Source organism: Pseudoalteromonas sp. J2K-J599 (assembly GCF_059295115.2).
The window spans coordinates 2,710,560-3,633,305 of sequence record NZ_CM200271.1 but is presented as its reverse complement, the minus strand read 5'-3'; the positions used below and the strand labels follow the sequence as shown (position 1 = coordinate 3,633,305).

The 922,746-nt window shown below is 39.7% G+C and carries 796 protein-coding genes, 17 tRNA genes, 10 rRNA genes, 1 other RNA gene, 3 pseudogenes and 1 riboswitch (2 of these 828 running past the window's edge); of the genes and pseudogenes, 521 read left to right on the top strand and 306 right to left on the bottom strand.

Annotation, left to right across the window (positions count from 1 at the left end; all coding sequences use genetic code 11):
• Together AC5NT5_RS16455 and ycaO are read right to left on the bottom strand one after the other, a co-directional pair.
• A protein-coding gene (locus tag AC5NT5_RS16455; RefSeq protein WP_494514230.1) for an ATP-binding protein crosses the window boundary here: on the bottom strand, positions 1 to 1,359 show its beginning. The gene continues 2,004 nt to the left of window position 1, outside the view; only the first 1,359 of its 3,363 coding nucleotides appear in the window; it begins with the start codon at positions 1,357 to 1,359; its stop codon lies off the left edge, out of view.
• Positions 1,360 to 1,474: 115 nt separating this feature from the next.
• Entirely contained in the window at positions 1,475 to 3,235 is a 1,761-nt protein-coding gene (gene ycaO / locus AC5NT5_RS16450) for a 30S ribosomal protein S12 methylthiotransferase accessory factor YcaO (RefSeq protein WP_494514231.1), read from the bottom strand.
• Positions 3,236 to 3,391: 156 nt separating this feature from the next.
• On the opposite strand from ycaO, the gene AC5NT5_RS16445 reads away from it, so the two are divergent.
• The 4 genes from AC5NT5_RS16445 to AC5NT5_RS16430 all read left to right on the top strand — a co-directional run bounded on the left by AC5NT5_RS16445 (position 3,392) and on the right by AC5NT5_RS16430 (position 8,522).
• The gene (locus AC5NT5_RS16445; protein WP_494514232.1) at positions 3,392 to 5,677 is read left to right on the top strand and encodes a penicillin acylase family protein; all 2,286 of its coding nucleotides are present in this window, start codon (positions 3,392 to 3,394) and stop codon (positions 5,675 to 5,677) included.
• 58 nt (positions 5,678 to 5,735) lie between these two features.
• A complete protein-coding gene (locus tag AC5NT5_RS16440) occupies positions 5,736 to 6,584 on the top strand; it encodes an MBL fold metallo-hydrolase (protein WP_494514233.1) in 849 nt (282 codons plus the stop codon).
• An 88-nt stretch (positions 6,585 to 6,672) separates the two neighbouring features.
• Positions 6,673 to 8,205, top strand: coding sequence for a bifunctional GNAT family N-acetyltransferase/carbon-nitrogen hydrolase family protein (locus AC5NT5_RS16435; RefSeq protein ID WP_096793972.1), 1,533 nt, complete (start codon positions 6,673 to 6,675; stop codon positions 8,203 to 8,205).
• On the top strand, positions 8,205 to 8,522 hold the full coding sequence (locus AC5NT5_RS16430; RefSeq protein WP_007580521.1) for a DMT family transporter: 318 nt from the start codon (positions 8,205 to 8,207) through the stop codon (positions 8,520 to 8,522). The genes AC5NT5_RS16435 and AC5NT5_RS16430 overlap by 1 nt, the downstream gene beginning before the upstream one ends.
• Positions 8,523 to 8,589: 67 nt before the next feature.
• On the opposite strand, the gene AC5NT5_RS16425 is transcribed toward AC5NT5_RS16430, so the two are convergent.
• A complete protein-coding gene (locus AC5NT5_RS16425; RefSeq protein WP_370659550.1) occupies positions 8,590 to 9,468 on the bottom strand; it encodes an EamA family transporter in 879 nt (292 codons plus the stop codon).
• Positions 9,469 to 9,703: 235 nt separating this feature from the next.
• Between AC5NT5_RS16425 and AC5NT5_RS16420 the strand changes: the two genes are divergently transcribed.
• Positions 9,704 to 10,087 (top strand): MAPEG family protein, encoded by a 384-nt coding sequence (locus tag AC5NT5_RS16420; protein WP_494514234.1) that lies wholly within the window; start codon positions 9,704 to 9,706, stop codon positions 10,085 to 10,087.
• A 73-nt stretch (positions 10,088 to 10,160) separates the two neighbouring features.
• Here AC5NT5_RS16420 and AC5NT5_RS16415 read toward each other — a convergent pair whose 3' ends face one another.
• From AC5NT5_RS16415 to AC5NT5_RS16405, 3 genes are all read right to left on the bottom strand, one after another.
• Complete coding sequence (locus AC5NT5_RS16415) at positions 10,161 to 11,369, bottom strand: M56 family metallopeptidase (protein WP_494514235.1); 1,209 nt, start codon at positions 11,367 to 11,369, stop codon at positions 10,161 to 10,163.
• A 9-nt stretch (positions 11,370 to 11,378) separates the two neighbouring features.
• Positions 11,379 to 11,753: a BlaI/MecI/CopY family transcriptional regulator gene (locus AC5NT5_RS16410; RefSeq protein ID WP_007377323.1), complete on the bottom strand. Its 375-nt coding sequence runs from the start codon at positions 11,751 to 11,753 to the stop codon at positions 11,379 to 11,381.
• Positions 11,754 to 11,854: 101 nt separating this feature from the next.
• Positions 11,855 to 12,547, bottom strand: a complete 693-nt coding sequence (locus AC5NT5_RS16405; RefSeq protein WP_494514236.1) for a pseudouridine synthase — start codon at positions 12,545 to 12,547, stop codon at positions 11,855 to 11,857.
• 89 nt (positions 12,548 to 12,636) lie between these two features.
• On the opposite strand from AC5NT5_RS16405, the gene AC5NT5_RS16400 reads away from it, so the two are divergent.
• Both AC5NT5_RS16400 and AC5NT5_RS16395 read left to right on the top strand, forming a co-directional pair.
• A complete protein-coding gene (locus AC5NT5_RS16400; RefSeq protein ID WP_002961002.1) occupies positions 12,637 to 12,942 on the top strand; it encodes a DUF6482 family protein in 306 nt (101 codons plus the stop codon).
• A 40-nt stretch (positions 12,943 to 12,982) separates the two neighbouring features.
• Positions 12,983 to 13,390 (top strand): GNAT family N-acetyltransferase, encoded by a 408-nt coding sequence (locus AC5NT5_RS16395; protein ID WP_494514237.1) that lies wholly within the window; start codon positions 12,983 to 12,985, stop codon positions 13,388 to 13,390.
• A 10-nt stretch (positions 13,391 to 13,400) separates the two neighbouring features.
• Here the strand turns inward: AC5NT5_RS16395 and AC5NT5_RS16390 are convergent, their stop codons facing one another.
• The 8 genes from AC5NT5_RS16390 to lptM all read right to left on the bottom strand — a co-directional run bounded on the left by AC5NT5_RS16390 (position 13,401) and on the right by lptM (position 19,521).
• Complete coding sequence (locus AC5NT5_RS16390) at positions 13,401 to 13,757, bottom strand: HopJ type III effector protein (RefSeq protein WP_002960998.1); 357 nt, start codon at positions 13,755 to 13,757, stop codon at positions 13,401 to 13,403.
• A gap of 21 nt (positions 13,758 to 13,778) precedes the next feature.
• The gene (locus tag AC5NT5_RS16385) at positions 13,779 to 14,882 is read right to left on the bottom strand and encodes a retroviral-like aspartic protease family protein (RefSeq protein ID WP_494514238.1); all 1,104 of its coding nucleotides are present in this window, start codon (positions 14,880 to 14,882) and stop codon (positions 13,779 to 13,781) included.
• 28 nt (positions 14,883 to 14,910) lie between these two features.
• Complete coding sequence (locus AC5NT5_RS16380; protein ID WP_182753011.1) at positions 14,911 to 15,618, bottom strand: HAD-IA family hydrolase; 708 nt, start codon at positions 15,616 to 15,618, stop codon at positions 14,911 to 14,913.
• Between the two features lie 10 nt (positions 15,619 to 15,628).
• Positions 15,629 to 16,573, bottom strand: coding sequence for a tyrosine recombinase XerC (locus tag AC5NT5_RS16375; RefSeq protein WP_024594613.1), 945 nt, complete (start codon positions 16,571 to 16,573; stop codon positions 15,629 to 15,631).
• Positions 16,570 to 17,181 carry a DUF484 family protein gene (locus AC5NT5_RS16370; RefSeq protein ID WP_182682622.1) on the bottom strand — a complete coding sequence of 204 codons (612 nt, stop codon included), beginning with the start codon at positions 17,179 to 17,181 and terminating at the stop codon, positions 16,570 to 16,572. The genes AC5NT5_RS16375 and AC5NT5_RS16370 overlap by 4 nt, the downstream gene beginning before the upstream one ends.
• Entirely contained in the window at positions 17,178 to 18,008 is an 831-nt protein-coding gene (dapF, locus tag AC5NT5_RS16365) for a diaminopimelate epimerase (protein ID WP_182674459.1), read from the bottom strand. Before dapF ends, AC5NT5_RS16370 begins: the two co-directional genes overlap by 4 nt.
• A gap of 64 nt (positions 18,009 to 18,072) precedes the next feature.
• Positions 18,073 to 19,326: a diaminopimelate decarboxylase gene (gene lysA, locus AC5NT5_RS16360; protein WP_033028907.1), complete on the bottom strand. Its 1,254-nt coding sequence runs from the start codon at positions 19,324 to 19,326 to the stop codon at positions 18,073 to 18,075.
• The gene (gene lptM, locus AC5NT5_RS16355) at positions 19,327 to 19,521 is read right to left on the bottom strand and encodes an LPS translocon maturation chaperone LptM (protein WP_024594615.1); all 195 of its coding nucleotides are present in this window, start codon (positions 19,519 to 19,521) and stop codon (positions 19,327 to 19,329) included.
• Positions 19,522 to 19,862: 341 nt separating this feature from the next.
• Here lptM and cyaY point away from each other — a divergent pair, with 341 nt between their 5' ends.
• From cyaY to add, 8 genes are all read left to right on the top strand, one after another.
• Complete coding sequence (gene cyaY / locus AC5NT5_RS16350; protein WP_002960979.1) at positions 19,863 to 20,186, top strand: iron donor protein CyaY; 324 nt, start codon at positions 19,863 to 19,865, stop codon at positions 20,184 to 20,186.
• Complete coding sequence (locus AC5NT5_RS16345) at positions 20,183 to 20,839, top strand: alpha/beta hydrolase (protein WP_002960978.1); 657 nt, start codon at positions 20,183 to 20,185, stop codon at positions 20,837 to 20,839. The genes cyaY and AC5NT5_RS16345 overlap by 4 nt, the downstream gene beginning before the upstream one ends.
• 22 nt (positions 20,840 to 20,861) lie before the next feature.
• Positions 20,862 to 21,839 (top strand): DUF2914 domain-containing protein, encoded by a 978-nt coding sequence (locus tag AC5NT5_RS16340; RefSeq protein WP_494514239.1) that lies wholly within the window; start codon positions 20,862 to 20,864, stop codon positions 21,837 to 21,839.
• A gap of 35 nt (positions 21,840 to 21,874) precedes the next feature.
• Positions 21,875 to 22,813 carry a hydroxymethylbilane synthase gene (gene hemC / locus AC5NT5_RS16335; RefSeq protein WP_024594617.1) on the top strand — a complete coding sequence of 313 codons (939 nt, stop codon included), beginning with the start codon at positions 21,875 to 21,877 and terminating at the stop codon, positions 22,811 to 22,813.
• The gene (locus tag AC5NT5_RS16330; protein WP_494514240.1) at positions 22,814 to 24,655 is read left to right on the top strand and encodes a uroporphyrinogen-III C-methyltransferase; all 1,842 of its coding nucleotides are present in this window, start codon (positions 22,814 to 22,816) and stop codon (positions 24,653 to 24,655) included.
• Positions 24,652 to 25,761, top strand: a complete 1,110-nt coding sequence (locus AC5NT5_RS16325) for a heme biosynthesis HemY N-terminal domain-containing protein (RefSeq protein ID WP_494514241.1) — start codon at positions 24,652 to 24,654, stop codon at positions 25,759 to 25,761. Before AC5NT5_RS16330 ends, AC5NT5_RS16325 begins: the two co-directional genes overlap by 4 nt.
• 51 nt (positions 25,762 to 25,812) lie before the next feature.
• Positions 25,813 to 28,500: a CHASE domain-containing protein gene (locus AC5NT5_RS16320; RefSeq protein ID WP_494514242.1), complete on the top strand. Its 2,688-nt coding sequence runs from the start codon at positions 25,813 to 25,815 to the stop codon at positions 28,498 to 28,500.
• A 127-nt stretch (positions 28,501 to 28,627) separates the two neighbouring features.
• On the top strand, positions 28,628 to 29,629 hold the full coding sequence (gene add, locus AC5NT5_RS16315; protein ID WP_494514243.1) for an adenosine deaminase: 1,002 nt from the start codon (positions 28,628 to 28,630) through the stop codon (positions 29,627 to 29,629).
• Positions 29,630 to 29,689: 60 nt separating this feature from the next.
• Here the strand turns inward: add and AC5NT5_RS16310 are convergent, their stop codons facing one another.
• The 5 genes from AC5NT5_RS16310 to AC5NT5_RS16290 form a co-directional block, all read right to left on the bottom strand.
• A complete protein-coding gene (locus AC5NT5_RS16310) occupies positions 29,690 to 30,100 on the bottom strand; it encodes a CBS domain-containing protein (RefSeq protein WP_024594621.1) in 411 nt (136 codons plus the stop codon).
• Positions 30,101 to 30,267: 167 nt separating this feature from the next.
• On the bottom strand, positions 30,268 to 30,981 hold the full coding sequence (gene fre, locus AC5NT5_RS16305) for an NAD(P)H-flavin reductase (protein ID WP_494514244.1): 714 nt from the start codon (positions 30,979 to 30,981) through the stop codon (positions 30,268 to 30,270).
• A 109-nt stretch (positions 30,982 to 31,090) separates the two neighbouring features.
• Positions 31,091 to 32,557, bottom strand: coding sequence for a 4-hydroxy-3-polyprenylbenzoate decarboxylase (ubiD, locus tag AC5NT5_RS16300; RefSeq protein WP_002960958.1), 1,467 nt, complete (start codon positions 32,555 to 32,557; stop codon positions 31,091 to 31,093).
• 71 nt (positions 32,558 to 32,628) lie between these two features.
• Positions 32,629 to 34,659: a methyl-accepting chemotaxis protein gene (locus AC5NT5_RS16295; RefSeq protein WP_494514245.1), complete on the bottom strand. Its 2,031-nt coding sequence runs from the start codon at positions 34,657 to 34,659 to the stop codon at positions 32,629 to 32,631.
• A 66-nt stretch (positions 34,660 to 34,725) separates the two neighbouring features.
• The gene (locus AC5NT5_RS16290; protein WP_024595167.1) at positions 34,726 to 35,007 is read right to left on the bottom strand and encodes an MliC family protein; all 282 of its coding nucleotides are present in this window, start codon (positions 35,005 to 35,007) and stop codon (positions 34,726 to 34,728) included.
• 145 nt (positions 35,008 to 35,152) lie between these two features.
• Here AC5NT5_RS16290 and AC5NT5_RS16285 point away from each other — a divergent pair, with 145 nt between their 5' ends.
• Both AC5NT5_RS16285 and AC5NT5_RS16280 read left to right on the top strand, forming a co-directional pair.
• Positions 35,153 to 36,058, top strand: coding sequence for a DUF808 domain-containing protein (locus tag AC5NT5_RS16285; RefSeq protein ID WP_182672069.1), 906 nt, complete (start codon positions 35,153 to 35,155; stop codon positions 36,056 to 36,058).
• An 83-nt stretch (positions 36,059 to 36,141) separates the two neighbouring features.
• On the top strand, positions 36,142 to 38,103 hold the full coding sequence (locus tag AC5NT5_RS16280) for an alpha/beta hydrolase family protein (RefSeq protein ID WP_518528055.1): 1,962 nt from the start codon (positions 36,142 to 36,144) through the stop codon (positions 38,101 to 38,103).
• A 33-nt stretch (positions 38,104 to 38,136) separates the two neighbouring features.
• On the opposite strand, the gene AC5NT5_RS16275 is transcribed toward AC5NT5_RS16280, so the two are convergent.
• The 3 genes from AC5NT5_RS16275 to AC5NT5_RS16265 all read right to left on the bottom strand — a co-directional run bounded on the left by AC5NT5_RS16275 (position 38,137) and on the right by AC5NT5_RS16265 (position 42,824).
• Complete coding sequence (locus AC5NT5_RS16275; protein WP_182672068.1) at positions 38,137 to 39,078, bottom strand: tetratricopeptide repeat protein; 942 nt, start codon at positions 39,076 to 39,078, stop codon at positions 38,137 to 38,139.
• 86 nt (positions 39,079 to 39,164) lie between these two features.
• Positions 39,165 to 40,565 carry a M20/M25/M40 family metallo-hydrolase gene (locus tag AC5NT5_RS16270; protein ID WP_182674440.1) on the bottom strand — a complete coding sequence of 467 codons (1,401 nt, stop codon included), beginning with the start codon at positions 40,563 to 40,565 and terminating at the stop codon, positions 39,165 to 39,167.
• A gap of 180 nt (positions 40,566 to 40,745) precedes the next feature.
• Positions 40,746 to 42,824 (bottom strand): TonB-dependent siderophore receptor, encoded by a 2,079-nt coding sequence (locus tag AC5NT5_RS16265; protein WP_024594867.1) that lies wholly within the window; start codon positions 42,822 to 42,824, stop codon positions 40,746 to 40,748.
• Between the two features lie 189 nt (positions 42,825 to 43,013).
• Here AC5NT5_RS16265 and dbpA point away from each other — a divergent pair, with 189 nt between their 5' ends.
• Entirely contained in the window at positions 43,014 to 44,402 is a 1,389-nt protein-coding gene (gene dbpA, locus AC5NT5_RS16260) for an ATP-dependent RNA helicase DbpA (protein WP_002960948.1), read from the top strand.
• A 22-nt stretch (positions 44,403 to 44,424) separates the two neighbouring features.
• Here the strand turns inward: dbpA and AC5NT5_RS16255 are convergent, their stop codons facing one another.
• Positions 44,425 to 44,997 carry a DNA-J related domain-containing protein gene (locus tag AC5NT5_RS16255; protein ID WP_002960947.1) on the bottom strand — a complete coding sequence of 191 codons (573 nt, stop codon included), beginning with the start codon at positions 44,995 to 44,997 and terminating at the stop codon, positions 44,425 to 44,427.
• 76 nt (positions 44,998 to 45,073) lie between these two features.
• On the opposite strand from AC5NT5_RS16255, the gene AC5NT5_RS16250 reads away from it, so the two are divergent.
• Positions 45,074 to 47,893 (top strand): tetratricopeptide repeat-containing hybrid sensor histidine kinase/response regulator, encoded by a 2,820-nt coding sequence (locus AC5NT5_RS16250; RefSeq protein ID WP_494514247.1) that lies wholly within the window; start codon positions 45,074 to 45,076, stop codon positions 47,891 to 47,893.
• 63 nt (positions 47,894 to 47,956) lie between these two features.
• On the opposite strand, the gene rho is transcribed toward AC5NT5_RS16250, so the two are convergent.
• Both rho and trxA read right to left on the bottom strand, forming a co-directional pair.
• Positions 47,957 to 49,216 (bottom strand): transcription termination factor Rho, encoded by a 1,260-nt coding sequence (gene rho, locus AC5NT5_RS16245; protein ID WP_002960945.1) that lies wholly within the window; start codon positions 49,214 to 49,216, stop codon positions 47,957 to 47,959.
• A 186-nt stretch (positions 49,217 to 49,402) separates the two neighbouring features.
• Positions 49,403 to 49,729: a thioredoxin TrxA gene (trxA, locus tag AC5NT5_RS16240; RefSeq protein WP_002960942.1), complete on the bottom strand. Its 327-nt coding sequence runs from the start codon at positions 49,727 to 49,729 to the stop codon at positions 49,403 to 49,405.
• A 91-nt stretch (positions 49,730 to 49,820) separates the two neighbouring features.
• Between trxA and rhlB the strand changes: the two genes are divergently transcribed.
• The 6 genes from rhlB to AC5NT5_RS16210 all read left to right on the top strand — a co-directional run bounded on the left by rhlB (position 49,821) and on the right by AC5NT5_RS16210 (position 59,363).
• Entirely contained in the window at positions 49,821 to 51,098 is a 1,278-nt protein-coding gene (rhlB, locus tag AC5NT5_RS16235; protein ID WP_002960940.1) for an ATP-dependent RNA helicase RhlB, read from the top strand.
• A 43-nt stretch (positions 51,099 to 51,141) separates the two neighbouring features.
• Positions 51,142 to 52,635: a guanosine-5'-triphosphate,3'-diphosphate diphosphatase gene (gene gppA / locus AC5NT5_RS16230; RefSeq protein WP_494514248.1), complete on the top strand. Its 1,494-nt coding sequence runs from the start codon at positions 51,142 to 51,144 to the stop codon at positions 52,633 to 52,635.
• Between the two features lie 526 nt (positions 52,636 to 53,161).
• A 16S ribosomal RNA gene (locus tag AC5NT5_RS16225) occupies positions 53,162 to 54,697 on the top strand.
• A 297-nt stretch (positions 54,698 to 54,994) separates the two neighbouring features.
• A 23S ribosomal RNA gene (locus AC5NT5_RS16220) occupies positions 54,995 to 57,884 on the top strand.
• 207 nt (positions 57,885 to 58,091) lie between these two features.
• A 5S ribosomal RNA gene (gene rrf / locus AC5NT5_RS16215) occupies positions 58,092 to 58,206 on the top strand.
• Together the 16S, 23S and 5S rRNA genes form the textbook arrangement of a ribosomal RNA operon.
• 563 nt (positions 58,207 to 58,769) lie before the next feature.
• Complete coding sequence (locus AC5NT5_RS16210) at positions 58,770 to 59,363, top strand: hypothetical protein (protein WP_494514332.1); 594 nt, start codon at positions 58,770 to 58,772, stop codon at positions 59,361 to 59,363.
• A 2-nt stretch (positions 59,364 to 59,365) separates the two neighbouring features.
• Here the strand turns inward: AC5NT5_RS16210 and AC5NT5_RS16205 are convergent, their stop codons facing one another.
• Positions 59,366 to 59,746, bottom strand: coding sequence for a hypothetical protein (locus AC5NT5_RS16205; RefSeq protein WP_494514331.1), 381 nt, complete (start codon positions 59,744 to 59,746; stop codon positions 59,366 to 59,368).
• 99 nt (positions 59,747 to 59,845) lie between these two features.
• On the opposite strand from AC5NT5_RS16205, the gene AC5NT5_RS16200 reads away from it, so the two are divergent.
• Positions 59,846 to 60,286, top strand: a complete 441-nt coding sequence (locus AC5NT5_RS16200; protein WP_002959645.1) for a tellurite resistance TerB family protein — start codon at positions 59,846 to 59,848, stop codon at positions 60,284 to 60,286.
• Between the two features lie 21 nt (positions 60,287 to 60,307).
• Here the strand turns inward: AC5NT5_RS16200 and AC5NT5_RS16195 are convergent, their stop codons facing one another.
• Entirely contained in the window at positions 60,308 to 60,874 is a 567-nt protein-coding gene (locus AC5NT5_RS16195) for an NADPH-dependent FMN reductase (RefSeq protein WP_008138682.1), read from the bottom strand.
• A gap of 119 nt (positions 60,875 to 60,993) precedes the next feature.
• Between AC5NT5_RS16195 and AC5NT5_RS16190 the strand changes: the two genes are divergently transcribed.
• Positions 60,994 to 61,893 carry a LysR family transcriptional regulator gene (locus AC5NT5_RS16190; protein ID WP_138489798.1) on the top strand — a complete coding sequence of 300 codons (900 nt, stop codon included), beginning with the start codon at positions 60,994 to 60,996 and terminating at the stop codon, positions 61,891 to 61,893.
• A 21-nt stretch (positions 61,894 to 61,914) separates the two neighbouring features.
• On the opposite strand, the gene norR is transcribed toward AC5NT5_RS16190, so the two are convergent.
• Positions 61,915 to 63,471 (bottom strand): nitric oxide reductase transcriptional regulator NorR, encoded by a 1,557-nt coding sequence (norR, locus tag AC5NT5_RS16185; RefSeq protein WP_494514330.1) that lies wholly within the window; start codon positions 63,469 to 63,471, stop codon positions 61,915 to 61,917.
• A 279-nt stretch (positions 63,472 to 63,750) separates the two neighbouring features.
• Between norR and AC5NT5_RS16180 the strand changes: the two genes are divergently transcribed.
• Together AC5NT5_RS16180 and hmpA are read left to right on the top strand one after the other, a co-directional pair.
• Positions 63,751 to 64,983, top strand: a complete 1,233-nt coding sequence (locus tag AC5NT5_RS16180) for an NnrS family protein (protein ID WP_494514329.1) — start codon at positions 63,751 to 63,753, stop codon at positions 64,981 to 64,983.
• Between the two features lie 20 nt (positions 64,984 to 65,003).
• Positions 65,004 to 66,185, top strand: coding sequence for an NO-inducible flavohemoprotein (gene hmpA, locus AC5NT5_RS16175; RefSeq protein ID WP_494514328.1), 1,182 nt, complete (start codon positions 65,004 to 65,006; stop codon positions 66,183 to 66,185).
• A gap of 69 nt (positions 66,186 to 66,254) precedes the next feature.
• Here the strand turns inward: hmpA and AC5NT5_RS16170 are convergent, their stop codons facing one another.
• The 3 genes from AC5NT5_RS16170 to AC5NT5_RS16160 form a co-directional block, all read right to left on the bottom strand.
• Complete coding sequence (locus tag AC5NT5_RS16170) at positions 66,255 to 66,626, bottom strand: hypothetical protein (protein ID WP_494514327.1); 372 nt, start codon at positions 66,624 to 66,626, stop codon at positions 66,255 to 66,257.
• The gene (locus AC5NT5_RS16165) at positions 66,626 to 68,233 is read right to left on the bottom strand and encodes a S41 family peptidase (RefSeq protein WP_182682740.1); all 1,608 of its coding nucleotides are present in this window, start codon (positions 68,231 to 68,233) and stop codon (positions 66,626 to 66,628) included. The genes AC5NT5_RS16170 and AC5NT5_RS16165 overlap by 1 nt, the downstream gene beginning before the upstream one ends.
• A gap of 100 nt (positions 68,234 to 68,333) precedes the next feature.
• Positions 68,334 to 68,987: an endonuclease gene (locus AC5NT5_RS16160; protein WP_494514326.1), complete on the bottom strand. Its 654-nt coding sequence runs from the start codon at positions 68,985 to 68,987 to the stop codon at positions 68,334 to 68,336.
• Between the two features lie 231 nt (positions 68,988 to 69,218).
• Here AC5NT5_RS16160 and AC5NT5_RS16155 point away from each other — a divergent pair, with 231 nt between their 5' ends.
• Positions 69,219 to 70,187 (top strand): DnaJ C-terminal domain-containing protein, encoded by a 969-nt coding sequence (locus AC5NT5_RS16155; protein ID WP_182755397.1) that lies wholly within the window; start codon positions 69,219 to 69,221, stop codon positions 70,185 to 70,187.
• The gene (locus AC5NT5_RS16150) at positions 70,187 to 70,507 is read left to right on the top strand and encodes a chaperone modulator CbpM (RefSeq protein WP_002959626.1); all 321 of its coding nucleotides are present in this window, start codon (positions 70,187 to 70,189) and stop codon (positions 70,505 to 70,507) included. Before AC5NT5_RS16155 ends, AC5NT5_RS16150 begins: the two co-directional genes overlap by 1 nt.
• A 62-nt stretch (positions 70,508 to 70,569) precedes the next feature.
• Here the strand turns inward: AC5NT5_RS16150 and AC5NT5_RS16145 are convergent, their stop codons facing one another.
• Positions 70,570 to 71,295 carry a hypothetical protein gene (locus AC5NT5_RS16145; protein ID WP_494514325.1) on the bottom strand — a complete coding sequence of 242 codons (726 nt, stop codon included), beginning with the start codon at positions 71,293 to 71,295 and terminating at the stop codon, positions 70,570 to 70,572.
• 313 nt (positions 71,296 to 71,608) lie between these two features.
• Here AC5NT5_RS16145 and AC5NT5_RS16140 point away from each other — a divergent pair, with 313 nt between their 5' ends.
• On the top strand, positions 71,609 to 71,989 hold the full coding sequence (locus AC5NT5_RS16140) for a hypothetical protein (RefSeq protein WP_024595094.1): 381 nt from the start codon (positions 71,609 to 71,611) through the stop codon (positions 71,987 to 71,989).
• Here AC5NT5_RS16140 and AC5NT5_RS16135 read toward each other — a convergent pair whose 3' ends face one another.
• Entirely contained in the window at positions 71,990 to 72,430 is a 441-nt protein-coding gene (locus AC5NT5_RS16135) for a PaaI family thioesterase (protein WP_002959621.1), read from the bottom strand. It abuts the gene before it with no gap.
• 167 nt (positions 72,431 to 72,597) lie between these two features.
• Between AC5NT5_RS16135 and lexA the strand changes: the two genes are divergently transcribed.
• From lexA to AC5NT5_RS16110, 5 genes are all read left to right on the top strand, one after another.
• Complete coding sequence (gene lexA, locus AC5NT5_RS16130) at positions 72,598 to 73,215, top strand: transcriptional repressor LexA (protein ID WP_024595093.1); 618 nt, start codon at positions 72,598 to 72,600, stop codon at positions 73,213 to 73,215.
• Positions 73,216 to 73,698: 483 nt separating this feature from the next.
• A complete protein-coding gene (coxB, locus tag AC5NT5_RS16125; RefSeq protein WP_494514324.1) occupies positions 73,699 to 74,841 on the top strand; it encodes a cytochrome c oxidase subunit II in 1,143 nt (380 codons plus the stop codon).
• Positions 74,841 to 76,433: a cytochrome c oxidase subunit I gene (gene ctaD / locus AC5NT5_RS16120; RefSeq protein WP_007584944.1), complete on the top strand. Its 1,593-nt coding sequence runs from the start codon at positions 74,841 to 74,843 to the stop codon at positions 76,431 to 76,433. The genes coxB and ctaD overlap by 1 nt, the downstream gene beginning before the upstream one ends.
• On the top strand, positions 76,433 to 76,963 hold the full coding sequence (locus AC5NT5_RS16115) for a cytochrome c oxidase assembly protein (protein WP_494514323.1): 531 nt from the start codon (positions 76,433 to 76,435) through the stop codon (positions 76,961 to 76,963). Before ctaD ends, AC5NT5_RS16115 begins: the two co-directional genes overlap by 1 nt.
• A 35-nt stretch (positions 76,964 to 76,998) precedes the next feature.
• On the top strand, positions 76,999 to 77,874 hold the full coding sequence (locus AC5NT5_RS16110; protein ID WP_494514322.1) for a cytochrome c oxidase subunit 3: 876 nt from the start codon (positions 76,999 to 77,001) through the stop codon (positions 77,872 to 77,874).
• Here the strand turns inward: AC5NT5_RS16110 and AC5NT5_RS16105 are convergent.
• On the bottom strand, positions 77,777 to 78,085 hold the full coding sequence (locus AC5NT5_RS16105; protein ID WP_076915320.1) for a DUF2909 family protein: 309 nt from the start codon (positions 78,083 to 78,085) through the stop codon (positions 77,777 to 77,779). The genes AC5NT5_RS16110 and AC5NT5_RS16105 overlap by 98 nt on opposite strands.
• A 14-nt stretch (positions 78,086 to 78,099) precedes the next feature.
• On the opposite strand from AC5NT5_RS16105, the gene AC5NT5_RS16100 reads away from it, so the two are divergent.
• From AC5NT5_RS16100 to AC5NT5_RS16040, 13 genes are all read left to right on the top strand, one after another.
• Positions 78,100 to 78,840 carry an SURF1 family protein gene (locus AC5NT5_RS16100; protein ID WP_165724162.1) on the top strand — a complete coding sequence of 247 codons (741 nt, stop codon included), beginning with the start codon at positions 78,100 to 78,102 and terminating at the stop codon, positions 78,838 to 78,840.
• Positions 78,830 to 79,324 carry a transmembrane cytochrome oxidase associated protein gene (locus AC5NT5_RS16095; RefSeq protein ID WP_494514321.1) on the top strand — a complete coding sequence of 165 codons (495 nt, stop codon included), beginning with the start codon at positions 78,830 to 78,832 and terminating at the stop codon, positions 79,322 to 79,324. The genes AC5NT5_RS16100 and AC5NT5_RS16095 overlap by 11 nt, the downstream gene beginning before the upstream one ends.
• Before the next feature lie 28 nt (positions 79,325 to 79,352).
• On the top strand, positions 79,353 to 80,342 hold the full coding sequence (locus tag AC5NT5_RS16090; protein ID WP_494514320.1) for a COX15/CtaA family protein: 990 nt from the start codon (positions 79,353 to 79,355) through the stop codon (positions 80,340 to 80,342).
• A gap of 12 nt (positions 80,343 to 80,354) precedes the next feature.
• A complete protein-coding gene (cyoE, locus tag AC5NT5_RS16085; RefSeq protein ID WP_494514319.1) occupies positions 80,355 to 81,284 on the top strand; it encodes a heme o synthase in 930 nt (309 codons plus the stop codon).
• Positions 81,281 to 81,898, top strand: a complete 618-nt coding sequence (locus tag AC5NT5_RS16080; RefSeq protein ID WP_494514318.1) for an SCO family protein — start codon at positions 81,281 to 81,283, stop codon at positions 81,896 to 81,898. The genes cyoE (AC5NT5_RS16085) and AC5NT5_RS16080 overlap by 4 nt, the downstream gene beginning before the upstream one ends.
• A gap of 151 nt (positions 81,899 to 82,049) precedes the next feature.
• Entirely contained in the window at positions 82,050 to 82,322 is a 273-nt protein-coding gene (locus AC5NT5_RS16075) for an STAS domain-containing protein (RefSeq protein ID WP_182755386.1), read from the top strand.
• Between the two features lie 8 nt (positions 82,323 to 82,330).
• Positions 82,331 to 82,693 (top strand): response regulator, encoded by a 363-nt coding sequence (locus AC5NT5_RS16070; RefSeq protein ID WP_002959593.1) that lies wholly within the window; start codon positions 82,331 to 82,333, stop codon positions 82,691 to 82,693.
• A gap of 10 nt (positions 82,694 to 82,703) precedes the next feature.
• The gene (locus AC5NT5_RS16065; protein WP_494514317.1) at positions 82,704 to 84,794 is read left to right on the top strand and encodes a chemotaxis protein CheA; all 2,091 of its coding nucleotides are present in this window, start codon (positions 82,704 to 82,706) and stop codon (positions 84,792 to 84,794) included.
• On the top strand, positions 84,791 to 85,276 hold the full coding sequence (locus tag AC5NT5_RS16060; protein ID WP_002959588.1) for a chemotaxis protein CheW: 486 nt from the start codon (positions 84,791 to 84,793) through the stop codon (positions 85,274 to 85,276). The genes AC5NT5_RS16065 and AC5NT5_RS16060 overlap by 4 nt, the downstream gene beginning before the upstream one ends.
• Positions 85,277 to 85,321: 45 nt before the next feature.
• Positions 85,322 to 87,628 (top strand): methyl-accepting chemotaxis protein, encoded by a 2,307-nt coding sequence (locus tag AC5NT5_RS16055; protein WP_494514316.1) that lies wholly within the window; start codon positions 85,322 to 85,324, stop codon positions 87,626 to 87,628.
• 83 nt (positions 87,629 to 87,711) lie between these two features.
• Positions 87,712 to 88,536, top strand: a complete 825-nt coding sequence (locus AC5NT5_RS16050) for a CheR family methyltransferase (protein ID WP_494514315.1) — start codon at positions 87,712 to 87,714, stop codon at positions 88,534 to 88,536.
• Positions 88,526 to 89,143 (top strand): chemoreceptor glutamine deamidase CheD, encoded by a 618-nt coding sequence (gene cheD, locus AC5NT5_RS16045; RefSeq protein ID WP_039489124.1) that lies wholly within the window; start codon positions 88,526 to 88,528, stop codon positions 89,141 to 89,143. The genes AC5NT5_RS16050 and cheD overlap by 11 nt, the downstream gene beginning before the upstream one ends.
• A gap of 8 nt (positions 89,144 to 89,151) precedes the next feature.
• Positions 89,152 to 90,183, top strand: coding sequence for a protein-glutamate methylesterase/protein-glutamine glutaminase (locus tag AC5NT5_RS16040; RefSeq protein WP_182734524.1), 1,032 nt, complete (start codon positions 89,152 to 89,154; stop codon positions 90,181 to 90,183).
• Here AC5NT5_RS16040 and AC5NT5_RS16035 read toward each other — a convergent pair.
• On the bottom strand, positions 90,173 to 91,210 hold the full coding sequence (locus tag AC5NT5_RS16035; RefSeq protein WP_494514314.1) for a polysaccharide deacetylase family protein: 1,038 nt from the start codon (positions 91,208 to 91,210) through the stop codon (positions 90,173 to 90,175). The two genes, AC5NT5_RS16040 and AC5NT5_RS16035, sit on opposite strands and share 11 nt — an antisense overlap.
• Between AC5NT5_RS16035 and AC5NT5_RS16030 the strand changes: the two genes are divergently transcribed.
• On the top strand, positions 91,190 to 92,524 hold the full coding sequence (locus AC5NT5_RS16030; RefSeq protein ID WP_518528054.1) for an MATE family efflux transporter: 1,335 nt from the start codon (positions 91,190 to 91,192) through the stop codon (positions 92,522 to 92,524). The genes AC5NT5_RS16035 and AC5NT5_RS16030 overlap by 21 nt on opposite strands.
• Before the next feature lie 9 nt (positions 92,525 to 92,533).
• Here AC5NT5_RS16030 and AC5NT5_RS16025 read toward each other — a convergent pair whose 3' ends face one another.
• Positions 92,534 to 92,803 carry a hypothetical protein gene (locus AC5NT5_RS16025; protein ID WP_002959572.1) on the bottom strand — a complete coding sequence of 90 codons (270 nt, stop codon included), beginning with the start codon at positions 92,801 to 92,803 and terminating at the stop codon, positions 92,534 to 92,536.
• Positions 92,804 to 92,812: 9 nt separating this feature from the next.
• Positions 92,813 to 93,388 (bottom strand): Fe-S biogenesis protein NfuA, encoded by a 576-nt coding sequence (nfuA, locus tag AC5NT5_RS16020; protein ID WP_002959571.1) that lies wholly within the window; start codon positions 93,386 to 93,388, stop codon positions 92,813 to 92,815.
• Positions 93,389 to 93,534: 146 nt separating this feature from the next.
• Here nfuA and AC5NT5_RS16015 point away from each other — a divergent pair, with 146 nt between their 5' ends.
• Positions 93,535 to 96,084 (top strand): M14 family zinc carboxypeptidase, encoded by a 2,550-nt coding sequence (locus AC5NT5_RS16015; RefSeq protein ID WP_494514312.1) that lies wholly within the window; start codon positions 93,535 to 93,537, stop codon positions 96,082 to 96,084.
• A 223-nt stretch (positions 96,085 to 96,307) separates the two neighbouring features.
• On the opposite strand, the gene AC5NT5_RS16010 is transcribed toward AC5NT5_RS16015, so the two are convergent.
• Positions 96,308 to 96,985: a ComF family protein gene (locus tag AC5NT5_RS16010; RefSeq protein WP_024596110.1), complete on the bottom strand. Its 678-nt coding sequence runs from the start codon at positions 96,983 to 96,985 to the stop codon at positions 96,308 to 96,310.
• 74 nt (positions 96,986 to 97,059) lie between these two features.
• On the opposite strand from AC5NT5_RS16010, the gene bioH reads away from it, so the two are divergent.
• The 3 genes from bioH to AC5NT5_RS15995 all read left to right on the top strand — a co-directional run bounded on the left by bioH (position 97,060) and on the right by AC5NT5_RS15995 (position 99,055).
• Positions 97,060 to 97,797, top strand: a complete 738-nt coding sequence (bioH, locus tag AC5NT5_RS16005; protein WP_494514311.1) for a pimeloyl-ACP methyl ester esterase BioH — start codon at positions 97,060 to 97,062, stop codon at positions 97,795 to 97,797.
• Between the two features lie 90 nt (positions 97,798 to 97,887).
• The gene (locus tag AC5NT5_RS16000) at positions 97,888 to 98,196 is read left to right on the top strand and encodes a hypothetical protein (RefSeq protein ID WP_002959563.1); all 309 of its coding nucleotides are present in this window, start codon (positions 97,888 to 97,890) and stop codon (positions 98,194 to 98,196) included.
• A 4-nt stretch (positions 98,197 to 98,200) separates the two neighbouring features.
• Positions 98,201 to 99,055, top strand: coding sequence for a putative metalloprotease CJM1_0395 family protein (locus AC5NT5_RS15995; protein ID WP_024596112.1), 855 nt, complete (start codon positions 98,201 to 98,203; stop codon positions 99,053 to 99,055).
• 72 nt (positions 99,056 to 99,127) lie between these two features.
• On the opposite strand, the gene AC5NT5_RS15990 is transcribed toward AC5NT5_RS15995, so the two are convergent.
• The 4 genes from AC5NT5_RS15990 to greB form a co-directional block, all read right to left on the bottom strand.
• A complete protein-coding gene (locus AC5NT5_RS15990; protein WP_494514310.1) occupies positions 99,128 to 101,455 on the bottom strand; it encodes a Tex family protein in 2,328 nt (775 codons plus the stop codon).
• 168 nt (positions 101,456 to 101,623) lie between these two features.
• Positions 101,624 to 102,205 carry a CBS domain-containing protein gene (locus AC5NT5_RS15985; RefSeq protein WP_024595749.1) on the bottom strand — a complete coding sequence of 194 codons (582 nt, stop codon included), beginning with the start codon at positions 102,203 to 102,205 and terminating at the stop codon, positions 101,624 to 101,626.
• 50 nt (positions 102,206 to 102,255) lie between these two features.
• On the bottom strand, positions 102,256 to 102,567 hold the full coding sequence (locus AC5NT5_RS15980; protein ID WP_024595748.1) for a hypothetical protein: 312 nt from the start codon (positions 102,565 to 102,567) through the stop codon (positions 102,256 to 102,258).
• Positions 102,568 to 102,683: 116 nt separating this feature from the next.
• The gene (gene greB, locus AC5NT5_RS15975) at positions 102,684 to 103,163 is read right to left on the bottom strand and encodes a transcription elongation factor GreB (RefSeq protein WP_002959554.1); all 480 of its coding nucleotides are present in this window, start codon (positions 103,161 to 103,163) and stop codon (positions 102,684 to 102,686) included.
• Between the two features lie 195 nt (positions 103,164 to 103,358).
• On the opposite strand from greB, the gene ompR reads away from it, so the two are divergent.
• Together ompR and envZ are read left to right on the top strand one after the other, a co-directional pair.
• Positions 103,359 to 104,078 (top strand): osmolarity response regulator transcription factor OmpR, encoded by a 720-nt coding sequence (gene ompR, locus AC5NT5_RS15970; RefSeq protein WP_002959552.1) that lies wholly within the window; start codon positions 103,359 to 103,361, stop codon positions 104,076 to 104,078.
• Between the two features lie 5 nt (positions 104,079 to 104,083).
• Positions 104,084 to 105,400 (top strand): two-component system sensor histidine kinase EnvZ, encoded by a 1,317-nt coding sequence (envZ, locus tag AC5NT5_RS15965; protein WP_182672572.1) that lies wholly within the window; start codon positions 104,084 to 104,086, stop codon positions 105,398 to 105,400.
• Positions 105,401 to 105,419: 19 nt separating this feature from the next.
• On the opposite strand, the gene AC5NT5_RS15960 is transcribed toward envZ, so the two are convergent.
• Positions 105,420 to 107,462: a glycoside hydrolase family 97 protein gene (locus AC5NT5_RS15960; RefSeq protein WP_494514309.1), complete on the bottom strand. Its 2,043-nt coding sequence runs from the start codon at positions 107,460 to 107,462 to the stop codon at positions 105,420 to 105,422.
• 158 nt (positions 107,463 to 107,620) lie between these two features.
• Here AC5NT5_RS15960 and AC5NT5_RS15955 point away from each other — a divergent pair, with 158 nt between their 5' ends.
• From AC5NT5_RS15955 to AC5NT5_RS15945, 3 genes are all read left to right on the top strand, one after another.
• Positions 107,621 to 108,244 carry a cupredoxin domain-containing protein gene (locus AC5NT5_RS15955; RefSeq protein WP_494514308.1) on the top strand — a complete coding sequence of 208 codons (624 nt, stop codon included), beginning with the start codon at positions 107,621 to 107,623 and terminating at the stop codon, positions 108,242 to 108,244.
• Positions 108,234 to 109,466, top strand: coding sequence for a hypothetical protein (locus AC5NT5_RS15950; protein ID WP_494514307.1), 1,233 nt, complete (start codon positions 108,234 to 108,236; stop codon positions 109,464 to 109,466). Before AC5NT5_RS15955 ends, AC5NT5_RS15950 begins: the two co-directional genes overlap by 11 nt.
• A gap of 65 nt (positions 109,467 to 109,531) precedes the next feature.
• Entirely contained in the window at positions 109,532 to 111,133 is a 1,602-nt protein-coding gene (locus AC5NT5_RS15945) for a methyl-accepting chemotaxis protein (protein WP_494514306.1), read from the top strand.
• Between the two features lie 180 nt (positions 111,134 to 111,313).
• On the opposite strand, the gene speE is transcribed toward AC5NT5_RS15945, so the two are convergent.
• Positions 111,314 to 112,177 (bottom strand): polyamine aminopropyltransferase, encoded by an 864-nt coding sequence (gene speE / locus AC5NT5_RS15940; RefSeq protein WP_008138747.1) that lies wholly within the window; start codon positions 112,175 to 112,177, stop codon positions 111,314 to 111,316.
• Between the two features lie 199 nt (positions 112,178 to 112,376).
• Here speE and speA point away from each other — a divergent pair, with 199 nt between their 5' ends.
• Genes speA through AC5NT5_RS15920 form a run of 4 tightly spaced genes read left to right on the top strand, consistent with a single transcriptional unit; the run spans position 112,377 to position 117,398 of the window.
• Positions 112,377 to 114,257 (top strand): biosynthetic arginine decarboxylase, encoded by a 1,881-nt coding sequence (speA, locus tag AC5NT5_RS15935; RefSeq protein ID WP_002959544.1) that lies wholly within the window; start codon positions 112,377 to 112,379, stop codon positions 114,255 to 114,257.
• A 60-nt stretch (positions 114,258 to 114,317) separates the two neighbouring features.
• Positions 114,318 to 115,196 (top strand): 1-acylglycerol-3-phosphate O-acyltransferase, YihG family, encoded by an 879-nt coding sequence (gene yihG / locus AC5NT5_RS15930; RefSeq protein ID WP_182682750.1) that lies wholly within the window; start codon positions 114,318 to 114,320, stop codon positions 115,194 to 115,196.
• 25 nt (positions 115,197 to 115,221) lie between these two features.
• The gene (gene yihG, locus AC5NT5_RS15925) at positions 115,222 to 116,142 is read left to right on the top strand and encodes a 1-acylglycerol-3-phosphate O-acyltransferase, YihG family (protein ID WP_165744197.1); all 921 of its coding nucleotides are present in this window, start codon (positions 115,222 to 115,224) and stop codon (positions 116,140 to 116,142) included.
• Positions 116,139 to 117,398 (top strand): mechanosensitive ion channel family protein, encoded by a 1,260-nt coding sequence (locus AC5NT5_RS15920; RefSeq protein WP_002959539.1) that lies wholly within the window; start codon positions 116,139 to 116,141, stop codon positions 117,396 to 117,398. Before yihG (AC5NT5_RS15925) ends, AC5NT5_RS15920 begins: the two co-directional genes overlap by 4 nt.
• On the opposite strand, the gene chrA is transcribed toward AC5NT5_RS15920, so the two are convergent.
• The gene (chrA, locus tag AC5NT5_RS15915) at positions 117,355 to 118,509 is read right to left on the bottom strand and encodes a chromate efflux transporter (RefSeq protein WP_494514333.1); all 1,155 of its coding nucleotides are present in this window, start codon (positions 118,507 to 118,509) and stop codon (positions 117,355 to 117,357) included. The two genes, AC5NT5_RS15920 and chrA, sit on opposite strands and share 44 nt — an antisense overlap.
• Before the next feature lie 190 nt (positions 118,510 to 118,699).
• On the opposite strand from chrA, the gene AC5NT5_RS15910 reads away from it, so the two are divergent.
• Positions 118,700 to 119,332 (top strand): YiaD family glycine zipper/OmpA-like lipoprotein, encoded by a 633-nt coding sequence (locus tag AC5NT5_RS15910; RefSeq protein ID WP_002959537.1) that lies wholly within the window; start codon positions 118,700 to 118,702, stop codon positions 119,330 to 119,332.
• On the opposite strand, the gene AC5NT5_RS15905 is transcribed toward AC5NT5_RS15910, so the two are convergent.
• On the bottom strand, positions 119,333 to 121,111 hold the full coding sequence (locus tag AC5NT5_RS15905) for an ABC transporter transmembrane domain-containing protein (RefSeq protein WP_494514305.1): 1,779 nt from the start codon (positions 121,109 to 121,111) through the stop codon (positions 119,333 to 119,335).
• 89 nt (positions 121,112 to 121,200) lie between these two features.
• Here AC5NT5_RS15905 and AC5NT5_RS15900 point away from each other — a divergent pair, with 89 nt between their 5' ends.
• The 7 genes from AC5NT5_RS15900 (at position 121,201) to AC5NT5_RS15870 (ending at position 131,104) form a co-directional block, all read left to right on the top strand.
• Positions 121,201 to 121,599 (top strand): DUF3224 domain-containing protein, encoded by a 399-nt coding sequence (locus AC5NT5_RS15900; RefSeq protein ID WP_182672581.1) that lies wholly within the window; start codon positions 121,201 to 121,203, stop codon positions 121,597 to 121,599.
• A gap of 180 nt (positions 121,600 to 121,779) precedes the next feature.
• Positions 121,780 to 121,962, top strand: a complete 183-nt coding sequence (locus AC5NT5_RS15895) for a hypothetical protein (protein WP_126008475.1) — start codon at positions 121,780 to 121,782, stop codon at positions 121,960 to 121,962.
• Entirely contained in the window at positions 121,963 to 122,580 is a 618-nt protein-coding gene (locus tag AC5NT5_RS15890) for a LysE family translocator (RefSeq protein WP_182672582.1), read from the top strand.
• Positions 122,581 to 122,746: 166 nt separating this feature from the next.
• Positions 122,747 to 125,620, top strand: a complete 2,874-nt coding sequence (locus tag AC5NT5_RS15885; RefSeq protein WP_494514304.1) for a TonB-dependent receptor — start codon at positions 122,747 to 122,749, stop codon at positions 125,618 to 125,620.
• A 22-nt stretch (positions 125,621 to 125,642) separates the two neighbouring features.
• Entirely contained in the window at positions 125,643 to 129,944 is a 4,302-nt protein-coding gene (locus AC5NT5_RS15880) for an alpha-1,6-glucosidase domain-containing protein (protein WP_494514303.1), read from the top strand.
• A gap of 176 nt (positions 129,945 to 130,120) precedes the next feature.
• Complete coding sequence (locus AC5NT5_RS15875) at positions 130,121 to 130,666, top strand: PH domain-containing protein (RefSeq protein WP_154904064.1); 546 nt, start codon at positions 130,121 to 130,123, stop codon at positions 130,664 to 130,666.
• Positions 130,667 to 130,702: 36 nt separating this feature from the next.
• Positions 130,703 to 131,104: a DUF1801 domain-containing protein gene (locus AC5NT5_RS15870; protein WP_193225507.1), complete on the top strand. Its 402-nt coding sequence runs from the start codon at positions 130,703 to 130,705 to the stop codon at positions 131,102 to 131,104.
• Positions 131,105 to 131,119: 15 nt separating this feature from the next.
• On the opposite strand, the gene AC5NT5_RS15865 is transcribed toward AC5NT5_RS15870, so the two are convergent.
• The gene (locus tag AC5NT5_RS15865) at positions 131,120 to 131,464 is read right to left on the bottom strand and encodes a rhodanese-like domain-containing protein (RefSeq protein ID WP_494514302.1); all 345 of its coding nucleotides are present in this window, start codon (positions 131,462 to 131,464) and stop codon (positions 131,120 to 131,122) included.
• Positions 131,465 to 131,764: 300 nt separating this feature from the next.
• Here AC5NT5_RS15865 and AC5NT5_RS15860 point away from each other — a divergent pair, with 300 nt between their 5' ends.
• Positions 131,765 to 132,073: an ArsR/SmtB family transcription factor gene (locus AC5NT5_RS15860; protein WP_024594836.1), complete on the top strand. Its 309-nt coding sequence runs from the start codon at positions 131,765 to 131,767 to the stop codon at positions 132,071 to 132,073.
• Here AC5NT5_RS15860 and AC5NT5_RS15855 read toward each other — a convergent pair.
• On the bottom strand, positions 132,066 to 132,743 hold the full coding sequence (locus AC5NT5_RS15855) for a nitroreductase family protein (protein ID WP_024594835.1): 678 nt from the start codon (positions 132,741 to 132,743) through the stop codon (positions 132,066 to 132,068). The two genes, AC5NT5_RS15860 and AC5NT5_RS15855, sit on opposite strands and share 8 nt — an antisense overlap.
• Before the next feature lie 187 nt (positions 132,744 to 132,930).
• On the opposite strand from AC5NT5_RS15855, the gene AC5NT5_RS15850 reads away from it, so the two are divergent.
• The 4 genes from AC5NT5_RS15850 to AC5NT5_RS15835 all read left to right on the top strand — a co-directional run bounded on the left by AC5NT5_RS15850 (position 132,931) and on the right by AC5NT5_RS15835 (position 138,221).
• Complete coding sequence (locus tag AC5NT5_RS15850) at positions 132,931 to 133,812, top strand: ABC transporter ATP-binding protein (protein WP_494514301.1); 882 nt, start codon at positions 132,931 to 132,933, stop codon at positions 133,810 to 133,812.
• A gap of 9 nt (positions 133,813 to 133,821) precedes the next feature.
• Complete coding sequence (locus tag AC5NT5_RS15845) at positions 133,822 to 137,400, top strand: ABC transporter permease/M1 family aminopeptidase (protein ID WP_494514300.1); 3,579 nt, start codon at positions 133,822 to 133,824, stop codon at positions 137,398 to 137,400.
• 183 nt (positions 137,401 to 137,583) lie between these two features.
• Positions 137,584 to 137,895: a Bor family protein gene (locus AC5NT5_RS15840; RefSeq protein ID WP_182672588.1), complete on the top strand. Its 312-nt coding sequence runs from the start codon at positions 137,584 to 137,586 to the stop codon at positions 137,893 to 137,895.
• Positions 137,892 to 138,221 carry a Bor/Iss family lipoprotein gene (locus AC5NT5_RS15835; protein WP_039490488.1) on the top strand — a complete coding sequence of 110 codons (330 nt, stop codon included), beginning with the start codon at positions 137,892 to 137,894 and terminating at the stop codon, positions 138,219 to 138,221. Before AC5NT5_RS15840 ends, AC5NT5_RS15835 begins: the two co-directional genes overlap by 4 nt.
• Positions 138,222 to 138,234: 13 nt before the next feature.
• Here AC5NT5_RS15835 and AC5NT5_RS15830 read toward each other — a convergent pair whose 3' ends face one another.
• The 8 genes from AC5NT5_RS15830 to AC5NT5_RS15795 all read right to left on the bottom strand — a co-directional run bounded on the left by AC5NT5_RS15830 (position 138,235) and on the right by AC5NT5_RS15795 (position 145,211).
• Positions 138,235 to 139,473, bottom strand: a complete 1,239-nt coding sequence (locus tag AC5NT5_RS15830; protein ID WP_039490486.1) for an ABC transporter permease — start codon at positions 139,471 to 139,473, stop codon at positions 138,235 to 138,237.
• A complete protein-coding gene (locus AC5NT5_RS15825; protein WP_024594267.1) occupies positions 139,466 to 140,173 on the bottom strand; it encodes an ABC transporter ATP-binding protein in 708 nt (235 codons plus the stop codon). The genes AC5NT5_RS15830 and AC5NT5_RS15825 overlap by 8 nt, the downstream gene beginning before the upstream one ends.
• On the bottom strand, positions 140,173 to 141,339 hold the full coding sequence (locus AC5NT5_RS15820; protein ID WP_494514299.1) for an efflux RND transporter periplasmic adaptor subunit: 1,167 nt from the start codon (positions 141,337 to 141,339) through the stop codon (positions 140,173 to 140,175). The genes AC5NT5_RS15825 and AC5NT5_RS15820 overlap by 1 nt, the downstream gene beginning before the upstream one ends.
• A gap of 55 nt (positions 141,340 to 141,394) precedes the next feature.
• A complete protein-coding gene (locus AC5NT5_RS15815) occupies positions 141,395 to 142,108 on the bottom strand; it encodes a YIP1 family protein (protein WP_182675491.1) in 714 nt (237 codons plus the stop codon).
• Positions 142,109 to 142,300: 192 nt separating this feature from the next.
• Positions 142,301 to 142,987, bottom strand: coding sequence for a TorF family putative porin (locus AC5NT5_RS15810; RefSeq protein ID WP_024591363.1), 687 nt, complete (start codon positions 142,985 to 142,987; stop codon positions 142,301 to 142,303).
• A 276-nt stretch (positions 142,988 to 143,263) separates the two neighbouring features.
• Positions 143,264 to 144,427: a hypothetical protein gene (locus AC5NT5_RS15805; RefSeq protein ID WP_182712843.1), complete on the bottom strand. Its 1,164-nt coding sequence runs from the start codon at positions 144,425 to 144,427 to the stop codon at positions 143,264 to 143,266.
• A 155-nt stretch (positions 144,428 to 144,582) separates the two neighbouring features.
• Complete coding sequence (locus AC5NT5_RS15800) at positions 144,583 to 144,783, bottom strand: helix-turn-helix transcriptional regulator (RefSeq protein WP_002959505.1); 201 nt, start codon at positions 144,781 to 144,783, stop codon at positions 144,583 to 144,585.
• An 8-nt stretch (positions 144,784 to 144,791) separates the two neighbouring features.
• Positions 144,792 to 145,211, bottom strand: a complete 420-nt coding sequence (locus tag AC5NT5_RS15795; protein WP_002959502.1) for a hypothetical protein — start codon at positions 145,209 to 145,211, stop codon at positions 144,792 to 144,794.
• 232 nt (positions 145,212 to 145,443) lie between these two features.
• Here AC5NT5_RS15795 and AC5NT5_RS15790 point away from each other — a divergent pair, with 232 nt between their 5' ends.
• The 21 genes from AC5NT5_RS15790 (at position 145,444) to rrf (AC5NT5_RS15690) (ending at position 162,317) form a co-directional block, all read left to right on the top strand.
• Entirely contained in the window at positions 145,444 to 147,414 is a 1,971-nt protein-coding gene (locus AC5NT5_RS15790; protein ID WP_494514298.1) for an AsmA family protein, read from the top strand.
• A 272-nt stretch (positions 147,415 to 147,686) separates the two neighbouring features.
• Positions 147,687 to 148,055 carry a 50S ribosomal protein L14 gene (rplN, locus tag AC5NT5_RS15785; protein ID WP_002959498.1) on the top strand — a complete coding sequence of 123 codons (369 nt, stop codon included), beginning with the start codon at positions 147,687 to 147,689 and terminating at the stop codon, positions 148,053 to 148,055.
• Between the two features lie 10 nt (positions 148,056 to 148,065).
• Positions 148,066 to 148,380: a 50S ribosomal protein L24 gene (gene rplX, locus AC5NT5_RS15780; protein ID WP_002959496.1), complete on the top strand. Its 315-nt coding sequence runs from the start codon at positions 148,066 to 148,068 to the stop codon at positions 148,378 to 148,380.
• Positions 148,381 to 148,396: 16 nt separating this feature from the next.
• Positions 148,397 to 148,936, top strand: coding sequence for a 50S ribosomal protein L5 (rplE, locus tag AC5NT5_RS15775; RefSeq protein WP_010554915.1), 540 nt, complete (start codon positions 148,397 to 148,399; stop codon positions 148,934 to 148,936).
• Positions 148,937 to 148,946: 10 nt separating this feature from the next.
• The gene (gene rpsN / locus AC5NT5_RS15770; protein WP_006794245.1) at positions 148,947 to 149,252 is read left to right on the top strand and encodes a 30S ribosomal protein S14; all 306 of its coding nucleotides are present in this window, start codon (positions 148,947 to 148,949) and stop codon (positions 149,250 to 149,252) included.
• 21 nt (positions 149,253 to 149,273) lie between these two features.
• A complete protein-coding gene (rpsH, locus tag AC5NT5_RS15765; protein WP_002959491.1) occupies positions 149,274 to 149,666 on the top strand; it encodes a 30S ribosomal protein S8 in 393 nt (130 codons plus the stop codon).
• A gap of 13 nt (positions 149,667 to 149,679) precedes the next feature.
• Complete coding sequence (gene rplF / locus AC5NT5_RS15760; protein ID WP_002959488.1) at positions 149,680 to 150,213, top strand: 50S ribosomal protein L6; 534 nt, start codon at positions 149,680 to 149,682, stop codon at positions 150,211 to 150,213.
• A 9-nt stretch (positions 150,214 to 150,222) separates the two neighbouring features.
• Positions 150,223 to 150,573 (top strand): 50S ribosomal protein L18, encoded by a 351-nt coding sequence (gene rplR / locus AC5NT5_RS15755; protein ID WP_002959486.1) that lies wholly within the window; start codon positions 150,223 to 150,225, stop codon positions 150,571 to 150,573.
• 9 nt (positions 150,574 to 150,582) lie between these two features.
• A complete protein-coding gene (rpsE, locus tag AC5NT5_RS15750) occupies positions 150,583 to 151,089 on the top strand; it encodes a 30S ribosomal protein S5 (RefSeq protein ID WP_002959485.1) in 507 nt (168 codons plus the stop codon).
• Positions 151,090 to 151,091: 2 nt separating this feature from the next.
• Positions 151,092 to 151,274, top strand: a complete 183-nt coding sequence (rpmD, locus tag AC5NT5_RS15745; RefSeq protein WP_002959482.1) for a 50S ribosomal protein L30 — start codon at positions 151,092 to 151,094, stop codon at positions 151,272 to 151,274.
• Between the two features lie 4 nt (positions 151,275 to 151,278).
• Positions 151,279 to 151,713, top strand: coding sequence for a 50S ribosomal protein L15 (gene rplO / locus AC5NT5_RS15740; RefSeq protein WP_002959480.1), 435 nt, complete (start codon positions 151,279 to 151,281; stop codon positions 151,711 to 151,713).
• 10 nt (positions 151,714 to 151,723) lie between these two features.
• A complete protein-coding gene (gene secY / locus AC5NT5_RS15735; protein ID WP_002959478.1) occupies positions 151,724 to 153,052 on the top strand; it encodes a preprotein translocase subunit SecY in 1,329 nt (442 codons plus the stop codon).
• A 22-nt stretch (positions 153,053 to 153,074) separates the two neighbouring features.
• Positions 153,075 to 153,188 (top strand): 50S ribosomal protein L36, encoded by a 114-nt coding sequence (gene rpmJ / locus AC5NT5_RS15730; protein WP_002959476.1) that lies wholly within the window; start codon positions 153,075 to 153,077, stop codon positions 153,186 to 153,188.
• Positions 153,189 to 153,313: 125 nt separating this feature from the next.
• A complete protein-coding gene (gene rpsM / locus AC5NT5_RS15725) occupies positions 153,314 to 153,670 on the top strand; it encodes a 30S ribosomal protein S13 (protein ID WP_002959473.1) in 357 nt (118 codons plus the stop codon).
• 12 nt (positions 153,671 to 153,682) lie between these two features.
• Positions 153,683 to 154,069: a 30S ribosomal protein S11 gene (rpsK, locus tag AC5NT5_RS15720; RefSeq protein ID WP_002959471.1), complete on the top strand. Its 387-nt coding sequence runs from the start codon at positions 153,683 to 153,685 to the stop codon at positions 154,067 to 154,069.
• A 21-nt stretch (positions 154,070 to 154,090) separates the two neighbouring features.
• Positions 154,091 to 154,711 (top strand): 30S ribosomal protein S4, encoded by a 621-nt coding sequence (gene rpsD, locus AC5NT5_RS15715; RefSeq protein ID WP_002959461.1) that lies wholly within the window; start codon positions 154,091 to 154,093, stop codon positions 154,709 to 154,711.
• 24 nt (positions 154,712 to 154,735) lie between these two features.
• Positions 154,736 to 155,722, top strand: a complete 987-nt coding sequence (locus AC5NT5_RS15710) for a DNA-directed RNA polymerase subunit alpha (protein ID WP_002959452.1) — start codon at positions 154,736 to 154,738, stop codon at positions 155,720 to 155,722.
• A 39-nt stretch (positions 155,723 to 155,761) separates the two neighbouring features.
• Positions 155,762 to 156,163: a 50S ribosomal protein L17 gene (gene rplQ / locus AC5NT5_RS15705; protein WP_002959450.1), complete on the top strand. Its 402-nt coding sequence runs from the start codon at positions 155,762 to 155,764 to the stop codon at positions 156,161 to 156,163.
• Positions 156,164 to 157,274: 1,111 nt separating this feature from the next.
• Positions 157,275 to 158,810, top strand: a 16S ribosomal RNA gene (locus AC5NT5_RS15700).
• Between the two features lie 297 nt (positions 158,811 to 159,107).
• A 23S ribosomal RNA gene (locus AC5NT5_RS15695) occupies positions 159,108 to 161,997 on the top strand.
• Positions 161,998 to 162,202: 205 nt separating this feature from the next.
• Positions 162,203 to 162,317, top strand: a 5S ribosomal RNA gene (gene rrf / locus AC5NT5_RS15690).
• Between the two features lie 180 nt (positions 162,318 to 162,497).
• On the opposite strand, the gene AC5NT5_RS15685 is transcribed toward rrf (AC5NT5_RS15690), so the two are convergent.
• From AC5NT5_RS15685 to uvrD, 3 genes are all read right to left on the bottom strand, one after another.
• Entirely contained in the window at positions 162,498 to 163,346 is an 849-nt protein-coding gene (locus AC5NT5_RS15685) for a chemotaxis protein (protein WP_182736890.1), read from the bottom strand.
• 103 nt (positions 163,347 to 163,449) lie between these two features.
• Positions 163,450 to 165,519, bottom strand: a complete 2,070-nt coding sequence (locus AC5NT5_RS15680; RefSeq protein ID WP_494513831.1) for a tRNA(Met) cytidine acetyltransferase TmcA domain-containing protein — start codon at positions 165,517 to 165,519, stop codon at positions 163,450 to 163,452.
• Positions 165,497 to 167,662, bottom strand: coding sequence for a DNA helicase II (gene uvrD / locus AC5NT5_RS15675; RefSeq protein ID WP_002963007.1), 2,166 nt, complete (start codon positions 167,660 to 167,662; stop codon positions 165,497 to 165,499). Before uvrD ends, AC5NT5_RS15680 begins: the two co-directional genes overlap by 23 nt.
• Before the next feature lie 303 nt (positions 167,663 to 167,965).
• On the opposite strand from uvrD, the gene AC5NT5_RS15670 reads away from it, so the two are divergent.
• From AC5NT5_RS15670 to AC5NT5_RS15660, 3 genes are all read left to right on the top strand, one after another.
• Entirely contained in the window at positions 167,966 to 168,190 is a 225-nt protein-coding gene (locus AC5NT5_RS15670; RefSeq protein ID WP_002963009.1) for a hypothetical protein, read from the top strand.
• A gap of 116 nt (positions 168,191 to 168,306) precedes the next feature.
• The gene (locus tag AC5NT5_RS15665; protein WP_002963010.1) at positions 168,307 to 168,675 is read left to right on the top strand and encodes a YacL family protein; all 369 of its coding nucleotides are present in this window, start codon (positions 168,307 to 168,309) and stop codon (positions 168,673 to 168,675) included.
• An 80-nt stretch (positions 168,676 to 168,755) separates the two neighbouring features.
• Complete coding sequence (locus AC5NT5_RS15660) at positions 168,756 to 169,379, top strand: dUTP diphosphatase (protein WP_002963012.1); 624 nt, start codon at positions 168,756 to 168,758, stop codon at positions 169,377 to 169,379.
• A gap of 15 nt (positions 169,380 to 169,394) precedes the next feature.
• Here AC5NT5_RS15660 and yrfG read toward each other — a convergent pair whose 3' ends face one another.
• A complete protein-coding gene (yrfG, locus tag AC5NT5_RS15655) occupies positions 169,395 to 170,042 on the bottom strand; it encodes a GMP/IMP nucleotidase (RefSeq protein WP_007378908.1) in 648 nt (215 codons plus the stop codon).
• Between the two features lie 61 nt (positions 170,043 to 170,103).
• On the opposite strand from yrfG, the gene nudE reads away from it, so the two are divergent.
• The 7 genes from nudE to AC5NT5_RS15620 all read left to right on the top strand — a co-directional run bounded on the left by nudE (position 170,104) and on the right by AC5NT5_RS15620 (position 174,379).
• Positions 170,104 to 170,676 carry an ADP compounds hydrolase NudE gene (nudE, locus tag AC5NT5_RS15650; protein ID WP_154903622.1) on the top strand — a complete coding sequence of 191 codons (573 nt, stop codon included), beginning with the start codon at positions 170,104 to 170,106 and terminating at the stop codon, positions 170,674 to 170,676.
• Entirely contained in the window at positions 170,669 to 171,472 is an 804-nt protein-coding gene (gene cysQ, locus AC5NT5_RS15645) for a 3'(2'),5'-bisphosphate nucleotidase CysQ (RefSeq protein ID WP_166376355.1), read from the top strand. Before nudE ends, cysQ begins: the two co-directional genes overlap by 8 nt.
• A gap of 136 nt (positions 171,473 to 171,608) precedes the next feature.
• Positions 171,609 to 171,685, top strand: a tRNA-Met gene (locus AC5NT5_RS15640).
• A gap of 80 nt (positions 171,686 to 171,765) precedes the next feature.
• Positions 171,766 to 171,842: transfer RNA gene (locus AC5NT5_RS15635), tRNA-Met, on the top strand.
• 62 nt (positions 171,843 to 171,904) lie between these two features.
• Positions 171,905 to 171,981 (top strand) — tRNA-Met (locus AC5NT5_RS15630).
• Positions 171,982 to 172,218: 237 nt separating this feature from the next.
• Complete coding sequence (locus tag AC5NT5_RS15625; RefSeq protein ID WP_182673040.1) at positions 172,219 to 172,833, top strand: trimeric intracellular cation channel family protein; 615 nt, start codon at positions 172,219 to 172,221, stop codon at positions 172,831 to 172,833.
• 34 nt (positions 172,834 to 172,867) lie between these two features.
• Positions 172,868 to 174,379 (top strand): YifB family Mg chelatase-like AAA ATPase, encoded by a 1,512-nt coding sequence (locus AC5NT5_RS15620; protein WP_002957914.1) that lies wholly within the window; start codon positions 172,868 to 172,870, stop codon positions 174,377 to 174,379.
• Here AC5NT5_RS15620 and AC5NT5_RS15615 read toward each other — a convergent pair.
• Positions 174,376 to 175,080 (bottom strand): response regulator transcription factor, encoded by a 705-nt coding sequence (locus tag AC5NT5_RS15615; RefSeq protein WP_002957913.1) that lies wholly within the window; start codon positions 175,078 to 175,080, stop codon positions 174,376 to 174,378. The two genes, AC5NT5_RS15620 and AC5NT5_RS15615, sit on opposite strands and share 4 nt — an antisense overlap.
• A gap of 216 nt (positions 175,081 to 175,296) precedes the next feature.
• Positions 175,297 to 177,792 (bottom strand): alpha/beta hydrolase family protein, encoded by a 2,496-nt coding sequence (locus AC5NT5_RS15610; RefSeq protein ID WP_494513832.1) that lies wholly within the window; start codon positions 177,790 to 177,792, stop codon positions 175,297 to 175,299.
• 84 nt (positions 177,793 to 177,876) lie between these two features.
• On the opposite strand from AC5NT5_RS15610, the gene AC5NT5_RS15605 reads away from it, so the two are divergent.
• Entirely contained in the window at positions 177,877 to 178,953 is a 1,077-nt protein-coding gene (locus AC5NT5_RS15605; RefSeq protein WP_002957910.1) for a hemolysin family protein, read from the top strand.
• 32 nt (positions 178,954 to 178,985) lie between these two features.
• On the opposite strand, the gene AC5NT5_RS15600 is transcribed toward AC5NT5_RS15605, so the two are convergent.
• On the bottom strand, positions 178,986 to 180,197 hold the full coding sequence (locus AC5NT5_RS15600) for an EAL domain-containing response regulator (protein ID WP_494513833.1): 1,212 nt from the start codon (positions 180,195 to 180,197) through the stop codon (positions 178,986 to 178,988).
• Between the two features lie 166 nt (positions 180,198 to 180,363).
• Between AC5NT5_RS15600 and AC5NT5_RS15595 the strand changes: the two genes are divergently transcribed.
• The 5 genes from AC5NT5_RS15595 to AC5NT5_RS15575 all read left to right on the top strand — a co-directional run bounded on the left by AC5NT5_RS15595 (position 180,364) and on the right by AC5NT5_RS15575 (position 185,788).
• Positions 180,364 to 181,380, top strand: a complete 1,017-nt coding sequence (locus AC5NT5_RS15595) for a metalloprotease (protein ID WP_494513834.1) — start codon at positions 180,364 to 180,366, stop codon at positions 181,378 to 181,380.
• Between the two features lie 131 nt (positions 181,381 to 181,511).
• Positions 181,512 to 182,753, top strand: a complete 1,242-nt coding sequence (locus AC5NT5_RS15590; protein ID WP_182673035.1) for a beta-barrel domain-containing protein — start codon at positions 181,512 to 181,514, stop codon at positions 182,751 to 182,753.
• Positions 182,754 to 182,984: 231 nt separating this feature from the next.
• A complete protein-coding gene (locus tag AC5NT5_RS15585; protein WP_182673034.1) occupies positions 182,985 to 183,182 on the top strand; it encodes a hypothetical protein in 198 nt (65 codons plus the stop codon).
• A gap of 64 nt (positions 183,183 to 183,246) precedes the next feature.
• On the top strand, positions 183,247 to 183,372 hold the full coding sequence (locus AC5NT5_RS15580; protein ID WP_259397798.1) for a hypothetical protein: 126 nt from the start codon (positions 183,247 to 183,249) through the stop codon (positions 183,370 to 183,372).
• Between the two features lie 280 nt (positions 183,373 to 183,652).
• Positions 183,653 to 185,788 (top strand): peptidase domain-containing ABC transporter, encoded by a 2,136-nt coding sequence (locus AC5NT5_RS15575; RefSeq protein WP_494513835.1) that lies wholly within the window; start codon positions 183,653 to 183,655, stop codon positions 185,786 to 185,788.
• Between the two features lie 48 nt (positions 185,789 to 185,836).
• On the opposite strand, the gene AC5NT5_RS15570 is transcribed toward AC5NT5_RS15575, so the two are convergent.
• On the bottom strand, positions 185,837 to 187,147 hold the full coding sequence (locus tag AC5NT5_RS15570) for a short-chain fatty acid transporter (protein ID WP_494513836.1): 1,311 nt from the start codon (positions 187,145 to 187,147) through the stop codon (positions 185,837 to 185,839).
• Positions 187,148 to 187,316: 169 nt separating this feature from the next.
• Between AC5NT5_RS15570 and AC5NT5_RS15565 the strand changes: the two genes are divergently transcribed.
• Both AC5NT5_RS15565 and AC5NT5_RS15560 read left to right on the top strand, forming a co-directional pair.
• On the top strand, positions 187,317 to 188,384 hold the full coding sequence (locus tag AC5NT5_RS15565; protein ID WP_024597278.1) for a potassium channel family protein: 1,068 nt from the start codon (positions 187,317 to 187,319) through the stop codon (positions 188,382 to 188,384).
• Complete coding sequence (locus AC5NT5_RS15560) at positions 188,384 to 188,581, top strand: PLDc N-terminal domain-containing protein (RefSeq protein ID WP_002957905.1); 198 nt, start codon at positions 188,384 to 188,386, stop codon at positions 188,579 to 188,581. Before AC5NT5_RS15565 ends, AC5NT5_RS15560 begins: the two co-directional genes overlap by 1 nt.
• A 36-nt stretch (positions 188,582 to 188,617) precedes the next feature.
• Here AC5NT5_RS15560 and AC5NT5_RS15555 read toward each other — a convergent pair whose 3' ends face one another.
• Together AC5NT5_RS15555 and AC5NT5_RS15550 are read right to left on the bottom strand one after the other, a co-directional pair.
• Positions 188,618 to 189,652, bottom strand: coding sequence for a cytosolic protein (locus tag AC5NT5_RS15555; protein ID WP_494513837.1), 1,035 nt, complete (start codon positions 189,650 to 189,652; stop codon positions 188,618 to 188,620).
• A gap of 69 nt (positions 189,653 to 189,721) precedes the next feature.
• Positions 189,722 to 190,180 (bottom strand): EVE domain-containing protein, encoded by a 459-nt coding sequence (locus AC5NT5_RS15550; RefSeq protein ID WP_188161970.1) that lies wholly within the window; start codon positions 190,178 to 190,180, stop codon positions 189,722 to 189,724.
• 77 nt (positions 190,181 to 190,257) lie between these two features.
• On the opposite strand from AC5NT5_RS15550, the gene tesB reads away from it, so the two are divergent.
• On the top strand, positions 190,258 to 191,115 hold the full coding sequence (gene tesB / locus AC5NT5_RS15545) for an acyl-CoA thioesterase II (RefSeq protein ID WP_002957902.1): 858 nt from the start codon (positions 190,258 to 190,260) through the stop codon (positions 191,113 to 191,115).
• Between the two features lie 20 nt (positions 191,116 to 191,135).
• Here tesB and plsB read toward each other — a convergent pair whose 3' ends face one another.
• Positions 191,136 to 193,574, bottom strand: a complete 2,439-nt coding sequence (gene plsB / locus AC5NT5_RS15540; protein WP_039489010.1) for a glycerol-3-phosphate 1-O-acyltransferase PlsB — start codon at positions 193,572 to 193,574, stop codon at positions 191,136 to 191,138.
• Between the two features lie 417 nt (positions 193,575 to 193,991).
• Between plsB and rpsJ the strand changes: the two genes are divergently transcribed.
• From rpsJ to AC5NT5_RS15435, 21 genes are all read left to right on the top strand, one after another.
• Entirely contained in the window at positions 193,992 to 194,303 is a 312-nt protein-coding gene (rpsJ, locus tag AC5NT5_RS15535) for a 30S ribosomal protein S10 (protein WP_002957900.1), read from the top strand.
• Between the two features lie 27 nt (positions 194,304 to 194,330).
• Entirely contained in the window at positions 194,331 to 194,966 is a 636-nt protein-coding gene (gene rplC / locus AC5NT5_RS15530) for a 50S ribosomal protein L3 (protein WP_002957898.1), read from the top strand.
• A gap of 17 nt (positions 194,967 to 194,983) precedes the next feature.
• On the top strand, positions 194,984 to 195,589 hold the full coding sequence (rplD, locus tag AC5NT5_RS15525; protein ID WP_002957897.1) for a 50S ribosomal protein L4: 606 nt from the start codon (positions 194,984 to 194,986) through the stop codon (positions 195,587 to 195,589).
• Entirely contained in the window at positions 195,586 to 195,888 is a 303-nt protein-coding gene (gene rplW, locus AC5NT5_RS15520; RefSeq protein ID WP_002957896.1) for a 50S ribosomal protein L23, read from the top strand. Before rplD ends, rplW begins: the two co-directional genes overlap by 4 nt.
• A 15-nt stretch (positions 195,889 to 195,903) precedes the next feature.
• On the top strand, positions 195,904 to 196,728 hold the full coding sequence (gene rplB, locus AC5NT5_RS15515; protein ID WP_002957895.1) for a 50S ribosomal protein L2: 825 nt from the start codon (positions 195,904 to 195,906) through the stop codon (positions 196,726 to 196,728).
• 15 nt (positions 196,729 to 196,743) lie between these two features.
• Positions 196,744 to 197,022 carry a 30S ribosomal protein S19 gene (rpsS, locus tag AC5NT5_RS15510; protein WP_004588689.1) on the top strand — a complete coding sequence of 93 codons (279 nt, stop codon included), beginning with the start codon at positions 196,744 to 196,746 and terminating at the stop codon, positions 197,020 to 197,022.
• Between the two features lie 13 nt (positions 197,023 to 197,035).
• Positions 197,036 to 197,368, top strand: coding sequence for a 50S ribosomal protein L22 (gene rplV / locus AC5NT5_RS15505; RefSeq protein ID WP_002957892.1), 333 nt, complete (start codon positions 197,036 to 197,038; stop codon positions 197,366 to 197,368).
• A gap of 11 nt (positions 197,369 to 197,379) precedes the next feature.
• Positions 197,380 to 198,081, top strand: a complete 702-nt coding sequence (gene rpsC / locus AC5NT5_RS15500) for a 30S ribosomal protein S3 (RefSeq protein ID WP_002957891.1) — start codon at positions 197,380 to 197,382, stop codon at positions 198,079 to 198,081.
• Positions 198,082 to 198,093: 12 nt separating this feature from the next.
• Positions 198,094 to 198,507 carry a 50S ribosomal protein L16 gene (gene rplP, locus AC5NT5_RS15495; protein ID WP_002957890.1) on the top strand — a complete coding sequence of 138 codons (414 nt, stop codon included), beginning with the start codon at positions 198,094 to 198,096 and terminating at the stop codon, positions 198,505 to 198,507.
• The gene (gene rpmC, locus AC5NT5_RS15490; protein ID WP_002957889.1) at positions 198,507 to 198,698 is read left to right on the top strand and encodes a 50S ribosomal protein L29; all 192 of its coding nucleotides are present in this window, start codon (positions 198,507 to 198,509) and stop codon (positions 198,696 to 198,698) included. The genes rplP and rpmC overlap by 1 nt, the downstream gene beginning before the upstream one ends.
• Positions 198,698 to 198,955 carry a 30S ribosomal protein S17 gene (gene rpsQ, locus AC5NT5_RS15485; protein WP_002957888.1) on the top strand — a complete coding sequence of 86 codons (258 nt, stop codon included), beginning with the start codon at positions 198,698 to 198,700 and terminating at the stop codon, positions 198,953 to 198,955. The genes rpmC and rpsQ overlap by 1 nt, the downstream gene beginning before the upstream one ends.
• Before the next feature lie 705 nt (positions 198,956 to 199,660).
• On the top strand, positions 199,661 to 200,128 hold the full coding sequence (tsaE, locus tag AC5NT5_RS15480) for a tRNA (adenosine(37)-N6)-threonylcarbamoyltransferase complex ATPase subunit type 1 TsaE (RefSeq protein ID WP_002957887.1): 468 nt from the start codon (positions 199,661 to 199,663) through the stop codon (positions 200,126 to 200,128).
• Between the two features lie 27 nt (positions 200,129 to 200,155).
• Entirely contained in the window at positions 200,156 to 201,496 is a 1,341-nt protein-coding gene (locus tag AC5NT5_RS15475; protein ID WP_182675614.1) for an N-acetylmuramoyl-L-alanine amidase, read from the top strand.
• 36 nt (positions 201,497 to 201,532) lie between these two features.
• The gene (gene mutL / locus AC5NT5_RS15470) at positions 201,533 to 203,380 is read left to right on the top strand and encodes a DNA mismatch repair endonuclease MutL (protein ID WP_494513838.1); all 1,848 of its coding nucleotides are present in this window, start codon (positions 201,533 to 201,535) and stop codon (positions 203,378 to 203,380) included.
• Positions 203,381 to 203,390: 10 nt separating this feature from the next.
• Positions 203,391 to 204,308: a tRNA (adenosine(37)-N6)-dimethylallyltransferase MiaA gene (gene miaA / locus AC5NT5_RS15465; protein ID WP_182712015.1), complete on the top strand. Its 918-nt coding sequence runs from the start codon at positions 203,391 to 203,393 to the stop codon at positions 204,306 to 204,308.
• Between the two features lie 78 nt (positions 204,309 to 204,386).
• On the top strand, positions 204,387 to 204,650 hold the full coding sequence (hfq, locus tag AC5NT5_RS15460; RefSeq protein ID WP_002957883.1) for an RNA chaperone Hfq: 264 nt from the start codon (positions 204,387 to 204,389) through the stop codon (positions 204,648 to 204,650).
• A 15-nt stretch (positions 204,651 to 204,665) separates the two neighbouring features.
• Positions 204,666 to 205,955, top strand: coding sequence for a ribosome rescue GTPase HflX (hflX, locus tag AC5NT5_RS15455; RefSeq protein ID WP_494513839.1), 1,290 nt, complete (start codon positions 204,666 to 204,668; stop codon positions 205,953 to 205,955).
• Positions 205,956 to 206,055: 100 nt separating this feature from the next.
• A complete protein-coding gene (hflK, locus tag AC5NT5_RS15450; RefSeq protein WP_002957881.1) occupies positions 206,056 to 207,225 on the top strand; it encodes an FtsH protease activity modulator HflK in 1,170 nt (389 codons plus the stop codon).
• Between the two features lie 5 nt (positions 207,226 to 207,230).
• Positions 207,231 to 208,109, top strand: a complete 879-nt coding sequence (hflC, locus tag AC5NT5_RS15445; protein ID WP_002957880.1) for a protease modulator HflC — start codon at positions 207,231 to 207,233, stop codon at positions 208,107 to 208,109.
• Between the two features lie 214 nt (positions 208,110 to 208,323).
• Complete coding sequence (locus AC5NT5_RS15440; RefSeq protein WP_024597266.1) at positions 208,324 to 209,637, top strand: adenylosuccinate synthase; 1,314 nt, start codon at positions 208,324 to 208,326, stop codon at positions 209,635 to 209,637.
• 111 nt (positions 209,638 to 209,748) lie between these two features.
• On the top strand, positions 209,749 to 210,387 hold the full coding sequence (locus tag AC5NT5_RS15435; RefSeq protein ID WP_182675617.1) for a tetratricopeptide repeat protein: 639 nt from the start codon (positions 209,749 to 209,751) through the stop codon (positions 210,385 to 210,387).
• Between the two features lie 69 nt (positions 210,388 to 210,456).
• On the opposite strand, the gene AC5NT5_RS15430 is transcribed toward AC5NT5_RS15435, so the two are convergent.
• A complete protein-coding gene (locus AC5NT5_RS15430) occupies positions 210,457 to 212,304 on the bottom strand; it encodes a cation:proton antiporter (protein WP_002957877.1) in 1,848 nt (615 codons plus the stop codon).
• Between the two features lie 869 nt (positions 212,305 to 213,173).
• On the opposite strand from AC5NT5_RS15430, the gene proB reads away from it, so the two are divergent.
• Positions 213,174 to 214,280, top strand: a complete 1,107-nt coding sequence (gene proB, locus AC5NT5_RS15425; protein WP_002957876.1) for a glutamate 5-kinase — start codon at positions 213,174 to 213,176, stop codon at positions 214,278 to 214,280.
• Positions 214,277 to 215,524, top strand: a complete 1,248-nt coding sequence (locus AC5NT5_RS15420) for a glutamate-5-semialdehyde dehydrogenase (RefSeq protein WP_182675618.1) — start codon at positions 214,277 to 214,279, stop codon at positions 215,522 to 215,524. Before proB ends, AC5NT5_RS15420 begins: the two co-directional genes overlap by 4 nt.
• Before the next feature lie 70 nt (positions 215,525 to 215,594).
• On the opposite strand, the gene AC5NT5_RS15415 is transcribed toward AC5NT5_RS15420, so the two are convergent.
• The 4 genes from AC5NT5_RS15415 to AC5NT5_RS15400 all read right to left on the bottom strand — a co-directional run bounded on the left by AC5NT5_RS15415 (position 215,595) and on the right by AC5NT5_RS15400 (position 222,597).
• Positions 215,595 to 217,802 (bottom strand): two-component system response regulator, encoded by a 2,208-nt coding sequence (locus AC5NT5_RS15415; RefSeq protein ID WP_182671469.1) that lies wholly within the window; start codon positions 217,800 to 217,802, stop codon positions 215,595 to 215,597.
• Between the two features lie 59 nt (positions 217,803 to 217,861).
• Positions 217,862 to 221,080, bottom strand: coding sequence for an ATP-binding protein (locus tag AC5NT5_RS15410; protein WP_494513840.1), 3,219 nt, complete (start codon positions 221,078 to 221,080; stop codon positions 217,862 to 217,864).
• On the bottom strand, positions 221,080 to 222,342 hold the full coding sequence (locus AC5NT5_RS15405) for an ABC transporter substrate-binding protein (RefSeq protein ID WP_494513841.1): 1,263 nt from the start codon (positions 222,340 to 222,342) through the stop codon (positions 221,080 to 221,082). The genes AC5NT5_RS15410 and AC5NT5_RS15405 overlap by 1 nt, the downstream gene beginning before the upstream one ends.
• A gap of 179 nt (positions 222,343 to 222,521) precedes the next feature.
• Positions 222,522 to 222,597 (bottom strand) — tRNA-Ala (locus AC5NT5_RS15400).
• A gap of 166 nt (positions 222,598 to 222,763) precedes the next feature.
• On the opposite strand from AC5NT5_RS15400, the gene AC5NT5_RS15395 reads away from it, so the two are divergent.
• Together AC5NT5_RS15395 and AC5NT5_RS15390 are read left to right on the top strand one after the other, a co-directional pair.
• Entirely contained in the window at positions 222,764 to 223,159 is a 396-nt protein-coding gene (locus tag AC5NT5_RS15395; protein ID WP_182694033.1) for a putative periplasmic lipoprotein, read from the top strand.
• Between the two features lies 1 nt (position 223,160).
• On the top strand, positions 223,161 to 223,661 hold the full coding sequence (locus AC5NT5_RS15390; protein ID WP_494513842.1) for a prolyl-tRNA synthetase associated domain-containing protein: 501 nt from the start codon (positions 223,161 to 223,163) through the stop codon (positions 223,659 to 223,661).
• Here AC5NT5_RS15390 and AC5NT5_RS15385 read toward each other — a convergent pair.
• Positions 223,628 to 224,776: an MFS transporter gene (locus AC5NT5_RS15385; RefSeq protein WP_165723902.1), complete on the bottom strand. Its 1,149-nt coding sequence runs from the start codon at positions 224,774 to 224,776 to the stop codon at positions 223,628 to 223,630. The genes AC5NT5_RS15390 and AC5NT5_RS15385 overlap by 34 nt on opposite strands.
• 198 nt (positions 224,777 to 224,974) lie before the next feature.
• Here AC5NT5_RS15385 and AC5NT5_RS15380 point away from each other — a divergent pair, with 198 nt between their 5' ends.
• The 4 genes from AC5NT5_RS15380 to AC5NT5_RS15365 all read left to right on the top strand — a co-directional run bounded on the left by AC5NT5_RS15380 (position 224,975) and on the right by AC5NT5_RS15365 (position 228,155).
• Positions 224,975 to 225,514 carry a DUF2058 domain-containing protein gene (locus tag AC5NT5_RS15380; protein ID WP_002957867.1) on the top strand — a complete coding sequence of 180 codons (540 nt, stop codon included), beginning with the start codon at positions 224,975 to 224,977 and terminating at the stop codon, positions 225,512 to 225,514.
• A gap of 182 nt (positions 225,515 to 225,696) precedes the next feature.
• Positions 225,697 to 226,020 carry a c-type cytochrome gene (locus tag AC5NT5_RS15375; RefSeq protein ID WP_002957866.1) on the top strand — a complete coding sequence of 108 codons (324 nt, stop codon included), beginning with the start codon at positions 225,697 to 225,699 and terminating at the stop codon, positions 226,018 to 226,020.
• Between the two features lie 165 nt (positions 226,021 to 226,185).
• The gene (locus AC5NT5_RS15370) at positions 226,186 to 226,953 is read left to right on the top strand and encodes a class II aldolase/adducin family protein (protein ID WP_010554363.1); all 768 of its coding nucleotides are present in this window, start codon (positions 226,186 to 226,188) and stop codon (positions 226,951 to 226,953) included.
• 26 nt (positions 226,954 to 226,979) lie between these two features.
• A complete protein-coding gene (locus AC5NT5_RS15365) occupies positions 226,980 to 228,155 on the top strand; it encodes a mandelate racemase/muconate lactonizing enzyme family protein (RefSeq protein ID WP_007375956.1) in 1,176 nt (391 codons plus the stop codon).
• 94 nt (positions 228,156 to 228,249) lie between these two features.
• Here AC5NT5_RS15365 and AC5NT5_RS15360 read toward each other — a convergent pair whose 3' ends face one another.
• The 8 genes from AC5NT5_RS15360 to AC5NT5_RS15325 all read right to left on the bottom strand — a co-directional run bounded on the left by AC5NT5_RS15360 (position 228,250) and on the right by AC5NT5_RS15325 (position 233,958).
• Entirely contained in the window at positions 228,250 to 228,621 is a 372-nt protein-coding gene (locus AC5NT5_RS15360; protein WP_024595815.1) for a hypothetical protein, read from the bottom strand.
• Between the two features lie 49 nt (positions 228,622 to 228,670).
• Positions 228,671 to 229,510, bottom strand: coding sequence for an amidohydrolase family protein (locus AC5NT5_RS15355; protein ID WP_494513843.1), 840 nt, complete (start codon positions 229,508 to 229,510; stop codon positions 228,671 to 228,673).
• Entirely contained in the window at positions 229,507 to 230,235 is a 729-nt protein-coding gene (locus tag AC5NT5_RS15350) for an SDR family NAD(P)-dependent oxidoreductase (protein WP_494513844.1), read from the bottom strand. The genes AC5NT5_RS15355 and AC5NT5_RS15350 overlap by 4 nt, the downstream gene beginning before the upstream one ends.
• Before the next feature lie 21 nt (positions 230,236 to 230,256).
• A complete protein-coding gene (locus tag AC5NT5_RS15345; protein ID WP_002957860.1) occupies positions 230,257 to 230,745 on the bottom strand; it encodes an FKBP-type peptidyl-prolyl cis-trans isomerase in 489 nt (162 codons plus the stop codon).
• A gap of 66 nt (positions 230,746 to 230,811) precedes the next feature.
• Positions 230,812 to 232,281 (bottom strand): LysM peptidoglycan-binding domain-containing protein, encoded by a 1,470-nt coding sequence (locus AC5NT5_RS15340; protein ID WP_494513845.1) that lies wholly within the window; start codon positions 232,279 to 232,281, stop codon positions 230,812 to 230,814.
• Between the two features lie 55 nt (positions 232,282 to 232,336).
• A complete protein-coding gene (locus AC5NT5_RS15335; RefSeq protein ID WP_494513846.1) occupies positions 232,337 to 233,359 on the bottom strand; it encodes an MBL fold metallo-hydrolase in 1,023 nt (340 codons plus the stop codon).
• Between the two features lie 63 nt (positions 233,360 to 233,422).
• Positions 233,423 to 233,728, bottom strand: a complete 306-nt coding sequence (locus tag AC5NT5_RS15330; protein WP_002957856.1) for a cell division protein ZapA — start codon at positions 233,726 to 233,728, stop codon at positions 233,423 to 233,425.
• Positions 233,728 to 233,958 carry a cell division protein ZapB gene (locus AC5NT5_RS15325; protein ID WP_002957855.1) on the bottom strand — a complete coding sequence of 77 codons (231 nt, stop codon included), beginning with the start codon at positions 233,956 to 233,958 and terminating at the stop codon, positions 233,728 to 233,730. The genes AC5NT5_RS15330 and AC5NT5_RS15325 overlap by 1 nt, the downstream gene beginning before the upstream one ends.
• 238 nt (positions 233,959 to 234,196) lie before the next feature.
• Between AC5NT5_RS15325 and AC5NT5_RS15320 the strand changes: the two genes are divergently transcribed.
• Entirely contained in the window at positions 234,197 to 235,036 is an 840-nt protein-coding gene (locus AC5NT5_RS15320; protein ID WP_182671457.1) for a 23S rRNA (adenine(2030)-N(6))-methyltransferase RlmJ, read from the top strand.
• A gap of 108 nt (positions 235,037 to 235,144) precedes the next feature.
• On the opposite strand, the gene AC5NT5_RS15315 is transcribed toward AC5NT5_RS15320, so the two are convergent.
• The 3 genes from AC5NT5_RS15315 to AC5NT5_RS15305 all read right to left on the bottom strand — a co-directional run bounded on the left by AC5NT5_RS15315 (position 235,145) and on the right by AC5NT5_RS15305 (position 237,480).
• Complete coding sequence (locus AC5NT5_RS15315) at positions 235,145 to 235,963, bottom strand: META domain-containing protein (protein ID WP_494513847.1); 819 nt, start codon at positions 235,961 to 235,963, stop codon at positions 235,145 to 235,147.
• A 122-nt stretch (positions 235,964 to 236,085) separates the two neighbouring features.
• A complete protein-coding gene (locus AC5NT5_RS15310; RefSeq protein ID WP_007586451.1) occupies positions 236,086 to 236,652 on the bottom strand; it encodes a PhnA domain-containing protein in 567 nt (188 codons plus the stop codon).
• 78 nt (positions 236,653 to 236,730) lie between these two features.
• On the bottom strand, positions 236,731 to 237,480 hold the full coding sequence (locus tag AC5NT5_RS15305; RefSeq protein WP_494513848.1) for a substrate-binding periplasmic protein: 750 nt from the start codon (positions 237,478 to 237,480) through the stop codon (positions 236,731 to 236,733).
• Between the two features lie 162 nt (positions 237,481 to 237,642).
• Between AC5NT5_RS15305 and AC5NT5_RS15300 the strand changes: the two genes are divergently transcribed.
• From AC5NT5_RS15300 to AC5NT5_RS15270, 7 genes are all read left to right on the top strand, one after another.
• On the top strand, positions 237,643 to 238,908 hold the full coding sequence (locus tag AC5NT5_RS15300; protein WP_494513849.1) for an EAL and HDOD domain-containing protein: 1,266 nt from the start codon (positions 237,643 to 237,645) through the stop codon (positions 238,906 to 238,908).
• Positions 238,909 to 238,910: 2 nt separating this feature from the next.
• Complete coding sequence (locus AC5NT5_RS15295) at positions 238,911 to 239,525, top strand: paraquat-inducible protein A (RefSeq protein WP_010554372.1); 615 nt, start codon at positions 238,911 to 238,913, stop codon at positions 239,523 to 239,525.
• Between the two features lie 94 nt (positions 239,526 to 239,619).
• Positions 239,620 to 239,982 carry a hypothetical protein gene (locus AC5NT5_RS15290; RefSeq protein WP_223231679.1) on the top strand — a complete coding sequence of 121 codons (363 nt, stop codon included), beginning with the start codon at positions 239,620 to 239,622 and terminating at the stop codon, positions 239,980 to 239,982.
• 112 nt (positions 239,983 to 240,094) lie between these two features.
• Complete coding sequence (locus AC5NT5_RS15285) at positions 240,095 to 241,471, top strand: TolC family protein (protein WP_494513850.1); 1,377 nt, start codon at positions 240,095 to 240,097, stop codon at positions 241,469 to 241,471.
• Positions 241,461 to 243,014, top strand: coding sequence for an efflux RND transporter periplasmic adaptor subunit (locus AC5NT5_RS15280; RefSeq protein ID WP_494513851.1), 1,554 nt, complete (start codon positions 241,461 to 241,463; stop codon positions 243,012 to 243,014). Before AC5NT5_RS15285 ends, AC5NT5_RS15280 begins: the two co-directional genes overlap by 11 nt.
• 8 nt (positions 243,015 to 243,022) lie before the next feature.
• Complete coding sequence (locus AC5NT5_RS15275) at positions 243,023 to 246,142, top strand: efflux RND transporter permease subunit (protein ID WP_182675636.1); 3,120 nt, start codon at positions 243,023 to 243,025, stop codon at positions 246,140 to 246,142.
• Between the two features lie 200 nt (positions 246,143 to 246,342).
• Positions 246,343 to 246,798 carry a hypothetical protein gene (locus AC5NT5_RS15270; RefSeq protein WP_002957844.1) on the top strand — a complete coding sequence of 152 codons (456 nt, stop codon included), beginning with the start codon at positions 246,343 to 246,345 and terminating at the stop codon, positions 246,796 to 246,798.
• 137 nt (positions 246,799 to 246,935) lie between these two features.
• Here AC5NT5_RS15270 and AC5NT5_RS15265 read toward each other — a convergent pair whose 3' ends face one another.
• Positions 246,936 to 247,442, bottom strand: a complete 507-nt coding sequence (locus AC5NT5_RS15265) for a glycine cleavage system transcriptional repressor (protein WP_002957843.1) — start codon at positions 247,440 to 247,442, stop codon at positions 246,936 to 246,938.
• 380 nt (positions 247,443 to 247,822) lie between these two features.
• Between AC5NT5_RS15265 and AC5NT5_RS15260 the strand changes: the two genes are divergently transcribed.
• From AC5NT5_RS15260 to AC5NT5_RS15230, 7 genes are all read left to right on the top strand, one after another.
• Entirely contained in the window at positions 247,823 to 250,057 is a 2,235-nt protein-coding gene (locus AC5NT5_RS15260) for an ABC transporter permease subunit (RefSeq protein ID WP_494513852.1), read from the top strand.
• A 15-nt stretch (positions 250,058 to 250,072) separates the two neighbouring features.
• Positions 250,073 to 251,722: a phosphate ABC transporter permease PstA gene (gene pstA, locus AC5NT5_RS15255; RefSeq protein WP_002957841.1), complete on the top strand. Its 1,650-nt coding sequence runs from the start codon at positions 250,073 to 250,075 to the stop codon at positions 251,720 to 251,722.
• A 27-nt stretch (positions 251,723 to 251,749) separates the two neighbouring features.
• Positions 251,750 to 252,577, top strand: coding sequence for a phosphate ABC transporter ATP-binding protein PstB (gene pstB, locus AC5NT5_RS15250; protein WP_002957840.1), 828 nt, complete (start codon positions 251,750 to 251,752; stop codon positions 252,575 to 252,577).
• 46 nt (positions 252,578 to 252,623) lie between these two features.
• Positions 252,624 to 253,325: a phosphate signaling complex protein PhoU gene (gene phoU, locus AC5NT5_RS15245; protein WP_007586465.1), complete on the top strand. Its 702-nt coding sequence runs from the start codon at positions 252,624 to 252,626 to the stop codon at positions 253,323 to 253,325.
• A gap of 150 nt (positions 253,326 to 253,475) precedes the next feature.
• The gene (locus AC5NT5_RS15240) at positions 253,476 to 254,153 is read left to right on the top strand and encodes a TIGR00153 family protein (RefSeq protein WP_002957838.1); all 678 of its coding nucleotides are present in this window, start codon (positions 253,476 to 253,478) and stop codon (positions 254,151 to 254,153) included.
• Between the two features lie 39 nt (positions 254,154 to 254,192).
• Complete coding sequence (locus AC5NT5_RS15235) at positions 254,193 to 255,461, top strand: inorganic phosphate transporter (RefSeq protein ID WP_024597536.1); 1,269 nt, start codon at positions 254,193 to 254,195, stop codon at positions 255,459 to 255,461.
• Positions 255,462 to 255,543: 82 nt separating this feature from the next.
• A complete protein-coding gene (locus AC5NT5_RS15230; protein WP_002957836.1) occupies positions 255,544 to 256,470 on the top strand; it encodes a hydrogen peroxide-inducible genes activator in 927 nt (308 codons plus the stop codon).
• Positions 256,471 to 256,488: 18 nt separating this feature from the next.
• Here AC5NT5_RS15230 and AC5NT5_RS15225 read toward each other — a convergent pair whose 3' ends face one another.
• Together AC5NT5_RS15225 and AC5NT5_RS15220 are read right to left on the bottom strand one after the other, a co-directional pair.
• Positions 256,489 to 256,701 (bottom strand): hypothetical protein, encoded by a 213-nt coding sequence (locus AC5NT5_RS15225; protein WP_002957835.1) that lies wholly within the window; start codon positions 256,699 to 256,701, stop codon positions 256,489 to 256,491.
• 191 nt (positions 256,702 to 256,892) lie between these two features.
• The gene (locus tag AC5NT5_RS15220; protein WP_494513853.1) at positions 256,893 to 259,424 is read right to left on the bottom strand and encodes a two-component system response regulator; all 2,532 of its coding nucleotides are present in this window, start codon (positions 259,422 to 259,424) and stop codon (positions 256,893 to 256,895) included.
• A gap of 186 nt (positions 259,425 to 259,610) precedes the next feature.
• Here AC5NT5_RS15220 and queA point away from each other — a divergent pair, with 186 nt between their 5' ends.
• From queA to AC5NT5_RS15190, 6 genes are all read left to right on the top strand, one after another.
• On the top strand, positions 259,611 to 260,642 hold the full coding sequence (gene queA, locus AC5NT5_RS15215) for a tRNA preQ1(34) S-adenosylmethionine ribosyltransferase-isomerase QueA (protein ID WP_002957832.1): 1,032 nt from the start codon (positions 259,611 to 259,613) through the stop codon (positions 260,640 to 260,642).
• 183 nt (positions 260,643 to 260,825) lie between these two features.
• Entirely contained in the window at positions 260,826 to 261,953 is a 1,128-nt protein-coding gene (gene tgt / locus AC5NT5_RS15210) for a tRNA guanosine(34) transglycosylase Tgt (protein ID WP_002957831.1), read from the top strand.
• A gap of 25 nt (positions 261,954 to 261,978) precedes the next feature.
• Entirely contained in the window at positions 261,979 to 262,314 is a 336-nt protein-coding gene (gene yajC, locus AC5NT5_RS15205; RefSeq protein ID WP_002957830.1) for a preprotein translocase subunit YajC, read from the top strand.
• 19 nt (positions 262,315 to 262,333) lie between these two features.
• A complete protein-coding gene (gene secD, locus AC5NT5_RS15200) occupies positions 262,334 to 264,193 on the top strand; it encodes a protein translocase subunit SecD (protein ID WP_002957829.1) in 1,860 nt (619 codons plus the stop codon).
• Positions 264,194 to 264,202: 9 nt separating this feature from the next.
• Complete coding sequence (secF, locus tag AC5NT5_RS15195) at positions 264,203 to 265,150, top strand: protein translocase subunit SecF (RefSeq protein WP_002957828.1); 948 nt, start codon at positions 264,203 to 264,205, stop codon at positions 265,148 to 265,150.
• A 314-nt stretch (positions 265,151 to 265,464) separates the two neighbouring features.
• Positions 265,465 to 266,274: a substrate-binding periplasmic protein gene (locus tag AC5NT5_RS15190; RefSeq protein WP_182671447.1), complete on the top strand. Its 810-nt coding sequence runs from the start codon at positions 265,465 to 265,467 to the stop codon at positions 266,272 to 266,274.
• A gap of 53 nt (positions 266,275 to 266,327) precedes the next feature.
• Here the strand turns inward: AC5NT5_RS15190 and suhB are convergent, their stop codons facing one another.
• Positions 266,328 to 267,131, bottom strand: a complete 804-nt coding sequence (suhB, locus tag AC5NT5_RS15185; RefSeq protein WP_002957826.1) for an inositol-1-monophosphatase — start codon at positions 267,129 to 267,131, stop codon at positions 266,328 to 266,330.
• A gap of 243 nt (positions 267,132 to 267,374) precedes the next feature.
• Here suhB and AC5NT5_RS15180 point away from each other — a divergent pair, with 243 nt between their 5' ends.
• Complete coding sequence (locus AC5NT5_RS15180; protein ID WP_494513854.1) at positions 267,375 to 267,791, top strand: VOC family protein; 417 nt, start codon at positions 267,375 to 267,377, stop codon at positions 267,789 to 267,791.
• A 56-nt stretch (positions 267,792 to 267,847) separates the two neighbouring features.
• Here the strand turns inward: AC5NT5_RS15180 and AC5NT5_RS15175 are convergent.
• Positions 267,848 to 268,498: pseudogene (locus AC5NT5_RS15175) on the bottom strand (LiaF domain-containing protein); the annotation flags it as partial.
• Between the two features lie 328 nt (positions 268,499 to 268,826).
• On the opposite strand from AC5NT5_RS15175, the gene AC5NT5_RS15170 reads away from it, so the two are divergent.
• The 4 genes from AC5NT5_RS15170 (at position 268,827) to AC5NT5_RS15155 (ending at position 270,843) form a co-directional block, all read left to right on the top strand.
• The gene (locus AC5NT5_RS15170; protein WP_182693927.1) at positions 268,827 to 269,393 is read left to right on the top strand and encodes a BON domain-containing protein; all 567 of its coding nucleotides are present in this window, start codon (positions 268,827 to 268,829) and stop codon (positions 269,391 to 269,393) included.
• A 72-nt stretch (positions 269,394 to 269,465) separates the two neighbouring features.
• On the top strand, positions 269,466 to 269,624 hold the full coding sequence (locus AC5NT5_RS15165; RefSeq protein WP_002957822.1) for a YqaE/Pmp3 family membrane protein: 159 nt from the start codon (positions 269,466 to 269,468) through the stop codon (positions 269,622 to 269,624).
• A 391-nt stretch (positions 269,625 to 270,015) separates the two neighbouring features.
• The gene (locus AC5NT5_RS15160) at positions 270,016 to 270,513 is read left to right on the top strand and encodes a hypothetical protein (RefSeq protein WP_494513855.1); all 498 of its coding nucleotides are present in this window, start codon (positions 270,016 to 270,018) and stop codon (positions 270,511 to 270,513) included.
• A gap of 253 nt (positions 270,514 to 270,766) precedes the next feature.
• Positions 270,767 to 270,843 (top strand) — tRNA-Ile (locus tag AC5NT5_RS15155).
• A 310-nt stretch (positions 270,844 to 271,153) separates the two neighbouring features.
• Here the strand turns inward: AC5NT5_RS15155 and AC5NT5_RS15150 are convergent.
• Entirely contained in the window at positions 271,154 to 271,483 is a 330-nt protein-coding gene (locus AC5NT5_RS15150; RefSeq protein ID WP_002957818.1) for a 5-carboxymethyl-2-hydroxymuconate Delta-isomerase, read from the bottom strand.
• Positions 271,484 to 271,690: 207 nt separating this feature from the next.
• Here AC5NT5_RS15150 and AC5NT5_RS15145 point away from each other — a divergent pair, with 207 nt between their 5' ends.
• The 6 genes from AC5NT5_RS15145 to AC5NT5_RS15120 all read left to right on the top strand — a co-directional run bounded on the left by AC5NT5_RS15145 (position 271,691) and on the right by AC5NT5_RS15120 (position 276,744).
• Positions 271,691 to 272,176 carry a CreA family protein gene (locus tag AC5NT5_RS15145; RefSeq protein WP_002957817.1) on the top strand — a complete coding sequence of 162 codons (486 nt, stop codon included), beginning with the start codon at positions 271,691 to 271,693 and terminating at the stop codon, positions 272,174 to 272,176.
• 47 nt (positions 272,177 to 272,223) lie between these two features.
• Positions 272,224 to 272,997, top strand: coding sequence for a hypothetical protein (locus AC5NT5_RS15140; RefSeq protein ID WP_182671446.1), 774 nt, complete (start codon positions 272,224 to 272,226; stop codon positions 272,995 to 272,997).
• An 11-nt stretch (positions 272,998 to 273,008) separates the two neighbouring features.
• A complete protein-coding gene (locus AC5NT5_RS15135) occupies positions 273,009 to 273,647 on the top strand; it encodes a LysE family translocator (RefSeq protein ID WP_182695498.1) in 639 nt (212 codons plus the stop codon).
• A gap of 27 nt (positions 273,648 to 273,674) precedes the next feature.
• Complete coding sequence (locus AC5NT5_RS15130) at positions 273,675 to 274,169, top strand: gamma-glutamylcyclotransferase family protein (RefSeq protein ID WP_182754534.1); 495 nt, start codon at positions 273,675 to 273,677, stop codon at positions 274,167 to 274,169.
• A 15-nt stretch (positions 274,170 to 274,184) separates the two neighbouring features.
• Entirely contained in the window at positions 274,185 to 275,726 is a 1,542-nt protein-coding gene (locus tag AC5NT5_RS15125; protein ID WP_494513856.1) for a serine hydrolase, read from the top strand.
• A gap of 100 nt (positions 275,727 to 275,826) precedes the next feature.
• Positions 275,827 to 276,744: a histone deacetylase family protein gene (locus AC5NT5_RS15120; protein ID WP_494513857.1), complete on the top strand. Its 918-nt coding sequence runs from the start codon at positions 275,827 to 275,829 to the stop codon at positions 276,742 to 276,744.
• Positions 276,745 to 276,757: 13 nt separating this feature from the next.
• Here the strand turns inward: AC5NT5_RS15120 and AC5NT5_RS15115 are convergent, their stop codons facing one another.
• The 14 genes from AC5NT5_RS15115 to rsmD form a co-directional block, all read right to left on the bottom strand.
• Positions 276,758 to 277,051, bottom strand: coding sequence for a DUF4144 family protein (locus tag AC5NT5_RS15115; protein WP_002957811.1), 294 nt, complete (start codon positions 277,049 to 277,051; stop codon positions 276,758 to 276,760).
• A gap of 6 nt (positions 277,052 to 277,057) precedes the next feature.
• Positions 277,058 to 277,867: a DUF2797 domain-containing protein gene (locus tag AC5NT5_RS15110; RefSeq protein ID WP_024597548.1), complete on the bottom strand. Its 810-nt coding sequence runs from the start codon at positions 277,865 to 277,867 to the stop codon at positions 277,058 to 277,060.
• Positions 277,868 to 277,889: 22 nt separating this feature from the next.
• Positions 277,890 to 280,430, bottom strand: coding sequence for an EAL domain-containing protein (locus AC5NT5_RS15105; RefSeq protein ID WP_494513858.1), 2,541 nt, complete (start codon positions 280,428 to 280,430; stop codon positions 277,890 to 277,892).
• Positions 280,431 to 280,542: 112 nt separating this feature from the next.
• Entirely contained in the window at positions 280,543 to 281,826 is a 1,284-nt protein-coding gene (purD, locus tag AC5NT5_RS15100; RefSeq protein ID WP_494513859.1) for a phosphoribosylamine--glycine ligase, read from the bottom strand.
• A 15-nt stretch (positions 281,827 to 281,841) separates the two neighbouring features.
• Positions 281,842 to 282,663 (bottom strand): class I SAM-dependent methyltransferase, encoded by an 822-nt coding sequence (locus AC5NT5_RS15095; protein ID WP_182682566.1) that lies wholly within the window; start codon positions 282,661 to 282,663, stop codon positions 281,842 to 281,844.
• A 106-nt stretch (positions 282,664 to 282,769) separates the two neighbouring features.
• Positions 282,770 to 284,356, bottom strand: coding sequence for a bifunctional phosphoribosylaminoimidazolecarboxamide formyltransferase/IMP cyclohydrolase (purH, locus tag AC5NT5_RS15090; protein WP_024603688.1), 1,587 nt, complete (start codon positions 284,354 to 284,356; stop codon positions 282,770 to 282,772).
• A 191-nt stretch (positions 284,357 to 284,547) separates the two neighbouring features.
• Positions 284,548 to 284,838, bottom strand: a complete 291-nt coding sequence (gene fis / locus AC5NT5_RS15085; RefSeq protein WP_002957804.1) for a DNA-binding transcriptional regulator Fis — start codon at positions 284,836 to 284,838, stop codon at positions 284,548 to 284,550.
• 19 nt (positions 284,839 to 284,857) lie between these two features.
• Positions 284,858 to 285,829 carry a tRNA dihydrouridine synthase DusB gene (gene dusB, locus AC5NT5_RS15080; protein WP_024603689.1) on the bottom strand — a complete coding sequence of 324 codons (972 nt, stop codon included), beginning with the start codon at positions 285,827 to 285,829 and terminating at the stop codon, positions 284,858 to 284,860.
• A 282-nt stretch (positions 285,830 to 286,111) separates the two neighbouring features.
• Positions 286,112 to 286,993: a 50S ribosomal protein L11 methyltransferase gene (prmA, locus tag AC5NT5_RS15075; protein WP_494513860.1), complete on the bottom strand. Its 882-nt coding sequence runs from the start codon at positions 286,991 to 286,993 to the stop codon at positions 286,112 to 286,114.
• 67 nt (positions 286,994 to 287,060) lie between these two features.
• Positions 287,061 to 288,914 (bottom strand): RNA polymerase sigma factor RpoD, encoded by a 1,854-nt coding sequence (rpoD, locus tag AC5NT5_RS15070; RefSeq protein WP_182671437.1) that lies wholly within the window; start codon positions 288,912 to 288,914, stop codon positions 287,061 to 287,063.
• Between the two features lie 388 nt (positions 288,915 to 289,302).
• The gene (gene dnaG / locus AC5NT5_RS15065; RefSeq protein WP_494513861.1) at positions 289,303 to 291,054 is read right to left on the bottom strand and encodes a DNA primase; all 1,752 of its coding nucleotides are present in this window, start codon (positions 291,052 to 291,054) and stop codon (positions 289,303 to 289,305) included.
• 244 nt (positions 291,055 to 291,298) lie between these two features.
• The gene (locus AC5NT5_RS15060; RefSeq protein ID WP_494513862.1) at positions 291,299 to 291,745 is read right to left on the bottom strand and encodes a GatB/YqeY domain-containing protein; all 447 of its coding nucleotides are present in this window, start codon (positions 291,743 to 291,745) and stop codon (positions 291,299 to 291,301) included.
• 19 nt (positions 291,746 to 291,764) lie between these two features.
• Positions 291,765 to 291,980 (bottom strand): 30S ribosomal protein S21, encoded by a 216-nt coding sequence (rpsU, locus tag AC5NT5_RS15055; RefSeq protein WP_002957797.1) that lies wholly within the window; start codon positions 291,978 to 291,980, stop codon positions 291,765 to 291,767.
• Between the two features lie 145 nt (positions 291,981 to 292,125).
• On the bottom strand, positions 292,126 to 292,731 hold the full coding sequence (gene rsmD, locus AC5NT5_RS15050) for a 16S rRNA (guanine(966)-N(2))-methyltransferase RsmD (protein WP_182682564.1): 606 nt from the start codon (positions 292,729 to 292,731) through the stop codon (positions 292,126 to 292,128).
• Positions 292,732 to 292,938: 207 nt separating this feature from the next.
• Here rsmD and ftsY point away from each other — a divergent pair, with 207 nt between their 5' ends.
• The 4 genes from ftsY (at position 292,939) to rpoH (ending at position 297,931) form a co-directional block, all read left to right on the top strand.
• Entirely contained in the window at positions 292,939 to 295,005 is a 2,067-nt protein-coding gene (ftsY, locus tag AC5NT5_RS15045; protein WP_494513863.1) for a signal recognition particle-docking protein FtsY, read from the top strand.
• A gap of 87 nt (positions 295,006 to 295,092) precedes the next feature.
• A complete protein-coding gene (ftsE, locus tag AC5NT5_RS15040) occupies positions 295,093 to 295,770 on the top strand; it encodes a cell division ATP-binding protein FtsE (protein WP_002957793.1) in 678 nt (225 codons plus the stop codon).
• Positions 295,767 to 296,753, top strand: coding sequence for a permease-like cell division protein FtsX (gene ftsX, locus AC5NT5_RS15035; RefSeq protein ID WP_165744576.1), 987 nt, complete (start codon positions 295,767 to 295,769; stop codon positions 296,751 to 296,753). The genes ftsE and ftsX overlap by 4 nt, the downstream gene beginning before the upstream one ends.
• Positions 296,754 to 297,067: 314 nt before the next feature.
• Positions 297,068 to 297,931 carry an RNA polymerase sigma factor RpoH gene (gene rpoH, locus AC5NT5_RS15030; protein WP_002957791.1) on the top strand — a complete coding sequence of 288 codons (864 nt, stop codon included), beginning with the start codon at positions 297,068 to 297,070 and terminating at the stop codon, positions 297,929 to 297,931.
• A gap of 343 nt (positions 297,932 to 298,274) precedes the next feature.
• On the opposite strand, the gene AC5NT5_RS15025 is transcribed toward rpoH, so the two are convergent.
• Genes AC5NT5_RS15025 through gpmM form a run of 4 tightly spaced genes read right to left on the bottom strand, consistent with a single transcriptional unit; the run spans position 298,275 to position 303,074 of the window.
• The gene (locus tag AC5NT5_RS15025; protein ID WP_024597557.1) at positions 298,275 to 299,036 is read right to left on the bottom strand and encodes a divergent polysaccharide deacetylase family protein; all 762 of its coding nucleotides are present in this window, start codon (positions 299,034 to 299,036) and stop codon (positions 298,275 to 298,277) included.
• Between the two features lie 50 nt (positions 299,037 to 299,086).
• Positions 299,087 to 300,352, bottom strand: coding sequence for a S41 family peptidase (locus AC5NT5_RS15020; protein ID WP_494513864.1), 1,266 nt, complete (start codon positions 300,350 to 300,352; stop codon positions 299,087 to 299,089).
• A gap of 34 nt (positions 300,353 to 300,386) precedes the next feature.
• Positions 300,387 to 301,526 (bottom strand): murein hydrolase activator EnvC family protein, encoded by a 1,140-nt coding sequence (locus AC5NT5_RS15015; protein WP_024603730.1) that lies wholly within the window; start codon positions 301,524 to 301,526, stop codon positions 300,387 to 300,389.
• Positions 301,527 to 301,529: 3 nt separating this feature from the next.
• Positions 301,530 to 303,074, bottom strand: a complete 1,545-nt coding sequence (gpmM, locus tag AC5NT5_RS15010; RefSeq protein WP_494513865.1) for a 2,3-bisphosphoglycerate-independent phosphoglycerate mutase — start codon at positions 303,072 to 303,074, stop codon at positions 301,530 to 301,532.
• A 338-nt stretch (positions 303,075 to 303,412) separates the two neighbouring features.
• Here gpmM and AC5NT5_RS15005 point away from each other — a divergent pair, with 338 nt between their 5' ends.
• Genes AC5NT5_RS15005 through gpsA form a run of 4 tightly spaced genes read left to right on the top strand, consistent with a single transcriptional unit; the run spans position 303,413 to position 305,664 of the window.
• The gene (locus AC5NT5_RS15005; protein WP_002957784.1) at positions 303,413 to 303,844 is read left to right on the top strand and encodes a rhodanese-like domain-containing protein; all 432 of its coding nucleotides are present in this window, start codon (positions 303,413 to 303,415) and stop codon (positions 303,842 to 303,844) included.
• Between the two features lie 31 nt (positions 303,845 to 303,875).
• Positions 303,876 to 304,133, top strand: a complete 258-nt coding sequence (gene grxC / locus AC5NT5_RS15000) for a glutaredoxin 3 (protein ID WP_002957783.1) — start codon at positions 303,876 to 303,878, stop codon at positions 304,131 to 304,133.
• Between the two features lie 34 nt (positions 304,134 to 304,167).
• Positions 304,168 to 304,653: a protein-export chaperone SecB gene (gene secB / locus AC5NT5_RS14995; RefSeq protein WP_002957782.1), complete on the top strand. Its 486-nt coding sequence runs from the start codon at positions 304,168 to 304,170 to the stop codon at positions 304,651 to 304,653.
• Positions 304,654 to 304,656: 3 nt separating this feature from the next.
• On the top strand, positions 304,657 to 305,664 hold the full coding sequence (gene gpsA, locus AC5NT5_RS14990; protein WP_494513866.1) for an NAD(P)H-dependent glycerol-3-phosphate dehydrogenase: 1,008 nt from the start codon (positions 304,657 to 304,659) through the stop codon (positions 305,662 to 305,664).
• Between the two features lie 67 nt (positions 305,665 to 305,731).
• Here gpsA and trmL read toward each other — a convergent pair whose 3' ends face one another.
• Positions 305,732 to 306,196, bottom strand: coding sequence for a tRNA (uridine(34)/cytosine(34)/5-carboxymethylaminomethyluridine(34)-2'-O)-methyltransferase TrmL (gene trmL / locus AC5NT5_RS14985; RefSeq protein ID WP_002957780.1), 465 nt, complete (start codon positions 306,194 to 306,196; stop codon positions 305,732 to 305,734).
• Positions 306,197 to 306,305: 109 nt separating this feature from the next.
• On the opposite strand from trmL, the gene AC5NT5_RS14980 reads away from it, so the two are divergent.
• Positions 306,306 to 307,220 carry a cation diffusion facilitator family transporter gene (locus AC5NT5_RS14980; protein ID WP_494513867.1) on the top strand — a complete coding sequence of 305 codons (915 nt, stop codon included), beginning with the start codon at positions 306,306 to 306,308 and terminating at the stop codon, positions 307,218 to 307,220.
• Here the strand turns inward: AC5NT5_RS14980 and AC5NT5_RS14975 are convergent.
• From AC5NT5_RS14975 to AC5NT5_RS14965, 3 genes are read right to left on the bottom strand one after another with little or no spacing between them, the layout of a single operon-like run.
• A complete protein-coding gene (locus AC5NT5_RS14975) occupies positions 307,183 to 308,130 on the bottom strand; it encodes an alpha/beta fold hydrolase (RefSeq protein ID WP_494513868.1) in 948 nt (315 codons plus the stop codon). The genes AC5NT5_RS14980 and AC5NT5_RS14975 overlap by 38 nt on opposite strands.
• A 3-nt stretch (positions 308,131 to 308,133) precedes the next feature.
• A complete protein-coding gene (locus AC5NT5_RS14970; protein ID WP_494513869.1) occupies positions 308,134 to 309,549 on the bottom strand; it encodes an ATP-binding protein in 1,416 nt (471 codons plus the stop codon).
• Positions 309,527 to 310,216 carry a response regulator gene (locus tag AC5NT5_RS14965; protein ID WP_494513870.1) on the bottom strand — a complete coding sequence of 230 codons (690 nt, stop codon included), beginning with the start codon at positions 310,214 to 310,216 and terminating at the stop codon, positions 309,527 to 309,529. Before AC5NT5_RS14965 ends, AC5NT5_RS14970 begins: the two co-directional genes overlap by 23 nt.
• A gap of 165 nt (positions 310,217 to 310,381) precedes the next feature.
• On the opposite strand from AC5NT5_RS14965, the gene AC5NT5_RS14960 reads away from it, so the two are divergent.
• On the top strand, positions 310,382 to 310,870 hold the full coding sequence (locus AC5NT5_RS14960) for a Spy/CpxP family protein refolding chaperone (RefSeq protein ID WP_182695579.1): 489 nt from the start codon (positions 310,382 to 310,384) through the stop codon (positions 310,868 to 310,870).
• A gap of 72 nt (positions 310,871 to 310,942) precedes the next feature.
• Here AC5NT5_RS14960 and yacG read toward each other — a convergent pair whose 3' ends face one another.
• The 7 genes from yacG to nadC all read right to left on the bottom strand — a co-directional run bounded on the left by yacG (position 310,943) and on the right by nadC (position 317,812).
• Positions 310,943 to 311,173: a DNA gyrase inhibitor YacG gene (gene yacG / locus AC5NT5_RS14955; RefSeq protein WP_002957774.1), complete on the bottom strand. Its 231-nt coding sequence runs from the start codon at positions 311,171 to 311,173 to the stop codon at positions 310,943 to 310,945.
• Between the two features lie 104 nt (positions 311,174 to 311,277).
• On the bottom strand, positions 311,278 to 312,954 hold the full coding sequence (gene pilB, locus AC5NT5_RS14950) for a type IV-A pilus assembly ATPase PilB (RefSeq protein ID WP_002957773.1): 1,677 nt from the start codon (positions 312,952 to 312,954) through the stop codon (positions 311,278 to 311,280).
• Positions 312,955 to 313,080: 126 nt separating this feature from the next.
• Complete coding sequence (coaE, locus tag AC5NT5_RS14945; protein ID WP_494513871.1) at positions 313,081 to 313,722, bottom strand: dephospho-CoA kinase; 642 nt, start codon at positions 313,720 to 313,722, stop codon at positions 313,081 to 313,083.
• A 1-nt stretch (position 313,723) separates the two neighbouring features.
• On the bottom strand, positions 313,724 to 314,617 hold the full coding sequence (locus AC5NT5_RS14940; RefSeq protein WP_494513872.1) for a prepilin peptidase: 894 nt from the start codon (positions 314,615 to 314,617) through the stop codon (positions 313,724 to 313,726).
• A 162-nt stretch (positions 314,618 to 314,779) separates the two neighbouring features.
• Complete coding sequence (locus AC5NT5_RS14935; protein ID WP_494513873.1) at positions 314,780 to 316,000, bottom strand: type II secretion system F family protein; 1,221 nt, start codon at positions 315,998 to 316,000, stop codon at positions 314,780 to 314,782.
• 63 nt (positions 316,001 to 316,063) lie between these two features.
• Positions 316,064 to 316,477, bottom strand: coding sequence for a pilin (locus AC5NT5_RS14930; protein ID WP_216351715.1), 414 nt, complete (start codon positions 316,475 to 316,477; stop codon positions 316,064 to 316,066).
• Positions 316,478 to 316,960: 483 nt separating this feature from the next.
• Complete coding sequence (nadC, locus tag AC5NT5_RS14925) at positions 316,961 to 317,812, bottom strand: carboxylating nicotinate-nucleotide diphosphorylase (protein ID WP_182754567.1); 852 nt, start codon at positions 317,810 to 317,812, stop codon at positions 316,961 to 316,963.
• 326 nt (positions 317,813 to 318,138) lie between these two features.
• Between nadC and ampD the strand changes: the two genes are divergently transcribed.
• The 7 genes from ampD (at position 318,139) to AC5NT5_RS14890 (ending at position 327,791) form a co-directional block, all read left to right on the top strand.
• Positions 318,139 to 318,693: a 1,6-anhydro-N-acetylmuramyl-L-alanine amidase AmpD gene (gene ampD, locus AC5NT5_RS14920; RefSeq protein ID WP_494513874.1), complete on the top strand. Its 555-nt coding sequence runs from the start codon at positions 318,139 to 318,141 to the stop codon at positions 318,691 to 318,693.
• 13 nt (positions 318,694 to 318,706) lie between these two features.
• Entirely contained in the window at positions 318,707 to 319,558 is an 852-nt protein-coding gene (ampE, locus tag AC5NT5_RS14915; protein ID WP_494513875.1) for a beta-lactamase regulator AmpE, read from the top strand.
• Between the two features lie 352 nt (positions 319,559 to 319,910).
• Positions 319,911 to 320,660, top strand: coding sequence for a pyruvate dehydrogenase complex transcriptional repressor PdhR (pdhR, locus tag AC5NT5_RS14910; protein WP_002957764.1), 750 nt, complete (start codon positions 319,911 to 319,913; stop codon positions 320,658 to 320,660).
• Positions 320,661 to 320,750: 90 nt separating this feature from the next.
• Positions 320,751 to 323,417 carry a pyruvate dehydrogenase (acetyl-transferring), homodimeric type gene (aceE, locus tag AC5NT5_RS14905; protein WP_002957763.1) on the top strand — a complete coding sequence of 889 codons (2,667 nt, stop codon included), beginning with the start codon at positions 320,751 to 320,753 and terminating at the stop codon, positions 323,415 to 323,417.
• Positions 323,418 to 323,427: 10 nt separating this feature from the next.
• The gene (gene aceF, locus AC5NT5_RS14900) at positions 323,428 to 325,344 is read left to right on the top strand and encodes a pyruvate dehydrogenase complex dihydrolipoyllysine-residue acetyltransferase (protein ID WP_494513876.1); all 1,917 of its coding nucleotides are present in this window, start codon (positions 323,428 to 323,430) and stop codon (positions 325,342 to 325,344) included.
• A 205-nt stretch (positions 325,345 to 325,549) separates the two neighbouring features.
• On the top strand, positions 325,550 to 326,974 hold the full coding sequence (gene lpdA, locus AC5NT5_RS14895) for a dihydrolipoyl dehydrogenase (RefSeq protein WP_002957761.1): 1,425 nt from the start codon (positions 325,550 to 325,552) through the stop codon (positions 326,972 to 326,974).
• Positions 326,975 to 327,110: 136 nt separating this feature from the next.
• Entirely contained in the window at positions 327,111 to 327,791 is a 681-nt protein-coding gene (locus tag AC5NT5_RS14890) for a tRNA-uridine aminocarboxypropyltransferase (RefSeq protein ID WP_182675572.1), read from the top strand.
• Positions 327,792 to 327,801: 10 nt separating this feature from the next.
• Here AC5NT5_RS14890 and AC5NT5_RS14885 read toward each other — a convergent pair whose 3' ends face one another.
• Complete coding sequence (locus AC5NT5_RS14885) at positions 327,802 to 328,317, bottom strand: hypothetical protein (RefSeq protein ID WP_182675573.1); 516 nt, start codon at positions 328,315 to 328,317, stop codon at positions 327,802 to 327,804.
• A 936-nt stretch (positions 328,318 to 329,253) separates the two neighbouring features.
• Between AC5NT5_RS14885 and AC5NT5_RS14880 the strand changes: the two genes are divergently transcribed.
• Genes AC5NT5_RS14880 through AC5NT5_RS14865 form a run of 4 tightly spaced genes read left to right on the top strand, consistent with a single transcriptional unit; the run spans position 329,254 to position 333,887 of the window.
• Positions 329,254 to 330,258: a Fe(3+) ABC transporter substrate-binding protein gene (locus tag AC5NT5_RS14880; protein WP_182675574.1), complete on the top strand. Its 1,005-nt coding sequence runs from the start codon at positions 329,254 to 329,256 to the stop codon at positions 330,256 to 330,258.
• Entirely contained in the window at positions 330,258 to 331,889 is a 1,632-nt protein-coding gene (locus AC5NT5_RS14875; protein ID WP_494513877.1) for an ABC transporter permease, read from the top strand. The genes AC5NT5_RS14880 and AC5NT5_RS14875 overlap by 1 nt, the downstream gene beginning before the upstream one ends.
• Positions 331,890 to 332,939, top strand: coding sequence for an ABC transporter ATP-binding protein (locus AC5NT5_RS14870; RefSeq protein ID WP_494513878.1), 1,050 nt, complete (start codon positions 331,890 to 331,892; stop codon positions 332,937 to 332,939).
• A 48-nt stretch (positions 332,940 to 332,987) separates the two neighbouring features.
• Positions 332,988 to 333,887 carry a Dyp-type peroxidase gene (locus AC5NT5_RS14865; protein WP_182752219.1) on the top strand — a complete coding sequence of 300 codons (900 nt, stop codon included), beginning with the start codon at positions 332,988 to 332,990 and terminating at the stop codon, positions 333,885 to 333,887.
• A 7-nt stretch (positions 333,888 to 333,894) separates the two neighbouring features.
• On the opposite strand, the gene argR is transcribed toward AC5NT5_RS14865, so the two are convergent.
• Positions 333,895 to 334,362, bottom strand: a complete 468-nt coding sequence (gene argR, locus AC5NT5_RS14860) for a transcriptional regulator ArgR (RefSeq protein WP_002957753.1) — start codon at positions 334,360 to 334,362, stop codon at positions 333,895 to 333,897.
• A 225-nt stretch (positions 334,363 to 334,587) separates the two neighbouring features.
• Here argR and mdh point away from each other — a divergent pair, with 225 nt between their 5' ends.
• Complete coding sequence (gene mdh, locus AC5NT5_RS14855) at positions 334,588 to 335,520, top strand: malate dehydrogenase (protein WP_494513879.1); 933 nt, start codon at positions 334,588 to 334,590, stop codon at positions 335,518 to 335,520.
• 85 nt (positions 335,521 to 335,605) lie between these two features.
• Here mdh and ispB read toward each other — a convergent pair whose 3' ends face one another.
• Positions 335,606 to 336,577: an octaprenyl diphosphate synthase gene (gene ispB, locus AC5NT5_RS14850; RefSeq protein WP_024596483.1), complete on the bottom strand. Its 972-nt coding sequence runs from the start codon at positions 336,575 to 336,577 to the stop codon at positions 335,606 to 335,608.
• A gap of 422 nt (positions 336,578 to 336,999) precedes the next feature.
• Here ispB and rplU point away from each other — a divergent pair, with 422 nt between their 5' ends.
• The 7 genes from rplU (at position 337,000) to AC5NT5_RS14815 (ending at position 341,839) form a co-directional block, all read left to right on the top strand.
• Positions 337,000 to 337,311, top strand: coding sequence for a 50S ribosomal protein L21 (rplU, locus tag AC5NT5_RS14845; RefSeq protein WP_002957748.1), 312 nt, complete (start codon positions 337,000 to 337,002; stop codon positions 337,309 to 337,311).
• Between the two features lie 16 nt (positions 337,312 to 337,327).
• Complete coding sequence (gene rpmA, locus AC5NT5_RS14840) at positions 337,328 to 337,585, top strand: 50S ribosomal protein L27 (protein ID WP_002957747.1); 258 nt, start codon at positions 337,328 to 337,330, stop codon at positions 337,583 to 337,585.
• Between the two features lie 138 nt (positions 337,586 to 337,723).
• Positions 337,724 to 338,881, top strand: a complete 1,158-nt coding sequence (cgtA, locus tag AC5NT5_RS14835; RefSeq protein ID WP_002957746.1) for an Obg family GTPase CgtA — start codon at positions 337,724 to 337,726, stop codon at positions 338,879 to 338,881.
• Positions 338,882 to 338,954: 73 nt separating this feature from the next.
• Complete coding sequence (gene folA, locus AC5NT5_RS14830; RefSeq protein WP_138489689.1) at positions 338,955 to 339,446, top strand: type 3 dihydrofolate reductase; 492 nt, start codon at positions 338,955 to 338,957, stop codon at positions 339,444 to 339,446.
• Between the two features lie 78 nt (positions 339,447 to 339,524).
• Positions 339,525 to 339,902 (top strand): DUF3718 domain-containing protein, encoded by a 378-nt coding sequence (locus AC5NT5_RS14825; protein WP_024594810.1) that lies wholly within the window; start codon positions 339,525 to 339,527, stop codon positions 339,900 to 339,902.
• 448 nt (positions 339,903 to 340,350) lie between these two features.
• Positions 340,351 to 341,235: a UTP--glucose-1-phosphate uridylyltransferase GalU gene (gene galU / locus AC5NT5_RS14820; RefSeq protein WP_024594811.1), complete on the top strand. Its 885-nt coding sequence runs from the start codon at positions 340,351 to 340,353 to the stop codon at positions 341,233 to 341,235.
• A gap of 130 nt (positions 341,236 to 341,365) precedes the next feature.
• Positions 341,366 to 341,839 (top strand): peroxiredoxin, encoded by a 474-nt coding sequence (locus AC5NT5_RS14815; RefSeq protein ID WP_024594812.1) that lies wholly within the window; start codon positions 341,366 to 341,368, stop codon positions 341,837 to 341,839.
• 105 nt (positions 341,840 to 341,944) lie between these two features.
• Here the strand turns inward: AC5NT5_RS14815 and AC5NT5_RS14810 are convergent, their stop codons facing one another.
• The gene (locus AC5NT5_RS14810; protein ID WP_494513880.1) at positions 341,945 to 344,071 is read right to left on the bottom strand and encodes a S8 family peptidase; all 2,127 of its coding nucleotides are present in this window, start codon (positions 344,069 to 344,071) and stop codon (positions 341,945 to 341,947) included.
• Positions 344,072 to 344,399: 328 nt separating this feature from the next.
• Here AC5NT5_RS14810 and AC5NT5_RS14805 point away from each other — a divergent pair, with 328 nt between their 5' ends.
• A complete protein-coding gene (locus AC5NT5_RS14805; protein ID WP_024595536.1) occupies positions 344,400 to 345,584 on the top strand; it encodes a BaiN/RdsA family NAD(P)/FAD-dependent oxidoreductase in 1,185 nt (394 codons plus the stop codon).
• 2 nt (positions 345,585 to 345,586) lie between these two features.
• On the opposite strand, the gene AC5NT5_RS14800 is transcribed toward AC5NT5_RS14805, so the two are convergent.
• The 4 genes from AC5NT5_RS14800 to coaBC form a co-directional block, all read right to left on the bottom strand.
• Entirely contained in the window at positions 345,587 to 346,690 is a 1,104-nt protein-coding gene (locus tag AC5NT5_RS14800) for a GGDEF domain-containing protein (RefSeq protein WP_494513881.1), read from the bottom strand.
• Between the two features lie 251 nt (positions 346,691 to 346,941).
• Complete coding sequence (locus AC5NT5_RS14795) at positions 346,942 to 349,710, bottom strand: S9 family peptidase (RefSeq protein ID WP_494513882.1); 2,769 nt, start codon at positions 349,708 to 349,710, stop codon at positions 346,942 to 346,944.
• Positions 349,711 to 349,850: 140 nt separating this feature from the next.
• Complete coding sequence (slmA, locus tag AC5NT5_RS14790; RefSeq protein WP_494513883.1) at positions 349,851 to 350,438, bottom strand: nucleoid occlusion factor SlmA; 588 nt, start codon at positions 350,436 to 350,438, stop codon at positions 349,851 to 349,853.
• A 111-nt stretch (positions 350,439 to 350,549) separates the two neighbouring features.
• Positions 350,550 to 351,743 carry a bifunctional phosphopantothenoylcysteine decarboxylase/phosphopantothenate--cysteine ligase CoaBC gene (gene coaBC / locus AC5NT5_RS14785; protein ID WP_182682539.1) on the bottom strand — a complete coding sequence of 398 codons (1,194 nt, stop codon included), beginning with the start codon at positions 351,741 to 351,743 and terminating at the stop codon, positions 350,550 to 350,552.
• Positions 351,744 to 351,887: 144 nt separating this feature from the next.
• On the opposite strand from coaBC, the gene radC reads away from it, so the two are divergent.
• The 3 genes from radC to rpmG all read left to right on the top strand — a co-directional run bounded on the left by radC (position 351,888) and on the right by rpmG (position 353,240).
• A complete protein-coding gene (gene radC, locus AC5NT5_RS14780) occupies positions 351,888 to 352,562 on the top strand; it encodes a RadC family protein (RefSeq protein ID WP_024590645.1) in 675 nt (224 codons plus the stop codon).
• 274 nt (positions 352,563 to 352,836) lie between these two features.
• A complete protein-coding gene (gene rpmB, locus AC5NT5_RS14775; protein ID WP_004335549.1) occupies positions 352,837 to 353,073 on the top strand; it encodes a 50S ribosomal protein L28 in 237 nt (78 codons plus the stop codon).
• An 11-nt stretch (positions 353,074 to 353,084) separates the two neighbouring features.
• The gene (gene rpmG / locus AC5NT5_RS14770; RefSeq protein WP_004335545.1) at positions 353,085 to 353,240 is read left to right on the top strand and encodes a 50S ribosomal protein L33; all 156 of its coding nucleotides are present in this window, start codon (positions 353,085 to 353,087) and stop codon (positions 353,238 to 353,240) included.
• A 202-nt stretch (positions 353,241 to 353,442) separates the two neighbouring features.
• Here the strand turns inward: rpmG and AC5NT5_RS14765 are convergent, their stop codons facing one another.
• Positions 353,443 to 354,369, bottom strand: a complete 927-nt coding sequence (locus AC5NT5_RS14765; RefSeq protein WP_004335532.1) for a manganese-dependent inorganic pyrophosphatase — start codon at positions 354,367 to 354,369, stop codon at positions 353,443 to 353,445.
• A gap of 118 nt (positions 354,370 to 354,487) precedes the next feature.
• Here AC5NT5_RS14765 and AC5NT5_RS14760 point away from each other — a divergent pair, with 118 nt between their 5' ends.
• Together AC5NT5_RS14760 and mutM are read left to right on the top strand one after the other, a co-directional pair.
• The gene (locus AC5NT5_RS14760; protein WP_494513884.1) at positions 354,488 to 355,003 is read left to right on the top strand and encodes a hypothetical protein; all 516 of its coding nucleotides are present in this window, start codon (positions 354,488 to 354,490) and stop codon (positions 355,001 to 355,003) included.
• Positions 355,003 to 355,812, top strand: a complete 810-nt coding sequence (mutM, locus tag AC5NT5_RS14755) for a bifunctional DNA-formamidopyrimidine glycosylase/DNA-(apurinic or apyrimidinic site) lyase (RefSeq protein ID WP_182671411.1) — start codon at positions 355,003 to 355,005, stop codon at positions 355,810 to 355,812. Before AC5NT5_RS14760 ends, mutM begins: the two co-directional genes overlap by 1 nt.
• A 69-nt stretch (positions 355,813 to 355,881) precedes the next feature.
• Here mutM and AC5NT5_RS14750 read toward each other — a convergent pair whose 3' ends face one another.
• From AC5NT5_RS14750 to AC5NT5_RS14735, 4 genes are read right to left on the bottom strand one after another with little or no spacing between them, the layout of a single operon-like run.
• Positions 355,882 to 356,382 carry a DUF3299 domain-containing protein gene (locus tag AC5NT5_RS14750; protein WP_494513885.1) on the bottom strand — a complete coding sequence of 167 codons (501 nt, stop codon included), beginning with the start codon at positions 356,380 to 356,382 and terminating at the stop codon, positions 355,882 to 355,884.
• 14 nt (positions 356,383 to 356,396) lie between these two features.
• Positions 356,397 to 357,686 carry an ABC transporter permease gene (locus AC5NT5_RS14745; protein WP_494513886.1) on the bottom strand — a complete coding sequence of 430 codons (1,290 nt, stop codon included), beginning with the start codon at positions 357,684 to 357,686 and terminating at the stop codon, positions 356,397 to 356,399.
• Positions 357,683 to 358,381 (bottom strand): ABC transporter ATP-binding protein, encoded by a 699-nt coding sequence (locus AC5NT5_RS14740; protein WP_188161446.1) that lies wholly within the window; start codon positions 358,379 to 358,381, stop codon positions 357,683 to 357,685. The genes AC5NT5_RS14745 and AC5NT5_RS14740 overlap by 4 nt, the downstream gene beginning before the upstream one ends.
• A 7-nt stretch (positions 358,382 to 358,388) precedes the next feature.
• Positions 358,389 to 359,459, bottom strand: coding sequence for a CDP-glycerol glycerophosphotransferase family protein (locus AC5NT5_RS14735; protein ID WP_154903586.1), 1,071 nt, complete (start codon positions 359,457 to 359,459; stop codon positions 358,389 to 358,391).
• Positions 359,460 to 359,637: 178 nt separating this feature from the next.
• Here AC5NT5_RS14735 and AC5NT5_RS14730 point away from each other — a divergent pair, with 178 nt between their 5' ends.
• The 7 genes from AC5NT5_RS14730 to AC5NT5_RS14700 all read left to right on the top strand — a co-directional run bounded on the left by AC5NT5_RS14730 (position 359,638) and on the right by AC5NT5_RS14700 (position 367,178).
• Entirely contained in the window at positions 359,638 to 360,741 is a 1,104-nt protein-coding gene (locus AC5NT5_RS14730) for a phosphoribosylaminoimidazolesuccinocarboxamide synthase (RefSeq protein WP_154903585.1), read from the top strand.
• 122 nt (positions 360,742 to 360,863) lie between these two features.
• Positions 360,864 to 361,526 (top strand): methylamine utilization protein, encoded by a 663-nt coding sequence (locus tag AC5NT5_RS14725; protein ID WP_494513887.1) that lies wholly within the window; start codon positions 360,864 to 360,866, stop codon positions 361,524 to 361,526.
• Positions 361,519 to 363,834: a bifunctional diguanylate cyclase/phosphodiesterase gene (locus tag AC5NT5_RS14720; RefSeq protein ID WP_154903583.1), complete on the top strand. Its 2,316-nt coding sequence runs from the start codon at positions 361,519 to 361,521 to the stop codon at positions 363,832 to 363,834. Before AC5NT5_RS14725 ends, AC5NT5_RS14720 begins: the two co-directional genes overlap by 8 nt.
• Positions 363,821 to 364,654, top strand: coding sequence for a DUF3034 family protein (locus tag AC5NT5_RS14715; protein ID WP_494513888.1), 834 nt, complete (start codon positions 363,821 to 363,823; stop codon positions 364,652 to 364,654). The genes AC5NT5_RS14720 and AC5NT5_RS14715 overlap by 14 nt, the downstream gene beginning before the upstream one ends.
• Positions 364,654 to 365,073 carry a group I truncated hemoglobin gene (locus AC5NT5_RS14710; protein WP_004335507.1) on the top strand — a complete coding sequence of 140 codons (420 nt, stop codon included), beginning with the start codon at positions 364,654 to 364,656 and terminating at the stop codon, positions 365,071 to 365,073. The genes AC5NT5_RS14715 and AC5NT5_RS14710 overlap by 1 nt, the downstream gene beginning before the upstream one ends.
• Before the next feature lie 222 nt (positions 365,074 to 365,295).
• Positions 365,296 to 366,345, top strand: coding sequence for a capsular polysaccharide export protein, LipB/KpsS family (locus AC5NT5_RS14705; RefSeq protein WP_494513889.1), 1,050 nt, complete (start codon positions 365,296 to 365,298; stop codon positions 366,343 to 366,345).
• Positions 366,345 to 367,178, top strand: coding sequence for a sulfurtransferase (locus tag AC5NT5_RS14700; protein ID WP_494513890.1), 834 nt, complete (start codon positions 366,345 to 366,347; stop codon positions 367,176 to 367,178). Before AC5NT5_RS14705 ends, AC5NT5_RS14700 begins: the two co-directional genes overlap by 1 nt.
• 886 nt (positions 367,179 to 368,064) lie before the next feature.
• On the opposite strand, the gene AC5NT5_RS14695 is transcribed toward AC5NT5_RS14700, so the two are convergent.
• On the bottom strand, positions 368,065 to 368,424 hold the full coding sequence (locus AC5NT5_RS14695) for a DUF5522 domain-containing protein (RefSeq protein ID WP_182695550.1): 360 nt from the start codon (positions 368,422 to 368,424) through the stop codon (positions 368,065 to 368,067).
• 43 nt (positions 368,425 to 368,467) lie between these two features.
• On the opposite strand from AC5NT5_RS14695, the gene AC5NT5_RS14690 reads away from it, so the two are divergent.
• On the top strand, positions 368,468 to 368,794 hold the full coding sequence (locus tag AC5NT5_RS14690) for a hypothetical protein (RefSeq protein ID WP_290193228.1): 327 nt from the start codon (positions 368,468 to 368,470) through the stop codon (positions 368,792 to 368,794).
• A gap of 92 nt (positions 368,795 to 368,886) precedes the next feature.
• Here the strand turns inward: AC5NT5_RS14690 and AC5NT5_RS14685 are convergent, their stop codons facing one another.
• The gene (locus AC5NT5_RS14685; RefSeq protein ID WP_033038639.1) at positions 368,887 to 369,855 is read right to left on the bottom strand and encodes a class 1 fructose-bisphosphatase; all 969 of its coding nucleotides are present in this window, start codon (positions 369,853 to 369,855) and stop codon (positions 368,887 to 368,889) included.
• Positions 369,856 to 370,009: 154 nt separating this feature from the next.
• Between AC5NT5_RS14685 and AC5NT5_RS14680 the strand changes: the two genes are divergently transcribed.
• Positions 370,010 to 372,439, top strand: coding sequence for a zinc-dependent metalloprotease (locus AC5NT5_RS14680; RefSeq protein ID WP_494513891.1), 2,430 nt, complete (start codon positions 370,010 to 370,012; stop codon positions 372,437 to 372,439).
• A 98-nt stretch (positions 372,440 to 372,537) separates the two neighbouring features.
• Here the strand turns inward: AC5NT5_RS14680 and AC5NT5_RS14675 are convergent, their stop codons facing one another.
• The gene (locus AC5NT5_RS14675) at positions 372,538 to 373,311 is read right to left on the bottom strand and encodes a YggN family protein (protein WP_024595182.1); all 774 of its coding nucleotides are present in this window, start codon (positions 373,309 to 373,311) and stop codon (positions 372,538 to 372,540) included.
• Between the two features lie 318 nt (positions 373,312 to 373,629).
• On the bottom strand, positions 373,630 to 376,524 hold the full coding sequence (gene rapA / locus AC5NT5_RS14670; protein ID WP_024595181.1) for an RNA polymerase-associated protein RapA: 2,895 nt from the start codon (positions 376,522 to 376,524) through the stop codon (positions 373,630 to 373,632).
• Between the two features lie 305 nt (positions 376,525 to 376,829).
• On the opposite strand from rapA, the gene AC5NT5_RS14665 reads away from it, so the two are divergent.
• The 3 genes from AC5NT5_RS14665 to AC5NT5_RS14655 are packed head-to-tail and all read left to right on the top strand — an operon-like array spanning position 376,830 to position 382,978.
• Entirely contained in the window at positions 376,830 to 378,227 is a 1,398-nt protein-coding gene (locus tag AC5NT5_RS14665; protein WP_290193225.1) for a PhoH family protein, read from the top strand.
• A gap of 51 nt (positions 378,228 to 378,278) precedes the next feature.
• Positions 378,279 to 382,076 (top strand): PAS domain-containing hybrid sensor histidine kinase/response regulator, encoded by a 3,798-nt coding sequence (locus AC5NT5_RS14660; RefSeq protein WP_494513892.1) that lies wholly within the window; start codon positions 378,279 to 378,281, stop codon positions 382,074 to 382,076.
• A gap of 2 nt (positions 382,077 to 382,078) precedes the next feature.
• Complete coding sequence (locus AC5NT5_RS14655) at positions 382,079 to 382,978, top strand: diguanylate cyclase (RefSeq protein ID WP_494513893.1); 900 nt, start codon at positions 382,079 to 382,081, stop codon at positions 382,976 to 382,978.
• A gap of 68 nt (positions 382,979 to 383,046) precedes the next feature.
• Here the strand turns inward: AC5NT5_RS14655 and AC5NT5_RS14650 are convergent, their stop codons facing one another.
• Both AC5NT5_RS14650 and AC5NT5_RS14645 read right to left on the bottom strand, forming a co-directional pair.
• The gene (locus AC5NT5_RS14650; protein WP_354628964.1) at positions 383,047 to 383,427 is read right to left on the bottom strand and encodes a DUF3192 domain-containing protein; all 381 of its coding nucleotides are present in this window, start codon (positions 383,425 to 383,427) and stop codon (positions 383,047 to 383,049) included.
• A gap of 185 nt (positions 383,428 to 383,612) precedes the next feature.
• Positions 383,613 to 384,557, bottom strand: coding sequence for a D-2-hydroxyacid dehydrogenase (locus AC5NT5_RS14645; RefSeq protein WP_182712855.1), 945 nt, complete (start codon positions 384,555 to 384,557; stop codon positions 383,613 to 383,615).
• Positions 384,558 to 384,946: 389 nt separating this feature from the next.
• On the opposite strand from AC5NT5_RS14645, the gene AC5NT5_RS14640 reads away from it, so the two are divergent.
• Positions 384,947 to 386,080, top strand: coding sequence for a 1-acyl-sn-glycerol-3-phosphate acyltransferase (locus tag AC5NT5_RS14640; RefSeq protein ID WP_290193223.1), 1,134 nt, complete (start codon positions 384,947 to 384,949; stop codon positions 386,078 to 386,080).
• Positions 386,081 to 386,185: 105 nt separating this feature from the next.
• Positions 386,186 to 386,431, top strand: a complete 246-nt coding sequence (locus AC5NT5_RS14635) for a DUF1289 domain-containing protein (protein ID WP_008170756.1) — start codon at positions 386,186 to 386,188, stop codon at positions 386,429 to 386,431.
• On the opposite strand, the gene AC5NT5_RS14630 is transcribed toward AC5NT5_RS14635, so the two are convergent.
• Positions 386,428 to 387,126 (bottom strand): substrate-binding periplasmic protein, encoded by a 699-nt coding sequence (locus AC5NT5_RS14630; RefSeq protein ID WP_494513894.1) that lies wholly within the window; start codon positions 387,124 to 387,126, stop codon positions 386,428 to 386,430. The two genes, AC5NT5_RS14635 and AC5NT5_RS14630, sit on opposite strands and share 4 nt — an antisense overlap.
• Before the next feature lie 119 nt (positions 387,127 to 387,245).
• On the opposite strand from AC5NT5_RS14630, the gene AC5NT5_RS14625 reads away from it, so the two are divergent.
• From AC5NT5_RS14625 to AC5NT5_RS14615, 3 genes are read left to right on the top strand one after another with little or no spacing between them, the layout of a single operon-like run.
• Positions 387,246 to 387,449, top strand: coding sequence for a DUF3283 family protein (locus AC5NT5_RS14625; protein ID WP_002962585.1), 204 nt, complete (start codon positions 387,246 to 387,248; stop codon positions 387,447 to 387,449).
• A 14-nt stretch (positions 387,450 to 387,463) separates the two neighbouring features.
• Positions 387,464 to 387,865: a GNAT family N-acetyltransferase gene (locus tag AC5NT5_RS14620; RefSeq protein ID WP_024596205.1), complete on the top strand. Its 402-nt coding sequence runs from the start codon at positions 387,464 to 387,466 to the stop codon at positions 387,863 to 387,865.
• A gap of 25 nt (positions 387,866 to 387,890) precedes the next feature.
• Positions 387,891 to 392,393, top strand: coding sequence for an EAL domain-containing protein (locus tag AC5NT5_RS14615; protein ID WP_494513895.1), 4,503 nt, complete (start codon positions 387,891 to 387,893; stop codon positions 392,391 to 392,393).
• A 16-nt stretch (positions 392,394 to 392,409) separates the two neighbouring features.
• Here AC5NT5_RS14615 and AC5NT5_RS14610 read toward each other — a convergent pair whose 3' ends face one another.
• Both AC5NT5_RS14610 and AC5NT5_RS14605 read right to left on the bottom strand, forming a co-directional pair.
• A complete protein-coding gene (locus tag AC5NT5_RS14610) occupies positions 392,410 to 393,363 on the bottom strand; it encodes an ion transporter (protein ID WP_494513896.1) in 954 nt (317 codons plus the stop codon).
• Positions 393,363 to 396,032 carry a bifunctional acetate--CoA ligase family protein/GNAT family N-acetyltransferase gene (locus tag AC5NT5_RS14605; RefSeq protein WP_354628968.1) on the bottom strand — a complete coding sequence of 890 codons (2,670 nt, stop codon included), beginning with the start codon at positions 396,030 to 396,032 and terminating at the stop codon, positions 393,363 to 393,365. Before AC5NT5_RS14605 ends, AC5NT5_RS14610 begins: the two co-directional genes overlap by 1 nt.
• 114 nt (positions 396,033 to 396,146) lie before the next feature.
• Here AC5NT5_RS14605 and AC5NT5_RS14600 point away from each other — a divergent pair, with 114 nt between their 5' ends.
• Together AC5NT5_RS14600 and AC5NT5_RS14595 are read left to right on the top strand one after the other, a co-directional pair.
• On the top strand, positions 396,147 to 396,863 hold the full coding sequence (locus AC5NT5_RS14600) for an SIMPL domain-containing protein (RefSeq protein WP_165744511.1): 717 nt from the start codon (positions 396,147 to 396,149) through the stop codon (positions 396,861 to 396,863).
• 320 nt (positions 396,864 to 397,183) lie between these two features.
• Entirely contained in the window at positions 397,184 to 397,627 is a 444-nt protein-coding gene (locus AC5NT5_RS14595) for a hypothetical protein (RefSeq protein ID WP_494513897.1), read from the top strand.
• Here the strand turns inward: AC5NT5_RS14595 and AC5NT5_RS14590 are convergent.
• The 8 genes from AC5NT5_RS14590 to AC5NT5_RS14555 form a co-directional block, all read right to left on the bottom strand.
• Positions 397,610 to 398,278, bottom strand: coding sequence for a hypothetical protein (locus tag AC5NT5_RS14590; protein ID WP_494513898.1), 669 nt, complete (start codon positions 398,276 to 398,278; stop codon positions 397,610 to 397,612). The genes AC5NT5_RS14595 and AC5NT5_RS14590 overlap by 18 nt on opposite strands.
• 90 nt (positions 398,279 to 398,368) lie before the next feature.
• Complete coding sequence (locus AC5NT5_RS14585) at positions 398,369 to 400,204, bottom strand: DUF885 domain-containing protein (RefSeq protein ID WP_309167653.1); 1,836 nt, start codon at positions 400,202 to 400,204, stop codon at positions 398,369 to 398,371.
• Between the two features lie 79 nt (positions 400,205 to 400,283).
• Positions 400,284 to 401,420: a radical SAM family heme chaperone HemW gene (gene hemW, locus AC5NT5_RS14580; RefSeq protein ID WP_494513899.1), complete on the bottom strand. Its 1,137-nt coding sequence runs from the start codon at positions 401,418 to 401,420 to the stop codon at positions 400,284 to 400,286.
• Positions 401,417 to 402,016, bottom strand: a complete 600-nt coding sequence (locus AC5NT5_RS14575) for an XTP/dITP diphosphatase (RefSeq protein WP_002962573.1) — start codon at positions 402,014 to 402,016, stop codon at positions 401,417 to 401,419. The genes hemW and AC5NT5_RS14575 overlap by 4 nt, the downstream gene beginning before the upstream one ends.
• 4 nt (positions 402,017 to 402,020) lie before the next feature.
• Complete coding sequence (locus AC5NT5_RS14570; protein ID WP_165723835.1) at positions 402,021 to 402,464, bottom strand: DUF4426 domain-containing protein; 444 nt, start codon at positions 402,462 to 402,464, stop codon at positions 402,021 to 402,023.
• Between the two features lie 60 nt (positions 402,465 to 402,524).
• Entirely contained in the window at positions 402,525 to 403,058 is a 534-nt protein-coding gene (locus tag AC5NT5_RS14565) for a YggT family protein (protein WP_002962568.1), read from the bottom strand.
• Between the two features lie 26 nt (positions 403,059 to 403,084).
• On the bottom strand, positions 403,085 to 403,906 hold the full coding sequence (gene proC / locus AC5NT5_RS14560) for a pyrroline-5-carboxylate reductase (RefSeq protein ID WP_002962567.1): 822 nt from the start codon (positions 403,904 to 403,906) through the stop codon (positions 403,085 to 403,087).
• Between the two features lie 17 nt (positions 403,907 to 403,923).
• Complete coding sequence (locus AC5NT5_RS14555; RefSeq protein ID WP_165744991.1) at positions 403,924 to 404,637, bottom strand: YggS family pyridoxal phosphate-dependent enzyme; 714 nt, start codon at positions 404,635 to 404,637, stop codon at positions 403,924 to 403,926.
• Between the two features lie 2 nt (positions 404,638 to 404,639).
• Between AC5NT5_RS14555 and AC5NT5_RS14550 the strand changes: the two genes are divergently transcribed.
• The 3 genes from AC5NT5_RS14550 to AC5NT5_RS14540 all read left to right on the top strand — a co-directional run bounded on the left by AC5NT5_RS14550 (position 404,640) and on the right by AC5NT5_RS14540 (position 408,278).
• Positions 404,640 to 405,680 carry a type IV pilus twitching motility protein PilT gene (locus tag AC5NT5_RS14550; protein WP_039488318.1) on the top strand — a complete coding sequence of 347 codons (1,041 nt, stop codon included), beginning with the start codon at positions 404,640 to 404,642 and terminating at the stop codon, positions 405,678 to 405,680.
• Positions 405,681 to 405,689: 9 nt separating this feature from the next.
• Positions 405,690 to 406,826 carry a PilT/PilU family type 4a pilus ATPase gene (locus AC5NT5_RS14545; RefSeq protein WP_494513900.1) on the top strand — a complete coding sequence of 379 codons (1,137 nt, stop codon included), beginning with the start codon at positions 405,690 to 405,692 and terminating at the stop codon, positions 406,824 to 406,826.
• A 123-nt stretch (positions 406,827 to 406,949) separates the two neighbouring features.
• Positions 406,950 to 408,278, top strand: coding sequence for an IS4 family transposase (locus AC5NT5_RS14540; RefSeq protein WP_494513901.1), 1,329 nt, complete (start codon positions 406,950 to 406,952; stop codon positions 408,276 to 408,278).
• 59 nt (positions 408,279 to 408,337) lie between these two features.
• Here the strand turns inward: AC5NT5_RS14540 and ruvX are convergent, their stop codons facing one another.
• From ruvX to AC5NT5_RS14510, 6 genes are all read right to left on the bottom strand, one after another.
• Positions 408,338 to 408,787, bottom strand: coding sequence for a Holliday junction resolvase RuvX (gene ruvX / locus AC5NT5_RS14535; protein ID WP_197177956.1), 450 nt, complete (start codon positions 408,785 to 408,787; stop codon positions 408,338 to 408,340).
• A gap of 37 nt (positions 408,788 to 408,824) precedes the next feature.
• Positions 408,825 to 409,382: a YqgE/AlgH family protein gene (locus AC5NT5_RS14530; RefSeq protein WP_149593913.1), complete on the bottom strand. Its 558-nt coding sequence runs from the start codon at positions 409,380 to 409,382 to the stop codon at positions 408,825 to 408,827.
• Positions 409,383 to 409,538: 156 nt separating this feature from the next.
• Positions 409,539 to 410,489, bottom strand: coding sequence for a glutathione synthase (gene gshB / locus AC5NT5_RS14525; protein ID WP_494513902.1), 951 nt, complete (start codon positions 410,487 to 410,489; stop codon positions 409,539 to 409,541).
• A gap of 54 nt (positions 410,490 to 410,543) precedes the next feature.
• A complete protein-coding gene (gene rsmE / locus AC5NT5_RS14520) occupies positions 410,544 to 411,278 on the bottom strand; it encodes a 16S rRNA (uracil(1498)-N(3))-methyltransferase (protein ID WP_002961950.1) in 735 nt (244 codons plus the stop codon).
• A gap of 68 nt (positions 411,279 to 411,346) precedes the next feature.
• Positions 411,347 to 411,847 (bottom strand): hypothetical protein, encoded by a 501-nt coding sequence (locus AC5NT5_RS14515; protein WP_082007357.1) that lies wholly within the window; start codon positions 411,845 to 411,847, stop codon positions 411,347 to 411,349.
• A gap of 65 nt (positions 411,848 to 411,912) precedes the next feature.
• Positions 411,913 to 412,806, bottom strand: coding sequence for a DUF350 domain-containing protein (locus AC5NT5_RS14510; RefSeq protein ID WP_002961952.1), 894 nt, complete (start codon positions 412,804 to 412,806; stop codon positions 411,913 to 411,915).
• A gap of 77 nt (positions 412,807 to 412,883) precedes the next feature.
• Between AC5NT5_RS14510 and glnE the strand changes: the two genes are divergently transcribed.
• Positions 412,884 to 415,679 carry a bifunctional [glutamate--ammonia ligase]-adenylyl-L-tyrosine phosphorylase/[glutamate--ammonia-ligase] adenylyltransferase gene (gene glnE, locus AC5NT5_RS14505; RefSeq protein WP_494513903.1) on the top strand — a complete coding sequence of 932 codons (2,796 nt, stop codon included), beginning with the start codon at positions 412,884 to 412,886 and terminating at the stop codon, positions 415,677 to 415,679.
• A gap of 76 nt (positions 415,680 to 415,755) precedes the next feature.
• Here the strand turns inward: glnE and AC5NT5_RS14500 are convergent, their stop codons facing one another.
• The 3 genes from AC5NT5_RS14500 to tolC all read right to left on the bottom strand — a co-directional run bounded on the left by AC5NT5_RS14500 (position 415,756) and on the right by tolC (position 418,766).
• Positions 415,756 to 416,328, bottom strand: a complete 573-nt coding sequence (locus AC5NT5_RS14500; RefSeq protein ID WP_165743889.1) for a toxin co-regulated pilus biosynthesis Q family protein — start codon at positions 416,326 to 416,328, stop codon at positions 415,756 to 415,758.
• Between the two features lie 41 nt (positions 416,329 to 416,369).
• Positions 416,370 to 417,299 carry an LpxL/LpxP family Kdo(2)-lipid IV(A) lauroyl/palmitoleoyl acyltransferase gene (lpxL, locus tag AC5NT5_RS14495; protein ID WP_442448787.1) on the bottom strand — a complete coding sequence of 310 codons (930 nt, stop codon included), beginning with the start codon at positions 417,297 to 417,299 and terminating at the stop codon, positions 416,370 to 416,372.
• A 111-nt stretch (positions 417,300 to 417,410) separates the two neighbouring features.
• Positions 417,411 to 418,766, bottom strand: a complete 1,356-nt coding sequence (gene tolC, locus AC5NT5_RS14490) for an outer membrane channel protein TolC (protein ID WP_002961956.1) — start codon at positions 418,764 to 418,766, stop codon at positions 417,411 to 417,413.
• Between the two features lie 151 nt (positions 418,767 to 418,917).
• Between tolC and AC5NT5_RS14485 the strand changes: the two genes are divergently transcribed.
• From AC5NT5_RS14485 to AC5NT5_RS14440, 10 genes are all read left to right on the top strand, one after another.
• Positions 418,918 to 419,544: an NUDIX hydrolase gene (locus AC5NT5_RS14485; protein WP_165743891.1), complete on the top strand. Its 627-nt coding sequence runs from the start codon at positions 418,918 to 418,920 to the stop codon at positions 419,542 to 419,544.
• Positions 419,545 to 419,570: 26 nt separating this feature from the next.
• The gene (locus AC5NT5_RS14480; RefSeq protein ID WP_002961958.1) at positions 419,571 to 420,029 is read left to right on the top strand and encodes a DUF1249 domain-containing protein; all 459 of its coding nucleotides are present in this window, start codon (positions 419,571 to 419,573) and stop codon (positions 420,027 to 420,029) included.
• Entirely contained in the window at positions 420,016 to 420,801 is a 786-nt protein-coding gene (locus tag AC5NT5_RS14475; protein ID WP_341601942.1) for a metallophosphoesterase, read from the top strand. Before AC5NT5_RS14480 ends, AC5NT5_RS14475 begins: the two co-directional genes overlap by 14 nt.
• Positions 420,786 to 421,346 (top strand): YqiA/YcfP family alpha/beta fold hydrolase, encoded by a 561-nt coding sequence (locus tag AC5NT5_RS14470; RefSeq protein ID WP_165743893.1) that lies wholly within the window; start codon positions 420,786 to 420,788, stop codon positions 421,344 to 421,346. The genes AC5NT5_RS14475 and AC5NT5_RS14470 overlap by 16 nt, the downstream gene beginning before the upstream one ends.
• Before the next feature lie 107 nt (positions 421,347 to 421,453).
• On the top strand, positions 421,454 to 423,343 hold the full coding sequence (gene parE / locus AC5NT5_RS14465; RefSeq protein ID WP_494513904.1) for a DNA topoisomerase IV subunit B: 1,890 nt from the start codon (positions 421,454 to 421,456) through the stop codon (positions 423,341 to 423,343).
• A gap of 29 nt (positions 423,344 to 423,372) precedes the next feature.
• Positions 423,373 to 424,467 carry a PQQ-dependent sugar dehydrogenase gene (locus tag AC5NT5_RS14460; protein ID WP_024605067.1) on the top strand — a complete coding sequence of 365 codons (1,095 nt, stop codon included), beginning with the start codon at positions 423,373 to 423,375 and terminating at the stop codon, positions 424,465 to 424,467.
• Between the two features lie 10 nt (positions 424,468 to 424,477).
• Positions 424,478 to 426,772 (top strand): DNA topoisomerase IV subunit A, encoded by a 2,295-nt coding sequence (gene parC, locus AC5NT5_RS14455; protein WP_002961963.1) that lies wholly within the window; start codon positions 424,478 to 424,480, stop codon positions 426,770 to 426,772.
• A 162-nt stretch (positions 426,773 to 426,934) separates the two neighbouring features.
• On the top strand, positions 426,935 to 427,648 hold the full coding sequence (locus AC5NT5_RS14450) for a 1-acylglycerol-3-phosphate O-acyltransferase (protein WP_002961966.1): 714 nt from the start codon (positions 426,935 to 426,937) through the stop codon (positions 427,646 to 427,648).
• The gene (gene rraB, locus AC5NT5_RS14445) at positions 427,648 to 427,983 is read left to right on the top strand and encodes a ribonuclease E inhibitor RraB (RefSeq protein ID WP_002961968.1); all 336 of its coding nucleotides are present in this window, start codon (positions 427,648 to 427,650) and stop codon (positions 427,981 to 427,983) included. The genes AC5NT5_RS14450 and rraB overlap by 1 nt, the downstream gene beginning before the upstream one ends.
• A 610-nt stretch (positions 427,984 to 428,593) precedes the next feature.
• Complete coding sequence (locus AC5NT5_RS14440; protein ID WP_197098721.1) at positions 428,594 to 429,766, top strand: polysaccharide lyase family 7 protein; 1,173 nt, start codon at positions 428,594 to 428,596, stop codon at positions 429,764 to 429,766.
• A gap of 57 nt (positions 429,767 to 429,823) precedes the next feature.
• Here the strand turns inward: AC5NT5_RS14440 and AC5NT5_RS14435 are convergent, their stop codons facing one another.
• A complete protein-coding gene (locus tag AC5NT5_RS14435; protein ID WP_188161420.1) occupies positions 429,824 to 430,795 on the bottom strand; it encodes a zinc transporter ZntB in 972 nt (323 codons plus the stop codon).
• Positions 430,796 to 431,080: 285 nt separating this feature from the next.
• Here AC5NT5_RS14435 and AC5NT5_RS14430 point away from each other — a divergent pair, with 285 nt between their 5' ends.
• The 3 genes from AC5NT5_RS14430 to AC5NT5_RS14420 are packed head-to-tail and all read left to right on the top strand — an operon-like array spanning position 431,081 to position 433,468.
• Entirely contained in the window at positions 431,081 to 431,515 is a 435-nt protein-coding gene (locus tag AC5NT5_RS14430; protein ID WP_007585784.1) for an ATP-dependent zinc protease family protein, read from the top strand.
• A gap of 2 nt (positions 431,516 to 431,517) precedes the next feature.
• Complete coding sequence (gene rimK, locus AC5NT5_RS14425) at positions 431,518 to 432,423, top strand: 30S ribosomal protein S6--L-glutamate ligase (RefSeq protein ID WP_002961977.1); 906 nt, start codon at positions 431,518 to 431,520, stop codon at positions 432,421 to 432,423.
• Positions 432,410 to 433,468 (top strand): succinylglutamate desuccinylase/aspartoacylase family protein, encoded by a 1,059-nt coding sequence (locus AC5NT5_RS14420; RefSeq protein WP_165743897.1) that lies wholly within the window; start codon positions 432,410 to 432,412, stop codon positions 433,466 to 433,468. Before rimK ends, AC5NT5_RS14420 begins: the two co-directional genes overlap by 14 nt.
• A gap of 404 nt (positions 433,469 to 433,872) precedes the next feature.
• Here AC5NT5_RS14420 and AC5NT5_RS14415 read toward each other — a convergent pair whose 3' ends face one another.
• From AC5NT5_RS14415 to recQ, 4 genes are all read right to left on the bottom strand, one after another.
• Positions 433,873 to 434,445, bottom strand: coding sequence for a mechanosensitive ion channel domain-containing protein (locus AC5NT5_RS14415; RefSeq protein WP_138489650.1), 573 nt, complete (start codon positions 434,443 to 434,445; stop codon positions 433,873 to 433,875).
• Between the two features lie 64 nt (positions 434,446 to 434,509).
• Complete coding sequence (locus tag AC5NT5_RS14410) at positions 434,510 to 436,219, bottom strand: BamA/TamA family outer membrane protein (RefSeq protein WP_494513905.1); 1,710 nt, start codon at positions 436,217 to 436,219, stop codon at positions 434,510 to 434,512.
• Between the two features lie 160 nt (positions 436,220 to 436,379).
• A complete protein-coding gene (locus AC5NT5_RS14405) occupies positions 436,380 to 436,664 on the bottom strand; it encodes a DUF3630 family protein (protein ID WP_494513906.1) in 285 nt (94 codons plus the stop codon).
• 7 nt (positions 436,665 to 436,671) lie between these two features.
• Positions 436,672 to 438,495, bottom strand: coding sequence for a DNA helicase RecQ (gene recQ / locus AC5NT5_RS14400; RefSeq protein ID WP_494513907.1), 1,824 nt, complete (start codon positions 438,493 to 438,495; stop codon positions 436,672 to 436,674).
• Positions 438,496 to 438,628: 133 nt separating this feature from the next.
• Between recQ and AC5NT5_RS14395 the strand changes: the two genes are divergently transcribed.
• Positions 438,629 to 439,084 carry a thioesterase family protein gene (locus tag AC5NT5_RS14395; RefSeq protein ID WP_024596241.1) on the top strand — a complete coding sequence of 152 codons (456 nt, stop codon included), beginning with the start codon at positions 438,629 to 438,631 and terminating at the stop codon, positions 439,082 to 439,084.
• Positions 439,085 to 439,135: 51 nt separating this feature from the next.
• Positions 439,136 to 440,053 (top strand): EamA family transporter RarD, encoded by a 918-nt coding sequence (rarD, locus tag AC5NT5_RS14390; RefSeq protein ID WP_024596242.1) that lies wholly within the window; start codon positions 439,136 to 439,138, stop codon positions 440,051 to 440,053.
• A gap of 16 nt (positions 440,054 to 440,069) precedes the next feature.
• Here rarD and AC5NT5_RS14385 read toward each other — a convergent pair whose 3' ends face one another.
• Both AC5NT5_RS14385 and AC5NT5_RS14380 read right to left on the bottom strand, forming a co-directional pair.
• On the bottom strand, positions 440,070 to 441,305 hold the full coding sequence (locus tag AC5NT5_RS14385) for a GGDEF domain-containing response regulator (RefSeq protein WP_076925094.1): 1,236 nt from the start codon (positions 441,303 to 441,305) through the stop codon (positions 440,070 to 440,072).
• An 85-nt stretch (positions 441,306 to 441,390) separates the two neighbouring features.
• Positions 441,391 to 441,765 carry a MaoP family protein gene (locus AC5NT5_RS14380; protein ID WP_002961378.1) on the bottom strand — a complete coding sequence of 125 codons (375 nt, stop codon included), beginning with the start codon at positions 441,763 to 441,765 and terminating at the stop codon, positions 441,391 to 441,393.
• A 91-nt stretch (positions 441,766 to 441,856) separates the two neighbouring features.
• On the opposite strand from AC5NT5_RS14380, the gene AC5NT5_RS14375 reads away from it, so the two are divergent.
• The 8 genes from AC5NT5_RS14375 (at position 441,857) to ung (ending at position 449,690) form a co-directional block, all read left to right on the top strand.
• Positions 441,857 to 442,729: a LysR family transcriptional regulator gene (locus tag AC5NT5_RS14375; RefSeq protein ID WP_024596245.1), complete on the top strand. Its 873-nt coding sequence runs from the start codon at positions 441,857 to 441,859 to the stop codon at positions 442,727 to 442,729.
• A gap of 166 nt (positions 442,730 to 442,895) precedes the next feature.
• Positions 442,896 to 443,828, top strand: a complete 933-nt coding sequence (locus AC5NT5_RS14370) for a porin (RefSeq protein ID WP_002961381.1) — start codon at positions 442,896 to 442,898, stop codon at positions 443,826 to 443,828.
• Positions 443,829 to 443,884: 56 nt separating this feature from the next.
• Positions 443,885 to 444,024: riboswitch (cobalamin riboswitch) on the top strand.
• A 247-nt stretch (positions 444,025 to 444,271) separates the two neighbouring features.
• A complete protein-coding gene (locus tag AC5NT5_RS14365; RefSeq protein ID WP_494513908.1) occupies positions 444,272 to 445,084 on the top strand; it encodes an ABC transporter ATP-binding protein in 813 nt (270 codons plus the stop codon).
• 1 nt (position 445,085) lies between these two features.
• Positions 445,086 to 446,090, top strand: a complete 1,005-nt coding sequence (locus AC5NT5_RS14360; protein ID WP_024604204.1) for a FecCD family ABC transporter permease — start codon at positions 445,086 to 445,088, stop codon at positions 446,088 to 446,090.
• A 4-nt stretch (positions 446,091 to 446,094) separates the two neighbouring features.
• Positions 446,095 to 447,579 (top strand): cobyric acid synthase, encoded by a 1,485-nt coding sequence (locus AC5NT5_RS14355; RefSeq protein ID WP_494513909.1) that lies wholly within the window; start codon positions 446,095 to 446,097, stop codon positions 447,577 to 447,579.
• A complete protein-coding gene (gene cobO / locus AC5NT5_RS14350; protein ID WP_024604202.1) occupies positions 447,572 to 448,171 on the top strand; it encodes a cob(I)yrinic acid a,c-diamide adenosyltransferase in 600 nt (199 codons plus the stop codon). Before AC5NT5_RS14355 ends, cobO begins: the two co-directional genes overlap by 8 nt.
• Positions 448,171 to 449,031 (top strand): cobalamin-binding protein, encoded by an 861-nt coding sequence (locus AC5NT5_RS14345; RefSeq protein WP_494513910.1) that lies wholly within the window; start codon positions 448,171 to 448,173, stop codon positions 449,029 to 449,031. The genes cobO and AC5NT5_RS14345 overlap by 1 nt, the downstream gene beginning before the upstream one ends.
• A complete protein-coding gene (gene ung / locus AC5NT5_RS14340) occupies positions 449,028 to 449,690 on the top strand; it encodes a uracil-DNA glycosylase (protein WP_494513911.1) in 663 nt (220 codons plus the stop codon). The genes AC5NT5_RS14345 and ung overlap by 4 nt, the downstream gene beginning before the upstream one ends.
• Before the next feature lie 87 nt (positions 449,691 to 449,777).
• On the opposite strand, the gene AC5NT5_RS14335 is transcribed toward ung, so the two are convergent.
• Entirely contained in the window at positions 449,778 to 449,966 is a 189-nt protein-coding gene (locus AC5NT5_RS14335; RefSeq protein ID WP_002961395.1) for a DUF3545 family protein, read from the bottom strand.
• A 213-nt stretch (positions 449,967 to 450,179) separates the two neighbouring features.
• Positions 450,180 to 451,130, bottom strand: a complete 951-nt coding sequence (gene tal, locus AC5NT5_RS14330; protein ID WP_002961397.1) for a transaldolase — start codon at positions 451,128 to 451,130, stop codon at positions 450,180 to 450,182.
• 225 nt (positions 451,131 to 451,355) lie between these two features.
• Here tal and yaaA point away from each other — a divergent pair, with 225 nt between their 5' ends.
• Positions 451,356 to 452,135, top strand: a complete 780-nt coding sequence (yaaA, locus tag AC5NT5_RS14325; RefSeq protein ID WP_494513912.1) for a peroxide stress protein YaaA — start codon at positions 451,356 to 451,358, stop codon at positions 452,133 to 452,135.
• A gap of 120 nt (positions 452,136 to 452,255) precedes the next feature.
• Positions 452,256 to 453,212, top strand: coding sequence for a mechanosensitive ion channel family protein (locus tag AC5NT5_RS14320; RefSeq protein WP_024596180.1), 957 nt, complete (start codon positions 452,256 to 452,258; stop codon positions 453,210 to 453,212).
• An 837-nt stretch (positions 453,213 to 454,049) separates the two neighbouring features.
• Here the strand turns inward: AC5NT5_RS14320 and AC5NT5_RS14315 are convergent.
• Both AC5NT5_RS14315 and srmB read right to left on the bottom strand, forming a co-directional pair.
• A complete protein-coding gene (locus tag AC5NT5_RS14315; protein WP_002961403.1) occupies positions 454,050 to 454,370 on the bottom strand; it encodes a BON domain-containing protein in 321 nt (106 codons plus the stop codon).
• A gap of 273 nt (positions 454,371 to 454,643) precedes the next feature.
• Complete coding sequence (gene srmB, locus AC5NT5_RS14310; RefSeq protein WP_494513913.1) at positions 454,644 to 455,870, bottom strand: ATP-dependent RNA helicase SrmB; 1,227 nt, start codon at positions 455,868 to 455,870, stop codon at positions 454,644 to 454,646.
• A 75-nt stretch (positions 455,871 to 455,945) separates the two neighbouring features.
• Between srmB and AC5NT5_RS14305 the strand changes: the two genes are divergently transcribed.
• The 4 genes from AC5NT5_RS14305 (at position 455,946) to AC5NT5_RS14290 (ending at position 459,622) form a co-directional block, all read left to right on the top strand.
• Positions 455,946 to 456,644, top strand: a complete 699-nt coding sequence (locus tag AC5NT5_RS14305; RefSeq protein WP_024604197.1) for a tRNA1(Val) (adenine(37)-N6)-methyltransferase — start codon at positions 455,946 to 455,948, stop codon at positions 456,642 to 456,644.
• Positions 456,645 to 456,705: 61 nt separating this feature from the next.
• Positions 456,706 to 458,415, top strand: a complete 1,710-nt coding sequence (locus AC5NT5_RS14300) for a DUF4153 domain-containing protein (RefSeq protein ID WP_494513914.1) — start codon at positions 456,706 to 456,708, stop codon at positions 458,413 to 458,415.
• Between the two features lie 155 nt (positions 458,416 to 458,570).
• Entirely contained in the window at positions 458,571 to 459,017 is a 447-nt protein-coding gene (locus tag AC5NT5_RS14295) for a DUF2147 domain-containing protein (protein ID WP_024605913.1), read from the top strand.
• 137 nt (positions 459,018 to 459,154) lie between these two features.
• A complete protein-coding gene (locus AC5NT5_RS14290; RefSeq protein WP_494513915.1) occupies positions 459,155 to 459,622 on the top strand; it encodes a YHS domain-containing (seleno)protein in 468 nt (155 codons plus the stop codon).
• A 69-nt stretch (positions 459,623 to 459,691) separates the two neighbouring features.
• Here the strand turns inward: AC5NT5_RS14290 and fldB are convergent, their stop codons facing one another.
• Positions 459,692 to 460,213, bottom strand: coding sequence for a flavodoxin FldB (fldB, locus tag AC5NT5_RS14285; RefSeq protein ID WP_024605911.1), 522 nt, complete (start codon positions 460,211 to 460,213; stop codon positions 459,692 to 459,694).
• A gap of 94 nt (positions 460,214 to 460,307) precedes the next feature.
• Between fldB and xerD the strand changes: the two genes are divergently transcribed.
• From xerD to AC5NT5_RS14205, 16 genes are all read left to right on the top strand, one after another.
• A complete protein-coding gene (xerD, locus tag AC5NT5_RS14280; protein WP_002961416.1) occupies positions 460,308 to 461,234 on the top strand; it encodes a site-specific tyrosine recombinase XerD in 927 nt (308 codons plus the stop codon).
• Between the two features lie 63 nt (positions 461,235 to 461,297).
• Positions 461,298 to 462,026: a bifunctional protein-disulfide isomerase/oxidoreductase DsbC gene (dsbC, locus tag AC5NT5_RS14275; RefSeq protein ID WP_002961417.1), complete on the top strand. Its 729-nt coding sequence runs from the start codon at positions 461,298 to 461,300 to the stop codon at positions 462,024 to 462,026.
• 78 nt (positions 462,027 to 462,104) lie between these two features.
• Complete coding sequence (recJ, locus tag AC5NT5_RS14270; protein ID WP_182695430.1) at positions 462,105 to 463,826, top strand: single-stranded-DNA-specific exonuclease RecJ; 1,722 nt, start codon at positions 462,105 to 462,107, stop codon at positions 463,824 to 463,826.
• A gap of 144 nt (positions 463,827 to 463,970) precedes the next feature.
• A protein-coding gene (prfB, locus tag AC5NT5_RS14265; protein WP_100218355.1) for a peptide chain release factor 2 occupies positions 463,971 to 465,069 on the top strand; the annotation gives its coding sequence in 2 pieces (ribosomal slippage) (positions 463,971 to 464,045 and positions 464,047 to 465,069; 1,098 coding nt in all).
• Between the two features lie 26 nt (positions 465,070 to 465,095).
• On the top strand, positions 465,096 to 466,631 hold the full coding sequence (gene lysS, locus AC5NT5_RS14260; protein ID WP_002961420.1) for a lysine--tRNA ligase: 1,536 nt from the start codon (positions 465,096 to 465,098) through the stop codon (positions 466,629 to 466,631).
• A 322-nt stretch (positions 466,632 to 466,953) separates the two neighbouring features.
• A complete protein-coding gene (locus AC5NT5_RS14255; RefSeq protein WP_010553261.1) occupies positions 466,954 to 467,136 on the top strand; it encodes a hypothetical protein in 183 nt (60 codons plus the stop codon).
• Positions 467,137 to 467,264: 128 nt separating this feature from the next.
• Positions 467,265 to 467,357 (top strand) — tRNA-Ser (locus AC5NT5_RS14250).
• A gap of 38 nt (positions 467,358 to 467,395) precedes the next feature.
• Positions 467,396 to 467,472: transfer RNA gene (locus AC5NT5_RS14245), tRNA-Arg, on the top strand.
• A gap of 73 nt (positions 467,473 to 467,545) precedes the next feature.
• Positions 467,546 to 467,622, top strand: a tRNA-Arg gene (locus AC5NT5_RS14240).
• Between the two features lie 148 nt (positions 467,623 to 467,770).
• Positions 467,771 to 467,847 (top strand) — tRNA-Arg (locus AC5NT5_RS14235).
• Between the two features lie 115 nt (positions 467,848 to 467,962).
• Positions 467,963 to 468,039, top strand: a tRNA-Arg gene (locus AC5NT5_RS14230).
• A 921-nt stretch (positions 468,040 to 468,960) separates the two neighbouring features.
• On the top strand, positions 468,961 to 470,136 hold the full coding sequence (locus AC5NT5_RS14225; RefSeq protein ID WP_494513916.1) for an exo-beta-N-acetylmuramidase NamZ family protein: 1,176 nt from the start codon (positions 468,961 to 468,963) through the stop codon (positions 470,134 to 470,136).
• Positions 470,137 to 470,145: 9 nt separating this feature from the next.
• Positions 470,146 to 471,804, top strand: coding sequence for a penicillin binding protein PBP4B (gene pbp4b, locus AC5NT5_RS14220; RefSeq protein WP_494513917.1), 1,659 nt, complete (start codon positions 470,146 to 470,148; stop codon positions 471,802 to 471,804).
• A 191-nt stretch (positions 471,805 to 471,995) separates the two neighbouring features.
• Positions 471,996 to 473,372: a Na+/H+ antiporter NhaC family protein gene (locus tag AC5NT5_RS14215; RefSeq protein ID WP_182195269.1), complete on the top strand. Its 1,377-nt coding sequence runs from the start codon at positions 471,996 to 471,998 to the stop codon at positions 473,370 to 473,372.
• Positions 473,373 to 473,596: 224 nt separating this feature from the next.
• Positions 473,597 to 475,339 (top strand): potassium/proton antiporter, encoded by a 1,743-nt coding sequence (locus AC5NT5_RS14210; protein ID WP_494513918.1) that lies wholly within the window; start codon positions 473,597 to 473,599, stop codon positions 475,337 to 475,339.
• A gap of 548 nt (positions 475,340 to 475,887) precedes the next feature.
• Positions 475,888 to 476,901, top strand: a complete 1,014-nt coding sequence (locus tag AC5NT5_RS14205) for a hypothetical protein (protein WP_494513919.1) — start codon at positions 475,888 to 475,890, stop codon at positions 476,899 to 476,901.
• Between the two features lie 406 nt (positions 476,902 to 477,307).
• On the opposite strand, the gene AC5NT5_RS14200 is transcribed toward AC5NT5_RS14205, so the two are convergent.
• From AC5NT5_RS14200 to AC5NT5_RS14190, 3 genes are read right to left on the bottom strand one after another with little or no spacing between them, the layout of a single operon-like run.
• Entirely contained in the window at positions 477,308 to 477,931 is a 624-nt protein-coding gene (locus AC5NT5_RS14200) for a hypothetical protein (protein WP_494513920.1), read from the bottom strand.
• Entirely contained in the window at positions 477,918 to 478,526 is a 609-nt protein-coding gene (locus tag AC5NT5_RS14195) for a sigma-70 family RNA polymerase sigma factor (protein WP_494513921.1), read from the bottom strand. The genes AC5NT5_RS14200 and AC5NT5_RS14195 overlap by 14 nt, the downstream gene beginning before the upstream one ends.
• Positions 478,527 to 478,539: 13 nt before the next feature.
• A complete protein-coding gene (locus AC5NT5_RS14190; protein WP_494513922.1) occupies positions 478,540 to 479,169 on the bottom strand; it encodes an energy transducer TonB in 630 nt (209 codons plus the stop codon).
• 156 nt (positions 479,170 to 479,325) lie between these two features.
• Between AC5NT5_RS14190 and AC5NT5_RS14185 the strand changes: the two genes are divergently transcribed.
• The 3 genes from AC5NT5_RS14185 (at position 479,326) to AC5NT5_RS14175 (ending at position 480,925) form a co-directional block, all read left to right on the top strand.
• Positions 479,326 to 479,832 carry a DUF3087 domain-containing protein gene (locus tag AC5NT5_RS14185; RefSeq protein WP_494513923.1) on the top strand — a complete coding sequence of 169 codons (507 nt, stop codon included), beginning with the start codon at positions 479,326 to 479,328 and terminating at the stop codon, positions 479,830 to 479,832.
• 34 nt (positions 479,833 to 479,866) lie between these two features.
• Positions 479,867 to 480,316: a low molecular weight protein-tyrosine-phosphatase gene (locus AC5NT5_RS14180; RefSeq protein ID WP_182674006.1), complete on the top strand. Its 450-nt coding sequence runs from the start codon at positions 479,867 to 479,869 to the stop codon at positions 480,314 to 480,316.
• Between the two features lie 99 nt (positions 480,317 to 480,415).
• Complete coding sequence (locus AC5NT5_RS14175) at positions 480,416 to 480,925, top strand: hypothetical protein (RefSeq protein WP_494513924.1); 510 nt, start codon at positions 480,416 to 480,418, stop codon at positions 480,923 to 480,925.
• A gap of 56 nt (positions 480,926 to 480,981) precedes the next feature.
• Here the strand turns inward: AC5NT5_RS14175 and AC5NT5_RS14170 are convergent, their stop codons facing one another.
• Complete coding sequence (locus AC5NT5_RS14170; RefSeq protein ID WP_024598303.1) at positions 480,982 to 482,355, bottom strand: IS4 family transposase; 1,374 nt, start codon at positions 482,353 to 482,355, stop codon at positions 480,982 to 480,984.
• 131 nt (positions 482,356 to 482,486) lie between these two features.
• Entirely contained in the window at positions 482,487 to 483,602 is a 1,116-nt protein-coding gene (locus tag AC5NT5_RS14165; protein WP_494513925.1) for an energy transducer TonB, read from the bottom strand.
• A 249-nt stretch (positions 483,603 to 483,851) separates the two neighbouring features.
• On the opposite strand from AC5NT5_RS14165, the gene AC5NT5_RS14160 reads away from it, so the two are divergent.
• From AC5NT5_RS14160 to csrA, 6 genes are all read left to right on the top strand, one after another.
• Complete coding sequence (locus tag AC5NT5_RS14160) at positions 483,852 to 484,475, top strand: GTP cyclohydrolase II (RefSeq protein ID WP_007583803.1); 624 nt, start codon at positions 483,852 to 483,854, stop codon at positions 484,473 to 484,475.
• An 81-nt stretch (positions 484,476 to 484,556) separates the two neighbouring features.
• Positions 484,557 to 485,387, top strand: coding sequence for a BPSS1780 family membrane protein (locus tag AC5NT5_RS14155; RefSeq protein ID WP_494513926.1), 831 nt, complete (start codon positions 484,557 to 484,559; stop codon positions 485,385 to 485,387).
• Positions 485,387 to 485,839: a regulatory protein RecX gene (locus AC5NT5_RS14150; protein ID WP_494513927.1), complete on the top strand. Its 453-nt coding sequence runs from the start codon at positions 485,387 to 485,389 to the stop codon at positions 485,837 to 485,839. Before AC5NT5_RS14155 ends, AC5NT5_RS14150 begins: the two co-directional genes overlap by 1 nt.
• 19 nt (positions 485,840 to 485,858) lie before the next feature.
• The gene (gene alaS / locus AC5NT5_RS14145; RefSeq protein WP_138489622.1) at positions 485,859 to 488,459 is read left to right on the top strand and encodes an alanine--tRNA ligase; all 2,601 of its coding nucleotides are present in this window, start codon (positions 485,859 to 485,861) and stop codon (positions 488,457 to 488,459) included.
• Between the two features lie 6 nt (positions 488,460 to 488,465).
• The gene (locus AC5NT5_RS14140) at positions 488,466 to 489,683 is read left to right on the top strand and encodes an aspartate kinase (RefSeq protein WP_024597680.1); all 1,218 of its coding nucleotides are present in this window, start codon (positions 488,466 to 488,468) and stop codon (positions 489,681 to 489,683) included.
• Between the two features lie 91 nt (positions 489,684 to 489,774).
• A complete protein-coding gene (gene csrA / locus AC5NT5_RS14135) occupies positions 489,775 to 489,966 on the top strand; it encodes a carbon storage regulator CsrA (RefSeq protein WP_004587515.1) in 192 nt (63 codons plus the stop codon).
• Between the two features lie 50 nt (positions 489,967 to 490,016).
• On the opposite strand, the gene AC5NT5_RS14130 is transcribed toward csrA, so the two are convergent.
• The 3 genes from AC5NT5_RS14130 to AC5NT5_RS14120 all read right to left on the bottom strand — a co-directional run bounded on the left by AC5NT5_RS14130 (position 490,017) and on the right by AC5NT5_RS14120 (position 491,041).
• Positions 490,017 to 490,484, bottom strand: coding sequence for a YcxB family protein (locus AC5NT5_RS14130; RefSeq protein WP_154903637.1), 468 nt, complete (start codon positions 490,482 to 490,484; stop codon positions 490,017 to 490,019).
• Between the two features lie 133 nt (positions 490,485 to 490,617).
• Complete coding sequence (locus AC5NT5_RS14125; protein WP_002961938.1) at positions 490,618 to 490,809, bottom strand: hypothetical protein; 192 nt, start codon at positions 490,807 to 490,809, stop codon at positions 490,618 to 490,620.
• Positions 490,810 to 490,867: 58 nt separating this feature from the next.
• Positions 490,868 to 491,041: a DUF1328 domain-containing protein gene (locus tag AC5NT5_RS14120; RefSeq protein ID WP_002961939.1), complete on the bottom strand. Its 174-nt coding sequence runs from the start codon at positions 491,039 to 491,041 to the stop codon at positions 490,868 to 490,870.
• A 519-nt stretch (positions 491,042 to 491,560) separates the two neighbouring features.
• Here AC5NT5_RS14120 and AC5NT5_RS14115 point away from each other — a divergent pair.
• The 5 genes from AC5NT5_RS14115 (at position 491,561) to AC5NT5_RS14095 (ending at position 496,047) form a co-directional block, all read left to right on the top strand.
• On the top strand, positions 491,561 to 491,806 hold the full coding sequence (locus AC5NT5_RS14115) for an OadG family protein (protein ID WP_002961940.1): 246 nt from the start codon (positions 491,561 to 491,563) through the stop codon (positions 491,804 to 491,806).
• Between the two features lie 11 nt (positions 491,807 to 491,817).
• Complete coding sequence (gene oadA, locus AC5NT5_RS14110) at positions 491,818 to 493,599, top strand: sodium-extruding oxaloacetate decarboxylase subunit alpha (RefSeq protein ID WP_494513928.1); 1,782 nt, start codon at positions 491,818 to 491,820, stop codon at positions 493,597 to 493,599.
• 13 nt (positions 493,600 to 493,612) lie between these two features.
• The gene (locus AC5NT5_RS14105) at positions 493,613 to 494,743 is read left to right on the top strand and encodes a sodium ion-translocating decarboxylase subunit beta (RefSeq protein ID WP_002961942.1); all 1,131 of its coding nucleotides are present in this window, start codon (positions 493,613 to 493,615) and stop codon (positions 494,741 to 494,743) included.
• 142 nt (positions 494,744 to 494,885) lie between these two features.
• The gene (locus tag AC5NT5_RS14100; protein WP_024604017.1) at positions 494,886 to 495,857 is read left to right on the top strand and encodes an aldo/keto reductase; all 972 of its coding nucleotides are present in this window, start codon (positions 494,886 to 494,888) and stop codon (positions 495,855 to 495,857) included.
• 13 nt (positions 495,858 to 495,870) lie between these two features.
• On the top strand, positions 495,871 to 496,047 hold the full coding sequence (locus tag AC5NT5_RS14095) for a hypothetical protein (RefSeq protein WP_494513929.1): 177 nt from the start codon (positions 495,871 to 495,873) through the stop codon (positions 496,045 to 496,047).
• Positions 496,048 to 496,128: 81 nt separating this feature from the next.
• Here the strand turns inward: AC5NT5_RS14095 and AC5NT5_RS14090 are convergent, their stop codons facing one another.
• On the bottom strand, positions 496,129 to 497,442 hold the full coding sequence (locus AC5NT5_RS14090; protein ID WP_494513930.1) for a peptidoglycan DD-metalloendopeptidase family protein: 1,314 nt from the start codon (positions 497,440 to 497,442) through the stop codon (positions 496,129 to 496,131).
• A gap of 323 nt (positions 497,443 to 497,765) precedes the next feature.
• Here AC5NT5_RS14090 and tyrS point away from each other — a divergent pair, with 323 nt between their 5' ends.
• On the top strand, positions 497,766 to 498,965 hold the full coding sequence (gene tyrS, locus AC5NT5_RS14085; RefSeq protein WP_494513931.1) for a tyrosine--tRNA ligase: 1,200 nt from the start codon (positions 497,766 to 497,768) through the stop codon (positions 498,963 to 498,965).
• A gap of 63 nt (positions 498,966 to 499,028) precedes the next feature.
• Here tyrS and AC5NT5_RS14080 read toward each other — a convergent pair whose 3' ends face one another.
• The 4 genes from AC5NT5_RS14080 to folE2 form a co-directional block, all read right to left on the bottom strand.
• Entirely contained in the window at positions 499,029 to 499,973 is a 945-nt protein-coding gene (locus AC5NT5_RS14080; RefSeq protein WP_494513932.1) for a cobalamin biosynthesis protein CobD/CbiB, read from the bottom strand.
• The gene (gene mtnN, locus AC5NT5_RS14075; RefSeq protein WP_024597687.1) at positions 499,974 to 500,681 is read right to left on the bottom strand and encodes a 5'-methylthioadenosine/S-adenosylhomocysteine nucleosidase; all 708 of its coding nucleotides are present in this window, start codon (positions 500,679 to 500,681) and stop codon (positions 499,974 to 499,976) included.
• Positions 500,682 to 500,803: 122 nt separating this feature from the next.
• Positions 500,804 to 501,400: a DUF2726 domain-containing protein gene (locus AC5NT5_RS14070; protein WP_002962552.1), complete on the bottom strand. Its 597-nt coding sequence runs from the start codon at positions 501,398 to 501,400 to the stop codon at positions 500,804 to 500,806.
• A gap of 115 nt (positions 501,401 to 501,515) precedes the next feature.
• Positions 501,516 to 502,436 (bottom strand): GTP cyclohydrolase FolE2, encoded by a 921-nt coding sequence (gene folE2 / locus AC5NT5_RS14065; protein WP_002962551.1) that lies wholly within the window; start codon positions 502,434 to 502,436, stop codon positions 501,516 to 501,518.
• A 231-nt stretch (positions 502,437 to 502,667) separates the two neighbouring features.
• On the opposite strand from folE2, the gene arcB reads away from it, so the two are divergent.
• Complete coding sequence (gene arcB / locus AC5NT5_RS14060) at positions 502,668 to 504,986, top strand: aerobic respiration two-component sensor histidine kinase ArcB (RefSeq protein WP_182671520.1); 2,319 nt, start codon at positions 502,668 to 502,670, stop codon at positions 504,984 to 504,986.
• 16 nt (positions 504,987 to 505,002) lie between these two features.
• Here the strand turns inward: arcB and arcA are convergent, their stop codons facing one another.
• From arcA to trmB (AC5NT5_RS14040), 4 genes are all read right to left on the bottom strand, one after another.
• On the bottom strand, positions 505,003 to 505,719 hold the full coding sequence (gene arcA, locus AC5NT5_RS14055) for a two-component system response regulator ArcA (protein WP_002962549.1): 717 nt from the start codon (positions 505,717 to 505,719) through the stop codon (positions 505,003 to 505,005).
• Positions 505,720 to 506,209: 490 nt separating this feature from the next.
• Entirely contained in the window at positions 506,210 to 507,814 is a 1,605-nt protein-coding gene (locus AC5NT5_RS14050; protein ID WP_494513933.1) for a sensor histidine kinase, read from the bottom strand.
• Positions 507,815 to 507,966: 152 nt separating this feature from the next.
• A complete protein-coding gene (gene rsmC, locus AC5NT5_RS14045) occupies positions 507,967 to 508,992 on the bottom strand; it encodes a 16S rRNA (guanine(1207)-N(2))-methyltransferase RsmC (protein WP_182673995.1) in 1,026 nt (341 codons plus the stop codon).
• Positions 508,993 to 509,053: 61 nt separating this feature from the next.
• Entirely contained in the window at positions 509,054 to 509,779 is a 726-nt protein-coding gene (trmB, locus tag AC5NT5_RS14040) for a tRNA (guanosine(46)-N7)-methyltransferase TrmB (RefSeq protein ID WP_007582957.1), read from the bottom strand.
• 161 nt (positions 509,780 to 509,940) lie between these two features.
• Between trmB (AC5NT5_RS14040) and mutY the strand changes: the two genes are divergently transcribed.
• Positions 509,941 to 511,002 carry an A/G-specific adenine glycosylase gene (gene mutY / locus AC5NT5_RS14035; protein WP_182682385.1) on the top strand — a complete coding sequence of 354 codons (1,062 nt, stop codon included), beginning with the start codon at positions 509,941 to 509,943 and terminating at the stop codon, positions 511,000 to 511,002.
• A gap of 35 nt (positions 511,003 to 511,037) precedes the next feature.
• Positions 511,038 to 511,310, top strand: a complete 273-nt coding sequence (locus AC5NT5_RS14030) for an oxidative damage protection protein (RefSeq protein ID WP_002962543.1) — start codon at positions 511,038 to 511,040, stop codon at positions 511,308 to 511,310.
• 47 nt (positions 511,311 to 511,357) lie between these two features.
• Here the strand turns inward: AC5NT5_RS14030 and AC5NT5_RS14025 are convergent, their stop codons facing one another.
• Positions 511,358 to 514,135: an ATP-binding protein gene (locus AC5NT5_RS14025; protein ID WP_182682386.1), complete on the bottom strand. Its 2,778-nt coding sequence runs from the start codon at positions 514,133 to 514,135 to the stop codon at positions 511,358 to 511,360.
• Between the two features lie 331 nt (positions 514,136 to 514,466).
• Between AC5NT5_RS14025 and AC5NT5_RS14020 the strand changes: the two genes are divergently transcribed.
• From AC5NT5_RS14020 to AC5NT5_RS13980, 9 genes are all read left to right on the top strand, one after another.
• Positions 514,467 to 514,542, top strand: a tRNA-Phe gene (locus AC5NT5_RS14020).
• A 71-nt stretch (positions 514,543 to 514,613) separates the two neighbouring features.
• Positions 514,614 to 514,689 (top strand) — tRNA-Thr (locus AC5NT5_RS14015).
• 51 nt (positions 514,690 to 514,740) lie between these two features.
• Positions 514,741 to 514,816 (top strand) — tRNA-Phe (locus AC5NT5_RS14010).
• Positions 514,817 to 514,873: 57 nt separating this feature from the next.
• Positions 514,874 to 514,949 (top strand) — tRNA-Thr (locus tag AC5NT5_RS14005).
• Between the two features lie 132 nt (positions 514,950 to 515,081).
• A tRNA-Phe gene (locus tag AC5NT5_RS14000) sits at positions 515,082 to 515,157 on the top strand.
• A gap of 102 nt (positions 515,158 to 515,259) precedes the next feature.
• A tRNA-Thr gene (locus AC5NT5_RS13995) sits at positions 515,260 to 515,335 on the top strand.
• A 322-nt stretch (positions 515,336 to 515,657) separates the two neighbouring features.
• On the top strand, positions 515,658 to 517,073 hold the full coding sequence (locus AC5NT5_RS13990) for a TolC family protein (RefSeq protein ID WP_182682387.1): 1,416 nt from the start codon (positions 515,658 to 515,660) through the stop codon (positions 517,071 to 517,073).
• The gene (locus AC5NT5_RS13985; protein ID WP_182682388.1) at positions 517,063 to 518,379 is read left to right on the top strand and encodes an efflux RND transporter periplasmic adaptor subunit; all 1,317 of its coding nucleotides are present in this window, start codon (positions 517,063 to 517,065) and stop codon (positions 518,377 to 518,379) included. Before AC5NT5_RS13990 ends, AC5NT5_RS13985 begins: the two co-directional genes overlap by 11 nt.
• Positions 518,376 to 521,459, top strand: coding sequence for an efflux RND transporter permease subunit (locus AC5NT5_RS13980; protein WP_494513934.1), 3,084 nt, complete (start codon positions 518,376 to 518,378; stop codon positions 521,457 to 521,459). The genes AC5NT5_RS13985 and AC5NT5_RS13980 overlap by 4 nt, the downstream gene beginning before the upstream one ends.
• Positions 521,460 to 521,596: 137 nt before the next feature.
• Here AC5NT5_RS13980 and ssrS read toward each other — a convergent pair.
• Positions 521,597 to 521,779, bottom strand: a non-coding RNA gene (gene ssrS / locus AC5NT5_RS13975) — 6S RNA.
• A gap of 193 nt (positions 521,780 to 521,972) precedes the next feature.
• Between ssrS and AC5NT5_RS13970 the strand changes: the two genes are divergently transcribed.
• The 4 genes from AC5NT5_RS13970 to AC5NT5_RS13955 are packed head-to-tail and all read left to right on the top strand — an operon-like array spanning position 521,973 to position 526,253.
• Positions 521,973 to 522,536: a UPF0149 family protein gene (locus AC5NT5_RS13970; RefSeq protein ID WP_002962745.1), complete on the top strand. Its 564-nt coding sequence runs from the start codon at positions 521,973 to 521,975 to the stop codon at positions 522,534 to 522,536.
• Positions 522,537 to 522,564: 28 nt separating this feature from the next.
• The gene (gene pepP / locus AC5NT5_RS13965; RefSeq protein ID WP_494513935.1) at positions 522,565 to 523,887 is read left to right on the top strand and encodes a Xaa-Pro aminopeptidase; all 1,323 of its coding nucleotides are present in this window, start codon (positions 522,565 to 522,567) and stop codon (positions 523,885 to 523,887) included.
• A 15-nt stretch (positions 523,888 to 523,902) separates the two neighbouring features.
• Positions 523,903 to 525,090: a 2-octaprenyl-6-methoxyphenyl hydroxylase gene (gene ubiH, locus AC5NT5_RS13960; protein ID WP_494513936.1), complete on the top strand. Its 1,188-nt coding sequence runs from the start codon at positions 523,903 to 523,905 to the stop codon at positions 525,088 to 525,090.
• Complete coding sequence (locus AC5NT5_RS13955; protein ID WP_494513937.1) at positions 525,087 to 526,253, top strand: FAD-dependent monooxygenase; 1,167 nt, start codon at positions 525,087 to 525,089, stop codon at positions 526,251 to 526,253. Before ubiH ends, AC5NT5_RS13955 begins: the two co-directional genes overlap by 4 nt.
• Before the next feature lie 269 nt (positions 526,254 to 526,522).
• On the opposite strand, the gene AC5NT5_RS13950 is transcribed toward AC5NT5_RS13955, so the two are convergent.
• Positions 526,523 to 527,722, bottom strand: coding sequence for an alpha/beta hydrolase-fold protein (locus AC5NT5_RS13950; RefSeq protein WP_494513938.1), 1,200 nt, complete (start codon positions 527,720 to 527,722; stop codon positions 526,523 to 526,525).
• Positions 527,723 to 528,097: 375 nt separating this feature from the next.
• Between AC5NT5_RS13950 and rpsF the strand changes: the two genes are divergently transcribed.
• From rpsF to alr, 9 genes are all read left to right on the top strand, one after another.
• Complete coding sequence (gene rpsF / locus AC5NT5_RS13945) at positions 528,098 to 528,439, top strand: 30S ribosomal protein S6 (RefSeq protein WP_002962750.1); 342 nt, start codon at positions 528,098 to 528,100, stop codon at positions 528,437 to 528,439.
• Between the two features lie 43 nt (positions 528,440 to 528,482).
• Positions 528,483 to 528,800, top strand: coding sequence for a primosomal replication protein N (gene priB, locus AC5NT5_RS13940; RefSeq protein WP_004588456.1), 318 nt, complete (start codon positions 528,483 to 528,485; stop codon positions 528,798 to 528,800).
• Positions 528,801 to 528,812: 12 nt separating this feature from the next.
• Positions 528,813 to 529,040, top strand: a complete 228-nt coding sequence (gene rpsR / locus AC5NT5_RS13935) for a 30S ribosomal protein S18 (protein WP_002962753.1) — start codon at positions 528,813 to 528,815, stop codon at positions 529,038 to 529,040.
• A 35-nt stretch (positions 529,041 to 529,075) separates the two neighbouring features.
• Positions 529,076 to 529,528 carry a 50S ribosomal protein L9 gene (rplI, locus tag AC5NT5_RS13930; RefSeq protein WP_002962755.1) on the top strand — a complete coding sequence of 151 codons (453 nt, stop codon included), beginning with the start codon at positions 529,076 to 529,078 and terminating at the stop codon, positions 529,526 to 529,528.
• A gap of 226 nt (positions 529,529 to 529,754) precedes the next feature.
• Positions 529,755 to 530,303, top strand: coding sequence for an RNA polymerase sigma factor (locus AC5NT5_RS13925; RefSeq protein WP_002963053.1), 549 nt, complete (start codon positions 529,755 to 529,757; stop codon positions 530,301 to 530,303).
• Positions 530,290 to 530,772 (top strand): hypothetical protein, encoded by a 483-nt coding sequence (locus tag AC5NT5_RS13920; RefSeq protein WP_494513939.1) that lies wholly within the window; start codon positions 530,290 to 530,292, stop codon positions 530,770 to 530,772. Before AC5NT5_RS13925 ends, AC5NT5_RS13920 begins: the two co-directional genes overlap by 14 nt.
• A gap of 9 nt (positions 530,773 to 530,781) precedes the next feature.
• Positions 530,782 to 531,720 carry a DUF4097 family beta strand repeat-containing protein gene (locus AC5NT5_RS13915; protein WP_494513940.1) on the top strand — a complete coding sequence of 313 codons (939 nt, stop codon included), beginning with the start codon at positions 530,782 to 530,784 and terminating at the stop codon, positions 531,718 to 531,720.
• A 112-nt stretch (positions 531,721 to 531,832) separates the two neighbouring features.
• The gene (dnaB, locus tag AC5NT5_RS13910) at positions 531,833 to 533,212 is read left to right on the top strand and encodes a replicative DNA helicase (RefSeq protein WP_002963050.1); all 1,380 of its coding nucleotides are present in this window, start codon (positions 531,833 to 531,835) and stop codon (positions 533,210 to 533,212) included.
• On the top strand, positions 533,212 to 534,291 hold the full coding sequence (alr, locus tag AC5NT5_RS13905; protein ID WP_494513941.1) for an alanine racemase: 1,080 nt from the start codon (positions 533,212 to 533,214) through the stop codon (positions 534,289 to 534,291). Before dnaB ends, alr begins: the two co-directional genes overlap by 1 nt.
• Positions 534,292 to 534,322: 31 nt before the next feature.
• Here the strand turns inward: alr and AC5NT5_RS13900 are convergent, their stop codons facing one another.
• Positions 534,323 to 534,562 (bottom strand): DUF2960 domain-containing protein, encoded by a 240-nt coding sequence (locus AC5NT5_RS13900; RefSeq protein ID WP_002963045.1) that lies wholly within the window; start codon positions 534,560 to 534,562, stop codon positions 534,323 to 534,325.
• A gap of 100 nt (positions 534,563 to 534,662) precedes the next feature.
• Between AC5NT5_RS13900 and AC5NT5_RS13895 the strand changes: the two genes are divergently transcribed.
• From AC5NT5_RS13895 to AC5NT5_RS13885, 3 genes are all read left to right on the top strand, one after another.
• Positions 534,663 to 534,914, top strand: coding sequence for a hypothetical protein (locus tag AC5NT5_RS13895; RefSeq protein ID WP_002963043.1), 252 nt, complete (start codon positions 534,663 to 534,665; stop codon positions 534,912 to 534,914).
• A gap of 201 nt (positions 534,915 to 535,115) precedes the next feature.
• Positions 535,116 to 535,733, top strand: a complete 618-nt coding sequence (pnuC, locus tag AC5NT5_RS13890) for a nicotinamide riboside transporter PnuC (protein ID WP_002963042.1) — start codon at positions 535,116 to 535,118, stop codon at positions 535,731 to 535,733.
• 3 nt (positions 535,734 to 535,736) lie between these two features.
• Entirely contained in the window at positions 535,737 to 536,543 is an 807-nt protein-coding gene (locus AC5NT5_RS13885; RefSeq protein WP_188162214.1) for a phosphotransferase, read from the top strand.
• A gap of 3 nt (positions 536,544 to 536,546) precedes the next feature.
• On the opposite strand, the gene AC5NT5_RS13880 is transcribed toward AC5NT5_RS13885, so the two are convergent.
• Positions 536,547 to 536,729 (bottom strand): hypothetical protein, encoded by a 183-nt coding sequence (locus tag AC5NT5_RS13880; protein WP_002963040.1) that lies wholly within the window; start codon positions 536,727 to 536,729, stop codon positions 536,547 to 536,549.
• Positions 536,730 to 536,976: 247 nt separating this feature from the next.
• On the opposite strand from AC5NT5_RS13880, the gene AC5NT5_RS13875 reads away from it, so the two are divergent.
• The 3 genes from AC5NT5_RS13875 to AC5NT5_RS13865 all read left to right on the top strand — a co-directional run bounded on the left by AC5NT5_RS13875 (position 536,977) and on the right by AC5NT5_RS13865 (position 538,502).
• Positions 536,977 to 537,051: transfer RNA gene (locus AC5NT5_RS13875), tRNA-Arg, on the top strand.
• A 193-nt stretch (positions 537,052 to 537,244) separates the two neighbouring features.
• Positions 537,245 to 537,796, top strand: a complete 552-nt coding sequence (locus AC5NT5_RS13870; RefSeq protein WP_518528053.1) for a DinB family protein — start codon at positions 537,245 to 537,247, stop codon at positions 537,794 to 537,796.
• Between the two features lies 1 nt (position 537,797).
• The gene (locus tag AC5NT5_RS13865) at positions 537,798 to 538,502 is read left to right on the top strand and encodes an NRDE family protein (protein WP_182671536.1); all 705 of its coding nucleotides are present in this window, start codon (positions 537,798 to 537,800) and stop codon (positions 538,500 to 538,502) included.
• Between the two features lie 106 nt (positions 538,503 to 538,608).
• On the opposite strand, the gene AC5NT5_RS13860 is transcribed toward AC5NT5_RS13865, so the two are convergent.
• Complete coding sequence (locus tag AC5NT5_RS13860) at positions 538,609 to 540,372, bottom strand: bifunctional lysophospholipid acyltransferase family protein/GNAT family N-acetyltransferase (RefSeq protein ID WP_182682398.1); 1,764 nt, start codon at positions 540,370 to 540,372, stop codon at positions 538,609 to 538,611.
• Positions 540,373 to 540,708: 336 nt separating this feature from the next.
• Between AC5NT5_RS13860 and AC5NT5_RS13855 the strand changes: the two genes are divergently transcribed.
• Positions 540,709 to 541,923 (top strand): cyclic di-GMP phosphodiesterase, encoded by a 1,215-nt coding sequence (locus tag AC5NT5_RS13855; RefSeq protein ID WP_039490270.1) that lies wholly within the window; start codon positions 540,709 to 540,711, stop codon positions 541,921 to 541,923.
• Here the strand turns inward: AC5NT5_RS13855 and AC5NT5_RS13850 are convergent.
• Positions 541,883 to 542,206: a hypothetical protein gene (locus AC5NT5_RS13850; RefSeq protein WP_154903641.1), complete on the bottom strand. Its 324-nt coding sequence runs from the start codon at positions 542,204 to 542,206 to the stop codon at positions 541,883 to 541,885. The genes AC5NT5_RS13855 and AC5NT5_RS13850 overlap by 41 nt on opposite strands.
• A gap of 283 nt (positions 542,207 to 542,489) precedes the next feature.
• Here AC5NT5_RS13850 and AC5NT5_RS13845 point away from each other — a divergent pair, with 283 nt between their 5' ends.
• A complete protein-coding gene (locus AC5NT5_RS13845) occupies positions 542,490 to 543,752 on the top strand; it encodes an outer membrane protein transport protein (protein WP_182682400.1) in 1,263 nt (420 codons plus the stop codon).
• Between the two features lie 113 nt (positions 543,753 to 543,865).
• Here AC5NT5_RS13845 and AC5NT5_RS13840 read toward each other — a convergent pair whose 3' ends face one another.
• The 3 genes from AC5NT5_RS13840 to pepA all read right to left on the bottom strand — a co-directional run bounded on the left by AC5NT5_RS13840 (position 543,866) and on the right by pepA (position 548,882).
• On the bottom strand, positions 543,866 to 546,721 hold the full coding sequence (locus AC5NT5_RS13840; protein ID WP_494513942.1) for a valine--tRNA ligase: 2,856 nt from the start codon (positions 546,719 to 546,721) through the stop codon (positions 543,866 to 543,868).
• Positions 546,722 to 546,774: 53 nt separating this feature from the next.
• Entirely contained in the window at positions 546,775 to 547,221 is a 447-nt protein-coding gene (locus AC5NT5_RS13835) for a DNA polymerase III subunit chi (RefSeq protein ID WP_002962020.1), read from the bottom strand.
• 149 nt (positions 547,222 to 547,370) lie between these two features.
• A complete protein-coding gene (gene pepA / locus AC5NT5_RS13830; RefSeq protein WP_494513943.1) occupies positions 547,371 to 548,882 on the bottom strand; it encodes a leucyl aminopeptidase in 1,512 nt (503 codons plus the stop codon).
• Between the two features lie 309 nt (positions 548,883 to 549,191).
• Between pepA and lptF the strand changes: the two genes are divergently transcribed.
• Both lptF and lptG read left to right on the top strand, forming a co-directional pair.
• Positions 549,192 to 550,304: an LPS export ABC transporter permease LptF gene (gene lptF / locus AC5NT5_RS13825; RefSeq protein ID WP_138489600.1), complete on the top strand. Its 1,113-nt coding sequence runs from the start codon at positions 549,192 to 549,194 to the stop codon at positions 550,302 to 550,304.
• Positions 550,301 to 551,368: an LPS export ABC transporter permease LptG gene (lptG, locus tag AC5NT5_RS13820; RefSeq protein WP_024603537.1), complete on the top strand. Its 1,068-nt coding sequence runs from the start codon at positions 550,301 to 550,303 to the stop codon at positions 551,366 to 551,368. Before lptF ends, lptG begins: the two co-directional genes overlap by 4 nt.
• An 80-nt stretch (positions 551,369 to 551,448) precedes the next feature.
• Here the strand turns inward: lptG and AC5NT5_RS13815 are convergent, their stop codons facing one another.
• The 3 genes from AC5NT5_RS13815 to AC5NT5_RS13805 all read right to left on the bottom strand — a co-directional run bounded on the left by AC5NT5_RS13815 (position 551,449) and on the right by AC5NT5_RS13805 (position 554,269).
• Entirely contained in the window at positions 551,449 to 551,949 is a 501-nt protein-coding gene (locus AC5NT5_RS13815) for an RDD family protein (protein WP_002962012.1), read from the bottom strand.
• Positions 551,950 to 552,119: 170 nt separating this feature from the next.
• The gene (locus AC5NT5_RS13810; protein ID WP_188162218.1) at positions 552,120 to 552,884 is read right to left on the bottom strand and encodes a DUF6515 family protein; all 765 of its coding nucleotides are present in this window, start codon (positions 552,882 to 552,884) and stop codon (positions 552,120 to 552,122) included.
• 245 nt (positions 552,885 to 553,129) lie between these two features.
• Entirely contained in the window at positions 553,130 to 554,269 is a 1,140-nt protein-coding gene (locus tag AC5NT5_RS13805; RefSeq protein WP_494513944.1) for an alkene reductase, read from the bottom strand.
• 80 nt (positions 554,270 to 554,349) lie between these two features.
• On the opposite strand from AC5NT5_RS13805, the gene AC5NT5_RS13800 reads away from it, so the two are divergent.
• Positions 554,350 to 555,267, top strand: coding sequence for a LysR family transcriptional regulator (locus AC5NT5_RS13800; protein WP_220487057.1), 918 nt, complete (start codon positions 554,350 to 554,352; stop codon positions 555,265 to 555,267).
• Here AC5NT5_RS13800 and AC5NT5_RS13795 read toward each other — a convergent pair.
• From AC5NT5_RS13795 to AC5NT5_RS13780, 4 genes are all read right to left on the bottom strand, one after another.
• The gene (locus AC5NT5_RS13795) at positions 555,262 to 556,329 is read right to left on the bottom strand and encodes a cytochrome-c peroxidase (RefSeq protein ID WP_182671544.1); all 1,068 of its coding nucleotides are present in this window, start codon (positions 556,327 to 556,329) and stop codon (positions 555,262 to 555,264) included. The two genes, AC5NT5_RS13800 and AC5NT5_RS13795, sit on opposite strands and share 6 nt — an antisense overlap.
• Positions 556,322 to 559,000 (bottom strand): TonB-dependent receptor, encoded by a 2,679-nt coding sequence (locus tag AC5NT5_RS13790; RefSeq protein WP_494513945.1) that lies wholly within the window; start codon positions 558,998 to 559,000, stop codon positions 556,322 to 556,324. The genes AC5NT5_RS13795 and AC5NT5_RS13790 overlap by 8 nt, the downstream gene beginning before the upstream one ends.
• Positions 559,001 to 559,016: 16 nt before the next feature.
• Positions 559,017 to 561,761 carry a cadherin-like domain-containing protein gene (locus AC5NT5_RS13785; protein WP_494513946.1) on the bottom strand — a complete coding sequence of 915 codons (2,745 nt, stop codon included), beginning with the start codon at positions 561,759 to 561,761 and terminating at the stop codon, positions 559,017 to 559,019.
• Positions 561,762 to 561,959: 198 nt separating this feature from the next.
• Complete coding sequence (locus tag AC5NT5_RS13780) at positions 561,960 to 562,652, bottom strand: hypothetical protein (protein ID WP_494513947.1); 693 nt, start codon at positions 562,650 to 562,652, stop codon at positions 561,960 to 561,962.
• Between the two features lie 153 nt (positions 562,653 to 562,805).
• On the opposite strand from AC5NT5_RS13780, the gene AC5NT5_RS13775 reads away from it, so the two are divergent.
• Genes AC5NT5_RS13775 through AC5NT5_RS13755 form a run of 5 tightly spaced genes read left to right on the top strand, consistent with a single transcriptional unit; the run spans position 562,806 to position 570,469 of the window.
• Entirely contained in the window at positions 562,806 to 564,167 is a 1,362-nt protein-coding gene (locus AC5NT5_RS13775) for a TolC family protein (RefSeq protein WP_494513948.1), read from the top strand.
• Positions 564,164 to 565,309 carry an efflux RND transporter periplasmic adaptor subunit gene (locus tag AC5NT5_RS13770; protein ID WP_494513949.1) on the top strand — a complete coding sequence of 382 codons (1,146 nt, stop codon included), beginning with the start codon at positions 564,164 to 564,166 and terminating at the stop codon, positions 565,307 to 565,309. Before AC5NT5_RS13775 ends, AC5NT5_RS13770 begins: the two co-directional genes overlap by 4 nt.
• The gene (locus AC5NT5_RS13765) at positions 565,309 to 568,497 is read left to right on the top strand and encodes an efflux RND transporter permease subunit (protein WP_494513950.1); all 3,189 of its coding nucleotides are present in this window, start codon (positions 565,309 to 565,311) and stop codon (positions 568,495 to 568,497) included. Before AC5NT5_RS13770 ends, AC5NT5_RS13765 begins: the two co-directional genes overlap by 1 nt.
• Positions 568,497 to 569,180 (top strand): response regulator transcription factor, encoded by a 684-nt coding sequence (locus AC5NT5_RS13760; RefSeq protein ID WP_182671551.1) that lies wholly within the window; start codon positions 568,497 to 568,499, stop codon positions 569,178 to 569,180. The genes AC5NT5_RS13765 and AC5NT5_RS13760 overlap by 1 nt, the downstream gene beginning before the upstream one ends.
• The gene (locus AC5NT5_RS13755) at positions 569,177 to 570,469 is read left to right on the top strand and encodes a sensor histidine kinase (RefSeq protein ID WP_494513951.1); all 1,293 of its coding nucleotides are present in this window, start codon (positions 569,177 to 569,179) and stop codon (positions 570,467 to 570,469) included. Before AC5NT5_RS13760 ends, AC5NT5_RS13755 begins: the two co-directional genes overlap by 4 nt.
• A 345-nt stretch (positions 570,470 to 570,814) precedes the next feature.
• Here the strand turns inward: AC5NT5_RS13755 and AC5NT5_RS13750 are convergent, their stop codons facing one another.
• The 3 genes from AC5NT5_RS13750 to AC5NT5_RS13740 all read right to left on the bottom strand — a co-directional run bounded on the left by AC5NT5_RS13750 (position 570,815) and on the right by AC5NT5_RS13740 (position 574,182).
• Positions 570,815 to 571,048, bottom strand: a complete 234-nt coding sequence (locus AC5NT5_RS13750; protein WP_182671553.1) for a hypothetical protein — start codon at positions 571,046 to 571,048, stop codon at positions 570,815 to 570,817.
• Positions 571,049 to 571,265: 217 nt separating this feature from the next.
• Positions 571,266 to 572,123: an MBL fold metallo-hydrolase gene (locus AC5NT5_RS13745; protein WP_182725253.1), complete on the bottom strand. Its 858-nt coding sequence runs from the start codon at positions 572,121 to 572,123 to the stop codon at positions 571,266 to 571,268.
• A 175-nt stretch (positions 572,124 to 572,298) separates the two neighbouring features.
• Positions 572,299 to 574,182 (bottom strand): propionyl-CoA synthetase, encoded by a 1,884-nt coding sequence (locus AC5NT5_RS13740; protein ID WP_494513952.1) that lies wholly within the window; start codon positions 574,180 to 574,182, stop codon positions 572,299 to 572,301.
• A gap of 186 nt (positions 574,183 to 574,368) precedes the next feature.
• Between AC5NT5_RS13740 and AC5NT5_RS13735 the strand changes: the two genes are divergently transcribed.
• On the top strand, positions 574,369 to 574,770 hold the full coding sequence (locus tag AC5NT5_RS13735; protein ID WP_024596686.1) for a nucleotide triphosphate diphosphatase NUDT15: 402 nt from the start codon (positions 574,369 to 574,371) through the stop codon (positions 574,768 to 574,770).
• Here AC5NT5_RS13735 and AC5NT5_RS13730 read toward each other — a convergent pair whose 3' ends face one another.
• The 6 genes from AC5NT5_RS13730 to AC5NT5_RS13705 all read right to left on the bottom strand — a co-directional run bounded on the left by AC5NT5_RS13730 (position 574,771) and on the right by AC5NT5_RS13705 (position 580,354).
• Positions 574,771 to 575,868: a polysaccharide lyase family 7 protein gene (locus AC5NT5_RS13730; protein WP_494513953.1), complete on the bottom strand. Its 1,098-nt coding sequence runs from the start codon at positions 575,866 to 575,868 to the stop codon at positions 574,771 to 574,773.
• A 252-nt stretch (positions 575,869 to 576,120) separates the two neighbouring features.
• Positions 576,121 to 576,885 carry a substrate-binding periplasmic protein gene (locus tag AC5NT5_RS13725; RefSeq protein ID WP_494513954.1) on the bottom strand — a complete coding sequence of 255 codons (765 nt, stop codon included), beginning with the start codon at positions 576,883 to 576,885 and terminating at the stop codon, positions 576,121 to 576,123.
• Positions 576,886 to 577,091: 206 nt separating this feature from the next.
• Positions 577,092 to 578,930: an Lnb N-terminal periplasmic domain-containing protein gene (locus tag AC5NT5_RS13720; protein WP_494513955.1), complete on the bottom strand. Its 1,839-nt coding sequence runs from the start codon at positions 578,928 to 578,930 to the stop codon at positions 577,092 to 577,094.
• 79 nt (positions 578,931 to 579,009) lie between these two features.
• Positions 579,010 to 579,492: a DUF3015 domain-containing protein gene (locus AC5NT5_RS13715; RefSeq protein WP_002962856.1), complete on the bottom strand. Its 483-nt coding sequence runs from the start codon at positions 579,490 to 579,492 to the stop codon at positions 579,010 to 579,012.
• A gap of 170 nt (positions 579,493 to 579,662) precedes the next feature.
• Complete coding sequence (locus tag AC5NT5_RS13710) at positions 579,663 to 580,052, bottom strand: hypothetical protein (protein WP_002962855.1); 390 nt, start codon at positions 580,050 to 580,052, stop codon at positions 579,663 to 579,665.
• Positions 580,049 to 580,354, bottom strand: a complete 306-nt coding sequence (locus AC5NT5_RS13705) for a hypothetical protein (protein ID WP_002962854.1) — start codon at positions 580,352 to 580,354, stop codon at positions 580,049 to 580,051. The genes AC5NT5_RS13710 and AC5NT5_RS13705 overlap by 4 nt, the downstream gene beginning before the upstream one ends.
• A 273-nt stretch (positions 580,355 to 580,627) precedes the next feature.
• Between AC5NT5_RS13705 and AC5NT5_RS13700 the strand changes: the two genes are divergently transcribed.
• From AC5NT5_RS13700 to AC5NT5_RS13690, 3 genes are all read left to right on the top strand, one after another.
• The gene (locus AC5NT5_RS13700) at positions 580,628 to 581,047 is read left to right on the top strand and encodes a VOC family protein (protein WP_010554617.1); all 420 of its coding nucleotides are present in this window, start codon (positions 580,628 to 580,630) and stop codon (positions 581,045 to 581,047) included.
• Positions 581,048 to 581,483: 436 nt separating this feature from the next.
• On the top strand, positions 581,484 to 581,681 hold the full coding sequence (locus AC5NT5_RS13695; protein WP_240915878.1) for a hypothetical protein: 198 nt from the start codon (positions 581,484 to 581,486) through the stop codon (positions 581,679 to 581,681).
• A 58-nt stretch (positions 581,682 to 581,739) separates the two neighbouring features.
• Positions 581,740 to 581,898: a hypothetical protein gene (locus tag AC5NT5_RS13690; protein WP_240915877.1), complete on the top strand. Its 159-nt coding sequence runs from the start codon at positions 581,740 to 581,742 to the stop codon at positions 581,896 to 581,898.
• A gap of 2 nt (positions 581,899 to 581,900) precedes the next feature.
• Here the strand turns inward: AC5NT5_RS13690 and AC5NT5_RS13685 are convergent, their stop codons facing one another.
• Together AC5NT5_RS13685 and AC5NT5_RS13680 are read right to left on the bottom strand one after the other, a co-directional pair.
• Positions 581,901 to 583,505: a sensor domain-containing diguanylate cyclase gene (locus tag AC5NT5_RS13685; protein WP_182715586.1), complete on the bottom strand. Its 1,605-nt coding sequence runs from the start codon at positions 583,503 to 583,505 to the stop codon at positions 581,901 to 581,903.
• A gap of 75 nt (positions 583,506 to 583,580) precedes the next feature.
• Positions 583,581 to 584,477, bottom strand: a complete 897-nt coding sequence (locus AC5NT5_RS13680) for an AraC family transcriptional regulator (RefSeq protein ID WP_182696153.1) — start codon at positions 584,475 to 584,477, stop codon at positions 583,581 to 583,583.
• Between the two features lie 185 nt (positions 584,478 to 584,662).
• On the opposite strand from AC5NT5_RS13680, the gene AC5NT5_RS13675 reads away from it, so the two are divergent.
• The gene (locus AC5NT5_RS13675; protein ID WP_002962851.1) at positions 584,663 to 585,808 is read left to right on the top strand and encodes an iron-containing alcohol dehydrogenase; all 1,146 of its coding nucleotides are present in this window, start codon (positions 584,663 to 584,665) and stop codon (positions 585,806 to 585,808) included.
• Positions 585,809 to 586,290: 482 nt separating this feature from the next.
• Positions 586,291 to 586,737: a DoxX family protein gene (locus tag AC5NT5_RS13670; RefSeq protein WP_182196955.1), complete on the top strand. Its 447-nt coding sequence runs from the start codon at positions 586,291 to 586,293 to the stop codon at positions 586,735 to 586,737.
• Positions 586,738 to 586,789: 52 nt separating this feature from the next.
• On the opposite strand, the gene AC5NT5_RS13665 is transcribed toward AC5NT5_RS13670, so the two are convergent.
• Positions 586,790 to 589,876, bottom strand: coding sequence for a beta-galactosidase (locus tag AC5NT5_RS13665; protein WP_494513956.1), 3,087 nt, complete (start codon positions 589,874 to 589,876; stop codon positions 586,790 to 586,792).
• Positions 589,877 to 589,988: 112 nt separating this feature from the next.
• On the opposite strand from AC5NT5_RS13665, the gene AC5NT5_RS13660 reads away from it, so the two are divergent.
• The 5 genes from AC5NT5_RS13660 (at position 589,989) to AC5NT5_RS13640 (ending at position 597,000) form a co-directional block, all read left to right on the top strand.
• Complete coding sequence (locus tag AC5NT5_RS13660; RefSeq protein ID WP_494513957.1) at positions 589,989 to 590,807, top strand: AraC family transcriptional regulator; 819 nt, start codon at positions 589,989 to 589,991, stop codon at positions 590,805 to 590,807.
• Positions 590,808 to 590,888: 81 nt separating this feature from the next.
• A complete protein-coding gene (locus tag AC5NT5_RS13655) occupies positions 590,889 to 591,197 on the top strand; it encodes a hypothetical protein (protein WP_494513958.1) in 309 nt (102 codons plus the stop codon).
• 150 nt (positions 591,198 to 591,347) lie between these two features.
• Entirely contained in the window at positions 591,348 to 592,610 is a 1,263-nt protein-coding gene (locus AC5NT5_RS13650) for a TolC family protein (RefSeq protein WP_494513959.1), read from the top strand.
• Positions 592,607 to 593,854: an efflux RND transporter periplasmic adaptor subunit gene (locus tag AC5NT5_RS13645; RefSeq protein ID WP_494513960.1), complete on the top strand. Its 1,248-nt coding sequence runs from the start codon at positions 592,607 to 592,609 to the stop codon at positions 593,852 to 593,854. The genes AC5NT5_RS13650 and AC5NT5_RS13645 overlap by 4 nt, the downstream gene beginning before the upstream one ends.
• Before the next feature lie 8 nt (positions 593,855 to 593,862).
• Positions 593,863 to 597,000, top strand: a complete 3,138-nt coding sequence (locus AC5NT5_RS13640; protein WP_494513961.1) for an efflux RND transporter permease subunit — start codon at positions 593,863 to 593,865, stop codon at positions 596,998 to 597,000.
• 76 nt (positions 597,001 to 597,076) lie between these two features.
• Here AC5NT5_RS13640 and AC5NT5_RS13635 read toward each other — a convergent pair whose 3' ends face one another.
• Positions 597,077 to 598,312 carry a TMEM143 family protein gene (locus AC5NT5_RS13635; RefSeq protein ID WP_182725262.1) on the bottom strand — a complete coding sequence of 412 codons (1,236 nt, stop codon included), beginning with the start codon at positions 598,310 to 598,312 and terminating at the stop codon, positions 597,077 to 597,079.
• A 360-nt stretch (positions 598,313 to 598,672) separates the two neighbouring features.
• On the opposite strand from AC5NT5_RS13635, the gene AC5NT5_RS13630 reads away from it, so the two are divergent.
• The 10 genes from AC5NT5_RS13630 (at position 598,673) to AC5NT5_RS13585 (ending at position 629,401) form a co-directional block, all read left to right on the top strand.
• Entirely contained in the window at positions 598,673 to 618,070 is a 19,398-nt protein-coding gene (locus AC5NT5_RS13630) for an Ig-like domain-containing protein (RefSeq protein ID WP_494513962.1), read from the top strand.
• Complete coding sequence (locus tag AC5NT5_RS13625) at positions 618,067 to 620,190, top strand: ATP-binding cassette domain-containing protein (RefSeq protein ID WP_182725142.1); 2,124 nt, start codon at positions 618,067 to 618,069, stop codon at positions 620,188 to 620,190. Before AC5NT5_RS13630 ends, AC5NT5_RS13625 begins: the two co-directional genes overlap by 4 nt.
• On the top strand, positions 620,183 to 621,490 hold the full coding sequence (locus AC5NT5_RS13620) for an HlyD family type I secretion periplasmic adaptor subunit (RefSeq protein WP_182725141.1): 1,308 nt from the start codon (positions 620,183 to 620,185) through the stop codon (positions 621,488 to 621,490). Before AC5NT5_RS13625 ends, AC5NT5_RS13620 begins: the two co-directional genes overlap by 8 nt.
• A 14-nt stretch (positions 621,491 to 621,504) precedes the next feature.
• On the top strand, positions 621,505 to 622,806 hold the full coding sequence (locus AC5NT5_RS13615; RefSeq protein ID WP_182715575.1) for a TolC family outer membrane protein: 1,302 nt from the start codon (positions 621,505 to 621,507) through the stop codon (positions 622,804 to 622,806).
• A 1-nt stretch (position 622,807) separates the two neighbouring features.
• Complete coding sequence (locus tag AC5NT5_RS13610) at positions 622,808 to 623,386, top strand: OmpA family protein (RefSeq protein ID WP_182725140.1); 579 nt, start codon at positions 622,808 to 622,810, stop codon at positions 623,384 to 623,386.
• Between the two features lie 128 nt (positions 623,387 to 623,514).
• Complete coding sequence (locus tag AC5NT5_RS13605; RefSeq protein ID WP_494513963.1) at positions 623,515 to 624,099, top strand: YqaA family protein; 585 nt, start codon at positions 623,515 to 623,517, stop codon at positions 624,097 to 624,099.
• A 98-nt stretch (positions 624,100 to 624,197) separates the two neighbouring features.
• Positions 624,198 to 624,722: a hypothetical protein gene (locus AC5NT5_RS13600; RefSeq protein WP_494513964.1), complete on the top strand. Its 525-nt coding sequence runs from the start codon at positions 624,198 to 624,200 to the stop codon at positions 624,720 to 624,722.
• A 3-nt stretch (positions 624,723 to 624,725) separates the two neighbouring features.
• On the top strand, positions 624,726 to 625,103 hold the full coding sequence (locus AC5NT5_RS13595) for a GGDEF domain-containing protein (RefSeq protein ID WP_518528059.1): 378 nt from the start codon (positions 624,726 to 624,728) through the stop codon (positions 625,101 to 625,103).
• A 164-nt stretch (positions 625,104 to 625,267) separates the two neighbouring features.
• On the top strand, positions 625,268 to 626,629 hold the full coding sequence (locus tag AC5NT5_RS13590) for a hypothetical protein (RefSeq protein ID WP_024597652.1): 1,362 nt from the start codon (positions 625,268 to 625,270) through the stop codon (positions 626,627 to 626,629).
• 126 nt (positions 626,630 to 626,755) lie between these two features.
• Entirely contained in the window at positions 626,756 to 629,401 is a 2,646-nt protein-coding gene (locus AC5NT5_RS13585; protein WP_494513965.1) for a DUF2339 domain-containing protein, read from the top strand.
• Positions 629,402 to 629,488: 87 nt separating this feature from the next.
• On the opposite strand, the gene AC5NT5_RS13580 is transcribed toward AC5NT5_RS13585, so the two are convergent.
• A complete protein-coding gene (locus AC5NT5_RS13580; RefSeq protein WP_182725137.1) occupies positions 629,489 to 632,929 on the bottom strand; it encodes a PAS domain-containing hybrid sensor histidine kinase/response regulator in 3,441 nt (1,146 codons plus the stop codon).
• A 414-nt stretch (positions 632,930 to 633,343) separates the two neighbouring features.
• Here AC5NT5_RS13580 and AC5NT5_RS13575 point away from each other — a divergent pair, with 414 nt between their 5' ends.
• The 12 genes from AC5NT5_RS13575 to AC5NT5_RS13520 all read left to right on the top strand — a co-directional run bounded on the left by AC5NT5_RS13575 (position 633,344) and on the right by AC5NT5_RS13520 (position 647,444).
• Positions 633,344 to 633,607 carry a DUF4212 domain-containing protein gene (locus AC5NT5_RS13575; RefSeq protein ID WP_002961535.1) on the top strand — a complete coding sequence of 88 codons (264 nt, stop codon included), beginning with the start codon at positions 633,344 to 633,346 and terminating at the stop codon, positions 633,605 to 633,607.
• 10 nt (positions 633,608 to 633,617) lie between these two features.
• A complete protein-coding gene (locus AC5NT5_RS13570) occupies positions 633,618 to 635,342 on the top strand; it encodes a sodium:solute symporter family protein (RefSeq protein ID WP_182725136.1) in 1,725 nt (574 codons plus the stop codon).
• A gap of 123 nt (positions 635,343 to 635,465) precedes the next feature.
• Positions 635,466 to 637,304: a DUF294 nucleotidyltransferase-like domain-containing protein gene (locus AC5NT5_RS13565; protein WP_182725135.1), complete on the top strand. Its 1,839-nt coding sequence runs from the start codon at positions 635,466 to 635,468 to the stop codon at positions 637,302 to 637,304.
• 15 nt (positions 637,305 to 637,319) lie between these two features.
• Positions 637,320 to 637,943 (top strand): 3'-5' exonuclease, encoded by a 624-nt coding sequence (locus AC5NT5_RS13560; RefSeq protein ID WP_182725134.1) that lies wholly within the window; start codon positions 637,320 to 637,322, stop codon positions 637,941 to 637,943.
• Positions 637,944 to 638,081: 138 nt separating this feature from the next.
• Complete coding sequence (locus AC5NT5_RS13555; RefSeq protein ID WP_182692796.1) at positions 638,082 to 638,816, top strand: SIMPL domain-containing protein; 735 nt, start codon at positions 638,082 to 638,084, stop codon at positions 638,814 to 638,816.
• Between the two features lie 79 nt (positions 638,817 to 638,895).
• Positions 638,896 to 639,558, top strand: coding sequence for a peroxiredoxin-like family protein (locus AC5NT5_RS13550; RefSeq protein ID WP_182711872.1), 663 nt, complete (start codon positions 638,896 to 638,898; stop codon positions 639,556 to 639,558).
• A gap of 178 nt (positions 639,559 to 639,736) precedes the next feature.
• Positions 639,737 to 640,753 (top strand): erythrose-4-phosphate dehydrogenase, encoded by a 1,017-nt coding sequence (epd, locus tag AC5NT5_RS13545; RefSeq protein WP_002961528.1) that lies wholly within the window; start codon positions 639,737 to 639,739, stop codon positions 640,751 to 640,753.
• A 64-nt stretch (positions 640,754 to 640,817) separates the two neighbouring features.
• Positions 640,818 to 641,993 carry a phosphoglycerate kinase gene (locus tag AC5NT5_RS13540; protein WP_002961525.1) on the top strand — a complete coding sequence of 392 codons (1,176 nt, stop codon included), beginning with the start codon at positions 640,818 to 640,820 and terminating at the stop codon, positions 641,991 to 641,993.
• A gap of 201 nt (positions 641,994 to 642,194) precedes the next feature.
• Positions 642,195 to 643,259: a class II fructose-bisphosphate aldolase gene (gene fba / locus AC5NT5_RS13535; protein ID WP_182733993.1), complete on the top strand. Its 1,065-nt coding sequence runs from the start codon at positions 642,195 to 642,197 to the stop codon at positions 643,257 to 643,259.
• Between the two features lie 1,038 nt (positions 643,260 to 644,297).
• Positions 644,298 to 644,987, top strand: coding sequence for a phosphate regulon transcriptional regulator PhoB (phoB, locus tag AC5NT5_RS13530; protein WP_006791869.1), 690 nt, complete (start codon positions 644,298 to 644,300; stop codon positions 644,985 to 644,987).
• A gap of 65 nt (positions 644,988 to 645,052) precedes the next feature.
• Positions 645,053 to 646,360 carry a phosphate regulon sensor histidine kinase PhoR gene (gene phoR, locus AC5NT5_RS13525; protein ID WP_494513966.1) on the top strand — a complete coding sequence of 436 codons (1,308 nt, stop codon included), beginning with the start codon at positions 645,053 to 645,055 and terminating at the stop codon, positions 646,358 to 646,360.
• A 115-nt stretch (positions 646,361 to 646,475) separates the two neighbouring features.
• Positions 646,476 to 647,444, top strand: a complete 969-nt coding sequence (locus AC5NT5_RS13520; RefSeq protein ID WP_002962686.1) for a PstS family phosphate ABC transporter substrate-binding protein — start codon at positions 646,476 to 646,478, stop codon at positions 647,442 to 647,444.
• Positions 647,445 to 647,514: 70 nt separating this feature from the next.
• On the opposite strand, the gene AC5NT5_RS13515 is transcribed toward AC5NT5_RS13520, so the two are convergent.
• From AC5NT5_RS13515 to sfsA, 8 genes are all read right to left on the bottom strand, one after another.
• Positions 647,515 to 647,751 (bottom strand): hypothetical protein, encoded by a 237-nt coding sequence (locus AC5NT5_RS13515; protein WP_024597166.1) that lies wholly within the window; start codon positions 647,749 to 647,751, stop codon positions 647,515 to 647,517.
• Positions 647,752 to 647,784: 33 nt separating this feature from the next.
• The gene (gene panC, locus AC5NT5_RS13510; RefSeq protein ID WP_024597167.1) at positions 647,785 to 648,633 is read right to left on the bottom strand and encodes a pantoate--beta-alanine ligase; all 849 of its coding nucleotides are present in this window, start codon (positions 648,631 to 648,633) and stop codon (positions 647,785 to 647,787) included.
• Positions 648,633 to 649,427 carry a 3-methyl-2-oxobutanoate hydroxymethyltransferase gene (gene panB, locus AC5NT5_RS13505; RefSeq protein ID WP_002962679.1) on the bottom strand — a complete coding sequence of 265 codons (795 nt, stop codon included), beginning with the start codon at positions 649,425 to 649,427 and terminating at the stop codon, positions 648,633 to 648,635. Before panB ends, panC begins: the two co-directional genes overlap by 1 nt.
• Positions 649,428 to 649,457: 30 nt before the next feature.
• Positions 649,458 to 649,943: a 2-amino-4-hydroxy-6-hydroxymethyldihydropteridine diphosphokinase gene (gene folK / locus AC5NT5_RS13500; protein ID WP_002962677.1), complete on the bottom strand. Its 486-nt coding sequence runs from the start codon at positions 649,941 to 649,943 to the stop codon at positions 649,458 to 649,460.
• Positions 649,944 to 649,947: 4 nt separating this feature from the next.
• Positions 649,948 to 651,429, bottom strand: coding sequence for a polynucleotide adenylyltransferase PcnB (gene pcnB, locus AC5NT5_RS13495; protein ID WP_002962675.1), 1,482 nt, complete (start codon positions 651,427 to 651,429; stop codon positions 649,948 to 649,950).
• A 78-nt stretch (positions 651,430 to 651,507) separates the two neighbouring features.
• Entirely contained in the window at positions 651,508 to 652,452 is a 945-nt protein-coding gene (gluQRS, locus tag AC5NT5_RS13490) for a tRNA glutamyl-Q(34) synthetase GluQRS (RefSeq protein ID WP_002962673.1), read from the bottom strand.
• A gap of 20 nt (positions 652,453 to 652,472) precedes the next feature.
• Entirely contained in the window at positions 652,473 to 652,916 is a 444-nt protein-coding gene (gene dksA / locus AC5NT5_RS13485; protein ID WP_002962671.1) for an RNA polymerase-binding protein DksA, read from the bottom strand.
• 308 nt (positions 652,917 to 653,224) lie between these two features.
• On the bottom strand, positions 653,225 to 653,944 hold the full coding sequence (gene sfsA / locus AC5NT5_RS13480) for a DNA/RNA nuclease SfsA (RefSeq protein ID WP_182693105.1): 720 nt from the start codon (positions 653,942 to 653,944) through the stop codon (positions 653,225 to 653,227).
• Between the two features lie 123 nt (positions 653,945 to 654,067).
• Here sfsA and pepB point away from each other — a divergent pair, with 123 nt between their 5' ends.
• Positions 654,068 to 655,363, top strand: a complete 1,296-nt coding sequence (pepB, locus tag AC5NT5_RS13475) for an aminopeptidase PepB (RefSeq protein ID WP_494513967.1) — start codon at positions 654,068 to 654,070, stop codon at positions 655,361 to 655,363.
• 183 nt (positions 655,364 to 655,546) lie between these two features.
• Entirely contained in the window at positions 655,547 to 656,113 is a 567-nt protein-coding gene (locus tag AC5NT5_RS13470) for a phosphoribosyltransferase (RefSeq protein ID WP_002962666.1), read from the top strand.
• Positions 656,114 to 656,178: 65 nt separating this feature from the next.
• Here the strand turns inward: AC5NT5_RS13470 and AC5NT5_RS13465 are convergent, their stop codons facing one another.
• Entirely contained in the window at positions 656,179 to 656,835 is a 657-nt protein-coding gene (locus tag AC5NT5_RS13465) for a Crp/Fnr family transcriptional regulator (protein WP_002962665.1), read from the bottom strand.
• Positions 656,836 to 657,122: 287 nt separating this feature from the next.
• Between AC5NT5_RS13465 and AC5NT5_RS13460 the strand changes: the two genes are divergently transcribed.
• Positions 657,123 to 657,359, top strand: coding sequence for a YgjV family protein (locus AC5NT5_RS13460; RefSeq protein ID WP_002962663.1), 237 nt, complete (start codon positions 657,123 to 657,125; stop codon positions 657,357 to 657,359).
• A gap of 356 nt (positions 657,360 to 657,715) precedes the next feature.
• Here the strand turns inward: AC5NT5_RS13460 and rdgC are convergent, their stop codons facing one another.
• Positions 657,716 to 658,633 carry a recombination-associated protein RdgC gene (rdgC, locus tag AC5NT5_RS13455; protein ID WP_494513968.1) on the bottom strand — a complete coding sequence of 306 codons (918 nt, stop codon included), beginning with the start codon at positions 658,631 to 658,633 and terminating at the stop codon, positions 657,716 to 657,718.
• 413 nt (positions 658,634 to 659,046) lie between these two features.
• Positions 659,047 to 660,816, bottom strand: a complete 1,770-nt coding sequence (locus AC5NT5_RS13450) for a sensor histidine kinase (RefSeq protein ID WP_024596296.1) — start codon at positions 660,814 to 660,816, stop codon at positions 659,047 to 659,049.
• A gap of 355 nt (positions 660,817 to 661,171) precedes the next feature.
• Between AC5NT5_RS13450 and AC5NT5_RS13445 the strand changes: the two genes are divergently transcribed.
• The 14 genes from AC5NT5_RS13445 to AC5NT5_RS13380 all read left to right on the top strand — a co-directional run bounded on the left by AC5NT5_RS13445 (position 661,172) and on the right by AC5NT5_RS13380 (position 677,383).
• Positions 661,172 to 661,540: a response regulator gene (locus AC5NT5_RS13445; RefSeq protein WP_494513969.1), complete on the top strand. Its 369-nt coding sequence runs from the start codon at positions 661,172 to 661,174 to the stop codon at positions 661,538 to 661,540.
• A gap of 228 nt (positions 661,541 to 661,768) precedes the next feature.
• Complete coding sequence (gene thrA / locus AC5NT5_RS13440) at positions 661,769 to 664,186, top strand: bifunctional aspartate kinase/homoserine dehydrogenase I (protein ID WP_138489567.1); 2,418 nt, start codon at positions 661,769 to 661,771, stop codon at positions 664,184 to 664,186.
• Positions 664,187 to 664,195: 9 nt separating this feature from the next.
• Complete coding sequence (gene thrB / locus AC5NT5_RS13435) at positions 664,196 to 665,131, top strand: homoserine kinase (RefSeq protein WP_182715565.1); 936 nt, start codon at positions 664,196 to 664,198, stop codon at positions 665,129 to 665,131.
• A gap of 11 nt (positions 665,132 to 665,142) precedes the next feature.
• Positions 665,143 to 666,426: a threonine synthase gene (gene thrC / locus AC5NT5_RS13430; RefSeq protein ID WP_039490421.1), complete on the top strand. Its 1,284-nt coding sequence runs from the start codon at positions 665,143 to 665,145 to the stop codon at positions 666,424 to 666,426.
• A gap of 269 nt (positions 666,427 to 666,695) precedes the next feature.
• A complete protein-coding gene (gene glyA / locus AC5NT5_RS13425) occupies positions 666,696 to 667,952 on the top strand; it encodes a serine hydroxymethyltransferase (protein ID WP_002961763.1) in 1,257 nt (418 codons plus the stop codon).
• A gap of 415 nt (positions 667,953 to 668,367) precedes the next feature.
• Positions 668,368 to 668,817: a transcriptional regulator NrdR gene (gene nrdR / locus AC5NT5_RS13420; protein WP_002961761.1), complete on the top strand. Its 450-nt coding sequence runs from the start codon at positions 668,368 to 668,370 to the stop codon at positions 668,815 to 668,817.
• 2 nt (positions 668,818 to 668,819) lie between these two features.
• Positions 668,820 to 669,953, top strand: a complete 1,134-nt coding sequence (gene ribD / locus AC5NT5_RS13415) for a bifunctional diaminohydroxyphosphoribosylaminopyrimidine deaminase/5-amino-6-(5-phosphoribosylamino)uracil reductase RibD (RefSeq protein ID WP_494513970.1) — start codon at positions 668,820 to 668,822, stop codon at positions 669,951 to 669,953.
• A 16-nt stretch (positions 669,954 to 669,969) separates the two neighbouring features.
• Positions 669,970 to 670,623 (top strand): riboflavin synthase, encoded by a 654-nt coding sequence (locus tag AC5NT5_RS13410; RefSeq protein WP_024596291.1) that lies wholly within the window; start codon positions 669,970 to 669,972, stop codon positions 670,621 to 670,623.
• Positions 670,624 to 670,652: 29 nt separating this feature from the next.
• Positions 670,653 to 671,765, top strand: a complete 1,113-nt coding sequence (gene ribBA / locus AC5NT5_RS13405) for a bifunctional 3,4-dihydroxy-2-butanone-4-phosphate synthase/GTP cyclohydrolase II (protein WP_494513971.1) — start codon at positions 670,653 to 670,655, stop codon at positions 671,763 to 671,765.
• A gap of 100 nt (positions 671,766 to 671,865) precedes the next feature.
• A complete protein-coding gene (ribH, locus tag AC5NT5_RS13400) occupies positions 671,866 to 672,330 on the top strand; it encodes a 6,7-dimethyl-8-ribityllumazine synthase (RefSeq protein WP_002961753.1) in 465 nt (154 codons plus the stop codon).
• A 15-nt stretch (positions 672,331 to 672,345) separates the two neighbouring features.
• Positions 672,346 to 672,756: a transcription antitermination factor NusB gene (gene nusB / locus AC5NT5_RS13395; RefSeq protein ID WP_002961751.1), complete on the top strand. Its 411-nt coding sequence runs from the start codon at positions 672,346 to 672,348 to the stop codon at positions 672,754 to 672,756.
• Between the two features lie 46 nt (positions 672,757 to 672,802).
• The gene (gene thiL, locus AC5NT5_RS13390) at positions 672,803 to 673,777 is read left to right on the top strand and encodes a thiamine-phosphate kinase (protein ID WP_024596289.1); all 975 of its coding nucleotides are present in this window, start codon (positions 672,803 to 672,805) and stop codon (positions 673,775 to 673,777) included.
• Positions 673,774 to 674,259 carry a phosphatidylglycerophosphatase A family protein gene (locus AC5NT5_RS13385; protein ID WP_182196916.1) on the top strand — a complete coding sequence of 162 codons (486 nt, stop codon included), beginning with the start codon at positions 673,774 to 673,776 and terminating at the stop codon, positions 674,257 to 674,259. The genes thiL and AC5NT5_RS13385 overlap by 4 nt, the downstream gene beginning before the upstream one ends.
• Before the next feature lie 37 nt (positions 674,260 to 674,296).
• The gene (locus tag AC5NT5_RS13380; protein ID WP_182672770.1) at positions 674,297 to 677,383 is read left to right on the top strand and encodes a ligand-binding sensor domain-containing diguanylate cyclase; all 3,087 of its coding nucleotides are present in this window, start codon (positions 674,297 to 674,299) and stop codon (positions 677,381 to 677,383) included.
• A gap of 41 nt (positions 677,384 to 677,424) precedes the next feature.
• On the opposite strand, the gene AC5NT5_RS13375 is transcribed toward AC5NT5_RS13380, so the two are convergent.
• From AC5NT5_RS13375 to AC5NT5_RS13360, 4 genes are all read right to left on the bottom strand, one after another.
• Positions 677,425 to 679,536 carry a hypothetical protein gene (locus AC5NT5_RS13375; RefSeq protein ID WP_494513974.1) on the bottom strand — a complete coding sequence of 704 codons (2,112 nt, stop codon included), beginning with the start codon at positions 679,534 to 679,536 and terminating at the stop codon, positions 677,425 to 677,427.
• Positions 679,537 to 679,736: 200 nt separating this feature from the next.
• Complete coding sequence (gene dxs / locus AC5NT5_RS13370) at positions 679,737 to 681,599, bottom strand: 1-deoxy-D-xylulose-5-phosphate synthase (RefSeq protein ID WP_024603572.1); 1,863 nt, start codon at positions 681,597 to 681,599, stop codon at positions 679,737 to 679,739.
• A gap of 105 nt (positions 681,600 to 681,704) precedes the next feature.
• On the bottom strand, positions 681,705 to 682,592 hold the full coding sequence (ispA, locus tag AC5NT5_RS13365) for a (2E,6E)-farnesyl diphosphate synthase (protein WP_024597198.1): 888 nt from the start codon (positions 682,590 to 682,592) through the stop codon (positions 681,705 to 681,707).
• 2 nt (positions 682,593 to 682,594) lie between these two features.
• Positions 682,595 to 682,837, bottom strand: a complete 243-nt coding sequence (locus AC5NT5_RS13360; RefSeq protein ID WP_002961738.1) for an exodeoxyribonuclease VII small subunit — start codon at positions 682,835 to 682,837, stop codon at positions 682,595 to 682,597.
• Between the two features lie 321 nt (positions 682,838 to 683,158).
• On the opposite strand from AC5NT5_RS13360, the gene pomA reads away from it, so the two are divergent.
• The 4 genes from pomA to AC5NT5_RS13340 all read left to right on the top strand — a co-directional run bounded on the left by pomA (position 683,159) and on the right by AC5NT5_RS13340 (position 687,554).
• Entirely contained in the window at positions 683,159 to 683,926 is a 768-nt protein-coding gene (gene pomA, locus AC5NT5_RS13355; RefSeq protein WP_024597197.1) for a flagellar motor protein PomA, read from the top strand.
• 2 nt (positions 683,927 to 683,928) lie between these two features.
• Positions 683,929 to 684,849 carry a flagellar motor protein MotB gene (locus AC5NT5_RS13350; RefSeq protein ID WP_024597196.1) on the top strand — a complete coding sequence of 307 codons (921 nt, stop codon included), beginning with the start codon at positions 683,929 to 683,931 and terminating at the stop codon, positions 684,847 to 684,849.
• Positions 684,850 to 685,061: 212 nt separating this feature from the next.
• Positions 685,062 to 685,568 carry a hypothetical protein gene (locus tag AC5NT5_RS13345; RefSeq protein WP_182696310.1) on the top strand — a complete coding sequence of 169 codons (507 nt, stop codon included), beginning with the start codon at positions 685,062 to 685,064 and terminating at the stop codon, positions 685,566 to 685,568.
• Between the two features lie 45 nt (positions 685,569 to 685,613).
• On the top strand, positions 685,614 to 687,554 hold the full coding sequence (locus tag AC5NT5_RS13340; RefSeq protein ID WP_182737222.1) for a DNA topoisomerase III: 1,941 nt from the start codon (positions 685,614 to 685,616) through the stop codon (positions 687,552 to 687,554).
• A gap of 76 nt (positions 687,555 to 687,630) precedes the next feature.
• Here AC5NT5_RS13340 and AC5NT5_RS13335 read toward each other — a convergent pair whose 3' ends face one another.
• Entirely contained in the window at positions 687,631 to 688,941 is a 1,311-nt protein-coding gene (locus AC5NT5_RS13335) for a M20 metallopeptidase family protein (RefSeq protein ID WP_494513972.1), read from the bottom strand.
• A 111-nt stretch (positions 688,942 to 689,052) separates the two neighbouring features.
• Here AC5NT5_RS13335 and AC5NT5_RS13330 point away from each other — a divergent pair, with 111 nt between their 5' ends.
• The 6 genes from AC5NT5_RS13330 (at position 689,053) to glsB (ending at position 697,084) form a co-directional block, all read left to right on the top strand.
• Positions 689,053 to 689,910, top strand: a complete 858-nt coding sequence (locus AC5NT5_RS13330; protein ID WP_024597192.1) for a tetratricopeptide repeat protein — start codon at positions 689,053 to 689,055, stop codon at positions 689,908 to 689,910.
• A gap of 934 nt (positions 689,911 to 690,844) precedes the next feature.
• A 16S ribosomal RNA gene (locus tag AC5NT5_RS13325) occupies positions 690,845 to 692,380 on the top strand.
• Positions 692,381 to 692,678: 298 nt separating this feature from the next.
• Positions 692,679 to 695,568, top strand: a 23S ribosomal RNA gene (locus AC5NT5_RS13320).
• A gap of 144 nt (positions 695,569 to 695,712) precedes the next feature.
• Positions 695,713 to 695,827, top strand: a 5S ribosomal RNA gene (gene rrf, locus AC5NT5_RS13315).
• Positions 695,828 to 695,889: 62 nt separating this feature from the next.
• Positions 695,890 to 696,004, top strand: a 5S ribosomal RNA gene (rrf, locus tag AC5NT5_RS13310).
• A gap of 156 nt (positions 696,005 to 696,160) precedes the next feature.
• Positions 696,161 to 697,084, top strand: coding sequence for a glutaminase B (gene glsB, locus AC5NT5_RS13305; RefSeq protein ID WP_024597412.1), 924 nt, complete (start codon positions 696,161 to 696,163; stop codon positions 697,082 to 697,084).
• A gap of 36 nt (positions 697,085 to 697,120) precedes the next feature.
• Here the strand turns inward: glsB and AC5NT5_RS13300 are convergent, their stop codons facing one another.
• Entirely contained in the window at positions 697,121 to 698,425 is a 1,305-nt protein-coding gene (locus AC5NT5_RS13300) for an inosine/guanosine kinase (protein WP_033021433.1), read from the bottom strand.
• A 178-nt stretch (positions 698,426 to 698,603) separates the two neighbouring features.
• On the opposite strand from AC5NT5_RS13300, the gene tadA reads away from it, so the two are divergent.
• The gene (gene tadA, locus AC5NT5_RS13295) at positions 698,604 to 699,119 is read left to right on the top strand and encodes a tRNA adenosine(34) deaminase TadA (RefSeq protein WP_002961078.1); all 516 of its coding nucleotides are present in this window, start codon (positions 698,604 to 698,606) and stop codon (positions 699,117 to 699,119) included.
• Positions 699,120 to 699,121: 2 nt separating this feature from the next.
• Here tadA and AC5NT5_RS13290 read toward each other — a convergent pair whose 3' ends face one another.
• Complete coding sequence (locus AC5NT5_RS13290; RefSeq protein ID WP_002961076.1) at positions 699,122 to 699,289, bottom strand: hypothetical protein; 168 nt, start codon at positions 699,287 to 699,289, stop codon at positions 699,122 to 699,124.
• 164 nt (positions 699,290 to 699,453) lie between these two features.
• On the bottom strand, positions 699,454 to 700,962 hold the full coding sequence (mltF, locus tag AC5NT5_RS13285; RefSeq protein WP_494513975.1) for a membrane-bound lytic murein transglycosylase MltF: 1,509 nt from the start codon (positions 700,960 to 700,962) through the stop codon (positions 699,454 to 699,456).
• A gap of 211 nt (positions 700,963 to 701,173) precedes the next feature.
• Between mltF and purL the strand changes: the two genes are divergently transcribed.
• The 4 genes from purL to AC5NT5_RS13265 all read left to right on the top strand — a co-directional run bounded on the left by purL (position 701,174) and on the right by AC5NT5_RS13265 (position 708,333).
• Positions 701,174 to 705,064: a phosphoribosylformylglycinamidine synthase gene (gene purL / locus AC5NT5_RS13280; protein WP_494513976.1), complete on the top strand. Its 3,891-nt coding sequence runs from the start codon at positions 701,174 to 701,176 to the stop codon at positions 705,062 to 705,064.
• Between the two features lie 277 nt (positions 705,065 to 705,341).
• Entirely contained in the window at positions 705,342 to 707,792 is a 2,451-nt protein-coding gene (locus tag AC5NT5_RS13275; protein ID WP_494513977.1) for an intermembrane phospholipid transport YdbH family protein, read from the top strand.
• Positions 707,793 to 707,794: 2 nt separating this feature from the next.
• A complete protein-coding gene (locus AC5NT5_RS13270; protein ID WP_024595684.1) occupies positions 707,795 to 707,992 on the top strand; it encodes a YnbE family lipoprotein in 198 nt (65 codons plus the stop codon).
• Positions 707,993 to 708,003: 11 nt separating this feature from the next.
• Positions 708,004 to 708,333, top strand: a complete 330-nt coding sequence (locus AC5NT5_RS13265; RefSeq protein ID WP_182735905.1) for a YdbL family probable chaperone protein — start codon at positions 708,004 to 708,006, stop codon at positions 708,331 to 708,333.
• 48 nt (positions 708,334 to 708,381) lie between these two features.
• Here the strand turns inward: AC5NT5_RS13265 and AC5NT5_RS13260 are convergent, their stop codons facing one another.
• Together AC5NT5_RS13260 and waaA are read right to left on the bottom strand one after the other, a co-directional pair.
• On the bottom strand, positions 708,382 to 708,930 hold the full coding sequence (locus AC5NT5_RS13260; protein ID WP_002961067.1) for a DUF1415 domain-containing protein: 549 nt from the start codon (positions 708,928 to 708,930) through the stop codon (positions 708,382 to 708,384).
• Positions 708,927 to 710,225, bottom strand: a complete 1,299-nt coding sequence (gene waaA / locus AC5NT5_RS13255) for a lipid IV(A) 3-deoxy-D-manno-octulosonic acid transferase (protein WP_494513978.1) — start codon at positions 710,223 to 710,225, stop codon at positions 708,927 to 708,929. The genes AC5NT5_RS13260 and waaA overlap by 4 nt, the downstream gene beginning before the upstream one ends.
• 182 nt (positions 710,226 to 710,407) lie before the next feature.
• Here waaA and AC5NT5_RS13250 point away from each other — a divergent pair, with 182 nt between their 5' ends.
• Complete coding sequence (locus AC5NT5_RS13250) at positions 710,408 to 710,998, top strand: SIS domain-containing protein (RefSeq protein WP_002961065.1); 591 nt, start codon at positions 710,408 to 710,410, stop codon at positions 710,996 to 710,998.
• Positions 710,998 to 712,437, top strand: a complete 1,440-nt coding sequence (gene hldE, locus AC5NT5_RS13245; protein ID WP_494513979.1) for a bifunctional D-glycero-beta-D-manno-heptose-7-phosphate kinase/D-glycero-beta-D-manno-heptose 1-phosphate adenylyltransferase HldE — start codon at positions 710,998 to 711,000, stop codon at positions 712,435 to 712,437. Before AC5NT5_RS13250 ends, hldE begins: the two co-directional genes overlap by 1 nt.
• 248 nt (positions 712,438 to 712,685) lie before the next feature.
• On the opposite strand, the gene AC5NT5_RS13240 is transcribed toward hldE, so the two are convergent.
• Positions 712,686 to 714,191, bottom strand: coding sequence for a capsule assembly Wzi family protein (locus tag AC5NT5_RS13240; RefSeq protein WP_182712293.1), 1,506 nt, complete (start codon positions 714,189 to 714,191; stop codon positions 712,686 to 712,688).
• A gap of 211 nt (positions 714,192 to 714,402) precedes the next feature.
• Between AC5NT5_RS13240 and AC5NT5_RS13235 the strand changes: the two genes are divergently transcribed.
• Both AC5NT5_RS13235 and AC5NT5_RS13230 read left to right on the top strand, forming a co-directional pair.
• Positions 714,403 to 715,476 carry a glycosyltransferase gene (locus AC5NT5_RS13235; protein WP_182712283.1) on the top strand — a complete coding sequence of 358 codons (1,074 nt, stop codon included), beginning with the start codon at positions 714,403 to 714,405 and terminating at the stop codon, positions 715,474 to 715,476.
• Entirely contained in the window at positions 715,473 to 716,558 is a 1,086-nt protein-coding gene (locus AC5NT5_RS13230; RefSeq protein WP_182712282.1) for a glycosyltransferase, read from the top strand. Before AC5NT5_RS13235 ends, AC5NT5_RS13230 begins: the two co-directional genes overlap by 4 nt.
• 16 nt (positions 716,559 to 716,574) lie before the next feature.
• On the opposite strand, the gene AC5NT5_RS13225 is transcribed toward AC5NT5_RS13230, so the two are convergent.
• Positions 716,575 to 717,303: a 3-deoxy-D-manno-octulosonic acid kinase gene (locus tag AC5NT5_RS13225; RefSeq protein ID WP_494513980.1), complete on the bottom strand. Its 729-nt coding sequence runs from the start codon at positions 717,301 to 717,303 to the stop codon at positions 716,575 to 716,577.
• 122 nt (positions 717,304 to 717,425) lie between these two features.
• Between AC5NT5_RS13225 and AC5NT5_RS13220 the strand changes: the two genes are divergently transcribed.
• The 6 genes from AC5NT5_RS13220 to glpG all read left to right on the top strand — a co-directional run bounded on the left by AC5NT5_RS13220 (position 717,426) and on the right by glpG (position 722,677).
• Positions 717,426 to 718,484 (top strand): glycosyltransferase family 9 protein, encoded by a 1,059-nt coding sequence (locus AC5NT5_RS13220; protein WP_494513981.1) that lies wholly within the window; start codon positions 717,426 to 717,428, stop codon positions 718,482 to 718,484.
• A complete protein-coding gene (gmhB, locus tag AC5NT5_RS13215; protein WP_494513982.1) occupies positions 718,484 to 719,047 on the top strand; it encodes a D-glycero-beta-D-manno-heptose 1,7-bisphosphate 7-phosphatase in 564 nt (187 codons plus the stop codon). Before AC5NT5_RS13220 ends, gmhB begins: the two co-directional genes overlap by 1 nt.
• Positions 719,048 to 719,206: 159 nt before the next feature.
• The gene (locus tag AC5NT5_RS13210; protein ID WP_002961055.1) at positions 719,207 to 720,400 is read left to right on the top strand and encodes a glycine C-acetyltransferase; all 1,194 of its coding nucleotides are present in this window, start codon (positions 719,207 to 719,209) and stop codon (positions 720,398 to 720,400) included.
• A gap of 50 nt (positions 720,401 to 720,450) precedes the next feature.
• Complete coding sequence (gene tdh / locus AC5NT5_RS13205) at positions 720,451 to 721,476, top strand: L-threonine 3-dehydrogenase (protein ID WP_024595694.1); 1,026 nt, start codon at positions 720,451 to 720,453, stop codon at positions 721,474 to 721,476.
• 68 nt (positions 721,477 to 721,544) lie between these two features.
• Positions 721,545 to 721,862: a thiosulfate sulfurtransferase GlpE gene (gene glpE / locus AC5NT5_RS13200; protein WP_010554397.1), complete on the top strand. Its 318-nt coding sequence runs from the start codon at positions 721,545 to 721,547 to the stop codon at positions 721,860 to 721,862.
• Positions 721,859 to 722,677, top strand: a complete 819-nt coding sequence (gene glpG / locus AC5NT5_RS13195; RefSeq protein WP_024595695.1) for a rhomboid family intramembrane serine protease GlpG — start codon at positions 721,859 to 721,861, stop codon at positions 722,675 to 722,677. Before glpE ends, glpG begins: the two co-directional genes overlap by 4 nt.
• A gap of 3 nt (positions 722,678 to 722,680) precedes the next feature.
• On the opposite strand, the gene AC5NT5_RS13190 is transcribed toward glpG, so the two are convergent.
• A complete protein-coding gene (locus AC5NT5_RS13190; protein ID WP_002961049.1) occupies positions 722,681 to 723,079 on the bottom strand; it encodes a flagellar basal body-associated protein FliL in 399 nt (132 codons plus the stop codon).
• Positions 723,080 to 723,233: 154 nt separating this feature from the next.
• Between AC5NT5_RS13190 and AC5NT5_RS13185 the strand changes: the two genes are divergently transcribed.
• Together AC5NT5_RS13185 and ubiA are read left to right on the top strand one after the other, a co-directional pair.
• Positions 723,234 to 723,773, top strand: a complete 540-nt coding sequence (locus AC5NT5_RS13185; RefSeq protein WP_002961048.1) for a chorismate--pyruvate lyase family protein — start codon at positions 723,234 to 723,236, stop codon at positions 723,771 to 723,773.
• On the top strand, positions 723,770 to 724,648 hold the full coding sequence (gene ubiA / locus AC5NT5_RS13180; RefSeq protein ID WP_182780322.1) for a 4-hydroxybenzoate octaprenyltransferase: 879 nt from the start codon (positions 723,770 to 723,772) through the stop codon (positions 724,646 to 724,648). Before AC5NT5_RS13185 ends, ubiA begins: the two co-directional genes overlap by 4 nt.
• A gap of 38 nt (positions 724,649 to 724,686) precedes the next feature.
• On the opposite strand, the gene AC5NT5_RS13175 is transcribed toward ubiA, so the two are convergent.
• The 3 genes from AC5NT5_RS13175 to AC5NT5_RS13165 all read right to left on the bottom strand — a co-directional run bounded on the left by AC5NT5_RS13175 (position 724,687) and on the right by AC5NT5_RS13165 (position 727,083).
• Positions 724,687 to 725,307, bottom strand: coding sequence for a 2OG-Fe(II) oxygenase (locus AC5NT5_RS13175; protein ID WP_002961046.1), 621 nt, complete (start codon positions 725,305 to 725,307; stop codon positions 724,687 to 724,689).
• Between the two features lie 91 nt (positions 725,308 to 725,398).
• Positions 725,399 to 726,283 (bottom strand): LysR family transcriptional regulator, encoded by an 885-nt coding sequence (locus tag AC5NT5_RS13170; protein ID WP_182720489.1) that lies wholly within the window; start codon positions 726,281 to 726,283, stop codon positions 725,399 to 725,401.
• A 377-nt stretch (positions 726,284 to 726,660) separates the two neighbouring features.
• Positions 726,661 to 727,083 (bottom strand): DUF2721 domain-containing protein, encoded by a 423-nt coding sequence (locus AC5NT5_RS13165; protein WP_002961042.1) that lies wholly within the window; start codon positions 727,081 to 727,083, stop codon positions 726,661 to 726,663.
• A gap of 75 nt (positions 727,084 to 727,158) precedes the next feature.
• Between AC5NT5_RS13165 and AC5NT5_RS13160 the strand changes: the two genes are divergently transcribed.
• From AC5NT5_RS13160 to tsaD, 3 genes are read left to right on the top strand one after another with little or no spacing between them, the layout of a single operon-like run.
• On the top strand, positions 727,159 to 727,512 hold the full coding sequence (locus AC5NT5_RS13160; RefSeq protein WP_002961041.1) for a putative signal transducing protein: 354 nt from the start codon (positions 727,159 to 727,161) through the stop codon (positions 727,510 to 727,512).
• Entirely contained in the window at positions 727,505 to 728,095 is a 591-nt protein-coding gene (locus tag AC5NT5_RS13155) for a YjaG family protein (RefSeq protein WP_002961040.1), read from the top strand. Before AC5NT5_RS13160 ends, AC5NT5_RS13155 begins: the two co-directional genes overlap by 8 nt.
• 38 nt (positions 728,096 to 728,133) lie before the next feature.
• Positions 728,134 to 729,147 carry a tRNA (adenosine(37)-N6)-threonylcarbamoyltransferase complex transferase subunit TsaD gene (gene tsaD / locus AC5NT5_RS13150; protein WP_165744224.1) on the top strand — a complete coding sequence of 338 codons (1,014 nt, stop codon included), beginning with the start codon at positions 728,134 to 728,136 and terminating at the stop codon, positions 729,145 to 729,147.
• A gap of 11 nt (positions 729,148 to 729,158) precedes the next feature.
• Here tsaD and plsY read toward each other — a convergent pair whose 3' ends face one another.
• Positions 729,159 to 729,770, bottom strand: a complete 612-nt coding sequence (plsY, locus tag AC5NT5_RS13145) for a glycerol-3-phosphate 1-O-acyltransferase PlsY (RefSeq protein WP_002961038.1) — start codon at positions 729,768 to 729,770, stop codon at positions 729,159 to 729,161.
• A gap of 230 nt (positions 729,771 to 730,000) precedes the next feature.
• Here plsY and folB point away from each other — a divergent pair, with 230 nt between their 5' ends.
• From folB to trmB (AC5NT5_RS13105), 8 genes are all read left to right on the top strand, one after another.
• Complete coding sequence (gene folB, locus AC5NT5_RS13140) at positions 730,001 to 730,360, top strand: dihydroneopterin aldolase (RefSeq protein WP_024604056.1); 360 nt, start codon at positions 730,001 to 730,003, stop codon at positions 730,358 to 730,360.
• Positions 730,361 to 730,849 (top strand): 2-amino-4-hydroxy-6-hydroxymethyldihydropteridine diphosphokinase, encoded by a 489-nt coding sequence (gene folK, locus AC5NT5_RS13135; RefSeq protein ID WP_024604057.1) that lies wholly within the window; start codon positions 730,361 to 730,363, stop codon positions 730,847 to 730,849.
• Positions 730,846 to 731,646, top strand: a complete 801-nt coding sequence (locus AC5NT5_RS13130; protein ID WP_182725119.1) for an undecaprenyl-diphosphate phosphatase — start codon at positions 730,846 to 730,848, stop codon at positions 731,644 to 731,646. The genes folK (AC5NT5_RS13135) and AC5NT5_RS13130 overlap by 4 nt, the downstream gene beginning before the upstream one ends.
• A gap of 175 nt (positions 731,647 to 731,821) precedes the next feature.
• Positions 731,822 to 733,177, top strand: coding sequence for a UDP-N-acetylmuramate:L-alanyl-gamma-D-glutamyl-meso-diaminopimelate ligase (mpl, locus tag AC5NT5_RS13125; RefSeq protein WP_494513983.1), 1,356 nt, complete (start codon positions 731,822 to 731,824; stop codon positions 733,175 to 733,177).
• A gap of 1 nt (position 733,178) precedes the next feature.
• Positions 733,179 to 733,799, top strand: coding sequence for a flavin prenyltransferase UbiX (locus AC5NT5_RS13120; protein WP_002961027.1), 621 nt, complete (start codon positions 733,179 to 733,181; stop codon positions 733,797 to 733,799).
• Entirely contained in the window at positions 733,799 to 734,728 is a 930-nt protein-coding gene (locus tag AC5NT5_RS13115; RefSeq protein ID WP_494513984.1) for an ABC transporter ATP-binding protein, read from the top strand. The genes AC5NT5_RS13120 and AC5NT5_RS13115 overlap by 1 nt, the downstream gene beginning before the upstream one ends.
• On the top strand, positions 734,729 to 735,496 hold the full coding sequence (locus AC5NT5_RS13110) for an ABC transporter permease (protein ID WP_002961025.1): 768 nt from the start codon (positions 734,729 to 734,731) through the stop codon (positions 735,494 to 735,496).
• A complete protein-coding gene (gene trmB, locus AC5NT5_RS13105; protein ID WP_024603594.1) occupies positions 735,496 to 736,173 on the top strand; it encodes a tRNA (guanine(46)-N(7))-methyltransferase TrmB in 678 nt (225 codons plus the stop codon). The genes AC5NT5_RS13110 and trmB (AC5NT5_RS13105) overlap by 1 nt, the downstream gene beginning before the upstream one ends.
• A 266-nt stretch (positions 736,174 to 736,439) precedes the next feature.
• Here the strand turns inward: trmB (AC5NT5_RS13105) and AC5NT5_RS13100 are convergent, their stop codons facing one another.
• Complete coding sequence (locus AC5NT5_RS13100) at positions 736,440 to 738,320, bottom strand: bifunctional diguanylate cyclase/phosphodiesterase (RefSeq protein ID WP_033020723.1); 1,881 nt, start codon at positions 738,318 to 738,320, stop codon at positions 736,440 to 736,442.
• 532 nt (positions 738,321 to 738,852) lie between these two features.
• On the opposite strand from AC5NT5_RS13100, the gene panP reads away from it, so the two are divergent.
• Positions 738,853 to 740,478 (top strand): pyridoxal-dependent aspartate 1-decarboxylase PanP, encoded by a 1,626-nt coding sequence (gene panP / locus AC5NT5_RS13095; protein WP_002958981.1) that lies wholly within the window; start codon positions 738,853 to 738,855, stop codon positions 740,476 to 740,478.
• A gap of 52 nt (positions 740,479 to 740,530) precedes the next feature.
• Here the strand turns inward: panP and serA are convergent, their stop codons facing one another.
• The 5 genes from serA to metK all read right to left on the bottom strand — a co-directional run bounded on the left by serA (position 740,531) and on the right by metK (position 744,967).
• The gene (gene serA, locus AC5NT5_RS13090) at positions 740,531 to 741,760 is read right to left on the bottom strand and encodes a phosphoglycerate dehydrogenase (RefSeq protein ID WP_024595232.1); all 1,230 of its coding nucleotides are present in this window, start codon (positions 741,758 to 741,760) and stop codon (positions 740,531 to 740,533) included.
• Between the two features lie 9 nt (positions 741,761 to 741,769).
• A complete protein-coding gene (rpiA, locus tag AC5NT5_RS13085; RefSeq protein WP_002958979.1) occupies positions 741,770 to 742,423 on the bottom strand; it encodes a ribose-5-phosphate isomerase RpiA in 654 nt (217 codons plus the stop codon).
• A gap of 53 nt (positions 742,424 to 742,476) precedes the next feature.
• A complete protein-coding gene (locus AC5NT5_RS13080) occupies positions 742,477 to 743,073 on the bottom strand; it encodes a 5-formyltetrahydrofolate cyclo-ligase (RefSeq protein ID WP_182716857.1) in 597 nt (198 codons plus the stop codon).
• 18 nt (positions 743,074 to 743,091) lie between these two features.
• The gene (locus tag AC5NT5_RS13075) at positions 743,092 to 743,640 is read right to left on the bottom strand and encodes a hypothetical protein (protein WP_024595234.1); all 549 of its coding nucleotides are present in this window, start codon (positions 743,638 to 743,640) and stop codon (positions 743,092 to 743,094) included.
• Between the two features lie 175 nt (positions 743,641 to 743,815).
• Positions 743,816 to 744,967, bottom strand: a complete 1,152-nt coding sequence (metK, locus tag AC5NT5_RS13070) for a methionine adenosyltransferase (RefSeq protein ID WP_002958976.1) — start codon at positions 744,965 to 744,967, stop codon at positions 743,816 to 743,818.
• Between the two features lie 304 nt (positions 744,968 to 745,271).
• On the opposite strand from metK, the gene tkt reads away from it, so the two are divergent.
• From tkt to AC5NT5_RS13030, 8 genes and pseudogenes are all read left to right on the top strand, one after another.
• Positions 745,272 to 747,263: a transketolase gene (gene tkt / locus AC5NT5_RS13065; protein ID WP_076925203.1), complete on the top strand. Its 1,992-nt coding sequence runs from the start codon at positions 745,272 to 745,274 to the stop codon at positions 747,261 to 747,263.
• A 184-nt stretch (positions 747,264 to 747,447) separates the two neighbouring features.
• Complete coding sequence (ppnP, locus tag AC5NT5_RS13060) at positions 747,448 to 747,762, top strand: pyrimidine/purine nucleoside phosphorylase (RefSeq protein ID WP_494513985.1); 315 nt, start codon at positions 747,448 to 747,450, stop codon at positions 747,760 to 747,762.
• Positions 747,763 to 747,939: 177 nt separating this feature from the next.
• On the top strand, positions 747,940 to 748,296 hold the full coding sequence (gene hpf, locus AC5NT5_RS13055; RefSeq protein ID WP_007376058.1) for a ribosome hibernation-promoting factor, HPF/YfiA family: 357 nt from the start codon (positions 747,940 to 747,942) through the stop codon (positions 748,294 to 748,296).
• A 202-nt stretch (positions 748,297 to 748,498) separates the two neighbouring features.
• Positions 748,499 to 749,671 carry an NRAMP family divalent metal transporter gene (locus AC5NT5_RS13050; RefSeq protein WP_494514103.1) on the top strand — a complete coding sequence of 391 codons (1,173 nt, stop codon included), beginning with the start codon at positions 748,499 to 748,501 and terminating at the stop codon, positions 749,669 to 749,671.
• A gap of 123 nt (positions 749,672 to 749,794) precedes the next feature.
• Positions 749,795 to 750,229: a hypothetical protein gene (locus AC5NT5_RS13045; RefSeq protein ID WP_494513986.1), complete on the top strand. Its 435-nt coding sequence runs from the start codon at positions 749,795 to 749,797 to the stop codon at positions 750,227 to 750,229.
• Positions 750,230 to 750,293: 64 nt separating this feature from the next.
• Positions 750,294 to 750,500 (top strand): hypothetical protein, encoded by a 207-nt coding sequence (locus tag AC5NT5_RS13040; protein ID WP_303543807.1) that lies wholly within the window; start codon positions 750,294 to 750,296, stop codon positions 750,498 to 750,500.
• 22 nt (positions 750,501 to 750,522) lie between these two features.
• A pseudogene (locus AC5NT5_RS13035) lies at positions 750,523 to 750,977 on the top strand (GNAT family N-acetyltransferase).
• 278 nt (positions 750,978 to 751,255) lie between these two features.
• On the top strand, positions 751,256 to 751,699 hold the full coding sequence (locus AC5NT5_RS13030; protein ID WP_494513987.1) for a hypothetical protein: 444 nt from the start codon (positions 751,256 to 751,258) through the stop codon (positions 751,697 to 751,699).
• 348 nt (positions 751,700 to 752,047) lie between these two features.
• Here the strand turns inward: AC5NT5_RS13030 and AC5NT5_RS13025 are convergent, their stop codons facing one another.
• From AC5NT5_RS13025 to AC5NT5_RS13010, 4 genes are all read right to left on the bottom strand, one after another.
• Positions 752,048 to 752,470 (bottom strand): hypothetical protein, encoded by a 423-nt coding sequence (locus tag AC5NT5_RS13025; RefSeq protein ID WP_494513988.1) that lies wholly within the window; start codon positions 752,468 to 752,470, stop codon positions 752,048 to 752,050.
• A gap of 1 nt (position 752,471) precedes the next feature.
• Entirely contained in the window at positions 752,472 to 753,659 is a 1,188-nt protein-coding gene (locus AC5NT5_RS13020; RefSeq protein WP_494513989.1) for a vWA domain-containing protein, read from the bottom strand.
• Between the two features lie 266 nt (positions 753,660 to 753,925).
• Positions 753,926 to 754,774: an AAA family ATPase gene (locus AC5NT5_RS13015; RefSeq protein WP_182712268.1), complete on the bottom strand. Its 849-nt coding sequence runs from the start codon at positions 754,772 to 754,774 to the stop codon at positions 753,926 to 753,928.
• A gap of 52 nt (positions 754,775 to 754,826) precedes the next feature.
• Positions 754,827 to 755,066: a DUF1653 domain-containing protein gene (locus AC5NT5_RS13010; RefSeq protein ID WP_039486721.1), complete on the bottom strand. Its 240-nt coding sequence runs from the start codon at positions 755,064 to 755,066 to the stop codon at positions 754,827 to 754,829.
• A gap of 60 nt (positions 755,067 to 755,126) precedes the next feature.
• On the opposite strand from AC5NT5_RS13010, the gene AC5NT5_RS13005 reads away from it, so the two are divergent.
• The 11 genes from AC5NT5_RS13005 to rpoS all read left to right on the top strand — a co-directional run bounded on the left by AC5NT5_RS13005 (position 755,127) and on the right by rpoS (position 762,713).
• The gene (locus AC5NT5_RS13005; RefSeq protein ID WP_002958965.1) at positions 755,127 to 755,606 is read left to right on the top strand and encodes a DUF2947 domain-containing protein; all 480 of its coding nucleotides are present in this window, start codon (positions 755,127 to 755,129) and stop codon (positions 755,604 to 755,606) included.
• 75 nt (positions 755,607 to 755,681) lie between these two features.
• Positions 755,682 to 756,317 carry a hypothetical protein gene (locus tag AC5NT5_RS13000; protein ID WP_002958964.1) on the top strand — a complete coding sequence of 212 codons (636 nt, stop codon included), beginning with the start codon at positions 755,682 to 755,684 and terminating at the stop codon, positions 756,315 to 756,317.
• A 37-nt stretch (positions 756,318 to 756,354) separates the two neighbouring features.
• Entirely contained in the window at positions 756,355 to 756,642 is a 288-nt protein-coding gene (gene ftsB, locus AC5NT5_RS12995) for a cell division protein FtsB (protein WP_002958963.1), read from the top strand.
• A complete protein-coding gene (ispD, locus tag AC5NT5_RS12990; protein ID WP_182673805.1) occupies positions 756,632 to 757,333 on the top strand; it encodes a 2-C-methyl-D-erythritol 4-phosphate cytidylyltransferase in 702 nt (233 codons plus the stop codon). The genes ftsB and ispD overlap by 11 nt, the downstream gene beginning before the upstream one ends.
• A complete protein-coding gene (gene ispF, locus AC5NT5_RS12985; RefSeq protein WP_494513990.1) occupies positions 757,330 to 757,827 on the top strand; it encodes a 2-C-methyl-D-erythritol 2,4-cyclodiphosphate synthase in 498 nt (165 codons plus the stop codon). The genes ispD and ispF overlap by 4 nt, the downstream gene beginning before the upstream one ends.
• Complete coding sequence (gene truD / locus AC5NT5_RS12980; RefSeq protein WP_149594142.1) at positions 757,824 to 758,876, top strand: tRNA pseudouridine(13) synthase TruD; 1,053 nt, start codon at positions 757,824 to 757,826, stop codon at positions 758,874 to 758,876. Before ispF ends, truD begins: the two co-directional genes overlap by 4 nt.
• Positions 758,857 to 759,621 carry a 5'/3'-nucleotidase SurE gene (surE, locus tag AC5NT5_RS12975; RefSeq protein WP_024600608.1) on the top strand — a complete coding sequence of 255 codons (765 nt, stop codon included), beginning with the start codon at positions 758,857 to 758,859 and terminating at the stop codon, positions 759,619 to 759,621. The genes truD and surE overlap by 20 nt, the downstream gene beginning before the upstream one ends.
• Positions 759,611 to 760,249: a protein-L-isoaspartate(D-aspartate) O-methyltransferase gene (locus AC5NT5_RS12970; protein ID WP_165736244.1), complete on the top strand. Its 639-nt coding sequence runs from the start codon at positions 759,611 to 759,613 to the stop codon at positions 760,247 to 760,249. The genes surE and AC5NT5_RS12970 overlap by 11 nt, the downstream gene beginning before the upstream one ends.
• Positions 760,250 to 760,258: 9 nt before the next feature.
• Positions 760,259 to 760,837: a YqaA family protein gene (locus AC5NT5_RS12965; RefSeq protein WP_494513991.1), complete on the top strand. Its 579-nt coding sequence runs from the start codon at positions 760,259 to 760,261 to the stop codon at positions 760,835 to 760,837.
• A 41-nt stretch (positions 760,838 to 760,878) separates the two neighbouring features.
• On the top strand, positions 760,879 to 761,703 hold the full coding sequence (locus tag AC5NT5_RS12960) for a peptidoglycan DD-metalloendopeptidase family protein (RefSeq protein ID WP_182734146.1): 825 nt from the start codon (positions 760,879 to 760,881) through the stop codon (positions 761,701 to 761,703).
• Positions 761,704 to 761,738: 35 nt separating this feature from the next.
• Entirely contained in the window at positions 761,739 to 762,713 is a 975-nt protein-coding gene (gene rpoS, locus AC5NT5_RS12955; protein WP_002958955.1) for an RNA polymerase sigma factor RpoS, read from the top strand.
• Positions 762,714 to 762,804: 91 nt separating this feature from the next.
• Here the strand turns inward: rpoS and mutS are convergent, their stop codons facing one another.
• The gene (gene mutS / locus AC5NT5_RS12950; RefSeq protein WP_182693730.1) at positions 762,805 to 765,390 is read right to left on the bottom strand and encodes a DNA mismatch repair protein MutS; all 2,586 of its coding nucleotides are present in this window, start codon (positions 765,388 to 765,390) and stop codon (positions 762,805 to 762,807) included.
• A gap of 21 nt (positions 765,391 to 765,411) precedes the next feature.
• Here mutS and AC5NT5_RS12945 point away from each other — a divergent pair, with 21 nt between their 5' ends.
• On the top strand, positions 765,412 to 765,900 hold the full coding sequence (locus AC5NT5_RS12945; protein WP_024597314.1) for a CinA family protein: 489 nt from the start codon (positions 765,412 to 765,414) through the stop codon (positions 765,898 to 765,900).
• A gap of 67 nt (positions 765,901 to 765,967) precedes the next feature.
• Positions 765,968 to 767,011 carry a recombinase RecA gene (recA, locus tag AC5NT5_RS12940; RefSeq protein WP_002958952.1) on the top strand — a complete coding sequence of 348 codons (1,044 nt, stop codon included), beginning with the start codon at positions 765,968 to 765,970 and terminating at the stop codon, positions 767,009 to 767,011.
• Positions 767,012 to 767,201: 190 nt separating this feature from the next.
• Here the strand turns inward: recA and AC5NT5_RS12935 are convergent, their stop codons facing one another.
• Both AC5NT5_RS12935 and AC5NT5_RS12930 read right to left on the bottom strand, forming a co-directional pair.
• Positions 767,202 to 769,325 carry a TonB-dependent siderophore receptor gene (locus AC5NT5_RS12935; protein ID WP_182735930.1) on the bottom strand — a complete coding sequence of 708 codons (2,124 nt, stop codon included), beginning with the start codon at positions 769,323 to 769,325 and terminating at the stop codon, positions 767,202 to 767,204.
• Between the two features lie 219 nt (positions 769,326 to 769,544).
• Positions 769,545 to 770,711 (bottom strand): DcaP family trimeric outer membrane transporter, encoded by a 1,167-nt coding sequence (locus AC5NT5_RS12930; protein ID WP_024600614.1) that lies wholly within the window; start codon positions 770,709 to 770,711, stop codon positions 769,545 to 769,547.
• Between the two features lie 442 nt (positions 770,712 to 771,153).
• Between AC5NT5_RS12930 and acs the strand changes: the two genes are divergently transcribed.
• From acs to AC5NT5_RS12915, 3 genes are all read left to right on the top strand, one after another.
• Complete coding sequence (gene acs, locus AC5NT5_RS12925) at positions 771,154 to 773,094, top strand: acetate--CoA ligase (RefSeq protein ID WP_024597311.1); 1,941 nt, start codon at positions 771,154 to 771,156, stop codon at positions 773,092 to 773,094.
• A gap of 104 nt (positions 773,095 to 773,198) precedes the next feature.
• Complete coding sequence (locus AC5NT5_RS12920) at positions 773,199 to 773,870, top strand: response regulator transcription factor (RefSeq protein WP_494513992.1); 672 nt, start codon at positions 773,199 to 773,201, stop codon at positions 773,868 to 773,870.
• Between the two features lie 71 nt (positions 773,871 to 773,941).
• A complete protein-coding gene (locus AC5NT5_RS12915; RefSeq protein WP_058154177.1) occupies positions 773,942 to 774,910 on the top strand; it encodes an IS30 family transposase in 969 nt (322 codons plus the stop codon).
• Between the two features lie 138 nt (positions 774,911 to 775,048).
• Here AC5NT5_RS12915 and purU read toward each other — a convergent pair whose 3' ends face one another.
• Positions 775,049 to 775,879, bottom strand: a complete 831-nt coding sequence (gene purU, locus AC5NT5_RS12910; RefSeq protein WP_024597310.1) for a formyltetrahydrofolate deformylase — start codon at positions 775,877 to 775,879, stop codon at positions 775,049 to 775,051.
• A 205-nt stretch (positions 775,880 to 776,084) separates the two neighbouring features.
• Positions 776,085 to 777,971, bottom strand: a complete 1,887-nt coding sequence (locus AC5NT5_RS12905; protein WP_182720474.1) for a hypothetical protein — start codon at positions 777,969 to 777,971, stop codon at positions 776,085 to 776,087.
• A 312-nt stretch (positions 777,972 to 778,283) separates the two neighbouring features.
• Here AC5NT5_RS12905 and AC5NT5_RS12900 point away from each other — a divergent pair, with 312 nt between their 5' ends.
• The 3 genes from AC5NT5_RS12900 (at position 778,284) to AC5NT5_RS12890 (ending at position 781,810) form a co-directional block, all read left to right on the top strand.
• Entirely contained in the window at positions 778,284 to 779,261 is a 978-nt protein-coding gene (locus AC5NT5_RS12900) for a DNA topoisomerase IB (protein ID WP_024591490.1), read from the top strand.
• Positions 779,262 to 779,471: 210 nt separating this feature from the next.
• The gene (locus tag AC5NT5_RS12895; RefSeq protein WP_182735935.1) at positions 779,472 to 780,797 is read left to right on the top strand and encodes a L,D-transpeptidase family protein; all 1,326 of its coding nucleotides are present in this window, start codon (positions 779,472 to 779,474) and stop codon (positions 780,795 to 780,797) included.
• Between the two features lie 11 nt (positions 780,798 to 780,808).
• Positions 780,809 to 781,810, top strand: coding sequence for a D-Ala-D-Ala carboxypeptidase family metallohydrolase (locus tag AC5NT5_RS12890; RefSeq protein ID WP_494513993.1), 1,002 nt, complete (start codon positions 780,809 to 780,811; stop codon positions 781,808 to 781,810).
• Between the two features lie 270 nt (positions 781,811 to 782,080).
• Here the strand turns inward: AC5NT5_RS12890 and pelG are convergent, their stop codons facing one another.
• From pelG to AC5NT5_RS12850, 8 genes and pseudogenes are all read right to left on the bottom strand, one after another.
• Positions 782,081 to 783,445, bottom strand: a complete 1,365-nt coding sequence (gene pelG / locus AC5NT5_RS12885; RefSeq protein WP_182755305.1) for an exopolysaccharide Pel transporter PelG — start codon at positions 783,443 to 783,445, stop codon at positions 782,081 to 782,083.
• A complete protein-coding gene (gene pelF, locus AC5NT5_RS12880) occupies positions 783,433 to 784,950 on the bottom strand; it encodes a GT4 family glycosyltransferase PelF (protein ID WP_494513994.1) in 1,518 nt (505 codons plus the stop codon). Before pelF ends, pelG begins: the two co-directional genes overlap by 13 nt.
• On the bottom strand, positions 784,943 to 785,926 hold the full coding sequence (locus tag AC5NT5_RS12875; RefSeq protein WP_024597303.1) for a hypothetical protein: 984 nt from the start codon (positions 785,924 to 785,926) through the stop codon (positions 784,943 to 784,945). The genes pelF and AC5NT5_RS12875 overlap by 8 nt, the downstream gene beginning before the upstream one ends.
• Positions 785,923 to 787,221, bottom strand: coding sequence for a PelD GGDEF domain-containing protein (locus tag AC5NT5_RS12870; protein ID WP_182712257.1), 1,299 nt, complete (start codon positions 787,219 to 787,221; stop codon positions 785,923 to 785,925). Before AC5NT5_RS12870 ends, AC5NT5_RS12875 begins: the two co-directional genes overlap by 4 nt.
• Positions 787,218 to 787,733, bottom strand: coding sequence for a protein PelC (locus tag AC5NT5_RS12865; protein ID WP_076925174.1), 516 nt, complete (start codon positions 787,731 to 787,733; stop codon positions 787,218 to 787,220). The genes AC5NT5_RS12870 and AC5NT5_RS12865 overlap by 4 nt, the downstream gene beginning before the upstream one ends.
• Before the next feature lie 14 nt (positions 787,734 to 787,747).
• Positions 787,748 to 791,028, bottom strand: a pseudogene (locus AC5NT5_RS12860) (tetratricopeptide repeat protein).
• On the bottom strand, positions 791,028 to 793,736 hold the full coding sequence (locus AC5NT5_RS12855) for a bifunctional glycoside hydrolase/polysaccharide deacetylase family protein (RefSeq protein WP_182725100.1): 2,709 nt from the start codon (positions 793,734 to 793,736) through the stop codon (positions 791,028 to 791,030). Before AC5NT5_RS12855 ends, AC5NT5_RS12860 begins: the two are co-directional and overlap by 1 nt.
• Positions 793,737 to 794,041: 305 nt before the next feature.
• Positions 794,042 to 796,747, bottom strand: a complete 2,706-nt coding sequence (locus tag AC5NT5_RS12850) for a bifunctional glycoside hydrolase/polysaccharide deacetylase family protein (RefSeq protein ID WP_182725099.1) — start codon at positions 796,745 to 796,747, stop codon at positions 794,042 to 794,044.
• Positions 796,748 to 797,268: 521 nt separating this feature from the next.
• Here AC5NT5_RS12850 and AC5NT5_RS12845 point away from each other — a divergent pair.
• The 5 genes from AC5NT5_RS12845 (at position 797,269) to AC5NT5_RS12825 (ending at position 803,226) form a co-directional block, all read left to right on the top strand.
• On the top strand, positions 797,269 to 798,936 hold the full coding sequence (locus AC5NT5_RS12845; RefSeq protein ID WP_494513995.1) for a methyl-accepting chemotaxis protein: 1,668 nt from the start codon (positions 797,269 to 797,271) through the stop codon (positions 798,934 to 798,936).
• Between the two features lie 106 nt (positions 798,937 to 799,042).
• On the top strand, positions 799,043 to 799,558 hold the full coding sequence (locus tag AC5NT5_RS12840; RefSeq protein ID WP_231388420.1) for a MarR family winged helix-turn-helix transcriptional regulator: 516 nt from the start codon (positions 799,043 to 799,045) through the stop codon (positions 799,556 to 799,558).
• Positions 799,559 to 799,691: 133 nt separating this feature from the next.
• Positions 799,692 to 800,441 (top strand): RIO1 family regulatory kinase/ATPase domain-containing protein, encoded by a 750-nt coding sequence (locus AC5NT5_RS12835; RefSeq protein WP_182725098.1) that lies wholly within the window; start codon positions 799,692 to 799,694, stop codon positions 800,439 to 800,441.
• A gap of 315 nt (positions 800,442 to 800,756) precedes the next feature.
• Positions 800,757 to 802,109, top strand: coding sequence for a magnesium transporter (locus AC5NT5_RS12830; RefSeq protein ID WP_007584828.1), 1,353 nt, complete (start codon positions 800,757 to 800,759; stop codon positions 802,107 to 802,109).
• A 55-nt stretch (positions 802,110 to 802,164) separates the two neighbouring features.
• Positions 802,165 to 803,226 (top strand): DUF21 domain-containing protein, encoded by a 1,062-nt coding sequence (locus AC5NT5_RS12825; RefSeq protein WP_494513996.1) that lies wholly within the window; start codon positions 802,165 to 802,167, stop codon positions 803,224 to 803,226.
• 32 nt (positions 803,227 to 803,258) lie between these two features.
• Here the strand turns inward: AC5NT5_RS12825 and AC5NT5_RS12820 are convergent, their stop codons facing one another.
• On the bottom strand, positions 803,259 to 803,864 hold the full coding sequence (locus AC5NT5_RS12820; protein ID WP_002958928.1) for a TIGR04211 family SH3 domain-containing protein: 606 nt from the start codon (positions 803,862 to 803,864) through the stop codon (positions 803,259 to 803,261).
• Between the two features lie 307 nt (positions 803,865 to 804,171).
• On the opposite strand from AC5NT5_RS12820, the gene AC5NT5_RS12815 reads away from it, so the two are divergent.
• The 4 genes from AC5NT5_RS12815 (at position 804,172) to AC5NT5_RS12800 (ending at position 809,476) form a co-directional block, all read left to right on the top strand.
• Positions 804,172 to 805,695, top strand: coding sequence for a CYTH and CHAD domain-containing protein (locus AC5NT5_RS12815; RefSeq protein WP_024596277.1), 1,524 nt, complete (start codon positions 804,172 to 804,174; stop codon positions 805,693 to 805,695).
• Positions 805,696 to 806,361 carry an START domain-containing protein gene (locus tag AC5NT5_RS12810; protein WP_182725096.1) on the top strand — a complete coding sequence of 222 codons (666 nt, stop codon included), beginning with the start codon at positions 805,696 to 805,698 and terminating at the stop codon, positions 806,359 to 806,361.
• A gap of 87 nt (positions 806,362 to 806,448) precedes the next feature.
• Positions 806,449 to 807,258, top strand: coding sequence for a phosphate/phosphite/phosphonate ABC transporter substrate-binding protein (locus AC5NT5_RS12805; RefSeq protein WP_182725095.1), 810 nt, complete (start codon positions 806,449 to 806,451; stop codon positions 807,256 to 807,258).
• A complete protein-coding gene (locus AC5NT5_RS12800) occupies positions 807,245 to 809,476 on the top strand; it encodes an ATP-binding protein (protein ID WP_182725094.1) in 2,232 nt (743 codons plus the stop codon). The genes AC5NT5_RS12805 and AC5NT5_RS12800 overlap by 14 nt, the downstream gene beginning before the upstream one ends.
• Before the next feature lie 39 nt (positions 809,477 to 809,515).
• On the opposite strand, the gene AC5NT5_RS12795 is transcribed toward AC5NT5_RS12800, so the two are convergent.
• Entirely contained in the window at positions 809,516 to 811,033 is a 1,518-nt protein-coding gene (locus tag AC5NT5_RS12795; protein ID WP_182725093.1) for a S10 family peptidase, read from the bottom strand.
• A 363-nt stretch (positions 811,034 to 811,396) separates the two neighbouring features.
• Between AC5NT5_RS12795 and AC5NT5_RS12790 the strand changes: the two genes are divergently transcribed.
• From AC5NT5_RS12790 to AC5NT5_RS12770, 5 genes are all read left to right on the top strand, one after another.
• The gene (locus AC5NT5_RS12790) at positions 811,397 to 812,620 is read left to right on the top strand and encodes a diguanylate cyclase domain-containing protein (RefSeq protein WP_002958922.1); all 1,224 of its coding nucleotides are present in this window, start codon (positions 811,397 to 811,399) and stop codon (positions 812,618 to 812,620) included.
• Between the two features lie 211 nt (positions 812,621 to 812,831).
• Complete coding sequence (locus AC5NT5_RS12785; protein WP_004587162.1) at positions 812,832 to 813,170, top strand: P-II family nitrogen regulator; 339 nt, start codon at positions 812,832 to 812,834, stop codon at positions 813,168 to 813,170.
• 9 nt (positions 813,171 to 813,179) lie between these two features.
• Positions 813,180 to 814,409 carry an ammonium transporter AmtB gene (gene amtB, locus AC5NT5_RS12780; RefSeq protein WP_024596272.1) on the top strand — a complete coding sequence of 410 codons (1,230 nt, stop codon included), beginning with the start codon at positions 813,180 to 813,182 and terminating at the stop codon, positions 814,407 to 814,409.
• A gap of 150 nt (positions 814,410 to 814,559) precedes the next feature.
• Entirely contained in the window at positions 814,560 to 816,902 is a 2,343-nt protein-coding gene (gene mrcB, locus AC5NT5_RS12775; RefSeq protein WP_024596271.1) for a penicillin-binding protein 1B, read from the top strand.
• A 456-nt stretch (positions 816,903 to 817,358) separates the two neighbouring features.
• Positions 817,359 to 820,379, top strand: coding sequence for a TonB-dependent receptor (locus AC5NT5_RS12770; protein WP_024596270.1), 3,021 nt, complete (start codon positions 817,359 to 817,361; stop codon positions 820,377 to 820,379).
• Positions 820,380 to 820,455: 76 nt separating this feature from the next.
• On the opposite strand, the gene AC5NT5_RS12765 is transcribed toward AC5NT5_RS12770, so the two are convergent.
• The 5 genes from AC5NT5_RS12765 to AC5NT5_RS12745 all read right to left on the bottom strand — a co-directional run bounded on the left by AC5NT5_RS12765 (position 820,456) and on the right by AC5NT5_RS12745 (position 827,054).
• Positions 820,456 to 822,297, bottom strand: coding sequence for a methyl-accepting chemotaxis protein (locus AC5NT5_RS12765; protein WP_182725162.1), 1,842 nt, complete (start codon positions 822,295 to 822,297; stop codon positions 820,456 to 820,458).
• A gap of 179 nt (positions 822,298 to 822,476) precedes the next feature.
• Entirely contained in the window at positions 822,477 to 823,757 is a 1,281-nt protein-coding gene (gene hemL / locus AC5NT5_RS12760; RefSeq protein ID WP_024596268.1) for a glutamate-1-semialdehyde 2,1-aminomutase, read from the bottom strand.
• A gap of 33 nt (positions 823,758 to 823,790) precedes the next feature.
• Positions 823,791 to 824,807: an aspartate carbamoyltransferase gene (locus AC5NT5_RS12755; RefSeq protein WP_002958914.1), complete on the bottom strand. Its 1,017-nt coding sequence runs from the start codon at positions 824,805 to 824,807 to the stop codon at positions 823,791 to 823,793.
• Between the two features lie 114 nt (positions 824,808 to 824,921).
• Entirely contained in the window at positions 824,922 to 825,356 is a 435-nt protein-coding gene (locus tag AC5NT5_RS12750; protein ID WP_002958913.1) for a CopD family protein, read from the bottom strand.
• 15 nt (positions 825,357 to 825,371) lie between these two features.
• A complete protein-coding gene (locus tag AC5NT5_RS12745) occupies positions 825,372 to 827,054 on the bottom strand; it encodes a chloride channel protein (protein ID WP_002958912.1) in 1,683 nt (560 codons plus the stop codon).
• Between the two features lie 321 nt (positions 827,055 to 827,375).
• Here AC5NT5_RS12745 and erpA point away from each other — a divergent pair, with 321 nt between their 5' ends.
• Complete coding sequence (erpA, locus tag AC5NT5_RS12740; RefSeq protein WP_002958911.1) at positions 827,376 to 827,714, top strand: iron-sulfur cluster insertion protein ErpA; 339 nt, start codon at positions 827,376 to 827,378, stop codon at positions 827,712 to 827,714.
• A gap of 49 nt (positions 827,715 to 827,763) precedes the next feature.
• Here erpA and AC5NT5_RS12735 read toward each other — a convergent pair whose 3' ends face one another.
• Positions 827,764 to 827,952, bottom strand: a complete 189-nt coding sequence (locus tag AC5NT5_RS12735; RefSeq protein ID WP_024596569.1) for a hypothetical protein — start codon at positions 827,950 to 827,952, stop codon at positions 827,764 to 827,766.
• A gap of 446 nt (positions 827,953 to 828,398) precedes the next feature.
• On the opposite strand from AC5NT5_RS12735, the gene AC5NT5_RS12730 reads away from it, so the two are divergent.
• A complete protein-coding gene (locus tag AC5NT5_RS12730) occupies positions 828,399 to 828,638 on the top strand; it encodes a helix-turn-helix domain-containing protein (RefSeq protein ID WP_002958908.1) in 240 nt (79 codons plus the stop codon).
• Positions 828,639 to 828,708: 70 nt separating this feature from the next.
• Here the strand turns inward: AC5NT5_RS12730 and AC5NT5_RS12725 are convergent, their stop codons facing one another.
• Genes AC5NT5_RS12725 through AC5NT5_RS12710 form a run of 4 tightly spaced genes read right to left on the bottom strand, consistent with a single transcriptional unit; the run spans position 828,709 to position 832,464 of the window.
• Complete coding sequence (locus AC5NT5_RS12725) at positions 828,709 to 830,088, bottom strand: AmpG family muropeptide MFS transporter (RefSeq protein ID WP_182734469.1); 1,380 nt, start codon at positions 830,086 to 830,088, stop codon at positions 828,709 to 828,711.
• A gap of 49 nt (positions 830,089 to 830,137) precedes the next feature.
• Entirely contained in the window at positions 830,138 to 830,758 is a 621-nt protein-coding gene (locus AC5NT5_RS12720) for a peptidylprolyl isomerase (protein ID WP_494513997.1), read from the bottom strand.
• A 2-nt stretch (positions 830,759 to 830,760) separates the two neighbouring features.
• Entirely contained in the window at positions 830,761 to 831,321 is a 561-nt protein-coding gene (locus tag AC5NT5_RS12715) for a YajG family lipoprotein (RefSeq protein WP_154903662.1), read from the bottom strand.
• Positions 831,322 to 832,464 (bottom strand): methyltransferase, encoded by a 1,143-nt coding sequence (locus tag AC5NT5_RS12710; protein WP_024604970.1) that lies wholly within the window; start codon positions 832,462 to 832,464, stop codon positions 831,322 to 831,324.
• A 42-nt stretch (positions 832,465 to 832,506) separates the two neighbouring features.
• Between AC5NT5_RS12710 and AC5NT5_RS12705 the strand changes: the two genes are divergently transcribed.
• From AC5NT5_RS12705 to cyoE (AC5NT5_RS12625), 17 genes are all read left to right on the top strand, one after another.
• Positions 832,507 to 833,118, top strand: coding sequence for an alpha-ketoglutarate-dependent dioxygenase AlkB family protein (locus tag AC5NT5_RS12705; RefSeq protein WP_494513998.1), 612 nt, complete (start codon positions 832,507 to 832,509; stop codon positions 833,116 to 833,118).
• A 61-nt stretch (positions 833,119 to 833,179) separates the two neighbouring features.
• A complete protein-coding gene (locus AC5NT5_RS12700) occupies positions 833,180 to 833,491 on the top strand; it encodes a BolA family protein (RefSeq protein ID WP_024596564.1) in 312 nt (103 codons plus the stop codon).
• Between the two features lie 113 nt (positions 833,492 to 833,604).
• Complete coding sequence (gene fabV / locus AC5NT5_RS12695; RefSeq protein ID WP_494513999.1) at positions 833,605 to 834,798, top strand: enoyl-ACP reductase FabV; 1,194 nt, start codon at positions 833,605 to 833,607, stop codon at positions 834,796 to 834,798.
• Positions 834,799 to 835,427: 629 nt separating this feature from the next.
• Positions 835,428 to 836,771, top strand: a complete 1,344-nt coding sequence (locus tag AC5NT5_RS12690; RefSeq protein WP_024596562.1) for a Na(+)-translocating NADH-quinone reductase subunit A — start codon at positions 835,428 to 835,430, stop codon at positions 836,769 to 836,771.
• Between the two features lie 4 nt (positions 836,772 to 836,775).
• Positions 836,776 to 837,978, top strand: coding sequence for an NADH:ubiquinone reductase (Na(+)-transporting) subunit B (locus tag AC5NT5_RS12685; RefSeq protein WP_002958899.1), 1,203 nt, complete (start codon positions 836,776 to 836,778; stop codon positions 837,976 to 837,978).
• The gene (locus tag AC5NT5_RS12680) at positions 837,971 to 838,723 is read left to right on the top strand and encodes a Na(+)-translocating NADH-quinone reductase subunit C (RefSeq protein WP_002958898.1); all 753 of its coding nucleotides are present in this window, start codon (positions 837,971 to 837,973) and stop codon (positions 838,721 to 838,723) included. The genes AC5NT5_RS12685 and AC5NT5_RS12680 overlap by 8 nt, the downstream gene beginning before the upstream one ends.
• On the top strand, positions 838,723 to 839,355 hold the full coding sequence (locus AC5NT5_RS12675; protein WP_002958897.1) for an NADH:ubiquinone reductase (Na(+)-transporting) subunit D: 633 nt from the start codon (positions 838,723 to 838,725) through the stop codon (positions 839,353 to 839,355). Before AC5NT5_RS12680 ends, AC5NT5_RS12675 begins: the two co-directional genes overlap by 1 nt.
• A gap of 10 nt (positions 839,356 to 839,365) precedes the next feature.
• Complete coding sequence (gene nqrE / locus AC5NT5_RS12670; RefSeq protein ID WP_002958896.1) at positions 839,366 to 839,974, top strand: NADH:ubiquinone reductase (Na(+)-transporting) subunit E; 609 nt, start codon at positions 839,366 to 839,368, stop codon at positions 839,972 to 839,974.
• A gap of 18 nt (positions 839,975 to 839,992) precedes the next feature.
• Positions 839,993 to 841,222 carry an NADH:ubiquinone reductase (Na(+)-transporting) subunit F gene (gene nqrF, locus AC5NT5_RS12665; RefSeq protein WP_002958895.1) on the top strand — a complete coding sequence of 410 codons (1,230 nt, stop codon included), beginning with the start codon at positions 839,993 to 839,995 and terminating at the stop codon, positions 841,220 to 841,222.
• A 109-nt stretch (positions 841,223 to 841,331) separates the two neighbouring features.
• Positions 841,332 to 842,363 (top strand): FAD:protein FMN transferase, encoded by a 1,032-nt coding sequence (locus tag AC5NT5_RS12660; protein WP_182712248.1) that lies wholly within the window; start codon positions 841,332 to 841,334, stop codon positions 842,361 to 842,363.
• Positions 842,364 to 842,464: 101 nt separating this feature from the next.
• Positions 842,465 to 842,677 carry a (Na+)-NQR maturation NqrM gene (gene nqrM, locus AC5NT5_RS12655; RefSeq protein WP_007376137.1) on the top strand — a complete coding sequence of 71 codons (213 nt, stop codon included), beginning with the start codon at positions 842,465 to 842,467 and terminating at the stop codon, positions 842,675 to 842,677.
• A gap of 1,291 nt (positions 842,678 to 843,968) precedes the next feature.
• Positions 843,969 to 844,388, top strand: a complete 420-nt coding sequence (locus tag AC5NT5_RS12650; protein ID WP_002958097.1) for a hypothetical protein — start codon at positions 843,969 to 843,971, stop codon at positions 844,386 to 844,388.
• 322 nt (positions 844,389 to 844,710) lie between these two features.
• A complete protein-coding gene (gene cyoA, locus AC5NT5_RS12645) occupies positions 844,711 to 845,670 on the top strand; it encodes a ubiquinol oxidase subunit II (RefSeq protein ID WP_165723814.1) in 960 nt (319 codons plus the stop codon).
• Between the two features lie 2 nt (positions 845,671 to 845,672).
• Positions 845,673 to 847,661 (top strand): cytochrome o ubiquinol oxidase subunit I, encoded by a 1,989-nt coding sequence (gene cyoB, locus AC5NT5_RS12640; protein WP_024596558.1) that lies wholly within the window; start codon positions 845,673 to 845,675, stop codon positions 847,659 to 847,661.
• Positions 847,658 to 848,284 carry a cytochrome o ubiquinol oxidase subunit III gene (gene cyoC, locus AC5NT5_RS12635; protein WP_002958100.1) on the top strand — a complete coding sequence of 209 codons (627 nt, stop codon included), beginning with the start codon at positions 847,658 to 847,660 and terminating at the stop codon, positions 848,282 to 848,284. The genes cyoB and cyoC overlap by 4 nt, the downstream gene beginning before the upstream one ends.
• Entirely contained in the window at positions 848,284 to 848,640 is a 357-nt protein-coding gene (gene cyoD / locus AC5NT5_RS12630) for a cytochrome o ubiquinol oxidase subunit IV (protein ID WP_182725160.1), read from the top strand. Before cyoC ends, cyoD begins: the two co-directional genes overlap by 1 nt.
• Before the next feature lie 9 nt (positions 848,641 to 848,649).
• Positions 848,650 to 849,534 (top strand): heme o synthase, encoded by an 885-nt coding sequence (cyoE, locus tag AC5NT5_RS12625; protein ID WP_002958102.1) that lies wholly within the window; start codon positions 848,650 to 848,652, stop codon positions 849,532 to 849,534.
• 61 nt (positions 849,535 to 849,595) lie between these two features.
• On the opposite strand, the gene AC5NT5_RS12620 is transcribed toward cyoE (AC5NT5_RS12625), so the two are convergent.
• Both AC5NT5_RS12620 and AC5NT5_RS12615 read right to left on the bottom strand, forming a co-directional pair.
• Entirely contained in the window at positions 849,596 to 850,183 is a 588-nt protein-coding gene (locus tag AC5NT5_RS12620; protein ID WP_182695053.1) for an FMN-binding negative transcriptional regulator, read from the bottom strand.
• A complete protein-coding gene (locus AC5NT5_RS12615; protein ID WP_182725159.1) occupies positions 850,183 to 850,758 on the bottom strand; it encodes a GNAT family N-acetyltransferase in 576 nt (191 codons plus the stop codon). The genes AC5NT5_RS12620 and AC5NT5_RS12615 overlap by 1 nt, the downstream gene beginning before the upstream one ends.
• A gap of 106 nt (positions 850,759 to 850,864) precedes the next feature.
• Here AC5NT5_RS12615 and pdxR point away from each other — a divergent pair, with 106 nt between their 5' ends.
• The gene (pdxR, locus tag AC5NT5_RS12610; RefSeq protein WP_494514000.1) at positions 850,865 to 852,322 is read left to right on the top strand and encodes a MocR-like pyridoxine biosynthesis transcription factor PdxR; all 1,458 of its coding nucleotides are present in this window, start codon (positions 850,865 to 850,867) and stop codon (positions 852,320 to 852,322) included.
• 14 nt (positions 852,323 to 852,336) lie between these two features.
• Here the strand turns inward: pdxR and AC5NT5_RS12605 are convergent, their stop codons facing one another.
• The 3 genes from AC5NT5_RS12605 to AC5NT5_RS12595 all read right to left on the bottom strand — a co-directional run bounded on the left by AC5NT5_RS12605 (position 852,337) and on the right by AC5NT5_RS12595 (position 857,492).
• Positions 852,337 to 853,002, bottom strand: coding sequence for a hypothetical protein (locus AC5NT5_RS12605; protein ID WP_170072017.1), 666 nt, complete (start codon positions 853,000 to 853,002; stop codon positions 852,337 to 852,339).
• A 149-nt stretch (positions 853,003 to 853,151) separates the two neighbouring features.
• Positions 853,152 to 855,110: a phytase gene (locus tag AC5NT5_RS12600; RefSeq protein WP_182725157.1), complete on the bottom strand. Its 1,959-nt coding sequence runs from the start codon at positions 855,108 to 855,110 to the stop codon at positions 853,152 to 853,154.
• A gap of 78 nt (positions 855,111 to 855,188) precedes the next feature.
• The gene (locus tag AC5NT5_RS12595; RefSeq protein ID WP_494514001.1) at positions 855,189 to 857,492 is read right to left on the bottom strand and encodes a TonB-dependent receptor plug domain-containing protein; all 2,304 of its coding nucleotides are present in this window, start codon (positions 857,490 to 857,492) and stop codon (positions 855,189 to 855,191) included.
• A gap of 297 nt (positions 857,493 to 857,789) precedes the next feature.
• Between AC5NT5_RS12595 and AC5NT5_RS12590 the strand changes: the two genes are divergently transcribed.
• Together AC5NT5_RS12590 and AC5NT5_RS12585 are read left to right on the top strand one after the other, a co-directional pair.
• Positions 857,790 to 858,710 (top strand): GGDEF domain-containing protein, encoded by a 921-nt coding sequence (locus AC5NT5_RS12590; protein ID WP_182725155.1) that lies wholly within the window; start codon positions 857,790 to 857,792, stop codon positions 858,708 to 858,710.
• On the top strand, positions 858,694 to 859,695 hold the full coding sequence (locus AC5NT5_RS12585; protein WP_024596553.1) for an AraC family transcriptional regulator: 1,002 nt from the start codon (positions 858,694 to 858,696) through the stop codon (positions 859,693 to 859,695). Before AC5NT5_RS12590 ends, AC5NT5_RS12585 begins: the two co-directional genes overlap by 17 nt.
• 1 nt (position 859,696) lies before the next feature.
• On the opposite strand, the gene AC5NT5_RS12580 is transcribed toward AC5NT5_RS12585, so the two are convergent.
• The 4 genes from AC5NT5_RS12580 to ettA form a co-directional block, all read right to left on the bottom strand.
• The gene (locus tag AC5NT5_RS12580) at positions 859,697 to 860,200 is read right to left on the bottom strand and encodes a TlpA family protein disulfide reductase (RefSeq protein WP_494514002.1); all 504 of its coding nucleotides are present in this window, start codon (positions 860,198 to 860,200) and stop codon (positions 859,697 to 859,699) included.
• Positions 860,201 to 860,262: 62 nt separating this feature from the next.
• Positions 860,263 to 861,171 (bottom strand): histone deacetylase family protein, encoded by a 909-nt coding sequence (locus AC5NT5_RS12575; RefSeq protein ID WP_182682204.1) that lies wholly within the window; start codon positions 861,169 to 861,171, stop codon positions 860,263 to 860,265.
• A 53-nt stretch (positions 861,172 to 861,224) separates the two neighbouring features.
• Entirely contained in the window at positions 861,225 to 861,590 is a 366-nt protein-coding gene (locus AC5NT5_RS12570) for a PilZ domain-containing protein (RefSeq protein ID WP_002958114.1), read from the bottom strand.
• Positions 861,591 to 861,744: 154 nt separating this feature from the next.
• Positions 861,745 to 863,418 (bottom strand): energy-dependent translational throttle protein EttA, encoded by a 1,674-nt coding sequence (gene ettA, locus AC5NT5_RS12565; protein ID WP_039486820.1) that lies wholly within the window; start codon positions 863,416 to 863,418, stop codon positions 861,745 to 861,747.
• Between the two features lie 333 nt (positions 863,419 to 863,751).
• On the opposite strand from ettA, the gene AC5NT5_RS12560 reads away from it, so the two are divergent.
• The 10 genes from AC5NT5_RS12560 (at position 863,752) to AC5NT5_RS12515 (ending at position 877,837) form a co-directional block, all read left to right on the top strand.
• Positions 863,752 to 864,399, top strand: a complete 648-nt coding sequence (locus AC5NT5_RS12560) for an outer membrane beta-barrel protein (protein ID WP_182682205.1) — start codon at positions 863,752 to 863,754, stop codon at positions 864,397 to 864,399.
• Positions 864,400 to 864,609: 210 nt separating this feature from the next.
• Complete coding sequence (metA, locus tag AC5NT5_RS12555) at positions 864,610 to 865,557, top strand: homoserine O-acetyltransferase MetA (protein ID WP_002958117.1); 948 nt, start codon at positions 864,610 to 864,612, stop codon at positions 865,555 to 865,557.
• Entirely contained in the window at positions 865,547 to 866,620 is a 1,074-nt protein-coding gene (locus AC5NT5_RS12550) for a homocysteine S-methyltransferase family protein (protein ID WP_007376157.1), read from the top strand. The genes metA and AC5NT5_RS12550 overlap by 11 nt, the downstream gene beginning before the upstream one ends.
• Positions 866,621 to 866,628: 8 nt before the next feature.
• Entirely contained in the window at positions 866,629 to 869,259 is a 2,631-nt protein-coding gene (gene metH / locus AC5NT5_RS12545; RefSeq protein WP_002958120.1) for a methionine synthase, read from the top strand.
• A 145-nt stretch (positions 869,260 to 869,404) separates the two neighbouring features.
• Positions 869,405 to 870,241: an abortive infection family protein gene (locus tag AC5NT5_RS12540; RefSeq protein ID WP_494514003.1), complete on the top strand. Its 837-nt coding sequence runs from the start codon at positions 869,405 to 869,407 to the stop codon at positions 870,239 to 870,241.
• A gap of 81 nt (positions 870,242 to 870,322) precedes the next feature.
• Positions 870,323 to 870,589, top strand: a complete 267-nt coding sequence (locus AC5NT5_RS12535; protein WP_494514004.1) for a hypothetical protein — start codon at positions 870,323 to 870,325, stop codon at positions 870,587 to 870,589.
• A 14-nt stretch (positions 870,590 to 870,603) separates the two neighbouring features.
• Positions 870,604 to 871,359 carry a hypothetical protein gene (locus AC5NT5_RS12530; RefSeq protein ID WP_182673765.1) on the top strand — a complete coding sequence of 252 codons (756 nt, stop codon included), beginning with the start codon at positions 870,604 to 870,606 and terminating at the stop codon, positions 871,357 to 871,359.
• Between the two features lie 209 nt (positions 871,360 to 871,568).
• Positions 871,569 to 874,667 carry an FG-GAP repeat domain-containing protein gene (locus AC5NT5_RS12525; protein ID WP_494514005.1) on the top strand — a complete coding sequence of 1,033 codons (3,099 nt, stop codon included), beginning with the start codon at positions 871,569 to 871,571 and terminating at the stop codon, positions 874,665 to 874,667.
• Between the two features lie 414 nt (positions 874,668 to 875,081).
• Positions 875,082 to 875,579, top strand: a complete 498-nt coding sequence (locus AC5NT5_RS12520; protein ID WP_494514006.1) for a (2Fe-2S)-binding protein — start codon at positions 875,082 to 875,084, stop codon at positions 875,577 to 875,579.
• Positions 875,576 to 877,837 carry a xanthine dehydrogenase family protein molybdopterin-binding subunit gene (locus AC5NT5_RS12515; protein ID WP_309168481.1) on the top strand — a complete coding sequence of 754 codons (2,262 nt, stop codon included), beginning with the start codon at positions 875,576 to 875,578 and terminating at the stop codon, positions 877,835 to 877,837. The genes AC5NT5_RS12520 and AC5NT5_RS12515 overlap by 4 nt, the downstream gene beginning before the upstream one ends.
• A gap of 63 nt (positions 877,838 to 877,900) precedes the next feature.
• Here AC5NT5_RS12515 and AC5NT5_RS12510 read toward each other — a convergent pair whose 3' ends face one another.
• Positions 877,901 to 878,098: a CsbD family protein gene (locus AC5NT5_RS12510; RefSeq protein WP_008132353.1), complete on the bottom strand. Its 198-nt coding sequence runs from the start codon at positions 878,096 to 878,098 to the stop codon at positions 877,901 to 877,903.
• Between the two features lie 278 nt (positions 878,099 to 878,376).
• Here AC5NT5_RS12510 and hrpB point away from each other — a divergent pair, with 278 nt between their 5' ends.
• From hrpB to AC5NT5_RS12490, 4 genes are all read left to right on the top strand, one after another.
• Positions 878,377 to 880,803, top strand: coding sequence for an ATP-dependent helicase HrpB (gene hrpB, locus AC5NT5_RS12505; protein ID WP_494514007.1), 2,427 nt, complete (start codon positions 878,377 to 878,379; stop codon positions 880,801 to 880,803).
• Between the two features lie 91 nt (positions 880,804 to 880,894).
• Positions 880,895 to 881,359 (top strand): nuclear transport factor 2 family protein, encoded by a 465-nt coding sequence (locus tag AC5NT5_RS12500; RefSeq protein ID WP_165744383.1) that lies wholly within the window; start codon positions 880,895 to 880,897, stop codon positions 881,357 to 881,359.
• Between the two features lie 15 nt (positions 881,360 to 881,374).
• A complete protein-coding gene (locus AC5NT5_RS12495; protein WP_165744382.1) occupies positions 881,375 to 881,719 on the top strand; it encodes a hypothetical protein in 345 nt (114 codons plus the stop codon).
• Between the two features lie 396 nt (positions 881,720 to 882,115).
• Positions 882,116 to 883,681: a diguanylate cyclase domain-containing protein gene (locus tag AC5NT5_RS12490; protein ID WP_494514008.1), complete on the top strand. Its 1,566-nt coding sequence runs from the start codon at positions 882,116 to 882,118 to the stop codon at positions 883,679 to 883,681.
• 49 nt (positions 883,682 to 883,730) lie between these two features.
• Here the strand turns inward: AC5NT5_RS12490 and AC5NT5_RS12485 are convergent, their stop codons facing one another.
• On the bottom strand, positions 883,731 to 883,946 hold the full coding sequence (locus AC5NT5_RS12485) for a hypothetical protein (protein WP_002958138.1): 216 nt from the start codon (positions 883,944 to 883,946) through the stop codon (positions 883,731 to 883,733).
• Between the two features lie 170 nt (positions 883,947 to 884,116).
• On the opposite strand from AC5NT5_RS12485, the gene AC5NT5_RS12480 reads away from it, so the two are divergent.
• From AC5NT5_RS12480 to AC5NT5_RS12465, 4 genes are all read left to right on the top strand, one after another.
• The gene (locus tag AC5NT5_RS12480; RefSeq protein ID WP_494514009.1) at positions 884,117 to 886,024 is read left to right on the top strand and encodes a DUF1800 domain-containing protein; all 1,908 of its coding nucleotides are present in this window, start codon (positions 884,117 to 884,119) and stop codon (positions 886,022 to 886,024) included.
• 9 nt (positions 886,025 to 886,033) lie between these two features.
• Complete coding sequence (locus tag AC5NT5_RS12475; RefSeq protein ID WP_494514010.1) at positions 886,034 to 887,374, top strand: DUF1501 domain-containing protein; 1,341 nt, start codon at positions 886,034 to 886,036, stop codon at positions 887,372 to 887,374.
• 106 nt (positions 887,375 to 887,480) lie between these two features.
• Positions 887,481 to 888,194, top strand: coding sequence for a DUF1499 domain-containing protein (locus tag AC5NT5_RS12470; protein WP_494514011.1), 714 nt, complete (start codon positions 887,481 to 887,483; stop codon positions 888,192 to 888,194).
• Positions 888,195 to 888,337: 143 nt separating this feature from the next.
• Positions 888,338 to 889,384 carry an NAD(P)-dependent alcohol dehydrogenase gene (locus AC5NT5_RS12465; RefSeq protein ID WP_494514012.1) on the top strand — a complete coding sequence of 349 codons (1,047 nt, stop codon included), beginning with the start codon at positions 888,338 to 888,340 and terminating at the stop codon, positions 889,382 to 889,384.
• 75 nt (positions 889,385 to 889,459) lie between these two features.
• Here AC5NT5_RS12465 and AC5NT5_RS12460 read toward each other — a convergent pair whose 3' ends face one another.
• Positions 889,460 to 890,665: an MFS transporter gene (locus AC5NT5_RS12460; protein ID WP_024598262.1), complete on the bottom strand. Its 1,206-nt coding sequence runs from the start codon at positions 890,663 to 890,665 to the stop codon at positions 889,460 to 889,462.
• 361 nt (positions 890,666 to 891,026) lie between these two features.
• On the opposite strand from AC5NT5_RS12460, the gene AC5NT5_RS12455 reads away from it, so the two are divergent.
• The 3 genes from AC5NT5_RS12455 (at position 891,027) to AC5NT5_RS12445 (ending at position 895,835) form a co-directional block, all read left to right on the top strand.
• A complete protein-coding gene (locus AC5NT5_RS12455; protein ID WP_182725146.1) occupies positions 891,027 to 892,325 on the top strand; it encodes a methyl-accepting chemotaxis protein in 1,299 nt (432 codons plus the stop codon).
• Between the two features lie 133 nt (positions 892,326 to 892,458).
• Positions 892,459 to 894,594: a TonB-dependent receptor plug domain-containing protein gene (locus tag AC5NT5_RS12450; RefSeq protein WP_182725145.1), complete on the top strand. Its 2,136-nt coding sequence runs from the start codon at positions 892,459 to 892,461 to the stop codon at positions 894,592 to 894,594.
• Positions 894,595 to 894,872: 278 nt separating this feature from the next.
• On the top strand, positions 894,873 to 895,835 hold the full coding sequence (locus tag AC5NT5_RS12445; RefSeq protein ID WP_182724966.1) for a TDT family transporter: 963 nt from the start codon (positions 894,873 to 894,875) through the stop codon (positions 895,833 to 895,835).
• A gap of 2 nt (positions 895,836 to 895,837) precedes the next feature.
• Here the strand turns inward: AC5NT5_RS12445 and AC5NT5_RS12440 are convergent, their stop codons facing one another.
• A complete protein-coding gene (locus AC5NT5_RS12440; protein WP_182693613.1) occupies positions 895,838 to 896,029 on the bottom strand; it encodes a DUF2986 domain-containing protein in 192 nt (63 codons plus the stop codon).
• Positions 896,030 to 896,365: 336 nt separating this feature from the next.
• Here AC5NT5_RS12440 and AC5NT5_RS12435 point away from each other — a divergent pair, with 336 nt between their 5' ends.
• Entirely contained in the window at positions 896,366 to 897,853 is a 1,488-nt protein-coding gene (locus AC5NT5_RS12435) for a dipeptidase (RefSeq protein WP_182724967.1), read from the top strand.
• A 49-nt stretch (positions 897,854 to 897,902) separates the two neighbouring features.
• On the opposite strand, the gene AC5NT5_RS12430 is transcribed toward AC5NT5_RS12435, so the two are convergent.
• Complete coding sequence (locus tag AC5NT5_RS12430) at positions 897,903 to 898,679, bottom strand: EAL domain-containing protein (RefSeq protein WP_076925120.1); 777 nt, start codon at positions 898,677 to 898,679, stop codon at positions 897,903 to 897,905.
• A gap of 218 nt (positions 898,680 to 898,897) precedes the next feature.
• Between AC5NT5_RS12430 and AC5NT5_RS12425 the strand changes: the two genes are divergently transcribed.
• Complete coding sequence (locus AC5NT5_RS12425) at positions 898,898 to 899,083, top strand: 2TM domain-containing protein (RefSeq protein ID WP_182724968.1); 186 nt, start codon at positions 898,898 to 898,900, stop codon at positions 899,081 to 899,083.
• A 70-nt stretch (positions 899,084 to 899,153) separates the two neighbouring features.
• On the opposite strand, the gene AC5NT5_RS12420 is transcribed toward AC5NT5_RS12425, so the two are convergent.
• The 6 genes from AC5NT5_RS12420 to AC5NT5_RS12395 form a co-directional block, all read right to left on the bottom strand.
• Positions 899,154 to 899,591: an OsmC family protein gene (locus AC5NT5_RS12420; RefSeq protein WP_182724969.1), complete on the bottom strand. Its 438-nt coding sequence runs from the start codon at positions 899,589 to 899,591 to the stop codon at positions 899,154 to 899,156.
• 124 nt (positions 899,592 to 899,715) lie between these two features.
• Positions 899,716 to 899,856, bottom strand: a complete 141-nt coding sequence (locus AC5NT5_RS12415; RefSeq protein ID WP_002958154.1) for a DUF2256 domain-containing protein — start codon at positions 899,854 to 899,856, stop codon at positions 899,716 to 899,718.
• Positions 899,857 to 899,858: 2 nt separating this feature from the next.
• Positions 899,859 to 901,388, bottom strand: a complete 1,530-nt coding sequence (locus AC5NT5_RS12410) for a cryptochrome/deoxyribodipyrimidine photo-lyase family protein (RefSeq protein WP_494514013.1) — start codon at positions 901,386 to 901,388, stop codon at positions 899,859 to 899,861.
• Positions 901,389 to 901,833: 445 nt separating this feature from the next.
• Complete coding sequence (locus AC5NT5_RS12405; RefSeq protein WP_024598256.1) at positions 901,834 to 902,826, bottom strand: carbohydrate kinase family protein; 993 nt, start codon at positions 902,824 to 902,826, stop codon at positions 901,834 to 901,836.
• A 63-nt stretch (positions 902,827 to 902,889) separates the two neighbouring features.
• The gene (locus AC5NT5_RS12400; protein WP_182695982.1) at positions 902,890 to 905,478 is read right to left on the bottom strand and encodes a TonB-dependent receptor; all 2,589 of its coding nucleotides are present in this window, start codon (positions 905,476 to 905,478) and stop codon (positions 902,890 to 902,892) included.
• 234 nt (positions 905,479 to 905,712) lie between these two features.
• Positions 905,713 to 906,870 carry an ROK family transcriptional regulator gene (locus tag AC5NT5_RS12395; protein WP_220486982.1) on the bottom strand — a complete coding sequence of 386 codons (1,158 nt, stop codon included), beginning with the start codon at positions 906,868 to 906,870 and terminating at the stop codon, positions 905,713 to 905,715.
• A 286-nt stretch (positions 906,871 to 907,156) separates the two neighbouring features.
• On the opposite strand from AC5NT5_RS12395, the gene fucP reads away from it, so the two are divergent.
• The 7 genes from fucP (at position 907,157) to AC5NT5_RS12360 (ending at position 915,606) form a co-directional block, all read left to right on the top strand.
• Positions 907,157 to 908,464, top strand: a complete 1,308-nt coding sequence (gene fucP, locus AC5NT5_RS12390) for an L-fucose:H+ symporter permease (RefSeq protein ID WP_029753314.1) — start codon at positions 907,157 to 907,159, stop codon at positions 908,462 to 908,464.
• A 131-nt stretch (positions 908,465 to 908,595) separates the two neighbouring features.
• Positions 908,596 to 909,204: a flavin reductase family protein gene (locus AC5NT5_RS12385; RefSeq protein WP_024597030.1), complete on the top strand. Its 609-nt coding sequence runs from the start codon at positions 908,596 to 908,598 to the stop codon at positions 909,202 to 909,204.
• A 43-nt stretch (positions 909,205 to 909,247) separates the two neighbouring features.
• Positions 909,248 to 911,173 carry an alpha/beta hydrolase family protein gene (locus tag AC5NT5_RS12380; RefSeq protein ID WP_494514014.1) on the top strand — a complete coding sequence of 642 codons (1,926 nt, stop codon included), beginning with the start codon at positions 909,248 to 909,250 and terminating at the stop codon, positions 911,171 to 911,173.
• Positions 911,174 to 911,252: 79 nt separating this feature from the next.
• On the top strand, positions 911,253 to 912,908 hold the full coding sequence (locus tag AC5NT5_RS12375; RefSeq protein ID WP_182724993.1) for a YHYH protein: 1,656 nt from the start codon (positions 911,253 to 911,255) through the stop codon (positions 912,906 to 912,908).
• Positions 912,909 to 912,917: 9 nt separating this feature from the next.
• A complete protein-coding gene (locus AC5NT5_RS12370) occupies positions 912,918 to 913,448 on the top strand; it encodes a hypothetical protein (protein ID WP_024597033.1) in 531 nt (176 codons plus the stop codon).
• Positions 913,448 to 914,893, top strand: a complete 1,446-nt coding sequence (locus AC5NT5_RS12365) for an ATP-binding protein (protein WP_182721353.1) — start codon at positions 913,448 to 913,450, stop codon at positions 914,891 to 914,893. The genes AC5NT5_RS12370 and AC5NT5_RS12365 overlap by 1 nt, the downstream gene beginning before the upstream one ends.
• A gap of 38 nt (positions 914,894 to 914,931) precedes the next feature.
• Positions 914,932 to 915,606 (top strand): response regulator, encoded by a 675-nt coding sequence (locus AC5NT5_RS12360; protein WP_182695987.1) that lies wholly within the window; start codon positions 914,932 to 914,934, stop codon positions 915,604 to 915,606.
• Between the two features lie 24 nt (positions 915,607 to 915,630).
• Here the strand turns inward: AC5NT5_RS12360 and AC5NT5_RS12355 are convergent, their stop codons facing one another.
• Positions 915,631 to 916,488, bottom strand: coding sequence for a PA4780 family RIO1-like protein kinase (locus tag AC5NT5_RS12355; protein ID WP_182196864.1), 858 nt, complete (start codon positions 916,486 to 916,488; stop codon positions 915,631 to 915,633).
• A 301-nt stretch (positions 916,489 to 916,789) separates the two neighbouring features.
• Between AC5NT5_RS12355 and AC5NT5_RS12350 the strand changes: the two genes are divergently transcribed.
• Both AC5NT5_RS12350 and AC5NT5_RS12345 read left to right on the top strand, forming a co-directional pair.
• Complete coding sequence (locus tag AC5NT5_RS12350) at positions 916,790 to 917,065, top strand: EF-hand domain-containing protein (protein ID WP_007581281.1); 276 nt, start codon at positions 916,790 to 916,792, stop codon at positions 917,063 to 917,065.
• Between the two features lie 12 nt (positions 917,066 to 917,077).
• Entirely contained in the window at positions 917,078 to 917,533 is a 456-nt protein-coding gene (locus tag AC5NT5_RS12345; RefSeq protein WP_024604676.1) for a hypothetical protein, read from the top strand.
• Positions 917,534 to 917,621: 88 nt separating this feature from the next.
• Here AC5NT5_RS12345 and AC5NT5_RS12340 read toward each other — a convergent pair whose 3' ends face one another.
• The 4 genes from AC5NT5_RS12340 to AC5NT5_RS12325 form a co-directional block, all read right to left on the bottom strand.
• Positions 917,622 to 919,001: an FG-GAP repeat domain-containing protein gene (locus tag AC5NT5_RS12340; RefSeq protein ID WP_182724973.1), complete on the bottom strand. Its 1,380-nt coding sequence runs from the start codon at positions 918,999 to 919,001 to the stop codon at positions 917,622 to 917,624.
• 500 nt (positions 919,002 to 919,501) lie between these two features.
• On the bottom strand, positions 919,502 to 921,442 hold the full coding sequence (locus AC5NT5_RS12335) for a putative bifunctional diguanylate cyclase/phosphodiesterase (protein ID WP_182724974.1): 1,941 nt from the start codon (positions 921,440 to 921,442) through the stop codon (positions 919,502 to 919,504).
• A gap of 259 nt (positions 921,443 to 921,701) precedes the next feature.
• Positions 921,702 to 922,547, bottom strand: coding sequence for a glutathione-dependent disulfide-bond oxidoreductase (gene yghU, locus AC5NT5_RS12330; RefSeq protein WP_024597039.1), 846 nt, complete (start codon positions 922,545 to 922,547; stop codon positions 921,702 to 921,704).
• A gap of 87 nt (positions 922,548 to 922,634) precedes the next feature.
• Positions 922,635 to 922,746: the final stretch of a rhomboid family intramembrane serine protease gene (locus tag AC5NT5_RS12325; RefSeq protein WP_010555361.1), read on the bottom strand. It continues 470 nt past the right edge of the window; 112 of the gene's 582 nt are visible here — the last part of the coding sequence; the start codon falls outside the window, past its right edge; the stop codon is at positions 922,635 to 922,637.

The following is a 922,746-nucleotide window of genomic DNA, read 5'->3' as shown; positions in this document are numbered from 1 at the left end:
GCAGATTGCTTCAGTAATAATATCTTTTGATTGGCTCAGTTGCCCAGTTAATATTAATTTATTAACGGTAAGGGAGGCTAAAATTTCGTTGTGTAATGCTGTTTTATTATTTTCTAATTCAATCTTTTTACGGGTATCAATATTCTGTAATGAGCCAAAAATACGTGTGCATCGTCCATTTTTTCGTTCTGCTTCACCATGTACGAGTACCCAAACAGATTCACCTTCTGCATCCATTACTTCTAATTCAACTTCGTAGCTTTCACCATATTTTATGGCTCGTTCAATTAAAGGTTTAATTGTTTCTCTACTAGTGCCTTTTTTAAAGTAATTTAAATCTTTAGGCCATTCTGGTTGGCTATTTAATGGGTATTTAAATAGTTTTTTGGTCATATCAGACCAATACACTTGTTTCGTTTCTAAGTTAAATGACCATGCGCCTATTTGGGCTAGATCACTCATTGCCTCAAGCATTTTTTCGTTTTGTTGCTGGCGATTAAGCATTTTCAAAAAGAATAAAAAGGCCCAAATTAATAACCCGCAAATAATTATAATTGATAGCCTAAGTGGCCATACAGCTGAATTTGGTGGGCTCCAACCTATTTTAGGTGCTACGTAAAGTTGCCAATTGCCACCTTGAAAGCTTAACGTAAACTCAAGGGGGTCTTGCTCTATTATGTTTTGATTACCGTAAAAAAACTCCCCTTTGCTGCCAAGTCCATGCCTGCCTTGTAAAGCGACGTTGTATTCTTTTCCTAGCTCATAAATACCTGAATTTTCATAGACTTTTTCAATGTTGAGAACAACTGAAAGTAATCCCCAAAAGCGATTTTCTGGCGGTATGTAAACAGGAACGCGGGCTATAAGTGCTACGTCACCTTGGATTAATTTTAATGGGCCAGCCATTACAATGGTATTTGTATCGCGAGCTCTAATAGCATCAGCGCGTTGGTTTTTTTCTTCTAAAAAGTTTAAACCGAGTGCTTTTTCATTACCTTTTAATGGGTAAGTCATGCGAATTACCATATCGGGGGCGCCACCAATATTGCGAAGCTCATTTGAGGTTTTAAATAGTGGTTGGGCAATTTGTTCAAACTGTGTTTGCTGTAAATCAGGCTGCGCCGCTACGGCAACACCTAAACCTCGAACCAGTTGGATATTAGAAACTAAAATAGATTCTAATTGAGCTCGATATGTACTTACTTCAGAAAGAATTTGTAGGCGATGAGCATCTTTAACACGATTGTAGTTAATACGATCAAGAACGATACCAACTAGTACAGTTAGCGTAAGCGATAACCAAAAGGTCAACTTAAAGTTATGAACGTTCGTTTTTTTATTGTTAGTAGATGGTGGCATTTGCTACATCGTGGCGTTAATTTAGGCAAATTAACTATAGCTAATTTATTACACAAATGAAAACGGCGCATTAACAAATGCGCCGTTTATTTTTTATAATTAGTAGTTTAGCGAGTTACGAGTCGCTAACTTCACGCGCCCAGTGATTTTGCTTTGCTACATGTAGCTTGCGGTAACCATCAAGTAGCGCCGCATGCTTTTTAAAGCCTTCAAGCGATAAACCAGGGAAAGTTAAACCGTTAAACTGCTTTTTACCTTCGGCAATTTCTATAGCCAGCGCTACATTATTAGCACCAAACATTAAGCCTAGTGCATCTTGGTAATCTGCGTATTCGCGCTCGTCATCGTATTTAATTTCAAGAACTGCTTTTAAACAGCGGAAGTGGCGCATTGCCTCTTCGTTTACTTGGCCTGTATGAAGTATCCAGTCAACCCAATCAATGGCTTCTTCGCTGCCTGCAGCTAAACATAGGTGCGCTTTAAGCTCACCTATACGCAGTGTGTGCCATGGTGTGTCGGCATCGGTTGCAAGGCCAATAAATTCTGCGGCGCGGATAATATCGCTGTGGCCTGCTTCTTCAAGGCTGTCGTAAATGTCCATCCATTGCTCTGCATCGTACTGATCAAGCGATAGGAATACTTCGCGAAATTTTGCGCCTTCGTTGTTGTTACGCCAAATAAGCTCATCAACAGGATAAATGTCAGACATGCCTGGTACTAAAATACGACACGCGTATACGTTTAGGTGCGTGTAATCCATGATGTAGATATCATGATCCATGCTGTGAATTAGGTCAGTACAGAAGTTATATTCTTCTTCAGTTGTTCCGCTAAAGTCCCAGTGTACAAATTCAAAATCAGGTTTTGCACGGAAAAAATCATGCGAAATCAAACCGCTTGAATCAATAAAGTGCAGTTCAATGTTCTCTGGTGTTGCTACTTCATCGTTATCAAATGTTGCAGGTTGGAATACATCTAGTTGATCAAGACGACGACCTTGTAGTAACTCAGTCACGGTACGTTCAAGCGCAACTTCAAATGATGGGTGAGCACCAAAAGAAGCAAATACAGAACCATCTGTTGGGTTAATCAGCGTTACGCTCATTACTGGGTATTTACCGCCTAATGATGCATCGGCAATACGTAAATGAAAACCATGGCTGCGTAGCTCTTCACATGCTTCGTGAATTTGTGGGTATTGCTTAACAACGTCTTCAGGCACGATTGGTAAACAAAGTCCTTCAGCGATGATGCGGTTTTTTATTGCGCGTTCAAATACTTCTGATAAACCTTGTACACGCGCTTCAAACTTGGTGTTACCTGCGCTCATACCGTTAGATACAAAAATATTACCAATTACGTTTACTGGAATGTACACGTCTTGATTATCGCGTAGGCGCGTGTATGGCAATGTACAAATGCCGCGCTCGTTATTGCCTGAGTTAAAATCAAAAAGGTGTGATGCGTTTAGTTCGCGCTCTGGGTCAAAGTAATCCCATAAGCTTTCATCCATAATGCCCTCTGGCGCTTCATCGCCTTCAACTTTAAACCATTTTTCGCTTGGGTAATGAGTAAACTCGCCATTAGCAAATTCTTCACCTAGATAAAAGTCTGCAAAAAAGTAGTTACAGCTTAAACGTTCAAAGTATTCACCAAGTGCTGAAGCAATAGATGCTTTGTCGGTTGCGCCTTTACCATTGGTAAACATAACACCGCAGTCGCTGTCTTTTATATGAACCGAATAACAGTTAGCTACAGGGTTAAGCCAAAGCGCTTCTTCAACATTAATGTTTAGGGCTTTAAGCTTGTTTTGCATGGTAGAGATTGACGATTCTAGGTCGCGGTCTTTACCTTTGATAAATGTTTTTTCAGTCATATTGATCTCAACTAGTTCTGCACGATGTGTGGAGCTGACATTATCGTGGATTTTGATGTTTATTTCACCCTTTGCGAGCAAGAACATTATTATTTAATAAAACTGTGGTTATTATATGTCCTTAACGCTTGGTCAAAACGTGCAAAGGAAACGGTGATGTTTAAAGTAATCAAACGCTTGTTGTTATTTATTGTGATATTAGGGCTGGCAAGTACCGCTGTTGTTTATGGTGTACTTAGTTTAAGTTTACCCGCTCTTGATGGAAACGGACGCAGTAACGCGGTGGTAGAGCCTGTAAAAATTTCGCGCGATGCACTAGGGCAAGCAGTAATAAACGCCAATAGCCGAAACGACGCTGCCTATGGTTTAGGTTATGCGCATGGCCAAGACCGATTTTTTCAAATGGATTTACTCAGGCGTAATGCCGCAGGTGAGTTAAGTGAATTATTTGGCAAAGCAGCGTTGGGGCTCGATAAAAAAATGCGTTTTCATCAATTACGTAAACGCAGCCAAATTATTTTACAAACCCTGCCAGAGGCAGATAAGCAATTACTTAAAAGTTACGCTCAAGGTGTAAACGAAGGCTTAGCGCAAGTAGGGTATTCAAGCTTTGAATATTTACTAACCGGTGCAGCGCAAAAGCCATGGCAAAGTGAAGACAGCCTACTTGTGATATTTAGCATGTACCTTGATTTACAAAGCGCCACATTTGAGCGCGACCAAGCACTTATTCAAATTGAGCAAGCATACACAAAGCAAATGGTTGATTTTTTAACGCAACCGAGTAAGTACCAAGCCGCGCTTGATGGCAGCAAACTAGCGCCTTATAACGGCGGCATACCTACCTTTCCAACTCAAACAAAGCATATAGTTAAAAGTATTGAAGCTAACCAAGAGCGCGGCAGTAACAACTGGGCTGTTACAGGGGCGCTTACTAAAACAGGTGCTGGTATGGTGTCGGATGATATGCATTTATCGATGGCAGTACCTGTAATTTGGTACAGGGCACAATTAAATTACATGCACCGTGGTGAGCAGACTCAGGTAACCGGAGTATCGCTGCCCGGAGCACCAGCCATTGTTGTTGGCACTAACAACAATGTTGCATGGGGATTTACTAACGGTTATTTAGATACTGCCGATTGGATTGCATTAAACGATGATAGTAAAACATGGCAAGTTGATGAATCGATTGCATTACCCGATGGGGAGGTTGAAAACTATTCATTAATACTCAGTGAATACGGACCTGTAAAATATATTAACGAAAAACCTTATGCGTTGAGCTGGGCTGCCCATCAGCCTTATGCCGTTAATATGCAGTTATTAAAATTAGAGCAAGCCAAAACAGTAGATGATGCACTTGCTGTAGCAAGCGATGTAGGCATTCCGGTGCAAAATCTTATGGTGGTAGACAGCCAAGGTAGCGCAGCGTGGAAAAACATGGGCGGTATACCGGCTCGTAAAACGCCAAGTGAGCTTAGCGTAAATGCCGATGACTACTCAGCGCTTTGGCAGCAAAATGAATTACAACGCCCTTTTATTAAAAACCCGCAAAACGGTCGATTATGGACTGGTAATTCTCGCGTGGTATCGGCTCAAGATGACGCGCGTTTTGGTAATGGTGGCTATGCACTCGGCGCACGTTCGAGTCAAATTCGCGATAGATTATTTGAAAAACAAACATTTGCTGAGAGCGACTTTTACGCATTACAACTTGATAATCAAGCTCGCTTTTTAATGCCTTGGCATGCTCTGCTATTAAAGCATTTAAAAACCGATACAACTAAAAATCAGCAATATATAACAGCGCTTGAAAACTGGCAGCAATGTGCGTGTTCAACCTCCACAGGGTATACCTTAGTTAAGCGCTACCGCGATGAAGTGATTAATATTTTATTTAGTAATATGGAAGATGAATTAAATAAACAACAAGGCACACTTAAATACGTAAAACGAGATTTAGAGCCCGCTGTTTGGCAGCTTATTAACAACAAGCCCGACACATGGATAAACCCGCAATTTAAAAGCTGGGATGCACAATTACACGGTGCATTTAACCAAACTATTACTAAGCTTACAGAACAATTTGGTAATAACGTACAAAACTGGCATTGGGGCAAGGTAAATAAGTTAGTGATAGAGCATCCGTTTGCAAAGCAAATGCCGTTTCTTGCTAAGTTATTAAATATGCCCACAGCAGCAGGTTTTGGAGATAGTTATATGCCCGCCGTACAAGGGCGTAGTTTTGGCGCATCGCAGCGTTTTATTGCTCAACCTGGGCATTTAGAACATGCAATTATGGCTATTCCGGGTGGGCAATCGGGGCATCCTCTTTCTGAGTTTTATAGAGCGGGGTTTAGTGATTACGTAGAGGGTAAACATACACCTTTATTGCCTCAACAATTAATACATCAAATAGTAATAAAGCCGACACGATGAACTAAAGTATAGCTAAACACGTTCTATATAATTACCAATAAAACAACAGAGAACTAAAATGAAAAAAATACTACCCGCATTAATAACAGGTTTATTACTAAGCACTACAGCGCAAGCAGATGATGGCCCAGTAACAGCACAAAAGCTAAGTAAGCATGTATACGTACTATTTGGGCAAGGCGGTAATATTGCAGCAAGTGTAGGTGATGATGGCATTTATATTATTGATGATCAGTTTGCCAAACTCTCAGATGATATTAAAAAAACCATTAGCGATTTAAAACCAGGCAGTGCAGAGTTTGTTATTAATACTCACCATCATGGCGATCATACCGGTGGCAACGAGAACTTTGCTAAAGCGGGTGCGCACGTTATAGCGCACGACAATGTACACAAACGTCTAGAAGAGCAGCACGGGGAAGGGTCAGACTTTTTACCGCGCATTAGTTTTGGTCATGACTTAAAACTACATTTTAATAACGAACACGCCCATGTAGTGCATTACGAACATGCACACACCGATGGCGATTCGGTTATCTTTTTTAGTAACGACAACATAGTGCACATGGGCGACATTTACTTTAATTTTGGCAGCTTACCGTTTGTTGATGTAGATAGCGGCGGCAGCGTTGATGGGATTTTAGCGGCAGTAAACGATGTAGTTAATCAAATTGACGACAACACTAAAGTAATACCAGGACACGGCAAGGTAAGTGACCGTTCAGGACTGATAGCGTATGGTAAGCTAGTTCAAAACGCGAAAGACGTGATGCTAAAAGCAATGCAAAATAATGCAAGCTTAGAGCAAGTACTTAAAGCCGATCCATTGGCTGAGCTGAATCTTGAATACGCAGGCTGGTTACCAAAAGAGAAAGTAACCACACTTTTTTATCGTAGCTTAAAGTAGTACGCGTAACGTAAAAAACATGATACAAAGCTGAGTGTACTTTAACGTACATTCGGCTTTTATTTTCTTATGCCCAAAGGAGTTGTGTATGTCGGCAGAAAAAACCCATCTTGAAATTTGTAACTTAACCAGAGAGCAATATCCGCAAATTAAAACCTTGATGGATCAAGCGTATCCCGACTTAGGCGGTGCGTGGCCAAGTCATACCATTTTTAGATTAATAGACCAATTTCCTGAAGGGCAAATAGGTATTGTAGATGACGGCGTGCTGGTGGGCTTAGCATTAAGCGTGCAGGTTGATTACACGCGTTTTTCAAACCCGCATACATACGAAGATATTGCAGACGGTCACGACCGTGTATTTAGCGATACCGACGGCGATGCGCTATACGGCTTAGATGTTGCTATTAGCGAAAGTCACAGAGGCATGCGTTTAGGTCGTCGCCTTTATGATGCCCGTAAAGAATTGTGCCGCCAATATAACTTACGTGCTATTTTAGCAGGTGGGCGTATTCCGCGTTATTACAATCACAGCAGTGAAATGACGCCAATGGAATACATTGCAAAAGTAGATCAAAAAGAATTATACGATCCTATTTTGAGCTTTCAGCTATCTAACGATTTTCAGGTAAAGCGTTTGCTTAAAAAGTATTTACCGGAAGATCAAGAGTCCGTTGGTTACGCCACTTTACTTGAGTGGAATAACATCATGTATGAGCCAACCGACACGGTACTTGAGTCAACTAAATCAATCGTGCGAGTAGGTGCTGTGCAATGGCAAATGCGTTGTGTTGAATCGGTTGAAGAAATGCTAAAGCAGGTTGAATACTTTGTAGATACCGTATCTGACTACAAAAGTGACTTTATACTATTCCCTGAGTTTTTTAATGCGCCACTAATGGGGCTAGGAAATCAAAGTAATCAAACAGAAGCGATTCGCTATTTAGCGGAATACACCGAGACATTTAAAAACGCCATGTCGCGTATGGCAATAGAATACAACGCTAATATTATTACCGGCTCTATGCCACTTGCCGAAGATGATAAAATTTATAACGTAAGTTACCTGTGCCATCGTAGCGGTAAAATAGACGAGCAACGTAAAATACACATAACCCCGCATGAGCAAAACGATTGGGTTATTCAAGGCGGCGATAAAATTGCCGTGTTTGATACCGATGCCGGTCGTGTGGGTATTCAAATTTGTTACGATGTAGAGTTTCCTGAGCTTTCACGCATATTGGCCAAACAAGGGTTAGATATTCTGTTTGTGCCATTTTGGACTGATACTAAAAACAGTTATTTACGTGTGCGCCACTGTGCACAAGCGCGTGCAATAGAAAACGAATGTTATGTGGTTATTGCAGGTTCGGTGGGTAATTTACCAGAGGTAGAAAGTCTTGATGTGCAGTACTCACAATCGGCGGTATTAACGCCATCGGACTTTTCGTTCCCGCACGATGCAACACTTAACGAAGCCACACCTAATACAGAAATGCTGTTATTTAGTGACCTTGATATGGATAAGTTAAAAATTCTTCACAGCGAAGGTACAGTGCGTAACTTAAAAGATCGCCGCGAAGATTTATATGAAGTTATATTGAAAAAGAGAGATGTTTAATGGCGTGGATTTATTTGGTTATTGCCGGTTTACTTGAAATTGGCTGGCCGATAGGTTTAAAAATCTCACAAAACTCAGATACTCGCTGGCAAGGCATAGCAATAGCGGTGGCATTTTTAGTCGCTAGTGGCTTTATGTTGTGGCTTGCTCAAAGGCAAATATCAATGGGCACCTCATACGCCGTGTGGACAGGTATTGGCGCTGCAGGTACGTTTTTAGTCGGTATATTGTTTTATAACGATGCAGCTACGTTTGGTCGTATTGCGGGAGTATTAATGATTATTAGCGGTGTGATAACACTTAAAATAAGCTCTTAATTGGTAATTTGAATAAACGCTTAATTATGAATAGCGCAGGTATAAAAGCCTGCGCTTTTTTATGCTTTTAACTTGGCAACATAACCAAAACAGCGGCAATAGCTATGAGTATTAAGCCTGCTGTATCTTGTTTCTTAAGTGGCTGCTTTAACCAAAGAACGGCAATTAGCATGGTAAAAAACACTTCAACCTGTCCAAGTGTTTTAACGTAAGCAACGTGCTGTAAGCTCATTGCACTAAACCAGCCAATAGAACCGACACAACTAAAAACACTAATTGCGGCTGTAGTACCTTTGTATTGCCACAGTTTACTAAGTGTTTGCGGCTCTTTTAATAATAAATAGCCCAGTAGTATTAGTGTTTGTAAGCTAATTACAAACAGCAAAACCCAAGCTGCTGAGTGAGGAAATAATAATCCTGAATTTAAGCTCGCTTCACGTACCCACAGCGATGTAAGTGCAAAGCAAGTACCACAAGCCAGTCCTAGTAATGCTGTTTTAGCATTAAAGTGTTTAACGCTTGTTATGCCACTGAGTAGCAATACGGCGATAGCGCCAAAAAACACACCAAGCCAACCGAGCAAAGAAAGTGCCGAGCCAAAAAATAATACACCTAAAATGGCAGCTACTAACGCCTCGCTTTTGGCAAGACCAGCACCTACGGCGTAATTATTCATTTTAAATAGCTTAACCATTAAACCAGTGGCAAGTATTTGCATCACACTTGCGCCTACAATAAATCCCCAAAAGGCATTATTAAACGTAGGCATGGCGGTATCTTGATATTGATACAAACCATATAAATACACGCCAGCAATAGGGCCTGCAATAATAAAGCGAGAGAGTGTTACGCCAGCCACACTCACATCGTTACTTAATTTACTTTGCAGGGCATTACGCCACGCTTGCATGAAGGCGGCTAAAAAAGTGAAAAATATCCAGGTCATGGTCGTCATCGTTAAAACGTAAGGCAGTAAAGTTAACACGCCCTAGTAAAGCGATGCATTAACTATAATGTTGAATATTTATCATCTGCGACATTATGTCGCATGGGTTTGAGGATAAATTTAGCTATAGTAGGTCTGATGTTATTGTTAGCCGCCAGCGTTTGTCATAAAACGTATCTGGCGGCTTTTTTATTACGCTTATGCTAAATTATCCGAAACATCAAAAGGATAAATTATGACAACATTAGTTGTATGTGCATTACTTGCGGTATTAATGCCTTACTTTGCAAAAGTGCCGGTTGCTATAGCAATGGCAAAATTAGGTCAATACGACAATAAACATCCAAGGGCGCAACAAACAAAATTAACCGGCTTTGGTGCACGGGCGCTCGCTGCTCATCAAAACTGTTTTGAATCGCTTGCTGTTTTTGCTGTCGCTATTGCAGTTGTACTGGGCACTAACTCTGTAGGTGCAGTGACCGAAACGCTAGCGGTTACGCATATTGTGTCGCGTATTTTGTATTGCGTATTTTACTATATGAACCTAGATATAATTCGCTCATTAGTGTGGTTTATTGGTTTGGGTACAGCCATTGCCATGATTGTGGTGAGTTTGTAGGTTTATAGCGTAAAACCACAAAGCAAGCAGCCTAAAAGGGCGCTTGCTTTGTAGTCTTGAACAACTCGTGGCGTTAATGCGATACTTTAATTCGCTCAATTAAATCGGTAGGCGCCACTTCACTATTAATCGCAAAATCTAGTTGCACAAGTATATCTTCAAAACCTGAATCTGATGCTTTATATTTCCATTTTGCTAGTGCCTCTTTCGCTGATTTATCAAAAACATCTTTAGGTTTTGATTGAATAACACTAATGTTTTTTGTTTTACCGTTTGCTGCAATATCGTATTTTAATACAACAGAGCCGCTGATCCCTTGTTGGGCTGCTTGTATTGGGTAAGCAGGTTCAATGCGTATTGTTGGTGAAATGTGATCCTCTTTAGTCATTGCCTCTGGTTGCTTTGCAATCGCTAAGCCGCTTAGCATGCTTGCGGCTACAAGTAATAAGCCACCTTTAGCAAACTTTGAACGCTCCCCGCTGTGTTTTATATTAGTAAGTCGTTGTAACATGGTTTTTTTATCTCCGTAGTGTGAATAAGCCATAAGTCCTGTGGGCGCATTTGCCGCGCAGTTTATTAAGGCTTTGCTATATAAAATATGTTGTTGTGTGGTTTTATTGGCAAGTACCCGTTCATCACAAGTTAGCTCTTGTAGTCGGCGCATGCTTGCGTAACAAAACCAAGCTAGTGGGTTAAACCAAAGTAAAATAGTAGGTAGTAACATAAGTGCGTTTGTTAGGTTGTCTTTGCGTTTTATATGTACGTTTTCGTGCTCTAAAATAAGCGCTAATGTGGCTTTATCAAACTGGGTATTGTAGTTACTCGGTAACACCAGCTTGCTGTTTAAAATACCGACCACCATTGGCGTGGCTACATGTTGGCTGGTATAAGTTTTAACATCAGCGGTAAGAGTGCTTTCAAATTGGGTTAACTCAGTTAACTGCAGGCTTTTAACAAAGCGGGTATGCGTAATAAAGCTAGCTATTAATAACCCTGCGGTAATAAGTACATACATGAGCGCCCAGCTAATACCTACCTCGTTTGTAAAAGATTGGTTGGGGGTGATTAAGTAGTGACTAATATTACTGTTTTGCAGTGGTTTAATCGCATTTGGTAAATTAGCAATCACTAATGCCGCAGGTAATAGCCATGCTAATTTATATACAAACCGCGAGCCAAGGGCTTTTAAAGCAAATCGCTCAAGTAAAATAAATCCACAAAACAAAATACTTAATAGTAGTTGCTGCTCAATTAACCAATTGAAACCAGTTTGAATAACCATGTTAATCCCTTACTTTTGGTTTTTTTCCCAGTCATCTATAACTTTTTTAAGCTCGTTTATATCTTGCTGAGAAAGCTGCTCCGATTTAGCAAAACCACTTACAAGTGGCGCAATACGTCCACTAAAAAATCGCTCAATAAAGTTTTGGCTTTCTTTTAGGGTGTAGTCGGCGCGCTCCATACAGGGAGTATAAATATATTGGCGACCTTCTTTTTCAAATGTAAGTGCGCCTTTTTTTACTAGTCGACCTAGTAGGGTTTTAATGGTTTTTTCGTGCCATTGCTTATCGTCGCTTAAGCGCTCAATTATTTGGCTCGCGGTGGCGGGGTAGTTAATCCAAAGTGCGTCGAGCACGTCAAATTCTGCTTTTGATAATTCAATCATTTTATCGCCTACAAGTGTAATCTTTGATTTAAGACTACACCTGTAATCTATTTTTGCAAGTTTATTTTTAACTTTTTGAGATATAGTTAAGTGACTTGGTATTAGATTTTTGAAATATCGTTTTTATTAATTTGTATATATTGGTTTTCAGGTAGGTTTAGCTTTGAAAGGGTGAGGTCACTAAATTGCACTCTAAATAAGTCAATTACTTTGTATCCGCAGTAATGCGCCATTTTACGTATTTGTCTGTTTAGCCCTTGTTTTAAAACAATACTAAACTGATTACTGGCTATTTTATTTACCTCACAAGGCAGGGTTATGTGTTTATCAACGGGTACGCCTGCTGCCATTTTTTTACAAAAAGCATCGTCTAAAGGCTTATTTACGGTGACTAAATAATGTTTAGGCTGGTGGAAATCAGGATGTATTAGTTGATTACAAAAATCCCCATCGTTGGTCAAAATAAGCAAACCACGCGAGTCTTTATCTAATCGACCAATAGGGTAAACACGGGTAAGTGTGGGCAAATGGTGAATAAGGCTTGCTGGGTCATCAATATTTAATTTGCAGTCAATGCCTACTGGTTTGTGATACGCAAAATAAACTAAATCGGCCGCCCCTTTAATTTCTTTTTCGTTCACTATAACAACGTCTTGCTCATCAACGTGATCAATATGATTCGCTGGGCGATTATTTACAGTCACCAGACCTTCATCAATTAAACGCGATGCCTGTTTACGAGAGCAAATACCTGCATGGGCAATATATTTAGCGAGTCGGATTTTTGTGCTCATAACGTGTGACGCCAGCGGCTAATAAAAATTTGATCGCGATTATAGCAAAGCTGCGTATCGATCATGCTAAATATAAAAAGGTAAACATGATGGGTATTAAATTTTCACAGTTAAAAAAGCACGAACCGCTACAAAAAGTTATTGTTCACTCGTTAGATATGGCGCTTTATCAAGTATCGGTAATGATTAATAACGTTGAATATTATGTAACAGAAGACAGCGGTGAGTTTTTAAGAGCACTCAGCCCACTGCATGTACAAAAACGTTTTGAAAAAATAGCGTACGCACAGATGATGTTAAGGCAAACAAGCGCTTACGACGAAATGTGCGGCCAGCCGGATAAAACCAGCAGCAATATGCTTGAAGTACCTTATGGTAAAAATAATCTTTATTGATTGAGCTAATTTGCTAGTATCTGCTTTTTAAGGGCGATAAATGTATCAATTAAAAGTAGATAATACCGATGCGTTAAACTCAGCGCTTCGCGCACAAATGGTTGAATTTAACGCCGAGCATTTTGATGTGCAAAGAGTGCCATTAGGCTATAAATTTACTGATGAGCAGGGCGAGCTTGTTGCCGGTATTAGTGGGTGTGTGTTTGGAAACTGGCTGATGATTAGTTGGCTTTGGTGTAGCGATAGTGCGCGAGGTAAAGGGCTTGCAGATAAACTGCTAACGGCACTTGAACAAGCAGCTATTGAGCTAGGTGCTACAACTTCTCAGCTTGATACACTTGATTTTCAAGCAAAACCCTTTTATGAAAAGCGCGGTTATAGTGTTAAGTATAAACTTAATAATTACCCACGCTCAGGTACGCGTTACTTTATGGAAAAAGCACTTTAATTTTTGCTGGCTATTTTGCTTTTAGTGGCTCGCCTTCAAAGGTAATACCTAAAAAAGGTGTTGCCTCTGGTGCTAACATAAACGTGCGAATGTTCATATGATCATCCCCTTTAGGGTTTTGCAGCACGTCTTCTCGGTAAAACTTACCAAAACAATCCAACGTATTTTGTTTACTTAAATCGTTTAATTTAGCAAACGCAAAAATTTTACACGAGCCGTTGTTCTCACTCGCAGCGCTAAGTAATCCATGGTTATTAAAGCCACATGCAGTAAAGTCGTAATTTGCTTCTATCACGGCCATTGTATCGGTAAATTGAATGCTTTTTGGGTTTTCAGCAAGTGCTTTTAAATAGTTATTTAGTGTCATGTGTTACCTTTGGGTTTTTAATTATTTAGCGCTCAACTCTAGCTCATCTGTTTGCTGATTTATATTGAATTTAAATCGCGATAAAAAGTTCATTCCTAGCAAACCTTGCCCACGGGTGTTTTCAATGCTTAGCACTTCAAAGCCGTAAATAATTTGCGAGCCCACTTTAAACGATTCAATTTGATAACGCTTTACAACAATTTGACCGTTAGCTGTATTTACCGTTACATCGCCTAAATAGAAAGGCTGTGGCGAAATTTGCTCAATAATATTTGTAGGTAGTGAGGTTACGCTTGCGCCTGTATCAATCATTAGTTCGGTTGATAGGTTATTATTTATTTCGGTGTTTATTAAGTAGTGCGCGCCGTAAGGCGTTAAAGCAACAAAGTCGTCTTGCGATTGTGCTTTATTGATCATCGCTTGCAGTGTTTGCACTTGGCTTTTTAGATTGTGCTGGTTTGGCATTCGATCAAGGGTTGCTTGTGCGCTAATTAAATCGCCTTGCTGATAGTAGGCATACGCAAGCGGATATAAAAACTGCGCGTTATCGCTTTTATAATCAAGCCAAATTTGTGTTTGCTCAATAATAGCTTGCCAATTTTGTTGCTCAGTTAATCTGTGTAATTCGTTTTGAGTGAGCGTATTTAAACGTGTATTTACATTACTTTGCTGATCAGCAGGTTGTAATGAATTAAGCTCAAATAAAGCAATAATGGCATTTTGTGTTTGCTCGCTATTTATTAAATACTCAACCTGTAAATTAAGTAATTCTACGTTATAAGGGCTGTTATTTAATAGCGCATTGAGAAATGATTCGCTAAGTAATAAGTTGCTATTTAGCCATGTTTTAAGCTGCACTAGCCACGATGAATAAAGGTTTTTTGCGATTTCTGGATTGCTGTTTTTGAGTTGTTGATAGCTACTAAGTGCGGCTTCAAATTGGTGTTTTTTAAACTGCTGCTTTGCCGTATTTAATAGCGTATTTTGTTGTTTAGGCGATATGCTTTTTTCAGCACCTTGCGTTTTTTGTACTTTGGTTGGCGCGGGCTGCGGCCACAATAAATAAGCGTTAAGGCTAAGTGAGCCAATTAATAGCAAGGTAATTAGCTTGGTATAGTGGCTCATTGTGACCTCTTATTTAATGCAATTGGTATTATTTAATAAAGTGCGTTAAGGCATGAATATTGGCTATTTCAATATCAGCCAGCCCTTTATAAGCATAATTGGCGCCTTGATCGTTTAACCATACCGATTGGCAACCGGCATTATTTGCGCCTTGTACGTCGGTATCTAGGCTATCGCCAATGTGTAAAATTTCACTTTTAGCAACGTTTAAGTGCTCGGCGGCTTTATCAAATAAGGTGCTGTGAGGTTTTGCTTTACCGTGCATACCGGCTTGTAATACAAGCTCAAATTTATCGTGTAAGTTAAAGCGTTCAATTTCAACGTTACCATTAGTTATAGCAACCAGCGTAAAGTGCTGGGCTAAGTTATCTAGCAGCTTTAGTACGTCGTCGGTTACCACTATTTTACTGCGCGCATCGGCAAAGGCGTTGTAGGCAGCATCGGCATGATGCTCTACCTCTTGCTCGTTCAAATCTAGTTTAGATAGGGCTAAGCGCAGTGTATGTTGGCGCCATTTAGTGACGTTATCAGCAAGTTCAGGTAACTTTAATACGGCCTCATTGCGGCATTGTTGCCAGTATTTTGGGCCTTGGGCTAAGTAGCTCGGGAGCGCGTTTAAATAATTTTGCTGCGCTTTAACCGCTGCTTTTATAATGGGGTGATTGTTGTAAAGAGTGTCGTCTAAATCAAAGCTCATGACAGAAAATGGCTTAATAGCACGATTAAATCGGATCATATTTATTTTCCTAATCAGTTCGTTTTTTTGCACGAGGGTGAGTGTTGTCGTACACCTTGGCTAAATGTTGAAAATCTAAATGCGTATATACTTGTGTAGCCGACAAACTGCTGTGCCCTAGTAATTCTTGCACAGCGCGTAAATCACCAGATGATTCTAAAATATGTGACGCAAACGAGTGGCGCAGCTTATGCGGGTGAACCTGCGAGCTAATACCTTGTTTTATTCCCCACTCTTGCATGCGTAGGCGCACTTGGCGAATCGAAATACGGTTTTTTTGGCTACTTAAAAATACTGCTATTTCATCGGGCTTTGCAAACTGAGGGCGTATTGTGAGCCATTTTTTTAATGCGTCTAACGCTTTTTTGCCTACCGGAATTAATCGCTCTTTATTGCCTTTACCACGCACTAAAATTTCACCATTGGCAGCGCTAATATCTTGCATGTTAGCGCCAACTAACTCGCTTATACGCAGCCCTGAAGAATACATTAACTCCATCATTGCTTTATCTCTAATTGCGAGAGGTTCGTCGTCGGGTATTTCGAGCAAGCGTGCCATTTGATCTACATCGAGATTCTTAGGTAGGGGCTTTGCAAACTTAGGGCCTTTTATACCTATAGCCGGATTATGGTAATGCGATTGCTCGGCAATATTTTTTGCTTTTAAAAACTTATATAAGCTGCGAATACAGCTGAGCTTTAAGCTAATTGTACGGCCACTTAATTGTTTTGATCGCAGTGCCATGCTGTAGCGGCGAATATGTTCGCCTTGTACGCCAAACCAGTCATCACATAGTTTGCTAAAATAAAGGGCTGCAAAGCCAAGTTGGCTTACGTATTGATTAACTGTGTGCGCTGAATATTGTTTTTCAAACTTTAAATAATCGCTAAATAGCGTTATGGGTGTACGCCAGTGGTCACTTAGCGCGGTAATATTAGGCGCATCGTCACTCATGCTAGTTTTTGTAACCGCAGGTGTAATGCGTTTATAAAGTCGAGCACAAACAGGTTATCTTGCGCGGGCTCAAAATGGTTTACGTTATTGCTACCAAACGCCAAAATAGCGATAGGGTGCTTGGTGTCGCCAATTAAATAAATAGCGACGGATTGTGTATCTTCACTAAATAATTGTTCGCGCTCTTGTTTATTAATTCGCCCTAAATAATGCCCAGAATGGGTAAGGCGATGCGCAATAAGCTCGTCGTACTCGGGATTGTATTTTACTAATTTGCAGTCGTTAATATCTTCACTTGAGCAGATTATATTGCGTAGATTATTTGCAAGAGTGTCAAAATCGTCATGATCCCAAAGCTGGCGATGACACTGGCTAAACAAACGATATACGAGCTCGTTTTGCGTTGCATGCTTGCTCATAGCATCTATTTGGCTTTTTAAAAGCGTGTTGTGCTCGCGTAATTGACGTTGCTGAATATGTACTAGTGACGTTGCACCTTGAGCTTGCTGTTGCAGCTCAAGTTGTGCGAGTAGTTCAGGGTGATGAACTAAAAAGTCAGGATGTTGCTGTAAGTAATCAATAACCTGCTCTGTACTTAGCTCGCTCATAGCGCTACTTGTCCGTCGAAAACATGCTCTGCGGGACCAGTCATGCGTACCGGATGACCTTCACCACTCCAGCGCACTTGCAAAGTACCGCCCGGCAAATCTACTTGAACGGTTGTTGATAATTTATTTTGCATATGACCAATCACCATTGCTGCACACGCACCTGTGCCACAGGCTAGGGTTTCGTTAACGCCGCGCTCCCACACTCTTAGCTTAATGTGTTCTTGCGATACAACCTGCATAAAGCCAATGTTCGCTTTTTGCGGAAAGCGTTCGTGGTTTTCAAGTAATGGACCCAATACATCAACTTGCGCGGTGGTTACGTCGTCAACTTCTAGCACGCAATGTGGGTTACCCATAGATACCGCGCCACTAAATACAGTGTGTTCTTGCGTTCTAATAATATAAGTAAGCTCGCGTTTGCTGGCTTTTAACGGAATTTTACTTGGCTCAAAATTAGGATGGCCCATGTTAACAGTTACTTGACCGTCTTTTTCTATGTAGAGCGTTAAGTTGCCCGACTTAGTCGATACACTAATTTTGTGCTTGTTAGTAAGGCCTTTCATGCGTACAAAGCGGGCAAAACAGCGTGCGCCGTTACCGCATTGTTCTACTTCGGTACCATCGGCATTAAAAATTCGATAATGAAAGTCGAGATCAGGTGAATATGGTGCTTCAACCATCAGCAATTGGTCAAAGCCTATGCCAAAGTGGCGATCTGCCAGTTTTTTGATTTGGTCTCGCGACAAAAAAACATTTTGTGTAATGTTATCAATCACAACAAAGTCGTTACCTAAGCCGTGCATTTTGGAAAAATTAACTAACATAGCGCTCTAATTCGGTTTTGCTCTGTGCTAATCATGCCACAGAGCAGCTAGTAGACAAAAACGTTTATGGTAAAACTTTCTCACCTTGATAAAGGCTTTCAATAGTTTCGCGTTCGCGAATAAGGTGATGCTGCTGACCATCTACCATTATTTCTGCAACACGCGGGCGCGAGTTGTAGTTTGAGCTCATTGTAAAGCCATATGCACCCGCACTTCGTTGTGCAAGTAAATCGCCTTGTTTGAGTGCAAGTTCGCGGTCTTTTCCTAAAAAGTCGCCGGTTTCGCACACCGGACCCACAATATCAAAGTTGTGAGTAGGTGTTTCGTCGTCGCGAACGGATACCGGAATAATTTTTTGCCACGCTTGATAAAGCGCAGGGCGAAGCATATCGTTCATACCTGCATCTACAATTGCAAAAAACTTGTCTTGGTTTTGTTTGATAAATTCAACTTGAGTAACCAAAATACCTGCGTTAGCTGCAATAGCGCGCCCTGGTTCAAAAATAAGTTCAAGATGTTTGTAGTTAGCTAAGCGTTCGGTAACTTGCGCTGCATATTCACTTGGGTGTGGTGGTTGCTCATTGTTATATGGCACGCCTAAACCGCCGCCAATATCTAAATGAGTTAGCTCAATACCGTTAGTTTTTAGCTCATCAATAAGCGCCATTAATTTATCAAGGGCTTCTAAAAAAGGTCTAACTTGCGTTAATTGAGAGCCAATATGGCAATCGACACCAATTACTTTTAAACCAGGTAAAGCCGCTGCTTGTTGATAAACACTCACTGCTGTTTGAATATCAATACCAAATTTATTTTCTTTTAAACCGGTAGAAATATACGGATGTGTCTTTGCATCTATGTCTGGGTTTACGCGAATAGAAATAGGCGCTTCTAGGTTAAGCTCGCAAGCCACTTCAGAAATACGCTCAAGCTCAGACGCCGACTCTACATTAAAACATTTAATGCCCAGTTTTAATGCGTAAGCTATTTCGTCAGACGTTTTAGCCACGCCTGAAAAAACCACTTTAGAAGCATCGCCTCCCGCTTTAATTACACGCGCTAGTTCACCTTTAGATACAATATCGAAACCCGATCCTAAGCGCGCTAATATATTAAGTACGGCAATATTTGAGTTTGCTTTTACAGCGTAACATACCAAGCTTTTATGATTTTTAGTGGCGTTAGCAAATGCTAAGTAATGGCGCTCAAATGTAGCACGCGAGTATACATAACACGGCGTGCCGTATTGCTGCGCTATGCTTGCTACGCTTACGTCTTCGGCAAATAATTGGTTGTTTTTGTAGTTAAAATAATCCATTTATTGCTCCTGACTTTGCGATGCTTTAGCTTGCTCAGCGGTAGTGGCTGGTTTAGCTGTATTTTGAGGTTGGTTTTGCTCTGTTTGTTGCTCTGGTAAATATAACGGACCGCTTTGTCCGCAGCCAGCTAAGGCGCTTAACAGTACAGTGCTTATTAATAGTCTTTTTAATTGTAAGGTATGTGTCGCTTTCATTAGATTAATACGGTTGCTGGCTTTATAATCGCAGAGTAACAGAATATCTAAAAAATGCAGCTATTCGCGGATGATTTTATTCCTGTTACACTAGGACTTGTTTATCTCTCGAGGTTGAATTTGCGCTGCCCGTTGGGTTCGTCCTAGGAACGATTTACTCTTTGTTGCTCGGTTTTAACTTAGTCCACTAGGTTACAAACCTCGCGCCGCGATTAAATCGCCCCTAGATAGAACAAATTTCAATCCTGAAAGGTTAACAGGCCCTAGCTGCACATTTTTAAAGCTAATTTAAAGCTAAAACGTACCCAATATTAGGCGGCTCGCCTGCAAAGGAAATAACAATGACTGAACACGAATATCACCAATTAGCCGAAGCTCTTATGTTCACTATTGAAGAGCAGGTTGATGATTGCGAAGCTGATTTAGATTATGAATCGGCACAAGGTATTTTAGAAATTATTTTTCCTGATAAAAGTAAAATAGTGATCAATAAGCAAGCACCTCTTCATCAAGTATGGGTTGCGACTAAGTTTAACGGACATCATTTTGAAATGCGTGATGGGTTATGGATTGATAACCGCTCTGGCGCTGAATTTTGGGCGTTTATAAATGAAGCCTCAACTCGCCAAGCAGGCCAAGAAGTTAAGTGGCAATCATCACTATGAGTTTAGAATTTGTAGAATATGCAGCCCAAAGTGAACATAAAGCAACGGTTATTTGGTTACATGGTTTAGGTGACTCTGGGGATGGTTTTGCGCCAGTAGCCCCGCAGCTAAATTTACCAAGCGAGCTTGGTATACGGTTTATTTTTCCGCATGCGCCAGTGCAACCGGTCACCATAAATGGTGGCATGGAAATGCGCTCTTGGTACGATATTAAGTCTATAGAATTAGATAAGCGTGCCGATGAACAAGGCGTAAGAGATTCTGCTGCAAAGGTAGAAGAGTTAATCAATAAAGAAATTGCTAATGGCATTCCTGCTAATAAAATAATTTTAGCTGGTTTTTCTCAAGGTGGTGTTGTGTCTTTGCATTTAGCGCCGCGCTTTGAGCAAAAGCTTGGGGGTGTTATGGCGCTTTCTACTTATATGTGTGTGCCACACAAATTTGCTGATGAAGCAAAACATACTGATTTAAACGTATTTATGGCTCATGGTAGCCAAGATAACGTTGTACCGCACAGTGCGGGTAGAAATGCGTTTGAAGTATTAACAGCACATAACATGGATGTAAGCTGGCAAGAATATCCAATGGCTCATCAAGTTTGCGCAGAAGAATTGCAAGCTATTCGCCAATGGTTAATTGCTCGTTTAAGCTAATTTTGGAACCGCTGAGGTCAATATGAGTCAAAAAATAGTTATAAAAGCAAATGTTAAACGCGAATTACAACAGAGCGTACCAACGGTAAGCTACGAGTGGAATTGGCGTCGTATTGTGAGTATTGCTATGTTGGTATTAATGACCTCTGCAGCAGTTGTTTATGGCTTAACCACCTCTGTTAATGCAGAGCAAGGTGAGCACCCAAATGAGCAGGAACAATTCTTAAGTTTCAGCAGTAACGCTGAAAACCAAACAAGCGATGAGGTAATGGATGTTGAGCTTCAATCATCAGTAAACAATCCCCCAGCTGAGTCTGCAGAGGTAACTCAAGCGAGTATTGAACCTTTGTTAGCTGAGCAAAATGAGACCCAACTAAGCATTTCAAGTAATACACCTGCCGAAGTAGACCTTGTAAATAATACCCCGGCTTTGTTGGCTAACAACGATATTGTTACTGATCAAAGCGAAAGTATTAATACAGAGTTAAACTCAAACCTTGATAATGATGTGCAAGAAGAAACCGCAGAAGCCCAAAACGTAACTGAGCCTGCTAGTCAAAGTGACTTACTTTTAGAGTTAGAAAGTGATGATGGCGCATTGAGTGGCACTGAAGGTTTTTCCTCTACAGCACATGTGGCAAGTGTGGCATTGGGCGCGCAAATAGACACGGGTAAAATTAGTCGCGCGGTACTTACTCGTAAAGTAAGTAAGCGTGAGCCTACCAATGTGTTTGCTGCTGATATTAGGTTAAGCCAGTTTGAGGAAGGGTTATCGTTTTTTAGCGAGATTAAAAACCTTCAAGGCCAGCAAGTTAAGCATGTTTGGTCGTTTGAAGGTGAAACAATGGCTGAAATTACACTTAATGTTACTTCGCCTCGTTACAGAACGTACTCAACAAAAAATATAATGAACACACAAACAGGTCATTGGCGTGTTGATGTAGTTGATGAGCAAGGTAATTTAATTGCCCAAAAAGAATTTAGAATTTTAGCTGACTAAAACTGGCTAAATGCAGTAATTAATTGGATACCCCTATGACAGAAAAAACAAAATTAGTACGCATCGCAACGCGCAAAAGCGCTCTAGCACTTTGGCAGGCCGAATTTGTAAAAGCAGAGCTTGAGCGTTTTCATGCAGATGTGCGCGTAGAATTAGTCCCAATGTCGACACAAGGGGATATTATTTTAGATACGCCATTGGCCAAAATTGGCGGTAAAGGCTTATTTGTTAAAGAGCTAGAGCAAGCCATGCTAGATGGCCGAGCTGACATTGCCGTACATTCTATGAAAGATGTGCCAGTAGAGTTTCCTCAAGGGCTAGCACTGCATACTATTTGTGAGCGTGAGGATCCACGCGATGCGTTTGTATCAAACAATTTTGCAAATTTAAGTGAGCTACCACAAGGCGCTATTGTTGGTACTTCGAGCCTGCGCCGCCAGTGCCAAATTAAGGCACTTCGCCCTGATTTAGATATTCGTGATTTACGCGGCAATGTAAATACACGTTTAGGTAAATTAGATGACGGCCAATATGATGCTATTATTTTAGCGGCTGCAGGGCTTATTCGTTTAGAAATGGAGTCGCGTATTGCTGACTACATTGAGCCAGAAGTGTCATTACCAGCAAATGGTCAAGGCGCTGTAGGTATTGAATGTCGTATTGATGATGAAGTAACCAAAGCATTACTTGCACCACTTGAGCATACACAAACACGTATTCGCGTAAACGCAGAGCGTTCGATGAATCGCTATTTAGAAGGTGGTTGCCAAGTTCCTATTGGTGCTTATGCATTGGTTGATGGCGAACAAGTGCATTTACGTGGTTTAGTTGGTGCTGTTGATGGCAGCGAAATTTTACGCGACGAAGTAACAGGCCATGTAAATGACGCAGAAAAACTAGGTATTGAGCTTGCTAAAAAATTACTAGCTCAAGGTGCAGACAAAATATTAGCTGAAGTTTATAGAGACGCATAAATGACACATATTCTGATAACTCGGCCCGAAGGAAAAGGCGCAGCCCTTGCACAGCAACTTGAGCAAGCGGGTTATCAGGCGTCTTTATTTCCGGTATTAAAAATAACGCATTTAACACCCTCCAGCACTGAGCTTAGTCCACTATTAAATGCAGATAAAATAATATTTATATCGCAAGATGCAGTCAGTGCACTTTCGCAATTAAAACCAGATATAAATACCAAAGCGCAATTTTATGCGGTTGGACAACAAACAGCCGATGTTATATATGAGCAATTTGGTGTGCGCGCAGCAGTACCAAAGCAGTATGATTCAGAAGGGTTACTTGCGCTTAAATCACTCGCCGAGGTGGATGGCTGTAATATAGTATTAGTTAAGGGCCAAGGTGGCCGCCCTGAGTTAGCTAAAACGCTCAAAGAGCGCGGTGCTTTTTTAAATAATTGTGTTGTGTACAAACGTGAACCGACAGAGAGTATCACCTCTAACTGGACAGACCACTGGAAAAACCAGAATGTACACGGTATAGTCATAACAAGTAATGCAGCAGTTGATGCTATATTTAAAAGCCTTACTGCACACCAACTACAATGGTTACAACAGTGCCGATTTTATGTTGCTAGCGAGCGTATAGCCGCTTATTTAAAGCTGCAACAGGTAAGTTCGGCTAATATACACATTGCAGCAGGGGCTAGCGATAATGCTATGTTTACCTGCATAAATCAGCAAGGTAGCAACATGAGCGAACAGTCAAAGCCAGTAACGGCAGAAAAAGCCACACCAACAATAGCTAACACGACCTCTGCTAAATCAACTAAGCAAGAGCCTACAGCTACAAAAAATACGGCAGACAAAAGTAAACAAAAAATAAGTAAGGTTGCAGTACTTGCGCTTCTTGTTTCGTTAATTGTGGCCTCTGGTGTTGGATACGAGTTTTATCAAAAATTAAATGCTGGTAAGGCGCAAAACCTAGCCGTTAATGAGTTAAGCGAGCAAAATAAGTTACTCACCCAGGAGCTGCAAGCACTTAAATCGGCGCAATCTAATTTGCAACAAGCGCTGTTTAATAGTGAAGAAAAAGTTGCCGCAGCCCTAAATGAAAGTGCAGTTCAAAATCAGCAAGAACTAAAAGCGGCTTTGCAAAAGGCGCAGCAACAAGGCTCATCGTTAAACCCGCAAGAAGTAACCAGCTTACAGCGTATGGCTGAGTTTAAACTATGGGCTGAAAAAGACTACCAAGGCACTAGTGCTGTTTTAAAGCGCTTAGATGGATTGCTTAGTGAGCACCCAGGAACAGTTGAAGTTCGCCAAGCGATTATGCAGGATATACAAACACTTGATAGCCTTAAACCTGTTGCAACAGAGGCTATTTATTTACAGCTAAACAGTGTACTAAGCAGTATTGACGACTTAGTTTTTAATGCAGTTAATTTACCAGAAGAAGCAGCTGCAATAGATGAAAATGCTTTAAGTGGTGACGTGAGTGATTGGCAGCAAAACTTGAGTAATAGCTGGAATAAAATTGTGGATAGCTTTATTACTATTCGTCAGCACGAGGGTGTTTCCATTGAGCCATTACTTACGGACCAAGAGCGTCATTTAATAAATCAACGAATCAAGCTTAATATAACTCAGGCACAAGATGCACTTATGAGTAAGCAGGCGAGTATTTTCTTTAGCGCCTTAAGTGAAGCAAAACGTTTAGTTGGTGAGTACTTTAAGCAAGACGATGATACAACTAAAACGGTACTTAAAGCGTTGTCTAAACTTGAAAAAGAGCAGCTTAACTTTAATCCAAAAGTAACCTTAAACAGTACACAAAAGGTTAAGGAGTGGGCGCAATGATAGGGCTAATTATTTTAATTGTAGCTATTGTTGTTGTACTAGCGGTTACTCCATTCGTTCTAGGTGAAAAAGGTTATGTACTTATTTCATTTAACAATACGACGATAGAAGGCACGATAGTATCGTTTTGTATAATGGCAGTCATTACCGCTGTTGTTTTATATTTAACATATAAGTTAATTCGTTATTTATTATCGATTTATCATAATACTAAGCATGGCTTTTTTGCACGTAGCCAAGAGCGCAAACAAGCAGCTATTGAGCAGGCTCTTTGGAGTGCTATTAATGATGATTACGAGCACGTAGAACAGGCTTTATCGGGTAATAGTGTACCAGATAAGTTTGAGGATATTCGCTTAGCATTACTTGCAAAAGCAGCGCTTGCTAATAATCAAACAGATAAAGCACTTGAGCGTTTATTTGAAATAAGCCCAGAGCATCAATTAAAAGTAGCAAAGCTATGGTTGGCAAGTGGTGATAGTAGCGCGATTGAATCACAAATGCGTATTAGCGCAGAAGCTAAAAAAGCCACCGCACTTGAGTTAAAACTTTATGCAGAAGTATTAGTACAGCAGCAACACTTTGGTGCGCTGGAAGACTTTTTGCCGCGTTTACTGCGCAAAAAAGCACTTACTGATGCACAGTGGACGCAGTTATTTAGTGCTTATTTTAGTGCGTTAGATGCAGACAAGCTGAGTGAAAAATATAAACAGCTGCCTAAAAAGCTGCAAGCTCATGCCCACACCGCATATTTAATGCAAATGGCGCAAGCAGGTCAATTGGCTGTTATTGAAAGTGACTTAATTAAGATGGTTAAGCATAGTGAGCAACACTTAGAGCTTGCAAATATATTAAGTAAAGCAACAGCAGCCGATGCAGCTAAGTTGCAAATAAGCATTCAAGAACGGCTTAAGAAGGATGATTCAAATAATTCACTATTACTTGCGCTAGCTTGCCTTGCTAATGCTAAGGGTGATTATGACTTAGCAGCTAGAATATTTGATAAAGCACTGAATAGTGAAAATAAAAAACAGTTCTCTGAACAAGCTGTGTTGAGTTATAAAAATAGTGCACAGGCAGAAAAGGCGCTCGTTTTATATCAATAAATGACTACACTATAACTACTTAGCATTTTTTGTAGTTCAGGAGCACAAGCTTTGAGAAAGTTTTTAATATTAACCCTTAGCTTGGCTTGTGCTTACTTCTTTACAGGATACTTTAGCAACTCACTTCTTTCTGTAGATGGCTATGCGGTCGCCTCCTGGCCGCCCTCAGGAATTGCTTTAGCGAGCTTTTTAATTTGGGGACGTAAGTCATTTATTGGCCTTATTATTGGGGCTTTTTGTACTAACTTAATTCATCTTGAACGCACCGTAGATATTTTTCATTTTATTGTGCTTTTACAAGCTATAGGCATTACTTTAGCCTCTGTTTTACAGGCTTGGATTGGCCGACAAATTATAGTGAATGTTATAAAAGCGCCGTTGGATTTATCTTCTTTAAAACACAGTGTTCAAAGCTTAATAGTAGCGGGGCCAATATGTTGTGTTATTGCTGCAGGTGTAGGAACAAGTTTATTAGCATTGAATAATGTGATTCCGACCAATGCTATTTTTGATAACTTTATAGCATGGTGGATTGGCGACAGTATTGGCGTGCTTATATTTACACCTTTAGTACTCGCCGCTTTTAATTACACACAAGTACGCCACCGTATGTTGGTAATTTTACCCTCGCTATTAATTTACATACTGATCAGCGTTAGTTTTTATGGCGCTGCTAGTGTTAAAAAAGAAAAAGATATTCAAAAGCAAGAAGCCAAAATACTTACTGTGCAAAATGCTATAAGCCAAAAGCTTGATGGTATTACTGCTCATTTAGGCTTATTAGCTACATATTTTGCTAGTAGTAGTGACGTTAATTTTAAAGAGTTTAAACAATTTACTTCAAAGCAGTTGGACTACAGCCAAGAAATTCTAGCTTTCGAATGGATACCTTATATACCAGCAAATAAACTCGCAGATTTTGAAATACATGAAAATCCAGCCACAGGCAAACCTCTATACATAAAAGAAAAGTCACTAGATGGAGCTTGGCAACCAGCAGGTACGCGTAGTAATTACTTTCCAGTAAAGTACGTATATCCCTTAAAAGGTAATGAAGATGTTTTAGGGTTTGATTTAGCTTCTAGTAAAGTAAGAGGTGCAGCGCTTAGCAAAGCGAAAGAGCTTAATGAACTTGCACTAAGTGAGCCAATTAACTTGGTCCAAAATACAGCCGAACACGGTGTGCTTTTTTTATATCCTGTTTTTAGACAGTCCTCTACCGAAGATGATTTTCAAGGCTTTGTGGCAGCGATTGTCAGTCTGAAACGCTTATCGCAAACATTATTATTTGATCACAATAACTCAATTTCAGCTAGCTTTTTTGATACAACGATAGCAGGGAAAAAGCAGGCAATTTATATTGCCGATACCGATAACTCGCAAACGCTGTTTAAAGAATATCAATTGTTGATTGGCAAACGCATGTGGCAGGTCGAGTTATATGAACCAATAGTTAGAACATCTTGGTTAATGTATTGGCTTGCACAAATAGTAGGTATGTTGTTTGTGTGGTTACTGATTACATTTTTGATTTCAGTTACTGGTACAAACATACAAATTCGCGAACAAGTGGCCAAGCAAACGCATACACTACGCAAAGAAAAACAAAAGGCAGATGAAGCGAGTCATATAAAGGGGCAGTTTTTAGCAAACATGAGCCACGAAGTCCGCACCCCTATTAACGGTATAAAAGGGCTGCATTATTTAGCGCTCCAGCAAAACGATTGGCAACAAGCTAGAAGTTACATAGAGCAAGCAGATGGGGCACTTGGTGTTTTACTGAGGGTATTAAACGATGTGCTCGACTTTTCAAAAATGGAAGCAGGCAAGCTAGACTTAATGCAAGAGCCTATTAATGTAGCGAGTTTAGCTGATGAAATGCTTAATTTACTTCAATTTGAGGCTGATATTAAATCGATAAAGTTAAGTCTCGATTTTGATAAAACATCAAATTTGGTCATTAATACCGATCCAATCCGCTTAAAACAAGTGCTGCTGAACCTGCTCAATAATGCGGTTAAATTTACAGGGGAAGGTGAAATCACTCTGAAAATTTGGCAATCGAAAAAAATGACTTATTTTAGTATTAACGATACGGGTATTGGTATTAGTAGCGAAGCACAAAAACAATTGTTTAAACCGTTTGCACAAGCTGATAGCTCAACCTCACGCCAATATGGTGGTACAGGCTTAGGATTAAGTATTTGCAAAAAACTGGTTGAGTTAATGGGTGGTGCAATTGATTTAGTTAGTTATGAAGGTAAAGGCTCTACATTTACATTTAGTTTGCCGCTAATATCGCCTTTACCAAAGGCAGAGCAAATTCAGCAGCAATACAACGAAATAGACGTAAGTACATTATCATTTACAGGCTATAAATTACTTTTAGTAGAAGATAATCCACTTAATCAGCATGTTGCTAATGCTATTTTAAAAACGAAAGGCTGTATTGCCGACATTGCTAACGATGGTTTTGAGGCCATAGAAAAGCTAGCCGAAAATAGCTACGACATTGTTCTTATGGATATTCAAATGCCAAAAATGGATGGACTCAAAGCAACAAAAGTAATTCGTCGTGATTTAGAGTTAATTGATTTACCCATAATAGGGCTATCGGCGAACGCCCATGACGAGGACGTTAAAAAGGCACTAGCCTGTGGAATGAATGGCTATATTACCAAACCTATTGATGCAAATACGCTTTTTAAAACTCTTTGGCATCACTTATCAGGAAAATAAGCTGTATCATTTTTTTGCACAAAAAGCAGACATATGACCGCTAAAACTTACCGCAAATCATATAGACTTGAAAAATAACTGTATCTGCGTATCATGCGCGCAAATTTAACTAAACTGGGTTGCTATTATGATCAATAGAAAATTACCTTTGCTAGATATTCACCGCCATTTAGACGGTAATGTACGTGCGCAAACCATATTAGAACTTGGTCGACAGTTTAATATAGAGCTACCTGCAGATAACGTTGAAGCATTAATCCCTCATGTTCAAGTTATTGATCCTGAACCAAACCTCATGGCTTTTTTACAAAAGTTAGATTGGGGAGTTACTGTGCTTGGCGACTACGATGCGTGTAGACGTATCGCAATTGAAAACATTGAAGATGCACAAGCACAAGGTCTTGATTATGTGGAGCTTCGATTTAGCCCTTACTACATGGCACAAAGCCAAGGTTTACACCCAGAAGGCGTTGTAGAGGCAGTTGTTGATGGTATTAAATCAGCAACAAAGGGCGCAAATATAAAAGCTAACTTGATTGGTATTTTATCGCGTACTTATGGCGTAAAAACGTGTCAAAAAGAGCTTGATGCATTACTCGCATTTAAAAATGATTTAGTCGCTGTTGATTTAGCCGGTGACGAAATTGGCTTCCCGGGTGAGTTGTTTGTAGAGCACTTTAAACAAGTACGAAATGCGTATTTAGCTTCGACTATTCATGCTGGAGAAGCACTTGGCGCTCCAAGTATTTGGCAAGCAATTAATGAGTTGGGTGCGAGCAGAATAGGGCATGGCGTTAAAGCAATTGAAGATCCAAAACTAATGGATTATTTACGCGATAACCGTATTGGTATTGAGTCATGCTTAACAAGTAATATTCAAACCAGTACAGTAAACGATTTAACTAATCACCCACTTAAACAGTTTTTAGATCATGGTATTTTAGCGTGTATTAATACTGATGATCCTGCGGTTGAAGGTATTGAAATTGAGTATGAATATACCGTTGCTGCACCTAAAGCAGGCTTATCTCAAGCTGATATGGAAAAAGCCCAAAAAAATGCGTTAGAAATAGCATTTTTAAGCGATGGCGATAAAAAAGAACTTTTAGCACTCGTTAGCGCACGTTAGTTTAAGAGCTTTAAAAATGCCGCTTTATATAAGCGGCATTTTTGTATCTATAACTGATATTTAGTGTGTTTGGCAGCTTATGTAATTATCGTAAAGCGCTTTTAGTACGTCTGCTCGGCTGATCATGCCGATTACTTTAACACCCTCTACAACAGGATAGTTTTTTGGTTTACCAGGCTGCATCTGCTGTGCAAGCTCGATAATGTTGGTATCGCCGCTAACGGTTACTACCTCTGTTTGCATAAGCTGCGATACTTTAACCATCCCATCACAAAAATAACTGCTTTGAGTAAGTGGTTTTAACAGCTCTTGCTCTGATATAAATCCAACTAAGCATTTATCTTTATCAAATACTGGCGCGCCAAGTAGTTTAAATTTTTGTAGTTCTGCTATGGCTGTCGTCATTTCTGTATCTGGTGTGATATTTGGCAACTTGCGTTGCATAAAATCTTTTACTTTTGTATTTAGCATTTGGGTCTCTCCCGCTGATGTTCTATACAAAGTATGGTTTATAGATAGGGATTTAGGAAATTGTTTATATTGATGGGGGTGATAGGTTTTAACTATTAAATATTTGTTGTTATAAAGATAAAGGCACCGATTAGGTGCCTTTATTTATAACTGAAAGTAAATTTCAATTATTTGATAAATGCGAATGCATCTGCGTACATGTTTTCACGTATTGCACCATGAGTAATAAAGTCATCACGGACAATACCTATCATGTCAAAACGACCTGCCATATAAATATCGTATGGTTCTAGTGACACAATATCTTGCATTACTGCTTTGTGTACATAGCCAGTGTGTCCTTGCCAATTAGCAGATGGATTTTCTACTACAGGAATAAACTTAAAGTTCTCATTGCTATCTGCCCATGCTTGCATTTCTGTGTGTGCGTATAAAGCAGATTCTTCTTTTACGCCCCAGTAAAACAACACAGGACGGTCGCATTTTATTTCAGCTAAATGATCAGCCATTGATTTTGCGTATGAAAAACCAGTACCACCGGCGAGTAAAATAATAGGGCGCTCACATTGCAGGCGCAACTGTGAAATACCCAAGCCAGCTTCAATGTCTACTAACTGCCCTGTGGTATGGGCGTTTCGTAAATGCTCTAACGATTGCATTGCATACGAATCGGCACCTGAGGCGCCAATATGCAGTTCTATTGCATCGCACTGTGAAGGGCGACTAGCTATAGAAAAAGCACGTTTGTCTTTTTCGCCTAATACGAGTTGCATGTATTGGCCAGCTTCAAAGGTCACAGGTTGTTGTGGCTTTAAAATTACTTTATGAACAAATTCTGTAAGTGGGCTGATAGCTACAACTTCAGCTTTTAATGTTTGCATTTTTTACCTTTTAGCAGCGCTTGTAACAGCAGATACGCAATCGAATAGCTAGATTCTAGCATATCTGCAGGGTTATTTTATAGCCTGATATGTACTTACATATAAACACTTAAACAATATTAAGGCTTTCCCAAATATCATCTACGCGGTCTTTGGTGTCTTTATCCATAACAATAGGCTCGCCCCATTCGCGGGTGGTTTCGCCAGGCCATTTATTGGTAGCATCCATTCCCATTTTTGAACCAAGACCTGAGACTGGCGATGCAAAATCGAGATAATCAATAGGTGTGTTCTCTATTAATGTTGTATCACGCGCTGGATCCATTCGGGTTGTTATAGCCCAAATAACATCTTCCCAATCGCGGGCGTTAACATCGTCATCGCAGACGATTACAAATTTGGTGTACATAAATTGACGTAAGAACGACCAAACACCCATCATCACGCGCTTAGCATGGCCTGGATATTGTTTTTTCATTGTTACAATCGCCATACGATATGAGCACCCTTCAGGCGGAAGGTAAAAGTCGACAATTTCAGGGAATTGCTTTTGTAGTATCGGCACAAACACTTCATTAAGTGCCACACCTAAAATAGCAGGCTCATCAGGCGGACGGCCAGTAAATGTGCTGTGATAAATAGGATCTTTACGATGCGTTAAGTGAGTAACCGTCATTACTGGAAAGTCATCGACTTCATTATAGTAACCGGTATGGTCACCATAAGGGCCTTCTGGCGCCATTTCACCAGGCATTATGTAACCTTCAAGTACTATTTCTGCACTGGCAGGGACTTGTAGGTCATTTGAAATAGATTTTACAACTTCGGTTCTGCTGCCACGTAATAAGCCAGCGAATGCATATTCGCTTAGAGTGTCAGGTACAGGCGTTACGGCACCTAATATAGTGGCAGGATCGGCACCTAATGCTACCGATACAGGGTAGGGTTGCCCTGGGTTTTCTTTGCACCATTCTTGAAAATCAAGCGCGCCACCACGATGTGACAACCAGCGCATAATTATTTTATTTTTGCCTAATAATTGTTGGCGATAAATACCTAAATTTTGGCGCTTTTTATAAGGCCCTTTGGTAACTGTAAGGCCCCAAGTAATTAATGGTGCTGCATCACCTGGCCAGCAATGTTGAATAGGTAATTTAGTTAAATCTACATCATCACCTTCTAAAACTACTTGTTGGCAAGGCGCTTTTTTAACTTCTTTTGCAGGCATATTAAGCACTTGCTTAAAAATAGGTATAGCGCCTAGAGCTTCTTTAATACCCTTTGGTGGATCAGGTTCTTTTAAAAAAGCGAGTAGCTTGCCCACTTCGCGAAGCTCGCTAACATCTGTTTGGCCCATGCCCATTGCTACGCGTTTTGGTGTACCAAATAAGTTGGTAAGCACCGGCATATCGTAGCCTTTTGGGTTTTCAAATAATAACGCAGGGCCTTTTGCACGCAATGTGCGATCAGATATTTCGGTCATTTCAAGATACGGGTCGATTTCTTGGGTGATACGTTTAAGTTCGCCTTTTTTTTCAAGCAAATCGATAAAATCACGTAGATCTTTATATTTCATTGTGGGCCGCTATTAAGCAAAAGAGTTAAAGTATTATACCCATTTCATGCAAGGCAAGTCATTACTTGCACTTAAAACTTAAAGCGCTCTACGGCACTCGTTAAAGAGTGTGCAAGTTGGTTTACGTCTTCACTTTCGCTTGCTAGGGTTGTCGCGTTTTGGGCATTCAAGGTTGCTTGCTCTGTCACCTTTGCCATTATTTGTTGAATGTCGCCACTGTTAGTCAATTGCTCATGTGATGCATGAGCAATTTGCTCACTCATCTGATTAACAGACAACAATGTGCTTTTAATACGCTCTACGGCTTTATTTAGTTCAGTGCTGTTTTTAACACATTGCTTGGCTTGGTGTTGGCCATCAGTAATGTGTTCTTGAGTTGTTTTAGTGTGTTGTTGCAATGTTTGGATCATGGTGTTTATTTCGCTAGTCGAGGTTTGTGTTCGTGCAGCTAATGATCGAACCTCATCAGCAACTACAGCAAACCCGCGTCCGTTTTCACCCGCTCGCGCTGCTTCAATTGCAGCATTAAGTGCAAGTAAGTTAGTCTGCTCGGCAATGCTACTAATTGTTTCAACAATGGCTTCAATAAGCTGGGTGTACTGTGCGAGTTCTTCTGTGCTGCCTACTGCTTTATCAAGACGCTGCAATAAAGTTTCTATACTTAGACTATTTTGATTAGCAATCTCGTTTACATCATTTGCAAATTGCGATGCGTTTGTTATTTCACTTGATGTTTTATCTGCTTGTTCATAAACCGCTTGTGAGTTGATTAGCATATTTTGTGCAAGCGATGTTGCCTGCGCGCTTCGCTCTAACTGCTGTTGTGCAACAACCGTCATTTGCTGACCTTTTTCACTGGTTTTAATAGCGCTGCGGTCTAGCTCGTGGGCGTCACTACTAATTGCACCAATTAGGTTAGTCAGGTCTTCACTGAGTTTATTTATGTTATTTAGCAAAGTACCAAATTCATCCTTACTACGTGGGTGGCTTCGCTTTGATAAATCACCTGAGGCGATTCGGGCTAAGTCGCGGTTTACTTTTTTAAGCGGTTTTAGCATTGCGCGAGTTGTAAAAATAGAGATAGCGATAATCAATATAATTAAAACAATCGTAATAATTACTACAGAACTAATCCCTGTATTTATGGCGGCCTTTGCATTAGTTTGTAAGGCATTAAAGCGCTCATCAGCCAATTTATTTAGTTCAATAAGCTGACCTTCTGTTGTTATAAATTGCTGTTGAAAGTGTTCAAAATTTTGAGCCGCAGCAATAGCACTTTTGAGTACTTTATTTTGTTGGGCATAAATTCCTGTATCGTTGTTAAGCAATTCTCTTAATTGATTAAACTTAGCCGTTAAATTTTTAGCATTAAACGCATTATTAAAAGGTAGCGCTTGTTGCTCTAAATAGGTGAAATTAGGTTGGATGTTATCTAGTAGAAATAGAGTATCTTGCTGATGACTATTTAAATCATTGATACTTGCAGTTTGAGTAATGCTTTTTATATTATTGCTTAAGTTAAACAATAAATCGTCTATACGGGTCGCTGTTCCAAACATAGCATTAAGTAACGCCTGCTGTTTTATAGGCACTTCTAAAAGTTCTATATCAAGTAAGTTAGAACTTAAATTGTAAAGTTGCTCGTTAAACGTTGCTGATAATTCTATGGTGGAATTTTGCGCTACAAACTTACGCTCTTTAGCGCTAAACATTGCGACACTTACTTCAGTCAGTTGCTCGAAGCCTGCGTTGGTACTGGTGAGTAAATTTTGCATGGTTATTTGTTGATTTAGCTGAGCGCTTAACGAATTGAGCATATCGCTAAATTGTAGTTGCTCAACTTGCGCCTGTTTTTTATTTTGTTGAAGTAAATCAAGGTTTGCTTGGCTGTAAGCTAAGGCGTTAAATTTGGTAATAGACAGTAATGATAGCCTTAAATCTTTGCTGAACTGTTGTACCGGAACCGCTAATTTTTCGGTTCGGGTATTGTTAACGCTAATTTTGTTTAATGACCAATAAAAAAATACACTACTTGTTAGCACCAATATGCCAATGGCTGTAAAGGCTAAAATTATTTTATGTTTGATCGCAATTGAACGCATAACTTCATCACAATAATGGGTCTTTAATTATTGTAGCATTATTGTAATTTATTGGTTGTTTTTATGTTAAACCTTGGTGCACTGTCTTTTTTTACCTGCAATGATTAACATGGCTTCATTACCCTTACCCCAAAACAGTACCTCTTCACTTATATATTTATTCCCAGATGCACTTTTTTCGTGATTAAGTACATGCACTTTATTGTTAAAGATAAGTTCGGCTTCAGAATTATTAATAATATTGAGTTTTACGCTCTCATCATCGCATTGGTAAGCAGTACTGGTTTTTAAATCACTACATGCGGTTAAGCTTAGTAAAATAGCGATTAATGCTAAATATACTTTCATTTTTCCTCCCATCTTCTTTAAACGTTAGTTAAAACACAGGGCAAAATTTTAATCTAATGTAAGAATAACAAAGCAAAATTAACCGTTGGTGAAAGTAGCGCTTTAAGTTATGTTTATAGCAATATTTTTTGAGCTCGGAAGCTTTATGGCAGGCACTAACCTTTTAACGTTATTAGATGATATAACCACTTTACTTGATGACATTGCGACAATGAGTAAGGTAGCAACAAAAAAAACAGCAGGTGTATTAGGCGATGACTTAGCGCTCAATGCACAGCAGGTTACAGGTGTAGCAGCAGAGCGTGAATTACCGGTTGTTTGGGCTGTGGCAAAGGGCTCATTTTTAAATAAAGCGATACTCGTACCCGCTGCTTTATTAATAAGCGTATGGCTGCCTTGGTTAATAACACCGCTTTTAATGATGGGTGGTTTGTTTTTATGTTTTGAGGGAGCTGAAAAAGTATTTGCTAAGTTTTTGCCTCATAACAGTGAAGCGGTAGACGAAGATGAAAAGTTAGATTTAGTTGAGTACGAAAAACAAAAAATAAAAGGGGCAATAAGAACCGACTTTATTCTTTCTGCCGAAATTATTGTGATTACTTTAGGTACTGTGGCAGGTGCTACATTGCTTAATCAAGCTTTAGTGCTTTGTGTTATCGCAATTATAATGACTATTGGTGTTTATGGCTTAGTGGCAGGTATTGTAAAACTGGATGATGCCGGACTTTATTTACTCAACCAATCTAAAGTGTCAGCTAATCAATTTAAAGAATTACTTGGGAAAGGCTTACTCGCAGCAGCGCCTAGGTTGATGCAGTTTTTAGCATTTGCGGGCACCATCGCGATGTTTTTAGTAGGTGGCGGGATTTTAGTACATGGTGTTGAGTTACTGCATCATACTCAAGTCGATGTAACAAACTATGCCCAATCTGTTGCTGGCGGTACAGGAGAGGTATTGGCTCCTCTATTGTTTGATGGTTTGCTAGGCGTGATTGCTGGCTTAGTTGTTGTGCTTATACATGTAGGTTATACAAAGTTAATTAAAAAATAGCAGACACATTTGGTTATCATTTTCGTTACATTTTATAAGACTTTATATATTATGACTTCTTGTTGTTAATACAGGGAATTATGATGAATTTTCTTTTAAGATGTAACTTGTTAGTACTTCTGTTATTTGTAAGCTTTTTTAGCTTCTCAAAGCAGCCCCAAATCCCCGTGGAGTACTTCAGTAAAAATAAAGAGTTTAATCACGCTACTATTTCTCCAGGCGGCGAGTATTTAGCGGTTATAAATAAAGTTGCAGGTAAAAATGCGCTTGTTATTTTTGATACTGAAAACTTTAAAATGCTTCATGCAGTTGCCTTTGAAGGAAATGCTCAAGTTGGTGATTATCATTGGGTTAATAATGAACGAGTTGTTGTTACTAAAGAGTATTTAAAAGGGTGGCAAGACCACCCTGAATATCATGGTGAGATATTTGGCGTAAATGCTAATGGAGCTAGAGGTAAATATCTAATTGGTTACCATGGTGAAATGCAAACAGGTACACGCCTTAAAAGGCAGACTCCTTTATACGGAACTTCATTTGTATTAGATCCCTTAGTTACTAACAAAAGAAAAATGTTAGTAGTTACCTATCCTTGGACCTCGAGTAATGAACCGCATACTATTGTCTATGAAGTAGATGTATATACGGGCAAAAGGAAGCAAGTTACTTTGTCTCCATCACGTATGGCTGAATTTTTAACTGATCATGATGGTAATGTTAGAGTTTCAGTATCTACAGATAATTATATAGATGCAAAAATACATACTAAGGCAAAAGATGGCGGTGACTGGGAGAAATTAAATTTAGGAGAGGTTAGTTATGGCGATATTAGACTAAAAGCTTTTGATAAGTCTGGTGACAACATTTATATGACTGCTTCTGTTGGTGGAGAGGCTGAAGGGTTATATAAACTAAATTTAAATACTAAGGAAATTGAATTAGTTCATCAAGAACAATATGTATCTCCAAAAAGAGTTTGGGTTGATGAAGCTTCAAAAGAATTATTTGCAATAGAAAGTGAGTTAGGTTATCCAAACTATGCTTTTATAGATAAAGACTCTCATAAAAGTGTTCGTTTAAAGTCTTTGATAGAAGCATTACAGGGCGACCAAGTGCAGTTAGTCAGTAGCACCTCTAATGGCGATATTAATGTTATTTACGCATCAAGTGATACCAACCCTGGTAAATATTACTTATACGATGGGGTACAAAATAAGCTAAGAATATTATTTTCAGCGCGTGGCTGGCTGAACGAAAATGAGCTTTCAAAGACAAAACCTATTCAATATAAAACTCGGGATGGTTTAACTATTTATGGATATTTAACTGTTCCTAATGGTCTTGAAGATAAAAACTTACCTCTAGTTGTAATGCCTCATGGCGGTCCACATGGCCCTCGTGATTATTGGGGTTATGATTCTGAGGTACAGTTATTAGCAAGTAGGGGAATGGCTGTACTAAGAGTTAATTTTAGAGGTTCAGGTGGGTTTGGTCGAAACTTCGAAGAAGCAGGTTACCAAAAGTGGGGTTCTGATATTCAGTTTGATATTATTGATGGTGTTAAGTTTTTAATTTCTAATGGAACGGTAAACAAAAACAACATTTGTATAATGGGAGCAAGCTTTGGTGCTTATTCAGCTTTGCAGAGCGCCATTTTAGAACCAGACATGTTTAAGTGTGCAATTGGAACAGTTGGTATTTATGACCTACCTCTAATGTTTGAAGAAGGTGATATTTCAGGGCGTAGTACAGGACAAAACTATCTTGAAAACGTTTTAGGCACTGATGAAACGCTTTTGAAGGCATTTTCACCTAGCTATAATATAGATAAGCTTAAAGCAGCTGTGTTCATAGTTCACGCAGGTGAAGATGCACGAGCCCCTATTGAACAAGCCGAATCATTAATTGCTGCATTGAAAAAAGCTAACCATCCTTATAAGTACGTGTTATTGGAGGATGAGGGCCATGGTTTTTACAAAGAAGAACACAGAACTGCTTACTACAAACAAGTAATTAATTTTTTAGATAAACATTTAGAGTTATAAAATATTAAAGCAGCAAGTAACATACTTGCTGCTTTATTCACAGCTAGCTATTTTACAAAGAGATTCCAATTCAAATTGTGCTTTAGTATTTTTTTGCTCAATGGCCTTTTTGTACCAATAAATAGCCTGCTGTTGATCCTGATCTATTCCCTGACCATCACGATACATTTGCGCTAAATTTAATTGCCCCCATTGAGAGCCCGCTTCAGCAGCTTGTTTAAAGCTATTAAATGCTTCAACAAACAAACCATCTTTAAAGTAAATAATGCCTTGTTGATTGTTTTTATCGAGCTTTAAGCCTTTATATAGTGGCTTAGGTTTGGGAGGATGCATCACAAACCCACCATAAAGGATGTTGGCATAGGGGCGCAGCACGTCGTAAATAGCTTCGTCGTTGTAAAGGCGTGCTACTTCATCACGAGGGAGGGTGATTGTTTTAGTGGAAAAGTAATTGTCTTGAATTAGCTGGCTAGTACGCATTGCCAAAGTAATACTATTATTACGTTTATAGCTGTAGTTGCTTATCTGAAAGGTAATAAATTGTTCGTCAAAATTTAAAACTTGAGCAATTTTTAAATTGGTTAGGGTCCAGGGCTCGTGTGTAAATTTGTCGGCGTGTACTAAGTAAGTATCATATATTTTAGGCGTATTTAAATAGTTTTTCTTTTGAGTCTCGCTATTAAGGTGCTGTTGATAAAAAAATAAAACAATCCAAAGTAATAAAAATACACCAATAAAGTATTTAGGTAGGCTTAGTTTTTCTATTAACGGTAGTTGCGTTATTTTTACAGGTTCGCTTTTTCCGCATTGATAGCACTCGCGTTTATAACTTAATTTTAAGGCAAGCATAGGTAAAATACTAAACCGTAAATAGCGGCTTTTATTTACTAAATGGTAGGCGTCGCTTTGACAATGAGGGCAGCGTGTTGTTTGTGCAAAATGTGGAAATGATTCACTCGTGTTGAAAAGTAACATAAAGCACGCTCCTTGTTTAATTACCTAAAGGTAAAACAAGAAGCGTGTTAGTTAAAGCCACAAACTGTAAGTAAGTATGTCAGTTATTACTTATTTTGAGCTTTAGGCTTAATTGTTGTTTTTGCATCAGCAGCCATTAGAGCAAATACAGCGTATGCAGCGGTATTTTGACGCAGCTTAGCAGGTGTTACTTTATCAAGCGTATCGTCAGCTGTATGATGGTAATCAAAGTAATCTGTTCCATCTTGAGCAAGTTCAAAAATAGGTGCTGAGGTTGCTGCTTTAAGTGGAATTAGATCAGGGCCACCATTCGCTTGGTTTTTACCAATATGCTCAATATTTAACGGCGAAAGTTCTTTTGCAATAGCACGCACTACAGGAAGTGACTCTGCGCTTACGTTCGATTCAAAAGCATATACAACATCGGCGCCAAAATCAGACTCAGCTGCTGCAACAATATTGCTTAGCTCGTTTTTATGCTTTGCAAAATAGGCTTTTGCACCCCAAAGGCCTAGCTCTTCGGCTGCAAAAAGTACCACACGAATACTGCGCTTAGGACGTTTTACATCGCTAATATGTTTAGCGGCTGCCATTGTTAGTGCAACGCCTGCGCCGTCATCTAATGCGCCAGTCCCTAAGTCCCAAGAATCTAAATGCCCGCCAATTAATACATATTGCTCAGGGTTTTCGGTACCATTAAATTGGCCAATAACGTTATAACCAGTGCCTTCACCAAGGCTTTCGGTTTGCACATTAATATTTACCGAAACGTCTTTATCTAAAGCAATGAGTCGTGCTATTTGATCGGCATCTGGGTTAGCAATGGTTACATTAGGTATTTTTGTAACACCTTCTTTGTAGTAACTACCGCCAGTGTGTGCAAAACGATGATGACCAGTACTTACCGAGCGCATCATGTAGGCAACAGCGCCTTTTTTAGACGCCTCTATAGCGCCTGTGCCACGTGCTTTTACAGCAGGTCCGTAACCATTCCCGTCTATATCGCGGTTCATGCGGTAATTAATATACGCAATTTTACCTTTTAGGCTATTTTCTGGTGCTGCAATTAACTCATCAAGTGTTTCGAACAAGACTACTGGTGCTGTGATCCCATCTTTAGGCGTGCTTATACTGTTACCTAATGCAGTTAAATGTAGAGGTTGCTCGCTTGGTGTTAGTATTTTTCCGCTTTCGCTATAACGGCGCCATTCAGGAAAAGTCGCTTCTTCAAGCCATACTTTATCAAAACCAAGCTCATTAAATTTAGCTTTAGCCCATGCCACTGCTTTTTTATCATTTTCAGTACCAGGTAAGCGAGGGCCAACCTCAGTTGTTAATGACTCTAGTAATTTATAGCTTAAATCACTATTTAGAGCAGAGGTGCGCACTTCATTGACTTGTTGTAATTGCTTTTGGGTAAATTCGGCGTTGTTAGCGTTTGCAGCCATACTGCTAGTAAGCAGAAGTGCGGTAATTAATTTTTTCATTTGGGTAAGCCTTTTTAATAATTAGCGCTATTAGAACATGTAACAAACATGATAAAAAATAGATGAGATGAATAAGCTTTGTAATAGGTTTAATGCTGTTAGGTATAAACGTTTAGATATAAAAAAAGCCCGCGTAAATGTACGCGGGCTATATTTTAAAGCTGTTATTTAAGCATTTAATTAAAAGCTAAATTGCGCTGCTAAACGAAGATTTGTGCCCTCGCCAACAGTTACATTACTCGTGCCGCCACCACCTAAATAGCTCTTATCAAATAAGTTTTCGATGTTAAGGCGTAAGTTAATATCGGTATTGCTTAAGTTAAACTTATAAGTGGCGCCTACATCAACACGTGTATATGCATCTTTAGTAATTGTATTATCGCTATCTGCAAAGCGCTCGCCTTCATAAAAAGCGCCAGCGTTAATGGCAATGGCGTCGTTTAATTCATAACGAGTCCAAAGTGATGCCGACCATTTTGGTGCATCGGTAGGGCGCTTACCTTCCAATACTTCATCGCGTTCAAAGTTAGCATCTAGATACATAGTTGATGCCATAACAAATAAGCGGTCAGTAGCAGCACCTTGTGCGCTTACTTCAACACCTTTATGGCGTTGTTCACCCACTTGGTTTGTTTCACTTGTGAATGAGCCAATAGGCGTCTCAAGCTGTTCGCTAACAAGTGTGCCTTCTTTACTAATATCAAAAATTGCACCTGTAAGCAGTAAACGGTCATCAAATAATTGCCATTTAATACCAATCTCTCTTTGCTCTGAGGTAATGGCATCTAGCTTCATGCCATTATTTACATCGGTTTCATCTATCAGAGTTTCACTACCTTGAGGCTCAAAACCTTCTGAGTAACTAGCATATATAGTTGCCGAAGTATTTGGATGATAAAGCACACCTACCTTTGGTACAAATGACTCGTTATCTGCACCTTCTCGTGTTTGTTTGTCGTAACGGCCACCTAGCGATAATTGCCATTGTGGTGAGAATGAAATTAAGTCCTGAACGTAAATACCGTAATAGTCGTATTCAGTTTCGCTTACTGTATCATCTGTTTTATAACTTACAGATGGGCGTGATGGTTCTGCTTGTCCTGCAGAAAAATCAAAGTAGTCAGCAGAAGTACGGCGTTGTCCGTAGTAGTAATCTAGCGAGTTTGCGCCAATTAAAAACTGATGCTGTAAGCTACCTGTTTTAAATTCACCAATAAAATCAATAAATGCAGTTTTAAATTGCCAATCGTCAAAACGGTCGTAAGGACGAGATTCATAGCTGTCACCTTCAGCAAAGCTACTAGGCATGCGAGGTGCTGACTCAAAGCGTTGACGTTCAAACGTTTGTTCGTTATAGCCAAGTTTTACTTGCCAGTTATCGGTTAAAAATACTTCTAGGTCTACACCTAGGTTTTCTACGGTTATGTCGGTAAATGCCCAAGACATATCACGGATTGTTTTATCGCTACCAATTACATTGGCATTATCGTCTATCCATGCGCCAGTATCTAAACCTGCTTCGTCATCTGTGCGGTCGTAATGCACACGTACTAATGCGTTATCGCTAATATCGTAATCTACAACTAATGCACCTAAAAAGCGGTCACGCTCACGGTTTTCACCGTTTTGGTACTCACGCCAGTAGTCAACGTCTTGCTTTACTAAAATCCCGCGAGCACGTAAATCTTCCGATTCAGTCAAGGCACCTGCAGCGTCAACCATAAAGCGCGTTGAGCCATGCTGATCTACATCGGCACTGGCATTAAATAGTGTTTGTGCTGTAGGCTTTTTAGTTACCATGTTAACCAAGCCACCCGGGCCTGACTGACCATATAAAATACTTGATGGGCCTTTAATTACTTCAACTTGCTGCAAAATTTCGATTGGTTGCTGATAGTGCGACCAATGCTGATGACCGTCGCGTAAATAACCTGTCGATGAGCTCAGCTCAAAGCCGCGTAAGTTAAATACCTCACGATTTCGTTGTTGTGAGCCTGCAGTTAAGCTTGCGTCATTTGTGAGTACTTCGCCAAGTGTAGTGGCAAGCTGTTCGCTAATAATAGTGTCGGTTATTACAGTGACAGATTGTGCAGTTTCAAGTAATGAAGCTGATGTTCTCATTGCGCCATTAGCGTTATCTACTTTGTAATCGTTAAAGTAGCTTCCCTTTACTTCTATGCGTTCAAGGTCGGTAGTGTTTGCATATGTGCTTGTTGTAATGCTTGCTAATAGTGCTATGTAAATAGAATTCAGTTTCATTAATTGCTTCCAGCGCAGGTATGTAAAAAACAATCGCGATCTTAATGCAAACTACTATCATTTTCAACACCTTTCATTAACATGTTTTATAATGTGTTTGTTAATGGTTGCCAATTACGAATTCTGCTATTATAAGCTGCATATTAGTGGGGCTTTCTCCCATGTTATTTTATTGCTATGGAACTTACTGTGACTTCAACTGCTTTTTCATCTTTGGCTTTACCGGCTGGACTCGTTGATAACTTATCAACACTTGGCTATGCCCACATGACACCTGTACAAGCGCAAAGTTTGCCGCCTGTACTTGCTGGTAAAGACATCATTGCTCAGGCAAAAACCGGTTCAGGTAAAACTGCTGCGTTTAGCTTGGGTGTGTTAGCTAAATTAAACGTAAAACGCTTTCGTATTCAATCTTTAGTCTTGTGTCCGACTCGCGAACTTGCCGAGCAGGTTGCGGTAGAAATGCGTAAATTAGCGCGCGGCATTCATAACATTAAAATATTGACGTTATGTGGTGGTGTTTCAATTGGCCCGCAAATAGGTTCACTTGAACATGGCGCGCATATTATTGTTGGCACGCCAGGGCGTGTTGATGACCATATTCGTAAAGGTACTCTACGTTTAGATGATGTGGAAACATTGGTGCTTGATGAAGCTGATCAAATGCTTGATATGGGTTTTCAAGACACACTTGATGCAATTATTGAGCGTATTCCACAAAATCGTCAAACATTGTTATTTAGTGCTACTTTCCCAAGAGCTATTGAAGCAATTGCTAAGCGTGTACTTAAAAATCCAGAAATGGTTAAAGTAGAAGAAGAGCAAGCAAAAAGCACAATTAAGCAGTACTTCTACAAAATGGATAACAATAAGCAGCGCTATCCAACGCTTAAGTTATTACTTCTTAAATTTACACCACAAAGCTGTGTTGTATTTTGTAATACCAAAGTAGAAACTCAACAAGTGTGTGATGATTTAGCTGACGAAGGCTTCAGCGCTGTTGCATTGCACGGTGATTTAGAGCAACGCGATCGTGAACGTACGCTAATTCACTTTTCAAATAAAAGTGCTTCAATACTTGTTGCAACCGATGTTGCTGCACGAGGTTTAGATATTGATGACATGGATATGGTTATTAACTACCATTTAGCACATGACACGCAAACACATGTTCACCGTGTTGGCCGAACTGGGCGTGCTGGTAAAAAGGGCATTGCTTGTTCTATTTATGGTGAAGCTGAAGCGTTTAAAATTGCACAAATTGGCGATCATTACGAGCGTGATATTACTCCAGAGCAAATGCCGCCGTTTAATTTATTAGATAAACCGCCGTACCGCCCTGAAATGGTTACTTTGATGATTGATTCAGGTAAAAAGCAAAAAGTACGTGCAGGCGATATTCTTGGTGCTCTGACAGGTAAGGATGGGGTTGCAGGTCGTCAAGTAGGTAAAATTAACGTACTTGATAACGTAGCATTTGTTGCTGTTGAACGTAACTCATCAAAACCAGCACTTCGCAAACTAACCGAAGGCAACATTAAAGGGCGTAAAATACGCGCTCGTCGCCTTACTCGTTAATTTAAATAGCTAAATTAACAAATTAGCGAGCAGCTACCTTTAGCTGCTCGTATTGTAATTTTATTTTTTTAAACTTAACTTCACAACCATTTGGTTTATCTGGGTGCATCTGTAATGCAAGTTGTCTCCAGCGCTTTTGAACGTTTTTAAGAGTGAAATTTTCAGGTAACTTCCATTCTAAAGCCAACGCTTTAAATTCATTGTCATTTAATACTTGTTGTGGTGATGTCGTTTTAAACTGACGCCAAAAACTATTCAAAAGCTCATCAATTTTCTCTTCACCGGTATCGTAATTACGCCAATCTAAATAATAATCTCGCAAATTTTCGTTCGTTGTTACTAAACTATTATCTTCTTTTTCTAAAAGCTCGATATGCAGAGTTGAAATGAGTAAACTTTGAGGGCGTAATTGTGCCTGCAGTTGGTACAATGCATTCATAATTAAAAAGTTACGTTTAAATAAATCACGTTCAGGGCTTTTATCGAGTGTTGTTATTGCGCTGCGGTTTGTCAGTTCTGCTGCTAAAGTATGAACTTGCCAAACCTGCCTTGTTAATATCAGCTCAAAAATCTCATCAATCAGTGGGTTAAGCATTGTTTAGGCCCTAGTAGTTAGTGTATCTTCAATAAAGATTACACTGATATAAGTAACGGTTTGAAGGATTAAAATTATGCTGGGCAAGTTTAAATGCCTCTTATTTACTATATGCTGTGTACTAATAGCTCCTAGCTATGCCCAAAATAGTGATTCGTTATTTGAGCAATTCAAAAACGAAGTGCAGTGGGAGCCTAAATTACAATTAGCAAATACGTTACTTGCTAATAAAAACGTTTCTAAAAAAGAGCGTGTCGCTGTTTATTCGGCATTAGGTAATAGTGCGTTATCGGCTGATAATTTTAAAGAATCTTTACACTATTTTAAATTATTAGAAAAAAACACTTCAGATACTTTCTTTCCTGACGAGCACTTTCGTGCAATAAAAATGCAAGGTGTAGCACTTTTTTATCAAGGCCTATTTCAAAAGGCCATAAGTGAATATACCCGCACCCTAGTATTAGCTGAAAAAAATGAACAACTACTTGAACAAGCAAATTTACTAAATAATATTGGTTTGGCTTATTTTAATATGAATAAGCTAGGCGATACCCTAGAGTTTTACTTAAAGGCAAAAGCTATTTACGAAGCGCACGGTAGTGAGCAAGATCAAACCGACATATTACTTAATATAGCAGGCGTTTATATACGCTTATCACGCTACGATAGTGCATTTAGTCTTTATCAAGATGTACTTAAAGTTTATCAGCGGTTAGATGATAAAAGCGGTATTGCGCAGGTATACAACAATATGGGTGTTGCTCATATGGAGAGTAATCAATTTGACTTAGCACTTCATTATTACCAGCTAGCGCTGCGTTATTATATTTCAGCCAATGATTACAATAAGTTATCTACGCAATATACTAACTTGGCAAATACTAATTTAGTGTTAAAAAAAGTAGATGAAGCATACGAGCAAGCTAAATTAGGTGAGTATTATGCGCTTAAAATAGGTAACCATAATTTAGAGCTTAATGCGCTACATGCGCTTGGTAAAATTCAGTTTGTTAAAGGCAACTTAGAAGAGGCGAAAATAAGTTTAGATAGAGCTATTTCACTTGCCCATGAATATGGCAGTGAGCGAATAATTAGGGAGGGTTTAGGGACTAAAGCACTACTTGAAGCCAGTAAAGGCGATTATTCAAGCGCAATGGCCTTGCAACAAGAATATATTAGTGAGCTGCGAAAACTCAGAAGTACAGCAATTATAAATGCATTAGCGGTACTTCAGCATCAATTTAAAGCAACCCAATTAAACCAAGAGATAGAAAAACTTAAACAAGATCGACGTGTGCAAGAGCTAAAAATGTCGCAGCGTTCTCAGCTTACTTTATTCTCTTTTTTACTATTACTTTTGGTTGTTGTAACTGGTATTGCGCTTTACCGCCGTGGCGCAGAAAAACGCGCTAAGCAGCAGTTAACAGAGCAAGTTACGCAGCGCACTGCCGAGTTACAAGCAATAGCACAGGAGCTAAGAGAAGCTAACGATGTTAAAAGCCAGTTTTTGGCCAATATTAGCCACGAAATCCGCACTCCACTAACGGCTATTTTAGGGCAAACAGATGCTTTAATTAATGAATTATATGAGCCTGAGTCACTTAAAGATGAATTAAGAGTAATTCAGCGTCACAGTGACCATTTAAAAAGCTTAATAAATGATGTACTCGATTTAAGTAAAATTGAAGCCAATAGATTAGAGTTAAATATTTCGTGCTTTGATATTGTAGAGCTTGTAAATGACGTACATGCAATGTTTATCACTCAAGCAAAAGCAAAAAATTTACGCCTCATTTTAGACAATCAAGTGGGTAATGAGTTTTACACTAAGCTGGATTTAATGCGCGTAAAACAGATTCTTATAAATTTATGTGCTAATGCTATTAAGTTTACTCACGCTGGCCAAATCATTATTGCTTTAAATAAGAGTGAACAAGGGCTAGTGATTATTGTAAAAGATACCGGTATTGGTATGAGCTCTAAACAGTTAAAGCTTATTTTTGAATGCTTTAGCCAAGCTGATAACAGTATTAGCCGTCGCTTTGGGGGGACAGGGTTAGGCCTTAGCTTATCGCAACAATTAGCCGCGATGATGGGCGGTTATATCAGTGTACAAAGCGAATACAAAAAGGGCAGTCAGTTTTCGTTCTTTTTACCGTGCGCAGAAGTAAATAAATCGCAAAGCCTGATTGAAACTCAAAGCGCTCCAAAGGTAAATAAGCAATTGGCAGGGCGTGTTGTACTTGCAGAAGATCACCCTGATAATCGAAGGTTAATAAGCCGCTATTTACGTTCAATGGGGCTCGAGGTTATTGCCGTTGAAAACGGTGAGCAAGCGGTAGAGCAGTGCTTAAAAGAGTATCCTGATTTAGTGCTACTCGATATTCAAATGCCTGTGATGGATGGGCGTTCTGCTTTTCAGCTATTAAAACAGTGTGGTTTTGAGCGGCCTATTTTTGCTTTAACTGCAAATGCTATGAGTCATGAAGTAGATGGCTATTTAGAGTTAGGGTTTAGTGGTTACTTAGGTAAACCGATAGATAAAGAGTCATTTTATAAAGCGCTTTCTAATCACCTACATAGTGCAGAAGATCAGCCAATTGCACAGCAAAATGAAGTTGATATGAGCGATCTTGTCATTAGTTTTAAGCAAAGCTTTGCTTTGGAGAGTGAAACGATTACACAGCATTTTATAAGTGAAGATTTAGCTGCGCTACAAAAAGATAGCCATCGTATTTTAGGCGCGGCGCAAATGTTTGGTTTAGATGAAATAGCGCAATCAGCTCAAAGTTTAGATAGAGCACTTTTACGCAGGACTCCAAAAAGTAGTGCGAATGACTTTAAAGCACTCGTTGATACGCTGCAGAGTGTACTTAAAAAGTATAACGAAAGTTAAACTGTGTTTAATCCCGACATAAAAAAAGCGCCTTAGGCGCTTTTTTTATTCAGCTAAAACGCTTTATTGGCGTCTCATCGAATCAAAAAATTCATCATTGGTTTTGCTCATCGATAGTTTATCGATTAAGAATTCCATTGCATCAATTTCTGACATGTCATGAACAATTTTACGTAAAATCCAAAGCTTTTGAAGCTCATCTGGCTTTGTTAGTAATTCTTCACGACGAGTGCCTGAACGATTAAAGTCGATAGCAGGGAATACACGTCTTTCCGCAATTTTACGGTTAAGGTGAAGTTCCATGTTACCAGTACCTTTAAACTCTTCGTAGATGACTTCATCCATTTTAGAGCCGGTATCGATAAGCGCTGTAGCTATAATTGTTAAGCTACCACCTTCCTCAACGTTACGTGCAGCACCAAAGAAGCGCTTAGGTTTATGTAATGCGTTAGCGTCAACACCACCAGTAAGTACTTTACCTGATGAAGGAATAACGGTGTTATAAGCACGTGCTAAACGAGTGATTGAATCCAATAAGATAACAACATCTTTTTTATGTTCAACTAGGCGTTTTGCTTTTTCGATAACCATTTCGGCAACTTGTACGTGACGAGAAGCTGGCTCATCGAACGTTGATGCAATAACTTCACCTTTAACTAGGCGTTGCATCTCTGTTACTTCTTCCGGACGTTCATCAATAAGTAAAACCATTAATGTTACATCAGGGTGATTATGCGTAATTGATTGTGCAATGTTTTGAAGTAGCATTGTTTTACCCGCTTTTGGCGGAGCTACTAACAAGCCACGTTGGCCGCGGCCAATAGGAGATGCTAAATCAAGTACACGGGCTGTAATATCTTCTTTACTGCCGTTACCACGTTCCATGCGAAAACGTTCGTTTGCATGTAGTGGAGTAAGGTTTTCAAAAAGAATTTTAGTTCGAGAGTTTTCAGGTTTATCAAAGTTAACTTCATTTACTTTAAGTAAAGCAAAGTAACGTTCACCGTCTTTAGGTGGACGAATAAGGCCTGAAATTGAATCGCCAGTACGCATGCTGAAACGGCGAATTTGGCTAGGTGAAACATAAATGTCATCTGGCCCAGCTAAGTAAGAGGCTTCTGATGATCTTAAGAAGCCGAAACCATCTTGTAAAATCTCTAATACACCGCCGCCGAAGATATTCTCTCCGCCTTTGGCATGGGATTTAAGAATGGCAAAAATGATATCTTGCTTTCTTAAGCGGGCTACGTTTTCGAGCCCCATGGACTCAGCTAAGTCTACAAGCTCTTTAATCGACTTGTCTTTTAATTCGCGTAAATGCATATTGGTGGGTTCTTTATTACAGTTGTCATACTCAAAATCGCTTTGATCGTTGAGTGAGGTTTGTTGAATATAACTAAGGATTAGTTGGCTTTATAAACTAGCAGTTCACTGGCAAAGCGTCCAGTCTTTATACAAAATAAATTTAAAAAAGGGCAAAAAAGCCCTTTTTATTGTTCTAGCTTACCGTTAGATGTTGTTTTCTAAAAACTCGATAAGTTGAGTTTTTGAAAGAGCACCTACTTTCGTTGCAGCTACTTGGCCATCTTTAAAAAGAAGTAAAGTAGGGATACCACGAATACCAAACTTTGGCGGTGTGCCAGCATTTTGGTCAATATTTAATTTAGCAACAGTCACACGGCTGTCGTATTCATCAGCAACTTCGTGAAGAATAGGGGCGATCATTTTACAAGGTCCACACCATTCAGCCCAGAAATCTACTAGTACTGGTTTGTCTGATTGTAATACGTCAGCTTCAAAGCTATCGTCAGTAATTTGGATTATTTTCTCGCTCATTGCGCTCTCCGATTTAGTTAGGCGAAATATTTAGTGCGTATTTAAACACTCTTGTTTCTTATTGCAAGTTTAAACGTTATGCTTAAACGCTATGACTAAGACACATTTAACCGATAAAAAGTTTTCAGACTTTGCTATCGCACCGGAAGTGGTTGCCGGTTTAACCGAGAATGGGTTTGAATATTGCACACCTATTCAAGCAAAATGCCTACCTTTTATTTGTGATGGACGCGATATCGCGGGCCAAGCTCAAACGGGTACAGGCAAAACGTTGGCGTTTTTAACCGCCACGTGCCATCGGTTATTACAATCTAGCAAAGCACCTAGTAAACATCCAAGAGCCCTGATCATGGCCCCTACTCGGGAGCTTGCGATTCAGATACACAAAGATGCTAAAATTTTAGCGCCGCACTGTAATCTTAACTTAGGTTTAGTATATGGTGGCGAAGATTACGAAAAACAACGTGCACAACTAGAAAAAGGCGTTGATATTTTAATTGGTACTACAGGTCGCCTAATTGATCTGTATAAGCAAGGCTGTTACACCCTTAATGAAATTGAGGTAGTCGTGCTGGACGAAGCCGATCGTATGTTCGATTTAGGTTTTATCAAAGATATTCGCTATATGTTCGATCGCATGCCAGATACATCAAAGCGTTTAAACTTATTATTTTCTGCCACATTATCGTACCGCGTACAAGAATTAGCTTTTGAGCACATGACAAACCCAGAGCATGTTCAAATTGAACCTGACGTTAAAACGGGTAAACGTATCCAAGAAGAGCTATTTCATCCTTCGCAAGAAGATAAAATTAAGCTGTTGTTAACCTTAATTGAAGAAGAATGGCCAGAGAAAGCAATCGTGTTTGCAAATACCAAGCATAGTTGTGAAACAGTATATGCTTGGCTTAAATCAGACGGTCATCGTGTAGGTATGCTTACTGGTGATGTTAACCAGAAAAAACGCCAAACTATATTAGCGCAATTTAGCAAAGGTGATTTAGACTTTTTAGTTGCGACCGATGTTGCAGCGCGTGGTCTTCATATTCCAGAAGTAAGTCATGTGTTTAACTTTGATTTACCTGACGATTGTGAAGATTATGTTCACCGTATTGGCCGTACTGGCCGCGCTGGTGCATCAGGCCACGCAATTAGTTTTGCATGTGAGCAATATGCATACAACCTGCATGAAATTGAAGAATATATAGAGCACAGCATTCCTTTATCACATTATGATAAAACAGCATTGCTAGATGATTTAACTCAGCCTATTATTCAAAGAAAGCGCAACTATTCAACAGGTCCACGTAACCGTAGTAATAACAGCGGACGTCGCCCAAATAATAGTTACCAAAAAGGACGGTCGTAAGCGACCGTTTGTATAAGTAGTAGTAACTAGAGGTTTTTGAACGGTGGGGCAACTTAAACCGCAAAAAAATGTGTACGCAGTTATTGATTTGGGCTCAAATAGCTTTCATATGCTTATTGCCAAATCAATTGCTGGCGGTCTACAAACAATTGGACGTGTTAAACGCAAAGTCCGATTAGCCGCAGGGCTTGATAAAGGAAACGTATTAAGCACTGAAGCAATGCAGCGAGGCTGGGAATGCCTTGCCCTTTTTGCTGAGCGTCTACAAGATATCCCAGACAAAAACATCACCATAGTAGCAACAGCTACCTTACGCTTAGCAACTAACGCCGACGTATTTAAAAATCATGCCGAAAAAATTCTAGGTCATAACATTAATGTTATTAGCGGAGAATTAGAAGCGCGCACAATTTATAAAGGTGTTGCCCATACTTCATCTTGTACTGGCAAACAGCTTGTTATTGATATTGGTGGTGCAAGTACAGAAGTTGTAATTGGTAAAGCATTTGATGCCCTACATTACAAAAGCCTCAATATGGGCTGTGTTACCTATCTTGAACGCTATTTTAAAGATTGCCAACTAAGTAAGAGTAACTTTAACGCAGCAATAAAAGCGGCTCGTGCAGTCATTGATGAAATTTCTCCAGAGTATAAAGCAGCTGGATGGCAAATTGCATCTGGAGCTTCTGGTACAGTACAAGCAATTCAAGAAATTATGGTCGCGCAAAATCTTGACGACTTACTTACACTTGAAAAGCTCAACACTATAAAAGATCAAGCAATTGCATTTAGCACTATTGCAGCGCTAGACCTTCCTGGATTAAGTGAAGACCGTCGACTGGTATTTGTATCAGGACTTGCAATCTTAATCGCACTATTTGAATCTCTTGAAATAGAAAAAATGGGATTGGCGGGTGGAGCACTGCGTGAAGGTGTTTTATATAGCATGGTTCCGGAGTTTCATAATAACGACATTCGCAAACGCACAGTTGATGGGTTTATGAGTCGTTATCATGTTGATCAAAAACAAGCGTGTCGAGTTTCTAGCTTGGCAATGCAGTTAGCGCTGAGTATTGATAAAGATTGGCCAATTGAAAGCTTAAATGGGTTACCACTATTAAAAGCGGTAGCGCAGCTTCATGAGGTTGGATTACTAATAGAGTATAAGCAGTACCATAAACATACCGCTTATATTTTGGAAAATACCGATATGCCTGGTTTTTCACAATCAGAGCATAAATTAATAGTAGCGGTAGCAGATGCACATCGATCTGATTTTCCAAAAGGTTGTTTTAATTCACTCGGCGTAAATAGTCTATTAGCGCAATATATAGTGAGATTACTACGAATAGCAGTCATTTTATCAATGCGCAGACAAGATGATGTACTGCCTAAGTTTGAGTTAACTGCTAAAAATGAAGTCTTAGACCTTAAGTTTGAAAGTAACTGGTTAAAAGATCATCCATTAATGGCCAGTGAGCTGCAACAAGAGTCTAAACAGCAAGGAAAACTTGGCTGGAAGCTCATAGTAAACTAATTAAAAAGGCCCATCAGGGCCTTTTTAGTGTTTAAAGTAACCATTTCGATGTAAATATGTGCGAACAGCACATTATTTCAAGTTTTCTTCAAAAAAGGGTTGATCTGTTTTTGGATCTCCCTATAATGCGACCCCACTGAGACGGGAAACAGCAACGCATAGCGAGGCACGAACAACTCAGGGTGTTAAGTAAAACTTAGAGTGAATCTTTTTAGAAAGTTTAAATTTAAGTATTGACAAAAAAATAGGAAAGCGTAATATGCGCAGCCCTAGCGAGATAAAGTTCAACTTTATAATCGCAACGTTCTTTAACAATATAAAGCAATCATCTGTGTGGGCACTCGTACAGATTGAGTTCTAACAGCCAAACTACTTAGGTAGCGAGGCAAACAAATTAGAGTCTCAATTGAAAACTGAGTGACCAACAGAATAGTTATTTCGGTAATTATTCGGCACAGTCAATTCAATATCGAAAGATATTAAAAAATTCAGAATTCATTGAGCTGTCGAAAGACATAAAACTTTTTAATTGAAGAGTTTGATCATGGCTCAGATTGAACGCTGGCGGCAGGCCTAACACATGCAAGTCGAGCGGTAACAGAAAGTAGCTTGCTACTTTGCTGACGAGCGGCGGACGGGTGAGTAATGCTTGGGAACATGCCTTGAGGTGGGGGACAACAGTTGGAAACGACTGCTAATACCGCATAATGTCTACGGACCAAAGGGGGCTTCGGCTCTCGCCTTTAGATTGGCCCAAGTGGGATTAGCTAGTTGGTGAGGTAATGGCTCACCAAGGCGACGATCCCTAGCTGGTTTGAGAGGATGATCAGCCACACTGGGACTGAGACACGGCCCAGACTCCTACGGGAGGCAGCAGTGGGGAATATTGCACAATGGGCGCAAGCCTGATGCAGCCATGCCGCGTGTGTGAAGAAGGCCTTCGGGTTGTAAAGCACTTTCAGTCAGGAGGAAAGGTTAGTAGTTAATACCTGCTAGCTGTGACGTTACTGACAGAAGAAGCACCGGCTAACTCCGTGCCAGCAGCCGCGGTAATACGGAGGGTGCGAGCGTTAATCGGAATTACTGGGCGTAAAGCGTACGCAGGCGGTTTGTTAAGCGAGATGTGAAAGCCCCGGGCTCAACCTGGGAACTGCATTTCGAACTGGCAAACTAGAGTGTGATAGAGGGTGGTAGAATTTCAGGTGTAGCGGTGAAATGCGTAGAGATCTGAAGGAATACCGATGGCGAAGGCAGCCACCTGGGTCAACACTGACGCTCATGTACGAAAGCGTGGGGAGCAAACGGGATTAGATACCCCGGTAGTCCACGCCGTAAACGATGTCTACTAGAAGCTCGGAGCCTCGGTTCTGTTTTTCAAAGCTAACGCATTAAGTAGACCGCCTGGGGAGTACGGCCGCAAGGTTAAAACTCAAATGAATTGACGGGGGCCCGCACAAGCGGTGGAGCATGTGGTTTAATTCGATGCAACGCGAAGAACCTTACCTACACTTGACATACAGAGAACTTACCAGAGATGGTTTGGTGCCTTCGGGAACTCTGATACAGGTGCTGCATGGCTGTCGTCAGCTCGTGTTGTGAGATGTTGGGTTAAGTCCCGCAACGAGCGCAACCCCTATCCTTAGTTGCTAGCAGGTAATGCTGAGAACTCTAAGGAGACTGCCGGTGATAAACCGGAGGAAGGTGGGGACGACGTCAAGTCATCATGGCCCTTACGTGTAGGGCTACACACGTGCTACAATGGCGCATACAGAGTGCTGCGAACTCGCGAGAGTAAGCGAATCACTTAAAGTGCGTCGTAGTCCGGATTGGAGTCTGCAACTCGACTCCATGAAGTCGGAATCGCTAGTAATCGCGTATCAGAATGACGCGGTGAATACGTTCCCGGGCCTTGTACACACCGCCCGTCACACCATGGGAGTGGGTTGCTCCAGAAGTAGATAGTCTAACCCTCGGGAGGACGTTTACCACGGAGTGATTCATGACTGGGGTGAAGTCGTAACAAGGTAGCCCTAGGGGAACCTGGGGCTGGATCACCTCCTTATACGATTTAGAACTTATTTGTTCGTAGTGTCCACACAGATGATTGTTAATTAGTGCTTGTCCCTTTGGGATAACTAATTAATATGCTCTTTAAAAATTTGGAAAAGCTGATAATAAAATTCTGATAGATACATTGTATTTATCAAGAGTTTTCAAAAGTAAAAAAGAATGGTAGCAGTACCATTCAGTGCCATTTGATTAACGTTTTACGTTGATTGATTGGTATCTACTTTAGTATTCAATATTAACTTCTGGCGAAGTTAAGCTGTCACAAAACAAAGACCCGTTTGGGTTGTATGGTTAAGTGACTAAGCGTACACGGTGGATGCCTTGGCAGTTGGAGGCGATGAAGGACGTATTAACTTGCGATAAGCCTAGTCAAGCTAGTAAAAAGCGCTTGAGACTAGGATTTCCGAATGGGGAAACCCACCTGCTTGCAGGTATCGTTAACTGAATACATAGGTTAACGAGGCGAACGCGGAGAACTGAAACATCTAAGTACCCGTAGGAAAAGAAATCAACCGAGATTCCGAAAGTAGCGGCGAGCGAAATCGGAACAGCCCTTAAGCTTATTATGTGTTAATGGAAGGCTCTGGAAAGTGCCACGATACAGGGTGATAGTCCCGTACATGAAAAGACATTTTAAGTGAAATCGAGTAGGTCGGAGCACGTGAAACTTTGACTGAATATAGGTGGACCATCATCTAAGGCTAAATACTCCCAACTGACCGATAGTGAACCAGTACCGTGAGGGAAAGGCGAAAAGAACCCCTGTGAGGGGAGTGAAATAGAACCTGAAACCGTGTACGTACAAGCAGTAGGAGCCCACTTGTTGGGTGACTGCGTACCTTTTGTATAATGGGTCAGCGACTTATATTTTGTAGCGAGGTTAACCGAATAGGGTAGCCGTAGGGAAACCGAGTCTTAACTGGGCGAATAGTTGCAAGGTATAGACCCGAAACCCGGTGATCTAGCCATGGGCAGGTTGAAGGTTGAGTAACATCAACTGGAGGACCGAACCCACTAACGTTGAAAAGTTAGGGGATGACCTGTGGCTAGGAGTGAAAGGCTAATCAAACCGGGAGATAGCTGGTTCTCCCCGAAATCTATTTAGGTAGAGCCTCGGACGAATACTTACGGGGGTAGAGCACTGTTAAGGCTAGGGGGTCATCCCGACTTACCAACCCTTTGCAAACTCCGAATACCGTAAAGTAATATCCGGGAGACACACGGCGGGTGCTAACGTCCGTCGTGAAGAGGGAAACAACCCAGACCGCCAGCTAAGGTCCCAAAGTCATAGTTAAGTGGGAAACGATGTGGAAAGGCCCAGACAGCCAGGAGGTTGGCTTAGAAGCAGCCATCCTTTAAAGAAAGCGTAATAGCTCACTGGTCGAGTCGGTCTGCGCGGAAGATGTAACGGGGCTAAACTATGCACCGAAGCTGCGGATTCAGAATTTATTCTGAGTGGTAGGGGAGCGTTCTGTAAGCGGTTGAAGGTGTACCGGGAGGTATGCTGGACGTATCAGAAGTGCGAATGCTGACATGAGTAACGATAATGGGAGTGAAAAACTCCCACGCCGGAAGACCAAGGGTTCCTATCCCATGTTAATCAGGGTAGGGTAAGTCGACCCCTAAGGCGAGGCCGAAAGGCGTAGTCGATGGGAAACAGATTAATATTTCTGTACTCGATATAATTGCGATGGGGGGACGGAGCAGGCTAAACAAGCATGGCGTTGGTAGTCCATGTGAAAGTGAGTAGGTTGGCGACTTAGGTAAATCCGGGTTGCTATTAAGACTGAGACACGAGACGAGTCACTACGGTGATGAAGTTGTTGATGCCATACTTCCAGGAAAAGCCTCTAAGCTTCAGATTATATGGAATCGTACCCCAAACCGACACAGGTGGTCAGGTAGAGAATACTAAGGCGCTTGAGAGAACTCGGGTGAAGGAACTAGGCAAAATCGTACCGTAACTTCGGGAGAAGGTACGCTCCTATCTGTGATGAGACTTGCTCTCTAAGCGGACGGGAGCCGCAGTGACCAGGTGGCTGGGACTGTTTATTAAAAACACAGCACTGTGCAAAATCGCAAGATGACGTATACGGTGTGACACCTGCCCGGTGCCGGAAGGTTAATTGATGGGGTTATCCTTAGGGAGAAGCTCTTGATCGAAGCCCCGGTAAACGGCGGCCGTAACTATAACGGTCCTAAGGTAGCGAAATTCCTTGTCGGGTAAGTTCCGACCTGCACGAATGGTGTAACCATGGCCACGCTGTCTCCACCCGAGACTCAGTGAAATTGAAATCGCAGTGAAGATGCTGTGTACCCGCGGCTAGACGGAAAGACCCCGTGAACCTTTACTACAGCTTGGCACTGAACATTGAACCTACATGTGTAGGATAGGTGGGAGACTTTGAAGCAGCGACGCTAGTTGTTGTGGAGTCGTCCTTGAAATACCACCCTTGTAGTTTTGATGTTCTAACGTTGGCCCCTGAATCGGGGTTACGGACAGTGCCTGGTGGGTAGTTTGACTGGGGCGGTCTCCTCCTAAAGAGTAACGGAGGAGCACGAAGGTTGGCTAAGTACGGTCGGACATCGTACGGTTAGTGTAATGGTAGAAGCCAGCTTAACTGCGAGACAGACACGTCGAGCAGGTACGAAAGTAGGTCATAGTGATCCGGTGGTTCTGAATGGAAGGGCCATCGCTCAACGGATAAAAGGTACTCCGGGGATAACAGGCTGATACCGCCCAAGAGTTCATATCGACGGCGGTGTTTGGCACCTCGATGTCGGCTCATCACATCCTGGGGCTGAAGTCGGTCCCAAGGGTATGGCTGTTCGCCATTTAAAGTGGTACGCGAGCTGGGTTTAGAACGTCGTGAGACAGTTCGGTCCCTATCTGCCGTGGGCGTTTGAGAATTGAGAGGGGTTGCTCCTAGTACGAGAGGACCGGAGTGAACGAACCGCTGGTGTTCGGGTTGTCATGCCAATGGCATTGCCCGGTAGCTACGTTCGGAACTGATAAGCGCTGAAAGCATCTAAGCGCGAAGCAGGCCTCGAGATGAGTTCTCACTAGACTTTTAAAGTCTCTGAAGGGCCGTTGAAGACTACAACGTTGATAGGCAAGATGTGGAAGTGGTGTGAGCCATTAAGCTAACTTGTACTAATTACCCGTGAGGCTTAACCATACAACGCCAAACGCGTTTTATGCGACAGTTTAGACAGAAGTTAATATAACTAAAGTAGATATTACTTAAGAAAGACTTAAAAAATATTATCAGATATTTTCCAAATTCAAGAGGTGACTCTTAGCGCGTAGCGTTAACATTGAGGCACCTTGCGCAAAGAAAATGGTAGCACTACGTGCTTGTCATTGATTCTTTGCACCTAATTTGCTTGGTGACAATAGCGTTTTGGACCCACCTGACTCCATGCCGAACTCAGTAGTGAAACGAAACAGCGCCGATGATAGTGTAGCATTTGCTATGTGAAAGTAGGACATTACCAGGCTTCAAATTGTAGAGAGCCCGATTCGAAAGAGTCGGGCTTTTTTACGTCTGCAGAAAAGTGAAATGTGCGCAATAAACACACACTCATATCAACATCATCACGCAGGGCGGGCGAGCGCAGCGACCCCCGACGCTAGAATCACACCAAAAACCCTCAATACCCCAGTCGGCCAATAAAGTAGCATTTGTTATGTGACTTTCTACCGCTGTGGGCACTACGACATCACCAGACCTCAAATTTTAGAGAGCCCGACTAAAAATAGTTGGGCTTTTTCACGTCTGCAGAAAAGTAAAATGTGCGCAGTTAACACACACTCATACCAACACCCATCATGTAGGTCGGGTGAGCTTAGCGACTCCCGACGTTAAAATCACATCTAGGAGTGTGTAATTAATATTTATAAAAGTAGGATTGTTAATGAGTGCAGAGATATTTAGTCGTTAATCATTACATAAAATTTTATCTAGTTGTCCTGTTCTCATTTTTATATAGATACTTCTAATAAAGTACTTAAGAAAACTGTACTATTACAGGTGTTTTAAAATAACTATAACGAGAAATATATGAAATTATTAACTGCAGTAACTTTATTACTTGCTTCATCGACAGTCTTTGCACGCCCTGCACCGTTAGTGTCTATTCCTACTCATGATGCCTTTTTTAATAGTATTGCAGCGCATTGCGGTAAAGCTTTTGAAGGTGAAGTAGCGGTAGATAACGCGAAAGGCCCAAGCTCATTTACAGATAAAAAACTGGTTATGCATGTACGTAAATGTAGTGAGACTGAGTTACAAGTACCGTTTCATGTAGGAGGCGATGCATCACGTACATGGATCATAACTAAAACGGGTAGCGGCTTGAGTTTAAAGCACGATCATCGTCATAAAAATGGAACAGACGACGCATCAACTATGTATGGTGGCCATACGCTTGATGCAGGGTTTGCGCAAATGCAGTCGTTTCCAGCAGACCAATACTCTAAAGAGTTATTTGTAAAACAAGGTCTTGCGCAGTCTGTAGGTAATACATGGCAAATGTATATTTACCCAGAAGTATTTACTTATCGATTAATTCGTCAAGGACGTGAGTTTAAGGTGGATTTTGATTTAACTAAACCGATTATTCCACCATCAGCACCTTGGGGTTATAAAGACTAAGATTACTTACCCTTACTTGTATCTTCTTTCGTTTCGCATTGGAGTAAAACACTTAAATCTGGTTGGTAAGCACGTGGTTTTGTTGGAAAGCGTTCGTACTCTTGCACGCCTTCAAGTACTTTCAACATAAAGGTATTGCCGCGGCATAGACGGTCAGCATGACGTAACAAAAATACACTTTGATTGGTAAAGTGTTTGTAATCGTCTGACTGGATTTCTATTTTATAGTTGTTTTCGCCAATTTGTGTTTGGTAGTAATGTACTTTGTTATCAAAGTCGTAGAGCTTCTCGGTTTCGGCTTTTTCAGCAAGTGCAGTATTTGCACTTGAAAGGGCCACCAGCGTAGCGCCTATAAATAAGCGTGGTGTGTTTATTCCTTTCATAAAATGTATCCTTTAATTTGCGAACTTTATACCCATTAATAAGAGTAATAAGGTCGATTTCTTTACGTATTAGTCTAACACCCAAAAAGGGAAAGTGTGATGTTCAAACAAATAAAACAACTTTTTGCTGTATTCGATGAACAGCAGCCAAGTATGCAAGAGCACGATTTAAAAACAGCGGTTGCTGCATTATTAATTGAAGTTATGCGCGCAGATACCAAGCTTGAACATGATGAACAACGAACCCTGACTGTAACCTTAAAAAAGTACTTTAATTTAACAGACACTGAGGTTAATGAGCTTACTAATAATGCGGCAAGTAGCTTAGATGATTCGATAGATTACTTTCAGTTTTCAAAGCAGATTAATGAGCATTGTAGCGCGGCGCAGCGAATAGAAATAATAGAGTTATTATGGCGCTTAGCGTATGCCGATGGAGAAATAGATCCCCAAGAAGACTACGTTATACGTAAGGTAGCAGGGCTTTTATATGTAACGCATACCGACTTTATCGCCGCCAAAATAGCAGCGACAAAGTAATTAGTTATTTAGGCGTGCAAGTTATCTTAACTTACTTGCAACGCTTACTAACTGATGAGCGAGGGCTGATACTTTTTCAGCCGTTACAGGTTCATTTATTTGCCCATTTTCATTAAACAATGTGTGCACAGCGGGTACTGCAAGTTGATCGGCAAGTACTAACGATCCAATGCCGCTTAATATATCACGCACATGATTTAAACCGCGTAAGCCGCCAAGCCCACCAGGCGATGCTGCAAACAAAGCAACCACTTTATTACGAAAAGCAGGAACAGCACCTTGCTCTGTACGCGATGCCCAATCAATCGCATTTTTTAGTGCTGCGGTAATAGAGCCGTTGTACTCTGGGCTTGCTAGTAAAATACCGTCGGCTGTACGTAGCTTATCTTTTAAAAGCTGTACATCGCTTGGTGTACCTTGCGCTTCAATATCTTCGTTAAATAGTGGGATGTTTAATTCGTTTAGTTTTATTACTTCTACTTCAGCACCTGTTTGTAGAGCAAAACGTGCTGCCTCATTAATAATTTTTTGATTAAAGCTTTCTTGGCGAAGGCTTCCAGCTAGGGCGATAATTTTTGGTGCTGACATGGTAGTGGCCTTTTAATGTTTTAAGTTACATGACTAATGTAGCAAAATTTCACTTGTAGAAAACCCTAATAAACGCAACACTTGTGTGCGTATATGCACATAAGTAAAAGGTAGGCAGCATGGCGATAAAATTTGAAGATTGGCAAGACGTTAAAGTTGCGTTTGAAGTGGCACGGTTAGGCACGCTAACAGCAGCGGCCGAGGAGCTTAATGTGCACCACAGCACAGTGCTTAGGCGAATTAATAATCTTGAAAAAAACTTAAATGCACGGCTTTTTCATCGCCATGCTCGTGGCTACAAGGTTACTGAAATTGGCACCAAGTTATTTGCAACAGCACAAACAATCCATAGCTCCTTAGAGCAGTTACATAACGATATAGTAGCGGCCGATAGCACCCTTAGAGGTAGTTTGTTGCTAACGACGGTAAGTGGCTTCATGGATGTCCTTGGTGATGTATGTGAGCAATTTCAGGCGCTACATCCACAAGTGCAGCTTGAGGTTATTTTAGAACAAAAAAGGCTAAGGCTCGATCACGGACAAGCACATATTGCAGTGCGTGCAGGCCCAAGACCTGATGAAGGCGATTATATTGCTCAGCATTTGGCGCAGCTTTCATCGGGTTTATACGCTAATAAACGTTACATTAATAAATACGGTATGCCTAAATTATTAATTGATTTACAACAACATAACTTTGTATCGGGCGTGGCAGGTTTTAATGCCCGCGTGCCTTATTTTGCATGGGCTGATGAGCACATTCCTGCATCGCAAATAAAGCTGCGAGTATCTGAAACTGCAGAAGCGACTCGTGCAATCATTAAAGGGCTAGGCATTGGCGGATTACAACATGACGTAGCGGCGCAATATCCTGATTTAGTGCCTATATTGCACAGTGAGTTAAGCTGGCCTACCGATGTATGGTTAGTCACGCATCACTTAGTGCATCGTACTGCTAAAGTACAAGCTTTTGCAGGGTTGTTAAAAACACACTTTAGTAAGTTAGCTGCTAATCAATAGTTTTAGCTGTATTTTAAATGATTATAGTATTTTTTTTACTTCTATTCCTAGGCGTTTAGCCAAGCGTACTAAGTTTGCTCTATCTAATTCAAGTACTCTTGCTGCTGCCGACCAGTTGTAGTTATGCTGTTTTAATTGCTCGGTAATTATGTTGTATTGCAACGATTCTACAGCTTGTTTTAAAGGTTGGTTGATTAAGGCGTTCGCTGTACTTCGGCTCTCTGCTATAGGGGGTTGCAGCGCACTCGGTGTTAAATCACAGTGCTCGCTTGTAATAGTTATTATTGGATTTTGCCATTGGCTTTGTTTTGCTTTTAGGGCGCTGCGGCTAATGACATGTTCAAGCTCGCGAACGTTACCTGGCCAGCTGTACTGATTAAGCAATGCTTGCGCTTCGGGGCTTAGTTTTAATTGTTTTATCCCTAATTTACGGGCTGTTTGCTCAATAAAATAACCAGCTAAGAGTGTTATGTCGTGCTCGCGTTTACTAAGTGGTGGCACAGTAATAGGGTAGACACTGAGGCGATGGTATAAATCGGCTCTAAAGCGACCTTGAGCTACTTCTTCTTTTAAATTTCTGTTGGTTGCAGCAACGACGCGTACATCTACGTACTTTGGCGTGTCTTCTCCTACCGTTTGTATTTCGCCACTTTGTAGCACTCGTAATAGTTTACTTTGCATGGCCAGGGGCAGTTCGCCAATTTCATCTAAAAATAACGTGCCGCCATCAGCTAATTGAAATTTACCTTGGCGCGAATTTTGTGCGCCTGTAAAAGCCCCTTTCGCATGACCAAAAAATTCACTTTCGGCAAGATTTTCGGGAAGCGAGGCACAATTTAAGTGAATAAGCGGTTGATCTTTTCGAGCTGAATTTAAGTGAATGTTACGCGCAACAAGTTCTTTCCCTACCCCTGTTTCACCTAATATCAGCACGCTAAAGTTAGATGCTGCAACGAGTTTAATGTCGTTTTTAAGTGTTTGCATTAGCGGACTTTGGCCAATAATTTCACCGCCGTCCCGTGTTAATGCTTCACGATTTAGTTCTTGTACTAATGCACTTGAGTGCTGTGCATGCTGTTTGTAATGGGCAAGTTCTAAGGCCGTTTTAAAGTGCGCGCTACACAGCGTTTGTAAGGTATTGAGTGTATCAGCGCTTATGCTGTTAAATGCATTGGCGTTAAGGCTATCAAACGTAAGTACGCCAAGTAGCGCGTTTTTATCATAAAGAGGTAAACCTAAACATGCATGTACCGGTATGTCGCCGGTTTTAGCTAATAGCAATCCGTCGTATGGATCGGGTAGTGGGCAGTCGTGCGCAAATTGAAGCGCGAGTGTGCTTTTGCAAATAGCTTCTAGGCGAGGGTGTTCTACTATTTTAAATCGTCTGCCTAAACTGTCGGGCATTAATCCTTTAATTGCCAGGGGTTTTAATTGTTCGCCCTGAAGCACTAATAACGCACTTGCATCACTAGGAATAACCCGCTCAACCGTTGCTAGTAATTGATCAAAGCTATGCTCGTGTAGTGTACTTTGAGCAAGCTCTAGAGCAACTTGTGTAAGGTTGAATTGCTGGTTCACGTCAAAATGACCTATTTGTGTTTTTATGAGTTAATTTATAGTAGGTCATAAAGACTCACACTGTAAAGTGATTTAATTTAACTTGTTGAATTTAATTAATTAAACTTGTTGGCACAGTATGTGTAATAGCTAAGTAACGTAGTTAGTTACAGAGATCGCCATGAACACACTAATGCTGAATAATTTAAATAATCAAACACAGTTTAGTTCACTGCATGAGGCACTAGCGTGCGCTGAATACTTTTTTGCTCAGTATGGTGTAGGGCAGGAAATAAAATAATGCGCCCTATAAACTTAACAGAGCCAATGCCAGCACGCGTTGCTATTCATCAAGTATCTCAATGGCCGTTATGGATGCTAGCTTTTAGGCCTTTCTTTTTAGGCGGTGGCTTATTGGCATTTTTGTCAGTGGGGTATTGGCTACTTATTTTAACAGGCCATACAAGTTGGCACTTATCGATACCTGCGACATTATGGCACGCGCACGAAATGCTGTTTGGCTTTGCAGGAGTTGTAGCTGTTGGCTTTTTACTTACCGCAGCACAAACGTGGACAGGCGTGCCGAGTATAAGTGGCAAAGCCCTTATGTGGCTTACGTTTATATGGCTTGCAGCGCGCTTAGCATTTTTTGTAGCACTGCCAGATATTACTCATTTTAATTTATATGCTGCACTTACATTACAAGTTATTTGGTGGCTAGGCGCCATAACCGCGTTGGCTAATATGTTATTAAAAGCCAATAGCAAAAGTAACTATCCGTTTTTAGCTATTTTAGCTGTGCTTTGTGGGCTCAATGTATTGTATTTAATACTTGTTTTACAACAAAACATGCAGCTTGCACTTGGTGTGGTTGATACCGCAGTACTGGTAATTACTTTACTAGTTGGCATTGTTGCGGGCCGCGTTTTACCATTTTTTACCGCTAAAGGTTTAGGTTTAGCCGCACAAGTTCGCACTCCTAAAATAGATAAAGCGGTGATGTATTTATCTATTGTGGCTATCACTTTATTTTTCATCAACAAGTTGTTTTTGAACACGATTAATCCTGCGTTAGTTGTTGCAACTGTTGCTGCGCTTCACCTGCTTAGGGCTGGTTGTTGGTGGGATAGCAAGGTATTGAGAGTGCCGTTGTTATGGTCTTTACATTTTTCCTACTTAGCGTTAGGCGTAGGGTTAATGATGGTTGCATTTAGCTTTTATAGCAGTGCAATACAATTTAAAGATGCGCTGCACTTAATCACTATTGGCACAATAGGTATGATGATTTTAGCAATGATGACGCGTGTATCGCATGGTCATACAGGGCGTACACTCGCTATTCCTCATTACATGGCTGTTGCTTTTGCACTTGTGTTAGTAGCCGCTATTACTCGCTCATTACTCCCTTTTGTTATTGGACCACACTTAGCTTGGCAAATAAGTGCTTTGCTGTGGTTAGTAGCTTTTTCATTATTTTTAATTCACTGCACACCTATATTAACGCGGCGTCGTGTTGATGGGCGTCGTGGTTAGTTCATCCATAGGAAATACATATGTTATCTGATAAAACCATTGAGATCGTAAAAAGTACTGTTCCGTTATTAGCGCAGGCGGGTACGGTTGTTACCAATCATTTTTATAAGCGTTTATTTAGTCATAATCCTGAGCTTAAAAATATTTTTAATATGGTGAATCAAGATACAGGTCGTCAGCAATTTGCACTTTTTAATGCATTGGCTGCGTATGCACAAAATATTGATAATTTAGCTGTATTAAAAGAAGCGCTAACACGTATTAATCATAAGCATACAAGCTTGAATATTTTACCTGAGCATTACCCTATTGTAGGTGCACACTTAATTGGTACGCTTAAAGAGCTTCTTCCTGAGCAATTTACTCCCGATGTTGAATACGCTTGGCGCGAAGCTTACGGCGTACTTGCTGATATCTGTATAACCGAAGAAGCTGCTTTGTATGAGCACAGTAAAAATAAACACGGTGGTTGGGCGGGAACTCGCCAATTTAAAATAACCAACAAACAGGCTGAATCAGAACTAGTAACAAGCTTTACACTTACGCCAGTTGATGGCGAAGCTGTTATTACACATAAACCAGGACAGTATTTAGGTATTAAAGTTAAGCCAGGGGGCGCTGAATATGAAGAAATTCGCCAGTATTCTATTTCGCAAAAAAGTAACGCTAAAAACTACCGTATTAGTGTTAAAAAAGAGCTACAGCCAAAGCTTGGTATGGTGTCTAATTATTTACACTCATTAGAGCAAGGCACTATTGTTGAGTTATACCCGCCGGCAGGAGACTTCTTTTTACGCAATAACACAAACCCAGCGGTACTCATTTCAGCAGGTGTTGGGCAAACACCAATGCTGGCTATGCTTGAAACGTTATTAAGTGACAACTCTAATCAAGAGATTATGTATTTACATGCCTGCGAAAATAATCAGCAGCACTCGTTTTCAAAATATTTATATGATCTAACAGCACAGAATAACCGCTTGAAAACAATAACGTGGTTTAACCAAGCGGCAGGGGGCGCTGACTTTACTGGGTTAATGAACTTAAGCGTAATAGAAACACAGCTACCATTAAGTAATGGCGACTTTTATTTATGTGGTCCTGTCGGTTTTATGGTATTTATAAAAAACCAGTTACTTGAACTAGGTGTTAAAGACGAGCAGATTCATTATGAAGTGTTTGGCCCGCATGAAGACTTGTAATAACGCTTTAAAATAGAAAAAGGCGTGCAGCGATATGCTGCACGCCTTTTTTATAAACTTTAAAGTGCCTTATAATTCTTTACAGGTCACACCTTTAAGTACTGTAGTAAGCTCTTTTTTAGGATAGTAAAGCTCGCATTGGTTATTACGTAGCTGCAAAATAAACTTTTCAGATTTTATATTATGCGCGCCCATAATTACTCTGCCATCAGACCCTTTACTCATTGCATGATCAATTAGCAGTTCGCTACGTTTAGTAAATACGGAATCGGAAAGTGTTACTAATGCGCCTCCCTTAGCTTGTTGAATTGCCTGTTGTAGTGTTGTAATAACGCAAGAATTAACGCTCGTTAATATAGCGGGTTTAGCGGGCTCACTATTTACACTTTGGCATCCACCTAAAGCGAATAAGGTAGCTAATGGGAGTAATAATTTAGCCATTACCTTTCCTCACTCAGTGTTGGCCAAGTTAAGTCCATATTACGCTGGGTAAATTGCTCAGGCATATTTAAAGGAATGAGAGATTCACGAGAGCTTGAAAAATTAGCTGGTTCTGCTTTTGCAGCAGCCGTTCTAATTGGACAACTGCCATTTTCAACATGAAATAATGCGGTGGCTAAAACGGCCTCGTCACTGTCGCCTAACTGATGATCAAAGTCGTCCTCAATTTCACAACCTTGAACATCAGCATCAAATTGTGGCGTAGGGGTTGGTGTAAAACCCGCAGCGTATTCGCCAAATCCTTTGCTATTTACCCCACTAAATTGAATAGTGTAATAGGTTGTTGCGCAGTTATGAGTTGGGGTAAAGCCATAGGGCTTACCGCAGGTTGTGTCGCCAATTAAAATAACTTCTGCGTCTATACCTTTTAAACCATTAATAAAAGCTTCTGATGCCGAACAGGTGCCTGATGTGCTTAATACATAAACCTTCGATAAGTTTAAATCAGGTAGGTTTTCACCTGTGCTAAAAAAAGTAGAGTAATCTATTTCTTCATCAATAAATGGAAAAGGCGAATCAACGGGTTGTTTATCGTTTTGTTGAGTTTGATAATAAAAGCGGTTGTTAACGTTGGCATTACCGGCAACCATATAAGCCAATTGTGCCGACAGTGCTAATAAACCACCACCGTTATATCTAAAGTCGATTACAAGCTCATCAATACCATCGGTTTTAAACTTATTTACCGCATCAATAAGCCCTTCTTGGGCAATGCTTATATGGCTATTAAATTGCATGTAACCCACGCTTGAACCATTTGCGGTTGTAATCGTTTTAACATTTTGAACCGGTGTTTGTTCAATATTGCCAGCGGTTACATTAAATGTTTTTTCGGCGCCATCGTTACTGCGTACAACAATAGTATGTGAGTCGCCGTTAGTTGGGCTAAATAAGCCTTCGTTAAGCGTATCTACACCCGACTGTGTATTGGTATTAATGCTAACACCGTCAACTGAAAGTACAGTATCACCACGTTGAAAGCCTATTTGGCTTGCAGGTGAATCATCTTCAAGATAAGCAACGCGTAAAATACGGTCGGCTGTATCGCCAATAAACGCCCAATTTATACCGTAACCAGAAGTAACGCCCGATTGCGCTTCTTGAAAGTAATCTTCAGTAGGTTCTGAAAAATGAAAGTTATCTTTTTTTGCCCCTGAGTCGGTAAGCTGCTCTGTTTTTAATTGGGCAAAATAATCGGCTACTGTGGCAAAGCTTTCAGGATCGTTATCGGCAATCTCATCATACCAAAGGTAGGTTTCGTCGCTCCAAGAGCGAAGCCAGAGTTTTTCGTAAAGGGCAGAACCGGCTTGATCTGGGTAAGGCTCGTTGTTATTAAAGGGATCGTTACCCGTACGCGGGGTTTCGCAAAAGTTTTTTAAATCGTTAGAGGGTTCAAATACACCCGCAGTCCATGTTGGACTGCTACTAACAGGTGTTGTAACTACAGGGGCTGAGTCGATGCCGCTACCACCGCCGCCACAACCGGTCAAAGCAAAGCCCGCAAATGCAGTGAAAATGGCAAGCGAGGTTTTATTATTTTTAAACATAGGTAAGGGCTTTTTTGTAAATAAGTTGTTTAAAATATTACAACACTCGCTCGTTTATTCAACATTTATAACTTTGATTTATGTAAATGAGTGTTAAAGCTTAGAGCTTACTCGCACTACTTGTATCTGCGAATGCTTGCTTTTGCCATGCATTAAATAACTTTTGCTGTTTATCAGAGATTTTTAAACCGTATGTTTTTTGCATGTAAGCGTAGGTGTCAGCTATACGTTTTCGTGCATAAACAGGCGGTTCAACTACACGTTGCTTAAAGTTTACTTTTACTTCGCAACGGCCATATTGTGTGGCGTTTTCGCTAAGCATACCAAAACGATAATTAGAGCGATCGGCATTAATTTCGCCAATAGCTGGCGCTAAGTTATTTATATCAGCTTCCATTTTTCTAAATTTAGCACTTACTTTACGGCAGTTTTTACGCCCGCCATCTTGCCAGCATTGTAGCTGGTGACCAAATTCCCACGCCGGAACAATGTGCTCCCACTCAATGCGTAGTGCTCGCACATTTACTTTGCCTGAGCGGGTAAGGGTATTTCGAGGAATGTAACCACAGTTAGACGGATCAGGAACGAGTTTTTTGCCTTCTTTTTTAATATCACAGCCGCAGTAAATGCTTTTGGCGTTGTCAGGTAGGGTTTTAATTAAATGTTTTTTAGCCGTTGAAAAACGGGTAAATTGTTCGGCTGATACCGAAACGCACACACAACAAGCCAATAAGGCCAGAATAAATCGAGTCATATCCATCACAAATGTGAACTACAGGAATAGGCAGTTTAAAGCCTTGAAGATAAAAGATAAAGTTAACTTAAGGCCTACGCTTATATTACAAAAAAGTGCCTGATTAATTTTTTACTCAAAGTTATTTTCACTATTCATTTATTTCTCACTATTTATCGTATTTTAACCACACAAGGTTACCCGTTAAGGAGTATGCTTAAAGCTTACTCAATATGAGGATTTGGATTGCAAATGAAATTTGTTGATTATTATGCAGTGCTTGGAATATCGCCTGATGCAGATGATAAAGCGGTTAAAGTAGCTTATAAAAAGTTAGCCAGAAAATATCACCCAGATGTAAGCAAAGAGCCTCAAGCAGAAGATAAGTTTAAAGAAATAGCAGAAGCTTACGAAGTCATTCATAACAAAGAAGAACGTGTAAAATACGACGAGTTACGTCGTCACCAACAAAATCGTGCTCGTCAACAGCAAGGCCATTATGGCGGTAACAATGCCTCTTCGCAAAGTAATTACCAGCAAAGCGATCCTCAAACCGACCAAGAGTTTTCTGACTTTATTAATTCAATGTTTGGCGGGGCTGGTGGATTCGATCGTTCCGGGCAAAGCAGAAGTAACGCCGCTCGCGCGCAAAAAGGACAAGATGTGGAAATAGAGTTCCTAATTTTTCTTGAAGAGACTTTAGTTGATACCGTGAAGCCTGTTGAGTTTATGCTACCGCAGCGAGACAGCAGTGGCCGTGTTACTGAAATTAAAAAATCACTTAAAGTGAAAATTCCTGCAGGCTCAGTAAATGGCGAGCGAATTCGACTAAAAGGGCAAGGCGGGTTAGGATCAGCGAATGGGCAAAATGGCGACTTGTATTTACAAATTAGTTTAGTGCCTCATCCATTATTTGATGTTGAGGGTCATAACCTAAATATAGTTGTCCCTCTTGCACCATGGGAAGCGGCTCTTGGTACAAAGCTAAATTTACCTACGTTGACAGGTAATATCCAATTAACTATTCCTTCTAATAGTCAGTCTGGTCAACGCTTGCGTATTAAAGGTAAGGGATTAATGAGTAAAAAAGCTAAAGGTGACTTATTTGCTGTGCTTAAAATTGTTAATCCAACATCTGTTGATGATACCAGTAAAAAACTGTGGGAAGAATTAGCCGAAAAAGCTCACTTTGATCCCCGTAATAACTGGAGCAAGCCATAATGCAAATTATCGTGACACAAAAAGACGATTTACTTACTAGCAAAGAGCTATGTTTGAGCAGTGATATTAGCGAAGCAATTTTATATGAGCTAGTTGAGCATAATATTGCGGTTCCAATTGAGGGGGAGCATGTTACGCAGTGGCAATTTACGGTATCTGCAGTGACCTTAGTTAAAAAAGCGGCCCGTATCCAGCATGACTTTTCGTTAGATTGGTCGGCAATAGCTTTAGTTTTACAATTGCTGGATGAGCGTGATGAGTTGATTTTCGAAAACGAAATGTTAAAGCGACATTTGAGTCGATTTAAGCACTTGGAATAAAATAAGCCCTAGGCTTATTTACTCTTTGATAAGTGGGCGCTAGCTCTCAAAAACCAATATGACTACTTTGATTTATTCTTATTTTTAATTCGGATAAATCGTTTTAGTCGTATATTTTGTATAAGTAATAATATTCCACTTAAACAAAAAAGTACGCTGGTTGCTGCAAAACTAATAAGCAGCGGATTATTAAAATCCTCTCGCTCATCGTAATCCATAATATGTAACATCCAAAAAAAGTCGAATATTCGCCATAGCGTGCTGCGAACGGTGACAACTTTGCCGTTATTTTCTGACAAGTACAGTGTTGTGTTAAATGTGTCGTCAAATTGTACCTGCCAAACATTGGTTTTATATCCAACTTCTCGCATACCTTGCTTTAGTAGTACAGCGCTTGTTACTTGAGCATCAATAAGTAAGTGTGCTTTAGCATTTGCGGTAATTTGTATTTTAGTTGGCGGTTCAAATGGTCGGCCTGTTATGCCATTGAAGCTTTGCTGCTCGTTATTACTAAAGACAGTAATAAGTGGTGTAGTTAAGAAGTTCTCAAAAATTATTTGTGTTGGATTAACCACCTGAGAGGCAATATCGTCAAGGGAAGCAATATAATCAGCCTGCGTAAATGGATTATTGAGAGTACGTGTAGCAAGATGCTCCCCATGAACTTTATCAAGAGGGATTGCACTCATAATTAAACCACCTAGTAACCATGCTAAAATTTGTAGTGCTAATAAATAACCTAACCATTTATGTAACTTGCGAGCATGCTTAAATATTTTTTTATTCATGTTTTAGTCTTATTATTTTTAGAGGCTAGTTTATTACATTAATAGGATAAGTTACTGCGACATTTTGTCGCAGTTTAAACTATAGCTTACTGTAATCATTTAAAAATAAAAAAGATTACACTTAAATTCCTAACATGACTTATTTGTTTAATTGAGCTAGATGTTTGATACCCAGCTAGCTTTAAATGCTAAAAAATACTTAAAAGCTGCGAAATATCCATATAAAGTGGTTAATAGAGCATAGTTGATTTGGTATAACGGTAAAACTGCGTTAAAGTTTGCAATGAAATTATTAGAGGATAAATACGAAACGATGTCGGAAATTCAATTTTTAAATGTAGATCTTGAGCTTGAATCAAAGCAAGATATTAGTTTGCTAGTGGCGGACTTGAAAAAAGTCGCGACGATTTTACATTATGACAAAGACGAATACCGTCAACTAGCGCGTATTGAAGCTACAGGTGAGGTGAGCACACCTGATAAAGCCATAAACCATATATGTGAGCTTATTGAATCGTGTTCGCGTAACGCGCTAAAGCAATGGTTAAGCTGTTCACGTAGAACGTTTGATATTGGTTTTGAATCAGGGACTTCTCCTAAGTGCTTTAATCAAGCCTTAGATGCAGATACATTATTGCGTATATCTGCGATTGGTGCGGGTATGGAAATTACTATTTACCCAATCGAAAAGTAACTATCTTCGCTCTACGACTGCTGCGGTCATTTTTGATACGCAGCACAGCTCATTGCGGCTATTTGTAATTTTTATTTCCCACACTGAACTACGTTTACCTATATGAAATGCTCTTGCCGTTGCTGTTAAAGTGCCGTTGCGAGATGCTTTTAAATGACTTGCGCTAATCTCCTGCCCTACACAGTAAAATTTAGTAAAATCAACAACAAAGTTAGCGGCATAGCTGGCAACTGTTTCGGCAAGTACAACGTTAGCACCGCCGTGAACCATCCCCATTGGGTTATGATGCTCAGGAATTGCCGGCATTGTGGCAACCAAATAATCATCGCCAATTTCTGTGACTTCTATCCCCATAGTTTTCATTAATGTTCCTTGGCCATTAACGCCTTGCTCTAACTGCTTGCACAGCTCTAAGGTGATGGGCTGGTACCAAATACTCATAATGTCTCCTTTGCATTTTTAATCATTTATAAACCCAGCTTTAGTTATATCCCTAAAATGTACACAAGTGAAATTACTTTAGCTATTTTAAGGCTTAATTTAAATTTGCGATTTTTATTTAACTGTATATACTCACAGTTAAATGTACTGTATGGAAAACCAGTTGTATGCGACCATTAACGAACCGCCAAGCTCAAATACTCGAACTAATTAAAGTTTTTATTAAAGACACTGGTATGCCTCCTACACGTGCTGAAATAGCGCAAACATTAGGTTTTAAAAGTGCCAATGCTGCTGAAGAACATTTAAAAGCACTTGCTAAAAAAGGCGCAATTAAAATGAAACCAGGTGCAAGCCGTGGTATTCAATTAATTGAAGAAGAAGAGCCAGAACAATTAGGTTTACCGCTTATAGGGCGTGTTGCTGCTGGTTCACCTATTTTGGCGCAAGAGCACGTTGAAAGTCACTGCAAAATCGATCCATTAATGTTTAAACCGGCTGCAGATTTTTTACTACGCGTTAACGGTATGAGCATGAAAGATATTGGTATTATGGATGGTGATTTACTTGCTGTACATCGTACTCAAACCGCTGAAAACGGACAAGTTGTTGTTGCCCGCCTAGACGAAGACGTAACTGTAAAACGTCTTGAGAAAGCGGGTCGTAAAGTATTACTTCATGCTGAAAACGACGATTTTGACTCTATTGAAGTAGATCTTGAGAATGAGTCTTTTAATATTGAAGGCTTAGCCGTTGGCGTTATAAGAAACGCTGATTGGATGTGACTTTAAAAATAGCTTTTAAACAAGCAGTTTTATAAATGCGTACTAATTAGTACGCATTTTCTGTTTTAAATTCGCACTAAAAATAGGGCGTAAACAGCCCACTGACTATTTAAGCTGTAAACTTTTTTGCACTTATATTTTCCCCCTCCGAATGCGTTAAACCCCTTTGTTTTGCTCATATTTTGAACTTTCTGTTGCCCAGTTGATTACCGATTTTTTATTAATTATTCAATATCACCTGATTGTTTTTTATACTAAAACTTGCTTCTTGTTCGTTTTTTAGCTAGTTGTTAATGTGCTGAGCTAATAATAACTCACAGCTTTTTAGTTTTGAGAACACACAATATACACAAACTCGTTGTTGGCGCAGCAAAACCAATCAATATTAAATGAGATTGGCTAAAAAAATAAAAATAACGAATTGGCGTTTAAGCCGTATGCCTCTTCGCTTTGCATTCGCAATAGCATCAAAGGAGCCGTCACATGGGTAAACTGACCTCTACCTTGTGGCTTATATTATGTGTTTTTTCGCACCCAGTTTTGGCTAACAGCCAATACAATATGCGCAAAGGCGTAACCGATATAAGCAATAATGTATATCAGCTGCACATGACCATATTTATAATATGTTGTGTGATTGGGGTGATAGTGTTCGCAATTATGTTTTGGGCACTTATTCATCACCGTAAATCTAAAGGGGCTGTACCTGCCCAATTTCACGAAAGCACTAAAGTAGAAATACTTTGGACTGCAATTCCGTTTGTTATTTTAATTGCTATGGCAGTACCAGCCACTAAAACCTTAATTGCAATGGAAGATGCCAGCAAAGCTGATCTCACTATTAAAATTACGGGTTCGCAATGGAAATGGCATTATGAATATATGGGCGAAGATGTAGAGTTCTACTCTATTTTATCTACCCCGCAAGATGAAATCGCGAATCTTGCAGATAAAAACCCTAACTACTTACTTGAGGTTGATAAGCCTCTTGTACTGCCAATAAATCAAAAAGTACGATTTTTAATGACTTCTGATGATGTTATTCACTCTTGGTGGGTACCTGATTTTGCAGTTAAAAAAGATGCGAACCCCGGCTTTATAAATGAAACATGGACGAACATAAACGAAGAAGGTACTTACCGAGGCCAATGTGCTGAGTTGTGTGGTAAAGACCATGGCTTTATGCCCGTTGTGGTGGTCGCTAAATCTGAAGCTGATTTTAAAACATGGCTTGCAGATGCAAAGCAGGCTAAACAAAAAGCAGCATTAGCAGATGCCGCATTACTTGATAAAACCCTCCCAAAAAAAGAGTTAATGACTTTAGGCGAACAAGTATATATGGCTAATTGTGCTGCATGTCATCAACCTACAGGCATGGGGTTACCGGGTGTATTTCCTGCACTTAAAGGCAGCCCGATAGTGCTTGGCGATATAAAAGATCACATTGATGTAGTTATCCACGGACGACCCGGTACGGCAATGCAAGCATTTGCCAAACAGTTATCTATAAAGCAATTAGCTGCGGTTATTACTTATAAACGTAATGCGTGGGGTAATGATACGGGTGATGTTATTCAACCGAGTCAAATACAGGCAGCTCTTGATGCCAAAGTGGAGGCGAACTAATGAGTAGCATAGTAGAACAACCTAACGCCAATGAAGCTCATCATGCTCATCACCCAGCTAAAGGTTTTAAACGCTGGCTTTACACAACTAATCATAAAGATATAGGTAGTTTATATTTAATTTTTTCGCTGACCATGTTCTTAATTGGTGGTGGAATGGCTATGGTGATCAGGGCTGAATTATTTCAACCAGGTTTACAGTTGGTCGACCCTCACTTTTTTAATCAAATGACCACAGTGCATGGTTTAATTATGGTGTTTGGTGCGGTTATGCCCGCCTTTACAGGCCTTGCTAACTGGATGATACCACTCATGATTGGCGCGCCAGATATGGCATTGCCAAGAATGAATAACTGGAGCTTTTGGATTTTACCGTTTGCGTTTTTAATCCTATTGGCATCGTTATTTATGCCTGGTGGGGGTCCTGCATTTGGCTGGACTTTTTATGCACCACTGTCTACAACATACAGTAATGATAATACTGCATTGTTTGTATTTGCCGTACATATTATGGGGATTAGCTCAATAATGGGCGCAATCAATGTGATTGTAACCATAGTGAACTTACGTGCCCCCGGCATGACATGGATGAAGTTGCCCTTATTTGTATGGACGTGGTTAATTACTGCCTTTTTATTAATAGCCGTAATGCCAGTACTTGCAGGGGCTGTCACTATGGTACTTACCGATAAGTACTTTGCGACGAGCTTTTTTGATGCCGCAGGCGGTGGCGACCCGGTGATGTTCCAACACATTTTTTGGTTTTTTGGTCACCCTGAAGTATACATTATGATTCTTCCTGCCTTTGGCATTATATCTACAATAGTACCTACCTTTTCTCGTAAAAAACTTTTTGGCTATGCCTCAATGGTATACGCCACATCCTCCATAGCACTATTGAGCTTTATTGTATGGGCTCATCATATGTTTACCACTGGGATGCCGGTGGCTGGCGAGTTGTTTTTTATGTACGCGACCATGCTTATATCGGTACCTACAGGAGTAAAAGTATTTAATTGGGTTGCCACAATGTGGAAAGGCTCAATAACTTTTGAGGTGCCAATGCTTTTTAGTATTGCGTTTATTGTGCTGTTTACCTTGGGTGGTTTTTCGGGATTGATGCTGGCAATTACACCTGCTGATTTTCAATATCACGATACTTATTTTGTAGTGGCGCACTTTCATTATGTATTAGTAACAGGGGCTGTATTTTCGATAATGGCAGGGGCTTATTACTGGCTGCCCAAATGGACAGGCAACATGTTTAATATCACGTTAGCTAAATGGCATTTTTGGCTATCGCTGGTGAGTGTGAACGTACTGTTTTTTCCTATGCATTTTGTGGGGCTTGCCGGTATGCCGCGTCGAATTCCCGATTATGCTCTTCAATTTGCCGACTTTAACGCAATCATAAGTATTGGTGGGTTTGCCTTTGGTTTATCGCAATTGTTGTTTGTAGCTGTGGTAATTAAATGCGCGCGTGGCGGTGATAAAGTGCCTGCAAAAGTATGGGAAGGGGCAGAAGGCCTTGAGTGGGAAGTTGACTCTCCAGCGCCATATCATACTTTTTCTACGCCGCCGGTAATTAAGTAATGACACACGCACCGCTACTCAAACGTTTGGTACTTATTTGCATAGGCATGTTTGCCTTTGCCTTTGCTTTAGTACCTTTGTATGACGTGTTTTGTGATGTAACAGGGCTTAATGGAAAGCCTTCGCTTGAGCAAGCAGAGAAAAGTACACAAATAGTACAAAACCGAGAAGTCGGCGTTAGCTTTACTACTCACGCACAAAGTGGTGCACCGTTTAAAGTTAAATCAAAAGAATACAGTGTAGTGGTAAAACCCGGTGCAATGCGTGAAGTAATGTTTAGTGCTAAAAATAACAGCAATCTAGATAAAGTAATGCAGGCTGTACCATCAGTCTCACCAGGTAAAGCGGCAAAGTATTTACATAAAATAGCCTGTTTTTGCTTTGATCAGCAACCTCTAAAAGCAGGGGAAGAACTTGAATTTAAATTGCTTTTTTATGTTGATACCGCACTGCCAAGCGATATTGAAGAATTAACTTTATCTTATACCGTATTTGATATTAGTGAACAGCTGGTGGCAAGTAATAACTAGCTTTTTAAACTAGTGTGAAACTAGGAGTAAATAAAATGAATCAAGAATATGAGCATTATTACGTACCTGAGCAAAGCCCGTGGCCTATTGTAGGTGCTGTTGCATTGTTTTTTATTGCAGTAGGGGCAGGCTTGACTGTTATGAGTGTAGGTAAAGAAGGTGGTAGCGGGGTTTATCTGCTTTATGCCGGTATTGCTGTGCTTGTGTATATGTTGTTTAGCTGGTTTAAAAATGTAATTAGTGAATCGGACCAAGGTTTGTACTCAGCACAAATGAATCGCTCTTTTAGACAAGGTATGAGCTGGTTTATTTTTTCTGAAGTTATGTTTTTTATGGCCTTTTTTGGTGCGCTTTTTTATGCACGGGTATTGTCGGTACCTTGGCTTGGAGGTGCAGGCAATAATGCAATGACTAACGAGGTATTATGGCCTACTTTTGAAGCCGTTTGGCCGCTTGTTTCAACACCTGCTGGCGAAACTACTCAAGCTATGGGCTGGCAAGGCTTACCACTTATAAATACCTTAATACTGCTTACTTCCTCAGTTACTTTACATTTTGCCCACGTAGCGATGGAAAACAATAAACGCACTCCACTTAAGGTTTTTTTAGGCGCTACTATTTTATTGGGCGTTTGCTTTTTAGGGCTGCAAGTTGAGGAGTACATGCATGCATATAATGACCTTAATCTAACGCTAGATGCGGGTATTTACGGTAATACGTTTTTTTTATTGACTGGTTTTCATGGCATGCATGTAACGCTAGGAACCGTACTTTTATTTGTAATATTTTTACGGATATTAAAAGGGCACTTTACTAAAGATAAGCACTTTGCTTTTCAAGCAGCTGCTTGGTATTGGCACTTTGTTGATGTGGTGTGGCTGTGTTTGTTTGTATTTGTATATGTGCTGTAGCGTTTATTGGCGAATTATTTGCTTTAATAAAACCAAGTTTAAGCGCTGCAATAACAACAACTAAAACAACTACCGAAAACAATACGCGACGACCTAAAAAGTGAGACATAGGTCGTCCCCCTGTTTTCCCTGACACCATAATAAACAATGCTCTAAATAAGTTAAAAAGTATAAATATTAACAACAGTACGATAATAATTTTAATAATCACTGAGTTGACCCTTTATGCAGTTAGTTTTATGGCACAAACAAAAGCTTAGCTCACTAATCACACTTTGTATGGTTGTGGTTGTTGTACTTGTGTGTGTGCGATTAGGGTTTTGGCAGTTGGAGCGAGGTGAGCAAAAGCAGCAACAACTAACCGCCATAGCTAAGCAACAGACTCGTGGTGTGATGAGCTGGTCTCAATTACTTAACTTGCCTGATAGCTGGAACAAAACTGGTGTATTGGTTGAGTTAAAAGGGCGGTTTGTACAAAACCAATATTGGCTTTTAGATAATCAAGTTTATAACGGACAAGTAGGGTACGACTTACTTGCTTTACTAAAGCCAGACACCGAAGAAAAAGTGATTTTAGTTAATTTAGGATGGGTAAAAGCGCCTATATCTAGAGATGCACTGCCAAAGGTTGCTCTGCCTACAGGTGTTTTTATTCTTAAAGCGCAAATAAAAGAAAATAACTTAAGTAGCTTTACGCTTGAAGATAAAACTACAAATAACGACTTACCTACAAGAATCCAATCTATCGACTTGAATATGCTGAGCACCCAAAGCCAGCAATCATTAATTAATTTTATGGCTTACAGACAAGGTACTGGTGATGAGATTGCAACACCTCATTATGAGGCCGTTGTTATGAGCCCTCAAAAGCATAATGCCTACGCTTTGCAATGGTTTTTAATTGCTATTGCATGTGCTGTTGTGGCTATTTTTGCGAGTAAAAAAAGGACACATAATGAAAAATAATCCCCTTTTGTTGTTTGTGGGTTGCTGTGCAATCCCATTAGTTTTGGCATATGGCGCATTAAAGTTTGATTGGTTGCCTACTGCAATTACTAATAATGGTGAGTTTTTAAGCCAAGAAATAAAACTTAAAAATTGGCCGCAAAATAATCCCAAACAATGGACTATCGCACTTAATTATTCAAACGAATGTAACACCCCATGCAGCGAACAGCTCAATGCACTTAATAACTTATATGTGGCACTTGGTAAAAACCAAGGCAAGGTTGATATGGCTGTAATGGGAAGCCCCGACAATAAAAGCCTACCATGGAAAATTATTACCGAGCAACAGAGTTTAAATCCTGCAAGTTTGTATTTAATTGATCATATGGGGTTAGTGGTACTTGAATATCCCTTTAAGGTCGAGCCACAAGAAAACCGTTTAGTACAAAAAGGGTTATTAAAAGATCTAAAAAAATTACTTAACTATTCTCGTTCTAGCTAACTAAGTTGAGCTTAAGTTGGAGTATCTGATGTATAAAAATTATAAAAACTTAGTATTAATAACAGGATTACTCGCTTTGATTGTAGTTGCTTTAGGTGCGTACACCCGCTTAAGTGATGCAGGTTTAGGGTGCCCCGATTGGCCTGGTTGCTATGGCTTTTTAACGGTACCTAAGCATGAGGCTGACATAGCCTTAGCAACTCAAAGCTACCCCGATATGATGTTCGAAACCGCAAAAGCGTGGAAAGAAATGATTCATCGTTACTTTGCAGGTGCTTTAGGCTTACTTATTTTAGGTTTATTTGTGTTGGCTTTTTTAAAACGCCAATATCCAACTACGCCAGTTAAATTGCCTTTGGCTTTACTTCTACTAGTGGTGTTTCAGGCTGCTCTTGGTATGTGGACAGTAACCATGAACCTTCAGCCGCTTATTGTAATGGGCCACTTATTAGGTGGCTTTAGTATTTTGTCACTTATAACGCTTTTATATTTACGGCTAACCGCAAAACCTATTATGGGTGGCGATAGCGGCGCAAAACGCTATTTCGGTTTAAGTTTAGTAGCGCTCAGTGTATTAATTATCCAAATTGCACTTGGTGGTTGGCTGGCTGCAAATTACGCCGCTCCTCATTGTAGTGGTTTGCCATTGTGTAATTACGCACAACCGTTTTCATTGAGTAGCGTATTTCAATTACCACTTGAGCACAGTAATTATGAATTTGGTGTGTTATCGCAGCAAGCGCGTATGTCTATTCATTTATTACACCGCATTTGGGCACTGGTTACTTGCATCGTTCTGGCGCTAATTGTGTGGAAAATATACAGCCAAGCGTACTCTAAAAAAATTAAAAATTGCGTGGTGAGCGTATTGCTTACCCTGCTTTGCCAAATTAGCTTAGGGCTTATTTTAGTACATTGGCATATTCCGTTGGGAGTTGCACTGGCGCATAACTTGATGGCTGCCATACTATTATTAAGCATGGTTAGGTTGTGTTATTACCTAAAATCACGCACATAAAGGGGAAATATAATGGCACTTATAATTGATAAAAAAATACTGCTACCCGTTAATGCTCAATCGCTAATTTCGCGTACTCATAATTTGCTACAAGACTACTTAGCAATTAGTAAATTTAAAGTGGTAGCTATGCTGGTACTAACAGCTTGGGTTGGTTTAGCGCTGGCTCCTGATGTAGGGCGAGGCATGGCTGTACAGTTTATTAGCTTGTTAGGTATAGGGCTACTTTCTGCTGCTGCAGCGGTTATTAATCATGTGGTTGATAGTGAGATAGACTCAAAAATGGCAAGGACTCGTCATCGTCCTGTGGCTAAAGGGCGTTTAAGTAAAACACATGCGCTTAGTTTTGCAGCTGTTATTGGGGTTGCTGGTTTTATTATGCTAATGGTGTGGGCTAATACCTTAACCGCTATATTAACGTTATTTGCATTGGTAGGTTATGCATTTGTTTATACATCATTTTTAAAGCGTGCTACACCGCAAAATATTGTTATAGGTGGGTTGGCTGGCGCAATGCCTCCATTATTAGGTTGGGTGTCAGAAACAAACCAAATGGCAGCAGCCCCTTGGTTACTTGTAATGATAATATTTACCTGGACTCCGCCACACTTTTGGGCGCTGGCTATAGCACGAAAAAATGATTATGAACGCGCTAAAATTCCTATGTTACCAGTAACCCATGGAATCGACTTTTGTAAAACGTGCGTCGTTGCCTACTCCGTTTTACTCGCTGTAGTTTGCGTATTACCTTATTTAATTGGTATGTCTGGATTAATCTATTTGATAGGTGCATGTGTATTAAATGCCGTGTTTATATATAAGGCGGTCAAATTAAAAATTGCTGGAAATGATGAGACTGCAATGGACTTATTTCGTTTTTCGATTATTCATTTAATGGTACTCTTTGTAATCTTATTTATAGATAAATGGCTCCCTTTATGAAGCAGTTATGGCTTGGATTAATTGTTGTTTTTGTTTTGTTTTTATCAGCATGTTCAAATGAAAATAGTCCACCAGATGTAGATGCATTAGTTTACGAAAATGCAAAGCCATTGTCTGATTTTACGTTAAACGATCAGCGCGGCGAATTAGTGACTAAGCAACAATTTGTAGGACAGTGGAATTTAGTATTTTTAGGCTACACAAGCTGTCCAGATATTTGTCCATTAACACTTGCTAAGTTAAATGCTGTTTATAAAAACTTACAAGCAGATTATCCGCTACAAATTTGGTTTTTATCGGTTGATCCAAAACGCGATACACCAGCTAAACGAAAGCAATATATAGATTACTTTAATCCTGACTTTTTAGCTGTATCAGGGGAACATAAACACCTTTTTCCTGTTGTTAGAGAGCTTGGTTTAATTTACGCGATTAGCGATAGTAGTGAATCAGAATATGCAGTTGATCATAGTGCTTCGGTCGCTATGGTTGATCAAAATGGAGCCGTTAGAGCTATTTTTAAACCAGAATTTAAACAAGGTAGTGTGCCATTAATTAACGCGACGATTTTAACGCAAGAGTTTAAAAAAATAGCCGATTACTACAAAAACTAGTTTTTACTTTTTACCAATTTGAAAGGAGCTTTAGGCTCCTTTTTTTGTTTTTTAACGATGATTTAAATTTAATTAAGCATTTTATGGCAATTTTAATAACTAGGGCTAAGCTTTTGTTATGAATTGAATTGACAGGGAATGCACCTACTAAATGCTAAAACTTCCAAGCGAACTTGCTATTACGCAAGTTGAAACACTACATCAAGATTTACTGCACGAAATCAATAGCAACGATGATATCTGTCTTGATATTAACGATGTAATTTCTGCTGATACTGCCTCAATTCAACTTTTATGCGCCTTACAAAAACACCTACTTACCATACAGCACAAAATCATTTGGGTAGGCAGTAGCGAGGCCTTAACACATACAATCAATAAACTTGGCTTAAGCCAATACTTAACAACCGAAAGTAAAAGTTAGGGGTATATATGAAAAGAATTTTAGCGGTTGATGACTCAGCATCGATGCGTCAAATGGTGAGCTTTACATTAAAAACCGCAGGGTTTGATGTAACCGAAGCTAAAGATGGCAGTGAAGCTCTCGCTATTGCCAAGCAGCAAGACTTTGATGCCGTGATCTCAGATGTAAACATGCCAATAATGGATGGAATTACATTAATACGAGAGCTGCGTACTTTGCCTAGTTATAAATTTACACCATTACTGATGCTTACAACTGAGTCGGGTTTAGAAAAAAAAGTAGAAGGTAAAGCTGCTGGGGCAACAGGCTGGATTGTTAAACCATTTAATCCCGATCAGCTACTAGCGGTAATTAAAAAAGTTATTCGCTAAGGAGCGCAGTGTGAGTATAGATTTAAGTCAATTTTTTGAAGTTTTCTTTGAAGAGAGTTTTGAAGGCCTAGATACCATGGAGGCTGAGCTATTAAACTTAGTGCCAGGTGAGGAAGATTTAGAAACTATCAACACTATTTTTAGAGCTGCTCACTCAATAAAAGGAGGCAGTGGGACATTTGGTTTTAGCTCCGTTGCTGACTTTACTCATGTACTTGAAACATTACTAGATCAAATTCGCCAAGGTGAACGAGAGCTTAGTACCGAGCATGTTAATTTATTACTCAAAGCTGTGGATTGCTTACGCGCTTTACTTGCTGCACTTCAAGGTGAACAAGAGCCAGATTTAACCGAAGCAGATTTGTTAAAAGTACAATTTGAACATGTACTTGGAATGAAAAACGAAACACAAGAGAATAAACCTCAAAGCTGTGAAGAGCAAACAAGTAGTAATACCTATCAAATAGACTTTAAACCTCATCATCATTTATTTAAAACAGGAAACGAGCCACTGTATATGATCAGTGAGCTTGAAGAGCTAGGTGAGTTAGAAACCACAGCATTTTACGATGAAGTTCCAGAAATCAACGATTTAAGTAGTGATGAATGTTTTTTACATTGGCGCTTTTTTTTAAGCACTAGCCATGATGAAAAAGCCATAAAAGAAGTGTTTGAATGGGTTGAAGACGATGCCGATATAAAAGTTGAATTATGTGGCGGCTTATTTGGCAATGATGAGCCAATTCCACCTAATCAAGATGAGATACCTAAAGCTGTTGAGCTTGAAGAACCCGATTCAATAAAAGTAGCTGAGTTACCAAGTAAGCCACAGCAACCCGTTGCTAATAAAGATAAAAAACCTGCAAGTACACCAGAGTCTACCTCCATTCGCGTTGGCATTGATAAAGTTGATTCGTTAATAAATATGGTAGGTGAACTTGTTATTACACAAGCCATGCTAAATCAACTCAGCGAACAAGAAATCACACCAGCCACAATCACTTTACTACAAGAAGGCTTAGCACAACTTGCACATAATACGCGTGATTTACAAGAAAATGTGATGCGTATTCGTATGCTCCCAATTAATTTTGTATTTAGTCGTTTTCCTCGATTAGTGCGAGATATAGCGCAAAAGCTAAATAAGCAGGTTGAGCTAAAGCTGATCGGAGAGCAAACCGAGCTTGATAAAACAGTAATGGAAAAAATATCTGACCCTATGGTGCATTTAGTAAGGAACTCACTTGATCATGGGTTAGAGACTGTTGAGCAAAGACTGGCGGCAGGTAAAGATCCCGTTGGCACAGTAACCTTAAATGCATTTCATCAGGGTGGAAACATCGTTATTGAAATAATGGATGATGGACAAGGGTTAAATACAAAAAAAATAAAAGAAAAAGCCATCGCTAACGAATTAATCTCAGCTGATAACCATCTCAGTGACGATGAAATAAATGAGCTTATTTTTATGCCGGGCTTTTCGACAATGGATGAGGTAAGTGACTTATCTGGACGTGGAGTTGGGATGGATGTTGTTAAGCGAAATATCCAATCATTAAATGGCTCAGTGGAAGTAACCTCAGCGCCCGGTGTTGGTTCTACGTTTACTATTAGATTACCCCTTACTCTCGCTATTTTAGATGGGCAATTAGTTAAGGTGGCTCAGCATACTTATATTATTCCGCTCATTTCTATTGTGGAGTCACTGCAAATTGATATTGCAAAAGTGAGTCGAGTGGGTAAAAGCCTTGATGTATTGAGGCTTCGAGACGAATACATTCCTATTTTAAGGCTTTACGATATTTTTAATCATAAAAATGCTATTGAATCACTCGATAAAACGCTGCTTGTTGTTGTAGAAACAGATAACCAAAAGGTGGGTTTATTAGTTGATGATTTACTGTCTCAACAGCAGGTTGTTATTAAAAGTTTAGAGGCAAACTACCATAAAGTGGATGGCGTATCGGGAGCCACTATTTTAGGAGATGGGCGTGTATCGCTGATTGTGGACATTAGCGGCTTGATAAAGCTCTCAGGCTTAAAAAAGCCAGGTAGCCAAGAACTAACTATTGAAACGCAAGCCACTTTGGAGGCGTTATGAGCTCAGATCAAAGCCAGTTAAGTAACCAATTAAATCTTCAGCAACAGCAAGGTGTAAAACAGTTTTTAACTTTTATTATGGCTGATGAAGAATATGGCGTTGATATTTTAACAGTACAAGAAATTCGCAGTTGGGAAGAAATTACAGTACTGCCCAATGCACCTGAATTTGTAAAAGGCGTTATTAATTTACGCGGAACAATAGTGCCAATTATTGATTTACGGTTACGCTTTGGATTACCAAGTGTCGACTATGGACCATTAACGGTGGTTATCGTTGTCAAAATAGAATTTGAACTAGGTAGTAAAATTATAGGTGTTGCTGTTGATGCCGTCTCTGATGTTTACAGTATTGCGGAGCAAGATGCTAAAGCAGTTCCTAGTTTGTCTGAATCGAGTAATTGTGAATATGTAGCTGGGTTGGTGAATGTTGGTGAAAAAATGGTAGCGCTAATTGACCTGCAAAAAACAATGAATATTTAGCAAATAGAAACTAAATGAATAATAAACTTAAAGGTGGTGATGAGCATGGGATGGTTTAGTAATCCAAAGCAGTCAAAATCAAGTAATGATTTAATTGTAGACGCATTGAATAAATCATTAGCGGTGATTGAATTTGAACCTAACGGAAAAATAATTACTGCAAATATGAATTTTCTAAACGCGATGGGCTATCGTCTTGAGGAGGTTCAAGGCCAGCATCACTCGATGTTTGTTGACCCAGATGAAGCTCAGGGCAACGATTATAAAAACTTTTGGCAACGCCTGCGTAATGGCGAGTTTATCTCAGATGAGTTTAAGCGTAATGCAAAAGGTGGAGCTGAGGTATGGATCCAAGCAACTTATAACCCAATTGTTGATGAGCAAGGGCAAGTATTAAAAGTAGTTAAGTTTGCCACCGACGTGACTGAGCAAAAGTTAATAACAGCAGAAGCTTCAGGGCAAATTAGTGCTATAAGTAAATCTCAAGCGGTTATCGAATTTAATTTAGATGGCACTATTATTGATGCCAATGATAACTTTTTAAATGCGCTTGGCTATCAACTTAGCGAGATTAAAGGCCAGCACCATAGGCTTTTTATTGATCCCGAACATGCAAATAGTATCGAATATAAAGAATTTTGGGCCAAACTAGGTCGCGGTGAATTTGATTCTGGGGAATATTTAAGAATAGGAAAGCAGGGTCAGGAGGTTTGGATTCAAGCATCTTATAACCCAATTTATGATATGAACGGCAAGCCGTTTAAAGTGATTAAATATGCATCTGATATTACTGAACAAAAAGAGCTTGAAAAAGCATCTCGCAAAGCAGCCGATTTAGCAAATGCGCTTAAAGTTTGCCAAGCAAACGTAATGATTGCTGATGAAAACCTTAAAATAGTATTTGTGAACGACCGTGTTCAGCAAATGCTAAAAGTCCGCGAAAAAGAATTACAAACCGTATTGCCAAGCTTTTCTGTTGATAATTTAATTGGCACCTGTGTTGATGATTTTCATAAGCACCCTAATCATCAACGTGATTTATTAAAAAACCTAGATAAGCCCTATAAAGCCGAGCTACTGTTAGCAGGTGTCACTTTTACCTTGATTGCTTCACCTTGGATCAGTCAAGACGGAAAGCATTTAGGCACCATTGTTGAGTGGGAAGATAGAACCAATGAAGTTGCGCTTGAAAAAGAAATCGCTGAGCTTATTGGCGCTGCAGGTAATGGCGAATTAGATACAAGAGTAGCGGAAGATGGGAAGGAAGGGTTCTTTTTACGTTTGGCCCAAGGGTTAAATAGCTTAGTTAAAATAGTTGATGATGCCGTTGCCGACACTGGCAATATGCTCGATGCGATGGCAAGTGGTGATTTATCAAAACGTATTGAAAAAGAATATAAAGGTTCTTTTGATAAGCTTAAACGCGACGCAAATGCAACGGCAGATAAATTAACAGAAGTGATTAATCGCATAAATTCATCGGCAACGTTAGTAGCCAGTGGTGCAGAAGAAATTTCTCAAGGTAATGCAGATTTAAGTCAACGTACAGAAGAGCAAGCATCATCACTTGAAGAAACCGCTTCAAGTATGGAGGAAATGACCAGTACCGTTCGTCAAAATGCTGATAACGCAAAAGTGGCAAACGATTTAGCAGAAGAAACATGCGAAAAAGCAATTCAAGGTGGTGAGGTTGTAAATAGAGCAGTTACGAGCATGTCGGCAATTAATGAGTCGAGCAAAAAAATTGCAGATATTATCGGTGTAATAGACGAAATAGCGTTTCAAACGAATTTATTAGCGCTTAATGCCGCAGTGGAGGCAGCAAGAGCGGGTGAGCAAGGTCGAGGCTTTGCAGTTGTTGCAGGTGAGGTTCGTAACTTAGCGCAGCGCTCTGCGGGCGCAGCGAAAGAAATTAAAGAGTTAATACGAGATAGTGTAGGCAAAGTAGCTGATGGCTCTCAATTAGTTAATGAGTCGGGCGCTACACTTAAAGAGATTGTTGTGTCGGTGCAAAGAGTGACGCAAATGATTTCTGATATTACAGAGGCATCTGAAGAACAAAGTGCAGGTATTGAACAAGTTAATAAAGCTATTTCTCAAATGGATGAAATGACGCAACAAAATGCCGCTCTAGTAGAGCAAGCCTCTGCTGCTGGTGAGTCTATGGCTGAGCAAGCTAATGAGATGCGCCGATTACTTAACTTTTTCTCAGTAGATCAGCAAGAGATGACAATGATGTCATCAACTATGCGAACCCCTGAAATATCTCATAAGCCGCAAAGTCGTTTTGTGAGTAACAAGCCAAGGGGTGATAACTTTGTAGACTCAGCTGATGAGTGGGAAGAGTTTTAATATTTAGCCTTGTTATGCCTCGTCTAATAAATAGTTACAGCGAGGCACTACTTGTTAGCGTTAGGTTTAATTGAGAGCGAACAATGAAAGAGTTTTTGTGTACCGACCGCGACTTTAAGGAAATTGCCAGTTTAGTTTACAGCGCATGTGGAATTGTATTAGGGGATCATAAGCGAGAGATGGTTTATTCACGCTTAGCAAGACGTATTAGGGAGCGTAAATTAACTGATTTTAAAGCTTACTTAGAGTATCTGAATAGTCATAAAGATCAGGAATTTGATGCCTTTATTAATGCAATAACAACGAACTTAACGTCTTTTTTTCGTGAAATACATCACTTTGAATTTATAAAAACTGAGCTTGTACCTGCTCTTTTAAAGGCAAATAAAAACAGTAAACGAGTAAGAATCTGGTCTGCAGGTTGCTCCACAGGGGAAGAGCCTTACAGTTTGGCGATGACTTTAAATAACGCATTTCCGAGCAATTGGGATGTAAAAATACTAGCAACCGATTTAGATTCTAATGTATTGGCAACAGCACAAAAAGGTATTTACACCGCAGCGAATGTTAATGGCTTAGATGACGTGCAGCTTAAGCGTTGGTTTTTAAAAAGCAAAGACGGTGAAAATTATAAAGTTAGAGATAAACTAAAAGAGTCTATTTCTTTCAAGCGTTTAAACTTATTGCAAGACTGGCCAATGAAAGGATCATTTGATCTTATTTTATGTCGTAATGTTGTTATTTACTTTGATAAAGAAACAAAAGATCAGCTTTTTAAGCGCTACGCCAATATATTAAATGAACAAGGTTATTTGTTTTTAGGCCACTCAGAAAGTATGGGTAAAGAGCATTCGCAATTCAAAAATTTAGGGAAAACTATGTACCAAAAGGGACAAAATGCACGCTGAGTTTAGGCCGGTATTACCTAACTTTGAACATATTAAACGATACTGGGATTCGGGCCGAGGTAGCGTTGTTGCTAAAGTACTTCCGGGTGAGTTTTATGTTTCTAAAAATAATGAACTGATCTCTACAGTTCTGGGTTCGTGTATTGCGGCTTGTGTATACGATGAAGTACTTGGTATTGGCGGGATGAATCACTTTATGTTACCAATTCAAAAGGGAGTAGAACTTAAAAATGCGCATAGTTTAAGTTGTCGGTACGGTAATTGGGCTATGGAGTATCTTATAAACGAAGTTTTAAAAAATGGCGCGTCTCGGTGTAACCTAAAAGTAAAACTTTTTGGCGGGGGGAAAATTATTAGTGCGATGACTGATATAGGGCTGGGTAATATTAGTTTTGCAGCAGCGTATATTAAAGAAGAGGCATTAAATCTAGTTGCCCACGATATGGGTGGACCATGGCCACGAAAAATATTTTTTCATCCGAACACCGGTAAAGTTCATATGAAAAAACTTAAAAACCTACATAATAATACGATTGAAAAACGCGAAGTTCGTTACTTACAAAATCTTAAAAAGCAAGAAGTAGTAACCGATATAGAGCTGTTTTAGGAGTATGCATGATTAAAGTATTAATAATTGACGACTCCCCTTTAATTAGGCGTTTACTCACTGAAATATTACAACAAGCTAAAGACATTACAGTAGTGGGGAGTGCAGAGGATCCCTATGAAGCTCGCGAAATGATAAAAAAACTCAGTCCTGATGTATTAACGCTCGACGTAGAAATGCCAAAAATGGATGGTATTAGTTTTTTAAAAAACTTAATGCGATTAAGACCAATGCCAGTAGTGATGATTTCAACTCTGACGCAAAAAGGCTCCCCTATCACACTAGAAGCACTCGAATTAGGGGCTGTTGATTTTATAGCTAAGCCTACTAATAACGTAAGAGAGCAATTGAGCCAATATGCATCACTTGTCCAACAAAAGGTGCGAATAGCTGCTGGAGCAAGAGTAAGAAGCTATAAAAAAACGGTCGTCACAAATGAGCCTATTAATACCCATTCTCAGTTTTTACTTAATAAAGTAATAGCGATAGGTGCTTCAACGGGGGGGACTGAGGCTATAAAAGAAGTGCTTATTAAAATGCCACAAAATTGCCCGCCAATTGTAATTACTCAGCATATTCCTCCTGTGTTTAGCGCTTCATTTGCTGAGCGAATGAATCGTACATGTACGATAAATGTGAAAGAGGCTGAACATGGCGATAAGCTTAGCACTGGCTGGGCTTATATAGCACCGGGTGGGTTTCATTTAAGTATTAAAAAACGAGGTGTTAGCTTGTATTGCCAGCTTGATGATGGCGAGCCGGTGAACAGACATAAACCTGCGGTAGATGTGTTGTTTAACTCATTAGTTGAAACTGGGGCTAAAAACGTAGTTGCAGCCATACTAACAGGAATGGGGAGTGATGGCGCAAAAGGGTTGCTTGCACTAAAACAAAACGGAGCACATACCTTGGCTCAAGATGAGTATTCGTCTGTGGTATGGGGTATGCCTAAAGCAGCTGCTGAGCTAAATGCAGCTGACGAGATAGTTGCGCTGGATAAAATAACCCAGCGGCTTTTACATCAGGCTGTTAAGGTTTAGATGCTTCAATTACCCAAGGCTGCGAAAACCAAAAGTAATCACCAGGGCTTGAAATAGAAGGGGCCGTGCAATTAAAACGAGAACGCCCTTTATTAAGCACCTTTGGTGAGGTGATTTCGACAGTATTTTTAGTTATCCATTTTAAATCTGCTTGGCCTACGCTTGATACATAACAGGCAAATTGGCTCTTATGAAAATCACCCATCTTAAATTCAATTGTGAGCGTGGGTGGATTTTGCTGTGTAACGCTATCTTGATAAGTTAAATTGGTGATATTAAACGCGCGTGAGTTAAGCTTAGTAATAAGGGTTTCTAGTTTGCTGTAAAAGCCTGATGCAGGAAAACGCGGCAAGCGGCTAAAATTAGAATCTTTATTTACAGCGCCTGAGTGCTGGCCAATACCCACAAAACCAAGCTCTGTCACGAGTGCTTGCAGCTCGTTATTAAACTCACCATACGGGTATGCTAAGTATTTATAGTCGTGGCCTATTTCTTCTTTTATGCGCTTTTGAGAGTTAAGAATATCTTGCTTAATACGTGATTGCCATTGTGCATCGGTTTCGTTTTCAAGCTTAAGGTGTAAGTAATCATGTTGTCCGCTATGATTGGCTATTAATGCCCCTTTTTTAGATAATTCTTTGAGCTTATCCCACCCCATTACGTAACTCATACCTTCGTCTATTAATTTAGGATTTACAAAGATAGTGTACGGGTAGCCAAACTTTTCTAAAATAGGTGCGGCTTGTTCATAGTTATTGTTATAGCCATCATCAAAGGTGATGGCGAGAGTTTTATCAGGTAAAGTTTCACCTTGTTGAAGCGCGCTAATTAACTCATTAAGAGGAATAACGTTAAAGTTGTGCTCTTTTAAATAGCTTAAATGCTCCGTAAATGTATTTGCGCTAACGCTCGTTACTGCGGGTAGGGTTTCACTAACATGATGATACTGTAAAATAACGGCTGCTTGAGCCCGTACAGATACACCAATGAGGATAAATAATACTAAATGAAACAATTTCTTATACATAATAAGGCACACCATAAAAGCTTGTTGTTGTTAGCGGGTCCGATGATACTATCAAATATCACAGTGCCGTTGTTAGGAATTGTTGATACCGCTGTAATTGGGCACTTAGGAAGCGCTCATTACTTAGCGGGTATTGCCCTTGGCTCTGCAGTTATATCTATTTTATTTTGGCTTGCTGGCTTTTTAAGAATGAGTACCACGGGGCTCGTGGCACAAGCATACGGAAAAAACGATTTAACCCAACTTGCCGCTTTACTTAAACGCAGCCTATTGCTTGCAAGCGCAGTGGCTGTGCTATTAATTGTGTTATCCCCATTAATAAAGCACGCTATAGCTTACCTCTCCGCAGCCAATGGCGACGTACTTGCCCAAGCTTATCAGTATTTTAGCATTCGTATTTTTAGTGCTCCAGCAGCATTGTGTAATTTAGTGTTACTGGGTTGGATGCTTGGTGTACATTATGGTCGAGGCCCATTTTATTTATTACTCGTCACTAATATCGTTAATATAGTACTCGATATTTATTTTGTTGTTTATTTAGATTGGGCAGTTGCAGGCGCTGCATGGGCGTCACTTATTGCTGACTATACAGCACTAGTATTTGCACTGTTTTTAGTGGCTAAACTAGCTAAAAAACAAGACATTGATCTAAATGTACCGAACTGGTTGAGTATTAGCAAAATGGCTGAATTATTGAGTTTGAATAGAGATATATTTATTCGCTCTTTAATACTGCAATTATGCTTTAGTTTTATGACATTTTACGCGGCGCGTATAGGCGAAACCACATTAGCTGCTAATGCTGTCTTACTTAACTTTTTAATGTTGGTGAGCTTTGCTCTTGATGGCGTTGCTTACGCCTCTGAGGCAAAAGTAGGGCAAGCTAAAGGCCAAGGAAGTGTTAAGAGTATAGAGCTGTGGGTTAAAATAAGCGTATTTTGGGGTATGCTTTTTGGTGTGTTATATAGCCTATTTTTTGCATTATTTGGCAACACCATAATCAAGCTTTTAACCAATGTGCCAGAGGTTATTCAAGAGGCAACGCATTATTTACCATGGATAATAGTATTACCAATTTTGGCCATGAGCTGCTTTTTGTTTGATGGTGTTTTTGTAGGGCTTACGCGAGCAAAGAACATGCGTAACAGTATGATACTTTCAGCTGGAGTTGGCTTTTTTGGTGTGTTTTGGGTGTTTATAGACTGGCAAAATAACGGGTTATGGCTGGCTATGAGCTGTTTTATGTTAATGCGCGGGGTTACATTAATAATTAAATATCACCTCTTAAAAATAAATAATCAGCTATTAGATTAAATAAATGGTTTATTTCCAGAGATCGGGGTCGTGGTGTTTAGGGCCCATATCTTTTAAAACTTGTGAAAAACGATTGGCAAAAATACCGCAGTAGCCCCAACCGGCAAAAAATAATGCGGGGAGTAAAATTATAACGCCAATTATTTGTAAGCTGTAGTGGGTGTAATACCCAATAGATATGAATATCACGGCTAGCACAAACAGTGCTAAGCCGCGAAAAAAGCGCTTTAAGCTCAGCTTAGGATTGCTCCCTAAGCGATAGATAAGCTGCTTTAGCATTTACAAGGCCTAATAGTAAGAGTGATCGCCCGCTTCGTGTTCTGTTATATCAGCAACACCGGTGATTTCTTCAAACTTAGCTATCATTTCTTTTTCAATGCCTTCTTTTAGTGTTACATCGATCATAGAACAACCGTTACAACCACCACCAAACTGAAGTATAGCTATACCTGCAGCTGTAATCTCAACAAGGCTTACTTGACCACCGTGGTTAGCAAGTTGTGGATTTACTTCGGTTTCTAGCATGTGCTGTACACGTTCGTTTAACGATGCATCGTCACCTATTTTACGCGCCTTTGCATTTGGTGCTTTTAGCGTTAACTGAGTACCCATTTTGTCGGTAACAAAATCGATTTCAGCTTCTTCTAAAAATGGCGCACTTTCTGCATCTACAACGGCATCAAAACCGTTAAAGTTTAGGCGAATATCGCTCGCTTCTACAGCGTCTTCTGGACAATAAGACACACCACATTCCGCTTGTGATGAACCAGGGTTTACAACAAACACACGAATATTGGTTTGTTGTGATTGATCTGCTAATAGTTTAGCAAAATGCGCTTGCGCTGTTTCGGAAATAGAAATCATAAAACCATCTATACTTGACTAAATTACTCGGATACTGCGTATCATACTCCGCTCATCGTGTTGCGGCTAGTGTTGAGCGTAAAAAGTTGGCATCTATTTTAAGCAATGGTAGCGTGCAAACAACGAACATTTTTTGAGTGATTTATATGCGTTTGGTATTAACATTAATGGTGGTGTTGCTTAGCTTTTCAAGTGTAGCTAAGCCACTTTCGTATTATTTTGAACAAGATGTAAAATTTGACCCTTCAATTCCTACTCCTGAGCAAGTACTCGGTTACGAAGTAGGAGAGTGGCACGTGAGACACGATCAGCTCGTACGTTATATGGAAATACTTGCTGATAAAAGCGACCGTATAAATTTTGAAGTGATTGGCCGCACACATGAACAACGCCCGTTAGTAATGCTAACAATTACAGCAGCTGACAAGTTATCAAGCATAGAGCAGACACGCCAAGCTCACTTAGCACGCTTAAGTAATAACAGTAGTAAAGCACAAGACGACCCTGCCGTTGTATGGATGGGTTATAGCGTTCATGGTAATGAGTCATCAGGTAGTAACTCATCTTTGCTGGTGGCATATTATTTAGCTGCTGCACAAGGTACTGAAATAGATGAGCTATTAAATAACACGGTTATTTTACTCGATCCTTCACTTAACCCAGATGGCTTAGCGCGCTTTGCTAATTGGGCAAACAGTAACCGAGGCATGAACTTATCAAGCGACCCTAAAACCCGTGAACATGTTGAAAGCTGGCCAAGTAGTCGTACCAATCATTACTGGTTTGATTTAAATCGTGACTGGTTATTACTACAACATCCTGAATCGCGCGCGCGTATTGCTAAATTTCATCAGTGGAAACCAAATGTTTTAACCGATTTTCATGAAATGGGACCAAACAGCAGTTACTTTTTTCAGCCAGGTATCCCTAGTCGTAAGCATCCTATAACACCGGATGAAAATGTAACGTTAACTAAAGCGATTGCTAACTATCACGCAAAAACGTTAGATGAAAACAACGCACTGTACTTTACCGAAGAAAGCTTTGACGACTTTTATTACGGTAAAGGTTCAACTTATCCCGACGTAAATGGTGGTGTAGGTATTTTATTTGAGCAAGCAAGTTCTCGCGGGCATATCCAAGACACCATAAATGGACCTTTGAGCTTTCCCTTTACTATTAAAAATCAATTATTAACGAGTTTATCTACCTTTAAAGCCGCTGTTGATAACCGCCAAGCATTACTTGATTACCAAGCTAAGTTTTATAATCTAGCTACTGATTTGGCCAGTGATGAAAGCTTTGAAGGTTATGTAATTGAGGGCGCGGATGACAGCACTCGTATTAAAGATTTTTTAGGGTTGTTAAAACAGCATCAAATAGATGCTTTTTCGCTTACTAAATCACTCAAGGCAAATGGCAACAACTATACAACCAATAGCTACTTTGTGCCCTTAGCCCAGCCACAATACCGCCTAATAAAAGCTATTTTTAGCGAGCAAAAAAACTTTGCTGATAACACCTTTTATGACGTATCTGGCTGGACTTTAGCGCATGCGTTTAACTTACCTTTTGCAAAAGTAAAAAGCAGTTGGGGTTTAGAGGTTGCAAGTACACCGTGGCAAAAAGCGGTAAAACCTTCTTTTGCTTCACTTGAGCAAGGCTATGCGTTTGGCTTTTCGTGGGATGATTACCTAGCACCTAAAATGCTAAACAGCCTGTTAAAGCAAGGTATTAAAGCGCGTGTAGCGCTAAGCCCATTAACAGCCAAATCAAACTCAAGTGAAGTAAGCTTTGATGCTGGTAGTATTATTGTGCCAGCAGGCTTACAAACGAATAATGATTGGGTTGGAATATTAAATAAAGCACAAAACGAGTTTGGAATTGCAATCAAGCCTATTAACTCAGGTCTTACAAGCAAAGGAGCCGATTTAGGGTCTCGTACAATGGCGGTTGTTAGCGAGCCGAAAGTATTATTGGTAGGTGGTAAAGGCGTAAGCCAGTACGAAGCTGGGGAAGTATGGTATTACCTCGATCGCTTTGTAGGTGTTGCGCCAACAATTGTTGAAATGGAGCGTTTAAACTCTATTGAACTCAGTAATTACAGCCATATAGTACTTGCTCATGGTAACTACAACAGCTTATCTGATACCGACAAAGTGGCTATAAAAAGCTGGGTAAGAAAAGGCGGCGTTATTTGGGGTCACAAAGGCGGCGCTAAATTTTTAGCTGATCAGCAATTACTCAAAGCAAGCTATTTATCAAGACAAGATGTAGCGAGTGCATTTAAAACGACAGGTTTAAGTTATGGCGATAAGGACCATTTAGCAGGACGTCAACGCATTGCAGGAGCTATTTTTAATACTAATGTAGATTTAACTCACCCACTTACATTTTCACTTAAACGCAATACATTGCCCGTATTCAAAAACAGTACTTGGTTGCTAGAAGCTTCCGATGCACCGTTTGTAAATGTACTTACCTATACTAAAAAGCCATTGTTAGCGGGTTTTACCGATGCTGTTAATGTTGAGCAAGTGGCTGGTGGTGCTGGCTTAATTGCGCACTCATATGGACGAGGTACAGTAATAGGCATGACCGACGATCCTGTATTTAGGGGTTACTGGTATGGGACTAGTCGACTACTAAGCAACGCTTTATTTTTTGGCCATACGTTTCGTGCAAATGGCGAATAATACCAATTAGCTTAATTAAGTAATCTATTTTGAGGATGGAAAAACGTGTTGATAGCTAGGCAAAAAACTCGCTAATTAGTTGTTCTCGGCAATTGCTCCTGGATTGCTCTACCTTCTGCATCCATGCAATCGTAAATGAGAATTTTTTAACACAGGTAGCGACACGTTTAGCCCCGCAAAATGATTAAGTATTATTGCGGATTGGTTTAATACTTTTTAATAATTAAATAGGCGTTAAGCAAGTTGTAAAAGCCCACACTTGTTTAGCGCCTGCTTGTTTTAGTGCACTAGTAGCTGCGTTTAATGTTGCCCCTGTCGTCATCACATCATCAACAATAGCGACTGTTTTACCTGCCATGTCTTGTGTACAAATAAAGGCATTTTTTAAGTTTCTTATACGTTTTGCTTTGGATAGCTCCGACTGAGCTTGTGTTTTTTTATCGCGAATAAGAACATTACTTAGTGGGGCGTAATTAGCTAAACAGGGTTGCCATACTTGGCTTACCTGATTAAATCCGCGAGTAATAAAGCGGCTTTTATGAAGAGGTAAAATAATAAAGGTATCTGGCAAGTTAGGGCTTTGCTCAAAAAACTGCGTTAACTGTTTTTGTATAATTTGCTGCAATGCCTTTTTATAATGAATTTGATTATTAAATTTTAGCCTTTTAAGCCAATGCTCAAAGGGAGGTTGATAAAAAGCGCATGCAAATAATTTATCAAACTCGCAATTAGGAAACATTTCAATAATATCAGGTCGATGCAATAAGCTCGTATGCTTACTAAAATCAAACAATGGTAAATCTTCAAGGCAATAATCACATAGCCCTAAAGAGGTCGTAATCGAGTTTTGACACTGCACGCAATAAGAGGGAAATAACCAATTTAAAACGGCTTGTTTCACTGACTCGCTCCTTGCATTGCAATCGCCTTTCTAAACGTTATGATGAGCCTAAGTTTGGTAAAGGTTAGGCAAATATGCAAAATGAGTTAGTGCTATTACATGGTTGGGGAATGAATCAGGGCGTATGGCAGTTAGTACAGCCAGAACTTGAGTTTTTATATTCAGGAAATGTACGTAGCCTTGACCTACCTGGGTTTGGTAATAGCGATGTGTGCCCAAGCCCTTATACTTTGCATGATGCAGCAGAAATTTTAAGTAAGCAATTAAAGCCGAAGAGCACTTTAATGGGATGGTCGTTAGGTGGATTATTTGCACTTTATATTGCTAAGCATTGGCCTGAAAAAGTATCTAAAGTTATTTTAATAGCATCGACTCCTTTTTTTGCTGAGGCAGATAACTGGCCTGGAATAAAAGCGAATGTATTGGCGCAGTTTAAAGAGCAGTTAGTTAATCATCGAGAAAAAACAATAGAGCGCTTTTTAGCTATTCAAGCAATGGGTAGCGAGTCGGCGCGTGATGATATAAAGCAGCTTAAACAATTGCTAAATCAGTACAGCGCACCCCAAAGCGATGCCCTGAGTGCTGGTTTAGATATTTTACAAAATGACGATTTACGTGACTTATTTACTCATTGCCCAGTCCCTATTAGAGGAGTATTTGGCCGCCTTGATGCTTTAGTACCTTATAAAGCTATTAGCAAAATGTCAGCACTAAATACTGAGTTTGAATATGAAGTACTAGATAAAGCGTCCCATGCACCATTTATTTCTCATAAAAGTGAGTTTTTATCTGTCGTTAAATCAATGCTTTAAAATAGAGCTAAGAATAGCGCTGTTTAAAGCTTTATTTTGAGCAGAACCTGAGCGATAATTAAACAATGTTTATTTGGTGGAGGTTTTAATATGCCAATCGGATCAGTATTTAATAGTGGTATAGAAGGGTTTAACCGAGCTAGCCAAGGTATTGAAAAAGCCAGTGCTGAGATTAACCGTGCCAGTATAGAACAACAAGATGACGCGCAATTAGCGCAGCAACGTCAGCTTACGGCAGCACGCCCTGAAGAAGCGATTACTGCACCAGTAGCACAACCAGCTCGTGTTGATGAAGCGCTTGTTAACTTAAAAGTTGAAGAGTTTAATGCCAAGGCAAATACGCAATCAATTCAAACGGCCGATGATGTACTTGGCACGTTAATCGATATTAAAGTTTAGTATTATGAATATTGTCACGCCATTTCCGTCTATCAATATAAACACCGCAAATGTTTATACGGAAACCGCACGGCGTGACAACCAACTACGCGAAGTTATTCCCGCTCCCGCATCTAGTAGCGCAAGCAATACAGAAACCAAAGCGCAAAGTGATGCTGAAAAAGCAAAATTGCCAGGCAGTAGCGATGGTGCGACGTATAACGCAACGGGAAAAATAGCAGACGAAAAGTCAGTTCAGCAGCGCGATGGAAACCCAGAAAATCCAGAGGGCACTGAGCAAGAAAGTGAAGCAATCGAGAAAAAAGAATCTGAGCAAGAAGAGCTGCAATTAGAACAAGAACAACAACAAATTACAGAGCTAAAAGCACGGGATACTGAAGTACGAATACACGAACAAGCACACGCTTCTGTGGGCGGGCAATATGCTGGCTCGCCAAGCTATGAATATCAACGTGGCCCAGATGGTACTAACTACGCAGTTGGCGGAGAAGTACAAATAGATGTATCAGAAATTCCGGGTGACCCGCAAGCGACTATAGACAAAATGCAAACGGTACGCGCTGCCGCATTAGCGCCTGCAGAGCCTTCGGGAGCTGATCGCTCTATTGCTGCAGATGCTACGCAAAAGCTAGCAGCGGCTCAAGCTGAGCTTGCACAACCTGAAAAAGAAGACGACGAAGACGCAAAAAGTAAACTTGAAGCGTCATTCTCTAGCGATGAAAGCAGCGATACAAAAACAGCTAAAAGTGATGAGCAAACACGTGATGCCGATGTTGAGGCGCGGGCGGGGCGTATTGCTAACTTTTATCAAATGGCTACATCGCCAGCGAGCCAAAGTAGTTTTTCAGCGTTAAGTTAATAATTTAGCAAAATATAACCACAAAAAAACCGCTTACACGGTTTTTTTCGTTTTAGCTTAGTTGTACAAGTATTATTTTTTTACTTTAGCATTAGCGAACGCATCGGCAAATGCATTACCCATTAACGCATTACCGTTGTCACGTTTAGGCTTTGCAGTGCGAGGTTGCGAATTATTAGCACGTGCTTGTGGCTTTTGCGTAGCTGGAGCTGCTGACTTATTACTTGTATCAATATCGTCATCTAAGCGCATAGTAAAGCTTATGCGTTTACGTGCAGCGTCTACTTCAACAACTTTAACCTTTACAATATCACCAGCTTTAACAACTTCACGCGGATCTGATATAAATTTATTCGTGATTGCTGAAATATGCACTAAACCATCTTGGTGAACACCTACATCAACAAACGCACCAAAATTAGCAACGTTTGAAACCACGCCTTCTAAAATCATACCTGGTTTTAGGTCACTAATTTTTTCAACACCGGCTTTAAACTCAGCTGTTTTAAATTCAGGTCGAGGATCTCGACCAGGTTTATCAAGCTCAGTAATAATGTCGGTAACGGTTGGTAAGCCAAACTTTTCGTCAGTGTAATCGTTAGCAGCAAGTTTAGTTAAAAAGTCGCTGTTACCAATTAGGTTACTGACATCTACGCTATTGCGTTCACAAATGCGTTTAACAACAGGATAAGCTTCAGGGTGTACTGATGAGTTATCTAGTGGATCGCTACCATTGTTAATACGTAAAAAACCAGCCGCTTGTTCAAATGCTTTTGGCCCTAAACGCTCAACCTTTTTAAGCTCACTACGTTTAGTAAATGTGCCGTTAGCATCGCGATAATTAACGATATTTTGCGCTAATGTTTTGTTTAAACCAGATACGCGTGTAAGTAAGGGTACCGAGGCCATGTTTAAATCTACGCCTACTGAGTTTACACAGTCTTCAACTACTGAAATAAGGCTCTGGCCTAATTGGCTTTGCGATACATCATGTTGGTATTGGCCAACACCAATTGATTTTGGCTCAATTTTAACAAGTTCAGCAAGAGGATCTTGAAGGCGGCGCGCAATAGAGACAGCCCCTCGTATAGAAACATCTAAATCTGGAAATTCATTAGCTGCAAATTCAGAAGCTGAGTAAACCGATGCACCTGCTTCGCTAACCATAATTTTACTAAGTTTAAGTTCGCTGTTTGCTTTGATAAGCTCTGCAACCAACTTATCTGATTCGCGTGATGCAGTACCGTTACCAATCGCAATTAGCTCAACTTTATGCTGACGGCAAAGTTGCTCTAACGTACGCACAGATTTATCCCAATGATTTTGTGGTGCATGAGGGAAAATAGTTTGTGTAGCTAGTAATTTACCTGTGCTATCAACAACGGCAATCTTACAGCCAGTACGAAGGCCTGGATCAAGACCTAAAGTAGTACGAGGGCCTGCAGGTGCAGCCATTAATAAATCTTTTAAGTTTTTAGCAAATACATCGATTGCACCGGCTTCTGCTTTTTCGCGCATTGCTGCAAAAAACTCATTCTCTAGGTGTAACCCTAGCTTAACTTTCCACGCCCATTGAACAACGTTTAATAACCAAGGACTTGCCGCTTTATATTTAATATCTAAACGGTAATGCTCAGCAATCATGTTTGCACATAATTGTGCTGAATTTTCAGCACTAGGTTCAGGGTTTATATTTAACTGAAGTACACCTTCATTTCGGGCTCTAAGCATTGCAAGCGCACGGTGAGAAGGTACTTTTTTAAGATGTTCTTGATGCTCAAAGTAATCACGGTATTTTGCACCGGCTTGCTCTTGGCCTTTAATCACAGTACTTTCAATTGCGCCATTTTGGCTAATGTGGCTTCTAAATTTAGCAAGTAATTTTGCGTCTTCAGCAAAGCGTTCCATTAAGATGAATTTAGCGCCTTCAAGTACCGCTTTTGTATCTGCAAAACCTTTTTCAGCACTTACAAACTGCTGTGCTTGTTGCTCTGGGTCAAGGTTAGCATCTTTAAATAGTGCATCTGCAAGAGGCTCTAAACCAGCTTCAATTGCTATTTGGCCTTTAGTGCGGCGCTTAGCTTTATATGGTAGGTATAAATCTTCAAGTTCTGTTTTACTTTGTGCATTAGTTATATCGGCACTTAGCTCTGGCGTTAGTTTATTTTGCGATTCGATTGTCGATAAAATAAAACTACGGCGCTCTTCTAGTTCACGTAAATACGATAAACGCTGCTCTAAAAGGCGTAATTGGGTGTCGTCTAGGCCGCCTGTAACTTCTTTTCTGTAGCGGGCAATAAAAGGAACAGTTGCGCCTTCATCAAGTAACTTTGTTGCAGCAACAACCTGTTGCTGCTGTGCGTTTAACTCACCGGCTAAACGTGCAGAGATATCGCTCATGCAAAAACCTTTTTATACAATAAAATAAGACCAGAAGCGTGTTACTGGCGCTGTTAATTGCTTGAATAATATCACAGGAGGTAGTAATGAAAAGCTCTTAAAGCAAGCTATTTTACTTGCTTTAAGATGGTTGGGTCGGGAGCAAATCAATTCAACTAAAAGAGCGCCCTAGTGAGGGTGCTCAATGTTTTCTAATACCTCACTGAAAGAGTGAGCAATAGGTGAGATATGTACAGGAATATGTAATGTTTTAGCTATTTGGCGAGCTGAAATTAAACCACAAATTTCGTTACTCGCTGTTGTAACTAATAAAAACATTGTGCCCTGATGCTCCATCGTTTGCAGCGCATCACCAATGCATGCGTAGCTTAAGCTTTGCATACTTACACCTGTAAGGCGGCTAACTGGTGTCATAATGTCACGTAAGCTTACTTCGCTTCGTTGCATATTTAAGCGCTCTGCAATAATAGTAATTTTAGAGCTTTGTAAATCGGCGCTAGAAACTAGGCCAATTAATTTTTGGTGTTCGTCTGTTACTAAAACAAAGTCAGATTGTTGTGCACTTACTTGTTTAAGCGCATCTGTAATCGTTGTTCCATGCTCTGCACGAATAGGTGTTTTTTGAGTAAAGTTATTCACCATTTTTAGCGCTGGAGAAGATAAATCGATTAATGGTTGATCATCTGCAAATGTGCTAGCAATAACGCCATGAGAAATATTTTGGGTACGTAATTCTTTAAAGTTAGACATAGTAGTCACCTTAGTAGTTATAAAATTTAATTAAGTTGTAAAATAATGAATTAAATTAAATAGCTAGGTGGTCCGCGTTGGTATGCAGTGCTAAAAGGTCTGTTTAGATTAGTGCTCTTATAAAAAGAATCTACGACATTAGGAAGTGGTTGAGGCGACCTATAGGTAATAGTGTTAACGTGAGAGTCCACGTCAAAATCGAGGTTTGCTTGGTCAGGAATATCACAAGTAATAAAGTGATTAGATAGTTTAGCGTTATCAAGGTTTACGTCAGTGTTGCTGGCATGCAGGGTCAAACTTACACTCATTAAAAGTGCAAACAATACGGCATTACTAAATATGCGCTGTACTATGTTTGACATAATCACGACCTTAATTAACTGCTTTCAAATTAAACAAATCAACTTGAATAATTCAGTTATAGCTTATTGCTTTAATTTACACAATCAAAAGTTAACATGATCTGAATCAAAACTTTTTATTTCTTTTTTTGGTAATCGATACTGTTTACATACCACTGCTTTTTTCCCTGAGGAGTGGTCACTTCAAATTCGTCGTCCACTTGTTTTTTAATCAACGCACGCGCCATAGGTGAGTCTATTGATATGTAATCTTTACGGTCGTAAATTTCATCAGGACCTACAATTCTGAACTTTTTAACTTCACCTTCTTCGTTTTCAATTTCAACCCATGCACCAAAAAATACTTTTCCATCTTGCACGGGAGAGTAGTCAATAATTTTTAAATCAGGTATGCGCTTGCGTAAGTAGCGTACCCGGCGGTCAATTTGGCGCAGTAAACGCTTATTATACTGATAGTCTGCGTTCTCAGAGCGATCTCCGAGGCTGGCTGCCCAGCTAACTATTTTTGTTACTTCTGGGCGTTTTACGTTCCATAGTTGATCGTGTTCTTGTTGTAATTGCAAGTAACCTTCGCGGGTAACTAAATTTGTTTTCATGGCCAATTCTTTATTAACTCTAATGGTGTGCACGTTATTAAATTTGCCAAAATTTGTCGAGCGTAAAATTTAATAAAGTACGAGTAAGGAAGCTTTGAAATGTTCAGTAACAATCTAAGCAAGTAATTAGTTTTTGATTATTAAGTTTTTCATTTATATTAACTAGTAATTGGATATAAAAATAAGAAAGAGATTATGGGACACGAGACCACAAAAGTATTAGTTGTTGATGACGATATGCGCTTACGCAGTTTGCTTGAACGTTACTTAGTAGAGCAAGGCTTTATTGTTAGAACCGCAGGAAACTCGGAGCAAATGGATAGACTCCTAGAGCGTGAAAACTTTCACTTAATGGTTCTCGATTTAATGCTTCCAGGCGAGGATGGTTTATCTATTTGCCGCCGACTACGCCAAAAAGAAAATGAAATTCCTATTGTTATGCTTACTGCAAAGGGCGACGAAGTAGATCGCATTATTGGCCTTGAACTTGGCGCTGACGATTACATTCCAAAACCATTTAATCCACGAGAGCTACTTGCTCGCATAAAAGCCATTTTACGTCGCCGCGCAAAAGAAGTGCCAGGCGCACCTGCTGCTGAAGAAAACTTAATCGCTTTTGGTAAATTTACGCTTAATTTAGCAACGCGCGAAATGAGTGAAGGGGATAAAACAATATCGCTTACCAGTGGTGAGTTTGCAGTGCTTAAAGCGCTTGTTTCGCATCCACGTGAGCCACTTAGCCGCGATAAGCTAATGAACTTAGCGCGTGGCCGCGATTACAGTGCGCTTGAGCGAAGCATTGATGTGCAAGTGTCGCGACTTCGCCGCATGATCGAAGTAGATGCTGCCAATCCACGATATATTCAAACCGTTTGGGGTTTGGGGTATGTGTTTGTTCCCGACGGTGAAAAGTAATATTTATGGGCATGTTTCCGCGCAGTGCTTTTGGACAAACTGTTTTTTTAGTGGCGGCTCTGCTGCTCATAAATCAAATAGTGTCTTATGTTACGGTTAGTTTTTATGTTGTAAAACCAACCATTGAGCAAGTTAACTTGATGCTTGCTAAGCAAATTAAAACAGTATTCATTGACTGGGAAGATGGCGTTGAAATAAACGACGAAGTATCTGCGAAGTTTTTTGAAATCACTGGCATTGAGGTCATGACTCAGCGCGAAGCAATGCGTCAAGGACTTGGGCAAAGCCGCGAATATTCTATGCTATCGCGTAGCATGACTGAGCAACTTGGTGGTTATTCTCGTGTACGTATTAGCCAAACTGATCCATTGATTTATTGGGTTGAAGCACCGCAAGCGCCAGGTTATTGGGTAAAAGTACCGCTTAAAGGCTTTAAAGAGAATAACTTAGAGTTTTTAACTTTTTACTTATCAAGTATTGGCTTTTTAAGTGTGCTGGGTGGGTGGTTGTTTGCAAGGCACCTTAATAGGCCATTAAAAGCACTGCAACAAGCTGCAGTGAAAGTGGGTAAAGGCGATTTTTCTACCAAATTAGAAGAAGAAGGCTCAACAGAAGTAATAGAAGTAACGCGTGCGTTTAATCAAATGTCACGCGGAATTGCCGCACTTGAAAACGACCGCCGTTTACTAATGGCTGGTGTATCGCATGATTTACGTACGCCGCTTACGCGTATCCGTTTAGCCACCGAAATGATGGTTGATGAAGACGACTATCTTCGTGAAGGTATTATTTACGATATAGAAGATATGAACGGGATTATCGATCAGTTTATTGAGTATTTACGCCACCATAAACGTGAAGAACTAAGTTGTGAAGATATAAATGCTTTAGTTGCCGAGGTTGTTAATTCTGAGCTTCAGCATCAACGTACTATTACGTTTAAAAGTAATCCAAATATAGGCAATATACCCTTAAGCTCTGTGGCTATTAAACGTGTAATTACCAACATGATTGGTAATGCGCTGCGTTATTCTGAGGGCGATGTTGAAGTACTTAGTTACTTTAATTCAAACAAAAAATATGTAGTTATCGCTGTAAACGATAGTGGTCCTGGGATCCCTGAAAACGAATTAGAGTCTGTGTTTGAGCCCTTTAAGCAAGGCGATGCTGCACGTGGCAGTGAAGGTAGTGGCTTAGGCCTTGCCATTATTAAACGCATTGTTGATATGCACGACGGTAAAGTAAAACTAGAAAACCGCCCAGAAGGCGGTTTAAGTGCACAAGTATATTTGCCAATCAAGGTATTAACCCCTGCACAATAAATACAGGGGTTTTATTGTATTAAAGTGCTTTAAAGCGAATAGCGGTACCGCCACTGGTGGCCAGTTTAAGCGTTAGTTTATCGTTTGCAGTTACAATTCGTTTTTCGATAGCTATATCGTACGGATTGTTTTTCCACTCTGCGTTTTTACCATCTTTATAAATTTGCGCTTCAAACTTTTTGCCCTGCTCTAAAAAGTCGAGTTTCACCTCAATTGTTCTGGCTTTCTCGTCAGTAACAGCACCTAGGTACCAATCGTTTCCTGAGTATTTAGTGCTTTTACGTTCTTTACGAGCGAATACAATAAAGTCGCCTACTTCACCATCAATAGCAATACTTTGCTGCCAATCTGTTGGTACGTCCTGAATGAATTGAAACGCATCGGGCTTAGCCAAATAGTTTTTAGGTAAGTCGGCAGCCATTTGAATTGGGCTATACAAAACAACATAAAGTGCGAGTTGTTTGGCAAGTGTAGTTTGTGGGCGGTTTGTATCGCCTCCTAAACCATTAAAGCTCATATCAAAAATACCTGGCGTAAAGTCCATTGGTCCTGCAAGCATGCGGGTAAAAGCAAGCATTGGTACATGCTCTGGTGGATTAGGTGGTGAACCCCATGCATTGTATTCTTGTCCGCGTGCGCCTTCGCGCGCAATCCAGTTTGGATAAGTACGGCGCAGGCCTGTATCTTTAATTGGCTCGTGAGTATTAATGCTAATTTTATGTTTAGCTGCAAGTTTTACGTTATAAAGGTATTCGTTAACCATAAACTGGCCGTCATGCCATTCGTGGCGAGCAATACCGTTTTTGTCTATACGTTTTATATTTCCGCCATCGGCTACATAACCTGTTTTTACTTGGCTGACGTTTGATTTTTCGTAAAGTGTAAAGGCATCTTCCATTTGGTCTCGGTAGTTGCTTACATTGCCTGATGTTTCGTGATGGCCAATGAGCTGTACACCTTTTTCTTTGCCGTATTGAGTCAGCGCTGCTATATCAAAATCATCGTACGGTTTGGTAAAGTTAAATACATCGCCATTAAAGTACCAATCGCCATCCCAGCCAATATTCCAGCCTTCAACGAGTACGCCATCAAAACCATACTGCGCTGCAAAATCCATATAGTATTTTGTGGTTTGCGTAGTGGCGCCGTGTTTTTTACCGCTACCCCAAGTTTGCGTGTTTATATGCATACCCCACCAAATACCGACGTATTTGCCAGGTTTAACCCACGACACGTCACCGAGTTTATTAGGCTCGTTTAAATTTAGTATTATATCTGAATTAACTAGGCCAACAGCGCTGTCGGCTATTTGAATGGTGCGCCATGGTGTTTTAAAAGCGCCTTGCTTTTTAACGGCAATACCATCTGACCAAGGGGTTAAGTCGGCTGTAAATGTGCCTGGACGGCGCTGATTAAGCACCATACCCGCGTAATCAACAAGAGCAGCTTCATGAATACTAATATGAGTACCGTCACTTGTTTTAAACGTAAATGGTGTGTGAGCTAGTGGAGCTTCGTTAAGCGCGGTGGTGTTATAAACATATTCGTAGCGGTTCCAGCCACGAGCAGGTATCCACCATGCTGTTGCATCATGGCTATTGTTTATTGCAAATTCAGTTAACTCTTTGGTTATTTCTGTATGTTCGAAGCCGGCTTGTTGTGGTACTTCGTATCTAAAACCTACACCACTATCAAATGCTTTAAATCGAATAGTGTAGGTACCTTTATTTGGCTCGTTTTTTGTAAAGGTAACGGCCACTTCGTTATATTCGTCAACAACGTTTTGGCGTTCGCCCCAAGGTTGTTGCCACTGCGAGTTAACGCTTTGTTGTTCAATGCTTTTAATTTTAAAGCCATCGCTAAAAGCTGCTTGTGTTTTAAATTCAAACCCCAGTAAAGATTTGTTTATAACCGCTTTGTTTTTAAATTTTATTGCGTAGCTTGGCGTGTTGTTTTCGTCAGAGATGCTTACTGTTATTTGTGTGTCTGGCGATTTTAGCTCTACAGTTTGTCCGTAGCTATTACTAGCAAAGGCTAAAAGCACAAGTGCAGGGATTCTCATGGTGTGTCCTTAGATGAGTCGGTGGTGACATTTAAGGATAATGACTGTTGATGATTAATACGACTGCCTACATACGTATTCAATGTTTTAAAAAATAGAAAGAATTTGGTGGCTTAATCGGTCTATAATGTAAACAAATTGATAATAGCGACAAGAAAATGATAAAAAGCTTACTTTGTGTATTTTTACTAAGTGCTAGTACTGGAGTTTTTGCAGCAAATATTACAATTAAAAATGCTAATAATGGCCCATTACCTAATGCTGTTGTGTGGCTAACTGCAGGAGATTCCTCTAGCGTTATTCCTCCAGAAGCACCTTATGCGATGACCCAGCAAAATCGAGAATTTAAGCCGCGTATTTTAGTTGTCTCACAAAATGCAAAGGTAGAGTTTCCGAATGCGGACTCAATCATGCATCATGTTTATTCATTTTCTAAAGCTAAAACATTTGAATTAAAGCTATATAAGGAGCACCCAAAAGCGCCCATTACTTTTGATCAAACAGGGGTTGTTGAGCTTGGCTGTAATATTCATGATTGGATGTTAGGTTATATTGTGGTGGTCGATAGTACTATTTTTGCAATCACTGATGAAAATGGTCATGTTGATTTAAATGCCAATGTAGGCGAATACACGTTAAGTGTTTGGCATTCTGGGTTTAGTGATATTAGTAAGGTTGAATCTCAAACTATTACTGTGGCTACTAACCCGATCACTTATAAAGTAAAGCAGGAAATTGCGGAGCAAATTGACTTTGCTACGGATGAATTTGATGACTATTAATCGCTTAATGAGGCTGGCATTTTTAGCCGGTGCTTTATGTTTTAGTAATGCATTGTATGCACAAGTAAAAGGCTTGATACAAATTAGAGCCGTGCAGGGGGACGATATACGTAGCTTCCAAGAGGGCGGCCTTGGGCTATATCGGCACGATACTAAAAGCGACGAACTTATTTTATCCCAAGGTATTTTAGATTTTAATGTTGATTTAGCATCTAGTTGGTCGGCTCATGGGGTGTTAAATGCGAATCAAGATCCTGACGTTGGCCTTGGTTTTACGCAAGCTTATATAAAGTATCAGCCGCTATCTAACAGCAACTATAAATGGCATGTGCGTGTAGGGGGCTTTTATCCACTTATGTCGCTTGAAAACCCTGATATAGGATGGACTTCTCCTTATAACTATACAAACTCAGCTATTAATAGCTGGATAGGCGAGGAAGTACGCACTGTTGGCGCAGAGGTAACTATTAAGCGCCCAGCAAAACGTTTTAACAGCGCTCATAGCTTTAGTTTTGTAGGTGCTACATTTAAAGGCAATGACCCTGCCGGTACTTTACTTGCTTGGCGTGGTTTTGCATTACACGATAGGCAAACTACATTTAACGAAAGTGTTAAATTTGCGCCTGTAGCGGCATTAAATACGTATGAATTACGCTGGCAAGCTAATCAGGTTTTACCGTTTGAAGAAGTAGACGGACGTTTTGGCTATTACGCTGGCGTACACTGGGATTACTTAAAAAAATCACAATTTCGAATTTATTATTACAACAATAACGGTGACCCAACCACACTTAATATTAGTACAGGGCAGTATGCTTGGGATACTCGCTTTACAAGCGCCGCTTGGCTTTATAAGTGTAATAATAAAACCCGCTTTATAGCACAGGTACTTAATGGTAAAACCGAAATGGGCGCTAATGCTTTAATAGATAATGCCTTTTACAGCCATTATTTAATGTTAAGCCATAAAGAAGGCAAGCATCGAGTTTCTGTACGCTACGATTACTTTAAAGTGACAGATAACGACACTACTGCGTTTGATCCTAATGCAAGCAATGGAGAAGGTTTAACCGCAACATGGCGCTACCAGCTCACTAATAAACTACAAATAGGGGTTGAAGGTTCTGCACTTAAAAGTGTTGCAAAAAATAGAGAGCCAATTGGATTTAATGAACGAATCTCGCAGCAGCAAATAATGCTAAACGCTCAATGGCGATTTTAGGTTTTATAAACTAGATTTATTATCAAAAAGGTAGGTATTAAATATGGTTTTTTTTGGAGTAATTAATGAATTTGAATAGTATCCGCGTCAAAGTCTCTTTTCCTATTGTTATTTTAGGTATTGCTATCTTGTCGTTAATTATTGGGTATTCATACTTAATTAACTTACAAAAAAATGCATTAGATGTGCAATCCGATAAATTTATTAAGGCTGTGTCTCTTGCTTTGAGTGCCGACAGGGATTTGTATCAAGCAAAGGTTGCTGAGTTAAATTTAGTCGCACATAACGACAATAAAGAAGCTTATTTGCAAAAGCATAAAGAAAATGCCGAGCAAGTAACACAAAGGTTAGAGCAGTACTTAACTTTGTTATCGGATTATCCAAAAGCTATAAATGGGCTTCGCGGTTTTGATGGTGCTTATAATACTTGGTTAAACGCTTCACTGGCCTATATGAATGATAAAACAAATCTAAAAAAACAGTCTCAATCAGAAAAAGCATTTGACGAATTAAGAGCTACGCTTGATCAAGCTGGTGAATTAGCAGAGCAAACATCGGTTGAAGAAGTTCAAAAACTATCAGACACAATTGCTTCAACTAAGTTAACTATGCTTATTTTTGTCATATTAATTTTATTAGTGGCGTGTTGGTTTAGTTACCTTATTCCTAAGCAATTAACACAGCAAATTAACTATGTAACTTCTCGTATTAACGATATAGCCTCTGGTGATGGCGATTTAACTGGCAGGATCGCTATAACGTCTAAAGATGAGTTTTCTGAACTTGCAACGCAGTTCAATCGATTTCTCGACAACTTACAGCAATTAATTCGCGATATTTTAGAGCAATCAAAAGAGCTAAGTGAATTAGGAGCTGAGTTAAGTCAGGTTGCAAATAAAAACAATGCTGTAAATCAAACGCTCAGCCAAGCCTCTGAGTCAATAGTAAGTGCAGTGCATGAGATGAGTGTAGCAAGTAGAGAAGTTGCAGGTGTTGCTCAGCAATCATCAACAGAAGCTGATAAATCGTTAAATTTAGCTCAGCAAGGACTAACAGCGGTTGCGCACTCTAGTTCTCGTATTATTTCTTTGTCGCAAAATATGGAGCAAGCTATGGCGCGCTCTACAGAACTACAACAAAGTTCTGATAACATTGCCAAAGTACTTGAGGTTATTCGTGCAATTGCAGAGCAAACAAATCTGCTGGCGCTTAATGCTGCTATTGAAGCCGCGCGAGCTGGTGAATATGGCAGAGGTTTTGCTGTGGTAGCAGATGAAGTAAGAACATTGGCTACACGCACGCAAGTAAGCACAAACGATATTCAAAAAATGATAGAGCAATTTGCAACGAGCGTAGAACAATCAATTAAAGCGATAGATGAAGGTAAGCAATTTGCAGATGATGCGGTTGGCTCGTTTAGTCAAACTAATGATGTGCTTAATGCAATGCAAAGCTCGTCTACTAAAGTAAATGATATGGCGATGCAAACAGCGCAAGCGACTGAAGAGCAGACAACGGTTGCAGATGAAATAAGTCAAAACCTATCATCATTAAACGATCAAACTTTAGAAGGGGGAGCGCTTGCTCGAACTACTGAAGATGTATCTAAAAACATGGAACAATTGACAGATGAGCTAAATCACTTAGTGCATCGATTTAAAGTTTAAATAAGCTGATTATCGGGTTAGATAACTCTTTAAGGTTTTGAAATATAATTGTACTTATATTATTTGCTAGCTAGAGTTCAGCTTGAATCGTCATTATAAAAATAAAAAGGGACTTTAAAAGTCCCTTTTTTAATGCAATTTTAACCCTGGAAAGTCAACAAAGCCTAAAGTGCATTAGTATTACTTTTTATCAAAAGCGCGTTTCATGTAGTTAGGTGTAGCGAGTGCACCATGATGAATACCGCTGTTGTAGTATTCACTTTGCTCAGCTATTTGTGCTGCGCCGTCTTCTCTAAAACCGTCAAATGCTTGTGATTTACGCGCAAGTGTTACTGACCATAAGCCGCTTGGGTAAATTGGTTGCGGGAATGGCAGTGTTTGTAAATCGTTAAAGCCTACGCTTAGCATTGCTTCGCGCATTTCAACTAATAATGGCATATGCATAAGAGGTGATTCGCTTTGTTGTACTAAAATACCACCTGGGCGCAGTGCATCTAAACAGCTTGTGTAAAACGCATGATTAAATAAACCTTCACCTGGACCCACCGGATCGGTGCCATCAACAATAACCACGTCGATAGATTCGCCAGCGGCTTCGCGCATGTATTTAATACCGTCGTCAAACATAACCGTTGCACGGGCGTCGTTGTTAGATTCACAAAGCTCTGGGAAGTATTTTAACGACATTTGCGTTACTACTTCGTCTATATCTATTTGCGTTACAGTTTCTACGCCTGGGTGTTTTAATACTTCGCGTAAAGTTCCGCAGTCGCCGCCGCCAATAATAACGACGTTTTTAGGGTTTGGGTGCGCTAAAAGTGCAGGGTGGCTGATCATCTCATGATAAAAGAAGTTTTCGCGGGTTGTTACCATAGTACACCCGTCGATGATCATTAAATTACCAAAGTCTGTGGTTTCAAACATTTCTACCTTTTGAAAAGGAGACTGTTTTTCATCTAACTTTTTATTAATACGTAATGAAAATGCGCTGCCATCGCGGTCGCTAATTTCAGTAAACCACTTACTTTGATCTAAATTTGCCATAGTTACTATTACACTTTTTTAGGTTGAGTATGAAAAAGGGGCAATTCTGCCAGTGCTTGGCGTTTTGCTCAATGACATTTTAACTGATTTGACGAATAAAGTTAGTTAGGAGTGAGTGAAAGTTCAATTTTTGTTAGCCTAGTGGATAGTGACGTATTAAAATGCGCCTTTATACCTAATTGACTAAAGAAGAGTTGCCATGACCTGGGGTTTAGAAACAGCACGCGCCACTTATAACGTTGCTCATTGGAGTGATGGTTATTTTGATATTAACGCACAAGGCGAACTGGTGGCTTACCCAGATGGCGACCAAACAAAACCGGCCATTTCTTTAACGCAATTAACTGAGCAGTTTAAGCAACAAGGTTTAACGTTGCCGGTTTTAGTACGCTTTACTGATATTTTAAAAAATCGTGTAGACACCCTTACTAACGCGTTTACGCAAGCGCGAGCAAATCGTGAATATAACGGAAAATACACCTGTGTTTACCCAATAAAAGTAAATCAGCAACGTTCTGTAGTAAGTAAGCTATTAGCGCATCCAAGCGGGCTTGTTGGCCTAGAAGCAGGCTCCAAGCCAGAACTTATGGCTATTTTGGGCGTAGCAAAAGAGCCAATCACAATAGTGTGTAACGGCTATAAAGACAGTGAGTTTTTACGCTTAGCATGTATTGGTCAAGCAATGGGCCACAGCGTAAAAATTGTGGTAGAGAAGCTTTCAGAACTAACCACACTACTTGAAGAAATAGACAACCTAGGCATTGAACCTGCTATTGGTATTCGTATTCGCCTAAATTCAGTAGGCAAAGGCAAGTGGCAAAACACGGGCGGCGAAAAAGGCAAGTTTGGTTTAACGGCAGGCCAAGTACTAAGTGCTGTTGAAGTGCTGAAAAAGCATAATAAGCTGCACTTAATGCAAATGGTGCATTTTCATATTGGTTCTCAAATTGCCAACATTCGTGATATTCACCGTGCTTTACGTGAATGTGCACGCCACTTTGCTGAGCTTACACAATTAAACGTACCGTTAAATACCGTTGATGTGGGCGGCGGCTTAGGCGTTGATTACGAGGGCTCTGGCTCGCGTAGTGCTTGTTCAATGAATTACACCGTAGAAGAGTATGCGCGTAATGTAGTGAATGCATTTGCAGAAGTGTGCGATCAGCATAACCTTACGCATCCGGCCATTATCACCGAATCGGGGCGCGCTTTAACCGCTCACCATGCGGTATTAATTACCGATGTAATTGACGTAGAAAAAGCGCCCAATCATTTAAATCCAGAGCCACCGCTTGAAAATAGCGCGTTAGTGCTTGATGAAATGTGGCAGTGTTTACAGCGTTTAAACCCGCGTATGGCACTTGAGATTTATCACGACGCTATGCACTTATTTAGCGAAGCGCACGATCAGTACGTGCATGGCTTAGTAAGCATGTTAGAGTGGGCGAAAATAGAGCAGCTTTACTTTACTATTTTACATCGTGTGCGTGCATCGCTTAGTAATAACGCGCGCGCACACCGTGAAGTACTCGACGATTTAAACGAAAAGCTTGCAGATAAACTCTTTGTTAACTTTTCATTATTTCAGTCATTGCCTGATGTATGGGGTATTCAGCAGTTGTTTCCGGTTATGCCAATCGAGAACTTAACTCAACCATTGACTCAGCGCGCGATTATTCAAGATATTACCTGTGACTCTGACGGTCAAATCCGCGAATATGTTGAAGGCGCTGGTATCGAAACCAGCCTACCAATACCAGAATATAAACACGGCGAGCAATACCACATTGCTATGTTTATGGTGGGTGCATATCAAGAAATTTTAGGTGATTTACATAACCTATTTGGTGACACTGATTCAGTGCACGTAGAGCTTAACGATGAAGGTTATGTGTTAACCAATGCTATAAAAGGTGATAGCGTTAAGGATGTATTAAAGTTTGTTGACTATGATAGCGCCATTTTAGCTGACAACTTTGCGTACCAAGTTAATAAACTTGATGTATCAGCGCAGTGTAAAGAAGGTTATTTAGCTGAGCTTAATGCAGGCCTTGAAGGCTATACCTATTTTGAAGATTAATTTGTAAGCAACTGAAAGCGCAGTATTAGTGGCTGCGCAATGTTTAAAGGAATGGAAGTAATGTCAGTTATTCGCGGTGTATTCAGTATTATTTTTTACACAATAAACACACTTTTTTGGTTTGTGCCTATTTTTATTTGTGGGCTTATAAAGCTTATACCTATTAAGCCTTTACAAAAGATTATGAGCTGGGCTGCAAAGCAATTTGCAACTATTTGGGTGACCTTTAATAGTTTAAATCAAAAGTTATTTACGCCAACTAAACTTAATGTAACTGGCCTTGAAGACCTTAAGCTAAAGGATTGGTACCTAGTAATTGCAAATCACCAAAGCTGGGTCGATATTTTAGTATTGCAGCGCGTGTTTAACCGTAAAATTCCATTTTTAAACTTCTTTTTGAAAAAAGAGCTTATTTACGTGCCTATTCTAGGTTTGTGTTGGTGGGCGCTTGATTTTCCGTTTATGACTCGCACGAGTAAAAGCCAATTAAAAAAGAATCCAAAGCTGCGTGGCAAAGACTTAGAAACCACGCGTAAAGCCTGCGAAAAATTTAAAGAGATGCCAGTAAGTGTGGTTAACTTTGTAGAAGGCACTCGTTTTACTACACAAAAGCACGCGCGCCAAAATAGTCCGTTTCCACATTTATTAAAACCAAAAGCGGGCGGTATTGCTTTTGTAATGCAAGCAATGGGCGAGCAAATTACTAAAGTGGTTAACGTTACCATTCATTACCCTGATGGGATTCCTACATTCATGGATTTTGCAGGTGGTAAGGTAAAAAATATCAACGTACACGTGGATGTAAGGCCTGTAAGCGAAGAGCTTATTGGTGACTACACCGGCGATTCTGAATTTAGAGTACGCTTTCAAAGCGAGCTAAATCGTTTATGGGAAAATAAAGAGCAAACATTACAATCGCTCGAAAAACACCCCAAATAAAAGGCAAAAATATGAGCTTACAGTTATGCTAAAAAAGTGGTTACCAAATTGGCTTAACGGCTTAATTGTGGGCTGCGTATTGTTTTCTAATGTAATGCTTTTTGGCTCACTAGTATTTGTACTAGGGCTTATTAAGTTATTACTGCCTTTGTCTGTTGTTAACTCTTTATTGCACAGCGCTTATCGAGGGTGGTGCAATGGCAATCGGTTTGGCTTGTGGTTAGGTTGTCCTAATATTATGGTTGATATAAGTGGCGATTTAAATTCAAAAAGTTGGTATTTACTTATATGTAATCACACGAGTTGGTTAGATATAACTGTGCTTAGCTCATTACATGCATTACCAGCCCCTAAGTTTTTTTTAAAAGATGAATTAAAATACGTGCCTTTTATTGGCACTGGTGCGTGGGCTATGGGTATGCCGTTTATGAAACGGGTAAGCAAAGCACAGCTTGCTAAAAACCCAAAATTGAAAGGGTTGGATGTAGAGCGCACAAAGCACAGCTGTCGCAATTTTCGTCACTATCCTACTACCATCGTTAATTTTGTTGAAGGCACACGCTTTACGCCAGCTAAGCATAATCTGCAGCAAAGTCCTTTTAAGCACTTATTAAAACCCAAAGCGGGTGGCATTGCTTTTGCGCTTGAAGTGCTAGCCAACCAATTTGATGCCATGCTAAATACAAGTTTAGTGTATAGCGGTAAAACAGATCACGTTTGTCGGAACTTACTCAAAGGCGAGCTAGATTCTATTTATGTTTCAATAGACGTAACGCCCATTAATGACAATATGCAGGGCAGCTATCAAACCGATGACGTATTTAAAGCTAATTTTCAACATTATGTGAATGAGCTATGGGTTGCGAAAGATCAGCAGCTTGCCGATATTTATGCTCAACAAGATTTACCTGAACCACAAATCAGTAAGGAAATTGAAACACTATGACCAATACCCACCTACAGGAGTTAATCGCTCCTTGGTTTGAAAAAGTACCCGATGCGGATTTTCTTAGTTCTATTACCGCAGTTTCAATAGGGATTTTTTCTTTATTAATTGTTTACTTATTTACTCGTAGGTTAATGTTACCAGGCATTCAAAAAGTGGTAACTAAGCTTTCGCCTCAACGTATTGGTTCGTTGTCGCCTATGCTTAATAAGCTTAATAGACGTATTGCAGGTATGCTTTGCTGCGTATTATTTTTGGCGACCTTTGACAGTGTTTATCCGGTTAATGAGCTGACCGCTGAAATTTTGAAAACGGTTGGCCAAGCCATACTAATTATTCATGTAGGTTTTATTTTTAGCAGTATTGTAAGTATTGCGGGTTCTATTTATAACCAATTGGAGTTTGCACGCGAAGTCCCTATTCAGGGCTTAATTCAGGTTGTTAAGCTAATCACCTTTATTGTGTGTGCTATTTTAATTGTAAGTATTTTCCTTGAGAAATCTCCCACTTATATTCTCTCTGGCTTTGGTGCTATTGCAGCTGTTACGTTATTAGTATTTAAAGACACTATTTTAGGCTTTGTAGCGAGTATTCAAATCGCAGCAAATCGCCTAGTAACCTATGGTGATTGGATTCAAGTAGAAAACTACGGCGCCGATGGCGAAGTAATTGATTTGGGTTTAAACACTGTAAAGGTACGTAACTGGGATAACACCATAACAACTATTCCAACTTATATGCTAGTTGCGGGTTCGTTTAAAAACTGGCGTGGTATGCAAGAGTCGGGCGGTAGACGTATTAAACGTTCACTTAATATAGATATGCACAGTATTTGTTTAGTAAGTGACGAATTTAGAAAACAAATAGATGCGGCTATTCCGTTGCATGATTACATTCGAGTGACGACACTACCCGCTCAGGTTTCTAATTTAGGGCTGTTTCGTCGTTATGCTGAGGGCTATTTAAAGCAGCACAGTAAAATTAATACGTCGCTTACGTTAATGGTACGAGAGCTACAACCAATGAACCACGGGTTACCGATTGAGTTTTATTGCTTTAGTGAAGACAAACGCTGGATTTCGTACGAGCATCTACAAGCCGAAATAATGGACCATTTACTTGCAGTATTGCCAGTGTTTGGGCTTAGGGCATATCAAAGTGTTAGTGGGCAATTAAGCCCTCCTAACGAGCAACAAACAGATAAGCCAACATTTAGAGTGATGGCAAATAGTGCTGCAAAAGACCCACAGCAATAAATAAAGCTAAGAGCCACCAAATAGGTGGCTTTTTAAATCGCAGCCATGCAAATGTAATTATTACTAACGCAACCTGCCAAAGGTTATGCACAGCCGATGTCCAAATTGGTGAATACAATGCGGCCGCTAAAAAACCGACTACCGCTGCATTAAGCGCCGCTATTGAACTTGCAAAACGCGGCTTACTTGCCAAGTTAATCCAACTCTTCTGGAACGCCAGTATAAGTAAAAAACCAGGCATAAATATAAGCAGTGTAGCTATAAGGGCACCCACTAAAGGTTGCTCAGTAGTAAGTTGTGCGCCTAAGTAAGTAGCAATAGTAAACATAGGCCCTGGCACTGCCTGTGCACTCGCGTAAGCACTTAAAAACTGATCATCACTCAATGCTGGTACGCCAGCTTGAAGTACCGGCAGTACTACGTGTCCGCCGCCAAACACCATTGCACCCGCTTGGTAAAAAGGGGTAAACAAAGCAAACTCATGCCCTAGTGGAATAAAGCTAACCCCAAGTAAGAGTGCAAATAACCCCAGTGCAATCCAATTAATATTACTGTTTTTACTGCTAACATCGTCTGCTACTGTGCCAAGTTTTAATAAAGGCCATATAGCACCTATTGTTGCAGCGGTGATTAAAATCGCTATTTGAGTTCCCATCATTGGAAATAACACCAAGGCAAGTGTACTCATTATCGCAAGTAACTTAAGCGCAGCACTTGTACAAAAGCTTTTAGCCATACTAAGTGTTGCATCCGCGACTATAACAACGGCAAATAACTTTAAGCCTGCAATAATTGCAAAGTAAACAGCGTCAAACTGATGGGCACTAACCGCAAGCAGCACCATTATTAAAAACGAAGGCAAGGTAAAGCCTACAAAAGCAGCTATACCACCCAGTACTCCTGCACGCTCAACACCAATAGCAAAACTAACTTGGCTAGAGCCTGGCCCTGGTAATGCTTGGCTTAAACTAATAAGTTGTGCGTAACGGGTGTTAGTTAGCCAATTTAACGAGTCTACAAAGTGGCGCTTAAAATAGCCTAAATGCGCAGTGGGGCCACCAAAACTCATGCACCCTAGTAAAAAAAATTGTCTAAAAATAGCAATTAACATTGCGCCAAGATCCTTTGTAAAATTCATTAAATTGTCACAGCGTAGTATGACATTTTTATTAAAACGGCACATTAGTTTGAGGTCTGTTTAACAATCAAGCAAGATGCGCTGCTTTTAACACTCTCTTCATAGTTTGTTCATACATGTATTTGCATACTCTTGCTAAATTCTTAATGAATAGGGTATCACCATGACTTTAACTAAATCACTTTTAAGCGTAACCGTAGTAGCTGTATTACTTTCTGGTTGTGAAATGAATAACACTGGTAAAGGTGCGGCTATTGGCGCAGCAGCGGGTGGCGTATTAGGTAAAGCAACAAGTAACCATAAAGATAAGCGTATTTTTATAGGCGCTGCTATCGGCGCACTAGCTGGCGCTGCAGTGGGTAACTACATGGATAAGCAAGAAGAAGCATTTCGTGATGAACTTGCAGGCTCTGGTGTTGAAGTTGTACGTGAAGGCGATAACTTGCGTTTAGTTATGCCATCTAATATTACGTTTGCGACCGACCAATCTTATATTTCGTCTGGCTTTAACGATACCTTAGATGCTATTGCTAAAGTGATGAACAAATACGAAAAAACGTACCTAAGTATTGAAGGCCATACAGATAGCACAGGTAAAGACAGCTACAACATGAACCTATCGCGTGAACGTGCTCAAAGCGTTAAAAACTACTTAGTGAACCAGCAAATCATGGCTGAGCGTGTAAGTACTATGGGTTATGGCGAAACACGTCCAATTGCGACTAACGATAGTGCAAATGGCCGTGCTCAAAACCGCCGTGTAGAAATTCAAATAGTACCAAACACTGAAGAATAATTAGCCTTTATTAAACTGTAATTCACACAGTTTTTGATACAACGGGTTACTTGCTACTAATTCTTGGTGGGTACCCGTTGCTATAATCTCTCCATTTTCCATTACCACAATCACATCGGCATGTTTAACCGTTGCTAGTCTATGGGCAATAATAAGCGTGGTGCGGTTTTGCATTAAATGCTCAAGCGCTGCTTGTACATGGTGCTCACTTTGAGCATCGAGTGCGCTGGTGGCTTCATCAAGAAGGAGTATTTCAGGGTCTTTTAGTATGGCACGCGCAAGCACAATACGTTGCTTTTGCCCCCCCGATAACCGCACACCTTGCTCACCTAAAAAACTGTTATAACCTTGCGGTAATTGTTTAATAAATTCATCTGCATGAGCATGTTTGGCAGCGGCATATACTTGCTCGTCACTTGCTTTTGGGTTGCCGTAGCGAATGTTATGCATTACATCGGAGCTAAACAAGATAGGGTTTTGCGCGACCATACCCATTTTACCTCTGAGGGTATTAAGCGATAATTCTTTAATGTTTATATCTTTAAATTTAATGGCTCCGCTAGCCGGATCGTAAAAGCGCTGTAGTAATTCAAATAAGGTTGTTTTACCTGCGCCAGAAGGGCCAACAATAGCCACAGTTTGGCCTTGAAGTATATTTAAACTTATTTTATTAAGTGCGCTTACGTCTGGGCGAGAAGGGTAGTTAAAGCTTATATTCTCAAGCGTAATAGCAGGGCTGTTACTATTTTTTAGTAAGTTACTATCTTGTGGATTTAGTGGGTTTTCTATCTCACTTTTAACAGCAAGTAACTCAAGTAATCTTGCAGCTGCGCCTGCTGCGCGTTGTAGTTCGCCATATACTTCAGCAACGGTTGCCACCGACATTGCCACCATAATAGCGTAAAACACAAAGGCTCCTAGCTCACCGCCAGTCATGGTACCTGCTAATACGTCGCTGCCGCCGACCCACAGCATTGCGCTAATAGCGCTAAAAGTTAAAAATATTACCGCTGCAATTAAAAACGAACGTTGCTTAATGCGGCTTTTAGCCACATTAAAGGCTTTTTCGGTTTCAAGAGCAAAAGCGTGCTGCTCTTGCTCTTCGTGGCTATAGCTTTGCACAACTTTAATATTTTGAATGATCTCGCCGGCATAGGTGCTTATATCGGCTATGGCATCTTGGCTGGAGCTTGCAAGTTTGCGCACCTTTTTACCAAATATCATCATCGGCACTAATACCAACGGCACACAAGCAACAACTACTAAAGTAAGTTTTAAATTAGTAAACAACAGCATAGCAAGTCCACCAACCAGCATAAGTACACTGCGAAGCGCCATAGAAAATGATGAACCAATAATTGATTGCAGTAATGTTGTGTCGGTTGTTAAACGCGACATAAGCTCGCCACTGCGGTTTTCTTCAAAGTAGCTTGGGTGCAAAGTAACAATGCGATTAAATACGGCTTTGCGAATATCGTTACTGACTCGTTCGCCAATCCACGACATTAAATAAAAGCGGCTAAAGGTGCCCACGGCCAATAAACTAATTAAACCAATAAGCACCAATACAGCTTGTTGTAGCTGCGCTTGGGAGCCAGCTATAAAGCCATGATCTATGACAAACTTAACCCCTTGCCCTAATGATAAGTTAACACCTGCTGTTACTAATAGGGCGCCAAGCGCCGCTACTACCATCCATTTATACGGTTTAATAAAAGCAAAAATAGGTAATAAACTACTAAAAGCGGCTTTTTCGGGCTTAGGGCTTTTTTTTGACATAGTGGATTCTTTTTAAAGGTTAAGGTATAGATATGGCACTAAGATAATAAAAATCAATACTATTAAATATTGGCCAATAAGGAAACGTTATGACTACTGCAACCGTAAGTGGAGAATTGAATGTAAATCTAGCCCCAATTGAAGGTTACGCAAGCGGCCAAAACGGCGTTAATTTAGGGCGTATGTCGATAGATAAAACATTTAAAGGTAGCTTAAATGCCACCAGCCAAGGCGAAATGCTAAGCGCCATGACACCCACACAAGGCAGTGCCGGTTATGTTGCCATAGAGCAAGTAATAGGCGAGCTTGACGGCAAAAAAGGCAGTTTTGTACTGCAGCATTTTGGCACTATGGATAAAGGCCAAGACAGCCTAATTTTAAATGTAATTCCCGACTCAGGCACTCATGAGCTAGAAGGGTTAACGGGCAGTATGAAAATACGTATTGAGCAAGGGATTCACTACTACGATTTTGAATACACCTTATAATACCAATCCGCAATATTACTTAATCATTTTGCGGGCCTAAACGTGTCGCTACCTGCGTTAAAAAATTCTCATTTAGAACAACTAAATAGCGAATTTTTTGCCTAGCTATCAACACGTTTTTCCGTCCTCAAATAAGATCACTTAAATAAGCGAATTGGTATAAGATACACAAGGATTAAAATGCAAAAAGTAATCGAATTTAGAAAGACCCGTTTTTTGGGTGGCGTAGATATAGCCGCACTGAATGATCGCATACAGGAATTAAACCAAGATGGCTGGAAAGTAATAAACGCAGTGCCATTGACAGGTTTTTATGGCCAAGTGCACGGTTATACATTACTTATTGAAACTGACGAGCTTTAAATGACATTTACAGTATGGTTAAGCCTAGCGGCTATTTGTATGATGGGAGCAATGTCGCCAGGGCCAAGTTTAGCGGTGGTTTTAAAGCACTCACTTAACGGCAGTATGAAAAACGGAATGCTTGCCGCGCTCAGCCATGGTACCGGTGTTGGGTTATACGCAGGTGCATCGTTATTAGGGTTAGGCGCTTTAATGATGCAGTTTCCAACTGTTTATCAAATACTTGTTTACTTAGGTGCGGCCTATTTGGCGTATTTAGGTATAAAAATATTACTAGCAAAACCCAGCAATAACGAACTTGAAGTACAAAAAAGTCAGGTAAGTGCAGCTAAAGCATTACAAGATGGTTTTGCCATTGCTTTTTTGAACCCCAAGCTCGCTATTTTCTTTTTAGCCTTGTTCTCACAGTTTATTGACCCTCAGCTACTTACTTTAAGTGTGGGCATAATTATGTGCTTAACCGTGTTTGTAATTGATACCGGTTGGTACTTGCTGGTGGCGTTACTGACCGAGGTTTCAAAAAACCGCTTTGGATTTACCAAGCAAAACCCGTGGCTTGATAAAATACTGGGAGTCGTATTTATTGCTCTTGCGATAAAAGTGGTGCTTAGCCTTTAAATAGCGTTCCAAATGTAGGTGTATGTACGCGCATACACCTGCAGCCTAACTCTCATGCCCTGCATACGTATTCATCACATTAATTTTACCTTTTAGTTACAATTTGTTGGTTGTGTTTTGAACAACACAGCAACACCTGACAACAATAACTCAAAGGTTCACACACATGGACAAGTTTAAACTAAGTGCACTTATGCTGGCTTTATTTGCCGCAAATAGTGCATTGGCTGCAAACGAAGGCTCAACAAATCAATCACCCAGCACACAAGCTGAAGATTTAGAAATTATTGAAGTGCGAGGCTTTAGTCGCAGTTTAATCCAATCTTTAAATCAAAAGCGTTTTAGCGATACGGTGTCAGAACAAATTTCTGCCGATGATTTAGGGGCATTGCCTGATATTTCAATGGCCGATGCGCTTACACGATTACCAGGCATTTCAGCAGTAAGAACGGGCGGCCAAGCGGCGCAAATTAATATACGCGGGCTGTCGGGCGGGTTTGTATTTTCAACACTTAATGGCCGCGAGCAAGTATCTACAAGTGGCAGCCGCAGTATTGAGTTTGACCAATATCCGTCAGAATTAATTAGCTCTGCGGCGGTATACAAATCGCCAAAGGCATCGCTTATTGAAGGCGGCGTGGCCGGTACGGTAGAGCTTGAAACCGCCAGCCCACTCAATAACGACCAAACACATAAATTTGTAGCTAATGTGCGCGGTATGTATAACGACCGCGCCTCAGAGGTATCGGATGCCACTGAATTTGGCGACCGAATTAGTTTTTCGTATCAAGGAAAATACCTAGACGACACATTGGGCGTGGCGCTGGGTTATGCGCGCTTGTTTCAGCCAAGTGTAGCAACGCAGTTTATTGGCCTTGCTTACAACGACACAAAAGACGTAGATGGCGCAGCTAACGACACCAATGGCCCTTTAGCTAACCCAGAAAACGAATACATTAGCGAAGGCTTTGAGCTACAGCATTTAGGTGGCGAAGAAACCCGTAATGGCTATTTAGCAGCCATAGAGTGGGCACCGGCAGATAACTTTAAATTAAAAGGTGATGCGTTTTTATCGCGCTTTGATAAAGAGTCGTTTGCCCGTGGCCTGAGGGTTAAATTAGGCGGGCCAACAGCTGCATATGCAAACGCTCAGCTCGACGGTAATGCCGTAATAGGCACAGCGGTTAACCGTACTTCGCAAAGCTATACCCGCGTTGAAATAGTTAACGACGACAACCAAGACTTTGACGAAGTAGATAGTTTTGGCGTTAATGCCGATTGGCAGGTAACCGATAGATTAAGCGTAAATGCCGATGTGTCGCTCTCTCGCGCAAAAAGTAATTTTAGAAATGGCTTACTGTGGAGCTTAGTAGCAGAAGATGCCAATGCAGAAACGCCAGTATTTGATAACAACGTAGCAATTAACTATCAATTAAACGGCTTAAATTTACCTGACGTTGGGTTTAATCAGGCGGCCGCCTTTAGCGATATAGACCGTGTAATGGTCAGCAAATATGGTATTTACCCAGATCAAACAGAAGATGAAGTAACGGCATTTAAGCTCGATTTTAAATATGAGCTAGAAAGCGACATATTTAGCTCAGTAGAGTTTGGTGCGCGCTACTCAGATAGAGAGTACAGCCGAAAACGATCGGTATTTGAGTACGGTAACGACGGGGCGTTTTCAGCAACGCAACCGCCTTTGAGTTTAACCGACGATATGGCCTCTGTGGTTGACTGGCAGGGCGAGTTTAGTTATTTCCCATCGTATTTAGCCATTGATTTAGACAAAGCGCTCAATGCGTGGTTTCCAGATGGCACGCCCGAGCCAGTTCAAACATGGGGTAATGCCGATGGCGTAGACGACGCGCAAGGTTACACAACTAACTATTCGTGGACAGTGCTACAAAGCGGCTCGGTGTTTGAAGATGTGCTAGCTGCGTACGTTATGGTAAACATTAACACGCAAATAGGGGGGCTCGACCTATCGGGTAATGTGGGTGTGCGCCGCGTTGAAACCGATCAATCAGCAACGGTACTAGAAAACGTAGCAGGCGATGCTCGCTTAGGTGCGCAAAATATTGTTGATGAGAACGGCATTGTAAATGATTTATACGCGCCTAATGTATTAGGCACTAAATACACCGACTACTTACCATCATTAAATTTAAATCTGCAACTTAACGATAATTCACTTGTGCGCTTTGCTGCGGCTAAAGTAATGTCGCGTGCGCCAATTAACCGCTTAGCGGGCGATGCCAGTGCAAACGTAAGCGATGATGGTGTTATTAATGGCTCAAGTACTAATAACCCATTTTTAAAACCCTTTTATGCCGACCAATACGACTTATCTTACGAATATTATTTTGAAGAAGGTAACGGCACTATCGCAGCAGCGTTATTTTATAAAAATATAGACTCGTTTGTTGAAACCTTATCAATCGAAAACTTCGACTTTAAAGGCAATGGCTTTAACGTACCTGATTCGATAGAAGACCCAGTTAGTGGCGAGCAAGTTGCCACAACTAACGGTATTTACACCACGGCAGTTAATAACGGTGAAGGTGGCTACATTAGAGGGCTAGAGCTTGCTTATACGCAAGTGTTTACCTTTTTACCTGAGCCATTTAATGGCTTAGGTGCTAATGCAAGTTATTCATACACCGAAAGTGAAATTGAATCGATCACCAGTTTAGGGGGCGACACGTTAGCGCAATCTTTACCTGGGCTATCTAATAACGTGTTTAATGCCACGGTTTTTTACTCAATGGATGATTTTGAAACCCGCCTTAATGTGCGTTACCGCGATGAATTTGTATCAGAGCAGGTTGCCATTAACGAGCAAGTGGTTAATTTTGATGCCGAAACCGTAGTCGACTTTCAAACATCTTATCGCTTTAGCGACTCGCTAACAATGCTTTTGCAAGTTAATAACTTAACCGATGAACCAACCCAAAGTTACTTTGGCTCAGAGCAACGAACAGGGACGACTCAGTACTTTGGTCGTCAGTTCTACCTTGGTTTTACATACAGTCATTAATTAGCAAACGGAGCGTTTAAAAATGAAAATTATAACTATGTCTAAATATTTGCTAATAACGTTAGCGTTAATGCTATTAGCAGCGTGTGGTGGAACAGGTGATGTTGAATCTGGTGAACCATTACTTACCTGTAATGTGCCACAAGTCCCTAATGAAGCGGGGTCACAATGTGTCGATCCCGAACCTATATCGTGCCCTGCACCTACAGTACCTGATGAAAATAACGAAAGTTGCGTGGTTGGCGCCGACCCAACCCTGCCAGACCCTGTTGTATTTGCAGGGGAGGGAGAGGCGGTTTTATTTTATAACCGCTTAGCCGATGATAACTACGAAGGCTACCGATTACATTCGTGGAATAACGATGTGTGTGATGCTTATGCACCACCATTTGATACCAGTGATTGGGCTAACGGCCATGAATACGATGGTATTGATCCAAACTACGGTGCGTACTGGATAATTAACCTTAAAGAGGGTTATAACGAATGTGCCAATTTTATTATTCATATTGGTACAGAAGGGTCAGGTAAGGCGTTTGGTGATGTGGATTTAACCATGCCGCTGATGCAAGACGATGAAACCTTTCAACGTATGAACTTTACCATTCATGGCGAGCCTTCGGTGTTTGAATACCCTATATTAAGTTTAGGCGAACGCGCAGTTGCTATAACAGGTGCTTCAGCGCATTGGATTGATTTAAATACTATTTTGTATAAACCAAGTAACGAGCTTACAAGCCTGATTAAGTTACATTCATCAGCTACGGCTGAGCTTGAAGTGGATATTGATACTGGTTTAAACGGCGATACTATTACGCTGCAATCAAGCAATATAACTGATGAGCAAGCGTCAAAAGTACCGCATTTAACCACCTGGAACGCATACGAAGGAAGTTGGGATACAAGCACTGCCAAAACGCTTATTAAATCGCAGCTTGTTATTGCAGGTTACGATAGTGAAGGCACGCTGCTAGAAGCAAGCTATGTGCAAACCGCTAAAGCACTCGATGCCCTTTATACGCAAGGCGAAGACGATGCTAATGAAGCTGTGCTTGGTGTAAACTATGGCAATAACGCGATTGATGTAACTGTGTGGGCACCCACCGCTAATAACATGATGCTAAACGTGTTTGATGATGCAAAAACACAAGTGCACTCTACGCCAATGACATTAAATACACAGACAGGTATTTGGCAAGCAAGTTTAGATATGCAATACGACCGCCACTACTACCGCTTTAATTTTGATGTTTACCACCCACTGACTCAGCAAATAGAGTCGCTTTGGAGCACGGATCCTTACTCACTAAATGTATCTACCAATGGTTTATACAGCCAGTTGATTAATTTAGCCGATGAAGACACTAAACCCGAAGGGTGGGATACACGCCTTATTCCTACTGTAGAAAACCCAGAAGATGCGATTATTTACGAAGGCCATGTACGTGACTTTAGTGCGCGCGATAACAGCGTAACAGAGGCTAACCGTGGTAATTACCTTGCATTTACTGAGCTAAATAGTGCTCCTATGCAGCACTTACAAACTTTGGCTCAAAATGGCTTAACACACTTTCATTTATTACCTATTACTGATATTGGCACCATAGATGAAGACGTCAGTAAGCGTGTAGATATTAGCGATACGCTAGGTGATTTATGTGAGCAAATTAATGATGAAGCCGATGCGTGTAAAACCCAAGATAAAAACAGCACCATTATTGATTTAATGGGCGGTTATTTACCAGGCTCAGATGACGCACAAGCACTTGCTAATGCTATGCGCAGCTTAGATAGCTTTAACTGGGGTTACGATCCGCATTACTTTATTGCGCCTGAAGGCTCGTACGCCTCAAGCCCAGAGGGCATTGCCCGCGTTAAAGAAACCCGCGCTATGGTGCAATCACTGCAATCTATTGGTCTGCGCGTAGTGCTTGATGTGGTTTATAACCATACAACATCGTCGGGTATTTGGGACAAGTCGGTATTTGATAAGCTAGTACCGGGTTACTACCATCGCTATAACGAAGTAAGCGGTGAAATAGAGCGCTCAACGTGTTGTGAAAATACAGCTACAGAGCATGTAATGATGGATAAGTTTGTTAGTGATTCATTAGTTATTTTGGCGCGTGAATTTGGCTATGACAGCTTTAGATTTGATGTAATGGGGCACATGCCAAAATCGTCAATTCTTGCAGCACGTGATGCAGTGCAAGCTGTTGATGAAGATAACTACTTTTATGGCGAAGGTTGGGACTTTGGTGAGGTGGCAAGTAACCGCTTATTTGTACAAGCCAAACAAGCCGATATGGCAGGTAGTGAAGTAGGTACCTTTAACGACCGTATTCGTGAAGCCGTTCGCAGTGGTGCATTATTTAGTAATAGCTCAACGGATGGCAATTTAGCAGAGCAAGATACTTTACGTTTGTCGCTTGCGGGTAATTTACAAAACTACATTTTAAAAGACTTTAAAGGTAACTCAGCAAAGGGTAATAGCTTTACTTGGAATACTCAGCCAACGGCGTATGCACTAGACCCTGCCGATAGCATTCATTACGTATCTAAACACGATAACGAAACACTATGGGATCAGCTGCAATATAAACACAGCGCTAACATGAGTATTGAGCAGCGCGTTCGTGCTCATAATATGGCGTTAGCACTCCCTCTTATGAGCCAAGGTATTCCATTTATGCAAATGGGCGCCGACTTGCTACGTTCAAAATCGATGGATCGTAACAGCTACGACTCGGGCGACTGGTTTAACTTTGTTGATTTTACCCAAGATACCAATAACTGGAATATTGGCTTGCCACCCGCACAAGACAACGAAGTGAAATGGCAAGAAATTATGCCTATTTCTGCTAATACCCAAGCGGCTGCACAGCCACAAGATATTACCTTTGCACATGATGTATTTAATGAATTTTTACAAATACGTAGTAGCAGCCCACTATTTAGATTAACCACAGAGCAAGATGTTATTGAGCGAGTGGGTTTTCATAACGTAGGTAAAGCGCAGCAACATGGCTTAATTGTAATGAGCATTGATGATGGCGAAGGTCTAACAGACTTAGACCCTGCATTTGACGCGCTTGTTGTCGTGATTAACGCAACCGAGCAAACCCTTAGCCATACTATTGCCACCGCAGCGGATTTTGAATTACACAATGTATTAAAAAACAGCGTTGATGCAAGTATGGCTAGCGCCAATTTTGCCGCAGGCGATAACGAAGGCACATTTACTGTACCGCCTTACACATTAGCTGTTTTTACTAAAAACCAAGGTGAGAGCCAAGGTGCTGGTTTAAGTGCAAATGCAACCGTAGGGGCACCTGATGTAGTACCTTATGGTAGCACCGCTGTGTTTGTGCGCGGTAGTTTAAACGACTGGGGCACACGCGATGCATTTGAATATATTGGCGATGGTGAATACCGTATAGCAATTGCACTGAGCGCTGGCGATTACGAATTTAAAATTGCCTCTGAAGATTGGTCTACGGTTGATTTTGGTGCGCTTACTGACGCTGATAAAGATGTAGTTGAAAACCAAAGCGAGCCATTAACGCGATCAGGTGCAAACATGACATTTAGCGCTGCCATTGATGCAACCTATGTATTTTCGCTTGATGCTTCAAACCCTGAAAATCCAACGCTTACTTTATACAACGAAGAGCCATTTATAGGCACTGCTATTTATGTGCGCGGTACGCTTAATGACTGGGGAGTAACCGATGAGCTAAGTTATAAAGGTAAAGGCATTTACACCTTTACTAAAACACTGAGCGCTGCAAGCTATGAATTTAAAGTAGCGTCAGAAGATTGGAGCACGGTTGATTATGGATCGGCTGAGGGAGATGCCAGTGTTATGGTTGGCACTGCAGAGCAGTTGTCGGTTGCGGGCGCGAATATGACCATCGACATTGCAGAAGAAGGTGAATACCAGTTTATATTTGACGCCAGTGATTTAAATAACGTATCGCTAAAAGTGCTCAACGCTGAAATGTTTGCACAAACGACAGTGTTTATTCGTGGCAGCTTAAATGACTGGAGTACTGATAACCCGCTGATGTACGAGGGTGATGCAATTTACTCTACATCAATAGAGTTAGAAGCAGGTGACTACGAATTTAAAGTAGCGTCTGAAGATTGGAGTACCGTTGATTACGGTGGAGCAGGCGATACGCCGGTAGTGGCAATTGATGAACTAACACCACTTGAAGCCGTAGGTGCTAATATAGCACTAAATATTACCGAACAAGGTACTTACACGTTTAATGTAATAGGCCCAGATAGAGAAAATGTAAGCATACTTATTAATAAGTAGTAGCAGTTTATTTTCCCAGACCTAAGCCGAGCATAGCCCTGTATGCTCGGCTTTTTTGTATGTACATAAGTGTGTGAAAGTATATTTGAATGCTAATTATAAATGTTTGGACTAAATTGCATTCAATATTAGATTGGCGTACTTTTATAAATCCCCAACCATACAAAAGAAAGCTAATGAGTAACTTAACCTTAAAAAGTGCTAATTTTGATCCTAAAGTAAAACAATACTGGATGGTTACTGCCTCGCTATTTGCAATGTTGGCTCTTGTTACTATACCGCTTATACCTATCATTTTACTTATTGTATGGCTGGTGGGCGGACGAATACTCGCAGCTATGTCGGCTGACTTATTACCACAAAAATTGGTAGTTAAACGTGGCATATTATTTAAAGAAGAAAAATCTATTCCGCTTGAAAAAATAACAGATGTAGGTTTAAGCCAAGGGCCGCTCATGCGAATTTTTGGATTATATCGTTTAAGCTTTGAAACAGCAGGGCAGTCAGGAAATGGTGCTTTAGTGTCTTTGCTTGGTGTGGTTAATGCGAGTGAGTTTAGAGAGGCGATACTTGAGCAAAAAGATGTATTGGCTAATCAAGGTAAAACGTCGCAGCAGGCAACAGAGCAAAGTGAAAAAGAGCTACTGAGAGCACTTACTTATAGCGTTAAAAATATTGAGCAGATGCTACTTGTTTTACTTGATGAAAGACAGCAAAAGTAACTTGTTTGAACTTGTAATGCTTATAAGGATATTTTTATGAATACGGAAATAGAAAATATATTTAATAATTATCCTGAGATAGTAAAAAGTAAGCTTATAAAATTACGAGAGTTAATTTATACCGTAGCACAAGAGCAAAACTTAGGAGCTGTTGAAGAGTCTTTAAAGTGGGGAGAGCCAAGTTATAACACAATAAATGGCAGCCCCATTCGCGTAGGCTTTAAGGGCTCCTCGTGTTATTTGTTTTTTCATTGCCAATCAAAGCTAGTAAGCACATTTAGAGAGTTGTATTCCCACACTCTCACCTTTGAAGGTAACCGGGCAATTGTATTTAATAGTGAAAAGCCATTACCAGAGTACCCAGTTAAAGAGTGTATTAAATTAGCACTGACTTATCACAAAGTTAAACGCCTACCTTTACTAGGCGCATCATTATAAGTATTCAGTTGATGTTTAAAACACACTACATATTTGGTTTGCGTCACAGGTAATAACGGTTACGTTTTCATAACCCACACGCGTTAACGCTTCTGCTCCCAACGTTGCGCGCGCACCACTTGCGCAGTGCACGTAAATAGGGCGAGCTGCGTCTTTTTCTATTTCCATCAGTTTCATCTCGAGTAATCCACGCGGAATATTTATAGCGCCGGCAGCCGATTTTGTCGCGTGCTCTGCAGGTTCTCGTACATCAATAAGTAAACCCTTACTTTGTTCAAGTTCGAGTTTCGCCTGCGCTGCGTCAATACGGCGTTGGTTAGGTGTGATAATTTTTAGTAAATCAGGGATTGATGTAAGCATTAGTTTGTAAATCCTCTTTTTCTTAAAAAAGACATTAATGAGTGCTACTTGGTATAAGTAGGTTGAATTGAGTTAATACTTATAAATAACGTTAAAAACTGAAAGTTACTTTATATAAAGTTACTTTATATAAAGTAACTTAATAGTGCGGATACTGCTACAGCACTTCCGCCGATTAATAAAATGGCATCGCTAGTTTCATGGCCATCTTAATATTAGTAAAACCTAATGTTAATTATATTAGAACTTACTAATGTAAAAGTCTATACTTAAAAAGGTATCAAAAAGAGAAATAATAAAATGAATATTGAACAACTAGCTGTCAACGCAGAGCAAGCCGAACAGTTTTTAAAATTAATGGCTAACAAAAATCGCTTAATGATTTTATGTAGTTTATTACAAGGTGAGCAAAGTGTAGGTGAGCTAAATAAAAATGTACCTTTAGCACAGTCAGCGTTATCTCAGCATTTAGCAAGTTTACGCAAGGCAGATATGGTTGCTACTCGCAGAGAAGGGCACACTATTTATTACTCGTTGACCGACCCAAAAGTTGAGTCGATCATTGCTTTGCTATATGAGTGGTTTTGCCGAGCAGAAAATACTAAATAAACGTAGCTATTTCATCGAGTGATTTTTTATCCAGTGCATGAGCAGGTATTGTTGCATCATCACTTGGGTAGCCTGTAATAAGTAGCATGTATGGGCGTTCGTTATCTTTATCGCGATTACATATGTCGGTCAAAAAACTCATTGGCTTTGGAGTATGAGTAAGGGTTGCCAAACCACTGCGGTGCAAAGCTTGAATTAAAAAGCCGGTAGCTAAGCCAACAGACTCATGCACATAATAATTCGTATTTTTATCATCGGTGCTTACGCCGCCCTTTTTTTGACTAAATACAGCTATAAGCCAAGGTGCATGCTCTAAATAAGGTTTGTTGGCGTCGGTACCTAACGGTTTTAGCGCATCTAACCATTCTTCACCTGCTCTGCCTTCGTAAAAAGAACGCTCTAATTTTTCTGCGGCTTCTCTTATTTGTTTTTTTACATCGCTACTGTTTATAGCCACAAAATGCCAAGGCTGATGATTCGCTCCACTTGGTGCTGTGCCAGCTGCTTTTATACATGCTTCAATAATATTTTTTGGTACTGGGCGATCGCTAAAGCTGCGAATGCTATGGCGGCGTTGGCTGGTTTGTAAAAACTCGTTAGCACGATTTAGCATTTCTTCATGTGGATATTCTATAAAGTCATTTAACGGCTGGCTTTGGTGATCTTGCATGGCTTTTCGCTTCTTATAAAAAGTATATGTGGTTTTTATACCGAGTGAATACAGTACAGGCAAGTGTTATGAGTTTAAAATATGTTTATTTGTTGTTACAAATTTAACCATCAAGTAACTTATGTTCCTGTTTTGCTTGTGGTATAAAACATTATAAAAATAATTACTCATATTCAAGGAAGTAAAAATGCTATTAATAACAGGGTTGTCTAAAACCTACGATAACGGCGTACATGCACTACAAGGTGTTGATTTATCTATCGGTAAAGGGATGTTTGGATTACTTGGGCCAAATGGCGCAGGTAAATCATCGCTTATGCGTACCATTGCAACGCTGCAGTCGGCTGATTCAGGTTCAATTACTTTTGATGGCATTGATGTATTTAAAGACCCACAGGCACTGCGCCAACGCTTAGGTTACTTACCACAAGATTTTGGTGTGTACCCGCGTGTTAGTGCTTACGACTTACTGGACCATATGGCTGTTTTAAAGGGAATTCATAATAAAGCAGAGCGTAAAGAGTCGGTTGAAGGATTACTTGCGCACACTAATTTATATCAACATCGCTCAAAAGCGGTCAGTGGCTTTTCGGGCGGTATGCGCCAGCGTTTTGGTATTGCACAAGCCTTACTTGGCGACCCCGACTTACTAATCGTTGATGAACCAACAGCGGGGCTAGATCCTGAAGAGCGTAACCGTTTTCATAACTTGTTAGTAAGCTTAGGCGAGCAAAAAGTAGTTATATTATCGACCCATATTGTTGAAGATGTAGCAGAGCTTTGCCCAAACATGGCGGTGCTGGCAGGCGGTAAAATACTATTAGAGGGCAACCCAATTGCCCTTACCGATAAGCTCCAAGGACAAATTTGGCGCAAAGCCATGAGCCAAGAAGAAGCGCAAGAACTTGAGCCGCAATTACCGGTTATTTCTAAGCGCCTATTTGCAGGGCAAACCATATTACATGTATTAGCCAATGAAGCCCCTGAAGGTTTTGAGCTCAGCAGTGCAAACCTAGAAGATGTGTATTTTTCTACGTTGCTTAATCATCGTAACAGCCAAGTAGCATAAGGAGGCGTTATGTTTTTTAATATGCTCGCGTTTGAGCTGCGCTACTTTGTGCGCCAGCCTTCGTTTTATGTGACCTCATTAATCTTCTTTTTTATGGCGTTTTTTATAAGCTCTAGTAGTAAGTTCCCGTTAGGTGGGGCGAATGTTCATATGAACTCGCCTTTCTCTATTATGCTTTTAACCGTTACATTTTGTACACTCGCTATGTTTTTAGTGGTTAACTTTGTTGCCAGCTCTGCTATTCGCAACAGTGAAAGCAAAATGGATGAGCTGGTTTTTAGTAAGCCTGTTAATCCTGTGCCTTATCAAGCAGGGCGTTTTTTTGGTTCTTACTTAGTTGTACTTATTGTGTTTTTAAGCGTGCCATTGGGTGTGTTTTTAGGGTCGCAATTTGGTTTATTAGTTGGCTGGCTCGATGGCGAATTGATTGGTCCTAATAAGCTAATGTACTACGCTGCGCCTTATCTTTATTTAGCAGTGCCAAGTTTACTGGTGCTTTCGGCTATTTTTAATAGTGTAGCGGTCTATTTTAAAACCATGATGTCGGTGTATGTAGCAGCTGTTGTGATTTTTATAGCCTATCAAATTGCCGGCGTTTACTTTGATGATTTAGCATTTAGAAATATTGTTGTTTACGCCGACCCATTTGGCTCTGGTTCGTTAATTGATTTAACACGTTATTGGACTGTAAATGATAAAAACACAGAAGTGCTAACGCTCACAGGTGACCTTTTAGTTAACCGTATATTGTGGGTGGCAATCAGTGTTGCAATGTTTTTTGGCCTTGGAAAGCTAAGCAATCGCATAGTAACTAAAAAACAGAAGAAGCAATTTAAAGTCTCTGCTTTTGTACAAAATAAACAAGCTGCACTTATCAATAGTGCTAAAAATTATAAATCAGCGGGGGTTAGTACTAAATCTCAGCTAATAATGCGCAGTATATTCGAACTTAAACAAGTTATATTTAGTGCTCCTTTTATGATTTTAGCGGGTGTAAGCATTGTAACGCTTATGATCCCTCTTTTTGCGCCTATCGGTGCTTATGGCACTACTAACTGGCCTTTAACTCAGAATATGGTAAATGTTATTAGTGGTATTTCCGGTTTATTTTTGTTTGTTATTATCGCTTTTTATAGTGCTGAGCTTGTGTGGCGAGAGCGACAAAGTGGCATGGGCGATATTGTTGACAGCTTTCCTGTACATAACAGTGTTTTTTGGGTGTCAAAAATACTGGCTTTAATCGCCGCTATTTCTGGGTTGTTCCTCGTGGGAATGATACTCACAATTACAGTTCAGTTATTTAAAGGTCAGTTTAATTTAGAGCTAGGACAGTATTTATTTAGGATTGTTTATTTATCGATTTTACCGTTAATTATGCTGACGGTACTCGCCTTCTTTTTACAGATTATTAGCCCGAATAAATATGTAGGAATGGGTTTGTTTATTTTGTATTACATAGCGCAAAAAGTAATGGGCTCTTATGGGTTTGAGCATCATATGTATCATTTTTCGCAAAGCAGTAGTGTACCGTATTCTGATATAAATGGTTATGGGCACTTTTTACAAGGCGCGCATTGGTACACATTATATTGGGGCGCGTTAAGCCTTGTTTTAGCGATTGTTGGGTTTGCGTTGTGGCATCGTGGTCCTTCACAAACGCTGCGCACACGCCTGTCTATGCTTCGTTATAATATGTCGTTAAAAGGGCAAGCGATTGCAGTTGTTAGTGCATTAGTGTTTGTTGGTGCAGGCTACAATATTTATAACAACACGCGAGTTTTGAATGAGTTTACTACGAGCGATGAGTTTCAAGACAAGCAAATAAATTATGAGCAGCAGTTTGCACAATACAAAGACTTAGCACTACCTATGGTGACCGATGTTGACTTAACTGTTGATATTTATCCTAAAAGGCGCGCTTTAAACGCCGTGGCTAAAATTAAGTTTACCAATACCTCTAACGAGCCAATTACGCGAGTATTGATCACCTCACCTCAACACGCTAAAAGTTGGGATGTAGCCATGGCTGGCGGTAAGATAGTTGAAAAATTACCAGCGTTTTATTCAGCATGGTTTGAGTTTGAGCAGCCGCTTATGCCAAACGAAGTAAGAGAAGGGCAACTGTCGGTTACTCGCGATCATACAGGCTTTACTGATCAAGGCTCTGATACACAATTAGTTGCCAATGGCACGTTTATTAATAACTTGGAACTCCTTCCTAGTTTTGGTTATAACCGTGGTTTACAGGTATCTGATAAATTTGAACGCCGTAAGCATGATTTACCTGAGCTTGAACGTGCCCATAAGCTAGAAGACAGTCGGTACTATACACAAAGTAATTTTGGTGCAGCTAATGGGTTTATTAACTTTAAGGCGACGGTAACAACCGACGAGTCGCAATTTGCGATTACCCCAGGGTATTTGCAAAGTGAAAGTGTAAAAGATGGACGCCGCACCTTTGTTTATGAAATGGATGCGCCTATTTTAAACTTTTATGCGGTGCTTTCGGCAGAGCTTGAAAGTAAAAAGGTTGAGCATAACGGTGTAAATATTGAGGTGTACTACCACAAAAACCATGCATGGAATGTTGACCGTATGATTGAATCGGTACAAGACTCAATAGATTACTTTACACAAGCTTTTGGGCCGTATCAGCACAAACAGCTACGTATAATTGAATTTCCTAAGTATCGCTCGTTTGCACAAAGTTTTGCCAATACAGTCCCTTACTCAGAAAGCATGGGGTTTATTACAGACTTAAGAGATGAGAGTAAAGTTGACCTACCTTACTATGTAACCGCACATGAAGTTGCGCACCAATGGTGGGGGCATCAAGTATCGGGGGCTAATGTAGAGGGCAGTGCTGTTATTTCTGAAACACTTTCCCAGTACAGTGCGCTTATGGTGCTAAAAAAACGCTTTGGCGCCGAGAAGCTCCGTAAATTCTTAAAGTACGAGTTAGATAAATACTTAATGGGCCGTACTGGCGAAGCCTTTGAAGAAATGCCACTATATAAAACGCAGGCTCAACAATACCTTCATTACAATAAAGGCTCAGTTGCGATGATGGCGATTTATGATCGTTTAGGTGAAGTACGCTTAAATGCAGCACTCAAAGCATTTTTAAACGAGTTTCAGTACCAATCAACACCATACCCAACTACGCTTGATTTACTTAGCTATTTAAAACAAGACGCAACGCAAGCAGAACAAAATTTTATTGACGATCAGTTTAAATATATCACCTTGTATGAGCTTGAGATGAAAGATGCGTCAGTTACAGATAGCGTTGATAGCGAAGGGTTTTATACTGTAACACTTAGCGTAGAAGCAGTTAAACAGCGTGCGGATGGCCAAGGTGAAGAAACTGAGCAGCCACTCGATGAGCTAATTGATATTGCATTATTTAGCGACGACCCTGAAAACTTACTCGCTGAAGATTTTGTTATTTACTCGCAAAAGCATCAAATAGTATCTGGTACCAATACTATTGAGCTTAAAGTAAAAGAAAAACCATTATTTGCAGGGGTTGATCCTTACATTAAGCTGGTCGACAAAGACAGTAAAAACAACTTAGCTAAGTTTTAACATCTATTTATTTACTAAGCACTTAAACTAACTACTTTAAAGGCCGCATTTATGCGGCCTTTATGTGTAATAAACTGTATAAAACTTCATAGCGTTTCTACATATTCCCCACAGCTTTTTACGCTAATATTTTATGTTCTCTTATAAAGTTACCTTACTGGTATTTAGTTTATAAGGAGGAGTATGAAACCATTAATTATAGGGGCGATAGCATTAAGCCTCAGTGCTTGTTCTGCGGTAACCATTCAGCCACAGGCAATAGCAAAAATAACGAGCCAAGCTAATTACGAAGATAGCCGCCCATTTTATTTATGGGGATTAGTGGGTGAGCAGCGGGTAGACGTAAAACAAATATGTTCAAATACACCGGTTATTCAAATGCAGTCACAACAAACGTTTAGTGATGGAGCGCTGAGTTTAATTACGCTTGGAATATACTCGCCCCATACCATCAAAGTGTGGTGCCAAGAGCAAGTACTAGGGGAGACATTATGAGCATCAAGCTATTTGCAGCCGGTTGCACACTGATTATTTTAACGGGGTGTACAAATATTTACTTTGATAACGGTATGCAGAGCAAAGTAAGCAATAAAACGCTAAAAAGCTCACAGTGGCATCATAATTTTGCACTTGCGTTGTACGAGGGATCAGAGCCGTTAGATTTAACAAAACATTGCCCACAAGGGGAGTGGCAAAGCGTTCATACGTATAAATCGTTTACTAATGGTTTAGCTGAGGTGGTTGTGAATCAAATTGGCCCAGCTTGGTACCCTAAAACAGTAGAAGTACAATGTAATAAGGTACCATTTAAAGCTAAATAATTATTTAAAATAGTTATTCGTAACGCAGTGCATCTATAGGGTTTAGTCTTGCTGCTTTAATAGCAGGGGCTAAACCAAATATAATCCCAATCATTGATGTAAATCCGAACGATAGTATTACAGCCCATACTGGTATGTATGCATCAGGCATACTTGGGACTAAAAACGAAATAAGCCCTGCGGCGCCATATCCTATAATGAGTCCTATTAAACCACCAAAAAGTGAAAGCACAACGGCTTCAACTAAAAACTGCAGCATAATAAAACCAGGTGTTGCGCCTAGTGCTTTTAATGTACCAATAACGCGTGTGCGTTCAGTGACCGACACTAGCATTATGTTCATAACACCAATACCGCCAACAAGTAAGCTAATGCCAACAATACCAGCAGTAATAGCAGTAGCACTGCTGGTAAATTTATCTATTTGAGCACGAGATTTTTCAGCGGTTTCAAATTCAAAGTCGTTTTCATCTTTCTCTTTTAGTTTATGTAGTTGGCGCAATACACGAGTGATTTTTGCAAGCACTTGTTCTTCGTTAGTACCTTCATTTAACCTAAACATAATTTGCACATTAGTTTGTGTACTTCCGCCTTCTAAAGCACTCATGGTACTAATTGGAATATTAATGTAATCGTCTTGGTCAAAACCAAATAAGCTACCTTGTTTTTCAGCAACGCCAATAATTCTAAACCATTCACCACCTAGCTTTATATATTCACCTACTGGGTTTTCAGGAAGGTTTAGCTTTTCTATGATTGAAGGGCCGATAAATGCGACCCTTCTTCGCTTATCATCGTCCTCAGCACGAATAAAGCGACCAAGTTCAGGATAAGTACGATACGCTTTTTGATAGTCTTGCTCGGTACCGATAACACGCGATGAATGGCTTTTATTTCCATACTCAGCTCCCCCCGAAAAGCGCCAGGTAAACATTAGGGCAGTTAGCGTTTCAGCTTCTTTTATACGCGACTTTAAAGCTAAAAAATCGTCGTAGGTAAGCTTGGCATTTTTACCAACCATTTCAAGTTCAATACTGGTGTAAGGTTTTATTGTTGTTACATCTGGCGACATATCAGCAAGTTGATCGTTTATTTGCTTTGTAAAACCTTGCATTACTGCAACGACAGTAACTACGGCGGCAACACCAATAATAATGCCCAAACAGGTCAGTGCGCTGCGCATTGCATTAGCTTTAATAGCTGAAAAAGCGGCCTTAGTGCCTTCCATTATGGCAAGAGCTGATTTAAACATGCTGCTTGATTCCTTCATCTTTAGTTACATCACTTACCACTTTACCGTCCACTAAACGAATCACGCGTTGGCAATGATCGGCAATTTCTTGCTCATGTGTTACTAAAATAATAGTGTGACCTTCGTTATGCAGCTCATCAAACAAATCCATAATTTCGCGGGTCGTTTTACTATCAAGATTACCTGTGGGTTCATCTCCTAATAATATATGTGGTTTTGTGACTAAAGCGCGGGCAATCGCAACACGTTGACGTTGCCCGCCCGATAGCTGGCTAGATAAATGATTAACTTTATCACCGAGACCTACCCGCTTTAGTGCTTCTAGAGCTTGTTGCTTGCGTTGTTTACTAGGAATAAAGCGATATACTAAAGGCTGCATTACATTTTCTAGTGCGGTTGCACGTGGTATTAAGTTAAAGCTTTGAAATATAAACCCGACACTTTCATTACGCTGATGAGCAAGCTCTGTCTCGGTCATACTTTTTACTAGTTTATCTTTTAAGTAGTATTCGCCACTGCTGGGTGTATCTAAACAGCCTAGTAAGTTCATTAAGGTCGACTTGCCTGAACCAGAAGGTCCTATAATCGCCACGTATTCGTTTTGCATTATATGTACGTTTACATCATCAAGTGCCTTAAATACCTCTGAGCCCATTTTGTATTGTTTATTAATATGCTCTAGCTTGATTACCGCAGACATTAGGCTTCTTCCTTGTCTGCATCTGATTTAAGTTTTACCACATTACCTTCAGTCAGAAGACTTACTGGGCGCGCAGGACCAATAACTATTTTGTCGCCCTCATTTAAGCCGTCAGTAATTGCTTGTTCTATATCAGATGATATTCCAACAGTTACGGCAATTTTGCTAACGGTGTTATCACTATTTAGTCGCCATACAAATGTTTTATCGTCTTCTTTTTGGATTGCTTCTATTGGAAGTTTTAAACCGTTTTCGGCAATGCTTGTTGCGATCTCTGCTCTACAACTCATTCCTGCATATAGCTGGCGTTCAGTAGTATCGAGTAATACTTTTACTTTAAACGATAAACCTTGAGAGCCGGCTTGGTTTTTAGCTGAAGTACCAATATTGATTACTGTGCCGCTAAATGGTTTATTAGGGTATGCGGCCGCATAAATATTCGCTTTTTGGTTAAGCTTAATGCTCGCAATGTCGGTTTCATCCACACGTAGCTCGGCTAAGATAGCGCTAGGATCGGCTACTAGCATTAAATCAGAGCCAATAATATTAGTAGTACCGGCTATAACGGTTTCACCTTCTTTAATATTTACAGATGCAAGCAAGCCGCTCATTGGAGCTCTAAATACACTTTTACTTAAGCGATCTTGCGCAATTTGTAGTGACGCTTGTGCTTGGTTGTACGACTCTATTCGTGATTCAATATCGATTTTAGCTAGATCGCGTGCGCTTTCAATATTCTCGTAGCTCTCTTGATTACCTAAACCGACATCATATAAGTCTTTTTGTCTTTTAAGTTGGCGCTCTAGGTTAGCAAGGCGTGTTTTATTGTGTTTAATTTCAATTTCTGTGGCGCGAAGGATTGCTTTACTACGGGTAACTTCTGATTCAAAGGCAGTTGTATCAAGGCGCATTAACATATCGCCTTGTTTAACTCCTTGGCCTTCTTGAACAAATATTTTATCTACTCGGCCCGTCACTTCAGAGCGTAATTGCACTTGTGTATTAAAAACTAAATTACCTGAAGCCATTATTGAGTCAGCAATGTCGCCAAGCTCTACTTGAGCAATATTTACTTCGGCTTGTTTTTCATCGCCAGAAATTTGCTTTGACACAATTAGGGCTATAAATGCGCCTACAGCGAGTGTGATGATTATTGCTTTTTTCATTTTATCTATCCGTGAATTAAGTAATGTGGAGCTAGTATCTACCTCCACTTAAGAGTTAACTTGCTGCAATGATTGCCCAAATACCAAAAATAATAATTGAAGGAAGAGCAGAGAATAGGAGTGCTTTGTTAGTTGAAAAATTAGTCCAGCATTTTAAGCCGATCATTCCCAGCGAAATGCTCCAAAAGCTAAATAAGTTTATTGATTCTAATAAGCTATAAAAAGGATGGCCAATTTCAAGTCCTATTATTAATTGGTTAATAGATGCGTAGCTAAATACGGCTTGTTGAGATATTTGATCTGTACTTGCACTTAGTACAAGAGCAATTGTTCCTAGGCTTGAAATAACAACTGGCATCATTGTCCAGGTAGCGAATCCATACCAAGCTCCGTAGCTATGTTCTGATTCAGGATCTTGTTTAGCCACAAGCATATAATAAAGTGCCATTAATGCATTCATGATAGCCAGCGCAATTACGCCGCCAAACAAACCAAACCATATTTGGCCTTCTGCATTTTGCTCTATACTTTGGCGAATCATTTTTTGCTCGCCAATCGTCGCATCAATAGTTGATGCTGCTACTTGCTCATTAATCAAAAACTGCATATCAACAGTGGAATAAAAAATATAAATACTCGCCATTGAAACTAAAGACATGACTATAAAAGCAAGCCATGACCAACCTTTGGCGTGTTCAACACCATTGAAAGCTTTACTAGGACTTATATAAATATCGAGTAGGGCGCTAAACGCGTTAGGTGATTTCATTATTATTCCTTTATACCTATTTTATGGCTAGGCAGTTATAAATGCCCAGTGACTAGGTAATAGAATAAAGGAAAATGTATGTATTGTTTTCATTCAATTGTAACGGTTTGTTAACAGATGTGAGGGGTCTTGTGCAAAAACGAGAAAAGGGCCAAAAGGCCCTTCGTGTCGCAGCAAGTAACACATTCTTTCTTATAAATTAAAGTCTACAGAATAAGCAACGTAAGCTTTAATATCTGAATCATCCATATCTGTATCAGACAAACCAAAAGTAAAACCGTCTTTCGAAATTGATACACCGTAATCTAAGATATTATCATCGCCAATAAAGTCACCAGAGTAGTGGCCTAAGTGAAGTGCCATTTCAGTGCCGTTACTGCCAACAGCAAAACCGTAATCAGCTGTCAGGTAAAGTGAATCACCAAAGTCTGTACCATCACCACTTGCAGCTGATGTTGCAAGTACAGAAGCACCAAAGGTAAAGCCTTCAACACTGATGCTACCGTAAATTTCAGAGAAATCTGCGTCTGCTTCAGAAGCTGCGTCTGGGTAAGCGTAATAAATATAACCAACATCGTAGCTAACACTTTCGTTAATATCGCCACCAAAGCCTGCATATAAGTCAAGCTCATAGGTCATTTCATCGGCCCACGATGCGTTTGAAGCCCAAGTACCTGCATAAAAGCCCGATTCATTGGCGTAATCAATACCGCCTGAAATAGCTGCATCGCCCCCAGTTTGCTCTTGACCACGCCATAAGTAGTTTGATGTTGCCGCTGCATTAGCAGTTACTTCAGCATGTACGGCTGTTGACGTTAAAGATGTTGCGCCCATTAATGCTATAGCACTTATAGCGATGGTTTTTTTTAGTTTTAGCATGTCCATTTCCCGTTATATGATTTTTGCTCGCCAAGGTTTTTATTATGTAATCGGAACCTTTAGGCTGACGGCTTTTTATTGTTTAACTAACGGGATAATTGCACTGTGTGTGCCAGCTTCATTATTTTTTATTAAAAATTATTTTTATACATTAAAAACATGGGCTTGTATTTTATAGATTGAGAAGAGATATGGCATGTAGGAAGATGTTGCGCACACTGCTGGTGCATAAATTAACCTAGCCGCACCATAAAAGTACGGCTAAATTAGAAGTTTTTAGCCAAATATAGTGCGCATAAGGCTAATTGTTTCGTTTACACTACGACCTTTTTGAACTTCACTCACAATTGAATCGCGCTTACTGCGAATGTGCTCAGGAATATCGTCAGCAGCAAGTGCGCGGTCTACTAAAATTTCTGCAGACTCTTTACCTCTACGCTGAGTTTTACCTGTCGTAGTTGTAGTTCGTTTAGGCTTACTTAACAGTTTGATGTAGTTAGAGTTATCTGGTGTTTTTGCATCAGCATAGTGAAAGAAACATGGGATTAGTGCTTTAATAGCAACTAATTGTGCTTCTAACTCATTACTAGGTTTAGCCATTTTGTACCATGACATAGCTTGAATACCTTTTACAATATCTTGCCAGTAACGCTCAAAATCACTATTTTTTAGTTTAGAAACACCAAGGGCACCGCATAATGCATCTAATCGATTGTTTGTGATCGGAGTAAATATATCAGGGCGACGCATTGCAAGCAGTCGTGTTGCAGGCGCAAGTGTTGGTTTTTCATTATTGTCGGTGAATATTTTTGAATAAGCAGCAACAAATTGTTGATATTCGTATTGAGTAATGTCACCTTCAAGTGGAATATTTACTAGTGCATCGTCAAAGGCACCTGGTAAATCGCCAAGCATTTGATGAAAGCTCTTCGCACTTTTTGTTGATGCAAACCATTCAACGTCAAAGTTGTATGTGCTTGGATCAAGTGATGCCATGTGCTTACCGCTAAACGCAAGTAAGTCTTCAGGAATCATATCTTTAAGAGATTGTTCACGAATGCTTTTAATGTAGTCTACTAAGCGAAGCTGTTCATCAAGAGCAATAACGTCTTTGTGTTGTTCTACAAATACACTTACTACAGGCCACGGAGCAATACGTAAAGTTTTAACCTGTAAAAAGCTGATAGCTGAAATAAGCTGATCGTGTAGCTTCTTAAGTACTGGTAATTGCTGCGGCTCTAGTAAATCGTAGTTCATACGATCTCTGCTTGCACTTAGCAATTCGTAACACCAAGGTAAAAAATCATCAGGGTGGTTTTCTACTTTCACGGCCATAAGGTTAAGGCTTAATTCTGAAGATTGCTTCAGAATGTTCTGATAGATTTGATTTTCTTGTTCGCCTAGCGTCATTTTTGACGGTGAAATTAGCAGTTTTTTCATGCCTTGTAGAATCTCCGGTTTAGATATATATTTTTTTGCTGGTCTATTTTAGCGCAATTACGCTAATAACAACAGCGCTGTCCTCCATACGTTGTAATTGAAGTAGCTAAATCGGTGTTTTTGCTAATAGAATGAGACTAACGCTTTAACATGTATCAATCATTTTTATCTAGTACAAAGAGACTTTCAACTGAGGTATTAAAATGCTTTGCTATTTTTAGAGCAATTATTACCGAAGGGGTAAATCGTGCCGTTTCTACTGTACTAATAGTCTTACGTGAAACCGCAATTAGATCAGCCAAGTCTTGTTGAGAAAGGCCTGCTTCTTTGCGGTATTTTGCAATTTTATTTTGCACTTTTGCTCCTAATCTTTGCTTTGCCAAAGAATTGATACGCCGTATATTAAACTCATTACAGCAAGGTAAAATGTAGCCATCATGCTGTGAGATACTTCTAAAGCAAGAGTATCGGAGAGTAAGTACACGCCACCCATACTAAAAAGTAAGCCAAGCACGACATGTTTATAGGCAATAGTGTCGATGGTATTTAAATACTCATCTTTATATGTAAGGTGGTATTTCATTCTCCATGTAAACCCGCCTCTGATCACAAACATAAAGAATGAACCTAAAAAAGCAGCAGTTCCTAAAAACAATAGTGGGGCTGATGTTTGATTAAGCATTGGGTAAACACTAATGATTAATAAAGTGACCCCCATGAATAATGAAAACCATGCATTTTGGCCCATAAATTTTTCTTCACTTTTAATATCGTAATTAGACATAGCTCATTTCCTTTTAAAATTTTTACAATATGTAACCTGTAGGTATCAATGCAACCTTAATGTTTCATTGGGTCAATATTTATTTGTAACCTAAAGGTATCAAAATGTTTCAGGGGCGATTCAGGATGGGAATGTAATATCTAATAAAAAGCTTTTTTATCAGAACGACAATGATTTTAAGGCTAACACTCGCTATGATAAGAACATTATTTGCACGTTTGAAAGGACGATCATGAAAACCTTACTTAAAATTGTAGGTGTAATACTTTTACTATGTATAGCACTAATTGTTGCCGCACCGTTTTTAATCCCTACTGATACTATTTTTAACAAAGTTTCAGAACAGGTAGAACAAACAACTGGGCGCACTCTTACTATTAAAGGTGATAAAACACTTAGCGTATTCCCTGCATTAAAGTTAGAACTTAACGACGTGCATTTTGCAAATATGGAATCAGGTTCGCGCGCCGATATGGCGAGTATGAAACAGCTTGCTGTACACATACCTTGGTTTTCATTATTTGGTGGTGAGTTTAAATTAGATAAGTTTGTGATAAACGAACCAAATATTCTATTAGAAACCGACAAAAATGGTAAAGCCAATTGGCAGTTGTTTGACGCAGTTGCAGAGCAACCAAAAGAGCAGAGCCAATCAGGTGAAGCGATAAAGCTTCCAGATAACTTTGATATTGAGTTAGGTGAGGTTGCTATTTATGGCGGCACATTTACTTATCTAGATGGTCAAACAGGTGCCAAACAACAAATTAGCGATTTAGAACTCGCTATTTTACTTCCTTCACTTCGTAAAACATTAGAAGTAAAAGGGGGTATTACTTATATGCAAGAGCGTTTTGATCTTGATATAAAATTAGATACTCCTGCTAAAGCAATTGAAGGTGCTACTTTTAATGTTAAACAAACCTTAGATTCTCGTTTAGTTGATTTAACGTTCGAAGGGAGCATAGCTAAGCAAGGCCAAGATATTAAGGGTCAGTTAGCACTAAGCGGTGAGTCTGTTAAAAGTATTGCGAAATGGCAAGGTGTAGAGCTAGACGCTAAAGACAATGCATTTAACGGATTTAGTGTAAACGGTAAAATGCACCTACTAGGTGAGAAATTTAATCTAGAAGATTTAGTTGCGACGTTAGACGCATTAGAAATAAAAGGTAAGAGCGAGCTTAACCTAGGTAAGCGTTTAGCAGTAAATGCTGATATTGATTTAGGTATGCTTGACTTAAACCCGTATCTACCTGAAGCAGTGGCAAAACAAGAAGAGCCAGAAGAGCAAGAAGATAAACCTGCAGAGCCAATAGTATGGGATGACACTAAAATTGATTTAAGTGCATTAAATTCACTAGATGCAAATGTAGTGATTCGTTCAAGTGGATTAAAAGCAAATGATATTAAATTAGGCGCAAATCAATTTACTGTTGCTTTAAAAAATAGCGTTGCAAAACTAAGCCTAGATAGCTTTTCTGCTTATGAAGGGTCAGGTAAAGGCGTTATCAATGTAAACGCACAGCAAGTACCTTATAAAATATCAACTAACTTTGACTTAGCTGGAATAGATGCACAGCCTTTATTAACGGATGCGGCAGGTTTTGACAAGCTAATGGGTAAGGGGTCTTTAAATTGGAACCTAAGCACAACTGGCCAAAGTCAAAAGTCGTTTATTGGTGCGCTTAATGGAAAGCTTGGATTTGAGTTTGCTGATGGAGCTGTAAAAGGTGCAAATATAGCTGAGATGGTTCGTAAAGGTAAGGAACTCATTTCAGGTAACTTTGGTGCTGCATCTGAAGGGCTTGATACCGGATTTGAAGAATCTGAGCAAACAGATTTTTCAGCATTAACTGGAAGTTTTAACTTTACTAATGGCGTTGGCAAAAATACCGACCTATCACTTATCAGCCCACTTATTAGAATATCAGGTGAAGGCGACGTTGATTTACCGCAAACAACGGTCAACTATCGTTTGGTTACAGGTATAGTTGGATCTATCGAAGGTCAGGGAACTACCGATGACAGCACTGGCTTTAAAATACCACTACGTATAAAAGGGCCTTTCCACGATGTAGGTATAAAGCTAGATGTTGGTGATGCGCTCAAAGATGAAGCTAAGCAGAAGGTCGATGAGGCAAAAGAAAAAGCCAAAGACAAAGCAAAAGATAAAATTAAAGATAAATTAAAAGGTTTATTTGGTTAATTTATTACACTTTAAACAAACAAGGCACATTACAGGTGCCTTGTTTGTTTTGTAACCACCTGTAAAATAGCTACATAGCCGTAATTACTCAGCTTTAATTTCCCATCACTCCAAATTAATTAAAAAATAACCTATCGCTACCCCCTCAATGCTGGTACAATTGCCCGCCCTTAAGAGACAACTCGTTTGTTTTTGAGTGGGATTTAATCGAAATGTCTTGATTTTAAACAAATTTAAGACACGTTGTAATTACTACACCGGAGGTCATTAACATGATCCAAATGCAAACTCAGCTGGAAGTTGCTGATAACAGCGGCGCTCGCAAAGTGCAGTGTATAAAAGTCCTTGGTGGTTCTCACCGTCGCTACGCAGCGATTGGCGACATCATTAAAGTTTCTGTAAAAGAAGCTATTCCTCGCGGTAAAGTGAAGAAAGGTGATGTTAAAAACGCGGTAGTTGTGCGTACCAGAAAAGGTGTTCGCCGTCCAGATGGTTCTCTGATCCGTTTTGACAGCAACGCTGCTGTTATCTTAAATGATAACTTACAGCCAATTGGTACACGTATTTTCGGCCCTGTGACTCGCGAACTTCGTAATGATAAGTTCATGAAAATCGTTTCACTAGCCCCAGAAGTACTGTAAGGAGCCAATCATGGCAGCAAAAATACGTCGTGATGACGAAGTAATCGTACTAGCAGGTAAAGACAAAGGTAAGCGCGGAAAAGTGCTTTCAGTTGTTACTGAATCTGGTCGAATCTTTGTCGAAGGCATAAACTTGATCAAGAAACACCAAAAGCCGGTTCCACAATTGAACCAAGCTGGCGGCATTGTTGAGAAAGAAGCATCTATGGATGCATCAAACGTTGCGATCTTCAACTCGGAAACGAGTAAAGCTGATCGTGTAGGTTTCAAGATTGAAGATGGTAAGAAATTACGTATCTTTAAATCTACTGGTAAAACTATCTAATAGTTGGAGTAGAATGATGGCGAAACTGCATGAAGTATATAAAGACAAAGTAGTTGCTGAACTTCAAGAGAAGTTTGGTTTCAGCTCTGTCATGCAAGTCCCTCAGATCGAAAAGATCACATTGAATATGGGCGTGGGCGAAGCCCTAGCTGACAAGAAGATTTTAGATAACGCAGTAGCGGATCTAGCAGCAATCTCTGGTCAGAAACCTTTAATCACTAAAGCACGCAAATCTGTTGCTGGCTTTAAAGTGCGTGAAGGCTACCCGATTGGTTGTAAAGTAACCCTACGCGGCGAGCGTATGTGGGACTTTTTTGAGCGTTTGGTATCAATCGCTATCCCACGTATTCGTGACTTCCGTGGCGTAAGTGCAAAGTCTTTTGATGGACGTGGCAACTACAGCATGGGCGTACGTGAACAAATCATCTTCCCAGAAATCGATTACGATAAAGTAGACCGTGTACGCGGTATGGATATTACTATCACTACTTCTGCGAAATCTGATGAGGAAGGCCGTGCGTTGTTAGAAGCGTTTAACTTCCCATTTAAGAAATAAGGGTAGGGTTATGGCAAAGAATTCTATGAAAGCGCGCGAAGCAAAGCGCACAAAACTAGTTGCTCAGTACGCTGAAAAGCGCGCTGCACTAAAAGCTATCATCAGTGATGTTAACACATCTGAAGATGATCGTTGGGACGCGGTACTTAAGCTACAAGCTTTACCACGTGATTCTAGCCCTGCACGTCAACGTAATCGTTGTAACATTACGGGCCGCCCACATGGTTTCCTTCGCAAATTCGGCATGAGCCGTATTAAAGTTCGCGAAGCAGCTATGCGCGGTGAAATTCCTGGCCTTAAAAAGGCTAGCTGGTAATAGAATCATGGGAGTAAGACTATGAGCTTGCAAGATCCTATCGCGGATTTGTTCACACGAATTCGTAACGGTCAATCAGCGAAGAAAGTATCTGTAACGATGCCAACTTCAAAGCTGAAAGTAGCATTAGCTAAAGTACTAAAAGACGAAGGTTATATCGTAGATTTCGCTGTTAACGGCGAAACTAAACCTGAGCTTTCTATCGAGTTGAAGTACTTCGAAGGCAAAGCTGTAATTGAAAATATCCAGCGTGTAAGTCGCCCTGGTTTACGTATCTATAAGAAACGTGACCAATTACCTAAGGTAATGGGTGGTCTTGGTATCGCTATCGTATCAACTTCTAAAGGCCTAATGACAGACCGCGCAGCACGTAGTGCTGGTGTTGGTGGTGAAATCATTGGTTTTGTAGCTTAATCGGAGGGGAACTATGTCTCGCATAGCAAAGGCACCAATTACTGTTCCTGCCGGTGTAGAAGTTACATTAAAAGGCCAGGAAATCACAGTTAAAGGCAAAAACGGTGAACTTACTCGTACAATCAACAACGCTGTTGAAGTACAAGTAAATGACAACGTTATTACTACTTTACCTCGTGATGGCGTAGCTAATGCATGGGCTCAAGCAGGTACTGCTCGCGCTCTAATCAACAACATGGTTGTTGGTACGCATGAAGGTTACGAGAAGAAACTTCAGTTAGTAGGCGTGGGTTACCGTGCTGCAGCGAAGGGTAAAACATTAGATTTAACTCTTGGCTTCTCACACCCAGTTAATTTCGCAGTTCCTGAAGGAATTACGATTGAAACTCCAAGCCAAACAGAAGTTCTAGTTAAGGGCGTAGACAAGCAGTTAGTTGGTCAAACAGCTGCTAACATTCGTGCATACCGTAAACCTGAGCCTTATAAAGGTAAGGGTGTTCGTTATTCAGATGAGAATGTACGCCGTAAAGAGGCTAAGAAGAAGTAAGGTAAGACGATGGATAAAAAAACAGCTCGTCTACGTCGTGCTAAACGCACTCGTAGAAATTATATTGAACAAGGCACAACGCGTCTTGTTATCCACCGCACGCCACGTCACATATACGCTCAAGTTGTAAATGCTGAGGGTAATGTACTGGCTGCTGCTTCTACTGTTGAAAAGGCTATTAGCGAAACAGTTAAAGGCACCGGTAACGTTGAAGCTGCGCAAGCAGTTGGCAAAGCGGTTGCTGAACGTGCGGCTGACAAAGGCATCGAAAAGATTGCTTTTGATCGCAGTGGCTTTAAATATCACGGCCGTGTGAAGGCGCTAGCTGATGCTGCGCGTGAAGCCGGTTTGCAATTCTAGGAGTAGACTATGGCTAACGTAGAAGCAAAGCAACAACAGCCTGATCTAGCTGAAAAGCTAATCGCGGTGAACCGTGTGTCTAAAGTAGTTAAAGGTGGTCGTATCTTTAGCTTTACTGCACTAACTGTAGTTGGTGACGGCGCAGGTAAAGTAGGTTTTGGTTATGGTAAAGCACGTGAAGTTCCAGCTGCTATTCAAAAAGCAATGGAAAAAGCACGTCGCAACATGATCAATGTAGACCTAAATGGCAATACATTACAGCATCCTGTTAAGGGACGTCATGCTGGCTCACTAGTGTTCATGAAACCAGCCTCTGAAGGTACTGGTATCATCGCAGGTGGTGCTATGCGTGCAGTACTAGAAGTGACTGGTGTTCAGAACGTACTTTCTAAATGTTACGGTTCTACTAACCCAATCAACGTAGTACGTGCAACGATTTCGGCTCTTGAGAATATGAATTCTCCACAGTCAATCGCTGCAAAACGTGGCCTTCGCGTAGACGAAATACTGGGGTAACCATGGCAAATCAAACTGTAAAAGTAACACAAGTAAAAAGCTCTATCGGTCGTTTACCGAAACATAAAGCTACATTACGCGGTCTTGGTTTACGTCGTATCAACCACACTGTTGAGTTAGAAGACACAGCATGTGTACGTGGTATGATAAACAAGGTTTCTTACATGGTTAAGGTAGAGGGTTAATTCGATGCATTTGAATACACTTTCACCTGCTGCAGGTTCAAAAACTGCTCCAAAACGTGTTGGTCGTGGTATCGGTTCTGGTCTAGGTAAGACTGGTGGTCGTGGTCACAAAGGTCAAAAATCACGTTCTGGCGGCAAAGTACGCGTTGGTTTTGAAGGCGGTCAAATGCCTATGCAACGTCGTCTACCTAAATTTGGTTTTACTTCTCGCAAATCTTTAGTATCTGCAGAAATAAACCTTTTTGAAATCGCTAAAGTTGAAGGCGATGTGGTAGACCTAAGCGCGTTACAAGCAGCTGGTCTAGTTAAAAAGAACGTTCTTTTCGTTAAAGTTGTTAAATCTGGCGAAGTTTCACGCGCTGTTACCGTTAAAGGCCTTAAAGCCTCTAAAGGTGCTCGCGAAGCTATTGAAGCTGCCGGAGGCAAGGTAGAAGACTAAGGAAGTACTAATGGCTAAACCAGGTCAAGATACAAAAAGTGCACAAGGTGGACTTTCGGAATTGAAGCGCCGATTACTCTTCGTATTGGGTGCTATCATAATTTACCGTCTAGGTTCATTTGTGCCGATCCCTGGGATTGACGCCGCTGTACTTGCCGATTTCTTCGAGCAACAAAAGGGCACCATTGTTGAAATGTTCAACATGTTCAGTGGTGGTGCACTTGAGCGAGCTTCAGTGTTAGCACTGGGTATTATGCCGTATATCTCGGCTTCGATTATTACGCAACTATTAACGCATATGTATCCTCCGTTTATAGAGCTTAAGAAAGAAGGTGAGCAAGGGCGTAAAAAAATTAGCCAGTACACACGCTATGGCACGCTTGTGCTAGCTACTATTCAATCAATCGGTATTGCTACTAGCTTACCGGGCATGATGGAGGGGTTAGTTGTTAACCCTGGTATGGGTTTCTATTTCACCGCTGTGGTGAGTTTAGTTACTGGTACTATGTTCCTTATGTGGTTGGGTGAACAAATAACAGAGCGTGGTATCGGTAACGGTATCTCTGTTCTAATATTTGTTGGTATTGTAGCTAACTTGCCGTCTGCTATTGGTTCGACAGTCGAAATGGCGCGCCAAGGTGATTTGAATGTTTTTGTACTGTTGATGGTTGCGGTAATCGTATTCGCTGTTACTTATCTTGTAGTGTTTTTCGAACGTGGACAACGTCGTATTGTTGTTAACTACGCTAAACGCCAACAAGGTCGTCAAGTATTTGCTGCCCAAAGCACGCATTTACCACTAAAAGTAAATATGGCGGGTGTTATTCCACCAATCTTCGCTAGCAGTATAATTCTGTTCCCTGGTACAATTGCTAGCTGGTTCGGCCAAGGTGAAGGTCCAGTCGCTGATGTATTACAAGCTGTTGCTACTACGTTGACTCCAGGTCAACCGTTGTATTCGCTTGTTTTAGCTGCGGCTATTATCTTCTTCTGCTTTTTCTACACAGCGTTGGTTTTTAACCCACGTGAAACAGCAGATAACCTTAAGAAATCTGGCGCATTTATCCCAGGTATTCGTCCAGGTGAGCAGACATCTAAATACATTGATAAAGTGATGACACGCCTGACATTGGCAGGTGCTTTGTATATAACCTTTATCTGTCTGGTGCCTGAATTCATGACGATGGCGTGGCAAACGCCATTCTACTTCGGCGGTACATCAGTTTTGATTATCGTTGTAGTAATCATGGACTTTATGGCACAAGTACAGACTCACCTGATGTCTCATCAGTATGATTCTGTGCTGAAAAAAGCGAACCTTAAAGGCTACGGTCGATAAGGTCAGTTTACGGAGTTGAGCAATGAAAGTACGTGCTTCCGTTAAGAAAATATGCCGTAACTGTAAAGTTATTAAACGTGCTGGTGTAGTACGCGTAATTTGCAGTGAGCCTAAGCATAAGCAAAGGCAAGGCTAAGTAAACAGTCGTGCAGGCTGAGTTTTCTCGGCCTGTGTTTTTAGTAGTGATTTGGTCTTCGTTTGAGTATCCTTACGGGCTTTTCAAACTTTTGATTACCAAATTCGAATATAGGAGATGTGTTAGTGGCCCGTATTGCTGGCATTAACGTCCCTGATCATAAACATGCAGTTATTGGTTTAACAGCTATTTATGGCATAGGTAAGACTCGCTCTAAGGCTATCTTAGAAGCGACTGGTATCGCCGAAACCACAAAAATCGGTGAACTTTCAGACGAAATTCTTGACGTACTGCGTGATGCAGTTGGCAAGTACACTGTTGAAGGTGATCTTCGTCGTGAAGTTACTTTAAATATCAAGCGCCTAATGGACCTTGGTTGTTATCGTGGCCTACGTCACCGTCGCTCTTTACCACTACGTGGTCAAAGAACTAAGACTAACGCGCGCACCCGTAAGGGTCCTCGTAAGCCTATTAAGCGATAAGGGGATAGTATTATGGCTAAGACACCAATTCGTCGTAAAAAGGTTAAAAAACAAGTTGCTGATGGTATGGCTCATGTTCATGCGTCTTTCAACAACACTATTGTAACGATTACCGACCGTCAAGGTAATGCACTATCATGGGCTACTGCCGGTGGTTCAGGTTTCCGTGGTTCACGTAAATCTACACCATTTGCTGCTCAGGTTGCTGCAGAGCGTGCAGGTACTGCTGCTCAAGAATACGGTTTAAAAAATCTAGAAGTTTTCATTAAAGGTCCAGGTCCAGGTCGTGAATCTGCTGTACGTGCTTTGAATGCTGCTGGCTACCGTATTACCAACATTACTGACGTGACGCCAATACCACATAATGGTTGTCGTCCACCGAAGAAACGTCGCGTTTAACAATAGGTTAGGAGAAATAACATGGCAAGATATTTGGGCCCTAAGCTCAAGCTGAGTCGTCGTGAAGGTACTGACCTGTTCCTTAAGAGCGGCGTAAGAGCTATCGACTCTAAGTGTAAACTTGAGACTGCACCTGGTCAGCACGGCGCTCGTAAAGGTCGCTTATCTGATTACGGTTTACAATTACGTGAAAAGCAAAAAGTACGTCGTATCTACGGTGTATTAGAAAAGCAATTCCGTAACTACTACAAAGAAGCTGCTCGCCTTAAAGGCAACACAGGTGAAAACTTGTTACAGCTTTTAGAGCAACGTTTAGACAATGTTGTATATCGCATGGGTTTTGCTAGCACACGTGCAGAAGCACGTCAGTTAGTAAGCCATAAAGCGATTTTAGTTAATGGTCGTGTTGTGAACATTCCTTCATACGTAATTACTCCAGAAGATACTGTTGTAATCCGTGAGAAGTCTAAGACGCAAGCACGTATCATCGCTGCTCTAGAGTTGGCTGAGCAACGTGAAAAGCCGACTTGGGTTGAAGTTGACGGTAAGAAATTGGAAGGCAGCTTTAAGCGTCTACCTGAGCGTTCAGACCTGTCTGCGGACATTAATGAACAACTAATCGTCGAACTTTACTCTAAGTAAAGTTAAGAGTTAAGAGAGGATAAAATGCAGGGTTCTGTTACAGAATTTCTAAAACCAAGGTTAGTCGACATCGACGCTATCAACCCAACGCGTTCTAAAATAGTTTTAGAACCATTAGAGCGTGGCTTTGGCCATACTCTGGGTAATGCTTTACGCCGTATATTACTTTCATCTATGCCTGGATGTGCAGTAACTGAAGTTGAAATCGACGGTGTATTACATGAGTACAGCGCGAAAGAAGGCGTTCAAGAAGACATCATTGAAATACTATTAAACCTTAAAGGTTTAGCAGTAACGTTAGAAGGCAAAGATGAAGTTTTTCTGACCCTGACTAAATCTGGTGTAGGCCCTGTTACTGCGGCTGATATTCAGCACGATGGCGATGTAACAATTGCTAATCCAGATCACGTTATTTGTAATTTAACTACAAATAACAGCGAGATCAGCATGCGTATTCGTGTTGAACGTGGTCGTGGTTATGTGCCGGCATCTAGTCGTTTATCCTCTGATGACGATGAGCGTCCAATTGGTAGATTGTTGCTTGATGCATCATTTAGCCCAGTTGAACGTATTGCGTACTCGGTTGAATCAGCTCGAGTTGAGCAACGTACAGATTTAGACAAGTTAATCATTGATATGGAAACAAACGGCACTTTAGATCCAGAAGAAGCGATCCGCCGTGCGTCTACTATCTTAGCTGAGCAATTAGATGCATTCGTAGATTTACGTGATGTAACTGAGCCAGAAGAGAAAGAAGAGAAGCCAGAATTCGATCCTATTCTACTTCGTCCAGTTGATGATCTTGAATTAACAGTACGCTCAGCAAATTGTTTGAAAGCCGAGCAAATTCAATATATCGGTGATTTAGTTCAGCGCACTGAAGTTGAGCTTCTTAAAACGCCTAATCTAGGTAAGAAGTCTCTAACTGAAATTAAAGACGTGCTAGCTTCACGTGGACTTTCTCTAGGTATGCGCCTAGAAAATTGGCCACCTGCAAGCTTAGCTGAATAATCTAAATCACTATATTAGTTTAGTTAGAAGGATAGGGTCATGCGCCATCGTAAGAGTGGTCGTCAATTAAACCGTAACAGTAGCCATCGTAAAGCGATGTTTAGCAATATGGCAGGTTCTTTGGTGAAACATGAAATCATCAAAACTACTTTGCCAAAAGCGAAAGAGTTACGTCGTGTAATTGAACCTTTAATCACACTGGCTAAGACTGACAGTGTAGCAAATCGCCGTTTAGCGTTTGCTCGCACGCGTGATAATGAAGTTGTTGGTAAATTATTCAGTGAAATCGGTCCACGTAACGCGGATCGTCCAGGTGGTTACACTCGTATTCTTAAGTGTGGCTTCCGTACTGGTGATAATGCACCAATGGCTTATATTGAACTAGTTGGTCGCCCAGCGACTAGCGAAGCAGTTCAAGAAGACGCACAGTCTGCAGAGTAAGTCTTAAAGAAACCTAAAAGCCGAGCTTATGCTCGGCTTTTTCTTGCCTAAAATTTGTCAAACTATATGAACCAGTAATTACCTTCTATTATGTGCATCGACTCATAGATTCTGAATCGATAGGTTGTTTTGACTGCTGTTTTAATAACTTAGCCTAGTTACCTTTACTTACCATTCATCCAAAATAGCCTATCCGGTTTTAGTTAAAGAGTATTTTCACTTTATATAGTGATTTACAGTTATTAATAATAGCACTTCGAATTTAACTACCATTAAGCAATCCCTAACGAAGTTTTTAGTGATTAGAGCTGCTCAGAAGATATATGGGGTCGCTCTCTTATCTATATACCGGTACTAAGAGCCTCATAGTAAAGCTAACCATTGGGGCCTTAGTAAACTCACTTCTCAAATAAAAATATAGCCCAATGAATTTAAATCTCAGCTTTTGACTATTTCAAATGATTTTAGTAACACGACTCTTAACTTATTGGTTGGCTTTTTCAGCATTGATGATCCAAATATGTCTCTACTGATCACTAGTTACCATAACTTTGACTTTAAATAGCTCTTTGAACCCCTCAATACAGGAGGTTTAGTTGTGTTTTTGAGCGTTTAGCTCAAATACTCAGCGAACAGCACATTATTTCAAGTTTTCCTCAAAAAAGGGTTGATCTGTTTTCGGATCTCCCTATAATGCGACCCCACTGAGACGGGAAACAGCAACGCATAGCGAGGCACGAACAACTCAGGGTGTTAAGTAAAACTTAGATTGAATCTTTTTAGAAAGTTTAAATTTAAGTATTGACAAAAAAATAGGAAAGCGTAATATGCGCAGCCCTAGCGAGATAAAGTTCAACTTTATAATCGCAACGTTCTTTAACAATATAAAGCAATCATCTGTGTGGGCACTCGTACAGATTGAGTTCTAACAGCCAAGCTACTTCGTTCTTTATTGAGCAAGTAACGAGGCAAACAAATTAGAGTCTCAATTGAAAACTGAGTGACCAACAGAAGTAACTTATTTATAAGTTGCTTCGGCACAGTCAATTCAATATCGAAAGATATTAAAAAATTCAGAATTCATTGAGCTGTCGAAAGACATAAAACTTTTTAATTGAAGAGTTTGATCATGGCTCAGATTGAACGCTGGCGGCAGGCCTAACACATGCAAGTCGAGCGGTAACAGAAAGTAGCTTGCTACTTTGCTGACGAGCGGCGGACGGGTGAGTAATGCTTGGGAACATGCCTTGAGGTGGGGGACAACAGTTGGAAACGACTGCTAATACCGCATAATGTCTACGGACCAAAGGGGGCTTCGGCTCTCGCCTTTAGATTGGCCCAAGTGGGATTAGCTAGTTGGTGAGGTAATGGCTCACCAAGGCGACGATCCCTAGCTGGTTTGAGAGGATGATCAGCCACACTGGGACTGAGACACGGCCCAGACTCCTACGGGAGGCAGCAGTGGGGAATATTGCACAATGGGCGCAAGCCTGATGCAGCCATGCCGCGTGTGTGAAGAAGGCCTTCGGGTTGTAAAGCACTTTCAGTCAGGAGGAAAGGTTAGTAGTTAATACCTGCTAGCTGTGACGTTACTGACAGAAGAAGCACCGGCTAACTCCGTGCCAGCAGCCGCGGTAATACGGAGGGTGCGAGCGTTAATCGGAATTACTGGGCGTAAAGCGTACGCAGGCGGTTTGTTAAGCGAGATGTGAAAGCCCCGGGCTCAACCTGGGAACTGCATTTCGAACTGGCAAACTAGAGTGTGATAGAGGGTGGTAGAATTTCAGGTGTAGCGGTGAAATGCGTAGAGATCTGAAGGAATACCGATGGCGAAGGCAGCCACCTGGGTCAACACTGACGCTCATGTACGAAAGCGTGGGGAGCAAACGGGATTAGATACCCCGGTAGTCCACGCCGTAAACGATGTCTACTAGAAGCTCGGAACCTCGGTTCTGTTTTTCAAAGCTAACGCATTAAGTAGACCGCCTGGGGAGTACGGCCGCAAGGTTAAAACTCAAATGAATTGACGGGGGCCCGCACAAGCGGTGGAGCATGTGGTTTAATTCGATGCAACGCGAAGAACCTTACCTACACTTGACATACAGAGAACTTACCAGAGATGGTTTGGTGCCTTCGGGAACTCTGATACAGGTGCTGCATGGCTGTCGTCAGCTCGTGTTGTGAGATGTTGGGTTAAGTCCCGCAACGAGCGCAACCCCTATCCTTAGTTGCTAGCAGGTAATGCTGAGAACTCTAAGGAGACTGCCGGTGATAAACCGGAGGAAGGTGGGGACGACGTCAAGTCATCATGGCCCTTACGTGTAGGGCTACACACGTGCTACAATGGCGCATACAGAGTGCTGCGAACTCGCGAGAGTAAGCGAATCACTTAAAGTGCGTCGTAGTCCGGATTGGAGTCTGCAACTCGACTCCATGAAGTCGGAATCGCTAGTAATCGCGTATCAGAATGACGCGGTGAATACGTTCCCGGGCCTTGTACACACCGCCCGTCACACCATGGGAGTGGGTTGCTCCAGAAGTAGATAGTCTAACCCTCGGGAGGACGTTTACCACGGAGTGATTCATGACTGGGGTGAAGTCGTAACAAGGTAGCCCTAGGGGAACCTGGGGCTGGATCACCTCCTTATACGATTTAGAACTTATTTGTTCGTAGTGTCCACACAGATGATTGTTAATTAGTGCTTGTCCCTTTGGGATAACTAATTAATATGCTCTTTAAAAATTTGGAAAAGCTGATAATAAAATTCTGATAGATACATTGTATTTATCAAGAGTTTTCAAAAGTAAAAAAGAATGGTAGCAGTACCATTCAGTGCCATTTGATTAACGTTTTACGTTGATTGATTGGTATCTACTTTAGTATTCAATATTAACTTCTGGCGAAGTTAAACTGTCACAAAACAAAGACCCGTTTGGGTTGTATGGTTAAGTGACTAAGCGTACACGGTGGATGCCTTGGCAGTTGGAGGCGATGAAGGACGTATTAACTTGCGATAAGCCTAGTCAAGCTAGTAAAAAGCGCTTGAGACTAGGATTTCCGAATGGGGAAACCCACCTGCTTGCAGGTATCGTTAACTGAATACATAGGTTAACGAGGCGAACGCGGAGAACTGAAACATCTAAGTACCCGTAGGAAAAGAAATCAACCGAGATTCCGAAAGTAGCGGCGAGCGAAATCGGAACAGCCCTTAAGCTTATTATGTGTTAATGGAAGGCTCTGGAAAGTGCCACGATACAGGGTGATAGTCCCGTACATGAAAAGACATTTTAAGTGAAATCGAGTAGGTCGGAGCACGTGAAACTTTGACTGAATATAGGTGGACCATCATCTAAGGCTAAATACTCCCAACTGACCGATAGTGAACCAGTACCGTGAGGGAAAGGCGAAAAGAACCCCTGTGAGGGGAGTGAAATAGAACCTGAAACCGTGTACGTACAAGCAGTAGGAGCCCACTTGTTGGGTGACTGCGTACCTTTTGTATAATGGGTCAGCGACTTATATTTTGTAGCGAGGTTAACCGAATAGGGTAGCCGTAGGGAAACCGAGTCTTAACTGGGCGACTAGTTGCAAGGTATAGACCCGAAACCCGGTGATCTAGCCATGGGCAGGTTGAAGGTTGAGTAACATCAACTGGAGGACCGAACCCACTAACGTTGAAAAGTTAGGGGATGACCTGTGGCTAGGAGTGAAAGGCTAATCAAACCGGGAGATAGCTGGTTCTCCCCGAAATCTATTTAGGTAGAGCCTCGGACGAATACTTACGGGGGTAGAGCACTGTTAAGGCTAGGGGGTCATCCCGACTTACCAACCCTTTGCAAACTCCGAATACCGTAAAGTAATATCCGGGAGACACACGGCGGGTGCTAACGTCCGTCGTGAAGAGGGAAACAACCCAGACCGCCAGCTAAGGTCCCAAAGTCATAGTTAAGTGGGAAACGATGTGGAAAGGCCCAGACAGCCAGGAGGTTGGCTTAGAAGCAGCCATCCTTTAAAGAAAGCGTAATAGCTCACTGGTCGAGTCGGTCTGCGCGGAAGATGTAACGGGGCTAAACTATGCACCGAAGCTGCGGATTCAGAATTTATTCTGAGTGGTAGGGGAGCGTTCTGTAAGCGGTTGAAGGTGTACCGGGAGGTATGCTGGACGTATCAGAAGTGCGAATGCTGACATGAGTAACGATAATGGGAGTGAAAAACTCCCACGCCGGAAGACCAAGGGTTCCTATCCCATGTTAATCAGGGTAGGGTAAGTCGACCCCTAAGGCGAGGCCGAAAGGCGTAGTCGATGGGAAACAGATTAATATTTCTGTACTCGATATAATTGCGATGGGGGGACGGAGCAGGCTAAACAAGCATGGCGTTGGTAGTCCATGTGAAAGTGAGTAGGTTGGCGACTTAGGTAAATCCGGGTTGCTGTTAAGACTGAGACACGAGACGAGTCACCACGGTGATGAAGTTGTTGATGCCATACTTCCAGGAAAAGCCTCTAAGCTTCAGATTATATGGAATCGTACCCCAAACCGACACAGGTGGTCAGGTAGAGAATACTAAGGCGCTTGAGAGAACTCGGGTGAAGGAACTAGGCAAAATCGTACCGTAACTTCGGGAGAAGGTACGCTCCTATCTGTGATGAGACTTGCTCTCTAAGCGGACGGGAGCCGCAGTGACCAGGTGGCTGGGACTGTTTATTAAAAACACAGCACTGTGCAAAATCGCAAGATGACGTATACGGTGTGACACCTGCCCGGTGCCGGAAGGTTAATTGATGGGGTTATCCTTAGGGAGAAGCTCTTGATCGAAGCCCCGGTAAACGGCGGCCGTAACTATAACGGTCCTAAGGTAGCGAAATTCCTTGTCGGGTAAGTTCCGACCTGCACGAATGGTGTAACCATGGCCACGCTGTCTCCACCCGAGACTCAGTGAAATTGAAATCGCAGTGAAGATGCTGTGTACCCGCGGCTAGACGGAAAGACCCCGTGAACCTTTACTACAGCTTGGCACTGAACATTGAACCTACATGTGTAGGATAGGTGGGAGACTTTGAAGCAGCGACGCTAGTTGTTGTGGAGTCGTCCTTGAAATACCACCCTTGTAGTTTTGATGTTCTAACGTTGGCCCCTGAATCGGGGTTACGGACAGTGCCTGGTGGGTAGTTTGACTGGGGCGGTCTCCTCCTAAAGAGTAACGGAGGAGCACGAAGGTTGGCTAAGTACGGTCGGACATCGTACGGTTAGTGTAATGGTAGAAGCCAGCTTAACTGCGAGACAGACACGTCGAGCAGGTACGAAAGTAGGTCATAGTGATCCGGTGGTTCTGAATGGAAGGGCCATCGCTCAACGGATAAAAGGTACTCCGGGGATAACAGGCTGATACCGCCCAAGAGTTCATATCGACGGCGGTGTTTGGCACCTCGATGTCGGCTCATCACATCCTGGGGCTGAAGTCGGTCCCAAGGGTATGGCTGTTCGCCATTTAAAGTGGTACGCGAGCTGGGTTTAGAACGTCGTGAGACAGTTCGGTCCCTATCTGCCGTGGGCGTTTGAGAATTGAGAGGGGTTGCTCCTAGTACGAGAGGACCGGAGTGAACGAACCGCTGGTGTTCGGGTTGTCATGCCAATGGCATTGCCCGGTAGCTACGTTCGGAACTGATAAGCGCTGAAAGCATCTAAGCGCGAAGCAGGCCTCGAGATGAGTTCTCACTAGACTTTTAAAGTCTCTGAAGGGCCGTTGAAGACTACAACGTTGATAGGCAAGATGTGGAAGTGGTGTGAGCCATTAAGCTAACTTGTACTAATTACCCGTGAGGCTTAACCATACAACGCCAAACGCGTTTTATGCGACAGTTTGACAGAAGTTAATATGACTAAAGTAGACATTACTTAGAAAGACTTAAAAAATATTATCAGATATTTTCCAAATTCAAGAGGTGACTCTTAGCGCGTAGCGTTAACATTGAGGCACCTTGCGCAAAGAAAATGGTAGCACTACGTGCTTGTCATTGATTCTTTGCACCTAATTTGCTTGGTGACAATAGCGTTTTGGACCCACCTGACTCCATGCCGAACTCAGTAGTGAAACGAAACAGCGCCGATGATAGTGTAGCATTTGCTATGTGAAAGTAGGACATTACCAGGCTTCAAATTGTAGAAAGCCCGAATCTAACGATTCGGGCTTTTTTACGTCTGCAGAAAAGTGAAATATGGGGAGTAACGGACATTACATACTCGATTCTTCTCTAATTCATCTAAATGTACAAGTTGAGCGGAATAGCTCATTATTCCAGTACTAAAGTTAATAACCAAATTTAAAGGCTATTTAAAATAGTCCATAAGCTTGGGTTTCTTCACTTTCAGATTCTTCTAGTTGAGCTGGTTTAAATATTACGCTTGGATCAATTAATACACTATGCTTTTGGGGGAGCTTGATTAATCCTAGCATCATATTTTTAGTTTGTGGGTCTAGATCAAAACCAACCTCAGTGAGCTTATCCAGTGGCTTTATGTCTTCTTTTTTATAGTCGATATTATCTTCAACCTTATCTACTAATAAACCAACATGTGGATTTAGTCCGTCTTTGGTGGTGAAAACAATAATAGGTTTATAGTCTAAGGTTATTTGCTCTTTAGCGGATTCAAATAAACGCTCAAGCTGAATTAGACTATTACGCTTAATTTTGTCGAGCAGAGCTGATACTTGTTTATGATCACTTCGATTATGGGCTGCTATAGCTGCTTTTGCTGTCTCTAGTAATGATTGGAAGGGCTCGTCAAGCCGAGACATTGTTAATTTTAAGTCTTCATTGTCGGTGTTGAATTCTTTGTAAAACAAAACAAAATCTTGTAGTTCTGCGTCATTATTTGAAATAGAAGCCGAGCTATTTAATAAGTTACTTTGAAAGGTATTAAACCAGTTTAATAGTTTGTCTTGCCATATTCTTAGTTGTTTTAGTACATGCGCATTACTTTGTTCAGTTGAGATATTATTTAAAATAATACCTAAATCAAAAACAGGTGTTGGTATATCCATATAATCTTTAACACCAATAAAGCTTTTATTATTGTTTGGTAAAGTTGTTAGATTATTGTCAAAGCGCTCAGTTAATAAAATATCGAGTATTTTTAGCGAAATTGTTTTGCAGCCCACTTTAAAGTTTATTAATTCCATGCCTTTATCTTAATTTACCTATTAATGCTTTAAGGATAGAACAAATTAAATAAATAGCTTAAAGATGGATAAAATTTAACAGAGATAGGGCAACTAGAAATTATTAGATGGTGCTAGTGAGGTTTTTTATGGCACGTTTAAATTGATTCTCAAGCTGCTTTTTTCCTAATAAACCTAAGTGTTGAATCACTTTTTCATTACTTTCATTTTGAAGTACTAACTTTATTAAAAGTTGTTTATCCGACTCTGTTAATTGAGATATACAAGAAGGTGACTGGCTCAGTAACTGCCAAAGAGTTGCAGAGATACTAAATTGAGTGAAGTTACTTTTAGTGAGCAGCGCTAGTCGCTCGTGAGTCTCTAGGCTTATTAACTCGTCGCTAAATCCTTCAATTAGGATATTCACGAGTTGCCAATCTAGTGTTTTAAAGTGTGTTAAAAGCCCATAAAAAAAATCGTTTTTAAACTGCTTTTTCAAAGGTTGAATAATTGTACTTTTGTCACTTAAGCATTTAACCACAAGCGCCGAATTTTCAGCGGTGCTTTTATCGCGTTGATAACCTAATTTTACAGTATCAAACCCTAGATTTTGCCAAAAATTAAGTAACTGCGCTGTTGCCCCAAAGCTTGCACCAAGCCAACTACATTGGCTTTTTACCTGCGATTCGCAAAAACTAAGTAGCTTTTTACCAAGTCCTATATTGTGGGAACTCGGATCAATCGCTATTCGTACAACGCGAGCGCTCAGTTGCGTTAAACAGTCATTATTAAAGCTAAGTTGTGAGAGTGCTTGCGCCATTAAATGCCCTTGCGGACGGCGCTCTCCACTTATAATCTGTAGGGCAAGTTCTTCACTCAAACCACCTTCTATGGCGATTAAGCATACGCCAACTAATTGATTATTAATTTTGCTAATAAATAGTCTTTGCGATGGTGCGTCTAGTAGTTGGCGTAAGTCGTTGACACTACTTTGATAGTGAGCCAGTGCAAGTAGGGCAATAACTTGTTGCAGTAAAGGCTCATTGTTTACAAGGGATTGCTGAGTTACTTCGCTATGAATTGGCTGCTCTAATTCATCACTACTTGACTCTATATATTCTGCATCGAGTGCAAGTAAGGTGCGAATGTGCTTCTCGAGGGGATCGTGTTTAGCAAAGCGCAGTGGCTCATCAAGTGTTACAACTTTAGAGGCTTTATAGTGTGCTTTAATATAGTTACTAAAGCGAATGGTATAACCCCTACCATTGCCTTCATACCCAACCAGAGTGCTTGCAAAGACTATACGAGGGTAATGAGCTAGCATTTTTAGCAATAACGGAACAGGGATTGCGGCAGCTTCATCCACTAGTAATAAATCGCACTCAGGTAGCGTATTTAATAACGCGTCAGGTGCAACGTAATGTAAGTTAGCGAGCTGTTTATCATCAGCGTTATATTGTATGCCTAATTCTTTGGCTAAATGTTTAAAGCTGCTATGGGTCGCTTTAAACTGGGTACTGCAAATAATGACTTTTTTATCAGTTAATTTTGCTGTTGCTAATCCGAGTGCAGCCGACTTACCTCTGCCTCTATCGGCATTAATGAGTAAAGGTCTGTTGGCACGGCCATTAGCTACTTTTACTATTTGTTCAACGCAGTTTTGCTGTGGTTGATAATCAATTTTATTATGCATTACATAGCTAGCGTTATTACTAATACAGCCATTTTTTTCACTAAAATTAAAAGCGGGTAATTGCTTAATAATATTCGCGAAACGTTGATTAAATATGCTGTAGTCAATGCTCTGACCGTGTGATTGCACTGTACTTAAAGCAGGGTCTTGCCAAGAGGTCAAATCATCTAGTTCAGGCAGTAATAAAAACAGTATACCGCCTGCTTTGACGGTGCCGGCAAGTGCTGCAAGTTTATCAGGGTGCAAACCACTAAAACCATCGTAAACAGCATGAGCAAATTCTTGCCCTAAAATTTGGTGAGTGCGAGTAGGCCAGTACGAATTTTTAATCGCGCACCGCTTTGATACAACAAGTGTATTGTCGTTATCTATTAATGAGTTAAGTATTTCATAACACCAAGCTGGGCTGCCCGTAATCAACACTAGCTGACGATGATACGCGCCAGCTAATTGTTGCTCTAACTCATTTAGGTGTGCTTTATACCGCTTGTAATCGTGCATAGGCCGTTACTAACCATTTACTACCAAGGTCGTCAAAGTTAACTTGTACGCGAGATTGCGCGCCACTGCCTTCGTAATTAAGTACGGTACCAATACCAAACTTAGCATGCAAAACTCGTTGTCCTAAGTTAAAGCCACTGTCTTCAAATGCGGCATGGCTAACTGATGCGCTAAAACGCCCAGCGGCAGGTGGGCGAGAAACCTGTGTTTTAATACGGATTTCTTCTACGCAGTCTTCAGGGATTTCGCGTAAAAAGCGAGAGGGGCTATGGTATTTTTCTTGCCCGTATAAACGGCGACTCTCAGCATGGCTAATGTATAACTTATCCATTGCTCGTGTCATGCCTACATAACAAAGGCGGCGCTCTTCTTCTAAGCGACCCGACTCTTCGTTGCTTTGCTGAGAAGGGAACATGCCTTCTTCTACGCCTACCATAAACACTAGCGGAAACTCTAAGCCTTTAGCTGAGTGAAGCGTCATCATTTGTACGGCGTCTTCGTGTTCTTCTGCTTGTCCTTCACCTGACTCAAGTGACGTATGGGCTAAAAAGCCTTGTAAAGGTGAGCTGTACTCTTCGTCTTCAGGCAGCTCATACTGATCACAAGCGCTAATTAGCTCTTCTAAGTTTTCTACGCGAGCACGGCCTTTTTCACCTTTTTCGGCTTGGTACATTGCCATCAAGCCTGAGGTTTGAATTGTGTACTTGGCTTGCTCATGCAAAGTTAGGTCGCTAATTTTATCTTCTATTTGTTCAACGAGTTCTACAAACTTACTTACTGCACCAGAAGCACGACCAGATAAATGCTGTTGTTCTACAATTGCTTTTGCGGCATACCAAAGCGGTAACGATTCTGCTCGTGCACAATCGCGTATATGGCTCAATGTTTTATCGCCAATACCGCGTGCTGGCGTATTAATTACACGCTCAAACGCGGCATCGTCTTGACGATTACCTACTAGGCGTAAGTACGACAACGCATCTTTAATTTCTTGTCGTTCGAAGAATCGCATACCCCCATAAATACGGTATTTTAAGCCTTCTTGCAGCATGGCCTCCTCGAGTACACGAGATTGCGCGTTACTACGGTATAAAATTGCGGCATCTTGTAGGGCATTACCTGCATTTAACCAGCTTCGTAGTTTGCTACTTACAAAGCGTGCTTCGTCTAACTCATTAAATGCCGCATAAATAGAAATTGGCTCGCCATCGTTACCGTCGGTCCATAAGCTTTTACCCATACGCTCTGAGTTATTTTGAATTAATGCATTAGACGCTTTCAAAATAGTTGCTGTTGAACGGTAGTTTTGTTCAAGACGAATGGTTTCTGCGCTAAAGTCAGTTAAAAATCGTTTAATATTTTCGATTTTAGCACCGCGCCAACCGTAAATACTTTGGTCATCGTCGCCTACAATCATGATACTGCTTGTATCGCCTGCAAGTAACTTTAACCAAGCATATTGAATGGTATTTGTATCTTGGAACTCGTCTACGAGCATATGTGCAAAGCGTTGCTGATAATGACGCAGTAACGTTGGGTTATTTTTTAACACTTCGTAGCTGCGTAGTAATATTTCGGCAAAATCTACTAGGCCTGCTCTATCACAGGCCTCTTGGTAGGCGGCGTAAACACGCAGCATCATTTGCTCGTTAATATCGTATGCTTGAATATCTTTAGGGCGAAGTGCTTCATCTTTTTTAGCGCTGATGTACCAGCCAAATTGTTTGGCGGGCCATTTTTTATCATCGATATTCATCGATTTTAATAAGCGCTTGATCATCCGAAGTTGATCGTCAGAGTCTAAAATTTGAAAGGCTTCTGGTAAGTTAGCTTCACGGTGATGAGCACGTAAAATACGATGCGACAAACCATGGAACGTACCAATCCACATACCACCTACAGGGGCTTTTAGTGTTTCTTCAACGCGGCTGCGCATTTCTTTAGCCGCTTTATTAGTAAAGGTTACGGCAAAAATACTGTAAGCAGATGCTTGCTCAACTTGCATAAGCCACGCAATACGATGAACTAACACTCGTGTTTTACCAGACCCAGCACCTGCTAATACCAGCATGTTTTGTAGTGGGGCTGCAACGGCATCGCGTTGTTTGTCATTTAAGCCATCGAGTAATTGTGAAACGTCCATCGTTACGCCTTTTTAATCAATATTGTGGGCAGTATAACAGGTGTTTTTGTTAGGCTAAATAAAATACTGTTTTTATAAACAGCTATTTATAAAATAGCCTTAAAAACGAGTAACTTGATAATTTTTTGAACAAACAAAAAAGCGTAAACGCACAATAAAAATTGCTAATTTGACCTAAAGTTAGCAAAATTTACTAACTCTCTAAATCTAGACCAATTTAACTATTTGATTTGTAAGCTTTAATAAATTGGCATAGAGTGTGTAAGTAAATAATTATAAAATCAAACAAATACAGAGGTTAGTATGGCAGATCAAGGTTCTGGCGGTAACGTAATCGCAGCATTATGTAATATATTTTTTCCTGGTTTAGGGCAGTTAGTGCAAGGGCGTATTTTAGCGGCTATATTTTTTGCACTCGCTATTATAATAAGTTACGCACTAATTTATGTGCTTGTAGGTTTTGTACTAGTGCCTATTATTTACTTATGGTCGATTATTGACGCAGCGCGTTATAGATCGCGAAGTTAACTGCTTTAAAGTTGAATAAAATAGCGCCCTTGTGGCGCTATTTTACTTTATATGTCCTGTGGTTTGCGGGCGTTTACGTATATAATTACGCAATTAAAGATTTACAGGCAAATCCTATGGAATATCAATTTATTCGCGACCCTATTAGTGGGCTACGTATTAAAATAAGTAGTGAACACGCTATTATTGGTCGCTGGCTAAACGAAGAAATAGGCAAAGACAAAGTAGCTATGGTTCAAGCGCTTATTGCATCGGTGAGTTCAAGCTATGAGCCGCTAACGCTAAAAGGCCAAGAAATAGATTTAATATTAACCAAAGACGAAGCACTATTTGAAGCCCATGCGCTTCATCAAGACAGTGAAGACCTAATAGCGTATCAAGATGACGATTTAGCGCTTGAAGAAAATGGTTTAAGTAGTGGTTGTGGCTTTGAAGATTTCATTGATTTAATTGATTCATGGGCTGAATTTAGCGGCTCAAAGTAAACTACATATTAAGATAGTGCTGATGCGTTAAGCTTCCTTTATCTGTACTATTACACTAATCAAAAACGACAGGAATGAATATGTCTGCCAATTTAAACAAGCTAGTAGTTATGCTAGAAATGCAAAACGCCATGAACACTAAAGTACATGAGCAATGGTTTACTCAAGGATTCGAATGGTACCGCGCTATTTGGGTTGAGTGCGCTGAAATGCTGGATCATCATGGTTGGAAATGGTGGAAAAAACAAACACCAGATACTGAACAAGTTATTTTAGAGTTGGTTGATATTTTTCATTTTGGTCTATCGCTTAGAATTGACGGCAAAACTAGCTACGAAGACTTAGCAAAGCAACTTGAAGCTGAGCTTAGTAATGCTCAACAAGCGGATGACTTTAAACAAACGCTAGAAATATTAGCGGCTTCCGCCGTTGCAGATAAAACGTTTAATGCCGCTGCCTTTGCCGGCTGTATGGCGCAAATGGGTATGGATATTGATGATTTATATCGCGGCTACGTAGGTAAAAACACGTTAAACTTTTTCCGCCAAGATCATGGCTACAAAGACGGTAGCTATATTAAAGAGTGGAACGGGCAAGAAGATAACGAGCATTTAGTTGAAGTAGTTAAAAGCCTTGATACAGAACATGCAGATTTTGCAAAGTTAGTGTACCAAGGCCTTGAAGCGCGTTACCCAAAAATCTAGCCCACGTAAACTGAGTTAAATAATCTTACGATAGTCGGTAACACTCAGGTAATCGGCTATTTCGTTATGTGGTTGTTGGCTATCAGGGTTAGCAACTGCAAGTAAGTGCTCGATGCCGTATTCTCGTGCGGCATTTAATACCGGCACACTGTCATCTACAAACAAAGTGCGCTGCTTATTAAACCCTAAGTCTTTTTGTACTTGGTGCCACAAACTTTGCTGCTCTTTACTTACTCCATATTCATGAGTAGACACTACACCATCTAGGTAGTTATCAATCGCTGTATGCTCAAATTTCAGCATGACACTCTCAGGGTGGGCGTTGGTAAGTAAAATTAACTCTTTGCCTGCTTTTTTAAGCTCGGTTAAAAAATGAGGTACGTCTTCGCGCATTTTAATTAAATGCTGAGACTCTCGTTTAAGTTCCATTATAGGCAAGCTTAATTGCTGCTCCCAATAATCTAAACAATACCACTGTATTTGACCGCTCACAGCTTGATAGCGTTTTAAAATATCTGCTTTAGCTGCATCTAGGCTAATGCCTCTAGCTAATGCGTGTTGCGCAGGGATAACGTTAAGCCAAAAATGACTGTCGTAATGTAAATCGAGTAATGTTCCATCCATGTCGAGCAAAACGGTATCGATTTTTGACCAATTTAACATAGGAATTTCAACTTATAAGGTTTATTATTGAACTAACTGCCATGATAGCAAATTAACGCCAATGACACAGAAAAAGCACCCAACACCACCACAAATCCTCAGTAACAATGTTGTTGCTAAAAGTCGCCTGTTTACTGTGGAGTCTTTAGAGTTAAAGTTTTCTAATAACGAAGAGCGCCAGTATGAGCGAATTCGCGGCGGTGGCCGGGGAGCAGTGATGATTGTTCCGTTAAGTGCAGATAATGAGTTACTACTTGTACGTGAATACTGTGCGGGCACAAACAATTACCAGTTAGGTTTTCCTAAAGGCTTAATTGATCCGGGCGAAACGCCAGAGCAAGCTGCTAACAGAGAACTTAAAGAAGAAATTGGCTTTGGTGCTGAGTATTTTAAACCATTAAGAACAGTAACAATGGCGCCGAGTTACTTTAATGCCACTATGCATATTTTATTTGCTAAGCAATTATACCCACAAACCCTTATTGGCGACGAACCAGAGCCGCTAGTTGTTGTTAAGTGGCCATTAACTCAGTGGCAGTCATTATTAGACCAAGAAGATTTTACCGAAGCACGCAGTGTTGCAGCTTTGCTATTATTAGATAAGTATTTAGCGTCTGGAGCTGCCGATGAATAAATTAATCGAACCGTGCATTGAATTAGCTGAGCGTGCTGGCGATGCAATTATGGCCATTTATAAAAAAGGCGATATTGGCCAACAAGAGAAATCAGATAATACGCCTGTTACCAAAGCTGATTTAGCAGCAAATGACGTACTGGTTGCTGGATTAAAAGTCTTAGCGCCCGATATCCCAATTATGTCGGAAGAAACACCTATACCTGCACTCGCCGACAGACAGGACTGGCAGCGTTATTGGTTGCTCGATCCGATGGATGGTACTGGCGAATTTATTTTAGAAAGTGGCGACTTTGCAGTAAACATTGCATTGATTGAAAATAATCATCCTGTACTTGGCGTTATTCATTGGCCTGCAAAAGGTGTGACTTATTTTGCTACAGCTAAAAATGGTGCCTTTAAACGTGAAAACTCAATTGATAAGCAAATATCTGTAGCGCCGCCAGAGAGCTTGACGCTTGCAGTGAGCCGCCGCCAAAAAATAGAAGCGGTGAGTCAGTATTTAAATAGTCAGTTTACAACGATTGCTATTGGTTCGTGTTCTTTAAAAGCCTGTACTGTTGCAGAGGGCAAAGCAGATTGTTTTTTAAGAATTGGTCCAACGGGAGAGTGGGATACAGGTGCTTCACAAGTTATTGTTGAAGAAGCCGGTGGTTGTATTACCGACGCAGAATTTAACCCGCTAACGTACAACCAACGCGAGAGTACTGAGAACCCTGACTTTATAGTAATGGGACATCCAGACTGGGAATGGCAAAAAATGATTAATCCACATCAAAGATTGAGCGCAGAGTAGTAATTTGGTTGCTTTTTGTTCGGTTGAACAACTTTAATTAGTTTAGGTCTTGCATTAAATGTTTATTCCTATATAGTAGCGCTCTCTTCAAGGCAGGCTCGTAAATATTACGAAAATGTTTTAAAGAAATTACAGGCGCGGGATGGAGCAGTCTGGTAGCTCGTCGGGCTCATAACCCGAAGGTCGTCGGTTCAAATCCGGCTCCCGCAACCAATTTCCTTAGGGATTGAGGTTACTGTAAACTCTAACTTAAGAGATAAAATAAAGTAGTCGATAGACTTAAAATATACAGGCGCGGGATGGAGCAGTCTGGTAGCTCGTCGGGCTCATAACCCGAAGGTCGTCGGTTCAAATCCGGCTCCCGCAACCAATTCTTTAATTGGAAGCCAAGTTGTAATGTAAGCAACTTTAAACAAGTCTACAAATTTCAGGCGCGGGATGGAGCAGTCTGGTAGCTCGTCGGGCTCATAACCCGAAGGTCGTCGGTTCAAATCCGGCTCCCGCAACCACTGAAATAAATAAGAATGAAACGGCACGCTTAAAGCGTGTTTTTTTATGTCTAAAATTTGATGAGTGTGGTGAGATCATCTTCACTGCATGAGGCATTCACTTCTCATAAGCGCAAGCTCCCGCCCCCTGAGATACACATTTAAAATGTTATAAACTTCTTAAAATAAATCGTTATTACTTAAAACCTTGTTTGGTTTGTGTTAAAACGGCACAAATATTTTTAGGTTGTTACAAATATGACTGAACTTTACCACTGGTTTGATTTAATAGGCATTGCGGTGTTTGCTGTATCGGGCACATTGCTAGCGTACGAGAAAAAAATGGATGGCTTTGGGGTCGTAGTTTTAGCGACAGTAACTGCTATTGGTGGTGGTACAGTGCGAGATCTAATTTTAGATGTTCCTGTATTTTGGTTACACGATCAAAGTTACTTTTTTGCCATACTCGCTTCAGTATTTGTTACAACACGCCTTATAAATAAACAAAAGCCGATACCTCATTATATTTTACAAACAGCGGATGCGTTCGGGTTAGCTTTTTTTGCAGTAATGGGGGCGCAAAAAGCACAGTTTGTTGGTATGCCCGATATGACTGCGGTAATTATGGCTGTAATTACAGGCTGCTTTGGTGGATTAATTCGAGATGTGCTTGCACGCGAGATCCCTATGCTATTAAAGGGTGAGCTTTACGCTATTACCTGTATAGCGGGTGGTACTGTATATACGCTTGGCATTAGTTTTTCGTTAGCAACCGAAATGGCGATGGTATTAGGCATGTTAATGACCTTATTACTTCGTTTAGCCGCTATAAAATGGCAAATCACATTACACGTTTTTAAATATCCTGACTAAACTGGTGTAATCACACCATTTACTAGGATAAGGAATGTCGTTAGCTCGTATATTTTCTCGTGCTCAAGTGGGCATAAATGCCCCTGAAGTTATTGTAGAAGTTCACCTAGGAAATGGTTTACCTGCTTTTCATATTGTAGGTCTGCCCGAAGCGTCTGTTAAAGAGTCGAAAGACAGGGTGCGTAGCGCACTCGAAAACTCACAATTTGGTTTTCCCGATCAACGAATAACCGTAAATTTAGCCCCAGCCGACTTACCAAAAGATGGTGGGCGGTTTGATCTGGCTATTGCGGTGGGTATTTTAGTCGCCTCTGGGCAAATAGTGTGTCCTGATATTCATAAGTACGAGTTTTATGGTGAGCTTGCTCTTAATGGTGAGGTGCGTGGTGTAAACGCTATTTTACCTTCGGTACTTGCTGCTAAAGAGCAAGATCGCTGCTGCTTTTTACCTCTTGCAAACGACAGCCTAGCAAGCTTAGTTAATGGCGTTAAACGCAAAGCCGTAAGCTCTATTCAAGAAGTATGGGGCGACCTACTTAATCAACAACCCTTGCCATTAAATATAGAGTACCCCGACTGCACTCAAGCCCCTGATTTTTTACTCGATTTAAGCGATGTGAAAGGTCAGCCTGGTGCCAAGCGAGTATTAGAAATAGCCGCAGCTGGCGGGCATAATTTATTATTTTTAGGCCCTCCTGGCACTGGTAAATCGATGCTGGCCCAGCGAATGGCTACAATTATGCCTACTATGTCGGACGATGAAGCTATTTCGACTGCTGCGCTTTACTCTATTATTGGGCAATCTATAGATTTAACTAATTGGCGACAGCGACCATTTCGTAACCCGCATCATACGTGCTCAGCTGTTGCTTTGGTGGGGGGCTCTTCAAATCCCAAGCCTGGTGAAATTTCGCTGGCACACAACGGTGTGCTCTTCTTAGATGAGTTGCCAGAGTTTGAGCGTAAGGTGCTTGATTCACTGCGTGAACCAATGGAGACCGGCACAGTAACTATTTCACGTGCAGCTAGGCAAATGGAGTTCCCAGCGCAGTTTCAGCTTATTACAGCATTAAACCCAAGCCCAACGGGGAGCCATACTGATAAGCGGGCAACTCCTGACCAAGTTATGCGTTATTTATCACGCGTGTCGGGGCCTTTTATTGACCGTATTGATTTGCAAATAGAACTACCTCGTTTAACGAGTGTTGAGCTACAAAGTACCAAACCAGAGGAAACCAGTGCTGAGGTTAGAGCAAGAGTTGAGGCTGCTTATTATGTGCAGCTAAAACGCCAAGGTAAGGTTAATGCGAGACTTAATAATAAAGAAATGAGTGTGCACTGTGAACTTGCGCCTGCAGAGTTGCAATTTTTAGCTAGAGCAAGCGAGAAGTTATCTTTATCGCCACGCTCTTATCATAGAGTAATTAAGGTGGCGCGTACAATTAGTGATTTAAAAGGCGCTGAAAACATTAGTTTAAATGAGCTTAAAGAAGCACTTAATTACCGCGCATTTGAGCGCCTTATTGCGCAATTAACTAAGTATTAAATAGAAAGCATATAGCCTTTACCGCGTACGGTAACGATGCGTTTTTGGTCTTTTTCGTCATTTAATTTTTTACGTAAACGACCAATAAGCACATCAACAGTACGATCGTTTGGACTCCAATCGGGCTGGCCTATTTCTTCTGATATTTTTTCACGGGATGTGGCTTTACCTGCATTACTAATTAAGCAAATAAGCACTTTATGTTCGGCTTCAGTTAAGCGTGACTCAACGCCCGCAGCAGTAATTAATGTGCGGTTATCAGGATGAAGCTTAAAGTCAGCATATTCTATAAACTCTTCGCTTTCGTCGTCTTCTAGGTTAACGGCAACACGCTTATAGAGCGCGCGCATGCGAAGCTCTAACTCAAGTAAATCGACGGGCTTACAAATATAGTCATCAGCACCTTGTGCAAGGCCAGCAATACGATCGGCTTGGGAGTCACGACTCGATAATACAATAACGCCAATATCGGTCAGTGTGTTTAATTCTTTTGCGAGCTGAAGCCCGTCGCGCTTTGGTAAGACAATGTCAATTATGGCTAATGATATAGCACCGCGCAGGTTTACCCGCTGCCTTACAATGTTAAGTGCATCAGCGCCAGTTGGGTCTACCTCTATTGTAAACTCGGTATCTGCAAAGTGATTTTGGATGCGTTTAACGAGTAGTTCATCGTCTTCAACCAATAAAACATTAATAGCCATAGTACTTTATTTTGAATGCTTATAGCTCTGTATGGTAGCACCAATAGGTAAATGCTGAGAAGGGGGTTTATTAGTTTTAAGTAACTTAATATTTCAAAGGGGTATAAGACGTTATTAGAGGATGAGGTTAGCACCTTTAAACTAATTAAAAGGTGCTAAATAATTAATTCTACTATTAATAAATCTATATTAAGTCGTTATTTTAAAGGTTCAGGCTCAGTCATTTTTATACATTGAGTCCCACCATTGAGGCTCGTTTTTTAGCTTTTTATCAAAGTATGCGAGCATGGTGTTCCACCAATCAAATCGTTTATCGCGTGCAAAAATTTGATGGTCGGCGCCTTTGTATTCGACTAACTCTACGTCCTTATTAAGCAGTTTAAGCGCAGTGTACATTGTTAAGCTTTCGCCAAAAGGTACATTGGTATCGCTATCACCATGAAGAAGTAGCATAGGTGTTGTTACTTTGTTGGCATGAAATACAGGGCTATGTTGGCTGTAAAGCTCAGGGTTATTCCACGGGAAGCTATTTTTTGATGCTTCGCCAGAATATAAGTAGCCCCACCAACCTTCACCCCAATACGAGGTAATATTAGAAATACCCGCATGAGCTATTGAAGCACTAAATATATCGGTTTTAGTTGCTAATAACATGGTCATGAAGCCACCGTACGATGCCCCTAAGTTACCTACTTTTTTACTATCAACATAGTTGTATTTATTTAAAAAGGCTTGCGTGCCTTCGATAATATCGTCTGCGGTGTAGTCGCCCCAGGCATTAACATGCTGCGCTGAAAAATTTTGTCCAAACCCTGTTGCACCAGTAGGTTGCACTACATAAACAACATAGCCATTTTCTGCCCATAAGTTAAACGGGTAACGACCTGTAAAACCACGCGTAACTGGTGAAGTACCGCCGTAGTAATACACGAGCGCTGGGTGCTTTTTAGTTTTATCTAAATTGCTTGGAATGTAAACACGGCCCGTTATCTCAACCCCATGTTTATTTTTAAAATTAAACTCTTCTAATGTAGGGAGTCGTGTATTTGCATAGCTACTTGGTTTTGAATCCCATATTAAATCTGTTTTATTTTTACTTACGTTCAGGCGCTTTAGTTGTTGTGGCGCTAAAGCGTTAGTGCCACTTAATAAAATATCGGTATTACGGTCGTGTGAGTAACTAAATTGTTCAACAATATCCAATCCCGTATTTAACTTTTTAAAGCGCTGTTTACTCAAATCAAATAGGTAAAGTGGTTGAGTGTCTTGCTCTGTTACTTTAATGAGCGCATCGCCGTTTTCTAAAACGTGCAGTTGGGCAATAGCGGGGTCGAATTGTTTACTGAGTGCTTTTACGTTTTTACCGCTTTCAGTAAGTAGGTAAAGTTGCCCGTCGTAGTTATTAGCAAGCATTGCTTTTGGTAGTGCTCTGCCTGCGCCATTTTTAAAGTCCGGGCCTGCAACTACATAAATATCTTTATTTGCGTATTTGGCTAAATTAAACGTTTTGAATTTACCAAGCGATGAAAGCTTGTTTGATTTTAAATCGAGTTCAACTAACTCTGTTTCTGGGTGAGTTGATGCCTGCATTGCCATTACAGGGCGGCTCATTAATACTTTGCCACGGTTACTATTTGAATCTTCAAGGTTGTAAGAAAGAGGACCTTGGCTAAGTGCTTTTGTTAAACCACTTTTAGTATCAAGCATATAAATTTGGCTGATGGAACGTGCATACGACCACCGATCTTGCAGACCTTTATAGTGCTTGGTTAAGCTGTTAGTGCTCTCAGGTGATTTAGACCAGCTAAACAAAAGACTGGTGTCGTTATAAAAGGTAAAGCCATTAGCTCCTTCTAAATCGTTTGCTAATGTTTTTATTGAGAAGTTTTTACGGTTAAGTTGTTTAAGCTCACCATTTAACAAATACACTAAATATTGGTTATCTGGACTCCAAATAATGTTACTTGGTTGGCCTGCTTCAAAGCGATAAAGCGTTTGATTGTCTGAATCTTTAAGTACAGTAACTGTATTTGCTTGATTTTGTGTTTTATCACTATAAGTGCGAGTGGTAGTAACGTACTGCTTGGCATTAGGTGCGAGTGATAATTGGCTAATTATAGGAGCATCAAACAGTTGTTTTGCAGATAAACGTTTTATGTGTGAAGTGCTAAGCGTAATTTTATCAACCTCGCTTTTAGGTGCAAAATCAAGCGTTACATCGTGCCAATTAGCTACTTGCTGGGCTACTATTAAAACAGTGTGAGTACTATTATTTAAAGCTAGCTTATAGCTATTTTTATCGCCTGTTTGTAGTTCGCCATTAATAAATAACTGACCTTGCTCAATCCCTTTTAAGGTAAGCGTACCTTGCGTAAAGCGGGTTGTTTCAATATTAAATTTTAGTGCCTGTAACCCACCTAAAGTGAGCGCATTGATTTTATTAAACGGTTGCCAGTTTTGTTTTTTCCCAAATACAGAAAAACTATCTGTGTCTACTTGTAGTTGTGGCAATAGGTTGTTAATAATCGCACTGCCATGAGGTGTCTGAAAAGGCTTTAACTGCATATCTTCGGCAAGTGGGCCGATAAACTGAATTTTTGATTTATCCAGTGGTGCAGCTATTGCAGCAAAGCTTAAGCTGCTAAGTGTTAAAAGAGCTGCTGCGTACTTAAATAGCTTATTTTGATGACACCATGGTGCGCTAAATTTCATTATTATGCCTATTATTATTGGAAGTTTGGCCAAATATAGCATGTATTGTTACCATGCTCACATATCCAATATAGAGGAGAGAAAGTGACTTTACTGATAGTTTATATGGTAGTGGCGATTGTTATTTCGTTTTTATGTTCTGTGATGGAGGCTGTGTTATTAAGTATTTCGCCCAGCTATGTTGCATCACTTAGAAAAAAACACCCTGAGCTTGCTAAACAGCTCGAAAAGCTTAAAAACAATATAGATCAGCCTTTAGCTGCTATTTTAACTTTAAATACAGTTGCCCATACTGCAGGTGCAGCGGGAGTTGGCGCACAAGCGGCTGTCGTTTTTTCCGATGCGGCTGTAGGTATTGCATCAGCCATTATGACATTTCTCGTATTAATTCTTTCTGAAATTATACCTAAAACCTTGGGGGCTAATTACTGGCGAGCTTTAACCCCAAGTGTTACCTACGCTTTGCGGTTTTTAGTTATATCGCTAAAGCCTTTTGTATGGTTTGCTCAAAAGCTAACAAATTTAATGGGTCCAAAGCACGATGAGGCCTACTATATTCGTCAAGAGATAGAGGCAATGGCAGATATAGGCACGGAGTCGGGAGCATTACATCAAGATGAATCTGATATTATCCGTAATTTGTTGCATTTTAAGCATGCAAAATTATGCGACTTAATGACGCCGCGAACTGTTATTTTCAAAATCCATAAAGATTTAACAGTTAATCAGTATTTAAATGAACATGGATCGTCATCGTTTTCTAGAGTGTTGGTATTTGATAAAGATGCCGATGATATCGTTGGGTTTGTGCATAAAAACGATATTATGCTGGCATTTCACCGCTTAGGCACCGATTACAAAATTAGCAAATTGATTAAGCCTATTTATACGGTACCAACTTCTCAGAATGTATCGTCGTTACTGCAAACACTTTTAACAAAGCGCACACATATATGCTTAGTTGTTGATGAGTATGGTGACGTGCAGGGAATTGTAACGTTAGAGGATATGATTGAAGCTTTAATGGGACTGGAGATTGTAGATGAGCGTGACCAATCTACTAATATGCGCGCAGTAGCAAGGCAGCGTTGGCACAAACGCTTAGCAAGTAGTGCACATATAGTTAGTGAAGAAGATAAACACACTCGGGGTGATAATTAGCTAACAGGCCCCGAGTAAATATTAGTATCGCTTTAAGCGGGGCTGCCATCAGTTTTTAGCCAATCTTTAGCCCAAGATATAAATTCGTCTTGTGGTTTAGGGCGACTAAATAAAAAACCTTGTATGGCTAGGTTTCTTCTATAGTGCCTTAAATAATCGAGCTCCTCTGGGCGTTCAACACCCTCTGCCACTAAATCTAAATTATCTTTACTCGTAATATTAAATAACGAACTTACAACCACTTGAGAAAATAAATCTGTTTCTATATGGCTAATGAGTGAACGGTCTATTTTAATTTCAGTAAAAGGAAGGTTTCGAAGCTGGTTCATATTAGTAAAGCCAACACCAAAGTCGTCTAGCGATATACCAAAGCCATGCATTCTTAATCTATTTAGTGTTTCTAATTGCATGAGGCTTGAGAGTGCATGTTGTTCTGTTATTTCTATAATTATATTACTAGGCGTGAGTTGGTTTAATTCTAAAATAAGTAGTAATTTATTAGGGCAGTTTAGGTCATCGAGCTGGGTTGGCGATAAGTTAAAGGCCATTTTAAAATCATGACCTAGTTGTGCTGTCATATTTTTGAATTCGCTGGTGGCCTTTTCAAAAAGAGAAAATGTAATTTGATTAATTAAGTTGTGTTGTTCGGCAGTATTTATAAAACGGCAAGGTAAAATAATATTGTCGTCTTTACTTGATAAAATACGCGCTAACACTTCAACGCTTTCAATTTTATTGTTATCAGCGTTTATTTTTGGTTGGTAAAAAGGCGTTATTTCATCGTTTTTTAATGCATCAATAAGCTCATCTTTTGAAATGGCTGGCTCTTTTAATAAAGTGTGGCTGTTTAATTGCGCCACTTTAATAAGTAACCTACTAACCTGAGACAGTTGAACTGGCTTTGGAATATTACCTATGAGGTGAGCGTTATGTTGTTTCGCGAGATTGGCAGCTAAGCTAATAACTTTATGGTCCATTTCAGAAACAATTATTATACCGCCTTGATAATGTAGCTCTCCTAAGTGGCGGATTAATTCCATGCCGTCCATTTCGGGCATATTGAGATCAGTAAAAATAGCATCAAAGTAGTTGATATCCTTTTTAACTTTTTCAAGCGCTTCTTTTGCATTTAGGCACGTAGTTATAGTGTTGGATATACCCAATTCGTTAAGTATAGCTTCCATAACGATCAAAATTGCTTTTGAATCGTCAACAACTAAAATATTAGGCACTATCTTCTTCACTGTTATCCCTTTCAATGTATCGCTTGGAGTTACTATAAAAGTAGTAGTGTTTTTTTATTTTGTCAGTATCAAATGCTTTTATTTTGAAAATAGTTACCTAGCACCTTCCCTCGTGTTTTTAAGCTGATGAGGTATACTAGCGCCATTGTTTTAAACGGTCTTAATTATGATAAGAATAGATCTTACTTTAGCCGAGCAACCATTTTCGCTTATGGTGTCTGGGCAAAAAATTGTGCAGGTATTTCATGCGCAACAAGCCATTACCTTTGATAACCCTCGTGAAAACTACTATCAGTTTACTTACGACAGCAAAAAAATAGGCATCGATACAGGGGCAGTCGAAGAGCAAAGCATTTCGCTTTTTGTAGATGATCAATTTGCAACACAACTAGCGCTACCAGCACCTACAAATGGCTCACCTAAAAAAGGCTTTTTAGGGCTAGCTGCATTAGGTTTTAAGCTTTTTAAAAGCGCTAAGGTAATTAAAGTAGTGCTTGCAGGGGCTTCTGTTGCAGGCTATGCGTGGTTATTTAGTATTGAATTTGCACTAATGCTAATTGGTTGCTTAGTGGTACACGAATACGGCCATGTGCGAGCAATGAAATACTTTGGCATAAAAACCAAAGGTATTTACTTAATCCCGTTTGTTGGTGGGCTTGCTGTAAGTGACGATAAAATAACGACTCGTTGGCAAGATGTCGTTATATCATTAATGGGGCCTGCATTTGGTTTAATTACCTCGGTGTTGGGTGTCGTTTTATATTACGCCACCGAGATGGAAATATTTGCAGGTGTGGCGGTTCTTAGTGCGTTATTAAATTTATTTAACTTATTACCAATTTTGCCGCTTGATGGCGGGCATGTATTAAAAAGTATTAGCTTTTCAATGCGTTCATGGATTGGCCTAAGTGTATGTTTACTCGGTGTACTGTTTGGTTTATGGCTGAGCTACACATTTGGCTTAATGTTACTGGTATTCTTTTTGTTTGTAGGTTCGCTGGAAATTGTATTTGAATGGCGAGGCCGACATTACTCGCATTTAATGCCACTAGATAAATATGGCCAAGGTTTTTCAGCAGTTATGTATGCAATTGTAGTAGCTGGGCATGTAGCTGTAATGATGCACTTTGCCGATTCAGAAAATCCAATATTGAGCCTGCCGATGACTATTTTATCGAGCTAGTATTTTTATTTTTCCAACAACATAAGTTAGTTTTTTGCATTAATATTTTGTTTTTTAACTTTCTATGTTGATTTATTGTTAATTGAATTCTAGTGTAATATAAATTAGAACAATCTTAGCGAATCAACTGGATGTTATTTAGAAAGGAAGCTGTCGCTCAGCAAAGTGAGCGTTTAACTGGCGTGATTACGCTAGCACAACCATTATCAATAAAGCTTACCGTATTTGTTTTGGTATGTATTGCGATTGTAGTTATAAGCTTCTTATTTACAGCAGAATATTCCCGCAAGGAAACAGTACGGGGGTTTTTAATACCCAATAAAGGGATAATCCAAAGCTTTGCTAGTCAAGGTGGTATGATTGAGCAGCTATTTGTACGAGAGGGTGATGCCGTTACTAAAGGTCAGCCGTTGGCGACCATTATTGTGCAGCAAAATAACAGCCAAGGCATAGCCTTGAGTACCCAGCTTGTTGAGCAGCTAAGTATGCAAATACAGTTGCTTAATGACGAAATAACACAAAGCCATACCCTACAAAAGCAAGAATCACTTAACTTGCAAGCGCAAAAACATGCACTTACTAATGAGCAAGTTGCATTACAAAGTCAACTTGCTCTGGCTGATGAAAAACTCGCACTACTTAACCGCCAACAAAGCAACCTAAATCAACTTAATAAAAATGGCTTTTTATCAAACATCGAGCGAGAGCAACAGCAGCAAGCCCTGTTAGATGCTAAGCAAGAAAAACAAAACCTAGCACGCTTGCTGATGCAGCAAGAAAACCAATTAAGCCAACTTAGTTTTAATATTGCCAACGTACCACAACAATATATGTTGCGTATAAATAGCCTTAAACGCCAACAAGCGGATATTAAAAACCAGCTCACACAAATTAAAAGTAACTATCAATATACCATAACAGCCAGTAACAGCGGTGTTGTTACTGGCATTCAAGTGGTTGAAGGCGAAACACTTACCCAAGCCAAACCACTGTTGCATATTATTCCCGAAGGATCAGAGCTAGTAGCAGAGTTACTGCTACCAACACGTTCAGCAGGCTTTATACAGCTAGGTAACGATACGCGCCTGCGTTTTGATGCTTTCCCTTACCAACGCTTTGGTTTTATTAACAGTAAAATTAGCCGTATCGACAAGGCGCTCATTACTCCAAATGAAATACGCCTGCCTATTACCCTGCAAGAGCCAGTGTACCGTTTGCGAGCGACACTCAGCCAGCAGCAAATGCAGGCTTATGGTAAAGCATTTGAGCTAAAAAGCGGCATGCTGTTTGAAGCAGATATTATGCTAGAGCAGCGCACACTGATTGAATGGTTACTTGAGCCACTGTACAGCCTTAAAGGGCGAGTGAGTTAATCGCGAGGTGTGGGATGTAGGTCGGAATTTATTCCGATAAGAAATAAAAATTCATCTGTTTAATTTGTTGTAATCAGCAATATTAAGCAGAGAATAGCGTGGCTGACTTTAGTCAAACTTTAGCGAGTAGCTAAAGCCAGCCTATTAACCGCTCACCTTAATTGTAAGGTAGAGCATATTAACAACCCGACGACTTAACTAAAAAGTGTCGGATTTATGGAGTATAACATTATGCGCGAATTAAACGTAAATGAAATTCAAGAAGTGAATGGTGGAGTTGATCAAAGCACAGCAGTGGGTGGCAACCTAGGTATTATTGCAATAGGCGTCGGAGTTTTAGCAGCAGGAGCAACTGCTCCTGTATGGTTTGGGATAGGTATGATTGCCGTTAGTGTATCTCTGACTGCCTCATACATCATGGAAAATTAGTCAATAATAGAGGGCATGTAAGCTCATGCTCTCTAATTTTATAGAATAAAATGGAGCGAACAGTATGAATCATAGATGGAAAAACACTAAAGGTGATTGGGTAAATAAAGTAGGTACTAGTAATAGCTTTTTTGTGTCAGGTTTTTTTATAGGGTTATCTGCGGGTATATTTGTAGGAATGCTAATCTAATGTTTTCAGAAGTAAGGCAGAAATGAAATCAATCGCATTAATAACATTTGTTTTGAGTGTGTTTTTCATTTTCATCAAAAATTCAAGTGATAACTATCTGATATTTATATTTACTTGTATATTCTTAGCATTAGAAAAGCAGATTGAAAAGAATAAAAGTATTAGTACTATTGTTTTTATTATCTTATGTGTGTTTTTAGCTAATTTAATGTATCAAATAGTGAAGTTGTTTCCATTATAGCTTAGCTGCTCAATTCGTGATTTAACTTAGGATAGTGTTTTGGATTTAAACTTTAGCCTGAAAAATAGCATACCCCTCATTCTCCAATCCGAAATAGCTGAATGCGGCCTTGCTTCTATGGCTATGGTGGCGTGTTATCACGGCCATCAGTTGGATATGCCTGCCATGCGCAAGCGCTTTTCGGCTAATTTAAAGGGGATGAACTTACAACAGCTGATTGAGTTGGGTGATAACTTGGGGCTCGCCAGTCGTGCATTACAATGCCCGCTTGATGAAGTTCATAAACTGCAAACGCCGTGTATATTGCATTGGGATATGAATCATTTTGTGGTATTGACCAAAGTCTCTGGTAAAGGATCTTCAGGTAAGTTTGCAATTAATGACCCTGCTGTGGGTAAACGCAGTTTAAATAGTGATGAATTCAGTAAGCACTTTACCGGTATTTGTTTAGAGCTCACGCCAACGAGTAAGTTTGAAGCTAAACAAGAAAAAGCGCAGATGAAGTTTACCCAACTTTGGAGCACCATGAAGGGCTTAAAGGCGGGATTACTAAAACTGATAGCATTATCACTTGTATTACAGTTGTTTGCCTTGATGACCCCTTATTATATGCAGTGGGTGGTGGATGAAGTACTCATTAGTTTTGATGAATCGTTATTAACGGTGCTTGCTATGGGTTTTGCGCTGATTGCTATTATTTCGGTGGTGACTAATGCGGTACGAAGTTGGCTAATTTTACGTCTTTCCAGCCTTTTGAATATGCAAATGGGTGTGAACTTACTCCGGCACTTATTGCGGCTACCGATGAATTATTTTGAGTCGCGCCATGTCGGCGATATTGTGTCGCGCTTTGGCTCATTAGCGCAAATACGTGAGCGTATTACCACGGGGTTTGTAGAAACACTGGTCGATGGCGTGATGGCTATTACCGTATTGATTATGATGCTAATTTATTCGCTAAAGCTCACTGCAATAGTTGTAGGTGCAATTGTGCTTTACACCTTAGTACGTTTAGCGCTGTATCGTCCACTACATCAAGCCACCGAAGAAATGATTCAATCATCTGCCAAAGAGCAATCGAACTTTTTAGAAAATATTCGGGGTATGCAAACTATAAAATTGTTTGGTAATGAATCGCAGCGCCAAGGTATTTGGCAAAACCGTTATGCTGAAGTCATTAATAGTGAAATCCGTTTAGGGCGTTTAAACATTAGCTTTGATTCATTTAATAAACTGTTATTTGGCCTTGAAAATGTATTGGTGATTTACTTTGCTGCATTGCTAGTTATGAGCAATAGCTTGTCTGTTGGTATGGTACTGGCGTTTATTGCTTATAAAAACCAGTTAACCAGCCGCTTTGCCAACTTAATTGAGCAAATTATTCAATTCAAAATGATGCGCTTACACTTAGACCGTATTGCAGATATAGCACTCACGAAACAAGAAGCTAATCGTGACGGTGAAATGGCATATACAGGTGATGACGAAGGTAAAGCAAAAGGTCAGCTTACCCTTGAGAATATTTGCTTTAGTTACAGTGAAGAGCAAGCGCCTATTTTAAATAATGTTAATTTAACGCTGAATACCGGTGACTCGATTGCGATTACAGGGCCATCTGGCGCGGGTAAAACTACGCTAATGAAAATTATGCTGGGGTTATTACAGCCGACCTCGGGTAAAGTGCTGCTGGATGGTAAAGATATCACCCAGCTTGGCCTTAAAAACTATCGCAAACAAATAGCTGCAGTAATGCAGGATGACACATTGTTAGCTGGCTCAATCGCTGATAACATCAGCTTTTTTGACCCACAGCCCAATTACTTAAAAATAGAGCAATGTGCCCGACATGCGGCTATTCATGATGATATTACTAAAATGACTATGGGTTATAACTCATTAGTAGGTGATATGGGATCAAACTTATCGGGCGGGCAGGTACAGCGGCTATTATTAGCGCGAGCGTTGTATCAATCGCCCTGCTTGTTGTTTATGGATGAAGCGACTAGTCATTTAGACAAAGGCAACGAAGCCAAAATAAGTGAACAAATTCAGCACTTACCCATCACACGGATTATGATTGCTCATCGCCAAGAAACTATTAATATGGCTGGCAAAGTCTATCATTTAAATGCAGGTGAATTAGTGGACTTAGGTCAGCAAGGTGAGAGTGCTTAAAGCAATGAAGGCGTGCGTATATTGCACGCCTTTGCACAATGCTTGCAGTTAATAAAAGCTCAATACCAGCGATATAAAAACCCCAGTTACAAATAGCTGCACAACACAAAACCCCATAATATCTTTTGCTTTTAAGCCTGCGATAGCAAGGACGGGTAATGCCCAAAAAGGTTGAATTAGGTTAGTCCACGCATCACCCCATGCAACAGCCATTGCAACGCGAGATATATCGGCACCTAGCTCTTGTGCTGCGGGTATAACAATAGGCGCTTGTACTGCCCATTGGCCGCCGCCAGAGGGTACAAACATATTAACGAGTCCTGCACTTATAAAACTAAAAAATGGCAAGCTATCAGCATCTGCAACGGCAATAAAGCCACGTGATATCTGTTGTGCTAATCCGCTATCAACCATTACCGCCATAATGCCAGCATAAAAAGGAAATTGAATAACAATGCCAGCCCCGCTTGGAATTGCTTGTTGCAGACTGTTAAGTAAATTATGGGGTGTTTGATGCAGCGTAATAGCTAAAAACAAAAATACGGCAATAACGCTATTAAGGTTTAAGTTTCCGCCAGTAATAAAGAAGTAATAGCCTAAATATGCCAAACCTAATAAGCCAATTGTCATACCGAGTAGTTTACTTTGTTCCAAATGTCGGGCAGGTCTGGTTATTGTTGTGGGCTTAGGTGTTGTCTCTTGTAAAAGAGCTGGGTCGATATATACGCTTTCTTGCTCGCTTGGCAGCATATAGCGATTAACGAGCGGCATAATAATGAATAAACCAACTAATATGGCTATATTAAAGCCCGCAAATAAAGTGTGCTCTGTACTAATAATACCAATGCTGGCCTCTGAAAAGTGACCATCGGTTGCGATAGTTAAAGGAATCGAACCCGCTAATCCGCCATGCCATACAACAAAACCTGAGTAAGCGCTGGCTACTAATAATCGATAATCAACACGAGTATGTTTAGCAATTGCTTTGGCAAAAAGGGCACCAATAACTAAGCCAAATCCCCAATTTATCCAGCTCGCTAAAAGCGAAATAAGCGTTACCAATATAATTGCTTTGGGGGCGGTGCTTGCAAATGTTGCTAGTTTTTCTAATAACTTACTTATAGGTGGCGTACTTGCCAACATATAGCCTGTAATTAACACTAGTAGCATTTGCATAGCAAAACTTAATAAGTTCCAAAACCCACCTCCCCACGCTTGTAATACTTCAATATTAGTTGCGGTTGTAAATAAGCTCGCACTGACAAGGGTAATTATTGTAAGTAAAATTACAAATATAAAAGGGTCGGGAAGATAACGCTCTACAATTTTAGTAAAAGGGCGGGCTATTTTATTAAGCATAAGCACAACTGTTTTGGTTATTATTTTAACGCTAATTAATCATGAAAAATCACCATTGGCAAACAGCATTTAGTCTAATATTTGCGGTTAAAAGCTTAAACATTGCTTAAAAGCATCGCTTACAGTAACGTACTGTTTATAGATAATTTACTAACGAAGACTTTGTATTATGCCGGTGATATTTAAAAGGCTAGCGTTACTTGTTCGCGCTCATATAGATCAGTTGAGTTGGCAAGCAGTGGCATTAGCTATTTTGACTCATATGCTATTAACATGGAGCTTACTATTTATAGCGAATGAGAAAGCGTTAACCTCGCTTACTACCTTTTTTTACTATTACACAGTAACAACATCAACAGTGGGATATGGTGACTTTAGCCCAACTACTGATCTTGGTCGTTGGGTGGTTGCATTAATACAAATTCCATTTGGTTTAGCTTTATTTGGTGTTTTGCTAGGAAAAGCAGGACAAACTGTTACTTACTTAATTAGGCGCGCTATGACTGGTGATAAAAACTTTGCTCACAGTAACCACCATATTATTATTTTTGGTTGGCACGACACTCGTACAAAAAAGATGATTGATTACATTTTGGCAGATACGAAACGTACTGACCGTCGTATATTACTCGCGGTAACAGAGCAAATGGATCATCCTTTTTTAGCTAACGAAAGCGTTGATTTTGCACGTTTAACGAGCTTCACTAATTTAGCTGAGCTAGAGCGGGTTGCTATTCGTAGTGCTGATAAGGTGATTATTGATGGTCAAGATGACGATCAGACATTTACAACAGCCCTGCGCATTAGTCGCTTAGTAAAAGATGATTGCCATATAAGCGCTCACTTTTTAGATGAAACCAAAGTTGAGATGATGTTAGAGCATTGCCAAAATGTAGAGTGTAGTAGTGCAAAATCAGCTGAGATACTCGTACGCTCAATGCAAGATCCAGGTTCGAGCCGTGTGCAAGAGGAGCTGCTATCTACTTTGCACGGCGATACACAATTTAGTTTGAAAATACCAAGCGGCTGCAAAGATATGGAGTTTGGTACTTTGTTTCATCATTTTAAGCTTGAGCATGATGCAATACTGTTGGGTGTTGCTCATAATTTAAGTGCGCAAAATATGGATTTAAACCCACCATTAGATTACAAAGTAAGTGAAGGCGATATTTTGCACTATATATCGGTAGATCGAGTATTAAGTAGTGAAGTAGACTGGTCGAGCCTAGAAAAATAATGAATGAAGTTGTATTTTTAATTGTTGTTTTAAGTGCTTATATATTACCTGTCGTTATTGTACTCAACAGTAAGCGTACACAGGGTCATGAAAAGAATGGCTGGCTAATGGGAATAATTATATTTTCTTGGTTAGGGTTAATGATGTACTTTGCCATTGTGCCCAAGTATGGGCACAAAAAGAAAAAGGCCAAATAGAGTAGTTGGCCTTTACAGCCGCTTTTACTGGCGTTGTTACTCTTCTAGTTGCTTAATTTTATGCTCAATTAAAGGATCGTCAGGTACAAGTTGTTGAGCAACTTCTAATAACTGAATGGCATCATTAGGATGCTCATCTTGATGCTTAAGGGCAACATCTATTAATGGCTGAATATCAATTTTTGCCTGATGTTCCTGTACGTGAACTTCTTTTTCATCAATCAAAATATTATGAGCTTTGCTTAATAGTGTTTGACGGTGAGCTGAGTTTACATTCGCTTTATTAAGGCTTTTGTAATAATCCTCTTTAAAGCGTAAGGTTTTAGTTTGCAGACGAAATTGCGCAATATCAATTCGCTGGTGCTGGATAAAATCTACGGCTACTTGCTTATAAAATCCAAACTTATTCAAATATGTGGCATGCGTGCCATGTCCCATACCAAATACTCGTAAGTGAGTTAACTGCTTATAGCGCTTAGCGTGCATTCGGTCTATACGATTAGTAGGATCGTAAATAATATAGCCTTGGGCATCTCCTAAATCTAGATCGTGATAATCTTGCTGCCAATCAAACTGCTGAGCTATATCGGTACTAGAGCGGTCATCCCACGGTACTAATTCTTTATTTTTAGTACTTACCGGATGGAAGAACAACACTTGGTTTAGTTTTAATAGTTTAGCAAAAGCGCCAACAGCAAATCCGCCACGACTTAAACCATAGCCAAGTCGACAATTAAACGGCGTAAGTAATGTTGATAATTGCTCGAGAAAAAAGATTAAATTACGATTACGAAACCAATTACTTTTACCTAAATGCTGAAAAGCGATTACGTTTACGTTTTGTTTTTGAGCTAAGTGATAACCCCATGGTGCAAAATCAGGGTGAAGATCTTGCTCTTGCACGTTGGTGCCAGCAGGGGAGAAGGTAAAAAGCAGGGGTTTATTAACGTCAACAAAATCATACTTAACAAATACATCGCCGAGTAAATCATTACCCGTCATGGGTAATCGAGTTTGTTGCTCATTGCGCGGGAGAGTTAACCATTCATCTAACCAATACAGTAATTTCATTAATCCTCCAGCTATAAGTCAATATAGATCATATCAAACTCAATGAAATTAGGTCAAACCGATAGGATATTACTGCGTCATTTTGATTATTTCATCCCAGTCATTTTTAGTAACAGGCATTATTGATAGTCGTCCGCCCTTTTTAAGTGCGATTTCAGTAATATTGTCATTGGCTTTAATATCTTTAAGGCTAATTAATTTTTTTAAATGGCTTTGATAAGTAACCTCAACAACAACCCAACGTGGTTTGTCGCTGGTGGCTTTTGCATCGTAATAGTCGCTGCTTAAATCAAATTGAGTGGGGTCTGGGTAGGCTTCTTTGGTAACCTCGGCAATGCCGGCTACGCCCACGTGTTTGCAGCTTGAATGATAAATCATTACTGAATCACCGACTTTGACGTCGTCACGCATAAAATTTCGTGCTTGGTAATTACGCACACCTTCCCAAAGAGTCGTTTGTTTTGGTGCGTTTTTTAAGTCATCTAATGAAAACGCATCGGGTTCAGTTTTAAATAGCCAGTAAGCCATAACAGTATTCCTAACAAATATTTACTTCCCACTATTGTATAGTATCATTTGGACACTAGGGTAATGAGGAAGAAATAATGAGCCAAGTATTAGATGATTTATTGTCGTTGTTAACACTTGAAGAAATTGAGCAAGGTTTATATCGAGGACAAAGCCAAGATTTAGGCTTTGGTGCTGTATTTGGTGGTCAAGTAATGGGGCAGGCGCTTTCTGCTGCCAAAGAAACTCTACCTGAAGGGCGAATAGTTCATTCATTACATTCTTACTTTTTACGCCCAGGCGATCCGGCTAAACCCATTGTTTATGACGTTGAAACTATTCGTGATGGAAAGAGCTTTAGTACGCGCCGAGTCAAAGCAATTCAGTACGGTAAACCTATTTTTTATATGACCGCGTCATTTCAGGGTGAAGAAAATGGGTTATCGCATCAAGCGACAATGCCTGATGTTCCCGCACCTGAAGAATTACGTTCATCGCTTGAGTTTTACCAAGATAACGCTTCACATATCCCAGAGGTTATCCGTAATAAGTTTACCCGTGAAATGCCAATTGAAATGCGACCGGTTACTTTTCATAACCCGTTTAAACCAGAAGTTATGGAGCCGGTAAAGCATATTTGGTTTAAAGCTAATGGTGAAATGCCGGACGATCAGCGTATCCATAATTACTTATTAGCGTATGCGTCTGATTTTGAGTTTTTACCAACTGCATTACAACCTCATGGTGTATCGTTTATGCAGCCAAATATGCAAGTAGCTACGATTGATCATGCAATGTGGTTTCATCGTCCATTTAGAATGGATGATTGGATTTTGTATTCAATTGATAGTCCAAGTGCGAGTAATGGGTGTGGTTTGGTACGGGGGCAGTTTTTTGATCGCCAAGGCAACTTGGTTGCCTCAACAATGCAAGAAGGGGTTATGCGTCAACGCTAACCCCTTCTGTAAATGCATTGCTAGTTACACTGATCTTGTACTATATCGCTGATTGACTGCCAAACGCGTGCTGGCAGTAATGTTTTAAGGTGTGCATAGGTTTCACATAGTTGTGTGCTACCTACTAAGCCCTTATCACCCTCTGTTATTAATGACTCGCCACGTAAGTTTTCGATAAAACTAACAAGTACTTTTTTGTCAAAAAACTCAGGTGTTTTTATGCCGTGCAGTGTACCTAAACGTTGTGCGAGTACTTGGCTTTCTCTTTCAAGTTCTGCTTTTTCAATGCCATCACTTGTTTGAATAAAACCAATTACAATAGCGTAACGTTGTAGAGTAAAGCTAAGTGCTCGTCCAAGCATTTCAAGCTTAGCTAGGCAGTCATTACTGTTCGTTATATGAATGTTATCGCCATCAAACTCAATTAAATTTTGATCGGCAAAATTAGCTAAAATACGCGTTATATAGTTTTCATCAAGAGGCTGTAAATACCACTCTTTAGCAAATAGCGGATAAAATGTTTTTACAAGTTGCTGGCATTGAGCAATCGTAGTGCTGTGTTGTTTAAATAGATGTAGTGCAATTAAGCTTGGTACTGCAAACAAGTGCAAAATATTGTTTCGGTAGTAATTAAACAGTACTTTTTCTTTATCGCTTATCGTAATGATTTCGCCAAACTCATCACTGATAACTTCAAACTTATTAAGCTTTAATGCATGCGTTAGTAATTGCTCTGGAGTTTCGTCTGGTGTAGTTACTTTGTTACTGTAGCTGGCATCACGCTGTAAGCGCAGATAAAAATCAAGCTGAGCTAATAGCTTTGGTTTACTCAATGCTTGCTTATCATTAACCAGCAATATCATCGCTAGTAAGTTAACCGCATTAAGCGCCGCTGCATTATTAATTTTAACCATTACTTGGTCGGCAAGTTTAGTTACTTGTGGTGCTAACCATTGTGGCTTTTGCACGTCAGTTGGGTGTATTGAATCACGCCAATCAGGTTGGTTATCGTTTAAGTATTGGTTAATAGAGATTGGATCGCCAAAGTTTAAATTACCACGACCGTAGTTTTTAAGGTTTTTGATTGCCTTAAAAATACCAAATATAGATTCGCCTTTTTTATCTTTACCATCCAGCTCTTTAAGGTAGGTATTAATTTCCATGACGTGCTCGTAGCCAATGTACACAGGTACAATAGATATTGGTCTGTCTATTCCGCGTAGCATTGCTTGTAATGTCATAGATAGCATGCCCGTTTTAGGCGGCAGTAAGCGTCCAGTTCGGCTTCGACCGCCCTCCGTGTAAAACTTAACAGAGTAACCTTTAATAAACAGTTGGCTTAAATACTCTTTGAATATGGCAGAATAAAGTTTATTACCTGCAAACGAGCGACGAATAAAAAACGCACCAGAGCGTCTAAATATGCCTCCGGCAGGGAAAAAGTTAAGATTTATACCTGCAGCTATATGCGGAGGTACTAAACCTAAATGATAAATAGAGTAAGTAAGCAGTAAGTAATCCATATGGCTGCGATGACAAGGCATATAAATTATTTCATGGCCTTTATCTGTTAGTTCATGAATTTGTTCGGCGTGTTTAATATCAATACCATTATAAAGCTTATTCCATAACCAAGTTAAAAACCTTTCGGCCACACGTATCATTGCTTCAGAGTAATTAGCGGCTATTTCATCAAGTAGCTTAAGTGCATTTTGACGAGCTTCTGTTTGGCTAATGTTTTTAGCGTTAGCTTCATCTTGAATTGCTTTTTTTATAGTAGGTGACGCTAATAATGAATTAAACAATTGCTCACGAGATGGCATTTTAGGGCCTGTAGCAGCTAGCTTTTGGCGCTTAAAGTGAACACGCGCTACGCGTAATAATTTATGAGGTAACTCACTTACGTCGGCTTTTTCATTGACTAAAAGTGATAAGTCGAGTGGTTGGCTAAAGCGAATAAAGTTATCGCGCCCTGAAAATAACACCACAAAAAACTTTCTAAACCAGCTTGGAGTAAGAGAGTGTGTAATTAAAGTACGTAGTCCTGGCTTTTCTTTACCTGGATCGCGCCCCCATAAAATAGTAACAGGCACCACTTGTACGTTTTGCTGACCGCTTTTTATTAAGTACTCAATAATTTGCTTGCCTTGGGCTAAAGCATTGGTTGGTTTTGCTTCATCACCAAATAACGGTGGAGGATTTTTAATACCAATAAAACGGTCTAAATTTTGAGTCCCTAGCACTTGCTCTTCTGTTGGGCTAGGTAGGCCATTCTTTTTACAAACATGTGCCAGCGCGGCTAAATCAAAACGTGAATTTAAACGCACTATGTAAAATGTAGGGTACTCAGGGTTTAGATCATACTGTTTAATAGGATTTTCTGGCAGCACTTTGCTTTTCACAAATAAGCGACTAAATCCAGCAGACATAACATTTAAACAATAATTAAAAATACGCATCGACTCACCATATTGAGAGTATTAAGGGCAAAATTAGCGCAACAGGATACCATAATATCTAAAAATCCCTTAGTTTGCGCAATTAAGATGTTTAGTTGTTTGTTGACTAGCATCAAAAGCATTAGTTCAAGTATAGCTATTGAACATGTATGGACGCATATTTAATCAAATTAGTATTCATTACATTGTTTCTAAATAGTTGTTGCATTTATCACCAATACCTCTATAATACGCAGGCTTTCAAAATTCCTCTGGGAATTAGAAAGGATAAATTAAGCTTGGATTTCAAGCTAATAAACAGGAGTTCCGATTTGGAACTCAACGTAGATATAATCAAACAGCCGACATCTTAAGTTTTAAGATTGTTTCGGTCGTTTTTTTATGCTCTTTTATATGCTCTTTATATTGAGGTTAAGAATGTCAAATCAACGCATTCGTATTCGCCTAAAAGCTTTTGACCACCGTTTGATTGACCAATCAACGGCAGAAATCGTGGAAACTGCGAAACGCACTGGCGCACAAGTACGTGGTCCAATCCCACTACCTACACGCTTTGAACGTTTTACTGTACTAACTTCACCGCACGTTAATAAAGATGCGCGTGATCAGTACGAGATCCGCACCCATAAACGTCTGATAGACATCGTAGAACCAACTGACAAGACTGTAGACGCGCTTATGCGTTTAGATCTTGCTGCTGGTGTTGATGTTCAAATCAGCCTGGGTTAATCGAAAGATTAGAGAGGTTTTAGGAAAATGGCATTAGGTCTAGTCGGTCGTAAAGTGGGTATGACACGAATCTTCACTGAAGATGGTGTATCTATCCCTGTGACAGTTATTGAAGCGACACCTAACCGCATTGCTCAGATCAAATCTGACGCAACAGACGGTTATAACGCGCTTCAAGTAACCGCAGGCACTAAAAAAGCAAGTCGTGTAAACAAAGCTAAAGCGGGTCATTTCGCTAAAGCTGGTGTTGAAGCGGGTCGCGGTCTGTGGGAATTCCGCCTTAACGGTGGTGAAGGCGATTTTGAAGTAGGCGCTGAGCTTACTGTTGAATTATTCAACGAAATCAACAAGGTTGACGTAACCGGTACTTCTAAAGGTAAAGGTTTCCAAGGTGGTGTTAAGCGCTGGAATTTCAGCATGCAAGACGCGACACATGGTAACTCTCTATCTCACCGTGCTCCTGGTTCAATCGGTCAAAACCAATCACCTGGTAAGGTGTTTAAAGGTAAGAAAATGGCCGGTCATATGGGTGCTGAGCGTGTAACGACTCAAAACTTAGAACTAGTTCGCGTTGACGCTGAGCGTAATTTGCTTTTAGTTAAGGGTGCAGTACCTGGAGCTATTGGCGGTGACGTTATCGTTAAACCAGCTGTTAAAGCATAAGTCCTGGAGATTTAGTGATGGAATTAGCAATTAAAGACGCTTCTGGCGGTCTTGAAGTTTCTGAAGCTACTTTTGGACGTGAGTTTAACGAAGCATTAGTACACCAAGTAGTTGTTGCATACGCAGCAGGTGCTCGTCAAGGTACTCGTGCTCAGAAGACACGTTCTGAAGTAAGCGGTGGTGGTAAAAAACCATGGGCTCAAAAAGGTACTGGCCGTGCACGTGCCGGTACAATCCGTAGCCCAATTTGGCGTTCAGGTGGCGTTAGCTTTGCAGCTAAACCACAAGACCACAGCCAAAAAGTAAACCGTAAAATGTACCGTGGTGCGATTAAAAGCATCTTATCTGAATTAGTTCGTCAAGAGCGTTTAATCGTTGTTGAAAGTTTTGCTCTAGCAGCACCAAAAACTAAAGAACTAGTTGCTAAGCTTAAAGAACTTGAGCTTAAAGATGTTCTTATCGTGACTGAAGAAGTAGATGAAAATCTTTTCTTATCGGCACGTAACCTTTATAAGGTTGACACACGTGATGTAGCTGGTATCGATCCTGTAAGCTTAATTGCTTTCGATAAGGTACTTATTACAGCCGCTGCTGTTAAGCAACTTGAGGAGGCGCTAGCATGATTCGCGAAGAACGTCTTTTAAAAGTGATCCTTGCTCCACATATCTCTGAAAAAAGCACAATTGCTGCTGAAGAAAACAATACTATTGTTTTTAAAGTAGTAAATGACGCAACTAAAGCTGAAATTAAAGTAGCAGTTGAGAAGCTTTTTGAAGTAGAAGTAACGGGTGTTCGCACACTTAACGTTAAGGGTAAAACAAAACGTACTGGCGCACGTTTCGGTCGTCGTAGCGACTGGAAAAAAGCTTACGTTACTCTTAAAGAAGGCAGCGAGCTAGACTTTGTCGGCGGCGCCGAGTAATAAGGGGATAGAATTATGGCACTTCAAAAGTGTAAGCCTACTTCTGCGGGCCGTCGTCACCTAGTTAAAGTGGTTAACTCTGATCTACATAAGGGTAAGCCATACGCACCACTTTTAGAGAAAAACTCTAAATCAGGTGGTCGTAATAACAATGGTCGTATTACGGTTCGTCATATCGGTGGTGGTCATAAACAACATTACCGTTTAATCGATTTTAAACGTACTAAAGATGGCATTCCAGCCACTGTTGAACGTTTAGAATACGATCCAAATCGTAGCGCAAACATCGCTCTTGTATTATATGCAGACGGTGAGCGTCGTTACATTATCGCACCAAAAGGCTTAAAAGCTGGCGATGCAATCCAGTCTGGTGTTGATGCACCAATCAAACCTGGTAATGCATTACCAATGCGTAATATGCCTGTAGGTTCGACTGTTCACAACGTAGAATTAAAACCAGGTAAAGGTGCTCAAATCGCACGTTCTGCTGGTGCATACGTTCAAATCCTTGCTCGTGATGGTCAGTATGTAACATTACGTCTTCGTTCAGGCGAAGTTCGTAAAGTTGAATCTGATTGTCGTGCGACTCTAGGTGAAGTAGGCAATGCTGAGCATATGCTTCGTTCACTTGGTAAAGCAGGTGCAAATCGCTGGCGTGGTATTCGTCCGACAGTTCGTGGTGTTGCCATGAACCCGGTAGATCACCCACACGGTGGTGGTGAAGGTCGTACATCTGGTGGTCGTCATCCTGTGTCTCCATGGGGTAAACCGACTAAAGGTGCGAAGACGCGTAAGAACAAGCGTACGGATAAATTTATAGTACGTCGTCGTACTAAGTAATATTGAGGAATAGCCATGCCACGCTCTCTCAAGAAGGGTCCTTTTATAGACCTACACTTGCTGAAGAAGGTAGAGAAAGCTTTGGAAAGCGGTGAGAAAAAGCCAATTAAAACTTGGAGCCGTCGTTCAATGATCATACCTAACATGATCGGATTGACCATTGCTGTCCATAATGGTCGCCAGCACGTACCAGTTTTCGTTTCTGACGAAATGATCGGTCACAAACTAGGTGAATTTGCACCAACTCGCACTTACCGTGGCCATGCTGCGGATAAGAAAGCGAAGAAACGATAAGAGGGGAAGATAAATGCAAGCATTAGCTAAACATAAATTCGCCTCTGGTTCGGCGCAAAAAGCACGTCTAGTTGCAGATCAGATCCGCGGGTTACCTGTAGATCGCGCACTAGAAATCCTGGCGTACAGCCCTAAGAAAGCGGCTGTATTAGTTAAGAAAGTACTTGAGTCTGCTATTGCTAACGCAGAGCATAACGAAGGTGCTGACATTGATGAGCTTCGTATAACAACGATCTTTGTGGACGATGGTCCTACAATGAAACGTATTATGCCTCGTGCTAAAGGACGCGCAGATCGCATCCTTAAGCGTACAAGCCATATCACTGTTATGGTTTCAGATAGCTAGGAGTATAAGTAATGGGACAAAAAGTTCATCCTACTGGTATTCGCCTAGGTATATCTAAACCTTGGGTTTCTACCTGGTACGCGAGTTCAAAAGATTTCTCTGCACAGCTTTTTGGCGATCACAAAGTTCGTACATTCCTTACTAAGGAATTAAAAACGGCTTCTGTGTCTAAAATCGTTATTGAGCGTCCAGCAAAATCAATCCGAGTAACAATTCACACGGCTCGTCCGGGTGTTGTTATCGGTAAAAAAGGCGAAGACGTAGAAAAATTACGTCAAGCGGTAACTAAAATCGCTGGTGTACCTGCTCAGATTAATATCTCTGAAGTACGTAAACCAGAACTAGATGCACAACTAGTAGCAGACGGCATTGCCTCTCAACTAGAACGTCGTGTTATGTTCCGTCGCGCTATGAAGCGTTCGGTACAAAATGCAATGCGCATCGGTTCTAAAGGGATTAAAGTTGAAGTTAGCGGTCGTCTTGGCGGCGCTGAAATCGCACGTTCAGAATGGTATCGTGAAGGTCGTGTACCTCTACATACTCTTCGTGCTGATATCGATTACGCAACTTCTGAAGCCTTAACCACTTATGGTATCATTGGTGTTAAAGTTTGGATCTTCAAAGGCGAAGTTATTGGTGGTTTACCACTAGTACAAGAGCAAGAGAAGCCAGCTAAACGCGCACCAAAGAAAGCCAAGAAAAGTGCTAAGTAGAGGTAGCGAGTAATGTTACAGCCAAAACGTACAAAATTCCGTAAAATGCACAAAGGCCGCAACCGCGGTTTAGCGCAAAACGGTAACAAAGTAAGCTTCGGTACTTTCGGATTGAAAGCAACTGGCCGTGGCCGTATGACTGCTCGTCAAATCGAAGCAGCTCGTCGTGCTATGACGCGTCACGTGAAACGTCAAGGTAAAATCTGGATTCGTGTCTTCCCTGACAAACCGATTACAGAAAAACCTCTTGAAGTTCGTATGGGTAAAGGTAAAGGTTCTGTTGAATATTGGGTTGCTGAAATTCAGCCTGGTAAAGTACTTTACGAAATGGAAGGTGTTTCAGAAGAGCTTGCTCGTGAAGCGTTTGACCTTGCTGCTCGTAAACTGCCATTCAAAACAACTTTCGTAACTCGGACGGTAATGTGATGAAAGCTAGCGAACTAAAAGATAAAAGCGTAGAAGAGCTTAATGCTGAACTTCTAGGACTACTTCGTGAGCAATTTAATATGCGCATGCAAGCTAGCACTGGTCAGTTAGCTCAGACACACACGCTAAGAACAGTACGCCGCGATATCGCGCGTGTAAAAACAGTTATTAACCAGAAGGCAGGTCAATAATGAGCGATAAAATTCGTACTCTTCAAGGCCGTGTAATCAGCGACAAGATGGAAAAATCTTTCACTATCGCTATCGCACGTTATGTGAAGCACCCAATCTATGGGAAATTCATTAAACGTACGACTAAGTTACACGTACATGACGAAAATAACACAGCAAAAGCGGGTGACGTAGTTACTATCCGTGAATGCGCACCAATTTCTAAGAATAAATCTTGGACTTTAGTAGACGTTATTTCTAGTCCAAAACAAGCTTAATTTTAATTAAGTTAGTTTTGTAAAAAAGCCCTGGCATTAGCCGGGGCTTTTTGTTTTCTGGAACTGCCTTGTCCTGAAACGTGTTTACACATTTAGGACTTATACCAATCCGCAATAATACTTAATCATTTTGCGGGGCTAAACGTGTCGCTACCTGCGTTAAAAAATGCTCATTTAGAACAACTAAATAGCGAATTTCTGCCTACCTATCAACACGTTTTTCCAGCCTCAAAATAGATCACTTAATTAAGCGAATTGGTATTATTTTATGAAAACTATGAAAACTATGAAAACTATGACAACTATGAAAACTATTAAAACTAAAGACGTTAAGTTAGTTGGTATTATCTTTTTATCAGAAATACAAAAGCATGTAGGGTAGTTATTCTGGTTTGTGTCATCAACTCCTTTGTTGTTATATATTTTTGGTATCAGAACTAGTGGGTTAATCACAAAAGTTAGATTATAAGCTTACATATCTCAGTAACTTTAATACTTGCTATAGGCATCTCAGCCGTAGCGTTACTTTTCTCTTACTTTATTTCAATGTTACAGTTTTAAGGTATCGAAAATAGATATTCAAATATAACTTTAATCATTCGCTTGTCTGGTTTTTTTATGTCTAAAACCTCAATTTATCGCCTTAAATGAATATTCTGGTATGATTAGCAAATATGCGCTTTTGAATGAATTTTTGAGGTAATAATGACGCGTAGTTTTGAATTTCATTTAACTGATGAGATTGCCACGGTTGCAATGGGTAATCGCGTTGCTGATATTATAGAGCAAGGTGCGGTTATTTATTTACATGGTGATTTAGGTGCTGGTAAAACAACGTTTACACGAGGTGTAGTGCAAGGCTTTGGCCATACAGGCAAGGTTAAAAGCCCGACCTATACACTAGTAGAACCTTATGAGCTTGAGCGTGCAAATGTTTATCATTTTGACTTATACCGCTTAGGTGATCCTGAAGAACTCGAATACATGGGAATACGCGATTATTTCTCAGCAGACGCAATTTGTGTTGTTGAATGGCCTGAAAAGGGTGGTGAATTTATTCCTGTGCCTGATTTAGATATTACTCTAAGCTATGTGGGTAACGAACGTAAAATTGTTATAAATAGTGCGAGTGAGCGCGGTATAGCAATTGTCGAAAAACTAAATAATCAATAATAATATAGTTAAGGCAGTAATTATCCAATGAGCCGAGGTGTAGTTAAACTTTTTATTTATCTTATGGTTATCACCATAAGCTTGCCGTTATGGGCTAAAAACACAATCAATAGTGTGCGTGTATGGCCGTCTCCAGATAGTACGCGCGTGGTATTTGATTTAAATGATAAGCCCGACTTTAGCTATTTCATGCTTAAAAACCCTAGCCGCCTAGTGATTGATTTAGAAAATACTAGCGAGTTAAAAACATTGCCAGGTGTGCCCCCGAAACATCAAATAGTAAGCAAATTACGTTACTCAAAACCTAAAAATAAACAAAGCGTACGTTTAGTATTTGAATTAAGTGCGCCAATAAAGCCAGTGGTATTTGCCCTCGCACCTACAGGCCCTTATAAAAATAGACTCGTTGTTGATTTATACAATAAAAGCCAAGCTACTACAGTTTCTCCCGCTCAAACAGCCGCTAAAAACCGTCAACTAAGCCAAGAGCGCGACATTGTTATTGCGATTGATGCGGGGCATGGCGGCGAAGACCCTGGTTCAATTGGGCCATCAGGCACCTACGAAAAAACAGTTACACTGCAAATTGCGAAGCGTTTAGAGCGCATGATTGATGGCGAACGTGGCATGATTTCGCGCATGGTACGAAGCGGTGACTATTTTGTAAAATTAAATACCCGTACTAATCGGGCCCGTGAAAAAAAGGCAGATTTTTTTGTTTCTATTCATGCTGATGCATTTACAAGCCCTGGGCCAAATGGTGCCTCTGTGTGGGTTTTATCATTAAGACGTGCTAATTCAGAAATAGGTAAATGGATAGAAGATAAAGAAAAACACTCCGAGCTTTTAGGTGGCGCTGCTGATGTAATGAAAGATGCCGCCAATGAAAAATATCTAGCACAAGCGTTGCTTGATATGTCGATGGACCACTCAATGAAAACTGGCTTAAATGTAGCTGACGAAGTGGTTAAAGAGCTTCGTAAGGTTGCCAAACTGCATAAAAAAGATCCCCAGCATGCGAGCCTTGCAGTACTAAAATCACCAGATATTCCATCTATTTTGGTAGAAACAGGGTTTATATCTAACCCGCGAGAAGAAAAGCTACTTAAAAGTCCTAATCATCAAGAGCGTTTAGCTAAAGCTATATTTACTTCAATTAAAAATTATTATTTGAAAAATCCGCCGGATGATTCTTTATTTGCTAAATTAAAGTCGCAATATCCAACAAAGCATAAAGTACGCCCCGGTGAATCTTTAAGTATGTTAGCGAGTCGCTATGGCGTTACAGTCAATAAATTAAAACAAGTTAATAAGCTTAGTTCTAATACCTTATTTATTGGGCAAGAGCTCGATATACCTCAAAGTTAGTCATTATTATTAGCGCAATGTTTGCTAGGAAGTCTCATGAATATTGAAATATTACCCGCGCGTTTAGCCAACCAAATTGCCGCAGGCGAAGTGGTTGAGCGCCCAGCGTCGGTAGTAAAAGAGCTTGTTGAAAATAGCTTAGATGCTGGCGCAACGCGTATTCAAATTGATATTGAGCGCGGCGGCCACAAACTTATTCGTATTCGTGATAATGGCGCAGGGATAAGTAAAGATGAGCTAACACTCGCACTTTCTCGCCACGCTACAAGTAAATTAAAATCACTTGATGACCTTGAAAACATTTGCTCACTTGGCTTTAGAGGGGAAGCACTTGCGTCAATTAGTTCTGTGTCGCGTTTAACGCTGAGCTCAAAACCTAAAGAGCAAGAAGCAGCTTGGCAAGCTTTTGCAGAAGGCCGCGACATGGCCGTTCAAGTAAAACCTGTAGCGCATCCCGATGGCACAACCATTGAAGTAAAAGATTTATTTTTTAATACTCCAGCACGTCGTAAATTTTTACGCACCGAAAAAACTGAGTTTAGCCATATTGATGAGTTGATAAAGCGTATTGCGCTTAGTCGCTTTGATGTCTCTATTACACTAACTCACAACGAAAAAGTAGTAAGGCAGTATCGTGCCAAAACTGCTCCCTCTCAGGCTATAACACGCGTAGCACAAGTTGCAGGCAAGGCCTTTGCCGAGCAAGGTTTGCATATTCAATCAGGAGAAGGCGGTTTACAGTTGCATGGTTGGGTGCTGCCTGTAGGCTCAGCGAATACTACTCAGTACACTTATGTGAATAATCGCATGATGCGCGATAAGCTTATTTTGCATGCTATACGCCAGGCATTTGAAGAAGTAAGTGGAACACAAGAATTACCCGGTTTTGTCATTTATATTGATATTGACCCACGACAGGTTGATGTAAATGTTCACCCTGCTAAGCATGAAGTGCGTTTTCATCAAGGGCGGTTAATTCATGATTTTATATTGCAAGCTATTAAGCAGGTAGTCGTGCCATTGCAAGGCGAATTCACTAACGAATCAGCGAGTACAGAAGCAGAATTCACGCCAGCGTTCATTGAGTCAACGCATAGCAGTGCTAATAATATAGAAAGCGAAGGAGTGTTTGATTACCCTAAATCGCAATTACAGCCGTCTTACTCTGGAAGTGCTGGTAGCTCAAGTTCGTCCTCAGGTACTAGAAGTGTTGGCGGTACATACCGTGCTACACCAAGCACGAGCCATCATGACGTAAATGCGTTTTATCAAGGAGTGAGTGAGCAACACGCCGCACATTTTGATAATGCAGCCAATATATCTGCTGCACAATACCAGTCAGTATCTGTTGATAATGTCTTAAAAGCTGTTTCTATTATAAGTGTTAGTGAAGGAGTGTGTGTCTTTAGTGAAGAGCAGCAATTGTATTGCTCACATTTTAAATATGCATTAGTTGATGATTGGCATAATCAAATTAAAGAGTTCGGAAGTTTAGAAGGGAAAGCCCTTTTGTTACCAGTGCGAGTAAACTTAGAAAAAGAAGATTGCTTACTTATAGAATCCCAGCAATCGTGGTTTACCTTACTTGGTTTTGAACTTGTAATAGAAAAACAATTTGTAATAGTTAAAAAATTGCCAGCGTGTTTATATTTACTTGACGTAAGTGCAGCGGTAGGTGAGCTACTTGATGCGTGTAAAGCAAAACTTGAAAATATAGAGAATTGGTTAGAATGGCAAATGAAATGCGTGCCGACCCGATTTTATTTAAGCAATGTATTTTTAGCGCAACAAATGCGCTTACAAAATAATCCACAAACTATTGAACGCTTGCGTAAAAAAGCAGTTAAAATAGAGCTAAATCACTATTTAACGCAATTAGATTAAGGTATCAGTGTTGAGTAATTTACCAGTTATATTTTTAATGGGTCCAACTGCAGCAGGTAAAACAGCATTGGCAATCTCGCTGTGCGAGCATTTAAATACAGAAATAATCAGCGTAGATTCAGCGCTAGTGTATAAAGGTATGGACATTGGTACAGCAAAACCTGATGCCGAAGAATTAGCCAAAGCTCCGCATCATTTAATTGATCTACTTGACCCGAGTGAAACGTATTCAGTTGCAGATTTTAGGCGCGATGCAGTGCAAAAAATTGACGAATTTCACAGAAAAGGTAAAGTGCCTGTATTGGTTGGAGGTACAATGCTGTACTTCAAATCTTTAATTGATGGTTTATCGCCATTACCTGAAGCAGATACAGAGATAAGAGCAGAGTTAGAAGCGCAAGCTAAAGAATTTGGCTGGCCTCATTTATATAAAGAATTAGTTAAAGTTGACCCAAAAGCAGCCGAAAAAATAAGTGAAAATGATTCACAAAGAATTAATCGGGCTTTAGAGGTTTACAGGTTAACTGGTAAGACCATGACTGAGTTGCAAATGCAAAAACAGCCGGCTTTACCTTATACTTTTCATCAATTTGCGATTGCACCGCAAGAACGCAGTGAATTACACCGCCGAATTGAAGAAAGGTTTAAAATAATGATTGATCAGGGGTTTGAAAATGAAGTTTCGACCCTATATCTACGTAAGGATTTACACCCCAATATGCCTTCTATTCGTTGTGTTGGTTATAGACAAATGTGGGATTACCTTGCGGGTGAAACAAACCATGATGAAATGGTTTTTCGTGGCATCGCAGCAACACGTCAGCTGGCAAAACGGCAGTTAACGTGGCTTCGTAGTTGGCCTGATGTTACTTGGTTAACAACAGGCGACGAAGAAAACTTGCATCGTGTAGTAAGTTCGCTAAGCTAGTAGTAGTTGAATATTGTTTTTTATCAAATAAGTTCAGCCACTTAATTATAATAACACCTAGAACGAAGGAACAATAACATGGCAAAAGGCCAATCGTTACAAGACCCATTTTTGAATGCACTACGACGTGAGCGCATTCCAGTATCAATCTTTTTGGTAAATGGCATAAAATTACAAGGCAAAATTCAGTCATTTGACCAATTTGTTATTTTACTAGAGAACACCGTAAATCAAATGGTTTATAAGCATGCAATTTCTACAGTTGTCCCTGCTCGCGCAGTTAACTTCCAAGCAGTTCAAGGAAGTGATGACACTGAAGAGGCAGAAGCTGGAAACTTTTAATTAGGAGCATAATGTTTGTTTGACCGCTATGAATCCGGCGAACAGGCAATTTTAGTTCATATCGACTTGCCTAAAGAAGGAGATCGTGAAGATCTTCACGAATTAGAAATGTTGGTATCTTCTGCTGGTGTTAGTAGTTTGGCGGTTGTGCAAGGCAGCCGTCAAGCACCACATCCGAAACTATTCGTCGGTACCGGTAAAGCAGAAGAAATAGCTGAGATTGTCAAAATCCACAAAGCAGATGTCGTAATTTTTAATCATCAACTCAGGCCATCACAAGAGCGTAATTTAGAGCGCGTTTGTCAATGTCGTGTGCTTGATAGAACGACGCTAATTCTTGATATTTTTGCCCAACGCGCACGTACCCACGAGGGTAAGCTGCAAGTTGAATTGGCTCAACTTCGCCATATGTCGACTCGATTAATTCGAGGCTGGACTCACCTTGAACGTCAAAAAGGCGGGATTGGTCTACGTGGTCCTGGTGAAACTCAACTTGAAACTGACAGAAGATTACTTCGTGCCCGTATCCAAAATATTCGTGCACGTTTAGCTAAAGTAGCAGTGCAACGTGAACAAGGTAGGCGAGCTCGTACTCGCAACGAAATACCTACAGTTTCATTAGTTGGTTATACCAATGCGGGTAAATCTACATTATTTAATCGAATTACAAATTCAGATGTATACGCGGCCGATCAGTTGTTTGCCACGCTTGACCCGACTCTACGTAAGCATGAGTTAGGTGATGTTGGCCCTGTTATTTTAGCTGATACAGTGGGCTTTATTCGTCACCTACCACATGACTTAGTTGCTGCTTTTAAAGCAACGCTTACTGAAACTCGCGAAGCTGATTTGCAGTTACATGTAATTGATGCAGCAGACTCACGTCTGCAAGAAAATATTGAACAAGTACAATCGGTGCTTAAAGAAATTGAGGCCGATGAAGTACCACAGCTATTAATTTATAATAAAATTGATGCGCTGGATAACGTAAGCCCACGTATTGATCGAGACGACGAAGGCCAACCTATAAGAGTATGGCTTAGCGCTCAGACTGGTGAAGGGTGTGAATTACTTAGCGAGGCTATCAGTGAGTTACTAGCTAAGAAGATGTTTAACGAAACATTATTTCTTACGCCATTGTATGGTCGCTTAAGAGCTGCATTGTTCAGCTTAAATGCAGTGCATGAAGAGCAATTTGATGAGCAAGGTAATCGGCTGTTAGATGTTAGAATGCCAATGGTTGAGTGGAATCGTTTAATTAAAGAATTTGGTCCTGAAATTGCTGGTTTTATCAACCGTAATTAAAAATTGATGTTTTAATGTCGGTTTTTGTATGAGAAACGCGGTAGATTTGTTAGATTTAACACAATTTCCTAATTTATTTAGATAACAATGGAGTATAGCTATGGCCTGGAATGAACCGGGTAATAATGGCAATGACAAAGATCCGTGGAATAATAAAGGCGGACGTGATCAAGGCCCACCTGATTTAGACGAGGTGTTCCGCAAGTTTAGTAACAAGTTCAGCGGCTTATTTGGCGGGAAAAAATCCGGCAATGGTAGCGGCGGTGGACTTGGCGGAGCCGGTATTTCATTCATACTTATTATCGCCGTTATTGTATGGGCGTTAAGTGGTATTTATACGGTTAAAGAAGCCGAGCGTGGTGTGGTTCTACAATTTGGTAAATATGACCGAATTGCTGATCCTGGTTTGCGTTGGAAAATGACTTTCATCGAAACGGTAATCCCAGTAGATATTGAAGCTGTTCGTTCATTATCGGCTTCTGGTTTTATGCTTACTGAAGACGAAAACGTAGTGAGCGTTGAGTTTCAGGTGCAATACCGTGTTATTGACCCATACCTTTATGAATTTAGCGTAACTAACGCTGATAGTAGCTTAGAAGAAGCGCTAGACAGTGCACTGCGTTATGTTGTGGGCCATGCAAAAATGGACCAAGTATTAACTAATGGCCGTGAGGTTGTTCGTCAAAATACATGGGATGAGCTTAATAAGATTATCGAACCATATAACTTAGGTTTAATTGTTACTGACGTGAACTTTAAAGACTCTCGTCCACCAACTGAAGTTAAAGATGCATTTGATGATGCAATTGCTGCACAAGAAGATGAAGAACGTTTCATCCGTGAAGCAGAAGCATATGCTCGTGAAATTGAACCGCGTGCTCGTGGTCAAGTAACGCGTATGACTCAAGAAGCGGAAGGTTATCAAGAGCGCATTACATTGGAAGCACAAGGTGAGGTAGCTCGCTTTGAAAAGCTTTTACCTGAATATCAAGCAGCTAAAGAAGTTACTCGTGAGCGCTTATACATTGATGCAATGGAAGAAGTGTTAGGGAGTAGTTCTAAAATATTGGTTGATGTTAAAGGCGGCAATAACATGATGTATTTACCTCTTGATAAAATCATGGACAAGCAAGGAACCGCAACACGAGTTGCACTTCCAAGTTCAAGTGATATTCAAGACTTACGTAATAAAGTTAATACGTCGCGCAATAGCTCTGTTAATAGTGGCAATGACCGCTTTAACAACGACCGCTTCAATGATGGGAGATAATCATAATGAAAAACTTTAGTTTAGTAATACTATTAGCTGCCATTGTTATGTCTTTCTCATCGGTATTTGTTGTACCTGAAGGGCAAAAAGCAATTGTAATGTTATTCAGTAAAGTACAAAAAGATAGCGACGATAAAGCGATTGTATATGGCCCAGGCCTACAATTTAAAGTACCATTTTTTAGCCAAGTACGTCGTATTGATGCACGTATTCAAACGCTAGATGGTGCGCCAGATCGCTTTGTTACTAGCGAGAAAAAAGACTTAATTGTTGATTCGTTTGTAAAATGGCGCGTTAATGACTTTAGTGCTTTTTACTTACGTGCTCGTGGCGATAAGCAATATGCTGAAACGCTACTTAAGCAAAAAGTAAACAATGGTCTTCGTACAAACTTTGGTACACGTACAATTCGCGAAATTGTATCAGGTGAGCGTAGCGAGTTGATGGAAGAAGCGTTAGTACAAGCTTCTGAAAGTGCACGTGAGCTAGGTATTGAAGTACTAGACGTACGTGTTAAGCAAATCAACTTACCACAAGAAGTGAGTAGCTCTATTTACCAACGTATGCGCGCTGAGCGTACTGCGGTTGCAAAAGAGCACCGTTCTGAAGGTCAGGAAAAAGCAGAGACTATTCGTGCGGGAGTTGACCGTCGAGTAACTGTAATGCTTGCTGATGCTGAGCGTAATGCACGTTCTGTACGTGGTCAAGGCGATGCTGATGCTGCAGGCATTTATGCTAATGCGTATAACAAAGACCCTGAGTTCTTTAGTTTTGTACGTTCACTTGAAGCTTACAAAAAGACTTTTAAAGATAAGCAAGATGTTATGGTGCTTTCACCAGATAGCGACTTCTTCCAATATATGAAAGGCGCTAAAGCTCAATAGACTTTACGTTAATTATTTAAAAGTTAAAAAGCCTCGCATTTGCGGGGCTTTTTGTTAAATACAAACTAGTGCGTTAAATCACTGTTATTTATGTGGTTATTGGTCAATATTTGGATATAACAATTGCCCGCAGAAAAAATAAGCTGAACAGGGGTGATCTTTACTTTAGTTTTCTGGTAAAATCTCGTCCTAATTTTCTCTAAGTGAATTTACGATGGGTAAAAACGTTGTTGTATTAGGCACCCAATGGGGTGACGAAGGAAAGGGTAAGGTAGTTGATCTCCTTACAGACAAAGCATCTTTAGTAGTTCGTTATCAAGGTGGCCACAATGCGGGTCATACTTTAGTTATCGAAGGTGAAAAGACGGTTCTACACCTTATTCCATCGGGTGTATTACGTGACAATGTTAAATGTGTGATTGGTAATGGTGTAGTTTTATCACCAGAAGCGCTAATGAGAGAAATTGGCATGCTTGAAGAGCGCGGCGTACCAGTACGCGAGCGTCTTTTAATAAGTGAAGCATGTCCGCTAATCTTGCCTTTCCATGTTGCATTAGATGTAGCCCGCGAAACAGCTCGTGGCGATAAGCCTATTGGTACAACTGGCCGTGGAATCGGTCCTGCGTACGAGGATAAAGTAGCACGTCGTGGTTTACGCGTAGGCGATTTATTTAATCCTGAAGTATTTGCAGCTAAATTAAAAGAAGTGCTTGAGTACCACAACTTCACTTTAGTTAACTACTACAAAGTAGATGCTGTAGATTTCCAAAAAACGTTCGATGATGCAATGGCTGTTGCTGATATCTTAAAAGCAATGGTTGTAGATGTAACTGAGCTTTTAGATCAAACGCGTTTAGCAGGCGAAAACATTTTATTTGAAGGTGCACAAGGTACGTTACTTGATATAGATCACGGTACTTACCCTTATGTAACATCTTCAAACACTACCGCTGGTGGCGTTGCGACTGGTGCAGGTTTTGGTCCATTAAACCTTGATTACGTTTTAGGTATTATTAAAGCGTACACGACACGTGTTGGTTCAGGTCCTTTCCCTACAGAGCTTTACGACGGTCTTGATAAACAAGATCCAGTTGGTAAGCACCTAGGTGATAAAGGCCATGAGTTTGGCGCTACAACAGGTCGACTTCGTCGTACTGGTTGGTTAGATGCAGTGGCTATGCGCCGTGCAGTTCAAATCAACAGTATTTCAGGTTTTTGTTTAACTAAGCTTGATGTTTTAGATGGCTTAGAAACACTTAAAATCTGTACTGGTTACAAGCTTGAAGATGGCACAGTTACTAACGTAACACCATTAGCGGCTGAAGGTTACGATAAAGTAACACCAGTATACGAAGAAATGCCAGGTTGGTCAGAAAACACTGTTGGTGTAACGAGTCTTGACGGTTTACCAAAAGCTGCGATTGACTACATCAAACGTATTGAAGAAATTACGGGTGTTCCAATTGATATTATTTCTACAGGTCCTGACCGTGTAGAAACTATGGTGCTTCGCAATCCGTTTGCGTAATTACCATTAGATTAAAAAAAGCTGCTTCGTGCAGCTTTTTTTATGTCTAAAATTCACCTTGGAACGATCTTTGTATATTATTTAATAAGTTTATTTATATAAGTGGTGAACATGCGTTTATTTAATCATAATTGCGTACTAAGGCTTTCGTTAATACCGCTGTCTTTATTTATAGCAACCAACAGCTTAGCTACAGAAAGCCCTGCTGCTGTGCCGCTGTATACAGAATCAGAGCTAATTGCGTTAATAAATAAAAATACGCATTTAGCGCGCGTAAAGGCAGATGATTGCCAGTTGGTGCAAGATATAGAAGCACGAGCCAATAAAATGGCATTGCCGTCTTATCAATTTTTATACGGCGATATGCTGGCTTATAACGTGTGCGTTGATCGCAATGTAGAGTTAGGTGTGTATTACATGCGAAAAGCAGCTGAGCAAGGCTTAGCGGCAGCGCTAGAGCAATTGGGACGATACTATGACACTGGTCGCTTAGTTCAGCAAGATAAAGCAATGGCAATTACGTATTTGCGTGAAGCCTCGTCGCAAGGCAATTTAAAAGCACAACTACGTTTAGTTAAATTATTTAATGATGGTTATGGCAGCCCGCGTGATTTTGAAGATGCCTATCGTTGGCTATTTAATTCTATGGTGGCAGATAAAGCGACTCATAGAAAAATTGAGCGAGCGCTGACTAAGTTAGCGCAAAAAATGCCAGATAGTGTGGTTGCTCGAGCTCGCCTTCCTATTTAATGGCTGTTAAAAACAAAACCCTAACTTTTTAAGTTAGGGTTTTTTAGTTTTTACAGACTGTAAAAGTATTTAACTGTCTTCTTTAGCCTTTGTTTGCGGGTCTTTTAAAACTGACATTTTAGGCGGCTGTAATGCAACAACGCGTTCGCCTTCTTGCGGCGGTTTTTCCATGTTGATTGTAAACGGTCTTAGCTTAATTGGTGTATCGTCATCACTGTCTTTATCACCTTTGAGAATAAATAAAGGGATAGCCTCAGGGTTCATTTCTAAGTATTGTTCCCAGCTAAACTCATCCGAGATACGTGTTGAACTAACCTTACCGCCTTTAGCTATAATACTGCTTAAACGTGCATACGAGCCTTCGTCTCCAAACAGTATTTGTCTAGATAAAAACGTTGCGCTGTCTTTATTTGCTTTTGCATGCGACGTTGATGAGCGTAGCGAAAATACATTTTTTTCATTAAGTAAATGAGAAAAGTATTGAACACCTAACGCATTATGATGACGATTTGGCGATAATGCTAATACACTACGAATCGTTGTTAGAGGTAAGTAGCGTTCAGCATGCTCTGATTGCGGGTTACCATAATAACAAGCTAAACCATCCATACGTGCCATTCTGCAGTTTTCCCATGCAGGATCTGACAGGTGAACCGGAATGTTTTGTTCTTGTAAGCCTCGGCCGATTGCACGCGATACATGGTTTGCACCAATAATTAATATTGTATTTGGCGATGGTTGGCGTACGCCTAATAGCTTGGCAACAGGGATGGCGGTTAAGCTCTGTAGTACAACGGTAATTATAATTACTGTAAATATAAGAGGTACCATTTTTTCAGCATCCGCAACACCAGACTCCATCATGCTAAGCGCAAATACCGACCCAACGGCTGCGGCGACTATACCGCGTGGAGCTATCCAGGCAAGTACCAAACGAGACTTCATTGGTAAGTCAGTACCAAAGGTCGAAATAGCAATACACAGTGGCCGAGCAACAAAAAGCACGATAGCTAAAAATATAAATACATCGCTGTCGAGCATCATTAAATCAGAGAGCTGTAAGCGTGCTGCAAGTAAAATAAACAGCGTTGATATTAATATCATCGACAAGTCTTCTTTGAACTCAAGTACAGAATCTATTTCTAAATCGTCTTGGTTAGCAAGCCAAATACCAAATACAGTCACTGCTAATAGGCCTGATTCATGGCTTAAATAGTTTGATACAGAAAAACTAATGAGTACTAATGCCAATATACCAAACTTATGTAATTCAAATGGTAGCCACTCGCGGCGCATTAATAGTGTTGTTAACCAACCAGCAGCAACACCAATACTTAATCCAACACCTAGGGTTTTAACTAAAGCAATAATGGTGTGGCTAAATACTTCGCCTTGGCCTACCAGCATTACGGCTTCAAATACTAATACAGCGAATAATGCGCCGATCGGGTCTATTACAATACCTTCCCATCGAAGTATGCGGTCAATGTCTTGTGTTGGGCGCATTGAGTTTAATAGCGGTGCTATAACAGTAGGGCCTGTTACAACTAGCACTGCACCTAATACCGCAGCTACACGCCAATTAAGTTCAAGCAACCAATAGGCGCTGAGGCTAATAATAATACAGGTAGTAAGCATGCCGATGGAGCAAAGGTTTCTTACAACTTTTCCGATTCCTTTTAGCTCTCTGAAATGCAGAGTTAAGGATCCTTCAAATAAAATGATGGCAACACTTAGTGATACAACTGGAAACAGTAAATCACCTAACAATGCATCAGGGTCTAAAACACCACTAAATGGCCCAAGTAAAAGACCAGTAAGCAATAAGAAAAGAATAGCGGGCACTCTAAAAGCCCACGCGACCCATTGGGCAAGCACAGAGCAAAGTGCGATACCGGCTATGTAAATTGCTGACATAGATTAAGAATTCCTTATTTATGACGGTTTGTTTAGAAAGTATAACTTTTGTTAATTATTAATACAGGGGTATACACGGGAAATTAAAATATTACTAATCAATTTTAGCTGCTTATAGAAGATTAGTAGGCTTAAATTATTTTGCGCGTGTTAAGCCGCCTTATTTTAGGCTGTATTAATTGTTTAATTGGTTGAATTTTAATAACAATCTAACACCACAAACGAGGAGGAATTAGCTTCGCTCGAATTTTAACCTTGATTTTTGAGGGGTATTTAGTGTAATATGCTTCGTGTTCTAATAATTAGTTATCTAATGAAGTTTATTGGAAGTAAAAGTGGTTTGTTAATCTTAACGTCATTTTTAATCTTTATAATCATGTATTATTGGTGTTACTAGTATTCGAACACTACAAAATTTCATTTGCCGAACTCTTGGTATGGTTTTGCTAAACAAGTTTATTTAATTATTTAAGTAAATAAAGGTTTGAGTTGAACTATTACTTTCAATGTTTAACCCCCATCGTGGCGGTTAAATCTCGGTCCTTTGGTCTTCACCCTATCTGTTGGTGTATCAGACTTTAGAGGCTCTATGTATGTTGTTAATAAAAAAGCCACACACAGCTTTTTACAGCGATGCATAAACAACACTTTTAAATTTTTTGATTAGTGCTGCTCGATATTATTGGGTTGTTGCTACTTTATACTTAACCTTAAATCTAAGCTTATTGTTTTAGATATGGTTTTCGCGTGTGTGTAAAAAAGTGTTGCCTAAATGAAAGACAAATTCGAAGCTATGTTTTAAACCTAGCTACTTAGTTTTAGCTCGTCTAATTAAGGTGAGCGCAGATAAAATGGAAAGTTGAGCATTTATGCAAAAGTTAAATTGGCGACGTATCGTACTTAAAGTAGGTAGTGCATTAATTGCACCAGATCAAGATGGCTGCCGTTCGCGTTACATATTAACCATCGCACAGTTCATTGTTCGTTGTCGTGCCCGTGGAATCGAAGTGATTTTAGTATCATCGGGTTCTGTAGCTGCTGGCGCACATTTATTCCCATCAGACAAACCACGCTCTGTGGTAATGAAAAAAGCAATGGCGGCAGCGGGTCAAACAGAAATGATTGCCATGTGGGACCGCTTTTTTGACTTTCCATCTGCGCAGCTATTATTAACGCATGGCGATTTACGTGACCGCGAGCGTTACCAGAGCATCCGTGAAACCGTGTTCACTTTACTTGAACATGGTGTACTTCCTATCATTAATGAAAACGATGCAGTAACCACCGACGATTTACGAGTAGGTGACAACGATAACTTATCAGCAATGGTCGCAGCAGCTGCCGATGCCGATGCTTTATTAATATTCTCAGACGTTGATGGGCTATATGATAAAAACCCTAACTTACATGATGATGCGGTGTTACTGCCTGAAATAAAATCAATTGATGAATCTATTTATGCTATGGCAGGATGTGCTACAAGTGCGGTAGGTACTGGTGGTATGAAAACTAAAATAGAAGCGGCAGAAAAAGCAACGTCACATGGTATAGCGACTTATATTATAAATGGCTTTAAAGAAGAAACATTTACAAAACTGCTAGCTGGAGAAAACCCAGGTAGTGTATTTTTACCGTACGAAAAACCGATGCAGGACTCTATTCATTGGATGACACATACAGCAAATGAGCAAGGTGAAGTTGTTGTTGATGGATCATTTGATGAATCTCTTGAAGGTGAAAGTGGATGTATTCGTGGTGACGAAATCATGGAAGTTCACGGTGAATTTGCCGTGGGTGATACCATTTTAGTACGTAGTGAAGACGGTACGCGTTTAGCTAAAGCGACCGCAAATTATAGTAGCTGTTTGTTAAACTTTATTGCAGACAACGAACAGAGTGAATTCAGCGAAAAAATGCAGGATTCAATTGGACCAGTTATATCTGAAAAACATATCGCATTATTGGAGAAGTCATGAGTTTAATTACGGACATTTCACGTCAGGCAGCTAAAGCTGCACATACACTTGCTTTACTCGATACCGAGACTAAAAACCAAGTATTAGTTGAAATGGCAGCGGCACTAAGAGAGCACAAAGCATTTATAATAAAAGAAAATGAAAGTGATTTAAGCGCAGCACGCGACAATAACTTAGCAGCCTCAATGATCGACCGCTTAACGTTAAACGATGAGCGTATTGAAGCAATGGCAGAAGGTATTGAAGTAATCGTAAGCCTTGATGATCCTGTTGGTCAGCTGCGTGATATTACTGAGCGCCCAAATGGTATTAAAATTCGCAAAATGCGAGTACCTCTTGGCGTTGTATGTATGATTTACGAAGCACGCCCGAATGTGACAGCAGACGCTGGTGCATTATGCTTTAAATCAGGTAATGGCGTAATTTTACGTGGCGGCAAAGAAGCACTTAGAAGTTCACAAGCTATCGCAAGTGTAATGCACAGCGTACTTGAGAAGCACAACTTACCGGTATCACTTATTTCAGTGATTCCAGATCCAGACCGTGCGCTACTAATGGAACTAATGCAGCAACGTGAAAGCATTGATTTAATCATTCCACGCGGCGGCGAGGGTTTAATTAACTTTGTTACTGAAAACAGCACGATCCCAGTAATTCAGCATTACAAAGGCGTTTGTCATCTATATGTAGATAAAGATGCCGACCTAGAAATTGCGCTTAACTTACTGCTTAACGGTAAAACGCAGCGTACTGGTGTTTGTAATGCACTAGAAGGTTTAGTTGTGCATCAAGATGTGGCAGATGAGTTTTTAAATCTGTGTGCAGTTGTATTACGCCAGGAAGGTGTAAAAATAAATGCTGACAGCTTTGCAGCTAAATATTTTGATAATGCAACTGTGTTAGCCGATAACGAATTTGGTGAAGAATATCTAGACCTAGAAATCGCTATTCGCGTTGTACCAAACTTTACGGCAGCGGTTGAACACATTGCACAGTTTGGATCAAACCATACAGAAGTAATTTGTACTAAAAATGAAGCTGCTGCAGAGTTATTCCAACGTAGTGTTGATGCTTCTGTAGTAATGGTTAACGCATCGTCTCGTTTTTCTGATGGCTCACAATTGGGCCTAGGTGCAGAGATTGGAATAGCTACTTCCAAGCTACATGCATACGGTCCTATGGGCCTCGAGTCACTAACGACCGAAAAGTATTTAGTTAATGGAGTTGGCCAAGTTCGCGAGTAACCGCAAAAATTAAGTCCATAAAAAGCCGAGCATATTCATGCTCGGCTTTTTAGTTTAAATTACGCTACAGTTACTTTAACTTTTTAAACCAATCACTGGCGGGTTCAGGCCTGTGTAAATAATAGCCTTGCAGAATAACCTCAGGATACTCCTGTAGTAAATCAAAGTGGGACTGGTTCTCTACGCCTTCAGCAACTATCTCGAGTTCAAATAAACGACCTAAGCTTACAATCATATCAATAATTAGTTTATCGTTGTTATCGGTAGGAGCCTCTAAAACAAAAGAACGATCAATTTTAAGTTCTTGTATTGGTAACTGTTTTAGGTAGGTTAAGCTCGAATATCCAGTACCAAAGTCATCAATTGATACTCTAATACCTAACTTCTTGAGAAAGTGAACAGCTTCAATAGCCGCTTCCATATGATTAAGCAATGTACCTTCAATTATCTCAATAGTGAGTTGTTGAGGATTAATGTTATGTTGCTTTATCTGTTGGCTAATAAAGTTTAAAAAACGCGCTTCATGAAAGTGCCTGCCACTTATATTAATTGATAAGTTTAACTCAGGGTGAGTTTTACCAAGTTGCGTTAGTATTTCAAGTGCATTTGATGTTACCCAGCAATCTAAATCGTAAATTATATCTGACTCTTCAGCTATAGATATAAACTCACCAGGGCTAATAAAGCCTTTTTGAGGATGCTCCCATCTTAATAGAACCTCAGCGCCCTTAAGGGTTTGGTTTCGATCAAATTGGGATTGTAAATATAGCGATAACTCGTTATTAGAAATAGCTTTACGTAAATCTTGTTCTATTTCAAAACGGCGTTTTGCTTGCTCGCCAAATGAAGTATCAAAAAAGGTAACTCTATTGCCGCCTTTCTCTTTTGCTTTGTAACAGGCCGCTTCACAGTTACGAATAGTCTCAATAGCACTTTCCCATTGATCTTCTCGTGGAAAAATATAGGTGCCAATACTTACTGTTAAGCTAACGTCTTGCTCAGCAACGACAAATGGATGGTTTACACTTGCAAGTAGCTCTTGGGCTTTATTTTCAGCCATTGCTTGAGCTCTAGCTCTGCCCACACCTTTTTCAACTGTACACAGTACTGCAAACTCATCACTGCCTAAGCGAGCAATAACATCTTTTTTACTCACCTTAGAATGAATTCGTTTAGTTAATTCTTTTAAAATATTATCGCCAGCGAGTAAGCCTAATCCATCATTGATTGAGTGGAAGCTGTCTATATCAATAATATAAATATAGGCATAACTATTTTCGGTACTACAAACTTGAAGTTGTTGCTCTAACTGCTTTAAAAACCCATTTCGGTTGGGTAAACCTGTAAGTTCATCATGCCATGTAAGGTAATGAATTCTTTCTTGGGTTACTTTAACGCTCGAAATATCACTGAATACACCAATATAGTGAACGTTAGTATCTTGATCGCCTTTAACCAAACTGAGAGTTAGTAGCTCTGGATAAAGTTCGCCATTTTTTCGTCTGGTTACAAGTTCTCCACTCCAATAGCCTGCTTGATTTGCATGTTCCCATACTTGGTCAAAGCTAATGCTAGGATGGTTATTTTGTTTAATATCGTGCAACTGCATTTGTAGTGAGTCTGATTCACAGTAACCGGTTATACGACAAAATGAAGGGTTTACCGCAATAATTTTGCCGTTACTATCGGTAATAACAACACCATCGGCAGTTCCCGTTAGGGCTTGATAAAATAATTTTTGTTTTGATGAGAGTTCTCTTAATTCTTCTTCTCGCTGGCTAAGCTCTTTCGCAAGAGACTCTATTTCGAGTAGCTTGTCGTGCAGATCAAAGTTTTTTTCTATTAACCTGTCTAGCATGCCTTGCGCTGTAATGTGTGTACGAATACGCGCTCTAACTAGAGCTAGTTTATAAGGCTTATGTATGTAATCAATTGCGCCCATTGCAAAGCCTTTTTCTTCAGACTCTTCTTCTGTAAGCGCTGTTACAAATATGACAGGGATCCCTTTGGTATTTTGTTTCGCTTTGAGTATATTACATACTTCGTAGCCGTCCATGCCGGGCATCATTATGTCTAATAAAATCAAGTCAGGCCGAGTTGACTCAATAAAGATCAAAGCCTGCTCACCACTAGTAGAAATACGTACATCGTAGTCAGTTAAAAGTCCTTCTACTAATACGTGTAAATTACTAGGTTCGTCATCAACAATAAGAATTAAAGGTTTATGCTTTTGTTCTGTGGTTAATCCATTATTGTTTGCGAGGTAATTTGAATGCACTATCTGTCCTTCTCTGCGTTCTTTACAATATTAAATCTAGTTCAGGTTAGTGGTTATGCCTAATTTTTATTATCGTTTCTATACTTATCAATAAGCTCAATTACTAACGCGTAGTTAAAGTGATCAATTGCTTCTTTGAGCTTAAATAGAGAGTGGCCTCTATCATATTGATTCATTTCTAGCTGTCTAACCAAACTGCTAGGTACGGGGCGAGCCGTTAATGCTAATGAGTATATATTATCAATAACCGAGTCTTCGTTTTCTAGTTCATGTTGCTGTATATGTTCTTTTTTAAAGCTATCAGCTATCAAAAATTGTTTTACAGCAAAAAGTGTAAGTATTAATTGCTCATTAAAATGAGATAAATTAATACTTTTCTTATCTATTAAGCTTTCCTCAACACTTTGCGCGCTTTGTTGCAGTAGCTCAAAGCCTAATGTGCCGGCCAAGCCTTTGAGTGTATGTACTAGTCGAATTAAGCTTTCTAACTCTCCATTTTTGATTAATATATCAGCTTTAATCGAAAAGTCATTGTAATCGTTGACAAACTGAGTAAATAATTTAGCTAACAATTCGTCATTGTTTTCTAGGTTTTCTTTTGCTAAAGGCAGGTTTATAGTGCTCAGAGATTCGCTACTTTGCAGATGCTTTTCAATACTTTCGTAAAGCGCATCAAAAATAATCGGTTTTACTAAAAAGTCATCCATACCCGCTCTAAACGCTGCTTTTTTATCATTAGGATCTGCGGCTGCCGTAATGGCAATTATGGGAGTTTTGTAGCCTCGTTCTCTTAATATGCTTGTTGCTTCAAGCCCATCCATAACTGGCATTTGAACATCCATAAAAATAATATCGATGTCATTTATCTCGACTTTATCTAATGCATCATGTCCATTATCAGCAATGATCACGGTCATATCTAATCTTGCTAAAAGGGCGGAGGCTATTTCTTGGTTAATTCTATTATCATCAACAACTAATGCATTAAAACCCGAGAATTTAGGGTGAGGCTTTAATTGCTTTTCTTTGAAATTATTTGGTGAAAGCTTTCTTAAAACTTCAACTTCACTATTTTTATTACCGATAATTATAATGTCTATATTTTCATTTTTTGCAATTGGCTCAGGAGACTCTTCATCGGTAATTAATAAAATCAGTGTCAATTTTTCATTAACGTTTTTATTTTGAGCGTACAGTTGTTGTAAAATAAAGTTATCGTTGAGCTCTTTTTTTTCTATCGACATTATTACAATACTAAATGGGCTACTAGGCTGAGACATTTTTGCAATGGCTCTTAATGGTTCTTGTGTTGTTTCTGTCGTTATATTTATATCACTTAGTAAGTCCATTAATTTTTTAATTTGCTCATTATCGGGGCTAATTAATAAGGCGTGTTTTTTAAGCTTTTGTTGCTCAGATAAAGTAAAGGGTAAAGTAAAGAAAAACTCGCTACCTTGATTAATCGTGCTCCTTACTTGTATATCTCCGCCCAGCAATTTAGTTAATTGTTTGCTTATAGTGAGTCCTAAACCGGTCCCACCATACTTTCTTGTTGTGCTTGAGTCACCTTGCGAGAAAGACTGGAATATAATTTTTGATTGCTCTTCAGTCATCCCAATACCCGTGTCTTTTATACTAAAGCGAAGGTTTATTGTTTTTTCGTGTTGAGATGTCGCTTCTATAATTAATGATATTTCACCATGCTCAGTAAACTTAATTGCGTTACCTACACAGTTATTTATTATTTGGCTTAAGTGCATTGGGTCGCCAATAAGTTCAAGCCCTGCATCAACGTGTAAAGTAAAGTTTAATAACAAACCTTTTTGCTTGGCATTTGTTGAGAATAAATTTTGAACGTTAGAAACTATAGTATGTAAGGTAAAAGGGATTTGCTCTAACTGAACTTTTTCCGATTCTAGCTTAGAAAAATCCAGAATATTGTTTAAAATCTGCAATAAATTTTGAGCACTTGAAAAAGCTTTATCTGCGTAGTGTTTTTGCCTTGAGGGAAGCTCGCTGCTTTGTAAAAGTTGCAACATACCTAATATGCCATTCATTGGGGTGCGAAGTTCATGACTCATATTGGCTACAAAATCTATTTTTGTTTTATTGGCTTTATCGGTTTGCTCCATGGCACTCGTCAGGTCGGCATTCATTGCTTCCATTTGGGAATTTAATACGCGGGTTTCATTGAGTAGCTCTTTGGTTTGCTTATTTTTTAAATATAAAGCGTTAGCTGCTTTTATTACCGATGCTATTTCAGTTTGATTTTGGCTGTTATTTGAAATAGTTACTGGCTTTTCGCTATTCATGTCTTTAAGTAATAAAGTGAGCTGAGTAATTGGTTTTATAACCGATCTAAAAATAAAATAGCTTAAAAATAAAATGATTAACATAATTAAAACGGCAAATATATTTGCCTGTTCTGTATTTTTTGTTAAGTGGCTACTTAGTAGCTCTTCTGTTTTGATTAGTTTATTTTTTTCTACGTTTTTAATTTCATTAGTTAAATACAGCAATTCGTTTTCTATGCCTGTAAGCACTACATTTACAGAAAAAGTGTAGCTACGGGTGAGTAATACAAGTTGGTTATAAGCTTGTTTTAAGCTTGTTGTTTTATTGGAGAGGGATTCATTTATTACAGAGGTGCTCGTTAGTTTTTTATGTAAGTGATTTAAGTTTTGTTTTACATTTTGTGCTTCATCAAAATTAGGTTTATAGAGGTAGCTTATAATTGCATGTTTTAAATTACTTATTGTGAGTAAAACATCGTTAAAAATAACTTTATTATCATTGTTTGAAGACCCTTCTAAATCACTAATTGTTACTTGTAAGTCATCAATAGGTTGTTTGAACTGAGTAATGTAAATGTGTTCGCGTTTTTGTCTGTTTACGACAACTTGGCCAAATGTATCTTGGTAATTATTTAAATACTCGCCAAGGCGTATTAGTGAGTTTTGATACTCAGGGGTCTGGTTTTGAGTGTTTGTTTTTAGCTGCTCGAGATTTAGATTTGCCTTATTCAAATAAAAATTAAATTTGGTAATCGTATTTTCATTTGCATTGTCAATAAATGAAACTGCATGCCCTTGCAGGGAAATAATATCGTTTTCTAAGTTAGTTACAGCTTCACTTTGAATAAGCGCGTTATGTTGCGATTTTTGCAAGTTAAGTAAAGACGTTTGCGAATAGTTAAACAAATAGCTCTGTAAAAGAAGTAATCCAATCAGCGAACACAGAGCTAATATTATTTTTGATTTAATTGAGTTTATTATCATTATCGGCTAATCAACTCATACCATTTTTGCAGGCTGTAGTCATAGGTTGGCATAACTGTATTCCACACTGCTACATTACTAAAGCGTTTATGGTAACTACCGCCATTACGTTGCCCACCTGCTTTTACAGCTACGTCGCCATTGGTATTTAATAAATCTATGTTTGTTGCTTTTCCACCGTACCAGTAATCCCATTCAGACTGAGATAGGAGTAGTTTAGAGCGCTGCGGGTTACTAATGTAATAACCTTGGCGAGCAATAAATGCACCAGGCCAGCCTGAAAGCCACCAATTCATATAATCGTAAGCTGCATCTTTTGCGCTACTTTGTATTTGTGACGATAAACACATAACACCATGCCAGCCTCGGTAGCCTTCTTTTGGCGCGGCAAATTGAACATTAATATTTTGGCTGTTTAATGCAGAAACTGCAGGCGAAAACATGCTTTCTATATGGGCTCGCTTACTTCTCATAAATTCAATCGACTCAGGAACCGAATTCCAATAGCCACTAAAGTGACCTTGGCGTTTAAAGTCGAGTAATATACTAAACAACCTATCAAGTTCTGGGCGAGTCATTGCACCTATATTGTTAAATTTTATAAGTCCTTTACTTTGTGCTGCTAGGGCTAGGTCAAATAATCCAATGGTAGGCGCATTTACAATAGCTACTTTACCTCTGTTCTCGTCATCAAGCAGCCAACTCCAGCTTTCTGTTTCGTATGCTATACCGGGCTTAATAAAGTCGGTGTTGTAACCAAAAGAGTCAACATTATGCACATAAGGTAAAAAGCTAATATGATCGCTTTCTTGTGAGCTTAATGTGCCATCGGGTTGAACATTTAATAATTTATAGGGGGAATCACCTGCACCAATACTTGCAGTTTCGGTTAGTTTTCCCGTTTTAGTAAGTGGATTTATCTCGTTAAAGTAGGTGAGTCGTTTTTTTTCTATTGGCTGAATGGAACCTGCATCCCAAAGCACATTAATGCTGTCTGACCATTGTTCGTATAAATCAAAGGAGCTAGGGTCCATTGATGCCTTTTGCAAAACAGCAGCGCTGCCTGCGGGAGTAAATTCTATATTAATACCCAAGTCACTCATCGCTTGCTTGCGGATAGCCTCTTGGAGTGTTACATGCGTACCAAGCACTCTTAATGTGACTTTTTTTCGGGCAAAAACATAAGGCGCATGTGTTATTGCACCAGCTGTTAAACCTATTGCAGCTAGCTTTTTTAGCGTTGAACGCTTAGGGTTGTCCATGTTAAGCCTAAAGTACTAATGTGTGACATTATGTATAGCTAAGAACTTGTAAAGACACAAGTTGAATGGATAAATTTAAAATTATATAGAATGAAAAATTAGAATATTAGGGTGTCAAAAAATAATAAAAACAGTGGAAAAATAGAAGAGTAGAACGAATTTGAAAAGGAGTAGGAAAGTGGTGGAGCTAAGCAGGATCGAACTGCTGACCTCCTGCGTGCAAGGCAGGCGCTCTCCCAGCTGAGCTATAGCCCCACATTCCTAAGTTACATATAATGTAACTGCTTGACTGCTGAGTTCCAAGCGGGACGAACTTTAAGTTTTTTTATAAATTTGGTCAAGTATTTTTTCGTAAATTTTCACTGTTTACGTCAATTTTTGTTAGACTCGGCTTAATTCAAAACTAAAACGATAAAAAACAATGAAAAAATGTGTTCTAGCGCTTATGGTTTTACTCGCTGGCTGTGCCTCAAATGATGAGCCGCCTTTTGAAATAAATAATAAACAGTTTCACGAAAAGCAAGATGATCAAGGCAATAAGCTTTTTGCTTATGTTGTTTCGGTAAAAGCTAAGCATCGTGAAAACTTTAACCTTGACCGTGGTTCTAATAAGAGACCAAGTCGTGGTGAGGTTAAGCAGTATATAGAGAAAGAGCATTTTGAAGAGTCGAGCATTCTGAAGTTACAGCTAGAAGACCAAGCAGTTGAATTATTAAATCAGGAGCTAAAAGATCGTAAGTATTGCGACAACAAGCATGAAGTTAATGATGTTTTATGGCGAGATTTGAGTGTACAACTAAGAGGGCGTTGTTTGTAATATGTTGGCTGATAAAACTAAGTTAGCAGAGCTTTTGGCGCACCTAGATATTAACTATGATGTAATAGAGCATCCGCCGCTACATACTAGCTTAGCGGCAGATGAGTTTATGATTGAGCGCCCAGGTACTCGTCTTAAAAACCTATTTTTACGCGATAAAGAAGGCAAGCGACACTTTTTAGTTATTACAGCGCACAATAAGCAGCTCGACTTAAAGGCACTATCAAAGCAACAAGGGCTTTCACGCTTAGGGTTCGCATCGAGTGAGCGGCTAGCTAAATATTTAAAAGTGGCTCCTGGGTGTGTATCTATGTTGGCTCTTTTAAATGATAAGCAAAACGAAGTGAGCTTATGGGTTGACCAAGATATTTGGCACGGTGATTTGTTTCATTGTCATCCGTTTGAAAACACCCAAACATGGTTGCTTAGTAAAGCTGATTTAGAAACATTTTTTAATTACACAAAGCATCAACCGCGCGTTGTATTTTTACCCTCAAAATAAGCCCACATAATTAACGATAAACCACATAAGCAAACCGCAAGCAGCGTAAACATAAACGCTGTTTGCCCATGATGTTGGTATACCACACCGGGTAATAACGACCCCAATGCGCCACCACTGTAATAAAACGATACATATCCGCCATTGGTTACACTTGGTGGGGCTTTACTTATTTTATTAACGAGCGGTGCGGCAGTTGAATGAATCACAAACATAGCACCACAAAACAAAGTAAATGCGATTAAAAATAAGCTAAGCTGATGGCTCATTAATAAAATAATACTCACACTATAAAAACTAAATACCGCAGTTAATAAGTGCCAAGGCGAAGGGACTTTTTTAAGTAACCAAGGTGCAGCAATAGAGGCGAGGGCACCAATTAAATAACCACTGTAAACTAAACCTATGTCACGAGTATTGGTAATTAAAAACGTGTTTTGTAATATAAACGGTAAGTAATTAAGCAGTGCAGCGAAACAAAAAAACATACAAAAAACGGCGCCGTAAACTTTAAGTACAGCGCCTTCTTTAAGTTGTTTAATGTAATCGAGTGGGGAGAGCTGCGACTGTTTAGCTGGGTTTGTAAAGCGGGAATGCTTAACTGTCAAAGCTAAGCAAAGAAGCATAAAAGCAATTACGTAATAAAAGCTCTGCCAATTCCATAAGTCGCTAAACAAAGCGGCAAGCACACGTCCAAAGTAACCACCAACTATACTGCTACCAATATATAGGGTCATATTTTTTTGAAGTGTATCAGCGCTATAACTCATGCCTATATAGCTAGTCATTGCTGTTAAAGCTGCGGGGAGCGTTAAACCCTGTAAAAATCTGACTAATAATAAAAGCTCAAAGCTAGGTACATAAATAAAAAGTAAGCAGCTAAGGCCTAAAAGCACCATTGCAATACGTAATATAAGTAGTGGATTTATTTTTGCTAAAAATAAACCATAAACGAGCGGGGCAATGGCTAAGGGCAGCATAGTTGCAGTCATTAAGCTGCCAGCTACCGCAGGTGCTACATTAAATTCGCTCGCAAAAAGGCTAAGTAGGGGTTGCGGTGCATAAAGCACAAAAAATATAAATACCGAGCAAACGAGTAGATGAGGTAAACGCATTATATGGCTTGTGCATTTGCTGATTGGTTGTCTGGTATTGTATTAAAAATTGGTTTTAATTCATAATTAAAACCATAGTCATTGCGCTATATCATGGTTTGTTTTAACTAGTTTGCTAGATTAATGTCGATAGCGCTGTTATTTGAACTCGTTGGTGATTAAAATAGCGATAATATTAGTTTTTAGTGGAACAAAGTCATGGGTTCATTACAAGACCAATTGCTTCAAGCAGGATTAACAACATCGCATAATGCTAAAGTTGCTAAATCAGAAAAGCGTAAGCAACAAAAAAAGCAAAAGAAAGGGGCTACTAGCAACCCAAGTGATCTGCAAAAGCATATTCAACAAACCAAGCTAGAGCAGCAAAAAAAAGCTGAAGAGCTTAACCAAACACGCCAAGTGAGCTTAAAGCAGCGCGAACAAGAAGCGCGTGTTAAACAAATTTTAGAACACCACAACCAAGATGCTATTCGTGGTGAGCGCACATTTAATTTTACTTATCAAAACAAAGTAAAAAATATCGACGTGAACGAGAAAACGCAAAAAGCGTTATCGGGCGGTCGTTTAGCTATTTGTGTACTAGAAGGGCAATTTTACGTATTAGACGACGAACCAGCACGCAAAGTGGCTGAAGTTGACGAAAAGTATATTGTTTTTCATGTAGAGCCAGAAAACAAACCAAAAGATGAAGATGACCCATACGCAGACTTTGAAGTACCAGATGATATAGTGTGGTAATAGTTATTAAGGGTAAGCTCATTTTTATTTGCTAAAGTATATAAAAGTGAGATAGAAACGAGTTAGCGGTTTTTGGTTAAGTTGATCGTCTAGCGTCGTTTCGTACGTATGCTTTTTATTTGATTGTTTACTACAATCAATAGAACAGTTTTTCTAACCGTCAAAAAAGAAGAGTAAATACAATGAGCAAGATGAAAACACTACTATTAGGCGCGGGTATTACTTTAGCCGCAAGCTTCTCGTTTAATGCAGCAGCTGCCGATGGCGCTGCACTTTATACCGCTAAGAATTGTCAAACTTGTCATGGCGCTGAAGGTAAAGCACCAATTATGGGTATGTACCCTAAACTAAACGGTCAAAACAAAGACTACTTAGTAGCGCAAATGAAAGATATTAAGTCAGGTGCACGTAATAACGGTATGACCATGGCAATGAAAGCAATGGTTGCAACGGTAACTGATGAAGAGTTTGAAGCAATTGCAGATTACCTAGCTAACGTAAAATAATTTACGCAGTTATACCATTTTAATGCAATTGGTATTTTAGTTTTACAAACAGCCACACAATAGTGTGGCTGTTTTGTTTGGTGTTTGCTATAAAATAGAGACTGCTTTAGACTTCTAAACATCTGTTCGTACAGGTTAATAATGTACGTTTTTAAAAGGCTCATTATGTTTGATTTACCCCAACTCGATTTAAAAAATAAAGTATCAGCACAAGAGTGGCAACTTCGTGTTGATTTAGCCGCATGTTATAGACTGGTAGAGCACTTTCGTTGGGGGGATTTAATCTATACGCATTTATCAGCACGTTTGCCTGGTACCGACCACTACTTAGTGAATGCGTTTGGTTTAACCTTTGATGAAGTAACTGCCTCTAATTTAGTAAAGGTAGACTTAGACGGCAACATTATTGACGATACGCCATTTAGTATTAATCCAGCTGGTTTTACTATTCACAGTGCGATTCATGAGGTACGCGAAGACGCTCATTGTGTTATTCACCTTCATACCAAAGAAACAATCGCAGTCGCTACACAAAAAAATGGTTTATTACCGCTTAGCCAATATTCAATGTTTTCATTGCCATCGCTTTCTTATCATGGCTACGAAGGGCTTGCAGTAAACGACGACGAGCGAAAAGTGCTGCAAGATGATTTGGGCAGCACTAACCATATGTTATTGGTAAACCACGGTGGCTTAACGGTAGGCCCAACGGTAGGCGATGCGTTTATGCGCTTTTATGATTTACAGCGAGCGTGTGAAATTCAACTAGCGCTACAATCAAGCTCGCAAGAGGTGATTGAAGTACCGCAACCTATAATCGACAATATTTATAATCAAGCAAACGTAGTACACAGTGGCAGCACTGGCGGGCAACTTGCGTGGCCTGCGATGTTACGTAAAGCGTATCGACTTGACCCTAGTTTTGCAAAATAACCCATAGCGGTTAATAAGGAATTTTAATGAAAGTAAATCGCGTTGAAGTATTTGATATTCACTGTCCTGATAGACCTTCTTGGACACCTGTGTTTGTACGAATTCATACTGACGAAGGTATTAGTGGTGTTGGCGAAGCGGGCCTTGCATACGATTTAGGTCACAGTGCTGCAGCGGCTATGATTAAAGAAATGGCCGACGCCTTTTTAATCGGCCACGACCCATTTCAAACAGAAAAACTATGGTCTCGTATGTTACGTGAGAGCTTTTGGGGTTTAGGCGGCGGACCTGTTGTATATGCTGCAATGAGCGCAATTGATACCGCACTTTGGGATATAAAAGGTAAAGCGCTTGGTTTACCTGTATACCAGTTATTAGGCGGTAAAGTTAACGACAAACTACGCACTTACGCATCGCAATTACAGTTTGACTGGGATAGCGAATTTAAAGCGCTAGTACAACCGCAAGAATATGCAGAAGCGGCTTTAAAGGCGATGGCCGAAGGTTACGATGCAGTAAAAGTAGATCCAATTCAGTACGATAAAGACGGCAATACTTATTACGATCGTACAAAAATAATTTCACGTACTGAAATGAAGCTATACCGTGCGCGCATGCAAGCTATTCGAGAAGCAGTAGGCGACGAAGTAGACATTATTTTTGAATGCCACAGTTTACCAGGCGTGACAACAGCCATTCAGTTGGGTGAAATTGCAGAAGAATTTGACTGTATGTACTTTGAAGAGCCAGTTAACTACCTAAACCACTCATTACATGCAAAAGTAGCAGATAAAGTTAATGTGCCAATTGCTGGTGGTGAACGTTTGTATAATCGCTGGGGTGTGCGCCCGTACTTAGAAGATCAAAGTATTGATGTTCTGCAACCTGATATTGGTTTATGTGGTGGCTTTACCGAAACTAAAAAAGTATGTGATTACGCAGATATCTTTGATGTGCGTATTCAAGCTCACGTATGTGGCGGGCCTGTTGCAACAGCAGCATCACTGCACTTAGAAACGGCTATCCCTAACTTTTTGATTCATGAGCACCACACTTATGCGATTAAAAAGTGGAACCGCGAGTTATGTTTACAAGACCCACAACCTAAAAATGGTTTCTTTGAAGTGTCAGAAGAGCCAGGGTTGGGTATTGAATTAAATGATGAGATTGTTATGCGTTCTCAACGCGTAGAAATAAAATAATAGTCTTTTAACCTAACTTTAGGTCATGCATTAAAAAGCCGGTAAGTGATTAGTCACTTACCGGCTTTTACTTGTTTGGTAAAGTTTTAGCTTGTTATAACTCGTTAATTCTACATTCTACGTCTTTAAGCTCAATAGTGGCTTTACTATCAAGGTGGCGTATATAGCATTGCTTGCCTTTAATCATCAATTCAAACTGATCGGGTGTATTGCGACTTTGCGTGTCGATAATATTATTACCATCCACATTGCTAAGGGTTACTGTGCTGCTGGTAGTAAATACATTCTCAGCTAATTGAGTTTCTTGTATATGTACAAGTGTTTTAATTGCTTTGCTAACGGCTGTTTTATTTGGCTTTGCCAGTAGAGCATGTTGCAGCTTAGGTGTAGGGTCTGGATTTTGAGATATGCAGCCATTGAGAAAAAACGCAGAAAATACAACGATTAGTAAAAAGTACATTTTCATAAATTGGCCGTATTATTATAAAAAGAGAGTTTAATATAACTAGTTTTACTTAAACTTGGTAGTAGTGCTTAGCGTTTGCATAGCTAAGGTCATGCCATGTCTTATCGTTTGAGCATAACGCCTTATGGCAGTGCCATAGGTTGCTGTAGCTTGTATTTATTTGGCACACAGGGAAGTTGCTAGCAAACATAATACGCTGCTGGCCAAAGTGATTAAAAAGAAAATTAAAACACGCGGCTTGTTGCTCACTGGTGAGCCTAAGTAATTCAAAACCAGAGAATTTAATTGCTATGTTGTCGTGCTGAGCAAGTAACTCAGCACCTTGTTGCCAGTCATTTAAATTACTTGGCAGTCCTGCATGATTAATTATAATTTGAAGCTGCGGTAGCTGCTTAGCGTAGTAAGCTATTTGTTTGGTTATTTCGCTATTTTCAATATCAAATTGAGCTTCAAAATGCAGTTTATTTGTAGCCAATAAATTAAGGTTATTAATACAATGAGGGCTTTTTAGTCTCACTGCATCATCGTCTTCGGTTATATCTCTTATACCACAAAGGCTTGAATGAGCCAGTGCACTTAGCGCGTGATTAAATTGCTCTGCGGGCGCATCAATTTGGTTGTAACTAATAGCCTTAAATGAAAGGTTTTTTAAATGCGAGCTTAGCCAGTTTAACTCGTTTATAGGTGATTGATTATCAAACCCAGCCTCAATGTGCACAATACCCGCAAGTTCAAAATCAGTACTTTTAACAAGTTGCTTTGCACTTATTGGTTGTTTAATTTTTTCTAGGTTAGGCCATGCTGGTGGGTTTTCGCCTTGTAGCCAAGTATATTGCCCCTCGGCAAGATTAAAAAAATGCACATGAGGGTCAATAATTTGCATGCTCATTGGGCTGTATAGCCGCCATCAATACTTTGTAAGCTACCAGTAATAAAGCTGGCATCGTCGCTTGCTAAAAAGCTCACAAGGGCAGCAACTTCGTCGGCTTGACCTAATCGGTTAAGCGGTTGCAGACTTGCTTCCTCGGCAACTATTTCAGCTTTGTTTGCGCCACTTTTTGCGCAGTACGCATCTATCGCGTTATGAAATAGCGGGGTTTCTATTGTGCCAGGGCATACCGCATTTACTCTAATATTAAAGCTCGCGTAATCAAGCGCCGTTGTTTTGGCCATTGAGGCAAGGGCATGTTTTGTTAGGTTATACGCAAAAGAGTTTTGCTTACCTATAATTGCTTGATCGGATGCGACTAATATAATAGCGCCGCTATTTTGCGCTTTCATGCTTGGCAATACGCTTTGTACTGCGGCATACGCGCCTTTAACATTAAGCGCAAAAAGTGCATCGAGAGTTTGCTCGTCGGTGCTTTCTATATTTGCGCTTAAGTGTTTTCCAGCATTAGAAACAAGTACATCAATACGTTTACTTTGTTCACAGATAGCGTTGATGCAGCTTTGTACCGCCGATACATCACTTACATCACACCGATGAAATATACCAGTTTCGCTTGGCTCTATATCAAGGTTATGTACTTTATAGCCATTACTTAGCAAACGCTTTACAACGGCTAGACCAATTCCTTTTGTACCACCTGTAACTACTGCAACTTTAGACATACTTACTTCCTTTATTGCTAACTAGTGAGAGTGACCGCAGCCGCCTTCAGCGTGCACATGTCCGTGAGAAACTTCTTCACTTGTTGCTTCACGTACAGATACAACTTCAACGTCAAACGTTAGTGTTTTGCCCGCAAATGGGTGGTTTAAATCACAATCTGCGTTAAAACGACCAACCTTAACAATAGTAACCTGATGACGACCTTGGTTAGAGCTAACCATTGCTGTCATACCTGGTTTCCATACTTTAACGTCGCCTTGTAGGTGCTTAAGCGGAATACGTTGAATTAAATCATCAACACGCTCGCCGTACGATTCACTTGGCTCTAGAGTTACACTAAATTTTTCGCCGGCTTCTTTACCTTCAAGTGCTTTTTCTAAACCAGGAAGCATGCCTTCGCTGCCATGAATGTAAGTAAGTGGCGCTTCGTTTGTGCTACTTTCAATTTGCTCGCCCGCTTCGCTAAGGGTGTAATGAAATTCAACTGCTGAATTTTTGCTAATTTGCATGCTTGTCTCTTCAAATAATAACTATGATAGGGCGCAATTTTACGCGAAATATACTTGTTTATAAACTTAACGTGGCTGATTTAGTGTTTTTTGTAAATTTAGCAGAAAATCTTTTTTTATTGGTGCTGCTTTTTGCTTTTCAGCCTGTGGTATAAACAGTACTAATTGAGTGCCAGGCTTTAAAATGCTCGATGCAGAGAGTTTGTTCCATTTTGCCAAGTCGCTATGAGGTACATCGTAAAGCTGACTTATACTCCAAAGGCTATCGCCTGACTTAACTTCGTAATCTATTTCAATGGTGGGAATCGCAATCTCTTGGTGTTCTAAATAAGGGCTGATTTTGTAATCAACAGTTAATGTGCTTGGCAGAGTTTTAGGTTGCCCAACTAATAACTTTTCTCCAACACCTATTAAATTATTATTTTTATTATTAAGTTGTTTCAAAGCTTTTACAGACATACTAAAACGCCTGGCGATACTGTAAAGCGTATCGTTTTGTTTAACGATGTATTCTCCAGCAAAGTTTGATTTGAAGAACTGACTTTTTAATAATGCTTCTTGTCCTATAGGCAGCAGTAAAGTATGCGGCCCGTTAGGTGAGCTTTGATTTTTTAAATATCCCTGATTAATAGCATGTAACTGCTTTGAACCTATACCAGAGAGCTTGGCAATGACTGAAAAGTCGAACTGCTGACCTATGTTCATCTGTGTTGTAAATGGCTTATATGCAAGCTTTGGGCGTTTTATACCCTTTTGTGGGTGTTTAACTAAATAGCTTAAAGCGAGTAACTTGGGTACATAGTCAGCGGTTTCTTTTGGCAGACTGAGCGACCAGTAATCGGTGCTTTTACCGCGTTTTTTGTTTTTTTCGATTGCGCGTTTAACACGGCCCTCACCACTATTATAAGCGGCCAAAGCATGTAGCCAATTACCATCAAAGCGTTTATGTAAGTAACTTAAGTAATCAAGTGCAGCATCGGTTGAAGCAAGTACGTCTTGGCGCCCGTCATACCATTGATCTGATTTAACACCAAAGTGATGCGCCGTTGCGCCAACTAATTGCCAAACACCAACAGCTTGCTGTGATGAGGCTATTGTTGGTCTAAAATCGCTTTCTACAAATGGTAGTAAAGCGAGCTCCATAGGTAATTGCTTTTGCTCAATTTTTTTTACGATGTGATACAGATAAGGCGCTGCGCGTTTGCTCACCGTTTGTAAGTAGTTAGGTTGCTTTGCATACCAGCTGATACGCTTTTTTAAGGCGCGATTTTGATAAATCGTAAAGTGTAGATTATTGGCTATATGCACCCACAGATCGGTGGTTTTAGGTGGGCGCTTTTTTACGATTGTTTTTTTGAATTGAAGTGGCGTAACTATCTCATTAACTTGAGGCGTTTGAGCTATTTCCTCGTCAGTATCATAAGTATAGTCAGGCTCAAAATGAGTAAATATTTGTGGAGCTTCTTGTGGTTCTTGCTCCGTTGATTGACAACCAAATAACAAAACACCCAAACAACATAAAACCAAACTGCGCATAGTGATCACTTTTGTAAATTCCTTTTATTATTTTAACACAATCCGTTGTGTTGAGTTATTCTGCGCTTTTTGCGCGATTTAGGCCAGCTTGTAAAAAGAAGTTGCTCGATTTTATATTAAGCGCTTCTTGTTTATAAGGCTCAATAACTGATTCAGGAAACGATAGCATTAACTGCTCAATACTTTGATCTTTATTGTTTTTAAGGTGCTCTGTTATGGCTGTTAAAAATGATAGTGGCTGTTTCAGCTGCTCTTTTGTTAATGTGCCGCCGTGGCCAGGTATAATAATAGTGAGCTTTTCGTCGTTAATATATTGCTTAAGCAACGTTTGCCAACTTTTAAGTTCACCGTGTCCAGGGTAAGGAAGCCAGTCAACGATATCGCCACCAATCAGTACACTGCCATTATTAGTAGTAATAGTTAAATCACCGTTAGTATGGGCTTGCTGCGGCTCAAGCGTTACCTCAAAACCACCAAGGTCGATAATTTTACGACTATTAATTACTATTTCGGGTTTGCTAAGCTGATACTCCTGCCAGCGAAAAAGTCGCTTTTTTGCAAGCTTTAACTTATCACGCCATTTAGGTTGCTCTTCTTTGGGTACATTCGCTAATCGTTGGTAGCTCAGCTCAATGCTCTTTTCATAGGTGTCTAGTTTGTCGGTATATGCTGTTTGGTAAAGGCTAAAATTTTTATTTACTTGCTGATGAACAACGAGCTTGGCATCAGGATAAAAATTTTGCATAACCGCCATACCGAGCAAGTGATCGTCATGGTAATGCGTGGCAACCAAATAGCATAAAGGTGTTTTAAGGCGTTTTTTTAAATCTTCAGCAAGTTGTTCAACTGCAGCAAAATTGGCACTCGTATCAACCAGTAGGGCACATTTTTCGCCTTCAATTAATACTTGGTTAGAGTCGTAAAAGCGAAGCTTGTCTTGTTGCTTTAAAAACTGAATATGAGGGTTTATTGTATTCCAAATAACGGCAGCGTAGGTGCTAGGTGCTATTAATAGCAAAGTGCATGACAATAGTAAGTGCTTACATAAAGAGGTTATGTTTGAAAGTTTTAACTTCATTTATTATCTCTACGCTGAGGTTTAATTACTTTAATAATAAACAAAAAGCGCAGTATGCGCTTTTTATTTTTGGTGTTTGGGGTCATTTGCCAAATGCTGACTGAGTTTATCAATCAATTGGTCTTGATGCTGTTGTTCAACTGTAGCCTGTGTTTTTGCTTCTAGCAATTCGTGGCTTAAGTTTAATGCTGCCATTAGTAGGGCTTTTTGATCGTTTCTAACGGTTGAGCGTTGTTTCATTTGCTCAACTAAGTCATTTAGATTTTTAGCTGCTGCTATTAATGCATCTTCCTGCCCTTCGGGGCAAGCAAATTGCTGCTCTTTACCTAGCAACTCAACAGTGACCCGCTGGTTTTGCAGCTCAGACATTAGCTAGCCTGTTGTGCGCTTTGTAATTTATCAAGAAGACCAGATAAAGTAGTGCTGGCATCTTTTTGCTTTTCTTCATTTTCTAAAGCTTCAAGCTGTAGTAATTCGTTTTCATCGCTTAGTTTAGTGTTCTGTTCTTTTAAAGTAGCAACATCTGTTTGTAATTGATTATTACGTTCGATTAAAGAATCGATCAGTTGTTCGAGTTGTTGAAGAGTAGTGTTGTTCATAAAGGCGCTCATATAACTGTAATTAATGTCATGCAAATGTAAAGCAAAGTGTGTTGATTTGCCAGCATTTACGGTGGTTTTAGCTGATTTTTCTTCTGCGTTAAGGGATAATTCAGCATATGAGCTTTTTCATTCAGAAATGGTTCACTTTAACACTCTCTTATCTAGGTGTGAGTTGCCAAAGCCTAGTGCTTATGGTTCACTTACGATATTAAATTGCGTATGGCGAAAATAAATAATGCTTAGTTACAGACACTCATTTCATGCGGGTAATCCTGCCGATGTACTTAAACATTTAGTACTGGCACAAGTACTAAATTACCAAACAATTAAAGATAAACCGCTTGATTATATAGACACGCATTCAGGTGCTGGCTTTTTTGAACTGGCAGCTGCTGATGCGCAAAAAACGCAAGAGTATCAAGATGGTATTGAAAAACTTTGGCAACATAAAAGTGAACATGCTGAGCTTAATGAGTACATTGAATTAATTAAGTCATTTAACGACACTGACGAACTTGCATTTTATCCGGGTTCACCAAAAATTGCAGAGCATTACTTGCGCCGCCAAGATAAGGGTTGGTTTTTTGAACTGCACCCGCGCGATTTATTATTACTTGAAGAAAATATGCAAGGTAAGCGCTCCATTCGTGTGCGCGGAGAAGATGGCTTTACCGGCTTAGTAGGATTATTACCACCAGCATCTCGCAGAGCGTGTGTGTTAATTGACCCTCCGTACGAAATTAAAGATGACTACGAAACGGTTGTAAAAACCTTAGTTAAAGCTCATCAGCGTTTTGCTACAGGTACTTATATGATTTGGTATCCGGTAGTAGACAGAGAGCGCATTGATAATATGGAGCAGGGCTTAATTGATTCAGGAATGCGCAACATTCAGCTATTTGAATTAGGCACTGAAGCGGATACTGACGTACACGGCATGACAGCATCTGGCATGATTGTGATTAACCCTCCATGGAAGCTAAAGCAAACAATGGATGCAATAATGCCTGAACTTGTTGATTTGTTAAGTGAGCCAAGTGGTTTTTACAGAAGTGAACAACTCGTTGATGAGTAGCTTTAAATAGCGCTTACAATGAATGATAAAATGCCCAGCTTTGCTGGGCATTTTTATTTGAAATATATACGAATGTGTTAGGTAATACATATATTAGGGAGCTAAATATTAATTAAAATAAACTGCGTTAAAAGTAGCAAGCGTATTACCGCTGTTGTTTTTAAGTTTCAGTGACTCGCCTGTAATTTCCCACTTTGAAGTATTGTTAAGTACGTTAGACATAGCTGCCTCTTGGTCCATATTCTCCGAACACATCTTTTTTGTACTCGCTAACTGACTAAGTGTAATTGTGTGCTGCTCGGTGCTATAACTTCCGCTAAAATTATTACAGCCTAAAAAGCCATTAACACGGTAGTCTTTATCGAACTGAATAAACGGCTCTTTAGTTGTAACATTTACTGTTTGAGCATTGATTGTTATTGCTTTCCAGTACGTGTTTGTAAGCGTTACGTCTAGCTTTTCAACGGATACTTTTGAAAGCTCAATTTTATAAGGGCCAGTTAGCTGTGATTCTCTAAATGGGTCGTTATTTGTGGTACTTGTGTAAAGTACTTTGTCTTTATTTATGATTCTGGCGCTTAGGCTATAGCGGTGTTTATCGTTAACTTTACTGGCATCATAAGTTAGCTCTACAGTAAATGGTGGGGCTTGGGTAATATCAATCACTTCTTGGGTTATTATATCTGCTTTTACATCCATTTTAGATACATCCGAAAGCGTAACTATTAACTGTGAACCGGGGCGAAGCATACTGCGATCTTTGTAGCTAACTTGGGTAGTTAGAGTCGATATTGATTTTGCTTGCTCTGTATTTTCAGTCGGCTTTGTTTGTTGATCACAACCGGTTATAGCAAAAACGCTCAGTGCTAATAAACTAAGTCTTGTAAGTGCTTTTTTACGTGAATGTACTGCTTGATGCTTTTCCATGTTTGTTATCCTTACTCAATATTATCCCCCTAGTGTATTACCTAGTGACTTAATCATTCCTTAACTTATTTTAAACATAAAAAAAAGGCGCATTAGCGCCTTTAATAATTAAAAACAAACGATTATTTTTTAACAAACTTAGTTAAAATAACTATGCGCTGGCCGTCAACTCGCCCTTCAATATGTTCAGGGTTGCTGGTTAGGCCAATATTACGAACAGCTGTTCCACGTTTAGCTGTAAGGCTACTACCTTTAACGTCTAAGTCTTTAATTAGGGTAACAGTATCGCCTGCTTGAAGTACTACACCGTTGCTATCTACATGCTTTAAATCGTCATCTTCAGCAAGTGCTTTTTTAGCCCACGTTAGCGTATCTTCTTCAAGGTAAATCATGTCTAGCGCATCTTGTGCCCAGCCATTATCAGGCGCTAAACGCGAAAGCATTCTGTAAGCTACAACTTGTACTGCAGGAGTTTGGCTCCACATGCTATCGTTTAAACAGTGCCAATGCGTAGGCGTTATTTCGCTGTTATTCTCGATTTGATCTTTACATGTTTGACACGTGTAAATACATTTATCTGAGTGGGTTTCAGTTACCGGTGGTACTTCATAAACAGATAAGTTCTCGGTGGCTGCACACAATTCACATTGATTATTACTACGTTCGATTAAGGCTTTTTCAATACTCATGGGGCTCTTTCTGATTCTGGTCGAGTTGACATTTGCTGCTATTGTACTCCAAAACACGAGCTCTGCGCCATTAGTCCCTTAATTTTGTGTGGGTATATTACTCATATACTTATCTTCAATAGTTTTTATATATCCTTGAGCGTGAAGGTTTTTAATTGCTAGGTTTATTTGGGGCAATAATTCTTTATGTTTGCTCAATAAGCGAATTCTTAAAAAGCCATGGGAATGCTGTGCGCCGAAGGCAATGTTTATCCCTAACTGCTTTGCCCAATAGAGCGCAGTTAACTTACCTACTAGTGCAGCTTCTACACGGTTTCTTGATAGAGCTGTCATAAGTTCTTTTTCGGATGGAAAGTCAACACGCTCAAAGGTGTTGTCATTAAAGTAATAGTAACCTAGTACCGTTCCTATATTTTTACCCTTCAAGCTATCAACGCTTTGCCAGTGCTGGGTATTTTTAGGCAAGGTAACAATCATTTCTGTGGCATAAATAAGCGGCTCTGAAAAAACATAACGAGGGTCATTTCTCTCACTCTTTGAGAGCCATTCTAATGAAATAACATCAAAATCGATTATTTCATCTTGTAAATATTTGGTAATACGCTTTGTAGGTAGGCCGATATGAGAAGCTGCAATATTGGCATCATCGAGTACTTTTTCAATAATTTCGGGCAATATTCCAGGCTTTTCTGGGTCATTTGTATAATATGGATAATGACTCCCTGACGCGCTAATATTATATTTGAGGGGAGTAGGGTTAATGCTGGCATAGCTAAAAAATACAAATAGCAGAGGGCTCAGTACTAATACCCGAATAAAGTCAGTCAAATCTCCACCTTTTATATTAATATTTTATATTAATATTTTATATTAGTGTTGTGTAATTTTAACATTTTTGCAATGACGACTATATTTATCTTATGCGTGTTGCATTAAAGTACACATATTATTGGCTGTTTTGCCATCTTTTATTTATAGGTTTAGAGCCAAGTGAAATTACATAACATACCTGATGAAGCACAAAAAATAACTCAGTTTGTTGCGCGACAACCTATTTTTGATATAGACCAGAATGTTTTCTCGTACGAATTGCTTTATAGAGACTCAGCCAATAATGCGTTTCCTGTAGGCACTTCTGATGTCCATGCGACAAGCCGCCTATTTTTTAATGCTTTAATGTTGGTTGGTTTAGATAGACTTACCGCACATCATTTAGCTTTTATAAACTTGTCATCAGAAACTATTCTCGATAACTTCCCCAAACTTTTATTGCCAGAAAATAGTGTTATTGAAATAGTGGAGCGCACGGGTAATATTCCTGCGGTGGCTGAGCGTGTGCAAGAACTTAAAAAAGAAGGGTATGTTTTTGCGTTAGATGATTACGATGGCGATCCAAAATGGGAGCCACTGTTAGCACATGTTGATTACATAAAAATTGAGATAGATGATCCGGTTATTAAAACCAATATGCGCATTAAAAAAATAAAACGCGCAAATCCACATGCAAAAATAATTGTTGAACGAATAGAAACGCATGAACAATTTAATGTATTAAAATTGGCTGGCTGCGATTTATTTCAGGGGTTCTTTTTTTCTCGCCCAGAAATGATTACGTATAAAGGTGTAGAGCCTTCAAAGCTAACCGTTTTTGATCTATTGCGTTTTACAGCAAAAGAAACACTTTGCTTTAAAGAAGTTCATCAACGAGTGGCCAGAGATGTCGCCATAACAGCGAGGGTTTTAAAGCTAGCTAACGCGCGTTCAGGCAAAGCAAATTTAGTCATTACGTCTATTTCACAAGCGGTTATTTATTTAGGTGAGGACACAATAAGACAATTTGTTCGCGTATTAGCAATTAGTGAGTTGGGGGTCGAAAAACCAACCGAATTAACTAAGCTTGCTTTAACGCGGGCTCAATTTATGTCGCTAATATTGGAGCAAAATAATAAAGAGTTGACCGAGCAAGGGTATCTGGTGGGTTTGTTCTCGGTGCTTGATGCTATTTTAGATGCTGAATTAAAAGACATAGTTAAAGAGTTTACTTTAGATGCTGCAATATCTGATGCGTTACTATTAGAGAGCGGCATTTTAGGGAACTGTTTATCGCTTATAAAAGAGTTTGAATTAGATAATATAGATGAAGCTATGGTCCATTTGGCCAACATAAACTCAGAGCTGCATATTGGCGATATATTTAATTTTTTATTGGATGCTGTTTTATACAGTGATGACATTATTGAGGCAATAGCAGAATAAATATGCGTAATTGGTTGTCGGTTATAAGTGTAGTGGTTGCTCTTTGTTTATTGTTTCCTGGTATTACAAAACCAGTATTAACAATAGAGGGTAACATAGATAAATCAAAATTAGCGCAAGCGGGCATTGAAATGCTTGCTGAAGAGGGCGATGGTCGGACTCGTAGCATGCTAATGATGTTCTCAAATATGCTAGGGCTTGATAAGTTAGAGGGCGAGATTAGCGCCTATAACAAAACACAAAGTATTTTAGGCACAGTTAAAGAGCTTGCTAGTAATAATAATTTATTTGTAGCTGCTTTAGTGGGGTTGTTTTCTATTGTTATTCCAAGCTTGAAGCTGCTATTACAATTGCTTTATTGTTGCCTACCTTTGAATGGGTTTAAGCAAAAGCTCGGTCTGGTTATTTGTGCATTAAGTAAGTGGAGCATGGTTGATGTATTTGTTATTGCATTAATAGTGACTTACCTAGCAGGTAACGCTCATGGTAAAAGTGGTGAGCTACTTGTTATGAATGCCCAATTTGGTGAGGGCTTTTGGTATTTTAGCGCATATTGTATATTTGCAATTATAGCGAGTAACTTAATTAAAACACCTGATAAACCGCAGTCTACATAATTAAAGTATTTGTGGTTGCCGTTAGGTTATCTTACAATCATTTTAAAATTTATTAAAAGGCATAATGTTGCAACGTTTTTACTCTAGTTTACTCATGATAACTTTACTGATCACTTTTGTGGGTCAGGCAGTTGCGTCTGTAGCTATGGTATGCGAAATGCCACATTTGCCAACGAAAACAGCAACGCATGCCCAAATGCCAATGACACACAGTAGTGATGCAACAGCTGTTGCTAGCATGTCTGAAAATATGATGCAGATGGATTGTTGCGACGACGAAAGTACGCCACAAAATGATTGCAAATGCCCTATCAGTGGCTGCGCTGCTAATTCAATGCTTAGTGTTGATACTTTATTTAGCGTTACTTTACTTGAATCTGAAAAAGTAAATATAAGTGTATTTACTACACAAATTAATATACCTCGTTCACTCTACCGCCCTCCTATGTCTGCTTAATAGCAGGATAGGTGTATGTAAAAATTGCGGTAACCCCGTTTATTGGTAATTCATAAACACCTTTTTTGCTTCCTAATTTAAGAATTTCTTTTATTTTTAGATGGAGCAGGTGATGAACCACGCTGTAAGTATTAAAGCCGTATTATGTAGTGTTGTGTTATTTAGCACAGCTGTTAATGCGCAAAACAATTCAAATAACCTAAATATCGATACGCTAAAGCAAGCCCGCAATGAGCAAACGCTTAGCTTAACGCAAGCGCTTAATTATGCACTAACGCATGAGCCATGGCTAAAAGCGAGTGGCTACCAAGAAGATGCCACAATAGCGCAAAGTATTGCCGCAGGCACCTTACCCGATCCTGTTTTAACGGTTGGCTTACTTAACTTACCTACTAACGGTTATGCGTTTGATCAAGAAGGGATGACGCAACTTAAAGTCGATTTAAGCCAAAAGTTTAGCCGAGGGAATAGTTTAGCACTTAAACAAAAGGCATTAGCTCAGTCTGCTCAACAATATCCTTGGCAGCGCGCCGATCGCTTAGCACAAGTAAAAGCAATTGTGATTGAGTCGTGGTTAAACGCGTATCGTGCTCAGCGAAGTATTGTTTTAATTGAGCAAGATAAAGGGCTATTTACTCAGCTTATTGAAGTTACCGAAGCAAGCTACGCAAGTACCTTAGGTAAAACACGCCAGCAAGATATTATTCGTGCGCAATTAGAGCTCACTCGCCTTGAAGATAAGCTGGTTATGCTTGAGCAGCAATTTGAAAGTGCTAAAAACCGTTTAGCACAGTGGTTACCTATGAATATGCTTATGCAGCCTTTAAATGCCGAATTTACTAAAACCACAGGGCTGGTTGATTTTGCAAACCTTGAATTTGATAAATTAATACAGTTGCTTATGGCGCATCCCGCAATTATTGCGATAGAAAAAACCGTCACCGCAAAGCAAACCGAAGTTGCACTCGCCAAGCAAAGTTACAAACCTCAAATGGGCGTTAATGTGGGTTATGGTTACCGAGATGATACGCCTATGGGGGAGTCGCGAGCTGATTTACTTTCAGTAGGATTTAGCATTGATTTGCCATTGTTTACTGATAATAGACAAGATCAACAGGTTAAATCGGCTATTGCTAGTGCAGAAGCTACTAAAACACAAAAGCTGGTGGCGCTTCAAAAACTCAAAGGCATGTACTTTAAGGAGTTTAGCCAACTCGCTCGTTTGCAAAAACGCGATGCGCTTTATCAAAATACGTTATTACCGCAAATGTCAGAGCAATCTCAAGCAACACTAAATGCTTATACGCGCGACGATGGGGATTTTTCTGACGTGATGCGCGCGCGCATTAGTGAGCTTAACGCCAAAATAGACGCGCTTAATATTCAAGTAGATCAGCATATTATTACCGCTCGCCTTAATTATTATGCAAGTAGCTTAGACCCCCAAGTAATGAGCGATAAAACTGGAGAATTACATAATGAATACTAATTTAAAGTTACTTGTTGCTGCCTTAGTTGGTGCGGGCGCATTTGCGTTAATTGGCGCCTTAGTGATGCAGTTTTTACCTAGCAGCTCGGCGATGCATGAACAGCAAAGTGCTGAAAAACAGCCCTTATATTGGGTAGCCCCTATGGATAGTAATTACAGGCGTGACGCGCCAGGGCTGTCGCCAATGGGAATGGATTTAGTCCCTGTATATGAAAACGATAGCAACGCTCAGGATGGACCAGGTGCAGTAACTATTTCGCCTGCAGTCATTAATAACTTGGGTGTAAGAACTGCCAAAGTAGAGCTTAAAACACTTCACAGCGATATAAATACTGTGGGGTATGTGCAATATAACCAAGACCAACTTATTCACATTCATCCGCGTGTAGAGGGCTGGATTGAAAGCTTGTACGTTAAAGCGCAAGGAGCACAAGTTAAAGCCGGTGAGCCTTTATATACTTTGTATTCACCACAATTGGTGAATGCACAGGAAGAGTTTTTATTGGCGGTTAATCGTAATAATACCGTGTTAATTCGCGCAGCAAAGGCACGTTTAGAGTCGTTAAATGTGTCTGATGGATTTATTGAACGTTTACAAAAAAATAAAAAGATAATGCAAAATATTACTTTTTACGCAAAGCAAAGTGGTGTGGTAGATGAGCTAACAGTACGAGAAGGCTTTTACGTTAAACCAGGCACATCAATGATGAGTATTGCTCAGCTTGATGAAATTTGGGTAGAGGCAGAAGTATTCGAGCGCCAATCAGAACAAGTGAGCGTTGGTTTACCTGTAACAATGACGCTTGATTACTTAAAAGGTCAAAAGTGGGAAGGTAAGGTTGATTACATTTACCCCGTGCTTGATGCTAAAAACCGAACTTTGCGTGTAAGGCTTAGGTTTGAAAATGCAGATCATCGGTTAAAACCAAATATGTTTGCACAAGTGAGCATTCACGCTAAGGCGAGTAAAGCGCAATTTACAGTCCCTAAAGAAGCGGTAATTCGCACGCAGCATCAAAACCGTGTGGTTATTGCATTAGGTGAGGGTCGTTTTAAATCGGTAGAAGTCGAAGTTGGGCAAATTAATAGTAATGAAGCGGTCATTTTGTCAGGTGTGACGACAGGTGACACGGTAGTGACCTCAGCGCAATTTTTAATAGATTCTGAGTCAAGTAAGAGCTCCGACTTTAAACGAATGGAAATGCCTAGTTCTAGCATTAGCTCAGGTATGAGTTCGGATTCTGGTTCAGACTCAAATATGAGCATGGATATACAGCCACAAAGCGCCACGGTTAACGGCACTATTAATGCCATAGATACACAAAATCGCATTATTAATATTAGTCGAGAGGCCATTGAAAAATGGAATCGAGAACCCGCCAGAATGGACTTTGTATTAGCGCCAGATATTGATATTAGTCAGTTTGAAAATGCCCAGTATATTAATTTTACTTTTAGCATTATTAACGATGAATTTGTAATTACTAAAGCGCAAAACGCAGAGCCGATTGATCATTCTACTATGCAACATAGTTCTCACTAGGAGCCATTATGATAACTGCCATTATTCGTTGGTCTGTTGGCAATCGCTTTTTTGTGTTGTTGCTTACATTTATTTTACTGGGTGGAGGATTGTTTGCACTAAAAAATACGCCCGTGGATGCCTTACCTGACTTATCTGATGTTCAGGTCATTATAAAAACTACTTACCCGGGGCAAGCGCCGCAAGTAGTGCAAGACCAAGTTACATTTCCGCTCACCACTGCAATGCTTTCTGTGCCGGGTGCACAAACTGTAAGGGGTTTTTCGTTTTTTGGTGACTCGTACGTTTACGTTATTTTTGACGAAAAAACTGATTTGTATTGGGCGCGTAGCCGAGTACAAGAATACCTAAGCCAAGCAGCAAACCGTTTGCCCGATAGCGCTACGCCAGAGCTTGGCCCTGATGCAACAGGCGTAGGTTGGATTTACTTATACGCACTAATTGATAAAACAAATAAACACGATATTAGTCAGCTACGAAGCTTACAAGATTGGTTTTTAAAGTTTGAGCTACAAACTGTGCCCGGTGTATCTGAAGTGGCTGCTGTTGGTGGCATGGTTAAGCAATACCAAGTCAATGTAGAGCCTGATAAATTACGTGCATATGGTATCCCGCTTAGCCTTATTCAAACGGCGATTCAACAAGGCAACCAAGAGATGGGCGCCTCGGTAGTTGAAATGGCTGAAGCTGAATACATGGTAACAAGCACAGGCTACATTAAAAGTGTTGCCGACCTAGAAGCTATTCCGCTTGGTGTAAACGCTAATGGTACTGCGCTGCAATTGCGTGATGTAGCCGATATTAGAGTCGGGCCGCAAATGCGCCGTGGTATTGCAGAGCTTAATGGCGAAGGCGAAGTAACCGGCGGCATCGTTATTATGCGCTATGGCGAAAATGCACAAAAAACCATTGAGCTGGTAAAAGCAAAATTAGAATCGCTTAAAAAGGGATTGCCAGAGGGCGTTGAAATAGTCCCTGTGTACGATCGCTCCAACTTAATAAATAACGCGGTAGATAATCTAACAAGTAAGCTAATTGAAGAGCTGATTGTAGTTGCTTTAGTGTGTGTGGTGTTTTTGTTTCATGTGCGCTCATCATTGGTGGCAATTATTACGTTACCGCTTGGCATTTTAACGGCATTTATAATTATGTATTGGCAGGGGATTAACGCCAACATTATGTCTTTAGGAGGAATTGCAATAGCGATAGGCGCAATGACCGACGGCGCTATCGTCATGATTGAAAATATGCACAAACATATGGAAAAAACGCCACTTACCAACGAAAACCGCTGGGAAGTTGTGGCTAAATCGGCGAGTGAAGTGGGTCCTGCATTATTTTTTAGTTTATTAATTATTACCGTCAGCTTTATGCCGGTATTTATTTTAGAAGCGCAAGAAGGACGTATGTTTGCGCCACTGGCTTACACTAAAACCTATGCTATGGCGGCGTCTGCTGGGCTTGCGATTACCTTAGTGCCGGTATTAATGGGTTACTTTATTAGAGGTAAAGTTATTTCGGAGCAAAAAAATCCAGTTAACCGATTACTCGTCGCAGCGTATCGCCCACTACTTAACTGGGTGCTTAAATTTCCAAAAATGACATTGGTACTCGCGGTGGTTGTTTCTGTTATTGGCTTTTACCCGGTAAACAAAATAGGCAGTGAATTTATTCCGCCACTTGATGAGGGCGACTTAATGTATATGCCCACAACGTATCCTGGTTTATCGGTAGGTAAAGCGCGCGAAATACTACAGCAAACCGACAAGCTAATTGCCACAGTACCCGAGGTTAAAACAGTATTTGGTAAAGTTGGGCGAGCAGAAACTGCAACAGATCCTGCGCCGCTTACAATGATAGAGACGTTTATTCAGTTAAAACCAAAAGATGAATGGCGCGAGGGGATGACTCTTGAAAAACTTAAAAAAGAACTCGACGGTTTGGTTAAGTTTCCGGGGTTGACGAATGCGTGGGTAATGCCAATTAAAACACGTATTGATATGCTCGCAACCGGTATTAAAACTCCCGTGGGCATTAAAGTTGCGGGACCAAAGTTGAGTGAAATTCAAAAAATTGGTCAACAAATAGAAGTGCTTTTAAAAGATCTACAAGGCACCGCATCGGTTTATTCAGAGCGAGTAGCTGGTGGGCGTTATATAAAAGTAGATATAAATCGTGAAAAAGCGGCGCGTTATAGCTTAAACATTAGCGACGTACAGCAAGTTGTATCTACTGCAATAGGTGGTACAAACGTAACTCAAACCGTTGAAGGGCAAGAGCGCTACCCTGTTAATTTACGTTATCCGCAAGCATACAGAGACTCGCCAGAAGAGCTAATGTTGTTACCTATTGTAACGCCTACAGGGCAGCGTATAGCACTTGGTGATGTAGCTGCTGTATTTATTGAAGATGGACCGCCTGGTATAAAAAGCGAAAATGCACGTTTAAACGGTTGGAGTTTTATTGATATAGATGGCGTTGATATTGGTACTTATGTCGAGCACGCTCAGCAAGTGCTCGATAAAGACCTAATACTACCAGCTGGCTACTCAATTACGTGGGCTGGGCAGTATGAATACATGCAGCGCGCTAAAGACAAACTGACTTATGTATTACCACTTACATTAGCGATTATTATTGTGTTGCTTTATCTTAATTTTAGAAGCTTTGCTGAGGTCACTATTATTATGGCTACGTTGCCACTGGCAATGATTGGTGGCGTATGGCTAATGTATTTAGAGGGCTTTAACTTTTCAGTTGCAGTAGGTGTGGGCTTTATTGCCTTAGCTGGGGTAGCGGTAGAAATTGGGGTCATTATGTTGGTGTATTTAAACCAGGCCTATCAAGAAAAATGCATCGAAGCAGAGCAGACTGGTAAGCCACTTAGTTTAGTGCAATTACAGCAAGCTATTATTGAAGGTGCAGGGCTTCGAGTACGCCCGGTTATGATGACTGTCGCGACAATTATTATTGGCTTGCTACCTGTGCTGTATGGCACAGGCACCGGAAGCGAAGTAATGAGTCGAATAGCTGCACCTATGGTTGGCGGTATGGGCAGTGCAATTGTACTCACCTTACTTGTTATTCCTGCGGTTTACCTACTGTGGCGCAAACAAGGACTTAAATAATATAAAGCAACAAGACGATAGAGCAGTGCGGTTACTACTCACGCATTGCTCTATAAAAATTACCTATAATTTGTAAGTTATTCTATTAAATTGCTAACCAATATCCATTTTGAAATTAACCTTCTGTTTTTAAATGGTTTTTTAATTGGCACGCTTTACGCAGTGTAGTACCTATACAGTCAACTAAGTAAGGAATGCACATGCAAGTTAAAACAATTAAAGAGGTATACGATTGGACCGTTTTGTTTCATACGCAAATGGCGGCTAATTTTCATAGCGTAAAGGATTTACTCGATGAACATAATGCAATGCTGGTGGACTACTACCTAAATTACGAAAAAAAACTCGCTGAAGATTTAGTCGGGTTTAAAGCGATAACCGAAATAAATACGCTTGATACGTACTGTTATGAATACTTTGCTAAAAATCCTGAGCTAATTACTTTCGAAGACATTAGTAAAGACCAGCAATTTGATGAGAAAGTTATTCAAGCTTATTTATCAGAGCAGCATCAAAAGGTGATTGAATTATACGAATACTTACTTGAGCGCGCTGAAACTCAAAGTGGCCAAGAAAAGCTGCAACAAATACTAGAGCTGGAAAAGCAAGGTATAAAGCAAATGATGCAAAGTACGAATCGTCATATGGATATGTAGCTTTATAAGATAACTATTTAAAATAAGCCGATGCTTGCATCGGCTTATTTTATGTCTGCGTTAAATAACCCGCAGAGGGCTTTGATAAACTGGCTAAAATAATATGCGTGTCAACGTGTGGCACGCACCTAGGGATGTCAAACTTCTTCTGTATCTACAATTAAATCACTTGTTATTGATTCCAATGCTTCAATGACTTCATCTTTATTCATACCATTGGGTAAAGTAACGGTAGCCACAGCACTAAAAATAGGCACCCCCCAATTAGGCGCACTTTGCTGCCTTGAATTTAAATGAGTAATGTTAGCGCCTTTGTGGCGTATTACACTCGCCAACTCTTGAACAATACCTGGGCGATCGTTACCTGTAATAACCAGATTGATTTGTTCTAATGTTGATGGTTCAATTTCTGTGTTTCCGGTTTCAATTCGAACGTCTAACTTAGGTAACTTATTTAAAGCGCTTTGTAATGATTGAAAGTGTTCCTCAGCAACTTCAAGTTGAATAATACCTGCAAAATGACCTAATAAATGGCTTAAGTTACTGCTTAGCCAGTTGCCATGATTTTGTAGCACGACGGATGAGATACTCTCTACTAAACCTGGGCGATCTTGCCCTAAAATAGTTATAACCAACTGCTTCATAAATAATTCTCTTTTTAAGCCCAAAGAAAGTAAATGCATAGGCATTAAGTGTATTGTCTAATCTAAATTGTGTTGTTGTACTTTTTATAAAACGTTGATTTTAAAGTAATAAAAATAAATGTGGTTGTGTTGACTATACGCGGTATTAATAGTCATTCTTTTTTTAGTAAGTACTCTTTTAGTATTGACCTCGATAAATGCTTTGTCCAATTATTTTATAATTTAGTTCACTTAAAAATCATCTATATGAGACTTATTTAGCGATTTTCTTTGCTAGTTTTATTTAGAACCGTTTTAACGTGCTTATTATTACTGCTGTAACATTACTGTCATCTTGATGAAATATAATTTATACAACGTTAAGATTTAAGGGTGTTTTGATGACTTCAAATCCGAATAAACCGACTTTTAATACGGATCGAAGCCGTCTATTTAAAGATCGGTTTGCCAAATTTGGTATAACCGCAGGTGGGATAATGGTATTGGTAGCACTGCTATTAATATTCTTTTACCTTCTTTATGTAGTACAGCCAATTTTTGAATCAGCAAAAGTAGAAAAACGCGATAGCTTTCAGGTCGCTAATTCGCAGCAAATAGCAGGCCTAGGTGTAGAAGAGCAAACTGAAGTTGCTTATTTACTCAGTCAGCAAGGGCAGGTTGATTTTTACAGTGTGCAAGATGGCAGCTTTGGTAAAAAGCTTAAAACATTAAACGCCGAGCTACCAAGTGATGCAACAAGCTTTGCAACTAGCGCGCCTTTTCAAGGGCATTATGCGTTTGGTTTAAAAGATGGCACTGTAATGGTCGTAGCACCTAAATTTTTGGTCACCTTTCCTAATAACGAGCGTAAATTAACGCCTCGTTTAGACTTTCCTCTTGGGGAAATGGCTCTGGAAGTAGATGAACAAGGCTCAGCTATTAAACGCTTTGCATTTAGCCGCTATGAAGACAGAACAGCCGTTGTCGCACTTACAGAAGACAAACGGGTGCTGTTTAGCAGTTTTGTTGCTGAAGAGAATATGTTTACTGGCGAAGTTGAGTGGGTTGTTGAGCGCACAGAGCTAGATGTTGAAGGGCGTGTAGATGAGCTATTAATGTCTCCAGATACAACCCGTACTTTTGTACGTTCTGCTAATCAAGTTTACGTATACGATACACGTGACCCAAGTGATGTAGAGCAAATTCAGTTACTTTCAGCTAACGAAGAAAATGCCAATATTGTATCTGCACAATTACTAGCAGGTGCAAACTCATTAATGCTTGCCAATGATAACGGCGAAGTTTCGCAGTGGTTTGAAGTTAACACTGACACTGGCCGCGAATATCAAAAAATACGTTCATTTGAAACGACTAAGCAAAGTAAATTAAATGTATTTACAGAGTTCTACCGTCGTACTTTTTTTACGACCAGCAGTAACGGTGAGCTTGGGGTGTACTACACAACAAGCGAAGCAAAATTATGGCAAGGTAAAGTAAGTGAAGGCGCAATACAAAACTTTGCAATTTCACCGCGTTCAAATGCTGCATTAATTTTGGCGGATAACAAACTAACAGTATTAGAAATACATAACGAGCATCCAGAAGTCACTTGGTCAGCGCTTTGGCAAGAAGTGTGGTACGAAGGTTACCCAGAGCCAGGTTATATATGGCAGTCAACATCAGCCAGTGATGACTTTGAATCTAAGTTTTCATTAGTGCCAATTTCGTTTGGTACATTAAAAGCAGCCCTTTATGCGATGTTATTTGCAGTGCCTATTGCGCTTTCGGCGGCAATTTACACGGCATACTTTATGTCGAGTAAATTACGTAAGGTAGTTAAGCCTACGGTTGAAATAATGGAAGCATTACCAACCGTTATTTTAGGTTTTTTAGCCGGTCTTTGGTTAGCTCCTTTGATAGAAGAGCACTTACCTGCAATTGTTGGGTTACTCATATTATTACCTTTAGGTATGTTAGCGACAGGTTTAGCTTGGACTAAATTACCAACCAAAATCCGTCATCGAATTCCTGAAGGATCTCATTCAATTATCCTTATTCCGGTCGTTTTATTTATTGGCTGGTTTTCGTTTGCGATGAGTGAATTTGTTGAGCTTTGGATGTTTGACGGCAATGTACGTCAGTACTTAACAAATGAGCTGGGTATGACATTCGATCAACGTAACTCGCTTGTTGTAGGTATTGCGATGGGGTTTGCAGTTATTCCAACTATATTCTCAATTGCAGAAGACGCCGTATTTAGTGTTCCAAAGCATTTATCAAATGGCTCATTAGCATTAGGTGCAACGCAGTGGCAAACACTAATACGTGTTGTATTACTAACAGCAAGCCCTGGTATTTTCTCTGCGGTAATGATGGGACTTGGCCGAGCCGTTGGCGAAACCATGATTGTACTTATGGCAACGGGTAATACACCTATTATGGATTGGAGCATCTTCCAAGGTATGCGTACGCTTGCAGCAAATATTGCAGTTGAAATGCCTGAGTCAGAAGTAGGTAGTTCGCATTACAGAATATTGTTCTTAGCGGCCTTTGTACTATTCATATTCACATTCATTTTTAACACAGTCGCTGAGTTTGTTCGCCAGCAACTGCGTGAAAAATATAGCTCAATGTAAGCGGAGAGACATGACATGGTAAAGCAGTGGTTTAAGTCTGGTTCTCCTTGGATTTGGATGACCGGTGGTGCAGTGAGCATCAGTTTAATTTCAGTTTTAGGCTTATTAGCAATGATAGCCTGGAAAGGATTAAGTTTTTTCTGGCCTTCAGAAGTTGTACAGTTTGAACTTGAAGGGTCAATTTCAAAACAAACCGTTATTGGCGAAGTTTATGACCGTGAATTAGTACCAAAAACGCGTTTAGCCGCGACAGGTATTGACGTTAGCGGATTTGAAAAAGAAGAAATAGAGCGCTTACTTATTAAAACAGGTAATCGTGAGTATGTAGATTTAGACTTTCGTTGGATATTAGAAACCGATATTAAAAATAAAACAACGCCAGCAACGCTTGCTGTATTTGAGCGTAGTAAAAACGGTAATTTTTATGGTTATGTTGAAAGTGTAATTAAAGATGGTAAACCAGTCGAAGGCGATAAAATTGAAGCTCTACATGAACTTGTAGAGCGTGCCGTGGATTTAAACGACGAAGCACTTGATTTACAAAATGGTGACATTGGGCATATTAACTATGAGCTTGAGCGTCTTCGTTTAAAAGAAAAGGGCTACTTACTAGATAACGCACTCACTGATGAACGTGTTGCTGAGCTTGCTCAAGAGCGTGCTGAATTACGTGCGCAGTATGGTGTACTTGAAAAAGATTTATTTGCACTACGTAAACAAGCTAAACGTGACCACGTAACTGTAAAAGATATGCGCGGTGAAGTAGTTACGATTCCAATGTATCAAGTACTTGATGTTTGGTTTCCAAATGATATGGGCTTTTTTGCAAAGCTAGGGCACTACTTTGTGCAGCTAGGTAAGTTTGTATCTGATGACCCACGTGAAGCAAATACAGAGGGCGGTGTTTTCCCTGCTATATTTGGTACTGTGTTTATGGTTATGCTGATGGCTGTAATAGTGACGCCGTTTGGTGTTGTTGCTGCAATTTACTTACACGAGTATGCCGCTAAAAATGCAGTCACTAAGATGATTCGTATTGCGGTGATTAACTTGGCCGGTGTGCCTTCAATTGTGTACGGTGTATTTGGCCTCGGCTTTTTTGTATACATGTTAGGTGGTAGCTTAGACCAATTATTTTACCCTGAAGCGGCACCAACGCCAGTATTTGGTACGCCAGGTGTAATGTGGTCGGCGTTAACGCTTGCTATATTAACTTTGCCAGTTGTTATTGTATCGACTGAAGAGGGCTTATCTCGTATTCCAAGTACCGTACGTGACGGTTCACTAGCGCTTGGCGCAACAAAGGTTGAAACGTTATGGCGCATAATTATTCCAATGGCAAGCCCTGCAATTATGACTGGTTTAATACTGGCAGTTGCGCGTGCTGCAGGTGAAGTTGCACCATTAATGTTAGTAGGCGTTGTAAAAATGGCCCCTACATTACCACTTGATGGTAACTTCCCGTATTTTCACTTAGATAGAAAGTTCATGCACTTAGGCTTTCATATATACGATGTTGGCTTCCAAAGCCCTAATGTTGAAGCGGCACGTCCGCTGGTATACGCCACTGCCTTTTTATTGGTGTCGGTGATTATTACCCTAAACATAACGGCCATTGGTATACGTAACCATTTACGTGAAAAATTCAGATCGCTTGAACACTAATTAGTAAAGATTTTATAGGTAACAAAAATGATTACAGTCGCTCCACAAGTAAACCAAGCTAATATTGGTCAAAAGTTAGACCTAGAAAATTTAACGGATGATCAAAAAGCGCTAGAGATTAAAGACCTCGATCTTTACTACGGTGATAAGCAGGCGCTTAATAAAGTAAATATGAACATTCCTAAAGGCCAAGTAACTGCGTTTATCGGGCCGTCTGGGTGTGGTAAATCAACATTACTGCGTTGTATTAATCGCATGAATGATTTGGTTGATATTTGCCGTATTGAAGGTGAAATATTACTCCATGGTCAAAATATTTACGATAAGAGCGTAGATGTAGCAGCACTTCGTCGTAATGTAGGCATGGTGTTTCAGCGCCCTAATCCATTTCCTAAATCAATTTATGAAAATGTAGTTTATGGCCTGCGCTTACAAGGCATTAAAGAGAAACGTAAATTAGATGAAGTGGTAGAGCAATCACTTCGTGGTGCTGCTTTGTGGGATGAAGTAAAAGATAGATTGCACGATAGCGCGTTTGGCTTATCGGGTGGTCAGCAACAACGTTTAGTTATAGCTCGCTCAATTGCAATTGAGCCAGAGGTACTTTTACTTGATGAACCAACATCAGCACTCGACCCTATTTCTACTTTGGTAATCGAAGAGCTAATAAACGATTTAAAAAACAAATTTACCGTTGTTATTGTTACACACAACATGCAACAAGCAGCGCGTGTATCTGATCAAACAGCCTTTATGTATATGGGCGAATTGATTGAATACTCAGACACAAATACCTTATTTACTACACCAACGAAGAAAAAGACTGAAGATTACATTACCGGTCGTTACGGTTAATTAGCCCGTTATAGCGTGTTGTACAAGATTAAGAGAGAAGGTAACTATGGAACATAATATTAATAAGCATATTTCTGGGCGCTTTAACCAAGAACTAGAAAATGTACGTAACCATGTATTGAGTATGGGTGGCTTAGTTGAGCAGCAATTAAATAGCGCGCTTGATGCGGTGAGTCGTAACGATGCTGAGCTTGCTCAAAAGGTACGTCAGAACGATTACAAAGTAAATGCAATGGAAGTCAGCATTGATGAAGAATGTACGCGTATCATTGCTCGTCGTCAGCCTGCAGCAAGTGACTTACGTTTAGTGATTGCAATTGCAAAAACTATTGCAGATTTAGAACGTATTGGCGATGAAGCTGAGCGAATTGCTAAAGTTGCACTAGACTCATTTACTAAAGATCAACAAGACTTGCTAGTAAATATTGAGAATATGGGCCGCCAAGTTTTAAAGATGTTACATGATGTACTAGACGCATTTGCACGTATGGATGTGCAGCGCGCATTTCAAGTACATAAAGAAGATGCAAAAGTTGACCGTGAATATGAAGCTATCACACGTCAAATAATGACTTATATGATGGAAGATCCACGCTCAATCCCTAAAATTATGGACTTAGTTTGGTCTGTTCGTTCATTAGAGCGCATAGGGGATCGTTGTCAAAATATTGCGGAATACATTATTTATTTTGTAAATGGCAAAGATATTCGTCATACATCTCAAGAAGATATAGAAAAATCGCTATAATTTTTTACCTATTTTTCTTTTTTATTAAAGCGGCTTAGTGCCGCTTTGTGCATTGCAAGCCTTAGTGAAGTAATAAAAAGCGTTCACAATCTTGGTTAATACTGTAAAATTCATGCTGCAAAGCATATCAATTTGATTAAAGGGTCAGTTATGCCTACAAACGCGTTTTTAGGAGTATTTGCAAAATCTCCTATCAAACCAATGGAAGAACACATCAAGAAGGTTCATCAAGCAAGTAAAGCTTTGATACCTTTTTTTAATCACGTATTTAAAGAAGAGTGGGTACAAGCTGAAGAGCTTCGCATCACTATTCGCAATTTAGAACGTGAAGCTGATGATATGAAAAGAGATATACGTTTACAATTGCCACGTGGTTTATTCATGCCGGTAGAGCGTACAGATCTTCTCGAATTAGTAACTCAACAAGATAAAATTGCCAATAAAGCGAAAGATATTGCAGGACGAGTGATTGGTCGTGAAATGACCATTCCTAAAGTTATGCAAGCTGATTTCTTAGCTTACTTAACCCGTTGTGTAGATGCGACTAAACAAGCATCTAAAGCAATTAACGAATTAGAAGAATTGCTAGAAACGGGTTTTAAAGGTCGAGAAGTCACCTTAGTAGAAAAAATGTTAGTTGAATTGGATGCCATAGAACAAGACACGGACGAAATGCAGATAAAAGTACGCCGCCAGCTACGTGATGTAGAGGGTGAGTTAAATCCAATTGATGTTATGTTTTTGTACAAAATCATTGAATGGGTTGGCGAGCTTGCAGATATTGCAGAGCGCGTAGGATCACGTCTTGAGCTGATGTTAGCTCGTTAATTTAAAATCAGTTCAAACACGAAAGATTAAGGTTTTACAATGGATATCATTGCATCTTACGGCACGGTATTAATTTTAATTGCCGCAGCAGTCGGCTTTTTTATGGCTTATGGTATTGGCGCGAACGACGTAGCGAACGCCATGGGTACATCTGTAGGTTCAAAAGCGCTAACAATCAAACAAGCTATTTTTATAGCGATGATTTTTGAATTTGCAGGCGCCTATTTAGCAGGTGGTGAGGTTACATCAACAATTCGTAAAGGAATTATTGATGCAGCACCATTTGCAGATATTCCGGAATTAATGGTTCTGGGTATGATTTCGTCTTTATTTGCAGCCGGCGCTTGGTTATTAATGGCCTCCTTCTTAGGCTGGCCTGTATCTACAACTCACTCAATCATTGGTGCAATCATTGGTTTTGCGTTAGTTGCAGTAGGTACTGAGGCGATTCAATGGGATAAAGTAGGTGGTATTGTAGGTAGTTGGATTATAACACCTGCCATATCAGGCTTTATTGCATACTTAATATTCATGAGTGCACAAAAACTTATTTTTAATACAGATGCACCACTAAAAAATGCTAAACGTTATGTCCCTCTTTATATGGGCTTAGCAGGTTTTATCATGGCATTGGTTACAATTAAAAAGGGCTTAAAGCACGTTGGTATAGACCTAGGCTCAGCTGAAGGCTATGCACTGTCAGTAGGTGTTGCAATAGTTGTTGCTGTGATTGGTAAAATTGCCATATCTCGCTTAAATATTGATCCAAAAGCAGATAAACAAATGCAGTTCAACAATGTTGAAAAAGTATTTGCTGTTCTTATGGTACTAACAGCATGTTGTATGGCATTTGCACATGGTTCCAATGACGTTGCTAATGCAATTGGTCCACTAGCAGCTGTTGTAAACATTGTTGAAAACAATGGTGAAATTGCTAAAAAAGCAGCTATTGCTTGGTGGATTCTACCTCTAGGTGGTTTTGGTATTGTTGCTGGTCTTGCTATTTTAGGCAAAAAAGTAATCAAAACAATCGGTGAAGGTATTACACATTTAACACCTAGCCGTGGTTTTGCTGCTGAACTAGCTGCTGCTTCTACCGTTGTTATTGCCTCAGGTACTGGTATGCCAATCTCTACTACTCAAACCCTAGTGGGTGCGGTATTAGGTGTAGGTATGGCACGTGGAATTGGCGCCCTTAACATGGGTGTTATCAGAAACATTGTAGTTTCTTGGGTAATTACATTGCCAGTTGGCGCTGCCCTTGCTATTGTTATTTTCTACGTACTAAGAACCGCATTTGGGGTTTAATAAAAAAGTACTCAAAGACTTTTAGCTTGAAAAGATCTCAATGCCCTAGGTGTTGGGGTCTTTTTATTTGTGGAAAGAAAAAATGACTAACCTTCCAAGTATTAAACAACTACAGTATTTATTAGCTGTTCATCAACATCAGCACTTTGGCAGAGCCGCTAGCGCCTGCTTTATAGGACAATCTACTTTAAGTAGCGCTATTCAAAATCTTGAAGAAACACTAGGCTGTCAGCTAATTGAGCGTGAAAATCGCAGCCTGATGTTTACCAGTATTGGTGAAGAAGTTGTTGAGCGTTCTCGTAAAATAATTAACGATACAATTAGTTTAAAAGAGCTTACAAAAAGCTTTTTAACACCACTAAGTGGTAAGCTGACTGTGGGGGTTATACCTACAATTGCAAGCTTTATAGCGGCTCCGCTTTATCATTTTTGTAAAGAAACCTTTTGTGATTTAGAGCTGGTATTAATTGAAGATACGAGTGACAAGCTACTGGATAAACTTGAACATGGGCATATTGACTTAGCGCTACTTGCACTGCCGTACGAAACAGATAAATTTCATACACAAGTATTGGCAAAAGATCAGTTTAGTTTAGTGCACCATAAGGATTACAGCGCTGCAAAGGGCGTAGTCGACTTTAACCTATTACCAGAGGCTAGCGTATTCTTATTAGAGCGCGAGCACTGCATGACGGGCCATGCGCTTAGTGCATGTCATTTAAACCGTGCCAGTTGTATTAACCCATTTGAAGCTGCAAGCTTACATACTCTATTAAGCATGGTTGAGCATCAGCTCGGGGTGACTTTTTTACCACAGATGGCGATTAATGCGGGTATTTTAGATAATAAAAATATGGTGGCTACACCATCACAAAGTGATGCATATAGAGATATTGGTATCTTGTGGCGTAAAACTACGGGCCGAATTCGAGACTTTAGGCTATTTAGTCAACAGCTTGAGGTATTTTTAAAGCGTCAATGTAGTTTAGATTTTTCTAAAGCAGAATAATAAGTGAACTAAAGCAGCCTACAAAGGCTGCTTTTGATTTTGAAGATGACTTTCAAAAGGCTCAAGTTCAGGTAAAAATAATAAATAAATCCATACCACCAAGTTAAAGTAAGGCACGCAGCCTAATACAGTAAATACCTTAACTGGGTAGCCTTTAATATTCGCGTAGCGGTAACACTGATACGCGATTGCAAAATGTATAATCAGTAATAACATAACTAGTTGTGTCATACCTTCTTCCTTAAAAGCTTAAATAGCTTTGAAACCCACTATAAATATCGGTACTATGCCGCCAAAAGGTAATGTCATGTTTTTAAAGTGAAATACATAAAAAGGCACGACATTTTTTATTTGATGCTGAAAGTATAGGCAAGAAAGGTAATATTGGTAGTAATAAAATGATTAAAATTGTTTAATTTTGTTTATTTTGGGCTAGCTTGTTGTTGGTAAAACGTTTTATTTTTAGAAATTTTTTCGAGTTCATCTTTTACTTTTTCAACAGGTATTGGGCGTGCAATAAAGTAGCCTTGCCCATAATCAACACCAATTTCTTTTAGTGCAAAAAATATCTCTTCGTTTTCAACGTACTCAGCTACAGAGCGCTTATCGAGAGACCGACTAATATCATTTATTGCTTTTACTAACGCTAAATCTATAGGGTCATTGAGCATATCACTTACAAATGAGCCGTCAATTTTCACATGCTGTGCTGGTAGCTGTTTTAAATAATTAAATGTACTAAATCCAGTTCCAAAATCATCGATAGAAAAATGACAGCCTAAGCTATTAAGCTTCTCAATCATTTTACGAGTGGCCTTTAGGTTATTAATACTCGCAGATTCAGTTATTTCAAAAATTACCCGCGAAGCAGGCACGTTATACTTTTCAAGGTTTGATTCAATTAATGGCAATAAGCGTTCATCTAAGAACGATTGTGCTGACAAATTAATAGCAACTTGGTTTAACTCTGGGTGCTTAGATACACAAGCAATAGCATTACGTATAACGCATTGATCCATCAAAAATGTGTCGTTAAGCATTTCTAAAGAGGGAATAAACTGATTTGGGTATACGAGTTCACCTTTTAGTTTTAAGCGTAAAAGCGCTTCAAAATAAGCAACTTTACACTCTTTAAAATCCCAAATAGGTTGGTAATGTAGTTCAATATTATCTTGCTGTAGTGCTTGGCGAATTTCGTGGCCCCATTCAAGCCCTGTTTGTAGTGTATTGTTTTGAGCATCTTCTTTTGAATAGCAATGTACTAAGTTACGCCCTAGGTTTTTGGCAATATACAAAGCAATATCGGCTTGTTTTAAACACTCATTAGGGTCGTTATTTTGTGTCGTGATTTGAGTTAAACCAATAGAGCAGCTAATAGTGTATATCTGATCTTTTGATTTAAAAGCATGTTTTTCTATCGCACTACACACACCTTCTGCAATAAGGTGTGCATCCAGTAAATTCATATTGGTAAGTATGACTGCAAATTCATCCCCACCAATTCTGCATACCAGGTGATCGTCGCCAATATTTGCTTTAAATAATTGCGCCACTTCTTTTAAAACTATATCGCCCTGATGATGGCCTTTACTGTCGTTTATTATTTTAAAGTGATCGAGGTCAATATAAATAACAGCATGCTCTATGCCATCATAGGTGTATTTATCTTGGCATATTTTATTAAGCTGTTGATCAAAATAATAACGATTATGTAAACCTGTTAATGGGTCATGGTGTGCTAAATGACGTAGTTGAATCTCAGCTTGCTTTCGTTCGTGTATATTGTCGATAGTTGCGGTTATGGTCGCGTTATTACGGCTATTTTTTATTAGCTGCAATCTGCATTCAACCCAAATTAAATTGCCATTTTTGTGGGTTAACTTTACTTCTATTTGTTGCTGTTGCTCGCCACCATGTAAAATATCGTTAATAGTGTAGTCAAGCCTTCCTTTATCTTCGTTATTACAATAAGCGCTTAATGGGTTTTGTAGTGATGATTTAACACCAAAACCGCTTAATGTTTCCCATGCGGGGTTAATAAAACGAATATTACCTTGCTGATCGAGCTCTAAAACAACTGTATTTAAGTGCAATAAAATACGCTGATGAGCAGAAAATAACTCTTTGTAACGCACTTCGCTCACGCTCAATTGTTCTACTTTGTAAGCAAATTCAGCATAACTCACCATAAAATCTTCACGTCGTGCGGCGTGGTCACACACTTTGTTTAAAAATGAAGGATCGTAAGGGGCTCTGATAAAGTCGGTAACACCCGAAAGCAAAAGCTGCTCAGCGTAATCGGCATCGTCACTTTCTATAATTGTAACAATAGCTTGTTTAGAATTGTGCTGGAGGATTTCTTCAACGAGTACACTCGAGCTCTCTGCACTTGATGTAGTGGCATCGAGTAGCACAATTGAAAACTGCTGTTGGTTATAAGCGTTAAGTGCCGCTTTAGCTGAAGTTACGTGAGTGATAGCAAAGTTTAACTTTAACTGTTCACTTATTTTGTCGGCCGTATTTTGAAGTGGCTCTAATAATAATAAGTTTAGCCGGCTACTTTTTTCTAAGTGAGTAGATAAAACATTCGCAAGTACTTGAGGGAGCATATCTTTGTGCTCAAACGGTAGCACAGCATCTATCCCATAGCTTCGGGCTGTTGTTTCGGCAATCCGCTCACAGTAAATTGGCGGAATAAGTAAGATTGGTGTGTTTTTTGGTGTTTTTAATAATCCTGAGCGGATCATCCTAGAAAAGCGCCAGCCATCAATTTTACCAACATTAATGCCCGTTATTATAATATCAACAGGGTGTTGTTTTAAAAGCTTTAAAGCTTGTAGACTGTCTTGGGCATCAATAAAGGTAAATACATTTAAGCTATCTAAAGTGCCCTTAATCACGCGACGTTCAGCACTACTTGCGTTTAATATTAGCAATTTAAGCTGGTTTGGCACGAGTTGAACACCCCTAATATAACTTATAATAATTTAGCCGAATAAGAATAGTGACATTTAACCATAAGAACAAGAGAATTTAATGGCAAACACGCAAACAGACATTATAAGTTTGGCTGATTTCTTGAGCTTAATATCCGATACATATACACTTGGCGCGATTTTAAATGATGTGGATTACTAATTATGCGCGTGGCTGACTTTAGCTTTGACTTACCTGATGAATTAATAGCTCGCTTTCCTAAAGCGGACAGAACCAGCAGCCGTCTACTCACTTTAGATGGCCCAAGCGGAACTTTAGAACATAAAGTGTTTAGCGATATACTTGATTTAGTAAACGAAGGCGATTTATTGGTCTTTAACAATACACGCGTTATTCCAGCACGTATGTTTGGTCAAAAAGCTTCAGGCGGAAAAGTTGAAGTACTTGTAGAGCGGGTATTAGATGAGCATCGCGTACTTGCGCATGTACGGGCAAGCAAGTCGCTTAAGGTCGGTAACGAAGTTATTTTAGAAGGCAAAGCCAAGGCAATAATGGTTGCACGCCACGATACTTTATTTGAGCTTGAGTTCGATCATAGCCAAAACGTGCTAGATATACTTAATGATATTGGCCATATGCCACTGCCTCCTTATATTGACCGACCTGATACCGATGCTGACCGTGAGCGCTATCAAACTGTTTATGGAGAAAAGCCAGGTGCAGTTGCAGCACCAACTGCAGGTCTACATTTTGACGATAAGTTAATGACAGCACTCAAAGATAAAGGCGTAAATATGGCTTTTGTTACGCTACACGTTGGCGCTGGTACTTTTCAGCCGGTACGAGTTGATAGTGTTGATGAGCATGTAATGCACTCAGAGTACATAGAAGTACCTGATGACGTAGTTGCAGCTGTTGCGCAAACTAAAGCAAATGGTGGGCGTGTAATTGCGGTAGGCACAACTTCAGTTCGCTCATTGGAGTCGGCTGCTAAAGTTCACGGCGGCAAGTTAGATACGTATTTTGGTGATACCGATATATTTATTTTTCCGGGTTATCAATTTAATGTTGTTGATGCCATGGTCACAAATTTTCACTTACCAGAATCAACGCTTATAATGTTAGTCAGCGCATTTAGCGGCCAAGACAATATTATGGGCGCTTACAATACTGCAATAGAGCAGCAGTACCGCTTTTTTAGTTATGGCGACGCGATGTTTTTAACACGTAAGTAACAAAATATTGTTTAATACTCAGTCGAATATATTAAAACCCCCAGCTTAGTTGCTGGGGTTTTTGTTTGCGGCAATTGGCAAAACTGAATTTATCGCAGCTAATAGTATTAGTGAGGCAAAAAGGGTAGAATCAGGCGGTTAAATTATAGCTTGTTGGACTGTTTTTCCGACATTGAGGATGATATGAAATTTGAATTAGATTGTACTGACGGAAAAGCGCGCCGCGGCCGCTTAATTTTTGACCGTGGTGTAATAGAAACACCTGCTTTTATGCCTGTTGGTACTTACGGTACTGTAAAAGGTATGACGCCAGATGAAGTTAAAGCCACTGGTGCGCAAATATGTTTAGGTAATACCTTTCATTTAATGCTTCGCCCAGGTACTGAGATCATTAAACAACATGGTGATTTACACGACTTTATGAATTGGGACTTCCCAATTTTAACTGACTCAGGCGGTTTTCAAGTATTTAGCTTAGGCGCAATGCGCAAAATCACTGAAGAAGGCGTTTTATTTCAATCTCCAGTAAATGGTGATGAAATTATGATGTCGCCTGAAAAGTCGATGGAAGTACAGCGTGACTTAGGTTCAGACATCGTTATGATTTTTGACGAGTGTACGCCATACCCAGCGACTGAAAAAGAAGCTAAAGATTCTATGGAGTTATCTCTTCGTTGGGCTAAGCGCTCAAAAGAAGGGCATGGCGATAATCCATCTGCTTTATTTGGTATTATCCAAGGTGGTATGTACCCAGAATTACGTGCACAATCACAAGCTGGTCTTGAAGAAATTGGTTTTGACGGTTATGCATTAGGCGGCCTATCAGTAGGTGAGCCTAAAAACGAAATGATGAATATCCTTGATCATTGTGCGTTTAAAATGCCAGAAGACAAGCCTCGTTACCTTATGGGTGTAGGCAAGCCAGAAGACTTAGTTGAGTCGGTTCGCCGTGGTATTGATATGTTTGACTGTGTTATGCCAACACGTAATGCGCGTAACGGCCATTTATTTATTACCACGGGTGTAGTAAAAATACGTAACGCAGTGCATAAAACAGATACAGGGCCACTTGACCCTGAGTGTGATTGCCATACGTGTAAAAACTATTCACGAGCTTATTTGCATCACCTTGATAAATGTAACGAAATTTTAGGTGCGCGACTAAACACAATTCATAACTTACGTTACTATCAACGTGTTATGGAAGGTTTACGTAATGCAATTAGCGAAGGTAAATTAGAAGAATTTGTACAAGATTTTTATGCTCGCCGAGGCCAAGATGTGCCAGAGTTAGCAGATATAAAAAATTAAACTTTAAAATTAAAGAGGAAGTATCATGAGTTTATTTATTTCAAATGCACACGCAGCAGCTGGTCAACCTGCGGCAGGCGGTGGTTGGGAAATGCTAATAATGTTAGCTATTTTCGGTTTGGTTTTTTACTTTTTAATCTACCGCCCACAAGCTAAGCGCGTTAAAGAGCACAAAAGCCTAATGAGTATGATGGCTAAAGGTGATGAAGTACTTACCCAAGGCGGTTTAGTGGGTAAAATTGTGAAAATTTCTGAAGAGAAAGATTTCATCGTTATCTCTTTAAACGAGCAAGCAGAAGTTACAGTACAAAAATCTGCAGTATCTGCAGTATTGCCAAAAGGCACAATGAAGTCGCTATAAAAATAATAAGGACGACCCCGTGTTAAACAAGTTTCCAGTTTGGAAGTATTTACTTGTTTTAGCTGTGGTAGCCATTGGCCTTTTATATGCCTCTCCAAACTTGTATGGTCGCGATCCGGCCATACAAGTTTCAGGTGCTAAAGGCGCTGATGTCGATCTCAGTGTTGTAGACAAAGTAAACGCAATCCTTAAAACAAATAATGTAACCGCTAAATCGACAATACTTGAAGATGGACAAATTTTAGTTCGTTTAAAAAATGTTGAAGAGCAACTTAAAGCGCATGACTTACTTCGTGATTCGCTGAGCGATGATTACATTTCTGCTATTAATATGGCACCTGCTCAACCAGCTTGGTTAAAAGCGGTTGGTGGTAACCCTATGAAGCTAGGTCTTGATTTAAGTGGTGGCGTACATTTCACCATGGAAATCGACATGGCAACAGCGGTTGATAACCAGCTTGAGCAAATGGAACAAGATTTTCGCAGTGACCTGCGCGAAGAAAAACTACGTTATCGTAGTGTTCGCCGCGTAGCAGGCTCCGATCGTATGCGTGTAGAAATGCGTACCGAAGAAGACAAAAATGCTGCAGAGAGTTTCTTAGAAACTCGCTACCCGCTAAATGTCTACATTGATGACAGCAGTAACGATAAAGCATTTTTTGCGACAATGAGTGAGCAAAAACTCAAAGAAATTCGTGACTACGCTATCAAGCAAAATGAAACGATTATTCGTAACCGTATCAACCAAATTGGTGTTGCAGAGCCTAACGTACAACGCCAAGGCGCTGAGCGTATTATTGTTCAACTACCAGGTATTCAAGATACTGCACGTGCTAAAGAAATTTTAGGCGCGACAGCAACACTTGAATTTCGTGAAGTAGACGAAAACGCAGATATTAGCGCTGCTGCCCAAGGTCGTATCCCAGCGGGTACTGAAATGATCATGAGCCGCGACGGTTACCCTGTTGTACTTAAAAAGCGTATTATTTTAGAGGGCAGCCATATTACGGGCGCGCAATCTGGCGCTGATGAATACCAACGTCCGCAAGTAAGTATTACGCTAGATAGCAAAGGTGGGGCAAAAATGAATGCCTTTACCAAGCGTGCTATTGGTAAGCGTATGGCAACGGTATTTATTGAGTACAAGCCATCAGGTAAAAAAGATGCAGACGGTAAAGCGCTTCCGCCTATTAAGGTTGAAGAAGTTATTAACGTAGCAACGATTCAAGCCCGTCTTGATCGCTCGTTCCGTATTACCGGCATTGATAACCCAGCAGAAGCACATAACTTAAGCTTACTACTTCGTGCTGGTGCACTTGTAGCGCCAATTCAAATTGTTGAAGAGCGCACAGTAGGCCCAAGCTTAGGACAAGAAAATATTGAAGCGGGTATGACTGCGGTTGCACTTGGCTTTGCGTTTGTACTTGTGTTTATGCTTGTGTACTACAAAGGTTTTGGTATGGTTGCAAACCTTGCGCTTGCGGCTAACTTAGTACTAATTGTAGGTGTTATGTCTTTAATTCCGGGCGCTACACTTACGCTACCTGGTATTGCCGGTATTGTATTAACGGTAGGTATGGCGGTTGATGCTAACGTACTTATTTTTGAACGTATACGTGAAGAGCTGGCCGATGGCCGTAGCCCTCAACAAGCGATTCATTTTGGTTACGATAGCGCATTTAGCACTATATTTGATGCCAACATCACGACACTAATTGCTGCCATTATACTGTTTGCAGTGGGCACTGGTCCGATTGCGGGCTTTGCAGTGACACTTGCGATTGGTATTTTAACTTCAATGTTTACAGCCATCGTTGGTACCCGTGCGGTAATCAACTTATTTGTTGGTGGTAAACGCATTGATAAACTTTCGATTTAAGGAGCAGACATGCAAATTTTAAGTTTGGGTAGTAGAACCCTTCGTTTCATGTCTCTTCGAAAAGTGGCTATGGGTTTCTCGACGCTACTAATTTTAGCGTCGTTTGCATCAATTTTTATCAAAGGCCTAAACTTTGGTTTAGATTTTACCGGCGGTACTGCGGTAGAAGTGGGTTTTTCACAACCGGCTGACCTTAAAAAAGTACGTGATGCACTAGCTGATAATGGTTTTGCTGATGCATCAGTGCAGCTATTTGGTTCAAGCCAAGAAATTTTAGTTCGCTTAGCACCACGCGGTAGCGATGTAAAAGCTGAAGTAATTGGTAACCAAGTAATCGATGCACTTAAAAAAGCAGACGACAGCGTAGTAATGCGCCGTATTGAATTTGTAGGCCCAAGTGTAGGTGAAGACTTAAAAGAGCAGGGTGGCCTTGCCATGTTAACTGCGCTTATTTGTATCTTAATCTACGTTGCGTTTCGTTTTGAATGGCGCTTTGCAGTAGGTGCGGTAGGTGCACTACTACACGATGTTATTATTACTGTGGGTTTATTTTCGGTATTAGGTTTAGAGTTTGATTTAACTATATTAGCGGCAATTCTTGCGGTAATTGGTTATTCACTCAATGATACGATTGTTGTATCAGACCGTATACGTGAAAACTTCCGTAAGGTACGCATTGACGATACGATAGAAATTATTGATATTTCACTTACGCAAACACTTAACCGTACACTTGTAACATCAATCACGACTATTTTAGTATTGATTGCCTTGTTTGCATGGGGCGGACAAACCATTCATGGTTTTGCAACTGCATTACTGTTTGGTGTGTTTATTGGTACTTATTCTTCGATTTATGTTGCAAGCTCTGTTGCTATAGCAATGGGCGTAAGCAAAGAAGATTTAATACCAGAAGTAATTGAAAAAGAAGGCGCAGACCAAGACGCTATGCCGTAATGGTTTTGTAACTACTTTAAAAAACCGCTCATTGAGCGGTTTTTTATTGCCTGTAATATATTTATGCTCACGATTGTTTTAGCTTTACTGTGCAAGTATGAATAAACAGTGCTAACTTTGTAGAGCACGCCATGAGTGTAACGTCGTACTATGTATTTAAGATAAGTATGAATAGCGCGGTTATTAATAAGTACAGTTACATAATATCGTCATCTTTTATTTAGGCGCTGGAAGCTGTTTAGCTTAAATAACGCGATAATTTAAACTATCAATAATAACTGTTAAAACTACCGATAATAACTAGGGTGATAATTATGTTGCCATTAAAGTATTTGATTAACGTAGTAAGTTTGTTTGTATGCAGCGCTTTAGCGAGTGAGGTAAATATCGTAAATGTAGCGCAGGAGCAGCGTGTTCAATATGCTCGTGACGACTACCTTAACGAGCTATTAGAAAAAGCACTGGTGAGCGCACAATACCCTGCAGAGATTAACCCCGTTTTAATTCATCCCCATCAACAACGTACTTTAATAGCACTAGATACAAAAAATTTAGATTTATACTGGAGTATGAGCAGCCCCGAAAGAGAGTCTTTAGCTATTGCGATTAAAATCCCATTATTTAAAGGCTACATAGGTAAAAGGGCACTATTAACAAGTAAGAACAGCATTGCTAGATTTAAAGGTATTACTAGCTTAGAGCAGTTAGGTAGGCTTTCTGCGGTACAAGGTCATGATTGGCCTGATACAAAAATAATGGCGTTTAATGGCCTGCATATAAGGCCGTTTGCAAATTATCAGGCTATGTTTGCCTTAACAAGTGCAGGGCGTATTGATTACTTCCCACGTTCATTTATCGAGGTTAATTCAGAGCTAGCGGCAAATAAACAAAGTAACCTAGTGATAGTACCTAATTTATATATGAGTTATCCAACAGGGTTTTATTATTTTGTATCAAATAGTAAGCCAGAGCTTGCAGTGGCAATTAAAAAAGGGCTTGAGATAATGCAAAAAAATGGCGAGTTTGATGCTTTATTTGATGAATATTTCGCAAAAGATTTAAACTCGTTACCTTATGAAAAAGGTAAAACAGTAGAGTTGAAGCTAGATAACCCTTATTTTTAGGCACAAAAAAAGGAGCCTGGGCTCCTTTCTAGTATGCTATTAATAGCATTTAATTAGCGAAGTAACGACTCAGTTAATACTGGACGAATTTCGCGAATAATTGCTTGAGTCAGTTTTGGTGAACCACAGATAATATTGCCGCTGTGGTTATAGTTATTACCACCGGCGAAATCTACAACCATACCGCCCGCTTCTTTAACCATAAGTTCGCCTGCAGCAGAGTTCCAAGGTTTTAAACCAATTTCAAAAAATCCATCAACACGGCCAGCTGCAACGTATGCCATATCTAAAGCAGAACAACCTGCACGGCGAATATCAGCAGTGTGTACAAATAATGCTTTAAACGCTTCAGTGTATGCATCCATGTGGTTTTTGTTTTTGAACGGGAAACCAGTAGCAAGTACAGTGCCTGCAAGAACCGTAGTTTTGCTAACGCGTAGACGTTTACTGTTTAACTGAGTGCCTTGACCGCGAGATGCAGTGAAAAGCTCACCGCGAATTGGATCATAAATAACAGCTTGGTCTAAACGACCTTTAACTTTAAGTGCGATAGAAACCGCGTAATGAGGGATACCTTTGATGAAGTTAGTTGTTCCATCGATAGGATCTACAATCCATTGGTAATCATCATCCTTGCCTTTATGCTCACCTAGTTCTTCACCAACAATTGAGTGAGTAGGGTAAGACTGTAAAATAGTGTCACGAATTACGGCTTCGGCTTCTTTATCAATGTTAGTTACTAAGTCGTTAGCGCCTTTTTGTTGCACTTCAACTTTTGATAAATCTTCACTTGCGCGAAGTAAAATTTTGCCTGCGTTGCGCGCAGCGCGAACCGCAATGTTTAACATTGGATGCATGGTATTACCTTTGGGTTGTAAAAGAACGTTTATATATTTCAGCCGGCGTATTTTAGCGACTTTTGCCATAAAGTAAACAATAAACCCCAAATACTTGTGTTTGTTTTTTATACAAGATTGAAAAGTGTATATATTTTTAAAAAATAATTATCTGCATTTAAATAAATTAATTTTAAATAACACTTTACCTAAAGTTAACTTGAGGTTTTATCGTGCTCCTAACTTAACTGATAGGATAACATTATGTATTTAGAGCACGTAAACTTAGTCGCGAGTGATATAGATAGTATGCTTACATTTTATCGCGCTGTATTTCCACATTGGTCGATTAGAAGTGAGGGCAGAGGCGATTGGCATGGAAAACCAAGATGCTGGGTACACTTTGGAGATGACACGCATTACATTGCGATAAGCAGTCATGGTGAAGGTGAAAACAGAAACTTATCGGGCCATCAAGTTGGTTTTGCACACTTTGCTTATGTAACTAATAATTTAAGCGCAGTAGTAATGCGCTTAAATAAAGTGGGTTTTACTCTAAGCAAGCAAGGTAGCGAGAATCCTTTCAGAAAGAATGTCTACTTTATTGATCCTGCAGGGTTTGAAGTTGAGTTTGTAGAGTATTTAAGTGATATACCAAGCGAGCGAAATAACGATTTATAATAAAATACTAAGCAGCACGCTAAAGTGCTGCTACTCAATAATAGTGAGCGATTATTATTACCCGTGCCAAACTGGGTTTTTAGCTCATTTGCAAAGCTTATAAATTTTTCTTTAATTGTGCGCTTTATTTTTACCTCAACCGAGCCCATTACTGCCTTTCCTTCAATATGAATTGTAGGGCCTTGGCGTTTGTTAAGCGACACAGATTTATTTTCAAGGCTACTTAAAATACAAAACATTTTAGACACTACATTGACATGCTCTGGTACGTAAATTTCATCGCTACCAAAAATACAGTTAACGTGAATAGTTACATTTTGATGCGCAAAAATAGCATCGGTAAAATCAAGCACCACCGATCCCATAAAGTTACTCAAATATATATTTTTTGGCACAACCCACTGACCACTTCGCTCGTTAGATCCTAAAATACTGCGTAATGTAAAATCATCATCACTGTTTTGCTGTGCACTATAATGTGGTGTAAATTGCGATTGTTTTTCTGCTTTATATTGCTGATCGGTATTAAGTGTTAAGTCTTCTACTAAGGCTAGCAGAGCTTCGTTATTAGGTGCATCCATCGCATTATCTAAACGTCTTTCAAATGCATCAACAGAAATAACACCATGACTGTAATTATAAATTAATTGATCAATCACTTGTTCGCGTACTTGCTCTATTGGGCGGTCTTCAACTTTTACAGACATGAGTTATTCCTTATTATATTTACTATTGATACTGCTCTTGTAGTTAGGCTGCAAACCGCGTACCAAATATAATTTCATTAATTATCAATTGGTTATTTTTTAACGGTGTTTTTTGTTTTGTTATATTAACGATAGATTAACCAAAAGAGCAATTATCTAGCTATTTTCACTATTTGAGAAAGTTTTACCGAGTAGCCTGTAAATAGTTACAAAAACATAGATAAGGTTTTATCTTTTAATTAATTCAAGTCTTTGAATTTTAAGTGTAAATAAAGTTGGCCTGAAGCTCGCATTAGTTAAAGTGTCTTTAATCAAAAGGAGAAAGATTATGAAAACATTTAACAAATCTATTATCGCAGCTCTAGTTCTTGGTACTACGGCTATGGGTGCCCAAGCAAACAGCTGGGAAAACGAAAGTAAAGATGCTTGGATTGATGGTAAGGCAGAAACCGTTCTACTTATGAACACTAATCTAAACAACTTTGACATTAACACTGATGTAAAAAATGGCAAGGTAGTACTTACAGGTAAAGTTAATAGCGAACTCGATAAAGAGCTAGCAGAAGAACTTGTACTTAGCCTAGATGGTGTAACTGATGTTGATAACAGCCTTACTGTTGTTAAAAGCATGGACACCGAAGATAAAAACAACGACATGATGGACGATGATGATAACGACCTAACGGATGCTAAAATCACCACTGTAATCACAACTCGCTTCCTGTTTGACTCAGAAGTAGGTGGTACAGACATTGATGTTGATACCGACAACGGTGTGGTAACTCTGAATGGCTCTGTAGAGTCTGAAGCTGAAAAGCAACTAGCAGTTAAAATTGCTAAAAATGCTGAAGATGTTCGCGACGTAGTTGATAAACTAGCTATTGTTGCTGAATAATACAGTATAGTTTAGGCCCAGTAATACTGGGCTTTAAGTCTTTTCAATGTTTAATTTAAATGGAGTTTGATCATGGATATTATTCGTATAATACTTTCGGTTCTATTACCGCCATTAGGTGTGTTTTTGCAAGTTGGCTTAGGTATGCATTTTTGGTTAAATATTCTATTAACACTGCTAGGTTATTTCCCAGGGTTAATACATGCAATCTACATTATTGCGAAAAAATAATGACAGATTATATATTGTGTAAGCCGACTACTGAGGTTTAGCTAAATACTTTAGTACCGATCGGCTCACAATATTAGTTTTTAAAGAATTTTTAGATAGTTTTTAGATAGTTTTTTAGATTAAATCCAATTTTTAAAACTCTTCAACCCATTAACTCACTTCCTTAACTCACTCCCAATATTATTTTAAAACTATACTTATTGTTTACTAATAAGCTTTCCAGCTAACAGCCGCGCTCAGATTCTGACTTGATGCCATTTAGGAAATCTTCAACATTAGTGTGTTTATACATCTATAATATACAATCAAATACTTTATTATTTAGTGACAATATTACCTTCACTTCTAGTGTTATCATTAAACTAGGTTTTAGGCATATTGAGGCAGTTAATTGAATATTCGACTTATAATGTCAGGCGTTGTGTCTTTCGTTTTTTATTTTAGTTGGGCCTACTGGGCAAATAGTGCGGCAGACATTGCTAAATCGGTTACGCTTCAAGCTGCATTAGTGCAAGGTTTGTATAGTGGATTTGTAACGCTGTTTTTTACCTTTATTTTAAAAATGGTCGTCAACAAGTATAAGTTTAGTTATGTAACGCTTGCGTTTGTAACTCCAATTATTTGTATGTTTCATTCTAAAACACCACAAAACGTAGCAATACGACAAAGCTTCAATAATGCAATTAACTCTAGCGCCTCGTATTTAAGTAACAAAAAAATAGCAGGTGTACTTTTTGCGCTTATTATTCCGATTACTGTTCAATCGAGCTTAGTGATTATGGTGAATGTAATTAATCAGACACCTAATTTGGCACTTACAGTAGCCCCAAGCATATTTTTTACAGCCTTGTATGCCTACACATATATGTCAGCTTCGCTTAAAAAGTAGAGGGTTAAATATAAAAGACTATATGGGATAGGTTTTGTTTATAATTTAATACAGTGAATAGCACGGTAAATACCTTACATTTTATGTTTATGCCCACTTAAAAGATTACTATTTAAGCAGTTAGCTTGTTGATTGTTAAAATAAAGGTTTTTGGTAGTGACAAGCACCTAAAAAGTTTTTATACTGCAACCCGCTTTAGTCGCTCTGTGACTGAACGCTTCAAAAATTAACTGCCTGGCAGTTATATAAAGTTGGCCCCTTAGCTCAGTTGGTTAGAGCACACGACTCATAATCGTTAGGTCCCCAGTTCGAGTCTGGGAGGGGCCACCACTTTTACAAATTTCCCAAGTAAATACCTATCCAAATTATTTAAAGCTACATTAATTTAATATTGTGTAATTTTTATTCTTTAGTTACCCCTAATAATAAACGTAATCTAAATAAAATTAATCCATAGATTAAGCTAAGCTTTCTTAAATTTGAAATAGTGCGAATGCACTATTAAATTCCAGCGTTAGATCAGATGCTTTGCTTTATAAGTGACAGTGTTCAGCATTTAATTTCAGAAGACAAAAAAGCCCCTATTGGGGCTTTTTACTTACTAGTGTTTACTTTTATTGCTCAAAACTACAAGAGTTAACTAATTTTTACGGTATATCTCATGCTCAATATCGTAAATATTTACGCTTAGACTGTCTGATGCTCTGCAATATGTTTTTAAACATGAAAGTAGCAGTTCGCTTAACATTTGTTTTTGCTCAATTGAGCGTCCTGCCAAAATATGTACCGCGATATGTATAAACCCTGATTTTCCTGCGCCAAGTTGATATTGCTGATAAGCAATAGCACGTGTTTTTATGGTTTCTAATTCAAACAAGTTACTTTCAAAAGCGGTTGTATGAATTTTTTCTACCAGTACTTGAGGTAAAACGGGGAGGTCTTCTGAGTGTTCAATAATAATGTGCGGCATTTAGGCGTTTCCTATTATGAGTTACTGCATGAGCGAGAGGTAATTGTACCAAATACAAGAGGGGTCACTAAACCCTGAGCTATCTAAAATCTTTACTTTAAACTAATTTAGTCGTATTTATTTTTGATGTTAGTATAAAAACAAACAGGTGAACCTTCGCTTAGTAACTTATCTACTAAGTTACCTAAATATTGATTAAGGATAAGTATGAAATTACCACAAAAATTTAAACGTTTAGCTTTACTTGCAGGTGCAATTGTTACGTTAAGTGCTTGCTCTGACGATGTTGCGTCGGTAAGCCTTGGGCTATTTACAACTAAGGATGTTGTGGTAAATTCGCAGCAAGATCCTATTGTTGAGGGCGTTACTTGTCATATTAGTCACATAGAGGCTAATTTGGACTTTTCTGATCCCTCAGATATGTCTATAGCGTGTCGTCAAACGGGGCCAATTACAGCGCAGCAGCTACAAAAAATAGACCGTAGCAAATCGGGCGAGGTGATCTTTAAATCATCTAAAAGTATATTATTTAAATCACTAAAAGTGCGTCGTATTTACGATGCTGAAAATCGTACTTTATTGTACTTATCGTACTCAACTAAAGAGTCCAGTGGAAGCCACCACCATGCGCTATCAACAGTGCCGCTATACAATACTCAAGCGTGGGACTGGGCGCTTACACAAAAAGACTAAGTTAGCACCTACGTAAGCACCTAAACTAAAACCTAAAAGAGCACACTATGTTAGCTTTATTTAAATCAAAGCCATTATTAGAGCAGCAAGAGCAGCAATGGCTTATTGATACATTTATTTGGGCTGTAGAAAACTTTGATGCTGAGTTTTTTACAAAGCACACTCAAATAATACTGCCAACGGCCACTTTTTTCCCTGATTCGGTATCGAGCATTGAAGAAATGGCGAGCAATGTTTTTAACCGCGTTACTAATTACGCGGGTATGAACGCATGGCCTATCCAACTAGTTGCACCGCAGCAATTACAACCGCAAGTTTTTCCACACTTCGAATTTAGCAATGAAATACGTGGCGAAGGCAGCCATTTAATTGTGCCGCCAAGCCATACGATTAATATTTCTTTTAATCCTAATCAGATTAATCAGCCACAAGATTTAGTGGCAAGTTATGCGGGTACTCTGGCCACCATACTTATTCATCACGTTGGGGTGCTGCCGCCTGGTGGTAGGGAGTATTTACCACAAGCTGCTGATGCACTTGCTTGTTTTTTAGGGTTTGGTGTGATGTTGAGCAACACGGTGTATCAGTTTAAAGGCGGGTGTGGCTCTTGCTATAACCCATACGCTAACCGTGAAGCTAAGTTAAGTGAAACGCATACGGTATTTATGCATGCCCTAATTAGTTACTTTAAAAACGATAAGGTGTCTAAAAAACATTTAAAGCCGCATTTACGTGGCCAGTTTAAAAAAGCACAAAAAGAAATTAAAGCATTGGTAAATAACTCGGCCAACCCGCTGTTATTAGCTTATTCGCCAAACTAGCAAGGATTTGCGTGGAATACTTAGATGAATTTTTACTGATTGTTATTGCTCATTTTTTTGCAGTAGCAAGCCCTGGGCCCGACTTTGCCGTAGTACTTAAGCAAAGTGTGCAACAAGGAAGGCGTAATGCATTGTGGACAAGCGCCGGTGTTGGCGCTGCTATTTTACTGCACGTTGCCTATTGCGTTTTAGGTGTTGCGCTTATTTTAACGCAATCGCCTAGTTTATTTATGGCGCTGAAGTACCTTGCTGGTGCATATTTAGCTTACTTAGGCGTACAAGCTCTTAGAGCTGCAAAACCGCCTGCAAGTAATGAAGGCGAGGCTGTAAAAGATGTTGAAAACAAAACCGTTCAAGAGGAACCCGTTTGGGTGGCTTTTAGGCGCGGCTTTTTCACCAATGCATTAAACCCAAAAGCCACGTTATTTTTTATGTCGTTATTTACACTCGTGATTAGCCCAACAACACCTACTAGCGTACAGGTCGGCTACGGCGTGTACATGGCATTGGCTACTTGGGCGTGGTTTTCAATGCTTTCAATGATGCTTTCTCGCGATAATGTAAGGGGCTTTTTCCAACAACGCGGTTATTGGTTTGACCGTGGAATTGGCATTATTTTAATTGCACTTGCAGTACGTGTTGTTATTTAACTTATTCAAAAAGCGCAGGAGATAAAAATGCCGCTATATAATTTCTCGTTTGGTTCTAATATGTCATCTACCCGTTTGTTAGCGCGCTTGCCCAATGTAAAGCGTGTAGGAACTGCGGTACTTAAAGGCTACGAGCTTACTTTTGATATGCTATTTAAAGATGGCTCAGGTAAATGCAGTATTTGTCCAAGCGATAAAGAAGATGCATTGGTTTACGGCGTTATTTATGAGCTCAATGAAGAAGAAAAAGCTATTTTAGACAGTATTGAAGGGCCAGGTTACGATTGTGTAGATATAGCCCCAACGCTTTTAACGGGTGAGACTGTAGCCGCACATTGTTATATAGCTAATACCCATGACAGCGATGTACTCCCATATGATTGGTATATAAAACACGTTCATCGCGGTTCACTTGAAGCGGGCGTACCAAAAGAATACAGTGATGCCATATTAAATCGCGCACAAAAAAGCGACACCAATCAAGAGCGCGCAGCAATTGAATTTGCAGTTCATCAAAAATAATAAAATAGGATTGATATGAAATTAACCAAACTTGCCGCAATTGCACTATTAGCAGGCACTACGTTTAGCAGCTGGGCACAAGTTGATACCAACAAAATTGACGACGTAATTAAAGCGTCAATGGCACGTTTTGACGTACCCGGTATGGCAGTTGCCATTGTTGAAAACGATAAAGTAATATTTGCTAAAGGCTTTGGTGTAACTAATCTCGATACCAACAAAAAAGTAAACAAAGACACTTTATTTGGTATTGCTTCAAACACAAAAGCATTCACTACTGCGGCACTGGCAAAGTTGGTTGATGAAGGTAAATTAAGCTGGGATGACCGCGTAATTGATCATTTACCAGAGTTTAGATTGTACGACTCGTACGTAACACGCGAAATGCGTATTCGTGACTTATTAAGCCATCGCAGTGGGCTTGGGCTTGGGCAAGGCGATTTAATGATTTGGCCAAGTACCGATAAATCAGTTGATGAAATTTTAGCGGGATTACAGTATTTAAAACCAGCGAGCAGCTTTCGTAGTAAGTACGCTTATAACAACTTGATGTTTGTTACCGCTGGTGAAGTGGTTGCACGTGTGTCGGGTATGAGCTGGAACGATTACATCGAAAAAAATATATTACAGCCGCTGCACATGGATAACTCACGCGCGGGCTTTTCACGTATTCCTAAAAGTAATAAAAACTGGGCGACAGGTCATATTCCTATGGATGGCACGCTTCATCCATTTTTTGTGAACTACCTTGAGGACTTTAGAGGCGCAGGCGCCATTGCTTCAAGTGTAAGCGACATGAGCCAATGGCTTCGTACGCAATTAGCGGGCGGTAAAATGCCTAATGGCGAGCAGCTGTTTAGCGAAAAGCAACAAGCGCAAATGTGGCACCCACATATTACGTCTATGGCGTCTAAAAGTGCGTTTGAATCGTATCATCAGCAGTTTAGGGGTTATGGGTTAGGCTGGAGTATTGAAGACTACCACGGCTTTAAAAAGCTAGGTCACGGCGGTGGTATTTTGGGAATGGTATCGCAAGTTACTTTATTGCCAGAGAAAAACCTCGGTATTGTTATTTTATCTAATCAACAAGCTTTTGGTGCACTTTCGGCTGTAACCCATGAAGTGCTTGAAGATGCACTTGAACTTGAAGATAAAGACTGGGTAGAAGATTTAGCTAAAAGTCATTTTGAAGGCAAGCAACAAGCGTATGCTAATGCAAAACCAGAAGCCCCCGCCGACTACCAACCACAATTACCAAATATTAATTACACCGGAACATTGCACGATGATTGGTACGGCGATGTAATTATTGAGCAGTTAGATGGTAAATTACGCATTGATTTTACCCACACTAAACGCTTGAAAGGCACTCTGGAGCATTACACTGGTAATACATTTATTGTTAAGTGGGATGAAAAGCTACTAGAAGCAGATGCGTTTATTCGTTTTGAAATGAGCTCACAAAATCGTGTAAACAGTGCCAAAATGCGCGCGGTATCAACACAAGTGACCGACTTTAGCTTTGACTTTAGAAACCTACATTTAAAAGCAAAATAGCTAATATTGATATTTAAAGTATTGATATAAACCAAAGTCGCAAAGCCACCCATCGGTGGCTTTGCTATATTAAGTTTTTACACCTTGTAAGGGACTTTTTATGCGTACCGCTGTTATTTCTCATCCTCATTGCCGTAAGCATAAAATGATAGACGACCACCCCGAGTGCCCAGAACGTCTAGATGCCATAACAGACCGATTACTTGCCAGCGGCGTAGATGTTGGCTTAACACACCTACAAGCACCCAAGGCCGAGCGTGAGCACTATTTACTTGCTCACGATGAAGCTTTACTTAAACACGTAGAAAATACGCTACCAACAGAAGGGCTCGCTAATTTAGATGGCGATACGTGGCTGTGCCCCGATTCGTTTAAAGCGATTGAGCGGGCAGTCGGTGCCGGATTGTTAGCGGTTGATGAAATACTTGCCGATAAACTCGATGCTGCTTTTTGCTCAGTGCGCCCGCCAGGGCATCACGCTAACAAAAACTCATCATCTGGGTTTTGTGTGTTTAATAACTTAGCTATTGCTGTTAAGTACGCACAAAGCAAAGGGGTTAAGCGCATTGCTATTGCGGATTTTGATGTACACCACGGTAATGGCACGCAAGATATTTTTATTGATGACGAAAATGTACTGCTTTGTTCGTTATTTCAGTATCCGTTTTATCCAAATACAGCGGTTAAAAATAATAGTCATATAGTTAATTCACCTCTGCCAATTGCCAGTAATGGCGACGATTTAAAAGAGGTGTTTACTGGGCAATGGCTACCAAAATTAAAAGCGTTTAAACCTGAATTACTTTTTATAAGCGCAGGGTTCGATGCTCACCTAGAAGATGATATGGCAAGCTTAAAGTTTGTAGAGGATGACTATATTTGGCTTACCGAGCAACTATGTGGTGTTGCTAAAGAGGACGGTTGCAAAGGGGTTATTTCGTATTTAGAAGGTGGCTATGCGCTATCAGCTTTAGGTCGCAGTGCTGTAGCGCATATAAAAGTGCTTACTGAGGTTTAAATAAAGAGAGTGTTTATAGCCCTAGTAAATCAAACGCCTGCGCTGTGCTTAGGGTTTTGATTTTACCAAGGCAGCATTGTCCTTCATTTAATAAGTAAGCTGTAACAAGCTGTGCTAGTTGCTCGCCATTCAATTTAGGGCAAACAGTGCCTTGTAAATTAAGGTAGTCACCTTGCTTGTTAAGTACTCGCACATCGCTTAGCTCACTTTGCGTAACGCTGTGCAAGCACTCTTGTTGCTCTTGTTGGTTATGGGCTATCTCAAGCTCATTATAAATAACCAATAATTGTGGGTAGCTGTTTAACATAGCCCGTTAGCCTACGGTTACTTCATAAGACGTAAATTTACGTATATTAATAACGCCTTTTTCAAAGATTAAGTACTGACCTTTAATACCTTGTAAAACACCACTTACAACAGGGTCTTTATCAAAGTTAAATGAGCTGATTTTTGTTGGGTATTCGGTTACTGGAAAGTTTAAATCAACCACATCTTCATCAAGTTGCTCTATGGCTGTTGCGCCAAATAATTCACTGAGCTCGTTTAGCTTTTCACTAATTTGTGGGATCAGCTCGGCTGCCGCTGCCTTTAAGTCAATTGCGTCGTTTTGACCTTTTAGCATATTGCGCCAATTAGTTTTGTCGGCAATAAATTCAGCCAATGCAACTTCTACTAAACCAGATTGCAGGCGAGTTTGCACTTTAAAAATAGGTAATGCCTGAGTGGCGCCTTGATCAACCCAGCGAGTCGGTATTTGTGTGTGGCGGGTAATACCTACCTTTAAACCTGAGGTGTTAGCGAGATATACATAGTGTGGGATCATGCAGTTTTCTTCGCCCCACTGCGGCTCTCGGCAAGTGCCTTGATCGTAGTGGCAGGTTTCTGGTTTCATTATGCACATATCGCAACTAGCAAGCTTGCGCATACATACAAAACAGTGACCTTGAGAGTAGCTTTTTTTGGTTTTTTTACCGCAGTTAGAACATAAAATAGTGCCACTAAAGGTAAGCGTAAGCTCCTTACCTATAAATGCATTTAAGTCTACTAAGTGCTCACCCACAGGTAAGTGATATTGTACTGGTTCGGTTAAGCTCGATTTTAGTTTACGCAGTGTGCCTTGCATCTTTACTTGGCCCCTAAAGATGTTAAAAAGAGGAGTCTAACATTTTTAAGCTATATTGGCTTTTTAAGAAGTGTAAATAGTCGGTGTAAGGCAGTGCTTTTGCGTATAAATAACCTTGGGCGGAATCAGCGTTCATATCTTTGAGTAAGTGATGGATTTCTTGGGTTTCTACCCCCTCAATTGTTATTGATAAATTGAGGTTATGCGCCATATCAATGGCTGTTTGTACAATAACTTGGTGAGTTGGGTTGTTAGGCAAATCAAAAACAAATGACTTATCTATTTTAAGCTCACTAAAGTGATAATTAACTAAGTAGCTAAGTGATGCGTAGCCTGTCCCAAAGTCATCCAGTACCACTTTAATACCTAATGCGGTTAACTCATCAACTAACTTTATAAGTGCATCTTGACTATCTACGAAGGCCGATTCGGTTAGTTCAAATTTAAGTAAGTGTGCCGGCACTTGGTATTTAATTAAAATATTTTCTACTTTTTCGGCTAAATTATTTATGGTTAAGTTTTTAGCACTTAAATTTACGCTAATTGTGTGCTCGTTATAGCCATTTTTTGTAAGCTCAACTATGTCTTTACAGGCTTGCTCTATTACCCACAGTGTTAGCTCGTTAATAATACCTGTGTGTTCAGCAAGTGTTATTAGCTCTTCAATTGATAAGTTGCTGTAAGTTGGGTCGGGCCAACGTAATAAAGCTTCAGCACCACTTACGTGGTTACTTAATAAGTTTATTTGAGGTTGGTAATAAAGCGCCAGTTGATTTGTTTTGATTGCTTGTTGCAGCTTAGCGGCTAGAGCAACGTCCATCATCAGATTATTACCGTTTGACGATGACCCAACTTGATTAACGCTACCTTTTGCTTTTTTAAGCGCTAAATAACCACGCTTTAACCAATATTCAAAGTCGTTAGTCTTGCCTGCACTACTAATACCTATACTGTAACTAAGCTGCAGGTTTAGCCCTTTAATTTCATATTGTTTTGGTAGGCTACTAATTATTTTAGTCAGTAGTGCTTCTAGCATTTCTTGGTTTTGTGTTTTTGTAGAAATACAGGCAAATACACCACTGCTTAAATCGGCTAAGCGAGGACTGGTGTTTAAATCTGTTTCGAGGTTTGTAAATTCACGTTCATGGCTGAGTTCTAATTCAAGCTCTTTGGCTATATGCTTTATAAGTGTGTAGCCCTGAGAAGAGGTAATAATTGTATTGAGTGAATTAAAGTGACGTATTTTTATTAAACACAACGTTGTTGAGCGGTTTTGGCTTTGTAGTGCCATAAATGCTTGTTTTAGTTTGGAGCTATTAAGTAATCGTGTTTGTTGTGTATGCGTGGCATGATAAAGCGCACGTTCTCGCTGATACCTTACCCTGTCTGCTAATGCCATCGCCATTAAAATAACTTCACACAAAATAGCGACTAAAAAGGCATGGCGGGTTGCAAAGGTATACGGTAAAACACCAGTGAGTTCCATAGGCTGAATTGCCGCACCAAAAATTAGCGGTATCCATGATAAAACATAAAACTTAGCCCACCTAAAACCACTGCGTAACTTGTTATATATTAAAATAATACAAGTAATATAAAGCAGTACCATTACACCAAAAAATATAGGAGCCGCTATATTTTCAGGAATAAACAAGCTACATACAGCAAGAGTAAACATTAGCCAAAGTAGAGCTATGCTCATTTTGTAACGCCAACATTTATCTTTATGATAGCGCAAAAACATGGTGCAAAAAGCAAGGGTGAAAAAGGCGACCCCATAATTACTAAATACAATTTGTTCGTGAATAAAGAGCTGCCATTGCTTAGGCCATAAATAAAAACCAAAGCCCAGTACTGCACCCATTAGCGTAATAGCGCTGACGATGTAGCCAATATAAATTAAATAAACACGGTCTTTTATACCAAAATAAAGCACCAAGTTGTAAAGCGCAGCCATCAATAGCACGCCTACAAAAATACCCCAGATCCCAGTTTGAGATCGCACTAAGTCAATAAACTCTTTATCACGATACAAGTTTACAGGTGTTTTACTTATGCCGATTGTGTCTATTTTTATTACTAGGCGTTGTGATGATTTTCTTTCTACTAAAAAGCGAATATGCGGTACGCTGTATTCAAACAAAGAGAGGGCTTCTTCTTTATCGCCGAGTTTGTATGTTTCAACTAGTTTGTTATTTTTATCGAGGCGATAAACCGTAAGGTGATCGACCATAGGGTTGTCAAAATGTGCCACAACATTTTGCTTGTTAAGGCTTTTATTTTCTAAATCAAGAAACAACCAATAATTTTGTTGGCTAAAGCTCCATGGAACATCTGAAAATGGTTGATGAGTAAGTAATTCAGGTTGGTTAATGATGGTATCGAATGTTTTAGTTTTGGTTTCGTCAATATAGTAGGCGTAATCGAGGTACATTGGAGCCGTTTTATCAATTGTATATCGTGTAGGCACGACTAAGTTTGATGCCAATGTACTGATTATAAAAAATATAAAAATCAGTATGGCAACAGCAATTGCATGGTAACGTAAAGTTCTTAGTTCCAACGTTAATTTACTTTTAAAAAACCTTTTAATTAGTGTAGCACTAAAAAAGCGCAGGGAAACTGCGCTTTTTTAGTTAAATTAATTGGTTATACCAATGAATAGGTATTATATGCTATTGCTCGCGTGCAATAGCACGGTAAGCTATATCTGTACGATATTCCATACCATCCCAGCTAATTTGTTTAACAAGCTCATAGGCGCGTTGCTGCGCTTGCGTAACAGTGTTACCAAGTGCTGTTGCGCATAATACGCGACCGCCTGCGGTTACAACGTCATTGCCACTTTGTTTAGTACCCGCATGAAACACTTTTTCACCTGCAGGGTAATCCACTTTTAGCCCCGAAATAGCGTCACCTTTAGGGTAATCACCAGGGTAGCCTTTAGCGGCAAGTACAACACCAACTGCTGCGCGTGAGTCAAACTCAATTGTTGTTTTATCAAGTTCTACACGGTTAGCAGCTTCAATCAATTCAACCAAATCTGATTGCAAACGTAGCATCATTGGTTGAGTTTCAGGATCGCCAAAGCGACAATTGTACTCAATTACTTTAGGGGTGCCTGTTTCGTCAATCATTAAACCTGCATATAAAAAGCCGGTGTACGGATGGCCTTCGCTTGCCATGCCTTCTACCGTAGGGTAGATCACTTCGTTCATAATACGCTGGTGGATTTCATCAGTAACAACTGGTGCAGGTGAGTATGCACCCATGCCACCTGTGTTAGGACCCGCATCGCCATTGTAAGCGCGTTTATGATCTTGGCTGGTTGCAAATGGTAATACGTTTTTACCATCAACCATTACGATGAAAGACGCTTCTTCACCGTCTAAAAACTCTTCAATAACAACACGACTTCCCGCATCGCCAAAAGCATTACCCGCAAGCATATCGCGAATCGCTTCTTCGGCATCGGCCTCCGTCATGGCTACAATTACGCCTTTACCCGCAGCCAAACCATCTGCTTTTACAACAATTGGCGCGCCTTTCTCTTTTAAATAAGCAAGGGCAGGCTCAATTTGTTCAAACGTTTGGTAGTCGCCCGTTGGGATTTTATGACGTGCTAAAAAGTCTTTAGTAAACGATTTCGAACCTTCAAGTTGAGCTGCGCCCGCCGTTGGTCCAAAAATAGCCATGTTATGTTCACGAAACTTATCAACAACACCCAGTACTAACGGTATTTCTGGACCTACAATAGTAAGCTCTACCTTATTTTGCTGTGCAAAACTAAGTAAACCATCTAAGTCGTCAACGTTTATTGCTACGTTTTCAAGTTTTGGTTCAAGTGCAGTACCTGCATTACCAGGGGCTACAAATACAGTATTTACTTTGGTGTTTTGAGCGGCTTTAAACGCAAGTGCGTGTTCGCGGCCGCCGCTGCCAATGACTAAAACATTCATGGCGAAAATTCCTATTTAAAGCGGTTTCTTAAATTTCAGCGTCATGCGGTCGCTTTCACCAATGGCTTTATATTTGTCAGCATCTTGTTCGCCGAGTCTTAAGCTTGGTGGTAGCGTCCATACACCTTTAGGGTGATCGGCTGTATCTTTTGGATTTGCATTTATTTCACTGCTTGCTACTAATTCAAACCCAGCTTGTTCAGCAAGGTCTACTACGTAGCTCTGCTTCATATAACCTGATGTTTTTTGATCTTCATCAGCACGCTCTTCAGCTAAACGGTGTTCAACTAAACCTAATGTACCGCCTGGTTTAAGGGCTTTATAAAAAGCTTGGAATGCACTTAGTGCACCGCTTTTATCTTTGCCCATATACCAGTTATGTACATTACGAAATGTTAAAACCATATCGGCACTGCCAGCTGGCGCAATATCTAAATGTGTTACAGGTGCAAACTCAGTAATTTTAACGCTACTAAAGCGCTCATCTTCAGCTACTTTTTGTTTAAAGCCTGCAAGAGAGCGTTGGTAGTAGCCAACTGATGAATCAGCAGGAAAGTGCGCGGCATAATAAGTGCCTTGTTCTTTTAATGCTGGCGCTAAAATTTCACTATACCAACCACCACCGGGTGCAATTTCAACAACTGTCATGGTTGGTTTAAAGCCAAAAAATGCAAGTGTTTGAGCTGGGTGACGATATTCATCACGAGCGCTGTTTTTAGCACTGCGTTCGCTTGATTGAAGTGCATGTTCAAGGCTTGATTCGTGGTTATGGCTAAGCGCCATAGTCGATGTCATTGTTAGTGTGGCTACAAGTAGCGATTTTAGCGCAAATTTCATTGTTTGTTCCTTCACATTATAATTTTAAATAGGTTATTGAATAATCAGAATACGTGAATTTATAGCAAACAAAAAGGGTTAAACCAACGTTTAACCCTTTGTGTGATTAGTGGCGGAAATGGCGCATACCAGTGAGTACCATTGCCATGCCAGCTTCATCAGCAGCTGCAATCACTTCTTCATCACGCATTGAGCCACCAGGCTGAATTACCGCAGTAATGCCAGCGGCTGCGGCTGCGTCAATGCCATCACGGAATGGGAAGAATGCGTCAGACGCCATAACTGAACCTTTAACTTCAAGGTTTTCGTCGGCGGCTTTTATACCTGCAATTTTAGCTGAGTATACGCGACTCATTTGGCCTGCGCCCACACCAATGGTCATACCGTCACGGGCATAAACAATTGCGTTTGATTTAACAAACTTAGCTACTTTCCAGCAAAACAGTAAATCTTTAAGTTCTTGCTCAGAAGGCTGGCGCTTAGAAACAACTTTTAAGTCGCCTTGCGTTACCATGCCTAAATCGCGGTCTTGAACTAAAATACCGCCGTTAACGCGTTTAATATCTTGGCCAGCGGCTTTACCTGTCCACTGTCCACACTCTAATAGACGCACGTTCTTTTTAGCTTCAACAATTTTTGCAGCGTCGCTCGAAATACTAGGTGCAATAATTACTTCAACAAACTGACGGTCAACAATTGCTTGTGCAGTTGCTGCATCTAGCTCTCGGTTAAAGGCAATAATGCCACCAAATGCTGATGTAGGGTCTGTTTTAAAAGCGCGCTCGTATGCTTGTAGGATATTGTCGCCAATTGAAACACCACACGGGTTAGCATGTTTTACAATTACGCACGCAGGTACATCAAATTCTTTAACGCATTCAAGCGCAGCATCGGTATCGGCAATATTGTTAAACGAAAGGGCTTTACCTTGCAATTGAGTTGCTGTTGCAACTGATGCTTCAGCAATGTCATTTTCAACATAAAAAGCAGCATCTTGATGTGAGTTTTCACCGTAACGCATATCTTGCTTTTTAGTGAACTGCATATTGATAGTACGTGGGAATTTAGTCTCTACAGCAGCTTCCTCGGTGTAATCAGGCACCATTTTACCGAAGTAGTTAGCAATCATGCCATCGTATTGTGCTGTGTGCTCGTAGGCGGCAATCGCTAAATCAAAACGTGTTTTGTACGTTGTTGAACCATTGTTGTTTTGCATTTCACTAATAACACGGTCGTAGTCGCTTGCGTTTACCACGATTGTTACATCTTTGTGGTTTTTAGCTGCTGCACGAACCATTGTAGGGCCGCCAATATCAATATTTTCAATGGCATCTTCAAGGCTGCAGTTTTCTTGAGCGACTGTATTCGCAAAGGGGTATAAGTTAACTACAACTATGTCGATAGCAGAAATGTTGTTATCTGCCATTACGCTTTCATCTTGTCCGCGACGGGCTAATATGCCGCCGTGAATTTTTGGGTGAAGAGTTTTTACGCGACCATCCATGATTTCAGGGTGGCCTGTGTGATCTGATACTTCAGTCACTTTTATGGCGTTATCAGCAAGTAGTTTACATGTGCCGCCAGTTGATAAAATATCAACGCCTTGCGCTTCAAGTGCGCGGGCAAATTCAACAATACCGGTTTTATCAGACACACTTAATAGTGCGCGACGAATGGGACGATGAGTATCCATTGTAGTTTGATTTCCTCAGTTAATGAGCTAGCTTAGAAGCGGGCATTTTAACTGATTACTACTCAAAAAACGACTTATAAAGGCTCAATAAGCGTGAGCATTTTGCAATTTAGTTAATAAACTGTAGGCATAAAAAAAGCACCCTAAGGTGCTTTTTTAATAATTAGCTGTGATAATTCACAGCCAGCATATTAGTTCATGCCGTATTTTTTAAGCTTTTTACGTAAAGTACCACGGTTGATACCTAGTAAAATTGCTGCACGAGTTTGGTTACCACGTGTATATGTCATTACTTCTTCAAGTAATGGCGCTTCTAGCTCTGAAAGAACAAGGTCGTAAACATCTTGCACATCTTGACCGTTAAGCTGCTTTAAATAGTGGTGAACAGCTTTTTTTACTGCATCACGCAATGGCTGCGGTTTCTCGTGTGACTGAACATGAGGGTTAGTGATAAATGGAGAAGTCACGTTTTGTTCGAACATTATTAAGTCTCTTTCTTTCTTAGTTAGCTGCTAGTGTTTTAAAGTATTGCTCTAATGCGACGACCTGTGCCTGTGGGTTGTCGAGCGCATTAAATACTCGCCTAAACTGACCATCACTGTCATGGGTTTGCAAATACCAAGATACATGTTTGCGAGCAATTCGCGCTCCCATTGGCTCACCGTAAAACATATGGAGGTTTGTTAAATGCTCCATTAATATACTGCGCACCTCTGCAATAGCAGGTGGCTGTAAATGTTCCCCAGTTCGCAAATAGTGGTCTATCTCCCTAAATATCCAAGGGCGACCTTGGGCGGCTCGGCCAATCATAATGGCATCTGCACCCGTATAGTCTAAAACCTGTTTTGCTTTTTCTGGTGATGTAATATCACCATTGGCAACTACAGGAATCGACACTGAACGTTTTATATCCCTAATCGTGGCGTACTCAGCATCACCTTTGTACATACATGCGCGCGTACGCCCATGTACAGCAAGTGATGCAATGCCATAACGTTCAGCTATTCTCGCAATCTCTACACCATTACGGTTATCCGGATCCCATCCTGTACGGATTTTAAGTGTCACAGGTATATCAACAGCATTAACGACTGCATCAATAATCTCTTCCACAAGTTCAGGAAACTGTAATAAGGCAGAGCCTGCGAGTTTCTTGTTCACTTTTTTTGCTGGGCACCCCATATTGATATCTATGATCTGTGCACCATTAGCAACATTGAATTGTGCGGCCTGCGCCATAAGCTCAGGATCTGCTCCTGCAATTTGCACCGCGCGTATACCCGACTCACCGCTGTGATCCATACGGTTCATCGACTTTTCTGTTTTCCAAACCTTAGGATTTGACGATAGCATTTCAGACACAGCTAAGCCCGCACCTAAGCGTCGACAAAGTTGTCTAAATGGTCTGTCTGTAATGCCTGCCATTGGCGCGACAATTACATTATTCTCAAGTTGGTATTTACCGATACGCACTATATTCAATAGGCCTCTTTTCAAGGGGCGCTAAGTTTACGGTTTTTTTCACAAAAATCAAAGGTTATAAATTGAACAAAAGTAACTTTTTTTTGCCCTTTTCGTATTGACATTTGATAACCACATGACAAGTAGGTTGATTTGTTTGAAATTCATACAGATTTTATTTTTTACAAGATAACTAGAAAGTTTTTGGATATGTAAAAAAATAGTAAAGCCTGTTAAATACAGGCTTTACATGCATGTTTTGAGTTAATGCTCTAGATTTGATTGTTCGATTTATTACGCTTTTTTAGTGCCACTTACTCGAGTCCAATCACCTTCAACGGCAATGTCATCTAGTTCAATAAACGGTGCATAAATGTCAGCAACCGATTGCGCTTGTTCTTCTAAAATACCTGACATGGCAATTTTACCACCTGGCTTTAATAACCCTAAAATCACACTATGTAATTCGCGAAGTGGCTGGGCTAAAATATTAGCCACTACTATATCTGCACTAAACTCAGGTTGGTTTTCTGGAAGGTATACTTCGAGTTTATCTGCAACACCATTTCGATTCGCGTTATCAAGGCTTGCTTCAAGCGCTTGAGGGTCAATATCTATCCCAATCATACGCTCTGCACCTAGTTTTATAGCTGCAATACCTAAAATGCCTGAGCCACAACCAAAATCAACAACCGTTTTACCCGTCAGATCTTGGCTTTCTAACCATTTAAGGCACAAGGCCGTTGTTGCATGTGTGCCCGTGCCAAAAGCAAGGCCAGGGTCTAGCAATACATTTACTGCATCAGGGTCAGGAATGTCGCGCCAGCTTGGGCAAATCCATAGTTTTTCGCCAAATTGAATAGGGTGGAAGTTATCCATCCATTCACGTTCCCAGTCTTTATCTTCAAGTTGCTCTATTTTGTATACTAAATTGTCTTTTAGCTCATCATGGCGCTTCAATAACGCAATGACTGCGTTCATATCATGATTAGCTTCGAATAAGCCAATAACTGTGGTATCAGCCCAGAACACAACGGTGCCAATTTTAGGCTCGTAAATAGGGGTGTCTTTTGCGTCAATAAAGGTTACTGAAGCGCTACCCGCTTCCATTAATAGATCGCTTACGGCATCAGCTGTTGCAGAATTGGCATTAATACGAATTTGGATCCAAGCCATGGTTATTTCCTTCAAATAGAAAAAAGGCCGCTATAGCGGCCTTTTTAGTTTATATAGTAGCGCTAAATTATTTAGCGTCTAAAAAGCTTTTCAGTAAATCTGAGCGAGAAGGGTGGCGTAATTTACGCAGTGCTTTCGCTTCTATTTGACGAATACGTTCACGTGTTACGTCAAACTGTTTACCTACTTCTTCTAAGGTGTGGTCGGTATTCATATCAATACCAAAACGCATACGTAGTACTTTAGCTTCACGAGCTGTTAAGCCTGCAAGTACATCGTTAGTTGCGCCACGAAGAGATTCCATTGTTGCCGAATCGATTGGCGAATCAATAGTTGTATCTTCGATAAAGTCACCTAAGTGAGAATCTTCATCATCACCGATTGGTGTTTCCATTGAAATTGGCTCTTTAGCAATCTTAAGTACCTTACGGATTTTATCCTCAGGCATCATCATGCGTTCTGCTAATTCTTCTGGATTTGGCTCACGACCCATTTCTTGTAACATTTGACGAGAGATACGGTTAAGTTTATTAATCGTTTCAATCATATGCACAGGGATACGGATTGTTCTTGCTTGGTCAGCAATAGAGCGTGTGATTGCTTGACGTATCCACCACGTAGCATAAGTAGAAAACTTATAACCACGGCGATATTCAAACTTATCAACCGCTTTCATCAGACCAATGTTACCTTCTTGGATTAAATCTAAGAATTGTAAGCCACGGTTTGTGTATTTTTTAGCAATTGAGATTACAAGACGTAAGTTAGCTTCAACCATTTCTTTTTTCGCACGGCGTGCTTTCGCTTCACCTATGCTCATTCGACGGTTGATGTCTTTAATACGCTCAATGCTTAAACCTGTTGTTTGTTCAATAACAGATAATTTATTAATGCTACGAATGATTTCTGGCTTAACTTCTTCAAGTTTAGCTGAATACTTTTCGTTACCTGAAATTTCTAAATCAACCCAAGAAGCGTCAGTTTCGTTATTAGCAAAATGCTTAACGAATGTTTTCTTTGGTAATTTAGCAATTTGAACAGCTTGCTTCATGATTAGGCGTTCTTGAACACGAACACGATCCATCATTTCACGCATGTTATTTACCATGCGGTCAAACTGTTTAGGTATTAATTTAAATGTTCTGAAAAGCTCACCAATTTCAAAAATGGCTGCTTGTGATTCAGGATGCGAACGACCTTTAGCTTCAAACGTATCACGTGCTTTATTATATAAATCACGTAAATTTTCAAAATGAATACGAGCTTCTTCAGGATCTGGCCCTGTGTCTATCTCTTCTTCATCTTCATCATCATCGCTATCAGCATCATCTTTGTCATCTTTATCGTCGTCCTCAAGTTGCTTAGCACTTAATTCTGAACCGATGTTAGTTGCTGAAATTGGCGCTGTATCTTCATTAGGATCGATAAAGCCAACGATAATATCGCTTAAACGCATTTCTTCAGCTTCAAACTTATCCCACTGCTCTAGTAGGTAAGTGATTGCTTCAGGGTACTCTGCAACAGAAATCTGTACTTGATTAATGCCTTCTTCAATACGTTTAGCGATTACAATTTCGCCTTCGCGTGTAAGAAGTTCAACAGTACCCATTTCGCGCATGTACATGCGAACTGGATCCGTTGTACGGCCGATTTCTTTTTCTACAGTCGCAAGGGCTGCAGCGGCAGCTTCAGCTGCGTCTTCGTCTGTCGTTGTTTCTTGCATCATTAATTCATCAGCATCAGGCGCGTTTTCGCTAACCTTGATACCCATGTCATTAATCATGCTTATGATATCTTCTACTTGATCTGAGTCTATAATGTCTTGTGGAAGGTGATCATTTACTTCTGCAAAAGTTAAGTAGCCTTGCTCTTTACCTTTCTGAATCAGAAGTTTTAATTGTGACTGAGGAGTTGGATCCATAGAGATTGTTTCTTCCACTCTGATAAGTTGATACAACAGGCGCCATCATGTAGCTTGCATTAAAGCTAGCTAGAATAATGTGACGCAGTGAATAGCACAGTATAACAGTTTAAATCAATTTTGACTAGGGTCTGTTGGCCTTTCAGGATTAAAGTTTGTTCTATCCAAGGGTGGTTTAATCGCGGCGCGAGGTTTGTAACCTAGTGGGCTAAGTAAAAACCGAGCAACAAAAGAGTAAACCTCCCTTGGGTCGAACCCAAAGGGCAGCGTGTTTGGAATTATGCTGCGTTATCGCCTATATATGTGGAATAACCACACTACATAGGCTCTGTCTTGTCTAAATACCAAACACACTGCTGTAAACTTAACCTCGAAAGATAAACAGACCCTAGCTGTTAGTCGCTTTTAACGCTGTCATTAACAAATGACACTCAAGCCTTTCATCGCTACTAAGGCCTTGCGTCTTGTCCTTTATTAATAGGGTCTCGAGTCGATAATTTAAACACTGATCTTCAATAAACTTGAAAGTATTTTTAAAAACCGTCTCTAAACGTTCTTCATTTATCTCATGTTGCCACGTTGCAAGCTTGATTAATGGCTCGTAATCTTCAGTTCCTCGAAAAAACTCGAGCAGTTGCGCAGTGGTCACATTTTCTTTTTCTAAAGCTTGTTCTTGCAATCGTAATAACAGCTCTATGCCAGCAATGTTCATTTGTGCAAGCTCAGGTAAATACGGCACACTTTTAGCTAAATTAGGGTGCTGGATCAATATACCGATAGCTTGGCGCATAGGTGTTATTTTAAATTTACGTTCAATAGAGTGTTGCTGTTTAGGCGTTTTTAAACGGCTATTCAACTGCTCACGCGTTCTGCCAATTAAGCGTCCTAATTGTTCAAGAATGTTTTCTTGATAAAACTCACTTGGAATTTTTTCAATTAGTGGAAGTGCTGCACTAAGAAGTTTAGCTTTTCCTGAATCGAGTGTTAAATCAACTTCTTGGCTTAATTTATTAAACAATACTTTGGTAAAGTCATCTGCTTGGCTTAGGCGCAATTCGAATTGCTCCTTACCTTCTTTTTGTACAAGCGAGTCAGGGTCTTCGCCATCTGGTAAAAATGCAAATTGTAGTGCTTTACCATCGTTTAAATAAGGGAGTGCATTTTCAAGTGCCCGCCAAGCTGCATCACGGCCAGCCCTGTCGCCATCGTAACAACAGATTACTTTATCAGTAGTTCTAAATAAAGTGTGCATGTGCTCGCTTGTTGTTGCTGTCCCCAGTGATGCAACTGCATATTCAATCCCTTGTTCAGCTAAGGCAACAACATCCATATAACCTTCAACAATCATTACATGATCAAGTTTTTTATGGGCTTGCTTTGCTTCGTAAAGTCCATAAAGCTCAAAGCCTTTATGGAAAATTCGGGTTTCTGGCGAGTTTAGATATTTTGGCCCTTGGTCGGCTTGCATTACACGCCCACCAAATGCAATAACGCGTCCGCGTTTATCGCGAATAGGGAACATTAGGCGATCGCGGAAAAAATCAAATTGTCTGCCTGGTGTTTTTTCTGAAGCTAGCTTTAGCTCAACTAATTGCTCTTTTTGTTCTTTATTACGACCAAGCTGTAGGCATAGCCCATCCCATTCACTGGGAGCGTAGCCAATCATAAATTTTTTAACAGTTTCACCGCTTAAACCACGGCCTTTAACATACTCAATAACAGCAGCAGAATTACTATGGTGTTTTAATTGGTGCTGATAAAAGCGAGCAGTATGAAGCATTAAGTCGTAATCGGAGCGCTTTTGCGCAGCCGTACGCTCTGGTGCTGAATTTGCGCCTTGTTCTCGAGGTACTTCTAAGTTAAGCATGCTAGCTATTTCTTCAATAGCATCTACAAACTCTAGCTTTTCGTACTCCATTACAAACGAAATTGCATTACCATTAGCGCCACACCCAAAGCAGTGATAAAACTGTTTGTCTTGCGATACAGTAAATGAGGGAGATTTTTCGTTATGAAATGGGCAGCAAGCTTGATAATCCTTACCTGCTTTTTTTAGACCTACTTTTGAGTCTATCAGGTCGACAATATCGGTTCTGGCAAGTAAATCGTCTATAAAGTTACGTGGGATCTTTCCGGCCATTAGTAAAATACAGTCCTGAAATAATAAGAAGAAGAACGAATATGAAATTTACTTTTTTATACTTGCTTGATGCAAAATATAGTGTGCTTTAACTTACCAAAATGACAGCGAAATAAATAGGGAAGCTATAAAAAATTTCATTTCAAAGTAACCTAATCGGTGTACTTTTTATTAAAGTTAAAAACAAAGAAACCGAGCGCTAGGCTCGGTTTACTTCAATCATACTTTAATGTATGTGGGAGTATTAGGCAGTTAATCGTTGCTTAATTAAACCAGAAATCTTACCCATATCGGCTCGACCTTCAGCTTTGCTTTTGATTATACCCATTACTTTACCCATGTCTTGCATACCTGCTGCATTAGTATCAGCAATAGCCGCGTCAATGAGAGCAATTATTTCTTCTTCACTCAATTGTTGAGGTAAAAAAGTTTCAAGCGCTACTATTTCATTGGCTTCAATATCAGCTAAATCATCACGCCCAGCATCTTTGTACTGAGTGTAAGAGTCACGACGTTGTTTAACAAGCTTCACTATAACGGAGGCAATACCTGCGTCGTCTAGCGTTATTTGCTCGTCAATTTCACGTTGCTTGATTGCAGCAAGTACCATACGAATAGGGTTAAGACGTTGCTTGTCTTTAGCTCTCATCGCATCTTTTTGCGCATCTTTTAGCGTTATTAAAAGGCTCATTTATACAAGACCTAATATATTAGTATAATTTAACGCGACGAGCGTTATCACGAGAAAGTTTTTTCATGTGACGTTTAACTGCAGCAGCTTTTTTACGCTTACGCTCAGCTGTTGGTTTTTCATAGTGCTCGCGACGACGAACTTCTGAAAGGATTCCTGCTTTTTCACATGAACGCTTGAAGCGACGAAGTGCTACGTCAAACGGTTCGTTCTCTCTTACTTTAATTACTGGCATTAAAAATTCACCTACCTAAATTATGAGCGTTGCTCAAGTTGATCAAACATTGATCAAGTGGTTCAAAAATGGTGCGGTATTGTAATCCGAAGCAACACCACATGTAAAGGACAATATTAACAGAAACGCATTACGTTAAACAGTATTAATTTGCTTGGCGCTGGTACAGTTGGCAAAGTACTTGCCCCGCATTTTTTTCTTTAATTAACAACCAGTTGGTTGGTGTTTCTAAGGCGGCTAGCTCTGCCTCTACTTCAACATAAATTAATGCGTCGTTGCTTAACCATTGGTTTTTTTCTAATAAATCGCAGGTTGTTTGCGCTAAATCTTTACGAAATGGTGGGTCAACAAATACAAGATTAAAGGCTTTGTTTGTGTTTTTTTGCTCTAAAAAGGAGAGCGAATTGGTATGTTTAACGTATGCGTTGTCGAGCTTTAAAGTGCTAATGTTTTGTTCTAATTGCTTAGCGGCTAATGAGTCGAGTTCGATAAATGTAGCGCTTTTAGCAAATCGAGACAGTGCTTCAAATCCCAATCCACCAGAACCTGCAAAACAATCAAGTACATTTGCGTCACGCGTATCTTGCATTAGCCAATTAAATACAGTTTCTTTAATTCGATCGGTAGTAGGTCTCAAGCCTTCTACGTTTTTAACAGGGAGTTTACGGCCTCGAAATTGACCACTAATCACTCTAATAAAGCCATCACTGGGCTTGTTAGTAGCTTTATTTTGCGTTGTTTTTTTTCTCATTTAGCTCACTAAAAAATGGTATATGGTATCTAGCTCAGATAATATTATGGGCGATTACGTGTAGCTTCATTTTTCAACCGCATTAAAAGTGTTACTATTGAACACTTACGTTTTGAATGGTTGTATTTATTAGCAACTATTGCTGGGCATTGCCAAGCTATTTCAAATTTTAGTTTATCAGATTTTTATAAGTGGTTATTAGCAAGTATGACAAAAAAAAGTAAATTCATGTCGTGGCTCGGTTTTGGCAAGTCAGATAAAAAAGAAGCAGAGCAAAAAGCAGCAGCTGATAAACAACAAGTATTAGCGCAAGAAGAGGCGCAGAAGCTAGAGCAAGAAAAACTAGCGCAGCAAGCTGAAGCTGATCGTTTAAAAGCTGAGGCTGAAACAGAGCGCTTAGAGCAAGAGCGTATCGCTGCTGAAAAAATTGAAGCAACACGTTTAGAGCAAGAAAAACTAGCGCAGGAGCAAGCTGAAGCTGAACGGTTAAAAGCAGAGGCTGAAACAGAGCGTTTAGAACAAGAACGCCAGCGTGCTGAAAACGCGGAAAAAATTGCCATTGAGCAGGCCAATGCTGAATTGCTTGCAAAACAGCAAGCAGATGCCGAGGCGCAAAGACAAGAACATGCGCAACGTTTAGCCGATCAAGAAAAAGAGATGCGCTTAGAGCAAGAACGATTAGCGGCAGAAAAAGTAGAGGCTGAGCGACTAGAGCAAATACGCCTTGAAAAACAAGATGAGGCGATCAAAGCCGAAAAGCTTGCAATAGAGCAAGCGAATGCTGAGTTATTAGCAAAAGAACAAGCGGACGCTGAAGCTCAAAGGCAAGAGCAAGCGAAGCGCTTAGCAGAACAAGAAGCGCAGATGCTTTTAGAGCAAGAACGCATTGCGGCTGAAAAAGCAGAAAATGAGCGCTTAGAGCAAGTACGTATTGCAGCTGAAAAAGCAGAAAATGAGCGCTTAGAGCAAGAACGCCTTGTAGCTGAAAAAGCAGAGAATGAACGATTAGAGCAAGAACGCCTTGCAGCTGAACAAGCAGAAAATGAGCGTTTAGAACAAGAACGCCTTGCAGCTGAAAAAGCAGAGAATGAACGCTTAGAGCAAGAACGTATTGCAGCTGAAGAAGCAGAAAACGAGCGTTTAGAACAAGAACGCCTTGCAGCTGAAAAAGCAGAGAATGAACGCTTAGAGCAAGAACGCCTTGCGGCTGAAAAAGCAGAAAATGAGCGTTTAGAGCAAGAACGTATTGTAGCTGAAAAAGCAGAAAATGAGCGTTTAGAACAAGAACGTATCACAGCAGAACTTGCAATTGAAGAAGCTAAAAAAGCCGAAAAGCCAAAAAAAGAAGGGTTTTTCTCTCGTCTTAAAAAAGGCTTGTTAAAGACTCGCGTTAATATAGGTTCTGGTTTTGCGTCTATTTTTAGTGGAAAAAAAATAGACGACGAATTATTTGAAGATCTTGAAACTCAATTACTCACCGCCGATTTAGGCGTTGATACCACCATGAAGTTGATTGATCGTTTAACTGATGCAGCGAACCGTAAACAGTTAAAAGATGGTGATGCGCTTTATGAGTTAATGAAACAAGAAATGGCTGCGATGCTTAAAACGGCAGAACAGCCTTTAGTCATAAGCGAAGATAAAAAGCCGTTTGTTATTTTAATGGTAGGCGTAAATGGTGTTGGTAAAACAACGACTATTGGTAAAATGGCTAAGCAATTTCAAAACGAAGGTAAGTCGGTTATGCTGGCTGCTGGTGATACGTTTAGAGCGGCAGCTGTTGAGCAGCTTCAGGTTTGGGGTGAACGTAACAGCATTCCCGTTATTGCACAGCATACAGGTGCAGATAGTGCATCAGTTGTGTTTGATGCATTCCAAGCGGCTAAAGCACGTAATATAGACGTGTTAATTGCTGATACAGCTGGACGCTTGCAAAATAAAGATAATTTAATGCAAGAGCTTGAAAAAATAGCTCGTGTAATGAAAAAGATTGATCCTGATGCGCCGCACGAAGTGATGTTAACTATCGATGCAGGCACAGGGCAAAATGCAATTAGCCAAGTAAACCTGTTTAATCAATGTGTTGGTTTAACTGGTATTACGCTTTCAAAACTTGATGGAACTGCAAAGGGTGGTGTTATTTTTGCGGTTGCAGATAAGTTTAATATTCCAATTCGTTACATTGGTGTTGGTGAAGGTATTGATGATTTACGCGCTTTTAAAAGCGATGATTTTATTGATGCGTTATTTAGCCAAGATGAGGACGACGTTTAATTTACCAAAAAAGGGAGCTAGCTCCCTTTTTAATTGCGAGGAATACTAATTTCATTAATGTGTTAATGGAGTTGGCATAATAAAAAGATGATAAATTTTCAGCAAGTAAGTAAGACCTATCCTGGAGGGCACCGCGCCCTCGAAAAAGTTAATTTTCATATTAAACCGGGTGAACTTGCCTTTTTAACTGGCCACAGTGGTGCGGGTAAAAGTACGTTGCTTAAGTTAATTAGCTTAATGGAACGTCCTTCAGCAGGTAGTGTATTTATCAACGGTGTTGATTTAAACAAAGTAAACTCGCGTCAAATTCCTTATGCTCGTCGTGATATAGGTATTATTTTTCAAAATCATAGGTTATTAGAGCGCTACACTATTTTTGATAACGTGGCATTACCTCTCATTATTGAGGGGACTCACCATAAGCAAATAGCTAAACGGGTCCATGGCGCGCTTGACAAGGTAGGCCTAATTGACAAAGTGAAATGTCATCCTTCAATGCTCTCTGGAGGCGAACAACAACGTGTTGGTATTGCCAGAGCTATTGTAAACTCCCCACCAATTTTACTAGCTGATGAACCAACAGGTAATCTTGACCCAGAGCTTTCAATGGAAATACTCAAGTTGTTTGAAGACTTTAATAAACACGGTACCACTGTTCTTATCGCAACGCATGATTTGGGTTTGGTTGCACGTATGAAGTATCGCAGCTTAACCTTAAAAGATGGCCGTATGCTTCAAGACCCGCTTGCTGAGGGGGCACTATGAGTTTACTTTTTAAAGGTCGCCAAAATAGTAATGACAAGCAAAAAAAATCAGTATTAGCTGGCAGTTATTTTTTTATTATTAATATTTTTCGCCAAGGTGTGCATAGCTTAGGTGAAATGTGGCGCACGCCGCTTGCATCTATGATGACTATCGCTGTACTTGGTTTGAGCCTAACGTTACCTGCAACACTTTACTTAGTCGTTAAAAACGTACAGCAAGTGAGTAGTGGCTTTGAGGAGGCGAGTGAAATATCGTTGTTCGTTAAAGAAAGTATGAACGAGCAAGAAACGCAAACATTAGTAAAGCGTTTAGCACTTTACCCAGAAGTGGAAAGTGTTGAGTTTATTTCAAAACAACAGGCATTAACTGAATTTAAAGACGTATCTGGCTTTGGGCAAGCTTTGGAGTATTTAGATAAAAATCCATTACCGGATGTGGTGCTCGTTACTCCAACAAAACGTCACAGACACCCAAATGCCGCTAAAGTACTGCTAACTAAATTAGAAAGTGAACGTGAAGTTGATTTTGGTAAGCTCGATATAGCCTGGTTAGAGCGTTTAAATGCATTACTAGATTTACTTAAAGAAAGTGTAATAACCATCGCATTATTACTACTTACCTCAGTGACACTTATTATTGGTAACACCATTCGTTTGTCGATCATGGATAAAAAAGAAGAAATACAAGTAATGAAGCTAGTAGGCGCAACGAACACCTTTATACATGCCCCATTTTTGTGGACCGGTATTTGGTATGGTGTAATAGGTGGTTTGTTTGCCTTTATATGCGTAGGACTGATGATGTGGTGGCTTTCAAGCGCTGTGAGCAGTGTGGCGGGGGTGTATCAAACAAGCTTTTCGTTAATAGGATTATCGCTTAATGAACTCGGCTTTTTAGTGTTACTTGCAACAAGCTTAGGATTTGTAGGTTCGTACCTTTCTGTAAATCGATATATTAAAGAAATAGAACCCGATAAAGTATAAAAAACCCTGCAAACTATAAGTGAACCAACCCAGCTTGATATGCGTATCGTATCGGACTGGGTTGTACCTCCCGTTATTAAAACTGTCATATTTGTGTACTATCCTCCCATAAAGTAATGAGTTGTAAATAAGGTGATGCGGTTAGGTTAATTGGCTGCAATCCCTCAATTCATCACTTATTCAGTCGCTTGTAGTAGACTAAACACATACTAAAAACTGCTTGATTTATACTTTTAAAAAGTTTTAAATTGGGGTTAGCACTCTTAGAGAAAGAGTGCTAAGATAGTTTCAAATGTTTATCACCGAGGTGAAAAATGAGTAAAGATTTATACGCAATGGCACTTACAGTCGGACAACAAAGCGCAAGCATGGACGGTTACCTTCAAGCGGTAAGCACTATTCCTATGCTTAAAGTTGAACAAGAGCAAGAACTTGCTAAAAGACTTCAGGAAGAAGGCGATCTTAGTGCTGCCAAGCAACTCATTATGTCGCATTTACGCTTTGTAGCACATATTGCTAAAAGCTACTCGGGATACGGCTTACCACAAGCTGACCTTATCCAAGAAGGTAATATAGGCCTGATGAAAGCGGTTAAACGTTTTGACCCTACAGTGGGTGTACGTTTAGTGTCGTTTGCAGTGCATTGGATTAAAGCCGAAATTCACGAGTTTGTTCTTAAAAACTGGCGCATAGTTAAAGTTGCAACCACTAAAGCGCAACGTAAATTGTTTTTTAATCTTCGTAAAAACAAAAAGCGTTTAGGCTGGTTCAACCAAGCTGAGGTTAGCACTGTTGCTAGCGAGCTAGGTGTGAGTGAAAAAGAAGTACGTGAAATGGAATCGCGCATGAGCGGCCAAGACATGGGCTTTGACCTAACTGGTGACGATAACGACGATGCACCAACAAGTACATACTCTCCAGTACAGTATTTAACAGATGGCGCAGCTGACTTAGCTGACGACGTTGAACAAGAGCAGTGGAAAGAGCAAGCGCATACCCGTTTATTTAGCGCACTTAAAACACTAGATGAGCGTTCGCAAGATATTGTTAGCGCTCGTTGGTTGTCTGATGATAAAGCAACCCTTCAGGAGCTTGCACAAAAGTACAGTGTATCTGCTGAGCGTGTTCGTCAGCTTGAAAAAACAGCGATGAAAAAATTACAAAGCGCTATGAGCTAATATTGCTCAAGCAGCAAAATTTAAAAAGCCCTGCATGAAAATGCGGGGCTTTTTGCTTTTGAGTAGGTTGGTTTGGGCGAAGCGAAACCCAACGATAAAATATCTAATTAAGTAATACCGATACTCTGCATTATTGAATGGTTATACCAATCCGCAATAATACTTAATCATTTTGCGGGGCTAAACGTGTCGCTACCTGCGTTAAAAAATTCTCATTTAGAGCAACTAAATAGCGAATTTTTGCCTAGCTATCAACACGTTTTTCCGCCCTCAAAATAGACCACTTAATTAAGCGAATTGGTATTAGTTTATTATTCGGATATAGCATTATTTAAAGCTTATATTACCGAGCACTCACTCCTTTTCCCTCAGCATGCGCTAACTGAATGTATTTACGTTCAACTAATTGCGAAACCGGTACGAGTTCAAAACCTTGCTTAGTTAGCTCTGGTAAGGCATGGCGTAAAAACTCGATGGTTTCAGGGTAGGGGTGAGCAATTGCAATGGCAAAGCTATGGGAAATGGCTAATTGTTTTAACTCTTCAAGCCTTAGCTGCAGTTGTTCTGGTGTAGTTATGTTGTCTAAAAACACTTGGCGACTAATATTAGCAACACCCAAAAAGTTAGCGGCATTTTGTGCCTGGCTCAAATCGGTTGTGCGACTATCTAAAAAATATAAATGACGCTTTTTAAGTACTTCCATTGTCCACTTCATAGCTTGGCTTTTTTGCGTAAGCGCTGAGCCCATGTGGTTATTAACGCCTTTAACTTGCGGTAAACTAGCGAGAGCGGTTCCAAGAGTTTGCTGAAGCTGCTCTTTATTCATATTTAAAGTAAGCGCACCAGGCCCTAGTTCTTTACCGTTAAGTGCTTGCATAGGCACATGAAGCAATAACTCTTTATTTGATTGACTGGCAAGTGTTGCAAAAATTTGCGAATAAGGGGTATGGGGCAAAATTGAATACGACAATTGCCCAGGTAAGGAAAGGAACTCTAAGTCCCGTTGATGATAGCCTATATCGTCTATCACTATTGCTATTTGCTTGGCGCTAATTGTTGCAGAGCTAAAACAAATAGCTAATGTTAGCCATTTTATTATTTTCACGTTTATAGTTTTTATTATCTTTTTAGCTTTATTTATACAGCTTATGCAAGCTATTGCATGCTGAGTAATTGTTTGGCTTTAACCAACTGTAAATCGGTTAGATTACCAGTAAGTAATTGCGCATTATTGTTAGTGTGTTCATTTTTTATTATAACGGCTTTATTACTTTGTGAAAGGTTTGTTTGATTAACCGCCACATCTGGGGTTATTCCTATTCCATCAATCGATTTACCTAATGGTGTGAAGTATTTCGCTGTGGTGAGCTTTAATGCGGTATTGCCATCACCGAGTGGAATAAGTGATTGTACAGAGCCTTTCCCAAAAGATTGGCTGCCAACAATGGTTGCTCGTTTATTATCTTTAAGTGCTGCTGCAAGTATTTCGGCTGCAGAGGCTGAATTTTCGTTTATAAGTACAACTATGGGCGCATTTTTTAGAATGTCTCCACGCTTTGCATAAAATGCTTGGTTGGCATCGTAAAAACGTCCTTTAGTCGTCACTATAGTGCCACTTTGTAAAAATAGGTCTGATACAGCCACTGCGCTTTGTAATGTCCCCCCTGGGTTATCACGTAAATCAATTACTAAGCCTTTAAGTGGGTAGCCAAAATGGTTTTGCAGGGCGGCAACTTGTAGTGCAACTTCATGTAATGTGTGGTTAGAAAAGTTATTGATAGCTATGTAGCCAGTTCCAAAATCTAAAAGTTCGCTTGTTACACTTTCGAGGTTTATTTGGCGACGTGTAACATGAAAAGTGAGTGGGTTTTTATTGTTATCGCGATTTACAATTATATCTATATTCGAAAATTCACTGTCTCTTATTAGTGTTGCTACTTCGTCGATAGTACGGTTTTGGGCTGAGTTGTTGTTTACACTTACAATAATATCGCCTGGTAAAATACCTGCCGCTTTTGCGGGCGAATTATTAACCACGTTAACAATAGTCATATTCTCGTCTATGTTTTTAACTTCTATACCAATACCTGTGTAACGACCATTTGTGTTATCAAATAATGAGGCTAATTCATACTCATTTAAGTACTTAGAATAGGAGTCGAGTTTTGAATATAAACGCTCAAACTGCTGGTTGTTATATTTAATATGGTGGCTATTTTGTAAGGTGAGATCTTCAACGTAATAGGTATGAATGTTAAAGAGTATTTCGTCTATTTGTTGTCTTTTAAGATCTTTAATTGAGCTTGCTAGTGCATTACTAGTAAAGGTAATTAGGGTTAGTAATACAAGCAAGTACAGACTTATATAAAAGTCTGCACTTTTTTTATTAACGGTATTTATTGTGTGTTTTTTAGTTGTCATCAGCTGCTCCAGGGCGGTGCAGCGATTTATCTAATTAAATACGTTTGCACCATTTTACAGGATTTACTGCGCGTCCTTTGTGGCGTATTTCAAAGTATAGACCAGAACTTGCCTGTCCGCCGCTTTGGCCTACCAAAGCGAGGGTTTCGCCTTCACGTACCATATCTCCTACATCTCTTAGTAGCGTTTGAGCGTGGCCATATAGGCTCATAAAACCTTCACCATGGTCTACAACAATTACCCACCCATAGCCTTTTAGCCAATCGGCAAATACAACTTGGCCGTTGTGCACGCTATTAATATTAGTACCTTCTTTTGCACCAATTAATACGCCTTTCCAATCAATACCACCATGTTTACGTTGGCCGAATGTGTGCTCTAACTTGCCTTTGCTCGGCCAGTCTAATTTTCCCTTGCTCTTATTTAGGCCAAGTAATTCTATTTTTTGTGTTTTTTCTTTTTCGAGCTCTTTAATCGTTGTTACTAAAGTTTGTTGGTTTTCTTTTAAATAATTTATTGAGCTTTTAGTGCTGTTGAGCTGAGCTTGTAAGTTTTTAAGATTTGCTTGGCGTTCACTTTGCGCATTAAGTAATGCAGTTTGACGCCTTTTTTGTTCATCAAATAAAAGCTCTAGTTTTTCTTGTGTTTTAACAAGCTCTTCTTGGTTTTGTACTATTTGCTGTTGGAGATCTTTTAGATCTTCGATTTGTTCAATACGGGCTTTATTTAAGTAATTGTAATAGCTAAGTGTGCGCTCAAACTTGGCTGTGTCTTCTTGATTCAACAGCATTTTAGAGTAGTCGTCGCCACCGGCCATATAGGCACTTTTGAGTTGCGCGGCTAAAATTTTCTGAAACTGAGTGTGTTTTTTATCAAGCTCATCGGCTTTACTTTGTAACTCTTTTTGCTGTGTTTTAGTCTCTTTTACGGATTGCTCTGCCATGTTAAGTGCTTTAGCATTTTTAGCTATATCGAGTTCATGGCTTTTTAGATTTTTTTGTAGCGACGCTATTTTTTTTCTTTGGGCGTTATATTCAGCTTGGCTTTGCTCAAGTGCATTTTGAACCTCTGATAAATCTTTTTTAGTACGATCTTCATTAGCAACTGCAGATGCAGCCACTAATGAAGTTAGTATCAAACCGCACTTAATTAACCGGTTAATACGTTTATTCATGTGTTATTTCAACATCATGATAGGCGTACCAGTCATTTCTTTTGGTTGCTCCATACCCATTAAGTGAAGCATTGTTGGGGCTACATCACTTAAGGCTTTACCTTGCATTGGCTCTGCATCGCGACCTACATAAATAAAATGCACCGGTTCGCTAGTGTGGGCAGTATGTGCTTGGCCAGTTTTGAGATCAGCCATTTGCTCAGCATTACCATGATCGGCTGTAATTAGTGCTTCACCACCAAACTCTTCTAGTGCATCAACAACACGTCCGATACAGCTATCTACAGCTTCACAAGCTTTAACAGCAGCTTCAAATACACCTGAGTGACCAACCATATCGCCATTAGGGTAGTTACAAATAATAGCATCGTATTTACCGCTTTTAATTGCTTCTACTAGTTTGTCGGTTAGCATTTCTGAGTTCATTTCAGGTTGTAGGTCGTAGGTTGCTACTTGCGGCGAAGGAATTAGCTCGCGTGTTTCACCTTTAAATTCACTTTCACGTCCGCCACTAAAGAAAAACGTAACGTGTGCGTATTTTTCGGTTTCTGAAATACGAAGCTGTGTTTTATTATTTTTTTCAAACCATTCACCAAGTACGTTTATTAGTGGTGTAGGTCCAAATGCAACAGGTGCGTCTATATCGGCTGCATACTCTGTCATCATTACAAATGCGCTAAGCTCTGGCGTTCTTTTTTTAGTAAAACCATCAAATTCAGGCTCAACAAAAGCGCGGGTAATTTCGCGGGCTCTATCTGCTCTAAAGTTAGCAAAAATAACGGTGTCGCCATCGTTTATTGAAGCCGGAGTGGCACCTGTTGGCGTAATAGTCGTAGCTGCTACAAACTCGTCGTTTTCGTCGCGCTCGTACGCTGCATTAAGTGCTTCAACACCATTATCAAAATTAAAGTCGCCTTCGGCGAGCGTCATTACGTTGTAAGCTTTTTCTACACGGTTCCAACGGTTGTCTCTGTCCATTGCGTAGTAACGGCCAATAAGTGATGCCAAACGTCCGCACTTAAGTTTACTAAATAACGCTTCAATTCGTTCGATTGATGCTTTTGCGCTACGTGGAGGTGTGTCACGGCCGTCTAAAAATGCATGGAAATAGACTTCTTTAGCACCACGTTTTGCCGCCAGCTCAATACTTGCAACTATATGATCTTCATGGCTATGCACACCACCTGGGCTTAAAAGACCCATTATGTGAACCGCTTTACCAGCACTTACTGCTTTGTCTATGTTTTCAACTAAGGCTGGGGTTGAATCAAACTCGCCATCGTTAATTGCTTTGGTGATACGGGTAAAATCTTGATACACAATGCGCCCTGCACCTAAGTTTACATGACCAACTTCTGAGTTACCCATTTGACCATCAGGAAGACCAACATCTAAACCCGAAGCAGATATTAATGTGTGTGGGCGGGTGGCCCATAAGTCGTCTAATACAGGTGTGTTAGCTGCAAGAATAGCATTACTTTGCGTATCTTCGCGGTGTCCCCAACCGTCTAAAATCATTAATACCAGTGGTTTTTTATGCTCTGTCATAATAGCTCCTGAAAATTAGTATCTGTTGATGGATACTGTGCACCTAAAAAGGTTTATTAGCGTGGTTTTAGCATACCGTGTTTTTAAGCTAGGATCAGCATTGAAAACAAGATATTAAATATTTTTACTTATACCTTATTGACTAACATGAACTCTGCTTGAAATAGATTTATTATCCAGAGTTCTGTTAACTATATATGGGGGGCTTTATCGTTTTTTAAACGTCTCTAAGTGCTCCTAAACTCGCATTTTAGGTTGGTTTGGGTATACTTGCGTGGCTAAAGTACAAAATAATTAAAACATCACGTTTTAAAACATAATTTCATAGTGGAAGTAGAATGGATCAATATATTGAATTTATTACAAATCATCCCATTTTAAGCCTTGCTTGGGTTGGTATTGTTTTCCTTATTGTTAGTGGCTGGATAAAAAGTAAGCTTTCAGCTGTTCGTCAAATAAATCCCCAGCAGCTTACGTTACTTATTAACCGTGATGACGGTCAAGTAATCGATATACGTGCGCAAAAAGAGTTTAATGCAGGGCGTATTTCTGGTGCTGAGCACTTAAGCCCAGAGAATGCGAAAAAATCTGACTTTTCAAGCCTTGAAAAGTACAAGACTAAACCCATTATAGTTGTATGTACTACAGGTATGACTGCCCAAGGTACTGCAGCCGCTATGAGTAAAGCTGGTTTTGAACGAGTTTACTTATTAGCAGGTGGCATGGGTGCGTGGCAATCTGCCAGCTTACCAACTACAACAGGTCGCTAATCAGTTTAGCTAGGCCGATAGAGGATTTATTATGAGTAATGTTGTTTTATACACCAAGGCGTATTGTCCATTTTGTCAGCGTGCTCTTTCGCTTTTAAACAGCAAAGGCGTTGAATACACAAATTATGATATTGGTGTGCAGCCTGAGCTACGCGATGAAATGATTGCCAAAGCAGGTGGTGCAAGCACAGTACCGCAAATTTTTATTAATGATGAACATATCGGTGGCTGCGACGACATGATGGCTATTGAAGCGCAAGGTAAACTTGACGCTAAGCTAAACGCTTAATTTAATTATAATAACGAACAAGTTAGGAATAACAATGAACGAAGAAAATCAAAACGTAGCAGCTGCAGAAGCTGGCGCACAATTTACCATTCAACGCATTTACACTAAAGATGTATCGTTTGAAACGCCAAACTCTCCGGCCATCTTTCAAAAAGAATGGACACCAGAAGTTAAGCTAGACCTAGATACACGCTCAAACAAGTTGGACGAAGGTGTATTTGAAGTTGTTTTAGCGCTAACTGTAACTGCATCTATTGGTGAAGAAACTGCGTTCTTATGTGAAATTCAACAAGCAGGTATTTTTACTATTGCTGAAGTTGAAGAAGTGCAACTTGCGCACATGCTAGGTGCATTTTGTCCTAACGTATTATTTCCATATGCACGTGAAGCTGTTTCAAACCTTGTTAACCGTGGTACTTTCCCACAGCTTAACCTTGCGCCAGTTAATTTTGATGCGTTATTTGCACAATACATGCAACAACGTACTGCGCAAGCTGACCAGGCTTCAGCAGACGCATAACTTATGAGTACAGCAACTACAGCTGTTACTGTATTAGGGGCGGGGTCTTACGGCACCGCCCTTGCTATTTGTTTAGCCCGAAATGGTCACCAGGTGACACTTTGGGGAAGAAATAGCGACGACGTTGCCACGCTTGCAGCTGAGCGGAAAAATCAACGTTACTTACCTGATGCTCCTTTCCCAGATACTCTTACTCTTGAAGCTAACTTACAACATGCCGTTGCTAGCAGTGCTATTGTACTTGTTGTTGTGCCAAGCCATGCTTTTGGCGACACGCTTGCGCAGATAAAACCTGCATTGCAAGAGGGTGCTAAAGTAGCGTGGGCAACTAAAGGGCTTGAGCCTAATACTGGACGTTTGTTACAAGAAGTTGCTTTGCAAGAATTGGGTGATGACATTCCACTTGCGGTACTTTCGGGTCCTACGTTTGCAAAAGAAATGGCGATGGGGTCACCTACAGCTATTTCAGTGTCTTCAACGTCACCTGAATTTGCTCAGCAGCTGGCCGATTTACTTCATTGTGGTCGCTCATTCCGTGTGTATAACAATGATGACTTTATTGGTATACAGCTCGGTGGTGCGGTTAAAAATGTAATTGCAATTGGCGCCGGTATTTCGGACGGTGTAGGTTTTGGTGCTAATGCGCGTACCGCGCTCATTACCCGAGGCCTTGCAGAGCTCACTCGTTTAGGTTGCGCTCTGGGTGCTAAGCCAGAAACCTTTATGGGAATGGCAGGCCTTGGTGATTTAATACTAACCTGTACAGATAACCAATCACGTAATCGTCGATTTGGTTTGGCGTTAGGTAAAGGCGAGAGTGTTAATGCTGCTATTGAGTCTATTGGCCAAGTAGTTGAAGGCTTTAGAAACACTAAAGAAGTGTATTTACTAGCGCAGCGTGCTGACGTAGAAATGCCAATCACTGAGCAAATTTATAAAGTACTTTATGAAAATAAAGACATGAAAGAAGCCGCTATGGCTCTTTTAGGACGAGAACAACGCGCTGAATAAGCGCTTGAGCTAGGCCTTAACTAAAAAACCGACACTATGTCGGTTTTTTTTGCTTAACGGATTATATTTACTGTGCGTTAGGGAAGCCCAACTGGCGCCACGACTCGTAAACAAACACGGCGACTGCATTTGACAGGTTCATACTACGGCTATTTGCTTGCATAGGAATACGTACACGCTGATCGTTTGGTAATGCTTGAATCATTTCATCAGGCAGGCCACGTGTTTCAGGGCCAAACACTAAACAGTCGCCAGCTTCGTAACTTGCTTCATGATGAAATTGACTGCCTTTAGTTGTACAGGCATACACTTTTTTAGGTTTGCATTTTTCAAGGTAGTCTTCAAATGAGGCATGGCGTTGAACATGGCTAAATTCATGGTAATCAAGGCCCGCACGTTTCACGCGTTTATCGTCCCATTCAAAACCTAATGGCTCAATTAAATGTAATGCATAGCCAGTATTGGCACATAGGCGAATAATATTACCTGTGTTAGGCGGTATTTCAGGTTGGTATAAAACAATATCCAGCATAATGAGCCTTATAAAATAATCTGTAGTTTGACGAAGGGCAGTATACACGAAACCTTTTAAAAAAATGATATACTCAACACATTCAATACAGTGATTAATGGATACACGCGTGCATAACCGTAGCTACGAATTTTGGGTTAAAACTTCCAGCATTGTTACCATGGTCATGGTTAGCTTAATGATCGGCGCAAAAACATGGGCCTGGCTGGCTTCTGGCTCGGCTTCAATGCTTGGCTCGTTAACTGATTCGTTAATGGATATTACTGCCACCGCTATGAGCTTTTTAGTGTTGGGTTACGCACTGCGCCCAGCAGATGATGACCATAGATTTGGGCACGGAAAAGCTGAAGCACTTGCAGGACTTGGCCAAGCCGCATTTATTGCAGGCTCAGGTTGCCTACTTGCTTTTCATGGTATTGAGCGATTATTTAACCCTATACAGTTAAGCCATTCTTTATTAGGTGTGTGGGTAAGTATTTTTGCTATTGCGTGTACGCTCGTCATTGTATTTGTACAAAACAAAGTGGTTAAGTATACCGATTCAATTGCTATAAAAGCCGACTCAGTACATTACAAAGGCGATTTAATATTAAACGCTGCGGTGCTGTTAGCTATTTTGTTAGCTTATTATGGCGTGTTGTATGCAGATCCTATTTTTGCAATATGTGTAGCGGGTTACTTGCTTTATAACAGCTGGGATATAGCTCGCGATAGTGCCGATCACTTAATGGATAAAGAACTTCCTGATGATGAAAAGCAAAGCATATTTGACATTGCCAGAGCCCATGCTGATGTACATGGCGTGCATGATATTCGTACTCGCCAAGGCGGAAAAGTTAAGTTTATTCAAATGCACTTAGAGCTTGATGATCATTTAAGTTTGATTCGCGCGCACAATGTGGCTGATGAAGTAGAGGCAATGCTCAAAGAACGTTTTGAGTCTGAGGTAGATATACTGATCCATCTCGACCCTTTGTCAGTACTTGTTAAGCCGTCACCGACTCACAAAATTGATAAAAGTTAGTTAATAGCGGCTTTCGAATTTCGTCACGTTCAAAAAGTAGCTCGTGTTTAGCCCCTTCAAAATTCTCAATCGTTGCATGAGCATGCCTTTTTGCAAGACTGTACTGTGCTTCGTTGTTTACCACTGTATCGCTAGCTGCGCTTGCTATAAACAAAGGGATTGGTACGTTTAGATTATCAACAGACTTTAGAAACGATATTGTAGCTGCTAGCCAGCCAAACGTAACGCCACCTAATTGTATATTAGGTTCTAATTTATAGGTTTGCCTAAAGTAGGTGTAACGCTTCTCGCTGCTAGTAAGTACGTTTTCGGTAAATGGGATCGGGTTGTAGTTGCCTTGTCCAAATGCATAGCAAGAGTGTAAACCAAGTAAAGTGGCTAATTTAACAATAAACTTCGTTGGTATTTTTGGTACGTCTTTTGTAAAAATATCAAACATAGGAGCAGACAAAAACACGCCTTTATAGCTATTTTCAAATTTTGCTAAATAATCAATAGCAATGGCGCCACCCATTGAATGAGCTAGCATGACTTTTTTACCTTGCCAATGCTTTGAAACTATTTGCTGATCAAAGTTATTTAGGTCACTGCTGTAGTTATTATAATGTTTTACAAAGCCTTTATGTTTATTTTTAAGGTGCCTGTAAGAGCGGCCCTGACCTTGATGATCCATAATAAACACAGCAAAATTATTACTATACAGCTCCCATAGCAGTTCTTTATATTTTTCTAGGCCTTCAATACGCCCTGTACTTACTACTATTGCGGTTGTCGCGTTTTTAGGGATTGCGTATGCGTAAAATAGCTTTCCTGATGGCGTATCTAAGTAGCTTTTAATTAATTTTGAAGTATAAAAAACATTAATGGCCTCTTGATTGCTCTCAAGCTGGGCTTCTGAACTATAAAACATGCTTTACTCTTTTATTAATGGCAAGGTTATATTAGCACACAAGCCACCTAGTTCTTTATTTGATAATACTAAACTGCCGCCATGCGCAGTAATAGCATTTTTTGCAATCGCCAGCCCTAAACCCGTACCACCACTTACGCGATCCCGCGCATCTGATTGCCTAAAAAAGGGCTCACAAAGCTTGCTCAGTTGAGCATCGGGCACACCAGAGCCATCATCACATATTTCTATATAAATGGCATCTGTGTGCTTTAGAGTAATGCTAATTGTATTGTTTGCGTATTTAATAGCGTTGCGAAGTAGGTTTTCAAGCGCACTGGCAATAAGTGTTTCGTCGCAATTAATATTTACGTCTACAGCGCCCACTATATTGAGCTGCTTATTGTTTTGTTTTGCTTCAAACTGCGCATCGTTAATAACGTGATCTATAATTATTTGTAATGATTGTTTTTGCAATGAAAGCGCCTGGCTTTTTGCTTCTAAGCGAGAAACTTGCAGCACGTCTGCAATCATCTTATCAAGTTGGTTTGCTTCTTTTTCTATGCGTAATAAATACGATTGGCTAGCGTCGTTAGCTTGCATTTGCGCAAGACCGGTAGCCATTTTTAAACGCGTAAGGGGCGAGCGTAACTCATGTGATATGTCGGCTAATAAGCGTTTTTGTGAACTAATTAAAAGCTCTAACTGATCGGCCATGCTGTTAAAGTCTCGCCCAAGTATTCCCAGCTCATCTTTTCGGTTTACAGAAATGTCGGCTCTTGCGCTTAGGTTGCCCGCTGATAGTTTAATAGCTGCTTTTTTCAGACTATTTATAGGGGCTATTAAGTTACGGCTAAATACAAAGCTTAAAATAAGAGAGGCAACAATTGCGATGACTATTTTCATCCAATTAGGCATAAGCTTAAAGCGCATCAATAGCGGCGGTTGATGGTTAATATCTATTTCATAAAGATAAAAACTTCCTTCAGGCACGTTTATGTTAACAGGGCCGAAGGCTTGATATTTTTCAGTGAAAATAATTTGTGGTGACATATTTTGAGTAAAGTTTAATAAACTTAAATCGATGCTCTCTGGCACCTCTTTACTGCTAAGAGAGTCCTCGCTTTGAGCTGCGCTTAAGTATAAAAGTTTACGCTTTGATAGGCGAGGGTGTACTAATACATCGCTTAGGCTGCGCTTATGTTTAATAGCAGTGCGCTCAATACTTTTGGCGGTGTATATTAGGTTTTTTTTCATAGGGCCATAAAGCGGCTCGTTAGTTACCGCGTTAATAGCGGTAATGTTACTTAAAAATATAAGCGCTGCAACGGTGCCGATTATAGTTAACCAAAACCAAATAAATATTTTAAAAAACAGGTAGTGCCCAGGGTGTTTTAACCAAGCAAAGTAAGTGCTTTTATTCGCCTTGGATAAAGACATAACCCGTACCTCTCATTGTTTTAATTCGCTCACCTGGAATATGCTCTGCTATTTTTTTGCGGATATTACTTACATGCATATCGATAGAGCGATCAAAAGAAGCTAAACGCCTACCTAGTACTTCTTCACTAATTTGCTCTTTACTAACCACTTCACCTGCACTTTTACACAATAGCGTGAGTATTTCGTACTCTGTACCAGTAAGCGTTAGTGTAGAGCCGTCTATTGAGGCTTCTCGAGCTGCAAGGTTAACAGTAATGCCATTAACGAGTAACTTACTCGTTGTAGCTACATTTAAGCTATTAATGTGCTCTATACGGCGAGTTATCGCTTTTACGCGGGCAAGTAATTCACGATGATTAAAAGGCTTTGGAATGTAATCGTCAGCGCCTAGCTCTAGACCAAAAATACGGTCAAAGTCTTCACCTTTTGCTGTAAGCATTATTACCGGTGTGAGTTTTGTTTGCCTAAGTTGTTTAAGTACTTCAAAACCATCAAGCGTTGGTAACATTACATCTAGCAATATCAGGGCGTAGTCATTTGCTTGTGCTAGTTTAAGGCCTTGTTCACCGTCGTGTACGCTTTGTATTTCAAAGCCTTGGACAGTTAAATATTCACTTAATAGCTCACAAAGGCCAGTGTCGTCATCAATCATTAATAGTTTCATTTACAAACCCTTAGAGTTGTTTATAGCGTTATTTTACCCGCTAAATAGTGCAAAGGTGAATCTTTACACAACCTTTACACTGCTTTGCGTTACTTTGCGTTGAGTTAGGTATAGTTAACTCACTGGCTTAGCAGCCACAACCAACCCAATATTAAGGTAATGATTATGACTAAATTAAACACACTTTCAAAATTAGTACTTATCTGTGGCTTAGCAACAGCAACGCTTGGTGCTGGTAGCGTGTTAGCTAAAGGCGACGGACATAAGCAAGGCCACTCTCAAGCTCGTTTTTTACTTTCTGAGCGCGGCGTTGAAAAATTAAACCTAACAGATGAGCAGCAAACTAAGCTAAAGGCTATTTTTGAAGCGCAAAAAACACAAATGAAAGCACTGCGTGGCGACGATAAAGAAGCCCGTAAAGCGATGCGTGAAGCGCACAAAGCAAAAATGGATGCATTACTTTCGGCTGCAACATTTGACGAAAATGCAGCAAAAGAGCTATTAAATGAACGCCGCGAAAAAGGTGAGCAATTTGGTTTAATTAAACTAAAAACACAACACCAAGTAATGCAAGTGCTTAACGCTGAGCAAAAAGAGAAGTTTGCTAAAATGCAAAAGCGTATGAATAAAAAACACCGTAAACAAAAAAGTTAATTTTACTTTTTTGTAAATACTAAAAAACCAGCGTAATGCTGGTTTTTGTATTTAGGGCATTATGAAGATAAATTATTTAAAAAAGTCATCTTCATTTTTAGCCATCATTGCCTCAATATCTTCAATCATGTCTTGGCTAAACTCTTCAGCCGAGGTAATTGGTGCAGAAATTTTATTATTTTCGAACGACCATTCACCTAAATCAATTAGTTGGCAGCGCTTTGAGCAAAAAGGGCGAAATGGGCTTTGCTCTGACCATTCAACTTTAGTTTTACAGGTTGGGCAGTTTACAACAGTAGGCATAAATTACTCTCTACAAATTTTTGGTGCATATTACATTACTTAGATATGAGTCTCTAGCTATAAGGCTCTGAGCTTAAAGCCTTATATCTTTTATTGTGGGACTTTTAAAAATTGGTTACGCGGTTAATTTCACCAAGGGATGTAAGGCCATCGGCTGCTTTGCGTAAACCTGATAAACGTAAATTATTAAAACCGGCTTTAAGTGATACCTCTGCTATTTCAAGCGAATTGCCACCGCGCATAATAATTTGGGCAATTTCAGGAGTAATTTGCATTACTTCGTAAATACCCACACGCCCTTTGTAACCATCAGTACAGCTATCACACCCTTTAGGCATATATAACGTCATTTCTTCAATTTGCTCGGCGCTAAATCCTTGGCGAGCAAGTTCTTCACTCGGAAGTTGTTCTGGCGTTTTACATTTAGGGCACAAGCGACGTGCTAAACGCTGGGCTATTATTAAGCTGATCGAACTTGCTACGTTATAAGCGGGTACACCCATATTTAATAAACGAGTGATTGTTTCCGGCGCTGAGTTTGTATGCAATGTTGATAAAACCAAGTGACCTGTTTGCGCCGCTTTTATTGATATTTCTGCGGTCTCTAAGTCACGTATTTCACCTACCATAACTACATCAGGATCTTGACGTAAAAATGCGCGCAGTGCGTTGGCAAAAGTCATGTCGGCTTTAATATTTATTTGTACTTGGTTTACACCTTCAAGGTTAATCTCAACTGGATCTTCCGCAGTACTAATATTACGCTCAGGCTGGTTTAATATATTTAAACCTGTGTATAGCGATACTGTTTTACCAGAGCCCGTTGGCCCTGTTACAAGTATCATCCCTTGAGGCTGGGCAAGCGCATCCATGTAGAGCTTTTTCTGCTCAGGCTCATAGCCTAATACATCAATGCCTAACATAGCGCTTGATGAATCAAGGATACGCATTACTATTTTTTCGCCCCACAAGGTAGGCATGGTACTTACACGAAAATCGATACTTTTGCGTTCAGTAATTTTTAGCTTAATACGACCATCTTGTGGTTTGCGTTTTTCGGCAATATCGAGTCTCGACATAACCTTAATACGCGCAGAAAGCTTGGTGGCTAATGTATTGGGTGGGCTTGCAACTTCATGCAAAATACCATCAATACGAAAGCGAATACGGTACTTGTGCTCATACGGTTCAAAATGTAAATCAGAGGCGCCTTTTTTAATGGCATCCATTAAAATTTTGTTGATATATACGATGATAGGCGCGTCGTCTTTATCATCATCTTGTGGTGCTGTATCTCTTTGGCTTTCTGAATCTAAGTCAGCAAATTCTTGAAACTCGTCATCAGTTAGATTTAAGCTGCCAGTGGCATCTAGCAACTGCTCAATTTTGTTATCGAGTTGAATATAATCAACAACAACAATTTCGCATGAAAGACCGGTACTAAACTCAAAGTTTTCGAATGCGCCGTAATCTGTTGGGTCTGATGCTGCTATATAAACTTTTCGATCTTTTTGAACAAGCGGCAAAATATGATGTTTACGTATAAGTTTTTCTTTTACGAGATCGGCCGGGATTCTTGTAGGATCAAAGTCTTTTAAATCAAAATAAGGTACGCGAAACAAATCAATACATTGTTCAGCTAAATCTTTACTATCGATTTTTCCACATTTAGAAATAAGCTCAGCTGTTGAGGCAAATTCATTTTGTTTGTTTTTAACCGTGTCGGCATCAATGCGGCCAAGGGTTATAAATTTTCTCAATAACGGTGAGTTAATATTCATTGCGCACCTGTTTTATTCCTTCAATAGTAAGCAATTTATCAGAAAAAAGAAGGGGATTACATCACCTTTCATTCATTGTTGTGATTTTACTAACTAAAATACGAGTTTGTGTGAGTTAGGACAGTGTTATTGTGGGTTAGTTTTGTTGTGTAATGCATATTGTAGGTACTTTTTATGAAGATCAACAAGTTCTATATTCACTAGGTTTAAACTACGGTCGTTATTTAAAATATCATCCGCTTTTTGTTGCTTATCATCACGTGACATTTGCGAGGCAATAATACTTTTAACTTGCTCACTACTTGTGTTGTCACGTTTTGCTGTACGCGCTACTTGTACAGAGGTTGGTACATCAATAAGTAAGGTACGGTCGCAATATTTATCAAGGTTGTTTTCAAACAATAAAGGCGCTACTAAAACAACATAAGGGCTAGTTGCATTATTTAAATCGTTTAGTATTTTTGCGCGAATAAGAGGGTGTAGCAACGCATTAAGCCATTCTTTGTCACTGTTGTTAGTAAATATTTTTGCGCGAAGCTCTGCTCTATTTAATGTGCCATCAGGCAATAAAATATGCTCACCAAAGTGGGCTGTAATCGCTTTTAGCCCTTTGCTATCTGGGAGTACGACTTCACGCGCAATTATATCGGCATCAACTATTGTAATACCAAGCTCTTCAAACATGTTACTGATGGCCGTTTTACCACAGCCAATACCGCCTGTTAAGCCTAATATCCAGCTGTTTACTTTAGTTATTTGCTCACTCATTTTAATAACCTATTAAATTAAAATAAGCGCCTTGAATTTGGTTGCCCCAAAGCATTGTGATCCAGCCTGCTATCGCTAAATAAGGGCCAAAAGGGATAGGGGTCGCTTTGTCTTTACCTTGTATGCTCAACAGCGCAATACCTATAATGGCACCCACTACGCTCGAAAGCAGAATAATAGTAAGCAATGACTGCCAGCCAAGTAACGCCCCAAATACAGCAAGCAACTTAAAATCGCCATAACCCATGCCTTCTTTACCGGTTAATAACTTAAATAGCCAAAACACGCTCCATAGACTTAAATAACCACAAGCCGCACCAATAATGGCATCGGTTGGTGCAATTGTGTAACCCATTACCGAGGCAATAAGTGCAAGCCAAACAAGCGGAAGTGTAAGTTGATCTGGCAGTAACATGTGGTCAATATCAATAAAGGTCAGTGCTACTAAAATCCACGTTACAAAAATATATAAAAGGGCTTGCTCGGTCGCACCAAAGCTATAGGCAACAATTAAACTTAATAGGGCAGTAATTAGCTCTACAGCAGGGTATCGAGCAGAAATAGGGTTACTGCAGCTAGCGCATTTACCTTTTAGTATTAACCAACTGATAATAGGAATATTCTGCCAAGGCTTAATGGCTGTTTTGCATTTAGGGCAGGTAGAGCTGGGTTTTACTAAGTTAAAAGGCTTATTGATATTGGCTTGTTTAGATTTATTAGCTGCAAGTTCATCTTCTAACAGTAGTCTGCATTCACTTTGCCACTCACGTTGCATCATCAATGGTAAGCGATAAATAACCACATTTAAAAAGCTACCGATACATAAACTAATTAAGCCAACTGTGGTTAAATAAAACCACAATTGGCTTTGCATTACTTCAATAATACTTTGCATTCTATTACCTGAAAATTATTTTAAAAATTAAGCGTTTAAAAATTAAGTGAAGTATTTATCACAAAGAGAAGTGAAAGAGAGCGATGAGAAGGCATTAATAGCCATACCTTAACAAAAAGGTAAGCCTCTCTTTTATTTTCTGTAAATTGTTATTTTTGGTAATTAAATAACAGAGCCAAGTTGGAAAATAGGCAAGTACATCGCAACAATCAACCCACCAACAAGTACACCCAGTACGGCCATAATAAGTGGCTCAAGTAGGCTTGAAAGGCCGTCTACTGCATCATCAACTTCTTGCTCGTAAATAGTCGCTACTTTAGCAAGCATACCGTCTAGCGATCCTGACTCTTCACCAATCGCAACCATTTGTATTACCATATCAGGGAATATTTTTGAGTTACGCATTGCCCAGTTCATCTGATTACCAGAGCTAACCTCTGCTTTAATATCTAAAATGGCATAACGATAAACAGCGTTACCTGAAGCCCCGGCAGCAGAGTCAAGCGCATCAACCAGCGGCACACCAGCAGCAAAAGTGGTCGAAAGAGTTCGTGCATAGCGAGCAACAGCCGCTTTATTTAAAATCATGCCAATAACAGGGAGTTTTAGTATGGCTCTGTCTGTAGCATCTCTGAGTTTTAAGCTTCTTAATTTTGCTTCTTTAAATATCCAACCACTAGCAACTACAGTAATTAATGCAATCCACCAATACTCCTGCATAAATTCCGATATTCCAATTACAAATAATGTAAATGCGGGTAGTTCTGCGCCAAATCCTGCAAAGATATCTTGAAACTGCGGTACTACAAATATAAGAAGTATTGAGGTCACTATTAAAGCTACAACTAAAACAGCGATAGGATAAAACATCGCTTTTTTAATTTTTGATTTTAACGCTTCTGACTTTTCTTTATAAAGTGCAACGCGGTCAAATATCTTATCAAGTGAACCTGATTGTTCGCCTGATGCCACTAAATCGCAGTATAAATCATCAAAGTAGCGAGGGTGTTTTCTAAGCGCTGTAGATAATGGTTGGCCTGCTTTTACTTCATCCGCAATAGTATCCATTAACTTGGCGATACTTTTATTAGTTGCACCAGTCCCAATCATCTCTATAGATTGTATTAGTGGAACACCGGCCATAAGCATAGTGGCAATTTGACGCGTAACTAATGCAATGTCCTTTGGGGTGATTTTTTGAATCCGTTCACCAAATAATGGCTTAGATTTACGTTTGACTTTAGAAGGGGTGATACCTTGTTTTCTGAGTTGGGCTTTAACTAATGAAATACTGTTACCAGCAAGTTCTCCTTCAAGTTTTTTACCTCTTGAACTTACACCCACCCACTGAAAAACATCTTGTTTTATTGGGTTTTGTTTCATTTAAGTTCCTAAAAAGTAGTTCAGTTGGCCTGCTCCGAATTGAAGCAAGCCAATCAAGATATATTATCTACACTGAGCTGGTACTAAGGCTGCATCAGAGGCATTATTACAAACCCACTCTACTCCGCCCGTAGCGCCTAATGTTCCAACTAAGTCGAAAGTAACAGGTGTACCGGTATCAACATCTACGCTTATATCTACAGTGGCTGTATTATCACCATCAGTACAACCTAAAGTAGTTTTACCTATAGTCCCAGTCTTAACTCCTGAACATGCGTCTGCTACTCCACTAGATAAATTTTCAGAAACAGTTGCTTTAGCACCGCTTCCTTGCACAATCCCTTCGCTTACTTTCGCTCTCGTTGTATAATCTTGATACGCAGGCAATGCTACCGCAGCAAGAATACCGATGATTGCTACAACAATCATTAATTCAATTAGGGTGAAACCCTGTTGTTTTTGAGTCATTGTTTTCATGTTTCCTCTCCTAAAGGATAGATTTTTGTAACTTAAATCACTTAAGCGGCAAAATGCCTCACTTAATTTAACTGATTTACTTTACAGTTTTACTTAAATTTAATTTTATTACACTTTAGCTTTAGAGTATGAAACACAAAAGCCGAATGTGAATTCATTATGTTTAGTACTAATTATAAAAGTTTACTAAGTGCACTACATGTTGTAGCAACAAATAGTATAGGCATAAAGTAAGTAGTTTAGTTGCTTAAGTTTTTAATTATGCCTTTAAAAACCAAAGGTACTAGTTATTTATGACTACCTTTTTAAATAAAATAGTACAACAGAATTAGTCTACCATTTTATTTTAGTATTTAGCACGTATCTTCTTATAAAAAAGCGATTTTATTTAACAATTTGTTACAAAGTAAGCCTTTTGGGTTATTTAATGCTTTTTTACTTAACTTGTCAATTAATTAGCGGTATTAATTACCCATTATTGCTTTAAAATTGCTCAAAACGCATCGATAAATCGATTGATTGTAAGTTTTTTGTTAATGCTCCGCTTGATATAAAATCGACGCCTGCTTGTGAATAAGTTTTGAGCGTTTCTAGGGTCATATTGCCTGAAACCTCTAATTTTGCGCGCTTATTGGTTAAAATTACAGCTTGCTTAATTTGCTCTACGCTAAAGTTGTCTAGCATAATTATGTCGGCGCCAGCTTCAATTGCTTGCTTAAGTTCTGGGAGTGATTCGACTTCTACTTCGACAGGTTTGTTTGGGTGATTTTGTTTAGCCTGAGTTACGGCTTTGTTTATTGTGCCACAAGCCGCTATATGATTTTCTTTAATTAAAAATGCGTCAAATAAACCAATACGGTGATTTGCACCCCCACCACATTTTACTGCGTATTTTTGAAGTGCTCTAAGGCCTGGTATGGTTTTGCGTGTATCGAGTAGTTGCGTTGTTGTGCCGCTTAGCTCTTTTACATAATGTGCTGTAGTAGTGGCTGTACCCGATAACGTTTGTACAAAGTTAAGTGCAGTACGCTCGGCAGTTAATATTGAACGCGCTGAACCAGTGGCTGTAAATAATGTGCTGTTTGCTTTAACTGCGTCGCCATCATTAATAAGTACATTAACCTTAACGCTTGGGTCTACTTGTTTAAATACTTCAAGGATGATGTCTTTTCCGCAAAAAATACAGTCTTCGCGGGTGATTACTTTGGCGCTTGCTTGCTCATTTTGGGGGATCAATTGCGCGGTAATATCGCCTTCTTGTGCTGTTTGATAATTTAAATCTTCGTCAAGTGCTAGAGTAACAAGCTGAGTAATAAGAGTGTGCGAAATAGACATGGAATGCTCATAAGCGTTAATAAATTAAGCAAATTTTACTATGTTTATAAAAGAAAGAGAAGCGATTGCCTTTTCACCAATATAAAGATAAGCGCGTATAGTAAATTAGTATCTACGTGTGCGTTGGTATTATCTGTAGGTGAGGTTTTATACCGCGCTTTTAATTTCAAAAGTTACGTAACATGAGCGGACGTAAATTAGCACCTACGTGTGGGTTTGAATTATTTGCAGGTAAGGTTTTATACCTGTTTGTTACTATCATTGCTTTAATAAATCCTTTAGCATCAGTACTATGTATATCTTGATATTTATATAATAAACGTATCATGAAAATAGATTTAAACGGTGTTTTAAGTACTGTAGCGCAGCGGCCTTGTTCGCATTTTGATGAACGCCCTGATGAGGCCGATATTTCTTTATTGGTTATTCACAATATATCTTTGCCAGCCGGGCAGTTTGGTACCTCTTTTGTTGATGAGTTATTTATGGGTAGCATTGATTGTAATGCTCACTCGAGTTTTAGTGACTTAAAAAATTTACGTGTATCGGCCCATTGCTTTATAAAGCGCACCGGTGAGGTTATACAATACGTGCCTTTTGAAAAACGTGCTTGGCATGCTGGCCAATCTAAGTTTGAGGGCGTATCTGCTTGTAATAACTTTAGCATTGGCATTGAGCTTGAAGGTACCGACACCACGCCATACTCTTTAGCGCAATACGAACTATTAGCTACACTTAGTAAATCTATAATACAACGCTATCCAAAAATTACCCCTTCGCGTATTGTTGGGCATTGCGATATTGCCCCGGGACGTAAAACCGATCCTGGCAGTAGCTTTAATTGGCCATTGTTTTTTAATATGCTTGAACAACTAAGTTAAGAGAGTTATTCCCATGATTTTAGTTTCTATAATAATTGCATTAATTCTGGAGCGTTTAGGGGCTCGGTCTGATTACTGGCAGATAAGCTACTACACAAATGGTTATTTAAATCGCTCTAATAAACTACTAGGTGACAAAGGGTTATTTAGTTCTGCACCGGGCTTTTTAATTTGGCTTTTACTCCCAGTAATAGCAATAGCGTTTATTTATTGTTTATCTGATTTTGTACTATGGCAGTTAGCTATTAATATTGCTGTGCTTTTGGTTTGCTTTGGTTGTGCTAAGCAGCGCGCTTTATATAAGTCTTACTTAAATGCCTTAACGCGAGATGACGGTACTGCTGCATCTTTATATGCGCTGCAAATTGGTCAAAAGCGTACTGATGATCAAGATGGTGGTGAAACCTTTGGGCAAACATTGGCGTGGGTAAACTTTAGATTTTACTGTGCGGTGATTTTTTGGTTTGTTGTTTTAGGCGCGCCGGGCGCAGTTTTATATGCACTGGTACGTACTTTAGCTGATTTAGTACGAGATGATCATAAAGTGATATTTGCTAAGCGTTTTAAGCTTATACATAAGCTACTGTTTTGGCTTGACTGGTTGCCTGCACGCATCACCAGCTTTGGTTATTTAGTAATAGGTAACTTTAATAAAGGCACAAGTTGTTGGCTACGTTACGTACTTAACTTTAAATCTCCAAATCGCGAAGTAGTAACATGTACTGCACTTGCTGCAGAGCAAGTTGAAAAGCGTTATTACGGCTGTACCTACGAAGCCACGTGTATGATTAAACTTGTTAAGCGCAATGTATTATTTTACTTAGTACTTATAGCGTTGCTTACATTATTTGGTGGGCTGTCTTAAGTTAATATCTTTTTAATAAAGTACCTTATGCAATGTAAGGTACTTTAATCTCTTCCTGCAGTTTTTAAATACAATAAAATAGAGCTAACATTCTAATTTGTTCTGGTCAGACCAATTGGTTTCATCCCAAATACGTTATAGCAATTTTTGCAAATTGCGCATTGTTTGATCTTCGTTCAAAATGCGTTACGCTACTTTAATTGCTTAAACTACCTGTAAATTGACAGCTAATAGTGTTTTTGATACCGTATTGAAAATTTTTGGTATGACCAATTTACCTTTTGGGTAAATCATACTACTTAAAGCCCCGTTTTATGGGCTCTTGGTATTTATACAACGCGGACGTTGATTCATGTCTTTAAAGATTAAAGCAGCAAAATTATCTGATGTTATTTTACAGCAACTTGAGAATATGATTCTTGAAGGCTCGTTAGCACCAGGTGAAAAGTTGCCACCAGAGCGTGAACTAGCAAAGCAGTTTGAAGTGTCTCGCCCGTCACTGCGTGAGGCAATTCAAAAATTAGAAGCGAAAGGTTTAGTTACGCGTCGCCAAGGTGGCGGCACGTTTGTAAAAAATCAGCTCGAAGAAGGGCTTACTGATCCACTTTTTGATTTGATTAGTAAGCACCCTGAGTCGCAGTTTGATTTACTCGAATTTCGTCATGCATTAGAAGGGATTGCTGCTTACTACGCAGCACTGCGCGGGACCAGCAACGATTTTAGCAAAGTAAAACAAAGCTTTGATGAAATTGCCTTAGTTAATGATGATTTACAGCAAAAAGCAAAAGCAATTAATGCATTTCACTTTAGCGTGGCAGAAGCCTCGCACAATGTGGTGTTACTGCATTTAGTTAGAGGTATGAAAGCGCTGCTTGAGCAAAATGTATTGCAAAATTTAACTGTTCTATTAAAAAAGTCAGATATTAGCAGTCAGTTAGCCCAACACAGGCGTTTATTAATGGATGCCGTTATTGACGGTAATCCAGAACAAGCCCGTTTAGCAAGTAATGCGCACTTAGCATTTATCGAAGAAGCACTACTTGAAGCAGGCAAAGAACATTCGCGAATTGAACGTAGTTTAAGACGCACTAAACAAAATTAAGTTAGTACATAACTACTTTGAACACACAAATTAAGTAGCTGTGATATTAAATTAACAATATTCGTATTTTAAACATAAGGAAACCTCCATATGTCTGAAGTCAATAAAATTGACGTAGACGCGCTAGAAACACAAGAGTGGTTACAAGCTCTTGAATCAGTTGTGCGCGAAGAAGGTGTTGAACGAGCTCAGTTTTTACTTGAGCAAGTATTAGAGCAAGCCCGTTTAGACGGCGTTGATATGCCAACGGGTATTACCACGAACTACGTTAATACTATTCCTGTAGATCAAGAGCCTGCTTACCCAGGTGATGTAAATCTTGAACGTCGTATTCGTTCAATTATACGTTGGAACGCGATTATGATCGTTCTACGTGCATCTAAAAAAGATCTCGACTTAGGCGGCCATATGGCGTCTTACCAGTCATCTGCTGCATTTTATGAAGTGTGTTTTAACCACTTCTTTAAAGCACCAAATGATGTAGACGGTGGTGACTTAGTTTATTACCAAGGTCATATTTCTCCGGGTATTTACGCACGTGCATTTGTTGAAGGTCGTTTATCGGCGGCGCAACTAGATAACTTCCGCCAAGAAGTTGATGGCGAAGGCTTACCATCGTACCCGCACCCTAAGTTAATGCCTGAGTTTTGGCAGTTTCCTACGGTATCAATGGGTTTAGGTCCTATTTCATCAATTTATCAAGCACGCTTCTTAAAGTACTTAGATGGTCGAGGCTTAAAAGACACTAAAAACCAACGTGTATATGCGTTTTTAGGTGACGGTGAAATGGATGAGCCAGAATCGCGTGGTGCTATTTCTTTTGCTGCACGTGAAAAACTAGATAATCTTTGTTATTTAATCAACTGTAACTTACAGCGTTTAGACGGCCCAGTTATGGGTAACGGTAAAATTATTCAAGAGTTAGAAGGCTTGTTTAAAGGCGCTGGCTGGAACGTAATTAAACTAGTGTGGGGCAGCGGTTGGGATATTCTGCTTGCTAAAGACACAACAGGTAAATTACTACAATTGATGAACGAAACAATTGATGGTGATTACCAAACATACAAAGCTAAAGATGGCGCATACGTGCGTGAGCATTTCTTTGGTCGCTACCCTGAAACAGCTGCCCTTGTTGCAGATATGACAGATGATGAAATTTTTGCGCTTAAGCGTGGTGGTCATGAGCCATCAAAACTATTTGCTGCATTTAAAAAAGCAGAAGAGACAAAAGGTCGTCCAACTGTAATTCTTGCTAAAACTGTAAAAGGTTACGGCATGGGTGAAGCAGCTGAAGGTAAAAACATTGCGCACCAAGTGAAAAAAATGGACATGTCGCATGTTGCACATTTACGTTCACGCCTTGGTCTTGATGACTTAGTATCTGAAGAGCAATTAAAAGAATTACCATACCTAGAGCTTGAAGAAGGTTCACCTGAGTACAAGTACCTACATGCGCGTCGTGATGAGCTTAAAGGTTACACACCGAAGCGTATTCCACGTTTTAGTGAAAAACTTACGTTGCCAGAAGTAGATGCATTTAAGCCACTACTTGAAGAGCAAAAACGTGATATTTCTACTACTATGGGCTTTGTTCGTGCACTTAATATCTTATTAAAAGATAAAGGCATTGGTAAAAATATCGTACCAATCATTGCAGATGAAGCGCGTACATTTGGTATGGAAGGTTTATTCCGTCAAATCGGTATTTACAACCCGCATGGCCAAAACTACACGCCACAGGATCGTGATATTGTTTCTTACTATAAAGAAGCAACTTCAGGTCAAGTATTGCAAGAAGGTATCAATGAGTTAGGTGCTATGTCGTCATGGGTTGCTGCTGCAACATCATACAGCACTAACGATTTACCAATGATCCCATTCTACATTTACTACTCTATGTTTGGTTTCCAACGTGTTGGTGACATGGCATGGATGGCGGGCGATCAACAAGCACGTGGTTTCTTATTAGGTGCTACAGCGGGTCGTACAACGCTAAATGGTGAAGGCTTACAACACGAAGATGGTCACAGCCACATTCTTGCAAACACGGTTCCTAACTGTGTTTCTTATGACCCAACTTACGCGTTTGAAGTTGCAGTTATTGTACAAGACGGTATTCGTCGTATGTACGGTGACGACCAAGAAAATATTTACTACTACCTAACGCTTATGAACGAAAACTACCATCAGCCAGCTATGCCAGAAGGCGCTGAAGAAGGTATTCGTAAAGGTATTTACAAGCTTGAAAGTTACGAAGGTAAAAAAGCCAACGTACAGCTTTTAAGCTCAGGTACTATTATGACTGAAGTGCGCAAAGCTGCTTCAATCTTAAGCGAAGAATATGGTATTGCATCAGATGTTTACTCAGTAACATCTTTCAATGAGCTAACACGTGATGGTCAAGATGTTGAGCGTTTCAACATGCTTAATCCTGAAAGCGAGCAAAAAACAGCATTTATCACAAGCGTATTAAACGACTCTGTGACTGTTGCAGCAACGGATTACATGAAAAACTACGCAGAACAAGCGCGTTCATTCATTCCAAGCAGCAACTACAAAGTGTTAGGTACAGATGGTTACGGTCGTTCTGATAGCCGTGAAAACCTACGTCGTCACTTTGAAGTTAACGCAAGCTACGTTGTTGTTGCTACGTTATCTGAACTTGCTAAACGCGGTGAAGTTGAGAAGTCAGTAGTTGTTGAAGCACTTAAAAAGTTCAACATCGACACTAACAAACTTAACCCACTGTACGCATAAGAGGTTTGCAATGAGTATTGAAATTAAAGTACCTGATATTGGTGACGACGAAGTAGAAGTAACCGAAATATTAGTAAGCGTTGGCGATAAAGTAGATGTTGACCAATCATTACTAAATGTTGAAGGCGACAAAGCATCAATGGAAATACCTGCTTCTCAAGCGGGGACTGTAAAAGAGATTAAAGTTAACGTTGGCGACACCGTTACAACAGGCTCTTTAGTATTTTTGTTTGAAGGCGAGAGTGAAGGCACTGATGAGAAAAATACATCAGCCGCTGCTCCAGCTAACTCTGAAGAGGCAGCACCAACTGCTTCTACAGGTTCTTCAATTAAAGAAGTAACTGTACCAGATATTGGCGATGATGAAGTTGAAGTAACTGAAATCATGGTTGCTGTTGGTGACACCGTTGAAGAAGAGCAATCTATCTTAAACGTGGAAGGCGACAAGGCAGCAATGGAAGTTCCAGCTCCATTTGCCGGTACAGTTAAAGAAATTAAAGTAGCCGCTGGCGACACAGTTAAAACTGGCTCGTTAGTGTTTGTTTTTGAAGTAGCAGGAAGTGAATCTGCAGCGCCGGCTAAAGAGTCGGCTCCTGTAGAAGCGCCAGCTGAGAGCTCAACAGTAAGTTCAGCACCAAGCACTAAAGAAGTTAATGTACCTGATATTGGTGGCGATGAAGTTGAAGTAACTGAAATTATGGTTGCCGTTGGCGATGAGGTTTCAGAAGATCAATCAATCTTAAACGTTGAAGGCGACAAAGCTGCAATGGAAGTACCAGCTCCATTTGCAGGTACAGTTAAAGAAATTAAAGTAGCCGCTGGCGATAAAGTATCGACTGGTTCATTAATTTTTGTATTTGAAGTTGCAGGTAGTGCGCCAGCGGCATCTGCACCAGCTGAAAAATCAGCACCTGCAGCAGCGGCTAAAACTGAGTCAGCACCGGCTCAAGCAGCACCTGCAAAAGCAAGTAATGAAAGCTTCACAGAAAACAGCGCGTATGCTCATGCATCACCCGTTGTTCGCCGTTTAGCGCGTGAGTTTGGTATTAACCTAGCTAACGTTAAAGGCACTGGTCGCAAAGCCCGTATAGTTAAAGAAGACGTGCAAAACTACGTTAAAAACCTAGTTAAGCAAGTTGAATCTGGTCAATTATCTGCAGGTAGTAGTGCAGGTGGTAGTGAGCTTGGTCTTATTCCATGGCCTAAAGTAGATTTTGCTAAATTTGGTGAAATTGAAGAGAAAAAACTGTCTCGCATTCAAAAGCTATCAGGTAAAAACTTACACCGTAACTGGGTACAAATCCCACATGTTACACAGTTTGATGAAGCTGATATCACAAGCCTTGAAGTATTCCGTAAAGAGCAAAATGCACTTAGCGAAAAGAAAAAGCTTGGCGTTAAAATCACACCACTTGTGTTTGTGATGAAAGCAGCAGCTAAAGCACTTGCAGACTTCCCAACATTTAATTCTTCACTGTCTAACGACGGCGAAAGTTTAATTCTTAAGAAGTACATTAACATTGGTGTTGCTGTTGATACGCCAAATGGTTTAGTAGTGCCAGTGTTTAAAGATGTTGATAAAAAAGGCATTATTGAATTATCACGTGAACTAATGGAAGTATCTGTTAAAGCACGTGACGGTAAGCTTACATCGTCTGATATGCAAGGCGGCTGTTTTACTATCTCTAGCCTTGGCGGTATCGGCGGTACGGCATTTACGCCGATTGTTAATGCGCCAGAAGTTGCTATTTTAGGTGTATCTAAATCTGAAATGAAACCTAAATGGAATGGCAAAGAGTTTGAACCAAAACTAATGGTTCCGCTGTCTATGTCATACGACCATAGGGTTATTGACGGAGCATTAGCTGCACGCTTTACTGTGACTCTTGCAAGTTACATGAGCGATATTCGCCAGTTGGTGATGTAACCAGTTTAGTAAAATTGGTATACGCAATAAAATAAATAGAATCAAATCCCAGCCAGTTGTTTTTAGCTGGGATTTTTACCATTTGCAATGATACAATCTTTGTACGAATTGCATCACTTTGTGCGCTGCTCACTCTTTCTGCCTTGCAGAAACATGGCAGTTAAATTTTAGGGCAGTGTCCCGTTCAAACAATTAAGGTAAAAGCATGAGCAACGAATTAAAAACTCAAGTTGTTGTACTAGGCGGTGGTCCTGGTGGTTATTCTGCGGCTTTCCGTGCTGCTGACTTGGGCTTAGAAGTTACATTAGTAGAATCTCGCGAAACATTAGGTGGCGTATGTCTTAATGTTGGTTGTATTCCTTCTAAAGCACTTTTACACGTAGCTAAAGTGATTGATGACGCAGCAGAAATGTCATCTCACGGTGTTACTTTTGGCGCACCAAAAATCGATCTTGACCAAGTTCGTACTTGGAAAGATTCTGTAGTTGGCCAGTTAACTGGTGGACTAGAAGGCATGGCCAAAATGCGTAAAGTGAAAGTTGTATCTGGATACGGCAAATTCACTGGCAGCAATACTTTAGTAGTTGAAGGCGCAGACGGCGCTACAACTATCACGTTTGATAACGCGATTATTGCAGCAGGTTCTAAACCAGTTAACTTACCTTTCATCCCAGAAGATGACCGTGTAATTGATTCAACTGGTGCATTAGAACTTAAAGACGTACCAGAAAAGCTACTTGTACTTGGTGGTGGTATTATCGGTCTTGAAATGGGTACGGTTTACCGTGCGCTAGGTTCTGCAATTGATGTTGTAGAATTTGCTGATCAATTAGTACCAGCAGCTGATAAAGACATTATCAAAATTTACCAAAAATACGTAAGCAAAAAATTCAACGTAATGCTTTCAACTAAAGTTGTTGGTGTTGAAGCTAAAGAAGACGGCTTATACGTAACGTTTGAAGGTAAAAACGCACCAGCAGAACCAGTACGTTACGACAAAGTACTAGTTGCAGTTGGCCGTACTCCAAACGGTAACTTACTTGATGCTGAAAAAGCGGGCGTAAACGTTGATGAGCGTGGCTTTATTAATGTTGATAAGCAATTACGTACTAACGTAAGCCATATTTTTGCAATTGGTGACTTAGTTGGTCAACCTATGCTTGCGCATAAAGCGGTTCATGAAGGTCATGTTGCTGCAGAAGTTATTTCTGGTCAGAAACATTTCTTCGACCCTAAATGTATTCCTTCAATAGCGTACACAGACCCAGAAATCGCTTGGGTAGGTGTTACTGAGAAAGAAGCAAAAGAGCAAGGCTTAAAAGTTGAAACTGCGGTATTCCCGTGGGCAGCATCTGGTCGTGCAATTGCATCTGCTCGTACTGAAGGTTCTACTAAACTTATCTTTGATAAAGAAAGTGGCCGTATAATCGGTGGTGCTATGATCGGTATTAACGCAGGCGAAATGCTTGGCGAAATCGGTTTAGGTATTGAAATGGGTGCTGATGGAGAAGACTTAGCGCTTACAATTCATGCTCACCCAACATTGAATGAATCAATCGGCCTTGCAGCTGAAATTTTTGAAGGTTCAATCACTGATTTACCAAACAAAAAAGCAGCTAAAAAGAAGTAATTTAACTTTTTAGTATTTGCTTGAAAAACCCAACTTCGGTTGGGTTTTTTTATGTCTATTTTTAACCTAGATAAATATAAGATTAAATAACAAGAAGTCGTTACAATGCGCGCTTAATTAATTGAAGGTAAATACAGTGAAAAACTCAGTTTTAGCATTACGCGCTCAACAAATAAGTGAATCTCGTCGAGAGTTTAATGCTCGAGGCGGTAAATTAGATCGCTGTGAACAATGCCTGATTGCTAAGCACTACTGTATTTGTAAAGGTGTTGAGCATGCAGATTGTAAGGCCGCTGTATGCTTACTGATGTATCATAATGAAAGCTTTAAACCTTCTAATACAGGGCGTTTAATTGCTGAAATAGTGCCAGATAACCACGCATTTAGATGGGATAGAACAGATCCTAACCCCGCTCTTTTAGCTTTAATAAGTGATTCGCAGTATCAGCCTATGGTCGTCTTTCCCGCAGAAGATGTAGAAGAGGGCAGAGCCATTACAGAAGTGAGTATTGAATCAGGTAAAAAGCCGCTATTTATATTCTTAGATGGTACGTGGCGCGAAGCTAAAAAAATGATTCGCAAAAGCCCTTATTTAGATAACTTGCCTGTACTTTCTGTTACTGCTGATAAACTATCTGATTACCGATTACGTGTAGCCCCTCATGCACATCAACTAGGCACCGCTGAAGTGGCTATTATGGTATTAGCACTTGCGGGCGAAATGGATGCATCGACAAAATTAGAGCAGCATTTTATTAAGTTTCGTGATGCGTATTTATTGGGTAAGCGCAATAAAGGCCGACCGCTAGAAGGTTAATTTTACGAAGTTAAGCAAATGCTTGCTGATTTTTTAAGTGAGCAAGTGCTTTATTTTGAATTGCTCTGAAGCCTTCTTCAGATGTTAATTGTAAAACAGTATTATACAATTGACTTATACTATTATGCACTTGAATAAACGAGATACAGTCTGCACCAATCATTTCTTTTGCTTCTTCAACTCGTTTTAAAAAGTAGCAGCTAATGTCTATTTTGCCATTAAATTGAGTCGTTGCAATTGCGTCTGCTATTCTATTAAGTTGATAACTAAACTCATCAGGTCGAGCACCTTCACCCCACTTGCTAATACGAATGTCGCGTTCTAACTGAATAATTTCGTTAAGTATATTTTTAAACTCACTCATTGGCATATTTAAAAAGTTATAACCTTTGGGGTTAAATAAAGCTTTATAGGGATTTTCGTCGGGAGTTCGGGCACTAAAAACACCAATTGGTTTTGCTGTAATTGCGTCTGATACTTTACATAAAAAGGTATTATTTTGAGATGTTTTAAAATTCATATCCATTGAGTATTTATGATCCTTGCGTTATTTAGTTATCGGCGCAATTAATAAAAAACTTAGCGAAATTTAAAACATTAATAAAGTATTTTAAGGTCTTAGCATTGATTGGCTGTGATGCGATATTACTCAGTAAAGATTTGTGATAATTGCTCAGTGCTTTACTCACCCAAATTTTAGGCAAAGAAAAGCGCGCTCTATCTCTAGGCGCGCTTGCGGAATCTTCTAATTTTCTGCATCCTGCAATTGAACTTAATCAACTCCAATTTTCACTAATCCATGTTTATTACTATATTACTTTTTAGTTCTATGTAATGTAGACCATCCGGGCCTGTATCCTTTAATTCCTAAACATCCTGTAGGGTAAATACTATTACCAAATCCTTAATTACACTTCCTAGTGTATCCTTGTTTTAACCAATCCCTTGTGTTGCCTTAAAGGCCTGTCCATTTATTCCTTCAACATCCTGTTGAACAACTTAGCCTTGTTGTTATCCTTTTCGCATCTTCCTGACGCTGTCCTTTTTACAACATTGCGTTGTGATACTCATCCTGAGCCTGTCCTAAAATCCGTGTTGTCCTGATAACCTAATCATTGGTTGGTTGAGTAAGCAGTCCATTTCCTTTTACTCAATAAGCGTCATTGCTTGGTTGATGTGTAAATTATAGTGCAATACAGCAACTAAAATAGAGATAAAACTACATTCAATTAGTGTTTTTGCAATAGCAACAAAAATAAATTTCATATTACTCATAGATTTAACTGTTTTTAGGTTGTTTTTTATCTTGTTTTTTACTCATTAGCTGTCACATCCGTAAGACATCTCTTACACCGTATTTCCTTTTTGGGCGTTATTTACATATTTACATTTATTTAAAGTGTGCACTTTTAGAATGAGCACGGTAGAATTCGTTGATAATAACAGTTATTTAGGTGGAATAATGAAGAAAGTATTTGCACTTGTTTTAGGGGTAGTTGCATCGGCACCAGTCTTTGCAAACGATGTTGTTAACATCTACTCTTTTCGTCAACCGTTTTTAATTCAGCCAATTTTAGAAGACTTTACAAAGCAAACAGGCATAAAAACCAATGTTGTTTTTGCTAAAAAAGGGCTAATTGAGCGTGTTAAACGCGAAGGCAAGCACAGTAAAGCTGATTTAGTATTAACCTCTAACTTTAGTGCGCTTATTCAATTAGAAGATTTAAAATTAACACAAACTATAAAAAGTGACAGTGTAAATAATAATGTTCCAGCTGCCTTTCGTGACGGTAATGGCCAATGGGTTGCGCTTACTAAGCGAGTGCGTAATGTGTATTCATCAAAAGAGCGAGTTGGTGAGTTACCTAAGCTCACTTATGAAGATTTAGCAGACCCTAAATACAAAGGACAAATTTGTACGCGCTCTGGCAAACATCCATATAATTTAGGTTTAGTAGCTTCTATGATTGCACACCATGGTGAAGCGCAAACTAAAGAGTGGCTTGAAGGTGTTAAGGCTAATTTAGCGCGCAAGCCTCAAGGTAACGATCGTGCTCAAGTTAAAGCTGTTAAAGAAGGTTTATGTAACTTGGCATTAGGTAATAGTTACTACCTTGGCAAAATGCTAGAAGATAAAGAACAAAAAGGTTGGGCAGAGGCCGTAAATATTAACTTTCCGAATCAAGTTAATCGTGGCTCACATATAAATGTATCGGGTGCGGTTATTACCAAATACGCTAAAAACCCTGAAAATGCATTAAAGCTCATAGAATATATGACCGACAGCAAAGCACAAAACATGTATGCCTCATTAAATATGGAGTATCCAGTTAAGTCGGGTGTTGAATTATCAACTTTGGTTGCCTCTTGGGGTAGCTTTAAAGAAGACAGCTTGCCACTTGATGAGATTAGTAAATATCGTCCGTTAGCACTTAAGCTAATTGATGAGGTGAAGTTCGATCTTTAATGACTAATAAATTTAAGCTGTCTAAATGGCAGCTCTTTGCGTGGTCGACTGGCTTAATACTATCGGCCCCGTTGTTTTTTCTTCTTTTTGAATCTCTACAAGGTAGCTCTGAGGTGTTTTCTCACCTGTGGGATACCGTGCTTTGGGATTACATAACCAATACCGTATTGTTAGTTTTAGGTGTTTGCGTCCTTAGCTGCGCCATAGCTTTGCCACTTGGGTGGTTAACGGCTTACTGTAGTTTCCCGGGTAAAAAACAGTTTGAATGGGCACTTATGCTACCCCTTGCTATGCCCACCTATATTATTGCCTATGTATACACTGATTTATTAGATTATGCGGGCCCGGTGCAAATAGCATTGAGAGAATGGTTTGGCTGGCAATCACCTAACGACTATTGGTTTTTTGATATACGAACATTACCCGGCGCCATAGTTATGATTGCCTTGGTACTTTACCCGTATTTATTTTTAATTTTTAAAACAGCCCTTCGCGAGCAGTCATTCAAATTAGTACAAGCTAGTCAGTTAATGGGGCTATCTCCTGGGCAAAGCTTTTTTAAAGTCAGCTTAGTACTCTCTCGTGGGGCAATTGTGGCGGCCCTTGCACTTATTAGTATGGAAACCATGGCCGACTTTGCAACAGTGAGTTATTTTGCCGTAAGTACATTAACAACCGCCGTATACGATACGTGGTTTGGTTATTACTCACTTACAGCGGCCGCTAAAATATCGGGTGTGATGTTACTGCTGTTATTTTTAGCATTAATGGCAGAGCGTTTTAGTCGCCGAAACCAAGCGGTATTTGAGCGCCAATCAAGTGTAAATAGCGAATCTCTCTATGTATTAAAAGGAAAGTCTGCTTGGCTCGGAACGGCATTTTGTAGCTTTATTTTACTTATCGCTTTTGTAATTCCTATTGCAGTACTTATAAATTACGCCATTACCTACTTTGATAAAGCATGGGATGTAGAGTTTTTTAGTTACGCTTGGCAAAGTTTAAAAGTGGCAGGGGTTGTAAGTGTTATAACGATTACATTGAGTGTTTTTGTGGTTTTTTATCAGCGTGTTGCAAAGCAAGCGTATCCGCTTATTCCTGGGCGCTTAGCAAGCACGGGTTATGCGTTGCCTGGCACAGTACTCGCTATTGCGGTTTTATTACCTCTTACATTATTAGAGAACACCATTAACACAGCGCTCGAGAAGTATAACTTAGACATTGGCTTACTGCTTACAGGTAGCATTCTTACTATTATTATTGCTTATATTGTTAGGTTTTACGCCATTGCACACGGAGCAATTGAGTCGAGTTTTTTACGTATTAGTCCATCACTTGATATGGCAAGCCAATCAATGGGTAAAAGCCAAGGGCAAACGCTGCGTTTAGTGCATCTACCTTTACTGCGAAGAGGGTTACTCACTGCTGCCTTATTGGTATTTATTGAGTGTATGAAAGAGTTGCCAGCTGCGCTATTGCTCAGACCGTTTAATTTTGAAAGCTTAGCTACTCATGTATTTCAGTATGTGAGTGATGAGCAATTAGAGCTTGCTTCAATATCTGCATTATTTATTGTTATTGTTGGGTTTATTCCTTTGTATTTTATTAATCGTTCTATGGAGCAGCGTAGTTAAATGAGTAGTTTAATTTTACAAGGCGTGAGCTATCACTATAACGGCACAAAGGTTATTCACGATTTAGATTTAACAGTGGGTAAAGATGAAATTGTTTGTCTACTCGGGGCGAGTGGATGCGGCAAAACAACCACATTAAAGGCGATTGCAGGTTTAATTGAAGCCAAGCAAGGGTCTATTTTTATAGACGGTAAATTAGTGAGTAATGAGCAATCGTTTATCTCACCTGAGCATCGTAACATCGGCATGATGTTTCAAGATTATGCGTTGTTTCCGCATTTAACGGTGGCAAATAATATCGCATTTGGGCTTAGTAATATGAGCAAAGCTCAAAAGCAGCAACGCGTTGATGAAATGCTTAAGCTTGTACATTTAATTGGCTGTGCTGACAGGTTTCCACACCAGTTATCGGGTGGCCAACAGCAACGCGTCGCTATCGCTCGTGCATTAGCTTATAAACCTAGTTTATTACTCCTTGATGAGCCCTTTTCAAACATCGACACACAAGTACGCTTTGAATTAATTGCCGATATACGTCGAATTATTAAGGCAACTCAAGTATCTGCTGTGTTTGTTACACACTCAAAAGAAGAGGCGTTTGCGTTTTCAGATACACTTGCCATTATGCATCGCGGTAAAATTGAGCAACAAGGCACGCCTGAGCAGCTTTTTGCAGCTCCGTGTTCAAAGGAGGTTGCAGAGTTTCTGGGTCAGGGCATATACTTAAGCGCAGAAGTGTTAACCGCAACTGAATATAAAACACCATTTGGTTTAGTCGAATCTTATGTTGAGAGTAAGCATAATGTAAGTGCAGGGCTTATATATGTGCGCCCTCATCAAATAGAATTAGTGGCAGATAACCAAAGTGACAAATTCAGCAAGCGAGCTACAATCATAAGTCGTCGCTTTATTGGTTCGGCGTATGTTTATTCGCTTGTTATTGATGAACAAGAAATTGAAGTTGCTGCACAATATGGCCAGTCATTTGAAAATAATGATCAGGTTATAATAAAAATAAAACCTCACACGGTGAATTTTTTCGAATCGTAATTAATTTGTTATTCGCTGTGTTTTTATCTGTAAAACTAAGGAATAACAATGGCGCAAGCGCAATCAGGGATTTGTGCTGAAGCAAACTTACACGGTTTGCACTTATTTTTTAATGTGTTTGATGGTCAAGACGAATCACTTCGCGCAAAGTTAAAACAAGTAAGCGCTATAGAAGAAGAGTTTAGCGATCAATTTTCAGAATCAATGCTCTCTTGTATGGTTGCTATTGGTGCGCAATACTGGCCGCATATCCTCCCTGAATACATTCCAAGCGAATTACAGAGCTTTCCCAATATAACCCATAGCGATCACCAAATGAGCGTACAACCGTGCGATTTATTTGTGCAAATTCGCTCTGACCGTGAAGATGTTAACCATTTATTTGCGCTGCAAATTTTAAAATTATTTGCCCCTGATGTTGAGCTGGTGGAGCAAATTCGGAATTTTCGCTTTTTAGATGGTCGTGATTTTAACGGTTTTATTTATGGTGGCGACACCGCACATGGAAGAAAAAAGCGCGCTACGGCTTTAATCAGCAACCCTGGTAGCTTTGAAGATCAGGGGAGCTATATTCATGTTCAGCGTTATAAACATGATTTAACTATGTGGCAGCATTTATCATTGAGTGAGCAAGAGCAAATAATGGGACGTACGCGTCTTGATAACACGCTAATTACCCCAGCGATCGAAACCAGCCATGCTTCGCGAAGTGAGCTAAAAGACGAACACGGACAACCGCTACTATTAAATCAAAGCATGCCTTATGGCGACGTGTATGAGCAGGGAATGTTATCAATTACATGCGCTTGTACGGGCACCGCATTTGAAAAAGTACTTAATAGTCGTTTAGGGGAAGGGGATTGCTACGACCACTGGCTTGATTTTACTCAAGCCGATATGGGATCTGCTTTCTTTGCACCTTCAATAGGGTTTTTAAAACAAATTTAGTTTGCTATTAAACTGTATCAAATAAAATGCGAACACGTTCAAGTGTTACATCTATTTCAGATATTTTAGCAGGAGCGATAAAAATAGTATCGTCGCCTGCAATTGTTCCTAGTACGCCATCTGCTTTACCTAATGAATCTAATAAACGTGCAATAAGCTGAGCAGCACCTGGGCTGGTACGAATGATGATCATCATTTCGTTGTGCATAATGTCGATTACTAATTGGCGTAATGGGCTTTTAGCCGTAGGTACACCCATTTCAGCAGGTAAGCAGTAAACCATTTCTTGTTTGGCATTACGTGTGCGTACAGCGCCAAATTTACTTAACATGCGTGATACTTTACTTTGGCTTATATTGTCAAAACCTTGATCTTTTAACGCATCAACTATTTCGCCTTGAGAGCCAAAATTTTCTTCTTTTAATAGTGATTTAAATGCTTTTACCAGTGCTTCTTGTTTATCTTGTGGTTGCATAGTCTTTATTCGTTTTTGTTATTTATGCCGCAAATTCTACACAAAAATGAATAATTATGCAGCAGTTGTTTAGTTAACTTGCCAGTTTGATGCGTTAAATCACATAAGTTTACGACTATGGTCGAAAATATACTTGAAATAGACAGGATAAATTTGTTTTTAGTCGCTAATTTCATTATCTTAAGAGCCACAAATGTTTCCTACCTCAAATTACGGAGAATTCCAATGAAAGTTGCTGTATTAGGTGCTGCAGGCGGTATCGGCCAAGCGTTGTCTTTATTATTAAAAACAGGCTTACCAGCTGGCTCTGAATTATCACTTTATGATGTTGCACCAGTAGTACCAGGTGTTGCGGTTGACCTTTCTCACATCCCAACAGATGTTAAAGTTGCAGGCTTTGGCGCAGACGATTTAAATAAAGCGCTTGAAGGCTCTGACATCGTTCTTATCCCAGCGGGTATGCCGCGTAAACCAGGTATGGATCGTGCTGATTTATTCAATGTAAATGCTGGCATCATCAAAACGTTAGCAGAAGGCATTGTTGCCAGCTGTCCTAAAGCGTTAGTAGGTATTATTACTAACCCAGTAAATGGCACAGTTCCAATTGTTGCTGAAGTATTCAAAAAAGCAGGTACTTACGACGCTAAACGCGTATTCGGTATTACTACGCTTGACGTTATTCGTTCAGAAGCATTTGTTGCTGAACTTAAAGGCGTAGACGTAGCAACTGTAAAAGTACCAGTAATTGGTGGTCACTCAGGCACAACTATTCTGCCTCTACTTTCTCAAGTTGAAGGTGTTTCTTTCACTGATGAAGAAGTTGCTGCACTTACTCCACGTATCCAAAATGCGGGTACTGAAGTTGTAAATGCTAAAGCAGGCGGTGGTTCAGCTACGCTATCTATGGGTGCTGCTGCAGCTCGTTTTTGTATGTCTTTAGTTAAAGGCCTACAAGGTGAAGAAGTTGTAGATTACGCTTACGTTGCTGTTGAAAATGGCGATGCAGAGTACTTTGCACATCCAGTACGTTTAGGTAAAGACGGTGTAGAAGAAATTCTTTCTTACGGCGAACTAAGCGCATTTGAAACAAAAGCAAAAAATGACATGCTTGAAACTCTGAAAAAAGACATCAAAGAAGGTGTTGATTTCATGGCGTAATAGCCGCTTTAAGCAACAAAAAAGCCTGCATTTGCAGGCTTTTTTATTGCTCAGAATTAATGTCACACTGTGTAACTAGTTAAAACTAGTGGTCGCGGTCAACCGCAATACGGGCAAGGCTTATAAGTGCTTGCTTATAGTCAGACTCAGCTAAAAAGTCTAAACAGGCAATGGCTTTTTCGGCCTCAAGCTCTGCTTTTTGCATTGTAAACTCAAGCGCATTAGTTTGTTTTAGTGCAGTTAAAATTTCCTCTAAATGCTCCATACCATTACTGTGCTCTATTGCATCACGAATAAGCTGTGTTTGCTGCTCGCTACCATGTTGCATAGCATAAATAAGCGGAAGGGTTGGTTTGCCTTCAGCTAAATCATCGCCAATGTTTTTACCTAGCTGCTCAGCATCTGCATTGTAATCGAGTACGTCATCTACTAGTTGAAACGCAGTACCTAAATGCATACCGTATAGGTTTAGTGCATCAAGTGTCGCTTGGTCTTGCTCTGTGATAATGGCAGCAAGGCCTGTAGCTGCTTCAAATAATTTAGCCGTTTTAGAGTAAATAACCTGCATATAGCTGGCTTCAGTCGTATCTGGGTCATTGCAGTTCATCAGCTGCAATACTTCACCTTCAGCAATAATGTTTGTTGCATCGGCAAGTACTTGCATAATCTGCATTTTTCCAAGGCCAACCATAAGCTGAAATGAGCGAGTGTAAATAAAGTCACCAACCAATACGCTAGCAGCATTACCAAATTCAGCATTTGCTGTAGGCGTGCCACGCCGTAAGTTTGATTCATCTACAACATCATCATGCAATAGCGTTGCTGTATGGATAAACTCAACAATTGTTGCAAGTGTTATGTGATCTTTACCCTGATAACCGAGCGCTTTGGCTGCTAAAATAGCCAGCATTGGACGAACGCGTTTGCCGCCACTGCTAACTATATATAAACCAAGCTGATTAACTAACGCCACATCTGAGCGCATTTGCGCATGTATAAGTTGATTGACGTCATTCATATCGCTTTCGATTAACGCCTGGATAGCTTTTATATCCATTGATCTCCGAGCCAATTTTTATGTGTGAACGGCGCAGATTGTACAACAAAAAATGCACTAGCTCGATATTTTGTGACGATTGATTGAAAAAACACTATTAAAGTACTTAATTTAGACTGAATTAGCCAAGATAACTGATTAATTGATAATCAATATACAGTTTATGGTGTGCTTAGATATTGAGCTGTGAGGGTCATATTTGAGTACATTAATTTATTTCGGCTAAGAGTTAAAAAGCGCTTGGCAAAAGGGCCAATTAATATAAAATGGGGTAAATATTGAATTGCTCTCAAAGCAGCTACTTTTTATTCATTTTAATTACAAAATAGGCTTGCTAGTTATTTCGCGTTAGCGTAAACTTCGCGCCCTATCGAAGAATATTTTAGTTGCGCCGATTTGAGGGTGCACAGACGGAGTTAATTATGTACGCGGTTTTCCAAAGTGGTGGTAAACAGCATCGTGTGACTGAAGGTCAAACGATTCGTCTTGAAAAATTAGACGTTGAAACTGGTGCGGCAGTAGAATTTGATTCAGTACTTTTAGTTGCTGATGGTGAGAAAATCGAGATCGGTGTACCGTTCGTAAACGGTGGCAAGATAACAGCTGAGGTTGTTTCACATGGTCGCGGTGAGAAGATTAAGGTTGTTAAATTTAGACGCCGTAAGCATTCTCGTAAGCAAATGGGCCATCGTCAATGGTTCACTGAAGTTAAAATCACTAGCATTAGCGCTTAATTAGAGGTACTTAGAAATGGCACATAAAAAAGCAGCTGGTAGTACTCGTAACGGTCGCGATTCAGAAAGCAAACGCCTAGGTGTTAAGCGTTTTGGTGGCGAATCAGTTCTAGCGGGTAGCATCATTGTTCGTCAGCGTGGAACTCGTTTCCACCCTGGTACTAACGTAGGTATCGGTAAAGACCACACTATCTTCGCAAAAGCAGATGGTAAAGTTCAGTTTGAACAAAAAGGTCCTTTAAACCGTAAATACGTAACTATCGTAACTGAGTAATCAGTAAGGTAGTTAAAAACCCCGCCTTTGCGGGGTTTTTTGTTTTGTAGTCAGCCAATATATACCCAAGCCTGCATTTGTGCTGGCTTGGGTATATAATAGAGTTATTAAACAAGCCAATCCCTAAAGTGAGTAATCATGAAGTTTGTAGATGAAGTAGAAATTCGCGCAGAAGCTGGAGACGGTGGCAGCGGCATCGTGTCTTTCCGTCGTGAAAAATATGTTCCAGATGGTGGACCAGACGGCGGTGACGGTGGAGACGGTGGTAGTGTTTATCTACAAGCTGATGAAAACTTAAATACCTTAATTGATTATCAGTTTGAGCGCTTCCATAGAGCTGAACGTGGTACTAACGGTCGTAGCCGTAACTGTACAGGCCGAAAAGCTGATGACTTATTTGTTATGGTGCCTGTAGGCACGCGCATCATGGATGTTGATACCCAAGAGGGACTTGGCGATTTAACGCAACATGGTCAACGAATTTTGGTTGCAAAAGGTGGTTTCCACGGCTTGGGGAATGCGCGTTTTAAATCAAGTACTAACCGAGCACCTCGTCAAAAAACATTAGGCACACCAGGTGAAGTACGTAACTTAAAATTAGAGTTACTATTATTAGCTGATGTTGGTTTACTTGGATTACCAAATGCCGGTAAATCTACGTTTATCCGCAGTGTATCTGCAGCAAGACCAAAAGTAGCTGATTACCCATTCACGACGCTTATTCCTAATTTAGGTGTAGTACGTCCTGAAGCAAATAAATCATTTGTTATAGCCGATATTCCGGGTCTAATTGAAGGTGCATCTGATGGCGCAGGCCTAGGTATTCGCTTTTTGAAACATTTAGAGCGTTGTCGTGTGTTATTACACATTATTGATGTAATGCCGGTAGATGGTTCAAACCCTGTTGATAATGCGTTTTCGATTATTAACGAACTGCACCAATACAGCCCTAAATTAGCTGAGAAGCCACGCTGGTTAGTATTTAATAAAATAGATTTATTACCAGAGGATGAAGCAAAAGCGTTATGCGAATCGATTGCAGAAGAGCTGGGCGAAACTGAAAATATCTATCACATTTCAGCAATTAATAAACTTAACACTCAACCATTAATCCACAACATAATGACACTACTTGATAGCATGCCTAAAGAGAAGTTTGTACAAGTGGAAGATGAAGAAGTTGAATTTAAGTGGGATACCTATCATGAAAAAGCCACTAAAGGTAAGGGCAATGATGATGATTGGGATGACTGGGATGAAGATGATTACGACGTAGAAGTTGTCTACGAGCGTTAATTAAATAGAATTTACTAAAAAGGAGCTTATGCTCCTTTTTCTTTGTTTAAGAATAAAGTACTAGGTGTTTATTATGATAATTTCAATGATAGCAGCAATGGCAAATAACCGTGTAATTGGTCTAGATAATAAAATGCCATGGCATTTACCTGCAGATCTTCAGCATTTTAAAAAGGTCACTACGGGTAAGCCTGTGATCATGGGTCGTAAAACTTTTGAGTCTATAGGCCGTCCATTACCTGGGCGCCGTAATATTATTATTACTCGAAACAGCGAATATACTGCACAGGGTATTGAAGTAGTAACTACGCCAGATGCCGCATTAGAACTCGTTGCTACTGCTGAAGAAGTAATGATTATTGGTGGTGGTAATATCTATGAGCAATTTTTACCAAAAGCAGAGCGCCTGTATCTAACTTTTATTGATTTAGATGTTAAAGGCGATACACAGTTTCCTGATTACAATAAAGTTGCTAATTGGTACGTGAAAGAAGAGCAAGAAAACCATCCGGATGACAAGAATTTATCTAGTTATAAATTCGTAACTTTATATAAAGAACGTTAACATTATTGCGTAAATTTTGATAGATTGATATAATATTCGATAGTCTATATAAGAACAAAGTATTATAAAGGGTTTGTCATGTTTAAATTACCAAAGCTAGTTGCACTTACTGCCGTTGTAGCTGTTAGTTCGTTTTCGTATACAGCACCTGTAAATGCTGAAGATCAATTAGCAGTATCTATTTGTGAATATATTGCGGCAGACGATAAAAACCGATTACGCAGCAAGCTTAAAAGCTCTCGTGTAAAAATTCGTAATATTTATGATGCAGTACAATGTAATGGTAATAACTTATTACGTCATGCTGTTGCTAGTAATGCAGTAGATACTGGTGAGTATATAGTTAAAAACTTATCAAAAAGTGCGTTAACAGATGGTGCTGATATTGCTTGGGCTGAAGGGAATTTTGCCAGCTCACCGCTTATTGCAGTAATTAAAGAGCGTGCAGGTCTTTAATTATAAAAAGGTTTTGTAACGCGACCTTTAGTTAGAAATTTATTGGTCTGGGTTTGTTATTTATAGCAACCCCGGGCTTTTTTCGTTTAGCTAATGTAATCTCACCCCATAACAAAATCATTAATAAACTTCATAACTTACCTGCTCATTTTAAATAACCAAAAATGTAGAGTCTCTGTTTAATAAACAGCTTCAAATTTACTTCTTCAAAAGAGGTAACTTTATTCAGCTGGTATCTATTTTGTATCTGCTAGTTTGTACCAATACGCAATAATACTTAATTATTTTGCGGGGCTAAATGTGTCGCACCTGTGTTAAAAAATTCTCATTTAGAACAACTAAGTAGCGAATTTTTTGCCTAGCTATCAAGACGTTTTTCCATCCTAAAAATAGATCACTTAATTAAGTGAATTGATATTATTTACAAACTTAATCACTAAGGACAGATATGAAAGCTGTAATTCCAGTAGCTGGCTTAGGGACGAGAATGCTCCCTATGACAAAAGCTATCCCAAAAGAAATGCTCCCAATAGTCGATAAGCCTCTAATTCAATATATTGTCAGCGAATGTGTGTCCGCTGGTATTAAAGATATTGTGTTAGTTACGCATAGCTCTAAAAATGCAATCGAAAACCACTTTGATACAAGTTATGAACTAGAAGCGACTCTTGAGAAGCGTGTTAAACGAGCTTTATTAGATGAAATTCGCTCTATTTGTCCAAATGATGTAACTATTATGAGTGTACGCCAAGGTGAAGCTAAAGGGCTTGGACATGCTATTTTATGCGCTAAACCAATAGTTGGTGATAACAACTTTGTTGTGCTCCTGCCAGATGTGATACTTGATGCCTATACTGCGGATCAAGAAACTGAAAACTTAGCGGCCATGATTAAACGCTTTAAAGAAACTCAAGCAAGCCAAATAATGCTTGAGCCGGTAGCTAAAGAAGACGTTAGTAAATATGGTATTGCTGATATAAACGGTGTTGAGTTAATGCCAGGTAAAAGTGCTGCAATTAAAGCAATGGTTGAAAAACCTGATGCAGATTTAGCGCCTTCTAATCTAGCTGTTGTAGGGCGATATGTACTGAGTAAGAATATTTGGCCTCTACTTGCAAAAACGTCTGTAGGTGCTGGCGGTGAAATACAACTTACAGATTCTATTGACGCATTAATGGCACAAGAAACCGTTGAAGCATTTCATATGAGTGGTCGCTCTCACGATTGTGGAGATAAGTTAGGTTACTTAAAAGCAATTGTTGAGTACAGTCTGCGAGATGAAAAGCTAGGTAATGATTTTTCAAGTTTTATAAATGATTTGAATTTACCTTAATACAGCGCGTATTCTTCGTTCTATGGTAGGCTATTTTGAGCTACTAAGTTAGCCGTACTTTTTATACCTAGTAGTAGGCTACGTAGTACGATTGTTACTTATTCTGTATTAATCTTTTCAAGGAATTACCATGATTGAGCAAGGCCAAGAATTACCAGCAGTGACGTTAACGCAATTAACTGACGACGGTATGCAATCTCTTACAAATAAAGAATTGTTTGAAGGTAAAAAAGTCGTGTTATTTGCAGTACCTGGTGCGTTTACTCCAACGTGTTCAAATGCCCATTTACCTGAGTTTATTACCCTTGCTGATAAAATTAAAGCAAAAGGTGTTGATGCTATTTACTGTGTATCTGTTAATGATGCATTTGTTATGAAAGCATGGGGTGACTCACAAAACGCGCAAGAAATTACAATGCTTGGGGATGGCGATGGAAGTTTCACTAAATCGTTAGGGCTTGATAAAGATACTGCTAGTTTTGGTGGTATACGTTCAACGCGCTACGCTATGATTATTGAAAATGCGCTAGTAACTGGTTTATTTGTAGAACAAGACAAAGAGTTTGTTGTAAGCCGCGCAGAATCAGTATTAGAGAAGCTATAACAGTAATAAAGTGTAGATTTTAGCTTTAACTAATCAGCTAGTTATTATTGAAAAAACCGATGTTGGAACAACATCGGTTTTTTTATTAAAGACTCAAACTTTAAATTACGGTTGGTATTGCCCGCTAAGCGTTAAACCAGAGAAAGTGCTATAAGCGTTAACGCTTAAGTGCCAAGTACCTGCTTGTGGATTAGTAAATGTACATGTTTCTGCATTGCCATTTTTATAAGGGCGGCAATCGTATGAGCTTGCTGTTGGTTGGCTACCGTATTTTACAAATAAATCAGCATCGCCACTGCCACCCGATGTTGTTACTGTAAACGTACTCATTCCAGCTGGTACATCTAACGTGTAATGTTTCCACTGCCCAGTATTGGCTGACACATCGCTTATAGTGCCGCCGCCTGCTTGTGGAGTACCTGAACCGCCACCCGATGATGAACCACCAGTAATATTACCTACCAAGCTAACAGCTGAATACGCAGAGTAGCCGTTAAGCATTACGTGGTAAGTTCCCGCAGTAGGGTTATCAATAGAACACTCTTCGCTATTACCGCCTTTATATGGACGACAATCATAGGTAGTAGTTGTAGGTTTACTGCCTGCACGTACGTATAAATCAGCATCGCCAGTACCACCACTCATAGTGAATGTTACGTTAGTTGCACCGCTTGGTACTGTCATCGTGTAAAATGCTTGTGCATTTGCAGCCCCACTTAAACCTGTTTTAGCTTCACCATTAATAAGCTCGCTATCGCCACCTGTAGGTGGAGTAGTGCCGCCACTTGCTGCTGCAACAGCTGCGGCTGCATCAACAATACCCGTACCACAGCTAGTACATGTCGCAGGGAACGAACGGGTAGTTGATTTTAAAATACTTTCTATTTCGTCAGGCGTTGCATCTGGCTTTGCTTGCTTAATAAGTGCCGCAACACCTGCTACGTGGGGCGCAGCCATTGATGTACCCTGTGAAAAGCCATAGCTGTCGCTTGAAGGTGTAGACGAACCTGAATTGTAAGTTGATAGAACGCCTTCAGAGTCGTTTGCAAAGCTTTGAGCGCCACCTGGTGCTGCAACATCAATATTGCTACCGTAGTTTGAGTAATAAGCTCTGCCGCCATTACGGCCCACTGAGGCTACGTTTACTACACCGTTACAGTTACCTGGATTGTAGTTTGCTGAGTTATCGTTATCGTTACCTGCAGCAATAACTACCACAGTGCCGTTACTACGTGCTGTATTAATTGCATTTTGAGTTGTAGAGCTACATGAACCGCTGCCACCTAAACTCATATTAATTACATCAGCAGGGTTTGAGTTAGCAGGAATACCTGAAACACTTCCACCAGATGCCCAAATAATACCGTCTGCAATATCAGAGGTTAAACCACCACACTTACCGAGTACACGAACAGGCACTACTTTTGCGTTATAAGCTACGCCTGCAACACCTTCACCGTTATTGGTTACCGCAGCAACTGTGCCGGCTACGTGCGTGCCATGCCAGCTAGAGTTTTGTGCACCGTTAGTGCCACATTCATTCGCAGCAACTGCATCACCTGGATCACGTGCATCGCTATCGCGACCACCACCGTCATTAGCTACCGAAAGGTTAGAGATCATATCGTAACCCGGTAAAATATTAGCGTTTAAATCAGCATGAGGGCGGTAGCCCGTATCTAGTACAGCTACAACTACACCGCTACCCGTTGCGGTATCCCATGCGGTCGGTAAGTTTAAACCACCGGCTTGCTCGTAGTAGTGCCATTGGTCATCAAAACGTGGATCGTTAGGAGTTGAAAACGGCTTTAGCATTTGATCCACTTCAATGTATTCCACATTGCCAGAATCAACCATTTCTTGCATAAACTCTTGAGCTTCTGCCGCACTTAATTTTTTATCAGCACGCATTACGTGATGATTATTAAGTGCCATTGCACGAACGTATTTTGCTTTTACTTTGCCTTTTTTAGAAGCGAAGTTTTTAACAAAGCTTTGTGCGCGCTTTTTCATGCTAGCTGGGCTTGCGTCTGCAGTTGAGAGGCTCGCCATTTCGTTATTATTTTTATATTTAATAATGAACTGAGTTTCGAAACCGCCTTGGCTTTGTAGTTTAGCCGATGTTTCAGCCATTGAACTTGAAACTGATTGAGCCATGCCAGATGTTGCAGCAAAAAGCGTACTAACTGTAATTGCAATTGCGCATCTTTTAAAAGCTTTACTTGTTGTCATAATTATCCCTAGATTTTTATTTATTATTTCGTGATGTAGGATCACGATGCGGGAACAAAAGTAAACGATCTGTTAACTAGATTAAAATATCAATTTATTATGTACCTCTTTCATTTAGTTATAACTCAGGTTTTTAGCGGTTTACTCGTTGTTTAGTATTTGTCATATAAATTAAAAATAAGTATAAAGGGTTGGTTTATTGTGCGGGTAATTATTCCCGACTTATTACTGATGCGTTTTTGTTGTGTTATTGCTAATAATTTAAATGCTACGTTGTTAGCTATCAAACTTTGCTATAATCGGAAAAATTTTTTAGTAGGGTAAAATAATGAGTCAAGTAGATGTAATTGTAATAGGTGCGGGAGCAGCAGGATTAATGTGTGCAGCGCAAGCTGGATACCGTGGCCGAAGCGTTACAGTACTTGATATGGGCAAAAAACCAGGTCGTAAAATTTTAATAAGTGGTGGTGGGCGTTGTAATTTTACAAATGAAAACGCAACCCCTGATAACTACTTATGCGCAAATGCTCATTTTGTTAAATCATGTTTAAGTCGCTATACACAGCATGACTTTATTGAGCTGGTAGACAGACATGGCTTGGCGTATCACCATAAAACACTAGGTCAGCTTTTTTGCGATAACAATGCACAAGACATTGTTGATATTTTACTGACCGAATGTGAGTGGGCTGGGGTAAATATAAAACTACGCAGTGAAGTGATCAGCGTATCAAAAACCGAAACCGGCTATAGCGTTACCACAGAGCAAGAAACCTTAAGCTGTGAGTCGTTAGTTATAGCATCAGGTGGCTTAACTATGCCAAAACTAGGGGCTACACCAATAGGTTATAAAATTGCAGAGCAGTTTGGCTTAAGCGTGTTACCAACTATGGCTGCACTTGTGCCGTTTACTTTGCATCAGCATGATAAAGAGCGTTTTGAAGGGCTCTCGGGAATTAGCATTCCTTGTGAAGTTTCAAGCGAAGACGGCACCGTATTTAAAGAAAACATCCTCTTTACTCACCGAGGGTTATCGGGCCCAGCAATATTGCAAATAAGCTCATTTTGGCGAGCAGGGCAGGCTGTAACTATAAACCTATTACCTGAAATTGATTTAAGGCAGCAACTTGCTGATTGGCGAGAAACGCAAGCACAAAAGTCGTTAAAAAATAGCCTTGCGACTATTTTACCTAAACGCTTTATAGAAATACTGCACGAAAGCAAAGCGATACCAGATTGTAATATTAATCAGCTTACCCATGCTCAAATAAATGAGTTAGTAAATTATATTCATGCGTGGCAAATTAAACCCAATGGCACAGAAGGTTATAGAACAGCAGAAGTAACATTGGGCGGTGTAGATACTGACGAGTTGAGCTCAAAAACCTTTGAAGCTAAAAAAGCTAAAGGCCTATACTTTATAGGCGAAGTAACTGACGTAACAGGTTGGCTTGGAGGCTACAACTTCCAATATGCGTGGAGCTGTGGATTTGCTTGTGGGCAGCACGCTTAAGTTTAGGCTATAAACCCATTTAAGTAAGTTGATTGAGCGATAACGGTTGAATCGTTATCGCTAACACATACTTTATTGCGTCCATTATTTTTAGCCTTATATAGCGCTGTATCAGCCCGCTCCAGTAGTTTTAGCACTGTATCTTCTTTTTGTATCGTTGCTAATCCAATACTTATAGTAAATGCTACATTTGTAACTGTGTTTTCGGCAATATACTTTCTCAGGTCATCGGCTTTTTTAGCGCTATCATTTAAAGAGGTGTTGGATAAAATAATAGTGAATTCTTCTCCACCCCATCGCGCAATAAGTGCGTCATTTCCCATACGGCTTTTTAATATTTTTGCAAATTCAGTTAGCACGTTATCACCAACCAAATGCCCGTAGGTATCGTTTATATTTTTGAAGAGGTCTATATCGCAAATAAGTAAGCAATGTGAGGTTTTAAAAACGTCATTTTTAGCAATTAACTGTGATAATTCAAAATCAAATTTTTGCCTGTTATAAAGCCCCGTTAACTTATCGGTTTCTGCTAAGTGTTGAATTTCTAAGTTACGGATAGATAATCGAGTGTATGCCGAAAACCGTGTTTTTTCGTAAAACCTAAAAATTAAAATATGAGCAAGGCTTACTTCTATAAGATTAAATAAAGAGCCTAAGCCAATTGTTACAGTTTGCTGTTGTTGTAAATACACAAGATACGCACAAATAGCAAAAGCGACTGCACTAAATAGGCTTCCCCAGTTTCTTCCAACTAAAAAAAAGCTAAAAGGCGGGATTAACGTCGCCCAAAATAAAGAATGCGCATGCCCACCTACAGAAACCACAAACATCATTATTAAGCTAACGACCATAAGGGTAACAGCCCACGCTGCTGCATTTACGTTGGCTGTTTTATTAAACCAAGTATAAATACCTAACGATATCGTAAGTCCTAAGGCATCAATTAAAGCAATGTCATAGCTTTTAAAATAAAAAAGATTGAGGAGTGTTAAAACTAAAAAGTAACATGTAGTTATTAGTAAAGAGTGGGCTATTAAGCGAGTACGCCAAAAATCCTTATGGTCTTTTGGGTATTGTGGAAACTCTTTGTACCAAAAACCTAGCATAATGAACGACTCTTTAGCCTCTGAATTTAGTGATTATTACTTATATTAGGCTTTTATTATAGTTTTTTACTTTGATTAAAACGCTTATATACGGTGGTGTTTATAAAAGTTTAAAGATCATTACAGCATTTTTCAAAGGTATGAAGGACTAGGTAGTGACTGATTACTTAAATGTAATATGCCTCGCCTTGATTTAATTGACGCAGAGCTCGCCGTTATCGCTTACGTAGAGCTCTGAATAAATGCTATATCTACTCCTCTATAAATGCTTCGCCTTGTGTCATCCACTTTGCAGCTGGTTTGCCTTTTAAGTAATGATCAAAGTACTGCATCATACGTACTGAAAAATCGACCTGATTAGGAAACTTTTTCAAGTGGTGTGGTTCACCTTCGTATTGTAAAAAGGTTGCATCTTTACCAGCGCGGCGAAGTGCTAAGTAGTACTGCACGCCTTCGTGCCAAGGCACTGCATCGTCTTTATCGCCAAACATAATTAAAATAGGGGTATTTACTTTATCTGCAAAAAACACCGGTGAGTTTTCTATGTACAGTTCTGGTGCTTCAAATAAGTTTTTACCTATACGGCTTTGCCCTGTTTCGTATTGAAACTGACGAGCAAGACCTGATTTTAAACGTATGCCACTATAAGCACTGGTCATGTTTGATACTGGCGCGCCAGATACAACCGCTTTAAACATATCTGTTTGGGTTATCATAAACGCACTTTGATAGCCCGCCCAAGAGTGACCTTGTAAACCTATTTTATCAGGGTCGGCTATGCCTAAATCTATTAATTTTTGGGTGGCGTTTATCATGGTTTGCGTTGACGATTTACCCGGGTGACCTATTTCAAAACGAATATCAGGTAAAAATACCGCATAACCGTTTGAGGTAAACATAGGGAAATTAGGGCGATGGTTTAATTCCATTTTTGGAAAATCAAACATACGCTGGCTCATGTAACGGTAAAAATACACAACCACAGGCACTTTATCGCCTTTTTTATATCCCGCAGGTTTTATTAGTACGCCTTGTAAGTCTTCGCCATCAAAACCTTTATAGCTTATCAGCTCTGGCTTTTCGCCCCAGGCAAAATTACTAATTTGTGGGTTTAGCGTGGTCACTTGTTTTGGTGAACTAAAGCTAAAATCTGTTTGGTAGTAATCAGGAAATTGGCTATAAGTTTGCGAGGTAAATAAGTACTTGTCAGCCTTTTTGGCTTTTTTAACCATATCAAAGCGTTTATCACCGCTAAGCACCTTAGTTAGTGTGTTAGTGGTTAAGTCGAGCTTTGCAACTTCGCTTTGTTTAGTTTGTAAGTTAATAGCAGAGACAAGTAATGTATCGCCTTTTTTAAAGCCCACTCTGGTTTTATCTAGCTTAATAACACGGTACTGCGTATTGCTTTGCTTACCATTAGTTAGGCGTTTAGCTTGCTTAGTTTTTACATCAAACGCCCAAATATCGTATTTACTATAAGCAAGCACTTGGCTGCTATCGGTCATCCAACCTGCAAAACCATAACCAGGTTGAGTAGATGGGTAGTCGTGTTTATCATCAGCAAAGGTTGCCTGAATCGCTTTTGTAAGCGGTGTTACTTTATTATTTTTTAAATCTTTTAACTGTATTTGGCTATCGCTAAAATAAGCAGCAAACTCACCATTAGGGGCAAGGCTCGGTCTAAACGGGTAGTTACTTATAATTGGAGTTTGTTTACCGGTATTTATATTTACTGCAAAGTAATCAGCAAAAAAACCGCCGTACATTATTTTTTCTAGGTAGGGGATGTTAGATGAGCCAAGTAAAGACACATCTCGCTGAGGGTTTAGTGCAACCTCGGGCATGTTTGGTGTACTAAGTTGCGCAACTTTTTGCGAGTTAACGTGATACACCGCACTGTAATGGCGATTTTTATTAACTTCGTTCCATTGCTGCTCTTCACGTGGTTTTATTTGCGCATCGTTGTTGTGCCATACATTAAGACCTTTGTGTTCACGTATGGTATCAAAGTCGTATAGTGAGGCTTCGTCGGTATATTCTTTAGTTTTTACTTTGGCTGTCAATTTAGGGTGGTTTTCAAAATATAAGCGCTCGCCATTTTCTGACCATTCAAGGGTGGCTGTTTTCCCTAACGTCCATGCTTTATTAGGTGAATCTATAGTTGAGAGCTTCTCGTTTTTATATAGCTGTAAAGTGTAGCTTCGACGGCGGGTGTCATCATTTACATAGTTACCCAATGTAAACGCTGCAATATTGTCAGTGGGGTGCCACGCTATTTTATTTGCCATTACGCCCGGTTCATCAATTAATACGCTGCTATTAAAGTCACTGAGCTCAATTAACGCTATTTGGTTGTTATTACCATCGCTGTAACTTTGACTCACTAATAGCTGGCTGTTAGCTGAGTTAATAGCGTAGCTAAATACGTTTTCTATTGTATGGGTGCGTTTATCAGATAAATTTACGATAACAAGCGCGTAGCTCTTATCTTTTTTATCGGGCGTGATAGCGTTATCTTCTTCGTTTTTAGTGCTATCGGTTTTATCTTCTACTTTTGCGTCATCGTCTTTTTTATTTAAACGATAAGCAAGCCACATACCGTCATCAGATAACGTGTAATCTTTTACATCAGCAAAGCTTTGTTGGGCACCTGATTGTGTGTTTACGAGTACCAGATTGTTTTTAAGTGTGTCTTTTTCTTTGGTTGTTTCTTTTTCAAGTAAGGTAGGTACTTGTGTAAAAGCGACCCAGTTAGCGGCTTTATTAATATGAGGCTTAGTGCCGCGTTCTACTTCTGCGATGAGTGTATTGCTTTGTAGTGAGTAAACTTGACCAGTTGCATTTCCACGATACGGCGTTGCACTAAAAGTGAGTACTTGACCATTGTCAGATAGTTGTGTGCTTTTAGCTGATTTAAAACTAAATACGTCTTTAAATTGTAGCGATTCTTTGGCGTGTATGCCGGTGCTAGTTAAGCTGGCAAAGAGTGCCGTGCTTAATAAGGTGAGTTTTGTTTTCATTATTGATTCTCGTATTATGACATTGTTTCATTGTAACGAGTTTGGTTCATAATTCGAGCGGATCAGATAAATGGCAGCTACATACGACAAAACGACCCGCAGGTCGTTTTTTAGTATTTAATTTATTAATTTAGCAAACATTACAGCCAAATTTTTTGTAGCTCAAGCCATTGTTTTTCAAATTGAACACTTGGTTTTGCTTTAAAGTCGCTACGTACAAACTGATTCATTTTGCCTTCAACGTAGGCAAGTAAAAAGTTTGCAAGTGTAAGCTCATCACTTTGAAAGTTTTTACCTTCACGTAATTTGCGCTCACGAAGCACTTGTTTAAACTGAGTTTCTAGTTTTTCAAACAAGGTTTGTACACGTTCGCGTAAACGTTCCTGCTCACCTTGCAGAGCATCGCCCGTTAAAATACGAGTAATACCTGGGTTTTTTTCAGCAAAGGTTAAAAGTAATAATAGAATGTTATAAATGCGCGTTTGGCTTTCTTTTTCGTTTTCAATAATAATATTTATACGAGATAAAAGGGTATCTTCAATAAACTCAATTAAGCCCTCAAACATACGCGCCTTGCTCGGAAAATGACGGTATAGCGCGGCTTCAGACACACCCACCTCAGCAGCTAGTTTTGCTGTAGTGATGCGTTGCCCTAAATTAGTTTCTAACATTTGTGCGAGTGCTTGCAGTATTTGCTCTTTGCGATTAGTTCTTTTTGTCGCAGGCATGAACATTCCTTTTTATTAGTTATTCTTAGTGGCGCAGTTAAGAACCCTAGTCATTTTTTGTTCAAATGATTGGCGTATGTTAATGTTTTATTCAGTTTGTTTCCAGCCTTTTTATAGATGTTTAGCCAGCTGTTCGATCACCTTGCGAGCTATTTCTATTTTACTTGTTGTTGGTAATTCTAGTTGTTCATTGTGCCAGTACAGTGTTAAAGCATTATGATCGGAATTAAACCCTAAGCCACTTTTTGATACGTCATTAGCGCAAATCATATCTAGATTTTTATTTTGTAGTTTACCTTTAGCATAGCTTTCTACATTTTGAGTTTCGGCGGCAAATCCAACCGTATAAGGGCGGTTTTGTGTAAGGTTTGCAATAGCTGCAATTACGTCAGGGTTTTTAGTTAAAGTAAGGGTGAGTTCGTCGCCTTGCTTTTTCATTTTTTGAGTCGCAATGTTTGCAGCTCGATAATCCGCAACAGCAGCGCAACCTATAAAAGCATCAGATTGTGGTGCATAGGTAAGTGACTCAGTTAATAGCTCCTCAGCGCTTTCTATATTGATAAGGTTTACGCCAGTAGGGGCTTTTATAGTGACAGGGCCCGAAATTAAATTAACCTTAGCACCGAATTGCAAAGCGGCTTCTGCCAGTGCATAACCCATTTTTCCAGAGCTGTGATTTGATATAAAACGTACCGGATCGAGAGGCTCTCGCGTTGGGCCTGCCGTTATTGTAATTGTTTTTCCTGCAAGTAATTGCGGTTGCTCTTTTGCTGTACATAGTGCAACTAGCTCATGTGGCTCTAACATTCGCCCAGCGCCGATATCGCCACAGGCTTGCTCACCTTTACCTGGGCCCCAAAGAAGTACGTTACGTGCTTTTAATGTGGCTAAATTTGCTTGTGTAGCTGCGTGTGCATACATTTGCTGGTTCATGGCTGGTGCTACAGCTACTTTTGCAGGCGTTGCTAGCAGTAACGTCGTTAGTAGGTCGTCAGCAATGCCGGCTGCCATTTTTGCAATAATATTACAGGTAGCTGGGGCAACTAAAATTAAGTCAGCCCATTTTGCAAATTCAATATGCCCCATTGAAGCTTCAGCAGAAGGGTCTAGTAATGAGTCAGAGACTGTTTCCCCACTAACGGCTTGCATGGTCAGTGGTGTAATAAAGTGTTTAGCTGATTCAGTCATAACTACTTTTACTTCACAACCAGCGTCTTTTAATCGCCTAACGAGTTCTGCGCATTTATAAGCTGCAATACCGCCGGTAATACCTAGTACAATTTTTTTGTTTGTTAAGTTAGTCATGAATGTTCATCAGTTTTTATTAAATATTGGGCTTAAAATAACAAATCTTTACCCGTACAGCGAAGTTTTTTAATTCGAAATAACAGGCTAAATTTTAAATTTGCATTACATTTATAAGACACTTTCGCCTCTCAAGGATGAACAATGCAACTTACTTCACTTCCAAACTCACTTCGACCTCGTGAAAAACTCATCTCCAAAGGAGCTAAAGCGCTTACTGATGCTGAGCTCCTTGCCATATTTTTACGAACAGGGTTACCAGGAATGAATGTAATTGAGTTGGCTCAGCATCTATTAAATGAAAATAAAACCCTACATAATTTGTTTAATGCCAGTATTGAGGAGTTTTGCTCTCAAAAGGGGTTAGGGACCGCTAAGTATGTGCAGCTACAAGCTGTATTAGAGCTAAGCCAACGTTATATGCAGGAGCGTTGCCAACGAGATGCAGTGTTTAATTCGCCAAACTCAGTTTATGACTATCTAACAATTCAAATGCGAGGCTTGCAACAAGAAGTATTTATGGTGTTATACCTAGATAGCCAAAATAGATTAGTAAAAGACGAAATACTTTTTTATGGCACAATTAATTCTGCCAGTGTTTATCCGCGTGAAGTGGTAAAGGCTGCCCTTAAAAATAATGCAGCCGCTGTTATTTTTGCGCATAATCACCCAAGTGGTATTGCAGAACCGAGCCAAGCAGACAAACTTATTACGAATAAATTGCAGCAAGCACTGCAATTGGTCGACATAAGTGTGCTCGATCACATCATTGTTGGTGGAGAAACCTGTGTTTCGTTTGCCGAGCGAGGCCTGATTTAGCTTTGTTAGACACATAAGTGTGTTAAAAATGAGCTGTTTAACGTGTTTTGGCAAATTAGTTTAATTTAAATGCAGTTTTTACTTTCCCTAAGGGCATTCGATCTTTATAATTAGCCGCTATCAAATTTACATATATGAGCTGATTGGATAGATCAGTGTTTGATCTTTGCCTGTAAAAGCTGTATAAAGAGCGCCCTTCGATTTATCTCTAGGGCGGAAATACACGGCCTTAGATTAAATTAAGCTCGAGCGAAGTTATTGGAGATATATAGACATGTCTAAAGTATGTCAAGTTACAGGTAAGCGTCCAGCGGTTGGTAATCACCGTTCACACGCGAGAAACGCGACTAGACGTCGTTTCCTACCTAACCTACAAACACACCGTTTTTGGGTTGAAAGTGAAAAACGTTTTGTAACATTACGCACTACTACTAAAGGTATGCGTATTATCGATAAAAAAGGCATCGACACGGTTCTTACAGAAATCCGTGCTCGCGGCGTTAAAGTTTAAGGATCTGAATCATGCGCGATAAAATCCGTTTAGTTTCAACTGCCGGTACTGGTTTTTTCTACACTACTGACAAAAACAAACGTAACATGCCTGAGAAGATGGAAATCAAAAAGTTTGATCCAAAGATTCGTAAACATGTTCTTTTTAAAGAAGCTAAAATTAAGTAATTTTAGTTCTTCTTTTAGAATTTAAAAACCCAGCTTAGGCTGGGTTTTTTGTTTTTAAACTATGATTAGCGAATTGACATAAAAAAACCTCGTTGGCATAACCAACAAGGCTTTTAAATCAAAAAACGTTATACCAATAGCATTAAATTAGTGATTTATTTAATGCGATAAAATAATCATGTTTTTAATAAAATTGGTGTCATTAGATTTTTGTGAATGCATCTTGTAGTGGTGGTACTACTTGCTTTTTACGGCTCAGTACACCATCTAACCATACTTTATCATTCTCTGGTTTTACACCGTAAGCCTGCTCAACTAAGTTTGCATCGTCAGATACAATTAGCATTTCTGAGCCTTCTTTCATTATATCGGTAAGCAGTAAAAATACAGAGTGGCGGTTGCCCTCAACTTTTAGCTTAGCAATATCGGCTGCAAGGTCTGCTTTAATATCGTCAAAAACAGCAAGGTCGATTACTTCTAGCTGGCCAATGCCTACTAGGTTACCGTTCATGTTGAAATCTTTAAAGTCACGCATTACTAAATCACGTGCTGGTGTGTCTTCTACCGCAGATTTAACGCGGAACATATCCATACCAAGCTCTTTAAAGTCTTCGATGCCTGCAATTTCAGCTAGCGCTTCAACGCATTTAATATCGGCTGTGGTACATGTTGGCGATTTAAATATAACTGTGTCGCTTAAAATTGCACACATCATGATACCAGCGATGTCTTTAGGGATTTCTACGTTGTAGAAGTCATACATCATTTTAATAATGGTGTTTGAACAACCAACAGGACGAATCCAACATTCAAGCGGAGTCGATGATGTTAAGTCACCTAGTTTATGGTGATCTACCACACCAACAACGCGAGCTTGGTCGATATCATCAGGCGCTTGTGTTTTTTCTGTGTGATCTACAATATACACATCTTCACCAGCGTAGCTTAACTTAAGCTCTGGTGCTTCAAAACCAAATCTATCAAGAATAAATTGAGTTTCAGGTGAAACTTCACCAAGACGAGTTGGAATTGCTGGCTCATCAATTTGGTTTTTTAAATAAGCCAGTGCAATTGCACCACAAATAGAATCTGAATCTGGGATTTTATGGCCCACTACATACATAGACATTGACGGAACTCCTTTAAATTTGTCGATATTCTAACAAAGTCTGCGGCCTTTAACATATAGACAGCGCAATTAAGTTTTAGTTACACTTTAAAATCTTGAATTTACTAGGTGTATTTATATGCGACTGGGCCGTAAAGGTTGGAACAACGTTATAATATTTTCGATGTTGATTATGATCTTCTTTTTAAATGGCTGGCATAAGCAATTTTTAGGAGGGGAGGATAAACCAGCGTTACAAGCTGTACTCCCCCAGCAAAGTTTTGTACTGACACTGCAATTTGTTGATCAAAAAATTGAGCGAATAGGAACAAGTTGGCGTACAACACCACTACAAAAAGATATACCGCTCGTGTGGAAAGCGTCTGAGCAGCAGCTTAGTGATTTAGTTAACCAATGGCAAAGCGCGGCGCTAATGGGGGTTAATGAGTCTGTTGTTTTTAATCCAAATGCACCTTTATACGTTGCTACATTTGAGTTAGCTGGCGAAAGTATGCCGTGGGTTTATTTGCTCTACAAAGGCGATGGACAATATTATTTACTCGAAAAGAGAAGCCAGCGAATACTCGCACTCGATTTAAAAACTGCTCAGCAGTTATTCCCTAGTTTTGATTTTCCACAAAGTGAGTCTAATTAATGCCTGAATTACCAGAGGTAGAAGTGAGCCGAATGGGCATCACTCCCCACGTACAAAACCAAGTTGTTACAAAGGTAAATATTTACAATGCCAGTATGCGCTGGCCTGTGCCCGATGATGTGTATCAACTTGAAGGGCTAATTGTTACAAGTATTGAACGACGAGCTAAATATTTACTTTTACATTGTGAGCTTGGGAGCACTATTTTACATTTGGGTATGTCGGGCAATTTGCGGGTTGTAGATAAAAGTGAGCCTTTAAAAAAGCATGACCATGTAGAGTTTATTTTTGGCAATGGTAAAGCACTGCGCTTAAACGATCCTCGTCGTTTTGGTTGTTGCTTATGGCAAGAGCCCGGTGAAGTGCATAAGCTACTCTCTAAGCTTGGTCCTGAGCCGCTTACCGATGATTTTTTTGCTAAACGCGTGTACGAACAATCGCGCAATAAAAAAGTACCGGTAAAGCAGTTTATTATGGATAACGCAGTGGTTGTTGGTGTTGGTAATATTTACGCGAATGAATCATTATTTAAAGCGGGTATACATCCAAAGCGAGAAGCCGGAAAAGTATCGCTCAAACGCTATCAAGCACTTATCCCTATTATAAAAGACACACTTGCAGCGGCTATTACACAAGGTGGTACAACGCTTAAAGACTTTGCACAAAGTGATGGTAAGCCTGGGTATTTTGCTCAAGAGTTATTAGTATATGGGCGCAAAGGCAAGCCATGTATGACGTGCGAAAACAAATTAGAAGAGATTAGATTGGGGCAGCGCAGTACTATTTTTTGCTCAAATTGCCAAAAGTAGTTATTTTAATTTTACCGACTCTAAATTTAATGATATTTAAGGGCCAGCTTTAAAAGCGGGCCCTTTATTTTAAAGCTCGAACGGTGCTACACCGACTGCCTTCATTTTATATCCTACCTGCGCGATTTCGCCCGACCATGTTTCTGTGCTTATTATTCCGGTTACAACGATTGCGTCGTACAGACTATCTATAGGCACACCACCTTTAATTGTTACATGGACTATTTGATTTGGCGGTGGTGGTGGTACGTGTATACAGGCGCCAAAATAAGGCACGAGTAAAAACTCAGTAATGACTTCGCTATCGCCCTCAAGTGGCACAACAAAACCTGGCAAACTTACCGATTGACCATCAAGCGCTTTTACCACTGGAGCATCTAAATCGGGTTGCACCCAGTTTTGATCGCTGCCTTCGTGATTAGCTTGTGCTTGAGTGTCTATTTGCATATGACCTTTGGGAATTAAGTCTTCCCAAAAAATTTCTTTTGGTGGATTGGCATGGCTCGCTACGCTTATAAATAATAAGCTAATAGCAGCAATGTATTGAAAAGCTGTCTTAAAAAATGTCATAAAATACCTAAAAATTATGCTTTTATACTCATGCCATCGCTGAGTGAATAAAAATAAGCGCGAGTAGCGGGTATTAAGCCAATAATAAAACCTGCGGCCATAATAACCCCGATTAAGCCCAGTTCATAGTAAGAGAGCATTGTGATATTTACGCTTATACCAGCATGGCTTTGTAAGTAACCGCCAGCTGAAAAAATAACTAAGTAATAAAGCGCACTACCTACTAGGCAACCAAGTAAAGTTGTCAGTAATGACTCAATACTTATAAGTGTAAATAAATGCCAAGGGCGAGCGCCTACTGAGCGCAATATAGCAAGTTCGCGACGTCGCTGGCTCAAGTTTGCAAGCAATGTTGTTAACATGCCAAGTAAGCTTACTAACACGACAACAGCTGAGAATAGCAATAGTATTTTTTCTACTATGGCGAGCACTTCCCATAACTCTTTAAGTGTTACGGTTGGCATAATGCCAAGTAAGGCTTCTTGCTTATATTGATTTATATTTCGCCTAATTTGTAATGTGTACAAAGGCGAATTAAATCCCATTAAAAATGCTGTAATTTGCTTTGGATGACCAACTAGGTTGTTATGTTCGTCATGCTCATGCTCATGCTCATGCTCATGCTCATGCTCATGCTCATGCTCATGCTCATGCTCAAGGCTCGCTTTACCGCCGTGAATTAAATCGATTGCAGCCAAAGGAATATGCAGCGTTTTATCAACTGGCGTGCCTGTAGGGTTTAAAATGCCGACGATTTTAAATGGATTATCGTCATGATGATGAAAACTCGTGTTCCCCATGCCGTGCGATATAACAATAGAGTCGTTAAGTTTGTAGCCTAACTTATTAGCGACTTCACTACCTAGCACCACTTCGTTAATTGCGGCAAAAGGGTGGCCTTTGTTAAAGGTTAAATTTTGTTTTTTTGCAAAGCGATAATGGCTAAAGTAATCAAGTGTTGTGCCTAGTACCGCTTGGCCTTTATGGCTGTCGCCTAGGCTTATAGGTATGCTCCATTTTACGCCTCGCTGACTTGTTATGTATTGATAACTTTTCCAACTTACGCCGTTATTAGTATGGCCAATTCTAAATACTGACGAAAGCAGCAACTGTATATCGCCGGTACGCGCACCAACAATTAAATCAGTGCCCGAAATAGTATTACTAAAACTACTTTTAGCATCAATTCGTACGCGTTCAATACTCAAAAGTAGCATTACACTAATTGCGATAGTAAATAATGTAAGCAGTACACTTGCGCGGCGATTTAATAAGCTTTTGTAAGCAAGTTTAGCGAGAATCATACCTGCTCCTGCAAATTTATAAGATCAATGGAGCGGTTAAATAAAGGCTTTAGTGTTTCATCGTGGCTCACAAATACCAGCGTACTATTAGATAACTTTGCTTGTTCAAACAGTAGGTTTATAAAGCTTTCACGGTTATTTGTATCGAGTGCTGATGTGGGCTCATCGGCAATTATTAGTTCAGGGCTGCCTATAAATGCGCGAGCGGCAGCAACGCGCTGTTGCTGTCCAATACTCAGTGTCGCTACATCTTTATGGTGATACTGGGCAGTAAGGCCTAAAGCATTTAATAACCGTATCGCTTCTTTTTGTAAGGCAGAGTTTTTATTTGATGATTGCTTTAATATTTTTTGTTTTCGGTTTTTTGAAAACTCACACCCAAGCGTTATATTTTCAATAGGAGTTAAATAAGGAAGCAGGTTAAAGTTTTGAAAAATGTAACCAATGTGATCCGCTCTAAAAACATCACGGGTGGTATTGCTTAATTTAGTTAGGTTTTGGTTTAAAATTGATACCTCACCGCTGGTGGCTGTATTAATGCCAGCAAGAATCGCTAATAAGGTCGATTTACCTGAGCCACTAGGACCGTGTAAAAAAATATGCTCACCTTTTTCTATAACTAACTCTTTTATGTTGAGCGCGGGTGAGCTATCGCTTTTATGCCACTTAAAAGTTACGTTTTTCAGGTTTATCATTATCCGATTACCAACCCCAGTAGTTTAGATCTTTACGCATTTTTAGCTGTCTTATTATATTTAATGGCTTGGGTTTTAGTTTTTCGTTACTTTGTAAAAATTCATTAGCTGCATTTAATACGCGTTGGCTAGATTGGCCATCAGTATACGGATGAAGTTCCTGGCAATAGCTTTCAATATTTTGCATTAAATCACTAGGTTTAGTAAGCGCGTGTTCAATAGCTGCTTCTACTTCATCTGCGTCGGTAATATCAAGTAAATGAGGAAGTGGTTTTTGATTACAAAACGTGACTACCGGTTTACGTAGTAGTAAAAACATTAAAAGAACTGACGATGTATCGCACAGCATAACATCAGCAGCTTTCAGTAACGGCAAAACGTTATCGGTTTCAATAAATGTTAGATTTTCGTTACTCAGCGCTTTATATTTATTAACCCATTCGGCAGGCATTTTAGGATGAAACTGCATCAAAATACGCCACTTACCTTGTTCACTAAAATGTTTTATTTGCTCATATAATTTAGGAGCAAGTGATAGCTTTCGTGAGAAAGTAGAGCATATAAGTAAAGTAGGGCGAGGGTCGTCGCTTACATAAGGATTATTTGAAGTATTACTAAAAAGTGGATCGAGTGTTGGCCAGCCAGTTTCAGTTACTTTAAAGAAACCATGCTGCTTAGCTAGCTCTTTAAATCGGGTTGTTGTATTTGGGCCTTGCGTACAATATAAATCGTAACAACCACGAATAGTAAAATGACCACGATTACCTTCAGAGCTGCGCTTTTCAGAATTAAAACCATGAAATACAGCTACTTTTTTACCTGGAATAAAGCTAGGTACTATATTACCCGGTATAAATGTAATGTTTGGAGCCCAGCTTTTTACATCTTTTATGGTATGTAAACGTGGCTCGTCTGTGGTTAAAAAATCAGGGTTTACTTCGCTACCCGCTAAAAACCAGCGTACTTCACCGCCATGTGCCAATATTTGCGCCTGCAAAGGTCTCAAGATAGCGTATGAATAATTCTGAGAAATATACATTAAGTATTTTTTATTTTTAGTGGCAGTTAAGTAGTTCAAGCTATCTCCTCAGGCTGGTTAGCACATTAAGTTTACCCCATTGCGACTCGCTTATAAATATATGCCTTTATTTGTTTTAAGCATCCGATTGAGCTTTGAGGTTGGCTAGATTATTATACAGCCCATATAACCCCATACCATACTTTGCTCAAAGAGCATCCCTAACCTCGGAGATAGCATGACTAGCTATAAAGTTTTAGACGTAAACGATGATTTACCCATTCGTACCAAAGGTGAAGTACACAGCGGTAAAGTTCGTTCAGTTTATTGGTTGACTGATGAAGACAGCGATCGATTAATTAAAGATAAAGGCTATCAAGTACCGACTGGTACTGAGCTTGCTATTATGGTTATTTCAGACCGAATTTCTGCATTTGATTGCATTTGGCAAGGCGAAAACGGTTTAAATGGCGTACCAGGTAAAGGTATAGCGCTAAACTCAGTGGCAGCCCATTGGTTTAAGTTATTTGATAAAGCGGGTCTTGCGGGCAATCATATTGTAGATATTCCGCATCCGTATGTGTGGATTGTACGTAAAGCCAGTACAGTAAAGGTAGAGGCAATTGCTCGCCAATATATTACGGGTAGCATGTGGCGCGATTACGCTAAAGGCATACGTAACTTTTGTGGTATTGAATTACCAGAGGGTTTAAAAGCGAACCAAAAGCTTGATGACGTTTTAATTACGCCGTCAACAAAAGGTATTATTGAAGGCGTTGCTGATATTCCGCCAGTTGATGATGTAAATATTACTCGCGCTAACATTACTAATAACTTAGATGTATTTAACTTTAAATCGGCAGATGATGTAACTAAATACGAAAAACTGTTAGTTGAAGGTTTTAAATTAATTAGTGATGAACTAGCTAAGCTTGAGCAAATTTTTGTAGATACTAAATTTGAGTTTGGTTATGTAGAGGATTTAAATGGCGCGCAACAGCTTATATATATTGATGAAGTAGGCACGCCTGATTCGTCACGTATTTGGGATGAAGCAGCTTACAAAGGCGGTAAAGTTGTTGAAAATTCTAAAGAAGGCTTTCGTCAATTACTGATTAATAACGTGCCAGAGAGCGACGTATTATTAAATAAAGATCGCATGAGTGAGCGTGAGCAGTTAGCTAAAGATTATATTTTACCAGAATCAGTAATGCTTGAAGTGTCAAATACCTATGTTGGCATAGCGAGTAAAATTGTTGGCAGAGATATAGTGATCCCTGAAGATCCTCGCCAAGAAGTTATTACTATTTTAGATAACGATTACGGATTAATTGTTAAATAACAGCACTTAAGTGCTAATAAAGCCAGTAACTAAATCTTTATTTTTAGTTACTGGGCTATAATTCTTGCAATTAGTGCTCGTCTCTAATTAACTTAACCTAACATTAATGTTTAGGTATTGTTATGTTTGAACGGGCATTGCAAAAGTTTGCTAAAAGTCATTACTTTTTAGCTATAGGTTTGTTTTTTAGTCAGTTTGCTTTAAGTGCAAATATTGAATTAGTAATAGAAGATCAACACGGCCAAAAGTTATCAGGTGCAGTGGTTGAGCTTAATATTGCTGGTAAACAAGCCACACCATCAAATTTGCCCATTGCTATAATGGATCAAGTCCATAAGCAGTTTTTACCCGTATTATTAGTTGTACAACAGGGTCAAAAAGTTAACTTTCCTAACAGCGATAATATTCGCCATCATGTTTATTCTTTTTCACAAGCTAAGCCTTTTCAACTAAGATTATATTCAGGCCAACCAAAAGAGCCCATTACGTTTGAGCAACAAGGAGTTGTTGTTTTGGGGTGTAATATACATGACTCTATGGTTGGCTATATTTATGTAGCTAACAACGAATTCGTATATAAAACAGATAAAAAAGGCTATGTAAATTTGCCTATTAATACACTGCCTGCACAAGTGAGTGTGTGGCATCCATTACAAACAGCACCATTGGAGAATAAAAAAATGATAACAATTAATTCTCAAAAACAGTTACAGATAACAGTAAACACATCAACTCCAGCACCTAGAAATACCTTTGGTAGTAAGTTTAAGGCTGGTAATGACTAATAGTTTACGAAATCGCATAACCATTTTATGTGTTGGCTTAGTGTTATTAACCACTATGGTCAGCTTGTTTAGTTTTTGGTGGTCTACGAGTAAATTTCAAGAAGAAAAAGTAAATCAAGATATTACCGTAGCGCAAAATGTTTATAAGCAATATTTAAAGTCAAAAGAAAGCCTACTGTTAACCGCTGCAAAAGTACTCACCTCCGATTTTGGTTTTAAGCAAGCTGTAGCAACGCGAGATGCAGGTACAATCAGCAGCGTGTTGTTTAATCACAGTCAGCGTATTGATGCCGAATTAATGTTGTTACTTGATTTATCGGGTAAGCTAATTTCCGCCAATACTGACGAAGACGTTTTTGCACACAACTTAAAGCCCTTGATGGAAGAGCTTTTAAGTGCGCCAGAAGAGTCTAGCTTTGTGGTGCTTAATAACGAACTGTATCAAATTATTTTATTACCTGTAAAAGCGCCACGTACAGTAGCCTATAGCTTGGTGGGCTTTAAAATTGATGACAATGTAGCCCATGAACTAAAAAGCTTAACAGGCATGGATGTAAGCTTTATAGGCAGCGCTGACGATATTGTTATTAGCTCATTAGCTAACCGCCCTGAGCAATTTGAACCTGTTAGCTATTTTAGTACCGTAACCACATCGCGGTTTTTTGGTGAGTATTTAGTGTATCGTAACCGAGATATAGATTTACCATCGTTGTTGACCCATCCCATAATTATTTTACTGAGTGCCGATTTAACACAAAGTTATAGTGACTTCGAAAAACTTCTTTTTACACTTATTATTTTAGCTATTTTAACTATGTTCGTGGGTGTTATTACAAGCAGCATATTTGCAAATAATTTAACTACGCCACTTACTCAACTAGCTGTAATAGCAAGGCAATTTGCACAAGGTAATTATGCATTTGAATTCAAAGGGCGAAGGCAAAGTACCGAAATAGACACGCTAGTCGCAGCGTTTGATAGCATGGGTAATGATATTAATCAGCGCGAGCAACAAATTAGCTTTCAAGCCAGACACGACTCCCTAACAGGCTTTTATAACCGCTCAGCCATGCTTGAGGTGCTTGATGATGAGTTAGATTCATCAGCCGAGTACACGCTCGTTGCAATAGATATAAAAGGACTTCGCCATATAAACGATAAGCTCGGTCCGCGTATTGGTGATGACTGCCTAAAGGCAGTTGCTTGCAGAATAAGTGAGTTTTCGGATGAGTTAGGGGGCTTTCATGCCCGTATTGGCGGCGATGAGTTTTTAACTGTGTTTCCGACTGCGGCAGCACGTGAACACAAAAGCGGTATTGTTGGCTTAATGGCACAATTACAAGCGTGCTACACCATTCAAAAACTAAAAATTAATTTACACTTTAGTGCAGGCATTGTGCAGTATCCTACCCAAGGTATTGCAAGTGATGACTTAATGCGCCGTGTGCTAATTGCAGTTGAAAGTGCTGCAAACACACAAGAGAGCATACATTACTATCAAAATGGCGAAGACGAAGCGCACTTAGATCGCTTAATAATGCTTGATGAATTAAAGCAGGCTATTAGTGATGACGATGGTCAATTGTTTATGACTTATCAGCCAAAATTACATTTGAAATCGCAAAAAATAGATAAAGTTGAGTCGCTTATTCGCTGGCAGCGAAAAGATGGTAGCTGGGTCAATCCTGAACTGTTTATTGACTTAGCTGAGCAGTCGGGTCTTATTGTTGAACTTACTGGGTGGGTTGTTAATACGGTTGTAGCACAAGTAGCTGATTGGCAGTCTAAAAATATAAACTTACAGGCTGCAATAAATGTATCTGCGCAAGACATAGCATTTCAGGGCTTTCATGCAGCATTAGTTCGTACGCTTAAAAAGTACAAAGTAGATTCTAAGCTGATCACTATTGAGCTTACTGAGCGCGATATGATCGAAAACGAAGAAAAAGGTATTAAAGCGCTCGAAAACCTAAAGGCAATTGGCGTTAAAATATCATTAGATGATTATGGTGTAGGGCAAACATCACTTGGTAGATTAAAAATGCTGCCTATTGATGAGCTTAAGCTAGATAAGTGCTTTATCCTAAAACTTGATGAATCGCAAAAAGATCAATTTATAGTGCAATCATCAATTACGTTGGGACATCAGCTAGGTTTCTCGGTTGTAGCTGAAGGGGTTGAAACGCTTGGCTCATTAAATTTACTTAGAGGCATGCAGTGCGACCATGCACAAGGCTATTACTTAAGTCGGCCTTTAAAAGCAGAACTATTAGAAGAATGGCTGGAGGAATACTATGCAAAAAATTAAATACTTATTAGCAAGTTTGTTTTTAATAGTTAGTGTGCCGAGCATTGCAAGCAATGGAAAACTGCTAGCTACGCCGGGAGTTTCTCAAATTGAAGGCAGTGGCGGCGGGGGGATTGTACCGTGGGCACAACTTGCTGGGTACGCAAGTGATGATGAATTTTCGGTAAATGGCTTTTGTAGTCGCGCAGATGTAACCGACTACACACTTGACGTATGTGGTGCACAACTTAATTTATTTAATCGTGTTGAGCTTAGTTATGCCCAACAGCGCTTTGATGTACCAGCACTTGATGCTGAAATAGAGCAATCAATTACAGGTGCTAAAATACGTTTGTACGGCGATATTGTTTACAGTGATTGGCCACAGCTTAGCTTAGGGATTCAGCATAAATCACTAGATGATGGCAGTATAGCAACACTTGTAGGTGCAGAAGATACCAGCGGCACTGACTACTACCTCGCTGCTAGTAAATTACATTTAGGGGCTATTGCTGGCTATAACTGGTTTTGGAACGTAACTACACGATACAGTGAAGCTAATCAACTCGGTCTACTTGGTTACGGTGGAGAAAATACTAGCGGAAAAGTATTATTTGAAGGCAGCACAGCACTATTTTTTAGTCGCGCAATAGCCGTAGGTGTTGAGTATCGTCAAAAATCAAATAACTTAAACTTAGGCGAACAAGATTGGAAAGACTTATTTGTAGCGTGGATGCCTAACAAGCATGTGAGTGTGACAGCGGCTTACCTTGATTTAGGAAGCATTGCAGGGGCTGACGATCAAACAGGTTGGTATTTATCGGTAACAGGGTATTGGTAATGAAAAGCGTTGGTATTTTTTTGATGTGTTTAGGGTTGCTTAGTGGGTGTGCAAATTCTACTAAGCTCTCACTTTATCAAAAGCTGGATGGTAAAGCTGGGATAGGCAGAATTGTTGATAGCTTTATCTATCAAATAGGCAATGACGAGCAGATAATTCATTACTTTGAACACAGTAATATAGCGCATTTCCGCCAAGGATTTATTAATCATATGTGCATGTTAGTAGAGGGCCCGTGTACATACGATGGTGACTCTATGGTGGCAATTCATACTGGTATGCATATTACAGAGAAAGATTTTAATCATGTTGTTGATTTGCTTATAAATGCAATGAATGAGCAAGATGTTAGCCATAGCTTACAAAACGATATTCTTTCTAGAATGGCGCCACTTCGTGATGAAATTATAAAAATGTAACTATAAAGCTTTCAAAGTAATTATTAAGTAAAGGGAACCTTGCTTTGATTGCATTGTCCACATAGAATTATTTCATAAAAACAACAATTGGCAAATATAGCTTGTATGGCTTATCTATTTATCTCTCGCAAAAATGTACACGCAAAATACTATAAAAAAATAATCAAAAAATTGTCGATGAATTGCCAATTACACATCATGGGAGCGCCTAAGCTTTCTGCTGTGAAATATTTAAAAGATGCGTTCCAAGTTAATTTTACTGGTGTAGTCAACTCTCAACTAAAACGTAAAAGAGCACGTAATACAACTTGGAATAATTCTATCATTACTGCGGTTTATAGTGCTGGTTTAGTTTTATTTGAACGATTACGATACGCTAAGTATTTAGCCTTATTAACCGAAACTAATCCTGAATGCATTGTCATTTGGAACGGCAATAAACTTCCAAATACAACCGTTGCTATGGCTGCAAAAGCATTAGGTGTTAAGCAGTTTTATTATGAAAATGGTTTACTACCCGGTACAAGCAGTTTAGACCCTAATGGTATTAACTATAATGCGTCGTTAAGCCGTGACCCTTCTTTTTACCTAAATTTTGACCCACAAAATAAGCTAAACTTTTGTGCGCCGGATTTAATTCCAAGAGCTGATCATAAAAAGCGCTGTGAATTTGAATGCGCCGATGTGCCAGAACGCTATATATTTGCGCCTTTTCAAGTACCTCACGATACTCAATTAGCTAGCTTTTCTCCGTGGATAAACTCTATGGACATGTTTTACGACGAGGTGATTAAAGCGGTCAAAAGCTTAAACGATCCAAGTTTAAAAGTGGTTTTTAAAGAGCATCCGTCGTGGCATAAACATTACGCTCATCTTTATGAAAAAGATCCGATTGCAATTTTTGCTAATGGAAATCAAACAAGTGATTTGATTAAGTGCGCTGAAGCCGTATTAACGATTAATTCAACGGTCGGCTTAGAAGCATTGCTGCTCAATAAACGAGTTTTAACTCTTGGACAAGCCTGTTACAACATTGAGGGTTTGGTAAAGCATGCAAGCACTGCAGAGCAGCTAGCAGAAAATCTGAACGAAGTAATGCAGGGCTGGCAACCAAATACATTATTAAAGGATAAGTTTTTTAGCTTTATTGAACATGTATATTGTATTCCTGGCGTTTGGAAACACACTGAAGATAAACACATTAAAGCGATTGAAGCGCGTTTTACGGGTAATGACGAGTTTGCTAAGTATCATGGTGATAAGGAATCGTAGTGAAAAACCTAATTAGCTGTCAGCAATTACACGAGCAACTTAATAATCCTGCATTAGTGATATTTGATGCAGGTATGCTGCGCCCAGGTGTTTTGGGTACTTATTCGCCGCAAGCAATGCTGCCCAACGCTAAACGTTTTGATATAAAAAACGAGTTGGCCGATAGATCTAACCCCTTACCAAGTACGGTATGCAGCGAGCAGCAGTTTACCCACGTGATGCAAAATGCAGGAGTAAATAACGATTCATTTATAGTTGTATACGAAGATGGCGGTTTATTTAGCGCAGCAAGGGCGTGGTGGATGTTTAAAGCTATGGGGCATCACAACGTAAAAGTACTCAGTGGTGGCCTTAAAAAGTGGTTAGAGAGTGGTTACGCCACACAGCAAGGTTATAGCAAATCGTTAGGTAAAGGTGATTTTACGGCAAGCTATAATTCTGAGTATTTTATCAATAGCCAACAAGTGGTTGACGCAATTGATGAGCCCAGCACTGTATTGCTAGATGCACGTGCTTATAAGCGTTTTACAGGCGAAGAAAGTGAACCCCGAAAAGGCATGCGTAGCGGGCATATCCCAAATAGTCGCTCGTTGCCTTTTATGGATTTACTTAATAAAGGTGAAGCCAAACCACTTGCCGAAATTAAAGCAATATTTATTGACGTGGTTGATGATGTGCAGCAGTTACAGTTTAGCTGTGGCTCAGGTATTACAGCGTGTGTTTTAGCGTTATTTGCTACCGAATGTGGTTACAGTAATTTAAGCGTTTATGATGGCTCGTGGAGTGAGTGGGGTGCAAGTGATTCATTACCCATCGCCACGGGAGAAAAATAGATGTGTTGGATATGTAAAGCTTGCTCACGTTAAAAACGCAGCGCCTCTAAACCTCTTTGTGAATAACAGCATTTAAAAATATTGCTCACAAGGAGAAGTGAAAGAGAAGAAAATGAGAAGGTAAAAACCAATGTTTGCTCGTAGTTGAATACTATTTTTATACAATCACTTACTCTAAAAACGCAGCGTCTCTAAACCTCTTTGTGAATAATTGCATTTAAAAATATTACTCACAAGGAGAAGTGAAAGAGAAGAAAATGAGAAGGTAAAAACCAATGCCTACTCGTATTTGAATACTATTTTTATACAATCACTTACTCTAAAAGCGCAGCGCCTCTAAATCTCTTTGTGAATAACAGTACTTAAAAATATTACTCACATGGAGAAGTGAAAGAGAAGAAAATGAGAAGGTAAAAACCAGTGCTTACTCGCATTTGAATACTATTTTTATACAATTTACTTACTCTAAAAGCGCAGCGCCTCTAAACCTCTTTGTGAATAACAGTACTTAAAAATATTACTCACAAGGAGAAGTGAAAGAGAAGAAAATGAGAAGGTAAAAACCAGTGCTTACTCGTATTTGAATACTATTTTTATACAATTACTTACTCTAAAAGCGCAGCGCCTCTAAACCTCTTTGTGAATAATTGCACTTAAAAATATTACTCACAAGGAGAAGTGAAAGAGAAGAAAATGAGAAAGTAAAAACCAGTGCCTACTCGTATTTGAATACTATTTTTATACAATCACTTACTCTAAAAGCGCAGCGCCTCTAAACCTCCTTGTGAATAACAGTACTTAAAAATATTATTCACAAGGAGAAGTGAAAGAGAAGAAAATGAGAAGGTAAAAACCAATGTTTGCTCGTAGTTGTATTAAATAGCTTTTACTTTTTAAAATCATAAGGGCAGTTTTTACAACCATTTTTGCAGCACGAACCACGCTTTAAAAAAAACCACTTACTAAATATCATGTAACCACTTTGCATGGTGTAGTCGAGCCCTTCAATTAAATTGTCGTTACCTCTAAATTGCTTTGCAAAGTCTATTTGGGTTTTAATAGGTTGTGTATAAACACCCTCTAAAAAAGTATTTATTTTATTAAGCGTGCACTTGCGGCATAAACAACTTGTTGCTGTGATATCAAGCGGTAAAATAGCCGGCAGCTCATTGCACCAACATGCTGATATATCGTCTACATTACACGTTAAAGTACTGTGGCATTGAGTGCAGTTAAGTTGAGTCATTATAATTCTTTTTAGTAACAGTGAGCCAAGAATAACAAATATTATGAATACACAAAAAGCATTAGCTGAATTTATTACATTTGGTGAGCAAAGGGACGAAGCTATATCGGTTATCGCTTCAAGCCCTGCTGATAGCAATAAAACTCATTATACTCTCTCAACCGAGGTTTTAATTGATGTGCTTAAACGCTGTTTAAGTAACGAAATAGACTTAGATGATTTAGAGCTTTGGGCAAACGTAATTGAATCGCGAGATGATATTGATTGTACTGAGCACGAAGGTTTTATTTATGCGCTCAGTAATAGCGAGCAAATGGGAGAGCTTAATCATCAAAAGCTTGCTCAAATAGTTGCCTTAGTAAAAGTTTGATTTGTTTAAAAGCGAGGTGTAAAACCTCATCTATAAAAAACCGCACTTCAATTGAATGCGGTTTTTAAATTGAGAACAATCGTTTTAAGCGATTATTTATGATATCCCAAGCACGTTTCTACTTCGTTTTTAGAACCTAAAATAACGGCTACTCGCTGGTGGATTGCATCAGGCTGAATATCCATAATACGCTCAGTACCGGTCGATGCGATACCGCCAGCTTGCTCTACTAACATAGCCATTGGGTTTGCTTCATAAAGTAGGCGTAATTTATTTGGCTTTTTAGGATCTTTCGTGTCGGTAGGGTAAGTAAATAAACCGCCACGGCTAAGTACGCGATGCACATCGCCCACCATTGCTGCAATCCAGCGCATATTAAAGTTTTTAGCGCGCGGGCCTGTATCGCCTGCTAGCAAATCATTGATGTAGTTTTGCATAGCTGGCTGCCAATGGCGTTGGTTAGACGTATTAATGGCAAATTCGTTTGTATCAGCAGGGATTTCGGCAAAATCTTGTGTAAGTAAAAAGCTGCCTTGTGTTTTATCAAGGGTAAACATGCGCGTGCCTTTACCTGTAGTCAGCGCAAGCATTGTTGATGGCCCGTAAAGTACGTAACCTGCAGCAACTTGCTTATGGCCGGGCTGCATAAATATGCTTTGATCAGCAGCGTCAGAGCCTTCAGGCGCTTCCATAATAGAAAATATAGTACCCACAAGTGAGTTAATATCCGTATTTGACGAGCCATCGAGTGGGTCAAATGCCACTATAAATTTAGCGTCTGGGTTACCTGCTACTGTGTAGTCTTCTTCTTCAGAGGCGATTGCTTTAACCGTACCTGATTCCAGTAAAATATCTTTTAACAGCTGATTAGATAATACATCGAGCTTTTTTTGAGTTTCGCCTTGAATGTTTTCATCAAGGGTTGAGCCTAATACGCCAGAAAGCGCGCCTTGACCAACGCGAAACGAAATTTCTTTACATGCTGCTAAAATTGTTCGAATTAATGATAAAAGTTCTCTTGAACAACCATCTTCAAGTAATACTGGAGGGAGTCTACGCATTTTATTTTCCTGATAATGTGTTAAAACCAATCATAATGTGAGAGAGATTAGCTTAGAGCGCTGAAATTCGTCTTAAATAACTGTATTGTTTAAATAGCACCCTATAATGGGACCACCTAATCGTACTTAAAACACAAATAACAAAGATAAGATTATGAAAAAAATACCACTACTAAGTTACATATTCTTTACTGTGCTGTGCTCTATCATAACTCAAGCGCACGCAGCAATTAAGTCAATTGATGAATTTACTACGCAAATGAATCATTTTCCGGGCTATTATTCATTTTTTTACGATACCCAAAACGGAAAAGTATATTTAAAAGTAGATAAGTTTGAACAACAATTTTTACTGCAGCAAAGCTTGCCTTACGGTATTGGCTCTAACGATATAGGCCTCGATAGAGGTCAGCTTGGTAACACGCACCTTGTGCAATTTGAGCGTTTTGGCGACAAAGTAATGCTGCGGGCTGTAAATACTTACTATCGTGCCAACACAAGCAATAAGGCTGAACAGCAAAGTATTAAAGAAGCGTTTGCATCAAGTATACTTGCTGGTTTTAAAGTGGTCGCAGAAGATAAAGCCACAGCACTTATTGATTACACGCCTTATTTATTAAGTGATGTACATGGCGTAAGTCGCACGCTTGCTGCACGTAAGCAAGGGAACTTTAGTCTTGATGAATCACGTAGCGCCGTTTATATGAATCGCTCAAAAGCATTTGTAAAAAACACCGAGCTTGAAGCCGTACTTACATTTAAGGGCACAAAACCAGGTGAATTTGTTCGCCAAGTAAGTGCCGACCCTTATGCGCTTACTGTTCATATGCATCATTCACTTATTCAATTACCAGATGATAACTACACACCTCGTAAGTTTAATCCGCAATCAGGTTTTTGGAGTATAGAGCATAAAGATTACGCAGCGCCGCTTGGTGAGTCTATGTATGTGCGTTATATACCGCGCCATCGTCTAACTAAAAATGACTCAAGTTTACCTATTAGTGAACCTGTTAAACCAATTGTTTATTACCTTGATCCTGGCGTTCCAGAGCCCGTTAAAAGCGCTTTGCTTGAAGGTGGAAAATGGTGGAACGACGCATTTACTGCTGCAGGATATAAAAATGCATTTATAGTAAAAGTGCTGCCAAGTAGCGCCGACCCTATGGATATTCGTTACAATGTCATTCAATGGGTACACCGTGCGACGCGTGGTTGGTCGTACGGAAGTTCTGTAATTGACCCACGTACAGGTGAAATACTTAAAGGGCACGTAACACTTGGCTCATTGCGTGTTCGCCAAGATATTTTAATAGCTGAAGCACTTGCTGCACCTTATTTAAAAGGCAATGAAGTTGCTAAAAACTTGCAAGCAATGGCGCTTGATCGGATTCGTCAATTAAGTGCACATGAAATTGGTCACACGTTAGGTATTTCTCATAACTTTGCTGCATCGGTAGGGGATAGAGCTTCTGTAATGGATTACCCACATCCGCTACTTAGTTTTAATGAACAAGGTAAGCTTGATGTAACGCGCGGCTATGCAACAGGTATGGGCGTGTGGGATACCCAGGTAATTAAATATGGCTATAGCGATTTTACTAACCAAGATGAAAGCGCAGAACTCGCTGCTATTTTAAAAGAAAATAAAGCCAAAGGCCTTGAGTTTATATCAGATAGCGACGCTCGTGCTAAAGGTGGCGCGCATCCAACAGCTCATTTATGGGATAACGGCACTAATCCTTCGCAGGAACTTTTAAGAGTACTCGACGTACGTAAAAAAGCGCTTTCGCAGTTTGGTATTAATAATATTAAAACGGGCGATTCATTATCGCAATTAGAGGAAAAACTAGTTCCGCTTTATCTGTTTCACCGTTTTCAGGTTGAGGCTGCGGTTAAGCTTATAGCCGGTGTTGATTACGAATACGAAACACGCGGTGATTCACCTGTAAAAGGCGCACAAGTCGTTAATAAAAAAACACAGCAAGAAGCGGTAAACGCTATTTTTGCAACGCTTAAGCCAAGTAACTTATTACTTCCTGAATCGGTACTATCGCTAATTCCGCCAAAAGCGTATGGCGAGTCTAAGTCGCGCGAGAGCATAGTTGGGCGCACAGGGTTAACGCTCGATGCAATGGCATTACCCGAGGTTGCAGTGCAGCACAGCTTGTCGCTTTTATTAAATGCACAGCGTTTAAATCGCTTAGCGCAGCAACAAGCACGTAGTAATGACTTTTATAGTTTAGATGAGTTACTTGAGGAGCTATATGGCCAAGTGTTTAACGCGTCATCACCTAATACAATGACAGGTAAAATAACTCAGCGCGTGCAATTTTTAACTGCAAAAGCCATGGCTGATATAGTAGCAAGCGATAGTGCAAGCCCTGAAGTGCAGGCGCAGTTACGTTACTACTTAGTTAAGTTGAGTGAAGACTTTAACCAAAACTCAATGCTGAGCCATACAAGTACTGGCGAGAGCGCGTTTAAGCAATATTTAGCTGAGCAAGTAAATCAGTTTTTAATTAAAGGGCAATGGCCAAACAACTTTAAAGTGCTGCCAATCCCGCCAGGCTCACCAATTTAGAATAAAAAGTAGAAGCGCTTAGTTTTAATCAATTACAAAGCAAAACACCGAGTATATTTATACTCGGTGTTATTTTATTCTAAAACCGAATACGTACTCTAAGACTTTATTTGCACTAAATCGTAATCGGCCATACCAGGTACTATTGCCTGTAAGCGAGATTCGGTTACATCGAGTGCATTTAAACATTCGCAATACTCAGAAGCCTTAAGCTCTAATTGATGTGCCTTTTTTTGTAGCGATTTATCAATTTCTCTTGAGATAATATCCATGCGTTGCCCCATGTCGTTAATGCGATCTTCTATATTACCTTCACGCGATTTAAACGCATCTCCAAGTGATACCAAAATAGCACCTAACGATCCATGAACAGCAGAGTGAATTTGCTGGCTGATCTCTTTAGTAAAAAAATCATCTATTTGCGAAAGTGATTGAGGGGCTATAAAAAAGAAGTCATCTCCGCGCTTAAACTTATCCATTAGCGCGCGCTCTACATACTGCAATTGTGTTTTAAGTACTTCAGGTTCTTTGTCTGACATACCTTCAACTACGTGTTCAATAGCGCTTAAACCTAAGTTAACACCATCGGTAGCAAGGTTTACTAATTCGGGGACTGTGTGGCGAATACCATTACTAAACTGTTCGAGTACTTTGCTTTCGTCATCGCTTAAATCAACCCAATAACCGCGAATAAACAGTTGGTTATTGTTATTAATTTGGACACGAGTTTGGCCTTTATCTAATATGCGAATTGCATCGTCAGTAATAATTAAACCATGACGTAATTCAACATCGCATTGGGCTTGAGCAAAGACACTAGTGCTTGAGAGCGCCATGGATAACGCCAATATCGAACGAGATAGAAACGCCATAAACACCTCAAAAAGACTAAAATGGAAGGCGAGTAGGTTAACAAAAAAACAACTTTATGCAAGGGAAAATAAACCTATCAACTATCTCACAGAATAGTTGTATAGAGTGCAGCTTGAGTTTTTAGATACGGTTATGTTGGGCAAAATCAACAGTCCAACAAAGGGCTTAATATATAGCTAGAGAGGGTAGAATTGGCTCATAATAAAATAAGAACGCGTGGTTTTTAAATGAAATTTAAAAAGATACAGCTATTTATATCAATTAAGCTTAATAGCCGACTCTAAGTTTACTCTGGAGCCGGCTTAAAAACTAAATATTTAGTGTGAAACCACTATTAAGCGAATTGCATCAAGTTGTAACTGCGTTTTTTCAATATACGTAGTTAGGTCGTTACGTTGCTTATCGTAGAAGGTAATTTCTTCTTGGCGAATATTCGGATTAATTTGCTTAAGGGCAACAAGTCGTTCTTGCTCTTCACTGAGTGACGTTTGCATTTTAGCAAGTGACGCTGCGCGAATAACTTCAAGTTTTTCTTGTGCCATATCTTTAGCGGTAGTGATCATTGGGTGGACAGCGCTTTGCAATGCACCGGCAAGTTTACTTGCTGTTTGGCGGCCTACGGCTGATAATTGCTGATTAAAGCCTTCAAATGCCACGTTTTCACCTAGGTTATTACCTGCTTTATCGAGCAATATACGAATTGGTGTAGGCGGTAAAAAGCGACCAACTTGTAATACTTTTGGTGCCATTGCTTCTGCAACAAAAATAAGCTCAACAAAAAAGGTGCCAGGCGGTAACTTTTTGTTTTTAAGTAAAGCCACCGATGCGCTACCAAAGTCGTCGTCACAAATCATATCCATGGTGCCTTGCACCATAGGGTGATCCCAGCTGATAAAGTGTACATCTTCTTGCGAAAGTGCCGTGTCGCGATCAAAGGTAACCGTCATACCGTCTTCTTTAAGCGATGGGAACGATGCATTTAACATATGTTCCGTTGGCTTTAAGATAATGGTGTTTTCGCCTTTATCTTCTTGGCTTACGCCAAATGTGTCAAACACGTTGATCATGTAGCTTGGCAATTCAAACTGGTTATCGAGTTTTTCGATATCAGTCACAAGCGAGTCAGCAGCACCTTGACCCGATGAATGTAGTTCTAATAAACGATCTCGTCCGCTTTCCATTTTTTTACGCAGTACTGCATTTTGTTGTGCTACTTGCTCAAGTAATGGATCGAGTTCGTCTTCATCGCAGTTATGCGCAGAAATATACTCAAGTAGGTCATCACGGAACTCTTTATAAAGCATTTGCCCCGTTGTTGATGTAGATTCGAATGCATCTAGACCTTCGTTATACCAACGTAGCAGTACTTCTTGAGCGGTGTTTTCAAAATATGGCACATGAATGTTCACATCTTGTGTTTGGCCTATACGGTCTAATCGACCAATACGTTGCTCGAGCAAATCTGGGTTTAGTGGTAAATCAAACAACACTAAGTGATGCGAGAACTGGAAGTTACGACCTTCTGAGCCAATTTCTGAACACAGTAATATTTGTGCATTATCGTACTCGTCTGCAAAAAATGCAGCAGCGCGGTCACGCTCAATAATAGACATGCCTTCGTGAAATACCGACGCTTTAATTGCTTCGCGTTCACGCAGTATTTGCTCAAGGCTGATAGCTGTTTCAGCTTTAGCACATATAAGCAGTACTTTTTCGCGCTTAAGTGTTTTAAGGGTGTCGATTAACCAATCTACACGTGGATCGAATAAACCCCAGCTTGCGCTTTCGCCTTCAAATTCTTGAAATATTTTTTCAGGAAACAGAGCACGGTGTGCACTTAGTTCAGGGTTTTGAATGCCGCCCATGTTACCAAGAACCGACATAGCCGTTTTATACTGCTTTGGCAATGCCATTGGGTAGGCGTGTAATTTACGACTAGGGTAGCCATCAATGCCGCTGCGGCTATTTCTGAATAATATACGACCTGTGCCGTGGCGATCGAGTAGCATGTTAAGTATTTCTTTACGCGCTGGTAAATCACCTTGCTGTGCTTTTTCAAGAATATCAGTAATGTCGGTTTCTTTTAATAGCTCAATTAGCGTGGCTTTGGCTGCGTCGTCCAGAGCTTGCTCTTGCAGTAATTGATTTGCAGCTTGCGCTACGTCTTTATAATTAGCTTCTTCTTCTTTAAACACGTCGTAGTCGTAAAAACGATCCGGATCGAGTAATTGTAAACGCGCAAAGTGACTGCTGTGACCAAGTTGATCAGGCGTTGCGGTAAGTAAAATAAGGCCCGGAATATCTTGACTAAGCTCTGCCATACGTTGGTACTCTGAGCTTGGCTTGCCGTTATTGATGCTTAGATGATGGGCTTCATCTATTACTAAAAGATCCCAATCAGCAAGTGTTGCTTGTTCAAACCAACGTTTTTTCTTGGTTAAAAACTCAAGGCTGGTAAGTACTAGTTGCTCTGTATCAAACACGTTTGGAGAATCTGCAAACGCTTCGTCGCAGCGCTCTTCATCAAAAATAGAAAAACGTAAGTTAAAGCGGCGTAGCATTTCTACTAACCATTGGTGCTGTAAGTTTTCAGGCACCACAATCAGTACGCGACTCGCACGGCCACTAATAATTTGTTGATGTAGTATCATGCCCGCTTCAATTGTTTTACCAAGGCCTACTTCATCTGATAAAAGTACGCGTGGTGCAAAACGTTTACCCACTTCTTGGGCAATATAAAGCTGGTGCGGAATAAGATTAGCACGCTGACCAATTAAGCCTTTAATAGGCGATTGCTCACGTTCAAATTTATGTAACCACGTTTGGTAGCGAAGTGTGTAGCGATCAAAACGATCGACTTGGCCTGCAAATAAACGATCTTGTGGTTTATTAAACTTAATAAAATGATCTAAAAAGGTCTCTTTTAACTTGGCTGTTTCGCCATTATCAACACGGGTGCCGTGATAACAAAGTAACTCGCCTTGTACTTCAATAGACTCTACTTCTAATTCCCATTCTTCAACGCTTTTGATCACATCACCAGGATTAAATGCCACACGGGTAACAGGTGCTTCTGCACTAGAATAAACACGGTTTTCACCACTGGCAGGAAATAATATGCTGACCTGACGGCCTTCAATGGCAACAACGGTGCCTAATCCTAAATCTGACTCTGTATCACTGATCCAACGCTGACCTAAGGAAAAATTCATGTATGTCTCGTCTATGATGAAAAAGGCGGCTATGTTACCTGTAAGCTAACACCACTGCAAGGCGCTATTTGGCTCACTTTTAATTAATTTTGTAAGTGTTAATTATTACTATTAAAACAGCTTGTTTATGACTCTTTTTTAGGTAAATCAAAACTAATTACAGTTTGTAATAAAACGGACTTTTATGACAAATAGACTAAACTTACATTATGCCTTAGCAATTAAGTATTGCAGGTTTAAGTTTTGCCCGTTTTACTTAGTTATTTTGGTATAGCATAAAAATCATAAAACGTAAGGAAAGTGCTATGGAAAAAGCTTCGAACCTTGAAAGTAAAATGTATGTGCTAGATACCAACGTACTACTTCACGAACCACTCGCTTATTTGTCTTTTCAAGAACATGACGTTGTTATCCCAATGACGGTGCTTGAAGAGCTTGACCACATAAAAGACAGAAAACACGATGTAAGTCGTGATGCGCGCGTCGCTATTCGTGGATTAGATGAAGTACTTAAAAATGCCACGCCTGAACAAATGCTACAAGGCGTGGCGCTGCCGAGTAACAAAAAGGCAAAAGCGAGCTCTGCAGGTACCCTCATTATTGTAAATGACCATTTATTTGCCGACTCTATTTCTGGTCTGCCGGGTAACGAAAACGACCATCGTATTATTAATTGCGCCGTGTACTTACAAAAGCAGCACAGTGATTCAAAGGTTATATTGGTTACAAAAGACATAAACATGCGTTTAAAAGCCAAAGGCGCAGGGCTTAAATATGTTGAGGATTACCGCACCGACCAACTTATTGACGATATAAGCTTACTCACTAGTGGTTATAAAAAAATTGAAGGTGATTTTTGGGATCATGTAGGGGAGTGTAATACGCAGCAGCACGGACGTGATACGTTTCATCATGTGCCTAAAAACTTAGTACCTGATGTATTTTGTAATGAATATTTACTTGATGGAGGGGAGCAGTTTGCGGCGCGCGTTAAATGCTACGATGACGAGCACATAACGCTCAAAGATATTGGTGTTGAGCGTTTAATGCATCAACAAGCATGGGGCGTTAAGCCCAAAAATATTTATCAAGGGATGGCATTAGATGCACTACTCGATACAAGTATTGAACTTGTTATTTTAACAGGACCTGCAGGGTGTGGTAAAACCTTGTTAGCACTTGCCAGCGCCCTTGAAATGGTCATCGAAAAAGGCATTTACGATAAAGTAATAGTTACCCGTAATACGCCAGAAATAGCAGAGTCCATCGGCTTTTTACCAGGCACGGAGGAGGAAAAAATGGCGCCATGGCTTGCAGCTATCACTGATACGCTGGAGGTATTGCACAAAGGCGACGAAAATCCAATATCGAGTCGAAATTACATAATGGAGAAGGCTAATGTACAGTTTAAATCGGTCAACTTTATGCGTGGGCGTAGCATTCAAAATGCGGTGGTAATTTTAGATGAGAGCCAAAATTTAACGGCATCTCAGCTTAAAACGATTATTACTCGCTGTGGCGAAGGTACTAAATTAATTTGTACAGGTAACTTGGCGCAAATAGATAGTAACTATTTAACGCCAGTAACATCGGGCTTGACGTACATAGTAGAGCGCTTTAAAAACTTTGAAGGCAGCGCAACAATAAACCTCAACGGTGTTGTGCGTAGTCGCTTAGCGTCATTTGCAGAAGAAAATTTATAACTTGCGCTTAACAAATTGGCTCGATAGTCTATCGATTGATTTTCGAGCCAAATGGCAGGCAGTACATTGAATTTTTTACCTCTGAAGCATTATTATCGTTCATTATTTATTGCGCTGTTAGTGCCATTGATTGTCGCTTTTTTACTGTGCTTGCACTTATATAACATAAAGCTTGAGCGGACGGTTGAAAAACGCCAAGCTGATTTTACAAATGTTTCAGCGCAAGTTACCCACGGGATGGACTCGGTGAGTAATCTACTTACCACCATGTTTAACTTATACGAGCAAGCGACTTATCCCAAAATAAACCAAGATTTGCTCGAAGGCATAAATCAATATGATGGTTACTATTATCGTCATTTTATTGATCAAAGTACGGAAATTGTAGGTAAAGGTGAGTTTGCGTTATCTGCTAAGGCATTGATGCAGTGGCAGCAGGCTATTACATTAGGGCCTTCGTTTAATACAACGCTTGCGTTAATGCAGTCGTTATCTGCTGTAGCGTATGTTGATGATAATGGTTTTGCTTATGTAAGCAGGCACAACAAAAGCCAAAGTTTAATGCTTACTGAAATTCTAAATGGAAAATTTAAGCCAAAATTTGCGCAAAACAAACTTACTTCAAGCCCTATTGTTAAAGTGAATGACAATTCGTATTTTGCTATTGGTCGACAACGAAGCACAGGCTCAGCCGATTACATTATTTTAATTTATGATGTTCAAGCAATTTCTGGATGGTTAAAAAAGGTGTCACCGAACAGTGGTGAATACGTTTTTATGAACCAATCGCATCAAATTATCGCCAGCTCTAAACAGATAATAGAGCAAGCGACTGCGTTAAAAAATTATTGGCCAGACTTGGCCGATCATCAGAGTCAAAAAACAGTATTAACTAGTGATAGTAATTACTTTATGCAGCCTATGGATGAGTTACCTATTCACGCCGCATTTTACGAGCACAAACCCCAATTAATAAGCTCAATTAAGTATGAGATATTACTAGAGTTTACTTTTTTAACGCTATTTTTAAGTATTATGTTTGGCGTGTTTTTTTGGTTAAGTCAGCGCATTTTTATAAAGCCGATGACTCACTTAATGTCATACCTTGAGAGTAACGGTACACAACCCCAAGAGCAGCTAAATTACAAAGTACCACTGAGCTGGCAACCTTGGTTTTCTAAAGTGAAACGGGTATTTACTAAAAACAAACAGTTAGTTGATTCATTACAAAGTGCAAATAAAGCTCTGGACGACCAAGTTCAGCTGCAATCAGAAAAACTAAGCCGCAGTTACGAAGCGAAAGAGCGCCACTTAGCTTTACTCAACACTATGCTAAACAGTGTGCCAGACCTTATTTACTTTAAAAACATTGATGGATCATTCTTAGGATGCAATAAAGCATTTGAGGCGTATATCGGTAAAGATCAAACTGCATTAGTTGGTAAATATGTAGATGATTTAGGTGACAATGATCAGCAAATAAATGCGCTTGAAAAACAAGTATTACAAAACAGGAATAGTGTTGAACAGCGAATAGAAACCGATACAAAATCGTATCAACTTACTATTGCACCTTTTTACAACGAGCACCAACATCTGTTAGGAACCATGGGCATTGGTCGCGATATTACTGAACAGCAACAAACATTATTAGCCTTAAAATCATCTGAATCTAAATTTAGAAGTGCAATTGAATTTGCGGCTAACTGCGTGGTTTTACTCTCGCTTGAACACACCATATTGCAAGTAAATAAAGCAGCAAGAAAGCAGTTTTCTGATCAGCCAGTACTCGTTGGGGAGCAGTTAAAAGCATTATTTGATGACTCCCAATGGCAGCAAATAAAAAGCACTTTAGCGCAATTGTTAGATGACAAAAAACGCGTATACCATTTAACGCTTGCTCAAGGGGGCTTAACAAGCTGGTTGCAACTAAGTGTATCGCTTGTATGGGATGAAAACCGCGATCCAGCTTATTATGTTATACACATTCAGGATGTAAGTGCCTTAACTAAATCAAAACTAGATGCCGAACGAGCAACCCTAGCTAAAAGCCGCTTCATAGCCAATTTAAGCCATGAAATACGCACCCCTTTGAACGCTGTTTTAGGGTTGCTTGATATGTTAATTGAGCAAGGCTTAACTCAAAAGCAATTACAACAAACGGATCAAGCTAAGCATGCAGCACAAAGTTTGTTATCAATGCTTAATAGAATGCTTGATTTTGCGCGTATTGAGGGCTCGCAAACCGATTTAAAACAAGCATCGTTTAGCATGGTTGAGCTGGTGGATATTTGTGAAAGCTTAACGGCTCCATTGTGCGAAGGAAAAGGTATTGAATTTGTTATTGATATTGACCCGTTAATAGCACCTGATTTGATATGCGACAGTATACGTTTACAGCAAATATTAGGTAACTTATTAACTAATGCCGTTAAGTTTACAAAAACAGGTTCCATTACTTTAAAAATGGAACTTATTGAAAGCGATAGCCTAGAGCAACAGCATATTTGCTTTAAAGTAATTGATACTGGTATGGGTATAGACGAAGCCGATCAAAGTCGCTTATTCGACGCTTTTACTCAAGGTGATGAATCTTCAACCCGCATACACCAAGGGGTTGGGTTAGGTTTAGCTATTGTTAAACATGCAGTATCGTTAATGGGTGGGGAGATTGCTTTAAAGAGTAAAAAAGGCCACGGTAGCGAATTTTATTTCAGTATTCGCTTTTTAGTTGATACCACTAAAAACACAGTGTTACCGACTAATACATTGGCTATTTTATCTGATCAAAGTAAAGAGCTTAAGCAGGTAACAAATGCATATAACGAACTTGCTAATATTAATTTAGATGAAGTACTAAAATACCCAATTAAGCTCTCTAATACTCAAAAAATAATAATTGATGCAGCTGACTTACCTGCACTTTTAAATGTTGAAGCGATTAATGATTCGTTATCAGCTAAAGAAACATCGGTAATTATTATTAATCATCAGCACACACTTAATTTACCGACAAGCGAGCACTTAGCTGCGCATCACGTTAAAGCATCGGCATTAGGGCAAAGGCTATTTAGTTTGAACTCTCAGCAAAAGCCTATAGTTAATACAAGTGCCGCAGTTCACAGTGCAACTGAAAGTAAAGCTGATATATCGGGTCTACTTGTATTAGCAATTGATGATAATCAGCTTAACTTAGAAATAATTAGCAGTGTTCTGCGCCAAGCAAACGTAAATGTTGTTACGGCTTTAAGCGCATCAATTGGTATGGAATTATTGCAAGTTTTAAAGCCTGACTTAATATTGATGGATGTGCAAATGCCGAAAATAGATGGTTGTCAAGCAACCGCTTTGATTCGTCAACAGTTTGACGCAAAGCAACTGCCTATTTTTGCTTTAACGGCTCATTGCGAGCCTGCTGATGTAGAGCGTTCTTTAAAGTGCGGCATGAATAAACATTTAACTAAACCGGTTGTTGCTAAAGTACTTATTGATGCAATTGCTGATTTAAACTTAGTTAAACCAAGTTTTTTTGAAAAATCATTTGCTTTAACGCAGTTTAGTATGGATGAAAAGCTACTTAATACAATGATTGATAAGTTTGCTAGCTTGTGTGAAACCCAGTTATCGCAACTAGAAGAAACAACCAATAAGGATGATTTGGTACGTTTAGTGCATAGTATCAAGGGTGTAGCAGGTAATTTAGGTTTTAGACGATTATCACATTGTGCTTTATTGTGTGAAAGAACGCTTAAAACAACTAATAAGCCTATTGAGATTACACTACAAGAGCTTATCATACAGCTAGAACAGGTAATTGTTTTTATAAAAGGGCTAGGGGCTAGGGGTTAGGGATGTCGAAAAGAGCTAAAGTACTTATTGTGGATGATGATCCAATCAATAGATTAGTACTTGAAAAAACACTCAAAGCAGAACATGACGTGTTCTTAGTTGAAAGTGGCGAAAAAGCACTGACCTTTGTAAAAACAGCGCAAGTTGATTTAATAATCCTTGATGTAATTATGCCTGGAATTGACGGCTATCAAGTACTTGTGGAGCTTAAAGAAAACCCAATAACTCAGTCTATTCCTATTATATTTATATCAGCCAATCGTAGCCATGATGATGAAGCAAAGGGCTTAGAGCTCGGTGCAATGGACTACATAACCAAGCCATTTAGTCCTTCTATTGTTCGCGTTAGAGTGCGCAACCAACTCCTCATAAAGCAAAAAAATGATTTGCTAGAAATGCTAGCTTCGATAGATGGCTTAACTGAAATACCAAATAGACGCTACCTTGATGAAAACTTATCTCGAGAATGGCGCCGCAGCAAGCGAAGTGGAACACCGCTATCGGTGTTACTTATGGATATAGACCACTTTAAACGTTACAACGATTGCTACGGACACCGTGCTGGCGATGAGTGTTTAAAGAATGTTGCGCAAGCACTTGCAGCTCAATGTGAACGTGGCAGTGACTTTATTGCTCGTTATGGCGGAGAAGAATTTGCTGCTGTGCTACCAGGAATTGATAAGCATGAGGCAATGGAGTTTGCTAATAAATTACGCAATGCTGTAAATGCTTTGAATATAGAACATAAAGCTTCATTAAATGCAGACTACATCACTATAAGTATAGGTATTGCCACTACACAAAGTGGTAAGGAGTATGCTGAGCAAGCATTGTTAGAAGAGGCCGATTTAGGCTTATATGCCGCTAAAGATGCAGGGCGAGATAGAATAGTCGCACGCTAAAAACTTAATATACAAAAAACGCCAATATTTATATATTGGCGTTTTTGTATCGAACTACTTTTTATTGGTTACTGCGTGATCATACCTAAAGCGGTTTCACCAATGCCCACTAACTTATCATTTTTAAATACAAGTGGCGTACATTCATCTTTTGTTGTTTTTGAATCTGAATGCTTGCTATGCGTTACATAAAAAAGTACATGGTATACATCGTCATCTTTTTTTAATAGCTCAGTGAAATTAGGCGTTTTTAATTGCGTTAAAACAGACTGGTAGCTGCTATCCATTTTTAGCTCCGATATAACTTCACGATTATTTTTATGCTGTGCTTGCCAGCTTGATGAGTTTTTCCCTGCCCAATGAGTCTCAGCTTCGCCATCTGATACGGCAATAACACAGCCTGTTAAAAATGGAGCGATTAAAGCGGCTGCTAAAAGTGATTTTTTCATTTTTATTTACCTTAATAAGATTTTTAATTGGTTATTAACTGTATTAAAGCAAAGAGTAGACCATATTGATAAGTTGTTATGAATCAGTTTGTTAAGTGAGTTAAGCTGTTTTTATCTAATAAAATATTAAATATATTAGTAAAAACAGCCATTTTTTAGCTTATTTGATTACTACAATAAAATGATTAAACCAAGCGGTTGCGTGATTCACCTTTAGTAAATGCCGCAATATTCAAACTTACTTCATTAATTAAACGCACAATAGATTCAGTACTTGCCCATGCAATATGTGGAGTAAGTAATAAGTTATTGCCTGTGTAATTAGCAAGTGGATTTGAAGTTTCAGCAGGTTCTTTAGTTAGTACATCAACACCCGCTCCAGCAATTAGGTTTTGCTTAAGCGCTGTTGCTAAGTCGGCTTCGTTAATAATACCACCACGTGCTGTATTAATAATTATAGCGCTTGGCTTCATCATTTTAAGCTCATTAAGTGCGATTAAATCACGTGTTTCATCTGTAAGTGGGCAGTGTACGCTGATTATATCGGCTGTTTTAATGACGTCTTCAAAAGGCGTACGACCATCACGACATTTAACCCCTTTACGCTCTGCAACAATAACATTAGCGCCAAATGCCTCAGCCACTTTAGCAACGCCTTTGCCTAGTGTACCGCCGCCTATAATGGCAAATGTTTTACCTTGTAAGTCGTTAAAGCTGTAATCGAGTATGCAAAACATTTCACTTTTTTGCCATGCGCCTTGCTGGCAATCCGCCTGATAGCGGTGGGTGTTACCCAGTAAGTTAGTAATTAAAGAAAATGTATGTTGAACAACTGAAGGGGTTGAGTAGCCAGCTACATTAGTTACGGCAATACCAAATTCTTTAGCGGCTTCTAAATCAACATTATTAGTACCGGTTGCACTTACGCAAATTAATTTCAGCTGTGTTAGCTGACTAATTGTATCGCGATTCAAAACTGCTTTATTAGTGATTAATACATCAGCGCCTTGGCAATGCTCAATAACTTGCTCTGGGCTGGTAAGCTCATAAGTCGTTAATTTACCAAGTTGTTCTATACACGAAAGAGATGTTTTAGCTAACGTTGCGTTATCAAGAATAGTAATGTTCATTATGAGCCCTAAAATAAGTGGATCTGAAAGAGTTAAAATCGTAAAAAAGAGGCTTACGATCCATCAAAAATCTAAAATATGGGCTTAAGGTACTACGAAAGAAAGGCTTTGTTAATGCTATTACTACCAAATGATTAGAGGGCTATGTAGTAGTGGTCTGCCCACTAGCAGATTGAGAACATGGTATTTTGCTAGACTGATCAGTTTTTTTGCACTTATAAGCAAGCCTGTGGTCATAGAAGGTAATTAAACTCGGCTTTAAAGCAAGTTGCTAAAATAAAAAATCGTTTTTTTGGTTATTTCGCATTTTAGATTGGCTGAGTTATAATCGGATATAGACATAAACGGTGCGCTTTAGCGTGCCGTTTTTTAACATTGTAGATGTAGTAATGAGTGAATTAGAAGATAAATACGCAGATATACGCCCATACAACGACGACGAAGTTGCGGCGTCGCTTACACGTTTGATTAACGATGATGCGTTTATTGATGTAATAGCAAAGTATAATTTACCGCGCTTTTTATCGGCAGTGCCTTTTATTGCGCGTCCAATGGTAAGAAGTCAGTTACGCAAAAAATGGGGCAAAGTAAGCACCGTTGAAGATGTGCAAAATGAAGTGGCGCAATACTTAGATAAACTAGTGAAGCGCACCACATCAAAAGTTACCTTTTCTGGACTAGATCAGTTAGACGCTAATCAGGCTTATTTATTTATTTCAAACCACAGAGACATAGTGCTTGATCCTGCATTAGTTAACTGGGGTTTATATCAGCATAAAATGAAAACAGTGCGTATTGCTATTGGCGATAATTTATTGCAAATACCTTACATTACTGAGCTTATGCGTTTAAATAAAAGTTTCATTGTTAAGCGCTCTGCTAAAGCACCAAAAGAAATGCTAAAAGCATTGACCCAGTTATCGTCATATATTTATGACTCTTTAATCGGTGGAAATTCTATTTGGATTGCACAAAAAGAAGGGCGTGCAAAAGATGGTTTTGATCAAACTGATCCTGCGCTTTTAAAAATGCTGCAATTAAATGGGCGTAAACAAAAGAAAGAATTTGGCGATTATATTAAAGAGCTAAAAATAGTGCCTGTTTCTATTTCTTACCAATATGAACCGTGTGCAATTGCTAAGGCTAAAGAGCTTTATCATAAACAGCATCATGGTGAATATATTAAGTCAGCGGGTGAAGATATTGCCAGTATTGTTGAAGGTTTTAGTTCAGCTAAAGGGCATGTGCATTTAGCATTTGGACAACCAATCGAATCTAAATGTGATAGTGCTGAAGAGCTTGCTAAAACAATTGATAGGCAAATTGTAGATTCGTTTTATTTGCACCCAGGTAATTACATTGCTGGTGGCTGTAAAGAGGCGGTAATAGACTCTCCAGATACAGCGACGTTTGAGAAGCGTTTAGCCTGTGTACCAGAAGAGTTAAAACCGTTAGTGCTGGCCATGTACGCTAAGCCATTTCACCGCAAAACAGAGATAAATACCAATAGCTGTGAGCATTAATAATCCCAGCTCAACAAAATTAAGCAGCAATTAAATTGCTGTTTTTTTTTTGCTCAAAAATAACGCTATACTAATACCTCCTCTTCAACTAGGCGGTACTTATAGATGCAACAAATTGAAATATTTGATATTCCAAGCCCTTGCAAAAGTATTTGCTTAGTTAATAACAGAGGGTATTGCAAAGGGTGTTATCGTAGTCGGGATGAACGCTTTTCGTGGAATACCTTATCGAACGACCAAAAAAAGAAGGTGCTTAGTTTGTGCCAGCAGCGCTACAAGCGCTATCTACAAAAAAAACAGCAAAATGCAGTGCCAAGCACGCAGGCGCAGCAGCAAGGGTTCGACTTTTAAAAGCTCAATCCATATTTGGCTCTTAGTGCGTACACAGTGCCATTGTTAGTTAAGTTAATTAATGACATTTTAAGCTTTTCTACTAAGTTTTTATTACGCTTATTTAAATAATGATAAAGCGGATGAGTACTCAATACTTCTTTTACAAAACAGCCTTGAGGTGACGGGAGGTCATTGTTTTGCATTATAAAGTTAATCATTAAAGCCCCTTGTACTTTCTGCTGAGCAAGCAAATTGAGTTGGGTATTAATGCTTTTAACTTTAATAATATTTCCTGCAAACTGTGTGTTTGCTAAATAATGTTCTTGCACAGGGTAACCGTCAATAATTGCGACACTATCGAGCTGCTCTAAACGGCTAGGCAAACAGTTTTTATATAATACTAAGTCAAACTTAAATAGCTCATAATCAACTCTAATTAAGTTTTCGTAATTTTCTTCAATGCTTGCGTCTCTCCCTAACTGCCCATCAAGTACGCCATTATTTGCAGCGGGCAAAGCATTTTGATGGTTAAAATCGATTATACTTATTTTAAAACCTATATCTGCGTATGCTAATTTTAAAAGCTCTAAGGCATAATCAGCTTGAGGTGTGCTTTGCGGACGGTTAAAAGTAAGGTTGTATTGATGGCTAAAACAAGGTGCAATAAAAAATAAATTTACCAATAATAACAAGATACTAAAACGTCTGTTCATTATCGGTTCCAATTACTACAGAAATAAATAAAATAAGACGCGTATAATAACAAGTAGATTACCTCTTGCCCAGTTTAGAGGGGGAATCAAATAATCTTAAAAGCGAATGAGGAAGTATTGTGAGTTTTAATTTGTGCCTATTACCACGTGAAGAAAAATATCAAATTCAGTTAGATTATGAAGCGTCTTTTTGGGCGTATCAAATTAAGCGTAACAAAAAAACGAGAGAGCAAGTTTACAACACAATCCATAGCCGCCCAATGGCAGAGCAAATGGTTTTGAAACAAAAATTTGAACAGTATTTAGCGCTAATGCTTAGCTAAATATCGATATAAAAATGTATAAAGTTGAAGTGTTAAATGAACTAAAAACCCCACTAGTGAATAAATTTTATAAAAAGCACAGCGTAAGAGGGCGTGCTAATAAACAAGATAAGGTATGGGTTACTTACTATAATAATGAAATAGTGGCAGCATGTAGATTACAAGATAAAACAGAGTTTTTATTTTTATCTACCATGTTTGTTGCGCTGGAACATCGCGGTAAAGGGATTGCAAAACAATTGCTTTCAACACTCTTAAAGTCGCAAAATAGAGAGATAAAGACCTTCGCATATGAAAACGTAGCTGATTTATATTGTGCTATTGGTTTTAACCAGGTGTTAACATATACTCTTGCTTTACAAGTACTTTTTGATACTTACAAACATCGAAATATAGTCGCTCTAGAGTACCCATAATAATAAATAATAATATGGAATAAGCATGAGTAAATGCGTTAATGGGATCATTAGTTGCTTTGTAGTTTTAATAACTATTCTAAGTTGCCAAGTAGGGGCACAAGTAAAACGTTTATCTCCAAGCGAAGGCTTATCGCAAAGCTACGTTAATACAATGCTTATAGACACTAACGGTTACCTTTGGCTTTCGACAGAGGCCGGGCTTAATCGTTATGATGGCTATCAAGTTATTCCAATAAATGGCCCTAATGGTGAGTTAGAAGAGGCGATCATCGATCGTATTTACCAAGACCCTCAAGGACATATTTGGATTGCCTCGTTACTCGCAGGCCTATTTAGATACGACCCCGTAACAGATTCATATCAGCAATTTCTAGAAAAACCTACCAGTGAAGAAGAAATTATCAATCAGTCTGTTTTTAGTATGGTGGCCGTTGATAAAAAAACACTTTGGATTGGGCGAGGCCGCGATTTTGCAAAGCTTGATATAGCAACCGGAAAAATAACAACTATTTTTGAGCTGCCTGCTAAATATAAAAATACCCTTGTGAGAAAGCTGTTTACCTACAATGGTTATATATTTATAGGTACAAGCCATGGTGCATACGTATTTGATATTGCCACAGAGCAAGTTAGACCCCTACAGCACTTAAAAGGTGAAGCTGAACATATTTACCAAAATAATGTTAAGTCGTTCGCATTAGGTGAAAATAAACAGTTGTTAGTAGGGGCGGTACAAGGCTTATACGAAGTTGATATTAGTAACTTATCAAAAATGTTTGAACGCCCAGATTTACCTTTTAAAAGTAAAGTATTACTAAGTGACTTAAATGTTTGGAGCATAGTAAACGAACACGGAACAATAGATTTAGCTACCGACAAAGGCTTGTTTAAATTTGATTTAAACACAAAAGAGATGATTAAAAATACTCGAATAGCCAAAAGTAAGTACACACTTGCCGATACCAGTATTATTGATATGGCTAAAGATAAATCGGGTGGTACATGGGTTGCGACTAAGACTGATGGAGCGTTTTACTTATCTCACGACAGCTATCATTTTAATAATGTCGATGGCACTTTGCTCGGGGGGGATGGTTTATCACATCACTCTATCTGGGGGATTACCGAATATAAAGATAAGCTTTGGCTTGCAACGCATAACGGTATTACCGAGGTTGATTTAAAAACAAATATTGGTAAAGCTTATTTAAAAGACTACAAAGTCGACTTACTCAACACTGAGTTTACCGTATATGAAATAACGCCCTATAAAGATAATTTATGGCTTTATACAAACCGTGGTTTATTTATTTTTGACCCTGTAACGCATCAAGTTAGCGAACCTAAAGTGCATAACCCTGCTGATCAAGAGTTGATTACTGGTAGAGTGCATGGCGTTACATTAATGCCAAATGGAGATCTATACTTTGTGCACTCAGATCATGGGGTATTTATATACAATATAGATTCTCAAGTAATAACGCGTCTGGGTGGCCAGTTTGACCAGTTTGAACCCTTTTTAGCTCATGGCTTTTTACCCGCGTTGAGCAATAAGCCAGACTCGCCACTATTTTTTAATGCTGGAATTTTATATCAAGTAAACCCAAGTGATTTAGCACTTAAAATGATTTACAAAGTGCCAAAGCAGCACGAAAACGTAGCCATTAGCGTGCTTTCTTATTTAATTGATAACAACAATATATTGTGGATATCACTTTCTAATTTTGGCTTGATAGGCCTTGACGCATCTACTTATCAATTAGTACATACAATCGATTTAGAGAAGAATAAATTAGGCACATTGCTTTACGATATGGTGCTAGATGATGATGGCATGATCTGGATGAGTAGCCATAAAGGCATTTGGCGATTAAACCCAGAAACACTTCATTTTCAACAATTTTCTACGTCAGAAGGGCTACTCTCTGCTGAGTTTAATAGTAACGCCATGGCACAGCTCAAAGATGGCCATATTGCGTATGGTAGCTTAAAAGGTTTTACTTATTTTCACCCAATGGAAAACCAAAATTACCAATCACTTATTGATCACGTAAATATTACGCGAGTTGATTTAATGTCACGAGATCTATCGCTTGATTTAAAACAGCCGCTCAACGAAGTTGTGTTAAACCATGATGATATTGGGCTTGAAGTGGCATTTTCGGCTATGGCATTTAGTAACCAAGAACGCATCATTTATGAGTATCAACTCGATAACGGACAAAAAAGTTATACTCGAAATAACAACCGCGTATTGTTTCCAAAATTGAATCCAGGTAATTACCAATTAAAAGTTTGGGCTAAAGACCCCCTGACTGGCGAATATACCTCGCCTGCTATTTTAAAAATAAAAGTAAAGTATCCGCTTTGGCGTGCACCTTATTTTATGGTGCTTTACGCCATGCTGTTTATTGGTTTTGTTGCTATGTGGGTTATGCGCCGTAATAAAATTCAGCGTATTTTATTGGCAGCAAATAAAGAAAGTAAAGAAAGCGAAGCGCGTTTAAAATTAGCACTTGAAGGCAGCGAATCGGGTGTCTGGGATTGGGAGTCGAGCAACCCAAGCATTTACCAACCTCGCTTAGCGAGTGAGTTAGGCTACGAAAGTGAAACCGTAAGTCTTGATGAATATTTATCTAAAATTCATCCGCAGGACAAACAGCTATTTCGCTTAGAGTGGCTTGAGTTTTTATCTACCGATAAAGGCTACTTTAATTGTACATACCGCCTGCGCCATGCAAAAGGCTATTGGCGCTGGTATAAGGATTTTGGAAAAGTCGTTGAGTGGGATGATAAAACACCACAAAAAGTAGCGGGTACTTATACAAATATGACCCGTGAAATGGTGTTTGAAGAGCATGCTTTACTATTTACGGCAGCGTTTGAGCAAACGCGTGATTGGGTGTTTATACTCGATAAAAACTTAAATATTCGGGCTTCTAATAAATCACTGCAAACCGCCTTTAACTTCTCCGCAGAGTCGTTATCTAGCCGGACTTTAAATTTAGGTATATCGCGCAGCAATCGTTTTGATTATTTACGCATTATGCAAAAGCTATCTGTTGGGGAGCATTTTTCGTGCGAAGACAGTGTGGTTTTAGCTAATGGTGAATCGCGTCATGTACTTGTGAAAATAAGTGCAGTGGCCGATAACGAGCAGCGCCTTAATAGTTATGTCATTATTTTAACCGATATAAACGCACAAAAATCAGCTGAAAATGAGCTGCACTTATTGGCCAACTACGATGCGTTAACTGGGCTGCCAAATCGTACATTATTTAATGACCGCGTTGAACACGCCCTTGAACAAGCAAAATTGCATGGATGCAAAGTGGCTTTGTTACATATCAATATTAAACGTTTTAAATACTTTAATGACTCATTAGGGCACGAAGCGGCTGATGAGCTAATTAAAGAAGTTGCTGATCGCTTAAAGTGCTCTTTACGACCATCGGATAGTGTTGCGCGATTTGGTGGCGATGAGTTTGTTGTGCTAGTAGAAGATATTCATCAGATAGAGCAAGTACTTATAATATGCACTAAGTTAATGGATTGCGTGAATCAAAATATTGCGATTAATGGCCAAGTTGTAAACGTTAATTTAAGTATTGGTGTGTCGATATCGCCAGATGACGCAGAGCAAGGCCCCGCACTTTTAAAAGCTGCGAGCATAGCGTTATATCATGCAAAAGACTCTTTAGAAGGGCGCTACCAGTTTTATAAGCAAGAGATGAACCAGCATGTTCAAAGAGCGCTGCATCTTGAATCTCAGCTTACTAGAGCGTATCGAGAAGAAGAGTTTTGTAATTACTATCAGCCTATTATTAATGCTAAGAGCCAAAAAACAGAAGGTTTTGAAGTACTGCTGCGTTGGCCCGAAAATAAACTAGTACAAACTCAAGAGTTTTCGCTGGCTGCAGAGGGGATAGGCTTAATTACAAAAATTATGCTGCAGACCTTTGCGCGCGCTTTATTGGAGTTAAAACAATGGCGAAAAGCCTCACCTAACCTGTATTTATCTATTAACTTATCGGCACTAGATTTTGAGTTTAAAGAACTCGTACCTGAAATTAAAAAAGCGTTGAATAATTCAGGTGTATCATCTGAGGCAATTGTTTTTGAAATAACCGAATCAATATTAATGGGTGATTCAAAAGAAGCGCTGCACAGCATGGAACAACTTAAAAAGTTGGGTTGTAGATTGTATATGGATGATTTTGGTACAGGTTACGCGTCGCTTACCTATTTAAAACGTTTTCCTATTGATGTACTAAAAATAGATAGAAGCTTTGTACAAGACATAGGCATAGACTCTGATGATGAGGCCATTATCCAATCAACACTCGCGCTTGCAGATAGTTTAGGCAAAGAGTGTGTAGCTGAAGGCGTAGAAAGCTCGCACCAACTTGCTTTTTTAAAGGCGAGAGGGTGCAAGCATTTCCAAGGGTATTTATTTAGTAAACCGGTACCTAATACCGAAGTACTCGCGCTTATTAATCGCGATTGGAGTGATATATTCAATTGAGAATAGTCGCACGGATTTAGGGCCTTTTACCGCAGTGTCTGCAAAACAAATGGCTGTTATGCTCATTTAACTGCGTTTTAATGGCCTTATTAGCTTCAAGTTTACTCAAGCCTAGCTTATGGCGTAGCTCTTCTAGGTGTACTTGTTGGGTGTCATTAAGTGTGCCATCTTGAATTGACTCGTGCACAGCGTCTTCAAAAAACTGACGGCGTTTACGTATCTGTTCTGAAAAACTAGATGCCAGTAATCCGGTAGGAATAGCGACCATACCCATGCTCAGTAGTGTGATAACGCCACCGAAAAACTTACCCAATGGCGTTATAGGTACTACATCGCCATAACCAACGGTTGTTAGTGTTGCCATTGCCCACCACATTGCCGCAGGAATAGAGCCAAATTTATCGGGTTGTATGTCGTGCTCAATTAAGTAAATTCCGCATGAAGCTAAAATAAGCACGACGGCCATAATAAAAAATGCCGCTAGGAGTGAGCTACCTTCATCCATAAATGCTTGTAACAATAACTGCATTGCACGGGAGTAACGAGTAAGTTTAAAGACGCGCAATAACCTAAGTACGCGTAAAAAACGTAAATCGAGCGGGAATAAAAACATCATTAAGCTAGGTAAAATAGCAATTAAATCAATAAGTGCCAGTGGCGATAAAAAATATTTTAATCTGCGTTTACTGTTCGAGCCTTCCATTGCTACATATTGTGTTTTATCTATACAGGCCCAAAGTCTGGCTAAGTATTCAACAGCAAAAATAGCGACAGAGACAATTTCTAAAACTAAAAATTCGTCATAATATTTAAGCGCCACACTGGGAATAGACTCAATAACAATGGCTATAACGTTAGCCATAATTAAGCTAATAAGCATAATATCCAAAATATGCCCAGCACGGTGATACTCTCCTGTGCCTTCAAATAGGCAAGCCATTTTTTGTCTTAAAGTTTGCGGATTATTCATTATTTAAGTTTAAGCACCATATTAATACTGCCTTCTTCAAAGTCGCGACTAATTTTAAACCCCAGCTTTCTGGCAAGCTCAATCATACCTGTGTTTTCTGGCAGAGTAATACCTTCAACCGACTCTACACCTTGGCGTTTGCAGTGGTTAATTGCTGCGCTCATTAGTATGCGACCAAGTCCCAAGCCTTGGCAGTCTGATCGCACTACAATGGCAAACTCAGCATGTAAGTTATCGGGGTCCATAATAACGCGAGACACACCCAGTGTTCGGGTTTTACCTTCAAAGCGTTGGCAAACAATAAACGCCATTTCGCGGTCATAATCAATTTGCGTCATTTTAGCGAGTTGGTCGTGGTTAAACTGTGGAAGCTCGCCAAAAAAGCGTTTATATCTGTCTTCTTTGTTAAGTGACTCGTCAAATACTTTATGAGCTTGTTCATCTTCTGGTTTTATCGGTCTGAGCGTAGCTTGAGTGTTGTTTTTAAGTGTTACCACTTCAACAAGTTCAATAGGGTAGGGACGAATAGATAAGCGCTTACGATTGCTCTGAGCTTGATAGCGGTTAAGTGTCATAGTGGCATCGAGCACTAAAAACTGTCCATTGCTGGCAAGTATAGGATTTAGTTCCATTGAGCTTATATCGGGTTGATCAATAACTAACTGAGAAATACGCGTTAGCAGTGCACATAAACGATACTTATCAACTTTTTCGGGGAGTATGCGCTCCTTTAATACGCCTTTATCGTGCGCTGCAGCAATTAAATACTTTGCCAAGTTCATATTCAGTGGAGGTAGAGCAACGGCGGCTTGTGCATATTCAAGGCCAGTGCCTGCTTCACCTAATAATATAACTGGGCCAAAATTAGGCTCGGTTTTAATAGCAATTCGCAGCTCATTAGCGCCTGCTCGCGGCGCCATTTTTTGTAATGAAAACCCTTCAATAACAGCATCCGGATACGTATTTTTAATACGGATAAGCATCGCAAAAGCAGTTTGTTCAACCTCGTTGGCGTCGTTTAAGTTAAGTACCACACCACCTACTTCAGACTTCGAAGCAATACTTGGGCTAATAAGTTTCAGCGCGACTGGAAAACCAAGCTCAATGGCTTGCTCTTTGGCTTCTGTTGGGGTGTAAGCCACTTCAGTTTGAATGCATTTAATACCATAGTGGTTTAATACTTGGCTTGCCTGATGAGTAGGTAAGTAGCTTTGTCCATCATCTAAAAACTCATTAATAAGGGTTCTAGCTGCCACCTTATTTATTTTAGCGTCATCAGTGTTCGACTCAGGTGTTTGCGTTAAATGCTTTTGGTTACGACGATACGTTACCAAGTGCATAAATGCGCCAACAGCCCCTTCGGGCGTACGATAAGTGGGTATTGCGTTGTTTGAGCACACTTTTCTGGCAGCGTAAGATGCGTCTTCACCCATAAAGTTAGTTATAACGTAAGGGCGCGCCATTTTAGGTAATGTTTGTAAGGTTTCTACAATAATGTTGGCGTAGTCTTCGCTGGGCGCAAGCGCTGAGGGAGTATGGATAATCAGTAAGTTTTTAACTTCTTTTGCGTGCAGTAAAATTTCTAATGCTTGCTTATAACGCGCAGGTGCTGAGTCGCCAAAAATATCCACAGGGTTTGAGGTGGTTTCGGATTGTGGGATGACTTTATTTAGCGCATTTCGGGTTTCAATGCTTAGTTCTGCTAATTTACCGGAGCTTTGAATTAGCTCATCAACGGCCATAACACCTGGGCCGCCACCATTAGTTAAAATTGTCAGTTGTTCTACTTTTAATAATTTTGGATGCATGGCGAGTGTTTGTGTCGCTGCAAATAGCTCTCGTAAATCATTTACACGCAGCATACCCGCTCGTTGAAATAACGCATCGTAAACAGCGTCAGAGCTTTGCTTTCCGCCGGTGTGAATTTCGGCTGCAAGTGCGCCGGCAGTTGTTTTACCTGTTTTAATCGCAATTACAGGTTTACTAAAGGCCGCGGCTCTTGCTGCTGATATAAAGCCACGAATATCTTCAATGTTATCTATGTAGAGTAAAATAGCTTTTGTTTTAGCATCACGACCTAAAAAGTCGAGTAGCTCATTGAAGTTTATATCAAGGCAATCGCCTACTGATACAAAATATGAAAAGCCAATTTCTTTGTTTTTAGCCCAATCTAAAATGGTTGAGCATACTGCTGCTGATTGCGATACAAATGCTATTTTACCTGGGCTTGCCACGGTATGTGAAAAGCTCGCATTTAACCCAATATGAGGGATCAGCAAGCCTAAACAGTTGGGTCCAAGCAAAGTAACTTGCTTGGCTTGAGCGCATGCTTTAAGCGCGCTTTTTTGCTCCCCAGACAGCCCATCGGCAATAACAATAGCGGTTTTACAGCCAAGCTCTCCAAGCTGCTCAATAATATCAATTAAGGTGTTTTTGTTAGTACAAATAACAGCAAGGTCGGGTACTTTTGGTAAGTCAGCAATAGAAGGGTAAGCAAGTACGCCATGTACTGCGCTATGGCTTGGAGTAACAGGCATTATCGGCCCTTTAAAGCCACCTTGAAGTAAGTTGCGCATAACCACAAAACCAGCCCGAGTTGATATGTTAGAGGCGCCAATAACGGCCACTGAGCTTGGGTTAAAAAATTGGGTTATACGCTTAAGGCTCATGGTTTTTCCTAGGCTGATTAAATTTTGCGTTATTTATAGTTTCAATGTACCCTGTTTACTGTGTTATTTCGAGCGTCTCGATGCTTATTATTGATATCAATCAAGGAGATTATTGTGAATAAAAACCCCGGTTTTTACATTGTTATAGCGGCTATTTGTTTAAGTATAGGCTTAATTAGCTTAGGGTTTATTTTAAAAAGTACCGCTTTGAGTGTGAAAGGGATGGAACGTACTGTGCAGGTTAAGGGATTGGCCGAGCGAGAAGTAATAGCCGATACGGTAATTTGGCCTCTGCAATTTAGTGATGCCGACAATAACCTTGAAAAATTAGTAAGCCGAGTTGAGAAAAAAAATGATGCGGTAACTGCTTTTTTAAAACTCCATGGTTTTGACAACGATGAAATAACAATAGGTAGCCAGTCAGTTATTGATAAGCAAGCACGTGAATACAGTAATGAAAATCAACAATTTAGATACATAGTGCGCTCAAATATTATTGTTTATTCTGCTGCGCCAGATAAAGTGCAAAACGCGCTGAGTAAAGTAAGCCAGCTTGCTAAACAAGATATCGCAATAGTGCAAGATAGCTACGAAACAAAAGTTGAATACATCTTTACTGGCCTCAATGATGTAAAGCCTGCGATGGTGCAAGAAGCAACTGAAAAAGCGCGTGAAGTCGCTAATAAATTTGCTAAAGACTCTAATTCAAAATTAGGCAAAATAAAAACAGCTCGCCAAGGGCAATTTAGTATCAGTAATCGAGATTCAAACACACCGCAAATAAAAAATATAAGAGTGGTAACCAGTGTTGAATATTACTTAAATGACTAGGGCCTGTTGACCTTTCAGAATTAAAATTTGTTCAATTTAGGTGCGATTTAATCGCGGCGTGAGGTTTGTAACCTAGCGGGCTAAGTAAAAACCGAGCTAAGCTTCCGCGTCCTGCTCACGCCCCTTACCTACATCCATGTAGGCAACAAAGAGTAAATTGCCCCTAGGCAGAACCCTTCGGCAGCGCATGTTTGGCATTTATTCCACGTTACCGCCTATTTATGGGAAATAACCACACTGCATAGGCTCTGCCTTGCCTAAATACCAAACATACTGCTGCAAATTTAACCTCGAAAGATAAACAGGCCCTAGGAAATAATATGTCAGAGTCTAAATATGGTCAGTTTGTACTGGCGCCCCGTTCGTATTTTTTCACTGCTATAGCGAGCGTAGTATTTGCGTTTATAGGCTTTAGTTATAATGCATTGCGGATGGAGGCAAGTGAAGATAACAACAATACACGCATTGTTAGCTTTCAAATTTTACAAGAACTAGCCGAGCTTGAGCTTATTGTATTTGCAGCACATTACGATAATAACAAAATAGATGGCAGCCCCAGAAAAGGCTGGGTTAAAGTTAACTTAATTCATGACTTAAGCTACTTAGCCGTTGATAAAGTACATTTAAAAACAAAAGACTTACAAAAGGTCTGGCAAACAAATTGGCCAAATATGGTTGATCACCAAAGTGCTGCGCAATCTATTACACATGCCATAGACAGTGTGCGTACAGAAGTTGTGAGTGAATTAAAGCGCCTTGATTAAGTGAGCAACTTGCGCCGTTGAGCGTTGCAAGTAAGCGGCGCTCAGTAAAATTGTGGTCTCGTTAACTTTTTGCCCTTTTATTACGTTGGCAAGCTGCTGTTTAGCGTTAGGATTTTGTTTTTGCTCTATTTCCATTAATGCTAACAAAGCTGAAAATTCATGCTTTACCGGTGTGCTAGGTTTATTTGCATAGGCTATGTAGCAGGCAACCGGTGTTAAGCCATGAGAGTTGGGCTGCGCCAGCGCTTTAGCTAACTCATCATTTGATTCAAACAACATCAAAGAGCGCACATAGTTAAATGGCAGCTTTGTCGCATCGGCATGCTTAAACACATTGTGCAGTACGTTATTTCCTTGTGTATCTTGTACTAAAAAGCCTTTATTTACTTTCAGCGCAGGGGCAAAAAAGCTCAATGCGTCAATATTAGTGAGTTGATTAATAAATGGAGAAGGCGCTGTGTTAGAGCTTAATATCCGCGTTGCTATGTTTTGCATAAAGTCATACTTAACACTCAACCGTTGGGCGCTGTCATATAAATGGTTAAGCTGCAAAGTTTGCTGAGCAGGGCTTAACTGCTTAAAGTCGTTATCGAGCTCATTTAACTGTTGCTTTGAAATACGCGCATTAAGTAGTTGTATGCTTAAATCCATTATTATTTCCAAAAATCTTTTTTACTACTATAAAACAAAAAAGGCCGCAAATGCGACCTTTCATATTTAAAGCAATTGTTTAAATTGGTTTTAAGCTTTTTTGCTTGCTACCCATTCATTAACAAAGTTCTCTAGTACATTTAGTGGTACAGGACCATTTTTAAGCACTACGTCGTGGAACTGGCGAATATCAAACTTATCACCTAGTTGCTTTTTAGCGTCTTCACGAAGCTCTAAAATCTTAAGCATACCCACTTTATAAGCCGTTGCTTGTGAAGGCATTACAATGTGACGCTCAACCATTTTAACACCGTCAGATGTTGCATTAGGCGTGTTATTTACGTAGTAATCAATACCTTCTTGACGAGTCCACTTCATCGCGTGAATACCCGTATCAACCACTAGACGACATGCGCGCCATAGCTCCATTGAAAGACGACCAAAATCTGAGTAAGGGTCTGAGTACATGCCCATTTCTTTAGGAATGAACTCTGAGTATAAACCCCAACCTTCAATATACGCTGTGTAACCACCAAATTTACGGAACTTAGGAACGCCTTCTAGCTCTTGCGAAATAGCGATTTGCATGTGGTGACCCGGAATACCTTCGTGGTAAGCAAGTGCTTCCATTTGATATGTTGGCATAGCTTCCATGTCATAAAGGTTAGCGTAGTAAATACCTGGGCGTGAACCATCTGGAGCTGGCTGTTGGTAAAATGCTTTGCCCGCTGCTTTTTCACGGAATGCTTCAACTGCTTTTACTTTTAAATCAGCTTTTGGTTTAACAATGAATAACTCATCTAAGCGTGTTTTCATTGTATCAATAAGTCCAGTGGCTTCATCAAGGTAGCGTTGCTTACCTTGTGCATCATTAGGGTAGTAAAATTGTTTGTCAGTTTTCATAAACTGCATAAACGCTTTTAAGTCGCCTTTAAAGCCTACTTTATCTTTAATTTCACGCATTTCATCATGAATACGTGTCACTTCAGATAAACCAATTGCATGAATTTCTTTAGCCGTTAAATCTGTTGTTGTAGTGCGCTTAAGTGCGTTGTTATAAAACGCTTCGCCATCTGGTAATTTCCATGCGCCATCGCGATCATCAGCACGTTTCTCAAGCTGCGCTAGGTAATTAATTAGCTTAGAGTAAGATGGTTTAACAGCCGATTTTAATGCATCTGATGCATCGCTGATTAACGAGTCTTTTTCGCCTTGGCCAATTTCAAGCGCTGTTACTTTTCGTTTAAAGTCAGCAAGCAATGTAGAATCATCGCCTTTTTCAAACGGTGCACCGTGAATAATGTTTTTGCTTGAATCAATAACATGCGGGAATACAAATTTAGGGGCTATGATGCCTTTTTCTGCACGTACAGTTAAATCAACGATAAGCTGATCAATAATACCAGTTACACCATTTAGGCGTGAAATGTAGTCTTTAGCTTCTTTTACATTACTAATTGAGTGCTGATTAATTAAAAACGCAGGGATCATAGAATGCGTACCAAACATTTGGTTCACAGGGTAATTATGGTAGCGCCATTTAAAGTCAGCAATTGAGCTTTCAAGATCCTGTTTTTTTAAGTCGTAGCTAACTTTTGTTGCATAATCTAATAAATCACGATTAATTGCTTTTAATGCAACTAGGTCAGCTTTTGTTTGTGCTAAATCTTTAAGCTTTCTTTCTTCGCTGCCATCGTCCCATTTATCGTAATCTTGCTTAATCCCCATGTATGTTTGATATACAGGGCTGCTCATTACATCGCGGTTAAATGTATCTTCAAAAAATGCATTGGCTTTGTCTATTTCACTTTGTTGTGATTGAACTGCTTGTGCAATAGGGGCTGAAGTAGATTGTTGTGTTGTTTGCTGGCAACCAGCAAGTAGTGCAACGCTTACTGCGGCCGCAATAAAAGTGAGTTTACGCATTGTTTTCCCTTTTGTTGTTAGAAACCCATTAGGGTGATTTATATTTATTAGTTTTATATTGTTGTGCAGTGCCTTAGCGCTACACAAACAATTCTAGCAGGTCATTTAAAAAGCGATGACCTTTTAAGGTTACCTGCCAATGGCTGTCTATTTGAGTCAATAAACCTTTATTTATTGCTTGGTTTAATGCACTTTGCTGACTTTGCAGCGGCAGTGTTGTTAGTTTATTAAAATCATTAATTGGGCAAGACTCAACAAGGCGAAAGCGATTCATAAAAAATTCAAACGCTAAATCGTCTTGCTCTACATGCCAGCTTTTATTCATATACGGTTTAATTAAATCCATATAGCCGCGAGGATGTTTAACCTTTTCGGTACGCGTTATAAGCCCTGTATTTGCATCAGTAACCTTACCATGTGCGCCGCAACCAATACCGAGATAATCGCCAAAACGCCAATAATTTAAGTTATGTTGGCATTGATAGCCCGGTTTTGCATAGCCCGATATTTCGTATTGCACGTAACCTGCTTGCGCGAGTAACTCAACCCCTTGTTCTTGAATGTCCCACAGTGTTTCATCTTGTGGCAAGGTAGGGGGCTTTGAAGCAAACTGAGTATTGGGTTCAATAGTTAGTTGATACCAAGATATATGCGGTGGATCGAGCGCTATTATTTGTTTTAAATCACTCAGAGCATCATCAAGTGTTTGCCCAGGTAAGCCATGCATTAAATCAAGATTAAAGCTATTTAAACCGGCTTCTTTTGCTTGTTGCGCAGCATAGTTTGCCTCGTCGCTGCCATGAATCCGACCAAGTGCTTTTAACTTGTCGTTTTGCATGCTTTGCACACCGATAGAAATACGGTTAATGCCTGCTTTTACGTAATCTTTAAAGCGACCTGTTTCTACTGTACCAGGGTTGGCTTCAAGGGTAATTTCGCAGTGTTCTTCAAGCCCAATTAGGTTGTCGACTTCATTTAATAATCGGGTATAAGCTGCACCAGTTAATAGGCTTGGCGTGCCGCCACCAATAAAAATGCTGTGAATTTTACGTCCTTGCACTAAGTGCAAATCTGCTTTTAAGTCATCAATTAAGTGTTGAACATATTCAGCTTCAGGTATTTCACCTTTTTGTCCGTGGCTATTAAAATCGCAGTACGGGCATTTTTGCACGCACCAAGGCACGTGCACATATAAGCTCAGTGGTGGAAGGTTCACAGGCCGCCTTTTTGCTGTAGTTCTAGTAATAATTTTTGCAGCGCTTGTCCGCGATGACTCACTGCATTTTTTTGCTCTTTTGTAAGCTCAGCACTCGTACAATTTTTCTCTGCTACAAAAAACACAGGATCGTAACCAAATCCACCATTGCCATTTTGAGTGAGCGTAATTTCGCCCTCCCAACTAGCACTACAAATAAGCGGAGTAGGGTCGTCTGCGTGGCGCATTAACACCAGTACACACCAAAAGCGTGCACTGCGAATAGGGTTATCACCTAAATCTACAAGTAACTTATCAATGTTATCTTGATCGCTGGCACCTGGGCCTGCAAAACGGGCTGAGTAAACACCGGGCGCGCCATTTAAGCCATCAACTTCTAAACCTGAGTCATCGGCAATAGCAGGCATACCAGTAATTTTAGCGGCATGGCGCGCTTTAATAATGGCATTTTCAACAAAGGTAGTGCCGGTTTCGGCAACTTCACCTACGTTAAAATCGCTCTGTGGAACTACATTAATATTCAAAGAGCTTAGCATGTTAGCTAGCTCTTTTACTTTGCCAGGGTTACCTGTAGCAAGTACTAAAGTTTTGGTCATGTTATTAATCTACGTAAAATTTTTGCTGAAACTGTAATTTTTGAAATTGATTATTTTGTTGTATCTCAATCTCAAAGCGTAAAATCTCTTCGTTGGTGTAATCAACTTGGGCAAGGTAATAAATTGACTCACCTTCTTTTACTTCTTTAAAAGTAAGCGTTTGTTTGTTGCCAAGTAGGTTTTTAGCTGTGCCTGTAAGCTTTGCCGTTTGTGCTGTTTTATCGGCATCATTTTTTAATATAGAAATGTTTACAACCCCTTTGTAGCCACTGCGCTCAAGGTTGTATGCTTTTGCTATTTTTGGCTGAATAAAAGTAGAAGGAAAGGCGATGTAATGGACTTGCCAAGGGCCAAGCTCCTTGTATTGTGCGCCCTGCATTTCTTCGCTTTGCGCGTTAAATGCAAATGCTAAACAAGCAATAAAACAAAACTTAATTAAACGATTCATTATGTATTCCTCAAAACATATAAAAAAGAGGCCTTTGGGCCTCTAATTAAAAAATCCATATTAGACTAAAAAATCCATAAGCAGCATTTGCAAAAACTGAATACCAATAATAAGCACTAAAACTGATAAATCTAAGCCACCCATTGATGGCAATATTTTACGAATTGGTTTTAGCATTGGTTCAGTAAGCTGGTGGAAAACCGCTTCTATAGGGTTATAGCCTTGGCTAACCCAACTTAAAATAGCGCGAATAATAAGTACCCAAAATACTAAATTAAGGCCTTCTTTTAGTACCGTTATAAGTGCTTGAATAAGCACAGGCTGTATTGCCCACGCATTATATATAACAAGCATTAAAGTACTAATTTTGGCTACAGCCACTATAAATGCCAGCAACAGAGATGCTAGATCAAGTCCGCCAAACCCCGGAATGATTTTACGCAGTGGTTTTACCGCAAACGACGTGGCTTTAACCACAAACTGGCTCATTGGATTGTAAAAGTCGGCTTTTGCCCACTGCAGCCAAAAGCGCAGTAATACCACCATTAAAAACAAATCAAACAGGGTACTGATTAAAAATTGCATGGCATTCATAGTGTAACCTTCAATAAAAAGTGGTTTTAAAGTTCTTTTTCCATTTGCTCTGCACGCGCAATACACGCATCCATTGCATCGCCAACGGTTTTAGTTAAGCCTTCATCTTTTAAGTGCTCAACAGCTGCGTGAGTAGTGCCGCCTTTAGATGTTACGTTTGAACGTAGTTGCGAAATACTAATATCAGGCTGGCTAAGTGCCATTTCGGCAGCGCCAAGAGCTGTTTGTTGTACCAGGCGACGAGCGTCTTCATCGTTAAAGCCCAGCGCTTTAGCTTTTTCTTCTATGGCTTCCATAAATAAGAAAAAGTAAGCAGGTGATGAGCCGGTTACAGCAATAATATCGTTAATTTGTGACTCTTTTTCCACCCATACAACAATGCCTGTACATTCAAAAACTTGTTGTACAAATTCGTGTTCGCTTTGTGTTTCGCCCGCACCATATAAACCTGATACTCCGCGACCTAATAAAGATGGCGTGTTTGGCATACAACGTACCATTTTAACGTCTTGGCCTAGCATTTCACGCAAACGTTTTACAGTTAAGCCCGCAGCAACAGAAATAAACAGTTTATCGCTAAAGTCTACGCCTGACTCTTGAAACGATTTACATAAATCGCCCATCATTTGTGGTTTAACAGACAAAACAATTACATCAGCATCGCGCAGGGCTTCGTTATTGTCACTGGTGGTTTGCACCTTGAAATCAAATGCTACCTTTTCAAGCTTTTCTTGGTTGCGGTTAGTCGCAATTATGTTACTTGCGTTAAAGCCGTTTTTTACCATGCCACCAATAATGGCGTAGCTCATATTACCTGTGCCTATAAATGCGATTTTTTTATCTGACATAAATCTGTTATCACCTTTTAAGTTCGTGTTCCAAAAATGTCTGTGCCGATCCTTACCATGGTTGAGCCTGCGCTAATGGCAGCTTCAACATCGTTACTCATACCCATCGACAAAGTATCTACTTGAGGATATTGGGTCTTTAGTTTATCAAAGCAAGTTTGTAATTGCTCAAAAGATTGAATTTGCGTATCCAGTTTGTCGCTTTTAGCGGGAATTGCCATTAAACCTCGAAGTGTTAAGTGCTCACATTGGTTAATATAATCGGCAAGTTCATCTATTTCATCGCGGCGGCAACCTGACTTTGCTTCCTCATTACTTATATTTACTTGAATAAGTATATTAAGAGGTGGTTTATCGTCTGGGCGCTGGGAATCTAATCGCTTTGCTATTTTTATGCGATCAACACTTTGCACCCAATCAAAGTAAGCAGCTACTAGTGCACTTTTATTTGATTGAATAGGGCCAATGAAATGCCAAATGATGTCGCTATATGACTGTAGTTGAGCTATTTTATCTATAGCCTCTTGAACATAAGATTCACCAAATTCGCGCTGACCATGCTCATAAGCTGCAATAATATCTTCGCTTGGTTTAGTTTTAGACACTGCTAGTAGAGTAACTTCGTTAGTGTTTCGCTGTGTGTTTTTTGCCGCGTCTGCAATTCTAGCGTAGGCGGATGTGAGTCGTTCTGCTATTGTAACCATATATTTATCAGTTAGTTGTGGAGTCATAAATGGATATTACCGAATTATTAGCGTTTAGTGTGCAACACAAAGCATCCGATTTACATTTATCGTCGGGTGTTTCACCTATGATACGCGTAGACGGTGATGTTCGCCGCATTAATATACCAGCCCTTGCAGACAAAGACGTAAACAGTCTGGTTTACGATATTATGAACGATAATCAACGCAAGGACTACGAACAAAACCTCGAAGTGGATTTTTCGTTTGAAGTGCCTAATTTAGCACGTTTTCGTGTGAATGCGTTTAACTCTAATCGCGGGCCTGCTGCGGTATTTCGTACCATACCAAGTGAAGTGTTAACGCTTGATGATTTAGGTGCGCCAGATATTTTTAAAACAATCTCTGATACCCCACGTGGACTCGTGTTAGTAACAGGGCCAACGGGTTCTGGTAAATCAACAACACTTGCCGCTATGGTCGATTATATAAATCAAAATAAACATCACCATATTCTAACAATAGAAGATCCAATCGAGTTTGTTCACGATAATAAATTAAGTTTAATTAACCAACGTGAAGTTCACCGCGATACACATAGCTTTTCAAACGCGCTACGTAGTGCATTGCGTGAAGACCCTGATGTAATACTTGTGGGTGAGTTACGAGATTTAGAAACAATTCGTCTTGCAATGACCGCTGCTGAAACGGGTCACTTAGTGTTTGGCACGCTACATACAACATCTGCACCAAAAACCATTGACCGTATTATCGATGTTTTCCCAGGTGAAGAAAAAGCCATGGTGCGTTCAATGTTATCTGAATCTTTACGTGCAGTAATTTCACAAACGCTGCTTAAAAAAATTGGTGGTGGGCGAGTTGCAGCACACGAGATTATGATTGCAGTTCCTGCGATTCGTAACTTGATTCGTGAAGATAAAATTGCACAAATGTATTCGTCTATTCAAACCGGTGCGTCTGTGGGCATGCAAACAATGGATCAGTGTTTAACTAATTTAGTTAATCACGGTATTGTTACAAATGCGGCAGCGAAAGAAAAAGCGCAAGACAAAACACAATTTGGTGGGTAAGAAATTATTATGGCTTTATCTTTAAACGACTTTTTACTCATGATGATTGAGAAAAAGGGTTCTGACCTATTTGTATCGAGTCAGTTACCTGTAAGTGCAAAAATAAACGGTGAACTAACAGCTCTCAGTGACGATAGACTGACTGATGAGCAATCACTTGAGTTAGTAGAATCTGCAATGAGCGAAAAGCAAAAAGCAGAGTTTCATGCAACGAAAGAATGTAACTTTGCGATTGCTACCGACGAAGGGCGTTTTCGTATTTCTGCTTTTTGGCAGCGAGATAGAGCAGGTATGGTTATTCGCCGTATTGTGACGCAAATTCCTGATGTGAGTGATTTAGGTCTGCCGTCTACGCTGACAGATGTAATTATGTCTAAACGCGGTCTTGTCTTATTTGTAGGTGGTACAGGTACGGGTAAATCGACCTCACTAGCTGCACTTATTGGTTATCGAAACCGTAATCAACGAGGTCATATACTGACCATTGAAGATCCGATTGAATTTGTTCATGAGCATCGTAAAAGTATTATTACTCAGCGCGAAGTAGGGCTTGATACAGAAAGCTTTGAGTCGGCACTTAAAAGCTCATTACGCCAAGCTCCAGATGTTATTTTGATTGGTGAAATTCGCTCGCAAGAAACCATGGAATACGCCCTAAGCTTTGCTGAAACCGGGCACCTGTGTGTTGCAACACTGCATGCTAATAATGCGAACCAAGCGATTGACCGTATTATGCATTTAGTTCCAAAAGAAAAACACGATAAGCTTAAGTACGACTTAGCACTTAACTTACGTGCAATTGTAGCTCAGCAATTAGTACCGACTGCTGATGGTGAAAGCCGTGTTGCAGCTATTGAAATATTGCTTAACTCACCAATGGTCGCTGAACTGATAAAAAATGGTGATATTGGCGGAATTAAAGAGGCAATGGCTAAGTCGAAAGAAATGGGCATGCAAACCTTTGACCAAGCGTTATTTGAGTTGTATAAGCAGCAACGAATCAACTACGCCGATGCACTTCATCATGCTGATTCGCCAAATGATTTACGCTTGATGATTAAACTGCGTAATAACGAACAACAAGGCGCAGGCTTTTTACAGGGCGTTACTATTGATGGCCTTGATGATAAAAATAGCGATCAATAATTTAAAAGTAATCAATAAAAAAGCGCCAATTGGCTAATGCCGATCAGTTAAGAAAATGACCGGTTGACCGATCCAAACGATCATGCAAAATCCGTAGTTAGGAAACTAACTACGGATTTTTTTGTGAATATAGAACAAGCACTGCAAGCAACACTTGAAGAAAGCAGCCGATACCATACCTTTGAAAAATTATCAGAAATTCTTGACCCTGAAATCATTGAACAAGGCTTTCAACAAGCAGGGATTGCAACCGTTCGTAAGCGAAGATTACCGCTTGAAGCCGTTTTGTGGTCAGTTATTGGCATGGCATTGTTTCGAAAAGAATCAGTTTGGAATATCGCTAATAAGCTAGATATCATGTTACCTGGCAAGAACCAACTCGTTGCTCCAAGTGCGATGGTACAGGCGAGACAAAGGTTAGGTGATGATTCCGTTAAACACGTTTTCAATAAATCTGCTCAATCAATGTATAAGCAACAGTCATTCGAAACATGGAATGGTTTGAACCTATTAGCTGTTGACGATGTTGTGTGGCGAACAGCCGACACGCCTGATAATCGTAAAGCCTTCTCTTCAGGTAGCAACCAATACGGTGATACAGCCTTTCCTCAAATACGCATGGTCTGTCATATGGAATTGACCAGCCATCAACTTCTCAGTAGCGAGTTTGATAACTATAAAACCAACGAGATGAAATTAGCTGAGCGTTTAATTGAACGTACACCAGATAATTCACTGACTATGTTTGATAAAGGATATTATTCTTTAGGCCTGTTAAACCGTTGGCATCAAACTGGGGAGATGAGGCACTGGCTGATACCAGCAAGGCCCGACTTACAGTATGAAATCATCTCCAGTGCGGGTAAAAATGACCATATCATTGAATTGAAAACAACAAAGCATGCACAAAAAAACTTTCCCGATGTTCCTGAAACGATTAAAGTGAGATTAATCAGTAAAACAATAAAGGGCAAAAGCTACCGTATATTAACCTCGATGATGGATAGATTGCGTTATCCAGGTAATGAAATTGTTGAATTATATTGTCATCGTTGGGAGATAGAACTTGGGTTTAGAGAAATCAAACAAACCATGCTTGATAGCGCATACCATTTAAGAAGCAAGCGTCCAGACATGGTGCGTCAGGAGCTATGGGGCGTGTTACTCGCCTATAATTTAATACGAAGAATAATGACGATGGCGGCGACAGTCACAGGGATATGGCCTAACCAGCTTAGTTTCTCTAGCAGTTCGATGGCTGTCATTCAGTATTTCTCGTCAGTATCTATAATGAGTCCAGGGAATATTCCAATACACTGGCAGCACTTACTCGATACACTGGTCTTATTTAAGCTTCCAGCTAGACGAGAGGATAGAAGATATCCCCGATGGGTTAAGCCAAAACCATCTAAGTATCCCCATAAAAAGAAAAATGCCAGTCAGCTTAACTGACTGGCATTAGCCAATTGGCGCTTTTTTTATTTGTATAAAGGGTTGTTTATATAGCCAGCTTATTCACCGTAACTAGATTCAAAAAAGCTTTCTAAAATAATAACCGCAGACATATTATCTACGTTACCTTTACCTAAGTTTTTATAGCCGCCACTTTCAAAAAGTCGCGCTTTAGCATCCGCTGTTGTTAACCGCTCATCTTGTGTTTGCACAGGAATTCCATAATGGTTATGCAATCTGTTGGCAAACTTTTTTGCTTTAAAGGTAACCTCTTGTGAGGTTCCATCCATATTTAGTGGTAAGCCAACAACCATTAAGTCAGGCTGCCACTCGGCTACTTGCACTGCAATATGCTCCCAATTGGGAATGCCATCTTGTGCTTTTACAGCCTTAAGGCTAGACGCGCTGCCGGTTAGCTCTTGCCCAATAGCAATACCAATGCTTTTGGTGCCAAAGTCAAAGCCCATTACAGTGCGTTCGCCTTGCGGCTTAAGCGATTTTTTTGTCATGTGTATCTTGTTTAAGTTTGCTAAGGTTAAGTTACTATTATGCGTGACCAGCTTCAGGGCTAAGTTGGCTAATATCAAAGCCCAACATTGAAACTGCTTTTTCCCATCGTTTTTCAACGGGGGTATCAAAAATGATCTTCGGATCGGCTTCTATGATCAACCAGCTGTTATCAAGTAACTCTTGTTCGAGCTGTCCTTGCTCCCATCCTGAATAACCAAGTGTAATAATAAATTGATCAGGTGCTTGTGCAGTGGTTAAGTTTGCTAAAACGTCTTTTGAGGTAGTAATCATAATATCGCTACTGAGTTTTTGACTTGCTGAATAACCCGATTGGGGAGAGTGCAGTACAAAACCACGGTCAGTTTTAACGGGTCCACCTGCAAACACAGTTACTTTTGCTGCGTTTTGAGTTTTGTCGTTATCAATTTCTATTTTATCTAAAAGTTCGCCAACAGTAACATCAATAGGTTGGTTTATTACCAAGCCCATAGCCCCATCTTCGTTGTGCTCACAAATATAGGTAACAGCACGTTTAAAAAAAGGGTCTTGCATCGACGGCATCGCGATTAAAAAATGATTTTCTAATGATTGCATAGATTTCACCCTTTTTAGTTAATGAACTTTGAGTATGGCACATACCTTTGTTTTTAAAACTAAAAAAGCACTTTCATACGGTTTAAAAATTAATAATCAACAATTATATTAAGATTTATAACACGAAAGCGCTTTTAAATAACGACAGGTAGGTGCCTATTTAGCTAACTTTCTTTCAATGGCATCGAACAAAATACCTGTGATAGAAATGTCATAAGCCGCTTCAATTTCGCGTACGCACGTTGGTGCTGTTACGTTAATCTCAGTTAATTTATCGCCAATGATATCTAAACCTACAAATATTAAGCCTTTTTCTTTAAGCGTTGGCGCAACAGCTTGCGCAATTTTTAAATCTGATTCGCTAAGCGGACGCGCTTCGCCTCGACCCCCTGCAGCCAAATTACCGCGTGTTTCACCATTTTGCGGTATACGTGCTAAACAATACGGAATCACTTCGCCATCAATAACCAATACGCGCTTATCGCCTTGTTTGATCTCTGGGATGTAATTTTGCACCATAGCAAAGCGACTACCATGCTCAGTTAGTGTTTCACAAATTACACCAATGTTGGCATCGTCTTCTCTAAGGCGAAAAATAGATGCGCCACCCATACCATCAAGCGGTTTTAAAATAATGTCTTTATGCTCGGCTAAAAACTCACGAATTTGTTTTTGGCTACGTGTAACAAGTGTGTCTGGCGTATGTTCGCTAAACCAAGCTGTAAATAGTTTTTCGTTGGCATCGCGAAGGCTTTGTGGCTTGTTAATTATTAACGTACCTTCTTGCTCTGCACGCTCTAAAATATACGTCGCGTAAATGTATTCAGTATCAAAAGGAGGGTCTTTACGCATTAAAATTACGTCAAGATCGGCAAGGGCTATAGTGGCTTTTTCTTCAAGCTCATACCATTTTTCTGCATTATTAAACACTTGCGCTTTAGACGCTGTAGCGTACGACTTGCCTTTACGAAGAGATAAATCGTCCATCTCCATATAATAAATTTCGTAGCCACGTTTTTGCGCTTGCATCATCATTGCAAAACCGGTGTCTTTTTTGATGTTAAATCCACTAATAGGATCTGAAATAATACCTAACTTAATTGCCATGCGCTGTGCCTTACTATAAATGTTACTGTTTATATGAGGGTGCTTTTAGTTATTTCAATTAGCTAAATCGCCAAATTGAAGTTGTAATGCACTTAAGACCGTTAAAGCGGCTGTTTCCGTTCGTAAAACGCGCGGGCCTAAGCGAATATCTACAAACTCTAGTTGTTTGGTTAGTGCCATTTCATCGTCGGTAAAGCCACCTTCGGGGCCTACTAAAAAGCGTACGCCATCTTTAGGTACCGTAATGGTTTTAATGCTGTGCTCAGCACGAGGGTGAAGAGTGAGCTTAATTGCATCGGTTTGTTGTGCAAGCCATTGTTTTAAATCTATAGGTGGGTGAATAATTGGCACAAAATTACGTCCTGACTGCTCAGCCGCAGCAATTGCAATTTTTTGCCATTGTTGGTGTTTTTTCTCAAGACGATCGCCCATTAGTTTCACACCACAGCGTTGACTAAAAATAGGGGTGATTTCGGTAATACCTAGTTCAACTGACTTTTGAATTGTAAAATCCATTTTATCACCACGGGATACACACTGACCTAAATGAATTTTAAGTGGAGATTCTACATCGTGAGGGTTAAGTTCTAATGGCATTACGACGACTGTTTTTTTTGTTACCTCAATTATTTCACTAAGGTATTCGCCACCTTCGCCATTAAAAATAGATACATGCTCGCCTACTTTCATGCGCAGCACTCTGCCAATATGCCCTGCAGCATCGTCATCTAAAGTTACAGGGGTGTTTAGGGCAATACTCGATGTTTGATAAATATGAGGAACTCGCATAGGGCGTCACTTACTACATAGCGTAAAATATATATTGCTATGGTAAGTAAGCTGGGGGCTGTGCGCAATTATTTATTTTTATTAAGTTGTTCGGCGAGATCTATTAAATCTTGTGGGGTATGCGCTATATCGTGATGATTTTGCGAAGGTTCCGTTAACGTCTCATCGGTAACCCGGCTTAGTGTATAGCCTGTATCATCAAGATTTATTAAAAAGCGTTCTTCATGTAAGGAGTTATAAATAAAGCGCTGCTTATCACTTGCGAGTAAATAATCGGTGCTATTGAAAAGGACTCCGTGTAAATCGTGATGATCTTTTAAATAATTAATTAACTCAGAAACGCTTATTTCGTTTTCAAGATCGCAATAACTATAGTCTTTAATAAGCTCGTCAAACATCATTTTTACTAATTGGCGGGTATTACTCCCTGCAGCAATAAGTGTACTCGCTTTTGTTATGCCATTACTATTTACATAGTATTCGGCAAATGCGCGGCTAAATTCGTTGTCTATGTCAATTAACAAATAGTTCGTTATTTCAGGCGGCATAGAGCTAGGACCTTGTTGCATCTAAGTAATTACCATTATTACTTAAATGCAGAAGTTTTAATTGCTGTATTTTCAGTAAAAAAGGTCTAAAGAGAAAACATACTAATAAGTAAATAACCAATAGCACAAAAAACAGCAAATTCTATGCATGCTACCCCAATATTATCTTGATGGTCTATTTCAAGAGCCGTATCAATATTTGGTAAAGAGATAACTTTTATCACATACGTTAAGCCGTAAAGTAGTATCCACATTACACCGCAATGCATTACAAGTGTAAATATGTTTTCAACCATTTTACCGTTTTGAAATGCTGCGCTAGATAAACCAGCATATACAGCCAACGCTAAGCCAATTGATTTTCCAGCATATCTTATACCAATAGATGTATTTTCTAGGTTAAAGTTACTTTGTAGTGACGCACCTTGGTTTGCTTTTGCAAAACGGTGTTCTCGTATTTTGCTATCAAGTGCAAACATCCCCTGAAGTGTAAAAAAGCTAACGCAAGCAATAAGTAAGTTGCTAAACCCTTGGGTGTGCGTCCACGTGTACAAGCCCAGAGCAATAATACAGTTAGCGATTAACATTCCTGAGTCTACCAATGCAGCACATACATTTTGTTTTAGTATGGCAGCTTCTTCATTAAATCTGTGGAGTATCCATTTTCTGTGAATTAAATGGCCCACTTTTATAAAAGTGAATAAGAGAACAATAATAATTAACACTTTTAACGGGTTTGACTGTGCAGTGCTTACGCTTATTTCGTCAAATAAAAAGGCTATAGTGGCTATAACAACCGATATTTCAGATGCAAAACTAATACCCATGGCAAAGTTGTCGTGTTGCGCTAACTCATCTTTAAGCGCTTGTTTTGCTTTGATTTGAGTGACAACTCGTAAACAAAAAATAGTTATGCAAATAACCGCAAAACTAATGGCAATCGCAATAAAACTAGTGTTAGATAAAGACAAATATGACATGGTGATCCTAATTAAGTTAACCTTTCTAGGTTTTAATCATTCTAGTACGGTTATTGATGATATAAAAGAGAGGATTGATGAGTAACGTAAAGCAACTTCCTATTCAATTACAAAAACTTGGCTTGATGCGCTTTGAACAGTTATACCCGCAGCAAAGTAAACAAAGTGAAGTTGTAAGGTTATTAGCATTAAGCGATTTTGCTTGGCGCAGTTTAGAGTCACAACCTGATTTAAATACCTGGCTATTATGCAAAGACGAAATACAAAATAGAGTAATAGATTCTCCTTTTAAAAACCTGAACTTAGCTGACCTTGATGAAGCACAGTGCCATAAAGTACTTCGCCAATATCGTGAAAAGTACTGGCTTAAAGTCGCCTTTTTAGATTTATGCTGTAATAACCCCATTGCCGATAGTATTAATTACATAAGCCAACTGGCTGACATGCTAATTAATAGTGCCAACCAATGGGCGCATACACAGGTGGCAAAAGTAAATGGTGAACCGCTTGATGAGCAAAACCAAGCAATGCCGCTAATGGTATTGGGAATGGGGAAGCTTGGCGGACAGGAGCTAAATTATTCCTCTGATATTGATCTTATTTTTGCGTATCCACGCAGCACAAAAACCCAAGGTGGTCGTAGAAGCCTTGAGGCCCAAGTATTTTATACCAAAGTTGCACAAAAATTGATTGCAGCACTTAACCAAGCCACCGGTGATGGGCAGGTATTTAGAGTAGACATGCGCCTACGCCCGTTTGGCGAAAGCGGCCCTTTGGTTATGAGCTTTAATGCCATTGAAGATTACTACCAAGAACAAGGGCGCGACTGGGAGCGCTACGCCATGTTAAAAGGGCGCTTAATTGGCACGCCTAATAAATATTGGGATGAATTTATTAAGCTTTTAAAGCCGTTTGTTTACCGCCGATATATTGATTTTTCGGTGATTGAATCCTTGCGTAAAATGAAGCTAATGATTGCACAAGAAGTGCGCCGTAAACGCTTAACTAATAATATAAAGCTCGGTGCAGGTGGTATTCGTGAAGTTGAATTTATAGTGCAAGCCCTGCAAATGGTTCGAGGTGGGCGAGAGGCTAATTTACAAACTCAATCACTACTTAAAGCATTAAATGAGTTGGCACTTAACCAAGTTATAGATGAGCAAGAAGCAAGCGAGCTTAAGCGCAATTACCTTTATTTGCGAAAAGTTGAGCAGTACCTTCAAATATTTGACGATCAGCAAACGCAAACACTCCCCGATGATGAATTGAATCAGCAGCGCTTAAATTTATTATTAGAACAAGCTGATTTTTCTGCCACTTTAAACACTATAGAAAAGGTGATGAAACAAGTTAACGGTGAGTTTGCACTTGTGATTGGCGAGGAAACCGTGCCACTTGATACCTGTGAAGGCGCATTTATTAGTGCTTGGGATCATGGTGATGTGAGCTTTTTAAAAGAGGCCAGAGATGAATGGCAAGCACCCCTTAACGATTTTAAATTAAGGCTGTCTAAGGTAAATATAGGTAACCGAGGGCGTGACACTCTTGATAAGTTAATGCCCGTTTTACTAAATCAATTAAATGACTTTAATGCCAGTGCAGCAGCTTTCACAATGGTTTGCCAAATTTTTAATAAGATAATTTCGCGTACTGCCTATTTAGAATTGCTTTACGAAAACCAAGGTGCATTAAAGCAACTTGTTTTACTGTGTTGTCATAGCAAATGGATAGGGGAGCATATTTCTCGCTACCCCATATTACTTGATGAACTAATAGACCCCGCAGTTCTTTATAAGCCGACCCCGCTCACAGCGTATAAAGATGAAATAAGACAGTATTTTTTACGAATAGAGCATGACGATTTAGAACTGCAAATGGAGTCGCTTAGGCAATTTAAGCAAACTCATCAATTACGAATTGCTGCCGCCGATGCAACCGGTGTTCTTGACGTAATGAAAGTAAGCGATCACTTAACCGTACTAGCAGAGGCGATTGTTGACCAAGCTGTTAATATTGCATGGCATAACACTGTTAAGCGCTTTGGTATGCCCCCTGGCACAGATGATGAGAATAAAGGTTTTGCTGTTATTGCATATGGTAAAACAGGTGGCTTAGAAGTCGGGTACGACTCAGATCTAGATTTGGTGTTTGTGCATAATCATGATGGCTCAAGCCTAACTAATGGTGAAAAACCGATAGATTCTCGTCAGTTTTATTTAAAGCTCGCTCAGCGCTTAATGCATTTATTTAATACCCGTACTGCATCGGGCATTTTATACGAGCTTGATACGCGATTACGTCCTGAAGGAGCCTCTGGTTTATTGGCTATCAATTTAGAGAGCTTTAATCACTATCAGCAAACTCAAGCATGGACGTGGGAGCATCAAGCACTTGTTCGGGCTCGATTAATTTTAGGGCAAAACGATCTGATAGATCGTTTTTCACAAATTCGTAAAAACATACTTAGTCAAAAACGCGACGATGCCGCATTAAAAGCAGACGTGATAAAAATGCGCGAAAAAATGCGCGATCATCTAGCGAAAGGAAATACTGAGCAATTTGATTTAAAACAAGATGTTGGTGGCATGGCTGATATTGAGTTTATTACCCAATACTTAGTACTTAAACACGCAAACGAGTTTGAACAGCTTACAGTTTACTCAGATAACGTAAGAATATTAACGGATGCAGCAAATATAGGTTGTATTACTAAAGAGCAAAAACAGCAGTTGATAAAAGCGTATATTGATTATCGCTCGTGTTACCACGTGCTGAGCTTGGAGCAAAAAGGCAAGTTGATCCCACGAGAAACGTTTTTACAAGATATTACTAACGTAACTAATGTTTGGAATAGTATTTTTGAATTGAATTGAATTGAATTGAATTGAATTGAATTGAATTGAATTGAAAAACCCAAGCGCTTGCTTGGGTTTTTGTACGTGTAAACCCTTAAACCTTTATTTTTAAACAGTTTGTACGTACAAATTCTGATGGTAACTCGGTAATAACCGCGGCTCTTTGTTTATGGCAAAAGTAAGTATAAACCTCGTGCTCAAAGTCATCATTTATAGCGCGTCCAATTTGGTACAGTGCTGAAGTAAAGTTACTGTCTACTCTAAAATGATCTTTAACTACGTAATCTTTACTTAAGTACCAGTAAAGCTCAATCCCCTCATTTTTAGCATATTGATTAAGTACATCTTTAAGGGTTGTGCCATTTTCAAAGCGTCTAGGTTCAACCTCTCCAGTCCAAGTGGTCGGCATTGGATCAACTGTTCGCGCACGTTCAGCTAATACTCTATCCAAGGTTTGTTCTGGTGTTTTGAGTTTTAAAACAAATTGCTCTCGTTCTTTATTACTTTTTACTTGGTTACGAATGGAGGAGTAAAAGCGTGATAGTCCTTCGGCGGCTGCATTTTTAGATTTTTTAATATCAAATACAGAACCATCACCCACTAAAAAGTATACGGCGAGTGCTATTAGCACGGCTGCAAATGATAAATGTCTAATCCAAAACCACATGATTATTACCCACCTTATATGTTCCTATTCTTGTTATACCATTACTTTTTGTAAAAAGAAGGGGTATTCTTATCCGGTCGAGTTTTAAAGCGACGGTGTAGCCACATGTATTGTTCAGGAGCTGCATTTATACATAGCTCTACGCGTTGATTAACGCGTGTTACATCAGCTTTATCATCACCACTTGGGAAGTTTTCAAGCTCAGGCACTACCTCTAAATGATACTTACCATTTTCGTCACGGCGCGAGATTAAGCTCATAGTTTCGCAGTTTTTACTGCCAGCAAACATAAGAGTACCTGTTGTCGTTGCTGTGTCAGGGACGGCGTAAAATGGCACAAATTCACAGCGGTTACGGCCGTAATCTTGGTCAGGTAAGTAATAGCATACTTTTTTATTTTTTAATGATTTTAGTAAGCCTTTTACATCTTTCCTGCCAATTAAGTATTCGTTAGAACGAAGACGGCCATTAGTTGTAAAGTATTCCATTAGAGCGTTGTTATGAGGGCGATAAAAGCCTAAACCTTGGCATTTTAATCCCATTACACGACTTGCCATTTCAAGATGCAAAATGTGGGGAACAAGTAATAAAACACCTTTACCAGATGCCTGTACGCGCTCAAAATGCTCCAAACCTTTGATTGAGCCATATACACTTTTTACTCGCCACTGCGGCCACCACCAGGCCATGCCTGTTTCAACCATTGCAATGCCGGTATTTTCCATATTTTTGAGCACAAGATCTTTTTGATCTGCTTCGCTCATATCAGGAAAGCACAGCTTAATATTTACTTCTGCAATATGGCGACGGCGCTTCATAAATTTATGGACTAAGCGGCCAAGTTGCTTACCCATTGCCAGCTGTAGCTTTTGTGGTAGCCAAGAAATTAAGTATAAAAATAAAACGCCAACCCACGTTAGCCAGTATCGAGGGCCTAAAAAAGATGCTTTAAAAGGAGATGAGGTGACCACAAAAATCTCTCTGAGAATAAAAACGATAGTTTAACGCTAAGCGCTATAAAATACAAAAAGCCAGCTACATGCTGGCTTTGAATAAATCTATATTATGTTTAGCTGTAAAAGTTAAGCTGATTTTAAACCTTGGTTTATAGCAACTAAATCTTCACTTGTTAGTGTACCCGCAGCTTGTTTTAAGCGAAGGGTAGATAACACATAACGGTAGCGCACATCAGCAAGGTTACGTTTTGCATCGTATAAATTTTGCGTACTCACTAGTACGTCAACAATGGTACGAGTACCTACTTCAAAACCGGCTTCAGTTGCTTTAAGGGCACTTTGAGCTGAAACAACCGCTTGCTCTAGCGCTTTGTAAGTCGCAATATCTGAAACAACTTGATTATAAGATGTAATTACTGTGCGAGTTACTGCACGGTAATTTGTTTCATAATCTTGGCTCGCTGATACGTAAAACGCACGCGCTTGGTTTGTTGCAGCAACCGTTGCGCCACCTGAGTATAAAGGTACGCTAAAGTTAAGCCCAACAGAACTTGAGTCTGAACGCGGTTGGTCATCAAAATTAGCGCCATTTATTTGAGTGTCTGTAAGAGAGTCACCATAACTTGCACTTAGAGTTAGTTTTGGATAATGACCTGCTTTTGCTAATTCAATTTGATCTTTTGCAATATCAACCGTTACTTTAGAGACTTGTAAGTTGATATTTTTATCTTCAGCTACTTTAACAAAGTCGCTTGAGCGCTTCGTTGGCTTAGTTGTTGAGAAAGTATCTGTATTTAAAAAGTCTAATTTTTCGTGATATTTACCAGTTATCTCACGAAGTTGCTCGCGTGCAGTTTCTACAGCATTACTGGCAATAATTTCTTGGGCTACTGAGTTATCAAACTGAGCTTGTGCTTCGTGTACGTCTGTTATAGCTGTTAAACCTACTGCATAACGTTGTTTTGTTTGCTCAAGTTGACGTGCAATGGCACGTTTTTCAGCTTCGACAAATTCAAGGTTATCACTGGCACTTAATACGTTAAAATAACCTTCAGCAACGCGTACAATTAAATTTTGTTTAGCTGCATCATATAGGCCGCTTGCTTGTAGAGCTTGCTTATCGGCAATATCTAAAGTGTTCCAAGCACCTAGATCAAATAATGTTTGGCTTAAGCTTACACCACGAGAAAATTGGTCTGTGTCACTTTCAACTTTTACTTGGTTAGATAAGTCGCCAACGCTTTGGTACGACGTTGCATCGCTTTTTGTATAACCCATAGTTAAACCAATTTGAGGTAATAGTGCACTCATCGCCAAATCGCTTTGGTAAGACTGCGCATCGGCTTGGGCTTTTGCTTTTAAAACAGTAGGATCGTTAGCTGTCGCTATTTCAAAAACTTGTAGTAAATCTTCAGCTTTCACTGCTGTTGCACCTAGTGCGCATGATAAACTAACTAGCGCCGCAAGAATGTTCTTTTTCATGTGGGGTTCGGTCCTTAGACAATTTTTGTACTAAAAGCATGTTAACCTGTTTTACTCCATAACAAAAAAAATAATTAGTAAAACAGTATGTTCAAGTGTAACAGAATATATTAACGCATTTTAAAGCTTTAGATAAGTAGGAGGTAGGTACATGGTTGATAAAAAGCTCGTTCAGTTTACACATAAAGATGTAAATCTAAAGCCAATAAAAAACCTTTATAAAGGTTTTTTTCAGGTTGATTTATACCAGTTTGAACATGCTCTTTTTGCGGGTGGAAAATCAGAGCTAATTAGCCGAGAAATATTAGAACGTGGCGATGCAATTGCAGTACTGCCTTACGACCCAATATCAGATACTGTTCTTTTAATTGAGCAAATACGTATTGGCGCTATTAAAAGTAAGCATTCGCCGTGGCTACTAGAATGTATAGCCGGAATGACTGACGGCAGTACGGATTACGAATCAGTTGTAAAAAAAGAAGCGTATGAAGAAGCTGGGCTTGAATTAACCGAGCTTGAATTTATGCTCTCATACCTATCAAGCCCAGGTGGAACAACTGAGCGCTTACACTTATATTTAGCACGTGCTGATTTAAGCCAAGTAGAATCAGGTGTATATGGTCTTGAAACTGAAGGCGAGGATATAAAAACTCATATTTTATCGGTTGATGATGCGCTAATGCGCCTCAATAACGGTGAAATGGATAATGCGGCAACGGTTATTTGTATGCAGTGGCTTGCGCTAAATCGCGAAAAAATGGCAAGCAAATGGGCATAAACTCTTACTAATATTATGGCGGAACTTTGACAGCACAATTAGCAACAAATCGATATATTCAAAGCCTCCCAAAGTATTTAACACTTTGTGAGCATAACTATGTGCGACTATTAAAGTTGTTACCGAGCGAGCGCAATATAGGAAGCATTCGTGAAGTAAAACTTGGCAACAGTGAATTTGCTACAAAAATTGATGGCAGCGCAAAATACACTATGGATATTTCAATTAAGCAGCTAACAGGAATGGTTAAAGGGATAGCGCCGCTGTATTTAACGGCTCGCTTGTATCACGATGCGAAAGTAGCTGAAATTATTCATCACGATTATCATCAACGCATAAAACCATCGTACGGATACCCCAACCCTAAAATGCATCAAAAAGATGAAAAGTATCAACTTAATGCTTTTTTATACGACTGGTTAGTGGCCTGTGTAGAGCACGGGCAAGCAACATTAAATTGGGATGTAAATAATGGCTTGGTTTGATGATGCATATACATTTGATAAATCATCTTTGTGCATTGCGCATATTACCGACAGCCATTTATTTGCAGATAAAAATGGTGAATATTTTAATGTAAATACTGCAGCCCATTTTGAACAAGCTTTGGCACACATCGCTGAGCAGCCTGTAGATTGCGTAATTTTTGGTGGTGATTTAACACAAGACCATAGTTTCGAATCGTACTTATTATTTAGTGAACTTGTAAATGCTAGTGACATCACTTGCCCTGTATTTTGGGTGCCAGGTAATCATGATGAACTAGCAATGCTTAGCCGAATAAGTGGCGGGCAAATAAATTCGGCTAAACATATTATTGCTAACGGGGTTGAGCTACTTCTTATTAATTCTAAAGGGCCTACACCCGCAGGATGGGTTACTGGCGCGCATTTAGATGAAATAACTGATGCTTTAGTCAACTCGAATAATAGTAAAGTTATCTTTTGTCATCATAATCCACTGCCAATAAATGGCTATCTTGATAAGCACTTATTAGAAAATGGTCCACAGCTTTTAAATATTTTAGTTAATAGTAATAATGTATCTGCGCTTTTTCATGGTCATGTACACAACGATTATGAACAAAATTTTAGAGGCTTGCCTATATATGCAAGTCCTGCCAGTTCAGTCCAGTTTGTAAAATACACTCCAAAGTGGGAGCAAAAAAATGCAGGGCCTGCTTACAGAATGCTAAATATAAAGAGTACAAAAGATAAAGTTGAAGTAAAAACGGAAGTGGTATGGCTAAGCGCGTAATTTATATTCACGGCTTTAATAGTTCACAAAAATCATATAAAGCTGTGCGCTTTGGTGAGCTTATGGCAAACTATGACGTTGATTATTGTGTGCCGAACTTAAACCACGAGCCCCTACAAGCTATAATTGAGCTTGAACAATTGCTAACGCCAGATACCGTTTTATTAGGTAGCTCGTTAGGTGGTTTTTTTGCCACGTATTTATCGCAGCGTTATCAAATTCCTGCAGTGGTTATTAATCCCGCGGTCGCACCCTATAATTTATTACAGTCGTTACTTGGGCCTAATTATAATCCGTATCAAGATTATCATTACGATTTAAATAACAGTCATATTGAGGCGCTGAAATTACTCACTGTAGATAAATTAGCACATCCTGAGTTACTGTATTTATTACAGCAAACAGGCGATGAAGTGTTGAACTTTCAACACGCAGTAAAATATTATTCGCAATGCAAGCAATTGATAGAGTTTGGTGGCGATCATAGCTACGTTAAATTTGAACGCACCTTTGCAAGTATTGTAGATTTTCTTAAAATCACGTAAAACTAGTTAGCCTGAACTGAGGTTAGTTACTATATTAACGCTTTAGCGCATATAACAATAAAACTAGTAAACGTATTAGAGCCTTAGCGGATATAAAGACAAAAACTATGAGTGATCAAAATTATAACGCCGAAGCCATTGAAGTACTTAATGGATTAGATCCGGTAAAACGACGCCCAGGGATGTACACCGATACCGTACGCCCAAACCATTTAGGCCAAGAGGTTATCGATAACAGTGTCGATGAAGCTATGGCGGGTCATGCCACTCGTATCGACGTAATACTCCACGAAGATAACTCGCTCGAAGTGAGCGATGACGGACGTGGTATGCCTATTGATATTCACCCAGAGGAAGGTATCCCAGGGGTTGAACTAATCTTCACTAAGTTACACGCCGGTGGTAAGTTTTCTAATAAAAACTACCAATTTTCGGGTGGTTTACACGGTGTAGGTATTTCTGTAGTAAATGCGTTATCTACCCGTGTAGAAGTAACGGTAAAGCGCGACGCTCAACAATTTAGAATGGCCTTTGAAAACGGCGACAAGGTAGAAGACTTGAGCGTAATTGGTACTGTTGGTAAGCGCAATACAGGTACCACCGTTCGTTTTTGGGCTGACGTTAGCTATTTTGATTCTCCAAACTACTCAATTACCAAGCTTAATCATTTATTAAAAGCCAAAGCGGTTTTATGCCCAGGACTGCGTATTAAGTTTGTTAATAAGCAAACGAAAGAAACCAAAGAATGGTTTTACGAAACTGGCTTAAAAGACTACCTAATTGAAGCCGTTAAAGGGTTTGAAACATTACCGCAAGACCCATTTGTAGGTGAATTTAAAAGCTCAATTGAAGGCGCTGATTGGGCTGTTGTATGGCTACCTGAAGGTGGCGAATCAATAGCGGAAAGCTACGTAAACTTAATTCCTACCGCGCAAGGTGGTACACATGTAAATGGTCTGCGCCAAGGCTTGCTTGAAGCAATGCGAGAGTTTTGTGAGTTTAGAAATTTACTACCTCGTGGCGTAAAGCTAACACCAGATGATATTTGGGAGCGTTGTAGTTACGTATTGTCGGTTAAAATGCAAGACCCACAATTTGCAGGGCAAACCAAAGAAAAACTTTCATCGCGCTCATGTGCCGCATTTGTATCGGGAGTTGTAAAAGATTCGTTTAGTTTATGGCTAAATGAACATACCGATACCGCAGAATTATTAGCTGAACTATGCATTTCAAACGCGCAAAGCCGGTTGCGCGCAGCTAAAAAAGTCGTACGTAAACGAGTTACTGCAGGTCCTGCATTACCAGGTAAATTGACCGATTGTAGTGCTGCCGATAATGACCGAACCGAGCTGTTCTTAGTGGAAGGTGATTCTGCTGGTGGTTCTGCTAAACAAGCGCGAGACCGTGAATTTCAGGCAATTATGCCGCTACGTGGTAAAATTTTAAATACTTGGGAAGTAGAGTCGGGGCAAATACTAGCATCACAAGAAGTACACGATATTTCAGTGGCATTGGGTATTGACCCAGAATCAACAGATATGTCGGGACTGCGTTACAATAAGATTTGTATACTGGCCGATGCTGACTCGGATGGACTACACATCGCAACATTGTTATGTGCACTGTTTGTTCGTCATTTTCCAGAGTTAGTAAAAACAGGGCATGTGTATGTTGCAATGCCGCCATTATTTAGAATAGATATTGGCAAAGAAGTTTATTACGCCCTAGATGAAGAAGAGAAAACCGCTATTTTGGCGCGCATAGAAGCCGAGAAAAAACGCGGAAAAGTAAACGTACAACGATTCAAAGGTCTGGGTGAAATGAATCCGTTACAGCTTCGTGAAACCACGATGGATCCTAATACGCGACGCTTAGTGCAGCTTACGCTTGATGAAGAAGTAGAAACCATGGAAATGATGGATATGCTACTTGCTAAAAAACGATCGCCTGATCGTCGTCAATGGTTAGAAGATCATGGCAATAAGGCGCTCGTTTAATTGCTTGTGCCTAACACTAGGAGAGAAAAATGAAAAAATTACTAGGAAGTTTGCTGTTACTTGGGCTGACTAGCGCTCCTGCAATGGCTAAAAATATACTCGATAAGCTCACCGTAGCACCGGGATTTGAAATTAGCTTATTTGCAAATGATGTAGAAAATGCACGTCAAATAGCCGTTTCAAAAAAAGGTATTGTATATGTTGGCTCTCGTAAAGCGGGCAACGTATATGCGCTTATTGATCACAATAGCGACGGCGTAGCAGATAAAAAAATTGTTGTGGCTAAAGGCTTAAACATGCCCTCTGGCATTGCAATTAAAGATGGCGATTTATATGTAGGCGAAGTGCATCGTATTATTCGCTTTAAAAATATTGATACCCAATTAAAAGATCCAAAGTTTGATGTGGTCTATAACAAACTACCGAGTGAGCGTCATCATGGTTGGAAATTTTTACGTTTTGCACCAACGGGAGAATTAATCATTCCGGTGGGTGTACCGTGTAATATTTGTGCTGAGGATGAACGTTTTGGTCGTATTTTTGCCCTTAATGTAGAAACAAAACAAATAAAAACAATAGCTAAAGGCGTTAGAAACACAGTGGGTTTTGATTTTCATCCTGCTACTCAAGCTTTATGGTTTAGTGATAACGGTCGCGACATGATGGGCGATGATATTCCGCCTGATGAGTTAAACCGTGCAACGCAAGAAGGTGAGCATTTTGGTTTTCCGTATGTTCATGCCGGCGCAATTATTGACCCTGAGTTTGGGGAAGGTAAAAACATTGCCGATTACACATCGCCAGCACTTGCACTTCCAGCGCACGTAGCGCCACTAGGTATTCATTTTTATAACGGTAAGCAATTTCCAGCAAGTTATAAGCAACAATTATTTGTTGCTGAACATGGCTCATGGAACCGTTCTAAAAAGTCAGGCTATAAAGTAGGCCTTGCAACAATCGAAGTAGGTCGCGTAACTAAATATACGCCATTTATTACTGGCTTTATGAAAGACGAAACAACATTTGGACGCCCTGTTGCATTTGCAGAATTAGGTGACGGCAGTCTGTTAGTAAGCGATGATTACGCCAATGTAATCTACCGTGTAAGCTATAAGAAAAACTAGGTAAGCTTTAATGAGTGATACAGATACCTTGCTAATGCAAGGAATTGAGCAACAAACAATGGGGCGTTTTACCGAAGACGCCTATTTAAATTATTCCATGTACGTAATCATGGATCGTGCCCTACCGCATGTAGGTGATGGCTTAAAACCAGTGCAGCGTCGTATTATTTATGCGATGAGCGAATTGGGCTTGTCGGCTAACGCTAAGTACAAAAAATCAGCCCGTACAGTGGGTGACGTACTCGGTAAGTACCATCCACACGGCGACAGTGCCTGTTACGAAGCGATGGTATTAATGGCGCAGCCATTTTCTTATCGCTACCCTTTGGTAGATGGACAAGGAAACTGGGGTGCGGCAGATGACCCTAAATCGTTTGCAGCAATGCGTTATACTGAAGCGCGTTTATCTAAGTTTTCAGAAGTACTGCTCAAAGAGCTTGGCCAAGGCACTGTTGATTGGACACCAAACTTTGATGGCACCATGGATGAACCTGTAGTATTGCCTTCACGTTTACCGCATATTTTACTCAATGGTATAACGGGTATCGCCGTAGGTATGGCAACAGATATTCCGCCACATAACGTACGTGAAGTGGCTAGCGCATGTTGTTTATTACTTGATAAACCAAAAACAGAGCTTGAAGAATTACTTGAGCTTGTACATGCACCAGATTACCCAACAGATGCTGAAATAATTACCCCAAAAGCCGATATTCATAAAATATATAAAACCGGTCGTGGGTCTATCAAAATGCGTGCGGTTTACACCGAAGAGCATGGCGATATTGTTATTACAGCGCTGCCGCATCAATGTTCAGGTGGTAAAGTACTTGAGCAAATTGCAGCGCAAATGAACGCTAAAAAATTACCTATGATTGCTGATTTACGTGACGAGTCAGATCACGAAAATCCAACGCGTATTGTAATTATTCCGCGCTCAAACCGCATTAAAGCTGAGCCATTAATGGCGCACTTATTTGCTACCACCGATCTTGAAAAAAATTACCGCGTAAACTTAAACATGCTAGGCCTAGATGGTCGCCCGCAAGTTAAAGACTTGCGCTGTATTTTAAGTGAGTGGCTAACATTTAGACGCGAAACAGTGCGTCGTCGTTTGCAGTATCGTTTAGATAAAGTATTAGCACGTTTGCATATTTTAGAAGGTTTATTAGCCGCCTTTTTAAATATCGATGAAGTGATTGAAATCATCCGCAGCGAAGACAAACCAAAGCCTGTATTAATGGAGCGCTTTGATTTAACTGATACGCAAGCAGAAGCTATTTTAGAATTAAAACTTCGTCATTTAGCAAAACTTGAAGAGTTTAAAATTCGCGGTGAGCAAGATGAACTAGCCAAAGAGCGTGATAAATTAGCGCAAATTTTGGGCTCAGAACGTCGTATGTCGACACTGCTTAAAAAAGAAATTCAAGAAGCCGCTGAAATGTACGGTGACGATCGTCGCTCGCCAGTGATTGAGCGCTCAGAAGCGAAAGCACTTAACGAAAAAGATTTAATTCCATCAGAGTCAGTCACTGTTGTGCTATCTGATAAAGGCTGGGCACGCGTTGGTAAAGGCCATGATTTAGATGTACAAGGCTTAAATTACCGTTCAGGTGATGGCTTTAGAGCCTCGGCTCGGGGTAAGAGCAATCAACCTGCTGTATTTTTAGATTCAGCAGGGCGGGCATTTGCAACCGATGCGCACAGTCTGCCTTCGGCGCGTAGCCAAGGTGAACCAATGACAGGTCGTTTTAACTTAACACCAGGTGCTAATTTTGAGCACGTGGTAATGAGTGAAGACGAGCAAGTATTGCTTATGGCGTCAGATGCAGGTTACGGCTTTATTACTGACTTTAAAGACTTAGTGAGTAAAAATAAAAATGGTAAAGCGCTGGTAAGTGTCCCTAAGGGTGGAATATTACTTTCTCCTATTAGGGTGAACGATGTTGCTAGTGATTACTGTATGGCTATTTCTAACGAAGGTCGCATGCTTTTATTCCCGCTACGTGACTTACCAAAACTTAGCAAAGGTAAAGGGAATAAGATTATTTCTATTCCTGGAGCTAAAGTACAAGCCCGTGAAGAGTTTGTAAAAGTGCTTGCTGTTGTGCCACAAGGAAGCAGTGTTACGCTTCATGCTGGTAAGCGTAAACTAACGCTTAAACCATCTGATTTAGAGCATTATCATGGTGAGAGAGGGCGTAGGGGTAATAAACTACCGCGCGGCTTACAGCGTGTTGACGAAGCCGTTGTTGAGCTAACCCCACAAGATGATGAACCAATAGAAGCCATTAACGAAGAGTAACCAATTGCTTTTTTGTATAAATAAAAACGGTCTGCATTTGCAGGCCGTTTTTGTTTTAAAGTAAAGAGCTTGCATATTTCAGCGTACACTTGTGCGCTATTGACTCGTCTGTGTCACAAAATAACGCTATAATAATCATAATTGATCTTTGGAGAAACTCATTTGCTAGCTGTTATACGCGTTTTTATTATGCTGATGTTTATATTATTCAGTTGTATTTTTGGTTTATTACTTTCGATTGTAAGACCATTTCATCCCAATAATGTACATATTATAGCGGGCTGGTTTGGCTCAATGGCTAAAATGATTGGCGTTAAATTAGTTTTAATACGTCATAAAGATGCAATTGATGCAGGCCCTGCTGTTTATGTTGCTAATCATCAAAATAGCTACGACTTATTTACAGTGCCTGCAATGGTGCCTAAAAACTGCGTAAGTTTGGGGAAAAAGAGCTTAAAGTGGATCCCATTTTTCGGTCAGCTTTATTGGTTGTCGGGTAATATATTAATAGACAGATCGAATCGCTCCAAAGCAGCGGGAACTATCTCCAAAGCAGCCGAAAAAATTAAAAATAATGGCTTATCTGTATGGATGTTTCCAGAAGGCACACGAAGCTATGGAAGAGGGTTGCTACCGTTCAAAACAGGTGCTTTTCACACCGCAATGAGCGCAGATGTACCCATAATTCCGGTATGTATGAATACAACACATAAAACCATTAAGCTAAATCGTTGGGATAATGGTACAATTTACATCGAAATGTTAGCGCCTATACCGCTTGATAAAGAAATTAGCGCGCGTGAGCATGCTAAAAGCGTGCATAGCATTATGGCTGCTAAAATAACTGAATTAGATGCTCAAGTGAGAGAAAAATAATGGAAAACTGGCGTGAAATAAGTGAAGACATCGTAAGTTCACTACTAGAAGATGGATCAGATCCTGAAATACTTTATGAAGTAGAACACCATTTTGTGTGTGAAGACTTCCCTAAACTAGAGCAAGCTGCATTGGCTGCTTTTAAATTAGGCTACGATGTTGAAGAGCCAGCAGAGCTTGAGCTTGAAGATGGCAGTAAAATTTGGAGCTTTGACATTGTAGTTGAAGCTGAGCTAGACGTAGACGTTATTATGGAAGACGTTGATAAGCTAGCGCAACTAGCCGTTGAGTGCGATGTTGAATACGACGGTTGGGGCACTTACTTTCAAGAGTAATTAATTACCCAGCATTAGAAAAATAGTAAAGGCGAGCATTTAACAATGCTCGCCTTTTTTTAGTTTTACTCCCTGTTTAAGCTTTAAATACACTCATTAGCCTCTATATAAATCAAAAATGTACATTACCAATTTAAATCTGGTTGTTACCAATTTTAAATTAGTCTTTAATTTATCTCTATTTTTATTTTTTATTCATACTAAATTAATATTGTCCATAATTATTGGTAAGCAGTGTTATTTATTTTTTAGTACTTATGTCTGAAATTAAAATTTATTTTTAAAAATTAATTCGTTACTTAATAAAATCTAATATGTTGATTAAATTGAAAATTAAATTTGTTTTTAAGTGGTAATAAAGATGTAAGTAATACTTATTTGCTGTACCACACTGTGTTGACATATTGGTAACAATAAGCATAACCTTTATCCCGCCTTCGGGCATACTTTTTGGTAATGTTAATTGGTAGGTTTTATTTGCCATTTAAATTACCATTGCTATTCATACACAATTAAAAACCTGTATAGCGGTAAGATCTAAGTGTTAGTGAATTTCACTAACCTAAGTAGTTAGGTTGTTTTTATGTTCAGGTTTAAAGGAATAAAGATAATGATTAACCACGAGAAATTGTTTATTTGCACTGCAATTACTGCAACCTCAGCGTTATCTCACGCTGCAACTATTAATAACCCTGGCTTTGAAAGCGGTTTTAGTAGTTGGAACGAAACTGAGCCAGCGGCTATTTCATCTGATGCATATAGCGGATCTAAATCGTTAAAAATTCAGGGAAGTCCTGCACGTGTTTATCAATTAGTAAATATTCAGCCAAACACTGAATATACGTTAAGTGCTTATGTACTTGGTAAAGGGCAGATTGGGGTTAACGACTTAAACGGTTTATTTAAAAACAAAACCTTTGATGTATCGTCTTGGACTAAGGTAACTAAAACGTTTACTTCAGCGAATACCAATTCACTGCAAGTATTTGCTAAGCATTACAATAGCTCAAGTGATGTACGCTTTGATAATTTTACATTAGTTGAGGGCAGTAATAATGGTGGTGGCACTGATGATGGTGCAGGATCTGGAGACGGTACAACGATTCCAAGCAGCATTACAAGTGGTAGTGTTTTTGATTTAGAAGGGGATAGCCCTAACCCGTTAGTTAACGATAGTACGTTAGTGTTTGTACCTTTGGAGGCACAGCATATTACGCCTAACGGGAATGGCTGGCGTCATGAGTACAAGGTAAAAGAAAGCTTGCGTGTTGCCATGACACAGTCTTACGAAGTATTTGAAGCAACTGTAAAAGTTGAAATGTCTGATGGCGGTAAAACAATTATTTCACAGCACCACGCCAGCGATACTGGGACTATTTCTAAAGTGTATGTTTCAGATACTGATGAATCAGGTTTTAACGACAGCGTAGCGGGTAATGGCATTTTTGATGTCTATGTTCGTTTGCGTAATACCAGTGGCAATGAAGAAAAATTTGCGCTAGGTACTATTACAAGCGGTGAGTCATTTAACTTGCGAGTGGTAAATAATTACGGCGATGTAGATGTAAGTGCACTAGGTAATTCGTTTGGTATTCCTGTAGAAGATGATTCTGAATCTTACTTTAAGTTTGGTAACTATTTACAGTCTCAAGATCCAAATACTCTAGATAAATGCGGTGAAGCAGGTAACTCTAATTCATTCAAAAATTGCTTTGAAGATTTAGGTATTACTCAATCAAAAGTAACAATGACTAATGTTACTTATACCCGTCAAACAAACTAAGTAGTCACTTAATTATGGCCACTCAATTGAGTGGCCATAATAAATATGCGTTTTAATTTACAGCCATTTTTTATTTTTAAAATACACACCAATACTGCCAGTGAGCACAATTAAAAATATGACAAAAGCACTAAACGCATAAGGGCTCTCTGTACCAGGAATGCCTCCTACGTTTACACCTAAAAGCCCCGTTAAAAAGCCCAGTGGTAAAAAAAGTGCTGCCACTACAGACATAACATACATTCGCTGGTTTAACTGCTCAGAAACTTGGTTAGTGATTGTTTGCTGAATAATTTGCGCACGCTCAATCGAACTATCTAGCTCTTCAAGATAACGAATTAATAAGTTGGTGGTTTCATTAAGTTTTGCTTTATCGTCATCTAATAACCATAGGTAGTGGTTATTTACCATTGAGCTAAGGGCTTCTTTTTGCGGTTTTAAATAACGTTTTAAGGCAATAGTTTGGCGTCGCAATTGTGATAAGCCTTGGTTGTCAAACTTTTTACTTGGTTCATCTATTTCTTCTTCAAACTCGTCGAGTGTTTCATCTAGTGAGTCAATAACGCTTTGCATACGTGAGGTTAATTTTTGTGTAATAGAGCACACTAATTCAGAAATGTTGCATGGGCCTTTATTTTCATTTAAACAGGCGAGCGTATCTTGCACCGATAATAAACGGCGCTTACGGGTAGTAATAAGAATGTCTTCGCTAATAAATAAACGAATTGAAACCATGTCTTCAGGGCTTTGTGCTGGATTTAAATTTACACCACGTAAAAATAACATGTGCCCGTTAGTTGTAGCCGTAATACGTGGGCGTGTTTCATCAGCAATTAAAGACTCTAGTTCGTAATCGTTTAAATGAGGCTGTGCCTTGAGCCATTCAACTGCCTCACTTTGGCTATAATCCATGTGCACCCAAAGTTTACCTTGGCTTGGTTGCCAGCTATTTAGCTCATTAGTGCTTCCAATAGGACGAGCGCCGCCTTGTCCATCAAGTACAAGTGCATGTAGTAAACCATTAATCATAATTATTTCTCATAATAGTGTATTTTTAATACCGTTAACTATAGTGTATCTACTTAAGTATTTTAAACTTACCTTTATTTTTAATAAGTTAAGCTTAAATAGCAAAATATATGCAGAGCCTTTGGGCTGAGTAAAGTGGCATAAAGTACTATTCAGCAAGGCGTGCATTGTGTGACCAGTTGTTTAAAAAGATCAATTTAATTTACTAATCGACTAGATAAATTTATTTCGTTGGTGTTTTTTTACCTGTAGCGTATAAGTCACTTTTTTATTAAGGGCACATTTATGACAGCAAAGATCACAGTTGGTTGGCGTGAGTGGTTAAGTTTACCTGGGCTTGGTATTAACGAGATAAAAGCAAAAATTGATACTGGCGCTCGCACTTCATGTATTCATGCAATTAACATTGAAGAATACGAAGTTGACTCAGAAAAATGGGTTAAATTTACGGCCCAGCCACTGCAAGATGATGAGCAAACGCAAGTCACTTGCAATGCAAAAGTTAAAAAAATGAAGTACGTAACCAGCTCAAGTGGGCAAAAAGAGCTACGCTACTTTATAGAAACTACATTACATGCAGGCGAGCATAGCTGGCCTATCGAGCTTACTTTAACAAGCCGTGCAACAATGAAGTTTAGAATGTTATTAGGGCGTACAGCCATGGAAAATCGTATAGTCGTTGACCCGGCTTTATCTCAACTATTAGGTCGTAAGGTTTAACTATGAAAATCGGTATTTTATCTCGCAACAGAAAATTATATTCAACACGTCGCTTAATTGAGGCAGCAGAAGCACGCGGCCACGAAGTTAAAGTGATTGATGCATTGCGTTGTTATATGAATATCAACTCTGAGCAACCAGAAATTCACTATCGCGGTGAAAACTTAAAAGAATTTGACGCAATTGTCCCGCGTATTGGTGCATCGGTTACATTTTATGGCTGTTCGGTACTTCGTCAGTTTGAAATGATGGGTGTTTATCCTGTAAACGAATCAGTCGCTATTTCTCGTTCGCGCGATAAATTACGTTCACTTCAGTTACTTTCGCGCAAAGGCGTTGGTATGCCAGTAACAGGTTTTGCCAGCAAACCCGATGACGTAAAAGACTTACTAGAAATGGTAGGCGGTGCACCTGTTGTAATTAAATTACTTGAAGGCACACAAGGCATTGGTGTTGTACTTGCTGAAACACGCAAAGCAGCTGAAAGTGTTATTGAAGCATTTATGGGCTTAAAAGCTAATATTATGGTTCAGGAATACATTAAAGAAGCGGGTGGTGCCGATATACGTTGTTTCGTATTAGGCGATAAAGTAATAGCAGCAATGAAGCGCCAAGCACAAGAAGGTGAGTTCCGCTCTAACCTTCACCGTGGTGGTAGCGCTACATTAGTTCGCATTACTCCAGAGGAACGTAAAACGGCAGTAGCAGCGGCTAAATCAATGGGCTTAAATGTAGCGGGAGTTGATTTACTTCGCTCATCTCGTGGACCACTTGTGATGGAAGTTAACTCATCACCGGGTTTAGAGGGCATTGAAATAGCAACAGGTAAAGATATTGCAGGTATGGTGATTGATTTCATCGAAAAAAATGCCTCAAGTAAAGGAACAGCAACACGTGGCAAAGGTTAAAATTAACCGTCCTTTTTTCTTATTAGGAGAAAATGTAGGCGTAGGCGAGCGTAAAACGCTTGCCTTAGAAGCAGCTAAGCTTTACACCCATTCACCACTTAATATTCCTATTGAAGTGGTTAATGGTGTAATGGAAGGCCCTGTGCTTATGGTGTGTGCGGCTATTCATGGTGATGAGCTAAATGGTGTAGAAGTTGTGCGTCAGTTACTTGCTAAAATAGATCCAAGCCAACTGCGCGGAACAATAATCGCTGTGCCTATTGTGAATGTGTTTGGCTTTATTCACAAATCGCGTTATTTACCAGATAGACGCGATATGAATCGCAGTTTCCCAGGTTCTGAACGTGGTTCATTAGCTGGGCGTATGGCTTATATGTTTTTTAATCAAGTGGCAGTACATTGTACTCACATTATTGATTTGCATACTGGCGCTATTCATCGTACTAATTTACCGCAAATTCGCGCTAATTTAGAAGATGAAGCAACCGCTGAAATGGCTAAAGCATTTGGTACGCCGGCGGTTATAGATGCATCATTGCGTAATGGCTCATTACGAAGTGAAGCTGCAAACCTAGGTATCCCGGTTATAACCTATGAAGCTGGTGAAGCACTGCGTTTTGATCCAATCGCAATTGCGGCCGGTGTACAGGGTGTTGATTATGTTATGCGTCATTTAAAAATGATCCGTGGTAAGCGTCCTAAAAAGTTACCAGATCCTATTATTGCAGGTTCAACTAGTTGGATACGTGCCGAAGTTGATGGCATTGTGCGTGCACAAGTATCACTAGGTGAGCATGTGACTAAAGGGCAAGTACTTGCTTATATTAGTAGCCCATTAGGCGACTCTGAGCTTGAACTTTTAGCACCTAAGGGTGGGATTGTTATTGGTCAGCAAACTATGCCATTAGTAAATGAAGGTGACGCGGTTTTCCACCTTGCTTACTTTGCAAATGACAATAGTTTAGTAGAGCAGCAACTAGAGAACTTTATTGATGAAATAAATGATTTAGATGACGAGCTTAAAACAGCTGAACTAAATAACTAATAGCTAGGGGTGTTTAACTTTGCGGATTGAAATTTGTTCAATCTAGGGGCGATTAAATCGCGGCGCGAGGTTTGTAACCTAGTGGGCTCGATAACTGCTCCTGCGTTATTCTAATGGCTTACATCCATGTAAGAATAAGTAAAAACCGAGTCACAAAGAGTTTATCGCCCCTAGGCAGAACCCGAAGGGCAGCGCATGTTTGGCATTTATGCTGCGTTATCGCCTATTTATGGGGAGTAACCACACTTCATAGGTTCTGCCTTGCCTAAAAACCAAACATACTGCTGCAAATTCAACCATCAAAGGTCAACACGCCCTAGTCTTAATTTTCGCTAGTTAAGCATTAAAAAGCCGCAGTAGGTATTTTGACTACTGCGGCTTTTTTGTGAATATGATTTTTTAAACTATGTTTTTTTAGGACCAATAATACGCTTTATAACAGGGGTTTTAGTTGGCTTTGGTTCTTTATTTAAAACCATGACAGGGCGTGTCACAAATAAATTGTTAGGGTAAATTACACGGTGCCCATCAATATGTTCAAGTACTACATTCATTAAGCCCATTTCAACAATGCGCCCTTCAACATGATTCGCACCATCAATAATTCGTACCCAATAACCAACGCGGCAATCGTTTTGAATAAACATCAGTAAAAATGCGGTGAGGTTACTCAATAATGACCAGGCGGCAAAAAGTGCTACCCCTAACATGGCAAATAAAGAAGAGCCTAAAACCAATAAACCACGCAGCTCTATACCCCAAAATACTAAAACCAAACACAGTACTACAAAGGCGAGTATAATTTTTAGTAAAAGCTCTGCACGGTATTTTCGGTGTAAATCTACTTTGCCTTTAATCGCTTTTTCGAGTAGTTTTTTGGTTATTTTTAATAGAAGAGGGAAAACCAAAATAGCGATTATAGTTACAACTAACTTATATTGTGATGCAAACAATTCTAAAACTTCTATTATTTCCACATTAGGTCCTGAACTTTCATAACAATTTAATGCAATTGGTATTAGTTTAACGTGTTTGTATTATTTAAAAAGTGTTTTTAACGCTTACTAGCCACTGGACTGAGTCTACATCGTCGTAGCTATCAACAGGGGCGGCAATATCAATGTGGATCATGGTTCCTGAGTTTGCACGACTCGGTGCCAAACGCAGACCAACGCCTACATTTTTCAATACATGTGCATTTTCACCGTTATCTTCATCGTTAAACCATGCTCTGCCTACATCTACAAAAGCTGCGCCACCCACTTTAAATAGTTGTAGTAAATCGTACTCCCAGTAATAGCGCTTTTCTAAATTAACTAAAAAGCTGCGGTCGCCATGTTGATAATCCATCGGGTAACCACGCAGGCCTGTTTCGCCACCTAAAGTAAGCTGTTGATCAGCAGTCAGGTTTTTGGCGTATTGCACGCGGGCTTTAACATACCAAGATTGGTCTTCACTGGTATTTAAATAATATTGTACTTGGCTGGTGGCCATAAAATTTTCGAGTTTTTTCTGTTCTTTATTCCAATAGCCATCAATATCAGCACTAAAACGCCATAAGGTATTATCGTTAGTAAAGTGGGCTTTTTTAAAGTTAAAAGAATACACCGCGCGGCTGTCGTCATTACTTAATGACTCATCTGAATAGCCAATTAAGCTTTTAATATTCCAACCTAAATTTAAATCTTCAGTGCGAGATATACTGTCAAAATTGCGTACCTTTATGTAGTTATCTTCAAACCAATGGCCGCTTATAAAGGGGTAACTTAAACTTCTGTCATCGGCAAGTGGTGCAAATGTGGTGTCTATAGCTTCAAAGGTATGCTGCTCGTCGGTATAGCCTAACGTTAGTCGCTGGGTCCAATTATTATTAAGCGCTTTAGAGTGTCCTATAAATACACGGTTTAAATCGGTAGTTTGATCAAATTCGCTAAACTCTTCGCCGCGTTTATATAGTGACTCTTCGCGCTGCTCAGAATAGCTTAAAATACCGTAACTAAAAGGGGTGTCTATCGCGTAAAATGGATAGGTTAGCTCAAGTAAATGGCGCTTGCCGTCGCTGTTATCGGCGTACTCTAAACGGCCGCGGTAGCGAGTAGATAAAATATTAGGATCGTCGTAAACAAATAAATAACCGCTACGATCGCTGTCGGTCGTGCGTGACAAAGAAAGGCGCTTCCCCCAACCAAGCAGGTTTGATTCTCTAAAACCTATACTTGATTTATTTTCTCCGCCGCTACGGCTAAAGTTTACTTCAGGTAAAAGTGTCCATAAATCACGGGTAACCACTTCTACATTAACGTCACCGTCGCAGTTTTCGATTGCACTAATTTGTGCATCATATAAGTAGCTTTCTTTACGAAGTAGGCGCTCAGACTCTGCAAGCTTTTTAGCGTCGTACTTGTCACCTGGGGAGAATAATAAAAGGTTATTAATAACATCGGGCTCTGTTTGAATATGAGCGCGATTAGCAAATCGGAATAAGGCATTATTTTCCTCTTCAAGCTCAGTATTAAATACATTAAGTTGCTTGAGCTTTATTGAGGCTATTTTAGCGTTACTATTACTGTGTGTGAGGGTTGTTTTGTCTTGAACTTCTCGGCGTAAGTTTTTATTTGTGCTTAAATCTGTCTGTTCTACAAGGCAGTTATCAGTTTTCGTTGAAGATTGTTGTGCGAATGTATTTGGCACATAAAAGCTTAAAACCGTTAAGCTAATACAACATTGTGCTATCCATTTCTTGTTCACCATTAAACCTCTTTACTGCAACGTAGCAAATGACTATCGTAATATCAGCTTACATCATTGTTATTATAATGTAAGTAAAAGGTATGGATTTTGAAACTAATTAATTGTTACCCGTTTTCACTTTTGTTAATGAAGACTGCTTAGGTAAATTTGACGTTTAAAATTAGCCTAAATAAAAGGCAAGTGCAGCTAATAAGTGTTCTGCTTCAGCACCTTCGCCATTAATCCAGACACTTTGACTGTAATGCTCATAGTTTAAATTAAAGGTTTGATGATTATAGGTAAAGCGAACTTGATGGCGATCGGCGCCTGCAGAATATTCGTTGAGTGTTACTTCGTCTGAGTGTAAAAATAATGTACTCCACAGCTCAAAGTCTTCATCGTTTGGTAGCTCAATGGGATTAATCAAAATACATTTGTGTGTATGGTCATATTCTATTTGGGTCATAATGCTCTTAATTAGTAGCTAGGTAATGTCGAATTGCCGTTAAAAATTCGCCGCCGTACTTATTTAACTTAGTAAAACCAACACCTGAGACCTTTAAAAACTCACTGTCGTTTGTTGGCATAAGCTGCGCCATTTCGGCTAACGTTTTATCATTAAATACTACATAAGGTGGCACATCGTCGGCATCAGCAAGTTCTTTACGAAGTGCGCGCAGGCGAGCAAACAGTTTTTTGTCGTAATTAAATTGCGCTAACTTATCTAGATAAACGTGTTTGGCTTGCAGGCGTGGCTCGGCTAATTGCAGTGCGTATTCACCTTTTAAAATTACACGCGCGGCTTCTGTTAATCTAAGTGACGCACCTTGTGTTATATCTTGGCTAAGTAAGCCTTGATGAATAAGCTGGCGTAAAATACTGAGCCAAAACTCACTGCTTTTATCTTTACCTATGCCGTAGGTACTTAACTCATGATGATTATTATCGCGGATGCGGCTAGTATTTGCACCGCGAAGTAATTCAACAATATAACCAAGTCCAAAACGTTGTCCCGCTCTGTACACACACGAAAGTGCTTGCTGGGCGACTAACGTACCATCAAAGCTTTTTGGCGGATTTAAGCAAATATCGCAGTTGCCACAAGGTTCGCGTTGATATTCACTAAAGTAGTTAAGTAATATTTGACGACGACATGTTTGCGCTTCGGCAAAGCTTGCCATTGCGTTAAAGCGTTGTTCTTCTACGCGGCGGCGTTGCTCGTCGTCTATGTCTTCAAAAAAGCGCCTTACGCGACCTATATCAGCTGGGTCAAAATACATTATAGCTTCTGCGGCAAGTCCATCTCGCCCAGCTCGACCTGTTTCTTGATAGTAAGACTCTATACTTTTTGGAATATCGTAATGCAGTACAAAACGCACGTTAGGCTTATTTATACCCATACCAAAGGCAACGGTTGCGACCACTATTTGAATATCGTCACGGGCAAAACCAGTTTGAACAAACTGTCGTTGCTCATTACTCATACCAGCATGGTAAGCGGCAGCGTTTAACCCTGCATCAGCCAATTTTTCGGCAATGTCGTCTACGCGTTTACGGCTGGTGCAATAAATGATACCGCTTTGGCTTTTTTGCTCCTTTAGGTAGCGAAGCAATTGCACCATAGGTTTAAATTTTTCTTCTATGGTGTAACGAATATTGGGGCGATCAAAGCTGCCAGTATGAATATAAGGCTGTTGTAGTTTTAATTGCTCAACTATATCAAACCGTGTGGCTTTATCGGCGGTGGCGGTTAATGCCATCATTGGGACATGTGCAAAACGTTGCTTTAATTCGTTTAAGCGAAAGTAATGAGGTCTAAAGTCATGACCCCAATGCGACACACAGTGCGCTTCGTCAATAGCAAATAAACTCACATTTAAATGCGATAAACGCTCTAAAAATTCGTGTTGTAATACTTTTTCAGGCGCCACATATAAGAGCTTAATTTGCCCCTGATGAAGCTGTTGATACACCAATTGCTGTTCTTCTCGTGCTAAGCTGTTATTAACGTAAGCGGCTTTTACCCCAAGAGCTTGCAGTTGCGTTACCTGATCTTGCATTAGCGATATAAGCGGAGATATAACAATGGTTACGCCTTCGAGTACTAAAGCAGGGATTTGGTAGCACACCGATTTTCCGCCGCCAGTAGGAAGCAATACAAGCGAGTCTTGACCGTTAATAGCGGCATCAATAACTGCTTTTTGACCGTCGCGAAATTCACTGTAGCCAAACACTTGTTTGAGGACAGTTTCGGGTTTACGCACAAGGGTGCTAGAAGGTGGAGTTGATGTATTCATTGGCGGGTATTTTAGTGGTTTTTTAGTGAGATGTCTTTAGCTGAGTTACTTGATAAATTATTTAAGTGGAGTCTCGTAGTTTTACACTATGTATGTTTTACTCATCTTACCTGTTTTGACATAGAGAATAATAATGAATAAAGAAATGTTAATTGAACAAGTAGGCGCGTTATTTGTAAATGGCATGCCGTTTAACCAGTTTTTACAAATATCGGTTGAGTCGTTAAGCCCTGAACAGGCCAAAATTACGTTCCCGTGGCAGGATGTACTAATTGGTAATCCTGCGCAAAAAATACTCCATGGTGGTGTTATTTCAGCCGTACTTGATAATGTAGGCGGTATGCTCGCTGCAGCAAGTGTAATTGATAAACTCACCGATTTAGATATCACAAGTGTGCAAACAAAATTAGCCACGCTTGGGACTATCGACTTACGTACTGATTATTTGCGCCCTGGTAAAGGAGAGAGCTTTACTGCCAGCGCAACACTTATTCGTTCAGGTAATAAAGTATGTGTATGCAGAATGGAATTACATAACGAACAGTCTGTTCAAATTGCTTTTGGAACCGGTACGTATTTAGTTGGATAAAACGCGCGTGGCAAGTAAACTAGCGGCCTTTTAAATCACTAAGTGTTTATTATGTCGATTGATACCGAGCAGCGTAAAGGTGCTATTTTTGCTTGTCTTGCTTTTTTTATGTGGGGTCTTGCGCCAATATACTTTAAGTTAATTCAGCATGTTACTGCCTTTGAAATTTTAATGCATCGGGTTGTTTGGTCGGTTGTATTTTTAGTACTGGTAGTAAGTATTTTAAAGTATTGGGACAAAGTAAAACGCATCATTGTTCAGCCTAAGCTTTTGCTTATGCTTGTCATTACCTCTGCACTGCTTGGGTTTAACTGGGGTTTATTTATATGGGCTATAAATAATAACCATATGCTTGATGCGAGTTTGGGCTATTACATAAACCCTCTTTTAAATGTATTGCTGGGAATGCTCTTTTTAGGTGAACGCCTGCGTAAGTTTCAAGGCGTAGCAGTAGCACTTGCCTTTAGTGGTGTTGTACTGCAGCTAATTAGTTTTGGCTCGTTTCCGGTAGTTGCATTTTCATTGGCTATATCGTTTGCGCTTTATGGTTTAATACGTAAAAAGTTACCTGTTGAAGCTCTGCCTGGTATTTTACTTGAAGCACTTATATTACTGCCTGTTGCACTCATCTATTGGTGGTTAATGGTGCCTACAGCAACATCAAGCCTCCCAGCCAACGATTGGCATACAAATGCATTACTGATTAGTGCCGGTATTGTAACTACATTACCCCTGCTGTGTTTTACCGGTGCAGCTAAGCGCTTACAATACACTACACTTGGTTTTTTTCAGTACATTGGACCAAGCCTAATGTTTATATTGGCAGTGGTGTTTTACGGTGAAATTTTTGATGCGGAGCGTGTAGTAACGTTTGCATGTATTTGGAGTGCATTAGCTATTTTTAGTTGGGATTCTTATCATCAATCACGTAAACGTAAAAAAGCGGCGATTACAGCCGCAGAAGTATAATTAACTAATAAAATGGTTAACTAACTACTTTATTACGACCAGATTCTTTAGCATCGTAAAGTTTTAAATCGGCCTGTTTTAATAGTTCATCAATTTGATAAACAGGCCCGTTTGAGAAGCCAATAGAGATAGTAAATTTAATTTTAGCTTTACTAAATTCTTGGCTATTCATTTCTATAAAATACCTAAAACCTTCAAGCCTTTTTAGTGCTTCTTGTTTATCAGTGTCGGCAAAGTACACTGCGAATTCTTCACCACCTAAACGCGCTACTAAATACTTTTTAAAATATTTACTAAAGCAAATAGAAAGCCCTTTTAATACTTCGTCGCCTACATCATGTCCGTGTGTGTCATTAATCACTTTAAAATGATCAATATCAAGCATTGCTAAGGATCCTGAACCTTGCTTACTTTTAATCTTTTTAAGTGACTTATTGGTTTCTTCAAAAAAGTAACGGCGATTAGGTAAATTAGTTAAATAATCAGTGTTAGCTTGCCGTTTTATTGTGGCCATGAGCTCTAACATATCGACGTTTTGGCTTAGACGACAATAAAACTCTTCATTATAAAAAGGTTTACGAAGGTAGTCGTTTGCACCATTTTTTAAAAACAACGTTGATAAATCAGACGAGTCTGCGGCAGAAACACCAATAATCACTTTTTCATCGTTGTCATATAAACGACGAATTTCAGTGCATAGTTCATCACCATTCATGTTTGGCATTTCGTTATCAGTAATAATTACAGATATATCAGGTGAGGCTTCAAGCGCGGCTAGTGCTTCTATACCGTCTTCGGCTTGTAGAATTTGATATTTATGACGTGCAAGCAAGCTGCAAATGTAAGTACGTGTAGATGCAGAATCATCAACAACAAGCACTTTTACATTTTCGTTGCGAGTTAATCTAAGTAATTGTCTTTCGAGGTATTGATACGCTTGTTTGTTTTCTTTAATGATATAATCAATGATTGGATATTTTTCGACTGTATCGCGGGTTTGTTTATCAATATTACCCGTCATTACAATAGTTGGAATGTCAGCCTTAACAGTACACGGTACTGCTTCACCAGATGGGGCATCAGGTAATATAAAGTCGACTACAGCACAAAAGTAGCTATTTTTACTTATAAGCTCTTTTGTTTGTGCTAATGACTCAGCTATATCAACTTCATAACCTGCTTTAAGCGCGATGTGCTTTTGCACTCGCGCCATTGCAGGTGTATCTTCAACTATTAGTATTTTTCGCGTCACGTAACACCTTGTTTATATTTTGCAAAAATATTTGCTTATACAAGTTGTAACTGTTAAAACGCAAAAAAGCAAATAACTTAAGTACTTACAGGTTATCCGCTTCTGAATAATACTCTTGGCTAATTGGTGCTGGCCCTGACATTTTTGAACGGCCAAATAAAGTATGAAATTTAGTTTTACAGGTCGTTAGCTTTAAGTATTTTACCCAAGCTCGTTCGATTGGGTTAGTAGGTTCTTGTGAGCCAGTTACGACTGCTACAAACTGTTCTTGGTGTTCGTTTTGCGGCTCAATTGTTTTACTGTATAAGCCTTTTAAAACAACTCCGTGTTGTTCAAGTATGCTGGCTTCTAATAAGGTGAAGTTTCCGCTGCGGCTAAAGCCTCGTGGAAAGTTTTGATCATCATAAAATTGACGTTGGCTAACAAATGCTTGGCGTAGTAATGAAATGTTATTGCTCATAGCTTTATCCTCATACCTTAGTAATTAGATGGAGTATGATGCAAGTTTGGCAATTTATTAAACAAATTATTTTTATCGTGAGGATAAAAAATTGGATATCGATTTATTAAAAACATTCGTTGAGGTAGTGCGTACGCGTCACTTTGGTAAAGCGGCCGAAAACCTTTATATTACGCAGTCTGCAGTGAGCTTTAGAATTCGCCAATTAGAGCAAGGGCTTGGTGTTAATTTGTTTATTCGCCAGCGTAATAACATTCAACTTACAGCACCTGGCGAGCGCTTATTACCGCACGCGCAAATGATTATTACAGGTATGCAGCGCGCCAAAGTAGATGTTGCGCTTGCCGATAATATGCATAAGCAAATTAGCTTAGCAGGAACGCCTAATATTTGGGATGCTTTTTTACAGTTTGGTATAACAAATATTGTATCGGCGATGCCGGGCGTGTCGTTGGTTGCAGAAGTTAAAGCACAACAAGAAAGCACTCGACTATTATTAGAGCGCACGCTTGATTTGGCAATATTGTTTGATCCACCAAAAGTAGACGAGTTAGTAGTAGAGCGAATTTGTGAGTTGCCAATCATTCCTGTAAGCGGATATGACACAGCAACCAACGAAAACTTTTTTGATAATCAGTATGTATATGTTGATTGGGGAACTACTTTTTCTCTTTGGCATGCACGCCAGTTTACAGGAAAAACGCCACCTTACTTTAGAACTAGCACAGGACGTATTGCACTTGATTTAATACTGCAATGTGGCGGCAGTGCATTTATACCTCAAGTATTGGTAGAAGGGCATTTAGAAAAAGGTGAACTGTTTCATGTTAAAGATGTAGAAAATACCTCGCGAGACGTGTTTATAGCGTATCACAGAGACAACGAGCAAAAAGAGTTAATAGAAACCTTAGTTAATTTACTATCGCAAATGACCCCAAGCTTGTCATTGAAGAAAAGTAAGTAAGTTCGGCCGTTTATTAGGCTTTCATGTTATTTTGATTTCAAATTTAATGCATTTTTATTAATAAAAAAAGACATTAATATTTCCATTGTAATATTACTGTCATTTAGCGGTGACAAAATGCAGCAGTTTTAAAAATTAGTCTTTTGTGATTATCCAAGGAAATAACATGAAATTTGTAAAATCGAGCTTATGCTTAGCACTATTAAGTGGTTTATCTTTTAATGCACTTGCCGATGTAGACATTTACGGTAAAGCGAATGTAACAGTGCAATCATCTGATGACGGCGAAGGATCTTTTACTGAGATAAAAAGTAATGCATCTCGTCTTGGTGTTAAAGGTTCTGAAAAAATAAATGATAGTTTAGAAGCGGTATATAAGTTTGAGTTTCAAGTTGATGTGTCTGATGCTGATTCAAAAGGCGATAACGACGACAATATTTCTGCGCGTAACCAATACGTTGGTTTAAAAGGTGCGTTTGGCCAAGTGGTTATTGGTCGTAACGATACTGCGCTTAAACAATCTCAAGGTAAGTTAGACTTGTTTAACGACCTTGAAGGCGACATTAAAAATGTATTTAAAGGTGAAAACCGCTTAGGAAATACAGTTAGTTATTCATCAAACTCATACGAAGGCTTTAAAGTACTTGCTACTTTTGTAGCTGAAGATGATGTAGACGCTGATAACGGTTACTCAATGGCAGTGACCTACGGTGACGTGGCACTTAAAAAGAGCGCGGTATACGCCTCTATTGCAGCCGATAGTGAAGTAAATGGCTACGATGTAGTACGCGCGTCAATCCAAGGTAAAGTTGAAAACTTTAAGTTAGGTGCAATGTACCAAACACAAGAAAAAGTTGACGGCAGCGCAGAAGCGGATGGTTATCTATTAAATGCAGCTTACAGCATGGGTAACAACACATTTAAAGTACAATACCAAGACATGGACTTTGACGACAGCGACGATAAGTCAGCAATATCAGTTGGTCTTGATCACAAATTAAATAAAAACATTAAAGTATTTGGCTTTTACTCAAGCTTCGACATGGACAACAACGTTGACCAAGACTACGTAGGCTTAGGTATGGAATACAAGTTTTAACTATTCGCTAAATTAGTTAAAACACTCCCTTTTTAACCGCGCTCTTTTGAGTGCGGTTTTTTTTTGCTTTAAATTATTTACTTAGCCGCCCATAATAGAGCTTCATTTGGAATGAGGTGCGAGTCCTCGACTGTTCCCGCAACTGTAATTAGCGCAAAGCTTTAAGTCAGATACAAATGGTATAATACCAATTTTATTAAAAACATGATCTTTCTAGCGAATTAAATAACTTACTAACTTCGTTAAAAATTATTCATATAGAACAAGTATATGTCATAATTTCCGCCTTGTTATTAAGCTATTTATTTGTCGCTATAATAAATCACTAATTTAATGCAATTGGTATGAATTCTTTTAACGAGCGGGTTTACTCATTTTTTCTTGTAGTGCATTAGTATTTTTATCGCATTTTTAGTGAGTTTAATCCCGTCTAGGACTGACTATTGCACACTCAAACGCCATTAAATACACCATTGCTAAACGTTAAAAACGTATCGTGGGATATTGGCAATAAAACGATTCTCAAAAAAATAAACCTTAAAATAACCACAGGTAAATTTGTTGGTTTGATTGGTCCCAATGGCGCAGGTAAATCGAGCTTATTGCGTTGTCTATATCGTTTTAATAAACCAAGTAATGGCGTTGTAGAATTTAACAGCACAGATATTTGGCAGCTAAAAAGCGATGAGTACGCAAAAAAAGTAGCGGTTGTTTTACAAGAAACCCCGTCGCAATTTAACTTAAGCGTATTTGATGTTATTGCGCTTGGGCTAACGCCTCATAAATCGCTATTTAGCTCAGTAACTAACACTGATAAACAAAAAGTTATTCAAGCTATCAATACCGTTGGGTTAGTAGATCATAGTGATCAAAGCTTTGAATCACTCTCAGGCGGTGAAAAGCAACGTGCCTTGATAGCCCGCGCCATAGTTCAGCAACCTCAACTGTTAATAATGGACGAGCCAACTAGCCATTTAGATGTTAAATACCAAATACAGGTGATGGAGCTTGCTAAATCGTTGGGTGTAACGGTGTTTGCATCGTTTCACGATTTAAACTTAGCTTCTGCAATGTGCGATGAACTAGTGGTTATTAAAAATGGTGAAATTACACATACAGGCACGCCAAGTGAGGTATTAACCGAAAACATGCTAGGCGACGTTTTTGGTGTCTGCGCTCAAGTAAATAACCACCCGCAAATATCGGAGTCGGGAAATAGCATCCCTCATATCACTTACTTTTATGGTTACGAATAATATGAGCGCAGTTAATACTCGCCAATCACTTGCGCTATTTATCAGTGCTGCAGCTGCTTTATTTAGCTTATTTGCAGCACTTAGTTTTGGCGCAGCAGAGACCTCACTTCAAGATGTATTTAATAGCTTTTTACTCTCAAATGATGCGTCTTTTAATTCGCGTATTATTTTTGAACTAAGAATGCCACGCACATTACTCGCCTTTTTAGCCGGCTCTGGCTTAGCAATTGCGGGGCTTATTTTACAAACGGTAACGCGCAACCCTTTAGCCGATCCTTACTTATTTGGTATATCGTCGGGTGCTTCATTTGGGGTGGTGTTACTTATGGCATTAGCAGGTATTAGCGCAGGTTTTATGTTATCGGCAGCAGCATTGCTGGGTAGCTTACTCGCCATGAGTTTATTAATACTTATTGCAGGTAGGCAGCAAAGTGCACAGGTAGAATCAATGTTATTAGCTGGTGTTGCTCTGTCGTTTTTATTTAGTGCATTTACCAGCTTGCTGCTTTATTGGAGCGACCCTCAGGCGGTAGCCGCTATTTTATTTTGGACACTGGGCAGCTTTTCGCGTGCGCAGTGGGTTACGCTTTGGTTGCCTTTATTGGTAATTACATTGTGTACGTTTGTAATGCTGAGCTTTAGAAGGCAGCTAAATGCTATGTTACTGGGCGATGAAAGCGCAATTACATTAGGTGTGAGGGTTCAGCGCTTTAGAATACTTATGCTGGTTTTAAGCTCATTAATTACCGCTGTGCTGGTGGCTATGTGTGGCGGTATTGGGTTTGTAGGATTAATGGTACCGCACATTGTGCGCTTTTTTATCTCCCAAGGCACCATCGCGGGATTGCTAGTAACCAGCTTGGTGGGCGGTACATTTATGGTGTGGGTTGATGTACTTTCGCGCTCCTTGCTAAAAAACCAAGAGCTGCCCGTAGGTGTTATTACTGCTGCTATTGGTAGCGTGTTCTTTTTGAGTTTATTATTTTTTAGAAAGCGAAGGGTGTAATTCTATGAAAACCTTGATGGTGCAAGGCACTACATCAGATGCAGGTAAAAGTACCCTAGTTGCAGCCCTTTGCAGAGTGTTTGCTAAGCGTGGGGTAAGAGTTGCGCCTTTTAAACCACAAAATATGGCACTTAATAGCGCAGTAACAAAAGATGGTGGCGAAATTGGTCGTGCGCAAGCTTTGCAAGCAATAGCGGCTAAAGTAGAGCCCGAAATAGATTTTAATCCCGTATTGCTTAAACCTAATAGCGACACGGGCGCACAAGTAATTATTCACGGAAAAGCCATTACTAATATGGAAGCGAGCAAATATCACGACTATAAAAAAGTGGCGATGGATGCAGTAATTACCTCACATAACCGCTTAGCTAAACGCTTTGATTTACTTCTTGTTGAAGGGGCAGGGAGTCCTGCTGAAATAAACCTGCGTGAAAACGATATTGCCAATATGGGCTACGCCGAAGCGGTCGATTGCCCGGTAATTATTATTGCTGATATTGATAAAGGCGGCGTATTTGCACATTTGGTAGGTACACTTGCGTTGTTAAGCGAGTCAGAACAGGCGCGCGTAAAAGGCTTTGTTATAAATCGCTTTAGAGGCGATATAGGTTTGTTGCAAGGCGGGCTTGATTGGCTTGAAGAATACACAAACAAACCCGTACTTGGCGTATTACCTTATTTGCACGACCTTGCGCTTGATGCTGAAGACGCCGTCGCAATTGATAATAACGTAACTAACGCCACAATTAATATTGCAGTGCTGCTTGTACCCCACATTAGTAACCACACCGATTTTGACGCACTGCGTTTGCACCCAAACATTAATATAAATTACGTGCGCCATACGCAAACGATCCCAGACGTTGATCTGATAATTCTTCCAGGCAGTAAAAATGTGCTGGGTGATTTAAGTTTTTTGAAAAATGAAGGCTGGGACACTCAAATTAAACGCCACTTACGCTATGGTGGTAAAGTACTTGGCATTTGTGGCGGCATGCAAATGCTGGGCAATACGCTCAACGATCCCGAGGGTATTGAATCGTCATTAAAGCAAGTAAATGGGCTTGCTCTGTGCGATTTTGAAACCACGCTAACAACACAAAAAGTATTAACTAAAATAACCGCTACACTGCTTTTAAATAACCAATCAACACCCTGTAGTGGTTACGAAATACATGCAGGGATTAGCCAAGGTGCAGCGCTTAATAAGCCATTTTTAACCTTTGATAAAAGCCACCCACATGGTTTTATGTTCGATGGCTTTATTAGCGATGATAACGCCATTGCGGGCACTTATTTACATGGCTTATTTGATGAAGCCGATGCTACATCGCAAATTTTAAAATGGGTAAAACCAAGCGCCTCAATTAACCCAATTAGTATTGCCACTCATCGCGAGCAGCAGTTAGAACGATTAGCAACCATGTGCGAAACGCATTTAAACATACAGCAAATTATCTCGATTTATGAAGGGCACAATAATGACTGAACAAAACAACGATAAGCACAAGCAGCGCCAACAAAAAGTAAAAGAACAAGTGGATGCACGTGTTGCCGCCGCACAAGATGTAAAAGGTATTTTTCAGGTAATTACCGGTAACGGTAAAGGTAAATCAACCTCAGGCTTTGGCGTTGTAGCACGCTGCGTAGGGCATGGTAAAAAAGCAGCCGTTTGCCAATATATTAAAGGTACGTGGGAGTGTGGCGAGCGTAATTTATTACAAAGTGCAGGCGTTGAGTTTGTTGTAATGAACACCGGTTTTACCTGGGATACACAAAATAAAGAAGCCGATACCGCAGCCGCCCAAGCAACATGGCAAGAGTCAAAACGCATGCTTGCTGATAGCAGTATTGATTTAGTATTACTCGATGAGCTTACGTATATGGTGACATACGGCTATGTTGATTTAGATGAAGTAGTAACAGCCCTTAATAACCGCCCGCCAATGCAGTCAGTTATTATCACAGGGCGTGCAGCACATCGTACTTTAACCGACCTTGCCGACACGGTAAGCGAAGTGCGTAATGTAAAACATGCATTCGACTCAGGCATAAAAGCGCTAGAAGGATTTGATTACTAATGTTTAAAGCGTTTTTTATTGGGGGGCTGCTTTTTTGTGTATCGGGCAGTGCACTTGCAGAGCAGGCTAATGATTCTAAAAAACTGCGAATAATCGCGCTTGCACCACATATAGTCGAAAACCTATTTGCCATAGGGGCGGGCGATAATATTGTGGGCACGGTTGATTACGCCGACTACCCTGCTGAAGCCCAAAGTATTGAGCGCATAGGGGGTTATTACGGTATCTCACTTGAAAAAGTGTTAGCGCTTAAACCTGATTTAGTAATTGCGTGGAAAAGCGGAAACCAAAGCGAAGATTTAGCCCAAATAGAGCGTTTAGGTATAAAAGTATATTTGAGTGATCCCACCACAATCGCTGGTGTAGCCGACGAGTTACTTACTTTTGGTGAATTTACAGGGAATATTGAGCAAAGCCAGCAAGCGGCAAATGCATTTACACAAAAACTAAACGCGATTGTTAAAAGCCAGCAAGATAAAAAAAATATTACCGGATTTTATCAGTTATGGGCTGAGCCCATGATGACAGTAAGTAAAAATACGTGGATAAGCCAACTGATTGAAACATGCCATGTAAGTAATGTATTTGCACAAAGCATTACAGATTACCCGCAAATTAGTATCGAAAATGTCATTGTTACTAAGCCACAAGTTATTATTATCCCTGATGAAAAATCAAAAACACCACAGCCGATTGTTAATTGGCAAAAGTGGCCAGAAGTGCCCGCCGTTAAAAATGATCAATTTATTAGCGTAAATGCCGATTTATTACATCGTTTTACTCCGCGCATGCTAGATGGACTCGCGGACATGTGTGATAAAATAGATGCATCACGTAAACAGATTAAGAGTACACAATGAGCGATTGGGCTACATTTTTAGAAAGTGAATTACAGCAAACTTACATGCAGCAAACGTTAGAGTATGTGGCTAATCGCCGCAATGAAGGTGTTGCTGTTTACCCGCCTGAAGCTCAAGTATTTAGTGCTTTTGATGCCACCGCACTTAATGACATCCGCGTTGTAATTTTAGGACAAGACCCATATCACGGAGAGGGGCAAGCGCATGGCTTGTGTTTTTCGGTATTGCCTGATGTAAAAAAGCTGCCGCCGTCGCTTAAAAATATGTACAAAGAGTTAGCTGTCGACATCAGCAGGTTTATTATTCCTGAGTATGGTTACCTGCAAAGCTGGGCAGATCAGGGCGTGTTTTTACTCAATACAGTATTGACCGTGGAGCAAGGACAAGCGCATTCACATAAGCATTTAGGATGGGAGCAATTTACCGATAATGTAATTGCCCATATTAATAAGCACTGCGAAGGTGTGGTATTTATTTTATGGGGTGCACATGCACAAAAAAAGGGTAAAGGCATAGATAGCGCTCGCCATCATGTTTTAAAAGGGCCGCACCCATCGCCGCTTTCGGCGCATAGAGGCTTTTTTGGTTGTAAGCATTTTTCACAAACGAATGAGTTATTGCAAGCCCAAAAAGATAAGCCAATTAACTGGCAAATCTAATTTATTCTAAAGAACTCAAATTGTTTAAACCATTAAAAAAGGCTTCCAGATTCTGGAAGCCTTTTTGTTTAGTTGGGGCGTATTGAATTAAAAATCGAGCTCATCAATTGCAATACTGTCTGTAAAGTAGTCTAGTTCTTGTAGTTCTTTACGTAGGCGCTGTTTGTCTTTTATTGCTTCTATTTCACGCCATTTTCTTTTTTTATTTTTTTGAGAGGTTTTTCTTGTTGTATCTGGTCCTTCTAATATCTCTAATATATCGTTTAGGCTATCCATGAACTTCTCCTATTGATTTTATTGACCTCAAGAATACCTATACCACAGGCCTAGTTAAAATAGAATAAAAAAGTGACTGTTATGTTACATAAGTGTGATTGATTGATGAAGGTTTATACGAAGATTATATGAAGGTTAAATAGAGAAGTAGCCTATTTTAGGCATAAAAAAACGCCGCTATTGCGACGTTTTCTAAAACACGATTATAGCAAATTACATTGCTTTAAAACGCGCTTCTAGTTGTTCTTGTGCATCAGCAAAAGAGCGAATACCTTCAGCTAGTTTTTCAGTAGCCATAGCATCTTGGTTATGTAACCAACGGAACTGCGCTTCTGTAAGTGGCTCTGGTTTTGGCTCTTTAGGAATATCTGTTTCTAGCAAGTATTCCTGTGCGCCTTCAAGGTTACCTAAATCTTCTAAAAGATTAGGGCTAATTGTTAGCTTGTCGCAACCAGTAAGAGCAATAATTTCGCCTGTATTACGGAAACTTGCACCCATCACAACTGTTTTGTAGTCATGGCGTTTGTAAAATTCAAAAATGCTGCGTACAGACTGAACACCTGGATCTTGTAGCGGATCGGTTGGTTTTTCCATACCGTTAGCAACATGCCAATCTAAAATACGCCCTACAAATGGCGAAATTAGAAATACGTTTGCATCGGCACATGCGCGAGCTTGGGCATCGCTAAATAATAAAGTAAGGTTACATTTAGTACCTTCTTTTTCTAGTTGCTCAGCGGCTTTAATACCTTCCCACGTAGACGCTACTTTGATTAAAATTTTGTCTTTGCTTACACCTTCTTTTTCGTAAAGGCTAAGTAGAGTATGTGCTTTATCAATAGTCGCTTGCGTATTAAACGAAAGGCGTGCATCTACTTCAGTAGAAATATAACCAGGTACAATCTCACTAATTTCTTTACCAAGTAACACAGCAAAGTAATCACATGCTAGTTCAAGTTGTTTAGCTGGCTCTTGCTCGGTTTCTTTTGCATAGCTCCAAGCTTTATCTAGGTAAGGCTTATATGCTTCAATCTCGCTCGCTTTTAATAAAAGCGACGGGTTTGTAGTTGCATCTTCTGGTTGATGCTTTTTAATAGCTTCAATATCACCAGTGTCGGCTACGATAGATGAATGTTGTTTTAGCCTTTGTAGAGCTGAAGTCATTTGCTTTCCTCATTCCAAGCAAGTTAAAAGAAAAATCTAATCACTCTTAATATATACAATCCATACTGCAACAGTGTGACAATGCTTGATAGGTCTTATGTCCTTATCAATAGAAAAACGGCAATGCATGAGTTATTAAGAGAGGATTTATTTAAACAAAACGTGCTTTTCGTTTCATTTAATGTTGAAATTGACACTAAATAAATTACAAGTCAATAGCTAACTATGATCACTGTTATTTCACCTGCAAAAAATCTTGATTACGAAACGCCACCCGCAACAGACAAGTTCACTCAGCCTGAATTACTAGAGCACAGCGAAGAGCTCATGAAAGTATGCCGTGAACTAACACCAGCGCAAATTGGCAGTTTAATGAAAATTAGCGATAAGCTATCTGGGCTTAACGCAGCACGCTTTAGCGAGTGGGCGCAGCCGTTTACTCAAAGTAACGCTAAACAAGCAGTGCTTGCCTTTAATGGCGATGTATACGGCGGTTTAGATGCAAGCACGCTTAAAGCTAGCGAGCTTGATTACGCACAAAACCATTTACGTATACTTTCGGGTTTATACGGTTTATTAAAACCACTTGATTTAATGCAAGCTTATCGCCTTGAAATGGGCACCAAGCTTGAAAACTCGCGTGGCAAAAACTTATACGAGTTTTGGGGCAGCGTAATAGCGAACAAACTAAACGAAGTATTAAAAGCACAAGACGCACAATACCTCGTTAACCTTGCTTCAAACGAATACTTTAAAGCGGTAGATAAAAAAGCATTAAATGTACAAATTATTACCCCACACTTTAAAGACTGTAAAAACGGTCAATACAAGGTAATTAGCTTTTACGCTAAAAAAGCACGCGGCATGATGGCGCGCTACATTATCGAAAATAAAGTAACGCAATTAAGTCAGCTTAAAGAGTTTACTGTGGCGGGTTATTACTTTAGCCCTGAGGCAACAGTTAAAGAGCTTGAGCCGGTATTTATGCGCGACGAACAAAATTAGGTCATAAGCTTAAATAAACAATTGAAAAGCCATGCATTGCATGGCTTTTTTGATACTGGCGTTATATTTGCAACTATATCTAATATTAATGAGATTATTAATTAAATAGGTGCAAACAAAATGATCAGTATTCCGTCAGTTGGCGAAGCCGAAAAACTAATAGAAGAAAAGCTCGGAGGGTGGTTTGATGTTGTCATCAGCCATATCCCTAATTTTATAGTGGCAATTGTAATTGCCATAGTATTTTCAATATTGGCACGCTTTGCTGGCAAGCTGATGAAAAACGTATTACGCCGCTCACTCGACTCAACGCAAATTGCCGATTTAATGGCGTCAATATTTAAAGTTATTGTGTTGTGCATAGGTTTATTTATAGCGCTCGATTTTGTTGGCTTAAAAGGCACCGTTACTTCGCTACTTGCTGGTGCGGGTATTGTGGGTTTAGCCATTGGTTTTGCGTTTCAAGACATGACCGAAAACCTAATTGCAGGTATAGCAATGGGTGTACGTAAGCCATTTAAAACAGGTGATGTCATAGAAACCGATGATGTGTTTGGTTCGGTGCATTCTATAAACCTACGTAACACGCTAATAGAGAGCTTTTACGGGCAATTAATACTCGTACCAAATAAAGTCTTATTTAGAAATGTACTCAAAAATTACACTACGCTAGGTATAAGGCGCATAGAAGTACCCGTAGGTATTTCGTATGGCGACGACATAGAAAAAGCAAAAGACGTTATAGTCGATAAAATTAACGAATTTGACTTTGTAATACGTAAAGACGAAACCGCCGTATACGCTGAAGGTTTTGGCGACAGCAGCATTAACTTACTGGTGTGGTTTTGGATTAAATACCCAGGCGAGCCTGACTTTATGACGGTACGCCACAAAGGTGTTGTTGCCGTTAAGCAAGCATTAGACGAAGCTGATATTAGTATTCCATTCCCAATTCGTACGCTCGACTTTGGCATTAAAGGCGGTGAGAAACTCGATGCCATGATAAGCGATAAAATAAGCCAGCAGTCATCTAATAAAGATAGTAGCGACGGTGCTGACTCTAGCCAAAGTGAGTAATTTAGTTAAAGCTCATTAGGCAAAAGCATTGGGAAATAGTTACTTACCAACAGCGCATTTTTACAGAGTAAAAATGCGCTTTTTTTATAAACGGATTATTAGCTAAAAGTTTAAATATCTAGTTTGTGTTTATTTAATATCAATTCTAATTAGTTGCGTTTGGCCATGGGAGTATTAACAAGTAAAAGTAGTGTTTACCCAACGATTTTCTCACTGCCTTTGCTGCACACTCTGAAATAACGCCCTCATCTATTTCAATAACTAAATCATCCTTTTTAAGCCCGTTAGGTCGGCTAAAGAATCTGTGTAAGCTTTTTCAGTATCAATTGGGTTAACTTAAGGGTTAAAAGAGCGAAGACAAACACGCTAGCATCAATTCTAAATTTATCTTCATAAGTATAAGTGTGAGCTATCGTTTTAAGGGGAGGAATAATCGCATTGCTTAGGGCGTGTTGACCTTTGTTGATTGAAATTTGTTCAATCTAGGGGCGGTTAAATCGCGGCGCGAGGTTTGTAACCTAGTGGGCTAAGTAAAAACCGAGCAACAAAGAGTTAATCGTCCCTAGAAAGAACCCAAAGGGCAGCGCATGTTTGGCATTTATGCTGCGTTATCGCCTATTTATGGGGAATAACCACACTACATAGGCTCTGCCTTGCCTAAAAACCAAACATACAGCTGCAAAATCAATCACGAAAGGTCTACACGCCCGAGGTTTTGTTTTATCTTTTTTATAGCAGCAAAGCTTGCCTTAAACTGAATATAAAAAAGCGCAGCTTGTGTTGGAGTAACAAGCCGCGCTTATGAATTAGTTATACGAATAAGTTTTTTGGTGCGTATTAAATAACGCTAATTTTGTTACGAATGATTTTAACCCCATCTATATTTTCTAGAAATTTTTGAGCTAGTGCGCGCTGAAAACCAGTTTGTGCTTCACCGTATAAATCTACTTCACCATTTTTTACCTGCACACGAATATCACTTAACGCTAGGTTAGGATTAGTTCGTAGGGTGTTGGTGATAGTTTGTTGTAGGTTAGGTTGAGTGGCTACACTGCTTACTACGGCCATGTTGGTTGCTGCACTTACCTTTGTAGCGCAAGCTAATAAAAATAAACAACAAAATGATACTAAAGCGATAGTTAACTTGAAGCGGTTCATAACTTAATCCTTACATTACGGTGAATAGTGCAGCCACAAAATGGAAATTCCATCGGCTAGGTTATCTTTGTAGTTACAATTTCGGTGCCAATATTAACGCTATGAAATATAAGGGAATTTTATTAAGTGGGAATTCAGGTGGGCAAAAATTACATTTAAATGAGTATGAGTTACATGCTTGGGTTACATATGTAACAGGTACAAACATCAGAGCCTGTAAGGCTTGCATTAAAAAAGCCGACAAAAGTCGGCTTAGAATAAAAATATGTTAGGTTACTTTTTCTTTTTAACCTTAGCCTTTTTCTTGGCTTTCATTTTTGCTGGATCTTTACGCTTTTTAGCCGGCGGCTTAGCTTCTTTATGTTGTGGCTCAACACCTTTAATTACACGGCGTTTTAGTTTTTGTTCAACGTAGCGCTCTACTTTATATAAAATACCAATGTCGTGTGCTTCAACTAATGATATTGCAATCCCTTTTTTACCAGCACGGCCAGTACGACCAATACGATGTACGTATACGTCGGCAGTACGCGGCATATCAAAGTTAATAACGTGGCTGATGTCAGATACGTCAATACCACGTGCAGCTACGTCGGTAGCAATTAAGATACGTGTTTTGCCACTGTGGAAGTTTTCCATGGCTTTCATGCGTTTGTCTTGTGGCATTTCGCCGCGTAACCAAGCTGCTTTAACGCCGTTATTGGTTAGCTCGCCAATCAGTGTTTCTAAACGCTCACGGGTTTTAACAAACACAATTGCTTTAGTCACGTCTGGACCATTTAAGGTATTTACTAAAAGCTCTAGTTTGTGATGATAGTCATCGGCTAAATGTACCCACTGGTGAATTTTAGCTTTTTCTTTACGTGACGATTCAGCTTCAAGCAGTGCAGGGTCGTTTAATGTTTTTTCAGCAAATCTTTCTACGCTGTCACCTTCGAGTGTTGCTGAGAATAAAAAACATTGGCGACGATTTTTAGCTTCGTCACAAATACGGCTCATTTCTTTTTTGAAACCCATGTCTAACATGCGATCTGCTTCATCGATAATAAGCATTTCTACGTGTTCAGCATGAAAGTTTTCGGTTTCTAGGTATTCCATTAATCGACCTGGTGTGGCGATTAAAATATCGTTATTTTTTTCGAAAATTTCTTTATGCGTGCCGTAGTTAATACCGCCTGTTACTACACCAATTTTTAGGTGTGTGCGTTTAGCTAACAGTTCACATTGTTCATGAATTTGATAAGCCAACTCACGAGTCGGGGTCATAACGAGGACGCGCGCAAAACCAGGATCACGACGTGGGAAATCCAGTAAGTACTGAATAGCCGGAATTAAAAATGCCGCTGTTTTACCTGTACCAGTAGGCGCAGATGCTAAAATATCGCGCCCCTGTAGTGCTTCAGGAATAGCTTGTTGTTGAATGCTGGTTGGCGTCTCGTAGCCCATTTTATTAATGGCATCGAGTAGCTTGTTATCAAGATCAAATTCAGAAAATTGCATAGAGTGTCTAAAATAAGGGACAATTACCCTGATTATACGCGCTATGCTGCGCTTGGTGAATGAAAAGGTGAAAAAATGTCTGGTTTTGTATTTAAACAATTTAAAGTTGAACACGACGACTGTGCAATGAAAGTTTCTACCGATGGCATTTTGCTTGGCGCATGGGCTAATTTAAGCGGTGCAAAGTCATTACTTGATATAGGCACAGGGACCGGCTTACTAGCATTAATGTGTAAGCAGCGCAGTAATGAGCTTGATATAACTGCGGTAGAAATTGACGAAAGCGCCTATACCCAAGCATTACAAAATGTAGCTAATAGTCCGTGGCCAACAATAAGTATTAAGCACCAAACTATTCAAAGCTTTAGTAGTGAAGTTAAATTTGATGTTGTTATCTCTAATCCACCGTATTTTAATCACAGTTTAAAAGGCGATAATGCTGCGCGTAATACCGCACGCCATACCGACGGCTTAAGTTTTGAAGAGTTAATAAATGCCTTTAAACGCTTAAGCCATAGTGGTTCTCGCTTTAGCTTAATACTCCCAAGCGTTGAAGGCGCATTATTTATTGAGCTTGCTACTCAAAATGGGCTTTATTTAAATGCTCATTGCCAAGTAAAAGCCACGCCTAATAAAGATATTAGCCGCAGTTTAATGGCATTTAGCTACGTAAAAAGCGATATAGAAACATCAATTCTGTGTATTAGAAACTTAGATAATACCTACACCGCTGATTATATAGCTCTGTGCAAAGCATTTTATTTGAAAATGTAAAGCAATTGTAAAATAGGAACGAATAACGCAAACTGACTAAAACCTATTGTTGAGAACAGATATGGATAGTCAGTTACCAAAATCTTTTATAATTATACTTGCCGTATTACAGGCTATTGCTCTTACCCTTTTGTATAGCAGTATAGAAAATAATGTGTGGCCAGCAACAAGCCCTACATGGTTAGTCTCACTTATTACATTTTCTATGAGCTTTCCTTTATTAATGCTAATGACCGTTAATAAAAATAATATAAAAACGTCGTTGCTTTTAATCCTTCCTTTTTCCTTGTTGTTATCTTTATTGGGGGCGTATGTTGGCTTTCAGCAAGAGCCTCAAGAGTACGTAAGTAATAACACTTTAATGTCAGTTTTTATTTTTACTAGTTTAATAGCTGGCTTTAAAGGCCTTATGTACATACAACAATTTGGTAGCTCAGAAAATGTTAGTTACAGTCGTTTATTTAAGCTCTCTTGGCGTAATTTTATAATATTTGGAGAATGCTGGCTGTTTGTACTTATTTTTTGGGGAATTCTAAATTTAGGTGCGGCTTTATTTGATATTTTAGATATAGAATTTTTCTCTGAGCTACTAAGAAATGAATGGTTTTGGATCCCAACCTTAACGCTCGCATTTGCCTTTGCGAGTGTCATATTTAGAAAGCTTTTGAACATTGAAGATAATATCGCTTTTTTACTACAAACTTTAATTAAGTTTTTATTGCCTGTTTTATCAGTTATTTCTCTCGGTTTTTTAGCAACACTTCCTTTTACCGGACTCAATAAATTATGGGAGACCGGAAGCGGCAGTTTATTAGTAATGTGGCTGCAGGTGCTCACGTTGTTTTTTGTTAACACTGTTTATAAAGATGACTCATCAGTTCGCCCTTATCACATGCTCTTGCACCGACTCGTTTTTATAAGCGTTGCGTTACTTCCAGTTTATAGTGTTATTTCTGCCTATGGAATTTACTTACGGGTAGAGCAGCATGGGCTAACAGTAGATCGTTGTTGGGGCATTTTTATTTGGTTTTTATTGGCGTGTTTTTCGTTTAGTTATCTTGTTGGAATTATAACAAAGCGAGACAATTGGCTAGAGCCGCTTAGCAAAATAAATATTGTGATGGGGTGGGTGGTGCTCGTTAGTATGCTTGCTGTTAACTCCCCTTTATTAAATTTTCAAAGCTTATCTACAAACAGCCAAATAGCGCGTTTAGATGCAGATAAAGTAACAATAGAAAAGTTTGACTATTACTATTTTGAGCACAGCTTAGGTCGCCAAGGTTATTTAGCTATGCAGTTATTAAAACAGAAAATTGAAACGAGTCACCCAGAGCAATACGCTATCATCGATAGGATGTATGTAAATAATGAGTTTGCTTTAACGCTTGAACACACAGTCGATGATTTTATTGAGCGCAGTGTATTTTGGCCATCACAAGTGCTAATACCTCAAGGTTTAATAGAGGCCGTATTTTCTGAACAACATTTTTACGATCGTAACTATTTAAAAGAACATACTTACTATTTCATTGGCATGGATTTAAACAAAGATGATGAATTCGATTTTATAGTGATTGACGAAAGTAATGAAAATATATCCGCATATTTCTGGTTATTCGACATGGGTAAGTGGCGCTCAAAGTATATGAATGTCGAAAATCCTGAAGAGATTAGATACCTTAAAAGCATGATTGATAATAACGAATTATCTTTAGTTGAGCCTGAATATTCAAATCTAAAAATAGGGGATGTTGTTTTTAAAGTAAGGTAATACGCTGCTTTGTTTTTTATGCTACAGATCCTTAAACCTAAACTAATGATTATTAGTTTAGGTTTGTTGTTATTTTAGGTGGGGCGCTTTGGTAGTGTGTTTATAAATCACCTGTTATGATTAAGTCATTAGTCACTTGATTTAAAGACAACACAATGAAAAAGTTAAATAAAATAGCATTACTTAGCACGTTAGCAGCCACCATTTTTGCAAGCCAAAGTGTGCTTGCTGCTATTACGCCAGTAGGGCTTTGGAAAACGATTGATGAGGATACAAACCAAGCTAAGTCGTATGTACGTATTACCCAAACCAACGGTGTATTAAGCGGCAAAGTTGAAACAATTCTTAACCCTGCAAAACAAAATGATATATGCAGTAAGTGTGATGATGAGCTAAAAAATCAGCCTATTTTAGGAATGACTATAATCACTGATGTAAAAGCACAAGATGATGGCACCTGGGGAGACGGAGAAATACTCGACCCAACAAATGGTAAAACCTACACCTTACAATTAACCCCGCAGGATGAAGGTAAAAAGCTCGAAGTACGCGGCTACATTGGCTTTTTTTACCGAAACCAATATTGGCTAAGAGTAGAGTAAGTTTTACTACTTACTTAATTACTAAACGTTAAATAATTAAGCATTAACTGAAATCATTTTTGCGCTTTGCCTTTCTTACTCACTAAGCCTGCCATATTTAATTGGCATAAAATTTTGAGTAAATAAAAGGGTAAAATATGATTAAGTACATAGTTGCTTTAATAATACTTAGCACACTGTTAATAAGCGGTGCGGCAAACGCAAAGGATGATGCTGTAAACACGGGTTGGTTTAATAACACGGCTATTAAAGGGTACGACAGTGTTGCTTATTTTACCCAAAATAAAGCCATTAAAGGCAATGACAAATATACGTTTAGTTATTTAGGTGCCGACTGGCATTTTTCGAGTGAAGAAAACAAAACGGCATTTGCAGAAAACCCAAAGCGTTATGCACCGCAATACGGTGGTTGGTGTGCTTATGCAATGGCTGATGAGGGGAATGCCGTAGGGATAGACCCAGAAGCATTTTATATTCACGAAGGTAAGCTTTACTTAAATTACAGCCAAAGCGTACAACAAAAATGGTTAAGTAATTTATTGCCGTACATTGTAATGGCAGATGGGTACTACCCACAAACAACCAATGTGATGGCGTTTCAATAAATTACTCATATTGCTAATCAAAAGCCCGCAACTAAACTAGTTGCGGGCTTTTACTTATTAGCTAATTAATTAAAGCGTTTCGCTATATTCAGTCATTACTTGTTCAACCCATGTTGCAATACGCTCATCGCTTAGCTCGTATTGACTGTCTTCGTCGAGCGCGAGTCCTACAAACTGTTTACCATCAGGCGTTAATGCTTTTGAAGCTTCAAACTCGTAACTACTGTCGTTTGGCCAAAAACCAAGTTGAGTAAATGTTTGCGTATTTATTTCGTCGTGTAGCATGCCTAGCGCATCTTGAAACCACTGCCCGTAACCTTGTTGATCGCCCATGCCAAATAAAGCAATGGTTTTACCATTTAGGTTTACGTCGGCTATGTCGTCCCACTTTGACTCCCAGTCTTCTTGTATTTCACCAAAATCCCATGTTGAAATACCAAAGATGATAAAGTCATACTGCTCTGCATTTTTTAGTGGCTCGTCTTTAATATTGTGCAGGGTAACTATATCGGCACCAATAATGTCGCGAATCTTTTCTGCTGCCATTTCGGTGTAGCACGTAGTAGAACCAAAAAATAAACCAATTTGCATCGTATTTATCACTGTGTAATTGCCTGATATGATAGGCTCAAGTTTACCGTAAGGTATTTTTAATTGATACCTTAGCAAAGCATGAGAGCATAATGTGACAACGCTATCTGACGATTCTTTTGAAAATAACAGCAGTATGAGCAGTAATAGCGACTACCTAGAAACCTTTTTAGATAGCCTGTACTTAGAACAAGGCGTAAGCGAAAATACATTAAGCGCTTATCGCAGTGATTTAGATAAGTTTTGCCTATTTTTAAAGGGCGAAAATTTAATGACGGTAACGGGGCTAGACATAGAAAGCTACTTAGCCCATCGAGTTGATTTAGGTTTAAAACCACGCAGTACAGCACGTAGCATTAGTGCGCTAAAGCGTTTTTATCAGTACTTTGTGCGCGAAAAAATAATTAGTGATTCGCCGATGCTAAACATTGCTCAACCAAAAGCCGGACAGTCGTTACCTAAAACACTCTCAGAAGCTGAAGTTGAGGCATTGTTAAATGCGCCCAACACAGAAGAAGCGATGGGACTGCGCGACAAAGCCATGCTAGAGCTACTTTATGCAACGGGGTTGCGTGTAAGTGAGCTTGTTGGGCTTCGTATGGAGCAAATTAATTTGCGCCAAGCGGTGGTGTTTGTAAAAGGTAAAGGTAATAAAGAGCGCTTAGTGCCATTGGGTGAAGAAGCCATGTATTGGCTGGAGCAATTTTTAAAGGGTGGGCGTGCACAAATGATAAAACACGCCACCGATTTTGTGTTCCCATCTAAGCGCGGAGTAGGCATGACGCGACAAACCTTTTGGCATAGAATTAAACACTATGCTATTTTGGCATCAGTTGAGTCTCCATTATCGCCCCATACCATGCGCCATGCTTTTGCTACGCACTTATTAAATCATGGGGCAGATTTACGTGTGGTACAAATGATGTTGGGCCATAGCGATTTATCAACGACGCAAATTTATACCCATGTTGCCAATGAACGGTTAAAGTCGGTACACGCAGAGCATCATCCGCGCGCGTAAATTTGAAAGTAAATATTATTAAGCCGGTCAATATATTAAGTATTTTTAGCATAGAGAGAAGTTATGAAAAAATTAATGTTAGCAGGTGCCATGTTGTGCACAAGTATTAGTGCATTTGCAAATGGCGTTGCTGTAACACCAGATGCTAATGATCCTATTATTACTAAATTTGCCGAGCTTGGTGTAACTGTAAAGCAAATTAACCCAAGCCCAGTAGCGGGTTTAAAAGAATTGATTACTAACAAGGGCGTGCTTTACGCAAGTCCAGATGGTCAATTTTTAATGCAAGGTACGTTAATCGATTTAAATAATCGTAACAACTTAACAGAGCAAGCATTAAACGGCGTGCGTGTTGAGGGCATTAAAGAATACGAAGATTCGATGATTGTGTACAAAGCACCAAACGAAAAACACAGTATTACCGTATTTACCGACATTAGCTGTGGTTACTGTCGTAAATTACATCGCGAGTTAGACGATTTACTTGATGCGGGTATTACCGTTAAGTACCTTGCGTTTCCACGTGGTGGCTTACAAGGTTCAGGCTACGCCGATTTAATGAACGTATGGTGTGCACGCGATCAGCAAGAAGCACTAACAGAAGCTAAGTCGGGTACAAGCACTAAAGTAGTTGCAGGCTGTAGCGCACCGGTTGCAGAGCATTATCAGCTTGGTCAAAGCTTTGGTATTAGCGGCACACCTGCCATTATTTTAGAAGATGGTACGATGATCCCAGGTTACCAGCCAGCAGCAGCACTAAAAGCAGCATTAGATGCTAACAAAGCGTCGTAATACGTTTTATAGCTAATAAAAAGGCCTTAATGGCCTTTTTTTGTCTTTTTAATACGACCCAATAAGTTAAAACTCTGCATGAAAAAACTAATCATTGCGCGTGAAAACGTTGACGACTCGCATCTACCGAGTAATTTACACCCTGTAATTAAACAAATTTATGCTAACCGCAATGTATTTAATGCCGACGAGCTAAATAACAGCGTAGCTACGCTTCACGACTTTAAATTGTTTAAAGATATCGACAAAGCCAGCGATTTACTAATTGAAGCATTAAAGGCGCAAAGCCAAATATTAATAGTCGGTGATTTTGATGCTGATGGCGCAACAAGCACTGCAACATTAATGCAGGGCCTTGAGATGTTTGGCTTTAAGCATTTAGATTACTTAATTCCTGACCGGTTTAGCTTAGGTTATGGTTTAAGCCCCGCACTTGCAGAGCAAATAGTACAAATAAAGCCTGATTTAGTGATCACCGTAGATAACGGCATATCGTGTATTGCTGGTATTGATATTTTAAAAGCGGTTGGTATAAAAGTGCTGGTAACAGATCATCACTTACAAGGTGAGCAGCTGCCAAATGCCGATGCTATAGTAAATCCAAATAGGCACGAATGTAACTTCCCGTCTAAATCTATAGCAGGCGTTGGCGTTGCTTTTTACTTATTAATAGCGCTGAGAAGCGTAATGCGAGATCTAGGTTATTTTGAGCAGCAACCGCCGCCTAATTTAGCTAACTTGCTCGACATTGTAGCGCTTGGTACGGTTGCTGACGTGGTCGCACTTGATGCAAATAATCGTACCTTAGTACATCAAGGTTTAGCACGTATTCGCAGTGGTAAAACACGCCCAGGCATTACCGCGCTTATTGAGGTGGCTAACCGCAATGCTGCGCGCTTAAGCGCAAGCGACTTTGGCTTTTCACTTGCCCCGCGTTTAAATGCAGCAGGGCGATTAGACGACATGAGTTTGGGTATAGCATGCTTACTTAGCACCGATATAAACCAAGCACGTAGTATTGCCAGCGAGCTCGATAGCTTAAACTTTGCAAGGCGCGAAATAGAACAAGGCATGCAAGCCGAGGCGCAAGCCGTGCTTGATAGACTCGCATTTAGCGACGATAACGTCCCTGATGCAATTTGCTTGTTTCAAGACGATTGGCACCAAGGTGTTATTGGTATTTTGGCTGGTCGCTTAAAAGAAAAGTACCACCGACCAACCGTTATATTTGCTGGTGGCGAAAATGGTGAAATAAAAGGTTCGTGCCGCTCTATAGAAGGGTTGCACATGCGCGACTTACTCGAAGGGCTTAATACTGCTGAGCCACACTTAATTAATAAATTTGGTGGCCACGCAATGGCCGCTGGTTTAAGTATTAATGAGCAACACTTTAACGACTTTAAAAAGGCATTTGATGCTGCAGTGAGTGCGCAACTGAGTGAAGAAAGTAAGCGCTGTATTGTATTTACCGACGGTGAGCTGCCAAACGACTGCTTTACGATGGAGTTTGCTCAGCTATTAAAGCAATCGGGCCCGTGGGGGCAGCAATTTCCTGAGCCGGTGTTTGAGCACACATTTGAAGTAATACAGCAGCGCATAGTCGGCGAAAAGCACTTAAAACTTGTATTAAAGCATCAATCAGGGCGATTAGTTGACGCCATTGCCTTTGGTATTGATGTAAAAGAATGGCCCGACACAGAAGCGAAGTTTGTAAAAGTAGCCTATCAACTCGATATAAATGAGTTTAGAGGTAAATTTACGCTGCAATTAATAGTTAGAGAGCTTGAAAAAGTGCACTAAAAAATATGCACAAATCATGCATAAAAGGCTAATAAAGCGCGCGGTTTTTTGTTAAAATCGGGCGTTTTTATCATTTGACGATAATTTGTTGCGAAAATCCCATGTAAAGGGGCGCAATTACCTAGCCATTTTGGAGTGATGTACATGTTTGAAGTGAATCCTGTGATTAATCAAATCAAGGAAATTCGCGAACGTACTGAATTGCTTCGGGGGTACCTTTGACTACGCTCTTAAACAAGAACGCCTAGAAGAAGTTAACGCCGAACTTGAAGATTCAGCCGTATGGAATGAGCCTGAACGCGCACAAGCGCTTGGCCGTGAAAAATCAGCATTAGAGGCTGTTGTTGAAACAATCGACAACCTTGTAGCCGGTACTGACGACGTTGAAGGTCTACTTGAACTTGCTGTAGAAGCCGAAGATCAAGATACCTTTGATGAAGCACAAAGCGAACTTAGCGATCTAAACGAGCAGTTAGAAGGTTTAGAGTTTCGTCGTATGTTTTCAGGTCCTCATGACTCAAACGATGCGTACCTTGATTTACAATCGGGTTCTGGCGGCACTGAAGCACAAGACTGGTGTAACATTCTACTTCGTATGTATTTACGTTGGGGCGAGGCTAAAGGCTTTAAAGTTGAGCTAGTTGAAGCAACCGACGGTGATGTTGCCGGTATTAAAGGCGCAACAGTTCGCTTTGTTGGCGAATACGCTTACGGTTGGTTACGTACAGAAACAGGCGTTCACCGTTTAGTGCGTAAAAGCCCGTTTGACTCAAGTGGTCGTCGTCATACCTCATTTGCTTCTGCGTTTGTATACCCAGAGATTGACGATAATATTGAAATTGATATTAATCCGTCAGATCTACGTATAGACGTTTACCGTGCATCAGGCGCGGGTGGTCAGCACGTTAATACCACCGAATCGGCGGTTCGTATTACTCACGTACCAACAAATACCGTAGTGCAGTGTCAAAACGAGCGTTCACAGCATAAAAATAAAGCCCAAGCGATGAAGCAGTTAAAAGCTAAATTATTTGAGCTTGAGCTACAGCAGCAAAATGCTGAAAAACAAACGCAAGAAGACGCTAAATCTGATATAGGTTGGGGTAGCCAAATACGTTCATACGTACTTGATGACGCACGTATTAAAGATTTACGTACAGGCGTTGAAAACCGCAATACCCAATCGGTACTTGACGGTAACTTAGATAAATTTATTGAAGCCAGCCTTAAATCTGGCCTATAACCACCAAGCTAATAAAGAGCTAAAAAATGACTGATAAAATCCAAGACGAAAACAAGTTAATCGCTGAGCGTCGCGGCAAGTTAGACGCGATACGCGAAAATTGCCCAGCCAACGGTCATCCAAACCAATTCCGTCGTGAGCATTACACGGCTGATTTGCAAGCCCAGTTTGGTGATAAGAGCAAAGAAGAATTAGTTGAACTACAAGAAGTTGTGTCTATTGCTGGACGTATTTTAGCAAAGCGTGGACCGTTTTTTGTAATTCAAGACATGAAAGGTCGCGTACAAGCGTATGCATCTAAAGATGTTCAAAAAGACCTTAAAGAAAAATATGGTCAGCTAGACACTGGCGATATTATAGGTGTTAAAGGCGCGTTAAATAAATCGGGTAAAGGCGATTTATACGTAGAAATGACTGAGTATCAATTACTAACTAAGTCACTTCGCCCGTTACCTGAAAAATTCCATGGCTTATCAGATCAAGAAACAAAGTACCGCCAACGTTATGTTGACTTAATTACTAACGAAGCAACGCGCGAAACATTCCGCATTCGCTCACAAGTAGTTGAAGGTATTCGTCGCTTTTTAGCAGACCGTGACTTTATGGAAGTAGAAACACCTATGCTACAGGTTATACCTGGTGGTGCATCTGCGCGTCCGTTTGTAACTCACCATAACGCGCTTGATATCGACATGTACCTACGTATAGCGCCAGAGCTTTACTTAAAGCGCTTAGTGGTAGGTGGTTTTGATCGTGTATTTGAAATTAACCGTAACTTCCGTAACGAAGGGTTATCTACACGCCACAACCCAGAATTTACAATGATTGAATTTTACCAAGCATACGCTGATTACATCGACCTGATGAACATCACCGAAGACATGCTACGTACTGTTGCAGAAAACGTACTAGGTAGTGCAATTGTAGTTAATACAACTAAAGACGAAAACGGCGAAGTTATCGATTCAGTTGAATACGACTTTGGCCAACCGTTTACACGTTTAAGTATGGCGGATGCTATCTTAAAATATAACCCTGAGTTTGATGCTGCGGTATTTAACGACCCAGAAAACCACTTTGAAGAGTTAAAAGCGTACGCTAAACAAGTGCACGTTAAAATTCCTGAAAACTGTGTTTGGGGTCCTGGTAAGTTTCTTTGTGAAATATTTGAAGAAACAGCAGAGCACATGCTTATTCAACCTACGTTTATTACTGGTTACCCGTGGGAAGTATCACCACTTGCACGCCGTAACGACGAAAACCCATTTGTTACCGACCGTTTTGAGTTTTTTGTTGGCGGTCGTGAACTTGCAAATGGTTTCTCTGAGCTTAACGATGCACAGGATCAAGCTGAGCGCTTTACTCGTCAAGTTGAAGAGAAAGACGCAGGCGATGATGAAGCAATGCACTACGACGAAGACTACATACGCGCACTAGAGTACGGCTTACCGCCAACGGCTGGTGAAGGTATTGGTATTGACCGTTTAGTAATGTTGTTTACTGATTCATCAACAATTAAAGACGTTATTTTGTTCCCGCATATGCGTCCACAAGCTGACTAATCTTTAGTAGAACAAAGTAACTTAATAAACGCCGCTTAATAGCGGCGTTTTTTTTACTTATAATTAGTGTTTTAATTAATAAGTACTACACTAAAAATTAAAGGTAATTATTAGTGCTGATTAATGTGCAATTCAGCTTCACTAACTTATTGTTATTGGAAGTTTTTAATATTAAAACTAACAGTGCTATAACTTTTTAGTATGATTATTTTTTAAACATATGTTGTGTTTGTACAAAGGTTTTAGCTAGAATACGCACGAAATTTACACTGCTGGTATTTAGCAGTTAAATATAGATTCTTAAAGGACTTAGGATAATAGTATGAAAGACAAACGAGTAGATGATTTATCAGAAGAATGCACATCAGAGCAAGAACGAAACGCTTACTACCGTGCTTGTATCGCTGAATTTCAACAATTAGGTTACCAAGAACAGTATTTGGCTCAGTTAACTGATGACTTAGTTCCCGTGCTAGGTGTTAATCCTTCAAATAAAAATACGTAACCCGCTTAAATTTCAAACTAATTACACTTTTAAACCAAGCATATGTGCAATCTGTAACCATATAGTCGTTTTTGGTAGAAAAGTGTTTGACATATTTTCTGAAATCTTTATTATACGCCCCACAAGACGGAGAGGTGTCCGAGTGGCCGAAGGAGCTCCCCTGCTAAGGGAGTATAGAGTTTGTAGCTCTATCGAGGGTTCGAATCCCTCCCTCTCCACCATTTCTTTTAATGGCGTGTTTTGTAAAATTTTAAAGTATGGGTGCATAGCTCAGCTGGATAGAGTACTCGGCTACGAACCGAGCGGTCGGAGGTTCGAATCCTCCTGCGCCCACCATACTTTAATAACTCGCTTAGAGTCTAAATAAGCAAAAGCTCTACTTAGAGTTAAAATAAGTAAACTATAAAGTGGGTGCATAGCTCAGCTGGATAGAGTACTCGGCTACGAACCGAGCGGTCGGAGGTTCGAATCCTCCTGCGCCCACCACTTTATAGACTCATACTTGGAGTATAAATAAGTAAAGTGTTGGCTAAAGCCAAACGGTCGGAGGTTCATTCTTACAAGATACGTCCTGCGCCCACCACTTTATAGACTCTCACTTAGAGTAAAAACAAGTAATAGTAAAAATGAAAGCGGGTGCATAGCTCAGCTGGATAGAGTACTCGGCTACGAACCGAGCGGTCGGAGGTTCGAATCCTCCTGCGCCCACCACTTTCATGTTTTCATACACTTTTAAGTGTAAGAAAAATAAGCCGATGGAAATCGGTTTTTTTATGCCAGAATTAATACGCTCTGCTTAGAGTTTAAATAAGCAATCTATGAAAGTGGGTGCATAGCTCAGCTGGATAGAGTACTCGGCTACGAACCGAGCGGTCGGAGGTTCGAATCCTCCTGCGCCCACCACTTTCATAAACAAGCCGACATTAAGTCGGTTTTTTTGTGCCTAAAATAAAGTGAAGTGTAGATTGATAACCTGTAGACGCTGAGCTTGCTCGCGTGAGAAGCGCCAGCTTCTAATCACTTACCACCGATATGACTGATACTTTATTTACGAGCTACGCTCGTCGCGTCAGTAAGCTGCACGCCTACAAGTAAAACTAGCCCTAATCTTTAAATCCAAACTCCGAGCTTATTCACCTGTTGTAGACGCTGAGCTTGCTCGCGTGAGAAGCGCTAGCTTATAATTACTTACCACCGATATAACTGATACTTTATTTACGAGCTTCGTTCGTCGCGTCAGCAAGCTGTAAGCCTACAAGTAAAACCAGTGCTAATCGTTAAATCCAAACTCCGAACTTATTCATCTGTGGTAGACGCTGAGCTTGCTCGCGTGAGAAGCGACAGCTTCTATTCCCCCCTCAAAAATATAATTTATAAGATTTTATTTGTTGGCAACGCCAGAAATAAGTAATTTATTCACAAAGAGGTTAAGAGGCGCTGCGCTTTTAGAGGTAGTAATAAAGCTAAATTAATAAACCCGGGCTTATGTCTTCTCATTTACTTCTCTTTCGCTTCTCTATGTGTAATAGATCTTTAAGTGGTTCATTGACCAAGAAACTAAATAACTAGAAGCGTTTAGCTCTAAGAAGGTTAAATACGGTCTTTAAGCTTAAAATGAGAGGTGGTATTTTCAAGTAAAACTAGCTCTAATCTTTAAATCTAAACTTCGAGTTTATTTATCCGCTGTAGACGCAGAGCTTGCTCGCGTGAGAAGCGCCAGCTTCTAATCAGTTATCTAATCAAGCCCACTTAACCCTTTTCTAAAGCTGCTCTTTATTATTACCTATGTTATTTTAAACGCCTTGTTTAAAAGGATATTGCAGTATGTTTAAAACCCTATTTATTACTTTATTTTTTATTTTTAGCGCCATTTTTATTGCAAGCGTGCAAGCCAACGAAGCTAACAACTCACTTGTAGTAGGTGCGCAGCAATATGCTAAATATTTACCGCAGTTAAAAAATAAACGTGTAGGGCTAGTCGTTAATCAAACATCAATGGTGGGGCAAACTCACTTAGTAGATGCGCTGTTGACTAAAAATATTAATATAACTAAAATTTTTGCACCTGAGCATGGCTTTCGTGGCGATCACGATGCGGGCGCCCATGTGAAAAATGCTGTTGATGGTAAAACTGGTATTCCGCTTATTTCTATTTACGGTAAAAATAAAAAACCAAGCCAAGCTGCTTTAGCCGATGTTGATGTGATTATTTTTGATATTCAAGATGTGGGAGTGCGTTTTTATACCTACATAAGCTCTATGCACTACATGATGGAAGCCGCTGCAGAGCAGGGGATAGAGTTTTTAGTGCTCGACAGGCCCAACCCAAATATTGCCTACGTTGATGGGCCAATATTAGAGCCAGAATTTAAATCGTTTGTAGGAATGCACCCAATTCCTGTTTTACACGGCATGACCGTTGGCGAACTTGCCAAAATGATCAAGGGCGAGGGCTGGATCAATAAAGCGGCCGATTTAAAATTAACGGTGATCCCTGTTGATCATTACACTCGCAAAAGTACTTACAGCTTGCCTGTAAAACCCAGCCCTAACTTACCTAACGATCAAGCCATTGCGCTTTACCCATCACTTTGCTTTTTTGAAGCAACGCCTATTAGCATTGGTAGAGGCACCGACTTTGCATTTCAAGTAATTGGCTATTCGCCAGTTGCATTAGGTGATTTTAATTTTACACCGCGCGCAATTAAAGGCGCTGCTTTAAACCCTAAATTTAAAAACCAAACCGTGCAAGGGCTCGATTTAAGACAAGCAAATATTACAGGTTTAAATTTAACTTACTTAATAAATGCGTACACGGAGCTTAGTAAAAATAACATCTCGTTTTTTGAGCGTGCTGACTTTATGGATAAGCTAGCGGGTACTAATAAATTGCGCTTAGCTATTGAAGCAGGGCAATCAGAAGCGCAAATAAAACAAAGCTGGCAGACGGGACTTGCACAATTTAAAGCGCAAAGAGCGCCTTACTTGTTATATAAATAAGGGCTAAGCATGTTTATTGCTTTAAAAAATCAAAGGTATGGTTATATCAAACAAGCATTTATAGTGGCATTGAGCTTTATTATTGTGGGTTGTAGTACACCACCTGAGCCTATTAGCTCGGTGCTACCACTTACAAAAAGCCAGCTTGTAGAGCTGCCTAATGCACAAGTGGTTGTAACGTTTCCTGAGGTAAATCCAAGTAGCCGGTTTTATGTAAATAACCGAGGAACGTTTAAAGCTTACAAAGGGCGCGGGCAATTATTAATACAAAACCACAACGCACAAAGCGCCGATATTTACATTAATAATAAAAAGCTCAACGTTAACCAACTAAGCGCCAACACCTTATACAATTACAGTTTGGCAAAAAATACTCACAACGGTGTTAATACCTTTAAAGTTGAAAATATTCTCCCTGCTGGCGCAAGTTTAACGCTGCGTTTTGCATTTCCTACTTTAAGCGATGAACCAAAAAAGCATATAGATTTCAATGAAGTAGACACATTAATTGAACGCGATGTAAAAGCAGGTTTTCCTGGGGCTGTATTGGCCGTTGTTAAAAACGGTGAGCTAATAAAGTTAACCGCCTATGGCGATGCAAAGCAATATCAGCAAAGTGATTTAATGCTACTTCGCCCAGAGCCCATGCAAACTAATACCTTGTTTGATCTTGCCTCAAACACCAAAATATTTGCCACAAACTTTGCACTTATGAAATTAGTAAGCGAAGGGTTATTAAATATTAATAAATCCGTACAAAGCTACCTAAGCGAATATAAAGGTGAAGGGCGAGCAAAGCGCACAGTAAAAGACTTACTCACACACAGCGCCGGATACCCGCCAGTATTTGACTTTCATCGTAAAGATGGCAGCTACGGCGACGCGTTTTATTCGCAAAACAGTAAAACCACCAAACAGCTATTACTTACCAGCGTCCCTTTTAGTAGTAAATCATCTGGGCAGCATGTTTACTCAGATATTGATTACATGATTTTAGGCGTACTCATTGAGCGCATAACTGGGCAGCCCCTTGACGAATATCTAGAGCAGCAAGTGTACGCACCACTAAAATTAACTAACACGTTATTTAATCCACTTAAAAAAGGCTTTAAGCCGCAGCAATTTGCAGCCACTGAGCTTAGCGGCAACACACGAGACGGGCGCATTAAGTTTGATAATGTTCGCACCAGTGTTTTACAAGGCCAAGTGCATGATGAGCGCGCTTACTACTCACTTGATGGCGTAGCAGGGCATGCAGGATTATTTAGTAACTCTCACGACTTAGCGGTGCTTTGCCAGCTATTACTAAATAATGGTGGCTACGGCGACCAACAATTATTTAGTGCAAGCGCCTTAGCGCAATTTTTAACGCCGCAATCAAGCGACGAGACCTACGGGCTTGGCTTTAGGCTTGCTGGTAATAATCAAGCAAGGCGCTGGCACTTTGGCCCTTATGCAAGCGCACAAGCTTATGGTCACACAGGTTGGACGGGGACCGTGACCGTAATTGATCCCGCTTACGACTTAGCTATTGTTTTACTTACCAATGCTCGCCATAGTGCCATTAAAGGCTCGCTAAAACGTTACGAATTCACAGGCAAACAATTTGAAACCGCACAGTACGGATCGGTTGTGTCGCTTATTTATGAAGCACTACTAAATCAATAAGCTATCGTATAGGTTAAAACGTACTAACAGCATTACTCTAAGTGATTTATTTACAGGTGACTTGAGTAAGGCAATCCATTAAGCTAAGCGGTTTACAAATCTAAGCCAGTTTATGCTGCTAGGCTTAACAAATAAGCGATAAAACGCGTACAAAGCGAGAGTGGCTCGCTAATAATTAAGGTTAACTTTTTATGCATTGGTATTCTATTTTACCGCCGCTAATTGCGATTGCTATCGTGTTTTGGCGAAAAGAAGTGATTATGGCGCTACTTGTTGCTGTTGCTTCTTCTGAGTTTTTACTCGCCTTTCAGGGCGAAGGTAATAGCTTGTTTGACACTTTTTTAAATACCATTGAACGTATTATTTCGGTTGCCAGCTCGCCAGGTAATACACGCATATTAATATTTAGTATTTTAATAGGTGCCTTGCTTGCCTACATTCGCGAATCTGGCGGCGTTGCAGCAACTGTTAATATGTTAATGAACAAAGGTATTGCAAAAAGTAAGCGCCAAGTGGGCTTTTTAACCATGTTTACCGGCATTGCGGTGTTTATAGAATCTAACTTGAGCGTACTTACCTCAGGTATTTTATCGCGTGGCTTATTCGACAAATTTAAAATGAGCCGAGCGCGCCTAGCGTACATTATTGACAGCACCAGTGCGCCAGTGTGTATTTTAATACTACTTAACGGCTGGGGCGCATTTGTACTTGGTTTGTTAGGTAACTATGAGCTAGGTGAGTCGGCTGTATCAGTGTTATGGGGCAGCGTAGGGTATAACTTTTACGCCATAATTACCCTTGCCATTGTTTTTTATACCATCGCGTTTGATAAAGTGCATGGCCCAATGAAAGAAGCCGAAGAAAAACTAGAGCTTCAAACAACTGACTTAAAAGAAGAAGTAAAAGGCTCTAGAGCGCGTTACATGTTAATCCCGCTTATTACGCTTATTACCAGCATGGTTGGCTTTATGTACTACACCGGTAATGGTGTATTAGCCGAGGGCAGCGGCTCTAAATCAGTATTATATGCAACGGTTTTAGCCATTGTTGTCGCTTACTTTTTAATGATTGGCTCACGTAAATTTACCCATCATCAATTAGTTGATACCGGTTTTAAAGGTATGGGCGAATTAATGCCATTAGTCGCCATTGTACTGCTTTCGCTTACACTTGGCGCAAGCTTAAAAGAGTTGGGTACTGGTGTATTTGTAGCGTCGCTTGTTGGCGACTACCTACCTATTTACTTAATCGTACCGGTGCTGTTTTTAACCGGCGCAGTTATGTCGTTTACTACGGGTACATCGTGGGGCACGTTTGCTATATTAATCCCAATTGGTGTGCCACTTATTCAAGCGCTAGGTTTACCACCGTCGCTTGTGGTAGGTGCTATTTTGGGTGGTGGTATATTTGGCGATCATTGCTCGCCTATATCCGACACCAGCGCTGTATCGGCTATTGCATCGGGGTGTGACTTACTCACCCACGTTAAAACGCAGCTACCATATGCCTTATTTGGTGGCGGCCTTACGTTTTTGGCGTACTTAATAACAAGTATTATTGTTTTATAAAATACGACAGTTTAAATAGTCAAAAGCCTGCTTATTGCAGGCTTTTTTGTTTTTAAATTAAGACCGAGGCTAGTAATAGACGCTCAAGCTATTAAATAAACTATTTAAATATAGTTAAGTACCCGTATTTATATTTTTTAGGTTATTGTATAGCATGAGCTTTAAGCTTTTTGGTAGCTATAAATTCTTACTTTTTAACTCATATAAGGCTGTAAACCCACACTATGTTTGTAATCGATAATATCATTCTCGTTAGTGCCATTTTAATTTTACTTGGGGTGATCTCGAGCAAGTTATCTGCACGCGTTGGCTTACCGGTGCTGGTGCTATTTTTACTTGTAGGTATGCTCGCAGGTGAAGATGGTATTGCAGGTATATCATTCGACAACGCAGAGGCCGCACATGCTCTGGGTACTCTAGCGCTTGCTATTATTCTATTTGATGGTGGCTTACAAACGCCCACCAGTTCAATTAAACAAGTGTGGAAACCCGCGTCTGCTTTAGCAACCATCGGGGTGTTATTTACCGCTGTAATTACAGGCCTTGTGGCCACTTATATTTTAGACCTGCCCATATTACAAGGTGTTTTACTGGGTGCCATTGTTGGCTCTACAGATGCCGCAGCAGTGTTTGCGCTTTTACGAAGTGCGGGTATTCACTTAAATAAAAAGCTTAAATCTACCCTTGAAATAGAAAGTGCATCGAACGATCCAATGGCTATTTTCTTAACGGTTGGATTGCTCGAAATGCTCGTTAACGACATGCCAATAGGGCTGGATTTACTACAGTTATTTGCTCAACAAATGGGTGTTGGCGCTATTTGTGGTCTTTTAATTGGTAAGGTATCGGTTTGGTTTATTAATCGAATTAAACTAAATGCATCGGGTTTGTATTTAGTGATGGTAACTGCATTTGGACTGCTTTCTTTTGGCCTTTCTGCAACGCTCGGCGGCAGTGGATTTTTAGCTGTATTTATAACAGGCGTGATTTTAGGTAACAGTAAGTTTGTATATAAACGCGGTATTTTTCTGTTTCATGACGGCTTAGCATGGCTTGGGCAAATAACCATGTTTGTTGTATTAGGACTCCTTATTAACCCGTCATCGTTGGTTGATGTATGGCTAGAAGGATTGCTTATTGCACTGGCACTTATTTTTGTTGCACGCCCATTAGCGGTAGCGCCTATTTTAAAACTGTTTGGCTTTAATAATCGCGAAACCCTGTTTGTATCTTGGGTTGGTCTTAGGGGCTCAGTACCCATTATTTTAGCTATATTCCCATTACTATTTGGCCTTTCAGGGGCTGAGCTTATTTTTAATGTTGTTTTTTTCGTGGTATTAATTTCAGCAACGTTACAGGGTTCAACAATGCCTTGGATGGCTAAAAAACTAAATTTAGTAGAGCCGCCGCCCGACCTAGCCGCTGCAACACTCGAAATCACAGCCCTAAACGATATTGATATAGAAATTGTAGAATACACCTTAAGTGACGTTTCTCGGGTTTCTGGGCGCAGCTTGTCACATGCCGCACTTCCTGAAAGTGTGGTTGTTGCTATGATCACGCGGGGTCCGTCAATCATACCGCCACGAGGTTCAACTAAGTTAAAAGCAAATGACCACTTATTTGTTGTTTTAAAACCAGATAACAGACCTTTTGTTGATTTAGTTTTTACAGCAACCGATAAAACAAACCATCAAGATAGCCACTTAGCGCACAACGAACTTAAAGTGAAAGGGGTAACGTTGGTAGGGGATATATTTTACTCTTATCACATGCAAATAGACGCCCCAGAAGAGATAAGCTTGGAGGAAGTGATTAACCAAAAGCTTTCAGGAGAAGTTAGTAAAGGCGCTATTGTTGTTATTGGTAATGTGCAAATACGCGTTATAACAATGGTACATACACGCATAGTTACCATTGGCTTAAAGTACTTAAATAATCCAGAAAAACGACTTTTAAAGCAGTAATAATTAATAGTGATTTGTTTAGCGCTAGGCTCACGTTTATAGCGTACGTAGGTTGGGTGGCGCGAAACCCAACGTATCATTAATGAAATGAGCACATCGAAAGCTGAGCATGTGTAGTGTTTTTGTTGATACAATCTCATTCTAAACTACAAGGTCGTATTCATCTTCTTGAAGCTTAAACGCGTCTTAGTTTTTTATTACATCAAAACATATATGAATAAACTTTCGCATATTTACACAGCTTATATGGGGTTTTGCTATTATTTATTAACGTTAACTGTGCCATTGTTTTATTCTATGTCCCAGCGATAATGATCGCTATATAAAGTTTTCACCGAATTCAGGCTGGCCCGTCGGGCGTTAGCCCGAAAAGTTAAATGAAATATAAAAACGCTTATACAGGCGTTTAGTTTGCTGTTATCGCTAATATAGAAGCTTTTAATTATCTATTTATCTTATTGCCAAACAAGCTTTGTTTATTATCTCAGTCAGTTGGGTTATTCTAGAAACTTAATGATAAAATTTAGTTTATGGATTGGTAAATTATTATGGGTCAACTTGATGTTCCATCTAAAAGGAAAAGTTACGGTTGGGCTGGGCTTTGGGAAGTGATTTGTGGGGTTTGGTCAAAAAGAATAATAAAAGTATTAACCTTGGGTATTCTTTTAACAACTTTAGCAGTTTACTTAGATGGTTATTTTAGTGGCAAGCTCTTTGATTTATTAAGTAATATACTACTAGCTTCTGGTACGGCATTAATTGCCGCTGCTGTTGTCGGCTATATCTTTGCTGATGAAGATTATACAAAACTATTAGAAAAAGATATTGTAAATGTACTATTCAACCCCGAAAATTATAAGAATGACACTCAACTTATGCTGAAATGGGAAGATATAACTCGTTCTATTTTAAGTAAAGCGCTACCTTTTGAGAATTCAAAGGCAAGTGAGAAAATTAAGCAGCAATTTTTAACTGATGAACGAGATTATCATTTTGAAGGCGTTGAATGTTTTTTTGAATTTGATGTAAATGTAAATACTGGTTTAGTTACTATCAAACAAACGATTACTTGTGCACTTGTTATTACACCAAATAAAGAAAACCCAGAACTAATTCAGAATTTTTCTGTCGAAGATAGTGGTGAATTAAAGCCTGGTGAACTCCAATTAAATGGCAATTATTTAAATATAGGAGACTTGGTTAAAAAAGATCCAAATAATTCGAATGCATATACTTTAAAATATCCTTTAAAAGAACTAGTATTTAACTCTGAAGGTAGGAAAGTCGTACGTTATAAAAGAGTAATGACCTACGAGCAATTTTTGGCTGACGACCCTTCTTTCTCATCTTATATAAGTAGGTATGTAAAAGGGTACAGAATTGAAGCTAAAATAACTGATGGTTACAAGTTACTTTTTTCAAGCTTTTTAGGATCCTCTATTCAAGACTTTAAGGAGGAAACATTACCAGAGGGGAGAGTCGGTTGGACTCTATGTGATCTAAATGATTTACTTTTACCTGGTGAGGCGTTTATACTCACTATATCAAAAAAAGGGGGATAATATGGTTCTCTTAGCGACTGAAGACTTTTAGTTCATCAATAAAAAGCAGCACAATGCTGCTTTTTCGTTTTATTACTTAATTTTTAATTAAATAAAGCCACAGTTAATTGTTAGTATCATGTATGTTAAGCATATCCAAGTGGTTAATTCTTATGCTTTTTAATTTTAAAGAAGCGATACAATCTAAATTACTTACAGCTGTAATTTTTAAAGTATAAACCCAATACCTAAAGAAAGCTGCAGCTAAACTATAGGCCATTCATGTACTGTATTATTTATTTAACAATACTTTATGGTAGCTATTATTATCGTGATAGTTACTGAAGTAGTATTAAATCTCTAATCCTCTAGGCTCTTGTCATACTTCGGGATAAAAATAGGCTCAAATAAATAAGGTTTATTATACCTAAGCCCCACACTGCCTAATCCCAGCACCCGCATGTTTAAGCGCAATAATCTGCCCTTTACCATTATGTGCCATAGCCAGCATATCACCCGTATTTAGACCACTTTCCACTGCATGCTTCCCTTTTAAATCACTCAACAGTGAATGCTTAATTTGCACGAGTACTTCATCATTACAGCTGGCTATGTACCAGTCGTTATCTACCTTCACTAGAGTGCCGTATTCTATGTGGCGCTGTTGGTGGCGGCGTAAATCGTTAGCTAATTGGCTGTCGAGTGCGTGTTTTTGCTCGTTTATGGAGCTTGCGTAGCTACCAGCTTGGTTTATTTCGTGTGTTTTAATAATTGAATAGTCGTGAATGTCTATAGTGTTAAGTGCGGTGTTATGTACGGTTTTAGGCGTGGTATTTATGCTGTTGTTATTATCAAACACAATAAAAGCAAATACACTCAGAGCGCAGGCAAGGCTGGTTAGCTGCAGCGTAAAGCCGAACTTTTTAGGCTTTGTGTGCGTGGCCTTTTTAACTAGCGCTTTTTGCTGATCGCTTGTAAGTGTAGTGCGCGCTTTTCGCTCTTTGTAATGTTGTGTGAGCTTTTGATCAAACGGCTCATCAGGCTTGTTCATTGTTTGCTCCTAATAAACGTTTAAGGTTTTGCTTGGCATAGCGCAGCCTTGTTTTAATGGTCTCGAGGCTGCTTTGCGTTATAAGTTCTATGTCGGTGAGCGAAAAGCCTTCTTGTTGTAATGTTATGGCTTCGCGTTGTACAAAGCTGAGTTGTTTTAGCGCGGCGTCGAACGCGTCATAACTAATGTTTGAGCTGCCTATATGCGGGTCTCCACTAGTTAAGTCACCACTATTTAAATCGCTTTCGCTTTTATCATTTTGTGCTGCTAAATGCGTGTTTTCGTCAAGCTCTACAAAGTGCTGTTGCCTGCGGTATTCGTCAATAAGTGTGTTGCGGGCAAGTTTAAACAACCATGCTTTGGGTATGGTTTGCGCTTGGTAAAGGTGGCGTTTTTCGATTACTTTTAGCCATGTTTGTTGGCTTACGTCGTATGCTAAATGCGTATTAGATTGCGTAACAAGGTAGTGGTATAAGTCGTTACTGTAGAGGGCAATAAGCTGCTCTAAGTAACGATTGTCGCCACTTTTTGCGTAACTTGCCAAGCAGTCCTTGCTTGGCGTTTCAAATAACCATGACTTAATACTTAGTAGCATAGGCTCATCGCTTTTATTGTTGTAATTTAAAATCGAGCTGTACGGTTTGACCTGTTTGTAATTGTGCCACACCTTCAATTACTTTGGGGCGATATTTCCAGCGTTTAATGGCTCTTATTGCTTCGCGGTCAAAGGTACGTTTTGGCTCGGCGTTAATAACTACTGGGTCGATTACTTCCCCCGTTGGCGAAATACTAAAGCTTAGTTGTACCCAACCTTCAATACCATCGCGCGCGGCTGTAGTTGGGTATTTAGGGTTTATGCGCACTATGGGTGTTGCATCCCCTGTAGGGCGATTAATGGTATTGTTAATGTTGCCACCAAAATCGTCAATTGTAACTGGCGTAAGGTCGCTAATTGCCAACACAGGATCGGCTGATGCATCAAGCGGTGGAGCTTTTTGCGGCACTTTAGGCATTGGCGGTGGCGGCTGTATTTTTTGTATATGCCTGACTTTTGAATCCTCAGGTGCCTGAAAAATCTCTACTATAATATCGCCCCCTGGTTTAACCGGTGCGCGTTGCTCGCCACTTATTAAATATTGCATAAACGCAAAAGCTGCAAAGGTCATTGCGGCGCCGCCAATAACGGCGCTCGATGTTTTTATAAATACTGGGTTGTTAGGTGCTTCAAGTGTGTGCATAAGCCGCTCCAAATTTTATTGACCACTACTATTAGAGTGTTTTCAAAGCTATAACGGGTGGCAAATCAAAAAGGGGTGAAATAATTTTATAAAAAATGTGGGGTTTAGTTACAATAGCCATTCGCATTCTTTTACTTATTAACTTTTTAGGCTGTTATGCAACTCATTGAAATAAATAAAGCGCGTTACCGTAAACATTTAAACCGTGTTATTGCTGGATGCGGTATTGGTTTGGCTGTAGGCAGCTTGGCTATATCGCAAACGCTGATTGCTTTATTTCCTGATGAAAGTGGTAGCCACTTTCATTGGAACTTAATAGGCGTTGCTATTACAAGCGTTGGGCTTGGGTGGTTACTTAATAAATACCGTACACATAGCTTTATGACTGAAGTTGTTTATGTGTGGGAGCTTAAAAAAGCACTTAATAAAATAACCCGTAAAATGGCTAAGTTAAAAGCCGCTGGCCGTGAAGGTAATGCCGATGCGTTATTGGCGATTCATTATAGCTACGCGGGCTCTCGGTTATTGTGGCAGCTAGACGATAACCTAATCACCATGGACGATTTAGCCATTAAACAAGCTGAGCTTGAATCTGTTGCAGCGCAACATAACGTAACGCTTAATGTTGAAGATTACGATGAAAGCATTTTAAAACAGTTTTAAAGCTTAGGTTTTTAAATTAGTTAGAGGAGCCTTAATGAAAAAAGTACTCATAGTGTGTTTAGGTAATATTTGCCGCTCGCCAACCGCAGAGGCGGTATTAAAAGCCCGCGCTAAAAAGCTAGGTGTTAACGTTAAAGTTGATTCGGCGGGCACTATTGGTTATCACGAAGGTAAAGCGCCTGATAGTCGCTCAATGGCAGCCGGGAAGAAGCGCGGTTACAGCTTTAAAGGTATTTATTCACGTAAAGTGCGTACAAGCGACTTTACTGAGTTTGATTTAATTTTAGCGGCCGATACGCAAAACTTAGCTGATTTAAAAGCCCAGTGCCCTGAGCATCTACAGTACAAATTAGCGCTGTTTTTAGAATATGGCGAGCAAGCCCAAAGCGCTATTCCCGATCCCTATTACGGCGGCGATGATGGCTTTGAAAATGTGCTCGATTTAATAGAAGCGGCTAGCGATAAAATACTCGCTAAAATTTAATCCCTATTTTATTACTAAAGCTAAATTTAACGAGCTTTTAGTCGTATTGCATGGTGTTCCTAAAGTAAGTACATTTTATACTTACTCAAAGGGAACTTTATGAAAATAAAAATATTACTACTCACTTTATCTATCGCTTCTTGTTCTACTTTTGCTAACGATGTTAGTTTTTCGATTGGGGGTGGCTATCCTTACTTAGTTATTCCTGAGGTGTCTTTGTCGGCTAACGACGACACACAACGCTGGTATGCAAATTATAAACTAGGCCTTGATGATGGATTTTCAGTCGGTTTTGAACAAGCAGTTAGCGATAATAAAAAACATGCTTTTGGCGTACTTGTGGGCGCTATTGGTGCAAGAGATACAGACCAAGAGTGTGAAAGTTCAACTAATGATGTAGCAACTGACTTTGCTAATACGCTAGGTTGTGTAATTGGCGGTATTTTTGATGAAGAAACAACAAACGGCATAGGGCTTACGTACAGCTACAACTTTAATGGATTGAACAGCGCTGGTTTTAGATTAGAGCTAGATGTGGGCTACGGTAAAGCAAGCGATAGCAATGAAAAAAGAGCCGATGGCGGTATTAGCGTAAGTTATGAATTTTAACTACATAGGATTTGTATTAGTTGGTATTAAAAAAGGCGCTAAAAGCTGTCTCTTGATCACAAGTCTGACTCAAGAGATTTTGCTAAATCGTAGCCTTCCAGGATGGCTTGTAACTTAAGCCATCCTTTCCATAACACTTTCACAGATGCACGCCCTGTGCGTTTGGTATCTTTCCAGCCTCCTAACTTTGCCAGTTCCTGATACGCCCATGACATATTTGGAGCAGTTTCAGGCAATGGTGTTTTTATTCTCTTTAACCACAATAACTTCCATGCTTTGGGAGATAACAGTTGTTCACAACTTGGAGAATCAGGCTGCTCATTGGTGAACTTTAGTTGCAATATTCGCGTCGCAATAAAGCCATTAATCGTCACCAATCTTTCCATGTTATCTTGGCTTTGAAGACGTAAACTTTCGATATCCGTACCATCACTTTTCCAGACTTTATGGTATTCCTCTACAAGCCAACGGTGCTCATAGTAGGTGATGATAGCTAAGGCGTCTTCTTTGCTGGTGACTGGTTCACTGGTTAATAGGTGCCAGCTTAAGCCGTTCTTAGCGTTTCCTCGCTCTGTACAGCCGACATAGTAAACTGGGAGGGAGTGTCCTTTCTTATTGTAAGGCGCTTTGAGTGTCACTGGCGCATAGGTGATATCCAGTGTTGCGCTTCGGGCTTTTCTTCCTCCTTTTTGTGCAATGTGGATGTGTTTGGTGCCTGCACTCATCAGCTCGCTTGCAAACGCATAGAGCTTATCCTCACCTTCTTCAATATGACGACTTTGCATCGAGCGTACGACGAATCGTTGCTGCTCGGTCAGTTTATACTGCAAGTATTCGTAGATGTCCGCTTCGCGGTCACACACCGATATCACGTTCGCCATTTGTCCTTGCAGCCGCTCTGCCATCGCTCGTGACGCTGACTCCCACTTGTAACTTTCTTTTTCTTCGTAAGAAGTCGTCGCGTGTTTTTCTCTTTTTCCAATCGTGTTGATATCACGACTCCAGCGAGACTGTTCAATTAATCCCACAACTTGCTTTGTGTCTGGCGCAAACAGTAATACGCTATGAGCTAACAAGCCTCGTTGTTTTGCTCCTCGTCCGACATGACCCAAATCATCTCGAATGGAGGAATGCTTATAAATTAGTGTGGTCGTGTCTTCTAATGCGAGCAATAAGTTATGACTTTTTGCTTGTTCAACCGTGGCTTTAAAGCCTGACTCTGCTATAGCCGTTGCGTCAATATTCTCGTTGCGAATAAAGCGGTAGGCACCTTCCATATCGGCGGGGGATTGAGTGATGTTCACAAGTGGTTTTCCTGGTTCATTTGCAAGCGTTGATGCTAACTTTACCAGACGCGCTGTTCTTCTTGGATCACCTAAGTCCGATTTACCGAATTGTTGTTTTGCCCAATGAGTATGTTCGTTAATCATAATGTGCCCTCAAACAAGATTTGAAGATCTGATCATGACATTGAGATTTAGTTCAAAAAAATCCCCGCTAATTTCTTAGCAGGGATTTGTGTATAAGAGACAGCTAAAAGCGCCTTTTTAATGAGCCGCTTTTAGTGGCGGTTAATTTTAAAGTCGAGTTGTACCTGAGAAATAGCGCTAACAGGTTTGCCATTTTCAAACTTTGGCGCGTAACGCCATTGCTCAAGCGCTGCTTTGGCTGATTTTTCAAATGCGCTGCCGCCTTCAGAGCTAAGTACTTTTGGGTTTTTTACAAAGCCAGCTGCGTCTACCTCAAACTCCATAACAACGCTACCATCGGTACTAAATCTGGCTTTGTTAACTGGGTATTTAGGATTAACACGGTAAAGCGGCGTTTGCTCTTGCGATTCTTTCCATGGCACCATTTGAGCGATAGCTAGGCAATGTTTAGTTGCTTCTTCGCTTTTACCTTGTTTTTCGTACAGGCCTACAAGCTTTGAATGAGCTGTTAGCTCTGCACTGTGATCAAAGTTTAAGTTACTATCGAATACAGTAACTATACGGTTTAGCCTTTCAATCGCTTGGTTGTATCTTTTACGACCCTCTGCGAATGAGGCCATTAAAAAATCGGCTTTTATGCGCTCTAGTGAGTTTTCAGGTAAGTTTTCTTGGTAGTATTCGTCGGCTTCTTCTAGGTAGTTTTTAGCCTCACGATATTTTTTAGAACTAAACTTTTTAGCCAGTAGCGTTGCAGCTTCAAGTTTCATGTCGGCTACAAACTTAGGGTTATTTTGTGTTTTAGCTATACCTATTACTTGTTCTAAAAAGTTAGCTGCTTTGTAAGCTGATGTTGTGTGGTTAGCTTTTCCGAGCAGTGCATCAACTGTTTCTATTGATTGTTTTCCGTGATTAGCCGCTAAAATAGTATGGGCTTCATCATAAAGTGCAAAACGTTGTTCGTTTAGCTCACCGCCGTAGCCTTTAATAGCTTTAGCGTAGTTAATAGCTAAGTTAGCGGTGTTATCTGAGCTTTCACCATAAACAGCTTTACCTGATGTGTAAGCAAGTTTGGCAGCTTGTTGTACGTTTTCGTCTGCTTTAACTGCTGCTAAATAGCTTTGGTATGCTTGGTTAAATACCGTTTGAGGATCGCTTGCTTGGCTGGCGAATGCTGTAGTGCTTAAAGTTGTTGCGCTTAAAGCAGACAAACTTAAACCTATAAATAAAGCGAGTTGCTGACGTTTCATAATAATCCCTATCGTTGTTTAAAATACAAAATACCAAACGTGCCTGCAGGTGTCACTGATTAAGGTAAATCAACGTAAATAATATTGGCGGTTATTTGTATTAATTTATTGCTTAACAATCATTGAAAATAACGCCTGTCGTCGCCATATATTTGCCATAAACAGTCTTGTACTACGGTGTATTTATCCTATTTTGTGATACTATCACTTTATTGTCGTGTCGTAGTTATTTAAATATTTGGATTTGTCGTGGCGCAAGTAAGAGCAAGAGTCCAGCTTAATGTTGGCAGAAATAGTGATATCCCTGCAGAAATAATCTCATTTACTGATTTAAAAGATGGTAAAGAACATATTGCGATGGTGTTTAACAACGCCGATACAGAGCAAGATGTACCGCTAATTCGTATGCATTCAGAATGCCTAACGGGCGATGTATTTTACTCATCGCGTTGTGATTGTGGTGAGCAGCTAAATGAATGTATTGAAATGATGCACGAGCAAGGCGGTATTTTATTGTATTTACGCCAAGAAGGCCGTGGCATTGGTTTATACAACAAAATAGACGCTTACGTATTGCAATCGCAAGGTATGAACACCTACGAAGCTAATAATCATTTAGGCTTTGCTGATGATTTACGTGACTTTTCGGATGCGGTATTAATGCTCAATGCGCTTAATTTAAGTCACGTTAAATTAATGACTAATAATCCTAAAAAGCTTAATGCATTAAAAGATGCCGGTATTAATGTTGACTCGGTTGTGGGCACGCATGCACACATTAAAGCGGGTGTTGCGGGTAATAAATCGTACCTAGAAACAAAAATTAAGCATGGCGCGCATATGTTAGATATTAAGAAAATTAAAAAACCTTAATCATTTAATTACGTTTCGTCTATTAATCCCCCCTCACGCCAAGTTATACTTGGCGTGTTTCGTTTTAAATTAAGAGCAAGTATGTCTACACAATTACGAATTTTTAAAGCCGATGCAGGGCTAAAGTGGTTAAAAGCCGGATGGCTTATTTTTAAAACCCAGCCAGCAACCTTTATCGCGATGTTTTTATTTATAGGTATATCTAACTTATTTTTTGCAATAGTGTTACCTCAAAAATTACAAGTACTTGCTTTATTGCCAATTTTGTTTTTAACAATCGGGTTTTATCGAGCCGCATTAACAAAACAGCAAGGTGGAAAAATTATCCTCTTTGATATTTTCAAAGCATTTTCAAGTACAGGAAATAGAATAGGTTTATTTCGCTTAGCATTAATTCAAATGAGTATTGCACTTTTGTTGGAGTTTTTAGCTAAAGTGTTATTTCTCCAGGCCGCAGCTGTTATCAATGATCCGAATACAGCTGTTATATTGAGTGATCCGAACATAACTATGCCTCAAATCACTCAATTATTTCAAAGTATTTTGAGTAGTATTCCGGTAATTAATATGATTTTATTTTTGACTGCTCTATTCGCTTACTTAGCTTCATTTGCTTACGCTGGGCCTTTGGTATATTTCAATAATGAACAAAGTATTTTAACGGCGCTTAAAAAATCGCTTATGGTGTTTTACTATAATATTTTACCCCTTAGCGTGTATGGGGTTATTTGTATTTTATTTATGGCGCTTTCGATGTTCTTATCGTTCTTACCACTGTTGATTTTAATGCCGATTTGCTACATTAGCTTTTTTGTATCTTATCAAGCCATTTTTATGCCTGTTGTACCACCGAGTGACGACATTAATGTTAAGCCACTTAGCAGTGAAACAAGCGGACGTTTTGACGCTTAATGGATGATAAATTAAAGCAAAAACTAAAAAACTATGTACTTTGGTTACTAGGGCGCCAAGAATATTCGCGTCGTGAGTTAACGCTCAAATTACAACAAAAAGAAGCGACAGAAGAGTTTATTGAAACGCTGCTTGATTGGTGCGAAAAGCACAATTTTATTAACGAGCAGCGATACTGTGAAGGCTTTGTAAGAAAACACATATTTAAATGCCACGGGCTTAAGCGAATACAAAGCGAAGCTATGGGCAAAGGGATTGATCGTTCGCTACTTGAATTGGTAGTTGAAGAGCTTGAAATAGATTGGTTTGAGCTTGCGCAGGATGCGTACAATAAAAAATATTCGAATACACCGCCAGATCTCGATTACAAAGATAAAGCTAAGCGCGTGCGCTACTTAATGTATCGGGGTTTTAGCTACGATGAAATTAATTTTGCAATGCAAGCACAGTAAATACAGGTGAGACTTTCAAATGCAGCACATGACTACCGCACAAATTAGGCAACAGTTTTTAGACTTTTTTGCCAGCAAGCAACATCAAATAGTACCTTCTAGCTCGCTTATACCGGGTAACGATGCCACGTTGTTATTTAATAATGCCGGCATGGTGCAATTTAAAGATGTATTTTTAGGCGCAGAAAGCCGCCCTTATACACGTGCGACAAGTTCGCAGCGCTGTGTACGTGCTGGCGGTAAGCATAACGATTTAGAAAACGTAGGCTACACTGCTCGCCACCATACATTTTTTGAAATGTTAGGTAACTTCAGCTTTGGCGATTACTTTAAGCAAGACGCGATTAAGTTTGCGTGGGAGTTTTTAACTGAGGTTGTTAAATTACCTCAAGAAAAACTGCTTGTTACTATTTATCACGATGATGAAGAAGCGTTTGAGTACTGGTCAAAAGATATTGGCTTAAGTGAAGATCGTATTATTCGTATTGCGACTTCAGATAATTTTTGGTCTATGGGCGATACCGGTCCATGTGGTCCGTGTTCTGAAATATTTTATGACCATGGTGAGCATATTTGGGGTGGACCTCCGGGCACTCCAGAGGAAGACGGCGACCGTTTCATCGAAATTTGGAACCTTGTATTTATGCAATACAACCGTCAAAGCGACGGTACAATGTTGCCTCTACCTAAGCAATCTGTTGATACGGGAATGGGCCTTGAGCGTATTTCTGCAATTTTGCAGGGCGTGCACTCAAACTACGAAATCGATTTATTCCAAGGCTTAATTGCAGCAGCTGCAAGTGTAACTAACGCGCAAGATATGGACGATAAGTCACTACGCGTAGTGGCGGATCATATTCGTTCGTGTGCGTTTTTAATCTCAGACGGTGTTATGCCATCTAACGAAGGGCGTGGTTATGTACTACGTCGTATTATTCGTCGTGCTGTGCGCCACGGTAATAAGCTAGGTGCACAAGGTTCGTTTTTCTATAAATTAGTTGCTGCGCTAATTGAGCAAATGGGTCAAGCGTACCCAGAGCTTGCTAAGCAACAAGAAATTATCGAAAAAGTATTACGCATTGAAGAAGAACAGTTTGGTAAAACACTTGAACGTGGCTTAGCTATTTTAGAAGAAAGCTTAAGTGACCTTAAAGGCGATATTATACCGGGCGACTTAGTATTTAAACTTTACGACACGTATGGTTTTCCAGCTGATTTAACGGCCGATGTTGCGCGTGAGCGCCAGATGACGATTGATCATCAAGGCTTTGAAGAATGCATGGCTGTACAACGTAAAACAGCGCAACAAGCGGGTAAGTTTGGTGCTGATTACAACGAGCAATTAAAATCAGAAAAGCTTACTGAGTTTAAAGGCTACGACAGCACACACCATAGCGCGACAGTGGTAGAAATTTTTGCCGGTGGCGAAGCTGTTCAGTTATTAGAAGATGGTCAACAAGGTATTGTAGTATTAGACCGCACACCGTTTTACGCTGAATCAGGCGGCCAAACGGGCGACACGGGTACTATTACAGTTGCTGGTGGCGAATTTAATGTTACTAATACCACTAAACTTGGTAATGCTTTTGCTCACCACGGTACTGTGCAAGGTCGCATTGGTGTTAACGATAAAGTGGATGCGACTATTGATAATGCACGCCGCGATAGCATTAAGAAAAACCACACAGCTACACACATTTTACACGAAGCACTACGCCAATTATTAGGCGACCATGTAGGCCAAAAAGGCTCACTTGTTCAGCCTGATCGTTTACGTTTTGACTTTTCGCACTTTGAAGCGGTTACTAAAGATGAGCTACGTGAAATTGAGCGTGTAGTTAATGACGAAATTCGTCGTAACTTTGCACTTAATACTGAGCTTATGGCTATTGATGATGCTAAAGCGAAAGGTGCTATGGCGTTGTTTGGCGAAAAGTATGATGACGAAGTGCGTGTAGTTACTATTGGCGACTACTCTATTGAGCTTTGTGGTGGTACTCACGTTGAGCGCGCAGGCGATATTGGTTTATTCAAAATAGTATCTGAAAGCGGTATTGCAGCAGGCGTTCGCCGTATTGAAGCGGTAACTGGTGCTGATGCAGTTGCTTATGTTAGCGAGCAAGAGCAACAATTACATGATGTAGCTGCTTTAGTTAAAGGCGATAGCGCATCGGTACTTGAAAAAGTAACCGCGTTACTTGAAAAGTCTAAAGGTCTTGAAAAGCAAATTGCGCAACTTAACGATAAGTTAGCAAGTGCAGCGGGTGCATCTTTACTTGATTCGATTGTTGAAATTAACGGCGTTAAGCTACTTGTAGCAAATGTTGAAGGTACTGAATCTAAAGCACTGCGCGGTATGGTTGATGACCTTAAAAACAAAATTGGCTCAGGTGTTATTGCCCTCGGTGTTGCCAGTGGCGACAAAGTAAGCCTAATTGCTGGTGTAACTAAAGACTTAACAGGCAAAGTAAAAGCCGGTGAGTTAGTTAACCACATGGCAGGCCAAGTAGGTGGAAAAGGTGGCGGTCGTCCAGATATGGCACAAGCCGGTGGTAGTGAGCCACAAAACCTTGCTGCTGCACTAGATAGCGTTACAGCTTGGTTAACTGAGCGTACTTAAGCCTAAGTGGCGCTTATTGTTCAAAAATTCGGTGGCACTTCGGTCGGCTCAATAGAGCGAATTGAAGCGGTCGCCGACCTTGTTGTAAAAACCAGACAACAAGGACATCAAGTGGTTGTGGTGCTCTCGGCTATGTCGGGAGAAACCAACCGCTTAATTAATCTCGCCAAACAAATTGATACTCGCCCGAGTAGCCGTGAACTAGATGTACTTATTAGCACCGGAGAGCAGGTTTCTGTATCACTACTTGCTATGGCCATTATAAAACGTGGCCACTCTGCTGTGAGCCTATTAGCCGATCAAGTCAATATTTTAACCGATAACATGTTTGGTAAAGCTCGTATTGCAGAGGTTGCTGCTACGCGTTTGAAGCATGAGCTTGAGCATAATCGTATTGCTATTATTGCTGGGTTTCAGGGGCGTGATGTTGAGGGCAATATTACAACGCTTGGGCGCGGCGGCACCGATACATCGGCTGTAGAAATAGCAGCGGCTATAAAAGCTGACGAATGCCAGATCTATACAGACGTTGACGGCGTATATACTACAGATCCTCGTGTTGAACCTAACGCGCGCAGAATGAGCCAAGTTACCTTTGCCGAAATGCTAGAGCTGGCAAGTTTAGGGGCGAAAGTTTTGCATATTCGCTCAGTAGAAGCCGCAGGAAAACATAATGTGCCACTTAGGGTGCTTTCGAGCTTTAATCCCGATGAAGGTACATTAATAAGTTTTGAGGAGAACGATATGCCAAGCAAGGTTGTATCGGGGATTGCGTTTAATCGTGACGAATGTTTAATTAAGGTACAAGGTGTGCCAACGGGCACGCAATATCTTTCAAAAATATTGAAACTTTTTGCCGAAAATGGCATCGAAATAGATATGATTAATCAAGTTAATCATAACTTTGAAAAAATAGACTATGCTTTTACTGTGCACTCGAATGATTATCTGCAAGCACTTGAATTATTGAGTGAAGATCAAGCTCAGCTCAGTGCTCAAAATATAAGCGGATTGCAAGCAGTAGCTAAAGTTTCTGCTGTTGGCATGGGTATGAAATCACATTCTGGTGTCGCTAGTTTATTTTTTGATGCATTAGCGCAGGAAAATATTAATGTGGTTTTAGTCTCGACTTCAGAGATTAAAATTTCAGTTTTAATAGATGAAAAGTACTTAGAGTTGGCTGTTCGTGCATTACACAAGGCATTTTTAACAGAAAATGGATAGATTGCGAGTTTTTACTTACTTTTCAGTCTAATTTTCATTAGTATGTTTAAGCGGAATCTTATAATTTTTATTGGAACATGGGAGCAAGAGAATGCTAATACTAACTCGTAGAGTAGGTGAAACCCTAATGATTGGTGACGAAGTAACAGTTACTGTTCTAGGTGTTAAAGGAAATCAAGTTCGAATCGGTGTTAATGCACCAAAAGACGTATCAGTGCATCGTGAAGAGATTTACATGCGCATACAAGCTGAAAAGTCGAACCCTAATCCGGGCAATGCTTAATCAACACGTATACGTAGTTGAGTAATTAACTCAACTAGACTAAAAGCCACTCACTGAGTGGCTTTTTTGTTTATAAAAGCGAGTGTTTCAGGATTAAGTATTTGTTTTGATATGTACTGCATACCACTTTTATTTTTAATAATAATACCTTGCTGGGTGTCTATTACTTCGCTTATATTTTGCCATTCTAATTGATAGCTTTTGTAATGATTAGAAGATTTAATACCTTCTTCGTCAAAGGTAAGTGTTACCTCAGAGCCTGATGCTCTGCTGAGCATTTGTCTGGTTACCCACCATGGTCTGCGATAGTAAAAAGCGACGCACTCGAGTACCGCTAACATGATCATGAACGATCCTAAGTAATGATCGTCTAAAACATAAATGCCAAATAAACCAAGCGCAACTAACAACACAAGTAAAAAGTATTTAGGTTTTGCACGCTTACTATAAGGGAGTGACTCATCAAAACACTCGTAAAAGTAGGATTTATCTAATGTGTAGGTGGTTGTGAATGCCATTTTGCCTTGCTTTAAATATCGTTTTTTTTATTTTAACAAGCTAACTGCTAAATGAGCAGCTTTATAGTTAGTGATTTTATTACTGGCACAAAAAAACGGCTCGAAAGCCGTTTTTTTAGCGGTACAAGAAGAATTAACAGTTAGTTTCTTCAGCGTTCACGCCTTCTTTAACATTTTCACATGCATCTTCAACAGAGTTTTGCACGTCAGTTACTGCTTCGTCGATACGTTCGCCAGCATCTTCTGCATGGTTGTCTTCACAACCCATCATGAAAAAACCTGCAAATACTGCGATTAGTGCTGCTTTTAAAGTTGTAGAGTTCATAGTGTAATTCCTTGTAAGTATTAATTAAATTTTAGTGTTTGTCAGTTGAATGCTTTATCTACCTGGGTGATTTACCACGTAGTGCACCTGAAACTAATGAAATCACTAAAAGTACTAAAAAGATAAAAAATATAATTTTTGCTATACCAGCTGCGGCACCTGCGATGCCACCAAAACCTAACACTGCAGCGATTAAAGCAATAACTAAAAATGTAATTGTCCAGCGTAACATTGTTTTCTCCTTGGTTATCAAATTTGCTCATAATAACTAATGCCAGTTATATGCCAAAGTTTATTTTGTATAAATATCAATTGCTTATGGTTTTTTGCTGTTATTCTAGTTATTAGTTGGTTAGTAACTTTTACGCTTTGTTATGTAAGTTATTCACACTGTTGCAAATAACTGCTAAATGTTCACTAAATAGACTTATTTTGGTAAGACCAATTAACAAGTGGTGTGTGGCTTTGCATTTTATATTAAGAATTAGTGTTTATTTTTACTTAGCTTGATAGTTAATTAACAACTTCCATATAACTATTAGCTATAGTCGTTATTTCTTGTATGTATTGTAGAGCGCGTGATTGCTGAGTTATAGCATGTAAATTAATTGAGTGTTATGTTGTTTATTGTTTAATTGGTTTTACCAATTTACAAGATGTAGACAAAGCGATTAGTTTTGTTATTATCCAGTGAATAAATATTTAATTAAATCGATTTTTTATTTTCGATATGGGTTTCAAGGGGAGAAAAATGGATATAGGTGCTCTACTCACAACGGCTGGTAACTTAATGCTTACTGGCATGGTTGGGGTGTTTGTATTTCTGTCGATATTAATTGGTGCAGTAACGCTTATGTCTAATTTGGTGACGCGCTTTAGCGAACCTGACGTGGCGACACCAGTTAAATCACCATCTTTTAAATCTCAAGGTGTGCCTAATGAGCACATCGCTGCTATTAGTGCTGCCATTGCTCAGTACAAATCAAATAATAAATAAGGGGCACACACATGGCTAAATTAAAATTAACAGAATTGGTATTACGCGATGCTCACCAATCATTATTAGCAACGCGTATGCGCCTAGACGATATGCTACCGATTGCTAGCAAATTAGACGATGCGGGTTATTGGTCTATTGAATCGTGGGGCGGTGCTACATTTGACTCGTGTATTCGTTATTTAGGCGAAGATCCTTGGGAGCGTATTCGTGCACTTAAAAAAGCGATGCCTAATACTAAACAGCAAATGCTATTACGCGGTCAAAACTTATTAGGTTACCGCCATTACGCTGATGACGTAGTTGAAAAGTTTGTAGAACGTGCACATAAAAATGGCGTTGATGTATTTCGTATATTTGATGCAATGAACGATGTTCGCAATCTAGAAACAGCTATTAAAGCGGCTGTAAAAGTAGGCGCTCACGCTCAAGGTACTATTTCGTACACAGTTAGCCCAGTTCATACACTTGATATGTGGCTAACTCTTGCAAAGCAGCTTGAAGATATGGGTTGTCACTCAATTTGTATTAAAGATATGGCGGGTTTATTAAAGCCGTACGATGCTGAAAAACTAATTAAAGCACTTAAAGAAGCTGTATCTATTCCAATTGCTATGCAGTGCCACGCTACAACAGGTTTAAGTACTGCTACTTACCAAAAAGCAATTGATGCTGGTATTGATATGCTCGATACCGCTATTTCATCAATGAGTATGACTTATGGACATTCCGCAACTGAAACTATTGTATCGATAGTTGAAGGGACTGAGCGTGATACTGAGCTTGATTTAAACCACCTAGAAGAAATTGCTGCTTACTTTAGAGATGTACGTAAAAAATATGCGGCATTTGAAGGTAGCTTAAAAGGGGTTGATGGGCGCATTTTATTAGCTCAAGTACCTGGTGGCATGCTTACAAACATGGAAAACCAACTTAAAGAGCAAGGCGCAGCCGATAAGCTTAATGAGGTTTTACTTGAGATCCCACGTGTACGTGAAGATCTTGGCTTTTTACCTTTAGTAACACCAACGTCGCAAATTGTTGGCACTCAAGCGGTACTTAATGTGCTAACGGGTGAGCGTTATAAAACAATTACTAAAGAAACTGCTGGCGTATTAAAAGGTGAATATGGCTTAACACCAGCACCAATGAATAAAGAGCTACAAGAGCGCGTGCTTGATGGAGCGGAAGTTATTACTTGTCGCCCTGCTGATAACATTGCACCTGAGCTTGCAACGCTTGAAGGTGAGTTATTAAAAGAAGCACAAGAGCAAGGTTTAACACTTGCTGATGATCAAATTGATGACGTATTAACTTATGCATTATTCCCACAAGTTGGTTTGAAGTTTATTAAAAACCGCAACAACCCAGATGCATTTGAGCCAGTACCTTCTGTTGAAGATAAAAGCAGTAAAGCACCTTCTAAATCAGTTTCCAATAATAACAAAGTGAAGGCTGAGCAATACAGCGTAAAAGTAGATGGTAAAGTTTATGACGTAGTAGTAGCGCAAGGTGGTGAACTTAAGGAAGTAACATTAAAAGACTCTGAGCACATTCCTCAGTCTGCCTCGGTTGCATCAGGTGAAACACTTAACGCGCCTCTAGCCGGTAATATTTTTAAGATTAAAGTAAAAGCTGGGCAAGTTGTTAACGAAGGCGATGTAGTGATTATTATGGAAGCCATGAAAATGGAAACTGAAATACGCGCTACGCATACCGGAACAATTGCTGAAGTGTTAGTTAGTGAAGGCGATGCTGTAACTACCGGCGACGCTATGATTGCATTAGCTTAGGAGTAAATAGAGGATGGAAGGTATTTTAAACCTCTGGAATGCGACAGGCATTGCTAACTTTACAATCCCATCGTTAATAATGATTGCGGTAGGGTGTTTATTACTGTTTTTAGCGATAGCTAAAGGCTTTGAACCACTATTATTACTACCTATTGGTTTTGGTGCAATTTTAACAAATGTACCAGTGGCAGGTTTGTCAGATCCAGGTGGGCTTTTGTACTACGTTTATTATGTGGGTATTGATACGGGGATTTTTCCGCTGTTGATATTTATGGGAGTAGGGGCGCTGACCGACTTTAGCGCACTTATTGCAAACCCACGTATGTTGTTATTAGGTGCGGCTGCACAGTTTGGTATTTTTGCTACATTGTTTGGCGCTATATTACTTAACTATGTGCCAGGTTTTGAATTTACTCTACAGGACGCATCGGCTATAGCCATTATAGGTGGTGCCGATGGGCCAACAGCAATATTTTTAGCATCAAAACTGGCACCTGATTTACTAGGCGCAATAGCAGTAGCTGCGTATTCATATATGGCACTTGTGCCAATTATTCAGCCGCCAATAATGCGTGCACTAACAACCCCAGAAGAACGTAAAATAAAAATGCCAGAGCTTCGCAAAGTATCTAAAAAGGAAAAGATTATTTTTCCACTTATGGTGCTTAGTTTAACGGCTATGTTTTTACCGGCTGCTATACCGCTGGTAGGTATGTTTTGTTTAGGTAACTTAATGCGGGAGTCGGGTGTTGTTGATAGATTAAGTAACAGTGCTCAAAACGAAATCATCAATGTTACAACTATATTTTTAGGCTTAGCTGTAGGTTCAAAGCTTGCTGCAGATAAGTTTTTAACTGTTGAGACGATTGGTATTTTAGTGCTTGGCGCACTGGCTTTTGCAATTGGTACGGCATCTGGCGTATTTATGGCAAAAGGACTTAACCGAATATCTAAAACGCCTATAAATCCATTAATTGGGGCGGCAGGTGTATCGGCTGTGCCAATGGCGGCACGAGTAGTTAATAAAGTTGGCCTTGAAAGTAACCCACATAACTTTTTACTTATGCATGCAATGGGACCCAACGTAGCGGGTGTACTTGGTAGTGCAGTTGCTGCGGGTATTTTATTAGCACTTGTTGGCTAAAAATGTAATTTAAAATAGATTAACCATTAAGCGCAGTTTACTGCGCTTTTTTTTGTTCTTAATTTCTTCGCCTCTTAATGGTTTCTTGTTCAGCACTTTTTGTTTACAGTAACAGCTCTTCAACATTTTAAGGATAGTTATCATGCTTCACACGCCTTTAGCAAAGCACTTGCCTCACGTTAGTAAACTTGTATTTGGATGTATGGGTCTGGGAGGCGGTTGGAATAAAGACGCAATCACTGATGCACATGTTAAGCAAGCTCATGAATGTATAGATAACGCCATTGAAGGTGGTATTAATTTTTTTGACCATGCTGATATTTATACTTTTGGTAAAGCAGAGCAGGTTTTTGGTAAAGCATTAAGTGAGCGGCCAGAGCTTAGAGAGCACATGTATATTCAATCTAAGTGTGGGATTCGATTTGAAGATGACTTAGGGCCAAAGCGTTATGATTTTTCATCAAAGTGGATTGAGCAGTCAGTTGAAGCATCATTAAAACGATTAAATACAGATTATTTAGACGTACTTATGCTGCATCGCCCTGATCCACTCATGGAAGTTAACGAGATTGCTCGTATATTTAGTTGCTTAAAAGAAAGCGGTAAAGTGCGCAATTTTGCAGTGTCTAATATGCAGCAGCACCAAATGAACTTTTTACAACATGCGCTTGATATGCCAATTGTGGCTAACCAAATTGAGGCTAGTTTACAAAAACATCAGTTTGTTGATGAAGGTGTATATGCCGGTAACAGTGACGGTAAAGATCTTAATTTTACGCCAGGTAGTATTGAGTACTGTCGCCATTTTGAAATCCAAATTCAAAGCTGGGGTAGTTTATGCCAAGGCTTGTACAGCGGTAGTGATTTATCAAACGCATCTCAGGCAGATATCAACACCAGTCTTTTAGTTAATAAGCTGGCTGCACTTTATGAAACCTCTGCTGAGGCAATTGTACTTGCATGGTTGCTTCGCCATCCCGCATCTATTCAGCCAATTATTGGAACAACTAATGCTAAACGGATTAAAGCCTCTTGTGATGCTGTAAACGTAGAGCTAACTCGTGAGCATTGGTATGCACTTTATGTAAGCGCTAAAGGCCACGAATTACCATAAGTAGGGCGTTAATATGAACATATTCGTTATTTTAATTGGTTTGTTTGTTGCGCTGGCAATACTTATACCCTTGCTTGAAAAGTATCAGAGTAAAATGGGACTTGATGGTGCAACCAAATACAGCAAATATATTTGGCCGTTAGTGATGGTATCTTTAGTTATTCAGCTAATTTATGTATTAATGAGTTAATATGTTACTTGGCTAATCACATACAAAAAAGCCTTTGCAGGTTAAACCTGCAAAGGCTTTTTTAATGTTTATTAATAAACTTTATTTAAGTGCAACTTGTAGTTCGCGGTTGCGCTCAAGTTGGGCAATAAAGTTATCAGCAATAGGTTTAAACTTAGCAAGTTCTGAGCGAGGTAATGGCTCTGACTTAGGAAGCTTTACAGTTTTAGGGTTACGGTGAACGCCATTTACTAAAAATTCGTAGTGTAAATGTGCGCCAGTAACACGACCTGTAGACCCTACAGTACCAATTTGTTGGCCCTGTTTAACTTTTTGGCCAGTTTTAACTAGTTTCTTATTTAGGTGTAAGTACTTAGTTACATATTGTGTGCCATGGCTAATAAATACATAGTTACCGTTGTATTTGCTGTAACCCGCTTTAATTACTTTACCATTACCTGATGAAACCACTGGTGTGCCGGTGCGCGCAGCAAAGTCGATACCACGATGCGCTCTAACTTGCCCAGTAACTGGGTGTAAGCGGCGAGGGTTAAAGCTCGAACTAATATATTTAAAGTTTACTGGTGCACGTAAAAATGCTTTTTTCATGCTACGCCCTTCTGGCGTATAAAAATTGCCGTCGGTATGGCGAATAGCAGCAAAGCGCTGACCTTGGTTTACAAATTCAGCTGCAATAATTTTACCGGTACCAATAAACTCGCCATCAACATAATGAGATTCGTAAATTAAGCCAAATACATCGCCTTTACGAATGTCGTTTGCAAAATCAACATCCCAACCAAATATGTCAGCAAAGTTCATTATTTGGCGTTCGCTTAAACCTGCTGCAATTGCTGAAGTCCAAAAGTTATTAGATATTTCGCCGCCAGCGGTTTTGGTTAGCGTTTCAATTTCTTTGCTATCAATAGCTGTATCGTAGTTACCTTCTTCGTTTAAGGTAACAAATAAAGTATCTGTTTTTGAAATCACATAACGCAGTTGAGCTAAAGAGCCATCTTCAGCTGTTGCAAAACTAAGTATTTCACCTGGGTGAATTTTAGTCAGTTTGCGAGTCTCTGCATTAGTGTTAATTAGTTTATGAAGCGTTTGAGCCGAAAAACCAGCACGCTTAAAGATAATTGCTAAATTGTCGCCATTTTTAACTTTATGATCGACAAAGTCGTATTCTGGTAACTTTTCTGCTGCTTGCTCTGAATTTAACTCAGTTAATTTTTCGTTGTTATCAACTTTAACTTGTAACTCATAGCGCTTACCAATTTCTAGTGCATTTGCACTATTGTCTTTGGATGCAGTGGCTTTTTCAGAAGGAAGAAAGGCTAAGCCAACAATAGCAGAAACCAAACCTAGAATAAGCAATTTGTGTTTTTTGGGGAGCGTGTGAACCACGTGAACCATAACGTGCCTTTTTCTGCTGTCAAGATAATAAATACATAATATTGCAGGATATACTTAATAATGTACGAATACTAGTGTTTTGTAGATTTAAACTGACCTTAAACTACGCTAAAATCGGGCTTAGAAAGCCTTTTTTAACGCTCTACCTAGCTAAGACTCAATTGATTTAGTTTAGTTGCATGAATCACTTAAAAAGTTGTTTTAATTAGGTAGAAATTTGTTATGTTAGCTACATCTATTTATTCGGTTTAAACCTTTATTAAACCGTGACTACGCAAGTAACTAGTCGCCCCTTCGTCGGCAGAATTTTGGAGTAATACACAGTGGATTTACAAACCGCTCTAGCAGAGATAAAACGCGGTGCAGAAGAAATATTAATTGAAGACGAACTAGTTGAAAAACTAAAGTCGGGCAAGAAGCTAAAAATAAAAGCAGGCTTTGATCCTACAGCGCCTGATTTACACTTAGGACACACTGTACTAATTAATAAAATGAAAACCTTTCAGGATTTAGGTCATGAGGTTATTTTCTTAATTGGTGACTTTACTGGCATGATTGGTGACCCAACGGGGAAAAACGTAACGCGTAAACCACTTACTCGTGAAGATGTACTGGCCAATGCCGAAACATATAAAGAACAAGTATTCAAAATTCTAGATCCTGCTAAAACCACTGTTGCATTTAACTCTACTTGGATGGAAAAGTTAGGCGCTGCAGGCATGATTAAACTTGCTGCAAACCAAACCGTAGCACGTATGCTTGAACGTGATGACTTTAAAAAGCGTTATGGAAGCGGCCAACCAATTGCAATTCATGAGTTTTTATATCCACTGGTACAAGGTTGGGATTCGGTTGCACTAGAGTCAGATGTTGAACTAGGTGGAACTGATCAGCGCTTTAATTTGTTAATGGGCCGTGAGCTACAAAAAGTAGAAGGTCAAAAGCCGCAAACAGTATTAATGATGCCATTACTTGAAGGTACTGACGGCGTTCAAAAAATGTCTAAGTCGCTTGGTAATTACATTGGTATTACTGATGCGCCTAACGATATGTTTGGTAAAATAATGTCAATTAGTGATGTGCTAATGTGGCGTTACTACGACTTATTAAGTGCGCTTTCTATTGAAGAAATTGCAGCTCAAAAAGAACGTGTTGAGCAAGGTACGAATCCGCGCGATATTAAAATTGAACTAGCTAAAGAGCTAATTGCTCGTTTTCATAGTGAAGCTGATGCACAAGGTGCACATGATGATTTTATTCAGCGTTTTCAGAAAAAAGCGTTACCAGATGAAATCCCAGAGCTAACAATCACTATTACAGAAGATACTATTTTAATTGCTAACTTGCTTAAAGAAGCAAATTTAGTAGTAAGTACATCAGAAGCAATGCGTATGATTAAGCAAGGTGCAGTTAAACTTAACGGTGAAGATAAAATCACTGATACCAAACTTGAAATAGCAAAAGGCACAACGGCTATTTACCAAGTAGGTAAACGTAAGTTTGCAAACATCACTGTAGCTTAAGCACAGTTTAAAAACTAAAAAACCAGCCTCGGCTGGTTTTTTTGTGCTCGTATTTTGAGCCCTTTAAATCAATTTTAATATTTCAATGCTGGCTATTACTAACAACCAAAATACACGGGCCTGATTTAACCTATTAATTATTACAGGTACATCCTCGGGTGTAGGTAGTCTATCAGTGCCAATACGCATTTTATTAAAGCGAGTACCTAAATAAACTGCAGGCCCGCCCAGCTGCACGCCAAGTGATGCAGAACATGTGCTTAAGAGCCAGCCTGTATTTGTTTGATAAAAATGCCTGCCATAATGCTTTATATAATGCATGCTTTGTTTGCTTGCTCGACTTGCTGCAATAGTTAAAGCGAGTAAGCGCATCGGAATGTATTCAATAATAAACAAGAGTGTTTTAAGCGGTTTTAAAAAGTAACTATTTGGGGGGATATCACTACGCCATGCTTGTTGTATTAAGGTAAGTAACCGATAGGCAAGGGCAGCAATAGGACCAAATGCTAAAAATATAAATATGACTACGAAATAGTATCGAGCAGTGCGCAGTATTAAGCTCTCAGTTAATGCTTTGATAATACCAGCAGATGAAAGTCTATTAACTTCACGGGCAAGCAGTGGCTTTAGTAATTCGCGTGCTGTGGATTTTTGTTTTTGTTTAGTTAACTTTGCAATGCGAAGTGCTTTTTTATCAATGCTCTTACTTTCTAGGCATAAATATAAAATAAGACCTGCGAGTAATTCAGGGTAAAAAGCAAACTCGAGTAGTAACACTACAATAATGAGAATGACACTTAAAATAAGTGAGCTTGCGAGTATAGCTGCCAAATATTGATAGCTTTTAGGTTCTTTGCTTTTGTATATACGTTTGCCGATAGCACTAAAAACAGCATTTAACGCCGTATTAGGATGATACCAGCTAATAAGGGGAATAAAGCGCTCAGCAAGGAGCGCTAGTATAAAGGCAATAAAGTCCAAGTGATTTTGAACAATATTGCTAAGCATTTACAAAGATACTGCTGTAAGTTTTTCTAAAAGTGCAACAACCATTTTAGATGAGTTGATTGATGCTGTTTCTAGGTATTCTTCAAATGATTGTGGTGACTCTTTACCAGCAATATCAGACATTGAGCGAATTACAACAAATGGTGTGTTTAGCGTAAAACACGTTTGTGCAATTGAAGCGCCTTCCATTTCAACAGCAAGCATTGTAGGAAAATCACTACGTGCTTTATCAATGCGTATAGGGTCACACATAAATGTGTCACCAGTACAAATTAAGCCAACGAGTGTTTTAACATCACTGATTTGTTCGATAGTTTGCTGTGCTGCTTCAACTAATTTAGGGTGTGCTGCAAAGCCTGCCGGCATTTGTGGTACTTGGCCAATTTCGTAGCCAAAAGCAGTTACGTCTACATCGTGGTGACGTACTTCTGACGAAATTACTACATCGCCTACACTAAGAGAAGGATCGAATCCACCGGCTGAGCCTGTGTTAATTATGCAATCAGGTTTGAAGTTATCGATCAGTAAGGTAGTTGCAATAGTTGATGCGACTTTACCAATACCAGATTGAACAAGTGTCACCGTGTTACCAGCCAACTCGCCAGTATAAAAAGTGAAACCTGCTTTAGTTAAAATTTGTGGGTTTTGCATAGCTTCACGTAAAATTTTAACTTCTGGCTCCATTGCGCCAATAATACCAACATTCATAAAGTTTAATTCCTGAGTTTGAATCACCTGATTATACGTGAAGTTAGCAATAAAAAACAAAAAAGCGAGCTTGTTTATGAGCTCGCTTTAAATACTTTTTAGGAGAGTATTTAATTCGTTTTTTAAATTTCAGCTAACGCGGTGGTTTGCGCTTTAGCTTGAGAAGGTGAAAGTACCGCTGGCTTATGTGAGCGATTACGAACAGGGCGCTGAGTTTGTGTTGCTGCAGGCTTACCAAGTTTAAACATAATTGCATCGCGTACTTCAGAAGGACGGTAGCCCGATTTAACTTTCATACGAATATGTGGAATGCCCGCAGACTCTAGTGCACCGTTTACAAACCAGTCGCGTTGAGCTTTGTGGCCATCTTTGTTGGCATTGTTAACTAGGTCAACAGCAGCAATGATTGTTAGTTTTTCTTTGTCGATTAAAACAAAGTCGAGTTGCTTATTTTTAGCTTTAGCTAAAGCAGCACGTTTAGACTTTACTGAAAGGCCTTGCTTACAGTCAATAACGTCGATTAACTTAACACGACTAACAATTTTATATTGATCGCCAACAGCACGCTCTAGAAGATTTAAAAAAGCGCCTTCAACCTGCGTAAAAACAGTTTGCTTGCGAGTAAAAGGATACGGGTTTCCGCCATCGTCATTAAATTTTGACGCAACAACAGAGGCCCCGACAACTAATACTAGGATTAATAATAAAGCGAATTCCATACGGTAACTCCATAACAACAAATTGACACTGCTCAAATAAAGCAATTTACGTGCCTAAAAAGTATGGGTTATAAAATAATTACCGACTGGTATACAAGCAATAGCTACACAGCGATTAAGCTTTGTAGCCTCCTTTAATACCTTTTACTGCAATAGCAACAGCATCGTGTGCATGCAGTGACTCATAGTGGTTTATTTGCAGCCAATAATCACTGTAATTGTTTGCCTCTAGCAGTGCTTTAATTTTACGCGCTGCATCTTCACAAAACATAAGGTTTTGACCATTCAAACGGGCAAATTCTTGCTCGTCTTCACGTTTTACTGCTGCTTGTACTGGTGTTTTAAGCTCAGCTTCAAGGGTGTTAATTAGCGTAACTACGTCAAATTCTTGAATGTTGCTATCAAGCTTTACTTTTACGTTGGCAATAGAGCGCTGCGAGTGGGGAGTAGCTACAATGCCTTGTGTAGTGCCTAGCCATTCGTGCACATCTTTTTGGCTTAAGGTTTCTTGGTTAAACTTTTCGTTAAACGCGTTTTGTATAAGCTGGCGCGCAAGTGCAGCAGAGCATGGGCACGTTGAAGAATAAGTAACATCTACGGTTAGCTCGTAGCTAATAACGTTATTTTCAATTGTACTGGTAAGTACAACGGGGTAGCTTTTCCAGCCCGCTTTACCACTTAATAGTGACTTACGGCGTAGCGGTAATTCAAATTTAAATTCAATTTGTGCTTTATCGCTCAGCCCTTCGTGGCTAGTTATAAAGGTATCGAGTGCCTGCGCTATCGTTTGCGGATTGACTTGCTGCTCGGTTGAAAGCAGATCAAGTGCCAAAAATAGACGTGACATATGAATGCCTTTGGCATCTTCTTTATGTAAATTTACAAATGCACGAGCTTTGGCGTTTACTGTAACTGGAGATAAGTCTCGGGATTCAAAAATAAATGGCAGTTCTATTTCGCCCATGCCAACCCAGTCTAATTTACCTGTTTGTAAAGCGGGTGCAGTGTCTGCTATATCTGGCATATTGGTTTGCATGTGCGCTACTCGTATTTTGGGGATAATAAAGTGGGGCATTTTACACTAAATAATTTATTGCTGAAATGATGAGTTTAATAGATGAGCTAAATCAAACATGAAAAATTCTGTTTTTATCGCACAACGTGAGTAGTGGTAGGAGAAAAATGCTAAAATCTGGGAAAATGGTATGTTTGTACATACGCATTGCCTTCTTTATATTAAGTACACAGCTAAGAGATAAAATTACGTATGACCGATTATTCTTTGAGCCCTTGGGCTCGGGTACTTTCCAGCTCAATAACGCGATTTGGTGAATTTAAAACCGCTGCTATTTGTTACACTTTATTTTTAACTGTATCTCTTATTTTATCGAGCATGTTTTATTATGTGGCGATAGGCGAATTACACCTGGTTGATATTTTAGCCGTGGTGTTTTTTACGGCTGTGGTTTCTCCTTTAATTATAAGTGTGTTGCTTAATTCAATTCGACAACTAGATGCCTCATATGCTTATTTAGATAGCGCCACCAAACAAGAAAAGCTTTTAAATCAAACCCTAAAAGATAACATTAACCGTCTAAACATCGAAATTGATGAGCGTAAAATGGCATTTCATGCCAAGCACCGCGCTATCGAAGAACTACGACGAGAAATTGCTGAGCGTAAAAAAACACAACAAGAACTTGCTCAACAAAGCATGCTGCAGCGCTCAATAGTAGATTCATCTCCTGATTTGTTTTATTACCGCGATAATAATGGCGTGTTTGCTGGTTGTAATAAAATGTTTGAAGAAGTAATGGGCAAATCAAGTAGCGAACTAATTGGCAAAACGGTTGAGCAAATATTTCCTAGTCACTTTTTATCTGAAGTTTTGAAAACCGATAAAGAAGTAGAGCAAAGCCATAAAGCGCTGACTATTGATGTGGGTTATGAGGTGAATGGTGAAATGCGTTGGTTCGAGCTGCGTAAATTGCCTTTTATAAATGATGACGGTGACTATATTGGTTTACTGGGCTTTGGTCGTGATATCACAAGTCGTAAGGAGGCCGCTCAAGCGCTCGAAACGGCCTATAAAGACAAAGGTAAGTTTATTGCTACATTAAGCCATGAACTTCGAACACCGCTTAATGGTATTGTTGGTTTAACACGAATGCTGCTTGATACTGACTTAAACAAACAGCAGCGTAGTTGGGGTAATACTATATTTTCAAGTGCTGAAACGCTCGGTAATATTTTTAACGATATTATTGATTTAGACAAAATAGATAGAGATCAGCTCGATATAGTGACCAACTCTATTAACGTGTCAGACTTTATAAATGACGTTGTTAACTTTGCGGGCTTAATCGCGGAGCAAAAAGAGCTAGAGTTTGATATTAAGCGCAATGGGATGCTGGATATTTACGCACAGCTCGACCCAACTCGCTTACGCCAAGTTGTTTGGAACTTAATTAATAACGCCGTTAAGTTTACACAGCAAGGAAAGGTAACTCTTGAATGTAGCCGAGAGAATAGAGTTGAAGGCCCGTGGTTAGTTATTAAAGTATCGGATACCGGGCAAGGTATTCCGCCAGAGCAGCTTGCTCATATATTTGATATGTATTACAAGGCGCCAGACTTAAACGGGACTAACGCTATAGGCTCAGGTATTGGTTTAGCTGTAACTAAGGCGCTTGTAAGTGCAATGAAAGGAATAATTACAGTAAATAGTACTGAGGGCGAAGGGAGCTGCTTTACAGTGCAGATACCGCTTAGTTTATGTGTAGCACCAACAGAGCAAAGTTATGTTGGTCGTGGTTTGTATATTTTACTAGTAGAAGATGTACCTCTTAACGCCGAAATTGCTACAAACTTATTAGAGCAACGCGGGCATGAGGTGTTGTGGGCTGAAACCGGTGAAGATGCACTCTCGTTCGTCGAAACCGAAGATGACTTAGATTTAGTATTACTTGATATGCAATTGCCTGATATAAATGGTGACGTAGTTGCCAAACAAATACGCTCAGACAGTCACTTTGATAAATTACCCATTGTAGCTCTGACCGCCAATGTTCGTAGTGCTGAAGAAGAGCTTGAAGGTATATCAATACAAGGAGCGCTTGCCAAACCAATTAACACAGTGAAGCTTGATAAAATGCTGGCCGATTTATTTGGAATTAAGCAAAGTGAATGCACAGAGCCACTGTTAAAAGTAAGTGAAGAAGCCCTTAAAGGCATTGATGCACACTTATTAGATATAGAAACAATAGAAGACTTTGTCAATTCAATGGGCTTAGTTGTGTTTAGACGCAGTAGTCAGCTATTCGAAAAGCTAAGTCCACAATATCAGCAAGAGTTACTTACTTCATTAAATACTGGTGATAGAGAAGAGTATGAATCAGTAGCGCATAAACTCAAAGGTGCGGCTGGCTCAGTAGGTCTTAATGATGTGCAGCTTCATGCCAAAATAATGGAACATGGTGCGATTGATGAATCTGATGAGGTGTTAAAGCAGTGGTTAGATATTCTGGCAGATAAAATAAATGAAGGACAAAAAGCCCTTCATTTATTTTTACAGCAATTAGAGTGAAACTAATTAGCTCTAATTAAGCGTCAATTTTACCAATGAAACGGTAACCTTCACCATGGATGGTGCTGATTAACTCAGACGTTGAGTTATCACTTTCAAAATGCTTACGAATGCGACGAATAGTAACGTCAACAGTACGGTCATTTGCGCGAAGCTCACGGCCTGTCATATGCTTAATTAATTGCTCACGGCTGAAAATGCGACCTGGAGAATCAAGCATTAAACGAAGTGCTCTGTACTCACCTTTAGGTAAACGCTTAGCGTCGCCATTTGGAGAAGTAAGACAACGGCTGTTTTCATCAAGTTCCCAACCATTAAACGTAATAACACCATTTGTTTCTAGTGCTGACTCTTCACCACCTAAGGCAGTACGAGTAATAAGGTTGCGAGCTCTGATAGTTAATTCACGCGGGTTGAACGGTTTAGTAACGTAGTCATCTGCGCCAATTTCAAGACCTAAAATACGGTCAACATCGTTATCACGACCAGTTAGGAATATAAGACCTACTTTACGCTTTTGGCGTAATTCACGGGCTAAAATAAGACCGTTTTTACCAGGAAGGTTGATATCCATAACTACAAGATTAACGTCATCGTTATTTGTAAGCTTGTCATGCATATCATCGCCATCAATGGCTTCAATAACTTTGTACCCTTCAGCTTCAAATAAACTAACTAGGTTCAGTCGAGTTACGTCTTCATCTTCTACGATTAGAATGACTGGCGTTTGCATTATTAATTAACCTTTTGGAATATATTATTTATAAAAAATCGGTGACTAATTTATAACCGATTACTAGAGATTATAGGATTATACCCATTTGTTAACAAGGAAAAAACAAATTGGATAAAAATAAAACAGTAGGGTGTCCAAAGTCTGCTAAAAAGGACAGTGCAAAAACTACTGTTTAATTGATATATACATGGATGTAGCTATTTGAATCATAAAGTCGAAGCCATTTTCCTTTGATAATTGACATATCATTCAATTAAACAAGGTACTTAAAATAATCAGACTAATTCAAAGCAAAACTATATCACTTTTTAACCTTTCATCAATGTATGTGATACAGCAAAGATAAAAAAGTTCATAAATCGCTTGGTAATATTTATTTAAAGCAATTAAATAATGTTACGCACTTATCACATGCCTCATTAATGAGGTCATTAAATGCTAATTCAAGGATAAATTTTAAATATATGCACTTTTTAATAGTCTTTATTTAAGGAATAGTAATTATAAAGCGAGCACCGCGTTTTTCTTCAAGATCAAACATCACTCTTCCGCCAAGTGCTTGTGTTACTAGGTTATAAACTAAGTGCATGCCTAAGCCACTTGCGCCTTGCCCGCGCTTTGAAGTTACAAATGGGTCAAAAATTCTATTTTTAATATTTTTGTCAACGCCCTGACCATTGTCAGAATAAACGATTGTTAATTTTTTCCCGACGAGTTCTACGTCAAAGCGAATTTCATTGTTTTCTTTACCTACAAATCCATGAATTACAGAGTTCATAAGTAACTGCTGAAAAACTTGTTGTAGAGGTTCAGATTTACTATGAATAGCCAAGTCGGTCAGACAGTTGATAGTGACAACAGGCTTTTTGGGCAATAATTCAGATTGAATAGATGTTAAAACATCACTTATTAATTTGTGCACATTAATATAGGTATTTACACCGTCATCTTGAATAACCGCTACTTTTTTAAAGTTAGATATAAGGTCAGCTGCACGATTTAAGTTGCGGTAAATTAAATCTAAGTTTTCAATACCTTCATCTATAAAGCGTTTTAGATGGCTTGAGGTCAGTTTTTTGTCATCAAAGCTTTGCTGTATGTCTGCTAGTTTATCTCTAAGTAACGTAGAACCTGTAATACCTAGCCCTATTGGTGTGTTAACTTCATGGGCAACACCTGCAACCATTTGCCCTAAAGATGCCATTTTTTCGTTTTCAACAATTTGTGTTTGGTATTGATGCATCCGCTCAAGAGTTGATAAAAGCTCTTGATTTGCCTCTCTAAGGGCGATTGTTCGTTGGTTTACTTTTTCTTCAAGGCTTAGGTTTAGTTGTTTGATTTCTTGCTTATCTTTTTCGTGGCGTTCAAGTTGTTTTTTTGTACGCGTAAGCATGATATTTAAACTATTTGAAAGAGCACTTATTTCTTTTACATCAGTTACTGGTGCGCGTGCATCGTAGTTATGATTTTTAGACACATTCTGCAATAACATGCTTAATTGCTCTATTGGCTTAGCTATACGTCGTTGAACTTTAATAGCAATAAAGTAAACAACCGCCAGAATTAATAATGTTAATAACACGTCTATTAATATTTTTCTCTCAATATAAACCTCTAAACTCTCGAGGCTTCCTCGCATATACACATAACCTACTACTTGTTCGTTATCGTAAATAGGGCGGGTTAGCTCAATATGGTCACTGGTAATTCGTGGTGTTTTTAGCTCTTCTACACTGTCTATTCTCAGTGGCACAGGAGGTGTTTTTTTAGCATTAAAGCTAATAAAGAAAACAGGCTTTTGGGATGCTTTTTCTATTGAGTAAATATGTATGTTTTTTACAAGAGGGATCTTTTCAAATGACTTAAGGCGTTTTTCTTCTGTTTTACGATCATCTTCAATTACCGATTGCCCAGCATCAAAAGCTACAATTTCAGAAAGAATAACAAGCTTATTAACTATTAATTGCTTTTGTTCTTTCACGCTTAAATACGTAGAGATAGAAATAGATAACGATAAGCAAATAGCTGTAATAAGCATGATCAAATTAATGAGTGCTTTTCGAATGCTACTTTGATGAACTTTTTTAGGCATTATTTCATTATCGCCTGAGTTAAATTTAATTATTTAGAGTTTTAGTTTAGCAAAGACGTGGAAAAATGAAGGAAAAAAAACTAAATTAATTCTTATATTTATTCGAAAGTTAGCTTGAGCACGTTTGTGCTCAATCATTTTACAAATTTAAATTAGCTGCTATATACAGCAAATTTATTGTTCTTAAATACAGTTTGATAGCTTTCAAACTGAGTTTCTAAAATAGGCGGGTACTTTAAAAAGCTGTTAGCAACAATATTTAGCTTCCCTAATTTAGTTAAATGCTGTTTTGCATTAGCTAAAAATGTTTCTGCTACTGTGTAGTCGGTTGCAATACCAGTATGAAAAGGTGGATTGCTAATAATTAAATCAAACTTGCCATTAATGCTTTTAAGGCCGTCACTTAATATAGCCTCACCATTGATGTTGTTAAGCTTTAGGGTTTGCTGTGTTGCATAAGTTGCCAGCGCACTTACATCACTACACACAAACTCAAGTGCTGGATTATGAAGCCCTAAAAAAGTTGCTATTAAACCTGCGCCACAACCAAAGTCGAGAACTTTGCCTTGCTTAATTGTCGGTGCGTTTTCCAGTAGAACTTTCGTTCCTATATCTAAACTACCGTGATTAAACACTCCAGGAACGCTAATAGCTGTAAATTCAGTGTCGGCAACATTAACAACAAACTTTTTATGGTAAGTCGTAATATCAAAGTGAGGGTGCTTAGAAATTTCAGCAAATGAGTAAAGAACGCAGTGCTTAGCTGAATCAATCTTGTTACTAAACTCAGCTTTACCAGCTAGTTGCTTTTCAATTGACTTAACACCACTTTTGTTTTCGCCTACCACTAATAGTTCGGCATCATCAGTAATAGCAGATCGAATATTATCAAGTGCCATTAATAACTCTGGTTTTGATTTAGGGTAGTAAAGAATAACTAAATCGTAGTCGTTACCAGGTATTGTGTGGCTTACATGAACATCAACATCTTTGGTGTTTTTAGCAAACTCTCCGTTAGCATGATTGTAGCTAAACGCAGTTACTTTGCTTTGCGGATTAAGTTTTTTAAGCTCTGTTAAAAAGCCATCTTGAACAAAGTTGACCACCAAGATAGATTTTCCCGTTAGTGCCTCGCTATTACGAAGTAACAGTAAACTTGGGTTGGTTAGTACGCTCATAAATGGCTTTGCCTTACAGTATATTTAGTTTTAAAAAGTAAAAGTGAGTAATTAAATTTAATTATTCTGTGCGCTCAAACATTAAATCCCACACGCCATGACCTAGGCGATGTCCGCGCTGCTCAAACTTAGTAAGCGGGCGTAAATCTGGACGAGGAACATAATCATTTGTTTCTGATTGGTTTTTAAAACCAGGAGCTACATTCATTACTTCGAGCATGTGCTCTGCGTAGTTTTCCCAGTCTGTTGCCATATGAAAAACGCCACCCATTTTAAGTTGGGCTCTTAGCTTTTCAACAAACTCAGTTTGTACAATACGGCGTTTGTGGTGACGCTTTTTATGCCAAGGGTCAGGGAAAAATAGTTGTAGTGTTGTTAAGCTTTCATTAGGTATGCAATCTGCAAGTACTTCAACTGCATCGTGTTCAAAAATACGTAAGTTGGTAATGCCTGCTTCATCGGCATCCATTAAACAAGCACCAACGCCAGGGCGATGTACTTCAATACCGATAAAGTTTAGGTGAGGGGCATTTGTTGCCATTTCGACAAGCGACTTACCCATACCAAAACCAATTTCTACTACTACATCGTTGTTGTTGCCAAAAACTTCGCTTAAATCAAGCATACCGTTTTTATGCTCTAGGCCCATTGTTGGCCAGCATTTTTCGATTGCAGCGGCTTGGCCTTTGGTTAATCGACCTTCGCGTTTTACAAAACTGCGAATGGTGCGGATGTATTTACCTTCTTGCTTAGCTTGCTCAAGGTTAGTGTTGCTTGATTCACTCATATTATTGGCCTGACAAAAACAATGTGTTTAAAAATGGTTGCATATTATCCCTGACCGAGGCCGCAATCACAAGTATTAGCTGGTTTTACACCCCGTATAGCTTGATCTTTTTGTTAACTGCAATAGACTGAGCCGCCATTGGGCATCAGTAAAAGTTAAAAATGTTGGATTTAAATAAAGAACAGTCACACTGGTTTTCTAATCATGTTGTTGATTGGTATCACCTTCATGGGCGTAAAACACTCCCGTGGCAGCTAGGTAAAACACCTTATAAAGTGTGGGTGTCTGAAGTGATGCTGCAGCAAACCCAAGTTATTACTGTTATTCCATACTTTGAAAAGTTTATGCAAAGCTTTCCAGATATTATCGCTTTAGCTGATGCGGATGAAGACTTAGTTTTGCATCACTGGACTGGCTTAGGGTATTACGCTCGTGCGCGTAACTTACACAAAACAGCTAAAATAGTGCGTGACAAATACCAAGGTGAGTTTCCGAAAACACTCGATGAAGTAATGGATTTACCAGGAATAGGGCGCTCTACTGCAGGGGCTGTTTTATCATTGTCGCTTGGGCAGCATCACCCTATTTTAGATGGGAACGTGAAGCGAGTTTTAGCGCGCTATTTTATGATTGAGGGCTGGTACGGCGTTAAAAAGGTCGAAAACCAGCTTTGGCATTTATCAGAGCAGTTAACGCCTAAAGATAATGTTACTGAGTTTAATCAAGCTATGATGGATTTAGGGTCGAGCGTTTGCTCACGCAGCCGGTTTGATTGCGAGGCTTGCCCATTAAACTCAGGCTGTGGTGCTTTTAATGCAGGTAAAGTAAAAGAGTTTCCACATTCTAAACCTAAAAAAGCAGTTCCTAAAAAGAGTTGTCATCAGTTAATTATTCAGTGTGGTGATAAAGTGCTTATGGAAAAACGTCCTAACAGCGGTATTTGGGGCGGATTGTTTGGCTTTTTTGAATTTAATGAGTACGAAGAGCTTCAAATATTTTTAGCTCAGCAAGGCCTGGAGGCTAGTTTAGTAGAGCTTGAAGCGTTTATTCATGTGTTTTCACATTTTGAATTGAGGATTAACCCGTATGTACTTAATGTTAAGAAAACTCCTGATGTGGTAAACGATAAGCAATTAATCTGGTATCCGCTTGATCAATCAATAGAGGTTGGTCTAGCAGCGCCAACTAAAAAGTTGGTTAAACAAATTACAGCAATAGTATAGAATAGCTCCATATTTAGCGTTAGAGAGAATCAATCATGGCACGTACAGTATTTTGTCAAAAGTTACAAAAAGAAGCCGAAGGGCTTGGCTTTCAGTTATACCCTGGTGAAATTGGTGAAAAGATTTTTAATAACATCTCTAAAGAAGCGTGGGCTCAGTGGCAACATAAACAAACAATGCTTATTAACGAAAAGCATTTAAATATGATGGACCCAGAACACCGCACATTTTTAGAAGAGCAAATGGTTGGTTTTTTGTTTGAAAACAAAGATGTAGAAATTGAAGGTTATCGACCGCCTGAAAAGTAATGTTTTAAACATAAAAAAGGGCTATTAAGCCCTTTTTTTATGTTTATTTATTCATTTAACTCATCTTCTTGCTCAGATATTTTAATTTGTTCCTTTAAAAATTGAGCAGCTTTAGAGTATTCAATTTCCAGCTTATCTCTTAACTCTATTAATTCATCGGTTGTGAGTTCACCTTCTTTACATTTATCTTCAAATGCACTTGAAAGTTCTGCCACCGTTTGGGCACCAATTGTCTTGGAGATCGATTTTAATTGATGACACCCTTCAATAATCTCATTTAAGTCGTTAACCATAACGCCGGAATTAATACTCTTAATTAAGCCTTGGCTTTGTTCTAAATACATTTTGAAGAAACGAATTTGCTTAGCGTTATCACCGTTTACATATTTAGCAACAGCTTCCATATCAATAGGTAGTGCCATAGTTTGATGGATAACTACATTCGGGTTTTGGCTTTGTTTATCGCTCCAACGTTTTAGAGTTTCTTCTAACGCGTTCAGCTCTATAGGTTTGGTAATGAAGTCGTTAATACCTACCGCTAAACAGCGCTCTTTTTCGCCTTTAAGTGCGTTTGCTGTTACTGCAATAATGTAAGGCTGTGCATCAATCGATTCTAATAGCTCTGCTTCATTACGGATTTTTTCGACCATATCGTAACCCGACATTTTAGGCATGTGTAAGTCGGTTAAAATAAGTGAGTAATCACCTTTTCTCCACATATCTAGGCCTTCCTCACCGTTGTTCGCTATTTCAACGCCAAAGCCCAGTATATGTAGTTGATCGGTGAGGACTTGTTGGTTTAGAAGGTTATCTTCAACAAGCAAAACCAATTTGTTTGAATTACGTGCCTGCTCAACATTTAAATAGTTATTAAGTGTTTTGGTTTTTTTAATTTGCTTAGGTGTATGTAACCCTGCAGCCACCAATATAGAAAGCATAAAGTTAGATTTACATAGAGGAGAGGCATTAATATAAAAAATGTTTTTATGATTTATAGCTGCTTCATCAAGCTTACTTAGTACAACAACTTGTTGGTTATAGTCCTCTAATGAATAAAATAAACGTCTAAGCAGCGCATTAGTTTTATCCATATTGTCTATGCCATCAGCCACCCAAATAATATCTTGTGAATGCTGGTGCTCTTCAATTTCTTCTTCTGTGTGTGCATAAATTATTTTAGCGCCCATGAACGATAAATAACGGTACATTGTTTTTTCACGTTCTAGGTGATTACTAACTACAACAATTTGCTTACCATTTAATGCACCTTTATGTGCGTACTTAATTTTACCCGATGTGCTAAACGGCAGCTCTACTGTAAATTCACTGCCAATCCCGGTATGACTAGTTACATGAATAGTACCTAGCATAAGCTCAGTTAAGCTTTTACAAATAGAAAGACCTAAACCGGTGCCACCATATTCTCGGGTAATTGAGTTTTCGGCTTGAATAAATGGATTAAATATTTCGCGAAGTTGCGCCTGCGACATGCCTTTACCGTTATCAGTTACGCAAAAGCGTAAGGTAAAGTGATCAGTCGTATTATGAACCACCTCTACTGATATTTTTACATGGCCTTGGGTTTTTTCATCAGTGCTAGTGAATTTAATTGCGTTGCTACATAGGTTATAAAGCACCTGACGTACACGCACACTATCACCGGTAAGGTTGATTGGAATATCAGGTGCTATTGCTAGTTCTAAATCAAGCTCACGTTTTTTAGCAACTGATGAGAGCACTCGAGCAACTTCTTCAATGGTATCGGTTACCGAAAATGGGATCGGGTCAATATTTAGCTTTCCAGCCTCAATTTTAGAAAAATCTAAGATATCATCCAAAATGCTCAATAACGAAAATGCTGATTCACGAATAATTGTACTTAAACGATGTTGAGCGCCATCAAGTTCGGTCTGGCGCAGTAAATCAATAGTGCCTATAACACCATTCATCGGTGTTCTTATTTCGTGGCTCATTGTGGCTAAAAAGGTCGTTTTGGTTTCGCTTGCTCGCTCTGCTTTTAATGTGGCTTGCTCAAGCGCTATAGTACGATTTTGCACTTCGGCTTCTAGGCCATTTTGTAATTTATAAAGCTCTTTTTGTGCGGCGTCATTCTCACTCATCGCAGTCTGTACTTTTTGTAGTAGTAAGTTAATGTTTTTTGCCACTACACCTAAACCAATATCAAGCTGCTCATCAACACTACTATTGTAATTAGCATTTTCGGTGATTGCCTGCAGCTCTTGTGTAAGAGTGTCAGTACTTTTTCGTAAGCGACTATTAATGTACATATTAAACATTAAAGTAAATATAAATAATGCAGCTACGCTTGCTATAGCAATAATGTAGGCAATAACTTGAGAGTTTTGAGCGCTTAAAGGAGCGGTTGGTCGGTTTTGCTTAATAATAAGCTCGCCAATAGGTTGATCGTTTAACAGCAGTAAGTGATGTAGGATGCCTTCTTCTACTAGATGCTTTTCAGTTTTAATTGAAGCGATAGCAGGTTTACTGCTGCTATATACCAATTGAGTACCTGATGTTGGATTGAAGCGATATAGAGTATATTCAAAGTCATCATCTAATAACGACGTTAAATCAAGTAACTGCCTTACTTTACCTTGACCATACATAGTTAATGCATCAACCATAGGTAAGTCTAATCTATCGGCAAGCGTTACAATATTAACAGATGATGCAGGTTGGGCTGTCTTAACTTCAGTTTGTGAATAAAATGAGTGGGCAATAATAGCAAGCGCTGTTACTGCAATATTTATGATTAAAAAAAGAGGTAATAAGCCTTTGACTGGCGATGAAAATTTACTCTGCATTGATTGTTTCCAATTGATGTGATTTTACTACGATAAGTCCCTATCGTACGTATCTAAGCTAATCGTAACATTTACAAAAAATAATTCACTACTGTTTTAGTCTGATTTATTTATATTTATAGTTCGACTTGTGGTAAAAATGAACGTTATTAATAAAAAATGCACTGAGTTGCCTGAAAACCGTTCAAACAGTTATAAAGAATAAAAAAAAAGTTGACTTGTAAGGGCAAAACTCGTTTAATACGCCGCACGCCCAGATAGCTCAGTCGGTAGAGATGAGTGGGGATTGCATTAAAAATCATTTAAGATTTTTAATTAGCACTGTTTAAGTGCCTCGATAGCTCAGTTGGTAGAGCAGAGGATTGAAAATCCTCGTGTCCCTGGTTCGATTCCGGGTCGAGGCACCATTTATTAAAGTAGTGGTGTTTAATCAACAGTTTAAACATTATTACACGTGCCTTAGCACACAGTTTTGTGTGCCGACTTAGCTCAGCTGGTAGAGCAACTGACTTGTAATCAGTAGGTCAACCGTTCGACTCGGTTAGTCGGCACCATTTATATAAAGTTAATTGTAAAGTATCACAATTAATTAGCACAGTTTATGTGCCTCGATAGCTCAGTCGGTAGAGCAGAGGATTGAAAATCCTCGTGTCCGTGGTTCGATTCCGCGTCGAGGCACCATTTACTTTAAGTTCTCAATCTTTAAAATTGAACGTGCCTTAGCACACAGTTTTGTGTGCCGACTTAGCTCAGCTGGTAGAGCAACTGACTTGTAATCAGTAGGTCAACCGTTCGACTCGGTTAGTCGGCACCATTTATTTAAAGTAGTTTGAAAAGAAAAACTGTAATCGGTAGTCTGTTCAAATTACCCGTCGACTCGGTTAGTCGGCACCATTTATTAAGTTAAAGGTTAATTTTATTAATCGGTAACTAGCACAGTTTATGTGCCTCGATAGCTCAGTCGGTAGAGCAGAGGATTGAAAATCCTCGTGTCCGTGGTTCGATTCCGCGTCGAGGCACCATTTATTGAAAAGCCTTGCTTATGCAAGGTTTTTTTATTTTAAGTGCTTTATAAAAGTTCTCAATCTTTAAAATTGAACGTGCCTTAGCACACAGTTTTGTGTGCCGACTTAGCTCAGCTGGTAGAGCAACTGACTTGTAATCAGTAGGTCAACCGTTCGACTCGGTTAGTCGGCACCATTTATTTTAGGTAACTTGAAGCAACTGACTTGTAATCAGTAGTCTGTATAAGTTACCCGATCGACTTTGTTAGTCGGCACCATTTATTTAAAAGCCTCGCTTATAGCGGGGCTTTTTTGTTTTTGTATAGTTAATCTCTTAAACACATTACAAAAAGTTAATTTTAGTATTAAAAATTGCTGATCATTTACTCATTTTTACCGTATAACTGGCTATTATGTTAATTCATCGCTAGCTATGTAATGTTATGTAAAGTAAGTTGAGCAAAATTTGCCAAAGTGCTTGAATTACGTTCATAAATAGCAGTAATTTAGGTTTAATTATGATTTGGCAATGCAAGCCAACCCTACTGGCAATTAGTGTGATGCTGCTCAGCGGCTGTGCGAGTGATTTAAACTCGTCGCAGCGCATGCAAGCGCCTAATAATATGCCTCAGCAATGGCAGCAAGAAGCATCAAGCTCAGTATTAAAAGTACAAGAGCAATGGCTTACACAATTACAAAATCCTACGCTTAATAAATTTGTACAACAAGCACTTAAAAATAACCAACAGCTTTTGCAAACGAGTTATGATGTTGAAATTCAAAAGCAGCAACTTATAGTCTCGGGCGCTGCACTTTGGCCAAGCCTCGATTTATCAACACGTACAAGCCGTAGTAAAGACAACCGCCCTGTAAGTTACGACAACGCAAGCTCAGCTAGTTTAAACTTAACTTACGAGGTTGATTTATGGGGTAAGCTCTCTGACGCCAAGCGCGAAGCTAATCTTAACTATTTAGCTCAGCAGGCACGGTTTGAGCAAGCTAAACAGCAACTTGTTGCTGATGTGGTAACAGGTTGGTTTGATGTGGTTACGGCGCAGCAATTACTGGATTTATTTAAACGTCGCGAAGCCAACTCACAACAAAATCTCGATATTATTGAAGCTGGCTATCGCCAAGGCATAAACGAAGCGCTCGATGTGTATTTAGCGCGTAATGAGCTTAATAATGAACGTTCTCGCATTGCCACTCAAACAGCGAGTTTATCGGCGTCAGCACGTTCACTTGAGCGTTTACTTGGTGAATACCCAAAAGGCGCTATTACTGCTAGTAGTGACTTACCTGTTATTAATACCGATATTCCTCTAGGATTACCTTCTGAACTTATTACGCGAAAACCTACTCTACGTGCAAGTTGGTATGAGCTTTTAGCAGCCGATGCATCATTGGCATATGCGCACAAACAACGCTTTCCAAGTTTAGATTTAACTGCTTCATTAAGCGATAGCACCGACAGAGTAAGCGACTTGTTTTCTCCATCAAGCCTTGCATGGTCTTTGTTAGGTAGTATTTCAGCGCCACTTTTTGAAGGTGGGCGCTTAAAAGCCAACGAAGAAATAGCGCGTCTTAACACTCAAAAGCAAGAGCAGCTTTATTTGCAAACGCTTTATGACGCATTTGGTGATGTGGAAAATGCTATTTCGCAGCAGCAGTCCCTTAAAGCGCAATATAGCAGTACTCTTGAAGCGCAAGAAAACGCACTTGCTGCAGAGCAATTGTCATTTGAGCAGTACCAAAGTGGCTTGGTAACTTACACGACAGTGCTTGATGCCCAAGATCGCTCTTTCGATGCGCAAAGCTCCTTAATCGATATTAAAAACCAATTAATAGCCAATAGAATTAACCTACACATTGCCCTTGGTGGTGATTTTGCAAAGCCCTCAAGTGAACTAAAGAGCAATAACGATGAAAACTAAAACAGCAAAAATTATTATTCCAGCGGTGGTTATTGTTGCCACAATTTTAATTGTTATGTTTATTAAGGGGAATCCACCAGAGGCTAAACGCTTTGGGGCACCTCCTAAGGCATCAATAAGTGTGGCTGCGCTTGAGCTAAAACCACAAAATTATCAAGTTATGATAGACAGCTACGGTACGGTAAAACCACGTACACAAAGTTTGTTAGTGGCTCAGGCATCTGGGCAAATAATTGAAGTAAGTGATGACTTTAGAGAAGGCGGTTTTTTTGAAAAAGGCGATGTACTTTTAAAACTAGACGACAGAGACCATCAGGCTGAAGTTAAATCTGCTCAAGCCAATTTATTAACCGCAGAGCAAGGTTTACTAGAAGAAAAAGCGCGTGGGCAACAAGCTATTACCGATTGGAAGCGCCTTGGCGGTTCAAATCAAGCAAGCAGCTTAGTACTACGAGAGCCACAACTAGCAGCCGCTGAAGCTGAGGTCTTATCGGCTCAGGCTGCACTTGAAAAAGCGATGCTTGATTTAGAGCGCACTAAAGTAACGGCACCATATGCGGGACGTATACTTAGCCGCAGTGTTGATTTAGGGCAAGTTGTTACTAACAACACACAGTTAGCTACCATTTACGCAATCGATAGCGTTGAGATTCGCTTACCAATTAAAAATAAAGATCTCCCATTTGTAAATTTACCAGAGCAGTATCGCGATGGTGCTAAAAACCAAGCGGGTTCAATTGTTAAATTTACTTCTGACTTAGTAGGTGAGCAAACGTGGCAAGGTCAATTAGCACGCACAGAAGGTGCTATAGATGAAGGCGCACAGCAGCTTTATGTAGTTGCTAAAATTAATGACCCGTATAAAGCAACAGCAAATAACCAGTACCCAATAAAAATTGGGCAGTATATAAAAGCGCAAATTACCGGCAGAACAGTATCTAACGCACTTATAATTCCAAACAGTACAATTTATCAAGGAACGTACGTTTACATTGTTGAAGATGACGTACTAAAGCGCAAAGACATCACACTAGCTTGGCAAAATGCGACTCAGGCGATGATAAAAACCGGTTTAAACGCAAATGATAAGCTTGTTATTACTCCACTTGGTCAAGTAAGTTCAGGAACTCAAGTAAGTATTTTAGGTGAACAAAGCGCAGATCAACCTAAAAGCCGTGGAGCGAATGGGCAAGGTAAAGGAAAGCGCCCGACTCCAGAGCAGCTTGAACAAAAAGCAAAAGAGCTTGGTATTAGTGTTGAAGAGTTAAAAAAACGCCGTCCAGCAAAGCAAGGAGATAAGCCATGATAGCTTGGTTTGCCAAAAACCATGTTGCAGCTAACTTATTGCTAGTAACACTGCTGCTGTCGGGGCTTTTTAGTTTATCGACTAAAATACCGCTTGAAGTATTCCCTTCATTCGAAACCGACATGATAAGCGTGAACGTAAGTTTGCGTGGCTCAACACCAGAGGATGTAGAGCAAGGCGTAACAATTCGTATAGAAGAAGCCGTACAAGATTTAGAAGGTATTAAGCAAATATTTAGCCGCTCTTCTGAAGGCTCAGGCTCTGTAACAATTGAAGTTGAAACGGGCTACGACCCGCGTGAGCTTTTAGCTGATATTAAAAGTCGTGTAGATGCAATTAACACCTTTCCAGCCGATGCTGAAAAGCCAATAGTCGCGCTTGCTGAGCGAATTCGCGAAGTTATCGCGGTTACCGTATCAAGTGATTACGGCGAAAAAGAAACCCGTGAATATGCAGAAACAGTACGCGATCAAATTCTACGCTTACCAAATGTGACGCAGGTAGAGCTAAGTGGTGTTCGTGATTACGAAATTGCCATTGAAGTAAGCCAAGACGTTCTTCGTCAGTACGATTTAAGCCTTGCACAAATATCGAGTGCCATTGCTAATTCAAGCTCTGATATTTCTGCTGGTAACTTGAAAACTGAAGGTGGGGACGTACTTATAAGCTCTAAAGGGCAAGCATATCGTAAAGATGAATTTGCCAATATTGTTGTTAAAAACCAATCTGACGGCACGATTATTCGTTTAGGCGATATTGCAATAATTAAAGACGATTTTGAAGAAACCCCAGTACGTACTCGCTTTAATGGTAAGCAGGCTGCATTTATCGACGTATATCGAATTGGTCCGCAAAGTGCGATTACTGTTGCTGACGAAGTTAAAAATTACATAAAAGAGCAACAAAGCTCCCTTCCACAAGGATTTGAACTAAGTTACTGGGATGATGATTCGGAGCTGGTTAAAAGTCGAATTGCCACACTAACGACCAATGCCCTACAAGGCGGTATTTTAGTACTTGCTTTACTTACTTTGTTTTTACGCCCTGCAATTGCATTTTGGGTATTTATTGGTATTCCGGTTTCGTTTATGGGCGCGTTTATAGCGATGCCTATTTTTGGCGTAACCCTTAATATTATGAGCTTATTTGGCTTTATATTAGTACTTGGGATTGTTGTTGATGACGCCATAGTTACTGGCGAAAATGTCTATACCCATTTAAAGACAGCTAAGTCGGGCGAGCAAGCTGCAATTTTAGGTACTCAAGAAGTCGCAACACCAGTAACATTTGGTGTATTAACTACCGTTGCCGCCTTTTTACCTTTGGCCTTTATTGAAGGGGCGCGCGGTGCTTTGTTTGCACAAATACCGGTAGTGGTTATTCCGGTATTATTGTTTTCATTGATTGAATCTAAATTTGTACTACCCGCACATTTAAAATATATAAAACTACGCCACGAAAAAGGCGAACCTTCAAAGTTTGATGTTATTCAACAGCGTTTTGCAGATGGATTTGAAAACGCGATTTTAAAATATTACCAACCCACTTTAAATTTAGCACTGCGCCATAAATTGGCTTCGGTAAGTTTGTTTGTTGGTGTGTTTATAATAATTTTAACCATGATCACTAGTGGTTGGACTAAGTTTGTATTTTTCCCGCGTATACCAAGCGAAACAGTCCGCGTTAACTTAACACTACCAACAGGTACGCCATTTGAAGTCACTAATAAATACGTAATTGATATGTCGCAAAAGGCGCAGCAATTACAAGAAAAATACCGCGACCCAGATACAGGTGAAAGCATTATTTTAAATATATTAGCCACAACAGGTGGGCGCGGTGGTGTATCTAATTCAGGTTCTGTACGCTTTGAAATAACACCGGCTGAAAAGCGTGAATCAGAAATAGGATCAAGAGAGCTTGCCAGCGAATGGCGCGATTTAATTGGTGTCATTCCAGGTGCTGAAAGCTTAACGTTTAGAGCTGAAATTGGCCGAAGTTCTGACCCAATTGATGTTCAGCTTAGCGGGACTTCGTTGACTATTTTACAAGACGTGGCTGATCACATTAAAACCCGTTTATCGACCTACCCAACGGTATTTGATATTGCAGATAGCATGTCTGATGGTAAAGAAGAGTTACAAATAGAGCTTACGCAGCAGGGCTTAGCGCTGGGCTTAAATAGAGTTAATGTTGCAGGTCAAGTGCGTAACTCGTTCTTTGGCTCGCAAGTCCAACGTATTCAGCGCGGGCGTGATGATGTACGTGTAATGGTTCGCTTACCTATAGACGAGCGCCGCTCAGTTGCCGATTTACAAAATATACTCATCAATACACCTACTGGTGGTTCGGTGCCGTTATCGCATGTTGCAACCCTTACCGCAGGGCAAAGCCCGTCAACTATTAACCGAATAGACCGCTACCGTACTTTAAATGTAACAGCGGATATCGAAAAAAATAACACCAACATGACCATACTTCAGGCTGACCTAACGGAGTATTTAGATGAGTTAATGCAGCAATATCCTGGAGTAGATTACAAACTAGAAGGTGAAGCTAAAGAGCAGCGAGAGTCGTTTGGCTCATTGGCTTGGGCACTTGTGTTTGTATTTTTCATAATTTATGCGCTATTAGCAATACCGCTTAAATCTTACTTACAGCCAATTATAGTAATGAGTGTAATTCCATTTGGCATGATAGGTGCTGTAGTCGGGCATTGGATTATGGGTATGGATTTAACCATTATGAGCTTGCTTGGTATGCTCGCCTTAACTGGGGTGGTAGTAAATGACTCCCTTGTACTAGTTGATTTTATCAATAAAAAGCGCAGTGAAGGCGGCAAATTACTAGATGCAGTTAAACTTGCAGGTGCATCGCGTTTTCGCCCTGTAATGCTAACAAGTTTAACGACCTTTATTGGCTTAATGCCGTTATTATTTGAAAAAGCGACTCAAGCGCAGTTTTTAATACCTATGGCGGTAAGTTTAGGGTTTGGGATTATTTTTGCGACCTTTATTACTTTATTGTTAGTGCCAATAAACTACATGATGATGGAGCGCTTTCAAGGTTGGTTTAAGTAAATAAGCGTAAGCATTTAAAATTTAGCTGTAAGTAAGAAATTGCTTGCAGCTTTTTTTTGCCAAAAATTATAAAAATAATGTACGAAGGTATAGCAAAAAAATGAATAAGTAATAAGAGGGAGTATAAAAATAAGAAGGTGTTCCCCAAGATACGGTACCCGGTTTCAGTCCTGAAACCAGAAGGTTTCAGGGCGGAAATCTGCGGTTTACCGTAGGCTTCTCGGTACATGCCGAGCTTGCACAATAGTAGACGAACAGAAATCCTAGTATAAAATTTATCGGCTCAGGGACTTAACCAAGCTCCGGTACCCCAGGGAACAATTTAAGTATATAAGACATAATCCAATCCTTAAACCCCAAACGTAAAAAATTAAACCGTTCGCTTAGTTTTCCCGCACCTTTAACTCGTCATTTACTTTATCGCATGGTTTTTGAGCTTGATCATACAATTAATTGGAGTTGCTTTTTATCGAGTGGTAGCATTGCCTTAACTTGCAAAGCGAAGATTCGATTATGAACGATTTACCCGATTACGAAAAAGCTCAACTGCTTTTAGAAAAAAACGAAATATTTGTATCACCTGCCGAAGCGCATGGTGTAATTAGTGGTTTACTTGCGTGTGGTTTAACCATTGACGACAAAGAATACTTAGGCCTTTTGAGCGATGTGTTTAACGATGGTGAATCATTTAGTAACGATTTAAAGCAATTTTTTGGCACTATTTATAAGCAAGTAGTTGCGAGCTTTAATGATGACGAATTTCAGTTTGATTTATTTTTACCAAACGATGACGAAACACTCATCGATCAGGCTAATGGCCTCGTATCATGGGTAGCAGGGTTTATGCTTGGTTTTGGCTTAAAGCAAAAAGATTACGGTAAGTTATCAAGCGATGTTAAAGAGGTTATTACTGACTTTAGCGAAATCACTCGCCTAGATACCACTTTTGAAGAAACCGAAGAAGACAGCCAAGCGCTGCACGAAGTGATTGAATATGTGCGCGTATCAGCACTACTTTGTTTTGCAGAGCTTGGTAAAGAGCAAAACACGCAAAGTACTAAAAAAACACTTCATTAGTTTAAAAAGTTAAACGGGTTGGTTAATAATGGTTGAAGTACAAAAGTCAGAATTTAAAGCACGCCGTGAGCGTTTACTTGCGCAAATGGATAAAAATAGCGTTGCTATTATTCCCGCTGCGAGCGAAGTGACGCGTAGCCGCGATACCGAATATGCATTTAGACAAGATAGCGACTTTTTCTATTTAACAGGCTTTAACGAACCCGACGCTGTACTTGTACTATGTAACAACAGCGATGCACCCAGTACTTTATTTTGCCTAGATAAAGACAAGCTTGCAGAAATTTGGCATGGCCGCAGAGTTGGCTTTGATAAAGCTAAAAGTGACTACTTGTTTGATGAAGCTTACCCACTAAGTGAATTAAACGATAAGCTACTCGATATACTAAATGAAAAAGATGCGATTTATTTTGCACAAGGTGCTTATCCTTCATTTGATACCAAAGTGTTTACGTTACTAGGCACACTTAGAAGTGGTGCGCGAAAAGGCCTCAAAGCACCGAGTACTTTAAAAGAAATACGCGGCCTTATTCATGAAATGCGTTTGTTTAAATCGCCAAGCGAGATAGATCTTATGCGAGAAGGCTGTGAAATTAGTGCGCGAGGGCACATGCGCGCTATGCGTTTTTCACATGCAGGAGCTACTGAATTTCAGCTAGAGGCAGAGCTGCATCATCATTATGCCATGAATGGTGCGCCGCACCCGGCGTACGGCACAATTGTTGGTAGTGGCGATAACGCCAATATTTTACATTACACGCAAAATAGCGACATATTAAAAAATGGCGACCTGGTACTTATAGACTCCGGTTGCGAGCTACAAGGTTACGCCGCCGATATTACACGTACCTTCCCTGTAAATGGGCAATTTAGCGAAGAGCAAGCCGCGCTTTACAATATTGTACTTAAAGCGCAAGAAGTTGCCTTTGATGAAGTAAAACCAGGTGGTTACATGTCGCATGCTAATAAACTAGCAATGGAAGTAATGACTCAAGGTTTACTTGATTTAGGTATTTTAACCGGCGACTTTGATGAGCTAATGGCAAAAGGTGCATGTAAAGAATATTACATGCATGGGCTTGGGCATTGGCTTGGTTTAGATGTACATGATGTTGGCGATTACAAAGTAAATAACGTTGAGCGTGCATTTGAGCCCGGTATGGTACTCACCATAGAGCCTGGGCTTTATATCAGCGAAGACTCAAGCGCACCGCAAAAATATAAAGGCATTGGTATTCGTATTGAAGATAACTTGCTAGTTACCGAAACAGGCCATGAAAACTTGACCCTAAGCGTACCTAAAAAAATTAGCGATATAGAAGCACTTATGCAAAGTGCTAAAAACGTATAAAGCTCGGAGAGTAAAGTGGCTAAGCAGTTTGATGTAGTTATTATTGGCGGTGGTTTAGCGGGAGCAAGCTGCGCGTTAAGTGTGGCTAAAACTAATCCCACGTTAAATATTGCCGTTGTAGAAGCTAATCAAGTAACCGGCGACTACCACCCAAGCTTTGACGACAGAAGCATTGCACTTGCTCAGCAATCGGTAGAGTATTTACAAAGCCTCAATTTATTTGAGCAAAATGCCCCTTACACCGCAGCAATCAAAAAAGTGAGCGTGTCTGATAGAGGCCACTTTGGCAAAGCGCACATTAATTGCGACGAATTTGCTAAACCTTCACTTGGTTACGTAGTAGAAGTTAATCCATTTGGCCGAGCGCTTCACCTGCGTTTAACGCAGTCAAATATTACGCTTTTGTGCCCCGATAGCGTAACTGCCATTGAGCAAACTCTTCATAGCAATACACTCACACTGCAAAGCGGCGAGCAATTAAACGCAGCGCTATTGGTTATTGCTGATGGCGCACAATCACCAACACGTAGTTTACTTGGGCTTGGTTTTAATACCCAGCCTTATGAACAAGGCGCAATTATTGCTAATGTAGAAGTGGCTGGTGGGCATAATAATCATGCCTTTGAGCGCTTTACACAAAACGGGCCTATGGCGTTATTACCCATGAGCAATAACCGTTATTCGTTAGTATGGTGTATGCGCCAAGATCAGGTTGAACAGGACATGGCACTTAATGAACAAGACTTTATAAGTGCCCTACAAAGTGCGTTTGGTTATCGCGGTGGTCAATTTACTAAAGTAGGCATGCGCACGAGTTACCCGCTCGTTTACGGGCAAGTTGAGTCTTTAACTGCGCACCGTACAGTGGTTATTGGTAATGCTGCACATGCTATTCATCCTATTGCAGGGCAAGGTTTTAATTTAGGCCTTCGCGACGTACAAGTACTTAGTAATTTAATAGCAAATAGCCAACACGATTTAGGCAGCTATGCGTTTACACGTGAATATTCAAAAAAGCGCAGTGATGATATAAAAACCGTAATGAGTTTAACCGATGCACTTGTTAGGCTTTTTTCAAACTCATCGCGAGTGCTCGCATTGGGGCGCAGTATTGGGTTGTTCTCGATGGATTTATTTCCCGCATTAAAAGCGCCATTAGCCAAACAGTTAATGGGGCAAGTTAAACAAGGTAGGCGTTTATGAAGCAAGCACAGGTTTGTATTGTCGGTGGTGGCTGCGTAGGGCTAACACTAGCACTTGGATTGGCAAAAGCCGATATAAGCGTCGTTGTACTCGACGGCGCACCAACACAAGTGTTGCCAACTGACGAATATGGTTTGCGCGTAAGCGCGCTAAGCATTGCAAGTCAAACCTTGCTTGAGCAATTAAACGTATGGCCCGAAATTATCGCACAGCGAGCGTGCGCTTATACGCATATGGACGTACGTGATGCCGACAGTTTTGGCAAAATAGCGTTTAATAATGAACAACTTGAGCTTGAGCATTTAGGCCACATTGTTGAAAACGACATTATCCGCTACGCGCTTATAAAAGAGCTAGAGCAACAACCAAGCGCCACGCTAATGTTCGATACGCAGTATCAGCAAATACATCAAAGCGAATCAGATGTATTTATAACGCTTAAAAGCGGCGAGCCAATTATTGCAAAACTGCTGGTGGCCGCTGATGGGGCAAACTCAGCTATACGTAAACAATTTAATATGGCGCTTAGCTTTAAAGATTACGATCACCATGCGCTAGTTGCGACTGTTAAAACTAAAGAGCCGCACGCAAATACCGCACGCCAAGTGTTTTTACCAACCGGGCCGCTGGCATTTTTACCTCTGAGCGATGCAAATACCCATTCAATAGTATGGTCTACTAGCCCAAACCACTGTGATGAGCTCCTTGCAATGGACGATTGTGCCTTTAATAAAGCCGTAATGGCAGCCATAGATGGCCAATGCGGGCTATGTGAAGTGCAAAGTGCGCGCGCAGCTTTCCCACTTAAAATGCGCTACGCCCAGCAATGGGTTTCAGGCAAAGTAGTGCTCATTGGCGATGCTGCACATACAATCCATCCACTTGCAGGGCTTGGTATGAACTTAGGCCTAAAAGATGCCGCTTATTTAATTGAGCTTTTAACAAGTAATAATAAAGAGTTTGCAAGCACGCGCACACTTCGCGATTACGAACGTACCCGTAAGCTCGATGCGCAAAAGCACATAGCTATGATGCAAGGGCTAAAAGAGTTATTTGAAGGTGCAAACCCGGTTAAAAAACTTATTCGCGGAGTAGGGCTCTCACTCATTGATAATTTAGGCCCAATAAAACACCTATTCGCCAAAGAAGCGATAGGCAAATAAGTTGGTTGGGAAGAGCGAAGCGAAACCCAACGGATAAAGTAAAGTGGTGAGCTTGATTAAAAAACCGATGTTTAATTTAAACATCGGTTTTTGTTTTATGGTTGTTTTAAATATATTAAAAGCTTCGCTTTTCACGCGAGCAAGCTCAGCGTCTACGTGTAAAGTTTAACATTGAGCTTAATTTTACCTGTAGGCGTTTAGCTTGCTGACGCGACGAGCCTAGCTCGTAATTACTATCGTTAGCTAAAAAGCGCTTTGCGTTAAATCAGTTACAAATTCTTTTGTGCTTCATTCACCATATCCTTGAGCGCATCAACTAACATTGGATCTCGCGAGTTTTGCTTAGCAAGTTCTAATGCGTATTTCATACTGGTGACGGCCTCTTTGAACTGCTTATTTGCAGTATAGCCTTGCGATAAACGCATGTGAGAATAGGCTGCATTTGGGTAATGGGTAGTAAAGTGTTTAAGCGTGGTAACAGCTTTAGCTGTGTTACCAAATTTTTGCTGGCTATGAGCAAATTCTACGTATACATCTTGTGGAATTTTAAGCTCAAACCCGTACTTATCACTCAGTGCTTTGTAATAACCTGTAATGAGCGATACATCAGCAAATCTTCCGTGCTCGTCAGTAACGCTAAAAATTAGGTCGCCAAATAAGTTAATTAGGCTATCGCTAAGGGCTGGTAGTATGGTGCCCATATGACTAAAAGTAGGGTAATGCTTATATTCCCATTTTAGCTGTGTGGGCATTTGTTGCTCTAAATTTACTAAAGTATTTAATACACCTGTATAAAAGCGTGACCCTTCACTTGCTACACTAATAAATAGCGATTGACCGCCTTTAGGATTTTTAGTGTATTTTATAATATTATTTTTTAATTCTTCATCACTCCACCAACTGTTTGGGCTTATAGCTATATAGTTATTAAATAACTCAGGCTGATTAGCTAAAGTATAAAGCGCTAAAGTACCTGCATTAGAGTGGCCAATTAAGGTGTTGTAGCCGTTAGTTGAGTAATTACTGTTTATGTAAGGCATGAGTTCATCAGACACAAACTTTAAAAACTTGTCTGTTTGCCCAGCATCAGGCCATTTATTTTTTACAAAGGTTTGAAACTCAGTTTTAGGTTCACCATCTACTTTAGGTAAGTAATCGCGAACACGGTTAGTTGTATCAATACCAACGAGCATTGCGTTAGGTATTTGCTCGTAATCAACTAAGGATTTAATAACACCAGACGCCGTATGAAAGTGCTCAACACCATCAAGTAAATAAATAACATAAAGCGGCTGATCGTCTTTTACAGTGTCAGGTATGAAAATTTTAATGGGTCTGTCTTCGTTAAGTATTTTTGATTGTAGAATGACTTTTTTACCAACGGTTATGTCGGTTGTATTGGTTTTTGCGTGGCTTAAAAATGGTGTACTAAAAGTAAGTATTAATACAAGCGATAGTAAGAGCTTCATAAATATCCTTATTTACTAATGTATTGCTTAATAATTGCACGGCTTTAAGTTTGAGTAAATACTTATATTTTGAGGCAGGTGTTAGACTTAAGTAATTCAAAGCTGCGCTTTATACGCGCGCAAGCTTGGCGTATATGATAAATATTAAACTGCGAGTTTAGCTTTTCCTTTAGGCCTACGGCTTGCTAACGGGATGAGCGAAGCTCGCAATAATTGCCTTTAAACTCTTATCTATAAAAGCTTAAAAAACCTGCTTGCTTAATTATCCGTCTAAGCGTAAAATGCGCGCTCATTTCGGCTTTTAAACTATTAATTCCTTGCCTTAAACCGACCGGCCGAAACGGTAGAAGGCTCTATTAACCGTAAGGAATATCCATGCGTCATTACGAAATCGTATTCATGGTTCACCCTGATCAGAGTGAGCAAGTAACTGGTATGATCGAACGTTATACTGGTTCTATCACTGAAGCTGGTGGTACTATCCACCGTCTTGAAGACTGGGGCCGCCGTCAACTGGCTTACCCAATCAACAAGCTTCATAAAGCTCATTATGTTCTTATGAACGTTGAAGCACCTACTGAAGTAATCAGCGAGCTAGAAACTACTTTCCGCTACAACGATGCAGTGCTTCGTAACTTAGTTATGCGTACTAAAAATGCTGTAACTGAAGCGTCTCCTCTTGCAAGAGAAGAGAAGAAAGAAGCACCAGCTGCTTAATTGTTTTGAGTCCTAGCATGGCATGTAGTCAGCAGTTATTATAATGGTTAGCCCATATATGAATCAGCTGGTTATATCTGGGGTAGTTTGTAAAACTCCCAAGTTTAGCCAAAGCCCTGCTGGCATCCCGCATTGTATTTTTGTTGTAGAACATAAATCGATGCAAACCGAAGCAGACCTTAACCGTAATAGTTATGTGAGGCTTCAGGTAGTTGCCAGTGGAAAGCAAATGCAACAACAGACTCAACATTTGCACGTTGGGCAGGCATTGCAAGTGAGTGGTTTTTTAAATCGCCACGAAGGTCGTAACGGCCTTAGCCAATTGGTTTTGCATGCTCAGCATATAGAAAGAATTATTTGAGGAATTAATCTCATGGCACGTTATTTCAGACGTCGTAAGTTCTGCCGCTTTAAAGCGGAAGGCGTACAACAAATCGATTACAAAGATCTAGCTACTCTTAGAAACTATGTTACAGAAAGTGGCAAAATCGTACCTAGCCGTATCACAGGTACTAGCGCTAAATACCAGCGCCAGCTAGCAACTGCTATTAAGCGTGCTCGCTACTTAGCCCTTCTTCCATACACTGACTTACATAAGTAAGCAGCGGATTAACAGTTTTTAAAAGGTGTAGAAACATGCAAGTTATTCTACTAGATAAGATCGCTAACCTAGGTAGCCTAGGTGAACAGGTTGTAGTTAAATCTGGTTTCGCACGTAACTTCCTTTTCCCGCAAGGTAAGGCAGTTCCTGCGACTAAAGCTAACATTGAAACGTTTGACGCTCGTCGTGCAGAACTTGAAGCGAAAATCGCTGAACAGTTAGTTGCTGCACAAGCACGCGCTGAAAAACTAGAAGCATTAGCAGAAGTTACATTAGTATCTAAAGCTGGTGACGAAGGTAAGTTATTCGGTTCAATCGGTACTCGTGACATCGCTGACGCTATCTCAGCTGTTGGTGTTGAAGTTGCTAAGTCAGAAGTTCGTTTGCCTCTAGGTACTATCCGTGAGACTGGTGAATTTGACGTATCAATTTCAGTTCACTCAGACGTAACGGCTACTATCAAAGTAATCGTAATCGCTGAAGCTTAATTTTTAATTAAGCTAAAAAAGCCGTGCTATTAGCACGGCTTTTTTGTGCCTATAATTTGGCTAACTTCATTAGTTGAGGGCACAATTTAATACAACCTCGCATAAGCCCCTTTTTATTCAATTATTTTTTCATTCCTTTTAAACCTTTTCGAACTGTCATTACGTCTAACTTATCAATACACTTAAATAGCAACTCAACAATAATAATTAAAAGGCGGCATCACGGATGTTACACGTTAAACCCGAACCAACGCCTTTGTGCGAAGCTGCACTCATTGAGCGTGTTAAATCGGGTGATCAAGGCGCATACACAACGCTTTATGAGTTACATATAAAACGAGTATACGGTTTATGTTTACGCTTATTAGCAGACCAAGCACACGCCGAAGACGCCGCCCAAGAGGTATTTGTACAGGTATGGCATAAAATAGCATTGTTTGATGGGCGTTCGCAGTTTTCTACTTGGCTATATAGTGTTGCCAGTAATGTAGCGATAAGTTACCTGCGCAAGCAAAAAAACTGGTTACAAAAAGTAGTAAGTATTGAACACAGCGGTATGGATGAGCAATCAGCTAACGACTGCAAAGGCTTAAATGGCCTCGATAAGTTAATAGTAAGGCTTCCTGAGCGCGCACGTATGGTATTTGTATTATTTGCTATTGAAGGTTACAGGCACGAGGAAATCGCGGAGCAATTAGGTATGGCTGTTGGTTCAAGTAAGTCACAATATCATCGTGCTAGGCAGTTATTACAAGAGTGGTATGAAAATGAGTAAACCAAACTTTAACGACTACTTAAACAAGTCATTAAACACGCTTGATAAAGAAATTACGCCACAAAAAGATTTATGGGCGGGGATTGAGCGAGCAATTGTTAATAATAAGCAGAACCCAAACAGCACTATTATTTGGCTAAAACTAACGGCAATAGCAGCGTGTACTGTGGCTGCTTTAATTGCTGTTAATATATTTGTTATAGCACCTGAACCACAGCCCGTAGTGGCTATAAGTGATTACTTTTCGGCTCAAAAAAATAGTTTGTTAGTTGAATACGAAAATAAAGAAGCATTAACCACTAACTGGCAAACGCAACTACAAGAACTTGAAGAAGCTGAGCAAGCAATAAAGCAAGCTCTTGAAAACGAACCACAAAACCAAGCGCTACTGACAATGTTAGCGCAAATATATCAACAACAACTTGATTTAATTAACAAGGTGCACGCGCCACGTTGGCAGCACATTTAGGAGTACGATATGAAAGCGATTTTATTAGGACTGAGCTTATTTCCACTGGCGGCATTTGCGGGTGAAAAAATAGATAAGCAAATAGACGTACCAAGTGGCGGCACTATTTTTATTGAAAACCAACGCGGTGATATACATATTACAGGCTGGGATAAAAACGAATTTAAAGTATCTGGCGAGCTTGATGATAAAGCACAGGGTTATGAGCTTAAAACAAGTGGTGATAAAACACAGTTTATTGTAAAAATGCCCCGTAAATCAAATTGGGGCAATAGTGGTGACGGCTCAAACTTAACTATATTTATGCCTAAAAGCAGTAGTTTAGAGTTTGCTGGTGTTAATGTATCGGTGACTGCAAAGGAGCTTAAAAACGGCGCAGAAGTTGATGTGGTTAACGGCGAAATTACGGTAGATGATATTACTGGCAACATTAAGCTCACCACTGTAAATGGTGATGTGAACGCTGAGAACTTAAACGGGAATATTCAGTTTGAAACCGTAAATGGTGAAATTAACGATAGGCAATCAAGTGGTGAGGTGCGTTTTAGCGCTGTTAATGGTGATATTAAATCAACTTCAAACGCTAATGATGTACGCCTTGAAAACGTAAATGGCGATATAGAATTTACGCTATCGGCTATTAAAAACCTACGTATTAATACGGTCAATGGCGAAGCAGAAGTACAGATTAACGAGCTTTTAAAAGGCGGTGATGTACGTTTTGAATCAGTAAGTGGTGATGCCGACTTTTATTTCCCACAAAGTGTATCAGCAAAGTTTGAAATTAAAGCCCATGCTAATGGTAAAATCATTAACAAAGTCAGTAGTGACAAAGTCAGTAAAGCTAAATATGGCCCAGCCAGTGATTTAGAATTTAGCATTAATGGCGGTAATGCTAATGTTGAAATGGATACCATTAGTGGACGCATAGAGCTGCGTACCAAATAACACTCATTCCCCATCACGATTACAAAAAGCAGGAAAGATTTCCTGCTTTTCTATTTGCACAGCCCCTGCAAGTCGATAGAATAGAGCCATTCAATTTTACTACTGTGAAGTTATGGCCAAACCAGATAAGCAAGTCGATACTCTTAAAGTTCCTCCCCATTCAATAGAAGCTGAACAATCTGTTTTAGGTGGCTTAATGCTTGATAACCAAGCTTTTGACCGCGTAGCTGAGCTTGTTGTATCACAGGATTTTTATACCCGCACGCACAAGTTAATTTTTGAGGCGATGACGGCACTTGCTGAGATTGGCGATCCGATAGATTTAATCACTATTTCTGAAAGTTTAGAAAAAAATAATAAACTTGCAGGTATTGGTGGTTTTGCTTACTTAGCCGAAATTGCTAAAAATACGCCAAGTGCAGCCAACATTGATGCCTACGCAAACATTGTACGTGAGCGTGCTGTTGTACGTGAAATGATTGGCGTGGCAAATGAAATAGCCGAAGCGGGTTTTAATACCGAAGGGCGTACTAGTCACGACTTACTCGACTTTGCCGAAAGCAAAGTATTTAAAATTGCCGAGCAACGTACAAAAAGTACGGAAGGCCCGCAAAGTATTCATAACATACTCGAAAAAACCGTTGATAAAATAGAAGAGCTTTATCAATCGCCACAAGATGGTGTAACGGGTGTAAGTACAGGTTATGCCGATCTTGATAAAATGACGACGGGCCTGCAACCGTCTGACTTAATTATTGTTGCTGCGCGTCCTTCAATGGGTAAAACCACCTTTGCGATGAACCTTGCAGAACATGCCGCAATGACTCAAGACAAACCCGTGCTAATTTACTCGCTAGAGATGCCTTCAGAACAAATTATGATGAGGATGTTAGCGTCTCTTGGCCGTATTAACCAAACTAAGGTACGTACAGGTCAGTTGGATGATGACGATTGGGCGCGACTTTCATCAACAATGGGCTTGTTGATGGAAAAAGGCAAAATGTATGTGGATGATGCCTCGGGCTTAACACCTACCGATGTTCGCTCTCGTGCGCGTCGTATTGCGCGTGACCACGGCGGCATTAGTATGATCATGGTCGATTACTTGCAGCTAATGCGTGTACCTAGCCTTGCTGATAACCGAACGCTTGAAATTGCTGAAATTTCGCGTTCACTTAAATCACTAGCAAAAGAACTAAAATGTCCGGTTGTTGCGCTTTCGCAGCTAAACCGTACGCTAGAGCAACGTGCCGATAAACGCCCAATTAACTCAGATTTACGTGAGTCAGGGTCGATAGAGCAGGATGCCGATTTAATCATGTTTATTTACCGTGACGAAGTTTACAACGAAGACAGTACTGATAAAGGTATTGCTGAAATTATCATAGGTAAACAACGTAACGGCCCAATTGGTAAAGTGCGTTTAACGTTCCAAGGTCAATTTTCTCGCTTTGATAATTACGCGGGACCAGCGGTTGATGACGATTACTAATGCGCTTAGCCACTGCTGAAATTAACTTAACGGCACTTGCGCATAATTTAGCGCAAGTTAAATGCTTTGCACCTAACAGCAAAGTAATGGCGGTGCTAAAAGCAAATGCTTACGGGCATGGACTAGTAACGATTGCGCAGCATTTAAATAATGCTGACGCATTTGCTGTGGCACGTATAGATGAAGGGCTTGCCCTTCGAGCTGGGGGCTTAACAAAGCCAATTGTTTTACTAGAAGGCTTTTTTAACAAAGCCGACTTACCGATTCTGCTCGCCAACAATTTTCAAACTATTATTCACGATGAGTACCAATTAGCGGCGCTTGAAAAAGCAAAGCTAGATGCACCAATAACATGCTGGTTAAAAGTAAATACAGGTATGCATCGATTAGGTATTGCGCCAGAGCAGTTTGAAGCGTTTTATAACCGCTTACAAAACACACCTAACGCTAAAAATACCGTTAATTTAATGACCCACCTTTCGTGTGCTGATGATGTTTATAATGGTAAAACGGTTCAGCAAATTGCGTTGTTTGATAATTTAGTGAATGGCATTGACCAAGCGCATTGTTTATCAAATTCTGCTGGTATTATTGCCTGGCCAAGCGGTCATGGCGATTGGGTACGTCCTGGGCTTATGCTCTATGGTGTATCGCCAATGGCAAATAGTATTGGGCAGCAACACAAATTAAAACCAGTTATGCGCTTAACTACGCGCGTAATTGCAGTGCGTGATGTGCCTGCTAATGAGGCTGTTGGGTATGGTGGTCGTTGGAAAAGCGATAAACCAACCAAGTTAGCTGTTGTAGCTATGGGTTATGGCGATGGTTATCCTCGACATGCTAAAGAGGGGACACCGGTAATAATTGGTGAGCAGCGTTATGGTATTGTAGGAAGCGTAGCTATGGACATGATCAGCGTTGATATAGGTGCTAATGAGCATAATATTAAAGTTGGCGACAGAGTCACTATGTGGGGCCCTGAGCTACCAGTTGAAGAAATAGCACTGTGCGCTGATACTATTCCTTACGAGCTATTATGTAATATTACACCACGCGTAAGTTATGAGTATCAGCCATAGTTAGTTTTTAGCGTATACCAATTGGGTATAATTACTCTTTTATAAAGTAAATGTCGCTAAAGCCCATACGGGCAAACTCTTGGTCGCGAAAGTTACGAACAGAAGCAGACCCTTTTGAGGTCATTTCTATTTGGCGTACCATGTTTAAGTAATTTGTTAAATCAATACCCTCGGCAGCAGCAATAGCTTGATACATGTCGTGGTATTTATCTTTTGCGAAGTTAATTTCGCGCGGTTGGTTTTTAAATGTATACGTTATTCTGCGTGCCATAATAAGCTCAGTTAAATTGAGTGTTAGTATAATTTTACACTGTATTGAACTGGCATTGAATGATTTGTTTAAATCAAATAATTAAAAAGTAGAGTTTAAAATGAAATTATCAGTAGAGATCAGTAAATATCCACTTCACCAAGATTACATTCCGTTTATTAAAGGCTTTATTGACCGCTTAAACGAATACGAAAATTTAAAAGTGATTACTAATACGCTATCAACGCAAATTTTTGGTGATTATGATTTAGTAATGCAGGTGTTAAATACCGAAATTAAGCGCTCATATGAAGAATTTGGTAAAGCTATTTTTGTATGTAAGTTTCTCTCTGGCGACTTATCGCCTGAATAATCTATAATACCAATCTGCATAAATCTTTGATCAATTTAACGAATTAAATTGCACTAAAACGTCGTTAAAAATTTTTTATTTAGAACAACTAGATACAAAAATTTTTGCCTAGTTCTAGCGTAATTTCCTTAACGTTAAATAGACCCCGTATATAAGCAGATTGGTATAACAATCTGCACAACTAAACGGTAACTGCATAATATGGATTTTTTAACACAAACCTTAAGCGGTTTTACAGCAATGTCGCATTGGGAATACATTGCGGTAGGATTGTCGATGGCGTACTTATTATTGGCAATAAAGGAAAGCTTATGGTGTTGGCCAGCGGCATTTTTTAGCACGCTCATTTATACAATTATGTACTGGAATGGCGCATTGCTCATGGAGTCATTACTTAATTTTTATTATATGTATATGGCTGTGTTTGGATGGGTTGTATGGCGAAAAGGCAAAGCTGAAAATTTAAATATTACATCGTGGTCGATAAACCGTCATGCTGTTTTAATTAGTTTAACAACCGTAGCTGCAATTACAATTGGTTACGTTATGCAAAACTATACGCATGCCGATTTTGCTTATCTTGATAGTTTTACAACTTGTTTTGCCGTAGTAACTACTTACTTAGTTGCTAAAAAAGTCCTCGAAAACTGGCTGTACTGGATTGTAATAGATGCAGCTTCCATGTATTTATATTATGAAAAAGGCTATTACCCAACGCTTGCGCTCTTTATATTTTATACCATTATGGCAGCGTGGGGCTTTAAAACTTGGTACGAAGAGTACGAACAAAGCCAAGCTAAGCCGCTAGCTCAGCTTTAATTAATGATTGATCATCATCAGTTAGTAAAAATATGTAGTGCGTTTATAGAGCCTACGAGCGTTATTTCAAGCGAGCGACTACTTAATGGTTTTAGTAACGATAATTTTTTAATACGTACCAAACAACAAGGGTATTTATTAAAGTGTTATAAAAGCCATTGGCCAGCCATAGGGCTTGAAGCACAGCGTTTTTTAAGTGAGCTTAATATATGTCCTGCGCCTGTTTGGCTCGATAAAAAGAATAGCCGTGCGGTATTTAATTATATTGAAGGTAATACAGCGCAATCGGATATAACGCTTAGCTTTATTAATAAACTTGCTCAAGTGCACAATTACACAGTGTCTACTGCGCCAATGGATATAGCTAAAGAGCTGCATTTTTATCAAAGCACCGGCGTATATACGCAATATAAACCTCAAATAGAGCAGGCACTCAAAGTAGTTGCAGCCATGCAATTTGATGAAGGCTTTTGTCATAATGACTTGGTAAAAGATAACATTATTGTAAATGCTTCGGGCATGTATTTAATTGATTTTGAGTACGCGCAAACCAACGATGTATATTTTGATTTGGCAGCTCTTGCAGTGAGCTTTAATCTTAATGAGAGCAGCGAAAGTACATTGTTAAATAACTATAAAAATAGCGTTGATGAAACAAGTACGTTTTACCCATCAATAGATAAGCTAAATTACTATAAGCTGTTTTTTTTGGTGTTGTGTATTGCTTGGTATGAGGAGCGCAGCATAACTAGTAAATCTATAATGTTACGTGCGCAGCTAAATAAACTTGTTACTAATACTTTTTTATAAAAGTTACAAACCACCAAAGCGTTCAGCTAATTCTTTATATTTTGCAACTTCTGCGGCATCAAATTGTGGCTCGCCGTTTTCGTCTTCTGACTTAGCTATTAGTAAACTCTCGCGAGCAAGACGCTTTACACGCTCAACTTTTACACCTAAAAATTCAGCGGTTTGCTCTGTAGACATTAAACTCATAATTATTTCCCTCGTATTAAATCAATTCGTATCACAATAACCATAGTAATAATGTTGCTAAAGCGTTACTACTTTTTACCGAATATGAATAAATAGCGTGTTTTTAAGTCATTGTGAAGTGTTTTATTTAAAACAGCTTAATTAATAAGCATATAAGCTGATCTTACTGGTATTTATTTAAAGATCTCTTTATCATTGCGGGTGCTAAAGCACTGATATCGCGAGTTGGTGTGGCGGCAACAAATGTGCTCTCGTGGTGAAATGGATATCACGTGGCCCTCCGGAGGCTGAGTTGTAGGTTCGATCCCTACCGAGAGCGCCATTTGCTTTTATATGTATTAATTATCCTCTTTATATTACCTAGCTTCTTATTAATTACTCTTATATTTAAAAGTACATTTACTGCAAAAACTTTGAAAGTTAATTTTAAAAATAGCTTTCTAGTTATTTATACAATGCAAAATTAGCATCCAAAATTCATGTTGTACTTTTTTGCATATAAAATTTAGTGATAAATGAGGAAGACCGATTCAATGTTAAATAGTCAATTAGAGATACTAGCTCAAGGGCACGCTTATCTTGAAGGTGTAACTAAAGAGGACTATTCCCAAGTCATAACTCCTAATTTTATCAGCTCGGCAGGTGCTCATATGCGACATATTATCGATCATTATCAATCTTTAATGACCGGCTTTAGCACGCAAAAAGTAGATTATGATTGCCGCTTAAGAGGAGGGGATATTGAAAGCTCTCCAACTGCTGCAATAAAAAAGATTGCCGAGATAGCATCGTGGATTGAACAGCTAAGTCCAGATGATTTTAATAAACCGTTATCACTTTCAAGCGAAGTTTCGATTAAAAGCAAAAATGTACAAACAGTAACAACATCACTTGCGCGAGAGCTTATTTTTGTAGGCAGTCACGCTGTGCACCATTACGCGATGATTTCACAAATTTCTTTTGCTCAAAAGTCGCAGCTCGATAAAAGCTTTGGTTTAGCACCAAGTACAGCTACTTTTTTAAGAGAAAATAGCCAGCCAGCACAACCAAAATCGATGCAAAATTAAAATGTGCACGTTGAGCTACTTTTTAACTGATGATGGCTACGAGTTATTTTTTAATCGTGATGAGAAAAAAACACGACAAACGGCAGTCGCTCCAAGTAAGCACCAGGGCAATGCAATTTTTCCCATTGATCCGCAAGGAGGAGGTACTTGGCTTGGCGTATCGCATTTTGGGCAAACACTCGCATTATTAAACGATTACCAAAGTGTATTCGATATAACTGCGGTAAAGCATAGTAGAGGTCTGTTAATCCCTCATTTACTGAGCAATAAAGCCCCTGCATTGTCCCAATTACAAAACATGGATTTATCGGGCTACGCGCCTTTTAAGTTGTGTATTTTTCCGGATGGGCTATCGATAAATAACAATAACGTGGTTTTTGTTAGGTGGGATGCAAAGCAGTTAAGCCACTGCCAAGTTGAACCACTTGCTACGTCATCAGGTGTTGAGCTTGAAACGGTGACACAAAAGCGTAAACATCAATTTAAGCAACTTATTGATTTAAGACATCCTGAAAGCGAGCAATTTTTAGCGTTTCACTATAGTAAAGCCGAACAAGGGCAATATGGCGTAAACATGCTAAGAGAAGATGCAATGACAGTCAGTATTAGTCATATTAAAGTTGGTAACACTATACGCTTTAATTATTTTGATAAGCAGTCTCAGCTCATTAGTAGCATTGGTTGTTTAAAAGTGGCTGCAGCTTAACTAAATATTTTTATAGCTGTTACATAACTAAAAAAGTCGACGCAATTAATAGCGTCGACTTTTTTTGCTCAATTTTTACCTGCTATATTAATACAGCAGGTAAAAATTATGAGTGATTTATATAATCATCCTTTTTATCACCAAGGTAGAGCTTAAGTAGCTTTTCAGGCGCACTTGGTAGGTGCACACTTAAAAGTAATCCTGGCGTGTGATTAAAGTTGCTATCAATGCCCATGCAATGAAATTGAGCGCCTAGCTTGTGGTACTGCTTTAATAAAATTGGTATGTCTTTTTTATCTTCTTCTATTCCCATAACCAATGCTGATACATGGCCTATGTTTAACGCGTGGTCATTAATAAAGTCTTCAAATTCTGGGTGAAGCTTATTATTAAAAGGCGTATTGGCGCTAACACCTTGTTTATTATTAACCATTGTATGGTCAATAATTGCAACAGAACGAGGGTCATAAAGTTTACTTAATGAAACCGTGCCATATAAAGTCCTATAGCGTGGATTTTGCGCCATAAATACACCAATCCCTTTAAATAGCAGTAATAAACCATGGTAACTGCCCTGATGTTTTTGAACTATAAACGATCGACCCATTTCTAAGCACGGCTGTTGCTGATTAATAAAAGAAGGTTCAAAGTTAAACATTTGCGATAAATAAAGGGCGCTCACGTCGCTATTTTTTTGTAATAAATCGGTTTGTCCAATTCTATAAGCACCAATAATTTCTTCATTTTTATGATCAAAAATAAACAAATGCATGTAAGTCGCATCAAACTTATCAGTGTCGCATGGCTCGCCACTTCCTTCGTTTAATGTGCGAAAAGTTATTTCTCTGAGGCGTGTTATTTCAGTAACGCAATTAGGTATTTGCTCTTGGTAGCCGTAATAAACTGAGTAACCTTTAAAGTCGACTAAATGCTGCTCGCTTGGCAAGTTTGCAAGCTCATTTTTCATTTTTGTTTTATCAACTTCCTGCATAATGGCTTTGAGCTGTGTTGATTGGTTATCCTCTTGCCAAGGCGTTACAAAGCGCTCATCGTTTAAGTAACATTGCAAGCGCGCAAGTGCGTTTATGTCGTCAGTTTTTTCAAACTTATTTAATAATTTGGGTGTAAGTAAATTACCAGCGCTTAAGCTAATAGAGCTTTTTTGAATTTTAAGTAATTCGCGTATTAGCATTAATAATCTAAATCGGTAGTAAACACGCCCCAAGTTATAAAAGGTTGAGCTATTCTGACCGCTAATAAATACAGGCAATAAAGGAGCTTGTGTTTTTAAAGCTAGTTGAGCGGCTAAGCGATTCCATTGTCCGTCAGTTACACGTTGTTTTTCTGATTGAAAAAATGACACTCTTCCCGCAGGAAAAACCACAAGTAAGCCATCATTTTTAACATGACTAAAGCACTGTTTTATTGCGCCGGTATTAATGGCTGCTTTTGGTTTTAGTGGGTTAGCAAAAATAAAATAGTCTTTAATTTCTTTAAATATTTTTAAACCCACGTTAGCCATTACTTTTGTATCGATACGATAATGGGTGAGTAAATTTGCAATAATTACGCCCTCAATCATGCCATAAGGATGATTACATACCACTATGCAAGGACCATGCTTTGGTATTTTGTTAATAACACCTTGTGCACCAAGCACATTAATACCTAATACATTTAACAGCTTTTCACTAAACTCTTGTTTATCTAAACCCGATAAATTATTAGAGAGGTATATATCACGTAGCTTATTGATGCCCAATAGGCTATCGAGCAGCGGAGCGGCTATTTTTAGTATATGACTCAAAGGAGAAACGGTGCTTATTGCCGCTACACTTAAGTTTGATACGGGGTGGTTTAATTTTGTCATATACGTTGATGCTCTTAAATTTTTATAGCTGTTGTGTATATTTAGACCGAGGAAAAACCACATTATGTTCAAATTAGGTTAATTAAGTTTGTTTAAAAGCGTAAAAATAATACTCAAATAGTCTTTTAAGTGCTAAATGGTTGTAGGTTATTAAGAAAATAGAAGAGGGTTTTAATTATCAATAAAATAAGGTTACTCATTACAGCTAATAAGAGTGATACAGCAAGTAATCCTTTGTAGTTATATATCACTACTTACAACTCAAAAACTAGACTTTTAAGCTTAATTAATGCTATTTAAGGTACATCTACTTTAAATGTAAAAAATCTCACCTTTATGCTAATTACTTTGCCTGTGTCTGAGCTCACCCCTGGTATGTACGTTGATAGCGTTACTAAGCAACACGAGGGGATCAATAGCATAAAAATTAAGACCAGTGGCTTGGTGCGCGACAAATCTATTATTAAGCGTTTAGTGTCTGAAGGGGTGCTCGAGCTGCTTATAGATTTTACTAAAGGTGATGCGCCAGTTCCTGCCAAATATAAGCCCCAAAGCGCACCTAAAACATCTAATAGCCAAAAAAAAGTAGAAAAAACACCTATAGCTATTTCTATCGAACAGGAATTTGCTAAAGCGACTGTAAATTACGATCAGCATGGCCGAAAGTTACAATCATTATATGGTGATTTAACATCTGGCCTGAGTGTTAATATAAAAGTGCTTGATGAAATTGCCAGCGAGATAGTCAGCTCAGTCTTTCGTAATGCTAACGCTATGACTATTCTTACTCGTATAAAAGACAAACATAGCTATAACTGGCGCCATATGATCAACTGCGCCATTTTTACTGCTGTATTTGCTAAATACTTAGGGTATGAAAAAGCTGTTGTACAAGAGCTTGCAATGGGGGCGTTACTTCATGACTTGGGCCAAGCTAAATTACCGCAGGGTATATTTTCCAAGCCAACTAAACTAAGTAATAACGAGCTAGCAGCAATTAAAAAGCATGTTGCGCAAGGTTTAGGTTTAGTTAAAGGCGAGAAAGGTATAACTCCCCTTATGCTCGATATGATAGTAAATCATCATGAGCGTTTAGATGGCTCTGGTTATCCGCGAGGCCTGCAGGCTGAAAAGTTAAGTCGCCCGGCGCGTATAATGGCAATTGTAGATGTGTACGATGCTATGACAGCCGATAGAATGCACCAAGAGGGTGATGAGCCTATTAATGCATTACGCTACTTATTAGCCAATAAACACTTGTTTGATGGTGAGTTAGTTCAGCGCTTTATAAAGTGCTTGGGGGTCCATCCGGTAGGGACTATTGTAAAATTAACGAATGAACGTTTAGCCTTAGTGCTTGAAGGGAACGTATTAAATCCTATAAAACCTAAAATTAAACTATTTTATAATGCTAAGCACAATCATCATGTTACACCTAAAGACATAGATTTAAGTGAGCACACCCAAGAGCTGAAAATACTAGCGAGTGTTAAGCCTCTTGATTATCAGATTAATTTGTCTCGCCTGCTAAAAGAGCATTTGTTGAACTAGTTTTACTGCATTGCCTTTTTTTAGTTTGTTTTGCAGAAATAAACGCACCCAAAAAACAACTTCCCATCAGTGTGAGCCATAGCAAAGTACCTAACTCTACGTGCAATGCAAAACAACAAAGCGCTAAAGAAATCAACGCATTTAACATTGCCCCAAGCCAATAATGGTTTACGGGGTTATCGCATTGTCCTGCTTGAGTGCATGCGCAGTAGTTTGCTTTGTAAAAGCAAAATACACTCGCCCCACAAAATATTAGCCCTGTAATAATAAATAAAATGATCACAGTTTTACTTCCATTGCGATTTTATAGTGAGTGTAATTTGCTATATATTTCAAGTCAATCTAAATGATAATTAATTACAATTAGAGCTTTAACTCTAATAGCACGTTTCTCATCCGATGAGTTTTAAATAGTTGTTAAAATGTCGTTAAATAACATGTTTTTTGCTGTTTTTTGACGCATTCATAGAGTTTTTTACAAAAAATTAAGGTAGTGTAGCAAAGTTTCAAATCCTAATAACAACACACATAGTACCCAAACAGTCAGTTTGGTTAAGGACTCAACAATGAAATTTTCTAAAACTCTTATTGCAGCTTCGCTTGCATTTGTTTCAGCTGATAGCTTTGCAGCTGCGTTTCAATTATCAGAGCAAAATGCTTCGGGTTTAGGCCGTGCATACGCTGGTGAAGCTTCTATCGCAGACGATGCGTCTGTAGTTGCACGTAACCCTGCACTAATGACTTTATTTAAAGATAAACAACTAAGTGTTGCTGCTATTGGTGTAATCCCAGATGTAAGCTTAGAAGGTGAAGGCGCGCCAACTGGTATTGATCAATCTACATTAGATGACGATAGCATTGCCCCAAGTGCAGTGGTACCAGCAGCTTACTTTACTATGCCTTATAACGATAAAGTATCACTTGGTTTTGGTGCATTTTCTAACTTTGGTTTATCAACAGACTTTGACGATGACTACTCAGCAGGACAGATTGCTGGTAAAACAGAAATTTTCACCGTTAACTTAAATGCAAGCGTTGCTTATAAAGTTACTGAAAAGTTTAGCTATGGTATTGGCTTAAATGTAATTTACGCTGATGCAACTATTGTGCGTCACCTAGGAACAACTCCGCTGCCTATTCCAGATCAAACTGAAGTTGTAAATCTTGAAGGTGATGATACAGGCTATGCTTTGAACATTGGTTTAATGTATCAATTAGATGAAAACAGTCGTTTTGGTTTTAATTATCGTACAGAAACAGATATTACATTTGAAGGTACTTACTCTAACCAGTTACCTATGACAGACTTTACGCCACAAGGTTTGTCTGGAACTGAGCTTCCAGGATCTGTTGATATTACACTTCCTGCAATAGCTGAATTTTCAGGTTCTCATCAGTTAGATGAAAAACTTGGTCTTCATTACAGTATTTTATGGACAGGTTGGAGTAGCTTTGATTCATTAGAAGCACAAGTTACAGCTCCAACTGGCGATAAGTTTAGCGCATTTAATAAAGATGAAAGCTTCTCTGATTCATACCGTTTCGCTGTTGGTTCAGATTACCAATATAACGAAGATTTATTACTTCGTGCTGGTGTAGCATTTGATCAGTCTCCAGTATCACAAGATCACCTGTCGATCTCTATCCCAGATACAGATCGTTTTTGGTTCTCATTCGGTGGTAACTACACAATTGATCAAAGCTCTAACGTTGATCTTGGTGTAAGTATTATCCGTGGTAAAACTCAGAACTTTGAAGAAGATGGATTTGAGTTTGAGTCAGAAGGTAATGCAGTACTTATTGGCGCTCAGTACAACTACAAGTTTTAATGTAGAAGTGTCTTGTGGTCAATCACAGGGCACAAAAAAGCCGCTCACTTTAATTAAAGTGAGCGGCTTTTTTAATGCCTATTAAATAGTGTTAATAGGCATAATAACTAAAATTATAAGCTTTCTATTTTAGTTTTTTGCTCAAGTAGCTTAGTTTTAGCATCGCTAAATTCAGCCAGTTTTGCATTTTCTTTAGCAAGTACAGCTTCAGGTGCGTTGTTTACAAACTTTTCGTTAGCGAGTTTGTTTTGCACTTGTGCTAGGCCTTTTTCTGCTTTTTCGAGTTGCTTATTAATACGCGAAAGCTCGGCTTCTACATCAATTAAGCCCGCCATTGGGATCATGATCTCAAGGTTGCCAACATAAGAAGTCGCACATGCAGGTGCGTCGTCTTTGTTTTCAAGCATTGTAAACTCTTCAATTTTTGCAAGTGATGCTAAAAATGATTTGTTTTCTTCAATGCGGCGCACGTCGTCGCTTGATGCATTAGCAAGTAATACGCTAAGCGGTTTACTTGGGCTAATATCCATTTCACCACGAATATTACGAATAGCTAAAATGAATTGTTTAACCCACTCTAAGTCGTCCATCGCTTTAGCATCAACGCTTGCTTCATTATATACAGGGAACGGCTGAACCATAATGCTGGTGTTTGTTGTTTCAAGGCCTGCAAGAGGTGCAACACGTTGCCAAATCGTTTCAGTGATGTACGGCATCATTGGGTGCATTAAACGTAGTAAGCTTTCAAGTACTGTAATAAGTGTATTACGTGTACCACGTTGCTGCGCTTCATTACCTTTAAATAATACCGGCTTAGTTAGCTCTAAGTACCAATCACAGAACTGGTTCCAAGTGAATTCGTAAAGCGTATTGGCTGCAAGGTCAAAACGGTAGTTATCTAAATGCTCTGTATACGTTTTAACAGTTGACTCAAATTGGCCTAAGATCCAACGATCAGCAAGAGAGTACTCTTTTGCTGCATCGCTTGCAAAACCACAATCTTGTTCTTCGGTATTCATAAGTACGTAACGGCTGGCGTTCCATAACTTATTACAGAAGTTGCGGTAACCTTCAAGGCGGTTCATATCCCAGTTGATATCACGACCCGTAGATGCCATAGCAGCTAACGTAAAGCGCAGCGCATCAGTACCGTGTGCTTCAATACCGTTATCGAAGGTTTTACGAGTATCTTTTTCGATTTTTTTAGCGACTTTTTCTTGCATCAAATTACTGGTGCGTTTGGTTACTAAGCTCTCAAGGTCGATACCGTCAATCATGTCGATTGGATCAAGTACGTTACCTTTCGATTTTGACATTTTATCGCCATTTTCATCGCGAATAAGACCCGTAACGTAAACCGTTTTAAATGGCACTTGTGGCTTGCCGTTGTCATCTTTGATGAAGTGCAGCGTCATCATAATCATGCGCGCAACCCAGAAGAAAATAATATCAAAACCAGTTACCAGCACGTCAGACGGGTGGAAGGTTTTTAAATCATCGGTATTTTCAGGCCAACCTTGTGTAGAGAAAGTCCAAAGCGCTGATGAGAACCATGTATCAAGTACGTCTTCGTCTTGGCTTAACGTTACGTTATCTGCAATGTTGTTTTCACGGCGAACTTCGGCTTCGTCGCGACCAACAAATACATTGCCTTCACTGTCGTACCAAGCTGGAATACGGTGACCCCACCAAAGCTGGCGTGAAATACACCAATCTTGTACGTCGTTCATCCACGAGAAGTACATGTTTTCGTATTGCTTAGGTACAAATTGAATATCGCCGTTTTTAACAGCGTCTTTTGCAGGTTCAGCAAGTGGTGCAACACGTACATACCATTGGTCGGTAAGTAGTGGCTCAATTACCACACCAGAGCGATCGCCGTAAGGAACCGTTAAACCATGGTCTTCAATTTTTTCAAGCAAACCTAGTTCTTCAAATTCTGCCACAATTGCTTTACGCGCTGCAAAACGATCAAGGCCGTGCAAGCGCTCAGGTATTGGTGCATCAAACTCAAGCTCTTTACCGTTAAAGGTGTATGTTTCACCTTGGGTAAGAATAGCGGCGTCTTTATCGAAAATGTTGATCATAGGCATTTGATGACGCTTGCCCACTTCGTTATCGTTAAAATCGTGCGCTGGGGTTATTTTTACACAGCCCGTGCCTTTATCTTTATCGGCATGTTCGTCAGCAACAATTTTAATACGACGATTAACGATGGGTAATAAAATCTCTTTACCGATTAAATCTGTGTAGCGCTCATCATCAGGATTTACTGCAACACCCGAGTCGCCAAGCATGGTTTCAGGGCGTGTTGTTGCTACTACTATGTAGTCTTTTCCGTCTTGTGTTGTAACGCCATCAGCTAGTGGGTAACGTAAATTCCACATGTGGCCTTGCTTGTCTTTGTTTTCAACTTCAAGATCAGAAATAGCCGTGTGTAATTTTGGATCCCAGTTTACTAGGCGCTTGCCTCGGTAAATTAGGTTTTCTTTATGAAGGCGTACAAACACTTCTTTAACGGCTTCAGATAGGCCATCGTCCATGGTAAAGCGTTCACGATCCCAATCAACCGATGCGCCAAGGCGACGAAGTTGCTTAGTGATAGTGCCGCCAGATTCTTTTTTCCATTCCCAGATTTTATTAATAAAATCTTCGCGGCCTAAATCGTGGCGTGTTTTGCCTTCTTCGGCATGCAGTTTACGCTCAACCAACATTTGCGTTGCAATACCTGCGTGGTCAGTACCTACTTGCCATAATGTGTTGTTACCTTGCATACGTTTAAAACGCGTTAGGGTATCCATTATTGTATCTTGGAAGGCGTGGCCCATGTGTAAGCTACCAGTGACATTCGGCGGCGGGATCATAATTGAATATGGTACGCCTTGGCCAGATGGCTTAAAGTAGCCTTTTTGTTCCCAGTCTTGATATAGCGACTGTTCAATATCTTGCGGATTGTAGGTTTTATCCATTACACAGAACCTTAAATAAGTACTTAAATTAGTTGGTTAGTTTACCTGATTGGCTAGCTATTAATATCTTGCGTGGTGAGATTGGCACCGAGTTGGCGTAGCTTTTTAAAACGCTCGCGGGCTGCTTGCTTAGCAGCTGGTTCTACGGGTACAAAATCAAAAACTTGGTTAAACCGACGAATGTAATCCGGTAACTGAGTAGCCAAGTTAATTAAAACTTTACGATTGCCAACAGGTGGCGTAATACCAATTTCTACAGGTGCGCCGCCTTTAGGGCCTTCACCTTGTAAATTATGTGGCACAAAACTATCTGGATCGAATGCCCAAATTATTTCATCAATGGCACAGGCTGCTTCGTTATCGTTAACACAAATAAACACACGTTGCCCATTTCGATACTGATCGGCCGCAATTTGAGCTGCCAATGCAAAATGATCGTCAGCCTTCGCTTTAGACTCATCTTGTTGCTTTAGAACGAAAAATTTAGCGTTCATGTTCATTGTATCGGGGTTTCCCATGACATTGAATGTATACCAAATTGATATACACAAATTAAGAGGCAGATTTTGCCATATAACGGGGTTTGCTTCAATTAATACACAAATAAATAAGGCGCCAAATGGCGCCTTATAAATAGCTAAATAGATTATTAATCGTGCGTAGCTTCGCTTACACCCGCTCGGTTTAATAAATACTGAGTAAGCATAGGAACAGGACGGCCCGTTGCGCCTTTTTTAGCGCCACTGCGCCACGCTGTACCGGCAACATCTAAATGTGCCCAATTATACTTTTTAGTAAATTTAGATAAGAAACATGCCGCAGTAATAGTACCCGCAGAGCGTCCACCTAAGTTCGTAAAGTCAGCAAATGGGCTTTCTAGTTGATCTTGATAGTCATCCCATAACGGTAACTGCCATGCACGGTCGCCACTTTGCTCAGACGCTTTTAATAAATCGTGTGCAAGTGGGTTATGGTTTGATAGTAAACCAGTAGCATGCGCGCCAAGGGCTACAATACACGCGCCAGTTAGCGTTGCTACGTCAATAACCGTATCTGGGTTAAATCGTTCAACATATGTTAGTGCGTCACATAATACTAAGCGGCCTTCAGCGTCGGTGTTTAACACTTCAACTGTTTGCCCTGACATTGTTGTTAAAATATCACCTGGGCGATACGCATTTGAGCCAGGCATGTTTTCACAACCCGCTAAAACACCAATAACGTTAATCGGCAATTGCATTTGTGCAAGTGCACGCATTGCGCCAATAACGCCTGCTGCTCCGCCCATGTCGTATTTCATTTCGTCCATGCCTTCGCCTGGTTTTAATGAAATACCGCCTGAATCAAACGTTAGACCTTTACCAACAAGTACAATAGGGGCTTGGTCATCAGTGGCGCCTTTGTAGTTAATAATCGACATAATCGATTCGTTATCACTACCTCGGCCAACAGCTAGGTAAGAATTCATACCAAGTTCTGCCATTTGCTTTTCGTCAATAAGATCAACAGTAATGTTGTCAAAATCAGTTGCCAGCTCTTGTGCTTGTTCACCTAAGTACACAGGGTTACAAATATTTGGTGGCATATTAGCTACGTCTTTACATAGCTTACTACCTGCAGCAATGGCTAAACCATGCTCAATAGCGCTTTCGCCAATAGTTAGTTCGCGTCGTGTTGGTACGTTAAACACCATTTTGCGAAGTGGACGGCGAGGGTCTACTTTTTTACTTTTCAGTTGGTTAAACGTATATAAGCAGTCTTGCGTTGTCTCAACTGCCTGACGTACTTTCCAGTAGGTGTCGCGACCTTTAACGTGTTGCTCTGTTAAAAAGCAGACTGCTTCCATAGAGCCCGTTTCGTTTAAGGTATTTATAGTTTTAGAAATGATTTGTTTATATTGTTTATCATCAAGCTCACGCTCTTTACCACAACCAACAAGCAATATGCGCTCGCTTAATACATTAGGTACATGATGCAATAATAAAACTTGGCCTGGCTTACCTTCTAAATCGCCACGGCGAAGTAAATTAGAGATATAACCATCACTAATTTTATCGAGTTGTTCACCAATGGGGGATAACCTACGTGGCTCGTAAACGCCAACCACAATACATGCGCTGCGCTGTTTTTCTGGGCTACCACTTTTTACGTTAAATTCCATTGTTACTCCTGGTTTTGAGTCGTTTAAGTTACTAAGTTGGGGCTAAAAAAGTATTTTCTAGTCTTATCTACGTAACTTATGTAAGGATAATTCTTATTTTAGCTGATTTTGCTAGACTCTTACTGTGTAATTGAACTTTATATGCTTAAGGGCTACTAATGCAACATTATATCGTGCACTTAGGTAGGATAATTAATTTTGATGGCTTATAATAATAGCCTATTTGCCGGTATTAATTGGGTAAAATAGCTATTTAACTATTCAATTCTCACTATCGTAGTGAAATTCCATGTTTAACAGGGGCGAGCATTGCTAATTTTCCGTTATTTGACCGCTGAGGTTTTAAAATCGCAGGTCGCCGTATTTTTAACTTTGATGACAATATTTTTGTCACAAAAGTTAGTTGGTATTTTAGGTGATGCCTCTGAGGGCAGCATTCCTGCTAAATTAGTGCTATCGATGATTGCACTAAAACTTCCACAACTAGCCTCGCTAATACTTCCGCTGAGTATATTTTTAGGCATTATTTTAGCCTACAGCCGTATTTACGCCGATAGCGAAATGACCGTACTTAAAGCCTGTGGCGTAAGTGAATGGTATGTTGTGCGCGTAACCCTTATATCAAGTGTAGGGCTTGCTATATTAGCCGCAGCATTGACTATGTATATAGCTCCGTGGGCAAGCGAGCAAGAGTATCAATTAAAAGAGCAAGCCAAAGCCGATGCGGGGTTATCTGCACTCAGAGCTGGGCGGTTCCAAGAAACCGGTAACGAAAAAGCCGTGGTGTTTATTCATAATATTGAAAAGGGTGGCAAAGAGCTCAATAAGGTATTTGTTGCACAGTTACCCGATAGCGAAAAAGGCAACTTAGCGCGCTTAGTATATGCAGAGCAAGGTGTTGTGGTTGAAGCCGTAAATGGTGAGCAACAGCTCGTACTAACAGACGGTAAACGTTACGAAACAGATGGCGCAACGCCTGCACTTAACTTAACAGAATTTGATGGTTACAGCGTACAAATACGAGAACAAGAAATAGAGCACCAACGCCGTAAATTAGAGGCTGTGCCTACTAATCAATTACTCGCCATTAATACACCAGAATCTATTGCTCAATGGCAGTGGCGACTCGCTATTCCATTATCAATTCCGCTACTTACCTTACTGGCAGTACCGCTAAGTGTGGTTAATCCTCGCCAAGGTAAATTTGCAAAACTAGTGCCTGCTATAAGCTTGTACTTAGGCTATTTTATTTTACTAAATGCCGCTAAATTTGCAGTTGAAGATGGCAAAATTCCGCCTTCAATTGGCTTGTGGTGGATTCACCTAAGTGCCTTATTTATAGGTGGGTTATTAATTATAAAAGGGCGACCGTTGGGCGCTTGGCTTAAAGCCGTTGTAACTAAGCGGGAGTTAGGCTCATGATGAAAACGCTTGATTGGTATTTAGGCCGCAGTATTTTACAAACTACCGGCTTTGCATTGTTGGTACTTGTTGGTATTAGCACCTTAATTAAGTTTATCGACCAGCTAAAGTCGGTAGGGCGTGGCAGTTACGATTTAATGACCGCAATGCTTTACACGCTTTACACAATACCTGGCGATTTAGTGGTGTTTTTTCCGATGGCTGCGCTAATTGGTGGCTTAACGGGGTTGGGGGCACTTGCCTCAAACAGTGAGCTGGTAGTGATGCAAGCGGCTGGTATGTCGCGCTTACAAATAATTGGCTCTGTGATGAAAACGGCCATATTTATGGCTGTATGCATGATGGCACTTGGCGAATGGGGTGCACCTGAAGCGCAATTACACGCTAAAGAAATGCGTAACCAAGCAATACATGGCGGCGATGTATTTAACACACAAAAAGGTGTATGGGCTAAAGACGGCAGCAATTTTATTAATATTGAAGATGTTGACGAAAACGGCAGGCTCAATGGGGTACACATGTACCACTTTGACAAATCGTTAGAGCTTACCCAAATCACTAAAGCAAAAGATGCACTGAGCCGAAAAGAAGGCTGGCTACTTCGTGATGTAAATAAGGTTATTATTACGAGCGAAAAAACCACAACAGAGCAACTACCAGAAGAGTTTTACCCTTCACAATTGACCGCTGAAAAGTTAGGGGTTGTTTCGGTAAAACCAGAGTCACTTTCATTTACTGGGCTTTGGTCGTATTTAACTTACTTAGAGCAAAACGAACAAGACACCAGTACCTACGAGCTTGCTCTGTGGCGTAAGCTTATGCAGCCTGTATCTGTAGCGGTAATGCTGCTGGTGGCGCTCTCGTTTATATTTGGCCCACTGCGTACCGTTACTATGGGCGCACGTATTATTATGGGTGTTGTAACGGGGATTGTGTTTCACTTAACTAATGAAATATTTGGCCCTGTAGTTATGGTTTACCAAATACCCGCTATTATAGGGGCGGTATTACCCAGTATTATATTTATAGGCTTTGCGACATATTTGATGAATAAACGGGTATAGAGTACCCATTCAAAGCATTAAAAAGGGTGACCAGTGGTCACCCTTTTTGCTTTTTAATTTCCAGTTTTGGAAAGCTGGTATTAATCAAGCTCACTATAAATACGTCTGTTTTCTTCTTTAGTAAGTGCAATAACTTCTGTTTTAGAGATGTAATCTTGCAGTGCTTTTTTGTTTTTAAAATCGACTAACACCACCAAATTACCTAAACCGAGTAAAGCGCTAACGCTGCGGATAATTGATTGCGGCCAGCTAATTAAATTACCTTCAAGAGTTTGTACTTTTAAACGCCATGCACGCATGCCAATGGTTTGCCCGCTTTTAGTCCAAAAGTAACCAAAAAATACTAAGCTAACAATAATTAAAAGAGCGGTACGAATACCCGAAAGAAGATTTGAATTTTGAATAAATGCAGATACATCCTCTGCGCCATTTAAACTAATTACATCGAGAGAAATAAGCCCCTGTACTGCAAATAAATACAGCACTACAGTTAACATCGCAAACGCAATAATGGCTAACGTATCGTAGACCAACGACGCAAAACGGCGCCAAAAACCAGCACGTGGAAACTCACCCGACATAAATACACTCTCACTATTAATATGCGAGCTAGTTTAACAAAAAAGCTTACAAATACTAAGACATGTTAATGTTTAGAGAGAATTGATTTTATTGCTGTAAATTACTACCTACGGAGGGGAATGAAAAAGACCCTACTATTTACAGTAAGGCCTTTTAATTTATAGCGAGTTTAACCTAGCTTAATGGCAAGGTATTTTATGTCGTCACCACTTATTTGCGGTAAAAAATAAATATCGCCGTATTTAAAATACTGCTGTGAGTTAATTATTACGGCCTGTGCTGCCTGAGGCAGTGAGTCGTAAGTTTGGCCCAAGCTATAATCATTCACATTACCCACTTTTACTGCCTGATTAAGGCGAGTTGATGGCTCATCAACAACCGTATAACCATTATTATCTGCAATGTAGTACACATTTTGATAAGTGTAGTAAGTCGTATTATGGTGTTTAAAATGCCTGTAATTTCTTGGTAGCGTATTTATACGCAGGCCTCTAGGTGGTTTAACAACATGGTAGCCTCTTTTAGCTTTACGGTAATAAAGGCCGTCGTTAAACGTAAACGAAATACCATTAAATCTGATTGATGCGCTATTGCGTGGTAAATGGTTTATAAATCGATTTTGTCTGTAAGCGACTGAATTGTGATGGCTTGTTAAGTAGTTATATTTTCGCTGGTTGTAGCGGTGTAGTTCACGCTTTTCCTGTTTGTACTTAGCAAGTTTACGTTTTTCTTGCTTACGGTCTTCTCGTTTTTCTTTTTTATGCTCAATACGCTGCTTTTTTTCATGGCGGCGTTCATCGCGTTTATATTCAACACGTTTTTCGTGGTCACGTTTAAAGCTTTTATCATTCTCTCGCTCGTTTTGTGCTCCAAGCGCAGAGCCTGATACTGCGCCAATGGCGAGCAGGGCAGGTAGTAAAAAAGTAAGTTTCATAGTATTGCCTCGTTTATGTTTTTACATAACTGGGTTCAATACTAGCGGCTCAAACTGAATGTTAACTGACATACAACAGCAAACGGAGTTATGCTTACAGCTTTTTACATTTTACTGACGGTTCTTGACATAATCTCTAGTTTTTGACGATTTTAGGAATATTTTGATACACCAAAATGATTAGTGGTATTACAAAAAATGGATACGAAATTAGTAATTAAGCCTTCCTTGGCTTTGCAGATTAATTACTTTTGATAAAAAGGATAATCGCTATAACCTACTTCAGTACCGCCATACATAGTGGCTGCATCAGCTTCGTTAAACGTCCAATTATTTGCTATACGCTCTGGTAAATCAGGGTTAGCTATAAATGGGCGACCAAATGCAAATAAGTCACCGTAACCTTCACCTAAAATACGCACTGCTTTTTCTACTGTGTATTTACCTGCATAAATAATGCGCCCTGAAAATTCAGCTCGGACTGCTTTATAAAATTCTTGTGGTAAATCGGGAGCGTTATCCCAATCAGCTTCCGCAATCGATAAGTAAGCAATACCTGCTTGCTCAAGCACTTTAACGGCCTGGATATAAGTGTGATGAGGGTTTGATTCAACAAGTCCTAAATACACTCGTGTTTCATCTGTGCTTTCAAATAAAGGAGCAAAGCGAACACCTAAACGATCAGAGCCTACAACGTCACTTACCGCTTCAACTATCTCTTTTAAAAAGCGCAGGCGATTACTAAGCGTTCCACCGTATTGATCGTCACGGTTATTAGTATGCTCAGAAATAAACTGATTAACTAAATAGCCGTTAGCACAATGAAGCTCCACACCATCAAAGCCAGCTTCTAGAGCATTGCGTGCAGCTTGAGCATACATGTTTACCAGTTCGCCAACTTCAGTTGTTGTTAGCGCACGAGGCTCACTTGGGTCAGCCAATGCGCCTTCACCAGGTTCGGTTTCAATAAATACTTTTACGTTGTCAGCTGCAATGTCTGAAGGACCAACCGGTTTACCTGAATTTGGTTGTAGTGTGGCGTGCGATACGCGCCCTACATGCCAAAGCTGAGCAAAAATAACACCGCCTTTAGCGTGTACCGCGTGTGTTACTTTTTTCCAGCCTTCAATTTGTGCTTGCGAGTGAATACCTGGGGTCCAAGCGTAGCCTTGTCCACGAGGTTCTATTTGTGTGCCTTCGGTAACCATAAAACCAGCCGATGCCCGCTGCGCATAATACTCAGCCATTAATTCATTAGGAATATTGCCAGGCTGAGTGCTGCGAGAGCGAGTAAGAGGTGGCATCACAATACGGTTTTTAAGTGTAAAAGGGCCAAGCTCAATTGATGAGAATAAAGGGGCGGTATTAACTAATTCTGATTTCATTTTAAATTCTCTTATAAAGCAAACAAAGGCTTAAATAGTGGTTAAGTAACATTGGCAGCATAGAGATTTAAGGATACAATTTGAAACAACACTTTTTTGTGCAGCATACAATTATGAATGGTATTAGTCGGCTCGATATAAAACAGTTAAGAGTACTCAGTAGCTTATTAGAACTGCAAAATCTTTCGCAAGTAGCCAAAAAAATGGGGTTAACGCAACAAGCCATTAGTGAGCAACTACGAAAGCTACGAGATTTATTTGACGATCGCTTGTTTATACGCCAAGGCAATAACATGGTTGCTACTCCTAAAGCGCAAGGACTCAAGGCGCCTGTTAATCATATTTTAAAGCAATTAGAGTCGTTACTAGAGCCCGAGCAGTTTAGCCCGCAAACTTATAAAGGTGTGTTTACCATAAGCGCAACCGACTACGCCACGCAGGCTTTATTGCCGCAATTATTTAATATTACCCGCCGCGAAGCACCGGGTTTAAAGTTGATTGTGCGCGACTTTGCATCAGATAACGTTAATCAACTTATAACGGCAGGCGAGCTTGATTTGCTGATAAGCTTTCCAGAATTTATACCCGACAACCTTTCTTATATCACTTTGTTTGAAGAACAGCATTTGTGTATTACCGGTATAGGTAACACTACTTACACTGAACCTTTGAGTTTGGCGCAATTTGCAAAGCATTCACAGCTAGTGGTGTCGCCATCGCGTGCTAATTTGCGTGGTTCGCACGATCAGTGGTTTGAAAGCCAAGGGCTAAAACGTAATATTGTAATGTCGGTACCAAGTTTTTCTGCGGTGCCCGACATTTTACATACAACCGATATGCTCGCGTTTTACCCATCAAGATTATTACCTAACAGCAAAGTTAAACAGCTAAAAATAGAAGCTCTGCCCCCTACATTTAAAGTAATAGCCGCATGGCATCCGCGTACTAATAACAGCCCTATTCATAAATGGTTGATAGAGCAATTACAAAACTTATAAAATCCGTAAAAATGCAACAAGATCTAAACGCTCTTGCTTGGTGAGTTTTAATGGTTTTAACAGTTTCGTCGTTTTAGGAAAGTGTGGATCGTTTAATTGGCTTTTCCTAGGCTTAGGTCTTGCTCCACCATGGTTGTACATGTTTACTATGCCTAGTAGGTCATCAAAAAGCCCATTGTGCATCCAAGGAAATGTTTCAGTTAAACCAAGTAGAGAAGGGGTTCTAAATAACCCTATATCACTTGGATTATTTGTAAAATTAAACCGCCCTTTATCTTCAAAACTACGGCCGTAGTAATGAAGGCCAGTGCCATGAAATTGGTTGTCACTTAATAGTGCGCCATTGTGGCAAGTCATACATTTTGCTTTGGTTCTAAATAAATGTAATCCGTTTAATTCATTATCGGATAAACGTCTAAGCGCTTTTTTTGGATTACTCTGAACCTCATTAATAAATGATTTAAAGCGAGTATTAGGTGCAATGAGTGTTCGCTCAAATGCAACGAGGGCTTCTGCCATTTGTGCCATAGAGAGCGTATTTGAATTAAAAGCACTTTTATTAAATGCCGTATAGCTTTTATCTTTATTGACCCGCATTAAAGCTTTTTGTGGATCTAAGTCCATTTCAATTGGGTTGCTAATGGGCATAAGTGCTTGTTGCTCAGCTGTTTTAGCGCGACCATCCCAAAAAAAACTTTGCCACTGATCTATGCCAAAAATTGCAGGGGTATTGCGTGTGCCTATTTTCCCATCAATACCCACTGCGGTTGTGCGGCCATCATGAAAGCCTTTGTCGTGCTCATGGCAGGTTGCGCAGCTAACGGTATTATTACGCGAGAGCTGCACATCATGAAAGAGCTTGTCACCTAAAGCAACATGCTCAGGTTTTGGCGAGGCTACAGGCAAAAGCGACATGGGCTCAACGCTTCTGCCATCACTGGTTTGAATAGCAGGCCAGTGTGCTTGGCCTTTGCTATACAGTGAGCGTAAATCGTGGCTACTTGTTGGTGTGGCGTTTAAGCTAAATGAGCACAGAAAAAAAATGCTTAATAACCTAATCATAGTTATAGCTAACTCCTAGCCAAAACATACGCCCAGGCTCAATACCAGATGCGCCTTCGTTTACTGTGTAAGTACGTGCATTCAACAAGTTAGAAATATCTGCTCTTATTTCAACTGACTGGGTTTTTGTTAGGTTGTGGCTATAGCGCAGGCTAAGGCCTAGCATGGTTCTGGCACGAATTTCTTGTTCTTCGTATATATCAACAAGTGTTGATTCTGCAGGACAATTCGCACAGCTCTGTTCAAGGCCTATGCTTTCGCTTGCGCCGGTGCTCACTGCGCTGGTGTAGCTATCACTGAAGGTTACGTTAAGCCCTGTGCTTAATGAATTGCTCCAATCAACATTCCAACCTAGCGCACCGGTAATCGGAGTGCCAAAGTTTGTACGAATTTGATCAAGTTGTCCAAGCGTTACAAGCTCGCCGCTGCCACTTGCATTTACGTAGTAAACGAGTTCGTCAAGGGGGGTATTTTCAGCAGTGGCATTGTAGTCGTCGTTAGAGACTTTGTTTTCAGCGTATGAGGCGTTAGCCCATAATGAATGGCTACCAAACTGCGCGCTCCACGAAATAGAATAGCGCTCTGAGCTACCATCACCTTCGTTGGTCATACGAATATATTTATATCCATCGCTACCTGCTTCTTCATCGGTAACCTGAGAAAATTGCTGATGCTTTTTACGTTTGACATATTTAAGCGATACATTACCTGCTTTTTCAAATGAATGGGCAATACCTAGTGCGAGTTCGTCATCGTAGGGAGTGTTTACATCATCAAAGCGGTATTTAAACGCCCCAGTATAGTTAGAAGGCAACCACCCTTGCAGGTAACCGTTTTCAATTGGGCGGTATTCTCGGTATGAAAAACGCTGCTGTTCTTTGACTTTATAACCAATAATAGCTGAATCGTAATAGCGGTTAACGCCTGCGCTAATAATAGTGCGGTTGTTGTTAAAAACATCGTAACCCAGCGATATACGTGGTGCAATATTATGATTTGCTAAAAAGTCATCATATTCGTAGCGCATACCTAAATTGAGGCTTAGCTGACCTAGTGTGATGCTATCGGTAGCATAAAACGAGGCACGATTAAGTGTTACATTTATATACTCTGCAGGGGTGACTAAACGGCCATTAAAATACTGTGCTGTTGCGGTTACATTATTTGTATAAGCGCTAATGTGCGCTTGATTATTAAAATCAATTTCGCCACCAAGCTGCGCTGCAAGTTCGTCAATAGAAATAGTGGTTTGCAGCGCTTGGCAATCAAGCGTATAACCACTGCAATTAAGAGGTGTGCTAGCGCTAGACCAAATAATAGGCGAATCGTAGCTGTAGCTATTTTGTATGCGTTCGCGTTCTACTTCTTGGCGAATAAGTTCAATACCGGCTTTTATACGGTGCTCAGTGCCAGCAAACTCCAGCGTTTTAAAATCAAGGGTGTTTTTCCAGCTGGTGGTGTATTGGGTATTATCAAGCGCGCCATATCCCCCTTGGCGAGAGTAACGTGTTTGTGCATCGCCTTGGTCGGCGTATTGCCCCCAATCTTTCCCTTTTGCTTGTAGCCAGCTATAAAAGTGCGCTGGGCCTTCACGGCTGCTGTCACTCATACTAAAATTAAGATTACTGTGCCACGATGCAAAGTCAAAATGCTCGGTTAATGCCGCAACGGCGCCAATAGCCCCGCCTTCTAAATGAAAGTCACTGTCTTTGGCATCCGTTATAAAATTATCAACTTCGTAGGGGGAGTACATTAATGTTAAATCTAGTGCATCTACCCAGCCATTTCGGTAGCCATATTTCACAATCGCATTTATGTTTGTTCTGCTTTGGGTTTTTACTTCCCCTAGCGATAAGTCGCTGATGTCGCTGGTTAAGTAATTAACGCTCATCATTAAGCCATGGCGCTCATTAATTTGTTTATTAGCACGCAGGTTATAGCTAATTTTTTCGTATTTAGGCTCTTCAAGCGTACTTTGGTCAACATTTTGCTGTGAACTATCTTGATCGGCCTCTATAAAATGATAACTCCCCCAGCTACTTTGGTTCCCCCGCACGCCAAAACTAAAACTGTCGTTTGCAAATACGCTTTTTGTTTTACTATCAACAATACCACCCGAAAAACCACCAAATTCAGCCGGTATGTTATGGTCGTAAACTGTGATTGATTCAACTATATCGGAGTTCACGTTCATACTTTGTACGCCACCCGACACATCGTCTGATGAAGAGCTTAATCGGCTGCTGCTTGCTGGGTCTATGCGGTTATTGTAATTTAACCCATCTAACGAAAACCCTGTTTGCCAAGGCTGCGCCCCTGAGATTGATATTTCTGGCGCGCTGATCTCAGCTAAGCTACCAATAGAGTACGCTTCGTTACTTAGCTGCACGCCAAGGAGCAATGCAATTAGCTCATTTATATCGCCATTGCCTTTAGGTGTGGCGTTTATAAAATCACGGTTTAAATAAGAACGCCCAATAACTTCGGGTACTTCTATGCCTATGTACTGGCCTTTTACTTCAATATGCTCAAGTGCTTCACAGCGCTCTTTTTGCTCATCTTTAAGTTCGTTACATGGCTGTGGCTTTGGTTCGGTCTGCTGTTGCTGCTCTGCGGCGTATACACCCTGAGAAAGCAAAAGCAGACACGCGAGGGTAGTCGGTGTCTGCATTTATTACGGCTCTTATTTAAATCCCTAGTGGGGTAGTGTCTTCGCTATCAATGACGCCATCGTTATCGGCATCTTGGTCGGCAATTAATCCTGCTAAGGCTATGTCTTCATCGCTGGTGTTAGGTAAAAAGAAGTTAGGTAAGCCGTCGTGGTCGGTATCTACGCTTGCTATCGCTATGCCTCTAAAGTCATCGCGAGAGGCGACTAAGTTGGTCATGCCTATGTAAAGCTCAAGCTGGTCGGCCTCGCCATTAACCCCGTTACTAATTAAGCTTTGTGCTTTGCTAATATCGTTAATTAGCGTAAAACTGTTTACTAAATCTTCCATGTTGTCGGCAATAATTGTATCGGCAAAGTTTAAAATAAGTGCCTCAAGCGTATTTAAAAGCGTACTAGCTTGTGTTTTTGCATTGCTATAGTTTGCTGAAAAATCGCTAATGTTCGCCGCGTTAGTGCCCATACTTGAAAGCATAGAATAACGTTCAAATTCACCTGTTTGAGCTTCTTCTAAGCCAATTACTTCGGCTTTAACAGCGGCTAAAATAGTTTCTAGCTGATCGCTTGTTAATGCATTTAGCTCAGGGGTTATTTCAGTAATAGCATCATTTAAAGTGGTACTTGCCAGTGATATTTGGTTTGCATTAACTAAGTAACCTAAGGTTGCTAAGCGGGCTTCAAACCTGTCTTCGGTATCTTCATCTAGTGCAATATAACTAAGTAGTTGATTGTGTACACCGGCTACTTGCTCCGCTAAGCCGCCTTCAATTAGCGATACTATTACTTGATTATGAGCTGTAATTGATGAGGTATTACTTAGCGTACGTATATCGCCTGCATTGAGCGTATTAAGCATGGTTAAGCATTTATTAGCGGCATTTGCTGTATCACCACCGACTTGCGCAGTTAAATCAACTAACAATTTACAGCCCTTGGAACCGGTTAAAAACGTGCTTGATGATTCTTTGCTTATGTAGTCATCCGAGGCTATAAAGTCGCCAGCATAGGTGAATACTTGCTGTGCTAGATCGTTTCTGCCGGCTTCACTTAAAATTAGGCCTGTACCAGGGACGTTATCAAGCGATGTTAGCGCTCTAAAAAATTCGTTGTAATCGCCATTTTCAGTAAAAAAGCTGCGAGCTTGTGCTGCGGCACTTGTTATATCTTCTCCGGCAAGTAGGCGGTTAGCTATATTAAAGCCATATACTTGCTCTTGCGCGTTGTTTATATCGGTTTCGCTGTCTGACAGCGTTATTGCTGGGTTTTCGTCGCTTTGGTATAAGCCTTCAATTAAGCCCGCTAAAAATTGAATAGGGTAAGTGTAGTTATCTAATGTAGCGGCGCTGTATGGCGACGCTGAGTAGGCGTAGTTACTATCAAAACCGGTAGAGCCATACATAGCAAGGACTTGGTTAGTGTAATCTTTTGCTGCTTCAAATTCGCCAGCTCTATAAAGGTATTGCGCAGCCCAAGCCCCGTGCAACGTTTTGTATTGCTCGTATGGTTGGCCTTCGTATTCGCCGCTACGTACAAGTCTGTAACCCGTTTTTACCGCAAGTTGCGCGTAGTTATTGGCAAGTAATTTGGCTTGAGTTAAATCACTTTCATCTAGGCTTTGTGCATAGCTTTGTAGGGCATCATCTATTGATAAGCGTACGCTATTTAAAAAGTAGCCATAGCTTGATGTGTATTCGTCTTCGCGTACTTGCTCAGCGTATAACGAAATTGTATTCAACAAATTACTTGCTTGCGAGACTTGATCGGCGTCTAGGTAGCTTTTTACTAAAGAGTAAAGTGCTGATGCGTCTGATGAGGCAATGTTATCGAAACCTTTATCAGCTAAGTATTGGTTGTAGGCCGCTACCGCTTGGACGCGGTAATCGTTTGCTTGCTCTGTTTGGCCTATTTCATCAAGTGCTTGCGCCACATCTTTTAGTGCCGAAGAACGCGCCGTTTGCTCGTTTATAAGTGCTAAATAGTCGTTAGCAGTATCTAAAAATCCTGCACGCGCATAGGCCGCAGCTTGGGTTGCGTATATATCGTAACGAGACAGTTCGTCAGCAATATTTGCGCTTAGTTCATCTGCTTGTTTTAGGTGAGATAGGCTTGAACTGTAGTAATAATTAAGTTTGTCTTCGTTAGTTACATAAGAAGGGCTTAACGAAATAATTGCAGTTAATGGCTCGCTAATTAGGCCATCTGTGTAACTAATTTCAAATTGCTCATCAATGCTGCTTAGAGTTTGTGCCTCATAGGTAAATTCACCCGTGGTGCTATTTATGCTCATTACGCCATTACTAGGTGGTGTAATTAAGCTAATAGTTACGGTGTCACCATCTAAATCTTGCGTAGTAATAATCCCTTGTGTGGTGGTTGAAGAGGTAACAAACACGTTAGTGGTTAGTAACTGTGGTGCATCATTAACATTTTCTACGCTAAAACGTACCACAACATTTGCTGTTAAGTTGCCATCGCTTGCGCTAATAGTCGCGCTATCTTCGCCATAGTAATTACTAAAAGGCGTATACGTAAACTCACCATTTGCTTCAACTGCTATGATGCCATTGCTTGGTGCATTGGCAAGCGTATAGCTAAGTGCCTCGTCGTCGGTGGCTGTTACTTGAGCAGTAAATGAAGTGTCTTCGTTTACAGTAAAACTTAAATTAGGTTGAGAAAACTGTGGAGCAGTATTACCAGAGCCACCACCACAGCCAGTTAAAGCAAGGGCGCATAATATTGGGGTGAACTTAATTAGCTTGTTCATTATTGTTAATATAAAAAGTTAATAGTGTTACGAATGATAACTAATATCAATTAGATTTAAAAGTTTAATCTGTATTTTTATTATAAATACTGAGTATTCAATTGAAGTTGAAAATGTCCCTAAAAAGCAAAACCCTGCGCTTAACAGGGTTTATATTGCAAATAAGAGAGTGTTACTAAATGGAGGGGAACCAATTAATTATTTAAGATCGTTAATAATAAGAAGGGAGAAGTTTTTAGCTGAGCGAGGTTGCCAATTATTATAGCTAATATTGCTAATTCCAAAATAGTTAAGCACTTTAGGTGAATACGTCCAGCCACGGGCATGTTGCTTTATAGCTGCGCTGCGTAAATTGGGTTTTAACCCTACAGTGAGTAAATCATGATTTACGTTTAATTTTTTGTATAGGGCTTTTTCGCGCAGGCTTGCTTTATTAATTACCTCATCGTAATGAGCACGTAATTCTTCCCACTTTTGGCTTTTTTGCGGCTCTTCTAAATGCTTTACCATGGCATCAATATCACTGTCTAACCATTTTGCTGAGGCTGCATCTCCATGCCAACCGATAATTGCATTAGGTTCTATTGTAGTAGGGTGCCCAGCAAGTAACACATAATTAGCACACGATGAAAAACAAAACTGCTTTATATTTACGGTTAATTTATGCGCCAAAATTAGCTCGGCTAAATCCATTCCTAAAGCTAAGTTTCCGCCGCCGCTGGTAATAGTAAAGGTATTAATTGTGGGATTGTTTTTTAACAGCTCAGCTGCTGTATTGTTATTTTGTTTGTTGATTTGACCACTATAAATAAGCGTTTTATCGCTTAAAGTGACTTTAGCCTGTAATAAAGCTGGGAATATTAAAAAAAGAGTAAAAATTAATTTTTGCATGTGGGTTTTGAATGAGTATTTTTGCCAAAGGCTACGTAATTTGGCTAAGCGAGGCAAATACTAATTTGTCTAAAGTAAGTTAACTCCTTTTAACCCCTTCTTAACCCTCGACCTAATAAGCTATGTGTAATAGTACGAATTAGGCATAGTTAAATGGTTTATTTTAAAAAGCACTCAACCGGTTTTTTACTTACACTTAGTTGTACGCTTGCTGCATGTAGTAGTCAGCCAAGCTATCAAGGTAATAGTACTGAGCAGTCGCTAAAGCAACATACAAACTGGCAGTACACGCAAAGTAACGCACAGCACGTAAATTACATTACCGATTTGGTGAATATAGAAGGGCTTGATTCGCTTATTGAGCAAGCTGTTACTAATAATCCATCGTTTAATCAAGTGCATGTTGCATTAAAACTAGCTTATGCGCAGCGTGATGTAACCGCTGCAAGTCAGTGGTTTAGTGTAGATGCAGGATTTGACGCGCAGCGCAGTGAAACCGAAGGCACGCAATATAGCTCATCAGTAGGTATAAGTTGGGAAGCTGATATATGGCAAAAAATTGCTGACAACGTAGCCGCGCAAGATATGACTATTGCCAGTAACCAAGCTACTTATCAAGGCGCTAAAGACACATTAGTAGCGAGTGTTATTCGTACTTATTTAAATATTATTTTGCAGCAAAATTTGCTCGATATAGAGAAGCAACGTTTAGTTGTTTTACAAAATAATGAGCAAAGTATTGTAGAGCGCTACCAATATGGGTTAGGTGATTTAGAAGCGCTTGATACCGCCCGTACTAGCACGGCATCTACTCGCGCAACCATTGCCGATTACAAAGAACAAATAGCAAAAGCAAAGCGTGCTTTAATGCTAATTGTAGGCACTGATAAACTTCAAAACCTGCCAAGTACATTAACTCTACCAAGCGTTATTGAGCCATTAAGTACATTACCAGAGCAAGATTTAGCGCGCCGACCTGACTTACAAAGTGCCTATTACAACATTCAGGCAAAGCATTACTTGGTTGATGTATCGTACAAAGAGCTACTACCGAGTATTTCGCTTTCGACATCACTGAGTGATTTTTCAAGCACGCCAAGCCAAGCATTATTAACCAGCCCAGTGTGGAGTTTATTAGGCAGTTTAAGTGCCCCTTTATTTGAAGGTGGAGCACTGCGTGCGCAAGTTGATATTGCAAAATTAAATGCCGAGCAAGCGTTTTGGCAGTACCAAGATACGCTGCTAAGTGCGGTAAACGAAGTTGAAAATGCACTCGGGCAGGAGCAATCATTAACCGAGCAGCAACTGCAAATTAGCAATGCACTTGCTAGCGCTAAACGCAGCTTTAGTAACTATCAAAGTAAGTATCAACAAGGTTTGGTTGATATTTTAGATTTGCTAACAGTGCAACAAAAAGTATACGACCTGCAAGCCCAGCTTAGCCAAATAAACTACACCCTTTTAACTAACCGCATAGATTTAGGCCTCGCTTTGGGCCTTGGAGTATCGTCATGAAAATTTCGCCAACACCGGTTGTTGTAACGCTTGTTGCTATTGTTTGTATAGGGCTTGCTATTATGTATAACGGTCAAAAAATGGTTGAAAAAGCAAATAGTCCACAACCTGCCGCTATTAAAGCTATTGCCCCAAATGTATCGGTGATTAATGCAGCTCCGAGCACTTATCAGGCTTATGTTAGCGGCCACGGTGAAGCTAAAGCGCATTGGTCACTTAGCTTAAAAGCACAAGTTAAAGGCGAAGTAACCAGTATGAGCGAGCAATTTGCGACCGGTAACTTAATAACTAAAGGGCAGGTGTTTGCACAAATTGATGACACCGAATACTTACAAGCTCTAGCTAGCGCAAAAGCAACATTGGCTGATGCAAAACTAGCACTGCAAGAAGAACAAGATTTAGGTAATCAAGCAAAACGTGAATGGGATCGCTCAGGCGTTACGCAAGCGCCAAGCTCGCCGCTTGTATTTAGAACGCTGCAGTTAGATGCCGCGCAAGCTACGCTCGAGAAAGCACAATATGCACTTAAAACCGCACAGCGTGATGTAAATAACACCCAGTTAAGTGCACCATTTGACGCTGTTATTTTATCGCGCGATATAGATTTAGGTACTTATGTGAGTATTGGCGATACGCTTGCCACGCTAAACAGCACTGACAAAGTAGAAATAACGGTACCGCTTTCATTAAGTCAGTGGCAAAACCTAGCAAATAATAAATCAGGCGATGTTATTTTAACTGAAGTAACCACTAATACTAAATGGAACGGTTATATTTCACGTTTTGAGCAACACCTTGATGACAGTTCGCGTCAACGCAGCGTAATTGTTGCCTTAGATAAACCGTTTGAGCAAACAACGCCGTTACTGCCAGGCACATTTTTAGCGGTAGAAATTGCCGGTAAGCAGTTAAGTAACGTAATAAAACTGCCTGCTTCGGCGGTATCTCAAGATGGCTTAATTTGGTACGTAAATGATCAAAATAGCTTAGTAAGCACACACGCTAATAAAGTATTTGAGCGTGGGGATTACGTATATATTACGCCAGTAGATGGTGCTAAAAATCTAAAAGTGGTGGCGCGCCCACTTGTTAGTTACTTAAACGACATGAAAGTAAATCCAATAGTTGAGGAGATACAATAATGAGCCCTCATCAACCACCTCAAATACCCAGTAATAATAACCCGCTGCACGGTATTATTAATTGGTTTGCAAATAACTCTGTTGCCGCTAACTTATTGTTAGTTAGTGTGATTGTAATGGGTATTATGTCGCTTACGACTTTACGTAAAGAGGCTTTTCCTAGTTTAGAGCCAGATACTATTTCGGTATCGGTGGTTTACGACAGTGGCGATGCATTGCAAGCCGAAGAAGGAATAGCGTTAAAAATAGAAGAAGCGCTCGAAACCGTATCGGGTATTAAACGTATTACCTCTACATCCGATGCTAGCGGCAGCCATGTAAGCATTGAAAAAAGTACTGATTACTCACTCGATGAGTTACTTGTTGACGTTAAAAACCAAGTTGACGCTATTAATAACTTTCCCGCAGATGCTGAGCAACCTGTTATTGATAAAGCCCGTAGGCAAGATCATGCATTAACGCTGCAACTTTTTGGGGATGCCGATCGCCATACATTACAAAACCTGGGTGAAAAACTTAAAGCCGATTTATTAGCGCAATCAGGCATTAGCGACGTAGCGCAATCGGGTGTGCTCGACCCGATGATGTCCATAGAAATCGACGAAGGTAAATTACAAGCGTATGGCTTAACTATTAGCGATATAAGCGAGGTCATTAACAATGAGTCATCAAGCCCGCTTTCGACTAGTTTGCGCGATAGCAGTAAAATTATACGCTTGAAAGCCGCTGACCAAGCTTACTGGCAGCGCGACTTTGCCAATATTGTATTGTTGAGCACTGCATCAGGCACGCAAATTAAGTTAGGCGATGTAGCAACCGTTACCGACTCATTTGCCGAAGACAGCAACTCATTAAGCCGTTATAACCAACAAAATGCCGTAGGCGTTGAAATTTTAATGGGCGATAACAGCGATATAACTACCATTGTTGAACAAGCTAATAACGTAATAGATAAATGGCACGAAAGCGGTTTATTACCTCAAAACGTAGAGCTTGAAAGCTGGCACGACAAAAGCACCATGATCACCGAGCGTTTATCGCTACTTACTAAAAACGCGGTGACCGGTATTATTATGGTGTTTGTAATACTTGCCATATTTTTAAACGTACGCGTAGCGCTATGGGTGGCTGGTGGCTTGCCATTTGTATTTTTTGGTACGCTTTATTTTATGACCGATGGCTACACCGCACTAACCATAAACGAAATGACCACCTTTGGCTTTATTATGGCGCTGGGCATAGTGGTAGACGATGCCGTTGTTGTAGGAGAGAGTATTTACACCACACGTAAAAAACATGGTGATACATTAAATAATACAGTTTTAGGCACCATGAAGGTTGCTGTGCCAACAATATTTGGGGTGTTAACCACCGTTGCCGCGTTTGTGGCGCTTTCGAATGTGTCAGGCAACTTAGGTAAAATTTACTCTCAATTTGCTACCGTAGTGACCATTTGTTTACTGCTTTCAGTTGTTGAATCAAAACTTATTTTACCCTCGCATTTAGCCCACATTAGTACTAAACGCCAAGTTAAAAAAGGCTTAGCAGGTCTGTGGTCAAAAATACAACATGGTGCTGATAGCGGCTTAAGTTGGTTTAGTAAAAACATTTACTGCAAGGTTATTGAATTTTCACTGCGCTTTAGATACGCCGTAGTGGCTGCGTTTATCGCCTTTTTTATATTAGTTATTGGCATGCCAATGACTGGCACAGTTAAAGTTGGTTTTTTCCCAAGTATTGCAGGCGATACCGTAACAGCCGATTTGGTTATGCAAAACGACGCCGCTTATGGGCAAACAAACACAAACTTACTAACGCTTGAGCAAAGTGCATTACAAGCTGAGCAAAACTTAATGACTAAGTTGAGCTCTGACAAAAGCGAAATAACCAGCCTACAAGTCATTAGTAGCAGCGACACCAGCGGTGAAGTAAGCGTTGAGCTATTAAACGAAGGCGCTTTTACAGCAAGCGAATTTGCTCAAGAATGGCAGCGCGTAGCAGGTAGCCTTGAGGGCAGTAAAAAATTACAAATATTAGCCACGCGTAAAATGGTCGATAACTTTAAAGTTGAACTTAAAGCGTGGGACGACGAAACCGTAATGGCGGCGGGCGCACTATTTAAGGAGCGCTTGCAAAATACCGCAGGCGTTAACGGAATAGACGACAACTTAATCCCAGGTCAGCCACAGCTTAAATTTACCCTAAATGCACAAGGGCGCGCGCTTGGCATGGATACAGCCAGTTTATCAAAGCAAGTACTGCAAGCCTTTGGTGGTGCAGTTGTACAGCGCTACCAACGTAATAAAGACGAAGTTAAAGTACGTGTACGCTACCCAGAAGATGCTCGTAAAACACCTGCCGATATAATGCAGTCGCGTATTCGCCTACCCGATGGCACGGTTGTCCCTTTAGTTAACGTAGCCACAGTAAGCAGTGAATATCAGCAAGATGAAATAACCCGCATTGATGGACTTCGTGCAATTTATTTAAGCGCCCAAGTGGATAAAAACGTGATTGCTCCAAACGAGTTAGTTGCTAACTTAAAGCGCGACTTAATTCCTGAGTTAACACAGCAATTTCCTAACTTAAGTGTGTATTTTGCAGGAGAAGCAGAGCAACAAAGCGAAACCACCAGCTCAATGAGCACTATGTTTGTAGCGGCTTTATTAGTTATTTACGTGTTGCTGGCTATTCCGCTTAAATCGTACATTCAACCTATGTTGATTATGGTAGCAATTCCGTTTGGCATTGTGGGCGCTATTTTAGGACATTGGTGGAACGACTTAACCATTAGTATATTGTCGTTAAATGGTATTTTGGCGCTCAGTGGGGTAGTTGTAAACGACAGCTTATTACTTGTTTCACGCTTTAACGAACTAGTAAAAGAAGAGAGCATGAGCACGCACGATGCCATAGTTGAGTCGTGTACGAGCCGATTACGTGCGGTATTACTTACCTCAATTACGACGTACGCAGGCTTAGTGCCGCTACTTAGCGAAACCTCAATGCAGGCACAGTTTTTAATCCCTGCTGCAGCATCACTTGGCTACGGTATTTTGTTTGCCACGGTTATTACCTTAATACTTATACCAGCATTATTAATGATTCAAACCGATGCTAAACGCGGTATTGATGCTGTGCTAAAATCGCTAGGTGCTAAAAATAAAACGCAGGAAACAGCCTCTTAATGATAAACGTACTACTGGTTGAAGACGACATAGATTTGGCAACCACCATTGTTGATTATCTCGAAATTGAGTCAATAGAGTGTGACCATGCAAGCAATGGCGTAATGGGTTTAAATTTAATAGAACGTAATCAATATCAAATGATTATATTAGATGTAAACATGCCCAAAATGGACGGTTTAACCATGTGTAAAACATTGCGTGAGCAAGGCATTGATATACCAGTATTAATGCTGACAGCGCGCGATAGCCTCGACAATAAGCTTGAGGGGTTTGCAGCCGGTAGTGACGACTATTTAGTAAAACCATTTGCGATGAAAGAGCTAGTAGCGCGGGTTCAAGTATTAGCAAAGCGTAAAAGTGGAGAGGTTAAGCGACTTACCTTTGCTAACTTAACACTTAATTTAACTGCGCATACAGCAACAGTGGCTGCGCACAGTTTAAAGTTATCACCCATTACTTTTAAGTTATTAGAAGTGCTTGTACGAGAGCAGCAAAAACCAGTAACCCGACAGGTAATTATGCAAGCAATATGGGGAGACGAACAGCCAGACAGCAATAGCTTAAAAGTGCATATTCATCATTTGCGTAAACAGCTAGAGCAAGCGCATTGCCAAGCCGTACTAGAAACAATACCCAGTATAGGGTTTGCGCTAAAATTAAAAAATGAGACACAAGCATGAAAATTAGACCCAGCCTGAGGTTGTATTTTTTTGCCACCATGGTGCTTTTAAGTTCATTAATGGCAATTGGCTTTTCGTTTTTAAGTGTTAATTATTTTATTGATGGCTTAGACCGAGGGTTAAATGGCGTAATGCATGCGCTTTCGCAATCTACTGAGGTTAAAAACGGTGAACCTGCAGAAATGATTGGCTTTAAAATAGCTAGTCGCTGGGAAGACATGCCTAGCGAAATTCAGCTACGCTTTACAAAGCCTACAGAGATTGGCGTACTACAAAAAAGCAAAGTAAAACCATCGTTTTTTTCAATGCCGGAAGACCTCTATTTTGTAGCGTATTTTCAAAACCCTGCAGGGGAGCCCCGTTACGTATCACGCATTATGCTTGAAAAAGAGCGCCTTAAAAAACAAAGCTCACCCGATAAACCTATAAAAAAGTTGGCATGGATAGCGTTAACAGGGGTTACGGCAATTGCTTTATTTACCTTCTTTTTGTTTATGGTAATGAAAAAAATAGCTAAGCCAGTAGAGTCACTACGCGGTTGGGCTAAGTCGTTAAATCAAAATAATTTACAAAACACGCCGCCCGACTTTACCTATAACGAACTAAATACCTTGGCAACGTTAATACGCAGTAGCTTGCTTTCTGCTCACGAGAGCCTTGAGCGAGAGCAGCGCTTTTTAAGTTATGCGAGCCACGAGTTACGTACACCAATTTCGGTTATTCGTAGCAACGTTGAGTTACTTAACCGCTTAAGCGAAAAAGCGCCTTTAAGCGATAAACAGCAACTTACACTGCAGCGAATAGAGCGCGCCGGTTTAACCATGAGCGATTTAACCGAGACGTTATTGTGGCTTAGCCGAAATGACGACCAGCAAAGTGCACCAGAGCCTGTAAACCTAGCCGAAAAAATAACGACCTTGGGTAACGAACTCGATTATTTACTCAATTCAAAACAAGTTGATGTACTTATAAATACTGATAACCAAAGTACAACTATTAATACCGAAGCCACCGCATGCCACATTGTGCTTACTAACTTAATACGTAATGCGTATCAGCATACGCAACAAGGGCAAGTGCGAATTACTCAGCAGGGTAGCCGTGTAATTATAGTAAATAGCAGCGAACAAACTGAAACGCCACACAGTGCTAATAACACAAACAAGCCTGCTAACATTGGCTACGGTTTAGGGTTGGAGTTAAGCGAAAAAATAATAAAACGACACGGTTGGGTATACGAAGTAAACGACATGCCTGGGCGTTATGAAGTGGTGGTCGATTTTAGTTAATACGCTTTTTTTAATACTTAACCTGAACTCTGGTTAAGAGATTTACTAACATATTGAATCATAGTGATATTAAAATTTATTTTTTCTAGCCAGAAATTTTCAGTGAAAACAAGGCGAATTTACGCGTCAATAGCTGGTCTATTGCAAGTAAATTCAACGCAGTTCGCGCTGAGAATAGCTGCTTGAGATAGATTTATTATCCAGAGTTTAGGTTACTTAGATTTAAAATATAAAACCGCGCTAAGGTACTTTTAAAAAAGCTTTAGCGCGGTTTTTTATATTCAAAAATATTTAATTTAACGCTGAGAATATAGAAACTTAGTGATTTATTTAGCAAAGTATCTGTTAATGAGCCTTACAATGCCAATGATCATCGTGTTTAGTGCAGGCTTGTTTTGTGGGCTTGGCTTTTACGATCACAATGTTGGGAGAGTTGTGCTCAGTTACTAAAGCAGGCGTAACTACTTTAACGACTTTTTTATGTGGTTTATGCGCACTGGGACCATGTTGATATACTGTGCAGCCGCTCATAATAAGCGCGGTCGTCATTACTAAAACTACTTTTAAAGATAAGTTCATGTTTATTAGTCCTATGTAGCTTAATACAAAGCCTAGGATAAACTTTTTTTTTGTATAGTGCTGTAAGCAAACGTAAGGATATTGTAAAGGTGACTTATATGGCTTTTGACGTCTATTTAACTAATTAATAAGTACATTGGTACTGCGTTAAATACGCCAATACCAATGCTTACAATATTGAGTTTAGAGCTCAGAGCTTAGTCCACTGAGTTCAAACTTATAAATCGCTGCGCCAACCCATACCAGACTCTTCCATTAAACGCTCGTACACGCCTTCTATGTTAAGTGGTAACCATGCATCAAACTGTTTAAAGTCACTAAATTGATCTAATTTTACATTTTGTTTAATTTCGTCAAGCGTATTACCGGCTAAAACGCCTGCGGTTACCTGGCTATACAAAAGCTCTAAATAACTTAAGTAACGCGCTACATCTGCTTTACTGCCAATATCGGCATGTCCGCCTACAAAAGTATTAAAGTCATATTTGAGTACCGCTTGAGTTGAGTTAATCATGCCTTGAATATCGTAACTCCACAGTTTTTGCCACGGCATTCTGCCAATAACAATCCAATCAACCACAAACAAGGTTTTTTGCTTTTCGAATAATATACTAACCGAACCACGACCATCGTTTGGACCATGGTAGTTAAGCTTTACTGTTGAATCACCAAGGGTAAGTAGTAGCTCGTTATCAAAAGTAAGGCTGGGCATTACCGTTTTCATTTGTGTGTTTTTAATATCTTGCGCGGCGAGTTTATGCGCCACAAAAGTGGTGTGCGGGCTTTTAAATACCTCTGCGCCGTAAATATGGTCGCTGTGATTATGGCTATATACAACATATTTTACCGGTACGTTATAGCGAGTTTTAATTTGCTCGTTTAACCAGGTGGCGGCTTTTTTGTTAAGCGGGTCGGTAACAATTGCACCCTCAGGAGTGATTAAAAATACTGAGCGGTGTCTGTCGTCTATAAAGCGGTGTAAGCCATCTCCTAAGTCTTCTATTTCATAGGCTTGTGTGGCAAAGCCTATAAATAATAGGGCTGTAGTTAATAGTTTTTGTAGCAAGCGGGGCATACACCATTCCTTTTTAAATTGATTAAATTAATAACGCTATTAAAAGAAGAAAGCATTAAGCCATAAAAAATTTCAGCTATTGGTTAAATTAAAGCTTAAGCTTAAGTAAAAGGATCAAATATAAGGATGAAATAAAAAGCCATTATAATAATGGCTTTAGATAGCTTGGTTGGGTTTATCTTTGCGTTAGTTGTTGGTTTATTTCTTCAAAGATACTGGCATCATCTATGGTTGAAGGTATTTGTAGCTCTTCGCCATCGACTAGTTGGCGCAAATTTTTACGCAGTATTTTACCCGAGCGAGTTTTAGGTAACCTATCTACGCTAACTATATTTTTAAGGCACGCAATAGCGCCAATCTGATTACGAACACTTAAAACAAGCGCTTGTTCTACGTCGGTACTTGAGCCCATAAAATCATTTTTAAGCACGATCATTCCCATAGGAAGTTGCCCCTTTAGAGGATCGTTCACACCAAAAACAGCGCATTCAGCAACAGCAGGGTGCGCGGCTACTATCTCTTCCATTTCGCCGGTAGAAAGCCTATGTCCTGCTACATTTATAACGTCGTCGGTTCTGCCCATAATAAATAGGTAGCCGTCTTCATCAATATAACCACCATCGCCAGATAAATAATAACCTTCGTATTCATTTAGGTAGCTTGCTTTAAAGCGCGGAGTATCTTGCCAAATTGTTGGTAGGCAACCCGGTGGAAGTGGCAGTTTAATTACCACGGCGCCTTGCTCGTTAGCTGCGCATTCATTGCCATCCATATCTAATATTCGCACGTCAAAACCTGGAGTAGGCACGGTAGAGCTGCCAGGTTTTGTTGGTAAGTACTCAAGCCCTACAGGGTTACAAGCAATAGCCCAGCCGGTTTCTGTTTGCCACCAATGATCGAGCACTGGCAGTTTGGTTTTTTCTTTAAGCCACTCATAAGTGGGAGGGTCTAACCGCTCGCCAGCTAAAAATAAACGTTTTAAGCTTGAGGTATCGTATTGATTAAAACCATCGGCATTGGGGTCTTCTTTTTTGATTGCTCTAAAGGCGGTGGGGGCACTAAATAATGCATTTACTTTATATTCTTCAACCACGCGCCAAAATGCGCTGGCGTCGGGGGTTTTAACCGGTTTACCTTCATATAATACGGTCGCACAGCGATACATTAGCGGTGCGTAAACTATATAAGAGTGCCCAACTACCCAGCCAATGTCAGACGCTGCCCAAAATACGTCGCCGGGCTTCATACCATAAACGGTTGCCATGCTGTATTGCATTGCCACTGCGTGACCGCCATTTTCGCGTACTACGCCTTTGGGTGTGCCTGTCGTGCCTGAGGTATATAAAATATAAAGCGGATCGTCACCATTTACAGGCACCGGATCTGCGCTTGCAGCCGTTTGCATTGCCTGAGTCCAATCTATGTCTCGTTTAGGCTTAAGAGTGGCGGTTACTTGTGGACGCTGATAAATAACGCAGTGTTCTACTTTGTGAGTAGCTAAGTCTATTGCGTTATCAATAAGTGGTTTGTATTCAATAACGCTGTTTACTTCAACACCGCATGAGGCGCTAAGTATAAGTTTGGGCTTGGCATCATCAATGCGTACAGCTAATTCGTGTGCAGCAAACCCACCAAATACCACCGAATGAATAGCACCAAGGCGAGCGCACGCCAACATACCAATAACAGCTTGTGGGATCATTGGCATATAAATAACAACGCGGTCGCCTTTTGTAACACCTAACGATTGTATTACGCCTGCAAATCTAGCAACTTCTTGTTGTAGTTGTGAGTAGCTATAAGTTTGCTTTGTATTAGTGACTGGGGAGTCGTAAATCAGTGCAGTTTGCTCGCCAAATCCGGCAATAACGTGTTGGTCTAGTGCTAAAAAACTGGTGTTTAATTGCCCGTCACTAAACCAATGGTAAAGCCCGTCGTCGTCTTGTGTGTATGCTTTTGTGGGGGGGTTATACCACGGAATATTTTTACTTTGTTCGAGCCAAAATTGGGCTGGGTTTTGTTTAAAACCATTATATTGCTGTTTATATTTGCCTGACATGTAAGGCTCCTAAAACTAAATTTGTGTGTGAGAGACCTTACAAAATGTAGGCTTTTTTTAGCAAGCAAGCTATTCGACCTTGGTCGGCTAAAAGTTAATCAATACACTGGTTTTAAAAATACAAAATTGACAACACAAAGCGTGTGGTTCAGCATGGCGGGCAGTAAAAATAAGAGAAAATACGATATGAGTAACGTAGTAAGAGTAGGGGTTGCGGTTATCATAAAGCATCAAAACACAATTTTACTAGGTGAGCGCATTGGCGCGCATGGTGCTAATACATGGGCAACACCTGGTGGACATTTAGAGTTTGGTGAAAGTGTTGAACAATGTGCAATACGAGAAGTGTTTGAAGAAACAGGTTTAAAGGTAAGTAAAGTTACTAAGCTTGATTTTACCAATGATATTTTTACAGCAGAGAACAAACACTATATTACGTTGTATGTAAAAGCTGATTTTGAAGGCGGAGAGCCTGAGCTTAAAGAGCCTAATAAATGTTTAAAGTGGCGCTGGTGCGATATTAATAATCTACCAACGCCACTGTTTACATCACTAAAAAATTACTTATCTGAGGCTGTACTAGCCTAGTTATTTTGTTGGCGGTGTCGCTGGGCTTAACTCTAGTTTACTAAAGCTTACTTGAGCGTAATCGCCATTTTGTTTATCTGTAGTCCAATCGCCAGTACCTAAACAACCTGGGTACCAAATACCTTTCGCGCTTTTAGTACTACATTGGTTATAAGCGCCGGCTTTAAAGTAATGCCAATCTGCAGCGTAACCATGTGGATGGTCTTTTTCGTCCACTTTGCCATAAGCATCTACGTTATTACCTAAGTTAATAGAGTAGTTAACGTCTTCTTTGCCTTCTGCGCTAAATGTAAGGTGCATAACATTTTTATACACATTTACCGTGTAGCTAAATTCTTCACCTAGTGCAATACCGGCACTGCCAGGCTCGTTAGGGTTTTCCCATGTATTACCCCAAACTGGGTAAGTAATGTCTTTACGGTCAGGATTGGTTTTAGGTAAGTTACGTTCGTAGTTCCAAAAAACTGAGCCTGTTTTATGCCCTGGCCATTTTTTGTAATATATTTTAAGTGGCTCATTGCCCCAGCCATAACCAAGCTTGGTATCAATAAGTGCCTGATCTTTACCTGCGTGAATTTGCCCTACAACAACCGAGTAAGCCGCTTTTTTATCAGGATCAGTCGCACGTAGCGCAACGTGATCTACTTTTAACGTTGCTTCCATTTTTCCACCAACAGAACCAAATCGGTCAGATAGCGGGTGAACAGCTAAAGCAAAGTTGTTTTTAGAGTGTTTAGTTTTAATTTTAGTATTTGATCCACGGATCATTTGTCTAAGTTCACTACGGGTATTAGTAGAGTTAGCACTTGTAAGCGCTTTATTAGGCGAGGTAAATACCATGTAGCCTTTATCATCAAGATAGAAAAAATCAGGGTGTGCGTAAGTCTGAATTTCATCTACATCTATTTCATCAATTTTACCGTCGTTGTTTAAATCAACTGGTACATTTATTTTCCAGTGTGATAAATCAAACTTTGTTGCAGGTACCGGCGCATCGCTTTGCTGATTAGTGCTTTGGGTACTTGAACAAGCCGTAAAAAGTAGAGGTGTGATAACGACTAAAGCCGTAAGTTTAAATGTGGATGTATTTTTTATCATTATTGTCTCTGTGTGATGAAGTAAAAATTGCGCGGTACAGGCGTCGCTTAACTTCAATCTAACATACCAATTTAAAAATTAAAACTTACCAATTTGTAGTTTTTTATAATTAATTGTTATTTTAATGACGGTGTTTTGGTTAACCAATAGGGTTGGTTAACGTTATTATGTTATTTAAAATTGTTAAACAGAGGTGTTTTTCATCATATTTGGTAGCGCTTGATGTTTGCTAATATACTTATTTAAATAGGTTTAATTTATAGAAGGAGGAAGAGGGAGTTGCCACTTTTTTAAAATGGCTTGGTATTCGCCACTTACTTTTATAGTTTTTAATGCCTGCGAGATTAAGTTTGCTGTTTTATCGTCAAGCTGGTTATTAGCAGCAAAATAGAGTATTGAAGGAAAATCAGCTAAATGAAGTCGTTTAGTTATTAAGTCTGGGTCGAGCCCTGACATTTTCAGTTCATTATCTAAGGTGAGTGTATTCATAAGGACAAAGTCAGTTCTACCCTTATAAAGCATTTGCCATGCCTGCTGATAATAACTAGCTAGTATTAAATTTTTATCTTCTTCAAACCCCATCTTTATTAAATATTTGGCACTCAAATATCCACGAATAGTGCCTACTTTATAAAATTTTGCATGATTTAAATGAGTTACTTCGTCTTTATGGCTTTTTAAACTAACTAGGTAGGCATCAGTAAAGTATACCACTCCTAACCATTTAAACTGACTTTGCCTAGCGGGAGTTTTTAATAAAGAGAGCATAATTGTGTTTGGATTAGCTGCTAGCTGATGAAAGGCTCGTGCCATTGGCATTATTTCAAATTTAGCTTGTAGCTTTGCTTCTCTTAAAACAGCCTTAGCAATATCAACGGAAGCTCCGTCAGCTTCACCGCTTTTGTTTTTAAAATGGTAAGGGTGTAAATCTTCGGCAATAAAAGTAAGAGAGCTTACTGCCCTTACATTACTGCAAAAAATAAAAACGAAAATGAAAACTACAACACGCAGATACATAAGAGAATCTTTCTAACTACAATACTTTGAGTTTAAAGGGTCTTGTCTGAAATATATACTCAAATGTATAAAATAAGTAAATGAATAGGTATGTAGAGAGTCTATTGCATAATTAAAGAAGTGAAAATTGAACGTGTATTGAGTAAAGTTTTATATACCCACAAGCGCTGTAAAAATAATTGAGCCCTTGTGGGTATATGCAATGATTAAAAGTAGTATTGAATTGCAAATTTAGCCGATGTACTACTTGTATACCAATGTTGGTTTTTAAGTTCAGTACGTATAGATAAATTACGTGATAAGGAGTAATTCCACTTTATTGCAAAGTCACTGTGTTTATCTGCTTGGCCATCTATTAACCATGTTATGTTTGCTGTAAGAGCGAGTTTATGACTGTTATTTATTTGCCATATTGCACCAGCTTCACTACCAATGCCTGTTGTTAGGTTGTCTGTTATGTCACCATTATTAAATTCAACTTGGCCAAGTAAATAGCCGTGTAACGTGTTTGGGTTACCGATTGATTTTCCGTATCCACCTTTAGCAAACCAACGACCTTGTTGAATATTATTATTAGGCTGACGATCAAAGCCCATTTTAAAGTTCCAAGACCAGCTATCAAACACGCGGTTATCGGGTGCAAGTGACATAGCATCTAATAAATAAAAATGCTCAAGTCGCGTGTTACCCTTATCGCTTATGGCTCCTTCAATATCAAAAAAGCTAATTTGAGCACCAGGAATAAATCCAGCTGAGCTATCTAATAAATCATGGTATGCAAGGCGATACGCAAAGCTTGTTAAGTCACTTTGATGGGCGTACTCAGTTCTTCCAAGCGTTACTTTAGAAGATCCATGACCTTGCTCTGGAGAAGCAATAGGACGACTTGGCTTAGTAAATGGCGAAGCTACTTTATATTTGCTGCGCATTAGTAGTAGCTTAGTTAGTCGCGGTGCAATTTCTTCACGCTTTAATGCTTTATCGTAAAATTCAAAATTTAACCATTCATACGCCATTTCTAATATTGCGACTAATTGCGACTGTGAGTAATTACGAGTATTGAGGGAGCCACCTTGCATTAACTCTCTTGCATCATCAAGTTGTTCGTTAGTCATTTGAGTAGAGTAATGGTAAAGCTTAGTGCCAAAAGCAGGGCGGTAATTAGGAGTTTGTAGTAAGTTGTTATTTCTTAGTACTGCGACGGTATCTGATGGAATAGCTTGCATATTAAATGACGATGTTAAATCAAGGTCCTCTTGTGCGAGTTGTAATAATGCAAGTAATTGGTAAGAGCAGTTTTCATCAATAAAAAAGTAATCAAATGTAGCTGATTGTAGCTCCCATAAGTGCAATAAAATAAGCTCTACTTGTGGCTCAGATAAATTAAGTTTGTATTCCCAAATATCACGAGATTCTAAATCATTATATTCGCGTACTTTTTTATAGTACGGCATAAGCGAAAATTTACCAGGATAGCTGCCAATCAGGCCTTTTAGTGCATACATAGCTGCGTTATCTGCGCCGTCTGGCTCTGCTGCAAAATTAACCGCAAATGCGAGCAACTCTTTATGGCGGGTCTGATCTTTTGCATCAATACGAAGTAAGGTGTGACCAAACATTGATGATGGGCTATTCATAAATGCAGTAGGAAAAACTAACGTAACCCCTTTTGGGTTGATTATTTTTTGCCACGCCTGAAGCTCTGGGCAATTAAGCGTGGGCCAGTTATTTTTAATTTTTGTTTTTAGCCATTTATAGCGTGCTGGAAACCGACAGCGAGATTGTGTTGTTTTTGGGTCAGTATTTTTACCACTAAATGCGGCTATAGTGGCTTCAAGTTCGTCCAGTGGACTTGTTTTACCTATAGGAGATAAAAAAAACTCAGCACTATCTACTTCACTTTTCCAACCACCTAATGTGGCCCCACGGTAATGACCTAATTTGAGCCAGTAAGGGGCGGTTGCTAAGGTGTCATTTTTAAAACTTTGAGCGTTTACGTAAGTACTAAACAGCGCAATTGATAAAACAAAGAATATTTTTTTCATAATCACTAAACAATAAAAGCCGCTAGAGAAATACTCCAGCGGCTTTATTTATACGTATAAAACCGGCTAATTTAGCTGATTAAGAAAGAGTATAAGAAGCAAGTTGTGCGTTACTTGCAAGAACAGTGTTTAGGTTTTCTAAAACTGTTTGCGAAGTTACGTTTTCAGAAGTAAATACTGAAGAAAACTGTGCTTGAGCAAGCGCGTTGAATGCTGCTTTATCTTGATCTGCAACACCCCAAGCTTCAGCTAGAGTAGCTAAAGTTTCGCCTTCACCTTTTGACATATCACGAGCAAGTTGCTCCATGTTACCGTCGATGAATAAAGCAATTTTTTCTGAAGACGTTACTGTACCAGTACCATCACAACCTAAAGTACCAAAAGTGATACCAAAAGTTTGGTTACCAGAAGTACCGTTTGTTGTAGCGCCTAAAATTTTAACGCCTTTACCTTGCTGGCCTGCAAATAACATAGAACCAAGACCACAACCAATATCTTGGTCAGCCATAGCATTTGAGAAAGGTAGTAAAGATAGTGCAGCTACTGCGATTAGTTTTTTCATTTTCATAAATCCATATATGATTGTCTTTATTTAGGGTAAATAAAGTTCGCGAAAGATTCTAACAGACTTGTAGAGAAAAAGAACAGCTTAAAATATGAATATTTTACACTCTAATTTCTCTACTATATTAAAGCGAAAGCTGGGAGAAACTAGACCAGCTCAATAATTTTTTATTGAACTGGTGGCGGCTTTTTACTTCTTGGGGCACCTAACAAAATACAGGTATGGCAAATACATACAGATAAAAATGCACTAATACCTAGTGCACCACCGTAGCCGTCAAGTTTTGGTACAAGAAATTCAAATAATATTGAAAACAAAACAGATGAGCTTGCTACCGTATAAATACCAAAACGATGCGGGGCGCTCATGCCAATAAATGTACCGCCAAAAAATATAATCGCGTATAAATCGGGGTTTAAATTCAATGCGCTAAAAATTAAGTAAGCAATAATAGAAAGTGAAGAGGATGCTCTTATACCATCAAAGCGACTATGTTTAGCTAAGTAAAACGTTAAAAAAGCACCAAGCAGTACAAGTAATGGGTATTCAATACTCATAGTACGATTCCTTTAGCTAATACAAAAAGTGCCACGCTTGCAAAAGCGACACTGCCAAGTTTGCCACCAAAGCCTGTAAACATATTCATAGTAAGCACATACAAACTTGAGCCAATAAGCGAAATAATAGCAATTTCCCAGTAACTGGTAATTAAATGGGTTGAACACATACCGGCAAAACTACCAGCATAAATTGCAGCATAAGGATGGTTTTTATAACGCGCAGGAAAAGGAATAAAAGAGCCAATAAGCCCCGTTAGCGCGGCAGAAATTACTAAAGGCAGTGCAAAAGTAGTGTGCATAGCAAAGCAAGCTACAAAGCCTAAAAAGAAAGTAATGAATTTTAAAAGTAAGAATTTAATCATAGCGGCGCATTTTAAACTAATCCTTTTGCGCTTTCTAATACTCTCTAACAAATAAATGTTATAAGTAATTACACATTTAAAAAGCGTGTTTTTTAAACGACTCTTAGGTATTAAATATGCTTAATAGCGTTGCTGTTAATGTTCTATAAATCACAAATTATGTATAATGGCGATAATTTAATGTATTAAAGTGTTAACCAAGGGTTATTTATGTCTAACTGTTTGCATCTGGCTATTCCGGCTGGCGATTTAAAAGTGGCTAAAGCGTTTTATTGTGACGTACTAGGCTGTAAAACGGGTAATAGTGAAGAAGGTCGCTGGGTAGATATAGATTTTTGGGGCAATGAACTTACCTTACACCAAAGCGTTGAGCGCCTACCAACAGTTCGCCATGATGTTGATATGGGAGCCGTAGCAGTACCTCACTTTGGTATTCACTTATCTGAAGATGAATTTAACGGGTTAAAAACACGTATTGAAGATGCGGGTATTGAATACCTAGATAAACCATACCGCCGTTTTATTGGTGATGAGTTTGAGCAAGAAACGTTTTTTATTGAAGATCCAAATGGCAATGTGCTTGAAATGAAAACCATGGTAAACCCAGAGGTTTTATTTAAAAAAGTATAAATGCTGTTGTTTAAGTTAAGCTAAAAAACCACTTCAATAAGTGGTTTTTTTATAACTATTAATCAGTGTTTTGATAAATTAGTTAATATTTACAGGTAAAAAAATTACGCTACATACATGATTTTTATTCACTCTACAATATAAGTATAGACACCTAGACTTAATTTCAGCTCTCATATTTTATTGTTATTTATGCTGCTTAAACTCATAATTGCACCTTTGCTTATTTTACTAATAACATTCGCCCAAAACGCTTTGGTAGTTTTGTTAGCGGCATAATTCCTGGTTTGCCTATTACCTCTGGCCTATTTCTTATTTTATAGCATTAGAACAAGGTAAATTATTTGCAGCTAACTCAGCGGTGGCCTCTCTTTATGGTATGAGCGGTATAGGCTTATTTTGTTTTAGTTACTTGGTTGTTTCACAAAGATTTGGAATGCTTAAATCGCTTTTTACAGCGTTGAGTATTTGGTGTGTATTTAGCGTTATTACTTTATTTTTACCAGTGAATATTATTGTGGCGAGGGTGATTTCGCTTTGTATTTTACTCGGTTTAGCTATTATCTCTACAAGGCTAAATATATCAGTTGATGCAAAACCATTAAATGCCCGCTGGGAGCTTTTGGTAAAATGATATTAGTGACGGGCTTTATCGTACTTGTTACGTTTATATCACAGCATATAGGGTCTGCGTGGAGCGGTTAATCTCTACCTTTCCGGTTATTTTAGCGGTAATGGGTAGTGTTGCCCACTTTATTGGCAAACAAGCCTCAACGTTATTTACTATTATTTTTAGCCACTATATAAACCGTAAGCAGTTTGCTAAGCCAGCTACGGTTTTAAATACTTAAAGCTAGCTATCAACTAAAGTGAGCGGCTTTACTTTACGCTGTAGTTTTTCATGATACATAGCGGTGTCGCCGGCTTTTAAAATTTCGTCAATATTTTTAGGAGGCTCACTAAATACGCTGCTACCAATGCTTGCCTTTATAGCAATAGGCTGGTCGTTATGCGTGATGGCGAGTTTATCTAACTCTATTTTTAGATGGTGTGTTTTTGGGCTTACTTGCGCTTTGCTGTAAAAGTGGGCAAGTACTACAAATTCATCGCCGCCTAAGCGGCCGACTGCATCGCTGGTGCGTACAATACTTTTTAAACTGGCGGCTACTTTACATAAAGCTTCATCGCCTACGGCATGCCCATAATTGTCGTTTATCTGTTTAAAGTCATCTAAATCTATATACATTAAACATAAAACTCCGCCTTTTTTTGCATGCAGCTCAATCAGCTCTGATGATTTTTTACCCCAGCCACGGCGGTTTAAAATGCCACAAAGGTGATCGTAATCGGCTTCGGTTTCGGCGCGTTTTTGTGCGATTCGCATACGGCTAATACGCCTAGAAACAGCTACTGCTAGTAAAAATGACTCCACAGCGAAAGCCAAAATAAATCCGTAACGTTGCATAAATGGGCTTTGATTAATAAGTAATACTCTAAATATCATGCTTACGAGCACCAAGCTCAATGCTACAAAAACAAGCGTTGCTTCGCGTATTCCTTTGCGAGCCTGTTGTGCCGCTAAAACAAAAATAACAGTCACAATAATTAATGAGCCGTAAGCCATGATGTTGCCAGCTATTTGCCAAATCAAAGTGTTACTGAACAATATTTTTATTAAAGAAAAGCACATAACAATACCGGCCATAATTTTTAAAATCTTACTTGTTTTTGGCCATCTATTGTTTAGTTCAAGTAATGCGCACATAAACCATGTAGCACTGAGTACTGTTAAACCTATGCTGAGTAAGTATAAATCAAATAGGAGTGATGAAACGTGGTCAGTTATAAATAAATAGAGTTGGCCTTCTTGAAGCAAAATAAAGCTGCCAATACAAAAAATATAAGCGCTGTATAGCTTAAATATCTTGTCGTGAAGCCTGTAGCCCATTATAAATACGTAAAAAATGAGTGTGATACACAGCCCATAAAAAGCACCCATAATGAGATTATGTTGCTGTGTTTCTTTAAAAAAAACTTGTGTATTTTGCCACTTAAAGCGTGGTGTATAGTTAAGTTTTGACTCAACTGTAATAATGGCTGTAAAGTTTCCTGAGTCCATTAAAAATGCCACTTGTGCCGATTTTAATGGCTGCTTTATTACACCGTTTTGCTGCCATGTAAAATCATCAAGACCTGGGCGCAAAAACGAAAGTACGCCGCCACGCTTTAACAAGCAGTTAAGCTGAAATTGGTTTGTACCGCGTTTTGCCTGAAGTTCAGAAGTTGTATTAGGTTGTAAAGATGATGGAGGGGACTGACTATTTAAGGGGGTAATATCGCAAAAATCGCCTGCATTGCTATTAAATGCTATTAAGTAAATAAAAAAAAGAAATACGTATTTAGCACCTCCGTGTAAAATATTAGGAACTGTATTTTTATGATGTTTTTTGTCAGCCATAAGCACTTCCAAGCTCAACTACATTTTTTTATACTAGCAGAGCCCACCTATTTAGCTATTAGTTAATTAGTTAAATTAACTGTGTAATTGAGTTAATACTTCGCTAGGTGTTTTATTAAAGTGGCGTTTAAATTCGCGGCTAAATTGCGATGGGCTGGTATAGCCAACCTTTAATGCAGCTTCGTTGGCTTTACTTCCACTAGTGGTTATAAGTTCTTTAGCCTTAGCTAAGCGTACTTTTTTTAAATACTGTAGAGGGGATTCAAACGTTACTTGCCTAAAAGCACGATGAAACGACGATACGCTCATGTTTACATCTTCAGCTAACCCTTCAACCGTAATTTGATTGGCATAACTACTGTGCATAGTTGAGAGCGTACGGGCGATACGTGCATAATGCCCATCATGCATAGCAAGCCCTATTAAAGTATGTCCTTGTGGACCACAAAGTACGCGATATACCAATTCTTTTACTATATCCTCGCCAAAAATGTCAGCCTCAATGGGGTTATTTAAAACAGCTAATAACCTATGAGTAACGAGCTCCATTGCTGTATCTAAAGTTGCCGACTGTACTGCGCCAATTTGTGCAGAAGACGATGATGCTGAAAGAGGCTTATGCTGCATTATTTGATTAACGAGTTTGTGTAGCATTGCAGGGTTTATATCTATGGCAATGCCCATAACGGGTAAGTCGTTATCAGTAAATGCTTCACACTCTAATGGCACCGGTACGCCAAGGACTAAGTAGTCGCCTGCGCCGTATTTTATTTGATGTTCAGGAAAGTGAATTATTTTATGACCTTGCCCAACAATAATAATACCTGAGTTATATATAAGCGGCTGGCGCGGCGAGCTTTTAGTTGCTCGATGAAAATACACGCCTGGAATGATAGTTTCCATGGTGCCTTCAAAGCTGAGTAATTGATTATGCTCGGCGTATTGTTGCAACATATTGGCTATGGTGGGCATAAAAGGCATCTTTAATTGAGTGTATTTTACGTAAAATAACAATATTGATAGTTTTAGGCAAGCTTTTGCGAGTTATTGGGCTTTTTTTATGTTTGTTTTGCTACTAATATGCACTCATTGGAATTTAGCTTAGCTAGTGTCTAAGCATTCTATTTAGTATTTAACCGTCACCTAGGAGCAAAATAATGAAATTTAGCTACGTAAATCCAACTCTTATCCAATTCGGTCAGCAACAAATTGCGGCACTATCTGATTTGATCGCAAAAGATCAAAAAGTACTTGTAGTGTACGGCGGCGGTTCAATTAAAAAGAACGGCGTGTACGACCAAGTTGCAGCAGCACTTGAAGGCTTTGACTGGGTTGAGTTTTCGGGCGTTGGCGCTAACCCAACAATTGAAGTGCTAGACCAAGCAGTAAAAATTTGTAAAGAACAAGATATTGACTTCGTATTAGGCGTAGGCGGCGGTTCAGTGATCGACGGCGTTAAATACATTGCCGCATCAGCCGTTTATGATGGCGAAGGTTGGGATATTCCTACTGGTAAGCATACTATTACTAGTGCATTACCAATCGGTGCAATATTAACATTGCCTGCAACGGGTTCTGAATCTAACCAAAACTCAGTTGTGAGCAAAGAAGCAACGAAGCAAAAACTACCGTTTGCATCACCAGAAGTACTTCCTAAATTTGCGATTATGGACCCTGATGTAATGAAAACATTACCGCAGCGCCAACTTGTGAATGGCTTAGTAGATGCATGGGTTCACACCTGTGAGCAGTACCTGACATTCCCTGAAACAGCATTAGTTCAAGAAGGTTACGCTGAAGCACTTTTAAGAACGCTTAAAACTTTAGGTGATAACTTTGAAAACCAAGATGACGCATGGCGTGCAAACCTTATGTGGGCTGCTAACCAAGCACTCAATGGTTTAATTGGTTCTGGTGTATCGCAAGATTGGGCAACACACATGATTGGTCACGAGCTTACAGCGGCTTACGGTGTTGATCATGCACGTTCACTTGCTATTGTTCAGCCTTCTTTATTACGTAACCAATTTGCAGTTAAAAAAGCAAAGCTTGAGCAAATGGGTAAAAACGTATTTGGTCTTGAGCAATCTGAAGACTTAGCAGAGAAAACAATTGCAGCAATTGAAGCGTTTTACCACAGCCTCGACGTAGCGACCCAGCTTACTGAACATGGCGATGATAAAGCCGCTGCTATTGACAATATTATTGGCAAACTTGAAGCTCACGGCATGGTTGCTCTTGGTGAAAACCAAGCTATTACGCTTAAAGAAAGCCGCGAAATTTTAGAGCAAGCGGTTGCTTAATTTTCAAAGCTAAGCGCTTACTTAAATATACTAGGGCGTGTTGATCTTTGGTGGGTGAATTTGCAGCAGTATGTTTGGTTTTTAGGCAAGGCGGAGCCTATGTAGTGTGGTTATTCCCCATGAATAGGCGATAACGCAGCATAAATACCAAACATGCGCTGCCCTTTGGGTTCTTTCTAGGGACGATTAACTCTTTGTTGCTCGGTTTTTACTTAGCCCACTAGGTTACAAACCTCGCGCCGCGATTTAATCGCCCCTAGATTGAACAAATTTCAATCCACAAAGATCAACACGCCCTAAGTAATACGTTAATAAAAAACCGTCAACCTTTGGGTTGGCGGTTTTTTTATGGATTATTATAAATACTGCGTTGCTAATTAACCAATAAATTTCGTATTAATGTTTTTAATGATGATAGTAAACTGTGCTCAACGGTTAGGAAAAACCTAACGATTAAATAAATTTAAACAGGACTAAAACTCATGAAATTACTAAACACATTACTTAGCTCAAAAGCAGGCGTAGCAGCATTAATTTTACGAGTACCAGTTGGCCTTACTTTAGCGGCGCATGGTGCACAAAAGCTATTTGCTTGGTTTGGCGGTTACGGGCTTGAAGGTACAGGCCAATGGATGGCGAGTATTGGTTTAGAGCCTGGCTATTGGTTAGCAATGATGGCAGGTAGCGCTGAGTTTTTTGGTGGCATTGCATTAGCAATTGGTTTGTTAACTCGCCCAGCTGCTGTAGTTGCCGGCTTTACTATGCTGATTGCTATTTTTAGCGTACATATTAGTAATGGCTTATTTATGGCAAACAATGGCTATGAATACGCATTAACTTTACTAGTAGTAACTGTAGTTTTAGCAATTCAAGGAGCGGGAAGCTTTTCTCTTGATAACGTATTAGCTAAAAAGCTCGCTAATAAATAGAGTGTGTTAATTAAAAAAATAGCGGCCAATTTGGCCGCTATTTTTGTTTAAATTATTCAGCAGATAATGTTAAAGAATAACTGTACTGCTTTTGCTCAAGTAAATATTCTTTATGGGTACTTGGGCTCCATGAATCATCGCCACCAACCCCCATATGTTGATGATCAATGTGTACATGTACGCAATCATCAGCAATGAGTTCGTTAGTGTGCTTAGCTTGCGTTAACATACTTTGCGAATACTCACTGGCTGCAAATAAAAACGCACCGGTTACGGTTAAATTATTAATACGCAGTAATTGGCAATCGCTACGCAGGCCGTTATCGGTTGGGAATATATACGGGGTATGTAGCTCATTTAAGCTCAAGCTGTAATAACCTAAACGTGCTGCGGCTTTGCGATCTGGGTAGTTTTCAAAAGGCCCTAAACCACGCCAGTTTACTTTTGTATCGCTTTGCTTGTTAAGTGTTGTACTTAGCCCTATACGCGGCATTGGCGGCAGAGTATCGTTTAGTTGCACATCAACATTTAAGCTAATATTGCCGGTATCATTTAGTGTATATAGCCACTGTGTTTGAGCCTGTAGCACGCCATTAAACTCGTAATTAAATACACAAGTAATACGTACATCAACACTTGATTGCACTGCGTGAATTGAGCTGCATGTGCGCTGCCATTGCCCTATACCTGCACGTAACCAACGAGCCTCCCATGCATTAGGGTCTAGGTTATCTACTTCGCTTACGCCTATGTCGTTATCAAGCGGGGCCCGATAAAAGTTATCAACCAGTGGGCTACTAATAACCTGAGTATCGTTTTGTAACCACTGCTCTATAAGCCCTGATTGCTTGCTAAAAACAAGTTTAAACTTATCGTTTTCAATACTTAGTTGAGAGTCGGTTTCACTAACACTTATAGCGCTTTGCTCTGTAGTTGATGTAAATGATTCACTGTTTAAATTATTACTATTTATAAGCTTAAACTGCTCGGTGTTTAATACATGCTCGGCACTTGCAAAGCTACAATCGTTAATTAGTGCTACATCTAAATTAAGGTGGTATTGCGCACCTTGCTCAAACGTTGTTTTAGTTTTAATTGTTAACGTGTGTGTACTTTGCGGAGCAATATTAAGTACATGCTCGCCTTGTTCAACACAGATGCCATTTTGCATTAACTGCCAAACCAGTTTTTCGTTATCTGTGTGTCTAAATACATAATCGCTAAATACATCAACGGTAAATTGGTTTTGAGTCTGCTCGCGCAGCGTAAATTGTAAATGTTGCTGGCTGTATTTAGCTTCAAACAAGCTTGGATGCGGTGTGCGATCTGGAAATAATAAGCCGTTAATACAAAATTGGCGGTCGTTTAGTTCATCACCAAAATCGCCGCCGTAGGCCCAGTAATGCTCACCATTTTCATCAGTTTTAGATAAACCTTGGTCTACCCAATCCCAAATAAAGCCACCTTGCAGGCGAGGGTATTCTCTAAATGCTTGCCAGTAATCGTCAAAGCTACCTAGGCTGTTACCCATTGCATGGGCGTACTCACATAAAATAAGTGGGCGCGTTTCACCCGGTAGGCTTAGCCATTTTTTTATTGAATATTTTGGTACGGCGTCATCGGCAACATGTGTATCTACACGGGCATACATAGGGCAAATAATGTCGGTTGCTGTGGTATTTGCGCCGCCACCTTCGTATTGCACTGGGCGAGAAGGGTCAAAGCTTTTTGACCATCCGTACATAGCATCGTGGTTGGCGCCGTGTCCGCATTCGTTACCCAGTGACCAAATAATAATAGAGGCGTGGTTTTTATCGCGCTCAACCATTTGTGTATAGCGCGACATAAATGCGCCTGCCCACTGCGGATCGTTGGCAAGCCTACCCATAGGGAACATGCCATGGGTTTCTATATTGGCTTCGTCCACTACGTATAAACCTAGCTCGTCACACAGCTCGTAAAAACGCGGGTGGTTAGGATAGTGAGCAGTACGTACAGCATTAAAGTTATTTTGCTTCATTAGCTTAATATCTTCAATCATGTCGGCGGTGCTTACTGTGTGGCCGTTTTCAGGGTGATGCTCGTGGCGGTTAACGCCGCGTATAAGTAGCGGTTTGCCGTTTAAGCAAAGCTGCCCGTTAAGCATTTCCACTTTTCTAAAACCAATGTTATAGGCTTCAACATCTACTGTGTTGCCTTGCTCATCTAGCAGGCTTACAACGCAGCGGTATAAGGTCGGGGTTTCGGCGGTCCACTTTTTAGGGCTTTGTATATCAATTGTTTGAAATACAACATCGCTCCAGCCGCCTTTTTCATCAACGCGTTTATTGTTAGTGCTTTGTATGTGTGGCTCGCAGAGTGCTTGCTCATTATCAAAAACCTGTACTGCTACTTGGTAGTTATTTGGCGCATTTATCGCCGTTTTTATATGTAGCGTTGCATCGCGGTAGCAGGCGTCTAAATCTGGGGTTATAAATACATCACGTATTTGGTTTTGTGGTTTTGTAAGTAAGTTAACATCGCGAAAAATACCGCTTAGCCACCACATGTCCTGATCTTCTAAATAACTGCCATCGCTCCAACGAATAACCATAACCGCAATACGGTTAGTACCTGCCACTAACAGCTCGCTTAAATCAAATTCGCTTGGTAAGCGGCTATCTTGTGAGTAGCCCACCCACTGACCGTTACACCAAAGGTGAAACGCCGAGTTTACGCCTTCAAAAATAATATGGTTACGCTGCGCTAATTGATCCGGTGTAATAGTAAACTCAGTGCGGTAGCAACCTGTTGGGTTATCGCTTGGTACAAATGGCGGGTTAACTGCAAATGGGTATTTAACATTACAGTAAATTGGTTTATCAAAGCCGTGTAATTGCCAGTTAGAAGGCACTGTAATGCTTTGCCAGTCTTTGCTTAGTGTTTCACTTAGTAATGACTCATCAACCGCTTCGGGTTTATCAAATAATTTAAAATCCCATTGGCCGTTTAAACTTTGTTTTTGTGATTGTGTGTTAGTACGGGCATGGTCAACGCTTTTAAATCCATTGAGTGGGCTGTGCGCTTTTACTTGATTAACTTGTACTGAAATTGGGTTTTCCCAATCACGGCGATTAATTATGTGTTGTAGTGAGTTCATTAGTGTCCTATTGCATGTATGGCAATTATAGTGGCTTAAATATAGCTAAAATCATGCGTTGGGGTTATGCTTAAAGCTCTCTTTTATTTGTCCAAAACTATCATTTTAAATTATGCGCAACACTATTGTAGATGTACTCGATATTGGCCCAGAGTGTACAGAGCGGTTTATTGATTTAACCACGCTTTCGCAAATGCCAAACCTTGAAATAGAGCTGGCAGGTTGCTCTAATTTATTGGGTGACTATTGTGTTGCACGTAATAACCCGCTCGAACACACTCTTTTTTATACTTTGGCTGGTCAGGGCACACTTAAAACAGTTAATAACCAATACTCATTAACTGAAAATAGCTTAGCTATATTGCCTGCAAGGCAAAGTTTTGAGGTTAAAATAGCAAGCGAAAAGTGGGATGTGATTTGGCTAAACCTTGCAAACACTAAACGCTGGCAACACTTGAATTTAGCACAGGCTAAGGTATTAACTAATCAGCAATTAGCGCCATTACATTTAGCTATGGAGCTTTTATATAGCGAAAGTAACGCTACTTTGCGCGAAGGTGTTATGCCTATTTTAAGCCACTATTTAAACACTACGCTTCAAAGCGAGCCGCAAATAGGTGGGCAAAACAGATTAACCAGCTTGTTTTTAGAGGTAGAAGAGCGCTTACAGTTTGATTGGACTATAGAGGTTATGTGCGAGCACGTGCATTACTCAGCACCGCATTTACATAGGTTATGCCAAGCGCAATTTGGTAAAAGCCCTATGCAGCAGCTTATTTATTTACGCATTAAACGAGCTAAAAGCTTACTACTAAATACCCGCTGGCCTGTTGCCCATATTGCTGCTTACGTGGGGTATCCTAATATATTTAATTTTTCTAAACGGTTTAAAAAATCAGTGGGTATATCACCAAGTGAATTTAGAAAATAACGTAAGCGGCTCTCTACATTTGAATAAATTTAAGGTATTGTGCGATTTCTTAAATTGCATTTTAGAGTTTTTAGGTAGGTAATGCGCTCAAACTACTTTTTAGTCGTGATACTTTTAGTGCTTGTGCACAGCTTTATTAGCTGTGATGTGGCGGCGTATCACCTGCAAGAAGAAGTTGATCATGCTACGCATGTTCATTCTCAAACAAATGCAAACGATGAAGATGCGCAATCACCTACTGAAATACATGCCCATCAGCATTGCCACTGTGGTTACTACAGTACGCTAAATCACTCTATAAGCCCTGAGCAAAGCCAAGCTACACTGCCTGTGTGCTATAGCGGTTTAAACTATCCACCAGATGTTCCGCCACCAAATTTTTATAGCTAGTTTTTAATTTTAAACACTTTGTAAATAACTGCCTGCGCCTGTGCGCTATAAGGCTAGTTATGTACATATTTAGGTTGCTTAATTGCGCTTGTTTTTAAAATAGGCGTAGTGATTAAGTCAACTCTGTTTGTTAAAAAACGGACATGCTATATGAATAAAAAACCACTTATGCTGGTGGCGCTACTGTGCGCATTACCTGCAATGAGCGTTTTGGCAAAAAATGAGCCTCAAAACGTATTAACGCTAAAGCAAGCGCTTAAAAATACCGAGCAGCAAAATGCTGAACTTAAACGCTACCCGTATCATCAAAAAATATTAACGGCGCTTAAAACCCAAGCTGCGCTTTCACCTAATCCTGAGCTGAGTTTTGAAACTGAAAACTTTTTAGGAACCCACGGCTCCCATGCGTTTTCGGGGGCGCAGTACACGCTGGCTTTAAGCCAATTAATAGAGCTGGGTAATAAACGCCAAAACCGCATTAACTACGCCACGGCAAATATAAAAGCTCAAACAATTGAGTATAAAAATACTCGGTTAGCACTTTTAGCAACCACCGCTGAGCGCTATTACCAAATACTTAAATTTCAGGCGTTAATTGCTTTAAATAGTGAGCGTAAAAACACCGTTAAGCAGGCACTTAACGCAATTGAAAAACGCGCTAAAGCGGGTGCAGCCTCAAGTGCTGATGTAACCCGCATGCGTTATGCATTAAGCCAAGTAGATTTAAATACGCTGATGCTAAATAGCGAATTTGAGCGTGCGCGCTTAGCTCTAACCGAGCTTTGGCAAGAGCCGCAAGTGAGTGATTACTATGCTGGCGATTTATCACAAATAGCTGCTGTTAAAAGTGAAGCAGTGCTACTTGATGCGGTAAATACAGCACCTGAATTTGCACTGCTGCAGCAGCAATATATGCAGCAAACGGCTAATTTGTCGCTGCAACGCTCAAGCGGGCAAAGCGATTTAACCCTGGGTGGTGGCGTGCGATATAACCAGCAAACTGATGCCAGCTCGTTGGTGTTTTCGTTTTCAATGCCGCTGCAGTTAAGCAATTCTAATAGCGGTAATATTGAGGCTGCAAAGCATCAACTTACGCTACTTAATGAGCAACAAGGGCAATTACGTGTTCAGCTACGCCAGCAAATACGCACGCTCTATGCGTATTATCAAGGTAAAACTGCGCAGGCACAGCTATTAACACATCAAGTTATTCCACAAGCACAAACGCTTATAAAACAAAGTTTAAAAAGCTATCAACAAGGGCAAATATCGGTGTTGCAATTACTCGACGCACAGCAAGCTTTATTTGATTCTAAACGCGCACTTATCAACATCCATAGCGAGCTATATCAAGTGCTGCTTACCCTTGAGCGTTTAACTGGCCAACCTTTAATTGAGACTCATCAATCATGAATAACACTCTTATCGCATTATTTATAACGCAATTATTTACACTCCCATTTTTAAGTAGCACGGCTATGGCATCTGATAGCCATCACGAAAAAGGTCACGAAGAAGGCCACAAAGACGAACACACACAAAAAGGCCCACACGGCGGATTTTTACTAACCAATAACGCCCTTGATTTAGAGCTTAAGTTAACCCAGTTTGCAGGTAATACCGAGCTGCGAATATATGGCTTTAATAACGATAAAGCGGTGGATATAAACCAGTTAGACGTAACCATAAACGTGCAACGTTTAAGTGAAGAGCCGCAGCTTATTCGCTTCAAAGCTGAAGATGACTATTTAGTAAGTACCGTGAGCGTAAACGAGCCGCATTCTTTTAAGCTTGATGTAATGGCACGCTATAAAGGCGTTGAAATAAATTATCATTATGAGCAAGAAGAAGGGCGTGCAACGCTAAGCTCCCAAGCAATTGAACGCGCAGGAATTAAAACCGAGATAGCAAAAGCAGGTAGCGTTGAACTAACAGATACTCTATTTGGTGTTATAGCACCCACCGCGCACGGCACTGTTGAAGTAATGGCGCCTTATACCGGCTTAGTTAACGATATCTTTGTAAGCATTGGTCAAAACGTTAAAAAAGGCGATAAGCTTGCCAGTATAACCAACCGCGAAACACTGCAAAATTACACCATAAAAAGCCCAATTACAGGCGTTATTACCGAGCAATATTTAAAGCGCGGTGAGCTTGCCAATAGCGCATTAATGCAAATAGTAAACCTTGAAACCGTATGGGTCGAGCTCTCGGCTTTTCCTGAAAATATTGAAAAGCTCGCCATAGGACAAAGCGCAAAAGTGTACGATTTACATCATCATTTAAATGCGCAAGGTGAGGTGTTTTACATAGCCCCGATGATGAGCGGCGGGCATATTGCGCGTGCGCGAATCGAGCTTAAAAACCCTAATGGTCATTGGCGTCCTGGTATGCATGTTAATAGCGACATTAGTACTGCAAAAGTAGATGCTGCAGTGCGAGTAAAGGCTACAGCTGTGCAGGAATTTAACGGCAAACCTAGTGTGTTTATTAAAAGCGGCAATGTATTTGAAGTACACCCTGTAAAGCTTGGTGCTAAAAACAGCGAGTGGGTAGAGGTACTTGAGGGGCTCTCGCCAAATAGTGAGTACGTAACGCAAAACAGTTATGTAATTAAAGCCGATATTTTAAAAAGCGGCGCAAGCCACTCACACTAGGAGGCAGCATGATTGATTGGATAGTTTCTTTTGCGGTTAAACGCCGAATGATGGTGCTTGCGCTCACGCTTTTATTTGCTGGGTTTGGTGTATACAACACACAAAATTTAGCCGTTGATGCCGTACCCGATATAACTAATGTGCAAGTACAAATAAATACAAAAGCGCCCGGGTTTACCCCGCTTGAAGCAGAGCAGCGCATTACCTATTTAATTGAAACCGCTATGGCGGGCATACCAAAGCTTGATTACACTCGTTCGATTTCGCGTTATGGGCTTTCGCAAGTTACCGTTATTTTTAACGAAGGCACCGATATTTACTGGGCGCGCCAGCAAATATCAGAGCGCATTCAAAGTATTAGCTCAGACTTGCCAGCCAATATTGAGCCAAACTTAGGGCCAATTGCCAGCGGGCTAGGGGAGATTTTTACTTACTCTGTGCATGCAAATAAAGGCGCATCAAAAGACGATGGCACGCCATTTAACGCAGAGGATTTACGTACTCTGCAAGATTGGGTTATTCGCCCGCAGCTATTAAAAGTAAAAGGTGTTACCGAAATAAACAGCCAAGGTGGCTTTGAGCGCCAGTACCAAGTAGCCCCCGTGCCTGAAAAACTACTCGCTTATAAGCTCACGCTAAGCGATGTAATTACTGCACTTAAATTAAATAACAGCAACCAAGGCGCAGGGTTTATAGAACGCTTTGATGGGCAATATTTAGTGCGCTCACCAGGGCAATTAAAAACCATTGATGATATAGCCAATACTGTAGTTGCTAAGCGCGATGATGCACCAGTACGGATTAAAGATGTAGCAAATGTGCGTTTAGGTAAAGAGCTTAGAACCGGCGCTGCTACTTATAATGGTAAAGAAACCGTGCTCGGCACCGCCATGATGCTAATTGGCGAAAACAGCCGCGTAGTGGCAAAATCGATGGCAGATAAACTCAAAGCCGTACAGCTAAGCTTGCCTGAAGGTGTTGTGGTAGAAGCAGTTTATGACCGCACAACCCTTGTTGATAAAACCATAGACACTGTAAAAACTAACCTGTTTGAAGGCGCTGTATTAGTGATTGTTATTTTGCTGCTGTTATTAGGTAATGTAACCGGCGCGCTTATTACGGCAATGGTTATTCCGCTTAGCATGTTATTTGCCATTACCGGTATGGTGGGTAATCGCGTGTCGGGTAACCTAATGAGTTTAGGCGCAATCGACTTTGGTTTAATAGTTGATGGCGCTGTAATTGTGGTTGAAAACTGTTTAAGGCAATTAGGACTTGCGCAGCATAAACATGGCCGGCTACTTACATTAAATGAGCGTTTAAGTGTTGTAACCGCCGCTACTAAAGAAGTGTTTAGCCCTGCGGTATTTGGCATTTTAATTATTATGCTGGTGTATTTGCCGCTGTTTGCACTTAGTGGGGTTGAGGGAAAAATGTTTCAGCCAATGGCATTTACTGTTGTAGCCGCACTAGTTGGCGCACTTATTTTTGCCGTTACCTTTGTACCTGCCGCTATTGCGGTATTCGTACGTGGCAAGGTGAGTGAAAGCGAAAATGCAGTTATGCGTGGTATTAAAAAAGGCTATAAACCGCTACTTGGTCTATCGCTTAAGTTGCCGTGGGTAATGTTAAGCATTGCTGCTGTGCTTGTAATTGCACTTGGCTTTAAAGTTAAAAATATGGGCGCTGAATTTTTACCGCAGCTTGATGAAGGCGATATAGCCATGCACGCACTGCGCATTACCGGCACCGGTATTGAACAATCGGTAAAAATGCAAAAAGAGCTAGAGCAAGCCATTTTAGCCATACCTGAAGTTGAAAAAGTATTTTCAAAAATTGGCACTCCAGATGTAGCAAACGATCCTATGCCACCTAACGTTGCCGATACCTTTTTAATGTTAAAGCCGCGCGAACAATGGCCTGATCCCGCTTTAAGTAAAGAAGATCTAGTTAAGCAAATTCGCCATTTAGTAAATGAAGTACCAGGTAATAATTATGAGTTTACGCAACCTATAGAAATGCGTTTTAACGAGTTAATAGCAGGCGTGCGCGCCGACGTTGCGGTGCGTATTTATGGCGATGATTTATCAACATTAAAACAGTATGGCGAAAAAGCCACAGCCTTGGTGCAAAACATTACAGGCGCAACTGATGTACGCCTTGAGCAAATGGAAGGTTTGCCTACACTTTCGGTAACGCCGCTTCGCGATCATATGGCGCTGTTAGGCTTAACCGTAACCGATATACAGCAAAGTGTAAGTGCTGCGGTAGGCGGTGTACAAACCGGGCTTATTTATGAAGGCGATAAACGCTTTTCGTTATTAGTGCGTTTAGATGAGCGCTGGTCAAACGATGTATCACAGCTTGCGCGTTTGCCAGTGGCCGTGCCCAAAAGTGCCAACCCAGACCTTGCATTTGTACCGCTAGGGGAAGTTGCAAATATTAGTATTGATAAAGGGCCTAATCAAATAAACCGTGAAAGCGGTAAGCGTAATGTTGTTGTTACTGCAAATGTAGAAGGGCGTGATTTAGCAAGCTTTGTAAGTGATGCACAAGCCGCTTTAAATTCAGATCTTAATTTACCAAGTGGTTATTGGATTGAATACGGCGGTACATTTGAGCAATTAGAATCGGCAAGTAAGCGGTTATCGCTGGTGGTGCCAGTTACTTTATTGCTTATATTTGGCCTGCTTTACAGTGCGTTTAATTCACTTCGTGATTCGTTAATTATATTTAGCGGCGTACCACTTGCACTGACAGGTGGCGTGCTTGCGTTACTATTACGCGATATGCCGTTATCAATATCGGCAGGCGTGGGGTTTATAGCGCTAAGTGGTGTAGCGGTATTAAATGGTGTGGTTATGCTGTCGTTTATTAAACAATTAAGAGCCGATGGGCTCAGTTTAATAGATGCGATACAAACAGGTGCACTTTCGCGCCTGCGCCCAGTACTTATGACCGCTTTAGTGGCAAGTTTAGGGTTTATTCCTATGGCGCTAAATACAGGCACCGGCGCTGAGCTACAACGGCCGCTGGCGACGGTTGTTGTAGGAGGGATTATTTCATCAACCTTACTTACGCTATTAATATTGCCTGCACTTTATAAGCTAGTACATGCAAAGTTTACTAGGCATCAAGCTGCTTAGCTAATTGCACCTGTTAGATAACGTAAAAGCAGCTGAAGTTTCAGCTGCTTTTTTGTTGTTAAGTAAACTTTGCAGGTTAATTATATTGAAAAAGGTTATCCCAGCGCTCATCCAAAATAGTTTTTGCGTTTTCCAAATTTATTGCGCTATACACATCATTAGTACACGTCACTAAGCGCATACGCTCCAACTTTTCAAGCGCATCGCTAATTTCAAAGTCGAGTTCGCACTGATATTTACTTTTAAACCAATGCTCTATTTGTTCATCAAGCGTTTGGGCGGTTAAGCCGTTTTCTGATTTTAGTAAAAACGTATACGCAAGCAGCGCTTCTTTTATGTCTTCCTCTTCGGCGGCGTCTATAAGGGTGTGAAAAACACCGGCGTTGTTATCAAGGTTTTTAAAGTAGAGGTTATCGCTAAGTGCTTTCATAAATTTAATTTTACGGTTTTTAAACTTACTCCATTCTTTAAAAATAAAGCTGCCAAATACCCCCATACCAATAGCAAAGGTAATAAAGTGTTGTTGCGTCATTTCGACAGCTTCACTTCTAAAGCCACCCCAAAAAGCAAACAGAGCAAGCAATAATAAAATTGATGCACCAAGCTTAGTTATAAGTACCACCGCACCGCCAATTAAAGCCGATGAGCCAATAATTGCTTTATCAATAGGGCGCATGCGTACTTCACTGTTAGGAAATAGCATTTCGAGATCGGCTTTTGGAACATTTTGAAACAGTTTCACTATGGTAGAGCTTGGCTCGAACCCTAAAGGTATTTTATTTTTAGCTTCAAAGTGGGCTTTATCTTTAAAACGAATAAACACCGCAACACGGTCGTAATTAGTAAAGTGCAGCGGCTTTTTACGAAGGCCCCAAAAGCTAGTTATGGTTTCGGTCAGTTGCGACTCGCCACGGCGATAAAAAACCACTTCTTCAAAGTCGTCAAATTCAACTTCAAGGCGCACCTTAAATAGTGACTCTTCGTTCAATGCATCTTGTAAGTCTTCATTGGTGATCACTTCAAAGTTAGCTGCATTAAGTACCTTAGCAAAATCTTTAGCAAAATCTCGTTGGCACTGCGCTTTTTGATCCTCCGATACTGGCGCTAATGATCGCGTGTCACTATTGGGATCAAAGGGTGCGTAGTTGTTTTTAAGTGATTCAAGTGTTGCGTGGTAATCGTAATGAATAAGGCTTGCTAGTAAATCACAAAATTGTTTAAACGATGTTTTTTGTGTACTGCTTTTAAGCTCTTCGCTACACATATCGACAATATCTTGCTTTCTAAAGGGAATAAAACGCGCACTTTGCATATTTTTTTGACTGCTTTCATACATATTAAATTTAAAGATCGTTATTATTATACTTTGTTAACTAATTGAGCTCGATCTATTTTATTTAAATGTTAGTAGTACAAGTAAAAAATTATAAAGTATGTTTTATTTTGAATTAAAGTAAGCTTTTAGTTTTGTTTTTTTTTTTTGTTAGTGATAAAGAATTGCTTATTCTTGTTTGTTAATTATGTAATACTGGTTATATATAAATATATAGCAATAACGATGTTAAATTAATGTAATTTAAAATTGTTTTTTTGTAATGCTTTATCATGTATTATAAGACAAATAAATTGTCGTTTAATTTAACCTAATTTTGTAAATTGCCTAGGATCTATTTTGGAAAATATAAATCAAGCTGTTGTAATTGTTGAACTACTAAATAATATTTGGATCGTTATGGAAAATGGTGACTGGGTTAAAGTTGACTCAGTTCCAGAAGAATTACGAGATCTACCAATATTAAATAGTAGCGCTATTGAACTTGAAGGTAACGAACTTATATTTCCTGAGAGCGATCAAAATTTTATCGTTCCAAAAGATATTATTGCACAGCTTGTTACAGATTTAGGGCAAAATGCTTCGTTTGAACAACTCAGTGTTGACAATAATGCTACTCAAACTAGCCGAGTTGATGGAAGCCAAGCAGCAATGATGCTTCAATTAATTTCGCGTCAAGCGCAGGAATTAGTACCTGATTCTGGTTATGAAACCACACCAGATGCAACGGCTAAAGAAGAAGATCCAAATTTTATTGAGTTTACGCGAGATCCTGTATTTAACGTGGGCCGTTTAGGCGGTGACGGTATATATATAAATAAATATGATGCTGTTGCTTTAGAGTTTTCAGGCACTGTTGAAAATGTTGCCGATGGTACGTTGATTCAAATTATATTGAGCGACCAAGACGGTAATGAAATAACAATAACAACCGAAGTTCAAAATGGTTTCTGGTCTGTAGAAAATATTGATATTACAGGACTCAATGACGGTGAAGTAACCGCAAGGGTTTCTTTAGTCGGCGGCAGTGAAGATGACTCAGCTAGCGAAACAAAAATTAAAGACACGCAAGCAAGTATATTTATTGATTTTGAAGATGGTTTAAATACAAATACTCCATTAGAAATTGCTGGTGAAGTTATAGATGTTCAAGATGGACAGTTAGTAACCGTTGATATAATCGATTCTGAAGGGAATGTAGTTGCAACCTATGAAGCAACAGTAGTTAATGGTCAATGGAGTATTGGTCCTGAGCCATTTATAGATTTAGCAGATGGTAGCTTTACTTTACTAGTCAGCACTATAGATGAAGCTGGAAATGATACTCAAATTCAAAAAACTTTCTTAAAAGATACCACCGCGATTATTACTATTGAAGTAAACGAAACTGAAGATGGCGTAATAAGTGGTTCAGAAAATTTAGTTAATATAACTGGTACTGTCGTAGGTATTGAAGACGGTCAAACAGTATCAGTTATTCTAAAAGATTCAGAGGGTAATGAAGTTATTGTTGAAGCTGTCGTAATCGATGGTCAATATCAATTAGATGTTGATATTTCGACTTTAAATGATGGTGAAATTAGCGCAACGGCCGAAGCTCAAGATTTACTTGGTAATGCCGCAACAACTACGCAAGTGATTACTCAAGATGCAACGGCTGCGATTACGGTTGAAATAGATAAAACCGAAGATGGTGTAATAAATAGCGAAGAAGATACAAACGTTACTATTAAAGGTACCGTCAGTGGTATTGAAGATGGCCAAACAGTCACTGTTGTTTTAAGTGATGGTGTAAATCCTCCAATCACAGTAACAGCGATTGTTGTTAATGGTGCTTATGAACTAACGGGTGTTGATATTTCATCATTAAATGATGGAACAATATCAGCCACTGCAACAGCACAAGATTCTGCTGGAAACCCAGCAAATGCCTCCGATGAAACTCAATACGACAGCTCGGTTGCTGCTAACTTAATAGCGCAAGATATAGACGGTATTATTAATAGTGCGGAACAAAATAATGTAACTCTAAGCGGCTCTGTTTCAGGTATTGAACCAGGACAGTTAGTTACTGTTACATTTACAGATAGTAACAATGGACAAATAGTTGTTACTACACAAGTTGATGAAAATGGTAACTGGCAAATTAGCGGCGATATTGAGTCACTTCTTGATGGTGAAATTTCAGCTGAAATTAGTATTTTTGATGCAGCAGGAAACGAAGCAACGCAAAGTGTTAATTTTTCAAAAGATACACAAAGTACTCTTACCCTAGAAATTGATAAAACTGAAGATGGCATTATTAATGGTAGTTCTGAAAATACTGAATTATCACTAAGCGGTATTGTAAATGGTGTTGAAGATGGTCAAGAAGTTACTATTATCTTTACAGATTCAGCAGGCAATAAAGTAGAAGTTACAACTATCGTTGAAAATGGTAGTTATGAATTATCTGATGTTGATATATTAGCATTGGTAGACGGTGATATATCAGCGACTGCAAGTGTTGTTGATTCAGCCGGAAATATTTCGCAAGCTACAGATTCTTTTGAGCAAGATAATACAGCAATTATTACTGCCAGCATTGATAAAACCGACGACGGTGTTATTAACGGTAACGGCGAAAGTGCCGCAATTGTTGTTCGCGGTACCGTTACCGACGTTGAAGACGGTCAAACAGTTACCGTTACAATTAGTGATGGTGTTAACCCGCCAGTTGAAGTACAAGCAACCGTTCAAAACGGTGAATATGTAACAGATCCTATTGATGCAAGCAGCCTAAACGACGGCACATTAACAGCCACAGTTAACGTCTCAGATGCTGCAGGCAACCCTGTAACAGCGCAAGATTCAGTTGAATTAGATAACACCGCAGCCATTACCACCAGTATTGATAAAACCGACGACGGTGTTATTAACGGCAATGGCGAAAGCGCCGCAATTATAGTGCGCGGTACGGTTAGCGACGTTGAAAACGGTCAAACGGTTACCGTCACAATCAGCGATGGCGTTAACCCGCCAGTTGAAGTACAAGCAATTGTTACTAACGGTGAATATGTAACAGATCCTATTGATGCAAGCGCATTGAACGACGGCACATTAACCGCCACTGCAACGGCGTCTGATTTAGCAGGTAACCCTGTTAGCGCTGAGGATTCAGTGGAGCTAGATAATACCACTGCAATAACCGCCAGTATTGATAAAACAGCCGATTCAGTAATTAACGGTAACGGTGAAAGCGACGCTATCATTGTGCGCGGTACGGTTACTGACGTTGAAGACGGTCAAACGGTTACAGTAAGCATTAGCGATGGTGTTAACCCAGCAGTAACCACAACGGTAATAGTGACCAACGGCGAATACGTAACCGATCCGATTGATGCAAGCAACCTTAACGATGGCACATTAACCGCGACCGCAACAGCGTCTGATTTAGCTGGCAACCCGGTAACAGCGCAAGATTCAGTAGAGCTTGATAACACCGCTGCAATAACCACAAACATTGATAAAACAGCCGACGGTGTTATTAACGGCAATGGTGAAAGCGACGCTATCGTTGTGCGCGGTACAGTTACGGATATTGAAGATGGTCAAACGGTTACCGTTACAATCAGTGATGGTGTTAACCCGCCAGTTGAAATACAAGCAACCGTTCAAAACGGTGAATATGTAACAGATCCAATTGATGCTAGTGCATTGAACGACGGCACATTAACCGCGACCGCAACAGCGTCTGATTTAGCTGGTAACTCTGTAACAGCGCAAGATTCAGTTGAATTAGATAACACCGCTGCCATCACCACCAGTATTGATAAAACAGCCGACTCAGTTATTAACGGTAACGGCGAAAGTGAAGCTATTGTTGTGCGCGGTACAGTTACCGATATTGAAGATGGTCAAACGGTTACGGTAAGCATTAGCGATGGTGTTAACCCGCCAGTTGAAGTACAAGCAATTGTTAATAACGGCGAATATGCCACAGATCCAATTGATGCTAGCAATCTAAACGACGGCACATTAACCGCTACAGCTAGCGTATCTGATAAAGCAGGCAACCCGGTAACAGCGCAAGATACGGTCGAGCTTGATAACACGGCAGCCATCACCACCAGTATTGATAAAACAGCCGACTCAGTTATTAACGGTAACGGCGAAAGTGAAGCTATCGTTGTACGCGGTACGGTTACCGACGTTGAAGATGGTCAAACGGTTACGGTAAGCATTAGCGATGGCGTTAACCCACCAGTTGAAGTACAAGCAACCGTTCAAAACGGTGAATATGTAACAGATCCAATTGATGCTAGTGCACTAAACGATGGCACATTAACCGCTACAGCTAGCGTATCGGATGAGGCAGGTAACCCTGCAACAGCACAAGATACGGTCGAGCTTGATAACACCGCTGCAATAACCACAAACATTGATAAAACAGCCGACGGTGTTATGAACGGCAACGGCGAAAGTGAAGCAATCGTTGTGCGCGGTACAGTTACCGATATTGAAAATGGCCAAACGGTTACGGTAAGCATTAGCGATGGCGTTAACCCACCAGTTGAAGTACAAGCAACCGTTCAAAACGGTGAATACGTGACCGATCCGATTGATGCAAGCAACCTTAATGATGGCACATTAACCGCTACTGCGACTGCATCTGATAAAGCAGGCAACCCGGTAACAGCACAAGATTCAGTCGAGCTTGATAACACGGCTGCCATCACCACCAGTATTGATAAATCAGCCGATTCAGTAATTAACGGTAACGGCGAAAGCGCGGCAATTATTGTACGCGGTACGGTTACCGACGTTGAAGATGGCCAAACGGTTACGGTAAGCATTAGCGATGGCGTTAACCCAGCTGTAACTACAACTGCAACAGTGACCAACGGCGAATACGTGACCGATCCGATTGATGCAAGCAATCTTAACGATGGCACATTAACCGCTACAACTAGCGTATCTGATAAAGCAGGCAACCCTGTAACAGCGCAAGATTCAGTTGAATTAGACAAGCTAGCAGAAATTGATATTGCACTGCCTGATGACGATCAAGTAATTAATAGCTTAGAGCAAGCGAGTGCTGTGTTAACGGGTAATACTGTAGATGTAGAGCAAGGGCGAGAAGTTACATTAACGCTTACCGACAGCAATAGTGTGTCTAAAGTAATAACTGCTATCGTTAGCGATAATGGCACATGGGAAGTTACTACTGATCAAATTGCTGACTTAGCCGAAGGTCAAATTAACGCAGTTGTAGCAGTCACAGATTCAGCTGGGAACCCTGCAAATTCAGAGCTTACTTTTACAAAAGACACGCTAAGCAGCGTAACTTTAAATATTGCACAAACAGACGACGGTGTTATTAACGGCAGTAACGAAAACTCGCAAATAACCATAACCGGCGCAGTTGAAAATATAGAAAATGGTCAATCAATTACAGTAACCGTATCTGACGGTGAAAACCCAGACATTGAATTAATAGGCACTGTTACTAACGGTCAATACAGTTTTGAAAATGTAGATATATCGGGCTTAAATAACGGCACAATTACAGCCACTGCCATTGTTTTAGACTTAGCGGGTAATACAGCCACAGCAAACGACACTGTTTTATTAGATCAGCTAGCCAGTGTAACTGTAGATATAAACGATACAGGCGATAATGTAATTAATGGCAACTCAGAAAATACAGTTGTTAGCATTACAGGTGATGTAACTAACATTGAAAACGGTCAAACAGTCTCAGTAGTTGTGGGTGATGGCACAAATACTGAAACATTTACTGCTGAAGTAATTAACGGCGCTTATACAATTACAGATGCTGATATATCAGCTTTAAATGATGGTACATTAACCGCAACAGCTACTGTAACCGATGTAGCAGGTAATACCGCTACAAGTAACGACACTGCCGAGCACGATAAGCTAGCCAGTACCACAATAGAAGTCGCTGAAAACGATGATGTAGTGAATGCAGTCGAGCAAAGCAATGTAATTATAAGCGGTACAGTTACCGATGTTGAAGCTACACGAGAAGTAACTGTTACATTTAGTGACGGCACCAACTCAGTTACTGCAAAAGTTGATGTAGATAGCGATGGCAACTGGCAAATAAACCCAAGTGACATAAGTATACTTACCGATGGCGAAATTGCAGTAAGCGTAAGCGTATTTGATAACGCAGGCAACGAAGCTGTAAACAACACTACATTTAATAAAGATACACAAGCAACTACATCGTTAGAACTTGCCGATAACGTAATTAATGCAGCAGAAGACGAAGCCGTAGCACTTAGCGGAAAAGTAGATGACATAGAGTCAACCAACAATGTAACGGTTACCTTTACCGATCAAAACGGTAAAACAGAGACAATTGAAAACATTGTTTTAGACAGTGATGGTAATTGGTCTGTTACCGCTGCAAATATTAGCGAACTAGCCGATGGTGAAGTAATCGCAAGTGTCAGCGTATTTGATAACGCAGGTAACGAAGCGGTTAATAGTGCAGAATTTATAAAAGACACCCAAGCAACTACCACCATAGAGCTTGCAGATACGCTTATTAATGCAGCCGAAGATGAAGCCGTAGCACTCAGCGGAAAAGTAGATGACGTAGAGTCAACCAACAATATAACGGTTACCTTTACCGATCAAAACGGTAAAACAGAAACAATTAAAAACATTGTTTTAGACAGTGATGGTAATTGGTCTGTTACCGCTGCAAATATTAGCGAATTAGCCGATGGCGACATTACAGCAAGTGTAAGCGTGTTTGATAACGCAGGTAACGAAGCAGTAAATAGCACAACATTAGTTAAAGATACCCAAGCCACAATTAACGTAAATGTAGGTGATGACGCATTTATTAATGAACAAGAGCAAGCAACAGCAAAAATTGGTGGCACAATTAGTGATGTAGAGTCAGGACAAGAAGTTGATATTGTACTAAAAGACAATAACGGTGATGAGTTGTTTACCGCTACAACCACCTTAGATGCGCAGGGTAACTGGGAGCTTAATAGCTCTATTTTACGGGTTTTATCAGATGGCGATTACACAGTAGATGTAAGCACGCAAGATATAGCGGGTAATTCAGCAACAAGCACCCTCAACTTTACAAAAGACACCCAAGCCAGTACAACGCTAGTGCTTGAAGACTCAGTAATAAACGCAGCAGAAGACGACGCGGTAAGTGTAAGCGGTAAAGTTGATGACGTAGAATCAACAAACAGCATTACCGTAACCTTTACAGATAAAGACGGTAAAAAAGTAACCGTTGATAATGTAACCATAAATGCCGATGGCACATGGGAAGTAAGTGACGAAGATATAAGCTCACTTGCAGATGGCGACGTAACAGTAAGTGTTAGCGTATTTGATAACGCCGGCAATGAAGCGGTAAATACCGAAACACTAACCAAAGACACCAACGCCAATGTAACCGTTGAAATACAAGATACAGCCGATAACGTTATTAACGGCAATGGCGAAAACACAAATGTAACCATAAACGGCACCGCATTAGGTGTTGAAGATGGCCAAACGGTTACCGTAGTAGTTAGTGATGGCACAAATACTAAAACTTTCAGTGCACTAGTTACTGATGAAGCGTACACAATCACAGGCGCAGATGTATCAGACCTAAACGACGGCGAATTAACCGCCACAGCCACAGTAAGTGATGTAGCAGGTAATACAGCAACCGATACAGATACAGCCACTCACGATAAAACCGCTGTAACCAGCATTGATGTTGCAACAGGTGATGACGCTGTTATTAATACTGCAGAGCAAAGTAATGTAGTCGTAAGCGGTGTAATAGATGAAGCCGATGCAAATCAAACAGCCACCGTGGTATTTACCGATAAAGACGGTAAGAAAGTCACGGTCGAAAACGTCGCGATTAATGCAGCCGGTGAGTGGGCAATTAACGCCACTGATATAACAGGTCTTGCTGATGGTGAAATTACAGCAAGCGTTAGCGCATTAGACGTTGAGGGCAATTTAGCCACAAACTCAACCACCTTTACCAAAGACGCCAACGCCAATGTAACCGTTGAAATACAAGATACAGCCGATAACGTTATTAACGGTAACAGCGAAAGCTCAGCTGTAACAATCAAAGGCACAGCGGTTGGTGTAGAGGATGGTCGTACGGTTACAGTAACAGTAACCGATGGCGCAACAACTAAAACCTTTACTGCAATAGTGACAGGCGAAACGTATACAATTTCAGATGAAGATTTATCAGCCTTTAACGATGGTGAAATTACAGCCACAGCCACGGTAAGCGACTTAGCTGGCAATACAGCAACCAGCCAAGATACCGCAATTATTGACCAAACAGCCGTTACCAGCATTATTGCAGCAACCGGTGACGACAACGTTATTAATAGCGCAGAGCAATCAAGCGTGGTAGCAAACGGTGTAATAGAAGAAGCCGATGCAAATCAAACAGCCACCGTGGTATTTACTGATAAAGACGGTAAAAAAGTTACAGTTGAAAACGTCGCTATTGAGGCAGATGGAAAATGGCAAGTTAATGCAACAGATATAACAACGCTTGCCGATGGTGAAATTACAGCTAGCGTTAACGCATTAGACGTTGAAGGCAATTTAGCCACAAACAAAACCAGCTTTACTAAAGACACCACAGCTACTGTAACAGTCGATATTAACGACACAGACGACAACGTAATAAATGGCAATGGCGAAAACACCAATGTTGAAATTACAGGTACTACAATCGGTATTGAAGATGACCAAAAAGTAACGGTTGTAGTAAAAGATGAAGCCGGTAACGAACGCCGCTTTGAAGCCACCGTTACCAATAATGCTTACACAATTTCAGGTGCAGACTTATCGGCTCTTAACGACGGCGAATTAACCGCTACAGCCACAGTACGTGATGTAGCAGGCAATACAGCAAGCGATACAGACACCGCCACTCACGATAAAACAGCCGAAACCAGCATTGATGTTGCAACAGGTGATGACGCTGTTATTAATACCGCTGAGCAAAGCGATGTAGTTGTAAGCGGCGTAATAGAAGAGGCTGATGCTAATCAAACAGCCACTGTGGTATTTACCGATAAAGACGGTAAGAAAGTCACGGTTGAAAACGTCGCGATTAATGCAGCCGGTGTGTGGGCAATTAACGCCACTGATATTTCAGGCCTTGCTGATGGTAAAATTACAACAAGTGTGAGCGCATTAGATGTTGAAGGCAATTTAGCCACAAACTCAACCACCTTTACTAAAGACACCACAGTTGCAGTAACAGTTGATATTAACGATACAGACGACAACGTAATAAATGGCAATGGCGAAAACACCAATGTTGAAATTACAGGTACCACAATCGGTATTGAAGATGACCAAAAAGTAACGGTTGTAGTAAAAGATGAAGCCGGTAACGAACGCCGCTTTGAAGCCACCGTTACAAATAATGCTTACACAATCACAGATGCAGACTTATCAGGCCTTAACGATGGCGAATTAACCGCGACGGCCACCGTAAGTGATGTAGCTGGTAACATAGCCACTAATACAGATACAGCCATACACGACAAAACAGCAGCTACTACCATTGTAATGGCAGCGGGTGATGACGTAGTAAATGCAACCGAGCAAACAAATGTTGTTGTGAGTGGTCAGGTAACGGATATAGAGCCGACTAATACTGCAAGTGTTACTTTTACTGATGAAAGTGGCACACCTGTAACCATAACTAATGTTACGATTAATAACGACGGCAGCTGGGAAGTTAGTAGCGCAGATATTAATACGCTTGCCGATGGCACAATTACTGCCGCTGTTAGTGTATTTGATGATGCTGGTAACCAAGCTACAAATAGCACCACCTTCGAAAAAGATACCCAAGCTTCAATTTCTATTCCGAGCGAAAATAACGACTTATTGATTAACAATGCAGAAAAGTCGGCTGTAGTTATTAATGGTCAAAGCGCAAATATAGAAGAGGGAAAAATCGTTAATGTTATGGTATCTGATGGTACTAAAACAGTAACAGGGCAAGCGACTATTTTAGCTGATGGAACATGGCAAAGTAACTCACTCGATTTAACGACCCTTGATGAAGGGGAACTGACTGTTTCAGCAACAACTGCCGACACTGCAGGCAATACCGCAAATGCAGATCTTAACATTGATAAAGATACGCAAAGCGCTGTAACTGTAAATGTGGGCGATGATGCAGTTATAAATGCAGCTGAGCAAAGCACTGCTAAAGTAGCAGGCACAGTAACCGACGTAGAAGCTAACCAAAGCGTAGCAATTATCATTAAAGACAGTGACGGCAGTACTGTATTTAATGGCACTGCAAGTGTAGATAACGCTGGCAAATGGGAATTAGATAGCAGTATTTTAAATGCACTGTCTGATGGCGGTTACACAGTAGATGTAAGCACGCAAGATATAGCGGGTAATCCAGCAACAAGCACCCTCAACTTTACAAAAGACACCCAAGCCAGTACAACGCTAGTGCTTGAAGACTCAGTAATAAACGCAGCAGAAGACGACGCGGTAAGTGTAAGCGGTAAAGTTGATGACGTAGAATCAACAAACAGCATTACCGTAACCTTTACAGATAAAGACGGTAAAAAAGTAACCGTTGATAATGTAACCATAAATGCCGATGGCACATGGGAAGTAAGTGACGAAGATATAAGCTCACTTGCAGATGGCGACGTAACAGTAAGTGTTAGCGTATTTGATAACGCCGGCAATGAAGCGGTAAATACCGAAACACTAACCAAAGACACCAACGCCAATGTAACCGTTGAAATACAAGATACAGCCGATAACGTTATTAACGGCAACAACGAAAGCTCAGCTGTAACAATTACAGGCACAGCGGTTGGTGTAGGGGATGGTCGTACGGTAACAGTAACAGTAACCGATGGCGCAACAACTAAAACCTTTACTGCAACAGTGACTGGTGAAGCGTATACAATTTCAGATGAAGATTTATCAGCCTTTAACGATGGTGAAATTACAGCCACAGCGGCAGTAAGCGACTTAGCTGGCAATACAGCAACTAGCCAAGATACCGCAATTATTGACCAAACAGCAGTTACTACCATTACAATGGCAGCGGGCGATGACGTAGTTAATAGTGATGAGCAAAGTAGTGTAGTCGTAAGCGGTGTAATTGATGAAGCCGATACAAACCAAACCGCTACAGTCACCTTTACAGATAGCAAAAACGATACCATCGTTGTTACTGGCGTATTAATTAACGCAGCCGGTGAGTGGGTTATTGATGCAACAGACATAACTGGACTTGCTGATGGTGAAATTGAAGCTAGCGTTAGCGCATTAGACGTTGAAGGCAATTTAGCCACAAACAAAACCAGCTTTACTAAAGACACCACAGCTACCGTAACAGTCGATATTAACGACACAGACGACAACGTAATAAATGGCAATGGCGAAAACACCAATGTTGAAATTACAGGTACTACAACCGGTGTTGAAGATGACCAAAAAGTAACGGTTGTAGTAAAAGATGAAGCCGGTAACGAACGCAGCTTTGAAGCCACCGTTACCAATAATGCTTACACAATTACAGGTGCAGACTTATCAGGCCTTAACGACGGTAAATTAACCGCCACGGCCACCGTAAGTGATGTAGCCGATAACACAGCCACTAATACCGATACAGCTATTCACGATAAAACAGCAGCTACTACCATTACAATGGCAGCGGGCGATGACGTAGTTAATAGTGATGAGCAAAGTAATGTAGTAGTAAGCGGTGTAATTGATGAAGCCGATGCAAATCAAACAGCCACCGTGGTATTTACTGATAAAGACGGTAAAAAAGTTACAGTTGAAAACGTCGTTATTGACGCAGATGGACAATGGCAAGTTGATGCAGCAGATATTTCAGGTCTTGCCGATGGTGAAATTAAAGCTAGCGTTAGCGCATTAGACGTTGAGGGTAATTTAGCCACAAACTCAACCACCTTCACCAAAGACGCCACCATTAATATTGATATTGATACCGGCGATAACGGCATTAACAGTAGAGCATTTAAAACTGGTCAAGTAGCCACGCTGAGCGGTACAACCGATGCTGAAAATACCTCTACTGTAACGCTTACTATTTTTGATGGTACCAACAGTGAAGTAGTAACTGCCAATGTGACAGATGGCGCTTGGAGCGTTGACGGTATTGATGTGTCTGCGCTCGATGGTTCACAGAAGTGGACTATTACGGCGGCTGTTACAGACTCTGCAGGTAATACAGCAGAAGATAGCACACCAATACTTGATGCGCTTGATAGCCAAACACTTAATGAAAGTAATACAGGTAATGGCGGAACAAGTTCGGCTAAAAGCAGCATAGAAATAGATAACGCAGTGCTTACAATCAGCTCTGAGCAATCAGGTCTTGAGGGTTTAAAAGTAAATGGTGAAGCTGTAACTGTTGCATTAGCAACTGATGGTTTATCGTTAGAAGTTAAAGACTCGCAAGGTAACCTAGTGTTAAGTGTTGCGCTTGCGGGTGGTGAACTTACTACCACGCTACATGCACCAATTGACCACGAAAGTGAGAGTTTACTTACTGATATTTTTGTAGACGCACTACAAAAAGATGCCGATGGCACAACCGAACTAGTAGTTGTACCAACAGCCGTTACTATAACCGACTCCGCCCCACAAAGTAGTGACGACAGCTTTACAGTAACCGAAGCCGACACCGATGCAGGTAGAGTATCAACAGGTAGCTTAGTCACAAACGACAGTGTAATAGAGGGCGCACCAACCGTTACAAGCGTAACATTTAATGGCACTGACTATGATGTAACGACAAGTACACCTGCAACAATAGACACCGATGAAGGCACATTAACGGTTAACAGCGATGGCACATGGAGCTTTGATGCTATCGATAACCAAGATTCTGACCCAGAACCACAGTTTACTATTGAATACACAATAGAAGATCGCGACGGTGTAGGTAGTTCATCAAGTACAGCCACATTTACTGTACAAGATGGCAGTGCGGGCAGCTTTACAAATCAAACAGCTACTTATACAGAAAGTGATTATGGCGCTACTATAACAAATAACAAATCTTTTGATGTTGTGGCGGGCTCTGATGCACTAGTTGCTGATTCAATCACCTTTAATGACACTATCGAAAACTTAAACGCACTTAATTTAACAAGTGCTGGTGAAGCTATTACCTTTGTTTTAAGTGCTGACGGTAAAACAATAACAGGCTCTGCTAATGGCAGCGAAGTAATTAGCTTTAGCGTAAGCGCAACCCAAAATGCAAATGGCAAAGATTTAGAAACCACCGTGCAAACAGTAATGAGTTTACCGATTGATAACCCTAGTGGGAATCGTGTTAACTTTGCACTTTCGCTCAATGGTGAAGATAGTGATGGCACTATAATTAGTGGTGCAGGGAATGTAACTATTCGGGTTAACGATGGAGGAGCTCCTCAGGTTTCCGATAGTACAGAAACACCAATCAATATTGACGAAGGTGACTTAGATCCATCTAACACTGTTTCAGTGACTCAACAAGGTACCGTGAGTACAACGTTAGGCAGTGATTCGTTAAAATCACTTACTTTCTCTACCGACTCGCAACCAGAGCTAACCGCCGGTGGTGTAGCACTTGTATACACACTAAGTGATGACGGGCGTACAATAACCGCCAACACAGGTGACGGCACAGAAACAATTTTTGTAGCGACTTTACCTGACATTAATGGCACGAGTAATCAAAACTTAACTTACGATTTTACATTATATCGCCCATTTGATAACGATACAGGCGGAACAGGCGTACCACTACAAGTAGAAGTGCAAGACACTGATGGCGATAACGATACAGCAACGTTAAATATTACCGTTAATGATGGCGCAGTGCATACTCAAAATGATATTGCTTTAACTGTATCTGAAACACCTAACAGCGTGGCTGACAATAACGAAGATGGAGATGGCCAAGCAAATACTGATACTGATACCTCATTTACAGTAACAGCAGGTCTTGATGATGTAGTGGACATGCAAGTTAGTATTACTGATGGGGCAGCGGTGCTTGATAGTAATGGTAATCAGCTAACGCAAACTACGCTCGATGAGAACGGTAATGCTGTCACCACAAATATTGTTTGGCAAGTTAATAGCGACGGTACCGCACAAGGTATTTTAGAAGGCACTTCAACCGAGGTCTTTAAAATCACTTTACCAGATGTGAATGTTGATGCACAAACCTCTGCCACCTATGCTATTTCATTCGAAATTTCAGGTGCAATAGATCACACAGGTGATACCACAAATGCACCGCAAATAGTGATTCCAGTGTACACAGAAGATACCGATGGTTCACAAGTTACAAGTAATGTTACGGTGACATTAAACGACGGTCAAGACCCTGCAATAGCTGACTCAGCTGCAAGTGTTGATGAGACTAACCTTAGAAATAATGACTCAATTACAACTACGGGGCAAATTATAGTAACGCAAGGCTCTGATGAAGTTGTAGAAATTAAGCTTGCAGATAACTTTATAACAACCTTTAACGACGGAAGTTACGTTACTGCAGATGGAAATAATGCGATTACATTAAGCGATAAAAACGCTGATGGCTGGTATATCGCTACAGCAAATGGCGAAGATGTTTTACGCGTTAAATTTAATCCTGATGGCTCTTACACTTACGAGCAATTTACAGCAATTAAACACCCTGATGCTGACGGAACAAATACGCAAGATATCAGTTTTGATGTAACTGCTGTTGATGCTGATGGCGATACTAATAACGCAGCAGTGACTATTACAGTAACTGATGATACACCAACAGTAGATAACACACCTGTCGCTGTTAACCTTGTTGAGGGCGGCGGTAAAACACTCGAACTGCTTGATATTAATAGCAGTAACTTTGTTGGTAACACCAATAACCCAGGTGCAGATGGTGCTAAATTAGCTTCATTTATTTATGGTGGTACAACGTACACTGCGTTTGACTCAGGCTCTGATTCAACCGGTAACTATAAAGAAGTTGCCTTTAAAGGTGAGGGTGACAGTGATACGTCTGGCACATTAAGAGTATACGAAAGCGGTAAAGTAGTGATTACAACTGACGAGTTTGCTCAAAGCGCTGACGAAGATTTTACAGACTCAATTAGCTATACTGTTATCGACAACGATGGTGATACCGCAACAGGAAGTATTGATTTAACAATAAGTGATTACAAAGGTGAGTTAACCGTTACTGCAACGGACATTAACGAAGATGCCATTGACGGTAGCGATAACGCTAACAATGCACGTAGTGAAGTAACCATTACCATTGACAGAGGTGATATTTCTGACCAAGAAGAGACAGTCAGTGAAATAAAAATTGAGTTGGCGTCTTTACAAGGCGGAGAGCTTTACCTTAATGGTAACTTAGCTACAGACAATGCCGATGTTACAATTGTGGATGGCTATTATGTATTTACAGGCGCTGCATTAGCTACTAACGCTGATGGTACAGTGACAGTTGCTAATTTAACTTATCAACCAGCAGAAAACAGCTCCGACTTTTCTAATACGGTTGAATTTAAAGTTGAAACCACAATAACCATTAAAAATGGTGGAACACCTCGAGAATTAAACGATTCGACTACCATTTCAGTTGAATCAGTAGCCGATACCCCAGAGTGGGATACAGGTAATGCTTACCAATACACCCTAGATGAAGACTCACCTGAAAACCTCATTATTAGTGCAGCATTAACTGATACTGATGGCTCTGAGAAATTGACTTATGTAATTTCAGGTTTAGATGAAAACTTAGTACTTAAAATTGGTGGCAGAACAATAACCGAAGGCGCAATACTCACACAAAGTGAACTTAACAAATTAACGGTTAGTAACAAATTACATTCAACTGGCGAATATACGTTTGATATTCAAGCAACAAGTACAGAAAAAGACAATAACAACACAGCAACAGCTGACAAACAAACGGTTACAGTAACGATTAATCCAGTAGCCGACGCGCCAAAACTAGCTGTGCGCGTTGATACAATTAACGAAGATTCAAACCCTCAACTGAGTGACCTAATAAACGGACAGCTCGTTGATACAGATGGTTCTGAGCGCCTCAAGTACGAAATAGAAATACCAACATTTATAGATGCTAATGGTGATGAGCAAGTTGTTACATTATTAGATGGTAATGGAGATGAAGTAACCCCAGTTAATGGTGTTTACACTATTTTTGACACTGACTTAGCAAATTATACGCTTAAGTTACCTGAGCATTTAGCGCAAGAAAAAATTGCACTTAAAGTAAACGCAATTAGTGAAGAAGTTGTAGATGGTAATGTTGTTGATAGTGCAGAAACCGGCGTAAAAGAATTTACCTTTAAAGTAGTGGGTGTTGCAGATTCACCCGTATTAACAAGCAATAATGACTGGGTATATGACGACTCAGGGCTTACTTTAGAAAATACCACCGGTGTAGAAGATGAATTACTCACGCTCGACTTTTTATTCGAAAGTGAAGACACCGATGGCTCAGAAACCGTTAGTTTAGTAATTTCAGAATTACCCGATGGTGTAACGCTTGTAAATGCAATAACGGGAGAGCCTGCTAATTTACCTGTTGTAGGTATTGGCGCTAATGGCAACCCTAAGTACAGCTTGTTAGCCAGCGAGTCTGGTAATTATGCATTAAAACCAAGTGCCGATTTTAGCGGTAACGTTGACTTTAATATTACAGTGGTGACTACTGAGCCAGATACAGGTGAATTTAACACAAAAGACACGGAAATTAAGGCAAGTGTTACATTTACGCCGGTTATTGACTCCACTAACTTAAATACAAATGTTGTTGGCAATGAAGACAGCCAAATCTCACTTAAATTAAATCCCGACCTCTCAGATGTAGATGGTTCTGAAAGTATTACAAAAGCGATTATTAATAGTATTCCAGATGGTACAACGCTTTACATAAACGGTGTTGAAACAGCTGTTGGTAGTGGAATAGATGTTACCGACTACTTAAATACAGATAGTGTTACACTCAAACCTGATGAAGATTACTCAGGCGAGCTTAGTGTTGAGATAACTTACACCGTACAAGATACTTCTGCTGCTGTATCAAGTGATATAAGTGCAAATATTACGGTAACTGTTAATGGCAAAGTAGATGTAGCCCCAAGCATTGAGGCTGACGGCGCTGTTACTCGTATCGAAACCACAGATGAAACCATTACTAATGAAGGAAGTGCTAATGAGCGTCAAATTAATTTAACTGGCGTTGCATCATTCATTGAAGAGGATATTGATGGTTCTGAGCATATAACATATATCGAAATTATCTTGCCAAAAAACTCCTCATTAAAAGTTATTTACATGCAAGATGGTGAAAACATAGCCTCGCCAGATGGGACTGGTCGCTGGGTTATTCCTATAGGCGCTGGTACAAGTGACGCCGCTAAAGACAGCATAAACGATTTGCTTAATAACGTAATTATTGAAGCTAACTCATCTACTGGTTCTGACGTTGATGTGACAGTTAATGCACGCGTTAAAGACGGTGACGACAGCGCCCTTATTAGCGGAAACTTTAAAGTACGGTTTAATATTGATGGCGAAGGAGAAACGACTACTGCATCGCCAGTTAATACGTTACAAATAGAAAATGTTACGGCTGATGAAGGCGGTAGCGTTACTTTTGAGGAAAGTGACTTTAATTTAGGTGAAGATTTATCTCAAGATGTTGATGATAACTATAACGATGTAATTACTATTTATGTTGAGCAGAGCAGTTTGCCAGAAGGCTTCACTATTGAGGGCGATGGTATAATTGCGGTAGAAACAGACACTGGTATAGAGTACATAATCCCTGAAAGCTCGCTAAGTACAATGGTTATTAACAGTAACGACAGTGACTACTCTGGCTTATTAGAAATTCCAGTAAAAATAGTTGCCGTAGACCCAAGTGGCGACCGCGAAATAGATATAACCCAATCATTAAGTGTGGATATTAACCCTGTAGTTGATGGTGGCACCCTTGCTGCTGCAACGCAAACGATTACTGAAGACAATACAAATACATCACTTGGTATTACGTTTACCTCAACAGACGAAAGTACAGATACTGAAGATGGTGGTGTTGAAGAAATTGATTTTACTCAGCCAATAACAATTGAGTTACCAGATGGAGGTACATTATATGACCCTTCAGATAATTTTGAGTTACAAACTGATGGCAGTTATTTATACAAAGGTAATGGCAGTACATTTGACGATGATTTAGCCGGTGTTGGGATTAACCCTCCTGAAAATGCCAAGGGTGATTTTGATATTAATATTAGCGCTACAGTAGTAGATAGAGCTACGCTTTCGACAGGTGAAGTAAAAGCGAGCTCTACTATTAACCAAACAATTACAGTAAATGTAACACCTGTAACAGACGGTGTTATGCTTACTGCTAATAGCGTTACTGGCGATGAAGACAGCGAAATTATACTTACGGGATTAGCGGCTACTTCGCTAGATGACTCCGAAACTACCTATTTTACAATTAGCGGTGTACCAAAAGGTGCCACTCTTATTGATGCGGTAACAGGTGAAGAGCTACAAATAATTAATAATGGTGATGACGGCTCAGAAAATGGCACAACGAGCTGGACTATTCCTCGAAGCTTACTTGAAGGGAATGCAGATAATATTGTATTACTTCCTCCTCTTGATTTTAGTGGAGACATAACACTAAGTTTAAATGGAATTAGCCAAGATGGTACACAGGGCGAGTTATTACAGCAATCACAAAGCTTTAACGTGAGTGTTAACCCTGTAGCAGACACGCTTGATTTTAGTCAAAAACCAGAAGATAACTATTCAGGTGACGAAGATAGCAACGTAACTATTGATCTTGCTGCCTTTAGCACTGAGGCCGATGGCACTGAGCAAGTGCAACTTAAAGTTATTATTAATGGTGATACTTCTGACTCATCGGCATTAGCTGAGCTAGAAAATGGCTATATAGAGCTTGCTGATGGTACTAAAGTTAACTTTGTACAAGAGGGTAATAACTACATTGCTACCGTAATAAGCGAAGAAGGCAGTGGTATAGAAAACTTTGACTTTAACGCCGGTGGCCTTGCGTTTGGCACATTTAATATGAGCGTTGAGGTAGCGACTATGGATAGCGCAGTTATTAATGGTGAAACCGTTACTGTAACTGGCACACCTGAAACGTCAGGCTTTATTGTAGAGTTAGAACCACAAGCAGACGCGCCGTTATGGACAAATGCTGAGGATGTAACCAGTAATTCAACTAATAATATTGCACTTAACCTTGATGTTGATTTACAAAACCCAGCAGCAGATGAAACTGGTTATGTTGAAATTACCGGATTACCTAATGGTTACAACTTTAACCTTGGTGAAAAGGTAGGTGATACATGGACTGTTGATATTACTGATATTGAAACCCTTGAGATTGTAAATGCGGATGCTGGCGATAGTTTTGACTTAACGTTAACTGCATTTTCAACACTTAACGGTGAAACACAAGAGGCTTCGCCTGAGGTAGTAAATGTAACTATTTCTGATTCGGCTACAACTAGCTCAGCGCGTACCGCAAGTGCGAGCGGCGACAGCGAGCCAGATTATAGCGATATGTCTGGTAGTGGTAACAATGCACATGAAGAGACGATTGCAAGTATGACCAGCGGCGATCAAAACGTATGAAGCTAATCCTAAACCGAGAGCAAATACTGGCACTCGGTAAGCATATTGCCGATGCCTTGCATTTACGCCATCAAAGCGAAAACTTATTACTTGGTTTGCCAAGTAATGAGTTTTCGGCGCATCATTTAGAGCAAGCATTAAGTAATATTAATGTGAGTGCGCAGCAGCAAACTACGCCAAAGCATTATGCTTATCCTGCTTTGGTGCTTGATAAAGAAGGCTACTTTTGGTTTTTTGAAAACGATGGTAAAAGTACGTTTAGCTCACTTGATGAAGCAAAATCTAAGCAATTAAGTGATATTGATAAAGAGCTTATTTGGTACTTGTCGCACGATAATGTAACTGATGAACGCTCAGAAAAACTGCATACTCGTATTCCTAGTTGGCTAAAGCCTGCATGGGATCAGGTTAAACCATTTTATAATTCGTTGTTACTCGCCTCGCTAACCGTTAATTTATTAGCTTTAGTAGTGCCGTTGTTTACCATGAACGTATACGACCGCGTTGTGCCTAATGCTGCGCTCGATACCTTATGGGTACTTGCAACCGGCGCAACAATAGCCATTGTGTTTGATTGGTTATTAAAGCAAGCGCGCGGGCATTTAACCGATGCGGCTGGCAGGCAAATAGATTTACGTATTAGCAGTATGTTGTACGCTAAAGTGCTAGGTATGCGCCTTGAGCAGCGCCCAGCCTCTGCAGGTGCTTATGCAAAGCAAGTGCAAGACTTTGACAGCGTGCGAGAGTTTATAACCTCAGCAACGCTTGTATCGGTAATCGATTTACCTTTTACACTGCTGTTTTTAGCGCTTATTTTTTGGCTAGGTGGCTTAATTGTTTTAATTCCGGTTGTAGTACTTACCTTGGTTGTTATTACAAGCGCGGTATTACAAGCAAAACTGAGTGAAAGTGTTGAACAGGCATCTAAGTTATCGACCCAGCGCCAAGCGTATTTAATCGAAAACCTGAACCAGCTTGTTGAGCTTAAGCAAATGAACGGCCAAGCAGGCGCGCAACAAAAGCTTGAACAAACACTCGCACAAATGGTTGATTGGCAAAATAAATCACGCCATAGCGCCACAACACTTACGCATACAGTTGCAAGCCTTAGCCAATTTACCAGTATTGCGCTTATTGTGTTTGGTGTTTATTTAATTAGTAACGGCGACATAAGTATGGGCGCACTGATTGCTATTGTTATGCTGAGTGGGCGCGCATCGGGTTCTATTTCTGCTTTAGCTGGGCTTGTTTTAAAATATAAACAAACACAAACAGCCATTGAGTCGGTTAAAAATATAATGGCGCTTGAGCAAGAACAAAAAAGTGGCGAAAACACGATTAATGCGCCTGTAAATGGCAATATTACAGCCCGCCATTTGAGCTTTCAGTACCATGAGCAAGAACTTGAGGCAGTGCACAGTATTAACTTTGAAATTAAGCAGGGCGAAAAAATAGGTTTATATGGCCGTGCAGGCTCTGGTAAGTCTACCTTGCTTGCAATTATTGCTGGGCAGTACAGAGCTACATCAGGTCAGCTTTTAATTGACGACATAGATATAAGGCACTGGTCGTTAAGTGCGCTACGCAAGCAAAGTGGTTGGGTAGCACAAAGCCCAAGCTTGTTTTATGGCACAGTGCTTGAAAACATCACTCTAGGCGCACAAAATATAACCCCAACAAACTTAACCAATGCATTAGTTAAATCTGGCGTAAGTCGTTTTATTGACCGGTTGGAGTCGGGGCTGGAAACACAGGTTGGCGAGTTTGGTCGGTTTTTATCGGGCGGACAACGTCAAGCTGTATGTATTGCGCGTGCTTTATTAAAAGACGATAACGCATTACTTATTTTAGATGAACCTTCGTCGGCTATGGATGCAGGCCACGAAAAACTCCTCATTAAAACCCTTCAGGATCGCACTGAAACGGTGGTTATTTCGAGTCATCGTAAAGATATGCTGACTATATGCGACAGAATATTTGTGCTCGACCACGGTCGCTTAAAAAGTATAGAAACACCAAGCTCATTATTTAGTAATAAAGTGCATGGTGGTGTAAAACTAGTAAGTAAAAAAGTGACAAGGGTGAATACAGAGACTGGGAGTTCTTCAACCAATGGCTGATTTATATATGGGGCAGCTACAAGCTGCAAAACAAGCTAAAAGATTGGTTATTATAGTTTTTGTATTACTTTTTGCTGTGGTTTTGTGGGCTAAATTTGCTAAGCTAGAAGAAGTTGTTGTAGGTCAAGGTGCTGTTATACCAGTACAACGTGTTCAAACTATTGAAAACCTTGATGGCGGTATTTTAAAAGAAGTTTTAGTACGTGAAGGGCAAATTGTAGAGGTGGGTGATCCGCTTTTACTGATTGATGAAACCCGATTTGCTGCTGCTTATGCTGAATCTAGTCAAGAAAAAGGTTCGTTATTAGCAAGACGAAACCGTCTAGTAACTGAATTGAATAGTGTTACCTTGAGTGAAGAAAGCAGTTTTGGCGCTAATATAGAACGCTTAGAAATACCTAGAAAAGATATTGCTGTAGATGTGTATAAGCAGGCATACAATACGTATACTTCAAGACTTACACAGCTTGAGTCTCAGCTACAGCAGCGCACGCAAAACCTACTCCAGCAGGAGCAAGCCAGTGTAGAGCAACGTGCAAATATATCTGCGCTTAAGCAAAGGCTAAAGCTCACAACACGGGAAGTACTGTTAACTCAAGGTGCTGTAGATGCGGGTGCTGTTGCCGAAATGGAGTTGGTTAAATTGCAACGAGACGAAATTGGCATGCAAGGTGAATTAAACCAAGCCAATGCGTTATTACAGCAATTAAAAGCGGCAAAAAGTCAGGTAATAGAAGAGCGAAAAGCGATAGTATTTGATTATTTAGCGGATACACAAAATCAGTTAGATGAAGTGAGTAACGAGCTTGCTAAAATTCAACAAAGTAGCAAATCACTCGAAGATAGACTTATAAAAGCACAAGTTAGATCGCCAGTACGGGGTACGGTAAAAAATATTGTATCACGCTCTATTGGCAGTGTAATTGACCCCGGCGAGGTGATGATGGAAATTGTCCCTCAAAACGATTTGCTTTTAATTGATACTAAAATTCAACCAAAAGATATCGGTTTTATTAGAGTGGGCATGGCTGCTAAAGTTAAGTTTACTGCTTATGACTTTGTAATATACGGTGGACTTGAAGGTGAAGTTACTTATATCGGTGCAGATGCTCAGTATTTAGAAGATGGAACTGCTTATTATCAGGCTTATATTAAAACAACAATAAGCCAAATAGCAGAGCAAGCAATAATCCCAGGGATGCAAACGCAAGTAGATGTTATTACTGGGAAAAAAACTGTTTTAGATTATTGGCTAAAACCTTTGCTTAGAGCAAAAGCCAATGCAATGCGTGAACCATAATATAGGAATATTAAATGCGTAAATTAGGACTACTCTCTGTTTTAGCCTTAGCCCCAGGGTTATCGAATGCGTTAACGCTTGAGCAATCTGTAGCTGAAACATTAAACACTAATCCGAGATTAATGCAGAAATATGCGAGCTTTGAAGCAAAATACCGCGATAAACGCAGTGCGTTTAGTGAGTATTTACCACAAGTTCGTTTATATGCAGGATATGGATACGAGCGCGTAAACTATAAATCAGGCCGAGAACTTGATAGCGAATTAAATCGTAGAGAAATAGGTTTAAAAATAACACAAATGTTATTTGATGGTTTTAGAACATCATCTGAAGTTGCAAGACTAGATAACGAAGCAAAAGCTGACCAATTGGGTTTAATATCTGCTGCAGAGAATATTAGCCTTGAAGTTGTACAGGTATATTTAGACTTGCTTAAATCAGTTGAGTTAGTTGAGTTGTCAGAGCGAAATATCAACATACATAAAAAAATATTAAGTGATATTGAACAACGACGTCAACGTGGTTTATCAAGCGATGCCGATGTAGCTCAAGTTCAGTCTAGACTTGCTACATCACAATCTGGCTTTTTAGCTGCTAAAAATAATCTTCAAGATATTAAAGCAAATTACTATGATTTAGTGGGTCAGTACCCTGATGATTTAATGATTCCTAAAGTGGATGAAACATATATACCAGCCACTTTAGGTGATGCTATAGCAGTCGCTAAAAAATCACATCCAGAAATTATGGCTGCTGTTTTTGATATAGAAGCTGCAAATAAACAAATAGAAAGAGAGAAAAGCGGTTATTGGCCAAAGGTTAGTTTAGAGTTTGATGTAGCTGATAACGATAATATTTCGGGCTCTCCTGGTCGTGATGATAACGGCCGAGTAATGCTTTCTATGAGTTATGATTTATACAACGGTGGCAAAACAAATGCAGATACCGAAGCGGCAAAATGGCGTTACCAAGAAGCCGTAGCAGTTAAAGACACAACTCACCGGCAAGTCGAAGAAGCGACAACCTTTGCATGGAATGCAAACATGTTTTTAGCTGAGCAAAAAGGCTTTTACGAAGAAAATGTTGGCTATGCTGAAGTTGCTCAAAAAGGGTATGAACGCCAATTTTCATTAGGTCGTCGTTCGTTATTAGATGTACTTGATTCGCAAATTGAGTTGTTTACAGCGCGTCGTAACTATATTGAATCGGCTTATGATCAACGCAAAGCAAGCTTTAGGCTTGTAAATGCAACAGGGCGTTTAGTTAGAGCTCTTAGGGTTGATAAACCTGAAGCATGGCTACTAGGAGATAGATAATATGAAAAGCATTATGTTTTTAAGTCTTGCATTATTACTGTCTGGCTGTGCTAGCGATGCAAAAAAATATGAGTATCAAGTTCAATCAAAAGATTTATTTGACCAAGACCGTGACGGTGTTATTAACGCAAGAGACAAGTGTGCTGAAACACCGATAAGAGCCAAAACAAATAATGATGGTTGCCCTAAAGAGCAAAAAATAACGACATCAAGAAACGTTGTTATTGAATTTGGTTACGATAAATCGACGCTAACGGATGATGCAAAAGCAAAAGTAGTAAGTTTTGCTAATAGTGTTGTTGATGTGCCAGGTATTACTATTTTATTAATTGGTGATACTAGCTTAGAAGGGTCATTAGAATATAACCGTAAGCTTGCTTTAAAACGAGTTGAAACAGTTAAAACGGCTTTGTTAGCGCAAGGTGTTAAAAATATAGAAATAACTGAGCAAACATTTATTGATTCAAAAGATATTCCTAAAGTATTAGCTGGCAGAAAAACACGAGTTATAGCGTTAGTTGATGGAGAGAGTTCTGTTGAACTAGAAAAGCAATTTGATTTATATAATGCCGGTTTTTAAATAATTATATAAATACAGTTTAAAAGGCCCGTTTTATACGGGCTTTTTTATTGCTTAAGTTTATATTAACGTGGATGTGCCAAAATAAACTAAACACTTTATTTTTGGCACTATAAAAGGAAAATTATATGGCAATTCAAAAAAAGCTAAAAGAAAAAACGCGTAATTTTATTGACTCTAAGCATATGCTTAGCGGTATTACAGTGGCGTCGTTTTTAGAGTCAACCATAGTGCCTATTCCACTTGAGGCTGTATTAGTACCGCTAATGCAAGCTCGTCGAGAAAAGCTATGGCTTATCGCCTTAATGGCGACTTTAGGTTGCATAGTGGGTGCATTGTTTGGTTATGCGTTGGGTTATTATTTATTTGATGCGGTTGGTGATTGGATTATTAATACGTTTTCGAGCCCTGAGCAATTTGAAAACGTTAAGCAGCAAATGCAAGATCAAGGTTTTTGGTTTATTATAACGCTTGGCATTGTGCCAATTCCGTTTCAAATAGCGATGCTTGCAGCAGGCGCGACTAAGTATTCTATTTGGCTATTTTTATTGGCCTCAGGTATTGCGCGTTCTATTCGTTACTTTGGTCTGGCTATTATTGTTTATTATGCAGGTAATGAAGCTGAGCGAATCATTAGTAAACATAAAACTAAAGCGATGATTGGCATTACTATTTTAGTGTTGGGATTGTGGGGACTTAGTACCGTAGTTTAAGTTTAAATTTGAGGGGGATTACGGTTTTCATCTTCGTGATGGTTTTTATTATTGTGCTATAGTTTTCAAATGAAGTACTGAAAAACCTAGCAATTAATATGATTGAAACAGTAAAACTTACCGTTAAACTTTCTAACTTTTATAAAATGCCTTTGATCAATAAAGTTTTAAGTTTAGCTTTATTGATCTATATTGCTATTTTTTCAGCCTACTCCCAAACTAGCTTTCCTCCCTTACAAGTTCAAAACAATGTGTACGGTTTTACTACCGATTTTATTAATTTAACTGTCATTATATTTCTGTTTTGGATGGTTCAATGCTCTGAGCTATCTAAAAAAGCATATATTTTTTCTAGTTTTGGTTTATTACTATGGAGTATTGGCACCACGGCAGACGTGCTTGATGAGTTAGTTGTACAGCCTTACTGGGTAAGTGTTTATTTTGAAGACTTATGTAGAACCAGCGGCATGCTTTTAACTTCTTATGGTTTATTTAAAACTATGCGCTTTGTACAAAGTATTAATAATAGGTTAGCCGCAGAGTTAATAATAGATGACTTAACTAAAGTGCATAATAGGCGCTATTTTTATCGACATGTTAAAAGTGGAAACATTGTATCTTAAGTTATTTTAATTATTGATATAGACCATTTTAAGTCTATTAATGATGAGTTTGGCCATGATGTGGGCGACTCAATTCTTCAGCAGTTAGCAACTACATACAATAATGCATTTGAAGGAAACGCGCAGTTTGCTCGCTTGGGCGGTGAGGAGTTTGGAGGTTATTTACCAACAAGTAATATAGAGCAAGTTAGTGAGTTTTGTCAGCAATTAATAGACCTTGCGCACACTATCAATGTTAAAAATACGCGCCATTTAACAGTAAGTATTGGCGTAGCAAAACAAACCCCTAACGAGCCCCTCGATAAAGTCATGAAGCGTGCCGATCAAGCTCTATACGTAGCTAAAAAAACAGGTCGGGATCGTTTTGAAGTTGCCCCGTAAGCGTTTTTAATTATATAAAAACACGTCCTTATTGTTTGCACATTTACTACACTTTTTAACGTTTTCGTAAGGAAGTGTCAGTGAGGGTAATGCTTTGTAAATCATGAAATTAAAATATAATGTTTGGGTCATAATGGGGATATTAATAATAAGGAATAACCTTAATGACTAACTCCCTTTTAAAAGCTGCATTACCCTTAAGTCTAATTACTATTTTGTCGGGCTGCGGCTCTGACGATAGCTCAAGCTCTACAGGTTACATCCAATTGTATAACGGCTCTTACAATAGCCCATACACACGTTTGTTTGTTGAAGAAACAGAGCGCTCAGGCGCTGATTTTGCTGATGTAACTACTCGCCATAACTACAGCACAGACACTTATGATGTAAGTTTTGAGTACCTAGATGCTAACGACAGCTATATAACAATTAGCGATCAAGAAATTTCTATTAAGGGTGACAAAACACAGTTAATAGTAATGAGTGGTAACTTTGATGAACCTACATTTACAGAGCTTAGCGTACCTATTACAAGCGATACGGGTGAGTTTAACTTAGGGTTTTATAATATTGCAGGAGAGGACACTAACTACGATATTTACTTAGCAACTGATGATGGTGTATTTGAAAGCGCGACACTTTTCTCATCAGCTCAATATTTAAGTGAGTTAGATCTGCAAAGCGTTGATGAAGGTTATTACACTATTTACATAACAGAAGCGGGCAGCAGTGATGTTGTGTACGAGTCGTCATCTGTTTATTTATACGATGAAGCAAGTTATGTAGCAATGATCCGCCCAAGTTATGCAACAGAAGAAGGCGGCATTACGCTTGATGTAGTAACCGATAATAACTACGTTACTGAGCTTAAACACCAATCTGCTCTGGGGCAATTACGTTTTATAAATACCGTTGATGACTACTCGCCAGTAAGCTTTTCTGCTACACGCGGTACAACTGTAAACACAACAAATACAGTCGCTAGTGACTCTTATACCGATTATGTTGAACTTTCGCCTAATAGTTACAGCGTAGCGATGTACGACGAAGAAGGTACAAAACTAGCTGATAACTTTTTAATGACGCTAGAGCGCGAGCAAAGTGCGGTGGGTATTTTTTATAACGACGCAGATAACGGTTTACGTATGATGAGCGTTGAAGAAAATCTAACACCAAGCAGTTACAGCCATACGGTATCGGTTGTAAACCTAATTGAAAGCTACGCAGGGCAGTCGGTTTCAGATGTAGATGTGTACTTTACACTTAACGGCGAAACGGTAGACGACACTAGTAACGTAGTCGATGGCCTAGATAAGTATGACCAAGAAGAGCAGGTTGTAGATAACGAAATTTACACGGTTTATGTTGTTTACGAAGACAACGGCCAGCAAATTGTGCTTATTCAACAAAGCGATATGGACTTTACACAAGAGGGTAACTACATATTGATTTTAGAGCATGATGAAACAACAAGCTCTGGTTATAAGATGACCCTAGAGCGCACTATTACCGATAGTGTTGAATAAACCTAAACATATTAAGTAGCATAAAGCCTAAGCACTTTAAGTACTTAGGCTTTTTTATTGAACAAAATTTACCTACTCATTAATAATTAGGTACACTCAGGGCATAATTATTAATAAGAGTGTGCCATGGATGATTTAGTTGGGTTAGCCGTCATAGTAATACTGGTTGTGGTTGCCGGTGCTATTTGCGGCTTAATAGCGCTAGTGCAGTTAAATGCATTAAAACAAGAAGTTGCTGTTTTAAGGGCCAAAATAACACATCTACAAACACATAAATCGATATCGCAAAGTGAACCTCAAAGTGAAGCATCTACGGCTCAGGCAGCGATTTCAATAACAGAGCCAATTGCTCATAAAGCACAGCCAAGCTTAACGTCCCAAAACGCGTCGCCACCTGTAATAAATCAGCTATCAGCACCTCCTAAAAAAGCCAAACCAGCTGAAGCATCAGCCATAGAATTACTATTTAATAAATTGCGCGCAGGGTTTGAAGAGAACTGGATGACCTGGATAGGCGCAATAGCGCTTGCGTTTGGGGGCATCTTTTTAGCTAAATACAGCCTAGAAGCGGGATTATTATCGCCTGTAATGAGGTTGAGTTTAGGCGGCTTATTTGGGCTTGGCCTAATTGCAGCCGCAGCTTATTTACACCATAAACGCATTGTATTTGAAGGCTTTAATAATTACATACCCGCAGCGCTTGCAAGCGGCGGGTTTATTACCTGTTTTGCTTTAACGCTTTTAGCTTACAGCAGTTACGACATGCTGAGCCCTACCGTGGCATTTTTTGCGTTAGCTATTATAGCAATTAGTGCAAGCGCGATGGCGCTTAGGTTAGGCCCGCTATTGGCCGTGCTTGGTATTATTGGCGCTTACAGCGTACCAATATGGGTTAGCACTGGCAGTGGTAACTTATTTGCGCTGTTAATGTATATTGGCTTTGTAAGTTTGTCGGCTGCGTTAGTTGCACATAAAGTACAACGTATTTGGCTATGGTATTTACTATGGGTTGGGCACATTGGCTGGTATTTAGTTGGTTTTACGCTACTTAAAGTTAATACCGTTTGGTTAATGGGGGCATTTGCTTTACTTAGTATTGTAGGGTTAATTGCTATACCGCGCTTAGGTCTAAAACTGAATGTTATTGAACATCGCCCGCACAGTTTAAAACGTTTACTTAAAGTGCTTCCAGATCATGCATTACTACTCGCTTTTATAGCGCCCTTAATATCTACTATGTTGATCAGTCACTTTGATATGCAGTGGCAAGCAATCGGCGTGTTAAGTATTGTATTGGTGTTGTTTTTAGTCCTTAAAAATAGCCGCTGGGATATTTGGCAGGGCGTAGCGTTAGTTATTTCAACGCTATTAGTGTTAGGCGCTCAGCGCACGCATCTTTCGCCAAACCTATTTGATGACGCACTCTTTATATTCAAAAATGAATACGGTTTGGGTTTATTACTCGGATTGTTACTTACCGCTTTTGGGCTCTATTACGGTAAAAAACAGATTAAGCGTTTAGCGTTTCATATTACGGGGGCATTTAGTGTATTTGTAATGATAGCGACTTTATATACGCTTATTCCTAATTCTGCGTTAAGTACTGCATATCCACTTTGGGCCGTTGCATTGTTTGTAGTGGCGGCTATTTTAATAAAGCTCGCGCAGCATAATACAACGCTATTTCAGCGTTTTACTTATTGGGTAGGGGCTAATGCCAATATTACGTTAGCAGTTACCATGCTATTAAGTGACAGCGGCCTAACCATTGCACTGGCTGTACAAGTATTACTTATAAGCGTACTTATAAAACGCTATAACGTGCCTATGCCGCATTGGCCTATAAAAGCCTTAGTTGCTGCGTTATTACTGCGCTTAACGCTTGTGCCTTGGACACCAAGTTACGATACACTTACGGTATTTGGTTTGCATTGGAGTATTGTAGTTTATCCGTTATGTATTGCGTTATTTTTTGCCGCAGCTAAGTGCTTTGACTCATCAAAACTTAAAATATGGCTCGAAGGTGCAGCTCTTCATTGTTTAGCGCTTTTTATTACTACCGAAACAAGTTATCAGTTAGTAGGGCATTATCCGCAATTTGATTCACTTAACTTTTACGAACAAATACTCCTTACCTGTAACTGGCTGGCATTAGGGGGTGTGTATTTACACAGAGCAAAACTTGCCGGTACTTTAGCTAAGTTATATAAAGTGGCGGGTTTTGCACTTGCGGGGTTAGCAGGGCTTTTTGCTATTAAAACACTACTTGACGATAACCCATTATTTGAATCACTTTACATAGGTGAGCTGCCAATATTTAACTGGTTATTACTATTGTGGTTAGTTCCTGCAGGATTAACGCTTTGGCTGGCCAAGCTTGTAAAACCAATAAATGCTAAAGCTACGCCATTTATATTGGCCGTTGCGGGTGGCTTTATATTATTGGCAATAAACAGCTTTATTCGTCAGTACTGGCAAGGTCCTTACATTTACTTATCAAAAGGCGCAAGCAATGCAGAGCTTTATAGTTACTCTGTTATTTGGTTAGTATTGGGGGCGGGTACTGTTATTTTTGGTCATTTAAAAAATCAATTATTAATACAAAAAGTAGGCCTAGGCATACTAGCTGCCGTTATTGTTAAAGTGTTTTTAATTGATATGGCTAACTTGGAGGGCTTACTTAAAGCGCTTTCGTTTATTGGATTAGGGCTTTCGTTGGTGGGGTTAAGTTGGTTGTTCCAAAAGCTTAGAAGTCGAGTAAATCAAGTTTAACTTTATGAACACTTTATAAAGCAAAGCCCAGTGAAGATACTAGGCTTTTTGTTTTACGCTATTACTTGATAGCTTTTAACTAAAATACTATGTACTGTGATTAAGCAGTGCCTTTAGTTTGCCCGGTTTAATTGGCTTACTTAAATAATGAATATTAGCGGCTTTGGTTTCCTGTTTAAGCTCGGTGTCGCGCACTGCGGTAATTAAAATAGCAGGGACTTGGCTTTGCCAAATTTCGCGCAGGGTTTTAATTAGCGTTATCCCATCGCAGTCGCTACCTAATTGATAGTCCATTAAAATAACATCGGGTGCACCGTTTTGCTTAGCATGCGCCAGTACATTATCTACGTTATCAAAAAGGGTGTAATTAGCTTGCCACTTTTTAAGTAAGCTTGCCATTGCTGCTAAATTTTCAGGGTCGTCGTCTACGGCAACAATATTAATTGCTGCACGGTTTTCTATTAAGCTGTTTGTAGTACTTTTTTGTTGTACAAACTGCTCGTCACCATAAGGTACCTCAATGCTAAAACGGCTACCTTTATTTGGTTCAGAATGCACATCAAGCGGCAAACTTAATAAGTCAGCCATACGTTTTACAACACCTAAGCCTAAGCCTACGCCTTTGTTATCGCCCGACTCAACACGGTAAAAGTCGTTAAATATTTTAGCTTGCTCTACTTCGCTAATACCTGGGCCTGTATCCCATACTTCTATTCGTAAATTGTGCTTCCGGTTCCTGCAGGCAATTAATACACGACCATTATCGGTGTATTTAACTGCATTAGAGACCAAGTTTTGAATAATTCGGCGCAGATAGGTTATATCGCTGTGCACAATTTGCTGGTTTGAACGCACACTAAGTTTAAGACCTTTATCACTTGATAAAATAGCGTATTCACTTTGCAGTGGCGCTAAAATATCTTCAATATAAAAGTGGCGAGGGGTAGGGGTCATAGCGCCTTGCTCAAGCTTAGCTATTTCAAGCAATGCCGACATTAAATGCACGGTTGAATCGAGACTGTCGCCTAACTTTTCAAAGCTGTTTTGGTTAGTGCTGTCGAGTTGCTTTTCGTCAATGGCGGCAAGGTATAAACGTGCTGCATTTAACGGTTGTAAAATATCGTGGCTCGCCAGTGCTAAAAAGCGCGTTTTACTGTCGTTGGCTTGCTCTGCTTCTCGTTTAGCTAAAGTAAGTGCTTGCTCGGTTTGTACACGACTATCTATTTGAGCTTGTAAGTCTTTATTAATAGTTTGCACTTCTTGAGTACGTGCTTCTATGCGATTTTCAAGATCCATGTTTACTTCTTCAAGTGCATTTTGCGTACTTATGTGGTTTGTAATATCCGAAAAGCTGGTAACAAATCCGCCATCGGGCAGCGGATTACCAATCATTTCGTATACTTGGCCATTACGACGGTGGCGAATAAAATGATGCGAGCTGCCATATTTTAAATGCTGTACACGTTTTTCTACTTGGCGTTCTATTTCACCAGGGCCACATTCACCACGGTTAGCGTTGTATCTAATAATGTCTTCTATGGGTTGGCCTACTTCTAAAAAGCCTTCAGGGTAGCCAAACATTTCATTGTAGCGTTTGTTCCATGCAACGAGTTTTAAATCTTTATCAACAACTGAAATACCGTGGCTTAAATTTTCGAGTGAGGTAAATAACAGATTTTGATTAAATTGCAACGCTTGTGTGGTTTCGTCAAAAAAGTTTACTACTTCCTCAAACGCCATACGTTTACCCGACGATACCGTATGTATTAACGCTTGTGCCGACGATGCACCAAGCACGCCCGTTAATGCGCGTTCGCAGTAAGCTATAAATTCAGGCTCTGGGTGTGCGTTGTTATCACTTAAATGATGGGCGAGTGCGTAATGGGCCAGTACTTGTTGGCTGCGCTGAATACCTAGAAATGTTTGCAGTAGTATTTTAAAGTCGTAAACGGTGGCTTTTACGTCTTTATTTAAGCGCCTTGATAAAATAGCCTGATCTTTAGGGTTAACAAAAGCAGCGGCCTGAATTTTATCAATTAAGCGCTCCTCAGCCCCAAGTGAAAAACTAATATAACAACCAATATTGGCAAACAAAGCTATCAAGGTTCCACGCGTTATAAGCGTTTGTTGCAGCTCGCTATCAAGGGTTGTGCCGGCATCGAGTATTGGCAGCATTAAAAATAGTATCCAGCAAATAAAGCCTGCTACCAAACCCGCATACACCCCATAAGCATGACCTTTTCGCCAATATAAACCACCCACAATAGAGGGTAGCAATTGGGTAACAAGTGAAAATGCGACCAAGCCCATACTGGCCAGTGCGCTACTATGGCCAAACCATTGCTGATAGAAATAGGCCAAAATTAATATGCCTGCAATAGCAAAGCGCCTTACAAGTAATATACGAGACTTATAACTGCTGGTAATTAAGTTACGTTTAAACTTTCTACGCAGCATTAACGGCAATACCACATCGTTTGAAATCATCGTGCTTAATGTAAGCGTTGCTACCACTATCATTGCGGTGGCGGCAGATAGTCCACCTATAAATACAAAAGTGGTTAAGAATGCATTGTCGTTAATTAGCGGTAGGGCAAGTACAAAGCTGTCGGGTGAATAGCCGCTGCCAATTGCAGGATGAATGGCCGCAGTCGCAATAGGTAAAATCATTGCGGCTGTTAGTAGTAAATACAGCGGAAAAGCCCAGCGAGCGGTAAGTAAGTGGCGTTTGTTTTGGTTGTCAACCACGGTTACATGAAACTGGCGAGGCAAACATATAATAGCCGCTGCAGCCATTAAAGACTGGCCAATAAAGTTAAAGCTAAAAAAGTTAAAATCGCTCCAGTGACCCCAAATAGACTCAGTTACTTTGTTCGTGGTGGCTTCGGGTAAATTAAAAAGTGTAAATACTGCAAGCCCCGCAACGGCAATAAGAGCAATAAGTTTAATCATAGATTCAAATGCAACAGCGAGCATTAAGCCAGAGCGATATTCAGTTACATCAACTTTGCGAGTACCAAAAAATATAGCAAATAAAGCCATAATTAGTGTGGCAGAAAGCGCGAGCATATCGCCGGATATTTTATTACTGTTTTGCAAAAGTAAAAAGCTTGTACTAAGCGCTTTTAATTGCAGTGCAATGTAGGGAATGGTTGCCAGTAATGCGATTACAGTAACCATTATTGCTGTAGTTTGACGTTTGCCGTAACGAGCTGAAATAAAGTCAGCAATAGTCGTTATATTTTGTTTTTTACTTACCAGTACCAGCTTACGTAAAAATCCTTGGCCGAATAAAAACAGCAACGCAGGGCCTAATAATATTGGCAAGTAACTCCAACTGCTGGTGGCGGCTGTTCCTACCGAACCGTAATAAGTCCAAGAGGTACAGTAAATCCCGAGTGAGAGTGAATACACAAATGGGTGATGGCTAATACGCTTTGCTAAAGGGGTTGTTTTATCGCCCCAATTGGCAAGCCAAAACAGCACACCTATATAACTTAAAGCAACAATAATGAGTACGGCAGTCATGTTGTTATTAAACCTTATTATTTTAAATAGTCCCTCATCCCTATGAGGGATTAACACAATACCAGAACTGAGGTTAAGTGTGAGGGTTGAATTTAAAATAAAACTTTTATTTTATTTATATCTTATTGAATATTAACAGTAAAAATAAAACGCCCTTGAGCATTAGACTAATGTCGCATTAATGACCAACTTATCAATTTAATCATAAAGCCAGTTTACAAAAAAAGCCTAAGTAATTGAAATAATATAAAAATATATAAAACACGCTTGAATGATAAATACAGTTTACGTAAACGTTAACAAGCTGTTACGACTATGGTCTCAATTCAATATGTAACCAGCGTTGCTAAATTGGTAAGCGAAGATAAAAAACCACTCATCGCGATATTGCGGTGCTTAAAGGGGAAAACAAAAATGGCTTTTAAAGATGAAGAACAAGCAAAAGCTTATTGGGCAGAAAACATTTCGCTGTTATTTAAACTGTTAGCAGTGTGGTTTGTCGTGTCTTTTGGCTTTGGCATATTACTGGTTGATGTACTTAATGAAGTACGTTTTTTTGGGTTTAAACTTGGCTTCTGGTTCGCCCAGCAAGGCGCGATTTATACCTTTGTTGCTTTGATTTTTGTGTACGTTTTCAAAATGAATACGTTAGATAAAAAATACGGCGTAGACGAATAGGAGCTAAGCAATGGATGTTCAAACACTCACGTTTTTAATTGTTGGTTTAAGCTTTGCGCTTTATATCGGCATAGCAATATGGGCCCGAGCGGGTTCAACCAAAGAGTTTTATGTAGCGGGCGGCGGCGTACCTCCTCTTGCTAATGGTATGGCAACAGCTGCCGATTGGATGAGCGCCGCGTCGTTTATTTCAATGGCGGGTATTATTTCGTTTGCAGGTTACGATGGCAGTGTTTACTTAATGGGGTGGACAGGTGGTTATGTACTATTAGCCATGTGTTTAGCGCCTTACTTACGTAAATTCGGCAAGTTTACTGTGCCAGACTTTATTGGCGACCGTTACTATTCACGTACCGCGCGTTTAGTTGCTATTTTTTGTGCCATATTCATTTGTTTCACTTATATAGCAGGGCAAATGCGTGGCGTAGGCGTGGTATTTTCACGCTTTTTAGAAGTAGAAATTGAAACCGGTGTTTACATTGGCATGGTGATTGTATTCTTTTATGCGGTACTTGGCGGCATGAAAGGCATTACCTACACACAAGTAGCGCAGTATTGTGTACTTGTATTTGCATACCTTGTACCAGCCATTTTTATCTCGATGATGATGACGGGTCACTTCTTCCCACAGACCGGTTTTGGTGCCACATTAATTGGCAGCGACGGCGTATACGTACTTGATAAACTAGATGGCTTAAGCGCTGAACTTGGTTTTGCGCAATATACCGAAGGCTCTAAGAGCATGATTGACGTGTTCGCTATTACTGGTGCGTTAATGGTAGGTACTGCTGGTTTACCACATGTAATTGTACGCTTTTTCACTGTACCTCGCGTAAAAGACACACGTATTTCTGCTGCATGGACTCTTGTGTTCATCGCGATTGTTTATACTACAGCACCTGCGGTTGCAGCCTTTGCTCGCGTAAACATGGTTGATACTATTAATGGTAAAGACGGTAGCGGTACAGCTTACGCAGAAGCACCAGGATGGATTAAAAACTGGGAACGCACAGGTTTAATTACATTTGATGATAAAAACGGCGATGGCAAAATGTTCTACACGGCGGGTAAAATCACCGATCCGAACAGTGCTAACGAAGTAAATGTAGACCGCGACATTATGGTATTAGCAAATCCAGAAATTGCTAATTTACCAGCATGGGTAATCGCACTTGTAGCTGCCGGTGGTATTGCCGCTGCACTGTCTACAACAGCAGGTTTACTACTGGTTATTTCGACCTCCGTTTCGCACGATTTACTCAAGCGAACCCTCAAGCCCGATATTACCGACAAGCAAGAGTTACTTGCAGCGAGGTTGGCAGCCATGATCGCTATTGTTATCTCCGCATACTTTGGTATTAACCCGCCTGGATTTGTGGCATCGGTAGTGGCATTTGCATTCGGCTTGGCGGCAGCGAGTTTCTTCCCAGCAATTATTATGGGTATATTCTCTAAAACAATGAACCGAGAGGGCGCAATTGCAGGCATGGTAACGGGTATTGGCTTTACCGCTGCGTATATCATCTTCTTCAAGTTTGTAAGCCCTGAGCTTAATAATCCTGAACATTGGTTTTTAGGTATTTCGCCTGAAGGTATTGGCTTAATTGGTATGATTATTAACTTTGTAGTAGCTGCAGTTGTTCTTAAATTTACTCAAGCTACACCTATTGAAATTCAAGAAATGGTAGAAGGTATTCGTAACCCTAAAGGGTCAGCTGAAGCGCACGATCACTAGGCAACATTTATAGATATAGTAAAAAAATATAAAGCACCCAAAGCCCGACTTTAGTCGGGCTTTTTATTTGTTTAATAAATAAGTACATTAGATTGGTACATCACCATTTAAAGAGCGAATACAATGAGTGTAGAACAACAAGAAATAGCCCAATACGTTTGTTTGCAAGCGCCTTTTACTATGCTTGATAGCAGCGCATGCGAATACTTTGTAAATCATCTTGATATTATTTACCTTACCCGCGAAAACCAAACTCAGTGGTTACAAAGTGAAAACCCTAAACTATTTTTAATTCGCTCTGGTTTGTACGACCTAGTTGATGGCAAGGGCGATGTTGTTACGCGCTTAGCGCAAGGTGACTATTTTGGTTTTCCGTCGCTGTTAACCGGTGAGGCAATTCAAAATAGGTTAGAAGTACAAAAAGAGGGGATAGTGTATATGCTTTCTCAAACGCATTTTGATTTTTTACGCAGAGAATATAAATCGTTTGAGCAATACTTTGTACGCGCTCATGCTAACCGGTTGTTGTCATCACATTATAAAAGTAAAAACGATAGCTGGTCGGAACGTAAAATATCAGAGCTGATGACGCGCACAGCAATTACGCTTACGCCCGATGCAAGTATTAGGCAAAGTGCTAAAAAAATGAAAGAGCATGGCGTATCGTCAATAATGATAACGCAGCACGCGCACTTAGTAGGGGTTGTGACCGACCGCGATTTACGCAACCGAGTACTTGCCGACGAGGTAGATCCACAAGACGCAGTAAGCAGTATTATGACCGCAAAACCTAAGTTTATATTTGAAAATAACCGGGTGTTTTCGGCGCTGCACTTAATGCTTAAATACAATATTCACCATTTGCCCGTGCTTGACGAAAACCATAACCCGATAGGGATGATAACCAGCACCGATTTACTGCGCCAACAAAAAAGTGACCCCGTACAGCTTATTGGGCGCATATATAAAGCGCACACTGTTACTGATTTAAAACGCTACGCAAAAGAAATCCCCGAACTTTTGCGTGGCTTTTCGTACAATATTGACGACATATCGCTAATTGGTAAATTACTCAGTGGTTTAACCGATGCGCTTACATCGCGCCTGATTCACTTATTTCAAGAAGAGCATGGCGCAGCGCCAACCAGCTTTAGTTTTATTTGCTTTGGCTCGCAAGCACGCGAAGAACAAACCCTGCATTCAGATCAAGATAACGGCTTATTACTCCCTAACGACTTAACCACCGAGCAACACGCTTACTTTAAAAGTATGGGGGAGTTTGTATGCGAGAATTTAGTTGAGTGCGGCATTAGGCGTTGCCCAGGTAATATTATGGCAAGCAGTGATGAGTGCCGTATGAGCGTAAACGACTGGAGCGAGCGCTTTTTTAAATGGATAAAAAGCCCCACACCCAATGCAATGCTTAACTGTAAGATATTTTTTGACCTGCGATTTATTGAAGGTTCAAACGCTTTATACACGGCTTTTTGCGAGCAACTAATTCGTATATCGCGTAACGACTTATTCTATGCCGCAATGGCAACCGACATAAGCAGCAACAGCGTGCCAATTGGTTTATTTAATAAATTTAAAACAGAAAAAACAGATCAAAATAATAAATACATAGATTTAAAAAAACGCGGTGTCGTAATTATAAATGACATAGTGCGGTTATACGCTTTAAAAGCGGGTATTAGGCGCGCCAACACACAAGAGCGGTTGGACGCACTACTAAAACATAAACTGATCAGCAAAGAAGATATATACAACCTAAAAGACTGCTGGCGGTTCTTAACGCAGCTTCGTTTGAGTACACAAATAAACGAAGAGGGCTTACCGAGTAATTGCATTAACCCTAATAAATTAAACTCACTAGAGCGCCATCAACTAAAAGAAGCGTTTTACCTTGTTAAACAAGCGCAGCAAGCCGCCGCGTTTAAGTTTGCTCGCGGCAGTTTATAATGATGGATTACTAACATGGTAAAAAAGCTGCTCACTCGGTATTTAAAGCGCCGTAAATTACTAGGTAAAAATGCCTTACAACAACGTTACTTAGTGATTGATTTAGAGCTAACTGGCCTTGATGCAAAACAGCACGAAATTGTATCACTAGCGTGGGTGATAATAGATAACCAATGTATAAAAATGAGCGAGTCGCAGCACCTTATAAATAAAGACGTAAAAAGCCTTGAGCAAAGTCCTGTTTTTCATGGGATTAGCGATGATGTTATAGCAAAGGGGCTAAGCCTAAACAGTATATTAATGCAATTAAGTAACCATTTTAGCGACTGTATTTTAGTGTTTCATAATGCCATGCTCGACTGGGGGTTTTTAAAAATAGCGCTTAAAAATGCCAATATAACTATACGGCCTAAACTGATACTCGACACACTGCATATTGAGCAAAAGCGCTTACTCCATCATTCAACTGAAATAAAACAAGATGATTTAACCCTTAATGCTTGCCGCACACGTTATGAGTTACCAAGCTATCATTGCCATCACGCACTGACCGATGCACAAGCCACTGCCGAGTTACTGCTAGCCCAGTGCCATCAAATAAGCCGTGGCAAAGAGTTAAAAGTAGGCGAGTTGATGTAGGTTGGCTGAAGGCGGGGCTTTATGCCGCGCGAGATAAACTCCCGCCAACAATAAAGAGTAGTTTACTTTTATTGTTATCCGTATAACTATAGGTACAGTTACGTAATCATTATCTAACTAATCACTTCAAGGACGATCATGAAACTCATCACTGCCATTTTCTTAACCTTATTCCCACTCATCACTTTTGCTAATTCAAGTTTGCCTGCTAATCGCCATATTGCAGTGCAGGGGACTGCAGAGGTATTAGCAAAGCCCGATATGGCTAAGATTTCTTTTGAAGTAATAAGCTTTAAAGACAAATCACTTGATGCAAAACGTGATGTTGATGACCGAGTAAATTTGTTACTTAAAGGTTTAAGCAAGTATGGTGTTAAGGAGACTGATGTTTCTGCTACAAGCCTGTTAACTCATAATGATGACGATATGTTTAATGTCGAGAGCGGTACAGCAATTAATGCAGGATATGTAGCAACAAGAACACTTAAAGTAACATTAAGAAATATTGAAAAAGTGAATGATTTTATCGATTTTGCACTAAGTGTAAAAATTAATGAACTGACGAATATTGAGCTTATGTCTTCAAAAGCCTCGCAGTTAGAAGCTGAAGCAACACAAGGCGCAATAGATAACGCTATAGTTAAAGGGGGTAAGCTTGCCAAAGCATTTGGCGCAGAGATTGGAAAAATTTACAGTATTAATTCAAATTCTAACCGTTCAAGTTATGGTTATGGCGTAGATGATTTTGAGAGAATAGTTGTGACCGGCTCTAAAGTTACTAGAAATCCATTCGAGCAAGGCAGGTATTTACAAGAAACTATTACATTTAAATCATCAATAAACGTGGTGTTTGATTTAGAGGTAAATGATTAAGTTAAAATTTTCATTTCAAATACATTTTCATAATGTAAGCTGGCTTTAAGTTTTTGATTAATTTGAAGGTAGCGATACTATGAGCGATGAAAGCAACACATTAAAAGCACAAACCGAGGCAAAAGTAGCCGCTGGGCGAAAAGGTAATCCTGATTTTATGAAAGGTGTTGATGAAAGTATTGCTCAAGCAAAATCCTTTCAAGAGGGTGCAAATGCACTTAATTTAGCTCAAAGTGCCCCACGCTTTGAGCTGCCGAATCAAAAAGGTGAGCAAGTTTTATTAGAAGAACTACTTGCACACGGACCTGTGGTTATTACTTTTTATCGTGGTAGTTGGTGTCCGTACTGTAATTTACAACTGAAAGCACTGCAGTCACGTTTACCTGAAATTCATGCTTTAGGCGCACAATTGGTGGCTATTAGCCCGCAAGTACCCGATGGCTCAATGAGCGAAAGCGATATAAGTAACATGGATTTTTTAGTGCTGAGTGATCAAAATGCCGATGTAGCAGCAAGCTACGGCGTAGCATGGCAAGTGCCCACATTTTTACTCGAGCATATGCGAGTAGACCGAGGCCTAGATTTAGAGTCGGTTAACAATGGCAATAGTAGTGTTTTACCGATCCCTGCCACCTTTGTTTTAGATAAACAAGGTAAAGTGACTTGGCGCTATGTTGATGTTGATTATCGTACTCGTTCTGAGCCAGAAGATATAATTAACGCTTTGAAAAATTTAGTATAAAAGACTTAATTTTGAAAGTCAGACCCCTTGAAGAGCTTGCAATGCCTAAGCTCTTCAACGTTAATTTAAAGTTTCTAATGCTTCCCTCTTATAATCAGATGCAAGGTCGATTACAATACAGACATCTAAAAGGCGTATTGCCTTTATCTGCACGCTAAAAGAGTGGATTTTATATTTCATGGCAATCAAACTTGCAATTAATGGTTTTGGTCGTATTGGTCGAAATATTGTCCGCGCGTTATACGAGTCTGGTTTGAGCGACGATATAAAAATTGTTGCGATTAACGAACTTGCTGATCCTGAAGCTATTGCTCATTTATTAAAATACGACACATCCCACGGTCGTTTTTCTTTTCCTGTAAAACTTGGTGAAGACACCATTAGTGTTGCAGGCGATACCATTGCACTTTTTTGTGAAGAAAACCCAATTGAATTACCTTGGCAAACGCTCGATGTAGACGTTGTACTTGAATGTACGGGTGTTTACCACTCGCGTGAACATGCGCAGTTACATATTACCGCAGGTGCTAAAAAGGTGTTGTTTTCGCATCCGGCCGATAACGATGTTGATGCTACGATTGTGTATGGCATTAACGACGATGAGCTTAAAAGCGAGCACACAATTGTTTCTAACGGATCGTGTACAACTAACTGTGTTGTGCCGGTTATTAAAGTATTAGATGATGCATTTGGTATTGAGTCGGGCGCTATTACAACGATTCATGCGTCGATGAACGATCAACAAGTGATTGATGGTTATCATCATGATTTACGCCGTACTCGCGCTGCAAGCCAATCAATTATTCCAGTTGATACAAAGCTCGCTCGTGGTATAGACCGTATTTTACCTAAATTTAAAGGCCGTTTTGAAGCCATCGCCGTACGTGTACCTACTATAAATGTCACGGCAATGGATTTAAGTGTAACGGTTAATACCGATGTAGATTTAAATGCAGTAAATAATGCACTTAAAGCACAAGCAAAAGACCGCTTAGAAGGTATTTTAAGTTATACCGAAGAGCCGCTTGTATCGGTTGATTTTAATCACGACCCACATTCTTGTATTATTGATGGCACACAAACACGTGTTAGTCACAAACGACTGATAAAGTTATTAGTATGGTGTGATAACGAATGGGGTTTTGCTAATCGTATGCTCGACACAGCGCGTGCTATGATGGCAGTGAATAAGTAATTTATTAATATAATAATTTTAAACGTATTTTTCAGGTTCAGTATCGTTAACTAAGGAGATGTTCATGTCGGTCATAAAAATGGCAGATTTAGATTTAAACGGCAAACGCGTATTAATTCGTGAAGATTTAAATGTACCAGTTAAAGCAGGTAAAGTGACGTCAGATGCGCGTATTCGTGCAGCACTACCTACTATTAAACTAGCCCTTGAGAAAGGCGCTAAAGTAATGGTTATGTCACACCTTGGCCGTCCTACGGAAGGGGAATACGATGAAGCGTTTTCGCTTGCACCTGTAGCTGATTACTTAAACGATGCCCTAGAGCAAACTGTACGTTTAGAAAAAGATTACCTAAACGGTGTTGATATTGCTGATAACGAAGTGGTTGTTTTTGAAAATGTGCGCTTTAACAAAGGCGAGAAGAAAAACGACGAAGCGCTATCTAAGCAACTAGCAGCACTGTGTGATGTATATGTAATGGATGCATTTGGTACGGCTCACCGTGCACAAGCGTCTACCCATGGCGTTGGTTTATTTGCTGATGTGGCATGTGCAGGTCCATTGTTATCGGCTGAGCTTGAAGCGTTAGGAAAAGCACTTGATAATCCAGCGCGTCCATTAGTAGCGATTGTTGGTGGTTCTAAAGTATCTACTAAGCTTACCGTTTTAGATTCACTTTCTAAAATTGTTGACCAATTAGTTACCGGCGGCGGTATTGCAAATACCTTTATTGCTGCATCAGGTAGCCCAGTTGGTAAATCGCTTTACGAACCTGATTTAATGGATGAAGCGAACCGTTTATGTGCAGCAGCGATTGCTAATAATGGTGAAATTCCGGTACCGACTGACGTAGTGGTTGGTAATGAGTTTTCTGAATCTGCTGTAGCTACACTTAAAGATGTAAGCGAAGTAACAAGCAATGATATGATTTTTGATATTGGCCCTGATACAGCGAGCAAGCTTGCAAAAATTATTGCAAATGCAGGCACTGTTGTATGGAATGGTCCAGTTGGCGTGTTCGAGTTTGACCAATTTGGTAATGGTACTCGTGCTATTGCACAAGCAATTGCTAACTCAAATGCGTTTTCAATTGCGGGTGGTGGTGATACCTTAGCCGCAATCGATAAATACGGCATTGCCGATAAAGTATCTTATATTTCTACTGGTGGTGGTGCGTTCTTAGAGTTTTTAGAAGGCAAAAAACTTCCAGCAGTTGAAATGCTAGAGTCGCGCGCTAAGTAATTTTAGTCGCGTAAGGTGAGGGTGTAATAGCCCTCACCGACAATTAATTACTAAATACCTCTCACCCTAATTTAGTCGTTAATTTAGACGGAATATTACTGCAAAGCAGTGGTTTTTCGTGGCGTTGTTATAACGCCAAACTAACACATCCGTTCAAACTAGATGGTAGGGAACTACTGTCGATAAATTGGAGAATACCCAATGGCTTTAATCAGTATGCGACAACTTTTAGATCATGCAGCAGAGCATGGTTACGGCGTACCTGCTTTTAACGTTAACAATCAAGAGCAAATGCGCGCAATAATGGAAGCGGCTGACAAAACAAACAGTCCAGTAATCGTTCAGGGATCAGCTGGCGCACGTGCTTATGCTGGTGCTCCATTTATTCGTCATATGATTTTAGCAGCCGTTGAAGAATGGCCACATATCCCAGTTGTAATGCACCAAGATCACGGCACGTCGCCAGGTGTATGTCAGCGTTCAATTCAGCTTGGTTTTTCATCAGTAATGATGGATGGCTCGTTAATGAGCGACGGCAAAACCCCTTCAAGCTACGAATACAATGTAGAAGTAACGCGCGAAACTGTTGCGATGGCGCATGCCTGTGGCGTATCGGTTGAAGGCGAGCTAGGTGTACTTGGTTCACTTGAAACAGGTGAAGCTGGCGAAGAAGATGGCGTTGGCGCAGAAGGCATATTAACAACTGATCAAATGCTAACAGACCCTGAAGAAGCGGCTGATTTTGTAAATAAAACACACGTTGATGCACTTGCAATTGCTTGCGGTACTTCACACGGTGCTTATAAATTTACTCGCCCACCAACAGATGACATTTTAGCGATTGATCGCATTAAAGCGATTCATGCCCGTATTCCTAACACGCACTTAGTGATGCATGGCTCATCTTCAGTTCCTCAAGAATGGTTAGAAATTATTAATCAGTACGGTGGCGAAATTCCAGAAACTTATGGTGTGCCAGTTGAGCAGATTGTTGAAGGCATTAAGTTTGGTGTTCGCAAGGTAAATATTGATACCGATTTACGTTTAGCATCTACCGGTGCAATTCGCCGTCATATGGCGCTTAACCCATCTAACTTTGATCCACGTAAATACCTAGCTGAAGCTACAAAAGCAATGACAGAGATTTGCGTTGCACGCTATAACTCGTTTGGTACTTCTGGTCAGGCTAGTAAAATTAAGCCAATTTCACTTGATGAAATGCACCTTAAATACTTAAGCGGCGAACTAGACCCTAAAATTAGATAATAGATCAATTTATAATTGATCATTATTAGGGCCTGTTTATCTTTCGAGGTTGAATTTGCAGCAGTATGTTTGGTATTTAGGCAAGGCAGAGCCTATGCAGTGTGGTTATTCCCCATAAATAGGCGATAACGTGGAATAAATGCCAAACATGCGCTGCCCGAAGGGTTCTGCTTAGGGGCAATTTACTCTTTGTTGCCTACATGGATGTAGGTAAGGGGCGTGAGCAGGACGCGGAAGCTTTGCTCGGTTTTTACTTAGCCCGCTAGGTTACAAACCCCACGCCGCGATTAAATCGCCCCTGGGTTGATCAAATTTTAATCATGAAAGGTCAACAGGCCCTAAGCCAGTAACTTTGTTGCTGGCTTTTTTAATGTCAGCCCTTTTTATATTACAGATTACGGTTTTTTGATCAGATCACTGCATTACCAACGCGGAATTTTGGGATCACGCATTTACTAACACAGCCTTTTCGGATCATTACTTTACTAAGCCAAATACACTTTAATGCTATATATGGGTCTGGGATAATTTGATCGTTATTTATTTGTACAAACAATCAACAACTTATGGCTTTGACTAGGTACAACTCTGATCTGAGGGTTGATCGGCTTGGTAAAAATCTGATCCTTTATTTGGAGCTTAGTAAAATTTAGATCTATTTTTGAACGTATTGTTTGTTACACAGGCGGGTTTGTTGATTTTAAAATGGCTTTAAAGCTACTTTTAAACGATCGATCTGTAAAAATGTCTTGGTTAGTAAAACAATGATCCCAGCTAGTTTGATATTGTTTAGTGGTTTAAATAGCGATACAAAAAAGATAATTTCAAAAAGTTAGCTATTACATAAATTTATCGTAAATCTCTTTTTATTACGTTAAATATTAAAAAGGTTTTAAAAATATGACGTTAATGAGGTTTTTTGTCACTAATTTGTGTTTTTTTTACCACCATTTTAATTTACACGTTACACTTTCATAAAAATGTCATACTTAGTCATAATAATGAAAACTAATTCGATAGCGTAAGAGATAAATTGGAATGTCACGTAAAGTACTAGTCGTAGATGACGAAGCTCCTATCAGGGAGATGTTGGTTTTTGTTTTAGAGCAAAATGGATTTCAAGCAATTGAAGCAGAAGATTACGACTCTGCTATTGCAGCTATGGTTGAACCTTACCCAGATATGGTTTTACTTGATTGGATGTTACCAGGTGGAAGCGGCATTCAAATTGCTAAAAAGTTTAAGCAAAACGAACACACCCGCCAAATCCCAATTATTATGCTTACAGCTCGCGGCGAAGAAGAAGACAAAGTACGCGGCCTTGAAGTAGGTGCAGATGATTACGTCACTAAGCCGTTTTCTCCTAAAGAGCTTATGGCACGTATTAAAGCGGTTATTCGTCGTGTATCGCCAACCTCATTAGAAGAAGCTATTGAAGTACATGGCCTGCGTTTAGACCCTATTTCGCATCGTGTTACCTCAGAAGGTAACGAGCTTGATATGGGGCCAACCGAATTTAGATTACTGCACTTTTTTATGACTCACCCAGAGCGTGTTTATAGCCGTGAACAACTGCTTGATCATGTGTGGGGAACTAACGTTTACGTAGAAGATCGCACGGTTGATGTGCACATTCGTCGCCTGCGTAAAGCAATTGGCCCACTTGGACATGACCGTTTGGTGCAAACAGTACGTGGCGCTGGGTATCGTTTTTCAAGTAAGCTGTGATCAGCTTAAAACTTAGCTAATGTGTAAAATACGCATGTATTACTACTCTAAGGTAAAGTGAGTGTATGTATCGAGTTGTTAATAAACAGGCGTTAGTTAAACGCCTGTTTATCTATTTTTTACCCTTACTATTAATTGGTGTGCTGGTTGGCGCGCCATTTTTGCTTTTATTTTTAGGATCTTTTTCCCTCCTTATTTGGCACTACCATCAACTTTATCGTTTGAGCGATTGGCTACTTAATCAACGCAGCTTTAATCCACCAGAGGGTGAGGGTGCATGGGAGCAAGTGTTTGAAGGTATTTACCATCTCCAGCACCGTAATCGTAAAAAACGTAATGAGCTTGCAGATTTAATTCGTCGCTTTCGCGATGGGGCTGAAGCGGTACCTGATGCGGTTGTGGTATTACAAAATGATTTAAGTATTGTGTGGTGTAATCAACTAGCCCTTAAAGTGCTTGGTTTGCAGTGGCCTACGGATCATGGTCAGCGCCTTGATAATTTAATTCGCGAACCTAAGTTTGCTAAATACATGCACAAAGGCGAATTTGACGATGCGCTTGAGCTGGATAATGGTCATAGTATTGAGCAGGTGCTTGAGTTTAGGGTAATGCCATATGCAAGTACGCAACTTATGGTTGTTGTGCGTGATGTAACGCGCTTAAAACAGCTTGAACAGATGCGTAAAGACTTTGTAGCCAATGTGTCGCATGAACTACGTACACCGCTTACAGTGGTTACAGGGTATCTTGAGATGATGGATGGCGACATGATGCCGCCGCCAGCAATGTGGAACAAAGCGCAAAATACTATGCTTGAACAATGCAAGCGCATGGATAGCTTAGTCAGCCAATTATTATCGCTTTCGCGTATTGAAGGTGCACGGCGCCAAGACAACGATAAAGCTATAAATGTGCCGCAATTACTTGGTTATATTCACACTGAAGCAAACTCAATTAATCAAGACAAAAGCCACGAACTTATTTTTGATATTGATAAAACCCTTGATATTAAAGGCTCTGAGGATGAACTGCGTAGTGCGTTTTCTAATTTAGTATTCAACGCGATTCATTACACAAAACCAGGCGGTAAAGTAGAAGTATGTTGGCAGCGCAAAAACAATAAAGCGTGTTTTAGTGTTACCGATAATGGTGATGGTATTGCGCCTGAGCATATTAACCGATTAACTGAGCGTTTTTATCGTGTAGATAAAGCTCGCAGTAGAACAACAGGTGGCTCAGGCTTAGGGCTCGCTATAACAAAACATGTGTTAACTCGCCATGATAGTAAATTAAATATTCGCAGTGAAGTTAACAAAGGATCGTGTTTTTCTTTTGATTTTTCAATAGATAAGATAGTTTCGCTGACTAAATAATTAAGCTAATAGGTCAAGTCATAAAAGTGTCATTTAAGAGTAATGTAACTGTCATGTACTCACTTTAGAGTGGGCAGCAGTTAGAAAATGGAACGAACAAACCGGAGAACTCTACATGAAATTTAAAAACTTAGTTGCCGCAATGGGTGTGGCTGTTACAACTTTCGTATCTGCACAAGCAGTTGCTCTAGACCAAAATATTCCTGAGTATCAAAAAATTAGTGGTGTTTCAGGCAACTTTTCATCAGTAGGTTCTGACACTTTAGCCAACATGATGACGTTTTGGGCTGAAGAGTACAAACGTATTTACCCAAATGTAAATATTCAGATTCAAGCAGCAGGTTCTTCTACTGCTCCACCGGCACTTACCGAAGGTACAGCTAACCTAGGTCCAATGAGCCGTAAAATGAAATCTAAAGAAATCGAAGCGTTCGAAAAACGTTACGGTTACAAGCCAACAGAAGTTCGCGTAGCTATTGATGCACTTGCTGTATTTGTACATAAAGATAACCCAATTGAAGGTCTTCGTATTGACCAAGTAGATGCTATCTTTTCATCTACTCGTAAATGTGGCGCACCAGAGCAAGTTAACCGTTGGAGCGATGTTGGTCTAACAGGTGATTGGGCAGCTAAAGATGTGCAACTTTACGGACGCAACTCAGTATCAGGTACGTATGGTTACTTTAAAAAGAAAGCACTTTGTAAAGGTGATTTCCGTAATAACGTAAATGAGCAACCGGGTTCTGCATCAGTAGTACAGTCAATTTCATCTTCATTAAATGCAATTGGTTACTCAGGTATAGGTTATAAAACATCGGGCGTACGTACAGTACCGCTAGCTAAAAAAGGCGATAACTTTGTTGATGCAACACTTGATAACGTTGCACAAGGTAAATATCCATTATCTCGCTTTTTATACCTTTATGTGAATAAGCACCCAAACAAGCCGTTGTCTCCAATGGAAGCGCAATTCTTAAAAATGGTACTTTCAAAAGATGGTCAGCAAATTGTAGAAAAAGATGGTTATGTACCACTTTCTGCAAAGCTAGTAGAAACAGAACTTAAGAAGCTTGGTTTAAATTAATAAACTATAAGCAATAAAAAACCGCTCATTGAGCGGTTTTTTTGTGCCTAAAACTAAAAACTTTAAGGAATTAAATATTACCTAATTTTTCGGCTTGTGCTTTACATTGATTATAGCTCTCAACACATTTGCCAGAGCATACTTGTTGCTTTAAGCCCTCAGCAGTTGTTTGCTGTTCACAACTACTTTCACACTGGTAGTTTTGTTGAGCACATTGATTCATTTCAGGGTTTTCAACTTGGTTTTGACAACCTGCCAATAGTGCAAAAGTAAGGGCGACTACGCTTGTTTTTATTAAAGTGTGCATGCTTCTTATCCTTAAAATGGAGTCGCAATAATATTAAATTTCGACTTGGATATTGTCGATCAATCTAACACCACCAAAATAGGCTGCGGCTAAAATAACAAATTGAGTATCTTCGATTGTAGCAGTTTTTAATGTATCTCGTTGAGCAATCTCAAAATAGTCTGGTTTTAGGCCTGCTTTCTCTAAACTTTGTTTAGCTAAGCTTTCAAGTTTTACAAAGTCTTTCTCGCCACTTTTAAGTTGCTCAGCGCACGTATTAAGGGCTTTAAATAATACGGTTGCAGTCGCTTTTTGATCATCAGATAAGTAACCATTACGTGAGCTCATAGCAAGGCCAGAAACTTCTCGCATTGTAGGTACACCAATGACTTCAACCGGAATTGATAAGTCGCGTGCCATAGTTTTGATTACTTGTAGTTGCTGAAAATCTTTTTCACCAAAGCAGGCGTAATCTGGTTGCACTAAGTTAAATAACTTAGTTACGATTGTTGCAACACCTCTAAAGTGACCTGGACGTGAGCCACCGCAATAGCCTAATGAAATGTCAGGTACATCTACAAAGCTTTGTGCACCCAGTCCGTTAGGGTAGATTGTTTCTACACTTGGGGTAAATACAATATCAGTGCCTAGTTCAGCAAGGCCTTGTTTGTCTTCGTTTAGCGTACGAGGATAGTTATCTAAATCTTCGTTAGCACCAAATTGCATTGGGTTTACAAAAATACTTACAACGACTTTGTCGGCCAAGTTTTTTGCTTTTTCTACTAGCGAAAAATGCCCACGGTGCAAGTTGCCCATTGTTGGCACAAGCGCCACGCTAAGACCTGCTTGGCGCCATGCTTTAATTTGACTACGTAACGATCTGATTTCAGTTATTGATTGCATTATTTAAACTCATGTTCAGCGCTTGGAAATGCGCCACTTTTAACATCTGTACAATACTTTTGAACGGCTGCAGGCATATTGCCTGTTTCGAGCAAAAAGTTTTTAGAAAATTTAGGAATGTAACCTGCCGAAATACCAACCAGGTCATGCATTACCAGTATTTGGCCGTCAGTTAAGCTGCCTGCACCAATACCAATAGTCGGGATACTTAAAGCGTCTGTAATGCGTTTTGCCAGGGCACTTGGAATACACTCAAGTACTAATAATTGCGCGCCAGCAGCTTCAAGTGCTTTCGCATCATCAATCATTTTTTGTGCTTTATCTTCTTCGCGACCTTGTATTTTAAAGCCACCAAATACATGAACTGACTGTGGTGTAAGGCCTAAATGCCCGCAAACTGGGATACCTTGTTGAGTGAGTGCTTTAATGCTCTCGTAAAGCCACTCTCCGCCTTCAAGTTTAATCATGTTTGCGCCAGCGCGCATAAGCTCAGCTGCATTTTTACAGGTATCACTAACGCTTGAGTAGGTCATAAAAGGTAAGTCAGCAATTACAAATAATTCGCGGCTACCAGCGCGTACACAGCGGGTATGATATGCAATATCTTGATTTGTTACGCCAAGGGTGTCATCGCCGCCTTGTAGTACCATGCCCAATGAGTCGCCCACTAAAATAACTTCAACGCCGTTATCATGAAATAACTTTGCAAAACTAGCGTCGTAGGCTGTTAATGCAGTAATTTTGTTATTTTCTGCTTTCATTTTATTTAAAGTAGAAACGGTTATTTTAGACATAATATCCTCGCAGGCAAAAGCCTAGGTTAATTACAGAGGTAATTGTTGTAAGTCGTTGAGCGGTAAGTTATTTGCAATGGTTTTTAATGCAATGCCGCTAGGTAAAATAAGTTCAGGTGCAAGCTCTAATAGTGGGTAAACCACAAACTCGCGATCACTCAAACCATAATGAGGCACGGTTAAGCGCGCCGTATTTATAATTTGATCATCAAATAATAGGGTATCGATATCAAGTGTGCGCGGACCCCAACGCTCAGCTTTTCTTACTCGACCATGCTCAAGCTCAATACTTTGTGTTAAATCAAGTAATTGCTCTGGATCAAGGGTCGTTTTAATACAGGCTACGGCATTGATATAGTCTGGTTGATCTTGTGGGCCCATAGGCTTACTTGCATAGTAATGCGATACGTTTACAAATTCACAATTAGGCAGCTTTTTAAGCGCAATTATCGCGTTATCAAGCTGCTCTTTTGGTGAGTTTAGGTTGGCACCTAAACCCAAATAAACACAATGCATGTTATTACTCAGTTGGCTTTTTAGTAGGGCGACGGCGCTTTCGCGGCTTAGGACCACCTTGATGACCTAAGCTTTTAACCATCTCTTTTTGGCCGTTTATATCTTTACTTAAGTATTGTGTCCACCACTGAGCAAGCTCTGTATGCTGAGTTTCGCCTGCATCTACGCGTAATAATAAAAAGTCGTAAGCGGCTTTAAAGCGAGGCTGTTGCGTTAGCCTGTATGCACGTTGGCCAGCACGTTTATCTAAGCGGTGCTGAATATGCCAAATATCGCGAGCACCTAAAGTAAAGCGCTTAGGAACAGCTATATGCTGTGAATTATCGCTTAGTACTTTATTCATTGCTTGTGCGAAAGCATCGTATTCAGATAGTTGCTCTTGGCTTTGAATTTTTTTAGTGCGCTCAAGCAGTGGGAACCAAAGTAGGGCAGCAAAAATAAACGCCGGTGTTACTTTTTTATCGGCATTAATACGCTTGTCGGTATTTTGAAACATTTGCTGAATAAGCGTGTGCTCTAAGCCACTTGGGTTTTTATCTAAAATTTTATCAAGTTCAGGAAAAAGTGAGCGGAATAAGCCGTATTTACGCAGCATTAAAAAGTTAGCTTCGGCCTTGCCGTTTAAAAACAGTTTAAGAATTTCTTCAAATAAACGTGCTGGCGGAATGTTATCAAGCAAGCTTGCAAGCTCGCTAATTGGCTTTTCACTTTTAGGCGCAATGCTCATATCAAGCTTAGTGGCAAAACGTACTGCACGTAACATACGAACAGGGTCTTCGCGGTAACGCGTTTCAGGGTCGCCAATAAGCTCGATTTGTTTAGCTTTAATTGCCGCTAAGCCGTTGGCGTAATCGTGAATACTAAAATCTTTAATTGAGTAATAAAGTGCGTTGATTGAAAAGTCGCGGCGCTCTGCATCTTCTTCAATACTGCCAAATACGTTATCACGTAGTAGTTGGCCCTCATTGCTTGATTGGCTTATTTGATTTTTGTCTTCTTGCGCTTCGTGGTGGCCACGCATTGTTGCCACTTCGATAATTTCACGGCCAAATACAATGTGTGCTAGACGAAAGCGACGACCTATCAGGCGACAGTTTCTAAATAGTTTTTTTACCTGATCTGGAGTTGCATTAGTAACTACGTCAAAATCTTTTGGCTGTTGGCCTAACAATATATCGCGAATACAACCACCAACAAGGTAGGCATCGTAGCCACCGTCTTTTAAGCGGTATAATACTTTGATTGCATTTGGGCTAAATTGTTTGCGAGAAATACCATGCTCACCACGAGTGACAACAATAGGTTCACTGCTTACAGAAGCGCTTTCGGCACTGGTATTCGGGCCGATTATTTGTCGGCAAAATTGAAAAAGCTTGGAAATAATAGTCTGTCTCCTAGAAGGTGTGATTGACTCTGCATCGCAATCAAAAGTTACAGCAAATAGGGCAGTTATAACCCAGTACAAGCTGTTTGACGTAATTAGCATATATTTAGGCGGCTATCATATACCAGCAGGGTTTAAAAATTAAGTTGATGTGTTGAAATTAAGCCGTTTTTAGCTATTTTATTTACTTAAATGTGTAAATTGGACTTTCTGGCTATGTGGATGTTGAGAAATTTGTATTTCGGATACTTGGGGGACCTGTTTTAAGCTAAAGTTTTTAATTCCCCAATCGATTAATTGTTCTATATTTAAGTCGCTTAAATCAGCTATAACAGGTAGCCCTAAAAATTCAAAAGCGCTAATTAAAGCAGGCTTTGGATTTTGCTTACAAATGGCGGGGGCATAATTTTGTTTAGATAGTTTAAAACCGGGTTTGGCAACCGCTAAAGGTAAATGAGCAAATTCAGGTACAGGGCTGTCGAGTTGTTTAAACAAACTAATTTGCCGAGCTGTTGGTTCAATTAAATCTGCGCCTCTTACAATTCGATTTATCCTTTGATCGATATCATCGACGACCACAACAAGTTGATATGCAAATAAACCGTCACTGCGTTTAATTAAGTAATCTTCGTGGGATAATGCACTATTTACCGATATATCACCTTGAATTAAATCACTAAATTGGGTCGTTGGATGTTGCTGAACTAAACGAAGTGCGCCGGATTGAGTATGATGATTAAGTGCTTTGCAATGCCCCTGATAAATACCGCCAATGGCTTTTATTTGCTTTCGAGTACAGGTGCAACCATAAACAAGGTTTTGCTCTAAAAGAGAGTGGGTAATATCTTGATATAAAGACAGGCGCTGTGTTTGGTATACAACAGGTTCATCCCAATAAAGGGCGTAGGCTTGTAAGGTATTTAGAATATCGGAGTCGGCGTTTTTAACCACGCGCGTAGTGTCAATGTCTTCAATACGAACTAACCATTTTCCTTGATTAGCTTTTGCATCTAGGTAGCTACCCACAGCCGCTACAAGTGAGCCAAAATGTAATGGCCCAGAAGGAGACGGCGCAAAACGACCGCGATATTTACGCATAGGCGCAGTAACGGCTGTAGGAGACATAACTAACTAATAAGTTTTAATTAGCCGCGTCCAGATTGCTTTTCTTTGATTTCTGCAAGTGTTTTACAGTCTACGCATAAATCGGCAGTAGGACGTGCTTCTAAGCGACGTATGCCAATTTCGATGCCACAAGACTCACAAAAGCCAAAATCATCTTCTTTAATCAAATTAATTGTTTTTTCAATTTTTTTGATTAATTTACGTTCGCGGTCACGAGTACGAAGTTCTAAAGAGAATTCTTCTTCTTGTGCAGCGCGGTCAACTGGGTCAGGAAAGTTAGCAGCTTCGTCTTGCATGTGCGATTTAGTACGATCAACTTCGTTACGTAAATCGTTACGCCAAGTCTCTAAAATTGCTCTAAAATGAGCACGTTGTGCATCATTCATGTACTCTTCGCCTGGTTTTTCTTGGTATGGTTCTAAACCGGCTTGAGCCAATAAACCATGTTTCTTTTGGTCTGGCATAACTCTCTCCTAAATCCTTAATTTAATGCCTCAGCATTAGCCGGCGGTATAAATAACAGAATCTTATACCCTAGGCAAATTTATTTTTAATTAATCGAATTAGCTTCAACCATGCTTACTGAGTAAAAAAGTGTATTAATAGTTTATTTACACTTTTAATTAATTCACATATTCGCTTTCTAAAACTTGCCTTGTTATATGGGCAAAAGCTTCAAAAGCAAGTTAATTTTTATAATTCACTTTTTACCACTTTCTATAATTAGAGTGCTTTGTAAATTACGCTTAGTTCAATCTCTTGGTTTATTACACTATTCTATAAATGCTATTCTTTTATGAAGTAAGACTCCATTAGCTGAAATTTTGGCTTTGTATGCTAATACTTCAACACCGGCTATTATTGCTTGGTTTAATAACGTGGCGTATTTTTTATCAATATGCGCAGCTGCACTTACGGTATTTATTCCTTCATGCAAAACAGCGAACAGTAATACTGCTCGGTGGCCTTGTTCGATCATTTCTATTAGTTCGCGAATATGCTTTTGTCCACGCACTGTTTGCGCATCAGGAAAGTAGCCTTGTCCGCTTTGTGGTGTATCTTCGCTTAATAATGTGACTGATTTAACTTCTACATAGCAATCGGGCTTATTTTCGTCTGTGAGTAAAAAGTCGATACGACTGTTTTCGCTGCCGTACTTAACTTCGCTTTGCAATTGACTGTAGTCGAGTAGTTCGCTTATCACATTATTGTTTATTGCTTCTTCAACTACTTTATTAGCCACCGCTGTATTTACACAAATAAGCTGCGATAAGTTATTTTGCGTAAGTTCTAATGAATGCGGGTATTTTCGTTTTGCGTTATCGCTTGTTGAATAAAAAGCAGTAAAGCCTGGCTCAGCGCATCCCGTCATTTTACCTGTATTTGCACAGTGGGCGGTAAATTCGCTGCCATCACTTAATTGTAAATCAGCTAAAAAGCGTTTGTAGCGCTTTAATAATATGGCTGGTTGCAGCGCTGGCGTGTACTTCATAATAACTTCCAAAGCGTAAACACTGCTCAGCAGTGTGATTTATGTTATTTATCTCAAGCTGTTGGGAACTTAAGCGCTCTATAGTAAACTCGGTGGCACATTTAAGTGCAAGGGAATTCTAACATGAGTGAAAAATTTGTTGTTCAACTAAGCGAACAAGCAGCAGCGAGTCATTGGGGCGATAATGCGTCATTGTCTTTTAACGAGCGCGGTGCAACTGTTCATTTATCTGAGCAAGACACATTAAAAAATGTTCAAAAAGCAGGCCGTACTATTGCAAGCCAAGGCGTTAAAAATGTTGAATTAGCAGGTGATACTTGGTGTACAGAAAGCCAGTGGGCTTTTTACCAAGGCTTTGTAACACCAAAATCGTTAAACAGTGTTGAGTTTGTTGATAACGCACAATCAGATATTAAAGAACTTGCTCACTTAAAAACGTCAGCAATTTGGGCACGTGAAATGGTTAACGGTACTGCCGATGACATTTACCCAGAAAGCCTAGCTGAAAAAGCAGCTGAGTTTATTCAATCATTAGCGCCTGAACATGTAAGTTACCAAATTATTAAAGGTGATGCGTTACTAGAACAACAGTGGATTGGTATTCATGCAGTTGGTCGCGGTAGTGTTCGCCCACCAGTATTGCTTGAGCTTGATTACAACCCAACAGGCGACGAAAATGCACCAGTAAGTGCTGCGCTTGTAGGTAAAGGTATTACGTTTGACTCAGGTGGTTACTCAATTAAATCAAGCGAAGGTATGCTTGGTATGAAGTGCGACATGGGCGGCGCTGCAACAGTAACAGCAGGTTTAGCATTGGCTATTAACCGTGGTATTGAAAAACGTATTAAGCTGTTTTTATGTTGTGCTGAGAACTTAATTTCGGGTCATGCATACAAATTAGGTGACATTCTTACTTACAAAAATGGCACAACAGTTGAAATTGTAAACACGGATGCTGAAGGTCGCTTAGTACTTGCTGATGGCTTAATGGCAGCAGGAGAGACTGGCGCTCCACTTATCATTGATGCAGCAACACTAACTGGAGCAGCGCTTGTTGCTGTTGGCCAAGAGTACAATGCATTATTTGCACTTGATAAAGAACTTGCACGTGAAGTTGAAAGTTTTGCATCTCAAGAAATGGAAGCTGCTTGGCCACTGCCTCTTGAAAAATGGCATCAACAAAACTGCCCATCTCCTTATGCTGATACGGCAAATAGCCGTGCACAAAAGGGTGGCGGTTACGGCGGTGCATCGAATGCTGCAGGCTTTTTATCACGCTTTGTGCCAAACGATGGCAAAGGCTGGGTGCACATAGATTTAGCTGCTGCTTTTAACATGGGCAGTACAAGCCAATGGGCAGCGGGCGCAACAACTCAAGGTATGCGTACGGTTGCTCGTACCCTACAAGAAAAAGCATAATATTTACTAAATTATGCTTTTTACACTAAAAATAGGCACCTTTGGGTGCCTATTTTTTAATTTACAGGCAAGCAATTTTATTTCATTTGCGGTAAAATCCGTCGCCAATACCTGTTTGAGTTTAATTTTTGCTTAACTCTAAGCTGCGCTCAAATCTTATATCCACCACTGGGGTTTCTAATTATGTCAGATAAGTGCTACATCACAGCTCAACAGCTGCTTGAAGATTCGTTCCGCGTAGCGGCACAAGTATACCAAGATGGCTTTCGTCCTGATTTTATTATTGGTATTTGGCGAGGTGGTGCACCGATCGGTATTGCTGTTCAAGAATATTACGATTATAAAGGCATTGAGACTGACCACATTGCAGTACGTACATCGTCTTATTACGGTATTGGTAAACAATCTAAAGAAATTAAAGTCCACGGTTTGCATTACATTGTTGAGAACGCAAATGCAGGCGACTCATTATTAATTGTTGATGATGTATTTGACTCTGGTCGTAGTATTGTTGCATTAAAAGAAAAGCTTTCAGAGCTTATGCGCTTAAACTTGCCACGTGATATTCGTATTGCATGTCCGTACTACAAGCCAAAAAACTCAAAAGTAGACACTGTTCCAGATTATTATATTCATGAGTCTGAAGAGTGGTTAGTGTTCCCGCATGAACTATCGGGTTTAACACCGGATGAAATTATTGCAGGTAAATCTGATCTTGTGAAAATTCATGACATTTTGCTAGAGAAGTAATCAGTAATTTGTATAAATAGAAAAAGGCCGTTAAGGCCTTTTTTTATGGGTAAATTTTAAATAACTTAAAGTTGAGCAAAGCTATCTACGTATTCACTTAGCTTTGGTATATCGACTGCTTGTAAGCCATCGTTACTTCTAAGTACCAAGCCTTTTTCGACAAGTTCTGTAACAACACGTCTGTAAGCTCGCTCAGTGGTAGCAAAGCGTTCGGCTTCAGCATTTACAGTTGGATAGGCTCTAAGTAGCGTAGGGTTGTTGTTCTCGGCTCTTAGTAAGCAATCTTTGGCTATGTTGTAGCTCAATGGTAGTAGTAGCTTATCTAAATTGATTTTTTGGTTTTCCTGAAATTTAGCCGCAATAGTTTGTGCGGTGTATAAACTCAGTTCTGGTTTTTCAAGCAGCAGAGCACGCCAATGTCTTAATTCAATAAGATTATAAGTTACATCGCTAAAGCACGTTACCGTATAAATACACGGATTATTATTTAGCGCTTCTATTTCACCAATAAGGGTGTTGTTACAATCCAATTGTCCTAACAGCAGGCGTCGTCCATTACCTACGTCGTAACTAAACGACACAGTGCCACTGCGTACAAGCACAAGCTTGCTTAAAGGCTGATCTTGATGGATCAGAACTTCTTTTTTTGATTGTTGATAGCTACTACCGGCAAAGGTTAAAAGCTGATCAACAAGGTAACTAGAAAAATGGTATTGAAACATCAATGTGCTCTTCGGACATTTGTCCTATTTATTACATCTTAATGACGTTAGCATTAAGACACTAAGAATTTACGCTAACTTGCTACTAATATTATTAGCTTTGCTAATAGTATTATTTTACCTTCATTTCCCGTGTAATGATTTAAGAATTTGCTGGTATTTTCCGGCAAACTTTTTCAGGTTTTTAAGCAAGTTAGCTTTTTTATTTTGTTGTAACTTTGCAATACTTATAAGTGCCATAAGTTAGCAGTACATGTAATGCTAACCTAAAGGCTAGGAGAGAACAATTGAGTTGGGAATATTTAGGCTATATTGCATCAGCTTTATTGGTTGCATCGTTAACAATGACAGATGTAGTAAAACTGCGTTGGTACAACATGTTTGGTTGTATTGTATTTACTGCATACGGTGTTGCCATTGGCGCAGTACCTGTTATTTTTACCAACGGCTTATTGTCGCTTGTAAATTTATACCACATTATAAAAATATATCGCCAACCTAAAGTTGAAGACGCTAAAAGCTAAAATAAGTTATCTGCACAAATAAGTTAATGATTTCAATTAAAATCAAAACTTCAGTTTTTTGTGCATTCCGGCTTGAAGTGAATACAGATAATCTCATATCACTCTACATAACTTTTCTTTGAACCTTGCTGTAAGCTCTTACTTAAAAGATGATTACCTTAGGTTTTAATACGCCGAACGTTAGCTAAATTCTGTTCGCGGATAACAAATATATAAATAAGTGCTTCTAAAAATTCCATTAAAAAATCCGATAGCAGTAAACTGCTATCGGATTTTTTATCTGTTATACCAACCTGCTTATATATGAATCTATTTAATGCTTCAAAGCGCTTAAATATTTATGTAGGTTGTGGTATTTACGCTTTTTCTAAATCTTCAATGTCACCTAAGCCAGCGGTTAGTTCTTCAAGTAATTGCTTTATTTCCTCAGAAGCTAAAATAAAGTCAGCATCAAGTTTTAAAGCCATATCTTCTTTAGGAATATCTGCGTTCTCTTCTTTTAGAGTTTCAGAGTAACTTAAACGCTTGATAGAGCCATCGTTTTGCAGCATAAACTTAAGGCGTTCTTGCCAATCAAGTGCCAGTTTAGTTACGCGTTTACCACTTTCTAAGTGCGATTTAACCTCATCACATGCCAGATCATGGCCTTTTAGTTTTACTTGTGCACCGCTGTCGTCAGCTTCTTCAAGCTCAGCGTCAGAGCCAATAGCAAAGCCTTCTGGTGTACTAAAGTTAGTTAACCAATCAGTTAAGAATACATCTAGGTCGTAGTTAGCAAACGCAGGTACAACTGGGAGCGTTCCTAACGATTTACGAAGTAGTGCCAGTAGCTCTTCAGCTTTATTAAAGCTGCCACTATTTACAACCACCCAGCCATTTTCTTGGTCAATAAAGGCAAATTGTAAGCTCGACTTTTTAAATGCCTGGGGTAGAAGAGTATGAAGAATGTTTTCTTTTAATTCGTCTTTTTCTTTCTTTTTAACAGGGCGGTTTTCTTCGGCTTCTATCTGATCAATTTTCTCAGCAACTAGTTCGTTGATAACAGAAGCAGGGAGTACTTTTTCTTCACGTTTTGCGCAAACTAAAATACTTTTTTGAGAAAAATGCGATAGTGTTTCGCCATGCTTTCCAAACGCTTTCGTCCAACCAAATGTTGCAAGCTCTTGACCAGTACATGGGCGAAATAAATCTTGCTCTAATGCTTTATCAAAATCTTCTTGGGTGTATGAAACGTCTTGCTTAAAGCGGTAACAAATAAGGTTACTAAACCACATAGGGGAATTGATCCATTTGAAAAATTTGTCCAATCATAGCAATAAAAACAGCATCTCGAAATGACTGATTTGTTACTAGGGCGTGTTGAACTTTATGGATTGAAATTTGTTCAATCTAGAGGCGATTAAATCGCGGCGCGAGGTTTGTAACCTAGTGGGCTAAGTAAAAACCGAGCAAAGCTTCCGCGTCCTGCTCACGCCCCTTACCTACATCCATGTAGGCAACAAAGAGTTAATCGTCCCTAGATCGAGCTCAAAGGGCAGCGCATGTTTGGTATTTATGCTGCGTTATCGCCTACTTATGGGGAATAACCACACTACATAGGCTCTGGCTTGCCTAAAAACCAAACATATTGCTGCAAATTCAACCACCAAAGAACAACACGCCCTAATAATTTAATGCATATACTTTTTTATTCATATTTATCAAAAATAGGCATTGGCTTAGCCATGTTCTTTGGAAATTGAATATAGTAACGCAGACCTTTACCAGGTTCACTCGTTGCATCAATAGATCCACTAAGAGTTTGTTTAACTAAGTTAAACATTATATGGGTACCTAATCCGCTTCCGCCCTCATCGCGTTTAGTCGTAAAGAATGGGTCAAACAATTTTTTCAATTGCTCACTGGTAACTCCGTTACCGTCATCTTTGTAATCAATCGTTAAGTTAGTGTCATCTGCGCTTATTTTGATATCCATCACACCGTTGCTTTTACCTTCAAAGCCATGAATGAGTGAATTCATAATTAAGTTAGTAAAAATTTGGCTGATGGCGCCTGCCGGTAAATTTAAAACTAAATCATCAGGGCATTCTAATTTTATTGTATGGGATGTCTTTTTTAGTTTTGGATGCAGTGAGCGTATTACTTCGTTAGTGTAATCTTTAAAGTTAATAGTTCTTACAGCTTCACTGGCCTGATCGACCGCTATTTGCTTAAAGCTAGCAATAAGCTCTGAGGCTCTATCTAAGTTAGTGGTTAACAAGCTTGTGCTTTGTTTTGCTTCGTTAATAAATTCTTCTAGTGCTTTTGGTGAAAGTGTTTTTTCACTATAAGCACTTTCGAGTTTATTTAAGCGTTCTTGCAAAAACGATATTGCCGTTACACCTATCCCAATAGGGGTGTTAATATCATGCGTAATACCCGCCACAAGCCCGCCTAGTGCGGCCATCTTCTCTGTGCCCAATAAACGTTCCTGTGCAAGGCTTAATTCCTCTATATAACGCTGAGATTCAGTTTGTTTTGTAATTAGCTCTTGCTCTGTGCTGCGGCGTAAGTCTATTTCTTCAGTGAGCACAATTTTTTGCTTCTCAAGTTCGTATTTTTGCTGTTGTAATTCCATCATTGCTTGGCTTAAGTTTGATGTTTTACGGGCTACGTCTTGCTCAAGTTGTATGTTGTGATGATCGAGCTTTTCGTTACTAATAATAAGTTCTTTTTGGGTGTGCTCAAGCTCTTTTCTGTACTGAACCACTTTATCTATTAGTTTGTTAAACGACTGCTCCATTACTTTTAGTTCGTTATGCTCCTCTGTTTCTATTTCTATGTGTTGTCCTTCTAGCTCATCTAATTCTAGGTTTTCTAGTTGCTCAGTAAGCTCAGCTAAGGGATCTGTAAGAAGCTTTCTAAATGCCATTAAAAATAAAATGATTAAAAAGGTAGTTTTAATCATCGCATTACCAATCAAAAAGTAGATTGATACCATAATTCGGCTTAAAACAACTTCTCGGCTAGAGAACAAGGTAACGTCGCCCACTTGGGTAGCACGGCCAGAAAATTCAAAAATAAGTGGAAAGGTGTAACCAAACAGACCGGATTTCGCGTCTTCTAAAATAGCTTCTTCTTGTACTAACTGTTGGTTATATAGCTTATGTATGTCGAGCGAGCGCCCTAACTGTGAAATAATTTCGCCGCTGTCGTCTCGAACAATAATCCCTTCAATCATGGGAATGGCGAGTAAACCTTCTGCTGTTGTAATTGTTTGCTTGGTATTAAGCTCCCAAATTGCACGTGTTAAGCTACGACTAAAGGTTTTTTGTAATGTACTTAATTCATCACGTATATAGTCTTTAGTATTGAGATATTCAGCAAGCACCTGTCCGCAAGTCACTACGAAGGTAAGCAAAAAATAAACGGATAAAACGCTTGTTAGCAGCTTCTTAGAAAGGCTTTTTTGTAACATGAGTGACTTGTTCATCCTTTGTTATTTTTGTAACGTTACTATTGTAATTTAAAAGTTAGTCAATAAACCTCTAAAAATAAATAAAAAAGTTAAAATTTAATAAGATAAATCTAATTAAGTAGGTATGTAGTATTAATGTAATTAAACTCAGCTATGAATTAGTAAATTTGTTAGACGTTAAGTTTTGTAAGTTTGATTAGAATTTAGTTTCGTTAATCATATTTAAATGAGTTAATTCTATATTTATCATTGCATTGAATTATTAATGCGCTAAGTACTTAGATGCGTGTTAAAGTGTCCTGAGTGCAAAGAAAGATGGTCTTTTAATAACTTTGATGGTTGTGTAGTAGTAAACATGATGAAATTTTCGATATTAGTCTGTGATGATTCTGCTGTTGCTCGTAAACAAGTCGTGCGGTGTTTAAATGAGTGTATAGACGCAGATATACAACAAGCTATAAATGGAGCAAACGCCCTCGATCTTTTAAGAGCACAAAACTTTGATTTACTGTGCCTAGACCTCACCATGCCAGAGGTTGATGGTATACAAGTACTTGAAACTATAAAAACAGAAAAAATAGAGTGCTTTGTGTTGGTTATTTCTGCTGATATACAGGAAAAAATGAAGCAACGAGTCGCCCAACTTGGCGCAATTGATTTTATTGATAAACCTATTAATAAATCAAGCTTGAGTGAAATATTGCATAAATTTGGCATTCATTAGGTTTTTTCATGTTAAAAAAGGCTGTTTTATCTTTTAATTTAGGGTTGACAGCATAGCCTTTGTTAAGGCAGTCTTAACATATGAAAACAATTAATTGCGTACTGACCATTATTATTACAACCATCATTCTTACTGGATAGTGGCATAGGTCGGTGCAACAAATTTAAAGGCCTGTGTTCACTTAGAACACAGGCCTTTTTTCGTTTTATGGGATGAGGAACATAAACAATGCGAGTTTTAAAATTTGGTGGGTCTTCACTTGCCGATTATGCATGCTTACAACAGGTAGCTCAGTTAGTTAAAGCACAATTAAAAGATGAAATGTTATTGGTGCTTTCTGCTCCAGGTGGAATGACCGATTCGCTAGTTGCACTTGCAAGTGCTGCAGAGCAAGGCTTAGATTTTTCGCAGCAATGGCAAGCATTAGCGAGTCGTTGTGAAGGCTTAAAAGCTGACGTTGAAAAAAGCGGCGTAGTCGTTACAAGCTGGCCAGACCTAGGCGAGCTTAAAAATAAATTAGATGGCGTGTCGCTTATACAGTGTTGCCCTGATCAAGTTCGCGCATTTGTAATTAGCTTTGGAGAGCGCGTTAGCGTTTCTTTAATGCAGGCTTTATTGAGCTCACAAGATGCAAGGTACTTAGAAGCAACAAGCTGTATTGCTTCAACTGGTGGCTACATTGATGCAGAAGCTGATTTAGTGGCAAGTAAAGCTCGCTTTCAAGCTGTGCTTAAAGAAAACCCTGCAACTATTTATATTATGCCTGGTTTTACGGCGAGTAATGATAAAGGTGAGCTTACAACGCTTGGCCGTAATGGCTCAGATTACTCAGCAGCTATTGCTGCGGCATGTTTAGAAGCTGAGATTTGCCAAATTTGGACTGACGTTGATGGCGTATATAGCGCTGATCCTCGCTATATTAAAAAAGCCACTAAAGTAGATTTTTTATCTTATAAAGAAGCGATGGAGCTTTCTTACTTTGGTGCAAAAGTACTTCACCCAAAAACAATTTTACCGTGTGCTAAAGCAGGCGTGCCATGTGAAATTAAAAATACGCATAACCCAGACGCACAAGGCTCATTAATTGGTAACGATTATTCATCTGATGAGCCCGTAAAAGCGCTTTCTAGCTTACAAGACCTTGCAATGTTAACTGTTTCAGGCCCAGGCATGAAAGGTAAAGTAGGCATGGCGTCTAAGGTATTTAACGCGCTTGCTCACGATAACGTATCAATTGTATTGATCACGCAATCATCATGTGAATTTAGTATTAGTTTTTGTGTGCACGAAACAGACCTAGCACTTGCACTCGATGCGCTACAAACTGCATTTGAGCTTGAATTACAAGCAGGGCTTATTGAGCCTGTACAAGTACAACGTAATTTAGCCATTGTTACTTTAGTGGGCGACAACATGCGCGCACACCGAGGCTTAGCGGCTAAGTTTTTTGCATCGCTTGCACAAGCGCAAGTAAATATTGTGGCAATTGCACAGGATTCTACAGAAAGTGCTATTTCTGCGGTAATTGATGGTGAGTTATGTAATGACGCTGTAAAAATATGCCATGAAAACTTTTTCACGCATGTGCCGTCAATTGATGTGTTTTTACTAGGTTGTGGCTTAGTAGGGCAAGAGCTTATTAATCAGCTTGAACGTCAGCAAGCTTGGCTTGAAAAGCGTAATATTAAACTTAACTTGTATGGTGTTGCTAACTCTCGTCAATTACACCTTGATAACGAAGGCATCGCTTTTAGTGATTGGCAGCAAAAATTGGCCTCATCTGAGCAAGCATTTGATTTAAAATTAGTAGAGCAATTTGTTAAGCAAAACCACTTAGTGAATCCGGTATTAGTAGATTGTACATCTTCAGATGCACTTGCTGCGCAGTATGTAGACTTTTTAAATGCAGGTTTTCATGTGGTTGCAGCTAATAAAAAAGCGACAACAAGCTCATACACGTATTACCAAGATTTAATAGCTGCTACGCAAAAGAATAATCGTAAATTTTTATACGAAACTAACGTTGGTGCAGGTTTACCAGTAATCGATAACTTGCAGTCATTATTTGGTGCCGGTGATGAGTTACTAGAGTTTAGCGGTATTTTATCAGGCTCACTTTCGTATATGTTTGGTGCACTTCAAGATGGTTTATCACTTTCTGAGGCAACTATTAAAGCTAAAGAAAGCGGTTTTACTGAGCCAGATCCTCGTGATGATTTATCGGGTACCGATGTAGCACGTAAGTTACTGATCATTGCTCGCGAAGCCGGTATGAAGTTGGAGCTAAGCGATATTGAAGTTGAGTCAGTATTACCACAAGGTTTTGCACAAGGTGATAGCGTTGATGAGTTTATGGCAAAACTACCAAGCCTAGATGCTGATTTTAATGACCGCATTCAAAGTGCTGCGAGCGAAGGAAAGGTACTTCGTTATGTAGGTACAATTAAAGAAGGTCACTGTAAAGTAGGTATTGAGGCTGTTGATGAAAAACATGCGCTTAATGTAATTCGCGATGGCGAAAACGCGCTTGCTATTTTAAGCCAATACTACCAGCCACGTCCGTTTGTAATTCGTGGTTATGGTGCCGGCTCTGAAGTAACAGCAGCGGGTGTATTTGCTGATATTTTAAAAACACTATCGCGCTAGGAGCTCGTTATGATTGAAGTATATGCTCCGGCGTCTATTGGTAATTTTGCAGTGGGTTTTGATGCACTTGGCGCAGCGCTTGCGCCAATTGATGGTAGTTTATTAGGCGATGTAGCCGTTGTAAGTGCAGCACCAAGTGACGAATTTATTTGCACTGGCGACTACGCTCACAAGTTACCAAGTGATGCGAATGAAAACTTAGCGTACCAGTGTTTAGTACATTTTAGAGCGCATGTCGCGCCTGATATGCCAAGCGTAAAGCTCGAGCTTAAAAAGAATTTACCAATTGGATCTGGACTTGGTTCTAGTGCATGCTCGGTCGTGGCTACCTTTGCTGCCCTTGATAAGTTTGCACAAACTAACTTAAGTCAGGTTGAGCTTATTGAGCTTATGGCTGACTTTGAAGCTGTAGTGAGCGGTGGTCGTCATTACGACAACATCACGCCATGCTATTTAGGTGGTTTGCAATTAACAGGTGATTTAATCCCTGATAAATCGATTGCACTGCCTGTTGATGAAAATTGGTACTACGTTACTGCGTTCCCTGGTTTTTCACTCAACACTGCAAAAGCGCGCTCGGTTTTACCAAAAGAGTTGAGCATGCATGCAAGTGTTGAGTTTGCACAGCGTTTATCGGCATTTAGTAGCTTACTGTTGACTAATCGTTTTGACGATGCACTGAGCATAATGAAAGATGAAATAGCAGAACCTTACCGCGCACCGCTTATTAAAGGTTTTAGTGAAGCCAAAGCAAGCTTACCAGCGTTGGGCGCTGAAATAGTGAGTATTTCGGGCGCAGGACCTACCTTGTTTAGTGTATGTAAAACACTTGAAGCTGCAAAGCAATGCGCGCAGTGGTTAGAGGCAAATTACATTAACGAGCAAGGCTTTTGCCACATTTGTAAATTAGATAACGACGGCACGCGTCAATTAACAGTTTTATAGGATAGGTAGTCATGCAATTACATAATTTAAAAGATAGCTCACAAAAAGTGTCGTTCGTTGAAGCCGTAAAAACAGGTTTGGGTCGTAATCAAGGTGTGTTCTTCCCTGAATCCCTTGCCCCACTGTCCGATGTTGATGCTTTGCTTGATATGGACTTTGTTACACGCAGTGGCAAAATATTATCTCACCTAATTGGTGATGAGCTGCCTAGCGACACTGTGGCACAAATGGTTAAAAATGCATTTAACTTTCCAGTTAAGCTGGTGGAAGTTGAAGAGAATACATACTGCTTAGAGTTGTTTCATGGTCCTACGCTTGCGTTTAAAGACTTTGGTGGTCGCTTTATGGCTGAGTGTTTAGCGCAATTTAATAAAGATGAAAAAGTAACTATTTTAACCGCAACATCGGGCGATACTGGTGCAGCCGTTGCACATGCTTTTTATAACAAGCCGAATATCGATGTTGTCATCTTATATCCTAAAGGCAAAATTTCACTTGCTCAGCAAAAGCTATTTACTACGTTAGGTAACAATATTCATTGTTACGCAGTTGATGGCAGTTTTGATGATTGCCAAGAGTTGGTTAAAAATGCCTTTTTAGATGAAGAAGTTAAATCAACACTTGGGCTTAATTCTGCTAATTCAATTAATATTAGCCGTTTAGTTGCTCAGGTTTGTTATTACTTTGAGGCCATTGCACAACTACCAAAAGAAAAACGCGCAACAGCGCATATATCAGTGCCAAGTGGCAACTTTGGTAATGTATGTGCTGCAATGATTGGTGCGGTTATTGGCTTACCTGTAGGTAAATTAAGTGCAACAACCAACCAAAATGATACTGTGCCGCGCTTTATGCTTGATAAAACCTGGACGCCAAACGCAACACTTGAGTCGCTTTCAAATGCAATGGATGTAAGTAAGCCAAACAACTGGCCGCGTGTGCAAACAATGTTAGATAATAACTGGTTTAGCTACGATAATTTTTATTCAACTAGCGTAAACGAGGAAGACACGCAATCGGTGATGAAAAAAATTCAACAAACGGGTTATGTTGCAGAGCCTCACACTGCTATTGCGTACCAAGGTCTTGTTGAAAATCGAGCGCCTGGTGCAGCGGGCATCTTTTTAGCCACAGCTCACCCTGCTAAGTTTAAAGAAAGCGTAGAGGGTATTTTAAATATTGAATTAGGTATGCCAAAACCACTTAGCGACGCACTAGCAAAACCATGCCTAGCAAGCGATATAAAGGCCGATTACGACGCATTACGTACAGAAATACTTGCTAAACTTGGCTAAGTTAATTAATTCAAAAAGGCGGTTAAGCCGCCTTTTTTTATAACTTTAGGCTTTTAAATCTAGTGAGTTGCATTTACTAATTAAATGTAGGAAATAGCATTCATTTAAAATCGTTATGGTTTTATAAGAAAATATCATCTTAAAAAGTCTGTGAAATAGTTTCAATCCCTGTTTAAATATCCTCAACTTAAGAGCGTAGGCAAAGAGTCGTTTAAAGCGTACAATAAAGCCTCTAAAAAACACCATACACGTTGCCCTAGGAGACCCCAATGTTAGAACGTAGCATGAATATTTCGGATTTTGATCCAGAGTTATTTGACGCGATAAACAAAGAAACTGCTCGCCAAGAAGAGCACATTGAACTAATCGCTTCAGAAAACTACTGTAGCCCACGCGTACTAGAAGCGCAGGGTTCACAGCTTACAAATAAATACGCAGAAGGTTACCCTGGCAAACGTTATTATGGCGGTTGTGAGCACGTTGATGTTGTTGAGCAATTAGCAATTGACCGTGCTAACGAGTTATTTGGTTCTGACTACGCAAACGTACAACCACATGCTGGTTCGCAAGCTAATGCTGCTGTTTTTCTAGCGCTATTAGAAGCAGGCGACACTGTACTTGGTATGAGCTTAGCTCATGGTGGTCACTTAACTCACGGATCACACGTAAGCTTCTCTGGTAAGCTTTACAATGCAATTCAATACGGACTAGATGAAACAACGGGCGAAATTGATTACGCACAGGTTGAAGCACTAGCACTTGAGCATAAACCAAAAATGATTATTGGTGGTTTCTCAGCGTACTCAGGTATTGTTGATTGGGCTAAATTCCGTGAAATTGCTGACAAAGTAGGTGCTTACCTGTTTGTTGATATGGCTCACGTTGCAGGTTTAATTGCGGCAGGCGTTTACCCAAGCCCAGTTCCTCATGCACATGTTGTAACTACAACTACGCATAAAACACTTGCTGGTCCTCGTGGTGGTTTAATTATCTCTGCATGTGGCGATGAAGCAATCTATAAAAAGCTTAACAGCGCAGTTTTCCCTGGTGGCCAAGGTGGTCCTTTATGTCATGTTATTGCAGCAAAAGCAGTGGCATTTAAAGAAGCGCTTCAACCAGAATTTAAAGTATACCAAACACAAGTTGTTAAAAACGCAAAAGCAATGGTTGCTGTAATGCAAGAGCGCGGCTACAAAATCGTATCTGACAAAACTGAAAACCACTTATTCCTACTCGATTTAATCGATAAAGATATTACTGGTAAAGATGCAGATGCAGCCCTTGGTAACGCTAACATCACAGTTAACAAAAACTCAGTGCCAAACGATCCACGTTCTCCGTTTGTAACATCTGGTTTGCGTATTGGTTCTCCTGCAATCACTCGTCGTGGTTTCAAAGAAGAAGAATCAAAAGAGCTTGCTGGCTGGATTTGTGACGTACTAGATAACATCACTGATGAATCTGTGCAGGCGCAAGTTAAAGAAAAAGTAAAAGCAATTTGTGCAAAATTACCTGTTTACGCTTAATTGCATAAGCAGCAGTAATTTAGATCACATAGGCTAGGGGCCTGTTTATCTTTCGAGGTTTAATTTGCAGTAGTATGTTTGGTTTTTAGGCAAGGCAGAGTCTATGTAGTGTGGTTACTCCACACAAATAGGCGATAACGCAGCATAAATGCCAAACATGCACTGCCCTCGGGTTCGTCCTAGGGGCGATTTACTCTTTGTTGCCTACATGGATGTAGGTAAGGGGCGTGAGCAGGACGCGGAAGCTTTGCTCGGTTTTTACTTAGCCCACTAGGTTACAAACCTCGCGCCGCGATTAAATCACCCATAGATAGAACAAATTTAATCCTGAAAGGTCAACAGGCCCTATTTTTTTGCTAAGATAAAAGACCGCTATTTAGCGGTCTTTTTTGTTTTAAAACGGAAGTACCGAGCTATGCATTGTCCATTTTGTACCGCAAAAGATACTAAAGTTATTGACTCACGCCTTGTTGGTGGAGGCCATCAAGTTCGCAGGCGCCGTGAGTGCAACGACTGCCATGAGCGCTTTACTACATTTGAAGGCGCTGAACTGGTTATGCCTCGTGTTATTAAACAAGACGGCAGCCGCGAACCATTTAACGAAGATAAATTATTAAATGGCTTAAATCGCGCACTCGAAAAACGCCCAGTGAGCACAGAGCAAGTAGACGAAGTAGTGAATATAATAAAATCGCAGTTGCGTGCTACAGGCGAGCGAGAAATTTCAAGCCATTTGGTTGGTGAATGCATTATGGAAGCCCTCAAAAAGCTCGATAAAGTAGCGTATGTAAGATTTGCCTCTGTTTATCGCTCGTTTGAAGATATACGCGAATTTGGCGAAGAAATTGCCCGCTTAGGGGAGTAACAATGCAAAGCCAAGTTCCTTTTACTGAACATGATGAAATGTATATGGCACGCGCCATAGAACTTGCCAAAAAAGGCCGGTTTACCACCACACCTAACCCTAATGTTGGCTGTGTTTTAGTTAAAAATAATCAAATAATTGGTGAGGGTTTTCATCAATTAGCAGGTCAAGGCCATGCAGAAGTAAATGCACTGGCTGTCGCTGGAAAAAATGCACAAGGTGCAACGGCTTATGTAACGCTTGAACCGTGTAGTCATTATGGCCGTACGCCACCGTGCGCCGAAGGCTTAAAAGCTGCCGGTGTGGTAAAAGTAATTGCTGCTATGGTTGATACAAATCCACAAGTTGCTGGCAAAGGCCTTAAAATACTGAGCGACGCGGGTATTGACGTTGCTTACGGGTTACTCGAATCACAAGCTCGCGCACTTAACGTTGGCTTTTTTAAGCGTATGGAACAAGGCTTACCTTATGTGATTTGCAAAATGGCAGCGAGTATTGATGGTAAAACGGCGCTTAAAAATGGGCAAAGTAAGTGGATCACAAGTCCTGCTGCTCGACAAGACGTACAATTATACCGAGCGAAAAGCTGCGCTATTTTAACCGGTGCCGATACAGTGCTAGTAGACGATGCTAAACTTAATGTGCGACTAAGTGAGCTGCCTTGCACACTGCCTACTGATTTGCCGCTTCGCCAGCCCGTGCGTGTTATAATTGACTCTCAAAACCGTTTAACACCTGACCTTGCTTTATTTGAAATCCAAAGTGATGTAATAATATTTACGACTAAGGTTGATAAATCATTGCAATGGCCGCATTTTGTAAAGCATATTGAAGTTAGTGAAAGTAACGGTAAAGTTGATTTACAAGCCGTTTTAGAAAAACTTGGGCAACTGCAGTTTAATAATGTTTGGCTTGAAGCTGGCGCAACACTTGCTGGTAAAATGACAGAGCTTAATTTAGTTGACGAGTTTGTTTTTTATTTAGCGCCTAAACTAATGGGCCATGATGCAAAAAGTTTAGTTAATTTTCCTGAATTGACGAGTATGCAAAACACCGTTGATTTAACATTTAATGAATGTGCGCGCATTGGTGACGATTTACGTATCACCGCGTTAAAACTCATTAAAATCACTTAATAAAAAGAGTAGTGCTATGTTTACTGGGATAATAGAAGCCACAGGCAAAATTGCTTTATTACAAAAAAAACAAGGCGACTTAGCCATTCGTATCCAAAGTACTGATCTTGATATGACAGACGTAAAGTTAGGTGACAGCATTGCAACTAATGGTGTTTGCTTAACTGTAGTTGATAAACATATTGATGGTTTTAGTGCGGATTTATCTAATGAGACGATTAGTTTGACCGGTTTTGCTCACTATGCTTTAGGACAAACGGTGAATCTTGAAAAAGCCATGCAACCTGTTTCTCGTTTAGGCGGTCATTTAGTGTCTGGCCATGTTGATGGTATCGCAACAATTACAAGTATTACAGCAAACGCCAGAGCAACAGAATATTGGCTTACAACTGACGAAAATTTAATGAAATACATTCCTTACAAAGGTTCGGTATGTATTGATGGTATAAGCCTGACAGTAAACGCTGTAGAGGGTAATAAATTCAAATTAACAATTGTCCCACACACGAGTGAGCAAACCACAATTGCTCATTTTAAAGTAGGTACCCAAGTTAATTTAGAAGTCGATCAAATTGCACGTTATTTAGAGCGCCTTATAAAGGGTGCAGAGCAACCAACGGGCTCTGATATTTCGATGAGCTTACTCGCTAAAGCGGGTTTTATTAAATAACGAAACTGACAACTTACACGAGCAAATTTATGAATTTACACAGCGCGCAAGAAATCATCGACGATATTAAAGCCGGTAAAATGGTTATTTTAATGGATGATGAAGATAGAGAAAATGAAGGCGATTTAATAATAGCTGCTGAGCATATTAGCGCAGAAGCGATTAATTTCATGGCTACCCATGGCCGTGGTTTAATTTGTTTAACCATGACGCAAGAGCGTTGCGAGCAACTTGATTTACCGTTAATGGTTAAAAACAATGGTGCAGCATTTTCGACTAACTTTACAATGTCGATAGAAGCATCAAAAGGTGTTACAACCGGTATTTCAGCAGCAGATAGAGCGCGTACAGTGCAAGCGGCTATAGCTAAAGGCGCAGTCCCAAGTGATATTGTTCAGCCTGGACATATTTTTCCTATTATGGCGCAACCTGGTGGCGTATTAACTCGCGCAGGACACACTGAAGCTGGCTGTGATTTAGCGCGTTTAGCTGGACTTGAAGCATCATCTGTTATTGTTGAAATACTTAATGCTGACGGCACTATGGCACGTCGCCCTGATTTAGAAGTTTTTGCGAAAGAGCACGATATTAAAATTGGCACCATTGCTGATTTAATCGAATACCGCAACTTAAACGAAACAACAATCGAGCAAGTAGCAAAATGTAAGTTACCAACTGTTCATGGTGAATTTGATTTAGTTACTTACAAAGACACAATTGACGGCCAATTACATTACGTATTGATCAAAGGCGATATAAAAGATCAAGAGCCGACAAATGTACGTGTACATTTGCAAAGTACCTTTAACGATATTCTACTTTCAGACAGAAGTGCTGACCGTAGCTGGGGCCTTTCTGAAGCAATGGCTTATATCGCTAAAAATGAAGGTGCTTTAGTTATTTTAGGTAAGCAAGAAAGCACTGAAGAGTTAGAGGCAACTGTGAAAGCATTTGCAGCAGCTGATGCTGGCGAAAGCGTTACGCCACGTAAATTCAAAGGTACATCTCGTACTGTTGGCGTAGGTTCGCAAATACTTGCCGATCTTGGAATTAAACAAATGCGATTAATGAGTCGCCCTAAAAAGTACCATGCACTTTCGGGCTTTCATTTAGAAGTTGTTGATTACGTTGAGCCACAATAAGCATCACGCTTAAACTAGGCTATTATTTTATTTTTATGGTATGATGCGCAGCAATTTTTGCGCAATCGCAACCGCTTGAACTTATTTTTAGGGTTATCAAATGAAAATTATTGAAGGTAATAAGTACGCTCCAGGCAAAAAATTTGCCATTGTCATTTCTCGTTTTAATGACTTTATTGGTAGCAGCCTCCTTGCAGGTGCTGTTGATGAGCTAAAACGCACAGGTGGCGTATCAGATGACGACATTACCGTTATTTATGTGCCAGGCGCGGTAGAATTACCTTTAGCGGCTAAACGCGTTGCGGCAAAAAAAGAGTATGATGCAATCATCGCATTAGGCGTAGTGATCAGAGGTGGTACACCACACTTTGACCTAGTTGCTGGCGAATCAAACAAAGGTCTTGCGCAAGTATCACTTGAGTATGATATCCCGGTTGCATTTGGCGTATTAACCACAGAAAGCATTGAACAAGCAATTGAGCGTGCTGGCACCAAAATGGGCAATAAAGGCGGCGAAGCTGCTTTAGGCGCGCTTGAAATGGTTAATGTGTTAGATAAAATTTAAGTTTAAGGAATTTTTGTGAAACCAGCAGCAAGACGTAAAGCACGTATCTTAGCACTCCAAGCCGTTTATTCTTGGCAAATAAGTGGCAATTTAATTGCCGATATCGAACAACAAATGTTGATCGAAACAGACGTTACTAAAATTGATGTTGAATACTTTAAAGATCTAGCGACGGGTGTTGCTGTAAATTACAAGCAACTAGACGAAGCTGTATCACCACATTTAACACGTCCGTTTGATGACTTAGATATGGTTGAGCGTGCAATTTTACGTTTAAGCAGCTATGAGCTTAAGTTCCGTGAAGACGTACCTTATAAAGTTGCTATTAACGAAGGTATTGAGCTGGCCAAAATTTTTGGCGCTGAAGACAGCCATAAATTTGTAAACGGTGTACTTGATAAAGCTGTTAAGCATTTACGCAAGTAAGTAAACCGTTAAAGAGGGGAGCCGGCATAGGCCGGCTTTTTTGTGTATGAAGGAATTTGAATTAATTAACCGCTACTTTAAAGGTCGCGGTATCACCCGTCGTGATGTAAACCTAGGTATAGGGGATGATTGCGCTTTAGTAACCGTTCCACAAAACTGCCAACTTGCCGTTACAACAGACACTCTTGTTGCTGGCGTACACTTTTTTGATGATATTTCCCCTCGTGCATTAGGTCACAGAGCGCTTGCTGTTAATTTAAGTGATTTAGCGGCCATGGGCGCTGAGCCGACTTGGGTTTCAGTTGCGTTAACTTTGCCAAGTATTGACCCACAGTGGATTGAAGAGTTTACTGATGGCATGCATGAAATTGCTGAATATTTTAATGTGCAGATTATAGGTGGTGATACAACTCAGGGCCCACTAACCATCACTATTTGTGCGAAAGGGACTGTACCCGAAGGTACTGCACTTCGTCGTAGTGGCGCAAAAGTGGGTGATTGGATTTATGTTACGGGTCCGCTAGGAGACGCTGGACTTGCAATTGAGTCTCGCAAACAAGGTATAAGTATTGAGCCAGAGCATTTAAAGTACGTAAATAAACGCTTTGACTTTCCAACCCCACGTGTTGCTGCAGGGCAGGTATTACGAGGCCTTGCATCATCGGCTATTGATGTGTCGGACGGCTTAATCGCTGATTTAAGTCATATACTCGATATGTCACAAGTAAGTGCAGTGGTGAATATTGAAAGTATTCCAACTTCAGATGCGATGCAAGCAAGCCTTGATTTTAATCAGCAGCTGCCATTTATTCTCAGTTACGGTGATGATTACGAATTAATTTTTACGGTCCCTGATAGCAATAAAAGTATGTTAGAAATAAAGCTACGCCAGTATGGTGTAGATGCAACATGCATTGGCCAAGTTAAAAGTGGCGATGGCCAAATTGAGCTTTTACACAACGGTGAAAAGTTTGATTTTGAACCGCAGGGTTTTGAGCACTTTGCAAAGGAGCTGGTTTGAACAATAACCGCAAGTTTAATTTAAAGCGTCCACATCAGTTTTTTGGTCTGGGCTTTGGGACTGGGCTTGCCCCTAAAGCGCCCGGTACATTTGGTACATTTGCTGCCTTGCCATTCATTTTTATGACCATGTATTATCCGTTATGGCTGCAAATTGTATTTGCCGTTGTGATCAGTATATTTGGTATATGGGCGTGCGGTAAAACGGCTGATGATTTAGGCGTGCACGATCATCCTGCTATTGTATGGGATGAAGTGGCGGGTTATTACATCACTATGATTGGCGCAGCACTTAACTGGCAAACATTACTCGTAGGTTTTTTGTTATTTCGCTTTTTTGATATAGCAAAACCCGGCCCAATCCGTATGCTAGACAAACGAGTACATGGCGGTTTAGGTATAATGGCCGACGATATACTTGCGGGTATTTTTTCGCTTATATGTTTACAAGCGTTAATAAAAGTGGGTTTACTGCCCTTTTAATTTTTATATTTGATTTGTTTAACTAGGTGGCAGCAATATGATGCGATTTTTACTGGTTTGTGTACTTATGTTGTGCGCGACGCCAAGTTGGGCTTCAATTACTGATTACGTAGTTAAGCAATGGAATATAAAAGATGGCCTACCGTCGCAATCACTTAAAAGTGTTGTGCAAGATCAGCAAGGCTATATGTGGCTTGGTACGCAATTTGGTTTAAGCCGTTTTGATGGTACAACATTTACAAATTACAACACGCAAAATAGTCCATTCTTGCCTAGTAATGGTGTTAATAAGCTTTTAGTCGATTCTAGTGGTTTGTTATGGGTAGGCACTAAAAGTGGCTTGGTAGTTATTAACCCAGCCACATTTGCAGCACAAGAATTTAATATTAAAGGTCCAGTAAGGGATATTCTTGAGGACTCTAAAGGTAGCATATGGATTGCGGCCAACGGCTTATACTATGTAGATAGAGGGCAAGTTGATTTACGCACTGAAGTAAATGGTCCTCTACCTATTGTTAATGCTACTGTGATCACACAAATAGTTGGCTCTGTTAGCCAAATGGCACTCTCTCCTGAAGGCATTTGGCTGGTTAATGATCGTCATTTATTACGCCTTACAAAAAACTCATCAGATTTTTCTAAACTACGTTTAGAGCTTACCGCAAAAATATCTTTACCAGAGCGCCTAGCGCAAACCATAGTGCACGATTTATCATTTTTAAATGGTAATTTGTATATAGCTTCTGAGCTAGGTGCATACTTTTTAGATTTAGATGACGAGCTAAGACCTTTTCCTCTACCTAATGCAAATAACTCAGCCGTTTATAAGTTTATGAGTGATACCGATGGTGGCTTGTGGGTTTCGACCTATGGACGCTTATTATTCAGAGATAAAACCGGTGAGTGGCAATGGGTAGAGCCTAGCCAACTTGATCAAAGTATATGGTTTGCTGATATTTTTAGAGATGATAAAAATAACGTTTGGTTAGCAAGCTTTAGTGAAGGCTTGTGGCTTGCTCATGAAGGACGAGTCGAAAGGCATTCAGCAGTTTCAAACATGACCGAATCTGTTATGGCTATTAGCCAAGCACCCGATGGTAAACTGTGGGTTGCGAATAAAAGCGGCATTGGTTATTTCGATTTAGATAAAAGTTTTATTAATTTAGTCCCAAGTAGTAAATATGGATACGCATCAGTACACGATCTACAATTTGATGGTGAGCGATTATATATAGCCACAGGGCGCGGCTTATTTGTTTTTGAAAACAAGACACTTTACACCGTCCCAGGTCGAGCACTTCGCGATAATCCGGTATTTGCAATAAGTCGCTCTAGTAAAGGCGGCTTTTGGATTGGTACCGGACGCGGTTTATATCGATTAAATTATGCTGGTTTAACGCCTTTTGCCTATAACGCTTTTTTAGGTAGTAAGTTTATTACCTACGTATTAGATAAAACAAACTTTGGTGTGATTGGTACTAGTAAGGGCGCATATTACTTTACAGACCGTGGCATTGAAAAAATTGGCGACCAAACAACACTTGAAAGCGCATACGTAACTAGCGTGCTACATATAGATGGCGTGGGTATTTTAATCGGCTCTCTTAACGACGGGCTTTTTTACAGAAGTACGCAAGGGCAATGGCGTCAGCTCGATGCAGCTAATGGTTTACCGTATGGTTCTATATTTAGCCTAGAATATGATGAAAAGTTAAAGCATGTTTGGGTAAGCACCATGAAAGGTGTTTACAGAATGCCTGTAGAGCAATTTAAAACAGAAATAAAAAGCTTAAAAGTTGAAGAAGTAATTTCATCTTTTGACCGTCAACTTGATGGTAAAGCGAATCAATGTTGTAGTGGACTTGGGCATGATGCGGTAGCAGACACCGGAAATTCTATTTGGTACCCAAGCTTACAAGGTGTTGTTGAAATACCTAAAAATGTAGAGCTATTTGGTGTGCTTGCATTAAAGCCAACAATAGAGACAATAACAACGCCACTTCGTCATTTAACTACCGCTGCGCTTGGTAAAAAACCATCATTAGAAACAGACGAGCGTGATATAACGCTAACTTACACAGCTATTGATTACTATGCACCAAACAGCATTGAATTTAGATATAAACTAAGTGGCTTAGATAGTGACTGGCGCTATGCAAATACGCGACGTGAAGCTATTTATACTAACTTGCCTCCTGGCTCGTTTTTGTTTCAATTAGAAGCTAAGCGCCAAGGTGAAGACTGGGCTAAAGCGCAAGATGTAGAATACGGTTTTGTAGTGCCTGAGCGCTTTGACGAAACAATTTACTTTAGGCTTTTAATTACCAGTGGTTTTATTTTGCTTTTTTATCTCATTTTTTGGGTGTTTAGAGCACAAGAACGCAGAAAACAAGAAGCATTAGAGGGCTTAATCACTGAGCGTACCTTAGAGCTTCGCCAAGCTAATGATAAATTAGGCCAAGTGAATTCACAGCTTAAATTAGTGAGTCACTCAGATGAGCTAACAGGGCTACGTAGTCGCCGCTTTTTGTTTGATCAACTCCCTAAAGATATTGAGCACTTTCAACGTAATTCACAGTCGCTGCAGGCACAAGGTAAGTCACTGGTGCTGGTAATTATTAACTTTGATAACTTCAGCCGTATTAACGATGCGTATGGCCCAATTGCAGGTGATAGCTGCTTACAGCAAATGGCTGCATTGTTAAATTCGCGTACGCAGGGCTCTGACTATGTGGCACGTTGGAGTGGTGATGAGTTTTTATTATTATTACGTGACTTTAAATGCAATAAAATAGACAGCTATGCTTCAGAACTTTGTAAAGTAATAGCGGCTAATTCGTTCCAATTACCAAATGGAAAAACAACTAATATCACGGCATCAATTGGTTGGTCATTTTATCCATTACCTTTATTAGGCGGGCAGGTAATTAGCTGGGAAACCTCTATTAACTTAGCAGATATAGCATTGCATCAAGTTAAAAAACGCGGTGGTGATGGTGTGGCTAATATTACGTTTGATGAGCAGCTCGATGCATTTGAGTTTGAACAAAACTCTAATGTTGATCAGCAATTAGGTATTTTACAAAGTAATGGCTTGGCAGATATAAAAGTGTGGATGCGATAATGCCCGACCAAGGTTATTGGTCAGGCATGGTGAGGTTAACTCTATTTGTTAAGCCAAGCTGGTAATATTGCAATCGACTCAGGGGCTGTAAATGCCATACTGGTATCGGCGCTTATATCACCGCCTGCACTGCTTAAAATATTATTAAATCGCATAACCACATTATTTGACTTCTCAGCTACGTATAAATCTGTTCCGGTATACATAATATCAACAGGGTTACCCAGTAGGGTATTTGGACCGCTAATAGTGGTACTTATGTTTACCAAGCCCGATGCAGTTGCTACGTTATTCAATACGTATATTTTGCCATCGTCAGCAACTGCTGCGCTACCAACATCAGAGAGTATTAGCGAGCCACTTAGCGAGTCGTAGTCGATGCCGTGCATGTTGCTTGGTGCTGCTACTGCTGTACCTGCATTTGCTGGCGTTATAAGCCTATCCTCAACTGCAATATTAGTACTACCAGCCATTAGTTTGCTTTTAACTTCGTCAAATACAGCAACGGTTCCATTTGTTAGTGCTACAAAAGCTCGATCAGTGTTTGCATCGTAATCAACATCCCAAGGGCGAGCATCGTTTGCAAACGTAAGCGTCATTAATGGGCTTGCATCCCCTGTGGTGCAAGTTGAAAATATTGAAATACTTGGAGTATCTGCATTATTTTCTGCAACTAAAATCATACCGCTATCAGAAGCCACATCAAGACCTTTAGGAGATATAAGGCCTGTATTCGAACCAGTAATAATGCTGTCTTGGTTCGTATTATAAGTTTGCCCATCTCTGTTTATTGCCACTTTATTTGAAATAATAATACCGCCAATTGAGGTTGTACTGTTATCGAACGTTGTATAACTATTACCCGCTTTATCAAAAGTTACACTTTCGATAGTTTGACTTGCATTATAGTTGCCAATTTCTGTGTTAAGTTGTGAACTTAATCGACTAATTTGCCCAGTTGTTTCACCTGCAGTGCCCGGATTACTACTTACAGCAACACCTAGCAGCGCCATATTAGCGGTATCACTATCTGAAATATCAGCCATCTCATTTTGTATACCCAGTTTAGTAATTGACTCAGGTTTAATTGTTGAGGTAACTAAATCAGGAGTGATATCGCCGCTCTCACCTGAAAATATATTGCTGAACACAAGAACAGCATCATTTGATTTTTCAGCTACACGTAAGTCACTACCTTCAAGGCTAATATCAACTGGGTTACCAAGCATTGTTGCTGGACCGGCAATACTTCGTGCAACGCTTACTAAGCCCTCTGCAGTTGAAGCATTATTAATTACAAATAACGAACCATCGGTTGCGTCTGAGGCACTGCCTACATCAGACAAAACAAGTTTATTAGTATTTGAGTCATAAACAATGCCGTGAATATTTACAGATATTTGCGTACCATCATTATTACTTGGAGTAATTGTGCGGCTTGGCATTGCGGCAAATTCACCACCAACAAAATTATCATAAACGGCTACATCACCATTTGTTAGTGCTACATAAAGGCGGTCGTTAGATTCATCATAATCAACATCCCACGGCGCCGCTTCTGTAATAGTTGTGCCTAAAGGCGCTGCATCGCCCGCGGCTGTAGCGCCAAAAGTCGTTACTTGCATAGCGCCAAAGTCAGCAATAAAAACAAGGCCACTCTTTTGTGCTACAGCTATTCCTTTAGGGTTTACCAGTGTTGTGTTAGTACCTGTTATTTCGCGATCTGTATTAGCTGTATAGGTTGCGCCGTCACTACGATTTGCAAGCTGGCAAATAGTTTTAATACTGCCATTTTCGCTGTCGCTTGCTTGCAATAAATTACCTAAGCTATCAAATGCAACGCCTTCGTTAGCTGTTGTATTAAAGGTTTTTAGTTTAGAGGCGTTTTGGTTAATTAAATCGATAGTGCCTGTATTGCTCTCGCCATTGTTTGCCAAAATTAATGTGGCTGATGCAAAGCCAGGGTTGCCATTTGTACCGTCGGTACCGTTTTGTCCATCGGTGCCTGCAATACCATCTACGCCGTTTTCACCATCGTCTGAGCTACAGCCTGTAATGCCGATTAATACTGCAAGTGTTAAAGCTGAAAAACTAAGCGTGTGTTTAAGTGTGTTTTTTTGTGTTGAATGAGTTGTTAAATTAGCTTTATTCATCATTTTTACCTTTTAAATATTCCATCAAATGTAGGTAAATAACGCGCTTGCTCATAAGGCATAGACTAAGCGGCACCGATTATTTACATGTTAACCTCATATCAATAACGGCTATAAAATGAAACTGGATGCAAAAAAGTTAAAATTAAAAACAAAAAAAGGAGCCTTGAGGCTCCTTTTTAATAAACTAAGTAAATAGCTTAAGCGATAAACGCCTTAATAGCGTTTAATATTCCTTGCTCGCCTAATCCCATTTCATCGTGCATTTCATCTTGCGTGCCGTGTTTAATAAACTCATCAGGAATACCTAAGTTAAGGATATTAATATCAGCTTTTTGCGTTGCCAAGTATTCATTAACTGCAGAGCCAGCACCGCCAGCAATCGCGTTATCTTCAAGCGTAACAAAGGTATCGTGGCTAGTAGCAAGCTCATTTAAAAGTGCAGTATCAAGTGGTTTAATAAAACGCATATTAACAAGCGTTGCATCTAATTCGTTAGCTGCAAGCTGGGCGTTTTCAAGTAATGTACCGAACGATAAAATGGCAATTTTACTGCCTTTCTTAATTGTATCTGCCTTACCTATTTCAAGCAGTTGCATAGTGCTTTCAATGTCTGCAGTACCTGCGCTACCTCGAGGGTAACGAACTGCAACAGGGCAGTTTTCTTTATAACCGGTGTATAGCATTTGGCGGCATTCGTTGGTGTCGCTTGGTGCCATAATTACCATATTTGGAATACAGCGCATAAAGCTTAAATCGTACGCACCTTGGTGAGTTTCACCATCGGCTCCAACAATACCAGCGCGGTCAATGGCAAATAATACAGGTAAGTTTTGCAGTGCAACATCATGTATTAATTGGTCATACGCACGTTGTAAAAAGCTCGAGTAAATAGCAACAACAGGTTTTAAACCTTCACAAGCAAAACCAGCCGCTAAAGTAACTGCATGCTGCTCTGCAATGGCCACATCAAAGTATTGATCTGGAAACTCTTTAGAAAAACGTACCATGCCAGAGCCTTCGCGCATTGCTGGCGTAATAGCCATTAACTTGCTGTCTTGCTTTGCCATGTCGCATAACCAATCGCCGAAAACTTTTGAAAAAGTAGCAGCGCTAGGTTTAGATTTAGGCAGGCTAGTTGTGCTCGGATCGAATTTTGGTACACCATGGTAGCCAATAGGATCGGCTTCAGCCGGTTTGTAGCCCTTACCTTTTTGCGTTTTTATATGTAAAAGCTGTGGGCCTTTTAAATTACGCATATTACGCAATGTATCTACAAGCATGTTTACATCGTGACCATCAATTGGGCCTATGTAATTTAGGCCTAATTCTTCAAAGAAGGTCCCCGGGATCATCATGCCCTTAATGTGCTCTTCCATTTTACTGGCAAGTTGCTTTACCGGAGGCACACCTGAGAGTAACTTTTTACTGCCTTCACGAATGTTAGTATAAAAGCTACCTGATAAAATTCGGGCAAAGTGATTTGTTAATGCGCCAACATTTTCTGAAATCGACATTTCGTTATCATTTAAAATAATAAGCATGTCTGATTTTACATCGCCTAAATGATTCATCGCTTCAAATGCCATGCCTGCGGTGATAGCTCCGTCACCAATAATGGCTACAGATTTTCGACCTTTGCCTTCTTTTTGGGCGGCAATAGACATACCTAAGGCAGCTGAAATAGAGGTGCTTGAATGACCTACGCTAAACGTATCGTATTGGCTTTCATCGCGAAAAGGAAAAGGGTGCAAACCGTCTTTTTGGCGAATAGTGTGCATTTGGTCGCGACGACCTGTAAGGATTTTATGTGGATAAGCTTGGTGACCCACATCCCAAACTAGGCGATCGTCTGGAGTGTTATAAACATAATGTAGCGCAACGGTTAGTTCAACCGTCCCTAAACCAGACGCTAGATGACCGCTACTTTGCGATACTGAGTTGAGTAAATAATCGCGCAGCTCATTGCTAAATGCAGGGAGTTTGTCTTGCGCTAAGTCACGCAATTGGGCTGGCTCGTCAACCAAATTAAGTAATGGATACTTGCTACTATCAAGTGTCATGGTTTTATATATATCCTTCGCTAACATTAATTCATTCAAAGCTTTTACGAATAATTAATGTTGAGTAATAATGTCAGTGCTAATTGCAATACGTATGAGCAAAAATTAGTGGTCACGCTCAATTAGGTAATTTGCTAGCGACGCAAGAAGTGTTGTGTCAGCATCTATATTTGCCAACGCTTCATGGGCTTGTTGTATTAAATTTTGCGCCTTTTCTTTAGCGCCTAGCATACCTAATAACGCCGGATATGTCGCTTTATTCGCGGCAATATCGGAGCCTTGTGGTTTACCTAAAGTAACCGTATCGCCTTCAACATCTAAAATGTCGTCGTGTACTTGAAACGCCAGCCCTATAGCATACCCAAAAATGCTTAAATTTTCTAAGGTTTGTTGATCTGCCTTTTCACTGCACAGTGCACCAAGTGTAATTGCACAATTAATTAAAGCTCCGGTTTTTAGCTTATGTATTCGCTCAAGCTCTTGTACGGTAATTACTTTATCTGTTGCTGCTATGTCAAGACCTTGTCCGCCTACCATGCCCTCAAGGCCTGATGCGTTGGCAAGCGTAGCAATCATTTTTACTTGTGTTTGCGACGAGCATGTAAATTTGTGATTCGCAATAAGCTCAAAGGCGAGTGTTTGTAGGGCATCACCGGCTAAAATTGCATTTGCCTCGCCAAATTCTATGTGGCAAGTAGGGCGGCCACGGCGTAAGTCGTCATCGTCCATAGCGGGCAAATCATCATGAACTAGCGAATAGCTATGGATACACTCAATTGCAGCTGCAAGTACATGTAAGTCTTGCTGGTTTGCACCGAGCATTTTACCTGTGGCATAAACTAAAAATGGACGTAATCTTTTACCGCCATTAAATAATCCATACTGGGTGGCGTTCTTGACTGTTTCTTCAGTATCGAGAGGCTGTTTAAAATGCTGTTGTAAGGTCGCTACTACATCTTTTTGAGCACGTTCGATATAATTATTTATGCTCACAGCTATTCCATATCATTATCAAAATTCGTAAGAACTGACTTTTCGCCATTCCCCATCAAAATTGATACTTTTTGTTCTGCTTGCTGTAATTTACCTGATGAAGCACTTGCTAATGCAATTCCACGCTCAAATTGCTTTAACGATTGCTCAAGCGATAAGTCACCTTGTTCCATGTCACTAACGATTGTAGATAATTCTTCTAGTGCTTGTTCGAAACTTAAGTTTTCAGGTTTTTTAGTCGCCATCTTTATTTCAGCTTACATAATAAATTTAGGGGTCAATTTTAGGGGGAATGCTAAACTAGGTCAAAGGATGATATTGGTTTTTTACCTTTATAACGTTAAATTATATTTCAAGTGTATTAATAAAGCCTTAATAGCGGTCTGTTAGTTTAATAAATCAATTGATAATTAGGTAGCCCTTATAACTTGATCTAAAATAGTGCTAAAGGCTGCTTTTTATGTTTATTTATAAAAATGGCTTAAGCAATTCAATATGTTGCCGATAAGCAGTTAATAATAAAAGTTTATGATAAGGCCATTAAGCATGAAACTTCTGGAGGAAATGTGGATTTAGCAACCATAATCGGGATCCTAGGCGCAATTGGCTTAATTGTCATGTCTATGTTTATGAGTAGTAGCGGTGAAATGGCTATGTTTGCCGATGCTCCTTCTAGTGTAATTGTATTTGGTGGTTCACTTTTCATTGTTTTATCAAATTTCACCATGTCGCAGTTTTTGGGTATAGGTAAAGTTGTTGCTAAAGCGTTTATGTTTAAAATTGAAACGCCAGAAGAGCTTATTGAAAAAGCAGTAGAACTTGCTGATTCAGCTCGTAAAGGGGGGTTTTTAGCACTCGAAGAAGCTGAAATCCCAAATCCATTTATGCGCAAAGGCGTCGACATGCTTGTTGATGGCCATGACGCAGATGTTGTTCGCGCCACACTTCAAAAAGATATCTCTTTAACCACTACTCGACATGAAATGGGCGCAGGCTTATTTAAGTCATTAGCCGATATTGCACCAGCAATGGGAATGATTGGTACTCTAATTGGCTTAGTTGCAATGTTATCTAACATGGATGACCCAAAAGCAATTGGCCCGGCAATGGCGGTAGCGCTTTTAACAACTTTATATGGTGCGTTTTTAGCCAATGTTGTGGCAATTCCTATTCAGGTAAAACTTGAACTACGTAAAGACGAAGAGGCTATGAATCAGCGTTTAATTTTAGATGCTATTTTAGGTATACAAGATGGCCAAAATCCAAAAGTAATCGAAGGTATTTTGAAAAATTACTTAGCTGAATCTAAACGCAAAGTAGATACCGAGGAGTAATTATGTCTGATCAAGAGTGCAAATGCCCACCACCAGGCCTACCAGCATGGATGGGAACATTTGCCGATTTAATGTCACTGTTAATGTGCTTTTTTGTACTCTTGCTTGCGTTTTCAGAAATGGATGTACTTAAGTTTAAACAAATTGCGGGCTCTATGAAGTTTGCTTTTGGTGTGCAGAATAAAATTGAAGTAAAAGATATCCCAAAAGGTACCTCTGTTATTGCTATGGAGTTTACCCCAGGCAAACCAGAACCCACTCCAATAGAAACTATTCAACAACAAACAGTAGAAATGACTCAACAAATGTTAGAGTTTCAGGCTGGAGATGAAAGCTCAGCTGGTGGCAGGCAAGAACAACGCGGGGACAAACGTGGTGGCGAATCTCGTAGTACTTCTCAAGAGCAATCGTCAGAGCAAGCAACTTCAGCGGCCGATCAGGAACAAACTAACGAGCTCGTTAAAAAAATCGCGCAGCAGCTTGAAAAGCAAATAATAGATGGTGCAATTGAGCTTGAATCTTTAGGGCAGCAAATAATTATTCGTATTAGAGAGAATGGTTCATTTCCTTCGGGTAGTGCATTTTTACAACCTAAGTTTAAACCCATAATTCAAGATATTGGTGTACTGTTAAAAGATGTACCTGGCGAAATAACTGTATCTGGCCATACCGACGATTTTCAGGTATCGAATGAGCTATATATTAATAATTGGGACTTATCGTCAAAGCGAGCTGTAGCTGTAGCAAGCGAGCTGCAAACGGTGCAAGGGTTTGATAAAAACCGCATGATGGTAGTGGGGCGAGCTGATACTCGTCCACTTGTTCCAAACGATTCAAATGAAGATCGCCGAAGAAACCGTCGAGTAGAAATATCAATCCTGCAAGGTAAGGCTAAAGAGTCTGCTCCTATTGATGTGCGCTAAGTTATTGCTTGTGTTATATTTCACTATGTTTGTTTTGATTTAAGGTACTTAATTGCCTTAAGTATCTTGGCAATTTCGTCATTTTAGCTTACAGTACATTTCCTTAACATATGTAATGGAGTGCCTGTGAAAATAATCAATAAATATTGCGACATGCCGGGTAATGGTGATGGTACTGATGACGATAAAAAAACAAAATAGGGCAGAGTATTTTGCCTGAATGGTTTTTATATATTGTTAGTATTTTAAGCAAAAGCTGGGTTTTAATGCTAAGTCCGGCTATTTTTATATTTTTTGTATTTAAAGATCGCCTAGCCTTTCGATTTGTATTACTTACCGCAGCTTTTTTCCTCTTTGGTAACCTAACTGCTTCAAGCCTACGAGCGTTTGATGACATTTATATTTATCGTTATTTAGTTTGGGCGATCACAGATATTATTTGGATGGCACTTATAGCTTACTGGGGTATAAAGGATAAAGTTTATTTATGGCAATGTGTTATTGGGCAACTAGTTGTTATTGGCGCACCTATATTACAACTATTCCGATTAGTTGACCGCCATTTGTGGGATTTAGCTTACAGTACCGTTATTTATCAGACCCTAATGCCATTTATCAATATTGCCACGGTGGTTGTATGCTATTTACCTTTAATTATCCTTTTCACTAAGCAAGGTAGTGTAAAGTCAAAAATAGAAAACTCCCCACCTTCAAAATAGCTGTGCTAAACTACTGTTTATATAAACAGTGAGTGAGCGACTCCCATGAAACTCTACATTGCAGAAAAACCATCACTAGGCAGAGCAATTGCTGATGCCTTACCAAAACCACATAAAAAACATGATGGTTATATAGAAGTCGCTAATGGCGATTGTGTATCGTGGTGTATTGGGCATTTGCTAGAACAAGCAGAACCCGATGACTATGATGAGCGCTTTAAAAAATGGCAGTTTGAACACTTACCTATAATACCTGAACAGTGGAAGTTAAAAGCCAAAACCAAAACTCGCAAACAGCTCACTGTTTTAAAAAAATTAATTAAACAGGCCTCGCAACTTATTCACGCTGGCGATCCAGACCGTGAAGGCCAGCTACTAGTCGATCAAGTAATAGAAGAAGCCAAAATAAGTCAGGCTAAAAAGCAGAGTACGCAACGTTTACTCATTAGTGATTTAAATTTGTCCGCAGTAAAAAAATCACTGGGTACTATGCGTTCTAATCGAGATTTTATTCCGTTAAGTGTATCTGCTTTAGCGCGCTCTCGTGCTGATTGGCTATTTGGTATGAATTTAACGCGTGCATATACGTTAGCAGGGCAAAAAGCAGGGTTTGGTAATGTACTTTCGGTAGGGCGAGTACAAACCCCTATTTTAGGTCTTGTTGTTAATAGAGATAACGAAATAGCGAACTTTGTATCTAAGCCTTTTTACGATGTATTGGCGCATTTGCTTACTCCAGATAATCAACCATTCATAGCTAAGTGGGTTCCAAGCAAAGCATGTGAGCCACATCAAGATGAAGAAGGGCGAATACTTAACAAAGCTCTTGCAGAAAATGTTGCTTCACGTATTACAAGGCAAAGTGCTGAGCTTATTTCACTCGACCAAAAACAAAAAAAGCAAAGTGCTCCATTACCTTATAATTTATCTGCTCTGCAAATAGATGCCGCTAAAGCATTTGGTATGCCAGCTCAAAAAGTATTGGATATTTGCCAAATACTTTACGAACGTCATAAACTAATTACTTACCCACGCTCAGATAATCGTTATTTACCCAAAGATCACCATCAAGAAGCATCTGCTATTTTAAAGGCAATAAGTGCAAATGGGGGGCAAAGCAGTGAATTAGTAAACGGGGCTGATGTAAAAAAGCATAGTAAATGTTTTAACGATTCAAAAGTAGCTGCCCATCATGCCATTGTGCCTACGGCTAAGCAGTTAAAGTCAGCGAGTTTGAGCGGTGACGAAGCAAAGGTATATCAATTAATAAGCCGTCATTACTTAATTCAGTTTTATCCCGACTATATATATAACGAAACTAAAGCTGAGGTAATTATTGCTGGTGGGCTTTTTAAGGCAAATGCAAAGCAAGATGTAAGCTTGGGTTTTAAGGTGTTAATGGGTAAATCTGAATTAAAAGATGAAGCCTCGCTACCTCCTTTAACAAAAGGTATGCCTCTTTTTTGCGATAAAGGCGAAGTAGTCGAAAAGCATACATCACCCCCTGCTTATTTTACCGATGCCACATTGTTGGCTGCGATGACGGGCATTAGCCGTTATGTTAAAGATCCACAAATTAAAAAAGTATTAAAAGACACTGATGGTTTAGGTACGGAGGCAACACGTGCGGGAATAATCGAGTTGCTATTTAAGCGGCGTTTTTTAAAACGTGAAGGTAAGTCAATTAGAGCGACCGAAACGGGACTTGCTCTTATTAGCGTATTACCACAAGGTTTAGCGAGTCCTGATTTAACCGCAAAGTGGGAGTCGAGCTTAGGTGATATTGCACAGCAGGCAATGAGTTATCAGCAATTTTTACAGCCTTTACTTGCTGACCTAAATGGGTTTGTTCAATTAGCAGCAAACTGCGATAGCAATGCATTTGCGAAGTTACCAAAAACCTCACCTAAAAAACGTTTTGCTAAACGAGGTGGAAAAGCGACCTTTAAAAAGTCGAGTTATAAAAAAAGCTCTGTTGCTAGTTAGCAACAGAGCTTTTTTATTAAACGATATTTCTCAACCTGAACTCTGTTTGAGATAGATTTATTATCCAGAATTCAGGTTACTTATTAAATAAAGCAACAGCAGCGTTACTCATTGCTTTTATTCCAGTAGGAATAGCAACTTTATAATCTGGTGCAAATTTATTAGAGTGTAGAGAAGGGAGTACCTCACCTGTTTTTATTGAATCTGCATATTGTGCTTGGTTTACGCCTCCTAGCCAAAAGAGGGTGATAGGGATATTTTCATCGGTGCGCCCGTATAGGCCAAAATCTTCACCCGCCATTACAGCTTGTGTTTCAAGTACATTAGTATCGCCAATTGCGCTGGCAATAGAGTTTCTAACAATGTCTGTTTGTGCAGGGTTATTATAAGTAGATGGAATCGATTCATCTTCATGTACATATATTACAGGGTAGTTAGATTCATTTAAGCCAGCACTTTGTGCAATACCTGCGGTGATTCGTTTTATTGCTGCTATTTGAGCGCTTCTTACATCGGGGTTATAGCTTCTAAGAGTGAGTTGTAGTTTTACTTCATCCGAAATCACATTATGTTTTGAACCACCATGAATAGACCCCACTGTAATAACAGAAGGCTCAAGCGGTGAAAGCTCTCGGCTTGTGATTGTTTGCAAAGCAAGTACAGTGCGTGCAGCTATAACCACTGGGTCTATAGTTGTATGCGGATAAGCACCATGACCACCTTTACCTTTAATTGTAATATCGACAGAATCTACACTTGCCATCGTGTATTCATTTTTCATTGATACCTTACCAGCGGGGACGCTAGCGCTTACATGTAAAGCAATTATATGATCAGGTTTTGCAAATTTACTAAATAGTCCTTCGCTTAACATCGCTTTAGCACCCCCACCTACTTCTTCTGCAGGCTGTGCAACCATCATTAATGTACCTTGCCACTGTTTTTTATGAGCAATTAACTGCTCTGCAGTTCCAATAAAAGAGCTCATGTGGATATCGTGGCCACAGCCGTGCATTACACCTACTTTTGCACCGTGCTCATCTATTACTTTGACTTTTGAGGCATAGGATTTTCCTGTTTGCTCAATAATAGGTAAGCCATCAGTATCAGTGCGGATCATTACTGTCGGCCCCTCACCATTTTTATAAATACCAACTACACCAAAGCCACCTACATTACTTGTTACTTTAAAACCCAGCTGAGTTAATCTATCTGCTATCTTTTTACCTGTTTTTTGTTCGTGATAAGAAAGCTCTGGGGATTGGTGTAAGTCGAGGTAAAACTTTTCAATAGCTGGCATGGCTTTGCTTAAATTCAAATCGAGTCCATTTGCTTGTACTAATGGGCTTGCTAATAAAAGTATTGCACTTAGGTAAGTTAATTTCATATTTTCCCTTATTGTTGAATATGTATACCGAGTGATTTAGGTATATGACTTGTAATTATTATGTTCACCACCATATAAAAACCTAAATAGACGAATATGGCAATCAATTCAATGAGCAACATAGTTAGTATTAATGCGCAAAACCTTCAACAAGTACTCGGTGAAACATCACAACAAAAATTGGTGTTGCTTAACTTTTTCTCTCCTCAAAGTCCTGACTGCATTGGACAGGCTGCAATTTTAGATAAAGTAGCAGCAGAATATGCAAGCTATATAGTAGTAGCAAACTTAGATTGCGATGCAGAACAAGCACTCGCTTCTCAACTTGCGCAACAAGTTGGTCTGCAAACACTGCCTACGCTTGTATTGTTAAAAGACTCCGCACCAGTAGATTTACTTGCAGGTGTTCAAAGCGAAGCGCAAATACGCGAAGCCCTAGCAAAGCATTTACCTGCGCAACAAGACTTACTATTAGAACAAGCAAAGCAAGCGTTATTAAAGTCAGATTTAAATGCTGCATTTAATTATGCAAAGCAAGCTTATGAAATAGACAGCGGTAATGCACGTATCAAGTTAGTGCTAGCAGACATATGTATTCAAATTCACAAGGTAGATGAAGCGCAAGCGCTTATAAATACAATAGATGCACAAGAGCAAGATGCTTACTTTAATAATATAAAAGCAAAATGCGAAGCCGCGCTTGAAGCAAAAGATTCACCAGAGATTAAAGAAAAGCAACAACAAGTAGAAAAGTATCCAAATGACTTAGAATTAAAAGAAGAGCTCAGTATTTTACTTAATGAAGCAGGCAGAAAAGAAGAAGCATTGGATGTACTGTTTACAGTTCTACAAAAAGATCTGAACTTCAACGAAGCAAAACCAAGCTTTTTAGCCATTATTGCCTCTTTACCTGATGGCGACGCACTCGCAGCTAAGTATCGTCGCAAGTTATATAGTATTTTATACTAGGGTCTGTTGCTCTTTGCGGATTGAAATTTGTTCAAACTAGGGGGTGTTTAATCGCGGCGCGAGATTTGTAACCTAGTGGGCTAAGTAAAAACCGAGTAACAAAGAGTAAATAGCCCCTAGGAAGAACCCTTTGGGCAGCGCCTGTTTGGCATTAATGCTACGTTATCGCCTATTTATGGGGAGTAACCACACTACATAGGCTCTGCCTTGCCTGAATACCAAACAGGCTGCTGCAAATTTAACATTGAAAGATAAACAGACCCTAGATTCTAATAACTATTACTTTTGAGAAGCACCTAAATAAGGTGCTTTTTGCATTTTTAAGGTTTTAATTAATATCTTTAGTATGGTTTAGCTATGTAAAAACAAGAGTTATCAACAGGGTTTTGTGGGTAACTTGTGTTTATCGTGTGTGCTTGCTTGGGGCTTAATTTTAATTACTATTTTATGCAAATAACGCTTGCGTAAAATCCGCCGCTCCCTATAATGCGACCCCACTGAGACGGGATATGGCGACGCGCAGCGGACGAAGCATAGCGAGGCACGAACTACTCAGAGAGTTAAATAAAACTTCGGTTTTAAATTGTCGAAAGAAAGTTTAAAACAAAGTCTTGACTCGAAAAATAAAGGGTGTATTATTCGCATCCCTTGAGACGCTGAAGCGACTCAAAACGTTCTTTAACAATATAAAGCAATCATCTGTGTGGGCACTCGTACAGATTGAGTTCTAACAGCCAACCTACTTCGGTAGCGAGGCAAACAAATTAGAGTCTCAATTGAAACTGAGTGACCATATGTTATTAAAAGATTCAGCCTTGAGCTGTTTTGATTTCACTTTTTTAAAAGTGAAAATAATAACGCACAGTCAATTCGTTTTTGGCAACAAAAACAAAAATTCAGAATTCATTGAGCTGTCGAAAGACATAAAACTTTTTAATTGAAGAGTTTGATCATGGCTCAGATTGAACGCTGGCGGCAGGCCTAACACATGCAAGTCGAGCGGTAACAGAAAGTAGCTTGCTACTTTGCTGACGAGCGGCGGACGGGTGAGTAATGCTTGGGAACATGCCTTGAGGTGGGGGACAACAGTTGGAAACGACTGCTAATACCGCATAATGTCTACGGACCAAAGGGGGCTTCGGCTCTCGCCTTTAGATTGGCCCAAGTGGGATTAGCTAGTTGGTGAGGTAATGGCTCACCAAGGCGACGATCCCTAGCTGGTTTGAGAGGATGATCAGCCACACTGGGACTGAGACACGGCCCAGACTCCTACGGGAGGCAGCAGTGGGGAATATTGCACAATGGGCGCAAGCCTGATGCAGCCATGCCGCGTGTGTGAAGAAGGCCTTCGGGTTGTAAAGCACTTTCAGTCAGGAGGAAAGGTTAACGGTTAATACCCGTTAGCTGTGACGTTACTGACAGAAGAAGCACCGGCTAACTCCGTGCCAGCAGCCGCGGTAATACGGAGGGTGCGAGCGTTAATCGGAATTACTGGGCGTAAAGCGTACGCAGGCGGTTTGTTAAGCGAGATGTGAAAGCCCCGGGCTCAACCTGGGAACTGCATTTCGAACTGGCAAACTAGAGTGTGATAGAGGGTGGTAGAATTTCAGGTGTAGCGGTGAAATGCGTAGAGATCTGAAGGAATACCGATGGCGAAGGCAGCCACCTGGGTCAACACTGACGCTCATGTACGAAAGCGTGGGGAGCAAACGGGATTAGATACCCCGGTAGTCCACGCCGTAAACGATGTCTACTAGAAGCTCGGAGCCTCGGTTCTGTTTTTCAAAGCTAACGCATTAAGTAGACCGCCTGGGGAGTACGGCCGCAAGGTTAAAACTCAAATGAATTGACGGGGGCCCGCACAAGCGGTGGAGCATGTGGTTTAATTCGATGCAACGCGAAGAACCTTACCTACACTTGACATACAGAGAACTTATCAGAGATGGTTTGGTGCCTTCGGGAGCTCTGATACAGGTGCTGCATGGCTGTCGTCAGCTCGTGTTGTGAGATGTTGGGTTAAGTCCCGCAACGAGCGCAACCCCTATCCTTAGTTGCTAGCAGGTAATGCTGAGAACTCTAAGGAGACTGCCGGTGATAAACCGGAGGAAGGTGGGGACGACGTCAAGTCATCATGGCCCTTACGTGTAGGGCTACACACGTGCTACAATGGCGCATACAGAGTGCTGCGAACTCGCGAGAGTAAGCGAATCACTTAAAGTGCGTCGTAGTCCGGATTGGAGTCTGCAACTCGACTCCATGAAGTCGGAATCGCTAGTAATCGCGTATCAGAATGACGCGGTGAATACGTTCCCGGGCCTTGTACACACCGCCCGTCACACCATGGGAGTGGGTTGCTCCAGAAGTAGATAGTCTAACCCTCGGGAGGACGTTTACCACGGAGTGATTCATGACTGGGGTGAAGTCGTAACAAGGTAGCCCTAGGGGAACCTGGGGCTGGATCACCTCCTTATACGATTTAGAACTTATTTGTTCGTAGTGTCCACACAGATGATTGTTAATTAGTGCTTATTCTTCGGAATAACTAATTAATATGCTCTTTAAAAATTTGGAAAAGCTGATAATAAAATTCTGATAGATACTTTGTATTTATCAAGAGTTTTCAAAAGTAAAAAAAGAATGGTAGCAGTACCATTCAGTGCCATTTAATTAACTCTTATGAGTTGATTGATTGGTATCTACTTTAGTATTCAATATTAACTTCTGGCGAAGTTAAACTGTCACAAAACAAAGACCCGTTTGGGTTGTATGGTTAAGTGACTAAGCGTACACGGTGGATGCCTTGGCAGTTGGAGGCGATGAAGGACGTATTAACTTGCGATAAGCCTAGTCAAGCTAGTAAAAAGCGCTTGAGACTAGGATTTCCGAATGGGGAAACCCACCTGCTTGCAGGTATCGTTAACTGAATACATAGGTTAACGAGGCGAACGCGGAGAACTGAAACATCTAAGTACCCGTAGGAAAAGAAATCAACCGAGATTCCGAAAGTAGCGGCGAGCGAAATCGGAACAGCCCTTAAGCTTATTATGTGTTAATGGAAGGCTCTGGAAAGTGCCACGATACAGGGTGATAGTCCCGTACATGAAAAGACATTTTAAGTGAAATCGAGTAGGTCGGAGCACGTGAAACTTTGACTGAATATAGGTGGACCATCATCTAAGGCTAAATACTCCCAACTGACCGATAGTGAACCAGTACCGTGAGGGAAAGGCGAAAAGAACCCCTGTGAGGGGAGTGAAATAGAACCTGAAACCGTGTACGTACAAGCAGTAGGAGCCCACTTGTTGGGTGACTGCGTACCTTTTGTATAATGGGTCAGCGACTTATATTTTGTAGCGAGGTTAACCGAATAGGGTAGCCGTAGGGAAACCGAGTCTTAACTGGGCGAATAGTTGCAAGGTATAGACCCGAAACCCGGTGATCTAGCCATGGGCAGGTTGAAGGTTGAGTAACATCAACTGGAGGACCGAACCCACTAACGTTGAAAAGTTAGGGGATGACCTGTGGCTAGGAGTGAAAGGCTAATCAAACCGGGAGATAGCTGGTTCTCCCCGAAATCTATTTAGGTAGAGCCTCGGACGAATACTTACGGGGGTAGAGCACTGTTAAGGCTAGGGGGTCATCCCGACTTACCAACCCTTTGCAAACTCCGAATACCGTAAAGTAATATCCGGGAGACACACGGCGGGTGCTAACGTCCGTCGTGAAGAGGGAAACAACCCAGACCGCCAGCTAAGGTCCCAAAGTCATAGTTAAGTGGGAAACGATGTGGAAAGGCCCAGACAGCCAGGAGGTTGGCTTAGAAGCAGCCATCCTTTAAAGAAAGCGTAATAGCTCACTGGTCGAGTCGGTCTGCGCGGAAGATGTAACGGGGCTAAACTATGCACCGAAGCTGCGGATTCAGAATTTATTCTGAGTGGTAGGGGAGCGTTCTGTAAGCGGTTGAAGGTGTACCGGGAGGTATGCTGGACGTATCAGAAGTGCGAATGCTGACATGAGTAACGATAATGGGAGTGAAAAACTCCCACGCCGGAAGACCAAGGGTTCCTATCCCATGTTAATCAGGGTAGGGTAAGTCGACCCCTAAGGCGAGGCCGAAAGGCGTAGTCGATGGGAAACAGATTAATATTTCTGTACTCGATATAATTGCGATGGGGGGACGGAGCAGGCTAAACAAGCATGGCGTTGGTAGTCCATGTGAAAGTGAGTAGGTTGGCGACTTAGGTAAATCCGGGTTGCTGTTAAGACTGAGACACGAGACGAGTCACTACGGTGATGAAGTTGTTGATGCCATACTTCCAGGAAAAGCCTCTAAGCTTCAGATTATATGGAATCGTACCCCAAACCGACACAGGTGGTCAGGTAGAGAATACTAAGGCGCTTGAGAGAACTCGGGTGAAGGAACTAGGCAAAATCGTACCGTAACTTCGGGAGAAGGTACGCTCCTATCTGTGATGAGACTTGCTCTCTAAGCGGACGGGAGCCGCAGTGACCAGGTGGCTGGGACTGTTTATTAAAAACACAGCACTGTGCAAAATCGCAAGATGACGTATACGGTGTGACACCTGCCCGGTGCCGGAAGGTTAATTGATGGGGTTATCCTTAGGGAGAAGCTCTTGATCGAAGCCCCGGTAAACGGCGGCCGTAACTATAACGGTCCTAAGGTAGCGAAATTCCTTGTCGGGTAAGTTCCGACCTGCACGAATGGTGTAACCATGGCCACGCTGTCTCCACCCGAGACTCAGTGAAATTGAAATCGCAGTGAAGATGCTGTGTACCCGCGGCTAGACGGAAAGACCCCGTGAACCTTTACTACAGCTTGGCACTGAACATTGAACCTACATGTGTAGGATAGGTGGGAGACTTTGAAGCAGCGACGCTAGTTGTTGTGGAGTCGTCCTTGAAATACCACCCTTGTAGTTTTGATGTTCTAACGTTGGCCCCTGAATCGGGGTTACGGACAGTGCCTGGTGGGTAGTTTGACTGGGGCGGTCTCCTCCTAAAGAGTAACGGAGGAGCACGAAGGTTGGCTAAGTACGGTCGGACATCGTACGGTTAGTGTAATGGTAGAAGCCAGCTTAACTGCGAGACAGACACGTCGAGCAGGTACGAAAGTAGGTCATAGTGATCCGGTGGTTCTGAATGGAAGGGCCATCGCTCAACGGATAAAAGGTACTCCGGGGATAACAGGCTGATACCGCCCAAGAGTTCATATCGACGGCGGTGTTTGGCACCTCGATGTCGGCTCATCACATCCTGGGGCTGAAGTCGGTCCCAAGGGTATGGCTGTTCGCCATTTAAAGTGGTACGCGAGCTGGGTTTAGAACGTCGTGAGACAGTTCGGTCCCTATCTGCCGTGGGCGTTTGAGAATTGAGAGGGGTTGCTCCTAGTACGAGAGGACCGGAGTGAACGAACCGCTGGTGTTCGGGTTGTCATGCCAATGGCATTGCCCGGTAGCTACGTTCGGAACTGATAAGCGCTGAAAGCATCTAAGCGCGAAGCAGGCCTCGAGATGAGTTCTCACTAGACTTTTAAAGTCTCTGAAGGGCCGTTGAAGACTACAACGTTGATAGGCAAGATGTGGAAGTGGTGTGAGCCATTAAGCTAACTTGTACTAATTACCCGTGAGGCTTAACCATACAACGCCAAACGCGTTTTATGCGACAGTTTGACAGAAGTTAATATAACTAAAGTAGACATTACTTAGAAAGACTTAAAAAATATTATCAGATATTTTCCAAATTCAGTTAATACGTAGAAATACGGATTAACGCCCAAATTTGCTTGGTGACAATAGCGTTTTGGACCCACCTGACTCCATGCCGAACTCAGTAGTGAAACGAAACAGCGCCGATGATAGTGTAGCATTTGCTATGTGAAAGTAGGACATTACCAGGCTTCAAATTCAGTCGAAGGACTTTAACCTTAATAATTAAAATAAGAAAATTGAAAAGAATTTTCTTGGTGACAATAGCGTTTTGGACCCACCTGATCCCATGCCGAACTCAGTAGTGAAACGAAACAGCGCCGATGATAGTGTAGCATTTGCTATGTGAAAGTAGGACATTACCAGGATTTAATTAAGAGAAACCCGTTACAGTAATGTGACGGGTTTTTTGCTTTTTTAAATTAAGAAAAACATCCCCCCTTTAAATTCAACAACAAAACTAGTTGCGTCTATTCGCGCGTGCTAAAATCCAATTTTTATGAATGATGATATAGAGGTCTAGTTTGCCTACAGCTGATTACCAAAAGGTGCTTGATGAAATAGCACATGAAGTACGCCCTTTATTATCACAAGGAACAGTAGCTGATTATATACCGGCCCTTGCAGAGGTCGATCCTGAGCAATTTTCTATCGCTATTTATACAACTGATGGTAAGACTGTATGTGCGGGGGATTGCTCTCAACGTTTTACCATTCAGTCTGTTTCAAAAGTTATGACACTTACTATGGCACTGCAACGTTATGGTGATGAACTTTGGCATCGAGTTGGAAAGGAGCCTTCAGGTACTGCCTTTAATTCGCTTACACAGCTTGAGTTTGAAAAAGGGATTCCTCGTAACCCTTTCATAAATGCAGGCGCAATTGTAACGTGTGATGCGTTATACAGCCGCTTATCTGCACCAATGCACTCTATGCTCGAGACCTTTAGGTTGTTAGCTGGTAATAGAGGGATAGTGATTGATAAAAAAGTCGCTAATTCTGAGTATGAATTTAGACACCGTAATGCTGCTATGGCACATTTAATGAAGTCGTTTGGTAATTTTGAAAATGAAGTCGATGATGTTTTATGGTCTTACTTTAACTTTTGTTCTATTGAGCTCAACTGTATTGAATTAGCCAAAGCTTATAATTTTTTAGCAAATAAAGGTGTTGATAATCGATCGGGCGATCGTGTTTTAAGTAGCCGTCAAAATAAGCAGCTTAATTCGCTATTATTTACCAGTGGCTTATACGATGCTGCGGGGGATTTTGGTTACAGAGTAGGTATGCCAGGTAAATCGGGAGTGTCAGGGACTATTTTAGCCGTGTTACCAAATAAGTTTACGGTAGCTGTTTATTCTCCGGGACTTAATTCGTTTGGTAATTCGGTTGCAGGAATTGCAGCGTTGGAACTGCTATCTAAAAAGCTCGATATTTCTATTTTTTAGGAAGTTGATAGGGAGCAATGATTGCTCCCACCGTTATTATTGTTCCCAATAAACCTGTTCTAAGCAGTCTTCGCGTTCTGGTAAACCGCGAGATAAACGAGGAGAGTGCTGAACTAACACTTCATAACTAGCTCGGTTAGCATATTTACTAATTTGCGATAGTGACGAGTAAGTAATAGCTTGTTGCTGATGTTTAGCTGAGTTTGCCACATTAAGCTTATGGTAAACATTCGCTGACAAATCATGAAGCACAGCCGCAAGTGCGCAATCGCCTGCACCATTGGTGTTTTTGATTGAATCAGGTCCACCCATAAATGGGGCTGTATGGCTATATGCTCTGATAGGCTCATCACACTCGGTTTTACGCATAGCACGTGAAAATTCGTATCGATTAAAATCAGGTATGGCGCCTGGTAATAACGGATATTCGGTTTCACGCTTTAAGCTTTCGTCTACGTAGCCGGCCATAAATAAGCCTTTTTCGCCAGCGGTGCAAATTACCAAATCTACCCAATCAAGTGCTTTATCGGCAGCTAGAAGAGGGTCTTCAAAACCTGTAATAGCTAACCCTTCTTCTTCGTTCATAGCAAGAATATCAACATGCTTTTCAACAAAGTTTGCCCACCAGGTCGGGTCTTGTTCAATTAAGAATTTAGTTCCGAGTGTAAGAACAACTGGCACACCTGCATCATTAGCGTATTTTACCGCTTGCATAGTCGCTTCAGTCATCGTTTCACTACCTTGCGTACGCATGAGGTAGGCACTGATCACTAATGCTGATGAATTTTCAATAAGGTTTTTATCGATAGATTCAGGACGTAAGTGATTCATTAGGCCCGCACTTATCGCAAAAGTACGCTCACCGGTTTCATCAATTAATGTAAAACAACGACCTATAGGCCCATCTACTGGTTGGAGATAGTTTAAATCTACACGGCTTGAGGTATTACATAAAAAGCGGTAAGCATAGCTACCTATTTTTATATTTTCGCTCATTACGCCTAATAAAACTGAGCGATCATCTGCAAGTACAGAGTAGTTGTGCATAGTGTTACCAATGGTCCCACCGGCAAACTCAAAATCAACCATATCGTTTAATTTTAAACGATCGTATAAGGCGTTCGTTATGTCGCTATCAATAACTTGTGACATACCTCTACGTAGTTGAAATTCGTCAAGGAAAGCTTGATCAACTTTTGCCTCTATATCAACAACGATCTGATCGATACCCGTAATATAACTACGTTGTAATCGCTCTGTTGCGTTAAGTTGATTAGTAAGTGGATCTTTGGCTTCCACTGGAAAATAATGTTTATGCCTGCGGCGTCCAGGAAATTTCATTTGCTACCCGTGTTGTGAGCTAAATAAAAAAAGCGTGAGATTATAGCGTAAATCCACACTAGTGAGCCATTACAAACAGGTAAATATCGTTTTATTTTTGCAATAAAGTAATGAATGACGCACTTTAGAGTGCTAACTAGGTATAATTACAGCATAAAAAGTTATTTAAGTAGAAAGAATGAACGAGCCATTTAATGATTCCTACTGGATGGAGCAAGCGCTTTTGTATGCAAAGCAAGCAGAGTTGCTTGATGAAATTCCGGTTGGAGCAATTGTAGTAAAAGATAACCAGCTAATTTCAGTGGGGTACAACCGCTCAATAACGGATAACGACCCATCAGCCCATGCGGAAATGATTGCAGTGCGAGAAGCTGGAAAAGTACTTAATAATTACCGCTTAATTGATTGCACACTATATGTAACGTTAGAGCCTTGCTCTATGTGTGCAGGACTGTTGGTGCATAGCAGAATAAAGCGTTTAGTATTTGGTGCCCTCGATGCTAAAACAGGGTCTGCAGGTTCAATTATGAACTTATTACAAGAGCCGAGGTTAAATCATCAAGTTGAGGTGTGCGGTGGTGTTTTGGCACAGCAATGCGGTGATACTATTTCGAATTTTTTTAAGCGTAGAAGAGCGCAAATTAAAGCAGCTAAGAAAGCTGCTCGTGATGAACAAATAAATAAACCTAGCTAGAGTTAACTAGCGATTGGCTCTATTTCTGTTTCAGCCATTTGCTGCATAGCAAACATTCGGCGGCGCCAGATGATTTTTTTGTGCAGTTTTCTTAGCATAACACGACGACGTGTGGCTGTTGAATAAATCACATTGCGTTTTAATTTTTGTGTGCGTCTACGTTTTAGCATGTTTTCTCCTAATGCAAGAGTGAGAAAGGCGCAGGGTATATCTTATAAAATAATAATATACAAGTAATACACATTAGTGATCATTTGATGACAAGTAAACAGATATTTAATTTACTTAAATTTTGCTTACTGGTTTGCTCAAAAAACTGATACCTATATAAATCTTAGTTATTGTTTTCACTTGGTAGTTCGGGCTCAATTATAGGCTGTTGTTTTTCTGTTTGCGCTTCATCTTTGTTACTTTTATCGTCACTTTCTTCATTTAAGTTTGGCTCGGTATCAGTGCTCTGCTCTGTGATTGGTTCTGGCTCAGACTCAACAGCAATAGCATTATTCTCATCTAGCCAAACAAGTGCATCGTAATAGCGACGAATATTATCAACATATTTAACCGCTACATCGCCACGCGCATAACCATAGCGAGTTTTACGGTAATAGCGCTTTTTAATTAACAGCGGTAAGCGTTTTTTTACATCAGCCCATTTATCAGGGCTTGCGCCTTGCTGCTCGGTAATTATACGCGCGTCGTTAACGTGCCCCCAACCTACATTGTAAGCCGCTAGTGCAAGCCATGTTCTATCAGGTTGAGGAATTCTATCAGGTATACGCTTAATCAGTTTACTTAAATACTTAGCACCACCGCGAATATTTTGCTCTGGCTCTAAGCGGTTGGTAACACCTACTTGTTTTGCTGTACTGCGGGTTAGCATCATAATACCGCGAACGCCTGTTGGCGATTTAGCACGAGGATTCCACATAGATTCTTGATAGCTAAGTGCCGCTAATAAACGCCAATCAAGGCTACCAGCATATTGTTCAAACCATGGTTGGTATGTTGGTAAGGTTTCTTTGATAGCTTCGATATAAGCAAGGGTATTTACATAGTTAAATTGGCGTACGTGGCCAAAGTATTTTTCTTCAAGTACGTAGAGCTGATTACTCTGTTTTATATCGCCAAAAAATGGCACTAATAAGGAATATAAAGAATCATCTTTTGATTTATTAAGTATCCATGCAATCGGGTCGTTATGACTAACAGAAAAACCGATACTTAAATTTGGATGATAACGGCGAAATAACGATAGCGTATGTGTATCAGCGAGTGTGTAATCAATCTCGCCATCAATAACTGCTTGAAGTAGTTCTTCTTCATCAAACTCTTCGCTTTCTATCCAAGTAAGATCTGGATTGTTTTTTTTCATTTTTTGCAGAGTAAGCGAATGACTACTTTTAGCGATAACAGTAAAGTTGCCATCTAAGTCGGCAAACTCTCGAGGACGAACACGTCCTTGCTTATAAACTAATTTTTGGCTGATTGTTCTGTAAGTTGGTCCATAACGGTATTGCTCTGCACGGGTTTTATTATAGGTAAGTCCTGAGGCAATTAAATCTAAATCACCGCTTTCAAGGCGTTCAAACATATCGGATAAGTTAAAAAATGGCACTATTTCAAGCTCTACACCTAGATATTCAGCAAATGCTTGAGATAGCTCATATTCAAAGCCTTGTTCACCTTGAACGGCTTGATAATAATTACTAGCACTTGCAAGTGTACCCACACGTATTTTGTTTTGTTCTTTTATTTGGGCGAGTTGAGTTGGCTGCTCTTGCATATCACATGCACATAACAGCATAACTAAAGTAATGATTATTATTAGTTTTTCTTTGAACATTGAGTGCCCCTTAAGCTCGCCAGCCACCGTTATAGCAAAACTAAGCCATCGCGTCACTTTACCTTTTATTTTATTAACCAAAAGAGGCTATAAATAAAGCTAAAAAGTTAATTTTATGAAAAGCGTAATTTTGAGTTAAATCTGAATGCTAATTGGACTATAATGCGTGCCTAAAATATCGTTCAATCCCTAACCCCGGATGAAATTACCTATGTTGATCCTTCGTGGTGCACCAGCACTTTCAGAGTTCAGAGTTAATAAAATTTTAGCGCGTTGCCAACAATCGCAACTTCCAGTCACTAACGTATACGCCGAGTATGCTCACTTTGCCGATTTAACATCGCCGTTGAGTAGCTCTGAGCAAACCAAGCTTGAAAAACTATTAACTTACGGTCCAACTATTGCTGAGCATACCCCAGCTGGCAAACTTGTACTTGTTACACCTCGCCCAGGTACCATTTCACCTTGGGCATCTAAAGCTACCGACATCGCCCACAACTGTGGTTTAAAGCAGGTTCACCGTGTTGAACGCGGTATTGCTTATTATGTTGAAGGTGATTTAAACGCAGAACAACTTGCACAAGTAACTGCGTTATTGCACGACCGCATGACTGAAGCCACACACAATGAACTTGAAGATGCGGCCCAGCTGTTTCGCAGTGATGCCCCACGCCAAATGTCGTCTGTCGATATTTTAGGTGGTGGACGCGAAGCACTAGCAACAGCCAATGTTGAGCAAGGCTTTGCGCTTGCTGATGACGAAATAGACTACTTAGTAGAAAATTTTACAAAGTTAGGACGTAACCCTAACGACATCGAATTGTTTATGTTTGCACAAGCGAACTCAGAGCATTGTCGCCATAAAATATTTAATGCTGACTGGACAATCGATGGTAAAGAGCAGCCAAAATCGCTGTTTAAAATGATTAAAAATACGTTTGAGCTAAATCCTGAAAATGTATTGTCGGCGTATAAAGATAACGCGGCAGTAATGAAAGGCTCAAAAGCGGGTCGCTTCTTCCCAAATGCGCAAGGTGAATATGCGTATCATCAAGAAGACATTGAAATACTAATGAAAGTTGAAACTCATAACCACCCAACAGCTATTGCGCCATTCTCAGGTGCTGCTACAGGTTCTGGTGGTGAGATTCGCGATGAAGGCGCAACTGGTCGTGGCTCTAAGCCAAAAGCAGGCTTAGTTGGCTTTACTGTATCAAATTTACGTATTCCAGGTTACGAGCAACCGTGGGAAAGCGATTTTGGTAAGCCGGGTCGTATTGTAAACGCACTTGATATAATGACAGAAGGTCCACTAGGTGGCGCTGCATTTAATAATGAGTTTGGTCGTCCTAACTTGTTAGGCTATTTCCGTACTTACGAAGAAAAAGTAACAAGCCATAATGGTGAAGAAGTGCGTGGTTACCATAAACCAATTATGCTTGCCGGTGGTTTAGGCAATATTCGCTCTGATCATGTTCAAAAAGGCGATATTCCTGTTGGCGCTAAGTTAATTGCGCTAGGCGGACCTGCAATGAACATTGGTTTAGGCGGTGGTGCTGCATCAAGTATGGCCTCTGGTCAGTCAAACGAAGATTTAGACTTTGCTTCAGTACAGCGCGAAAACCCAGAAATGGAACGCCGTTGCCAAGAAGTTATCGATAAATGTTGGCAGCTTGGTGACGAAAACCCAATTGCATTCATCCATGATGTAGGTGCCGGTGGTTTATCTAACGCGTTTCCTGAGCTTGTTAATGATGGCGGACGTGGTGGTAAGTTCCAATTACGTAGCATTCCTAACGATGAGCCAGGCATGGCACCACACGAAATTTGGTGTAATGAATCACAAGAGCGTTATGTACTCGCTGTTGGCGTAGAGGACTTTGACCGCTTTGAAGCAATTTGTAAGCGCGAACGTGCCCAGTACGCTGTTATTGGTGAAGCAACCGCTGAACCTCACTTAACAGTGTCAGACAGCCACTTTGAAAATAACCCTGTTGATTTGCCGCTGGACGTATTATTAGGTAAAGCACCTAAAATGCACCGCGATGTAACGTCAAAGCAAGTTGTTGGCAAAGCGCTTGATATCACATCAATAAATGCAGCAGATGCAGCGCAGCACTTAATGCGTTTACCAACCATTGCAGAAAAAACATTCTTAATAACAATCGGCGATCGCTCAGTTACGGGTTTAGTAGCGCGCGACCAAATGGTTGGTCCTTGGCAAGTACCTGTTGCTAACTGTGCTGTAACTGCGGCAACGTATGACACTTACCACGGTGAAGCTATGTCACTCGGTGAGCGTACTCCGGCTGCATTACTTAATTACGGTGCATCTGCTCGTTTAGCTGTGGCAGAGTCGTTAACTAATATTGCTTGTGCAAATATTGGTAGCCTTGAAAACATTAAGTTATCGGCAAACTGGATGGCAGCAGCGGGTCACCCAGGTGAAGATGCTGGTTTATATGAAGCTGTTAAAGCCGTAGGCGAAGAGCTTTGCCCTGCGCTTGGTTTAACGATTCCTGTAGGTAAAGATTCTATGTCGATGAAAACGACATGGAAAGATGAAGGTGACTCACAAGAGAAGTCAGTAACATCGCCGCTTTCACTGGTTATAACTGCGTTTGGTCGTGTTGACGACGTACGTAAAACAGTAACTCCACAACTGCGCACAGATAAAGGCGATACATCGCTTATATTAGTTGATTTAGGTGCGGGTAAAAACCGCATGGGCGCATCAAGCCTTGCACAAGTTTATAAGCAATTAGGTGATGTAACCCCTGATGTTGATAGCCCTGAGTTATTAAAAGGCTTCTATAACGCAATGCAAGCACTTGTGGCTGATAGTAAGTTACTTGCTTATCATGACCGCTCAGATGGTGGTTTATTTACCACAGTAGCTGAAATGGCGTTTACGGGTCATACCGGTGTAACTGTTGATTTAGCAGCTTTAACAGGTTCAGACATTGAAGCGCTTTATAACGAAGAGCTAGGTGCGGTAATTCAAGTTGCTAATGCTGATTTAGATGCAGTAAATGTGGTGTTTGAACAACATGGTATAGCAGCCATTAGTCACAACATTGGCACGCTTAACAGTGATGATACGATTATATTTAACCGTGGCGAAAATACGGTACTTAATCATACGCGTACTGAGCTTCGTACTATTTGGGCTGAAACAACGTATCAAATGCAAGCGCGCCGTGATAACCCTGAGTGTGCTAAGCAAGAGTTTGATGCTAAATTTGATGCAAAAGATCCAGGCTTAAACGTAAAACTTAACTTTGATTTAAATGAAGATATAGCAGCGCCATACATTGCAACCGGTGCTAAACCGCAAATGGCTATTTTACGTGAGCAGGGTGTTAACTCTCATTTAGAAATGGCGGCGGCGTTTAATCGCGCAGGTTTTGCAGCCGTTGATGTACACATGAGCGACATTTTAGAAGGTCGTTTAACACTAGAGCAATTTAAAGGTTTAGTGGCCTGTGGTGGTTTCTCATACGGTGACGTACTTGGTGCGGGTGAAGGTTGGGCTAAGTCTATTTTGTTTAACGACATGGCACGCGATCAATTCCAAAACTTTTTCCACCGTGAAGATACTTTCAGCTTAGGTGTATGTAACGGTTGCCAAATGTTATCAACGTTAAAAGAGTTGATCCCTGGTACTGAACATTGGCCGCGCTTTGTAACTAATAAATCAGAGCGTTTTGAAGCACGCTTTAGTTTAGTAGAAATACAAGAGAATCCGTCTGTGTTCTTTAACGGAATGGCTGGCTCGCGTATGCCTATAGCGGTTTCTCATGGTGAAGGTCATGCTGAGTTTGCAAACGATGCAGCCACTAAAGCGGCGCTTGATAGCGGCACTGTAGCGGTTAAATTTGTAGATAACTACGGTAACCCTACAACGCAGTACCCAGCGAATCCTAATGGTTCTCCAGAAGGTATTACCGGTATTACGTCAACTGATGGTCGTGCCACTGTAATGATGCCGCATCCAGAACGTGTATTCAGAAGCGTTGCCAATTCTTGGCACCCAGATGAGTGGCTCGAGGATAGCCCGTGGATGCGTATGTTCCGTAACGCACGTAAAAACGTAGGTTAATTATATTTACGTTTATACAAGTTAGATTCATAATCTTACTGTAAAATAAAAAAGGCTGCATTGTGCAGCCTTTTTTGATTATACCAATCTGCTTATATATGGGGTCTATTTAACGTTAAGAAAATTACGCTAGAACTAGGCAAAAGTTTTTATATCTACTTGTTCTAAATAAAAAACTTTTAACGACGTTATAGTGCAATTTAATTCGTTAAATTGATCAAAGATTTATGCAGGTTGGTATTAGTATAGCTAAAAGCACAAAGCATTTAAGGATAGTATGTTTAAGCGAATTGGTTTAATTGTTGGCGTTTTATTGCTAAGTACCTTACTGCTTGGTTATGTATTTCGCTTGCCTTTATTACAGTGGGTTATAGCGCCTGAGCTCGAAAAAGCGGGTGTCACATTAAACTGCCTTGATTTTTCAATCACGTCTAGCTTAAATATTCATGCTGACAGAGTGTGTTTAAATTATCAAAATCAACAATTACAACTTACTGGTATTACTGCAAATACAAAGCGTGTAGATATTGAAAATGCAGTGCTAACTGTTAATCCACTCCCTAAAAGTGATAATGCTAATCAGCTTGCTAAAAATCTCGATTTAGCACTTCCCTTAAATCGTCCATTAATCAATATTAAACAGCTTGTAGTAAAAAGTGATGAGCTCAATAAGCCACTTAAAATAAGCATATTAGAACCCGAACTAAATAAATTTAATGTCTCAGGTGATATAAACGCAAGTGCAATTTTGACTGCTAATAAAGTAAGGGGTCAGTTTGAAATTAATGACACTTTTTTAAAGCACGTTATAAACACTAAAAATACATTAATAGCAGATTTTAACTTTAATACTCAGCAAGCATTTAGCTTTGATGGTATAGAACTTGAGTTAAATGGCGATATTAGCTCCCAGTTTGCTCACACGTATGAGCAGTGCAAAGTTAACGTATTAACCACTGGTAAATTGGCGACGCGTTTTAATTTAAATAGCCAAGCGTTAATGTTTAATACCGATTTGCTTAATAACAAAATTAATTTAACACCAAGCTGTACTGAGTTAATTCCACCAAGTGAATATGCAGGCTTTATTAGCAAACAAGTTCCTTTAAATTGGCAACTTAAACTCCCTCAATCAATTAGCTTAGAGGCTAGTGGGTTGAGGGTGCCTGCAATTAATTTGGTAAGCGTGGGCGATAAGCAATTTGATATTTTAATAACAGATACAACACTAAATATTACATCTCCATTTAAAGACTTACAGTCAACTTTATCAGCTCAAATAAATACACCCGATATAAATAATATTAACGTTAATGCTCAGTTATCTGGCACTGCAATTAAAGGCGATTACGCCGTTATGCTTGAAAATTTACCTGAGTTTGTACCCGCAACAGCGGATGGGCTTAGCCTTAGTGGTCACTTTAATATAAGTGAGTTTATAGACTTAAAACCCATTGGGCTTATAAATGCTAAATTAACGCTTAATAGTGTAGATGCGTTTGATATAAGTGCAGTGCAATACCAAGGTGATTTAACTGCAAAAATGGATAAACAGTTAAACGCAGAGGTAGCGTTAACTCAGCAATTAAAAAGCGCAGAATATAAAGAGTTTAAAGTCACAGATATAAGTAACACATTAACAGCAAATGCTAATTTAGGCGTAGGTGAGTTATTTGCTGATCTAACAGCAAAAACGAATATAAAGGCTGTTAATAGCCCCGACATAAAACTTAATAATATAAAAGTAGAGTCTACGGGCTTGCAAGGCCGTGCACTAAAAGCCACGCATCACGCATTTATAAACGATGTTGAGTTAGTGATAAATCATCATATGTCGTCGCAAGCTCATCCATTTGAAGTAGTTATTCCTGAACAAAGTGCGCTGTCGTTAAATGCGTTTATTAGTCAATTTGAGCCACTTGCACAGTTAACAGAGGGCGAATTTAATGGCTATATTAGTGGCGATATAAACTTACAAAATGCACTGTTCAATATAGGGATTAGTCATACAAGTGCATTGTATAACGATTACCTTGCGAGCGATTTAAGCAGTACATTTAGCGGGGAATATAATTCAGGTAAGCTTAATGTAAAACCAACTACCTTTAATTTAAATGAGCTTAGGGCGGGTGCCGTAGTTAAAGCGGTTGAAGGGAAGTGGCAAGTGAGTAGTAATACCGCGCTTATAAATGATGTAAAAGGAAGTGTGTTTGGTGGTGAGTTTTCATTAGATAGCTACACAGTAGGGAAGCCAAACCAAGTTGCTAATGTTAAGTTTGAAAATATTGATGCAAGCAAACTTGTTACACTCGACGATAAGTCGGGCATTGTATTAACGGGACGCTTGGCGGGGTCTTTACCGGTTCACTTTGATAGTGGAAAAATTGAAATAATTGACGGTAGCTTATTTAGCCAAGGAACAGGTAATTTAAAAATTACCAATAATGCCGCTTTTGATTCAGTAATGCAGCAACAGCAAGAGTTACAACCTGTGTTAGGGCTATTAACTAATTTAGATATTCAAAAACTTAATAGCAGTGTGGCACTAAAAAATGATGGTTGGTTAAAACTAGGGGTTAATTTGCAAGGCTATAATAAAGCAGAGCAGCAGCAGGTTAACTTTAATTATAACCACGAAGAAAACGTATTTACACTTTTACGCGCACTGCGTTTAAGTGACGAAATTACACAAAAAGTTGAGCAACAATACTCACAAAAAGGAAACTAATAATGAGACAGTCGTTATTGATAAAAGTACTGCTCGCGCTGAGTGCTATTAGTACACTAAGTGCTTGCACGCATCGTGTTGAGGTGTCTGCTAAAGAGCCCATTACTATTAATTTAAATGTGAAGGTCGATCACGAAATTCGCGTAAAAGTAGATAAAGAACTCGACAATTTATTTAGTGACGACAGTGAGTTATTTTAAGGAGCTAGAACATGAATACGAAGAAAAAATTAAATATTATTACGTTAGTTAGTGCAGTATGTATGTCTTTCTCTGCTTGGGCTATTAGCCTTGATGACGCTAAAAACCAAGGTTTTGTAGGTGAAGATAGCTCTGGTTATTTAGGACTTGTTGTACAAAACGCAGAGGCAAAAGCCGTTGTTGATGACATAAATACAAAGCGTAAAGCGCAGTACTTAAAGCTCGCTAAAAAGAATAACTTGTCGCTTTCACAAGTAGAAGCACTTGCTGCTGCTAAAACAATTGAAAAAACCCAAAGTGGTCATTACGTTGAAGTAAATGGTAACTGGGTTAAAAAATAAGCGTTTGTTATTGTCTTGTTCTGCACAAACCAAAATAAAACCGAGCATTTAAGCGCTCGGTTTTTTACAGCCTTCAAGTAACTGCTGCCAAAAATCAATCCCCTTACGCCTTGCTAGATTTATATTATGCTCAGGAATAGATTCAGGCTCGTTATAACTATCAAGTGCTTCGCTCATACTTGCTTCGCGGATTAAATGCAATGTAGGAAAGGGCGCTCTATTTGTGTAGTTTGCGGCATCGGTTTCATCACTGTCAGCAAATACGTAATCAGGATGAAAATTAGCGATTTGATACTTACCTTCAAAGCCTTGCGCGACTAAAAGTGCATTAGCTAAATCGACCAAGTCTAAAAAGTCTTCAAAGTCACTAAAGCCATTGTCAAACATGATTAGGGTTGTTTCGCGCTCTGGTTCACGGTCAAGCTCAACACATTGCTCAAGCATATCCATTACAGCATCATCCATGCTCGTTGCAGAGCTTACTATGTAATGAATACAGTTGTTTTCTACTTCTTTTCGAGCAAATGGGCAAAAGTTATATTTAACAATAACAGATGACACCCATTCACGGGTTTGGCTTATAGCTATATTGGTCACGGTTTTGGCTCTAAATATTGATTAATAATGTTAAGTGTTTTTTGTATAGCACCTTGGTTTTTAGTTACGCATTGCGCAGCTTTAATACCTAAGGTTTGGCACGCTTTTGTGTTTTGGCTAAGCGTTATAAGCTGCTTTGCGAGTTCGTCGTTACTATCAACCACCACAGCACCTTTGAGCTTTGTTAGCTCGGGATAAACATGGTCAAAATTGTATGTGTGTGGACCTGTTATTACGCCTACTGAAAATGCAGCTGATTCCAGTGGGTTATGCCCACCTCTACGTATTAAGCTGCCACCAATAAAGCTCACATTTGCAGCGCCATATAAACACTGTAATTCACCAAGCGTATCAGCAAGGAGTATTTGCTCATTATTATAGTTATTTTGGCTACGACGGCTAAAGCTAAGTGGGCTTTGCGTTAAAAGCTCTGTCACTTTGTCAAATTGCTCTGGATGGCGCGGGGCAATTATAAGTAATGCGTTCGGTTGCTTTTTTAGTAATTCTTGATGGGCTAAAAGTACCAGCTCATGCTCAACAGGATGTGTTGAGCCTGCCACCCATACAAAGCGTTCATCTTTATTGTCTTCATTACTGTTATAAAGCTGTTTAAGGTTGAGTACTTTAGCTAATTGCTCGTCACTTGGTGTTATATCAAATTTTATTGAGCCTGTTACATGGCTTTTTGAAGCTTCAAGACCAAGCTCTATAAAACGTTTAGCATCTGTTTTATTGTGACTCGCAAGTACCGTAATTGAGCGCATAATAATATGCGTTAATTTAGCGACCTTTTGATAGCCCTGCTGTGACTTTTCAGAGAGTCTTGCATTGATGACAAGCACTGGTATGTTTTTTTTGTGGCTTATCGCCATTAAATTTGGCCATAGCTCGGTTTCTAAAATACATAATGCTTGTGGCTTTATACGCTTTAAAAATCGAGCCGTCGCAAACGGAAAATCGATTGGTAAATAGCTACACGCTACAGTATTTTTAAACTGGCTAAGTATTTGCTCTCTGCCTGTTGGAGTATTACAGGTTATAAGTATATTTAAATTTGGATGCACTTTTTGCAAAGCTTTAATAAGTGGCGTTGCGGCAAGTACCTCACCAACAGATGCACAATGAAAAACTAAAGGTTTGGTTTTAACCGTAAATAAAGACTTACTGACAAACCCAAAGCGCTCTTTAAAGTGTGCACGATAGCCTTGGTTTTTTTTACCTCGTAAAATATAGAGATAAAATACAATCAGTGGGCTAATAATAATTAATGCGAATGAGTAAAAAATGCGTGCCATACTGATCTTTCTTAAAGGGAACTGGCGTTAGTTTACCGTGAAATAGCCGTTTTCTAAACATACTCGTTATAAAATATGGTCTGGGTTCAGTTATAACCCGATAAAATACACACAATTAAATAAAATTATGGAATAATGAATTTAATTTTTCCTGCCATTTCAGTTCCAAGAGGAATTTTTTCATGTCAATTATCGATTCAGTGGCAACTAGCTACGTTGAAACATTAAACCGTCATCAGGCATTATTTGAAACGATGGAGGCTTATCATCAAGAATCTATGCAATTGTTAGAAGCATGCCATAGTGCATTACAAGCTGGTGGCAAGATTGTTTGGTTTGGTAACGGTGGTAGTGCAGCAGATGCACAGCATTTAGCTGCAGAATTTGTAGTGCGTTATAAGTTAGAACGTGGTCCGCTTGCTTCAATGGCATTGACCACCGACACCTCTATTTTAACAGCGCACAGCAACGATTATCACTTTGATACGGTGTTTGAACGCCAAGTTCAAGCGTTATGTAAGCCAGAAGATTTAGTAATTGGTTTAACCACATCAGGTACTAGTAACAATATTAATTTAGCATTAGAGGCTGCAAATAAACTAGGCGCTTTTACTGTTGCATTAACTGGGCGTGATGGCGGTAAAGTAAAAGATATTGCTAAGTTACCTATTATTATAAAAAATGACGAGACAGCACGTATTCAAGAAGCTCACATGTTTATAGGTCACTGGTTATGTGAAGCCATGGATATGGTTGTTGCGGAGCAGCAGTAATGGATTTATCGTTATTAAAAAACTTATCAGCGGCACGAATATTAGTTGTTGGCGATGTAATGCTAGACCGCTATTGGTATGGTGATACAGGTCGCATTTCGCCAGAAGCGCCAGTACCGGTTGTTAAAGTAAGTAAATTTGAAGACAAAGCGGGCGGTGCAGCTAACGTTGCAAAAAATATAGCGCGGTTAGATGCAAAAGTTGGCTTATTGGGTTTAATTGGTGAGGACGAAAGCGGGCAGATTTTAGAGACCATCCTAAAAGGTGAAAAAATAAGCTCACAATTAGTCAGTGTATGTGATTTACCAACTATTTCAAAAATGCGTGTTATTAGCCGCCACCAACAATTGGTTCGACTTGATTTAGAAGAAATGTTTACTGAGCAACATAGCCAGCTTTTATTAAACCGCTTAGAGCTTGTACTTGATGAATACGACTTCATTGTGTTCTCTGATTACAGCAAAGGATCTTTAAGCTTAATTAAAGAGATGATAAGCCTTGCTAAGGGCGCCGGAAAAACCGTTTTAATTGACCCTAAATCGCCAGACTTACACTTATACGAAGGTGCTGATTACATTACACCTAACTTACATGAGTTTAAGTTAGCGGGTGGTCAAACCGATTCAGAAGAGGCTTTAGCCGCAAGTGCGCGTGATTTAATAAGCAAAAATGGCATTAAAGCCATGTTACTTACGCGTTCTGAGCAAGGTATGTCGCTTATTAGTGCAGATGAAAAATTTGATTTTGCAGCGCAAGAGCTTGAAGTAAGCGATGTAACCGGGGCTGGTGATACGGTTATAGCTACACTCGCGGTTATGCTTGGTGCTGGCATGGAACCTAAAGATGCTGTCGAAATTGCTAATTTAGCGGCAGGTATAGCGGTTAGTAAATTTGGTGCAGCTACAGTTTCGCCAGAAGAGTTAAGTCGTAAGCTTGGTCAGTATTTACATACTACTGGTGAGCATTACCAAACACCATTTGATGATGTACTTCAGCATATTGAATTTGCAAAACAAAACGGCGAAACCATTGTATTCACTAATGGCTGTTTTGATATTTTACATGCGGGGCATGTACGTTATTTAGCGCAAGCTAAAGCACGAGGCGATAGACTCGTTGTTGGATTAAATAATGATGAATCTATTACGCGCTTAAAAGGGGCAGAACGCCCTATTAACCCGCTAGATGAGCGTGCGATGGTACTTAGCGCACTTTCATCAGTTGATTGGGTTATTCCGTTTGGTAGCTTAGATGAAAACGATACTCCCGCTAAATTAATTGAGCAAATAAGCCCTGATATTTTAGTTAAAGGTGGCGACTACACCGTAGAGCAAATAGCGGGTGCTGAGCACGTACTTCGTCATGGCGGAAAAGTTGAAGTGCTTGAATTTTTAGATGGGTGCTCAACATCAAAAGTCATTAGTAAAATTAAACAGTAATACCAATTTTATTAAAAACATGATCATTTTAGCGTATTAAATAACTCACTAACTACGTTAAAAACTATTTATATAGAACAACTATGTATCATAATTTTAGCCTTGTTATTGAGCTGTTTTCTTATCGCTATAATAGAACAATAATTTAATGCAATTGGTATAATTACTGATTTAAGTTTGCTTAAAAAATACAAAAAAGGGATGAAAACAGTGTTTTCATCCCTTTTTATTTTTAATAAAGTAACTTACTAAAAATTTAATTCATACTTAGCAAATGCTGATGTATCGTTTTCAGCACCGTCATTGTTAGATGCAAAAGCACCTAAAGTGACTCGCCCTCCCATAGAAAGCATTCTATAACGAAGCTCTAATTGCTTACTATTAAAGCCTGTTTTAGTAATTGTATTTCCTAAGTCAGGATTATTAGGATAAAGGTCACGGTTATCGCTGTTGTAATCAACACTGCGTAATTTTACCTGCCAATCATCACCATTAGAAAGCTGACCAAGTAGGGTTAGGACAACTGATTGCGAATCATTATCATACGTCGAACCAATAGTGCGTCCATGGTAGCGATAGCCAGACTTATAAGTATCATGCTCATAGTAACAATTTTCAACTATTGATTCAGCTTGGCATGAAACACCAGTATCTATATATTCAACATTTACTAATATGTTTTGAGCATAAATGCGCTGTGTTGTTTGCACACCAAATAAGTAAGCTCTATCAGCGGGTTTAAACTGTGAGCTAGCATCTTCACCTATAGTGCTGGCATAAACCGCATATGGTTGATCAAATAAGGTATCTGACCAACGAATATCAATACCAGCCAATTGATTACCTATTTTCGACTCTAACTGGCTATCACAACTCTCATTGCCATCGATACATGCTGTTTGCCCAGTTATGACATCAATAAAATCACCCGCAGAGCTCGGTTGTCCGTCACCTGCCCATTGTGCAGACCAGCTAAGTGCAATTTCTAACTGTTGAATAGGGCGAAAATTAACACGAGTACTCCACAGTAAAGCATCAGGTATAACACGTGTAGACTCAAGTTTAGCCATTTGTGCGGTAAAGCCCCATTGACCAATCCAGCTTAACCATGGTGTTTCAAAAGCAGTACTTTTTTCTCTGGTTACACTTAGTGCAGGTAAAGGTTTCGCATTACCAGACATAATTAAGCTGTTATCAACACCAGGTCCCCAAAATTGCTCAACAGCACCGGCTCTAAAAATCCAGTTACCTAAACGGTAAGCTAAGTAACTATCGTCAAGTGAGGTATCGTTACAATCGGTTAAAGCTTGCTCATCGGTAACTATATCGTCAGTCGTTTTTCCATCAACTAAACATTTTTTACCGTCGCTTCTGTAATTTATAGCTACTTTAGCTGCAAAGTTATCGCCTAAATAAGCGTAAGCTGCTGAAAGCTCTGTTTCTTGTGTATTTGTTGCACCAAAGCTTGTTGCTATGATCGGATCTGTGGCTGCAAAAGCAGATAATTGAAGACTATGCGAGCTGCTATTTTCTGATTTATATCGATGCTTAACGCGAAGTAAAGCATCTTGCAAGCTTGGAGATAATTGCTCAAGCGGCATGCTTTGCACATCACTTATAAAACTTTTCCACATAAGCGGATAGGTAGTTACAGGAGCTAAAATAACACCGGCATCAGCTAATTGTTGAATATCAGCTCTAAGACCGTAATCATCGGGTTTTACCCATGGTTCAGCATTAACTGACGCGCTCATAGCGCAAAAAAGAGTAGAAAGTAGAAAAATTCTGTTTCGCAAAGTTCAGATCCTTGTGATTTAGATTGCGGCTAAGTTTATCAACCTAAGCTTGTTATTGCAGTAAATAATCAAATTTATAGAGCTAATTTAATATATTAAAATGTAACCTAGCTATCGTAATAAGTATCTGATTGGTATACTGGAGTTCAAATAGGAAATTGAGAATGTAATGAGCAACAAACGACTTTTATTTATTCCCGTATCATCACCAGAAGGCATTGGTGAATATATGCGCTCGTTGTTGTTGGCTCAAAGTTTAAAGGCAGAACTTACTGATTCTCTCGATATTCACTTCATACTAAACAAGCATACAAGCTACGCAAAAAAGTGTCCTTTTGAAGCCACATTGCTTGAACACTCAGGGACTAAAGAGCTTGATTCTGTTTGCGACTTTATAGAGCAATTTAAACCTGACGTCGTTGTTTTTGATTGTGCAGGACGTGCAGGGCATATGAAAGCGGCTAAAAAAGTAGGCGCTAAAGTTATATTTATTTCTCAGCATGCAAAAAAACGCGCTAAGGGATTGAAGCTAAACAGGATTAATTTAATTGATACACATTGGGTTGTACAGCCTGATTATTGTATTGAGCCACTTACATGGGCTGAAAGTGCGAAGTTAGACATGTTTCCCTTGGCACCCCCTCGTAATGTAGGCCCTTTTGTTGCATTTGCTTCTTGTGAGCAAAAACGTGATGTTTTAAATCGCTATAACTTAGTATCTGATGGCTATTTTATTGTTAATGCGGGTTCTGGCGGGCATATATTAAATAATCTTAATTGTGCTGAGGTTTACTTTAAAGCCGCGCTTAAAATTACTAAGCATACTGGGTTAAAAGCAGTTGTTGTGTTTGGTGCAAATTATAATAAAGCAATTCCTAAAAGTGATGAGGTTACTTGTTTATCAAGCCTGCAAGGAACCGAATTTTTGGCATTAATGAGCCAAGCTAAAGTCGCATTACTTAGTGGTGGAGATACTTTATTGCAAGCAATTGCAGTTCAAACCCCTGTTGTGGCATGTGCTATCTCAAAAGATCAAAATACACGTTTGGATCATTGCGTTAATGCAGGTGTTGTAATAAAAGCAAATCTTGATATTGATGAAATTACAACGAAAATAGCTCAAGTTATTACCGAGCCTTTTTATAGTGAATTTATTGGTAAGTATAAGCAACTCGATAGTACACATAGCTTCGACGTGATCACTACTGGTATAAAAAATATGCTTGTAGGAGATCGCTTATGAATATAGTGATTGTAATTGATTCACTAGTAGGTGGTGGTGCTGAAAAAGTAATGCTTACTTTGGCTGAAAAAATGGCGAAACTACAGCACAATGTCACTATATTATCTCTTGCGAGCAACGCTGAGTATGACATTCCTGATATAGTTAAAGTTGACAGCCTTTTTCCTGATAGAGCATCTAAAGTAGATAGATTCTGGCAGCGAAAAAATAGTATTTTGCGATTAGAAGCGTGGTTTGAAAAAAAACAAAGCGAGATTGGCAATATTGACCTAGTGCTTTCTAACCTTGATAGAAGTAATAATTTACTTGCACGTAGTAATATCAAAAATGTTCACTTTGTTATTCATAACTCCGTCAATTCAGAACTTGCCCGTCAAAAAAAGTTAGGTCCATTTTCATATTTATACCTTAAAAAAAGTAAGCAAAACTTAAATGGTAAATCACTTATTTGCGTATCAAAGGGTGTTGAAAAAGAAATAACACAAGGGGCTTTAATTAACCCAAGTGCAATCGCGACTATTTATAACCCGTTCGATTTTGAAAAAATAAACCAACAAGCAAATGAGAAAAATAACGACATCCCAAATGAGTCTTACTTAATTCATGTAGGAAGGCTCGCTAAACAAAAACGCCACGATATATTATTTGCAGCATTTGCAAAGCTTGATAAAAAATACAAGTTAGTCCTTTTATGTAATAAACCTGCAAAAGCGTTAAAGCTTGCACAGCAATATGGCATAGATAAACAGTTAGTAGTGCCTGGATTTCAACAAAACCCATACAACTGGATTAAGCATGCCAAAGCTTTAGTTTTGAGCTCTGATTTTGAAGGGCTGCCAACGGTATTAATTGAGGCTTTAGCGGTGGGTACTCCGGTAGTTAGCACTAATTGTACATTTGGACCAAGCGAGATATTAACAGGCGAGCTGAGTAAATATTTAGTACCCGTTCAACAAAGTGAGGCATTAGCCAATGCCGTTATGCAGGTGCTAGCAGATAAGCCAAATGTAGAAAACGCAGATATTCTAAAACAAGTACAGGCAGAGCAGGTTGCTCTGCAGTATTTAGCTTTGGCTAACTAAGTTAACTGATATTAAGTTAACTTATATTAGCGAGTGTTTTGAGGTAGTTGCTGTGCAGAGTTTGCCAGTCATTCACTTGCCAATTAAATACATCATTTCGACCTTGCTCTTTTAAAAATGAGCGCTCAAGGCGTGCCATATTACTTTGTTGCCACTGTGGGTTCGGCGCTCTTATTTCACCTCTATCAAAGTCGATAATATACACATCACCAGTATCATCAAACAATATGTTATTAATGTTTAAATCGGCGTGATACACACCTTTTGAATGAAATAGCGCGATTGTTTTAGCAATGCGCTCCAACTCATCTTCAGTCAATGGGCGTTCAATTAATATATCGAGTACACTTTTAGCGCCTTTAACAGCCTCGGTAATAATATCACCACGGTAAATTAATCCGCTGTGGGTTACTTTAGCTGCAACAGGGGTTGGTACGTTTAAACCAAGCTCTATAAGCTTACTCATTAAGCTAAACTCTTTAAATACGCGGGTTTGTTCAAGTCCTGGGTATAAATATTGATCGCTTAGCAATTTACCCACTAAGCCACCGCGCCAATAATGCCTAAGTACGGCTGTTAATTCGTCTTGCTTAAAAAACCACGCAGTTGCTCGACCTTTTTTAGCGCCCACAATTTTATTTTGTTGTTGCCAATAATTTGCATCAAACCAATCGAGGGTAATTTGGCTTGTGTATTTAGGGTGGCTTAATACAGTGTGGTTGCCTTGCACGTGTTGTTTAAACATAGCTCTGTGTAATTGCTAAATAATGTGTCTATATTAGCGCGTTTTAAAGCGCAGGATAAGTGCTTGCAATAGCGTGATTATAATTTAAGATCGGCTTTTGTATTTAATACCTAAGGGAATGTGTGACTCAAGCTCCTAATTATTCATCTATTTGTATATTAAGACTCTCTGCCATTGGTGACGTATGTCATGGTGTGAGTGCTGTACAAGCCATTCAAAAAGCACACCCGAATGCGAAAATCACCTGGGTAATTGGCAAAATAGAAGCCATGTTACTTGCTGACTTACAGGGTGTTGAGCTGGTGGTATTTGATAAAAAGCAAGGCAAAGCAGCGCTTAAAAGCTTAAAGCAACGCTTCAACAACCAAAAGTTTGATGTGCTTCTTAATATGCAAGTTGCATTAAGGGCTGGGTTTGTAGCGCGTTGTATTCCTGCAAAAGTAAAAATAGGGTTCGATTGGGCTCGTTCAAAAGAATTACATAGCTTATTTATTAATAAACGAATAGAGCCACAAGCTCAGGCGCACGTTCTTGAAGGCTTTAAAGGTTTTGCAAAAGCCATTGGTGTTTCTGATTATAAACCGAGTTGGAACATGCCATACACCGAGCAAGACCAAGCGGTTGCAGATGAGTTACTAACATCAGAATACCTAACTAATAAACTATTAGTAATATCGCCCGCAGCTAGTAAAGCGCAGCGTAATTGGCTCGCTGATCGTTATGCCACATTGGCTGATTATGCAAGCGAGCAAGGCTTTAAGGTGGTATTGACGGGTGGCCCAACAGAGCTTGAAATTAACCTAGCAAATAGCATTATTGAGCACAGCAACACGCCTATTTTAAATTTAGTAGGTAAAACAAAACTCAAAGAGTTGTTGTGCGTGTTAAAGCGTGGCAGCTTAGTGCTTGCGCCCGACACGGGTCCTGCGCATATGGCAGTAACAGTTGGTACGCCGGTTATTGGTTTATATGCTCATTCAAACCCAGCACGCACAGGTCCTTACTTATACCAAGACTACGTGGTAGAGGTTTATCATCAAAACTTGTTTAAGCAAACAGGTAAAACGGCTGAGCAAGTAGCGTGGGGGACACGCGTAAAAGGCGATGATTTAATGAGCCAAATTACAGTTGATGATGTAAAAGCGATGTTTGACCATGTTGTACAAAAAGAGTCTTTGTAATGAATGCACAACAAAAAAATAAAGCGCTTTTTTTAGACCGAGATGGCGTGGTAAATGTTGATCATGGTTATGTGTATCAAAGCGATAAATTTGAATTTATTGACGGTGTTTTTAGCACTTGTAAAACATTTTATGATGCAGGCTATAAAATCATAATCGTCACTAATCAATCTGGAATTGGTCGAGATTATTACACCGAAGCTGATTTTTTAGCACTGACCGACTGGATGAAAGACCAGTTTAGTGCCCACAGCATTGAAGTTACCGATGTGTATTTTTGCCCGCATCACCCTAAAAAAGCGCGCCCTGAATATTTGAAAGAGTGCAGTTGCAGAAAGCCTGCGCCAGGAATGTTATTACAAGGCATACAAGAGCATAATATCGACCCTGCTTGCAGTATTATGGTGGGCGATAAACTCAGTGATATGCAGGCTGCGAAAAAAGCGGGCATCACTACCCGTGTTTTAGTGCGTTCAGGGCAAAGCTTTGACCAAAGCGCTAAGCAAGAAGCTGATTTAATTATCGATTCTATAAGTAGTTTACCTGCACTTTTAAAAACATAAATAAACAGCCTGTAAACTGGCAGGAATTCCTTCCAACTGAGGGCGTTTGCGACGAACTGCAAACCGTGCATTTTACCCATTAAACTTTTACAATACCCCGCATAATAAACAGCCGCGAAAGTGCGGTTGTTTACCCGTTCAAATATATGGAGAACCTAGATGAGAGCATCTGCTTTTTTTAGCCAGCTACAACAGCAAATTGAAGACGTAAAAACCGAAGGTTTGTATAAAAACGAACGTATTATTAAGTCCCAGCAGCAAGCTCAAATCGAAGTTGCATCAGGTAAAGTAATCAACTTTTGTGCTAATAACTATTTAGGTTTAGCTAATAGCCCAGAGTTAATTGAAGCGGCGCAGAATGGTTTAAATAATCATGGTTTTGGTGTGGCTTCAGTGCGTTTTATTTGTGGCACTCAAGACATCCATAAAACACTAGAGCAAAAAATCAGTGCGTTTTTAGAAACAGAAGATACTATTTTATATTCTTCATGTTTTGACGCAAATACAGGTTTGTTCGAAACTATTTTAGGCGCAGAAGACGCTATTATTTCTGATTCATTAAATCATGCATCAATTATTGACGGTGTACGTTTATGTAAAGCTAAACGTTTTCGTTATGCAAATAACGACATGGCTGATCTTGAGAAGCAACTTATTGCAGCAGACGAAGCCGGTGCTAAAACTAAACTAATTGCTACCGATGGCGTGTTTTCTATGGACGGCGTTATTTGTAATTTAGAAGCTGTGTGCGACTTAGCCGATAAATATGATGCGCTTGTAATGGTAGATGACTCTCACGCAGTTGGCTTTGTTGGCGAAAATGGTAAGGGTACACCTGAGTACTGTAATGTATTAGACCGTGTAGATATTATCACCGGTACATTAGGTAAGGCGCTGGGCGGTGCTTCAGGTGGTTACACATCAGGTAAAAAAGAAATTGTTGAATGGTTACGTCAGCGTTCACGCCCATACTTGTTCTCAAACTCATTAGCGCCTTCAATTGTTACTGCATCAATTAAAGTACTTGAAATGCTTGAAAATGGCGGCGAGCTTCGCGCTAAACTTTGGTCAAATGCTAAATATTTCCGTGAGCAAATGGAAGCTGCTGGTTTTACGTGTGCAGGTAAAGATCATGCAATTATCCCTGTAATGCTAGGAGATGCCAAAGTAGCCTCGTTAATGGCTGATAAATTACTTGCTGAAGGCATTTACGTAACCGGTTTTTCATTCCCTGTAGTACCAAAAGGGCAAGCGCGTATTCGTACACAAATTTCAGCGGCACATAGTATTGAGCAACTCGATACAGCTATCGATGCATTTACCCGTATTGGTAAAGAAATGGGCGTTATTTAATTTTATTTTAAACCGAAGCCTCGCTTCGGTTTTTTAGTTGAGTGTGGATTATGAAAGCATTATCTAAATTAAAAGCAGAACCGGGCATTTGGATGACAGATGCACCAAAGCCAGAAGTAGGTCATAACGACTTACTGATTAAAATTCGCAAAACAGCTATTTGTGGTACCGACGTACATATTTACAAGTGGGACGAATGGGCAAGTAAAACTATTCCAACGCCTATGGTTGTTGGCCATGAATATGTTGGTGAAGTCGTTGATATGGGCCAAGAAGTTCGTGGCTTTCAGGTTGGCGACCGCGTATCTGGCGAAGGGCATATTACGTGTGGCCACTGTCGAAATTGTCGTGCAGGGCGTGTACATTTATGCCGTAATACAACGGGTGTAGGTGTAAACCGTGAAGGTGCGTTTGCCGAATATTTAGTTATTCCTGCATTTAACGCATTTAAAATTCCAGATAATATTTCTGACGAACTCGCTTCTATTTTCGACCCATTTGGTAACGCAGTTCATACCGCACTATCGTTTGACTTAGTTGGCGAAGATGTACTTATCACTGGTGCAGGCCCAATTGGTATTATGGCAGCAGCTGTTGCAAAACATGTTGGTGCTCGCCACGTTGTAATTACCGACGTAAACGAATACCGCCTAGATTTAGCACGTAAAATGGGGGCTTCACGCGCTGTAAACGTTGCCAATGAAAAGCTTGAAGATGTAATGAAAGAGCTAGGTATGACAGAGGGTTTTGATATTGGCCTTGAAATGTCAGGTGTGCCAAGCGCGTTTAATTCAATGCTTAATAATATGAACCACGGCGGTAAAATTGCCATGCTGGGTATTCCACCATCTGATATGGCAGTTGACTGGAACCAAGTTATTTTTAAAGGTTTAGTGATTAAAGGTATTTACGGTCGCGAAATGTTCGAAACGTGGTACAAAATGGCAAGTTTGATTCAATCTGGCCTAGATTTAAACCCAATCATTACACATCAATATTCTGTGGATGACTTCCAAGCTGGCTTTGATATGATGATTTCAGGTCAGTCAGGTAAAGTAATTTTAAACTGGGATTAGTTCCTAACTAAATTACAAGAAGGGCGGCTTTAGCCGCCTTTTTTATACTATTAATTAAAGAGATTTCAATGGCATTTAAACATATTTCTATAGCGCAAACGTTAGAGCTTTTAGATAAAGAAGACGTGGTAATTGCAGATATTCGCGATCCTAATTCGTATCAAGCCGGTCGCATTCCAGGCTCAGAAGCACTTTCTAACGGTAATATCGCACAATTTATGATGGAAAAAGAATTCGATCAGCCAATTATTATTGTCTGCTACCACGGTATGAGCTCACAAGGCGCAGCTAGCTACTTAGTTGAGCAAGGTTTTGAAGACGTTTACAGTATGGATGGCGGCTTTACAGCTTGGGAAGCTGCTTACAGCGAGAAAGTAGAGCGATGATAGAGCTTGGCAGTTTAAATAACCCGCGCGCCGCACAGGGCTTTATAGATTATTTAAAAAGCCAAGGTTTACAAGGACAATTAAGCTCCTCAGATGGTAGCAATGTCATTATTAGTGTTGCGCCTGAGCATTTTCATCAAATACAACCTTTATGGGCCGAATTTACACAAAACCCTAACCATGAACGCTATCAACAAGCTTCATGGGATGTAGGTAGCACACAATCGCCGCTTAAATACCAAGGGCAATCACTTAATCTAATGACGCGATTTAAAGCGCTTAGCTGGTTAAATCAAACCGTAAGTATTGTAAGCGTTATAATTTATTTTGCTTTTTTACTAGGTGGTTTTGAGACCATTTACACCATGATGCAGTTTAAACCTACGCAGCCTTTAAGTTGGTTAACGCCCGCCCTCGTACATTTTAGCGCGATGCATATAGTGTTTAATTTAATTTGGTGGATGTCGCTTGGTGACAATATCGAAAAACAATGCGGAAAACTCACCCTAATAGGTTTGTTTTTAGTAACTGCACTTATAAGTAATTGGGCACAATACTTAATGGTTGGCCCCAATTTTGGCGGCTTGAGTGGTGTGGTGTATGGGCTACTTGGTTTTTGCTGGATTCATAGCTTTTTAAATCCTAACAAGCCTGCGCTTGTAAGTACGGCTATTGTTGGCTTTATGTTGATTTGGTTAGTGCTTGGGTTTGCTGATGTATTGTTTGTAGGTATGGCTAATTGGGCGCACTTAGGTGGGTTACTTAGCGGTATGGCTTTTGCCTATACCGCCAAAATATTTAACGCAAAACGTTAAATACTAATGATATAAATATTTAGTGAACAAGACTTCACGGATGATCTCTTGTCCTGTTTCTTCTTTTAGCAGGCTTTTTAGTTTTTCGGCGCACTTTGCACGTATTTCTTCACGGCCAGTAAGTGATTTTATTTTTTCTTCTGGTTCTTTAGATAAAATCTCTACTAGGGCATCACGAAGTAATGGCGTGTGGTGTTCAACCACTGCAATATCAGAAGTGTCAGTAAGCATTAAATCAATAGTTACACGCACATAGCCCATTTTTTTACTTGATGCGCCAATGTAGTTGGTGATTATATCTGGCTCAAAACCAAAATAACCAACTGTGGATTCAGCACGAGCTGTAAAGCTTATAACGCTTACAAAGAACGTAAAAAGACCTGCGTATACTATTTTTTTCATATTTAAAGCGTTTCTTAAAACTTGTTACAAATAGTTTATACTTAATAGTAGGTAATAAACAGCGCCAAGCAATTATTTATGGTTATAAAACATCACTTTTTCAAAAGCTTTGGCAATGGTATCATCTCGTTGTTTTTTATTTTGTTGAGCTATTGTGATTACTTATCCTCTGTCTATATCTGCTAATTGGCAGTCCACTTCTTATATAAGTGACTTATCTCCTCTAGAGCAAGAGTGGCTTTTTGAACAGAATTCATTAACGGCTAAATTAAAAAGTAACTCAAAAACTTTTAATGTAAAGGTATTAAGTGAGCAGTTATTTACTTTAAGCCCAGAGCAAAACTTACTACTAAACAGCACAGCTAAAACAGCTATTAATAGAGAAGTTCTCTTACTGTGCGATAACAAACCTGTGGTGTACGCACAAAGCTGGCTTCCTAAAAATGATTCTATTAATCCTTTGCACAATATGGGCGAGCGTCCTTTAGGTGATGTGATTTTTCAAGACCCAGCATTAAAACGAACGGATATAGAAATTGCTTATTTTGATGACACGCACCCTATTCAGCAATTAGTTACAAAATTGAACTTACCCGAGAAAAACTTACTAGGGCGTCGAAGTGTATTCTCACTCAAAGAATATAAGTTTTTAGTGTGTGAAGTGTTTTTACCTGGAGCATATTTATACTCATGAAATTAGCCGCTTTAAAGCCAAAACATATTCCTTATTATATACAGTTAATGCGTATAGATAAGCCCATTGGTACCTTGTTATTACTTTGGCCAACATACTGGGCTTTATGGCTTGCTAATAGTGGGGTGCCGAGCTTACTCAACTTTATTATATTTACGCTGGGCGTTGTTGTTATGCGTAGCGCAGGGTGTGTAATTAATGATTTTGCAGATAGAAAAATAGACGGCTCGGTAAAACGCACAGCTCAACGGCCGCTAGCTTCAGGACAGGTGAGTAGTGGTGAAGCACTTAGCCTATTTTTACTACTCATAGTTATTGCGTTCATTTTAGTATTAATGCTTAGCGTCAATACTATTTTGCTTTCTTTTGGTGCTTTGGCTTTAGCCTTTTGTTACCCCTTTATGAAGCGCTATACACAGTTACCTCAAGTTATTTTAGGGGCTGCATTTGGTTGGGCTATTCCTATGGCTTATATGGCTTCAATTAATGCACTACCAAAGCAGGCATGGTTATTATTTATAGCCAATATTTGCTGGACAGTGGCTTACGATACCATGTATGCGATGGTTGATAGGGACGACGATTTAAAAATAGGGGTAAAATCAACCGCTATTTTATTTGGTAAATACGACCGCCATATTATCTTTTTACTTAATGCTGTATTTATAGCGTTGGTTGCTTTTATTGGTATAAGCAATCATTTAAGTGTCGCATTTGGCGTTGGTTTAAGTATTGCTGCGGGCCTATTGGCATACCAACAAACGCTTATTCATAAACGTGAAAGAGATGCCTGTTTTAAAGCGTTTTTAAATAATCATTACGTGGGTTTGGCTATCTTTATAGGGTTATTACTTTCATACCCAATAGCATTTTAAAAGCCTCAATAAAGGCTGTTAAAATGCTCTATTAGGAGTTATCGGGGCGGATCAATAATGCCGCTAATAGAGGCGTTTTTTCTAAACCAGCCTGCAATAGAATAGCGATCGTCAACGGCGGGAAGTACTTCGTGGGCAAAGCGTTCGCTTTCAAACATTACTAATGTGCCAGCAGTTGGTTTAATTGTTATTTCTATCTCTTTACTTTTAGGTTTATAAATAACAAGTTCGCCACCTTGCTTAGGCGTATTTAAATAAAGTACCGTTGTAAATACTCGATTAGAGCGACCTTTAAATGCATCTAAGTGCTTTTTGTAAAAATCACCCTGTGTATATTTTGCATAATGGCATTCGTAATCAAATAACCCCATAAAAAAACTGCGATTTAACGTGGTCTTTATACTTTGCATTATTGCTTGATAGGTAAGCTGTGCTTGAGAGCTGCCGTCAAACCAATAGGTTTTATCAGTACGTACGGTTTTATCTATTTGTAAGTCATTTAATCGACCAATACCAGCAAGGCTAAAGTGAGGGTTTATACGGTGGCAGTCTGCAACTAAATCGTTAACTAAATCGGCAATAAGCGCGTTATGAATTACGGTATATCCTTGGCGTTCTATATCATCTAAATAGACATCAGGACCAAAAAGTGTGTTCATTCACATCAGCTGTTTAAAAAAGGTGCGACAGTGTAGCCGAAAAGCTGTTAAAAGCTACTGTTTATTGTGCCGCACTTTTTGAAACATCAGATTAGCTAAATGCAGCACCCGCTTTTTTTATAAGCGATAGTAAATGCTCTACATGTTCAGTAATCGACGTCTGTTGGCTTGTTTGTACAACGAGTTGTTCGTGGTTTAAATCTTTATTTGTTTTAAGTTGTACTAATTCAGAATTCTCTGCGATTGCATTAGCATGTTCAATGCTTGCAATAGCAAAATGATCTGATTTAACTACACCTGCCATTACTTGCTCAATACTGCCCACTTTAATACTTGATGATTTATTTAAAGAATCAATTGCTTCATTAAGCATAGTTTGTACTTGTTTAGACTCAGAGAAACAGCCAAACATCGGATAGTTATCAAGGTTTTGTTTACTTATATCGTTTTTATGGGCAAGAGGGTGGTTTTTTGAAACAAATAACACAAGCTGATCAGGTAAGTGAATGTCACTGCCAATACTATTAATAGCTTGAGAGTATACGCTAATGTCTATTTCACCTTGTTGGAGTTTGCGTGTTAACTCTTGCTGATCTTGTAGCTGCATCTCAATTTTTATATGAGGGTATTGAGCTAAAAACTGTCCACAAGAAATAGGTACTATGCTGCTTGCCTTATTGGTATACCCAATAACGAGCTTTTCATTGGCATTACCGTTTACTGATTGAAAAATCCGCTTTTTCGTTAGCTCAAGTTCCGATAGGGTTGTTTTAGCATATTCTAGAAAAAGCTCGCCTTCTGGCGTTAATTTAACAGAGCGTGTTGAGCGTTTTACTAACTCATATCCCATTTCATCTTCAAGTGTTTGAATGCTGCGCGTTAGCGCTGAAGTACTAATTTGGGTTTGTTCAGCAGCTTGTCTAAAATGACGTAATATACCAAGTGCTACAAATTGCTCTAATTGTTCAAATCTCACTTTATAGTCCCTTTTTATAAGTAAGTCGCAGATACCACGGACATCAAATATATTAATTTTTATTCTAAAGTTTAGTAAAATTCTATATTGAAATACGGTTGCAAGTTCATACGTGTTTCCAGCAGGATACCCCCCTTTTAGTATTAATTAAAGAGAAAAGCGACCAAATAGTATTACTTTTTAAATTCATAACTAGTTGTTTATTGTATTTTATCTATGTTTTTGCAATGGGCTAGCTAAGTAAACTTATTTGTAGTCAGTAAGTTAGTTAGTATATTTGGATTAAATTGTTCTAATTAATAAAAAAGTACGCCCCAAAAAGGGGCGTTCATACAACATGATTGTGACAAATAATAGAGTGTTTTATTTATAATAAACTATTTTACAAAATTTCTATTTATTCGGCTACTTAGTGGTTTATTTTCAATGCTTTGTAGTTCTATCTCGATTGCATCACAGGAAATATGTATTTCAAATAAAGACGTTAATAACGATAAACTTAAGCAAGCTAAGCTAATGCCAAATAAAATAATTCCTGTGGCATTAAACTCAATAAATAATGCAAACATTGATAGTGTACACAGTAGAAAAGAGGCTACCCCGTACACTTGCATCGTTCTAATTAGCTTAATACGTTTACGTAAGTTAGTGATTTGAGCCACTACAACAGGCCGAATAGATTCACCTTCACGCGCATTTAGCTCCCTAATTAATTGCGCTAAAACTAAAAATCGGTTTGTATAGGCGAGTAATAGCAGCGATATGGCCGGAAAAAGTAAGCCAGGGGTTGTTAGTGTCATGTTTATTCCTTAAAAGTACAGCATGCTAATAATTTAGCGCAGGATATTGTTAACACAAAATAAATGAGGTGAATATTGCAAAATATTAATAATAACAATTCAACAGATAGCTCTTTTCAATGGGTTACAATTTATAAAGCTGAAAATACCTTGGAAGCGAATATCGTAAAAGGCTTAATACAAACTGCTGGAATAGAGTGTAAAATTAAAGGCGAGATGCTCCAAGGGGCGCTTGGAGAAATTCCATATGATCAGGCGCAAGTTAGTGTGCAGGTTTATGCGATAAAAGAGCGCCATGCGCGGCAAATATTGGTAAACTATCAACAAGTAAAACAATCCGCTCCAGATTGGGTATGCCCTAATTGTAATGAGCATAATGGATCAACATTTGATTTTTGTTGGTCGTGTGAGACGTTAAAGAATGACTAAAGCAAATAATTTTCAGCGTATTAGAGAGCTTAACTATTTACAAAAGGCCGTTTTAGCAAGTGCTTTAATAGAGCGAATGCTGCCAAATTACGGTTTATTTAGCGAAGCAACGGGGTTTGGTGATGAAACCTTATTACGTAATTCGCTTAATGTTTGTTGGGAAAAAATCTTACTGCCTAAAAGTAAAATAGATCTCGAAAAACAAGTTGAAAAAATAGAGCCAAATGTTCCTGAACTTGCTGATTTTGATATGTTTGGTACTTATCCTGCTATTGATGCTGCAACGTCTTTACTTAGCTTAATGCACGGTTTAGTGGCGCAAGATGAGCAAGAGTTCATTAGTGTGAGCAAAATATCTCAAGCAACAGTGGCTCGCTTTATTGAATATCAAATGACGGTTGAAGGTGAGATTGCTGATAACACAGCAGTGAGAGAGCACCCATTAATGCAGTACGAAATTGAAGTATTAGGTGAGCTAATTGATTTTGTAGAAAATATGGGGCGTATTACCTCTGATAGCGTAAAGGCACTTAAAAAGTTTGCCCTTGAAGATGGCCAAACAAATATTGGTCTTACGTTATAAAAGAAGCAAAGTAGAATTTAAAAGGCAGGAGAAGTACAGTGCGAATTTTAGGCATTGAATCGTCATGTGATGAAACGGGTATTGCAATATATGATGACGAAAAAGGCTTGTTAGCTCATCAATTATACAGCCAAGTAAAAGTACACGCTGATTACGGCGGTGTAGTGCCGGAACTTGCATCGCGCGATCATGTTCGTAAAACATTACCACTTATAGATGCAGCATTTGCACAAGCAGGTTGTGGCCCTGAAGATTTAGACGGTATTGCTTATACTGCAGGCCCAGGTCTAGTTGGTGCATTATTGGTAGGTACGTCTATTGGTCGTTCATTAGCATACGGCTGGGATATACCTGCGGTAGCAGTACATCACATGGAAGGGCATTTACTTGCTCCGATGCTTGAGGAAAATACCCCTGAGTTTCCGTTTATTGCATTGCTTGTATCGGGCGGTCATACCATGATGGTTAAAGTAGCAGGTATTGGACAATACGAAGTACTAGGTGAGTCAGTTGATGATGCCGCAGGCGAGGCCTTTGATAAAACGGCTAAGTTACTTGGTCTTGATTACCCCGGTGGTCCACGCTTAGCTAAAATGGCCGAACAAGGCGTAGCAAAGCGTTTTGTATTTCCTCGCCCTATGACCGACAAGCCAGGACTTGATTTTAGTTTTAGTGGTTTAAAAACAGCGGCATCAATCACGATTCGTGAAAATGACGACGACGATCAAACCAAAGCTGATATAGCGCATGCATTTCAAACGGCGGTTATTGATACGCTCGTTATTAAGTGTAAGCGTGCGCTTAAACAAACAGGTATTAAGCGTTTGGTCATCGCCGGTGGTGTGAGTGCAAATACACAGCTTCGACTGCAGCTTGAACGCGTAATGAAGGGTATGAAAGGCGAAGTGTTTTATCCGCGTACTGAATTTTGTACCGACAATGGTGCAATGATTGCTTATGCCGGAATGCAACGTTTAAAAGCAGGGCAATTTGCCACGCTTGATATGAAAACAAAACCTCGTTGGCCTATAGATAGCCTTGAGCCGATTTAATGACTCATATTTTAGATATTTTTGTTTTCATCGGTGGGTGCTTTTTTAGCACCCACTTTTGGTTCTTCCCCACTAAATAATCGAATAATATTAGTACGGTGACGAAATATAATTAACAGCGTGATAAAAGTAACGGGAAGAGTATAAAGTGGCTTTATTAGCCATGTATACAAGGGCGCTAAAGATACAGCTACAAGCGCCGCCAGTGATGAATAGCGTGTTATTGCCACTATAACTAACCAAGTACACACAAGTAAACCTGCCAATGATAAGCCAATAGGTAATAATGAGCCAAATGCCGTTGCTACGGCTTTACCGCCTTTGAAGCTAAAAAACAGTGGGTACATATGGCCTAAACAAGCAGCTACTGCGACTAAACCAAGCTCTAAAGGTTCAACTTCTAAAAAATAAGCCCCCCATACCGGAATAGTGCCTTTTAAAATATCAAACACTAGAACCAAGCAAGCCGGAAATGCTCCGCCTAATCTATAAACATTTGTAGCTCCTGGGTTATTAGAACCACTATTACGAGGGTCTGGGAGTTTGAACAACCGCGACACTAAAATAGCCGACGAAATCGACCCAAGTAAATAAGCTAAAACAAACATTATAGTGGCTAACACGCGCTTCCTTATTTTTTAATTGCTATACCAATTGATAGTGCTTTTAGGCTATTATTGACAGCAAAATTTATCGTAAAAATTATTAACAGGCTATTTAATAGCTAGTTTAGTTATTTTGCTATTGTAGAAGTTATTTTTACATATTTAAACACTGGCTAAACCATATACAGTATTAATTTTATTGATGCTTAGTATAGTTGCTTAGTAGTTTGTTGTTATTTGGAGTATCAATGGATAAGGTTTTTATATCTCAATTGCACGTCGACACTATTATTGGAGTGTACGACTTTGAAAAAGAAAGTAAACAGAGCCTTTATTTTGATATTGAAATGCTAAGCGATATTAAGCCTGCAGCTGAAAATGACGATATTAATTTAGCACTGGATTACTCAAAAGTAAGTGAGCGAGTTATTGAGCACTGCACTTTAAAACCTGTAGAGTTGCTAGAAACTTTAGTTGAACAATTAGCGCATATTATTTTAAGCGAGTTTAATACTCCACAAGTTACTATAAGAGTAAGTAAACCAGCAGCAGTAGCACAAGCGCAAACTGTAGGTGTTGAAATTACACGTGTTAAGGCAACTGACTAAATGGCTCAAATTTATATCAGCCTAGGATCAAATATAAATAAAGCGCATTATATACAATGTGCATTAATTGCACTTAAGCAGCACTTTGAACATATTGTACACTCGTCTGTTTTTGAAAGTGAAGCAGTTGGGTTTGCTGGCAATAATTTTTATAATTCAGTCGTTGGCGCTACAACTGATATGTCGCTTGTTGATGTATGCGCTTTATTAAAACAAATAGAGCGTGATAATGGACGCACAGCGAACGATAAAAAGTTTAGTCCACGAACGCTCGATTTAGATTTACTATTTTACGATGATGTAATTTGCGCTTCTCCAGCACAATTACCACGAGATGAAATAACTAAAAACGCATTTGTATTACAACCTCTTAGCGAGGTTGCCCCAGATTTCTATCATCCTGTTGCTAAACAAACGATTGCGCAGTTATGGAATGAATATAATAACCCTCAACAAAAGCTATGGAAGGTGGAGTTTTCTAACCCATGAGTATCATCGAAATAATTATTTTAGCCCTCATACAGGGATTTACTGAGTTTTTACCAATATCTAGTTCTGCGCACTTAATTCTCCCATCGCAAATTTTAGGCTGGGAAGATCAAGGGCTTGCGTTTGACGTGGCAGTACATGTTGGTACTTTAATTGCCGTTGTTATTTATTTTCGCAAAGAGGTCGTCGACATACTCAGTGCGTGGTTTAAATCCTTTGGAGCACAAGGTACTAGTGATGATAGTAAGCTAGGTTGGTGGATAATTTTAGGCACTGTGCCTGCCGCTATTTTAGGCTTAATTTTAAAAGACTTTATAGAGTTGTACCTACGAAGCGCTTGGGTAATTGCTACTACCACAATTGTGTTTGGTTTATTGCTTTGGTACGCGGATGCAAAAGGTAAGCAAATTAAAACTATTTATCAGCTTAATTGGAAAACAGCACTTATTATTGGTTTTGCACAAGCTGTTGCAATGATCCCGGGAACTTCTCGCTCAGGTATCACGATGACTGCTGGTTTAATGCTTGGAATGAATAAGCAAAGCGCAGCGCGTTTTTCGTTCTTACTGGCAATTCCAATTATTTCTATGATGGGGCTTTATTATACTGCAGAGCTTGCTTTGGGTGACCATGTGGTTGATTGGAATACATTATTACTAGGTGTAGTGCTATCGTTCTTATCGGCTTATGCATGTATATTTATGTTTTTAAAAGTAATAGAGCGAATGGGCATGTTGCCATTTGTGATATATCGTTTATTGCTCGGTGTAGGTTTAATAGTATTTTTAATGATGTAGCAAATAATGACTAATAAAAAAGCCTTCTAATTAAGAAGGCTTTTTTATTATCAAGTGGTCATTTTGGCACGAGTGAAATGCTTACTCGCAATGGTAACTAAGCACGAATTTTGGCATTATAGCGCCATTAAACTTTGCATAGCTGTAAAGTGAGCATACGATTTAAGGAAAGTATATGCATATACATATTTTGGGCATTTGTGGCACGTTTATGGGTGGCATTGCAGCCATTGCTAAATCGTTGGGTCATAAAGTAACGGGTTCCGATCAAAACGTTTACCCACCAATGAGTACGCAACTTGAAGAGCTTGGCATTGAACTGACTCAAGGCTACGAGGTATCTCAATTAGAGCCAAAGCCAGATATGGTCGTTATTGGTAATGCAATGAGCCGGGGTAACCCATGTGTTGAATATGTGCTTGATAAAGGTCTGCCTTATACATCTGGCCCTGAGTGGCTTAAGCATAACTTACTGCAAGATTCTTGGGTGCTTGCGGTTGCTGGTACGCATGGTAAAACAACCACAGCAAGTATGCTTGCGTGGGTGTTAGAGTACGCAGGTTTAAAACCAGGTTTTTTAATTGGCGGCATAGTGCAAAATTTTGGTGTATCGGCAAAAGTGGGTGAAACGCCATTTTTTGTTATTGAAGCCGATGAATACGACACTGCTTTTTTTGATAAGCGCAGTAAGTTTGTACATTACCTCCCGCGTACACTTATCTTAAATAATCTTGAATTCGATCATGCTGATATTTTTGAAGATTTAAACGCAATAAAAAAACAATTTCATCACTTAATGCGTACATTACCTCAAAGCGGCAAGGTAATTTGGCCAAAGCAAGACGTAGCGCTTAATGATGTAATAGCACAAGGGCTTTGGAGCGAAAGCGAAACGCTAGGCGATGATTGGAGCTATGAATTAATAAAAGCCGATGGAAGTGAGTTTAATGTATTACTTAATGGCGAAAAGCAGGGCACTGTCTGTTGGCAAGCAATAGGCGAGCATAACGTTAAAAATGCGATTATGACTATCGCAGCAGCGCGCCATGTGGGTATAGCTGTTGATCATAGTATTGATGCGTTAGAAGAATTTATTAGCCCTAAAAGGCGTATGGAGCTAAAAGCGGATATAAATAATATTAAAGTGTATGACGACTTTGCGCATCACCCAACAGCAATTAAAACTACGCTTGCAGGATTGCGCGCAAAAGTAGGCGATGAAAAAATTATCGCTATTTTAGAGCCGCGCTCAAACACCATGAAAATGGGCGTGCACCAATATACATTATTAGATTCACTGCGTGATGCTGACAACGTACTCCTTTTTGAACCAGAGAATCTAAATTGGTCGCTAAAAGAGCAAGCAGATAAAGCAGGCATGCAGTGCTTTAGCAGCACGCAAACAATTATTGATACGGTGCTTGAAAATATTGAGCCTAATCAGCATATTTTAATTATGAGCAATGGCGGCTTTAATGGCCTTCATCAACACCTTGTTGATGGCTTAGCTGATAAATACAGCGGAGAATAGTGTGCAATTTAAAGATAGAATTACGCTCGCTTTTAGTGGTGCATCGGGTGCGCCTTATGGGCTTAGGTTACTTGAAGTATTACTAGAGCAGCAATTTCAGGTCTACGTTCTCATTTCAAGTGCAGCACGCGTGGTGCTTGATACAGAATCAAATATTAAGCTCTCTGGAAATGAAGATAAAGCCACAGAGCAGTTAAGTACGCTGTTTAATGCCAAACCTGAACAACTAAAAGTATACGGTAAAGATAACTGGTTTAGTCCTGTGGCTTCGGGCTCTGCTGCTCCTAAAAAAATGGTAGTATGCCCATGTAGTGCCGGATCGGTTTCTGCAATTGCAGTGGGGGCGTCTGATAATTTATTAGAACGCGCCGCTGATGTGGTAATTAAAGAACGCGGACAGCTCATTTTAGTGCCTCGCGAAACACCATTTAACGAAATTCATTTAGAAAACATGCTTAAGTTATCTCGTTTAGGGGTAACAATTATGCCAGCCGCCCCTGGTTTTTATCATAAGCCACAAAGTATCGAAGACTTAGTTGATTTTATGGTTGCGAGAATTTTAGATCATTTAAATATTGAGCATAACCTAACAAAACGTTGGGGTTATGGTGAGGGTAAGTAATGAATAAGCAAAATATTGCTTTAAATATAGAAGGCCTTACCAAGGTTTATAAAAATGGTGTTGAGGCAATTAAAGGCGTTGATTTACAAGTTGAAGAGGGCGATTTTTTCGCTTTGCTTGGTCCAAATGGAGCCGGTAAATCAACCACTATTGGTGTTATTTCGTCACTTGTTAATAAAACAAAAGGCAAAGTAGAAGTTTTTGGCTGTGATATTGATACTGATTTAGAAGCTGCAAAAGCGCATTTAGGCCTAGTGCCGCAAGAGTTTAACTTTAGCCAGTTTGAAACGCTTAGCCAAATACTGGTTAACCAAGCTGGTTATTATGGTGTGCCACGTGGTGAAGCCCATAAACGTGCTGATAAATATTTAGCGCAGCTGGGTTTGTTAGAGAAAAAAGACAAGCAAGCACGTACGCTTTCAGGCGGAATGAAACGTCGATTAATGATTGCACGCGCCCTTATGCACGAGCCAAAATTACTTATACTTGATGAGCCAACAGCGGGTGTAGACATAGAGCTTCGTCGTTCAATGTGGGATTTTTTACGCCAAATAAATGAGCAAGGCGTTACTATTATTTTAACCACACACTACCTTGAAGAAGCTGAGTTACTGTGTAAAAACATAGCGATTATTGATTCTGGTCGAATTGTTGAAAACACCACCATTAAAGCACTGCTTGCAAAACTTGATAAAGAAACCTTTATTTTAGATTTAAAAATGCCAGCAAACCCTGTCACGCTTGAAGGTTATAAGTTTACGATGACGGACGATCATACTGTTGAAGTAGAAGTCGCTAAATCACAGGGCTTAAATGCGGTATTTAGCGCATTAACAACCCAAGAAAATACAGTATTGAGTATGCGAAATAAAGCAAACAGACTAGAAGAGTTATTTGTAGGATTACTAGAGCAAGGGCGGGGCGAATAAATGTTTAAATATGGCGTAGCCTTAAAGAGTTTATGGATTAAAGAGTGTATTCGTTTTTTACGTATCTGGGTACAAACCTTAGTGCCGCCAGCAATTACGATGAGCTTATATTTTGTTATTTTTGGTAACTTAATTGGTTCACGTATTGGTGATATGGGCGGCTTTAGTTATATGGAGTTTATTGTACCTGGCCTTATAATGATGTCGGTTATTACTAATTCCTATTCCAACGTAGCCTCTAGTTTTTACTCAACAAAATTTCAAAAAAGCATTGAAGAGCTTTTAGTTGCACCTGTGCCTAATTACATCATTGTACTGGGTTATATGGGCGGCGGTATGACGCGCGGTATTATGGTGGGCTTTATAGTTACTTGTGTATCGTTGTTATTTGTTGATATTCAAATTCATAATATTTTTGTAATTATGGCGACCGTTATTTTAACCTCAGCTGTGTTTGCTTTAGGTGGTTTAATTAATGCAATTTACGCAAATAGCTTTGACGATATAAGCATTATTCCCACCTTTATACTAACGCCATTAACTTACTTAGGCGGTGTATTTTATTCAATAACGTTATTGCCAGAATTTTGGCAAAACGTATCGCAAATAAATCCTATTATTTACATGGTAAATGCATTTCGCTATGGCTTTTTAGGTGTGTCGGATGTTGATTTAAGTGTAGCGCTAGGTGTTATTTTGGTGTTTATTACGGTGTTATTTACTTTAGCGCTAACTTTAATTAAAAAAGGTGTGGGGCTAAGACACTAATGAGTGATGCAAATTCACGTAGTATTGTATCTAATCAAGCGGGTATTCACGAAAAGCTTGATGAAATAGTAAATAAGCACTTAGATGCTGAATTTAAAAAGCCAATAGCAGCGCATACGCAAACTGCATTTGACGAGGTTAATGCTAAAGTACAAGCCTTTAGTGGCCCGCTTATTTTGGACTCGTGTTGTGGCGTGGGTGAAAGCTCAGCTAACTTAGCTAAGCGCCACCCTGATGCACTTATAGTTGGAATTGATAAATCTTCGCACCGATTAGATAAGCATGATGTTGAATATAAGCAAACCGACAGTGGTCAGTACATCTTAGTGCAAGCAGATTTAAATGACTTTTGGCGTTTAGCGGTAGCCGCCAATTGGCAACCTACGCACCATTATTTGTTGTATCCAAACCCGTGGCCTAAATCTAAGCATATTCGTAGGCGCTGGCATGGCGCAGCTATTTTTCCATTTATCGTTAAGTTAGGTGGAAAATTAGAAGTGCGCAGCAATTGGGATATTTACGTTAAGGAGTTTGCTCGGGCGCTTGAATTAACAGGCAACCCTTGCGATGTAACACTTTATGAGTCAGACGATGCAATTACGCCTTTTGAGCGTAAATACTGGGCCAGTGGCCAGCAAAGCCACCGACTCGTTATAAACTTACCTAGGGCGTGTTGACCTTTCGTGATTGATTTTGCAGCAGCATGTTTGGTTTTTAGGCAAGGCGGAGCCTATGTAGTGTGGTTATTCCCCATAAATAGGCGATAACGCAGCATAAAGACCAAACATGTGCTGCCCTTTGGGTTCTTTCTAGGGACGATTAACTCTTTGTTGCTCAGTTTTTACTTAGCCCACTAGGTTACAAACCTCGCGCCGCGATTTAATCGCCCCTAGATTGAACAAATTTCAATCCACAAAGATCAACACGCCCTGGTTAAAGTAAGTTAAAGTGCTAATTCTTCTGTAACCGTATTAACATGTGGCACTGGGTGGGCAAAATAGTTGCCTTGCATTAGTGTCACATTCGCCTTTTTAAGTGCGGTTACTATGGTTGTATTTTCTACCGATTCTGCCATTAATTGTAAACCAAGTTGATTAGCAAAGCTGGCTATATGCTCAATAAACAAGTAGATATCTTTGTCATTCACTATTTGCTTTATTAGTGCGCCATCTAATTTAATACCATCTACTTCAAGCTTAAGTACGTTTGATATATTTGAATAACCACTACCAAAGTCATCAATAATAACCTTAACGCCTTTTGTTTTAACCATTCCAATAAATGCTTTTACTTCAGAGAAGTTGGCAATAGCTTGGGTTTCTAAAAGCTCTAATGTGATATTACCAGGATGCGGGTAGCGCTTAAGTTCGTCCGCAATAAACTCACTTAAATTAGGGTCGAGCATATCTTGTGCTGTTATATTTAAACTCCAGCAAATATCGGTTTTTCTAAAGCGACTAACACATTGTGAAAATATAGTACGGGTAAGTATTCCGTCCATTCTTGAGCGGGTAACAACATTTAAAAATGCATCAGGTTTTAATACTTCCCCTTGCGCTGTTACCATTCGAGCTAAACATTCGTATTGAACGACCTTATTGGTATTTGTGTCAATAATGGGTTGAAAGTAAGGCACTATACGATTGTTATCAAACGCTTCTCGCACTTCTTTAGCCATTTCTACATTGTATTGATATTGCGTTTTTACATCGTGTAGCGCTTTTGAGTAGTTAACTACACTATGCCTGCCTTGTTTAGCTTGCAGCGCTGCTATATGAGCGTTTTCAAGTAGTAGCGATTTATTACCACTGGCAATACCTGCACATAGGGTTATGTAGATAAAAGGGTCAGTTAATACCGGTGTATTAAAGTTATATGTTTTTACGAGGTCGGTAAATTCGTCATTACTCATTTCCTTAGGCGCGAGTAATACTATTTTATTTGTTGCTAGTCTGTATATATGGCAATGCGTAGAGCTTCTAAGTTTAAAGTGAATAAGTAAGTTTTTCATTACCTTGTCACCCACTTCAGTGCCATAAAAACTGTTTATATCTTCTATTTCATTAACCCAAATAACGGCTAATTGCATGTGATGTGCATTACTTTTTTTAATAAAGTACTCAAGTGCAATATGATTTGAAAAACCAGTACTTGAGTCAGTTGCTAAAGACCGTTTTAGTAAATAAATATATATGGCGGCAACGAGTATCGCGATAAAAAAGAAGAAGCTAGCCATTGCAGCAGCTTTTGATACGCTTTCTTTAAGTTTCTCGTTTAAGTCATAAATAGTTATATCGGCACCCGTTAAATAGGTATTGCCGTTGATTGGGTCAACGTAAGGAATAAAAATTGTTTTAAAGTGGCCCCACTGATCGCTCGATATTTCAAATACTGGCTCTGTTGAATAAAAAGCACTTATATTTGCATCGGTAGCTTCAGGGTAGAGATCTAAAAATTGAGTTACCTTGCCATTATTCTGATCGTCTTGCGTGTAGCTTGATGAGCTAAAAAGCACCTTACCGTCTTTTAAAATCATTGAATAGACATAAGCAATATCAAGTGCTTGAGCAAACTCAGAGAGTTGTTTACTTTTATCTTGATAGTAAGAAAAACTTATATTATCGCCTTGATTAACCGCACTTAAATAATCGTCACCTAAAATATGTTTAACGCTGGTGGCGGCATTAAGTAAGCGATTATCAACCGACTGCATTATTTCAGCACGCGTGGTTTGGTAAGTGTAGTAAACGTAGGTTAGCAAGCTTATTAAAAACAAGCTAAAGCCTGCCACTATCCAACTAACTTTGACTCTTCCTTCTGGCATATGTGTCCCTTTTTTGTTATCAAATTTATTATACCCAAAATAAGTAAATGCCCAATAAATAATTAGGTTTGGTAGAGTTTTAATTAGGGTCTGTTTATCTTTGCGGATTATAATTTGTTCAAACTAGGGGCGATTTAATCGCGGCGCGAGATTTGTAACCTAGTGGTCTAAGTAAAAACCGAGCAACAAAGAGTAAATAGACCCTAGGCAGAACCCTTTGGGCAGCGCCTGTTTGGCATTAATGCTACGTTATCGCCTATTTATGGGGAATAACCACACTACATAGGCGCTGCCTTGCCTAAATACCAAACAGGCTGCTGAAAATTTAACCTTGAAAGATAAATAGACCCTAAATTATCATTTTTTTGTCATCGCTTTGATTGCTTTTATAGGTTTAAACGAGACATTTTAGTTATATTGCAGTAAAGTTAGCGCAATTTTTAAAGAAACACGATTGCTCCAAATGTCCTAATAAGTAGGCGTTTTTGATCGGTAAGCGCGTGTTTTAGCTACACACACACTAGGTATTAAGATGGATCAAAAGCGTTGTGCCGTCGCCTCTAAAGAAAGCCTTAAGCGTATATTTACTGTACCTGAAGCGCCAGACTCAACTTTAAGCAAAATCGAGCTTGAAATTTCGAGTAATTTAGCAGGTTTTCTAAACGAAAATATAGCGGCAATTGAAAAACCATTACATGAAATAGAAAAAGATTTTCAATCGGCAGTGATCCCAGAAGATCCAACGTTTGTCTCTGCTTATGCCCAAGACATAATGGAGCAACTTGTTGCACATTCTGTGCATACAGCTGCGCCTAGTTTTATTGGTCACATGACCTCTGCCTTGCCGCACTTTTTATTACCGCTGTCAAAATTGATGGTAGGGCTAAATCAAAATCTAGTAAAAATAGAAACATCTAAAGCGTTTACGCCTCTTGAGCGTCAAGTGCTTGGGATGATGCATCATTTAGCTTATGGGCAAGAAGACTCATTTTATTCTAAATGGATGCACAGTGCTAAAACCTCATTAGGTGCATTTTGCTCTGGTGGTACGGTTGCTAATATTACTGCGCTTTGGATTGCGCGAAACCGCTTATTAAAACCTGATGGCGATTTTAGAGGTATAGGTGCACAAGGCTTAATTGCTGGTATGCTGCATTACGGTTATAAAGGTTTAGCGGTATTAATATCAGAACGCGGGCATTACTCGTTAGGTAAATCGGTTGATTTACTCGGCATTGGTCGCGATAACTTAATTGGTATTAAAACCTGTGAAAATAATAAAGTCGATGTAACAGCTATGCGCGAAAAAGCACGTGAGCTTGAAGCGCAAGGTATTAAAGTAATGGCGATTATTGGGGTCGCGGGGACAACCGAAACCGGTAATATTGACCCACTTGATGAAATGGCCGACTTAGCACAAGACATTAACTGCCATTTTCATGTAGATGCAGCATGGGGGGGAGCGACCCTTTTATCGAGTACGCACCGTCCTTTACTAAAAGGGATTGAGCGAGCAGATTCAATTACCATCGATGCACATAAACAAATGTATGTACCAATGGGAGCGGGTTTGGTTTTATTTAAAGACCCCGCTGCAACTGATGCAATAGAACATCACGCTGAGTATATATTACGTAAAGGTTCAAAAGACTTAGGTAGCCACACGCTTGAAGGCAGCCGACCTGGTATGGCAATGTTAGTACATGCTTGCTTACGTGTTATTGGTCGTAAAGGTTACGAAATGCTGATTGATCGAAGCATCAAAAAAGCACATTACTTTGCTGATTTAATTAAGGCTGATGAAGACTTTGAGCTTATTTCGGAGCCTGAGTTGTGCTTATTAACGTATCGTTATGTACCTAAGCAAATTAAACAAGCAATAGCCGATGCAGATGCTGCAACTCGGTTAGATATTTTTGCTTCACTGAACCGTTTTACTGCCAGTATGCAAAAGCGTCAACGCGAGTCTGGTCGCTCATTTGTATCACGTACACGCTTAACGCCTTCTAAATACGACAATCAACCAACGGTTGTATTTAGAGTGGTTCTTGCTAACCCGCTTACTTCAGGCGCTATTTTAAAAGAGATATTAGCTGAGCAAAAAGAGTTGGCTGCAACAGATCCGGTATTCAAAAAATACTTGAGAAAGTATATGTAATCTAAATACAAAAAAGGGTCCATAAGGACCCTTTTTTAATATCAAAGAATGGTTAATGTAAAATACGTGCTCTAATTGTACCCTCAACAGCGCTCAGTTCTTTAAGTGCTACTTCAGATTGATCTGTATCAACATCAATAACTACATAACCAATAGATGCGTCTGTTTGTAGGTATTGCGCAGCAATATTAATACCGTGCTGTGCAAACGCTTGGTTAATTTGCGTTAGTACACCTGGGCGGTTGTGGTGTACGTGTAATAAACGGCTACGATTAGCAAGCTCAGGTAGCGATACTTCAGGGAAGTTAACCGCAGTAATAGTTGAGCCATTATCTGAATATTTAGCCAATTTACCCGCTACTTCAATACCAATGTTTTCTTGCGCTTCTTGTGTAGAACCACCAATGTGCGGCGTTAAAATAACATTGTCGAATTGGCGCAGTGGCGATACAAATTCTTCATCGTTAGATTTTGGCTCAGTAGGGAACACATCGATTGCTGCACCACTTAGTTTTTTCTCTGTAAGCGCTTCTGCAAGAGCATCAATATCAACAACAGTTCCGCGTGATGCATTGATCAAAATAGACCCCTGCTTCATAACTGCAAGTTCTGCTGTACCAATAAGGTTTTTAGTTTGCGGTGTTTCTGGTACATGTAAGCTAATAATATCAGAGCGTTGTAACAGCTGAGTAAGGTTATGAACTTGTGTTGCATTGCCCAGTGATAACTTATCTTCGATATCGTAAAACTCCACGTTCATACCGATATTTTCAGCCATAATACCTAGCTGAGTACCAATGTGACCGTAGCCAATAATACCTAATGTTTTACCACGTGCTTCAAACGAACCATTTGCTGTTTTTAACCAGCCACCACGATGAGCCGCTGCATTACGCTCTGGAATACCACGTAATAAAAGTAGAATTTCGCCAAGTACAAGTTCAGCAACTGAACGAGTATTAGAAAATGGAGCGTTAAATACAGCAATACCACGTTCGCGTGCTGCATCTAAATCAACTTGGTTTGTACCAATACAAAAACAACCAATAGCAACTAGCTTTTCAGCTGAGTCTAATACGGCTTGGTTAATATGAGTACGAGAACGAAGTCCTACAAAGTGAACATCTTTAATGCGCTCTTTAAGCTCGTCCTCAGGTAAGGATGTTTTAACGTAGTCAATATTGCTGTAACCGTTACGTTTTAGCGTTTCAACAGCGCTTTGGTGAACACCTTCAAGCAAGAGAATTTTAATTTTGTCTTTTGCTAACGATACCTTACTCATAACCTCATCCTATTTAATTTGTGGCCCATTTTTGGTACCGATAATCACTTTATCAGCACCTCGCATCGCAAATAGGCCGTTGGTAACTACGCCAACAATTGAATTGATTTGTGTTTCAAGTTGTTTGGCATTGGTAATTTTTAAGTTAAATACATCTAATATAACGTTACCATTATCGGTAACTACGCCTTGGCGATAAACAGGGTCACCACCAAGTTTTAATAATTCTCGTGCAACGTAGCTGCGCGCCATTGGAATAACTTCTACCGGAAGCGGGAAGTCGCCCAATGTATCTACCAGCTTTGTGTCATCAACAATACACACAAACTGTTTTGCAACTGCTGCTACTATTTTTTCACGTGTTAGCGCTGCGCCGCCGCCTTTAATCATTTCGTTTTGAGCGTTTATTTCGTCAGCGCCGTCAACGTATACATCTAAAGCATCAACGTTATTAAGTTCAAACACTTCAATACCTAACGCTTCCAAACGTGCAGTTGACGCTTCTGAGCTTGATACAGCGCCTACAATAGTGTCCTTTACTGAGCCAAGGGCATCAATAAAGTGATTAACAGTAGAGCCTGTACCGACACCTACAATGGTGTTTTCTTTTACAAACTCGAGTGCTGCCCAGGCAGCTGCTTTTTTTAATTCGTCTTGTGTCATTGCTTTGTGCTCATGTATGTCAGAAATATGCGGCTAGTAACCAAAATTAAATGTTACCAACAGTATGTTTTATCTGGGGTGATAATGGTTTCAAGTGGTACGTCCCATGACTCGATTGGTAGAGCATCAACTTTTTGGCATTCATGTGCAAGGCCAATTAGTTGCGGTTTTTGCCAATTTTGTTCATGTAAACGTGCCAATGTCCGGTCGTAAAACCCACCTCCCATTCCTAGGCGATTACCTTGTTTATCAAATGCCACTAATGGCATAAGGAGGTAATCAAGCGCTGGTAATGGGCATATTTGAGAGCAGTTCAGCTTAGGCTCCAAGATACCATAGCGATTTGCCCTCATGGGTGAGTTTTTCTCATAGCGCTGAAATAGTAAATTAGCGCCATTGAATGGGTGTATTATAGGTAGATAAACAGCATGGTTTAAGTTCCATAATTCTTTAATTAACAATGAAGTGTCTAGTTCTCCGTCGTTACTTAAATAAATGGCAATATGCTTTGAATTCGTTATGTTTTCGCTTTTTAAGTGTTGAATAAAATTCATTTTTAGCGATTGCGCAGCAATTATTTGCTGATTATTTGACAAGTTTTTACGGGTGTTACGAATTTCAGCTCTTATTTGTGCGCGTTCATTGCTCATTAAACTAATTAGCCATTTTTAAAAAGAGAATAAATCGGGAAAAATTAAAAAAACAGCAAGTACAACTAGCAAAATGGTGGCAGTTGCAATCAATGAATATAAAAGTAAGTTACTGCGTTTTTTAGGAGTAGCTAAATCCTCATCTAGCATTAGGTCGTCATTTTGCCATTCGTCTACACTTTCGTCTGGTGTATTTAATTGAGCTTCAGGAAGGCGTTGCTCTAGCTCATCTAGCTTTTCTTCAAGGCGTATTAAGCTGCTAGTGATGTAATCAAGTGCATCAAAAATACGTTCATCACGTTGGTTGTTATTTGCAGCTGCGGGGGAGCTATTTTGAATCGCATTTGAAACAGCTTGCAGCTTACTTTTAATACCTAGGCTTGCTAATAACTTAGTCTGTTTTAACGCTTTGTCTTTATCGCTTGGCGCAAACAGCGGCTTACCTTTAAAAAAAAGAGCTACTTTTTCATCTGACGTTTTTAATTTTGCAGCTAAGTTTGCGCACGCTGTTTTTATGTCAACGTTATCGGCAAGTCCTGCAAATATAACGCGAAAGTTATCGGCCATTTAACTATCCCTAAAGCTTTTATAATGAAATGAGTATATACCTAAAGTACAAAAGAATTCGAGGTCGATTTTATAGTTATTTTGTAGACGCACTACAAACAATGTAACTGATAAGTTTTAGATACAAAAACGGCCCTATTAAGGGCCGTTTTTAATTTACTTCAACACTTTTAGCTTAAAGGCCAGCAGCTGCACGAAGTGCATCAGCTTTATCTGTACGTTCCCAAGGGAATTCGTCACGACCAAAGTGGCCGTAAGCCGCTGTAGGAAGGTAGATAGGGCGCTCTAAATCAAGCATTTGAATTAAGCCGTAAGGGCGCAGGTCAAAGTGTTCACGAATAAGCTCGATTAAACGGCTTTCTTCTAACTTGCTTGTACCAAACGTTTCAACGCTGATAGATGTAGGCTCTGCAACACCGATTGCGTAAGAAACTTGTAATTCACATTTATCAGCAAGGCCAGCCGCAACTACGTTTTTAGCAACGTAACGTGCAGCGTATGCAGCTGAGCGGTCAACTTTTGATGGATCTTTACCAGAGAAAGCACCACCACCGTGACGAGCCATACCACCGTATGTATCAACGATGATTTTACGACCTGTTAAACCACAATCGCCCATTGGTCCGCCAATTACAAAGCGACCCGTTGGGTTAATGAAAAATTTAGTCGCGCTTGTAATAAGCTCTGCAGGAAGTACCGGCTTGATGATAGTCTCCATCACCGCTTCTACTAAATCTTTTTGCGAAATGTCTTCGCTGTGCTGAGTAGATAGTACTACTGCATCAATACCTACTGGCTTACCATTTTCGTATGCAAAAGTAACTTGAGATTTTGCATCTGGACGTAACCAGTTAAGCTCGCCGCTTTTACGTACTTGCGCTTGGCGCTGTACTAAACGGTGTGAGTAAGTAATTGGCGCAGGCATTAGTACTTCTGTTTCGTTACATGCGTAACCAAACATAAGACCTTGGTCGCCAGCACCTTGTTCTTCTGGGCTAGTACGGTCAACACCTTGGTTAATGTCAGGAGACTGTTTACCAATAGTGTTTAAAATTGCACATGAATCTGCATCGAAACCCATGTCTGAATGCGTGTAGCCAATTTCACGTACTGTTTTACGTGTAATTTCTTCAATATCAACCCATGCGCTAGTAGTGATTTCACCACCAACCATAACCATACCTGTTTTTACGTAAGTTTCGCACGCAACACGGGCATGAGAGTCTTGCTCTAGGATAGCATCAAGTACCGCATCAGAGATTTGATCGGCGATTTTATCCGGATGACCTTCAGAAACTGATTCAGAAGTAAATAAATGTTTTGCCATTGTAATTCTGCTCACAAATATTGCGCTTCACAAACGTCGGTATTAGCGCTAAAAAATTAAGGGGCGTATTTTATCGAAAACAAAACACCTTGCATAGTGTTTTTACGCCTAGACGTCTAAATAAAATTACTAATAACTTTTTGGTCTTAAAAAATATTCATAATGCCTCACTTTTATAGGGTTTTTAATTGCACACAGCCCCCACAATAAGTAAGAATGGTCGATATAAACAAACCCAAGTTACTTGGGTGCATAAACAAACACATAAATACCCGCGCAAATACACATAAAGGTAGGAGAATTCATGCCATCTCGCAAAGAACTTGCAAATGCTATTCGCGTCTTGTCAATGGACGCAGTACAAAAGGCCAAATCTGGTCACCCTGGAGCCCCTATGGGCATGGCTGATATCGCAGAAGTATTATGGCGCGATTATCTAAAACACAACCCAACAAATCCAGAGTGGGCTGACCGTGACAGATTTATTCTTTCAAACGGCCACGGTTCAATGCTTATCTATTCTCTATTGCATCTAAGTGGTTACGATTTACCACTGGACGAAATTAAAAACTTCCGTCAAATGCATTCTAAAACACCAGGTCACCCTGAATATGGCTATGCACCAGGAATCGAAACTACTACGGGTCCATTAGGTCAAGGGATCACAAATGCCGTAGGTATGGCAATTGCTGAAAAAGCGCTAGCTGCACAGTTTAACCGCGAAGGTCACGATATTGTTGATCACTTTACCTATGCATTTATGGGCGATGGCTGCCTTATGGAAGGTATTTCTCATGAAGCTGGTTCACTTGCAGGCACATTAGGTCTGGGTAAACTTGTTGCATTTTGGGATGACAACGGCATTTCAATCGATGGTGAAGTAGAAGGTTGGTTTACAGATGACACGCCAGCTCGCTTTAAAGCATACGGTTGGCATGTAATTAGTGGTGTTGATGGCCACGACAGCGATGCTATAAGTGCTGCAATTGCAGAAGCTAAAAGTGTTACCGATAAACCATCACTAATTTGTTGTAAAACAATTATTGGTTACGGCTCACCTAATAAATCTGGTAGCCACGATTGTCACGGTGCACCACTAGGTGATGACGAAATTAAAGCGTCTCGCGAATTCTTAGGTTGGACTGGCGATGCGTTCGAAATTCCTGATGATATTTACGCACAATGGGATAGCAAAGAAAAAGGTCAGCAGCTTGAATCAAGCTGGGACGAAAAATTTGCAGCATACGCAAAAGCATACCCAGAGCTTGCAGCTGAATATAAGCGTCGTATTAATAACGAACTGCCTGGCGATTGGGCTGAAAAATCTCAAGCGTACATTGAGCAATTACAAGCAAACCCTGCAAACCCAGCGTCTCGTAAAGCATCGCAAAATGCATTAAACGCATTTGGTCCGTTATTACCAGAATTTATGGGTGGCTCAGCCGATTTAGCAGGCTCAAACTTAACAATTTGGGATGGCTCTAAAGGTTTAACACACGACGATGCAAGCGGTAACTACATTTACTACGGTGTACGTGAGTTTGGTATGTCGGCAATTATGAATGGTATTGCCCTTCATAAAGGCTTTATTCCTTACGGTGCTACGTTCTTAATGTTTGTTGAATATGCAAAAAATGCCGTACGTATGGCTGCATTAATGAAGCAACCAAGCATTTTTGTATACACGCACGATTCAATCGGTTTAGGTGAAGATGGTCCAACTCACCAACCAGTAGAGCAAATTGCAAGCATGCGTTTAACGCCTAACTTATACAACTGGCGCCCATGTGACCAAGTTGAGTCGGCAATTGCATGGCAACAAGCTATTGAGCGTAAAGACGGTCCTACATCGTTAATCTTTACTCGCCAAGGTCTTGAGCAACAAGCGCGTGACGCACAGCAATTAGCAGACGTTAAAAAGGGTGGTTACATCCTTAGCTGTGACGGCAACCCTGAAATTATTTTCATTGCGACGGGCTCTGAAGTGCAACTAGCACAAGATTCAGCAACTGAGCTACGCAGCCAAGGTAAAAAGGTACGTGTTGTATCTATGCCATGTACTGATGCCTTTGAAGATCAAAGCGCAGAGTACAAAGAAAGCGTATTACCGGCATCTGTTACACGCCGCGTAGCAGTAGAAGCAGGTATTGCTGACTACTGGTACAAGTACGTAGGTCTAAATGGCGCAGTAGTAGGTATGACTACCTTTGGTGAGTCGGCACCTGCTGGTGAGCTGTTTGAGCACTTTGGTTTTACAGTGGCAAACATTGTAAGCAAAGCAAACGAGCTTTTTTAATCGCTTTGATTAAATAAAGTAAGTAATTGAAAAACCCGCACATGTTGCGGGTTTTTTTATGCCCTTACATGAAGCAACTTCACCTTGAACAATGCTGCTTTCCTTGCAAGAAAGTAAGCTATCAGGCAAGGTAGTGCGATAAAATTTATAAATAAAAATCTTAAATTAATAGCAGGAGCTAAAAATGCCAAAGTTCGATAACGTAAGTGTAGTAAAAAAAGCCAATGTATATTTTGACGGAAAAGTGTCAAGTCGTACCGTTATTTTAGGTGATGGCGAAGCGAAAACGTTAGGCTTTATGCAACCAGGTGAGTTTGTTTTTGATACAAACCAAAAAGAGTGCATGGAGCTTTTAGCTGGCCAATGGGATATTTTATTACCAGGGGCAAGTGATTGGAAAACATTTAACGCAGGTGAATCGTTTAATGTTGATGCAAATGTAAGCTTTAAAGTAAAAGTATCTGATTTTGCTGACTACTGTTGTTCGTACACAGATTAATCAATACAGCTAGACGTCTGAAAGCCCATGCACTATGGGCTTTGCATAAATTTTGCGCAACGTATGATTTAAATCACCAAAAACCGCAAATAAACCTCAAATATCTCTCTTTTTTCCTTGTGTTAATCTAAATAGCCCCCAATACTATTTATGAGGTAACAAATAAAAGGATACCCTATGAAAATTAATCTTTCTGGTCACCATGTTGAAGTTACTGACTCTATTAGAGAGCACATCAACGAAAAATTTTCAAAAATCGAGAGCCACTTTCCATCGCTTATTGCACTCGATATTATTTTGTCTAAAGAGCATCATAAAATCCAAGCTGAAATTAGCACTAATTACGAAGGCACGCGCATATCGGTAAAAGGGGAAAACGAAGTTATGTACCCAGCCATTGCAAGCGCAGCTAAAAAACTCGATGCGGCACTAAAACATCGAAAAGGGCAGATAAAAGCAAACTTACACGAAAAGCCTGTTAGCACTACACCTGAAATCGCACACGAGATCATCCAAGAGATGGATCTTAAATAAAATTTAGTTCCAAAGTATTGTAAAAAAGAGCCGTATGGCTCTTTTTTATTGCCTGTAATTTAGGTAAGTTATGCGTTCTTGCAGTTTATTAATCAAAAAAATTAATAAAAGCAGCGTATAACACACATATTTTGAGAAATTAATGCACACAACAAAAGCAGTATGGAAGTCTCGACTAGGTGCGCTTGGACCTGGAATACTCATGGCAACAGCCGCTATTGGCGGATCTCACCTAGTTGCCTCTACGCAAGCTGGAGCAATATTTGGTTGGCAACTATTTTGGCTTATCCTCGTTGTTAATGTTTTAAAATATCCGTTTTTTCGCTTTGGTATGGAATACACACTCGCGACTAAAAATAGCCTAGTGGAGGGCTATAAGAGTAAAGGCCCGTTTTATTTTTACAGCTTTATTGGCTTAAACATTGTAGCCGCTGTTGTTAATACCGCTGGCGTATTACTGCTTACCGCAAGCTTACTGCATTACGCCTTACCTGTGGTTATCGAAGTAACCTTACTTTGTTGGATGCTGCTCGGTGTATGTTTAGTTATATTACTACTTGGACACTTTAAAGCGCTAGATAACGTTGCCAAAGGCATTATGGGGCTGCTTACGCTCGCTACTTTGATTGCCCTTGCCATTGCATTTAGTAACGGCCCAATGGCACCTGCTGATTATGTGGGTCCTTCACCGTATGAACTTGCCATGCTTAGCTTTATGGTGGCTTTAATGGGCTGGATGCCAGCACCTATCGAAATATCTGCATTAAGTTCTTTATGGCTAAAAGAAAAACAAGCGCAGCAAACAGTTTCTAAAAGCCAAGGCTTGTTCGATTTTAACGTAGGTTACTGGCTTACAGCTGGCTTAGCCTTGGTATTTTTTAGCTTAGGTGTATTAGTGCAGTACGGGCAAACCAGTAGTATAGAACTCGGCGGTGTCGCGTTTGCCAAGCAGCTTATTGATATGTACGCATTAACAATAGGCGAGTGGGCAAGGCCGCTTGTATCAGCAATCGCCTTTTTATGTATGTTTGGCACTACACTCACCGTGCTTGATGGCTACGCCCGTACGCTTAGCGAATCTCATAAACTACTTGGCTTTGGGCAATCAAAACACAGCTTAAATATTTGGTTAATACTACAAGCATTTGCCGGTATGGCCGTTATTTTATTTTTTAAATCAGCCCTTGGCCCCATGCTTACGTTTGCTATGACACTTTCATTTGTTACAACGCCTGTATTTGCATGGCTCAACTTTAGCCTTGTGCGATCAGAGCCTGCTATTAAGCATAGCGTTTTACTACGTAGTTTAACGTGGTTAGGTTTGGTGTATTTAGTAGGATTTGCCGTTGCGTTTGTAGTGTGGAAGTTGATGTGATTTTAGGTTTGAGGTACAAACCAAACGATCTCTGCAAATGTCGACTAGTGTGGACCACGATAGCCTGCGGTGGGCGAGAATTAGCCTGTCAAAAGTAATAGCTAGGTGAAAAAGATGATCATAATGGAAAGCCAAGTATTTAAGACAATCCCTAAGTCTCCAGAACAGAGCTATATCTTTTTAAATAATACGCAAACAGATAAAGTTGTTGATGGTACTTATTTGGAGCTTTGTATTAAAGCCGGTTGTAAATACCTTGTCTTTATGACGGATGATACTCCTTACGAGGATATGCTTCATATCCATCTCTTAAATGAGTGCCTTGATATTGTTGATTCAGCTACGATTGGTAGCATGTATTCAACGGGAACTTTTCGAAATTATAATATTCAAAACTCGAACACGTTAACTTTTCATTTTATTGGCGATGCTAAATGGAAAATAGAAATACTAGATAGCAAGGAGTTCTTACTTCCTCTTGTTTCTTCACTTAAAGGAGTTTCGAGAAAGAATATTTTTTATCAATATTTTAAAATTTATAGTAATCCTTCGTTATAAACCTTGTAACTTTAAATTGTCTTAGGTAATCATTATTTTATGTTTAATCTACAAGGAAGAAACTATGATATTTAATATGCTCATTATAGACAACTTCGCATCATTTTATGATGAGGATAAAGAAGTACATATTTTTATTGATAGTTTTGATAATCAAAAGTTTGAGATGCGAATAGGGGACTTAGAACACTCGAAATCAGTCGGTAGTGTTTTAGCTTCTAGTAATGATGAGTTAAATATAAAGTTATTAGCGCTTTATATTAAATATTAATACACGAAAAAATGAGCTGTAAATGGAAATAAGAACAGGCGAGCTTTCAAACCCATACGTGATAAAGTTACTACAGGCGCATCATAACGATATGCTAAAGCACTCACCTGTTGAGAGCGTACATGCACTTGATGTGAGTAAACTCACTCAGCCGATATAACTTTTTATAGCTTATGGATTGATAATAATTTAGCGGGTGTTGGCGCTTTAAAAACGCTAAATACAACGCATGGCGAAATTAAATCAATGCGCACATCAAGCAACTATTTACGCCAAGGCACAGCCGCTAAGTTACTCACGCATCTTATTGAGCAATCCACTTTGCGAGGTTACAAAAAGTTAAGGTTAGAGACCGGCACGGCAAAGGCATTTTTGCCCGCACAAAAGCTTTACACTCAATTTGGTTTTAAAGAATGCGAACTATTTGGTGATTATGAGTTAGATCCTTACAGCTTGTTTATGAGTAAAGCGCTTTGAATGAAATGAACGAGGAAGTAACGTTTTATAATTATATGATTTAAATATTACCTGCATGGCAGCTCAGAGCGTGAAGCGGTAATTCAGGAGGTTTGCCGTCAGATAAGTAAGACTAAGAGGATACTTTCCCCTTTTCTAGATGACGAAATAACCCATATATATAGCTAGCAATAACTTATGTTTTTTGCTATTGATATAAGCTCATAAAATAGGGACGCTTTCGCGCTAAAATAAGGAAGGCGCCCTTTAATAAAGCTATTAGCAATCAAGGAGATATTTTGGGTTTTCAAGCTTTAATGGAAATTGTTGGCGCTATCGGGATTAGTCTTGGTGGTGGCGCTGTATTAGTCTTCGCTCTATCTAAGTGGCTAGGGGATTTATGGGCTAAGAAAATCTTAGAAAATGAAAGAGCCAATGTAACAAGAGAATATGAGTTATTAGTTAGGCGCAGAGATGTATACACCAACCTGATGATTGCTATGCGTGTGTTTGTAAACTCAGGAAATTCAGCGTCTCCGCAAGAAAAAGCTGACTTTTTAAAAGCTTACGACCTTGCTGCTCTTTGGGCTAGTGAAGATGTAGTAATTCAGATGTCCAAGTTTATTGATTCATTGATAAAAAGGAACGCATCAAAAGAAGAGTTTTTAGCATGCATTAGTGAAATGCGTAAAGATTGCGGCTTCCCTAACACGAAATATGAGCACAAAGTAGTATATTTTTGATGGCTAACAGAGCGTTAGGTTGTAAGGCGGTAAGTCGGGTTGTTTCTAGTAAATTCATCATTTTCGTCGGATGGCGTGGCTTTGCCACTTATCCGACATACGTCAAAAGGTAGGTTGGTTAAGCCGAAGGCGCCACCCAACAGAGTTTCAGATACACGCCTAGAAGGTTAGCTGCAGGAACTGAGCTGTCGTTAATTCGCATCTAACTCAGCTCTTTTATCGCTCCACTGACCCCATCTAAACTAAGCGCATACATGCGGTTGTTCATTAGCTTTTTTATAAAGCCAATTGATTGATAGTGCAGCCAATGCTCAACGAGTTGTGAGTTTAGCCAATCTAGCCTAATTGTTACTCATTTGAGTAAACAACAATTTCATCAGAATTTGGTAATTTATAAAATCCTACATTTTTTGATTGCTTACCCATGAAATCAATAACATATTTCATCTCTGCAATTGTTCTTACTGTAGAAAATTTATCTTTAAAACATGCTGAGAATTCGTACGTGAAAGATGTTGACTGATCATAACCTCCCAGCTCTAAAAGGTTATATTCAGTAAAGGGATCTGGTCCTAAAATTTGATGAGAGGTAATAAAAGGCACCCTAGAGTCTTGTGATTTCCAATCATTCAAGCATTTAGCTTCAACATTGCTTGCTAATAAATAAATGCTTTTATCCTTTTTAGAGTCACTTATAAAGATAGTTATAAAAACCAAATTTATAATAAGTGATGCAAACAAAATTAATTTTAATATATTTCTATTATTCACTTTAACTCAGTTCTTTTATCGCTCTACTTATCCCATCTAAACTCAGCGCATACATGCGATTGTTCATTAACTCTTTTATAAAGCCAATCGATTGATAGTAAGGCCAGTGTTCAACGGGTTGTGGGTTGAGCCAGGCGACTTTATCAAAGTGGTTTGTAATGCGTGCAAGCCATGCACTGCCGGGCTCTTCGTTGTAATGCTCTACGGAGCCGCCGGCATAAGCTATTTCGTAAGGGCCCATAGTGGCGTCACCGACAAATATTACTTTGTAGTCGCTGGTGAATTTATTAATCAGCGTCATGGTGTCTATTACGTTAGAGTGGCGGCGTTGGTTATCTTGCCAAACGTGCTCGTATAAACAGTTATGAAAGTAGTAAAACTCTAAATGTTTAAACTCGCTGTGGGCGGCGCTAAATAATTCTTCGCAGGTGTGGATGTAGTCATCCATTGAGCCGCCAATATCAAACAGCATCAATACTTTTACTGCATTGTGGCGTTCGGGTGCCATTTTTACATCAAGCATGCCGCCTTGTTTTGCAGTAGCGCGAATAGTCTCGTTTAAATCAAGGGTATCGCTTGCGCCAGTGCGGGCAAATTTACGTAGCTTTTTAAGGGCGAGCTTTATTGTACGTGAGCCAATTTCTCTGTCGGAGTCTAAATTGCGGTATTCGCGTTTATCCCACACTTTTACCGCTTGGCGGTTACGATTGCCGTCTTGCCCTATACGTACACCTTCTGGGTTATAGCCGTATGCACCAAAAGGTGATGTGCCGCCAGTACCTACCCATTTATTACCGCCAGCGTGGCGTTTTTGTTGCTCTTCTAAACGCTCTTTTAGGGTTTTCATAAGCTCGTCGAGCCCGCCCATGGCTTTTAGTTGGGCTTTTTCTTCATCGCTTAGGTGTTTTTCAAACTCTTTACGTAGCCAATCTTCAGGTAGGTTGTGCTGTTGCTTTAAGCTCTCGAGCAAATCAAGGTCGGCAATACCGCTAAAGTAGTCGCTAAAGGCTTTGTCGAATCGATCAAAGTGCGTTTCGTCTTTTACCATTATGGTGCGTGCTAAATGGTAAAAGGCGTCTACGTCGGCAAATATAACGCCTTTTTTTAAGGCGTTAATTAAATCGAGTAATTCGCGCAGGCTTACAGGTAGGCGGTATTCACGCAGTTTGAAGAAAAACTGTACTAACATATAAGGGCCTGTTTATCTTTCGAGGTTAAATTTGCAGCAGTGTGTTTGGTATTTAGGCAAGGCAGAGCCTATGTAGTGTGGTTATTCCCCATAAATAGGCGATAACACAGCATAAATACCAAACACGCGCTGCCTGAAGGTTCGTTCTAGGGACGATTAACTCTTTGTTGCTCGGCTTTTACTTAGCCCACTAGGTTACAAACCTCGCGCCACGATTAAATCGTCCCTAGTTAGAACAAATCTTAATCCTGAAAGGTCAACAGGCCCTAGCGACGGCTCATAAAGGCTAATTTTTCGATTAGGCTTATATCTTGCTCGTTTTTAAGTAAGGCGCCAAACATTGGCATTAATCCGCCTTTTTGCGCTTTGTCGTGCAGTGTTTTAGCGTCTATGTCTTCAGCCATTAAAAGCTTTAACCAATCGAGTAATTCGCTGGTGGAAGGTTTCTTTTTAAGGCCGTTTGCTTCGCGCAGGTTAAAAAACACTTCAAGTGCTTGGCGTACTAAATCCTGTTTAACGTTAGGGTAGTGCACGTCAATAATTTGCTGCATTTCGTCGCTGCTAGGAAAATCAATATAATGAAAAAAGCAGCGGCGTAAAAATGCGTCCGGCAATTCTTTTTCGTTATTTGATGTGATGATTACAATAGGGCGCTCTTTTGCGACAATGCGCTCGTTAGTCTCATAAACATGAAACTCCATTTTATCGAGCTCAAGTAGTAAGTCGTTTGGGAACTCTATGTCGGCTTTGTCTATTTCATCAATTAAAAGCACTGGGCGTTTGCCGTTAAGCTCTGCATACGTAAATGCCTGCCAAAGCTTACCTTTAACGATGTAGTTGCCAATATTGTGTACACGCTCGTCACCTAGTTGGCTGTCGCGCAGGCGCGAAACCGCGTCGTACTCGTATAAACCTTGCTGCGCTTTAGTAGTCGATTTTATATGCCACTGAATAAGCGTGGTATCTAAGCTTTTAGCCAACTCCTCAGCCAGCATGGTTTTACCTGTGCCAGGTTCGCCTTTAATTAAAAGTGGTTTTTCGAGCATAATGGCAGCATTTACAGCTTGTTTAAGTGCGCTACTCGCTATGTAATTGTCAGTTGAATTAAATTGCACGGTGTACCCTTGTCTGGTCTGAGCAGTAAGTTATTTTGTTATAATGCCATAGTTAAGCAGCAGGTCCAATATAAGCAAAACGCTGTATGACCTCACCTTCTTTTTCAACAGTTTCTAAAAACATACTAAGTGGGCGCGCCCATATACCAAATTCACCATAAAGTGCTTGGTAAATCACAAGCTGTTCCTCGGTTTCGCTATGGGTGGCAACATGAATAACTTTATATTGCGGGCCTTTGTAGTGTTGGTATATGCCTGGTTTTAGGGAAAGTGGTTTTATTGCTGTAGTCATGTTTTGATCTCTTGTATAATTTGGCTTTGCACTTTTAATGTTAACTAATTTGCCAATACTATGAACTATATTTCTTTAGATGATTACAAAAAGGCGTGGGTTTTTCGCCACAAAGATTTACCTGTATCTGATGAAGACGCAGCAAAAATAAAGCCTATGAGCGACGAGCGCGCAGCCGTACTTTGGACAACCATGGTGAGCCGTGAGTTTGATCACCCTGATTTTTTTGAAGACACCGATTGGTGTGGCCAAGAAAAAAGCTTTAGCCAAGAAGTAGATTGGCAAGATGCGTGGGAAAATGGCGATGCGTTACCACCAGAAGCAATCTTAACGTTTTTAGATTGGGAAGCTAACACCACGGTTTATTTTTGTATGGCACGCGATAATATTATCGAAACGACGTTTGATGTATTTAAACGCAATTGGCAAAACTTTATGTTTTTAGCTGATGGCAGTTTATTGATTGGTAAAAAGCGTAATACGGTTGTGCAATTTTTAGAATCAGGTAAAGCAAAATTAGGTGAAAAGCCAAGCGCTTAAAATAGTGCGCTGCGCTTAAAAAACATTCAATACTGTGTTATAAAACATTTACCTGAATATTTTTGAGTACAGCTTTTGGTCGCTAAAAATCAGTCACTTGGTGCTCAACAGCAAGTTGAAATTTGGCAAACTGATGCACAAAAAGTGTTGTATGCACAATTGTGCAATGCGTTTTATCAGCGTGAGGTTCAGCGATTAGTTGCAGAGCCTAATGCCGATAAACTGCGCCGCCAGTTAAAAAGCCTACCTTATTATATTGAGCGAGCGGCAACGTTAGTTGCCAATGGTGACACGCCTTTTACGCTTGATGCACAAAATGGTACGTGGCTTGAAAAGCAAAAACCGACCCCACCCGATGTGAATGTTCAAGCTAATGAACTTTTTTATCAAACGTATGCCAAAGTGGGGCTTATTGTGCCCGTTATATTGCATGGCTACGATCAGGTGCGTCTTAGAATAGACAGTATCGATCAGTTAGGCGAAAATAAGCTGCATTGTAACGAGCTTGGTTGGTTTGATTTTTTAGGAAATGGGCTAGAGCAGCAAAATGCTCAGCTAATAAAGCCAAGTAAAGTGAGTTTAACCGCTGCATGTTGCGGGCATCAGTGGCAATTTTCGAAGCGTTGCATGCCACGGGTTTTATCACTACGCGAAATGCTTTTAGCGGGTAGTATTAATTGGCGCAATTTAAAGCGCCCCTTAGCGTATTAAAGTTAAGGTATTTGGAATTTAAAATAAGGAGTGTTAAATGCGTATTTTTCAAGTTGGCTTACTGTGCTTAGCACTGTTTGTACAATACAGGTTATGGTTTGGTCATAATGGCTTACAAGACTACACACGACTAAAAGGTGCAGTAACGTCGCATCATCAAACCAACGAAAAACTCATTAAACGTAATAAAGTACTTAAAGCAGATATTGAAGACTTAAAGCTTGGCCAAGAAGGCATTGAAGAGCGTGCACGCAACGAATTGGGAATGATTAAACCGGACGAAACATTTATTCGTGTTTTACCGGGCAAACAATATGACAAATAAACAGACTATTGCAGCAATTGTACCTGCTGCGGGTGTTGGCAGTAGAATGCAGCACAATGCGCCTAAGCAATATATACAATTAGCCGGTAAAACCATTTTAGAACACACCTTAGCTAAACTTTCTCAATTACCTCAATTACGCACTATTGTTGTTGCCCTTAGCGACAGCGACCCCTATTTTGACGAACTCCCACTGCTTGATAATCGCATTGTGCGAGCCAGTGGCGGAAAAGAGCGAGCCGACTCGGTGCTCAATAGCTTGCTTTTTTTAGCGCCTAACCCACCAACATGGGTATTGGTGCATGATGCTGCTCGTCCATTAGTTAATATCAGTGATATAGAACGTTTAATTGATGAATGCATTAACGCTGATGAAGGCGGTATTTTAGCTAGCAAAGTAAAAGACACTATAAAACGCGGCCACACTCATGCCCTACAAACTGTGCCGCGAGATGATTTATGGCAAGCACTTACCCCGCAGTTTTTTAAATATGACGAGCTTAAAAATGCACTGCAAAACGCATTAGCAAGTGGGGCTACTATTACCGATGAAGCCAGTGCAATTGAGTGGGCGGGTAAACCGGTTAAGCTTGTAGCAGGTCGTAGCGATAATATTAAAATAACCACGCCAGAGGATTTAGATCTGGCTGGGTTTTTATTACATAAACAACAAAACGAGAGTGGATTATGATACGAATTGGCCATGGTTTTGACGTACATAAATTTGGCGGCGAAGGCCCGTTAACTATTTGTGGTGAAAAAATTGATTACCCACAGGGCTTTTTAGCGCACTCAGATGGTGATGTTGCTATTCATGCATTATGCGATGCTATTTTAGGCTCACTTGCAATGGGTGATATTGGTAAGCACTTTCCCGATACGGCAAGCGAGTATGAAAATATCGATAGCCGTATTTTACTTCGCCATGTGGTGAGCTTAGCTAAAGAACAAGGTTATGTACTTGGTAATGGCGATGTGACTATTGTTGCTCAGGCACCAAAAATGTTGTCACACATTCAAGCTATGCGTGCTAATTTAGCCAGCGATTTAAATTGTGACCTTAGCCAAATTAACGTTAAAGCCACTACTACCGAAAAGCTAGGCTTTGAAGGGCGCAAGGAAGGCATTTCTAGCCATGCAGTAGTTATTATGAGTAAAGAGCTTGCGAGTACAAAAAACGCATGAGCGATTTAAATTATTTATACGGTGCGCCGCTTTCTAAAGCTGATTTTAAAACCACAGCTGAAGACTTTATGGTTGATGAAGACTTAGGTATAGAATTTACCGGCAGTGGCGAACACGTGTGTTTGCAGGTGGTTAAAAAAGGCGAAAACACGCAATACGTTGCAAAGCTAATTGCACAGCGTGCGGGTGTTTCACCGCGAGACGTAAGCTATGCAGGCATGAAAGATCGCCACGGTGTGTGCTCACAGTGGTTTAGTGTAAAAGTACCAATTAAAAAGCCTATCGATTTTAGTGATTTAAATAGTGAGAGTATTTTTATTGTGTCGCAACAGCGCCACGACCGTAAGTTACGTACGGGCTGCCACAAAGGTAATAAATTTACTATTACGCTTCGTAACGTAACCAAGCCTCTTGATATTTTATGCCGCATTAACGCAGTACGCGCAGGTGTGCCTAATTACTTTGGTGAACAGCGCTTTGGTCATGGTGGTCATAACTTAGTTATGGCTGAAAAAATGTTTGCCGGTGAGCGTATTCGCGATAAAAAGTTGCGCGGTATTATTATTTCAGCAGCACGATCGCATGTATTTAATCAGTTAGTGAGCCTACGTGTAAAAGAACATGGTTTAGCTAAAACAATGCACCGTGAAGTATTTATGCTCAGCGGCAGCAATGCATTTTTTGAAGATGCAATTAATGACGAAAACATAGAGCGATTAGCCACCGGCGATATTATGATGTCGGCACCTATGGTGGGAAAAAGCGAAAAAGGCTTAACCGAACAAGAAAAAATATGGCTCGAACCTTTCCAAACATGGTGTGATGGCTTAGGTGAGTTAGGCCTTAAAAATGAGCGCCGAATGCTGCGCTTAATTCCACAAAACTTAACCGTTGAAACACTTGATGAAACCACACTAAAACTAAGCTTTGGTTTGCCAAAAGGGTGTTTTGCAACCGCATTATTACGTGAGCTGGTGGATTACACAGATGCTAGCCCTCGAGAGCGCAAAGAAAAGGATAATGGCATAAATGAAGATACTGTTAAGTAACGATGATGGCGTAAATGCCAAAGGCATTGCGGTTTTATATCAGGCGCTTATACAAATTGCAGATGTAACCCTTGTTGCACCTGATCGCAACTGTAGTGGCGCGAGTAATTCTTTAACACTTATGAACCCGCTACGAGCGACTACACTCGAAAATGGTTTTATGTCGGTTAATGGCACACCCACTGATTGCGTACATTTAGGCGTAAATCAGTTAGCTGATGAAAAGCCAGATCTAGTTGTTGCAGGTATTAACCATGGTGCCAATTTAGGCGATGACACGCTTTATTCCGGTACTGTTGCCGCTGCAACTGAAGGTCGCCATTTAGGTCTGCCTGCAATTGCGGTATCGCTTTGCTCACATAATGGCGATCATTTTGAAACAGCCGCTGCAGTTACCGTCAATATTATTAAAGGCTTGGCTTCGCATCCGCTGCCTAAAGATCAAATAATAAATATTAATGTGCCAGATATTCCATTAAGTGAATTAAAAGGGGTGCAAGTAACACGTTTAGGTGCTCGTCATAAAGCCGAAACGATGACGAAACAAACCGATCCTTGGGGCCGTGATATTTATTGGTACGGATCGCTTGGCACCGAAAGCGATGCTGGTGAAGGCACCGACTTTTACGCAATCAATAATGGCTATGCCTCAGTTACGCCACTGAGTGTTGATATGACAGCTAAAGATAGCTTAAAGGCAGTAGGAGAGTGGTTAGCCGATTTGGAGATTAATCGTGCTCGCTAATTATTCCCGCAGTGCAAAAGCGCTATCTGACTTACTAAAGCGTGAAGGTGTTGAAGATACACAAGTACTTAGTGCTATAGCTGATGTTCCACGTCATGTGTTTATAGATGATGTGCTCAAACACAAAGCCTATGAAAATACAGCGCTACCGATTGGGCAAGGGCAAACTATTTCCCAGCCTTATATAGTCGCGCGTATGACTGAGTTACTTCGCTTAGCTGGTGTGCGCAATAAAGTGCTGGAAATTGGTACTGGCTCTGGATATCAAACTGCAATATTGGCCAAAACGTTTACGAAGGTTTACTCGGTAGAGCGTATTAAAACGCTTCAGTGGCAGGCAAAACGTCGATTGCAACAACTCGATTTATATAATGTAACCATGAAGCATGGTGATGGTTGGCAAGGCTGGCAATCACAAGCACCGTTTGATGGTATTATAGTGACAGCTGCGGCCTCTAAAGTTCCGCAAGACTTACTTGCTCAGTTGGCCGATGGTGGCGTGTTATTAGCCCCAATTGGTGAGAGCGATCAAAAATTAGTAATGGTTATCCGCGAAGGCGATAATTATAAAGAGCATGTTATTGCTCCCGTTAGATTTGTGCCGTTAGTACCTGGCGATATTGAATAGGAATTCATTTTGAAGTTGTTTACCAAGTTATATGATATGGCCCTAGTGTGGGCAAAGCACCGCCATGCGGAACGTTATTTAGCTGCAATGAGTTTTGCAGAGTCAGTATTTTTTCCAATACCACCCGATGTCATGCTTGCGCCTATGTCACTTGCGCAACCTAAAAAAGCATGGCGATTTGCAAGCTTTGCCACAATAGCATCGGTTATTGGTGGAGTGCTTGGTTACTTACTTGGTTTTTGGCTATTTGAACCCGTTGTAGAGCCATTGATTGCACAAATGCACTGGCAAGAAAAGTTTGATATAGCACTAAACTGGTTTAAGGATTACGGTGTTTGGGTTGTGTTTTTAGCCGGTTTTTCGCCTATACCATATAAAGTATTTACGATTGGCGCAGGTGTTTTACAAATGGCATTTTTGCCATTTTTAATAGCATCAGCCATTGGGCGCGGTGCGCGATTCTTTTTAGTTTCAGCCTTAATGAAGTGGGGCGGAGCTCAAATGGAGCGAAAATTACGTCAGTATATTGAAATACTTGGTTGGGGATTAGTGGTATTAATTGCGCTAGCTTACTTTTTATTGCGTTAAGCGTTAAAAATATCAATTTTCTAATTTAGGGGAAAAATACAATGAATAAACAGTGTTTACTGTATGTAACTATATTTATTAGTATTTTTCTCTTTGGTTGCTCTTCTCGCCATGTTCCTGCACCTGTTAGTAGCTTAAATAATAATGTTAATGATTTAGGTCATACTGTTAACATCAATGGGGCTAGCTATAAAGTACAAAAAGGAGATACGCTCTACTCTATTGCCTTTAGTGCTGGGCAAGACTTTAGATTACTTGCAAAAAACAATTCAATTCCATCACCTTACACAATTTTCCCTGGGCAAAACATCTCCTTACTCACTAAGCCCGAAAAAACAAAAAGGGATGGAAATTATACGAATTCGAGTAAAAAGTCTATAAAAAAATTACAAAAAAATAACAAAATTTTAAAGAAAGAGCTTGATCCCCCAAAACAACGAGAGTATGTTCAGAAACAAGCCAGTAACAAAATTAGTAATACTAAACGTTTGTCGAGCAGTAAAGTTAAGTGGTTTTGGCCTGCACAGGGCAAAATTACCAAACGCTTTTCTAATAAGGAAAACGGTTATAAAGGTTTACAGATTACTAATCGCAAAGGGGCTTCAGTCTTAGCTGCGGCACAAGGAACAGTGGTATACGCGGGTAACGCCCTTCGAGGTTATGGTAGTTTAATTATATTGAAACATAATGATGATTACCTAAGTGCTTATGCACATAACTCGAAATTACTTGTTAAAGAAAAGCAGAAAGTTAAGGCAGGACAAAAAATAGCAGAAATTGGTAATTCAGAATCTCCGGTCACCGCGCTTCGCTTTGAAATTCGCTACCGAGGGCAAGCTGTCAATCCTGCTAAATACCTACCCTAATTTTTAGGTATTGATAATTGCTCGGGAGAAGGCTTATGGCTAGCGCAGCAAAACTTGACAAACATACTACGACTGACGAAAAGTTCGATGACATCGATGTTGATGAAAGCACAGCTCTACTAGATAAAGTAGACGACGATGAAATCTTTGCTAAAGAAGAAGTAACTAAAAATCTTGACGCAACTCAACTTTATTTAGGCGAAATTGGTTTTTCTCCTTTGCTTAGTGCTGAAGAAGAAGTGTTTTTTTCTCGCAAATCACTTCGAGGGTGTGAAGCCTCACGTAAACGTATGATTGAAAGTAACTTACGTTTGGTTGTTAAAATAGCACGTCGTTACAATAATCGCGGCCTTGCTCTACTTGATTTAATTGAAGAGGGTAACTTAGGCTTAATTCGCGCAGTTGAAAAATTTGACCCTGAGCGTGGATTTAGATTCTCTACTTACGCTACATGGTGGATACGTCAAACAATTGAACGTGCCATTATGAACCAAACGCGTACCATTCGCTTACCTATTCATGTAGTTAAAGAGCTTAATGTTTATTTGCGTACAGCGCGTGAGTTAACTCAAAAGCTTGACCATGAGCCAACAGCTGACGAAATTGCAGCTTGCCTAGATAGACCCGTTGAAGACGTTACTAAAATGCTACGTTTAAACGAAAGAATTGCATCAGTAGACATGCCTATTGGTGGCGAAAACGACAGTGTACTACTTGATATCATCCCTGATGAAAAAAGTGCTGGTCCTGAAGGCGAAGTACAAAATAATGATATTAATAAACATATTGTTGATTGGTTAGGTGAATTAAACCCTAAACAACGTGAAGTGTTAGCACGTCGATTTGGACTGCTTGGCTATGAGCCATCTACACTTGAAGATGTAGGTCGTGAAATAGGCTTAACACGTGAGCGAGTAAGACAAATTCAGGTAGAGGCATTACGTCGTCTAAAAGACATTTTGCAACAAGAAGGTTTAAGTACAGATAGCTTGTTTAATCAGTTTTCGTAACTAGTTAAATAGTTTAAGAGACTATGTGTGTTAAAAAGCCGAAGAGTTTATTCTTCGGCTTTTTTTATGCTTGTAAATTAGGTGATATAAATTACAGCAATGCTTTTAGTTTATATAACAAATCGTGCGCTTGGCGTGGCGATAAATTATCAGGGTCGATTGCGCTTAACTGCTCTTCAACTTCTGAAGGTGTACTTTGTGCAATTTCGTTATTAAAAGTAAAGGCTTGTTGCTCTGTATTTGGTGCAGTAACGCTTTGATGATTTTCAAGCAACTTAAGTTTTTGCTTTGCTTGTGCAATCACAGCTTTTGGCACACCTGCAAGAGCTGCTACTTGTAAACCAAAGCTTTTGCTTGCTGCACCGTCGAGAACTGTATGCATAAATGCAATCGTGTCGTTATGCTCTATTGCATCAAGGTGCACGTTTACAAGGCCCGTAGTTTGCTCAGCAAGTTCTGTTAATTCAAAGTAGTGCGTAGCAAACAATGTTTTAGCAGATATTTTTGATGCTAAATGATCGGCTGTTGCATACGCAAGAGAGAGTCCATCGTAAGTACTTGTACCGCGACCAATCTCATCCATTAATACTAAAGACTGCGCAGTTGCATTATTTAAAATCGTTGCTGTTTCGGTCATTTCTACCATGAAGGTTGAACGCCCTGATGCTAAATCATCGCTTGCACCAATACGTGTAAATATGCGGTCGATATTACCAATTTTAGCGCTGTCAGCGGGTACATAACTGCCAATGTGAGCCATTAAAACAATAAGTGCCGTTTGGCGCATATAGGTTGATTTACCGCCCATGTTTGGACCGGTAATAATTAGCATTTTACGTTGGCTGTTTAATTCAACAGGGTTAGCAATAAACGGTTCTTTCATTACTTGTTCAACAACAGGGTGACGACCTTGCTTAATGCTTATATTGTCGTTATCGCACAATTCTGGTTTTGCATAATTGAGTGCGAATGCACGCTCAGCTAAATTGTTTAAAACGTCTAAATCGGCCAATGCTGCTGCCATCATTTGCAACTGCTCAATATGTGGAGCAATAAATCTAAACAGCTCCTCGTATAGTTGTTTTTCAAGCGCGAGAGCTTTTGATTGGCTACCGAGTACTTTATCCTCGTGCTCTTTAAGCTCTGGAATAATGTAGCGTTCGTTATTTTTAAGCGTTTGGCGACGAATGTAGTCGGCTGGCACTAAGTGCGCATTAGCTCTACTTACTTCAATAAAAAAGCCATGTACGCGGTTATAACCAATTTTAAGCGTACTAATGCCCGTACGTTCGCGCTCTCGCAGTTCTAATTGCTCAAGGACATCAGTGGCACCTTTGCTTAAGTTACGCCACTCATCAAGTTCACTATTGTAACCTGGAGCAATAACACCACCGTCACGAATAAGTACCGGTGGGTTTTCTATCACAGCTCGTTCTAATAACGCTTGTAAATCAGGGAGTTCAGGCGAGTGCTTGATGATACCTGCTATACGAGGATCGTTAGCGTCAGCTAACAAAGTATGCAGTGGTGCAAGTGCTTGTAGCGCACTGCGCAGGCGAGTTAAATCACGCGGGCGTGCAGTACATAAAGCTAGGCGTGCAATAACACGCTCTACATCACCAATCTCTTTTAATGATTCGTGTAATTCACCACAAAGCTGCGCATCTAAAATAGCGCTAATTGCATTTAAACGTGAATTTAGCTCGTCTTTATTACGAATTGGTGTATGAATACGGCGCTTAAGTAAGCGAGAACCCATTGGCGTTGCTGTTTTATCAAGTACTTGAGCAAGTGTATTTTCAAACCCGCCCGATAAATTAACAGTTAATTCTAAATTTTTACGGGTAGCGGCATCTAAAATAACAGCGTGTTCGTTGTGCTCAAGCGTAATTGCACGAATATGTGGCAGTGCAATACGTTGTGTATCTTTTACGTATTGCATTAGGCAACCTGCAGCAACAAGCGCGCTATGGGCTTTATCAACACCAAAGCCAACTAAATCTTTAGTACCAAACTGATCGCATAATAAGTGCTGAGCCGTATCTAAGTCGAATTCCCACTCTGGGCGACGGCGAGCACCTTTTATATGTTCAATTAAATGAACGTTTTCAAAGCTTTCGCTATACAGAAGCTCGGCTGGTGATAGGCGCTGAATAGTTGAGCTAAAGGCTTCGTCGGTATTTACTTCGACAATATTAAAACGACCAGAGTTAATGTCTAAATAAGCAATCCCGTATAGGCCTTTTTTACTTTGCCAAACGCTGGTAAGGAGATTGTCTTGTCGTTCTTGTAAAAGCGCTTCATCAGAAATTGTACCGGGTGTAACTATACGCACTACTTTACGATCAACAGGGCCTTTACTGGTTGCAGGGTCTCCCACTTGTTCGCAGATAGCGACTGACTCACCCATTTGGACTAGACGTGCTAAGTAGTTTTCTACCGCATGGTAGGGTACGCCCGCCATAGGAATGGGATCGCCGCCAGCTTTACCACGATGAGTTTGCGAAATATCGAGTAATTGAGCGGCGCGTTTAGCGTCATCAAAAAAAAGTTCGTAAAAATCGCCCATACGATAAAACAATAAAATATCGCGATGCTCTGATTTTATTTTTAGATACTGCTGCATCATAGGGGTTTGTTGTTTTATAGTGTGTGGTGCATAAAGATCAAACGACATGTATTTACCCAAAGGCTGAATATGGAATTACATCAAGAGATTAAAACACTTGCTGCGCAATTAGGCGCTATTTTAACGGATAAATGCTTATGGATCACTACTGCTGAGTCATGTACTGGTGGCGGAGTGAGTTATGCGCTTACCGATACACCTGGAAGTTCAGCTTATATCGACCGTGCATTTGTCACTTATAGTAACCAAGCAAAGCAAGATTTGCTCAATGTTAGTGCTAGTACATTAAATCAATACGGTGCTGTGAGCGAGCAAACAGTCCATGAAATGGCAGTAGGTGCTATTAAAGCAACAAACGCTAATATATCTATAGCTGTATCGGGCATTGCAGGGCCTGGCGGGGCGACAGAAGGTAAACCTGTTGGACTTGTATGGTTTGGCATACAAATTGATGACAAAGTACTGACCTTTAAACAAATATTTACTGGTGATAGGGCTCAAGTAAGACTGCAAGCTATTGTATTTGCATTAAAAAGTGTAATAGATGAGATAAAATGAAAAAATTAGCTTGATACTGTGATTTCATACAGTATACTTGTTCGCATTAGCTGGATTGGAGAACAAAATGAACGATAACAAACAAAAAGCGTTAGACGCAGCACTATCACAAATTGAACGTCAATTTGGTAAAGGCTCAATTATGAAATTGGGTGACAACAAAGCGTTAAACATTGAATCTGTATCTACAGGTTCACTAGGTATTGATATTGCCTTAGGCATAGGTGGCTTACCTATGGGACGTATTGTTGAAGTGTATGGTCCTGAGTCATCTGGTAAAACAACGCTTACTTTACAAGTTATCGCAGAAGCTCAAAAAGAAGGTAAAACATGTGCCTTTATTGATGCTGAGCATGCTCTTGATCCTGTATATGCACAAAAACTAGGTGTAAATATTGATGACCTTTTTGTATCTCAACCTGATACAGGTGAGCAAGCACTAGAAATTTGTGACATGTTAGTACGTTCAAGCGCAGTAGACGTCGTTATTATTGACTCGGTTGCTGCACTTACACCAAAAGCTGAGATTGAAGGCGACATGGGCGACTCGCACATGGGCTTACAAGCACGTTTAATGTCACAGGCATTACGTAAGCTTACTGGTAATATTAAACGCTCTAACACGTTATGTATTTTCATTAACCAAATCCGTATGAAAATTGGTGTTATGTTTGGTAACCCAGAAACAACAACGGGTGGTAATGCACTTAAGTTTTACGCATCGGTACGTATTGATATTCGTCGTATTGGTTCGGTGAAAGAAGGTGATGAAGTTGTTGGTAACGAAACCCGTGTTAAAATTGTTAAAAACAAAGTAGCGCCGCCATTTAAACAAGCTGAATTTATCATCATGTATGGCGAAGGTATTTCTAAGCAAGGCGAGTTAATTGATTTAGGTGTTAAGCATAAAATTGTTGAAAAAGCAGGTGCTTGGTACAGTTACAGTGGCAACAAGGTTGGCCAAGGTAAATCTAACTCAATTAAGTTTTTGAAAGAAAACCCAGAAATTGCAGATGAGATTGAAGGTAAGTTACGCGAAATGCTTTTACTAAAAGCAACTATTGAACCTGAAGACGGTGAAGATAAGTTAGGCGACGATCCAGACCTTTAAACTGCACCCAAATGAGTTTTTAAGCTTGATTTGACCCGAGCTTTGAAAAGCGCTAATCAGTAATGATTAGCGCTTTTTTGTTATTAAAAACTTACATCAGGTTAGATAAAATAAAAACGACACATTAAAAATGTGTCGTTTTTTTCTATTGAATTAAAAAAATCTAGAGTCTTTAATTAATCAAATATATTTATAATTGCCAGTTTACAGATAGGGCGTAGTTACGAGGTGCACCGTAGTAACCTTGTGCCCAGTACAGGCTGTGCAAATATTTTTCACCGGTGGTGTTATTTACATTGAAAGTGACTCCTACGTTATCTGTAATTTCGTAAGTGGCCATTAAATCAAGTAACCCGTATGCATCTTGGTGAGTAGTGACGCTTGCAATACCATTTGCATCTTCGACTTGAACGCGGCTAGTTGAATCCTGCCAGCGATAGTTTGCACCAAATGATAAACCATCAACTAAAGGTACTTGGTAGGTTGCGGCCACTTTAAGTTGGTTTTCAGGTGTGTAATCTTTAACTAAATCATCACCATCAATAGTTAGGTTACTAAAACTTACACTTGCGCTTAAATCATCAGTTATTCGACCACTTAGTTCAACTTCAAAGCCGTTGCTGTTAATACCATCTGCTGCATAATAACGCGTATCACTAGGTAGTGAGTCGGGTAAAGCTATGGCAAGCCCTTCCTGCTTTGCATCGAAGTAAGCAAAAGTTACGAAAATTTGGTCATCAAGTAACTGTGCTTTTATACCAACTTCACTGCTTTTACCTATTACGGGAGCTAATTGGTTGGCATTAATATCAAGCTCTTTTTGCGGTACAAATGTTTCTGTGTAGCTTGCATAAGCTGATAGAGACTCGTTAAAGTCGTACACCGTGCCAATATAAGGAATAACTTCAGAGTCGCTTCTTGTTTGCTCAACACCGTAAGCACTCCCTTTTGTTTTCCAATCGGTATAACGCACACCAGCGAGCACACTTAAAGGCTCACTTAATCTAATGCGAGTAGATATGTAAGCTGATTTTTGCTCGTTAGTAATATCACTACCATTTAAGCCATCAGCAAGTGTTGCCTCTGGTACTACACCATCCCACGTTTTAAGTGATGGCATAGCTGGAAAACCATTGCCTGTAGTATAATCGTAAAGAGACTGCTCGTTGTAATCCATTTTAGCTTGGCTAACACCAAATGATAGGTCGTGCTCTTGGCCAAATAAATCAAACTTACCACTGGCATATAAATCAAATAAGTCATGCTTATCTTCGTAATCATAACGGCTAGCATAACCTGTTAAACCAAGTTCAGTATCTTTATCAGGGGTGCCGTATACGTAGAACAACTCTGAGTCTTGTTCGTTTTCGATGTGAGCATAACGTGCTCTAGCTACCCATGTTGCCGATAAGTTTTGTTCAAGTGTTACATATACTTGCTCAGCACTGTTATCCCAGTAAGACCAGTCAGCAGCGGTGCTGGTTGATTCGTCGTAATCGGTTGCTGTTCCGTCTGTATAATAAAGAGGTAGTGCACCCCACAGCGGGCTATCTGCGTCTTTTTGTTGGTTAACGTAGTTAACGCTTAATAATGTGTTGTCTGTTAATTTGCCTTCGTAGGCTAAGTAAACAATGGTTTTATCTGTTTCGTAGCGATCTAAATATGAGTCAGCTTTTTGCTTTGTAAATACAGCGCGTACAGCGTGGTCTTCATTTATTGGCGTAGATACATCTAAATCTAAACGTTTTTTATTCCATGAGCCATACGATGCTGATGCATTTGCCTGTGTTGTATAAGTTGGCTTTTTTAAAACCATGTTTACAGTTGCAGAAGGATTACCGGCGCCAGTCATTAAACCATTAGCACCGCGAACTATCTCTACACGGTCATAAATTGATGTATCAAGACTACCTTGAATAGAGCCTGAGCTTTGTGGGATCCCTAAGCCATCAACTTGAAAGTTCGTAATTTCAAAACCACGGGCCTTAAAGTAAGTACGATCTGTTTCTATTTGCTCTACTGTTACGCCTGGCGTGCTTTCAAGTACTGAGTTTATGTCGTCTAGTGAAAAGTCGTCCATTAGTGCGCGTGAAACTACCGAGATTGATTGTGGTGTTTCTTTAATTGTTAAACCTAGTTTGGTAGCCGATTGCGCTTCTTCAGTAATGTAGTTTTTATGATGCTGACCATATACCGCAATTTTTTCGAGAGGTTCAGATTTTACATTTGCCTCATCAGCAAGTGCATAACCAGATAAAATTAAAGAAGTAGCAAAGCTTAGTTTAGATAAACGCAAAACTTGAGGGGACGACATAAGTTTTTCCAGTTAGTTCAAAAGAAGTGCGTAACTTAATCTAAATGATATCGATTTGCAATTGTGTTTAGTGTTTTTATCAATAATAATTCTATTTTTTTGGATTTTAGCGCCACATATAAAGATTTTAGGTACGAATTGATGAATTATATAGAACTCAATCTCGCTTATAAAAAAAGCGGCCTAGGCCGCTTTTTAAAGTAGTTAGCTTTCTAGTTATTAAAAAGAGTATTTAACAGAAAACTGTAAGCGGTCTAAATCGCCATCAACGCCGCTTTCAGTTTCACGCTCAGCATGCTTTAGCTCAGCACCAAAAGTTAGACGTTTAACCGGTGAGTATAGAATGTTAGCGCTATAGCTTTGGCTTGATTCAGTCGGATCACCAGAAATAGCTAATAAATCAGTGTTGTTATCAGCAGAGAAGAATGAGTATAAGAACGTTGAACGCCATTGGCTTGTCCACTTGTGCTGGTAAGCAACAAAACCAGAAGTCGAATCAATTGCATCTAGTTCATCGCCATTAAGTACTGCACCGTGAGCAACGTTTAAGCCTACGTAACGGCCTAAGCCTTTACCTTGAGTAAGCATAAATTTAAGGTTGTCTTCACCAAGGTTTATTTTACCTGATGCACTAATACCAAAAGAAGTTTCATCTGCATCAACACTGCCTACTTTATAAGTAAGTTGGCGAGCAAGCGCTGCAACCACAATGTTACCCCAATCGGCTTTGTGTGTGTAACGAGCTGTAAAGTCAGGCAATGATGCATCATCAGTTACTACCATACCGCTAGTAGTAGAAATTGTACTTTCTGGGTTTTCTAATGAAAACGACCATGCGCCAGTGGTGTATTTAATTTGCGATTGACGCACGAACACAGTGCCCTCAGCAGGGCCTACAAAATCAAGCGTTTCAGCAAGCGCCCCCACGTTTTGGAAGTTAGACCATGTTTGACCAAATAACCAACCATCGTAAGTCACAAAGGCATGGCGAATACGCGGGGCGTAAGAATTTGAAACTCGCTCATTACCGCCAGCAGCCGAGGCCAAAAAGTCAATTTCAATTTTAGTATTAACGGTTTTACCGTTATCCATAACAGTGGCTGTGCCAAAGTTAAAACGTGACTCACGAGCATGCATATCAAATACAGCATCTGAGCTGTTATCATCGCCAACTGTTAACGTACTTGGTACGTAAAAGTCACGACCTACGTTTGAGCCTGCAGGCGCACCCGCTGAATAATCACTCCACATAGAGTCGAGTTTAATGTATCCACCGTAAGTAAATTCCGTATCACCAATTTTTGCGGCAGTCGCTGCATAAGCAGTGCTTGATAATGCACATAATACAGCGCTTGCTGCTAATGTTTTTAATGGGGTAAATTTCATTGTGGTGTCCTTTATAGGCTACTTGTTGTTTGTTGCTTTTTTTTTCATGTAAGGTTGTATTACTTGCTACTAGTATTACTTACGAATAAAAAAGGGTGTTAATTTGGCTTTTCAATACACATATTGTTTTCATTCGTTAAATAAAGCTTTAGCAAGTAATACCGCAAATATCTTTATTAAAGTACACAAACACTTTTGAATATGTGCAATATTTACTCAATTACCTATTGGTCTATAAGACTAAGGTTTTAGAGTTGATTAGTTTGCATTTACTTACATTTAACGCGTTGTATTATTTATGTAAAAAAATTGAAAGCAGGTGGATTATAAACTACGAATGAGTAAATTGGAGTAGAGTACAACTAAGGTCTAATACTTAATAAAGTACTGCTGAGTAATCCTTGATAAAAGCTTAAGGCAAGTAATTTAAATGGAGACGAAGATGTCACAAAGTATCTATCCAGTTCCTGCGCATATTAAAGATGCGACTCTCATTGATAAAAATAAATATAATACGCTTTATAAGCAATCTATTGATGACCCTGAAAGTTTTTGGCGTGAGCATGGCAAACGCCTCGATTGGTCTACTCCTTACACTAAAGTTAAAAACACCTCTTTTGATAAAGGCCACATCAGTATTAAATGGTATGAAGATGGCTATTTAAATGCGTCTTACAACTGTATTGACCGCCACTTAAAAACGAAAGCAGACAAAATTGCGCTTATTTGGGAAGGAGATGATCCTTCTCAAAGTGAGAACATTACTTATCAAAAACTTCATGACGAAGTGGCTAAATTTGCCAATGGTTTAAAAAAACTGGGTGTACAAAAAGGTGACCGCGTAGCTATTTATATGCCAATGACCCCACAAGCGGTGTATGCAATGCAAGCTTGTGCACGTATTGGTGCTATTCATTCTGTTGTATTTGGTGGTTTTTCACCATCGGCTATTGCTGATCGTATTAGAGATTCTGGTGCTAAGGTTGTTATTACTTCTGATGAGGGACGCAGAGCAGGAAATTGTGTTCCATTAAAAGCAAATGTAGATGAAGCGGTAGCGCAAGAAACTGTAACCACAATTGAACACGTTATTGTGCACCAATTAACAGGCGGTGAAGTTGATTGGAATGAGCACGATATATGGTGGCACGAGCTAGTTGCTGACTTACCAGCACAGTGTGAGCCAGAGCCAATGAATGCTGAAGATCCTTTGTTTATATTGTATACATCAGGTTCTACTGGTCAGCCTAAAGGTGTTGTACATACTACAGGTGGCTACTTAGTTTACTCATCAATGACACATGAATACGTATTTGATTTAAAAGAAGATGATGTGTATTGGTGTAGTGCCGATGTAGGTTGGATCACAGGCCACAGTTACATTGCGTACGGGCCATTAGTAAACGGTTGTACTCAGGTTTTATTTGAAGGAGTCCCCACTTATCCAACTGCAGGGCGTATGGGCGAAGTAGTTGATAAACACGGTGTTACTATTTTATATACCGCCCCTACAGCAATTAGAGCACTAATGGCTAAAGGTGATGAGCCTACAGCTTCGTCACATCGCGATAGTTTACGTATTTTAGGTTCAGTAGGTGAGCCAATAAATCCAGAAGCGTGGACATGGTATTACGAGAGTATTGGTAAATCTAATTGCCCGATTGTTGATACATGGTGGCAAACAGAAACCGGTGGCATTATGATCACACCACTTCCGGGTGCTACTGATACAAAACCAGGTTCTGCAACACATCCATTTTTTGGTATTGCGCCTGCATTATTTGATGCTGAAGGTAATACACTCGAAGGTGCCGTAGATGGTAATTTAGTTATTTTAGATAGTTGGCCATCGCAAGCTCGAACTGTTTATGGCGACCATGAACGTTTTGAACAAACTTATTTTAGCGCCTACCCAGGAGTTTACTTTACAGGCGATGGTTGTCGTCGTGATGAAGATGGTTATTACTGGATCACAGGTCGTGTGGACGATGTACTTAATGTGTCTGGGCACCGCCTTGGTACTGCCGAAATTGAAAGTGCGTTAGTTGCGCATGAAGCGGTAGCAGAAGCTGCTGTTGTAGGTTACCCGCATGATATTAAAGGCCAAGGTATTTATGTTTACATTACGCCTAACGAAGGTGTAACTGTAAGCGATGAATTAACTAAAGAGGTACGTAATTGGGTTCGTAAAGAGCTCAGCCCAATTGCATCTCCAGATATGATTCAATGGTCACCGGGTTTGCCAAAAACACGTTCAGGCAAGATTATGCGTCGTATTTTACGTAAAATCGCTGCAAATGAGCACCAACAACTCGGTGATACGTCAACGCTTGCCGATCCTTCAGTTGTCGATGAACTAATCGAGAACAGATTAAATCGTTAAATGTGCGTTAAAAACTTGATTACAAGTTGATTCTAAACGTAGTATATCGGCTGTCAGTAAAGGTTTTAAACCTAACTGGCAGCCGAATTTATTAGGAGTGAACCATGAGTCAGTTTTTAATAGCGGACGATCATCCGTTATTTCGTGAAGCACTAAAGGGCGCACTGAGCGCAAAATTTGAGGGTTTAGAGGTTTTTGAATCATCCGATTTTGACAGCACACTGCAAGTGTTAAGCGAGCAAGAGGATCTTGATATATTACTGCTAGACCTTCACATGCCAGGTAATGGTGATTTATATGGTCTTATTCGTATTAGAGAAGAATACCCAAGCTTACCTATTGCCGTTGTTTCGGGTAGTGAAGACGTGAATATCGTTTCTAAAGTAATGGGTTACGGCGCTATGGGTTTTATTCCTAAATCATCATCGTCTGATGATATTGCCAGTGCAATTAACCAAATACTTGAAGGCGATACATGGCTACCAAAAGAGCTAAAAAACAAAGTAGCTGAAATTGAAGGTGAAGATAGAGAAATAGCAGCGCAAGTTGCCTCATTAACGCCTCAACAATACCGAGTGCTGCAATATCTGCACGAAGGTTTACTTAATAAGCAAATTGCTTATGAACTACACATATCAGAAGCGACAGTAAAAGCACACATTACAGCCATATTTAGAAAACTCGGTGTGTACAATCGTACCCAAGCCGTTTTAATTGCCGCTAAATTAAAGCTCGAACCAATAGAGCAGGCCTGGATTCAAATTGTAAGTGCATAACTTGTTTTGGGTAGATTAAGTGGTCAGTTGCTCATAAGCTAACTACTTTTTCTCCGGCAAGAGATTTTACAATGAGACATTACAAACAACTGACCTATGCGCAAAGATGCCAGATCGCCGTTCTAAAGAAAAGTGGTTTTACGCAACAAAGTATTGCTGAGCTAACTAATTTATCGCAATCTACGATTTCAAGAGAGCTTTCTAGAAATACAGGTAAGCGAGGTTACAGACACAAACAAGCTCATGAGCGGGCTTTGTTTCGCCGAAGAAGTGTAAGAAAACCGCTTAAGATGACACCTGAAATGATGGCTTTAATTACCCAGAAGCTTAATGAGAAGTGGAGCCCTGAACAAATAACGGGATGGTTGCGTAAAGAAAGTGAACGGTCTGTCAGCCATGAATGCATTTATCTGTATATCTGGGAAGATAAAAAAGCAGGTGGTGAGTTATACCTACATCTGCGCCGACACGGTAAGAAATATCACAAGCGCAGTCATGGTAAAACAAACCGAGGGCAAATAAAAAATCGCGTTAGCATTGAAGAACGCCCACAAATAGTTGATGAGAAAGGTCGTATCGGAGATTGGGAAATAGATACCGTCATAGGTAAAGGTCATCGAGGCGCCCTTGTTACCATTGTAGAGCGGGTCACCCAATTCACTGTATCAACGCAGGTGGCAGGCAAAACAGCACAAGCCGTCACTGCGGCGACGATAGAACTATTAAGGCCATATAGGTCAGCGCTTCATACCATCACGGCTGACAATGGAAAAGAGTTCGCTTATCACGAGCAAATCACAGAGGCTTTAAGTGTTCCTGTTTATTTTGCTCACCCTTATCACTCATGGGAGCGCGGATTGAATGAAAACACGAATGGATTACTACGCCAGTATTGGCCGAAGAGCACAGATTTTAAGGCGGTAACACCAGCGCAAGTTATACCAGTACTTGAGCAACTTAATAATCGTCCGAGGAAGACACTTGGATTTGAAACGCCTGCAAAATTGATGCAGGATCACTTGGCGGCTAAAGCCGCCTAAACGTTATGCACTTCAGATTTGAATCCGCGAGGCATAATTTACATTTAAAAAGTTATTAGCTTATTTATGAGCAAAAAAATGCCAGCAACAATGCTGGCATTTTTTCATATGTAGAATAATTAAGCAGTTGGATTAATGCTAAGAAAACACCACGGTTTTATTACCATTAATAAATAGCTTATGCTCTGAGGCAAGTTGAAGTGCTTTACAAAACACAGTCTTTTCAACATCTTTGCCCATTTTAGCCATCATTTCGGCGGTATTAGCATGTGTAACGCTGGTTACATCTTGCAAAATAATAGGCCCTTCATCAAGCTCATTATTAACAAAGTGAGCGGTAGCACCAATAATTTTTACACCGCGCTCAAATGCTTGATGATAAGGTTTAGCCCCTATAAATGCTGGCAAAAATGAGTGATGAATATTAATTATTTTACCTTCAAATCGACCCACAAATTCAGGACTTAAAATACGCATGTATTTAGCAAGACCAATAATGTCAGGATTGTAACTGGCAATTAAATCGCCTACCTTTTTATCATGTTCGCTACGGGTTAACCCTTCGTGCGATACAACATGAAATGGCACACCAAACCCTTTAGCTAGCGGCTCTAAATCAGCATAGTTAGCAATTACAGCGAGTACTTCAATATTAAGAGTTTGTTCAAATTGCTTTAACAGCATACCACCTAAACAATGAGCTTCTTTAGTTGCCAGTAAAACTACTTTAGTTTTTGCGCCGCAATGTAGCGCAAGTTTAGCGCCTTGTGGCAACAGTGCGCGTAATTGATCTAAAAAGTCGCTTTGTGGCTCACCTGTAAGCTCTGTACGCATAAAAAACCGCTGCGCGTCTTTATCTACAAATTCGTTGTTACGCGTAATGTTTAAATTATTTTTATGGCAAAGCCCTGTAATTTTAGCTATTAAGCCTACATCATCAGCACATTGGGTGGTTAGTATATAGCTCATTGTCCTCATTCTTACCCTGTAATTAATCCTTTCATTATTTGTGTTTTGGCACATAAAGCAAGGGCTTTGTGAACTAATGCAATATTAATCATGTTGTTGAGTGCAAAAGAGGTAATAAAGTTAAAAAGTATTGAATAGAGGTTAAAAAAATGCCACCTAAGTTAACAAGGTGGCATTAATAAAAGTTATCTAGGTTTGAGGTTAATTAACCCTTGGGCTCGGGAGATAAGTTTTCTTCTTGTCTTAAATACCCGGCAGCTTCTTCATCATCTTTCGCTATTGCTTGCTGAGTAGGTATAGCGCGCGTTTGTTGGTTTAGTTGATGTATTTGTGACGCATTACCTAAATCACGCTCACTGGTGATTGAGGCGATAGATTCGCGGTCTTTTAAGAATGAAATAACGTCTTTTTTGATTGCTTGTAATTGTCCTTCGTCTTTATGCATTTCCATAATGTGGCGAGGATGTTCAAGGTTTTTCATACCTGTTGCAGCAAACGTAGTAGAGATAACACGAGAAACAATAATCCAAGGCGTTATGCTACTGCGTACTAAAGTATTTTCTGAGCGGGTGCTATCGTGAATACCAGTACCTGTTGATATTTTAGACTCAGTAAAAGTGCCTTCACATTTAAAGTACACAAGCAGTGACTCAAATTGCATTTCTGCAAAAAATAGATGCGCTGTGTTTGCAAGTAACTGCGCAAATGCTTTAATAAGTACGCCTATTAGCAATAAGTGAAAGCTTGTCATTAATAGCTCACTAAATTGAATGACATGTTGGTTATTAAATGCCTGTTTAAAACTATTAATATTTGCCGCATCAATGTAATGGTAAATATTAATAAACGAATACGCTAAAAGTACAGTAAATGCTAACGCTACAATATAAAGTAAGTTACCGCTCACCAAAGCAAGTAATCTCGCGAGTGTAAAGTTTTTACCTAAGTCCATTGAGTGCAGTTTAGGCTGAATCTCTTGGATCATTTCACCTTTAAAACCGCCTTTACCTTCTATTTGTTCTTGAAGCTTAGGGTCTAATTCTCTGTAAACTCTGTTAGGTACTTCTTTATAACGGCGATTAGCCATTACTAGGTTATCGAGGTTTATGAAAATCTCGTCTGGATGAACAGACTCTTGCCAGTTTTCACGTAGTTCAGATACTTCAGCTGAAGGGGTAACTGAATTTAAACGCGCTTTAATCATGATAAAAGCAAGCGCACAGCTTAGAGTTGCTAATATAATAATTGCAATTAAGTATATTCCAGCATGAAGACTAGGCAGTTGCTCAAGCCAGCTATCTATTTCTTGTTTACTAATGTGCTGCTCTTTCATCAACCATGACATAGAAAGACCAATAGCGATGGGTAAAATAAAAGATAAAGAAATAATTTTAGCAAGCGCACCAGTACCAAGTGCTTCAATATTCTTTTCTGCATTTCGAGAGATAGGTTTACCTGTAGATCGCCAAGAAAAAAGCACGTAAAACATTAATATTGCACTATAAACAGGAAATGCTAATTCCCCAGCTTCACCGGTAAAGCCCGACAAAGATACAAATGCAACAAGGCCATAAGCAATAAGGGCGACAAAGGTGCTTACCCATGAGCCAAATAATCGCTGGGCAACATTTCGAATAGGATATGGTAGAAACAATAACTTAGGGATTAAGCTGTGAAGTAAGCGTGATAAAAAACCATTAGGCTCTTTAAATGTACTGTTTTTACGACCAACCAGCATTTCTTCAAGTGATTGCGCTGTGTAGGCTACTTCTTTTTGTTCTTCTTGAGCGGTTGATGCTTGCGATTTACTGTAGTTATAAGCAAGTGAAGTTGGGTGGTTTCTACCTACAAAGTATTTAAGTGTTGCGTAAATACCTGCCGATAGTGAGCGAATGCCGAATGCTAAAATAAGCATGCCAAACACCATTAAAATCCAACCCGCGGTTGTATCTTCTTTCACAGAGCCCGCAGCAATAACAAGTAAACTAATACCTGCTATAGACTCAATGAGTCCTCTTAATGCTGTTACTTTACCTTCCAGTTTGAAGGGGTTTTTTAGTCCAAGATCAATCGATCCATAATCAAAAGCCATTGAATTCTCCATTTAAACAGCACCCCAACTGCGGGGGACAAAGTGTAATTAATCTGAACTTAGGATAATAAATCTATCTTAAGTAGCTTTTTTTTAGCGCTAAGTGCATTGAGTTTAATCGTAATAGACTTGTTGCTGGCGCGTAAGTTCGACCTACTTTTACGAAAACCTAAATAGAATTATTAATATATATTAAGTATTTATAATTGTTGTTGGTTTTTTATTATATATCAATAATCTTGTTCAGTTTAAGGTTATTTTAAAGTGATACATTTATATTCCGACGCATGTTTAAATATAACTGGAGGGTTAATGAAGCTAATTTATGTAGACGATAATTTACCAGGGATCACTCGTAAACTTAAACATAAAAGTTGGCTTTACTTTGATCCAATCGGTAAGCAAATAAAAGAGCAAAATGTGATTGATCGTTTGAATGGATTGGCATTTCCGCCTGCCTATAAAAACGCCTGGTTTTGCCCAGAAGAAAACGGGCATATTTTAGCGACAGGATTTGATAGTAAGGGGCGAAAGCAATACCGCTACCATCCTGAATTTAGGGCGCAGCAAGAAGCAAAAAAATACCAAGCATGTGGAGTATTTGGTAATAAACTCCCTTTGTTAAGAGCGCGTTTAGAAACAGACTTACAAGGCGATGAGCTTAATATTGAACGCACTTTAGCAGCAGTTGTAAGACTTATGGATTTAGGTGCGCTGAGGGTAGGTAACGAGCGTAACGTAAAGCAAAATAAAAGTTTTGGTGCGACAACATTACGAACACGTCATGCAAAACTCACGGGCAAAAATATTCAACTAAAATATCGTGCCAAATCAGGTAAGGAACGTGAAGTAAATATAACCGACAGGGTGCTTAGTCATGTTATAAAAGACTTACAAGATTTACCCGGGCAGCATTTATTTCAGTATATAAATGAAGGTGAGCGCACAAATGTTACATCAAGTGAAATAAATCAATACATTCAGCAAATAATGGGCGAGGAGTTTAGTGCAAAACACTTTAGAACTTGGCGAGCAAGCGTTATTGCATTCAAACAATTAGCTAAAGCTAAAGGGGCGCTTACTTTAAAAAGCATGCTTGATAGCGTATCTGAGCAACTTGGTAATACTCCAGCTATAGCACGCAAATCTTATGTGCATCCCGATTTAATTACCCTGTGTAAAGAAGATGAAGATACTCAAACTGCGTGGAGAGAGTCCCTTTCATTACCACGAAAAACAAAGTACTTGAGTCGTTATGAACGTGGTTTTTTAGCTTTTTTAAAAGATTAATTGCCATAGCAACTTTACACACTTGAGCATATTAATTACATATTCTCTAATTTAATTTATTAACGTTTAGAATAAGGGTTTTTAAAAAGTCATTAAATTTCAATTGTTTATTTTGAAACTTTAATTTGGCATTACCGTTGCACCTCCAGTGTACTACTTAGTGGTAAGTACATAAGCATTTATCAACGATATTTAGCGAGGAGGTACACAGTGAAGGGGTCATTTTCAAATCAAGCGCTTACTAAAGCAAAGGGTTTTACTTTAAAAACTGCATTGTTTATTGGCATGAGCGGCTTATGCTCTGCACCAACACTCGCTGCCAATGAGCTTGAAAGTGTGGTACTCGCTAACTCTTCACTAACTACTTACAACTCACAAAAGTACGTGCAAGCTGATGACACCTACTACTTTGACCAATATTCAGCGCAGTTAATTGAACGTACAGAAAAAGCCATTAATTGGTATCAAGAAATAGTTAACAAAGGTGGTTTTACACACTTATATAACGATGAATTGCTTGAACTAGGCAGTAATAATAAACAGGTGAGCTTACTTGCACAGCGTTTATATCAAGAGCGTGACTTAAAAACTAATGTGTGCGACGAAGTTATATGCACGTTTGATAAAGGTATAGAGCAAGCTGTTAAGCAATTTCAAAGCCGCCATGGTTTAAAAGTTGATGGCCGAGTGGGTAAGCGTACTTTTGCATCGCTTAATGTGCCCGCACAACAAAAACTCGATAAATTAAAACTTAACTTTTATAGAATAACTAACTTTGCAGGCGCAAGTGATGAGCAATATGTGTATGTAAATATTCCTGAATACAGCTTAAGATTTGTAAAAGCTGGCGATGTGAAATTGAAAAATAACGTAATTGTAGGTAAACCAAGTTGGGAAACACCTGCATTTAGCGACGAAATAGAAAAGTTTGTAGTTAATCCTGAATGGCGTATACCCACCTCAATTGCCACCAAAGAAATTGCTCCAAAGGTAGCCGAGGATCCTGACTACCTTGTAAAAAATAATATTGAAATTAGAAAAAACAGCTACCTAGACTCACAAACTGTTAATCCAAGCAATATTGATTGGGATTCTATTAAGCCGTACCAATTTGATCACTTTTTAGTAAAACGTGCTGGTGAAGAAAACCCCCTAGGGGAAGTTAAGTATTTATTCCCCAATGCCGAAGCAATTTATGTTCACGATACACCAGCAAAGCACCGTTTTAGCCAAGCAAACCGAGCCTTATCGCATGGCTGTATAAGAATAGAAAAGCCTTTTTCGTTAGCGCGTGAAATTATTAAGCACGAAGGAGAAGTGCAAACACTCAATAATATGGACAGCGCACTTGCTCAAAATAGTACTCAGACGTTTTATTTAGATGAGCCTCTTCCTATTCATTTAGTTTATTGGACTGCATGGGTTGACGAAAATAAGCTGGTTAACTTTAGAGATGACATATATCAACGCGATAAAAAAGCACTATTAAAAAATGATGAACAGTCGGTGATTGCCGCTTTATTAAAAAATAAATAATGAGAGGGTTTATGCAATTTATTCATTATATTTCTATCGCCATATTTACAATTATATTTAGCAATAGTGTATTTGCTGCCGCGCCTACAAAGCCTGCGCATCAGGTAGTTGATATAAAAAACAAAGCCAACTTTGAAGATGCAGAATTTAGCCTAAAAATTAACGATATAGTTATGCCATATTCGGTGTTTTCAGTATTTGTAATGCCCAAAGAGCAAGTTGAGTTTGAAGTGCTTTTTGCGCAATCAAAAAATGCTTACACGCTAATTAACACTCAGGGGAAATCTAAGCTTACAGACACCAACCGCTGGCAATGGCAAGCACCCAAAGAGCCCGGTTTAACAACGGTAATTATTGAGTCGCCCGATAAAAAACAGCGTATGAAAATCAACGTATTTGTAAAAGTACCGGCAGACAATGTTGAAGGAGGAAAGCTCAAGTATTACCACATTGGGCACTATCCTAAACCTTCACAGATTAAAGACGCTTCACACTACATAGTGCCCGATGGCTTTGTGAAGGTAACGCCTGAAAATGAAAACGTAAAAATATCACCTCACTTTTCACTAAAAGAATTTGTTAGTAAGCAGCGAAGTAATCACCCAAAGTATTTATTTTTACAAAATAAGTTGTTACTTAAACTAGAAAAAATACGCAAAGAACTGATTTTAGAAGGTATACCGGTTAGTAATATGGTGGTTATGAGCGGTTATAGAACTCCGTACTACAACAAATCAATTGGCAATGTAAAACTTAGCCGACATGTATTTGGTGATGCTGCCGATATTTTTATAGATAACGATGGCAACTACCGTATGGATGATATTAATAATGACGGTAAGCATTCAATTGGTGACGCTGAAGCGATCGCCGATATAGTGGAGTCGTTAGCTAGACGTGAATCATTTAAAGGTTTACTAGGTGGTTTAGGTATTTATGGGCCTAAGTCGCACAGAGGCGCATTTATACATGTTGATACGCGTGGCTTTAAAGCGCGATGGGTGAGTGAGTAATGGCAACGGCTACCGCATTTAGCATAAAGCTAAACTAGCTAAGTCTAATTGTACAAAAGATTAGCTAAGCCAAGGTAGCTTGGTTTTTATAAGTCCTTTGTTTTATAACCATTTTATACCTTTACTGAGCTAGTCTTTTTTGCTTTAAACTGAGGCGCTTATATGAGCTATAAAAATGGTGTGTATCAGCCGCTTTCCAATAATTAATTATTTTAATTTTGTACAAAAAGCTTTAAATATAAAGGCTGCATAAGCAGCCTTTATATTATGCTATTGCAGCATAAACGTTTCGTATTCTAAATCTTCAAATTGTTTAGAAAGCCAAAATAACCCAACAACAGAGGTAACAATAGTTGAGAGAGCAAAGCCGTAACCATAAAATTGCGGCCCAAAAGCGATCGATAGCAAAGTTAAAACAACGTTTATTACCAAAAATAGCCCCGCTAAAAATAGGACGGTTGAGCGTTTATCTAAATAAAACAAAATATTTAAAATAGACAAAAATATAACTTGTACACCCACACCAACTACATCAATAAATAAAAGTGTTTTATAGTTTGGATCAATACCAATAAAGGTAAGTATTTGCTCGCCCCATAATAATAAGCAGGCAACCGTAATACCTTGAATTTTAAATATATCGTATAAACCGGCACGTGCAGTTTGGATCATATTGTCTTTTAAATAGTAAATCTCTTCTAACGATGAACCCTCTCGAATAGCTGTGTAAAAACGGTCGTATTCTTCTACAAAGTCGGTTTCCATTTTTACTAAAAATACTGCCATACCGGGAATAATAGACAAATAGGCTAAAAATATAGGTAAGTCGTAAATTGGGCTGGCTCGTAACGTGCCAATAATCTGAATTGATGTGCTTGGTGAATACCAAAAAATGATTTTATCAGCCCACACACCAATGTTATAAAACAGACCACAAAAGAATAGGCTGTAATACACTTTTTTATTGCTTAAAAAGTCAAAGCTTATAAGTTTTTCACCAGGGTAGCGGCGAATAATCATAAACAAAAAGCTAAAAAAGAGCAGAGCTTCGCCTGCAAAAAACGCAAAAAATAAGCCGTCTAACTGCCAGTCTCTTAATAAATATGCAAGCAATACCATAAAGGCGTAACCACTTAGCATAGTTATTAAAATTAACCGGTATTCTTTCATACCCGATAGAAAAATAGCGCCAAGCCACTGATTACATAAGCTTACAAAGGCACCTAAAATTATAATCTTAGTAACAACAGGTATAGGGAGCATAGGCCATACAGCCAAGCCTACCAATAGCGCGGCTATTGTTGTTATAAGTTGCGCACCAAGTAAATTAGGCAGTACCTTTGCCTCTTCTTTTTGAAAAAATAAATCGGCAATAAATCGAGTTAGTAATAACTGCAAACCACCCGTTAAAATAAGTGAGGCGGCCATCATGTAGGTAACAAGCGTTAAAAATTGAATAATAAGTACTTTAGGTAATACAATTCCTAAACTTAAAATACCAATAAGCATTAACGCTACAATAGAGAGCAGCCAAGGCCCTGAGCCTATTAAACCTGCGTAGCCGTATGCTTCAAAAACTGAGAGCAGGGTATTTTTTTTGAGAATTTTTCGTATCTCAAAACCTATTCCAGCCATGCTATTGTGTCCTTATAAAGTTTATCGTAACGGGCAAACATGTGGCTCTCGTCATAAAATTTTTGTACGCGGTCTAAACCACTTCTTTGATACTCAAGCCAAGCTTGCTCATTTGTTAGCATGTTTGATATTTGCTTTGCTGTTTCGCTCGGAGAAGCAATTGGGACAACTTCACCGGCTTTACCTAACGCTTTATCTTCATCGGTTCCGCCTTCGATTATTTCGCGGCACGAGCCAACATCACTAGCCAGTACAGGCACACCGGCCGCCATTGCTTCTAAAAGTACTAAAGGCTGCGCTTCGGAAATCGAGGTTAAAGCTACAATTCCGAGCTTAGGCAAAATTTTGGTAATATCTTGCATACCTAAAAACTTTACACTGCTTTGTAAATCAAGACTGCCTACAAGTAGTTCACACTCTTTGTAATATTGCGGGTCTTCTTCATAAGGGCCGATGATCCAGCCTTCTACTTCAGGCAGCATCGATTGTGCCTCTTTAATCGCACGTATAAAGGTTTTAATATCTTTTATAGGCACTACACGTCCAATTAATCCAACAACCGATGGTATCTGTTTTGGACGCTGCTTAAGCGCTTCAATAAAGCGCACTGTTTTAATTCCATTAGGTACAACAAATGCTTTTTCAGGCGCTGCACCATCCTTTATTTGGCGCTGCCTGTTACCGTCGTATAGCGAAATGACCTTATCTGCTTCTTGGTATGTTGTTCGGCCGATTTGCTCAAAAAAGCTGATCCACATACGGCGAATAAAGCCCATCTCGGTATTTAAGTTTTTACCTAGGCTTTGCTCAGACTCTTTAATCCAACTGGCTTGAATAAGATCTATTTTTCTCTCTTTGGTGTAAATACCATGTTCGGTCAACAAAAAGGGAGTATCGCTTATTGCACTGGCACCAGATCCTAAAATACCAGCATACCCGGTAGATATTGAGTGAATAAGTTTAACCTTTGGAAGTCCACGTGCAATTTCGGCTATTTTAAATAGCGGTTTATATAAATTGCGGTATGACCAAAAAAAGTCAATAAAAGAGGATTCATCACAAAAAGTTGAATAGTAATTGGTGAGTACTTGCCACGATGATTCACTATATAAAAAGTCGGCTTCGTTAATACCGTCTTTTTTAGCCAAAGTCTCAAATGCAAACTTTAATAACTCAGTTGGGATGGGCTCATCACAATCTCTAAAATAATTTTGTAGCTGCTGCCAAAAATCAAAGAGTTCTTTTTTATATTTAACGCCATGCTTGGCTTTTATTTCAGAAGTGTCATTTTCCACTAAATAATGTACATGCAGCTTTGTAACATTTTTAGGCAAAGTATATTGAATCTCGCCATAATGCTCTGGTGCTCCACCTATAAAAACAAGCTCAAAGTTATAATGAGGTAACCCTTCAATTATTTGATGAACCCAGCTAGATACGCCACCACGTACATAAGGGTAAGTGCCTTCTAAAAGCAGTAAAATGTCTGCATTTTTATTACTCATGCCAATACTCCTGCAAATGACGTAATTCACTGCCCTTAGGTTGTTCTGGGAGTTCTTTTAAGTAGCGTTTACAGTCGTCAAACTTGTTCATACAAAAGGCAACTTCGGCTTTATAAGGCAATACATGGCGCCTTGCCATACCAAACTCAGTTGCTTTAAGTAGATACTCATGGGCTATTTCGTATTTGTCTAAGGCTAAAGATATGCGCCCTAAAAATATAAAAGTTGCAGGTGTTTTTACGTGCTCAATACTTTGCAATGCAAGTGCTTCTGCTTTTTCTAAAACGTATTTACGCAGTGCGCCTTGGGCTAAGCCTAAATAGCTCAGTTCCCAATAAAGTTCGGCTAGCTGTTTTTGTAAATGACTCAATTTTGGCTGCTTAGTTGTAACTGCTATTTCTTGCTGATACAAACTGATTTTTTCGTTAAGTTTGGTTTCTTTACCATCAAGGGTTGAGTAGGCGAGTAGTCGAATATCATCTTCTAAATCTTTAAGTGCTAGCTTTAAAATAGGAATAGCTTGTGAGTCACTCATGTGACGAGCCGCCATTACAGCACTTAAACGCTTATTTGGCTCATTAGCGTGCTTCAAAATTGCTTTAAGTCCGCCAATTGAATAGGTTGGATTTGCTGATATTGCTCTGGCTTCAAAAGGAAGCTCAGGTATTTTATGCTCCTCTATTTCTATCTCGTCATTCTTGAGAGGTTTACAAAGAGCAAACGTAAGCGCTACTACAACACCTATAATTCCAAGTACTGGTAATGTAAACAATAATAAAAACATGAGTAGCAAAGAGCTATAAGGAGTCGTTTTGTATTTTTTAGGTATAAAAACATAACTAACAATAGCAAAAAAGATGCTAGCGATAGCATGCAATAATATAGCTAAAAACCAATCAGGTGTTTCCAGTACTTCTATTAGTGCAAAGTACTGACAAATACACCCTAATATAGCCGCTACAATAATTATAATCATGAAAGTGAAACCAATCTCTTTATGTCATCTGAGCTTATAGGTAGTGCAAGTTGCTGCTCAATAACAATATCAAGCTCAGCTAAAGTGCTACCAGTGCGCTCTTTACACCAAGTGTTCATTCGGGCGATAAACCCTGCTTTTTCAAGCTCATCAGCTAATGGCATTAATAGCAGTAATACCTGATTTTGATTATCGTACAAATAAATGTCTAAACCACGACGGGCTTCACTTAAATAACTCATAAGTTGAGTGGATTTATCAGTAATATTATTAGCTTTTATTTTTAGTAGCTGCGATGGAATGTTGTATCGTTTTGCTTCTTTATTCGCACGTTTAACTTGGCGAATAAAGTATGGATACTCTTCATAAGTCATTACTGGGTTTGTTATTTCATGGCGCAGTAGGTCGCCAATATGCCCAGCCATAACTGCAAGTAGTGTAAGAGTGGTATTTTTAAGCGCAAAAAATTGTATTCTTTCAACCAAAATAGCGCCGTAAATAGTATTGTTTACGTCGATAAGTGGGATTGCCATATGGTATTTACTTATACCCGATGATGCTTTTTCGTCTTTTACCGATACTAATTCTTTTTCTTCGATCATCGCTAATATAAGAGGATCGTTTTTAGCTATTTGACTCATCTTACCTATAGAGGCAAGTGGTGGTTCTAAAACACTGTCGTTTTCAACTTTATATAACCCCGCTCTTTCTAGCGAACCGTACTCAACAAACAAGTCGATTATTTTTTGTGCTGCGCTATCAAGTCTTCTTTCTTTTAATAGCCCGATAGAGGTTCTTACTGCTTGTAGTGATTCACGTAAACTTAACGTATGGCCAGCTAGCATTTGCTCAATTCTATCGTGAGATGAATTAATTAAATGATACTGACGAGTAAATGTTTCAAGACGATCTGTTACGTACTCAAGCTGAATACTTTGCTGTTGATTAGTACGCTCCCACACATCCCTAAATTCGCCTGTGATCATAATTACAATAATGTAGCCAATCATAGCGTTAATATTGAAGTCGCTTTGCGGTGATAAAATATTTGCTTGAAGTAAAAAAAGTTGGCCAACAAGCAAACATAAAATACTAATAAAGCCTTTTGAAAAGCCATAGCGTAAAGAAACTAAAAGTGGGCCAAGTACAGGCCACGAAAACCCTCCCTCAGTCCAAAATGGGTCCTGTGCGTTAAATAATACAGGCAGCCCTAAAGCAAGCGCGGTAAATATAAATACCTCAGCCCATATTTGTAGCTCAGGAACGTCTCTTGGTCTAAGGAAATGTGTTTTCACTCACTAACCTCTATATAAGAAATTAAATCGGCAATCACATCTTGTGCTGTTGCTGCAATGCTATCGCGGCCCCAACCACTTTTAGCAATAGTACCGGTCCAAATCGGTGTTGTTTGTCCAGTTACAGTGAGTGATAATGTAAGTGCAACAACGGGTTCGCCATCAAGGCCAGCTTTGTAGCGCCACTCTTCAATACTGCCTGTTAATACATAGTCAGCTTGTTGAGTGTTTAACCACTGCATAGCATTGTCTAAGCGGTATTGATCGTCCAGTGGTGGAAGCTCTTTGGTGTTAACGCGAGGTGCACGTATAAGAGTTGGTAATTTATTTTGTTGCCAAATACTGGCTAAAATATCTTCAGCACGCTCACCTGCAAGCGGTGTTTGAGCATGATTAACAAGTGGCATTAATGCCACTGTTTTTAAAGGGCTAAGCTCTACATCATCAGCAACTCTGCTGGTGGTACATGCTGATAATAGTAATACCAAACACGGTATAATTAAACGAAACATACTCTCTCCTAACATTAAAAATGTACGTAATAACCTAATTGTAATTGTGTATCTGAGTTACCCACTTTATTACTACTTTGGTAACCCAGCTGTAATTTAAATAAATCATCGCCTAGTACAGACCAACCTGCGCCACTTGAAACTGATACATCTACTGTATCGTTAAGTGTTTGATAGCCAGTACTTATATCGAATAGCCATGAAGGGTTTGCGCCTAAATAAGGCGGCTCTAACGAACCCGTTGAGGCAAATGAGGTACCTAGTGCAAAGCGCCTAAATGGTTGAAGGTCAACTCTTAGAGGTCTTGTGTCTGTATTTATTAATGCATTTACACGTTCAAAGTCTTGCCATTGTGCACTAAAATAAGCGTTCCAAATTGGGCGGTCTTTTAAAATGCTGTATTGGTAACGAGCATTATATTCTTGGCCGTTTATTAGTGAGCTGCCATCGTCTCTTCGAGAAAAAGACATCGCTGCTGCTGATAGTTGTACGTTTTGTCTACCATCAATGTTGTAGTTAACATAAGCCGTGGCTTTATCTAGTTGAGCATAACTAAGTAGCGCTTCTGATTGGCGGTTTTCAACATTATATTCAAGCTTTAAACCTATCTGTGTACGCGAATCCCATTGATAACGAGAGTCTAAGCTAAGACCTTGGCGGCTAACTAAGCTGCCTTGGTGAGAATCTATTTTTGCATCAAAATACCAACGACCAAATGTCATTTTATCTTCTATCGCAAACAGTAATCCGTTGTTATCAAGATTTTGCTGATTACTTAAACTTAATTTCCACTGCCCATTAGCATAAGGAAAATAAACGTTTACATCGTACTGGCTACTGTTTAAACCAGCCTCTGGCGATAGGTTAATTTCAAGCGCCCTAAAGTAGGATGCACGTGCATTTCTAAGTAAGCTCAATTGTGATTCGTCAAGCTCACCAGTCAGTTCTTCATACCAACGCTGCATTGTTGCGTATGGCTGCTTTAGATAGAGTAGGGCGTTTAGTTCATCTAATTTGCTTAGTGAGCCTTCGGCTAATAGTTGTTTCGCTTTATTAAATTCGCCGTTGGTCATATAAAGTTGTAGTTTTTGCCATGGCTCTAATTTTTGTGCAGCCCTGCGCGCTAACCACCAGTTTGTTTGGGGCTCACCAATAGTGTCGGGGGCAAGTTCTTCCATTGTGTTTAATTGCATTAAATGAGGAACAGCCATCGCGCCCGCCCAGCGGAACATTAAGCCTCTGTATGCATATTTATCTTTAGGTAAGTGTTGCAGTAAATAGTGATTAAGTTCAGCAGCATTTGCATAATAACCAAGTTGCTTCATTACATCGGCTAAGTTAACCAGTGTTGTTAAATCGCTTGGATCTGCAATGGCTAATTTACGCAAATAAAAGTAAGCACTGTTATATGACTTTTCGTGAATAGATAAGCTTGCTAATAGCTGGGTCCACGCATAGGAAGGGTCGCTTTGAGAATAGCGAGCTAAAATGCGGCTGATCATCACGGTGTCGTGCATTTGCAGCGCTAACCAACCTTGTGCCAGCACAACATCAGAGTCATATTCACTTAATTTAGCGGCGCGGTTTAAAGTTGTATAAGCTGAATTTAAATCACTTTGGTTTTGATACCAATTTGAAAGAATTAACCAAGCAGGGTAGAGAGCTTTATTGTAGCGCTGCTTATCAAGTTCAGCATGAATACGTGCAACTGATTTAGCATCATTTACTTGTGTGCTTAATAATGCAATTTGAATCAATTGACGGTCAGTTTGCGACTCACTTTTCCATAAATAATCAAGAAGCTCCTGAGGCCGACCTTCAAAGCGCAGTTGTTGGTAGTGCAGCATGTCGCCTACGCTCAAAGGACTTATTTTTTGTAACTTTTCTAATGCATATAGCTCATGAGCTTTGTCCTTAACTCGCATTGCCATGTCAACATTGGCGCTCCAAAACTCATCGTCAGAACTTTCATGTTTTTTTTTAGTACTTGCAGAGCTGTAGAAAAGTCATCTTCTAGCCAAAATGCGCGGGCAATCCAAAGTAAATCTTCTTCATTTTTAGGCCCTTTATATGTAGGCCACAAAGCTCTTAATGCTTTTAAATTACCAGTATCGTGAAGTACTTTTGCTTTCCAATATTGTGATAATGCACTTTTACCATTTATTTGCTCAAAGCGTTCAATATTATTTAATTCTTGCTTTGTGTTACCAATAAATTCGTTAGCTTGCATCCAATTAGCAAAGCCATTACCTTTTAGATTTCTATTTTGGGCTTTATATTCGTATATATCATTAGCGTCTTGGTATAAATATAAAGCGGTGGCATCGTTAATACTATCGGTAAGCATCGCAGGAGTTACAGCTTTGTTAGACATTAGCCATTTAAACTCTCGAAGTGCTTCTTTAGGCTTGTTTTGCCAGCGCTTTATCTTCCAATTTAATAAATGTAGCTCTTTGTCAGCTGGGCTTTGTAGTAATAGCTTTGCAAGTAATTGCTCAGCTCCTTTTGCATTTGCATTTGCTAAACGCAGGTGCATTGCTTGTGTTAAGTACTCGCTGTTATTTGGATAGGTCTTTAATAAACTTTCAATGGCTTGAGCCGCATCTTCTGTATTGCCTGCTAAGTTAGCCAAATAAAGTGTGCGTTTAATATTGGCTTGGTCGCCATAGGTTTTCCACCATGCATAAGCTTGTATCGGGTTATTTGCACCAAGTGCAGTTTCAATCGCTTTAGCTGCAATATCAGCATTTATATTTGTTTTATAAATAGCGAATGCTTTGTCTGGTTCGCCTGCGCTTAACCAGTAATCGGCTGCAAGGAGAGGCTGTTTATTTTTTTGATAGTACTGAGCAACTTTTGCATTTAACCCAACTGCTTTTGCAATAGTTAATATTTGTTCGTTCCAGTTTTTATGAGCACCAATTTTTAAAGATAACTCTTCAAAGCGGTCGTCAACTTTAGCACCGCTTGCTAGCCATAATGAGTAGAGCAGCTTTATTTCAAGTGTTGCTTTGCGCTCGCCTCTAGGTAGCTTTTCAAGCTCGTTAGTAGCTTGTGAATACTCACTAAGCCCTATATGTAGCTCAACTAATTTTGCGCGTAGCTTTTCGTTGTCGGGCTCTGTATTGAGCGCTGCATTAAGGTAAGACTTCTCAAAGGTATAGTCTTGTGAAAGTGCATCATCTTCAAAAAATAAGGTATGTGGAAATAATGCATAAAGTGCAAAACAACTTACGGCTAATATCGCTAATATTGTTTTTACTGAAATTAACTGAGGGCGCTTTTTAGCATTCATTATAGTGCGGCTCCGTCGCAGTTAAGGTAACCATAAAAATCACCTGCAGGTATTTTGAAATGTGTTAATTTACCTCGGTTAATACCTTTGAAGCGCTCACCCAAATTAGATACAAATTCGCAAGAGCGTGCATTAATTAAATCAAGCGAAGCAGGTACCCACGCTTTAAAGCTAACAGGCCCGTTAACTTGCCAGCTATTAACAACCACATTTGCAGATGCTAAATAAGGTTTTTTACTATTTTGGCTATGATCAAAGCTAAGGCGAGCTATGTTATTTATAATATGTATGTAGTCACCTTTTTCAGTTACACCAGATACACCTTCACTTTGAGCTATGTTTGGCACATCAAAATCGGTAGGTATTCGCAAAGTATGAATGTACTTTGAGCTAAATAACCATTCATTATTACTGTTTTTTGCAAGTGCAGAAAAGTAAAAATCCTTTGCTACTTTTGCATAGTGGCTTAAATGCACAGGTGTATTTGGTCTTGCTAAAACATAATCTATGTTGTGTTTAAGAGCGTCTAGTCCCGCAAGAACTTCACCTGAATAAAAGTGATAATAAATAGTGTAAGGTTTTAACCTATATGGCTTTTCTGTAATTTCGAATGTTTCGGTTAAGCGTCTAAAGCCATAATAAGGGCCATGCCATAAGTTAGTGTAAACATTTTCATTTAATATGGGGGCATAAATTTGATACAGCAAATCTCTTTCAGGGCGGCCAATAGGTGATATATGTGTAAGGCTAGGGTTATCGGAATTTACATCAGTGTTGCCGCCATTTATGTTTAGCACACCAGCATCACGAGCCAGTTCAAGCGCTTTAGGACCAGGAGTTGCATCGCCTGACCATAACATCATCACTGTTTTTTTATTTTTAGGTGTGAGTTTTTCATCAATATATTTTATCGAATCTGTAATTTCTTTTTTAAGGCTGATGGTGTTGTAGCCAGGTACATCTAGATGAAAACCGTAATCAGTGTCGTCTTCATCTATTTTTTTTCGCCCAGATAGAGCAGTCCAAAAATAGGGGTGGCTATAGGTGTGTGAAGCAACTTCTACGTAAGGCAGCTTAAAAATACTACGCGCAATGTCTTCGAGTTTGGCACTTTGTTTAGAGTGAATACCGCCTTCTTCAATGTCAGCTTGGATCACTGAGGACGTTAACGGTAGTTTGTAGTGTTTAATTATTTCATCTCGAATTACTTCTGCTGAATAAGGCCTACCCGCATAGTGGGCAACACTTGTAAATCCATCTCCATCTATATGCAGCGTAAGCATTCGCCTGCCGCTTTCGGTGGTTGTATCTGGCACTAATATAGGTGGTAGTTCCATAGCCTGAGTTAGTAGTGTACGTGGATCAATAACCCATTTGCTGCCTTCCATCGGAAATGTATCAATTAGCCAAGGAGCAACCACGACTGCACCATATTTAGTTTTAGCCGCTTGTACAATTATCGTGTTATCAGCTGATTTTATTGTAATTAAAGGAGTCGCATTAGTTGCTAATTTTAGTAAATATGGTTTAACGATAGGGGGAGGTGTTGTGGATTCTCCTTTGAGCCAAGGTGCAAAGCTATCTTGTTTATATGGACCTTCAGGTAGTGTGTTTAACGACTCAATACCCATGTTAAATAGTAATTTAGTAGACTGTGGTAACTCGCCTAAAATAAGTTCTGGCACAACACCTAAATTAGCTTCAAGCCAATTGGTAAGTGTTGGGGTGTAAAATGCGTCGCTTGAGGTCCACGAAATAATACCGGCATGTAAGCTAGGGTCAACCAAAGGTAAGTCGCGTTTTGCCATATCTATGTAATCAGGTATGTACCCCAAATACTCAATCATGGTCGCAAGCTTTAAGTGTACGGTAGTGTATATGAGTGGTTTTACGTTACTGTTATAAGGGATTAAAATGCGCCTAGGGATCGGCGTAATTGATGATGTGCCCCACGTTTGCAAGTGACCGTCGGTCACCCACGGATTGAAACCTGCGTCTATAATATTTTGTGCCATAGTAAGGCGATTACCGGGCTTTGCATAATCAATAACTTGGACGTTGAGGCCTAAACTTTGTGCTGTTTTTAATTGTGCGCTTAGCCAATCTTGGTCGTTTTTGTTGGTCACTTTATAGCTATTGTCGGTTGGATTGAAGTGGCTATACAAACCCTCAGCAACTAAGTCACTTGCTAAATTAGCGAGTTTAGGCAATAACTCAAATCCCCGATTGAGGATAAGGTGCTTATCAAAAGTCTCAGATAGTGAGCTTATTATGGTGACTAACCCAGCTTGTTGATCGGGTTTACTGTGTGTAGCATCTAATAGCTGATAGCTATCTAGGGTATCTAAAAATAAGCCGCTAAAGCCGCGTGCTTTTAATGCCGCAGCGCTACTTTTAATATGTTGTTGCCAATGTGCTGATGCTAAATCGGCAATATGGCTATTCCAGTTAGGGTTAACTGCGAGTGAAGACTTACTTTCAATAAACGACTCACCAACACTTAAATAAGCATAGACAGCAATATTACGCTGTTTAAACCAATTAAGTTCGTGCTCAGTCACAAGATCAGGCTGGACTACAACGCGAGAATAAAAGGTCATTTCGGCTAATGGCATCGGCGCTGAGTAGTAAAATGCAATACTATTATTCACAGGCTTTGCAAATACTTGACTAGAAATTAAAAGCACTAGGTATAAAAAATATTTCATTAGTAATTCATTTCAATTAATTTATAACTGTGGCTCAAAGTAATGCGGTCCAATTTATCTAGCTATTTGGTATTAGTAATATAGGGTTATTATATGTTAATGGAAGATTAATTTCTACATGTTAATTCAACCATATACTCAAGGGGTATAATAACATGCTGGTTTGATTAACTCACCACAATAAAACCCATTGGTTTGCCACTCGAGTTATTAAGAGCAACCTACAAACCTATACTTAGAAAAACGATAAAAGAATGTATCAATATGTTACTTACAATAAGAGCTTAGTTTTTTATTACTCACCATCAAGCAGCTCTTTTACATTTTAAGTAACCGTAGAATTGACCTTTTGGCAGACTAAACTGTGTGATATCAGCATTTGATTTACCTTTAAAGCGCTTTCCATCATTAGAAACAAACTCACAAGAACGCCCATTAACTAAATCAATTTTAGCAGGCACCCAGGCTTTAAAACTGACAGCTCCATTCACTTGCCAATTATCCATGGAGACATTAGCTGAAGCTAAATACGGTACATTGTTTTCTTGGCTGTGATCAAAGCTAAGCTTTGCTAAATCATCAGTTATATGAATGTAATTACCCTTTTGAGTGACGCCGGATATTCCTGAACTTTGAGCTACATTAGGAACATCAAAATCATTGGGAATACGTAATGTTCGAATACTTTGAGAGCTAAAAACCCATTCGTTATTGCTGTTTTTAGCAAGAGCTGAAAAATAAAAGTCTTTAGCTATTTTTGCATACTGGCTTAAATGTACTGGCGTATTCGGTCTTGCAAGTACGTAGTCTATATTATATTTCAGGGCATCAAGTCCAGCAGGTAGTTCACCAGAATAAAAATGAAAGTAAATACTATAGGGTTTTAATCTGTATGGTTTTTCTGTAATTTCAAATGTTTCGATTAGGCGCTTAAAACCATAATAAGGCCCATGCCACAAGTTGGTGTATACGTTCTCGTTAATAATGGGTGCATAAATTTGGTATAACAAGTCACCTTCAGGTCGTCCAATTGGCGATACATTTGTAAGAGTTGGGTTATCAGCTTTTACTGAAGTATTACCACCATTCACGTTGAGCACGCCAGCTTTTCTTGCTATGGCTAAAGCCTTTGGTCCTGGAACCGCATCGCCTGACCATAGAATTAATACTGTTTTTTTATTCTTTGGCGTCAGTCGTTCATTAATATATTGAATTGACCCTGAAATTTCTTTTTCTAAATCGACAGAGAGATACCCAGGAATATTTAAATTAAGTCCGTATTTCGTATCATCTTCATCTATGTTTTGTATCCCTGATAGCACTTTCCAAAAGTAAGGGTGGCTATATGTGTGCGATGCAACCTCTACATAAGGTAGTTCAAATATATCTCTTGCAACTTGCTCAAGTTCTTTACTTTGTTTTGAATGTAAGCCGTTAGGCTCTATGTCTGCTTGTATTATGGAGGAGGTTAATGGCAATTTGTACCTTTTTATTACCTCATCGCGAATTACTTCTGAGTTGTATGGCTTACCTTTGAAGTGCGCAATGCTACTAAATCCATCGCCATCTATATGCAAAGTTAACATACGCCTTCCGCTTAGAGTCGTTGTATCAGGAGCTAATATTGTGGGTAAATTTAGTACTTTTGTTAACAAGTTCTTAGGGTCTATCACCCATTTACTGCCTTCCAGTGGTAAATTATCAATTAGCCAAGGGGCTACTATTATGCCACCTAGTTTAGTCTTACTTCCTTGCGCTAGGATTTTACCATTTGCTGAACTAATGCTAATTAACGCTGTGGCGTCTGAGGTTAACTTAAGGGAATTTGGTCTGATAATTACAGGTGCTTTTGTAGTTTCACCTTTTAGCCAATCGGCAAAGTATTTAACTTCATAAGGGCCAGCTTGCGCAACATTTATATTTTCTACGCCTAAACTAGCTAGTAATTTATTTGATTGAGGTAATTCCCCTAATATTAGTTCCGGTACTATTTCTAAACCTTCTTCTAGCCATTTAATAATCTCAGTACTATAAAATATATTACTAGTAGTCCAAGAAATAATGCCGGCATGTAAACTCGGATCTATTCTAGGTAAGCTTTCTTTAGCTACATCTACATAATCAGGAATATACCCTAAGTATTCTATGATTGTAGCAAGCTTTGAATGAACAGATTTTTTAACTAATGGTGAAATATCGCTATTATAAGGAATTAATATTCGCCTAGGCACCGGTTTTATTGATGATGTACCCCATGTTTGCAAGTGGCCATCTGTCACCCATGGATTAAAACCTGCGTCTATAATCTTTTGTGCCATAGCGAGGCGGTTATCGGGCTTTGCATAATCAATAATTTGGACGTTGAGGCCTAAGTTTTGTGCTTTTTTTAATTGTGCGCTTAGCCAATTTTGGTCGTTTTTGTTAGTCAGTGTATAGCTATTGTCGTTAGGGTTGAAGTGGCTATACAAACCTTCCGCCACTAAGTCGTTGGCTAAATTAGCGAGTTTAGGCAATAGCTCAAAGCCCCGGTTGAGGATAAGGTGCTTATCAAAAGTCTCAGAGAGTGAACTTATTATGGTGACTAATCCAGCTTGTTGTTCGGGTTTACTGTGCTTGTCATCTAAAAGTTGATAGCTGTCTAGAGTATCTAAAAATAAGCCGCTAAAACCACGTGCTTTTAATGTCTCAGCGCTCCTTTGAATATGTTGTTGCCAATGTGCTGATGCTAAATCGGCAATATGACTATCCCAGTTGGGGTTTATACTAAGTGATGACTTATTTTTATTAAAGGACTCGCCAACACTTAAATAAGCATAAACAGCAATATTACGTTGTTTAAACCAATTAAGTTCGTGCTCAGTGACGTGTTCGGGCTGAACTACAACGCGTGAATAAAAGGTCATTTCGGCTAGAGGCATAGGGTATGAATAGTAAAATGCAATACTATTATTTACAGGCTTTGCAAATACTTGACTAGAGATTAAAAGCACAAGATATAAAATATATTTCATTAGTAATTCATTTTTATTAATTCATAACAGTGGCTCAAAACAATATGTTTCAATCTATCTGGTTATTTGGTACTAGGAAGATAGGGTTGTTATATGTTAATAAAAAATTAATCTCTACATGTTAATTTAACCTTGAGGTCAATGTTTATACTCGCTTACAAATAATCTAACTCGCTGCAATTAAAACTAATTGACTTAAATAAAAGCAGTAAGGCTACGTGGATATTATTTATAGAGAGTGTTTTAAATAATGGATAAACGTTGGATGAATTATTTTTATTAAGACTAAGGTCTCTGCGTTATTGGTGTCTAAAATGCCGAGTTGGGATTATAATATGGCTAAGCTGACTTCTAACTAACTTGGTCCTACCTAATTTTACCTATGCTTTTCTTAATATAAGTTTAAAGCGATATAAATGAGCGAAGTTATTTTGGGCAAATAAGTAAATCTGCAAACTATATTCGTTTTGCTAGATTTTAGTTGTTGCTGCACACACACCTTTATTCACCTCGGAGAAAAAATGAGTAATTTAAGCTTGAAAAACAAATTGCTGTTACTAGCTATTTTACCGCTAATGCTACTTTTAATCAGCTTAATGCTGAGTTCTTATTATTTAGAGAATAAAAATCAGCAACAAAATTTTGAAGCATTTCAAACTAAGTTAATAAGTGACAAGCAAACGTTACTAAGTACCGAAATTGAAATTGCTAGCAAAATTGTTCGCTATCAATTAGCAAATGGTTCTGAGCAAGATGCTAAAAACGCTTTAAGAGACTTAACATTTGGCCAAGGTGGTTACTTTTTTATATACGACACCAATGGCATTAGTGTTTTTCATGCATTACTAGGTGATGCTATTGAAGGGCAAAACAAAATAGGGATGACTGACCCTAACGGTAAAAAAATAATAGTGGGCTTATTAGAGCAAGCTAGAAAAGGCGGTGGCGCTTTTAACTATCATTTTCAAAAACCAAATACCACAGGCTTAGTTGAAAAGATGGGCTATGCAGCAATGATACCAGGCACAAACTGGATGATTGGTACTGGCGCATATATGGATGATATAGACGCAGAGCTACTTAAATACCAAACAGCAATGCAAAAGCACATGAATGATAAGGTAATGACCTTATTATTAATTGCTTTATTTTGGGTTGTTTTAACAATTATATGTGCGTTAGTTGCCGCAAATACAATGGTAAAACCAATACAGCGCATGGCGCAAAGCCTTGACGATATTGCAAAAGGTGAGGGCGACTTAACCAAGCGTCTAGACATTGATACTAACGATAAAATAGGCCAACTTGGCGAAGCATTTAATATGTTTGTAAGTAAGCTACATGGCATTATTGCTAATGTGGTTGATGTAACACACGATGTAAAAACAGCTTCTGGTGACATAAATACACAAACACGATTAATTGAAGACAAGTTACTTAATCACAATCATGAAACAGATCTTGTTGCGACGGCTATTACCGAAATGTCGGCTACTTCTCATGAGGTGGCTCAAAATACAAACCAAGTGGCAGAGTCAACTCAAGCGGCAACGCAAGAAGTTGCTAAAGCTCAAGAGTGTGTTGATATTTCACTCAGTGAGGTGTCCAATCTAATGGGCGAGATAAACCTAGCCGCTGAACAGGTTGATTCACTCAGTGATCAATCTAAAAAGATTAATAGTGTACTAAGCGTAATTGGTGGAATTGCCGAGCAAACAAACTTACTTGCACTCAATGCTGCAATAGAAGCTGCGCGAGCAGGTGAGCAAGGCAGAGGGTTTGCAGTTGTAGCCGATGAAGTAAGAAGCCTAGCAAGTCGTACTCAAGTTAGCACACTAGAGATTAGTGAAATGTTGAGTGAGCTACATAATTTAGTATCAGATGCAGTTGCAGCAATGCAAGCAAGCCAAAGTAGTTGTAATCGCTCTGTTGAATCCTCTCGTGCTATTTCAGAAAGTTTAGGCGCTGTAACAAGCTCAGTTAGATCAATTAACGACATGAGCACACAAATTGCGACAGCGGCGCTGGAGCAAAGTAGCGTTACAGAAGAAATAAACCGTAATGTATTTGCTATTCAAGAAATAGTTAATGAGCTAACTATTTCAAGTAAAACCACCTCTTCAGTTGGTCAGCATTTAGCTGGGCGTGGTGAAAGCTTAGGACACTTAGTTGGCCAATTTAAAATTTAACAAAGCTTAAAGCCCTACACTAAAAGCCGCTAATAGCGGCTTTATTTTTGTGGGCGATTTTTTATAAAAATTATTGAATTTTTTGTATGCGTTAAGGTCTATCAGCATGCAAATATACTTATACAGTGGAATAACCATGCAAAACATGCCATCAATTAAACGTTGTACTCGAGAAGAGTTAGCGCCAGAGCAAGATTTGGGGCGTTTAGTCTCTTTTTTACGTTCGAGATTAGCCATTCATGTTGATGCCAAGTTACTTCCTATGGACTTAACTTCTGCGCAATATATTGTGGTTGTACTACTTGCGAGAGAGTCGGTTAATACGCTTGCAGGACTTTGCGAGTATATGGTTTATGATCGTGGCGCTATGAGCCGCTTACTAAACCGACTTGAAGAAAAAGGACTCATTATTAAAACGCAATGTGAGCTTGATAAGCGCTCAACTATTTTGTGTTTAAGTGAAAAAGGTAAAGCTCTTTGTCCTGAAATTATGCCTGTAGTGAACGAAGTCTATGCGCAAGCATTAAGTGGTTTTTCGGAGCCAGAAAAAAACCAAATAATCGACTTACTATTCAAAGCTATAAATAATCTTGATTCACTGCCAGACTCCCCCCAAAAGTAGATTATCAATAAAATAGCGATACTGTTTCAATAGAAAGTTAGCGTGCTAATTAGTTGATCTGATTGTGCGCAGAATCTAACTTTGATAATATAGTTGCCTAGGCAATTAAAGTTATCATCTTGTTAGGTTTGTTATGATTGAAAATAATTTGTTAGTACAATTACAACAGCAATTTCCAGAACATACTTTTATGCAACATCACTTAAGTGTTGTCCATAAGGGACGTTTTGCTAACGCGATTGTGTATCGATATAAAGATAATGAATTTGATTTAATCGTTAAAGATTTTAGCCAAAGCCCCTGGTTTATCCGCAAAACATTTGCACGAATGTCGGTAAATCAAGAGTATAAAGGGTTGAGCCGTTTAGCAGAGCTTGATGCAGTTGCTAACCGCTTTTGTAGATTGTCGCCGATAGCGGTTGCTTATAACTATATTGAAGGCACGCCACTGCGCGCTTTAATTCATGAAGACAAAACACTACCTGTTAACTTTTTTAGTGAGCTTGAGCGTCAAGTAGCAAAAATGCATCGCAAAGGCATCGTGCATTTAGACTTGCGTAATATGGGTAATATTTTATGCGGCGCAGACGGTAAACCTTACTTTATTGATTTTCAGTCCACTATTAGCTTTTCTCGTTTTCCACGTTGGTTGCAACGCTTTATGCGAGGATCTGACATGTCAGGCGTATATAAAGCATGGAATAAATTGGGTGAGCAGCCTCTGCCACAAAAAAAGCAAGACTATTTAGAGCGCTTTAATCACGTGCGTAAACGCTGGATTTTTAAAGGTTACCCAATACAGCGTGGCTATGCGTGGGGCGCTGCACTTATTACTCAATTTGTAGATTCTGACTTAGTACGAAATATTACTGATAGACTTTAATTTAAAGCATAAACCGTAATTTAAAAACACCTAATTCATTGTGTGATTTTGCCCATATTAGCCTAGCTAATATGGGATTTTTTTTTATTATAAGTAATCCCTTTAGTTTGCTTACTTGTTGTTTAATCCCTCAAAAATAATTCCTTTTACTGTTTTTTTAATTTTTTAAAATAAATATTAGTACTGCATTTAGTTTGCCCATACAATGCGCAAAAATAGCTTGCGCATGCTTAATAAGTTCACGTTTTTTCTGCAATTTTTTATTGTTCAAGTAGACTATAAATAATGTGCGCTTTTAAATTTTAAGGTTTTAAGATGATTGAGTATCCGGTAGACCAACTTCCACAGCTCATAAATGATTTATTGCAATGCGATACAACAGAACGCAAAAATAAATTATTAGCAGATGCGCAGTTAACGCTTTCAACAGAGCACCTGTCATTACTTTTTGAGGCGATACCAAAAGAACAACGACTTGAAATTTGGCAGTTGCTTGATGAAGACACGCAACACGAAATTTTTGTTAATTTAAGTGAAGATAGTTGTTTGTGGTTGCTACAAACGCTAGAAGACACTGAGGCTTTTAAACTTCTTGATGAAGTTAATGTAGAAGAGCTACTGGAACTTGAAGAAGTTATACCAGAGCGATTTGTTGAGTATGCAAAAAAGCAACTCGATGAAGCGCAAACCAAACAATATGATTTAGCGCAGCAATACCCGCCAGAGCAATTAGGTCACTGGTTAGGTTTTGACTTTTTAAAAGTATCGGAGAAGCTAACAGCCGGTGGTGCTAAAAAATTGCTACACAAAGGTTTACCGCAATACAGTGAAGTTATTTATTTAGTAAGCCGCAAGGGTAGTTTAATAGGTGAGGTTGCGGTAAATGATTTAATAAAAGCCAGCGACACCGATAATTTAATGACATTGGCAAATCATGACTTTTCATCGCTCCATGCTGATGATGATTTATATGAAGCGGCAGAAGTGGTGATCCACAGTGAAAAAATGGCACTGCCAGTGGTTAATGCTGATAACAAATTACTTGGGCGATTAACCATTGCCTCTGCTTATGAATTACGACAAGAAATTGCTGATGAAGCAGCCGCTAAAGCCGGTGGTTTACGTGAAGACGAAGACCTGTTCGCAAGTGTGCGAAAAAGTGCTAAAAACCGTGGTATATGGTTAGGTATTAATTTAGCAACTGCCTTTTTAGCGTCGTGGTTTATCGGTTTATTTGGCGCAACGATAGAACAAGTTGTAGCATTAGCTGTATTGATGCCAGTGGTCGCTTCTATGGGGGGAATTGCAGGTAGTCAAACATTAACCGTTATTGTGCGAGGTTTAGCGCTTGGACAGGTTACAGATTCAAACCGTAATGCGTTGCTTAAAAAAGAGCTGCGTGTTGGCGCTGTAAATGGCTTGGTATGGGCGTTTGTAATCGGCCTACTTACCTTTTTATGGTTTAACGACTTAATGCTTAGTATTACGATTACGGTAGCCATATTATTGAATTTAGTGGCCGCGTCACTAGCAGGTGTTGTTATTCCGTCTATTTTAGACAAAATGAAAATTGATCCTGCGTTATCTGGTTCGGTAATTTTAACTACCGTTACCGATATTGTTGGGTTTGTTACCTTTTTAGGTTTAGGCAGTTTATTGCTTTTATAAGCCTTATACCAATTCGCTTAATTAAGTGAAATGGTATTACTAACAGGAAAATACAATGACCTTTGAAGTCATGATTTGGTGTGCAATTGCTTTGTGTATTTCACAATCGGCAATATTTTCGGGCTTAAACTTAGCGTTTTTTTCACTAAGTAGGCTTCAGCTTGAAATGGAAAGTGCAAAAGGGAACGAGGCGGCCATAAAAGTAATGGCCCTTCGAAACGACTCTAACTTTTTATTGTCGACTATTTTGTGGGGCAACGTAGGTATTAACGTACTACTTACACTACTTTCTGATTCGGTATTAATGGGCGCAAGTTCGTTTTTATTCTCAACTATCGCAATTACTATTATTGGTGAAATAACACCGCAGGCCTATTTTTCGCGTAATGCGTTAAAAATGGCGAGCCAACTTTCGCCGTTAATTAAGTTTTATCAGATTCTGTTTTATATAGTTGCTAAGCCAACTGCTTTAATTCTCGATGCATGGTTAGGTAAAGAGGGGATTACGTACTTTGCTGAAAGTGAGCTCAGGGGTATTATTCGCAAACACATAGAGGCTGAAGAAGCTGATGTTCAACACGTTGAGGGAATAGGCGCGCTTAACTTTTTTAGCTTAGATGAAATAAGCGTAACCAAAGAGGGTGAGGTAATTGATCCAGACTCGATTATTGCTTTGCCTACTAAGCTTGATTTGCCTATTTTCCCAGACCTTACATTAACAACTGATAATGAGTTTTTACGCAAACTACATAAGTCAGGTTATAACTGGGTGATCATTACCAATGAAGACGGTTGGCCTTTATTAGTGGTAGATGCTGACGGCTTTTTAAGATCAGCGTTATTTGAGCCAGATACGTTTGACCCTTATCACTATTGTCACAGACCTATAATTGTTGCTGATGAAGCGATGCGTTTAAGTGAAGTGATTTTAAAAATACGGGCTAATCATTCTTTAGATAAATCGTTTGATGGGGCCATTGATCACGATGTGGTATTAGTGTGGAGCGATGTGAAACGCATTATTACCGGCGCTGATATATTTGGTCGGTTGCTCAAAGGTATGAGTGCACCAAAACTCGAACTGCATGAAAATACAGAGAATAAAAAGCCGCTGTAAAGCGGCTTTTTTGTATTTAGTTGGATGGAGCTTTACGCCCAACCTTCGTAGCGCTTACGACGTGACAGCACTATCGTTAATATAATACCTAAAAACAGGCCTAAAAACGCAATAGCACCACCGTAAGTAAGTAGCTGGCGTTTCTCTTTTGAGCTAGCAGCTTCTTTTTGAGTGCGCTCTTGCTCTAGCGTTGTTTTAAGCTTAGTAATTTGAGCAGATAACTGCAGATTTTGATCTGTTAAAGTTTGGTTTTGTTCTTGTAGCTGTGGAAGTTCTATTTGAGCTTGACGTAGCTTTTCTTGCATAGTGCTCATTTCGCTACTTAGTGTTTTGTACTGTTGGTGTAAGCCCGCTGTTTTAGTAATAAACTTAGTTTCTATCCAGCCTTCGCGGTCTTTATCATCTTTAATTTTTATAAAGCCGTTTTCTTCATTTGATAACAAGGTTAACTTTGTTCCAGCATCTACAGAGCCGAGTAGTCGATAATTTTTACTCGCCCCAGAGCGCATAAAAGTGTATAGATTATCGATAATATAAGCGGTGTTTGCATTCGTTGAATTTGCAGGTTGTGCTTCTTGTGCATAACTCATGAATGTGGTGGCTGTTAAAAGTAGCCCTAATAAACAATGTTTTAGCATTTATCTACCTTGTTGATCTAACTGCGTCCGTTATGAACGTGATTTTTATTTCACATAAGTAGTTAGATAGTATGGATTAAATAGATCAATAGCAAGACTGATATTGTAACCCAGTACGGTAACGCAGGAGTAGTTATCGAGTCCACTAGGTTACAAGCCTCACGCTGTGATTAAATTGCTCCTAGATAGAACGAATTTTAATCCGCAAAGGTCATCAAGCCCTAAAATAAGGTTAAAAAATTTGCATTGTTAAGGCGCTTTGTTTATTTTGAGCACTTATTTATTTTAAAGGTAATCCGCAAACCGAATGGATACTGAGATAGAACTGAAATTTTTGGTATCAGATGCCGTTATTCCACTGATCCCCTCGTTAATTACTCAATTTGCAAAAACGGTGAAGAATAAACCGTCTCGCAGCTTACAAAATGCATACTACGATACGCCAAGCAGAGAGCTTAGAGCGCTTGATATAGGCTTTCGAACGCGTTGTTCTGACAGCGAATGCGAGCAAACTATAAAGCTTGCAGGTGAAGTGGTAGGTGGTTTACACCAACGTCCAGAGTACAATTTACCAATTGAATCAAGCCGCCCTAATTTAATGGCGTTTGATGCTGATATTTGGCCTCATGGCATGCAAATAAGCGCCATCTCAAAAAACTTGTATCCAATATTTAGTACTAACTTCATTCGTCGTACTTGGTTAATTGAAACCGAAAGTGGCGCTAAAATTGAAGTCGTACTCGATAAAGGTGAAATTGCGGCTTCGGGTAAAATTGAAATTATTAGCGAGCTAGAAATTGAGCTAGTTGAGGGCAGTCGTAATGAGCTGTTTGCATTTGCAGATATATTAGTTAGCCAAAACTGCATACGCTTAGGTTTGTATTCTAAGGCCGCGCGTGGTTATCGGCTTGCTGATGAAAAACCTTTAATGCCAAGCAAATCTATTGGTTTTGTACAATTACCAAAGTCGACTACTCAAGAGCGTGCTTTAGTTGAAGCCATGAACTTTGGCATTCGCTTTGTACAAAAGCACGAGCAATGCTATTTCGATAAGCCAAGTTTAAAAACACTTAAACGCGTAACTGACGGCATCAGTTTAATCCGCCATACTTTTTGGCTATACGACGATATAGTATCTAAAGAAAGTACAGAGCACTTACGTACCGAACTTAAATGGTTATTAAGTGAATTAGCGTGGGTAGAAAACGCGATTCAATTAAAAACGTACACGTCTAAACGCCATGCTTTTTATAAAAAAATTAATGCGGCGCCAGCACTTGCTCAAGTCATTGGAGACTTAAAAGAGTTACAGCCAAGCATTGACGATATAAATGCACTGTTTCACAGCGCACGTTATAATCGTTTATTACTATCGTTAACTACCTGGTTAATCGATAAGCAATGGCGTAAAGACTGGGGGCAAGCAGAGCTTCAAGCGGCTGAGCAAAATGTGTCGTCTATTGCCAATAGGCTTTTCAATAAAGACTGGAAAAACCTGCACGAGTTGCTTCCAAAGGAGCAAACACTCGATGTCGCTTCGTATTTAAACCTACGAACTCAGCTTGAAAATAGCCTACTGAGCGGTAACTGTTTAGGATCGTTATTTGATAAAGAAGAACGCCTAGAGTTTAGATTGCCTTGGCTTGATATTTCTCATGGTATTTATGAATTAAGTACGCTTGAGTATTTAAAGCAATTATGTGCAGGGCAAGAGGACGAACAGCTTGCTAAAATCCAGTCATGGCTTGAACAAAAGTCTGAATATTTGGTCAGTGCCATGGAGCAAAGTCGCCTTGCTTCACTTGACATAGAACCTTACTGGCAAAAATAAATGATGCGCTTTTGTAATAAAATTCAGTTGCAAAAGTGTTTATTCGTTATTTTTTTATTAGTTAGTTTTAACACTTATGCTGAGCCTATATGGCATTTGTATAAAAACAAAAATGGCGTAAGTGTGTATTATCAAAGCCACAGTGATAATACCTTTGAAGTAAAAGCGCAGATGAGCGTGAAAGGCGTATCCACCAATGAGTTTTTAGAATTACTTAGTGATACCGATGCCGCACCCCAATGGCTCGAAAATATATCTCAGGTAAAGGTTATTAAGCACATAAGCCCATCAGAAAATTTAGTGTACAGTTATTTTAATTCTCCTTGGCCTGTTAGAGATAGAGATAGCATTACTTATTCTTGTTATTCACAGTTGACTGCAAATAAAAGCCAATTGCTTATTAAGGCTCGCCCTAATAAGCAGCCCAAAAACAATGGCGTTATAAGAATTACTACTTTAAATGCACGCTGGCTGCTGAGTGAGGACAAAGGCCGCCTTGATATTGAGTACCAAGTATATGCTTTGCCTGATGGGGCAATACCTACTTGGCTAAGCAATAAGGTCGGATTGAAAAGTACTTACATCACATTTATGAACTTGCATCATATGCTCACAGATAAAAAATACACTCCAAAACCACCTGTAATCAAAGCAGGTCAATGCTAAATATCGAATATATAATAATTTAATGGTGTGTTGAGTAGTCTTTAACTACGCTTAAGCAATAATGACACGCTATTATTTGGAGAATTGATGAAGTATTTAGTGGCTATATTATGTTTGATACACAGCTCATTCTTATTAGCTCAAGAATATACCTTTGGTGTAGTGCCGCAATACGAGCCGCAAAAGCTAAATACTATTTGGCAACCTTTGTTAAAACAAGTAAGTAAGCAAACAGGGGTAACAATAAAGCTAATTACAGTTGAGTCTATTCCTGTATTTGAAAAAGCCTTTGCTAATGGCGAGTACGACTTTGCATACATGAACCCATGGCATAGTGTTATAGCATACGAAAAACAGGGGTATTTACCACTAATAAAAGATGCAGGGCGAAAGCTGCAAGGTATTTTGCTCGTAAACAAAGACAGTGATATTGATAATTTAAGCCAACTAGAGGGCGCTGAAATAGCATTCCCTGCACCTAACGCATTAGGTGCGTCATTATTAATGAGAGCTGATTTAGCATTGTTATACGGGCTAACAATAAAGCCTGTATATGTCCAAACTCATCCATCGGTATATTTAAATGTAGCACTGCACTCAACAATGGCGGGCGGTGGTGTAATGGGCACATTTAAACAACAACCAGAAAGCTTACAAAACAAACTCAAAATTCTTTATAAAACGCGTGAAATTAGTCGCCACCCAATTGTCGCCCACCCAAGGGTTGATGCTGCAATACAGTTAAAAGTGCAACAAGCTATTTTAGATATAGGGCAAAGCGCAGAGCATAAACATTTACTTGCAGGTATCCCAATTATTAAACCTAGTATTGCAACTTTAGCAGAGTATCAGCAGTTAACTCAGTGGGGCTTGCGCTCATTTTATGTTGAAAATTAGAGGGTTTCGTAGTTTAAGGGCGCAAAGCTTTATTGTTGTATTGCTTTGTGGCTTGCTTATGGCATGTCTTTTTATGTTTTACGCATTACCTGAACAAGCGCGTTGGGTAAACGATGGCCTTTCAAAGGCTGCTCAGCGTTCTTTAGCGCAGTTATCGACTTCTATAACGACTCCGTTGTTAACTAGGCAATATGCAGAGCTATATGAAGAGATAGACAGTCAACTTCAAACTCGCCCTAATTGGAAAAGTATTAAAATTGTTGATGTTGATTCAAAAAACCAATTGTATCCGCTTGATAATTGGGTTAGAGCAAATGAAAACGGCGACATGCTGTTATCTCAACAGGTGATATTTTTAGACAAACCGCTGGCTAATATTAGCTTGGTTGTTAATTTTACTAATGAAATTAACGAATCTTCAAAACTTCATTACACCTTAATATATATACAATTTATTATTTTAGTTATCGTTTTTATAGGTTTGGCTTGGCTGGTGGATTACAGGGTTACATCGCCGTTGAGGACGCTAAAACTTGGGTTTTCACGTTTAGCCAAAGGCGACTTTGATTGCCATATAGATAAACAACAACAAAATGAAGTGGGCAGTGTAATAAATGCATTTAATAATATGGTTGATGAGGTTGCGAATAACCATCAAAAATTAAATGCATTACGAATTCAAGCTGAGTCTGCAAGTAAAGCAAAGTCAGATTTTATGGCCAGTATGAGCCACGAATTAAGAACTCCATTAAATGCAATTTTAGGCTTAGCCCAGCTGTATGGATATGATGAGAGTGCAAATAAAGTACAAAAAGAAAACGCGAAAAGCATTTATCAAGCTGGAGAACATTTACTATTACTCATAGACGATGTGCTTGATTTAACAGCTATTGAGTCGGGTAATATGCAGTTTAGTTTTTCTTATGTGCCTATTAAAAGCATATTAGAAGAGTCAGTAGAGCTTGTCACTGAGCTTATTAAAGGGCAATCAATAACACTGCAAACTCACGGTTTTGAGTCCTTAGAAGGGTTGAGTATTTATATTGATCAGCGCCGCTTTAAACAAGTGATGCTTAACTTGCTTTCAAATGCGATTAAATACAACAAACCAAATGGCAGTATTAATATTAATTGTCGGGTGTTAAGTAATAAACAATGCGAAATAGATGTAATAGATACCGGATGTGGATTTTCTCCAGATGACATTTCTCGCCTATTTAAACCTTTTGACCGCTTAGGCGCTGAAACCAGTAAAGTAAATGGAACCGGTATTGGTTTAGTGATAACTAAGCAGCTGGTAGAGCGTATGCAAGGGTCTTTGAGCGCACAAAGCGAGCAGCACAAAGGTTCTTGTTTTACGCTAAACTTTAACAGTTTTGATCAAACTGACTTGCCAGCACAAGTGCAAGCCCCTCAAATAACACAGCAAAGCTTAAATGCGGTAACGCTTCCTACGCTTGAGGTTTTAGTGGCAGAAGATCAAGTTACAAATCAGCAAGTGTTAAAACAGCAATTAACTATGCTTGGAGTGTGCTCTACTTTTGTAAGTAACGGTGAGCAAGCTTGGGAGGCCATACAAAATAAACGCTTTGATATTTTACTAACCGACATTCAAATGCCCTTACTCGATGGGTTAGGGTTAGCCAAAAAAATACGCGAAAACACTCATTTTGATGAACTGATTATAATTGCAATTACGGCCAACATTACCAAAAACAACATAGATAATTGTTATACTTGTGGAATGAATGGCTTTTTAACAAAGCCTATTGAGCTTGTTAAATTAAAGTCGTTATTGATGGAGCATTCTCAAACTATGGTCAATACACGTTCAGAAAAATCAGATGGTGAAAATATAGCTTCAGATAGTTTTGATCAATTAGATATTACGCTACTAAAAGCAATGCTTGGTGATGATCCTAGCGTACATTGCATGGTATTTAATGCGTTTTTACAAACAGCAGGGGAGCAAATTAAATTAGCTAACGCGTATGCTAAAAGTAAAAACTATGTTGATTTAGCTTTTCAGGCTCATGCATTAAAGTCGTCTTCAAAGTCTGTGGGGGCTATTGAGTTGGCAAATATATGCCAACAGATAGAAACACAGGCAGAGAGTGAAATAGTTAAAGGTGATTATATACAGCAGCTGGAAGAGCGCTTTAACGCTGTAGTCACACAACTTAAAAGCTATTGTTTACGATATGAAAAACGCACATAAAAAATGGCTCTTAAAGAGCCATTTTTTGTTTTAGGTATATTAGTATTTAGCCGCTTGCCCTTTTTTGGGTAAAGCGTGCTGTATAAAGTCACGTAAATCGTTATTAGAGCTTTCTAAATCAGCGTGACGAAGGTACATCATGTGTCCGCTTCTGTAGCCTTTAAAGCTCAAACGGTCTTTCATTTTACCGCTTGGGTCTAATTGCCATAACGTATATTTAGCGTCAAAGTAATTGGTTGCGCCATCAAAGTATCCTGATTGGATCATCACGTTTAAGTAAGGGTTTTGTGCCATTGCTAAACGTAGGTTTTCGCCTGTATTATTACCGGTTCTATCCCATGGGTGAACATTACCAAATAAATTATATTTTACATCCGTTTTATAGTTTAGCTCTTCACGCAAGTAGTGATTAATTGCAGGAGTGAAAGAGTGTAACCAAGAGGTAAGTTCAGCCCAGTAGTCTGGGGATTCACCCGCGTCTCTTTTATCCATTCCTAAATAACGAGAATCTAAGCGACCCACAGTTTGACCACGTTCACGTAGTAGCTCTTTCCAGAAAAACTGAGTTGGAATATCTAAGTTATTTTGCTCAACAAACTTTTCTGATAAGCCTGCGTAGTGCGCCATTTTTGTAATTATGCGTCGCTTCTCATCAGCATTAATAAAGCCACCTTTAGCAAGCGCAGGGATTAACTCATTTACAGTAAACTCTTCAACTTCAGGTAATAACTCATCAAGATCTTTAGCTTGTAAATCGGCGTTAAGTGCTTTGTGATACCAAGCAGTCGCTGCAAAGTAAGGTAGGCGGTTAGCTGCTTTAATCGGACCATCGCGCTTAATACCAATGTCAGTAGGTGATACGAGAACAACACCGTTTATGTACATCCACTGACTGTTTTGAAGCTCATGAGCGAGTCCAGATACACGTGTTGTACCGTAGCTTTCACCAATTAAAAATTTAGGCGAGCGCCAGCGCTGTGCTCTATTTACAAAAGTATTTAACCACTCAGCAAGGTATTTAATATCGGCATTAACACCAAAAAATAACTCTTTTTGTTTTGCTTTGGAAGGCAGTTCGCCTTTTTCGTTTTCAAGTACGCGAGAATAGCCAGTATTTACCGGGTTTACGTAAACAATATCGGCAATGTCAAGTACAGAATATGGGTTGTCTTTTACGCCATAAGGTTGAATTGGATAGCCTTCGTCATCAATTTTTAATACGCGAGGGCCAGTATAAGCAAGATGCATCCATACAGAAGCCGAACCCGGCCCGCCATTAAATGAAATAAGTAATGGGCGAGCTGTCCTGTCGTCAACTTTGTCACGTGTGTAGTAGGTGTATTGTAGTGTAGCAACCGCGTCGCCTTTATCATCCCATACAGGTTGTGTGCCTGTAGCTACGGTATAACTAAAACGCTGGCCATTAATTTTAGCCTTATGTTGGGTAACTACTTTGCTGTCTACATCAATACGACGTTGGTTATCGGCAAGCGTGCTTGTACTAATTATTAATGCAATAACGGTTATCGGTAAACTGATAATACGACTAAGCTTCATTAGGTGTCCTTATTATTGTTGATACATCATTAAAGATAAAAATGAGTTAAATAACAAAAGTATTGAGACTAGTGGCCGATAATACTGGTTAAGTAAGGTATTAATACATTGAAAGGCGCGTATTAATCGCTTTTATAGTTATTTTGGATTTACTTTCTTTATTTAGTTAATTGCAAAATTCAGGTATATTGCGGCCTACTTGTATTGATTTTTTATACAGGCTATCACCAAAAAATCTAACGGATTACGCTTTCAAGCACATAAGTGCACTCTACACCGGATGTTTATGACTAATGCTATTGCAGTAATTGCGTGGTATTTGTCGTTTTGTGGTAAAACTAATTAAAGGTAAAGAGAAGCTTTATGCAAAGAGTATTAGTGGTTGAAGACAGTAAAGTAGTGCAGCAGGTACTTCGCCACTTAACTGCACAATACCTTGATGTGGCAATCGATTTTGCTTGGTCTTTAGCTGAATGTGCCACTTACGTAGAAAAATACGACTACACGCTTGCGTTAGTTGATTTAACCTTGCCAGATGCTCCTCACGGTGAAGTCGCAAAATATACTTTATCTAAAAAGATTCCTACGGTTGTTTTAACCTCAAAAATAGATGAGTACAAGCGCCAACAAATGCTTGAATTAGGTGTCGTTGATTATGTTATTAAAGATAATCGCGACTCTTACCATTACGCCGTTAAACTCGTTGCGCAATTGCTAAGAAACCAAGGTTGTAAAGCATTAGTAGCAGATGATTCATTACTGAGCCGCTCGTTAATGAAGCAAATGCTTGAAAAGCAATTGTTTGATGTGACAGATGCCCACGATGGACAACAAGCACTCGAAATATTAAAAGCTAATCCTGATATAAAGCTACTTATGACCGACTACGCTATGCCTTCTATGGATGGCTTTGAACTTGTTAAAGCGGTACGTAACTTTAGAGGCCGAGACGACTTAGCAATTATTGGCTTGTCGGGCGCGGGGAAACATGGCCTATCAGCGCGATTTATCAAATATGGCGCCAATGACTTTTTAACAAAGCCATTTATGAATGAGGAGTTTCATTGTCGAGTACTTCAAACAATGGAGCAACTATCGTTAATTTCAGATATTAAAGAAAGCGCGCATAGGGATCATTTAACAGGGCTTCATAATCGACGCTATTTTTATCAATATGCAGAAAAGCTCCTTAAAAGTAAAAACCAGAAAAATACTCTCGCATTGTTAGATATCGATTTTTTCAAAAATATTAACGATACATTAGGCCATGAGGGTGGCGATCAGGCTTTAAAGCAGGTTGGTTCATTAATCCGTACTACGTTTTCAAAGTTTACAGTTGCACGGGTTGGTGGAGAAGAGTTTGCCATAATATTACCTGAGATAGAGCTTGAACGTGGTCGTGAATACTTTGAAGCATTTAGAAAAAAGCTGGCTAGTTACGATTTTTCTATCAGCGATAAATCAATTAAAATTACTACAAGTATAGGCTTGGCAGACTTTCAAGACACTAGCTTGACGCAGGCAATGCGTGTTGCTGACAAAGCATTATACGAAGCTAAAAACCAAGGAAGAAACTGCGTGGTATAGCTCTGTTATATAAAGCTAAGCATGCAATTAATATATTGCACGCACCAATGTAGATAACTTGTTAAATTAACGCACCTAATTGGTGCGTTTTTTTTGTTATTTAGTTTCTGTTTTTCACTAACTTATTGTTTTAAAGTATATAAAAATAGTGGCACAAAGGTTGGATTGTTTAACCCAACAGGATAACAATAAAGAGTCCGAGGGGGCCGCTATGAAAATGATTAGTGCAATCATAAAACCATTTAAATTAGACGACGTGCGTGAAGCACTCGCTGATTTAGGAATTGAGGGGATGACAGTAGTTGATGTTAAAGGTTTTGGACGTCAACGAGGTCATACTGAGTTATATCGTGGTGCAGAATACCAAGTAGATTTTATTCCTAAGATCAAACTTGAAATTGCAACTCGTACTGAAAATTGTCAACGTGTTGTTGAAGCAATTACTAAAATTGCATCAACAGGTAAAATCGGTGACGGGAAAATTTTCGTGTACGACTTAGATCAAATTGTTCGTATCCGTACTGGCGAACTTGACGAAGAAGCAATTTAAGGGGGTCTCATGGAAAATACAATAATAGAACTAAAGTTTTCACTCGATACCTTCTATTTTTTAATATCAGGTATATTAGTAATGTGGATGGCAGCAGGTTTTGCCATGTTAGAAGCGGGCTTAGTTCGCTCTAAAAACACAGCTGAAATTTTAACTAAAAATGTCGCGCTGTATTCAATTGCATGTACGATGTTTTTATTAGTTGGCTACAACATTATGTATGTAGACAATGCCGAAGGTGGTTTTATTCCTTCAATAGGCGCTTTAATTGGCACACAAGCTGCTGATGCTGATCATTCTTTAGAATCTGACTTTTTCTTCCAAGTAGTATTTGTTGCAACGGCTATGTCGATTGTATCGGGTGCAGTTGCTGAGCGTATGAAGCTATGGGCTTTCCTTGGCTTTGCTGTAGTACTAACTGGTTTTATTTACCCTATTGAAGGTTACTGGACATGGGGTGGTGGTTTCTTATCTGAAATGGGCTTTGTAGATTTTGCAGGTTCTGCAATTGTACATGGCGCAGGTGCAGCTGCTGCACTAGCGGGTGTACTAATCCTAGGTGCTCGTAAAGGAAAATATGGTAAAAACGGTGAAATATACCCAATTCCAGGTTCAAACTTACCACTTGCTACACTAGGTACATTTATTTTATGGATGGGTTGGTTTGGTTTTAACGGTGGTTCTCAATTACTACTTTCGGATAAAGAAAACGCAACTGCGGTAGGTCAAATATTACTTAATACTAATGCAGCTGCTGCAATGGGTGCTATTGCTGCACTGTTTGTATGTAAGATACTTTGGGGCAAATCAGATTTAACCATGGTATTAAACGGTGCATTAGCAGGTTTAGTTGTAATTACTGCTGACCCACTTTCACCTTCTCCATTAATGGCATGTTTACTAGGTTTACTTGGTGGCTCATTAGTTGTGTTTAGCATTATAGCACTTGATAAAGTTAAGATTGACGATCCAGTAGGTGCTATCTCTGTACACGGTGTGTGTGGTGCATTAGGTATTATGTTAGTACCGCTAACCAATGGTGATGCAAGCTTTGTCAATCAGTTAATTGGTTTAGTGTGTATTCTTGCCTTTGTATTTGTAGCATCATTTATTGTTTGGACTGTGCTTAACAAAACAATGGGTATACGAGTAACTGAAGAGGAAGAACTAAACGGTATGGATCAACACGATTGTGGTATTGAAGCCTACCCAGAGTTTGTTTCTGTTAGAAATAGCTAATAGTTTATTTAAATAATAGTGTGTTTACATAAAGCCCTACTTCGGTAGGGCTTTTTTTGTTTCAGGGGGGGTTAACTTTTCGGATGTTAGGATATGCCCAATATGCTAAGCTCACACTCGTGAATAACCCTTGGAATAAATTACACTTAAATGGCCGACAATAAAAAAACACCTACCAGCAAACCTGCAGCTAAACGTGCTAGTAAATCGTCAAGCACGACAAAAAAAAGCACATCAAAGGGTAGTAAAAAAACAGTGAATCCCACTGTTAAACGCTCTTTTATGAGAAAAACATGGTCAGTGTTTTGGAAATTCAGCTTGGCTGTTTTTATTGCAATGGCAATGTATTTCATTTATTTAGATTCAAAAACTACACGTATATTTGAAGGTAATAAATGGCAACTTCCAGCGCAAGTGTATGCTCGTTCTATGGAGTTCTATCCGGGGCAATTTTTATCAAGCCAAGAAGTTGTGTTTGAGTTAGAGCGTCTACATTATTCATCTGTTAATAGATTAAGCAGAACAGGGCAGTTTGTTAAAACAGCAGATAGCATCAAGATTTATCGCCGTGATTTTGAATTTTATGATGGCCTTGAAGAATCACATATTATTGAACTTCGTTTTGCAGGGCAAAAAGTTGCGACTATTAAAGATAAGTTCGGCAGGCGTTTAAACTCTGCTCGCCTAGAACCTGTGCAAATAGCGCGAATTGGCAACGACTCTAAACAAGATAGAGAATTTGTACCGCTAGATAAGTTCCCAGCCATGCTTAAAGATACGCTACTGGTAGTTGAAGACCGTGATTTTTATGATCACCATGGTGTGTCGGTGTTTTCTATTTTACGTGCGCTTTATTCAAATATTAAAGCGGGACGCACCGTTCAAGGTGGCAGTACGCTTACTCAGCAATTAGCTAAAAATATTTACCTCACGCGTGAGCGTTCTTTAGTACGAAAAATAAATGAGGCCTTTATTGCCCTTATTTTAGATTATCGCTATTCAAAAGATCAGATATTAGAAGCTTACTTAAATGAGGTATACCTAGGGCAGTCATACAACCAAGGTATCCATGGTATGGGGCTTGCTTCTGACTTTTACTTTTCAAAGCCTGTAGACGAGCTTGAGTACGATCAAATTGCTCTGCTGGTGGCAATGGTTAAAGGCCCATCTTATTACAACCCACGTCGTTATAAAGAGCGCACAATGGAGCGCAGGGACTTAGTGCTGCGTCTAATGGTCGAAAATAAGTTACTTAGCACAAAAGAGTACCGTGCATCGCTTAATCGCCCAATTGATATTGCGCCAATGAAAGCCAGTTTACAAAAATCATACCCAGGCTATTTAGAGCTAGTAAACAGAGAGTTAAATGAATTATTACCTGATCAGCAAACACTTGATGCAGGCGTAAGAGTATTTACTTATTTTGACTTGCAAAAGCAAACAGCAATGGAAGAGTCGATTGAAAAGAGTTTACCGTACTTGGAAAATCGCCCTAGAACTGAAAAACTAGAAGCAGCCATGATCTCTGTTAATGTAGAAAAAGGCGGTGTTTCTGCACTTATTGCTGGTCGCGATGTTCGATATTCAGGATTTAACCGTGTTTTAGACACAAAACGTAATATAGGCTCGCTTGTAAAACCTGCCGTGTATTTAACCGCACTGCAATTGCCACATTATAATTTAGCTACTTTGCTTGATGACTCGCCAGTACAGGTCACAAATGAGCAAGGTAAAGTGTGGCAACCAGAAAATTTTGACCACCAATACCGTGGTGCAATTCCACTTTATAAAGCATTTAGTAACAGTATAAATATCCCAGCGGTTAATTTAGGCCTCGATGTAGGTGTTGATAAAGTAGTAAATACATTGAAAGGTTTAGGCGCAACAGGGGCGATAGACGAATACCCATCGCTGCTTTTAGGGGCTGTTGAAATGTCGAGTTTTGAAGTGGCTCAGCTTTATACAACAATTGCTGCAGATGGCGAATATAAAAAGCTCACTGCAATTTCGGCATTAACTGACTCTGTTGGTAAAGTACTTTATAAGCATAAAGTAAATGCAGAGCCTCGTTTTGATAAATCTGCAATGTATATGACCAAATACGCAATGAAACGCGTAACGAAAGATGGCACTGCTAAACGCTTAAATTTACACTTTCCGTCAATCCAGCTCGCTGGTAAAACAGGGACCAGCAACGATTTACGTGATAGTTGGTTTGCAGGCTTTGATCAAAATACAGTGACTGTTGCGTGGCTTGGTCGAGATGACAACAAAAGCACTGGTTTAACAGGTAGCGTAGGCGCATTAGAAGCATATATTCGTTACTTAAAACCACTTAACCCACAAGCAATAGCTGATACGCGTCCACCATCAATACGCTGGGCATTTGTAAATGAACAAACGGGTAAGCAGGCACCACCAGGATGTGGCAAGGTGATTCAGCTACCGCTTAGGGCGAGTGAGTTCGAGCCTAGGCCACAATGTATTCGTTAATAAAACAGAGCCCTTAATAATAAAACCGCTAACTCAGCGGTTTTTATTATATTTAGCTTAACTATCTAGCAGTTCGAATTAGTAATTAAATAAATTTTAATTGGTTTTATTACCATATTTTTTAGAAATTATTTAAAAATTAGTGAGTATAACTAATTTTTAAATAGCATTATTCGAGATTAAAAAAAGATTTTGTAAATATTTTGTTTACGTTGCGGTTATTTAAATTATTGCTGGTTGATATTCTTTTTTTATTTCTTTAAATTAACACTTTAAATTTTTATATTATACAAATAAATACGCTAAAATCATTTTAAGTGTTTGTTTTTATTTGTTTTTAATTTTAATTTTATCTTGGATTAATTAACATATTTACAATTTGTACTCTTTTGTTACTCTCTGTATGCATTTTGTTTAAAGTGCTAAAATAATTATAAACTTTACAGGGATAAGAATATGAAAAATATATTCAAAAAAAATCTTACAGCAATAGCGGTTCTTGCTTCTCTCGGGGTTACTCTCCCAGCAGCTGCATCTGATGTTGTAGGGTCTATTAATAATATTTCTACTACTGCAGGGTATACAGTAAAAGTCAAAAACCCAGCAACAGGGTTAGAAAGAACACTAAGTATTTCTGATGATGGATCTTTTCGTTTTGCATCTTTACCTTCTGGTAGTTATCAAATACAAATTATAAAAAATGGTGCTGTTGTTGCAGAAGATAACGTTCGAGTTTCGTTAGGAGCAAATGCAAGAGCCAGTTTTGATTTAGCTCAAGTTAGTGACTCTGGGCCTGAAGTAATCCAAGTATTAGGTGCTCGTATATCTTCAATTGATTTAACTACAGCTGATTCGGGGTTAGTAATTACTGATGCTGAAATAGACCGTATGCCTATAAACAGAGACCTTACATCTGTTGCGCTATTAGCGCCAGGAGCGGTTAAAGGTGATAGTGCATTTGGAAACACCGCTTCTTTTGGTGGTTCATCGGTTGCTGAAAATGCATGTTATATAAACGGGTTAGAAGTTACTAATACTCGCCAAGGTCTTGGTTGTGGTGAAGTACCTTTCGAATTTTACGACCAATTTCAAGTTAAAACAGGCGGTTATTCCGCGAAGTTTGGTCGTGCAACCGGTGGTACTATTAATACAACTACTAAAAGTGGTACAAATGAGTGGGAATTTGCGGCAGTCGTACAATTTCAACCTGACTCTTTACAAGAAGAGGGCAGCATCTCTCGTGGTAATAATGGCGCTGGCCAAATTTTCAGAGATGAAAGCCTAGATTCAGATAGCAAAACTGATGTAACGTTTTCTGCTGGTGGTCCACTAATCGAAGATACACTGTTTTTCTACGGCTTGATAAACCCAAGGGATACAGAATCTACATATACTTGGGGTGGAGATGAGTTCTCGCCAAATGATCAATACCGCAACGAATCAGCTTCTGGTGGTGATAATTTATTCTGGGGTGGTAAGCTTGATTGGGATATTAATGAAAACCACAGATTAAGCTACTTTGCGTACTCTAACCGTCGTGATATTGAGCGCTCTGTTTATGAATATGATAATGGGACAGTTGGAGATCGTATTGATGGCGCTCTTCTCAAGCGTGGTGGTGAAGCGCAAAGTTTAAGCTACACAGGTGTGTTAACTGAAAACTTAGTAGTGACGGCAATGGCTGGTAATATTAAGACAGAGTATGAAACACAATCTGAGAACTTAGTTTGTCCTTCAATTACAGATTCACGCGGCACAGCTAACCCAATTACAGGTTGTGGCGCAGGTGGTAGTTTTGGTGCTAATAATGATGAAAACACACAATACCGCTTAGATGTCGAGTATGTCTGGAATGATCATGAAATAACATTTGGTATAGATTATCAAGAGCGTAAGTCAGAAAATGTAAGTAGCCCAATTGGCGGGCATAGTTATGACTACAGAACTTTAGCGGATAATGGTAGTTGGCAAGCTGATAACGGTGCATTGACAAATAATACAGGAGCTGCGCTTGATTATGTAGAGGATCGTATCTTCGATGGTGGTGGTAGTTTTGAATCAGAATTAACCGCTTACTACATTGAAGATCAGTGGCAAGTAACTGATGATTTCTCTGTAAAAGTTGGCCTACGTATTGATGAATTTGATAGCTGGGGTACTACCGGTAAACTATTAACTAGTTTTGAAACGGATATAGCTCCTAGATTAGGTTTTACGTGGGATCCTACGGGTACTGGCGATACTAAGGTATATGGTACATATGGGCGTTATTACTTACCAGTTGCTAATAACACTATTTTTAGAGCTGCATCTGGTGTTAGTGATATCACGACAGCTTATACTTATACTGGTGTTGATTCACAAACTGGTGCCCCTACAGGGCTATCACCACTTGCGGACACGCTTGGGAGTGGCGGAGCTCAAAACTCACAGCAAGTAAGTGGCGTGCCTGTAATACCTGAAAAAGATATTTTCCAAGCTCAAGAGGCGGAACCATTTTCTAAAGATGAATATATTATAGGTATACAGCAAGCCTTAAATGATGAATATACAGTTGGTGTAAAAGGTATTTACCGTGAAGTTGCAACTGCACTAGATGATTACTGTGGACGATATGCATACCCATACTGTGTAATGATAAACCCAGGTGACTCTTCTAGTTGGTACAGCGATGGTTACTATTGGAATGGTACAGATTGGGGGGATTCATCTTTTGATAATGACGGAGTTCCAGATAGTGGTTCGTTAACTACTTATTCGGCGGATACGATAGGCTTACCTAAAGCAAATAATGAGTATACAGCAGTTGAGTTTAGCTTAGATTACAAGGCTGATACTATTCGTTACCAGTTTGGCTATACATGGGCTAGAAGTGTTGGTAACTTTGAAGGCGCTGTTAAATCAGATATTGGTCAAGCAGATGCTGGTATTACTCAAGACTTTGACTTCCCTGCTGTTATGGATGGTTCACAAGGCTATCAACCTAATGATAGACGCCATACCTTTAAGTTCTTTGGTAGCTGGGAGCCTATGGAGGATCTAACCGTTGGCTGGAATGCAACCTTACAAAGTGGTCGTCCTAAAAGCTTATTTGGTCAAGGTTATCCGTCAAATGATCCAAATTTAAACGGTGGTTGGGGAGATACTTTTTACATCTACACTAACGAATGCCCTGATACAAACAGCAATGGCGAGTGTGAGCAAGATGAAAAAATCTATGAGAAGCACAGCCGTGGCACGAATGGTCGTACACCTTGGGTATTTAACTTAGATTTATCTGCCGCTTACGACTTTACTATCTCAGATATTGATATGAGAGCATCTGTTAATGTCTTTAACATTTTCAACTCACAAACTGAGTCGTCGTTGAATGAGCACTATGAGCAAAATGAAGGCGAAGTAAATGCTTATCATGATGCTGCGTACTCTTGGCAAACCCCGCGTTATGTTCGATTAGGTATCGAAGCTCGCTTCTGATATTACTAATTACCTCTACTAAAAACCCTTCTGAATAGAAGGGTTTTTTATTTTAAAATTACTTGTTTTTTAACGCTTAAGATTTAAAAAACTGCATTGATTTGGTTAAATCATTAGATAAGCGACTTAATTGCTGTGCATCTTGTAGCGTTGATTGAGCCGATGTTAGCGTTTGATCTGCTAAATTACTCACCTCTTGCGAATCATTCAATGCTTGTGTTGTTGCATTTGATTGCTGTTTAACACGCTCTGCAATTACTTCACCTTGATGTTTAATATCGCCCATACTTTGCTCTGCACTTTGCAATACTTCATTGGTTTGATTGGCTGCTTTTACTGATTGCTCCATTTTTTCAACACTTGAGCGCATTTTTTGCTGGGTGTCGTCAGATGCTTGTTGTAAAGAGCTAATAATTTGATGTATTTCTTGGGTTTGTGTTTGTGTACGCTGAGCAAGTGTTCTTACCTCATCAGCTACAACGGCAAATCCACGGCCATGCTCGCCGGCTCGCGCGGCTTCAATAGCGGCATTAAGTGCAAGCAAGTTTGTTTGATCGGCTATTTCACTGATCCCTTTACTTACTTTGCTAATTTCTTGGCTATCTTGTGCTAGTTTATCGAGCGCTTGTTGGCTCTCTGCAAATTCAATTTGGAGGTCTTGCATATATTTAGCAAGCTCCATTGTATTATCTGAACCTTGTTTCACATGAACTGCAGCATTTTGTGCGGTAAGCGTAGCTTGATGCGCTGACTCTTCAACTGCAAGTGCGTTTTGAGCCATATCGCTTAGTGCATTATAAATGGCATTGACTCGAATTTGCTGTTTTGAAACATCATTGCTTGTTTCGCTACTCGCATGTGATAGCGATTTAGTTGCGTCGCATAGCTCTTCTGTACTTGCTTTAACATCAAATAATAAATGTGAAAATGCATTAAGTAATGCATTGTAGCGCGATGCAATAATTCCCATTTCATCATTAGTGCTCGAATCGATAGTGGCATTTAAGTCGCCATTCGCGGCTCTATTAGCGGCATCAGCAAAGCGATTAATGGTATCAACAACTGCAAAATAAAAACCAATCATCAAATAAAATGCAAATAGCAAACTGATCAATGAAGCAGCTAAAACAAGATTTCGTGTCCACTGTTGAGTTTGTAGTTTTGCCTCAATAAGGCTCTCAAGGGTTGGAATGCTCTTACTAACAAGTTGATTAATACTGCTGTGAACATTGTTTGTTAGTTTAGTAAATTCTGATTGAGTTAATAGAATATCGTCTGGCTCAAGTAGTTTTTCATCTATCGCGTTTTTAAATGCACCCACAGCACTGTGTAAACTAGTTAAAGGAGGCATGAGCGCTTTGTTTACTGATTTATCTGCATTGGTGGCTACATTGAGTATTTTATCGAGTTGTTTTTCGTATAAAGGAAGTGACTTACTAAAATTTGAAAGTGCTATAAACGTATCGGGCGTAAAACGGTTACTAGCTAAAACAGTATTAGCGCTTTGCGCTGTTGAGTTTATTTGCATTATAAGTGCAGGAATTGGCGTGACTAAAGAGCGGTTTACATAAGCGCTTGCTAACTGACTGTCTAAGGCTAGATTTGATTGAATAGAAACAAGTTCAAGTACTTCATTTGCTTGTGTGTCTTTTATGTCAAAGCCGAGTGAGCGAGCTATTTTTATATTTTGATTCGTATCTCCCTGCATTTGATTTGAAAGTATAGCTCTGTAGCCTTTTAAGCCTTGCTGTTGCATTTTTGAAACAGTAATACTTTCACTTAATAACGAGACTAAAAAAAACAAACTAAGTGATAGAGGAACGAGTAAAATTCCAAACATTAAGCTGATTTTAGTTTTGTATTTTAAGTTTGCCATTAGCTGGATAGCGGGAAAAGAAAATTGGCGTAATCCTGACATAAGGCTCTCTTGTATTTTTTGTAATAGAGTAAAGGTGAATAGACCTTGTTATGCTTAATTATCATTCATTTATAGTACACTACAAATAAAAAAAGCCCTTTCGGGCTTTTTTCAATCTTTAGTCTTAATTACATACTTAAAAACAAGTGGTTACAAATGTATAAATAGTAATTTTTAGCTTAAAGTTTAGCAAACGAGCGTTCCGCTGCCGCTATTGTGTCTTTTACTTCTTGCTCAGTATGCGCAGCACATACAAAACCAGCCTCAAATGCTGATGGGGCAAGGTAAACGCCTTCTTCAAGCATGAGGTGGAAAAAACGTTTGAAGCGCTCTAGGTCACACTCAGTTGCTTGCTTGTATGTCGTTACTTTTTCAGCATCAGTAAAAAAGAATCCATACATGCCGCCCGCATAGTTAGTTGTTAGCGCAACACCGGCTTTTTTAGCACCAGCTTCAAAGCCTTCACAAATTGCTTTTGAAATAGCTTCTAACTTATCGTGAAGGCCAGGCTCACTTAATAGCTCAAGTGATTTTAAACCTGCAGCCATTGCAATAGGGTTACCAGAAAGAGTACCAGCTTGGTAAACTGGTCCTACAGGCGCAATGTAATCCATTATTTCAGTTTTACCACCAAACGCGCCAACTGGCATGCCGCCGCCAATTACTTTACCTAAACACGTAAGATCTGGTTTAATGTTGTAATAAGCTTGTGCACCGCCAAGTGCAACACGAAAGCCTGTCATTACTTCATCAAAAATAAGTACTGATTTATATTCGTCACACACATCACGCAAACCTTCTAAAAAGCCAGGCACTGGTGGAATACAGTTCATGTTACCGGCTACTGGCTCTACAATAATGCAGGCAATTTCGTCTGCGTATTTTGCAAAAATAGCTTTTACTTCATCTAGATTATTAAACGAAACTGTAAGTGTATGCTTAGCAAAGTCTTCAGGAATACCTGGAGAATTAGGCACACCCATTGTTAGCGCACCAGAACCTGCCTTAACTAATAACGAGTCAGCGTGACCGTGGTAACAACCTTCAAATTTTAATATTTTATCGCGACCGGTAAAGCCACGTGCTAAACGAATTGCACTCATTGTTGCTTCAGTGCCTGAGCTAACCATGCGTACTTTTTCGATTGATGGAACTAGCTCTTTTACTTTTTCAGCCATTAATATTTCGGCTTCAGTTGGTGCGCCATAGCTAAGGCCATTTTCTACAGCTTCGTGTACAGCTTGTTTAATTGCAGGGTGATTATGGCCCATGATCATAGGCCCCCAAGAGCCAACATAATCAATGTAACGATTACCGTCGGCATCAAATGTAAACGCGCCTTCTGCTTTTGTAATGAATAGTGGCGTACCGCCTACACCATTAAAAGCACGAACTGGTGAGTTTACGCCACCAGGAATAGAAGCTTGGGCGCGTTCAAATAAGTCTTGGCTAATTGTCATGAAAAATCCTATAAATTGTCACTTAAAAGAGGGTTAGCTGTCGCGTTTGCGGCTAAACCAAGGTACGTCTACTTCATACTTATCGACTTTGTTTTCTACGCCGAGTGTTAAAGCAAACAGTGCCATACGAATTAATACGCCATTTTGTACTTGGCGGAATATTGCTAAATTGTCGTTACTGTTTAAGTCGTTATCAAGCTCGTTGGCTTCTAAGCGACTGTCACGTGGAAGAGGATGCATTAATACAGAGTTAGGCTTACAGTGAGCGCTGTAAATAGATTGGCTAATCCTAAAACCGCCACGGTATTTATTTGCTTCTTCTTGCGATGGAAAACGCTCTTCTTGAATACGTGTTTGGTAAACAATATCGGCTGCTAAATTGCCTTCCATCTTATTTACTAGCTCAATTTTATGGCCAGCATTTTCTACTGCATCTAAAATGCTTGTTGGCATTTGTAAGCCGTCAGGCGCGACCATCGAAAACTTTACATTTTTATAATGGCACAATAGTTTAGATAAAGAATGCACTGTGCGGCCATACTTTAAATCGCCCACAAGCGCTATATGCATACCATCAATATTTTGACCAAAACGATGTAATTCGCGCTCAATGGTTAATAAGTCAAGTAATGCTTGAGTAGGGTGCTCATTTGGGCCGTCGCCGCCATTAATAACCGGCACAGTACAGCCGTCAGCAAATTCACTAACTGAGCCTGCATCAGGATGGCGCATAGCAACAGCGTCAGCATAAGCTGAAATAACGCGGGCGGTATCGTAAAGAGACTCACCTTTAGCAAGGGCTGAACTTTGCATACCTGTAGTTTCACGTACGCCACCGCCAAGTAAGTTAAAGGCGGTGCCAAAGCTAACTCGTGTACGAGTGCTCGGTTCAAAAAACAAATTAGCTAAAATAGCGCCTTCTAGCACCGTAGTTTGCTTTTGCTTTTTAGCATAAGGCTCCATTTTTTTTGCTACTGCAAAAATACGTTCAATGCAGTCTCTGTCTAGCTGATTTACAGACAGTATATGCTCACCTTGGAAACTTAACATGGGGTTATTCCTAATCAGTCAAATGGGCGCGATAATCCATAAATGGAGCACGCAATCGCGCGTGTTAAAGCAAGTATTGTAAATTGCAGCGAAGTTTAACATGCGCCGCAAAGCTTATAAATTAGGTTTTATTACCGCAAGTGCCACTATGATGAGCAACGCAATAACTGGGAGCTCATTAAAAATACGGTAAAAGCGGTCTGTCTTAGTGTTGCGGTCATGTTTAAAGTCATTTAATAACTTAAAACAGTAGCCGTGGTATATATATAATATGATCACCAGCACTAGCTTATAGTGCAACCACATACTGTATCTAAACCAATCACGACCATATTCAACAATGGTCAATACACCAAATACAGCGGTTAATACAGCAAATGGGGTAACGAAATAAAGTAGTCTGCGCTCCATAACTTTTAACATAGAGTTGCATGATCTTTCCTCGCTCATAGCGTGATATACAAATAATCGAGGCAAGTAAAAAATACCGGCAAACCACGCAATCATAAAAAATATGTGGAGTGTTTTATAAATCAATAATGCGCTCATAATAGTCCTTATTGTTTAAAGTAAGCTGTTACGAATGGTTAAAATATGATGAATTTGATCCCAGCGTAATAGCCCCATAATTTGTTGATTATCTAAAAGGTTATAAACGTAAAGCGCGCCACTTCTTTTATCTTTTAGGATATCGAAAGCATCGGCTAGGGTGGCCTGACTACTGATGCCCTGCAAGCTAATATAATTTATATTTATTGTTTCATTAGACATTAGCGTTAAATCGTATTCAGCGAGACGATAGCCATTTTCTTCGTCAAAAACAATTAACGGAGTTTGGCTATCCATGGCATCTAATGTGCTTTTTATTTGCACTTTGTCGTCAGAGTAAAGCAATTTAAAGTCTTCATCCATATCATCCATTATCCCCACTTTTTGTAATGCTTCGGTAGCGGGAGATACATGGTACGGTAATCCCTGAAAATCTAGTTGCTGCAAAAATATGGAGCGATTTCCAAAAAACTGTAATGCTGTTACATAGGCCGTGGTGATCACAAGCATAGCTGGAACAATTATTTCAGGTGACGATGTAAGCTCCATGACCGTTGTTAAAGCAGCTAGTGGTGCATGCAATGTGGCGGCCATTAATCCGGCCATACCTAAAACTCCATAAGTACCCGCTATATCAGTGCCAGGACTAATAAACTGAGCAAAAAAAGCCATTAATGTACCAATTAATACGCCAAGTCCAATTACCGGACCAATTAAACCGCCCGGAATACCCAAACCGATAGCAAACAATGTAGCAAGTAGTTTAGCGATTAAAATAGTTGTGAGTAGCTTTACGTCATCAGGAGATTCAACCGCGATAGTTATTGCGCTCATACCAGAGCCCATAGCATGAGGCACTGCGTAAGCTATTAAGCTGGCAATGCACCCTGCAATTAATAAACGAGGGAACATACTTAAAGGTTTAAATGTTTTAATAATTAGCATTAAGTTTTGATTAAAGCTAAATGCAATTGCACCCAGCGCCATGCCGCATAATATTAAATAAGGGTAATGCCAACCACTCAATGGCGCTATGGTAATGAGCGCAAGCTCTGAGCCTTCACCAAAAACAAACTGTGTGGCCAGTGCGCCAGTAACAGCGGCAAGCATGATAGGTACAAATATATGTACTTTATATTCACGAAGTACCACTTCCATTACAAAAATAACGGCTGCAAGTGGAGTATTAAACGACGCGGCTATACCTGCCGCTACTCCACAACCACTTAGAGTACGCATGGCATTATGCGGTAAATGCAGCTTATCTGCCAAAATACTCGCCCCCGTTGCGCCCATATGCACGGAAGGCCCTTCTCGGCCAACTGAAAAACCGCTAATGAGAGCAAGTGCGCCACCAACAAATTGATTAACCGTATTGTATAAAGGCATTTGCCCGTAGTGACGTTTAATTCTGTGTATAACAAAGGGGATACCCAAGCGGTAATGTTTAAACCCAGTAAAGGCAGCAAACGTGGCTATTAGTAATGCAGCAACTAAAGGCATTAGTACACGTTCAAGTGTTGGTAGGGTAGTAAAGTCGTCAGGTGTTTCTAAAAATAAGCTTTGGAAAAACAGAATGGTTAAGCGAAATAAAATAATAAAAAATGCAGCAATTAATCCGGCAACTACGCCTAATAAGCATAATTGTACAGATGTTTTAGGTTTTGCCAGCCGACGCCTGAGTTGCTCAAGCCACATGCATAATTCCTCGCTGTATTTTTCAGCAGCATTTTAGCAAAAGAGTTTAGCTAAGTCCTTGTGATTTTGAAATTTTCGTAACTTATATTAACAATTTGCAGTGAAGATTAAGACCTATTGCCTATAACTAAAATATTTAATGAGTTTATAGCGTATAAAGGTCGCTTTTAGTTTGCTTAAGTATTATTTTAGCTAGTTAATGTTTGGCCACTTTTTTACTAATTTATAGATATAACTTAGAGGAAAGAGTTGTTTTACTATACTTGATTAAAACACTCGGGTATTAGATAATCACGCCATTGCGATATTGAGGGTTTTAAAATGTCTGAAGAATTACCAATTAAGTTCAGCGATGCGGCTGCTGTTCGTGTTAAACAGTTAATCGACGAAGAAGAAAACCCAGACTTAAAACTGCGTGTTTATGTAACAGGCGGTGGTTGTTCTGGTTTTCAATATGGTTTTACTTTTGATGAAAAAGCGAATCCTGGCGATTTAGAAATTGTAAAAAATGGTGTAACACTCGTTATTGATCCAATGAGCATTCAATATTTGGTTGATGGTGAGGTTGATTACACTGAAGGATTAGAAGGTGCACGCTTTTTTGTATCTAATCCAAATGCAACAACAACCTGTGGTTGTGGTGCAAGCTTTAGCGTTTAACAGCCAAACGCTAAATAGAATAAAGCCGCTTTTGCGGCTTTTTTAATGCCTATAAATCAGTTGGTGCGTATTCGGTAATTTGCATTATCAATACAAAAAAGCCGAGTACAAAGGCTGAAAACGCTAAAATATACATAAAGCCTTTTTTACCTTGTTTAATTGGTACGCCGTTGTGGCGCAAAAAAAAGTACCAACCTAAACACAACACGATAGGTAATAAAAAAAGAAGTCTGAACATTACTTGGCCTTTTTAGTGCAAATTATTGCTTAATAATAAACGTGTAACATTAAAAAGGAACAAATATGTTATAAATATTTTTAAGCTGTTTTATGAAGGTAATATTATTTTTTTAATATTTTCTGATAACTTAGGTCAAATATTCAGTGTTTATAAATGTTCGTTCAGGTTGATTTTGTACCGAGTATGTAATTAATTATTTAACCAAAGTGTTAATAGTATATAATGTATCCAAGAATGAGACGGGCAAAATTTCATTCTCAATAAAAACAAATCTTTACCATATTATTAGCGTAGTTTTTAGCTGTGTTGGTGGAGTGAGTAGCAACACATGCTTTATTAAGCAATAGCTTGCTATTGAAAGTATGACTGCTTACCTGCCTACGGCTATTGATGGAAACTACTGCTTTAATGGGTACGTCAAATCATCTAGTAGGAGATGTAAAATGATGGGCAAAACAGTTTCTTCTGAAGAAAATGCAAAGCTAACAAAGTGGCTTAAAACCAAGCGCCATGAAAAGGGTCATACAATGCGAAGCCTAGCACAAGTGCTTGGAACGCCTCATTCATTTATCGGCAAGATTGAAAATCAAGAACGCCGTTTAGATGTCATTGAGTTTGTTCGCTATTGTACAGCTCTAGAAGTTGATCCACATGAAGCACTTAGCTTGCTAAAAGTAGATTAACTCAATAATTGCTTAGTACACTTTAAGGGGCACTTGATAGTGCTAAGCAATATGTTAATGCAGGGATGCATTAAATATTTTTGTGGTAATTCTTCTCAAGCTCATACAACTTATGCCTAATCAGATATAAAAATATCAACGAAGGTAAAACCATTAAGGCTGTTAAAATAAAGAACAGCGACCAATTTCCCATTAACCAATCATCAATTACTACACCACTGTAGCTTGAAAGCAATGTTCGTCCTAAATTCCCTAATGACGCCAGTAATGCATAGTGCGTTGCACTAAATGCTCTATCGCATAACATCGATATAAAGGCCACCATAGCGACCAACGACCACGCTTGCGTAAAGCCATCAATAACAATAGCAAAGGCATACAGCCTTAGGTCAGGGCCAGCTAAAGCAATCCACGAAAAGGCTAAGTTTGAAGCAGCCATTGCAATACCACTTACAAATAAACCCTTAACAATGCCATATTTTTGATTAAATAAACTGCCAACAAAGGTAAATATGATTGTAAGTACCGCTGTACCTACCTTCGAAAATGTAGCTATATCGCTATTGCTAAAACCAATTTCTTTATAAAACACAATCGACATGCGCCCTAAAAACGCTTCGCCTATTTTAAATAAGAAAATAAACGCAAGTAATGCTAGTGCTGTTTTAACGCCATTTTTAGTAAAAAAAGCTCTAAAGGGATCAATAACGGTTACCGCAAGCCACGCAACAGTTTTTGTTAAAGGAGTTTGTTTTGTAGAGGACAGTTTTTCAAGGTACACACGCTCAAGTTCAGCATGTACTGCTTCGCGGTTAGTTTCGGGCTCTTTTGCAAACAGTGCTCCACTCATTAACAGCAGCATTACGGCAGCTAAAAAGTAATAAATTTGTGGCCAGTCGAGCGAGGGTATATCGGCCATGTAAAATGGAATGGCGCCTAAAAGTGCATAACCTGTCCACCAACCCGAAGTTGCCATTGCGGCTGCAGCGGTTGCTTTGTGTGATTCGCTTTCGCTTAGGGTGTCTATTCTAAAGGCATCAATAGCAATGTCTTGAGTAGCCGAAGCAATGGCGATTAATAAACAAATCGCAGCAACAATTGCCAAATTAGCTTTTAAATCAAGCCCTGCTAATAGCAAGGTGCCAATAAAAATAAAACTTTGGCAAAATAGTATCCAACTGCGACGCTGGCCTAGCCATTTATATAAAATAGGAAGTTTTGTACGGTCAATGAGTGGTGACCACAAAAAGTTTATGCTGTAAGCGCCAAATACAATGCCAAATAGGCCTATCATACTGCGACTTAGCCCCTCATCTTTTAGCCAAGCAGACATAACAGAGCCAATTAAAACCCACGGAAAACCGCTACTCATACCAAATATGAAAATGTGGATTAAGCGTTTGTCTTTAAAGTAAGAAAAATATTCGCTAATAGAGAGAGATTTGCTCATAGGGCCTTCATTGGCTTTGATGCAGAGCAGCTAGGCTGCTCTTAAAAAATTATAGTGGGACTTGTTCAAGTACTTTAATATTTAAGATGACAACAGGTTTTTTAGGTACGAAATCGTAGCCAATTTTCTCATTAAAACCGGTTTCAACAGTCATAATTTTATCAAGCGTGTCGTAACCATCCATTACGCTACCAAATACAGCAAAGCCCCAATCTTTCCCTGGATTTAAGTGATCGTTATTATCCATATTAAAAAAGAATTGGCGAGTTCCTGAGTGCGGTTGTCTATCTTGATAGGCCATAGCAATGCTATACATATCGTTTTTTAAACCGTTACCGCTTTCATTAAAAATAGGGGCATTTTCATGTAGACCATCATAGTCTTTATCGTAACCGCCACCTTGAATAACAAAGTCGCGATCATTTTCTACATCGCGCTCAATGCGATGAAAAACGCTGCCTTGATAACTTTTGTCTGACACGTAAGTTAAAAAATTATTGACTGTGATGGGCGCTTTAGAACGATCTAGTTCAACCACGATGCTACCCATTGACGTTACAATTTCTACGCGTGGAAAAATGTTGTCCTTTTGCACAAAGCGGCCTTCTTGGGCTGCTAAGCTACTTACACTAAAGAATAGGCCTAAGCAGATTAAAAAAAGTCGTTTCATAGTTAACCTTCTAAAAATTCTATTAATTCAGGGTCAGATACAATGCGGGTAATAACTTGCTCAGTCAACTTATTGAGCTGACCTTCTATTTTTGCTCGCTCATGACTAAATGGGCCTTCTAAATCAGCACTGCCTCTATACACTTTACTAAAGTTACTTGAGGCGCGAATAACACGCACGCCAAGTTCTATGTGGGCTTCGCTGGTATGGCTCACTAGCTTTTCGGTTACAACAGCTTGCAATGCATGAATATCTACTTCAAAGCGAACAGTTGCTAAGTTAGAAATACTGGCTCCATTGCGGCTAAGGGCGCTGTCTAACACACTTTTAATAGAGCTGGTAATGCCTTGGCTTGCAAAGGTTTTAGTTTTGTCTGACTCAATAAGTTTAAGTGTTGATGTATCGCCACGTAAATCAATTACACTAGTACTTAAGCTACTATTTATAGTGCTAATTTGACCATTTTTATAAACAGGGTTAAGTATTACTTGGCTAGGCTGATTCGCGCAGCCACCAAGTATCAGTAATACACAACACCCAATTATAATGTTTGTTAATTTCATTTATAGCATTCCACTATTTTTTGTTGCACTTAAAACGACAAACTTTTTGTTTGAACCTAGCAACTTACAGTTGCCAAACATACGGTTTAATTTATCATGATAATCTAAATGACGATTACCAATAATACGCAGCTCGCCGCCTTCTTTTAAAGTATCTTTTGCTTGTTTAAACATTTGCCAAGCAATATGGTCGGTAACGGCCTGAGCTTGGTGAAATGGAGGGTTACAAAGCACCATATCTACACTGTCTCTTTCAAAGCCTGTTAAACAGTCGTTTTCGATGAACTCGCAGTTATCAAACTTATCGCCTAGGTTAATTTCTACATTTAACCGAGCCGACTCTACTGCCATGTAAGACTCATCAACAAAAGTAACTGATGCATTAGGGCAACGAGCAAGCGTCATTAATCCAACAACTCCGTTACCACAGCCTAAATCAATAATGCTTTTAGCTTTTGGTGTTTCTGGTAAGTAGTTAAAAAAGAAGCGTGCACCAATATCTAACGAATCACGCGAAAACACATTTGCATGGTTTGTTATATTAAACTCAGTACCTTCAAGCTCCCACGTTACAGGGAAATCTGCTGCTTTATATCCGCCTTTAGCTGTACTTAATATAAGACGGGATTTTTTAACTGCTAGGCTAGTTTTTGTTTCACCAATAAATTGCTCAAATGATTTTATTGTTGAGTTATGAATTTCTTTTGTTTTACCTGCGGCAATTACTGGCGTACCAGGTGCAAGGACTTCACTGAGTTCACTTAACTGAAACTGTAAAAAACCTACATTACGAGGGATTTTAATAAGTACTAAATCAACATCCTGCGGTAATGCAGACAAACTATCTAATTGTGTAAAATCTGCTGTAGGCAGTTTGTTTTCTTGTAAGTTATAAGCCGCAGCTTGGTGGCTAATATAAGAATCGTTAACTGAACAAACCGTTAACTTATTAAAATAACAAGCAAGTGCACCAAAGCTATCGTTTAAAATAAGCAATGAGCGACAATCAGGGTGATGTTCGTTAACATAATTGATAAGGTACTCATCTGCCGAATCCCACGCTTGTAAGCTGCGGTTTTTTTGATCCAAAGGAAAGCGTTCAAGAGTAAAGGTTTTATCGCCTAGCTGGGCTTGCGTCGTCATAATGGTTCGTTGATCAGTAATCTAATGTAGGTAAATTCTAACATGCAACGGCAAAACGCCAACCCCCAACAGTTACCAAATGGCTTTTCTTATCAAAGTAGGGCACTTAGTGCACAAAAAAGCCTCGATCTATTTTATTATTTGCAAAAAAACCTACGTTGGCAGCAACCCGATGTAACTGTTTATGGTAAAACGGGGCCTATTCCACGGCTACAATGCTTCATGAGCGATTTAAATATTGAATACGGCTATTCAAGTAGTAAGCAAATAGTAGAGCCATGGGATGAATTGTTACTTAATATGAGAAGGCGTTTAGAGGCGCACTTAAATCAGCCTCTAAACTCATTACTCGTTAATTATTACCGAGATGGTAATGATACGATGGGCTGGCACAGTGATGATGAAATAGAGCTTGGTGATAAACCAACAATTGTGTGTATCTCGCTAGGAGCTGATCGGATTCTAAAGTTAAAGCACAAGGCGAGCAATAAAGTAACCGACTTAAAATTACAAAGTGGCAGCTGTTTAATAATGGATGGACATAGCCAGCGAGATTATCAACATGCAATACCTAAACAAACAACGCTTGCACATCCTCGAATAAGTTTAACTTTCCGATTTATTAAGCACATTAAACAAAAGCAATTTAGTTAGCCAAGCGCTGCGTTAAATTGTTATAGTAAGTGTATAAATTAGCTAATTAAAACGGTCTTTTATGTCAATGCAGCAACAGATCCAAGAAAAAATAAGCAACGCTATTGCGTGTAAACATTTAAATGTAATTAACGAAAGCCATATGCACAGTGCGGGCACTGAATCACACTTTAAAGTAATAGTGGTTAGCGAAGGTTTTACAGGTAAACGTTTATTGCAGCGCCATCGTGAAATTAATGAAATTCTAAAAGATGAATTAGCAAATCATATTCATGCACTCGCAATTCATACATATACACCCGATGAGTATACAGAGCAGGGCGGCGAGGCACCTGATTCACCTAATTGTATGGGCGGCTCTAAATTAGCTTAGATAATTAATAGCGATTTGATTGTTACACTTGTGGTTAACTGATCAGATCAGTGTTTTTAGTATTAGCCTTTAAACTAGCGCTAATTTTTATTGTAAAAGATATAGGATGATCAATGGTCATTAAGCCTAAAATTCGTGGATTTATCTGCACAAACGCACATCCAGCTGGTTGTGCAGAGCATGTTCAAGAACAAATTAACTATGTAAAACAACAAGGCGCATTAAAAAATGCACCAAAAAATGTATTAGTTATTGGCGCATCAACAGGCTACGGCTTGGCTTCGCGCATTACAGCTGCGTTTGGTGGTGGTGCTAAAACATTAGGTATTTTCTTTGAAAAAGAAGGTACAGATCGCAAAACAGGTTCTGCTGGTTGGTACAATACCGCTGCTTTTCAAGATGCAGCAGACGAAGCAGGCCTTTGGTCTAAAAATATTAATGGCGATGCGTTTTCTAACGAAATCAAGCAAAAAGCAATCGACACTATTAAAGCAGATTTGGGCAAAGTAGATTGTATTATTTACAGCTTAGCGTCTCCTCGTCGTACAGACCCAAATACGGGCGAAATATACTCATCTACGCTTAAGCCAATTGGAAATGCCGTTACTACTAAAAACTTAAATACATCAAAGCGTGAAATTGATGAAATTACTGTTGAAGCTGCAAACCAAGACGATATCGACAACACCATTAAAGTAATGGGCGGTGAAGATTGGGAAATGTGGATTGACGCATTAAAAGAAGCGGATGTATTAGCCGATAACTTTAAAACGACTGCGTACACTTATATTGGTAAAGAGCTAACATGGCCAATATACGGACACGCTACTATTGGTAAGGCTAAAGAAGATCTAGACCGTGCAACCGCTGCTATTAAAGAATCAACAAAAGATTTAAATGGTGAGGCATATGTTTCATCACTTAATGCTGTGGTAACGCAAGCAAGTTCTGCTATTCCTATTATGCCGTTATATATCTCTGCTTTATTTAAAGTTATGAAAGCAGATGGCACATATGAAGGCACTATTGAGCAAATTCACGCATTATTTAGTGAAAACTTGTATGGTGAATCTCCTCGCTTTGACGACGGTGGACATTTATTCCAAAACTATAAAGAGCTAGAAGACGACGTGCAAGCTCGCGTGCAAGCTGTTTGGGATAAAGTAGATACAAGCAGCATTGATGAGCTAACAGATTATGTTGGTTACCATAATGAGTTTTTACGCTTATTTGGTTTTGGTATAGATAGTGTTGACTACGATCAAGATGTAGATTCAGTTAAGCCAATTGCCAATATGATTGACTAACAGAACTTAGGGCCTGTTTATCTTTCGAGGTTAAATTTGCAGCAGTCTGTTTGGTATTTAGGCAAGGCAGAGCCTATGTAGTGTGGTTATTCCCCATAAATGGGCGATAACGTGGAATAAATGCCAAACATGCGCTGCCCAAAGGGTTCTGCCTAGGGGCTATTTACTCTTTGTTGCTCGGTTTTTACTTAGCCCACTAGGTTACAAACCTCACGCCGCGATTAAATAGCCCCTAGATTGAACAAATTTTAATCCTGAAAGGTCAACAGGCTCTAGTTATAAAAAGCCGCTATCGCGGCTTTTTTTGTATTATGCGATTTGTTGAATTTACGATGAAATCAGGAATGATAATTGCTTAGGCTACCACTTTGGTCTAGCTTGATTTTTATTTAATTCACTTAACAAAACTAAATAAGTGTTTCTGTCGTATAATTTTCATAAATACACTCGCATAGTCATCTAAAATGATGTTAAAATCTCGACAATATGTGATGAGTTTTACTACGTTGCTTGTTTGATATCTCTAGCAAGCTGCTCTTTTGTACCTTGATATAACTTGGAATAACTCAAATGGCGACGTGGTTGATACGATTTTTCAGTTTCTTTCCTTTAATGTAATGCAAGTGCGTATGATCAACATAAAAAAAGGTCTGGATTTACCCTTAGAGGGCGCGCCACAGCAAGTTATACATGACGGTTCTGCTGTCAAACGTGTAGCTGTGCTTGGCGAAGAGTTTATCGGTATGCGTCCAACCATGCATGTTCGTGTGGATGACCAAGTCAAAAAAGGCCAGGTACTTTTTGAAGATAAAAAGAACCCAGGCGTCCTATTTACTGCTCCAGCTTCTGGTACAGTAAAAGAAATAAATCGTGGTGCTAAACGTGTGCTGCAATCTGTTGTTATTGAAGTAGCAGGCAGTGAGCAAATCACCTTTGACTCTTTCAAAGCAGACGAGCTTCCGAGCTTAGAGCGCGAAAAAGCCAAAGAAGTACTTATCCAGTCTGGTCAATGGACAGCACTTCGTGTTCGCCCATTCAGCAAAGTAGCGGCTGTGGATGCAAATCCTAGTTCTATTTTTGTGACCGCAATCGACACAAACCCATTAGCTGCAGATCCTGCAGTAATTATTGCAGAAAATGCGCAAGCATTTGAAGCGGGTCTTGCAGTTGTTTCGCGTTTGACCGATGGCAAAGTATTTGTGTGTAAAAAAGCAGGCAGCCAAGTTCCTAGCTCATCTATAGCTCAAGTAGAAGTACATGAGTTTGGTGGTGTGCATCCGGCTGGCCTCGTTGGCACTCATATCCATCATCTTGATGCAGTTTCTGTTAGCAAACAAGTTTGGCATATTGGTTACCAAGACGTTATTGCGTATGGTCACTTATTCCTTACTGGTGAAATTTACACAAATCGTGTCATTTCGCTTGCAGGTCCTCGCGTTAAAAACCCACGTTTAGTGAAAACACAATTAGGTGCTTCATTGGATGATTTAGTGGCTGGTGAGTTAGAAGACGGAGATAACCGCGTTATTTCTGGTTCTGTTCTATCGGGTTCTATTTCAAACGGTGTTCATGCATTCTTAGGTCGTTACCACGTTCAAGTATCTGTTTTACTTGAAGGTCGCGAAAAAGAATTGTTTGGCTGGATTGCACCAGGTAGTGATAAATTCTCTGTAACGCGTACATTCCTTTCTCACCTAGCACCAAGTCGTTTATTTAAAATGACAACGTCAACAGGTGGTTCAAAACGTGCCATGGTACCAATTGGTAGCTACGAGCGCGTAATGCCGTTAGATATTTTGCCTACTCTATTATTACGTGACTTAATTGCACGTGATTTAGACAGTGCAATTTCATTGGGCGCGCTTGAACTTGATGAAGAAGATTTAGCGTTATGTACCTTCGTTTGTCCAGGCAAATACGAGTATGGTTCTATCCTACGCGATTGCTTAACTACGATCGAGAAGGAAGGCTAGAGAGATGGGTTTAAAAAAATATCTAGAAGATATCGAGCCGAATTTTGAAGCCGGTGGTAAATATGAAAAGTTTTATGCACTGTATGAAGCAGCTGCAACTATTTTTTATACACCAGGCTACGTAAATAAAGGCGCGACACACGTACGCGATAACATCGACCTAAAACGTATGATGATTTTAGTGTGGATGGCGACGTTCCCAGCTATGTTTTTTGGTATGTTCAATATCGGTCATCAGGCCGCTGGTGCTTTAGCACAAGGTTTTGAACTAGCAAACACGTGGCAAGTTGGTTTGTTCCAGTTATTCGGTGGCGAGTTAACCGCTGATGCAGGCTGGGGCGCTAAGATGTTCTATGGAGCATGTTTCTTCTTACCTATCTACGCTGTAACATTTGCAGTAGGTGGTTTCTGGGAAGTTATATTTGCTTCAGTGCGTAAGCATGAAATTAACGAAGGTTTCTTCGTTACTTCTGTATTATTCGCACTTATTTTGCCAGCAACTATTCCTTTATGGCAAGTTGCGTTAGGTATTACGTTTGGTGTAGTAATCGCTAAAGAAATCTTTGGTGGTACCGGCCGTAACTTCTTAAACCCTGCTTTAGCCGGTCGTGCATTTTTATTCTTTGCATACCCAGCTCAAATCTCAGGTGACACAGTATGGACAGCAGTAGATTCTTTCTCTGGTGCAACTATGCTAGGCCAAGCATTTGCTGGCACACTTGACTTTGCAAACATGGAATTATGGTGGAATGCGTTTTATGGTTTCATTCAAGGTTCTGTAGGTGAAACATCTACACTTGCATTATTAGTAGGTGGTTTGTTCTTAATTTACGTTCGTATCGCTTCTTGGCGCATCGTACTAGGTGTATTCCTAGGTATGGTAGCAACTGCATTTTTATTAAATGCTGTTGGCTCAGAAACTAACCCTGTATTTGCAATGCCTTGGTATTGGCATTTCGTACTTGGTGGCTTTGCGTTTGGTATGTTCTTTATGGCTACTGACCCTGTATCAGCTGCATTTACTGACAAAGGTAAATTAGCATATGGTCTACTAATTGGCTTTATGGTGGTTATGATACGTGTTGTGAATCCTGCTTTCCCAGAAGGCATGATGCTAGCAATCTTATTTGCTAACTTGTTCGCTCCACTGTTCGATCACTTTGTAGTGCAAGCTAATATTAAGCGGAGGTTGGCACGTAATGTCTAGTAATAACGAATCAATCGGCAAAACGTTATCAGTTGTTGTAGCACTATGTTTAGTGTGTGCAATCATTGTATCGTTTGCTTCTGTACAGCTTCGTCCTTTACAGCAAGCTAATAAAAACAAAGATATTCAAAGCAATATCTTAGCTGCTGCGGGCATCGACAAAGTTGAAAATGTTCTTGAAACATTTGATGCAAAAATCGAAGCGCGCGTTGTAAACATGACTACAGGTGAGTTTGTAGATACAGACCCAACAATCTTTGACTTTGAAAAAAGCAAATATGATGCAGCGCTAAGTGTTTCTCTTCAAGAGAAAGGCGTTAAAGATATTGCTGGTATTCAACGTGTGACTAAAGAGTCACCGGTGTATATCTCTAAAAAAGAAGATGGCTCAGTTGATGCAATCATTCTTCCTATCCAAGGCTACGGCTTATGGGGCTTAATGTACGGTTTTATCTCGCTTGAAAGCGATGGTGAAACAGTTAAGGGCATTATCTTTTACAAGCATAATGAAACCCCAGGTCTTGGTGGCGAAATCCAAAATCCACAGTGGACTGCTACATGGGAAGGTAAAGAACTTCCAATTCAAATTGTTAAAGGTACTGCGGGCAATGATGAGCATAAGATCGATGGTCTTTCAGGTGCTACATTAACGTCTAACGGTGTTGATCATGCAGTTGACTTTTGGACTGGCGAAAATGGCTTTGGCCCTTTCCTTGCGAAAGTACGTAAAGGAGCATTGAAATAATGGCTGATACTAAAGAAATGAAGGCGGTCCTATTTGGCCCGGTTTTAGCTAACAACCCAATCGCACTACAAGTACTTGGTATTTGTTCTGCGCTAGCGGTAACGTCTAGCTTAAAAAATGCGTTAATTATGTCAATCGCATTGACACTTGTAACTGCGTTTTCGAGCTTCTTTATCTCGCTTATTCGTAACCAGATCCCATCATCTGTACGTATCATCGTACAAATGACAATTATCGCATCATTGGTAATCGTTGTTGACCAAGTATTACAGGCATTTTCTTATGCTACTGCAAAAGAGCTTTCTGTATTCGTTGGTCTAATCATTACTAACTGTATCGTAATGGGTCGTGCTGAAGCATACGCGATGAAGTCGCCACCACTTATGTCATTCCTTGACGGTATTGGTAACGGCTTAGGTTACTCTGTGGTACTACTTACTGTTGGTTTCATTCGTGAGCTATTTGGTAAGGGTTCACTATTCGGTGTTGATATTATCCCATTAGTACAAGATGGCGGTTGGTATCAGCCTATGGGTCTATTGATCTTACCACCGAGTGCATTCTTCATCATTGGTTTATTCATATGGGTACTGCGTACTTATAAGAAAGACCAAGTAGAAGCTAAAGCGTAAGGGGCAAATAGTGGAACATTATATTAGTTTATTTGTAAAAGCCGTTTTTATTGAGAACTTAGCGTTGTCATTCTTCTTAGGCATGTGTACTTTTTTAGCGGTATCTAAAAAAGTAACTACATCAATTGGCCTAGGTATAGCGGTTATAGTTGTATTGGGTATTTCTGTACCTGTAAACAACTTGGTTTATCATGCGGTACTTGCACCTGGTTCACTAACTTGGTTAGGTTACCCAGATGCAGATCTTAGCTTTTTACGTTTCTTAACTTTCATTGGTGTTATTGCAGCACTTGTGCAAATTCTTGAAATGGCGTTAGATAAGTTTTTCCCTGCACTATACAACGCGTTAGGTATCTTCTTACCACTTATCACAGTTAACTGTGCAATATTTGGTGCGGTATCATTCATGGTTGAGCGTAACTATAACTTCGGCGAGTCTGTTGTTTATGGTATTGGCGCTGGTGTTGGTTGGGCACTTGCAATTACATTACTTGCAGGTATCCGTGAGAAACTGAAATACTCAGACGTACCTGACGGCTTACGTGGTTTAGGTATTACCTTCATCACTGTTGGTTTAATGGGACTTGGCTTTATGTCATTCTCTGGTATTTCACTGTAAAGGTAGCGAGGATAAATCATGGATTATCAGATTTTCTTAGGCGTTGGTGTTTTTATCGCTATCGTTGTACTACTGGTTTTAGTCATCATTGGTGCTAAATCTCAGTTAGTTGCAAGTGGCGATATTATCATCGGCATTAATGGCGACCCAGATAAAGCCATTAAAACATCAGCAGGTAGTAAGCTTTTAGGCGCACTATCTGAGTCAGGTATATTTGTATCATCTGCTTGTGGTGGCGGTGGCTCTTGTGGTCAGTGTCGTGTACACATTAAAGAAGGTGGTGGTGATATTCTGCCAACTGAGCTTGATCACATATCTAAAGGTGAAGCCCGTGAAGGCTGTCGTTTAGCGTGTCAGGTAAATGTTAAAAATGACATGGAAATTGAACTTGAAGAGTCAATTTTCGGTGTTAAGAAGTGGGATTGTGAAGTTATCTCTAATGATAACAAAGCAACGTTCATCAAAGAACTTAAGCTGCAAATTCCAGATGGCGAGTCAGTGCCGTTTCGTGCGGGTGGTTACATCCAAATCGAAGCTCCACCTCACCATGTTAAATATGCAGATTTCGATGTTCCTGAAGAGTATCGTGGCGACTGGAACCATTTTGGTTTCTTCGATCTGGAGTCAAAAGTAGACGAAGAAACAATTCGTGCTTACTCAATGGCTAACTACCCAGAAGAAGAAGGCATCATTATGCTTAACGTGCGTATTGCTGCTCCACCTCCAAGAAACCTTAGCTTGCCATGTGGTAAAATGTCTTCGTACATTTGGTCACTTAAAGAAGGCGACAAGGTAACTATTTCGGGCCCATTTGGTGAGTTCTTTGCTAAAGACACTGACGCAGAAATGGTATTTGTTGGTGGTGGTGCTGGTATGGCGCCAATGCGTTCTCATATCTTTGACCAACTTAAACGTTTGAACTCTAAACGTAAGATGAGTTTTTGGTATGGTGCACGTTCTGAGCGTGAAATGTTCTACGTAGAAGATTTTGACGGCCTAGCCGCTGAAAATCCTAACTTCGTATGGCATACAGCACTTTCAGATCCACAGCCTGAAGATAACTGGGAAGGCTATACTGGCTTTATCCATAACGTTTTATTTGAGAACTATCTTAAAGATCACGAAGCGCCTGAAGATTGTGAGTACTACATGTGTGGTCCTCCAATGATGAATGCGGCAGTTATTACTATGCTTAAAGATTTAGGTGTTGAAGACGAAAATATCTTACTAGATGACTTCGGTGGCTAACACTAATACCAAAACAGTTTAGTTTTGGTTAAAATACCAGCCTCGTAGCACTTGTGTTACGAGGCTTTTTTTATTCTTTAATTTTATCAATCTATTAAGTAGAGCTGTTATGAATCGAGTAAGTACTTCACAGGGCATAATGGCCTTTTTACTAATTACACTGACTGTATTATTGTCTGGGTGTGGTGAAAAGCCAGAGTTAAAAGAAACCTTTTTAGAAGGTAAGACTATGGGTACCACTTATCATATTAAATATTATGATGAGCAAGCCCAGCTATCGGCTTCACAACTACAGCTGCAAATAGACGCTGTTTTAAAAGATGTGAACCAATCTATGTCTACTTACATAGAAGACTCTGAAATAAATACATTTAACAGATTACCTGCAAATCAAGTCATGCCAATTAGCGAAGATTTTAGGGCTGTTATAAGCGAGTCTATTCGCTTGGGTGAATCGACTAAAACACTCGACGTAACAATGGGGCCTTTAATTGATTTATGGGGCTTTGGGCCTGATAAAAAACCAACTAATCGCCCAAGTGATGAAGAGCTTGCAAGTATGGTTGAAAAAATAGGCATTGATAAACTTATCTTAAATGAGCAAGGACTTGCTAAAACAGTTAATGGACTGGAGCTTTCTTTTTCGGCAACAGCTAAGGGCTATGGTATTGATAAAGTTGCCCAGTTATTAGAAAGCCACGACATTACTAATTACATGGTTGAGATTGGTGGTGAGCTGCGTATAGCAGGTGAAAAGCCAAATAATCAGGATTGGAAAATCGCGATTGAGCAACCAGATGCGCAACCTGGAGAGCGTAAGGTACACCGTGTCTTATCGCCAGGTACAAGTGGTATAGCGACATCGGGTGATTACCGTATTTTTTATAAAATGGATGGCGAGATCTATACCCACTTAATTGATCCAGCAACAGGTATGCCTATTAAGCACGACTTAGTGTCGGTAACTGTGCTTCATCCAAGTGCTATGACGGCAGATGGTTTAGCGACAGCACTTACTGTAATGGGGATGCAAAAAGCGCAAGCTTATGCTGAGCAACATGATTTACCGGTTTATTTAATAGGTAAATCAAAAGAGGGTTTAATTACCTACTCAAGCCCAGCATTTAAGTCTTATTTATAGTATGGTGCTGACTTGTTTATTTCCGTGTTATTTGGGTATATAATAGCAGTCGCTCAAAAATATTTGAGTTTAATTTATTGCTGATCAATAGGGGCTAAGCAATGTCACTTTTTCTTCTTACTTTTGGCTTACTAATTTTGATAGTTTCGGCTATGGCCGTTGGTATGATCGTGCAAAAAAAATCTATGGCAAGCAGCTGTGGTGGTTTAGGTTCGGTTGGTATTGATAAAGCCTGTGATTGCGATGATCCATGTGATAAACGCAAAAACCGTTTAGCAAAAGAGCAAGCCTGGAAAGAAAACCAAATTATTTAAGCCTGTCTTAAATATTAAAAAGCGCTTTATAGCGCTTTTTTTGTGCCTGTAAAACGCCTTCGCATCATAGCTTCCAAAGCAATCCAATCTAAATGTATTAGACAAAGGTATATAGTTTAGTTTTTTTCACCTATTAGGTTTATTTTTCTCGTTTGTCAAATTGGAGCTAACACTCTAAAGTTTAACCATAGACAAAGAGCAAGGCTCTCGTCATAAGCTTGAGGCATAAGTTAGCCTCGCTTAAAAGAATCTTTATATTGTGTGTGAAGATGTTGTCAGTGTGAAGGGCAACTCAAGTTTGGTGGTGACTGAGTTTGAGTTGTTTTTATTCCCTACAATTGCCACGCAGTGTAAGCCAAGAATCTTTATATTGTGTGTGAAGATGTTGTCAGTGTGAAAGGCAACTCAAGTTTGGTGGTGACTGAGTTTGAGTTGTTTTTATTCCCTACAATTGCCACGCAGTGTAAGCCAAGAATCTTTATATTGTGTGTGAAGATGTTGTCAGTGTGAAAGGCAACTCAAGTTCAGTGGTGACTGAGTTTGAGTTGTTTTTATTCCCTACAATTGCCACGCAGTGTAAACCAAAAATCTTTATATTGTGTGTGAAGATGTTGTCAGTGTGAAAGGCAACTCAAGTTCGGTGGATTCACTTCCATAAAGAACGAGTTTGAGTTGTTTTTATTCCCTACAATTGCCACGTAATGTAAACCAAAAATCTTTATATTGTGTGTGAAGATGTTGTCAGTGTGAAAGGCAGCTCAAGTTCGGTGGTGACTTAGCTTGAGTTGTTTTTATTCCCTACAATTGCCACGTAATGTAAACCAAGAATCTTTATATTGTGTGTGAAGATGTTGTCAGTGTGAAAGGCGGCTCAAGTTCGGTGGTGACTGAATTTGGGCTGTTTTTATTTGTGCCACACAATTATTACTCCCTCCTAAAAACCTATAATCCTATTAAATATTTCTCTTTAAATCGTTTTTTATTTTAGCTAACCGAATGTTTTTTATCGTGTTATTTTTTATTAACAAAATAGCTTCGAAAGCTTAACTCAAATTAATTGATTTTTAGTTGAACAGAAAATTCTCTTTGTTATACTCACGTTCGAACTTTCAGTAAGTTTTGAAAGTTTGGTTGATACGGATCAATTTTCGCTAGGTAAATATGTGCTAGCTGGATTTGATTGTATTTAGCACCTGGTTTTAGGGTTTACAACAGCAATGTTTTTTAAATTTTTCCATTGCAAACTGTATTACTCTAATTTTGTTATAGTCATTTTAGTAGGTTAATGTCTTTGAACACACTTTCTTTGCATCATACAGCTACGGAACTTGCCTCTGGCGAGCCGCAGACGTGTGAACGCTTGAATAAAGCAGGCAAGGGCGTGTGTGTAGCTATAACTTTATTAGTGTTTAATACTGTAATGTTGCTAAGCGGTGCACTAGAGGATGCCTTCAAGCTTGAAGCGCTATTAAGTGATGGGTTTATTGTAGAGCCACTGTTACTTAATCTTGCGCAATTTTTAGCTCATCCGATCATATCAAGTCAGTTACTTATTGGCCTTTGTTGGTTATTGTTCCATATTTGTCCAGCGCGTCGTGCTGGCATAATCCTCCGTAAAGCAGCCTTTGCTTTTAGCGAGGCTAAAGTTCTTCAGCCTGTGATCTCTTCACATGGTTGTCGTGCTCCACCTAGCTTTACAGGTTGCCTGTAACGCTGCATCTTGTTGCTGGTTTTAATTATTTGTTCTTGCTGTAAATAATTAAGGTTAGCTAAAACAAAGTAGCTTCGTGTTTCTTTAAACACATTTCAGCCAACCACCACTCACCCAAGTTAACTTTTATTACGTTATATAAATGCGTTTAGAAAGCTGGGTTTGTTGCTAGGTCATTAATGGCATGAGCTTTAGGTTTTTTTGAATAGCCCCCTTATTTTTATAATTTAATTCTAGTTAACTTGGGTTTTTATTGAAAAATCGTTGCTTTGGTTTTTATTTTAAGCAGCAAATTGAAACTCTAGGTTTGTAGGATACTCCCTTGTTAATTCGTAACCTTTGTAATATTGCTTTAGCTAGTACAGTGCTGGCGTTGTCAGGCTGTAAAGGCGGGATACTCGATCCAAAAGGGCAAATAGGCATTGATGAGAAAAATTTAATCATCATCGCAACCGTGCTTATGTTGCTTGTAGTCGTTCCCGTTATTGTGATGACTTTGTATTTCGCTTGGAAATATAGAGACACTCAAAACCAAGAAATTTATGCTCCAAAATGGGCTCATTCAAATAAAATTGAAGCCGTTGTTTGGGCTGTTCCTATTGTTATTGTAATCATTTTAGGTGTTATTACCTGGCAGTCTACCCAAGACTTAGACCCCTATAAACCCATTGAAGGTAAAGGTGAACATCTTACTGTTGAAGTGGTTTCACTAAACTGGAAGTGGCTATTTATATATCCTGAGCAAGGTATTGCTACGGTTAATGAATTAGTGTTCCCAGCAAATGTACCTGTTGAATATAAAATCACCTCAGAGAGCACAATGAATTCATTTTTTATTCCGCAATTGGGTAGTCAAATATACTCAATGGCTGGGATGGAAACCAAGCTTCACTTAATTGCAAATGAGCCAGGTACGTTTAAAGGCTTTTCAGCAAATTACAGCGGCGCAGGTTTCACTGGCATGAAATTTAATGCCATTGCTACACCTACTCAAGCAGACTTTGATAAGTGGGTGAGTGATGTGAAAGCGAATTCAAGCGCTAATAACCTGACTCATGCAAATTATGTTGAGCTTGCAAAAGCAAGTGAAAATAACCCAGTAGCATATTACGGAAAAGTTGATGACGGCTTATTTCATACCATTGTTATGAAGTATATGCAGGCGCATGGCGATATGAACAAAAAACACCATGCATTGGGCGAACATGGGCAAATGAGTAAAAAGCATCATGAAATGAGTGAGCACTCAATGCCTTCATCTCACAGCCAAGGCGAGGAATAATAATGTCGTTATTAGGTAATCTTTCACTCGACGCAATTCCGTTTCATGAGCCAATTCTTGTGTTCACGATGTCGGTTATTGCGATAGCTGGGCTTATTATTGCCGGGCTTATTACAAAGTATAAAAAATGGGGCGTGCTTTGGCGCGACTGGATCACGTCTGTTGATCACAAACGCTTAGGCGTAATGTATATTCTTTTAGCACTAATAATGCTGTTTCGTGGTTTTTCTGATGCAATAATGATGCGTGCGCAGTTGGCACTTGCTACCAGTGGTGCGCCAGGTTATTTACCACCAGAACACTACGACCAAATATTTACTGCCCACGGCGTAATCATGATCATATTTATGGCAATGCCATTTATGATTGGTCTAATGAACATTGTATTACCACTTCAAATTGGTGCTCGCGATGTTGCTTTTCCATTTTTAAATAATTTAAGTTTTTGGTTTACAGCCAGTGGTGCAATTTTAATTAACTTATCACTTGTATTTGGTGAATTTGCAAAAACAGGTTGGGTGGCATATCCGCCGCTTTCGGAGCTGACCTTTAGCCCTGGGGTGGGGGTCGATTATTATATTTGGGCCTTGCAAATATCCGGGCTCGGTACACTTCTAACAGCCGTAAACTTTTTAGCAACCGTGTTTAAAATGCGTGCACCAGGTATGACCCTAATGAAAATGCCAATTTTTACATGGGCATGTACATGGGCAAACATCTTAATTGCAGCATCATTCCCAATTTTAACTGCTGTACTTGCAATGCTAACGCTTGACCGTTATCTAGACTTCCACTTCTTTACCAATGAATTGGGCGGTAACGCCATGATGTACATCAACCTGTTTTGGGCATGGGGTCACCCTGAGGTATACATATTAGTATTACCAGCGTTTGGTATTTTTTCTGAAATTATTTCGACCTTTGCCGGTAAACGTTTGTTTGGTTACAAATCGATGGTTTATGCCAGCGGTGCAATCTCAATTTTAGGCTTTATTGTTTGGTTACATCACTTCTTTACTATGGGCTCAAGTGCTAACGTTAACGCGTTCTTTGGGGTAATGACTATGGTTATTGCCGTACCAACTGGGGTTAAGTTGTTTAATTGGTTATTTACTATTTACCGAGGTCGTTTACGTATAAGTGTACCGGTACTTTGGACTCTTGGCTTTATGGTTACCTTTACCGTAGGCGGTATGACCGGTGTATTACTTGCCATTCCTGGCGCCGATTATGTACTGCATAACAGCTTATTCTTAATTGCACATTTCCATAACACAATTATTGGTGGTGCTGTATTTGGTTACCTGGCCGGTTTTGTATTTTGGTTCCCTAAAGCAATGGGCTTTAAACTTAATGAAAAATGGGGCAAAGCATCATTTTGGTGTTGGATTATTGGTTTCTTCGTAGCATTTATGCCGCTGTACGTACTTGGTTTCTTAGGTATGACACGTCGCTTAAACCACACTAACAACCCAGATTGGAACATGTGGTTATACATTGCCGCAGGCGGTGCTGTAATTATTATGTTTGGTATTATCAGCCAAGTAATTCAATTATATGTGAGCTTTAGAGACCGTGAAGCGCTTGACGATACAACAGGCGATCCGTGGAACGGCCACACACTTGAGTGGGCTACAAGTTCACCTCCGCAAATTTATAACTTTGCAACAATTCCACATATTGATGATATTGATGCATGGACCGATATGAAAGAAAAAGGTCAAGCATATCAAGATAAAGCAAACTACAGCCCTATTCATATGCCTAAAAACACATCAGCTGGCGTGTTAATGGCAGCAAGTTTAACAGTATTTTGTTTTGCAATGATTTGGCATATTTGGTGGTTAGCTGTTGTTGGACTAGTAGGCGGAATTGCCATATTTATCAAACGTTGTTACACCAGCGATGTAGATTACTATATACAACCTGATGAAATTGCACGCATTGAAGCTGCATATAATTCAAGTGGCGTTAAGGAGTTAAAAGCGTGAGTACACTTTCTGCAAATTTAGACTCTGTATCACACGATGATCATGCCCACGCGCATGATCACCACGATACTTCGGGTGATACCGTATTTGGTTTTTGGTTATACCTAATGACCGATTGCCTACTGTTTGCCTCGTTTTTTGCCACTTACGCTGTGTTATTTATGAACACAGCCGGTGGCGTATCGGGTAAAGATATTTTTGAACTCGACTTTGTAGCAGTAGAAACTGCAGCACTACTGATTAGTAGTATTACTTTTGGTTTTGCCATGATTGCCGCTCAAGGGCAAAAAAAGGCACTAACACTGACTTGGTTATTTGTTACGTTTTGTTTAGGTGCTGTGTTTATTGGTATGGAAGTATACGAATTTCATCACCTAATTGTGCATGGCAATGGTCCACAACAAAGTGCCTTTTTAACATCGTTTTTCTCATTAGTTGGCTTACATGGTTTACATGTAACAGCGGGTCTAATTTGGATGACCATAATGATGATTGAAGTTGCTAAACGCGGCTTAGGTAAAGCAACCGTAACGCGTTTAAGCTGCTTAAGCCTATTTTGGCACTTCTTAGACATTGTCTGGATTTGTGTATTTACCGTTGTTTATTTAATGGGAGCAATGTAATGAGCCACAGCGAAACGCATACGTTAAAGCAAACGCAAAGTGATCATCATGATGAATCTCATGGCAGTGTTAAAACTTACTTAATTGGCTTTGTGCTATCGGTAATTTTAACTGCTATACCGTTTTACATGGTAATGGAAGGTGACTTCTCAAAAGCAACAACGCTTTGGAGCATTGTTACTTTAGCAATCGTACAAATTTGGGTGCATTTAAAATACTTTTTACACCTTAATTTTACCACCGAAGATGGCCGTGCAAGTACTTTTTCATTCCTATTCAGTGCTCTGATCATCGTAATGGTTGTTGGGTTATCTGTTTGGATCATTTATGAATCTAACGCAATGATGATGTACTAGGAGTTGAAGATGTTTCGTCGTTATTTATCAGTGACAAAGCCGGGTATTATTATGGGCAATTTGATCAGCGTAGCGGGCGGGTTTTTACTTGCCTCGCGCGGTGATATAGACCCATGGTTAATGATTGCCACATTAATTGGTTTGTCGCTAGTGGTTGCATCAGGTTGCGCTATCAATAATGTTATAGATAGAGACATAGATGTGGCCATGGCGCGTACTCGTACGCGGGTTACAGTAACGGGCGAAATGTCGGCCTTTGCTGCACTTAGTCACGGTATTTTATTGGGTGTTGTGGGCTTTGGTTTACTTATCGCCTACACCACTCAAGCCGCGGTATTTTTTGCAGCCTTTGGCTACGTAATTTATGTAGGGGTTTATAGCCTCTACATGAAACGCAACTCAGTATATGGCACTTTTGTAGGTAGTCTCTCTGGCGCTGTACCGCCAGTAGTTGGTTACTGCGCCGTAACAGGGCAGTTCGATATGGGCGCATTAATACTGCTAGTCATGTTTAGCTTGTGGCAAATGCCGCATTCATATGCCATTGCTATTTTTCGCTTTAAAGATTACCAAGCTGCAGGTATTCCTGTATTACCTGTAGCGCAAGGAATTGATAAAGCAAAGCGCCATATCGTACTTTACATTGCTGTATATGCATTGGTGGTGATGTTGCTACCAATTACTGGCTACACAGGTGCTGCCTTTATGGCTGTTGCTTGTATTACCAGCTTTTGGTGGTTGCTAATGGCGCTGCGCGGTTATCGTCGTAATATTGATATGAGTAGCTGGGCACGTAAAGTGTTCGCATTTTCAATTATTAATATTACAGCGTTAAGTATTGCTATGGCTGTTGATTATCATAGTGTTGCTCCACAGCTATTAACGCTTACCTAATTTAAAAATTTTTAACTATTCCAAAGTTAATCCAAAGGCTCGAAAGGGCCTTTTTTTATGCCTAAAATAGTTTTGCAATAGAGCGCTTATTGGCAAGTTCTAGGCTTTGTTTTATTCGTGCTCTTACCTCTGGTGATTTATTTTGGCTTAGCTTAAAGTTTCCACTCCAATGAGTGGGAGTGAATTCTATAAAGCTTAATTGTTGATACATTGCTTGGCGATTGCTTTTGGGCACGTCAGTAATCTTCCAAATTGGCGTAAAGCCTTGCTCAAAATGGCTCGTTAGTTGCCGCATTATTTTGTCTTTCTCATTATCGCTTTCAATAATATTCACATTTGCAGTTACTTGTACTGATGAATAAAGCCAGCTCGGCAGTGTTTTATTATTACTATACGAGGGAGATAGATAACAGTTATCGCCACTAAATAGTAATTTTACTGACTGTTTATCACATTGCGCTAGCGGGTTATGTTTTGCTACGTGTGCAATAAATACATTACGTGAGGGCTCATATAATACAGGCACTTGGCATATATTATTTAAGTCACTTTGCGAGCAAGGCATTAAAATACTCGCTAGAGGGAATTGCTCAACTAATGCTTGCAAACGTTCAATATTATGTTCTTGAAAATGTGTGGGTGGGTACATTAAAGCTTCTCCTCTAACTGCAACTTAATGCTCTGCCAATGTTCGTCAATAATGCTAAATTTTGCAGTGCTTCTGTAACTTCCATCACTTAGCAATCTATCTTTATGGGCTATACCTTCAAATTGGGCGCCTAGTCGAGTAATTGCATTTCGAGATTTTTGATTTTTTTCGTGGGTATTAAATGTTATTCGCACTAAATTCAACGCGTCAAAAGCGTAGCTAAGCAGTAAATATTTAGTGTGAGTATTAATATAAGTTTGCTGCCAGTGATGGCTTATAAATGTATGACCAATTTCAGCACTTAAGTTATGCGTATCTAATCTAAATAGTCGTGTAGTGCCTACAACCTCTTTGCTGGCTATGTCTACTATGGCAAATACAATTTGTTCTTTGTTATTAAATTGTGCACTGGTGGTAAACCATTCCTTTAACTGTTCGGGTGTTTTTGTATAGTTGCTTAATACCCATTCCCATATTTTTGGATGTTGCCCAGCTTTATATAAGCTTTTTAAATGCTCATAATTTAATGGCTCTAAAATTACCTTATTTGTTTTATGTATCTGTTGAGTAAACATGTTGCCTCTATGCTTTGCTATTTACGAGCAACAAATGTACGCTAATTTGGTTTGGTAAAAACAACCAGAATTGGCTTTTTAGCTATACCAGTTATAAAAGGATAACATGCAACCGCTTAATATTGAATTTAATGACTCAAACAAAGCTAAGTACATACAAGTTGCAGATGCTTTGCGTGGTTCTATCGTAAAGGGAGATATTGCACCTGGTATAAAACTCAGTTCTGCTCGAGTTATGGCGCAAACGTATCAGTTAAATCGCCATACAATAATGAACGCATTGCAGTTATTAGTAGCCGAAGGATGGCTAGAATCCCATGAACGCTCTGGGTATAGCGTCACTCAAACACTACCAATTCAAAGCAGTGCTAACTGTGATCACACGCCAGTTTTAACACCAAAACCTTATAAATTTGCTACAGAGTTAGCCGTGCCTATTCCGGCAATGAATTTAAAAGACTACGTATATAATTTCGCAGGTGGACTTCCTGATTTAAATAGCTTTCCCTATAAAGAATTTAAACGCTCTATGAGCCATGTATTTAATCATTTAGATACCAGTAAACTTCATTATGGTGATATAGGTGGAGTGAGTGAGCTAAAAACTCAGATAAGTGATTACTTACATAAAACTAGAAGTTTAAAAGTATCAGACTTACTTGTATGTAATGGCTCACAAGAAGCTTTGTTTTTAATTTCAAAGGCCTTTATAAGTAAAGATGACTTCTTAGCCGTTGAGACTTTAGGCTACCCACCAGCACGCAAAGCCTTTGCTGCTTGTGGCGCGCAATTAATAGATATAAAACAAGATGAATATGGTTTATGTGTTGAGGACTTAAAAGCGCAACTTAGACGATATCCAATAAAAATGCTGTACTTAACCCCGCTGCATCAATACCCAACTACCGTTACGCTTTCGCCCACACGGCGCATGCAAATTTATCAATTATGTTATGAGTATGGCGTAATGATTATTGAAGATGATTACGATCACGAGTTTCATTATCGCTGTCAGCCATTGCAACCTATGGCTGGGGACGATCCCGCTGGGATTATTATTTACTTATCTACATTTTCTAAAATCATGTTCTCAGGCGCTAGAATTGGCTACATTTGTGCAGCTCCTGAAGTATTAGCACAGTTAACCGCATGGAAGCAGTTAATGAATCATAAAAATGATGTGGTTATGCAGCTAGCCGTTGCGCACTTTATGCAAGAAGGTGGATTTGAGCGCCACTTGAAACGCATGACTAAACACTATAAACAACGTTATGAAGCAATGGACAACACGTTAGCGTTGCTGCAATCACAGGGGCTACCAATAGAGTATAAAAAGCCAGACGGCGGTATGGCAATGTGGGTTAACTTAAATAAAAATACGAGTAATATAAAACAAGCAATGCAAAGTAAAAGCGTATATTTACAAGCGGAATCTGAATTTTACTTTGCTGACTCAGTGAGGAGTTTAATGCCCAAGCAATATAGTTATGTTCGCTTAGGCTTTGCAGGGCAATCAACCGAGGCAATGAAGCAAGGGCTCAAACTAATCACTGAATATAAGTAACTAGATACCGTTAATTATTTCTTAAAATCATCCGCATTGTAATAAAGTGGTTTAAGCGTACCGCAATTAATAAATTTATAGGTAAGCTCATTTTCAGGTGGTACACGTTTAGATGTCCGAAACTTTTGCATACAGGCGTTAACTAAATCGACAAAAATAAGATGGTTATAGCTCGGCGCTTTTTGAATTTTATGAATATAAATACGCTCAGTACCGTTTAGTGTGATCATGTCGTAGTCTTGCCATTGTGATGATTCACTCAACTCTTTAAGCTCTCTAGCATATAATTGCTTATCCAAGACCAGTTCTTTTTTTGAATAAATTAAACTGCCACCTTGTTGATAATCACCCTCGTAAATATCGGCAGTAATTGTAATTTCCTCACCACGCATTAAATGCTGAATATTAAACGCTAGTGGCTTTACGGTGATTAGTTCTGCATTTCTAACAAAGCCTAAAAATGCAACATCGGGGTTCCCTATTTTATAAACTACTTGCACATTATTGGGTGAATTATAAGCAGGTAAATTCATTGCTATAATAGACGAACCTTGATTAACCAACACCATAGGGTGCTCAGCATTGTAAGCGGGGTCTACCGGTGGAAGTTCTGCTTTTTCTTCTTCAGCTGCGGCAAAGCCACTTAAAGTGATTAGTAATAAAGTAAGTAGTAGGCGCATTATAATCTCAATTAATTTATGAGCTTAAATTGTAGTATAAAAATATATATTACATTGAGCTAATTGTACTTAATATTCAAATGTTAGGCGTATTGTAAAAGGCTCAAATGAGCCTTTTACAATTGAGGGTAATCACAATTAAATAAACGTTACTTAATTGCTTTTTTCACTTCTCGCCAATCTATTATTTTAAAGTTTTGTGGTTGCTGCGGTAGTCGGTTATATCCATCTTGTACAACTAAAATACCTTCAGGATAACCCGGTAGCGCTTTCGATGTTACGGTTAACCCATCAGTTTCTGATGCGCCATCAATACCGTTAACCAAGTCACTTACTATATTAAACTTACCTGCAAACTCTAAACTGGGTGTTTTAACATCCTGAATATTATTACTTATTTTATACAGCACGTAGCTATCATCGCCTTGGCTAGAAACAACTAAGTAACGTGCGTTTGTGCCGTGGTAAATTTCCATACCCTCAACATCATCAACAAGTTGCTCATTTATGCCTTGTAGCATAACCGGTGTATTATCAGCTGTAGGCTCAGCGCCTATATACCAAATACCGGCGTCTTCCTCACCTGCAAAAAGTTCACCACGTGCATCATCTGCACTACAGCCTTCTGGTTGGCTAGGTAGATTAAATTCTCGAACTAATTTACCTGTTACTTTATCGCCACTTTCGTCGAGTTTATATTGCTGATAAAGACCTGACTTATCATTAACAAATACATAATTCCCTGTTGCTGATGAATACATACACATGCCGTATATTTCGCTGAGATTGGTTGCAATATCATTAAGGTGTTTTACCTCGTTATTATCAACTGTTAAAACACTTATGCTGTTATTTGTCCGATTACTCGCGGTTATTAAAGTATTCGTACTATTTTTAATACTAGGGTGTTGGCGAACATCTACATTATTTAAGCGACCAATCTCGATTGATTGTTCAAGCCAGCCTTGTAAGTTGTAAACCATTAAGCCTCGACGTTTATCTGTGCCTAAAATTAAGCTTTTTGCAGGGTTACTTGAGTTTACCCAAATAGCGGGATCATCTGCGGCATCACCAAATGCTTGTACAGGCGTTGTTTGTGCACTGGCATGTATATGTGTCAATTTTTTAACAGTGTTTTTACCCGCATTTTTAACTGGTGTTGCTGGTATTGTACTTTGTGTATATGCGCCTGTTTCATCGTTATATAACACCGCAATAGCCTTATTGTTTGCGGTGTATTTAACCGCAACAGACTCTAAAGCTAAATTGCCATTTAGTTGCCAATGATTAATGCTTTTAGTAACAGGGTTATAGGCATAAATTGTATTATCATGTGTACTTGTAAACCACAGCGTGCCGTCGGTTGATGTAAAAAGAGCGCCTATTTCGCTATTTAGTGAGCCAAAAGGAGCAACGAGTGCTATTGGTTTTTTATCAGCTTGCGACTCTGCATTGGCATTTATAGACCAAATACCCACTTCACCTTCACTTACAAAAAGTGTGTTGCTTTGCTCGCTCACAGCGCATCCTGCAGCTTCGCTTACTCCTGCAAATTCACGCATGCTTACATTTGTTGTTTCATTATTACTTGTGTCGTAAATAACAGTTTCGGTAATCAAACCTCGTACATCAGGCACAAATGCCGACACAGTATTATTGTTTTTATTATTAAATAAACACACCGTATCGGGCTGAGCTTGTGGTGGGCTAATACGAGTTAACTCTTTTATATTCCAGCTGCTATTGGCTTGCTGTAATTTAAAAATAACGACGTTATCTTGGTCATTATCAATGGTCGCTAATAAATAAGTGGAGTTATTAAGTGCACTTATAGAAAGCGCCTCAAAACTACCTTTAGCAATGTTTTTACTCTGCTGGTTTTGGCTGTTTACCATTACCAAGCCTTGGCTTTCGCTTGCTAGCAGCCAGTTGTTGTCATTAATCCATACGGCTTGCGAGCCTTGCATATTCTCGCTTGGGCCAAAAGCATTGCTCTCGATAGACTCAAATGCTTTTTTAGTTGATATGTTATAGCTACAAGCACTTAAGGTGCTTATTAGCAGGCTTGTAAGCACTAAACCTTTTACTTTATTTAATTTAAAATTCATTATAATTCCTTTGCTGATCAGAGCGTTTTGAGTAACGTATCGAAAGTCACTTCATTGTTACCACGCAAACACCATGATTTAAAATGCGTAACGCAGCATTAATTGATAAACCGGACCCGCTTCTTCAGATTCAATTTCGTACTCATCAAAGCTACGATCGAACTGATCTGATACGGTATCAAACTTATTAAAGGTTTCGTCTTTACTTGCATCAAGCAGGTTTGAGCCCACTAAACGCAGCGTTACGTTTTCCCAGCGTTTTTCTATAAACACTTCAAAATCGGCACTGTAAGATGTTGTTACTTCTTCACCTACAATACGCCCATAAGCATCACCTTGCTTACGGTAAGTTGCACCAAATGCAGCTTTGAGTTCGGGTAAGTCTTGAATAAACCCAACGTTATAAACGTAGTCTGATTGATCGTTAAATTTTCGAGACCCAAAAAAGTCGGTTACTTCACTATCAAGCCATGAGTAATTTAAAAATACTCCAGTATTAGGCATGCTAAATGCGCCAAGCGGAGTAGATAAATCAAGCTCAACTCCTTTTACATTGCCATCGCCTGTGTTACGAGGCTGCAATACAAATGTACCTTCTCCTTCAGAGCCTTCTTGTCCTGTATTTGCTATTTCTATTAGGTCGTTTACTTTGCGGTAAAATAAATTAATGCCTACAACGCCACTTTTACCTAAGCGGTATTCGTAGCCTAAATCCATACCCCAAGCTGATTCTGGTTTTAATTCTGGGTTACCTAGTTGGTCGTTATCGCCAAGTTCTTTTTCGATAAGTGCTGGTGTTAAAAAATCAAACTCGGGGCGTCGTAAACTACGCGCAACAGAGGCGCTAACGCGTCCATTCTCACTTACGTTATAACGAAAATGTGCAGAAGGTAGAACAAAGTCGTAATTGTTATCTTCGGTTACACCAATTGTTTTATCATTAATTTTTGAATCAGTAGACTCCCAGCGAATGCCCAATTCCCAGGCAAATAAATCATCTTGGTGTTTAATAAGGGCAAACACATCAAAGCGGTCTTCCTCTAGCGTGTTTACGCCACCAATAACCGGTTCAAATTCACTGGTAAATACAGCCAAAGATAAAGGTGTTCCCACATATTGATCCCAGCTTGTAAGTGCTAATTCAAGCTCGTCTTCGGCTTCAAAAATATTGCTATCGCGCTTTTTATTTTGTAAAAATGCACCAAACTGAATTTCTTTATTGTCACCCCAAGGTTGGCTATGTTGCCACTGCAGGGTCCATTCTTTATCGTCTATGTCACTTTGAGCTTGTTCTTCTTCAAATATTATTGGCAGCTCTGACGTATCAAGCTCTACTTCTTGCTCGTATACCGACTCGTCAAATTTGGCGATACCAAACTTTAATTTACTTGTGCCGTTTAGCAGTGGAAATTCATAGGCGGTATTGATGTTGTAATTAGTTTGGTCAATATATTTAACATTGGCATTATCGGTTTCTAGGTTTCCGCCATTTACAATATCATTGCTGGTTGCTGTGGTATCGTCGTACTCAAACGAACGTTCATCCTCAGTGCGCTCTGTATCAACCCACATGGCGCTAATATTAAATTGGCTATCGTTATCAAAAACAATTTCGTAACTGGCGTTTAGTGATGTGTCGTCGCCATCGCGAGTGTCAGATTGGTCTTCGCGGTTATCAAACTCTTCGGTTTGAAAATTTACATTGTTTTCTGGGCTATCGCCGTAGCGCAGGCTGGTTTTTTGTTTTGGGTTATATCTGCCTTGTAAATTTGCACCAAGTAATAATCGCCCTCCAGCAAATTCAGTACCGTACACTGCAGCCAAGCTTTCTTTAAACTCGCCATCATCATAAAGCAAGCCGCCAGCACGTAAGTAACCACCATCTAAGCTGTAACCATCGCGCAGTACAATATTTAATGTGCCCGCTATCGCATCGGCTGAGCGATTGGCACTTGATGAGCGAATAATTTCAACGCGTTCAATTAATTCAGCCGGAATTCGGTCAACAAAAAATGAACGGTCGGCACCTGCGCCAGGTACTTCTTCACCGTTTATAAGTACCTTTGTATAAGCAGGGCTCAAGCCCCGCATACGTGCACCATCCGATTCAAGCACATCCGATAAAAATGTAACACTGGGTACTCGTTTTAATGCATCGCCTGCGGTTAAAGGTTCAAAACGTTGAAAGTACTCTTGTGAGTATTCTAAGGTTGGCGCGAGTTCGTCAGAGCGATTTCTATAACCAATTTCACCGTATACAACAATTTTATCAGAAACTTCTATATCTTTTTTCGTGGTTTCTTTTGCATCATCTTCTGCATAAGCCGTTAAGTTACATAAAGCTAATGCGGCTACCAGTGCTTTTATTTTAAAGTGTTTCATTGTATTTGCTCTTGGTTATTACAGGGTTGTTTCTTGGTATGGCGAGCAAGCTAAAGATAATTGATTACGTAAATGTGACAGGGTTTATTTTAAATACATGTATTTAGAGGTACTTGAGCAATATGTAGAGCGTATTGAGCTTTTATCACTCCCTGTAAAGGCTGGTGTTATCTACTGTGCAGGGCTGTTTTTAAGGTATGTATCATCTAGTTGTCACATAGCTGAGCTAATATGACCCTGCTAACACAAGCTTGTATGAACTAACTTTAAAGCTCATTTATAAACGAGATACTGCACATGCGATTTAACCCTTTTATCAGCCACCGATTACTAATAAACGCTATTATTGCGATGTTTTTTAGCGCTGTGTTTTTAAGTAGTTATTTAGGAGTATTAAAAACTTACGCCAGTATTCAGTGGCTCGATATTATGGGAGAGGGTGGTATTGTATTAATGACACTTGTATGGATTATCGCGTTATTAATTTCAAGACCACCGAGTAAAGTAACCACTTACTTAGTGATAGGTGTTGGGCTATTTATGTTCTCGGCAACGCTCGATTTACTTGATGAATGGCTAATGCACCCCGCGCACCAATGGCTGAGTTGGATTGAATCTCTGCCCGCTCCGTTAGGCATGTTATTAACAAGTATAGGTTTGTATTATTGGCATCAAGAGCAGTATGTATTAAATCGTCAGCTACGCCGCCGTGAAGCGCATTTACGTGAGCACGATAAGGTGTGTTCAATAACGGGTCTTTATAAGGCGCAGTATCTAGATTCAGCAATTAATGAGCAACTTACGAGCAAACAACCACTCTGGCTTGGGGCTATTGATATTCGTGATTTTTCGCATTTTAATAGTGAGTTTGGCTTTAGTGAGGGCGACCGGTTACTGCGTGAAATTAGCGAGCTATTGTTAATGAATTGCCGACTAAGTGATGTAGTGTGCCGCTACGCAGGAGATTGCTTTATGGTATTGATGCCAGCCACCACAGAGCAGCAAGCTAAAGAGTTGATGGCACAAATTAAAGGAGCTCTAAAGCATTGTGCATTTAAAGTTGAAGCATCTAAAAAAGCAAAGTTTCAATATGTCACTACCGCCTTAATACAAGGTAATACGCATAGCAGTACAGGTAAACTAACAAGCCAACTGCATAGTCAATTACAACAAAAAAAGCATCAACTAAAAGTAGCGCACCGTGCACATGTTTGTTAGCCAAGACGACAAATATTTAAGCGCTCAAGGGCTTATTACGTCAGCTGTAGAGCTTGCTCAAAGCCGAAACATAAATTTACATAAGCTGCTACGCGGTACCGGTATTTTTGAACAAGACTTACTTAACTTTCAGCATACATTTAGTGTGTCTCAGCAGGTGCGTTTATTAGCTCAATTTAAGTTGTTGATGAAAAGTACTGACAGTGGTTTTTTACTCGGTAGCCAACTTATTAACGACACTCGAGCCGAAGCTCAGGCATTAAAATATAGCGATAATTTAGCTCAAGTATTAAAGCAATTATCACTTTTAAGAATGCAATTAGCGCCTTTGCTGTTTAGCCAAACGTATATTAAAAACGATAATGTTTATATTTATATTCAGCCAGCACATGGGTTTGATGAAAGCCTTTACCACTATGTGCTAGAGATATACAGCACTGCATTTTATAGTTTACTTAAACGAGTGAGCGAAAGTTACCCGCATTGTCAGTTCGACTTTGCTTTTAAACGCCCTCGGCATATTCAAGAATATGAGCAAAATTTAGGGCTAAAGGTAAGTTTTGATAAGCCATGTACTCGCTGGGTATTAAATAAAACCATGTTAAGGGCTAAAAACCCGCATGCGAGTCAATTACGATTTATGCAAGCGCAGTCGCAGCTACATAATAAAAGCGTAGTTAGCATGACTTTTATTGAAGCCGTCTGCAGATACTTATACTCTCACCCAAGTGCTAATTTAGAGTGCACCGCAAAGCACTTTGCTATGAGCTCAGCTACATTTAAGCGCAGACTCAAACTCAATGGGGTACGCTTTTCAGCGTTAATAGATGAGCAAAATAAGCACAAAGCTATTTACCTACTTACTCTGTGCGCTAAACATAACGAACAAGTCGCTGAACATTTAGCTTTTTACGATATACCTAACTTTCGGCGCGCCTTTAAACGCTGGACAGGCTTAACACCTAATCAGTTAAAAGCGCAATAAGTTACTCAGTTGCCATGTCTATGGAGTGCAACAATGTTCGTGCATTTAAATGAAGATTTGGATCTTCTGGGTTTGACGTATTAGTCAGCCAAATTACATTGCCTTCTTTATTTACAAACAATGTAGTAGGTGTGCCTCGTATACCTAATTGCTGTGCTATTGCATCGGCTTTTACAGCTGTTTTAAAAGTATAACCTCTTTCGCTAAGTGCTTTAGCGGGAATGGCATCGTCATCTTCTTTAAAGCTCACGGCAATAACTTTTAAGCCCATATCATCAATTTTTTGAAGTGCTGGCTGTAGCTTTTTACAGTACGGGCACCACGTTGCCCAAAAGTGTAAAACGTAAGGTTGACCTAATAAATCTTGAGTGTTGAGAGCAGAACCATCAGCCATTTGTAAATTTAATGTAGGTAGCTTAGGGTATGTTGCTTCTGAGCTTGTATCTTGTGCGTAAGCTGTAAAGCTTAATAAAATTAGCGTGATGGTAATAAATAACTGTTTCATAATATGCTCGTTTTTATTTTACATATTAAATAAGAACGATAATTTAACATTTTTCTTTCAAACTAAAAGCCAGCCGCTTGTTCAACAACAATAGCATGGCGCTTTGCTAGGCGAAGGTGATCTCTATCGTAACCTCCACCTATCACAGTAGCTACAGGTGTATTATGTTCAAGGCAGCGTTTTAGCACTAAATGGTCACGCTTAACTATGCCATCCCAGCTGATATCTAATTTACCCAAGCCATCGCCTTGCCAAATATCAACGCCAGCATCGTAAAGTACCAAGCTTGGGTTTAGCTCTTTAAGTAAATAACTCAAGGTGTCGTCAACTACGGCAAGGTATTCGTCGTCCTTCATATTATTTGCCAGGCCAATGTCTAAATCGCTAGCGGACTTTCTAAAGGGGAAGTTTTTTTCACAATGGATAGAGCAAGTATACGCATAGGGTTGATGCTGTAACATTGCGGCTGTGCCATCACCTTGGTGCACGTCTAAATCAAAAATAAGTACGTTAGTTACCTCACCCGATTCAATTAAAGTTTGCGTGGTAAAGGCCAAATCGTTAACCATACAAAAACCTGAACCAAAGTCATTATGTGCGTGATGTGTACCACCAGCAAGATGACACGCTATACCATGTTTAAGTGCTAAACGAGCTGTTTGTAAAGTACCTTGAGGAGCTGTAAAGGTACGTGCCATAAGCTCTTTTGACCAAGGTAGACCAATGCGACGCATTGCTTTTTCATCTAAGCGGTTGAGCCATAAATCTTGGATATAATTATCGCAATGCACAAGCTCAAGGGGCTCTGGCGTGCCTAATATTGGCTCAACTAGGTTACTGCCGATTAAACCAAGCTCTGCAACATGTTGATATAAATGTGCAAATTTACTCATTACAAAGCGATGCTTGGGATCAAAGCTAAACGAGTAGTTAGGATGGTATACCAAAGGCAAATGAGGATTTAAGCGCATATTTACAAGCTTTATAAAGTTTGCGCTATGGTAATCAACTTAAGAGAATGAGTCTATTGTGAGTCATTAATAAGTGACGCTAATTCGCGATGCAGTAGCTCATCATCGGCTAAGTTTAGCTCTATTAATCGCTTTAAATAAGTAATACTGTCTATATCAATATGATGGCATTTTAAACCAATATGATCGGCTTCAATATGGCAAATTACTACTTCCATTTTTATTTCTATATCGCTTTGAGGCAATGTAAAACGCAGTATTGCTTGCGTATTGTGGCTGCCAATAAATGCATCACAATTAGTGACCAACGCGCCATGTAGCGATAGATCGAGTAATTTACACGGATACTGTTGGCTATCAAAACATAACAGAGCGTTAGTTGAAAATAGCACACGAGAAAACTGTCGACGATTTTGCATAACCTAATTTAGCCTTACTGTTTTTATAATAAATTAAGCATAGCGGGTAATTCTCTACATGCTAGCAAGATGTGCTCCTGTAATGCTGGTGGCATAAAAAAGCCCTGCAAAGTGCAAGGCTTAAGTTATACAAACATAAAATTAACCAATATTTTTAGCCAATTTTTTTGTATTTAATACGTTTAGGTTGAGTTGCCTCAGCGCCTAGGGTCTTTTTAAGCCACTCTTCATATTCAGTGTAGTTACCATCAAAGAAGTTAATTTGACCTTCATCCCGGTAATCTAAAATATGTGTAGCAATACGGTCAAGGAACCAACGGTCATGCGAGATACACATTACACAACCTGGGAACTCTAAAATAGCGTTCTCCAGTGCACGTAGTGTTTCAACGTCCAAGTCGTTGGTTGGCTCATCGAGTAGTAACACATTGCCGCCAGCTTTTAATAACTTAGCAAGGTGTAAACGGTTACGCTCACCACCTGATAGGTCTTTAACAAACTTTTGCTGATCGTTACCTTTAAAGTTAAAGCGACTTACATATGCTCGGCTTGGGAACTCAAAGTTACCAATTTTCAGTACGTCTTGTCCGTCTGATATTTCTTGGAAAACAGTTTTGCTTTCGTCCATACCGTCGCGGAACTGATCAACAGTAGCTAGGTGTACTGTTTCGCCAACGCTGATGCTACCGCTGTCTTGCGTTTGCTCACCGCTTATCATTTTAAACAGTGTTGATTTACCCGCGCCATTCGCACCAATAATGCCCACAATGGCACCTTTTGGCATGCTAAAGCTTAAGTCATCAATTAAAACACGATCGCCAAAACTCTTACGAAGATTAGTTACTTCAAGTACTTGGTCACCTAAACGCGGACCAGGTGGGATAAACATCTCGTTAGTTTCGTTACGTTTTTGGTAATCAGACTGCTGCATTTCAGTAAACTGAGCCATACGTGCTTTTGACTTAGCTTGACGACCTTTAGGGTTTGAACGAACCCATTCAAGTTCTTGCGCAATTGATTTTTGACGAGCTTTTTCAGATTTTTGTTCTTGTTGTAAGCGCGCATCTTTTTGTTCAAGCCAAGAAGAGTAGTTACCTTCCCATGGAATACCTTCACCACGGTCAAGCTCCAATATCCAACCAGCTACATTATCAAGGAAGTAACGGTCATGCGTTACTGCCACAACAGTGCCTTCGTAATCGTGTAAGAAGCGCTCTAACCATGCAACCGACTCAGCATCTAAGTGGTTAGTAGGCTCATCAAGAATAAGCATGTCTGGTTTTTCAAGTAATAATCGACATATAGCAACACGGCGACGCTCACCACCTGAAAGGTGCTCAATTTTAGCATCCCACTCTGGCAGGCGAAGTGCATCAGCTGCGCGTTCTAAAACGTTGTCGATGTTATGACCATCGTGCGCTTGAATAACAGCTTCGAGCTCGCCTTGCTCTTTTGCAAGTGCGTCAAAGTCAGCGTCTTCCATGGCGTATTCGTTATACACTTCGTCAAGACGTTTAAGTGCGTGTTTAACTTCGCCAACAGCTTCTTCAACAGTTTCACGTACTGTTTTACTTTCGTCTAAAATAGGTTCTTGCGGTAAATAACCAATTTTAGTACCAGGCTGAGGATGTGCATCACCTTCAAAATCTTGGTCAACACCGGCCATAATACGCAGTAACGTAGATTTACCAGAACCGTTTAAACCAAGCACACCAATTTTAGCGCCAGGAAAAAAGTGCAACGAAATATCTTTTAAGATAGTGCGCTTAGGTGGCACAACCTTAGATACTCGACTCATCGAGAATATAAATTTATCAGGTAAAACCATGGAGGAAAGCCTTCAAATAATAATAAAAATTTCAATGTTGTATTGTAGTGGCTGACGGGTGAAACAGTCAACGAATGCTGTATAGAACAATACACTTACCTAAGCGGTACTTTGTTTTGATTGCTCGTTAAAAACACTACTATTACAGGATTTCTATTGTGTAAAATTCTGTAATCTATTGTTTTATATTGTTCAAATACATTCCATTTTTAACAAAAGTGGTACAGTATATTTACAAACTGTAAAGTATAAGCAAGTTATATAGGCAGGCCACACTTAGTTTGTTGTTCAACATCACATTATTAAATATTACAAAGGTTTAAAGGAATGAACATGAATATAGTTACAAAGTTAGGGGCATTACTTTTAGGTTTATACTCATTTTCGAGCCAAGCAGACATACTCCATGTAAATGGTTATTACCAAGGAATAGGGATAGGGTCTACGCAAATTGATGTATACGAGAGTGATAGCATACAGTTTACAACGCTTTACGGCCGGTTTGGATATCAGTTTTCGCGTTACTTTGCATTAGAAGGGCGTATAGGGTTTGGGTTAAATGATGAGTCAACGCCTCTACACGGAATTGTTTACACTCAGAACCCACAGGACGGCTCGCTTAGTTCAGAATTCATTAAGAGCGAAATCGATTCGAGCCTTGATTTGCAAACAAGTATATTTGTAAAAGCTAATTATCCAATTTCATCTCGAGCTGATGTGTTTTTATTTGGTGGCTATGGTAGAAATAAATTAAGTTACAATGAAGGCGACTTAAAAAACCTTGCAGAATCAATAACTGGTACAGATACAAATTCTACGCTAATAACTGAGCAAAACTACGATGAAGGCGGCGTAACGTACGGAACCGGCATTGACTTTAGGCTAACTCAACGCTGGCAAGTAAGTGCTGAATACCAATATTTTGATACAAATGAAGGCGATATTTACGCTCTTAATTTATCTGTAAATTATCGTTTTTAATTATAATAGCGCTACTGATTTTAGTAGCGCTGTTTCAATTCACTAAAACAAAGTACTTCAATATAAATGCACTGCCCCTCATCTATAGCTTTTAGTAAGTCTTAAAAAAACCATGAATAAATTTCATTTGGACATCTATACATCTAGAGGTTGATATTTTTTACTTTCAGTTCATAATTAAGCCTCGGTTTTTATGAGCAGGAGTAAAGTATGCCAATTACAGTAAAAGACGAGTTGCCGGCAATTGCACGTTTACGTCAAGAAAACGTATTTGTAATGCCAAAAAGTCGTGCAAAAACGCAAGAAATACGCCCAATGCGTTTGGCTATTTTAAACTTGATGCCTAATAAAGTAGAAACCGAAGTTCAGTTTATTCGCTTACTTGCCAATTCGCCTTTGCAAGTAAACGTAGAACTACTGCGCCTCGACACTCACCGCAGTAGCAGCAATTCAGAAGAGCACCTTGATACCTTTTACCGTTATTTTTCTGAGGTTAAAGACAACAATTACGATGCATTAATAGTAACCGGTGCGCCACTTGCGCATTTAGAATACGACGATGTAGCGTATTGGGATGAGCTAAAAGTCATTATTGATTGGGCTGAGCAACACGTTACCTCTACGTTGTTTTCGTGTTGGGCAGCGCATGCAGCGTTATATCACCGTTACAATTTAAAACGCGATTTAAAAGACGATAAACTGTGTGGCGTATTTACTCACCAGTGTTATTTTGATCACGGTGCACTGACTCGCGGATTCGACGATACCTTTTTAGTACCGCACTCACGCTACGGCCATATTGATATAAATAAAATAAACGCCTGTGAAGAACTCGTTGTACTGGCAGGTTCTGAGCGAGTAGGGGCTTACTTACTTAAAAACAAATCGGGTAGCCAAGTGTTTATAACCGGCCACCCAGAGTACGACGCCGACTCGCTAAAAGCAGAATACGAGCGCGATTGTAAAAAAAGCCCTAATGCACCAAAGCCCGAAAATTACTTTCCGGATGACGATGCAACCAAACAACCTTCAAAAACGTGGCAAAGCCATGCTTTTTTACTTTTTTCGAACTGGTTAAATTACTACGTGTACCAAACCACACCGTATGATATTAATTTAGTTAGCCAAGACGTGAGGACTAACAACTATGCCGAATAACGCGCCTACAAATAATAAGCAAGCCGAAATAAGCGCCGCATTAAAAGAACGCATTTTAATTTTAGATGGCGCTATGGGCACCATGATCCAAGATCATAAGCTAGAAGAAGAAGACTATCGCGGAGAGCGTTTTAAAGACTGGCATGTATTAATTAAAGGCAATAACGATTTATTAAGCCTAACTAAGCCCGACTTAATCACTGATATTCATCGTGGTTTTTTATCGGCGGGCGCCGATATTATCGAAACCAACACGTTTAACTCGACCACTATTTCGATGGAAGATTACGACATGGCAAACCTAAGCCGTGAAATAAACGTAGAGTCGGCTAAATTAGCACGCGCAATTTGCGATGAATTTACGGCTAAAACGCCAGAAAAGCCGCGCTATGTAGCCGGTGTTTTAGGGCCGACATCTAAAACGTGTTCAATTTCGCCAGACGTAAACGATCCGGGTTACCGAAACGTCACCTTTGATAAGCTGGTTACTGCGTATGTAGAGTCTACCCTTGCATTAATGGAAGGCGGCGCCGACTTAATACTAATTGAAACTATATTCGACACGCTTAATGCAAAAGCCGCCTCGTTTGGTGTAGAAGAAGCCTTTGAGCAAGCAGGGCGCACATTACCAGTTATGATCTCGGGCACTATTACCGACGCTTCAGGGCGTACGCTTTCTGGGCAAACAACCGAAGCATTTTATAACTCTATTCGCCATATTAAGCCTATTTCGATTGGTTTAAACTGCGCGCTTGGCCCTGATTTACTGCGCCAATATGTAGAAGAGCTTTCGCGCGTGTGCGAAACCTTTACATCGGTACACCCTAATGCGGGCTTGCCTAATGAGTTTGGTGAATACGACTTAGAAGCGCCTGAAATGGCAGCCGAAATTATCGATTGGGGTAAATCGGGCTTTATTAATATAGTAGGTGGATGTTGTGGCACCACGCCTGCGCATATTCGTGCTTTTGCAAAAGGTTTAGCAGGCGTTAAACCACGCCAACTGCCAGAGCTTGAAGTACGCATGCGTTTATCAGGTCTTGAAGCCTGTAACTTAAACTAGGAGCCAACATGACCCAACAAATAGCAGTATTTACTAATGTCGGCGAACGTACCAATGTAACCGGTTCTGCCATGTTTAAACGTTTAATCATGGAAGAAGACTTTGAAGCTGCGCTAACAGTGGCCCGCGAACAAGTAGAAAATGGCGCACAGGTTATTGATATAAACATGGACGAAGCCATGTTGGACTCAAAAGCCGCTATGGTTAAGTTTTTAAACTTAATAGCCTCAGAGCCTGATATTTCACGCGTACCCATTATGGTCGACTCCTCTAAATGGGAAGTAATAGAAGCAGGCTTAAAGTGTATTCAAGGTAAGGCCATTGTTAATTCTATATCGCTAAAAGAGGGTGAAGAGCCGTTTATTCGCCAAGCTAAAATAATAAAACGCTTTGGTGCAGCTGCCGTTGTAATGGCGTTTGATACTGACGGGCAAGCTGATACAGCAGACCGTAAATATGAAATATGTGCCCGCAGCTACAAAATATTAGTAGAAGATATTGGTTTTCCACCAGAAGATATTATATTCGATCCTAATATATTTGCCGTAGCCACCGGTATAGAAGAGCACGATAACTACGCAGTAGAATTTATTGAAGGCACACGCCGCATTAAGCAAAATTTACCGCACTGTAAAGTGTCGGGCGGGGTGTCTAATGTATCGTTTTCATTTAGAGGTAATAACCCAGTACGTGAAGCTATTCACTCGGTATTTTTATACCACGCCATAAAAGCAGGCATGGATATGGGGATTGTAAACGCAGGCCAGCTTGCTGTTTACGACGACATACCAGAAGAGCTTCGTAAAGCCGTTGAAGACGTAATACTTAACACAGATCCAGGCGCAGGCGAGCGTTTAGTAGAGCTTGCACCAAAATACTCTGGTATGGCACAAGCCGAGCGAGTAGAAGATTTAGAATGGCGCACATGGCCTGTAGAAAAACGCCTTGAGCACGCGCTTGTAAAAGGCATTACTACCTTTATAGATGAAGATACCGAAGAGTGCCGCGCTGCTGCCGATAAACCTATTCACGTAATTGAAGGGCCGTTAATGGATGGCATGAACGTGGTAGGTGATTTATTTGGCGCAGGTAAAATGTTTTTACCACAAGTGGTTAAATCGGCGCGCGTAATGAAACGAGCCGTAGCTTACCTAGACCCATTTATTGAAGCCGAAAAAGAAGAAGGTTCAACCAATGGTAAAATAGTGATGGCGACCGTAAAAGGCGACGTACACGACATAGGTAAAAATATTGTAGGCGTGGTACTACAGTGTAATAACTACGAAGTTATTGATTTAGGCGTAATGGTACCTGCCGATAAAATACTGCAAACCGCCATCGACGAAAAAGCCGATATTATTGGTTTATCGGGCTTAATTACCCCATCGCTTGACGAAATGGTACACGTAGCAAAAGAAATGAAACGCCGTGGTTTTGAACTGCCGCTACTCATTGGTGGTGCAACTACCTCTAAAGCGCACACCGCAGTAAAAATTGAGCCGCAATATGACAAAGGCGTTGTGTATGTAAATAACGCAAGCCGTGCAGTTGGTGTAGTTTCAAACTTATTATCAAAAGACATTAAACCTGACTTTTTAGCTAAAACTAAAGCTGAATATGTAAAAGTGCGCGAGCAACAAGCGCGTAAAAAACCACGCTCTAAGCCTGTTACAATCCAGCGCGCACGCGATAACGCAGCAAAGCTTGATTGGGATAACTACACACCGCCAGTGCCTAAAAAGCTGGGCGTGACTGAATTTAAAAACGTATCAATTGCTACTTTGCGTAAATACATAGATTGGACGCCATACTTTATGACGTGGTCAATTGCCGGTAAATACCCGCGCATAATGGACGATGAAGTAGTAGGCGAGCAAGCGCAAAGCTTATTTAAAGACGCTAACGATATGTTAGACGACCTTGAAAAAGCAGGCAGTTTGCAACCACTTGGTGTAATTGGTTTATTCCCGGCTAACCGCGTTGGAGACGACATAGAAATATACACCGACGAAACACGCAAAGAAGTATTAACTACTTCATGCCATTTACGCCAGCAAACCGAAAAAACCGACTTTGCTAATTATTGCCTAGCCGACTACATAGCACCAAAAGGCACGCCTGATTACTTTGGCGCGTTTGCAGTAACGGGTGGCCTAGAAGAAGACGACTTAGCAAATGCGTTTGACGCACAGCAAGACGATTACAACAAAATAATGGTTAAAGCGGTTGCCGACAGGCTCGCCGAAGCGTTTGCAGAATACCTACACGAAAAAGTACGTAAAGAGTATTGGGGTTTTGCACCAGACGAAAACCTAGCAAACGATGAGCTAATACGCGAAAACTACCAAGGTATTCGCCCAGCGCCAGGTTACCCAGCGTGCCCTGAGCACACTGAGAAAAAGAAAATTTGGCAGTTGCTCGATACCGAAAAGCGCATTGGTATGCAGCTAACTAGCTCGTATGCCATGTGGCCAGGTGCTGCTGTTTCGGGTTGGTACTTTTCACACCCTGAGGCTAAATACTACGCCGTAGCAGCTGTGCAAAAGGATCAGGTAGAAGACTACGCTAAGCGAACCAATATGACGCTTGAAGAAGCTGAACGTTGGCTATCGCCTAACTTGGGGTATGATCCGGAGTAAATAGAACAGCTGTCCGTTAAAACAAAAGCGAGCTTAATTAAGCTCGCTTTTTTGTAAGACACTTAAAGTAGTAATGAAAGTCTGTTGGACTTTGCTGTAGTAGAGCAGTTAACATAATCAGATAGTTAAAAGGACTTTTAAATTTATGAATAAGCAAATACCAGCACCTCTTATATCAATTCTAGCTGATGCAATCTCTTCTCTGGAGACTCACGCTACGTTAGATTCTCTTTTTCTGTACTCTAACGCCCCAGGCGAACCTCCCGAAGGCTCTAAATCTTCTAAAGCACAGACGTGGCTAAGAAGAATAAATAATGAATCAGATTGCCCTATATCAGTAGTTGGTAAATTAATTGAAAACTACATGGAAAATCCTGAATTTCAAACTGAATTTAATGAAATAATGTTTCGAAAAGTTGAGAATGCAGCTTATAAATATGTACAAAAGATAAGGCAGTGCCTTTCTAACTACAATTTTGAATATAGAATGGGCGGTTTCATTTTTGATGGTGCAAGTGCTCCCTCGCAATCGCTATCAGCGTTAATAAAAAATAGAGATTTACCTGCAATTAATGCTGAGTTTGATCGAGCAATGGATAATATAACAAGTGATCCTCGAGAAGCTGTACTAGCTGCGTGCAATATATTAGAAGCTATTTGTAAAACATTTATAGAAGATGAAGGTTTAACAATGCCTGCTAAAAAAGATTTGCAGGGCGTTTGGAAAGTAATTAAGGATGAGCTAGGTTTTGATATTAGCCTTGTTCAAGATAAAGATTTAATACAAATATTAAGTGGACTGTTCTCAACAGTTAGCGGTATTGGTGCACTGCGCACAGATGCTAGTGCTGCCCATGCTGAAGGTCGAACTAGGTATAATATTAAGCCTAGGCACGCTAGACTTGCTGTTCATTCTGCTCATACGGCTAGCATTTTCATAATTGAAAGTTGGGATGAGAAAAAGTGTAATTCTAATATGTGACCTGACTTTTCATAATAATTTTATCTGCTAGGTTTTGATAATCCCTAGCGTTGAAAGACAACATAAGTCAAAGGACGTTGAATGTCTGAATCCCAAACCCCCTTAGTTAACTTACGGCAAGAAATTCAAGACGGTTATATTTCTTTAGGCACAAAAAAATTAATAAAAGACGTACTTAAAGAGCTCAATATATATCACCCAGATTCATGGGATAAAAAATTTTGTGAAGATATGTTATCAAATACAAAGCAATTATCTTGTAAGCAAAAAGATCAGCTTATTAGGATACTAGATGATATTTTAATGAAAACTGAGCGTCCAAGTTTTACGCCAAAGTTTGAGCTTTGATTAAAGGACTATAAATGAAGTTTTTAAACCACGTAGCGGTGTTCCTATCACTACTTTTCACATCTAACACATTTGCGCTTGAGCAAAAGTATCACGAGTTCGTTTTACCTGTTATTGCTGCTTTTAAAGCGCATGATAAAACTGCGATTGCAGCACTTATTCGCTACCCGCTAAAACGACGATATCCCATACCTGACATTAAAAATGAAGCCGAGTTTATTAACCGCTTTGATGAAGTATTTAATGATGAGCTAGCGGCAGTTATTGCCAGTTCAAACATTAAAACTGATTGGGAGAAAGTAGGTTGGCGCGGCATTATGCTAAATAACGGCGTTATGTGGGTTGATACTGACGGTAAAATTATTGCTGTAAATACACAAAATACTAAAGAGCAGACACTTGCTAAAAGCTTAATCGAACAAGGTAAGCAATCCTTGCACGCAAGTATTAATACCTTTGAAAAACCAGTACTCGATTGGAAAACGGCTAACTACCATATTCGTGTTGATGATTTAGGTGATAGAAATTACCGTTATGCGGTGTGGAGTAGTGATAAAAGGCCAAAGGACAAGCCTGATATGGTTTTATCTAACGGCGATGTAACGGTTAGTGGCACTGGCGGTAATCACCATTATACGTTTAAAAATGGACGTTATAGTTACATACTAAATGTAACCATTATTGGCTGTGATACATCACCACCAGGTTGGCTTGAAGTTTATAAAGACGATGAGAAATTGTTGTCTGAAGATGTTATAAGCACTCATTAATCGATTTTAATTAGTAAGTATGCGGCTAAGTGTTTTAGAAAAGTAGCTTAGCTGCAAGCTAAATATTATTGCGTTATTTCTTCTATGTCTTTGTAAAACTTTGTTAATCGCCTCTTTATTTCCGGTTTTTACTCTATATAATGCCGTGTTAATGGAACGTTACAGTTGTAGTGGCGTTATTAAATAAAGAAATACAAAGGATTATGGAATTGATTAAACTATCTTGCCTTACGTTGCTCATGATGAGCGCGTATTCAGTGAATGCCAATACTCATGCACAACCTATAAAAAACACTCAAAAAAATACTTACGGTGATGCTGTTTTAATTAACGATCAAAAAATAAATTTTGATAAAGCTCATTTTGAAAGTTTATCTAAAAAGCCTCAACTCACGCCAATTATAAAAAATAATAGCCTTACTCAAGCGGCCTCAGACGAGCAAAGCATAGAGCTTAATAGCGTATTTCGTGAATTTTCATTAGGTAACTCAACAGGTCGCAAAGGCATGTACATTGCACCTTTGTCGGGTGTGGGTAGCAAGCACATTATATCCGCCCAAGAGAGCAATTTTAATATTATAGAGTATGTAAAAGGTGCGTATAAAGTAACAGCTCGCTACGACTTTGATGACTATATTGAAGATACCACACTAATTAAAGATACAGTGGCAGATACATATTACTTATATGTTTTAGATAATAACGCAGTACATAAAGTTAATTTAGTCACCCAAGAGATAGAGCTAAGCAAAGAATTTTATTACCCAAGAGCAGCAGATAAGTTTGATATAAACAGCGATGGCCAAGATGAGCTTTTTGTTTATCAAAGTAGTAAGCTTTTTGTTCTTAACTCGCTCGATTTATCTGAAATTGCGGTACTTGAAAACGTACCACAAAATTTTGTGACAGGCTCGTTTACTGAGGCCAATGCAAAAGAAGTTTTATTTAGTGATGGTGCGGTTTATAGGTTTGAAAATTCAGAACTTGTACTGCATAAACAACTTAGTGTAAGTGTTAATGGCGAGCATTTAATTACTGTTGATATTAATAACGACGGCTTAGATGAAGTGATTAATGGGCAAAGTTGGTACAGCATAGAAATGCTTAGCCCAAGCACTGAAAGCATTTTATGGACAGCCCAAAGCGACTTAGATATTGATAAAGTAATAGTTGCAGACATCGATAATGATGGTACCGATGATTTAGTTTACGGCGATGGTCAGTGGGGGAGCTTATACGCGCTTTCACTCACAACAGGTGTTGAGTTTTGGAGTATTAATAATCCAGAGCATGGTGTGTCGGGCATTGTTGTAGATGACCTTAACGGCGATGGCAAACAAAATATTGCTTGGGGCTCAGGTTATTCTTCATCAGGTGAAGATGGTTTTTATATTCACAACACGGATGATAAAGCCCAACAGTGGGCTAAAGGCATTAAGTACTACTCAAATAAAGCGTTAGCACTTGCTGATATTAATAATAACGGAAACTTAGATATACTTTATTCCGAGCGTGACAGTAACGCTTTGCACATAGTAGATACACAAACTAATGAAAAAATACTTACAAATATAAGCATTAATAACGATTGGGATAATAACAATTTAGTCACTACTGCTCAGCTGTTTGATGATGGTAAGAATTATATTATTACTGGCAGCTCTGCTATATACAATGCGAATGTACAGGTGTTTTCACCTGAAACGGGTGAAGAGCTATTTCAAACATATCTTGGCGGCGGAGACTACATTAGTACTTTAACAACGTTAGATATTAATAATGATGGCAAGTTAGAAATAATAGTAGGTAATGGCGCTGAGCATACAGGAAGTGAAGGTACCTTTTTTAAAGTATTAAATGGGCAAACTGGAGAGTTATTAAAAACATCGCCTCGCTTAGGATTTTATTGGGGCGGCATGAGTTCAATAGTAACTGGAAGCTTTCTTAATAACGAAAATATAGATGTGGTTAGTCTCGTTAGTGATTACCTCATTAGTTATGACTACTCTGAAAACACTATTTCTAAAGTTGCTTTAGTGCAAAGCTTTAACGGTTTGGTTAACACTGTTATTAATGGAGAAGAAACTTTAGTTGCCTCTACCTATAATGGCTCACTTTATAAAGTGGCTTTAAATGGGCAGACAACATTAATTAGTGAAGTGTGCCAAAACACTTTAAATAATATTGTGTCTGTAAGAGCTGGGTTTGTGCAGTATTCTTGTTCTGATCAGTTTGGTGAATATAACCTAGATAGCAATGTGGTTTCATACACTGTTAAGCGTAATAATAATGACAGTTGGTTAGCAACTTCTACGTATAATAATGTTGATTATACCTTGTTGGCAGGTCAGTCATTGGAGGTGTTTTCTAATCAAGTTGCAGAGCTTTTAGCTAAGCCTGAAGCTGTAAGCTACTCTGATCATGTTTTAAAAAGCATACAAATAGATTTACCTGTATCAGATGATATTGATTATGTAGTTTTAAATAAGAGACCAACTCTGGGTAGGGTCGAGTTTACCGACAGACAGGCGGGTCTATTAACTTATATACCATCGGGCGCTGTAGGCATTGACGAGCTTAGTTACTACACAGTAAAAGATCGTTCACGTTCAGCGTTATCAAGCTTAACGTTAGAGCTAAAAAATACAGCACCTACAGCAAATAATATGACACTGCAAACTCATTGGAATACACCGCTTAACTTTAATTTAGAAGGTGTGGATGAAGACGCAGAGCCATTAGTATTTCAAATTAAAAATTCGCCTGCTCATGGGCAAATTCAGTTAATGGACTCTGCTTTAGGTAGCGTGACCTTTTCACCAAGTGGTGACTCGGTTGAGCCAGTATCAGTTAGCTTTACAGTGAAAGATTCTTTAGTTGAGTCAGAGCTTCATAATGTTGTTATTGAACTTACAAATACAGCCCCACAAGCTCAAAATGTAACATATAACACCTCTTATAAGAGTGAAGTGAATGGTCGCTTTTCAGCATTAGATAGCGACAACGATACACTTGAATTTGAAGTGGTAACCGAGCCAAACTCAGGAACTTTAACATTTGAGCCTGATACTGGATTGTTTAAACTAACTCCTACGAGCGAATCCGATCATATAGTAACGTTTAGCTATGTAGCTAAAGATAAATTTGATAGTTCTGCAGTTCAAACTGTGACTATAAACGTTGAAGGTAAGCAAGCTGCTACGGTAGCGACTCCTTCATCTGATTCAGGCTCTAGCTCAGGTGGCAGTATTTATTACTTACTTATGCTGCTATCAGTGGTTTTATTTGGTAGACGCCATTTTAATTAATAGTTAAAAGCTTATTTACACTATCTAAAACCGCCAAATGGCGGTTTTTTATTTATTAATAATCTTTTTAAACTTTTATTTAGGGCTGTTTATCTTTCGAGGTTTAACATGCAATGCCCTAAGGGTTCTGCTTAGGGGCAATTTACGCTTTGGTGTTTACAAACCTCCCGTCGTGATTAAATCTCCCCTAGGTTGAGTGAGTTTCAATCTAAAAGGTCAGCAGGGCCTAGTCATAATACTAATAATCAGACTTTAATAATTTCAATGTGGTTTAAACGTTCTAATAATTAGTGTTTTTATAAAACAGATCTAAGTGGTAGGCTAAAAGTAGTAAGTATAAAATAGTAAGTAATTAAAAATAGTTCTCGCGCAACAAGGAACCCTCCTGTAAAGCGCTTTGCCAAGGAGTTTAGTATGATCACGCTTACCATTAATGGTAATAAACATGAGTTTTCTGGCGATCCGTCAACGCCAGTATTATGGTATCTCCGAGATGAATTGAATTTAACTGGGCCTAAATTTGGCTGTGGTATGGCACAGTGCGGTGCGTGTACCGTGCATATTGATGGGGTAGCTCAGCGCTCGTGTGTATTCCCTGTAGCGGCAGCAGCAGGGCGTTCAATTACGACAATTGAAGGGTTAAGCGAGCAGGGCGACCATCCAGTACAACAAGCATGGGTTGAGCATAAAGTACCGCAGTGTGGTTTTTGCCAGTGCGGCCAAATGATGCAAGCTGCAAGCTTATTAGCTGCAAACCCAACCCCTACCGATGATGAAATAGTAAGTAATATGTCGGGAAATATTTGCCGTTGTGGTACATACCCGCGCATTCATAAAGCAATTAAATCAGCTGCTAAAACAATGGCGAGTGTTCAGTATTTTGACCCAAATGAACAAGGGGAAGAAGTATGAACCAAGATAACAAATACTTTGATTTAAACCGCCGTAAGTTTTTAAAAACCAGTGCAATAGGTGCGTTGGTACTCGGTACTTATTTTGTAGGCAGTGCACCAAGAGCATTCGCGGGAGTGTTAGAGCAGCCATCTGAGCAAGCAAAACGCGCAAACTTATTTATTGCACTGCGCCCAGACGGCATGGTTGAAATAACCTGCCATCGCTCTGAAATGGGTCAGCAAATTCGCACCGCGATTGCACAAATAGTTGCCGATGAAATGGAAGCCGCGTGGGATAAGGTTATTGTTATTCAGGGTAAGGGCGACCCTAAATATGGCGATCAAAATACCGATGGCTCGCGCAGTATTCGCTACAACATGAAGCGCCTGCGTGAAATGGGCGCAAGTGTGCGTTACATGATGCAGCACGCTGCCGCTAAGTATTGGAAAGTTGACCCGCAGACCTGTACAGCCAATCAACACGTTGTTACACACAGCTCAGGTAAATCGCTTACTTATAAAGATTTAATCGACTTAGCGCTTACAATAACGCCACCAGAAGCTGACAAACTAACACTTAAAACACGCAAAGAATGGCGCTACATTAATACTGGCATGGCGCACATAGATTTAGCCGATTTAGTAACAGGTAAAGCAATATTTGCAGCCGATGTACGCGAACCACAAGCGCTAGTGGCTATAATTGAACGCCCGCCGGTAGTAGGCGGTGTTGTTAAGTCGTTTGATGCCAGTGCTACAAAAGCGATAAACGGCGTTGTAGATGTTATTGAAATACCTGCACCAAAAGGCGCGCCGCAGTTTCAGCCAAAAGGCGGTATTGCAATTATAGCTAAAAACACATGGGCTGCATGGCAAGGGCGTAAAGCATTAAAAGTCGTGTGGGATGATGGCAAAAATGGCGATTACAATTCAGAAGAATTTAAAAAGTCATTACTAAAAACAGTACAAACTCCACAGGCAAACATACGTGATAAAGGCGATGCCATGGGCGTGTTGGCTAAATCGAGCAATAAACTCGTAGCTGATTATTACGCGCCGCATCTTGCTCAAGCACCAATGGAGCCGCCGTGTGCAACAGCTATGTACAACAAAGATAGTGTTGATATATGGGCTGCTACGCAAAATCCACAAGCCGATATGAAAACAGTGGCTGCAATGCTTGGCATGGATGAGAGCAAAATTAATGTTCACGTTACCATGTTAGGAGGCGGTTTTGGGCGTAAGTCAAAACCTGACTTTTCAGCAGAAGCAGCTTACCTTTCAATGAAAGTAGGCAAGCCTATTCGTGTGCAATGGACGCGTGAAGACGACATACAACATGGTTTTTACCATGCGGTTTCGGCTCAGCACATTGAAGCATCGCTAGATAAAAATGGCGCAATAGAATCGTATTTACACCGCACCGCGTTTTCACCAATTACCTCTACCTTTTCAGAAGGGGCGACTACGCCAGGGAGCTTTGAACTGCGCTTAGGGTTTACCGATAACCCAATTAACACACCTAACATGAAGTTAGAAAACGGTGATGCCCCTGCCAAAGCACGAATTGGTTGGATGCGTTCTGTATCAAATATTTTTCATGCCTTTGCTATTCAGTCATTTATTGGCGAAGCAGCGCACAAAGCCGGTCGCGACCAGAAAGACTATTTACTAGACACCATAGGTCCGAGTCGCATTGTTGATGTAACTGAGCAAAATGCCACATACGATAATTACGGTGGCGATAAAGAGGTTTACCCTTTAGATATTGGCAGACTGCGCCATGTTATTGAAAAAGTAGCTGACATGAGTAAATGGGGGCGAGAACTTCCTAAAGGGCGAGGTTTAGGCATAGCAGCACACAGAAGCTTTTTAACTTACGTAGCTACGGTAGTTGAAGTAGAAGTGTCGGATGCTGGCGATTTAAACGTAATTAAATCGTGGGTTGCCATTGATGCGGGTACGGTTGTAAACACCGACACCGTTAAAAACCAAACCCAAGGTGGCTCTATTTATGGGATTACAACTGCAATCAGCGATGGTATTACCTTTGATAAAGGCCGCGTGCAGCAAAGTAACTTTCATGATTATCGCGTACCGCGTATGAGCGACTCACCTCTTGAAGTTGACGTTGAAATAGTACCAAGTGATGCACCACCAGCAGGGGTAGGCGAGCCATCTACACCAGTTTATGCGCCAGCATTATGTAATGCTATTTTTGCCGCGTGCGGAAAGCGTATTAGGCAGTTACCAATAGGTGACCAGCTAAAAGCGTAGCTAAATAACCTACAGCTTAAACAAAAAAACCGCCAAAATGGCGGTTTTTTTAGAAGTTAGCGATTAGTGAGTTTTTTCAAACTCATCAACTTCACGCTCTGCTTCTTCTTTAGATTTACCATACTGCTGCTGGATTTTACCCACAAGCTCTGTACGGCTACCTTCAATTTTGTCTAAATCGTCGTTGGTAAGATCGCCCCATTTTTGTTGAGCCTTACCTTTAAGTTCGTTCCAATTACCTTTCATACGATCGCTGTTCATAAGTTTCTCCTTACTTAGATTTAATTAACGTTCAGTATAAAAGGAGCAAGGCGTGTACCAACAAGTTAAATATTTATTTTATATTAATAATCAGTGTTTTATGTTTTTGTTGAGGCAGTAATGATTAATGTTGTGAGCACATCCTTAAAAAATGTACAGAGCGGTCTGTAATTATTTCTGATTATGTAACCCTTAATTAAATCCTTTATAACCACAGCTTGAGCGTTTATTTTTGGTTTTTGTTACAATGCACACAAAGCAATTTAGGGTAAATAGCTGTGCTGCCGGTTCAAGACATATATCAACAACTCGTTACTACATTACAAAGTAATCCTATTACGTTATTACAAGCACCGCCTGGTGCGGGTAAATCTACGTGGTTGCCGCTACAGCTTATGCGTGACGGACATTTTAAACGTATTGTAATGCTAGAGCCTCGCCGTTTAGCTGCACGTAATATTGCAAGTTACTTAGCAAAGTGCCAAAACGAGAGTGTTGGGCAAAGTGTGGGCTTGCGGATTAGGGGCGAGAGTAAAGTAAGCGCTAATACGCGCCTCGAAATAGTCACCGAAGGCATGTTAACGCGCATGTTGCAAAACGACCCCGAATTAAGCGATATTGATTTACTGATATTTGATGAATTTCATGAGCGTTCAATTGCAGCCGATACCTCACTTGCCTTTGCGCTCGAGACCCAAAGTGCACTGCGTGAAGATTTAACTATTATGCTTATGTCGGCAACGCTAGATACAGAGCGCTATACAGCCTTTTTTGACTGCCCTGTAATTCAATCAAGCGGTCGCAGCTATCCAATAGATGAAGTATACATACCCATAAAAGATGAAAGTCGCTGGCTTGATGCAATTCCTAACATAATAAAACAAGCACTTAATGAGCAAACAGGCAGCGCATTGGTATTTTTACCCGGGCAATTTGAAATACTACGCGTGCAACAAGCACTGAGCGATTTACCCAGTAACTGCCAAGTTGCAACACTATTTGGCGAGCAAGATAAAGCCAATCAGCAAACTGCTATTGCTCCTGCACCAAACGGCATGCGCAAAGTAGTGCTTACCACCAATGTAGCCGAAACCAGTTTAACTATTGAAGGCATACGCATTGTAATTGACAGCGGCAAGCGCCGTGCAGCGACCTTTAATTTAAAAACAGGGGTTACAGAGCTCACAACACAAAGCATATCGCGCTCGTCTGCTGTGCAGCGTGCAGGGCGTGCAGGACGAATAGAGCCGGGCATTGTTTATCGAATTGGCTCAAAGCAAACCTTCGAGCGACGTAATAGCCATGACAATCCCGAAATACTCACATCAGACATAAGCCAACTTATGCTTGAGGCAAAGCAGTGGGGAGCCAGTATTGATGAGCTAACCTTGCTCGATAAGCCCACTGAGCAGCAATGCGGGCAAGCAAGTAATCTGCTTAACATGCTAGAAGCTATTGATAGCAAAGGTAAGCTCACACCGCTTGGCAGTAAAATGTTAGGTTTTGGTGCTGATATTCGTTTGGCGCATATGCTATTAAAAGCACAAATACTTGATGACCAACTCCCTGGTATTTTTAGGCTCGCTATTTATTTAGTGGCATTACTTGAGAGCCGTGTAAATAGTGCAAACGAGTTGAGTTTAGCGCTGCATAGCCAGCAGCAACGTCCGCATCCGGTATTTAAACAACAGTTAAAATATTGGCAAAGCCGCTTAAAAGTAAAAGACGAAAACAGCGAATTAAATACGCATTATATTAGTTTGCTAGTGGCATTGGCATACCCCGATCGCATCGCTAAAAAACGCGGTAATGGTTATTTACTTGCCAATGGTGCTGGTGCTGAGTTAAATGTCGATTACTGGCACAACGACGATTACTTAGCTATAGCAACCATGGGCGGGCACAAAGGTGGGCGTATATTTGCAGCCACCGCACTTAACCCATTTGAGTTACAAGAATTTTTACCGCATTTATTTAGTAAACTTACTCGTTGTGAGTTTGATGAAAAATCAGCGCGCTTTATTCATCAAGATGAAGTGAAACTCGGGGCTATAACGCTCAGCAGCCAGCCTAGTAAACAAAAACTAGATAAGAGCGAGCGTGCTAAAGCGTGGCTTAGCTTATTTACTAAACACGGTTTTGCTTTATTTAACGAGCAACCTGATGCGCAACAATTGCTGATACGTATGAGCCTAGCAAGTAATTTAATGCCCGATAAATTCCCGCAAATAAACGAGCAACAACTTATTCAAAATGCAGCGCAGTGGCTAGGCGTGTTTTTAGAAGATATTAAAACGCTCACGCAGCTTAAAAAGTTTAACTACTTTGAAGCATTACAAAACTGTTTTGATTGGCAACAACAAGCAGCTTTAAAAGCACTGTTACCACTGCGCTTAACGGTGCCAAGTGGCTCAAATATAAAAATAGAATACCAGCTTGATGGCCCCGCAAAGCTAAGCGTGCGTATGCAAGAAGTTTACGGCTTGACCAGTACGCCTATGCTTGCCAACGGTAAATTGCCATTGCTTATGGAGCTGCTATCGCCAGGTAAACGTTCATTGCAACTTACTCAAGATTTAGCCCACTTTTGGGATAGCAGTTACCGCGATGTGCAAAAGGAAATGAAAGGCCGCTACCCTAAACATTTTTGGCCAGACGACCCAGCCAACAGCGTTGCAACAAATAGAGTAAAGAGCAAAATGTAGGTGTTAATTTTCTTAAAACTGATTTTGTTTGATTATTGAACTTACTAAGGTAATGTACCTATAAAATATTTTTAACTACAGGGAATAGTCAATGAGGTTACTTTTAACGTTAGGTTTGGCTCTAGTAACTGCTTTTTCGGCTTATGCTGAAAAGCCACTCGACTTAAATGCATTTGCGCAGCAATACTATAAAACAATGACCGCAACACAAGCACCTAACGCAGGTGCTAAAGAGCTTGAGGCTTATCTTGCATTGTTAACCGATGATATTGGTAATCAGCATATTCCGTATCAACCGGATGACTCACGTACTCCTGATGGCAAAGAGCAGATGCGCAAAGGTATGAGTTTTTACTTAGGTGCGCACACGTTGTTTGAAAGCACACTGCTTAATACATTTGTGTTTAATGATACAGGCTTTGCTATTCGTTATAAGAGTCATGCAAAGGGCATTCACCCGCAAAGTAAGCAGCCAATAGAATACACCTCCACAATGATGGAAGTAATAGAACTTGAAAACGGTAAAGTGGCGATGATACGCAAGTATCACGAATAAAAAATAAGGATATATATGAAACATTTACTGATCGCACTATCAATATTAATGCTTAGTGCATGCGCTAGTACAAAAAGTGATTTTAGATTTGATGGTTCTACACCTGAGTCAACTCAGGCCGGAGTTCATAAAGTTTTAAAGACATTAAAATCTCAAGATGTAATGCGCTTTATAGGCGCCTTAATTGCAATTCAATTTTCTGATGTGCAAAGCGCAGAAGATGTTTTAGGCGACCCAACCATGATGAATGAAATGAATTATTTTATTATTGGTAAAAAAATTGATGGCTTAAATTATTATGAAGTACTGGATCTTGCGAGTTCATCTTCATCGAAAGTGGAAGTTTCGGTAGCGAAATAGTTCCAGATTTTTGTATTACATTAAATGTGTAATACCAATCCGCAATAATACTTAATCATTTTGCAGGGCTAAACGTGTCGCTACCTGCGTTAAAAAATGCTCATTTAGAACAACTAAATAGCGAATTTTTTTGCCTAGCTATCAACACGTTTTTCTGTCCTCAAAATAGACCACTTAATTAAGCGAATTGGTATGATTTTATGTCTATATTAAATATATTATTGAAAGTGCTAAAGTTTTAACGCTATAAAACTTAATAGTAAGCTTTGTTTATTCCTGCTCATGAATTTATACTACGCTTTAGTAAGAAGCTAATTATTTATAATTTAGATGCAGAAGTCTAAAACATAAAACGTAAGCTACTTTGACTTAATTCTACACGATTAGATAGAGACTATGACATTAAGATTTTTTGTAATAATAGGTACTTTAATTTTAATGTGCTTTGTAACAAGTTTATTAGTTGGGTATCGCTATTTTTTTAGCCTGCCGACTATAAACACTAGTATTGAAGATTATCAAAATCGTGAATTACTGAGTCTTAAAATTGCGCTTGATAAAGAGTTTATATTTTTAGAAACACTCAATTATGACTACGCCGTATGGGATGACACCTATGATTATATGGCTGATTTTGACGCAGAATATGTAGATTCAAACTTTGTAGGGGATACCTTCTATTCTCTCAAAATTGATGGTGTGTTTATCTACGATGTAAACCTTAATATGGTTTACGGACAAGCGTATGATTATATGAAGCATAGGGAGTTTGATGCTCCTGATTTAGATTTACAGGTTAATAAATTAAACCGCGCAATTATTCCCAATCCAAAAGCTGCTAATGACGACAGTAGTTTAAGCCATTCTGGTTTTTTACAAACAGCGGGCGGCCCTGTCATGTTTGCATCGCATGCAATAAAGCGAACAGATAAAACAGGTGAGCCTGTTGGTAGTATTGTTTTTATAAAAAAAGTAAGACCGTCGTTGATCAAATCCTTAGCAGAAATTGCACAAGTGGAGCTTAGCTATACACAAATAGCACACGGTAGTTCTTTAAACGATATTGCGACGCTTAAAGGGAGCCTCCAAGAAGAGGGCATTGCTACTCAAAGGAAGAGGGTGATTCTAGATGTAAATGGTAAGCCATTGCTTGCTTTGAACATTAAGCACCATCACCAAACACTGCCAGTTTTATTTGATCACTATTTAAAGCTTATTTTGCTAATGTTTTTTGCAATGTCATTATTAGGTTTTTATATTGTAAATCGTTATTTTATTGAACCGCTTATTAGTGGTGCGTCCGCTATTAATTCAATGTTGGTTAAAAACGATTTACAGCCTTTGAGATTCACTAATCAATTTTTAGAAATGCGCGTTTTAATTGGCGGTTTTAATGCGTTAATTAAACAAGTAAAAGAGCAAAATTCTAAGCTTGAAAAAATAAGTAAAATTGATGGGTTAACCCAAATTTACAACAGGCGTGCCTTTGATGAAATTATAGCGGCTCAGTGGAAGCAGGCTCAACAGCAACAAAATGCCTTTGGAGTAATATTACTTGACGTAGATCACTTTAAAAATTATAACGATTTTTATGGTCACCAAGGCGGAGACAATGCTTTACAGCTCCTAGCTGGTAAATTACAACAAATGGCAAAGCAAAACACAGGTACAGTTGCGCGCTATGGCGGCGAAGAGTTCATATTATTCTTTAAAAAACTTTCTTATGAAGAGTTTGTAAATATATCTCAGCAATTGCTTTTGGCGGTTCGGGAGTTAAATTTACCTCATGAAGCGTCGCCTGTACGTAAATATTTAACAATTAGTGCTGGGTGTGTATTTGCTACTAAAGAAACCTTAAGTGGTAATAATGTGTCTATTCAATCACTAATTAAAGAAGCTGACATAATGCTTTACGAAGCGAAAAACTCAGGTAGAGATAAAACATCAATCAAATCTATATAATTTAAATCAATTATTAAAGATGCATCAGCTGTTTTTTATTATTAAACGCTCAAACCTCTTTCCCGCCATGGCTCTGTGCTAGGTCGTCAAGTTCGGCGCAAGTGTAATCAAAACCACTTTCGTCGTATTCGTATGTCACTTTTACACTATCGCCGCCATTAAAAAGTCGTGTTTTTACATCGTTAACCGGCCAGTCTTTGAGCTCGTGTAAAAATCGGTTAGCAACTTGTGATGATTCAAAACAATAGCGAATTTCTGTTTTCATAAATAATAAAGCTCTGGCTGTTTACCCCTGCAGCTAGTGCATTATTAATGGGGCGTTCATGATTCGGTTACAAAAAATAAAGAGTTAAATTGTAAATTTTGTGTTTCAATAAATGCATTAAACTCGGTACACACTAACGTACTTTAATTAACAAATGATGACGACTTTACATGCATTATAAATTTGCTCTTATCGCAAGCTCGGTTTTTATACTAAGCGCTTGCGGTGGTTCAGGCTCCGATGATACGCCAACCGTTAACGGAAATAAAATCCCCATTTTGTCAGTCGCTGATATTCCTAGTGAATTAAGTAAAGGCCAAACAATTGAGCTAACAGCAACAGCCAGTGATAAAGACGGCACTATTACATCTATTGTGTGGCAACAAACGCAAGGGCCTGAACTAATTAGTGGGACTTTAGAGGCAACAACTGCTTCAGTAACACTGCTAAATGCGCAAAGTTATAAGCCTGTTGATTACGCTTTTTCGGTCACAGCAACCGATAACGAAGGGGCAAGCAGTGTAAAAACGCTAAGCTTTACTGCACGTAATAATATGGATGATATTAGCGCCGCACGGTTACTACACCAAGCAACAATGGGACCTAAGCTTAGTGAAATACAAAACGCACAAGGTTTAAGCGAGCAGCAATGGCTTGATAAGCAAATAGCGCTACCTATTAATTATCACCGTGATTATTTAGTAAAGTTAAATGACGATGACGACTTTAAATACATAAGCCGCATAGACGCATGGTGGAAGGCAGTAATGCAAAGTGAAGATCAACTTCGTCAACGTGTTGCATTTGCGTTAAGTGAAATATTGGTAGTGTCGGATGAAAACAGTGCCTTAAGAGGGCAACCTGAGGGCATGATCACTTATTACGATTTGCTACTAAAGCATGCCTTTGGTAATTATCGTGACTTACTCGAAGATGTCACGCTTTCGCCTATTATGGGAACTTACTTAAGCCATTTGGGTAACGAAAAAGCAGACGATGCACTTAATATTCGCCCAGATGAAAATTACGCACGTGAAGTAATGCAGTTATTTACTATTGGCCTTGAAGAGCTAAACCTAGATGGCAGCGCCAAGCTTGATGCACAAGGTAATACTATTGCTACTTACGGACAGGTCGAAATAGAGGGTTTTGCACGCGTATTTACTGGTTGGACGTTTGCCGATAGTGAAACATTTAAGCGTAAAAGTCGTGACTATATTAAACCAATGGAAGCATTTGACGAGTACCATTCTAGTAAACAAAAAACCTTACTAAATGGCGAGGTTATACCACAAGGATATACAGCAGAAGAGTCATTGCAAATAGCGCTCGATAATTTATTTAACCATCAAAATGTTGCGCCATTTATTACTAAGCAACTTATTCAGCGATTAATTACGTCAAATCCAACCCCCCAATACGTTGAACGAGTAGCTAATGTATTTATTGATAATGGCGCCGGTGTACGCGGCGATTTAGCGGCTGTAGTAAAGGCTATATATTTAGATGATGAAGCACGGCATTTTGGCTCAGTGCTTAACTATCAAGGTAAAATTAAAGAGCCTATTTTAAAAACCGTACAGTTTTGGCGAAATCTCGATGCTAAATCTTTGGCTGGTTACTATAAAACATGGAATTTAATAAATAGCTACGGGCAAGGACCCATGCAGTCGGCTTCGGTATTTAACTTTTTTAGGCCTGATTATCAAACCGCAGCTTTGCGAAATGAAGGTATTGTTGCGCCAGAGTTACAAATAGCAAACGATGCGACACTGATTGGCACCATGAGCGCGCTTTACGCAAGTTTAGTGTGGAGTACCGCTGAAGCACACAGTGATTTAAATTCAAATGGTATTTATGTTTATATTCAAGACGACATGAATGTTTTAGAGAAAAACGGTGTTAGCGCGCTATTAACTCAGTACAACACGTTATATTTTGCAGGCGCAATGAGCAGTGGCACACGCCAAGCATTACTTGATTTAGATGCCTACTTTAATGAAGAGCAATACCGTGAACGGGTTTCGTATTTATTATATATGATTGCTATTTCACCTGAATTCAACGTGCAGTATTAGGAGCGCATAATGAGCATTAATAGAAGAGAGTTTCTGTCGTTATGTATGAAAGGCAGCGTATCGGCTGCCGCGTTAACGAGCCTGCAATTACAAGCATTAACTGGAGCGACTAATGCCGTTGAGTTAGGTGATTATAAAGCATTAGTGTGTGTGTATTTATATGGCGGGAATGATTCGTTAAATATGCTCGTTCCGCTTGAAGGCGAGCAACGGTATTTGTACGAGCAAAGCAGGCAAAACCTAGCGGTAGAGAGCCCACTTGAGTTAAGTATTAAAAGCCAGTTTGCCGGTGGAGTCGGTATTCATCCCTCACTTGAACCTATACAAAATGTGTTTGAATCTCAAAATTTAGCATTTATAGGCGGGGTAGGTACTTTACTCGCTCCCACAACATTGAATGACTATAAAAATAAAACAATAGGTTTGCCTAAGCATTTGTTTTCGCATAACGATCAGCAAGCTGCGTGGATGTATGGTCGAGAAAAACAATCACTTAATAGCGGGTGGGGCGCACGACTTTTAGAGCGTTTAGAGTTACAAGATGAGTTTGCAGCTAATGTATCACTCGACGGTACTAATTTATGGCAAACGGGAAGTGCTAGCAATGCATTTGCGCTTAACAAAAGTGGCATTAGTAGTATTAACGCGTTTGGAGGGTATCAACCTCGTAGCGAGCACGTAACCGCTATTATGAACCGCTTACTAGGCAATACGAGCCATCCGTTAAGTACAGCTTATGCCAATGGCTTAACAAGTGCGATAAATAACACTCAAGCAATGAACAGCGCGTTAGAAAGCGCGCCTGCACTTATTACCCCATTTAGCGATAATAGCCTTAGTGAGCAATTTGCCGCAGTCGCTAAAACAATTAGCGTACAGGCAAAGTTGAGTACTCAACGCCAAGTGTTTTTTGTTTCTATGGGGGGGTATGATACCCACGACAACCAATTAACAACGCACCCAGCTTTATTAAATACGTTAGCTCAAGGGTTAAGTGAATTTGATAGTGCGATGAAAGAGCTTGATATGGCTGATAAAGTGACGACGTTTACTATGTCTGATTTTGGTCGCACGTTGACCTCAAATGGCGATGGTACTGACCATGGTTGGGCAGGAAACCAAATAGTAATGGGTGGCGCAGTAAAAGGCGGCAATATATATGGTGAGCTACTAACCCAACATTTGGATGGCCCACAAGATACCGGTGGCGGGCGTTTAATTCCAAGTGTTGCTAATGAGCAGTACTTTGCCACACTGGCTCAGTGGTTTGGTGTGCCAAGCTCTGAGCTTGTTGATATCTTTCCAAACTTGAGTAACTTTGATCACACAACATTGGACTTTTTTGTGTAATTAGTCGCTAATAGTAATCTAAAAGCACTTGTTAGTAGTATAAGCTACCGGTTGATAGTGCTTATCTGTTTTAATAATAAAAATCACACAATATAGGAATCATAAAATGAAAGTTTTAGTGAGCTTAGTTAGTCTAATCGCTTTTTTACTCGTCATACTGCCGGGGCCTTTGTATAAATTTGGTATTGTAGAGCTAAAGGTTGCGTTTATGGGATTTAGATTTGGCGTTTACGCTGGTGGCGCTGCATTGGTGCTACTTATAATACAAGCGCTATTTATGCGTAAAACGTTAACGCTAAGCAGTGGTGTTATTGCACTTGTGTTTTCGGTTGTGGCTATTGCTATGCCACTTAATATGATGAACAAAGCTAAAAGCGTACCGGCAATCCATGATATTTCAACAGATTTAGTTAACCCACCAAAATTTGTAGCAATTGCGCCACTGCGTGCTGAAGCACCAAACCCAGTAGAATACGCGGGCGAAGAAACGGCAGTACAGCAACGCAAAGCATACCCTGAACTGGTGACATTAAGCTTTGCACAATCTAAAGCCGATTTGATGGCAGCAAGCGAACAAGCAGTTAAAAATCTTGGCTTTGCAGTGGTAAGTGCAAATACGGCTACAGGTATTGTAGAAGCTACTGATACAACCACATGGTTTGGTTTTAAAGACGATGTGGTAATTCGTATTAAAGATGAAGGCAGCCAACGTTTTGTTGATATTCGTAGTAAGTCGCGAGTAGGGCGTAGTGATTTAGGAAAAAATGCAGAGCGCATTCATTCAATTATTAATGAATTAAACAGCTTACTTGCAAAATAATTAAATTTAGCGCCCTAGTCCTAACGATTAAGCCCAAACACTGTTTGGACTTTTTTTGTGCCTATTTTATATTGTCAGGTTCTATTCACAGGCTATGTACTATGCTGTTGATGATTTAAATTTTTAACCACTATGGAGTTATTATGAAAACAGTAGGATATGCAGCAAAAAGCCAAGGTTCTGAATTAACAGAGTTTTCTTTTGAGCGCCGCGATTTACGAAATAACGATGTAGAAATTGAAATTTTATACTGTGGTGTGTGCCATTCAGATTTACACGCCGTACGAAATGATTGGGGTGGCAGTGACTACCCATTAGTACCTGGGCATGAAATTGTTGGTAAAGTTATGTCGGTAGGTAGCGACGTTAAAAAATACAAGCGAGGCGACACGGTTGCTGTTGGTTGTATGGTTGATTCGTGCCAAAGCTGCGATCAATGTGATAACGATGAAGAGCAATTTTGCCGCGAAGGTATGATTGGTACTTACGCAGGTAAAGACCGCATTAGTGGTGAAATGACCCAAGGTGGGTATTCTAAACATGTTGTTGTACGCGAAGAATTTGTACTTTCTGTACCAGAAAATTTAGACCTTTCACGCGTTGCACCGCTACTTTGTGCAGGTATTACTACGTATTCTCCACTTCATAAATGGGGCGTTAAAAAAGGCAGCCGTGTTGCAGTTGTTGGTCTAGGTGGTCTTGGTCACATGGCCGTTAAAAATGCAGTTGCAATGGGTGCAAGCGTTACGGTAATTGGCCGTAGTGAGTCTAAAAAAGATGATGCGGTTAAATTAGGTGCTCAGCACTACTTAGTGTCATCTAATGATGACGAAATGAAAGACTCGCAGTCGGCTTTCGATGTAATTATTGATACAGTGCCTGTTAAGCATGACCTTTCAATCTACACGCCTTTATTAGACATAGACGGCGCACTAATCATCGTTGGACAGGTTGGCCCTGTAGAAGAGCTAAGCACGGTGCCGCTGTTAATGGGTCGCCGTCGTATTGCAGGGTCACTCATTGGTGGTATTGCAGAAACACAGCAAATGCTCGATTTTTGTGGTGAAAATAACGTGCTACCAGAGTGCGAAATGATCAACATTGACGAAATTAACACGGCATACGAGCGTATGGAAAAATCTGACGTACGATACCGCTTTGTTATTGATATGGCATCGTTAAACGCTTAATTTACTAGGTAAATTAAAAATAAAAGAGCCGCTAATTAGCGGCTCTTTTTATGTTTTAAATTAACCAGGACTCAGTTAATTAGTAGCTTGCGCTGTTGGTTGCTGTTTGTTTAGTTGTAAGTAACTTAATAGCCACATACCCAAACCACCTAAAAACAATGCAGCTGCTACGTAACCTGTTTGATTAGGTGCAGCACCTTGCGCTATTGCAATTCCGCCAACCCAAGGACCTATAGCATTGGCAGTATTAAATGCGCACTGTACTAAGGCACCAATCATAGCGTGGCCTTCGGGCGCAACGTCCATTAAAAGCGTTTGAATCAGCGTAGCCAAGCCCACACTGCAACCAATAAAGAAGATCACCGCGTAAAGAGCCCAAATATTATGGCTTGCCGTTACATATGCAAAGGCAAATACAATAGTACATACAAGCGCAAGGCCAGTCGTTTTAATTGCTGATTTATCGGCAGCTTTACCCAGTACATAGTTACCGAGTGTACAACCGATACCAAACATTACCATTGCGATAGAAATAGTATACGGAGCTGTTTTTGTTACCACTAATATGGTGTCGGCAATGTAAGTATAAATACAAAACACTCCGCCAAAGCCAATAATTACAATACCCAAAATGGACCAAACCAGTTTATTTTTAAGTACGCCAAACTCGTTTAGTAAGTTAGAAGGCTTAGCGTTATCGATACTAGGCACTACTTTATAAACAAAAACAAAAGCAATAAAGGCCAGTACTGCAGCGCCAGCTAAACAATAACGCCAACTTAAATTTTGACCTACAAGTGTAACTATAGGCACGCCAACAATAGTAGCCACAGTTAAACCCATAAACACCTTAGACATAAAGCTTGCACGCTTACCTTTTGGGGCAATATCTGATGCTAATAAAATAGCAGCACCAAAATATGCACCATGAGGTAAGCCACTTAAAAATCTAAATATTACAAGCTGCTCAAGCGATGTTGCCATCGCGCTTAACCCGTTTGAGATAAACATTAAGCTTATAAAAATGAGCAATGCTTTGCGCTTTCTCATATTAGCAGTAGTGAGCATTAAAATAGGGGCGCCAACTACAACACCAATGGCGTAAGCACTAATTGCGTAACCACTTTGTGAGGGCGTTGATCCAAATGTTTCGCTAATTAGTGGCAGCATAGGCATCATCGAAAACTCAGATAATCCTAAAATAAATGTGCCAAGTGCTAATACGAGTAAAATAGCGGTTCTGTTAAGTTGACTAGATGCCGACGTTACATCTGATGTCATAGATGATCCCTTAAGATTTAATTTTAAAAGTGAAACAGCACAATAAATTCTGAATAGAAAATATTATATGTATGCTTAAATTTTGGTGTGAGAGGGTAGTCTGTGAGAGTGCTATTTTAAGTTAAAAAAAGTACAGAGTCATGCATAAATTAGTGTTTTTGTTAGGTTTTTTTAAATGTTAATTAGAAGTAAATACTACTTGAAATTTATAAAATAAAAAAACTATTTATAAAGCATGCATCTATAAGGTGTTAAATATTCGCCGAAAGGTTATTTAGAGCTTATATTTACAGTACAGTTACATGTTGATATCACATTAATTTGCTAATGTTTTTACTAATTTACTCCTTAAGGTTTTTATATGTTTGGTATTTCTAAAAGAAACGCAAAAATTGAAGAAATGGAGCTTCAATTAATTCAAAAACAGTCTATCTTGTCGGCAATTAACAAGCATGTGGCTTATATAGAGTTTACACCTGAAGGAATAATATTAGACGCAAATCAGTTATTTCTAGCTACTGTAGGCTACAGCAAAGAGCAAATAATTGGCAAACATCATCGCATGTTTTGCGAACCTGAATATGCAAAGTCAGACGAATATAGCCAATTTTGGCAAGCATTAAAAACCGGAGATTCTAAATCAGGATCGTTTTTAAGATACAAAGCTAATGGCGATAAGCTTTGGCTTGAGGCAACTTACTTTCCTGTAGAAGAGCATGGCGTAGTCACTAAAGTGATTAAAATAGCCTCTGATATTACGACTAGTTATATACAACGAAAGGCACAAGAAGCCATAGCTAGTGCACTCGATAAAGCATTGGCTACAATAGAGTTTACCCCACAAGGTAATATTTTAAGTGCAAATCAAAACTTTTTAGCAACAGTAGGCTACAGATTAAAAGATATTGTAGGTAAACATCATAAAATGTTTTGTACTGAAGTGTTTTATGAGAAAAACCCACACTTTTGGAATGAATTAGCGCAGGGGCAGTTTAAGTCAGGAAAATTTAAACGTATTGCCGCCGACGGTTCAGAAATTTGGCTAGAAGCTACTTATAACCCAATATTAGATAACAAAGGTAATGTAATTAAAATAATTAAGTTTGCATCAAATATTACTGATCGTATACACAATAATAATGCAGTGACTGAAGCCGCTGCAATCGCGTATGAATCGGCGGTAGCTACAGCGCAAACCGCTAAAAAAGGTTCTGAGATACTACAAAGTTCTGTTGCAAACTCAGATGCCATTGTAAGCCAAGTTCTTAAGTCAGTTGATTTAATTAAAAATCTTAATGAACAATCAGCTGTAATAGGCTCCATTGTTTCTACAATCAGCAGCATTGCTGATCAAACTAATTTACTTGCACTCAATGCTGCTATTGAAGCTGCACGTGCTGGTGAATACGGTCGAGGTTTTGCTGTAGTAGCTGACGAAGTAAGGCAACTTGCAGCCAGTACGAGTAGTTCAACTAATGAAATAGCGACCGTTGTTAAAAATAACCAAGAGCTCACTAATGATATATCAAGGCAAATTACGTCGGTTTCAGACTCTTCAGAGCAAGGCCGAGAGCTTATTGCGAATGTATCTGAGGTTATTAAAGAGATTGAGCGAGGGGCTGATATTGTTTCTCAAACAGTCGCTGAGTTAAATACTTAATTTATTATATGACCTTTTAGATTAAACACGCCTAACAACATTCAAAATTGATAAAGTGCGACAATATGTCGCGCTTTTGCTTTTGCAGTTCACACTATAATTACGCCAATTATTACAGTGGCATAAATTAACAATGGTTTATAAAAGCAAAACTCAAAAAACTTACTTACTTTCCCCTGTCGCACTTTTTATTAGCTGTGTGCTATCTACTTTTGCATTTGCCGACGATACGTCTTTAGAAGTAATTGAAGTACACGGACATGCTCAAAATAAGCACTTAGCTCTTGGTTCGTCAGAATCGTTATTAAGTGATTTAGGTGTCGACTTTTCAGCTGCGGGCGGCGTATCTAACCTCCCTATTTTAAATGGTTTAATGGGCGACAGAGTTAAAGTGTTAATTGATGGCGCAGATGTAACCGCTGCATGCGCTAATCATATGAACCCGCCACTTTCGTATATCTCGGCTAATCAAATTACGTCTTATAATGTGGTTGCAGGCGTGTCGCCAGTGAGTGCGGGCGGCGATAATATTGCTGGCGTAATAAGCGTTAATTCTATTTCACCACAGTATAGCGATAGCAATGAATTAGGTTGGCACTCAGGTTATGTGTCAGCAAAGTACAGTAGCGTTGATAACGGACGTAAACTTGGCGTTGGTGCACGTTTAGCAAGTGACACGCTTAGCCTTAATTATCAGGGTTCGTTTAGTGACGCAGATAGTTATGAAGACGGTAACGGCGATGTAGTATTAGATACATTGTACCGAGCACAAAATCATAGTTTAACCGCAGCTATGCGCGATGATAAACAGCAATTAGTTATAAAGCTAACGCATCAAAAAATCCCATATCAGGGATTTGCAAATCAGTATATGGATATGACCGATAACACCAGCTACGGTGCAATAGCTCAATACAAACGCTCCTTTGAAAACAGCGAGCTTGAAGGGCAAGTCAACTGGCATAGCGTAAAGCACGAAATGGGTTTTTTCAGTGAAGAAAAAACAGGCATGATGCCAATGAAAACTGATGCACAAGATATAAGTACGCAGTTAAAATGGCGTATTGCGCTAGATAAAAACAGCAGTATTTTACTCGGCCAAGAATATTACAATTACAGCGTTGATGATTGGTGGCCAGGTATTGAAGGCTCAACCATGATGGGCCCCAACGATTACGTAAATATAAACAACGGTAAACGAGAGCGGATAGCGGCATTTGCAGAATTTGAGAGCCAAGTAAATACAAAGTTATGGTTAAACGCAGGCGTACGCATTGAAAGTATTAATACCCACGTTGGAGAGGTTCAATCATACAACGATGGTATGAGTATGATGAGCATGGGCGGTATGGTTATGGATACTTCTATAAATAATGCTGTTGCAGCTAAGACATTTAATGCTGGAGACAGAGATAAAACCGACACCATAGTTGATGCTAACTTATTAATTAACTACCAAATAACAAATTATGATGAGCTGCAATTTGGTCTTGCCCGTAAAAACCGCGCGCCCAATTTATACGAGCGATACAGTTGGGGTGTAAGCACCATGGCAACCACCATGATTGGTTGGTATGGCGATGGTAGTGGCTATATTGGTAACCCTGATTTAGACGTTGAAACTGCGCATACAATAAGTGCTACTTATATTAAATCGGCTAAAGATGATGGTTGGCGATTAAGTACCAATGTGTGGTATACCGATGTGAGCGACTATATTGATGCTGATATTGTAAGAAGCTTCAATAGTTATAACTTGGACAATACAACGCGTAACATTTTTCAGTTCACTAATGTAGATGCCATTTTGTATGGTGCAAAAATAGATTTAACAGCCAACATTTATGAATCTAAGGACTTAGGTAACTGGCAGTTACACGCTAATGTTACTAATACGAGAGGCAAGCGCGACGATACTAACCAGCCGCTTTATCAAATTAAACCACTGCAAACCCAGCTAGGTATTAGCCAGCAAATAGGTCGATTTGAAAATGCATTATCTTGGCAGTGGGTAGATACTAAAAGCCGTGTAGATAATAATCGTTTTGAAAACCAAACAGACAGCTACAGCTTGGTTAATTTAAGCTCTAAAGCCACATGGGATGCATTAACGCTAAGCGCAGAAGTGAGTAATGTGTTTGATGGGTATTACCAGCTCCCACTAGGTGGTGTAAGTATTGCGGCACTTAAACAAGATAGTAGCAACGGGTTTGAACAACTTGCAGGGCAGGGGCGTTCATTTAATTTAAGTGTTAGTTACGCGTTTTAATTAACGTCATATTCAAATTTAAAATAAAGCAAAAGCCATAACCACGTTATGGCTTTTTTTGCGCTTTAATAACTAATAACTAATAACTAATAACTAATAACTAATAACTAATAACTAATAACTAATAACTAATAACTAATACGTAAACTTATTTTTATGAAATATTTGTACGCAAAAAGCGTTCTATTAAGCACGCTTGTACTAATTTTACAGCGTTATTTTAAGGCAATGCAGTAAAAAGCAGTAACTTGTTCATCACCCAATGATTAGGAAGTACAGTGTTTAAGCAATTTAAAAATAAAGTGATGGGTGCGCCAACAGCTATGGCCGGTTTAGCTTTGGGTATTGCTAGTATGGGATGGACATGGGAAAACGTTTTTAATTTAAACTCCCAAGGGCAATTTTTGGGAGCGGTATTAGCTGGCGTATTAGTTTTACTTTTGGCTGCTAAGTTTTTACTACACCCTCATTTATTAAAAGCCGATTTAGCACACCCAGTTGCAGGAAGTGTGATCCCTACATTTGCAATGGCTAATCTTGTTATTTCAAACTCAGTTGGGCAATTTAACCAATTAGCTGGCGACATTATGTGGGTTTTAGCTTTTGTGTTGCATCTAACCTTTTTGGTGAGTTTTTTATACCAGCGAGCAAAAAAGTTTAATTTTGAAGATATGGCGCCTAGCTGGTTTGTGCCACCAGTGGGGATAATTATTGCAGATGTTACTTTTTCGGGAAATCCGACATTAGCGTGGTTAGCTTATAGTGCATTAGTTATTGGTATATCAACGTACGCTATAATGCTGCCAATTATGTTTTATCGTTTTTTATTAGCATTAAAAAGTGACTACGAAATACAGCCAACACTCGCCATTTTAGCAGCACCAGCCAGTTTAACATTAGTGGGGTATTTTCATGTTTTAGCTAATCCGTCACTTGTTATAGTGGGGGCATTATTTATATTAGCGATAATAAAAACACTGATTGTTTATGTGTTATTTATAAAGTTATTAAGCAGACCTTTTACGCCGAGCTACGCTGCTTTTACATTTCCAATGGTTATTGGGGCAACTGCATTATTTAAAATGAAAGACTGGATGCAAAGTATAAACCTCGCAATGCCATATGTAGATACAGTTAATTACTTAGCTACGTTTGAACTTATAGTTGCCACGGCAGTGGTTGGTTATGTAAGTGGTCGGTACTTTTGCCACTTTAAATTATCAAAGCAACAGGTAACGTAAAGTTACTCTTGGATTACCTGTGGCTCATTATTTTCTTGCTCAGCTAGTTTTTCGCGCTCAGCTTTTGACACATAAGAGGGTTTGTTGCTTTTGTGTAGTTTAGCGTTAGTGCGTTTATCTTTTTTTTGAAATTTAGTGACGATTTTTTTACGACGGTTCACAATTAAATACTCTCTTAATTTTAAGTCGCGCATTATACAGTCATCCTCATAAAAGCTGCTATATAAATATTTAACATGAACTCTGGGTAAGAGGTTTACCAGCGTATTGAACTATAGTGATATTTAAATTTATTTTCTCTAGCCAGAGATTTTCAGTGAAAACAAGGCGAACTTACGCGTCAATAGCTGGCCTATTGCAAGTAAGTTCAACGCAGTTAGCGCTGGAAATAGCTGCTTGAGATAGATTTATTATCCAGAGTTCAGGTTATTTACCTTAAGTAATCTGCGCGTTTGGCGTAAAGAGCTATAAGTAAGTAACTCATAGCGTTATAATTACCGCTCTTAGCTATTAATTAAATGGGAATTGTTTTGAAAAAGTTAGCTTTAGCCAGTATTGCTTTATTTGCATTTGGCGCACATGCGCAGTTAAATAAAAATATTGATAGCGTTGCCGATTACGCAGTAAATACCTACCAAAATGCTCAAATACACACACTAACTAACTTAGTGGCTTTTCCGACGGTTAATAAAAGCGACATTAACACTCCTCAAAATCCCGATTTTATTGGCTTTAAAGCACTTTTAAAAATGAAAGCCGCAGAGCTTGGTTTTGACTACCAAGATTTAGGCTACACCGTATTAATTGGTATGGGCGAGCAAAGCGAAAAAGTAACGGTAGTAACCCACGGCGACGTGCAACCTGCTAATGCAAGTAAATGGAAACAAAGCCCTTTTATTATTGATACATCTGAACCGGGTAAATTAGTTGGTCGTGGTACTGAGGACGACAAAGGTGCAATAGCAACAGCGCTTTACGCCATGAAAGCAATTAAAGATAAAGGCATAACCCTTAATAACCGTATTGAGCTTATGATTTACCTTGCTGAGGAGTCTGATTGGGGTCCGCTTACTCAATTTATGAAAACGTATGAACAACCAAAATATGCAGTAACGATTGATGCATCATACCCTGTAGTGGTTGCCGAGAAAGGCTGGAGCTTAATTGCACCTACTTTTAATGCAACATCACCACAAACGGGTTTATATGTAAAGGATGTAACTGGCGGTGCGTTTAGAAGCCAAATTCCAGAAGACGCCAGCTTAGTGCTTCACAATGCAGACGCGGCACTTATTAATACATTAAAAGCAAAAGCTAAAACATTAAATAAAGTTGAATTTAACTTTAGTGAAAAAAGTAATGGTTTAGCAATAAGCGTTAAAGGTATGTCGGCGCATTCATCTGAGCCGGAGTCGGGTATAAATGCTATTGCTTATTTAGCTGAGTTATTTAAAGGTGTGAAGCTTGAAAATAACAGTGACGGCGAGCTAATCGACTTTGTGAATCAGTTAATTGGTTTAGACATTCACGGTAAACAATTTGGCGAAATAGCTTACAAGCACGACTTTATGGGCCCAATGACAGTGGCACCAACCGTTATTGAGCGCGATGGTAATGCGCTAACACTTGCTGTAAATGCACGTCGCCCAATGGGTAAAGACGAAGCTGTATTACAAAAGCAAATTGATGATGCACTCGCTAATTGGCAAGCTACTAACAATGTAACACTTGCTAACATAGAAACAATTATTGGCACACCTATGCTACTTGATGGCGCGCCACATGCGCAAAAGCTGCTTGATATTTTCAAGCATTTTACGGGCGACGAAAAAGCTGACTTTGTATCAATAGGTGGTGGCACTAACGCAAAGCTGTTTGATAATGCTGTATCGTTTGGCCCTTCAATGCCGGGTAAGCGCTACACAGGTCATTCAGAGCATGAATTTATGACACTTGAGCAACTAGAGCTTAATTTGCGTATGTACACAGCGATGATGATAGAGCTGGGTAATATGTAGTTTTAGCATTACTTAGATTCAATAAGATATAAATAATAGGTGTTGGGCATTAATCAGCACCTATGTCCTCAAAATTTACTTCAGGCAAGTTTTCAAAGATTGGTTTGGCAAATAAATACCCTTGCATAAGCTCAACACCTGCGTTCTTTAGCCATGTATATTCTTCTACTGTTTCAATTCCTTCAGCCAGTGCGGTAATGTTTAAGTCGCGAAACATATTTAAGCAATGAGTTACTATTAATTGGCGCTTTTTATCGTTGCTTATATCGCGTATTAGCGCCATATCAAGCTTGATAATATCTGTTTGAAAGTCAGCCAGTAGATTTAAACCAGAATAACCTGCACCAAAGTCATCGGTAGCCGTTTTAAATCCGAGAGACTGGTAGTAATCAATAACGCGTTTAATGTGTGCGGTGTCTTCTATTTTTTCTACTTCAGTAAATTCAAACATAATATTTTGAATTGGAAAGTTATACTTTTTTGCAGCTTCTAGTGTGGTGCGTATACATCGTTCTGGTTTATAAATAGCATTAGGTAAAAAATTAATACTTAGCATTGATGTTATGCCTAACTTTGAAGCTAGTTGAATGGCTTTAATACGGCAAAGCTGATCAAATGCATAGCGGTTGTCTTCATTCACTTTTGAAATAATTGAATAAGCAGACTCGCCATTTAAACCTCTAACCAGCGCTTCATAGCCATAAATAAGATTAGTTTTACAGTTTATAATCGGTTGAAAAGCCATAGAAAAATCAAATTCGAGATCGTTAGCGTCAGCACAGTTACTACACGTCACTTTTTCGCAATCTTTTGATTTTTCGCTCACTTAGCTCATCCTCTTATGCATATTTGTTTAGGTTAGTTGAGATTAGATTCTAACACAAATAGATTAAAGTATTGTTTTTTATGTTTTTATACGTAATAAATAACTATGTAATTAAATGAAAAATAATGACTAATGTCAGATCACTTAGTGACATTTGGCAGGTGTGTACGTTGCTTATTAAAACAATAATAGCAACATACATTACTTGGAGAATATAAATGAGCAACACAATTACAATAGGCAAAAAAATTAAAGCATATTTACTTATTTTAACTTTGCTAAGCGTTATAAATTTACTAACTTCGCCTAGTTATATGTGGGTAGTATGGCCAGCGCTTGGGATGGGAATTGGGCTAGTAGTAAGTGCTTTGAGTAGGAATAAACCTAAAAATAATTCTTCATAATAAAAAAGCCAAGTAAATATTTACTTGGCTTGTTTAGTAAGGGACTGTCTAAATAGTTAAGTCTAAATATTTAAAATGCTGATTGAAGTGTCGCATCTAGTGATATTTCAGTATTTAAGAGCTTGGAAATAGGACAGTTCTTTTTGGTTTGCTCGCATAAGGCTTGGAACTGCTCGTTTTGAATATCATCAATACGCGCTTTTACCTCAAGGGCAATATGCGTCACCGAAAAACCATCATCTACTTCATCAAGGCTTACAGTGGCTTTAGTATCAATTTTATCTGCGGTAAAGCCTGCATCACCTAATGCAAGTGAAAGCGCCATACTAAAACATGCACTGTGCGCTGCACCTACTAATTCTTCAGGGTTTGAGCCCGCCTCATCTTCAAAGCGGGTATTAAAACCATAAGGTTGTTTAATAAGCGCGCCACTTTGAGTTGATATGCTACCTTTGCCTGTTTTAATGTCGCCAGACCATGTTGAACTTGCCGTTTTTTTAATCGTCATCATCTTCTCCTTGCTAGAGTGTAAGCTTTTCAGGTTATCTAAGCGTTATTTACAAAATAAACTTATATAAAGCCTTAAAAGCACTAATTACTGATGATGTTGCAAAATAGGCGCCAGTTAATTGTTACCCCTGTTTATTTCGCTTACAGCGCTCTGAACAGTAAATAACGTTATCCCAGTCGCGCTGCCATTTTTTACGCCACGTAAAAGGTTTATTACAAATAGGGCATATTTTTTGAGGTAAGTTTAGTTTTTTGTGCGCCATGCTTACTTAGCCTTACTGTTATTTTTAGTATCCGTTTTACTTTTTGTTCGAGTAACTTTTTGAGTACCCCCAACGTGCTTTTTAAGAATTTTCCCTATGGCACGTTTAACATCGGCTCGCTCACGGTATTGCCATAAGCGTTCGCGTGCTTCTTTTGAGGCCGCTGTTAAATCAAGCATGGGTTCAGGGTAATCCTCCCCTAACTTAAAGTCGTTAAAGAGTGCTTCCATTGGAGTTTGCTCCCAAGGCTGATGTAAATATTCAATAGGGAGTTTTTCAAGCTCGGGGCACCACTTTTTAATAAACGAACCTGTTGGGTCTTGATCTTCTGATTGCTTAATTGGGTTGTAGTGCCTAATGGTATTAATACCTGTGACCGAGGCTTGCATTTGAATTTGCGGATAATGAATCCCTGGCTCAAAATCTAAAAAGTAATTAGCGAGCGGAAAGCTTGCTTGCTGCCAACTTATATTTAAATGATGCGTTACAAAGCTTACAAGCATGGCGCGCATTCTAAAGTTTATATAACCGGTGGCTTTTAAGCAGCGCATGCAAGCGTCAATAATTGGAATACCTGTTTGACCTTGCGCCCAGCGTTCAATATCGTTTTTCACACGTTCATCATCACGATACGGAAATACATGGTAGCCTGGATTAAGGGCTAAAAACTCCATAGAGCACTCGCTTTCAAACTTTTGCATAAAGTGGCAGTGCCAATGCAAGCGCGATACAAACGCTGCTAGTGGGCGTTTCCAACCTCTTTTGTCAGGGTGTTTTGAATGATATTCATCAATGGTCATTTGATACACTTGCCTAAGGCTAATGTTCCCCCATGCTAGATAGGGCGAAAGCCGAGAGCAGTGGGTTTGGCTTAAACTTGGGCTCGATATTCCCTTTTGATAACCTTTACCGCGCTCGGCAAAAAAACTCTGCATTACAGTTCGCGCATGCAGTGGGCCACCTTGTTGAAAGCTGTCGTGATCTTGAGTGTAAGCGCTTGGCAGCTCAGGCGCTTGATAGTTATTAAGGGTAATTGTTTTTATACTCTTCCAATTAGGAACAGCAATAGGTGCTTGCATTTTTTGCTGCCAGCGTTCGTTCCAATTATTACGATTTTTTTTGCCGCGAATTACCGCGCCTGTTTGCGACTCTTGCCAATTAATGTGGTTATGCTGGCACCATGCTTTTATTGCCTTATCGCGCTCAAAGGTGTTGTTTAAGCCTATTTCTTGATGGCTAAAAATATTAACTATTTCAAACTGCGTCTTTATCGACTCAAGTAAATCGTTCATATTTAAATTAAATATATAAACACAGGCGTTAAAACGCGCTAGCTGATTATTTAACTCAACTATCGATTGATACACAAAGCGCCAGTGCCGCTCATTGTAGTGTGCATCTTCGAGCAGTAATGGCTCAAAGTTATAAAGTAACAGGGTCGGTAAGCCATTACTAAATGCATTTTTTAATGGTTGATGATCGCTAAGACGTAAATCACGTTTAAACCACACGATGTTTATTTTTTCTTTCATACTGGCAATATTAAAACCGTGGCATTATAAATAATAGGACAAAACCAATACGTATTAAATGTAAAAGAAGACTAGTGTAAAAACGATTTTGATATAGGCAACTCATGTTAAGGTGATACTAAAATGAGTCGCCAATAAAAGAAGTATTATAAATAGGGAGAATTACCGTGATACTTAAGCAATTTTGGCACTTGCAGTCATGTGAGAGTACACCTATTAAAGCTTCACCAATTGCAACTACTTCCATTATCTTTTCCTAAAACTTGCGGGGGTATCGCTTTGTATGACGATACCCTCAGTTAGGGTAAAATTAAAAACGCTTACCAATAGTAAAGCTAAAGACACGAGATATGACAACGCGCGCATTAAATATAATTGATTGATCTGCTACCGTTTCACCTGAGTGAAACTTCCCTCTGATAAGTTTCCTGAGTTATTTAAGTTTTTAACATCGACACGAAGATTTAAGGGTACTCGCCGAGATATCATGGTATGTAGGTAGGGCATCAAAGGCTCCAAACGTTGCTACTGTTTTGGCTCCGCATTTAGTAGCAAAGTCGATAGCCTTTGAAACGTTAGTAAAGTTATTTGCCCAGTCAGTAAATTCTGTTTTATTACTCACTAGCGAAGATATTTGATATAAAAAACCACCTACAAACGCATCGCCTGCAGCTGTGGTATCCACAACATATGCCTTAGGGCAAGGATAAGTACCACTAAATGAGCTAGATGAAAAAGTAATAGGCTCGCCACCATCGGTCATTAAAACTAAAGCTACGCCACTATCTACCCAACTTCTAATAGTGGTATCAATATGCTCTATTCCATAAAGCGAGATCAGCTCATCTTTACTCGCTTTAATAACATCAACTGTTTTAGCAACATCCTCAATAACAGATTTAGCTGTGAGTGGTTCATCCCAGAAGGCTGAACGAAAGTTAATGTCAAAGCATGTAACCGAGCCTGATTCTTTAAAGTGTTTTAGCGCATGTAAGGTTGTATTTAATACTAAAGGTTTTGCAAAAGAGCCTGAACAAAAACTCACAATTTTAGGTGTTGAAAATAAAGAGGGCTCTAAATCGGTTATTTGTAAATCGTAATGTGCAGCATCTTTATCGTAAAATTCAAATGTACGTTCACCGTTTTCATCCAACGATACGAACGCGAGTGCCGTCTTCCCTTTTTTTGAAAAGCCAACATAAGATGTGTTTACATTATACATTTTGAGTGCATTTATTAAAAAGCGACCAAATTTATCATTGCCTACTTTACCAAGCAAATAACTTGAACCACCAAGCTTTGCTACGGCTACAGCAACATTAGCGGGTGCGCCTCCGGCAAACTGTGTGAAGTCTAGTTCGCTATTTGATGCCTTATTGTGCATGCAGTCATGTGAGAGTATATCTATTAAAGCTTCACCAATTGCAACTACTTCCATTATATTTTCCTAAAAATTGCGAGGGTATCGCTTTGCATGACGATACCCTAGATTAGAGTAAAATTAAAAACGCTTACCAATAGTAAGGCTAAAGGTACGAGGTAAGACAACGCGCGCATTAAATGTAGTTGCTTGACCTGCTACCGTTTCACCTGCGCGAGGATCCCCCTCTGATAAGCCTTCTGAGTTATTTAGGTTTTTAACATCGGCACGAAGGTAATAACCGTCTTCGTTTTCAAGGGATAAACCAAGGTTTAACATGCCATACATAGGCAGTTCTGCTGTGTTGGCGTCGTCGGCATAACGTTTACCGCTCCAAGAGTAGCTACCATGAATAGCTGCCATACCCCACGAAAAATCTTCAAACTGATAGCTACTAGTTAATTGGCCAAAGTGCTTAGGCACACGTACAGGTAAGTTGCCGTTTATATCAATAGAGGCAGAGCTTCCATTAGCATCCAAGTATTGCGCCGCTGGTGTGTTTACAAATTCGGGTGATTGGTACGTTGCAGATACACCAATGCGCCAGTCTTGGGTGATTTGCAGGTTAAATTCGGCTTCTACACCTAAGGTTTCTGTGTTTCTAAAGGCTTGACGTTGCACTACTTGACCATTTTCAACAGTAGGTACATTAAAGAATAAATCATCCGCAGCGGCGAAGTAACCGGTTACAAATGCTGCGACATCACCTTCGTTATATTTAATGCCCACCTCGGCCATTACCGTTGAAGCTGGTTGTGTTTCGCGTCTCTCAGAGTTATTAAATTGATTAATTTCCTCTTGACTAGTTAGGTTGGTAATCGCCATGTATTTATCTACATCAGGCATACGAAAACCATCTGCATATCGAGTGAATACCGCTAAGTCGTCGTTAAATTTGTAGTTAGCTGCAACTGTCCATGCCATTTCGTTGTATTCAACATCAAAGTTTCGGTAAGTCCCATCACCAAAGGGCAGGGTAATATTCCCATTGACGGTATCAGTATCGCTGGCAAAACTGTCAATTGTGTAATTAGCTTGGTTTTGCGCTTCCCCATCTGCTTTGAGGGTTTCGTACCTTAGGCCCAGATTAAACGACACATCTTCAAGCTCGTATTCAAAGTCAGCAAAGGGCGCAAGGGTATTTTCACTATAAACAATATCGGCAAAACCATGTGATCCAGCCTGAATACCTTTGTAAGTACCGCTGGCAATGTCAAGACCTTGTGCATCTGTAAATACAACATCTAAGCGCTGCGGCAGGGGCTCTACTGATTGCAGTGTATTAATTCGATAGTCGGTAACATGGCCATTAATATTAGAGAAGAATAAGCCAAAATTAGCATAAAGAGTCCCTTCGCCTACATCATCAAAGGTGTAGTTGAATCTGGTTTCGTTTTGAAAGTTATCGCCTTCAAAACGTCTATGCCAAAAGCCTGCGTTTATTCCGTATCCATTGGTGTTGTAGGTATTTACGTTGCTTGAATCAGCCAATACAAAGCCGTTTCCTGCATCGCGTATATCGTAACTTAGGTTACCATCAACCATGGCACCTGCAAGGACATCAGTATTTGCAGCATATATAGCTTGTGCTTTACTAGCTAACGATTCGGCGTTACCTACGTTAATGATGCCGGTAAAGGTTGTTAGCATATCGGTATAACGCATTTGATTTGAAAAGACTAAGTTTTCGTTGATTTCAATTTCGGTTGTATTGCCAAAGTAGGTCACATTAGCGTAGTTACCATCTGCAATATCCAAATCAATGTCGCCGCTTGGGGTGTTATTAAGAGTTAATAAACGCGCACCTGCTGAGTTACCGGTGGTGCCATCTCTGATATCCATCCCGCCTGGGATTGTTTTAGCATTGGTGGTTGAGCCTATTAATGGCTGAGGAATAAAAAAGAATGATCTATCGTTTTGTTTATTAAACTCAAAGCGGGTAAAGCCGCTGCCATCTTTAAAAAAGTGCTTAATATTACCATTAAGCTCACCACCTTGGTTAGCTGTATACCCCGGATCGCGTGCGGAGTCATCCTTGCGATACCAAGCGCCAACAGCATAGGTTGTCTGATCGTCTATTGATCCGCTAACCCAACCTTGTCCACCTAGGCGGTTGTTGCTGTTGGTTTCAAAAAACACATCACCTTGGGTATCATCGGAGCCTTCACGAGAAATAAAATTAATAAACCCAGCTGGCGCGCTACCAACAAAAATTGACGAGGCACCACCACGAATAGCTTCAACGCTGCCAACAAAATTAGACAAACGGGTAAAGCGATCATTTTGAGTAAATAAAATATCTTGATTATAAAACACGGTCATACCATCACGAAGTAGTGCTGTAAACTCTGTTTGCGTTGATAACGGAAAGCCTCGTGGGGCTACGTTGTTACCGGTTTCTCCACCGGTGTCTTCGGCATGAAAACCAGGAATACTTCGCACTAATTCTGCAACACTGTGCGGAGCCAATTGCTCTAACTTTGCTTCGTTAAAGGTAGTTATTGCATTAGTTGATTCGATTTTCTCTTTTGGCCGAGATGTTCCCGTTACAATGATGCGCTCAAACCCTAAATCACTTTTTGCTACTTGTTGCTCTTGTGACAAGACGCTAGGGGATATGGATAGACCTACAGCGACTGCAATTAGAGTCATTTTTGCTGATACTTTCATTTTTCTGTTCTCTCTTTGTTGTGTGTGTATACAAATTTGCGGTTTTATTAATCAAACATGTCAGTGTTATCAAATTTGTAAATAGAATGTAGAGAACTTAAAATAATAAATCAACTATTATTACTTATTATTTTTTGTACAGCTTTTTGATTGTTTAAGTGAATTTTTTACCTCTGATAAAAAATAAATAAGCAGCCAACGTTACCGATGGCTGCTTTTTAACTTTAAAGTATATTAGTGGTGTGAAAGGCTTGCGTGATCTTGAGAAAAGTTGATAAGTAACGGAAGGTTAGCGCAGCCTACTGATTGAGCCTTGGCGCCAATAGAGCCACTTTGTACTTCACAGCGATTAATACCGCGATGATCAGCCTGGCTCAATTTTAACTTTGTTGCCAAAACTATTTTTTCTCTGACATTGATAGGAATGGCGCCATCAATGACAATTGCCTCAAAATCAAAAATAGCTAAAGAACACAATGCCGCGTAGGCGAGGCCATCTGCAACTTGGTCTATCCACTTATCGAGTACGGGGCCTAAGTCTCCCCAATACTCTTTTGAACTCCATAGTATGTCAGTATTGTAGCCATCACCTTTGAGCATTTTTTCGAGAATATACAGTGATGATTGCATAATAAGTTGTTGGGAGGTTAGTTGTCCTTCACTATTAAGCATAGGCCTAGGTAATGAACCTATAGCGCCGGCATTACCTTTTTTACCAGTAAATAAGGTTTCGTTTATAACAACTCCACCACCAATAAAAGTACCAATAAAAATATATAAAAAATCGCTAAAACGAGCAGGATTACCAAAGCTTAATTCAGCTGAACAAGCAGCGGTATCATCATTACATACATACACGGGAAGATGTACAATTTGATTTATTTTTTCTTTAAAATCAAAAGACTTCCATTCATTCAATACTGTTTTTGGAGCGCCGGCTTCTTCTGTCCAGTTCCAAATTTCGTAAGGGGTTGCAACACCCACACCTAAGATACGCTTGGCTAATTCGTCACTTAAGCTCATTTTAAGTACGCTGATCCCTTTCTCTAAAAAGGTTAGCAAGCTCTGTACTGTGGGGTAAGCGCAGTTTTCGTGCAAAGTTGCGCGTATATTTCCTACTAAGTCAATCAAGGTTAAATCAAAACTGCGACGACCTACTTTTAAGCCAATTCCAAATGCACCATCTGGATTTAACGCAAATGGGATGGTTGGTTGGCCAACCTTACCACGCTGAGGGTCTTTCCGTATTAATAACGATTCGGCTTCTAAACTATTGATAATTACTGTGACGGCCTGTGCTGAAAGCCCTGTTTTTTGTGCAATTTCAGCTTTTGGAGCACTACCGTGTTGGCGAATTAATGACATAATTCGGCGTTCATTATGAGCACGCAGGCCAGATTGGCTTCGGCCTTCTTGTAAAGAGAGTCGAGGGTTTTTAGATTTGATAATTATTCCTACCTAGTTGTTATTATCTTGAATAACCTGATTAATTGTACACCGAGTGTGTGTAATTGGCGACTATATTAGCTTTATTGCCGGGTTCATTTCTTATTATTAAATTTACGACAGAGTATAAATAAGTCACCGGAGGTCAATAAATAACTATAGTTGATTTATTGACGGAATGATATTTAACTGGTTAAATGCTTTACTTAACATTAACAACTGAGACACGGCAATGACCACACACACACACACACAAACACCTCTTGTCTCCAAGGAGATGGTGGTTCCCTTTATTTTACTTGTTCTGTGCTTTGCTGCATGGGGAGCTGCGGCAAACATGACTGATCCGCTAGTAAAAGTGTTTAGTAAAATTTTTACTATGTCGTCAGTGCAGTCTGCATTGGTACAATTTAGCTACTATGGAGCTTACTTTTGCCTAGCTATTCCGGCGGCATATATCAATAAACGCTTTTCGTATAAAACAGGTGTGTTAACCGGTTTAGGGATGGCTGCAATCGGAGCATTTTTGTTTTATCCCGCCAGCCAAGCAATGACTTATGGTTTTTTTTTAGTGGCTTTGTTTGTGTTAGCTGGAGGCTTATCTATTTTAGAGACATCAGCAAACCCTTATGTAATGGGAATGGGCACCCAACAAGGTGCAACTCGCAGGTTGAATTTGGCGCAATCATTTAACCCTGTCGGTACTAACATTGGTGTTTTTTTAGCCGCTACCCTTATTTTACCGAAGCTCAATACCGCAACCTCTGGTGAGCGCACAAATATGAATAGTGAGCAATTAACTAGCATTATAAGCGCAGAACTTGATGCAGTTATGGTGCCTTATGTTGGTATGGCTTGTGTGTTGGTTTTTATTTGGTTGGCAATTGCGTTTACTAAAACACCTAATTTTTGTAAGCAAAAAAAAGTCTCTAAGCATGTAGAATTTAGTGCAACGTTTAAGCGCTTGTTTAAAAATACCCATTACCGCTTTGGTGTTATCGCCCAGTTTTTTAATGTTGCGGCGCAAACTTGTGTATGGACATTTACCATCCAGTACGTAATGGAGGCACTCGATACAAATGAAGTTACTGGGGGAAGTATTTTACAATACAGTATGATCACCTTTTTAGTTTCTCGATTTGTAATGACCTGGCTTATGGGATTTATTCGTCCTGCCAAACTGTTAATGGCAACCTCTATTATTGCAATGCTGCTGTGTTTTTATATGGTGAAAATGCCAAATATAAGTGGCGTATGGGCGCTGGTAAGTATATCGGCTTGCTTGTCGTTAATGTTTCCAACTATTTACGCGATTTCACTACATGGGTTAGGCGATGATGCAAAACTAGGTGCTGCTGGTTTAGTAATGGCTATTTTAGGTGGAGCGATAGTTCCTGTATTCCAAGCTGTGTTTATTGATACATACAGTGTCGCGTTTTCTTATGTTGTGCCTGCGGGGTGTTTTATTATTGTTGCAGCTTATGCTGCATTTGATTTAAAAACAAAAGTCAGAGTATTCAATAATGTAGCGCCTTGCTAAATGGATTGAAAACCGAGCCTGAAGGCTCGGTTTTACTTTTTAACTTTTCTCATTTGTAAATCTTCTTTAACCCCAACCTTCATCGGATTAAGATATTAGGCATGTTGATATTCTTATTTAGTTGAAAAAATATGTTTTTAGATCTCACCGAAAATACCAACCAAAATGTTTACTCTTACTTAGTAGGCGGTATCAGCCCACGGCCTATCGCATGGATAAGTACATTAAATAGCGAAGGTAGTGCAAATATTGCGCCTTATTCATTTTTTACTGTGGCTAGTTGCAAGCCAGCTGTTTTAAGTGTTACGCAAGTAAACCCTAGTGATAAAACGAATAAAGATACGCTTAGTAATCTAATGGCAACTAAAGAATGTGTGGTTAATATTGTCAGCCAAGAGCTAGTTGAAAAAATGAACCAAAGTTGTGCAAATTATCCTAGTGATATAAGCGAGTTTGATGCAGCTAACATTGCCCAAGCTCCAAGTAAGTTAGTTAACGCGCCAAGCGTTGCCGATTCAAAAGTACGGTTTGAATGTAAGTTACGCGAAGTTATTAGTATTTCAAATGAGCCTGGCGGTGGAAAAATGATGTTGCTGGATGTAGTGGGTATTTGTATAGACGATGAAGTGATGAGTGGTGGCTATATTGACCCTGAATTATTAAATGCAGTGGGCAAAATGGGCGGCGATTACTTTAGTACAACCAAAGATAAGTTTTTACTTAAAAGGCCACAGTTGTGAAATAATCGTTTACTTAGGAGTACAATAATAAAAGGATTTACGAATGTTTAAGTTCATTTTCACTTTGTTAATTGCTTTGCAAAGTTTTGGCTCTTTTGCCACACAAGATAAAAAACTACCTATAGAGGTTTTTGCAGGCTTAAAAGATTTTAGCCAAGTGAAGCTATCTCCCAATGGTAAGAACCTCGCTTTTATAAGAAACCATCAAGGGACTTTAATCTTAATGGTTAAAAACTTGGAGACGGGGGTTACAACACCAATTATAAACTCAAATAACCATACAGTGTTTTTTGATTGGTATAACTGGGCAAATGATGACGTACTGTTACTTGGTGCTCGCTATATAAAATATCAGTTTGGCGGAGTCAAATATACATCAACGCTTATGTATGCGTATAACTTTAAAAATGATAAAGGTCTTAAATTAGCTTTTAAAGCCAACACAGTAAGAGATGAAATCCAGCCACAATATTCAGACCGAATTGTTAGTTTTTTACCTGAAAAAGAGAATAAAATTTTAGTTCAAGGGGATTTTAAAATAGCAAATACCCCAGCAGTTTATGAGTTAGATTTAACCACATTACGTAAGACACAAATACAAAGACCACGCAGTAATGTAGTTACTTGGTTTGCCGACAGGCAAGGTAAAGTTCGTATTGCAAAAAAAATGGACGATACGCAATTTACTTACGATTATTTTGATGAGAATAAACAGTCGTGGGAAACTTTATTTGATTATGAGGTTTTTAGTAAGCAAAGTATTTCTATATTAGGGTTTGATAAAGACTCTAATTTTTTATACATCACTGCGTTACATGAAGGGCGCGATGCATTATTTAAACTCAATTTAACGACTAAAGCTCGCGAGCTAATTTACAGTAATAGTAAATATGATTTTGATGGGTCTATTTTTTATTCACAACAAACTGGCGAAGTTGCAGGCTTTACTGATTCACATTTAGATGATGGTATTAAATATTGGGATAAAGACTTAGATAAATTACATCGTTCTTTGCGCGTATCGCTCCCTAAAGATGAATATAAATTAGACATTGTAAGTACTAGTAAAGATCAGCAAAAATATATACTCTATATCAGCTCAGACAAAACGTCGGGTAGTTATTTATTTGGGGATAGAGTAAAAAAGCAGGTGAGTGCAATTGCTGATGTTTATCCGCAAATAGATGCCTCTGTATACACAGGCAAAAAGCGCATTAGCTACAAGGCAAGAGATGGCTTGAAAATAGAAGGCTATCTAACTCTACCAGTAGAATATAAAGAAGGTGATAAGTTACCAACAATTATATTTCCACATGGCGGCCCCATGGCAAGGGATTATGCTAATTTTGATTACTGGACAGCTTTATTAGCCTATAACGGATATGCTGTTTTACAGCCTAATTTCCGTGGTTCGAGTGGCTATGGGCACGACTTTTTAATGCAGTCAATTCAAGGTTTTGGTTTGGCTATGCAAGATGACTTGCAAGACGGTGCAAACTGGTTAATTGACCAAGGAATAGCACAAGCAGATAGCATTTGTATTGGTGGTGCTAGCTATGGTGGCTATGCAGCGTTAATGGCTGTAATTAAGCACCCAGAAACGTTTAAATGTGCAGCTAGTTTTGCTGGGGTAAGTGATTTACAGTATTTAGTGAGTAAAGCACGACACTTTACAAACAAAAATATCGTTAGAAAGCAGTTTGGAACTGATGATGATTTACTAGAAGCTAATTCTCCAGTGAATTTTGCTAAAAAAATAACAAGACCAATATTGCTTGTACATGGAACTGACGACAGTGTGGTACCTGTTTATCATAGTAGAGAAATGCAGGATGAACTTGATGATGAAGCAAAAGATGTTACTTATATTGAGCTTGAGGATGGTGACCATTACTTATCTTATCAAGAACACAGAGTTAAAACTCTTCAGGCATTTTTAGACTTTTTTGATAAACATTTGAAAAAATAAATAGCCAGACTCCAGTTAAATAGCAAAAAGACAACTTAGGTTGTCTTTTTTGATCACAATCTTCCTTTGTTTGTGCACATTGTTTGCACTTTTACTTGTTAACTTTGTTTTATTAAACGTTAAAGTAAAGGTTCAAGCATTGAAAACACTTCTTAAAACAAAAGCTGCTAATGCAACTAAGTTATTTGCGTTAAGTGCGCTTTGTATCGCTTTAAGCGCATGTAATAGCGATTCAACAAGTACTGCAACAGACGGCGATACAGTCAGTAATAGTGTTCCAACGGTTGATGCTGGTATTGACCAAACTGTTAATGCGGGCGATACCGTTTATTTAAGTTCAACGGTTGAAGATGACGGTGAAGTATCGGTTAGTTGGTCGCAAACATCAGGCACTACCGTTAGTTTATCTTCAAGTACTGCAACGTCTACAGAGTTTGTTGCACCTGAAGTTTTAACCGATGAAGCACTTGTATTTGAAATTAGTGCAGATGATGGCACAAACGATGTCGTTGTAGATACAGTTATAGTTAATGTTATTGCTTCATCAGACTCAGATACAGTTGATAATAGTGCAAAACTTACCAGCTGGTTAATTAACAACGATACAACTTCTACATACATACAAAATAATGGTGCAGTGGTTGAAGATGTTCAATCAGTTGAGGTTGTTAGCGTTACTGAGGAAGATGCTGACGTTGAATACATGTATGTGCAAACTACTGACATTCCTAAATATGATGTAACGCTTACACAAGACCAAGTAGACGCGTTAAATAACCGCCCGCGTGCAGCTACCGATTTTTATAACGGTGTAACTTCTGCAGCAGTAGGGCAAACCATTTCCTTTGGTGAAGATATTGGCTATAACAGCAGCACTGAAAACTGTGATGACACAGGCGGTGCAGGTTATTGGCCTCCAGGACCGGGTTGCCCAACAGAACAAGCGGTTGAAGCATATTTTCCGCTAACACCTACCGATTTATCTGACGCTGAAACTTGCGAAACAGGTTTAGGTACAGTTGGCTTAATGGTTAATGGCACCAGTATATTTAACTGGGGCGATGGTATGAGCTACGGAAATAATATTTGGTATACATTAGCGCCCATTGCTGAGCAATATGATGTTGATGTGTGTGGCGGACATGCTGCTAACGGTGAATATCATCACCATTTTTATACTAGTTGCTTAGCTGATTTACTCGAAGATGATGGCGATGCGCATTCACCTATCTATGGGTTTGCAGCTGATGGCTATCCACTTTACGGTCCTTATGAAAGTAACGGTCAACTTGCATTAAGTGGCTGGGAAATGCGAGATTACGGTGCACCTACAAGTGAAGGGGGTTGTGGTACTGAGGGTGAGCGAAGCTGTACCTTAGTTGATCAATACGATGTTAGCCAAGGTACACAAACAAGTGATGCAGGTCCTGCTATAGGTGCACAAGTAACGACGCTCTCTGGTAATACATTGAATGCCGACGATGGTTATTACTTTGAAGATTATTACTACGCGCAAAAAACAGTAACCGGTGCTCAATTAGATGAGCATAACGGCCACGATACTAATGATGGTAAGGGTTATCACTACCATATAACACTAACGTTAGACAGTGATGGTAAATTACAGCCTTCTTTTCCTTATCAAATAGGGCCTCGTTTTAAAGGTCAATTAGCCGCTAATTCAATTGGTCGCTGTGATACTGGCGAAACAATGGGTCCACCACCGGGAATGTAAGGAGTAACTATGCGTTATTTTAAATACGCATTGATCCTAACAACTGCTGCGCTATTGAGCTTCAAGCTCTTTGCGCAGCAGGAAATGATGGATCATAGCCATATGCCTATAGCTGTGCCAAATGACACGCCAATCCCGGCATTAAGCCTTAAGTTATTAAAAGATAGTATGTCGGGTTATAACTTAATTTTAGATACACAGCGTTATGATTTGTCTGTGCCGCCAGAGGGCACGATGAACATGCAACAAATGATGGGCGTGACAACAAACCAAGACACCGGTTTTTTACAAGGTCATGCTCATTTATACATTAATGGGGTTAAAATACAGCGAATTTACGGACAAGCGTTGCATTTACCTGCTAACTTATTTAAAACTGGTATAAATACCGTATCGGTTACTTTAAATAATCATGGTCATATGTATTGGACCGCTCAAGGTAAAAAAATAGTTGCTACGCTGTATGTTAACGACCAAACCAAAGAGTTTATAACATACCGATTTGAGAGCTTTCCTAGCAAGGTTGAAAACACGCATTAATGAAAATTCATAATAAACTTTTTTTAATACTATTTAGTTTTACCTTTAGTGTTATTGCAGGGCTTGTGGTTCTTATACAGTGGAGCATAGGGCAAGGCGTAATTGATTTTGTTAATGCAAAAGAGGTGAAAGCGCTTGAACCACTTGTTGTGCAATTTGCAAAGCAATACGAACAAACACCCTCATGGGAGCATGTTGTCGGCAATGGCGAAAGCTTTAGAAAACGTGTTGAATCGCAATTAGAAAATAGCCAGTTTTTGCCTAGGCCACAAGAAGGCCCAGGTCCGCGTGGGCGAGTGATGCGACCACCGCCGCCAGATCATATTCGTTTAGAGGAAGATCGCCGCCCACCGCCAGAAAATATTGCTCACTACGCTTTGCTTGACGAAAATAAACAGCGAGTAGTGGGTAGATACCTCAGCGATTTAAAATATATAACAACCCCAATTATTGTTAACGATAAAATAGTGGGTTACTTAGCAGTTTCTAAAAGAGATAGCTTGGTTGATGGCTATGAGCTTGATTTTTTACAGCAGCAAACTAACTACTTATGGTTTATTGCTTTAGCTGCGGTATTGCTAACATTAATGGTTACTTTTTTATTGTCTCGTCACCTAGTAAGCCCTGTAAAGCAAATTGCTAACGGTATGCATCGCTTAACGCAAGGTAATTACGAGACCAAACTCAAACTTGAGCGAAAAGACGAGCTAGGACAGTTGAGCGAAGATTTTAATACGCTTGCATTTACACTCGCTAAAGATGAGCAAGTACGTAAGCGTTGGCTTGCTAATATTTCTCATGAGCTTAGGACGCCAATGAGTATTTTACTCGGTGAACTTGAAGCTATGCTACTTGGTATACGAGAACCGAACGCAAAAAATATAAGTTCGGCTAACGATGAAGCTTTGCATTTAAAACGCTTAATAGACGACTTGCATATGCTCAATAGCGCAGAGTTAGGAGGTATGCACTACACTATGCAACCTACTGATATGGCGTTATTATTAAATACTATTGAGCAAAAATATCAGGTTGTGCTTGAACAACATAATATAAAAATATACCTACTAAATAGCGCTAAACACATAACTGTACAAGCAGATAAAACACGCCTTTTGCAGCTACTCGATAATATTTTAATGAACGCAGTACACTATGCACAATGTACAACTATTTCTTTAACGGCTAATAATATAAGCATTAAAGGGCAAACTTATTTAGAGCTTATAATCGAAGATAATGGTGTCGGTGTAGAGCAATCGCATTTATCGCATTTATTTGAATATTTATACCGAGTAGATAGTTCGCGTAATCGCCAAGAGGGCGGTTCTGGCTTAGGTTTATCTATTTGCCAGCATATAGTTAAAGGTCATAAAGGTGAAATAGCTGCAGAAAAAGCCAGCTTAGGCGGCCTTGCTATTATTATTAGATTGCCAACTATTTAGCTTATAAAATAAAGTTAAGGTTACTTACAGAGATGCCTATGAGTGAACAAATACTAATTGTGGAAGATGAAGTAAAGCTAGCTAACTTAATGAGTGACTTTTTAAGCAGCCATCACTTTATTACTCATCAAATACATCACGGGAATGAAGTATTACCTTGGCTTGAAATTAACAGGCCGAGTGTAATCTTGCTAGACATAATGTTACCAGGTCAAAGTGGTATTGAACTGTGTAAAGCAATCAGGCGCTTTTCAAACGTGCCTATTATTATGGTATCGGCAAAAGTAGAAGAAATAGATAGGCTGCTTGGGCTGGAATTAGGTGCAGATGATTATATTTGTAAGCCGTTTAGTTATGCTGAGCTGGTGGCACGTGTAAAAGCTATTTTAAGGCGATTAAATAACGCAAGTGACGTTACAGAGTCAACAATGAAGCTTGACGAAAGCAGCTACAGCGTAAAATTTAAATCAAACAGTATAGAATTGACGAACTTTGAATTTCAACTATTTAAACCTTTGTTTAACAACCCAAATCGTATTTATTCGCGCGATAGCTTAATGGACACTATGTACGCCGATCAGCGTATTGTGAGCCATCGTACTATTGATAGCCATATTAAAAAGTTGCGTAAAAAACTAGATGAAGTGACACAAACTGAAAGTGTTATCCAGTCTGTTTATGGGGTTGGCTACCGGTTTGTGCATCCACAGTAAGGTGGAATGAGCTATGACGATGAGTTACTCATCGTCGTCAGCATTTTTAATTCGCTCTAAACGGTCAAACTCTTCGTATTCGGCAGCTTGAATTTCATCAAGAATAGAATCTACATCAGCAAGTTCGTCGCTGTCTTCAAATTCACCTGTAAGCGTTGAATTAGGCGTTAAATTGGCCTCTTCAAATAGTGCCCACATTTCTTTAGCGTATTGAGTTTTTAGTATACTTGGCGCAAATTCACCATAGTAGCGGCGTATGTTATTTACATCGCGTGCAAACATAGCTTGTGCACTGTTATTAGCTGAAGCGTTAACGGCTTGCGGTAAATCTATAATTACAGGGCCGTTATTATCTACAAGTACATTAAACTCAGATAAATCACCGTGTATTATACCAGCGCAAAGCATAAGCTTAATGTAATGTATCATGAGTTTATACTGCTCAATCGCTTGCTCTTCACTAAAAACGACATGTCCTAGTTGAGGGGCTACGTTACCATCTTCATCAGAGACGAGCTCCATAAGCAGCACGCCATCAATACAAAAGTAAGTATCAGGAACGCGTACACCCACGCTAGCTAAACGAGATAACGCATCAACTTCGGCATTTTGCCAAATTTCTTCTTCTAATTGGCGGCCATAGCTAGAGCGTTTACCCATTGCACGCGCTTGGCGTCCACCACGTACTTTTCGGCCTTCTTGATATTGTGCCGCTTTTTTAAAACTACGTTTAACCGCATCTTTATACACTTTCGCACAGCGAATATGTTCACCACAACGCACAATAAATACATCGGCTTCTTTACCGCTCATTAGTCGGCTTATTACTTCGTCAATAAGGCCATCATCAACAAGAGGTTGTAGGCGTTTAGGTATTTTCACAGATTGCCTGCTAAGTAGGGTTGGTTATTAATCATTATTTATGAAAGTGCTCTGTATTTGTTTGTTTAATTGGCTCAAGCAGTATATCAGCTTTGAGAATTAAGGGCAGTAACACTACTGCCAGAGAGTAATTAATCGTATTATTTTATTAGCTTATATATTGATTGCAAAGCAATCAACCAGAACTTTTTTGAATCATCAGTTTTTATTAAAAATAATTTATTACTTCCTCATTATTTGCACATTGTTTGCGTTTTTAAAGCGTAAGCTTAGTTTAATTCTTAAATACGAGGTTATTACTATGAAGCATTTTTCAACTCTTGCCACTGTGGCAATATTATCTATTGCTTTTTCAGCTAATGTAGCTGCTCGAGGCGGTGACAATCCTCCTGAAAAACCTGACTTTTCAACTATTGATACTGATGGTGATGGCGTAATTAGCTTTGAAGAGTTTAGTGCTAAAAAACCGCCGCACGGTGATGCACAAACAATTTTTGATTCTATAGATGCCGATGGTAATGGCGAAATTAGTGAACAAGAGCTTAGCGATCATAAACCACCTCGTCGTGAACGTTGAAAGGATACTAAAATGATTAATAATATTGGCAGCAGCTCTGCGAGTTTTGTGCCGCAACAAAGTAGTCAAGCTGCAAAATTAACAACAGAGCAAAGTGATTTTGTTAAAGAAACGCTTGCACAGTTTGATGCAGAAAACTTAACTAGCGACGATGCGCAAAGTATTCAAGCTGCATTTAAAGAACAAGGTATTGAACCAACAAAAGAGCTTGCTGATTTAATGGGCGAACTCGAGTTTGATGCTAAAAGCATTGGTGATGCAGGAAGAGCAGAAGGTCAAAGACCGCCGCCACCGCCACAAAACTCATTAGAATCAGTCGATACAGACGAGGTAGTGAGCTACTTAGATGAGCTCTTAACTGAGTATTCAAACCAGTTGTCTGATGAAGATAAAGAATCAATCCTTGCATCAGTGCAAGAGAAGTTTGGTTTAAGTGAAGGCGATTCACTGCTAAATGTAACTGCTTAGGTGTTATTACTTAGAGTAAAGCTGACTGTTACTCGAAAGTCTTAAGTCCAAAGCCCAACGGTTAATTCTGTTGGGCTTTTTTATTGGCTTAATTTAATCGTGTTTCTATTTTGCTGGTGCCATCTTCTTCGGTAAATTTAAATACAAAATCTTTTTTACCGTCTTGGTTTATATCTACCAGAAGAATATCTTTATTATTTTTAGGCAGCGTTAGCTTTAATTTTTTGCGTTTATCATTTAGCAGTGAGTCTTGCTCTCCATAATAAATATACAGCGTTTTTTTACTGTATTTGTATATCGCATCAATATAGCTATCGCCGTTAATGTCGCCTAAATAGAGAGCCGGTTCTGATTCATCGCCATTCATCCCCACTTCCATTTCTAAATCAAGTTCAATACTCGATTTATTGGCAAATGAGCCGTCGGGTTGCTGCTTATAAAGATTCATTTCTACATCTACATCAGTACTGCCACCGCCTAATGCCATAGAGGCGATAGTACCTAAGCCAATATCTAAGTCCATTTTTTGTAAATCAATTAAGCCATCATTATTAAAGTCAGTTTTGAGCAATAACTCACTAGGGCCCTGTGTTTCAAATAAGGTAATGGGCGTATTAGTAAAACCTTTAGCACTCCCTAGGTACAAAGTATGTGCTATTTTTATATCTAGCGAGTCCATACCTTGTGTAGGCTTAAACTGTCTGGTTGTAAAATCTAGAAATCCGTCGTTATTAATATCAATAATTTGCTTTATTTTGCGAGTCTCGCCATTGCTTAGCTCGCCTAGCTCAATGCTAAAATCAATTGAGGTAAGCTTTTGCTCAAAGCCCTCTGAATTAGCAAGTAGTACATCTGCTCCAAAGTCATTTGAAAAAACCAGGTCGTTTAATCCGTCGTGGTTAAAATCGATAACCACAGGTTTATTGTTAATATTAACTTCTAAAGAAAGCCCTTTTCCTGAAAAGCGGCCTTCATATTTAGGTATTTGCTTAAATTGGTTAGGCTTAAAGCTGCCATCTTTATTTTGAATGTATAAAGTACTGCTTGCTAACCCAGGAATGAAAATATCGCTTAGACCGTCATTGTTAGCATCGAAAACAAAGTCTACTTTTTCAAATTTATCTATTTTTAATTGATTAAGAACCGACTCATAATTAAACAACAATGTTGGTTTACCTGCTTGGGCTTTATATACGCCATCACTTGTTAGTACGAGTGCTTGTTTATCGGTGATGTTAGCAAGTGTTGCCACATCAAACCCGATGGCGTTTTTTGGTAAAGCAAGTTCACTACTAAGTGATGTAAGTAAATTGATGGCTTCTAATTGTTTTAATTCTTTATTATATGCAAATAAAATCTCTGAATCGGTTGATACTAATTCATCCGTTGTTTTTATTGCCATTGTTTGAGCTATAACGCTTATGGGGGTAAGTAAAGTGATGAGTGAATAGCAAAGTGGTTTTATCATGCAAATTCCTTTTTTATATTTAGTTGTATCATTAAAGTTTTTATTATTTAAGCAGCGTCAGCGCATAATTTTACCTACTATCCAGCGCTGGGGCTTTTTCGTTTAAACGTAATATACATATCTAAGTTGGATTATATTTAGCCTACGCTAATTACTATGTACTGGGTGTAAGTAATTGTAAGATTATGTTTTAGGGAGGGGCTGTTGACCTTTAAGGATTGAAACTTGTTCAATCTAAGGACGATTTAATCGCGGCGCGAGGTTTGTAATCTAGTAACAAAGAGTCTATCTCCATAGGCAGAGCCTTTGGGCAGCGCATGTTTGGCATTAATACTACGTTATCAACTATGTATGGTTAATAACCACACTTCATAGGCTCTGCCTTGCTTAAATACCAGACAGTCTACTGCAAATTCAACCTCAAAAAATAAACAGGCCCTAATAAGAAAGGTTGCGCATAACTCATATGGTAGCTAAGCGCTTTTAGAAGTGTTTGGTTATTAACTACATTGCTTATTTTGCTCATTTAAATAAGCATCTACAAAACCTACTTCCATCGGTTTTGAAAAGTAATAACCTTGTAGGTGAGATACACCAATTTTAGTGAGTGTGTTTGCTTGCTCAATAGTTTCAACGCCTTCTGCAACAACAGTAAAATCTAAAGTAGAGGCCATTTGTACAATTGCATGAATAATACTTAACCCTCTTTTATCCATATTTTGAATAAAGCTTCTGTCTATTTTTACTATATCGACACCAATATCAAGCATGCTTGATAGTGATGAGTAGCCTGTACCAAAATCATCAATTGAAATACAAAAGCCTTGTTTTTGTAGTGCTTTAACGGCTGTCAAAAATGTGAGTTTATCCTCGGCAAATACTGACTCAGTAATTTCTATGTGTAGGTTTTTAGGTTCTACCTGGTGGCGATTTACTATTTTTAATACCTTAGATACAAAATCAGGATCTTGTAGCTGAATAACCGATACGTTTACGCTTATAGCAATTTGTGGTTGTAAGTGACTTAATTTTGTTGCTTGTATACATGCCTGTTCTATTACCCAAATACCTAACTCGGTTATTAAACCGTATTGCTCGGCAATAGCTATAAATTCATCAGGGAAAATATTTTCACCATCTAGTTGCCAGCGTAATAATGATTCAAAAGAGGTTACTTTTGAGGTTTTGCTATCAACAATTGGTTGAAATACTAGCCTTAAACTATTTTCTTCTATGGCACTGGCTAGGCGTTGACTCAAAAGATACTCTCTTTCTTGTATTAATTTGAGTGAATCGTTATAAATATTGATATTGCCTTTCGCGATGCGTTTTTGGTGATACATTGCAGTATCAGCAGAGCGAATTAAAGTATTAAAATCACTCCCGTGCTCAGGATACATGGCAATACCAATAGTTGCAGATACCCATTTTTGATATTTATATGTTTCATGCTCGGCACCAATGCTTTGAAGTACTTTATCTGCAAACTCGATAAGCTCAGCTTGTTTTTGATACGTTGCTAAAATTAAAAACTCATCCCCGCCCCATCGGCATTTAAATAGCTGTTGATTGCATACATTACTAATTCTTCGTGCTATTTCTTTTAATACTTTATCGCCTACTTTATGACCCAATGAATCATTTATTTGTTTAAATCCATCTAAATCTACGAATAATAAAGCAAAGGGTTCTTGAGGGTTGTCTGCTAGTTGTCTGTTTGCATTTTTTAAAAATGCGGTTCGGTTTAATAGATTTGTAAGTGGATCGGTATTAGACAGGTGGTAAATTTCTTCAGTGCGTTGCTCAACCTTGTTTTCCATTTCATTAAGCAGCTCTCTGTTTTGGTTTTTGAGCTTGATTGCGCTGTGTGTAAATGTGGCTGATTTGTACGATGAAGCCACCATAATAGCAGTAAATGCTAGGCCTAAAATACCGAGGACAGAGTTGTAGTTTTCGTTAGAAAAGGTTAATAAAAAAGAGTAGGGCGCCAGTAAAATAATGCTATAGAGTACAGCGGTTACTCGACTTCCTGAAAGCAGATTTGCAGAGCCTCCTGCAAAGGCAGATAAAATAGCAATCGTGGTTGTCGTCTCTATTGCTGATGAGGTGCTATGAAACCAAAGTGCATACCCACACCACGATAGCGCAGTTAAAATACACCCGGTTGAAAATCTTTTTGAGTATGTGTCAGCATTAAATAACGGGCTATCCTTTTTGGTTTTATAAAACCACATTACATCAATAGCGCGAGCTGCTAATAAGACAACCATAATGCTTAGCCAAATACTTTTTTCGTAGGATATTTTCTGGTTATTTAAATCAAAAGCAAACACTAATATAAAACTGACTACAATGGAAATGGCAATGCCAGAGATGGCATTAGAGTATAAAATTTTAACGGTTTCCCTGCGTTCTTCACTATTTAGATTTTTATATGGCACTAAGTAAAACCTTATACAAAAGTCACTCCAACTAGCGATGGAGAAACGTTCAAGAAATACTGCAAATATTTCAGATGAACAAAAGCGTATTAAACATCGATTAGTTAGGCTCTAATCCTGAGTATAAGAATAAATATAGTTTATGAAAGCAAAAAAAAAAGCTAGCACAGTAAAAAGGCTCATAATAAATAATCATTATGAGCCTTAAAATTATTAAGCAGGTTAAAGTGTTAACGACTTTACTTGCTGTTTAGTAGATTTAACCTTCGAAATCACTATCGTTATGGCGCTCTGCCATTTGATCTTCTTCAGGGCCCCATGTGCGATTTACGCGGCGGCCGCGCTTTACAGCAGGGCGATCAGCAACTTGTTTTGCCCAACGAACAACATGAGTGTATGAGGCAACATCTAAAAATTCAGCTGCATCATATAAGTCGCCTAAAACAAGCGAGCCATACCAAGGCCAAATTGCAATATCGGCAATTGAGTATTCATCACCCGCCATGTATTCATTTTCGCTTAAATGACGATTTAACACGTCAAGTTGGCGTTTAGTTTCCATGGTAAAACGATCAATAGGGTATTGCATTTTACTTGGTGCGTAGCTATAAAAGTGACCAAACCCACCACCTAAATATGGCGCTGAGCCCATTTGCCAAAATAGCCAGTTACGACACTGCGTTTTAGCTTTCAAATCCTTAGGGATGAGTACATCAAATTTTTCAGCCAAATACTGTAAAATAGAACCCGATTCAAAAACGCGAGTAGGTGGTGTGGTTGAATGATCCATTAGCGCTGGGATTTTTGAGTTTGGATTAATATCAACAAAGTCAGATCCAAACTGATCGCCATCACCTATGTTTATTAAATATGCGTCATAGTCTGCATCGGTGCAACCAAGCTGTAAAAGCTCTTCAAACATGATTGTAGCTTTTTGGCCATTTGGCGTAGCAAGAGAATAAAGCTGAAATGCGTGCTCGCCAATAGGTAGAGTTTTGTCATGAGTCGCGCCTGCAATTGGGCGGTTAATGCTGGCAAATTTACCGCCACTTTCACTTTCCCACGTCCATACTTTTGGTGGCGTGTATTCGTTTTGATCGCTCATAAATAACCTCAATGTTAAATGGAAATGTTTAATACTTACTCATAAATGTGGCCATAAAAAATTAATTAAAGGCCCTAAATATTTAATTTACCGACCTTTTAATTTATCGGCTTTTGCTAATCTATAACCTAAAAACAACCCGCTTAGCGCTCCAAATAAATGGCTTTCAAACGATACATGATAGCGCTGAGGTAAAACA

Coding starts and splice junctions, on each gene's coding strand:
- ycaO (WP_494514231.1), bottom strand. CDS start 3,235: ATGACTGAAAAAACATTTATCAAAGGTAAAGACCGCGACCTAGAATCG.
- AC5NT5_RS16445 (WP_494514232.1), top strand. CDS start 3,392: ATGTTTAAAGTAATCAAACGCTTGTTGTTATTTATTGTGATATTAGGG.
- AC5NT5_RS16440 (WP_494514233.1), top strand. CDS start 5,736: ATGAAAAAAATACTACCCGCATTAATAACAGGTTTATTACTAAGCACT.
- AC5NT5_RS16435 (WP_096793972.1), top strand. CDS start 6,673: ATGTCGGCAGAAAAAACCCATCTTGAAATTTGTAACTTAACCAGAGAG.
- AC5NT5_RS16430 (WP_007580521.1), top strand. CDS start 8,205: ATGGCGTGGATTTATTTGGTTATTGCCGGTTTACTTGAAATTGGCTGG.
- AC5NT5_RS16425 (WP_370659550.1), bottom strand. CDS start 9,468: ATGACCTGGATATTTTTCACTTTTTTAGCCGCCTTCATGCAAGCGTGG.
- AC5NT5_RS16420 (WP_494514234.1), top strand. CDS start 9,704: ATGACAACATTAGTTGTATGTGCATTACTTGCGGTATTAATGCCTTAC.
- AC5NT5_RS16415 (WP_494514235.1), bottom strand. CDS start 11,369: ATGGTTATTCAAACTGGTTTCAATTGGTTAATTGAGCAGCAACTACTA.
- AC5NT5_RS16410 (WP_007377323.1), bottom strand. CDS start 11,753: ATGATTGAATTATCAAAAGCAGAATTTGACGTGCTCGACGCACTTTGG.
- AC5NT5_RS16405 (WP_494514236.1), bottom strand. CDS start 12,547: ATGAGCACAAAAATCCGACTCGCTAAATATATTGCCCATGCAGGTATT.
- AC5NT5_RS16400 (WP_002961002.1), top strand. CDS start 12,637: ATGGGTATTAAATTTTCACAGTTAAAAAAGCACGAACCGCTACAAAAA.
- AC5NT5_RS16395 (WP_494514237.1), top strand. CDS start 12,983: ATGTATCAATTAAAAGTAGATAATACCGATGCGTTAAACTCAGCGCTT.
- AC5NT5_RS16390 (WP_002960998.1), bottom strand. CDS start 13,757: ATGACACTAAATAACTATTTAAAAGCACTTGCTGAAAACCCAAAAAGC.
- AC5NT5_RS16385 (WP_494514238.1), bottom strand. CDS start 14,882: ATGAGCCACTATACCAAGCTAATTACCTTGCTATTAATTGGCTCACTT.
- AC5NT5_RS16380 (WP_182753011.1), bottom strand. CDS start 15,618: ATGATCCGATTTAATCGTGCTATTAAGCCATTTTCTGTCATGAGCTTT.
- AC5NT5_RS16375 (WP_024594613.1), bottom strand. CDS start 16,573: ATGAGTGACGATGCGCCTAATATTACCGCGCTAAGTGACCACTGGCGT.
- AC5NT5_RS16370 (WP_182682622.1), bottom strand. CDS start 17,181: ATGAGCGAGCTAAGTACAGAGCAGGTTATTGATTACTTACAGCAACAT.
- dapF (WP_182674459.1), bottom strand. CDS start 18,008: ATGTTAGTTAATTTTTCCAAAATGCACGGCTTAGGTAACGACTTTGTT.
- lysA (WP_033028907.1), bottom strand. CDS start 19,326: ATGGATTATTTTAACTACAAAAACAACCAATTATTTGCCGAAGACGTA.
- lptM (WP_024594615.1), bottom strand. CDS start 19,521: ATGAAAGCGACACATACCTTACAATTAAAAAGACTATTAATAAGCACT.
- cyaY (WP_002960979.1), top strand. CDS start 19,863: ATGACTGAACACGAATATCACCAATTAGCCGAAGCTCTTATGTTCACT.
- AC5NT5_RS16345 (WP_002960978.1), top strand. CDS start 20,183: ATGAGTTTAGAATTTGTAGAATATGCAGCCCAAAGTGAACATAAAGCA.
- AC5NT5_RS16340 (WP_494514239.1), top strand. CDS start 20,862: ATGAGTCAAAAAATAGTTATAAAAGCAAATGTTAAACGCGAATTACAA.
- hemC (WP_024594617.1), top strand. CDS start 21,875: ATGACAGAAAAAACAAAATTAGTACGCATCGCAACGCGCAAAAGCGCT.
- AC5NT5_RS16330 (WP_494514240.1), top strand. CDS start 22,814: ATGACACATATTCTGATAACTCGGCCCGAAGGAAAAGGCGCAGCCCTT.
- AC5NT5_RS16325 (WP_494514241.1), top strand. CDS start 24,652: ATGATAGGGCTAATTATTTTAATTGTAGCTATTGTTGTTGTACTAGCG.
- add (WP_494514243.1), top strand. CDS start 28,628: ATGATCAATAGAAAATTACCTTTGCTAGATATTCACCGCCATTTAGAC.
- AC5NT5_RS16310 (WP_024594621.1), bottom strand. CDS start 30,100: ATGCTAAATACAAAAGTAAAAGATTTTATGCAACGCAAGTTGCCAAAT.
- fre (WP_494514244.1), bottom strand. CDS start 30,981: ATGCAAACATTAAAAGCTGAAGTTGTAGCTATCAGCCCACTTACAGAA.
- ubiD (WP_002960958.1), bottom strand. CDS start 32,557: ATGAAATATAAAGATCTACGTGATTTTATCGATTTGCTTGAAAAAAAA.
- AC5NT5_RS16295 (WP_494514245.1), bottom strand. CDS start 34,659: ATGCGTTCAATTGCGATCAAACATAAAATAATTTTAGCCTTTACAGCC.
- AC5NT5_RS16290 (WP_024595167.1), bottom strand. CDS start 35,007: ATGAAAGTATATTTAGCATTAATCGCTATTTTACTAAGCTTAACCGCA.
- AC5NT5_RS16285 (WP_182672069.1), top strand. CDS start 35,153: ATGGCAGGCACTAACCTTTTAACGTTATTAGATGATATAACCACTTTA.
- AC5NT5_RS16280 (WP_518528055.1), top strand. CDS start 36,142: ATGAATTTTCTTTTAAGATGTAACTTGTTAGTACTTCTGTTATTTGTA.
- AC5NT5_RS16275 (WP_182672068.1), bottom strand. CDS start 39,078: ATGTTACTTTTCAACACGAGTGAATCATTTCCACATTTTGCACAAACA.
- AC5NT5_RS16270 (WP_182674440.1), bottom strand. CDS start 40,565: ATGAAAAAATTAATTACCGCACTTCTGCTTACTAGCAGTATGGCTGCA.
- AC5NT5_RS16265 (WP_024594867.1), bottom strand. CDS start 42,824: ATGAAACTGAATTCTATTTACATAGCACTATTAGCAAGCATTACAACA.
- AC5NT5_RS16255 (WP_002960947.1), bottom strand. CDS start 44,997: ATGCTTAACCCACTGATTGATGAGATTTTTGAGCTGATATTAACAAGG.
- AC5NT5_RS16250 (WP_494514247.1), top strand. CDS start 45,074: ATGCTGGGCAAGTTTAAATGCCTCTTATTTACTATATGCTGTGTACTA.
- rho (WP_002960945.1), bottom strand. CDS start 49,216: ATGCATTTACGCGAATTAAAAGACAAGTCGATTAAAGAGCTTGTAGAC.
- trxA (WP_002960942.1), bottom strand. CDS start 49,729: ATGAGCGAGAAAATAATCCAAATTACTGACGATAGCTTTGAAGCTGAC.
- rhlB (WP_002960940.1), top strand. CDS start 49,821: ATGACTAAGACACATTTAACCGATAAAAAGTTTTCAGACTTTGCTATC.
- AC5NT5_RS16210 (WP_494514332.1), top strand. CDS start 58,770: ATGAAATTATTAACTGCAGTAACTTTATTACTTGCTTCATCGACAGTC.
- AC5NT5_RS16205 (WP_494514331.1), bottom strand. CDS start 59,746: ATGAAAGGAATAAACACACCACGCTTATTTATAGGCGCTACGCTGGTG.
- AC5NT5_RS16200 (WP_002959645.1), top strand. CDS start 59,846: ATGTTCAAACAAATAAAACAACTTTTTGCTGTATTCGATGAACAGCAG.
- AC5NT5_RS16195 (WP_008138682.1), bottom strand. CDS start 60,874: ATGTCAGCACCAAAAATTATCGCCCTAGCTGGAAGCCTTCGCCAAGAA.
- AC5NT5_RS16190 (WP_138489798.1), top strand. CDS start 60,994: ATGGCGATAAAATTTGAAGATTGGCAAGACGTTAAAGTTGCGTTTGAA.
- AC5NT5_RS16180 (WP_494514329.1), top strand. CDS start 63,751: ATGCGCCCTATAAACTTAACAGAGCCAATGCCAGCACGCGTTGCTATT.
- hmpA (WP_494514328.1), top strand. CDS start 65,004: ATGTTATCTGATAAAACCATTGAGATCGTAAAAAGTACTGTTCCGTTA.
- AC5NT5_RS16170 (WP_494514327.1), bottom strand. CDS start 66,626: ATGGCTAAATTATTACTCCCATTAGCTACCTTATTCGCTTTAGGTGGA.
- AC5NT5_RS16165 (WP_182682740.1), bottom strand. CDS start 68,233: ATGTTTAAAAATAATAAAACCTCGCTTGCCATTTTCACTGCATTTGCG.
- AC5NT5_RS16160 (WP_494514326.1), bottom strand. CDS start 68,987: ATGACTCGATTTATTCTGGCCTTATTGGCTTGTTGTGTGTGCGTTTCG.
- AC5NT5_RS16155 (WP_182755397.1), top strand. CDS start 69,219: ATGAAATTTGTTGATTATTATGCAGTGCTTGGAATATCGCCTGATGCA.
- AC5NT5_RS16150 (WP_002959626.1), top strand. CDS start 70,187: ATGCAAATTATCGTGACACAAAAAGACGATTTACTTACTAGCAAAGAG.
- AC5NT5_RS16145 (WP_494514325.1), bottom strand. CDS start 71,295: ATGAATAAAAAAATATTTAAGCATGCTCGCAAGTTACATAAATGGTTA.
- AC5NT5_RS16140 (WP_024595094.1), top strand. CDS start 71,609: ATGTCGGAAATTCAATTTTTAAATGTAGATCTTGAGCTTGAATCAAAG.
- AC5NT5_RS16135 (WP_002959621.1), bottom strand. CDS start 72,430: ATGAGTATTTGGTACCAGCCCATCACCTTAGAGCTGTGCAAGCAGTTA.
- lexA (WP_024595093.1), top strand. CDS start 72,598: ATGCGACCATTAACGAACCGCCAAGCTCAAATACTCGAACTAATTAAA.
- coxB (WP_494514324.1), top strand. CDS start 73,699: ATGGGTAAACTGACCTCTACCTTGTGGCTTATATTATGTGTTTTTTCG.
- ctaD (WP_007584944.1), top strand. CDS start 74,841: ATGAGTAGCATAGTAGAACAACCTAACGCCAATGAAGCTCATCATGCT.
- AC5NT5_RS16115 (WP_494514323.1), top strand. CDS start 76,433: ATGACACACGCACCGCTACTCAAACGTTTGGTACTTATTTGCATAGGC.
- AC5NT5_RS16110 (WP_494514322.1), top strand. CDS start 76,999: ATGAATCAAGAATATGAGCATTATTACGTACCTGAGCAAAGCCCGTGG.
- AC5NT5_RS16100 (WP_165724162.1), top strand. CDS start 78,100: ATGCAGTTAGTTTTATGGCACAAACAAAAGCTTAGCTCACTAATCACA.
- AC5NT5_RS16095 (WP_494514321.1), top strand. CDS start 78,830: ATGAAAAATAATCCCCTTTTGTTGTTTGTGGGTTGCTGTGCAATCCCA.
- AC5NT5_RS16090 (WP_494514320.1), top strand. CDS start 79,353: ATGTATAAAAATTATAAAAACTTAGTATTAATAACAGGATTACTCGCT.
- cyoE (WP_494514319.1), top strand. CDS start 80,355: ATGGCACTTATAATTGATAAAAAAATACTGCTACCCGTTAATGCTCAA.
- AC5NT5_RS16080 (WP_494514318.1), top strand. CDS start 81,281: ATGAAGCAGTTATGGCTTGGATTAATTGTTGTTTTTGTTTTGTTTTTA.
- AC5NT5_RS16075 (WP_182755386.1), top strand. CDS start 82,050: ATGCTAAAACTTCCAAGCGAACTTGCTATTACGCAAGTTGAAACACTA.
- AC5NT5_RS16070 (WP_002959593.1), top strand. CDS start 82,331: ATGAAAAGAATTTTAGCGGTTGATGACTCAGCATCGATGCGTCAAATG.
- AC5NT5_RS16060 (WP_002959588.1), top strand. CDS start 84,791: ATGAGCTCAGATCAAAGCCAGTTAAGTAACCAATTAAATCTTCAGCAA.
- AC5NT5_RS16055 (WP_494514316.1), top strand. CDS start 85,322: ATGGGATGGTTTAGTAATCCAAAGCAGTCAAAATCAAGTAATGATTTA.
- AC5NT5_RS16050 (WP_494514315.1), top strand. CDS start 87,712: ATGAAAGAGTTTTTGTGTACCGACCGCGACTTTAAGGAAATTGCCAGT.
- cheD (WP_039489124.1), top strand. CDS start 88,526: ATGCACGCTGAGTTTAGGCCGGTATTACCTAACTTTGAACATATTAAA.
- AC5NT5_RS16040 (WP_182734524.1), top strand. CDS start 89,152: ATGATTAAAGTATTAATAATTGACGACTCCCCTTTAATTAGGCGTTTA.
- AC5NT5_RS16030 (WP_518528054.1), top strand. CDS start 91,190: ATGAAACAATTTCTTATACATAATAAGGCACACCATAAAAGCTTGTTG.
- AC5NT5_RS16035 (WP_494514314.1), bottom strand. CDS start 91,210: ATGTATAAGAAATTGTTTCATTTAGTATTATTTATCCTCATTGGTGTA.
- AC5NT5_RS16025 (WP_002959572.1), bottom strand. CDS start 92,803: ATGCTAAAGCAGCTTATCTATCGCTTAGGGAGCAATCCTAAGCTGAGC.
- nfuA (WP_002959571.1), bottom strand. CDS start 93,388: ATGATTTCTATTTCCGAAACAGCGCAAGCGCATTTTGCTAAACTATTA.
- AC5NT5_RS16015 (WP_494514312.1), top strand. CDS start 93,535: ATGCGTTTGGTATTAACATTAATGGTGGTGTTGCTTAGCTTTTCAAGT.
- bioH (WP_494514311.1), top strand. CDS start 97,060: ATGCAAAATGAGTTAGTGCTATTACATGGTTGGGGAATGAATCAGGGC.
- AC5NT5_RS16000 (WP_002959563.1), top strand. CDS start 97,888: ATGCCAATCGGATCAGTATTTAATAGTGGTATAGAAGGGTTTAACCGA.
- AC5NT5_RS15995 (WP_024596112.1), top strand. CDS start 98,201: ATGAATATTGTCACGCCATTTCCGTCTATCAATATAAACACCGCAAAT.
- AC5NT5_RS15990 (WP_494514310.1), bottom strand. CDS start 101,455: ATGAGCGATATCTCTGCACGTTTAGCCGGTGAGTTAAACGCACAGCAG.
- AC5NT5_RS15985 (WP_024595749.1), bottom strand. CDS start 102,205: ATGTCTAACTTTAAAGAATTACGTACCCAAAATATTTCTCATGGCGTT.
- AC5NT5_RS15980 (WP_024595748.1), bottom strand. CDS start 102,567: ATGTCAAACATAGTACAGCGCATATTTAGTAATGCCGTATTGTTTGCA.
- greB (WP_002959554.1), bottom strand. CDS start 103,163: ATGAAAACAAATTTAGTTACCCGCGAAGGTTACTTGCAATTACAACAA.
- ompR (WP_002959552.1), top strand. CDS start 103,359: ATGGGACACGAGACCACAAAAGTATTAGTTGTTGATGACGATATGCGC.
- envZ (WP_182672572.1), top strand. CDS start 104,084: ATGGGCATGTTTCCGCGCAGTGCTTTTGGACAAACTGTTTTTTTAGTG.
- AC5NT5_RS15960 (WP_494514309.1), bottom strand. CDS start 107,462: ATGAGAATCCCTGCACTTGTGCTTTTAGCCTTTGCTAGTAATAGCTAC.
- AC5NT5_RS15955 (WP_494514308.1), top strand. CDS start 107,621: ATGATAAAAAGCTTACTTTGTGTATTTTTACTAAGTGCTAGTACTGGA.
- AC5NT5_RS15950 (WP_494514307.1), top strand. CDS start 108,234: ATGACTATTAATCGCTTAATGAGGCTGGCATTTTTAGCCGGTGCTTTA.
- AC5NT5_RS15945 (WP_494514306.1), top strand. CDS start 109,532: ATGAATTTGAATAGTATCCGCGTCAAAGTCTCTTTTCCTATTGTTATT.
- speE (WP_008138747.1), bottom strand. CDS start 112,177: ATGGCAAATTTAGATCAAAGTAAGTGGTTTACTGAAATTAGCGACCGC.
- speA (WP_002959544.1), top strand. CDS start 112,377: ATGACCTGGGGTTTAGAAACAGCACGCGCCACTTATAACGTTGCTCAT.
- yihG (WP_182682750.1), top strand. CDS start 114,318: ATGTCAGTTATTCGCGGTGTATTCAGTATTATTTTTTACACAATAAAC.
- yihG (WP_165744197.1), top strand. CDS start 115,222: ATGCTAAAAAAGTGGTTACCAAATTGGCTTAACGGCTTAATTGTGGGC.
- AC5NT5_RS15920 (WP_002959539.1), top strand. CDS start 116,139: ATGACCAATACCCACCTACAGGAGTTAATCGCTCCTTGGTTTGAAAAA.
- chrA (WP_494514333.1), bottom strand. CDS start 118,509: ATGTTAATTGCTATTTTTAGACAATTTTTTTTACTAGGGTGCATGAGT.
- AC5NT5_RS15910 (WP_002959537.1), top strand. CDS start 118,700: ATGACTTTAACTAAATCACTTTTAAGCGTAACCGTAGTAGCTGTATTA.
- AC5NT5_RS15905 (WP_494514305.1), bottom strand. CDS start 121,111: ATGTCAAAAAAAAGCCCTAAGCCCGAAAAAGCCGCTTTTAGTAGTTTA.
- AC5NT5_RS15900 (WP_182672581.1), top strand. CDS start 121,201: ATGACTACTGCAACCGTAAGTGGAGAATTGAATGTAAATCTAGCCCCA.
- AC5NT5_RS15895 (WP_126008475.1), top strand. CDS start 121,780: ATGCAAAAAGTAATCGAATTTAGAAAGACCCGTTTTTTGGGTGGCGTA.
- AC5NT5_RS15890 (WP_182672582.1), top strand. CDS start 121,963: ATGACATTTACAGTATGGTTAAGCCTAGCGGCTATTTGTATGATGGGA.
- AC5NT5_RS15885 (WP_494514304.1), top strand. CDS start 122,747: ATGGACAAGTTTAAACTAAGTGCACTTATGCTGGCTTTATTTGCCGCA.
- AC5NT5_RS15880 (WP_494514303.1), top strand. CDS start 125,643: ATGAAAATTATAACTATGTCTAAATATTTGCTAATAACGTTAGCGTTA.
- AC5NT5_RS15875 (WP_154904064.1), top strand. CDS start 130,121: ATGAGTAACTTAACCTTAAAAAGTGCTAATTTTGATCCTAAAGTAAAA.
- AC5NT5_RS15870 (WP_193225507.1), top strand. CDS start 130,703: ATGAATACGGAAATAGAAAATATATTTAATAATTATCCTGAGATAGTA.
- AC5NT5_RS15865 (WP_494514302.1), bottom strand. CDS start 131,464: ATGCTTACATCAATCCCTGATTTACTAAAAATTATCACACCTAACCAA.
- AC5NT5_RS15860 (WP_024594836.1), top strand. CDS start 131,765: ATGAATATTGAACAACTAGCTGTCAACGCAGAGCAAGCCGAACAGTTT.
- AC5NT5_RS15855 (WP_024594835.1), bottom strand. CDS start 132,743: ATGCAAGATCACCAAAGCCAGCCGTTAAATGACTTTATAGAATATCCA.
- AC5NT5_RS15850 (WP_494514301.1), top strand. CDS start 132,931: ATGCTATTAATAACAGGGTTGTCTAAAACCTACGATAACGGCGTACAT.
- AC5NT5_RS15845 (WP_494514300.1), top strand. CDS start 133,822: ATGTTTTTTAATATGCTCGCGTTTGAGCTGCGCTACTTTGTGCGCCAG.
- AC5NT5_RS15840 (WP_182672588.1), top strand. CDS start 137,584: ATGAAACCATTAATTATAGGGGCGATAGCATTAAGCCTCAGTGCTTGT.
- AC5NT5_RS15835 (WP_039490488.1), top strand. CDS start 137,892: ATGAGCATCAAGCTATTTGCAGCCGGTTGCACACTGATTATTTTAACG.
- AC5NT5_RS15830 (WP_039490486.1), bottom strand. CDS start 139,473: ATGTTTAAATCAGCTCTTGCCATAATGGAAGGCACTAAGGCCGCTTTT.
- AC5NT5_RS15825 (WP_024594267.1), bottom strand. CDS start 140,173: ATGTCTGCGGTAATCAAGCTAGAGCATATTAATAAACAATACAAAATG.
- AC5NT5_RS15820 (WP_494514299.1), bottom strand. CDS start 141,339: ATGAAAAAAGCAATAATCATCACACTCGCTGTAGGCGCATTTATAGCC.
- AC5NT5_RS15815 (WP_182675491.1), bottom strand. CDS start 142,108: ATGAAATCACCTAACGCGTTTAGCGCCCTACTCGATATTTATATAAGT.
- AC5NT5_RS15810 (WP_024591363.1), bottom strand. CDS start 142,987: ATGCTAAAACTAAAAAAAACCATCGCTATAAGTGCTATAGCATTAATG.
- AC5NT5_RS15805 (WP_182712843.1), bottom strand. CDS start 144,427: ATGAAAAAACTGCTAATTTCACCGTCAAAAATGACGCTAGGCGAACAA.
- AC5NT5_RS15795 (WP_002959502.1), bottom strand. CDS start 145,211: ATGTCTAATTACGATATTAAAAGTGAAGAAAAATTTATGGGCCAAAAT.
- AC5NT5_RS15790 (WP_494514298.1), top strand. CDS start 145,444: ATGAAAACCTTACTTAAAATTGTAGGTGTAATACTTTTACTATGTATA.
- rplN (WP_002959498.1), top strand. CDS start 147,687: ATGATCCAAATGCAAACTCAGCTGGAAGTTGCTGATAACAGCGGCGCT.
- rplX (WP_002959496.1), top strand. CDS start 148,066: ATGGCAGCAAAAATACGTCGTGATGACGAAGTAATCGTACTAGCAGGT.
- rplE (WP_010554915.1), top strand. CDS start 148,397: ATGGCGAAACTGCATGAAGTATATAAAGACAAAGTAGTTGCTGAACTT.
- rpsN (WP_006794245.1), top strand. CDS start 148,947: ATGGCAAAGAATTCTATGAAAGCGCGCGAAGCAAAGCGCACAAAACTA.
- rpsH (WP_002959491.1), top strand. CDS start 149,274: ATGAGCTTGCAAGATCCTATCGCGGATTTGTTCACACGAATTCGTAAC.
- rplF (WP_002959488.1), top strand. CDS start 149,680: ATGTCTCGCATAGCAAAGGCACCAATTACTGTTCCTGCCGGTGTAGAA.
- rplR (WP_002959486.1), top strand. CDS start 150,223: ATGGATAAAAAAACAGCTCGTCTACGTCGTGCTAAACGCACTCGTAGA.
- rpsE (WP_002959485.1), top strand. CDS start 150,583: ATGGCTAACGTAGAAGCAAAGCAACAACAGCCTGATCTAGCTGAAAAG.
- rpmD (WP_002959482.1), top strand. CDS start 151,092: ATGGCAAATCAAACTGTAAAAGTAACACAAGTAAAAAGCTCTATCGGT.
- rplO (WP_002959480.1), top strand. CDS start 151,279: ATGCATTTGAATACACTTTCACCTGCTGCAGGTTCAAAAACTGCTCCA.
- secY (WP_002959478.1), top strand. CDS start 151,724: ATGGCTAAACCAGGTCAAGATACAAAAAGTGCACAAGGTGGACTTTCG.
- rpmJ (WP_002959476.1), top strand. CDS start 153,075: ATGAAAGTACGTGCTTCCGTTAAGAAAATATGCCGTAACTGTAAAGTT.
- rpsK (WP_002959471.1), top strand. CDS start 153,683: ATGGCTAAGACACCAATTCGTCGTAAAAAGGTTAAAAAACAAGTTGCT.
- rpsD (WP_002959461.1), top strand. CDS start 154,091: ATGGCAAGATATTTGGGCCCTAAGCTCAAGCTGAGTCGTCGTGAAGGT.
- AC5NT5_RS15710 (WP_002959452.1), top strand. CDS start 154,736: ATGCAGGGTTCTGTTACAGAATTTCTAAAACCAAGGTTAGTCGACATC.
- rplQ (WP_002959450.1), top strand. CDS start 155,762: ATGCGCCATCGTAAGAGTGGTCGTCAATTAAACCGTAACAGTAGCCAT.
- AC5NT5_RS15685 (WP_182736890.1), bottom strand. CDS start 163,346: ATGGAATTAATAAACTTTAAAGTGGGCTGCAAAACAATTTCGCTAAAA.
- AC5NT5_RS15680 (WP_494513831.1), bottom strand. CDS start 165,519: ATGCACGATTACAAGCGGTATAAAGCACACCTAAATGAGTTAGAGCAA.
- uvrD (WP_002963007.1), bottom strand. CDS start 167,662: ATGGACGTTTCACAATTACTCGATGGCTTAAATGACAAACAACGCGAT.
- AC5NT5_RS15670 (WP_002963009.1), top strand. CDS start 167,966: ATGGCAGATCAAGGTTCTGGCGGTAACGTAATCGCAGCATTATGTAAT.
- AC5NT5_RS15665 (WP_002963010.1), top strand. CDS start 168,307: ATGGAATATCAATTTATTCGCGACCCTATTAGTGGGCTACGTATTAAA.
- AC5NT5_RS15660 (WP_002963012.1), top strand. CDS start 168,756: ATGTCTGCCAATTTAAACAAGCTAGTAGTTATGCTAGAAATGCAAAAC.
- yrfG (WP_007378908.1), bottom strand. CDS start 170,042: ATGTTAAATTGGTCAAAAATCGATACCGTTTTGCTCGACATGGATGGA.
- nudE (WP_154903622.1), top strand. CDS start 170,104: ATGACACAGAAAAAGCACCCAACACCACCACAAATCCTCAGTAACAAT.
- cysQ (WP_166376355.1), top strand. CDS start 170,669: ATGAATAAATTAATCGAACCGTGCATTGAATTAGCTGAGCGTGCTGGC.
- AC5NT5_RS15625 (WP_182673040.1), top strand. CDS start 172,219: ATGACTGAACTTTACCACTGGTTTGATTTAATAGGCATTGCGGTGTTT.
- AC5NT5_RS15620 (WP_002957914.1), top strand. CDS start 172,868: ATGTCGTTAGCTCGTATATTTTCTCGTGCTCAAGTGGGCATAAATGCC.
- AC5NT5_RS15615 (WP_002957913.1), bottom strand. CDS start 175,080: ATGGCTATTAATGTTTTATTGGTTGAAGACGATGAACTACTCGTTAAA.
- AC5NT5_RS15610 (WP_494513832.1), bottom strand. CDS start 177,792: ATGAAATTTAGCGCACCATGGTGTCATCAAAATAAGCTATTTAAGTAC.
- AC5NT5_RS15595 (WP_494513834.1), top strand. CDS start 180,364: ATGATAAGAATAGATCTTACTTTAGCCGAGCAACCATTTTCGCTTATG.
- AC5NT5_RS15590 (WP_182673035.1), top strand. CDS start 181,512: ATGTTATTTAGAAAGGAAGCTGTCGCTCAGCAAAGTGAGCGTTTAACT.
- AC5NT5_RS15585 (WP_182673034.1), top strand. CDS start 182,985: ATGCGCGAATTAAACGTAAATGAAATTCAAGAAGTGAATGGTGGAGTT.
- AC5NT5_RS15580 (WP_259397798.1), top strand. CDS start 183,247: ATGAATCATAGATGGAAAAACACTAAAGGTGATTGGGTAAATAAAGTA.
- AC5NT5_RS15570 (WP_494513836.1), bottom strand. CDS start 187,147: ATGCTTAATAAAATAGCCCGCCCTTTTACTAAAATTGTAGAGCGTTAT.
- AC5NT5_RS15565 (WP_024597278.1), top strand. CDS start 187,317: ATGCCGGTGATATTTAAAAGGCTAGCGTTACTTGTTCGCGCTCATATA.
- AC5NT5_RS15560 (WP_002957905.1), top strand. CDS start 188,384: ATGAATGAAGTTGTATTTTTAATTGTTGTTTTAAGTGCTTATATATTA.
- AC5NT5_RS15555 (WP_494513837.1), bottom strand. CDS start 189,652: ATGAAATTACTGTATTGGTTAGATGAATGGTTAACTCTCCCGCGCAAT.
- AC5NT5_RS15550 (WP_188161970.1), bottom strand. CDS start 190,180: ATGGCTTACTGGCTATTTAAAACTGAACCCGATGCGTTTTCATTAGAT.
- tesB (WP_002957902.1), top strand. CDS start 190,258: ATGAGCCAAGTATTAGATGATTTATTGTCGTTGTTAACACTTGAAGAA.
- plsB (WP_039489010.1), bottom strand. CDS start 193,574: ATGCGTATTTTTAATTATTGTTTAAATGTTATGTCTGCTGGATTTAGT.
- rpsJ (WP_002957900.1), top strand. CDS start 193,992: ATGTCAAATCAACGCATTCGTATTCGCCTAAAAGCTTTTGACCACCGT.
- rplC (WP_002957898.1), top strand. CDS start 194,331: ATGGCATTAGGTCTAGTCGGTCGTAAAGTGGGTATGACACGAATCTTC.
- rplD (WP_002957897.1), top strand. CDS start 194,984: ATGGAATTAGCAATTAAAGACGCTTCTGGCGGTCTTGAAGTTTCTGAA.
- rplW (WP_002957896.1), top strand. CDS start 195,586: ATGATTCGCGAAGAACGTCTTTTAAAAGTGATCCTTGCTCCACATATC.
- rplB (WP_002957895.1), top strand. CDS start 195,904: ATGGCACTTCAAAAGTGTAAGCCTACTTCTGCGGGCCGTCGTCACCTA.
- rpsS (WP_004588689.1), top strand. CDS start 196,744: ATGCCACGCTCTCTCAAGAAGGGTCCTTTTATAGACCTACACTTGCTG.
- rplV (WP_002957892.1), top strand. CDS start 197,036: ATGCAAGCATTAGCTAAACATAAATTCGCCTCTGGTTCGGCGCAAAAA.
- rpsC (WP_002957891.1), top strand. CDS start 197,380: ATGGGACAAAAAGTTCATCCTACTGGTATTCGCCTAGGTATATCTAAA.
- rplP (WP_002957890.1), top strand. CDS start 198,094: ATGTTACAGCCAAAACGTACAAAATTCCGTAAAATGCACAAAGGCCGC.
- rpmC (WP_002957889.1), top strand. CDS start 198,507: ATGAAAGCTAGCGAACTAAAAGATAAAAGCGTAGAAGAGCTTAATGCT.
- rpsQ (WP_002957888.1), top strand. CDS start 198,698: ATGAGCGATAAAATTCGTACTCTTCAAGGCCGTGTAATCAGCGACAAG.
- tsaE (WP_002957887.1), top strand. CDS start 199,661: ATGACGCGTAGTTTTGAATTTCATTTAACTGATGAGATTGCCACGGTT.
- AC5NT5_RS15475 (WP_182675614.1), top strand. CDS start 200,156: ATGAGCCGAGGTGTAGTTAAACTTTTTATTTATCTTATGGTTATCACC.
- mutL (WP_494513838.1), top strand. CDS start 201,533: ATGAATATTGAAATATTACCCGCGCGTTTAGCCAACCAAATTGCCGCA.
- hfq (WP_002957883.1), top strand. CDS start 204,387: ATGGCAAAAGGCCAATCGTTACAAGACCCATTTTTGAATGCACTACGA.
- hflK (WP_002957881.1), top strand. CDS start 206,056: ATGGCCTGGAATGAACCGGGTAATAATGGCAATGACAAAGATCCGTGG.
- hflC (WP_002957880.1), top strand. CDS start 207,231: ATGAAAAACTTTAGTTTAGTAATACTATTAGCTGCCATTGTTATGTCT.
- AC5NT5_RS15440 (WP_024597266.1), top strand. CDS start 208,324: ATGGGTAAAAACGTTGTTGTATTAGGCACCCAATGGGGTGACGAAGGA.
- AC5NT5_RS15435 (WP_182675617.1), top strand. CDS start 209,749: ATGCGTTTATTTAATCATAATTGCGTACTAAGGCTTTCGTTAATACCG.
- AC5NT5_RS15430 (WP_002957877.1), bottom strand. CDS start 212,304: ATGTCAGCAATTTACATAGCCGGTATCGCACTTTGCTCTGTGCTTGCC.
- proB (WP_002957876.1), top strand. CDS start 213,174: ATGCAAAAGTTAAATTGGCGACGTATCGTACTTAAAGTAGGTAGTGCA.
- AC5NT5_RS15420 (WP_182675618.1), top strand. CDS start 214,277: ATGAGTTTAATTACGGACATTTCACGTCAGGCAGCTAAAGCTGCACAT.
- AC5NT5_RS15410 (WP_494513840.1), bottom strand. CDS start 221,080: ATGATAATAAACTCAATTAAATCAAAAATAATATTAGCTCTGTGTTCG.
- AC5NT5_RS15405 (WP_494513841.1), bottom strand. CDS start 222,342: ATGGACAACCCTAAGCGTTCAACGCTAAAAAAGCTAGCTGCAATAGGT.
- AC5NT5_RS15395 (WP_182694033.1), top strand. CDS start 222,764: ATGAAAAAATGTGTTCTAGCGCTTATGGTTTTACTCGCTGGCTGTGCC.
- AC5NT5_RS15390 (WP_494513842.1), top strand. CDS start 223,161: ATGTTGGCTGATAAAACTAAGTTAGCAGAGCTTTTGGCGCACCTAGAT.
- AC5NT5_RS15385 (WP_165723902.1), bottom strand. CDS start 224,776: ATGCGTTTACCTCATCTACTCGTTTGCTCGGTATTTATATTTTTTGTG.
- AC5NT5_RS15380 (WP_002957867.1), top strand. CDS start 224,975: ATGGGTTCATTACAAGACCAATTGCTTCAAGCAGGATTAACAACATCG.
- AC5NT5_RS15375 (WP_002957866.1), top strand. CDS start 225,697: ATGAGCAAGATGAAAACACTACTATTAGGCGCGGGTATTACTTTAGCC.
- AC5NT5_RS15370 (WP_010554363.1), top strand. CDS start 226,186: ATGTTTGATTTACCCCAACTCGATTTAAAAAATAAAGTATCAGCACAA.
- AC5NT5_RS15365 (WP_007375956.1), top strand. CDS start 226,980: ATGAAAGTAAATCGCGTTGAAGTATTTGATATTCACTGTCCTGATAGA.
- AC5NT5_RS15360 (WP_024595815.1), bottom strand. CDS start 228,621: ATGAAAATGTACTTTTTACTAATCGTTGTATTTTCTGCGTTTTTTCTC.
- AC5NT5_RS15355 (WP_494513843.1), bottom strand. CDS start 229,510: ATGAGCATGCAAATTATTGACCCTCATGTGCATTTTTTTAATCTTGCC.
- AC5NT5_RS15350 (WP_494513844.1), bottom strand. CDS start 230,235: ATGTCTAAAGTTGCAGTAGTTACAGGTGGTACAAAAGGAATTGGTCTA.
- AC5NT5_RS15345 (WP_002957860.1), bottom strand. CDS start 230,745: ATGCAAATTAGCAAAAATTCAGCAGTTGAATTTCATTACACCCTTAGC.
- AC5NT5_RS15340 (WP_494513845.1), bottom strand. CDS start 232,281: ATGCGCAGTTTGGTTTTATGTTGTTTGGGTGTTTTGTTATTTGGTTGT.
- AC5NT5_RS15335 (WP_494513846.1), bottom strand. CDS start 233,359: ATGAAGTTAAAACTTTCAAACATAACCTCTTTATGTAAGCACTTACTA.
- AC5NT5_RS15330 (WP_002957856.1), bottom strand. CDS start 233,728: ATGTCTGAGCTGCAAAACCAGCGGGTCACTGTTGAGTTGCTAGGTAAA.
- AC5NT5_RS15325 (WP_002957855.1), bottom strand. CDS start 233,958: ATGAACAACACTACTCTTCAACAACTCGAACAACTGATCGATTCTTTA.
- AC5NT5_RS15320 (WP_182671457.1), top strand. CDS start 234,197: ATGCTTAGTTACAGACACTCATTTCATGCGGGTAATCCTGCCGATGTA.
- AC5NT5_RS15315 (WP_494513847.1), bottom strand. CDS start 235,963: ATGGAAAAGCATCAAGCAGTACATTCACGTAAAAAAGCACTTACAAGA.
- AC5NT5_RS15310 (WP_007586451.1), bottom strand. CDS start 236,652: ATGAGTATTGAAAAAGCCTTAATCGAACGTAGTAATAATCAATGTGAA.
- AC5NT5_RS15295 (WP_010554372.1), top strand. CDS start 238,911: ATGCGTAATTGGTTGTCGGTTATAAGTGTAGTGGTTGCTCTTTGTTTA.
- AC5NT5_RS15290 (WP_223231679.1), top strand. CDS start 239,620: ATGATAACTTTACTGATCACTTTTGTGGGTCAGGCAGTTGCGTCTGTA.
- AC5NT5_RS15285 (WP_494513850.1), top strand. CDS start 240,095: ATGAACCACGCTGTAAGTATTAAAGCCGTATTATGTAGTGTTGTGTTA.
- AC5NT5_RS15280 (WP_494513851.1), top strand. CDS start 241,461: ATGAATACTAATTTAAAGTTACTTGTTGCTGCCTTAGTTGGTGCGGGC.
- AC5NT5_RS15275 (WP_182675636.1), top strand. CDS start 243,023: ATGATAACTGCCATTATTCGTTGGTCTGTTGGCAATCGCTTTTTTGTG.
- AC5NT5_RS15270 (WP_002957844.1), top strand. CDS start 246,343: ATGCAAGTTAAAACAATTAAAGAGGTATACGATTGGACCGTTTTGTTT.
- AC5NT5_RS15265 (WP_002957843.1), bottom strand. CDS start 247,442: ATGAAGCAGTTGGTTATAACTATTTTAGGGCAAGATCGCCCAGGTTTA.
- AC5NT5_RS15260 (WP_494513852.1), top strand. CDS start 247,823: ATGACTTCAAATCCGAATAAACCGACTTTTAATACGGATCGAAGCCGT.
- pstA (WP_002957841.1), top strand. CDS start 250,073: ATGGTAAAGCAGTGGTTTAAGTCTGGTTCTCCTTGGATTTGGATGACC.
- pstB (WP_002957840.1), top strand. CDS start 251,750: ATGATTACAGTCGCTCCACAAGTAAACCAAGCTAATATTGGTCAAAAG.
- phoU (WP_007586465.1), top strand. CDS start 252,624: ATGGAACATAATATTAATAAGCATATTTCTGGGCGCTTTAACCAAGAA.
- AC5NT5_RS15240 (WP_002957838.1), top strand. CDS start 253,476: ATGCCTACAAACGCGTTTTTAGGAGTATTTGCAAAATCTCCTATCAAA.
- AC5NT5_RS15235 (WP_024597536.1), top strand. CDS start 254,193: ATGGATATCATTGCATCTTACGGCACGGTATTAATTTTAATTGCCGCA.
- AC5NT5_RS15230 (WP_002957836.1), top strand. CDS start 255,544: ATGACTAACCTTCCAAGTATTAAACAACTACAGTATTTATTAGCTGTT.
- AC5NT5_RS15225 (WP_002957835.1), bottom strand. CDS start 256,701: ATGACACAACTAGTTATGTTATTACTGATTATACATTTTGCAATCGCG.
- queA (WP_002957832.1), top strand. CDS start 259,611: ATGCGCGTGGCTGACTTTAGCTTTGACTTACCTGATGAATTAATAGCT.
- tgt (WP_002957831.1), top strand. CDS start 260,826: ATGAAATTTGAATTAGATTGTACTGACGGAAAAGCGCGCCGCGGCCGC.
- yajC (WP_002957830.1), top strand. CDS start 261,979: ATGAGTTTATTTATTTCAAATGCACACGCAGCAGCTGGTCAACCTGCG.
- secF (WP_002957828.1), top strand. CDS start 264,203: ATGCAAATTTTAAGTTTGGGTAGTAGAACCCTTCGTTTCATGTCTCTT.
- AC5NT5_RS15190 (WP_182671447.1), top strand. CDS start 265,465: ATGTTGCCATTAAAGTATTTGATTAACGTAGTAAGTTTGTTTGTATGC.
- suhB (WP_002957826.1), bottom strand. CDS start 267,131: ATGCATCCAATGTTAAACATTGCGGTTCGCGCTGCGCGCAACGCAGGC.
- AC5NT5_RS15180 (WP_494513854.1), top strand. CDS start 267,375: ATGTATTTAGAGCACGTAAACTTAGTCGCGAGTGATATAGATAGTATG.
- AC5NT5_RS15170 (WP_182693927.1), top strand. CDS start 268,827: ATGAAAACATTTAACAAATCTATTATCGCAGCTCTAGTTCTTGGTACT.
- AC5NT5_RS15165 (WP_002957822.1), top strand. CDS start 269,466: ATGGATATTATTCGTATAATACTTTCGGTTCTATTACCGCCATTAGGT.
- AC5NT5_RS15150 (WP_002957818.1), bottom strand. CDS start 271,483: ATGCCGCACATTATTATTGAACACTCAGAAGACCTCCCCGTTTTACCT.
- AC5NT5_RS15145 (WP_002957817.1), top strand. CDS start 271,691: ATGAAATTACCACAAAAATTTAAACGTTTAGCTTTACTTGCAGGTGCA.
- AC5NT5_RS15140 (WP_182671446.1), top strand. CDS start 272,224: ATGTTAGCTTTATTTAAATCAAAGCCATTATTAGAGCAGCAAGAGCAG.
- AC5NT5_RS15130 (WP_182754534.1), top strand. CDS start 273,675: ATGCCGCTATATAATTTCTCGTTTGGTTCTAATATGTCATCTACCCGT.
- AC5NT5_RS15125 (WP_494513856.1), top strand. CDS start 274,185: ATGAAATTAACCAAACTTGCCGCAATTGCACTATTAGCAGGCACTACG.
- AC5NT5_RS15120 (WP_494513857.1), top strand. CDS start 275,827: ATGCGTACCGCTGTTATTTCTCATCCTCATTGCCGTAAGCATAAAATG.
- AC5NT5_RS15115 (WP_002957811.1), bottom strand. CDS start 277,051: ATGTTAAACAGCTACCCACAATTATTGGTTATTTATAATGAGCTTGAG.
- AC5NT5_RS15110 (WP_024597548.1), bottom strand. CDS start 277,867: ATGCAAGGCACACTGCGTAAACTAAAATCGAGCTTAACCGAACCAGTA.
- purD (WP_494513859.1), bottom strand. CDS start 281,826: ATGAATGTTTTAGTCATTGGCAGCGGCGGCCGCGAACACGCACTTGCG.
- AC5NT5_RS15095 (WP_182682566.1), bottom strand. CDS start 282,663: ATGAAATTTGCGCTAAAATCGCTACTTGTAGCCACACTAACAATGACA.
- purH (WP_024603688.1), bottom strand. CDS start 284,356: ATGGATACTCATCGTCCCATTCGTCGCGCACTATTAAGTGTGTCTGAT.
- fis (WP_002957804.1), bottom strand. CDS start 284,838: ATGTTCGAACAAAACGTGACTTCTCCATTTATCACTAACCCTCATGTT.
- prmA (WP_494513860.1), bottom strand. CDS start 286,993: ATGGCTTGGATCCAAATTCGTATTAATGCCAATTCTGCAACAGCTGAT.
- rpoD (WP_182671437.1), bottom strand. CDS start 288,914: ATGGATCCAACTCCTCAGTCACAATTAAAACTTCTGATTCAGAAAGGT.
- dnaG (WP_494513861.1), bottom strand. CDS start 291,054: ATGGCCGGAAAGATCCCACGTAACTTTATAGACGATTTACTTGCCAGA.
- AC5NT5_RS15060 (WP_494513862.1), bottom strand. CDS start 291,745: ATGAGCCTTTTAATAACGCTAAAAGATGCGCAAAAAGATGCGATGAGA.
- rpsU (WP_002957797.1), bottom strand. CDS start 291,980: ATGCCAGTAATTAAAGTAAGAGAGAACGAACCGTTTGACGTAGCACTT.
- rsmD (WP_182682564.1), bottom strand. CDS start 292,731: ATGAGAAAAAAAACAACGCAAAATAAAGCTACTAACAAGCCCAGTGAT.
- ftsY (WP_494513863.1), top strand. CDS start 292,939: ATGACAAAAAAAAGTAAATTCATGTCGTGGCTCGGTTTTGGCAAGTCA.
- ftsE (WP_002957793.1), top strand. CDS start 295,093: ATGATAAATTTTCAGCAAGTAAGTAAGACCTATCCTGGAGGGCACCGC.
- ftsX (WP_165744576.1), top strand. CDS start 295,767: ATGAGTTTACTTTTTAAAGGTCGCCAAAATAGTAATGACAAGCAAAAA.
- rpoH (WP_002957791.1), top strand. CDS start 297,068: ATGAGTAAAGATTTATACGCAATGGCACTTACAGTCGGACAACAAAGC.
- AC5NT5_RS15020 (WP_494513864.1), bottom strand. CDS start 300,352: ATGACAACTAAAAAACACACAATAAATACCGTTAATAAAAAAAGTGCA.
- AC5NT5_RS15015 (WP_024603730.1), bottom strand. CDS start 301,526: ATGAATAAACGTATTAACCGGTTAATTAAGTGCGGTTTGATACTAACT.
- gpmM (WP_494513865.1), bottom strand. CDS start 303,074: ATGACAGAGCATAAAAAACCACTGGTATTAATGATTTTAGACGGTTGG.
- AC5NT5_RS15005 (WP_002957784.1), top strand. CDS start 303,413: ATGGATCAATATATTGAATTTATTACAAATCATCCCATTTTAAGCCTT.
- grxC (WP_002957783.1), top strand. CDS start 303,876: ATGAGTAATGTTGTTTTATACACCAAGGCGTATTGTCCATTTTGTCAG.
- secB (WP_002957782.1), top strand. CDS start 304,168: ATGAACGAAGAAAATCAAAACGTAGCAGCTGCAGAAGCTGGCGCACAA.
- gpsA (WP_494513866.1), top strand. CDS start 304,657: ATGAGTACAGCAACTACAGCTGTTACTGTATTAGGGGCGGGGTCTTAC.
- trmL (WP_002957780.1), bottom strand. CDS start 306,196: ATGCTGGATATTGTTTTATACCAACCTGAAATACCGCCTAACACAGGT.
- AC5NT5_RS14975 (WP_494513868.1), bottom strand. CDS start 308,130: ATGTTTTATAGTTCAGAAGCCCAGCTTGAGAGCAATCAAGAGGCCATT.
- AC5NT5_RS14970 (WP_494513869.1), bottom strand. CDS start 309,549: ATGTCTTTATCCAAGGCGAATAAAAGCACTTACTTTGCTTGGTTAAAA.
- AC5NT5_RS14965 (WP_494513870.1), bottom strand. CDS start 310,216: ATGAAACTATTAATGATTGATGACGACACTGGCCTTTGTGAGCTATTA.
- AC5NT5_RS14960 (WP_182695579.1), top strand. CDS start 310,382: ATGACTAAATTAAACACACTTTCAAAATTAGTACTTATCTGTGGCTTA.
- yacG (WP_002957774.1), bottom strand. CDS start 311,173: ATGCCTACTGTTGTAAACTGCCCAACCTGTAAAACTAAAGTTGAATGG.
- pilB (WP_002957773.1), bottom strand. CDS start 312,954: ATGAATATTAACTCACCGTTATTGAGAAAATTTATAACCCTTGGCCGC.
- coaE (WP_494513871.1), bottom strand. CDS start 313,722: ATGAGTGAGCAAATAACTAAAGTAAACAGCTGGATATTAGGCTTAACA.
- AC5NT5_RS14940 (WP_494513872.1), bottom strand. CDS start 314,617: ATGCAAAGTATTATTGAAGTAATGCAAAGCCAATTGTGGTTTTATTTA.
- AC5NT5_RS14935 (WP_494513873.1), bottom strand. CDS start 316,000: ATGAAACAAAACCCAATAAAACAAGATGTTTTTCAGTGGGTGGGTGTA.
- AC5NT5_RS14930 (WP_216351715.1), bottom strand. CDS start 316,477: ATGAAAACAATGACTCAAAAACAACAGGGTTTCACCCTAATTGAATTA.
- nadC (WP_182754567.1), bottom strand. CDS start 317,812: ATGTCTATTTCGCACACTCTTATTACTCAGCTTGTTACTCTAGCACTT.
- ampD (WP_494513874.1), top strand. CDS start 318,139: ATGAAAATAGATTTAAACGGTGTTTTAAGTACTGTAGCGCAGCGGCCT.
- ampE (WP_494513875.1), top strand. CDS start 318,707: ATGATTTTAGTTTCTATAATAATTGCATTAATTCTGGAGCGTTTAGGG.
- pdhR (WP_002957764.1), top strand. CDS start 319,911: ATGTCTTTAAAGATTAAAGCAGCAAAATTATCTGATGTTATTTTACAG.
- aceE (WP_002957763.1), top strand. CDS start 320,751: ATGTCTGAAGTCAATAAAATTGACGTAGACGCGCTAGAAACACAAGAG.
- aceF (WP_494513876.1), top strand. CDS start 323,428: ATGAGTATTGAAATTAAAGTACCTGATATTGGTGACGACGAAGTAGAA.
- lpdA (WP_002957761.1), top strand. CDS start 325,550: ATGAGCAACGAATTAAAAACTCAAGTTGTTGTACTAGGCGGTGGTCCT.
- AC5NT5_RS14885 (WP_182675573.1), bottom strand. CDS start 328,317: ATGGATATGAATTTTAAAACATCTCAAAATAATACCTTTTTATGTAAA.
- AC5NT5_RS14880 (WP_182675574.1), top strand. CDS start 329,254: ATGAAGAAAGTATTTGCACTTGTTTTAGGGGTAGTTGCATCGGCACCA.
- AC5NT5_RS14875 (WP_494513877.1), top strand. CDS start 330,258: ATGACTAATAAATTTAAGCTGTCTAAATGGCAGCTCTTTGCGTGGTCG.
- AC5NT5_RS14870 (WP_494513878.1), top strand. CDS start 331,890: ATGAGTAGTTTAATTTTACAAGGCGTGAGCTATCACTATAACGGCACA.
- AC5NT5_RS14865 (WP_182752219.1), top strand. CDS start 332,988: ATGGCGCAAGCGCAATCAGGGATTTGTGCTGAAGCAAACTTACACGGT.
- argR (WP_002957753.1), bottom strand. CDS start 334,362: ATGCAACCACAAGATAAACAAGAAGCACTGGTAAAAGCATTTAAATCA.
- mdh (WP_494513879.1), top strand. CDS start 334,588: ATGAAAGTTGCTGTATTAGGTGCTGCAGGCGGTATCGGCCAAGCGTTG.
- ispB (WP_024596483.1), bottom strand. CDS start 336,577: ATGGATATAAAAGCTATCCAGGCGTTAATCGAAAGCGATATGAATGAC.
- rplU (WP_002957748.1), top strand. CDS start 337,000: ATGTACGCGGTTTTCCAAAGTGGTGGTAAACAGCATCGTGTGACTGAA.
- rpmA (WP_002957747.1), top strand. CDS start 337,328: ATGGCACATAAAAAAGCAGCTGGTAGTACTCGTAACGGTCGCGATTCA.
- cgtA (WP_002957746.1), top strand. CDS start 337,724: ATGAAGTTTGTAGATGAAGTAGAAATTCGCGCAGAAGCTGGAGACGGT.
- folA (WP_138489689.1), top strand. CDS start 338,955: ATGATAATTTCAATGATAGCAGCAATGGCAAATAACCGTGTAATTGGT.
- AC5NT5_RS14825 (WP_024594810.1), top strand. CDS start 339,525: ATGTTTAAATTACCAAAGCTAGTTGCACTTACTGCCGTTGTAGCTGTT.
- galU (WP_024594811.1), top strand. CDS start 340,351: ATGAAAGCTGTAATTCCAGTAGCTGGCTTAGGGACGAGAATGCTCCCT.
- AC5NT5_RS14815 (WP_024594812.1), top strand. CDS start 341,366: ATGATTGAGCAAGGCCAAGAATTACCAGCAGTGACGTTAACGCAATTA.
- AC5NT5_RS14810 (WP_494513880.1), bottom strand. CDS start 344,071: ATGACAACAAGTAAAGCTTTTAAAAGATGCGCAATTGCAATTACAGTT.
- AC5NT5_RS14805 (WP_024595536.1), top strand. CDS start 344,400: ATGAGTCAAGTAGATGTAATTGTAATAGGTGCGGGAGCAGCAGGATTA.
- AC5NT5_RS14800 (WP_494513881.1), bottom strand. CDS start 346,690: ATGCTAGGTTTTTGGTACAAAGAGTTTCCACAATACCCAAAAGACCAT.
- AC5NT5_RS14795 (WP_494513882.1), bottom strand. CDS start 349,710: ATGAAAACAAAACTCACCTTATTAAGCACGGCACTCTTTGCCAGCTTA.
- slmA (WP_494513883.1), bottom strand. CDS start 350,438: ATGCCTGCGACAAAAAGAACTAATCGCAAAGAGCAAATACTGCAAGCA.
- coaBC (WP_182682539.1), bottom strand. CDS start 351,743: ATGACTAACTTAACAAACAAAAAAATTGTACTAGGTATTACCGGCGGT.
- radC (WP_024590645.1), top strand. CDS start 351,888: ATGCAACTTACTTCACTTCCAAACTCACTTCGACCTCGTGAAAAACTC.
- rpmB (WP_004335549.1), top strand. CDS start 352,837: ATGTCTAAAGTATGTCAAGTTACAGGTAAGCGTCCAGCGGTTGGTAAT.
- rpmG (WP_004335545.1), top strand. CDS start 353,085: ATGCGCGATAAAATCCGTTTAGTTTCAACTGCCGGTACTGGTTTTTTC.
- AC5NT5_RS14765 (WP_004335532.1), bottom strand. CDS start 354,369: ATGTCTATGTATGTAGTGGGCCATAAAATCCCAGATTCAGATTCTATT.
- AC5NT5_RS14760 (WP_494513884.1), top strand. CDS start 354,488: ATGCGACTGGGCCGTAAAGGTTGGAACAACGTTATAATATTTTCGATG.
- mutM (WP_182671411.1), top strand. CDS start 355,003: ATGCCTGAATTACCAGAGGTAGAAGTGAGCCGAATGGGCATCACTCCC.
- AC5NT5_RS14750 (WP_494513885.1), bottom strand. CDS start 356,382: ATGACATTTTTTAAGACAGCTTTTCAATACATTGCTGCTATTAGCTTA.
- AC5NT5_RS14745 (WP_494513886.1), bottom strand. CDS start 357,686: ATGATTCTCGCTAAACTTGCTTACAAAAGCTTATTAAATCGCCGCGCA.
- AC5NT5_RS14740 (WP_188161446.1), bottom strand. CDS start 358,381: ATGATAAACCTGAAAAACGTAACTTTTAAGTGGCATAAAAGCGATAGC.
- AC5NT5_RS14730 (WP_154903585.1), top strand. CDS start 359,638: ATGACTAGCTATAAAGTTTTAGACGTAAACGATGATTTACCCATTCGT.
- AC5NT5_RS14725 (WP_494513887.1), top strand. CDS start 360,864: ATGTTTGAACGGGCATTGCAAAAGTTTGCTAAAAGTCATTACTTTTTA.
- AC5NT5_RS14720 (WP_154903583.1), top strand. CDS start 361,519: ATGACTAATAGTTTACGAAATCGCATAACCATTTTATGTGTTGGCTTA.
- AC5NT5_RS14715 (WP_494513888.1), top strand. CDS start 363,821: ATGCAAAAAATTAAATACTTATTAGCAAGTTTGTTTTTAATAGTTAGT.
- AC5NT5_RS14710 (WP_004335507.1), top strand. CDS start 364,654: ATGAAAAGCGTTGGTATTTTTTTGATGTGTTTAGGGTTGCTTAGTGGG.
- AC5NT5_RS14695 (WP_182695550.1), bottom strand. CDS start 368,424: ATGACTCAACTTAACTGCACTCAATGCCACAGTACTTTAACGTGTAAT.
- AC5NT5_RS14690 (WP_290193228.1), top strand. CDS start 368,468: ATGAATACACAAAAAGCATTAGCTGAATTTATTACATTTGGTGAGCAA.
- AC5NT5_RS14685 (WP_033038639.1), bottom strand. CDS start 369,855: ATGCGTAGACTCCCTCCAGTATTACTTGAAGATGGTTGTTCAAGAGAA.
- AC5NT5_RS14680 (WP_494513891.1), top strand. CDS start 370,010: ATGAAAAAAATACCACTACTAAGTTACATATTCTTTACTGTGCTGTGC.
- AC5NT5_RS14675 (WP_024595182.1), bottom strand. CDS start 373,311: ATGGCGTTTCTATCTCGTTCGATATTGGCGTTATCCATGGCGCTCTCA.
- rapA (WP_024595181.1), bottom strand. CDS start 376,524: ATGAATTTTTCCTTAGGTCAGCGTTGGATCAGTGATACAGAGTCAGAT.
- AC5NT5_RS14665 (WP_290193225.1), top strand. CDS start 376,830: ATGGAAAAAGCTTCGAACCTTGAAAGTAAAATGTATGTGCTAGATACC.
- AC5NT5_RS14660 (WP_494513892.1), top strand. CDS start 378,279: ATGGCAGGCAGTACATTGAATTTTTTACCTCTGAAGCATTATTATCGT.
- AC5NT5_RS14655 (WP_494513893.1), top strand. CDS start 382,079: ATGTCGAAAAGAGCTAAAGTACTTATTGTGGATGATGATCCAATCAAT.
- AC5NT5_RS14650 (WP_354628964.1), bottom strand. CDS start 383,427: ATGAAAAAATCACTTTTAGCAGCCGCTTTAATCGCTCCATTTTTAACA.
- AC5NT5_RS14645 (WP_182712855.1), bottom strand. CDS start 384,557: ATGAACATTACTATTCTTGATAACGCAACGTTAGCTAAAACATCTCTT.
- AC5NT5_RS14640 (WP_290193223.1), top strand. CDS start 384,947: ATGAGTGAATTAGAAGATAAATACGCAGATATACGCCCATACAACGAC.
- AC5NT5_RS14635 (WP_008170756.1), top strand. CDS start 386,186: ATGCAACAAATTGAAATATTTGATATTCCAAGCCCTTGCAAAAGTATT.
- AC5NT5_RS14630 (WP_494513894.1), bottom strand. CDS start 387,126: ATGAACAGACGTTTTAGTATCTTGTTATTATTGGTAAATTTATTTTTT.
- AC5NT5_RS14620 (WP_024596205.1), top strand. CDS start 387,464: ATGTATAAAGTTGAAGTGTTAAATGAACTAAAAACCCCACTAGTGAAT.
- AC5NT5_RS14615 (WP_494513895.1), top strand. CDS start 387,891: ATGAGTAAATGCGTTAATGGGATCATTAGTTGCTTTGTAGTTTTAATA.
- AC5NT5_RS14610 (WP_494513896.1), bottom strand. CDS start 393,363: ATGAATAATCCGCAAACTTTAAGACAAAAAATGGCTTGCCTATTTGAA.
- AC5NT5_RS14605 (WP_354628968.1), bottom strand. CDS start 396,032: ATGAGCCTTAAGCGTATAACCCAATTTTTTAACCCAAGCTCAGTGGCC.
- AC5NT5_RS14595 (WP_494513897.1), top strand. CDS start 397,184: ATGTCAGAGTCTAAATATGGTCAGTTTGTACTGGCGCCCCGTTCGTAT.
- AC5NT5_RS14590 (WP_494513898.1), bottom strand. CDS start 398,278: ATGGATTTAAGCATACAACTACTTAATGCGCGTATTTCAAAGCAACAG.
- AC5NT5_RS14585 (WP_309167653.1), bottom strand. CDS start 400,204: ATGCGTAAACTCACTTTTATTGCGGCCGCAGTAAGCGTTGCACTACTT.
- AC5NT5_RS14575 (WP_002962573.1), bottom strand. CDS start 402,016: ATGACCAAAACTTTAGTACTTGCTACAGGTAACCCTGGCAAAGTAAAA.
- AC5NT5_RS14570 (WP_165723835.1), bottom strand. CDS start 402,464: ATGAATCGTTTAATTAAGTTTTGTTTTATTGCTTGTTTAGCATTTGCA.
- AC5NT5_RS14565 (WP_002962568.1), bottom strand. CDS start 403,058: ATGAATGCCATGCAATTTTTAATCAGTACCCTGTTTGATTTGTTTTTA.
- proC (WP_002962567.1), bottom strand. CDS start 403,906: ATGTCAGATAAAAAAATCGCATTTATAGGCACAGGTAATATGAGCTAC.
- AC5NT5_RS14555 (WP_165744991.1), bottom strand. CDS start 404,637: ATGACTCCACAACTAACTGATAAATATATGGTTACAATAGCAGAACGA.
- AC5NT5_RS14550 (WP_039488318.1), top strand. CDS start 404,640: ATGGATATTACCGAATTATTAGCGTTTAGTGTGCAACACAAAGCATCC.
- AC5NT5_RS14545 (WP_494513900.1), top strand. CDS start 405,690: ATGGCTTTATCTTTAAACGACTTTTTACTCATGATGATTGAGAAAAAG.
- ruvX (WP_197177956.1), bottom strand. CDS start 408,787: ATGACAAAAAAATCGCTTAAGCCGCAAGGCGAACGCACTGTAATGGGC.
- AC5NT5_RS14530 (WP_149593913.1), bottom strand. CDS start 409,382: ATGCAATCATTAGAAAATCATTTTTTAATCGCGATGCCGTCGATGCAA.
- gshB (WP_494513902.1), bottom strand. CDS start 410,489: ATGGCAATTAAGTTAGGTATTATTTCAGATCCTATTAGTGGATTTAAC.
- rsmE (WP_002961950.1), bottom strand. CDS start 411,278: ATGCGAGTTCCTCATATTTATCAAACATCGAGTATTGCCCTAAACACC.
- AC5NT5_RS14515 (WP_082007357.1), bottom strand. CDS start 411,847: ATGCAACAAGGTCCTAGCTCTATGCCGCCTGAAATAACGAACTATTTG.
- AC5NT5_RS14510 (WP_002961952.1), bottom strand. CDS start 412,806: ATGTCATATTTGTCTTTATCTAACACTAGTTTTATTGCGATTGCCATT.
- glnE (WP_494513903.1), top strand. CDS start 412,884: ATGAGTAACGTAAAGCAACTTCCTATTCAATTACAAAAACTTGGCTTG.
- AC5NT5_RS14500 (WP_165743889.1), bottom strand. CDS start 416,328: ATGTGGTTTTGGATTAGACATTTATCATTTGCAGCCGTGCTAATAGCA.
- tolC (WP_002961956.1), bottom strand. CDS start 418,766: ATGAAAAAGAACATTCTTGCGGCGCTAGTTAGTTTATCATGCGCACTA.
- AC5NT5_RS14485 (WP_165743891.1), top strand. CDS start 418,918: ATGGTTGATAAAAAGCTCGTTCAGTTTACACATAAAGATGTAAATCTA.
- AC5NT5_RS14475 (WP_341601942.1), top strand. CDS start 420,016: ATGGCTTGGTTTGATGATGCATATACATTTGATAAATCATCTTTGTGC.
- AC5NT5_RS14470 (WP_165743893.1), top strand. CDS start 420,786: ATGGCTAAGCGCGTAATTTATATTCACGGCTTTAATAGTTCACAAAAA.
- parE (WP_494513904.1), top strand. CDS start 421,454: ATGAGTGATCAAAATTATAACGCCGAAGCCATTGAAGTACTTAATGGA.
- AC5NT5_RS14460 (WP_024605067.1), top strand. CDS start 423,373: ATGAAAAAATTACTAGGAAGTTTGCTGTTACTTGGGCTGACTAGCGCT.
- parC (WP_002961963.1), top strand. CDS start 424,478: ATGAGTGATACAGATACCTTGCTAATGCAAGGAATTGAGCAACAAACA.
- rraB (WP_002961968.1), top strand. CDS start 427,648: ATGGAAAACTGGCGTGAAATAAGTGAAGACATCGTAAGTTCACTACTA.
- AC5NT5_RS14440 (WP_197098721.1), top strand. CDS start 428,594: ATGATTAACCACGAGAAATTGTTTATTTGCACTGCAATTACTGCAACC.
- AC5NT5_RS14435 (WP_188161420.1), bottom strand. CDS start 430,795: ATGATTAATGGTTTACTACATGCACTTGTACTTGATGGACAAGGCGGC.
- AC5NT5_RS14430 (WP_007585784.1), top strand. CDS start 431,081: ATGACAGCAAAGATCACAGTTGGTTGGCGTGAGTGGTTAAGTTTACCT.
- rimK (WP_002961977.1), top strand. CDS start 431,518: ATGAAAATCGGTATTTTATCTCGCAACAGAAAATTATATTCAACACGT.
- AC5NT5_RS14410 (WP_494513905.1), bottom strand. CDS start 436,219: ATGGTGAACAAGAAATGGATAGCACAATGTTGTATTAGCTTAACGGTT.
- AC5NT5_RS14405 (WP_494513906.1), bottom strand. CDS start 436,664: ATGACCCAAATAGAATATGACCATACACACAAATGTATTTTGATTAAT.
- recQ (WP_494513907.1), bottom strand. CDS start 438,495: ATGAATACATCAACTCCACCTTCTAGCACCCTTGTGCGTAAACCCGAA.
- AC5NT5_RS14395 (WP_024596241.1), top strand. CDS start 438,629: ATGAATAAAGAAATGTTAATTGAACAAGTAGGCGCGTTATTTGTAAAT.
- rarD (WP_024596242.1), top strand. CDS start 439,136: ATGTCGATTGATACCGAGCAGCGTAAAGGTGCTATTTTTGCTTGTCTT.
- AC5NT5_RS14380 (WP_002961378.1), bottom strand. CDS start 441,765: ATGAGCAATAACATTTCATTACTACGCCAAGCATTTGTTAGCCAACGT.
- AC5NT5_RS14370 (WP_002961381.1), top strand. CDS start 442,896: ATGAAATTTGTAAAATCGAGCTTATGCTTAGCACTATTAAGTGGTTTA.
- AC5NT5_RS14360 (WP_024604204.1), top strand. CDS start 445,086: ATGAGCGCAGTTAATACTCGCCAATCACTTGCGCTATTTATCAGTGCT.
- AC5NT5_RS14355 (WP_494513909.1), top strand. CDS start 446,095: ATGAAAACCTTGATGGTGCAAGGCACTACATCAGATGCAGGTAAAAGT.
- cobO (WP_024604202.1), top strand. CDS start 447,572: ATGACTGAACAAAACAACGATAAGCACAAGCAGCGCCAACAAAAAGTA.
- AC5NT5_RS14345 (WP_494513910.1), top strand. CDS start 448,171: ATGTTTAAAGCGTTTTTTATTGGGGGGCTGCTTTTTTGTGTATCGGGC.
- ung (WP_494513911.1), top strand. CDS start 449,028: ATGAGCGATTGGGCTACATTTTTAGAAAGTGAATTACAGCAAACTTAC.
- AC5NT5_RS14335 (WP_002961395.1), bottom strand. CDS start 449,966: ATGGATAGCCTAAACGATATATTAGAGATATTAGAAGGACCAGATACA.
- tal (WP_002961397.1), bottom strand. CDS start 451,130: ATGACTTCAGCTCTACAAAGGCTAAAACAACATTCATCTATCGTAGCC.
- yaaA (WP_494513912.1), top strand. CDS start 451,356: ATGATCACTGTTATTTCACCTGCAAAAAATCTTGATTACGAAACGCCA.
- AC5NT5_RS14320 (WP_024596180.1), top strand. CDS start 452,256: ATGATCAGTATTCCGTCAGTTGGCGAAGCCGAAAAACTAATAGAAGAA.
- AC5NT5_RS14315 (WP_002961403.1), bottom strand. CDS start 454,370: ATGAACCGCTTCAAGTTAACTATCGCTTTAGTATCATTTTGTTGTTTA.
- srmB (WP_494513913.1), bottom strand. CDS start 455,870: ATGCAATTTTCTGAATTTGATCTTGATAACAAGCTACTCGATGCCATT.
- AC5NT5_RS14305 (WP_024604197.1), top strand. CDS start 455,946: ATGTCTGGTTTTGTATTTAAACAATTTAAAGTTGAACACGACGACTGT.
- AC5NT5_RS14300 (WP_494513914.1), top strand. CDS start 456,706: ATGGATAGTCAGTTACCAAAATCTTTTATAATTATACTTGCCGTATTA.
- AC5NT5_RS14295 (WP_024605913.1), top strand. CDS start 458,571: ATGAAAAAGTTAAATAAAATAGCATTACTTAGCACGTTAGCAGCCACC.
- AC5NT5_RS14290 (WP_494513915.1), top strand. CDS start 459,155: ATGATTAAGTACATAGTTGCTTTAATAATACTTAGCACACTGTTAATA.
- fldB (WP_024605911.1), bottom strand. CDS start 460,213: ATGCAAATTGGTTTATTTTTTGGTTCTACTACGTGCTACACCGAAATG.
- dsbC (WP_002961417.1), top strand. CDS start 461,298: ATGAAAAAATTAATGTTAGCAGGTGCCATGTTGTGCACAAGTATTAGT.
- recJ (WP_182695430.1), top strand. CDS start 462,105: ATGAAAAAACTAATCATTGCGCGTGAAAACGTTGACGACTCGCATCTA.
- lysS (WP_002961420.1), top strand. CDS start 465,096: ATGACTGATAAAATCCAAGACGAAAACAAGTTAATCGCTGAGCGTCGC.
- AC5NT5_RS14255 (WP_010553261.1), top strand. CDS start 466,954: ATGAAAGACAAACGAGTAGATGATTTATCAGAAGAATGCACATCAGAG.
- AC5NT5_RS14225 (WP_494513916.1), top strand. CDS start 468,961: ATGTTTAAAACCCTATTTATTACTTTATTTTTTATTTTTAGCGCCATT.
- pbp4b (WP_494513917.1), top strand. CDS start 470,146: ATGTTTATTGCTTTAAAAAATCAAAGGTATGGTTATATCAAACAAGCA.
- AC5NT5_RS14215 (WP_182195269.1), top strand. CDS start 471,996: ATGCATTGGTATTCTATTTTACCGCCGCTAATTGCGATTGCTATCGTG.
- AC5NT5_RS14210 (WP_494513918.1), top strand. CDS start 473,597: ATGTTTGTAATCGATAATATCATTCTCGTTAGTGCCATTTTAATTTTA.
- AC5NT5_RS14205 (WP_494513919.1), top strand. CDS start 475,888: ATGGGTCAACTTGATGTTCCATCTAAAAGGAAAAGTTACGGTTGGGCT.
- AC5NT5_RS14200 (WP_494513920.1), bottom strand. CDS start 477,931: ATGAACAAGCCTGATGAGCCGTTTGATCAAAAGCTCACACAACATTAC.
- AC5NT5_RS14195 (WP_494513921.1), bottom strand. CDS start 478,526: ATGCTACTAAGTATTAAGTCATGGTTATTTGAAACGCCAAGCAAGGAC.
- AC5NT5_RS14190 (WP_494513922.1), bottom strand. CDS start 479,169: ATGCACACACTTGAAGCACCTAACAACCCAGTATTTATAAAAACATCG.
- AC5NT5_RS14185 (WP_494513923.1), top strand. CDS start 479,326: ATGCAACTCATTGAAATAAATAAAGCGCGTTACCGTAAACATTTAAAC.
- AC5NT5_RS14180 (WP_182674006.1), top strand. CDS start 479,867: ATGAAAAAAGTACTCATAGTGTGTTTAGGTAATATTTGCCGCTCGCCA.
- AC5NT5_RS14175 (WP_494513924.1), top strand. CDS start 480,416: ATGAAAATAAAAATATTACTACTCACTTTATCTATCGCTTCTTGTTCT.
- AC5NT5_RS14170 (WP_024598303.1), bottom strand. CDS start 482,355: ATGATTAACGAACATACTCATTGGGCAAAACAACAATTCGGTAAATCG.
- AC5NT5_RS14165 (WP_494513925.1), bottom strand. CDS start 483,602: ATGAAACGTCAGCAACTCGCTTTATTTATAGGTTTAAGTTTGTCTGCT.
- AC5NT5_RS14155 (WP_494513926.1), top strand. CDS start 484,557: ATGTCTACACAATTACGAATTTTTAAAGCCGATGCAGGGCTAAAGTGG.
- AC5NT5_RS14150 (WP_494513927.1), top strand. CDS start 485,387: ATGGATGATAAATTAAAGCAAAAACTAAAAAACTATGTACTTTGGTTA.
- alaS (WP_138489622.1), top strand. CDS start 485,859: ATGCAGCACATGACTACCGCACAAATTAGGCAACAGTTTTTAGACTTT.
- csrA (WP_004587515.1), top strand. CDS start 489,775: ATGCTAATACTAACTCGTAGAGTAGGTGAAACCCTAATGATTGGTGAC.
- AC5NT5_RS14130 (WP_154903637.1), bottom strand. CDS start 490,484: ATGGCATTCACAACCACCTACACATTAGATAAATCCTACTTTTACGAG.
- AC5NT5_RS14125 (WP_002961938.1), bottom strand. CDS start 490,809: ATGAACTCTACAACTTTAAAAGCAGCACTAATCGCAGTATTTGCAGGT.
- AC5NT5_RS14120 (WP_002961939.1), bottom strand. CDS start 491,041: ATGTTACGCTGGACAATTACATTTTTAGTTATTGCTTTAATCGCTGCA.
- AC5NT5_RS14115 (WP_002961940.1), top strand. CDS start 491,561: ATGGATATAGGTGCTCTACTCACAACGGCTGGTAACTTAATGCTTACT.
- oadA (WP_494513928.1), top strand. CDS start 491,818: ATGGCTAAATTAAAATTAACAGAATTGGTATTACGCGATGCTCACCAA.
- AC5NT5_RS14105 (WP_002961942.1), top strand. CDS start 493,613: ATGGAAGGTATTTTAAACCTCTGGAATGCGACAGGCATTGCTAACTTT.
- AC5NT5_RS14100 (WP_024604017.1), top strand. CDS start 494,886: ATGCTTCACACGCCTTTAGCAAAGCACTTGCCTCACGTTAGTAAACTT.
- AC5NT5_RS14095 (WP_494513929.1), top strand. CDS start 495,871: ATGAACATATTCGTTATTTTAATTGGTTTGTTTGTTGCGCTGGCAATA.
- AC5NT5_RS14090 (WP_494513930.1), bottom strand. CDS start 497,442: ATGGTTCACGTGGTTCACACGCTCCCCAAAAAACACAAATTGCTTATT.
- AC5NT5_RS14080 (WP_494513932.1), bottom strand. CDS start 499,973: ATGCTTAGCAATATTGTTCAAAATCACTTGGACTTTATTGCCTTTATA.
- mtnN (WP_024597687.1), bottom strand. CDS start 500,681: ATGAATGTTGGTATTATTGGCGCAATGGAGCCAGAAGTTAAAATTTTA.
- AC5NT5_RS14070 (WP_002962552.1), bottom strand. CDS start 501,400: ATGGAATTCGCTTTATTATTAATCCTAGTATTAGTTGTCGGGGCCTCT.
- folE2 (WP_002962551.1), bottom strand. CDS start 502,436: ATGCAAACCAATATGCCAGATATAGCAGACACTGCACCCGCTTTACAA.
- arcB (WP_182671520.1), top strand. CDS start 502,668: ATGACCGATTATTCTTTGAGCCCTTGGGCTCGGGTACTTTCCAGCTCA.
- arcA (WP_002962549.1), bottom strand. CDS start 505,719: ATGCAAACGCCAGTCATTCTAATCGTAGAAGATGAAGACGTAACTCGA.
- AC5NT5_RS14050 (WP_494513933.1), bottom strand. CDS start 507,814: ATGCCTAAAAAAGTTCATCAAAGTAGCATTCGAAAAGCACTCATTAAT.
- rsmC (WP_182673995.1), bottom strand. CDS start 508,992: ATGAGCGTACTAACCAACCCAAGTTTACTGTTACTTCGTAATAGCGAG.
- trmB (WP_007582957.1), bottom strand. CDS start 509,779: ATGAGTGAATCAAGCAACACTAACCTTGAGCAAGCTAAGCAAGAAGGT.
- mutY (WP_182682385.1), top strand. CDS start 509,941: ATGTTGGATTTAAATAAAGAACAGTCACACTGGTTTTCTAATCATGTT.
- AC5NT5_RS14030 (WP_002962543.1), top strand. CDS start 511,038: ATGGCACGTACAGTATTTTGTCAAAAGTTACAAAAAGAAGCCGAAGGG.
- AC5NT5_RS14025 (WP_182682386.1), bottom strand. CDS start 514,135: ATGCAGAGTAAATTTTCATCGCCAGTCAAAGGCTTATTACCTCTTTTT.
- AC5NT5_RS13990 (WP_182682387.1), top strand. CDS start 515,658: ATGATTTGGCAATGCAAGCCAACCCTACTGGCAATTAGTGTGATGCTG.
- AC5NT5_RS13985 (WP_182682388.1), top strand. CDS start 517,063: ATGAAAACTAAAACAGCAAAAATTATTATTCCAGCGGTGGTTATTGTT.
- AC5NT5_RS13980 (WP_494513934.1), top strand. CDS start 518,376: ATGATAGCTTGGTTTGCCAAAAACCATGTTGCAGCTAACTTATTGCTA.
- AC5NT5_RS13970 (WP_002962745.1), top strand. CDS start 521,973: ATGAACGATTTACCCGATTACGAAAAAGCTCAACTGCTTTTAGAAAAA.
- pepP (WP_494513935.1), top strand. CDS start 522,565: ATGGTTGAAGTACAAAAGTCAGAATTTAAAGCACGCCGTGAGCGTTTA.
- AC5NT5_RS13955 (WP_494513937.1), top strand. CDS start 525,087: ATGAAGCAAGCACAGGTTTGTATTGTCGGTGGTGGCTGCGTAGGGCTA.
- AC5NT5_RS13950 (WP_494513938.1), bottom strand. CDS start 527,722: ATGAAGCTCTTACTATCGCTTGTATTAATACTTACTTTTAGTACACCA.
- rpsF (WP_002962750.1), top strand. CDS start 528,098: ATGCGTCATTACGAAATCGTATTCATGGTTCACCCTGATCAGAGTGAG.
- priB (WP_004588456.1), top strand. CDS start 528,483: ATGGTTAGCCCATATATGAATCAGCTGGTTATATCTGGGGTAGTTTGT.
- rpsR (WP_002962753.1), top strand. CDS start 528,813: ATGGCACGTTATTTCAGACGTCGTAAGTTCTGCCGCTTTAAAGCGGAA.
- rplI (WP_002962755.1), top strand. CDS start 529,076: ATGCAAGTTATTCTACTAGATAAGATCGCTAACCTAGGTAGCCTAGGT.
- AC5NT5_RS13925 (WP_002963053.1), top strand. CDS start 529,755: ATGTTACACGTTAAACCCGAACCAACGCCTTTGTGCGAAGCTGCACTC.
- AC5NT5_RS13920 (WP_494513939.1), top strand. CDS start 530,290: ATGAAAATGAGTAAACCAAACTTTAACGACTACTTAAACAAGTCATTA.
- AC5NT5_RS13915 (WP_494513940.1), top strand. CDS start 530,782: ATGAAAGCGATTTTATTAGGACTGAGCTTATTTCCACTGGCGGCATTT.
- dnaB (WP_002963050.1), top strand. CDS start 531,833: ATGGCCAAACCAGATAAGCAAGTCGATACTCTTAAAGTTCCTCCCCAT.
- alr (WP_494513941.1), top strand. CDS start 533,212: ATGCGCTTAGCCACTGCTGAAATTAACTTAACGGCACTTGCGCATAAT.
- AC5NT5_RS13900 (WP_002963045.1), bottom strand. CDS start 534,562: ATGGCACGCAGAATAACGTATACATTTAAAAACCAACCGCGCGAAATT.
- AC5NT5_RS13895 (WP_002963043.1), top strand. CDS start 534,663: ATGAAATTATCAGTAGAGATCAGTAAATATCCACTTCACCAAGATTAC.
- pnuC (WP_002963042.1), top strand. CDS start 535,116: ATGGATTTTTTAACACAAACCTTAAGCGGTTTTACAGCAATGTCGCAT.
- AC5NT5_RS13885 (WP_188162214.1), top strand. CDS start 535,737: ATGATTGATCATCATCAGTTAGTAAAAATATGTAGTGCGTTTATAGAG.
- AC5NT5_RS13880 (WP_002963040.1), bottom strand. CDS start 536,729: ATGAGTTTAATGTCTACAGAGCAAACCGCTGAATTTTTAGGTGTAAAA.
- AC5NT5_RS13870 (WP_518528053.1), top strand. CDS start 537,245: ATGAGGAAGACCGATTCAATGTTAAATAGTCAATTAGAGATACTAGCT.
- AC5NT5_RS13865 (WP_182671536.1), top strand. CDS start 537,798: ATGTGCACGTTGAGCTACTTTTTAACTGATGATGGCTACGAGTTATTT.
- AC5NT5_RS13860 (WP_182682398.1), bottom strand. CDS start 540,372: ATGACAAAATTAAACCACCCCGTATCAAACTTAAGTGTAGCGGCAATA.
- AC5NT5_RS13855 (WP_039490270.1), top strand. CDS start 540,709: ATGCTAATTACTTTGCCTGTGTCTGAGCTCACCCCTGGTATGTACGTT.
- AC5NT5_RS13845 (WP_182682400.1), top strand. CDS start 542,490: ATGAAATTTTCTAAAACTCTTATTGCAGCTTCGCTTGCATTTGTTTCA.
- AC5NT5_RS13840 (WP_494513942.1), bottom strand. CDS start 546,721: ATGGATAAAACCTACAATCCGCAAGATATTGAACAGTCGCTATATCAA.
- AC5NT5_RS13835 (WP_002962020.1), bottom strand. CDS start 547,221: ATGAACATGAACGCTAAATTTTTCGTTCTAAAGCAACAAGATGAGTCT.
- pepA (WP_494513943.1), bottom strand. CDS start 548,882: ATGGAATTTAACGTAAAAAGTGGTAGCCCAGAAAAACAGCGCAGCGCA.
- lptG (WP_024603537.1), top strand. CDS start 550,301: ATGATGAAAACGCTTGATTGGTATTTAGGCCGCAGTATTTTACAAACT.
- AC5NT5_RS13815 (WP_002962012.1), bottom strand. CDS start 551,949: ATGTCGGGTGAGTTTCCACGTGCTGGTTTTTGGCGCCGTTTTGCGTCG.
- AC5NT5_RS13810 (WP_188162218.1), bottom strand. CDS start 552,884: ATGAAACTTACTTTTTTACTACCTGCCCTGCTCGCCATTGGCGCAGTA.
- AC5NT5_RS13805 (WP_494513944.1), bottom strand. CDS start 554,269: ATGAAATCAGAATTAGTTAATACCGCCCCTTTATTCTCATCAATTGAG.
- AC5NT5_RS13795 (WP_182671544.1), bottom strand. CDS start 556,329: ATGATTAGGTTATTAAGCATTTTTTTTCTGTGCTCATTTAGCTTAAAC.
- AC5NT5_RS13790 (WP_494513945.1), bottom strand. CDS start 559,000: ATGCAGACACCGACTACCCTCGCGTGTCTGCTTTTGCTTTCTCAGGGT.
- AC5NT5_RS13785 (WP_494513946.1), bottom strand. CDS start 561,761: ATGAACAAGCTAATTAAGTTCACCCCAATATTATGCGCCCTTGCTTTA.
- AC5NT5_RS13780 (WP_494513947.1), bottom strand. CDS start 562,652: ATGCAAAAATTAATTTTTACTCTTTTTTTAATATTCCCAGCTTTATTA.
- AC5NT5_RS13775 (WP_494513948.1), top strand. CDS start 562,806: ATGGTTTATTTTAAAAAGCACTCAACCGGTTTTTTACTTACACTTAGT.
- AC5NT5_RS13770 (WP_494513949.1), top strand. CDS start 564,164: ATGAAAATTTCGCCAACACCGGTTGTTGTAACGCTTGTTGCTATTGTT.
- AC5NT5_RS13765 (WP_494513950.1), top strand. CDS start 565,309: ATGAGCCCTCATCAACCACCTCAAATACCCAGTAATAATAACCCGCTG.
- AC5NT5_RS13760 (WP_182671551.1), top strand. CDS start 568,497: ATGATAAACGTACTACTGGTTGAAGACGACATAGATTTGGCAACCACC.
- AC5NT5_RS13755 (WP_494513951.1), top strand. CDS start 569,177: ATGAAAATTAGACCCAGCCTGAGGTTGTATTTTTTTGCCACCATGGTG.
- AC5NT5_RS13750 (WP_182671553.1), bottom strand. CDS start 571,048: ATGAACTTATCTTTAAAAGTAGTTTTAGTAATGACGACCGCGCTTATT.
- AC5NT5_RS13745 (WP_182725253.1), bottom strand. CDS start 572,123: ATGCCCCGCTTGCTACAAAAACTATTAACTACAGCCCTATTATTTATA.
- AC5NT5_RS13740 (WP_494513952.1), bottom strand. CDS start 574,182: ATGTCAGGCAAATATAAACAGCAATATAATGGTTTTAAACAAAACCCA.
- AC5NT5_RS13735 (WP_024596686.1), top strand. CDS start 574,369: ATGAGTAACGTAGTAAGAGTAGGGGTTGCGGTTATCATAAAGCATCAA.
- AC5NT5_RS13730 (WP_494513953.1), bottom strand. CDS start 575,868: ATGATAAAAAATACATCCACATTTAAACTTACGGCTTTAGTCGTTATC.
- AC5NT5_RS13725 (WP_494513954.1), bottom strand. CDS start 576,885: ATGTATCTGCGTGTTGTAGTTTTCATTTTCGTTTTTATTTTTTGCAGT.
- AC5NT5_RS13720 (WP_494513955.1), bottom strand. CDS start 578,930: ATGAAAAAAATATTCTTTGTTTTATCAATTGCGCTGTTTAGTACTTAC.
- AC5NT5_RS13715 (WP_002962856.1), bottom strand. CDS start 579,492: ATGAAAAAACTAATCGCAGTAGCTGCACTATCTTTACTACCTTTCTCA.
- AC5NT5_RS13710 (WP_002962855.1), bottom strand. CDS start 580,052: ATGAGTATTGAATACCCATTACTTGTACTGCTTGGTGCTTTTTTAACG.
- AC5NT5_RS13705 (WP_002962854.1), bottom strand. CDS start 580,354: ATGCACACTACTTTTGCACTGCCTTTAGTAATTTCTGCCGCGCTAACG.
- AC5NT5_RS13700 (WP_010554617.1), top strand. CDS start 580,628: ATGTCTAACTGTTTGCATCTGGCTATTCCGGCTGGCGATTTAAAAGTG.
- AC5NT5_RS13695 (WP_240915878.1), top strand. CDS start 581,484: ATGCTTAAATCGCTTTTTACAGCGTTGAGTATTTGGTGTGTATTTAGC.
- AC5NT5_RS13685 (WP_182715586.1), bottom strand. CDS start 583,505: ATGGCTGACAAAAAACATCATAAAAATACAGTTCCTAATATTTTACAC.
- AC5NT5_RS13680 (WP_182696153.1), bottom strand. CDS start 584,477: ATGCCCACCATAGCCAATATGTTGCAACAATACGCCGAGCATAATCAA.
- AC5NT5_RS13675 (WP_002962851.1), top strand. CDS start 584,663: ATGAAATTTAGCTACGTAAATCCAACTCTTATCCAATTCGGTCAGCAA.
- AC5NT5_RS13670 (WP_182196955.1), top strand. CDS start 586,291: ATGAAATTACTAAACACATTACTTAGCTCAAAAGCAGGCGTAGCAGCA.
- AC5NT5_RS13665 (WP_494513956.1), bottom strand. CDS start 589,876: ATGAACTCACTACAACACATAATTAATCGCCGTGATTGGGAAAACCCA.
- AC5NT5_RS13660 (WP_494513957.1), top strand. CDS start 589,989: ATGCGCAACACTATTGTAGATGTACTCGATATTGGCCCAGAGTGTACA.
- AC5NT5_RS13655 (WP_494513958.1), top strand. CDS start 590,889: ATGCGCTCAAACTACTTTTTAGTCGTGATACTTTTAGTGCTTGTGCAC.
- AC5NT5_RS13650 (WP_494513959.1), top strand. CDS start 591,348: ATGAATAAAAAACCACTTATGCTGGTGGCGCTACTGTGCGCATTACCT.
- AC5NT5_RS13645 (WP_494513960.1), top strand. CDS start 592,607: ATGAATAACACTCTTATCGCATTATTTATAACGCAATTATTTACACTC.
- AC5NT5_RS13640 (WP_494513961.1), top strand. CDS start 593,863: ATGATTGATTGGATAGTTTCTTTTGCGGTTAAACGCCGAATGATGGTG.
- AC5NT5_RS13635 (WP_182725262.1), bottom strand. CDS start 598,312: ATGCAAAGTGCGCGTTTTATTCCCTTTAGAAAGCAAGATATTGTCGAT.
- AC5NT5_RS13625 (WP_182725142.1), top strand. CDS start 618,067: ATGAAGCTAATCCTAAACCGAGAGCAAATACTGGCACTCGGTAAGCAT.
- AC5NT5_RS13620 (WP_182725141.1), top strand. CDS start 620,183: ATGGCTGATTTATATATGGGGCAGCTACAAGCTGCAAAACAAGCTAAA.
- AC5NT5_RS13615 (WP_182715575.1), top strand. CDS start 621,505: ATGCGTAAATTAGGACTACTCTCTGTTTTAGCCTTAGCCCCAGGGTTA.
- AC5NT5_RS13610 (WP_182725140.1), top strand. CDS start 622,808: ATGAAAAGCATTATGTTTTTAAGTCTTGCATTATTACTGTCTGGCTGT.
- AC5NT5_RS13605 (WP_494513963.1), top strand. CDS start 623,515: ATGGCAATTCAAAAAAAGCTAAAAGAAAAAACGCGTAATTTTATTGAC.
- AC5NT5_RS13600 (WP_494513964.1), top strand. CDS start 624,198: ATGATTGAAACAGTAAAACTTACCGTTAAACTTTCTAACTTTTATAAA.
- AC5NT5_RS13590 (WP_024597652.1), top strand. CDS start 625,268: ATGACTAACTCCCTTTTAAAAGCTGCATTACCCTTAAGTCTAATTACT.
- AC5NT5_RS13585 (WP_494513965.1), top strand. CDS start 626,756: ATGGATGATTTAGTTGGGTTAGCCGTCATAGTAATACTGGTTGTGGTT.
- AC5NT5_RS13580 (WP_182725137.1), bottom strand. CDS start 632,929: ATGACTGCCGTACTCATTATTGTTGCTTTAAGTTATATAGGTGTGCTG.
- AC5NT5_RS13575 (WP_002961535.1), top strand. CDS start 633,344: ATGGCTTTTAAAGATGAAGAACAAGCAAAAGCTTATTGGGCAGAAAAC.
- AC5NT5_RS13570 (WP_182725136.1), top strand. CDS start 633,618: ATGGATGTTCAAACACTCACGTTTTTAATTGTTGGTTTAAGCTTTGCG.
- AC5NT5_RS13565 (WP_182725135.1), top strand. CDS start 635,466: ATGAGTGTAGAACAACAAGAAATAGCCCAATACGTTTGTTTGCAAGCG.
- AC5NT5_RS13560 (WP_182725134.1), top strand. CDS start 637,320: ATGGTAAAAAAGCTGCTCACTCGGTATTTAAAGCGCCGTAAATTACTA.
- AC5NT5_RS13555 (WP_182692796.1), top strand. CDS start 638,082: ATGAAACTCATCACTGCCATTTTCTTAACCTTATTCCCACTCATCACT.
- AC5NT5_RS13550 (WP_182711872.1), top strand. CDS start 638,896: ATGAGCGATGAAAGCAACACATTAAAAGCACAAACCGAGGCAAAAGTA.
- epd (WP_002961528.1), top strand. CDS start 639,737: ATGGCAATCAAACTTGCAATTAATGGTTTTGGTCGTATTGGTCGAAAT.
- AC5NT5_RS13540 (WP_002961525.1), top strand. CDS start 640,818: ATGTCGGTCATAAAAATGGCAGATTTAGATTTAAACGGCAAACGCGTA.
- fba (WP_182733993.1), top strand. CDS start 642,195: ATGGCTTTAATCAGTATGCGACAACTTTTAGATCATGCAGCAGAGCAT.
- phoB (WP_006791869.1), top strand. CDS start 644,298: ATGTCACGTAAAGTACTAGTCGTAGATGACGAAGCTCCTATCAGGGAG.
- phoR (WP_494513966.1), top strand. CDS start 645,053: ATGTATCGAGTTGTTAATAAACAGGCGTTAGTTAAACGCCTGTTTATC.
- AC5NT5_RS13520 (WP_002962686.1), top strand. CDS start 646,476: ATGAAATTTAAAAACTTAGTTGCCGCAATGGGTGTGGCTGTTACAACT.
- AC5NT5_RS13515 (WP_024597166.1), bottom strand. CDS start 647,751: ATGCACACTTTAATAAAAACAAGCGTAGTCGCCCTTACTTTTGCACTA.
- panC (WP_024597167.1), bottom strand. CDS start 648,633: ATGCAATCAATAACTGAAATCAGATCGTTACGTAGTCAAATTAAAGCA.
- panB (WP_002962679.1), bottom strand. CDS start 649,427: ATGTCTAAAATAACCGTTTCTACTTTAAATAAAATGAAAGCAGAAAAT.
- folK (WP_002962677.1), bottom strand. CDS start 649,943: ATGCATTGTGTTTATTTGGGTTTAGGTGCCAACCTAAACTCACCAAAA.
- pcnB (WP_002962675.1), bottom strand. CDS start 651,429: ATGCTAATTACGTCAAACAGCTTGTACTGGGTTATAACTGCCCTATTT.
- gluQRS (WP_002962673.1), bottom strand. CDS start 652,452: ATGTCTCCTACAGCCGTTACTGCGCCTATGCGTAAATATCGCGGTCGT.
- dksA (WP_002962671.1), bottom strand. CDS start 652,916: ATGCCAGACCAAAAGAAACATGGTTTATTGGCTCAAGCCGGTTTAGAA.
- sfsA (WP_182693105.1), bottom strand. CDS start 653,944: ATGAAGTACACGCCAGCGCTGCAACCAGCCATATTATTAAAGCGCTAC.
- pepB (WP_494513967.1), top strand. CDS start 654,068: ATGAGTGAAAAATTTGTTGTTCAACTAAGCGAACAAGCAGCAGCGAGT.
- AC5NT5_RS13470 (WP_002962666.1), top strand. CDS start 655,547: ATGTCAGATAAGTGCTACATCACAGCTCAACAGCTGCTTGAAGATTCG.
- AC5NT5_RS13465 (WP_002962665.1), bottom strand. CDS start 656,835: ATGTTTCAATACCATTTTTCTAGTTACCTTGTTGATCAGCTTTTAACC.
- rdgC (WP_494513968.1), bottom strand. CDS start 658,633: ATGTGGTTTAGTAACCTTATTTGTTACCGCTTTAAGCAAGACGTTTCA.
- AC5NT5_RS13450 (WP_024596296.1), bottom strand. CDS start 660,816: ATGTTACAAAAAAGCCTTTCTAAGAAGCTGCTAACAAGCGTTTTATCC.
- AC5NT5_RS13445 (WP_494513969.1), top strand. CDS start 661,172: ATGATGAAATTTTCGATATTAGTCTGTGATGATTCTGCTGTTGCTCGT.
- thrA (WP_138489567.1), top strand. CDS start 661,769: ATGCGAGTTTTAAAATTTGGTGGGTCTTCACTTGCCGATTATGCATGC.
- thrB (WP_182715565.1), top strand. CDS start 664,196: ATGATTGAAGTATATGCTCCGGCGTCTATTGGTAATTTTGCAGTGGGT.
- thrC (WP_039490421.1), top strand. CDS start 665,143: ATGCAATTACATAATTTAAAAGATAGCTCACAAAAAGTGTCGTTCGTT.
- glyA (WP_002961763.1), top strand. CDS start 666,696: ATGTTAGAACGTAGCATGAATATTTCGGATTTTGATCCAGAGTTATTT.
- nrdR (WP_002961761.1), top strand. CDS start 668,368: ATGCATTGTCCATTTTGTACCGCAAAAGATACTAAAGTTATTGACTCA.
- ribD (WP_494513970.1), top strand. CDS start 668,820: ATGCAAAGCCAAGTTCCTTTTACTGAACATGATGAAATGTATATGGCA.
- AC5NT5_RS13410 (WP_024596291.1), top strand. CDS start 669,970: ATGTTTACTGGGATAATAGAAGCCACAGGCAAAATTGCTTTATTACAA.
- ribBA (WP_494513971.1), top strand. CDS start 670,653: ATGAATTTACACAGCGCGCAAGAAATCATCGACGATATTAAAGCCGGT.
- ribH (WP_002961753.1), top strand. CDS start 671,866: ATGAAAATTATTGAAGGTAATAAGTACGCTCCAGGCAAAAAATTTGCC.
- thiL (WP_024596289.1), top strand. CDS start 672,803: ATGAAGGAATTTGAATTAATTAACCGCTACTTTAAAGGTCGCGGTATC.
- AC5NT5_RS13380 (WP_182672770.1), top strand. CDS start 674,297: ATGATGCGATTTTTACTGGTTTGTGTACTTATGTTGTGCGCGACGCCA.
- AC5NT5_RS13375 (WP_494513974.1), bottom strand. CDS start 679,536: ATGAATAAAGCTAATTTAACAACTCATTCAACACAAAAAAACACACTT.
- dxs (WP_024603572.1), bottom strand. CDS start 681,599: ATGACACTTGATAGTAGCAAGTATCCATTACTTAATTTGGTTGACGAG.
- AC5NT5_RS13360 (WP_002961738.1), bottom strand. CDS start 682,837: ATGGCGACTAAAAAACCTGAAAACTTAAGTTTCGAACAAGCACTAGAA.
- AC5NT5_RS13350 (WP_024597196.1), top strand. CDS start 683,929: ATGTCTGATCAAGAGTGCAAATGCCCACCACCAGGCCTACCAGCATGG.
- AC5NT5_RS13340 (WP_182737222.1), top strand. CDS start 685,614: ATGAAACTCTACATTGCAGAAAAACCATCACTAGGCAGAGCAATTGCT.
- AC5NT5_RS13335 (WP_494513972.1), bottom strand. CDS start 688,941: ATGAAATTAACTTACCTAAGTGCAATACTTTTATTAGCAAGCCCATTA.
- AC5NT5_RS13330 (WP_024597192.1), top strand. CDS start 689,053: ATGAGCAACATAGTTAGTATTAATGCGCAAAACCTTCAACAAGTACTC.
- AC5NT5_RS13300 (WP_033021433.1), bottom strand. CDS start 698,425: ATGAAATTTCCTGGACGCCGCAGGCATAAACATTATTTTCCAGTGGAA.
- tadA (WP_002961078.1), top strand. CDS start 698,604: ATGAACGAGCCATTTAATGATTCCTACTGGATGGAGCAAGCGCTTTTG.
- AC5NT5_RS13290 (WP_002961076.1), bottom strand. CDS start 699,289: ATGCTAAAACGTAGACGCACACAAAAATTAAAACGCAATGTGATTTAT.
- mltF (WP_494513975.1), bottom strand. CDS start 700,962: ATGTTCAAAGAAAAACTAATAATAATCATTACTTTAGTTATGCTGTTA.
- purL (WP_494513976.1), top strand. CDS start 701,174: ATGTTGATCCTTCGTGGTGCACCAGCACTTTCAGAGTTCAGAGTTAAT.
- AC5NT5_RS13275 (WP_494513977.1), top strand. CDS start 705,342: ATGTTTAAGCGAATTGGTTTAATTGTTGGCGTTTTATTGCTAAGTACC.
- AC5NT5_RS13270 (WP_024595684.1), top strand. CDS start 707,795: ATGAGACAGTCGTTATTGATAAAAGTACTGCTCGCGCTGAGTGCTATT.
- AC5NT5_RS13265 (WP_182735905.1), top strand. CDS start 708,004: ATGAATACGAAGAAAAAATTAAATATTATTACGTTAGTTAGTGCAGTA.
- waaA (WP_494513978.1), bottom strand. CDS start 710,225: ATGGCACGCATTTTTTACTCATTCGCATTAATTATTATTAGCCCACTG.
- AC5NT5_RS13250 (WP_002961065.1), top strand. CDS start 710,408: ATGTCAATTATCGATTCAGTGGCAACTAGCTACGTTGAAACATTAAAC.
- hldE (WP_494513979.1), top strand. CDS start 710,998: ATGGATTTATCGTTATTAAAAAACTTATCAGCGGCACGAATATTAGTT.
- AC5NT5_RS13240 (WP_182712293.1), bottom strand. CDS start 714,191: ATGAGCGCGTCAGTTAATGCTGAACCATGGGTAAAACCCGATGATTAC.
- AC5NT5_RS13235 (WP_182712283.1), top strand. CDS start 714,403: ATGAGCAACAAACGACTTTTATTTATTCCCGTATCATCACCAGAAGGC.
- AC5NT5_RS13230 (WP_182712282.1), top strand. CDS start 715,473: ATGAATATAGTGATTGTAATTGATTCACTAGTAGGTGGTGGTGCTGAA.
- AC5NT5_RS13225 (WP_494513980.1), bottom strand. CDS start 717,303: ATGTTTAAACAACACGTGCAAGGCAACCACACTGTATTAAGCCACCCT.
- gmhB (WP_494513982.1), top strand. CDS start 718,484: ATGAATGCACAACAAAAAAATAAAGCGCTTTTTTTAGACCGAGATGGC.
- AC5NT5_RS13210 (WP_002961055.1), top strand. CDS start 719,207: ATGAGAGCATCTGCTTTTTTTAGCCAGCTACAACAGCAAATTGAAGAC.
- tdh (WP_024595694.1), top strand. CDS start 720,451: ATGAAAGCATTATCTAAATTAAAAGCAGAACCGGGCATTTGGATGACA.
- glpE (WP_010554397.1), top strand. CDS start 721,545: ATGGCATTTAAACATATTTCTATAGCGCAAACGTTAGAGCTTTTAGAT.
- glpG (WP_024595695.1), top strand. CDS start 721,859: ATGATAGAGCTTGGCAGTTTAAATAACCCGCGCGCCGCACAGGGCTTT.
- AC5NT5_RS13190 (WP_002961049.1), bottom strand. CDS start 723,079: ATGAAAAAAATAGTATACGCAGGTCTTTTTACGTTCTTTGTAAGCGTT.
- ubiA (WP_182780322.1), top strand. CDS start 723,770: ATGAAATTAGCCGCTTTAAAGCCAAAACATATTCCTTATTATATACAG.
- AC5NT5_RS13175 (WP_002961046.1), bottom strand. CDS start 725,307: ATGAACACACTTTTTGGTCCTGATGTCTATTTAGATGATATAGAACGC.
- AC5NT5_RS13165 (WP_002961042.1), bottom strand. CDS start 727,083: ATGACACTAACAACCCCTGGCTTACTTTTTCCGGCCATATCGCTGCTA.
- AC5NT5_RS13155 (WP_002961040.1), top strand. CDS start 727,505: ATGACTAAAGCAAATAATTTTCAGCGTATTAGAGAGCTTAACTATTTA.
- folB (WP_024604056.1), top strand. CDS start 730,001: ATGGATAAGGTTTTTATATCTCAATTGCACGTCGACACTATTATTGGA.
- folK (WP_024604057.1), top strand. CDS start 730,361: ATGGCTCAAATTTATATCAGCCTAGGATCAAATATAAATAAAGCGCAT.
- AC5NT5_RS13130 (WP_182725119.1), top strand. CDS start 730,846: ATGAGTATCATCGAAATAATTATTTTAGCCCTCATACAGGGATTTACT.
- mpl (WP_494513983.1), top strand. CDS start 731,822: ATGCATATACATATTTTGGGCATTTGTGGCACGTTTATGGGTGGCATT.
- AC5NT5_RS13115 (WP_494513984.1), top strand. CDS start 733,799: ATGAATAAGCAAAATATTGCTTTAAATATAGAAGGCCTTACCAAGGTT.
- AC5NT5_RS13110 (WP_002961025.1), top strand. CDS start 734,729: ATGTTTAAATATGGCGTAGCCTTAAAGAGTTTATGGATTAAAGAGTGT.
- trmB (WP_024603594.1), top strand. CDS start 735,496: ATGAGTGATGCAAATTCACGTAGTATTGTATCTAATCAAGCGGGTATT.
- AC5NT5_RS13100 (WP_033020723.1), bottom strand. CDS start 738,320: ATGCCAGAAGGAAGAGTCAAAGTTAGTTGGATAGTGGCAGGCTTTAGC.
- panP (WP_002958981.1), top strand. CDS start 738,853: ATGGATCAAAAGCGTTGTGCCGTCGCCTCTAAAGAAAGCCTTAAGCGT.
- serA (WP_024595232.1), bottom strand. CDS start 741,760: ATGAGTAAGGTATCGTTAGCAAAAGACAAAATTAAAATTCTCTTGCTT.
- rpiA (WP_002958979.1), bottom strand. CDS start 742,423: ATGACACAAGACGAATTAAAAAAAGCAGCTGCCTGGGCAGCACTCGAG.
- AC5NT5_RS13080 (WP_182716857.1), bottom strand. CDS start 743,073: ATGAGCAATGAACGCGCACAAATAAGAGCTGAAATTCGTAACACCCGT.
- AC5NT5_RS13075 (WP_024595234.1), bottom strand. CDS start 743,640: ATGGCCGATAACTTTCGCGTTATATTTGCAGGACTTGCCGATAACGTT.
- metK (WP_002958976.1), bottom strand. CDS start 744,967: ATGGCAAAACATTTATTTACTTCTGAATCAGTTTCTGAAGGTCATCCG.
- tkt (WP_076925203.1), top strand. CDS start 745,272: ATGCCATCTCGCAAAGAACTTGCAAATGCTATTCGCGTCTTGTCAATG.
- ppnP (WP_494513985.1), top strand. CDS start 747,448: ATGCCAAAGTTCGATAACGTAAGTGTAGTAAAAAAAGCCAATGTATAT.
- hpf (WP_007376058.1), top strand. CDS start 747,940: ATGAAAATTAATCTTTCTGGTCACCATGTTGAAGTTACTGACTCTATT.
- AC5NT5_RS13050 (WP_494514103.1), top strand. CDS start 748,499: ATGGCAACAGCCGCTATTGGCGGATCTCACCTAGTTGCCTCTACGCAA.
- AC5NT5_RS13045 (WP_494513986.1), top strand. CDS start 749,795: ATGGAAAGCCAAGTATTTAAGACAATCCCTAAGTCTCCAGAACAGAGC.
- AC5NT5_RS13040 (WP_303543807.1), top strand. CDS start 750,294: ATGATATTTAATATGCTCATTATAGACAACTTCGCATCATTTTATGAT.
- AC5NT5_RS13020 (WP_494513989.1), bottom strand. CDS start 753,659: ATGTTAGTACAGTTTTTCTTCAAACTGCGTGAATACCGCCTACCTGTA.
- AC5NT5_RS13010 (WP_039486721.1), bottom strand. CDS start 755,066: ATGACTACAGCAATAAAACCACTTTCCCTAAAACCAGGCATATACCAA.
- AC5NT5_RS13005 (WP_002958965.1), top strand. CDS start 755,127: ATGAACTATATTTCTTTAGATGATTACAAAAAGGCGTGGGTTTTTCGC.
- ftsB (WP_002958963.1), top strand. CDS start 756,355: ATGCGTATTTTTCAAGTTGGCTTACTGTGCTTAGCACTGTTTGTACAA.
- ispD (WP_182673805.1), top strand. CDS start 756,632: ATGACAAATAAACAGACTATTGCAGCAATTGTACCTGCTGCGGGTGTT.
- ispF (WP_494513990.1), top strand. CDS start 757,330: ATGATACGAATTGGCCATGGTTTTGACGTACATAAATTTGGCGGCGAA.
- truD (WP_149594142.1), top strand. CDS start 757,824: ATGAGCGATTTAAATTATTTATACGGTGCGCCGCTTTCTAAAGCTGAT.
- surE (WP_024600608.1), top strand. CDS start 758,857: ATGAAGATACTGTTAAGTAACGATGATGGCGTAAATGCCAAAGGCATT.
- AC5NT5_RS12960 (WP_182734146.1), top strand. CDS start 760,879: ATGAATAAACAGTGTTTACTGTATGTAACTATATTTATTAGTATTTTT.
- rpoS (WP_002958955.1), top strand. CDS start 761,739: ATGGCTAGCGCAGCAAAACTTGACAAACATACTACGACTGACGAAAAG.
- mutS (WP_182693730.1), bottom strand. CDS start 765,390: ATGTCGTTTGATCTTTATGCACCACACACTATAAAACAACAAACCCCT.
- AC5NT5_RS12945 (WP_024597314.1), top strand. CDS start 765,412: ATGGAATTACATCAAGAGATTAAAACACTTGCTGCGCAATTAGGCGCT.
- recA (WP_002958952.1), top strand. CDS start 765,968: ATGAACGATAACAAACAAAAAGCGTTAGACGCAGCACTATCACAAATT.
- AC5NT5_RS12935 (WP_182735930.1), bottom strand. CDS start 769,325: ATGTCGTCCCCTCAAGTTTTGCGTTTATCTAAACTAAGCTTTGCTACT.
- AC5NT5_RS12930 (WP_024600614.1), bottom strand. CDS start 770,711: ATGAAATTTACCCCATTAAAAACATTAGCAGCAAGCGCTGTATTATGT.
- acs (WP_024597311.1), top strand. CDS start 771,154: ATGTCACAAAGTATCTATCCAGTTCCTGCGCATATTAAAGATGCGACT.
- AC5NT5_RS12920 (WP_494513992.1), top strand. CDS start 773,199: ATGAGTCAGTTTTTAATAGCGGACGATCATCCGTTATTTCGTGAAGCA.
- AC5NT5_RS12915 (WP_058154177.1), top strand. CDS start 773,942: ATGAGACATTACAAACAACTGACCTATGCGCAAAGATGCCAGATCGCC.
- purU (WP_024597310.1), bottom strand. CDS start 775,879: ATGAGCTATATACTAACCACCCAATGTGCTGATGATGTAGGCTTAATA.
- AC5NT5_RS12905 (WP_182720474.1), bottom strand. CDS start 777,971: ATGGCTTTTGATTATGGATCGATTGATCTTGGACTAAAAAACCCCTTC.
- AC5NT5_RS12900 (WP_024591490.1), top strand. CDS start 778,284: ATGAAGCTAATTTATGTAGACGATAATTTACCAGGGATCACTCGTAAA.
- AC5NT5_RS12890 (WP_494513993.1), top strand. CDS start 780,809: ATGCAATTTATTCATTATATTTCTATCGCCATATTTACAATTATATTT.
- pelG (WP_182755305.1), bottom strand. CDS start 783,445: ATGGCTGGAATAGGTTTTGAGATACGAAAAATTCTCAAAAAAAATACC.
- pelF (WP_494513994.1), bottom strand. CDS start 784,950: ATGAGTAATAAAAATGCAGACATTTTACTGCTTTTAGAAGGCACTTAC.
- AC5NT5_RS12875 (WP_024597303.1), bottom strand. CDS start 785,926: ATGATTATAATTATTGTAGCGGCTATATTAGGGTGTATTTGTCAGTAC.
- AC5NT5_RS12865 (WP_076925174.1), bottom strand. CDS start 787,733: ATGTTTCGTTTAATTATACCGTGTTTGGTATTACTATTATCAGCATGT.
- AC5NT5_RS12855 (WP_182725100.1), bottom strand. CDS start 793,736: ATGAAATATTTTTTATACCTAGTGCTTTTAATTTCTAGTCAAGTATTT.
- AC5NT5_RS12850 (WP_182725099.1), bottom strand. CDS start 796,747: ATGAAATATATTTTATATCTTGTGCTTTTAATCTCTAGTCAAGTATTT.
- AC5NT5_RS12845 (WP_494513995.1), top strand. CDS start 797,269: ATGAGTAATTTAAGCTTGAAAAACAAATTGCTGTTACTAGCTATTTTA.
- AC5NT5_RS12840 (WP_231388420.1), top strand. CDS start 799,043: ATGCAAATATACTTATACAGTGGAATAACCATGCAAAACATGCCATCA.
- AC5NT5_RS12835 (WP_182725098.1), top strand. CDS start 799,692: ATGATTGAAAATAATTTGTTAGTACAATTACAACAGCAATTTCCAGAA.
- AC5NT5_RS12830 (WP_007584828.1), top strand. CDS start 800,757: ATGATTGAGTATCCGGTAGACCAACTTCCACAGCTCATAAATGATTTA.
- AC5NT5_RS12825 (WP_494513996.1), top strand. CDS start 802,165: ATGACCTTTGAAGTCATGATTTGGTGTGCAATTGCTTTGTGTATTTCA.
- AC5NT5_RS12820 (WP_002958928.1), bottom strand. CDS start 803,864: ATGCTAAAACATTGTTTATTAGGGCTACTTTTAACAGCCACCACATTC.
- AC5NT5_RS12815 (WP_024596277.1), top strand. CDS start 804,172: ATGGATACTGAGATAGAACTGAAATTTTTGGTATCAGATGCCGTTATT.
- AC5NT5_RS12810 (WP_182725096.1), top strand. CDS start 805,696: ATGATGCGCTTTTGTAATAAAATTCAGTTGCAAAAGTGTTTATTCGTT.
- AC5NT5_RS12805 (WP_182725095.1), top strand. CDS start 806,449: ATGAAGTATTTAGTGGCTATATTATGTTTGATACACAGCTCATTCTTA.
- AC5NT5_RS12800 (WP_182725094.1), top strand. CDS start 807,245: ATGTTGAAAATTAGAGGGTTTCGTAGTTTAAGGGCGCAAAGCTTTATT.
- AC5NT5_RS12795 (WP_182725093.1), bottom strand. CDS start 811,033: ATGAAGCTTAGTCGTATTATCAGTTTACCGATAACCGTTATTGCATTA.
- AC5NT5_RS12790 (WP_002958922.1), top strand. CDS start 811,397: ATGCAAAGAGTATTAGTGGTTGAAGACAGTAAAGTAGTGCAGCAGGTA.
- AC5NT5_RS12785 (WP_004587162.1), top strand. CDS start 812,832: ATGAAAATGATTAGTGCAATCATAAAACCATTTAAATTAGACGACGTG.
- amtB (WP_024596272.1), top strand. CDS start 813,180: ATGGAAAATACAATAATAGAACTAAAGTTTTCACTCGATACCTTCTAT.
- mrcB (WP_024596271.1), top strand. CDS start 814,560: ATGGCCGACAATAAAAAAACACCTACCAGCAAACCTGCAGCTAAACGT.
- AC5NT5_RS12770 (WP_024596270.1), top strand. CDS start 817,359: ATGAAAAATATATTCAAAAAAAATCTTACAGCAATAGCGGTTCTTGCT.
- AC5NT5_RS12765 (WP_182725162.1), bottom strand. CDS start 822,297: ATGTCAGGATTACGCCAATTTTCTTTTCCCGCTATCCAGCTAATGGCA.
- hemL (WP_024596268.1), bottom strand. CDS start 823,757: ATGACAATTAGCCAAGACTTATTTGAACGCGCCCAAGCTTCTATTCCT.
- AC5NT5_RS12755 (WP_002958914.1), bottom strand. CDS start 824,807: ATGTTAAGTTTCCAAGGTGAGCATATACTGTCTGTAAATCAGCTAGAC.
- AC5NT5_RS12750 (WP_002958913.1), bottom strand. CDS start 825,356: ATGAGCGCATTATTGATTTATAAAACACTCCACATATTTTTTATGATT.
- AC5NT5_RS12745 (WP_002958912.1), bottom strand. CDS start 827,054: ATGTGGCTTGAGCAACTCAGGCGTCGGCTGGCAAAACCTAAAACATCT.
- erpA (WP_002958911.1), top strand. CDS start 827,376: ATGTCTGAAGAATTACCAATTAAGTTCAGCGATGCGGCTGCTGTTCGT.
- AC5NT5_RS12735 (WP_024596569.1), bottom strand. CDS start 827,952: ATGTTCAGACTTCTTTTTTTATTACCTATCGTGTTGTGTTTAGGTTGG.
- AC5NT5_RS12730 (WP_002958908.1), top strand. CDS start 828,399: ATGATGGGCAAAACAGTTTCTTCTGAAGAAAATGCAAAGCTAACAAAG.
- AC5NT5_RS12725 (WP_182734469.1), bottom strand. CDS start 830,088: ATGAGCAAATCTCTCTCTATTAGCGAATATTTTTCTTACTTTAAAGAC.
- AC5NT5_RS12720 (WP_494513997.1), bottom strand. CDS start 830,758: ATGAAACGACTTTTTTTAATCTGCTTAGGCCTATTCTTTAGTGTAAGT.
- AC5NT5_RS12715 (WP_154903662.1), bottom strand. CDS start 831,321: ATGAAATTAACAAACATTATAATTGGGTGTTGTGTATTACTGATACTT.
- AC5NT5_RS12710 (WP_024604970.1), bottom strand. CDS start 832,464: ATGACGACGCAAGCCCAGCTAGGCGATAAAACCTTTACTCTTGAACGC.
- AC5NT5_RS12705 (WP_494513998.1), top strand. CDS start 832,507: ATGCAACGGCAAAACGCCAACCCCCAACAGTTACCAAATGGCTTTTCT.
- AC5NT5_RS12700 (WP_024596564.1), top strand. CDS start 833,180: ATGTCAATGCAGCAACAGATCCAAGAAAAAATAAGCAACGCTATTGCG.
- fabV (WP_494513999.1), top strand. CDS start 833,605: ATGGTCATTAAGCCTAAAATTCGTGGATTTATCTGCACAAACGCACAT.
- AC5NT5_RS12690 (WP_024596562.1), top strand. CDS start 835,428: ATGATCAACATAAAAAAAGGTCTGGATTTACCCTTAGAGGGCGCGCCA.
- AC5NT5_RS12685 (WP_002958899.1), top strand. CDS start 836,776: ATGGGTTTAAAAAAATATCTAGAAGATATCGAGCCGAATTTTGAAGCC.
- AC5NT5_RS12680 (WP_002958898.1), top strand. CDS start 837,971: ATGTCTAGTAATAACGAATCAATCGGCAAAACGTTATCAGTTGTTGTA.
- AC5NT5_RS12675 (WP_002958897.1), top strand. CDS start 838,723: ATGGCTGATACTAAAGAAATGAAGGCGGTCCTATTTGGCCCGGTTTTA.
- nqrF (WP_002958895.1), top strand. CDS start 839,993: ATGGATTATCAGATTTTCTTAGGCGTTGGTGTTTTTATCGCTATCGTT.
- AC5NT5_RS12660 (WP_182712248.1), top strand. CDS start 841,332: ATGAATCGAGTAAGTACTTCACAGGGCATAATGGCCTTTTTACTAATT.
- nqrM (WP_007376137.1), top strand. CDS start 842,465: ATGTCACTTTTTCTTCTTACTTTTGGCTTACTAATTTTGATAGTTTCG.
- cyoB (WP_024596558.1), top strand. CDS start 845,673: ATGTCGTTATTAGGTAATCTTTCACTCGACGCAATTCCGTTTCATGAG.
- cyoD (WP_182725160.1), top strand. CDS start 848,284: ATGAGCCACAGCGAAACGCATACGTTAAAGCAAACGCAAAGTGATCAT.
- cyoE (WP_002958102.1), top strand. CDS start 848,650: ATGTTTCGTCGTTATTTATCAGTGACAAAGCCGGGTATTATTATGGGC.
- AC5NT5_RS12620 (WP_182695053.1), bottom strand. CDS start 850,183: ATGTACCCACCCACACATTTTCAAGAACATAATATTGAACGTTTGCAA.
- AC5NT5_RS12615 (WP_182725159.1), bottom strand. CDS start 850,758: ATGTTTACTCAACAGATACATAAAACAAATAAGGTAATTTTAGAGCCA.
- pdxR (WP_494514000.1), top strand. CDS start 850,865: ATGCAACCGCTTAATATTGAATTTAATGACTCAAACAAAGCTAAGTAC.
- AC5NT5_RS12605 (WP_170072017.1), bottom strand. CDS start 853,002: ATGCGCCTACTACTTACTTTATTACTAATCACTTTAAGTGGCTTTGCC.
- AC5NT5_RS12600 (WP_182725157.1), bottom strand. CDS start 855,110: ATGAATTTTAAATTAAATAAAGTAAAAGGTTTAGTGCTTACAAGCCTG.
- AC5NT5_RS12595 (WP_494514001.1), bottom strand. CDS start 857,492: ATGAAACACTTTAAAATAAAAGCACTGGTAGCCGCATTAGCTTTATGT.
- AC5NT5_RS12590 (WP_182725155.1), top strand. CDS start 857,790: ATGCGATTTAACCCTTTTATCAGCCACCGATTACTAATAAACGCTATT.
- AC5NT5_RS12580 (WP_494514002.1), bottom strand. CDS start 860,200: ATGAAACAGTTATTTATTACCATCACGCTAATTTTATTAAGCTTTACA.
- AC5NT5_RS12575 (WP_182682204.1), bottom strand. CDS start 861,171: ATGCGCTTAAATCCTCATTTGCCTTTGGTATACCATCCTAACTACTCG.
- AC5NT5_RS12570 (WP_002958114.1), bottom strand. CDS start 861,590: ATGCAAAATCGTCGACAGTTTTCTCGTGTGCTATTTTCAACTAACGCT.
- ettA (WP_039486820.1), bottom strand. CDS start 863,418: ATGGTTTTACCTGATAAATTTATATTCTCGATGAGTCGAGTATCTAAG.
- AC5NT5_RS12560 (WP_182682205.1), top strand. CDS start 863,752: ATGAATATAGTTACAAAGTTAGGGGCATTACTTTTAGGTTTATACTCA.
- metA (WP_002958117.1), top strand. CDS start 864,610: ATGCCAATTACAGTAAAAGACGAGTTGCCGGCAATTGCACGTTTACGT.
- AC5NT5_RS12550 (WP_007376157.1), top strand. CDS start 865,547: ATGCCGAATAACGCGCCTACAAATAATAAGCAAGCCGAAATAAGCGCC.
- metH (WP_002958120.1), top strand. CDS start 866,629: ATGACCCAACAAATAGCAGTATTTACTAATGTCGGCGAACGTACCAAT.
- AC5NT5_RS12540 (WP_494514003.1), top strand. CDS start 869,405: ATGAATAAGCAAATACCAGCACCTCTTATATCAATTCTAGCTGATGCA.
- AC5NT5_RS12535 (WP_494514004.1), top strand. CDS start 870,323: ATGTCTGAATCCCAAACCCCCTTAGTTAACTTACGGCAAGAAATTCAA.
- AC5NT5_RS12530 (WP_182673765.1), top strand. CDS start 870,604: ATGAAGTTTTTAAACCACGTAGCGGTGTTCCTATCACTACTTTTCACA.
- AC5NT5_RS12520 (WP_494514006.1), top strand. CDS start 875,082: ATGATCACGCTTACCATTAATGGTAATAAACATGAGTTTTCTGGCGAT.
- AC5NT5_RS12515 (WP_309168481.1), top strand. CDS start 875,576: ATGAACCAAGATAACAAATACTTTGATTTAAACCGCCGTAAGTTTTTA.
- AC5NT5_RS12510 (WP_008132353.1), bottom strand. CDS start 878,098: ATGAACAGCGATCGTATGAAAGGTAATTGGAACGAACTTAAAGGTAAG.
- AC5NT5_RS12500 (WP_165744383.1), top strand. CDS start 880,895: ATGAGGTTACTTTTAACGTTAGGTTTGGCTCTAGTAACTGCTTTTTCG.
- AC5NT5_RS12495 (WP_165744382.1), top strand. CDS start 881,375: ATGAAACATTTACTGATCGCACTATCAATATTAATGCTTAGTGCATGC.
- AC5NT5_RS12490 (WP_494514008.1), top strand. CDS start 882,116: ATGACATTAAGATTTTTTGTAATAATAGGTACTTTAATTTTAATGTGC.
- AC5NT5_RS12485 (WP_002958138.1), bottom strand. CDS start 883,946: ATGAAAACAGAAATTCGCTATTGTTTTGAATCATCACAAGTTGCTAAC.
- AC5NT5_RS12480 (WP_494514009.1), top strand. CDS start 884,117: ATGCATTATAAATTTGCTCTTATCGCAAGCTCGGTTTTTATACTAAGC.
- AC5NT5_RS12475 (WP_494514010.1), top strand. CDS start 886,034: ATGAGCATTAATAGAAGAGAGTTTCTGTCGTTATGTATGAAAGGCAGC.
- AC5NT5_RS12470 (WP_494514011.1), top strand. CDS start 887,481: ATGAAAGTTTTAGTGAGCTTAGTTAGTCTAATCGCTTTTTTACTCGTC.
- AC5NT5_RS12465 (WP_494514012.1), top strand. CDS start 888,338: ATGAAAACAGTAGGATATGCAGCAAAAAGCCAAGGTTCTGAATTAACA.
- AC5NT5_RS12460 (WP_024598262.1), bottom strand. CDS start 890,665: ATGACATCAGATGTAACGTCGGCATCTAGTCAACTTAACAGAACCGCT.
- AC5NT5_RS12455 (WP_182725146.1), top strand. CDS start 891,027: ATGTTTGGTATTTCTAAAAGAAACGCAAAAATTGAAGAAATGGAGCTT.
- AC5NT5_RS12450 (WP_182725145.1), top strand. CDS start 892,459: ATGGTTTATAAAAGCAAAACTCAAAAAACTTACTTACTTTCCCCTGTC.
- AC5NT5_RS12440 (WP_182693613.1), bottom strand. CDS start 896,029: ATGCGCGACTTAAAATTAAGAGAGTATTTAATTGTGAACCGTCGTAAA.
- AC5NT5_RS12425 (WP_182724968.1), top strand. CDS start 898,898: ATGAGCAACACAATTACAATAGGCAAAAAAATTAAAGCATATTTACTT.
- AC5NT5_RS12420 (WP_182724969.1), bottom strand. CDS start 899,591: ATGACGATTAAAAAAACGGCAAGTTCAACATGGTCTGGCGACATTAAA.
- AC5NT5_RS12415 (WP_002958154.1), bottom strand. CDS start 899,856: ATGGCGCACAAAAAACTAAACTTACCTCAAAAAATATGCCCTATTTGT.
- AC5NT5_RS12410 (WP_494514013.1), bottom strand. CDS start 901,388: ATGAAAGAAAAAATAAACATCGTGTGGTTTAAACGTGATTTACGTCTT.
- AC5NT5_RS12405 (WP_024598256.1), bottom strand. CDS start 902,826: ATGGAAGTAGTTGCAATTGGTGAAGCTTTAATAGATATACTCTCACAT.
- AC5NT5_RS12400 (WP_182695982.1), bottom strand. CDS start 905,478: ATGAAAGTATCAGCAAAAATGACTCTAATTGCAGTCGCTGTAGGTCTA.
- fucP (WP_029753314.1), top strand. CDS start 907,157: ATGACCACACACACACACACACAAACACCTCTTGTCTCCAAGGAGATG.
- AC5NT5_RS12385 (WP_024597030.1), top strand. CDS start 908,596: ATGTTTTTAGATCTCACCGAAAATACCAACCAAAATGTTTACTCTTAC.
- AC5NT5_RS12380 (WP_494514014.1), top strand. CDS start 909,248: ATGTTTAAGTTCATTTTCACTTTGTTAATTGCTTTGCAAAGTTTTGGC.
- AC5NT5_RS12370 (WP_024597033.1), top strand. CDS start 912,918: ATGCGTTATTTTAAATACGCATTGATCCTAACAACTGCTGCGCTATTG.
- AC5NT5_RS12365 (WP_182721353.1), top strand. CDS start 913,448: ATGAAAATTCATAATAAACTTTTTTTAATACTATTTAGTTTTACCTTT.
- AC5NT5_RS12360 (WP_182695987.1), top strand. CDS start 914,932: ATGAGTGAACAAATACTAATTGTGGAAGATGAAGTAAAGCTAGCTAAC.
- AC5NT5_RS12350 (WP_007581281.1), top strand. CDS start 916,790: ATGAAGCATTTTTCAACTCTTGCCACTGTGGCAATATTATCTATTGCT.
- AC5NT5_RS12345 (WP_024604676.1), top strand. CDS start 917,078: ATGATTAATAATATTGGCAGCAGCTCTGCGAGTTTTGTGCCGCAACAA.
- AC5NT5_RS12340 (WP_182724973.1), bottom strand. CDS start 919,001: ATGATAAAACCACTTTGCTATTCACTCATCACTTTACTTACCCCCATA.
- yghU (WP_024597039.1), bottom strand. CDS start 922,547: ATGAGCGATCAAAACGAATACACGCCACCAAAAGTATGGACGTGGGAA.